Source organism: Methylobacterium sp. CM6244 (assembly GCF_054817885.1).
Genome location: NZ_CM139247.1, coordinates 1,053,228 through 1,960,213, shown reverse-complemented (window position 1 = coordinate 1,960,213; position 906,986 = coordinate 1,053,228). Strand labels below are relative to the sequence as shown.

The following is a 906,986-nucleotide window of genomic DNA, read 5'->3' as shown; positions in this document are numbered from 1 at the left end:
CCCCCTCGTCCACCAGATCGAGCACCTGCTCGGCCGCCACCGCCGCCGCGATCAGCCGGCGGGTATCGACATCGTTGTCCAGCCCCTCGAACCGGGCGGCCAGCCAGTACGGCACCGAGGCGCCGGTGCGGCGGGCGAAATTGGCGGATTGCTTGAAGTTCTGCACCGGCAGGATGCCGGGGATGATCGGGATCTCGATCCCCGCCGCCCGCACCTTCTCCACGTAGCGGAGATAGACGTCGTTCTCGAAGAAGAACTGCGTGATCGCCTGGTCGGCGCCCGCATCGACCTTGGCCTTCAGCGCATCGATATCGGCATCGAGCGTGGCGGCCTCGGGGTGCTTCTCGGGATAGGCCGAGACCGAGACCTTGAAGTCGCCGATGCGCTTGATGCCGGCCACAAGATCGCTGGTCCTGGCATAGCCGCCCGGATGCGGACGATAAGCGGTGCCGACGCCGTCCTGCGGGTCGCCGCGCAGGGCCACGATGTGGCGTACCCCGGCATCCCAATAGGATTGCACAACTTCGTCGATCTCCTCGCGGGTGGCGTCCACGCAGGTGAGATGGGCGGCGGGCTTGAGGCTCGTCTCCTTGATCATCCGCGCCACGGTGTTGTGCGTGCGCTCGCGGGTGGAGCCGCCGGCCCCATAGGTCACCGAGACGAATTTCGGCTGGAGCGGGGCGAGCCGCTCGATCGACGACCACAGGACCTTCTCCATCTCGTCGGTCTTCGGCGGGAAGAACTCGATGGAGACCTGGATCGGACGGTAGCCGTCGCGGCTGGCGCGGTGATGGGAAGCGGTGGGCATCGGGTCGTCCTCAAGATCTTTCGGTTCAGACGTGTGTCGTCGAGACGGGAATCCGTGGCGGCCGGTCAGGCCACCGCGCGCTCCGCCTCGGAAGCAAGGGTCGGCTCGGCCGCCGAGGCGGCGAGCCAGAGGGTCACGGTGAGCTGGTGCCCGCTCTCGTCGGCCGGGGCGAGATGGCGTGTCGCCACCATGCCGAGCCCGGCATCGGCGAGCCAGCCCGTCACCTGCTCGGCGGCGAAGCCGAGGCGGCGATGGGCCTGCTCCTCGCGCAGGAATTCGAGATCGTGCGGCGCGAAATCCACCACGAGAAGCCGGCCTCCGGGGGCCACGAGCCGTGCCGCCTCGCGGAGCGCACGGGCGGGGTCGTCGAGATAATGCAGCACCTGATGCACCACCACGAGGTCGAAGCTGCCCCGGCCGAAGGGCGGTGCATGGATGTCACCCTGGCGCAGGTCCACGCCGGACAGGCCGGCCCGCTCCAGATTGGCGCGGGCGACGGAGAGCATGGCATGGCTCGAATCGAGCCCCGTGGCGCGGGAGGCCCTGGGGGCGAGAAGTCCGAGCATCCGCCCCGTGCCGGTGCCGAGATCGATCAGGCTGCGCACCGGGCGCGATCCGAGGGCGTCGATCACCGCCGCCTCCACCATCGCCTCCGGCACGTGGAGCGAGCGAAGCTGGTCCCATTTCGGGGCGAGGCGGGCGAAGAAGCTCTGCGCGGCATCCGCGCGCTGGGCACGCACGCCCTCCAACCGGGCCCGATCCTCGGACAGAGGCGGGCTCGAGCGGTCGAGACCGCCGACCAGGGGCTCCACCAGCCCGGTCCTCGCCTCGATCAGCCGGAAGAACGCCCAGGCTCCCTCGCGATGCCGCTCCACCAGACCCGCCTCGACCAAAAGCTTGAGATGGCGCGAGATGCGCGGCTGCGACTGGCCGAGGATGTCGGTGAGATCGGAGACCGACAATTCCCCCTGCATCAACAGAGCGAGGATGCGCAGGCGCGTCTCTTCCGCGGTGGCGCGCAGCACACCGAGGGCATCGGAGAAAGGAAGGACGACTATCGTCTTGGCGCTCTCTTGAGACATAAAGATATCTTTATGTTCGATCCGGGCACATGGCAAGGGGAAACGGCGGCTGGCCGGAGGCATGAGAGAAACAGGCGTGGGCGACGATGCCGGGAGGGGAGCGTTCCGGGCGATCTGCCGATATGGTCGGCTCAAGAAGTCCCTTTTCGATTCCGGAACAACAGAAACGCCCCCGCGTGACCCAGCCGAATTCCCGTCCCCCAATCCGTTTCCGTGGCCGCTCCTTCATGGCCCTGGTGCTGGCCCCCTCGGCACCGGTGCATGACTGGCTCGAAGACCTCGACGCGCTGTCCCGGCGCTCCCCCGCCTTCTTCGTGGGGCGCCCGGTGATCCTCGACGTGTCCGGTCTCGGCCTCGACCGCGCGGACCTCACCGCCCTGGTCTCCGAACTCAAGGCCCGCGACGTCACCGTGATGGGGATCGAGGGAGCCAAATCCGGCAGCCTCGGCGAGGGGCTGCCCCCCGCCCCGGCCGGCGGACGGCCGGTGGACGAGGTCGCCACGCCGGACGCGCCCGCGCCCACGCACGCGGAGCCGCCGCGCCCCGTCCGCTCGCTGATCCTCGACCAGCCGGTCCGGTCGGGCCAGACCATCCTGCATCTCGAAGGCGACATCACCATCATGGGATCGGTGGCCTCCGGGGCGGAAGTGATCGCCGGCGGCTCCATCCATATCTACGGAGCGCTGCGGGGGCGGGCCATCGCGGGCGCATCCGGCAATCCCGATGCCCGCATCACCTGCCGAAAGTTCGAGCCGGAACTGCTCGCCATCGACGGTCTCTACCGGACGGCAGACGATCTCGGGCCGGACCGCCGGGGCCAGCCGGCGCAGATCCGCCTGGAAGGCGATGCGATCAAGGTCGCCGCGCTGGAGTAGCGCCGACACAGGAACCCGGGATCGCAGGATTATAGGGTCACAGGATCACAGAAAGCCGGCTCGTTAACCAAGCGGTAACCATAAGGACCGTCAATGGTTCGGTAAGGAATCGCGAGAGCCCGTGACACACGCCCCTCCATCCCGCCGATCCGTGACGCTACGAGGCCGTGCCTTCAAGGCACTCGTCCTGGCTCCGGAAGCTCCGCTTCCCGATTGGTTCGCCGATCTGGACGCCTCGCTGAAGCGGTCGCCGACCCTGTTCGACGGCCGCCCCCTCATCCTCGACATCGCGGCGCTCGGGTCTGACCCGGACGTGGTGGGCAAGCTGCTGGCCGATCTCGGCACCCGCCGCATCCGCATCCTCGGCATCGAGGGCGCGGAAGCCACGCTCTCGGGCAAGACCCTGCTCGACGGCATCGCCCTCCCCCCGCTTCTGGTGGCGGGACGGCCGGCGACCAGCATCGAGATCCCGGGCGATGCCGAGCCCGAGACGACCTCCCTCATGATCGAAGGGTCGGTCCGTTCCGGCCAGTCCATCGTGCACCCGACCGGGGACGTCACCGTCATGGGTTCGGTCGCCTCCGGCGCCGAGATCCTCGCCGGCGGCTCGATCCACGTCTACGGCGCATTGCGGGGGCGCGCCATCGCCGGCGCCGCCCGCAACCCCCGCGCCCGCATCTACTGCCGCAAGTTCGAGCCCGAATTGCTTGGGATCGATCGCCTCGTCCGCACGGCCGAGGACATGGGCACGACCCTGCGCGGGAAACCCGTGCAGATCTGGCTCGATAGCGGCTCCATCAAAATGGCAACCTTGGATTAAGGAGAGATACGAACATGGCCAAGGTTCTGGTCGTTACTTCGGGCAAGGGCGGCGTCGGCAAGACGACCACCACAGCGGCTCTCGGCGCAGCACTCGCGCAGGCCGGACAGAGCGTCGCCGTCGTCGATTTCGACGTCGGCCTGCGTAACCTCGACCTCGTGATGGGCGCCGAGCGGCGCGTGGTCTACGACCTCATCAACGTGGTCAACGGCGACGCCAAGCTCAACCAGGCGCTGATCCGCGACAAGCGGCTCGAGAACCTGTCGCTGCTGCCCGCCTCGCAGACCCGCGACAAGGACGCCCTGACAGACGAGGGCGTCGCCAAGGTGATGGAAGAGCTGCGCGAGAAGTTCGACTGGGTGATCTGCGATTCCCCGGCCGGCATCGAGCGCGGAGCCACCCTGGCCATGCGTCACGCCGACCTCGCCGTCGTCGTCACGAACCCGGAAGTCTCTTCGGTCCGCGATTCCGACCGGATCATCGGTCTCCTGGATTCCAAGACGCTGAAGGCCGAGCGCGGCGAGGTGATGGAGAAACACCTCATCCTCACCCGCTACGACCCCGCCCGCGCCGATCGCGGCGACATGCTGAAGGTCGACGACGTGCTCGAGATCCTCTCGATCCCGCTGCTCGCCATCATCCCCGAAAGCCTGGAAGTGCTGCGCGCCTCCAATGTCGGCTGCCCGGTGACGATGAACAACCCGCTCAGCGCCCCGGCCCGGGCCTATATCGATGCCGTCCGCCGCCTCAAGGGCGATACGGTTCCGATGACCGTGCCGTCCGACAAGAAGTCTCTCCTCAACAAGCTGTTCACCCGGAGGGCGGCATGAGCCTGCGCAACCTCTTCAGCAAACGCGCCTCGGCCCCCACGGCCCGTGACCGTCTCCAGTTGATCCTGGCCCACGAGCGGGCCGGGGCCGGCGGTTCCGACCTGGTGATGCTCCTGCGGGAGGAGATCCTCGCCGTCATCGCCAAGCACGTCACGGTGGAGCGGGACAAGGTCCAGATCCGCCTGGAACGGGGCCAGGACATGTCGACCCTCGGGGTCGACATCGAACTCCCGGTCACGGCTCCGGCCAAGGCCGCCCCGGCAGCGGCCAAGCCGTCCAAGGCCAAGCGCGCCGCCGCGTGAGGGTCCGCCGTCAGCCGATGAACAGGCCGGCGATGGTCGCACTCGTCAGGTTCGACAACGTACCAGCCAGGATCGCGCGCATTCCATAGCGTGCGATCTCGGACCTCCTCTCGGGAACGAGGCTCGCCAGACTCGCGAGCTGGATCGCGATGGAGGCCAGATTGGCGAAGCCGCACAGGGCGAAGCACAGGATGGCCGTCGTCCGGGCATCGAGCGTGCCGGCCTTGAGCACCGGCGAGAGTTGCGCATAGGCCAGGAACTCGTTGAAGGCGATCTTCTGCCCGATGGCGCCGCCGACCAGACCCGCATCGCTCCAGGGCACGCCCATGAGCCAGGCCAGCGGCGCGAAGACGAGCCCGAGCACGCCCTCGATGCTGAGAGACGGATAGCCGACCAGTCCGCCGCCCCATCCGGCAATGCCGTTGAGAAGGGCGATGAGCCCGGTGAAGGCGATCAGCATGGCGCCCACCGAGACCGCGATGACGAGGCCCTTCTGCGTGCCGTCGGCCGCCGCCTCGATGAGGTTCACCGCCCGTGTCTCGGCGAATTCCACCCGCATGGTCGTCACCCGCGTCGGTTCCGTCGAGGGCATCAGGATCTTGGCGTAGAGAAGCCCGCCGGGAATCGCCATGACGCCGGCGGCCAGCAGATATTCCATCGGCACACCCAAGGCGGCGTAGCCGGCCAGGATCGATCCGGCGGTGGAGGCGGCCCCGCTCGACATGACGGCGAACAATTCGGCCCCGGTCAGCAGGATCAGGAACGGCCGCAGGGCCACGGCAATCTCGCTCTGGCCGATGACGATGGTGATGACGGCCGAGAAGGTCTCGATGGGCGAGGTGCCGAGCACCCGCTGGAGTCCGGCCCCGATGAGGCGGGCCAGGGTCTGCATCACCCTCAGATGATACAGGATCGCGATCAGCGCAGAGACGTAAAGGATCTGCGGCAGCACCCGCAGGGCCAGGATGAAGCCACTGCCGCCGAAGAGTTCGAACATGCGCGGCTCGACGAGGCCGCCGAACAGGAACAGGACCCCGCGATCGCCATACGCCAGAATTGTCTGAACAAGGGTGGAGGCCGCGTCGAGGACCTGCCGCCCCACGGGCACGAACAGCACGACGGCGCCGATGGCGATCTGCAGGGCAAGGGCCGAGATGACGGTCCGGGGTCGGATCGCCCGGCGGTTGGTGGAGAACAGGATCGCGATCGCAAGGAGCAGCGCAAGGCTCGCGCCGGCATGGAGCAGTCGCTCGGTCATCGTGTCCCCTCTTTCGGCCCGAGAGGAGCAAGGGCGATGCCGGGACGGGCGCACGTCATCTGGGGGTTCATCCGGAACGGGAGGACGTCCGGCGTGTTGACCGTCAAGCTGCGCCGTAATGCGGCGCATAACCGGTTTGAAGGGATACAGCCATGAGCCTCATCGGACGCCTCGTCACCAAGCTTCTCGGCAACGACAACCGCCCCGTCGTCCGCGACGACCGCAACTACGATTCGAGCAACCCGATCGGCCGCCTCGTGACGAAGATCCTGCGGAAGTAAGCTCGACGAACAATCACTCTCCCCGCACGCGGGGAGAGGGAAGCAATGCCCCCGTCTTCATTGTGGCGGGGCGGCAGCCGGGGGTGAGGGGCGATCCCGGAGGAGTTTCCCACAGAATCGCTCCTCACGACCCACCACGAACCTCATCCTGAGGTGCCGCGTGAGCGGCCTCGAAGGAGCCCTCCAGTCATCGCAATGCAGACTGGAGGGCTCCTTCGAGGCTTTCGCGTTGCGAAAGCGCCTCAGGATGAGGTCGGCGGGTCGGAAGTCCCTTCATGGCGCGGACGCTTCGCCAATTTTTGCAAGGCATCCCAGTCACTGGCGATGAGGGCTTCCTTCTTCGCCCGGCTCCAACCTTTCAGCCTGCGCTCGAAAGCAATGGCATCGGTGATCCATTCGAATTGAGCGGCATACACCAGAGCAACGGGGCGACGGCTGCTGGTATAACCGGGAAACGTGCCGGCGTGATGATCACCAAGTCGCTTGTCCAGGGATTCGCCGCGCGCCGATCCGACATAGTAGCTACCGTCGGCACAGCGCAGGATGTAGACAAGAGCCGGCACGCGACAGAATCTATCCTCACGCCGCCTTGCGCTTGTTCTTCTTCTCCCGACCCTGGCCGGGCGCGGTCTTGCCGGTCTTCGACCGGTCGAGGACGAAGCGGGCGTAATCGTCCATGTCGCCGGCGAAGGGCTTCACCGTCCGGTCGGCGGCGAGCCAGAGGCGGTCGGCCACCAGTTCCATCAGCGAACGGTCGTGGGTGATGAGGATGACGGCGCCACCGTAATCGTTCAGCGCGTCGAGCAAGGCCCGGCGGCTGTCGATGTCGAGGTGGTTCGTCGGCTCGTCGAGGATGAGCAGGTGGGGCGCCTGCATCGCCACGAGGTTGAGCAGGAGCCGGGCGCGTTCACCGCCCGAGAGCGCGTCGACCGTGGTCTCTTGCTTGTCGAAGGCGAGGCCGAAGCTGGCGAGCTTGGCGCGGCGCCCGGATTCGCTGTCGTCCGGCCGCTCGCGGCGGATGATGTCGAGGGGCGTGTCCTTCGGGTCGAGGGCTTCGATCTGGTGCTGGTGGAACCAGCCGACCTGCACCCGGCCCTCGCGCACCATGCGCCCGTCCCGCACCTTAAGGGCGCCGGCCGCCATCTTGGCGAAGGTCGACTTGCCGGCACCGTTCACGCCCAGCAATCCGATCCGGTCGTCGACGTCGAGGGTCAGGTTGAGGTCGCGCAGCACCGGCTCGTCATTGCCATAGCCGATGGTGGCATCGGTGAGATGCATCAGCGGCGGCGCAAGCGGGCGCTTCGGCGAAGGCAGGTGGAACGGGGCCACATGCTCCTCGATGGTGGTGGAGATCGGCTCCATCTTGGCGAGACGCTTCATGCGCGACTGGGCCTGCGCCGCCTTGGAAGCGGAAGCCTTGAACCGGTCGACGAAGCTCTGCAGATGGGCGCGCTCGGCGTCCTGCTTCATCTTGGTCGAGGCCTGCAGCCGCGCCTTCTCGGCCCGGCGCTTCTCGAAATCGTCGTAGCCGCCGGTATAGAGTTCGAGCTTGCCGTTGGCGACGTGAAGGATCGCGTCCACCGAGTTGTTCAGAAGCTCGCGGTCGTGGCTGATGATGAGCGCCGAATGCGGATAGCGCTTCAGCCGCGCCTCCAGCCACAGCGCGCCCTCCAGATCGAGGTAGTTGGTGGGCTCGTCGAGGAGCAGCATGTCCGGCTCGGCGAAGAGCGCGGCGGCCAGCGCCACGCGCATGCGCCAGCCGCCGGAGAATTCCGACATCGGCCGGGTCAGGTCCTCCACCGAGAAGCCGAGGCCGGCGAGGATCTCTCCCGCCCGGGCCGGCGCCCGGTCGGCGTCGATCTCAATGAGTCGGCCGTAGATCTCGCCCATGCGCTCGGGTTCGGCGGTTTCGAGTTCGAGGTTCAGGGCCTCGCGCTCGATATCCGCGGCCAGGATGGTGTCGATGAGGGTGACGGGTGTCGCCGGATGCTCCTGGTCGACGGAGGCGACGCGGGCATTCTTCGGCAGCAGGATCACGCCGCTATCGGGCTGGAACTCGCCGAGGATGATCTTGAACAGGGTCGACTTGCCGACACCGTTACGGCCGACGAGCCCGACCTTCGATCCGGGCGGGACGGCCACGCTCGCGCGGTCGAAGAAGCGCCGGCCCCAGGCGCTGAAAGTGAGGTCTTCGATCTGGATCATAGGTCAGCGGCCAAACGCAGGGGAGATGCGGGCCGGTGGCCACACGGGAGGATGTCCATCCTCCTATCGCAGTGCAGCAACGAGCGCGAGAGCGGGCGGCGCAGGGCACCACCCCACCGGGGGATGGTGCCGGCCGGTCAGTTCCGCGCGGCGCCTGCGGCGATCGCCTTGACGAGGGGAGCGGTGGGGACGTTCTTCTGCCAGAAGCTTCCGGTCCGTCCGGTCTCGCGCCCTCTTTCGTAGAGCTGGCGCATGTATCCGGTGTCGAAGCCCCGCGCCGTGGTCGTGTTCGGCGCGGCCTCGTCGATATAGGTGAGGTTGAAGCCCATGCCGCTGCCGCGGGTGAAGGCGTAGGTGGCGGCCAGGGTGGCGCGGCTGCGCGCCCGGCTCGCGGTGGTGAAGGAGCGCTCGACGATGGACAGCGTGTTGTTCTGCGCCACGTCGAATTCCGGCTCGAGACGTCCGTTGATGATGACGTAGATGTCGGTCTTGCCCGCCGTCCGCAGGCGGTTGTCCCGCAGCAGGAACGATTGCGGGAGGGTGAAGACCGGCGTCACCACCGACCCGTCCACATGCATCTCCTGGAAGGCCCTGCCCTCGGCCTGCACGTCGAGGAGCTGGGGCGGGAACACGGCCGGGATGCTGGCGGAGGCCGTGAGCACATCCGTGAACAGCGAGACGGCATTGGGACCGCCATTGGCCGCGATGGCGCCCATGTTCCAGATGACGGCGCGCTGGGAATCGAGGTTCGTCGTCACCACGAGGAGGCGGCGGCCCTTGGCGTGCTGCTCGGCGATGGCGGCGAGCAGGTCAGGCGTCACGTAGCGGCGCACGAGATCGCGCAGGCGGCCATCCCCGAACAGGCCCGATCCGAACACGATGTTGGCCACGCTCGGCGATTGGACCAGGGTCGAGGCGACGCCGCTCGTATAGATGTCGGTGAGGGTGGAATCGTAGGCCGGCCCGAGGAAGGCGAAGGGCGCGATCAGCGCGCCGGTGCTGACACCGGAGACGAGGGCGAATTCGGGCCGCTTGCCGGATTCCGACCAGCCGTTGAGGATACCGGCGCCGTAGGCTCCGTCACCGCCGCCGCCCGACAGGGCGAGGTAGGCGAAGGCGCGCTTCGAGCGCTCCGGCCGCGCCACCATCTCGGTGAAGGTGCTCTCCGACGCGTCGGCATAGGCGCGCACGCTGAGATCCATCCCAGAAGGAACCGCGGCGGCGGCTTGATCGGCGGTGTAGGCCACGCGCGGGATCGATCCGCAGGCGGCCAATTGCGCGGCCACCGCGAGCGCGGCCGCGCCCTTGACCCATCCGAACCGGCGAGATGTCGACATGACGGGATGATCCTGGCGTTCGACCGGCAACGGAGCAGTCAAGCTCGACCATAACGAGCTTGACCATTCTACCGTTCCGGGGTTCGGCGGGCAATCATCGCTCCCTCGGTCGTGCCGAAACGTTGAGCACGTGATGGAACAGCAACGGTTATCCCGCCGTGTTCAGGCACACGCTCCGTAAGAAATGCATCAAAAGAGGGGAAACAGAACCAGAAGACGAAGCTTGTCGATTGAAAGACGTACTCTATGTCGTTGATCTCAGTTCATAACGGCCTTGTCGCCAAACTTTCGCGCGTCATGACGGATCGATGCGGATCCTCGTGATACTGAAGGCAACCTTGTCGTGACTGACGACATTTGCTCTGGCCGCGAGACGCGCCGGTCAGCACAGGAAGGCAAAATGGAACCGGACGACGCCTGGCACCTCACCGACCGATTGGGGGCCGAGCACGGCAGGGGCGATCCTTTCGCGGCGGCCATCCGCGCGACGCGCATGGCGATGCTGATCACCGACCCTCGGCAGGATGACAATCCCATCGTCTTCGTCAACGATGCGTTTCTCAAGATGACCGGCTACAGCCGGCCCGAGATCATGGGCCAGAATTGCCGCTTCCTGCAGGGCGAGCAGACGGATCCCGGCACCGTGCGCAAGATCCGTGACGCGGTCACGGCCAAACGCGACATCGCCGTCGACATCCTCAATTATCGCAAGGACGGCACCCAGTTCTGGAACGCGCTGTATGTCAGCCCGGTGATCAACGACGACGGCGAGACGGTGTATTTCTTCGCCTCGCAGCTCGACGTCTCGGACCGGATCGACACGCTCATGCAGACGCGCAACGAAAGACTGCATTTCGAGCGCGAGGTGCAGAAGCGCACGAAAGAGCTGACCGAAGCGCTGGCCGCCAAGACGATGCTGGTCCACGAGGTGGACCACCGGGTGAAGAACAACCTCCAGATGATCGCCTCGCTGCTCACCCTGCAGACGCGGACGATCACCGACCCCGATGCGAAGGCGTCGCTCAAATCCATGCTGGCCCGCGTCGAAGCCCTCGGCACGGTGCACAAGCGCCTCTACCAGTCCAACGACGTCCAGCGTTTCGACGTCGCCGCCTTCGCGCGCGAACTCGCCGTCGATCTGGTGCGTGGCTCCGGGCGGCAGGGGATCGAGCTCGATTTCGACCTCGTTCCCGTCGAGGTCGCCGTCGAACAGGCGCCGCCGGTCGCCCTCGTCATGAACGAGCTGCTCACCAACGCACTGAAACACGCGTTCCCGCGCGATGCCACAGGCCAGCTGTCGCTTTCGGTGAAGCCCGAGGGCGACATGATCCGTATCACGATCGCCGATGACGGGATCGGCATGCCGCCGGACGTGGCTCGAGACCGGACTTTCGGGAAACGCCTGATCGAGAGCCTTGTGCGCCAGCTGAATGCCGCTATCGCTTGGCATCAGGCCGAGCCCGGGACGCGGATCGAGATCCGCCTCCCCCGCGACGGGACCGGCAACAGGAACGCACCGTGAGTGAACCTCTGCGGATCGTCGTCGTCGAAGACGAAGCCCTGATCGTGATGCAGCTCGAAATGCTGCTGGAAGAAGCCGGACACGAGGTCGTGGGCACGGCGGTCTCCGCGAGCGACGCCATCGCGGTGGCCCGGCGGACGCGGCCCGACATCGTCCTCATCGACCTGCAACTCAAGGGCGGCTCGTCCGGTCTCGACGTGGCCAGGAATCTGGCCGACGAGCCCACGATGACCCTGGTCTTCCTCACCGCGAATGCCAGCCGCTTTCACGACGACTTCGCCGGTGCGGTGGCGGTGATCGCCAAGCCGTTCTCGGAAGCCGTCATCGGGGACACGATGAGCTTTCTCGAGGAATGTATCCGAACCCCGCCGCCGGTCACCACCCTGCCCCTCGGCCTTCGGCTCGCGCCGGGTTATCTCGCCAGTCTCGGCGCCTGATCCCTCGGTGTTTCCGCGTCAGGCGGCCCTCTCGGCACAGGACAGCCTCGCGATGACGCCCGGCAGGTCCCGCGCCGGAACGGGCTTGCTGAAGAAGTAGCCCTGGACCTCGCCGCATCCCTCCGCCCGCACCAGATCGAGCTGGGCACGGGTCTCCACGCCCTCCGCCGTGATCGTGGTCCCGCGACGTTCGCCGAGCCCGACGATGGCGCGCACGATGGCAGCCGTGTCCGCATCGGCGATCTCGCGGATGAAGGAACGGTCGATCTTGATCTTGTCGAAGGGGAATTGCCGCAGATAGCTGAGGGACGAATAGCCCGTCCCGAAATCATCGAGAGCGATCCGGACGCCGAGGTAGCGCAGGCGGTGCAGGCAGCCGATCACCGCCTCGGTATCCTGGATCAGGACGCTTTCAGTGATTTCCAGTTCCAGCCTGTCCGCCGCGAGGCCCGAGGCCGACAGGGCCATGATCACGCATTGTTCGAGGCCCGGCTCGCGAAACTGCATCGCCGAGACGTTGACCGCGATCCGGGCGGAATGGGTCCATGAGGCGGCTTCCCGGCAGGCCTCGCGCAGGGCCCAGTTGCCCAGATCGATGATCAGACCCGTCTCCTCGGCGATCTCGATGAAGGTGGCGGGCGGGATCATCCCACGGGTGGGATGCGGCCAGCGCATCAGCGCTTCGACGCCGCTCACCGTGTCCGTCTCGAGATCGACCACGGGCTGGTAATGCAGAATGAGGTCGCCGCGCAGCACGGCCTGGCGAAGATCGACCTCGAGCTGAAGCCGCTCCTCGATCGCCGCGTCCATGCCGGCTTCATAGACGCGGAACGTGTTCCGACCGCCGGCCTTGGCGCGATAGAGCGCGAGATCGGCATGCCGCAGGAGAGGGTCGGCCTCGAGCCCGTCGGCCGGCGCGTGGGCGATGCCGATGCTGATCCCGATATTGGCGAGTTGACCGTCCAGCTTGATCGGCTGGGCAATGGAATCGATCACCCTGCGGGCGATCTCGGTGGCCTGGTCATTCCGGTCCAGATCGACCAGGACGATGCCGAATTCGTCGCCTCCGAGGCGGGAGACCAAGTCGCCGGGCTTCACCACGTCGGTCAGGCGCTCGGCGACGACCTTCAGGAGGGTATCGCCCGCCAAATGCCCGAGCGTGTCGTTGATGGCCTTGAACCGGTCGAGGTCGAGACAGAGCACCGCCGTCGCGCAGCCGCCGTTCCCAACCGTCGCGAGTACCTGTTTCAGACGGTCGTGGAACACCGATCTGTTGGGCAGGCCCGTCAGGGCGTCGTGGCGGGCGAGATGGGCGATCCGCTGGTCGGCCTCCTTGCGCGCCGTGATGTCGATATAGGTTCCCACGAAACGGATCGGGGCACCGTCGGCGGCGCGGGTGACGACCTTGCCGCGGGCGAGGAGCCAGCTATGGCCGCCGACCTTGTTGCGAACCCGGACCTCGATTCCGAAAGCCGGTAGGCGGCCTTCGAAATGAGCGGTCGCGGCGACGTGGCAAGCCGCCATGTCGTCCGGGTGGATCAGGGACTGGACGTAGCTGAAAGACTTGCCGAATTCACCGGGCTCGTAGCCGAGCATGCTTTGGGAGCGGTCGGAGAACCAGACCGCGCCGGTCTGGAGATCGGCGTCCCACAACCCGTCCCTGCCGCTGTCGAGGGCGAGAGCGAGCCGTTCCTCGCTCACGCGCAGGCGGGCATCGCTGGCCCGGAACGCTTCCTCGGTCTCCTTGCGGGCCGTAATGTCGAGATTCATGCCGACGAAGCGGCAGACCTCGCCCGTCCGCGGATCGAGGACGGCGCGGCCGAACCCCTGGAACCAGCGGCATTCACCGGTCGACGGGTGGAGGGCGCGGAACTCCACCCTGTGATTTGTGCGCGTGGCGATGGCCCGGCGGGCCTCGTTCCGAACCCGGATCACGTCCTCGTCCGGTACGTTGCGCTCCCACTCGTCCATGGTCATCGAAAGGCCGGCGGCCGGATCGGCCTCGTCGAGCGGCAATCCCTGCATCCGCGCGCTTTCCTGGGATTGCCAGACTCGACCCGTGACCAGGTCCCACTCCCAGACCCCTGCCTCCGCCGCGTCCTGCGCCAGACGCAGCAGGTCGCCTGTCCGCTCCAGCGCGATCCTGGCGGTGATGATGTCGTCGATATCGAGGGCCGTGGCGAGCCATCCGGGCGCGCCGTCGAGGAGGCGGATCGGACGCTTGCTGACCTTGTGCCAGCGATAGACGCCGTCGGCGCGGCGGATGCGGATCTCGAAATCGTAGTCCTGCCACGCCTTGTGACGGTCGCACACATCGCCATAGACGCGATCGCGATCGTCGGGGTGGTAGGATTCGACCCGCTCCAGCAGCGAAACGAGGGGCCGTCCGTAATAGCGGTCGCAATGGCGGTTGCAGTAGGTGGTGTCGTCCCGATCGTTCGTGATCCAGACCATCTGAGGCAGGAAATCGGCGAGCAGGCGGTAGGACGCCTCGCTCTCGCGCAATGAGCGTTCGGCCATCTGGCGGGCGGTGACGTCGGCGAATGTGTAGACGGTGCTGCCGTCGGCCAGCGGCACACCGCAGAGTTCGAGGAGGGTCTCGTCCCGCTGCTGGTGCTCGCCGGTGGCGCCCGCTTCGCCGCGTTCGCGTCTCGCCTCGCGGACGCCCCTGTCCAGAACTGCGGGAAGCGTCCCGTCCCGCTCGGCGATGAAGTGGCGGACATCGTCGAACGGCGCGCCGTCGTGCAGCATTCCCGGCGGCAGGTCGAGCAGCAGGTTCAGCCGCTCGTTATGAACCCGGACCCGGTCATCCATATCGACCATGACGAGGCCCTCGTCGATGCTTTCCAGGGTGATGCGCAGAAGGTTCGTCGTTTCGCGCAAATGCTGGTCGGAACGGGCCAGTTCGGTGACGTCGAGGCAGATTCCGGAAATGGCACGGATGGCTCCGGTCGGGTCGCGCTCGACGATTCCCCGTTCGGTGACGACCCTGCATTCCCCGCCCGGGCGGATGATGCGCGACCGGTGCTCGTAATCGTCGCGGGCGAAGGCGCCCACCCCCGCCACGGCTTCGTCGAGATGCCAGCGCACACGCTCCCTGTCCTCCGGATGGTAGAAGGCCAGATGCTCGTCGAGGGGAATCCAGGCAGGGTCGACGGGCTCGCGACGGTGGATCCGCGCCATTCCCTCGGACCATTCGACCCGCCCTTCGGGGATGTGGATACGCCAATGTCCGAACCCTGCGATCTCCTCGGCCAAGCGCTGGGAGTCCAAGGCGGCCCGGAGAAGCGCTTCACGGCGCGTGAGGATGGATGTCACGCGCTGGCGCTCGCACAGCTCGGCCTCGCGCTCCACATTGGCGTCATGGAGACGCAGATGCCCGGTGACGATGAGGGCGAGGTCCCGCAACTGGAGCAGCTGCTCCTCGGTGAAATCCGGACGCGGCACGGTATCGATCAGGCAGAGCGTACCGGCCCGGTGCCCGGGACGATGCGCCAGAGGCATGCCGGCATAGAACCGGGCCTGGAACTCCCCCTTCGCCAGGGGATGATCGGCAAAACGAGGATCGGCGAGGAGATCGCGGATCACGACCGGCCTGTCGGTCTCGCCGGCGATGTGGTGTGAAGTGACCGCATCGTCTCGATCCTGCTCGGCCTCCCCGGTCCCCGGTCCGGCCTTCAGGGGGAGAAAGTCGGTATCCGCGAGGGGAACGAGGACGATCGGAACACGAAACAGAGTGGCCGCAATACGGCACACGGCGTCGAGATGAAACTCGGGGTCACGGTCGATCCATGATGTGGAATCCGGTCCGACAGCGTCCACGCCTTCTTCATCGCCTCGGTCCTGTGCCTGATCTTGCACGTCGCGCCATCCCGGGAAGCAATCCGAAGCTACCCATCCTGCCCGTGACCGTGATCGACCATGCATGACGGAGGCTTTCAGAGGCATGTTACGCAAATCAACGTTGCAACATTCCTACCGTTTCCTTCGCTCCGCATTCGTTATTCAGCCAGTTCAGGCGCGACATGCAACTCGGCCATCCCGCTGCCGCACGTGGCCGAATGGCAGCGCTTCCTTTCGCAAGGCACAATTTCATCGTAACCAGGGACGATCGTCCTCGGTCACCACCGTCCCCCGTCTCGAACCCCGTTCAGCCCCCTTGTTCCTTCCCGGTGAAAGCCATCTCTCCAGCGCGGGCTCCCGCGGCTTCTCGACCATCGACACCTGGGTGTTCGATCTCGACAACACGCTCTATCCGAGCGACGCGCGGGTCTGGCCGCAGGTCGACGAGCGGATCACGCTCTACGTCATGCAGCTCTACGGCCTCGACGGGATCTCGGCGCGGGCGCTGCAGAAGCATTTCTATCATCGCTACGGCACCACGCTGAAAGCCCTGATGGTGGAGGAGAAGGTCGACCCCTACCATTTCCTCGATTTCGCCCACGACATCGACCATTCGACGATCCGCCTCGACGCGGCCTTGGGCGACGCCATCGAGCAATTGCCGGGCCGCAAGCTGATCCTCACCAACGGCTCCCGGCGCCATGCCGAGAACGTGGCGGCGAAGCTCGGCATCCTCGACCATTTCGAGGACGTGTTCGACATCGCCGCAGCCGATTTCATCCCGAAGCCCGAGCGCTCCACCTATGAGCGGTTCCTCGACCGGCACGGGGTCGATCCGCACCGGTCGGCCTTGTTCGAGGACATCGCCCGCAACCTCGTCGTGCCCCACTATCTCGGGATGGCGACGGTCCTCGTCGTTCCCCGCACCATCGATCCGTTCCGCGAGGCGTTCGAGCAGGAGGCGGTGAAGGAGCCGCATATCGACCACATCACCAACGATCTCGCCGCCTTCCTGAACGAGCGGGTCCTCCCGGCGATCCGATGAGCGAAGCCGTTCAGGACTGGTCAGAGGTCAGGTCACCCTCCCTCGACGATGTGGAGATCCTGGCACGGGACGCCCTCGGCCGCCTGCCCGCCACGTTCCTTGCCCTGTGCGAAGGCGTGACGGTCCATGTCGAGGATTTCCCCGACGACGAGACCCTGAGCGAGATGGGATGCGAGAGCGAATTCGACCTGCTCGGCCTGTTCCGGGGGATCGGCCTCGCCCAGAGCGGCGAGACGGTGACCGGGCAGATGCACAACCGGGTCTGGCTCTACCGCAGGCCGCTGCTCGATTACTGGGCCGAGCACGAGGAGACCCTCGGTCACCTCGTCACCCATGTCCTCGTCCACGAAATCGGGCACCATATGGGCCTGTCCGACGACGACATGACCGCCATTGAAGCGGCGGCGGAAGGCTGAGGCTCGAATGCTGCGGCCGCCCGCTCCGGTCAATCGTCGTTGGCGGGGCGCGGGCTCGCGGCGCGCGGCCTGAGCAGGCTGGCCTTGGGACGACGCGTGCGGAACTGCCCGCGCTCCACGGCGATGAAGACCAGCACCGTGATCGTCAGCGTCGTGATCCACCAGATCGCCGTCAGGCCGACGCCGATACAGGCGATGGTGAAGGCGCTGGCGAAGATGGCCATCGCACCCGGTGCGATGGCGCCGGGCGCGGCGGCGGTGGCCGAGCGCCCGCTATGCCGGATCGCTGCGTGGAGGGCGAAGGCGGCGGCGAAGGCGCCCACGATCCCGAGTTCGTACCAGAGTTCGAACAGCATCGTCGTCGGGGCATTGCTCGGAAGCAGGTTCACGAACCGGCCGCGCGAGGCGGTCTCGAACCCGTGCCCGGTCACGAGGCGGACCGGCTCGGTGGTCACGACCTTCTGCCACGCCTTGATGGTCAAAACGCCGGGGGCCGTCGGACCGAAGACGACGATCCCGATGGGCCGGGCGATGAACGGCAGGAAAGGCGCGCTCACCAGCAGGCCACCGCAGATCAGGGCCACGGCCCGCACGCCGACGAGCGGACGGTAGGTGGTGAGCAGAAACGCCACCGCGCCGACGGCGAGGGCCAGGATCTGCGTGACGTTGGAGGAGAAAGAGAGGGCGACCGCCACGAGGATGGCCGTGCCGAGGGCTTCGAGGTCGCGCCCGCGTGAGCGCAGCCACGCCACGGAGGGCCAGACCAGCAGAGCGAGGAGCGTGAGGCCGCGATCCACCGAGCTCTGATCTTCGGGCATGTTGCGCAGGAGCGTATCCCCGAACAGGCCGAACAGGATGGAGACGATGGATGCGGCGATGACGCCCAGCGGCAGCAGATAGAGATTGGCCGAGCGCATCCGGTCCGGCAGCGCGAGATAGGCGGCCAGAGTCATCAGGATGGTGGCGATGACATTGAGCAGGCGCTCCGTCGCCGGGCCGAGGAACGGCGTCCAGACGAGGGACAGGGCCGACCACAGGATGACCAGCCCACCGGCGAGGAACGTCGGGGATGTCAGCATCCGCGTCGCCGTCAGCCGGAGCGGCCGCTGTTTCCCGTCGATGGCGCTGGCGATGACGATGAGTGCGATGGCGATGGGCGCCAGGATCACGGTGGCGCGGCGGGCCACCTGCGCGGCCACCGGAAGCAGCACGAACAGGCCGAAGAAGCCGACCCGCCGCAGCAGGGCCGCGGCGTCGAGGGCCGGGTCGATGGGGGGTCGTGACGTGGTCGCGCGGGGGGGCATGGTGCGATTGCAGCCGTTCAACGGCGCCACGAGTCCATCCGTGCGCTACCGGTCGAGTCGTAGTCCACGGCGCGGACATTCGCTGTAGATGCCATGCAACACACGCGCTTCCTCCGCCGCGTGTATTCAGGCGGCCCTGGGTTGTCGCCGCGCCGGACTGAGCCGCCGTCCGACATCCGTGAGCACGCGCCAGCCCGCCCAGGTCGCCAGAAATCCGAGGAGGCCGGCGATGATCCCGTCGGCGCTCGCCGGAACGGCGGGCACGTAATCCTGGTAGGTGGCGCGGGCCAGGGACATGTCGGGGTCGCGCAGCAGCGCCGCGAAGCGTCCCAGGGGCCCGCTTGCCTCCGTCAGGGCCCGCTTCTGCGCATCGAGATGCGCGAGGCGCTCGATATCCGCGCGGGCGGCTTCGCCGCGGCGGGCCACCAGGGTGTCGCCGTTGCCGCGCAGGCGGTCGACGGCGCCCTGCCGGTCGGTCCCGCTCGCCGCCGCGTCGGCGTCGAGCGCGGCGAGGGAACGCCGCAACTCGTCGAGGGTGCCACCGAGCCGCTGCGCGTATTGCTGGGCGAATTCAGGCCCCTGCGCGGCGACGATGCCGCCGAGGAGGCCGAGGGCGAGGCCGAGGGTCCGGATCACACGAAGCACGATTCATCCCTCATGACGTCGTTCAGACAAAAGGCCGAGCCGCGCGGCGGTTCCCGGACGATCAGAGCACACCCGCCAGGGCGGTCTCGACCTCGGCGCGCGTCACCTCGGCCAGAGGCTTCTCCACCTTCGCGGCCTGGGTCTTCCGCCCCGGCAGCATGACGAGGATGATCGTTTCTAGGCCGGGACAGGAGGGGTCCGGGCAGAGGATCTCGTTCACCTTCACCACGCTCTCCGGCTCGACGAGGGCGCGGACCCACGATTCGACGTTGCGCCGGGCGGTATCGTCGGGCGGGTCACGCCGACGGCCGAAGCTGAGAAGTGCCATCGCCTCAACCCGGCAGCGTCAGGATGCCGGCCATGCCGTCCGCGCAGCCGAAAGCGAGCCGGCCGCCGCGCCCGTCCCAGGCCAAAGCCGAGATCGCCCCGCCCTTGGTGGCGGGCCGGACCAGGAGTTCGGAGGCATCGGCGAAGCGCACGAGCATGACGCAGCCATCCTCGTAGCCGATGGCGAGGACGAGGGCCTTGGGGTGGAACGCGACCCGCGTCACCCGGGCCGGGCGGATCCCGCATTCGCGCGGCGCCTTGCCGGTGGGGCCCTCCTTCGAATCGAACGGCCAGATGATGGCCGCCTCCGCTCCGCTGGTGGCGAGCCAGTTGCCGTCCCCGGACCAGCTCACCGAGCGGACCTTGCCGGGATAGCCCGACATCCGCATGTGGCCGCGATCGGGCTGGAGACGCCAACCATGGAGCGAGTTCTCCTGCATCGTGGTCACGACGAAACGGCCGTCGGGCGACCAGGTCACGTCGATATGGGAGCCCTTCCATTCCACGAAATCGGGCGTGGTTTCGAGATTCGGGTACCAGAGCGTCGCGCCGTTGTAATGCGCCACGGCGAGGCGGTAGCCCTTGGGCGCGAAGGCGAGGCCGCGTGCGGTGGATGGCGTCGCGAAGATTTTCTCGCGGCCCTTGGCATCGCGGGCGACGACGTTGCGACCGGCCGCGTAGGCGATCGCCCCGTCGGGATGAAGCGCCAGGGCGTCGATCCAGGCGCCGCCCTTGGCGACGGCGACTTGCGTCATGTCACCGTCCGCCGCCGTGGCCACGATGCGGCCATCGTCACCACCCGTCACGATCCGGCGGCCATCTCCGGACGCCACGAGGATGCCGGCCTCGGGATGGGCCTCGACGCGCCGGGTCGTCTCTGGGCCGACCAGCAGCACGGCCCCGTCACCCAGCGCCAGCGCCAGCACATCCTTCAGCCAGACCGCACCCGTGACATGGGCGCCGGCCTCCAGCGGGACGACATGATCGAAGAGTGTCGGAGCGCTCACGCTCATCGGTGAAAACCTCTCAGGTCGCGGATGCGGCGTCCGGCGCCGATCTCACGACGGTCATGACCGTCGCGACCAGGGCGAGACAACCGGCGATACCGGCGGGAATGGCGAGGGCATACAACGCGAAGCGGCCATAGGCGACCGTTCCGGCCAGCGAACCGCAGAGCAGCGAGAGCCAGACGAGCCCGTCACCGACCCAGCCGAAGCGCGGGCCGCGCCCCGCCAGGGCGGTGGCGAGTTTCTGCCCGGTGCTGAACAGCGCCCCGGTGACGAAGGTGGTGCCGGCCCGGAATCCCTGGACATGGGCGAGAACCGCATTCTGCGCGCCCATGGCGAGGGCGAGAAGCAGCGAGGCGTGGCCGGGACCGGGATCCTCCACCGCCGTCAGATAGGCGCCGGACACGAGGACGGTCTCGAAGCCGAGGAGGACCGGCGTGCTCCACCGCGCCGGGGTCAACGCCGAGAGACCGCCGCCGCACAGGGCGCCGAGGACGAAGGCAGCGATCAGGAGACCCGGCAGGATCGCCAGAAACGGCGTGTCGCGCCCCAGCGCCACGGCGAACTGGGTCGTGTTGCCGCTCATGAACGACGTATAGAAGCCGCCGAGCCGGATGAACCCGAGCGCGTCCACGTAGCCGGCCAGGGCCGTGAGGATGAGGCCGAAGCCCAGATGCCAGGAACGGCTCATGACAGGGACCGGCTCATTTCCGAGACCGGCTCATGGCAGCGCGCGCCTGCCCGGTGCCCCGTTCCGTCCCGGGACGACCGGTACCGGTCCGGTAGGGTTAAGGCATTGCTTACCAAGTCCGCGCAATTCGAATGAACGGGATCGAACATCGAAGCCGTGAGCCCCGTTGGTGTGACGATCCGGCGTCGGAATGGTCATTCCAAGCCGGGTGAGTTGGAGTTGCGTCATGATCCCTGTCGCTTACGCTGCCTTTGCGGTGCCGAACTTCGCCTCCGTGCGCGGAGCCGAAACCGTCCTCGTGGTGGAGGATGAAGCCATGGTGTGCGAGCTGGCCGTCGAGGCCCTTATCGACGAAGGCTATCGCGTTCTGAGTGCCGCCGATGCCGAAGAGGCCGAGGACATCCTGGCGCGTGAACGCATCGACCTGCTCTTCACCGATATCGATTTGGCCCGCAACACCAACGGCCTCACCCTGGCCCGTCATGCGCGGCGCCTGCGCCCGAACCTTCCGGTCATCTACACCTCGGGTGGTCGCGGAAGCCTGTCGCAGGCGGATGCGGTAGCGGAATCAATCTTCGTGCCGAAACCCTATCGGCCGAGCCAACTCATTGCCCTCGCCAACGGCCTGCTGCGCCGTTTCCCCCATTACGCCTGAGCGCCTTCCGCGCCCGCCTACTTGGAGCCCCATTCCCCATGCGCACCCTTCTCGCCACCGCCCTCGTCCTCTTCGGCACGACGCTCAGCGCCTACACGACGGGGAACGCGAAGGCCGCGTGCGACGTGAAGGGAGCGAAGCTGGAAGAGGCCATCGCGGGCAAGACCGAGCTCCGCGAGACGGCCAACAAACAGGCCGTGCGCGACTTGCGCACCCTGCGCGACGCCGCGATCATCCTGGAAACGTACAAGTACGAGAGCGAATGCGATCGTCTCGTCACGATCATCAAGGCGCTGGCCGCCAATCCCGAGAAGGCGATCGAGCAGAGCGGCGATACGGACGAGGAGAAGGCGGAGGACCTGATGGAGGCCCGCCAGCCGAAGGCGCCGACCGGTGAGGCCGCGCCCGCCAAGCCCAAATGACCGCCTTCCCTCGTAAGGGCCGTTCCCGCAGGTAGAACCTCTGTGACAGGGCCCCCGAGGGAACGGACCTGCGACAAGAATGCTTGCATCGCTGGTCATTCCGCTTCGATGCGGCGGACCAGCGGTGGCCGGGTCTCCACGAGGGCGATCTCGAGCCCCCGCACGTTTCCTTCGTCTTTGGTGAAAAGGATCGATCGAGCATGGGCACCGATACGGCAACGCGCGGATCGAGCATCTCTCACGCGTCGAACGATCTGCCCTCGGTCGTCCTCGACGATTACAATATCGAACTGAAGAACGGAGAGGGCTTCGTCGGCGATCGCGTGTCGAAGGCGGCGTTCCGGGATCTCATCGAGGATTGGCGGGAAAAGCTGCGCAAGCTCGGCCCCGATCCGCTGGGGGCGAAAGCGAGCCACGATTTCAGCAAGCGGCGTCTCGACGATCTGCTGATCGACGGCCCTCCGCTCGCCGCCGGTGTAGTCTTCGGCGCGGTCGAGGAATTCGCGCAGGAGTTCGCCACCGTGGTGCGGCGCTTTCTCCGCCAGAAGGGGTGGCGCGATACGCAGAGCATCGTCGTGGGCGGAGGTTTCAGCGACAGTCTCGCGGGACGTCTGGCCATCGACCGAGCCAGCGTGATCCTCCGGGCCGGCGGCCTCAACCTGAAGCTCGAACCGATCCGCCATCATCCCGACGAGGCGGGGCTGATCGGAGCCGTGCACCTCGCGCCATCCTGGATCTTTTCGGGCTACGACAGCCTCCTGGCCGTCGATATCGGCGGGAGCAACATCAGGGCCGGAGTCGTCTCCACGAACCTGAAGAAGGCCTCCGACCTGTCACGCGCGGAAATCTGGCGCTCGGAACTCTGGCGTCACCGCGACGAGGATCCGGCTCCAAGCCGTGACGAGGCGGTGGACCGGCTGATCGCGATGCTGAACGACCTGATCTCGCGGGCGGAGCGATCGCGCCTGAAGCTCGCGCCGTTCATCGGCGTAGGGTGCCCCGGCGTCATCGCCGCCGACGGGACCATCGAACGCGGCGGTCAGAACCTTCCCGGAAATTGGGAGAGCAGCCGCTTCAACCTTACCGAGCGGCTCGTCGAGGCGATCCCCACCATCGGCGATCATGACACCATGGTGCTCATGCACAACGACGCCGTGGTGCAGGGCCTGTCGGCCATGTCGGACATGACCGACGTCGCGCGGTGGGGCGTCCTCACCATCGGTACCGGCCTCGGCAATGCCCGCTTCACCAACCGCCGGCTTCCCGACACGGTGCATTGAAGAGACGGACCGTCCGGACCCGCACCGATCGGGCATCGAGGCGATGCCCTAGGGAGAAGAAGCTGGCGCGGCATCCTGGTCGGGCCGGTTCCGGGCACGGGCGACCTTGCTGGCGATGCGGTTCCGCAGCTCGCTCGGTAGTTCGATCTCGACCAGCCGCCACGACCATCCACGCAGGCGAAGGCGCAGGCGGAACCGCTGCGCCCGTGGCGCTTCGGGGGGTACGGCGATGACGAGGGCACGAAACCCCCGCATGTCGGAGGCGAAGTAGTACGGGACCAGCCGGAAGATCGTCTCGATCTTCAACCCGGCGGCGCTGCTTGCGTGCTCGGCCTTCAACCACGCCCCATCCCCACCGAGGGGGCCGAGATCGAGGGATTGAGGAATGCCGTCATCGAGAAGGTCGATGACCGACTGTGCCGTGACCAGGGATTCGGTCAAGGGTTCGGCGAGGGCCGCAGCGGCCTCGATCAGTCTCTGTTTGTCCGGGGAGAGTGGGACCTCGGCACCGGCCTCGCCGCGCGGCTGAGCGGCCGCTGCCGAAACCTGCCGGATCATGGATTGGCGCAGGGTGCGGAAATTGACGTGCCGCTCGACATAGCCGACGTCCCGCGCCTGCACGGCCCGGGCAAGGTCGTAGAGCATCCAGAACGGCGTCAGCGTATAGACGAACCACGCCAGAACCAGGGAAACCGGGATCCACCACAATCGCGTCATTGCGACGGAGCGGCCCTCTGTGCCTGTTCGCTCCAACCGGCGTGGCCCGCGAATTCCGCGATCACGGCCTCGTAGACCGGGCGTTTGAACGGCACGATGAGATCGGGCAGTCCGGCCATGGGCTCCCAGCGCCAGGCATCGAATTCCGATTTGTGGAGACCGCCGCCAGGTGAAATCACGTCGATCTCGGTCTCCGGCCCGACGAGACCGAAGGCGAACCACTTCTGCGTCTGTCCGCGATAACGGCCCTTCCAGGCCTGTTTCAGCACGGCCGGCGGCAGGTCGTAGGCGAGCCAGCCGGACGATTCTGCCAGAAGCGTGACGGAACCGGGCGAGACGTTGGTCTCCTCGTGAAGCTCACGCAGCGCAGCCGCCAGTGGGGCCTCCCCTTCGTCGATCCCTCCCTGCGGCATCTGCCAGGCGAGGTTGCCGTCGACATGTTCCGGCCCCGCCTCCTTGCGACGACGGCCGACGAAGACGCCGCCTTTCGGGGCGATCAGCATGATCCCGACGCAGGGCCGGTACGGCAGGTCGAGTGCGAGGTCGGGGGTGGGGAGGTTCATGCGCGGGACCATAGGTCAGGGGATCGATGGGCCGCAATGCGCCACGCCGTCGTTCGACGCGTCAAAGCACGGAAGGCTGTCATCCGGGAGGCGGATCGGGGGCCTCGACCTCTCCCTTGCGCTGGAGAATGAGCGCGACGAACCAGCAGAGCGAGGCCCATGCCGCGCCGATGCACCAGCCGGCGAGCACGTCGCTCGGCCAGTGAACGCCGAGATAGATCCGGCTGGCGCCGACCAGGAGCGTCATCCCGACGCCGACGATGAGGACCAGCACCTTCACGGACCGGTTCGGATCGACGCGGGCGAGAAGCGACGCCAGGGTGAGGTAGGCGATCGCCGACATCATCGCGTGGCCGCTGGGGAAGCTCGCGGTGAACACGTCCATGCCGTGGGGGACGAGATCCGGCCGGGGCCGGTGATAGAACATCTTGAGCACGGTGGAGACGAGGAGCCCCCCGCCGATGGCGCCCAGAACGAAGACGGCGATGCGGTGCCGGCGGGTGGTGGCGAGATAGGCCACCGCGCTCAGCGTGACGAAGGTGATGGTGAAGACGCTCCCCAGGCCGGTGATGTCGCGCATGGTCTCCTCCAGCCATCGCGGTCCGATCGGGTCGGACAGGTCGGCCGGGTTGCGCAGGGCCAGAAGGATCTTGCGGTCGAGGGCGGCCGTGGATCCCTCCCCCACCTCGTCGGCGAGATAGAAGAAGCCGTAGCCGAGACAACTCACGCCGAGCAGGGCCACCAGGGGGCCGACCTCGTTGAGGCGAAGACGCAGCCACAGGGCGGTGGCCCGGTCGAAGAGCGGATGGTTGAGATAGGTCGGAAGCGGAGCCTTCATGGTGCGGCCTTCATCATCCGTTCGTCCTTCGATCGATTTCCACGCCCGAAGGCGAACTTGCCCACCCGAAGGCGAAGCGTCCCTGCTGTTGCCATGGTCCGCCAAGGTAACGCCAGAGCAGAAGCCCCGTCGCGGTGAAACGGAACGGCTCGAAATCCCGTTCCAGCGACCGATGCAGGGCACGCGCGGCCTCCGGCGAAACCTTGTTCTGGATGGTGACGTGGGGCCTCCAGCCCTGTCGATCCTGCGCGGTCAATGCATCGCCGTAACGCCGGGCGATGCCGTCCCTGACCGAGGCGAGGACGTCGGAGGCAAGCGTGAAGGCGACGCCGCGCCCGAGGAAGCGCAGACCGGTCACCTCTACGACGACCGGCGGCTCGGCGGCCGTCAGTTCGGCGAGCGTCCTCGAGATGCCCTCCTCCTCGGGGCCCGGCAGATGATGGAACAGGGTGGCATGGGCCGGGATATGGTTGAGCTTTTCCGGGAAATGCCGCCGCCTCAACCCGTCGAAATGCGCGAAGGCCGCCTTGTCCATCTCCAGCGTGAGGATAAGGGGATCGGATGTAGGGCCGCCGGGGGATTCGTTCATTCCCGCCAGATGGAGCGGGACGACGCGCAATCCAGTCGTCCGGCCCTACTCGGCGAAGATGCGTGGCCCATCTGAATCGAGCCAAGCACGGGAGAGGGATCGGGCATGGGACTTCTGGTCGACGGCGTCTGGCAGGACAAGTGGTACGACACCAAGGAGACCGGCGGCCGCTTCAAGCGAACCGACGCGAAGTTCCGCAACTGGGTCACAGCCGACGGCAAGCCGGGCCCGTCCGGCGAAGGCGGCTTTCCGGGCGAGGCCGGGCGCTATCACCTCTACGTCTCGCTCGCCTGCCCTTGGGCCCATCGCACGCTGATCGTCCGCGCACTGAAAGGTCTCGAGGACGCCATCTCCGTTTCGGTGGTCGATCCGCTGATGGGGCCGGACGGCTGGGTCTTCGGAGACACGCCGGGGGCGACCCCCGATACGGTGAACGGTGCGAGACGCCTCTATGAGGTCTACCTCGCGGCCGTGCCCGACTTCACCGGCCGGGTCACGGTGCCGATCCTATGGGACAAGCAGCACCGTACCATCGTGTCCAACGAATCCTCCGAGATCATCCGGATGCTGAACGACGCCTTCGGCGGGACTGGACCCGATCTCTATCCGGAGGCGCTGCGCACCGAGATCGATGCAATCAACGCACGGGTCTACGACGCGGTGAATAACGGCGTGTACAAGGCCGGCTTCGCGACGAAGCAGGAGGCCTACGAGGAAGCCTTCGACGCCCTGTTCGCGGAACTCGATTCCCTCGACGAGCGCCTAGGCCGGGCGCGGTACCTGTGCGGCTCGGCGCTCACCGAGGCCGATATCCGTTTGTTCACGACCCTGGTGCGGTTCGACCCGGTCTATGTCGGCCACTTCAAGTGCAACCTGCGCCGGATCGCCGACTACCCGAACCTGTCGCACTACCTGCGCGACCTCTACGCCCTGCCGGGCGTCGCCGGGACCGTCGATCTCGTCCATATCAAGCGCCACTATTACGAGAGCCACCCGACCATCAACCCGACCGGCATCGTGCCGAAAGGCCCCGAACTCGATCTCGACGCGCCCAATGATCGCGCCTCGCGCTTCGGAGCCTGAGATGACGCGGTTCGACGCGATCGGCCCTCGACAGATCGAATGGGGGACATACATCTGCGTGATGACGACACGATCCTCTTTCCTCCGGCCCGCGACCCGCTCGAGCCTGCCCGGCCTCTGTCTGGCGCTTGCGATGGCGGTTCCTGCATCGGCCCAGACGGCGATCAAGCTAGAAGGCTCTTGCGAAAAGCTGATCGTCGCAGGGTTGGACATCACCCAGAACTGCAAGGACACGATGATGAACACCGTGTCCCGCAACCGGGCAAGCTTCGATTTCTCGGCATGGGATGGGCGCGGCCTGAGCTTCAGCGGCAGCGGCGCACAGCAGGAGCGCACCGAGGAGACCGACGCGCTTCAGCCGATCAACCTCGTTGTGCCGAGCGAGACGACCAGCGAAGGGGTGGTCCGTGGGCCGCTCGTCGCCGTCGGCTCCTGCAGCTTCAGCACGCCATCCGAGGGAAAGACCGCGATCACCTGCGAGGCGAATGCCGCCAAGGGTCGGTACGAGGCGCGGTTCGTCACCGATGCGAAGGCCCCGCCGACCGCACCCAAGCCCTGAGGCGGACGAGCCGTCCGGGTCTTGCATGGAGAAGCGGGATAGACGCGAAGGCGCTCTGGTCTCGCTGCGACATCGCGCCCATCTAGGGCTCGGTGATATGTGATCGGCGAGACCGGCCTCGTGCCGACGATCGGGCCGCTAGAGTTGAGGATGGCATGCTGAACGACGTTTCCACCGCCGGGGCGACCCCCGCCGGCGGCCCCCAGAACCTCATCAAGGATGTCACCTCCGCGACCTTCCGCGAAGAGGTGATCACCGCATCGATGACACAGCCGGTGCTGGTGGATTTCTGGGCCACGTGGTGCGGCCCGTGCAAGCAGCTGACGCCGCTGCTCGAGAAGGTGGTGAACGCCGCCAAGGGCGGGGTCATCCTGGCCAAGGTGAACATCGACGAGAATCCGGCGATCTGGAGCCAGATCAGCCAGCAGCTCGGGCTGCAATCGATCCCCGCCGTCATCGCCATCGACAAGGGGCGTCCCGTCGACGGTTTCGTCGGCGCGCTGCCGGAGAGCGAGATCAAGGAATTCATCGGCCGCCTCGCCGGTCCCGCTGGCCCGACGCCGGTGGAGGCGATGATGGCCGAGGCGGAGGTCGCGCTCGGTGAAGGCGATTTCGCCGGTGCGTCCGAGCTCTATGCCGCGGTTTTGGGTGAGGAGCCGGGAAATCTGGTGGCCCTCGCGGCGCTCGCGAAGATCCAGCTCGATGCCGGCGAGATCGCCAACGCCCGTCAGATCCTCGACATGGCGCCGCCGGAGAAAACCGGTGACCCGGTCCTCGCCGGCATCCGCGCGGCGGTGGAGCTCGCCGAACAGGCCGCGTCCCTCGGCGATCTCGGTGTCTTCCAGAAGCGCATCGCCGCCGACCCGGCCGATTTCCAGGCCCGGTTCGACTTCGCCCTCGGGCTCAACGGGCTCGGCAAGCGCGACGAGGCGGTGGACGAACTGATCGAGATCGAGCGCCGCGACAAGACCTGGAACGATGGCGCGGCGCGCAAGCAGCTGCTGACCTTCTTCGAGGCCTGGGGCTTGATGGACAAGGCCTCGATCCGCGGCCGGCGACGACTTTCGACGCTGGTCTTCGCGTGACGCAGAAACGCCAGGGCGGAGACAGGCGATGAGCACCCATTCGGGCTATAAAGGACCGGGCGATTGCCCCGGCGTCATCCCCGTCTTTCCTCTGCCCGGCGCTTTGCTGCTGCCTCGCGGACAGATGCCGCTGAACATCTTCGAACCGCGCTACCTCGCCATGGTGGACGACGCGCTGAGGACGGACCGGGTCATCGGCATGATCCAGCCCGACGTGGAGAGCGGATCGTCGCCGATGACGCCGAAGTTGTTCCGCGTCGGCTGCCTCGGCCGGATCACCCAGTTCGCCGAGACCGGCGATGGGCGCTACCTGATCTCGCTCACCGGGATCAGCCGGTTCCGCGTGGAGAGCGAGCTCGCCACCACCACCCGCTACCGCCGCTGCCAGGTCTCCTACGACGATTTCCTCAGCGATTTCGAACCGAGGGCCGGCGAAGAGGCAGTGGACCGCGAGGGCGTGCTGAAGGCGCTTCGGGACTTCGTCGAGGTCAACGACCTCAAGGTCGATTGGGCCGGGATCGACGAGGCGCCGAACGAAGCCCTCGTCAACGCCCTCTGCATGATGAGCCCGTTCGGCTCGCGAGAAAAACAGGCGATGCTGGAGGCGGCCGACCTCAAGACCCGCGCCGAGGTCTTGATTGCGGTGACCGAGATGGAGTTGGTGCGCGGATCGGGGTCCGAACCGACCCTGCAGTGACTCCGTTGACCCGAGGATAGGACACGATGGCAGACGAGATCCCCAACGCCGTGGAAGCCACGCGCGTCGACCCCAAGCTCCTCGAACTCCTGGTCTGCCCCCTGACCAAGCAGTCGCTCGAGTACGATTCCGCCCGCCAGGAGCTGATCAGCCGTTCGGCCAAGCTCGCCTATCCGATCCGTGATGGCATCCCGATCATGCTGCCCGAGGAAGCGCGGCCCCTGAACGATTGAGGCAAAAGGTGACGGACGTCGTTCTCCCCACCGTCGCCATCGTCGCCACAGGCGGCACCATCGCGATGAAAACCGACCCGGTGACCCATGCACCGGTGCCGGCTTTGTCCGGAGCCGACCTCGTCGCCGCCGCGCCGGGCCTGGAGAAGCTCGCGCGGATCACCGTGACGGAGTTCTCCAACATCCCGAGCGCGGAGATGGGCCCGGACCTGTGGCCCTCGCTGACACGGACCGTCGAGGGATTGCTCGGCGATCCGGAGATCGCCGGAGTCGTGGTCCTGCACGGGACCGACACCCTCGACACCACAGCCTATTTCCTCGATCTGACGCTGCGCAGCGACAAGCCGGTCGTCGTCATCGGCGCGCAGCGCAACGCCTCCGACCCCGACAGTGACGGGGCCCGCAACCTGCTCAATGCGGTGCGCCAGATCCTCACGCCCGCCGCCGCATCCCTTGGCGTGACGGTGACGCTCAACCACGCGATCAACGCCGCGCGTGAGGTGAGGAAGACCCACACCCACAATGTGGAGACCTTCCATTCGGGCGAGACCGGCTATCTCGGCACCATCGACGAGGATCGCGTGGTGATCCGCCGGACGCCCACGCGACGGCAGACCCTGCCGCTGCCCGAACGGCTCGCCAGAATCGCCATCGTGGCGATGTATGCCGGTGCCGATGGCAGCCAGATCCGCCATGCCGTGGAGAGCGGCGCGGAAGGGATCGTGGTGGCCGCCCTCGGCATGGGCAACGTCAATGCCGCGCTCCTCGATGCGATCAGGAGCGCCATCGCCCAGGGTGTCGGCATCGTCCTCGCCACCAAGCTGGAAAACGGCCGCGCCCTGCCCGTCTACGGCTTCCCCGGCGGCGGGAGCACCTTGAAGGCGGAGGGCGCCGTCTTCGCCGACGACTTGTCGCCGGACAAGGCCCGCGTGTTGGCCCTCCTCGCGCTCCCGATCACTCGGGACCGCGACGCGTTGCAGGCCTATTTCGATCGTTGAAACGAGCGTTCATCTGAGGTGCCGTCGCTCGGCACCGAAGCATTGCCAACATCGAAGCGATCCCGGCTTGGCTATAGTTTGCGCGCCATGTCACGCCGCGCCTGTTTTGTCCGCTCCCGCTCGACATTTCGCCTCAGCATTCGACACCATCTGCATACGAGAACGGCGAAGCTTACCTTGGCCGATGCCATAAATTTGCCCTGAGCATCATAGATCTATACAATCCAACAACTCACAGAACGCAGGATTCCTCTCAAGAGCGCCGAAAGGCTGCCCATGGGAATCTGTGAACTATCTCAACTCAGGGGGAAACATGTCGAAACTCGTGGCTGTGCTGGCGCTCGGAGCCGGACTCTCATCCGCTCATCTTCAACCGGCCGTCAGCCGCGAGGGCGGCAATTTCAACGGCGCGTGGTCCGTCGAGCTCGTGACCGAGAGCGGCATCTGCGACAGCCGCTACAGCTACTCGGTCTCGGTCCAGGACGGTCAGGTTCGGCTCATCTCGTCGGCCGACCGCGCGACGATGACCGGCCGCGTCGGCACCGACGGAACGGTGGGGCTCAATGTCTCGAATAGCGGCGCGAGCGGTGCTGCTTCCGGCCGGCTCGACGCCCGTTCGGGCAGCGGCACCTGGAAGGTTTCCCCGCTCTGCTCGGGGCGCTGGACGGCGCGGCGTCAGACCACGCGCACCGCCCAGGCCGAGTAGGGTGCGTTAAGCGGCGGCGAGCCAGCTCCGCGCCTCGTCGATATGGGCGCGGTCGAAGGTCTTGATCTGCGCCGGGGATACCTTGCCGAACGTATCGGCGATCATCCGCAGCCAGGATGCGTCTGTGACGAGCGCGACGTGGCTGACGCCCTTCATCATGGCGAGACCGAAGCGGACGTCCTTGAAGAAGGCCGCGGGCTCCATGCCCTTGAACTCGCGCACGTCCTCCAGAAGCTTGAGCTTGCCGCCCTTGTCGAGGTCGGCCTGCATGGCGGCGATCACGGTGTTCATGTCCTGGTCGGTGATCTGCCCATCCACGACGATTTCCGCGACGGTCGAATCCGGGTTCTTGGTGTAGGTCAGCACGTGCAGCACTCCTCGTGGGGTCGAAGATCTTCAGGGCGTTAGGTCTTCAGGTCGAACGCTACCCAAGCGAACGTCAGGCCAGGGTTATAGGAAACTCTGAGGGTCTACGTCGATGGCGACCTTCACGTTGCCGCGAACCTTCGGTCCCCGCTTCAGCCAATCGCGCAGATACGACTGCAGATCGACGGCCCGCTCGGTCTTGACCAGCAGGCGAAACCGGTAGCGCCCCCGGATCAGCGCGAGCGGCGCTTCCGCTGGCCCCAGCACCATCACGCCGTCGGGCGGATCGGCGGCACGGGCCAGGGCCTGTCCATGCGCCTCGGCGGTCTCGCGCTCATTGGCCGAGACGATGAGGGCGGCGAGACGCCCGAAGGGCGGCAGTCCCGCCGCTTCCCGAGCGGCGATTTCCTCCTCGTAGAACCGCGTCGCGTCGCCGGAAAGCAGGGCCGCGATGACCGGATGGTCGGGCTGGTAGGTCTGGACCAGGGCACGCCCCGGCTTCTCGCCGCGCCCGGCACGGCCCGTCACCTGCTGCAGCAACTGGAAGGTCCGCTCCGCCGCGCGGGGATCGCCCGAGGTCAGGCCGATATCGGCATCGAGCACGCCCACCAGGGTCAGGTGCGGAAAGTTATGGCCCTTGGCGACCAATTGCGTGCCGATGACGATGTCGCATTCCCCGTCCGCCACGCTCTGCAACTCGGCGCGCAGGCGCTCGGCGCCGCCGGGAAAGTCGGAGGAGAGCACGATGATGCGCTTGTCCGGGAACAGCTCCGTCACCTCCTCGGCGATGCGCTCGACCCCCGGCCCGCAGGGGGTGAGGTTGTCGAACGTGCCGCATTCGGTGCAGGCATCGGGCCGGCGCTCGGCATAGCCGCATTGGTGGCAGACCAGGGCCTTGCGGAAGCGGTGCTCCACCAGCCAGGTCGAGCAGTTGCGGCACTGGTAGCGGTGGCCGCAGGCACGGCACAGGGTGAGCGGCGCGTAGCCCCGCCGATTGAGGAACAGCAGCGCCTGATCGCCGGCCTCGATCGTGGCGCGGACGGCATTGACCAGGGGCGGGGCGATGAAGCGGCCCTTCTCCGGCTTGTCCAGGCGCATGTCGATGGCGTGGATATCCGGCAGCCGCCGCCCGCCGAAGCGTTCGGGCAGGACGATATGGGCGTAGCGCCCTTTCTCGGCATTGACCTTGGTCTCGATGGAGGGCGTCGCCGAGGCGAGGACCACCGGGCAGTTCTCCAGCCGGCCACGCACCACCGCCATGTCACGGGCATGGTAATGCACCCCGTCTTCCTGCTTGTAGGCCGCCTCGTGCTCCTCATCGACGACGACGAGGCCGAGATCGGTGAAGGGCAGGAACAGGGCGGAGCGCGCACCGACCACCACCGAGACCTCGCCCGCCGCCACGCCGGCGCGCAGGCGCTCGCGGCGCTTCGAGCCGATGCCGGAATGCCAGGTCGCCGGGCGGACGCCGAAACGCTCCGCGAACCGGTCGAGGAACTGCGCCGTCAGGGCGATTTCCGGCATCAGGATGAGGGCCTGGTGCCCGCGCCGGACGGCTTCGGCCACGGCTTCGAAATAGACCTCGGTCTTGCCCGAGCCGGTCACGCCTTCGAGGAGGATCGTCGGCGCTTTCGCATCCTCCGGCGCGGGAAAGGCCAGGCCGATGAGGTCACGGGCCGCCTGGTCTTGCGCCTCCGACAGGGGGACGCGCTCGTGGTCTGGATCGGGCGGGAGCGCCACCGGCTCCGGTGCCAGAGCCACGGCTTCGAGGGCGCCATCATCGATGAGGCCGTCGACCACGCTGAGCGAGACGCCCGCCTCCTTGGCGAGCGCGCTCTTGCCGCGCATCGCCCCATCGGCGGTGACCGCCAGCACCTTCATCCGCGCCGCGGTCGGCCGGGCGGGCGGCTTGCCCGAACCGCGCACGCCGATCCGCGAGGTCTCGCCGCGCGCCGCCTCGTCGGGCAGGCGCAGGGCCATGGCCAGAGCCGAGCCCTTCGGCGCCAGGGTGTAGCGGGCGAGCCAATCGACGAGCTCGCGCAACGGGTCGGACAGGGGCGGCGCCTCGACCCGCCCCGTCACCTGCCGCAGGTTCGAGCCGCCGGGACTCTCCGCCACCTGCCAGACCACACCCACCGTCTCACGCGGCCCGAGCGGCACCTGCACGACATCGCCCGGCGACAGGGCCAGCCCGGCGGGCACGGCGTAGCTATAGGCGTTGTCGAGCGCGAGCGGGATCAGGATATCGGCGACGCTGGGCATGGGCTCTTCTGCATGGGAACCATGTTCTATCTATGTACTCTCTCGCCCGATCGCGACCGCTCACCGCGTGCCAGAAGAACCGCCACCGGAAGGGCCGCGAGACTGACCCCGCTCATGACCCAGAACCCCGACGCCCCGTAAGCGGCGAAGAGCGGACCGGCCGCAAGCGTGAACAGGGCAGAGGACAGGCCAAGGCCGAGGGGACCATAGAGGGTCAGGGCCGTGGCGGTGAGGTCCTGTGGCACGCAGCGGCCGATCTCCTTCAAACAGGCGAGATGCAGGAGCGCGAAGGTCAGCCCGTGCAGGCACTGGATCGCCATGAGCGCGGTCAGCGACACAGTCTCGGCACTGATGCCCCATCGCAGCGCCCCGACGAGGGCGGCGAGCCCGATCGCCCGGCCCGGATCCAGCCGCGCCAGGATCCATGGGCCGGCGACGAGGAAGACCACGATTTCCGACGCCACCGCCTCCGCCCAGAGCAACCCGGCGACATCCGGCGTGATGCCATGGCGGCTCCACAGGATCATCGCGAAAGCGTCGTGCAAGGCATGGGCGCCGAGGATCAGGGAAGCGGCAAGAACAACGAGCCCGAACCGCCAGTTCGCCAGGACGATCATCAGGCCTCGCCCTGCGGCCGGTCTCGCGGGCTCAGCGATCGGCTGGGTCGGCAGCGTCCAGGCGGCGAAGCCGGCGGCGATGAAGAGCCCCGCCCCGAGGAGGATCGCGCCTCTGATTCCGACGGTCACCACCACCATGCCGGCGAGGCTGGTGGCCAGGATGAAGGCGGCCGAACCGGCCCCCCTCACCCAGCCATAGGCGAAGCGTTGTCCACCTTTCGAGGCTGAGAGGGCGAGGGCATCGGCGAAAGGCGCCAGTGGCGCGGTGAAGACCGCATAGGCGAGAGCGACGATGAAGAGACCGGCAAATCCCGCAACCGCCAGATGGGCCGAGGCCGCCACTCCCGTCAGGGCGGCGGCAAGAGCGAAGACCGGGCCGACGATCCCCCATCGGTCGGCGATCCGTCCGGCCACCGGCCCGGCACCCATCCGTACCAGCATCGCCATCGCCAGGAGCCAGGCGATCTCTTGCGCCGACAATCCGCGCTGTTCGAGGAACAGCGGCAGGAACGGCGACAGCGCGCCGTACCCGCCATAAAGCGCCGTGAACAGCGCGAGATGGCCGAACAGGCTTCGGCGATCCCTGGCGCTGGCGCTCACGCGAGTGTGGCCGGCATCGGACGTTTCCTCGCTTGCGTCATGGCCGTGGCGGGCTCTACCCCTTCGGCAGCCCGATGATCGGGCGATGCGCTGCGGGGAGACACCCGATGACGGCTTTGCCGCTCACCTTCCTTGGCCCGGACGATCGGCCAGGGGAAGCCCGCGCCCGGGAAGGCGTCGTGCTGCTTCACGGCATCGCGCGCCGCTCGGCCTCCCTCGGGCGGATGGAGCGCGCCTTCAGGGCCGAGGGATTCCTCACCCTCAACCTGAATTATCCGGGGCGGAAGGCTGACCTCGCCAGCATCGTCGCCGAGGTGGCGCCACAGGTGGCGGGTTTCGCCGCCGGGGTCGCGCGGGTGCATTTCGTGACCCATTCCATGGGCGGCCTCGTCGCGCGCGGGCTCATCAACCGGCATCGCCCGGCCAATCTCGGCCGCGTGGTGATGCTGGGAACGCCGAATGGCGGCAGCGAAGTCGCCGATTTCCTCCACCGGATGCTGCCCTACCGCCTGTTCTTCGGCCCGGCGGGGGTGCAGCTCACCACCTTTCGCGACCGGGATCTCGTCGCGCTCCTCGGCGAGGTCGATTTTCCCCTCGGGATCATCGCGGCGGACCGTTCGATCTGGCTGATCGAATCCTTCCTGATCCTGCCTCGCCCCAACGACGGCCGTGTCAGCGTGGCGCGAACCCGCGTGGCCGGCATGACCGACCATCTGACGATCCATTCCACCCATGACCTGATGATCCTGAACCGGGCTGCGATCGCGGCCTCCCTGCGCTTCATCCGGCAAGGACGCTTCCGCGAGAACCGAACCGGCGAGGAATCACGTGTGGCACTTCTCGACGGGTGAGGCCGATGCCCGGCCACCTTCGAGGGCCGCGCCACCGCACGAGAATACGCCGCCGTTGCCGCTCCGGCATCGACCCCCTATCTGTGTCGACGCATCGGCTCGCCGTTCCGTTCGACCGGCGCGTCCATCGGGAGACCTCATGCGGTTGCCAAGTTCCACCCTCGCCATGGCGTTCGGCGCACTTGCCGCCTTCACGGCCATCGCCGAGGCCGCGCCGATGCGACTGGCCGGCCACCGCGCGGTCTACGACCTGTCGCTGGCCGAGAGCCGGGGCGCGCGTGCGGTGGAGAGTGCGCGGGGTCGCATCGTCCTCGAGTTCAGCGGCGATGCCTGCAAGGGCTACACGATGCAGACCCGGCAGGTGACGGAACTCGACAGCGGCGAGACCGGCAAGCGTCTTTCCGATCTGCGCAACACCACCTTCGAGGGCGGCGACGGCCATCATTTCCGCTTCAAGACCAACACGGTGCTCAACGGCAGCGCATCCACGGCGGTGGATGGAACGGCCGAGAGCGGCGCCGAGGCGCTGAAGGTCAAGCTCAAGGAGCCCAAGCGCGACCAATACACCGAGACCGGCCCCGTACTGTTTCCGACCTTCCACATGCGCCGCATGATCGAAGCGGCACAGGCCGGCGAGACGACGATGTCGGCCAAGGTGTTCGACGGGTCGGACGACGGGCGCAAGATCTTCGACACGCTCGCGGTGATCGGCAAGCCGGTCACCACGGACGAGCCCGCGAAGAATGGCGCGGCCGACCGCGACAAGCCCCTGCGCGAGGGCGAGATGGCGGGGATGCGGCGCTGGCCTGTGACCCTCAGCTACTTCACCGCCGGACAGGGCGAGCGCACCCCGGTCTACGTCCTCTCCTTTCTCCTCTACGAGAATGGTGTGAGCGGCGGACTGAGCCTCAACTACGGTGATTTCACCATCGCGGGCGACCTGAGCCGTCTCGACCTGCACAAGGCCGAGGCCAAGACCGAGGCCGAGTGCAAGCCATGACGCCTGTCGCCCCGCCGCCTCGTCGAGGCGGGCGGGCCTAGGCTCGAGACCACTCGTGTCTTGTCGCCCCCATACGGGAGTAGCGGCGCGCAGCCTTACGTTGCCGGCCGCCGGACCGGGGCGTCAGCCGAAATCGGCATCGGGATCGGGGGGGCCGAGACGGCGCCACGCGTCGGCAATGCGCTCCGGTTTCATATCGAGTGCCGTGGCGCAGGCGATCAGCACGGCTTCGTCGCCCATGACATGGTCGAGGACCGCCGAGAGAAAGGCGGGATCGGCAGCACTCTCCCGCAACGTATCGGGTGTCAGGCCGGAGGAGGCCATGAACGGCAAGAGCCTGTCGCCGTCCTCCGCGATCCATCCGAGCACCGAGATGGCGACCTGCTCCGCGGATTGATCGGGGCGGTCGGATTTGCGTTTCGTCAACATGTATCCCTTAGGTTCTCATCGAGCGGGACGCCGGTCCTTCCAAAATGCGCCGCCAGCCTGCCGGGAACAATGAGCCATGCCGAAAACAGTGCTCATCGTCGAGGACAACGAACTGAACATGAAGCTCTTCAACGATCTGTTGGAAGGGCATGGCTACGCGACTCTCAAGACGGCCAATGGGATCGAGGCCATCGAACTCGCCCGCGCCCACCGTCCCGACCTGATTCTGATGGACATCCAGCTTCCCGAGGTTTCCGGCCTCGAAGTCACGAAATGGCTGAAGGAAGACGACGACCTCAAGCATATCCCCGTCATCGCCATCACGGCCTTCGCCATGAAGGGCGATGAGGAGCGCATCCGCGAGGGGGGCTGCGAAGCCTATCTGTCGAAGCCGATCTCGGTCGCCAAGTTTCTTGCCACCGTCCGCCTCTACCTCGGCGACGGAGCCCGTTGAGGAGCACACCGTCGACAGGGTCGTCCCGTCGAGCCCGTTAACTTGAGCGAGGAACGATGTCGGCCCGCATCCTGATCGTCGATGATCTCTTTCCGAATGTGAAGCTGCTCGAGACCAAGCTGTCGCTCGAGTATTTCGACGTTCTGGCGGCCATGAACGGGCCGGATGCGATCTCGATCTGCGAGAAGGGCCTGTGCGATCTCGTCCTGCTCGACGTGATGATGCCGGGCATGGACGGGTTCGAAGTCTGCCGCCGCCTCAAGAGCAGTCCGACCACCGCCCACCTTCCGGTCGTGATGGTGACGGCCCTCGACCAACCGGCGGACAGGTTGCGCGGCCTCGATGCGGGGGCAGACGACTTCCTGACGAAACCCATCGACGACACCGCCCTGTTCGCGCGGGTACGCAACCTCGTCCGCCTCAAGGCGGTCACCGACGAGCTGCGCCAAAGGGCGCTCGCCTCCCGGGAATTCGGCATGGGCGATCCCCTCGCCCTCGCCACCGCCGAGGACGGCCAGAATGCCTCGATCCTGCTGGTCGAGGATCGGGCGAGCTCGGCTGAGCGGCTATCGGCGGCCCTCAGCCAGCACCATCGGGTCACCGTGGTCGCCGATCCGCACGACGCCCTGGTCCTAGCCATCGAAGGGGATTTCGAGCTGGCTCTCGTGAGCCTCGACCTTCAGGGGTTCGACGGCCTGCGCCTCTGCAGCCAGATCCTGTCCCTCGACCGCATCCGCAACATGCCGGTGATGATGATCGCCGAGGAGAACGAGAGGGCGCGGGTCATCCGCGGCCTCGAATTCGGCGTGCACGACTATCTGCTGCGCCCGGTCGACCGGAACGAGCTCGTCGCCCGCGTGCGCACACAGCTGCGTCGCAGCCGCTTTTCGGAAACCCTGCGCGGCGCCGTGCAGGCATCCATGGAGATGGCCGTCACGGATGGCCTCACCGGGCTCCACAACCGGCGCTACCTCGATAGCCATCTCGCGGTGCTGTTCGCCGATGCCGCCCCGCGTCACCGCGCCGTCTCGATGCTGATGCTCGATATCGACCGGTTCAAAACGATCAACGACACCTATGGTCACGATGCCGGTGACGAGGTGCTCCGCTCCTTTGCCAACCGCATCCGCCTGCATACCCGCGAGATCGATATCGTCGCCCGCTATGGCGGCGAAGAGGTGGTCATCATTCTGCCCGATGCGGAGCCGGAGGCCGCCCATCACATCGCCGAGCGCATCCGCGAACGCATCGAAGCGGTGCCGTTCCTGATCCAGCGGGAAACGCGGGACATCCACGTCACCGTCTCCATCGGGGTGGCGTGCCGCCATGCCGACGATTCGGGACCGGCCGATATGCTGAAGCGGGCCGACCTCGCGCTCTACCGCGCCAAATCCTCCGGCCGTAACCGCGTCGAGGCCGAGGCCGCCTGAAGCGGCCAGGACGGGCCGGGTTTCATGCCGGCTCCTTGCCAGCCTCGCGCGTCCAGGCGACGGCGGCACCGACAGCCGCGATCCACCAGCCCTGCCAGGCCCCGTGCTCCACGAAGGCGACGGCCGTGCACGACCCCACGAGGCCGAGGGCGATGACGCTTTCGCCGCGCGGCAGGCGTCCGATGAGCGCCACCATCATCATCAGGATCGCCCCGGCCAGGGTCGCGCCGACGATACCGAGCTCAGCCCAGATCTGCAGGAAGATGTTGTGTGGGTGGCCCACCGCCAGCATCGGGCGCAGGCCGGGCTCGATCCGTGCGGCGACGGGCGTCTCGATGAATCGCGCCGAGGTCCCGAACCCGGCGCCTTGCCAGGGATCGAGGGCTACGGCCGCGCCGAAGCTGCGAGCGATGGCGACCCGTGCGCGCGAACTGCTCTGGACCAGACGCTCGTGGATGGCATCGGGCATGACTTTCTGAAGAATATCCCCCTCGACCGGCGAGAGGATGAGGGCGAGAGCCAGGGCAGCGCCCACGATGGCGAGCCCGACCCGGCGAGGGGTCAGGACGGCGATGAGGGCCGTGATGGCACCGGCTGCGAGACCCATGGCGGCGGCGCCGCTAATCGATCGCAGGATGGCCCCGGTACCGATCACGATTACCAAAAGCGCCGCGATCCCATGCCCGCGCCGGTAGAGAAGATAAGCCAGGGGCCCCATTACGGGCGCGATCGTCAGGGCTGGGCGATTGAAGACGAACAGCGCCACCCGTGAGCCCATCGCCCGATGAAGGGGAAGGTGGGTGGCCAGGGCCACGACGATGTAGAGCCCGGCGATCGCGATGGACCAGGCGGCGAGCCGGGGCGTGAAGGCCGGCATGTTTCCGGGCGCGAGGCGCGCGAGGAGATAGGCCCCCACGATGGTCGGCAGGAATTCCTGCATGTTGCGCCAGGACAGATCCTCCACCGGGCTCCAGGAGATGCTCGCCAGCGACCAGACGACGAAGCCGAGGACTGCGAGACCGATTGGCGTGGCGAGCGGCCTCGCCACGAACCGCACCGTACCGCGCGCATCCTCGATCAGCCCGGCGATGAGGAAGAACGAGGCGGAGAGACCGACGACGGTCGGGCTCGACCGATTGGCCAGCGCCATGGCCACCGGAAGGATGGCGAGTGTGATGGCACCGGTGGCGCGCAGGCGCGCGACCGTCTCCGATCGGGGCGGGAAAGAGATCATTGGAGACGGGCGGACCGGACGGTTACTGGAGTTCGTGGCCGCGCTTGCCCATCTCGGCACGCACACGGACCATCATGTATTCGGACACACCCTGGGTCCAGTTCTGCATGGCCTGGACGATCTCGTCGAGCACCTGCGGCTGGGTCTCGACGTAGCGCTTGCCCGCCGCCGAATGGAAGAAGGCGACGATATCGGTGAGCTCCGCCTCGGACAGGCGGCTCGCGTAGATCTTGGCCGCCGTCTCGATCATCATCTGCTTTTGCAGTTCCATCTCGGGCGCCAGGGAGGTGAGAACCTCATCGAGATCCTTGGTCAGGTCCGGGCGGGTGATGGCCGCCTGTTTGATCTGCTGGCCAAAGGCCGGAAGAATCGAGTCGAACGACCGGGCGATGCCGGAGCTGAGGGTGACTTCGCGGGCCAGGGCCAGATGGTTCGGCGTGTAGGTCGGCTGCTGGGCCGCGGGCGTAGCGGGCGCAGGTGCGGCGGGCTTGGCCCCGGGCTTGGCCGGCGCGGCAGGCTTCTGCGCCTGAGCCAGGCCGGCGGTCGGAGCCGAGACCGAGAGGATTCCGGCGAGGACCGAGGCGGTCAGGACAAAAAAGAGGGGGCGGCGGGACATGCGAGCGCTCCGGAAAGACGTGTCGGTCGAGAAATCAAGCGGATGGGGAAGCGCGTCAGACCGCGCCGAGACAGGTGACATGCGCCTGCCCGTCACGGGCCTCCGCCAGGATAGCGCCCGTGGCGAGCCCGATGAACAGACCGTGCTCGACCACGCCGGGCACCGCCCAGAGCGCGGCGGACAGACGTTCGGGATCGGCGATGATCTTCAGATGGGCATCGAGGATAAGGTGGCCGCCATCTGTCACGAAGGGCGAGCCGCCGGGTCCGGAGCGCAGCACGAGATCGCCCGCGCAGCCAGCACTCTTGATGGCCCTTCCCACGGCGATGCGGGTAGCGCCGAGGCCGAACGAATTGACCTCCACCGGCAGCGGAAACGCTCCGAGGGTGGTCACGGATTTCGCCGCGTCGGCGATCACCACCATACGGCGGCTCGCGAAAGCCACGATCTTTTCGCGCAGGAGTGCGCCGCCGCCGCCCTTCACCAGACGCATCGCGGCATCGATCTCATCAGCGCCATCGATGGTGAGGTCGAGTTCGGGCAGGTCTTCGAGGGTGGCCAGGGGAATTCCGACGCGCTCGGCGGCGATTCGCGTCGCCTCCGAGGTGGGCACACCCGTCACCTTGAGTCCCTCGCGCACCCTGGCGCCGAGAAGCTCCACGAACACGTTGGCGGTGCTGCCGGTACCGATGCCGAGTCGCATCCCATCCTCGACGAGGTCGAGGGCGCGGGCGGCGGCGGCACGACGCAGATCGGGTCCGCTCACGAGGGAGACCGGTTCGTCGGGAGGGCGGGGACCAGATGCATGGATGGGCTCTCGGGCTACGGGCTGGGCCGCTGAAAGTCCCGAGGCCCTAGCACGGCTGGCAACGGCGTCCAACGGAGCACTTGCCGAACGCGGCACTTGCCGAGAACACGCAGCGATTGTCGTCAGGGCCGGGTGTTCTGGGGCGGCGTGGCACTCGGCCCCGCTCGGCCGGGCGCCTGGCCCGTGGCCACGGCCTCTTCGGGACCGCTGGTGGCCGGGTTCGCCTGGGCCGTGCACACCACCGCTTCCTTCTGGAGCTGGACGTAGCAGATGCTCATCTCACCCGTGCGGTAGTTGACGCGGAACACCCCGGCCTCCCGGGTGTGGCGGGAGGCGACGAGGCCATATTCGGACGGGGCCTGGGCGCTGGCGCCCTCCCCTGAGCCGTAGCACACGGTGAGGCCGACGCTGCCCACCGCACCCTCGCGCAGACCGTACTGACAGGACGTGACCTCGCCGGTGACCTTGTCCACGCGATAGACCCTGTTGAGGTCGATCTGCGGCGCGGGCACGAACTCGAAGGAGGCGGCGGACGCGGCGCCGACAGTGCCGGCGAGAACGCTGAGGGTGATCGCTACCCGGCATCCAAAATTGCTCCAGCGCCGCCCCCGCGAACGGGCGGAAGCGGCCGGAACCATGAGTGTGAACGCGGGATCGGTCGGCAGGGTCGAACGCATGGTCGCCTTCGTGTCCGGATAAAGACAAGGGAATCTCACGGCCGCTCCCCTATAGCGGCCTTGCGGCGCAACCGTGACCCGCTCGCGAATGCCTTGATCGCACCACGTCGCGATTCTAGAGGGTGGAATCGGATACCGGATCCGGGTCGATCGCGTAAGTCCTTGTCCCCTAACCGGCTTTTCCCAATGGGCCATGCCGCTTTATCGGGCGGGGACCGCCGCGCAAACCGGTTCTTCACCATCGCGCCCTTTACCGACCCACAGAACCCAGCGAGCCACCATGCCAAGCCTGCCGCCCATCGTCGTGTTCGACCTCGACGGAACCCTTGCCGAGACCGCGGGCGACCTCGTCGGCACCCTCAACGCGATCCTCACCCGCGAAGGCCTGCCGACACTGCCCCTGGATCAAGCCCGCGACATGATCGGCGCCGGCGCGAAGGCGCTGATCCAGCGTGGCTTCGAGGCGGCGGGGGAGACGCTCGACGACACAAGGCTGCAGACCCTGTTCGTCGATTTCCTCGACCATTACGGCCGGCATCTCAGCGAGCATTCCTACCTGTTCCCCGGCGTCGAGACGGCGCTCGATACGCTGAGCGCCCGCGGCTTCCTGCTGGCGGTCTGCACCAACAAGGTCGAGGCCCATGCCAAGCAACTGCTTGAGGAGCTCGGTGTTGCCGGCCGCTTCGCCGCCATCTGCGGCCGCGACACGTTCCCAGTCTACAAGCCCAATCCGGCCCATATCACCCTCACGGTGGAGCAGGCGAAGGGCGACGTCTCGCGTGCGGTGATGGTGGGTGATTCCCGCGCCGATATCGATGCCGCGAAGGCTGCCGGCATTCCGGTGATCGCGGTGCCGTTCGGCTATACCGACCTACCGGTAGAGCAACTCGGCCCCACGCAGGTGATCCAGCATTTCGATGACTTGGTGGATGCGATCGAGGCCCTCGTGCCGGCTATCGCTGCGGCTTGAGGGGAATGGTGGGCGCGACAGGGATCGAACCTGTGACCCTTCGCGTGTGAAGCGAATGCTCTCCCGCTGAGCTACGCACCCGGACCGAGGGCCTTCTAGGGCGAGGCCCACGCGCCCGTCAAGGGCCTCTGTCGCGTTGGTCGGCAGCGACTATGCCGAGCCGGCATACGATAAGGTTCGGACGCCCGGCGAACGGCCTCGATCCTGAACCTCAACCGCCCCTCGGGGCCCGCTCCGGCGAGCCGAAGCGGAGGAGCAAAGCCACCGGGATCAGGCCGACGACGACGATGAGGAGGGCCGCCACTGCGCCATCCTCGTAAGTACCGCGCACCGCCTCCCCGTAGAGATGGGTCGCGAGGGTCTCGACGTTGAGCGGGCGCAGGAGCAGGGTCGCGGGCAGTTCCTTGACGCAGTCGACGAAGACGAGGAGCGCTCCGCTCAGCAAAGCCGGCCACGTCATCGGCAGGTGGACGCGCATCAGCGTGCCGACAGCCCCCCGGCCGAGCATGCGCCCGGCTTCCCCGAGGGAGGCCGGCACTTTCGACAGGCCGGCCTCGCAGGCGCCGACACCGACCGCAAGGAAGCGCACGAGATAGGCGACGACGAGGGCGCCACCTGCTCCGACCCCGATGATGGCCGGGGCGACGCCGAAGAGCGCCGTCGTGACACGGGACAGGGAGGCATCGGCGAGAGCCAGCGGGCCGAGGAGCCCGATCGCCAGGATCGCGCCGGGAAGCGCGTAGCCGAGGGCGGCGATGCGGATCAGCCCCTGCCCGAAACGTCGCGCGACGAGGCGCGGGCCGGCGGCGACGAGGAAGCCGCATATCGCCGCCAGCAGGGTGGCGAGGCCGGCATAAAGGAGGGTGTTTCCCGCCTCGGCGATGACTCCCCGAGGAAATCCCAGCCGCGTCACGCGGGCGATGGCGGAATGGACGAGATAGGCCGCCGGAATCAGGAAACCGATGGCGATGGGAAGAGTGCCGAGACACAAGGCGGCCAGGACCGACGCGCCGGACAGGCGATGGCGGGCCATGCCGCGCTGGCGCTGTGCCGTGCCGGAATAGCCGCGCCCGCGCCGGCCCCAGCGTTCGGCCGCCAGCAGCAGGAGCACCATCGCCAGCATGACCAGGGCGATCTGCGCTGCGCCGGGCAGATCGGAGCGGTTGATCCAGGTGGCGTAGACCTGAACCGTAAGCGTCCTTACGCCGAGAAATTCGGCGGCGCCGATATCGTTGAGCGTCTCCATCAGGGCGAGGCTGGTGCCGAGGGCGATGGCGGGGCGCGCCAGCGGCAAGGCGACGTGGAAGAAGACCGCCATCGGCGACCGTCCGAGAATGCGCGCCGCCTCGATGAGCGTGCCTGCCTGCATCAGGAACAGCGCCCGCGTCGGCAGGTAGACGTATGGATAGAGCACGAAGCCGAGAAGCAGGATGCAGCCCGGCAGGGACCTGATCTCGGGCAGCAGCAGATCCTTCGGCCGCGCGACGCCGAGAGCATCGCGTAGCGCGGTCTGGACCGGGCCTATCGGATGAAGCAGGTCGAGATAGGCGAAGGCGACGATGTAGGTCGGCACCGCCAAGGGCAGCAGCAACCCGATTTCCAGGAGGCGTCGGCCCCGGAACTCGTAGGCCGAGACGAGCCAGGCGGAGCCGACCCCAAGCATGACGACGAGGAGGCCGACGCCGCCGAGGAGCAACGCAGTGGTGAGCGTCGCCTGCGGCAGGACATGCGCCAGGAGATGCGGCCAGACCTCGCTCGATCCCCCCGCCGCCGTCAGCGCCAGGGATACGACCGGGCTCAGGATCAGGGCGGCGAGCGCCAGCGCTCCCGCCGCCCAGGCGAGAGGCCCGGCGCGCAGGCGCGACGCCGGGCGCGGAACGACGTCCGTGCCGAGCGCGGCCTGCGATCCGGCCAGTTCGGCAGTCACCCGCATCGGCCTGGGCTTCAGTTGTCGAAGCCGACCGTATCCACCAGCAGGCTCGCGGCCTTCCGGTTACGGGCGATCTCGGCCAGGGGCACGGTATCGATGGTCAGCGGGCCCAGCGCGGTGAGCTGGGGGTCGATCGGCGCGCCCACCTTCACCGGATACTCGAAATTGGCCTTCGCATAGAGGCCCTGGCCCTCGTCCGAGACGAGGTATTCGAGAAGCTTGACCGCTTCGTCGCGGTTCGGCGCGCCTTTCGCGACGACGGCGCCGGAGACGTTCACATGGGTGCCACCGCTCGTGAAGACCGGCAGTACGACCTTGATCCCGTCGCCCCATTTCTGCTGGTCCGGGCCACCCTTGCCCGAGCGCATCAGCCCGACATAGTACGAGTTGCCGAGACCGACGGTGCAGGTTCCGGCCAGGATATCGCGGGCTACGTCACGGTCGCCGCCGGCCGGCTTGCGCGCGAGGTTGGCCTTCACACCGGTCAGCCATTCCTTCGCCTTATCCGGCCCGTGCTTGACGATGTAATGGGCGATGAGCGCGGTGTTGTAAGGGTGCTGGCCCGCGCGCAGGCAGAGCTTACCCTTCCATTTCGGGTCGGCGAGATCCTCGTAGGTCAGGGCCTTCTCCGCGAGGTCCTTGTCGGCATAGGCGACACGGGCGCGCATGGAGAGGGCGTACCAGAGACCACCGGCATCGCGCAGGGGGGCCGGGACGGCGGCTTCCAGGGTCTCCGTACGAACCGGCTGCGCCAAGCCGCGATCCACGAGTTCGATGAGATTGCCGATATCGACGGTCATGAGCACGTCTGCCTTAGACCGCTCGCCCTCGGAGGCCACGCGCTCAGCGAGGCCCTTCTCGACGAAGACGGTGTTGACGGTGACGCCGCTCTTGGCCGTGTAGGCATCGAGCAGGGGCTTGATCAGGCCGGGCTCGCGCGTGGTGTAGATGTTGACCTCGGCGGCCGTCGCTCCGGAGATCCAGGCGAAAGCCGTCGCGCCGCCGACCAGACATTTCGAGACCCAACCGACCATGACGTCCATTCCTCTTCCCGTGGCGAACGGTTCTGGGCCGCATCTTCACGAGAAAAGCAAGACTTATGTCTTCAGTTTATTATCGTTAAAAACTATACTTCTGGATATTGCCAAGCACGAGCAACCAGGCGGAATTAATCCGTCTCGAGCGGAAAAACCAACCTCGCGCCGTTCGCGAGCTTCAGGCCGACGCAATCGCCCTCCCCCGCCGATGTCTCTTCCGCGACGGTGAGGCGGAACGTGTCGGAGAACCCCTCCGCCGCCAGGGTCAATTCCGCGACGGGTCCGAGGAAGCGCCGGCGGATGACCCGCGCCGGATGACCGGTTTCCGCGCCGGATAGCAGAATCGCCTCGGGCCTGACGCAGGCGGCCACCCTTGCGCCGCTGGCGATTCCCGGCGCCGGAAACTTGCCGAGCGGCGTCGTTGCCGCGCCGTCGATGCAGCGCGTGGGGAAAGCGATGAGATCACCGAAGAAGCTCGCGGCGAAATGCGAGACGGGACGCCGGTAGAGATCCGCACCGGTGCCGATCTGGACAATGCGGCCGCTCCGCATCAGGACGATACGGTCACTCACCAGCAAGGCCTCCTCCGGGTCGTGTGTCACCAGGAGCGCCGTCGCGCCCGTGGCGCGCAGCACCGAGATCGTGTCGGCCCGAACCCGATCGCGGTTGCGCCGGTCGAGATTGGAGAAGGGCTCGTCGAGGAGCAGCACGCGTGGCCCCGGCGCCAAGGCGCGGGCGAGCGCCACGCGCTGGCTCTCGCCGCCGGACAGGTCACCGGGATAACTCGCGGCCCGGTCGGCGAGGCCGACCTGTTCCAGCCGCGCCCTCGCCACGGCATCGGCCTCATCGGCGCGCAGCCGGTGAAGGCCGAAGCGAACGTTCTGCATGACGGTGAGATGGGGGAACAGGGCGTAGTCCTGGAACATCAATCCGACGCCCCGCTCCTCCGGCGGTACCCTCGGGCCCATGATCTGCCCATCGAGAAGGACGAGACCGCCGCTCGGCTGTTCGAGCCCCGCCACCGCACGTAGCAGGGTGCTCTTGCCGCAGCCGGAATCACCCAGAAGGGCGATGATCTCGCCCGCGCGAACGGCGAGGGAGACGTCGTCGAGAGCGAGCTTGCGACCGAAATCGACACGCAGGCCGCGTGTTTCGAGGCGTGGCGGCACCTCGCCGGAGCGGCGTCCCTCGAGCGGATCGGGCGCGACCATGACCTGTCCTTCACTTCTCGGCTCTTGGTGAAACACGCGCTTCTCGCCCGATCCGGCGTCAGGTCAAGGGAAAGCTGGGCCGGCGGGCGATGCGGTCGGATACGGCGGAGGATTATGCCGTCGCACTCATGGTGGAGCCGCATCGCCGCCGCCCCTTCAGAATACAGCCGAGACGCCCCCGACGGTTTGCCGGTGGAAAGTCCGTCCCGGCTTTCGGGCGCCCTTGCATCGGCATCGAAGCGTCCTGTACGGTTCCGATCGTCGTCGTAAGGGTGCCCTGGGCGACCACCATCTGTATGGTATTGGACGGACAGGCCATGCGGGTTTTCGCAGGGTTCGTTCGGTGCCGGTCGGGGGAATCGAGCGGATGTCGGAGGGGGCGATGACGGATACCGGTGCTGGCTGGACGGACGAGCGTGTCGAGCTACTGCGGCGTCTCTGGGACGAGGGCCTGAGCGCGAGCCAGATCGCGGCCCAGCTCGGCGGAGTCACCCGCAATGCGGTCATCGGCAAGGTCCACAGGCTCGGCCTTTCGGGCCGCGTGAAGGCAGCGGATTCGCCGGGTAATGGCCGGAAGAAGCCCGCGGCACGGGCACCCGAGACCGAGGCCGACACGGTCGTGGAATTCGCGCCCGTGGCCGATCCCGTCGCCACGCCGAGCTTGGCATTTCCCGAGACAACCGCCTTGGTCATGCCCCAGGCCACGCCGCTGGCCGTATCCAAGCGCGTGACGATCATGGATCTACGCGAATCCATGTGCCGCTGGCCGCTGGGCGATCCGACCTCGCCGGATTTCCACTATTGCGGCGACCGCTCGATCACCGGCCTGCCCTATTGCACTCACCACGCTCAGATCGCGTATCAACCGGCCGCCGAGCGTAAGCGGGATCGTCGCGTCGGCGGATTCCGCTGAACGACTAGGTTCGGCCGCATCACCGTCGCCCCGGGGGCGACGCCGTACTTGGTCTCGCCTATCGCGCTTCACGCTCACATGCCGGCCAGCCGATCACGCGCCGGTCGCTTATCGAGCGAGGCCGGGCCCGCCCTCCGTCCCCATCACGGGCAAAGAGAGCGGTAGGGATCCGTCCATATCCTGTGCCTCATCGTCGGCCGCCATCGCCCCCCCCTCTCGCCGAGGCAGGGCTATCGCATATGCCGATTTGCTTATCAGAAACCCGCTGGTACCACCCCGTCATCCCGGGTCCGCGCAGCGGAGCCCGGGATCCAGAAACACAAGTGGTGCAGGACTTTACACTGTCAGCGGCTCTTGATTGCACGCCTCTGGCGCGGCCCTCCGGGTCCGGGCTCGCCTGTGGCGACCCGGAATGACGGTGTGGTGTCATATGCGATCGCCCTGCGCCGAGGGGAGCGAATAGCGGCCGGCTTGGTCAGGCCGCCTGCTGTGTCTCCAGTCCGGCGAGGAGGATGCAGAGCGCGATCCCCTCCGCAGCCGCCTTCACGTCGGAGAGCGAGGGAAAGGTGGGGGCGAGGCGCAGGGTGCGGTCATGCTGGTCGCGTCCATAGGGCGAGGTCGCACCGGCGGGCGTCAGGGCGATGCCGGCTTCCTTGGCGAGGGCAACGGTCCGCTGCGCCGCGCCGTCCACCGTATCGACGGTGATGAAGTAGCCGCCTTCGGGCTTCGTCCAGGTGGCTGCGCCGGTTCCGCCGAGTCGGGACTCCAGCGCGTCGAGAACGGCCTGAAACTTCGGCGCGATGAGCGCACGCTGCTTCTCCATATGCGCCTCAATGCCGGCCATGTCCTTGAGGAAGCGGACGTGGCGCAGCTGGTTGAGCTTGTCCGGCCCGATGGTGCGGAAGAACGAGCGGCCGAGGAACCAGCGCACGTTTTCCGGCGAGGAGGCGAACACGGCGATGCCTGCTCCCGCCAGGGTGATCTTGGAGGTCGAGGCGAAGATGAAGGGCCGGTCGGGATGGCCGGCTTCCTCGCAGAGGGTGAGGATGTCGGCGAGGGGGTGGCGCGTCGCGGTGAGGTGATGGACCGTGTACGCGTTGTCCCAGAAAAGGCGGAAGTCGGGAGCGCCGGTCTTCATGGAAGCGAGGCGCCGGACTGTCTCGTCGGAATAGGTCTCGCCGCTCGGATTGGCGTATTTCGGCACGCACCACATGCCCTTGACCGCGGGATCGGCGGCAAGCTTCTCGACCACGTCCATATCCGGCCCTTCGCCGGTCATGGGGACGGGCAGCATGCGGATGCCCAGGGCCTCGCAGATGGCGAAGTGACGGTCATAGCCCGGGACGGGACAAAGGAAGACCGGCTCCTCTTCCTTCGACCAGGGCTTCTCCGAGCCGGGCACGCCCTTCAGCAGAGCCCAGGCGATGCAATCGTGCATGAGCGCGAGGCTGGAATTGTCACCGATGACGATCTGGGCGGCCGGCGCCTGCACCATCGGCGCGAACAGGGCGCGCGCCTCTGGCAGGCCTTGGAGGCCGCCGTAATTGCGCGCATCGTCGCCGGCCTCGGCGAAGTGGTCGCCGTTCCCCGGAAGGGACATCATCGCGCTGGACAGGTCGAGCTGCTCGGGCGACGGCTTGCCGCGGGTCATGTCGAGCTTCAGGCCACGGGCCTTGAAGGCCTCGTAGGCGTCGCGGGCCTCTGCGTGAAGTGCGTCGCGGGCGGCGGGATCGAGGGAAGCCAGACTCGTCATGGGAATACGCTCACGTCGTTATGCGATGCCCCGTCCATACCGGCTGCGGGGAACGATGGGGAGAGGTTCAGGCGTGGAGGCCCCATAACCAGGCTGCACCCCGCACGCCGGAAGCGTCGCCGTGGCGGCTCACCCGGATCGGCGTCTCGCATTCTCCCGAGAAGACATGCGGATGGATCAGTCCGGTCAGGTCGGCGGTCAGTTCCGGCACGGTCGACAGCCCACCACCGAGAACCACCACATCGGGGTCGAGGACGTTGATCACGCCGGCCATCGCGCGGGCGAGCCTTTCCCGATAGCGAGCGACGCTTTCGCATGCGGCTGCATCGCCCGCCCGCGCGGCGGCAATGACGGATTCGCCCGTCGGGGCGGCCGCTCCGGTGCGCCTGCCATGGTCGGCGGCGAACCCCGGCCCGGAGAGCCACGTCTCGATACAGCCCTTCCGACCGCAATAGCAGGCGGGACCGGGCCGTTCGTCGTCGCGGGGCGCGGGAATTGGATTGTGCCCCCATTCGCCCGCGATGCGGTTGGCGCCCGACAGGGCCACACCGTCGATGGCGATGCCGGAACCGACGCCGGTCCCTAGGATGATCGCCCAGACGACCCGCGCCCCGGCACCCGCGCCATCCACCGCCTCGGAGACCGCGAGGCAATTGGCATCGTTCTCCGCTCGGACCGGCCGGCCGAGCCGCGCCTCGAGATCGATGACGAAGGGCCTGCCGTTCAGCCAGACCGAGTTGGCGTTCTTCACGAGGCCGCTGCGTGGCGAGACCGCGCCAGGCATACCAATGCCGACACTGCCGATGCCGCCTGCCTCGCGCTCCATCCGCAGGACGAGCGACACGATCGAGTCGAGGGTCGCGTCGTAATCGTCCTTCGGGGTCGGGATCCGGCCCTCGGCGCGAACGGCTCCGCCGGCATCGAGAACGATGCCGGCGATCTTGGTGCCGCCGAGGTCGATCCCGATGCGGAGATGCGCCGGGTCCATGTCCTCGCCCTATTGTGCGGCGACCGCCGGACGGGGAGCAGGCTCCTGGTCCATGTTCGGCGCGTGGTCGGAAATGTCGGTGCCGATGGAGAAGGGATGCGCCATGACTTGGTTCAGCTTCTCCTGATCGAGTTCACCCTCCCAGCGGCTGACCACCACCGTGGCGACGCCGTTGCCGATCAGGTTGGTGATGGCCCGGCACTCCGACATGAACTTGTCGACACCCAGGATCAGGGTCATGGCGGCAACCGGCACCGGATTGTTCGGGATGGCGCTGAGCGTGGCCGCAAGAGTGATGAAGCCGGCGCCCGTGACGCCGGAGGCTCCCTTCGAGGTCAGCATCGCGACCAGGATGATGGTGGCGTACTGGCCGAACGAAAGGTCCGCACCCACGGCCTGGGCCAGGAACAGCGACGCCAGCGTCATATAGATGTTGGTGCCGTCGAGGTTGAACGAATAGCCCGTGGGGATCACCAGGCCCACGACGGAATCCGAGGCGCCCAGGCGGCGCATCTTCGTCATCATGTGCGGCAGCACCGTCTCGGAGGACGAGGTGCCGAGCACGATGAGGAGTTCGTCCTTGATGTAGGCCAGGAACTTGAAGATCGAGAAGCCGGCCACCCTGGCGATGCCGCCCAGAACCAGAACCACGAACAGAAAGGCGGTGACGTAGAAGGTGCCGACGAGCCAGGCGAGATCGATCACCTTGCCGATGCCGTACTGGCCGATGGTGAAGGCCATGGCGCCGAAGGCACCGATAGGGGCGAGCTTCACCACGAGGCCGATGATGCGGAAGAAGATCTGGCCGGCGGTGTCGATGGCGTGCGTGATCGCCTCGCCGCGCTTGCCCATGCCGGTCACCACGACGCCGGTGAGGATCGAGATGAGAAGGACCTGGAGCAGGTCACCCGTGGCGAAAGCGTCGAAGAAGCTCTTCGGGATCAGAGCCATGATGTGGCCGGTGACGGAATCGTCGGCGGCGATCTTGGCGTATTTCTCAACCGATTTACCGTCGAGCTTGCTCACATCGGCATTGAAACCGGCGCCGGGCTTTACCACTTCACCCACAAGCACGCCGATGAGGAGCGCAATGGTCGAGACCACCTCGAAATAGACCAGCGCCTTCAAGCCTACGCGGCCGACCTTCTTCAGGTCGCCGATAGAGGCGATGCCGTGGACGATGGTACAGAAGATGATCGGCGCGATCATCATCTTGATCAGGGCGATGAAGGCGTCGCCCAACCACTTGACGGACTTGCCCCATTCGGGGTGCAGATATCCGAGCAGGATGCCGAGCGCGATGGCGATCAGCACCTGGATGTAGAGGACCTTGTACCAAGGTTCGTGAGGTGTCGGTGCTGCCGGCGCGCTGCCTCCGGCATGGACGGTGGTCTGAACCATGTTCCCTCACAGGCGCCTCGTTGGGCGCACGCTCGTCTGTCTTGGCGAGACGCTAGCGAGTTTAATCCCTCGCCTCAACGCGGCTATGAGAGATAATCTTTGTTTCTCGCCGAAACCGTGAGGATGGGCTGCTTCTGTAACGCGCCGAGCTTCTGTCGCGCTACTGCATACAATCGTTGGTCATCCACTTTGCCGGATCTGCCCGGTGCCGCTGGCTCCTCGCGAGGAGCCCGGAGATGGGCATGACCACCTCCGGTACCAAGGGTTCAGGTCTGCGGAGTACGACGGGGACGCACGGTCCAGCGCTCGAATTCGGCGGCCGGATCGTCGTCGCGTGCAGGAGCGCGGGACGGTTGAGACGCGCCCAGAGCCTGCGACAGGCTTTCGATGACGTCGTCGATGCGGGCATCGGTGCGGATCGGAGTGTCCGTCGCGGTCTCCTCCGCCGCGGCGGGCTCTTCCCGACGCTCCTCGCTCCGTTCCTCAACGACGGGTTGCGGTGCGGGCTCTTCCACCGGGATGGCCGCAGGAGCGGCCGCCTTGGCAGCCAGGGCTGCAGCGCGGCGGTTCGCCCGAAGGGTCGCCTCGTCCTCACCGGCCTTCGGCGGCGGGGCATTGAAGCGGCCGAAGCCGAAGCGCGGTTCGAGCAGATCGAGGATCGCTTCGAGGGCGGCGTTGTTCAGGGGAACCTCGCCGGTTTGCGGCACACCCTGGATCGCCACGGAATGGCGGTCATAGGCGGAATTCTCGGTAACGTCGTCGCCGAACCAGGCCGGGGGTACGAAAGCGGCGGCCTGGCCGGGGTCGTCGAACACGACGCTGAGCAGGTCGAGGGCGCCCGGTGTCGCGTAGCGGTCGACGAGCGCCTCGCGGCCGTTGCCGAGCGCGAGCACGGCACGGTCGTAGATCGCCTTGCCGGAGCAGACATCCAGAAGGGCATCGCCGTGGGCGCGGGGAACGTCGGTCCGCTCCTCGCTCGACGTTCCGTCCGGCGCCGTGGTGACGAGGACGAGATGGCAGTTCTGGCCATCGACGCGGACATAGGAGGTGCGACCGGCCTGGGGAGCGAAATAGCCCTCGGTGATCTTCGAACCGCCGCGCTCCTTGCGGATCAGGCGGACGAGCGAAGGCGCGACCAGAAACCGACGAACGACACTCATGTATTCTCTCCCCCCGGATCGGCTCATCATGGCAGGCACTCCTCCGGAGCGCCGCGCCATGGGCGCAACGTCAGCGCCGTTCGAAGCCATACCCTGTTTCGGCAGCGACGGAATGCCCGGCCTGTGGAAACCGGCCGGCACGAACCGTCCGAATTCGATCGTTTTCCCGCCTCGCACCGCCGACGGCACACAGCCGACGGCACACAAAGGGGAAGACCACTTCCCTTCGACTAAGAAAAAATGGGACTAAATCAAGGCCGCTCTCGTAAGCCCGGCCCCGATTTTTATCCTTTTATACCAATGAGCTCACGCATTCGGCTCGAAACGCAGTGAAATGCCGTTCATGCAATAACGCAGCCCCGTCGGCGCCGGGCCATCATCGAAGACGTGGCCGAGATGACCTTTGCAGCGGGCGCAGTGCACTTCGGTCCTCACCATCCAGTGGCTCCGGTCGGTCGTCGTCTCCACCGCGCCGTCGATGGGATCGAAGAAGCTCGGCCAACCGGTGCCGGATTCGAATTTCGTGCTGTTCTCGAATAACGGGGCATCACAGCCGGCGCAGTGGAACGTGCCGGGACGCTTCTCGGCATTGAGGCAGCTCGTGCCCGCCCGCTCCGTGCCGTGCTCGCGCAGGACACGGTACTGGTCCGGCGTCAGGATCTCGCGCCACTCGGCCTCGCTGCGCTGGACGGTGCCTGACTGGGTCTCGCTCATGATGGCCTCCGGTTCCTCGGGATAGGCTGGAGAAATAGGACTCCCGAGGCCGTCCCGCACCCTGTCACGCAGCCGCGCCGACCGTGTCCGCCATCCGTGCCTCGCGGTCGCCCATGGGCTTTTCCGGGCCCGTCGTCGTGTCCCGAGCGGTCTGATGCTCCATTTCGGCATTGATCTCGGCACCCAGGAGCACGATCGTCGTCGAGATCCAGATCCAGGTCATGAAGCCGATGGCGGCGCCGAGCGAACCGTAAGTCTCGTTGTAATTGCCGAAGCTGCCGACATACCACGAGAACAGGATGGAGGCGGCGAGCCAGAGGATGCCCGCCACAGCGCCACCGGTGCCGACCCATCGCCAGCGCGGCCGCTCGCGGCTCGGGCCATAGCGATAGAGCAGTGAGAGGCCGCCGAGGAGGACGACGAGCAGGAAGGGCCAGCGCAGCAGGGCGATGAGCCTCGCCCCCTGCCCGAACCCGAAGAAGTTGAAGATCACCGGGAGCACGACGATGCTGGTGAGCGCGAGGATGGTGAACAGGAGCGCCCCGACGGTGAAGGTCAGGGAGCGCAGGTTCAGCATCACGAAGGAGCGCTTCTCGTCTTCCTCGTAGACCACGTTCAGGGCATCGAACATCGCCTTCATGGCGGCGTTCGCGCTCCAGAGCGACAGGACGAGGCTGGAGAAGAACGTCAGTCCCAGCGTGCCGTTATCCTTGGCGGCGATCCGCTTCACCTGCTCGCCGATAATGTCGATGGCGCTGGAGGGCAGCACGCCCTGCATGCTGGAGAGGTGCTCGTTGATGGCGCCGACATCGGCCACGAGGCCGTAGCAGGAGACCAGGGCGGCGATGGCCGGGAACAGCGACAGCAGGGTGAAGAACGTGACCCCGGCGGCGACCGCGAGCACGCGGTCCTTGTTGAATTCCAGATAGACGCGGACGGCGATGTCCTTCCAGCCGGCGCGGGTGATCTCGGTCGGGCTGTCGGCGGCGCGACCGCGATGGACCTGTGTCGCCGCCACCCATTCGGCGCTGCGCCCGCTATGCGAACGGGCACCTTCTTCGCGGCGCGGCTCGGGCGGTTCGGCCTCACGCCTGGCGCCGCGCGACCGCGGTGCCAGCGACAGGGCGACGAGCGCCGCCCCCATCGCCAGAGTCCAGACCATCGAATGGGTGGAGCCCGGCTCCGTAGGCTCGGGACGGTGAGGCTGAGACGAAGACATGACGGCAACCGGTACGGAGACGGCGCGAGCTTGGCCGTTCGATGACGTGAACCGCCGGCCCGCCAAAGCGTTCCGCCGTCTTGCCCCTCAGCGGCGGTAGAGTTCCGCATGCACTTCGCGCAGCAGGTTCTTCTGCACTTTGCCCATGGCATTGCGCGGCAATTCGTCGGCGAAGAGCACACGCTTGGGGCATTTGAACCGAGCGAGACGCCCTTCGAGGATGCGGAGGATCTCCTGCTCTCCCGGCGCGTCCGGGCGGGCGACCACGATCGCCGTCACGCCCTCGCCGAAATCCGCATGGGCGAGGCCGATCACGGCGGATTCGACGACGCCCGGAAGAGCATCGATCTCGTTTTCGACTTCCTTCGGATAGACGTTGTAGCCACCGGTGATGATGAGATCCTTGCCGCGCCCGACGATGTGGACGTAGCCGCGCTCGTCGACCTTGCCGAGATCGCCGGTGATGAAGAACCCGTCCGCCTTGAACTCGGAGGCCGTCTTCTCGGGCATGCGCCAATAACCCTGGAACACGTTCGGGCCCTTCACCTCGATCATCCCCACCGTATCGGCGGGCAAGGCCCGTCCCGTCTCGGGATCGACCACCCTGAGCGAAACGCCCGGCAGGGGCAGGCCCACCGTGCCGGCGATGCGTTCGCCCTCGTAGGGGTTCGAGGTGTTCATGTTGGTCTCGGTCATGCCGTAGCGTTCGAGGATGGCGTGGCCGGTGCGGGCCTGCCAGTCCCGGTGCGTCTCGGCGAGAAGTGGGGCCGAGCCGGAAACGAACAGGCGGATTGTCGCCGCCGCCTCGGGGGTCAGGCCCGGCTCCGTGAGGAGGCGCGTATAGAAAGTCGGCACGCCCATCATCGAGGTCGCCCGGCCCATCAAGGCGAGCACCTGCTTCGGGTCGAATTTCGGCAGGAAGATCGCCGTGGCCCCAGCCAGTAGAACGATGTTGGTAGCCACAAAGAGGCCGTGGGTGTGGAACACCGGCAGGGCATGGATCAGCACATCGTCGGCGGTGAAGCGCCAGGCCTCCACCAGGGTGACGGCGTTGGAGGCGAGGTTGTCGTGGCTGAGCATGGCGCCTTTCGAGCGCCCGGTCGTGCCCGAGGTGTAGAGGATCGCCGCCAGATCGTCGGGGCCGCGTTCCACATCCGCGAAGTCGGTGCCGGCCACGTCCGCCGCCTCCGCCATGGTGCCACGTCCCGCCCCGTCGAGAGTGCGGATGGCTGAAACCTTCGCTTCGGCGGCGACGGGTTCCAGGGCAGCGAGCCGGGCGGGATCGCAAACGAACAGAGACGCCTCGGCATCCGAAAGGAAATACGCGATCTCGGGGGCCGTGTAGGCAGTGTTGAGCGGCAGGAAGACGGCGCCCGCCCGAACCGCGCCGAGATAGAGGAACACCACTTCGGCGCTCTTCTCGACCTGCACGGCGACCCGGTCGCCCGTCTTCACCCCGAGCGCCTTGAGGGCCGAGGCATAGGCGGCCGAACGCTCGAGCATGTCCGCATAGGTGATCCGCGCGCCGTCGCCGGTCTCGATGAAGGTCCGGGAGACGGGATCGGCGGGCAGGCTCGCCCGGATGAGGTCGAAGAGATGGTTACGCATGACGTCGTCCAACCGTGATCGAACCGACAGCCGTGGCCGGACGACGCCCCGAAATCAAGCCTCGGCCAGGGCGACGGCGCGAATCGGTGGTAGGTTGGACCTCAGTTCGCGGCTGACGGTGCTCGATGCCGCCACCGTGCCGAGATTGGCATAGGTTTCGTGGTTCTTCTCGATGGCCGAGAGATCGTAGAGGTAATTGACCATCAGCCCGCGCGACTGGCTCAGCCCCTTGGGCGAAACGTCGCCGAGGAAGTTCAGCCGCTCCAGCCGCGCGCCATTGCCGAGATGGAAGCGCGCCACCGGGTCGAGGGGCTTGCCGCGCTCGTTCTTGGCCCGCAGGAAATAGGCGGCGGCCGCCGGGATGAGGGCCTTCTTCACCGCATCGGCCCTGGCCTTGTCGGCGTGCCAGCCCGGCTCGTCGATGGCCCGCAACGCCTCGATATCGTCGCGCGTCAGCCCCTGCGGCGAATCCGAGCGGCGCTCGCGGTCGAGCCAGGCGGAGAAGCCGGGCACCGGCGACAGGGTCACAAAGGTCTTGAGGCTCGGGATCTCGCGGGCGAGATCCTCCACCACCTGCTTGATCAGGAAATTGCCGAAGGTGATTCCAGCCAAACCCTTCTGACAGTTCGAGATCGAGTAGAAGATGGCCGTGGTGGCGGCACGCGTCGGAAGCAGCTCGCGCTCATGCGCCAGGATCGGCGCAATGGCCGGGGCAATGCCGCCGGTGAGCGCCACTTCGACGAAGATCAGCGGCTCGTCCTGCAGGGCCGGATGGAAGAAAGCGAAGCAGCGTCTGTCCGACGGCTCGATCCGCCGGCGCAGTTCGTCCCAGCCGGCGATCTCGTGCACGGCCTCGTAACGGATGATCTTCTCCAGGATATGGGCCGGCGTGGTCCAGTCGATATGGCGCAGAACCAAGAAGCCCCGGTTGAACCATGAGGCGAAGAGATGCTCGAAATCGCTGTCGAGACTGTCGACGGCGTCGATGAGGTCGTGATCCGCTTCGCTGCCCCGCAACTCCTTGCGCAGGGCGAACAGGTCCTCACGCATCCGCACCAGGGCGAGGGTGCCGTTGCGAGCGAGGTTGAGCCGACGGATGAGTTCCTGGCTGCGCGGCTCGGCCGCCACGTGCAGGACGCCGAGCGCGGCGCGGGTCGGGTCCCGGCGATAGGCGGCGATGGCATCGTCCACCGCTTCATGGTCGGCCCCGAACACGGTGGCGACGCCCTGGAGGAAGACGAGACGCTCGGGCTTTGCCAAGCTCGAATAGCGCTCCAGGATCAGGCGGGCGAGCGCCACGCCGGAGGCTTCGCCGCGCCTGGAGATCAGGTCTTCGCAGAGCTTGATCAGTTCCTGCGCGTTGGCCCTCGCGGCGAGGTCGCCGCGACCGATGCCGATGAGATCGCGACCACGGTCGCTGATGGTCTGAAGCAGGTCGCCGAAAAACGAAATCGCCGCCATGGCTCGCCGCCTGCCCCAAAAACCCTGTCACCCGGCTAGGGTGATGCCGGCCCCGCGGAACGCAGCCGTGCATGGCCGTCAGTCTATGATGTGGGGCGACCGAGGACCAGGGTCTTGAAAGCGGGACCATGCCGCAGCCGCAGGCCGACCTGTGATCGAGACCATGGCTGTGGCATCGTCCTGCTCGAGACTATGCAAAGACGGATCAAGACGACATTCCGTGTGTCAGGCTTGTGCGGCCTCGACGGCGACACGATCCGCCCGCTCGCGCCAATCCTCGACACCGTGCTGGCGCGCGAAACGAAGTTCCGCCGCACGCTGAGCACGACGCGGATCGCGCGCGCGCGAGATCTCGACCGATCCGATGGTGAACGGCACGCCGAGGATTTGCTTTGCGAAACTGACGCGGTAATTCGGCATTCCAAACTCCGTTGTCGATACGCGATGCTTGTCACCGGGACTTGGGACCGACTCGTCTCGACAGTCGAGACTGTGGCAGAACGACTTGGCTCCTGCCAAGTGGGACTCCACCGGAACGACGCACCAAGTCATTGTCCGGTAACAATTCGTATATGGGGATCGGTGCATCCGATGGAAGGTCGGGGCCCGCGTCGGCCATCCGGCGCAGCTGGGACCATTTCGCGCGGCCGCGGGTTGCCCCCGCGCGCCGCCGCCCCTAACCGAGGGCACGGCCATCCCGTCGCTCACGGACCCGCCCACCGAATGACGTACAATCCATCGCTTTTTCATCGACTTGGCGCGACGGGCGGCACCGTTCCGGTGCACGCCTGACCATGCAACCCGAGACCGCTTCCAGCCACGGCTTCACCGCCAAGGCGCGCTTCGGCCTGACCCTGATCGCCGGGGGCGCCGTCGCCAACATCTACTACAACCAGCCTCTCCTCGCGGTTCTGGTGAGCGAGTTCGGCGAGCGCGCCGCCCTCCTCGTTCCCACCGCGTGCCTCGTGGGCTACGGCCTCGGCATTCTCGGCCTCGTCCCGCTGGGCGATGCCTGGCCGAGGCGGACCCTCATCGTGGCGCAGTTGCTCGGCCTGAGCGTGGCGCTCCTCGGCGCCGCCCTGGCAACGAACCTCGCCTTTCTGACGCTTGCCTGCCTCCTCATCGGATTCCTCTCCTCCGCGGCGCAGCAGGCGGTGCCCTTCGCCGCCGAACTCGCCCCGGATGAGAGTCGCGGCCGGATGGTCGGGCAGGTGATGACGGGTCTCCTCACCGGCATTCTCCTCGCCCGGACGGTGAGCGGCTTCGTCGGCGCGCATTTCGGCTGGCGTGCGGTGTTCTTCGCTGCCGCTGTCGTGGCCCTGGCCATCGCATTCGTAGCGGCGACGACCCTCCCAAAGGTCAAACAGACGAAGCCCCTGCGCTACCGCGCGCTGATGCTGTCGATCCTGCATCTGGTGAAGACTCAGCCGATCCTGCGCAATGCGAGCCTCTCGCAGGGATTGTTGTTCGCCAGTTTCAACGCGTTCTGGGCAACCCTGGCCCTGCTGGTGGAAGCTCCGCCCTTCGATCTCACCGCTGCCGGCGCCGGGCTGTTCGGGGTGATCGGGGTCTGCGGCGCCTTCGTCGCCCCGCTCTCCGGACGCTACACGGACCGGAAGGGCGCCCGGCCGGTGGTCGTCACCGGTGGTGCACTCGTCCTCGCGTCGTTCCTGGTTCTGTGGCTGGGAGGAGAGGTTTCGCTGGTAGCAGTCGCCATCGGCGTGCTCCTCATCGATATCGGCATCAACGGCGCGCTCATTGCCAACCAGACCCGGGCCTATGCCCTCGTCCCGGGCGCCAGGGGCCGGATCAACACCGTGCTGTTCACGGTGATGTTCGTGTTCGGGGCGCTGGGCGCCTTCGCCGGCTCGCAGGCCTTCCTCATGGCGGGGTGGCCCGGTGTCTGCGCGGTGGGCGCCCTCCTCTCGGGGGCGGGCCTTCTCGTGTCGATCGGCGACCGGTCGCGGTCGAAGCCCGCCTGATCAGGCGGGTTTGAGCACGCGGGACAGGCGGCACCATTCGCCCTTGTCCGCCGGCAGGCCGAAACGCAGCCATCGCGGGTTGGCCTCGAACCGGCGGACATAGATGCCCGCCTCGCCGAGGCGCCGGAACAGGCCCGGCGCATCGTCGAACTCGGCCGTGCGGAACAGGCAGGTGCCGCCGACGACACGCCCTCCCCGGCAGGCCAGAAGCCGGTCGAGACGCGACGAATCGGCATGGCGGGCAAGGGCGGCCTCGCGCAGCCAGTCCGTATCGGCCAAGGCCGTGCGGCCGATGGCGAGCGCCGGCCCCGGCACCGCCCAGGGTCCCAGCGCCTGCGCGATCCGCCGGGCGAGCAAAGATTCGGTGAGGGCGAAGCCGAGACGGATGCCGGCGAGGCCATAGGTCTTGCCGAAGGAGCGCAGCACGATCAGCCCCGGCCCCACACGGGGCGCAACGGATTCGACCTCTTCGAGATCGATGAAGGCCTCGTCCACGACGAGCCACCCGCCGCGCCGTGCGAGGCGTCCCGCAAGATCGAGGAGGGCGGAGGCCTCCCAGGTCCGGCCATCGGGATTGTTGGGGTTGACCACGACGACGACGTCCGCCTCCTCGGCCTGCGCCGGATCGGTCACCGTCGCGACTGCGTGGCCGCCCCGGAGCCAGGCAGCCTCGTGCTCGGCATAGGTCGGGCCGATGACGGCCACCCGCGAAGGGGGCCTCAGTCGAGGCAGCGTCTCGATGAGGATCTGCGTGCCGGGCGCCGCGACCAGATGGTCCGGATCGACGATGCCATAGGCGCGGGCGGCGGCGGCGAGCAGAGCGTGGAGGTCGGCACGGGAAGGAAGCCGCCGGAACGTGCTGGCGTCCAACGGCGGACAAGGATACGGGACCGGATTGATCCCGGTGGAGAGGTCGATCCAAGGCTGTTCGGCGTGCGGGAACAGCGCCCCGGCGGCATCGAGATCGCCGCCATGGGCGATGGGCCGAATCCCCTCGCCCGCCTCCTCGCTTCCGCTCATCGGGCCTCCGTCGCGCTCCCGCCCACCAGCCTGGATCCCCTCCGCGAACCGATGATCTGGACCACTCTCTTCCATCCGCCGGATACGCTCGTGGTGTTGGGCCTCGCCCTCGCCATCGAGGCGGCGGCCGGCTATCCGGACCGGCTCTACAGGGCGCTGGGCCATCCTGTCACCTGGATCGGCTGGGTGATCGCCCGGCTCGACCGGTCCCTCAATACGGGCAGCGAGGCGAGACGGCGCGCGGCCGGGATAGTCGGCCTTCTCGCCCTCCTGGCGGTCGTCGGGGCGATATCGATCGGGGCGACGGTGCTGGCCGCCGTGTCCGGTCACCTGTCTGCCCTGATCCTGCTCGGCCTCGTCTGCGCGTCCCTGCCGGCGCAGCGCAGCCTCCACGATCATGTCGGCCGTGTCTCCTCGGCGCTCCGCTCCGAGGGGCTGGCTGGCGGACGGCGCGAAGTCGCGATGATCGTGGGGCGCAACCCGGAGAGCCTCGACGAAGCCGGCATCTGCCGCGCCGCCATCGAGAGCCTATCGGAAAACTTCTCCGACGGGATCGTGGCGCCCGCGTTCTGGATCGGGATCGGCGGCCTGCCGGGGGGGGCGCTCTACAAGGCGATCAACACCGCCGACAGCATGATCGGCCATCGTACGCCCCGCCACGAATCCTATGGCTGGGCCTCGGCCCGCCTCGACGATCTCGTCAACCTCCCGGCCTCTCGGCTCTCGGCGGGGCTGATCACGGCGGCCGCCCTCCTCCATCCCGGCGCCTCCGCGGCCGGTGCGTACCGGGCAATCCGGTGCGATGCGGGCCGGCATCGCTCGCCCAATGCCGGCTGGCCCGAGGCCGCAATGGCGGGCGCGCTCGGCCTGAGGCTGGCGGGGCCGCGTATGTACGGCTCCGAGATCGTCGACGATTCCTGGATGGGCGACGGACGGGCGGAGGCGGGCCCTCATGATGTGGAGCGGGCGCTGGCCCTGTATCGCATCGCCTGCGCGCTGCTTTTCGGATGTGTCGTCCTTGGCGCATCGATACTCAAAGCTGTTTTTCTATAATTCCGATCACCGACATTCGAAGGGGCACCCGGCAATGACACGGACTGGTCTTCTGGCGATGCTTTTCCTTCACGGAGCCGCCGCGCCGGCCTTGGCAGCGGGGGGTGGCCAGCACGACCTCGTGCCCGTCGATCCGCCCTACACGATGACGTCCGGCCTGAAGGGCAAGGACGGCAAGCCCGCCAAGGACATCAGCGGCATCGCCTGCATGCCCCCACGGGAGGGCAAACGCCGCTGCCTCGTGGTCAACGACGAGAATACCGGCGCGCAATTCATCACCATCGACGGGCACACGATCACGCCCGGCGCCGATATAGACCTCGTCGGCGGTGGACCGAGCCCGAACACGCTGGGAACCCCGCCCTCGAAGAACGGATGCTCGGGCGGCGAGGGCAAGTTCGACGATCTCGACGGCGAAGGCGTCGCCTATGCCGCCCCGTATTTCTACGTGGTCGGTTCGCATGGCTGCTCGCGCGGCAAGGCGAAGTTCAAGCTCTCCACCTTCGTGCTGGCGCGCATCAGGGTCGACGCGGCCGGCGAGCCGGTGGGAGCGAGTGCAGTCGAGACCACCTACCGCCTCGGTGACGCCCTCGGCCTGGCAGAGACCGTCAGCGCCTACTACACGCAGGATCTCCAGACCGATGACGGCGACGCTACGCCCAACGGCCTCAATATCGAGGGCGTCGCCGTCGATGGAACACGCCTGTTCGCCGGGCTGCGCGCACCGTCCCATGACGGCAAGACCTTCATCGTCGAGGCGGATGTCGGGGCTCTCTTCGCGCAGGGGCACGAGCCGCTCAAGGCCGCCCCTCAGGTGATCCCCCTCACGGTCGGGCGTGGGGCCGGGATCCGCGATCTCGCCATCCTGCCCGACGGGCGGCTCCTCGTCCTCACCGGGCCGGCTCAGGGGCAGACCGACGTGCCCTACAGCCTGTTCGCGGCCGGGGCCTCCACCAACGCGAAGCTAGAGCCGATCGGCCGTCTCACCGGGGCGGAAAAGGGCGCCAAGGCGGAGGGCGTCGCGGTGCTGGGCGACAAGCGAATCCTGGTGATGTTCGACAGCGTCAAGGATGGCGGACCGCTCGAATACAAACTTCCCTGACAGCCTTTGTCGTTCAGGCGGCGTGTGGGGCGACGACCGGCGCGGCGACGCTGCGGCGGACGGCGTCCCGGCGGAGGGCGGACACAACCGCGACTATCAAGCTCGCCCTACAGGCGAGTTTCAAGCGCGGGGCCGGGCAGCACCACGGTGGGCAGCTAGGAGCGCAGCCCGGTCTCACGAGTGAGGCGCGTCGACCTCCGGCGGCGACGGCGTCTCGGGCTACTTCCTCATGGCTCGTGCCTTGCGCGGGAGCTCGATCGGTCGAGCCTATGTTGGGGAACTGCTAGCGCGCCAAGGCGAACAGTCGGTCGCAATCGACATGCGCCTCGACATGTCGCGCGAGGGCATCGAGGACGCGTTCGACCTCGCCCTCGTAGGAATGACCGTCGGAGGCCGCTCCCAGGCGCGCGAGCCAGGCGGCCCGCTGCCGGTCGTCGGCGAAGAGGCCGTGAACGTAGGTGCCGCAGACCCGCCCGTCGCCAGAGACCGCACCGTCCACCCGTCCGTCGGCGAAGCGTAGCAGCGGTGTCACCGTGTCCGCACCGGCCGTGTCGCCCACATGCATCTCATAGCCGCTGAACGGCAGGTCGTCGGAGAGGCTCCGCCCGCTCACCGCCTCGAGGCGCTTCAGCGGCGTCATCAACGTCTCGACGTCGAGCAGGCCGAGCCCGGCGACGCTGCGCGGCTCGCCCTCGATCCCATGCGGGTCGCTCAACGTCCGGCCCAGCATCTGGTAGCCGCCGCAGAGGCCGAGCACATGGCCGCCCCGGCGCAGATGCGCGCGGATGTCGACGTCCCATCCCTCGCGACGGAGGGCGTCGAGATCGTCGATGGTGGTCTTCGAGCCCGGCAGCAGGACGAGGGCGACGTCGCCCGGAATCGCCTCGCCGGACCGGACCAGCACGACCTCCACCTCCGGCTCCGCCCGTAGCGGATCGAGGTCGTCGAAATTGGCGATGCGAGGGAGAACCGGCACCGCGACGCGAATGCGCGTCCGGCCGGAGGAGGCGGAACCGGCGAGCCCCAGCGCATCCTCGGCGGGCAGGCGCGCGGCCCCTGGGAAATGCGGCACGAGGCCGAGGGCGGGCCAGCCGGTGGCCGTGGCGACGATCTCCATGCCGTCGGCGAACAGGCTCGGGTCGCCGCGAAAGCGGTTGACGAGGAAGCCCACGATCATCGCCGCATCCTCGGGCGCGATCACCGCCTTGGTGCCGACGAGGCTGGCGATGACGCCGCCCCGGTCGATGTCGCCGAGCAGGATCACGGGCGTGTCGGTGGCCCGCGCAAAGCCCATATTAGCGATGTCGCCCCGTCGCAGGTTGACCTCGGAGGCCGAGCCGGCCCCCTCGACGATGACGAGATCGGCCTGGCCCTTCAGGTGATCGAAGCTCTCCAGCACGGAGGCCAGGAGGCGCGGCTTCCAGGCCTGGTAATCCCGCGCCTTCGCGGTGCCGACCATCCGGCCCTGCACCACCACCTGGGAGCCGGTCTCGCTCTGGGGCTTCAGCAGGACCGGGTTCATGTGGATGGAGGGCGCCACCCCGCAGGCCCGCGCCTGCAGCGCCTGGGCCCGGCCGATCTCGCCGCCATCGGCGGTGACGGCCGCGTTGTTGGACATGTTCTGCGGCTTGAACGGCCGCACGGCGAGGCCGCGCCGCGTGAAGGCGCGGCACAGGCCGGCCACGATCAGCGACTTACCGACATCCGAGCCGGTGCCCTGGATCATGAAGGCGCGGGCAGTCATGCGATCGGGTCTCGTCCGGTGTGCCGAGGGCGTTGGCGTGCCCTAGCACGGCCGCGTCAGGGCCGCGACGGCGGGCCGGCGACGCAGGCGGTATCGAGAGGCCGCGCGGCCCGGCGGAAATCGAGGATGGCGGAGGCGTAGGTCTCGACGACCTCCGAGAACGGCACCCGCTCGGCCGTGAACAGCACGGCGCGGTGGCTGAACAGGCGCTCCGGAATCGCGAGCGGCGTGCAGGCGGGATCGGGCGGGGCCGCCTGGTCCCAACCGGGCGGCAGAGGCTGCCAGAGACGGTCCGCCCCGATGGTCTGGCGGGTGGTGCCCAGCGCCTGGACCGCCCTGCCAAAGGGTGTATCGGTCGTCTCCAGCAGGCGGTTCATCTCCGGGTTCAGTCGCTCCGGCACGTACCAATTGTCGGCCTCCGACAGAACGTGATTCCCGCAGGCGAGCCGGACCCGGCGATATTTCAGGACGGTTTCGGGTCCGGCGGCGAGGCGGCGGCGCGTCTCTTCCGAGGCGGGCTTGTCCACATCGCGCAGGAGGGTCGCCGTGAGCCGCGGGTCCGTCGCCATGCCGTGCTCGGAGCACCAGCCTTCGAGGGTCGCGGTGGCGCTGCGGCTCGCCAGGAGCCGCGCGTTCAGCCCCTCCATCACCGCCAGCGCCTCGACCCGGCCGAGATAGGTGTCCGGCCAGGATGTGATGGACTCCGCAGAGGCCGCACCGGCACCGGACAGAAGAAGCGTGAGCGGAACGAGGCAGCGTCGGAAGCCGCGACGGAACACAACCCAAGGGAGATTCCGCGATACCCTATACACGTTGATGAAGCCGTGCATAAGTTGCGGGACCGAAGCCCGCGACGCTAGGCGATCTCTCGTGGAGCTCATCTTTCCCATCGAGTTCCTCGTCAGCGGCACACCGGTCTCGTTCCAATCGGCCCGATCGAGTTCCAAATCGCAATGGAAGCAGAAGGTCCGAGCGGCAAGCGACGGCTCCTTGCCCGAGAATCACTTCGCCTGCGAGGGTAAACTCGCCGTGACGCTGTTCTACTTCCCCGTCGGCTCCGTGCAGGGCGATGTGGACAATATCGTCAAACTGGTTCTCGATGACCTCAACCAGCACATCTACATGGATGATTCTCAGATCGAACGGGTGGTCATCCAGAAGTTCGAACCGCAGCGGGTGTTTTCGTTCACGCAGCCGAGCCCCGTCCTGGCGGCGGCCCTGTCGGCACAGAAGCCGATTCTATACGTAAGGCTCTCGGACGATCCATTCGAGGAACTGGCATGAGCGGCATGGAACTAGAACGGCCGGTCCTCGACCTCATCATCCCGACACTCATGGATGCCGGCTACGAGGTCTATACTCACCCTTCCCGCCAGCTTCTGCCATCCTTCATGGGCGACTACGTTCCCGACGCGATTGCGCTCGGAAAACCCAAGAATCTCGCGATCGAGATCGTGCGGGATGGCTCGCGATCGGGAAGCCAGGAAAGAGTCGCTGACCGGTTCCTCGGTGTCGCCGATTGGGAACTTCGGATCTACTACGCTCGCTCCGGCGGCGGCGTACCCGCCATCGACGGCGTGACGCCCGACATCATTGACCGCACGATCGCGAAGGTCGAGGCTCTCATCGCAGCCGGCCAGATGGAGGCCGCTCTGCTGCTCGGCTGGTCGACCTTCGAAGCCATCGGGCGGGCCTTGATTCCGGACCGCCTGTCGCAATCTCAATCGTCCGTACGGCTGATCGAACAGCTCGCGGGCGAAGGCATCGTAACGCCCGACGAGGCGGATCGGCTTCGCCCCATGGCGAGCCTGCGCAACGCCGTCGCCCACGGGGCCCTGCAGCGAGACCTTGATCCCGCCGCCCTGGAGGATTTCGTCGCTACGCTGAAGCTCGTCCTCCACGAGAATCAGCCGGTCGGCGGCGGGGCCTGACCGCGCCCAGCAGTCAGAATTCGATCCCCTCCTGCGCCTTCACGCCGGCCGAGAAATGGTGCTTCACACTGCCCATCTCGGTGACGAGGTCGGCTGCCTGGATGAGGGCCGGCTTGGCGTTGCGGCCGGTGACGATGACGTGGAGGTCGGGCCGGCGCGCCCGGAAAGCCGCCACCACGGCATCGATGGGCAGATAGTCGTAGCGCAGGGCGATGTTGAGTTCGTCGAGGAGAACGAGGCGGATGGTCGGGTCGGCCATCAGCTCCTCGGCCTTGGCCCAGGCATGCTCGGCCGCCGCGATGTCGCGGGCCTTGTCCTGCGTCTCCCAGGTGAAGCCCTCGCCGAGCGTATGCCATTCGATCTGCGCGCCGAAAGCCTTCAGCGCGTGCTTCTCGCCCGTATCCCACCCCCCCTTGATGAACTGGACCACGCCGACCCGCCAGCCATGGCCGAGCGCCCGCAGGACGAGGCCGAGCCCGGCCGTGGTCTTGCCCTTGCCAGGGCCGGTATTGACGATGAGCAGGCCCTTCTCGATCGTCTTAGCCGCGACCTCGGCGTCCTGGACGGCCTTGCGCTTCTCCATCTTCTCGCGGTGACGGTCGGCCTCCGCGTCATTTATCTCCAGATCGTTCATGCGCTCGCTCCGGGTTGGGGTTTCACGATCATCGGCAGTCCCGCCACCATGAACACCACATGGTCGGCCCGCGCGGCGAGGCGCTGGTGCAGTCGCCCGGCCGCGTCGCGGAAGCGGCGGGCGAGCGCGTTGTCCGGCACGATGCCGAGACCGACCTCGTTGCCGACGAGCACCACCGGCCCCGGCGCGCGGCCGCAGGCCTCGATCAGGGCAGCGCTCGCCGCCTCGATATCGGCCTCGGACAGGATCAGGTTGGTGAGCCACAGGGTCAGGCAATCGACGAGCACCGGCCCTGTCGCCGCAGCGACGGCCTCGGCCAGGTCGATCGGCACGTCCCGGGTGATCCAATCCGCCGAGCGGCGCGACCGGTGAAGGGCGACGCGCTCCCGCATCTCGTCGTCCCAGGCCTGCGCGGTGGCGAGGTAGAGCCAAGGCGCCGGGTGGGCTTCGACGAGGCGTTCCGCGTGCAGGCTCTTGCCCGAGCGCGCGCCGCCGAGAACCAGTGTCATTCTTGGAGAAGGCTGCCGCATGGCTCCCTTTAGCGCGAAACCGCCCTGCCCCGTCAAAGCCGGTAAAACGCTTTGGCGGCGCGTTGTCAGCGGTCGCGCGAGCGCGTAGAAGCGAAGTTCGGACGGTGCCCCGGCGACGGGGTGAAAAGGGAATGCGGTGAGGGCTCGCGCCTGAAACCGCAGCTGCCCCCGCAACTGTGAGCGGAGACGGGCCTGCCATCGGCCACCGGAGCGATCCGGGAAGGCGGCAGGACCGGATGACCCGCGAGCCAGGAGACCTGCCTTCCGAAGGGGACCAAATCGTCCTCCCGCTCGATCCTCGAACGCCGCCGGCGGGGCGGCCGGAGACCTGACATGATGACCACTAACACTCTCGCCCTCACCGGCACCCGCAGCAACGAGCGTCTCGGCGCGGTGCTCATGGCCGCTTTCCTCGGCCTCGGGCTCGTCTTCATGGCCGGCTTCGCCCCGGCGATGGCGCTGCACAACGCGGCCCACGATTTCCGGCACGCCCAGAATTTCCCCTGCCACTGACCGCCTCGCGCTCAGCCAGGACCTGATTTCATGATGATCCGACTCGTGTCGGCGGCCCTGGTCGCCGGCTTCCTGGCGGCTGTCGTCGCCACGGGCTTGCAGCTTGCCCTCACCTCGCCGCTGATCATCGCGGCCGAGCGTTACGAGAGCGGCGAAGCCACGGCGCCGGCCGCGCAATGGATGCCGCGCGGCGTCTCCCCGGCCTCCCTCATCGTGCCCGTCCATTCGGGCCACGACCATGGCGGCAAGGACCATGGCGGCAAAACGGACGGTGTCGAAGGCGGCGAGGTCGCACCGGCCTGGCAGCCCGGCCCCGGCCTGCCCCGGATGGTCTTCACCGCCCTCGCGACCCTGGTCGGCGGCGTCGGCTACGCCCTGTTGCTGGGCGCGGCTCTCATTGCCTGTGGGCGCGAGCCGAGCCCGGAATCCGGCCTGCGATTCGCCATCGCGGGGTTCCTCGCCGTGGCCCTCGCCCCGGCCCTCGGCCTGCCGCCTGAACTACCCGGCATGGAGGCGGCTCCGCTCGCCGAACGCCAGTTCTGGTGGATCATGACCGCGGCCGCCACCGCCATGGGGCTCTACCTCATCGCGATCCGCCGCTCCTCCATCGCCATCGCCGGAGGGCTCGTGCTCCTCGTCGCGCCGCATCTGGCAGGCGCTCCGGAAACGAGCCACACCGCCTCTGCCCTGCCCCCGGGCTACGCGGCCCAATTCGCCGCTCGGTCGCTGGGCATCGCCTTCGTGTTCTGGGCGGTGATCGGCCTCGCCTTCGGCTGGGCCTGGAACAGCGTCGGGCGCAAGAGCCCGGCGACGTCGCATGCCTGACGAGGACATCCAGGCCGGCAGCCCGGTCGTACTCTATGTCTGCGCCACCTGCCGCACGGCCGGCGACACATCCGAGCCCCGCGCCGGGGCCCGCCTCGTCTCGGCGCTGCGCGATGCGGTGAAGGAAGCCGCCATCGAGGGCATCGCGGTCGAGAGCGTGGAGTGCCTGTCGGTCTGCAAGCGCCCCTGCACCGTCGCCGTGGCTTCCGAAGGCCGCTGGACCTACGTCTACGGCGATCTCGACCCGGTCGAATCCGCCAGAACCATCCTCGCGGGCATCGGCCTGTACGCGGAGACGCCCGACGGCATCGTGCCCTGGAAGGCGCGGCCGGAAGCGTTCCGCAAAGGCGTCGTCGCCCGCATTCCCCCGTTTCCTCCGCCCCGCGCGGACAGAATTCCGGACGCCGCCGAATGAGCATCGTCGAGAAGATCCCCTGCACCATCGTCACCGGCTTCCTCGGAGCCGGCAAGACGACCCTCGTCCGTCACCTCGTGGAGAATGCCGGCGGTCGTCGGCTCGCCATCATCGTCAACGAGTTCGGCGATATCGGCTTCGACGGATCGTTCCTGGCCGCCTGCGGCATCGAGGGCTGCCAGGACGAGGACATCGTGGAGCTGGCCAATGGCTGCATCTGCTGCACCGTGGCGGACGATTTCGTGCCCGCCCTGAACAAGCTCCTCGACCGCGCCGACCCGCCGGAGCACATCCTCATCGAGACGTCCGGACTCGCTCTGCCGAAGCCCCTGGTCCAGGCCTTCCACTGGCCGGCGATCCGCTCGCGGGTGACCGTGGACGGGGTGATCGCGGTCATCGACGGCCCCGCCGTCGCTGCCGGCTTCTTCGCCGACGATCCGGCGGCCCTCGCCGCCCAGCGGGCCGACGATGCCAGCGTCGATCACGACAACCCGCTGGAAGAGGTGTTCGAGGACCAGCTCCTTTGCGCCGACCTCGTGGTGATGAACAAGGCCGACCTCCTCGACGACGCCGGCAAGGCCAAGGTCCGCGCCGAGGTGGAGCGCCAGCTGCCGCGCGCGGTGAAGATGGTCGAGGCCGAGCATGGCCGCCTCGATCCGCGCGTGATCCTCGGTCTCGGCGCCGCCGCCGAGGACGATCTCGACGCCCGCCCCTCCCATCACGGCGAGGGCGAGGACCACGATCACGACGATTTCGACTCCGTGGCCATTGCGGTGCCTGCCACGGCGAGCGCCGAGGATCTGGCCTCCCGCGTCGCCCGCGCCGCCGAGACCAGCGGCGTCCTGCGGATCAAGGGCTTCGCCGAGGTCACCGGCAAGCCGATGCGCCTCGTGGTCCAGGGCGTCGGTGCCCGTATCGCCCATCATTACGACCGCCCCTGGCGGGCGAGCGAGAACCGCGACGGCCGGCTCGTGGTCATCGGCCTGAAGGGTTTCGACCAGGGGGCGGTGGCAGCCGCCCTGGCGGGGTGAGCGCGTTGACCGCCCGACGGATCCTGGCTCACGGGTGCCGCGGCCTCGTTGCCGCGTCCGGCCTGGCGGCTCTCGCGGCGATCGGTGGCTGCTCGGATTCACGCCCACCCAAACCGGAGTTTCAGGCCTCGGACAGCCGGGCGATGGCACGCCTCGCTCCGGTGGCCCGCCCGCTCGCCCAGACGAGCGATGCGAAGCTCGCCTATACCCACGACCTGACCATCGGATTACCGCCCCAGCGGGTGAATGCGCATTTCGAGGCGGCGCGCGACCGCTGCCTGAACGAGGCGGCCCTGAAATGCGTCCTCGTCGCTGCTTCCATCGACGATGGCCGGAGGCCTGCGGGCCGTCCGCAGGCGCAGGTCCAGGTCCGACTGCCGCATGAATCCGTCGCCCCCTTCATGGCCTTCGTCACGGCGCCCCTCCCCGGCGAGGCGGCGGGTGACGTCGTGCTCCGGAGCCAGTCGACGCGTGCCGACGACCTGACGGACGCCATCGAGGATGGCGGCCGGCGCTTGGCCCAGCTCACCGCCTATCGCGCCCGGCTCGACGCGATCGCTGCACGGCCCGACCCGCGCGTGGAGGATTTGATCCGCATCGCGCAGGAATTGGCGCAGGTTCAGTCGCAGATCGAGGAAGCCGATGCCAAGCAGCGCGGCCTGAACCAGCGCGTCGATACGGAGCTCGTCTCCATCGCCCTACGCTCCGACGAGGCGAGGGCCGGGCCTCTCGCCCCCGTGGAGGAAGCCTGGGCCCAGGCGGGCCAGACCTTCGGCATGAGCGCGGGATCGGCCTTGCGCTTCGTCGTCACCGGTCTGCCATGGTTACCGCTGGTGCTGATCGGCGTGCTTCTCCTTCGGGCGCTGTGGCGCCGGCGCGGTCGCCAAAGCGCCGTGACCGAGCGGACGTCCTCCAGGGCACAGCCATGACGGCGCGCCGCCCATGCATCTGATCCGAATCGACACGGTCTCCCTCGACGAGGGCGAAGCCGCCATCGATCTGGGCCAGGCGCCCGGCGACATCGTGTTCCTGTCCTTCACCGATTCCGACCTCTCCGGCATGGCCGGCGCGCATGCGGCCGAGCGGGAGGCGGCGGCACGGGACCCGTCGGCAGTCGACGTCCCGACGCTCCGCCTCGCCAAGCTGGCGCGGCTGCGCCATCCGATGTCCGTTGATCTCTACGTGGACAACGTGATCGCGCGGTCGAAATTCGTGGTCATCCGCTGCCTCGGTGGCCTCGATTACTGGCGCTACGGCGTCGAGCGCGCCGCCGCCGCGGCTCGCGCGAACGGCGTGAAGCTCGCCGTCATTCCGGGCTGCGACAAGCCCGATCCCCGCCTCACCGCCTTCTCGACGGTGGCTCCCGAACTGGTGGAGACACTCGAGGGCTATTGCCGCGCGGGCGGGTCCGACAACCTGCGCCGGATGATCCGGCGCCTCTCCCGCGAGATCGGGAACGCGGTCGAAGCGCTGCCGCCGGTCGCCCTGCCGCGCGGCTTTGCCTGGTGTCCGGGCTGCGGACCGGTCGCACACGAGACCGCCCTGGCCGCAGCTGGGCAGAACCGCCCCCTCGCGCTGATCCTGGTCTATCGCTCAGCTGTGCTCGGCGGCGACACCCGGCCCGTGGCCGACCTCATCGCGGCCCTCGGCGAGCGCGGCATCGGAGCCGCCACCCTTGCGGTCGCAAGCCTCAAGGACGCGCTCGCCCTCGATGCCGTGCGGAAGATACTGGCCACGCGCAGCCCGGACATCGTCATCGCGGCGACGGCCTTCTCCGCGCGGGAGGATGCTGGATTCGTCCTCGATTCAGCCGACGCGCCCATTCTGCAGGCCTACACGATCGGGGCCTCACGGGAAGCCTGGGAAGCCTCGGCGCGGGGAATGAACGCCGCCGACCTCGCCATGCAGGTGGCGCTTCCCGAATTCGACGGACGGCTCTCCGGTTTCCCGATTTCGTTCAAGGAGGACGGGCCGGACCTCGATGGGTTCAGCGAGCGCCGCGCCGTTCCCTTCCCGGCCGGCATCGCGGCCCTGGCCGACCGCGCCTCCGCCTGGGTGGCGCTGAAGCATCGGCCGCGTGCAGGACGTCGCCTCGCCCTGGTCCTGTCCGACTACCCCGCCCGGGGCGGCCGGGCCGGCTTCGCCGTGGGGCTCGACACGCCGGCGAGTGCGGGGACCATCGCGGAGACGCTGCGGCAGGCCGGCTATGCGGTGGGCCACCTGCCGGAGCCGGACGCTCTGATGCACGCGCTCACGAAGGAGGCTCCGACCTTCGCGGTGCCGCTCGCGGCCTATCGCGACTGGCTCTCCACACTATCGCCGGACGAGCGCGGCACGCTCGATCGACGGTGGGGCGAGCCGGAGGCCGACCCGGTCTGCACCGACGGAGCGTTCCGCTTCCCGATGGTGCTCGACAGTTCTCCGTCCGACGCTCGACCTCATCCTGAGGCGCCGCGTCAGCGGCTTCGAAGGAGACCTCCAGTCTCCGTAAAGGGTCCTGGAGGCCTCCTTCGAGGCCAGCGCTATGCGCTGGCACCTCAGGATGAGGTCGGTGGTGGGGACGACCAAGAACGAAGCGCCGGCCTCGCCGTCTTCCTTCAGCCCAATCGTGGCCGGGCGGCGGATCGCAAGGCGGGCTATCACGACCCCGACGAGCCGCCGACCCATGCCTATCTCGCCTTCCATCTCGGATTGCGGGAAGGGTTCGACGCCCTGATCCATCTCGGCACCCACGGCACCACCGAATGGCTGCCGGGCAAGGCGGTGGCCTTGTCGCCGGCCTGCTGGCCGGCACGGGCGATTGGGCACATGCCCGTAATCTACCCCTTCATCGTCGACGATCCCGGCGAGGCGGCCCCGGTGAAACGCCGGCTCGGCGGCATCGCGCTGGGCCACTTGACGCCGCAAACCGAATGCGCCGGCTTGACCCCGGAGGCCGCACGGCTACGCGAACTCGTGGAGGAATATTCCTCGGCCAGCGTGCTCGATCCGCGACGGGCAGACATCATCGCCCGCGCGATCCTCGACGATGCGGCCGATGCCGGCCTTCTGTCGGGCGCCGGGATCGACGCCGACACTCCCATGGCCGACGCGCTCACCGCCCTCGACGCGCATCTGTGCGATCTCGGTGAGGTGACCACCCGCGACGGGCTCCACGTGTTCGGATCGGCACCGGACGACGCGCCGGCCCCTGTGAGAGCCTGCGCGGTCGCCGAGCGCGAGGGACTGCTCGCGGCCCTCGACGGACGCTTCGTTCCCCCAGGCCCCGCCGGTTCGCCCTCTCGCGGGCGGACCGACGTGATGCCCACGGGGCGCAACCTCACCACGCTGGATCCGCGCAGCCTGCCGACGCGGGCCGCCACGCTGCTCGGCTCGAAAGCCGCCGATGCGGTGGTCCGGCGCTACCTGCAGGACGAGGGCGACTACCCGGCCCGCATCGTCATGGATCTCTGGGCCTCTCCGACCCTTCGCACCGGCGGCGAGGACGTGGCGCATGCCCTGGCACTCATGGGCGTGCGCCCGACCTGGGACCATGCCTCCACCCGCGTCACCGGTTTCGAGGTGATGCCGCTCGCCCTCCTCGACCGGCCGCGCATCGACGTGACTCTGCGTGTCTCGGGCGCGTTTCGCGACACCTTTCCCGAGACCCTCTCCCTCCTCGCCCGCGCGGCATCTGCCGTCGCCGAGCGCGACGAGGAGGACGACGAGAACCCCCTTGCCGCCGCGCGCCGCCGGGGCGAGGCCTCCGCCCGTGTCTACGGCGCAGCACCCGGCCGCTACGGCGCCGGTGCCGGCGAACTCGCCCTCGACGGACAATGGCAGAGCCGCGACGATCTCGGCCAAGCCTATCTCGACGCCACCTCGCATGCCTATGGCGGGATCGAGGACATGGCCGATGCGGGCTTCGCCACCCGCGTCGCGCAGGCCGACGCCTATGTCCACGCCTTCGATGTCGCCGAACGGGACCTCCTCGACGGCGACGCCGCGGCCGATGCCATGGGAGGGTTCTCCGCCGCCGCCGCGCTCGGCGGGCGCGCTCCCGCACTCTACAGCCTCGACGTTGCCGACCCGGAAAAGCCCAAGGCGCGCACCGCCCGCGAGGATGCGGCGCGCCTCATCCGTGCCAAGCTCGCGAACCCGCGCTGGATCGCGGCGCAGCTGCGCCACGGCTATCGCGGCGCCCAGGAACTGGCACAGGGGATCGACGCGGTCTTCGTCCTCGCCGCCGCCACGGACGCCATCTCCGACTCCGATCTCGACCGGCTCTACGGGGCGATGATCGCCGATCTCGATACGTTCAATGCCCTGCGCGCGGCCAATCCCGATGCCGCCCGCGCCATCCTCGAACGGTTCGACGAAGCGCGCCGGCGCGGCCTCTGGACCACCCGCCGCAACGCCATGGCCGCCGACGAGCTGATGCCGGAGGCTGCCGAATGAGCGCGCCGCGCCGCGTCTCTCCGGAGCCTGCACGCCGGGGCTGGTGCCCGAGCCTCGCCCGGCCGATGCCGACGGGGGACGGGCTGCTTGCCCGCGTGCATCCACCACTGGGCATCCTTACGCCGGCGCAGGCGCGGGCGGTGGCGGAAGGCGCGCGCCGCTTCGGCAACGGCCATATCGACGTGACGGCGCGGGCGAACCTACAGGTCCGGGGCGTCACCGAGGCAACCCGCTGCGGCCTCGCGGAGGCCCTCGGCGCGGCCGCGCTCGACGATGTGCGTAGCGACGGCGGGCCACAGCGGCTCACCCTGACCGCGCCGCTCGCCGGCCTCGAAGCGACGGCCATCGACATTCCGACCCTGGCCGGGGCGATCGAGGCCATCGGGTTGGCGATCCCGGGCCTGCCGCCCAAGGCGCTGGTCGCCGTCGAGGCGGCGGAGTGCGACGCCTGCCTCGGCGGGGCCCAGCCGGATTGCCATCTCGTCGCCACGGCGGAGGGCTTGGTGTTGCAGCTCGCAGGCGATGCGGCTTGGTGGCATGTCCCGGCCGACGGCGTGCATTCTGTCCTCGACGCCGCCTTGCGCCGGCTCGCCGAGAGCGGTGAGCGCCGGATGCGGGATCTATCCTCCCTGGACAGGAGCGGCCTGGCGCTCGGCCTCGGCCTGCGCTCCGCAACGCCTCCTCCTGGCGCACCGCTACCGCGTCCTGGCCTACTTGCCCTGAACTCACATCTTCCCATCGCTCGCGGACAGCACGAATCCCCCCCGAGCGAAGCTTCGCCCGTCGGCATCCTGCTCGACGCGCCCTTCGGCCGCTGCACGGCGGACGCCCTGGACTCCCTCGCCGATGCGACCGAAATTCTCGGGATGGAGCCCCTGCGGCTCTCGCCGACGAGGGGGTTTCTGCTCGTTGCCCCCAACGCGGCGGCGGCGGAGGCGGTGCGACCCATCCTCGCGGCGGCAGGCTTCTTGACGGAGCCGGACGATCCGAGGCGGGCGGTTGCCGCCTGTCCGGGAGCGCCGGCCTGCGCTTCCGGCTCGACGACGACGCTTATCGACGCGGCACGGCTGGCCGACGCCTTCGAGGCCTTCTCGGCGCAAGGCCTGTCGGCCCATGTCTCCGGCTGCGCCAAGGGCTGTGCCCATCCTGCCGCCGCCTCGCTCACCCTGGTCGGACGCAATGGCCTCTATGGCATCGTCCTCGACGGCCGGCCCGATGCATTGCCGGCGACCCTCCTCACTTTCGACGCGGCGCTGGAGCGCGTAAGGAGGGCCGATCCGGCCTATCCCGACACCCTCGCCCACGCTTTCAGGACATCCCCATGAGTTCGCGCCTCGACTATCTGCGCGACGGACAGGCGATCTACGCCCGATCCTTCGCCATGATCCGCGCCGAGGCCGACCTCGCCCGCTTCTCCGGCACCGCCGAACGCGTCGTCGTGCGGATGATCCATGCCTGCGGCATGACCGACCTGCCCAAAGACGTGGAAGCCTCCGAGGATTTCGCCGCCAGCGGCGAGGCCGCGCTCAAAGCCGGAGCACCGATCCTGTGCGATGTGCGCATGGTCGCCGACGGTGTCACCCGCTCGCGCCTTCCCGCCGACAACCGGGTGATCTGCACCCTGACCGACCCTCGCGTGCCCGGCCTCGCCGCCGAGATGAACACGACCCGCACGGCCGCCGCCATGGAACTCTGGCGCGAGCATCTTCCCGGCAGCATCGTCGCCGTCGGCAACGCGCCGACCGCCCTGTTCCGGCTGCTCGAACTGCTCGATGAAGGCGTCGCCCCGCCTGCGGCGGTCATCGGTATCCCCGTCGGCTTCGTGGGGGCCGCCGAATCGAAGGAGGCCCTCGCCCGCGACGGTCGGGTGCCCTTCATCGTCGTTCATGGAAGGCGCGGCGGCAGCGCCATGACCGCCTCCGCGATCAACGCCCTCGCCAACGAGATCGAGTGATGGATTCGAGCGAGCGGCTTCCCCCCGCCGAGCCGGCGGACGTCACCGAGATCCCGCGACAGGTCACCACCGGCACGCTCTACGGCGTCGGGATGGGGCCGGGCGACCCGGATTATCTCACCGTGCGCGCCATGAAGCTCCTGGCCGAGGCGCCGGTCCTGGTGCATTTCTGCAAGAAGGGCCGGCGCGGCAATTCCCGCACCATCGCCGATGCGGTGATGCGCGACCCGGCCCGCGAGATGCCGCTGGTCTATCCCTACACCACCGAGCTTCCGCCCGAGCATGGCGAGTACGTCTCCGCCCTCGCGTCTTTCTACGACGATGCGGCGACGCGGATCGCCGACCATCTCGGGGCCGGGTGCGACGTCGCGATCCTGTCGGAGGGCGACCCGTTCTTCTACGGCTCGTTCATGCATCTGTGGCGGCGCCTGAAGGACCGTTTCCCGGTGGAGGTGGTGCCCGGCGTCACCGGCATGTCCGGCTGCTGGACCAGGGCCGGAACGCCGATCACCTGGGGCGACGACGTACTGACCATTCTACCGGCGACGCTGGGCCATGACGCCCTGGTGGAGCGCCTGCGCATCACCGACGCCGCCGTCATCATGAAGCTCGGCCGCCACCTGCCGAAGGTGCGCCGTGCTTTGGCCGAGACCGGCCTCCTCGATCGCGCGGTCTATGTGGAACGCGGCACCATGGCCGGCGAGAAAGTGATCGCGCTGGCCGAGAAGCCGGACGACGACGCCCCCTACTTCTCGATGGTCCTGGTCCCCGGCGAGGGGCGCCGCCCGTGACCGGCTCCGTCACGGTCGTCGGCCTCGGGCCGGGCGATCCGCGTCTCCTCACCCAGGCGGCGAGCGAGGCCCTGGCGCAGGCGCAGGACCTCATCGGCTACATCCCCTACGTCGCCCGCGTGCCCGATCGTCCGGGGCTGACGAAACACGCCACCGACAACCGCGTCGAGATCGACCGTGCCGGCCATGCGCTCCGGCTCGCCGCCTCCGGCCGCCGGGTCGCGGTGGTGTCCGGCGGCGATCCGGGGGTCTTCGCCATGGCGGCGGCAATCTTCGAGGCGGTGGAGACCGGCGACCCGGCCTGGCGCCACCTCGCCATTACGGTCGAGCCAGGCATCACGGCGATGCTGGCGGCCGCCGCCCGCCTCGGCGCGCCCCTCGGCGGCGATTTCTGCGCGATGTCGCTGTCCGACAACCTCAAGCCCTGGGAGGTCATCACCGCGCGGCTCGAGGCGGTGCTGCGGGCCGATTTCGTGATCTCCCTCTACAACCCGATCTCGTCGGCCCGGCCGTGGCAGCTCGGGGCCGCGCTCGGTCTGGCGGCCGAGCACCGCGCACCGGAGACGCCGGTCATCTTCGCCCGCGCGGTCTCCCGCCCGGACGAGGCGATCCGGATCCTCACCCTGGCGCAGGCTCGGGAGACCAAGGCGGATATGGCGACGATGGTCATTATCGGCGCTTCCAGCACCCGGCTGATCCCACGCGGTGACGCGACGCCCTTCGTCTACACCCCGCGCAGCGTGCCGGCGTGAGGGCGGGACGCAGCAGCGTGGCTCCCCCAACTCCCCAACCAATCCACCTCATCCTGAGGTGCCGCAGCGAAGCGAAGGCCTCGAAGGAGCCCTCCAGTCAGCACTGCGAGAACTGGAGGCCTCCTTCGAGGCCCGCTTCGCGGGCACCTCAGGATGAGGGTCAGGGTTGGGCTTCAGTGGTTCAGGCGCTCCCGCAGCCACGCCAACGCGCCCTCGGCATCCGGCACGCTGTCGACATCCGGCTTATCGGGCGGGCGTACGATCACCACCGGCACGTCGAGCGCGCGGGCGGCGGCGATCTTGCCGTAGGTGGCGGGGCCACCGGAATTCTTGGTGATCAGAATCTCGATCCGCCGCTCGGCGAGGAACGTCATCTCGGCGGCCTCACCGAAGGGACCGCGCGCAGCGATCTCGGTGAGACGCGGCACCGGCAGGGCATCGCCGATGGGCTCAATGGCGCGGACGACGTAATCGTGCTGCGGAGCAGTCGCGAAGGCGCCAACTTCAAGACGGCCGATCGTCAGGAACACGCGCTGGGGCGTCTCGCCGAGGGTGAGTGCGGCCTCCGCCATGGTCTCGACCTCGGTCCAGCGATCCCCCGGAATGCGCTCCCAGGCCGGGCGGCGGATGGCGAGGAGCGCCACACCGGTCCGCTCGCAGGCGAGCGCCGCGTTGCGGCTGATCCGCGCCGCGAACGGATGCGTGGCGTCGATTACCGCCTCTATCCGGTTCTCGGCGATCCACGCGGCCAGGCCATCAGGGCCGCCGAAACCGCCGATACGGGTGCGTACCGGCTCGCGCTTCGGCGCGCTGGTACGGCCGGCGAGCGACAAGGTCGCATCGATCCTCGGATCGAGTCCCTTCACCAGAGCGCTCGCCTCGGTGGTGCCGCCGAGGATCAGAACTCGCATCGTCGCCCTCTCCCTATCCGGCAACCTTGTCCATGAGCGCCGCCCCCGTGTCGAGCACCGCCCCCTGGCTCACCATCATCGGGATCGGCGAGGATGGGCGGGCGGGCCTGAGCCCCGCCGCCGCAGCTGCCCTCGACGGTGCGGAGGTGGTCTATGGCGGAGCCCGCCATTTCGCCCTCGGTGCACCGCTGAGGGCCGAGACGCGGGTCTGGCCGCGCCCGATCTCCGACGCTTATCCCGGCCTCCTCGCTCGGCGCGGACGGACCACCTGCATTCTCGCTACCGGCGACCCGTTCCATTTCGGCATCGGCGCAGAGATCGCGCGGCTGCTTCCGGCGGCCGAGATGTGCGTGTTCCCCCACCCCTCGGCATTCAGCCTCGCGGCGGCGCGCCTCGGCTGGCCGCTCGCCGAGACCACCTGCATCACCCTGCACGGGCGGGCATTGGAGCGGATCGTACCTCATCTCCAGCCCGGCGCCCGCCTCCTCACCCTGACCTGGGACGAGACGACGCCGGAGGCCGTCGCCACCCTACTTACGGAGCGGGGTTTCGGCGCCTCTCGCCTCGTCGTTCTCGAGGCCATGGGTGGCCCGCGTGAGCGCCGCCTCGAAGCAAGGGCCGATGCGTTCTCCCTCACCGGGATCGATCCGCTCAACACCCTGGCGGTAGAGGTCGTGGCCGATTCCGATGCACGCGTCGTCAGCCTGAGCCCCGGCCTCGACGATGCCTGGTTCGAGAATGACGGCCAGCTCACCAAAGCCGATATTCGCGCCGTGACCCTCGCCGCCCTGCGCCCCCGCGCCGGCCAGCGCCTCTGGGACATCGGCGCCGGAGCCGGCTCCATCTCCATCGAGTGGATGCTGCGCGGTTCCAGCCTGCGCTCGCTGGCCATCGAGGCGAACCCGGCCCGTGCGGCGCGGATCGCCCGCAACGCCGCCCGCCTCGGAGTACCGGATCTGCGCGTCGTCGAGGGCGAGGCGCCCGCCGCCCTGGAAGGGCTCGAGCGGCCGGACGCGATCTTCATCGGCGGCGGGGTCGCGCGTCCTGGCGTGCTCGACCGCGCCCTCGACGCCCTCGGGCCTGGGGGCCGGCTGGTCGCCAACGTCGTCACCCTCGAGGGCGAGGCGGTTCTGCTTGGCGCCTTCGCCCGTCTCGGCGGGCAGCTGAAGCGGCTGTCGGTGGCCCATGCCGACCCGGTCGGCCATCTCCACGGCTGGCGCGCCGCAATGCCGGTGACGCAATGGGTGTGGACGAAGCGGTGACGGGCGGCTTGGCGATGCCTGACGCGCTTCCCCTCCCCCTTGTGGGGAGGAGGGGCCCGCGATTTGTCTGACGATGATCCGGCCCTTCGAGATACGTGGGCAACCCGTCTCATCGTAGCCGGCATCGGCTTCCGGCACGGAGCCATGCCCGGCGAGATTGTCGCCCTGATCCACCGCGCGCTTGCCGAAAGCGGCCATGTGCCGGACCGGCTCGGCGCGATCGCCACCGCTGAAGACCGCGCGAATGAACCGTCGATCGTCGAGGCCGCCGCTGTGTTCGGCCTCGTACCCGTCGGAAGGTCACCCGCCGAGATGATCGCCGTCGATGCGCGTGTACCGACCCGCTCGGGCCGGATCGAGGCGAGCCGGGGGGTCGGATCGGTGGCGGAAGCCGCCGCTCTGGCCGTGGCCGGCGAGGGCGGAACCCTCATTCTGCCGCGCATCGCGTCACCAGCGGTGACATGTGCCCTTGCGCTTCCCGCGTATTTCGCCACTCAGGCGGAATGACCGTACATTTCATCGGCGCCGGCCCCGGTGCGGCCGACCTCATCACGATCCGCGGGCGCGATCTCATCGCGCGCTGCCCCGTCTGCCTCTATGCCGGTTCGCTGGTGGCGCCGGAGATCCTGTCCTGGTGCCCGTCCGACGCCCGCATCGTCGACACCGCCCCCCTCGACCTCGACGCGATCGTGGCCGAGATCACCGCCGCGCACGAGGCCGGGAAGGATGTGGCGCGGCTGCATTCGGGCGACCTCTCGATCTGGAGCGCGCTGGCCGAACAGACCCGCCGCCTCGACCGGCTCGGCATTCCCTACACGGTGACACCGGGCGTGCCGTCCTTCGCCGCCGCCGCCGCCCTGCTCCGGCGCGAACTCACCGTGCCGGGCCTAGCCCAATCCGTGGTCCTCACCCGGACCTCCGGCCGCGCCAGCGCCATGCCTGAGCGCGAAACGCTCCAAGCCTTCGCCGCCACCGGCGCGACCCTGGCCCTGCACCTCTCCATCCACGTGATCGATACCGTGGTGACCGAGCTCGTGCCGTTCTACGGGGCGGATTGCGCCGCCGCCGTGGTGTTCCGCGCCACCTGGCCGGACGAGCGCGTTATCTCAGGCACCCTCGCCACCATCGCGGAGGATGTACGCGCCGCCGGTCTCGAGCGGACGGCGCTGATCCTCGTCGGCCCGGCCCTCGCGGCCAGCGAGTTCCGCGAGAGCGCGCTCTACTCCACCGATTACGACCGGCGCTTCCGTCCCACGGGGCATCCGGCCCCCGGAGTCGAGTCATGACGAAGACGGACCGATCGCATCCGCCCGGCCTTCTCGTTGCCGCCCCACGGTCGAGCTCGGGCAAGACCACCGTGACGCTGGCATTGATGCGGGCGCTCGCCCGGCGCGGCCTCGCCGTGCGCGGCGCCAAATGCGGGCCGGACTATATCGACCCGGCCTTTCACCAGGCCGCCACGGGCTATCCCAGCGTCAATCTCGACAGCTTCGCCATGCCGGATGCCATGCTCGATTCGGTGGCGGCGATGGCGGGCCATGGCGCCGATATCGTCATCGCCGAAGGCTCCATGGGCCTGTTCGACGGCATCGTCGCCAGCGAGGGCCGGACCGGCGCCAATGCCGACATCGCCGCCCGCTATGGCTGGCCGGTGCTCCTCGTCGTGGACGTCTCGGGGGCCGCCCAATCGGCCGCCGCCGTGGCGCTCGGCTGCGCCCGCTACGATCCCCGACTCCGCATCGCCGGCGTCGTGCTGAACAAGGTCGCCAGCGCCCGCCATCGGCGTCTGGTCGAGGCCGGTCTCGCGCGGGTCGGCATCCCGGTCCTCGGAGTGCTCATGCGCGATGCGAGCCTCGCCTTGCCCGAGCGTCATCTCGGTCTGGTCCAGGCCCGCGAAACGGGAGACCTCGCCGCGCGGCTCGACCGCCTCGCCGATCTGGCGGAGGCGAGCCTCGATCTCGACGCCATCCTCGCGGCGGCCGCGGGTCGTCTTCCGGAGGTATCGGATGCCGTCCTCCCCCCTCCCCCGGGACAGCGCATCGCCATCGCGTCGGATGAGGCCTTCTCGTTTCTCTATCCGCATATGGAGGCGGGCTGGCGCGCCGCCGGCGCCGAACTGGTCGCCTTCTCACCCCTCGCCGACGAGGCGCCCCCGGAGGGCTGCGACGCCTGCTGGCTACCGGGCGGATATCCTGAGCTTCATGCCGGGAAACTGGCAGCGGCGGGCCGGTTCCTGAACGGCCTCCGGAGCTTTGCCGAACGCAATCCCGTCCATGGCGAGTGCGGCGGCTACATGGTCCTCGGACGCAGCCTGGAAGACGCGGCCGGCGTCACGCATGCGATGGCGGATCTGCTTCCGGTCGCGACCTCCTACAAGGTGCGGCGACTGCATCTGGGCTACCGCGTGGCGACGCTCGTCGGCGACGGCGCCCTCGGAAGAGCGGGTTCACGCCTCGTCGGCCACGAGTTTCACTATGCGAGCGAGCTCACACCTCCACCGGGCGAAGACATCGCCTTAGCGGCGGTGACCGACGCGGAAGGCGTTTCGCAAGGGATGGCCGGCCACCGATGCGGTCACGTGTCCGGAAGTTTCTTCCATCTCATTGGATGATGGAAAAACGTTCAAACAGCGACGGGGAGCTCTGAACGTTTTCCCATCTTTGCTGCGGTCCGGACGAGTGCCAGAACATCACGCCGAAGCTGGTCGTCCTCAATGGACGCGTAGGCTTGAAGAAGCTCGATCGCCCCATGAGCGCTCAGGAAGCCGAACACTTCGGATTGCGTTCCGCCCGCATCGTCTTCCTCGAAGAACGCCGAGACCGGAACCTCCAGAAGGCGGGAAATCTCGCGGAGACGCCCGGCACCGACTCGGTTCTGCCCCTTTTCGTACTTCTGGACCTGTTGGAACGTTACGCCAACGGCGGTTCCGAGCGCGGTCTGGCTCAGGCCGCGGGCCTTACGCAAGGCGGTGATTCGCAACCCAACTAGGCGGTCGACGTCGGTGGTTTGCTTGGGCATCATCACTCGTTTCAGTGCTCAATACGGTCTTGGCCGGCTGTTTCGATCCCCAACCAAGTCGCCATCTGCCACGCGACTCATTCGGAAGGGTTAAGGGTCACACGAATGTGAGTCTATCATCTTCACGGTCCGCCCCCGGAGGACCGGCAATGTCCTGGAACATCCAAAGAACACCATCGGTACGATAGGATCAAGCATGCGCGAAAACAGCTTGACCACAAATGAGGCAAGGATGGCAAGGGTGACCGCAAATTTGCCCATGCAAACGACGGTCACCCAGTGAAGCCCCAACGCAAACGAAATGAATCCGCTCTTCTAACTCATGATGACAATGACGCAAAAAGCACTATTTAGACGAAAATTAATCGTTTTCATATTATTTTTTAATCCGCCTCTTAAGGCCTAGGATAGCACCCCAGGCGGCCGGTCGACCCTCGGACTGGCCTGACGAAGAAGGTCCTCGATGTTCATCGCTATGAATCGATTCAAGGTCGTCCCCGACGCAACGGAAGAATTCGAACAGGTCTGGCTCGGTCGTGATAGCCAACTTGGCGAAATGGAAGGCTTCGTAGAGTTCCAGCTGCTTCGCGGCCCAGCCTATGAAGACCATGTCCTTTATGCATCCCATACCGTTTGGGCCTCCAAATCGGCTTTTGAAGCCTGGACCCGGTCAGAGCAGTTTCGAAAGGCGCATAGCCGGGCACCCTCGACGAAACCTCTCTATCTCGGCCATCCCCAATTCGAGGGCTTCGAGCCCATCCAGACCTTGGCCAAGACGGAGGACGGATCCTCGTCCCGGACACATCCGGAAACCACTGCCTGATCGCCCTCCCTCGCCGCTGCATCCTCTGGCTCACGCGGTCCAAAGTATATGGTGCACCACCACGCGACGGGTAGGTCCGCCAGACCTTGCATACACCTCATTCGCTTCGCCAGGGTAAAGCTGCACCGCGCGGTAGGCGCTGCAATCGCCTGCCGGCCCATCTGTATCGGCGGCAATCCGCTTTCGGGGCTGCGCGAGTTGGTCCTGCCGTCGACAAAGCGGTCTTCCGGCTTCGCAAGATGAGTTTTTTACTTGGAAGCCGCCGTTCAGGTCGATGAGACCACCCAAATGCCGGATCGGCGCGAGGGAAATATCGAGGCCGAGCAAGCCTCGGTCGCACGACAATTCCTCAAGTGACGGCCCCTCCGGGCGAGGCGGCAGTTCCGGCACGACGCCACCGGGTCCGAGCTTTGCGGACCTGGCAGAGATAAGGTTGGCCGGACGGGATACTGACCCGTTCTGGCACGATCCTGGTCTCCCTTCGGTACACGGCGTCCCAGATGTTCCAGCAACGTCTTCCCGAAATCTACGAGAGCCTGCCCTCGGCTCAGAGCGCCCGGCGTGATGCCTGGGCGGCGGTCCTTCCGCGACGGTGGGGAGGTACGCTCCGGTTCGGCCTATCCATGGCGTTAGCGGCCTCCGACCTCGCGGCGATCATCGTCACCGCCTATCTGGTAGAGGCGATCTACTACGAGTTCGCGTTCGACCAGCAGATCACCACGGGAATGACCGGGAGCTTCCAGCTGGGGGCCCTGGTGTCCGTCTTCGTACTCCTGACCAATCTCGTTCGCGACGAGTACAGGATCGAGACTCAACTCACCCAAGGCCCCCATCGCCGCCGCATGGCGAGCCTCTGGCTGGCCGCCTGGGCGATCGTTCTCGTCGTCGGCTTCGCGACCAAGACCACGACCGAGTTCTCGCGCGCCACGGCCATCGGTTTCTTCCTGGCCGGTCTGCCGGCCCTCTACCTGTCCCGTCTCGTCGTCGTGGGCCTGATCCGGCAGACCACGAGCCCGAGCTCGCCGTCGATCAATCGCATCCATCTCGTCGGCTTCGAAGATGACATCGCCAGCTTCCACGCCAATAACGACGCAAAAGCCCTGAACCTGCGCGTGGTCGGAACCAGCTACCTGCGGCGGGTCGATCCACGCGAGGACGCGTCGGTGCGCCAGAGCCAGATGGCGGAGGATCTCGACCTCGCGGTGTCGGTGGTGCGCTTCCTGCGGCCCGACGACGTCTTCATCCTGGTTCCCTGGACGGATGCGGCGGATATCGAGCGTTGCACCGAGGCGTTCCTGCGCGTGCCGGCCGCCCTCCATCTACGTCCCGGCTCGGTCATGGACCGTTTCCCTGATCTCAAGCTCGCGCGGGTCGGGCGGCTGTCGGGCATCAATATCGGGCGCCGGCCGCTCAGCTTCACCGAGATCGCTTTGAAACGCGGCCTCGACATGGCCCTCGCCGCCATCGCGCTGCTCCTGCTCGCACCGCTGCTGGCGTCCATTGCCCTGCTGATCAAGCTCGACAGCCCCGGGCCGGTCTTCTTTCGCCAGCGCCGCTACGGCTTCAACCAGCAGGCGTTCGGCGTGTTCAAGTTCCGCAGTATGAAGACTGAGCAGAACGCCGTCTTCCGACAGGCGACCCGCCACGATTCACGGATCACCCGGATCGGCGCCATCCTGCGCCGGACGAACCTCGATGAATTGCCCCAGCTCATCAATGTCCTGATGGGGGAGATGTCCCTGGTGGGTCCGCGTCCTCACGCCCTCGCCCACGATCGCAGCTTCGAGCGGCGGATCGCCCAATATGCCCGTCGCCACAACGTGATGCCCGGCATCACCGGCTGGGCACAGGTGAACGGTCTGCGCGGCGAGACCCTGACCGATCTCGACATGGAGCGGCGTGTGAACCACGACCTGCATTACATCGACAATTGGTCGGTCTGGCTCGACATCCAGATCATGATCCAGACGGTCGTCTCGCGCAGGGCCTATCGCAACGCCCGCTGAGCCCCATGCATCGGGTCGCTATGGGCTCGGCTCACGACCGGAGCAGGAACCGCATTCGCCCTCGACTTCGAGAATCCGGCTCGAGGGCTTGAAGCCGGCCTTCGCCAAAGTCCTGTCGAGTTGATCATCCACTTCCGGCGAGGTCGTCTCGTCGATGCTGCCGCAGGTCCGGCAGATCAGGAAGACGAGCCCGGCACCATCCCCGTGCTGGTGGCCGCAGGAGACGAAAGCGTTGCGGCTGGCGATGCGGTGGACGAGGCCGTTCTCGGTGAGGAAATCGAGGGCACGGTACACCGAGACCGCGGCGACCCGGCGCCCCTGCCCGCTGAGACGCTCCGCGATGTCATAGGCACCGAGCGGCTTCGCCTCGGACGCCACCGCCTCGAGGACGTCCCGCCGCAGCCGCGTGAATTGCAGGTCGCGCTCGGCGCAGAGACGCTCCGCCCGTGCGAGCGTGTCTGTGGCATTGCCGCAGCAGGCGGCATGCTCGTGGACGGCACTATGGTCGTGCACGCCATCCTCCCCTCATCGCCGGTCGATATGGTCCGGCACGTTGAACTGATGCGATGTTACAGTGTATCAGCACCAGAGATAGTTCGCCGCCCCCGTTCGGACAAATCTGGCCCTTTCCTGGTACCCGAACCGCTGTGACGCGTCCTCCCCAGATCAAACCCTCCCCCCGTCGTTCCCTGTTCCAGGCCGGGGCCGCCTCGCGACTGGTCCTCGCCGCGATCCTGTCCGGGCTGGTCTGGGGGGCGATCGTCTGGGCCATGGGATAACGATGACACACGCCCCCGCTCCGCCCGGCGCCATCGCCTTGCGTAGTTTGACGCTCGGCTACGATCGCCATCCCGCCGTGCATCATCTGGACGGGATCATTCCCGCCGGAGCCCTCCTCGCTCTTGTCGGACCCAACGGCGCGGGAAAATCGACCCTGCTCAAGGGGATCGTCGGTGAAATCCGCTGCCTCGACGGACGGATCGACCGGCCCGGTGGTACCGATGCCATCGCCTACCTGCCCCAGGCCGGCGAGATCGACCGCAGCTTTCCGTTGAGCGTCCTCGATCTGGTGGCGATGGGACGCTGGCGGCGCCTCGGCTTCTGGCGCAGCGCGCTGCCCGATCGTCAGGTCCTGGTCCGTGCCCTCGCTGCCGTGGGACTCCTCGGCTTCGAGGACCGGCTGATCGGCACCCTGTCCGGCGGTCAGTTCCAGCGCGCCCTGTTCGCGCGCCTCATCGTCCAAGACGCTCGCATCATCCTCCTCGACGAGCCGTTCACCGGGATCGACGGGCGCACCACGGCCGATCTGATCGCCCTGATCCGCGGATGGCACGGGGAGGGCCGCACCATCGTCGCGGCCCTGCACGACCTGCATCAGGTCAAGGCACATTTTCCGACGACGCTGCTACTGGCCCGCGAGCCGGTGGCCTGGGGCGAGACCGGAACGGTGCTGACCCGGGAGAACCTCGCGCGCGCGCAGGCCCTGTCCGAGGCCTGGGACGAGGACGCCGCCATATGCGGGCGCGGCGACGGGCATCACCACGCACCACCCCCTTCCGAAGGCGGGGACCTGCATGATCACTCTCACGATCATCCCCATGGTCACGCGCACGATCATCGTCACGACCACGGACACGCCGCGTGATCGATCTCCTGTTCGGTCCCTTCATCGAGTTCGGCTTCATGCGCCGGGCGCTGGCCGGCTGCTTCGCCCTCTCTCTGTCGGCCCCGCCGGTGGGGGTCTTTCTCATGCTGCGGCGCATGAGCCTGATGAGCGACGCCATGAGCCATGCGATCCTGCCCGGCGCCGCGGTCGGTTTCCTCGTCGCCGGCCTATCCCTGCCGGCCATGACCATCGGGGGCCTCGCCGCCGGTCTGTTCGTGGCACTGCTCGCCGGCATCGTCACCCGGACGACCTCGATCAAGGAAGATGCGAGTCTCGCCGCCTTCTACCTGATCTCCCTGGCGGCCGGCGTGCTGCTCGTCTCTCTGCGCGGCTCGCAGATCGATCTCCTGCACATCCTGTTCGGGACGGTCCTGGCCCTCGACGATCCGGCGCTCATGCTCCTCGGCGGGATCGCCACGGTGACGCTGTTCGCCCTCGCCGCGCTCTACCGCCCCCTCGTCATGGAATGTGTCGACCCGCTGTTCCTGCGCACGGTGAGCCGTGCCGGGGGCCCGGTGCATTACGCCTTCCTCGGCCTCGTGGTGATGAACCTCGTGGGGGGCTTCCAGGCCCTCGGGACATTGCTCGCGGTGGGACTGATGCTGCTGCCGGCGATCACCGCGCGGTTCTGGGCGGCCGACCTGTCGGGCCTGATCCCCATGGCGATGGTGGTGGCGATGGTATCGAGCTTTGCCGGACTCACCGCCTCGTATCGCGCCGACCTGCCCACAGGGCCTGCGATCGTGCTGGCGGCGGGAAGTCTCTACCTCGTCTCGCTCCTGTTCGGACCGAGGGGCGGCCTCGTCTGGCGCCTGTTCAAGCCGCGCCACCTCGAAGGCTAGCACCGGACCCCGATCAGCCCGACTCATCGAGGTCTGCCCGCGCGACTGCGCGGCGGCGGGCGTCCGCCGGACCTCCCTGATCCCAACCGTGGGTCGGGGTCAGGGATACCTGGTCAAAGTCTACACGCTGAAGAGGCTCATGAGGCCCGAGACGATGGCGTAGACGAAGCCGGCGTTCAGAAGCACGCCGACGGCACCGACGCCGAGACCCATGACGACCAGCAGGCCATCCCGCTCGACGAGGCCGAGGCCGACGAGGCAAATGGCCAGACCGAGGGGGATCTGTCCCACAAGAGGCGCTGCCACGACCAGCGCCAGGGACAGGGTGAGAAGGATCAGCCCCACCGTCCGCATGCCGAGCCCGGTCTCGAACAGGCTCATGCGCGGACGCGACCAGCGTTCCAGGCGCCGCAGCAGCGGCACCGCGCGCTTGGCGGCACGCTCAACGTCGCTCCGGGCGATCGAGCGGCTCAGGAGCGCGCGGGGCAGCCAAGGCGACGACATCCCCGCCGTGATCTGAACGGCCACGAGCAACAGCAGCAGGCCGCAGACCAGGGGGATCGGCGGGGGCATCGGCAGGCAATTTGGCAGGCCGAGGATGACGATGAGCAGGGCGAAGGCACGGTCCTTCAGCACCGCGACGATGTCGCCGATGGTCAAGCGATCCGTCTCCTGTGCCGCGAGCACCGTGAGAACTTCGGACGTTCGAGCAGCTGGTGACAAGAAACTCGGCCTTTGGCGACGGTCCTGCCGCGGGCTCTATCCTAGTCCCCGCCCGACGCCAACCGAATCAGCTTTGACCTCCATGCGGCATCGCGGGTCCACCATTGCCGAGGCGGACCGAACATACCGGCAGATCGACCACGGACACTCCGCAACCTAAAATCAAGCAAATACATCCTGAAGTTTTATCAAATAGAACAAAAGCAAAACGGCGCCTGTTCCCGAATCGTCTTGGGCGGTCTGCGCGCACGACCCACAGTCCAATACTCACGAACCAGTACAACTTCTCATAGGATGTCGTACATTTGCCCTCCGGTAATACGGAGCGAGAAGGGACGTGGGACGACCGGCCAGATCGACGAGACGGTCACTGCATTCGGCTCATCCGATACTCATGTGCTGCGCCGCACTCTGCTGTGGCCTCGTCTCGAACCCGGCTCAATCGGAAGAGGGCTCGATCTCGGCACTGATCTTCGACAGCCTCGATGCCGGAGCATCGCCCTTCATCACGGCGGGCGCGAAGATCACGTTCGACGGGCGCGATCGGGACGGTTTCGCTATCCTCGCGAGCGGCGGCGCAGGGGCGAGGGCCGAACGCGGCCCGACGATACGGGGCATTTCCACGGATCAGACGCGCCTTACGGCGCTCGGAGCTGTGCTCGCCGGATACCAATGGTTCCGCGATTGGGGCGTGGTCGCCGCTTTCGCTGGTCCGGAGGGAAGCATCGAAGTGGAGCGGAACGTCGTCGGCACGCTGGTTCTGCCCGACCGCTACGGCATCAGGCTGCACGGGGAGGTCTGGGCGCGGCCGACGCAAACCACTCTTCTCACCGCCACTGCGATCCTCGGCTCGACGCGCCAGAGCGCCTGGGGCCGGCTCGCCTGGGGTCATGGTCTGTGGGGGACCTATCTCGGCCCGGAGGCTACCGTCTATCTGGATGGAAGCGGCTACTCGAAGTTCGGGATCGGTGTCCACGCCACCGACTTTCGCATCGGCGACGTGAGTTTCCGCGCCTCGCTCGGCTACCAGACCGAAACCGATGGCGGGGGAAGCCCCTATGTCACCCTGGCCGTCTGGCAGCCCTGGTGAGATTCAGGGCGGGGCGGGACGCATCTCCGGGCCGGCCAGGAAGCGGGCCGCGTCAGTCGTGATCTCCTCCCGTCGCTGCTCGCCCAATCCGTCGAGGGTACGGTAGGGCATCGCCATCCTCGGGTTTCCCGCTAGGCGATCCGCGTTCTCGATGAGGAAGTTCCAGTAGAGGTAGTTGAACGGGCAGGCACTTTCGCCGGACTTGGCAGCGACGTCGTAGGTGCAGCCCCGGCAGTAATCCGACATCCGGTTGATGTAGGCGCCCGAGGCCGCATACGGTTTCGAGCCCATGACGCCGCCATCCGCCCACAGGACCATGCCGTGGACGTTGGGCAACTCCACCCATTCGTAGGCATCGGCATAGACCACGAGATACCATTCCTCCACCTGCGCCGGTTCGATCCCGGCCAGCAGGGCGAAATTGCCCGTCACCATCAGTCGCTGGATGTGATGGGCGTAGGCATGGGCCCGCGTCTCGGCGACGCATTGCGCGAGGCAGTTCATGCGCGTCTCGCCCGACCAGTAGAACCAGGGCAGATCACGCTTGGCGCCGAGGGTGTTGGTCTCGGCATAGGCCGGCATCCTGGCCCAGTAGAGCCCCCGGACATATTCGCGCCATCCCAGGATCTGGCGGATGAAGCCCTCGACGCAGTTGAGCGGCGCTGCCCCCTCGTCATAGGCGCGGGCCGCTTCCCGGCAGACCTCCCCCGCCGTGAGCAGGCCCGCATTCAGGGCCGGCGAGATAAGCGCATGGTAGAGAAACGGCGCGCCCGACTTCATCGCATCCTGGTAATCGCCGAAACGCGGAAGACACTCGGCCAGGAAGTGCTTCAGAGCGACGATGGCGTCGGCGCGGGTGACGGGCCAGCGGAAGGCATCGAGATCGCCGAAATGCCCGGCGAACCTGTCCGCGACCAGGGCGATGACCTCGGACGTGATCGCATCGGGCGCGAAGCCCGGGCGTTCCGGGGGGCGGTGCCCGCGTGGCAATTTCTTCCGGTTGTCGTGGTCGAAGTTCCACTGGCCGCCGATCGGCTCGCCGTCCTTCATCAGGAGGCTGGTGCGCTTTCTCATGCCGCGATAGAACGTCTCCATCCGCAGGGCGTGTCGTCCCTCGGCCCAGCGCGCGAAATCCGAGCGCGGGCAGAGGAAACGGTTGTCCTCGCGAAGCTCGACGGGCATCGGCAGGTCATCACGCCATCCCTGCATCATCTCCCAGACGCGCCACTCGCCGGGCTCGGTGACGACGATCCTGTCGGGTTCGTGCCGCGCGACCGCTCGCTGGAGTTCTCCGGTGAACGAGCCGGTATTGCCCGGCGCATCGAGGCGCACATAGTCGACGGTGATGCCCTCGGCCTCCAGATCGGCCGCGAAATGGCGCATGGCCGAGAACAGGAAAGCGATCTTCTGCTTGTGGTGGCGGACATAGGTCGCCTCCTCCCACACCTCGACCATGAGAACGATGTCGGAGTGCGGGTCGAGATCGGTGAGCGAGGAAACGCGGCGGTGAAGCTGATCGCCGAGGACGAAGCGGAGCGTGCGTTGGTGGGTCACCCCTTCGTACGCAGGGACGAGCGGCCGCCATCCGCGCCGATGATCTGACCGGTGATCCACCCGGCCTCCGCCGAGACGAGGAAGGCGGCGAGCGCGCCGATATCGTCCGGCGTGCCCAGGCGCTGGAGTGCGTGCATGGACGCGATTCCCGACGCCAGCGTCTCGTTGCCGGTGATGGCAGCGGCGAGCGGCGTGCGCGTGAGCGAGGGGGCGACGACGTTGATCCGGATCTGAGGGCTGAGTTCGGCGGCGAGGGACAGGGCGAGACCCTCGACCGCTCCCTTCGCCATGGCGACAGAGGCATGGGCCGGAAAGCCCTGTGCCACCGCCACGGTGGAGAACAGGACGACGCCCGCCCCTGCCTCGCCCGCACCAGCTTTCAGCGCCGGCGCCGCAGCCTGGAGAGCGAGAAGAGAGCCGAGAGCGTTGAGCTTGTAATCCGTCACCGCGTCGTCGGCGGTCAGCTTCGCCAGCGGCTTCAGGTTGATCGTCCCGACCGCGTAGACGAGGCCTGCGAGCGAACCGCCCGCTTCCTGCGTCACCGTGGTGAAATGGGCGGGGTCAGTGACGTCGCCGGCCGTGAAGGTCGTGTCTCCCAGACGGGCGGCGGCGTCTTCGAGGCGCTGGGGATCCCGTGCCGCGAGATGCAGCCGGATACCGCGCTTACGCAGGGCCTGCGCCGTGGCCATGCCGATGCCACCGGTTCCGCCGTAGATCACAACCCGGTTCATGACCGCTCCCATTCCCTGCCGGATCGGTTAGGTAAGGCGGATCATGCTGCCGTGGAGCCTGTGAGGCCCCATCCGTAGAGTCGCACGTCTCGCCACCACGCCCCGGGGATGTTCATGAAGTTTGCCTTCGCCGGCATCGATTTCCTCGGAGGCGTTTTCGAAGCGCTGGTGGAAGCCGGATGGACTCCGATCAAGCTGTTCACCCGGCCCTGCGACGGGCTCTACGATCACAACGAGGCGGTCGTGGCCCAGAGCCGCCGACATCGCATCCCGATGCAGCTTTCCCGGATCAAGCTCGCGGATCTCGATGCCCTGACGCAGACCCACGGGACGGACTGGGCCTTGGTGGTGGCCGGTTACCCCTGGCTTATCAAGGGCTGGCGCAACCGGGCCGCCTACGCCCTGAACTTCCATCCCTCGCCCCTGCCGGTGGGGCGCGGCCCCTATCCCCTGTTCAAAGCGATCACCGATGCACGCGACAGTTGGGGCGTGACGGCGCATGTGCTGGCCGAGGAGGGGTTCGATACCGGCGACATCCTCGCGCAGGAGACCTTCGCGATGGCGCCGCAGGAGACCCACGAGACCCTGTTGGCCCGATGCCAGATCGCCGCCCGGCGGCTCGCCTCGGGACCGATCGCGCGTGACCTGCCGGCGCGCTGGCAGGCGGCCCAGCCCCAGGGCGAAGGCTCCTACTGGGCCCGTGCCACCGATGCGGACAGGACCCTCGATTTCCGCACCGATGTCGAGGCGATCCTGCGGCGGATGCGGGCCTTCGGCACCATCGAGACCATTGCGCGGCTGGGCGACAACTCCATCTTCGTAGCGGCGGCGGAGGGCTGGCGCGAGCCGCACCGCCATGCGCCGGGAACGATCGTCCACCGCTACCGCCGCCACGTGGTGATCGCCGCGCGCGACGGCTTCATCCAGATCACCCGCTGGAGCCCGGTCGCCGTCGCGGATGTCGGGCAACTCGGGCGATAGGACGAAATTCCTATGTCGCGCATGCGCAAGAAGGCGGATCTGCCCACCAAGGTCTGCGCCGCCTGCGGCAAGCCCTTCGCCTGGCGCAAGAAATGGGAACGTGTCTGGGACGAGGTCCGCTACTGTTCCGACCGGTGCCGGAACGAGGCGAAGCGGTCGGGCAAGGCCTCCTGATCAAGCACCGGCGGCAGCGATCAGGGCCGCCTGCGTATCGATGTCGAAGGTAACGGCGGCATCCATTTCCCATTCGACGACGTCCGTCCGCGCCGCGAGGAGACGGCCGGCACCCTGGTCACCGGCGAGCGAGGCCAGGTCGGGCGCGAGGAGCGCGCGATTCAACAGAACCGGGTTTCCGCGCACGCCGAGATGGACCGGGACAATGGCGGCGGGCACCGGATCGGCAGCCAGGAAAGCGGCGGCCAGGGTGGCGAGGTGGGACGGCCGGACACGCGGCATGTCCCCTAGCATCACGATGATCCCGGCGGGCTGCGGCAGGGCGTCGAGCCCGCACCGCAGGGAGGTCGACAGCCCGTCCGCATAGGCCGGGTTGTCGATGAGCCGCAGGTCGAGGCCGCCGAGTGCCTGCCGAACCGCTGCGCCATGCGCGCCAATTACGACCGCCACGGGCCCGAGTTTCGCCGCGACTGCTGACTCAGCCGCGTGGCGCACGAGTGGCTTGCCGTCGAGGGTGCCGAGCATCTTCGACGCTCCGCCGAAACGCGTCCCCCGCCCGGCGGCGAGGAGGAGGATGCCGATCCGATCAGGCATCGTCCGTCATGCCCTCGTCCAGCGCGCTTTCCTCGCCTGATCTAGGCTGCGGACGGGACACGATCTCCATGAGCAGGCCTCCGACACCGAGCCCGACGATATCGGCCCGGCTGACGACGAGGCCGGCGAGAAGGCGGTGGAGAATCCAGTCGAACCCGTTCTCTGCGGGCGAGCGCGCGCATCCCGGCGCACCGATGACCGGGACGTCGCCGATACGGCCGACCAGAAGCAGGTTGCCGGGATCGACGGGCATGCCGAAATGCTCCACCTCACCGCCCGCCGCCTCGATACCGGCGGGGATGACGTCGCGCCGGTCGGCGATGGCCGAAGCGCCGAACACCACGACGAGATCGGCCTCGTCGCGGGCGATGGTCTGGCGAAGGGCGGCGGCCATGGCACCGGCCTCGTGCGACACCCGGATATCCGTGACGATCCCGGCCCCGGTCGGCGCCAGCCGGCGCTCGAGGTTGCGCAGGGTCTTGGCGATGGTGGTCTCCTTCAGCCCCGGCAACAGGGTCGAGACGACGCCGACCCGGCGACGGCGATAGGGGATGACCGTCAGTGCCTCGGGCGTCGCGATCCCACACGCGCGCTCAAGGGCGGAAGCCGAGACGGCGTAGGGGATGATCTTGACGGTCGCCACCATCTCGCCGGGGATGACAGGCCGGAAAGGCGACAGGGTCGCTAGCGTGATCGCCTCGTCCACCCCGTTCACGGCGTCGATGACGGCGCGGTCGATCATCAGAAGGCCCGGCACCTCCGCGTGGAGATTGCAGCGTCCCGTGAAAGCGGGACTTGCCGAAAGGCCAGCCCCCGCGACCCGGCCGGCGAGGCGGGCGGCGGCCTCGTCCTCGCCGACATCGCCCGCCTCCAGGGTCACCGCCACCACACTGTCGAGGCCGGCCTCACCGAGACGGCGCGCATCCTCACTCCCGATCGGCCGCCCCTTGCGGACGATCACATCGTCGGCCCGCAGAGTATGGGCCGCGATGAGCCCCGCGGCTCGCGAGATCGCGACCGAACCGAACTTCACGCGGGAACTCCGGGTTTGGTAGCGCGCGGATCGGCGCCGCGCAGGGTGGAGACGACCTGCGCCAGGATCGAGACAGCGATCTCGGCCGGGCTCACGGCACCGATATCGAGGCCGATCGGCGCCTCGATCCGCCCGATCTGTTCCGACGAGAACCCGGCCTGCGACAAGCGCTCGACCCGCGCGGCATGGGTCTTCCGCGAGCCGAGGGCGCCCACATAGAAGCACTCGGCCTTCAGGGCCGCGATCAGCGCGGGATCGTCGATCTTCGGATCGTGGGTCAGGGCGGCAACGGCACAATAGCGGTCGAGGGGCGGAACGGAGCCTGCGAGGGCTTCGTCCGGCCAGAGCGGCACGAGGGAAACCTCCGGAAAGCGCTCGGGCGTGGCGAAGGCCGTTCGCGGGTCGATGACGCTCACCGAAAGGTCGATCGCCGCCGCCATCGGGCACAAAGCCTGACTGATATGCACCGCCCCGATGAGGACGAGCCGGACCTTGGGAGCCTGGACGGTGAGGAAGAGCTGCCGCCCCTCCACCTCGACGAGGCCGCTCTTTCCCGAGGCGAGGCGCCGCGCCAGGATATCAGCGAGGGGATCGGCCGGGATCTCGGCCTCGCGGACCACACGCTGGCTGCCGTCATCGAGGTCGGTGATGAGCAGCGCGGCGCGGCGCGCGGCGCGCTCGACATTGAGGGCACGAAGAGAATCGAGTTGCATGGCGCCGCTTCAGTCGATGCGTTCGACGAAGACGCGGATGCGCCCGCCGCAGGACAATCCCACCCGCCAGGCGGTCTCGTCGGCAACGCCGAACTCGATCACCCGTGGCCGTCCATCGGAGATGGCGTCCAGTGCCTCGGTGATGACGGCCCCCTCGACGCAGCCGCCAGAGACCGAGCCGAGGAAGTTTCCGCCCTCGTCGACGACGAGGTGGCTGCCGACCGGGCGAGGCGCGGAGCCCCAGGTCTCGACGACGGTGGCAAGCGCCACGCCGCGCCCGCTACGGCGCCACGACTCGGCCGCGTTGAGGATATCGGTTTCGGTGGAGAGCATGGGACACTCCGCGCGCTGCGCGTCTTCGAGCATGACGGCACTCACGCAACGCCGCCTCGGGGAGATAAGCTCCGGCGCGGATGGCACAATGCGGAGGCGAAGCCCATGCCATGCCTGCTCGACGTCCCATCTCCGAAACGTGCGGACGAGCACGGCGGAGGCGTCTCGTCGCCGGGGCGCACGCGCGCTTCAGGCCGCGCCAAATCCGCTGGCGCGCGCTATGAAGATCGGGCCCTCTACTCGCCAATCCTCCGGGCCCCGTTCCATGAGACCCTTTCTCCCCTCGGCCGCACTCGCTGTGCTTGCCCTCTCACCGTCCGGCGCCGTGGCGCAGAACGCCGCGCAGGCGCCGATCCGGATCGGGCTCTCGCTTCCCCTGACCGGGCCTGACGCCGCCTTCGGGCAGGGCCTCCGGGCCGGGGCCGAACAAGCGGTGGCGGATCTCAACCGCGCGACGGGAGCCTCGGGCCGGAAGCTTGCTCTCGTCGTTGCCGACGATGCCGGCGACGGCAAGCAGGGGCTGGCCGTCGCGCGGAAATTCGCCGCCGATCGCGTGCCCCTCGTTATCGGGCCGCTGAATGCCGCCGTGGCCGCATCGGCGCTGCCGGTCTACGAGGAAGCGGGGATCGTCGCCGTGACGGTCGGCATCGCCTGGCCCGCCTTGACCACGCGTGGAGCCTGGAACGTCTTCCGCCTCGGTGGCAGCGATGCGGAGCAGGGGCCGATCGCGGCGGGCTATCTTCTCGAGCGTTTCAGAGGGCGGCGTATCGGCCTCGTCCATGACAGGAGCACGTTCGGTCGGGGTCTCGTCGACGACGTCGCTCGCAGTCTCAAAACGAATGGACAGGCGGAGACTACCTTCGAAAGCCTCGGCCGCGGCGACAAGGATCTCTCCGCCCTCGTCGCCCGCCTGAAGCGCGCCCGGATCGAGGTCGTTTATTTCGGTGGCCTTGCGCCGGAAGCGGGGCTGCTGATCCGTTCCCTGCGGGAAGCGGGCCTCGCCATTCCCCTCGTCGGCAGCGACGGGCTGCTCGACAAGGAGTTCGCCGCCTGGGCCGGTCCCGGCGCCGAGGGGACCGTGATGACCCTTGCCCCCGAACCGCGAAAGCTGCCGGATGCCAGGGGAGCGGCGGCCAAGCCGAGGAGTCCGGAAGCCGACATAATCGCGGCGCAGGGCTATGCGGCCGTCGAGATCCTCAGACAGGCTGTCGAGCAAGCCAAATCCAATGAGGGCCGCAAAGTCGCGGCGTTCCTCCATGGCGGTGCGCCGCTGAAGACCGCCCTTGGCGAAGTCGCATTCGACGATAAAGGCCAGACCAAAGCGCCCGGCTACCTGCTGCAGATCTGGAAGAAGACCCCCGACGGCCGTATCGACTACGCCGGCAATGTCGTGACGCCCTGATCCGGGCGAAAAGTGGCGCCTTGCCGCCAACCCGATGAGGCAGCTGTCGCCTCGGATTGGGACGAGCCGAGAGGATGACCGGGCAGTTGAAGCACCGACGAAGATTTCCCGGTCTCAGGACAGGATGTGCTTTTCTGTCGACGGGATACCGTTCACGGCGGTAAAAGCTTGCTTACGGAACGCGCGAACATTATGTCTCGCCGACGCTCGCCGGTGTTGCGCATCCGATGGGATCGGACCCGCCGCCCGCAGCGTTTTGCCGAACGGCTATGTTTTTGGTGTCCCGGAATGCCCCGTTCTGGCGTTCCGGCTGGAGAGTGTGGATGGCGAAAGAAGAGTTGATGCAGTTCGACGGTCTCGTGATCGAGATCCTGCCGGACGCACGCTACCGCGTGCAGCTCGACCAGGGCCACGAGATCGTGGCCTACACGGCCGGCAAGATGAAGAAGAACCGCATCAAGACTCTGGCCGGCGACCGTGTCACCGTCGAGATGTCGCCCTACGATCTCGAGAAGGGCCGCCTCGTGTTCCGTCACAAGGACGAGCGCTCCTCCGGTCCGCGCCCGCCGATCCGCGGCCAGTTCCGCCGCCGCTGAGCAAGAGCGCTGTCGGATATCTTGTCTGTCCGCTAGGGACCGAGGATCTTCACGAAGGCAGCGCCAGCGCCAAAGAACGCGGCTCCGGCAGCCATGCCGGACAACGCGATCTGCCAGGGCGCGAGCATGCGGTCGCGATCCAGCTTCAATGCTTCGGCCGTGAGTTTCTTCTGCTCGGCGACGAATTTCTCACTCTCTTCGCGCGCTCGCCGAATGCGGCCGAGCTGCTCTTCGAGATCGGGCGTCAGCGGGCTTACGGCGTCGGCCATCCGATTACTCCTTCATCACGCGACTACCCGATAAACATCGTCGCAGCACCAGCGCGGATCAAGCCGCGATGGTGTGTTCAGCATCTACTTTCCGAACCGCTCGAATTTCGGGAAGCTGCGGGTCATCAGAGTGCCGGCCTCGGCCCGGTGGCCCATCCACTTCTCCAGCAGCGCCGCGTTGGCGAGCCGCTCCTGACCGGCGCTGTCGCGCCAGGGCAGGCCCTCGGCCAGGGTGAAGACAAGGGCGTCGGTGAGCGTGCTCTGGCGGCAACGCTGCAGGCGTACCCCCTTGCCGCGCGACAGTTCCGGCAATTCCGACAACGGGAAGACCAGCAATAGCCGGTCGGCGCTGCAGACGGCGACATGATCGCCACTGCTGGCAGGCACGAGCAGCATGGCCTGGGCCGGCTCGTCGAGCCCCATGATGCCCTTGCCCTTGCGGGTATTGGCCACCAGCGCGTCGGCGGGGGCCAGGAAACCGCGCCCATCCGAGCCCGCGATCAGGAGCTTGCCGCTTGGCTGGTATGGCAGGGCGGCGACGATCTCGGCGCCGTCGTCGAAATCCACCATCAAGCGGATCGGGTCACCGAAGCCGCGTCCGCCCGGAAGCTTCGCCGCTTCCAGGGTGAACACCTTGCCGTTGGAGGCCAGAACCAGGATCTTGGCCGTGGTCTCGCTGAGGAACGAGATCTTGAGCGCGTCGTCGCCCTTGAAGGCGACGCCCGACAGATCGGCGACATGCCCCTTGAGGGCGCGGATCCAGCCCTTGGCCGAGACGATGACGGTGATCGGCTCGCGCTCCACCATGGCGGAGGTGAAATCGATCCCGGCGGTGTCGGGCGGGTTCTCCAGGGTGGTGCGACGGGCTCCGATCTTGGTCTCGGGCCCGAAGGTCTTCTTCACCGCCCGTATCTGCTTGGTGATGTCCGACCATTGCATCTTTTCGGAGCCGAGCAGTTCCTCGATCCCGTCCTTCTCCTTGGTCAGCGTATCGAGTTCGCGCTTGAGCTCCATCTCCTCCAGCTTGCGCAACGAGCGCAGGCGCGTGTCGAGGATGGCGTTGGCCTGGAGTTCGGTGAGTTCGAACCGCTTCATCAGGGACGGTTTCGGCTCGTCCTCCTCACGGATGATGCGGATCACCTCGTCGAGATCGAGATAGACGATGAGGAGACCGCCGAGGATTTCGAGGCGGCGTTCGATCTGCCCGAGGCGGTGGCGCGAGCGGCGTTGGAGGACGACGCGGCGATGGTCGAGCCATTCGCGCAGGGCCTCGGCCAGCCCGATCACGCGCGGGACGAGACCACCCACCAGGACGTTCATGTTGAGGGGGATGCGGGCTTCGAGTTCGGTGAGCCGAAACACGGATTCCATGAGGATCACCGGATCGACGCTGCGTGAGCGTGGCTCCAGCACGACACGGACGTCTTCCGCCGATTCGTCGCGCACGTCGGCCAGCAGTGGCAGCTTCTTCTCCTGCAGCAACTCGGCCAGCTTCTCGATGAGCCGGGCCTTGGGAATGCCGTAGGGGATCTCGGTGACGACGATGTTCCAGGTGCCGCGCCCGGTATCCTCCTTCGCCCAACGCGCCCGCACGCGAAAACCGCCGCGCCCGGTACGGTAGGCCTCGGCGATCGACTCGGCACTGTCGATCAGAATGCCGCCGGTGGGAAAATCGGGCCCTTTCACGAAGGTGAGGAGCTGGGCCGAGGTCGCCTCGCGATGGCCGATGAGATAGAGGGCCGCGTCGCAGAGTTCGGCCGCGTTGTGCGGCGGGATCGAGGTGGCCATGCCCACCGCGATGCCCTGGGAGCCGTTGGCGAGCAGGTTCGGAAAGGCCGCCGGCAGGACGATGGGCTCGTCCTTCTCGCCATTGTAGGACGGCCGGAAATCGACCGTGTCCTCGTCGATCCCGTCGAGGAGCAGGCGCGCCACCTCCGTCAGCCGCGCCTCGGTGTAGCGATAGGCGGCGGGGCCATCGCCGTCGATATTGCCGAAATTGCCCTGGCCATCCACCAGCGGATAGCGCTGCGCGAAATCCTGTGAGAGGCGCACCAGCGCATCGTAGATCGCCTGGTCGCCGTGGGGATGGAAATCGCCCATCACGTCGCCGACGATCTTCGCGCATTTCTTGAACGCCGTGTTGGGGTCCAAGCGCAGGAGCCGCATGCCGTAGAGGATGCGCCGATGCACCGGCTTGAGCCCGTCGCGGGCATCGGGCAACGCGCGGTTCATGATGGTGGAAAGCGCATAGGCGAAATAGCGCTCTTCGAGCGCCGACTTCAGTTCGACGCTCTCGATACCGTCGGATCCCGACGGTGGATCGAAGGGCTGGCCCATGACGAACTCCCGGGCCGGACATGGCCCATATCAGAACATAACGAGAACGGAACTTAATCGCTCTGCGTCCCCAACGCAACGAATCGCGCCCGCTCCGCCGGAGGGGCGATGGCGCGGGGTCCCCAGATGTGCTGGTCGAGGAAATACCCCGTCAAGGTAAATCCATTGGCTACATCCCTCTCGTCCGGCGAGATGGAGCCGCCCCGGCCCTTCTCCCGCTCGAGAAGGAAGCCCGGCAGCGCCAGCAACCTGTCACGGAAGGGCTCCCCGGCCGAGGCGCTGACAGCCCGCCCGGTCCTCGGCGAGACGTAGATCAGCGCATCGTTGCCGCCCGTGGCCGCGCAGGCGGTGAGATCGAGGCCGAAGCCGAGTTCGGCCAGGATCGCGAGTTCGAACCGTACCATCAGGAAGGGCGCGATCACCCGGTCGTCGAGATGGGCGATGAGCACGCGGGCCGCCTCGTAGAGAGCGGAATGGGAATCGCGCTCGGGCAGCAGACGCAGGAGCGCCGCCATATGGGTCACTCCGTAGAGGGCGAGCCCCGAGCCCATGAGCCGCGCCGCCGAGGATTCCAAAGGTTCCACCGCGAAGGCGCCGAGGCTCTCGTCAAGACGCGCGCGCCAGGTGAGGCGAACGTGGTTGCCGGTCTGGAGCACCGGCTGCATCCGCCGCGAACGCCCCCCATGGACGAGGCCGAGATGGCGGCCGTGGCACGCGGTCATGACTTCGAGAATTACGCCCGTCTCGCCCTGCTTGCGCAGCCCCAACACCACGCCGTCATCGGTCCATTGCATGGCCCTCTCATTAAGGCGTGGCGGATGCGTTGGAAACGGGCCGGCGGCATCGAGAAACGCGCTGGATTGTGGTGATCCATATATTCCCGCACAGCGTGTCAAACGCTACGCTTCGGGTTCCGCCGTTAGGTGCTCCCTCGCATGGTACTCTCCCGACATGGCATCGCCGGAAACGGCCCGTTGCTGCCGCGATCCATGGTCGCCGTCGCGGCGATGGCAGTCCTCGCCCTCACGCTCGCTGGATGCGGGCGGCGTGAACCGGCTCCCGCTGCCATTGCCAGCTTCACCATGCGCGAGCGGGTGGCCGCCCTGGCCCTGCGCCAAAGCGACTTCGGTTCGATCTCGGTCATCCCGGTCCGTTTCGAGCATAGCCGCATCGCGGGACCGTTCCAGGATGACGGCCGTACCCTTTATTGCGTGTCCGCCCGGATGATGGGCCGTCGCTTCCTCAAGGGCGAGAAGGCCAAGGTCGTCATTCGGGAGGAGGCCGGCAAGCTCAGCATCCTCGATGATGTCGAGGAGGTCTGCGAGGGCCACCGGACGGAGCCGTTCAAGGAGCTGGAGGCGCTGGGGAACAGATAAGGATGTATGTTCTCCGGCAATGGCCGATGCAGTAACACGCGAGAAAATACCTGAAAGAACGATCTAGAAATGAAAGAAAAGCACGGCCTCCGGTTTCTAATCCTGCTGTTACTCTCCGTCCCCTCGCTAACGGCGGGAAACATCGTCGCCGTGGCACATACCCCTTACATGACGCAGACGGAGCGATTGACGCTGCCCGATGGCGAGCAGGGTGAAATCAGGCTCCTTCACGGAGATGGAATCCTCTTTTCTGATTCTGTTCGTCTTCTCGTTCTCGATGGCCGGGGGCGACCGTTAGCGCGCAGCGGCAAGTACTCCCTGATCTCCCTGATTTGCGACGGCATACCAAGATCCTGCCGAGGCTACGTCCACGATACAGCAGGGGTTCTGACGATTGATCCGTCTTCGTTCAGGTCGGCAGACACGACATTGCCGAGCGCGAGCGTCGAAGGCGACGACTTCATGTGGAGCATGGAATCGGGGAACGAGAGTTGGGGATTCGCGGCACGCATGGCGTCGCCCAGCGAGATCGTGGTTCGCGAGTCTGCATTCATCATGGAGCATCCGTATCTCCATGGCTCAGTGATGGGCCTTGGATGCCTCACGGCAGTCCTGGCATTCGTGGGCACCTGGCGTCCGACACATCGCAGCCGCTGGCTACACACTCTCTGGGCTTTCAGCATCCTGTTGCGCGCTATGACTGCGGCACTGGTTCTTTATCTGATATTCGCTCTTTTCGTCGTCATTCCACTCAGCCTTGTGTCGACGCTGCTAAGCTTCACCGTCGGCATTGCTATCGTCCTGGGAATACGAAAACATTGGGGTCGATCCGCATTGATCGTACCGGTTAGCAGCGTCCCGCCCTGAACGCATACGATCAAGGTGGCGGCTTGCTCCGACCGGCCGGTGATGCTCCGATACGGGCCATGCGGCATCGCCCCCTTTCGCTCACCCTCGACCTCATCGCCCTCGCCCATCCGACCCCCGTCGCCGACGATGCGAGCGCCCTGCACCTCCTCAGCGATCTCGACCTCGCTCCAGGCCTCGACCGGATGCTCGAACAGGGACCGACACAGGGCGAAGGGCTCTGGGTGTTCGGCTACGGTTCCCTGATCTGGCAGCCGGAATTCACCGTGGCCGAGCGGCGCGTCGGCACGATGAGAGGCTATCACCGGCGCTTTTGCCTGCTGCAGCGGCGGTTTCGCGGGAGCCGCGAACGGCCGGGCCTCGTCCTTGCGCTCGACCGGGGCGGCATCTGCCGCGGAATCGTGTTTCGCCTGAGGGGATCGGATCCGGTCGAGACCCTGATGCCGGTCTGGCGCCGGGAGATGCGCGGCGGAGGCTATGCGGGACGCTGGGTCGTCGTCGAAACCGCGACCGGCCCGGTCACCGCCCTGACCTTCGTCGTCAATCGCTCTAGCGACCGCTACACCGGGCGCCTCGCGGAGGAGGAGATCGCCGACCGGATCGCCACCGGCGCAGGGCATCTCGGCCCGAGTGCGGAATATCTGTTCCGCACGGCACAGGCCTGCGCGGATGCCGGCATTCTCGACGACCATCTCTGGCGCTTGCAGCATCTCGTGGCCGAGCGCCTGGAGGCCGCATATCGACAGCAAGCGGAGCTGCGCGTCGCCACGCGGTAACGGGTCCCTCCTTCCCGCATCGCTGATTTCGAGGTGGAAGAGAGGGCCGGCGACCCGCCCGGAAACTACGCAGGTGCGGCCTCGTTGGTCTGCATCGGCAAGGTCGCTCCGCACAGGTGTGTACGGGCGAATTCCGGTGCATCTTCCTTCGAGGAGATGCCGGATATCGGTGATCGCCCGGGGGGCAGCAGCGGGAAGGCTTCGACCCATGAGCCTCACACCATGAGCAAATGCCCACCTCCGACGCCGCTGCCGCCCGATCGCAGGCTGGCTTTCTCTGAATTCGAGGGTCCCGCCGCGCCGCTCGGAGCGCTCCGGGCCAGGGTCCGCGCCGCCCATCGCCGTTCCGAATCCCAATGCGTCGCCTCCTTGATGGCGGAAGTGCATCAAAGTCCGTCGGAGGATGCCGCGGCGACGCATCTGGCGGGGCGCCTCGTCGCGGCCTTGCGCGAGAAAGGCGCGCGCGGGCCCGTCGAGCAGCTGATGCGCGAGTTCAGCCTGTCGAGCGCCGAGGGCGTCGCCCTGATGTGCCTCGCCGAAGCACTTCTGCGCATTCCGGATACGGCGAGCCGCGACGCCCTCATCCGCGACAAGATCGGACATGGCGATTGGCGGTCGCATCTCGGCCATCCCACCTCGCTGTTCGCCGGTGCAGCCGCGTGGAGCCTCGCGCTGACGGGGCGGGTGGTCAGCATCGAGGACGAGGCCGGCCTGACGGCGGCGCTGACGGGCGTCCTGCGTCGGGCGGGCCAGCCGGCCATCCGCATGGGTGTCGATCTGGCGATGCGGATGCTCGGCGGCCAGTTCGTCACCGGCCGCAGCATCGCCGAAGCGCTCCGCAACAGCCGGCCGAAGGAGGAGAAAGGCTTCCGCTATTCCTATGACATGCTCGGCGAGGCGGCAGTGAATGCAGCGGATGCCGCCCGCTATCTAGCGGATTATGCCGGCGCCATCGCGGCGATCGGTGTGGCCTCGGCCGGGCGCGGTCCTCTCGATGGGCCGGGCATCTCGGTCAAGCTCTCAGCGCTGCACCCGCGCTATGCCCGTGCCCAGCGCGAGCGGGTGATGGACGAGTTGCTGCCGAGGCTGACGGACCTCGCCCTCGCGGCCAGCCGCCACGATATCGGGTTCAACATCGATGCCGAGGAGGCCGACCGGCTCGATCTCTCCCTCGATCTCCTCGAAGCCCTGGCGTCGGACGAGCGTCTTGCCGGCTGGGACGGGCTCGGCTTCGTCGTACAGGCCTATCAGAAGCGCGCGCTCCCCGTGCTGGACGTCGTCATCGATCTCGCGCGGCGGAGCGGGCACCGCCTCATGGTCCGCCTCGTCAAGGGCGCATACTGGGATTCGGAGATCAAGCGCGCCCAGGTCGATGGGCTCGACGGTTTCCCGGTCTTCACCCGGAAGCTCCATACCGACGTGTCGTACCTCGCCTGCGCGCGCCGGCTTCTGGCGGCCGGAGACGCGGTATTCCCGCAATTCGCGACCCACAATGCCCGCACGCTCGCCGACATCGTCGCCATGGCGGGGGACGATTTCCAGCCCGGCGACTACGAGTTCCAGTGCCTGCACGGCATGGGCGGGGCGCTCTACGAGGAGGTGGTCGGCGGCGCGATCCTCGACCGGCCGTGCCGGATCTATGCGCCGGTGGGCTCGCACGACACGCTGCTCGCCTATCTCGTCCGGCGCCTGCTGGAGAACGGAGCAAACTCCTCCTTCGTCAATCGGATCGCCGATCCCGCCGTGTCGGCCGGCGACCTCGTCGCCAACCCGCTGGAGCTGGCCCGCCGGGTCGTACCGCCGGGATCGGGCCATCCGGGGATCGCCCTGCCGCGCGATCTCTTCGGCCCGAGCCGCTTGAATGCGCGCGGCCTCGACCTGACCGACGAGGACGTGCTCGCGTCCCTCGGTGCGGGCCTGCGGGCGGGTGCGGGGACACCCCGCCTGTGTCGGCCCGTTCCGACGGATGGGTATGACGGCACGAAACGCGCCGTACTCAACCCCGCCGACCGGAACGACATCGTCGGCCATGTGATCGAGGCAGAGGCGGAGATCGTCGACGCCGCCATCGCGCGTGCGACATCAGCCTCCGGCGCCTGGGCGACGACGGCGCCATCGCGGCGGGCGGGTATCCTGAACGCGGCGGTGGACCGGATCGAGGCGCGACGCGACGCGTTCCTGGGGTTGCTGATCCGGGAAGCCGGCAAGACCCTCGCCGATGCCGTCGGCGAGATCCGCGAGGCGGTGGATTTCCTGCGCTATTACGGGGCGCAGGCAGCGGGATTCGATCCCGCGACTCATCCGCCCCTTGGCGTCGTCGCCTGTATCAGCCCCTGGAACTTCCCCCTCGCCATCTTCATCGGGCAGGTCGCGGCGGCACTCGCCGCCGGCAATGCCGTCCTTGCAAAGCCGGCCGAGGAAACGCCCCTGGTGGCCGGGCTCGCCGTGGAGATCCTGATCGAGGCGGGAATTCCTGACGGCGTGCTCGGTCTCCTGCCTGGAGACGGTGCGATCGGCGCTCGCCTCGTGGCCGATCCTCGGGTCCACGGCGTGCTCTTCACCGGCTCGACCGGTGTCGCCAAGGCGATCCAGGCCGAACTCGCCAGGCGGCTCGGACCGGATGGACGGCCGATTCCGTTCGTGGCCGAGACCGGTGGCCAGAACGCCATGGTGGTCGATTCCTCCGCCCTGCCGGAGCAGGTCGTCGCCGATGTGGTGATGTCGGCCTTCAATTCCGCCGGACAGCGCTGCTCGGCGCTCCGTGTACTCTGCCTCCAGGAGGAGGTCGCCGACCGCATCCTCGCCATGCTCGAAGGCGCCATGGCCGAACTGACGATCGGCAATCCCGACCGGCTCGCCACCGATATCGGGCCGGTCATCAGCGAGGCTGCGCGGGAGGCGATCGAAGAACATGTGGCGCGGATGCGGGAGCGCGGCCACGCCGTGCATCGGGTCGCGCTGCCGCCCTCCTGCGCGGCCGGCCATTTCGTTTCCCCGACCCTGATCGCCATCGACAGTCTCGACGACCTGTCCGGCGAGGTCTTCGGCCCCGTCCTCCACGTCCTGCGCATCAGGCGCGACGATCTCGGCCGGATCGTCGATGCCATCGCCGGGACCGGCTACGGCCTGACCTTCGGCGTCCATAGCCGGATCGACGCTACCGTCTCGCGCCTCGTGGACCGGGTCCATGCGGGCAACATCTACGTCAACCGCAACCTCATCGGGGCCGTCGTCGGCCTTCAGCCCTTCGGCGGCGAAGGCCTGTCGGGGACGGGACCGAAGGCCGGCGGACCGCTCTATCTCCACCGCCTCCTGGCTTCGGCGCCAGCGAAGACCGGCCTCGTCCGGCGGCGCGCCGCGATGCCCGAGGCGCTGGCGTCCCTGCGCGACGCCCTGTCGGCGGCGGGCAGGGAGAGGGAAGCGGCGCGCTGCGACGCCTATGCCGAACGGAGCCTCCTCGGGCTCGACATCGGCCTGCCCGGCCCGGTGGGCGAGAGCAACCGCTACAGCCTGCATCCGCGCGGCACGGTCCTGTGCCTGCCGACCAGCGGAACCGGGCTGTTCGCACAGATCGCGGCCTGCCTCGCCACCGGCAACACGGTCCGGCTCGTCCAGCCCGCCGGCCTGAGACCGACGCTCGACCTCCTGCCCCGTGCGGTTCGGGGCACGATCGACGTGGCCGATGGGCCGGACGCCGTGGGCTGCGCGGCGATCCTGGTGGAGGGCGGGGCGGATGCGGCCCTCGCGGCGACGCGGAGAGCCGCCGCGCTGCCGGGCGCCATCATCCCAGTCCTCGCCGTGTCGCCGGACGAACTGGAAAAAGGAGCCGACGATTACTCGTTGGAATGGCTTCTCCGGGAGCGCAGCGTCAGCATCAACACCGCGGCGGCAGGCGGCAATGCCGCCCTCATGACCCTCGGCGAGGATAGCGATGCGATCACGGTCCCGCCCACCACCTCATCCTGAAGTGCCGAAGCGCAGCGAAGGCCTCGAAGGAGCCCTCCAGCTCGCGTAGCGGGTTCTGGAGCCCTCCTTCGAGGCGGTTATCGCAGCGCCTCAGGACGAGGTCGTGGAAGGGAAGAAAAACGTCACGGTCTCCGCTCGTCGATACCTGTCGAACCGAGGGAACCCTCTCAGACAGAAAAGGTCGCGGCCTGTCCGTGCAGCAGACCGGCCTCATCCACGAGTTGCCAGACGATGGCGTCGCGGATCGGGAAGCGGGTTCCGTCCTTGCGGATGCGGATGCCGGCATAATTGGCGACGAACCCGTCACGGGTGACGGCATCGAGCAAGCGCTGACGCTCGGCCCGCTCCGGGGCCTCGGCAGAGAAGCGAGAGGGCAGCCCGATAAGCTCGTCCTTCTCGTAGCCGAAGATGCGCAGAGCGGTCAGGTTCGCATAGATGAATCGCGGGTCCTCTGCCCCATCATGGGCCAGGACCGCGAAGGGGGCCTCGGCATGGAGCCAGGCCGCGTCGCCCCCAGACTCGGGCACCAGCGACCGGCCGACGGCACGGCGGAAACTCCCGGTCAGGAGCGTATGGAAACCGGGATCGTTGCAGACATCCACGTCAGGCACCTGTGTCAGCGGGAGGCCGAGGGCCGCTCGAACCGGGCATAGGCGGCCAGGACGAGATAAGCGACGACGCTGCCGAACGCGGCGGCGACTGCCTTCACGAGGAAATCGCTCAACCGCGCATGGCGGGTCGACGACAATTCCTGGCCGAATTCGAGGAGGCCGGCCACCGCCATTCCAGTCATGAGCCCGAGATACCAGCGCTTGGGATAGGCCAGGATCAAGAGGAAGCCGAACAGGGCGTAGGCGCTCATCCGCTCGACATTCGCCGAGGCGACGACCGGCCGGAGCCCGATCGGCGACAGCGTCACGAAGACCAGGATCGCGAGGATGACGAAGACCGACAGGCGCAAGAGAGTTCTCGTCATCGAAGCGTGCCACCGAACCGCGACGCCAGCTTGCGTCATGCCGGGTCTTGTTGGGCAAGCACCGGGTCCAGCCTGATCTCGACCATGCTGAAGGTATTATTAAGACGCGGTTACGCGGCGGATGTTTCCCGCCGCGTCTTTCCGAGCGGCAAACCGGCTCGCATGGCCGCTGCGGAGCGTCAGTGCTGGTCCGCGCGCGCCTTGTTGGCGAAGTCGTTCAGGGTAGCCAAGGCCTGGTCGAACCGCTTCTCGCTTTCCGCGAAGCGCAGGAATCCCACGCGTTGCACCAGGATTTCCGGCGGAGTCGGCTGCGTCGCGAAGAGCGTCATCACCTCGTCCATGAAGTCGCCGAGGGGCATGTATCCCTCCCGCGTCGACTGGCCGGGCGTGAGTTCCGTCTGCACGGCGGGCGGCACGAGCTCGATGACCTCGACCCTGCCCTTAAGGGCGTCCCGCAGGCTGACCGTGTAGGAATGGATCGCCGCCTTCGTCGCCGAATAGGTCGGGGTCGAGACCAGCGGCACGAAGGCGAGGCCCGACGAGACGTTGATGACCGCCGCGTCCGGCTGAGCGGAGAGATGGTCGATCAGCGCGTTGGTGAGCCGGATCGGCCCCAGCAGGTTGGTGGTCACCATCGCCTCGGCATCCGCCAGATCGCGGGACCGGGTGAGATCCTCGAACAGCATGATCCCGGCATTGTTGATCACGACGTTCAGGTCGGGATGGGCGGCGATCACCGTCGCGGCGAAAGCGTCTATCCCGGCCTTGTCCTCGACATCGAGCACATAGCCGACCATGCCGGGATTGGCCTCCGTGACCGCATCGAGCCGATCGCGGCGGCGGCCGGCGATGATCACCGTGTTGCCCTGGGCCTGGAAACGCTCCGCCAGTTCGCGGCCGATCCCCGATGCGCCGCCGGTGATGAGAATGGTGTTGCCGCTCGTCTTCATGGGACATCCCTCCTGGTTGTCCCAAACAGATGCCGCGCCTACTCTCCGATGGGTAGAAGGCACCAAAAAGATTTGTACTTACCAAAAGGAGAGCGTGAAATGCCGGCCCCGCACCCACCCGCCGATGCGGATCCGCGCGTCGAGGCGCTGGTTCACGACCTGATCGGCCGCGTCGCCGACAAATGGACGATGCTGGTCCTCGAAATCCTGGAGGAAAGGGGCGAGCTTCGTTTCACCGAACTCAGCCGCTCGATCGGCACGATCAGCCAGAAGATGCTGACTCAGACCCTCCGCCATATGGAGCGGGACGGATTGGTGATCCGCACCGTGCATCCGGTGGTGCCGCCCAAAGTCGAGTACCGGCTGACGGAACTCGGCCAGAGCCTCGGCGCCGCCTTCTGCGGCGTGTGGATCTGGGCCGAGCAGAACCTCGCGGCGGTGGAGACGGCGCGCGAGACGTTCGACGGGCCCCTCCCCTCGGGAGGCTGACCCCGTCAGTTCACTTCGACCTGCACCACACCGGGCACTGCCCGCAGGGCACCGGCGATCTGCGGCGTCGCCTGGTAGCGGCCGGGGAGCTTGACCTCGACCTCCCGGTCGCCGCCGTCGAGGAGGAGGATCAGTGAGACCTCGCCCTCGCCGCGCACCTGCAGGCGCTGCTGCACGCTGACGATGGGGCGCTCGTCGCGGAGATAGACGCGCATGCCCTTCTGGTGGCGTGCCACCGCCTCGTCGAGAGGCTCGGCGGTGACGATGCGCGCGCGCACATCCTCGCCTTCGAGATTGGCCTGGATCTGGAGCACAAGCGGGCGGCCGGGCTCCAGGATCTCGCGGTACTGGCCGAGGCCTTCCTGGAAGATGATCGCCTCGAAATGCCCGGTTTGGTCCGAGAGCGTGACGATGCCGAGCTTGTTGCCGGATTTGGTGCGGCGCTCCGACCGGTCGAGGACGGACGCGGCGACCTTGCCGACGCTCGACGTGCCGGCGCGGACCGAGCGGCAGAACTCGGCCCAACTCTGGACGCGCAGCTTCTCCAGCAGGCCGGCATATTCGTCGAGCGGATGGCCCGAGAGGAAAAAGCCGATGGCCTCGTATTCCTTCTTCAGCTTCTCGGCCATGGGCCAGGGCTCATAGGTGGGTACGCGCAGGGTCACGTCGGCCGAAGCGATGCCGCCGAACATGTCGACGATGCCCGTATTGGCCGCCTCCGCCGCCCCTTGCGCCAGCTTCATCATCGGCTCGACGGCGGCGCAGGCCCGCGCGCGGTCGACCTCGATGCAATCCATGGCGCCGGCCGCCACGAGATTCTCCAGGGTGCGCTTGTTGATGAGGCGCGGGTTGAGCCGGCGCGCCAGGCAGGCGAGGTCCTTGAACGGCGTGTCGCCGCGTGCCTCCACCACGGCCTCGACGGCGGCCCGGCCCACGCCCTTGATGGCGGCGAGCGCGTAGCCGATGCGTCCGTCATGGACCTCGAAATTGACCCCCGAGGTGTTGATCGAGGGCGGGTCCACCGGGATGCCGAGACGCTGGGCGTCCTGGCGGAACTCGGCGAGCTTGTCGGTGACGTCGATGTCGAGCTGCATCGCGGCGGCCAGGAACTCCACCGGGTAGTTCGCCTTGAGATAGGCCGTCTGGTAGGTCAGCAGCGCGTAGGCGGCGGCGTGCGATTTGTTGAAGCCGTAATCGGCGAATTTCGCCAGCAGGTCAAAGATCTCGTTGGCCTTGGCCTCGGTGAGGCCGCGCTCCACCGAGCCCTTCACGAAACGGTCGCGCTGGGCGTCCATCTCGGCCTTGATCTTCTTGCCCATGGCGCGGCGGAGCATGTCGGCGTCGCCGAGCGAGTAGCCGGCCAGAAGCTTGGCCACCTCCATCACCTGCTCCTGGTAGACGATGATGCCGAAGGTCTCCTTGAGGATCGGCTCCAGCTTCTCGTGCGGGTACCAGCTCGCCTCGTTGCCGGCATCGCGGCCGAGCTTGCGCTCGCAATAGACCGGGATGTTGGCCATGGGGCCGGGCCGGTAGAGCGCCACGAGGGCGATGATGTCCTCGAACCGGTCGGCCTGCATCTCGACCAGCGCCTTGCGCATGCCGGCGGATTCCACCTGGAACACGCCCACCGTCTCGCCGCGCTTCATCGGCGTATAGGTCGCCGCGTCGTCGAGAGGCAGCGAGGCGAGATCGACGATGATGCCGCGCTGCGCCAGGAGGTCGGTGCAGCAGCGCAGCATGGTCAGGGTCTTGAGGCCGAGGAAGTCGAACTTCACGAGGCCCGCCGCCTCCACCCATTTCATATTGAACTGGGTCACCCGCATCCCGGTCTTCGGGTCGCGGTAGAGCGGCACGAGCTGTTCCAGCGGCCGGTCGCCGATGACCACGCCCGCCGCGTGGGTCGAGGCGTGGCGGTGCAGGCCCTCGAGCTTCTTGGCGATCTGCATCAGCCGGGCGACGACGGGCTCCTCCTCCATCGCCGCCTGAAGCTTGGGCTCGCCCTCGATGGCCTGGACCAGGGTGACGGGGTTGGCCGGGTTCTGCGGCACCAGCTTCGTCAGCTTGTCGACCTGCCCGTAGGGCATTTCGAGGACGCGGCCGACGTCGCGCAGCACACCGCGCGCCTGCAGCGTACCGAAGGTGATGATCTGCGCGACCTGCTCGTGGCCGTAGCGTTCCTGCACGTACTGGATCACACGCTCACGGCCATCGACGCAGAAATCGATGTCGAAATCCGGCATCGAGACGCGCTCGGGGTTGAGGAAGCGCTCGAACAGCAGACCGAAGCGCAGCGGATCGAGATCGGTGATCAGGAGCGCGTAGGCGACGAGGGAGCCGGCACCCGAACCACGGCCCGGCCCCACCGGGATGTCGTGGTCCTTGGCCCATTTGATGAAGTCCGACACGATGAGGAAGTAGCCGGGGAACTTCATCTTCACGATGACGTCGAGCTCGAAGGCGAGACGATCGCGATAGACCTGTTCGGTCATGCCCTCGCATGGGCCGTGCTGGGCCAGACGCAGTTCGAGTCCGGCCTCGGCCTGGCGGCGCAGTTCGGACGGCTCGTCGAGGGCGATCTCCTCGGCGACATCCGGCGAGACCGCCTCCACGGGCAGCGCGTCGATAGCGGCAACGACGCCGAAATTCGGCAGGATCGGCTTGCGGGTGCGCACCCGATAGGTGCAGCGCATGGCGATTTCCACGGTGGCGGACAGGGCATCCGGCAGGTCGTGGAAGAGCTTGGCCATTTCGGCGCGGGTCTTGAAGCCGTGGCGCGGAGTGAGCTTGCGGCGGCGCTCGTCCGAGACGAGGCGCCCCTCGGCGATGGCGAGCAGCGCGTCGTGGGCGTCGTAATCGTCAGGCTTGGCGAAGAACGGTTCGTTGGTGGCCACGATCGAGAGGCCGTTGGAATCGGCGAGCCGGATCAGCTCGCGCTCCACCATGCGCTCGTCATCGAGCCCGTGGCGCAGGATCTCCACGTAGAGCCGGTCCCCGCCGAAAGCCTGTTTCAGCTGGGCGAGACGGGCGGCGGCGAGCTCGACACGTCCGCCGCGCAGGGCCGTATCGAGGGGGCCGGTGGTGCCACCCGTCAGGGCGATGAGGCCTTCCGCGTTCTCCGCCAGTGCCTCTACGGTGAGACGGGGCGCATCGCCCAGGGGGCCGTCGAAATAGGCACGGCTCGCCAGACGCAGGAGGTTGCCGTAGCCGGCCTCGCTCTGCGCCAGTACGACGACGTTGGAGGTGGTGATCTGCGACAGCCGCGCCATCGGATCCGGCGCCTCGAAAACCACCGAGAGTTGCATTCCGGCGATGGGCTGGATGCCCGTTCCGGCGGCCTTCTCGGAAAATTCCAGCGCCCCGAACAGGTTGTTGGTGTCGGTGAGTGCCAGCGCCGGCTGCCGGTCGGCGGCGGCCGCCTTGACGATGTCGCCGACCTTCAGCGCCCCTTCGAGCAGCGAGAAGGACGAGTGGACATGGAGGTGGACGAAACCGGGATCTTTGAGGATGCGCGCCATGACTCAACCCATCCCGAGTCGCGGTTCACGGTCCATTACCATTACCACATCCGGCGCATTTGCCTGTGGAGAGGGCCTTTCCCGCAACGCCCCCTCCCCCCATTGTCGCCTATTCGGCCGGCAGGGCGAACCGCTTCGTCTTCGGTTCTTTCCCCCGCGCCGTCTCATCGAGGGCGTCGGTGAATTGCAGGGCGGCCAGCTGCGCGTAGAGCGCCCCCTGCGCCAGCAAGCTCTCATGCGTTCCGGTCTCGACGATCCTGCCGCCGTCGAGGACGAGGATGCGGTCGGCAGCGCGGATCGTTGCCAGCCGATGGGCGATGACCAGGGTCGTGCGCCCCCGCATGAGCGTATCGAGCGCGGTCTGCACCGCGCGCTCGCTCTCGGCATCGAGGGCCGAGGTCGCTTCGTCGAGGAGCAGGATCGGCGCGTCCTTGAGAATGGCGCGGGCAATGGCGACACGCTGGCGCTGACCGCCGGACAGCGTGACGCCGCGCTCGCCGACCTGCGTGTCGTAGCCCTGCGGCAGGGCGCGGATGAAGCCATCCGCATGGGCGAGTTCCGCTGCGCGATGAACCTCGGCCTCGCTCGCCCGTGGGCGACCGTAGCGGATGTTCTCGATCACCGAGCCGGAGAAGACAGTGGGATCCTGCGGCACGAGGGACATGCGCTCGCGCAGGGCATCCGGATCGACGCTGGCGATGTCGATTCCATCGACGCGCACGATGCCGGATTGCGGATCGTAGAAGCGCAGCAACGCCTGCAGCACCGTGGTCTTGCCCGCCCCCGAAGGCCCCACGAGGGCGACGCGCTCCCCATGCGCCACCTGGAAGCTGATCCCGTCGAGGGAGGGATGCTCCGGCCGGGTCGGATAGGTCAGGCGGACCGATTCGAAGGCCACCTCGCCGCGCGGCGGCACCGGCAGGAGTTTCGGCTCGGCGGGTGCGCGGATCGCGGGCTCGGCGGCCAGAATCTCGCCAAGGCGCTCGGCGGCGCCGGCGGCCTGCGCGAGTTCGCCGTAGACCTCTGAAAGCTGCCCCAGGGCGCTGGCGCCGAATACCGCGTAGAGCACGAATTGCGAGAGCTGGCCCGCCGTCATCGTGCCGGCCAGCACCCCTTGGGCGCCGTACCACATCACCCCGACGACGCTGGCGGAGATGAGGAAGATCGCGACGCCGGTGAGCAGGGCGCGCGCCTTCACCGAGTCACGGGCGGCCGAATAGGCATTCTCGGAAGCCTGCCCGAAATGCTTCGCCGTGGCGCGACCCATGCCGAAGGCCTGCATGGTGCGAATCGCCCCGATCGCCTCCGCCGCATAGGCCGAGGCGTCGGCCAGCCGGTCCTGCGCCGCGCGGGAACGCCGCCGCACGCCGCGTCCGGACAGGATCAGCGGGAACACGATGAGCGGGATCGCCACGAGAACCAGGATCGACAGTTTGGGACTGGTGATGACCATCATCACCACCGCGCCGACGAACAGGAAGGCGTTTCGCAGCAGGATCGAGATGGAGACCCCGAACACGGCCTTGACCTGGGTCGCGTCGGCGGTGAGCCGGGAGACGATCTCGCCCGATTGCGTGCGGTCGAAAAAGGCGGGATCGAGGATGGTGAGGCGGGCGAAGACCGCGCTGCGCAGGTCCGCGACCACGCGCTCACCCAGCGTCACCACGGTGTAGTACCGGGCGGCACTCGACAGGGCGAGCACCGACACCACGCCGATCAGAGCCATGAAGTAAGCGTCGATGACGCTGTGGCCTTCGGGCGAGAAGCCGTGGTCGATCACCCGGCGCAGGGCGATCGGCACCACGAGGGTCGCAACCGAGGCCGAAAGCAGCGACAGGAACGCCGCGAGGATGCGACCGCGATAAACCAAGGCGAAGGGAATCAGCGGCCTCAGCGACCCGAGAGGAGCTTTGCCGCGACCGTTGCCGCCCGGGCCTTCGCCCTGTGAATTCTTTTTACGCCCGCGAGCCATCGTGCCTCGTCATCATCCCCGACACAGAATCGGTTTCAAGAAAATAGCGGTCCCGGCGATCTCCCGCGCCCGACCGCTTGTTCGGAAGAAGCACGTGGGGTATAGGCCCGCCTTCATCCGATTGCGCGTGATCTAAGGCCGCGGGCCGCCAGGCGGGCCGGTCGGCGTGGCTATTCAAGGATTTCGTCATGGCAAAGAGTGCGGCCGACAAGGCCAAGGGTACCGAACATCCCGACTACCATTTCATCAAGGTCGTGATGACCGATGGGTCCGACTACATGACCCGGTCGACCTACGGCAAGGAGGGCGACACCCTCAACCTCGACATCGACCCGAATACGCACCCGGCCTGGACTGGCGGCGAGCAGAAGATGCTTGATCGCGGCGGCCGTGTTTCGCGGTTCAACTCGCGCTTCGGCGCCCTGTCCTTCGGCAAGAAGTGATTCGAGCGAACTGACCGCCGCGACCGGTTGGTGGCGGCGGAGGGTTTTGGAAACGCGAAAGGGCGGCGCCATCGAGGCGCCGCCCTTTCGCGTTTCAGGCCATCGAAGCCCAACCCTGTTTCAGTGGGCGGTACCGAAGGCGCTCCGCAGCAGACCCTGCTGCGCGGCAACGGGGCTTTCCCCGAAGACCGGGGTCGGGCGGTCGTCGGAGATGAGGCCGTCGAGATGCAGGATGCGGGCGTGGAGCCGGCGCGAGCGGACGGTGAGGTCCTGAAGGCGGGCCGGGAGAGTGACGAAGGTCTCGGCGCGGAAGGTCTCCGGTGTCGCGAGACGGACGCGGGTCTTCTCCTGGAGGGCCTGGGCGGGGGTGATTTCGCCCTCCGACACGGCACGCTGCACCAGCAGCCACGACGCGATCTGCATCAACCGGGTGGTCAGGCGCATGCTCTCGCTGGCATAGGACAGGGTGCTGTCGCGCGACAGCAGACGCGATTCCTCGCGCCCATCGCCATCGAGATAGGCCGCGGCCTCTTCGACCATGGTCATGCCTTCGCGGAACAGGACTCGAAAGGCCTCGGAATTCACATACGTGTCGCCGAAGTTGACCCAGTCCCGCTCGTCGCGAAAGGTGACATCCAACTCGTTCATCCTGCCTCCTGTGCCGCTACCGGACCGCTTTGTCCCGATCTGAGACACGATCAGTGCGTTCGCGACCAGAGGCGCAACACTAGCGCCGAACGTGCCGCCCCGCGCCGTTGACCGGAGATTAACGTTAATGAGCCGGACTGGTGCCGATGAAACCGCATTTGGCGACGTCGTTCCGCGAATCGGCGGAACGAAAAAAAAGCCGCCCGGAGGGGCGGCTTTGGCGAAGTCGACAGAGGCATCAAAACAGCGGCAGACCGAAATCTGCCCCACATCCGGAAAACCGGACATGATTTCTTCATAGGCTGAAAAGGTTAACGCCCGGCTAAGGACGGACACGGTCCGGCGACAGAACGGGCGCTGGGAAATGCCCGCGCCAGAATTGACTTCGCCCCCCCTCTCCGCCATAAGCCGCGCCATCGCGTTGCCGCGCCCCATGTGGGCGCTCTTCGCGCTTGCAGACACATTTCAGGGCGAGTGAAGATGTCGGTGGGGCTCCTGCAGCCAGCCGGATCGATCCTCGGCCATCGGAGATCGCGCCATGAAGAGAACCTATCAGCCCAGCAAGCTCGTGCGTAAGCGTCGCCACGGCTTCCGCGCTCGCATGGCGACGGCCGGCGGCCGCAAGGTCATCGCTGCCCGCCGCTCGCACGGTCGCAAGAAGCTCTCGGCCTGATTTCTCGGCGCCCCGGCGGCGTAGTCCGCTGGGGTAGGCCTTGATCAACCCGAGGCTTGCCCAAGCGATGACCTCGCCCCTTGGCCGCAGGATCGAACCGGCAGTGTCGACGATCGGACGGCTGAAGCGGAGACCGGACTTTCTCGCTGCTGCGGGAGGGCGCCGTTTTCACACCGAGCTCATGAGTGCCCAAGGCCGGCTGCGTCATGCGGCCGGCACGCCTGTGCCTGCTACCTCGGAGAGCGCGGCGGTCGATGGACTTCGCATCGGCTTCACGATCACCAAGCGGGTCGGTCACGCGACGGAGCGCAACCGCATCCGCCGCCGATTGCGCGATGCCGTGAAGCGCGCAGCAGCCGAGTTGCCGTCCGCCGAGGCCGATATCGTGCTCGTGGCCCGTCGCCCCGCTCTGCATGCGCCTTTCGACACGCTGGTCGCCGATCTGCGCCGTTCCGTTGGCGCGGTGATCAAGCCGAGTGACGGCAGGCAGCAGGGCCAGAAGAACCGCCCCGGACGTGGGAAAGGTCGCTCCGGCGCGGCCAACCCGGCCGATGCCGTGAAAGGCCCGGTTCGCGGCGACCCGACACCATCCTGCCATCATGCGGCCGATGCGCCCCTGCAGCACGAGGCGCCGTCGATGCCTCGCGCGGCGAGCGGAGCCTTCGACGCCTCCCCTCCTTCGAACACACGCGACGGATCTCTCGATGGGTAATGACAAGACGAACATGATCGTCGCGATCGCCTTGTCGCTGGCGGTCCTGCTCGGGTGGAACTACTTCATCGCCGCCCCCCGCGTGGAGCAGCAGCGTCAGGCCGAGCTTCAGAACAAGGCTGCTGCCCAGGCCGCCAATCCGACCGGCGCTCCCTCGGCGAGCCCGGCGGAAGGCGGTCCCTCGGCTCCCGTTCCGGGCACCCTGCCGAACGCGGCCGTATCGGTGGAGAGCCGCGAGGCGGCCCTGGCCCGTTCCCCGCGCGTGGCCATCGACACCCCGGCCCTGGCCGGTTCGATCGCCCTGAAGGGTGGCCGCGTCGATGACGTCTCGCTCAAGGGCTACCACGAGACCGTGAGCGATTCGAGCCCGCGCATCGTGCTGCTCTCGCCCACCGGTAGCGCGAACCCGTATTATGCGGAATTCGGCTGGGTCGGCCAGAATACCGGGCCCCTCCCCACCGGCGATACGGTGTGGACCGCCGATGCCGCCGCGCTGACGCCGGCAAAGCCTCTGACCCTCACCTACGACAACGGCGCAGGCCTGCTGTTCAAGCGCGTCATCGCCGTCGACGACAAGTTCATGTTCACGATCCGCGACGAGGTCGAGAACAAGGGGGCGAACGCCGTCACGCTGTATCCGTATGGGCTGGTCTCGCGCTGGGGCAAGCCGACGACGCAGGGCTATTACGTGCTGCATGAGGGCATGATCGGCGTCCTCGGCGCCGACGGCCTGCAGGAATACACCTACGATCACGTTGCCAAGGAGCCGGCGCTCGGCAATGCCGGCACCAAGGGCAAGGCCTGGGCGAACGTGAGTGGCGGCTTCGTCGGCATCACCGACAAGTACTGGGCCGCGGCCACGATCCCGGACCAGGCCACCCCCTATACCGGCAGCTTCACCGAACGCACCGACGGTGCCACCAAGGTCTATCAGGCCAGCGTGCGTGGCGATGGCCGCAGCGTCGAGCCGGGCGCGACCGTGACGTCGACCCAGCAGCTCTTCGCCGGTGCCAAGGAAGTCAACACGATCAACGGCTACCAGAAGGATCTCGGCATCAAGCAGTTCGATCTGATGATCGACTGGGGCTGGTTCCACTTCATCACCAAGCCAATGTTCCGCGCGTTGGACTTCTTCTTCCATCTGTTCGGCAATTTCGGCGTGTCGATCCTGGTGGTGACCTTCTGCCTGAAGCTGCTGTTCCTGCCGATCGCCAACAAGTCGTACCAGTCCATGGCCAAGATGAAGGCCGTGCAGCCGGAGATGGCCTCGATCCGCGAGCGCTACGGCGACGACAAGATGAAGCAGCAACAGGCGATGATGGAGCTGTACAAGAAGGAGAAGATCAACCCGGTCGCCGGCTGCTGGCCGGTGCTGATCCAGATCCCGGTCTTCTTCGCGCTCTACAAGGTCCTGTTCATCACCATCGAGATGCGGCATGCGCCGTTCTTCGGCTGGATCCAAGATCTCGCCGCCCCCGATCCGACGAACATCCTGAACCTGTTCGGGCTCCTGCCCTTCGCCGCCCCGGACTTCATCCATCTCGGCATCTGGCCGATCGTGATGGGCATCACGATGTTCATCCAGATGAAGATGAACCCCGCGCCGCCGGACCCGGTCCAGGCGCAGATCTTCACCTTCATGCCCATCGTGTTCACCTTCATGCTCGGCTCGTTCCCGGCCGGCCTGGTGATCTACTGGGCCTGGAACAACACCCTCTCGGTCATCCAGCAATACGTCATCATGCGCCGTAACGGCGTGAAGGTGGAGTTGTGGGACAACCTCGGCGGGATGTTCAAGAAGAAGCCCGCCGACAAGAACGCACCGGCCAAGAGCTAGGCTTAGCGTTCTTCCCAACGAGACCACCCCGGCTCCTCATCACGAGACGCCGGAGCGAAGCGGAGGCCTCGAAAGAGGCCTCCAGGACCCGACGCGGTTTCTGGACGCCTCCTTCGAGGCCGCTTCGCGGCACCTCAGGATGAGGTCGATGGTGGGACACGTCACGTTTCCCTCTCTCAGCCGGAGACCATGATGACCGAGCCCGAAGCCGACGCAGCCCTCCTCGAATCCGGCCGCCTGCTGTTCGCGGGAGTGGCTGATTTCCTATCCTCCGCGCCGAACGTCGCCGCGCTGCCGCCGATGAAGGGCGTCGAGATCGCCTTTGCCGGGCGCTCCAATGTCGGCAAGTCGAGCCTCGTCAACGCACTGACCGGCCGCAATACCCTGGCGCGGACGTCGCATACGCCGGGCCGGACGCAGCAACTCAACTTCTTCGATATCGGCGGGCGACTGACCCTGGTGGACATGCCCGGCTACGGCTACGCGGCCGTGGAGAAGACCAAGGTCGAGGCCTGGACCGACTTGATCCACGACTACCTCAAGGGTCGCGCCAATCTCGCCCGCGTCTTCATGCTGATCGATTCCCGCCACGGATTGAAGAGCATCGATACCGACGTGCTCGACGGGCTCGACAAGGCCGCCGTGAGCTATCAGATCGTCCTGACCAAGGGCGATGCCCTGAAGAAGGCCGAAGTCGATGCGCGCATTGCCGGCATCCGCTCCGCCATCGCCAAACGCCCGGCGGCCTACCCTGAGATCCTGATCACATCCAGCCGCGACGACCGTGGCGTGCCGGAACTACGGGCGAGCGTCGCCCGGATCCTGGCCGAGCGCGGCGCATGACCGGCTTCGACCGCGCCCTCCTTGCTCTCGGCGCGCTCGCCGGCCTGCTCGGCGTCGCCGCTAGCGCGGCCGCGGCCCATATCCCCGGGGCCGACAGCCTGAAGACGGCGGCGCAGTTTCTGCTGTTCCACGCGCCCGCCATCATCGCACTCGTGGCCCTGACGGCTACCGGGATCACTCACCGCCTCACGACCCGGGTCGCTGCTGCCGCCCTGGTGATCGGACTCGCGCTGTTCTCCTGTGATCTATCCTTGCGTGCCCTGAAGGGCATTCCGCTCTTTCCGATGGCCGCGCCGACTGGCGGCGTCATCCTGATGGCCGGCTGGCTGGTCGCGGCATTGGCCGCTTTCGTTCCGTCGCGGACCCGACAGGGTCCACTTGGCCAGCACACGCCCGCAATCCGATCCTAGCGACACCTCGACCCTGGGCGCGTTCGTCCAAGATCGAGGGGCGGATCGGAGTGGCACCCGGTCCTTGCGGTACCTCGAAAAAATTCCGGTTCACACACGGCTCTCGTTCCGAACCCAAGAGCAAAACGGAAGTTCTTCGGGTGGGACTCAGGCGAACAGGAAATCGGTCGCGTGCAGATCCGCGACCTGCAGGCCGGCGAGCCTGATGCTGCCCTCGTCATACTGAATGACGACGCCGGCGCTGGTGTTCTCGGCGTGAGAGACCACGGCGGCAAAGGAGCCCAGCACATCCTTCTCCAGGCGAATGACGTCGGGCGAGCCCGATCCGGGGCTGAAGTCGGTGATGACGTCCTTGCCCGTGAGCCGATCGAAAACGAAGGTATCGCGGCCGGCGCCGCCGGTCAGTCTGTCGTTGCCGGTCCCGCCGATCAGCATGTCATTGCCGTCATCGCCTAGGAGCGAGTCGTTGCCGGCGTCGCCGAACAGGATGTCGGCGCTTGACCCGCCGTTCAGTACGTCCTTCCCTTCGCCCCCGAACAGTTTGTCCGACGAGCCATCCCCCGAAAGGACATCGTCGCCGCTGGCGCCCACGACCCGGTCCACCCCGTCCCCACCCTGAAGCGTGTCGTTGCCGGCACCGCCATTGAGTTGATCGTCCCCGATGTTGCCGCTCAGGAGATTGTTGGCGGCATCGCCCGTAAGCTTATCGTTCTGGTCGGTCCCACTGACATTCTCGACGCCGGAGACGGTTTGCTTGCCTTCTTCACCGCCGACGATGAAATAAGACTTCTGGCTCAGATTGACGTTGGCGGCTCGGTCGAAAGCAAAGAACGCGAGGGTATCGGTACCCGACTGGCCATGAACGTCGTCGATGAACAAGTCGTAGCGCATGACGAACCGGTCATCGCCAGACCCGCCGTAGAGCGTGTCGACGCCGTTATCTCCGATCAGCAGATCGTTGCCACCGCCGCCATAGAGGGTGTCGCTGCCGATATAATTCGTTGCCGAATCGGAGTCGCCAAAAATGGTATCATCCCCGCCTCGACCGTAGATTACGTCGTTGCCACTGTAGCCGAGAATATAGTCTTTCTCGTCAGTCACACCCGTGCTGTAATCTATGAGATCGGCCTGACCCGTGCCCATTACATACGTCATGACGTTCCTTTCCTTCGCATTCTCCAACGAGGATCGAGCTGCATGACTAGCCTAGCCTTTTGCAGGAAGACAGGCAATAACGGAATATATACTTGATTTATAAAAGTATTTCTCAGAAATCTGGTCTTTGCCTGCAGTTTTCGGCGCCCTCGACGCTTTATCCCTGATGGCCTCCTTCACGGAATCGAGGTGTTCGCCCAATGAGGGGACGGCGCGGAATCATCCTCCGCGAGTGCCCAACCCCGATGGGCGGGGCATGAAATCTCGGCGCTCAGACGAAAGGATCAGTCATCACCGGCAGGGCGAAGTCGGCAATATTGAATGCTCCACGCCATAGGCCGGGCATCCGAATGGATCGGGACGACAGGCTACAGCGAGATCCCGTTCACCCGCGTTACCACCGCCCTGATCACGGAGCGGCGCTGACGCACCGGTTCGCCGTGACCGCCTTCTAGATCACCGTCGCCATCGGCCTGCGGGGGTGATGGTATACGCTCTCTCACCCCCCGCGCCGGAGGGAGGATCGCTTGCTGAAACCCTGGATTCTGTTCGCCGCCTGCCTCGCGGCCATCCCCGTCCGCGCCGCGCCGATCGAGGAGAACGAGCCGCTGGTGATGCGGATCATCTTCGAGGATTGCCTCGGTTATATCCGCCATGGCCGCACGCCGTTCCAGGGGCTCGCTACGCGGCCCGCCTCGCGTGAGGCGATCGACACCATCCCGCGCCGTGCACCGGACCGGGAGAAGGCGGTGGAGCTTTTGTCGCCGCGCTACGTCGCATCCTGGGGGCAGGACGGACACGGCCGGCATTGCCTCATCCGTACGGTCTGGCAGGCCGAGCCGGACGCCCGGCCAATGCGCCTTGGCGTACCGAGCGATGGCTTCCTGCAACGCGTCGATGCGCGCGCCCGCGCCGAGGGTCTGACGAGCAGCGGTATGGCGGATGCGTTCACGCCGATATCCGTCAGCTCCTGGTCCGAGGGCGAAACCGGCCATGACAGCGGTCCGCTGCGGCCGGTCAGTTTCTCGCTCGTGGCCTCGGCCGCCGACGAGGCCAGGGGCCTCGCCGATGCCGGCGTGATCGCCATGGGCGGCCCGCCGCAGGGACGCCCTTGAAAGCCCGCCCCTCGTCCTATGCGGTAGATCGGCGGGCTCGCGCCACATAGTTGGGTCAGGCCCGAGGAACAGGCTGCCCCCTACGGCATCACCGGAGGGTGGTAGGTGAGCGTGAAGGCCAGCGCCCAGAGCAGGAACAGTACCACCGGCAGATGGATGATGAGCTGCAGGAAGCTGAACCCGACGATGTCGCGGGCCTTGAGGCCGAGAATGCCGAGAAGCGGCAGCATCCAGAACGGGTTGATCAGGTTCGGCAGCGCTTCGGCGGCGTTGTAGATCATCACGGCCCAGCCGAGATGGACTTGCAGCTCGTTGGCCGCCTGCATGACGTAGGGCGCTTCCAGCAGCCATTTGCCGCCGCCCGACGGCACGAAGAAGCCGAGCACCGCCGAATAGACGCCCATGGAAATCGGGAAGCTGCCCGTGGTGTTCAGCGCCACGAACGCGTGAGTGATGACATCCGAGACCGAGGTACCGCCCGCGTTCTTCGCGTTGGTCAGCATGGCGCTGATCGCCGCGTAGAGGGGGAACTGGATCAGCACGCCGGCGGTGGCCGGCACCGCCTTCGCCACGGAGGCGAGGAAGTTCCGCGGCCGCCAATGCAGCAGCAGGCCGAGGGTGAGGAAGAGCAGGTTGTAGGTGTTGAGGTTGGAGATCGCGGTGATCCAGGATTGGCGCGCGAATTCCTGGTAGAGCCAGCCGGCGGCGATGATGACGAGGAGCAGGGTCAGGATCGGCGAATGCTCCAGCCATTCCGAGGGCTGCTGCGGCCGAGACTCGTCCGGCTTGTCGCGCGAGACGTCGAGGCCGAGATCGTCGGCCGTCACGGCGGTGGCGGGCTGCGGCGCCGAGACATAGGCGATGATGATCGAGATCACGAAGAGGATCAGGGCGATCAGCATCGACTGCCAGAGGAAGATCGTCTCGCTGAACGGGATCACGCCGGTGATCGGCAGCAGGCTCGGCGGCAAGCTCTTCGGATTGGCCTGGAGCTGGGCGGCCGATGAGCTGAGCCCCATGGCCCAGGTGGCGCCGAGCCCGAGATAGGCCGCGGCACCGGCGGCCCGGTAATCCATGCGAAGTTCGGTGCGGCGGGCGAGCGCGCGGGCGAGAAGGCCGCCGAAGATCAGGCTGAGGCCCCAGCTCAGAAACGACGACAGCATCGTCGCCGCCGCCACGAAGCCGACCGCGCCCCGACCTGTCTTCGGCACGAGGGCGAGCCGGTCGATCAGCCGCTGCACCGGCGGCGCCGTCGCCACCACGTAGCCGCCGATGGTGACGAAGGCCATCTGCATGGTGAAGGGGATCAAGCTCCAGAACCCGTCACCGAAGCTCTTGGCCACCGTCATCGCGGGCACGCCGTTGGCCAGCGCCCCGAGGGCCACGATGACCACCGCGATGGCCACGAAGATGAACGCGTCGGGAAACCAGCGCTCGGCCCAGACGGTGAAGCGGATGCCGAGGCGGGACAGGGCGCCATCGGTGGCGACTTCGCCGACGGCGCGGCCGGTTCCCGGTTTGGACGGAACCGGATCGCGGGATTCTGGACTGGGTGCCGACATCTGAAATCCCGCCGTGATCGGGCCTGGTCCACCAAGCCGATGCCGTGCATGTTGCCCAAACATGGAGCGGGCTCAAGCCCGGCTTTTTGGCTTGTCACCAAGGTAAAGTCGGCGGGGATGGGTCGCCTTCAACCTTCCTTCAGTACCGCGCGTCTCACTATGCGCCGCGATCCTTCCAGGGGATGACGTGTGACACGGCCAGCGAGCAAATCCGTCCGGGAGATCATTCGCGACCGTCGCCCCGATGCGGATGCGCCGTTCCGTGATCTCACCGATGGAACGGAAACCGGTCCTGCTGACAGGGTAAGGAGAACCCACGGCTCGCAACTGGCCTGGCTGTTCGGCATCCTTGCCAGCGCCGCGGCGATTGCCGGTGCTGTGCTCGCCGTCCTGGCGGCGCCACCTGTGTTCGACTGCCGAAACCGGGCCGAACAGGGCTTCTTCGTAGGACAGACCTATGGTGGCTGCGTAGCAAGTGAGGTTTCGACACGGTGGAACCTGCTCGAACAGCGCGTGAAGCTGGCACTGCGCGGCTCGGGTCGCTGAACTACGCTTTCTTCCCCGTGCCAGGAACCCCCGTCTATGCAGAAGTTATCCGAGAGGTGGTGGCGACTGCCATGAGATCGGCTTCCGGCGGAGGCGGTCCCCGCCGGAAGCATGGAAGCGAACCTCGCCTCAGTTGAGCGTGGCGCTCGCCGGACGCCGCTCCGGTAAAGCGGGATCGTCGCCGATCATCAGGCCGGATGGGCCGAGCCGGACCGGCACCGCCTCGCCATCATGGATGCGGCCCGCGAGCAGCTGCTCGGCCAGCCGGTCCTGCACCGCCTTCTGGATGACGCGCTTGAGCGGACGCGCCCCGTAGGCCGGGTCGTAGCCCTTGTCGGCCAGCCAGTCGCGGGCATCGGGCTCCACGTCGAGGGCGATCTTGCGCTCGTCGAGGAGGGTCTGGAGGCGCCCGAGCTGGATATCGACGATCGCCCCCATCTCGGACCGCCGGAGACGGTGGAACAGGATGATCTCGTCGATGCGGTTGAGGAATTCCGGCCGGAAATGATGGCGGACCACACCCATCACCTCCTCGCGGACCTCATCCGTATCCTGCCCCTCCGTCTGCGCCACCAGATATTCCGACCCGAGATTCGAGGTCATGATCAGGAGCGTGTTGCGGAAATCCACCGTCCGCCCCTGCCCGTCCGTCAGGCGTCCATCGTCGAGAACCTGCAACAGGACGTTGAACACGTCCGGATGCGCCTTCTCGATCTCGTCGAACAGCACGACCTGATACGGCCGGCGCCGCACGGCTTCCGTGAGCGCACCACCCTCCTCGTAGCCGACATAGCCCGGAGGCGCACCGATCAGCCGGGCGACCGAATGCTTCTCCATGTATTCCGACATGTCGATGCGCACGAGGGCCGTGTCGTCGTCGAACAGGAAGCCGGCCAGCGCCTTGGTCAACTCGGTCTTGCCGACGCCCGTCGGTCCGAGGAACATGAACGAGCCGATCGGCCGGTTCGGATCCTGCAGGCCGGCGCGGGCACGCCGCACGGCGGTGGCCACCGCCTCGACGGCTTCCCGCTGGCCGATGACGCGCTTGCCCAGTTCGGCCTCCATGCCGAGGAGCTTCTCGCGCTCGCCCTCCAGCATCTTGTCCACGGGCACGCCGGTCCAGCGCGAGACGACGCCCGCGATATGGGCCGGCGTCACCGCCTCCTCGACCATGCCGTCGCGGGCGACAGCGCTTTCGGCGGCCGCCTCGTTCTCGGCGAGCTCCCGCTCCAACCCGGGGATCACGCCGTAGGCGAGCTCGCCCGCGCGCTGGTACTGGCCCTGGCGCTGGGCCGAGGCGAGTTCGTTGCGCGCCTCGTCGAGCTTCTTCTTGAGCTCGGCCGCCGCACCCAACTTGTCCTTCTCGGCCTTCCAGCGGGAGGTGATCGCGGCCGACTGCTCTTCGAGATCGGCAAGCTCCTTCTCCAGTCGCACCAGACGGTCGCGGGAGGCGGAATCGGTCTCCTTCTTCAGCGCCTCGCCCTCGATCTTGAGGCGGACTACCTCACGGTCGATGTTGTCGAGCTCCTCCGGCTTCGAATCCACCTGCATGCGCAGGCGCGACCCGGCCTCGTCCATCAGGTCGATGGCTTTATCGGGCAGGAAGCGGTCGGTGATGTAGCGGTTCGACAGAGTCGCGGCCGCCACGAGGGCCGCGTCCTGAATGCGCACGCCGTGATGCTGCTCGTACTTCTCCTTGATGCCGCGCAGGATCGAGACCGTATCCTCGACGGTGGGCTCGGACACGAAGACGGGCTGGAAGCGGCGGGCCAAGGCCGCGTCCTTCTCCACATGCTTGCGGTATTCGTCGAGCGTGGTCGCGCCGACGCAATGCAGCTCGCCGCGTGCCAGTGCGGGCTTGAGCAGATTCGAGGCGTCCATCGCCCCGTCCGCCTTCCCGGCTCCCACCAGCGTGTGCATTTCGTCGATGAACAGGATGATGCCGCCGGCCGCCGAGGTGACCTCGGAGAGAACGCCCTTCAGCCGCTCCTCGAACTCGCCGCGATATTTCGCGCCGGCGATCAGCGCACCCATGTCGAGGGCGAGCAGGCTCTTGTCCTTCAAGCTCTCCGGCACGTCGCCATCGACGATGCGCAGGGCCAACCCCTCGACGATGGCGGTCTTGCCGACGCCGGGTTCGCCGATCAGAACCGGATTGTTCTTGGTACGCCGGGACAGGACCTGGATGGTGCGGCGGATCTCCTCGTCGCGGCCGATCACCGGGTCGAGCTTGCCCTCCCGGGCGGCCTCGGTGAGGTCACGGGCGTATTTCTTGAGGGCGTCATAGGCGTTCTCGGCCGTGGCATTGTCCGCAGTGCGGCCCTTGCGGAGCGCGTTGATGGCAGCGTTCAGCGACGCGGCGGTGACGCCGGCGGCGGCGAGCGCACGGCCGGATTCGGTGTCCTTCTCCACGGCGAGGGCGAGCAGCAGGCGCTCAACGGTGACGTAGGAATCACCCGCCTTCTGGGCGGCCTTCTCGGCGGTGTCGAACAGGCGCACGAGTTCTCGCGTCGCCTGGGGCTGCGCGGAATTACCCGAAACCTTGGGCTGCTTGGCCAACCACTGCTCGACCTGGGCGAGCGCCACGCGGGACTGTCCGCCGGCGCGGTCGATCAGGCCTGCGCAAAGCCCCTCGGGATCGTCGAGGAGCACCTTCAGGAGGTGGCCGGGCTGCAATTGCGGATGGCCTTCGCGAAGGGCCAGGGATTGCGCGGCCTGGACGAAGCCGCGGGCGCGTTCGGTATAGATCTCGAAATTCATGTCTTTCCTCTCCCCCGTGCCGACGATCCACCGCCCGCCAAGCGGCGCGGCCCCGTCGAGACGTCGCTCCCCGACCGAATGGTCCGGGGAACACCGGCGCCGCGAGGGCCGCCGATGTTCACGATGTAGTGTTGCATATGAGCACCACAAGACCCGATCACGGACTTGCGCTTCAGGAAAGCTTCGGGCGAAGCTGGCGCGATGAATCTCCTGCCGACGACCCCAAGCGCACTGCGCCTCGAGGCACTTCATCGCTATCCGGTGAAGGGTCTGTCGCCAGAGCGTCTGGACGCGGCGACGCTACGGGCCGGAGCCTATTTTCCCGGCGATCGGCTCTTCGCCATAGAGAACGGGCCGTCAGGGTTCGATCCGACGGCTCCCAAGCACCAGCCCAAGATCAAGTTTCTGATGCTGATGCGCAACGAGGCCCTGGCGCGTCTCGCGACGCGCTACGACGCGGACAGCTCGATCCTGACAATCTCTCACGACGGGCGTGTCGCCGTCGAGGCGGACCTGTCGGTTCCGAAGGGGCGCGAGGCGGTGCAAGCGTTCTTCGCAACGGAATTCGCCGACGCCCTGCGCGGGCCGCCAAAATTGCTCACCGCGCCGGAGGGCTTCCGCTTCACGGATTCGGCGCGCGGCTTCGTCTCGCTCCTCAACCTCGCCAGCGTGGCGGCGACCGAAGACATGGTGCGATCGCCCGTCGATCCGTTGCGCTTCCGCGCGAACCTTCACCTTTCCGGGCTCGCGCCGTTCGCCGAACTGGATCTGGTCGGTCGCGTCCTGGCGTCGAAAGGCGGCGTCCGCCTGCAAGTCTCGAAGCGGACGGAGCGCTGCGCGGCGACGAATGTCGACCCGGCGACAGGACTCCGCGACCTCGCGATCCCAAAGGCCCTCTCGACGCAACTCGGCCATACGGATTGCGGTGTCTATGCCGAGGTGCTGAGCGGCGGCCGCCTCGAACAGGGCGAGACGCTCCTGCTCGAGCCGTGCGAAGTCAGGCCATAATCGCACCTGGGTTCCCGCCGCTGGGCAAGGTCAGATCGGGTGGCGCGGGACGAGCACGATGGCTGCGGCGTAGCCCGCCCGGCGCAGGCCGCGAAGATCGGCATGGCGCCGCTCGCAGGTCACCCTGACGTAGCGCTTCTCACCCTCCTCACTCCAGGTGGAAGCCGCCATGGTCTGGCCGTGGATCATGCATTCCATCGGTGTGTGCGCAGGTGACACGATGATGTCGAGGGCGGTGGTGCGGGAGCAATCCTGCGCCGCGATCATGCTGGAGCAAACGAGGGCGACGGCTAACAATTCGGACATGACGGACCCCTTTTTCGGTTCGGCGAATAAGGTCCGCGGTGTTGCTCAGGCGTCGAGCGGCCGCGTGATTGTTGCCTGAGCGTTCCTCGTCGTTTTTCATTGGACTTGGTCTAGCATGACAGATGCCAAACCTGTCGCAAGGTGGCCTCGGCCCCGGCCGAACATGGCTCTCATGCACGGCGCGAAGACTTCGGCTTCATGCGCGAAGCGATACATTGTCGGCCCGCGATCGGCGGGTGACGAGGCGGTCCTCGTTACGAGGCACGAGCCAGGTCGGCTCGGGCTCGGCGCGGGGCAGGATGCTGGCGACGGCATCGAGATCGACGACGTAGCTGTCGGTCAGTCTGCGCCAGACTTCTGCGGGAGAGGCGGTGTCCTTCCCGATCTGGGCGAGGGCGGCAGTCAGATTCCGAAGGCCGGTGAGGGTCGGACGGGCGTCGGTGGTATCCGCGGCAAGCATCGGAGGGAGCGTCCTGTGCAATCTTCCAAAGGATCACAGGACAGGGTTAACACACGGTTATGCCCCCCCTTGGTGCTGGCCGTCCTCACCACCGATCCGCCTTTCACGACGGGACCATTTTTCCGAGCTTTGGCGGCTATGGCGCTTCGCAGTGCGACATCGCTGCGCTAGAAGCGCGTCGTCGCGCATCCCGATCCGGCGCCGTAGCGAGGACAGTGCCTCACGATGAAAGAATCTCTGGCAAAAGACGCCCTCCCGAACGTGCATGTGCGCGCGGAAGTTCTGGTCCAGGCCCTGCCCCACATGCAGCGCTACGATCAGGAGATCGTCGTCATCAAGTATGGCGGCCACGCCATGGGCGACCGCGCCGCGGCGGAAGATTTCGCCGAGGATATCGTGCTCCTCGAGCAATCCGGCCTGAAGCCCATCGTGGTTCATGGCGGCGGCCCGCAGATCGGGCGCATGCTCGGCCGGCTCGGCATCGAGTCGGAGTTCCGCGGAGGCCTGCGCGTCACCGACGAGGCGACCGTCGAGGTGGTCGAGATGGTGCTGGCCGGCTCGATCAACAAACAGATTGTCGGCTGGATCTCGGCCGAGGGCGGTCGCGCCATCGGCCTCTGCGGCAAGGACGGCAACATGGTCCGCGCCCGCAAGGCGACGCGCACCGTGATCGACCCGGAGAGCCAGACCGAGAAGGAGATCGATCTCGGCCTCGTGGGCGAGCCGGAGCATGTGGAACGCGGCGTCCTCGACGCGGTGTTGAAGGCGGAACTGATCCCGGTCCTCGCCCCGGTCGCCTTCGGCGCCGACGGCCAGACATACAACGTCAATGCCGATACGTTCGCCGGGGCCATCGCCGGAGCCCTACGGGCCAAGCGCCTGCTGCTCCTCACCGACGTGCCGGGAGTGCTCGACAAGGACAAGAAGCTCCTCACCGACCTCACCCTGGAGGATTGCCGCCGCCTCATCGCCGACGGCACCATCACGGGCGGGATGATCCCGAAGATCGAGACCTGTATCTACGCGCTGGAACAGGGCGTCGAGGCGGTCGTGATCCTCGACGGCAAGGTGAGCCATGCCGTGCTGCTCGAACTCTTCACCGACCACGGCGCCGGTACGCTGATCCGCCGGGCGTGAGCACAAAGCCCCGGGACGTAACCTCTACGTCCCGGGGCGCGGCATCATAGCGACCGGCGGGTCCTCAGAACGTCATCATTCCTCGGCCTTGCCGGGATCCGGCACACCGGCCTTGGCCCAGAACGCAGCCGTCGCCTTACGATAAGCCTTGGTGAGGGCAGGTCCTTCCGCGCCCGCCGGACCAATCTCGTCCCAGATCTGCTGGCACAATGTGGCCTGGACCGTGAAGCGGCTGGGATCCTCGGTCTTCGAGGCAGCGATCAACGCGCCGACGATCTTGCGCATGCGTTCGGCATTCCGAGCGAAGACCTCCTCGCCTTCAGCCACGCGGCGGCTGGCCGTTTCGGCCTTCGCAGCGCGCCGTTCGGCGGAAACCGTATCCTTCGTCACATCCGCCTCGTTGGGCCGGTACGCAGCCTCAACCTCCTTGAGAGCGGTGCGGCCACGCAGGATCATCGGCTTGGCATCGGCCCGACCCCGGCAAGAGGTGCGCAGTTCGACGAGGAGACGCTTGGCCATGCCCACCATCTTGCGCGACGGCGGCGACACGGAGGCTGCAACGGCTGCCCTTTCCAAGGCGGCGATGATCGAATCCGCGTCGGCCGGGGGCCGCTCGCTGGCAACGTCGGCGCCGGAAATCGCCAGTGCCTTATGGTCCGGCTCAAAGCTCACAATAAAACCCTCGCGATCGATCTAGGGCGCCGTGCGTGCAACCGTTCGCACCGCCGCTTCCATGTCCGAAGCCGCCCTGTCGAGAAACCCGCGGCACCGCCGCGCACCACATTCAGCCTTCACTCAAGCAGCCTGGCTGCCGCAACGGGGCGTAGCCCTATCCCCTGGGCCGCGACAGCGTCAAGGCAGCGCCAAGAGTGGTCGGACCGGCCTGCCTTTTTCAAACATGCCCCTCGCCGAGGCGTGACCAAAGGCGAAGATGCGAATGCTGCCGTCTCCGGCACCGCGCTATGCACGGTCACGTGAAGGCTGTTGGAAGACGTGAATCGGTGGGTAGAAATGAAGCTGTCGCGCCCGAAAGTCGTTCAACCAGCAACGAAGCCTAGTCGCGGGAGACGCAGCACGAACGCTGGGTTCTTTCGGGAAAATGGTGCTGCTGGACAGGATTGAACTGTCGACCTCCTCATTACCAATGGTGTAGTCGATGTGATCATGAGTGCCCGGGGTGCACGCTCGACCCTGGCTATCGTAGGAGAATCCAAGCATACCTCATCACTCTGATCATCAAGAGTGATCGCTGGTGCACACCCGCCTGCACCCCCGATGCACCCCTGAAGTCGAGGATGGATCATGCCGCGGCGCGCGAGCGACGAGAACGTGTTAAAATTCACGAAGGGTATCTTGGGGAATCTGACGACGGGGAGCGGACAAGCAGAGCGTATCGTCTGGGACTCTGAAGTGCCCGGCTTTGGATTGCGCTTGCGCGCAAGTGGCAATCGAGCTTGGGTCATTCGCCCGCCGCGCTCGGGTGGGAAGTCGAAGCTTCACACGCTTGGTGCCTTCGAGGCGATCGACCTTTCAACCGCGAGGCGCACAGCACGTGAAAAGATCGCTGAGTCAACTCTAGGCGGTGACCCGACCAGCTCACGTAAGCAAGCCCGTGCACAAGCGGCAATAACACTCGATGGCCTCATCGGCGTCTACGTCGCCCACAAGGAGGCCACGGGCCGGCGTTCTTCGACGATCAGCAACCTTAGGCACCATCTCGAGGTTCACTGGAAGCCGCTTCGGGATCGGCCGCTCTGCTCGATCACTAGGGCAGATGTCGCAAAGCGTCATCGAGAAGTCGCGAACGAAAGCGGCGGATCAGCAGCCGACCGGGCACGATCGATCCTGTCTACGTTTTTCGTTTGGGCGATCGGTGAGGGCCTCGTCGAGGCCAATCCGGTCCTCAACACCAACAAGGCCACTACGCCGACTCGACGAGATCGAGTGCTGAACGACAGCGAGCTCGCCGCGGTCTGGCAGGCATGTAAGGACGACGACTTCGGGCGCATCGTCCGCCTCCTCATTCTTACCGGTCAGCGACGCACCGAGGTCGCGGCCATGAGATGGAGTGAGGTCGACCTACAAGCCGCGATGTGGACCATTCCGGCGACACGCATGAAGAACAGGCGCGCCCACGAGGTTCCTCTGTCGCAAGCCACGATATCTGTCCTCGAAGATGCTCCCGTCCGCGCTGGCAGAGAATTCGTCTTCGGTGAAGGCGCTGGCGCCTTCTCGGGATTCAGCAGGGCAAAAGCTGCGATGGAACGGCGGATCGGAGATGCAGTAGCTGACTGGGATCTCCATGACCTCAGGCGCACAGCGTCCACAGGGATGAACTCTATCGGCGTGATGCCGCACATCGTCGAGGAGGTCCTGAGCCACGTCTCGTCCCACAAGGGCGGTGTGGCTGGCAATTACAACTGGGCGGCATACAGGCCCGAGAAGCGCGACGCACTCGATCGATGGGCCCTCCAGGTGCTTCGCTTGTGCATTTGATGACACAGCCGCCGTCGGGCAACGGCGTCGTGCTTCTCTTTGACCCGATTCGGTGTCATTGTCGGCCATCACAGCATTGTGGAGCAATTATGGCATCAGCATTCGGCCGCCCCTTCGTCGGACGCCTGGAAGATACCGCATAGCGTTCCACCCGACGATGAAAGAGAAAAATTGAACGCACTATCGACACTTCCACCCGAGATCGCTCGCCGCCGCGTGATCGGAACCAACGACGCGGCAGCTTTTTGTGGCCTCTCCGTTCCGACCTTCCGCCGCCTGAACGACCGTGGCGCAATCCCGACCCCGATCCGTCTTTCGGAGCGCCGGCTCGGCTGGAAGATCATGGACCTGATCGAGTGGCTGGATTGCCGGCAAGCGGGCCTACAGTGGCACGAGCATCGTGCGGCCCTCGCCATGAATGACAATGCGCCGAAGGACAGCTGACAGGTTAGACCTCAACGGGGGTTCTATCTGCCGACATCAGGTTGTGCAGCCTTAAAAGCGAGCCCACAAAAACCCACTTCGATCAATTCCCGTGCCCAACCAAGCACTTAGCTCTCCCAATTTGCCTCGAAAAATGCGGAAAATGGGGCGAGCAGGAGCAGGATAGGAAGGGTTCCTCACAGCCGAGTTCTGCGGTACTTCTTCTAACATTCGCCGAAGAAAACTCACGAAACGTTGAATTACGATAGCTGCAATGACGAAACAAGACGCAATTACTGATCGGTTTAAAACGAAAACTGAAGCAAGCAAAATATTCGCGATCGACCGGCGCTTGTGGGGCCTCGCTTGCGATCTGGGTCTCAACGCTGCGGTCGCCTACTTGGTGCTGGCGTGCGGCTCGGGAGCCGACAACCGCACGACTTCGTGGTCAGCGAAATCTATCGAGGAATACACTGGCATCGGACGGATCCGCGCTCCAAGAGCGATTGAAGCGCTCAAGGATGCCGGCCTCTTGACCCAAATCAAGGGCGGAACTCGTCCGCGCTACCTTCTTCAAGCCGCCAACGCGGTACCGGGAAGCAAAGCCTTCTGGGCCAACCCGGACGCTCCCACGCTCGATGATTTCAAGCCCGAGTGGATCTGGCTGAGCAATCGCCTCGTCACGGGCTTCGATGATGAGGACGTGTCGCTGTTGGAGGCGATCCGGAAGACCCAGAATCTCGCCGCCCTCCGCCTGTTGGTGAATCTCTATGCCGACTCGACCTTCACGAAGGAAGGCGGCCTTGAGTGGCGTGAGGGCGGGATCCGGCAAGCCTACGAGCGACGCGCAATCGGAAAGACTGAACAGGTCATCGTCTGGGGGTTCCGCCCCAGGAGGGGGATCACCTGCGACCCCGTTGGTTTCCCCTTTCGCTATGGCGAGTCCTTCGAGGCCGACTTTGGCGTCCTGCGTGATCTGGATGCCGTCGCACTCGTGCCGCATCTGGTCGAGGGTGTCGGCTACGATATCGAAGTTCTCCACTCGCTCGCCGACCGATGGCACGGCGTGCATCACGAGGCGGAGATTCTGGAGGAGGCGATGTTGTCCGCCCGTCGACTCCTGCCACCCGAGGCGATCGAAAAGGCGGCCGGCGAGGGCTTCACGCTCCTTGTGCCGACACGGCGGACTATGCCCGATGTCCAGGTTGTGGGCATTGCGCGCCTGGCTTGCCTTCCCCGCGCACGCCTCGCGGTGGAATGGATGGAAAAGAACTCCGGCGATTGGAGCTTTGCGGCATCTGAGTACGCTTCGCTCGGACCCGCAACATCAAGGTCGACATCAAGGTCTACCTCAACGTCCTCATCAAGGCCCTGTTCAAGGTAAACTCCCGAGGTAGTTCTAATAGGGTTGCGGCCGGCGGGTAACGTACCCGTCGCTTCGCTCCGAACAACAACGGCTACACGTTCGATCGCAACCTTCCGAGCCTCGTCGTGGCCAGTGGCAGAAACCTGCTTCGAGAACACATCCTACAGTCCGATTTCGGCAGCGAGGTTCCGATAGAACAACTCTCCGTCCCTGATGTACCGGCGAACGGTGGCGGCCGATCGGTGCCGGGTCTGGCGCATGATCACCCGCTCCTCGATCCCGGCCTGGGCCGCGGACGTCGCGAACCCGGCCCGCATCGAGTGCCCAGAGAAGAGCGCGGCGTCGAGCCCGGCCGCGCCGGCCCGCTTCTGGACAATCTCGGAGACGGCGTCGGTGGAGAGCCGCTCCCCAATCCGCCCGTGCCGAGAAATGCCGCGGAACACGGCCCCCTCGACGATCCCGGAGGCCGTGAGCCAGCCGGTGTAGGCGGCGACAGGGCAGGTCTCGCGGCCTGTCCGGCCAATGGCCAGCACGGCCCCCTCGCCATCCTGGTCGCTCTTCGACCGCCGGATCGTCACCCTCAGTCCCTCGGGCACCACGGCGATGTCGGCGACGTCGAGGGCCACCAGCTCGGACCGGCGCAGCGCCGCGCCGAACCCGACCAGCAGCAGCGCCCGGTCGCGCTGGTCGAGGAGCCGGTCGCCGCAGGTCGCCAGCAGCTGGCGCAGCAGCGGCACCGTCAGGGCCTCGGCGTGATCCTGGGCCACGCCCTTCTCCCGGCGCAGGCCCCGCATCACGTCCCGGATGGCGGGATGGCGCGAATCCATCGGAAAGCCCGCCATCCGGTGCGCCGTGGCGATCGCCGACAGCCTCCGCGTCAGGGTTGCCACGGACAGGCTGTCGGCGTGCTGGGCGATGTAGAGCCCGACCGTCACCGGATCCGCCGGCAGGGCGGTTCGGCCATGGCCGGCGCACCACGCCTCGAAATGCCTCCAATCCGACCGGTAGGCCTTGCGGGTTGCGGAGGCGCGGGCGCTCTCGGCCAAGCCGGCGGCCCGCGCGGCGACCTCTTCGAGGGGAAGTGCAGGGAGGATCGTGGCCTGGGTGACGGGGGCGTTCATTCCGGCTCCGAGAGCGATTTCACCACGGCATAGTTCTGTTGGGCCTGGCGCAGCGTCCCTTCGATCATGGCGAGCACCTCCCAGGCCTGGGCCTGCCTCCCCTCCTGGTCGGCGAGGGAGGCGATCAAGGCGATCTGCGCATCCCGACGCCGTTCGGCCTCGTCGATGGCCTGCTGAAGACTGAGGACCAGGGGATCGGTGGAGGCCTCGGCCCCGGCGCTCACGGCGTTGGCTCCGAGGGCGACAGGAGATCCCGCTCATTGAGCAACCTACTGAGGGCGCTCTGCATGATCATGATGACCCGCATCGCCTCGATGGTGCAGGTCCCGTGAGCGACGAGGTTCTGCAGACGGTCGATCCAATGGACGAGCCGCGCCGTAGTCATCTCGATGAGGCGGTCCAGGACGTCGAGCGTCTGCGGCTCGGTCTCGCCCGTGCTCTGCTCGTTCATGTCCGCGCCTCGTCTAACCCCGGATACCCATTTATTATCCGAGGTAAGAATGCCCGAGCCCGCCGGTCAGGGCAAGCACCATCTTCGGTTACATTCAAGTCATCGCGTAAGGTTACATCCGCGATAAGCTGTCATTTCTTTATTCTCGACCCCCCGGTATACTTGGGAATTCAGCACAGAAATCCGAGCTCTAAAAGACCGTATTTCGGAAAACGATCGAATACTTTGGCGACCTCTTCGCGATGCCCGACATCGGCCAGACCGTCGCGGCCAACCGGACCCGCTGCAAACTTTCGAGTTGAACGGCGCGTCGATCCCGCACGATGCCAAAGGACGACGATCGTGCCGCACTCCCCGCCAACATCGGCGCGGACGCCGGAACGTCCCAAGCGACCAGAGGCAACAAGTACTTCGCCTCCGAAAGGCGGCCCGTAGCCCTGATCGCCAGCATCAGCAGGTGGTCACAGTAGGATCAGCCAGTGAATAGGGCCGCAGATCCATGAGGTTGCCCCGTGGTGGCGATCGCGTGCAATAAGCAGCAGACGAGCTCAGACTGCCCCACGGAGCTGGACGGCCCTCCTACGGCCTTGCTCAAGGTGGTCCACTCATCCCGCTTTTCATCAGGCGTGATTTAGCTCGCTGTACAAGCGGTCGGCGGTATCCCAGCGGATCACCTTCATGAAGACGTCGACGTAGTTCGCGGCCTTCGCTCCGAAATCCATCTGGTAGGCGTGCTCGTACATGTCCATCGCCAGGATCGGCGTGCCGCCAGCAAGCGTCGTGGTGTGGTCGGCCGCCCAGGCGTTCACGAGGCGTTTGGAGCGGGGGCTGTAGGTCAGCAGCACCCAGCCGGAGCCGCCGCCCTCGGCGCGACCCATGGCGGTGAACTGCGACCGCCACCGCTCGACGCTGCCGAAGTCGCGGACCAGGGCCGCCTCCAAGTCGGGGCCCGGCCTGCTCTGGTCGCCGAGGTTGGAGAAGAACAGCTCGTGCAGGATCATCGAGTTCGTGGCGATGAGTTCCTCGCGCTTGAGACCGTTGATTACGAACCCGGGCGCCTTCTCGTAGTCCATCGTGGCGAGTTGGTCAGCGATGGAGTTCAGGCGCTTCACCGCCCCGAGGTAGTTGTTCTCGTAGTGGCTGATCATGATGCGCTCGCTCATCCCGGCGATCTTTTGCGGGTCGAGCGGCAGCGGCTTGGCGGTGTAGGGCGGCAGCTTGATCGCCGGCTGTGTGGGCGAGGGTCCGTCCGCGGCGGCGGCCGAGGCGGCCCCGAGGCCGATGGCGGCAAGGCCCGCGCCGGCCAGGAACAGGTTGCGGCGGTCGATGTCGTTGGACATGGTCATCTCCAATCGCATGATGCGGGCCCCATCGGCACCGCACGGTCCTCAGCGCGTTCCCGGCGTCGGGACGTGCCCTGTCACGGCAGTTCCTCGACGTCGAGGCGGTCGAAGCGGGTCACGCTGTCGGCCTTGGTCCAGAAGGCGACCTTGCCGGGCGCGACGATCGTCGCGTCGGTCGCGGCGAAGAGATCTCGGCCGTCGAACGACACCGTGAAGCGGTCGTCCCGCGCGGTGAGGGCGAGGTCGTGCCAGACGCCCGCGGTGACCGGGGTGTCGGCCCCGGCCAACTGGATACGACGACCGGCCACGACCTTGTAGAAGCGGACGTTGCCTTCGAGGGCGTTGGCGCGGACCACGTAATAGTTGTTGCGGTCGAGCAGGCGGACGGCCAGTCCCCCGGCCCGGTCGACCGATCCGGCCATCGGCTTGATCCGAACACGGACTGTCACGTTCGCCGGCGCGGCCGCCTTCCGGATCAGCAGGGGGAAGCGACCGTCCGTGGGGTCGTCGCTAGATTGCTCAACGGCGCGCCCGCCCGTGCCGCCGTCGTCCGCGACACTGTCCCATCGGCCGGCGGCCCCGGGTCCGGTCTGCATCGGCTCGAAGCCGGGCAAGGCTTCCGGCCCGGCGATGGCGACGACCGCCGTGACGAGCGACACGATGGCGGTCAGTGCGATCAGGCGTCTCATGCGACGGCTCCCGTGAGGTGCAGCATGATGCCGGCCGCCGAGCAGGCGGCGAGCGTGGGGATCAGGCCGACACGGAAGCGGAACACCGCCATGAGCGCGGCCAGCGACAGGGCGAAGGCCCACGGGTTCAGACTCATCGGTACGGGCACGTCGAACCGGAGTGGACCCACCGCGACAGGATGGACCTCGGCGAAGATCGTATGCAGGGCGAACCAGACCGCGAGGTTGAGGATCACACCGACTACCGCCGCGGTGATGGCCGAGAGAGCGCCGGCCAGGGCCCGGTTGCCGCGCAGGCTCTCGACGTAGGGGGCTCCGACGAAGATCCAGAGGAAGCACGGCGCGAAGGTCACCCAGGTGGTGAGCAGGCCCCCGAGGGTCCCGGCGAGCAGGGGTGGCAGGGTCCCAGGGTTCCGGAACGCGGCCATGAAGCCCACGAACTGGGTGACCATGATCAGCGGGCCGGGCGTCGTCTCGGCCATGCCGAGCCCGTCCAGCATCTCGCCGGGCCGGAGCCAGCCGTAGTGCTCGACCGCCTGCTGCGCGACGTAGGCCAGCACCGCGTAGGCGCCACCGAACGTCACCATCGCCATCTTCGAGAAGAAGACCGCGATCAGGCCGTAGACGCTCGCGGGTCCGACGAGGGCGAGGACGAGGGCCACCGGCACCAGCCAGAGCGCCGCCCAGACGGCGAGGACCCGAAAGGTCTGTCCGTGCGTGGCGTGCTCCTTCGGAAGCTCGTCGTCGGCGAGCAGGTAGGGACCGGTGTCGGCCTTGCCCGAGGCGCCGTGCCCGCCCCCGACCTGGAACTGCGGCAGGCCGGCCTTGCCGCCGAGGTAGCCGATCACCCCGGCGGTCAGGACGATGACCGGGAACGGCACGTCGAGGAGGAAGATCGCAACGAAGGACGCGGCCGCGAGGGCGACCATGGCCCGGCTCTTGAGCGCCCGCCGTCCGATCCTCAGAACGGCCTGGGCGACGATGGCCAGCACCGCGGCCTTGAGGCCGAAGAACAGACCGGCGACCAGCCCGACGTTGCCATAGAGCGCGTAGACCCAGCTCAGGGCCATGATCGCGATCACGCCGGGCAGGACGAAAAGGCCGCCGGCGACGATGCCGCCGCGGGTACCGTGCATGAGCCAGCCGACGTAGGTCGCGAGTTGCTGCGCCTCCGGTCCCGGTAGCAGCGTGCAGAAATTTAGGGCGTGGAGGAACCGGTTCTCGGAGATCCACCGTCGCTCCTCGACGAGGATGCGGTGCATGACGGCGATCTGCCCGGCCGGGCCGCCGAACGAGAGCGATGCGATCCGCGCCCAGACCGGGAGGGCCTCGCGCAGGGAGATGGGAGTTGGCGAAGCGGCCGCCCCGTCCTCGACAGCGGCATGGCCGAGCGTGGCGCCGGCCATGTCAGGACCTCGCCTTCGCGTGGCCCGCCGGCCAGTCGTGGGTCTCCCCGGTCGCGTCGCGGCACCAGCGATAGAAGGCGTCGTACAGCACCATGCCGGCGTCGAGCTGCTGCAAGTCGTCCGCGTATATGCGGGAGAGGCCGAGGGAGGCGGCGAGGAGCCCGGCGGCCTCGGGGGCGAGGTCGGGCCGGTTGGTGTCGGCACCCCGAACCAGGGTGGCGAGACGAAGCAATGGCTCTGTCGCTAAGCCAAGTTCCGCAACCATGACGTCGAAGGTGCAGAGATCGCCGCGGTGGCTCCAGAACACGTCCGGCCCGTCGATGTCGAAGGGCTCTCCGTCGAAGCGGGAAGCGACACCCGCGACCTCGGACGGCGGCACGAACAGGAACACCGCCTCGGGGTCGACGAACCGGCGGATCAGCCAGGGGCAGGCGATGCGGTCCACCTTGGGACGCGACCGCGTCACCCAGACGGTGCGGCCTCGCCCGTCACGGTTCCTGATCCTGTCGATGGGCACCATGGGCCGCTCGGCGGCGGCCCAATCCGCCGTCCCGCCGTCCAGCACCTCGGCGTCTACGCCGGCGGACCTGAGCCAGGCGGCGACGCCATGGCTTTGCTGCTGGCCGTCCCGGCAGATGGCAACGACAGATCGCCCGCGAAGCGCGTCGGCCCATTCGGCGACCGCCTCCCAGGCGCGAGGACGGGCGCCCGGCACGAGCCGCGGATCGGCGAGGAGGTCAGATCGGTGGCGCACGTCGACCAGGACCGGGCACGCGGCGGTACCGACCAAGCGGGCGAGTTTGTCCTGGGAGATGGAGTTGGGCGAGGCCATGGCGCGTCCTTGCAAGAATTGCAGATTGGACGCGATGCTTCGGCCGAGGCCTCGTCGGGAGATCGCATCCCGATGCCGCCATAGGCGGCTGGGGACGCGAGGATGTCAAGCCGTGGGATCAAGGCGATCCGCAGCGGCTGAGCGTCCACAGGCCCGATGGTGGTGAGATGCCGCCATCGGAGAGTCGCCCGATCCGCTCGCGATGCGCGAGGAAGCCCCGCGCCAGGTCGAGGAAGGAAACCCGCGCGACCCCGTTGCCTTCCGCCGCGACCGCGCCGTCAGTTCTAAAGGGGATCATCGCGGTTCTCACCTTGGGATCGACGCCCATGGCGTTGGCCTCCGAGACGAGCACCCATTGCCCGGCGGTCGCCCCCACCTCGGTCCGGAAGGGAAAAAACCTCGCCCGTGACCGTGACTACGAAATCCCAGCTGACGGCATCTCCCGTACGCCCGCTGCGAAGCTCGAACTGGTGGGCGCCTCGCAAGGGCCTGAAGCTCGCCTCGCCGAGGCGGCAGGATGCCGGCTCCGCAATGGCAGGGAGCGCGAGCAGGAGCAGGGCCGCTGCGGTCGTGAGCGTGCGATGGGCGATCGTGTCAGGTCACCCTCGCGGCGAGAATCTTGTCGATGCGGCGACCGTCGAGGTCGACGACCTCGAAACGCCAGCCCCCGGTCTCGAAGGCGTCCCCGACGGCCGGGATGCGACCCAACTGGAAAATCACGTAACCGGCTAGCGTGGTGAAGTCGTCGGAATCCGGGATCTCCGAAAATTCGAGTCGCTCGAAGGCCTGGCGCGCCGGCATCATGCCGTCGATGAGGAGCGAGCCGTCCGGGCGCTCGACCACGTCGGGTTCGTCGCCCGCCTCCGGGATGTCACCGGCGATGGCCTCCAGCAGGTCGGTCTGGGTGACGATGCCCTCCAGGCTGCCGTACTCGTCGACCACGACGGCCATGCGCATCGGCTGGCTCTGGAAGGTCTCCAGCACCGCCAGGATGGTCATGCTCTCGTGCACGACGATAGGCGGCTGCGTGGCCGCGGAGATGTCGATCTCCTTGCCGTCGAGGACCTGGTCGAGCAGGTCCTGCTTGCGCACGACCCCGACGATCTCGTCGACGTCGCCGCGGCTGACGACGACCTGGGCGTGGTCGCATTCCCGCACGGCCTTGAGGACCACGTCACGCGGATCGTCGGCGTCCACCCAGAAGACCTCGTGGCGCGGGGTCATGATGTCCCGGACCTTTCGCTCACCGATGGAGAAGATGCGCTCCACCGCCTCCTGCTGGACCTCGCGGATCAGCCCGGCTTCCTGGCTCGCCTGGATGAGCAGGTTGAGCTCGGCGGTCGAGTGAAGCGAGCCCTCGCCATGCCCGCCTTGGAGACCGAAGAGGCGCAGGACGCCGTTGCCGAGCGCGTTCAGGAACAGGATGGCCGGGCGGAAGACGAGGAGGAATAGCCCGAGGGGACGGACGACGGCGAGCGCGGTTCGCTCGCTCCGCTGAAGGGCGAGGCTCTTCGGGGCGAGCTCGCCGAGCACGATGTGCAGGGACGTGATGATCGAGAAGGCGACGACCACGGCCACGGTGTGGGCCACGGCCGTCCCGAGCGACATCGGCAGCCAGGCGAGGGCCGGCTCGATCAGGTGGGCAAGGGCCGGCTCGCCGACCCAGCCCAGCGCAAGGGACGAGAGGGTGATGCCGAACTGGGTCGCGGCGAGGTAGGCATCGAGCCGGTCGGTCGCCCGTTGCAACGCGGTGGCGTTGGCCCGCCGCTCCGAGACCAACTCGGCGACGCGGCTGCGGCGCACCGAGACCAGGGCGAACTCGGCCGCCACGAAGAACCCGTTGGCGAACACCAGGACCAGGACTGCAAGCAGCCCCAGTGCGGTCGACCATGCGTCGTCAGTAATCGGCTTATCCCCACTCTATCGATCTGGTGGACGTCGAGCCGCCACCCAATATTCCGTTGGTACGAACACGGCTTGAAGGCGCCATCGCGGCAATCCCTGCCGCGTCGAGGCGTGCGTCCCGGTTGCAAGGCTGTCGTCAATGGCTAAGCTTGGGCATCGTCGCGACGCCGGCGCTCACCTTCGGACCCCATGTCCATCAAGATCAAGACAGCCAGCGATGGGACCTACACGCTTGTCCGCGACGGTGCGGTCGTCAGCTCTGGCCTCACCCTCGACCAAGCACATGAGCTCGCCTCGGTATTGAGGTGCCTCGGCTAGGGCGGTAACGCTCCCGTCCCGAGGCGAGGCGGGCCGAGGAGCATCGGCCCGCCCGGGATCTCATTTCTCGACGTGCCGGACCTGGATCGCGCGCCCGTCCGCCGTCTTCGCCGAGACGACGACCTTGTCGCCCTTCGCCAGCGGCTGAGCGAGGGGAGCCGTCAGCTTCTCGGAGGTGGCCGGCGACAGCACGAGCGTCTCGGTCTTGCCCCCCGACATCACGGTGGCCTTGCCGGAGGCGCCCTTGGCCGATTGCGGCTTGCCGTCCTCGTCGCTGAAGTAGAGGGCGATCTCGGTCGGCGTGTCGACGAGCTCGGCATGGCCCCCGGTCACGTCGATCAGTGCACCGCCGTTCGGGCCCTTGTGGGAATGCCCGCCGCCGGCTGCCCAGGCGGAGGTAGAGAGCACGAGGGCGGCGGCGAGGGCGAGGGTCATGGTCTTCATGGGTCAGTTCCTTTTCGGTTGGGTCAGAAGGCTTCGGCGGGGGTGAGGCCCCCGTTCCGGCTCGCCTGCAATCGCTCCAGGGCCTTGCGGCCAAAGGCGAGGAACAGGACGGGCGTCAGAAGGGTGTCGAGCACGGTCGCGCTCACAAGGCCACCGAGGATGGTCACGGCGACCGGATGCAGGATCTCGCGGCCGGGCTCGTCGGCCCCGACCACGAGGGGCAACAGCGCGAGGCCGGCGGAGAGCGCGGTCATCAGCACCGGCGTCAGGCGCTCCAGACTCCCGCGGACGACGAGCGCCGACCCGAACGCCTCCCCCTCGTGGAGCGCGAGGTTGAGGTAGTGCGAGATCTTCAGGATGCCGTTGCGCGCGGTGATGCCGGCCAGGGTGATGAAGCCAACCATCGACGCGACGGACAGGGGCTGTCCGGCGAGCCAGAGGGCCGCGACGCTGCCGATCAGCGCCAGCGGGATGCTGGCCATGACGATGAGCGCCAGGGGCACCGAGCGGTACCGCCCGAACAGCACCGTGAAGATCAGGGCGAGCGCCACGAGGGACAGTAGGCCGATCCGCGTGGACGTCTCCTCCTGCGCCTGGAACGTCCCCTCCAGCCCGACCCGGTAGCCGGCGGGCCACCTCGTCTCGTCGACCGCCTTGCGCACGTCGGCGACCACCGCAGCCAGGTCCCGCTTCTTGTCGGTGTTCCCAAAGACCGCGATCCGCCTCTGGGTGTTTTCGCGGCTGATCTGGTTCGGGCCGTCGGCCTCGGTGACGTCGGCGACGCGGCGCAGGGGGATGCGCCCGGCCGGCGTCGAGATCAGGAGGTCGCCGAGACCCGTGGTCGAACGATCCTCGTCCCCGAGGCGGATGACGACATCGAAACGGCGATTGCCCTCGATGATCTGCGAGACCGTGCGCCCGTTGCTCAAGGTGGCGAGGGCATCGGTGACGGAGGCCGGCGTCAGGCCGTAGAGGGCGGCCCTCTCGTGGTCGACATCGACCCGGAGTTGCGGGATGCGGACCTGCTTCTCGACCTGAAGGTCGGCCATGCCGTCGATGCCGGCGACCTTGGTCCGCAGGGTCTCGGCGAGGCTGCGCAGGGTGTCGAGGTCGTCGCCGTAGATCTTGATGGCGACCTCGGCCCGGATGCCGGACAGCATGTGGTCGAGCCGGTGCGAGATGGGCTGTCCCACATTCAGGACGGCCGGCAGCACCGCGAGGCGGGACCGCAGATCGGCGAGGATGGCCTCCTTCGGCCGGCCCGGCCTCAGGTCGACGTCGAGCTCGCTCGAATGCACCCCCTCGGCATGCTCGTCCATCTCGGCCCGCCCGGTGCGGCGACCGACCGAGATCACCTCGGGCACCTCGCAGATGAGGCGCTCGGCGACGAGCCCGAGGCGATGGCTCTCGGCCAGCGAGATCCCGGGGTTGTAGGCAAGCCCCAGGGCGAGCGTGCCCTCGTTGAAGGGCGGCAGGAACGCCCGGGGAAGCCGGGTCGCCGCGACCCCGGCAGCGATGACCGCGAGCCCGGTCACCCCGAGCAGGATCGCCCGATGCCCGAACGCCCACGACAGCAGGGCGGCGTTGCCGCGCTTGAGGTGGCGGACGAGCCAGGTGTCGGCGGCCTTGTGGCCGGTCCCGCGCGCCAAGAGGTAGGAGGCCAGCACCGGCGTGAGGGTGATGGAGACGACGAGGCTTGCTAGGATCGAGACGATGTAGGCGACCCCGAGGGGGGCGAAGAGCCGGCCCTCGATCCCGGACAGGGCGAACAGGGGCACGAACACCAGGATGACGATCAGCGTCGCGTAGACGATGCCGGAGCGCACCTCCTGGCTCGCCGCCGCCACCACCTCCAGGACCGGCCGAGGGGAGGCGCTCTCGCGGTTCTCGCCGAGCCGGCGGATGATGTTCTCGACGTCGACCACCGCGTCGTCGACAAGCTCGCCGATGGCGATGGCAAGGCCGCCCAGGGTCATCGTGTTGATGGTCAGCCCGAGGGCCTGGAACACCGTGACGGTCACCAGCACAGAGATCGGGATGGCGGTGAGCGAGATGACGGTCGCCCGCACGTTCATCAGGAAGGCGATCAGCACGACCGCCACCACGATCCCGGCCTCGATCAGGACGCGCTTCACGTTGCCGACCGAGGCCTCGATGAAGGTCGCCTGCCGGAACTGGATGTTCTTCGCGTTTACCCCGGAAGGCAGGGTTTTTTGGATGGAATCGAGTGCGGATTCGATTTTTCGCGTGAGCTCGACGGTGTCGGCCGCGGGCTGCTTCTGGATCGAGACGATGACGGCGGAGCGCCCGTTGAAGCCGGCGTCCCCACGCTTCACCGCTGGGGCGAAGTCGACCCCAGCGACCTGGCGCAGGAGCACGGGCTGGCCCTGGCGGTAGGTCACCACGGTGTTGCGCAGGTCGTCGAGGCGCTTGGTCAGGCCGACGTTGCGGATGAGGTACTCGCGCCCGTGCTGGTCGATGAAGCCGCCGCCGGTGTTGGTGCCGAAGCGCGAGACCGCCGTCTCGACCTGCTCGGGGGTGACGTCGAGGCTCTGCATCGCGGCCGGGTCGGGCGAGGCCCGGTACTGGCGCACCTCGCCGCCGATGGGGATGACCTGGGAGACGCCCGAGATGCTGAGAAGCTGCGGGCGGATGGTGAAGTCGGCGAGCTCGCGCACCTCCATGGCCGGCATGGCGTCGGCGGTGATGGCGACGAGCAGGATCTCGCCCATGATCGAGGTTACCGGTCCCATGTGCGGGCTGACCCCACGCGGCAGGCCCTCGCGCACGATGGCAAGCTTCTCGGAGACGAGCTGCCGGCTGCGGTAAACGTCCGTCGACCAATCGAACTCGACGTAGACGATGGACAGGCCCGGGCTGGAGACCGAGCGGACCCGGGCGACCCCCGGCATGCCGTTCATGGCCGCCTCGACCGGGTAGGTGACGACCTGCTCCACCTCTTGGGGGGCCAGGCCCTCGGCCTCGGTCATGATGGTGACCATGGGCCGGTTGAGGTCCGGCAGCACGTCGACGGGAAGCCGAGGCAGCACGAAGCTGCCGTAGGCCACCAGGATGACGGCGGCGGCAAGGACGAAAAGGCGATTGCGCAGGCTGGCGCGGACGATCATCCCGAACATGGCGGCCTCACCGGATCTGGTTGATGAGGTCGGCGCCGCGCACGACGACGCGGTCGCCCTCGGCCACGCCGGCCCGGACGATCAGGCGGGTCGCGTCGAGGGGCTCGGTCCGGATTGGGCGCGGCTCGAACCGTTCCGGCTCGACGTGGCGCCAGACCATGGCCTCGCCGTTGCCCGAGCGGACCACGGCGTTGCGCGGCAGGACGATGCCGGTCGCGCTGGCACCCGTCCGGGACAGAACGGTCACCGGCTGGCCGATGCGCAGGTCGGCCGGCGGATCGACCACCGCGAACTGGACGACCGTCGCCTGCTGCTGGAGGGCGCGGCTCACCCCCTTCGGGACGAGCTTCAGGGTGACGCCGTCGGCGGTCAGGGCGGTGGCGTCCTCCGGCAGGGGTGGCAGGGTCTCGAACGCCAGGGCCTCGACCCAGAGGTTCTTCGGGTCGACGACCTGGAACAGGACGTCCTGCCCCTGCACCACTTGGCCGGCGACGACCCGGCTCGACGCGATGACGCCATCAGCCGGCGAGGTCAGGGTCTCCGGGGTGGTGCGGATATCGCTGACGGCGGCGCGGCGCCGGCGCATGCCTTCCAGCTCGATCTCCAGGTCGGAGACCGAGATCGTCGTGCCCGATCCGGTCGTCACGAGGCGCTTGGCCCGGGCGAGCTTGGCCTCGGCCAGCCCGATCATCTGCTCGATCTCGCCGACCTTCTCGACGACGATGGCCTGGTCGGCCTGGATGATAGGACGCTCGACGTGGGCTAGGACGTCGCCCTTGCGGACCGCCTGGCCGAGTTGCGGCATCCCGGCGGACGGGGCGATCACGCGACCGCCGCCGATGCTCTGGACGAGGCCGCCCCGGTTCGGGTCGGGGATGACCTTGCCGATCAGGCGGATGGCCGCCTCGACGGTGGAAGGCTTAGCGACGGTGGTCCGGACTTCGAGGATGCGCTGCGACGGCTTTGGCACGAAGACCGCCCCATCGGGCATCCTCTGCGGGGTGTTGGTTCCCGGCACTGCCACGGGGGCGTCATGGTCGTGATCCTCGCCGCCATGGGCGAAGGCGAACCCGGTCGAGACGAGCACGACGACTCCCGCCGCGACCACGGCCACCGGCCTAGCGCGTCGGCTACGCAGGAGCAGGCCCAGCCCCACACCTGCGGCGAAGATCCCGAAGACCCAGGCCTGCCCCTGCCGAAGCGGCGCCATGGCCTCCCGGGCGCGGTCGATCAGGGATCCGTGGTCGTGGCCCGACAAGGCTTGGGTCACCGCATCGCCTTCGAGCCCCGGGATGGTGAGCGACCCGATGAGGAGGTCATCGCCGGCGGGGGCGGAGATCGAGACGATGACGTCGATGGCCCCGGGCTCGGCAAGCCGGGACGAGGCCACGGCGTAGGTTCCGGCCGGGGTCGACGTCGCGACGACGGGCACGTCCCCGAGGGTCACGGTCACCTTGGCGTCGGTCACCGGCTCGTTGTCGTCCATCCGGTCGACGTGGAGGGTCAGCCGCAGGTCCTGCAGCGTCCCCACGACCTCGTAGAGGTCGGACTGCAGGGCGATGCGCGGCATGCCCTGGGTGGCCGTCGCGAGCGGCGGCGGTGCATGGGAGTGGTCGTCACCGCCCCCGGCGTGGGAGGGCGAGCCGGTGAGGCACAGGCATGCCGAGGCCAGCGCGAGCATGGCCCACCCGGCGACGCGGCTATGCAGCCGCCCGCGGGCGTCGTTCAGATGTCGGGTCACGGTGAGAGGTCCTGTCGAGCGAGCGCATGGTGCGGCCGCACCCTTGGGGCACGTCCGCGTCTAGGCGGCCGACAGGGTTCTTGGAGGTCGTCGCAAGCCGTTCGGATCGATGCCGAAGGGGTGGAAAAGCGGTGGCAGCGCCAGGGTGGCCGATCCGCTGTCGAGGATCATGACGGCATCGGCGCCGCCGAGCAGGGCCACCGGCTGGGCGAGGCTGCAGCACGATGGCTTCTGGTGCTCGTGCTGCTCGGGGTCTCCGAGCGGATCGCCGGACACCTCGCCATCTTGGGATTGGTGGGTGACCACAACGTGAGAGTGGACCGTCCCGTCGCCGTGCATGTGCGAATGCTCGGGGCCGGCGTCCTCAAGCGTCTCGATCAGGGGCTGGAAACCGCTGGCCGAGGTGAGGCCAGTGCCGACCACAACGGCGAGCATCGCCACCAGCATGAAGCCGGTGCCGAGACGTCGCAGCGCTGCCAGTGCGGCTATCACCAAGGGTTCTCCTCGTTCGATGATACCATCGAACGCGTTGCGGTTCCAACGGTCACGGTAGTTCAGGTGGGCTGACCGGCCGATGAACCGAGACATGCTCATCCCGCCCGGGCCGGCCATTGATGGTGCAGGTCGTCGATCACGAAGGCATGGGCGTGGCGCCGGTCCCCGTTCAGGTGCGGGTGCGAGGGTTCGAGGTCGGCATGGGCATGCTCAATCACGTCGGGATCGGACGCCGGCCACAGCCCGGCCGCCGCGGCGACGCCCGCCAGCGTCAGGCCCCCGAGGATGGCCAACGTGGCCGGCATCCCAAGGGAGGCGCCGAGCCAGCCGGCCAGCGGGTAGGTTATGAGCCAGGCGCCATGGGACAGGGCGAACTGGGCCGCGAATACGGCCGGCCGGTCCTCCGATGTCGCCGACCTGCGCAGGAGTCTGCCGGTCGGGGTCTGGACGGCGGAGTAGGCGATGCCGAGCATCAGCCAGGTTTCGAGGAGCAGGGCCCAGCCGATGGCGCCGCCCCAGGTCATGACGGCGACGCTGAGCAAGACCCCGCCGAGCAGGGCGGCCGCCGGAATCATCACGGCCCGGTCAGACAATCGGTCCAGCAGGCGGGGCAGCGTCAGGGCGGCGATCATGGAGCCGCCGCCGAAGAGACCGAGGGCCAGTGCCACGTCCGTTTGCGGCCGATCCAGCAGGCCCTGAACGATCACCACAGTGTTGACGATGACCATGGCGCCGGCCGCGGCGACTGCGAGGTTCAGGGCGAGCAACCCGCGCAGGCGTGGCGTCGCGACGTAGATCCTGAGGCCCCGCGTGGTCCGGTCGTAGATGCCGCCTTGCCGGTTGGTCCGCTTGGCGATGGGCAGGCTCACGGACACCACCAGGGCCGCCGAGCACAGGAAGCCGAGGACAGTGCCGCCGAACAGCGCGTTGAAGGGCACCACGGTCAGGAGAAGGGCGGCGAGGGTCGGGCTAAGCAGGTTCTCCAAATCGTAGGCGAGGCGCGAGAGTGACAGGGCGCGGGTGTAGTCCCGTTCGTCGGGCAGGATGTCCGGGATGGTGGCCTGGAAGGTCGGGGTGAACGCGGCCGAGGCCGATTGCAGGGCGAAGATCAGGAGGTAGATCTGCCAGACCTGATCGACGAAAGGCAGCGTCAAGGCGATGGCAGCCCGGATGAGGTCCGTGCCCACCAGGAAGGCGCGCCGGGGCAATTGAGCGGTGAAGGCCTGGGCCACCGGGGCGACGAGGACATAGGCCACCATCTTGATGGCGAGCGCCGTGCCCAGGACGGTGCCGGCGCGATCACCCGCGATCCGGAATGCCAGAAGCCCGAGGGCGACCGTGAGCAAGCCCGTCCCGATGAGGGCGATGACTTGGGCCGCGAACAGGTGTCGGTAGGTGCGGTTCGAGAGGACGCTCAGCAATGGGGGCGCCTCACAGATACTTCGCGAGGGTCTTGAACTCGGCCAGGGCATCCTTGGCGGCCGTGGCGCCGTGTTCGATGCCGTGCCCGATGCAATGCTCCATGTGGTCCTCAATGAGGACGCGCTTGGCGTTGGTGATGGCGCTCTCGACCGCGTGGAGTTGCTGGGCAAGATCAACGCAGGGTCGGCCTTCCTCTATCATCGCGATGACACCGGCGAGGTGTCCGTGCGCGCGCTTCAGGCGCTTGACGATGTCCGGATGCGAGGCGTGTTCCATAGCGCATCCTATCCCCCTGGAGGGGATACATCAACGCAGCTGTTTTTCACCACAGCAGCTCGCGCATCACCTGCGTCCAGGCCGAGCGGGAGAGGAACGGAGCCGGTAAATGCTTGGTCGCGCTTAGCGCCAACAGCTTTTGGAAGCTGCCGGATGGGCAGACTCGGTCACCCTTAACGCAAACCGTAACGAGGTAACTTCGTGCTGCACCCCCACTGCACACCCGGCTCTGGACCTGGGGTGCAGCTGCACTTCAGCGCCGCTCTAAGTGGTCGAAATGAATGGTGCTGCTGGACAGGATTGAACTGTCGACCTCCTCATTACCAATGAGGTGCTCTACCACTGAGCTACAGCAGCCGATCGTCGCGACGCGTCGGCGACGAGCGGGGAGTTAGCGGATCGAAGGCGGCTTGGCAATCACTTCTCGCCGCCTTTGATCGTTGCTGGTGAAACAAGCAGCCCTGTGTCCCTTTTGCACGCCGCGCGAATGATGCCGGCGAGGCCGGATTCGGCGACAGCCTCGGCCGCGTCGGAGGGTGTGAACCAGCGATCCTCGCGCTCACCCCGTTCCGGCCAGTGCTTCAGCTGCTTGCGGACCTCCAGGGGGAAGACCTTCACCTGGCAGAGTACGAAATCACGGCTCTTGAGCCGCTTCTCATAGAGGTAGAAGCCGAGCGGCCTCTTGCCGATCTCGCCAAGAAGCCCGGCCTCCTCATAGGCCTCGCGCGCAGCGGCCTCGTAGGGCTTGCGCCCCTTCATCGGCCAGCCCTTCGGGATCACCCAGCGGCGGCTCTCACGTGAGGTGATCAGGAGAATCTTGAACCCACCATCCGACAGGCGCCGGAACGGCAAGGCGCCGACCTGACGCCGGGGCTCCGTCTCACTCTCCACCAGGGCTGAACTCATGGAAGGGGAACGCCGCGATGCCGCGTGGGTTCGATGGATCCGCGCGTGATCGGTTCGAGTTCAGCGGCCCGCCGCTTCCCTGCCTCGACGATAAAATTCGGAACTTTCGACAACCAGGTCATCGAGCACCCCTGCCCTGTGGCGTGAGGACCGGCACGCGGGAACGGGCAGGCGGAGAGAAAGGGAAGACCCGATGCGCCGCATGGCACGATGCCGGACGTGGCCGGCCTTTAACGGTAAATGAACGCTTACCTCAAGGTAAAACTTATCCGGCAAACCATATCGATAGCATAGGATAATAAGATGATATCGGAACGGAGCGTACAGCGCGATTGTGACAGTGCGACCACGACGGGCGGTCGACCGAACGGCGTCTCGGCCATGCCGGAGACGGCCTTCAGCCGGCGACGCTGAGGTTCTCGATCAGGGCATTCAGGTCGGCCCGCATAGCCTGCACCTCCGGCTCTGACATGTTGAGCTGGCACATCACCGATTCCCGCACGAGCCGTGCCTCGGCCCGCAGGTCGCGCCCCTGCTGGGTCAGTTGGATCTCGACTTCGCGCTCGTCGCTCTGTCGCCGATGACGGATCAGGAAACCTGCGGTTTCGAGCCGCTTGAGAACGGGCGTCAAGGTTCCGGAATCGAGACGCAGCCGGCGACCGATATCCGACACCGTGACACCGTCGGTCTCCCAGAGGACGAGGAGGACCAGATATTGCGGGTAGGTCAGCCCCATCCGCTCCAGCATCGGGCGGTAGGACCGGGTGATCCGGTGAGCGGCAGCGTAGAGGGCGTAACAGAGCTGATTATCGAGCAGCAAAGGGTCCGTCGTGGAGCCTGTATGCTCCTCCGGAGCGTCGACCATATACACCACGCGATCTATCCCCGGATCAAGCCGGCGCGATGCCCAAGCGGCGTCATCGGTTCCTCGCGCTTGGGTCTCGTACGTCGTACCGGGCCGTGACAGCCCACAACACGAAAGTCTCGCCATTTCATTCCGATTGCAAGCATTTACCCGATCGGTGAAGCGGACCCATGCTTCGATCGCGGCAGGCGGATGCGCCGGATCGGCCGAGCCGGGCAGCAGGATCGCCCCTCCAGTTACGATGTCGAAGGAATGACGCCGGAACAGCCTGTGACCGCCGCCTTTTTGGCCTGGGCGTGAGCGGGGGGAGCGGCCACAATGCCGTCCTCCCGCCTGTGACAGGATACCACGATGCAGCTTGTTCCTCCCGCTTACCGGCCCACCGGTCGTCCGATCGCCTTCGCCCTGGCTCTGAGCGTCGGATTGTCCCTCGCGCCGCTCCCAGCCATCGCTCTCGAAGGCCCGGCACCGGCCAAACCCGGTGAAGCGGCGGCCCCGGCCACGACGACAAAGCCCCGCGTGGTCATCGTCGCCACGGGCGGCACGATCGCGGGCGCGGGTGCGGATGCCGCCAACAGCGCCACCTATCAGGCGGCGAAGGTTCCGGTGGATAAGCTCATCGCCGCCGTGCCGGCCATCGCACAGGTGGCTGAGGTACGCGGCGAGCAGGCGTTCCAGATCGCCTCGGAGAGCTTCACCAACGCACAGTTGATTCAGCTCGCCAAGCAGGTCTCCGCCCTGGTCAAACGCGACGACGTGGATGGAGTGGTCATCACCCACGGCACCGACACCGTGGAGGAGACGGCCTATTTCCTCGACCTCGTGGTCAAGACCGACAAGCCCATCGTCATGGTCGCCTCCATGCGGCCCTCCACGGCGATCTCGGCCGATGGCGCCCTCAACCTTCTCGATGCCGTAGTGGTGGCTGGCGCGAAGGATGCCCGCGCCAAGGGCGTGCTCCTCACGATGAACGACGAGATCCAGGCCGGACGCGACACCACCAAGCGCGTCAACATCAAGCCCTCGGCTTTCTTCAGCCAGTGGGGACCCCTCGGCATGGTGGTGGAGGGCAAGACCTATTGGTTCCGCGCGCCGGTGAAGCGCCACGGCACCACCTCCGAGTTCGACATCGATTCCATCGATACCCTGCCGGACGTCGCCATCGTCTACGGCTCGGGCAACATGCATCCCGAGCCCTACACCTCCGCCGTCGCCACCGGCGCGAAGGCCATCATCCATGCGGGCACCGGCAACGGCTCGGTGGCCGGCTACCTCGTCGACACCCTGAAGGACATCCGCTCCAAGGGCGTGCAGATCATCCGTTCGTCCCGCGTCGGCGACGGCTTCGTCCTGCGCAATGCCGAGCAGCCGGACGACAAGTACGATTGGGTCGTCGCCCACGACCTCAACCCGCAGAAGGCCAAGATCCTCGCCGCCGTGGCCCTGACGAAGACGCAGGACACCAAGGAGCTTCAGCGGATCTTCTGGGAGTACTGAGCCTCCACCGCTCGCGCCACGTCTCAGCGCAGGAGGAAGCCCTCCGGCGCGAGAGGCGGCGGCGCGGGTTCACCCAATGCGTCGAGGACGATCCCCTCCACGACGCGGACCAGCGCGTCGAGAGGAAGATCGTTGGGCTCGGTGCCGAACGGGTCCTCCAACTCGTCTCCGAGGGCATCGAGGCCGAAGAACGTGTAGGCGACGAGTGCCGTCACGAGCGGCGTCACCCAGCCCAGCGTGCCCGCCAGACCGAAGGGCAGGAGCAGGCAGTAGATCCAGGCCGTCCGGTAGAGAAGCAGGGTATAGGCGAAGGGCAGCGGGGTGCCCTGGATGCGCTCGCACACGATCTGGACCTGGCCGAGAGCCGCGATCTTCTGCTCGAGGAAGCCGAACTGGATGTCGGTCAGAGCACCGGCCCGCTGTGTTCGTCCGAGATCGGCCGTGAGGTGCACGAGCACGGCGTCGGCGATGCTCGGGCGGTCGCGAAGGGGCGCGGCCTCCGCCTCGGACAGCCAGGGGGTTGCGGCCGCCACCTCGTCCTCGCGCCGCATTTGCGCGTGGAGGGCCTTGGCAAAGCCCATCACGCGTTTCAGTGCGCGGCTTCGCAACGCGTCGTGCCGCTCCTCGGGCAGGAGCGCCATCAGGAGCCGGGCGAACGCCCTCGCTTCGAGGATCAGCGTTCCCCAGGCTTTGCGCGCCTCCCACCAGCGGTCGTAGCAGGCGCCGTTGCGGAAGCTCAGGAAGATCGAGAGAGCCAGCCCGACCAGGGTGAAAGGCCCGATCCCCGCGCTCATCGGGAAAGGATGGGGCCAAGCCCGCTCGACAGCCACGACGACGATGGCCGCCACGGTGATGAAACTCACCTTCAGCGCGACCCGCGGCAGGATCGAGCCCTGGAGCGTGAAAAGCACCGCCATGAGATTGGGACGCGAACGGACGATCATCGACGACTTATGGTTTCGTTGGGGGGATCACCGGTCGAGGCCAAGGACCGGCATCCCCGAGCCTGCGTCACCTAGCGGCTCCCGGCAAGGCAAGCTCTCGTGACGAACGCGGACCAGCGACGAACCGCCCCAACGTCGTGCGTTCGAATGAGAGACACGAGGTTGGAACCGACAACGGTGGAACGAATCGCCACCAAAATTCGAAATGTTGAATACTTTCGACCTTCCCGCACCGCACAAGTGTTCAGCCAATGATGGCGAGCCCTAAGGATTAGACGCAATCCTCACTGATCACTGGAAATGCCGGCAGTCCGGACATGAAAACTCGGGCTAACGCTGCACTGCAACAAGACGCGAACGCCGCGACTGGCGCTAGACCGGACCCTTGCGAAAACTGGACCGTATCTTTACGCTGCCTGCGCCAAACAAGACTTCTTCATCCACGGCATTATGCAAAATATCACTTGCGTTAGGGCCGGGATGCGGGAGGCGCTCTGAGGATAGACCGGTCGATGAAGAAAAATAAGGTGATCACGGCCGAGGAGGCGATCGCCCTCATCCGGCATGACGACGTCGTCACCACGACGGGGTTCGTCCAGAGCTGCATCCCGGAGGCGCTCCATGCCGCCCTGGAGAAGCGCTTCGTCGACACGGGCGCCCCGCGCGGCCTGACCCTGATCATGACCGCCGGCGCCGGCGACAGCAAAGGCCTCGGCACCGGCCGCCTCCACCACGAGGGCCTGCTGAAGCGTGTCATCGCCGCAAATTTCGGCCGCATGCCGAAAGTGGCCAAGGCCGCCCAGGACAACAAGATCGTCGGCTACAACCTGCCCCAGGGCGTGATCTCGCAGCTCTACCGCGCCTGCGCCGCCGGCCAGCCCGGCCTCTTCTCCAAGGTCGGCCTGCATACCTATGTCGATCCGCGCCATGGCGGCGCCCGCGTGAACGAGGTGACGACGGACGAGATCGTCAAGCTCGTTGAGGTCGATGGCGAGGAATGGCTGTTCTACACCGCCACCAAGATCGACGTCGCCTTCATCCGCGGCACCTCGGCGGACCCGGCCGGCAACATCTCCTTCGAGAAGGAGGCTCTCACCCTCGACTGCCTGGCCCAGGCCATGGCCGCGCGAAACAATGGCGGCATCGTCATCGCGCAGGTGGAGCGCATCGTCGATGACGGCTTCCTGCTGCCCAAGGACGTGCGGGTGCCGGGCATCCTCGTCGATTGCGTGGTGCTGGCCGAGCCAGAGATGCACCGCATGAATTACGGCGTGCAGCACGACGCGGCGCTGGCCGGCCAGATCCGCGTGCCGGTGAGCGGCATGAAGAAGATGAAGCTCGACGCCCGCAAGATCATCGCCCGCCGCGCGGCTTTCGAATTGCCGCCGAACGGCGTGGTCAATCTCGGCGTCGGCGCTCCCGAGGGCATCTCGGCAGTGGCCAACGAGGAGAAGGTGACGCCCTACATCACCCTCACCACAGAGGCCGGGGCCGTGGGCGGCGTGCTCGCTTCCGGGTCGAGCTTCGGCGCGGCGACGAATGCCGATTGCGTCATCGACCAGAACCAGATGTTCGATTTCTACGATGGCGGCGGCCTCGACATGACCTGCCTCGGCATGGCCGAGTGCGACCAGCACGGCAACGTCAACACCAGCGCGTTCGGCGGCAAGCTCAACGGCTGCGGCGGCTTCATCAACATCAGCCAGAACGCGCGAAGCGTCGTCTTCGCCGGCACCTTCACCGTGGGCGGCCTGGAGACCACGATCGAAGACGGCAAGCTCAAGATCGTCACCGAGGGACGCTCGCAGAAATTCCTGCCGCAGGTGGAGCAGATCACCTTCAGCGGTCCCTATGCGCAGAAGCGTTCGCAGCCGGTGATCTACGTCACCGAGCGTTGTGTCTTCCAGCTCACCGACGAAGGGCTCGAACTCATCGAGGTGGCACCGGGCATCGATATCGAGCGCGATATCCTGCCCCATATGGGCTTCACGCCGATCATCAAGCACCCGGCGCAGATGGATGCGCGACTGTTCCGGGACGAGCCGATGGAGCTCCTCTCGGACCTCCTCAACCTCAACCTGCCGGAACGGGTCAGCTACGACGCCGAGCGCAACATCCTCTTCCTCAACCTCGAAGGCTGGCACGCCCGCATCAAGAGCGACATCGACGACCTGCGCAAGGTCCTGGTCGATGCCTGCAAGAAGGCCGGCCAACGGGTCAACTCGGTGGTCAACCATGACGGGTTCCGCATCAACGAGAACCTGTACGACGATTACGCCAGCATGATCCAATACCTGTCGGCGAACTACTATCTCACCACCACGCGCTACGCGACGAGCGCCTTCCTGCGTCTCAAGATGGAAGAAGCGCTCAACAATCGCGGCCTCGCCCCGCATGTCTTCGAGCGCAAGGAGGACGCTCATGCCTTCCTCGACGGCATGGACCGCAAGGTGCGGCGCGCCTCTACGGCCATCGACGCGGCGGCGTGAGAAATGCCGCCTCCGGGTAAGGCTCGGAGGCGGCGTGCCGCTCGGGATGAAGTGCAGCGTCATGCTGCGGCGACCGACCGCTCCGCCCACAGGGCGGATGCTCGGCCTTAAGCCTTTCTCAGGTTTCGATTGCAATCACATCATCGACACCGCCTGCTCCTCTCGGGGAGCGGGCGAACACGGTGATGGAGAGTGCGTCCGTGGTTACGATCAAATCCTCACTGCCTTTGGATGCGCATACGATCGACATTTATTCGTATGACGATCAGGTCAGCTATTCCCATCAGGTCGAGACGGGCTTTCGCGCCTCGCTGAGCGAGGACATCTTCTTCGACATCGTCGGCTCCGGTTTCTCCTACGAGGCCGGCCCCTACCCCGCCACCGGCATGACCAACGGCGTCACCCTGTACTTCGGGGACAGCACCTTGCTGGAGATCCAGGGTCTGGCGATCACGGCTGATCAGGCTCTCATCTATCGCGAGCAGGATGCCGGGAGCGTTCGGGCCGCGATTCTCTCGGGCGACGACACCCTCACCGGATCGAAATACGCCGATCTCCTCGATGGCTATGCCGGGGCGGATTCGATGACCGGTGGCGGTGGCGACGACGTCTACATCGTCGACAGTATCGGCGACCGGGTGTTCGAGCGTCCGATGGCGGGCAGCGACCGCGTCGAAGCCTCCATGTCCTTCTCCCTCGGTAAGCAGTTCATCGAGAACCTGACCCTGACGGGGAACGCGGCCATCAACGGCACCGGCAACACGCTCGACAACGTGCTTCTCGGCAACGATGCGGCGAACAAGCTCAAGGGTGGCGGTGGCGGCGACATCCTCGTGGGCGGCGCGGGTAAGGATACGCTCACGGGCGGCGTCGGCAACGACACCTTCGCCTTCTGGGCCATCTCGGACAGCCTTGCCGGCAAGACTTACGACACGATCACGGATTTTACTTTGGGCCAGGACCGGATCGACCTCTCGGCGATCCAGGCGATGACCGGTGCCGAGGGCGACCAGGGCTTCACCTTCATCGGCGATGCCGCCCTCGCCCAAGCCGGAGACCTGCATATGCGGGTGTCCGGAAGCTCCGCGTTCCTCGAAGGCGATGTCGACGGGAATGGACGGGCCGATTTCCAGATCCTGTTGAAGACCATCGTCGGCGGCCTTCAGGCGAGCGACTTCATCCTCTGATCCCGCGGGCGGTTCACGCCTCCGGTGTCGGCACGCCGATGCCGACATAGTGGAAGCCGTGGCGGGCCACGTCCTCGCCCCGGTAGACGTTGCGCAGGTCCACTACCACCCGGGCGGCCATGCTCTCGGCGAGCAGCGCCCAGTCGAGGGCGCGGAAGGCGTTCCACTCAGTGACGATGACGAGGGCGTCCGCCCCTTCGGCGCAGGAATAGGGGTCGTCCGCATAGGCGATGTCGGGCATCAGGTGCTTCGCGCCCTCCATCCCCTCCGGGTCGTGCGCGCGGATGCGGGCGCCGGCATCCTGCAGGCCGGCGACGATGGAGAGGGACGGCGCGTCGCGCATGTCGTCGGTATTCGGTTTGAAGGTGAGGCCGAGGAGCGCGATGGTCTTGCCCCGCACCGAGCCGCCGCAGGCGGTGACGATCTTGCGCGCCATCGCCCGCTTGCGCTGGTCGTTGACGGCGACCACCGCTTCCACGAGCCGGATCGGCGTGCCGCAATCCTGCGCGGTCTTCACCAGCGCCAGCGTATCCTTGGGGAAGCAGGAGCCGCCATAGCCCGGACCCGCATGCAGGAATTTCGAGCCGATGCGATTGTCGAGGCCGATGCCCCGCGCGACCTCTTGGACGTTGGCGCCGACCTGCTCGCAGAGATCGGCGATCTCGTTGATGAACGTGATCTTGGTGGCGAGGAACGCGTTGGCGGCGTATTTCGTCAGTTCCGCCGTGCGGCGGCCCGTGACGAGGATCGGCGCCTGGTTGAGATAGAGCGGGCGGTAGACCTCGTTCATGACGCCGGCCGCGCGGGCATCGTCCGCCCCGATGACGATGCGGTCCGGCCGTTTGAAATCGCCGATCGCCGCACCTTCGCGCAGGAATTCGGGGTTCGACACCACGGCGAAATCCGCATCGGGCCGCGCTTCGCGGATGATGCGCTCGACCTCGTCTCCGGTACCGACGGGAACCGTGGATTTGGTCACCACCACGGTATAGCCAGTGAGCGCTGCGGCGATGTCACGGGCCGCCGCATAGACGTAGGAGAGATCGGCGAAGCCGTCGCCCCGCCGGGACGGCGTACCCACCGCGATGAACACCGTGTCGGCGGCGGCGACCGCGCTCGTCAGGTCGGTGGTGAAGGTCAGCCGGTTCTGGCGGACATTGTCGGCCACCAGCGTGTTGAGGCCCGGTTCGAAGATCGGGATACGCCCCTGCTCGAGCGCCTCGATCTTGGCCGGATCGTTGTCGACGCAACAGACCGTGTGGCCGAAATCGGCGAAGCACGCACCGGAGACCAGGCCGACATACCCCGCGCCGATCATCGCGATCTTCATCAGGCTCTCTCCTCGGCCGCCTCGATCGGGCGTCTCGACCAACCGTCTCTCGCCGCCGGCGGTGACAGATCCATGACGGATCGGGCGCTTGCCATCCTCGGCCCCACCGGACCGGGAGGATGGCGGACCATCACGTCGGCAGGTCTCGCTGCCTTCACCTCCGCCGGGCGGATCGATGGACCGGGGCTGTATAGCAGCCCCTCGCGGATGACAAACGGGAGGCCGGTTCGGTCTCTCCAGGTCTCGGGGCGATCCCGACGCGTGCGTCGCGGAGCGCGGCGCCCGCCGCCATGATACGATATCGGCCATGATCCTTCGCTTCATCCCGCCGGCCGCCGGCCGCAGACAGGTTTCGTCCCGCGCGACGCAGGTGCTCGCAGCCGCCGCGATGGCTCTGATGGGCCTCGTCTTCACCGTAGAGGCAGGCGCTGCCCGCCCCTTCGTCGATGCGGCCGGGCGCAAAGTGGAGGTGCCGGAGCGCGCGCGCCGCATCCTCGCCGCCGGTCCGCCGGCCTCGGTCCTGCTCTACACACTGGCGCCCGAAACCATGATCGGCTGGGTCCGCGCCCCCTCCCCCGACGAGGCCGCCCTCCTGACGCCGGAGACGCGCGGCCTGCCCGCCTATGGCCGGCTCACCGGCCGGGGCAACACCGCCAATGTGGAGGCCGTGCTCGCCCTGAAGCCTGACCTCATCATCGATGTCGGCAGCACCGCGCCCACTTACGCGTCGCTCGCCGATAGGGTGCAGACGCAGACGGGGATTCCCTACATCCTCCTCGACGGCAGCATCGACCGGACTTCCGAGACCTATGCCAAGCTCGGCGATCTGGTGGGAGCGCAAGAACGGGCCGGGGATCTCGCCGCCCATGCGGAGGCGATGATCGCCGAGGTGAAGGACCGGATCGCTTCGATCCCCGCCGACAGACGACCGCGCGTCTACTACGCTCGCGGGCCACGCGGATTGGAGACGGGGGTATCGGGCTCGATCAATACCGAGATCCTCGACCTGGCCGGCGCCCACAACGTCGCGGAGGGCGGGGGCGCCACGGGGCTCACCACGATCTCGCCGGAACAGGTCCTGGCCTGGGACCCCGACGCCATCGTCACCCTCGACCCGGCTTTCCATCGGACCATATCCACCGATCCGCTCTGGAGCACGCTACGGGCCGTTCGCGCCGGCCGGGTCTACCAGACGCCGCGCCTGCCCTTCGGCTGGTTCGACTCGCCGCCGGGAATCAACCGCCTGATCGGCCTGCGCTGGCTCGCGGGCCGGCTGTATCCCGACCTCTTCCCCGAGCCGATGGAGAGCATCACGCGCGATTTCTACACGCGCTTCTACCACGTGGGCCTCGACGCGGCGCAGCTGGAAACCCTGCTGAAGGATGCAGGGGCGGCCCGCCCGTGACAGCCTCCTCCCTGGCAGCCCGGCCCGCCTTGCGCCTCGCCGTGACGGGCGTACTCCCGCTCATCGCGCTGGTGATGCTGGTCCTGGTGTCGCTGGCGACGGGCAAGTACTCCGTGCCCGTCGCCGATGTAGCGCGCATCCTCTGGGCGAAACTGCTCGGGCTGACCTCTTCCATCGATCCGACCGCGCAGATCGTCGTGCTGCAGGTGCGCCTGCCGCGCGTGGCGGCGAGCCTCGTCGTCGGCGCTGCCCTCGCTGCGGCGGGCTCGACCTACCAGGGCCTGTTTCGCAATCCCCTGGTCTCGCCCGATATCCTCGGCGTCTCGGCGGGGGCGAGCCTCGGTGCCGTGCTCGGCATCTTTCTCTCGCTCCCCGTGGGTGCGATCCAGCTCCTCGCCTTCGCCGGGGGATTGCTCGCGGTGGGCGCAGTCTATGCGGTGGGCCTTGCGGTGCGGCGGCACGATCCGGTGCTCACCCTGGTGCTGGCCGGCGTCGCCATTGGAGCGGTGCTGGGCTCCGCGATCTCGCTGCTCAAGGTGCTGGCCGACCCCTACAACCAGCTCCCCGCCATCACCTACTGGCTGCTCGGCAGCCTCGCCTCCGTCAGCCTCGGCGATGTCGGCGCGATCCTGCCGGCCATGGTGCTCGGCCTGCTGCCGCTCGTCCTGTTCGCCTGGCGGATGAACCTGATGAATCTCGGCGAGGAGGAGGCCCGTGCGCTGGGCGTGGAGACGCGCCTGCTGCGCCCGCTCTTCATCGCCGCCGCGACGCTGGTGACCGCCGCCGCCGTCTCGGTCACCGGCGTGATCGGCTGGATCGGCCTCATCATCCCGCATGTGGCGCGGCTGATCGTCGGGCCGGATTTCCGCCGCCTGCTGCCGGCCTCCCTGCTGATGGGGGCGGGCTATCTCCTCGCGGTGGATCTCGTCGCCCGCACCGTCGCGCCCATCGAGGTGCCGCTGGGCATCCTCACCGCGCTCATCGGCGCACCGTTCTTCCTCTGGCTCCTGGCCACCGCGAAGGGGGGCTGGGCGTGAGCCTGCAGGTCCAGAACCTCGCTTTCGGCTACGGCGCCAAGCCCCTCGGCGAGGGCATCGGCTTCACCTTGAAGGCGGGCGAGGTGCTCGGCCTTCTGGGCCCGAATGGCGGCGGCAAGACTACCCTATTCAAGACCCTCCTCGGCCTGCTTCCGGCCCAGGCGGGGCGGATCCTCCTCGACGGCGAAGATGTGGCGACGTGGTCGCGGGCGCGGTTCGCGCGGAGCGTCGCCTACGTTCCGCAGGCTCATGCCGCCTTCTTCCCCTTCAGGGTTCAGGACGTGGTACTGATGGGGCGGGCGAGCCGCCTCGGTGCCTTCGCGGCCCCCGGCAAAGCGGATGCGGCGATCGCCTTCGAGGCCCTGGCAACCCTCGGTATCCGGCACCTGTCCGAGCGGCGTTACACGGAGATCAGCGGTGGCGAGCGCCAGCTCGTCCTCATTGCCAGGGCTCTAGCCGGGGAGCCGCGCTTCCTCGTCATGGACGAGCCCACCGCCAGCCTGGATTTCGGCAACCAGGCCCGCGTCCTCGACCAGGTGCGACGCCTGAAGGAATGCGGCATGGGCGTCGTTCTCTCGACGCACGACCCCGACCACGCCTTCCTCTGCGATCGGGTGGCGCTCCTGCATGAGGGCCGGCTCCTGGCGCTCGGCAGACCGGAGGAAGCCGTCACGCCGGAGACCCTGCGCCTCCTCTACGGAGTCGACGTCGCCATCGTGCCCCTGCCGGGAACCGGGCGCTTCGTCTGCACGCCGATCCTGCCCCGCTGACGTGGCACACCTGTGGCCACCCGCGCGTTGCCATGCCGACCTACCGCGATGATGGGACGGATGCCCGATGCCAGTGCTGGAGACCCCCGACGGCCGCTACATCGTCGTCAAGGGACGTCTCTGGCGGCGCACCAATCCGAACTTGAGCGAAGAGAAGCGGGAGCACCTCGTCAAGGCATTGATGGATGCGCGGCGCGCGGTGAAGGTGGCCAAGCGCTCGGGCGACGAGGCCGATATGAAGCGCGCCCGCGCGGCGGTCGACGCCGCCAAGCACGGTCTGGGCGAACGCGGCCCCGTTTGGTGGACGGACGGCACGCCCGACCAGAACCGCCGCATGGTCGCAAACACGACCTATGCCGAGTGGTATGCGAGGCTGGAGGCGACGTAGCGGAACCATCGCGTCATCCCACGATCGCTTCCGTCAGCATCGACGATGCGGGGCATGAGATTCCGATTTGCGCGAGCCGGCGACGTCGGGAAGCGGAGCTTCAGCGCGCGAGAAGCTTTGCGCTGAAGCTGCCGACGCACAGGATCACGAGGGCGCAGAGGGCGAGCGCGGTGAACTGGCCGAGTCCCTGGAGAGCTGTGCCGAGGATCGCCACGCCGAGAGCCTGGCCGCAGAAGAACGAGAAGGCGTGGAGCGAAACCGCCGAGGCGCGGGCCGTCGGTGCCACCTCGGTGACCTGCACCTGGAAGGTGTTGTGGAGCATGTAGAAGCCGAGGCCCAACGCCACCAGGGCCGCGCAATCCACCTGCCAGCTTGCCGCGCTGCCGATGACCAGAAGGGCACCGGCGCAGATCGCGCCTCCGCCGATCAGCATCCGCCGCATCCCGAGGAGGCGCAGGAGCACGGCGACGAAGGCCGAGTAGAGCAAACCACCGGCGGCGAAGCCCGCCAGTGCCAGCCCGGCCTCGCGGGGGCCGCCCTCCCCCCGCGCCTCGATCAACGGCGCGAGATGGGGAAAGATGCCGAAGACTGCGATCGCCTCCACGAAGACGGCGATGAACAGGACCCGCGCACGGGGGATCGCGACGATGGTGCGGTAGCGGGCCACCGCTTCGTCCAGCGCGAAGCGTTTGGGTGCCGCGCCGGCCGCCCATTCGAAGCCGAGGATCGCAGCCGCACAGCCGAGGGCCGCCACCACCGCCGTGATGGCGAAGACGCCCTTCCAACCGACATCGGCCTCGATGAGACCGGCGAAGGTCGAGCCGGACAATTGGCCGAGGATGACGGCGACGAGGAACCGGCCGATGGCGACCTGTCGGCGCTCCAGCGGGATACGGTCGCCCATCAGGGCGAGCGCCAGCGGAATGACGCCGCCCGCCGCCGCGCCCGCCATAATGCGGAGCCCGAACAGCACGGTGAGATCGGCCGAGACCGCGCATCCGGCAAGCGCCAGGGTGAGGATGCCGAGACAGACCGCGATGACCCGTTCCTTGCCCAGCGAATCCCCGACCGGCCCGAGGATCGGCTGGATCAGCGCATAGGGCAGCGCGAAAGCCGTCGAGAGAAGCGCCACCGTATGCGGATCGCTCTGCAGATCGCGGGCGAGCACGCCGACAAGGGGCTCGATGGCACGTCCGGCAAAGGTGCTGGCGAAGCCGGCGAAAGCCAGGATCACGATCAGGCGCGTGGTCGAGAAGGACGTTTGCGCTACGGGCATACACACCCTCGAAACGGGGACGATCCGGTCGACCCTCGTACGAGCGTCCGCACGGGTGTTTTCCATACGCGGATCATGACGGCAACGCGCGATGCGCCTGGTATCAGGCTTTCGCCGCCAAGGTATCGGCGAGATCGACGATCGGCTCGCGCCAGGCGAGGGGCCGGAGCGCCGCCTCCAGCGTGTGGAACACGTAGCCGGACACGACGACAGATGATTACGTACCGCCCCTTGCGATACGTTATTCGGCGGGCATCGGCTCGGGTACGACGGGCCTTTTCGGTTGAGGGGCCACACGCTCCACCGAGGGCAGGACCTCGTCATCGACCCGCTCCTCCTCGGCGCGCTTGAGGATCTCTCGGGCCTCGTCGGCTTCGCGCTGGCGGCTCCAGAGGGAAGCGTAGACCCCGCCGAGATCGAGCAGGGTCGGGTGGTCGCCGCGCTCGACGATGACGCCCCGGTCGAGAACGATGATTTCGTCGGCATTCACCACCGTCGACAGGCGGTGGGCGATGACCAGGGTGGTCCGACCGCGGCTGACCTTGTCGAGGGCGTCTTGGATCTCGCGCTCGGTGAAGGAATCGAGGGCCGAGGTCGCCTCGTCGAGGACGAGGATCGGCGGACCCTTCAAGATCGTACGGGCGATGGCGACGCGCTGTTTCTCGCCGCCCGAGAGCTTCAGCCCGCGCTCGCCCACCGGCGTGTCGTAGCCTTCCGGAAGGGCGGAGACGAACCGGTCGATCTGGGCGAGGCGGGCGGCCTCGCGCACCGCCTCGTCGCTCGCATCCCACTGGCCGTAGCGGATGTTGTAGCCGATCGTGTCGTTGAACAGCACGGTGTCCTGCGGGACCATGCCGATGGCGGCCCGCAGGCTGCCCTGCTCGACGGAGGCAATGTCCTGGCCGTCGATGAGGATGCGGCCGGATTGCGGCTCGTAGAACCGGAACAGTAGGCGCGACAAGGTCGATTTGCCCGCCCCCGACGGGCCGACGATGGCAATCGTACGCCCGGCCGGCACCTCGAAGCTGACGCCGCGCAGGATCGGCCGTGCCGGATCGTAGGCGAAGCGCACGTCCTCGAACCGGACCACACCGGTCGAGACCGCGAGAGGTTTGGCGCCGGGCCTGTCGGCGATTTCCGGGTTACGATGCAGGATCCGGAACATGTCGTCGATGTCGATCAACGCCTGTTTGATCTCGCGGTAGATCATGCCCATGAAGTTGAGCGGCATGGAGAGCTGGATCAGCATGGTATTCACGAGGACGAACCCGCCGAGCGTGGTTCGCCCGGCCATGATGTCCCGCGCGGCGAGCCACATCACCACCGTCATGCCGATGGTGAAGATCAAAGCCTGACCGGCATTGAGCACGGCGAGCGAAACGTAGGTCTGGGTCGACGCTGTCTCGTATTTGGCCATGGAGCTGTCGTAGCGTTCAGCCTCGCGGCGTTCGGCACCGAAATACTTCACGGTCTCGAAATTGAGCAGCGAATCGACCGCCTTGGTGTTCGCGTCGGTATCCGAGTTGTTCATCCGCCGGCGGATCTCGATCCGCCATTGCGTCGCCTTCCAGGTGAAGGCGAGATAGGCGGCCACCATGACGAAGACGACGAACGAGTAGAGCCAGTCGAACTCGTAGGCGAGAACGCCGATCACCAGCACGAACTCGACGATGGTGGGAACCAGCGTCAGCACCATCAGGCGCGAAAGCTCTTCGATGCCGCCGCGGCCGCGTTCGAGCACGCGGGTGAGGCCCCCGGTCTTGCGCTCCAGATGGAAGCGCAGGGAGAGCCGGTGCATGTGCTCGAAGGTCTGGAGCGCGAGGCGACGGACCGCATGCATCGCCACCTTGGCGAAGAGCCCGTCGCGCACCTGGGTGAGCAAGGCCATGATCACCCGCGACAGGCCGTAGAGCCCGATCATCAGCATCGGTGCCGCGAACAGGCCCGTGGGGAGCGTGGCGCCGAGGCCGTCCTTGTCCCCCACTGCCGCCACGAGGGCGTCGGTCGCCCATTTGAAGGTGAAGGGCGTCAGCATCGTCACGAATTTCGCGACGAGGAGGAGGCCGAAGGCGAGGAAGACGCGCCGCTGCAGGTCCGGCCGGGTATGGGGCCAGAGATAGGGCCACAGGCGCCGATACGTGGCGAACAGGCCGGGACGCTCGGGCGGCGTCGTGCCGCCGTTCGCCACGGCAGTGGGATCGGTGCTCATTCAGACAGACTCGGGAGGATGAACCGGGAGTGGACGAACTCAGCCCCCGATATAGTCTCTCGAACCGTTCCAGACAGGCACCCGGCGGCGCAGGGCCGGGCTGCAGACTGCGCGGTACCGCACCTCGTCTCAGCTACGACGCTTGTCCTCAGGCAGAGTCGACGCGCTCTCGGACGGCACGACGAAAATCTGGCCGGGATAGATCAGATCGGGATTACGGATCTGCGGCTGGTTGGCGTCGAAGATCACCGTGTACCGGGTCCCCCTTCCATAGACGCGCCGACTGATTTGCCAGAGGCTGTCGCCGCGCGTGATCCGAGCCGTGTTGATCTCCGGCACGAACACATTCTGCGGCGCGGCCGAGGGCTGGCTCGCCGGGACCTGAGCAGATGTCGCGCCAGCCTCGCCGGTGGTGGGTCCCGGCTGCGACCGGCCGATCGTCATCGGAGACGCAGGCGCGCTCGGCGTGGCATCCTGCGGCGCCCCCTGAGCCAGACGCTCGGACGGGGATGGAAGGGTCCCGTATCCCTGGGCTCCGGCGAACTTGGCATGCGTCCTCGCCGCCAGCGCCGCGCTTGGCAAGGGCTTGTTCGGAAGAGCGGGTAGCGTCAGGGCCGCCACGCCGTTGGCCGGCGCCTCCTGCCCGATGCCGAGAGCAGGCTTCGCCGCGTTCGGCATGGCGAAGCCGACCTCGGACCGGTTCTTCACCTTGCCGGAGACCGGATCGACCTGATCGATGCGGATCCGATAATCCCCGGGGGCGACGCCGCGCCCGATCGTGAACGAGACACGCCCGTCGGCGCCGACACTGCCGGGGGCGATCAGCGTGTCGTTGATGTAGAGGCGCACGGTGGCACCGGCCGGCGCTTGTCCGGTCACGAAAAGGCGGCCGCCCTCCTCCGCATCGACGCTGACGACCTTGACCGGCACGGCATCCGGCTTGGCCATTTCAGACCTGGCATCCTCAGGCTTGCCAGCGTCAGACTTGCCACTACCAGACTTGGCGCTGTCGGTTCGGCCCGCGAGAGCCTTGCCGACGCTCCCCTTTGCGGCATCGGCGGAAGCCCGGCCCGCAGCGCCGGCCGGGGCCGGATCGCTGTCCTTCCGTACGTTCCCCGCCACCTTGGCCGCAGCCGCATCCGTCGGACGATCCGGCTGCGACAGGACGACAGTAGGTTTGTCGGGCGAAGTCAGAGCGATGAGCGGTTTGGTGGTACGGTCGGCGGACACCACAACCATGACGGTTTCCCGCGCCTGACGACCTTGTCCGTCGGCCCCGATGGAACTCAGCGTGATCTCGCTGCTACCGGCGGGGAGCGCAGGCGGGACGATGGCAAACTGGCCGGACGGGTCGATGAGCGCACGGGCAATCGGATGGTTGTCGCGCAGCATCTCGACGGTGGTGTTGGGCGTTCCGCGACCGGCGATCACGGTCTCGCCTGTCGGCTCGACGCGAATGATATCGAAGGTCGGGGCCCGCGCCTGGTCCTGCGCGGCGGATGGATTGCCCGTCTGTCCGGTGGCGCCCCGCCCCCCGGACGGCGACTTTCCCGGCGTCGTCGAAGCCCCCTCCTCGCGGCGCACGGGCGGAGTCACCGGCGAGCCGGCGGCCGCGGGCGATTCGGCCGCTCGCGATTCCGGCGTGCTGGTCTCATTCGACCGGGGCAGCGCCGCCGCGGCCACGGGCTGCTTGTCGCCCTGAACGCGCTTGACCATCTCGCCCGCGCCGAACAGCACGACGACCAGGGCGAATCCGGCCAGCAGGCCGCCGCCCGCGAGAATCAGGCCTCGCCGCCATTCCGCCGTCATGGCACCGCTCTCCTCAAATCCATCGACTTTGCGGCAGATAACATCGCCGGGTTTCGACTCTGGCTGTCGACAAAGCGTCGATTGATGGCGACATACTAGCCGACATGATCTCAACACCAAATCGCGCTTCCCCCCGAAAGGCGGGATCATTCACGAAATCAGCAGTTTGGCCCCTTGGCGGTGCCTGTCTGCCCCTCACCGTGGGAGGCTCGTCATGGCCGCGGTGAAGAATGTCTGCGTCTATTGCGGCTCGGGCTTCGGCGGCGATCCGGCCTTCGCCGAGGCCGCGGCGACGCTTGGCCGCGCCCTGGCGGATGCCGGGCTCGGCCTCGTCTATGGCGGCGGCAATGTCGGGCTGATGGGCACAGTCGCGCAGGCAGTGCTCGATGCCGGCGGCCATGTCACTGGCATCATCCCCGACTTCCTGAAATCGCGCGAGCGGATGCTCGACGACATCCAGGAGACGATCGTCGTCGGCGACATGCATACCCGCAAGCGCCTGATGTTCGAGCGGTCGGACGCCTTCGTGGCGCTGCCGGGCGGCATCGGAACCCTCGAGGAACTCGTGGAACAGCTGACCTGGGCGCAACTCGGCCGGCACAAGAAGCCGATCCTGCTACTCTCGATCGCCGATTTCTGGACGCCGCTGCTGACGCTCCTCGACCACATGCGCGACCAGGGCTTCATCCGCGAGGGGCTGGAGCTGAACTACCTCGTGGCCAAAGACGCCGCCGAGGTCATCGCCTTGCTGCGCACCGAATCGACGGAGACCTCGCCGGAGGCGGAGGCTTTCGTGACCGAGCGGCTCTGACGGCAGAGCCACGCAGGTCGGGGGCCTTGATCCAAATCGGCATTTCGGCTCGAGGTTCTAATCCTTGGCGGCTTCGCGCAGCATCGCCTGCCGCAGGATCGCATTGAGTTTGGTCTGATAGCCGCGGCCGCCGGCTTTCAGCCAAGCCAGGACGTCGGCATCGACCCGTGTGGTAAGCTGCATTTTGACCGGTCGGTAGAACGGGTTGCGGACGGCACCCGCGAAGAAGGTCTCCGTGAGCGGTGGGATATCAGACCGGTCGATATCGTCATCCGGCAAGGCGGCCAGCGCTTCGATTTCGGCTCTCTCCGCAGCGGTGAGAGCCGGCGGATGATGAGGATCGAATTCAAATCCGACGTGATCGTTCTTGCTCATAGAACCTCCGTTCCCGTCGATCCGCCACCCGGGCCGAGATGATCCGGATTGTCTCCGAACCGTCCTCCTCGTCCGTGACGGTGTGCGACCGCCAGAACCAGCAATCCGTCGACGAGACCGACGGTCAACCAGCGGCGCTCGCCGCCTTCGATCCGATCCTGCTCCATGAGCGCGTATGGATCGGCGAAGACGCGCGTGGCGATCGCGAAGGTGACGCGGTGCTTTCTGAGATTGCTCGCGGCTTTGACCGGGTCCCAGATGAAACGCAGCATCACCGCCTCGGTGTAACGACACTATTGTAATTACATCGAGGCGTCAGGTCGAGATGAACCAGCCTGTTCCGGACGCCGAAAGGCGGTCCGGACTGTTAGGGTCCGAACCGCCCGTCGCCGACCGCTCTGAATTCCTACCGCGTCGTCGGCAACAGCCAGTTCGGGAGCCACATGGCGATCCCGGGGACGAGGCAGAGGATCAGGATCGCCACGGCCATCAGGATCACGAAGGGCAGCGTGCCCCAGATGATGTCCTTCAGCGGGATGTCGGGGGCGATGTTCTTGATGACGAAGATGTTGAGGCCCACCGGCGGGTGGATCAGACCCATCTCCATGGTGATGGTCATCACCACGCCGAACCAGACGAGGTCGAACCCGGCGGCCTTCAGCGGCGGCAGGATGATCGGCGCGGTCATCAGGATGATCGAGACCGGCGGCAGGAAGAAGCCGAGCAGGATCACGAGGCCGAGGATCGTCACCAACAGCACCCATTTGGACAGCTGCATCGCCACGATGGCGGCCGCCGCCGATTGGGAGATGTGCAGGTAGCTCATCACGTAGGCGTAGAGGAGCGACATGCCGATGATGAGCATCAGCATGGTCGATTCCCGCAGTGTTGCGGCGAGGATCGGATTCACGTCTTTCGGGCGCCAGACGCCGTAGATGATGGCGATGAGCCCAAGGGCCAGCAGGCCACCAAGGCCCGCCGTCTCGGAGGGCGTGGCATAGCCGCCATAGAGCGCCACCATCACGCCGGTGAGCAGGATCACGAAGGGCAGCACGCGCGGCAGCGTCGAGAAGCGCTGGCGCATGCTGTAGGTGTCCTCGGCCAGGATGGCCGAGGCGGTGCCGTGACGCTCGTAGGCGTCCTTCGCGGCGGCGTATTCCGAGCGGAAGCGATAGACCGACCAGGCTGCGAACAGCCCGACCAGCAGCATGCCCGGCCCGATGCCGGCGAGGAACAGGCGTCCGAGCGACTGCTCGGCGGCGACCGCGTAGAGGATCATGGTGATGGAGGGCGGCAGCAGGATGCCGAGGGTACCGCCCGCCGCGATGATGCCGGCGGCGAAGCCCGGCGAGTAGCCGCGCTTCCTCATCTCCGGGATGCCCGCCGAGCCGATGGCCGAGCAGGTGGCGGGCGAGGATCCCGCCATGGCGGCGAAGAGCGCGCAGGCGAAGACGTTGGCGATGCCGAGGCCGCCCGGAATCTTGTGCATCCAGGCATGCATGGCCGAGTAGAGGTCCTGACCCGCCCGGCTACGGCCGATGGCTGCGCCTTTCAGGATGAAGAGCGGGATCGACAGGAGGGTGATGGAGGCCATCTCCTCGTAGACGTTCTGCGCCACCGTATCGAGGGAGGCGCCGGGCATGAAGAAGAACATGAACGCCAGCGCCACGAAGCCGAGCGCGAAGGCGATGGGAATGCCGGCGAGCATCGCGCTGAGCGTGGCGCCCGCATAGAGGAAGCCGATGGCCGCGACGCTCATGGGTGGGTGCCCGTCTTGAGGGAAGGTGCATTGAGATCGGCGCCGAGGCCGACCTTCGGATTGGCCCAGCCGGCCGCGCGCGGGCCGTAGGTCAGCGCCTCGATGATCTGCAGCAGGAATTGCAGGCCGAGGAAGGTCATCCCCACCGCCATCAGCGCGTAGGGAATCCACAGGGGCGGGCCCCAGGAGGATTGCGAAACCTGGCCGTCCACCCAGGCCTCGTGCAGCAGCGTCCAGCTCTTCCAGGCGAAGAACGTGACGAACACGATGCTGATGATGTCGGCCATCAACAGGCGGGCGCGGTTCACACGGGGCGAGAGCAGGCCGCTCAGGGCCTCGATCGCCACGTGGCCGCGCTTGGCCTGTACGGCGGCGGCGGAGAAGAAGGTGGCCCCCACGATGAGGAACACCGCCATCTCGTCCTGCCAGTCGGTGGGCTCGTGAAGGGCGTAGCGCACGACCACGCTGTAGCTGAGCACGAGGCAGGCACAGACCAGGGCAATGCCGCCGAGCAGCATGATCACCCGGTTGATGGCCTTCATCCCCCTGTCGAGATGCCCGAGAATCCCGGGAATCCGGGGTTCGGGCGCGGCCGTGGCGGTCTCGGAAGCGGCCGAGGCCGCGTCGAAGGCGTGGCTCACGAGACCTGCTCCGCCAGCTTGAGGAGCTCGGCGCAGCTCGCGGACTTGCCCGCGAAGTCCTTCCAGGCGGTCTCGCGGGCGATGTCGCGCCACTGACCAAGGGTCTTCTCGTCGAGGTTCTGAACCTTGGCCCCGGCCTTGGTGAAAATCTCCTCGACCTTGGTGTCGTCCGCCTTTGCGCCGGCCTGCCCGAAGGGTTCGAGTTCGGCTCCGATCGCCATGATGAGATCCTGCTGGTCCTTGGGCAGGCGGTCGAACGCGATCTTCGACATCATGATCGGCTCGAGCATGAACCAGTAGGAGCGCTCGCGACCCGAGGTGAGAGACTTCGACAGTTCCTCCAGGCGGAACGAGATCAGGCTGGTGGAGGAGGTGATCACCGCATCGCAGGCGCCGGTCTGCATGGCGGCGTAGGACTCGCTCGACGGGATCGACAGGGTGGCCGCACCCGCCTGCTTCATCATCAGGTCCATCTCACGCGAGCCGCCGCGCACCTTGAGGCCCTTGGCATCCGCCGGCGCGTAGAGGGGACGCTCGCGGCTGGCGACGCCGCCCGATTGCCAGACCCACGACACGAGGAGGATGCCCTTCGAATCGAGGATCTCGGTGATCTTCCGACCGACCGGCGCCTTCTTCCAGGCGATGGCCTGCTCGTAGGAACTCACCAGCGCCGGCATCAGGCCGATATTCATCTCGGCCACCTCGCCGCCCGCGTAAGGAGACGGGTAGAGCGACAGGTCGAGCGCGCCTTTGCGCATGGCACCGAACTGGGCGTTCGTCTTCATCAGGGACGAGCCCGGATAGACCTGCACCTCCAGCGCGCCCTTCGACCGCTCGGCCAGCATGGCGGCGAACTTCCGGCACATGCGATCGCGGAAATCGCCCTCATCGATCGTGCCGCCGGGGAACTGGTGGGAGAGCTTCAGGGTGGTGGCCGCCTGTGCCTTCAACCCCATCGACAGGATGGCGGGGGCGGCGAGGCCGGATGCGACGAGGGCGCGGCGTGTCAACGTCATGGCGTCTCTCCCATGCGGACCTTTGCGGTCTCGCTGTATTGCGGCGCAACATTTATACTGCAACGCCCGTTCAATATACCAGCGAACTATGTCTTGTATATTTTGTCAACGCCCATGAATAATAGCGAATGCGAATTTCGATTGGAAACACAAGGGTGGAATCGCTATGAGCCGATCGCTCAGCCTCCGGCAGACGATCGAGACGGAGATCGTGGATGGCCGGTTGGCCCTCGGCTCCCGCCTCGATGAGACCGAGCTTGCCGAGCGCTTCGGAGTCTCGCGCACGCCGATCCGTGAGGCTCTGCTGCAACTCGCGATGACCGGCCTCGTGGAGATCAAGCCGCGCCGGGGTGCCATCGTGAGCGCCCCCGATCCTGAGTTGCTCATCGCCATGTTCGAGACGATGGCAGAAATCGAGGCCTCATGCGGCCGGCTCGCCGCGCGCCGGCTGATTCCGGCCGACGAGAAGGCCCTGAAACAGGCTCTCGCAGCCTGTGCCGTAGCGGCGGCGGATGGCGACCCCGAGACCTACTACCAAGAGAACTACGTCTTCCATACGGTGATTTATCGGGCCTGCCGCAACGACTTCCTGTGCGAGCAGGCGCGGCTCCTGCACCGGCGCCTGACCCCGTTCCGCCGGATGCAGTTGCGAGCGCGCCACAGGCTCGGGCAATCCCTCGCCGAGCACGAAGCTATCGTCGCCGCCATCGTCGCCGGCGACGAGATCGCAGCGGCGGACCGACTGCGTGCCCACGTCATCGTACAGGGGGACCGCTTTTCCGATCTGGTGGTCAATCTGCGCTCGATCAACAACGCAGCGTGAGATCGGCCTGATGACAACAGTCGATGTCTCTCAGGAGGCTTTCGGGCGGGGGCAAAACAATCATTAGGGATTGCCCCCCATGGTTACGGCGCTCTTGCACAGACTCGCTCGTTACCCTGGACCGTTTCATGCGCCCCTCCATCAAGACAACGCTCATCGGCCTCTTCACCGCGCTCGCCATCATTACGACGGTGCAGGGTGTGGTTGCCTTGCGGAAGCTCGACGCCATCGGTGGCCGTATCGAATTGCTGGCCTCGAACGCGCTCCCCTCCGTCGATGCGGCCCATAGTCTGAGCGCGCTGGTCATGCGGACCCGCCTTTGGCAGTTCCGGTATCTGATGGCGGATGACGAGGCCGAGCGTGCCCTGAGCATCAAGAACGTCGGAGACATGATTCAAAACGCCGAGAAGGGCAGAGCAGCCTATCTTCCCCTCATCAGTTCGCCCTCGGAACAGGCGTTGTTCGATGATTTCTCCGCCAAATGGCAGGTCCTGCAGAAGGGTTGGAACGCCCTGCTCGAGATCGATACCAGCCAGCGCGCGTCGCTGACCGAGCGCTTTCGCGGCCCGATGAATGCCGAGTACCTCGCCGCGACCGCCGCCGCGCGCAAGCTCGTGGAGCTCAATGGACAGGCCGGGACCGCCGCGAGCGTAGCGGCGCGCGAAGAACAGGCCGAGGCGGTCCTCACCACACGGACGATGCTCGCCATTTCCGTCGCCATGGCGCTGGCCGCCATGGCGTTCGCTCTCCTCGGCGTGTCGCGTCCCATCGAGCGGATCACGGCGGCGATGCGTCGGCTGGCCTCCGGCGAGACCGATGTGGCGATCCCCGGTATCGGGCGGACCGACGAGATCGGCGCGATGGCCGGTACCCTCGACACGTTCCGGGACAATCTGGTGCGGACCCGTATCCTGGAAGCCGAAACCGCGCAGGCCCGTGCCGATTCAGAGACCCAACGCAAGATCGCCGCCCTCGCATTGGCCGATGGTTTCGAGAATGCGGTCGGCGATATCCTGACCCGCGTCTCGGCGGCGGCGACCCAGTTGCGCGCGACCTCCCAGAGCATGTCGGGCACGGCGACGCAGACCGCGCAGCAATCGGTCTCCGTGGCGGCAGCGGCGGAGCAGGCGGGCACCAACGTCACCATGGTGGCGGCGGCGGCCGAGGAGCTCGGCTCGTCCGTCATGGAGATCGGCCGTCAGGTCGATGGCTCGACCAGCCTGGCTCACCGTGCGGTGGAGGATGCAACGCGGACCGGTGCGCAGATGAAGGATCTGAGCGATGCGGCCGCAAAGATCGGCGACGTCGTCGCGATGATCGCCGCCATCGCGGGCCAGACCAACCTCCTCGCGTTGAACGCCACCATCGAGGCCGCGCGCGCCGGTGAGGCGGGCCGGGGCTTCGCCGTCGTGGCGGCGGAGGTCAAGGAACTCGCCAACCAGACCGCGCGGGCGACAGACGAGATCGGCAGCCAGATCAGCCGGATCCAGGGCTCCACCGGTCAGGCCGTCACGGCCATCGAGACCATCACGGCCCGCATCCGCGAGATCAGCACCGTTGCGACGTCGATCGCCGCGGCAGTCGAGGAGCAGGGTGCGGCGACGCAGGAAATCGTACGCAACATCAACCAGGCCGCGGAGGGGACCGGCGAGGTGACGACCACCATCGCGAGCGTGGCGGGCGCCGCCGAAGAGACGGGCGCCGCGGCCTCCCAGGTCCTGGCTTCGGCCTCCGAGCTCTCGCGCGAATCGGAGCATCTCAACGCGGAAGTGGCTCAGTTCCTCGCAACGATCCGCGCGGCCTGAGCAGCACCGCCCAACGTCGTTACGCCACCGCGTCCCGGGGCCCGGATAGCGGAGCTTTGGGATTGCCCATCGCGGAATGCCGGGGTGATACCAAGTCCCGGTCCTTCACTCGCCGGCGCCGAAATTCTCGGCGATGACCGGGGTCTTCGAGCGGATATGGTCACGCATGACCGTGGCCAGCGCCTCGCCATCACGGGCGTGGAGCAGCGCGATCATCCGCTCATGCTCGGAGACGGCCCGGCTCCATTGCTCGGCGGTTTGGTGGACAGCGTAGCGCGATCGCTGAATGCGGCCGGACAGGCTCGCATAGATGGTGCCCAGCACCGAGTTGCGGCTGGCCGCCATGATCGCCTCGTGGATCGCGCGGTTGAGCCGAAAATACGTGGCTTCCTCGCCGTCCTTCCAGGCCTTGACCATGTCGTGATGGTCCTGCTCGATGGCGGCGATCTCATCGTCGCCGATCGTGCGGCAGGCGAGATCGGCGGCCGTCGCCTCGAGTCCGGCGATGACCTCGATCATCTCTTCGATCTCGGCCTGAGACAGGCTAGCCACCCGGGCACCCCGGTTCGGCAGCAATTCGAGCAGCCCCTCGGTGGCGAGGATCTTGATCGCTTCGCGAAGCGGTGTGCGCGAGATGCCGAACAGCTCGGTAAGCTCGCTTTCATTCACCCGCGCGCGCGGTTCGAGCTCTCCCGACTGAATCAGATCCCGCATCCGGTCCACGACTTCGTCATGGAGGTAGCGACGATTGATCCCGATCGCCGAGTCGAGCTTTTCCATGGGGGCGTAGGTCTTGATGTTGGAGGGGCGATACTCTCCAGACGTGTAGGCGTCGGGCAACGGCCTGTCGAGGGAGTGCCCGATTAGTTGTTTTTATTAGCCTCACACAAATAACTTCTCTCCTGTGTGCAGCACCCCTCCGGTCAGTGCACCTCCTCGTGCCAGGTCCGTCCATCCCGCTCGATCAGGGCGATGGCAGCGGTTGGCCCCCAGCTGCCGGCCGGATAGGCGCGGGGCGGCTCGGGCCGGTCCGCCCAGGCCTTCAGCAGCGAATCGGCCCAGGCCCAGGCCACCTCCACCTCGTCGCGGCGCATGAACAGGGTGGCGTTGCCGCGCACCACGTCCATCAAGAGGCGCTCGTAGGCATCGGGATAGCGCTGCTTGAAGGTCTCCTCGAACGAGATGTCGAGGTTGGTGGGCCGCAGCCGCATGCCGCCCGGACCGGGGTCCTTCGTCATCACTTCCAGCTTGATCCCCTCCTCCGGCTGGAGTCGGATGACGAGGCGGTTGGGCTCGCGCCCGAAGGATTCGGCCGGGAAGATCGAGAAGGGAGAGGCGCGGAACTGCACCACGATTTCGGAGAGCTTCTGGGGCAGGCGCTTGCCCGTGCGGATGTAGAACGGCACGCCGGCCCAGCGCCAAGACTGCACCTCCAGCTTCAGAGCGACGAAGGTCTCCGTGCGGCTCTCCGTCTCGCCGCCGAGATCGGCGCGGTAACCCTGGACCGGCTTGCCGTCCACGGCGCCGGCCGCGTACTGGCCGCGCACGGTGACGGACTGGACGTCGTGGGGCGTGATCGGCTTCAGCGCACGCAGCACTTTCAGCTTCTCGTCCCGTACCGAATTGGCATCGAGTGTGAGCGGGCTCTCCATCGCCATCAGGCAGAGAAGCTGGAGCAGGTGGTTCTGCACCATGTCGCGCAACGCGCCCGACGTGTCGTAATAGCCGGCCCGGCCCTCGACACCCACCGTCTCGCCCACGGTGATCTGCACGTGATCGATGACGTCCGCCGTCCAGAGGCGCTCGAAAATCGTGTTGGCGAAGCGCAGGGCCAATAGGTTCTGAACCGTCTCCTTGCCGAGGTAATGATCGATGCGGAAGATCTGCTCTTCGGGGAAGACCTCGCCGACCGCGTCATTGATGGCGCGAGCGGATTTCAGATCCTTGCCGATCGGCTTTTCCAGCACGACCCGCGATTTCTCGCCGATGAGCCCGTGGACCGACAGGTTACGGCAGATGGAGCCGTAAAGGTCGGGCGAAGTGGCGAGATAATAGGGCCGGACCTGGTCCGGCCGCTCCGCGAGCTTGGCGGCGAGATCCTCCCAGCCGTCGTCGCCGGCCCCGTCCACGGCCACGTAATCGAGGTGATCGAGGAAGGCGCCGAGCTTGTCCTCGACGAGATCTCGGGCCGGGACGAAGCGCTTGAGCGCATCGCGTGCGCGCTCGCGAAAGGCATCGGCGCTCATCTCCGAGCGCGATGCGCCGATGATGCGGCTGGTGCCGGGGATCTGGCCGTCCTTGTAGCGGTAGTACAGGGCCGGCAACAGCTTGCGCGTGGTCAGATCGCCGGTGGCGCCGAACACGACGCAATCGAAGGAAGCGACTGGGATGATGGTGGCCAAAGGGCGGCTCCCGTTCTGATATCCCCGATGACGGGGCTGTTGCCGTGGATCGCGTTCGTGAGGACCGACATCCGTCCCGTACCATGCAAGGCACCCGCCATAGCCGGGACCGAGCGCACGCCCAAGCTTCAACAGGCCAATCGGCCGATAAAAGGGCCGAGCCCCCGCTCAGCCCATATGGCGCTTGAAGGCATCCGCGTAATCGGGGTGCCAGCGCGAGAGCGCGGGCCGGTTCTCGATCACGTCGCCCGCCGTCCAGGCGATGCGGTGTTCATCCTGGATGCGGGTGGTCTCGTTGTCGGGGCAGAGGATGTAGAAGTCCCCCTGCCCCATCGCTTCGACCATGAACTCCACCGTCTGCTCCGGTGTCCAGGCGGCGTCGGGCTTCTCGGCCACGCCCCGCGCCCTGGTGAGGCCGGTATAGACGAAGCCCGGAATGAGGAGATGCACGCTGACCTTGGACCCGTCGCGCCCGCGCAGGTCGTGAGCCAGGGCCTCGGTGACCACTTTCACGCCCGCCTTCGAGACATTGTAGGGCGTGTTGCCCGGCGGCGTGGTGATCCCCTGTTTCGAGCCGGTGACGATGATCGCGCCGGGTGCGCTCGCCTCGGCCATGGCGGGCGCGAAGGCCTGGATACCGTTGACGACGCCCCAGAGGTTGGTGTCGAGGATGCGCCGCCACGTCGCCTCGTCCGAGAAGAGGCGGCCGCCCGCTTCGATGCCGGCATTGAGCATGACGATGGCGGGTGGCCCGCCCGCCGCCTCGCGCAAGGCCTCCACGTCCTCGCGCCGGCCGACATCGGTGGGGCACGCCACAACCTGCGCGCCCGTCGCCGCAATCTCCGCACGCGCCGTCTCCAGCGTCTCGCCGGGCAGGTCGGCGAGGACGATCCTCATGCCCGAGGCGGCGAACCGCTTGGCGGCGGCGAGGCCGATGCCGCTCGCGGCCCCCGTCACGACGGCCGTGCCGCCACTCCGGATCGCGGGATGATGAATCATGGCCTGACCTCCTCGACGTTTCGGATTGGCCTGGAGGTAGGGCGAGGCGTCCCGATTTGTCAGGGCCTGCGGATGGGAATGGGTGGGAACTTGGTAACCATCCGGCCCGCATGATCCGGACCTCTCTGCTCACGAGGGTTGCCTGTGTCGTCGCGTTGCGTCGTGTTCCCGTCGATCCTGCGTGCCGGCCTGTCGCCGCTCGCGCTGATGCTGTGCCTTACAGGAGTTCGAGCCGAACCGGCTCCATCCCTTCCGGAGGCCCCGCCCGCCACCGCCAAGCCTGCTGCCAGGGCCGAGTCCAGCCCGAAAACCGATGCGGCCCCGAAATCCGCACAAACATCGGGGAACGCGGCCCCCCAATCCGCCCCGCTGGCTCAGGGAGCGGAGCCGGCTCCGGCGGCGCCGAAGAAATCCCGGGAACTCCCTCCCCTCGTGGTGGCGCGGGTCTCCGACGATCCGGTGCCGACGCTCGCCCCCTCGACCTTCCTCGACACGTTCCGCATGGCGGAGCGCTATCAGGCCATCGTCGATGCCGGCGGCTGGGGTACGCTGCCCGCCGACCTGACGATCAAGCCGGGTGCCCGCGACCCGAACATCCCTGCACTCCGACAGCACCTCGTGCTCACCGGGGACCTGCCGGCTGGCGTGCCGAGTTCGGACCTGCTCGACCCCGTCCTCGTTTCGGCGGTGAAGGCGTTCCAGGCCCGCCATGGTCTGCCCGAGACCGGCATGATCGGCCGCCAGACGGTGACCGCCCTCAACGTGCCGGCGGCGACCCGCCAGCGCCAGCTCTCGGCCTCGGCCGCGCGGCAAATCGGCTCCAACTTTCCCTATGGCGACCGTTACGTGGTGGTGAACATCCCCTCCGCCGCCGTGGAGGCGGTGGAGAACGGCGTCGTCGTGCGCCGCTACGTGGCCGTGGTCGGCAAGCCCGACAAGGCGACGCCGAGGATCGAGGCGCGCATCACCGACGTGAACCTCAACCCGACCTGGACCCTGCCGATTTCCATCATCAAGAAGGAGATCATCCCCAAGATGCGGAAGGATCCGGGCTATCTCGCCCGCGAGCGGATCCGCATCCTCGGCCCTGGCGGCGTCGAGGTCGATCCGACGACGATCGACTGGGCGGGCGAGAAGGCGGCGAATTACACGCTTCGCCAGGATTCGGGCCTGGATAATTCCCTCGGTCAGGTCCGCATCGACATGCCGAACAAGCAGGCGGTCTACATGCACGACACGCCGTCGAAATCGCTGTTCGCACGGGAGGTACGGTTCCACTCGCATGGCTGCGTGCGGGTGGCTCAGGTGAAGGAACTGGCGGGCTGGCTGCTGGAGGGTACGCCCGGCCCCAACGGCCCCGGCTCGACCTGGGGACCGATGGAGATCGAGGCCAACATCGCCACCAACGAGCGGGTCGACATCAAGCTGCCGAAACAGATCCCGGTGACCTTCGTGTATCTCACCGGCTACGCCACGCCGGATGGTCGCGCCCATTTCCGCGACGACATCTACGGCATCGACTCGCCGGCGGTACCGATGCGGGATGCGGTCATCACGGGCTCCATCACGCCGAAGAAGACGGCGCCGGTAGCACCCGCCAAGGCCATGGGCGACGCGCCGGTCCCGCCCGGCAGGATACCCGCCAAGGCGGCGCGACCGGCCGCGAACTGATCGGATCAGCCGCGCTGCAGCAGCTCGATCCGAACCCCGTCCGGCCCATCGAGGAAGGCGGTGCGAAGCCCGGGGCGGACATCGGTGATGTCGATGACGAAAGCGACGCCGCGACGCTTCAGATCGGCGACCGTGCCGTCGAGGTCGTCGACCGCCAAGCCGATATGCTCGATGCCCCGGTTAGGCGGCGTGGCAGAAGGGCCGGCTTCGGGTGCATGCTCGATGAAGAGGGTGAGCCCACCGAGGTCGAGGACGACGCGGGTCACGGTGGCGCCGCCGTCACGGGTGAGTTCGCGGGCGCCGAAGGTCTCCACGTAGAAACCGGCGGCCGCGACGGCGTCCTGGCTGCGAAGATGGAGGTGTTCGAAGCGGAAAGTCATGCGGTCCTCGCTCTGTGCCGAGACTCGTGGCAGGCATCGCGCCCACGCCGTGTTCGAGACCTTGCCCGATCCCAGCCGATGCCCCAGCGGCTCAGGGATAGCTCGCAGAAGCCACCGTCAACGGCTGGCAGGGGCGATCGCGATACAAGGCCCCGCCCGTGTCCGGGCGAGGCGGTCGGCGTGAGATGATCCTGCGGGATCAGGCCTTAGGAATCGAGGCCGGCATCCTCGTCGATATCCACGAGGAACACGATGTCGGCGTCGTCTTCGCCGTCCTCGTCTTCGTCCTCATCGGGCTCTTCGGCGCTCTTGGCATGACGCATGTCGGGCTCGAACGGAGCGTCTTCGTCCGAATCGTCCTCGGCCAGAGCATCCTCGAAGATTTCGATCTCATCCTCAGTGGCGGGGCGGATCTTGAGCTCGGACGTGCCGTTCCACAGCACCTTGCCGTCGCTCTTCATCGCCTGGATGTCTTCCTTGAAGCCGTCGCAGGTGAACAGGTCGCGAGCGGTTTCCTCGGTCCCGTTGATGACCGCGATGGCCACGCCATCGATATCGAGAGTGAACATCGCACAATCCTCGTTCTGGGCGCGCCGGAAGGCGGCCGCGTCGGTGTGGGAATCGTCAGCCCGACAGCCGCTCGTGTAGGGGCGAACGGGGCCGAGGCCAAGACCTCAAGCCAAGACCTCAAGCCAAGACCTCAAGCCAAGACCTCACACCAAGACCTCTCGCGTTGTCCGGGGCGGTGCTGCGCTCAGGCTCCACCGGCCGCCCGGCCGATCGCGCGCTTGACCACGCCCTGCACCTCGGGATTCGACAGGAACAAGTCGTGGTTGATGAGGCCGCCGCCGTAATCGGACGCATCCGCCACCCTTACGCCCAGGGCCTCCAGCCGCTCGCGGTCGGCCGCGCCCGCACGGACGACGCCGCCCGCGATGGCACCGGAGAGTTCCAGTGCGCGGTCGTTGGTCGAAGAGATCACCGTAATCTTCGAGACGTCCGGCCCCATTCGCTCCACCGCGCCGGTGAACAGGTCGATGTCGATGTCGGGCGCCGCGAGGACGATGGCGCCGATCCGCGCCATCGCCGCCTCGCCGGCCTCGGCACGCAGCATACGGATGGTCTCCAGGGTCAGGAGAGTTCCCATGGAATGGGCAACGATGTTGATGCGCCCGCCGCTCGGTGAACTCGCCAGCGACTTCAGCAGGTCCTCGAACGCATCGCGTGACCACAGAGCGCTCTCGCGGTCGTAACCGTAATCGAAGGTGGCGGCCGCCGACGGCCAGGTGAACAGGCCCGATGCGCCCCTAAAATGTATGCCGTCGGAGAGTCGGGCTGCGCTGACTGCCGCCGAAGCGAAGCTCTCTCGGTAGCCGTGGACATAAATCAGCACGTCTCGCCCGAAGGCCGCCTGGGTGAAAGCCGCCGCCGCGCCCGCCCCGGTCTCCACCTGCGGCACGGCGGTCACCGCCCAATCGCCAGACACCACGGAGGAGACCTTGCCGATGAGCGACCGGTCCGGTGCTGAGAGGCGCACCTCGGCAAAGCTCAGGCCGCGGCCGCGCTCGGAACTGAAATACGGGCTCTTGGGCGGGTTGCCCACGGGCTTGCGCGTCGTCGCCACCAGCAGGATCGGGCTGACGTCGAGATTCGACTGGCGCTCGGGACCCGTCCCACCGGTGACGAGCCCGTCGGCGACGCAGCCGGCGAGGCCCGGCGTCAGGCTGGCAGCGCCCATGAGCGCGGCGGCGCGGAACAGCGAGCGGCGGGTCGGCAGGGATGCCCCAACAAGGTGGTTTCGGATCATGGCGTACTGACGGCCTCGTGACGGCCCGGCGCTTCAAGTCCCGGCCCCTCCTCCTACCGTGTCGGTGACGATCGTGACCATGGCAGGGCATGAGCGTGGCGGGGGCCGATGTGAATAGCGGGCAGAGGCCGGCCTGTGGCCGGTCGGGTACAGGCCGGCCAGCTCAAGGGGCACGTGCCCCCTCGACGAAACCGAGCCGGCCCGGCATGAAGGGCTCATGGCGCTTCCTCCCTCTCTCGACATCGACTCCCTGCGCGAACGGCTGCTCGCGGGCGACCGCGCGGCCCTGGCACGCGCGATCACGCTGGCGGAATCGAAACGGGCCGATCATCGCGCCGCAGCGCGCAGCCTCATCGATTCGGTGCTTCCCCAGACCGGCACGGCGATCCGGGTCGGCATCACGGGGGTGCCAGGGGTCGGCAAGTCCACCACGATCGACAATCTCGGCGCCAACCTCACCGCCGCCGGCCACAAGGTAGCGGTGCTGGCGGTCGACCCCTCTTCCAGCCGCACCGGCGGGTCGATCCTCGGCGACAAGACCCGGATGGCCCAGCTGGCGCTCGACCCGAACGCCTTCATCCGCCCCTCCCCCTCATCGGGCACCCTCGGCGGCGTCGCGGCCAAGACCCGCGAAACCATGCTTCTTTGTGAAGCCGCGGGATTCGACGTGATCCTGGTGGAGACGGTGGGCGTCGGCCAGTCGGAGACGGCGGTGGCCGACCTCACCGACTTCTTCCTCGTGCTGATGCTGCCCGGCGCCGGCGACGAGTTGCAGGGCATCAAGAAGGGCATTCTCGAACTTGCCGACATGATCGCGGTCAACAAGGCCGACGATGGCGAGGGCGAGCGCAGGGCCAACGCGGCAGCCGGCGAATACCGGGCGGCGCTCCATATCCTCAGCGCTCCGAGTTCGACCTGGACCCCGCCGGTGGTGACCATTTCCGGCCTCAACAACAAGCGTCTCGACGCCATGTGGGACAAGGTGGTCGACCACCGCAACAAGCTGACCGCCACAGGCGAAATCGCCAAGAAGCGCCGCGCTCAGGACGTGAAGTGGATGTGGGCCCTCGTCCACGAACGCCTGCACCAGCGGCTCGTCGGTTCGCCGGAAGTGCGCAAGCAGACGGCCGAGGCGGAAGCCGGCGTGGCGCGAGGCGAATCCTCCCCGGCCGCCGGCGCGGAGGCCATCGCGACGCTGATCGGGCTGTGACGGGGGGGCATCTCCTCGTCACCGGGTTCGGCCCTTTCCCCGGCATGCCGCGCAACCCGAGCGAGACGCTCGCTCGGCAGGTCGGACATCTCGGCCGGCATGGCATCGCCGGGTTCCCGGTGCGCACGCTCATCCTGCGCACCGCCTATGCGGCTCTTTCCGAGTCGTTGAAGCCGGCCCTCGCCCAGAGCCCGGCCGCCGTGCTGATGATCGGCGTCGCTGGCCGCGCCAAACGGGTTCGCGTCGAGGCTCGCGCCCTCAATCGGGCAAGCCGGCTGTTTCCCGATGCATCGGGGCGGATTCCGACCACCCTGCGGCTCGACCGTCAGGGACCAGCGCAGCGCGAAGCCCCCATCGCGGCCCGCGCCCTCGTCTGCCTGAAACGGCAGGGGATTTCGGCGATCCCATCCCGGAATGCTGGCCGCTACCTGTGCAACGCCAGTTACTTCCAGGCGCTGGCCGAGCCCTGCCCGGTTCTGTTCCTCCACATCCCACCCGTCCGGGCGGCATGGCGGCGATCCGCGTCGCCCGCGCGAAAACGGCGCGATCCCCTGGCGGTCCTTCCCAGGGCGGTATCCGAGGTGGGGCGTCTGCTGCTCATCGAAGCACGGGAGCGACACACCCCGTAAACCGCTCGCTCAAGAAAGTTGTCTTGCGATGGTGCGCTTGGCCGGTTCGCACGTTCTGTGACCATCGGATGCGGGCGCCGCCTTGGGAGCGCCGCTCACACATCTGCGATTCTGAAGGAGTTGACCCATGGTTGATACGGATCGAGTCGTCGGGACGGCCAAGGACCTCGGCGGCCGCGTGCAGAGCGCCGTCGGCGATGCCGTCGGATCGTCGCGGACCTCGGCGGAAGGCCGCTACCGCGAGGCGGAGGGTCGCGCCCAGGAGGTCTACGGTCAGGCCAAGGACACCCTTCGCGACGTGGCGGGCAACGTCTCCGACTATGCCGGCGACGCCTATGACCGCGGCGGCAGCTACGTTCGCGATGGCGCCCGCGCCGTGGAGAGCCGTGTCGAAGAGAACCCGCTCATCGCCCTCGTGATCGCCGGAGCCGTCGGATACGGCCTCGCCCTGCTCCTGCACGGCCGCCGCTGAACACCAGATTCGCTTGAAACGAGCCCGTCCCGTCGTGCCGACGGGGCGGGCTTTTCGCTGCGCGCTACTGCGCGGTCCAACCGCCATCCATGGGGATATTGGCGCCGGTGATCTGGCTCGCACCGTCGCTGCACAGGAACACGGCGAGGGCCGCCACCTGCTCCACCGTGACGAACTGCTTGGTCGGCTGGGCCGCCAGCAGTACGTCGTTCATGACCTGCTCCTTGGTCATGCCCCGTGCCTTCATCGTGTCGGGGATCTGCGCCTCCACCAACGGCGTCCAGACATAGCCCGGCGAGATACAGTTCACGGTGATGCCATGGGTGGCGAGTTCGAGGGCGGCGGTCTTAGTCAGGCCGGCGATGCCGTGCTTGGCCGAAACGTAGGCCGACTTGAACGGTGAGGCCACGAGGGAATGGGCCGAAGCGGTGTTGATGATGCGGCCCCATCCCCGCGCCTTCATTCCGGGGATGGCGTATCGCATGGTGTAGAAGGCCGAGGAGAGGTTGAGCGCGATGATCTGCTCCCATTTCTCGGGCGGGAAATCCTCGATCGGCGAGACGAACTGGACGCCGGCATTGTTCACGAGCACGTCGACCGAGCCGAATGTCTCCTCGCCAAGGCGGATCAATCCCTCGATCTCGCCGGGCTTCGTCAGGTCGGCCGGGGAATAGGCGGCCTTCACACCGAAATCCGCCTCGATCCCGGCGCGCTCCTTCTCGATATCCTCTGGCTTGCCGAAGCCGTTGATGACGACGTTGGCGCCCTCCTTGGCGAAGGCGCGGGCATAGGCGAGGCCGATGCCGCTGGTGGACCCCGTGACGATGGCGGTCTTGGATGTCAGGATCATGGAAGCCTCTCGGGTCATCTGGGCGATCAGGCGAGATAGTCGTGCAGCACCTGCCCGTAGGGCAAGGTGAAGTCGACGATCATGTGCCGGCCGCCGACGATGCGCTTCACCGGCAGGTCGGCGACCCGACAATTCACGTGCGGGATCAGGTCGAGGCGCGCCTCGCCGTCCCAGGCGCCGTGAACGGTGATGTTCTCCAAGCGATAGCCGACGAGTTGGGCCACTTTCGGCGCGCCGGTCACGTCGGGAAGGAGCTTGAGGTTGACGTTGAGGCGGCCGAGGCCGGCCTTCACCGTGTCGAGCTCGTTCTCCAGGCTCTTGTGCTTGTAGGTCATGGTGCCCATCGCAACGCGCTCCTCGTCGTAATGGAGCGTGCCGGTGAGCGTGTCCTTCATCACCTTGAGGCGAGGCACGCCCCATTTCTTCGGGAAGCCCCAGATCTCGCGGCCAGCGGTGATCGGCGGCTCGTCGTCGAGATACATCTGGATCGAGAAGTTGCAGGCCTCGCCGTTATAGGTGGCGACGGCGCCCGATCCGCTCTCCTCGTAATCACCGAACCCGGAGGAATCCGGCATCTTCATCCACTCGTAATAGACGAGGTTCTCGGGGTGGGGCTCCAGCGGCTCGGGCAGCGCCCGGCGCAGGGCCTCGGCATCGGTCTCGTAGGTGATGATGAGGTATTCGCGCCTGAGGAACCGATACGGCCCGCGCGGATAGCTCGGACTGAAGGCGGGCATCGAGGGAACTTGCAGGATCTCGTCACGGGTCATGGCGTATGGGCCTCCGGGATGAAGCGGTCGGGATGACGTCAGTCGCGGGCGTCCCGCGTCAGGTCGAACACGGCTACGCCGGTTTCGTCGTGCACTCGGTCGCACCAGGCTGGAGAGCGCAGAGAGCGGCGCATGTCACCGGCACCCGCCGCCCAATGCTCCAGCATGGTGGCGCGAGAGAACTCGTAATCCTTCGAGTTTCCCTCATAGGCTTTCCGCCGGTAGATCAGCTGCATCACGGTCGTGAAATTGGCGTGGGAGACCTGGCGCAGGTAGGCGACGTCCTCGTCGCTCATCAGCTCGGGCGGCAGCTTCTCGGCCAGCCGTCGGAACGCGGCTTTCGCGCGGCGGGCTTCGAGGTTCTTGTCGGTGTTGAGCCGCGTGCGGCTCGAGAAGCGGATGTCTTTCTCGCGCTCGGCCGATTCGACCAGGGTGCGGGGCATCGGCCCGCGCGCGGCGAAGAGATCGACCTGATAGACCACGAGGTCACGGCTGCGCTCCTCGTCGAGGATGTATTGCAGCGGCGTGTTCGAGACGATGCCGTCGTCCCAATATTGCTCGCCGTCGATGGTCACCGGCGGGAAACCCGGCGGCAATGCCCCCGACGCCATGATGTGCTCGGGCGTGATGCGGTCGCAGCGATTGTCGAAATAAACGAAATTGCCGGTGCGCACGTTGACGGCTCCGATGCTGAGCCGGGTGCGCCCCTCGTTGATGAGGTCGAAATCAACCAGCCGCTCCAACGTCGCCCTGAGCGGAGCGGTGTCGTAATAGCTCAGCGCCTCCGGGGCGCCGGGCGGATAGAACGTCGCCGGGGGAACGCGTGGCGTGAAGAAACCGGGGACGCCGAAAGTGGCGATCCAGTTGGCGCTGGCCTCGTTGAAGGCCGCACGCGCCTTCTCGCCGGGAAACCAGGGTGAGCCCATCACGCCGGACGAGACCTGCTCCCAGAACGCCCTCAGCCGCTCGACGCGGCGCTCGGGCGGATTACCGACGATCAGGGCCGCGTTGATCGCGCCGATGGAGATACCCGCCACCCAGTCGGGCAGGATGTTCTCGGCCGCCAGCGTCTCGTAGATGCCGGCCTGGTAGGAGCCGAGTGCGCCACCGCCCTGGAGTACGAGGACGTGGGATTCGCCGCTGGGAAACGCTATCACGGGCGCGGACCTCTCCATAGCGTCCCAGACGCCATACAAAGAGGCTGGAGAGTGGACGCCGAACGATGACGGCACCATGACCCAAGGCCAAGCTTAAGGCTATCGTCGTGTAGGGCGAAGGCCGGCTCTGAGAGCCAGGATGGTTGACAGGCGGTGTTCCTTCGCCAACACCCCCGGCCAATCGCGGCTTTTCCCGCCCGCCCCGGACGCCTTCCGTCGCCGTTGTCTCCGACACGGCATCCCGGCGCACCAATGGCAACGAACAAGGATCTCTGACCGATGTCGGTGACGCGCTCCTATCTCGATTTCGAGAAGCCGGTGGCCGAGCTCGAATCCAAGCTGGAGGAGCTGAGGACCATGGCCGCCCGCGACGGTGCGGTCTCCATCAGCGAAGAGGTCGGCCGGCTCGAGGGCAAGGCCGCCGCCGCCCTGTCGGACATCTACGCCACGCTGACGCCCTGGCAGAAAACGCAGGTGGCACGCCACCCGCAGCGGCCGCACTTCATCGACTACTGCGCCGGGCTGATCACCGAGTTTACTCCCCTGGCAGGCGACCGCACCTTCGGCGAAGACCAGGCCATCGTCGCCGGTTTCGGCCGTTTCGAGGGCCAAGCCGTCTGCGTGCTGGGCCAGGAGAAGGGCTCCTCCACCGAGAGCCGCCTGCGCCACAATTTCGGGATGGCCAAGCCCGAGGGTTACCGCAAGGCGGTGCGGCTGATGGAATTGGCCGATCGGTTCGGCCTTCCCGTCCTCGCCTTCGTCGACACGGCCGGCGCGTTCCCTGGCATCGAGGCGGAGGAGCGTGGGCAGGCCGAGGCCATCGCCAGTTCCACCGAGGCCTGTCTCGCCCTCGGCGTGCCCAATGTCGCCGTCGTCATCGGCGAAGGCGGCTCGGGCGGTGCCATCGCGCTTGCCACCGCCAACCACGTACTCATGCTCGAACATGCGATCTACGGTGTGATTTCGCCGGAGGGTGCGGCCTCTATTCTCTGGCGCGATCAGGGCCGTGCGGCGGATGCGGCCACCGCCATGAAGATCACTGCGCAGGATCTGCTGCGCCTTGGCATCATCGATGGCATCATCCCGGAGGCGACCGGCGGCGCCCACCGCGGCCGCGAGGCAGCCATCGCCAATACGGGCAAGGCCGTGGCCAAGGCCCTGGCCGAATTCGATGGTCTGAGCCCCGACGAGATTCGAGACCGCCGGGCCGCGAAGTTCCTCGATATCGGCCGCAAACTCTGATGCGTCGTTTTAGCGCACCCCTCATGCGGAACCGTTGAAGATTTTGTTAAATCCCGCCTCGGGACTGGTCGTGAAGCCCCGCTATGACGACGGGCCTACGGCGCATCGCACAGAGAAATACCAGCGGAATCAAGTCGATTGCTCTCCGACTAGCATGCCTGAAAGTCGAGGCTCGACGACACTTTGCGGCAAGGTGTTGCCCACAATGAGGAAGCCACCGAAATCCACATCCTCACAAGCCGGCCATTTGCGTCTTCTTGCGGTAACAACCGGGTAAGTTTAACGACGCTATTGGGTTGGGGAGTGGCGTTCGACGGGCGAGATCCCGCGAGCGCATGAATGAGGACGGGGTTCCCCATGGCTTTGCGCCCGCTGGCTCTACGCCTGGCTACGGCTGCCGGTATCGTTGCGCTCGCTCTCTCCCTCACCGCTTGCCAGGACGGCTCGATGGGCGGCGGCGTCCCGTTGCGGGCCCTGACTCCCGTCCCCGCGAAAACCTTGGCGCTCATGGCGCAGAAGGGCATGGCGGCGAACGACCCCATCCTGATCCGCGCTTTCAAGAAGGAAGCGGAGATGGAGGTGTGGAAGCGTGGCGCGAACGGCCAATACGCGCTGCTCAAGACCTTTCCGATCTGCCGCTGGTCGGGCCAGCTCGGCCCCAAGACCAAGCAGGGAGACCGGCAGGCCCCTGAGGGTTTCTACACGGTGACACCGGGGCAAATGAACCCGAACTCGTCCTATTATCTCTCTTTCGATACCGGCTACCCGAACACGTACGACCGGGCCAACGGGCGGACGGGCAATTACATCATGGTGCACGGCACCTGCTCGTCCTCGGGCTGTTTCGCCATGACCGACGAATCGATGGGCGAGATCTACGCCCTGGCCCGCGATTCCTTCGCCGGCGGGCAGCGCGCGTTCCAGTTCCAATCCTACCCGTTCCGGATGACGGCGACGAATTTCGCTAAGTACCGCAACGACCCGAACGCGCCGTTCTGGAAGAACCTGAAGGAAGGCTCGGATTATTTCGAGGCCCTTCGCGAAGAGCCGCGCGTGAACGTCTGCGGCACACGCTACGTCTTCGGCGGACAGGATGTGGCGGCCGGCTCGTGCTCGCCGAAGGTGGATACGCTCGTTGCCGAGAAACGGGCGCGGGACAACCACGACATTGCCGAGCTCGTCGCCAAAGGCACGCCCGCGACGCGTGTCGTCTATGACGATGGTGGCCAGAATCCGGTCTTCCGGCCGCAGCCGCCCGCCTCGACGATGGCCTTCGCGAATTTGACGAAGAAGGAAGAGCCGGAGGCCCCCTACGACCCGAAGGAATATGCGCGCCATCATCTCGGTGAGGTGAGCCGGCCCGAGAGCCTGGCGGCCGGCGAGCGCGAGGTCGAGGTGGATGCCAAGGGACGGCCGGTGATGCTTGCCGCCGCCGAAGCTCCGATCCCGACCAAGGCCGCTGCGGCCGCCCTCAAGCCGGGGGCCGACAAGACCAAGTCCGGCAGCATCGTCGCGAAGACGGATGCGGCGTCCGAACCGCAGAAGCCGGCAGCGACGGCGCGCATCATGGTGGCCGATGCCGACGCGGATTCACCTGCCTACACAAAGGTTCTCGGCAGCCTCTTCACCGCGAAGGCTTCACCGACGCCCGCGACCCCATCGGCCAATGCCGCCACGATCCCGGCTGTCGCATCCGCGCCGGAAACGATCCAGACGGCACCGAAGGCTGGCAAAGCGCCCCATACTGGTCATGCGATCACGGTGCCGACAGTGACCGGCGCCGTGGGACAGAAGGCCAAGATCGCCGCCGACCCCGTGAAAACCGGCAAGGCCACGACGAGCGGTGCGCCGTCACCTGTTGCCAAGACGCCTCCGGCCAAGGATGCCGCGCTCAAGGAAACATCGGTGAAAGCCACGGCGGCCACACCGAAGCTCTGAACGGCAGCACTCTCTAACGGTCGTCGCACAAAAAAGGGCCCCGATCGGGGCCCTTTCACATTCACATCGCTGCTGCGATCACATCCGGTGCATGCGGCGGTGATGCATCATCCGGTGACGCATGTGGTGGCGGTGCATGCGCATGTGGTGACGGCGGTGCATCCGACGATGCATGCGGCGCTCAGCATGGTGCATACGCACGGGAGTGACGGTCTCGGAGGAGGTCACACCCATCGGGGCGCCGGGGGCGGCCGAAGCGCTCGTGGCGAGGCCGGCTGCGCCGAGGCTTCCGACCATGGCAAGCGCGAAGATCAATTTTCTCATCGGGCGTTTCCGTTCTCTTTAACCCGAGCTCCGCGCTCGGATTGATCTCCCAAGCTGGCGCCGGGGAGATGATTGCCGCACGCCGAGACGTGCGGCGGGTCCGGTTCGACCCGCCGCTGATAACACTCAAGTCAGAGTTTCGTTTCCTCGAAGGCCCGTACCCATTCCGCGCAAATGCCCGAACGGACGATATCGTCGAGGGTGAATTCGACGATCGGGATCGGCATCATGCGGCTTTTGACGAGATGGATCACGGTCCTGAGGCCTGACGTCTCGCGCAGGTCGGTCTGGGACACGTCGCCATTGATGATGACCTGGCAATCGTCGCCGATCCGGGTGAGGAACATCTTGATTTCGGCGGTGGTGGTGTTCTGCGCCTCGTCGAGGATCACGAGGCAGTTCTTGAAGGTGCGTCCGCGCATCACTTCGAAGGGGACCACCTCGATGTCGCCGGTCTTCATGGCGATCTCGTAGGCGGCGTCGCCCATTCGCTCCTTCATGGTCTCGGTGAGCGGGGTCACCCAAGGCGCGATTTTTTCCTCTAAGCTGCCTGGGAAGAACCCGAGCGAGCGGCCAGCGGGGACGTTGGGGCGGGTGATGATGACCTTGGCGATGCGGCGCTGGCGGAGCTGATCCGCGGCGCGGGTTCCAGCAATGTAGGTCTTACCGGTACCGGCCGGGCCGAGAACGATGACCTGCTTGTTGACGGCGAGAGCGTCGAGATACTCCGCCTGTCGCTCCGTGAGCGGTTGGATCGGGGCCAGGTTACGCTCGTCGTCGAACCGGGTGCGGTGCAGCCGCACCGGGCGGTCTTCTACCAGTTCAAGTCGCGTGCGCCGTCTTTTCATCGATCAACACTCCAACTGGACTTGCCAACTAGGGTTTAACTGATCTTCGACCTGCTGACGTCTTTTAACCTCGATAACATTTCCTGCACGGCTAACTTTATCAACACTACGCCAATTCGAGAGCAGGTCTTTCAGTTCCGGATGTCGCCACGACGCCTGTGGACGACTGGCCTCGAAGATGATGCGGGCCCCGCATGCGCGACCCACGAATCACCTACGCACGCACCATGCCGCTCCCGTCGCGACAGGGGCGTGACAGCGCGAATTCTTGAGTGTGTGGCTGAATATCTCTCGGAAGACTCGGCGGCGACAGTTGAAGCGGGTCATGCGGATGGAGAGGGCGGGATGTCGGCGCATCCATCTCGACCATGACACTCCTGCCCTGCTGAAGGGCTGAACCGGCCGGACCACATCGCTTATCGAGCGTGGAGCCGGCTGGGTGCTTCAGCCGGGCTGGATGAAGCTGTCGAGAACCATCTTGCGGCCGGCCTTATCGAAGTCAACGGTCAGCTTGTTGCCGTCGACGGCCGCCACGTTGCCGGGGCCGAACTTGGTGTGGAAGACTCGCATACCATCCGAAAACGCAGACGGCGCCCCCGTCGACTTCGCGACGAGCTCGCCTTCGATCTGGCGAGGACCAGCATTGCCTCGTCCGGGCGGCGAGGACCGTCCGAAAGCTTGCCGATTCCCGCCTCCGAACTCCTGGTTGCCGGCAGTGTTGGCTTGCGCCCGCTGCCAGCCCGGCGTCGCGTAGGAGGAACCGAACGGCGCCGGGTTGCGGTCGAAGCGCGAGGCGCCGGCGGAGAAATGCGCCGGGGCGTCGACCACGTCGACGGCGTCTGCGGGCAACTCGTCGATGAACCGGCTCGGCACCGTCGAGGACCATAGCCCATGGATGCGCCGGTTGACCGCAAAGGACAGCTTGGCGCGTTTTCTGGCACGGGTCAGGCCCACATGGGCGAGACGGCGCTCCTCCTCCAGCCCGGCGCGGCCGCTCTCGTCGAGCGCCCGCTGGTTCGGGAACAATCCGTCCTCCCACCCGGGCAGGAACACGGTGTCGAATTCGAGCCCCTTGGCCGCATGCAGGGTCATCAGGGAGACCCGGTCCGCCCCTTCCTGCTCGCTCGCCTCCATCACGAGGGAGACATGTTCGAGAAAGGCAGCCATGTCGGGGAATTCCTCCATGGAGCGCACGAACTCCTTGAGGTTCTCCAGGCGCCCGGCGGCATCCGCGGACTTATCCTTCTGCCACATCTCGGTGTAGCCGGATTCCTCCAGAATGGTCTGGGCCACCTCCGAATGCGGCTGGGTACCGACCATCCGCGCCCATCGCGAAAAGCTCTCGACCAAAGCGCGGACGCCCGAGCGGGCGCGCGGCTTCAACTCGTCGGTCTCGATCAGGCTGCGGGCGGCCTGGAGCAGCGGCACGCGCTGCGAGCGCGAATAGCCGTGGAGGATCTGCAGGGTAGCGTCGCCCAGGCCCCTCTTCGGGGTGTTGAAGATGCGCTCGAAAGCGAGGTCGTCCGCCGGGTTCATGGTGACGCGCAGATAGGCCAGCGCATCGCGAATTTCGGCCCGTTCGTAGAATCGCGGCCCACCGATGACGCGGTAGGGCAGACCGAGCTGGACGAAGCGGTCCTCGATCTCCCGCATCTGGGCCGAGATGCGCACGAGCACGGCGATCTCCGAAAGCGGATGCTGCTTGGCCTGCAGGCTCTCGATCGATTCGCCGAGTTGGCGCGCCTCTTCCTCCGAATCCCAGGCGCCCGACACAGTCACCTTCTCGCCGGCCACGTCTTCGGTGCGCAGGGTCTTGCCGAGACGGCCTTCGTTCTTGGCGATGAGCCCGGATGCGGCGGAGAGAATATGACCGGTGGAGCGGTAGTTGCGCTCGAGCCGCACCACGGCCGCACCGGGGAAATCGTGTTCGAAGCGCAGGATGTTGTCGACCTCCGCCCCGCGCCAGCCATAGATCGACTGGTCGTCGTCGCCTACGCAGGCGACGTTGCGGTGCCCCTGCGCCAGCAGGCGCAGCCAGAGATACTGGGCGACGTTGGTGTCCTGGTACTCGTCGACCAGGATGTAGCGGAAGCGCTGCTGGTAATTCGCCAGCACGTCCGGGTTCTCGCGCCACAGCTTGAGGCAGAGCAGCAGCAAGTCGCCGAAATCGGCGGCGTTCAACGTCAGGAGCCGGGCCTGATAGGCGGTGTAGAGCGCGCCACCCTTGCCGAAGGCGAAGGCCCCCGCCTCGCCGGGGGGTACCTGCTCCGGCAGGAGGCCGCGGTTCTTCCACCCGTCGATGGCCGAGGACAGGGCGCGGGCGGGCCAGCGCTTCTCGTCGATGTTCTGGTCGACGATGACCTGCTTCATCAGGCGCAGCTGGTCGTCCATCCCCAGGATGGTGAAATCCGATTTCAGCCCCACCATCTCGGCGTGCCGGCGCAGGATCTTGGTGCCGATGGAATGGAAGGTGCCGAGCCAGGGCATCCCCTCGCCGGCCGGGCCGATGAGGGCACCGATCCGGTGCTTCATCTCGCGGGCGGCCTTGTTGGTGAAGGTCACCGACAGGATGTCGTAAGGCCGCGCCTTGCCGGTCGAGACCAGATGGGCGATTCGCGTGGTGAGCACCCGCGTCTTGCCGGTGCCTGCACCAGCGAGGACGAGGACCGGCCCTTCCGTCGTCTCGACTGCGCGGCGCTGCTCGGGATTCAGCCCTTCGAGATAAGGCGAACCCTGTGGCCTGAGGGAGGCCATGGCGCGCGCGGCGATAGAGGTCTGCGCGGCCTCGGCCGCCACGCCGGAGGCCGGCGCCGGCACAGGGGCCGTCGTCGCGTCGGGATGCTGTTTCATGTTGCTTCCCTGGACCAAAACGCGAACGACGTCGAGGGTTGGGACAAAAGGTCGGCCCCAGATGGGTGGCCGGGAGGGGAACCACGGTTTCCTCTCGGGCGTCGTCTCACCATACCGTGAACATCATCACCAGAGGACGTTCCATGCGTACCGCCCTATCCGCCATCTCGATGCTGACCGTTGTCGCCGGCCTATCCCCCGCCTTGGCCCAGTCAGCCGGCACGCGATCGCTGAACGAAACCAACGACCGGCTCGCGACCCAAAGCGAGATTCGCGGCGTCCGGCATCAGCAGCAATTCGAGAACAATCAGATCCGCATGCAGATGCAGCGCAACGAAGTCACCCGTCCGGCCCCGATCGGCTCGGGACTGACGCCACGTCGCTGACCGGATCCGCTCCGGGAGGCATGCCCGGCAGCTGTTGACTGCGAGAAACGCCTCTGGCGCGGAACCGGTCACCTTGTGCTATGCCGCACAGGGTGGGGGCACGACCGGGCATGACGTCCGGTGAGACGACGTGCCCGCCCCATGGCAGTCCCGGAGACCGGGCCGGAGCGAGGCGGAAACCAAGACGGTGCGAGACATCCTGACCGCGCTGGCGGGCGCCGTCATCCTGATCCTCGTCGCGGCCCTGGCGGTCCCGCCCCTCGTGGCTTGGGAGAGCTACCGCACATTGGTGGACCGGACGATCGGCAGGTCGCTCGGTCTTGATGCGCGCACCGAAGGACGGATCGCCGTCAGGCTTCTCCCCTCGCCGCAACTGAACGTCGATCGGCTGCGCATCGGCGGACAGGTCGACAAGCCAGCGTTGGATCTTTCGCTCGTCAAGGCCGAGATCGGTCTCACACCGCTGCTGACGGGTGAGGTCCGCTTCACCGAGACGCGGATCGGGCGAGCGGAAATCAAGCTCCCGATCAGCGACGACGACGCGGTCCGCCTTCCCGCCGATCTCTATCAGACGCTCGCCGACCAGGATCTCGCCATCGAGGACCTGTCCATCGGACAGGTCAACCTCACGACCGTCGTGCCGCTGAGCGGCCGCACCGATCAGGTGCGGGCCGAGACCGTGCATCTCTCGGCGCCCCGGCTCCTGGGCCCCTGGCGGATCGAGGGGACGAGCGGCGCGGTCGCCTTCCGGATCGCCACCGGCGAACCCGCCGAGGACGGCAGCGTCGCCGTGAAGTTCTCCGGCGGCGGCGATACCCGTCCGCGCTTCGAGGCCGACACTCGTATCCGACTCGAACCTGTGCCCGGCGAGGCTCCCGCACAGGGTAGCCAGCTGCGTGCGATGATTCCGAAGGCCGAAGGATCGGCGCGGGTCGTGGTCGGGCCGCCGGTTCAGGTGGCGGGCGCCTACCTGCCGTTCTCCCTGGGCGGCACGTTCAAGGCGCGGGGACCGGTGGTGCGGTTCTCCGACGTGAAGGCCGAAATCGATCCCGGCGGTCAGGCCATGCGACTGGCCGGAACCGGACGAATCGATCTGCGCTCCTGGCGGGCAGCACTGACCCTGGAGGCGCGCCGCCTCGACCTCGATGCCTTCCTGATTTCAACGGCCGGTCAGGCCATGCTGGCGCGCGGGATGCCCCGCACCGGATCCGAACTGCCGATGATGGTCGATCTGGACCTCGCCCTCGAAAGCATCGGCCTCGGCCTCGACGAATGGACGAATCTCCAGCTGTCCGGCACGTTCGACCGGACGGGAGGCCTCGCGCTTCGGCGCTTCTCGGTGACGGCGCCGGGCAACACCGCCCTCACCGCATCCGGAGAGATCGATACGCAACCGGCCCTGCGCTTCACGGGCAACGTCTCCCTGGACGCCGCTGCCTCCGACGGGTTTGGGCGGTACCTGCGCAAGTTCGGCCTCGGCGGCCCGGCTGTCGCGGTGATGGACGGGCGCCCGATTCAGGCATCCGCGGACGTCTCGACGGCGAGCCCGTCCTCGTCACTGCGAAACCTCCGGCTCTCCCTCGGCGAGGCGCGGATCACCGGCAACGCCCGCTATACCCAGGCCGAATCGGGCGGGCGCGGGCGCTTCGATGCTCAGCTTTCCGCGCAAGGAATCGATGTCGCAGCTCTGCCTTCCTTCGGCAGCGCCTTGTCCGGCCTTCACGACCACGACCTAGGCCTGACGATCCAGGCGCGGGACGTGCGCTACGGGCCGGCCGGGGCCGATTCGGGCAACGGAACCATCGCCGCCAGCATCCAGTCGGACGGAGCGAGCCTGAACGTCGGCAGCCTCGACGTCACCGACCTCGCCGGCGCCAACGCCAAGCTGTCGGGCCGGATTGCGCCGGATGGGTCAGGCCGTATCGCGGGCCGGATGTGGGCGCCGGTAGCCGCCCCCCTCATCGCCCTTCTCGACCGGACGTGGATGGCCGAGGCTCGGATGATCCCCGGCTTCCTGCGGGCGGGCAGCCTCGATCTCGCCGTGACCCTGGAGCGCGAGGCAGGAGCCGCCGACACCCTGCGCACCAGCGCCAGCGGAACAGCCGCAGGCGGCAGTCTCGGACTCGACCTGCTCTCGCGGGGCGGGCGTATCGACAGCCTGTCCCTCGATCTGACGACGCCGCTCGCCGGACGTTGGTTCGAGCGCGAGGACATGGCCGCCCTGCGCAAGCCGGCGGCCCTGCACATCAGCGGAGCACGCGGTCAGCCCGCGCCCGACGGCTCGGTTCCGGCCCTCGGCCTCGATATCTCCGGCACCATCGCCGACCTCACGCTCGCAACGGTGAAGCCGGTCGTGCCCGGTCCGGGCCAGACCCCGCCGGAAGCCGGCGAGATCCTTTTGAAGACGCCGGATCTCGCGCCCTTCCTCATTCTCGCCGGAAGCACGGATGCCCTACCCTCGCCGATGCCGGCGGAACTGCTTGTCGGTCTGTCGCGGGCCGGACGCGATGCCCATGCCGACGTCACCGGGCGGATCGCGGGGGCCACGGTTCTCGCCAATGTCAACCGATCGCCCGCCGGCGACATCTTCGGCAGCGTCGCGCTCGGCCGGCTCTCGCTGCCCTGGCTCGCCGCTTCCCTGATCGTCCCGCCCGACGCGAAGAAACCGGAAGCCGGAGACGGCGCACGGTTCGGCGCAGCGCCGGCCGTCAGACCGCCCATCGACCTCGACGTCAGGGTGGATAAGCTCGATCTCGGCCGGCGCTTCACCGCCGAAGGGGCGGCTTTCGGTGCCCGGCTCGACAACGGCGTCCTCACGATTCGCGACGTCAACGGACGTCTCGCCGGGGGACGCCTCGTCGGCAACATCACCTTGTCCCGGCAGGGTGGCGCGGCAGCGATCTCCGGGGAAGGCAGCCTGAGCGACGCCTCCATCGCGGACCTCGTCGGTCCGGGACCGATCTCCGGCCGGGCCAGCGCGACCCTTCGCTTCGGCGCTTCGGGCCAGAGCCTCGCGAACATGGCGAACAATCTGGGCGGAAGCGGCGATCTCAGCCTTACCGATCTGGTGCTTCCCGGCGGCGATCCGGGCGGGATCGAGCGCGCTTTGGCCAAAGCGCTCGCGGAAGACGATCCGCTCCGGGAGGGACGACTCCAGTCCCTGGTGGCCGAGGGGCTCGCCGCCGCGCCCATGGCAGTGAAGGGAACGCTGAAGGCACCCGCGACCCTCTCGGGCGGCTCACTGCGTGCCGCGCCCCTCACCTTCGATCTCGGCGGACCGCGCTGGGCCGGCACCCTCTCCGTCGACCTGACGACGGGGCGGTTCGATGCACGCGGGACATTGACGGGTGGCGGCGCTCCGAAGGGCTGGACCGGAGGGATTCCCTCGATACAGCTCTCCTATTCCGGCCCGCTCACGAAGCCCGACCGCACTGTCGATACCGGGCCCCTGACCACCGGCCTCGCCGCCGTAGTCCTGCAGCGCGAACTCGATAAGATCGAAGTGTTCGAGGCCGATCAAATCGAGCGCCAGCGGCGTCGCGCCAGAATCGAGATGGACAAGGCCCGAGCCGCTGCCATCAAGGCGGCGGCCGACAAAGCCGCGGCGGAGAAGGCGGCCGCCGAGGAAGCTGCCCGTCAGGCGCGCATTCGCGCACTCGCACCGAGCCAAGACGATGCCGCTCGCCGCGCCGCCGATGGCGTACCGGCCCCGGATGTCCTTCCAGGCCGAGCTGTCGAACCGCCCGCACCGCAGCCCTGATCGCGGCCGGTTTCAGGAACGAAGACGATCAGGGAACAGGCAGCGCGGCCCGGGCCGCCACGATTGCGTCGGTCAGCACGGCATTGGCGCCCTCGGCTTTGAGGGTAGCGAGGGGAATGACCTCCACGTCGGCGCAGGCCTGGACGACATGGGCGAGGTCGAACTGGACTGCGAGGCCGCCCGCCTTCGCATCGAGCCAGACAGTCATCGCAGGCGGCCCATCGCCATCTGGCGTCGATACCGCCTCCCGGCACTCGTCGTCGTCGGCATCCGCCTTCGCCTGACCGGTCCTGGGGCGATAAGCCTTGAGGTAGAGGTCGAAGAGCCGCTTGGAGGACAGGGACACCATCCTGCTTCCATCCATCTCGGTCTGGAGCGCGACCTTGCCGGTGAGAGCGGGCGGAAGCAGCGCGGTCCAATCGACGGGAGCACCGGAAACGAGGTCGTAGACGATCGCCGAGGTGCCGGTATTGGGATGTACGCCGCCGCAGAAGGCGCTGTCCGTCATCGTGTAGCTGAGGAAGCGGGGGCCCCGCATCGTCACGTCGATATGCCGGCCGTAATCGGCATGTTTGCCTCCCTGCGCCAGACACTCGGCCGCGGCTTTACGCGCCGCTCCGTCTAGGCGCTGAACGGCAGCGTTGATCCGCCGCTCGGCGTCGTCGACGGGGTTGGCGATCCGCGGCATCGCCGACAGATCCTTGGCGAGATCGGGGGGAACCTCGAGGGCCACCGGCCCTGTCCGCTGCCGCGCCCGGCACCAGCGTCGCTAGGAGGCACCCAGCGGCGGCAGCGGTTCGGACGAAGGCCGTCACGGCTGCAGTTTCTCGCTGCCACCAGCCAGCCCCGCCGCCCGGAGGGCGAAGGCATAGATCAGGGCCACTTCTTCCAGCCGGTCGAAGCGTCCCGCCGCCCCGCCATGGCCGGCTTCCATGTTGATCCGCATCAGGACGGGGCCTCCGCCGGTCATGGTGGCGCGCAGGCGCGCCACCCATTTCGCCGGCTCCCAATAGGTCACGCGCGGGTCGGTGAGTCCGCCGAGCGCCAGGATCGCCGGGTAGTTCTGCGCCGAGACGTTGTCGTAGGGCGAGTAGGACAGGATGCTCTCGAAATCCTCGACGCTCGCGCCCGGATTGCCCCATTCCGGCCATTCCGGCGGGGTCAGCGGCAGGTCGCCGTCGAGCATGGTGTTGAGCACGTCGACGAACGGCACGTCGGCGACGATCCCGGCGAAGAGGTCCGGCGCGAGGTTGGCCACAGCCCCCATCAGCATCCCCCCAGCCGATCCGCCATGGGCGACGATGCGCCCCGACGTCGTGTATCCGGCGTCCGCCAGGGCGCGACCGCAGGCGACGAAGTCCGAGAAGGTGTTGGGCTTTTTGGCCCGCTTGCCGTCCATGTACCAGTGCCAGCCCTTCTCCGTTCCGCCGCGCACATGGGCGATGGCGTAGACGAAGCCGCGATCCACCAGCGACAGCAGGTTGGTGCGGAACGCGGCCGGCATCAGAGTGCCATAGGAGCCATAGCCATAGAGTAGCAGCGGAGACGAGCCGTCGAGGACGAGGTCACGCCGGTGGAGGAGCGAGAGCGGCACGCTCTCTCCGTCCGGTGCCGTGGCGAAAATCCGGCGTGTCACATAGGCGGCGGGATCGTGCCCGCTGGGGATGGTCTGGCGCTTGCGCAACTGACGGGCGCGGGTCGAACAATCGTAGTCGTAGGTCTCGGCCGGCGTCGTCATCGACGAATAGGTGAACCGGATCACCGCCGTCTCGAATTCATGGCCCGGCTGGAGGCCGAGGGAATAGGCTTCCTCGGCGAAGGCCACGATGTGCTCGTTGCCCTGCGTATCGCGGACGACGATGCGGGGCCGGGCATTCTCAATCTCGATACGCACGAGATGCTGGGCGATGACATGCTGGTGGCGGATCATCACACCGCGCCGGTGTGGAATCAGATCGGTCCAATTGGCGCGGCCCGACGCACCGATGCGGGTGGTGACGATCTTGAAGTCCTCAGCCCCATCCGCATTGGTTAGAATGAAGAGGTGGTTCCCCCAATTCTCCACGGAGTAGATGAGCAGCGGCTCCCGCGGCTGAACGCATAGCAGTGTTGCATCCGGCGACCGGCGATCGAGGAGATGCACTTCCGAGGTTTCGTGGTCACTTGCCGTGATGGCCAGGTAATCGCGCGATTGGGTGGTCTCGATATGGACGAAGAAGCCAGAATCGCGCTCCTCATAGAGCATGCTGTCGGCGGACTGGTCCGTCCCGACGACGTGATGCATGACGCGGGCGGGACGATGGTTCTCGTCCACGGCCACGTAATGGAACGACAGGCCATTCGCTGCCCAGACCACCTCGCCGGTGGTCGATTCGACGCGGTCCGGAAGATCCTGTCCCGTGCCGAGATCGCGGACGCGGATCGTGTGAAGCTCGGACCCCTTGGAATCCGCGCTCCAGGCAAGGCGAGCATGGTCGTCCGAATGCACCGCCGCCGCGAGCTCGAAGAAGGCGAGGCCCCTGCCCTCCTCGTCACCATCCAGCAGGACCACTTCGCCCTCCTCAGCCCCACCCGTACCGGCGGTCTCCGCCCCATGACCGGAGATCACCACCACCGTGCGCGGCCGGCGGCAGACGAGGGGATGCTGCCCACCCTCGCGATGCCGGGTGTAATAGGCGAATGCACCGTCCGGCTCGGGTACGCCGCTATCGTCCTCGCGGATGCGCCCGCGCATCTCCGCTACCAGCGTCTTCCGCAAGGGCTCGAGATCGCCGAGCGCGGCTTCCGTATAAGCATTCTCAGCATTGAGATGTTCGCGGATATCCGATGGAAGGGCACTAGGATCCTTCAGGACGTCGCGCCAGTTCTCGGCTTTTAGCCAAGCATAATTGTCGGAAATTGATCGGCCATGAACCGTGAATGTGTGCGGGCGCACGTCAGGGACAGGCGACTTGCTTTCCAGGTGGAAAAGATCGTCCATGGATACACCTGCAAGGTTGCCAAACATCGTCGGCTGAATAGCGTAGCGGCGATCAATTCGGCTCGTGATCGCCTTCGATGTCTGCATGTGTCCCAGCTGAACGCTGTGGGCAAGGTGGAGCGGAAAGTCTTTTCCTGCCGTCTTCGGCCGAACTGTGCCAGACCGGTCAACCGATCGGGAATGCGCGGAATCAGAATGCGTCCAATCATGCATGCATAAATGACGTCAAACTTGCGCCAATGCATGATCACGCTGAATTGAACTATTGTTCAAAAATCTTGATTCGGCATATCCAGAGGTTTGACTTATGTCTTGCAGGGCCAACTTGAATATCATAAAATGACTGACATGGCGATTACCATCGCCCATCATCATGGAACATCGCTGCGTGACGCCACGATGCCGAAAGTCAATGCCGTGGTTTGCCAAAACGCCTCTTGGCTCCTCGCCCGCATACTTAACAGACTGTTACCGGCATCGTGCTTAAGGGAACCGTTTAGACAATGAGCGACATTGAGAATTCGGCCGACTTCGTTGAACTGACGGTCGACATCGTCTCGGCCTATGTGAGCAACAATCCTGTGCCTGTCGGTGAGCTCGCACAGCTCATTACAAAGATCCACGCCTCGCTGACCCAGGTCGCGAGCGGTGAAACCGAGGCCAAAGTCGCAGCCACCCCGCAGCAGCCTGCCGTTCCCGTCAAGAAGTCGGTGACTGCCGACCACATCATCTGCCTCGAGGACGGCCGCGTATTCAAATCGCTTAAGCGCCACCTTCGCGCGAAGTACGATATGAGCCCGGAACAGTACCGTGCGAAGTGGGGCTTGCCGTCGGACTACCCGATGGTCGCCCCGAACTACGCCAAGGCTCGTTCGGACCTCGCCAAGGCGATCGGTCTCGGCCAGACCCGGAACGGGACCTACGACGAAGCAGCGTAAATCGACCGGCCGGGCATTCGCGAAATCTCGCAGCCCGGCCATTTCCCGTTCCGCAGGAGCGGGGATTGTTCGTGCCCGTGAGCGGCGCTGAACAAAAGCCGCTTGCGCTAGGATATTTTTCCTTTATTCTTCCCTGGGCCAACGCGGCACCCGCTGTCACGCGCTAGGGAACATATCATGAACACATCCCGGATCGGCCAAACACGCAGCACCAGCCGTCGACCATTGTCGGTCAGTGTTCCGACGGAACTCGGCCGCGACGCGGCCCGCCTTCTCACGGCCCTCGACGTGGAGGGGGCCTACGCGTTGTCGGACCCTTTGGCCGAGGGAGACATCATCGTCCGCAACGGTGGCGACGGGATCTCGGTAAGTCGCGGGCGCTACCTCGCGCAGGCCGGTCAGACCCTCCTGTCCTGCGATCTCGCCGAACAGGCGGATGGGCGTCGTGCCAGGCTGACCATCAGCGCCGCGGGCCGGGCCAGGCTACGGCGGGAACGGGCCGGCCGGGACACCCCCTATCTCGCACAGCATCTCGATCTCGAAGGCCGCGGGGAACCGAGCCGACCGGTTCGCGACACATCGGAAAGTCCACTTGCCTGGATGGCCCGGCGGCGGGATCGGGACGGGACGCCCCTGATCGACGCCGCCTGTTTCGAGGCGGGCGAGCGGCTGCGACGCGACATGACCATGGGGGCATTGATGCCCCGGATGGGTTCGGACTGGAGCGGGGTCAAGGTGGATGGTGGGGGCCCGCGCGATCCCTCGGCTGGGTCGGACGCCATGCTGGCGGCCCGGCAGCGAGTCCGGGCGGCACTCAGTGCGGTAGGCAGCGACCTGTCCGGATTATTGATCGATCTCTGCGGCTTCGTGAAAGGTCTTGAGATGATTGAAGCCGAGCGCCGTTGGCCGGCGCGTTCGGCCAAGGTCGTCATCCGTATCGCCCTGGCGCGGCTGGCGGAGCATTACGGGCTGGAGCGGGAAGCAGTAGGGCCTAGCCAGTCACGCCTGCGCCTATGGCGTGACCGCGCCTGAAGGGCTCAGGCGGCCAGTTGCGCGGCATCCCGGTGAATACGCTCGGCCATGGCCCGAACTCCGTTGGAGCGCTTCGACGTCAGGTGGGCACCAAGGCCGATCTGCTTGAAGACCTGGAAAACGTCGACTTGGGCGATCTCTTTCGGCGTCTTTCCATCGTGCAACGCCATCACCAGGGCGATCAATCCTTTGGTGATGAACGAGTCGCTGGTTCCTCTCAAATGCAGACGCGGAGGCTGCTGCGAATGATCGACGTTAGAATCGACCCAAACCTGGCTTTCGCAGCCATGGACGCGATTCTGCTCGGTAAGCAGTTCATCAGGGAAGGGAGGCAAGGCACGGCCGAGTTCCATCAGATACTCGAGCTGGTCCGGCCCGTCGTCGAGGATTTCGAAATTGTCGATGATCGTTTCGATGGGCGGAAGCATAATGGCGGGCTGAACTCTTACGAATGCCGACACGGCGCGCTGTGAAGGCGCGGCCCGTTGCAGCCATATAGGAAGCGGGGGCCACCCAAGCGACCCTCGCTGGCGCGAAAGTCCGTTATTCCGAGGGATGGACCAGAGCTTCGGGCAGTTGAAGCTCCATCGGATCCGAATGCGTTCCGGTGCCTCGCACCGCGATCTCGGCCTGTGCGGCATAGGCCGCCACCAGCCGGGGGCCAAGATTGGGCACATCCGCCACACTGGCCGCCGGCTGATCGCCGCCGGAAACGATGGTGAGCCGAACCGGAGCGCCAGCCGTGGCATCGATGGTGATCGAGATCGTGCAGGACACGGAATCGGACGTGGCGTCGAGGCATTCGGCGACGACCTCGGCGACGATCATGCCCAATGCGTTGGCTGTCCTCGGCTCGACGAGGCTGGTGCCGCGCCCTCCCACCGTCACGCTGATCCGCCCGGCCCGCCGCAACTGGCCGAGGCCGGATGCGAGCCGGTGGAGGTAATCGCGCAGGTCGATGGAGGCGATATGTGGCGCCTCATGCAGATGCTGCTGGACGAGGGCGATCGCGCGGACGCGCTGGCCGAGCGCCTCGAAGCTGCCGCGGCAAGGTGCCGGCGCGGCGCGACCGTAAAGGCCGATCAGGCTTACCATCACCTGAAGGTTGTTTCTGACCCGGTGATACACTTCCGCGAGAAGGGCCTCCTTCTCGACGAGCGCGTGTTCGGCATGCTCTTCGGCGCGCTTGCGGTCGGTGATGTCGAAGCACGAGGCCAGGTAGCCCTGGAACGTCCCGTTCTCGGTGAGGGGGCGGGCGTTGTTCAGCAGCCAGCGATAGGCACCGTCATGGCGGCGCAGGCGAAACTCGATGGAGTATGGCGCGCGCGATGCGAAGGCCTCTTCGACCAGCGCCGCATGCCGATCAAAATCGTCAGGATGCAAGCCACGTCGCCAGCCATGACCGAGCTCGTCGTCGCGGGACCGGCCGGTGAAGTCGAGCCAGCATTCGTTGTGATGGATCGCCCCGCCCTCGGTATCGGAGCGCCACATCATCAGAGGCACGAAATCCGCGAAGCGACGGAAATCGTCGCACGGCACGGCCTCGTCGATGTTTGCCTCGGTCGACTGTGTCTCCGCGGCCATGGTGCTCCTACTCTAACCGCTGCGCGACGCTCGCCCGACAATATCTATCGGCGCCGGTCAACGTATCGGACATGGCACCGTTCCTACGGCTTGGGTCTGCCGATGCACATAGATCGATAAACTAGCAAGCCTCGTGCAAACCCGGCTCCGGGCCGGAGGCGGCGACGTCAGAGCATGCTTGGCAGAATCCGGTCCGGCGGACGATGTCCGTCCATGAAAGTCTTGATGTTGATGATGACCTTCTCGCCCATATCGGTCCGGCTCTCATGCGTCGCCGAGCCCATGTGAGGCAGGAGCACGACCTTGCCGGAACGCGCCAGCTTGACGAGGCGCGGGCTCACGGCCGGCTCCTGCTCGAACACGTCGAGGCCGGCGGCGGATATCTCGCCCGCTTCGATCAGGCGTGCGAGGGCCGTCTCGTCGATCACCTCACCGCGGGCCGTGTTCACCACGATCGCCTCCGGCTTCAGCAGCTTCAGACGGCGGGCCGAGAGAAGGTGATAGGTCGCGGGCGTGTGGGGGCAATTGACCGAGACGATGTCCACCCGCGCCAGCATCTGGTCGAGGGATTCCCAATAGGTCGCGTCGAGCTCGCGCTCGATCTGCGCCGGTGCCTTGCGCCGGTTGTGATAATGGATCTGCAGGCCGAACGCCTTCGCGCGGCGAGCGAGGGCCTGACCGATCCGCCCCATGCCGACGATACCGAGGCGCTTGCCGGTGATGCGGCGGCCGAGCATCCAGGTCGGGGACCAGCCTTCGTCCCAATTGTCGTCCGGAATGATCCGGGCGCCTTCGGCAACGCGGCGCGCCACGGCGAGGATCAGCGCCATCGTCATGTCGGCCGTGTCCTCGGTGAGCACGCCGGGGGTATTGGTGACGGTGATGCCCCGCTCCAGTGCGACCGCCACGTCGATATGGTCGACGCCATTGCCGAAATTCGCGATCAGGCGAAGGTTCGGGCCGGCCTGGGCGAGGAGACCGGAATCGATCTTGTCCGTGACGGTGGGAACGAGGACGTCGGCTTCGCGCAAAGCGGAGGCCAGCGCCTCGCTGCTCATCGGCTTGTCATCGGGGCTGAGGCGAATATCGAACAATTCGCGCATGCGTGCCTCGACCACCTCAGGCAGGCGACGCGTGACCACAACGAGTGGCTTGCGCTTCAACGACGACATGCACCCTCCGCGAACGTTTCTGCTAGGCCGGTCTCTGCCGTGAGCCGGAGTTCATGCCGAGGCTTGACCTCGCATTAACCACGCATCGGCCAGACAGGTCCCATAGCTCCGACGCCTTGGCTGCCGGGTTCCCGAGGCTTCTCTACCAGAGAGGGCACGGAACACAACGTACCCCCGCGCCCGAAGCATCGCGCGGGGATCGCTAGACGAGGATTCACGATGACGATCATGGAGACATGGCCGTCCGGGAAAATGACGATCGCGAACCTTTGGGAAGACCGATGATGCGCCTGCCTGGATTCCTGTTCTTCACCTGCCTGACGCTGGCCTCCTCATGGGCGGCGCTGCCTTCGCGGGCGATCGCAGCCCCTGCAGGCGCGGGCGATGCGAATCGCGGCCCCGCGACGGGCCTGCCCCTACCCCGCTACGCGAGCCTCAAGACGGATCGCGTCAACCTGCGCGAGGGACCTTCGAAGGATCACCGCACGCTGTGGGTGTTCCAGCGTGCAGGCCTGCCCATTGAGATCGTCGCCGAGTTCGAGACCTGGCGCCGTATCCGGGATTCCGAGGGGACCGAGGGCTGGGTGCTGCACTCCCTCCTTTCCGGCCGGCGTACCTCCATCGTCATGGCAGCCAAGGGAGGAGATTCTGCGATCCCGCTCCATGCGCGGGCGGAAGAAGGGGCGAGCGTGGAGGCGAAGCTCCAGCCCGGCGTCATCGGCAGTGTCAAGAGCTGCACCGGAAGCTGGTGCCGGGTCATCGTCGCGCTGCCCCAGAAGAGCGGCGACGTGGACGGCTATATCCGCCAGGACCGCCTCTGGGGGGTCTACCCCAACGAGAAGATTGACTGAGCGGGAACGCGCAGTTCGGCGGATATGAAAAAGGCCCGGCTGAGCCGGGCCTTTTTCATGATGGCGGGCAGGAGGTCGTAGAGGTTCAGGACTGACGCGCACCGTGCCGGCGGCGCAGGCGGACGATAACCTCGACCCCGGCGATCTCCATGCCTTCGGGCGCATCCGGGAGCGAATCGACGGTGATGCCGCAATCGGGCATGTCCAGCACCTGTCCCTCGTCTTCCAGGAAGAAGTGGTGGTGCTCACTCGGGTTGGTGTCGAAATAGGCCTTCGACCCGTCGAGAGCCAACTGGCGCAGCAGGCCAGCCTCGGTGAACTGGTGGAGCGTATTGTAGACCGTTGCCAGCGAGACCGGCACCTTGGCGCGCATGGCCTCGTCATAGAGCATTTCCGCCGTGAGATGGCGGTCGCCGCGCCCGAACAGGAGCCAGCCGAGCGAGAGCCGCTGGCGGGTCGGACGGAGACCGGAGCGGCGCAAACGGTCGCGCAGGTCGGACAGGGGACATCCCCGACGACCGGCAGCCGAAGCGGCATCGAGGGGAGCGCCACGAGCGTTCAGCATGGCTTGCAGCGGCAGCGAGTTGGACATCGGCGGTACTGACATCTCACGTAAATAACACAATACAGCGGGAACACTATACGAACCTCCCCCCTCGCCGCAACCCGAGCTGGTTGATGGGTGGCCACGCGGTGTGAACATGAGGCTTGTTTAAAGTCATTCCATTGAACACGACGAAAACGAGGTGTTTTGAGGCGCAAAGCCGCTGTGTTAACGAAGCGCCGCTCGCGAGCTCGGATCGTGTCGTGGCCCTGGATGGCCATGCGCGTCCGATGTTTCGAGGGCGATGTCCGGCGTTTCGAGCGCGCCCTCCACCAAGGACCGACACACCGATCATGTCTTCCGATCCCGAATCGTCCGCCGCCGCCGGTTCAGCACAGACCGCCCCCCGCGCCTCCCACTACTCCCATGAGGAGTTGCTGGCCTGCGGTCGGGGCGAGCTGTTCGGTGCCGGAAACGCGCAGCTTCCCTTGCCGCCAATGCTGATGTTCGACCGCATCACCTCGATCGGGACCGAGGGCGGCGCCTTCGGCAAGGGTCATGTCCTGGCGGAATTCGACGTGCGGCCGGACCTCTGGTTCTTCGGTTGTCACTTCAAGAACGACCCGGTCATGCCCGGCTGTCTTGGCCTCGATGCTCTCTGGCAGCTCGTGGGCTTCCATCTCGGATGGCTCGGTGCCCCAGGGCGCGGCCGGGCGCTCGGCGTCGGAGAAGTGAAGTTCAGCGACCAGGTGCTGCCCACCGTGAGCAAGGTCGTCTACGGGATCGACATCAAGCGCGTGCGCCAGGGCAAGCTCGTTCTCGGCATCGCCGATGGCTGGCTGGAGGCGGACGGCGCCCGGATCTACGACGCCAAGGATCTGAGGGTTGCCCTGTTCCAGGCACAAAGCTAACCCCGCTGCCGGTGCATCTCGGGGCCGACCGCCATCGCGGTGGTTGAGAATGCCCCGACATCATCCTACCTGACACGCGTCGGTGCGACGGCGCTTCGGCGAAAGAGAAGAGCGTTTCCATGCGGCGTGTCGTGATCACCGGGATGGGCATCGTCTCGTCCATCGGCAACAACACCCAGGAAGTCCTTGCCTCCCTGCGCGAGGCCAGGTCGGGCATCGGCCACTCGGCCTCCTATGCCGAACTCGGCTTCCGCAGCCAGGTCGAGGGACGACCGAGCATCGATCCTGAGGGGATCGTCGACCGGCGCGCCATGCGCTTCCATGGCGGCGGCACGGCCTGGAACCACATCGCCATGGATCAGGCGATCAGTGACGCCGGCTTGGAGGCTGGGGACGTTTCCAACGACCGCACCGGAATCATCATGGGCTCCGGCGGGCCCTCGACGAAGGCGATCGTCGAATCCGCCAACCTCGCCCGGGAAAAGGGCCCCAAGCGCGTCGGCCCCTTCGCCGTCCCCAAGGCGATGTGCTCGACGGCCTCGGCGACGCTGGCGACCTTCTTCAAGATCAAGGGCGTGAACTATTCGATTTCGTCCGCCTGCGCGACGTCCAACCACTGCATCGGCAACGCCGCCGAGGTAATTCAGGGCGGGCGTCAGGACATTATTTTCGCCGGCGGCTGCGAGGATCTGGACTGGACGCTTTCCGTCCTGTTCGACGCCATGGGCGCCATGTCCTCGCGCTACAACGACACCCCTGCCCGCGCCTCCCGTGCCTATGATGTCAACCGCGACGGTTTCGTGATCGCGGGTGGTGCCGGCGTCCTTGTTCTGGAAGAACTGGAGCATGCCAAGGCACGCGGCGCTCGCATCTACGGCGAGCTCGCGGGCTACGGGGCGACCTCCGACGGCCACGATATGGTGGCCCCCTCCGGCGAAGGCGCCGTGCGCTGCATGAGGCAGGCGATGGAAGGGCTCAAGGGCGCGAAGATCGATTACATCAACCCCCATGCCACCGCGACGCCGGTGGGCGATCTCAAGGAGATCGAGGCGATCCGCGAGGTCTTCGGGCGCGGCGACGATTGCCCACCGATCTCGGGCACCAAGTCGCTGACCGGTCATTCGCTGGGAGCCACCGGCGTCCATGAGGCGATCTATTCTCTCCTGATGATGCAGAACGGCTTCATCTGCGAGAGCGCCCATATCGACGAACTCGATCCGGCTTTCGCCGACATGCCGATCCTCAGGCAGCGCCGCGACAACGTTCAGCTCGGTCACGTCGTGTCGAATTCCTTCGGCTTCGGTGGAACCAATTCCACTCTGGTCCTGAAGCATATCGACGCTTGAACGGCTAAGCTTATCGAGCTCTACTTGGGTCATACTGTCCATATATCGGCCATTTTCTCGGAACCGCGAATTCGACTTCGCGTTTCCGGGATGGAGCCGAAAGTCTGTGATGGTGATGATCCTGATTTCCTTGAGTGCGCTGACTGGCCTCGGTGTCGCGGCCACGGCCTGCATTCGGGCTAAGCAGGCGCTCTTCGACACCGCACTCGACGAGACGCGCGGCTATTTCTGATCGCTCGCCATCCCCACAAGCCCAACGCGATAGTCGATCCGTACAAGGCCCGCACCCGAGTCCCGGTTCGCAGTGGGATTGGACAGTTCATCGATGCCCGCGCTAAGCGTCCTCGCAATGGCCGGAACTGTCTGACATTTCGGCGCGAGGGATGCGAGGATACGGATGACGGGTTTGATGGCAGGCAAGCGCGGCCTGATTCTAGGGGTCGCCAACGATCATTCCATCGCCTGGGGCATCGCCAAGTCCCTGCATGAGCACGGGGCCCAACTCGCGTTCACCTATCAGGGGGAAGCTCTCGGCCGCCGCGTGAAGCCGCTGGCCGCCTCCCTCGGCTCCGATATCGTGGTCCCCTGTGACGTGGAGGACATCGCCAGTGTGGACGCGCTGTTCGCTACCCTGGATGAACGCTTCACCGACGGGATCGATTTCGTGGTCCACGCCATCGGCTTTTCCGACAAGGGCCAGCTCAAGGGCCGTTATGTCGACGTGACCAGCCGCGAGAATTTCTCGCGGACCATGGTCATCTCCTGTTTCTCATTCACGGAGATCGCGCAGCGTGCGGCCAAGCGGATGCGCAAGGGTGGCGCGATGCTAACGCTGACCTATGGCGGTTCGACCCGGATCATGCCGAACTACAACGTCATGGGGGTCGCCAAGGCCGCACTGGAAGCGTCCGTGCGCTATCTCGCGGGCGATCTCGGCCCGGAGGGAATCCGCGTCAATGCCCTCTCAGCGGGTCCGATGCGGACTCTGGCCGGCGCCGGCATCGCCGATGCGCGCCTGATGTTCAATCACCAGCGCGCCCACGCTCCCCTGCGGCGCACGGTGACCCTCGAGGAAGTGGGCGGATCTGCGGTGTATCTGCTCTCGGACCTTTCCGGAGGCGTCACCGGCGAGGTCCATTTCGTCGATTCCGGCTACAACATCATCTCGATGCCCCGGCCCGACGTGCTTCAGGCACAAGACGAGGCCGGCGTCGCCGACGCCTGATCCTCCACCCGGCTCAGGCGCTGGCCGGTTCGGGCGGGTTGCTCTCCACCAGCCCGAGAATGTCCTCCCAGCGGGACACGAAGGCGGCGACGCAATCGGGATCGAAATGGGTTCCGGCATGCTCTTCGAGGTGCCGGCGCGCCGCCTCGGGAGTCCAGGCCTTCTTGTAGACCCGCTCCGAAATCAGCGCATCGAACACGTCGGCGACGGCGACGATGCGGCCTGCCAGGGGGATCTGCGTCGTGCTGAGCCCCTGCGGATAACCGCCGCCATCCCAGCGCTCGTGATGGGTCAAGGCGATGTCGGAGGCGAGTTGCAGCAGATGCGAGGGGCTGTCGTACAGCATGCGATAGCCGCGGATCGCGTGGTGCTTCATCTCCTCGCGCTCGCTGTGGCTTAGCGGTCCCGGCTTCATCAGGATGCTGTCGGGGATGCTGATCTTGCCGATGTCGTGCATGGTCGAGGCCAGGGCGATATCGTTGGCGTCTCCCTCCGACAATCCGAGGCCCTCGGCGATGGCGATAGCGCAGCCGGCGACCCGCGTGAGGTGGTCCCCCGCCTGATCGTCGCGGAACTCGGCCGCCAGCATCAGGCGGCGGATGATCTCGCGTTCCCGTGAGGCAGCCTCGGCGCCGGCACGGTCGACGTCACGGCTCATCGCATCCGATTGCCGGTCGAGGACCTGGCGAGCCAGAGCGAGTTCGAGCAGGTTGCAGACCCGGATCTGAAGGTCGAGTGGATCGATCGATCCGGTCATCACGTCGGTGGCGCCGGCCTCGACAGCCGGGCGCCGCAGGGCGGGGGAAGACCCGAGAAACAGGATTGCCGTGCGGGCGTGCCCCCCGTAGGCGCGCAGGTCCCGGATCACGGCCGAACCATCGATCCCGCTGTCGGGATCGTGCATCACGATGACGAGATCGGCCGGTTGGAACAGTTCGTCGCTCGCGGCGGCTTTCGCCCCGGTGACCAGCCGGATGGCGCAATCGAGACTTCGCAGGTTCAGGACGAGATGGACCGGCGCAGAGGCGCAGACGATGGCGATAAGGGCCGAAGCCGTCTCTACGGATGCGGGCATGGCAGGCATCAGAACACGGTCTCTCCCGACCTTCGAAAGCAGCGGCGGCTGCCGGACGATCCGGAAGACGGAACGCACGCGGGCGAGTCCGCGACGGACGCACGTTCCATCGCCGGAAGCACGGATACAAGGCTCATAGACGGAAATTGCGGCTGAGGATCGCGCCTCAGTTCTCTGACTTCGCGGCCCGCCTCCCGTGTCGCTTCTTGAGCGCTCTCCGCCGAAGTGGGTGCCGGTTCGTCGAAAAAGAGCGCGGCACAACAAAGGCCTGGAGATGTGCCCCGACCCAACGTGGTCGGGCGCAGCTCTAGCGCCGGCCGGTCGATCCGAATCCACTTTCTCCGCGCCCGGATGGGGGTTCGGATTCGTCTGGATCGAGCGCGTCGACGATGGTGAAGTCCGGCCGTGTCACGCGGGTGAAGACCAGTTGCGCGATCCTGTCGCCGGGATGGATGACGATGGTCGCCCTCGGGTCGGCGTTGCGGTTCCAGGCCGAGACCATCAGAGGCCCCTCGTAATCCGCGTCGATGACGCCGGTCCCGTTGCCCAGCACCAGCCCCTCGCGATGTCCGAGGCCGGAGCGCGGGAAGACGAGGCCGCACCAGTTCGGGTCGCGGATCAGTACGCTGAACCCCGCAGCGATCAGCACGGGGGGAGCCTGAGGGGTAAGGAGCAGGGGCTCGTCGAGACAGGCATGGAGGTCGAGCCCCGCCGCCGCTGACGACCCCCAGCGCGGAAAACCCCATTCCCGCAGGCGGTTGTCGCGGATGAGCAGACCGACTGTCGGGGCGGCGGACTCGCCGCTCACGCCGCCCGTGCCGCGATGACGTCGGCGAGCGCGACGATGCGGGACGCCTCTACCGCATGGAGCCGCTCGATCATCCGGCCACGGAACGCGATGGCCCCGCGCGTCCGGTTCTCCGGCTCGGCGAAGACAGCGATGATTGCGCGCGCCTCCTCGATCTCATCCTCCGAGGGGCCGAACAATTCGTTGGCGGTGGCGATCTGGCCGGGATGGATCAGCATCTTGCCATCGAACCCGCTATCGCGACCCTGCTCGCATTCGGTGCGGAATCCGCTCTCGTCTCGGAATGCATTGTAGATGCCGTCGATCACGTCGATCTCGTAGGCCCGTGCCGCCATGACCACGTTCATCAGCCAGGGCATCAGGGCCGGACGGCCCGGTACTCCGAGCCGGACCCTACTGGTCTTGGCGAGATCGTTCGGCCCGACGAGCAGGCATGACAGGCGCGTATCCACGTCGCGGGCGGCGCTGGCGATTTCGTTGATGTGCAGGATGGCCAGAGGCGTCTCGATCATGGCCCAGACACGGGTATGGTCTGGAGCTCCGAGCCGGCGCAGGCGAGAGCCGATCGACACGAGGGCATCGGGGCCGGAGACTTTCGGAATCACGATCGCGTCCGGTCCCGCCGGCGCGATGCGGGCGAGGTCGGCCTCACCCCATTGGGTGTCGAGGCTGTTGATCCGCACCGCGACCTCGCGCCGGCCATAGGGCCGGGAGGCCACGGTGGCGGCGACGGCGTCCCGTCCCTCCGCCTTCATCTCGGGTGCGACGCCGTCTTCGAGGTCGATCATCACGACGTCGGTGGGCAGGCCGCGCGCCTTTTCCAGAACCCGCGGATTGGAACCGGGCATGGCAAGGACGCTGCGACGCGGACGGATGTCGGTCATGGGGCGTCGATTTCCCTGAAGCCGTGGCGTGATGCACGGCCGGCGATACCGCTCGCCCTCTCCGGTTTCAAGCTCTCACACTGTGGCGGGACCGTCCGAGACCCGATGCTCGGGCGCCGCTCGGATTTCGTGCAGGCCGGTCCGGTCTCGAAACCAGAACACCCGCTTGAACGGATTCGCCCCGGATTCCGGATACGAGGATGCCAATCTTCGAGCGAGCAAAACCGCTTCGCTCCGGGTCTGAATGGCATGGGCCAGCGTCTTCCAGGAGCTTTCGCCGTCACTGCCAATTCTTCGGACGTAGATCGAATGCGCCATGATTGACCTCCGCTGAACGAAAACTGGATGAACAATAGTTATCATTCAAGTCGCCCCGGCGGATTGTGGTGGCGCCAAATTCCTCGAAGGTTAACAGATTTTAATATAATCTCAGTTATTTTTAGCCCCGCCCCACCACGGGCGAAAAGCGCTAGAGCAATAGTGGCAAAGCATTAGCGGTGGGTCGAACACAAAGCCAAGCTCCGGCGGAACCGTCATCGGGTTCGACATTTAAGTTCATATCGCGTGGTCCGTTTCGACATGGGGGTCATGTGGGCCAGGCGAAAAGACCCGTGCGCGAAAACTTCCCGTCATCCTCACCCGATCTCTCGAAACTGCTCTTTGACGAGGCCGCCGACGTCGATACCACCCAATGCGTTGGAAGGTCCGTTAGCATTTGATAGCGTACGCTGGTGGAAACCGCTCATGATCGGTGCCGACGCCATGTTCCCGAGACCATCGGCACCCGCCGCAATCGATGACCGACACTGCCCGACACAGGAAGCCGCGAGGCTCGCCGCCCTGCGCTCCTGCGGCATGATCGGCGCGGGCTCCGATGCCGGCCTCGACCGCATCGTCAGACTGACCGCGTCGAGCCTCAGGATGCCGATCGCTTGGGTTTCTCTCATCGACGAGGAGTTCTCGTGGCTCGTAGCCCGGATCGGCGTCGACCTGCAGCGGATGCCGCGGCATGGCCTTCCCTGCGAACAAATCATCGCGCGTTCCGGTGTCGTGGTCGTCAACGAGGGTGACGGCACGCCGGGCCACCGGGATGGCGGCCTCTTTCGCGATCTGCCGGATGCCCGCTTCCACGCGGGCGCCCCTCTGATTACAGGCGACGGCCACCGGATCGGCTCACTCTGCGTGCTCGATACCGAGCCGCATGCAGATTTCGACGAAGCAGACCGGGACAGGCTCGCGGACTTCGCCGGCCTCGTGATGGACAGACTGGAAAACCATCGGACGCAATCGGCCAACGCCGCGGTGTTCGGGTTCGCCAAGGCTGCCGAATATGCCCTGTTGGTCGTCGATGGCGCGGGTACGATCGCCTTCTGCAATCCCGCGGCTGAGATCCTGTTCGGGCATGGTGCGGGCGAGATGCTCGGGCGGCCCATCGAAATCATCATTCCCGAACCGCTCCGGGCCGCTCACGCGGCGGGATTTCGACGGATCGCCGCCGGGAACGCGTCACATCTCGCTGGCCGCACCATCGAGTTGATGGCCCTTCATCGCGATGGCAGCACGTTCCCCATCGAATTCTCGATGTCGCTCTGGCAGGAGCCCGGCGGGATCGGGATGGGAGCGCTCATCCGCGACATCAGCGAGTGGCGCGCCCGCGACGCCAAACTGCTCCAGCTGGCCCATCACGATAAGCTGACCGGCCTCACCAACCGTGCTCTTTTCGACGAGCGCCTGGATGGAAGCCTCTCGACGGACCGCTACGCCACGGTGATGCTGCTCGATCTCGACGGCTTCAAGGAAGTCAACGACAGTCTTGGGCACGCCGTCGGAGACGCGTTACTCCAGGCTGTCGCGATACGGCTGTCGTCCTGCGTCACGCCCGAAATCACGGTGGCGCGTTTCGGCGGGGACGAATTCGCGCTTCTCCTGCCGGGACAGGGCAACCCGCTGAAAGCGGAAACCCTTTCCGCGAGAATCCTCGAGATCTTCCAGACCCCGTTCCCCGTGGCGGGACACGTCTTCCATGTAGGCCTCAGCATCGGCGCGGCGATTGGCGGTCCCGGCGCCGCCCGCGACGAGTTGATCGCCGATGCGGATCTGGCGCTCTATCAGGCCAAGCGGGACGGGCGGCGCTGCTTCCGTCTGTTCGAACAATCCATGCGTAGCGCGGTCGTCGCCCGCCGGGCGCTGCACGACGAACTGACCCGGGCAGTGGAGCATTCCGAACTGGTGCTGCACTACCAGCCGCAGGTCGATCTGGATTCCGGTCGGATCATCGGTGCGGAAGCCCTGCTGCGGTGGGCGCATCCCAGCCGCGGCCTGCTGTTACCTGCCACCTTCATCGACGCCCTCGAAGCCCATCCCCTCGCGGCCTCCGTCGGCCACTGGATCGTCGACGATGTGTGCCGGCAATCCGCCATCTGGCGCTCTCTCGGCCTCCCGCCCCTGCGGATCGCCGTGAACCTGTTCGGCGCTCAATTGAGGAAAGGCCGGCTGGCGGGCGAGGTGATCGCTGCGCTCGAGCGTCACGCCGTGCCACCGAGCCTCCTCGAGATCGAGGTGACGGAACGGATCGCCCTGCAGGCCGACGACACCCTGCTGAACCCGTTGCGCGACTTGCACCGTCACGGGGTCTCCATCGCGTTCGACGATTTCGGCACCGGCTATGCCTCGCTCAGCTCGCTCAAGCGCTTCCCGCTGACACGGCTGAAGATCGACCGTGGCTTCATCCGCGACATCCTCACCGACCGCCATGACGCCGAGATCGTGCGGGCGGTACTCGGCATGGCTCAGAGTTTTGGCCTCGACGTCATCGCCGAGGGAATCGAGACGATCGAGCAGGATATGATGCTGCGAATGATGGGCTGCCGCGAGGGGCAAGGCTATCTCTATGGCCGGTCCATGTCAGCCGAGGCGCTGGCCGCCCTCGTCACGAATACGCGGATGGAAGGAAGAACCGGACCGAAAGCGGCCTGACGGAACCTTGTATCAACCCGCAGTGGACCCAGCGGTCACGCGGAGAGGCGTCGATCGCGCGGCTCGGGCTCAGAGGGGGCGAGTCGCGCTGGCCTTCTGGAGAAGCCAGCCCTTGGCGCGCTGGATCAGGGCCGGGCGGACCCGCGACACATCCTCGTCGTCCAGCAGGGGAGAGGTGGACAGGGCGGCGAGATACGCCGCTTCACTGCCGCGGCAGGATTTCACGGCGGATTCAGCGGCGAACGTCCGGCTCGTCAGGACGGCTTGCAGGCCGAAATGGCGTTGAAGGCATCCGCGCCAGGACGAATGCAGGGTGGCGACTTCGGAATCCTGAGTTGAGACATGAGGATTCTCGGCCGACGCCTGGGATATGCAGGACAACGGGACCAGGGCAGCCAGCAGGATGCCTGCGGACACGCGGCTCAGCTTTGTCATGAGGAGAGTTTCCCGAACCCGGTCACCCTCGCCCATCCAAGCTTAACAAGTCGCTAATTCATCGCCTTTGAAGCGATCCCTCGACGGGATGCTGCCGCATCCGGGACCATGCTCTCTATCTGTTGGCCGTCGTCACCGGGGACGCGGCGCGGCCGAGGGAAACCCAGGCCATGGAGCTCTGGCTTTCGCGCTTGATGAAGGTGTAGCCGGTCTGGCGCCAGGGAAGGACATTGTTGGTCTTGTTGTCGAGGACGAGATCGCCGCGGTCGGTGATCAAGGTCAGGACGGCATGTCCCTCCCCCTTTTCGTCGATGACCACGGTCATCCGCATGGCCCGGCGCGGCAGGCTGGCCTCGGCGAGAAACTTACGCTTCAGAAGCTGAAAATCCTCGCAATCGCCAGCGCCGGATTCCGCGAGGTCCCAGCGGTCGGCGACGCCGAGTTGCTCCATGTCGGTGACGGCGCGGATGGACTTGTTCACGCGGCGGTTCACCGAGACGATGGTGTTCCAGATCCCCGGGGTCAGCGTGATCATGGCCGGCTCGGCGGCATTGACCGCGCATTCAGCGGCATAAGTCTCGCAGAACGTGACCCAGGCGCTGATGGGGCGGGCTGCGCCGGCGGTCGAGATGGCGCTTGGCACATTGGGGAGAGAGGCCAGCATCTGAGCGGAAGCGACGTCCGGCACGGCGGCGAGGGACGCGAACGCGACACCCGAAACCAGGCTCAAACGCCCAATCGCCCGCCTAAGGGAGACGACCGCATCGTGGAACTTCGAAATCGCGATCCGCATGGCCGCCGCTCGTCCCGTTAATCTGTTGTTAACGAAAGTCTCACGGCCACGGGGGAACGGCAATCGGCGGGTTAAGAAAAGGTTAACGCTGTGGATTTCAGGGTATCGCGGCGAAAGCCGGGGGACGTTGCACGGGCGCCACGAGGGTCCGCACCGACTGCGCGCCGCACACTACCCGGCTGAGCCGTGGCAGGGTGCGGCGGCCCGAGACGCCCTACGCGTCGGGGATGTCCTGGCTGATGCCGAGGGCGGCGAGTCCTTCGTCGAGGAGGTCACCGGCATCGGGCGAGCCCATGATCTCGCGCAGGGCGCCTTCGCCGACGGCTTCGCGTTCGCGGGCGAAGCGGACCGCCTCCCCCCATTCCTCGGCTTCCATGTCGCCACGCCCGACATAGAGAAGAGCCAGGAGGTTGGCCCGCTCGTCGTCGTTGAGGCCGTTGATCATGGAGCGGATCTCCGATTCCGTGGCATCGTCGGCGCTCGACGTGAGGACGTCGGTGGCGCCGTCATCGATCGGGTTGGACCCCGAATCGGGATCGGTCGGTCCTTCCTTCACGTCCAGCGCCCTGACCCGGAGAATGATCTCGGTGACCTTGTCGACGGCGATATCCATGAGACGATCCTGTGATGCGCACCGCCGGCGGCGGCGTTTCCTGGCCGGACGCGACGGCCCTTGTGGGGCGCCGTCCTTGAGCAGCGTCAACCCGCCAGAGCCGCCACGGTTCGCGTGACGCGCTGGATCGCCGGGCTCGATGGCTGCCGAGGCGCCTGGGCGGGCGTCCTCCTCGATCTGGATGATCCCAGCCGCTACCGCGCGATGCGGTTCACCCGCGTCGCCGATCTCCTCGACGGTCCGGAGGCGCCGGTCTGCATCGGGATCGACGTCCCGATCGGCCTGCCCGACCATATTGAAGGTGGGGGTCGCGTGGCCGACAGCGCGGCCAGGGCCTATCTCGCGGGCGGGAGATCGAGCGTCTTCCCGGTACCGCCGCGTGCGGCGGTTCATGCCGGCGACTACGAGGAGGCCAAGGCTCTCTCCCGCGCCGCCAGCACACCGCCCTTCGCGCCCTCCATTCAATGCTGGAACATCACCCGCTACATCCGCGAAGTCGATGACCTCCTTCTCTCGCGACCTGAAGCCCGCCTCGTGATCCACGAGGTTCACCCGGAGGTGACGTTTCGCCGCCTCAACGGTGACCGGCCCCTCACATCCGCCAAGAAGGGACCCGAGCGGCAGGTGGGGCTGGCGGAACGCCGCGCGCTTTTGCGAAACGCCGGCCTTCCCGCCTCGCTGGTGGATGCGGCGCGACCACGGGGCATAGGGGCCGACGACCACCTCGACGCCCTCGCCGCTTTGGTGGTGGCCCGCGACATCTTTCTCGGACGCGCCATCCCCCTGCCCGATCCGCCGGGACGCGACCGGCACGGTCTGCCCGTGGTGATCTGGGCTCCCGCTGGTCATGGTCCGATTCCCTGTTAAACCTTGACCATGATTCACCTTCCGACGACCGAAGTGCCCGGACGCTCTTCAAACGAAGAGACTCTCATTCAAGGGTTTCGCAGGGAGGAAATTCTTGCCGCTCCCCTTCGCGACGCAGCACGTGCCCTGGTCTTCGACCCGCAGGACCGGCTGCTCCTGATCGCGTACGAGACGCAACGGCCGATCGATCCCTCGAAGCCGGAGGATAGAACCTTCTGGTTCATGCCGGGTGGGGGTTTGGAACCCGGCGAAAGCCACGCGGAAGCCTGCCTCCGGGAACTGGGCGAGGAAATCGGGGTTTTCGATGCCGAGATCGGCCCACAGGTTGCCGCCTGCAATGGGCCGTTCTTGCTGTTCCCGCTGCTGCGCGATGCCCGCGAACGCTATTTCGTGGTGCGTTTGCCGAATGACGAAGTGGATACCACACGCCTCGCCGAAACCGAGGACAGCACGGTCCTCGGTACGCGCTGGTGGACGCTCGACGAGTTGGACGCCACCGGCGAACGGATCGAGCCGGCGGGCCTCGCTCGCATCGCCAGACGCATCGCGAACGGTGAGCGGCCCGATCCACCTGTCATGCTGGCTTGGCATAAGGTGTGAACCCGCACCGGGCCATCCACCGGAAGCTGGGCTAGGCCAGGCGTCGGAACCAAGTATGGCACGGGCCGTGGCTGCCAAAGCTACGTGTCGATAACCGGGCCGCTACGGCTGCCCTCAACAACAACGCTCAAGGAAGGCAAACGCATGTTTCCAGAAAAGCTGACCACAGGATACCGGTCGTTCCTCGATGGACGCTTGTCGGACGAGGCCAAACGCTACGCCGCACTGGCCAAAGGCCAGAATCCGGAAGTCCTGTTGATCGGCTGCTGTGACAGCCGCGTTTCGCCGGAAGTCATCTTCGATACCGGACCGGGCGAACTCTTCATCATCCGCAACGTGGCGAACCTCGTTCCCCCCTTCGAGGAGGGCGGCGAGTATCATGGCACGTCGGCGGCCATCGAATTCGCCGTACAGGCTCTGGAAGTGAAGCACATCGTCGTGCTGGGCCACGCCACCTGCGGCGGCATCAAGGCCTATGCCAACCCGCCGGGCCCGCTATCCACGAGCGACTTCATCGGCAAATGGGTATCCCTGGTGAAGGGAGCCGAGGAGAAGCTCAAGGTTCAGAAGGGGCCGGATCACCTGACCCGCCTCGAATACGCGACCGTGGCTCAGAGCCTCGAGAATCTGCTGACGTTCCCCTTCGTCCGCGAGCGGGTCGCCGACGGCCGCCTGGCGCTCCATGGCGCGCATTTCGGCATCGCTCATGGCGAGCTTCGCCTGCGCAATCCCGAGACGGGGGATTTCGAGCCCGCCGTCGATGGTGGGGGGAAGCCGATGACGCCCGCCTCCCTGATGCATAGCAGCGAAGTCTGAGCAGATTCGCCCCCGTATCTGAATGGATACGGGGGCGGTCGTTTCAGCCAAGTCGATCAGCCAAGTCGATTCACGAAGAAACGCCGGGCCTCGCCAGCCCGGCGTTTCTCGTTGCAAAGGATAGCGCCGCCGCCCCGAAGAACGGCGATGGGTCCCGAGACTTCAGCGAGCGCCGGGAAGACGCTGCGCCATCTGGTAATGCTGCTGCAACACCGGAAGCGCCTGCTCGGCATGGGCGCGAAGCGCAGGGTTCGTGCCGGTCTGTGCATAGGACTGGTACATGCCGATCGACATCTCGTGCGACTTTACCTGGACCTGGCCGTAGAGGCGGTCGAAGCGCGGGCCGGCCGGGGCAGCGGCGAGTTCCGCGAGCATGGCCTGCTGCTCGGGGCTGACCGGGACCACGGTGGTGCCGGCGGTGGTGTCGACGTCGCCGTTGAAAGCCTGGCTACCGGCGGCGGCGCCACGGCTCGCGCCGCTACCGATTCCCTCGACGGCACCGACCGGGCCGCCGCTCAGCGTACCGGCGACGACGCCGGTGGCAGCGCCCGTGGCCGCTCCGACTGCACCGCCGGCAATCGCCAGCGGGGCACCGATCAGACCACCGGGGCCGCCGTTACCGGCAAAGGTGCGCTCGCCGCCGGCCAGGGCCACGTTGGCGGCGCGGTGGTCGCGCACGGCGTCACGGGCGAAACGGATCACCTGGGGGTTGCGGCTCTTCGACAGCGCGATCTGGCTGGATTGGACCTCGAACGCATTGGCCTGCATCGCCTGCAGGCGGAAATCACCGGACATGGTCTGTGCGGCGGCGGGGGTCGCCATGGCGACGGCAATAGCGGAGAACGCAACGTACTTGTTCATGATGAGAACCTCTGGATAGGATCTGAAAACGTCTGGGCGGCGGTCCGGATCACCGTTATGCAGATCGGCATGACCGACAACGCCACGTTTCGCGGACAACGATACGTCAACCGTTGGGTTCCAAACAAATGTCGTTCTGCATGCGGGCATTCTACTGACGTTCATCATCGTAGACCCAAGTTGCGCCCCGTCTTATAGCCAAGCTTTATCGATACATCCGGCACCTACGATGAGCCCCCCACGGCGCGCCGTCTTCCCCTACACCGCAGAAAAAGCGTGGGTTCACGGGGAGGCGGAGTTTTCCCGAACGCGAAACCGCTCTAGCCTGCCGCCCCGACGACGTTGATGTGGATGGAGGCTCCCGGCGATGAAGACCCTGCTCGTTCCGGTGGCGCTCCATGACGCCCTGCCCTCGGTATTCGCCACGACGCTTCTGGTCGGACGTCGATTCGGCAGCTTGATCGAGGGAATTTCCCTACGGCCGGCGCTCGCCGAATACGTGCCGGTGGACATGGTCGGCGGCATGACATGGCTGCGCGACGAAGAAGCCGACAAGGCCGAGGCCGAGGCCGCCGGGAAGCGCTTCGTCGATTTCCTCGTCGACGCCGGTATTCCCGTCGCTACCGAGGGTCCGTGCACCCCGGAATTCGTGGCCAGCGCCGGAACACGCTATCGCTGGCGGCCGGACGTACCGGCGGGCGATGCATTCCTCGGCCATCACGCCCGTCTGTTCACCGCCACCGTGGTCGGGCGCCCGGGCACGGGCGATGGCGCGCCGCGCATGACGACGTTCGAAACGGCGTTGTTCGAGAGCGGCCGGCCGATCCTGCTGGCGCCGCCAACTCCTCCGACGAGTGTCGGCGACGCGATCCTCATCGCCTGGAACGGGTCGAGCGAGACCGCCCGGGCGGTGGCCTTCGCCATGCCATTCCTACGGAAAGCGTCCCGCATCCGCATCATCAGCGCGGAGGGCGGCATGGTACCGGGTCCGAGCGCGGAGGATCTGGCCAAGGCGCTCGCCTGCGAGGGAATCTTCGCAGACCACAAGGCCTTCTCCGAGGGTCGGCGCACACCCGGAGAGATCTTTCTCAATGAGGCTCGGGATTTCGGCTGCGATCTTCTGATCAAGGGCGCCTACACGCAGAGCCGCCTGCGCCAGATGATCTTCGGGGGGGCAACCAGCCATGTCCTCGCCCATGCCACCATGCCGATGCTGATGGCGCACTGACAGCATCGGTCGCTCCCTGATAGCGCGCAATTGATTTGTGCGCATACGAACCCGATGCCACCCTGCGCGTTGTCGAAGCGCTTTCCGCCGCAATGGGGGAAGTGTTCGGCCCGGTTCCGAGAACCGGGACGGCTCCACCGCGAGGCATTTCATGACACGACGGATCATCACGGTCGGCACGCTGTGCCTCGGCCTCCTCTCGGGCCTGCCGGCAACGACTTCCTCCGTCCTCGCCGATCCCGCGGTGGTTCGCGTCCGGGGCACGATCGAGGCCGTCGAGGGCGACCACGTGACGATCAAGCCCCGGATCGGACAATCCGTATCGGTCAAGTTCGCCGATGCGATGAAGGTAGCGGCAGCCAGCAAGGCCGAGATCGGCGACATCAAGCCCGACAGCTATATCGGCACCGCCGCGACGCCTCAGGCCGACGGTACCCTCAAGGCCCTCGAAGTCGCCGTCTTCGCTCCGAGCATGCGCGGGACCGGCGACGGTCATTATCCGTGGGATCTCGAGAAGGAAAACACGATGACGAACGGCGCAGTGGGCGCGCTCACGGGCACTGCCGGCCGCACGATCACCGTGACCTATAAGGGCGGCGAGAAGACCATCACTGTCCCCGAGGACGTGCCGATCGTCGCCCTGAACCCGTCGGACAAGTCCGCCATCAAGGTCGGCGCCCGCGTGGTGGCGATCACCAAGGCGGATGCAACCGGCGCGGTCGTGGCCGACCGGTTGATCGTCGGCGAGAACGGTACCGTCCCGCCGATGTGACCCGCGCCTCAGCGCGACTTTGATCGTCCGGGGCATCGGCGCAGCCCCGGCACCGAGGTGTGATTCCTGCCGCCTGCCTCGGGTACTACGACGCCGAACTCCCACGCCTTGAGGGCACGCCATGCTCAAGTCCTTTCTGACGACGCTCACCTTGACGCTCGCCATGACGGCCACCGCCGCGCGGGCCGATGACATCACGCGCTATCGCGGGACCATCGAGAAGGTCGACGGGGCGGTCGTCACCATCAAGCCGCGCGTCGGGGAGTCGCTGACGGTGAGCATGGCGCCGGATGTGAAGGTGCTGGCGGCTTCCACCGGCAGGCTCTCCGACATCAAGCCCGACAGTTACATCGGCACGGCGGCGATCCCGCAGCCGGATGGAACGCAGAAGGCACTGCAGGTCACCGTCTTCGCCTCGTCCCTGCGCGGCACGGCCGACGGCCATTATCCGTGGGATCTCGGCTCCAACTCCACCATGACCAACGGCGCCATCGGAACGATCTCCGGCACCGAGGGTCGTAGCCTGCTGGTCAAGTATCAGGGCGGGGAGAAGAAGGTGACAGTACCGGAAGACGTGCCGGTGACCCAGGTCGATCCGGGCGACAAATCCATCGTCATCGACGGGGCGAAGGTCGTCGCCTTCACCAAGAAGGGCGCCGATGGAAAGCCCTCCGCCGTAATCCTGATCGTTGGCCGCAACGGGACCGTTCCATCGATGTGACGGCGTTGTGCCCTCCCCTCTCTATGGGGGAGGGTACCGGCGGAGCAAATGGGAGTGGGCGGGGTACGCGAAACGCCGTTCGAGATGCATGTCAAAGGTCGAACACGCGATGTCACCGTCTGCCGCCGGCCACCCGCGCGTTGTGGTGATCCACCCCCTCCTTGTGCGCGTGACACATTGGATCAACGCGATCGCGGTGTTCTGTATGCTGTTCAGCGGGTGGGCGATCTATAATGCCTCTCCGCTCTTCCCCTTCGTATTCCCGAAATGGGCGACGCTCGGCGGATGGCTCGGCGGGGCGCTCGCCTGGCACTTCGCCGCCATGTGGCTGTTCGCCCTGAACGGCCTCGTTTACGCGCTCTACGGCCTGCTCTCCCGTCACTTCGTGCGTTCGTTCCTGCCGGTGAGCCCGGCGGCGTTCTGGCGCGACGCCACGTCTGCCATGAGACTGCGCCTGACCCACCGGATCGGCCAGTACAACGCAGTGCAAAGGCTCGCCTATCTGGTGGCGTTCCTCCTCGGCATCCTGCTCCTCGCCTCGGGGCTCGCGTTGTGGAAGCCGGTCCAACTGCAGGCGCTGGCCAATCTCTTCGGCGGCTATGAAGCGGCACGGCGCGTCCATTTCCTCGCCATGTCCGGCCTCGTCGGCTTCATCCTGCTCCATCTCGCACTGGTGATCCTGGTGCCGCGGACCCTCGTGGCAATGATCACCGGCCGCGCCCGTATCCCCGTCGATCCGGTGGAGGCACGCTCATGAGCCGTGATGAGAACGAGGCGAAACGTTTGAGCGGGCTCCGCCGCGAGATCCAGCCGGAACTGGTGAAGCTGGAGCGCCGCCTGTTCCTACGCTCCGGCCTGTCGCTCGGCGCCCTGTCGCTGCTCTCGGGCTGCGACCTCTCCACCGGGGCCAACGGCACGGTGATCGATCGGGCGCTCTGGGCGATGTCGCGGGCCAACGACCGGGTCCAGGCCTGGTTGTTCGATCCGAACACCCTCGCGCCGACCTATCCGGCGAGCATGATCGACACGCCGTTCCGCTTCAACGCCTACTACCCACCGGACAACATCCCCGAGATCGACGAGGCGACGTGGAAGCTCGATGTCGGCGGCCTCGTGGCCGACAAGACACCCTGGACTCTACGAAGGCTGCGCGCCCTGCCGCAGGAGAGCCAGATCACCCGGCATATCTGCATCGAGGGCTGGAGCCAGATCGGCCAGTGGAGCGGCGTACCGTTGAGGTCTTTTCTCGAACGGGTCGGTGCCGACCTCACCGCGAAGTATGTCGGCTTCAAATGTGCCGACCGCTATTACGGCAGCCTCGACATGCCGAGCGCCCTCCATCCGCAGACCGTCCTGGCGCTGGATTTCGGCGGTGTGCCGCTGCCCCTCGAATATGGCTATCCCCTCCGCGTGCGCGTGCCGACGAAGCTCGGCTTCAAGAGCCCCAAACACATCGTATCGGTGTTCGCGACCAATGATGATCCCGGCGGCTATTGGGAGGATCAGGGCTACAATTGGTTCAGCGGCATCTGACCCCGGGGCCCGGCGCGCTGGGGCTGGCGGTCGGTCCAGGCATTGTCTCGGGATCTAAAAGCACAAGCCTGCTCCAGCTTGATGAGGATGGGGGAGGATCTTTCCAGAAGCACCTGGACTTTGAAAATCCCTCTCGTTGACCCGGGAGGGTCAGAATAGGCACACTACATCCGAGCCGTAGAGAACATCGTTTCTCCGCGAAATGCTTGCCAGGACTATCCTGTCCGGGCGCTGAGCTTCGATGGAATATCCGTGCCGAGCCACTTCGAGTCGCCCGCCGCCGATATCAACGCCTGTCCGGCAGCGATGAACGTCGCCGCCGCTGCAGAGCGGCTTGCAAGGCGGGCGCCGGACGGAGCGAAACTACGGCAGCGTCGCGAGCGCTGCTAGCGGTCTATAAATCCAGATCCCGTCACTGCCGCCTCCCCCTCGAGGCAGAGGCCCGCCGGATGACGGTCCTCCCACATAGAAGACGACGCCCGTAGGAGCGAGTGATGGTTCTCGGAGATCAGGTCGTGTTTGCGAGGCTCGATGTCGCCGAAGCACTCGGAATCTGGCGCCATGCCACCGGACGCATCGTCGATGTCTTTCCCGCCGCCGGTGGCGCCCAGGCCGTGGACGTCCACTTCGAAGGCCACGGCCTGCTCGTGGGCTACATCGCGACGCTGTTCCAGCGCGTCGGCTGATCCCAAACTCTTCGATCACGACAGGGCTCGCCCGAGCCCGCCCAGGACGCGAGACATATGACTGCCGGTGCCCAAGCCTTGCGCCGTTCCGGCGATCATCCGAACAGCAACATCCTGCGCCCGCCTCTGCGCAACGTGAGCCGGACCACGGCGGAATCCGACGTCTGGAACGCCATGCGCGCCGAGGCCGAGGCCGCGCTGATCGAGGAGCCGCTCTATGCCGGAATCATCCAGGCCACGGTCCTCGACCAGCCGAGCCTGATCCACGCCTTCGCCTACAGGCTCGCCCACCGCCTCGGCGACGGTGATCTCGCCCGCCTTTCCACCCGCGACCTCTGCCTCTCGGCTTTCCAGGCCGATCCTTACGCGGGCGACCATGCAGTGCGCGACCTCGTCGCCATCCGCGAGCGCGACCCCACCTGCCGGCGCTACCTCGACCCCTTTCTGTTCTACAAGGGTCTTGCCGCCCTGGAGGGCTACCGCGTCGCCCATTGGCTCTGGCACCAGGGCCGCGTCACCCTCGCGCTGCATATCCAGAGCCGAATCTCCGAGGTGTTCGGAGCCGATATCCACCCGGCCGCGCGAATCGGCTCGGGGGTGTTCATCGACCACGCCACCGGGGTCGTCATCGGCGAGACCACGGTGATCGCCGATGACGTCTCGATCCTGCAATCGGTTACCCTCGGGGGCAACGGCAAGGAAAGCGGCGACCGGCACCCCAAGATCGAACGCGGGGTTCTGCTCAGCGTCGGATCCAAGGTGCTGGGCAACATCCGCGTCGGCGAAGGCGCGAAGGTCGCCGCCGCCGCTGTGGTGCTGCACGACGTTCCCGCCCACACCACTGTGGCGGGCGTGCCGGCCCGCGTCGTCTCACGGATCGTCACGGCCGAAGATCCCGCACAAAGCATGGATCAGTTCTTCGGCGACGGGATCTAGCGAAACGATTTTTCAGCTCTTGGTTTTCGTTGAACCCCCTCGGGGTGGATTAAAAATCTCTCGATTTGGCGAACGAGAGATCAGCATTATCATATAAGTCAGCGAATAGAATATCTGATCTAAGATATCCAAAAAATATAGAAATTAATTCCGTTGACCCGTTTCTGTACCAAGAGTTAGACACAGCCCATCCCTGCAGCGACGCTTTGTCTGATGCAGTGGATTTTGGGCAAGATCAGCCCAAGATCATTCAATGGCGAAAGCGGACGCGCGACTGGTGCGGTTCCGATGCGGTCTTGCCGCGTCGCGGATGATCGCTGCCTCCTGCCGGAATACGGAGATAAACCCCGATGAGTGGACCCGGTCTGAGCGTGAGCGCCTCGGCGGCACGCAATCTCGCGACGGCGACCGTCACTTCGGTCCAGAACGCGGCCAATACGCCACGCTGGTTCCATCGCCTGCTGCCCTTCGTCGACGTCGCCGGCGGCGTCTACCGGGTCAACCGCCGCGCGGTGGTGCTGGCCAAGCCCGGCCGCATCGAACTCGCCACTGACGGCGGCACCCGCACCGTCCGCCCGGCCTCCCTGCGCAGCGTCCCGCTGTTCAGCCGTCTCGGCGACAACGAACTGTCGGCCCTCGCCTCCAAGTTCACCGTCTCCCAGCACAAGGCGGGCGACGTCATCGCCGAGGAGGGCTCCACCGGCCGCAGCCTCACCGTCGTGGCCGAGGGCACCGTCGAGCTGACCCTGTCGGGCCCGTTCAAGAACCGCCTGCGCCAGGGCCTCGCCACCGGTGGCGATTATTTCGGCGACAGCGACCTCGTGAGCGAGAACGCCCCCGCCCCCGCCGTGAAGGCGCTCTCGGCGGTGACGCTCCTCACCCTCGACCGCTCCTCCATCGAGGACGAGGGCATCCGCTCGCGCATCTCCCAGTTCGTGGAAGAGCGTGACCGCCTCAAGGGTCACACCAACAGCGAGGGCGAGCAGGGAATCGAGCTTCTGGCGGTCCATACCGGCGAGCCGCGCCTGCCCACGACCTTCGTCGATTACGAAGTGAACCCGCGCGAGTACCACCTCTCCACGATCCAGACGATCCTCCACACCCATACCCGCGTCACCGATCTCTATTCCAACGAGATCGACCAGCTGCGCGAGCAAATCCGCCTCACGGTCGATGCCGTGAAGGAGCGGGAAGAGTGGGAGTTGTTCAACAATTCCGAGTTCGGCCTCCTCCACGAAGTCAGCCAGCGCCAGCGCATCCCCACCCGTGGCGGCCCGCCCACCCCGGACGATCTCGACGAGCTGCTGACCCTGGTCTGGAAGAAGCCCGCCTTCTTCGTGGCCCATCCCCGCGCCATCGCGGCCTTCGGTCGTGAAGCCACCCGCCGCGGAGTGCCCCCGGTGGTGATCCACCTGTTCGGCTCGCCCTTCCTCACCTGGCGCGGGGTGCCGATCGTGCCCAGCGACAAGCTGCCCATCGACATCGACCCGGTGACCGGCGCCCAGACCACCTCGATCCTGCTGCTCCGCGTCGGCGAAGGCGAACAGGGCGTGGTCGGCCTGCAGAAGTCCGGCGTCACCGGCGAGATCGAGACCGGCCTGTCGGTGCGCTACATGGGCACCAACGACCATTCCATCGCCTCGCACCTCGTGACCCGCTACTTCTCGGCCGCGGTGCTGGTGGAAGACGCCATCGCACGCCTCGATAACGTGCTGCTGGGCAACTACCATGACTACGCCTAACGCGCCGGGTCTCCCCACGGGCAGTCTCCCTACGGGGGTGTTCGGCGACACGGCGCATGCGGATCTCGTCGGGCGCCTCGCCCGCGAGATCTACGGTCAGGGTCAAGCGGCGTCCGCGCCCCTGCCCCCCACCCTGCCGTCGACGCCGCAAGCGCCGCAGGCCACCCCACAGCTGCCGCAGGCCCTGGAGAATGCGCCCCAGGGCTTCGGCCACCCGATCGCCCCCCAGGCCTTCGCCCCCAAAGCGGATCTCGGCACGCCGTCGATCCCCTCGGGCTCCGCGCCATCGGGCCTCCAGCCCGACGCCTCGGCGCTGGCCGCCCGCTCGTTCGGTGCCCCTCCGGTCGGCCTTCCCGGCCTCACCGGTCCGGGCTTCGCTCAAGCATCGGCGTTTCCCTCGGTCCATCCCGAGGCGCAGGCTCCCCGTGGGGGCCTGCCCGAGTTCTTCGTGCCGAGCGTCGCCGACGTCGCGGCCTTCCTCCCCGGCGGCCACGATCTCCACGCCACCATCGCCGAGGACCACCCGCGCGCCAATGCCTTCGCGCATGGGTTCGCGCCGTCCCTGGTGCCGGAAGCGCCCGGTCATCGGGGCCGGAACGCCCCGCGTCGGGACGCCTCGCGGGAGACGGTCTCCCGCGCCGGCCGGAAGGTGGAGATCGCCGACGAGCCGTTCTCGTCGGGCGAGTACTATTTCCTGACCGACCGCAGCCGGACGGGCAACGCCGCGCCCGCCCCGTCGACGCGCCACGAGCCTCGCCCCGGCCATGCGCCCCATGTCTCGTCGCAGGGCTCCAGCCCGGTGGCGGCCCCCTTCGACGTGGAGCGGGTGCGCAAGGACTTCCCGGCCCTGCACCAGAGCATCAACGGGCATCCGCTGGTCTGGCTCGACAATGCGGCCACCACCCACAAGCCGCAGAGCGTCATCGACGCGACGTCCGAGTTCTACGCTCGCCACAACTCGAACATTCACCGGGCCGCTCACACCCTTGCGGCGCGCTCCACGGACTTGTTCGAGGGCGGGCGCGAGAAGGTGCGTCGCTTCATCAACGCCGCCTCGACGGACGAGATCATCTTCCTCCGGGGCACCACGGAAGCGATCAACCTCGTCGCCAACTCCTACGGTCGCGCCAATATCGGCCCGGGCGACGAGATCATCATCTCGACCATCGAGCATCACGCCAACATCGTCCCCTGGCAGCTCCTCACTCAGGCGACCGGGGCGACCCTGCGCGTGATTCCCGTGGACGATCGCGGCGAGATCATCTTCGAGCAGTTCGCGACCCTCCTGTCGGGCCGCACCAAGATCGTCTCGATCACCCATGTGGCCAACGCTCTGGGCACCATCAACCCGGTCCGTGAGATCATCGCCCTGTCGCATGCCTACGGGGTGCCGGTGCTGGTGGATGCGGCGCAATCATCGCCGCACATCCCCCTGGACGTGCAGGCGCTGGACGCCGACTTCCTCGTCTTCTCCGGGCATAAGGTGTTCGGGCCGACGGGCATCGGCGCCCTCTACGGCAAGCGCGCGCTGCTGGAGGCGATGCCTCCGTGGCAGGGCGGCGGCCACATGATCGAGGACGTCACCTTCTCGAAGACGGTCTACAAGGGCGTTCCCGAGAAGTTCGAGGCGGGCACGCCGGACATCGCGGGAGCGGTCGGGCTCGGCGCGGCTCTGGACTACCTCGAAAGCGTCGGACTTCCCGGCATCGCGGCCTACGAGCACGACCTGCTCGAATACGCGCAAGCCGGGCTCGCCGAGGTGAAGGGCCTGCGCCTGATCGGGACCGCGCGACAGAAGGCCAGCGTCATGTCCTTCGTCGTCGACGGGCATGAGAACGAGGCGGTGGCCAAGCACCTCGACGCCCGCGGCATCGCCGTGCGCTCGGGCCACCATTGCGCCCTGCCGGCCCTGCGCCGCTTCGGCGTCGACCAGTCGGTGCGCGCCTCGCTGGCCTTCTACAACACCCGCGCGGACGTCGACGCCTTCCTGAAGGGGCTCCACAGCCTGCCGCGCCGATAGCGTCGGGATCCGAGAACGCGATGCGACATCATTCGGCCCGGTCGGTTCTCCGACCGGGCCGAATGCATGTGCGTCTCACCTGCCGGATGCCGCAGCGGTGAAGCGGTGGAGCAGCATCCCCACAACCATCGCGGCAACGAACCCAATGACCTGAGGCAGGCCCAGGGTCAGGCCGACGAGGGCAGGGCCGGGGCAGAGGCCGACGAGGCCCCAACCGATGCCGAACAGAACGGCGCCCGCGATGAGGCTCGCCGTGATCGGGCGGTTGCGGGGAATCTCGAAACGCTGCGCGAGAACGGGTTTGCGCATCCGCGACACGAGCAGGTAGCCGAGCGCCGAGACGGCGACCGCGCCGGCCAGCACGAAGGCGAGGCTCGGATCCCAGGCACCGGCCACGTCGAGGAAGCCCAGGACGCGTGCCGGGTCCATCATGCCCGACAGAGCGAGGCCGAAACCGAACAGCAGGCCGGCGAGCAGCCCCACCGAGGCGCGCAGGGTTTCCATCACCATCCTCCATGTCGGACGAGGAACACCGTCCCGGCGGCGGCGGCCATGAAGGTCGCCACCGCCGCGATGGAGCGGGGCGACAGCCGGGCGAGGCCGCAGACGCCGTGGCCGCTGGTGCAGCCCCCGCCCAGCCGCGTCCCGTAGCCGACGAGGAGGCCGCCGAGGACGATGAGACTCCAGGGCGCGTCGAGTTGCACGACGGGCCATGCACCGAAGGCGAGGCGATACAGGACCGGGCCGAGGAGCAGGCCGGCGAGAAAGGCCCAACGCCACGGCGTGTCCCGGCTCAACGGCATCACTGCCCCGGCGGTAATGCCGCTGATTCCGGCGATGCGACCGTTGAGGATGAGGAGCAGGGCGGCGGAAGTCCCGATCAGGGCACCACCGGCTAAGGCAGACAGGAAGGTACTCATGCCCGGCCACCGGCCCACCCGGAGGCGATTTGGCGGGAACCTCGCAATCCCGGCCTGGAACGACCGGCGCCGGCCGGTGACGGATCTGTTGCCATGGGTTTGAAAACTCGATGAGAGGCGGCTCGCCGTCTCAAGGAGAGGTCGAGCCGGCGAGCGCCGCTGTCAAGACAGTATTCCCGGGCTCGCTTGCCGATCGCCCCCAGGCCTGGAGATACAGGAGCCTCATCTCCGGAATCCCCGTTTCATGGTCCGCCGAGCCCCGCACCCGCCGGACCGTCCCTGCTCGTCGTGCCGGCCTCAGGCGGCCCGGACGGTCGCGAGGAACCGCTTGACCTCGGCGGTGAGGTGCTCGGATTGATGCGAGAGTTCCGATGCGGAGGTCAGAACCTGGTTGGCCGCGGCTCCGGTCTCCTCGGCGGCGCTGGCCACGCCCGAGATGTTGCTCGTCACTTCGCTGGTGCCCGTCGCGGCCTGGGACACGTTGCGGACGATCTCCTGGGTCGCGGCTCCCTGCTCCTCCACCGCCGCGGCGATCGTCGTGGCCACGGCGTCGATGTCGCGAATGCGCGTGGTGATGGTGGCGATCGCCGAAACCGCCTGCCCGGTCGCCCCTTGCATCTGGGTGATCTGCTCCGAGATCTCCTGCGTCGCCCGCGCGGTCTGGCCCGCCAGCTCCTTCACCTCCGTGGCCACCACCGCGAAGCCGCGTCCGGCCTCTCAGGCGCGGGCCGCCTCGATCGTAGCGTTGAGCGCCAGCAGGTTCGTCTGGCTCGCGATGTTCGAGATCAGGACGACGACGTCGCCGATGCGGGCAGCGGCCTGGCTCAGGGTCTGGACGAGGACCCCGCTCTGATCGGCCTCCACGACGGCACGTTGGGCGAGATCGGCCGACCCGCTCACCTGGCGGGCGATCTCCTGGACCGAGACGCCGAGTTCTTCGGCGGCGGCGGCGACCGTGTTGACGTTGGTGGCAGCTTCCTCGGCCGCGGCGGCCACGGTGGTGGATTGGCTCGCGGTCTCGGTGGCGGTGGAGGTCATGGTCTGCGCCGTCGCCTGCAATTCCGTGGCCGAGGACGAGACCATCCCGACGATCCCACCGATCGCCGCCTCGAAGGAATCCGCCATCTGGAGCATCCCTAGCTTGCGCTGCTCTTCGGCCGCCAGACGGGCCTGGACGGTCGCGGCTTCCAGGACTCGCACCTGGATCATGCCGTCCTTGAACACCTGCACCGCGCCGGCCATCGTTCCCACCTCGTCGCGGCGGTCCTGGAGGGTGACCTCCGTGGTGACATCGCCCAAGGCCAGCCGGCCCATGATGTCGGTGAGGCGCCCGATCGGACGGGTGACACCGATGATCACGACGGCGATGGCCGCGAACATCCCGAGGATCACCCCAAAGGCACTGGCAAAGATCAAGGTGTAGCGGGTCGTGTTGGTCTGCGCTGTCAGACCGTCGGATTCTGTGGCAACGAAATTCTCCAGGTCGGTGGCTAATTTAGCGCCGAATTCAATCATCTTACTATATACGGGATCGATCGACTCATGAAAAACATCCAGAGCCTTGGCGTTCTCATTGTTTCTTGCCAAATCGCGTACGTGGATGACATTCTGATCATAGTCTTCAACCATGGACGCTTGTTCTGATACGCGCGCCGAAAACGAGGGTGCTTGCTCGGCAATGGCTTTTAAATCGGTTTTGATCTTCGCGCTGGCAGCATCTAAGTTGCTTATCGCAACGTTCATCTGCTTTTCGTCCGTTTCGACGATGAGCCTGACGACATTGTAGTTGAGTTCGGCGATGAGCCGGTTTACCCGGCGTAAGTTTGCAACGGCGCGTGTTTCGCGTGCAAGGAACGAGCTATAGGCATTATCGATTGCTGCCATGCGAGACTGGGCGTACCAGACGCAGCCGCCGACGATCACGCCGATGAGTGCGATGACCATGCAAACCTTGTGAAATATTTTGAAGTTTCCAAGTTTCATATCAACACCCATCAGTGATAAATTATGTCTATCAGCCAAAATATGGATATTTCATTACTATACCCAGTAGACAAGACTTACATTTTCTTAGGTGATATAGTTCCGCACTTGGCCGGCTGATCCGCCGCCAGCCCCTGCGGGGTGGCCGATGCAAGGAGGCTGATCCTGCGGTCTCCATCGGCGCGGCGACGATACCGCCAAGGCCCCTAAGACGGCCATTCCGGAAGAGGAACATGGCGCCCCGGCGAGAGCGGATAGGACAGCGATCGTGGGCACTTCGCCCCCTCCCCACCGTCCAGAACGTGCAGCGCCAAGGCAGCCGGACATGACTGACCTTGACGGACTCGTCGTCAGGAACTGGACGATGCGGCGGGTCGGTGCGCTTCCTCCTCGCCGGGAGGCCGCATGTCAGACCTCACCCGCCGACAGGAATGCCCGGTCGCGTAAGGCGATCGCTCGATCGTGCCAGCCCGGCTCCAATCACTGACGTTCATCCCGGGGGCGATCGAAGCTGTCACATCCCTCAAACGCTGTAGGGACACGTTCGCGGCGACCGGGATTTCGTTGAGCCTGTCAGGCAGCCTTGCTGCGCGGACAGCCGATTGGGGCCGGATGGGGACATAGCCGAGGAGGTGAGCGATCCGGCCGCTCAGAACATCCCGTTCGGATTGGCGGAAGAATTCGGCAGGATCTGCAGCACGTCCCAGTGCTCGACGATCCTGCCGCCGTCATCGAGCCGGAAGATATCGATGGCCGCATAATCGTGGTCGCCCGGCCAGTGCTGCAGGCAATGCAGCACGACCAGATCGCCCTCGGCGACCGCCCGCTTCACCTCCACGCGCTTGCCCGGCCATTCGCGCGCCATGCGCTCGAAATAGGCGATGAAGCCATCCTTGCCATTCGCCACATGCGGGTTGTGCTGGATGTAGTCGTTCCCGGCATAACGCTCGATGGCTTCGCGCGGCCGACACTCGTCGAACATCAACCGATAGAAGGCGATCACATTCGCTTTGTTCTGCTCCAGGTCGGTCATGTTGTCCCCTGAGCGAGGCGGATTCCAATCGAGAAAGGAGGCCCGCCTTTCTCGATACCATCCATCACGCCCTCGCGACCATGACCAGCCACCCGGCCCGGCCGTCAGTGACGTTCGGCCGACGCCGCCATCGCGCGGTCGAGGACCCGCGCGACATGGAGCGCTTCGAGCCCGAGACCGTCATGGATCTGGTGGCGGCAGCTGGTGCCGTCGGCCACGACGAGATCGTCGGGGCCGGCCTTGCGCAGGGCCGGGAACAGCGAGAGCTCGGCCATGGCGAGCGACACGTCGATGGTCTCGACGCCGTATCCGAAGACGCCCGCCATGCCGCAGCAGCTCGACTCGATCACCCGAACGTCGAGCCCCGGCACCGCGCGCAGCACCGTCTCCACCGCGCCCATGGCGGCGAAAGCCTTCTGGTGGCAATGGCCGTGCAGATGAGCGACGCGCCCGCCCTGGTCCGCCAGAGGCAGGGCGATCCGCCCGGCATCGAGATCGACGGCGAGCAACTCCTCGAACAGCAGGGTCGCCTTGCTCAGCTCCCCCGTCTCCGGGCCGGGAAGCAGGGACGCGAACTCGTCCCGGAAGGTCAGCAGGCAGGAGGGTTCGAGCCCGACGATCCGCGCGCCCGCCCGGATGAAGGGCAGTAGAGTGGTGAGCGTGCGACGGGCCTCCTCGCGGGCCCGGTCGGTTTGACCGGATGCAAGGTAGGTGCGACCGCAGCAGAGGGGGCGGCGTCCACGGTTGGGGAAGACCCGATGCAGACGATAACCGGCGGCGATCAGCACACGCTCGGCCGCTTCCAGGTTCTCCCGCTCGAAGGCGCGGTTGAAGGTGTCGCCGAACAGGACGATGTCGCGGAAATCCCCGGTCACGTCGCCGGGATGCGCCGGCTCGCCCTGCTCGACCCAGGGCCTGCGCCAGCGCGGCAGAGTACGACGCGCAGAGAGCCCTGCCACCCGTTCCGACAGTTTCGCCAAGGCAGGCACCCGGTCGCGCAGGTTGAGGAGCGGTGCCAGCCAGGCGGCGGTGCCGGCATAGAGCGGCAGGGCCGCCACCAGCCGCTCCTTCAGGGGTAGGCCGTGGCGGGCATGGTAATGGTGCAGGAACTCGACCTTCATCTTCGCCATGTCGATGCCGGTGGGGCATTCGCGGCGGCAGGCCTTGCACGAGACGCAGAGATCCAGGGTCCGCTTCATCTCGGGGCTGGTGAAGGCGTCCTTGCCGAGTTGGCCCGAAATCGCCAGCCGCAGGGAGTTCGCCCGGCCTCGAGTGAGGTGCTGCTCGTCTTTCGTGGCCCGGTAGGACGGGCACATCGCCCCGCCCGCGAGCTTCCGGCAGGTACCGTTGTTGTTGCACATCTCGACGGCGCCGCCGAAGCCGCCCCATTCCGACCAGTCGAGGGCGGTCTTCGCCGGCTGGCTCACGGAATAGCCCGGCTGGAACCGCATCAGCGAGCGGTCGTCCATCTTGAGCGGCCGGACGATCTTGCCGGGGTTGAGCCGGTTCTCCGGGTCGAACCTGTCCTTCACCTGTTCGAAGGCGCGGGTCAGGCGTTCGCCAAACATCGGCGCGATGTATTCGGAGCGCGAGATGCCGTCGCCATGCTCGCCCGAATAGGAGCCCTTGAAGCGGCGGACCTGTTCGCTCGCGGCCTCCGCGATGGCGCGCATCTTGGCGACGTCCCCGCCCTGCTTCATGTCGAGGATCGGGCGCACATGCAGACAGCCGACGGAGGCATGGGCGTACCAGGTGCCGCGCGTGCCGTGGCGGGTGAACACCTCCGTCACCGCGTCGGTGTAATCCGCGAGATGCTCCAGCGGCACCGCGCAATCCTCGATGAAGGAGACGGGCTTCGCATCCCCCTTCATCGACATCATGATGTTGAGGCAGGCCTCGCGTACCTCCCAGACCGATTTCTGGCGGATCGGCTCCGGCACCTCCACCACGGCGTCCACATGGCCGTTATCGGCCATACAGGTATCGAGGCGCTTGAGGTCGCGCATCAGTGCGTCCCGGTCGTCGCCGGCGAATTCCACCAGGAGCAGACAATTCGGCGTGCCACGGGTGATGTCGGCCAGCGTCGCCCGGAACATCGGGATGTCGGCGCCGAGCACCAGCACGTTGTTGTCGACGAGCTCCACCGCCACGGGATCGAGATCGACGATGGCCTTCGTCGTCTCCATGGCGGAGCGGAACGACGGGAAGTGGCAGACGCCCATGACCCGGTGCGTCGGGAGGCGCGACAGCTTCAACGTCACGCTGGTGGTGGCCGCCAGCGTGCCCTCCGAGCCGACGAGGAGATGGGCGAGGTTCGGCCGCGCCTCGATCAGCGCATCGAGATTGTAGCCGCCGACCCGGCGCTGCACGCGCGGGTACATGCGCAGGATCTCGTCGCGCTCGGATTCGGCCAGGGCCCGCATGGCGGCGGCGAGCTCGCCGGCCCGCCGCGAGCCGGTGACGCCCGTCGCCTCGTTGCCGGTGAGACCGAAGCCGAAGGGCTCGCCATCGTGGAACAGAGCTTCCATACCGAGCACGTTGTCGCTCATCTTGCCAAAGCGCAGGGAGCGCGCGCCGCAGGAATTGTTGCCGGCCATGCCGCCTATGGTGCAGCGGGTGGCGGTGGAGGGCTCCACGGGAAAGAACCAGCCGTCGGCCTTCACCCGCGTGTTCAACCGTTCCAGCACCATGCCGGGCTCGACGGTGATCGTTCCGGCTTGCGCGTCGTAGGCGATGATCCCGTTGAAATGGCGCGAGCAATCGACCACGAGGCCGCGCCCGATGGGCTGGCCGTTCTGGGAGGTGCCGCCGCCGCGTAGGATCACCGGCACATCGTGCTCGGCCGCGATCTTCAGGGTCGCGGCGATGTCGGCGGCGCTGCGGGGCAGGACCACCCCCGCCGGCATGATCTGGTAGATCGAAGCGTCGTTGGAATAGCGCCCCCGGGTGAAGGCATCGAACTTCGCCTCGCCACTCAGCGCCTCGGCGAGGCGGCGCGGCAGGCCGGCGCCCTGGCGGTTGGCGGCGCGCGGACTGACCGGCCCCGGCCCGGCGACGGGCGAAGGGGCGCGGTTCGGGCCGGTGGCGGGCTCAGCCGTTGCGGTCATGATCCATCGTCCTCGTGGGAGTGCCGTCGGCCGGCTTCAAAGCGATGCAGGTTCCGGTAGGGTGGCGGGATCGTCCCGACCGGCTAGAATGGCCCGCACGGATTGCATGCAAAACAGGGCCGGCAGATGATCGATTTGTATAGCGATACGCAGACGCGGCCAACGCCCGGCATGCGCGACGCCATGGCACGCGCGGAGGTCGGCGACGAGCAATCCGATTCCGATCCGACGACCCTCGCCTTGTGCGAGCGCGTCGCAACACTGCTTGGGATGGAAGCGGGGGTGTTCATGCCCTCGGGCACGATGTGCAACCTCGTCTCGATCCTGGTCCAGACCCGGCCCGGCGACGAGATCGTGGTCGACGATCAGTCCCATATCTACAACACCGAGGCCGCCGGCTCGGCGGCCATTGGCGGCGTCTCGGTGAAGGCCTTGGCGACCCCGGCCGGTCTCTATACGCCCGAGGCGTTCGAGGCGGCGATCCGCTCGCCCGCCCGCACGGCGCCGCGCTCGGCCCTGGTCTCGGTGGAGCAGACCACGAGCTTTTCCGGCGGCTCGGTCTGGCCGCTCACCGACATGCGCCGCATCCGCGACCTCGCCCATCATAAGGGCATGAAGGCGCATATCGACGGGGCGCGCCTGCTCAACGCGGTGGCCGCTACCGACATCTCCGCCAGAGATTATGCCAAAGGCTTCGACAGCGCCTGGATCGACCTGAGCAAGGGCCTCGGTTGCCCGGTCGGTGCCGTTCTGTGCGGCTCGTCGCACTTTATCGTCGAGGCGTGGCGGTGGAAGTACCGGCTCGGTGGCGCCATGCGTCAGTCGGGCATCCTCGCTGCGGCCGGCCTCTACGCTCTCGATCACCATGTGGACCAGCTGGAACTCGACAATGCCAATGCCGGTGAGTTGAAGGCCCGCATCGCTGGCGCGCCCGGCCTCGCCATCGCGCCAGATGCGGCCCAGTCCAACATCCTGTGCTTCTCGGTGGAGCCGCTGGGCATCACCGCAACGGCCTTTGCCGAAGCCTGCCTCGCCGAGGGTATCCGCATCCGCGCCATCGGGCAGCACCAGATCCGCGCGACCACCCATCTCGACGTCGATCGGGCCGGAATCCTGGAAGCGGCGGAAGTGATCCAGGCCCAAGCAGAGCGATTTCACGGCGAGCGCCGCTGAACCGCCATCACGACGCGGCGGAGGCATCGTCCGGCGGAGGCGCCGTCTCCCGCCCTTCCGCCGCGCGGCGCTTGTTTCGTAGGTGCCTGAACAAAATATCGCTGAGCTCGCTGCCGGCGCGCCGGCGCAACGCATCGAGAATTTCCTCGTGCTCGCGCATCGCCTCGCCCCAGCGGTCTCGGTTCTCGTCCAGATTGGCGGAGTAGCGCACACGGCGCAGGCGCCCCGCGAAGTTGGCGTAGCTCGTCCGCAACGGCTCGTTATCGGCCGCCTGAACGATCCGGTCGTGGATCGCCTGATTGCAGGCAAAATAGCCATGCAGATCGCGCCGCATGTAGCTGCTGTACATCTCGTGATGGAGACGCTCGATCTCCGCATAGGCTTCCGGCGTGATCTTTTCGCAGGCTAGGCGCCCGGCCAAGGCCTCGAGACCACCCATCACGTCGAACAGATCCACCAGTTCCTCGGCGCCGAGCTGGCGCACCCGCGCGCCCCGGTTCGGCAGAAGCTCGATCAACCCCTCGGAGGCCAGCACCTTCAGCGCCTCTCGCAAGGGCGTGCGCGAGATGCCGAAATGCTCGCAGAGCATGCGCTCCGGCACCCGTGCGCCAGCAGCGAGATTGCCCTCGACGATGTAGTCCCGCAGGCGGGCCAGAAGCTCGCCGTGGAGGGATTTCACGAGTGATGGGAACGCGGGGAAACGCGCTCCGTCGATCGCGGCGAGGCCGGCATCGGCCTCCGGCTCTGTGACAGGGTCAAGCACCATAATGCGAACTTAGCAGCCGAAAGCGCGGAGGTCGAGGATGGATGTCCGCATAATAGTTCTTGCCCTCTCAAAAAATGAATGCAATTTTCCGCCCCGTTACCTCTTGAAGCATCGATCCGGGGTACAGCTTTCCCTCGACGGGCCATCGCGGAGATCTCGATGACGACACGGACCGGACGCCATTTCCTGCATATTCCGGGCCCCAGTCCGGTACCCGAGCGCGTCCTACGGGCCATGGACATGCCCGTGATCGACCATCGCGGTCCCGATTTCGCCGGGCTTGGCAAGGCGGTGCTAGAAGGCGCCCAGGCCGTCTTCCAGACGCGCTCGCCGGTGATCATCTATCCGGGTTCCGGCACGGGTGCTTGGGAATCCGCCATCGTCAACACGCTCTCCGCGGGCGACCGGGTATTGATGTTCGAGACGGGCCATTTCGCCACCCTGTGGCGACAGATGGCGGCGCGCTGGGGCATCGAAGTGGAGTTCGTCCCCGGCGACTGGCGCCGCGGGGTCGATCCGGCGCAGGTCGAGGCGATCCTGGCCGAGGACCGCGCTAAGTCGATCAAGGCCGTGATGGTGGTCCACAACGAGACCTCCACCGGGGCCACGAGCCGGATCGCGGACATCCGCAAGGCCATCGACCGGGCGAACCACCCTGCTCTCTTCCTCGTCGACACGATCTCGGGTCTCGGCTCGGCCGAATACGCCCATGACGAATGGGGCGTCGACGTCGCGGTGAGCTGCTCGCAGAAGGGCCTGATGCTGCCGCCGGGCCTCGGTCTCGTCGCCCTGTCCGACAAGGCCCTGGCCGCCGCGAAGACGGCGACGCTGCCCCGTTCCTATTGGGATTGGGAGGACATGCTGAAGCCGAATGCCGACGGTTACTTCCCTTATACGCCCGCCACGAACCTGCTCTACGGCCTGCGCGAAGCCATCGCCATGTTGATGGAGGAAGGCTTGGCCCAGGTTTTCGCCCGCCATCAGCGTCTCGCCGCCGCCACGCGCGCCGCCGTGGAGGGGTGGGGCCTGGAGGTTCTGTGCCGGGAGCCGTCCGAATACTCGCCCGTGCTCACCGCCGTGGTGATGCCGGAGGGCCATGACGCGGATGCCCTGCGCAATCTGATCCTCGAGAAGTACGACCTCTCGCTCGGCACCGGCCTCGCCAAGGTGGCGGGCAAGGTCTTCCGCATCGGCCATCTCGGCGAATGCAACGACCTGATGCTGATGGCGGCGCTGTCGGGCGTCGAAATGGGCCTCAAGGCCGGCGGCGTCCCGCACACGCGCGGCGGCGTGCTGGCGGCCATGGACGCCCTGCGCTCCGGTATCGACGATTGAGTAGCAGGTCCCCTCCCCCTTGTAGGGAGGAGAGCCGCGCCGATCATACCAACCACGCGTGATCCCACAAACAACCGGTGATCAAACCGGGGCGGGTGGCGCGCTCAACCCGAGGAAACCCCGATGACGCCAGCCAAAAGACGCGTCTCAGCGTCGAACATGGTGCTGTTCCTGCTCTGCCTGATGTATTTCGTCACCTATCTCGACCGGGTGAACATCGCCACGGCGGGCGGCGAGATCATGAAAGATCTCGGGATGTCGAACACTCAGTTCGGCCTGATCCTGTCCGCCTTCGCCTATCCCTATGCCATCTTCCAAGTCATCGGCGGATCGGTGGGTGACAAGTTCGGCGCGAGGCGCACGCTCCTCGTATGTGGCCTGATCTGGGCCTCGGCGACGATCCTGACTGGAATGGTGGGCGGCCTCATCAGCCTGTTCCTCGCCCGGGTGCTCCTCGGCTTCGGTGAGGGAGCCACCTTCCCCACCGCCACCCGCGCCATGCAGAACTGGACCGCGCCGGGCAAGCGTGGCTTCGCGCAGGGCATCACGCATGCCTTCGCGCGACTGGGCAACGCAGTGGCGCCGCCCATCGTGGCCTTCCTGATCTACCAGTTCGGCTGGCGCCTCGGCTTCGTCATCTTAGGCGTGGCGAGCTTCGCCTGGGTCGTCGTCTGGTTCTGGTACTTCCGCGACGATCCGAAAGAACACCCGGCGATCACCCCGGAGGAACTCGCGGTCCTGCCACCTCCGAGCAAGGTCGGCGCCAAGCAGAACGTGCCTTGGGGCCGCCTCACTCGGCGCATGTTGCCGGTGACGCTGACCTATTTCTGCTACGGCTGGACCCTGTGGCTGTTCCTCGGCTGGCTCCCGAGCTTCTTCAAGCTCAATTATGGGCTCGATCTGAAGAACTCGGCCCTGTTTGCGTCGGGCGTGTTCTTCGCCGGTGTCGTCGGCGACACCCTGGGCGGCGTGTTCAGCGACCGCATCCTGAAGCGCACCGGCGATCTCAAGCTCGCCCGGCTCAGCGTCATCGTGGTCGGCTTCCTCGGCGCGGCGGCGAGCCTCACCGGCGTGTTCTTCACCAGGGACCTGACACTTGTGGCGTTGCTGCTCAGCTCCGGCTTCTTCTTCGCAGAACTGGTGATCGGCCCGATCTGGTCGGTGCCGATGGACATCGCACCGAAATATTCGGGCACGGCGGCGGGCCTCATGAACACCGGCTCGGCGGTGGCGGCGATCATCTCGCCGATCGTATTCGGAATGATCGTGGACATGACGGGGAGCTGGACACTGCCCTTCGTCGGCTCCATCGGCCTCTGCCTCCTGGGCGCGGGCCTCGCCTTCACCATGCACCCGGAACGGCCGTTCGAAGAGGAACCGGTGGTACCGCTCGGGCGGGCCGTGCCGGCGGAGTAGTGGGCATTCTACTTTCCCCTCTGCGGGCGGTGGCCTGCGCAGGGGGGCGATTGCAGATGCCAATCTGTCCGGCGGAAACCCACGCGCAGCACTAGGTCATCCCGGGGCCGCGCAGCGGAGCCCGGGATCCAGAAACATAGGTGGTGCAGGACTTTACAGCGTCGGCGGCTCTGGATTCCGGGCTCGCCTGCGGCGCCCCGGAATGACGGCGTGGTGCTCTGCGAGCGAGGCAAGGAGATGCGGGCAGACTTTGCCCCCGTCAGCGACATTCCAGCCGGCGGGCTACGTCCGCCCCCGGCGCAAAACAGGAAACGAGCACGATGGATCACTCCGTGCACGATGGCCCCCGCCCCCTCCCCCTCGCGGGCATCCGGGTTCTCGACGTGACGCAGGTGATGGCGGGGCCGTTCTGCAGCATGCTGCTCGCCGATCTCGGAGCGGATGTCATCAAGATCGAGCCGCCGGGCACGGGCGACCAGACGCGCGGCGCCATGGGGTTCAAGATGAAGGGGCCCGACAGCATGGGCTTCCTCAACATGAACCGGAACAAGCGCAGCGTTGCCCTGAACCTCAAATCCGATGCGGGGCGCGACCTTCTTCTCGATATGGCCGCCACTGCGGACGTGCTGGTCGAGAATTACCGACCCGGCGTCATGGCACGCCTCGGCCTCGGATACGAGGCGATGCGCGCCCGCAATCCGGGACTGATCTATGCGAGCATCTCGGGCTTCGGCCAGTCCGGCCCCTGGGCGAAGCGCCCCGGCTACGACCTGATGGCGCAGGCGATGTCGGGGGTCATGAGCGTCACCGGCCATCCGGGCGGCCCGCCGGTCAAGGCCGGCGTGCCCGTCGCCGATATCGGCTGCGCCTTGTTCACCGTCTACGCGATTCTTTCCGCCTATATCGGCCGGCAGGCCAGCGGCGAGGGCCAGTATATCGATGCCTCGCTCTTCGACGCGGCCTTGGCCTTCTCGATCTGGGACGTGTCGGAATATTGGGGGACGGGCCGGATCCCGCAGCCGCTCGGCACCTCCAACCGCATGAGCGCCCCCTACCAGGCGGTGCGCGCCTCCGATGGCTACTTCGTCATGGGGGCCACGAACCAGAAGCTCTGGCGCCTACTCTGTGATGTACTCGGCCGCGCCGAACTCTTCGAGGATAGCCGCTTCGTCGACATTCCTGCGCGGCTCGCCAACCGCGAGGAACTGATCGAGGAGTTGGAGCGGAGCTTTGCCGCCAGGACCGCCGAGGAATGGGTGTCCCTGCTCCTCGAAGCCGGCATTCCGGCCGGCCGCATGAACACCTATCCGGAAGCGTTCGAGAGCGAGCATGGCCGGCACCGGCAGATGCGCATCGAGGTTCCCCATCCGATCGAGGGCACGGTGCCGAATATCGGTTTCCCCGTGAAGCTCACCGGCACGCCGCAACGCGCCCGCAGGCACGCGCCGCTTCTCGGCGAGCATACCGAGGACGTGCTCTCGGAATTCGGCCTCTCGACGGAGGAGATCGCGGCCCTGCGCTCGCGTGGCGCCTTCGCGGCCTGAGCGGGGTGCCGGCCCTCATATGCATATCGGACCCGTGTGAGGTGATTTGCGTGTGGGGCAACCCAGGCTTTGCCGGGCTCGCGGAGAATGGCAGAACCGCGCGGGCGGAGCCGCCTCCGGTGCCATGAAGGGAAGACGACATGACGGTGTCGAACGACGACGAGCTTGCCGGCCTGAAGCAGATCGGGCGCATCGTCGCCGACACCCTCGAGGCGATGGGTAAGGCCATCGAGCCCGGCATGACCACCCGCGAACTCGACGGGATCGGGCGGCGGATCATGGAGGCGGCCGGAGCTCGCCCGGCACCGGAACTGGTCTACGCCTTTCCCGGAGCCACCTGCATCAGCGTCAACGAGGAGATCGCGCACGGCATTCCGAGCGACCGCAGGATCAATCCGGGCGATCTCGTCAATATCGACGTGTCCGCCGAGAAAGACGGCTACTTCGCCGATACAGGCGCGTCCTTCGCCGTGCCGCCGGTGACGCGGGCGGTGGAGCGACTGTGCAGGGACGGGCGCCGGGCGATGTGGACGGGATTGCGCCAGGTCGGCGCCGGCAAGCCCCTGGCCGATATCGGACGGGCCGTCGGAGCCTTCGCGCGGAAGAACGGCTACACCCTGGTCCGCAACCTCGCCAGCCACGGCGTAGGCCTGTCACTGCACGAGGAGCCGACTGAGATCGCCACTTGGCCCGACGCCTCCGAGCGACGGATCATGCAGGAGGGGCTGGTCTTCACCGTCGAGCCGTTCCTGTCCCTCGGCGCGGAGTTCGCCGAGGACGGCGACGATCCCTGGACCCTCTACAGCCAGCCGAAGGCCCTCACCGTGCAATACGAGCATACGGTCATCGCCTCGCGCAGCGGGCCGCTGATCCTCACCATGCCGGGGCAATAGCGGACAGATACCGAGCAGGACGGGGGAAGGCCGGCGGCACTGCGTCCAAACGGACCTTGCATGAAGACCGGACACGTCATAATCCCAAAGAAAGGCCAATATTTACAGTAGATTAGACTGTTTAAAAACTATACTCGCCGCGAGAAGCAGGGAGGCTCCGGATGTCCGAAGGGAGGCCCTGTCACGTCGCGCACCGGTTCGCGGATCGATCGCCGCGTCATTCGAGGCCAGTAAAGTGCCTTCTCGGAGGAGCCGGCGTGTCCGGCGCAGGAGGATGGTTCCCAAGGTCCATGCCTATCCTCGACGGGCAACCGAGCCGAGCGGCGCGGATCGCATGAGCGGGATCTGGGTCGAGGGAGCGTCCAGGGCGTGGCGCCGGGCGCGGCCCCTGCTGCCGTTCTTCAGCCTCTACATCACCTTCGGGACCACGCTCGGCTTCCTGGCCAGCGGCGCCCCGCTGATCCTGCGGGCACGCGGCGTCGAACTCGCCGAAATCGGGCTGTTGCAGCTCATTAACTTGCCTGTCGGTCTGACGTTTCTCTGGGCCGTCGCCATCGACAGGCTGCGCCTGCCCGGTCTCCCGCATCGCATCGGTTGGATCGCGCTGATGCAGGGCGCGACCATCGCATTGCTGCTGGTGCTGAGCCTGGGCGAGGCTTGGCCGCTCGGCCTGCTCCTCGGCCTCGCAGTGGCGACCTGCTTCTGCGTCGCCACCATGGACATCGCCCTCGAAGCTTTGGTGGTCGAGACGGTGCCCGCCGACCGGCGGCCCTTCGTGGCGTCGGCCAAACTCTCCGGTGCGTCGCTGGGCGGAATCGCCGGCGCGGGGCTACTGGTCGGGTACTACGACACGGTCGGCTGGCAGGCCGCCGTGCTGGGCATCGCCGGCCTCAACCTTCTCTGCCTGCTGCCGATGCTGCGCTACCCGGAAGTCCGGCTCCGCCGCGATGCCGCTGAGGCGGAGCGCGTGGCAGCCCCGTTCGAACGCCTGCGCCTCCTGGCGCCGCGCATCCTGGTCCTGGGCCTGTACTTCGCGGCCATGTTCGCCCTCTCCGGCCTGAACAACCTCACCCTGCTGGATCTCGGAGTGCCGTTGCGGGAGGTCGGATTCGTCACCGGTTCTCTCTCGCCTGTCATCAACCTCGTCATGGCCCTGGTCTCGGGCGTCCTCGTGCGACGGGTCGGGACCCTGCGGCTCATCACGGTCTCCGCGCTGGGCGTGATCGCCGGCGGCGGGTTGATGATTGCCAGCGCTGCCATCGGTTCGGCCACGCTCGCCATAGCCGCGACGATCCTCGGCATCGTCGGCGGCGGAGGGCTCGGAGTGCCGGTGTTCAACATGATCTATCGCTGGGCGCAGGGGCCTCGTCCCGCCACCGATTACGCACTCCTGTTCGGAGCGGCGTTCTTTGCCGCGATGCCCCTGCGGGTCGCCGCGCCGGGTCTCGCGGCGCATGTGGGCTGGCCGGCCTACTTTACCGCCGCGATCCTGTTCTACACCGTCGCCTTCGTCGCCCTGCGCGCGACGATCCGCCGGACCCTCGACGCCGATCGGGTCGCGGAGGTCGCATGATCGATCAACTCGCCGCCCTGGTTCCACCGTCGCTGTCGGCTTTCGGCTGCCGGATCGCCACGGCGCCGTCCGGGTCCGGCACCCGGCCGCTCTCGATCCTCACCAGCAAGGCCAGGTTCGACGAGGTGGTGGACGGGTTCGGCAGGGCATCAGGCGAAGGCTTCGAGACCGCCGACCGCCGCGCCCTCGTCTCGCTCTGGACGCAGTACTACCTCCCCGCCCTGATCATCCCCTACTTCACCGCGCTCAGCCGCCTCGGCCGTGCCCTGCCGATCGGGTTCGACCGGGTCGGCTTCGAACTCGACGAGAACGGCATCGTCTCCCGCTTCATCGTGGCGGAGGAGGACGACCGGCGCGCAGGCCCGGAGCCCGGGCTCGATCCCCTGATCGAAGAGCATCTGCGACCGTTCTTCGACCTGTGCCAGACCCATTATGGCCTCTCCCGCCATGTCCTCTGGTGCAATGCCGGCGTGACCGCCGATTTCGCCCTGCGCGAGTTGAGCCGTGACGCGGTTCCGGCCTTCTCGCGGGCCGAAGCGTGCCTCGGCCGTTGCGGTGGCGATGCGTTCGGCCGCTGCCCGCTGGCCCAGGCCTTCCGTGGCGGCGAGGAGCGGCGGCGGCGGGTTTGCTGTATGCGCTACCGCATACCGGGCGTCCCCTCTTGCGGCGCCCTCTGCCCCGTCGATCACCTGACGAAAGCATCATGCTGAAGGACTTCCTCGCTTATTACCGCCCGCACCGGACCCTGTTCCTCGTCGATTTCGGCTGCGCGGTCCTGTCGGGCCTGCTCGAACTGGGCTTCCCCATGGCCGTGAAGGCCTTCGTCGATGTGCTGCTGCCGCGCCAGGACTGGCAGTTGATCGTGCTCGCCGCCGTCGGCCTCGGCGTGATCTACGTGGCCAATGCCGGCCTCATGGTGGTGGTGACCTATTGGGGGCACGTGCTCGGCATCAATATCGAGACGGAGATGCGTCGCCGTGCCTTCGACCATCTGCAGAAGCTCTCGTTCCGCTATTTCGACAACCAGAAGACCGGTCACCTCGTGGCCCGCGTCACCAAGGATTTGGAGGAGATCGGCGAAGTCGCCCATCACGGCCCGGAGGACCTCTTCATCGCGGTGATGACCCTGGTCGGCGCCTTCGCGCTGATGGTCTACGTCCACCCGCCGCTGGCCTTCCTGACCGCCGCCATCCTTCCGGTGATCGCCTTCGTCACCCTCCGCTACGGCGGTCGCATGACCCGGAACTGGCAGACGCAATACGGTCGTGTCGCCGCCTTCAATGCCCGGATCGAGGAGAATGTCGGCGGCATCCGCGTGGTGCAGGCCTTCGCCAACGAGCCGCATGAGCGGCGCCTGTTCGCCTCCGACAACCGGAAATACCGCGAGACCAAGCTCGAAGCCTACCGGATCATGGCCGCCAGCCTGTCGATCAATTATCTCGGCATGCGGCTCGTCCAGATCGTCGTGCTGCTGGGCGGCGCGGCCTTCGTGGTGCGCGGTGAGCTCTCGCCCGGTGGGTTCATCGGGTTCCTGCTGCTGGTGGGCGTCTTCTACAGACCGCTCGAGAAGATCGGCGCCGTCGTCGAGACCTACCCGAAGGGGGTCGCGGGCTTCCGGCGCTACGCCGAGCTGCTCGCCACCGAACCCGACATCGTCGACCGCCCCGGCGCCGTCTCCGTGCCGGCGCTGAAGGGCGACATCCGCTTCGAGGAGGTGAGTTTCGGCTACACCACCGGCCGGCCCGTCCTGTCGGGGCTCGATCTCGACATCGCGGCCGGGGAGACCGTCGCTTTCGTCGGCCCGTCCGGGGCCGGCAAGACGACGTTGTGCTCCCTCATTCCGCGGTTTTACGAGGTAGAGAGCGGGCGCATCACCGTCGACGGCATCGACATCCGCGACCTCACCCTCGCCTCCCTGCGCCGGCAGATCGGCATCGTGCAGCAGGACGTCTTCCTGTTCGCGGGCACGATCCGCGAGAACATCGCCTATGGCCGGCTCGACGCCACCGAGGCGGAGATCGCGCAGGCCGCGGAGCGGGCCAAGCTCACCGCCCTGATCGAGGGCCTGCCCAATGGCCTCGACACCGTCGTCGGCGAACGCGGCGTCAAACTCTCGGGTGGCCAGAAGCAGCGCCTCGCCATTGCCCGCGTGTTTCTCAAGAACCCGCCGATCCTGATCCTGGATGAGGCCACCTCGGCCCTCGACAGCGAGACCGAACAGGCGATCCAGGGCTCCCTCGTGGAACTCTCCGAGGGCCGCACCACCCTCGTCATCGCCCACCGGCTCGCCACGATCCGCAAGGCAGACCGGATCGTCGTGGTCGGTCCGGAAGGCATCGTGGAGCAGGGACGGCACGAGGTGCTTCTCTCGGCGAACGGGGCATACCGGCGCCTCTACAACGCGCAATTCGCCCAGGCCGACGATGCGGCGGACCGGGTGCGGATGGCCGCCCGGAAGGTCATCCTGGAGAACGCTATGCCGTGATCCCGAGGGCCGGCGCGTCCTTTCGGATCGGCCCTGCCGTTCTGACGGCCCCCTTCCTTGGCAATGGCACGAACCAAATGCAGGGACGTCAGGACGCCATTCAAGAGATGCCATCGCGCCGCAAAGGCGGATGCTCGGCTTCTTGCTCCAACACAGTCGCTGAGCGCCGACAACTTCCTGTTCTAGACCGCGCCTTCAAGCGGCAAAGAACGCGGCGCGTGCCATCCCATGGACCGGACCGGAATTGCATCCGAGCCGGCCCATGAATCCCGTCTCGACCGGGATGACCGATGCGAAACGCTTCATTTCGGTCGGCCGGGAGGCGAGCGAGAACCACCAGCATCGTGGATGCGACCGTGTCCGCGACGGTGGAACCGATGCGTTTCGGGCTCCGGGCTCGATTCTTCCTCTCCACGCTCTTGAAGCGACGCATAACGATGCGCGGAGCGGGGATTTCGACGCCCGAACGAGAAGGTCGCCAGCGTAACGACGCGCGCATCGACGACATCAATGGATGAATGTGCAGTTTATCGATAGGTTTTGCTAACTGCCACTCGTGATGCTGTTTGCAAAACGCGAGTTCACCATGCGTAATCCCCTCGCCATGTGAGGATCATTACGATGAAGCCATGCATTTCCGCCCTGGTCGCCATCTGCAGTTTGGCATCGGTGCCTGCGATGGCCTTTCCCATCGCCTCAAATCTTGCGAGTGAGGCTCCGGTGCTAAGCGTTGCCGGAGGCTGCGGGCCAGGAGCGTGGCGTGGCCCATGGGGCCATTGCCGCTCGACGCCTTATGTCGGTCGCCTGCCGGGCGGCTGGTATCAGGCACGGGCCGGCAATGGCTGCCCTCCCGGTTACTGGCGCGGGCCGTGGGGGCATTGTCGCAACACGCCCTATCACGGCCGCTTGCCCGGTGGCGGCTGGAAGTAGCGGGTGCGGTTTCCCGAAGCCTGGGGCAAGGCTCGCTCTCCGTGAGCACCGGTCGCCGGCACCCGGCATCTGAACAGGTCGGCGGCGAGCCAGGAGGTCGCGGCTTTATTGAGGAAATCCCCGTCTCGATCAGACCTCTATTATAACTTAAGGCAAAAGTTCCGAGTTTTTTAAACCGTACCCCGGCAGGCTCGCCCCTAATTGGCGAAAGGCTGTCGTTGGATGTATCGTGCATTTTTGTGCATGACCGAGGAGCATCACTGGTGGGTCGTACCACTGGCCATCCTCGTATGCTGGGTGTCGAGTCACACCGCTCTGCGGCTCGTCCGCCACGTCTTTCGAAGCCAGGGCTTCGAGACATGGGCCTGGCTGTTCGCGGCTGGTTTCTCGGCCGGTGCCGGCATGTGGAGCACCCACTTCATCGGGATGCTCGGCTATGATCCAGGCCTCGCGACCGGCTACGATCTGACGCTCACCCTCGTTTCCCTTCTTGTCGGCATCCTCGGTTCGCTGGTGGCGCTCGCCTTGTCCCGATGGAGCGCAGCCCCCGCGGTGGCTGTCGCGGCCGCGGTGATCCTGGGCATCAGCATGACGGGGATGCATCTCGCGGGGATGGCGAGCCTGCAGGTCGCCGCTACCCCTGTGATGAACTGGCCGCTCCTCGCCACGGCGCTGCTCATCGGCTGGTCGCTGACGGCCATCGCCTTCGTGATTTTTGCACGCGACACGCTTCGATACGCCACCACCGTGGCGGCGACGCTCCTGACGATTTCCGTCGCGGGCGTGCATTTCGCCGCCATGGGCGCAGCCGAGCTGATCCCGAACATGGCCGCGCCCGAGATTGCGTCGAGCCTGCCGCGTTTCGCGCTGGCGTCGGGCATCGCCGCGACCATGCTGACGATTGTCGGTTTCGCGGGACTCGCCCTGTTCGTCGACCGCATGCGCCGGGCCAACCAAGCGTTGCGCACGAGCGAAGCCGCTTATCGGCTTCTCGCGGAGAACACCAAAGACGTCATCATCTGGTCCGACCTCAATACCATCCGCCGTTATGTCTCGCCCGCGTCGGTGGCGGTGCTCGGTTATCCTCCCGAAGACATCATTGGCACCCGGCCCATCGATTTCGTCCATCCCGAAGATATCGCCGAATACCGACATGTTCTCTCCGACCTTGTCGAGGGCCGGATCGAGGGAGCTATCACGACCCAGCGCTATCGTCGGCAGGACGGCTCCTGGGTATGGATCGAAGCGTGCCTCAAGGTCACGCGCCTGCCCGGCTCGTCCGAGCCCATCGGCTACGTGTCGTCGTTACGCGACGTCACCGACCGCAAGGCCGCGGAAACGGCGTTACGATCCAGCGAAGAACGGCTCGCTTTCGCCCTGGACAGCGGCAGCGACGGCCTTTGGGACTGGGACCTCCCGACGGGCAAGGTGTGGCTCTCGGACCGTTGGCAGAGCATGCTCGGCTACGATCCCGGCGAGATCGAGGGGCATATCAAGGCATGCGAACAGCTAACGCATCCCGTCGATGTCGCGACGGTCCGCCGGCTCCTCCTCGACCATATCGGCGGGCGAACGCCGATTTTCGAATGCGAACTTCGCATGCGGAAGAAGGACGGGGGCCATACCTGGATCTTATCGCGCGGCAAGGTGGTGACACGCGACGCAACCGGACGCCCGCTGCGCATGGTTGGCACCCATATCGACATCGCGGAACGCAAGCATGCGGAACATCAGCTCGAACATCTGGCCACGCATGATGTGCTGACCGGCCTGCCCAACCGCGCGCTGTTCCGGGACCGGCTCGGCCGGGAAATGGACAATGCCCAACGACGCGGGCACATCTTCGCCGTCCTCGCCTGCGACCTCGACCGCTTCAAAGCGGTCAATGACAGCCTCGGCCATCCGGCGGGAGACAGCCTCCTTCGAGCCGTCGCCGAGCGGTTGACGTCGGTCATTCACGAGGGCGACACCGTTGCGCGATTGGGCGGCGACGAATTTGCCATCGTGCTGAGAGAACCCGATCTCCTTCAGACTGCCACCACCACGGCGCAGCAGGTGATCGAGGCGCTGCAATCGCCCTTCGACCTCGGCGGCCGCTCCGTCAGTGTCGGCGTCAGCATCGGCATCGCTGTCGGGCCGCAGGATGGCGGCGACCCGGATCAGTTGTTCAAGAATGCCGACATCGCCCTTTACCGCGCCAAGGCGGCCGGGCGGAACACGTTCCGCTTCTATGAGCCCGGCATGGATGCGGCTATCGCCGCGCGCAACGTTCTCGAACTCGATCTGCGCGAAGCCGTGCGGCTGGGTCAGTTCGAATTGTACTATCAACCGATCATCGAGCTTGCCACCGACACGACCAGCGGCTTCGAGGCCCTGATGCGCTGGCGTCACCCCGTCAAAGGCTTGGTTTCGCCGGCTGATTTCATCCCATTGGCCGAGGAGACCGGCCTGATCGTTCCCCTCGGCAGCTGGGCCCTGCGGGAAGCCTGCCGCGAAGCGGCGGCTTGGCCAGGCGACCTCCGGGTGGCGGTGAACGTCTCGGCCGCGCAATTCACGACGCCCGGCCTGGAGCATTGCGTCGTATCGGCTTTGGCCGCGTCCGGTCTGAGGCCGGACCGCCTGGAGCTGGAGATCACCGAGAGCGTGCTCATTGGTGACGCGGACAGCGTGACCGCTTGCCTTCACCGGCTTCGTGCGCTCGGGATCCGCATCGCGCTGGACGATTTCGGCACCGGCTACTCATCCCTCAACTACCTGCGTCGATTTCCCTTCGACAAGATCAAGATCGACCGGTCGTTCGTTGCCGAGATCGCCGATGCGGACACCGCCGCCATCGTCCGCGCCATCGTCGGACTTGGCGGACGCATGGGAGCGAGCATCACGGCGGAAGGGGTCGAGAACGACGTTCAACTGTCCTGCATTCGTCGCGAAGGATGCACGGAAGCGCAGGGCTATCTTCTGAGCAGGCCCCTCCCTGCCCTGGAAGCGTTCGAGTTCGCATCCAACAGGAAACAAAGCGCTGCCGCTTGAAGCTGGTCACGAACTCCCGGTGATGGATCGGTCTCTCCCCGGGGGAGTCAACGCAATGGGAGACTCGTCAGAAACGTCGTGTCCTGCCTGACCGCAAACCCGGGAGACTTCGCATCGGCCAAAGCGGCGTCAGCGGTCTTCACTCAGGATTCTCAAGGCGCAAATTTTCTGGTCGAGCGCGATCAGCATGTCGATGAGGGTGTAAGGCGCGGGTCCGCGATGCGCCATCTCCCGCGCAAGGGCCTGCTTTTCCAATTCCAGCTGATCGATGAGCGTGTCGAAGCAGATCATGCCCGAGATACGCGGCAACCAAGGCAATAGTTTCACCTCCTGTGACGGACGCGTCTTGAGCGCATGTTTCGACACCGCCGCAAAGAGGGCGAGGTTAATTATCTGTTAACGATAGGGTGGCTCATCGGGCCCGGCGGCCAATCCCCGCCTCGGATTTCCGCCGCGCGACGGTCGCTCCCCCGCGATGGCCCGTCACTCGTCCGCTGGACTCGATCGAGCCCCGAAACACGGGCGGCGCGACGACCGGATCGACGGCGAGGGCCATCCCCTCCGGCCCCCAGAGCCCTATCTTACGTGGCACGGGGCGAACGCGCGCCGCAGGACACCGCATGGCCCTTTCCCGCGACATTCTGGATATCAGGACGATCTACCACGAGCCTGCGGTTTCGAATTTCCCGCGCGGCCTCGCCATCCTCGACCGCTTCCCCGACGCCGAGCGGATCGAGGTGCCGTCGCACTGGAACATCCCCTCCCTGCACGGCAACGAAGGCTCGGCGGAGGACTGGCTGCGGATCAAGCGCTCGACCTTGGTGCTCGGGGTGAAGAAGGGCCTGACGATGCGGCCGAATGGGCGCAGCGCCCATTTCATCGCGCCCTCCACCTCGAATGGCTGCGCCATGGCCTGCGCCTATTGCTACGTCCCCCGTCGCAAGGGTTTCGCCAACCCGATTTCCCTCTTCGTCAATGTCGAGCAGGTCTGCGCCGCCATCGCCCGCCATGCCGCGCGCCAGGGAAGGCTTCCCGAGCCGGATACGGTGGATGCCGACCATTGGGTCTACGATCTCGGCGAGAATGGCGATCTCTCCGTGGATGCGAGCCTCTCGGACAACGTGCGCGACATGGTCGGTCTGTTTCGGGATCTCCCGAACGCCAAGGCCTCCTTCGCCACGAAGGCCGTGAACCGGGAGCTGCTGACCTACGATCCACAGGGCAAGACCCGGATCCGCTTCTCCCTGATGCCCGAACGGATCGCGAAAGTGGTGGATGTGCGCACGGCCCCGATGCGTGAACGCATTGCCGCCATCGACGACTTCGTGGCGGCAGGGTTCGAAGTTCATGTGAACTTCTCGCCGGTCATCCTCTACGAAGGCTGGGAGGCCGATTGGCGAGAACTGTTTACCGCCATCGATGACGGGATCGGGGCGGCGGCGAAGGCGCAGCTCAAAGCCGAGATCATCCTGCTCACGCACAATGCGGATCTCCATGCCGTCAACCTGAACTGGCATCCCCGCGCGGAGGACCTGCTCTGGCGGCCCGATATCCAGGAGGGAAAACGGTCACAGGGTGGCGGCGACAACCTGCGCTATCGAAGCGGCTGGAAAGGGCGATGGATCGCGCGTTTCAAGGATCATCTGGCCGAGCTGATGCCCTATTGCCAAGTCCGCTATGCCTTCTGAAGCGATGGCGTCCGAGGTGCCGATGCACCCGGCCTAGGTTTCAGATCGGCTTGAGGAACTTGCACTTCCCCTCCTGCGACCAGGGCCCCTTTACGCCGGCTTCCGCGCAGAAAGCGTCGACCGCCCGCGTGACCCCGGGGAAGCTCCCGCCCAGGCGGTCATAATCGTCGGCGACGAACAGGCCGCCCGGGCGCAGAACCGGCCACCACGCCCGAAGGTCCGCCGCCACGGAGGCCTCTTCGTGGCCGGCATCCAGATGGATGACGTCGGCCGTGACGTTGCGTAGGCGCATCAGTTCCGCAGCGTTCACCGAGTCCAGTGGAAGCGGTACGACCCGGTCCGCCAGCCCCTCGCGCAGGACGTTGGCCAGGAAGCTCCGGTAGAGGCTCGGATAGCCGTGTTCGGTGGCAAGTTCGGCGAACAGACCCGAATCCGCCCAATGGTCGACGGCGCCGAGCCAGGTATCCACCGCGATGACGGTTCCCTCGACGCCATGCGCCGCCATGGTCCTGGCCAGATGCAGTGTGCTCGCGCCCTTCCAGGCGCCTATCTCCACGACCACGTGAGGCCGGAATTCGATGACGGCTTCGTCGAGATAGGGATGGACGCTGCGCCAGCCCTGGAGATCGAGGGGCCGCAGGTCATCCGGCGGGTTCGCGAAGGGATCGCGGCCGTGCCAGAGGGCGTCGATGACGGCGCGGCGGGTCCAGGGGATAAGGCTCATGGGCGGCTCACGAAGAGGTTGCGCCCATCCTCGGGGCGGGCATCCGGAGGGGCGAGGGAACTCAGGGCCGCTTCACCTGCGCCTGCACTTGCGCCTGCGCGTAGAGGGCCTCGCAGCGTTCCAGCCAGAGATCGCGGGTGAACAGGCGCATGACACGGGCGTGCGGGACCTCGCGCGGGATCGTGAGGGCCTCACCGATCGCGACGGCGAGCGCAGAAATGTCGTCCGGCGGCACGAGGTATCCGGCCTCGCCGACGACCTCCGCGGCGGCCCCCATCATGATCCCAGCCACCGGCACGCCGCAGGCCATGGCCTCGATCACCACGAGGCCGAAGGGCTCGTCCCAGCAGGGCGTGAACAGGAAGACGGAGGCGCGGCCGATCTCCTTCGCAAGGGTGTCGCCGGAGAGGTGGCCGCCGTAGCGGATGGCGCCGCCGAGCTGCGGGGCGACCCGCGCGTCCCAGTATTCCCGATCCTCGATCGGACCGAACAACGTCAGGGGGAGGCCGGCGCGCTGCGCCGCCGCGACGGCGAGATGAGTGCCCTTGATGGGCGCGATGCGCCCGGACCAGACGGCGCTGCCATCGCCCCGATCACGATAAGGCCAGGCGCGAGGATCGATGCCGTTATGGAGGACGGACACATTCTCCGGTGGCGCATCGGGCCACCAGACCCGGCGCTGGGCCTCCGACGTGACGGTGATCCGATGTCCCGGCACGAGGCTCTCCTGCACGAACCAGCGCAGGGCGTCGTAGGGCGGCACGTGGAGCGACGTCACAGTCGGCACCGCCGCCAAGCGCCGACGCTCCAGGGGCAGGCGGCTCAGCGAGTTGTTGTGCAGCACGTCGAAGCCGCCGGCCGCGATCCGGTCGCAGGCGGCGGCGTAGCCGGCATCCACATGAGCCTTGAGCCCGGAATCGCCCCGGTGCTCCAGACCGGGGAAGCTGCGCTCGTGATGCACCGGGATCACCGGATCGATCGCGAAGCGCGGGTCGCTGTCCCCGGCGGCGAACAGCACCACCTCGTGTCCCCACGCCATCAGCCCCTCGGCGAGGGTCCAGCAATGGGCTTCCATGCCGCCGGCGAAGGGAGCCGCCACCGGATGGCGCAGATGGGCGAGGAGCGCGATCCTCACGCGGTGAGAGCCGTGGCCGACTGGGCTTCGAGGTACCGGATGACGGAGGCCGAATTGCTGTAGGGCTGATGGCTCTGCTGGCCGGTGAGTGCGAAATCACCGGGCTCCGGCCGGCGCAGGATGCGGATCGGCTGGTCGGGAGTGTCGTCGATCAGGCCCATCACCTTGAAGGCGTAGAGCCAGTGGCCCATCGTCCGGTAGCCCCACTTGGCCTCGAACAGTTCGGCGTTGCGCACCACACTGTCGAGATGGTGGACAGGTGGCATGTGGTGCGGATGGTACTGGTGATAGGCGAGGCCGCCCTTCATCCAGGCGATGGGAATCCCACCCTGGTCGAGGATCTTGCCGAAATCCGTGTCCTCGCCGCCATAGCCGGTATAGCGCTCGTCGAAGCCGCCGGTGGCTAGGAAGGTCGATCGCCGGATGGCGAAGTTGAGGGACCAGAAGCAGCGATAATCGGGACAGATTTCGAGGCCGGAGGCCGGGGGGCCCCGGCGGTCGGAATGCTTCTCCGCGACCGCTGCAAAATCCGCGATGGTCCAGTCGCCCGCAGTGGCGTGCTCAGGCAGGTGGAGCACCTCACCCATCAGCAGGCCGTCGAGTTCGGCGAGGCCTCTTGCATAGTCGGCGACGAGTTCGGGGGCCGGGATGCAGTCGACGTCGAGGAAGATGACCGCGTCCCCGCTGGCTTCCGCGACACCCCGGTTGCGGGCCGCCGCCAGCGGCAGATCCGTACCCGGCACCAGGATCTGGCGGACCGGGAAGCCGACCTCGGGCAGGTCGTAGGGCATGTCCTGCATCACCGCGATGATGAACTCGGCGGGCCTCTGCGTCTGGCGCTCCAAGCCCCGCAGCACGTTGCGCAGGTGCGCGGGCCGTCCCTTGGCCAGGGTCACGACGGAAACGGTGGACATCGGTCGGTCTGGCTCCGGGCGGGTTTCAACGATGGGGTCGAGGGGCATTCAGACTGCGGCAACGACGGTGAGCGCGGGATGCTCCGCTGCGCCCTGCCAGAGTTCGTCGGTCAACCCTTCGAGCCAGCCGGCCGCACGATGGGCGGCATCCGGCGCGTAGAGGCTGCGCAAGGGCGCGGGGTCGAGGGCGCGAGCCCAGTCGAGGAGATCGCGCCAGCCCTTGAGGTCGCCTGGCCAGACCGGGGCCTGGACGGCCGCACCAAGCCGGACCAGGGCCTCGGCTTTGCGGGTCTGCTCACCGAAGTAGCGCCATTCCGGCATGACGATCAGACGCCCGCCGACGCGCGCGACCTCGTGGATCGTGTTGTCGCCCGCCGACGCCACGACGATGTCGGCCGCGGCGAGATAATCGGTCACCGAGGGCACCCAGCCGAGTTCGCGCAGGTTGGAGAAATCCGTCTCGTGCCCCTCGCGGTGGGTGGGCCCGAGAGTCAGCCAAAGGGCTTCGGGCGCGGCGCGTGCGGCCACCGTCAGGGGGGCGTAGGGGGTGCCGCTCCCCCCTCCCCCGGTGACCGCGACGACGATCTCGCGGTCGGGGTCGAGGCCGAGCTTCGCACGCGCCTCGGCGCGGCCCAGGACACCGTCGACGCTAGTGCAAAGGCCGCCGCTGTAGAAAGTCTTGGCCCGCAGCTGAGCCGGGTAGTCGTCCTGTTCCATGCGCTCGTCGAACGGGGCCAGCATGCCGACACAGGCCTCGTAGGCGCCCAGATGGCCAATGTCGGAGCGGTCCCCGTGCATGCGAATCTGCACCGCCGGAACGCTGGCGATGCGCGCGAGCAGCGCGATCTCTGCGGAGACGTCGACCACGAACAGGCCGACGTCACGTTCGTCGAGATGGTCGAGGATCCGCCGCATGGTCCGGCGCATCTCGGTGAGGCCGAGGGGCACGCAGTGCATCACCTGCGGCGTCGGTTCCGCATAGAGTCGCGGGGTCGGTACCTCGGCGCCGATCATGTTCGGCAGCGTCACGATCTCGATATCGCGGGAAAACCCCTCGAACAGCTGCGGGCCGGCGGTGAGCACGGAAACGGGCCGGTCGCGTGCGAACTCGGCCGCCACCGCCATCGTGCGGTTGGCATGGCCGCGTCCCTGGTGGTGGACGAAGAACGCGATGGGCTTCTTGATCGATGTCACGGGTCGCATTTCGTCAGGAGTAAAGGGCGTCGGGCCGCAGGGCGGCGGCGATTTCGGCGGTACTCGGATGGCGGATGACCCGGATCGCGGGGGAGTCCGCGTCCCAGGCGATCAATCCGGCAGCCTCGAACTGACCGAGCCAGTAGGTCATGCACCAGCGTCCATGCGCCCGGCGGAAGCGGGTGGCATTGGCGAGGATGGGCTCGAAATGCTGCAGCGGCGGCACGTGGACCGGGTGGTGCTGATGATAGGCGCGCGCCCCCGCGACCCAGAACGTCGGGAGACCGGAGGCGTCGAGGCGGGTGGCGAGGTCGGTCTCCTCGCCGCCATAGCCGACATAGGCCTCGTCCATGCCGCCAACGGCGCGCCAGGCGCGGGCCGGCAGCGCGAAGGACAGGCCCCAGAGTTGGCCGGAATCGTGCTCCCGGCGCAGACCCGTTCGCGGGACCGCCGGCCGTGCCGGATGTGCCCGGCCGTGACGGGCCAAAGCTGCGTCGTCGGAAGCCGTCTCCGCATCCAATCCCGGCGGCAAATAAAGCACTTCACCGAGGAACAGGCCGCCCGTCTCCGACGCAGCCCGGCGATAGGCATCGACGAGGCCGGGCGAGGCAATGCAGTCCACGTCGAGGAAAACCAGCAGGCCTCCGGTGGCGGCCTCGGCCGCGCGGTTGCGGGCGGCGGCGAGCGGCATCGGCTCCCCGGCCACGAAGATATGACGGACGGGACAGCCCGGATCGGGCAAGTCCGCCTCCGGCTCTGGCTGCATCCAGGCGATCACGAGCTCATGTGGCCGCACGGACTGCCGGGCCAAACCACGCATCAGATTGCGCAGGCGGTCGGCCCGGCCGCGCACGAGCGTGAGCACGCTCGCGGAAGGCCGGTCCAAAGGCTCAGCCCGCATCGATCAGCATCCTGCGGAAATGGCCGACGCCTTCGATGATGCCACGGGCGTGCGAGGTCCGGGCGACGTAGGAATGCTTCAGAGCCGCATGGCTCGCCAGGTCGTCGGAATAATTGGCGACGATAATCGCCTGCGCCTCGGCGCGCAGCATCTCCACGTCGTTTCCGGAATCGCCCGCCACGAACACGGCTCTCTCCGGCAAGCCGTAGAGGGCGCGGACATGACGCACCGCAGTGCCCTTCGATGCCGCCACCGGGAGGACATCGAGGTAGCGTCCGTGGCTATGGATCACGTTGGCGAGGAGGTCCGCTTGCACGAGGCGGTTTCGTACCGCCTCGGCCGCCGCGGCATCCCCGAAATAGCTCAGCTTGTGCCCGCGCTGCTCCAGCCCCCCCTGGGGCACGAGCCCGTCGAGACTGGCGAGCACCGCCTGCATGCCGGCACGGTCCCACCCGGTCGAGACGGCGTCGCGCCAAGCCAGATCCGCCGTGTAGGTCACGCCATTGGGGTCGAGATGGTAGATCTCCGACCCCACCGAGGTGATCATCACCTGCGGGCGCGGACTGGCCTGCTGTTCGAGGATCGCCATGGCGCTGTGAAAGGAGCGACCGGTGGCGACACCGAAGGCCAAACCTGCCTGCCAGCTGCGCCAGCGCCGGAAGATTCCGAGCGCCGCCTCGCAACCCACCAGCGTGTTGTCGATATCGCAGATCAGCAGTTGCTGTGGCTCCGCGATGGGCGGCTCGGGCGCCAGGAGCGCCCACAGCAGATCGTGGTAGCGCGCAGCATGCTGATCCCAGTCATAGGCGGCGGCCGCGCGCGCGCCTCCCGCCACACACCGCGCGTAGAGGTCGGGCTCGCCGAGGATGCGCAGGCACGCGGCCGCGATCGCGTCGGGCGCGCGCGGATCGACGAGGAGACCGTTGCCGCAGGTCTCGACGATGTCGTTGGGACCGCCGCTATCGGTGGCGACCAGCGGCAACCCCGACGCCGAGGCTTCCAACAATGTCAGACCGAACGGCTCGTTGAGGGCGGGATTGACGAACAGGCCGCCGCGCACGCGGGCATAGGCGTAGATCGCCGGCACATCCTCCGGGTCGTGAGTCTTCGGATAGGCGACGCGTCCGTAGAGATCGTAGCGGTCGATCAGCACCAGAATCTCACGCAGGGTGGCGGCCATGTCGCCGTCGAGCGCATCGATGTCCTCGCGCGTGCCGGCCATGAGGACGAGGTTGGCACGGGACTGCAGGGCCGGGCTTTCGCCATAGGCCCGCAGCAGCGCCGCCAGATTCTTGCGCGCCACCGGCCGGGCGAGTGCCAACAGGGCAGGCTTCCCGGGATCCTGCAGAAAGCGGTCGATGGTGGCATCGACCCGCGAAAGGGGCACGGCAGACGCGAACCTCGCGAGGTCGCTGCCCGGTGGTAGGACCCGGATGCGTCCGGGATCGTAGGCGACGTATCCGGCATATTGCACTTCCGCCTCGTCGCGGGACGAGGCGATGACGAGACTGGCGCGAGCCAGCGCCCCCTCTTCTGCAGCGATGCGGTGGGCGAGATCGGCGGAGGTCTCCGCTCCTACACCCAACATCGATGCCTTGACCCGCCCGAGCGAATGGGCGGTGAACACGAAGGGTATTCCGAGTTCATCCGTCACGAGCCTCGCGACCGAGGCGGCATCGGCGTAATGGGCATGGATCATGTCCGGCGCCCGAGGCTGCCGTGCGATCCAGTCCATGAGGCTCCGGGCGAAGCTCGCCACCTCCTCGTGCATCTCCTCCTTGGCGCGGTAGACGGGGGACGCGCTCGCGAGCCGCACGAGCTCGACCTTGTCGGAGATCCGCTCTTCGGGCACGGCGTAATCCGGGCCATGCGTGCCGTCGAACAGACGTGTCGCCATGACGATCCTGTCGATGCCGGCATCCTGTGACGAGGCCGCCACGAGATCGAGCAGGTAGCGGATATGGCCGCCGGTATCGGCGGTGAGCCCGAACACCACTCCACCGCCGCGCAGGCAGCCCTGAAGGGCGATATGCAAGATAAACATCAGGTCGACAGCGTTGTAAGCGCGCTGAGACAAGCAAATTCTGTAGTTGAGGTCCGCTCCGTGATTCGCGTCGCCCAAGTCGCCCCGAACATTTTTCCTGTTCCTCCCGAGCATCACGGTGGCACGGAGCGGGTCATTCATGACCTCAGCACGGCACTACGAAACCTCAGCGTCGAAATAACGCTGTTCGCGCCGTCCGACAGTGCGACAGACTTACCACGCATCGGCGACCATCCCAGTCTGGCGGCCCTCGAAAGCCGTCACGGTCGCGTTGCACCCGGCGTCCCGGCGGCGCTCGACGCACTGCAATTGGAGGCGCTGCGGCTGAGGATGGACGAGTTCGACATCATCCATTGCCATGGCGAGTTCGCGCATGCGGCGCTCCTCGGAACCCGCCGGCGGCACAGCCTGACCACGATCCACTGGCGGGTGGACGAGCTCGACCGGGCGCTGTTCTTCGCGGGGTTTCCCGACCTGCCGGTGGCGGCAATCTCGGCGGCACAAGAGGCGGGTATTCCGGCCTCGAACCGGGCCGGTATCGTCCATCACGGCATCGCGCGAGACCGCTACGGCTTGCAGACGCAGCCCGGCGACCATGTCGCCTTCGTGGGTCGGATGACCGACCAGAAGCGGCCGGACACCGCCATCCGTGTCGCGCGCGCCGCCGGCGTGCCGATCCGGCTCGGCGGCACGATCGACGTCGGCAACCCCGACTATTTCGAACGCCACGTGCGCCCGCTCCTCGGCGAGGACGCGACCTATCTCGGCCCCGTGGACGATTCCCGGAAGGCGGATCTCCTGGGAAGCGCGCGGGCTCTGCTTTTTCCCATCGACTGGCCCGAGCCCTTCGGCCTCGTGATGATCGAGGCGATGGCCTGTGGTACGCCAGTGATCGCCTGGAACCGTGGCTCGGTGCCGGAGATCGTCGAGGACGGCGTGACCGGCTTCGTCGTCTCCTCCGAGGCCGAGGCGGTGGAGGCCCTGGGCCGGATCGGCCGCCTCGACCGCGCCGTCATCCGCCGCCGCTTCGAGGCGCGCTTCACCGCCGAGCGCATGGCGGCCGATTACCTCGCCATCTATCGCCGCCTGCTTGCTGCCTGATGCGCGTCGCGCTCCTCACATGGGATTATCCGCCGGCACCGAGCGGCCTTTCGACCGCCGCCCGGGAGATCGCCGAAAGCCTCGCCGAGGCCGGCGCCGACGTCACGGTCTTCACCCTCGACCGCGTCGGCCGCGAACGGGTCGAGGGCGTGACGGTTGCGGGGATTGGCCTGCCGCCGGACGGCGCTCTGGCCCGCCTGCGCCGCTGGGGTTCGGCCGGGCACCTCGCCGCACCGCTGGCCTTCCGCCATACCATCCTCGCCGACCATGCCCGAGCTCCCTTCGACGTCGTGGAGGCAACGAACTGGTACGCCCCCGCCGCGCTGCTGACCGGCCGCCGAGACCTGCCGCTGGTGACGCGCAGTTCGACGCCCGCCGCTTTCACGCGCCCGCCCGCCGGCTCGTTGCGCGATGGCCTGGACGGAAGTGCCGCCGATGCCCTCGAACGCCGCCAAGCACACGGCAGCGCCGGGTTGATCGCCAACACCGTCGAGCACGGGGCCGTGATCGCCCGAGCCTACGGCCTGTCCGGCCGACAACCGGAGACAGTGATCGGCCTCAGCCTGCCGCCGGAGATCGCGGCAGCGGCGCGCGGCGCGCCATACCCGGAGGATGAAGGGCCGGCACGCCTGCTCTTCGTCGGCCGGGCAGAAGCACGGAAAGGCTTCGACGCGCTTCTCGATGCGGTCGCGATCCTGGCCGAGGAAGCGAGGCGCGGCGCCGTGCCCGCCTTCGTGCTCGATGTCGTCGGCGTGCCGGCAACGGATCTCCCGGCCGACATCCCTGAAGCGGCGCGGGCCTGCATTCGCGCACGCGGCCGGGTGCCCGCGGAAGACCTCGCCGACGCCTATGCCGAGGCGCACGCAGTGCTCGCCCCCTCGCGCTACGAGAGCTTCGGCCTCGTCTATCAGGAGGCCCTCGCCTATGGCCGGCCGGTGGTGGCCTGTGCGCAGGACGCGAGCGCGCGCAGGTTCGTAGGCGGGCCCGGCGCCGGGCCGCTGGCCAAGGAGGCTACCGGCCCGGCCCTGGCCGATGCCCTTCGTCCGCTGCTGGCCGATCCGGCTCTGCGCCGCACTTATCGGACCAACGCACTGGCGGCGGCTGGCCGCTTCAGCCGGGAGGTGCTCGCCAGAGAGACCCTCGACCTCTATGCTCGGGCCATCGCGGCGGCCCAGGCCCACGGGTCAGCGCGGCCTCACTCCCGGTAGGGCTGCAGCAGCGAGGCCTCCTCCTCGGGACGTCCGCGTCCCGGGTCCAGGCTCTCGTAGCGCCGTGAGCGAGCCAGGACATGGACCCGGCTCAGACGGTGCTCGATCACCCCGTGCAGGGCGATGAAGCTGCGTGGCCAGCCGCCGTCGAGGACCGGCCGCTCATGCACGCGGCCCGCATAGCGAACGGACTTGCGATTGAGCCGATACTGCACGTCCGGGTAGACGTCCGAGAGGATGCCGTCGACACGGTTCCGGCGCGCCAAGCCGACGGAGAGGACGTCGTCCGCCTCCGCCATGGCAGCCAGCGCCGGAAGAAGCTGGCCGGAATCGGCAGTGAGGCTCTCGTCGGCATCGAGCTGTAGCACCCAGGGATTGCGGGCGAGATCCTGAAGGACGTTGCGCTGCGTACTGAAATCACCGTCCATGGGCCGGGCGCCCACCCGCACGGCACTCGGTGGAAATCCGGCCGTGGGCACGGCTCGCGGCGGATGCCCCGGCGCGTCGAGCAGGATCACGACATCGTCGGTCCAGCCCGCATGGCTCGCCACGTTAGCCAGGACGGCGTCGAGCTCGGGCGGCCGGCAGAGCAGGCCCAGAGAGACCGGCACTCCCGCCGCCCCGTCTAGGGCGTAGAGGTCCGCCCGCGCGGCACGGTCGCTATGGGGGCGCCGAAGGTCGGTCCGACCCTCGTCGTCGAGCGCACGAACGCCGAGGCCGAAGCCGGTCGCGGCACTGCGCAGGGTGTAGAGGTCCAACCCGTAGCCGCCCTCCGGGTCGGGAAGGAAAATCGGGCCCGAAAGGCGCTCGGCGAGATCCGCGCGGCATCGCTGAGGCTCTGCATCCGCCGCCAGTAGGAGGCCGCAGGACGCGCAGGCGAGCGGAAAGGCGCGGCGGCGTCCACCCGGATAGATGAGGTGCCGGTCGGTCGGCTGCAGCATGGCGGCGCCACAGACAAAGCATCGACGCATCATCGGCCCCCCTCCCCGCTCGCACCTTGCCGCGCGGGTCCGACGCCATACCTCCGCTGTTCCTCGTACCCCTGCCGCAAGTGAATACCCAGGTCGACTCCCCCCTCTCCCACGACGTGCTGCGGTTACCGGATTCGCCGCTCGCCATCGTCGGCAACGCGCCGGGAATCGAGGCCGCCGCCGCCATCGACGCCGCCGCCTCTGTCGTGCGCTTCAACAACGCGGCGGGTTTCGGCGGGAGCACCGGCTCCCGGGTCACGCACCTCGCCCTGGTCAATCGCGGCGGACAGATGCGCGAATGGCTGGCCGACCCGGGCTTCCTCGATCGCCCCGTCGTCCGGCGGGCAGATGCGTTCATCCTGCCATTCCCGATGCTCGCCGCAGAGGAGAACCAGCCTGAACAGATGTGCTGGACCCGCGAGGTGCTGGCCTTGCTGGCTCCCCTCGGCAAACCAGTCCACGTGCTGTCCGACGATCTGCACCGCGAGGGGCGGCGTCGCCTCGCGCCTGGCACCACGGGACGGCCGAACCCCAGCACCGGATTCCTCGTGACGCTGGCGCTCATCCTCGGCCGGCGACCACAATCCGAGCCGGTCGATGCCTATGGCTTCGGCTTTGCCGGCTGGCCCGGCCATCCCTGGGCCGCCGAACGCGCGTGGTTCGCAGAGGCCGAGGCGGCCGGGCGGCTCCGACTGCACACCTCCACATGAACCGCCCATCCCTGGGCCGGGCTCCCCATAGGATCGGGTTTCCCACATGACCACGCTCATCACCGTCCTGAAGGGCGGCGGCCGTTACGATGCGACCTGGGTCGAGCGCCTCGCCCGTGGCGTGCGCCGCCACGCCCCGGCCTTCGACACGATACTCTGTCTCACGGACCTTCCCCTCGACGTGACCGGCGTGGAGCGCGTGGCGCTTAGGCACGATTGGCCGGCATGGTGGGCGAAGATGGAGGCGTTTCGTCCCGGCCTGACGCGGGGAACGTCGGTGCTGTGCGATCTCGACACCGTCTTCACTGGGCCGGCCGACGCCCTCGCCTCGCCGGGATTGGCCGCGATGGAGGATTATTTCCACAAGGGCCGTCTCTCCAGCGCCCTGATGCGCTGGGAGGGCGGCGAACTCGACTTCCTCTCCACCGCCTTTACGGCGGGCCCTGCGCGCTGGATGGAGGCGGGGTCATGCGGACCGGTCCCGAACGCCGTGCACGGCGATCAGGTCGTCATCGACCACCTGCTACGACGGGAAGGCGTGTGCCCGGACTATATCCAGCGCCTTCACCCGAACCTGCTCGATTTCTACGACCCGCGCCGGGCCGATCACGGTCCGGTGGTGATCTTCATCGGCGATGCGAAGCCGGACAATGCGACCGGCCCGGTCCGGGCGGCATGGGAACAGCCTTGACCCGTCTCATGCCACCGGTCCGCTTTCCGCTCATGAAGGGCTGATCGCTTTCGTGATGGGAAGGCGTCCTCCACCGGGACGATTTCGCTTTCCGGCCCTCAGCCTGCTTGGCCACCGTCAGACAGGGTGCCGACCCTTTCCGCTGCGAAGCGCTCGCGGAGCCACGCCGCAGCGGGGCCGCAGGGGCGCTGCTTGTGCCAGACCAGTTCCAGGGCGATCGGCCAATCGCCCTTGTCGAATTGCAGGTCCGGCGTGACGAGGTACGGCGCGGTCTGCGATGCCGCGATGACGTGGTCGGTGACGAAGGCCCAGCCGATCCCGTGTTTTACCAGTTCGAGGATCACCCAGTGGCTCTCCACCCACCAGACCTCGGCGGCCACCCGCAGGCGGCGCTTTTCCGGCCCGTCGCTGCGCGCGGCGACGAGGATCTGGCGGTGGCGCTTCAGTTCCTCCCACTCCACGCGTGCTTTCGCCAGCGGGTGATCGCATCCGCAGACGAGCTTGAGCGGTACCCAGCCGATGGTCTGGAAGCCCAGTTCCGTGGGTAGGACCTCCTGGCGCCACATGACACCGAGATCGGCGGCGCCGGATTGAACCATGCGGCTGACATCCTCCATCAGCGGGAAGAGCAGTTCCAGTTCCACGAAGGGGAAATGCCGCGCGAAATCGGCGAAGAGGGCGCCGAGCGCATGTTCGGGGTAGAGTTCGTCGATGGCGACCACCAGCCGGTTCTCCACCCGCCGCTCCAGGCTGCTCGCCACGCCGATGAGATGCTCCCGCCGGTCGAGTACCACGCGCGCTTCGAGCAGCAGCCGCTCTCCCGCCGGTGTGAGCACCGGGTTCCTGCCCGCCCGGCTGAATAACGCCACGCCCAGATCCGTCTCCAGGTTCGCCACCTGGGTGCTGATGGCCGACTGCGCCTTGCGCAATGTCCGGGCTGCGCCGGAGAAGGACCCGGCCTCGGCCGCTGCCACGAAGGCCTGAAGCTGGTCGAGCGAGACGGCCATCTATCTGGATCCGAGATACATACTAACTTGATGATCTGGGTATCGCAGATAGGAAGCGGTCAACCAACGAGATTGTTCAAGGTATGACCATGCGCAGCACACGCGACCGTATCCGCCACGCCCTCCTGTTCGAGATGTTCGGGCTCGCGCTGATCATCCCGTTCGGCACCGTGCTGTTCGGATTGCACGCCTCCGATATGGGCATGATCGGCGTGGGCAGCGCCGTGATCGCAACGGCCTGGAACTACGTCTACAATCTCGGTTTCGATCGAGCCATGCAACGGCTCGCCGGTCACACGCGAAAGAGCCTCCCCCTGCGGGTGGGGCACGCCGTTCTGTTCGAGGCAGGTCTGCTCATGATCCTGCTGCCGCCGATCGCCTGGTATCTCGGGATCGGCCTCGCGCAAGCCTTCTTCATGGATCTCGCGATCGCGGCTTTCTACGTGGTCTACGCCTTCCTCTTCAATCTCGGCTATGACCGAGCCTTCCCATTGCGGAGCTGGAGCGAGACCGCGGCGGAGCCGTGCCGCTGAGCGGCGCCCGTCGCCTGCAGCAGAGACCCAGGCTTCGAAAGTGCACCCTGGGGGCGGATCGGCGACGATCCCCCCTGCTTTCAGATGGATTCCGCGCTCCTGACGGGCCGTTGCTCACGCGAAACGAAATTCGAGACGATGGCTGAAAATTCGGGCGTGCGAAGGTAGCCGTAGGATTTATGGTGGTTCGGCTCCCCGCCGGGACGCCGGTACGCATTCATGACTCTCCGGTCGTCAATGCGGATGCCGGTCTCGTTTGGTGAGTAGTCCGTCGCCAGATCACCCATGATGGCGACGACGTCTTCTCCATCGGCGAGGTTCGTCCAAGCCGCGACGTTGTTCGGCACGCGTAATGTGTCGTGCTCGGCCTCGAATTTGAGCTTCACCTTCGCCAGGCCCAATGGCGACGCCGCCGTGACGAGGTGGTCGATCCTCAATGAGGGTTCGTCCCGTTCCAGCATCCGCAAGACGTCGTAGGCGATGACCGACCCCATCGAATGGGCGACAAGAAAGATGCGATGGGCGCCGAACGCCTTCAGGCGTTCGATCAGCCGCGTACGAACCCGACGGGCGAAGTCCTGTTCGGCGTGATAGTGCCAGAGGTCGTCGAAGCGATGTTCGAGAATGACATCGTCGACGAGAGTCACGCCGGTCGCCTCCTCGACGGCGTCGATCCCGGCATAGACCGGCGCCAACATGGCGTTGGTGGTGAGCGTCGGCGCGGTCTCCCCGCGTGGCAGAGGTCCCGTCCCCTCGTAAGGCCGGTATGGCTCGCGGTTGCCATCCCCGGACAGCGGCGCGTCGTAGCGAAGATCGGCCCAGTAGACGAAATCGAACGCGAAGTGGGGATCGGCGATGCCTTCGTTGCGAACGAGGCCCTCGTCGATGGCCGCCTTCCACCATCGCGTTTTCTCATCTGCGGGTGGTTTGTTCGCAAGACCGTGGATGCCGATAACGACGCAATCGCGCTCCATAGGTCCGGACGGTTCCTCTCGATGAAGGCGCGCGCTTCACCACGCCCGCCTTTGTCAGGTCGGTCCATGAACGCGAATCCCCGGATTTCGATGCATGGCGAAAGGTGAAGTTGGCGACGCATGCCCATCGCCCATGCAGCCGTGGGTGCTTGCGTCTGGGCATGTCAGGTCCGGACATCGTCCTCCGGCGCGCGCAGGCGGTAGCCGATTCCGGTCTCGGTGAGGAGGATGCGCGGCCGCTCGGGATCGGCCTCCAGCTTGAGGCGAAGCTGGCGCATGTAGACACGCAGGTATTGCGGGTCCGACGAGGTCGAAACCTCCTTCATGAGTTGGGCGTGGGTGAGCGCCTTGCCGGCATGCTGGATCAGCACGCGCAGGAAATCGTACTCGCGCGGGGTGAGCTTCACTTCCGCTCCGCGCACCCGGACGATGCGGCGCACGAGATCGACGCTGAGGCCATCGACCTCGAACAGGGCGCGCTCGCCCTGGACGGCGAGCTGATGGCGCAGGGCCGCGCGGATGCGGGCGAGGAGTTCGCCCATGCCGAAGGGCTTCGTCACGTAATCGTCAGCCCCGAGATCGAGGGCCTCGACCTTGCCGGGCTCGTCGTCGCGGCTCGATAGGACGACCACCGGCAGGTCGCGATGGTCTTCGCGGATGCGGCGCAAGAGGTCGTGCCCCCGCATGTCCGGCAGCCCGAGGTCGAGGATGATGAGGTCGATCGCCTCCTTGGCCAGGAGGTCGAGGGCGATGCGGGCGTTCGGCGCCTCGAAGATAGCGTAGCCCTGGGTCGCGAGCCCCATGCGCAGCAATTTGCGGATCGGCGGCTCGTCGTCGATGACGAGGATGTTCAGGCTCATGCGGCGATATCCGCCCGGCTGTGTCCGGGCACCGGCAGGACGATGGTAAAGATCGCGCCGAGGCGGTCACGGCGGTTTCCCGCCGTCAATGTGCCACCCATGGCCTCGACGAAACCGCGTGCGATGGCGAGGCCGAGCCCCGTTCCCGCCCTTACGCTGTCGCCTTTACGGACGCGATAGAACTTGTCGAACACGCGCTCGACATCGGCCTCAGGCAGGCCGTCGCCCTCGTCGAGCACCGCGAGGTGGACCCGCCCACCCTCGGCCGAGCCCCGGACGGTGACGGTGGACTCCTCCGGGGCATATTTGGCGGCGTTGTCGAGGAGGTTGACCAGCACCTGCTCGAACAGGACGGGGTCGAGGCGCAGGGCCGGCAAACCCGCCGGCAGATCCAGCACGACACGGTGTCCGGCCAGAATGGGCCCGAGGCGACGCAGGGCCGTGTCCACGATCTCGGCGACATCCTGAAGGGTGAGGTTGGCCGCGACCGCTCCCGCCTCGAGCCGTGTCATGTCGAGGAGGTTGACGATGAAGCGGTTCAGACGCTCCGATTCCACGATGACGGTCGTGAGCAGGTCGGCCTTGGCCTCGTGGGCCAAAGCCCCATCGAGGTCGCGCAGGGTCGTGGCCGCCCCCAGCACCGAAGCGAGCGGCGTGCGCAGATCGTGCGAGATCGAGGTGAGCAGGGCTTGGCGCAGGCGGTCGGTCTCGGCGGCGCGCTCGGCGCGGTCGAGATCCTCCACGAGGCGGACGCGCTCGATGGCGAGCGCCGCCATATCGGCCAAAGTGTCGAACAGGCGTCGTTCCTCCGGGGTGAGGATGGGGCCGATGCGATCCGCATCGAGGCCGATCACGCCGACGATGCCGCGCCCCGTGCGCATCGGCAGGAAGAGCCGCCTGGCGCCCGGCAGGGTGTCGGCGCCGCGTCCCGCCGGCCTTTCGTTGTCGAAGGCCCATTTCGCCGCGCCGAAATCGGTCGCATCCAGCCTGTCCTCGGGTGGGAAGCCGGCGCGCACCGAGACGACGTCGTTCTCGGGCAACAGGAGCACGACGCGGACCTTGAGCATGGCGGCGATCTGGGCCGAGGTGGCCCAGAGCACGTCGTCGAGGGTTCCGCAGCCGGCGAGCTTGCGGCTGAAACCGTAGAGCCGCTCCGTTGCCCGAGCGCGCCCTTGCGAGACCCTGGCCTCCCGGCGGGTCTGCGAGGCGAGGTTCGAGACCACCACGGCCACCACCGTAAAGAGCAGGAACGCGGCGACGTTGGTCGGGTCGGCGATGGTGAGTGTGTAGACCGGCGGGAGAAAGAAGAAGTTGTAGGCGAGCGAGGCGGCCAGCACCGCGGCCAGCGACGGCCCCAGCCCGAGGCGCACCGCCACCGCCACCACCGCGGTCAGCAGGATGAGGTCGGCATTCTCGACGCCGAGATAGGGCTGCAAAACGAGCGCGAGTCCGAGCCCTAAAGCCGTGGCGGTCAGGGCGAGGACATAGTGACCGGGACTGAAGGCACGCACGGCCGGGGCCGTCGCCACCGTCTTCGGCGGAACCGGACCCGCCTCGATCGCCTCGCCGGCGATGACGTGGATACTGATCGTGCCGGAGCGCCGGACGATATCGTGCACCACCGAGCCATGGAACAACTCGAACAAGGGCGAGCGGTCGGCCTTGCCGAGAATGATGTGGTTGACGTTCGCCGATCGGGCATAGGCGAGGATGTCGTCGGCGACGCGACGGCCACCCGGGATCGTCACGGCATCGCCGCCGAGGCGGTCGGCGAGGCGCAGGGTGTCGGCGATGCGGTCGCGCGCGGCCTCGTCGAGGGAGAGGGTTCGAGGGCCCTCGACCGTGATGGCGGTCCAGGGCGCGTGCAGCCGGTCCGCGAGACGTTTGGCGTGGCGCACGAGGCCGGCCGAGCGCGGATCCTCACTGATACAGACGAGGACCCGTTCGCCCGCGCCCCACGGACCCGCGATGGCATTGGCCCGCATGTGGCTGAGAAGTTCGTCATCGACCCGGTCGGCGGTGCGGCGGAGCGCGAGTTCCCGCAGGGCCGTGAGATTGCCCCGGGAAAAGTAGTGTTTCAGCGCGCGCTCGGCGTTCCCCTTCACGTAGACTTTGCCGTCGCGCAGACGCTGGATCAGGTCGTCGGGGCTGAGATCGACCACCTCGATGTCGTCGGCCCGGTCCAAGACACCGTCCGGCACGGTTTCCCGCACGCGGATGCGGGTGATCTGGGCGACGACGTCGTTGAGGCTCTCGACATGCTGGATGTTAAGAGTGGTGTAGACGTCGATGCCGGCGTCGAGGAGTTCCTCGACGTCCTGGTAGCGCTTGGGATGGCGCGAGCCGGGCGCGTTGGTGTGGGCGAGCTCGTCCACGAGGGCCAGGGCGGGCCGACGCAGGAGCAAGGCGTCGAGGTCCATCTCATCCAGCATCGTGCCGTGATACGCGATGGAATGCCGGGCCATCACCTCGAAGCCCTCGACGAGAGTCTCGGTCTCGGACCGGCCATGTGTCTCGACCACGCCAACGACGACGTCCGTCCCGGCCTTGAGCCGGGCACGTCCGACGGTCAGCATCTCGTAGGTCTTGCCGACGCCAGGAGCCGCCCCGAGGAACACCTTGAGGCGGCCGCGATGTCCCTCTTCCCGGCGGACGGCCTCGAGCAGCGCTTCGGGCGAGGGACGGTCCGGATCGCGATGAGGCTTCAGCATGGGCGGCCCGACATGCGGAAAGAATGACGCGGCAAGATTATCTTGGCTTCAGATCGTCCAGGGCGAGGTTGAGGGCAAGGACGTTCACGCGCGGCTCGCCGAGGATGCCGACGAGCCGGCCCTGGATCTGAGCCTCCACGAGGGAGCGCACCCTGTCCTCCGACAGTCTGCGCTCCCTGGCGACGCGGGGAACCTGAAACTGGGCCGCGTCCGGCGAGATGTCTGGATCGAGGCCCGAACCGCTCGTAGTGACAAGGTCGACCGGTACGGGCCGGCCGGGATTCTCGGCCTTCAGAGCGTCGAGGTCACCCTTGACCCGTTCCGCCAGGACGGCGCTCGTCGGACCGAGGTTCGAGCCCGAGGAATTCGCGGCATTGTAGGGCGACGGGACAGTCTTGGTGGAATCGGCCGGGTCGGCGGCACTCGTCGCCGAGGGCCGACCGTGAAAATACCCGGCACCAGTGAAGGACTGTCCGATCAGGCTGGAGCCGACGATCCTGCCGTCGCGCTCGATCAGGCTGCCGGCGGCCTTGGCCGGGAAGATCGCCCCCGCGAGGCCGGTCATCGCGAGGGGATAGGCGAGCCCCGTAAGTGCCGTCAGGGCGATCAGCAGGATGAAAGCGGGGCGAAGCTGGGTCAACATGGACGTATGCCTGTCGTGAGTTGGCGTGACGGCTCGGACGAGGTGGGCGAAATCAGACGAGGTGAAGCGCGGTGATGGCGAGATCGATGGCTTTGATGCCGATGAACGGCACCAGGATACCGCCGAGGCCGTAGATCAGGAGGTTGCGCCGCAGAAGCGCGCCGGCCCCCACCGCCCGGTAGGACACGCCGCGCAGCGCCAACGGGATCAGCACGACGATGATGAGCGCATTGAAGATGATCGCCGACAGGATCGCGCTCTCGGGCGAGGCCAGCCGCATGATGTTGAGCGCCCCAAGCTGCGGGTAGAGCACGAGGAACATCGCCGGGATGATGGCGAAGTACTTGGCGACGTCATTGGCGATGGAGAACGTGGTCAGCGCGCCCCGCGTCATCAGCAGTTGCTTGCCGATGCCGACGATCTCGATGAGCTTGGTCGGATCCGAATCGAGGTCGACCATGTTGCCGGCTTCGCGGGCCGCCACCGTGCCGGTATTCATGGCCACGCCGACATCGGCCTGGGCAAGCGCCGGGGCGTCGTTGGTGCCGTCGCCGCACATGGCCACGAGCTTGCCCTGGGACTGTTCCTTGCGGATCAGGGTCAGCTTATCCTCTGGCGTGGCCTGGGCCAGGAAGTCGTCCACGCCGGCCTCGGCCGCGATGGCCGCCGCCGTCATCGGGTTGTCGCCGGTGATCATCACCGTTCGGATGCCCATCTGGCGCAACTCGGCGAAGCGCTCGCGGATGCCGCCCTTCACGATGTCCTTCAGGTAGACGACGCCGAGCAGTTGCCCGTCGCGTGCCACAGCGAGCGGTGTCCCGCCGGCCTTCGCGACGTCGTCGGCAATGGCCTGGATCTCACGCACGATGTCGGTGGCGGGTCCGGGGGCGTAGGCCAGGGCGGTGTTCGATCCGCGCGCGGCCACGGGCTGAGGGCTCACCGAGGCGATGATCGATTCCACCGCGCCCTTGCGGATCGAGGAACCGTCGACATCGACGCCGCTCATTCGCGTTTGAGCGGTGAAGGGCACGAAGGTGGCGTTCAGGCTTCCCATGTCGCGGGCGCGGATGCCGTACTTGTCCTTGGCCAGCACCACGATGGAACGACCCTCGGGCGTCTCGTCCGCCAGCGAAGCGAGCTGGACGGCGTCGGCCAGTTCCTGCTCGGAGACACCGCGCACGGGTCGGAACTCGGTGGCTTGCCGGTTGCCCAGAGTGATGGTCCCGGTCTTGTCGAGGAGCAAGGTATCGACGTCGCCGGCCGCCTCCACGGCGCGGCCCGACATGGCGAGGACGTTGAACCGGACCAGCCGGTCCATCCCGGCGATGCCGATGGCCGAGAGGAGCGCGCCGATCGTCGTCGGGATCAGCGTGACGAACAGCGCGACGAGAACGATGACCGGGATCGCGCCGCCGGCATAACTCGCGAAACTCGGGATGCTCGCCACCGCGAACAGGAAGATGAGGGTCAAGCCGGCAAGCAGGATGTTGAGCGCGATCTCGTTGGGCGTCTTCTGTCGCGAGGCGCCCTCCACCAGGGCGATCATGCGGTCGACGAAGGTCGAGCCGGCGGCGGCGGTGATGCGCACGCGGATCTCATCGGAAAGCACCTGAGTGCCGCCGGTGACGGCCGAGCGGTCGCCGCCGGATTCGCGGATGACCGGGGCGGATTCGCCGGTGATGGCGGCCTCGTTGACGGAGGCGACGCCGGCTATGACCTCGCCATCGGATGGGATCAGATCCCCCGCCTCCACCAGCACCACATCACCGACCTTGAGTGACGTGCCCGGAACGGTCTCGACCTCGCGGCCGGAGCCGGTGAGGCGCTTGGCCGTCATCTCGGTCCGGGTGCGGCGCAAGCTGTCCGCCTGCGCTTTACCACGCCCCTCCGCGAGGGCTTCGGCGAAATTGGCGAAGATCAGGGTAAACCAGAGCCACAGGATGATCTGACCGGAAAAGGCGAGGTTGGCCCCGCCGGTGAGAACGTCGCGAGCGAAGAGGATCGTGGTCAGGGCAGCCACGACCTCGACCACGAACATGACCGGGTTGCGGATCATCCTGCGGGGATCGAGCTTGGTCAGGGCGCCAAGGAGTGCCGGCCCGACGAGGGAGGCGCTGAACAGGCTGGAGGAGTTTGGGCGGGCCATTGCGGGTGTCCGATGGGGAGGCATTTGGGGGCGGCGCCGTCGAGCGGAGCTCAGGGTGCCAGCGCGCGGGTCAGCAGGTCGGCTCCTGCCATGATGCAGAGGGCGCCGAGGAGGATCAGGCCGAGCATGCCGAGGATCACATCCGAAATGCGGAGGTCGTGGCGGTCTCGTTGAACCCGGCTCCAAGTCGGGGGACGGGGTCGGTGCAGGGCGAGCGCCCGGCGGACGACGGATCGTTTCGGCGCGGAGTGGGGAAGCGACAAGCGACGCATCTCAGCCCCCCGCCGGAAATGTCTGCCCGAGGCCGCCGGCGAGGTGCTCCACCACCGGTCCGAGGGCGAGCGCCGGGAAGAAGGTCAGTCCACCGACGATGAGGATCACCCCCACCAGCAGTCCGACGAACAGGCCGCCATGGGTCGGGAAGGTCCCGGCCGAGGCCGGCACGGTCTTCTTGGCCGCCAGCGATCCCGCGATGGCCAGCGCCGGGATGATGACGAAGAAGCGACCGGACAGCATGCCGAGGCCGAGGGTGGTGTTGTAGAAGGTCGTGTTGGCCGTGAGCCCGCCGAAAGCGGAGCCATTATTGGCCGCCGCCGAGGTGAAGGCGTAGAGGATCTCCGAAAAGCCGTGCGGTCCGGCATTGGCGGGCCCCGCGAGGCCGGCCGCGACGACGGTGGCCAGCGCCGTGAAGCCCAGCATCATCAGGGGCAGGCACAGGATGGCGAGCATCGCCATCTTGACCTCGCGGCCCTCGATCTTCTTGCCGAGATATTCCGGCGTACGGCCCACCATGAGACCGGCCACGAAGATCGTCACGATGACGAAGACCAGGATGCCGTAGAGACCCGCACCGACGCCGCCGACGATGATCTCGCCGAGTTCCATGTTGATCAGCGGGATCATGCCGCCGAGCGCCGTGAAGCTGTCATGCATCGCATTGACCGCGCCACAGGAGGCCGCCGTGGTAATGGCGGCGAATAGTGAAGAGCCGAGAATCCCGAAGCGGACCTCCTTGCCCTCCATGTTGCCCCCGGTGAGGCCGAGGCCGTTGAGGACGGGGCTGCCCGCGCTCTCGGCCCAGTAGACGATGGCGGTTCCAGCCAGGAACAGCGCGCCCATGGCGGCGAGGATGGCCCAACCCTGGCGCTCGTCACCGACCATGCGGCCGAACACATTGGTCATCGCCGCACCAAGGGCGAAGATCGAGATCATCTGAACGAAGTTCGAGAGCGCGGTGGGGTTCTCGAAAGGATGCGCGGCGTTGGCGTTGAAGAAGCCGCCGCCATTGGTGCCCAGCATCTTGATGGCGACCTGGCTCGCCACGGGGCCGACCGCGAGGGTCTGCTTCGCGCCCTCCAGAGTGGTCGCCTCGACGGCGCCGGAAAGCGTCTGGGGAATGCCCTGCCAGACGTAGAACAGCGTCAGCACCATGCAGAGCGGGAGCAGCAGGTAGAGGGTCGTGCGAGTCAAATCGACCCAGAACGAGCCCACGGTTTTCGCCGAGGCCCGTGAAAAGCCACGCACGAGCGCGACGGCGAGCGCGATACCAGTGGCTGCCGAAAGGAAGTTCTGGTGCGTCAGGCCCAGCATCTGCGTGAGGTATGACAGCGTCGTCTCGCCACCATAGGATTGCCAGTTGGTGTTGGTGACGAAGCTCGTCGCGGTGTTGAAGGCGAGGTCCGGCGCGACGCCGGCTTGTCCGTCCGGGTTGAACGGCAGCAGCGCCTGGACGCGCAGCAGCGCGTAGAGGGTCAGGAAGCCGAGGACGTGAAAGGCGAGCATCGCCGACGCGTAGGCCAGCCAGTGTTGCTCCTGCTCGGCATCGATGCCGGCGACGCGGTAGAGTCCGCGCTCGACGGGTGAGAGCACGGGCGAGAGCAGCGTACGCTCGCCCGTGAAGACACGGGACATGTAGCCGCCAAGCGGACGGGCAAGCGCGACGACGACCGCGCAGAACAGCGCGATCTGGAACCAGCCGTTGAGACTCATCGGGTAATTCCTTCAGAACCGCTCGGGGCGGACGAGGGCATAGGTGAGGTATCCGAGCAGCCCCAGGGTCACGAGGGCGCCCAGCATCAGGTCGAGGGTCATGGCGGGGGCCTCAGAGGCGTTCGCAGAGGCCGGCATAGCCGGCGGCCAGGCCGAAGAAGCCGAGGCCCAGGGCAATGAAGGTGAGATCGAGCATGGAGCGTCCGTTTCGGTTCGGCGCGCCGGTGCCGTGACCGGTCGCGCTCGCCCTCCGATGTGGCTCGGAACCGCATTAGGGTTCGAGAGGGACGCGAGGACGATCTTATAAGGATCGCATGAGGATTCGTGCCGTCTTGGATGTCGAGGGTGGTCCCGTGGCAGGACCAGTGCATGGCGTCCCCGTCTGACGCCCGGCACTGAATCCGACGGGCTCCGGGCAATCCGTACCGGCATTTGCGGTCCGGCCGCCGCGCCGACTCATGCGAAGAGGTTGCGATCCAGGCGATTTTTGGTGAAGCTGATACCGGTCAATGCGTGGGAAAAACGCTCACATGTCTACCGAGGCCACCAAGGGACCTGCGTCTTACTTTCCATCCATCGAGAAGAAGTACGGACGCCCGATCGGTGACTGGCAACGATTGGTGAGAGACCGACTTCCCGCCAAGCACATGGAACTGGTGTCGATGCTGAAGGAAGAGCACGGAATGGGTCACGGTCACGCCAACGCGATCGTCGCTCATGTGCTGTCCGCGCAGAACGCGTAGCCGACCCCGGCCGGCGCTGCGACGTGGCAGCACCGCCCTCATTCCGCTGGATCGCGTGGTTCGGAATTCTTCCACCGCAACCTATCGACCAATGCTCGAAGCGCGGGCGAGATCTGGCGGTTGGGAAAGTAGAGATGACAGCCTGGAAATGGCGGGCACCAATCGTCCAGCACCTGGATCAACCGGCCGGCCGCCACATCCTCTACGACATCCGTCTCCAGCATGTAGCCGAGGCCCGCGCCCGCACGTATCGCGGAGGCTGCCAGCGCGCCATCATTGACGATGAACTGGCCGCCTGCGCGCACGCGTATGTCGCGTCGGTCCCGAGCGAACTCCCATGGCAGGAGACCGCCTCCGCCGATCAGACGGTAGCTGACGCAATTGTGGTGCTCCAGATCGGCCGGGGTCTCGGGCCGAGGATGGCGTGCGAAGTAATCCGGCGTGCCGACGACCACCGTGCGAAGATCGGGGCCGACGCGCACCGCCACCATGTCGCCTTCCACGGCTTCGCCGAAGCGGATCCCTGCGTCGAAGCCGGCAGCGACCAGATCGGCGAGACGGTCGTCGACGAGAACCTCGACGGAGATCGCCGGATGGTCGAGGAGGAATTGGGGAAGCGACGGTTCGAGGATCGTGCGGGCGGCGTAGGAAAACGTGGTGAGCCGGATGGTACCCGAGGGCTCGCTCCGCCAGTCGGCGAGCGCCGCGAGTCCTCGAGCGATCTCTTCCAGCGCCGGGTTGATCGTGCGCAGGAGCCGGTCGCCGGCTGGCGTCGGGGCCACACTCCGCGTCGTGCGGGCGAGGAGGCGAACACCGAGACGCGTCTCCAATCCACGAATCGCGTGGCTGAGGGCCGAGGGCGAAAGGCCGAGTTCGGCCGCCGCGCGGGTGAAGCTACAGGCGCGCGCCACGGCCGCGAAGGCCGCCAGATCGTCGAAATCCCCGCGCCGCATTGATGCGTTCCGCTCACAAACCCATGCTGACCAGCGGAGCTAATCGCCGGGTTGCCACGACCCTATCCTCATCTCGGTGATTAGCGAGGTGCAACAATGGATCTGACGCATTATCGGACGCTCGGCCGCTCGGGCCTAGCCGTGAGCCCCCTGGCGCTGGGCACCATGACCTTCGGCACGGCACGCTGGGGCCTCGACGAAGACGGCAGCCGCGCAGTGTTCGATGCCTATGTCGCGCAAGGCGGCAACTTCGTCGACACAGCCGACATCTACGCAAGCGGCGCCAGCGAGACGATGCTCGGCCGCTTCGTCGCCGAGCGGGGCCTGCGCGACCAAATCGTTCTCTCCACCAAGTCGGGTTTCGCCGCTGGGAACGGACCGCATGCGGGTGGCTGCGGTGCCAAGCATGTCCACGCCGCAATAGACGGATCGCTTCGCCGCCTGGGAACGGATTATGTCGATCTGTACTGGCTGCACGTCTGGGACGGACTCACGCCGGCGGAGGAACTGCTCGAGACGATGGCCGGCCTCGTTCGGTCGGGCAAGATCCGCTACTGGGGCTTGTCGAATACTCCTGCCTGGTACGCAGCCAAGCTCGCGACGCTCGCTTCCGTGCGTGGCCTGCCGGGACCGATCGGGTTGCAGTATTTCTACTCGCTCGTGAACCGGGAGATCGAGGACGAGCACATCCCGCTCGGCGCCGAGTTCGGCATGGGGATAGTGCCCTGGTCTCCCCTCGCCTACGGTCTGCTCACGGGCAAGTACGAACGTGCTTCCGTCGAGGCGGGCTCCCCGCGTGGCTCGGGGCTACCAACGGACACGGCCAAGGCTGGACAGGAGCGGACGGCCAAAGACAGACGTCTCGATGGCGCCAACCCCTTCGGGGACAGCCTGTTCACGCCACGCAATTGGGACATCGTGGACGCAGTGCGCCAGATCGCTAGCGAGATCGGCCAGCCCCCGGCACGGATCGCCCTGGCATGGGTCGTAGGCCGGCCGGGCGTGGCCTCGACCCTGATGGGCGTGAGCCGGCCGGCGCAGGTGACGGACAACGTAGCGGCGCTCGACCTGACTCTATCGCCTGAGCATCGTGCCGCTCTAGATACCGTCAGCGCCTTCGCCGAACCACGCCTCATCTACGGCCTGTCCCGCCCCCCTTTGCAGCAGCAGGTCATCTTCGGTGGCAGCCGGGTCCATGCATCGAGCGAGATGCTGCCCCTCTGAGCAGACCATGCGAACCTGATCCGGCACCGGATCTCGGCCACTTGCGACCTCGTGGCGTTGCCGAGCGTGATACAGACCTGTTGAGCCATGACCCGGCGTCACCAAGTGACAACCAAAAAACCCGCCACGGCGCGAACCGGGCGGGTCTGATGTCGGTATTATCGCGGATGGACGATCAGCAATCGTCGCCCTTCTTGCCGACGGCCTGATTCTCGCCGGCATTGTTCATTGCGCCAACGGTGCCCGGGGCGGCGGGCTGCTGGCCACCTGCGAGATTCTTGCTGCCGGGCTCCTCATTTCCCTTGGTGGCGGAAGCGCCCGCACCCGGCTTATCGCCAAGGCCCTGGTTGGCACCGACATTGTTCATCGCACCGACAGTGCCTGGGGATGCAGGCTGCTCGCCACCAGCGAGGTTCTTGCTGCCGGTATCGGACTTGGAGCTCTTATCGGTGGTTGAACCGGTATTGCATGGTGCAGCCAGAGTAGTCCCGGCCGTGAAAGCAAGAACCATTGCCGCGCCGGCGATCGCAGTAAACTTCATGGGGCGTCCCTCCAAGATCGGTGTCGGGAGGAATAATTCCGAGCCTCAATATTGGTTCCCGTCGAATGGGCCGCAGGTAATACCACTTGCCAATCCGCCTCCCAGTATCACCACCGAAGCAGGATGGAATTCATCACAACCGCAATCACAGAATCCGAGTGATCGAGAAGGCCGGAAAAAACCGGCTCCTCCGCCGCTCATAACTGTGACGGCTAATATTATTCATAAGAACTTGCCGGCACCGATGACGTTGGCGTTTCCTTCAGAAATCTAACCGGTGGGCGATACAGGCTTGCGTTATCGACATCGTCCCGTCTGACGATCGCGTCCATCGAGACGTTGACGGTGTCATCCATGAAGGTCCGTCCGGCCATGTCGAGGACATGCACGTGGTCGTGCTGGGCATTCTCGCCGTGCCGACGAACGCTGAAGAGCAAAGTCACGACGATCCTTCGTGATTGAGAGGGGCACACCCAACGACCAAGATGGCGCCGTCATGTGTTCGGCTCCAGCTTGGTCACCATGCACGATGCCGCTGTGACGGCTCCGGCCAGCAGGGCGATTCCAGCCCACGACAAGCGGCTCGGTCCGGCGGTTTCGAGGATGATGCCGCCCAGGACGGCTCCGCCGAAAATGGCGATATTCCAAGCCGTGACGATCATCGCCTGCGCCACATCGGCCGCTGGGCCTGCCGTACGTGCCGATGCGGTCTGAAGAACAGTCGCCGACCCGCCGAATGCCAGACCCCAGATCAATACGGCGCCATAGATCGCGAGGGACGCTCCACTCGTAACGGCAAGCGTGAAGGCCGCAACAATAAACAATCCGATGGCGGCGAAAAGCAAAGCCCGCAGCCATCTGTCGATCAGCACGCCCGTCAGTCCGATACTGACGAGTGCGGAACCCCCGAAGACCAGTAGAACATCGTCGATCCGGTCGGGCATGCGGTAGTCGGCCAGGAGGGGCGCGATGTAGGTGTAGAGGAGATTATGGGCCAGCACGAAGCAGAGCGTCACCGCCAGTACCGGCCGCACGCCCGGCACTGCAAAGACTTGAGTCAGCGATGGGCGTTGCGTTTCAGGTTCGCCAGGGAAATCCGGAACTTTTGCGATGATCCAGCCAACCAGTAGCAGCGCGATGAAGCTGAGCAGGCCGAAGGTGAGCCGCCAGCCGGCGAGCATGCCCAGAAACGTACCGGCAGGTACCCCGATAGAAAGTGCCACGGGCGTTCCTGCCATCGCCACGGCCATGGCTCGCCCCGCGAGACGGGGCGGTGCCATGCGAACCGCATAGCCAGCGAGGAGCGCCCATAGCAGGCCGGCCGATACTCCGCCGACAAAACGCGCCGCCATCGCGACGGCGAAACTCCCGGTCAGGGCCGTTATCAGGTTGGCGATCATGAACCCGACGATGGAGCCAAGCAGAAGCGGTCGTCGGCGCCAGCTTCGCGTCGCCGCGGTCAAAGGGATCGCAGCGAGGAGCGATCCCAAGGCGTAGACACTGATCCATTGGCCGGCCATGGCCTCGCTCACCCCCAGCGATCCCCCGATCTGCGGAACAAGTCCGGCCGGCAGGGCCTCGGTCAGGATCGTGACGAAGCCCGCGACCGCCAGAGCACATAGCCCGGCCATCGGCAGCCGATCGGCTCGCGCCGTCATGCCGAAGCCCTCGGAAGTACAAGGTCGCCCACCGTGTAGGTGTGGAACTCGCTGGACGAAACAGTTTCGAGCGCCTGAAACTTGTCGACGAACACCGGATCGGAGAAGAAAATCTCGACATCTTTCGGATCTGATATCGCCTCGATATTCACGACGGTCAGTCCATCGGTGCTCCTGGCAAGGTTGCTCCATAGAAATCCGGTCTTCCGCTCGGCCACATAGTGAACGACATCCTGGATGAGCCGGAACGCGTCTTCCTGCTTGCCAGGGTGAACGTGAATTACGTTGACGATGAAGGTGGTCGGGATCGGATGAATCGTGAAGGCTGGGATCATGTTCGCTTCCCTGGTTTTGCGAGGTCCAGGGGATAGCGACCGGACGGTTGCGGAAAAACGGGCCAGCGTTCCGGTGACTGCGGAAGGAAATTCGCTTAACCGTGACGACATGGACAAGCTCACGGCGTTCGATGCCTTCGTGCAGTCGGCTGAAACCGGCAGCTTCGTCGCGGCGGGCCGCAAGCTCGGCCTGTCAGCCTCGGCAGTCGGCAAGGCGGTGGCACGGCTCGAGCAACGGCTGGACGCGCGGCTGTTCCATCGCAACACGCGCAACATGACCCTGACCGAGGAAGGGCGACTGTTCCTGGAACGCTGCCACCGCATCTTCGAGGAGATCGAGGCGGCCGAAGCCGAGCTGGCCCGGTCCAATCGAACCCCGAGGGGCCGGTTGCGTGTGAGTCTCCCGCTGGTCGGCATGTTGCTGTCGCCGGTGATGGCTCATTTCATGCGCACTTGGCCCGAGGTTCAACTCGACTTGGATTTCACGGACCGGCTGGTGGACGTCGTGGAGGAAGGGTTCGACGCCGTCATTCGGACCGGGCAACCCTCTGACAGCTTGTTGATGAGCCGCCATCTTGGACGGTTCCGCCTGAAAATCGTCGCGTCACCCAACTACTTGGCGCAATATGGAGTGCCGCTCACCCCTGACGACCTGCACCAGCATCACTGTCTTCATCAGCGTTCGCCGGACACCGGAAAGCTGCGGCCCTGGCCCTTTGTGCGTGCTTCAGGCCAGGGGAAGCCCGTCCTGCCCGAGCGGATGAGCGCGACAGCGGTCGACCCCCTGATCGAACTGGCGAGCGAGGGGATGGGCATCGCCTGTCTGCCGCCCTTCGCGATCCGCGACGAGATCGCCGATGGCCGTCTCGTGTCCATCCTGGACGAGTGGTTGACCGGGACCGATCAGTTCCATGTCCTGTGGCCGGCCAGCCGGCAGATCACGCCCAGACTACGTGCGTTCGTCGATTTCATGGCCGAACGTCTGCAGCCGCAGTAAAGACGATACGCGAGATCGCCAAGAGTGCTCCCGCTGGCTATTCAAGTGCTCCAGCGATGATCTCAGAAGCGAAACTTAGTCGTTCAAGCTGCACAACACAGGGGTGTCGAGGCGAGCGAAGAAATCCGGCTGGAAGTCTTCAGGGTGTTTCGCACCGGGCTGGAAGAGTCGAGAACCGGCCGGCGCAACATCTCTCGCGCCTGCCTACAGCGCTCGACGATGCTTCTGTGTACAATCGGCTCGGTGGCGACGGCGGACGATCCGCGCGGCATGCACCACATCCATCGACATGGCATTCCGATCGTGACGGATTTGACAGCGTGCGTTTTTGGCATCCGCACTCAAGCTGTTGATTCATCTCGCGACAGCAACAAATTGATGAAATTGCTTCACGAGAAAGCGATTTCTTTCGGCGATCATCGAGCATGGCGAGGAATCCGCACGCAACCAGAGGATATGCTTCGGCAATCGCCGTTGGTGGCCTCGTTGTGCTGATGGTCCAGGAAGTGCCGAACTGGAACGCGACCCTCATAGGTCTGCTCTCCCTGATCGCGTTTGCCGTACTCTGGATATTGGCAGGACGCGAGGTCATCGAGGAGGGGGCGCGCGCGCCGGTTCGGGTCGCCGTCACGGTTCGTGACATCGAGGCCGATGACGCGGTCATGTCAGAGCACCGCTTACTTCTCGGCCCGCCGGGACACCTCGAATTACTCGAACCTCGACGCTCACCGACGATCTTGTCCCTTCGACGTCTCCCGAAGCTCCGTTGGAAATAGCGGCACCCAGCGGGTGCGTGTCCGAGCGAGCGGCTCGACGGACGCGATCCCTTCGTTCTTGGAGCGGTTGTCAGCTCTTCCCTTCTTTCCAGGCACAAGGTGCCGGAAAGACCTGCGCACGGCGCGAACCTGTTTGGGGCCGCAGGATCATGACAGGGTCAAGTCTCATGAGAACCCCTGATTGACTCAAGAGAGCTCCGCTTCGAGGAGCCGATTGGTGTCGACGATCTTGTCGGCCAGTTCCAGAATGAGAAAACGTTGAACGTACAGCGCCAGGTCAGGGCGTTCACGCTCCATTCGGGCCAGAGCAGCCCGATCGATGCCGACGGTGCGGCAGGGGCTTTCGGCGATCGCCGTGGCGGTGCGCCGCCCCCCCTGGGCCAAGCCGATTTCGCCGATGACAGTGCCGGCTGTGGTCGTGCGCAAACGATGGTTGGAGCGGCCGGGCATCTCCAGCCGGATGGAAATGATGCCGTGTTCGAGGAAGTAAAAAGCGTCAGCGGGCTCACCCTGACGCATCAGCGCCTCGCCGGCCGCCAGGGTGCGGAGACTGAGATACGGTTCCAGTTCGCCAGCCCCGACCGTGCAGCCGAGCCTATCGGCAAGGTGCTGAGCAAACGATGTCGCTTCACCTTCGTCGCTGGTCCCGGCCTCTGACAAGAGAGCCGTCTCCGCTGCCCGCATGGCCGCATCGCGGGTGCGAAAGATCCGTATTCGCGGCTCTACGAGAAGTCCGTCACGTTCGATCTGTTGATGAGCGATTGGGCCGAGATTGACCAGCAAAACGTCGAAGCGCGCCTGCTCGGCGAACTGCCCGATCTTGCGGAAGACAAGCAGCGCGGAACTGTCCAGTCCGACACATTCACGGAAATCCAGAATCAGGAAACGGAAATCGGCGGTCGCTTCCACGTCAGCGGCGGCTTGGCGCAAGATCTTCTGCGCGTTCAGGAAAAACAGGTACCCTTGCAGGATGTAGATCCGCGTCCGCTCCCCTGATGCACGCAGCAGATCGGTGATGTGGGGCGCGCGAATGATACTGCTTCGACGCTCAGCTCCGGTGTCCTATCTCCTGACCGCCTCACCGTCGATGATCTGCAGCTTCGAGGTGGGCGGCCGCAACGCACCGACATTCATCAGTGAGAATGTCCGGGACCTTCTCGGCTATGAGCCGAGCGAGTATCTCGAGGGCCCCGATTTCTGGCTCGAGCGGCTTCATCCCGACGACCGGGACCGAGTTCTGGCCGAGTTCCCCCATCTTCTCGCGAATGGCCACCACGTCGTCGAGTACCGGTTCCGGCGCAAGGACGGTATCTATCGCTGGGTAAGGGACGAGCAGCGCCTGATCAGCGGCCCGCATGGCGAACCTGTCGAGGTCGTCGAATCCTGGAGCGATATCACCGAGCGCAAGGAGGCAGAATTCGCACTTCGGGAGCAGACGACTCTCGTCGAGCTCCTGCAGGTCACGGCGGCCGCGGCCAACGAGGCGCTCAACGTCGAGGATGCCTTGCAGATCTGCCTGGGTCGGATCTCGGCACATACCGGATGGCCGCTCGGGCACGCCTACATGCTTGCCAATGACGGCAGCGAAACCCTGGTGTCGTCCGGCATCTGGCATTGCGATACGCCGGAGCGCTTTGCGCGCTTCCAGGCCGTCACTTCGGAGACGCCGCTTCCTGTCGGCATAGGGCTGCCGGGACGCGTGTTGGCATCAGGCGAAGCGATGTGGGTCCTCGATCTCGATGCGGAATCCGACCATTCCCGTGCCGGTGCCGCCGCTGCGGAGGGGTTCCGGGCGGCTTTCGGGTTCCCCGTCACGGTCGGTCGTGAGGTCGTCGCGGTGCTGGAGTTCTTCGCGGCTGAAACGCAGGCACCGAACCGGGCGCTCCTCAACGTCATGGCCAATATCGGCGCGCAGCTCGGCCGGGTGATCGAGCGCAAACGTGCCGAGGAGAACCTGCGGGAGGCCAAGGACGCGGCAGAGAACGCCAGCAGATCCAAGAGCAGCTTCCTGGCCAACATGAGCCACGAATTGCGGACGCCGCTCAACGCCATCATCGGCTTCACGCGGCTCATCATGCGTCGCGCCAAGGACGTGCTGCCCATCAAGCAGTTCGAGAACTTGGAAAAGATACTGACGAGTTCGGAGCATCTGCTCTCGCTGATCAACACCATCCTCGATCTCGCCAAGGTCGAAGCGGGCCGGATGGAAGTGAAGACGTCGGAATTCTCGCTCGAATCCACCCTCGACCTCTGTCTCCGTACGGTCGAGCCCCTGGTCAAAAGCGAGCACGTGCGACTGGTCAAAGATTTCGAGGGCCTGCCGGAGACGATCAGCACCGATCAGGAGAAGCTGAGGCAGATCCTGATCAACCTTCTCAGCAACGCCATCAAGTTCACTGAAACGGGCTCGGTGACCCTGCGCGCACGCGCGGTCGGGGACCGGATCGCACTCGCGGTGATCGATACGGGCATCGGCATCCCGAGCGGAGCGCTGACCCTGATCTTCGAGGAGTTCCAACAGGTCGATAATTCCGCAAGCCGAACATATAGTGGAACCGGGCTCGGCCTCGCCATCAGCCACCGACTGGCCCGGATGCTCGGCGGCGACGTGGGCGTGGACAGCCAGGAGGGTAAGGGCTCGACCTTCACCCTCACTCTTCCGCGGCGTATCGACGGCAACGTCGAACCTCCGCCCAGCCCTCGGGCGCCTGTGACCGAAGCCGTGAATCGGACCTCGTCCAGGACCGTGCTCGCCATCGATGACGACCCGAACGTCGTCTACCTTCTCAAGGAAAATCTGCTCGACGCGGGCTATGACATAATCGGCGCCCCCAATGGCGAGGACGGCCTGAGGAAGGCACGGGAGCTTCAGCCGCGCGCCATCACTCTCGATATCATGATGCCGGGAACGGATGGGTGGCAGGTCCTGCATGCGCTCAAGACCGACCCTCTGACGCGTGAGATTCCCGTCATCCTGATCTCGATCGTCGACCAGAAAGAGCTCGGCTTCCACCTCGGAGCCAGCGACTACATCGTCAAACCATTCGAGCGCGAGTCACTGATCGGCGCCCTTGGGCGCGCGGCCCCCGACAGCGAACGCATCCTCGTGGTCGATGACGACCCGAACGTGGTCGACCTCGTCCGGCAGTTGCTGGATACCGAGCGCTGTACGATCGAATGGGCGCGCGACGGCGTCGCGGGCCTAGAACGGATCGCGCAGGCGCGCCCGAGCGTCATTCTCCTGGATCTCCTGATGCCGGGCATGGACGGCCTCACCTTCCTCGATCACCTGCAGGCCGATCCCGTTGCCCGCGGGATCCCCGTTGTCGTCTTGACGGCGGCATCCTTGAACGCAGCTGACCATGGCATGCTTCGGGAACGCGTGCGCGGGCTCATCGACAAGCAGGGCCTCGACCGTGACGCACTCATCCGAGAGGTCAGGCGGGTATTGCCGTTACTGGAAACCCAGGGCGCCGAGATCGCCCAATGATCTGCGCCGTGGAAGCGAGAATGCGTTCGATGAACAGCCTGGTTGGGCGCCGCGGCATCGGCCGGCAGCGAGCCATGGATCGGCGCAGGATTTGCCGAGTCCTCACCGGAAAATCGAGCCGGACAAAAACAGGGCTTGCCAGCACCGGGCAGCGCCCCGGCTGTCTCTTCGTAGACTACGAAGGTTTCGCGCGATGAAGACCATCCTCATTGTCGAAGATGGCCCTCTCAATCGCGATCTGCTGACTCAGCTCCTCGAGGACGACTACGCGCTGTTGATCGCCGTCGATGGTGGTGCGGGCGTCGCGATGGCCGCGAGTCATATCCCGGATCTCATCCTCATGGATCTTTCCCTGCCCGTCATCGACGGCTGGGAGGCGACGCGTCGGATCAAGGCCAACCCGGCGACGGGAAACATTCCCGTCATCGCGATCACGGCCAACGCGATGAGCGGCGACGAGGACAAGGCCAAGATGGCGGGGTGCGACGATTTCATGACGAAGCCTGTCGATGAAGACCTGCTTTTCGCCAAGCTACATCAATGGCTCGATTGAACGCAGCCGGTCCTGAAGCGGCTGCGACCTGGAGATAACGAGACCTGTGGACCCCGCACGCATCCTCATCGTCGACGATGAAGCCTTCAACCTCGATCTGCTGGAGCAGGAGCTCGAGCTTCTCGGACACGAGAGCGTTCGGGCCGCCAACGGACGCGCTGCGCTCGATCTCCTGAATACCGAACCGTTCGATTTGGTCCTGCTCGACGTGATGATGCCAATACTGGACGGCTACGCCGTATTGGACAGCATAAAGTCGAACGACCGGCTCCGTCATACCCCGGTGGTCATGATCTCGGCGCTGACAGAGATCAGCAGCGTCGTACGCTGTATCGAGATGGGGGCCGAAGATTACCTTCCCAAGCCCTTCGAGCCGGTACTGCTCGAAGCGCGGATCCGTGCCTGCCTCGACAGGAAGCGGCTGCACGACCGGGAAGTGGCCCATATGGAAACCATCAAGCTCCAGCAGAAACGAGCGGACGACCTGCTGCACGCTATCCTGCCCGTCGCGGCGGTGAGCGAGCTGATGAGCACCGGCCAGGTCAAGCCGCGGCTTTTTTACGATGTCGCAGTGCTCTTCATCGATCTCGTCGGCTTCACGGCGTGGTGCCACAGCAAAGGCCCCGAAGACGTCGTGGCCGAAGTTCAGCGTCTGGCCGAAGCGTTCGAGGTCGTGGCGCACAAACACGGCATGGAGAAAATCAAGACGATCGGCGACGCCTTCATGGCAACCGCCAATTTGTTATCGCCCCATACCGATCCGGTGACCGCGGCCATCCGCTGCGCGCAGGACATGGTGTCCATCGCTGGTGATGGCTCCACCGGATGGCGAATCCGGGCTGGCATTCACATCGGCTCCGTCGTTGGCGGCATCGTCGGGCGGTCGAAGTTCACCTTCGATCTCTGGGGCGACACGGTGAACGTGGCCGCTCGTCTGTGTTCGCTCGGCGACGGATGTTCCGTTCATCTCTCCGAGGAAGCCTCAGCCCGCGTGCATGACGGCAGCGCGATCAACCATATCGGCAAGGTGTCTCTCAAGGGAAAAGTCGAGATCGAGATTTATTGCTTTAAATTTAGTTAGCTCCATAGCCGCTATTCTTATCTCAGACTGATCTGACATCAGATTAGCATGAAAATCAAAGAATATTTCAGTTTGTATAAGAATACACACTTTCATTTCGTATTCGAATATTTCATAGCCCCACCGAAGGAGCCACAATGCGGACGTCCGATCTCAAATAACTAACGATGACGCACTGGGACGACCCGCAGCGTCATACGACTTAAACTCTTCCGCCCAGGTAAAATCGGCTCATCCCGTAGAAATGCGCATCGTTAAGTGAGGAGCCTCCGTTACTCCAACCGGATCGAATTCGCACCCAATGTAGTCTTCGTCGCGGGCTTGATTTCACAGATCGTCCTGGGTGTCTCTGCGCTCGTCACGTTGGGAGTCGTTGCCGCGACCGGCACTCGCATCCTCGATCAGGTCAACTTAGGCCCGCCACTCATTCGAGAGGCCATCGTTATGGCAGCCCCACTCGGTATCGGACTAACTCTTATCGTGCTGCCCCTGTGCTTCAAGTCAGTGTCTGAGGCAGACCTCCTATCGTCAAGGATCTGATCCTGCTGACTGCGCTCGCGGCCTAAGTGCCCTGACGCGGCAAGAGGATTCACGATGGGATTGACGCCTGCGAAGCTGGGTGATGGCTCAGTCCGTTTGGATACCTTTCGATGAGCCACCGACGTCACAACTGGCTGCGATTGCCGGTGACCAATCCCGGCCATTCAAGCGCATCGTTCGCGCTCTCAGCATCCTGCGGTCGACCGAGCGCTTGAACGTGGAGAGGTGGCTCGAGAGGCAGGTAACAGTTGGCCTGCGGGAGGGCTCTGGCAAAAGCGCTTTGACAAAGAAGGCGTAGAGGGTCTGCTACCCGACAAGACCTGTCTGCCCGACACCCCGCCGCATTTCACAGGAACGGTGGCGGGAGCTCTGGCACTGACCTGCTTGGTGCCGCCGGATGAGGTCATCCACTGGACCGGCCGCGCCGTCGCTGCGTAGACCAGGATCTCTCCGCTTCGTGCAGCGGGTCTGGCAGGAGCACCGTCTGCAACCGCATCGGGTGCGTACCTTCAAGCGCTCGCACGACCCGGCCTCGCCGAGAATGTGGAGGATGTGGTCAGTCACAACACCAAATCCGCCCGCCCACGCCGTCGTGCTGTCCATCGACGATCCTTCGACAGGCTCAGGATAAGGAGTCCCAGATCCAGGCTCGGGAGCGAACCCGTCCCATGGTCCCGGCCATCCTATCGCTCAGACGCATGACTACACCCGCCACGCGCGATGAACGTGTCCCTCCAACCCAACCTCGGCCTCATGGCTCAATGCGGTCGAGGGCTTCTTCTCCACGCTCACACGCCGCCGCCTCCAGTGGGGTACGTTCAGTGGCGTCGTTGATCTGCAGGTGGCCATCAAACGCTATATCGCCGAGCACAACCGCAGCGCCCGCCCCTTCGTCTGGATAAAGCCCGCCGCCGCCATCTTCGATGCCCGCAACCGAGCCCCTGAACCATCCGTCTGAGTCAATGCAATAGCGGTTGACGTGGTGAAGGGGCAGAAAGCTGCCGGATCGCGTGAAGACGAAGGCCCATACGGCATGCGAGGCTCTGGCCGAGCAGGATTGATCGGCCAGAGCGCATTGCGAAGCTTACGCCACCAGGAAGTCGAGGTGAGTCAGCGTTTCCTTCGTGCCGATGACGGCAAACTGGACGGCAGTGCTAGCCGTCCCGTTGCCGTCGGCATCGTAGGAGAGCGCACCGTTCTTGTGGTTGTAGAGAATGCGATCGCTCGCATCCACTACGGCACCGGCATTGCCGAGATCCTTGAACGCAGTCTCCGCAAGCTGCCCCGTGGTAAGAGCGCGGAACACGGCCCGGGCCAGTTGGATCGTGTCCTCCGGTACTGAGAAGTCGGTAAGGCGGTCGACATTGACAGAGCCGAGGTTCGACGAGAATGCGAACGTATCGCTGCCGCCCTTGCCGTAGAGCAGGTCGGCGCCCGCGCCGCCGTTGAGAACGTTGGCACCGGCATTGCCTATCAGTGTGTTAGCGAACGCGTTGCCGCCGAGCCCGATGGCGTCCATGCCGGTGTCGCTCATGGTTCTCAGCGTCTCGATCTCCTGACCGGCCGACAGCGTGAAGCTCACACTGGTCCTGACCATGTCGGTGCCGCCGCCATCCGTCTCGAACACGCGGTCACTGGCGTCGTCGACGATGTAGCTGTCGTCGCCAGCGTAGCCATAGAGTCGGTCGGCGCCCGCGCCGCCGTTGAGAACGTTGGCACCGGCATTGCCTATCAGTGTGTTAGCGAACGCGTTGCCGCCGAGCCTGATGGCGTCCAGGCCGGTGTCGCTCATGGTTCTCAGCGTCTCGATCTCCTGACCGGCCAACAGCGTGAAGCTCACACTGGTCCTGACCATGTCGGTGCCGCCGCCATCCGCCTCGAACACGCGGTCACTGGCGTCGTCGACGATGTAGCTGTCGTCGCCAGCGTAGCCATAGAGTCGGTCGGCGCCCGCGCCGCCGTTGAGAACGTTGGCACCGGCATTGCCTATCAGTGTGTTAGCGAACGCGTTGCCGCCGAGCCTGATGGCGTCCAGGCCGGTGTCGCTCATGGTTCTCAGCGTCTCGATTTCCTGACCGGCCGACAGCGTGAAGCTCACACTGGTCCTGACCATGTCGGTGCCGCCGCCATCCGTCTCGAACACGCGGTCACTGGCGTCGTCGACGATGTAGCTGTCGTCGCCAGCGTAGCCATAGAGTCGGTCGGCGCCCGCGCCGCCGTTGAGAACGTTGGCACCGGCATTGCCTATCAGTGTGTTAGCGAACGCGTTGCCGCCGAGCCTGATGGCGTCCAGGCCGGTGTCGCTCATGGTTCTCAGCGTCTCGATCTCCTGACCGGCCGACAGCGTGAAGCTCACACTGGTCCTGACCATGTCGGTGCCGCCGCCATCCGTCTCGAACACGCGGTCACTGGCGTCGTCGACGATGTAGCTGTCGTCGCCAGCGTAGCCATAGAGTCGGTCGGCGCCCGCGCCGCCGTTGAGAACGTTGGCACCGGCATTGCCTATCAGTGTGTTAGCGAACGCGTTGCCGCCGAGCCTGATGGCGTCCAGGCCGGTGTCGCTCATGGTTTTCAGCGTCTCGATTTCCTGACCGGCCGACAGCGTGAAGCTCACACTGGTCCTGACCATGTCGGTGCCGCCGTCAGCCGCCTCAATCACACGATCACCGGCATCGTCGACGATATAGGTGTCGTCGCCGTCATACCCGGAGGCGCTCGTCCCCGGGCCGGTCAGCAAGAAGACGTTGTTGCCCGCATCGCCTCGGTTGGAGCCAGTGACAGTCACCCGCAGATGCGAGGAACCGGCGCCACCCTGTCCATCCGAGAGCGTGTAGAGGAAGTCGTCGACGACGCTTGCTCCCACCGCGACCCGGCCCTCGGCATTAGCTTCGTACGTGTAGCTGCCGTTCCCCTTCAGGGTGAGCGTGCCGTAGCGGCCGGCGATCACAATCTCGCCGTCGACGGCCGTCCGGGTCGTGCCGGCGGTCACTGCCCTGATCGCGGTGATCGTCAGGGTGCCGCTGTCGGGGTCGATGTCGTTGCCGAGCACGCCACTCGCCACGGAATTTCGCTGAACAACCTCGATCACGTCGTCGGTCGCGACGGGGGCGTCGTTGACTGAGGCGAGAGTCAGCGCCCGGGTCGCTGCCGTGATGGCCGTGCCGTCGCCGACATCGTAGCTGAGCGTAACCAAACCTTTATAGTCGGCGTCCGGCGTAAGCGTGAAGGTCCCGCCCGTGATCGTCACCGTGCCATGGTCGGCCCTCAGGTTCGTGACCGCGAGCGTTGCACTGTCGGTGTCGGTGTCGGTGAAGCCCTTCAGTAGGTTGGAGAGCAGACCCGTATAGGCAGTGTCCTCCCTGCCGGCCGCGAGTGTCGCCCGGGTGCCGGTGAGACGCGGCGCATCGTTCACCGCCGTGATCGTGACGGTGGTGGTGCCGGTGGTAGTCCCGACGCCACCCGAGCCCTGGGCGCCGGTATTGCCGTCCGAGAACGTCCAGACCAGCGTGGCAGAGGTCGGAGGCGTGTCGGAGGTGTTGGCGTAGGTGACGGCGCGCGCCACCGCGTCGGCGAGTGCCGAGGTGGCCACCTCCGTGCCGGTGAAGGTGACGGTGAGGGTGCCGGCCGTGTCGGTGAAGGTGGCGAAGGTCGCCCCGTTCGTGTCGAGCAGGTCGTTGCCCGAGACCGTGAAGGTCGAGGCGCCGAAGCCGAACGTGTCCTGCGCATTCGCCCCGCCCTGGCGGGCAAGGGTCAGCGTGGCGCCGGCATAGTCGCCGGCGCCGCTTTGCAGCGCGTCGAGTTCGGCATCGGAGAGGGTGACGTCGCTGTCGAGGATGACGGCGGCGCCGTTCTCGGTGAACGCCACCGTGCCGCCGAGCGAGTTCGGGGCGTTGAACGTGGTGTCGAGGCTGCCGTCCGCGTTGTAGCGCACCACCGCGAAGTCATTACCGGTATTGTTGCCTGCACCACGGCCCACCACGACAATCTTGCCGTCCGCCTGCACCATGACGCTTTGACCAATGTCTTGCGACGTGCCGGTGCCGACCGGGGTGGTGATCTTGCCGGTTCCGTCCGGGCCGAAGCTGGTGTCGAGGCTGCCATCCGCGTTGTAGCGCACCAGTGCGAAGTCGTTACCGGTCCCGGTGCTGGCGCTATAGCCGGCGATGACGATCTTGCCGTCCGCCTGCACCGTGACGCTGTAGGCAGAGTCGGTCGACGCCCCGATGCCGACCGGTGTGAGGATCTTGCCGGTCCCGTCCGGGCCGAAGCCGGTGTCGAGACTGCCATCCGTCTTGTAGCGCACCAGCGCGACGTCAATGCCGTTGCCACCGTTGGCGCCGTAGCCCGCAACGAGGATGCTGCCATCCGTCTGCACCGTGACGCTGTTGCCTTGGTCCTGCCCCGTGCCGGCCCCGACCGGTGTGAGGATCTTGCCGGTCCCGTTCGGGCCGAAGCTGGTGTCGAGGCTGCCGTCCGCGTTGTAGCGCACAACCGCGAAGTCGCCGCCGCCGCCGCCCTCGCCGTAGCCCGCGACGACAATCTTGCCGTCCGCCTGCACCGTGACGCTTGAACCGAGGTCGAACGACGTGCCGGTCCCGACCGGGGTGAGGATCGTCCCGGTCCCGCCCGTACCGAAGCCGGTGTCGAGGCTACCATCCGCGTTGTAGCGCACCAGTGCGAAGTCGTTACCGGTTTCGCCGCTGTTGGCGCGGTAGCCGGCGACGACGATCTTGCCGTCCGCCTGCATCGTGACGCTGTTGCCGACGTCTCCCGACGTGCCGGTGTTGACCGGGGTGAGGATCTTGCCGGTTCCGTCCGGGCCGAAGCCGGTGTCGAGGCTACCATCCGCGTTGTAGCGCACCAGAGCGAAGTCTTGGCCGCCGCTGCCGTTGCCGTAGCCCGCGACGACGATCTTGCCGTCCGCCTGCACCGTGACGCTTGAGCCGCCGTCGCTCGACGCACCGGTGCCGACCGGGGTGAGGATCTTGCCGGTCCCGTCCGGGCCGAAAGTCGTATCGAGGCTACCATCCGCGTTGTAGCGTACCAGCGCGACGTCGTAACCGGTGCCGTTACCCTGGCCATAGCCCGCCACGACGATCTTACCGTCGGCCTGCACAGCGACGCTTTGGCCGGAATCGTACGATGTTCCGGCGCCGACCGGAGTGAGAACCACGCCGGTCCCGACGCCGCTGAACGACGGTGCGTCGTTCAACGGCGCGATCACCGTGCTCAGGGTCGCGGGCGTGCTGGCCACACCATCGCCGACGCTGTAGCTGATCGTGATCTGGCCGCTGTAGTCGGCGGCCGGGGTGACGGTGTAGCCGCCCGCCCCGTCGCTGACGATGGTGCCGTGATCGACGCTGAGGTTGGAGAGGACGAGGGTGGTGTCCTCGGGATCGGCAAAGCCCTGCAGCAGGTCGACCGCTCTCACCGTGAAGGCGGTGTCTTCCGTGCCGCCCGTGAGGATGGCCTGGCTGCCGGTGAGCAGCGGCGCGTCGTTCACCGCCGTGATCGTGACGGTGGTGGCGCCGGTGGTGGTGGCGACCCCATTGGGGCCCTGGGTACCGGTATTGCCGTCGGAGAACGTCCAGGCGAGCGTGACCGACGAGGCGGGCGCCTCGGAGGTGTTGGCGTAGGTAACGGCGCGCGCCACCGCCTCGGCGAGATCCGAGGTGGCCACCTCCGTGCCGGTGAAGGTGACGGTGAGGGTGCCGGCCGTGTCGGTGAAGGTGGCGAAGACCGTCCCGTTCGTGTCGAGCAGGTCGTTGCCCGAGACCGTGAAGGTCGAGGCGCCGAAGCCGAACGTGTCCTGCGCATTCGCCCCGCCCTGGCGGGCAAGGGTCAGCGTGGCGCCAGCATAGTCGCCGGCGCCGCTCTGCAGCGCGTCGAGTTCGGTATCGGAGAGGGTGACGTCGCTGTCGAGGATGACGGCGGCGCCGTTCTCGATGAACGCCACCGTGCCGCCCCGTCGCTCACGATGGTGCCGTGGTCGACGCTGAGGTTGGAGAGGACGAGGGTGGTGCCCTCGGGGTCGGCGAAGCCCTCAAGCAGCTGGGCCGCCGTCACCGTGAAGGCGGTGTCCTCCGTGCCGGCCGCGAGCGTCGCCTGCGTGCCGGTGAGCAGCGGCGCGTCGTTCACCGCCGTGAGCGAGAAGCTGCGGGTCGCGGGGGCCGGGGCGTTGGTGCCGTCGCTGACGCCGTAGGTCAGCGTCACCGGACCCGTGGCGTTCGCCGCCGGCTTGATGGTGAAGGAGCCGTTCGAATTCGCCGTGGCCGTGCCGCTGGACGAGGTCAGGCCCGACACGGACAGCATCGCGGTGCCCGCATCGGCCCAGCCCTCAAGCAACTGCGCCTCGGTCGCCGTGTAGGCGGTGTCCTCCGTGCCGTCGGCGAGCACGGTCTGCGTGCCGGTCAGGGCCGGAGCGGTGGCGTCTATGGCCAGGTCGGTATCGGAGCCCGTGGTCGCGCTGGAGACGCTGGCCGGGTCGAAGGACAGCGCAGTGGTCGTGGTGTTGAGCAACACGGAGACGGTTCTGCCATCGTTATTCGCAACGAGGATGTCGAGCCGGCCGTCGCCGTTCACGTCGGCCACCGTCGCGCTGCGAGGCTCGGAGCCGACGGCTAGGTCGGTCGTGCCGCTGAAGCCGCCGGCCCCGTCGCCCAGACGCACCGAAACGGTGTCGTTGCCACTGTTCGCGGTGAGGATGTCGAGATGGCCGTCGCCGTTCACGTCGGCCACCGTCACGCTGAAGGGAGCGGAGCCGACAGATATGCCGGTCGTGCCGCTGAACCCGCCGACCCCGTCGCCCAGACGCACCGAGACGGTGCCGTTGCCGTTGTTCGCGGTGAGGATGTCGAGCCGGCCGTCGCCGTTCACGTCGGCCACCGTCACGCCGAAGGGGTCGGCGCCGACGGATATGTCGGTCGTGCCGCTGAAGCCGCCGGCCCCGTCGCCCAGACGCACCGAGACGCTGTTGCCGTTGAAGTTCGCGGTGAGGATGTCGAGCTTGCCGTCGCCGTTCACGTCGGCCACCGTCATGCTTGTGGGAGCGGCGCCGACCGATATGTCGGTCGTGCCGCCGAAGCTGCCGGCGCCGTCACCCAGCCGCACCGAGACGGTGTCGTAGCCGCTGCTCGCGGCGAGGATGTCGAGATGACCATCGCCGTTCACGTCGGCCACCGTCACGCTGCCAGGCTCTGAGCCGACGGATACTTCGGTCGTGCCGCTGAAGCCGCCGGCCCCATCTCCCAGGCGCACCGAGACGGTGCCGCCACTGTTGTTGGCGGTGAGGATGTCGAGATGGCCGTCGCCGCTCACGTCGGCCACCGTCACGCTCATAGGCTCGGAGTCAACGGATACGTCGGTCGCGCCGCTGAAGCCGCCGGCCCCGTCGCCCAGCCGCACCGAAACCGTGTTGCTGCTGTTGTTGGCGGTAAGGATATCGAGCTTGCCATCCTCGTTCACGTCGGCGACCGTCACACTCGCTGGCGCGCCGCCCACCGTGACGTTCGGTGCCGCCGCGAAGTCGAGCAGGCCGGACCTGTCCAGCGATCCGCCATTGAGTTCGAGGCCGGTGACGGTGAGGCTCGCATCGTCCTCCCCGGCCGCGATCGTATAGGTGAAGGTCGCGCGCCCTTCCCCGTCGAGGCCGGCATAGGTGGCGGTTGTGCCGTTGCTCAGGGTCAGCCGCGGCGCGCCGGTGACAGCGACGGCCGTTTCCGTCTCCAGCGTGAAGGTGACGGTGTCGCCCGCCCTCAGCGTGCCGGCACGGCTCGCCGTCGTGACGATGCCGGTCGCCTCGTTCAGGTCGGTGACGTCGATGGTCAGGGTTCTGGCGACACCGGCCAAGCCCGCCGCATCGGTCGCGACCACCGTCAGCGCGTGGCTGGGCGCGGTCTCGTAGTCGAGGTGCTGTCCCTCAGCCAGCGTGACTACGCCTGTGACGGGGTCGATCGTGAACAGCCCATCCGCGTTGCCGGCGGTGATGGTGTAGCGCAGCGCCGAGCCGGCATCGTCCACGTCGGTTGCCGCGAGGGTGGCGAACACCGTGCCGGGTGCCGCGCTCTCTGCGACCTCGATCGTCACTGGCTGCGTCAGAACCGGCGCGTCGTTCACGACCTCAAGGGTGGTGCTCAGGGTGGCGGGGATGGAAGCCGCGCCGTCTCCGACGCTGTAGCTGATGACGAGCGGGCCGTTGTAGTCGGCGGCCGGGGTGACGGTGTAGCCGCCCGCCCCGTTGCTGACGATGGTGCCGTGGTCGACGCTGAGGTCGGAGAGGACGAGGGCGGTGCCCTCGGGATCAGCGAAGCCCTGCAGCAGCTGGGCCTCCGTCACGATGAAGGCGGTGTCCTCCGTGCCGGCCAGGAGCGTCGCCTGGGTGCCGGTGAGACGCGGCGCGTCGTTCACCGCCGTGATCGTGACGGTGGTGGTGCCGGTGGTGGTCGCGGCTCCGCCGGTGCCCTGGGCGCCGGTATTGCCGTCCGAGAACGTCCAGGCGAGCGTGACGGAGGAGGCGGGCGCCTCGGAGGTGTTGGCGTAGGTGACGGCGCGCGCCACCGCGTCGGCCAGCGCCGAGGTGGCGACGTTCGTGCCGGTGAAGGTGACGGTGAGGGTGCCGGCCGTGTCGGTGAAGGTGGCGAAGGTCGCCCCGTTCGTGTCGAGCAGGCTGTTGCCCGAGACCGTGAAGGAGGAGGGGGCGAAGCCGAACGTGTCCTGCGCATTCGCCCCGCCCTGACGGGCAAGCGTCAGCGTGGCGCCGGCATAGTCGCCGACGCCGCTTTGCAGCGCGTCGAGTTCGGTATCGAAGAGGGTGGCGTCGCTGTCGAGGATGACGGTGGCGCCGTTCTCGATGAACGCCACCGTGCCGCCGAGCGATCTCGGGGCGTTGAACGTGGTGTCGAGGCTGCCATCCGCGTTGTAGCGCACCACCGCGAAGTCGGTGCCACCGCTGCCGACGGCTTGGCCCGCGACGACGATCTTGCCGTCCGCTTGGACCGTGACGCCGTAGCCCTGGTCGGACGACGTGCCGGCGCCGACCGGGGTGAGGATCGTGCCGGTCCCGTTCGGGCCGAAGCCGGTGTCGAGGCTGCCGTCCGCGTTGTAGCGCACCACCGCGAAGTCTTGGCCGTCGCTGCCCTGGCCGTAGCCGGCGACGACGATCTTGCCGTCCGCCTGAACCGTGACGCTGTTGCCGTAATCGCTCGACGTGGTGGTGCCGACCGCGGTGAGGATCTTGCCGCCCGTGCCGAAGCCGGTGTCGAGGGTGCCGTTGGCGTTGTAGCGCACCACCGCGATGTCGGTGCCACCGCTGCCGACGCCGCGGCCCGCGACGACGATCTTGCCGTCCGATTGAACCGTGACGCTGTAGCCGATGTCGCTCGACGTGCCGGTACCGACCGGGGTGAGGATCTTGCCGTCCGTGCCGAAGCCGGTGTCGAGGGTGCCGTCCGCATTGTAGCGCACCACCGCGAAATCGTTGGCGGTCCCGCTACCAGCGCCGGTGCCCGCGACGACGATCTTGCCGTCCGCCTGCACCGTGACGCTGTTGCCGGTATCGCTCGACGTGCCGGTGCCGACCGGGGTGATGATCTTGCCGCCCGTGCCGAAGGTGGTGTCGAGGCTACCGTCCGTGTTGTAGCGCACCACTGCGAAGTCTTGGCCGGTCCCGCTGCCGCTGCCCCAGCCGGCGACGACGATCTTGCCGTCCGCCTGTACCGTGACGCTGTTACCGACGCCGTTCGCCGTGCCGACCGGGGTGAGGATCTTGCCGCCCGTGCCGAAGGTGGTGTCGAGGCTGCCATCCGTGTTGTAGCGCACCACCGCGAACTCGAGAGAGCCACCGCTGCCCACGCCATAGCCGGCGACGACGATCTTGCCGTCCGCCTGGATCACGACGCTTCGGCCGAAGTCGCCCGACGTGCCGGCGCCGACCGGGGTGAGAACCGCGCCGGTCCCAACGCCGCTGAACGACGGCGCGTCGTTGACCGCTGTGAGCGAGAAGCTGCGGGTCGCGGGGGCCGGGGCGTTGGTGCCGTCGCTGACGCCGTAGGTCAGCGTCACCGGACCCGTGGCGTTCGCCGCCGGCGTGATGGTGAAGGAGCCGTCCGGGTTCGCCGTGACCGTGCCGCTGGACGAGGTCAGGCCCGACACGGTCAGCATCGCGGTGCCCGCATCGGCCCAGCCTTCGAGCAACTGCGCCTCGGTCACCGTGTAGGCGGTGTCCTCCGTGCCGTCGGCGAGCACGGTCTGCGTGCCGGTCAGGTCCGGGGCGGTGGTGTCTATGGCCAGGTCGGTATCGGCGCCCGTGGTTGCGCTGGAGACGCTGGCCGGGTCGAAGGACAGCGCGGTGATCGAGGTGTTGAGCAGCACGGAGGCTGAGTTGCTGCCGCCGGTGTTCGCGGTGAGGATGTCGAGCCGGCCGTCGCCGTTCACGTCGGCCACCGTCGCGCTGCGAGGCTGGCCGCCGACGGTTATGTCGGTCGTGCCGCTGAAGCCGCCGGCCCCGTCGCCCAACCGCACCGAGACGGTGCCGCTGTCGCCGTTCGCGGTGAGGATGTCGAGATGGCCGTCGCCGCTCACGTCGGCGACCGTCACGCTGAATGGGGTGGCGCCGACGGCTATGTCGGTCGTGCCGCTGAAGCCGCCGACCCCGTCGCCCAGACGCACCGAGACGGTGCCGTTGCCGTTGTTCGCGGTGAGGATGTCGAGCCGGTTGTCGCCGTTCACGTCAGCGACCGTCACGCTGAAGGGGTCGGAGCCGACGGCTACGTTGGTCGTGCCGCTGAAGCCGCCAGCCCCGTCGCCCAGACGCACCGAGACGGTACCGTTGCCGCCGTTCGCGGTGAGAATATCGAGCTTACCGTCGCCGTTCACGTCGGCCACCGTCACGCTGAAGGGGTCGGCGCCGACGGCTATTTCGGTCGTGCCGCTGAAGCCACCGTCCCCGTCACCCAGCCGCACCGAAACCGTTCTGTTGCCGCTGTTCGCGGTGAGGATGTCGAGATCGCCGTCGCCGTCCACGTCGGCAACTGTCACGCTCATAGGCTCGGAGCCGACGGCTACGTCGGTCGTGCCGCTGAAGCCGCCGACCCCATCACCCAGTCGCACCGAGACGCTATTGTCGGCCATATTCGCGGTAAGGATGTCGAGCTTGCCATCTCCGTTCACGTCGGCGACCGTCATGCCGATAGGTGCGAAGCCGACGGCTACGTCGGTCGCGCCGCTGAAGCCGCCGGCCCCGTCGCCCAGCCGCACCGAAACCGTGCTGCTGCCGATATTCGCGGTGAGGATGTCGAGCTTGCCATCCTCGTTCACGTCGGCGACCGCCACACTCATAGGGTCAGAGCCGACCGCTACATTCTGTGCCGCCACGAAGCCGAGTTGGCCGGGCCTGTCCAGCGATCCGCCGTCGAGATCGAGGCCGGTGACGGTGAGGCTCGCGTCGTCCTCCCCGGCCGCGATCGTATAGGTGAAGGTCGCGCGCCCTTGCCCGTCGAGGCCGGCATAGGTGGCGGTTGCGCCGTTGCTCAGGGTCAGCCGCGGCGCGCCCGTGACAGTGACGGTCGTTTCCGTCTCCAGCGTGAAGGTGACGGTGTCGCCCGCCTTCAACGTGCCGGCACGGCTCGCCGTCGTGACGATGCCAGTCGCCTTGTTCAGGTCGGTCACGTCGGTCGTCGAGTTCGGCAGCGTCATGACTCATCCCCACGGCTCCGCCGCATCGCGAGGCCGCCCTTCGTTCAGGTTCGTGGAAGGCTCCACATCGGGAGCCAATGCAGTGCGAGGCCTTGGGGGGACATGGGGTCGTCGGCACCATGCCTTCTGGGCGCCCTTCCCTACTGCGAATTATCGGACTGTTCTAGTCAAAAAACCGGCATACGCACTAATTATCGTATCTGTACTTATAAAATGCGCCCTTATCAGCCAAATGTTAATTAATATTTTGCAGATTACAAATTATAGAGGCATTATTGTAAATCATACCTCAGTATGCAGCCGTCGCGAGCAAAACTCGAAAGCAAGTGTGAGATAATTTACAACAACACCCGTCTCGCGAGCTTGAATTATTGCAGTTTACCCACGCGGCCGCGCAGGGGCTTTCGTCCGCAGGGCCTCAGCGAGCCTGACTCATGGATCATGGCTCACTGAAGCTTGGTATCGGCGACGGCTTCCGGCGCGAGAAGCCCCTCGACGAACCGCATTGCCGGCCCCGACAGGGCTGCGAAATCGACGGCATAGAGGTTGAGGGCGCTCACCGCCCAGGCATCGGTGAGCTCGGCCGCATGCAGGTGGCGCTCGCCCAGGGCCTGGAAGGCACCTTCGGCCATCACGCCGATGCCCATGCCGCACTCGATCATCCGGCACATGGTCGAGAGGCTGTCGACCTCGACCCGCTGACGCAGGGCGCGCCGGGCCTCGCGGGCGACCCGGTTGAGGTGGATCTGCACCGTGCTGCTGCCGCGCATGCCGACCTGCTCGAAATCCAGGGATTCGGCGTAGGCCACGTGGCTGCGGACACCCAGCGCATGCCCTTGCGGCATCACCAGGACGAGGCGCTCGGTGCGGTAGGGCCGCGCCGACAAGGGAAGGCCGGGCTCGCAGGCGCCGCAGATGCCGAGATCGGCCTCGCCCTCGATCACGTCCTGCGCCACGCTGCGGCTGCTGCGCTGGCGCAGGTCGATACGGATGTCGGGATGCGTCCGCGCGAAGCGGGCCATGTCGCCGGGCAGGAACTGCTCCACCGCCGAGGCGCTGGCGCTGAGGCGGACGCGCCCACGCACCCCGCCGGCGAATTCGGAGAGGTCGCTGCGCAACTGCTCTACGTTCAGCAGGATCGTCAGGGCGTGCTGGCGCAGCTGATCGCCGAGGAAGGTCGGCCGGACGCCGCGGGCATGGCGGGCCAGCAGCGGATGGCCGATCACCGCTTCGAGTTCGGCGACGCGGCGGCTCAGGGCGGAGGCCGCGATCTGCCCGCGCTCGGCCGCCCGCGCGATGCTGCCGGTCTCGCAGATCAGCACGAACAGCTCCAGCGTCCCGAGATCGAGCTGGCGAAGGAAGTGGCGCGGCGACGGCACGAAGGGGCTTTCCGGCTTGACGAAGTTCGCCGTGTCGGCAGGCAAAACCGGCGCCATCGCGGGCCGACGGTCGGCCGAGCCGTCGCGGAATGCGATGCCTGGACGCCGGAGATTGAACTTCTCGGGCCCCGAGCCCCTGCCTAGGTTGCGGCCTCGCTTCCCCCGACACTCCCGGAAAACGTCGCGATGTCCTCAACCTTCCAGCCGGCCGCGTCCTCCGCGCGGGTGGCCCAGGCGCTGGTGCAGGTCGGTGCCGTGCGCCTCACCACCGGCCAGCCCTTCATCTACACCTCCGGCTGGGCGAGCCCGGTCTATGTCGACACCCGCCTGCTGATGTCGGATGTGGCCCTGCGGACTCTGGCGATGGATCACGCGGCCGCGCGCCTCGCCGGGACTGTCGCCGAGAGCGGCGTCAACGCGATCATTGGGGCGGAGAGTTCCGGCATCGCCTTCGCGGCCTGGATCGCCGAGCGCCTGCGCCTGCCGCTTCTCTACCTGCGCAAGAAGCCGATGGGCTGGGGCCAGGAAGCCCGCCTGGAAGGACGCCTGCCCCACGAGGCCCGCCTTCTCCTCGTCGACGATGTCACCACGGACGGCCGCTCCAAGATCGCGGCGGCCCGGACTCTGCGCGAGGCCGGAACCGCGATCGCCGACGTCCTCGTCGTGGTCGATTACGGGATCTATCCCGATTCCGCCGCGCGCTGGGCCGAGCATGCCCTGGCCCTCCACGCCCTCACGACGTGGCGCGACCTCCTCGCCGCCCTGCGGGAGGCCGGGGAGCTCAGTCCGGAGGCCGGAGCGATGCTCGACGCCTTCACGGTGGACCCGGTCGCGTGGTCCCTCGCCCATGGCGGAGTCGGCGCGTGAGCCGGCCCCTACACCTGGCGAACCGCATCCTCGACGCGGTGGCGGATCTCTCGCGCGACGGGCTCGGCGTCACCCGTGAGGCCTACGGCCCGGGCGAAGAGGCGGCGATGCGGGCCATCGAGGGCTTCGCCGCCGACCTCGGCCTCGCGGCGGAGCGCGATCGCTTCCAGAACCTCTGGCTGCGACTGCCCGAGGATGCGCGCTTAGAGCCCCCGGTCGTGATCGGCTCGCACCTCGATTCGGTGCCGCAGGGCGGCAATTTCGACGGTCTCGCCGGGGTCGTCGCCGGCCTGCTGGTGCTCGACCGCCTGCGCGGCCGGGCCGGACTGGCGCCGCCCCTGCGGGTCCTGGCCCTGCGCGGGGAGGAGAGCGCCTGGTACGGCAAGGCCTATACGGGCTCGCTGGCCCTTCTCGGCCGGCTGCCCGCCTCGGCCCTGGCCCTGCCCCATCGCGCCGGCCGAGGCACCCTCGGCGAGGCCATGGCCCGCAGCGGCGTCGATGTCGATGCGGTCTCGCGGGGCGAAGCGTTGCTGCGGCCGCACGAGATCGCCGCCTATCTCGAACTCCATATCGAGCAGGGGCCGGTGATGATCGCGCGGGGCTGGCCCTCGGCGGTGGTCACGGGCATTCGCGGCAACATCCGCCGCCACCGCATTCGCTGCGTGGGCGAGGCCGGGCATTCCGGGGCGGTGCCGCGTTGGCTGCGCAAGGACGCGCTCCTCGCGGTGGCCGAACTCCTGTCGAGCATGGACGAGCATTGGCGCGTGCTGCTCCAGATGGGCGTCGACCTCGTGATGACGGCGGGAACCTGCACGACATCCGTGCAGTCGCACGCCGTCTCGGTCATCCCCGGCGAAGTGACGTTCAGCTTCGAGATCCGAAGCCAGGATTCGGACACGCTGGCGCGGTTCGACCAGCTGTTCCAGGAGGCCTGCCGGGGCATCGCCGCGAGCCGGGGCGTCAGCTTCGACTTCGACGCGGCCCTCACCTCGGCCCCGGCCGCCATGGATGCGGGCTGGATCGCACAGCTGGAGGCGGCCGGCGCGGCGCGGGGCGCGCCGGTGGAGCGCGTCCCGAGCGGGGCGGGCCACGACGCCGCGGTCTTCGCCGGGTCCGGCGTGCCCGCCGCGATGGTGTTCGTGCGCAACGCCAACGGATCGCACAACCCGCACGAGGCCATGGACACCGCCGACCTCCTCGACGGCGTCGACCTGCTCCTCACGGCGCTGACCGGGGCGGCGGCGAAGGACGTGTCCGGGCTCGCGGCTTGACGTTCGTCACGCCCTGTCCCCCGACCGCGCTGCCAAGTGCACAAGAATTGCACAGGCCTCGCGAATGCAGAGGCCCCCCGCAATCGCCGATGCCCCGCGGCGGTCTTCGCAGCGGCGGTCTCTGCAAGAAAGCTCGTTTCCCCAAGAGAGTTTGATTTGCCGATGTCCCTGACCAAACGCAGCCTCCTCCTCGCCCTCGGCCTGAGTTCCGCCCTGCTGTCGATAGGGAGCGTTCAGGCCCAGGAGGCGCTCGCTCAGATCGAGAAGTCCAAGGTCGTGAAGATCGGCGTGCCGGCCGATTACCCGCCCTACGGCTTCGTCGGCCTCGACCTGAAGCCGATCGGCCTCGACATCGATGTCGCCAACCTCATCGGGGCCAAGCTCGGCGCCACGGTGGAACTGGTGCCGGTGGTGAGCGCCAACCGCATCCCCTACCTCCAGACGAAGAAGATCGACCTCATCGTCTCGACGCTCGGCAAGAACGAGGAGCGGGTGAAGATCATCGATTTCAGCGCCGCCTACGCGCCCTTCTACCAGGGCGTGTTCGCGCTGAAATCCCTTCCCATCAAGAGCTTCGACGACCTCGCGGGCAAGTCCGTGGCGGTGACGCGCGGCGCCATGGAGGACGAGATGCTGGGCAAGGTCGCCCCCGCCTCCACCCAGATCCAGCGCTTCGAGGATCAGGCCGCCACCACCGCCGCCTTCGCGGCCGGGCAGACCCAGGTCATCGCCACCAGCGTCTCGAATATCGGCGTGCTCAGCCGCAAGAGCCCTAATCTCGGCATCGAGTACAAGCTGCTGCTACGTGACAGCCCCTGCTTCGTCGGCATCGCCAAGGGCGAGGACGCTCTCCTGAAGAAGGTCAACGAGATCGTCCTGGCCGCCAAGGCGGACGGCACCCTCGAAGCCCTCTCGCAGAAATGGCTGAAGCGCGGGACCGGCGACCTCCCCCTGTAGAACCCGCCCTCGAGAACCTGCCGCTCTGAAACTCGCCCGTCCGCCGAGGGCCGTCCCGCTGGGCCGGCTCTCGCTCACGCCGCCTGCCGGGGTCCCCGACCGTCCATGCCGCTGCAACTCGACTTCGCGAGCATCCTCGCCCAGTGGCCCCTGCTCGTCCGGGGGGCGGCCTGGACCATCGGCCTGACGGCGGTCGCCACCCTGCTGGGGGGAATGATCGGCATTCTCTGCGCCTGGGCGCGGGCCAGCGGGCCGCGTCCGCTGCGCTGGCTCGCCGGCGCCTATGTCGAGCTGATCCGCAACACGCCCTTCATCGTGCAGCTATTCTTCATCTTCTTCGGCCTGCCGGAACTCGGCATCCGGCTGTCGCCAGCCCTGGCCTCGATCCTCGCCATGACCATCAACCTCGGGGCCTACGCCACCGAGATCCTGCGCTCCGGCATCGAGGCGACGCCGCGCGGGCAGATCGAGGCCGCCGAGAGCCTCGCTTTGACCCGGGCGCAGGTCTTCACCCGGGTGGTGCTGCCCCCGGCCCTCAAGAAGGTCTGGCCGGCCCTGGTGAGCCAGATCGTCATCGTCATGCTGGGATCGGCCGTCTGCGGCCAGATCTCGACGGAGGAACTGAGCTACGCCACCAACCTGATTCAGAGCCGGAACTTCCGGGCCTTCGAAGCCTACATCGTCGGCACCCTGATCTACCTCGCCCTCGCGATCCTCGTACGCAACCTGCTCAACTGGGCCGGGCCGCGCTTCCTGTTCGGCCGTTAGGGAGGTCGCCATGCCGGAATTCACCCTCTGGGACATCGTCCGTAACCTGCTCCTCGCCGCGCGCTGGACCGTGGCGCTCTCCCTGATCGCCTTCCTCGGGGGCACGATCGTCGGCCTTGGCCTCCTGCTCCTGCGGCTCTCGGGACGACGCGTCCTCGAGCGCGGCGTGGGCGCCTATGTGCAGCTCTTCCAGGGCACGCCCCTGCTGATGCAGCTGTTCCTTCTGTATTTCGGCCTTGCGATGGTGGGGGTGAACACCTCCGCCTGGCTCGCGGCCTGCGTGGCGCTGACCCTCTACGCCTCCGCCTACCTGACCGAGATCTGGCGCGGCTGCGTCGCCGCGATCCCGCGCGGGCAGTGGGAAGCCTCCGCCAGTCTGGCGCTGAGCTTCGGCCAGCAGTTCCGCCACATCATCCTGCCCCAGGCCTTGCGGATCGCGGTAGCGCCCACGGTGGGCTTCCTGGTCCAGGTGGTGAAGGGCACGGCGCTCGCCTCGGTGATCGGCTTCGTGGAACTCACGAAGGCCGGCGGCATGATCGCCAACGTCACTTACGAGCCGATGCTGACCTATGCCTGCGTGGCGGCGATGTACTTCGCCCTGTGCTTCCCCATCAGCCTCTATGCCCGTGTCCTCGAAAGGAAACTCGCATGAATGCCGTTCCCGAGCCGCTGCCGACGGGCGGCCTCGCCGGTACGCCCCACACCCGGGTCGGCGCCCCGATCCTGCGGATCACGGCATTGCGCAAATCCTACGGCACCCACGAGGTCCTGCGCGGCATCGACCTCGACGTGGCGCGCGGCGAGGTGCTGGCGATCATCGGCAAGAGCGGCTCCGGCAAGAGCACGCTCCTGCGCTGCATCAACGGCCTGGAGGTGTTCCAACACGGCTCGCTGATCGTCGACGGAAAGCACCTGCTCTACGACAACGCCAAGGCCATGCGTGAGCTTCGCCAGGGCGTCGGCATGATCTTCCAGAACTTCAACCTGTTCCCGCACCTCTCGGTGGGGCGCAACGTCATGCTGGCGCCGCACCTCGTGAAGAAGCGCGGGGGCCCCGAGAACGAGGCCCGCGCCCGCCAGCTCCTCGCCCGCGTGGGTCTGGCGGAGAAGTTCGACGCAATGCCGGACAAACTCTCCGGCGGGCAGCAGCAGCGCGTGGCCATCGCCCGGGCGCTGGCCATGGACCCGGCGATCATGCTCTGCGACGAGATCACCAGCGCGCTGGACCCCGAACTCGTCGGCGAAGTCCTTCGGGTGGTGGAATCGCTGGCCGAGGAGGGCATGACCCTCCTGATGGTCACCCACGAGATGAACTTCGCCCGCAAGGTCGCCGACCGGGTGATCTTCATGCATCAAGGGCTGGTCCACGAGATCGGCCCGCCCGCGGAGGTGTTCGGCGCTCCGAAGACGCCCGAGCTGCGTCAGTTCCTGTCGTCGCTGCACGATTGAGGATGCTGGCGATGCCAAGGAGGCGAACCTCGTCGGGCTGCAGGAGCCGCGGATCATAACCCATCTGGCTCCGCGGCGGGGGTGTCACGGCGAGACGGATGGGGCCGGTCGCCGGAAGCTGACGAAGACGTCCCCGATGCGTGCGATGACGGCACGGTTTAAGCGGCGGGCGGCCGCTGGAAGCAGGTGGTCGAGCGCGTGTTTGGGTAGATCGAGCAGACCCGAGGCTCGCGCCGGTTCCTACCCCGAGGCCTCGACAAGATCTGGGGCGAATGAGCGATGATCTGCACCATCGGCAACTTCCTCAAGCTGGCGAAGGCCGGGAAGTGAACCCAAAGCAAGTGACATGACCGTCAAAATTTCCATGCTAATCCCGAGGCCCGAAGCCAATACTTAGACAGACGCGGTGATTGGGGTCCGGCCGCGGGTCCGCTGAAGGCGGCTGCTCCTATCGAGATGTGGGATCGTGAGCGAGGTTGCATCGCCACAACATCAGGACGGATCACCCATGACGCACCTTCCCGGGCTCGGCGTCTCCCCGAAAGAGACCGCCATCTGTGTGGCCAACCAGGCGTGTCGGAACATTCAGGAGCCGGGAGCCCCCGGCCAATGGCAGGCCCTACAGCTCCGATTTCGACCTCACATTTTGGCGACGACCTGCCATGAACGGGGCATTATCCGAGCCGCTTGCGCGGATCCGGTCCGGTCAAAGCAGCCTTCCGGCTCAATCCCTTATGGACATGCACCATCAGGGCGATGCCGAAGAGCGGCGTCAGCAGGTTGAGGACGGGCACCACCATCAGCCCCGCCAGCGTGGCGCCGGCTGTCATGGTGGTCATGCCGAAATGCCGGCGCATCTCCCCCGCTTCCGCCATGGGCCGGAAGCGCCCGGCGGCGAGTTCGAAATACTCGCGTCCGAGCAGGTAGGTGTTGGCGAGGAAGAACGCCACGAGGTTCACGCCCGGCACGAAGAACAGGATCAGCGCCACGAGGTTGACCAGCAGGGCGAGCCCCGCGAAGCGCAAGGCGTAGAGCATCGCCGAGCCGATCGGCAGTGCCGTGCCCGGGGCGTCACCCGGAAAATCGGTGCGCTCCACGATGGCCGCCGCGTCGTCGAGGAAGTAGCCCGCGACCAGGATCGAGACCGCCGGCATGACATAGGCGAGGCCGATGAACAGGCCGGCGCCGGCGAAGAAGACCGCCAGAGTATCCAGGAACGGATAGCTCGCCGAGAGATGATGGTTCGCCAGGAACCAGTCGATCGCCTTGGTGAGGCCAGCCCAGATCAGGATGAGAAGCCCGATCGTCAGGGCGAGCGACTTCCACAGGATGGCGCGCAGAGGCGGCGAAAGCACCTGCCTGAGGGCAGCGTAGGCAGCCTGAATGAGCATGGCGGCCGAATCCTTGTTCCGCACGAGGGAAGACGGGTGCCCGGACAGGCCCGGCCGTCAGCGCCGGGTTCTGGCGTCGCCTGCGCTGCGGCGCAACCCCGGCCGGTCTTTCGCGGTGCGGCATGGCCTCTCCAACGATGCGACATGAAGGATGAGCCTCACACGAGTCCGTGCAATGTTCTCCCACCGTAACGGCTGGTAGAGAATCACCACGCACTCTCCCCTGCTTCGCCGATCACGGACATCCCCCGGAAACAACCCTCCGCATGGTCCCCACACCCCGTCCCGCCCACAGCCACTTGCGGCAGAGCATCGCGCCGCGCCTCGCACCGCTGCCCGACCACGCGGATGTGATCGTGGTCGGCGCAGGCGCCGCCGGCATCGCCGCGGCGCGGACCCTTACGGAGCGGGGCATCTCGGTGGCGGTGCTGGAGGCGCGTGATCGGATCGGCGGTCGGCTGCTTACCACGATGCTGCGCGGCCACCCGGTGGATCTCGGCGGGCATTGGCTCCATGCCGGACCGATCAATCCACTGGTTCGCCTGGGCAAGGCGCGTGGCGAGCCCCTGCGGGTCGCCGCGCAGGAGGGACACCTGCTCGTGTCGGGCCGGAAAGGACGCCGGGCGGAAGTCGCGGCCCATGCCCGTGCCTTCTCGGTGGCCGATCGCGCCCTGACCAGCCAGGCCGGCCTCGAAGGCCCCGACCGCCCGGCTTCCAGTGCCCTCCCGCCCGGTCTGGGCCCTTGGGCGGAACGCATCGCCCTCGTCCACGGCCTCGTCTCCGGGCGCCCGCTCACGGAGATCTCTCTCCAAGACTTCCCCAGCATGGAATACGGCGACAATTACTTCATCGCCGGCGGCTTCGGCGGCTATCTCGCCCGTCTGGCGCAGGGGCTTCCCATCGCCCTGAACACGCCGGTCGTGCGCATCGACTGGTCGGGAACCGGTGTCACCGTGGAGGGGGCGGACGGATCGGTGCGGCGGGCCGCGGCGGTGATCGTGACGATCCCGATGATGGTGCTGCGCGCAGCACCGCTCTTCACCCCGTCTCTGCCGCCCGAGACGCGCGCGGCCATCGACGGGTTCTCCAGCGGGATCTACGAACACGCCGTGCTGCACTGGCCGTCCGCACCCTTCCTCGGGCGCGACCGGCTCGCCGCCCTGACGGGCGGACGCCACAAACCTCCCGGACTGCTCACACGCGTGGATGGGACACCGTTTCATCTGTTCGAACTCGACACGCCGATGACCCAGTCCCTCGATGCCCGGGGCCGGAACCCGGATTCTGTCCGGCGCCTCGTGCGCGCTGTCCTGGCGGACCATGTCGGCCATCGCGCCCTGCACGATCTCTCCATTCCGGCCGTCAGCGAGTGGCGCCACGACCCGTGGTCGCTCGGTTCATGGGCCGTGGTCCCGCCCGGACATGCTCCGGCACGGACGCAACTTCAAACATCGCCGGGCAACAAGATCTGGTTCGCCGGTGAGGCGCTGTCCCGTCTGCAATGGGGAACCGCCGGTGGAGCCTATGAAGAAGGTACGAGAGCGGCGAATGAAGCTGCATCCTCCATTCAGACACATCTCAAGTTGCACTCTCAGTAGGTCACGACCTGTCGCATGTCACATTGTGCTTTTATCATTATACATCATGACTGGATTAAGCCTCTTTCCATATTTACAAATTATAACGAAACCGTGGGTATCGCCGGATCTCGGGCTTAGTGCGAATGCTGGATGGGACAGTCCTATTAATCACAGACCGGCCGGACAGCAGCGAGATCTTGCGCGGCGAACTGAGCCTCGTAGCGGATTGCAAGGTCGTCCGGTTCGATGCGGCCTTCGACATCACGCGTGAGACGATTGGTGCGATATCCGATGTGACACTCGCTCGGCGCGACGCCGTGACCGCCATGCGCCGGGCCTTCGCGAAGCTCAACGGCGCGGACGTTCCCATCATCTGCCTCTTGCGCAACACGAGCGAGAACGGCCTACGCGACGCCAAGAACCTCGGCGCGACGTGCTGCCTCTCGGCGCACACGCCCCCCGCCATGGTCGCCCGCACGATGATGACGCAGGTGATCCAGGACCGTGCGGACAGGCCGGTGCGGAGCATCGAGCGCGGCGTGGCACGGGCCACCGAAGTCCTGACCCGCCTGTTCGATGGCGCCCGGTCGAACGGCCCAGTCGCTCTGGCACAGGTCGATGCCAGCCTCGAACCGATCATCGAAGCGGTTCGCGACGGCGGATTGACCCGTTGGCTCGACCGGGTCTGGACGCATGATGACGCCACCTACCAGCATTGCCTGCTGGTGGCAGGCGTTGCCGCCAAGTTTTCGCTTCACCTCGGCTTCTCGGCCAGCGACCGCAATCACTTCGTCCGCGCCGCTTTGCTCCACGATCTGGGGAAAGCCCGGATTCCGCTGGCGATCCTCAACAAGCCGGGCCGGCTCGACGAAGGAGAGATGACGGTCATGCGCACGCATCCGGTCATCGGCTACGAGAAGCTGAAAGCGGCCGGCTGCGATGCCCTCACCCTCGGCGCCGTGCGGCATCATCACGAGATGCTCGACGGTTCGGGCTATCCCGACCGCCTCAGCGGGGATTCCATCGGCGATACCGTGCGGCTGATGACGATCTGCGACATCTACTCGGCGCTGACCGAGAAACGCGCCTACAAGCCGGCCATGCCGAACGCCGTCGCCATGGCGATCCTCTCGGACATGAAGGGTCGGCTGGAGGACAGGCTAGTCCAGTCCTTCGGCGAGGCCATGGGGAACGGCTCGTGACGAAGCCGAAACGAATCCCGGACGCGGCTCGGGACAGGGCGAACGTCAGCCGAAGCCGCCCCGCTTGAGCCGCATCACGGTTCGGTCGAGCGCGCCGAGATAGGCCGAGCGGTCCCGGGCCGAGAACGGTCGCGGGCCGCCTGTGACCGCTCCCGCTTCGCGCAGATCCTGCATCAGGTTGCGGGTGGCGAGGGCGAGGCCGATCCCGCTCTCGCTGAAGGGCTTCCCGGTCGGCGCGAGCACCTCGGCGCCCGCCTTCACGCATCGGCTGGCGAGGGGTACGTCCGAGGTGACGACGACGGCCCCCGGCCGGGCGCGCTCCGCGATCCAATCGTCGGCAGCGTCGAAACGGTCGCTGACGACGACGCGCTCGATCCAAGGCTCGCGCGGCAGCGTGATGAAGCTGTTCGCCACCACGTAGACATGCAGGCCGTAGCGGCCGGCGACCCGGTAGGTCTCGTCTTTCACCGGGCAGGCATCGGCGTCGATGTAGACGACGATCGAACGGTCGGCGGCCGGCTCGCTCATGCGGACGCCGCCAAGGGCGCGGCCAAGGGCGCGGCCAAGGGCGCGGTCACGCTCCGTCCGCCCTCGGCCTCCTCGAGCGCCGGAACCACCCTCTCCAGAGTCGAGACGGCGAGGGGCTGGCCCCGGCCACGCAGGGCGTGGGCGCCGAGCGAGCGGGCGTGGATGCCATCGGGCAGGCGCGGAAGGCGGGCGAGGAGATCGTCCGATATCAGGATCTCGGTGCCCAGGGGCCGGCACAGGGCCTCGATCCGCGAAGTCACGTTCACCGTGTCGCCGAAATACGCGATCTTGTGCCGGTCGACCCCGACTTCGGCTGTGACGATGGAGCCGCCATGCAGCGCCGCCCGCAAACGGGGTACGACGCCGAAACGGGCCTGCCAGATCGACGCCTCGGCCTCGATCCTATCGAGGACGTCGAACACGCAGGCGACGCAGCGCCCGTCCTTGAGGCCCCGCTCCATCGGCCAGGTGATCATGGCCATGTCGCCGATGTAATCGTCGGTGGAGCCGTGGTTGCGGCGCACGGGCTCGGCGAGGGCGGCGAAGACCGCGCCGAGATAGGCCTGGGCCTTCAGGTCGCCATGGGTCTCGGCGAAGGCGGTGGAGCCGACGACGTCGAGGAAGAGGAAGATGCGGTCCTCGCGCACCGGCTTGTGATAGCGGCCGACGAGAAAGTTCACGAACACCTCGCCGCCGATGAGATCGCGCATGCGGATGACGAAGACGAGCATCGCCGACACCGCCAGCGAGTAGGCGAGGACCCGAGGCGTGATCTTGACGGCGTCCTTGAGCGCGTCCCCGGTCAGGCCCAGGGCCCAGACGACGAGGCCCCCGAGCGCGATGCCGCTGGCGATCATCAGGACATAGGCGAGCTCGGCCGTGAGCACGTAGATCTTCGCCGGCAACTGGCGCAGGCGCGCCTGAAGGCCGCCGAAGATCAGGCCACGGTCGAAGGCTAGGGTGGTCGCCCCCACCGCGAGGCCATAGATCACCCCGGCCAGCGGCGAGGCGCCGTTGGCGAACAGAAGGTCGTAGAGGAGCCCGGCGCCGCTGCAGGCGACGAGAATGAGCATCCAGAACCAGCGGTGCGGCGGTAGCATCAGGCGTCACCCCGGTCTGGCTCGTCACGAAGACGATGGCGTCGCGCGGGGAGAAGCAAGGCGTGGCATCCTTCGGAAGGCCATCGTCGGAAGACGCGGGTGAGTTACCGCGCCGAGACGACCGGCCCACCCTGAACAACGGTCCATGATGGCGCGATTAAGGCCATGGGCCGTTAAGGCTGCCTTCGAAATTCATTGACCGCCCGGAAGACCGTGAGATCTCCGTAACCGGGTACGCTTTAGGCTCGTTGTCAGACAAGCAGCCCTCACTGCTGCAACGCGGCTCGACCGCTTCAGAAGGCGCGCATCGCGATGAGCATGACGAGTGCGAACCCGGATCCGACCACCCCCAAGGCGTCGGCCACACGCCCGCTGGTGGCCCCGCGCGACATCCGCGCCATCGCGCGCGACCTCGGCTATTCGCCCGACTGGAACTGGAGCTGGGAGAACTACAAGAACACGATCGTCGCCCTCACCAACGAGTACGACCTTCGCGACCATCTCGAGATCGGCGGCGGGCGCGACCCGGTCTTCCAGCCGCCGGAACTGGTCCGGCATGGGATCAGGGTGACGATCAACGACATCTCGCAGAAGGAGCTCGATCTCGCGCCGCCCGAATTCTCGAAACTCTGCTGCGACATCGCCTCGCCTTCCACCCTCGACACCATCGGCCGAAACCGGTTCGACTTCGCGTATTGCTCGATGGTGATGGAGCATGTGCCGGACGTGGCGCAGATGTGGCGCAACATCCATGGCCTTCTAACCCCGGGCGGCGCAGCGCTCAGCTTCTTTCCCACCCTGTTCGCCCCGCCCTTCGTCGCCAACCAGCTCATGCCGGAGGCCCTGTCGCGCGCCGTGCTCCACACCCTGTTCCCGGACCGCAGGGACGATGGCGGCAACCCGAAATTCCCGGCGCATTACAATTACTGCCGGGGCAGCGAGGCGGTGATCGTGCCGCTCCTGAAGGAGATCGGCTTTCGCGAGATCGTCGTGCTGCCGTTCTACGGCTACAGCTACTTCCACAAGCTGCCCGGCCTGCGCCAGATCGACGACGCATTCACCCGCCTCGCCCGGAGCCGCGACTGGCGGACCTTCACGAGCTTCGCTTTCGTCATCGCGCGTAAATGACCATCACCCGGTCCGATGCGGTCATGAATGTCATCATCGTCGCCGATCACGCCTTCATCAACGGTGGGCAGGCGAAAGTCGCCATCGAGAGCGCCCTCGGCCTCGCGAGGCGCGGCCACCGCGTCGTGTTCTTCGCAGCCGTCGGCCCGGCCGATCCGCGTCTGGCGGCCGCCGGTATCGAGGTGATCGTGCTTGGCCAGACCGACGTGGCGCTCACGACTTCGCTCGCCAGTTTCGGCGTGCAATGGCTTTGGAACCGGCCAGCGGCGCTCCGCCTCCAAGCGCTCCTCTCCGGTTACGATCCGGAAGACAGCGTCGTCCACGTCCATGGCTGGGCCAAGGCCCTGTCGCCCTCCATCGGGCCGGTGCTCAAGGCGACGAGGGTGCCGGTGGTGTTCACCATGCACGAATACTATCTCGCCTGCCCCAATGGCGGCTTCTACGATTACCCAATCTCGGCCGCCTGCCACCGCACCCCGCTCTCGCCCGCCTGCATCGCCTACAATTGCGATTCCCGGAGCTATGCCCGCAAACTGATGCGGGTCGGCCGCCATGCCTTGATGCGGGGGTCGGGGCTGGTGGGCAGCGCGGCCACCGTCATCACCATCAGTCGGCTGCAGAAGACCGTTCTCGCCCCCTACCTGCCGAAACGGACGCGCTATTTCGAGGTCTCCAACCCGGTGGATGCGGAGCCCCTCGGGCGGAAAGCGGATCGGCCTCTGGGCGACATCGTCTTCGTCGGGCGGGTCTCGCCCGAGAAGGGCGCGAACGTCTTCGCCGAGGCCGCCCGCCTCGCCGGGCAGACGGCCGTGTTCATCGGCGACGGCCCGCAGCGGGCGCAGTTGGAGTCGGACTATCCGGAGGCCCGCTTCCTCGGCTGGAAGAACCCGGCCGAGGTCAAGGCGCTGATGCGCGCGGCCCGCGCCCTCGTCTTCCCCTCGGTCTGGTACGAGGGCCAGCCCCTCACCGTACTCGAATCCCTGGCGGCGGGGACGCCGGTGATCGTCAGCGACATCTGCGCCGGACGGGAAGCGGTGGAGGACGGCGTCAACGGTCTCTGGTTCGCGTCCGGCAAACCGGATTCCCTCGCCGCCGCCCTCATGCGTCTCTCCAACGACGCGGAGGCGCGCCGGATGTCGGATGCGGCCTACGACCTGTTCTGGGCCGATCCGCTGACCCTCGACCGGCATCTCGACGGGATCGAGGCGGTCTACCGAAGCAGCCTCGCTTCCGCGCGCTCCCCCTCGACCATCCGGGCCATCCACGCCTGAACCGCCGTGACGTCGGCCTGACCGAGCCCGTGCCCGGCCGGCTGGATGTCGTGCGTCACATCCGCCCCGGCCCGGCCGAGGATTCCGGCGAGACGCGCGGCGTTCTCGGCCGGCACGATCGGATCGGCCATGCCCGACAGCATCAGCACGGGCGTGCCGGTCAGGTCGGGAACGGGCGGCTCCGTGAGCGGCATCATCGGCCGGAGCAGCGCCGCTCCCGCCAGCACGCCCGGATGGAGAAGGAGAAGGGCGGCGGCGATGTTCGCGCCGTTGGAGAAGCCGAGCGCCACCGGTGCGGCGATGCCGTAGGCCTCACGGGCCTCCGCGATGAAATCCGCGAGCTCCCGCGCACGTCGCCGGAGGTCGGCCTCGTCGAAGACACCCTCGGCGAGACGGCGGAAGAAGCGCGGCATGCCGTTCTCCAGGACGGCTCCGCGCGGCGACAGCAAGGCGGAGCCCGGCGAGACGGCGCGACCCAGGGGCAGCAGGTCGCTCTCGTCGCCGCCGGTGCCGTGGAGCAGCAGGAGCGGAGGCGAGCCGGCCACGGTCGCGGCCTCGAAACGGTGAGTGAAGGACAGCTTGGTCATGACGGCCTCGCGAAAAGTGCGTGGGAACCGCCCCTCCTCGCGGAGGGGCGGCCGTGTCAGGCGATGACGGGGAGAACCTCCTCGATCCGCGCGCGGTGCGCTTCGAGGAAGGCGGGGAGCTTGAGCGCCTCGCCCAGCGTCTCGGCCGGCTCGTCGATGGCAAAGCCCGGGATGTCGGTGGCGATCTCGAACAGCACGCCGCCGGGCTCGCGGAAGTAGACCGAGCGGAAATAGGCGCGGTCCCGCTGCTCGGTCACCTGCAGGCCATGGGTGCCGGTGAGATCGGCCACCATGGCGGCCTGCTCGGCATCGTCCTTCGCCCGGAAGGCGATGTGATGGACCGAGCCGGCACCGGGCCGGCCGCGCAGGAACTCGCCCACCGCCCGGAGGGTGACGAACCCACCGACGCCGCTGCCATTGGCGTAGCGGGTCATCGCCCCGTCGCGCCCGGCCTCGGAGAAGCCGAACACCCCGGTGAGGATCCGCGCCGTCGGCTCCGCCTCTTTGAGGAGCAGGGTGACGCCGTGGAAGCCCCGGATGGCGTGCTCGGCCGGAACCTCTGCACCGGTCCAGGAAGGCGCCCCCTCGGTGGCCTCGTCGACCCCGACCAGGGCCAGCACCATCCCGTCGGGATCGCGCAGGCGAAGGACCGGCTCGCCGAAGAGCTGGACCAGCGCGTCGTGGTCGACGCCCTTCTCGATCAGCCGGTGGGTCCACCAGCCGATGGAGGCGCGGGGAACGCGGAAGGCGGTCTCCTGCGTCTCGCCGATCCCGACCCGTCCCCGCGCGGCATGGGCGACGGGAAAGAACGTCAGGATCGTGCCGGGGCGGCCGGCCTCGTCGCCGTAATAGAGGTGATAGGTCGAGGGATCGTCGAAATTGACGGTCTTCTTCACTAGGCGCAGGCCAAGAACGCGGCGATAGAAATCGAGGTTGCGCTGGATGTCGCCGGCATAGGCGGTGACGTGGTGCAGGCCGTTATCGGACATGATCGTATCTCCCGGACGCGCTGGCCGGTGGATGGCCACCGCGCCGCTTCGTGATGACGACAATCTGGGGCTTGGCATGCCGCATGAAAACAGAAACGATGGAAACCTATCGTTTCTGGAAATGCGCCTATGAAACTGCCGGATTTCGAAGCCTGGGCGATCTTCGCGAAGGTTGCCGAGAGAGGGTCCTTCGGGCGGGCGGCGGATGAACTCGGGCTGTCGAAGGCCACGGTCTCGAAGGCGATCACTCGCCTGGAAGCCCGGATCGGTAGCCGCCTGTTCCACCGGACCTCGCGCAAGATCGCCCTGACGGAGATGGGCCATGCGGCGCGGGACGGCGCCGCGCGCATCCTCGCGGAGGGCGAAGCGGCGGAAGCCCAGGCCACGGCCTCGTCATCGGTTCCGCGCGGCATGGTGAGGCTGGCCGCCCCCATGTCGTTCGGGATCCTCCACGTGGCCCCGATCCTTCCGGATTTCCTCAGTCAGTATCCGGAGGTCTCGGTGGACCTCCATTTCAGCGATGCCCTCGTGGATCTCGTGGGCGGGGGCTTCGATATCGGCCTGCGCATCGCCGCGCTGGCGGATTCCTCCCTGCGGGCGCGGCGCCTCTGCCTTGTGAACCGCGCCCTCGTTGCGTCGCCGGATTATCTCGACCGGCATGGCAGGCCGGAGCATCCGCGCGATCTCGCCCGCCACGCCTGCCTCGGCTACGCCTATCTGCCGAGCCCGGACCGCTGGATCTTCACGAGCCGCGAGGGCGAGGAGGCGGTCATCCTTCCCGCCGGGCCGCTGCGGGCCAACAATGCCGACGCCCTGGCTCCCGCCCTTCGCGCCGGGCTCGGCCTCGCAGTCCAACCGGATTTCATGGTCTGGGAGGATCTTCGGGCCGGGCGACTCGAACGGGTGCTGCATGGATGGGAGCTTCCGCCCATCGCCCTGCATCTGGTCACGCCGCCGGGAGACCCGCGCCCGGCCCGCGTGCTTGCGCTCATCGCCTTCCTGACAAGCCGGTTCGCGGCGGCACCCTGGTCGAACGGCGCCGCCGTACAGCCCTGAGACCGCGATCAGAGCACGATATGCGGGCCCACCGCGCCTGCCTGGAGCGGCGAGAGAAAGGACGCGCCGATGCCGTTGTCGAACCGACGGGCGACCTTGGCTCTGGTGTTTCCGATGACGATCAGCGTGCCGACTTCGAGGGGCTCCTCCATGGAAACGGCCACACCCGATGCCGAGATGTTGATGACACGGCCGGGCAGCATCGATCCGGCCTCGGTCGTGACCAGCACGTCCTGACTCTCCGGCACGATACGCGGATGGATGCGTGTCACCAGGGGCTGTGGATTCTGCGATTTGGCGACGCTGAGGAGGCTCTGCACCACGAGCCCGAGGGGATGGTCGGCGCTGAGAATGCGGATGGCGAAGGAAGCGGCCTCCGCTCGAACGACGATGGCTTCGAGGGATCCGGCATGGCGGATACTGCAGGTCAGTCGCTCATCGACGGCGGGCACGACCGATGACTTGAAACGAATGCCGTCCGAAGAGAGATCGTCGGTGACCGCATAAAAATTCTGCCGATGCCGCCCCCAGCAAAGAGCTGGCAGGATGACCTTGTATCGCGCCTCCGACCGCCTCTCGCTCATCACATCCCTTTTTGTGTTGAGCACTTTTATGCTGGCGACTCTTCAAGCGAAGCTTTCACAATCGAGAAAATTCGATTCAATATCCTACATCAACAACTCGAACCATCCGAGATACACGCAGGACGAGTTTATCGACTAGAACCGAGCTTTGTCGTTAGAGCGGCCTACACCCGTCAGGCCATGCACTTTGATGCGGGAGGCGAGCGTCGTCGGCTTGACGCCGAGCAGTTCGGCCGCCCCTCCGGCCCCAAAGACGCGGCCCTTGCTCAAGACCAGGGCGGCGGAGATATCGGCCCGGTCGCGCGCCCTTCGCTCGGCCTCGGTGGCGGGGGTGAGGCCAGGTGAGACCTCGCCCTGCGGGCGCCTGCCCTCGAGGGGACCAGGGCTCTCGGCCTCGGGCAGGTCGAACCGCAACCGCCCGCGCACGGCCAGGATCGCTGCCCGCTCGACGATGTTCTCCAGCTCGCGGACATTTCCGGGCCAGTCGTAGCGCGCGAGGCGGCGGACATCGCCTTCCGTGAGACGCAGGTCGGGCATGGCGAGCCGCCGGGCCACGCCCTTCAGGAAGTGCTGGGCGATGAGGGGAATATCCTCCGTCCGCTCGCGCAGGGGCACGGCCGCGATGGGAAACACGTTGAGGCGGAAATAGAGATCCTCGCGAAAGCGCCCCCGCTTCACCTCGGCCTTGAGGTCGCGGTTGGTGGCGGCCACGAGACGGACGTCGACGAGGCGGGTCCGTTCCTCGCCGATCCGTTCGAACTGGCGCTCCTGCAGCACGCGCAGGAGCTTGCCCTGCAGGTCGATGGGAATTTCGCCGACCTCGTCGAGGAACAGGGTGCCGCCATCGGCGAGTTCGAAGCGCCCGACCCGGTCGCGCAGAGCCCCGGTGAAGGCGCCCCTTGCGTGGCCGAAGAACTCGCTTTCGAACAGTTCACGCGGGATCGCCGCGCAATTCACCCGGATCAGCGGCCGGTCCCGGCGGCGGCTCGCCTCGTGGATGGCGCGGGCGATGAGCTCCTTGCCGGTGCCGGATTCGCCGGTGACGAGGACGGTGGCGTCGGTGCCGGCGACGAGGTCGATCTGGCGGAGGGTCGCCTCGATGGCCGGAGAACGGCCGATGATGCCCTGGTGGTGCCCGCCCTCGCGGATTTCCTCGCGCAGATAGGCGTTCTCGAGTTCCAGGCGCTGGCGCAGGGAATCGACCTCCGCCAGGGCCTGGCGCAGGCGCTCGTCGGCCTCCCGCCGCTGGCTGATGTCGCGGAACACGATGACCGCGCCGAGGAGCCGGCCCCGGTCGCGGATCGGCGTCGACGTGTATTCCACGAAGATCGGGGTGCCGTCTCGGCGCCAGAACACCTCGGTATCCACCTGATGCACGGCCCCATCGCGGAAGGCGGCATAGATCGGGCAATCCTGATGCGGGTAATGGCAGCCATCCGGGTGGCTGTGATGGACGGTGGCATGCATGTCGCGCCCGACGAGGTCGGCCGCGTCCCAGCCCAGCATGCGCTCCGCCGCCGGGTTGATGAAGGTGGTGATGCCTTCGGCATTGACCCCGTAGATGCCCTCGCCGGCCGCGCGCAGGATCAGCTGGTTCTCGCGCTCGATATCGCGAAAGATCCGCTCCATCCGCTGCCACTCGGTCAGGCCGGCGCGCATATGCGCATCGGCCTCCGTATCCACGAGGCGGCGGCGTCGCTCGTCGAGGTCGAAAAGGCTGACGAGGAGGAGCGCCGGCTCGCCCGGCAGGATCGTCCCGCTATATTCCACATGGAGGCCGTGCCCCTCCGCGTGCCTCGGCGAGAGGGCGTGGGTCCAATCGCGGCCCCGCGCCTGGACGGCCTGGGTGAAGACGATCAGCGTCGGCACCTGGTCGGGATGAAGGCCGGTGACGCGCATGCCCCGCAGGACATCGGGATCGTAGCCGAGCAGCCGCGCGGCGGCTGGGTTGGCGTCCCGGATCTCGTCGGCCACCGGATCGAGCACCAGCATCGCCTCCGCCGCCCTGTCGAAGGCGGGGCCATAGGCCGAAGCAGGCGGCGCGACTGAGTTTTCCATCACGATATCTCGTAGCATGCGTCACGAAAAACCGTAATCGACGATATTTCGTAATGCTCGTCTATCTCTCAAACCATTGTTCCGGTTGTGATCTTTAATGGAACCGTGGATGGCACAGCGTTTGCCATGAGGAGACAGTCTCCGCAGAAAGGTCCGCGACATGGCGCTCTTCGACGATCCGTTCAACGCCCGGCTGACCTTGAAGCGCGGGGGCTGCTCCTGCGGAAACCATCGCGATCAAGCCGCGCACGATGCCGAAGCTCCGTCCGGCGACGCCGCGATCACTCGGGCCATCGAAGGCGCGGTGATGCGGGCCCTGTTCCCCGAGGATGCCCAGCGGCGCGCCTTCCTCAGGAGCGTCGGCTCGGCGACGGCGCTGGCCGCCGTGAGCCAGTTCTTGCCCACGAAATTCGTGGCCGAGGCCTTCGCGCAAGGGGCGAAGCCCGAGAAGACCGACCTCAAGGTCGGCTTCATTCCGATCACCTGCGCCACGCCGATCATCATGGCGAAACCCATGGGTTTCTACGAGAAGCAGGGGCTGAACGTGGAGGTGGTGAAGACCGCCGGCTGGGCGGTGATCCGCGACAAGACCCTGAACAAGGAATACGACGCCGCCCACATGCTGGCGCCGATGCCCATCGCCATCTCCCTCGGCGTCGGATCCAACCCCGTCCCCTACACGATGCCGGCGGTGGAGAACGTCAACGGCCAGGCGATCACCCTGGCGATGAAGCACAAGGACAGGCGCGACCCGAAGAGCTGGAAGGGCTTCAAGCTCGCGGTGCCCTTCGACTATTCGATGCACAATTACCTGTTGCGCTACTACCTCGCGGAGGCCGGGATCGACCCCGATACCGACGTGCAGATCCGCGCCGTCCCGCCGCCGGACATGGTCGCCAACCTGCGGGCCGACAACATCGACGGGTTCCTCGCCCCCGACCCGGTCAACCAGCGCGCGGTCTATGATGGCGTCGGCTTCATCCACATCCTGTCGAAGGAGATCTGGGACCGGCACCCGTGCTGCGCCTTCGCGGCCTCGCAGGATTTCGTCACCCAGACCCCGAACACCTACGCCGCCCTGCTCCGCGCGGTGATCGAGGCGACGGCCTATGCCTCGAAGATCGAGAACCGCAAGGAGATCGCCGCGCAGATCGCGCCGGCCAACTACCTCAACCAGCCGGTGACGGTGGTGGAGCAGGTGCTCACCGGAACCTTCGCCGACGGCCTCGGCAATGTTCGCAAGGTGCCGGACCGCGTCGATTTCGACGCCTTCCCGTGGTCGTCCTTCGCGGTCTGGATCATGACGCAGATGAAGCGCTGGGGTCAGATCAAGGGCGATGTCGATTACAAAGCAGTGGCCGAGAAGGTCTATCTCGCCACCGACGCCGCGAGACTGATGAAGGAGGCCGGCCTCACTCCGCCGACCGCCACGTCGAAATCCTTCTCGGTGATGGGCAAGGTCTTCGATCCGGCCAAACCCGAGGAGTACCTGAACTCCTTCTCGATCAAGCGGGCGGGCTGAGCCATGAAGGCCTCCCTCTCGCTCCGCGCCGGCATCGTCTCCCTGGCCGTCCTCGCCGCCTTCCTGCTGCTCTGGCAGATCGCGGTGGGCGGGGTCGCCAAGACCGAGGCGATGGACCCGGAATACGCGGCCCTCATGGGTGCGAGCGCCACCACCGGCAAGTCGGCGATGCCGGGCCCCCTCGACGTCGCGGCCACGGCCTGGAAGCACCTCAGAGACCCGTTCTACGACCGTGGTCCGAACGACAAGGGGCTCGGCATCCAGCTCGCCTATTCCATCGGCCGCGTGGCGCTGGGCTACGGCCTCGCGGTGCTGGTGGCCATCCCCATCGGCTTCCTCATCGGCATGTCGCCGCTGATGGGACGGGCGCTCGACCCCTTCATCCAGCTGCTGAAGCCGGTCTCGCCCCTCGCCTGGATGCCCCTCGCCCTCTACACGATCAAGGATTCGAGCCTGTCGGCGATCTTCGTGATCTTCATCTGCTCGCTCTGGCCGATGCTGATCAACACCGCCTTCGGCGTCGCCGGGACGCGCAAGGAATGGCTGAACGTCGCCCGGACCCTGGAGGTCGGGCCGATCCGGCGCGCCTTCACGGTGATCCTGCCGGCGGCCGCGCCCACCATCCTCACCGGCATGCGCATCTCCATCGGCATCGCCTGGCTCGTCATCGTGGCGGCCGAGATGCTCGTGGGTGGAACCGGCATCGGCTACTTCGTCTGGAACGAGTGGAACAACCTCTCGATCACCAATGTGATCGTCTCGATCCTGGTCATCGGCCTCGTGGGCATGATCCTCGACCAGTTGCTGGCGCGCGCTCAGCGTCTCGTCACCTTCCCCGAGTGAGGTCGCGCCCATGAGCAAGCTCATTCCCTTCGCGCGGCGCTTCGCAAGTACCGCTCCCGACCCCGCCGCCGGGACCAGCCGCATGTCGTCCTCCGAAAAATTCATCTCCATCGAGGGGATCGCCCGGCGCTATCCCGCGCCCGGCGGCAAGCAGAACACCGTGTTCGAGAACCTGTGGCTGCCCATGCGGCGGGGCGAGTTCGTCTGCATGATCGGCCATTCCGGCTGCGGCAAGACCACGGTGCTCAACATCCTGGCCGGGCTGGAGGCGCCGAGCGAGGGCGTCGTCATCGTCGACGGGCAGGCGATCGAGGGAACCAGCCTCGACCGGGCCGTGATCTTCCAGGGCCACGCCCTGCTGCCCTGGCGAACGGTGCTCGGGAACGTCGCCTACGCGGTCTCCTCGCGCTGGCGCAAGGCGTCCCGCGCCGAGGTGGAGGAGCGTGCCCGCAAGGCCATCGCCACGGTGGGCCTCGCCGGCTCGGAGCATAAGCGCCCTTCAGAACTTTCAGGCGGCATGAAGCAGCGTGTCGGTATCGCCAGGGCACTCGCCATCGAGCCCAAGATCCTGCTCATGGACGAGCCGTTCTCGGCCCTCGACGCGCTCACGCGGGGCACCCTGCAGGACGAGGTGCGCCGCATCTGCATCGAGACCGGCCAGACCGTCTTCATGATCACCCACGATGTCGACGAGTCGATCTACCTCGCCGACCGCATCGTGCTGATGACCAACGGTCCCGAGGCCAAGGTGGCGGAGATCGTCGAGAACCCGCTGCCCAAGCGCCGCGAGCGCGCGAACCTCCATCACGCGCCGGGCTACTACGCCCTGCGCAACCACCTGATGGACTTCCTCGTCAGCCGCTCGAAGAGCCTGCGGGACGCCATGCCCGCCGGCTACGACCAGCGCCACCCGCCCGTGGTGCGGCCTGGTGCGGACGAGCCGAAGCCGATTGCTGTCCCTGCCGCGTCGTAGATCCGCGCCTCGCAGACTCACGCGCCGCCCCTCACCCCCGTGTCTCGATCCATCGGAGAACTCACATGAAGCGCGAAGGCCTCACGGAAAAGCTTCTCGACATCAAACGCGAGAAGGGCTGGACCTGGAAGCATATCCAGGACGAGATCGGTGGAATCTCGCCGATCCTCATCACCGCCGCCTGCATGGGGCAGATGAAGCTGCCGAAAGCCCAGGCGAAGAAGGCGGCGGAGCTGTTCGGCCTCACGGAATCGGAGGAGCGGATGCTCAACGAGGCGCCCTATCGCGGGTCCATCGCGCAGATGCCGCCCACCGACCCGCTGATCTACCGGTTCTATGAGCTGGTGATGGTCTACGGCACCACCTGGAAGGAGCTGATCCAGGAGGAGTTCGGCGACGGCATCATGTCGGCCATCGACTTCAACATGACGATGGAGCGCGAGCCCAACAACAAGGGCGACCGGGTGAAGATGAACCTCTCGGGCAAGTTCCTGCCCTACAAGTATTACGGCAACGAGGAAGGCGTGCCTGATTACGGCTTCAAGGAGCCGTAGCCGGCGCAGCATCGACGCGAACTGGTAAAGGCATCGCGGCTCATCGGGCCGCGTTGCCTTTTTTCGCGCAGGACGAGTCGACGCAGGCCCCGGTTTCGTGCTGATTGCGCAGGCTTGGCCGTAAAAGCGGCCGCCCCGTCGGAGACTGTCGCCCGCATGAACCTCAACGCGATCTCGGCCACCTGGGCCCCCCGGCTCCTCAGCATCCTGCGCATCGTCGCCGGGGTGCTGTTCCTGGAACACGGCACGCAGAAGCTGTTCGGGTTCCCCGTGCGCATGGGCGGCGGCAGCGCACCGGCCCTGTTCACGCTCTTCTGGTTCGCGGCGATCCTCGAAATCGTCGGCGGTGCGATGATCATCCTCGGCCTGTTCACGCGGCCGGTGGCGTTCATCCTCTCCGGCCAGATGGCCTTCGCCTATTTCATCGCCCATGCGCCAAAGAGCCCGTTCCCGGCCCTCAATGGCGGCGACGCGTCCATTCTGTTCTGCTTCCTCTTCCTCTACCTCGCCGCCGCGGGCGCCGGTCCTTGGAGCCTCGACGCGCAGCGCCGCGGACGGTTCTGAGCCCCGGAGAAAGCGGTCGGCCGCGCTTCCCGCTTCGGGTGGGAGCGGGTCGCCCCGGAACGAGGGAGAGAATGCGGATGCTTGCCCATCGTCACCCCAGGTCGTCCGGCTTCCCGGCGTGACGACCGTCTCCTCCGCCGAAGACCGGCGGATGCGCGTCATGGCCGTGGCCGTTCAGAAGGGCGGGACCGGCAAGACGACCCTGGCGGCGTCGCTCGCCGTCGCGGCCGCGGAATCCGGCGAGCGCGTCGTCGCCTACGACCTCGATCCGCAGGGCTCGCTGATGGGATGGGGCGCCCTGCGCCGCCAGAACGGCATCACGGTCGACCGCATCCAGGCCTGGGAGATCGGGCAATTGCCCGACATCCTCGACCAGACGTCAGAGAACGGGACGACGCTGGTCTTGATCGATACCGCCGGCGCCGCCACCGGTGCCACCCCCGCGCTCCGCGCCGCCGACCTCGTCCTGGTCCCGGTGCGCCCGTCGCGGCTCGACCTCGTGGCCGCCCGGCCGACCTTGCAGGCCCTCGTTGGCCTCGGCATGCGGAGCCGTCTGGCGCTCGTGCTCAATCAATGCCCGCCTCCGCCCTCGGCGCGCACCGACGCCTATGCGGCGCAGCTGCGCGGCCTCGGCGTCCTGGCAGAACCGGGGATCGTCCAGCGCGTCGACCACCAGGACGCCGTGGCGGCGGGGCTTGGCGTCACCGAATACGCGCCCCAGGGACAGGCCGCCGGGGAGATCCGCGCACTCTGGGGCTGGATCGACGCCAAGATGCGAGGCTGACGCCTCGCGTCGCGCGGAGAGCGGGGCGCTGTCTCGCCCCGCTTCGCGAAGTAGATGGGGCAGTCTCTCGCCTACGCTTCCTTCGCCCCGAATGCCGCCAGGATGCGCGCCCAGGAGCGCGTGCCTTTGTGGAAGCTCCTGAGATCGTACTTCTCGTTGGGCGAATGGATGCGGTCGTCATCCAGGCCGAAGCCGATGAGGAGCGTGTTGCGATCGAGCAGCCGCTTGAAGTCGCCGACGATGGGGATCGAGCCGCCCGCTCCGATGGTGACAGCGGGAACGCCCCATTCCTCGGCGAGTGCCCCCCTCGCGATGTCCAGTTCGGGCATGTCGAAGGGCAGGCTGATGGCGCGGCTGCCCTTGTAGCAGATCACCTCCACCGAGCAGTCCGACGGGATTCTTTCGCGCACGAAGGCCTCGAAGGTCCGGGCGAGCTGTTCCGGGTCCTGGTCGTCCACGAGGCGGAACGAGACCTTGGCGCTGGCCTCTCCCGCGATGACCGTCTTGGTGCCCTCGCCGGTATAGCCGCCGATGATGCCGTTGACGTCGCAGGCCGGGCGCGACTGGATCAGCTCGATCAGCATGCGGCCGCGCTCACCCGCCGGCTCCGACAGGCCGATGGGGCCGAGGAACTTGTCAGCCGTAAAGTCGAGCCCGCGCCATTGCTCCAGGATGTCCGCGGGCGTCTCGCGCACGCCGTCGTAGAAGCCCGGCAGGGCCACCCTTCCATCCGCGTCGTGCAGGTCGGCGATGATCTTCGACAGGACGTGGATCGGGTTGCGCGCCGCGCCGCCGAAGAAACCCGAATGCAGGTCACGGTCGGCGCAGGTGACCTTCACCTCGAAATAGGCGAGGCCCCGCAGCGACGTGGTGATGGCCGGCGTGGTCGGGTTCCACATGCTCGTGTCACAGACGAGGACAATATCCGCCGCGAGCTTCTCCTGGTTGGCCGCGACCCATTCCGGCAATCCTTGAGAGCCGTTCTCCTCGGCGCCCTCGATCAGCAGGGTGACGCCGCAGGGTAGCTCGCCCTCCATGGCGATGAAGGCGCGGCAGGCTTCGACGAAGGTCATGACCTGACCCTTGTCGTCCGAGGCGCCGCGCGCCACGATCTGTTTCTCGCCGTTGGCGTTCACCGAGATGCGCGGCTCGAAGGGCGGCGTCGCCCAGAGGTTCAGCGGGTCCACCGGCTGCACGTCGTAATGGCCGTAGAACAGCACGTGCGGCTTGCCCGGTTTCGGCGCATGCGCCAGCACCACCGGATGCAGTGATGTCTCGTGGATGGCCGTCTCGAACCCGAGCGCCGTCAGATTGCCCTCGAGCCACTGCGCCGCGTCGCGGCAATGCCCGGCATAGGCTGGATCGGTGGAGATCGAAGGGATCCGCAGGAAGGCGAACAGCCGCTCCAGGGCATTATCGAGGTCGCGGTCGATATCGTTGAGAACCGGGTCGAGGGCGGCCATCGCGCGTCCTTGTGGCAAGCGGGGATGGCGACAGGGTTAGCCGAGGGGATGGGTGGGCGCAAACCACCGACATTGCCGTTCAGGGCTGCAAACCGGGCTGGACGACTTTCGACATGCAGGAAGGTCAGGGGGCTTACGATTCCGGAACCGTGTTCCGGTCATCGAGGAGCGTTTGGGCTCGCATGATCGGCACCTGACGAATGATATGCCGGGACCCCGCTCGTCGGGATGCGGTTTGCGGCGCCCCACCCGATCCCTCACCGAACGACGCCACTATCGGACCTTCAGGTGCGACACGGGATGAGAACGTAACCGCTCGCCGCGAGGGTCCACGCTTCAGCCACGATCAGCGCAGCCGCATCCCGGGGCATGGGCGCCGGTGGGCCAGCGCGAGCGACGGATCAATTCGCAGAAGTTGCCCTTGTGGAAGCCGGGCTCCTTGTCGGCGATGACGTCCGCCTTAACATTGCCGAACGTCGTACCCGGCTTGTGTCGGATGCCGTCGTAGAAGGCTTGGACGATATCCTCTTTGAAGTCGGGCGTCCGAGGGAAAGCCGACACAACCGCCTCACGCTCGGCGTCCGAATACTCTTCGTAGGTTAGACCAAGCACATCCATCTCGACGCCGGCCGTGACGAGTGCCACCACCGGATGCATGTGGACCGGAATGCCCGGCGTCGTATGCAGCGCGATGGCGGTCCAGACCGTATAGACATCCGCCTCCGGTACTCCGTGCGCTGCCAGGAAGTCGCGCGCCGCATTGGCGCCGTCGACCTCGAAGCGCTCCTCCGCGCTGCTGTGGTCCGGCATCAGGCCAACGTCGTGGAACATCGCTCCCGCGTAGAGAAGTTCGCGGTCGAAGCTCAGATCGCGGCGGATGCCTGCCAAGGCGCCGAATTGGTAGACCCGGCTCGAATGATTGAAGAGGAGTTCGGTTTCCGTGTCCCGGACGAACTCAGTGACGGCACGGGCCAATTTGCTGTCTGGAATGGTGGCCAAGGTGGGAATGCTCATGAGCGGGTTTCCTTTGTGCTGAGCCTCCCAACGAGCTACGAGACATCCTTGATGGCATCAATCATCGTGTAGCGGCATTTCCTGCCATTATTCATGCATCCTCAGCCACGGAGCCCCAATGGTGCCCCGACTCGTCGCCATCCTCGCCCTTCCCGGGGTCCAATTGCTCGACGTGGCCGGCCCGCTCGACGTCTTTGCCGAGGCGAACGTCCAGAGCGGCGAGGATGTCTACGATCTCGCCATCGTCGGAACGGCCGCAGATACGATTCTGACGTCGTCGGGACGGCGTCTCGTGGCGGATCTCGTCGCTCCCGGCACCGACCCGACTCGCTTCGACACCTTGCTGGTCGCGGGAGCGCCTCGCATGCACGAGGCGGGCGTCGACAACGGCCTCTTGGACTGGCTCGCGAAAGTCGCGACGCAGTGCCGGCGCTACGGTTCGGTCTGTAGCGGGGCGTTCCTGCTCGGTCAGGCCGGCCTGCTGGACCGCCGGAGAGTGACGACGCATTGGGCCGTGGCGGAAGTGCTGGCGGCGCGCTACCCCGAGGCGTCGGTCGAGCCCGATGCGATCTGCCTCTTCGACGGTCCGCTGAGGACGGCGGCCGGGGTCACCGCGGGACTGGACCTCGCGCTGGCGCTCGTCGAAGAAGATCTTGGCGCGGAGATCGCGCGCCGGGTCGCCAGCCAACTCGTGATGTTTTTTCGACGCGGCGGCGGGCAGATGCAGTTCAGCCGACGCGGGCTCAGTGCACCGGCCGGCCGATCGGCCTTGCAGGAGGTGCAGCGCTGGGTGGCTGCGCATCCCGCGCAGGATCACGCGGTCGAGAAGCTCGCGGCGCGTGCGGGAATGAGTCCGCGCCATTTCGCGCGCCTGTTTCGGACCGAGACGGGACTGACACCCGCCGCCTACGTGGAGAACGTCCGGATCGAAGCTGTCCGGCGTCTTCTGGAAACGGACGACATCGTTCTCAAGCAGGTCGCGAGCGCTTGCGGGTTCCTCGACGCCGACACCCTCCGGCGGGCCTTCATGCGGCGCGTAGGGACAACGCCTGCGGAGTATCGACGACGGCATCTGCATCGCTGAGCCGACGGCGCATCTGAGCCTGCACGCCCGTTCGAACTATCAGATCCGGCGAATCGGCGCTCATCCGGCGGCGGCGCCTCGAACCAGCCCGGTGGCGCCCGACATCCTTCTCACCAGCGGAAACACCCTCCCGGGGAACAGGCTCAATTTGGAACGGTTATTGAGTGGGTGGGCGTGGGGCGCGGAAGATCTTCCCCCCGCGGCCGCATCGCCATTCGAGAAACCCGGCCGGCATCTCACCGGTCCCGATCCCTCAGGACATGCCCATGCTCATCGACAGCGGATCACCCGGGGCGCCAGCCGCCATCGGCATCAGCCTGACCATCAACGGCGAGGTGCGTGAGCTCCAGGTGGCTCCTTGGACCACACTCCTCGATCTGCTGCGCGAGGAGCTCGACCTCACCGGCACCAAGAAGGGCTGCGACCACGGCCAGTGCGGCGCCTGCACCGTGCTGGTGAACGGCACGCGCATTAATTCCTGCCTCGCGCTCGCCGTGATGAAGGACGGCGCCGAGATCGTCACCGTCGAGGGGCTGGCCAGACACGCCGGCCAGGACGGCGCGATGCATCCGCTCCAGGCCGCCTTCGTGGAGCGCGACGCCTTCCAGTGCGGATACTGCACCCCCGGTCAGCTCTGCTCGGCCGCCGGCATGATCTCGGAAGGTCACGCCACGTCGCGTGAGGAGATCCGCGAGGCCATGAGCGGCAACATCTGCCGCTGCGGAGCCTACACCAACATCGTCGATGCCATCGAAGACGTGATGCACGCGGGAGCCGCCCGATGAACCGCTTCGATTACGTCCGCCCGACCACGGTCGAGGAGGCGGTGCGGGCCATCGGCTCCGCCGCCAATGCCCGCTTCATCGCCGGCGGAACCAACCTCGTCGACCTGATGAAATACAATGTCGAGCGGCCCGAACGCCTCGTCGACATCACACGCCTGCCCTTGGAGGCCATCGAAGAGCGCGATGGCGGCCTAGGCATCGGCGCCCTGGTGACAAACGCGACCGTGGCCTATGACGAGCGGATCAAGAGCCGCTATCCGCTCCTGTCGAGCGCGATTCTGGCCGGTGCCTCGGGCCAGTTGCGCAATGCCGCCACCACCGGCGGCAACCTGCTCCAGCGCACCCGCTGCTATTACTTCTATGACGACGCGATGCCCTGCAACAAACGCGATCCCGGCACCGGCTGCCAGGCAATCGGCGGGGTCAACCGCATCCACGCCATCTTCGGCACGAGCGACAAGTGCATCGCCACCCACCCGTCCGACATGTGCGTGGCCCTTGCGGCGCTGAACGCGATGGTACGGGTCACCGGGCCAGCGGGCGAGCGGATCATTCCCTTCGGTGAGTTCCACCGCCTGCCGGGGGACGAGCCGCAGCGGGACACCACCCTCGCGGCCGACGAGATCGTGCTGTCCGTCGATCTGCCGGACGAGGATTTCGGCGCCCACCACACCTACTTGAAACTGCGCGACAGGCTCTCCTACGCCTTCGCCCTGGTCTCGGTAGCCGCCGTGATGAAGCGCGATGGCGACACGATCACCGAGGCGCGCTTCGCCCTCGGCGGCGTCGCGCACAAGCCCTGGCGCAATGCGGAGGCGGAAAGCTCCCTGAAGGGCAAGCCCGCCACCCGCGAGACGTTCGAGGCCGCCGCCGACATCGTCATCCGTCAGGCTCAGCCGCAATCCGAGAACGGCTTCAAAGTCGAACTCGCCCGGCGCGCCATCATCCGCGGCCTGAGCCAGGCCGCGGCCGGCACGCCGCAGTCGCAATCCGACAAGCGCATCGCCTGAGGACCCGTCCAGACATGGCAAACAGCATTTCCTCCACCGGCACGGACAGCTTCGTCGGCACCGCGCGCAGTCGCGTCGACGGCCCTGCCAAGGTCACTGGCCTCGCGAAATACGCGGGCGAATTCACCGCGGCCGATCTCGCCCATGGCTACGTCGTCTCCGGCGGCATCGCCAAGGGCCGCATCACCGCCATCGACACAGCGGCGGCGGAGGCCGTCCCCGGTGTCGTCAAAGTCTTCACGCACGAGAACCGGCCGCGCACGGCGTGGCTCGACTACAATTACCAAGACGCCGTGGCGCCCCCTGGCTCGCCGTTCCGCGCCCTTTACGATGACAAGATCCTCTACAGCGGGCAGCCCGTTGCGCTGGTCGTCGCAGAGGATTTCGACACTGCCCGCTATGCCGCGTCGCTGATCAAGGTCGCCTACGAGGTCGAGGAGCCCCTCACCGATGTCGAGCGCCAGCGCGAGTTCGGCTACGTACCGCCGATGAAGCGCGCGGGGATCAAGCCGCCGCCAGAGCCATGGGGCGATGCCGAGGGTGCCTTCGCGTCCGCCCCAGTGCGGCTGCGCAACGATTACACGCTCGCCGTCGAGCATCACAACCCGATGGAGCCGCACGCATCCACGGTGGTGTGGGAGGGCGATGGCCGGATCACCGTCTACGACAAGATCCAGGGCGTCTCGAACAGCCAGGGCTACATCGCCGGCGTGTTCGGCATGGACAAGGACAAGGTGCGGGTGCTCAACCCGTATCTCGGGGGTGGCTTCGGCCTCGGACTGCGCCCGCAATACCAGCTCTTCCTCGCGGTAATGGCCGCGCGCGAACTGGAGCGCTCGGTGCGCGTGGTGCTGACCCGCGACCAGATGTTCACGATGAGCTATCGCCCCGACGTGCGCCAGACGATCTCGCTGGGCTCCGACGAAGGAGGCAAGCTGCTCTCGCTCCGTCACGAAGCCCTGTCCGGTACCTCGCGGTTCGAGGATTACCAGGAGGTCGTCGTCAACTGGTCGGCGATCCTCTACGGCGGCTGCGAAAATGTCGCCCTCGACTACAGACTGACGCAGATCGACACGTTCACGCCCTCCGACATGCGCGCGCCGGGGGCGGTGACCGGGGTGTTCGCCCTCGAAATCGCCATGGACGAACTGGCCTACGCGACGAAGCAGGACCCGATCGCCCTGCGCCTGAAGAACTACACCGATAGGGACCCGACCGAGGGCAAGCCCTTCGGTTCGAAATCCCTGCGCGCCTGCTACGAGCAGGGCGCCGAGCGGTTTGGCTGGTCGGAGCGCAATCCCGAGCCACGCTCCATGCGCGACGGCAAGGAACTCGTCGGTTGGGGCATGGCAACGGGCGTGTGGGAAGCCCTGATGCAGAAATCCTCGGCGCAGGCCACGCTCACCGCCGACGGCAAGCTCGTGGTCGGCAATTCCACCGGGGATATCGGCACCGGCACCTATACGATCCTCACACAGATCGCGGCCGATGCCCTTGGCCTGCCCATGGAGGACGTGACGACGAAGCTCGGCGACACGGATCTGGCGGAAGCCCCCGTCGCGGGCGGCTCGTGGACAGCGGCCTCGTCCGGCACGGCGGTGATGAAGGCCTGCCGAAAGATCGCGGCGGATGTCTTCGCCATGGCCCGCGCCATGGACGATTCACCGTTGGCCAATGTCGATCTCGAACGCGTCGTCTTCACCGGCGGGCGGATCGAAGTGGCGGGTGATCCGTCGCGCAGCGTCTCGCTGGTGGAGGCCATGGCGGCTGCGGGCGTCGACAAGGTCGAGGCCACGGAGAGCGCGGGGCCCGATGCCGGGCACGCGAAGGAGTTCGCCTCCTACACGCATTCGGCCATCTTCGCCGAGGTGAAGATCGACGAGGAACTCGGCCAGGTCCGGCTCACGCGGATCGTGTCCGCCATCGCGGCGGGCAAGATCATCAACCCCAAGACCGCGCGCAGCCAAATCCTCGGTGGCGTGGTGATGGGGATCGGATCAGCCCTGGAGGAAGAATCGATGCTCGACCACGCGGTCGGCCGGTTCATGAACCACAATCTCGGCGAGTATCACGTGCCGGTGAATGCCGACATCCACGACATCGACGTGATCTTCGTGGAGGAGGAAGACAAAGCCAACCCGATGGGCGTGAAGGGCCTCGGCGAAATCGGCATCGTCGGCACCGCCGCCGCGATCGCCAACGCGGTGTTCCACGCAACCGGCAAGCGTATCCGCGATCTGCCGATCACCATCGACAAGATCATCGGGTGATCCAACAGACGAACTGTAAGTAGATGCTGAGTCACCCGGACCGTACGCAATGGTCCGGGTGACTCGACGGAGGCGGTTTTTGTTGCCTCAACTCGCCATCGAAAGGGGCTCCGCGACAGAGCGTTTCGCCCCCCTCTCCACCACCCGCTCCGCCAAATACTCCGTATCCCGCGCGATGCCGGAGAAGCGGCCGGAGCCCCAGGTGTGGAGCCAGGGCAGGCCGACGAAGTAGAGCCCATCCACCGGGGTCACGCCGCGCGTGTGAATCGGCAAGTCGCGCCCGTCGAAGGCGGGGGCGTCGATGAAGCTGTAATCGGCGCGGAAGCCCGTCGCCCAGATCACGCTGCCGATCCCGGCCGCCTTGGTATCGAGGCTCGGCGCGTGAGGTCCCGGCGCCCAGAGCGGGGTGTAATGCGGCTGTTCGGGAGCATCGATCCCCTTGGCGGTGATGTGCCTGTCGATGGCACCCTGGATGCCGGTATAGACCGCATCCGCGTTGTCGAGGTTTCGGCCCAAATCATCGGCGAAGCGCAGCACCGGCCCGTCTATGGCGTCGAGACGGCCGTGGAGGCTCATGCCTTCCAGGGCGAAACGGCGCAGGTCGATGTCGCGGCCGCCGTCGCGGCCGGTGAGGTAGTGGTTGGCCTTGCGCCGGACATCCTCCTTGAGCGGGTGGTTCTCCACGGGGAGGTCGTACTGGCCCATATCGGCGAGCCAATCGACGGCGTCGCGCCCACGATAGGTGCGCGGGCAGCGCGGCGCACTGCCGACCACGAGATGGACCTTGCGGCCCGCCAGATGAAGATCTTCGGCAATCTGGCAGCCGGACTGGCCAGAGCCCACCACTAACACCGCACCGTCCGCCATCTGACCCGGATTGCGATAGGTCGAGGAGTGGATCTGCCGCAATCCGGCGGGCAGCCGCGCGGAGAAGGCCGGGATCGACGGGACGTGATAGCCGCTGATCGCCATCACCACTTGGTCGGCCGTGTGATCGCCACCGCTCGTGGCCACGGCGAACCCGCCGCCCGCGCGGCGGCGGATCGACGTGACGGTCACCCCCTCTGCCACGGGGGCTTCGATCGCCCGGGCATAGGCCTCGATGTACCGGACGATCTCGTCCTTCGGCATGAATCCATGCGGCTCGGCACCCGGATAGGGGAAGCCCGGCAGCTGGCATTGCCAGTTCGGCGTGACGAGGCAGAAACTGTCCCAACGCTGCGTCTTCCAGGCATGCGCGATGGTGTTCTTCTCGAACACGATGTGGTCGATGCCGTGCTGCCGGAGCTGATAGCTCATCGACAATCCGGCTTGACCACCGCCGACGACGATGACGGAATGGTGCGAGGGGGGCGTCAGGATCTGGTCCATGGGGCGTCCTTCAGGCTCGGTCCGCTATTCCTCGAAGGCCTCGACCCGCACGCGGGCATCGGGCAACGCGGCGAGCGCCCTGGCGCCGGCCTCGATCCGCGCGAGTTGCCCGAGGGCGAGGCTGCAGGGAAACCCGTAGCGCGCTTCCACCCGCTGGCTGGCGATGGTCAGCGCCGTCCGACTGCGGGCGACGAACTCGTCGAGGGCGTAGGTCTCGCCGACTCCGAAATGGTCCTTGATGACGAGGGAGGGCGAGTAGCAGGTCTCGCGCCGGCCATCCGGCCAGCGCACGTGGAAATGCATTTCAGGCATCCGACATCTCCTGCTTGCGGGCGGCGAGCGCCGCATAGGCGGACTCGTGCTTCTCGGCGCAGGCGCGCCAGGAATGGGCCTCGGCGACCGCGAGTCCCGCTCGTATCAGCCGGCTGCGAAGGGACGGTTCGAGGACAGCGCGCAGGCCGTTGAAGATCGCTCCCTCGTCCTCGGGATCGACGAACACGGTGTCTCCGGTCGTCAGATATTCCGTGAAGGGTGGCCGTTCGGACACGAGGGTGGGCGTTCCGCTCGCCATCGCCTCCAGCACGCAGAGGCCGAAGCCCTCCCTCAGCGAGGGGAAGACCAGAGCGTCGGCCAGGCGATAGAAGGCGGGCATCGCCGCCTGCGGCACCGGTCCCGTCTCCACCACCGCCCGGCCGGGGCCGAGGGTGAAGCCGTTCCGGTCGAGGGCGGCCCGGCACCGGGCCTGGTAGCCGGAATGGTCGAGAAGCGAGGCACCGCCGACGACGAGAAGCTGCGCGTCCGGTCGCTCACCCCTCAAACGCGCGAAGGCCTCGATGATGGCGAGGGTGTTCTTGCGCTCCTCGAACCCACCGACGCTGAGGAGCACGGGACCGTCACCGAGGCCCCAGTGCGCACGGAGCGCCGCATCCCCCTCCCCCGGCGCGGGACCGAAGGCGCCGGTATCGACACCGTTGCCGACATTGAGCGCGTCGAGACCGTAATCCCGCGTCAGTGCGCCCTGCCAGAGGCTGCTCACACACAGGAGGGCGGTGGCGTCGAAGATCGCCCGGTCGTGCCAATAGGCGAGCTGGGGGTCGGAGAAGAGGTCGACATGATGGACCGTCCGCACGAAGCCGGGGATCAGGCGGCGGCGCGCGAGGGTGGCAAGCGCATTGCCGCTGATGGCGTCCTGCGCATGGAAGACATCGTAGTCGCAGGCCGCCGGCGATGCGAAATGGCGCAGGTAATCCTCGATGCGGATGCGCACGAGCTCCACCGTGGAGCCCGAGACCGGCCGCGCGGCGACCGAGGTCACCGGGCAGGCGGCCCGGCGGAAGAAGCCGCTGCCCGAAGGGTCCGGCGCATGGACCACGGCCTCGTGGCCGAGGGCGACGAGCGCCTCGCCGAGGGCCAGGGCATGGACCACCCCGCCGCGCGGATTGGTGGAATGCGCCAGGATGGCGATGCGAAGCGGCTCACCCATTCGCGTCACTCCCCTTGCCCGCAACCGATGAGGGGACCGGCCGCGAAATCCCAGATGACGGCCTCGTCCTCACCGTCGGCGAGGGTAGCGACACGGCTCGCATCGATGCCGCCGATGGCGGCGGCCGCGATCCCCCGCTGCGTAAAGCGCTCCAGCACCGCCTCGACATTCCCGGGCGGAACGCTGAGCAGGTAGCCGAAGCTCGGGAAGGCGGTGAGCCAGCGAACGAGGTCGATCCCCTCGGGGCGCGGGATGCGGTCCAGCCGGATCGACGCGCCGACGCGGGAGCATTCGAGCAGCATCAGCGCCGTACCGACGAGGCCGGCCATGCTGATGTCCTTGGCCGCCTTGGCGAGCCCGTCCTCGGCGATGCCGCTCAACAGTTCGATATCGCCGCGCAGGCGAAGGGCCGGTGCGGCACTGGCCGCGTCCCAATAGGGGTGCGGACCGCGAAAGGCGCCGCGCAGGTCGATCGCCGCCACGAGGCTGTCGCCGGGCCGGGCGTCGAAGCTGGTGAGCAATGTCTTCGCACGGCCCAGGATGGCCACGGCGAGATGCTCGCCCGCGTTGCGCGTGTTGCTGTGGCCGCCGACGATGGGCACGCCGAAGGTCTCCGCCCCCGCCCGCAAGCCCCTGAGCATGGGGTCGGCATGGGCCTGGTCGCGGCTCCACAGGGCGTCGACCACGGCGATCGGGCGTCCGCCCATGGCCGCGATGTCGCTGACATTGACCATCACCCCGCAGAAGCCGGCGAAATACGGATCGGCGGCCACGAACCCGTCCATGAACCCTTCGATGGCGAGGAGGAGGTAGCCGTCGCCATCGGGAATCGCGGCGCAATCGTCGCCCAGGGGCACGGCGAGCGCACGGTCGCCCAGGCCGAGCCGCCCGATCACCGCGTCGATGTCGCGTTTATGGGCGAGGCCGCGCCCGTCTCGGAGATGTCGCGCGATCTCGGCGAGGGATTGTATCTGGCCCATGCTCACGCCGCCTGTTTCAGGAGGGTGACGAGGCCGCGCTCCGGGTCCGTCATGGCTGGGTAATGGGCGAGATCGGCCTGCATCAGGTGATGCGGCCGTCCATGAAGTTCGATCTCGGCGAGACTCGTCCAATGCAAAGCCTCGAACAGGACCGCGTTGGCACTCTGGACATGGGCGAGGAAGCGCGTGCATCCGCGCGCATGGGCGGAGGCCACCGCCACGTGGATCAGGCCGGCGCCGAGGGCACCGATCCGGCGGTGATCCCGCGCCACCGCGAGGCGCGAGCCCCACCATTCGCCGGGCCGGTCGGCGGTCTCGTGGATGCGCACGGTGCCGACGACGGCATCCGGCGCGCCGCCGAGGGTCGAGAGGGCGCAGATCGGGACCGCCGCCGCGTCGATGGCATCGCGGTCGTCGCCCTCGAAGATCCCCTGCTCGACGCAGAAGACCTGGCGACGCAGGGCGGCCGTTCCGTTCCGCTCCCAGGGCGCGGTGGCGAACTTGATCCGGAAATGGCTCGACCGGTAGGCGGGGACGGGCTCGAACATCGTCCAGCTCACCGCTCGTAGGTGGAGAGGGCCGAACAGGCGCCGCAGCGGCCGCACCCGGCCTTGATGTCGGTGGAGCGCAAACCCGCCCCCACCAGCATCGCCGCGAGCGGCTTGAGCACGGAATGCATGAAATCCGGCGAGGGGGCGGGATGGTCCTCCAGCGGCGTGCCGGAAATCGGCACGAACGGCACCACGAACGGGTAGACTCCCATGCCGATCAGGCGCTGGGCCATGGCGAGGATCGCTTCCGTCGTGTCTCCGAGCCCGGCGAGGATATAGGTCGAGACCTGGCCCTTGCCGAAGACCGGAACGGCGGCGGCGAAAGCGTCGAAATAGCGGTCCAGCGGCACGCTCGCCTTGCCGGGCATGATTCGCGCCCGGACCTCAGGCGTCACCGCCTCGAGATGCAGACCGAGTGCATCGACGCCCGACGCCTTCAGCCGAGCGAACCAGCGGTCGTCATCGGGAGGCTCGCATTGGGCCTGGATCGGCAGGTCCACCGCCGCCTTCACCGCGAAGGCGCTCTCGCAGAGCACTGCCGCCCCTCGGTCGGTGGCGTTGGGCGTGCCCGTGGTCATCACCATGTGCTTGACGCCGTCGAGGAGCACGGCGGCGCGGGCGACCTCCGCGAGTTGCTGCGGCGTCTTGTGGGCGACGGTTCGCCCGGCCGCGAGCGACTGTCCGATGGAGCAGAACTGGCAGGTCTTGGTGCGGCTCTGGTAGCGGATGCAGGTCTGCAGCACCGTGGTGGCGAGCACGTCGCGCCCGTGCAGCACGGCGATCTTCGAATAGGGCACCCCGTCGAGGGTCTGGAGCCCGTAGAACCGGGGCTTGCCCGGAAACGTCACCCGACCGATCACGGTGCCGTCATGCTCGATGAGGCTCGACCCGTCGGCATCGGGGCGGCGCACGAGGTAGGGCGAGTCGAAGGCGCCCGCGGTATGGACCGGCACCATCACGGTGCGGCCGGCGATGGTCATCGCCTTGTGGTCGGAAGGGCCGGCCCCGCCCCGGCGGCTGGCGACCCCGGCGCGGGTGTCAGCCAACCTGACTCCGTAGGATTGGAGGGCGTTGATCAGGTGCTCCGTCGGCATCCCCTGGTAGACCGGGGACGGCACCGGCGAGGAAGCGGCCGGGGAGGTCAGCAGCGGAGAGTCGCTCATGGTCGGTGCTCCGGGGATGCGGGATGTCCGATGCGGGCGTGGTCACCACCGTGCGGGCGGGACGTGCGTCATGGTTGAGGCTGAGGAGTTCGGGGCGGGCGTAATGGCCGACCGAATCCATCATCCGCTTGCGCTTGGTGACCAGCGCCATGTCCATGTCGGCGACGAGGATGCCCTCGCCCTCCGTCATTGGCGGGACGAGGTGCTTGCCTTCCGGCGAGACGATGGCCGTACAATTGCCGCCGCGCAGGGCCCCGCGCATCCGCTCGTCGGGAGAGATCTTGACGATCTGCGCCTCGGTGAGCCAGCCGGTGGCGTTGACGACGAAGGCGGCGGCCTCCAGGGCGTGGTGCCGGATCGTCACCTCCATCTGGTCGGCGAAGATCTGACCCACCATGGAGCCCGGGAACTGGGCCGCGTGGATCTCCTCGTGCTGCGCCATCAGGGCGTAGCGGGCGAGCGGGTTGTAATGCTCCCAGCAGGCGAGCGCCCCGACCCGGCCCACCGCCGTCTCGACCACGGTGAGGCCGGCACCGTCCCCCTGACCCCAGATCATGCGCTCGTGGTAGGTCGGCGTGATCTTGCGGCGCTTGAGCAGCAGCGTCCCATCGGCGTCGAAGATGAGCTGCGCATTGTAGAGCGAGCCGTGGTCGCGCTCGTTGATGCCGAGCACGATCACCGCGCCATGCCGGCGCGCGGCGGCCGAGACCGCCTGCGTCACCGGCCCCGGCACGGTCACCGCGCCCTCGTAGAGGCGCAAATGTTCGGGCCCCTGCGCCGCCGGCGGGGCGATGAAGGAAAAGTACGGGTAGTACGGCACGAAGGTCTCGGGGAACACGATGAACCGCGCGCCCTTGCCCGCCGCTTCGTCTGTCGCGGCGAGCACTTTCTCCAGCGTCCCGCCCGGCCGCTCCAGATCCGGGGAAATCTGGACGGCGGCGGCGCGCACGATGCGTGACTCGGACATCGGCCTGTTCCCTGTTCGCCATGGTCCGCGAGCATTCCCTCTCCCCTCTGCGGGAGAGGGTGGCCCACGAAGTGGGTCGGGAGAGGGGAGCGCCATCTCTGGAGAGGTCGCCCCTCTCCCGCCTCCACCACAGAGGGGGAGGGTCAGAACGGCCTCAGACCGTCCAGGTGTCGATGACCACGGCGTTGTCGCGCTTGTGCAGCAGCACCAGGTCGAGGACGTCGGTGGGGGCGATGGGGCGGATGCCCTCGATCAGCGAGGGCTCGCCATGGCCGTAGAGCGCCTGCAGCGCGAACCGGCAGGCATAGACCTTACCGCCCTCGGAGAGGAACTTCACGATCTGGTTGTTCATGTTCATGTGGCCGGGAAAGGCCTCGTCGCCGAGCGTCGGGAAGCCGCGCTGGACGCCGAGCGTCACGCCCGGCCCGTAGAGCAGGACGGAGGTCTCGAAGCCCTTGCGCAGCAACCGCGTCGCCTGGAGCAGGTTCACGAAGCCGATGGAGCCCTCGAAGGCCACGGTGTGGAAGGTGACGAGGGCCTTCTGGCCCGGCTCGGCCTTCACGTCCTCGAAGACCTTCTCTTCGTAATCCACGAAGTAATCGCCCTTCTTATGGTGCTCGGCGGTCACGGCTGGCATCGCAAATACTCCCCGTCATCTCGATATCCGCCGCGATCACGAGCAGCGACGGCTGATGAGGAGATGGCAAACCGCATGCCAGCAACCGGTGGAGTTCGATCCAGCCAAATCCGCGCTGACGGATACAGTCAATCATGCGGTCAATGTCAGTCGAATGCGAAGGCTCTGGCCAGCGTGCCGATCGCTTAAAAAGCGGGCATTGGATGCATACATACTCGACACAATGAAAACTATACTCACCATATATTTGAATGCATTGACCGGAAATTCAGATCCAGAACCTTACGGTATATCACGGCATGGCGGTTGCTTTCCATACAATACCGGATTGAATGGATATTGATCGGTTTCGCGATGACCAACAGCCAGCGATCGGCCAAGTCCGCCCGGCCGACCTTGCCTCTCCTCGTCTCGCCGGAGGGATGGACGCCGGACCTCCAGCGCTGGGGCAAGCCGCATTACCTCGCCATCGTCGAGGCCATTGCCGACGATATCCGGACCGGGCGTCTCGCCGTCGCGGAGCGTCTCCCGCCCCAGCGCGTCCTCGCCGAGCGGCTGGACCTGAACTTCACCACCGTGGCGCGCGGCTATGTGGAGGCGCAGCGCCGGGGGCTCGTTGAAGCGCGGGTGGGCCAGGGGACCTTCGTCGCCGAACCGGCGCTCCGCGTCACGCAGCCGAGGGCGGCACCGGAGCGCCGGCACGGCCCCGTCGATTTCACCATGAACCTGCCGCCGGAACCCGACGACCCCGCTTTGCTCGAGCGGATGAGGGGCGGCCTCGCCTCGGTCTCGGAGAATCTCGCCAATCTGCTGCGCTACCAGGGTTTCGGCGGGACGCCGGACGACAAGGACGCGGCGGTGGAATGGCTGCGCCGCCGCGGCCTCGACGCGCCTCGCGACCGACTCCTGATCTGCCCCGGCGCCCATGCGGCGCTCGGAGCCGTGATGAGCCTCGTGGCGCAACCCGGCGACACGATCTGCTGCGAGGCGCTGACCTATCCCGGCGCGCGGGCGCTCGCCGCTCATCTCAACCTGCGCCTCGTCGGCCTGCCCATGGATGGCGAAGGGATCGACGCCGCGGCCTTCGCGGCCACCTGCACCCGTCATGCGCCGAAGGCGCTCTACCTCAACCCGACCCTGCAGAACCCGACCACGATCACGATCTCGCCGGAGAGACGCGAGGCCATCGTCACCGTGGCGCGACGCTACAACGTGGCGATCATCGAAGACGACGCCTACGGTTTCGTGCCGATGATTCCGGTTGCGAGTTTCTACCGCCTTGCGCCGGAGATCACCTATCACGTGGCCGGCCTCGCCAAGTGCCTCGGTGCCGGCCTGCGGCTCGCCTACATGCTGGCCCCCAGTGCCCGCGCGGCACTCCAACTGACGTCCGCCCTGCGCGCATCGACGGTGATGGCCTCCCCCATCACCACGGCTCTCGCGACGCGCTGGATCAATGACGGCACCGCAGAGGCGATCCTGGCCTTCGTCCGCTCGGAATCCCGGGTTCGCCAGGGCATCGCCGCCGGGATGCTGGGGCGGCACGGCGTGACCGCCGACCCCGCCGGCTTCCACCTCTGGCTGTCCCTGCCCGAAGGCTGGACCCGTTCGGCCTTCGCGAGCCAGGCGCGCGCAGCCGGAATCGGCGCTGTGGCGAGCGACGCCTTCCTCGCCGCGGGAGAAGCGCCTGAAGCGGTGCGGATCTGCCTTGGAGGACTCGCCGGCCGCGCCGAGATCACGCAATCGCTGGAGGTGCTTGCCCATGCCCTGTCGCATTCACCGGAGCTGGCTTCCGCCTATATTTAGCAGCGCGCGACAAACGGCCGGAGCGGTAGCAAGAGAGCGTCAAGGTGTCCCATTACAACGACCCCTTTATCTCCATGACAATGTACGAAAGAAGACCGACCTAGATTATCCTAATTTATCGAGATCCTGGGTCTCATCTGTTGGTGATCCCGGAAACTCTGTGGACAGCGACGTTCTAGCTCAACGAGAGTCGGAACCTCCCCTGCCGCGATTGGTTGGCCATGTCCTCGCAGCGCGGGCCTCCGGGTCCGCTTGCGGAGCTCAGACCAGAGACGATCCGGAGCACCATGCTGTTTCCCACCGACGATGCCGGGCATCCGCTCGCTCAGGAATTTCACGCCTTCATCAAGAGTCAGCCTTTCCCCTGCGTCGGTGCGAAATCGGCTCTCGCCAAGGGGCAACTGAAGGTTCTCGTGGCCCGCGACATCGCCTCCGGCTGGGACGATACGCGGATCTATCCGGCGCTTCTGGCCTTCATCTGCCGCTACCGGGCCGACCCGAAACTGTTCCAGAGCTTCGCCGTCGTCTTCGAAGCGTCTCAGCGCCAGAGCGAAGAGGAGTTCGAGCGGCACCTGTGGGCGCGTGTGCAATCCCTCTCCGACAAGGACGTCTTTCTAGGCCAGCGCTACGACAAGCGGGTGCAGGCCGACCCGGACGACCCGCATTTCTCCCTGTCCTTCGGCGGGGAGGCGTTCTTCCTCGTCGGCATGCATCCGGGCGCGAGCCGTCCGGCCCGCCGCTTTTCCCACCCCGTCCTCGTCTTCAACGTCCGCGCTCAGTTCGAGCAGTTGCGGGCGGAGGGCCGTTACGAGGGTCTGCGCTCGGCCATTCTCGCCCGCGATGAAGCCCTTGCCGGCTCGATCAACCCGATGCTGGCGCGGCATGGCGAGACATCGGAAGCGCGCCAATACAGCGGCCGCGCCGTCGAAGGAGATTGGGTCTGCCCGTTCAGGGGGCGCGAGACTGGGACCAGGGCCGGCGACTCCGCTCTTCGGGATGGCCGCGATGCCGCCTGACACCGCCCTCCCCCCGATCCACCGCCACGAGATCGCGCCCCGCAGTGGCGTCGCCTTCGTGCTCGCCAAGGGCGACCGCCTCACCGTGATCGACCCGAACGGCGAGCAGGTCGCCGATCTTCTGGCCTACTCCGCGGCCGACCGCGAGGAGGTGATCTCGTCGGGCCGGACCCTCGATTACGCCAGCCGCATCTACCTGACGACGGGCGACCCGATCTACTCGAACCGCTCCAACGTTCTGCTGCGCATTGTCGAGGATACGGTGGGGCGGCACGATTTCCTGCTGACCCCCTGCTCTGCGGACACCTTCCGCATCATTTACGGCGACACGCATCCGCACCGCGGCTGTTTCGGCAACCTCGCCGCCGCGCTCGCGCCCTATGGCATCGAGCCGGACCGGATCCCGGTGGCCTTCAACGTGTTCATGAACGTCGTGGTGAACGGCGAGACCGGGGAATTAAAGGTCGAGCCGCCCCTGAGCCGGGCCGGCGACCGTGTGACCTTCGAGGCCGAGACCGACCTCATCATCGGGCTCACCGCCTGCTCGGCTCTGCAATCGAACAACAATGCTTTCAAGCCGATCCATTACGAGATCCGGCCCGCAGGTGCGCCCCCGCAATCGCCCTGACCCTGCGCCTCGTGCTAGGGGCCCCGCTGCCCCGGACATGAGATCAGCGTCATGACGACAACGAAGCCCGCCCTCGCCCGCGCCGTCGCCTATGCCGATGGCGGCTGTGATCCGAACCCGGGCCCGGGGGGCTGGGGCGTGGTGATCGAGGGACCGGAGGGCAAGATCGAGCTCTGCGGCGGCGACCGCGCCACCACCAACAACCGGATGGAATTGACGGCGGCGATCAAGGCCCTGTCGCATTTCCCCGCCGGGTCGGCGATCGAGATGCGCTGCGACAGCCAGTACGTCATCAAGTCGGTGACCGAATGGATGCGAGGCTGGAAGGCGAAGGGCTGGCGCACCAGCACCGGGCCGGTGAAGAACGTCGAGCTGATGCAGGAGCTCGACGCCCTCAACGCCGCCCGCGACGTAAAGTGGACCTGGGTGCGGGGCCATACCGGCAATGTCGGCAACGAGCGCGCCGACCGGCTGGCGGCGCAGGGTCGGCGGCAGGCCCTCGGTCTCGCTCCGGCCGGCGAACCGGTTCCGTCCCCCGCCGTCCCGGCGGTGGTGCCTCCTCCGGGCGTGGCGGCGGAAGCGCCGGCCCCTGCCCCCCGCACGACGCCGGTGGCGATCGATCTCGGCCTCGGCCTCGACGTGTCGCGAGCGGCCAAACTCGGCGGGCTGACGCCTCAGGCCTTCGTCGAACGCGCAATCCGCGTGGCCCTGAAACTCGGGCCGGACGGCATCGCCCGCGTGCTGGATGGCGGTTCCGCCAAACCGTGAGCCTCGGGCAAGCCGTGAGCCTCGGGGCGGATTTCTATGCGCGGCCGGCGGCGGCGGTCGCCTCCGACCTGATCGGATGCCGCCTCCTCGTCTCCGGGATCGGCGGGCTCGTCGTCGAGACCGAGGCCTATGACCGGAGCGACCCGGCCTCCCATAGTTTCAACGGTCCGACCCGGCGCAATGCCAGCATGTTCGGGCCGCCGGGCCATGCCTATGTCTACCGCTCCTACGGCATGCATTGGTGCCTCAACCTCGTCTGCGAACCGGGAAGCGCTGTGCTGATCCGCGCGATCGAGCCGAAAGAGGGGATCGAGACCATGCGCGAGCGGCGCGGGCTCGACGCCCTCCGCCTCCTCTGCGCGGGACCGGGCCGCCTGTGTCAGGCCCTGGCGGTGACGAACCTGCAGGACGGCCTTCCCCTCGACCGGCCGCCCTTCGAACTTGAGCGACGGGACGCGACGCCGGAGATCCTGGCCGACCGTCGCATCGGCATCACGCGCGGGGCGGATACCCCGTGGCGCTTCCTCCTCGCGGGCTCCGCCTATCTCAGCAAGCCGGTATCGCGCCGACGGGAATAGGCCGGCCATCGAGGGACACCGGAGCCCAGGGTCGTTTCGGTCTCAGTCGGGCGTGGCGGCGGAGCGCCGCCGATAGGCCTCGGCATTCTCGAGATCGGCGATGGGAGACAGGAGCGCGCCGTCGAGCTCATCGAGGGGAAGTCCTCCCGCTACGCGGCGCGGCCAGTCCGGATTGGCGAGAGCTCCGCGTCCGACAGACACGAAGTCCGCTTCGCCAGCAGCCATGAGACCGGCCGCCCGCGATGGCCGATGAAGACCACCATTGGCGATCACGGGTCGACGGCCGTGGCGCTTGGCCAGAGCCGCCAGACTTGCCGTCGCCTCGAAGGCGGGCTGCCACGCCTCATGCTCTGTCGTGTGCAGATAATCGATGGACAGGCCGCCGAGCGTACCGAAGATGGCAGCGGCCTCGTCCTCGCCCCCGCTCCATTTATGCGTGAGGTCGTTGACCTTGCCCTGGGAGATGCGGAGGCCCACCACGAAATCGAGCCCGACAGCCTTCCGGACGGCATCCACGACTTCGACGATGAGGCGCATCCGCCGGACGACGTCGCCGCCGTAGCGATCCTGGCGCAGGTTGGTTCCCTCGCTGAGGAACTGGTCCAGGAGGTAGCCGTTCGCCGCGTGGATCTCGACACCGTCGAAGCCCGTATCCCGTGCCCGAACCGCCGCCTCGGCAAAGCCGATCACGACTGCCCTGACGTCCGGTTCCGACATGGAATCAGGGATCGGATACTCACCGCTTCCGCGATAGAAGATCATCTGCCGACCCTTGGGCTTCACCTCCGAAGGTCCCCTGGTCCCGGTCCGGAACGCGTTCCCCTGTGAGAGGGCCCCGGCATGCATCAGCTGTGCGATGATCCTCGCACCGTGCCCATGCACGCCTTCGACGATCGGCTTCCAGGCATCGCACTGTTCGGTGTCGGCAAGACCCGGCTGGAACAGGTAACCCTGAGAATGCGCCGTGTCGGTGTAGAGGCCCTCGGTGATGACGAGGCCGAAGCCACCGGTCGCGAAGGCGGCATAGTAATCCGCCATGCGCTGCGTCGCACGGCCATCCGACCCGGCGCTGACCCGCGTCATCGGGGCGACCGCCATTCTGTTCCGAAGCGCCATCTGGCCGATGGCCGACGGCGTCAGGAGACGGCGCAGGCCGTCGGGATCCGGCATCGTCGCCAGCGCATCCACCTCAAGCACTCCTGACGCTGACGGCCGCGATAGCCTCGATCTCGATCATGGCCCGGGGATCGTAGAGCGCCTTGACCTCGGCGATGGTGTCGGCGGGATAGGGCGCGGTGAAGTACCGGCGGCGCAATGCCACGACGTCCCGGAAGTGGTCCATGTCGGTGACGAAGATCGTCACCTTCACCAAGTCCTCCAGGCTCGATCCGCCAGCCTCCAACACCCTGCGGAGGTTGGAGAAGGCCTGCTCGCCCTGCTCCATGAAGCCACCGTCGACGATCCGCCCGTCATCATCCGCCCCGGCCTGGCCGGAGATGAAGAGAAGGCCGCCATACCGAATGCCCTGCGACAGCAGGAAAGGCTCATAATTGTCGGGCTGCGTGATGATGCGTTCCAGCATGGTCGTCTCGCTTTCGATGGACGGGAAAGCGGCATGAACCCATCTTGCCCCAGCCGCTCCGATGGGGGAGAGGTGGGCTCGAATCCGGAGCGCGACAAACTCCAAATCCTCGGGTGATGGATGAGCGGATCTCATCTCGGTCTGCGACGCCGCCTACCGCCGCTCGGCGCTCTGCGTGCTTTCGAAGCCGCGGCACGACACGGGAGTTTCAAGCTTGCGGCGGCCGAACTCGCGGTGACGCCAACCGCGATCAGTCACCAGATCCGCGGCCTCGAAGAGAATATCGGACTGAGCCACTTCGAGAGACGGGTCCGCCAGGTGATGCTGACCGAGGCCGGTTTCCAATTATACCCTGTCCTGCGCGAGGGGTTCGATGCCTTCGAAGCCGCCATTACCCGCCTGACGCGAGTGCGGAGCCGGATACAGATCACCATCACCGCCACGAGCGCGTTCACGGCGAAATGGCTGGTCCCGAGGGTATCCGGCTTCCGGGCTCTCCATCCGGATATCGACCTGCATCTGCTGGCCTCGGATGACGCCATCGATCTCGATGCCGCCGGCGCGGACCTCGCCATTCGCTACGGGCGCGGCCCCTATCCGGGCCTCTCCGCCGAGGCGATGTTCGCCGATCGTTTCGCGCCTGTGGTCAACCCTCTCTTCCGCAAGATCGCCTTCGACGACCTAACGGGCGACGATCCTGAAGCCGCGCCGCTCATCCATTTCCGTTGGAGATGGAAGCATCCGCTGAACCCGACCTGGGAAACCTGGTTCGATCGCGCGGGATTGCCTTGTCCATCCCGGCCCGGCCAGATCCGCTTCTCCGACGAGGGGCACGCGATCCAGGCCGCGGTGGCGGGCCAGGGGGTCGCCCTGTTGAGCCTCGCCCTCGTGGAAGCGGAACTGGCGGTGGGCCAACTCGTCCAGCCGTTCGGGCCGGTTCTGGACGGCCATATCTACCATCTCGTCACCAGCGAGGCAGGCCTCTCGAAACCCAGCGTCCAGGCGACGACCGAATGGCTGCGCGCGGAGGCCGCCACGTTCCGGGCGCGGATGGAAGGCCATCCTTCGACCTGACATACCTGTCCCCGCGATATCGGGCATTGAACGAGCAAGGCTCTATCTCGGCAGGGCCAGACCATGACCGGAGAGATGTCGCGGGGATTCTACGGAATCTTGGCGCTCTCCACCCTCGCCACGTCTGATGTTGCGTCCTATACCGCACTCGACCCGCGCGAGCGCCCCGCTCCTGGTTTCGCCGGACGCCCCCGCACCCCATGGAGGGCGCTCTCGCCCAACGAGGGTATTGCCCGAGCCGATGCCGCCCCACCTGCTCCTCACCATCGCCGCCATCCTGCCCTTCCTCGGCAGCGTCGTGGCGATCTGCCTGCCGGGCCACGCACGCAACGCCGCCGCGATCCTCGCCGGTTTCGTGATGGTGACCTGCCTCGCCTGCATCGGGCTCCTCTACCCCGCCGTCGCAGGCCCGGACCCCATCGTCTGGGCGGTCGACTGGCTGCCGACGTTGGGCGTCCGCCTCGTGCTGCGGCTCGACGGGCTGTCCTGGCTGTTCTCCGTCCTGGTGCTCGGCATCGGCGCGCTCGTGGTCCTCTATGCGCGCTATTACATGGCGGAAGCGGACCCGGTGCCGCGTCTGTTCTCGTATTTCCTCGCCTTCGTCGGCGCGATGCTGGGCATCGTGCTCTCGGGCAACCTGATCCAGCTCTTCGTCTTCTGGGAATTGACGAGCATCGTCTCGTTCCTGCTCATCGGCTACTGGTCCGACAACGCCTCCGCACGGGACGGCGCGCGGATGGCGCTGACCATCACGGCGGCCGGCGGCCTCTGCCTGTTCGTCGGTCTGGTGCTCATCGGGCAGATCGTCGGCAGCTACGACCTCTCGGCGGTGCTCGCCTCGGGCGACGCGATCCGCAACAGCCCGCTCTACCTGCCGGCCCTGGTTCTGGTGCTGGCCGGCGCGCTCACTAAGTCGGCGCAGTTCCCGTTCCACATCTGGCTGCCGCGCGCCATGGCGGCACCGACCCCGATCAGCGCCTACCTGCATTCGGCCACCATGGTGAAGGCCGGCATCTTCCTGATGATCCGGTTCTGGCCGGTGCTGGCGAACACCGAGGCCTGGTACTGGATCGTCGGCACCGCCGGCATGATCACGATGCTGGTGGGCGCGTGGAGCGCGATCTTCCAGCACGACCTCAAGGGTCTGCTCGCCTATTCCACCATCAGCCATCTCGGGCTGATCACCCTGCTCCTCGGCCTCGATTCGCCGCTGGCTGTCGTGGCGGCGATCTTCCACACGGTGAACCACGCGACGTTCAAGGCCTCGCTGTTCATGGCGGTGGGCATCATCGACCACGAGACCGGGACGCGCAACATGCGCCGTCTCAGCGGTCTGTGGCGGGCCATGCCCTATACGGCGACGCTGGCGATGGTCGCCGCCGCCGCGATGGCGGGTGTGCCGCTCCTCAACGGCTTCCTGTCGAAGGAAATGTTCCTGGCTGAGGCGGTCGACAACGCGGACGGCCACCTGCTCAATCTCGCCTTGCCGGTGCTGGCGACGTTGGCGAGCGCCTTCACCATGCTGTATTCCGTGCGCTTCATCCGGCAGGCCTTCTTCGGACCCGCCCCGCACGACCTGCCGCACGCGCCCCACGAGCCGGTCCGCTGGATGCGCATCCCGATCGAGCTGCTCGTCCTCGTCTGCGTCGCCATCGGCCTCGTGCCGAACCTGACGATCGGTCCCCTCCTCGCAGGCGCGGTCCGGGCGGTCCTCGGCGAGCGGACCCCCGATTACGACCTCGCCATCTGGCACGGCTTCAACGCGCCGCTTGCACTCAGCATGGTGGCGCTGCTGGGCGGCATCGCGCTCTATGTTGCGTTCGGGCGGCGAATCAACACCAATCCCCGCGGCGGCCCCTGGCTGATGGACCGGATCGACGGCGGCTGGCTGTTCGAGCGGACCATGACCGGCCTCGTGAACGGCGCGCGCCGCCTGGAAGCCGGGCTCGGCGCCGAGCGACTCCAGGCGCAGTTGCGCATTCTCTTCCTTACCGTGCTCCTGGCCGCATTGGTGACGGGAGCCGCACGGGGGCTCGACCTGTTCGCGCCGGGCAAGACCACGGAGTTCGACCCGGCCTTCGCGCTGATGTGGCTCGTGGGCGCGGCCTGCGCCATCGGCGCGGCGGAGCGGGCGAAGTACCACCGGCTCTCCGCCGCCATCTTCGTCGGCGGGGCGGGCCTCGTGAGCAGCCTCACCTTCCTCTGGCTCTCCGCCCCGGATCTCGCGGTGACGCAGATCCTGGTGGAGATCGTCACCACCGTGCTGCTGCTGCTGGGCCTGCGCTGGCTGCCCAAGCGCGACGCGGCGATTCCGGCACCGGCTTGGGAGAAGACGCGGTCCCGCCGTCGACGGATGATTGATCTCGGCATCGCCGCCTTTGCCGGCCTCGGGCTCGCCGGGTTGGCCTACGCGGTGATGACCCGGCCCGCCGTCGACGGGATCGCCCGCTGGTTCATCGAGGAGGCCTACCCGCAGGCGGGCGGACGCAACGTCGTCAACGTATTGCTGGTGGATTTCCGGGCCTTCGACACGTTGGGCGAAATCTGCGTGCTGGGCATCGTCGGCCTGACGGTGTTCGCGCTCCTTCGCCGCTTCCGGCCCGCCTCCGACAGTCTCGGTCCTCCCAAGCAGCAGGTGAACCACGACGCCTATGACGATGCCCGCGAGGGCCGCGAGCTCGGCGACACCACCGCCGATGCTCTCCTCGTTCCGCGCGTGGTGATGACGTGGCTGTTCCCCTTCATCGTCCTCCTCGCCCTGCACCTGTTCCTGCGCGGCCACGACCTGCCGGGCGGCGGCTTCGCGGCGGGCATCGCGCTCACCATCGCCTTCATGCTGCAATACATGGCCCAGGGCGCGCAGTGGGTCGAAGAGCGGCTGCGGATCCAGCCGATCTCGTGGATCGGCATCGGCCTGCTGGTCTCCGTCTCGGTCGGCGCCGGTTCCTGGCTGTTCGGGCGTCCGTTCCTCACCGCCTATTTCGCCTATTGGAAGCCGCCTCTGCTCGGCAAGGTCCCGATGGCGAGCGCGCTTCTGTTCGATCTCGGGATCATGGTGCTGGTGGTGGGCGCGAGCGCGCTGATGCTCGTCGCCCTGGCTCACCAATCCCTGCGGCGCACCCGCCCCGCCGAGGCGGGGGTGGAGCGGGTCGTCGAGAAGGAGCCCGCCTGATGGAGATCGTGCTGTCCCTGGGGATCGGCGTCTTCGCCGCCTCGGGCATCTGGCTGATGCTGCGTCCCCGCACCTTCCAGGTCGTGCTGGGCATCTCGCTGCTGAGCTACGCCGTCAACCTGTTCATCTTCGCCATGGGCCGGCTGACGGTGGGCGCGCCGCCGGTGCTCGGGGCCGGGGCCGACATCGTCTCCGTGGACGACCCGGTGCCGCAGGCCCTGGTCCTCACCGCCCTGGTGATCGGCTTCGCGCTCACCGCGCTCTTCCTCGTCGTGCTGCTCGCCGCCCGCGGCATCACCGGCAGCGACCATGTGGACGGCCGCGAGCCGCATCTGGCGGAGCCGAATCCAGAGAACCCGCATCCATGAACGCCACGGTTCTGAATACCCCCCTCGTCAGCGACTGGACCGACCATCTCGTCGTCCTGCCCATCGTTCTGCCGATCGCGGTGGCCGGGGCGATGTTCCTCATGGACGAGCGCCGGAGCCGGCTGAAAGGGGCGCTCAGCCTCGCCACGGTGCTGGCCCTCTTCGGCATATCCCTCATCCTCGTCTGGCGCGCGAGCGAGGCGGCGCAGATCTACCGCCTCGGCAATTGGGCCGCACCCTACGGGATCGTGCTGGTGGCCGACCGGCTCTCGGCCCTGATGCTGGCGCTCGGCAGCGTGCTGGGCCTGTGCGCCCTGGTCTTCTCCTTCGCCCGCTGGGGCCGGGCGGGGCCGCGCTTCCACGGCCTGTTCCTCCTGCTGCTGATGGGCGTGAACGGCGCCTTCCTCACCGGAGACCTGTTCAACCTGTTCGTGTTCTTCGAGGTGATGCTGGCCGCCTCCTACGGTCTCGTCCTGCACGGATCGGGCGAGACGCGGATCCGGGCCGGCCTCGGCTACATCGCGGTCAATCTCGTCGCCTCGCTGTTCTTCCTCGTCGGCGTCAGCCTCATCTACGGCACGATGGGAACCCTCAACATGGCCGACCTCGCCCGGCGGCTCGCGGCGCCGGAGGCGGGGGAACTCGCCCTGTTCGAGATCGGCTGCGCGATCCTCGGCATCGCCTTCCTGATCAAGTGCAGCGCCTGGCCGCTCGGGTTCTGGCTGCCCACCACCTACGCGGCAGCGAGTGCGCCGGCGGCCGCGATCCTCGCGATCCTGAGCAAGGTCGGCATCTACGTGGTGGTGCGCCTGAGCCTGCTTCTGTTCGGGGCGGGACTGTCGGAGGGGTTCGGACAGACCTGGATCCTCGCCGCCGGTCTCGCGACGATGGCCTATGGCGCCATCGGCATCCTGGCGGCGCGCGACCTCACGCGGGCGGCGGGCTATGCGGTGATGATCTCGTCGGGCACGGTGCTGGCGGCCTTGGGGAGCGGCAGTGACCGGGCGCTCTCGGGCGCCCTGTACTACCTCCTCGGCTCCACCCTCGCGGCGGGCGCCCTGTTCCTGCTCGCCGAAATCCTGCAGCGCGGCCGCGACCCGCTGGAGGCCGCCCAGGCCGTCTTCGCCGACGAGTACCGCGACCCGTTCGACGATGCCGACGCCACCGAGATCGGCCGGGCGATCCCCGCTGCGGTGGCGCTCCTCGGGAGCGGCTTCCTCATCTGCACGCTGATGTTGGCGGGGGTTCCCCCGCTCTCCGGTTTCGTCGGCAAGCTCGCGATTTTCACGGGGCTCACCGCGGGCACGATGACCGCGTCCGCCTGGTGGCTCATCACCGCGCTGACCCTGTCGAGCTTCGCCACGCTGATGCCGATGGTGCGGCTCGGGATCAAGAACCTCTGGGTTCCGAGCGACGACCCGCCGCCGGTCCTGCGCCTTTCGGAATTCACCGCTCTCGCCGGCCTGCTCGCCGCCTGTGTGGCGCTCGCCCTTTGGGGCGGCCCGGCCCTCGCCTATGCCGACGAGACCGTGCGCTGGCTGGCCCAGCCGCAGGATTACGTTCGCGCCGTCCTCGGGCCGACCCGGGAAGGCGGTGGATCGTGAGCCGCCTCCTGCCCTACCCCATCCTGTCGGCCTGCCTCGCCGCGACCTGGCTGCTCCTGAACGCGCCGCTCTCACCGGGCAACGTCCTGCTGGCGCTGCTGGTCGGCCTCACGGTTCCCGCCGTCATGCTGGCGCTACGGCCTCCCTCGGTGCGGGTGCGGGCGCCCGGCACCCTCGCGCGGCTCGCCGTGATCGTGCTCTACGACATGGTGCGCTCGAACATCGATGTCGCCCGCATCATCCTCGGGCTTCGCGGCGGCGAGCGGCGGACCGGCTTCGTCACGATTCCCCTCGACATGCGCGAGCCGTTCGGTCTCGCGATCCTATCGATCATCCTCACCGGCACGCCCGGCACCCTCTGGGTCCAGTACGATTCCGACACGGGCTGCCTGCTCATTCACGTGCTCGACTACACGGATGGCGAGGAATGGGTGCGGCGGGTGAAGGACCGCTACGAGCGCCCCCTGATGCAGATCTTCGCCCCATGATCTTCTTCGTCCCATGAGGTTCTTCCCATGAGCGCCAACACCGTTCTCGACTGGGGGCTCGGCTTCGCCCAGGGAATGCTGGTTCTCGCCATGGCGCTTGCCGCGTGGCGGATGCTGCGCGGCCCCCGCGCGCAGGATCGCATCCTCGGTCTCGACACCCTCTACCTCAACGGCATGCTGGCGGTGGTGGTCCACGGCATGCGCACCGGCAGCGGCCTCTATTTCGAGGCCGCCCTGATCCTCGGCATGATCGGCTTCACCGCCACCGTGGCGCTGGCGAAGTTCCTGATGCAGGGCGAGGTGATCCAGTGAACGGCGCCGAATTGCCCGTCTGGGCCGCGTGGCTGGTGGTTGCTCTGGCGATCGTCGGCGCGGGTTTCTCGCTGACGGGCGCCTTCGGCCTCATCCGCCTCCGAACGTTCTACGAGCGCGTCCATGCCCCCACCCTGGGAGCGACGCTGGGCATGGCGCTTATCCTCATGAGCTCGATGCTGCTCCTGTCCCTGATCGAGGGCCGCCTCGTCCTGCGTGACGCCCTGATCGGCGTGTTCCTCACCGTGACGACCCCGGTGACGCTGCTGCTCCTCGCCCGCGCGGCGGCGCAGCGGGACCGCCACGAGGGCAATCCCGGCGCACCGCCCGAGGTGTGAGACCCTACGCCTCAAGCCTCCACCGCATTCCCACGGATCAGGTCGCGCCCGGCATAGATCCCGCCCACGGTCTCCATATCGAGCCGCTCGGCGTCGCGGCGGCGGACTTCGGCCATGACCGCGCTGGCAGAATCCGGCTCGTCACCGATGGCCAGGAGCGCCTGCTCGCCGAAGGCCAGGGCCGACTCGAGCGTCTCGCGAAGCTGGTAGGCGACACCGGCATGGATGAGCTCGATCGCGTGCTCGCGGTCGCGGGCGCGGGCAAGGACGGGAACGAGGGGGAACTCGGCCCTCGCCAGTTCGGCGATCCGCCGCGCGGCCTCGCGATCGTCGATGCAGATCAGGATCGCCCGTGCCGTGGCGGCCCCGGCCGCGTGCAGGATGTCGAGGCGCGTACCGTCGCCGTAATAGACCTTGAAGCCGAATTGTTCGGCGACGCGGATATAGGCAGGGTTGGTGTCGATGATCGAGACCGAGCAGCCGCGCGAGATCAGCGGCTGGCTCACCACCTGCCCGAAGCGGCCGAAGCCGATGATGAGGGCGCTGCCCACGAGATTTTCTGGCACCTCGAGGCCCTCCGTCGAGACCGAGGCCTTGGGACCAAAGCGGTCGAAGGCGATCACCATCAGCGGCGTGACGGCCATGGAGAGGATGATCGTCGCCGTCAGGACGGCGTTGGTGGTGCCGTCGATGATGCCGGCGCTCGCGGCGGCGGCATAGAGCACGAAGGCGAACTCGCCGCCCTGGGCCATCAGGGCCGCACGCTCCATTGCTTCGGGATGCGAAGCGCGCAGGAGGCGGGCGACGGCGTAGATGACAATGCTCTTCACCACCATGTAGGCGACGACGCCCATGAGGATGAGCGCCCAGTTCGCGGCGATGACCGTGAGGTCGAGGGACATGCCCACACCGAGGAAGAACAGGCCGAGCAGGATGCCCCGGAACGGCTCGATATCGGCCTCCAGCTGGTGCCGGAAGCTCGATTCCGAAAGCAGGACGCCCGCCAGGAACGCACCCATGGCCATGGACAGCCCGCCGAGCTGCATGGCCAGGGCCGAGCCGAGCACGACGAGGAGGGCCGCCGCCGTCATCACCTCGCGGGCCTTGGCCGCGGCCAGCAGGCGGAACAGCGGGTTGAGCAGCCAGCGCCCGGCCGCCACCAGGGCGGCCACGGACCCGAGGGCGATACCGATGCCATAGACGCGGTCCATCGTGCCGGTCGCCTGCCCGCCGGGGGCCAGCAGCGCGACGATGGCGAGGAGCGGCACGATGGCGAGGTCCTCGAGCAGGAGGATCGCCACGATGCGCTGTCCCTTCGGCGTCGAGAGCGACCCGCGCTCTTCGAGAAGCTGCATGACGATGGCGGTGGAGGTGAGGACGAAGCCGGTGCCGGCCACGAAGGAGATCGCAGGCGAGAACCCCATGGCGATACCGACGAGCATGAGCGCGGCGATGCAGACGCCGACCTGGGCGAGGCCGAGGCCGAAGATCTCGCGCCGCATGCCCCAGAGCCGCGACGGCTCCATCTCCAGCCCGATGATGAACAGGAACATCACCACGCCGAGTTCGGCCACATGCAGGATGGCGTGCGCATCCGAGAACAGGCCAAGGCCGAACGGGCCGATGGCGAGCCCCGCCACGAGGTAGCCGAGGACCGAGCCGAGGCCGATCCGCTTGAACACGGGCACCGCGACGACGCCGGCGGCGAGCAGCGCCACGACCTGTACGAGTTCGCTCGCGGCACCGGATGCTTCAACTGCCATGATGTCGATATGTCCTCTCGGGGGGGATTCGCGGGCGAGGCCCCATCGGCCCTGCCCCGGTCTCGCGCAACTCTACGGATAGCGCACGGGCGGGGGTGATTCCGGCAAGGGGATGAATTCGGATTCGCCGGGCACGGTGTCGAAACGGGCCTGGCGCCAATCCTCCTTGGCCTGCTCGATCCGCTCGGGGCGCGAGGAGACGAAGTTCCACCAGAGATGGCGCGGCCCGTCCATGGGCTCGCCGCCCAGCACCATGAAGCGTGCGGCCTCGGTGGCCCGCACGCTGATGCGGTCGCCGGGATTGAAGACAAGAAGCTGGCCGGGGCCGAACCCGTCGCCGGCAATGTCGATGGCGCCGGAGACGGTGTAGATCGCGCGCTCGTCATAGGTCGGGTCGAGGGGCAGCACGGCGCCGGCCTCCAGCATCACGTCGGCATAGACTATCGGGCTCGAGGTCCGCACCGGCGATCTGGCACCGAAGGCCTCTCCAGCGATCAGCCGGACGATCTTGCCCTCGCCGGTGAGGACCGGCAGCGCATCGGCGTCGTAATGTTCGAAGGCCGGGGCGGTCTCCTCGTCCTTGCCGCTGAGCGCGACCCAGGCCTGAATGCCGAACAGTTTCGAGCCGGTCCGGCGCAGCCCGGCTCCGGTCCGCTCCGAATGGGTGATGCCGCGACCGGCCGTCATCCAGTTGAGCTCGCCCGGACGGATCGGCAGTTCGGTGCCCAGGCTGTCCCGGTGCATGATCTCGCCGTCGAACAGGTAGGTGACGGTGGAGAGGCCAATATGCGGATGGGGCCGCACGTCCATGCCCTGGCCGAGCAGGAACTCGGACGGCCCCATCTGGTCGAAGAAGATGAACGGACCGACCATCCGGCACTCCGTCGACGGCAGAGCTCGCCGGACGGAGAACGAGCCGAGATCCCGCGAACGAGGGACGATCAGGGTCTTGATCGCATCGCAGGAAAAGTGATCGCCCGGAACCGGGTCGTCCGCACTGTGCCAGCTCATCGCTCACTTCCCTTCTGCTTAATCCGATTGACGTCTCTTGCGGTTTGCGAGGCAGGCATCCGATCCGCAGCACCGTTCCCGCCGGTCCACGAGATCGGTCGGGCTATACGCTCGCTCCCGGCGCCGGGTCTTGAAGAATGCCGGCATGTCCGCCTCGAATGGGTTATCGAGCATCTCTGCTCTCGATGAAACAGAAACGATGGAAACCGATCGTTTCGGAAAATACGCTCTCGCCTCGTCACCTTTGCGCCGCGAGGTTATTGAGGATCCTACAAACCGCACCCATAGAATCCTTCGCAGAACCCGGGTTTGGGAACCTCCCGAAGTGAGACCGCCGAAGTCATCGCGCTCGATTTCGTTGGAGCTCGAGCTCGGGGCGGGCCGAGCCGGTCCGGTCCCGTCCGGCGGCAGAGCGCGAGGCGCGCCGCGAAGACGCAAGCGGCGGTGTTCGCTCGGAAGCCCTCAAACGGGTCTATGGCAGTCGGTGCGAAAACGGATATCGGCAATGGCGCTTCACGATGAACAGCCCGGCGTCGCCATCTCGATCAGCGGAGGATAAGTCACCTGTCTCGCGGGGGTCGCTCTAAACTCACGGCATACGGAACCGTGTAACAGGAAGACTGTGGAAGCTTTTGAACGAACATCAATTAAAGACATTACGTGCATATTTCAGCGGCACCGTTACTTTTAATGAGTTCGCTTTTACTTCTTTTGGAAACGGTGGAAATCTTGAACCCGTTTTTACAGTCAACAAAGCCATCCTGTCGAAATCGGGCGACCCAGATGAGTTGACGACATTTGATTCCACGACGTTCCCGTCCCTTCCGACAATGAAGTTGACGACAACAATCACGTCCGAGTTAGATATGTACATTCTTCTCGCAGATTGATGTCTTATATAAACATACCTGGCCAAGGTACCGAGATATTTTTGCTGTATGGTCGGCCCAAACTCATTGTCTTCGGCTTTGGATGCTTCGGGATAAGAGCCTAGAATTGCGCAAAAGCCTGCAATTGCAATGGCAAAGAATTTATAAAACATGGCATCCTCCACCAACAAGCGCAACCAAACTGGTTTATATGCTTGATCTGTGCAAGCCTAGAATCGGCTCTTCCTTGCCGTACTGAGGACAGTCGCTCTCGAGGAGAACCCATACAAACGAAAGATCCCGCCACGGCTTACACCGGGCGGGACCAATTCGGGGAGTGAATTATCGTCGGAGCGTGACGCTAATTCTAGTAACCGTAGCGATAGGCTCGCCGACGATAATTGTGTTCCTGCCGGCGCAGGTGGGCGTCGTAACGCCGTTCACGCGCCCATTCGCGCCGAACCTGCTTCCGGTACCGATAACGCTGGTACCCTTCGCGGCTGTAAAACTGCGCCTTCTCGACAAGAGCAGGCTGCTCGAGCTGGACTGATGACGGCGGCAATGGCGCAGCCTGGGCTGCCGAGGCGAAGCCCGCGACGGCAGCGACGGCCAGGAGAACCAGTTTTGAACTCGTTCGCATCGTTTTCCTCCGTGAAGCTCACGAGATGCGTCATGGCCCTTCAAGCATGAACGGAGCATTGACGCCATTCGCACACGCAAACACGGATTCGTGAGGCAGCAACCGGGCAGAACCGCCCCCGCTTTGAAAAGGCGGGACCGTTCAGATGCTTGGCGCGCATCGTGATGTGGCGACCAATGCCGCCTCGACCGATGCGCGGTGGGACGGATTCTTTCATGCCAAGCCTCTACCTCGGTGAGCCCGCCCCATGGCCGTACTCACCACGGCCCGCTTGCCAGCCGCCGCGTGGTCGCGCCTTGATGAGATCGGCTCATTGGGGCGCGATAAGAGCTTGGATCACGTGGCGGTGACGCCACGAAGGACGACAGGTCGAGCGTCGTCGGCCGTACGAACGGCAGCAGCACCAGCGAGGTTCACGCCCCGGGCAGTCGCAGGCTCATCGTCGCTTCTCCGAAGTGTGCCCGACCGAATGCCGCAAAGCTTCTCGGACGCCCTGGGAACGCTATAGGAAGGTGATAAGATTTTCCTATGGCGGAGAATCCGTAAAATGATCCGGGTTAGGAACCCTTCAAGCTTAAGCCATTGAAATCTTTGAAACCCGTTCCGAGCGGCGTCGGCCGGGGAATGGGCCGCGCCAGTGATTAAGAGGCACAGCCAAGCCAATGATCTGACGGAAAGGCGTTGGAATATGGCGGGATGGAAACACCAGTCAGATTGCCGTTTCGGGTACGCGTTGAGAGCGAAGCTGTGGTGGTGCAAGACGCCATCAGGACGGGGCTGAGCTACATCTATTTCGAGGATGAGCCGATCCGCCGATCCAGCACCAGGCGCGTCACGAGGGCCGTAGCCGTGGAACTGGCGAAGGTGATCGCGCGGACGCTGACGGATCGGTTTCCCGGGCCAGAAACGGGCAAGCCCGGCGCGCCATGACGGCGGCGGGGCTTGAGGAGAAGACGGGTGGAGGATTTCCAAATCAGGCCGACCGAATGTTACCATCAATGCCACGGCTCAGAGATGGTGACAGTCCCTGTCCGGCGCCGGAAGCGCGACGACGTTCTCTAGCCCAGCTCCGAGGAGGCACAATGGAGAATTGGAAAGATGGTGTGGACCCTGCAGTCTTCCGCCTGAACAACGGGGCCGACGACAAGGTGCTCATGCTTGAAGATATATCTGCAATGCATCCAACTGGTGGCCGCGTCTTGCTGGAAAAGGGGTCGCAGTATCGTGCCGGCATGAGGGGCGGGTTTCTCTACTGTCACCTTGGGGGCAACAAATACAATGAAGCCGCCATATTGCCTACTGACTTAGCGAAGGTTCAAATCGCACGAAATCCGACTGTGGTGTGAAACGTAAACCCCGCACCAGCTTTCGCTGAGCGGGGCACTTTAAAAACGCTGATGCTAAGGAGTATTGGGATGATCAGGATTCACCGGAGCCGCTCTCACTGGATTTTGAAAGCTGGCGTTGAGCCTTGCGATCGGCCTTGCGAGCCTCGACCTTAGTCGAGCGGCGGGCAGTGATGCGCGCCTGACGCTTTGCTTCGGCCTTCTCGGATCGAACGACCGCTGCTGTTTCGCTCATTGATAAGACTCCTGGTTTAACGCAGGACGAAAAACGCCCTTTTTGAGCGGAGTTGCAGAAATACATCCCGCTCATTTGGAATGCAACCCGCAAACCGAAGGACCCAAAAACCTGCGTATCGTGAGCCGAGTAAGCAGTGCTCGGGGCATCAAGTCAGGTGCTTAGGAAATTCTTTTCCGTATAGATATTCCCAAAAAGCCTTCACATCCAATGACCAACTGTCATCTTCACCGATTTGAGGCTCAAGCCAAGCGCGGTAATTGTGCCCTCGCAATAGGCTCAATCTTGCATAATTAAATCGCAGCTTATGCGTGCCATCGCTAATGGGAAGTATTTCAGTCACCTTCGTTCCAGGTGAGCACATGATTAGGTGCGAAAGCCCGGCTCCATGTGGAGCAACGATTTCCTTAGCCGAAAAGGCTATGAAGAACTGTTGCCAGAGTGGCATCCCGGTAAATGAGACGATTTCATAATCGTCCGCAGCCAGAAGTGCCTCAATTTCCTTTTCATTCGACATAGGACGCCGCTTCGCATCGCTACGTGAGATGTAGATCCTCTCTGAAGCTACGAGGGAAGCGTCTTCTGCCCTCTCCATGACATACTGTTTTATCTTGTCAAAGATTGGAGATACCTGATCCCAGTACATCATACCTTCGAAACCAACGCGCGGCACGATGAGCTTTTCGACATACTCGGGCCCCCCGATGGGGCAAACTAACCCACCGATGCCTACCAGCTTTAGCGTCTCCGCCTCGAACGGTGAGGCTCGATCGCTCAACAAGATTGGCAATACCGCATCGTCTCGGTCAACCATCCATGAGAACGCAGCAAGTCTGTCAACGAGCCAATGGTAGATGCCGCGGGTTTCTTTGATCCCAAACATTGCCGTATAGTGATTTGGAACATCGCCTTGTTTCACCGAGACAATAGGCTTTCCAGTTGTTTTTATAATAGCACCGTCTTCGCGCCAAATCTGGCCATGACGATCCACAAAGACGCTTTTGTATTCACGAAGCACAGGCCTCTTTGCTTTTGAAAGCGTAGAACGAGTACGCTCCATAGCGAGATCAAAGGCTGCTAGATGCCTCGGAGCCGTTCGCGAGCCGAGCTTGGCAACTGCGCTGCCTAATAAGGCGGGATCTGATTTTCCGTTCGGAAACCGGAATTTTGATGGTGTTGGTTTGATCTCGGCGCCCCCCTTTAGCGCCGAGACAATGACCGCCTTTATTTCATTCTTGAGAGTTTCATCTTGCGTATAAGCGATTATGCGGCGCGCCTGCTTAACAAATGCAGGATCACCCTGCAGGTCGGGATTGGCCTGAATGGTTTTCCAGGCGAGGTCACACCGCTCAGAGGCGACGAACGACCGCGCAAAAGAGTAGCGATGGGTCCGATCCCAGCGGCTGGACAAAGCTATGTCAGCCGCTCGCCTGAGTGCATTCTCCTCGGAGAGATCGAAAGCCGCCGCGATGTACGCGTTCAGGATATGATGGCTCTGAAGGAGAAAGGCGTCATCGCCTCCCCATTCGAGGATTTGCTGCCATTTCCCGTGAGAAGTGGCCTGGCGCGCATCCGCCAGGGTTGCCAACGAAGGCTTGCCATCTGTGGCCATTGGAACCGTGATCCTGTTTGCCAACGCGTTGCCTCGCAATGCCGCAAGCGCGAAGGGTTCGCAATCCACGAGGCCTGCAGAACATGCGAACGAAAAACCCGCCGCGGCGCGAGCCGGGCGGGTCGAATTAAACGCAGCGAAGTATCCGGAGACCGGTAGGCGTCCTCTGCCCGGGTTTTGTACCCTTAACGATAAGCACGCCGGTAATGCGCGGCCTTCCGCCGGTAATGGGCATCTTGACGGCGGTAATGGGCGTCCTGCCGCCGGTAGTGGGCAGCCTGACGGCGCAGGTGCCCCTGGTACGCACGACGGCGGTGGCCGCCAACGTATTGAACCACCTCCACCAAACTAGCGTGATCGGCGACGGTAGCCGTCTGAGGCAATGGCGCCGCCTGGGCGGTAGAACCCATCGCCGCGCAGGCGATAAACGCTGCCGCTGCTAATTTCTGGATCGCTCGCATGTCGTCTCCTATGCCGGTGTCGGGCGGCGGAAGCTAGGCGCTACCGAAAGGTGCCGCAACCCGATCTAACATTAAAAAAACCCGCTTCGGCTCGCGCCGGGCGGGGTCAAGTCTTTAAGAGTTCGAGAGGAACCGAAGCATACGCATCAGGTATGCCAGAGTTATGACACGCACCGGATATCGCGGATCCTCCCCGCGAGACCCTGGATCGCCTCCACCATCTCCCGGTGCTCTCGGTGGCGGTCCTCTGCCAGGCGCTGCTCGTGCTGGCGGCGCTCCTCCAGAAGCCGGCGCTCATGCTCTCGGTGATCCTCGGCCTCCTTCTTGCGGAATGTCATCTCGGTTTCGCGCATTAAGGTACATCGGTCATGGGAGGCCGACACACCGCGAAGCCCGTCAATGATGTCCTTTAGGTCGTTCTGGCCCATGACCATACCGGCGACCTGGGCAAGGCCATTCCCGCCCACGGTCGGGGGCGCGATATGCGGCTTCTCCACCTTGGCCCGCATGTAGCCGATGACCGCGAGGAGAATGCCGCCTCCGCCGCCTGCCGCCAGAAGCGTGCTGAGGATGTCGACCCACTGCTTGACGTCTTCAGGTGACATTGCGTGGCGCAGCTCCAGCGGACAGGGAACCGTTCTTGAACATATCGTAGCCGGTCGCGAGGACACACCAGCCCTCGAAGCAGAAGCAGACCGGATACCAGCCGAAGCCCGCCGGTAGCCGCGTGTTGAAGGCGTATGCGCCGACCAGCATGAGGAAGCCGATTGCGAGCCAGCACAGGCCGCCTACCAAGGCGCCGACGAAGCGGATCACGGGGGTTCGCCGCCACCAGCCGTTTATGCCGAGCCCGACGGCGCGGAGGATTGCCACGACGACGGCGAGCATCCCCCAGCGGGTCTCCGTCATCACTTCGCCCATGATCCGGTAGACCGGCATGTCGAAGTAGGCTTCAGGACGCAGCATGCTCGCACCCCAGACCAGGAGCATGCAGGACAGCATCCACTCCAGAGGGCGCGTCATGTGCATTGAGGTTGGGGTGTGCGGGTTCATGGCTGCGCCTCCGATAGATGCCCTCACTTCGCGAACGGCAGGGTCGGCAGATCGCGGATCAAAGGCGATAGCGTGTTGGCATCGGTCACGGTCTCATCGAACTTGAAGACCCTGAACAAGCGCTCGGAGATACCCTTTGCGCCGCCCGCCTCCTTCAGCAGCCAGCCGGGGGTTGATCCCATGATGCGCTCCAGCGCGACCTTCAACACGGTGTAACCGACGTCGACTGAAAGGCTTTTGTCGGCGGTAGCGCCTTCAACTGCATTGATCGCGTAGTCGGCACCGGTCTTGAGCATGCGGTCGATACGCTGGGTCGTGAACCACATGGCAGCCCACCAGGGCAGACGGCCAGCTGCGTAGGTGATGGCCGCCATCAGCACGGGTGCAAGCACCTCCAGAGCCGTCTTGGAGAACTCGCCGAGCATGTTGCCCCACGGGATAACGAGAACGGTCGCCGAGGGCGCAGCCCCATGCGCGAACGCGACAGAGACGGCACAGGCGAACGCCAGCGCCGCGAGAAAGAAGCGGGTCATGATGGTCTCACGATGTGGGAGGGGTGCGCGGCGGAACCGGCCGGCTCGGGTCGGCTACGGAAAAGCGTTGGGTATCAGTGCTTGGAGCCGAACCGGTCGTCCAGCCAGGTCAGAAAGCGGGCCAGCATGTTCGGCTGAGCGACCACCTTGGGCTCGTCGAGCGGCTTAGGTGACGGTGCGGGCGCAGGGGCAGCCGGCGGGATCACGACCGGCGCGGGCAGTGGCGTAGTGACCGGCGGTACGTCCAGCGGCACCAGCGTGGACAGCGGCCCGCTGACCGCCTTCGCGTCGGTGCTCCGGGCCTTCGGCGCCGCCTTGCTGTAGGGCGTCAGGAACTGATCGCGCTCGGCGGTGCGCCGGGAGATCAACTCCTTGTTCTTCGTCCACGACATGATCGCCGTGGCGCAGCCCTTCCGGTCGCCAGCGTTCAGCAGGCGCAGAAAGGTCGACCCCTTGAATCCGCCTACGCCGATGTTGAAGGCGATGGAGATCAAGGCATCCCGCTCGTGGTCCGCGACCGGCACCTTGATACATGACAGTATCGGCAGGGCATGCGAGGCCAGATCCTCGAGGAAGAAGGCATCGGCCTGCGCCTGCGTAATGACATGGCCGAGCTTCACACCCTTGATGTGGCCGTAGCCGATTGTCGGTACGCCGACGCTGTCGAGATAGGCTTTCAGCCGCACACCTTCCCGCGATTTAAGCGCGGCAAGGCCAAGCGGCGTCATGATGGCGGACGCGGCCATGTTGGTTCTCCGAGATGGTGGGGGTTGCGCGGCGTGGTCCTTGCCTCCACCTCGCCGCTTGCGAATAGCAGGAGAGGCCAAAGTCATGGAGCGAAGGACAGTCGAGGCGGCATTCACCATCGGCGTGATGGCGGGGGCACTCGTATCGATGGCCGTGAGGTACGGTCCCGGCTTCGCGTTCTGAATGGGGGTTGCGCGGCGACCGGCCGGGGCGGGTGTGGTAGTGTTCGCGGATTAGGCGAGGCAGCGGAGCGGGGACGTATGGAAGATCGAATGTGGTCTGCCACTCGGGCGGGTCGGGACACGATCCGAGTCGAGATCAAAAACGGCGTCGCTCAGGTGCTGGTCTACGTCGCTGCGCTGATCCCCAACGACAATCAGACGGCGCCGCTCACTGAGCCCGAGCGGAACGACGCGTGGCGCAAGGCCAAGGAAGCCCTGCGCGCATCGTTGGGCCAGATGGGATAACGCCGGCCTTAAGGCCCGACTGGGGTGCGTGTCAGAACCCCGCAATCTGTGATCCTGGCGACACAACCCGCGCCGCTTTCGTCCAGATCGGATTGCCGACTCGCGGGATCGTGATTCGTCACATAGGGTGCGCAAATAACCTGCGAGCCAATGAGTCCCGCAGTCTTCAGGAGATCGATATGGGAATGCTGGAATTAGTGTCCGATGGCGTGGTTCGTAAGATTAGTTCAAGCTACAGCAATCGACCATCACTGTATCCGGACAATAATTCTCTGGAAAAAGATTACGTAGTCGATAGGTATCTGACAAAAGGGTTTATGCCTGCGGTCCCGTTCGTGACAAAAGATACTCCGATTGTTGCGTTTGGGTCTTGCTTCGCGATCAACATCAGCAACCATCTGAACGCTCGCGGCTATAATGTCCTCACCAAGAAGGACAACGAAGCTTACGTCACGAAAATGGGAGACGGGATCGTCCACACATCGGCGATCCGTCAGCAATTTGAGTGGGCCTGGGAGAACGTCTTCCCGACCGAGGCCATGTGGGAGGGGTACGATCACGAGGAGTTCGGCTACTCCGAGAGCGCTCGCCTCGCGACCAAGGCCCTGTTCGATGCCGCCGAGGTCTTCATCATCACCCTCGGCCTGTCCGAAATCTGGTACGATGAACCGACCGGTGAGGTTTTCTGGAGAGCCCCCCCGAAGGCGAAGCTCGACTCCTCCCGCCACAAATTCCGGGTCGCCAGCTTTGCCGAAACCAAGACGAATATCTACACGATCCGCGCACTGATTGCTAAGTACAACCCGAAGGCCAAGGTGGTGATTACGGTTTCGCCGATCCCACTCGCTGCATCATTCCGCCCGATTGCCTGCCTTTCAGCTAACGCTGCGTCGAAGTCGATTATCCGGGCCGCAGTGGACGAATTTTATAGAGAGACAAAAGAAACCGACGACAACCTTTATTACTTCCCGAGCTACGATATCGTTCTGTATGCTTTTGACAATCAGTTCGTTCCTGATCGCAGGCACGTGAACCGCCCAGTTCTCGACTTCAACATGAAGATATTCGAGCGCTATTTCTGCACGCCGGGCATTGATGACGCCGAACTGCTCGCATCCTTCCGGGCTGCACAAAATGTGGACAAGAAGATTGCCAAGAGGGGGCAGCGGTCGGTTGCTGACTATCAGCAGGGGAAGCAAACCAAGCGGGAAAAGGCGCTCGCCGACCGAAAAGCCTCTCGTCTAGCGATCAAAGCCGAACGGCGGGCCGCACAGATACAGGCACGAAAGGCCATGCCACCGACAGCGGAACATCTTGAGCGCCTAGCAAAGCGCAAGGAGCAAAAGGCGGCTGCTAAGGCTGGCAACTCAGAGGCGGTGGGATCGATCTAATTTTTTACCAACCGAAGGCGGGTACGCTCTGCCTTCGGTTTAAGCTTTTGACCCACCGCGCCCTGGCGGTCGCAGATCTCATCCATCACCGGGCGCTTTAATAGTCCGATCGCCTCCTTAAGCGCCCGAACCGCCACCCTACGCTCTCTGACATTGGGTGGGAGGCACGAACCATCACCGTAGTCGATGAAGATGTCCGTCCCATCGACGCTAACCCGAACTTCTGTGGGCGACATTTTGTGGCCAGCTGGTTATAGGAATTCTGCGACGAGCGGCCTCAACTGGTCCACCGCGAGAGCGTCGGCAAGCCACGATGCGATCACATGTCCTTGTGGTCGCCAGTCCCTCGATCAAGCTCGGAAGCGTCGGCCTTAGGTTCCGACTGAGGTGCGTGTCGTCTACGGAGCCACTGCCGGAAGCGGCTGGTTGATCCGCCACCGCAACGTTCCCCATTTTATAAGGATGATGTATTGTTTTGGCGATCGTGCAAAAGTGACGTTCAACCGTCTCATGAAACGCAAGCTATTACAATTCAGTTCAAAGTTTTTGAAGGATAAGCTATGGCAAGCGACGCAAAGGGCAACGCAAGTCAGACCGTGAGCGCCTTAGATATAACCTCCTATAGCATAATCCGTATACCGGATATGAACTCTATGTGGTTTCTCAATATTGAAACAAATAACTCATCAATTCATTATATATTAACTAAATCTAAAGCTGAAGAAATCGGGCAAGCATTGCTAAAATCATCAGCGATGATGGTGGACAGAAGCGAAATGTCTTGAGTTCGGTGACTGCTCAATTCTAGAGAAGGTCATGGACTGTGCTCACGATGTCCGGGGCTGCACGGCAACCGGCCGGCTTGGGAGGGGATTCCTCTGGGTGCAAGGTGTGCTATTGTCAGCAGATCAGTGCGGCGGCGTGGAGATGACACGCTACCGAGGGATAAGGGGGCCGCGCCGGTTGTCCTGAAGTCACAAGACTTCGTTCCGGACGGCAGCGGGTCGCGAACAACCACCCCGCCCGCACTGGTCTCAGTTTTTGTGGTATCCTCGCCCCGACACGCCGGGACGGCCCAGAGCCAGCGAGAGGCCCTAACCGCCCCACTCGAAGACGGTGAACGAGCGGCGACCCCCCCCGCCGCCGGCCTCAGGGTCCGACTGGGGTGCGTGTCGTCTACGGCGCGCGGAAGCCATCCCGCTTCGTCCACTTCCAGCCCTCGGCGACGGGCTCGCCTTTCGGCACCTCCACTGCGCTCACATCCTCCATGTGATCCGGCGGGTGGAAGGTCTCGTCCTCCAGCACCTCGACGATGCCGGTCACGACGTTCTGGACGCCCGAGGTGTCGAGGATGGCGTATCGGGTGATGCTCATATCGGATGGCCTCGGTTGTCGTCAGCGATGAGGACGTCTCCGTAGGCCCAGAACGAGAGCTTGAGAGGCGTCGCGTTGACGGCGTTGACGTAGACGTGGAGCCAGTCCGCGCTGCGGTGGACGTTGGGCAGTGCAAATTCGAGGATGGCGTAGGGGTCGGCCGCAAGCGGGGCGAGATTGGCTGGCGTGATGTCGACGAGCTTGTCTCCGCTCTGGTCCCGACCCGTCCAGATCGAAAGGTTGATGGCGCCGATCTCTCCGATGGGCAGACCCACGCTAATTTTCGAGATGCGATATAGGTAGGGTCGCATCCGCAGCGCGAAGTCCTCGCGGTTCGCATCCGTGATGCTTGACCCTGCCACGGTCATGTCGACGTCTCGGAGCACACCCAGATGGGGCACAGGCGCGAAGAACGGATGCCCGCCCGTTCCGTCCGCGCCTTCGATCTCCATCAGTTTACTGAAGTAGAACGGATGGGCGACGAGTTGCCCGCGCACCACGCTAACCCAGCCATTGCCGATCGGCGGTTTCAGCCCGCCCACCGACCCGCCGCTGCTCGCGCCGCGCCTTTGATAGGTTCCCACGGGCATCTCCTCAAACGGTTGTGACGGCGCCGACCGCCGTTAGGGCGGCCTTCAATTCGGAATACGGAACCTGCCCGATAGTGCGGCCGGTGCTCCAGGCGATGCCGTGCAACATGCCAAGGGCATCCGCCACGCAGGCAACCGTCTCTTCCATGCGGTAGGAGGATCGGAAGATCGACGTTCCGCACAGCCCCCACGAGACGGTCATGTTTGGGCAGACGTTGGCCTCGGGGAGACAGGCGCGGAGTGAGATGCCGTAGTCGAGTTCGGTGTAGTCCGTACCGCCGTCCTTGTTCACGAGGCCATCAGACCGCGTGAAATAGTAGGCGGTGTGAATGTCGATCGGGTAGCCGCCGGTGGAAATCGCGTCCGCAGGGTTGAACTTGGTCCCGCTGGGCCGACCAATGACGTCGGTGAGCGACATCATGTATTGGCCGACAATGCACCGCCCGTCTCTGACGTAGAAGCCCGCAGGCCAGCCGGGGAACTCAATATAATCGTCTACGAATTCATCAAGCGGCAGACCCCACTGGATAATGCCAGTACGCTTTACACCAGAGATGCGGGAGTCGTTCGCCCAGACCCAATGAGCTCCCATGACCTCAATGGCGGCCTTGGACTGCTTGATCTCACGCTGGCGGTACGACATCTCGCACCACCCGTCGGTAAAAATCCCCGGCATGTCCGTGCCGTTGGTGGAGTAGCGTCCGGGCTGGCCGGTTACAGTACCCGAGATCCCACGGGCGGAGACCGAGTAAGGGAATGAAGACCCGGAAGCCGAGCCATCTGGAGGGTTGGCGAAGTTCTGCGTGTTGTTCGTCATCTCGACGATACGCTTCGAGTCGGCCGGTCCCCAGCCTGACGGTTTGCTCCACGGGATACTCTCGACGTTCCGCATGAGAGAAAACCGCCAGCCGTAGCTCTGCGAAACAGCCGACCCTTCCCCAAGGCGCATCCCAGGCCGTGGGGGTTGCGTCTGGTTCCTGATGCGATCGCCGCGCAAATCGTAGCCGCGAAAGTTTTGCGGAGCATGGTGGCCTGGATTGAAACCTGGCGTACTCATGCCGCCGCCCCGGTCGGGGTTGTCCACCTGCTCGTCGTAGAGCGTCACCCCGTCGCGTCCGCCGCGCATCGGTACCTTCGCCATGAAGGCGAGATCCACTTCGTAGGAGCCGTCGTTGGTCGAGTGGAGCGCGTTGTAGATATCGCCGTTCTCCAGCACGACCTTCTTGACCGCGCCCGTTGCCGGGTCCGGGACGACCTGCTTGAGCCGGGCATTCTTGATCACCGTCACGTTCGGGCTGTCGAGGAGGAAGAAGGTCATCGCCTCCTTGGCCTCGATCGACGAACGGTCCTTCATCTCGGAGCCGTCCGTCATGTTGTAGGGAGGCCGCGACGCGATGCGCTGGAGCATCTGCTTCATGTAGCCCCAGCGCGGGGTCGACCAATCCCCGACGCCGAGGCCGCCGGTGAACATGCCACCGACGTGCTTCGTCCATTCCAGGACGCAGACCGTCATGCCGTAACTGGCGGCACGCCGAGCGGTGATGAGACCGTGGATGGTCCCGCCGTAGACGATGAGATCGAAGTTGAAGGTTGCCATCGGTTACGATCCAATCGCGGCCATGTACTCGGCCATAGCCGTGTCGATCAGAAACAGTTCTGCGTCGGTCATGTACTCCCCGACAAACATGAAGCGCGGCGTCGTCTGCGTGAAGGCAGTGGCACCGGTCGTTCCCGTGTTGCAAAGGCCGAGCATTGAGAAGTTATTGCCGCTGAACGCGGAAGATGCGCGCACGACGTCTTGGGCGGTCTGCTTGTAGATGTAGCGGTACTTGTCGGAGGTATTGCGCGACGCAGCAAATAGTCCGCCGCGATCCGTGACCGTGACGACATCAGTCGAAGTCGACGCTGACCTTGCCGTCCCGGACGGGCCAGGGCGGTTTACGCCGATGGCCAGGGTCTGAGCGCCCATGGCGAAGGAGCCCGCAATATCGAGCCCGGAGTCCGCATAGACGCCCATTGAGTAGTTGTTCGGATTAATTCCCGTATCCGTCGCCGGCACATACCCCCAATCGAAATAGGTCGAGCGGCTAGGTTCGCCGAGGAAACCGCGCTTGGCCGTGTGTACCGGGTCGTTGAAGAGCGTAATGCGCTTGCCATCGCGAACCATGTCGATACGCGAGGACGAAGGGTCGGTGTTTGCGAGGAGATAGGCCGTGCGGAACTTCCGCAAGGGTCCGGCTCCATCGGCGTAGAGCCGTTTGTAGAGAGCACGGAGCGTGGTGCGATCGGCCGTGCTTTGCGTACCCGACATGCGGGTAATCCAGGCGTCAGCCAAGGCATCCGATAGCGGATTGACGTTGCTGGTGTTGGTGAAAAACGAATAAACCGGGATCTGGATACTGTCGGCGGAGGCCAGATAGATCGCCTGCTGCGAGCCGTCTCGGAAGCTCTCCCAGTCACCAGGGCCAAGTGTTTTTGTATGAGCGCTGTAGGGGAGCGGCGGCTTGCCGTAACCGATGAGCAATGTCCCCGACTGGCCATTATGGACGATCTCCCCGCCATTGCGGAAGAGATCGCTGGCCCACCAGAGCTTCGCGTCGGGACCGAAGTTTGTTGGCTCTTGGTAGAACCGAAATCTCTTCTCCACGGAAATGCCCTCTAGCAAGGTTTTGAAATCCGCCCATGGGATGAGGGATGTCGATTTCTTGTCGGCGCTAACCGTCATCACGAATTCGGCGTCGGCGATGATGGTTTTGACCGGAGCGCCAGCGAGCAGAGCCGCCGCTGCCGCTTTCGACGTCGTGTCGCCGGTACGCCGCCACGCCACGGGCGTTCCCGTCGGCGCATACTCGCCCGCGTTGGGAACGAGACCGGGGCCAGGGACGCCGTAACCCGCCTCAGTCGAGATGCCGGCGTGGCTTCCGGTATCGGTGTCGGGCACGCGGCCGATCGTGTTGAGAACCGGCGTCACCAACGAGAGCGCGGTATCGGCGGTGCCGCCGCTGCTCCAGGTGTTGCGCTGGATGATGCCCGCGCTCTGCGCCTGCCCTTGGCCTCTTTCCAGCGTCGCAACGCGCGCCAAAAGCGAGGCGATATCTGCGCCGCCGGCAAGGGCGTCGGTCACATCGTAGAGCCAGACTTCTCCGAGGTCGGTCTGATGCCCGTTGCCATAGACCCGGAAATACGGGACGCCGTAGCGCGATGTTTCCGGCACCGTGTAGCTATTGGAGCCCGGAGCGCCGGCCTTCCCGATGAAGGTGTCGACGAAGTAGGCGCCGACATTTTTTAACGGCGTGTAGGGATCACCGAACCGCACATCACTGACGACGCCGAACGTCGAGCTGAGGTTCTGAAACCGCAACTCAACGGCATTGTTCGCCGGGTCGGTCGGATCTTGAAAGCGGGCAAAAGCGTGCCGCACGAGGTACGCGCGACCGGGGCGCATGTAATAGGCCCGACGCGGCGCGACATCGATGTAGCCGAGGCCGGGATCGGTATCGGCGCCGGCGATGCGCAGCACCTGACCGAGCTCGCCGCCGTTCTCGACAGTGCCCTTATCGATGGCAGGCCGAAGCTTCGGAGCCCCCGTCATCTGCCGGGTGAACAGCGTGCGCGAGTCACCGGGGCGATTGGGCGTGCCGCCTACGAGGTCGGTGTACGGGGCGAGTGTGATCTGCAGCGCTGCCAGTGCCGCCGCGATACCGCCGACCTTGTCCGCCTCGACAATGGCAGCGTTGATCTTGTCGCGCGCGGGAGCGCCCACGTCCGAAGACGAGAGTTGAGGTAGGGCCATGCGGTCCTCGGTTTGGAAGGGGTGCGCTAGGGGGCTTCGACGAGGTCGAGGCTGACGGTGCCGAACCGCGAGAGCTGCAACTCGATCTCAGCGTCATCGTCAGATGCACGCTGCATCGTGCAGAGCGGCCGGGCGAATTCCAAAACGGCGCCGGCCGCGTGGTCCGCCCGCAGCCACGGCCGGACCACGACGCTGATGTTGCCTGGTGCGGGTAGCCCGCCGGCTCCGGCAGGGTCGGGGCTGGCGAGGGCAATGATGATGTGAAGACGCCCGGCGATGCTGAACATCATGCCGGGGATGAGGAAGCCGCCGCGATTGCGTTGAATGGTCAGGGTCGTGGCATTGAGCGGCGCCGCGAGAGCCAAGCGGAAATCCAGATCGGCCGAGGTGTCTGCGTTCGCATCCCAGGCGGGGTCGCGAGCGGCATCCTTATCGCCCCTGCATCGAGATATCCGGCCGCCCGTCAAAGGATCGATAGCCCAGGGCACGCGGGCACCTAGACGCGGGCCTACCAGCAACGTGCCAGCCCGCCCATCGAGGCCGGCGAGCAGCGCCTGCATGGCGAGGACTTCGGCCGGCCTGTTGACGGGCACCGTCAGGCTCGCGGTGACGTAGCCAGTCGGGCCGACGACAATCAGTTCCCGGTTGGTTACTGACCGGCCGCCGCTTTTCGATGTGCCCTTGTTCGGGTTCCACCGCTCGGATGCGATCCTGAGGACCGAAGGCCAGGGGAGAGATGCCATCAGGTCACCGGGGCGAGAGAGCAGGCCCAGGCGAGGAGGCCTTTGGTCGTGTCGCCGATGTAGGAGAAGGTCGTTCCGCCGCTGCTGAGCAGCAGGCGGCTCTCAACCGCCGTGGTGGCCGCTGTCGCCTGGAAAATGACCAACCACCAGTCGTTCGGCAGCTTCACGATGGAGGAGGTCGTGGCGCTGAAGACCGTCCCGCTGATAGACGACATGGTCACAGTACCGGCCGTCAAATCGAACAGAAGGCGGGCGTAGGCAGACCCATTGCTATCGATCAGATCGAGCCGGCCGTTTGTGCGGCCTGCAGCCTTCAATCCCCAGACCGCGCGCACCTTACCGCCCGACGTGAGGCCGGTGGAGCGATAGGCGATCGTGTGGGCGCCGTTGGCCGTCGTCTCCGGCAGGAAGGTAGCCTGAGCACCATCCGGACCTGTTCCCTGCGCCACTGGCTGGCCAATCGCCGAGCGCACCCACTCGGCGTTCGACAGATCGTTCGGGAACGAGTTCTTTGCGCCCGGCTGGGTCACGTAGAGCAGCGACTGCGAGGCGCTCGGTGCGCTCGAAACGCCGGACCCGTTCTGAGCCGTCAGCCACCAGGTGATGTAGCCGAGTGAGATCGTGTCGGGGAGCGTGTCAGGCTGGTTCGGGTCGACTGCCTTGCTGACGCTAAGGGCAGCATCCGCGAACACCTTGCCGAAGCCGTTGGCGCGGAAGAGCTGAACGGTTCGGGCGTTGCCGCCGGACTGCTTGATCGCGTGGTTGACCGTCGTCCCGCTGAGCGTCGCCGAGCTGTAGGCCGGCACGTTCGGTGCCGTCGCGTCGGCTGTTACCGCGAGCGTTACCGTGTCGCTCCAATCGGACGACTTGCCCCCGATCCGGAAGCGGACGCGGAAGGTAAAGGACTGCGTGTCGGTCAGCGGGCCGGCTTCGGCGGACAGGCTGTCGGCACGAATGCCGATCTGCCGATATTCCGTGTCAGGGGAGCCCGTGAGCTTGACCTGCGCCTCAGGGATCACGTCGGCACGGCTCGACGCCAGCCATGTGACGACGGCCCAGACGCCCACCGTTCCGTTGCCGATCGCTCGGCGCTCCGCACGGATGCTGACGATCGGCTTAGCGATCACGTCGATGCTTTGGATGGCCATGGGCGCCGTCGGCCGCGGTGGCTCTTCGGTTGCCGGATCCCACTGGTAGGTCGACGGCCGGACAGACGCGAAGCCGACGTCGCAGCCGGAAAGATCGCCACGAATGGAGAACGAGGACAGTCGGCAGGGCGCGTCGATCATCGGCCCGATCTCAGGCATGGGATCGAAGGTCACCTGCGCCGTTTCCTGGTCGAGGGCGTCGAGGATAGAGAAGTCGGTCCCGAGCGTGCCCTTCCAATCCGGGTTGTCGTTGTCGAAGCGGATCTTCGCGAGGCGCGCCGCCTGCGTCCAGCTCGGGACCATGACCAAGTCAAAGCCCGTGTCGAGCTGCCCGACCCGCGACTGCGAGGCCTCGTCTTCGCGCGAGGTAAGCTCGGTCGGGCCGTAGAAGTTGTCCGGGTCCGTGTAGGACACGCTCATCCGGTTATAGGCGTCGAGCTTGTCCACGCCGTCGGTCACGGACGCGGTGACGATATTCTTCGTGGAGATGTTGACGAGGGGGGCCACATACTTGCCCCCACGGATGCCGATCAGACCGGAGGGCCGACGCACGAGTTGCGCTTCGCAGGTATCGCACATGCGAGCGAGGACGTTCTTCGGGGCTTCCAGAAGACTGTAGGTGCCGCCGATCCGGTAGCGCGGCTCAAGCGTCCCATCCTTACGTGCCACGGCCTCGGCGCACTCGGCGCGAAAGGCCTCGAACGAAGGCACGTCCATCCGCGAGCGCGCGAACCGCATCCCGTCGCGGTGGCGCAGGTAGTCGAGGATGCACAGGGCCGGGCTTTCGGAAAAGGCCCACGTAGCGTCGTTGTCGGGGTCCTGAGCCGAATTACTCGTATCCCAGACACGGGCGCCGCGGACGACGAAACGAAGAACCGTCGCGTACCCCTGCGGATAGATGATCGACACCTCTTCTTTCTTCACACCGAGGAAGAGGCACGCGACGTAAGCGATACCGTTTAGCTGATGCGCCGCAGTCCACATCTCCGGGTATGCTTGTCTGATGATAGCAGAGGCCGGCTGGTTCTTGTCGCCAAGGCGTGCCTCGAACTGGATGCGGTTGAGGTAGGGATAATCAATCGTGGCTCCGCCGTCCTCACCTGCGCTTGTCGAGATGTGCCTGTCGCCGATCCAGTATTGCTCAATGCCGTCGATGCGGTCGGTGGCAATCATGATGATCTGATAGAGGTTATTGTTTCGAGCGTCCCAGAACGCCCGCTTCCCGCCCACCATCGCGCGACCGTAGATCCGGATGCGCGCGCCCATCGCCTCGTTGAGCGTGGCCTGCTGCGCCTGATCCCGCTGCTTGGGCGCGGTGAGCGCGCTGATGAGAAGCTGGCCGCCCAAAGACGCGCCAAGGATCGTCGCACTGCCCGCGATGGTCGCCGCCGTTGCCGACGCCGCCGTTGCCGCCGATACGGCACCAGCCTCCGCCAGTGCGCTCAGGATGGCGAAACCGATCGTCTCCGCCATTAGACAGACCAAGCCATGAGAGGGCTGGCCGAGCCGAACAGGACGCCGTCGCGAGTTTTCCAGGCCCAACCAGAGCCGGAGCAATTCAGCATCAGGAATGCACCAATCCGGGTTTCGATGACGCCGACATCGCCTGGGATGGGGTCGGCAGTTCGAGCCAGCCCGCCCCGGACGGCGAGGCTGGCGGCAAGGGCTGGCAGGCCGCCCTCGCGCTTGAGGAGCCGAGAGCAGGACAGAGCGTCGTGATAGGTACCGCGCAGGTGCGCAGCCGGATCGGTTCCGACTTCGCCGGCGATCCAGTCGCAGGGCCAGAGCGAGCAATCGCACCGCCCCCATACGAAGGGGGAAGCGGCGCCCACGACCAGATGCTGACGGAGTCGCGTCAGTCGTTCGATACTCACGCAGGCCAGTAAATCGTTTTGCCGGGAAGGCTCGCGACCTGCTCAAGCCCCCGATCGCCAGGGAACCGGGCGTTCTGATCCGTGTCGGTCAGGTAGCCGTAGGGTGCCTTCGAGCGGTTCGCCCAAGGGCACTCGGCCGACACGCTGACATTGTAGATGCCGTTGCCTTTGGCCTCGAACTTCATCTGGTCCATCTCGCCCTGCCAGATGACGGCCGGCTGATCGAGCAGCGCCCAGGTGTCGGTAAAGAACTGGATGTAGACCCAGACGTCTCGGCCTTTGACCAGCGTGCGCTGACTGCGAGCGAGTGCCGCGGTGCGGGCGTTCGTTCCGGCCAGTGTGAAGGTGGCGACGGGGGCTGTAGTCCCCACCGGGCTATCAAGGCCGGTGATCTTGCCCATGCCCTCGGAGCCGCGCCAGACCTTGCTGTCGAGCGTCCGCAGCGATCCCGAGCCCAGCCAAAACCGGCCGGGATCGTCGCGGAAATCGAAGAACACCAGGAGCGCAGCACGAATGACGTCGCCGCGCAGGGCCGCCGCGCGGGTCGCATCGAAATAGCCCATGCGTCAGGCCCCGGCCCGCCGCTGGATATCCCGCATCTTGGCCGGGAGAGCCCGGTCATGATCCTCGAGGAGCAGACGGATTTCTTGGATGGAAGCGCCGGGCTGCGTGATGCTGAGCATGGTGCCGCCGATGGTGATGGGGCCGGACATCGGGGCCGGCTTCTGAGCGGGCGCGGCCGGCATGACTGGGACGACCTTGAGGACCGACGGGGAGGCCGGGCTCGGGACTGATCCACCAGCGGCGACGTAGCCGCCGGCCGCGTAGCCCTGCGTCGCACGGCGCATGCGCTCGACGTTCCGGACACCACCGTTCCGACGGATATCGTCCTGACTGAAGACGATCTCACCCTGCTCTGCTCGCAGGCCGACACGGCGCGCAGCCCGGTCGCCCGCCGCATCCGCCGCGATCTGCCCGGCCTCGCCGGCACCCTCGCGGTCGCCCGCGCTCTCAGCTCACCCCCGGCGCTCGGCGCCCTACCGGAGGCCGTTTCGGCATGATCCTCAACACCACGGACGAGATCATCGGCGCGCTCGAGCGCGGCGATCTCTCGAAGGACTTCAACGTCGCCATCCGCAACGTCCTCCAGGCGCTCCACGACGCCGACGGCGGCACGGGCGGCGTAGATCTCAAGCTGAAGATCTCGGCCAAGGGCGAGATGGTCACCATCAAGGCTAGCATCGTCGAGAAGCTGCCTCCGAAGGACCGCCGCTCGTCGAGCTTCTTCGTGACCGGCGATGGCCGCCTGTCCCTCCAGCATCCCGATCAGGTCGACATGTTCCCGCCCGGCGACCGCCGCCGTGACGCCGTCGACATCACCGTTTCCCGCAGCGCCTGACAGGAAGGCCCATCACCATGGCTCAAGATTATCCCGAGATGCAGAGCGGCCCTCTGCTCTCCGCGCCCATCGGCCAGATCAGTGGATCGGCGATTAAGGAAGTCGCGGACCTCGCCCGCAAGGCTGCAGCCAATGCCGGCTTCCTCGAAATCCCGAGCGAGGCGCTTCCCGGCTCGGCCTTGCTCGGCAAACCGCACCTCACCGTCATCATCGGCGCGGACGGCAAACCGGAGCTGCGCAGCCTCAAGTCCGACATTGACGCCTACCGCACCAAGCCGGCCTTCCGCGAGGGCACGGCCACGGCCCTGACGCTCGGCTCCCTCATCGAACTCGTCAACAGGCACGCCAACCACGACACGGCGATCTTCGTCGATGCCAACTGGAAGGCGCCGAAGATGCTTGCCGTGATCGACTATCACGCGCAGGCCGGGTCGATGGTCGGTGCCGACAGCGAGCCTCGCACCCGCCAGAGCTCGACCGACGGCGAGGACGAGCTCGCACGCTTCGGCCGCCACCGCATCGCCTACGAGTTCCCTCTGTCCGAGGCGTGGAAGGTCTGGGTCGCCGGGAACGGCAATTACATGACGCAGGGCGATTTCGCCGAGTTCTTGGAAGACCACGTCCACGAGCTTGCCGCCCCGATCCTCTCTCTGCCGGATGAGGCCGACCTGGAGCAGCGGTTCAAGACGAAGATCGCGCATCCGTCCGACGTCATGGACCTCGCGCGCGGCCTGGACGTGAAGGTCGGCGCCTCGGTGAAGAACCGGGTCAAGCTACAGTCCGGTGAGACGCAGTTCGTGTTCGAGACCGAGCACCGCGATTCCGAAGGCCGCGAACTCACCGTGCCGGGCCTGTTCCTGCTCTCCATCCCGATCTTCTATCGCGGCGAGCAGGTGAGGATGCCGGTGCGGCTGCGCTACCGCCTGCAGGGCGGGGCGATCCTCTGGGCCTACCAGCTTCACCGGCCCGACGAGGCCGTGGATGCGATGGTGCGCGGCGATGTCGATCTCGTCGCCAGGGATACCGGCCTGCCGGTCTACGACGGCTTCCCCGAAACCGGCGCTCGCTGACACCCGATCCTGCGGCGACCTGGACCCTCTCGCCGCAGGCACTTCGGCGGGGCGCAGCGATCACGCCGCCCCGCCGCCTTTCTCACCCTCGCACCGGCAGACCCATGCGCCTCACCTGCGAACGCTCCGCCCTGCTCAAGGCCCTGTCGGTCACCTCGCGGATCGTCGAGCGCCGCAACACGATTCCGATCCTGTCCAACGCCCTGCTCACCGCCGACGGCAAGCGCCTGACGCTGCGCGCGACGAACCTCGATCTGGAAGCCTCCACCGCCTGCGCCGCCGAGGTTGCGGAGCCCGGCAGCACCACCGTGCCGGCGCAGATGCTGCGCGACATCGTCGGCAAGCTGCCCGAAGGCGCGATCGTGTCGCTCGACGATACTGACGGCAATGGCCGCATAATGCTCAAGGCGGGCCGCTCGCGCTTCCAGATCGGCACCCTGCCGGCCGGGGACTACCCCGACCTCCAGGCCGGTGAGATGAGCCACCACTTCGCGTGGCCGGTCGCCGACGTGCTCCGCATGGTGACAGAGACGAGCTTCGCCATCTCCAGCGAGGAGGTGCGGTATTACCTCAACGGCGTCTACCTCCATGCCTGGCCCGAGGGTGACCACCACAACGGCCTGCGCACCGTCGCCACCGACGGGCACAAGCTCTCACGCCTCACCCTGCCGCGCCCCGAAGGCGCCGCCGGCATGCCGGGCATCATCCTGCCCCGCAAGCTCGTCGAGGAACTGAAGAAGGTCGTCACCACGGACGGCGCGGCGTTCTTCCAAGTCGCGGTGTCGACGACGAAGATCCGCCTGGAGCGCGACGACTTGGTGCTCACGTCGAAGCTAATCGACGGCACCTTCCCCGACTACCAGCGCGTCATCCCCACCGAGAACGGCAACCGCCTCACCCTGGCCCGCGCCGACTTCGCCAGCGCGCTCGACCGGGTGAAGACGGTCTCCGGCGGGCGCGGCCGGGCCGTGAAGCTCGACATCTCCGAGGCCGGCGTCACGCTCTCCCAGCACAACCCGGACAGCGGCGATGCCACCGACGAGGTGGACGGCGAACTCGACGGCAAGCCGCTGAGCATCGGCTTCAATGGCGACTACCTCGCCGAGATCCTCACCGTCCTCGACGCCGACGCCATCGAAATCGCCCTCGGCGACCCCGGCTCACCCACCATCCTGACGCGCAAGAATTCGGACGATCTGACGATCGTGCTGATGCCGATGAGGGTCTGACGATGAAACCGACCACCCTTCACCACCGCCGCGCCGAACTGTCCGCCGCCTACACCAAGGCCCGCCGGCAGCACCGCGCCCACGCCTCCATCGGCGAGCGCCTGCGTGAGACCACCACCGCACTGCTCCGGGCGGAAATTGCCGAGCGCAAGCCCCGTCGCGGTCGTCCCCGGACGCCGCGTCCCGCCAATCCCGATCTCTTCGTCAGCGAGGCTCAGCCGTGACCGCACCATCCCTCATCCGCGCGGCCAAGGCCGCCCCCGACCGCGCCACTCGCATAAGCCTCATGGCGGAGACCATGCGCCTCCACCGGCATGGCCCGGAAGAGGCGTGCACCTTCCACCACCTCACTGCCGCCGGCTTCACATCGGCGGAGATCGAGGCCTACCGCGACGAGGCCCGCGCGATCCTCTCGGGTCGACCGGCCGTCGTCCTCGCCGCCCCGCCCGGCCGCATGGAGGGCGAGCAACTGGTGAAGGCTGCCCGCGCCGTCCGCCGCCGCATCACCCCGCCGGCCGCCCGGCAAGCCGGAGCACGGTCATGATCGGCACCATCCTCGCCCACACGGTTACCGCCGTCGTCTTCTTCACCTTCGGGCTGATGATCATGGGCGCTTGCTCCGCCCGTCGCGATGAGGAGCCGCGCCTATGATCGAAACGGGCCGCGTCGCGGCTTCCCCCGATCCAGTGAACCACCCGGAGCACTACACCTCTCACCCGAGCGGCGTGGAGTGCATCACGGTCGTTCGCCACATGGGCTTCAATGTCGGCAACGCCATCAAATACCTCTGGCGCGCCGGCCTCAAGACACCGTCCGCCATCGAGGATCTGAAGAAGGCCCGTTGGTACATCGACGATGAGATCAGGCGGATGGAGGGCGATATTTGATGCGCCCTCTCATCATTGACAGCTTCGCGGGCGGCGGTGGCGCGTCCGAGGGTATCCGCCGCGCGCTCGGCCGGGACCCGGACTATGCGCTGAACCACAACCCGATCGCCCTCGCGATGCACCGGATCAACCACCCGGACACGCATCACGTCGAGGAGGACGTGTGGAACGTTGACGCCGTGTCGCTCTGTAACGGCCGCCCGGTCGGGCTTCTCTGGATGTCGCCGGACTGCAAGCACTTCAGCAAGGCGAAGGGCGGGAAGCCGCGCGAGAAGGCGATCCGCGGCCTTGCATGGGTCGGGGTCCGGTGGATCAAGAGCCTGCCGAAGTGGCAGCGCCCGCGCTTAGTCTGCCTGGAGAACGTCGAGGAGTTTCAGGATTGGGGCCCGCTGCTCGATGACGGCCGCCCGTGCCCCGTCCAGCGCGGCGCCACCTTCCGCAGCTTCGTCGCCGCCTTCGAGGCTATGGGCTACGTGGTCGAGTACCGCGAGCTGCGCGCCTGCGATTACGGCGCTCCGACCATCCGCAAGCGCCTATTCCTCGTCGCGCGCCGGGACGGGAAGCCGATCGCCTGGCCGGCACCGACCCACGGCGATCCGAAGTCCGAGGCCGTCCGGTCTGGCCGGCTACTGCCGTGGCGGACGGCTGCTGAAATCATCGATTGGTCGCTGCCCTGCCCGTCGATTTTCGAGACCTCCGCCGAGATCAAGGCGAAGCATGGAATCCGCGCGAACCGACCGCTCGCCGACGCCACCATGGCTCGAATCGCCAAGGGCACGAAGCGGTACGTCCTCGACGCGGCGAAGCCGTTCCTGGTCAGCGTGAACCACGGCGACAGCCGCGGGCGCCGGGAATACGACATTGACGAGCCTGCGAACACGATGACGGCGAGCCGGGGCGAGGCCCTGGTGACGCCCTTCGTTAGCTACGCCCAGCAGGGCGGCATGAACCGGGACGCGACCGACCCGCTCCACACGATCACGGCCAGTCCGAAGGATCAAAACGCGATCGTCGCGCCCTTCCTGGTGCCCCGCTACGGCGAGCGGCCCGGCCAGGATCCGCGAACCCGTTCGCTCGAGGAGCCGTTCCCCGTCGTAGTGCCGACCGGGAACGAGGGTAGCCTTGCCGCCATCCACATGACCCGGCAGTTCGGCGCCTCGGTCGGATCGGACGCCAATGAACCCGTTGGGACGATCACCGCTGGCGGCGCGGGCAAGGCCGGTGTGGTCGCCGCATTCCTTGCCCAGCACAACACCGAACGGAAGGGCGCGATCAAGCCGGGCTCCGACGTGCGCGAACCGGTTTCGACGATCACGGCAGATGGCGGTCATCAGACCCTCGTCGCCGCCCACATGCTCAACCTGCGTGGCTCCGACCGCCGGGATGGCTCGATCGAGGCGCCGGCGCCGACATTCTCGGCCGGCGGCAACCACGCGGCGGCCGTCTACGCCTTCATCCAGAAATACTACGGCGCGGGCGAGCCCTCACAGAGCCCGGCCGACCCGCTGCACACCCTGACCGCCAAGCCTCGGCATGGCGTGGTGACGGTGACTATCCAGGGCCAGCCCTACGCCATCGTCGACATCGGCATGCGGATGCTGACGCCGCGCGAGCGATTTAACGCACAGGGCTTTCGGCCAGATTACGTGATCGATCGCGGCGAGATGGAGGACGGAACCATCGTCCCGCTCACCCTGGAGGCACAGGGCGCGGCCTGCGGGAACTCTGTGTGCCCGGACCTCGCCCACGCCCTCGTCGCGGCTAACGCCGACGCCCTGGAATTCGGGGGCGGTCACCGTCGCGCCGACCCCGCCCCAATGACCCTGTTCGCAGCGGAGTAGCACCAATGCCCGCGCCCATCGTCTGGGACGACACCAAGGACGCCGAGCTACTTCGCATGAGCGTCGCCGGCCGCACCGCCTCTGAGATCGCGGCGGCCATGGGCTTGAAGACCCGCAATCCGATCCTGGGCCGCCTCTTCCGCCTGCGGCAGCGCGGCATCGTGCGGCCGGATCAGGTCGGCCATTCGCACTCCCCTTTGAGGTCCACGCCATGATCAGCTTACCCCTCGCCGACGCGACCCGCCGCATGGCTGCGCCCGAAGGATGGGACCATGCCCGCGATGGCATCTGCCACACGCTGGAGATCTGCGACAACGATGGGTGGATGATCTCCGCATGGCAGCCCTCGCCAGCGGAGATCGAACGCCTGCGCGATGGCGCGCCCCTCTTCCTCCACATTCAGGGGACGGCTCATCCTGTTGTTGCGCTGAGCATCGGCGATGCGCAGACCACACCGCCACCGCAACCGTCGAAAGATCCGTCCGTCACGCTGACACAGCGCGAGATCGCCGCGACGCAGGGCTTCACAGGTGACGCCTGTCCGCTCTGCGGCAGCTTCATGATGAAGCGCGCCGGCACCTGCCTCACCTGCCAGGCCTGCGGCTCCACCACGGGATGCGGATGATGAGAAAGCCCGCTCGCCTTACCTTCGACGACCTCCCGCTCTTCGCGCCAGACCGCGACATCGCCGAGGCGGTGGTCGGCCCGGACGAAGCCGACAAGCGCGCTTGGTGTGCCAGCATCGAGGCGCTGGAAAAGTGCGGATTCCCGAAGACCACGCAGCTCTACGGCAAACGGTATACGCCAGCCGTGAGGGCATTCTACGATCGACAGTACGGGCCAGCCCAGGCGAGCGCCGGGGACCATCGCCACGAGGATACAGCCCAATGGGCAAGCCGACCGTCAAGGCGCCGGGCCTAAAACTCAGACCGCGAGCCACGGGCTGGGCTGCCTATTGGGTCCCCTCGCCGACGGCGGTTGAGCTGGGATATCCGAGCGGATCCGCCCCACTGTCTCACTTGCTCGATATGCCCGATTTGCTGGTGGACACATGTACCCGCCTGCAGAACGACATGCTGGCATGGATGGATGGGCTTCGCCGCAGCCGCAACAGCTATGACGGCACGCTCGGCAGCGTCTTCCGGGTCTATCAGACGCACGAGGATTCTCCGTTCCACACCCTCTCACCAGGCGGGCGGAAGCCGTACATCGTTTACCTCCGCCGCCTCGAGGCGGAGATCGGATTGCACCGGGTCGACCAGGTCACCGGCCTCGACATCAAACGGTGGCATCGCGGATGGAGCTCGGACGGAAAGCATAAGGCCGCCGGCAACATGTGCGTGGCGGTGATCAAGGCCGCCCTCACCTTCTGCATTGTCGCTGGGCATCGTGGGTGCCGCCCGTTGCGAGATGATATTCGGGAACTCAGGCTGCCAGCGAATCGCCCGCGCAAGCATGCCGCGTCCGGCGCCGAGGTGGCGCGCGCCATTGCCACGGCCTTGACGTTGAACCAGCGCAGCGCCGCCCTTTGCTATGCCTTCCAATTCGAAACGGCCCTGAGGCAGTGGGACGTGGCTGGGCAATGGTATCCGTTGAACGCGCCCGTAATATGCACCGTCGCGAGTGGCGCCCGGAAATGGGCTGGCCTCGAATGGCGCCATATCGGCGCCGACATGGTGCTCCGCTACACCCCGACGAAGACGCAGCACAGCAGCGGCGTCGAGGTGACGATCGACCTCAAGGTCTGTCCGATGGTCCTCGACCTCATCGAGAAGATCCCACCCGAGGCGCGGACCGGCCCCATCGTCATCAACGAGAGCACGGGCTTGCCGTACACACAGCACCAGTTCGAGGCGCGGTGGAAGAAGGTGAAGGCAGCGGCGGGCCTCCCCGATTCGCTCTGGTCGCGCGACCTCCGCGCTTCAGCGATCACCGAGGCACGCGGAGGCGGCGCGACGAACGACGACGGAGCGAAGGTCGCCGGCCACACGAAGAGCACGACCACTGCCGAAGTTTACGATCGGGAAAGCCTGGAGGCGCACCGTCGTTTCGCCAAGGCACGCCTCACCAAGCGGAACAAGGCCTCTTGAACGGGCCGGGAACGCAACTCGGAACGCCCGAGGAACGTGTTAAAATTTCTCTATGGTTTCAAAAGCTTAAAAAGAAGCGGGTTAAGAACCCTTAAACCCGCCGTATTTACCATGCGGTACCTGAGCCTCTCGGATCGCGGGATGCTCACAGGTTCAGACGAAACGCATGGCGAACGGACGCAAGGGACGCGGGCGGGAGGAGCCGAACTTCGACGTGCCGGAAGGGCGCATCGGTGGGCGGAGCGACCTCAACCTGCGGCTCAGCGGCGACGATCGCGCCGGAGGCGGTGTGGGAAGACGCGCGACGAGCAGCAACGGCCAGGGCGAAGGCCCCCGGCGCCCCTCGGCGCGGGCCAAGACACCGGCCCGGAAGCCGCGCCGGCGCTCGTTCCTGGGCGGTCTCTTCTACGGCACGCTCGTGCTCGGCCTGTGGGGCGTCATCGCCATCGCGGGGCTGGTGGCCTACCACGCCTCGCAACTGCCGCCGATCGACCAGCTCGCCGTTCCGAAGCGCCCCCCCAACATCGCCATCCTCGCCAGCGACGGCTCGCTCCTGGCCAATCGCGGCGAGACCGGCGGACGGGTGGTGAGCATCGGCGAGTTGCCGCCCTATCTGCCGCGCGCCTTCGTGGCGATCGAGGACCGGCGCTTCTACAGCCATTTCGGCGTCGACCCGGTGGGCATCGCCCGCGCCGTGGCCCAGAACGTCACCCGCCGCGGCGTCTCGCAGGGCGGATCGACCCTGACGCAGCAGCTCGCCAAGAACCTGTTCCTGACGCCGGAACGCTCGGCCTCGCGAAAAATCCAAGAGGCGATCCTCGCCCTGTGGCTGGAGCACCGCTACACCAAGGACGAGATCCTCGAACTCTACCTGAACCGGGTCTATTTCGGCGCAGGCGCCTATGGCATCGAGGCCGCCGCCCAGCGCTATTTCGGCAAGCCCGCCAAGGCGGTGACGCTGGCGGAAGCCGCCATGCTCGGCGGCCTCGTCCAGGCTCCCTCGCGCCTCGCCCCCAACCGCAACCTGCCCGCCGCCCAGGCGCGTGCGGCCCAGGTTCTCGCGGCGATGGAGGAACTCGGCTTCGCCAAGCCCGCCGAGGTGAAGCTGGCGCTGGCGACTCCGGCGCGGCCGGCGAGCAGCCGTGGCGGCGGCTCGGCCAATTACGTGGCCGATCTCGTCATGGACGTCCTCGACGACTTCCTGCCCAAATTCGACACCGATATCGTCGTCACCACCACCGTCGACACCCGCCTCCAGAGCGCGGCCGAGAAGGCGCTCGTGGACGAGCTGAACCAGAAGGGCTCGCGCTATAACGTCGCCCAAGGAGCCGTGGTCTCGATGAAGCCGGACGGTGCGATCCGGGCGCTCATCGGCGGGCGCGACTATGCGCAGAGCCAGTTCAACCGGGCCACCACCGCCAAGCGCCAGCCGGGCTCCTCGTTCAAGCCCTTCGTCTATCTCGCCGCCGTAGAGCGGGGCCTGACCCCGGACACCGTGCGCGACGACGCGCCGATCAGCATCAAGGGCTGGAACCCGGAGAACTATTCGCGCGACTATCGCGGGCCGGTCCCCTTGCGCGAGGCGCTGGCGCTCTCGCTCAACACCGTGGCCGTGCGCCTCGGCCAGGAAGTCGGGCCGAAGGCCGTGGTCCAGGCGGCCCAGCGCCTCGGTATCTCCTCGCCGCTACAGGCCAACGGCTCACTGGCGCTCGGCACCTCGGAAGTGACCCCGCTGGAAATGGTGGGCGCCTACGCCGCCTTCGCCAATGGCGGCACCGGCGTGAACCCCTACGTCATCGCCAACGTGAAGAGCACGACGGGCAAGGCGCTCTACCAGCGCAAAGACACCAATCTCGGCCGGGTAATGAATGCCGAGACCGTCTCGATGATGAACGCGATGATGCATGAGACCTTCGTCTCGGGCACCGCGAGGAAGGCCGAAGTTCCCGGATGGGACCTCGCCGGAAAGACCGGCACCAGCCAGGATTTCCGCGATGCCTGGTTCATCGGCTACTCGTCGACCCTCGTCACCGGCGTCTGGCTCGGCAACGACGACGGGGAATCCACCAAGAAGGTCTCCGGCGGTAACCTGCCCGGCGAGATCTGGAAGACCTACATGACGGTGGCCCTCAAGGGCCAGACTCCGACGATGTTGCCGGGCGCGAACCATTGGCGAAACCGCGCCCCCGCGGAGGTTCCGGCCACCACCGGAAGTGCGCCGGGGGGACTTATCGGCGCCCTCCTCGGCGAGCCGCAATCCGCTGCCCCGCCGCCCCGCGTCGCTGCCAACCAGCGCGCCCGCGGGCCGAGCCAGGACGACCGGAATTTCCTGGAGAAGCTGTTCGGCGTGGGAGAATAGGCGGGGAAGAGAAGCGCCTGCCGAAGGCGGGCCGGACCGTCTGAGTTCGGTCGGTCTCTACAGTCCGACGATGCCCTTCAGCGCAGCGTTGATCCGGTCCTGCCAGCCGGGGCCGTCCTTCTGGAAATGCTCCAGCACGGCTCTGTCGAGGCGCAGGGACACCATCTCGCGGGCGCCGGGCGGGCTTAGCGGCGCGGCGGGGGCGCGTTCGGCGGGTTTGGGGGCGTCGGGCGCCTTGGTGGTGGCGGCCTTGAAGGCGGCTTCCGCCGCCTGGCGGGGGTCGCTGGCGCGACGGGTCCGATCGAATGCCATGGGTCGGTTTCCTGGTGAGGCTCTCTGGCTCAGCTCGCGGAGCGCTTGCGCTTGGGGGCCGGCGCGGGAGCGGCGGCCTTCGCCTCGGCATCGGCGGCTTCCTTGGCAAGGCGGAGCGCGCGAAGCTTCACGGTGCGCTCGTCGATGGCCTTCACCGATTGCAGATGCTCCGCCATCGCCTCGGCGCCTTCCTTGGCCATCCGTTCGGCGCGCTCGGCGCGCTCTTCGGAACGGGTCCGGGCGTCAGTTTCGTCGCTCATCGTCGTCCTTCCTCGCTCCCCTCGCCCCGCGTACCATCCTTCGATCGCATCATCCGGCCCTGGCAAGGGCTGCATCGGCGAAGTCGCCGCTCGCGCCCGCTCGCGCGGCGCGTGACATCGACGATCTTGGCGGGTGCCAGCGGATGGGAAAACCCACGATCGGCGGCAAGGGAGGGTGATCCACACACCCTTCGCACGGGACCGGCTTCAGGCGGGATTATCGGGGCATAGCACGTCCGGAGACCAAAAAGCGAACCCTGGCAATGACCCGCAGGGGCAACGCCGACAAATCCCGGTGGATGGCCCGTCAGAACGCCGCGATGAGACCGATTCCGGTGACCGTCAGCGTGGCGCCCGCGATCCGTGCCTTACCCGCACGGTGCTCTCGCATTCCGAGCCCGCCGAAATGGTCGATGGCCAGGATGAAGCGATGGAGCAGGGCCGGGCTCAGGTCGGAGCGTTTTCGAACGGAGGAGATCACGGCAGGAGGAGGAGGCCGGCCAGCGCCAGGATCAGGGCCGGAGGCATCACCAGGAGGCCGAGCGTGAGGAAGCGCCAGAAGCCGACATTCTCGCCTTCGCGACGGATGGCGGTGAGCCACAGGATGGTGGCGAGGGATCCGGTGACCGACAGGTTGGGGCCGAGATCGATGCCGATGAGGATCGCCCCGGCGACTTTCTCGGAGACGTCGGCCTGCTGCACGGCCGCCCCCGCGATCAGGCCGGCCGGCAGGTTGTTGACGAGATTGGAGAGTACCGCCACGAGCGTGCCGCCGCCCCAGGCGGCCGCATCCGGCGAGATCTCGGCCGCGCGCTTGAGATGATCGGCGACCATGGTCAGCACGCCGGTCTTCTCCAAGGCCTCGACCAGAACGAACAGGCCGGCCACCAGGGGCAGTACGCCCCAGGACACGTCCTTGATGATCTCGACCGCTCCACCGCGCTTGATCGCAAGGACGAGGAGCGTCGTGGCGAGCCCGGCGATGAAGGTCGGTAGGCCGAGTTCGAGATCGTAGGCCGAGGCGGCGATGAGCGCCCCGGCGGTGGCGACGATGCCGAGACCGGCGACTTTGCCTGTGCCCGAGAGCGGTGTCGCCGCGACGTCCTTCGCAATCAATTGCCGCCGCAGGACCGAGTTCTGGGTCAGGCGCAGAACGATGTAGGTGGCGACGATGGCCAGGGCCGAAGGCAGGGCGAACCGGGCGAGCCATTCCGTCAGCGGCGGCATATGCGTAGCGTAGACAACGAGATTAGCCGGGTTCGAGATCGGCAGCACGAAGCTCGCCGCGTTGGCGATGAAGGCGCAGATGAAGAGGTAGGGCAGAGGCTCGGCCTCCGCCGCCTTGGCCGCCGCATAGACCGCCGGCGTCAGCACCACGGCGCAGGCATCGTTCGAGAGGAAAACCGTGACCACGATGCCGACGAGGTAGACGAGGAGGAACAGGCGCGTCGCCGATCCTCTGGCTTGGCGCACGGCGATGCCGGCGAGCCAGTCGAAGAGCCCCTCCTTCCTGGCGATCTCGGCAAGCAGCATCATGCCGACGAGAAACAGGTAGACATCCGTCCCCTTGCGCACGCCGTCCCAGGCCGCGTCCGGCGAGATCAGGCCAAGCACTAGCAGCGCGCCGGCGCCGAGCACGGCCCAGACCGCTTCCGGCCAGGCGAAGGGCCGGGTGATGACCCCGAGCGTCGCTAGTCCGGCGATGATCCAGATCACCAGATGCGGCGTCATGGGAAGTGCGAACATGGGCGGACGAGATCCTGTATGCGGCGGAAGACCGGCGCCACAGGGCCGGTACCGGTCGTTTCGGACGAGCCCCTATTTGGTACGGAGGAGGCCCTTCTCTGGCCATGCGCCGATGGAAGAAGTGGCGCTGCCGATCCCGTTCGAGATCGGTCGCCCCGTCAGGCGGGGGAGACCACCATCGGCTCCGGCCCGCCGCCGCTCGGTGGCTTCGAGGCGGTTTTCGGCGGCTCGAAGCCGTAGGTCTCCGGCATGGCGACGAGGTAAAGGACGAACCCGGCCGCCGCGATGCCGGCCAGGACAAGGAACGCCGTCGAATATCCCGCCGACACGATGATGAGACCGGCCAGCGTCGCCGAGAACGAAGCGCCGAGTCCCTGTGTCGTCGCGACGGCCCCCTGCGAGACGTTGAACCGTCCGGTGCCTCGGGTGAGGTCGGCGACGACGATGGGGAAGAGCGCGCCGTAGATGCCGGCTCCGATCCCGTCGAGGAGCTGGACGGCGACGAGGTAGAACGGATTGTCCGAGAAGGTGTAGAGCACACCCCGGATGGCGAGCACGCCGAAGGCCACGAGGAAGATTGGCTTGCGCCCGATCGCGTCGGCCTTGGCGCCGACGAAGACCGCCACCGGCACCATGACGAACTGTGCGGCCACGATGCAGACCGAAATGAGCGAGGTAGCGCTCTCCTTGCCGGACAGCTTGGTCAGCAGCTGGCCCACCGAGGTCAGCATCGCCGCGTTGGATAGGTGGAAGATCGCCGCCAGTAATGCGAACAGCATCAGGGTGCGGTTCTGCAGCAAGGCCCGGATTCCGGAGGTTTGCTCACCGCCCTCCTCCGCCGATTCGTCGAGACCGCGCGCGAGATCGTCGTCGATATCCTTGGCCGGCACCATCAGCATAGCGCCGACGCTCAGGACCGCGAGCACGGCCATGAGCCAGAACACCACGATGGGTCCGAAGAAATAGGCCGTCGAGCCGGCAATGGCAGCCGAGACTGCGTTGCCCGCATGGTTGAAGCCCTCGTTGCGGCCGATGCGCTTGGAGAACAGCTTCGGCCCGACCACGCCGAGGGTGATCGCCGCGAGCGCCGGCGGGAACACCGCCCCGGCGATGCCGGCCACGGACTGGGTCGCGGCCACCAGGTAGAAATTCGTGACGAAGGGAAGGAGCAGGCAGCTCGCCGTGACCGCCAGCGCCCCGGCAATGACGATGGCGCGCTTGTGGTTGGTCCGGTCGATCAGAGCCCCGGCCGGCGTCTGCGCGATCAGTCCGGCGATGCCGGCGATCGTCATGATCATTCCCGTCGTCGCCTCGTCCCAACCCTGGTCGGGACCGCGCACGGCGATGAGGTAGATGGCAAGATAGGGGCCGAGCCCGTCGCGGACATCGGCGAGGAAGAAGTTAAGGGCGTCGAGCCCGCGCAGCGTCCGCTGTGACGGGGCACGCACGCGAGTCTGGTCGGCGGCCGTGTGGCTCGTCATCCGATCGATCCTTGGCGGAAATGTCGTGTTGGGGGGATCGATCGTCGCGCGTCCATGGCCGGCGAGCCGCGACCTTGCGTCGATCGCAGCGGCAAGTGGCGAGCCGAAACGATGGTTCCTGGCCGCCGCCTGAAATCTCCGTGAACGCAGCCGCACGCTCGCCGCCGGCGACCCATCCTGGACGGAACGGCTCGCCCCGGCGGCCTTCTTCCATCGGCGAGGAAGAAGCCACCGGCGGCGGCACGTGGTGTCAGAAGCTGCGCTTCTCGCGGATGTCGCCGTCGAACCCGACATGGAGCAGGCGCTCGCGGCCGTCCTGGCCCTTGGCCGCCATGTCGAGATGGCGCGGACCGCGTCCCGTGACGCGGATGTCGGAATAGCCGGCCGCCTCGACCTTCGCGGTGAGCACAGGTGCATCGACCTCGGGGCCGAGGCCGACCTTGTCCTTCGCCCAGTCGAGGCCACCGGGCTTCGGGCCCCGCGCCGGACCGAGCACCACCGTCTTGCCATCGGCTCGGGTGAGGAGGGTGGCGTGGAGGAAGCCGTTCTCGAAGCGGCCCTGCACCGTGACTGCCTCACCCTTGGTGACGAGGGTGCCGCCCTCGCCCTGCTTGCCGGTCTCGACCAGGGCACGGCCGGAGCCGTCCTGCAGGATGAACTTGTTGCCGAAGATCTCCGCCACCTCGCCCTTGGCCGCGATGGCGGCGGAAGGGGCGAGCTGTGCGACGGTGACCGGCGCGACGGGGGTGAGGGTCACGCCGGAATTCTGCGCCAGGGAAAGGCCGACGGCCCCGAAAGCGAGGGGAGCCGCGATGGCGCCGACGATCCAGCCGCGGCGCGAGCGGCGCGGGGCGGCGGGGCTCGGCATCTCGGTGGCGGTTCCGTCGATGGTCTTCTCGGTCGTCATGGTGTCGATGTCCTGGAAAAGCGGATCCCCTCTCGGGTTGACGCCGTTCTAGGCTCGCCCCTCCAACCCGATCTGAACCGCGCGGTTCAGCCCCGGTTAAAGCGCGGCGCGTAGGCGCCGGGGCTGCCCCTGCATCCCCAAGGATACGGATTCCGATGAAGCTCCTTCTGGTGGAGGACGATGCGGCGCTCGCGGCCGAGATCGCCAAGGCCCTGCGCGCCGAGAATTTCGCCCTCGACCATGCGGTGAATGGCGAGGACGGCCAGCATCTCGGCGAAACGGAGACCTACGACGCCGTGGTGCTCGATCTCGGCCTGCCCAAGCGCGACGGCGTCTCGGTGCTCCAGGCCTGGCGGGCCGCCGGGCGGACCGTGCCGGTGCTGATCCTCACCGCGCGGGACGGCTGGAGCGACAAGGTCGCGGGCTTCAAGGCGGGGGCGGACGATTATCTCGTGAAGCCGTTCCGGGTGGAGGAACTCGTCATCCGCCTGCGGGCCCTGGTGCGCCGCGCCTCGGCGCACGGGGCCAACCGGATCGTCTGCGGGCCTCTCACCTACGATGCCGGCCTCGGCACGTTCGAGCGGGATGGCCTGCCCCTGAAGCTGACCGGCCTCGAATGGCGGGTGCTCTCCTGCCTGATCCTGCGCAAGGACGGGGTCGTGCCCCGTGGCCAGCTGATCGAGCGGGTCTATGACGGCGACGCGGAGGTGGATTCGAACTCGGTGGAGGTCATCATCACGCGCCTGCGCCGCAAGATCGCGCCGGCCCGGATCGAGGGCGTGCGCGGCCACGGCTACCAGCTCCTGCCGGGAGAAGCGGCGTGACCCCGCAACATCCTCCCCACGGGCCGGCTCCCCACGGGCCGCCTCATGCGCATCGCGGATCCCTGCAACGGCGCCTGATCCTCGCCGCCCTCGTCCTCGTCACCGTGGCCCTCATGGTGGCGGGAATCGCCATCGGCTTCATCCTGCACCGCTTCGTGCGGGGCCAGCTCGACAGCCGCCTCGACAGTCAGATCGTCGCCATCGCATCGAGCCTCGAGCGGGGCCGCGACGGCCGCCTCGCTCTCGGGAGCAACCTCGACGGCCCGCCCTTCGACCGCGACCGGTCGGGCTGGTCCTGGCAGGTCCGGCAGGGCGACGCGATCCTCCGCTCCGGCTCCCTGGAAGGCCGCGACCTCACCGTCCCCGAAGACGACCGCCCGGACGGGGGGGGTCGACGCCGCGACCGCCCCCGCCCGGCCGACGCCGTCGATCCCTGGGGCAACCCGGTGATCCTGCGCATTCTCACCCTTCCGGATGCGGCGGGGATCGGCCCGGCGACGATCGTCGCCTCCGCGCCCATGGCGGCCCTGCGCGGCCCCGTCCGGGAGGCGAGCCTTACCCTGGCGCTGATCCTCGCCGTGCTCGGCCTCTGCCTCCTCGCCGGCCTCGTCGCGCAGGTGCGCCTCGGCCTGCGACCGTTGGAACGCCTGCGCCGAGACCTCGCGGAGGTTCGCGCGGGCAAGCGCGCACAGGTGCCGGAGGCGCAGCCGGCGGAGATCCGCCCCCTGGTGCGCGAGGTGAACGCGCTTCTCGGCGAGAACGCGGCGAATCTCGAACGGGCGCGCACCCATGTGGCCAACCTCGCCCACGGATTGAAGACGCCGCTCGCGACCCTGACCATGGCGCTTCGGGATGGGGAGCGCGACCCCGACGGCCGGCTGGCGACCCTCGTCTCCGGCATGGATGGGCAGATCCGCCATCATCTGCGCCGCGCCCGCACGGCGGCCCTCGGCGGGGCCACCCGCGAGAGGACGGCGCTGCAGGCGCCCATAGCCGATCTACGGGCCACCTTCGCGCGGCTCTACGCCGACAAGGGCATCGCCTTCGCCGTGGAGGTACCGGATGGCATGGCCGTGGCGTGCGACGGCCAAGATGTCGACGAAATGCTCGGCAACCTCATCGACAATGCCTGCCGCTGGTGCCGGGCGCGGGTTCGGATCGCCGCCTCTCTCTCCGAACGGGGCGTCACCGTCACCGTGGAGGATGACGGGCCGGGTCTCGACGCGGATGCGGCGGCCGGGGTCCTCGGGCGCGGCAAACGTCTGGACGAGACAGTCCCCGGCCACGGGTTCGGCCTGTCGATTACTACGGAACTGGCAGAACTCTATGGCGGCTCGCTCGGCCTCGATCGCGGGACCTTCCATGGTCTTCGCGCCCGGCTCGACTTGCCGGCCTGACTCCATGTGTCGGTCTGAATGGCCTCTCGCGAAATGGCGGTTTCAACCGCACGGATTCTTTAGAGAGACGGCGCACCTTGAACGGGACGAAGCGGGCGGCATATCCCCTGCTGTGAAGGGTCGTCCCGCTCCGCATGCGCCTCGCCTTCGTCTCGGGATGGCACGATGGGGATACAAGGCGGAGGACAGGTGGCCCATTCGGGCTCGGGCGGGAGGTTCTGAATGTCTGAGATCCACCACGACGTCATCGTCATCGGCGCAGGCCTCGCCGGAACCACCGCGACCATCGCGCTCGCCAAAGCCGGGTACGACACGGCGATCATCGACACTCACGCGGTCTATCCCCCCGATTTCCGGGCGGAAAAGCTCGGCGTGCCGCAGATGGACCTGTTCGAGAAGCTCGGCTTCGGCGAACTGGCACGGGCCGTGACGACGCCGGTGGACGAGGTTTGCGTCACGCGCTTCGGCCATCTGGTCTCGCGCCATGCCGTGCGCGAATACGGTGTCCACTACACACCCCTCATCAACGACCTGCGCGGCGCCCTGCCCGCCTCCTCGCCCCTCGTGGTCGCGCGCGTGGCGGAGATCGAGACCGGCCCGGAACGGCAGACGGTCACCCTCGCCGATGGCAGCGTGCGCACCGCGCGGCTGGTGCTTCTGGCCACCGGCCTCGGTGATGTGCTCCGGCGCAAGGTCGGCATCGGCAGGACCATGATCAGCGAGAAGCACTCCCTGTGCTTCGGCTTCGACATGGCGGCCCCGCCCTCGTCCTTCGGCTTCGAATCCCTCACCTATTACGGCGAGGGCGCGGACAATGCGGTGGCCTATGTCACGCTCTTTCCCATCGGCGCGACGATGCGGGCCAATCTCTTCGTCTATCGCGCGCTCTCCGATCCCTGGGTGAAGGAGTTCCGCAAATCGCCCGAGGCACTGATGAGGCAGGCCATGCCTGGCCTCGCCCGCCTCTGCCCGGACCTCACCGTCACGGGCCCCGTGGAGATGCGCCCCATCGATGTCGTCCAGGCGGCCGATGCGGAACGCGACGGGGTCGTGCTCCTGGGAGACGCCTTCCTGACCCCATGCCCGATCCCCGGGACCGGGATCGGCAAGGTGCTCACAGATGTCGACCGGCTCTGCTCCGAGCACCTGCCGCGCTGGTTCGCCACCCCGGGAATGGGCAAGGACAAGATCGCCGAATTCTACGCCGACCCGATCAAGCAGACCTCCGACCGGCAATGTCTCCAGGCGAGCCTCTATGCCCGCCAGATCACAATCGGCAGCGGCGCCGTATGGACCCTGCGGCGCCTGCGCAACCGCGTCGGCCGTTACGGCCTGCATGCCCTCCACCTGCTGCGCACGGCCTTCGCCAAGCCGCGAGGACCGGCGATCGGGCGCACCAAGACCGTCTGAGCCGGGCTATCGCCCCCTGCGCCAACGGGGGGAGCGGGCCGAGCCGTCGATGAATTCGAAGGTCGAGGTGCGGTTGAGGGTGTGGAGACGCGTACCGGGAAAGAGCGGGCCCGACCGCAGGATCGTCTCCACGGTCTGCGCATAACCCTCGTCGTCGAGGCGGTCGATCCGTGCGAGCGCCAGGGCCTCGCCATAACCCAGGCGGCAATCCTGGACCGGGCGGATCAGGGCGCCATCCCGCTCGACGATGCGTCCCGCCGGCCGCGCCGAGGCGATATCGATGAGGACCGGGTTGTGCGCGTGCGGCGTCCAGGGCCCACGGAAATCCGGGGCAGACCAGAGATGCAGGCTGTCGTGGTAGGAGCCGAGAACCGTCCCTCCGCCGACATCGGCGGCCTGATCGCGCACCGTCGCGAACATCCACCAGCGGCCGTCCCGCTCCAGCAGGGTCGGATCGCTGACGGTGATGCCGCTGATCAGCGTCGCTTCCTTGACCCATCCGCCGGGAAAAGCAGTCGCGCGGTAGAGGTCGACCGTGCCGTTGGCGCAGCTCTCCGGGATCATCCAGAACGACCCCTCGCGCTCAAACACGAACGGGTAGGACAGGTGATGCGGCTCCTCCAGCACCGGGACCGGCGTTCCGACCGGGCCGTTCGCATCGAAGGCCACCGCCGAGATCAGCGCCTTGCCCGTCGCGTGCGGGAAATCCTCGACGAAGAGGATCGTGCGGCCCTCGTGCTCGACGCCGAAGGGATCGGCGTAGAAGCGCAGGCCGTCATCCGCCAGGTCGCGCCAGCCCGATGAGGGATGGGCGCGCAGATCGATGAGATCGGGGCCGGCCAACCTGCGCCAGCCGACGCGCCAGTGCGGGGCGCGGTAGCAGAGGTAATAGAGACGCCGGACGACGAGCCGCGCCGCCATTTTCGCGGCGCGGGTGCCGATCGTCTTCACGGTCAGGGCGGGCGCCTCGGTCGACACTGGGACGCCGTCCCGGAGAAGCGGCCGGGCGCCCGACAGCGCGCCGACGATGAGCGTCATGCTGCGGATCAGCCCATCCTCGAACGCCGTGAGTATGGTGCTGCGATCCTCGGCGCCGAAGCGCCCGGAGGCGATGATCCTGCCATCCGTGGAAAGGGCCGCCACGGCGGAGCGGCCGGCGAGGAGCGCGGCGAGAAGCGCGCCCTCGCCCGCCACCCCGTCGAAGCCGAGGCGCCAGACCGGAAGGTCCGGGCCGCCCTCCGCATCGCCGCAGAGATCGAGGATGCAGGACGCAGCCGCCGTGGGTTCGGGATAAGCAGCCAATGCGCTCCCCGGAACGGGGGCGGACAGACCGCCGAGTGACAGCCGGTTCAGCAGGGCTTCGAGGCGGAACAGCAGCGCGGCGTTGTCCGGCAGGCCCCCAGGCCCTGGCGAGCGGTCGACCTCCACCTCGAGTCCGGGAAGTGCTGCGAGCCGTTGCAAAAGGCAGAGATGCCACCGGCGGGGCGCGCGTCCATCCAGCCTCAGTCGCAGGCGCATCGTCGATCCCCAGACAGTCGAAAGCCGAGGCCGATGGCCGTGGGCCGGTGGGATCGGTCCGACCCTGGACGTTTCCTCATTCTGCCAGGTTACGGCATCACGATTGAGAAACCCTTCACCGCCATCGGCGCGAAGGGGCCGCGGGGGGGGGAGATGTTAATGTTTCACTAACCATATATTGGAGGGAACGGGCGAAGATCGGTGAAATCCCCAGGTGTTGGTGAATCGTCAGTAAAATCAGATCATGCCTGTATCTGAAGGACGGGCTGTATCCCGGTCACGGCCCGAGCATCCGATGGCACAGATGGACAGACACATCGCGGCGGCGGATTGGATCGGTCGATCGAGTATCGACCGGCCACCCGCGTCCGAGCCCGACAAGAGCGCCGAGATCGGGGATCTCTGGCGCATTCTGTACGTGCGCCGGGCTTGGGTGCTCGGAACCGCCGCTCTGCTCACCTTCATCGCGGTGGCCTACGGCTTCCTTGCGCCGCCGCTCTATGCGGCCACCGCCCAGATTCTGATCGACCCGCGCGACAAGCAGATCGTCACCAACGACGTCAATCCGGTGGCGATGGCGCCGGATGGCGGCGTCATCCAGGTCGAGAGCCAGGCGCGCGTGATCGAATCCGATTCGGTCCTGACCCGGGCGGCCCGCGAGGCCGGATTGCTCGATGACCCGGATTTCGGCGGCGTCGGCAGCGGCTTCATCAGCTGGACCCTGCGCACCCTCCAGGGCGAAAGTTCCGCCCCGAGCACCGATGCCGCCGCCGAGGCCCGGGCCGTCCGCGCCCTGCGGCGCAAGCTATCGGTGAAGCGCGCCGACAAGGTCTTCGTGGTGGATGTCGTCGTCACCGCCGGCAACCCGGACAAGGCCGCCCGGATCGTCAACGCCATCGCCAGCGCCTACCTCAAGGACCAGACCTCCTCCCGTGCGGATGCGGCCGCGCGGGCCTCGGCCGAATTGGGCGCGCGCCTCGACGACCTGCGCAAGCGCGTGAACGTCGCCGAGAACAAGGTCGAGAAGTTCAAGGCCGAGAACGGGTTGATCACGGCGAGCGGCCAGCTCATCAGCGAACAGCAATTGGCCGAGAGCAACAACCGCATCGTCGCCGCCCGCGCCCGCACGGCGGAGGCGCGCACCCGGCTGCAGCAGATCAAGGATGCGCGCGGTACCGCGTTCGGACCGGACACAGCCCCGGAAGCGATCCAGTCCGCGGTGATCGAGCGGCTGCGCAGCCAATATGCGGAGCTCGCGAGCAAGGAAGCGGATCTTCGCACCCAGCTCGGCAACCGTCACCCCTTCATCGAGTCGGTGCGGACCCAGATGCAGGACGTCAAGCGCCTTACCGAGACGGAGCTGAGCCGCATCGCCCGCTCGGCCGAGACGGATTACCAGCGCGCCGTCGCCAATGAGAAAGCGCTGACCTCGAATCTCGACGAGTTGAAGCGGGGCTCCATCGTCACCGGCGAAGCCTCCGTGCGCCTGCGTGAACTCGAACGCGAGGTGGATACCAGCCGGGCCGTCTACGGCAACTTCCTCAGCCGTTCGCGCGAGATCCAGGAACAGACCGGCATCGACACCACCAATGCCCGCGTCATCAGCTGGGCCCGTCCGCCCGCCGAGCGGAGCTGGCCCCTGCGCCTCCTCCTGTTCGTCGGCGGGCTCGTCAGCGGCCTCGGCCTAGGGGCCGGCCTCGCCTTCGTGCGTGAGTATCTCGACCCCACCGTCCTCTCCCGGCGCCAGATGGAACGGCTCTCGCACACGTCCGTGGTCGCCACCTATCCGGAGTTCAAGGCGGGAAGCGAGCGTCCGGCCAGCGTCGCCGCGAGCCTCACCCTCGACCGGCTGTCCAGCGTGCGCGGCCAGATCCACCCGCCGGGCCAGGCGTTGAGCGTGCTCGTCACCTCGGCGGCCTCCGATGCGGCGGACCGGCGCTCGACACTTCACCTGCTCGCGGCCGTGGCGACCGCGCGCGGCGAGCGGGTTCTCCTCGTGGATGCGGATCTCGAAGCGACGCCGGAGCAGAAGGCCTACGGCCCCGGCCTCATCGAGGTCCTGCGTGGCGAGGCCGGGATGGCGGCAGCGGCCAAGTCGGATCCCGAGAGTGGTGCCGCGCGGATCGGCATCGGCGATACCGCCAGGGCCTCGCGCGAGGCTCTGAGCCGGGCCAATATCGAGCAGTTCCTCGCGGCTGCCAAATCGAGCTTCGACCTCATTCTCATCGATGGCGGCGTGCTCACCGGAAATCTGCGTATCGGGCCCCTGGCCTCGGCCAGCGACCGGTTGCTGATCGTGGCGAAGAACGGCGCCACGCGTCAGCGCGACCTCCTCGACATCCTCGACGTCTCGGAAGTGCTGGGCCGTCCGGTCTCGGGCAGCCTCTTCGTCGACCGCTACGCTGCGGCGGCGTGACGGGCTGAGCATGAGGAGCGCGGTCCATTACCAGGCTCGACCGCGGGGGGAGACCGGAGCGGTGTCGCGCAGCCCGATGCCGTTCGGCCTGATCGCCCTCACCGTGCTGATCCTCGGCGTATCGGGCGGCATGCTGTGGAATGTCGGCATCAATTACGACGGGCTCACGGGTGCGGCCCCGCAGAAGATCCACCCCTCGACCTATCTGGTCCTCGTCCTGTTCGGTTGGGCCGCGCTGAAGTCGGGCAACCCGGCGAGCTACCTCGTCTATGCCGTGCAGGTTCGGCCGGCGGGGATGCTGCTCGCCGTCTGCAGCATTGGGCTTTTCCTGCACATCGTCCTGCGTAGCGGGCCCGGCATGGCGGGAGCGCTGGACACATTCCTGCTCCCCGGCCTCTTCGCCGTGCTGCTGGCCGATCGCGACGCGCTGACCTGGAGACGCCTCGAACTGACGGTGCATTCGGTGATGCTCGTCAACGCCCTGCTCGGACTCACCGAATTCGCGACGAAGACGCTGTTCTTTCCCTATCGGTTGGACGGTCAGGTCTTCGCCACGGATACGCGCTCGGCAGCACTTCAGGGGCACCCCCTCGGCAACGCCACCCTCACGGCCTGCTACGTCCTCGCCCTCATCGGGGGAGGCGGACGCATGACGGTTCCACAACGCCTCGCGATGATCGGGCTGCAACTCGCCGCCCTCGTCGCCTTCGGCGGGCGCTCGGCCATGGTGGTCACGTTGATCTTCGGCGGCGGCTACGGTCTCTTCGCCCTGCACAAGGTGCTGAGCGCGGGCCGGATTCCGCTCCTGGCGGCAGCGGCGGGGATCTTCCTGTTCACCCTCGTGCCCCTCGGCATCGGCGGCCTCGCGGCCGGCGGGTTCTTCGACGCGCTGCTCAGCCGGTTCATGGCGGATGGCGGAAGCGCCAATGCCCGCGTGGAGATGCTCGACCTCGTCGCCAGCATTCCGTTTCGCGAATTGCTGGTCGGCCCGGATATGAGTCTCGTGGATTCGCTACGGCGCGTGAGCGGGCTCGAATGGGGCATCGAGAACCCCATCGTCCGAACCCTCGTCTACCAGGGCATCTTCATGACAGTCCTGCTCACTGCCGCGGTGACGCTCTACATGATGGAACTGGTTCGGCATTGCCGCACCGGCACGTTCCTGCCCGTGATCGCCTTCGTCATCCTGGTGAACACGTTCGAGGGGATCGGCGGCAAGACCACGCTCCTGGCCAAATTCGCCATCCTCCTCCTTGGCCTGTTCCACGCGGTCAGCGATCGTCCGCCGGAACGCGCAGACCGAGGGCGGTGACGATGGCCGGATCGAAGCGCTTGCTGGCATCGTCCATCAGCCCCATCCCGTCGAACAGGTTCCAGAACGCCCAGGGGAAGCCCTCGGCCTCGGCTGCCTCCCGCACGTCGCGGACGTAGCGCGCCCGGTCGTCCGCTTGAGCGGCGACGTAGCGCGCATCGCTGCGCAGGGCGCCGAACTCTCCGAGGACGATATTCGCTGGCGCTATGCCGTGGCGGCGGGCCCATTCCCCCACCATGGCGAGGTGGCGGGCGAGGTATCGTTTGTCCGGCTGGGCGGCGAAGTACTCGCCGAGCTTGGCCTCGGTCAGGGCGTAGGCGTCGCGCTTCGCCTCCGCCGACAGGCCGGCATCACCGGCCATCCGGGTCCGCACGGCGGTGAGCGTCGTCTCGAGGCTGCCGGCGGAGGCGGGCCAGGGCACCGCGTTGAGCGCGCGGTAGACCGGCTCCCGCATCCAGGGCGCCCCCTGATGGCTGAACAGGTAGGGCTCGTAATAGTGGAAGGTGAACAGGAGCGGCGCGAAGCGGGCAAGCGGCGCGGGGGCGAGGGCGGTGAGCCCGGTGATCATGCTGCCGCAGGCGCCGCAGGCCACGAGGGTCAGGCGCGGGGCGACCCGGCGGGCCTCGCCGAGGAGATCGTCCTGGATCGTCAGCCACGATGCCGCGCCGCAATCCTGCGGCGGCTCGTTGACGGGCTCCAGCGCCAGCCGCTCGGGGGCGATCCCCTCCAGCATGCGGGCGAGGTCGGAAACGAAGCGGCGATAGGCGGGAAAGAGCGGCGCGCCGGGATCACCGTAGAAATTCTGAGGGTTCCAGTGATGGGTCGCACCGTTGGCTTGGACATTGACCAGGACCGCGAGATCCGCGCGCAACGCCGCTTCCGCCGCAGCCCTGAGCTCGGCCATGAGGCGCTCGCGCTCCTCCGGCGAGGCTGCAGCGAAGGGGCCGGGATCGACGGGCAGGCGCAGGAAATCGAACCCGGCCGCTCGCAGACGGGCGAGGTCGCGGCCGGTCGGGACGGGCCGGCCCTCTTGGAACGGAGGCGTCCCGTAATCCGTGCGCGGCGCCGGAAATTCCCGCGTCAGGGAGAACCAGGGCCAGGTGTTGACGCCGCGCCTCAGGCGGAGCGGCGCCGGGGCGGCGGCGGCCGGGACCCGTGCCGCCGTCCATGCCGCGGCCGCGAGGATTGCCCTGCGTGTGGGCGCTGGCCTCACGAAGCGCGATCTCGGCTATGGCCCCCCACCGCCATCGGCATAGGGGCCGGAGGGAGATGGGCGGACGAGGTGCCGGCGTGCTTCGACTCCTGGCCCGCCGGTGCGGCGAAGCCTCCGAGCGCCATGGCCTCGGCCTCGTACTGCTTCAGGATCTCCGACCATTCGAAGCGGTCGGCGGCACGGGCGAGCGAGGCGACACCTGCCCTTCTCGCCGCGCCGTCGTCCGCGATCAGGGTTTCGATGTGCCGCTCGCAGGCATCCGCGTCGGCGAAGTAGAACTGCTCCTCACCGGCTGTCCCCCGGTTGAACGGATTGTCATGGGCGATCACCGCATTGCCCGCCCACAGAGCCTCCACCAGGGACGGGTTGGTACCGCCCACCGTATGCCCGTGCAGATAGGCCCGCGCATGGAAGCGCAGGGATCTGATCGTCTCGGATTCATAGATGGCGCCGGGAAAAAGGACCTCGTCGCTGGCCGCCTCCCTCACCGCGCGGTGATAGGGATTGCCGTCGGAGAGCGTGCCGAGGACCACGAGCCGCATGCCCCGCACCTTGCGCGAGAAGGCATCGACCATGGTGAGGATGTTGTTGTCGGGCTCGATCCGGGCGATCGAGGTCATGTACCGCCCCGGCTTCAGACCCATGGCTTCGATGGGCCCGGTCGGCGCCGCCGAGATCGGATCGCCGCCATACGGAATGGTGGCGATGGCGGATCGCGGACGGCGCGTGGCGACGTGATCGGCGATGGCGGGGTGGTCCGCCACGAGGCGGTGCGAAGCCCAGGCGGCGATCCATTCATTGGTCCAGAACCATGCGCGTACCGCCATGGACCATTTCGGCCGCTTCCACTCGATGCCGTCCATATTAGTGATGATCTTCGCGCCGGAGAAGCGCAGATACGGCAGGAAGACCGCCCCGTTATAGCCGAGGACGAGGCTGACGCCGCCCCGCCTGGCGGCGTCGCGCACGCAGTGCCAGTCGAAATCCAGGGTCGCCCGCGGGCCGCTGGTGGAGACGGCCACATGGATGAGCTCGACGCCTTGCCAGGTGGTCGTGCGGAAACGCTCCGTCACCGCCTCGACCTCGTCCTGGCAATAGACCGCCACGTGCCAGCCGCGCTTCACGAGAAAGAGCGCGAGCTTCTCGGCGAAGGTTTCAAAGCCGCCATGGGATGCGGGAATGCCACGCGTCCCCAGGATCAGCAGCGAGGGCTTGTGCGACGGCATCCGAGTCTCCTTTAGCCCCCAACGGTCCCGAGACGGGACATGAGAATCATCTCCAGGCAACCATGCGCCATGATTACACTGGGCGAGGTTCTTGCTCGGTAACGATTGAAAACATCGTGGCATGTCATCTTGGGGCAGTTGAGGTTGGGATTGAGGTCGAGTCGGCATGCGCATCACCTGCGTCCACCAGGGATACGAGCTCTATGGGTCCGACCGCAGCTTCGTTGAGAGCGTGCGGATCATCCGCGCGGCCTATCCGGCTGCCGTCATCGACGTCGTCCTGCCCCGCACCGGCCCCATCGTGGGTGCCCTCGAAGGCGTTGCCTCGCGGATCGTCTTCGAGCCGCTCTGGATTCTCCGGCGCCGCGACCTGCCGCGCCTCGCCACCCTCGGCCTGCTGACGCTTCCTGTAGCGATGCTGCGCGCCTGGCGGCGGCTACGCGCGAGCGACCTCGTCTATATCAACACCTCGGTGGTGGCGGATTATCTCCTCGCCGCCCGGCTCTGCCCGGGTCGTGCCATCGTGCATGTCCACGAGATCCCGCAGGGCGCCACCCTGAAGCTGCTGCGCGGGCTGATCCGCTGGAGCGGGGCCGACATCGTGTTCAACTCCCGCGCCACCGCAAAGGCCTTCTCGCTGACCTCCAAGGTTGGCATGCGGGTGGTCTATAACGGTATCGCGGGGCCCGAGACGCCACCGGCCTTCACCTATGACGGCTCGCGTCCCCTGCGCCTGCTGATGCTGGGCCGGATCAGCCGCATCAAGGGCCAGGAAATCCTGGTCGAGGCGATCCGCGCCCTTCCACCGGAGGTGCGCGGGCGGATCGAGGTCCGCATCGTCGGCAGCGCCTTCGAGGATACGGAACGGGAAGAGGCGCTGGGCCGCCAGATCGCCGATGCGGGGCTCGGCTCGATCATCCGCCTGTCCCCCTTCGTCGACGATCCATCCGATCTCTATCGCTGGGCGGACGTGGTCACGGTGCCGTCGCGCCTGCCGGAATCCCTCGGCCGCGTGGCGATCGAGGCCATGGCCTATGGCCGCCCCCCCGTCGTGTCCCGCATCGGCGGGCTGACGGAGGTGGTCGAGGAGGGGTCGAGCGGCTGGGTCGTCTCGCCCGACGATGCGCCGAGCCTCGCCTCCGCCCTGGAGCGGATCGTGACCGATCCGGCTTCCTGGCAGGACTTTCCGGCGGCCGCCCGCGCCCGCTACGCGGCCCTGTTCGGGGAGGAGGCCGCCGCGGAAGGGCTGGTGGCGATGATCCGTGCCCGCATCGGCGGTCGCGCCGATGCCAGCGCCGTCGCGGCGAGCTGAATCGTCATGCACGGTCTTAACCGCCTCGCGCGCCGCTTCATCCTCATGCTGGGGGGCGAAGTCACCCAGAGCGCCTTCCATTTCGGGATCAATATCGTCCTCGCGCGAAGCCTGAGCCCGCACGATTACGGGCGCTTCGCCATTCTCTTTCTCGTGGGTGGACTGGCGCTCACCTACATCCGGTCGCTGGCAGGCGTGCCGGCCACCATCACCATTCCGCCGCGCGCCGGACGACGCGCGGCGCGTGGTTTCGATGTGACCTTCGGTACGGTGGCGGTCATCCTCTCCGCGGCGATCGGGGCCGGGGTCTGCGCGGCGCTGATGGCCACTTCGGACATCAACGCCCTCGCGGGGAGCCTCTTCGTCGGCCTCTGGTCGCTGCGCAGCTATCTTCGCCTCGCGCTCTTCGCCAAGCACCGGCCGGCGATCTCGGGGCTGGGAGACGTGGTCTTCGCCCTCTCGGGCACCGCCTTTACCGTGGCGATGATCCATTTCCAGGGCGTGCCCGGCCTCGACGAGACCCTGTTCGCCCTGGCCTGCGCCAACGGCCTCGGCATCGTCGCATCGCTCGCCCTGCTGCGGGAACCGATCCGGCTCAGCCTCGGCCGCTCGGTGCGCCGCCGCTACGGGGCGATGATCCCGACCCTGTCGTGGTCGCTGGTCAACGTCACCACCGCCAACGTCCAGGGCCAGGGGCAGAGCCTTCTCGTGGCCGCCATCGCGGGGCCGGCTGCCTATGCGCCGATGGCCGCCACCTTCGTGCTGTTCTCACCCCTGCGGCTCTCGGCATCCGCCCTCATCAACATGGTCCAGCCCGAGGTAGCGGGCCATCTCGCCCGAGGCGACTTCCCCCTCGCGCGCCGCTTCGCCTTCATCTGCTCCGGCCTGCTGGGGCTCGGCTGCATCGCCTACGGCGTGATCATCCTCTGGGCGCTCGAACTCATCGAGCACAAGCTGTTTGCCGGCCAGTTCACGGCGGCGCCGATGACGCTGATCGCGGTGGCGGCCTGGGCCATCGTCACGGTCTCCCTCATTCATGCGCCGATGAGGGTGCTGATGGAGACGATGCAGGAGTTCCGTCCCCTGGCGGTCATCGCGGGCGTGAGCGTGGGAATCGGCGCCGTCGCCGTCATCGGCCTGCTCTTGATCGCTCAACCGGCTTGGTCGCTCTTCGGCGTCCTGGGTTCGGAAGTCGTGGTCCTGGCGGGCTGCCTGTGGATGCTGAAGCCCTGGAGCTCAGCCCGTCACCCGATGCAGCCCGGCCTCGGCGGCGATCTCGAAGCGAGGCCCGGGCGATGACCCTCGACTCTCTCGACGAGGCCCCTCGCGCCGTCCATCGCGGCATCACCGCCCAGGCGGAAGCGTTCCGCCATACCACGATAGCCAGGACATCCCAGTCATGAGCGTGATCCCGGAACGTCCCGCACCGACGCTCCCCGTCTCCGCCCGCCGCTACAGCGCCCGCCTGCATACGACGATGGCGACGGTCGCCAGTCTCTGGAGTCGGCTAGAGACCGACGGGACTGCCACGGCCTATCAGCGTCTCGATTGGGCGACGGCGGTGGCGGAGCGTCTGAGCACCGAATCCAAGGCCGAGCCGATCATTGTCGAGGTGACCGACGCCAACGGGCGTCCGGTCATGCTGGTGCCCCTGGCACGTCTGCGCCATCGCGGCTACCAGACGATCACCTGGCTCGATCTCGGCGTCTGCGACTATGCGGCGCCGATCCTCGCCCCCGGGATCGACCTCTCCGCCGACGAGATGCCCCAGGCCTGGACGGCGATCCGGGACGTGCTTCCCCGGACGGACCTGATCCAGATCAGCCGGATCCCCGACGATGTGAATGGCCGGCCGAACCCGTTCGCCTCCCTGCCCGGCAACCGCCGGATGGACATGCAGGCCTCGGGCGTCGCCATCGACGGCGATGCCGAGACGCTTCTGTCGCGCCTGTGCCGTCCCAGTACCCTGAAGGACATGGCCAAGCTGCGCCGCCGGCTGGAGCGTGCCGGCGCCGTCACCTTCGTGGAGGCGCGAAGCGCCGGCGAGGTCGACCGGATCTTCGATGCGCTGGTCGAGCAGCGCCGCTCGCGTTTCGCCGAGATCGGCCGGTTCAACCTTCTCTCCCGGCCCGATGTCGAAGCGTTCTACCGCGACGGCGCGCATCGAGGCCTGACCGGCGGACCGGTCCGCCTGTTCGGATTGGCGGTCGACGGAGAATGGATCGCCTGCGCCTACGGCCTCGTCCATGGCGGCACCTTCCACGGCATCCTCCTGACCATGGCGGGCGAGGCCTGGCGCAACACCTCACCGGGCCTCCACATCGTCGCGGAAACCCTGCGCTGGGCCCGCGCCGAGGGACTCGGCTATTTCGATTTCACGGTCGGCGTGATGCCCTACAAGTCGGATTTCGGGGTTCAGACCCGGGATCTGAGCGAGCTCTTCGAGGTCGTGACCCTGCGCGGCCATCTGGTGAAGCGCCTGATCGCGGGAACCGAAGCCTCGAAGATCTGGCTGCGCGGCCATCCGGAATGGTTTGCCCGCGCGCAGAAGGCCCGCCGGTGGCTCCGGCGCAAAGTCGCCTGAGGGGACCTGCCGGAAGCCGGCCGCCGGCGACGAGGGGTAAAGCCAGGCCTATCGCTTCGAGCAATTAGCCTGCTGCCCTCGTCCGTACCGGTTGGCCTGCCCGCCCGATGATGCTAGGGGAACACGTGGTGAGTCTCCGTAGCTCAGCTGGACAGAGCACAGGTTTCCTAAACTTCAATTGGGCGCCGCGATGGGAAACCGCGCGGCGGATCCGCTCAAATTCGGGGAACGCCCAAGGCCAGCACGCGTGCTGGCCCGGCCGATCCCGAGCCAAGCCCCGGACTCATCCGGGGAAGGTGTAGAGACTAGACGGGCGGCGCCTAAAGATCGCGATGGGTCAATCCCCACCGGTCCATGGCGAAGGGATAGTCCAGACCACGAACGCTCCTGCACGGAGCGGCGGCGGAAGCCGAAGTGGGATGAAACCTGGGGTCGCAGGTTCGAGACCTGCCGGGGACGCCACCTCTCCATTCTCGACGTATCGTCCATATCCTGGACCAGGTGACGGCACGGAATAGCACACCGCGCCGTGCTTTTTCGGGTTGGGTTGAACCTGCGAACGTGGAAGAAACAGTAGCTGCGAGCGCCCTGAGCGACGACGATCTGCCCAAGTGCACGGCTCGCGACAGGATTCATGAGACTGCACGGGATCCGACATGGCTGGACAAAAGACCGATGCACGCGATGTCCATGTCGGCCTGCGCATTTCCGAGCAGAGGAAGAAATCGGCCCTGACCCAGAAGCGCGTCGCCCAGAGCTTCGGCATGTCGGCAGCGCAGCTTCAAAAGTACGAAAAGGGTATCAATCGCATCAGCGCGATCCATCTCGAGATTCTCAGCCGGATGACCGGTATGCCGATCGAATATTTCTTCGATGGCATGGAGCGCAGCGACGATGTTCCGGCTCAGGGGTTGAGCGAGGCACCGCAGCGGGCTTTCGTGAGGCAGGAGGGTCCGCAGGCCCAATGGGTCGGCCTCGTCGATGTCGTCGCCAAGCACGTGACGGAGCATTTCTCCGACGCCAGCCGCCGGGAATTCGCTGCCGCGATCCACGCCCTCGACGAGAAACTAAACGGCTGATCTAAAGTATGTTTTGTTCGTTTTAGCGGATACGTTCGGTTTGTCGTCTTGACCGGTCGAAGTGGGAGTGCCAGAAGCTCTCCGTTCCGAATACCGGGTCTAACGCTGCCGAGGCGAACCCGAAACCGGGGGGCCCAGATGCCGCGTTCCAACTACCTGTTCACCAGCGAGTCGGTCTCCGAAGGCCATCCGGACAAGGTCTGTGACCGGATCTCGGACACCATCGTCGATGCCTATCTGGCGGCGATGCCGGAGGCCCGCCTCGGGGTCGAGACCCTTGCCACCACCAACCGCATCGTCATCGCGGGCGAGGTGCGCGGACCGGATTCCGTGACCTTCGAGCACCTGGAGCACCTCACCCGTGAAGCGGTGAAGGACATCGGCTACGAGCAGTCGGGCTTCCACTGGAAGAACAACGACATCGCGATCCACCTGCACGCCCAGTCCGCCGATATCGCGCAGGGCGTGGATTCGTCCGGCAACAAGGACGAGGGCGCCGGCGACCAGGGCATCATGTTCGGCTACGCCTCGGACGAGACGCCCGAGCTGATGCCGGCGCCGATCTACTACGCCCACAAGATCCTCAAGGACCTCGCCGACGCCCGCAAGGCGAAGCAGGGTGACGCGGCCAAGCTCGGCCCCGATGCCAAGAGCCAGGTGACGGTGCGCTACGAGAACGGCCGCCCGGTCGGGATCACGCAGATCGTACTCTCCACCCAGCATCTCGACGAAACTCTCGATTCCGCCGATGTACGCGACATCGTCGAGCCTTACATCCTGGCGGCCCTGCCCCAGGGCTGGGTCGGCGAAGAGACCGTCTGGCACGTCAATCCCACCGGAAAGTTCGTCATCGGCGGTCCCGACGGGGATGCGGGCCTCACCGGCCGCAAGATCATCGTCGACACCTATGGCGGCGCGGCACCGCACGGCGGCGGCGCCTTCTCGGGCAAGGATCCGACGAAGGTCGACCGTTCGGCGGCCTACGCCGCGCGCTACCTCGCCAAGAACGTGGTGGCCGCCGGTCTCGCCACTCGCGCCACGATCCAGCTCGCCTACGCCATCGGCGTCGCCAAGCCCCTCTCGATCTACGTGGACCTGCACGGAACCGGGACGGTGGACGAGGCCAAGCTCGAGACCGTGCTGATGGACGCGCTCGACCTCTCGCCCCGCGGCATCCGCATCGCCCTCGGCCTCAACAAGCCGATCTACGCCCGCACCTCCGCCTACGGCCATTTCGGCCGCAAGCCCGAGGATGACGGCGGCTTCTCGTGGGAGCGCACCGACCTCGCCGACAAGCTCAAGTCGACCCTGTCCTGACCCGTGACGTACGGGCGGGATGATCTCCCGCCCGACGAGGGCGGGGCCGGAAGCGAGGGCGCGGACCGCGCCTTCTACGGCCGGCGCAAAGGCAAGCGCCTGCGTGCCGGACAAGAGCAGCGGCTGGCCGAACTGCTGCCGCGCCTGCGCGTGGCGTTGCCGAAAGCAGGCGCGAGGCTCGATCTGCCTGCACTCTTTCCAAATCCGGTCGACGAGGTCTGGCTGGAAATCGGGTTCGGCGGCGGCGAGCATCTCGCCGCCCAGGCCACGCTTTACCCGCAGGTCGGCATCATCGGCGCGGAGCCTTTCGTCAACGGCGTCGTCAAGCTCCTGCGGGCCATCGATGACGGCGAACTCGGCAACGTCCGGATCTGGGACGAAGACGCCACTCAGCTCCTCGCCGCCATTCCCGATGCGAGCCTCGCCCGCGTCTACCTGCTCTATCCCGATCCCTGGCCGAAGCGCCGCCAACGCAAGCGGCGGTTCGTCTCGGACGAGACACTGGCCGAGATTGCCCGGGTCCTGAAGCCCGGCGGCGTCTTCCGCTTCGCCAGCGACATCGACGATTATGCCGGCTGGACCCTGGTCCGCGCCGCGCGTTGCGACGCTCTCAGCTGGACCGCCGAAGCCGCCACCGACTGGAAACGCCCCTTCGCGGAATGGCCCGGCACCCGCTACGAAGCCAAGGCAATCGCGGCGGGCCGGGGCCCGACCTACCTGGAATTTCGTCGCGTCGGCTGATCGGTCGGGAGCGATGCGGCCGCGCCGAGCTCGGGCGCGATCGAAATTCGGCCACCGGTGACGGGTGCGCTCCGGCACAGCTTTTTCGTCGTAAGCCCTTGCGGCGCAGAGCGTTGCGTCTTCAGATACCGTGGCAACGAGCATCCGGGGCTACCGGAGCGAGTCTTGTGCCCCATACGAGTCCAGGGGCGCCGCCGAGTGAGGGTGCGGAGTGGGCAGCGGATCTGATCGAGGATCGCCAGTGCTTGGGGATGCGCGCTCCCCGGCCGACCCATATCGGCGCGGCTTCGAGGAGGCCGGGATCGGCCTGGTGATTGTCGATCACGCCACGAATCGCATCTACGATGCCAACCGGTTCCTGACGAACCTCCTGGGATACGAGACTGGAGACCTGGCAGGCCGGCCCGTCAGTGTGTTCGGCGACGATTCCGGCCTGCTCTCCACCGGCATCCGGCGCTGGACCACCGAGAGCGGCACCCCCCTCGACGTCCGTATCCGGCCATCCTCAGCCACGAACGAGGGCGTCTTCCACACCTTCGTGGTGGAACGGGTCGATGCCGACGATATCGTGCGCTCGGAGGAGAACCGCGCCGCCCTTACCGCCGCCGGGCTCGGAGAATGGCGGATCGATCTGGCCGACGGGCTCCTCAGGGTGTCGCGGCGCGCGGCCCATATCCTCGGCTTCCCGCCCGGCACGTCGCTGACCTGGCCGCAGGTCGCCGAGCTGATGGACGCGCCCGAAGTGGAAAGAGTGAAGACGACCGTCCGCGCCGCGATGAGCGACGGCACTCCCTTCGCCATCGAAGCCCGCCTGCGTCGGGCGGGCGACGACGTCGAGATCCGGATCAGCGCCAGGGGGCAGGCGATCGGTGCCGTGGGCGGCCGGTCCGGAATCGTCGTCGGCGTACTGCAGGATGTGACGACGCGGGTGGAGGCGCGCGACGCCCTCCGCGAGAGCGAGGAGCGCCTGCGTATCGCCACGTCGCTGGCCGAACTCGGCATTTTCGAATGGCACATGCTGGACGACCAGGCCGTCTGGGAGAACGAGCGCATGTTCGCGATCTTCGGGCGACACCCCGAAGAGGGAGCTCTGGGCAAGCGCGAATTCCTCAGCACCGTTCTACACCCCGATGACCGCCCCGCATTCCGCCAGGCGATCTCGACGGCTTTGCGTGAGGATTCCACGCTGCAGGCCAGCGGCCGAATCCAGCGCGCGCATGACGGCGCGTGGCGCATCATCGACATGGCCGGGCGCTTCGAGAGCGATGCCCCCCATCGCCTTCCCCGCCGCCTCATCGGCGTCGTCGCCGACGTCACCGAACGCAGGATCGCCGAGGAGCGGCAGGCGCTACTGATCCGTGAATTGCACCACCGGGTGAAGAACACGCTGGCGACCGTCCAGGCCATCGTCGGCTCGACCGCCCGCACCGCGTCGAGCATCGAGAGCTTCTACGAGGCTTTCGTGGGGCGGATCATGTCGCTGGCCCATACCCATTCGGTCCTCACCGAGGATACCTGGCAGACCGCGTCCCTGCGCAACCTTCTCGAGAACGAGCTCAGGCCCTATGGCGACGGTGCGTCGGACGGGCCGGGTACCAAGCGCATCGCACTCGACGGGCCGCCGGTGGACCTCGCCTCCGAGATCGCGGTCCCGATCGGCATGGCGATCCACGAGCTGACCACCAACGCGGCGAAACACGGCGCGCTCTCGACGCAGGAGGGACGGGTCGCCATCACCTGGAGCGTCATGGAGGATGCAGGCGGCAAGACGCTGCATCTCGAATGGTCGGAATCCGATGGGCCGCCGGTGCGGCCGCCGACCCGCCAGGGTTTCGGCTCACGCCTGCTACAGCGCGTGCTCACGGCCCAGGTCCGCGCCGACATCGCTGCGAGCTATCCGCCCGAAGGGTTCCGCCTGACCATGACGGCGCCGCTGCCCGCCCGGACCGAGGGGCTGAACCCCTTGGCCTGACCGGATGTCACGCCGCTCCGCGGGCAGCCCCATCTTCACCGCCCGCCTCGACGAAGGCCTTCAGTTCATCCAGGGAGTCGAAGGTGAACTGGCCACGTGGCGTATCCGCCTCGATAGAGCCGTTGGAATACATCACGTAAGTGTTGCCGCCGGACGCGTAGGTGCCCACGACGGTCAGACCGCCCTTGGCGGGGCCGGCGGCCGGTTCGACCTCCTCGGGTGAAGCACGCTCCGCAACGGGCTCCGGCTCGTCGACCACCGACGACCGCAGCCCGAGCGGCTCGTCCCGATCGGCGTCGCGCGGCGGCGAAGGCGGCACGACGACGGCGGCGGGCGCTTCCACGACCGGGGGCGCGGGCTCCGGCGCGGGGATGACCGTATCGACCATCGCCATCGGCTTCACCGCCCGAGGCGGCTTGTTCGGCTTGATCCGCCGCGCCGGCACGGCATCGGCTTCCGTCTCGGGCCCTCCCGTGCGGACCTGGTCCTTTCGCGCTTCCTCGACGGAAGGAGGTGGCGGTTCGGGCAGGAGATCCGGCAGGAGCGGCGATGCCGGGTCGCTGCCGAGGGGCGAAGCCTCGTCGGTGAAATGAGGTGGCGATGCGAGCCTCGGCTCGGACAGCCCCAGCGCGCTGGGGCGCTGCCGCCCGGACGGTGCCGGCTCCTCCGCGGCGTCGGTGGCGTCCAGCCCCGTCGGGTCGATGCGGCCCCGCCCTTCGGACAGGGCGGCCCCCTCCGCGCCGAGCCCGGCTACCTGCTCCAACAGGACACGCTCCAGGCGCTTCAGATAGGTGGCGACCACGGCGAGGCCGAGGAGGAGCGCGCCCGACGAGGCCGTGGCGGCGCCCGCGATGGTCATCGTCCATCCGCTTTCCAGCCTGACATAGGGAAAGCCCTGGACCACGGAAGCAATGCCGCCGACGATCATGACGACGGCGAGCGCGAACAGCGCGAGGATCATGGAACTCTCTAGATGACGCCTGCACGTAGGAAGTGCGGCGCGCACAGTAAGGCCCGGCCCGGGTTTTGCAAAATCGATCCGTGGAGAAATCCCCGTTCACCGTTCGATACCGGACGCCCGTTGCCCTTGGCGGAGGAGCGACTTAGGTACGAACGCGTTGGCCGGATGACGGCGCGACCCTCGCATCCCTCGGAGCGAGACCCGCCATCCTGTGCCACCAGACCCGGGAGACCTGCCGATGACCTTCACCCTGCCCGAACTGCCCTACGCCTACGACGCGCTCGGCCCCTACATGTCGAAGGAGACCCTCGAGTTCCACCACGACAAGCACCACAAGGCCTATGTCGATACCGGCAACAAGCTGCTCGAAGGCACGGGTCTCGAAGGCAAGACCGTCGAGGAGATCGTCACGGCGTCCTACGGCACCAACCAGCCGCTGTTCAACAATGCCGGCCAGCACTTCAACCACCTCCATTTCTGGAACTGGATGAAGCCCAATGGCGGCGGCGCGGCCCCGGCGGCCCTGGCCGCGAAGATCGACGAGGATCTCGGCGGCTTCGACAAGTTCAAGGCGGACTTCATTCAGGCGGGTGTCAGCCAGTTCGGCTCGGGCTGGGCCTGGCTCGCGGTCAAGGACGGCAAGCTCGCGATCCTGAAGACCCCCAACGGCGAGAACCCGCTGGTCCACGGCGCCAAGCCGATCCTCGGCGTCGACGTGTGGGAGCACTCCTACTACATCGACTACCGCAACCGCCGTCCCGACTACCTCAAGGCGTTCATCGAGAACCTGGTGAACTGGGAATACGTCGAGAAGCTCTACGGCGAAGCCTCGAAGTAAGCTCCGCTCTCACGGTCGCGCCGCGGGTCTTCTGGCCCGCGGCGTTGCCTTACGGAACTGCTCGCATCCATTAAGTCTGACGAGACCGTCGGAGCGCGGCACTCCTCCCCCTTGTGGGGAGGAGTTGGAGGTGGGGGTGGCTGGGCGACCCGCTGCGGAGCCCGGCGGAACCACCCCCACCCTCGCTCCCTCCCCACAAGGGGGAGGGAAGAACGCGCATCGACGAAGCGTTCCGTTTCCCTCTCTCCGGTCGATTCGCATGATCCGCAGCATCCTCTCCGTCGGCGGCTGGACGCTGGTCTCCCGCGTCACCGGCTTTGCCCGCGACGTGGTGATGGCGGCCGTGCTCGGGGCGGGGCCGGTGGCAGACGCCTTCGTCGTCGCCTTCCGCCTGCCGAACCATTTCCGCGCCATCTTCGGCGAGGGGGCGTTCAACACCGCTTTCGTCCCGGCCTATGCCGGCCTTTCGGAGACCGGCGAGGAAGGCGCGGCCAGGCGCTTCGCCACCCGCGTCTTCACCCTTCTGCTACTGACGCAGATCGTGCTGCTCGCCCTCGCGTGGTCGGCGATGCCCTGGGTGGTGCGGGCCCTGGCGCCGGGCTTCTCGGACGATCCCCTGCGCTTCGATCTCGCCGTCGCGCTGACGCGGATCACCTTTCCCTATCTCCTGTTCATCACCCTGGTGACCCTGCTGTCGGGCATCCTCAATGCCCATCGCCGCTTCGCCGTGGCGGCGGGAGCGCCGGTTCTCCTCAACCTGTCGATGCTGGTGGCCCTGGCGCTGGCGGGGTTCTTCCCGAACGCCGCCTATGCCGCCGCCTGGGGCGTCTCCGTCTCGGGCGTGCTGCAATTCGGCCTCGTCTGGCTCGCCTGCCGGCGGGCGGGCATCGCGCCGGAATTGGGGAGGCCGACCTTGCGCGATCCGGCGATGACGCGGTTCTTCAAGGTGCTCGGTCCGGCGGTGATCGGCGCGGCCGGATTTCAGATCGCCTCCTTCGCCGACACGATCATCGCGAGTTTCCTGCCCACCGGAGCGGTCTCGGCCCTCTACTACGCCGACCGGCTGTACCAGCTGCCCTTCGGCGTCATCGCCATCGCGGCGGGAACGGTGCTGCTCCCGGAGATGAGCCGGCGGATCGCCAAGGGTGATGTCGCGGGCGCGCATGCGGCGCAGAACCGGGCGGCGGGCTTCTCGCTGGCCCTGTCGGCCCCCTTCACCATCGCCTTCCTCACCCTGCCGGGTCTGATGATGACGGCCCTGTTCCAGCGTGGAGCGTTCAGCGCCGAGGATGCCGCGCGGGCGGCTTCCGTGCTCGCCGCCTACGGCCTCGCCCTGCCCGCCGTGGTGCTGGTGCGCAGCGCGGTGGCGAGTTTCTACGCACGCCAGGACACGATGACGCCGCTCATCGCCTCGCTCGCCTCCATCGCCCTCAACGTCGCGCTCAAGATCGTGCTCACCGGCCCCTACGGCGTGACCGGACTGGCGCTCGCCACCGCCGTCAGCCAATGGCTGAACCTTGCGCTCCTCGTGGGGCTCGGCTGGCGCCGGGGTTGGACGGCACCAAGCCGGGGCCTCGGCATCACAATGATCGGCGTGGTCGTCGCCTGCGCCGCCCTCGCCGCCACGGCGATCTACGGCCTGCCGATTGTGGAACGGTTGGTACCGGCCCTGCCGCATTTCCGCGAGATCGTGGTGCTCGGGCTTCTCGGGCTGGTCGGTGCCCTCGTCTACGCTGCCCTGCTGCTCGGAACCCTGCGGGCTTTCGGCCTGCGCCTGCGCCGGGCCTGATCCTCTCGGATCAACAGCCCCGGCAGATCCCGTTCAGGACGCGGTCCAGCTGCTTCTGCCGGTCGGTCCGCTCGTTCGGATCGACGATGAGGGCGCCGGCCGCACCCGGCGGAACGGTCTGGCCCGTGGTCGACGTATGAGGCGCCGTGACGGTGGTTTCAGGTCCGCCCCCCGTTCCGGTGACGGCGGCCCGTGCTCCAGACAGGCCGACAAGGAACGACAGACCGAGAGCAACGGCGATGATGCGACCGTGACGTCTCGATCGCTCTGAACCCTCGTATCGATCTCGCATCATTCCTCCCCGCATCGTGTCGGCGGCGTGCCAGCACAGCCTGTGCTTTCGGCTTGCGCGCCTCTCTCTGTATCGAACCCGAAAAACCGGTGACAAATCAGACGGGTTCCAGAATTAAATCACCGGCGATACGGGGATTAATCTCGTCCGACCGGCTGGTTCTCCGGATCGACTCGCGCAGGCAAGGTGAGCCGCACACGGCAGTCCCGGTGTTACTGTCCTGCCCGCCCCCGCATCGAGGCCGGTTGGCCGGGAAGACTCAGCCTGAACCCCGTATCGTGAACTGCATCTCCGTCGATGCGGTAGACGCCGATGGTTCGGTCCACGTAATTGCCGATATAGATATGCGATCCCGATGGACTGAAGGCGATGCCTTGCGTCACCGCCCCCGCCTCGGCCTCTCCCGTGCGGCGGACGAGCCCCGACGGATCGATGGTGAGCAGCGCCACCGCCCCGGTCGGGGTGTAGCCGGGGCCGCTCGCCGGAGCGCTCGATCCGCGCACCACGGCCACCGCCGCGTGCCGGCCATCGGGCGAGATCGCCAGGGTCTCGGGCGTGTCACCGATGCCGAGATGATCGGTCACCACCGGGCGCGGCGCATCGGCCCGGATCACGCTGACGCTGTCGGCATGGCCGTCGCTGGGTTCGGGCCCGGTATTGGCGGCGAGCGTCAAACGCCCGTCGGGCGTGACCTCCAGCCCATAGGTGCCGGGGCCGACCGGCAGGTCGAGGGCCGGATCGTAGGTGGCCTTGGTGCCGTCGAGGGCGAGGACACCCACCTTGGCGGCCTTGTTCTTGGCCACGAACGCGCGACGCCCGTCCGGGGCGATGGCCAAAGCCGCCGCCTCGTCGCCGACATCCACGGTGGACACGGCGCGCACGCTCGTCCCCGCGATCGACAGAATCGTGACGCTGCGGCCCTCGCGGTTGGCCACGAGGGCGACATCGCCTGTCCGCGCGATGGCGAGGCCCGAGGGCTGTCGCCCGACGCGGATGGTCTCCACCAGACGCGGCGGGTTCGCGAGGAGGTCGATCACGTGGAGCCGGTCGTCCGCCTGTGCGTACCAGGCCTCGCCCTCCTGCCGCATGAGCACCGAACTCGCCACCAGCCCGAGCCGTCCGTCCGGGGTGATCTGCAGGTTGGTGGGCGGCCCGTAGACGGAATTGTCGAGGGGCAGGACATGGGCGAGGCGGGGGCGGGCCTCGTCGCTCACATCGACGATGGCCAGCGCATCGCTTCCATTGGGGCCGTTCCGGCCGCCTTCGGGCAGGAAGAAGGTTTTTCCGTCGAGGCCGACGAGGAGATAAGCCGGCGCGTCGGCGGCGCAGGCGGGCGCGAGGCCGAGGAGCCCCGCCATGAAGATTCCGACGAGGCGCATCGTTCTCACTCCCAGCCGTCGCCGACGAGAGCCGCCGTGCCACCGCACCTGCCGATCCCGATGCGACGAAGGCATAATGATCCAGGACCGGAAAGGTTTGCGGCGGATCAGGCGCCCGCTGTCATGCGGCCCTGACCGTGGAGAGGAATTGCGACATCGCGGTATCGAGTTGGTTGAACTGCAGTGACAATTCCGAGGCCGAGGCGAGAACCTGGGCCGAGGCGGCCCCCGTCTCCTCGGCGGCCGAGGCCACGGCACTGACGTTGTGGGTGACCTCCCTGGTCCCGGCCGAGGCTTCGGTGACGTTGCGGACGATCTCCTGGGTCGCCGCACCCTGCTCCTCCACGGCCGCGGCGATGGAAGCGGACACGTCGTCGATCTCACGGATACGCTGGGTGATGCCGGCAATCGCCGAGACCGCCATACCGGTGGAAGCCTGGACGCGTGCGATCTGGCCGGTGATCTCCTCGGTGGCCTTGGCGGTCTGGTTTGCCAGTGCCTTCACTTCGGAGGCGACCACCGCAAAGCCCCTCCCCGCCTCGCCCGCGCGCGCAGCCTCGATGGTGGCATTCAGTGCCAGCAGGTTGGTCTGGCCCGCGATCGTCGAGATCAGGGACACCACATCGCCGATACGGGCCGTGGACTCGCTGAGATCGCGAACGAGCGCGGCGGTCTCGGCCGCTTCGCTGACGGCACGCTGGGACAGGCTGGCGGAGCCTTGCATCTGGCGGCCGATCTCCTGGACCGACGAGCCGAGCTCCTCGGCGGCAGAGGCCACCGCGGTGACGTTGGCGGCGGCCGTGTCCGCCGCGGCCGCGGCATTACCGGAGCGTCGGGCGGTCATCGTGGCCGTGGCGCTCATGCTGCCCGCCGTGGCCTGCAACTCCGTGGCGGCGGCGCTGACCTGAGTGGCGATGCCGCCGACCGCGGCCTCGAACCGATCGGCCATGTCGAGCATGACCGCCCTGCGCTGGGCCTCGGCGCCGGCGCGCGCGGCTTCGGTCTCCGCCTCCAGGGCACGGGTGCGGATGATGTTGTCCTTGAACACCACGACGGATTTCGCCATCGCGCCCACTTCGTCCATGCGATCGACGCCGGGGACCTCGATATCCGTGTCGCCCCGAGCGAGAAGCTCCATGGCCGAGGTCATCCGGCGCAAGGGGCGGCTCACGGTGAGTGCCAGCATGATGGCAGCGCCTGAAGCCATCAGCGCGGCGATGGCGACGAGGACCATGGTCGAGATCACGGCACCGTCATAGGTCGCCTGCGCTTGGGTGCCGCTTTCGCGCGCCACGCGCGCTTCGTAGGTGACGAGCTTCTGAAGCTCGGCCAGAACCGCATTGATCCCCGTCGACATGATCGTGTTGTAGGTGCGCTGGGCCTGGGCAAGGTTCCCGGCCTGCGCCTCCGTGACGATGCCGTCCTGCAACGCCAGATAGGCGACCCATTGGGTCTCGAACGCCTTGTACAGTGCCTTCTCCTCGGCCGTGTCCAGGCGAGGCGTGTAAGCCGCCTGGACGTCGCGCATCTCATCGGCACGCAATTTGAGCGTGGCAGCGACGCTGTCGCGCAGTTCCGGCGTATCCGCGGTGATCAGACGCCCGCCACTCACCCGCTGCCGCAGGACGAGAACCTGGATCCGGCCGAGCATCTCGGTCTTTGGCAGGTGATCGTCCCGCATCTCCCGCGCGATGTCATTGACGGCTCGGAGAAAATAGAGCGATGCCCCTGCGAGTGCAGCCGACAACAAGAACATGATTCCGAAGCTGGCGACGAGCTTTGCTCGAACGGAGAAAGACTTAGGAAACATGGAAGCGGCGACCTCGAAATCCGAATTTCCGATGGAACACCGAGCATGTTAGGCGGTGTGGACGGATTAGTGACGGCAGGCTTTCCGAGCGGGCGGATCGATGATTCATAGAGTGTCGGTTTTGGGGAGGCTTGCCCATGCTGACACGGATGACGGACGCGGATTGGACGATCGCCCTGGAGGTGTTCCGCGCGGTTCGCTCGCGACGGGGCGACAAGGGCCGTGACGACCGTAGGTTTCTGGAAGCGCTGCATTATTTTACGGTGCAGAGCGTGACGTGGCGGACACTGCCGGCCGAGTTCGGGAACTGGAATTCGATCTGGAAACGGTTCTGGCGACTGCGCGAGAACGGGACGATCGATGCCTTCTTCGAGGCGCTGGCCGAACTGAGCCCCACCGCCGACTTCGTGCAGATGTTCGACTCGACGGTGGTCCGGGCCCACGTCTCGGCGGCCGGTGCAAAGGGGGGCAGCAGGATCAGGCGCTCGGCCGCTCGCGGGGCGGTTTCTCGACGAAGATCCACCTCAAGACCGACTTTTCCGGCCTGCCCCTCGCCTTCGTCCTGACTGGTGGAGAGGCCGGTGACAGCCCACAGTTCGAAACGCTGCTGGATCTCGGGTCCGACGTGAGGCCCCGCGCCGCCGTCACTGACAAAGGCTACGACAGCAAGCGCAATCGCGCCGCCGCCCGCGTCCGCGGCATCGCTCCGATCATTCCCTGCAAAGCCAACGCCAAGAAGAGACCCGTCTTCTTTCCAAAAGCCCTCTACCGGACCAGGGCGCGCATCGAGCAGACCTTCGGAAAGCTCAAACGCTTCAAACGCATCGCGTTACGCTGCGAGAAGACCAGAGCGAGCTTCGCAGCGTTCGTCTCCCTCGCCCTCGCATTCATCCTAATCAAATCCGTCCACACGACCTAAGATCCGGTAACGTCGCCGATCGACACTTGCCACGCCCTGAGCGGCAACCGCAAATTCGTGTCGTGTCTGTTTCTAGACTGAACTCGACCGAGTCTGCATGGCGCGAACACTGATCAGAGCGAGCATCGGCCGTAGCCACGATCCGGCGCTCGGCCCGGTCTCACCTCGGCGCAGTCTCACTTCAGCTTGGGTTCAATCCGGCGCGCGGCCGAGCGCCCCTCGGATCAGCCGCTTGGCATCCTCGCTGCCCCAATCGGCCGGTCCCTTCATCACGCCGAGGATACAGCCCTTGGCGTCCACCAGCATCGTCGTGGGCAGGCCGAGCGAACCGGTCGCCTTCTGCATGGCCGGCAGCACCCGCCCGCCGGGATCGGCATAGTAGGCGAGGTTCGTGATCCCATTCTCCTTCAGCCATTGCGGCGGCTTCTCGAGATTGCGCGTGTCCACGTTGATCGCCGCGACGGTGAAGTCAGTCCCCCCCAGCATCTGCTCGAGCCGGTCGAGGGCCGGCATCTCGGCCTTGCAGGGCGCGCACCAGGTCGCCCACAGGTTCACCAGCGCGAGCCGCCCCTGTAGCTGGGCGAGAGTCCGGTCGGTGCCGTCCGGCCCCTTGAACACGAGGTCCGGCGCGGCGCGCGGAACCTTGGAGACCTCCATGGCCGCCACCTCGCCACGGGCATGGGGCGCGATGCGCGCGATCGTCTCCACGGCACCACGGCACGGTTCTGCCACCGCCTCGCTGTTGCCGCCGGTCGGACGCGTCCCGTATACGGCGAGACCGCCCGCGATCAGGACGGCGACGACGGCTCCCGCAGCCAGGGTCGCCTTGGCTCCGGGCATCATCGTTGCGTCGCCCGACGGGTGGATGGGGCGGCCGAGAGGAACAGTGTCGACATGAGCAACCGGATGTGGGGCGGGCGCTTCGCGAGCGGCCCCGCCGAGATCATGGAGGAGATCAACGCCTCCATCGGATTCGACAAGCGCCTCGCACCCCAGGACATCCGCGGCTCGCTGGCGCATGTGGCGATGCTGGGCAAGGCGGGCATCCTGCCATTGGCCGATGTGGCAGCGATCGAGGACGGTCTCAAGGCCGTGCGCGCGGAAATCGAGGGCGGCGGCTTCGTGTTCAAGCGTGAGCTCGAGGACATCCACATGTCGGTCGAGAGCCGGCTCACCGAGATCGTCGGCCCCACCGCCGGGCGCCTGCACACGGCCCGCTCGCGCAACGACCAGGTCGCCACCGACATGAAGCTCTGGGTGCGCGACACCCTCGACAACCTTGACGAGCAGGCCGCCGGCCTGCAGCGGGCTCTGGCCGAGAAGGCGCTGGCGCACGCCGCCACGGTGATGCCGGGCTTCACCCATCTGCAATCGGCCCAGCCCGTCACGTTCGGGCACCATTGCCTGGCCTATGTGGAGATGCTGGCCCGCGACCGTGGCCGGTTCCGCGATGCCCGCGCGCGGCTCAACGAATGCCCGCTCGGAGCCGCGGCGCTGGCCGGCACCTCCTTCCCCATCGACCGGCACGCCACGGCGGCGGCGCTCGGGTTCGACCGGCCCACCGCCAACTCCCTCGACTCGGTAGCCGACCGCGACTTCGCCCTGGAATCGCTCTCCGCCGCCTCGATCTGCGCCGTGCACCTGTCGCGCTTCGCCGAGGAGCTCGTGGTCTGGACCTCGGCCCAGTTCAACTTCGTGAAATTGTCGGACGGCTACACCACCGGCTCGTCGATCATGCCGCAGAAGCGCAACCCGGATGCGGCCGAGCTCGTCCGCGCCAAGTCCGGCCGCGTCATCGGCGCGCTGACCGGCCTGCTCATCGTGATGAAGGGCCTGCCGCTGGCCTATTCGAAGGACATGCAGGAGGACAAGGAAGGCACGTTCGACGCGCTGCAGGCGCTCTCCCTGTGTCTGGCCGCCATGACCGGCATGGTCCGCGACCTGGAGCCCAATGCCGAGGTGCTCGCCCGCGCCGCCGGCTCCGGCTACGCCACCGCCACGGACCTCGCCGATTGGCTGGTGCGTGAACTCGGCCTGCCCTTCCGTGAGGCGCATCACGTCACCGGCCGCCTCGTCGGCGCCGCCTCCGCCAAGGGGATCGGGCTGGAGGAATTGGCGTTGTCCGAGATGCAGGCGGCCGAGCCGAGGATCACCGATGCGGTCTATGCGGTGCTGGGCGTGGAAAATTCCGTTTCCAGCCGCACCAGCTATGGCGGCACCGCGCCGGACAACGTGAGGACGCAGGCCACACGCTGGCTGGCGCTGCTCGACGCGCCAGCCGCGACAGCGTGATTCACAGGGCGACAAAAAAGCTCGGCCGGAGCGGATGCGTTCACGGTCGAGCTATGTGATCCTGCCTAAAGCTCGGACCCACGCACGCCGGAGATGTCGATGCCCGTCGAGAGTTGGATGAATCCCGAAGACACCGCCGCCCTCGCAGCGGAAGCCACCACGCTGATCGATACCGTTCTGGCCCGCCTGCCTGAGGCGGATCGGGCTGCGTTCTGGGCATCGATCCGCAAATGCTACAACACGCCCTACAACGACCCGAAGCCCCGCGCCCTGCCCGTCCGCGACGTGATGGAAGCCAATGCCACCGCACCGCATATGGCAGCCTCGATCGCCGATCTGTCGGCCATCGCCGAGCCGCCGCGGGTGGAGATGGCAATGGGCGCCATCCTCGCGGGACCGACCTTCGCACCGGAGGCGCACCCGGCCTGAATCGTCCCAACGCGCCGACCACATTCGCGCGGAGCCGCCGGTCGATCCGGCCCGGCGTGAACGACTGATGGCGTCTCGCCGCAATTCCGCACAATTTTACAGCCTGTGTCGGGACAGCCGCTTTGGCTGCCAGTCCGTCCTTCGCGGCGCAGATTTGCCCTCCACGCTGTCGGCGGGCCTTCTTTCGTATTCGAGAACCTGAACACGATGCAGCATCCTCTCCGCCGCCTCCTCGCCGTCAGCGCCTCGGCGGCTGTCCTGGCGACCCTCGGCCCGGCCTCTCTCACCGCTCCCTCGCCGGCACTGGCGCAGCAGGAGGCCGCCACCGCAGCCGAGGCTCCGGCCAAGTCACGGGGGCGCGGGCGAGAGAAGAAGAAAGCGGTCAGCGCGCCGGGCATGCAGCAGGCGACGCCGGTCGCCATCTTCGGGGACTGGAACGTCTTCGCCAACGGCCAGGGCAAATCACGCACCTGCTACGCCATCGCTCAGCCCCAGGCCCGCACACCGAAAACGCTCAAACGCGACACCGCCTACTTGTTCGTCACCATCCGCAAGGGTGACAACGTGCAGAACGAGGTCGCGGTCATGTTCGGCTTCCCGCCCAAGCCGGCCGCCAGCCAGGCAAAGGCCAATGCCACGGCCGCCTCCGATCCGATCCTCAGCCTCGGCAGTTCGCAATACGGCTTGGTCGTGAAGGACGAGAATGCCTGGCTGCAGAACCCATCCGAAGAGGCCCGCCTCGTCGGCGAGATGGCCAAACTGGCCAAGGTTCAGGTCAAGACGACGTCCATGCGCGGCACCTCTACCAGCGACGAATACGCGTTGGCGGGCTTCGGCGACGCGATCAAACGCGCCCGCGAGGAATGCAAGTAAGACCAAGCCTCAACGAGGCGCGCGAGTGTCCACTGCCGCTCACTCGCGCAACCGGGCCTCGATGAGAAGACGTCATCGAGGCCCGCTATCAGGAACCGCGTTTTGCGGCGCGGGCAGGATCAGGCACCGCCCAGGGCCGCCCGTGTGAGCGCGTCGGCCCCGATATCCTCGGTGCCGTTCATGCCCAGTGTTTCGATCAGCCGGCCACGGGCGCGGCTGACACGGCTTTTCATCGTTCCCACGGCGACACCGCAGATTTCGGCGGCCTCCTCGTAGGTGAAGCTCTGCGCGCCGACGAGGACGAGGGCCTCGCGCTGGCTCAGCGGCAGCAGGTCGAGGGCGGCCTGGAACTCCCGCATCTCCACCCGGATCTCCTGCTCGGGCAGGCTGGTGAGCCGCGCGGCATGGACGCCGTCGGCATCCTCCACCTCGCGCTTGCGCTTGCGTTGCTCGGAATAGAACAGGTTGCGCAGGATGGTGAACAGCCAAGCCGTCAGGTTCGTGCCCCGCGTGAAGCTATCCGCCTTGGTCCAGGCGCGGACCAGCGTGTCTTGAACGAGGTCGTCGCTGCGATCGAGATCGTAGGTCAACGAATAGGCGAACGCTCTCAGGGCCGGAATCGCGCCGAGCAGAAGCTCACGCATCTCGGTATCGGCGCCCGAGGGCGTGCCGACAGGATGGGTATGGCAGCTCATCATGAGGTCTCCCGCGAAGCAGGCTTGGCCGCGAGTTCGGCGAGAAGGGTCTCGAAACGGTCGGGGAGCGGCAGATCCAGGACGTTGCCGTAGAGAATGCGGAGGTTTCGGCCGATCCGCCGCCGGGACTCCGTGTCCATGCCGGCTCGGTCCATGCCCGATCGGTCCATGCCGACTTGTGCGACGCCCAGACCGGGGCCGGCCATGGCTTCCGCTTCCGCAGACGACGCTTCGCCGCCGCAGGCGTGGTCACGGGGGACCCGTTTCCCCACGTCCAGCACCTCGAAAGGGCCGTGGATATCGCTGGCGTCGATCGTCATGGTTCTCCACCGTTATGTCGGTGTCGGTCCTAGTGACGAGCGCTTTAACGCGTTCTGAAAAATGTATTCAGAAACCTTTAAGTTTGTAAAAGCAGCGTCTCTCGCGCGATTCGATGTGTCGAAAGACATCTTATGCGGAAGCACAGCCAGAACAAGCTGAGCCGTAGATCCACACTACATTTACAAATCTGGATGGATGCTGAACGAGAACGGTGCCCCGCGCGGGGATGATGAAGGCCGGACCGACCGATTCACGAATCCTAACGGTTCTATGCGCCTCGGCGCGGCGCGTAGGGACATCGATCGCGCCGCCTGAAATCGAGCGGAAATATGAATTTCCGGCCTCGGATGTCCCTTCGGTATCGCACGGTTGTGCACCGCACGGGGCTGCCCGTGCGGCGCGGAACCGACATCCAACGGGATCATTGGCCCCGCTGATACAGGAGGTCCGATGCCGATCATCCAATCGCTCGCAGGCGATGCGATCCGCTGGCTCACGTGGCTGCCCTGGTGGGCGCAGACCCTTGCTCTCGTCGCCGGATGCTGTGCCGTGGTCCTCCCGCTCCATGGCGTCGTGTTCCGCGCCATGCAGCGCGCAGTGGCGGATCGGAGCCTGTTCTGGCGGTCCCTGGTCTCGCGGACGCATGGGCCGAGCCGTCTCGCGCTGCTGATCGTTTCCGTCACGGCGGCGTCGTCTGCCGCACCCCTCTCATGGGACGTGCGGATCGTCCTCAACCAGATCCTCGTCGTCGCGCTCGTGGCGCTGGCCGGCTGGTGCTGCGCCACCGCGCTGCATATCGCGACGGTGATCTACCTGCGCCGGTTCAAGCTCGACGCGGAGGACAACCTTCTCGCGCGCAAGCACTTCACCCAGATGCGAATTCTGGAGCGCGCCGGCGTGACGCTCGTCGCGCTGCTGACCATCTCGATCGCGCTGATGACCTTCGAGCCGGTCCGGCAATACGGCGTCAGCCTGCTCGCCTCGGCCGGAGCGGCGGGGCTGATCCTGGGTCTCGCGATGCAACCGGTCCTCTCGAACCTCGTGGCGGGCATCCAGATCGCGATCACCCAGCCGATCCGAATCGAGGATGCGGTGATCGTGGAGAACGAGTGGGGCTGGGTTGAGGAGATCAACTCCACCTATGTGGTCATCCGCCTCTGGGACTGGCGCCGCCTCGTCCTGCCGCTGACCTACTTCATCCAGAAGCCGTTCCAGAACTGGACCCGCGAGGGCGCCTCGCTCATCGGCAGCGTCTTCCTCTATGTCGATCACCGCGCGCCGGTGGAGGCGATGCGAGCGAAGCTTTCCGAGATCGCGGCGCAGTCGCGCCTGTGGGACCGCAACGTGGTCAATCTCCAAGTGTCCGACGCCAAGGAGAGCGTCATCGAGATCAGGATGCTGGTGAGCGCCCGCAACGCTCCGCAGGCATGGGACCTGCGCTGCGAGGTGCGCGAGAAGATGATCTTCTTCCTGCAGACGGAATATCCGGGTGCCCTGCCGCGCCAGCGGGCGGAATGGATGCAGGCGGAGGCTGCGCCCCTCCCCCGGCAGGAGCCGGAAATTCCGCGCCGCGCGGCGTAACGCGTCGCCGCCGGGGAATTTCACCCGATCCCCGGTGGTATGGCTCGCCGAGCCCGCCCGTCTGGCCCATAAGGCGAGCGGAAGACCCGAGCCACGAGGACGAACCTTGACCGTCACCCAGCTGACCCACCACGACCTCGACGGCTACGGAGCCTCGACCATCGTCGGTGCCTTCCTCGACGTGTCGCGGATCGTCCATATCCCGCGCTATGCCGATGTTGGCCCGGTGGTCGACGCGGAATTGAAGCGGCTCTCCCGCGCCCAGGCGCCCGAATGCCTGATCATGACGGATCTCGGCCTGGAGGCCGTCGCCGTCACCTTCATCACCCGGTTCACTTCCATGAACCTGCGTCGCGACGAGGCCGCGCGGCACCGGCTGATCGTGCTCGACCACCATGCCTCCTCCCTCGACCAGCTGCGCGACCAGGGCCTCACCCTCGCGCCCGTGCCGGGAAGACCCGGCCTGACCAAGGTCGAACTCTCCGACCCGAACGTAGTCGTCCTCATCGACGAGGACCGCTGTGCCACCCGCCTCGCCTACGAGCATCGGGAGCTCTACGCGTCGCGTGAGGTGGAGGCCGGGACGACCGAGGAACTCGAGACGCTTGTCGCTGCCGTCGATGCCCTCGATCTATGGAAGAAGGAGCGCCCGACCTTCCGGGGCGGCCTCGCCCTGGACGAGATCTTCTGGGACAATGTCGCGACCCTGATCCCGGTGGGCCATCCCTGGCATGACCGCTTCATCAGTGCGCTGCTGCGGGCGGTCTCCGCCCTGTTGCGCGAGGGGGCATCGCCGGCCCGCGTCGAGGCCGAGATCGCCGCGACCCGGCGTCGACTCGTGGACGCGCTCCTCGCCGACGAGCCTCAGGACGACCCGACCCTCACCACCCGCATGCGGATGGCCCGAGCGCTCGCCCGGTCGGATGCCCTGTTCCAGCGACTCTCGGATGGGACGATGCTGTCCTTCGGCCTCGATTCGGGCATGTTCCAGCGCGTGTCCGACCTCGTGATGGAGAGCGGCAGGGCGACCCGCGTCGTCAATGTCCAGCGCACGGGGTCGCTGTCCTTCCGCTCGAACGACGAAACGGCGCTGGACGGTGCGCGCAAGTTCCGTGGCGGTGGCCACAAGGATGCGGCCGGCGGCAAGCTGAATGCCGGATCGGCCTTCTCCCTGGCCGATGCCGTCTCCCAGGTGGAGCCGGTGCTCAACCCGCCCCAGCCCGATCCGGCCTCCAGCCCCTTCGCGGCGCTCAAGGCCTGGAAGGGCTGAACCTCGCTCCTCAGCCGACCTTGCCCGTGGTGAGGACGCCGCGGGCCGCCGCCAGCACCTCCTCGCTGAGCTCATCGTCTTCGATGGCGCGGGCCAGGGCGACGGCTCCGATCATAAGCGACAGGCTCGCCAAGGCCCGCTGCCGTCGCCGCTTCGCCAGGGCCGCGGGAAGCAGGCCGGTCATGCGCTCGATCAGGTCTCGGGCCCCGTGAAGAAACCGCGCCCGCAGCGGAGAACCCGGCGCTTCACGCGACACGTCATTGGCCAGACACGCCAGTGGACAGCCGAGGCCCGGGTTCCGAACGTGGCCGAGAGTCAGGTAACCCGCCATCCAACCGTCGAGATCGTCAGGACGCCAGTTCTGGTTGGCCGCCAAGTCGAAAGCCTCGACCGCCAGCGCCTCCTTGCTGGCGAACTGGCCATAGAAACCGCCATGCGTCAGGCCCGCCGAGGCCATGATGTCGGCGACGCCGACGCCATGCAGTCCGCGCTCGCGGAACATGGCCGCGGCGACCTCGACCACCCGTTGCCGGTTCAGCTTGGCCTGCGCCTGTGAAACCTTTGGCACGGTGAGATCCTCCTGCTTGACCTCCCAACATATAGATGATCGATCTCATGCAAAAGGGGGCATCGCGACGGCGATCCGGGGCAGTGGATGCCACCGCCTGATCCTTCGTGTCGCGGGCTCACCGCACGCGCGGCAGGATCTCCTTCGCAAAGCGCCGCATCTCGGCCTCGAACGGCTGGAACTGCAGCATGAACAGGTCGATGCCGGCGTCATGAAAGGCGCGGATGCGCGCGGCGACGGTCTCGTAGCTGCCGACGAGCCCGGCCGCCGTGCCGCCATTGGTGCCGACATGCTGGGCCGCCGCCGCATCGGTCTTGGCGAACATCACGCTGGCGGCGTCGGTACGGGCCCTCGTGGCATTCCGTAGCCCCTCGTCGCGCCGCGCCAGGACGAGGAGCCGGGCATGCTCGGCCTCAGCCTCGGCATCCGTCTCACGGGCGATCACGAAGGCGGAGAGGCCGTAGCGCAGCGGCCCGTTGGCGGCGGGCCGGCGCGCGACATCCGCGATCAGGGCCCTGACATCGTCGAGCGGCTGTCCGTTGATGAACCAGACATCCGCCCGCTCCGCCGCCAGGGCGCGGGCCGGCTCGGATTCACCGCCGAGATAGACCGTCGGCCGTGGCCGGAAGGTCCCGGCCGGGCGCAACTGGTAATCCTCGACCTGGAAATGCCGGCCCGCATGGGTCACGCGTTCGCCCCGCATGAGACGGTCCACGAGGCCGATCCATTCCCGTCCATAGGCATAGCGGTCGTCATGGGCCGGGAAGGGCAGGCCCGCCCGCTCGAACTCGGCCTTGTTCCAGGCATTCACGAGGTTGAGGGCGAAGCGACCCTCGCTCACATGCTCGATCTGCAGGGCCATCTTGGCGAGCACGACCGGGTGGTAGAGCCCCGGCTTGATCGCCGCGATGATCTCGATGCGGCGCGTCAGGGCGGCCAGCGCAGCGGAGGCGGTCCAGGCCTCCAGCTGGTCGCGCTCGTCGTCGTAGGGATTCGCGGTGTGCTGGGCCACCAGGACCGAGTCGAAGCCCAACGCCTCGGCCTCCAGCACCAGGGACCGGTTACGGGTCCAGCTGGCATCGTCCGGCTCGTCCGGATCGTGGTGGGACGCGCGCGAGCCGTGGACGGCCGCCCAGATCCCGAAACGGGGCGCATCGCTCATGCGCGTCACCCCGCCCGCGCGGCGGGCGGTTGCCAGATCGCCACCCCGGTGGCGTCGAGCTTGCGGGGGATCAGCTTGGCCTCATAGAACGTATCGGCGATCTCCTGCTGCTCGCCGAGTTCGGCACGGGTCACGGGAGTGACTTCGTAGGTCCGGCGGCGGTTCACCGTCGCGACGATGTCGGGGGACAGGTCGCCCCAGATCGGGGCCAGCAGCGCCACCGCGGCGTCCGGCTCGGCCTTCGCCCACCGGCCGGCTTCCTTCAGGGCCTCGTAGACCGTGGCGACGACCTGCGGGTTCTCGGCCACGAAACGGTCGTTGGCGAGGAAATAGCGGTGATAGCTCGACAGGCCGGTGGCGTCGGCCAGCACGCGCACCGGCCGCTTGGACTGCGCGATGGCAAGAAAGGGGTCCCAGATGACCCAGGCATCGAGACTGCCCTGGTTGAACGCGACGAGCCCCTCGGGCGCCTGGAGATAGGCCGGCTTGATATTGGGGAAGCCGAGACCGGCCTTCTTCAGCGCCGCCGCCAGGATGAAATGGCAGCCCGACCCACGCGATACGCCGACCGTCCGGCCCTTCAGGTCGGCGATGGAGCGGATGGGCGATTCGGCCGGTACGATGATCGCCTCGGCGGAAGGAACACCGATCTCGCGCGCGTAGAAGGTGAGCTGAGCGTTGGCGGCCTGAGTGAAGATCGGGATGGCATCCGCCACGTCCGCGTGCAGATCGACGGCCCCCGCATTCATCGGCTCGATCACGCTGGTGAACAGATGCCAGGACGGCGCGAAGCCAAGGGGCTTCAGACGCTCGTCCAGGGTGCCCTTCGCCTTCAGGATGGTGAGCAGGGTCGAGGAGCGCTGGTAGCTCAGGCGGACGGTGCGCTCGGCGGCGTGCACCGCCGGCGATCCGAGCGACAGGCTCGCTGCCACTCCTAAGCCGGCACGCAGAATCGTCCGGCGCGAGGGGGATGCTCCGCCCGGAGTGTCGTGATTCATCTTCGTCTCCAGGGTGAGGAAAGCACGTCCGGTGCGAGCTTATTACAAGATGAAGCCCACACAGATCCAGGCAGCGCCTGCGGATCTGCGGCTTGACCAAGCATAGGCACCGACCGACCCCGGTGTCTTACCGAGATGCTTTACTTCTCCGCAAGAAAACAGTTTTTTGAATTTCCCCGCCTTTGCGGACGAATATTTCCCATCCCCTCGTCGTTGAGATGCTTATCCTTCAAGATGGCGACAGCGATGCCATTCGTTCTCGAAACGGCACGTTCCATGGCTCAAAGCAGTCGCTTGAGACGCTGCAACGGGTCGAGCGCCGGAGATGCACCAGCAAGGACCGCAGATCGTGGTTCGGTGTGAGGATGCAGAGGCGGCCAGTCCAGGACCAGTCGCCACAGGCACAAGCACGGCGGCAGGATCGAAGCCTGCGAGGCATTCGCGTCTCGAAGGCCTGCGACGCCCATGAGTCGCGACGCTAAGCCAACCGACCTTCCATCCCCGATCCTGCTCGCGGGAAACCAAGCATCTTAAGTACATCATTCTAAAATTGAAGATGACGCGCGATTAAACCTTTAATAATTCCAACAATCCAAATAGAATAATTCCGATTACGATTGTTTCCATGGCCACGCGACAGATCACGACGGCCTGGATGGCCAAATGGTCGGCATAATGAGGACCGGGCTCGGGCAGGTGTCCCTTGTCGAAATGCTGCATCGGAAAAGCGGCCCCCATGATGCGCAAAAATTTAAGATCTTGGATAATTTATAGAAAAATTCGCAACCTTTCAAAAGAGCAGAAGGAGTATCCGTCAGGGTTGTCAAACGCGAATGTGGCAATCGATGAGACATCGATCGCCACCCGGTCGCAAGAAGGCGCCGCCGCCATGGATGCATGATCTCGGCCTGCCTCCCGGGATTGGACACCACTGTCAGCAGGCGCCCAGGCATGGCGTGAAGATTGTCATCGAAGCACGGCCGGCGAACCGGATCCGCCTTCTCCGCGTCGGCGAGCGACCGCTTCCGTCGCGCCCTCGCGCATCCCCACACCGGGAGGCGCCAGGAACACGTCGCTGAAGATGGGCGAAGAGTTCGCAAACAGATGTGGCGTCGGCGCTACGGCGGCGGGCGATAGGCCCGGATCGGCAGATCGGGGGACAGGCGGTCCTCCGGCTCCACGCTCGTGGGGGCAGCGGGTTTCGGCGCGGCAACGGGAGCCGTTGGCGCGAAGGCGGGGGCCGGATCGGTGATGTAGCGCGGGGCGCCCGTGGCGGGACCGGCCGGCAGCGGAACGGCGGTGCCCGCGGCGGGCGGTAACGGGATCGTGGGGGAAGTGCGCTCCACGACCGGAACCGGGGCGCGCCGGCCGTCATCGACTTTCTGGTTTCGTGCGCTCGGCCGTTCCATGGCACCGGGCGGCTGCGCGGCCGCCTTCGCGGGCTCCTTCGAAGCGCGGGCGGACGGTGCCTCGCGCCGGGGCTTGGGCGCCGCGCGGGTGGATACGTGCGGTCGTCCGCCCTCGCGCCCGGCACCGAGGGAGAGGTTCATGCGTTCGACGCCGGAGACGAGATCCGCGAGGGTCGCGGTAGCCGTCCGGCACAGGCTCACCCGGAGGGACGCCGCGCGCTCGGTGCTTCCGCCGAAGAGACTGTCAGGGGCCGATCGCCCGCCGGATCGCGGAGCGAGATCGATCCATTGCCAGGCGTAGAGGCAGTTGCTGCCCACCGCGAGGCCCACGGGGCCATAGGCGTTCCGCTTGGGAACGGTGGAGACGCGCATGCCCTCCCCGGGAAAGCGCGCCAGGAGTTCCGCGGCGATGCCGAGGCGGGTCGGCTTAGCCATGGTCAGGGCGGAGCCGAAGCGCCCCCCCGCATCGGTGCCGTTGCGAACGCTGATCTCGGCGTAGTTGCGCGGGCCACCGGCAAAGGTCACGCGCTGGGCGAAGCCATCGCGAAAGGCGGTCTGCGCCACATCCGAGACGCGGCCCGCGCCGGGGATCTCGACCACGGATTGCGCGAGAGCAGCCCGTGTCGTGAAGGCCCACGGCAGGAGGACCAGGGCAGCGAAAACGCCGGATCGCAGGGAGGAGACCAACCGATGGGAGCGGATCATGGACGTTGCATCGAGCTCGGCGCGGTATCGGGCTGATCGTAGCCGCGATTGACGGCCTGCGAATTGGGCAAGGTGAAGCGGTCGGCCTCCGACGCAGCACGCTCCTGCGGGCCCCGGTTCCGCGAGGCCTGCTGCGCCCGCCATAGGGTGCCCTCGCCCGGCTCCGACAGGGTGGAGGGCCGCTCGGAGCCGTCATAGCCCGGCAACAGGTTGAAGCCATAGCTCTCGTAGGGCATCGGCCCCGCTCCCGATACCCGGCGCGCGACGAGCGGCATGGTCTTCGAGGCGGGCGGCTCGGCCAGGAAGGCGCCGTCCTGCCGATCCGCGACCACCCGCGCCAGGGAGGGCGGAGCGTAGCGCAGGGGGTTCTCCGCCGACACCGCGACGGGGAATTCGCTGCGCTGGACCGGCAGGGGCTTGGTCTGGCCGTCCCCCGACGCATCGGGTTTGGGCACCCGGCCATAGGCTGCCGTGTTGCGGGCCGGCGCGGTCGCGGCGGGAGCGGCGGAGGCGGCCGGTGCCGGGCGCCCCCCCTGGGACGGGGCTGCGTCCGCTGTCGCGGCGCAGGCCAGGGGTGGTCCGGCCGGCCCCTCGCGGAACAGGAGATCCACTACTTTGGGGAACAGGCCGTCGTAGCGGTTCACGATGGTGAGGTAATCCTGCTTCCGCTTCAGGCGCTGCAGCGACAGGGCATAGCCGGTCACGGCGGATTCGCTCGGAAGCCAGGCGACCGCGTGCTGGAACCATTCCAGCGCGGCCTCGAACTGGCACGAATTGTAGGCGTACCAGCCGAGGGCCTCGGCCCCCTCCCCCGACGCCGTAGCCAGGGTCACCTTCGCATAGCGGTTGATCCGCTCCAGATCGATGAAGCTGGGATTGGCCTGCGTCAGCCTGCGGCCCATGAGGTCGATGAACAGGATGCTGTTGCCGACATACTTGTCGCGCCAGGCATAGGCGACCTCCTCGGCCTCCCGCAGCATCCCGAGCTCGCGCAGGGTATGGGCGAGGCCATGGGCGATCATGGCATCGCCGCCGCGGCTGATGGCGAGCTTGAACCAGTCGAGGGCCGCGCGGAACTGGCGGTGGTTATAGGTGTACCAGCCGAGCAATCCGGTCTGGCTCGCATCGCCGGAGGCGCGGGCATAGGCCTGGAACGCGGCCATGTCCGCCGCGCTCGGCTCCTGGGCCGGAGCGCCGTGGAGATCCGCGACGATGCGGGCGCGGGTGATGTCGTTGGCGATCGCCTTGAACTCGGAGCCTCCCTCGGCATCCGTGCGCCCGATGGCGATGAGCTTCTCCGCCAGGGCCATTGGCAAGGTCGACATCGCCTTCTGGATCGTGGCCAACCGCACGCTGGTGTCGTTGCTGGTGTCGAGCACGGTCTTGTAGAGGGCCAGGGCCTCGTCCGATCCGGCCGCTCCCCCTTCGGAGGCCAGGGCTTCCGCCGTGGTCCAGTAGCTTTCCACGTCGCTCGGATCGAGGGCACTCGGGTCGGCCCGGTAGAGGGTGACGATATCCGCCGTCTTGCGCGCGGTGGTCAGGGCTTTCAGGCGGCTGCGGAAACTGGCCCGCAGGAGCTTGCGCGACAGTTCGTCGGAGGGGCGCCAGTTCGGGTCGGCGGCGCGGCGGGCCGCGATCGCCGCATCGAGGTCGTCGAAACGCCCGGCGGTGAACAGGTCCCAGAGCGGCGCCTCCTCAGGCGGGCTCGGCTGCAGGGTGTCGAGGTCGGTGGGTTCGACCCAGCCGGGATAGAGCTGCTTCAGCCGCGCCGCCTCGGCCTTCATCCGCGCCGTCTGCTTCTGCGACGCGTAGTAGCGCAGGGCGCTCTCATCGACCATGCCGGCGGCGGCGGAACTGCCGGGCACCGCGATGATCGCGGGCGCACGCGCCGCGTCGTCCGGGCTCTCGGTCTGCGCCGCCAACGGAGCGACGAGGCAGAACCCGGCGAGGGAGACGCCGCAGAGCAAGGCGAAACCCCGCGCCCCTCCCGTGACGCGAGCGGTCGCCGGCCTCCCCCATGCGCGGATCACCGTGCCGGACATGACAGGTTCCTCATCTGCAACGCCACCATCGACAGGAGGTGCAGCGTGGTCGGATAGTAGTTCTCGTTCCCCTGCGGCCGTCCGAACCCGTCGGGCAGCGGCATGCCCTTCCGGTCGCACAGGAGCAGCCCCGAGAGGGCGGTATAGCCGCTCTCGCTCAGGGACTCGACCGTACGCCCGTCGGAGGTGTCGACGATGGGCAGGCGCTCCCGGTCGGGGCCGGACCAGAGCGCGACGAAGGGGTCGTAATCGCTCGGGCGCCCGACACCCGCCCAGACCATGTAGAGGGGAATGCGAATGGCGTTGTAGGAGAAGAGCGGCGGGAATCCATCCGCCGGACGCGGCTCCTCGCCCTTCAGGGAGATCCATTCGGTCGGCAGCTTCGCCGTCCCGAAGCGGGAGCGGCGGATCAGGTTGAGCCCGCTGGCGGTCAGGGCCGCCCAGTCGAATTCGGGGGCCACGATGGGGAGCCGGGCGAAGGCCGGGAACACCCAGTAGGAGAGGTTGATCAGCGGCCCGTCCGCGCGTTCGGCTGCGGAGAAGCCGGAGACCGCCGGCAGCAGCAGCGCCCCGTTCTTGTCCTTGAACAGGATGGTCTTGCGCGCGACCTCCACGGCGATGCGCCGCGCGGCCACCCGGTACGAGGCCTCGTCCCAGGCCTCGGCCGCTTCGGTGAGAGCCCAGGCCACGAGGATGTCGCCGTCGGACGCGTCGTTGAGATCGGCCACCGCCGGTCGTTTGCCGGGCTCCCAGCGCCAGGCCAGCAGCTCGTCCGAGCGGACCATCAGGTTGGCGCGGGTCCATCCCCATAGCCGTTCGAAGGTGGTCCGGTCATTGGCGGCGACCGCGAGGAGCATGCCGTAGCCCTGCCCTTCGCTGTGGCTGATCATACCGTTGGCGGTGTCCACCACGCGGCCCGCCTCGGTGATGAAGCGGGACCGGTAGGAGCGCCAGGCATCGGGATTCTTCAGGGAATCGGCGAGAACCGCCGGCTTCGAGGCTCCCGGCATGGCTTCGCCTTTCGCGGTGGGGGCACCGGGCATCGCGGTGGCGGGTGGAACCGGCGAGGCGCCGTCCTGCGCCCTCGCGGGAACGATCCAGGGGCTCGCGACGGCCAGTGCCGCGCCGAGAACCAGGCCGAGAATGGGATGCACGGTGCGGGTCATCCGTTTTTCCGGCCGATATTGCGGACAAGGGACGTCGTCGTCAGGCCGAGGAGCAGGGCGAGCCCGAGGGTCAGCGCCACATAGATCGCCGGGTTCATCGAGAGCCAGCCGGCGGTGACGAGGCGAATGTTGGAGAGTGAGCGCGTCTTCGTCTCGACGAGCTCCACGTTCCGGGGAGCCACCGTCTCGAGGGATCCGTCCGAGGCATCGAGGAAGGCGAAGCGCCCATCGATCCGCGACCAGACCTCGGGATCGATGAGGCAGGCCGCCGAAGCCTTGAGCAGCAAGGCATTCGGGGCGGTGATCACGGTCACCGACCCGTCGAAGCCGTTCTGCGCCGCCGCCGCCGTCGGAAAGCCCTGGGCCATGATCAGGCTGGCGCCGGGGGGAACCGTGACCGTGGCGGGCGTCGATGGCGCCGCGCTGAACAAGGCGCGGGGGTCACCCACGACGGAGTTGAGCAAGGCCCTCCCCCGCTCGACGACGCCGTCCGCAGCTTCGAGGACGGGATGGCGCGCGCGAAGGGTCTCGTCCCATTTCGTGACGAGATCACCGTCCGACAGCCTGGCCTGGGGCGAACGTCGTGTCTCGGCGGGCGCGGCGGAGGCAATGGTCGGGCTGGGGGCCGGCGCGCGCAAGGTCAGTTCGGGCAGGCTGCAGCGCGGCGGCAGGTTGCGGCGAAGCCGGTCCAGGGTCGGGGCCGGCACCGAGCCGGACTGGCCGGGCGCCCGCGCCGTTTCCGCGCGCGCCTGCCAGATCGTCCTGATCTGGTCCGGGTCGAGGCCCAGCCCCGACAGCGTCGAGGGAGACAGGGACCGCACCGGGGCGACGACGAGGGTCGGCCCGGGAGAGCCGCTCTGCATGTCGCCAGCGAGCTCGAAATCGATCATCCGCCCGGCGGCGCCCGCCAGTCTGGCGGCGAGGGTCGCGGCGGCCGCCACCGTGTCCTTGTCGAGGGTGGGCAGGACCAGACGCGGACGGCGTTCGGACTTGACGAAGGCCAGGGCCCCGCTCGTCGTCGCGGCGAGATCGGGAATCCTGGCCGCGTGCGCCAGGGTGGGAATCGACAGACTCGCGCGGTCGAGGATGAGGAAGCGCTCCCGCTTCGAATCCGTGGCGTTGAGGCCGCAGGTCTCGTCCGCCGGGGCGGGAACCTGGGCCATGATCGCGACGCGGTTGAGGCCCGGACGCCACTTCGCCAGGGGCAGCGGGATCGTGTTGTTCTCGAACACCTCGCCGCGGGTCTGGGCCAGCGGCACGCTGGCGGCATTGCTGCCGTTGAGATCCACGAGGATGCGGGCGTCCGAGGTCAGGCCGGACGCGTAGGCGCCCGCCAGGTTCAGCATGACCTTGCCGTAGTCCGCCGGCAGGAAATCCGCCGGCAGGTAGACGTCGAAGGCGGTGCGCAGCAGCCGCCCCGAGAATTCGCGGGTCGAGACGCCGAGGCTCTGCAGCGAGACCGTCTCGTCACCGTCCAGGATGGTGCCGCGTGCGAGGGACGCCGCCTTCAGGCCGGCGGGAGTGCCGTAGACCTCTCCTCCCCGCGCCAGGGCGGCGATGGCTTCCTCGATCTCGGCATAGCTGGTGCCCGTGACGACCAGGGTCGGTACCCGGTCCGGGCGCGGCGGCAGGACCACCAGCCTCGGCCCGCCGGTGGCGCCGATCGATTCGAGATCGGGCATCTCCCGCAATTCCGCCGCCGTCCCGACGATGAGGTTGAGACCCGACCGGCCCGACATGGGCGGGCCGAACTCCACCACCGGCCGGGCGATGCGACCGATCAGGCCCACGGCCTCCACCGCGTGGATCATACGCTCGAGCCGGGGCAGGTTCGGCTTGTCGTTGGCGACCACCCGCACCGGCAGCGCGCCGCTATGGTCGGGCTCGAGGGCGGGAAGATCCTTGAGTTCGAGGCTGGCGGCAGCGACCGGCGCGACCACGAGCCCGGAGCGCGACGGATCGATCTGCGTCCAGAGTTCGTAGGTGGCGTTGAGCGAGCAATCGACCCGGTGGCGCTGGCTCGCCTGCAGGGAGACGGCGTTGTAGCCGAGCTTGAGGCTTCCCTCCGGAATCTCGAATTCCACCACCTTCACCGCGCCCGGCGCCTGGATGTTGGTGCGTCCGACCACCGCGCCATTGACACTCACGGTCAGTTCCGAGGCTTCGGGCGCGACCGAGATGGCCGAGAGGTAGGAAATGCGCAGGCGCGGGCGGCCCCGCGTCTGTGCTTCCGTCAGAAAGACCGGGAAGCGCAGCGTCGCCTCCTCCCCCTCCATCCGGAACCCGTCGGTGGTGGCCGCGAGGCGACGCGCCGGGGCGATCCGGCCGACAGGCTCGCGCTGGGCCTCCTCGGGGGGCGCGGCGGGGCGGGTTGCGGGCGGCGGGGCGTCCGGGCGGCGCATGGCATCGCCCACGGGCGGGACCGAGAAGCGCTCGGTCGGCCCCGATCCGAGGAAGCTCTGGGCTTGGCCAGCCGGCGTCTGCAGGATCAGGCCGAGGGCGCCAAGACAGGCGAGGACGCGAAAGGTCGACATGGTGATCTGCCTCACGTCCGCACGAGCGGGTCGTGCGACCCACGGCTCGCTTGCTTGCCCGAGCTTTCGAGAAGGCGGTCGTTCTCGAATTCCAGCATCAGCCGGACCCAGTCCGTCGCGGCCTCGCTGCCGGGAATGCGGCTCGATCCTTGGCGGACGACGAGGGGATTGTCGGACGGGCCGGGCGGGGTGGGCTGCGTATCGGCGGGTGCGGTGAAAGGGGCCGGCTGCTGCACCAGGAGGGGGGCTTGCGCGCTTTGTTTCGGCAGGACCGGGCCTGCCTTGGCCACGGTCTCCGCCGTAGAGGCATGTCCGCTCTTGAAGGCGTAGCTCGCCGCGCGGAACGGCTCGACCAGGCCCCACCAGATCAGCTGCAGCGTGCCGGAAAGGATGTTCTTGTGCCGGCGGCGGCTCTGCTGGAAGCGCAGGAGCGCACCGGCATCGCCGTACATCAGGCCCGCCAGCGCCCCGTATCCCTTGGGATCGAGGGGCTGGAATTGGAGGTTGAGCACCATCTCGTCGCCCGATTGGGTCATTTCGCCGATCTCCACCGGCAGCGGCACCTGCACCGGAGCACCGTCGATGGGGACGACGGAGAGCTGGCCGGTGCGGTGCGTACTCCCAGCTCCCGGCGGCAGCGCCTCGGCGCCGAAACGGATCGTGCAGCCCAAAGCAGAGGCGCGTTCGATGGCGACATCGAGAGCGCGCCCCCCGAAGACGAGGCGGCCATGCCGGTTGATCGCCAGCGAGGGGCTCGCTTCGGTGGTCCTGCGCTCCGCCGCCACGCCGAGGGCCACGCCGGCGGTGAGGAGGTTGAAGAAGTTCCAAAGGCCCACGACCAGCATCAGGTTGGTGACGCCTGGCTCGAACAGGTAGCGGTAGAGGGCCGTGCCGCAGCCGATGAGCAGGATGAAGTAGACCGCGAAATAGGGCCACGCCATGGGCGAGAGGTGGTCCTGATCGAGGGCGGCTCCCTTGGCGGTGACGTTGAAGGTCGGCTTGCGCGGCGAAACGATCACCGAAATGATGGCCCGGAAGAGATACAGGCCCTGGACGTATTCGTAGAGCTCCGAGACGAAGGGCCAGCGAAACTTACCGTAGACGTAGTTCTGCATCATCAGGTTGATGACGATATAGGTCGCCGTATAGGCGATCGACTCATCGACGCTGGCGACGAAGATCTTCAGGTCGAAGAAGATGTGCAGCATGGGCGCGAACATGAAGATCATGCGCGGCACCGGAAAGAACCAGAACGTCATGCTCGACAGGTAGGCGAGCTTCTGGATCGGGTGGAGCCCGCGCTTGAACAGCGGGTTCTTGAGCATCAGGATCTGGAACATGCCCTGGCACCAGCGCGAGCGCTGGCCGATGAAGGCCACCAGTGTATCGGGCTGCAGGCCGGCGATGAGCGGCGTGTCCACGTAGATGCTGTTCCAGCCGCGCGAATGCAGCTCGAAGGCGGTCTCGCAATCCTCGGTGATCGTGACGCCGGAGAAACCGCCGGCCTCGTCCAGCGCGCGCCGGCGCAGGAGGGCGGCAGAGCCGCAGAAGAACGACCCGTTCCACTTGTCGAGGCCGCGCTGCGTCACCGAGTAGAACATCTCGTTCTCGGACGGCATGCGGTCGAAGGTGCGCAGGTTCCGCTCGATCGGGTCCGGATTGAGGAAGGCGTGCGGGGTCTGAACCAGAAACAGGCGCGGGTCGGCCGCGAAATGGCCGATCGTCTCCCGCAGGAAGGAGCGGAACGGCACGTGGTCGGCATCGAGGACGACGATGATCTCGCCCTGCGAATGCTTGAGACCGTTATTGAGGTTGCCGGCCTTGGCGTGCTGGTTGCGCGGCCGGGTCAGATAGGTGACGCCGAGCGCCTTGCACAGGGATTGAAGCTCGCTGCGCCGCTGTATCGCCTCCTGCGCTTTCGCGGGGTCGGGATCGGCGCATTTCTGGTCGGTGCCGCCGTCATCGAGCAGCCAGACATGGAGCTTGTGAGCCGGGTAGTCGATGAGCTTGGCGGCGGACAGGGTCGTGGAGAGAATCCCCGCATCCTCGTTGTAGCTCGGAACGAAGATGTCGACGGTGGGCAGGTCCTCGGGCGGGCCCAGGGGCGGCGTGGCGCGGCGCAGCGGATCGGCGTTGATGATGAGGCTGATGAAGAGGATGAAGACGCAGTAGAGTTCGCCCAGCAGCAGGACGAGGCCGAACCCGAAGCTCACCGGATCGGACGGGGACGGCAACGTGTTCGTGACGCGCCAGAACATGTAGCGCAGGACCACGAGGCTCCCGAGAGCCAGGAAGACGAACCGCGCCGGCGGATTGTCGAAGAAAATCCATAGGATGCTCATCGCCACCATGGCGCACAGGCTCATCGCGAGCTGATCCTGCGTGCTGATCGGCTGACTCAGCAGAGCGAGAACAGCGACCGCGGACACCATCCACACGATCCAGCGCAATGCAGATCTCAAAACGAGTATCCCTCTGGGGGCGGGCAATCGGTCGGCACAAGCAATTATCGCGCGGGTGCATGAAGCTGTCGTGAGGAAGAATGCTTAACTTCCAGCATCCGACATCCACGGCAGCGTCAGGCATCGGACTCGGCCATTTTGCGGCCAACCGGTTGCGATTGTCTTGCTACGCTGAAAATCGAGAAATCTCGGTCTTAATATGTCGTTTAGGATGCAATTGGGCGGTTGCTACGCCGAAGAAGCGCGGAATGGTGTGACGCGTCGAAACGAAGCACGGCAGGCACGGCCTCAGAACGCGGCCCGGGCCTCCACACTGGAATAGTAGCCGCTGCCCTGGATCCGGTCCTTCACGTAGCCGACGCCCACGGCCATCTTGATCGGGCCGATGGAGAAGCCAGTGACATGGGCGCCGATGCGGTACTGGCTGAAGAAATTGTCGCCCAGGACCATGGCCTCGGGCCCGATATAGATTCCGTCGGCGACCATGTAGCCGGCGCGGAAGCGCGTGTAATAGGCGCTGAACTGCGTCGAGTAGGAGCCATAGGCCGAGACCATGGTGTTCTCGGTGGGCCGAGCGTAGAAATTCGCGGCGAGCTTGGCCCCGACTCCGGTTCCGATCACGGGGTTGTCCGGGTCGAGAATCGAGAGCTGGTTGCTTCTCACATTGAAGCCGACGAAGCCGGCCAAGGCCGCGTCGCGCCAGATCCACTCGTAGCCGGCGCTGAGCGCGCCTTCCTGCTGGTAGCCGTTGACCCGCTGGGCGACGCCCTGGCCGGGATAGCTGTAGGTTCCGGCGACCGCCTCGACGCGAATACGCGGGCCGCTCTGAAGCAGAGTGCCTTCCGTGGCAAAGGTCCCCGTCACCGAACCGAAGGCCGAACTGTTCGAGGTGACGGCCGCCGAGGCATCCACGGCCGTCGTCCAGGCGTCGTCCCGCGCCACGGGCTCGGCGCCCGTGTACCAATCCGCCGCCTGAGCCGACATCCCGACGAGCAAAGCGGGGACGAGGACAGTAGCGAGAGTTGCAAAGCACTTCATGGGGGCACGACCCTGTTGTCCCGGCGCGCCCGGATGCATCCCTCAACGGGTACCGTTATCATCGACGCGTTTTCTTTTATGTTCCGTCAACGTTAACTGAGAGCTAACGGCGGCCGGGAAGCCACCATTCTTCGTAAGCTTGCTGGAAACTTACTCAGAGACGCGCGATCTTGTGTCGCAACGGGACGACAACGCTCAAGCCAATACGTCCGTGACAGGCCGGCTCATCCCGCGACGGGGGCGCGGCGACATCCGAGGCGGATGCCGCGATCATCGATCGCGGTTCGAGGATCGTCGGCCGGCGGGACGTGCGTCCCACGCCAGTCCAGCCACGAAGCCGCGATTGTCGATCCGAGCTCGCGGGACGAGGCGTCCCGCGCCTTGTCAGGCCGCGACCGCCGCGTTCTTGCAGGCAGCCTCGCGCATGACCGCCGCCAGGGCCGGATAGCGGAATGGCTTCTCGATATGCAGGAACGCGCGGGCGCTCGCTGGCAACTGCCCCCCCGGGCTCGCGAGAATGACGCGGATCTGGGGATGGCGGTTGGTCATGGTCACGGCCAATTGGAGACCGCTCACTACGGGCATGGCCCAATCGGCGATCATGACATCGAAGGTCGCCGCTTCGTCGACGAGGGCCAGGGCATGCTCGGCCGAGCCCGCCTGGACGACGTCGTGACCGAGATCGGTGAGCGCATCGGCGAAGCTCTGGCGCACGAGGCTGTCGCTGTCGACGAGGAGCACCCGGAGGGCGGGCATCTGCGCGCCGGCTTCCTGCGCCTCGGTTTCGGAGGGCGCATCCCCGGCGCGGAGCCAGACTTCCGCGAGGAAGCCGGTGGCACTGCTGCCATCCGCCAGAAGCCTGAAACCACCTCCGACCTGGGTGAGGAGAGCCGCCACCGCCTTGGTCGCCTCGCTGTCGCTGGAGGGTATGGTCGTGGCATGGCGACCAGGCGTGCCGCTGGCCAGGATGATCCGCACGTAACGGCCGGAGGCGAGTGCGATCCCCTCGTCGTCGGAGAGCACCTTCTCGTCGGCACCGATGGCGAACCCTTCCGAGCCGATGTCGCGGACATGGAAGGCGAGGTTGAGAAGGACGGCCTCCAGAACCTTCTCGCTGCACAGGACCTTGGCGAGGCCCGGACGGATCCGGGTCTCCACCGAGGTCTGGTGCAGCACGTTGGCGCCCAGGAACGGGACGAAGGCGGTCAGCGTCACGGCCACGTCGGTTTCCTGCAGGCCGGAATCGTCGCGGCGCACGAAGTTGACGAGGCGCCGGGTCAGGCTCGATCCGCGTTGGGCGCCCGCCAGGGCGGCATCGATCAGGCGTGCCTGGTTCGAGGGAAGATCATGACGCCGTTGAAGGGTCGCCAGATTGGCGATGACCACGGTGAGCACGTTGTTGAAGTCGTGGATCACCCCATCTACGACCTTGCGCAGGACGGTACCGGTCCGGGATTCCACGGGACCATCGGTCTCCCGGCGACGCCGCTCGACCGGAGATGCGCTGCCCTCCGCCTCCGCGCCACCGACGAAATTCGGGTCTTTGACGGTCTCGCCGACGAATTCGCGGCTCAGCGCATGCAGGATCGTGGGCTTGGCCGACTGCGTCTCGTCCTCGGCACGGATGAAACGGACGAAGAGACGCCGCTGGCCATTCTCCGCCAGACTTCCGGTGGTGCGCAGGACGACGTCATGCGGGCCGGGCTGGTCCAGCGCCGACCGCATCGTGAAATCCATCAGATCGCGATCGTCCGGGGCGATTCCGCTCTTGAGATCGGTGAGGGCGACGGCGCGGTCCGGAACCGCATGGTTCGCGTGCGTGGCGGGGTCGCTCCAGGTGACACTGCCGGCCTCGGTGTCGATCTCCCAATAGGTCCAGCCCGACATGGATTCGAAGGTGCGGAAGCGCTCCCGGATGCGCGAGAGGGCCGAGCGCGTCTCCTGGAGTGCGCGGACACCGCTGCGCTCCCGTGCCACGAGGCGCTCTTCGTGTTCCGACAATTCAGCGATGCGCGAGGGCGACGAGACGCCCTGCTCGCTCTCGCCGATCAGCTTGAGCCGCCGCACGATGCGATCGCCGACGATCCAGCCGCCACAGGCCGTCAAAAGACAGACTGCCAGCCACAGCACCACGCTCCCGTTATCGGGAAGGGAGGCCTCGATGCTCCGCGGCGCTCCGGCATTCGTCACGCGTGCGACAGCGAGCCAGCCCGACGGGGCGAGATCACGAAATCCTGCGCTCGGCGTCGCCTGTTCCACGACCTCCCGGGCACCAGACGTCTGTTGGGCCATGAGGCCCGAACTCGGCCGCGCATCGGGAGCGAGAATGGACAGGCCCATGACGCCGTTCGTCACGGGGCCGCTCGCCGTGGCAGAGGCAGCCAGCACCCTGTCCTGAATCTCGCCGATCCACGCCTCGTTCAGGCGGGCGACGAGAATGCCCTCTCCGCCGGCCGCAGGGCCCGGAACCGGCAGCGCGATGTCGAACACCGTCCGCCCGTTCGCCCCCGGAGACGGCACGGCGACGATGGCCTGGGAGGCCCTGGCGCGCAGGAACCAGGACCGGCCGGATACGTCCCGGCCGAAACCGAGATCGTTGCCGGCGACCTTCACGCGGCCATTCGGGCCCACCAGGTTGAGCTCGGCATAATCGGGACGCAACCTGAGCCATGCGCTCAGCTTCGGCTGAAGCTCATCCGCATCGAGGCGCTGGGACGTCTGCTTCAGGGTGACGGCGAGCGTCTTGAGATCTTGGACGACGTCGTAGACCCCGCGATCGAGGGCGGCGGCGAAGCGCTGGGAGGCTTGGGCGGCCTCCAGCGGCTTGCGCGCCTCATCACGGCTCAGGTTGGAGACCGCGAGACTGCCCGAAACGACGAGGATGCCCACGAGCGCTGATGCTCCGGCCACTACGGCATAGAGCGATTTCATCGACATCAGGCTCAGGCTGAGCTTCTTCATCTCATCTCACGCTGATCGTTCTCGGCGTCACGCCGGGACCGCGTTCCTGACCGTCGGGGAGACATCAGACAGACAGATCAGCATTAAAAACTCTTTAAGCGCGGTAGTTAGCGGGTTGCAATCGTTCAGTGTTCCCAAGCGGAACCGGGCCGTTCCCCGCCCGCACGCGCCACGTCCCCCATCCGGCCCGGCCGTCGGCCGCGGTCCGACGGTCCGCCGCTTATCTAACGCCCCTTGGGGTGTCACCGTCAGGTGGCGAGAGGGCGCACCTCATGAGCGGACGGCGTTCCGCAGGCCCGGCAGAAGCGCTCGAAGGTGCTCTTGCGGTGGTCGCAGGTCGGGCAGCGTTCGAAGGCGCCGAGGCCGCAATGAGGGCAGAAGTTCAGGTTCGGGTCGTCGAGGGCGATCGGTCGTTCGCAGCCCGGGCAGGACTTCTTGGCGAGCCGCTCCAACGCCTGATCCGTGGCGATTTCGCCCCGGCGCTCCTCGGTCGGTCGCGTTTCCGCCAGCTTCTGCCGCTCGTTATAAGATTGCAGGGCACCGATCGCCGCACGGCCGGCGACGAGGGTCACGAGGACGCCGACGCCGTATTGCACGTAGCCGCCATAGCTCGGCAGATACGGAACGAGCTCGACGAAGAACGCGAAGGTCGCCGCAAAGGCGAAGCCCCAGACGAAGGGCCAGTTGCGGCCCCGCCGCCGCTTCAGCAACAGCCACCCGGCCAGCCCCAGGAGCGGCAGGGTCAAGGCGAGGCGATATCCGAAGACGCGCAGCTCCTGCTCCCGCTCGACGGCGTCGAGCTTGACCTGAGCCGCCGCGCGCAGGTCGCTCTCCGCTTGCGTCAGCGGTTCTTCCTGCTCGGAAAGGGCGAGCCGCGCCTTCGCCAGCCCTTCCAGCCGCTCCTCGATGGTCCGTTCCGCCCCCTTCAGCGCATCGAGCGCCTGCGTGCGCGCGATGAGGTCCGGATCCTGGTCGACGCGCTGCGTGGCGTCGCGGGTCTTCAGCCAATTGGCGAAGGTCTCGCGCGCAGCCTCCGAGGCCGAACGCGCGGCATCGAGGGCGAGCTGCTCCTGCTCCGTCCGGCGCCGGATGTCGTCCTGCTCGCGACGGATCCGCTTGAGGGACTCGGCCGCCGCGCCATCGGCCGGTCCGTCGAGGAACTGTTCGAGGGTATAGCGGTGCTCGACCTGGGGCAGGTCACCGACAACGAGGGCGCCGAGGCCGATCAGGAACCAGCCGAAGAGGAAGGCGATGAGCCAAAGCCCGAGCGTCAACCAGCGTTCGGACAATCTTCGGCTGGACCGCATATCGTGACCCCTGTCGATGGCCCCGCCCCCGCCTCGGATTCACGAGGTCGAGGCCGTCTCGCGCCCCCCCCCCGAAGGGACCGATATCGCGAACTGGGCCATAAAGCTGACGGGTGTAGCCGCCTTCGCTCCGCGCGAACAGGTCAGTGCCGGCCATCCGCGATTGGGGAACAAGGCGAGGCGTGAAACTAGAAATTGCGAGGATGGGCAAAGCCATTACTTCTCCAGTCGGCGTGTGAAGGCAGCTTCAATGACCCTAAGCTGTTCTTCGTGTTACGATCCGCTTTCTCAACTGGGTTTTTATGAAGGCTTCAGCTCGATCAGTTTCCGGCCAATATTGTACAGCCTCTTGTCGTCCTCTTGGGCGCATCGTGCTAGATTTGCAAGCTTATGACTGTCGCGCTGGCCCATTTTAAACACTTCGATCACGTGCCCTATTTCTTTTGCATCGCCCTTGCTGAAGGCCTCCCTCAACTCAGCGCGACCTTTTACATCCTGTCCTTGGTTCAGGCTCCAGTCCAGGTCGTCTTTAACTGATTTCCAGTTTGCAGACATTATTTCCTCCCTTTGCCCCGTGCAGGACGAGAAAGAGGATACGCTTCTTTTTATCATCGTCGAGCAAATCCGCATGGGCGGCCTTGCTCGCGGGATCGCGGTCAAGCTGCTTCCTGGTAGAGAAGCCGAATGACGTATCGCCGGTTATCGCTAGTCCTCCACACTGCATTCACACGCTCGTCCGCGCATGGAGGGCAAACGGATGGGCTACGATAACCCGCGACACGGCGAGTGGTCGTAGCCCATTCGTGACGACAGCCACACGGTGGTAAGGCCGACGCCACGGATCTGGTTGCGGGAAAGCCTTCTCAGGAGAATGAGCCGAAACTCTCAAAAACCGACGGAGACACAGCTCTGACATATGGAGCCGGAGGTGCCGACGTAGGCTGGATCGTCCCGTTATTAGTGGTTGGCTCTCTACGCCCAATGTCGGTCAAGGAGCTAGAGCCGCGCACCACTGGTTCCAAGGTTGCAGGCGTAGCAAGACGATCACGTTCAATGTGATTGTACATTTGTCAGGCCCATCTGGACGCGTTGAATTGGGAGAAGTGAGCTTAGAATGCGCTGCAAGCGGGCGTGTTCCGGCTGGTATGCCTAGGTCTGGTGTCGCACCGTCACATGGTCAAGCTTCAATCTACTGCCCGCTAAGAGATGGTCCGCCCGAAGTTCCACCGGTGCCGGGCGGGCTGCTGGTGAGCGTGCCGCCGATATTCACGTCCGGCGTGCTGCCAGGAACGGAAGCCGGGCTCGGATTGCCCGGAATAGCATCGGCAGGTCGGCCCCTCGCACCGCTTGCCCGCGGCACCGGACCCGGCTCCATGGATGGCGTCATGACGCCAGTGTTCCCAGCCCCGCCGGTGGGAGCCAGCTGCTCGGCGAAAGCCGGCGCGGTCAACAGGACAGCCAGCATAGTCGTGAGAGCGAGTTTCGTGAGGGTCATGTGTCCGTCCGTGCGGCTGAAGTCGATCAGCAACGGCCGGCGGTTCGGAAGGTTCGGCGCCGCTTCGACGAGAGAGCCGCAGGCTGCCCTCGCCGCGGACACCGACAAATCAATGTCGAGTGCCGTGTGCTTCTCATCGGCGGCACCGACGCGGCCGGCATCGCCGGTGCGGAGCGCCGCTGCCGCGAAGCGGAGGGCGCCGCCGTCGGCGGCCTTGGCGGAACACGACGTTGTCGTCGCGCGCGAGCGGCCCGGCGTGATGGGCATCCTTCTCAACGACGGCAAGGAATGCACGGAACAGGTCGGCATCCGTCCCGCCATCCGGGCGAGCGACGTCGCGACGACGCTTCGACTGACCCTGGCCGGGGCGGGCACCTCCCGAGCCTCATCGCCGCCCGTGACGTCGAAGCGGGCCTGCTCGTCCGGGTTCGCGGACCGTGGGCCACCACGGGCGGGACATCGAGGACGGTGAGCCTGGCGGGACGGGAGTTGCCGGCAGGTGTGCCTGTTCCCCGAACATGTGCGTACCGAAATCTCGAAGCGGTTTTTCGTGGAATCCACGCAGCGATAGACGATCCGGGCAGCGCGTTTCCTGCGGGAGCCTCTCGTCGCCCTCGCGTGCGGACGAGCCCCCGACTCCTCTGCGGGGAATGAGACGCGCCCATACGTGGAAACCCGACGCTCGGTACCAGCTTCGAAGCTTCTTATTGGTCGGAAGAGGGACCGTCCGTTCAGAGGAGAAGTATCGAGGAGAACCGTTCATCCACGGGCGATGAGTTCGACGTTTCATCGCTCATGTCACATCTGCCAACCCAGTCTCGTCCCTGTGGCATGACGCGCGTTTCTTGATCCTAACGAGCCAGATGCAAGCGCGTCCCACGAAAGGGATGACGATGACGACTGCAGTGACAACCAATACCGGACGAACCGATCCGGGATATACTGGCGCTCCACCTGTGGGATCCGAGGAGTTGGTGCCCTCGCGCTACGCGGTGCGGATCGGTGAGATCGACGTGCTGGTCGTCAGCGACGGAGTGCTGCCGCTCCCGACCAAGATGTTGGGACACAACGTCGAGGCGGCCGAGAGGGCGACTTGGCTGAACGACATGTTCCTGCCGCCGGACGCGTTCGACTGGTCGCTGAACGTGGTGGTTGTCCGCAGTGGCGGCCAGACCATTCTCATCGACGCCGGATTGGGGCTGGACCCGAACCTCAACCTGCCGCGGGCCGGGCAACTGGTCAGGCGATTGGAGGCCGCCGGTATTGATCTCGCGTCCGTGACCGACGTGGTGCTGACCCACATGCACATGGACCATGTCGGCGGGCTCCTCGTCGAGGGAGTGAAGGAGCGGCTGCGCCCGGACCTGCGGATCCATGTGGCGGCCGCCGAGGTCAAATTCTGGGAAGCGCCCGACTTTACTCATGTCGACATGCCACAGGGGTTCCCGGACGCGCTTCGGGCAGCCGCCAAGCGGTTCGCGCAGGAGTACCGCAGCCAGTTGCGGCTGTTCGATGAAGAGCACGAGGTCGCGCCGGGGGTGGTCGTCCATCGCACCGGTGGCCACACTCCCGGGCACAGCGTGGTCCGCCTGGCATCCGGCGGCGACCGGCTGACATTCGCCGGCGACGCCGTGTTCACGGTCGGGTTCGAGCACCCAGACTGGCACAATGGCTTCGAACACGATCCCGAGGAGGCGGCTCGCGTTCGCGTCAGGCTTCTGCGGGAGCTGGCGGCGACCGGTGAGCAGTTGATCGCCACGCACCTGCCGTTCCCTTCCGTCGGTCGGGTCGCGGTCGATGGCGACGCCTTTCGGTGGGTTCCCCTGTTTTGGGACTACTGAAGGCATGGGGTCAGTGCCGACCCGGTCGCCCGTTCGAACCATGGTTCGCGCACGCATGATCCATCCGCAATGGCCGCTCCTCGGGATCCGTCCCGAGGAGCGGTTTCCATGGGATCACGCCGTCCCGGCACGCCCGAACCGGGACGGCTTTTCTCCGAGGCCGCGCCCGTCGCGAGCATCCCACATGGCGAGCCCTCGCCGGTCCCGAGTCGGACGCATCGATCGTCCGCGCCGATGTCACACCGCGAGGGGCATTCCTCGTCATGACGGCGACCGGTCCCGATGGGACTGGAGACAAGATGGAGCGTCACATGAAGATCGTCGTCATCGGCGGCACGGGGCTGATCGGCTCGCAGGTCGTCACCATTCTCAAAACCGCCGGCCATCAGGTCCTTGCGGCCTCGCCGAATACGGGTGTCAACGCCGTCACGGGCGAAGGCCTCGCGGATGCGTTGCGGGGCGCCGGCGTGGTGGTCGACGTCGCCAACTCACCGTCCTTCGCCGACGACGCGGCAATGGACTTCTTCGTTCGTGCCGGACGGAACCTCGCGGAGGCCGAGAAGAATGCCGGCGTCTCCCACCATGTCGCGCTCTCGGTCGTCGGGACCGAACTCTTGCTCGACAGCGGCTACTTCCGCGCCAAGCTCGCCCAGGAAGAACTGATCGCCTCGGCGGGCGTGCCGTGGACGCTTGTCCGTGCCACGCAGTTCTTCGAATTCGTCGCGGCGATTGCGGGGGCCGCCATCGTCGACGGCGTTGCGCGCGTCACCTCCGCGTCGATCCAGCCGATCGCATCGGCCGACGTGGCCGCGAAGGTCGCCGAAATTGCCCTGGCGCCGCCCCGGAACGGCATGATCGAGATCGCCGGCCCTGACCGGCTGCCGATGGCCGAGCTGGTGAAGCACCACTTCGACGGCATCGGCGAGACACGCGACGTCATCACGGACGACACGGCCGCGTATTTCGGGGTGGTCCTTGGAGGGCCTTGGCTGACGCCCACCGGCGACGCGTGGCTCTCGCAGCGGCGCTACGGCGACTGGCTGGCGGCGCAGCCGAAGCGCGTGGCCTGAGGCTCCCCGCCGGTGGATGCGGCCTATATCTCGGCGCTGTCCGCGCTTGCGGGGTCGGCCATCGGCGCGATGGCCTCCTTCGCGACCACATGGTTGACGCAGCACAGCCAGGAGCGCGCGACGCTCCTGGTGCAGGACCGCGCGCGACGGGAGGCACTCTACGGCGAGTTCATCCGCGAGGCCTCGACCCTGTTCGGCGACGCCTTCGAGCATGACCTCGACGACTTGGCCAAGCTGGTCAACCTCTATGCCATCGTGAACAAGATCCGGCTCTTCGGAGAGCCGGAGACACTAGAAGAGGCTGAGCGTGTCATGCAGCGCATCGGCGAGACCTACTTCGCTCCCAACAAGGATCTCGCCGCTTTCTCGGACATCCGCCATGCCCGGGACCTCGATCCGCTCTGCGCGTTCTCGATCGCCTGCCGCAAGGAACTGGCAATCGCCCGCCGTTGAGGCTCAGTGAGACACCGGCGCTCCCGGCATCCCTCCGAACCGCATGGCCATCCGCTGGAGCTTGTCCGGATTGCGGGTGAAGTAGATGCCGACGATCAGTCCGGCCTGAATATCCAAGGCGACGGTCTGGAGCATTCCGCCCGGCTCCAGGCTGACATAGCCCGGCAGGCCATCGATCCAAAGGTCCTGCAGCTTTTGGGCATGCTGGATCCACGACTTGCGTGCGGCGCCCTCGAACATGCGCGTGACCTTGTCGATGCCGACGATGGGCCGTGGGAATGCATGCACCTTTCCGCCGCCGTCCGAGTGCACGACGACGGCATCGGCGAGCATGCTGCGCAGGGCCGCGACGTCGCCTGTCGCCGATGCTTCGAAGAAGGCTTTCGCGATCCGCGCACCCTCTTCCCTCTCGACCGGAAAGCGCGGGCGGGCGGACTGCACGTGCTTCCTGGCCCTCGCGGCGAGTTGACGAACCGCCGGCGGCTCACGCCGGAGCGTGACCGCGACGTCCGCGAGCGGGACCGCGAAGACATCGTGCAGGAGAAACGCGGCCCGCTCCAGCGGCGAGAGCCGCTCCAGGGCCAACATCAGCGTGAGTGTCAGGTCGTCGCCCGGGTCTTCGTCCGGGGCCATGGCGACGGGCTCGGGCAACCAGGTCCCGAAATAGGTCTCGCGCCGTACCCGCGCGGACTTCATGACGTCCAGGCAGAGCCGCGTGACCGTGCGTGACAGGAAGGCACCGGCCGAGCCGACCTCGGCATGGTCGACGCGCCGCCAGCGGAGCCAGGCGTCCTGTACGACATCCTCGGCCTCGCCGATGGACCCGAGCATGCGGTAGGCGAGCCGGACGAGCCGCACCCGCTCCTGCTCGAAGACGAGGGTCGGATCGTCAATGGTCGGCATGGCGGAACGACCAGATGCTGAGGGCGACCGCAATAAGCGCAGGAAGTGTCACCGCGGGGAAGTCGCGAGGCAGAACCTCCGGCCCGCAAATGCCGACGGCCACCTCCCAGACATGGAACAGCGCATGGCCCGAGAGCCAGGTCGCACCCATGGTCCAGAGCAGGACACGCGAGCCGGGTCTCACGACACCGTACACAAATCCCGACCCGATCAGCACGAAGATCAGGCCGATATCTCGCAGGAAGTGCTGATTGAACGGGCCTGTCGAGGTCACGCCCGGCACCGCGAAATACCAAGCCTCGGGTGCGGCGAGCATGGAGAGGCCGTTGCCGATCAATCCTGCGCCAAGAAGGCCAGCCAGCAGCCGAATAGCTTTGGTCATCGCACTCTCCCCACGTAACTGGTCAGTGTGGGTGACGACGCGCCAAGGCCGGATGTGACATGGGATGGGTCTTATCTCGACGCTTTCATCGGCGCCTTCGGTCTTGCACGGCGCACCTCAATGAATTCGAGTCGGCTGCGCTGATGTTCGAGTGTCAGGAAGCTTGAGCGTGCCGCGAAGAGATTCGGCCGCTGTAGCGCGGGCATGATCGCGTTGGCTTCGACCAGTGATTTCGATCGTTCCTGCGATGTCGGCAGGGGCAATGCGGCATCGAAGCAGTGTCAGGCATCCGGTTGCAAGGACGCCTCACCGCAGCCTGTTTCGACGTACAACGAAAGGACAATGGTGTTGGGCGGGACGGAGGATCTGCCTCCGAGAAGTGAGCGCAGGAGGTAAGGCGATGCGTCACTGTATGACATCACTCGGGGGCACACGGAGTAATTACCGCAAATCCATTTGCGCTCCGTACAATGAGCCTCCTCGGTGAGACGATCGAGGAGCGCATCGATGTCGTAGCTGCGTACGCTACCCGTATGGCGGCGGATTGATTATTTAATTGTATCAATTCTAATATTGATCACATCACTGCTCTGTGTGAATTGCCTCTTGTGTGTGTATCGGAATTTTGCAATCCGATCCTTTACGCGCATCTGTTCCAGGATGCTTTAACTCGGCACTCGAAATGCTCCGCGTTTCCCGAACGCAGTCCGAACAGGAGTCCCGGCTAGGCATACTTTATCGCACCCATCGCGAGGCACTTTTGCGGTTTCTCGGTCGGAAGGTGGGTGTTCACGAAGCCTCCGATCTCGCGCACGAGACGTTTCTTCGGGTGGCCCACGTCGCCCTGGACGATCCCCCGCTGCAGAACGAACGCGCATTCCTGTTCAAGGTCGCCGCGAACTTGGCGATCGATCATCGGCGAGCCGAAGCACGTCGGGCACGCCTGCTCAGCGCGGAGGACATTGCCGCCCATCTTTCGGTGCCGGATGACGCACCGGGACCGGACCGGGATGCCAAGGCACGTGCCGATCTCCGCCATCTGACGCAGGCGCTGTCCGAGTTGCCGCCTCGCCGGGCGACCGCATTCCGTCTCAGCCGGATCGAGGGCATGAGCCATGCGGCCATAGCCACGCATCTCGGTGTTTCACTCCGCACGGTCGAATCGGAGGTTCGGATGGCACTGGACCATTGCGCCGAGCGCCTACGGATCGGTCACCATGGACGCTGATTGCGGGGCGGCACGGGCGGAGGCGTCTTCCAACGTAACGGCCGGCAACCGAGGGGCTGTGTTGCAGAGTCATGCCAATAACCGGCGAAGGCTCCGAGCATGCGGCCGGATAGGCTGTCTAAGCCGCCGCTCCGGGAGAGTAGCCCTTGCACGTCACAGTCTGGGAATGCTCTTGCGGCGTGTCCACGAGGAGAAGGCACGAAGGCTATGATGGCCGGGGATCACGACCGGGAACTCGTATCCGGCGACGCGGCGGCTGTCGAACGGGAGGCTCGTGCCTGGATCGTGCGGTTGACGTCCGGGACGGCAACGCATGCCGATGCGGAGGCCCTTACCGCGTGGCGCACGCGGCCCGAGCACGATGCCGCTTTCATCGCGGCCTCAAAGCTGTGGCGCCAAGCCGGTATCGCGCTCCCGAAGCAGGTCGCACCTGCCCTTGTCCGCGAGGCACCACGTGACATCGCCCGTCGCCGGATACTCCGGGGTGCGGGGCTGGGCATCGCCTCGGCCTCCATCGCCGCGAGTGGGGCTGCCTTCCTGGCGAACTGGCCCGAACTGAGCGCGGATTTCCGAACCGGCACCGGAGAGGTGCGGACGATCGATCTGCCAGGAGGGGTCCGGATCGAGCTTGATGCCGAAACCGCCCTCGATTCCGGGACGGCTGAACCCGGCACTTTCGTCCTGCATGCGGGGGCCGTCGCCGTCACGGTCCCCGCCAATGCGCGTCCGATCTCCCTGACGGTCGGTCCGGCGCATGTGGCCACGCGTCCCGGAATGGCGACGGAGTTCGTCGTTCGCTGCCGTCCGGCCGAGGGGCTCACCGGCTGGACCGGCGGGACGGACGCCGAACTCTCCTGCCTCTCGGGCTCTGTCAAAGTGGTGGCGGAACCGGGCGCGCCGCCGACGGTGCTGGCCGCCGGCCAGGGGGTCGGCACGAAGCGTGGGGCGCGGGACATTCATTCCATCGACACGGCGACGACAGCGGCGTGGCGACGCGGCCTTCTCGTCTTCCGCGACACGCCGTTGTCTCAGGTCGTCAACGATCTCAACCGCTATCGCCCCGGTCGGATCGTGTTGGGCAGTTCGGCGGCCTCCGCCCGGCGGGTGACGGGCATCTTCCACCTGTCCCGTCCGGAGGAGGCACTCACGAACATCCGCACCGCCCTCGCTCTCTCCGAATTCAGGCTCGGCGACCGGCTCGTCATCCTGCGCTGACCCGTCACGGACTTTTCTTGCGGGGTGACGGGCTCCGCAGCGTCTCAGGAATCAGACGGGCGATCACGACCCGTCGCACAGCGGTGGCAAGCCGCCTTGAGACGATGGGGCTGATGACGGTGCGGCGTAGCAGACAAGACCGGGGACGGGACCAGTACCGGATGGCCATTGGATTGAGCGGTCTCGCGACATTGGTCGCCGTCATGCCGGCTCCGGCTTCGGCGGCGATCGAGCATGCCGGCCCGTCTGCAACGATGGGTCGGTTACATCTCGTCCAGGCATCGGCACTCATGCCGGCCCAGGACGCGGCGATCGACTTCGCCCTTCCCGCCATGCCCCTCGACGAAGCGCTCGCGGCCTATGGCGCGGCCAGTGGCGTTCAGTTGATCTATGACAGCAGCGCCACCCGACATCTGCGCTCGGTCGCAGTCGTCGGACGCTACGACCGTGCCGAAGGGTTGCGGCGGCTCCTGGCCGGCACGGGACTGACGCCCCAGTTCACCGCCGAGCGATCCGCCACCCTCCTACGCGTGGTGGCACAGGCCGGTATCGTCGCCCCGGATCAGGCCGGGGCCGTTGCCCTCGACATGCTGGAGGTGTCGGGCGAGAACGCCATCGGTCCCGTCCACGGTTATGTCGCCCGCCGCAGCGCCACCGCGACCAAAACCGGAACGCCGATCCTGGAGACCCCTCAGGCCATCAACGTGGTTGGGCGGAAGGAGATCGAGGACCGTCAGGCCCAGAGCGTCAGTCAGGCCCTGCTCTACACGCCCGGCGTGATGAACCAGTACGGCACGGATGTGCGCTATGATTGGCTCTACGTCCGCGGCTTCGTGCCGGGCCGCTACCTCGATGGATTGCGGTTGCCCTTCGGAGCCCGGGGCTACTCGCAACCGCGTGTCGAATCCTATGGTCTCGAGCGTGTCGAGTTGCTGAAGGGGCCATCGTCGGGACTGTATGGTCAGAATTCCCCAGGGGGCCTGCTCAACCTCGTGAGCAAGCGTCCGACGGCGACACCTCTTCGTGAAATCCAACTCCAGACCGGTAGTTTCGGGCGTGCGCAAGCCGCCTTCGACCTGTCCGGGCCGATCGATCCTGAAGGCAGGATCCTCTATCGGCTGACCGGTCTGGCCCGCACCACGGGAACGCAGCTCGACTATCTCGAGGAAGACCGCATCTTCATCGCGCCGAGCCTCACTCTGCGGCCGGATGCCGATACGTCCCTGACGATCCTGTCACAATATCTCAACATCGATTCGCCCGGCGGGGGAGCGCCTCAGGGCTTGCCCGCCCTGGGCACACTCTACGCGAACCCGAAGGGCCGCATCCCTACGAAACGCTTCATCGGAGAGCCGAATTACGACCGGTTCAAGCTGCAGCAAGGCTTCATCGGATACGCGTTCGAACATCGCTTCAACGACGTCTGGACCGTCCGGCAGAACCTGCGTTACTCGCATGTCGACGCCAATACCCAGCGTGTGCAGGCAATCGGCCTCGGCGCCGATAACAGCACGCTCTCCCGCTACGCCTGGGCCTTCCCGGAGAGGTCCGACCTGTTCAACATCGACAACCAGGCCGAAGCCCGCTTCTCCACCGGCCCCTTCGCGCATACGCTTCTCCTCGGCGCGGACTACCTGCGCGAGGATGCCCGGTACGATGAGTCCCAGCTACGGATCGTGCCATCCGTCGACGTGTTCGCCCCGGTCTATGCAGGCACGGTCACGCGTCCCCCGCTCGGAACGCGGATCACCCAGGGACGAAACCAGACCGGACTCTACGCGCAGGACGAGATCCGCTTCGGCGGCTTCCGCCTGACCGTCAGCGGGCGTCAGGACTGGGCCGACGCGGTGACCCGCACGACGAATGCCGCGACCGGCGCACTCACGCGAGTGAAACAGGATGACGCTGCTTTCACGGGCCGCGTCGGGCTGAGCTATCTGCTGGACGGCGGATTGGCCCCTTACATCAGCTACGCCACCTCGTTCCAGCCCACGGCCGGGACGAACCGCGCCGGTCAGCCCTTCGCACCGACGGAGGGTGAGCAGATCGAAGGCGGCATCAAGTTTCAGCCGCCCGGTACGAACCTCCTCATGACGGGAACGGTATTCGATCTGACGCAGAAGAACGTTCTGACACCGGACCCGACGGATTTCCGGTTCAATGCACAGACCGGCGAGGCCCGCGTCCGCGGCGTGGAACTGGAGGTCAAGGCAAGCCTGACCGAGAGTCTCGACCTGATCGCCTCCTACGCCGCCATGAACAGCGAGATCACCAAGGCGAATGCGAACGCGGCCGGGGCAAGCATCATCGGGAACGAACTCCCCTTCGTGCCCCAGCACCAAGCATCGGCTTGGCTCGACTACACGTTCCGAACGGGCGATTGGGCCGGGCTCGGTCTCGGGGCAGGCGTGCGCTACATAGGCGCCTCGGTGGGGGACAACGCCAACCTCTATCATATCCCGGTCGTCACCCTGGTCGACGCGGCCGTTCGGTATGATTTCGGCTACCGCTATCCAGCGCTGAAAGGCGTGGATCTCGCCGTCAATGCGACGAACCTGTTCGATAAGACCTACGTATCGACCTGCATCGCCGCGACCGGCTGCTTCTACGGCAATCGTCAAACCGTGCTGGCGACGCTGCGCTACCGTTGGTGAATGGCTGAAGAGGACCCAGTCCCAAGCAAAACGGCATTGCCGCTTTGCTTGGGACTTATCAAATTTTGCCTGCTGGCTGAATTTGAACATTTTGACGAAAGCGCAAAGATTATCTGCTTTGCGCTATTCGTTTGGCAAATCGCAGCAATCTGCGTTGCTGCACGCGATTATATCGGCATCCACGCGGCCGAATATCCCTCGTCATTGTTCAATGATGCCTAAACGTTGCAGTCGTTGGCCTGTATAGGAAACGAAGCGGCGAGGAACCATTTCGCACACGATGCGATCGTCGGCGCAGGCCCCGTTTGCGTAGGCCGGCGGGACGTAGGCGACGCCAGCCTTCCCAGACATCGTAATGCGCTGCCACCAAGACAGCGCGACTTAGAAGTCGGTCCGCTCGGTAGTGAAGTACTGGCCATTTTCGACGATGCTAGGATGCGCCGCCCAACTTGAATATGGGAGCATCCTCCGTAATCGGCACCATTGCGCCACGGCCTGCCCCATCTGGTGGCCCAAGTACAAAGTTAGCGCATCAGCGGCCGTGTGACGATGGCGGGGCGAGCGAACGGCGCTGAGCTGCTTGGCTCTTCTGACCAGATGACGACCTCTGGCGCTGGCGGGTGGCAGCCGACCGACGAGTGTGGACGGATGCTGTTGTAGCGCCTCCGCCATAGCTCGATCACGACGCTGGCCTCCTTGAGTAATCGGCAGATGAATAAGCTGGCAGAACGAGCCCGGGCCGAATTGGGCTGCTGGATGGTTAGCCCAGTCGTCGCAATCATCCTGGACGTCCGCAAGCGGACGCGTCCCCCATAGGCGGCCCTACCGAGCCCTCGCGCCGCGGCTAGAGCTGCGCCCGATCACGTTGGGTCGGGACACATCTCTAAGCCTCTGTTTGCCGCGCTCCTTTTCGCTGAACCGGCATCCACTTCGGCGGAGAGCGCTCTAGACCGTAACGACGATCTTTCCGATCTGCTCGTTGCTTTCCATGAACCGATGCGCCTCGGCGATGCCATCGAGTTTGAAGGTTTTCGCGATGACTGGCTTGAGTGCCCCTGACGCGAGGCCCTCGACGATATACACTTTGGCCTTCCGAAGACGCTCCGGGTCCTGGGTGATCTCGAAGAGTTGGTAGCCACGCACGGTGAGGTTCTTGCCGAGCAGCGACAGGACCGGGATCGTGATGGGCGTGGTGTCGAGCGCGCCGTACTGAAAGAAGATCCCGAGGGAGCTCAACGCCTCAAGGATCTTACCGGCCTCCGGTCCGCCGACCGGGTCGAAGGCGACGCGAGCGCCCTTGCCGTCCGTGATCCGCCTCACCTCGGCGACGAGGTCCTGCTCCTCCGTGGCGATGACATGGGCGGCACCATGGGCCAGGAGTTCGTCGCGCTTGTTGCTGCGCCGGGTCAACGCAATGGGGATGGCGCCAAGCGCCTTTGTGATCTGAATGGCGGCGAGCCCGACGCTGCTGGACGCAGCGCGGATCAGCACCGTCTCGCCGGCCTTCACGTCCGCGATGTCGATCAGCGCGCCGTAGGCGGTCGTGAACATCATCCAGGCGGCGGCCGCCTCCTCCCAGGACAGCGTCTCCGGGTGCTTCACTACACCGGTGGCCGGTGCGTTCACGAGTTCGCCGTGCAGGCCGTACTCCCCCAGCATGAAGCAGGGAATTACACTGACGGCATCGCCCAGCGCGAGGCCATCGACGTCCGGTCCGAGAGCTTCGACGGTGCCGGCGGCCTCGTACCCGAGGATGGCTGGGAAGGTCGGCTCGGTGACGTACTGGCCGGTCCGGAACATCACCTCGGCGCGGTTCAGACCCATCGCCTTGACCCGGATCTGGACCTCGCCGGCCTTCGGCGCCGGTACCGCCACGTCCTCGACCTTGAGGACCTCGGGGCCCCCGATTTCATGGAAGCGTACGATGCGCGTCATGGGTTGTTTCCTGTCGTGGGCGCCATTCCCGCGGATCGCGGATGGGCTGGTGTCTCGAACCTAAGGACGGGCGACTGCTGCGATAACCTGCTAGTTTCTGCGCGCGGTGATGAATGGAAGTGAACAATGCGCGCGAGCGAGCTCGGTGAGATGTCGACCTTCCTGGCCGTTGCCAAGCATCGCAGCTTCCGGAAAGCCGCAACTGAGCGTGGCGTCGCTTCCTCCGCTGTCAGCCATGCAATCCGCAGCCTTGAGGAACGCATCGGCGTTCGGTTGCTACAGCGCACGACCCGATCCGTTGCTTTGACCGACGCAGGCGAACGCTTTCTCGCCGAACTCGCACCCGCCTTCGACCAGATCGCGAGGGCTCAGGAGAGCCTGAACACCTTCCGGGAGACGCCGTTCGGCATGGTCAGGATCAACCTGCCAACCTCGATTGCCCCCTTCCTGCTGCGCGACGTCCTGGTTCCGCTGACCGAGGGAAATCCGGGTCTGCACCTGGACGTCGTGTCCACAGACCGCTTGGTCGACATCGTCGAGGAAGGTTTTGACGCCGGCATCCGGTTCGGCGAAGTGCTATCCCGCGACATGGTTGCCATCCGGATTGGCCCGGTGCAGCGTCTCGTCGTGGTGGCTTCGCCGGATTACCTGAGCAAGAACTCTCGTCCAGAGCATCCACGGGACCTCGCACGGCATACCGGCATCCGATACCGCTTCCCCAGTGGCAAGATGTTCAACTGGCGGTTCGAGCGCGACGGCGAGGCCATCGAGGTCGAGGTCGATGGTCCTATCACCCTCGACGACCAGCAACTGATGATCGAGGTGGCCGCCAAGGGAGGCGGCCTCGCCTACGTCTGGGAGGATCGCGCCAGGCCGCACCTCGACGCCGGGACACTGGTCCTGTGCCTGGAGGAATGGTGCCCCGTGAAGGGAGACCTGTTCCTCTACTATCCGAGCCGACGGCATGTCTCCGGAGGTCTTAGGGTCTTGATCGACCGCATGCGGATCTGATCGAACGATAGCCGACTGACGGCAAACCACCCGACCTTACCGTTGAGCGAACCGGCGGTTGGTGATTGAAAACAACAACACCCCGCCCAAGCTGGTGACGTTGACCACCTGAGTTACCGTAGTCTTTACCTTACGGCCAAGCGCATCAGCCCTGCGCCTTGAAGACGAGGCTTTTCTCATATCGGCGATCTGTCGTGCTGACGCCGGAGACAGTCGTGCGATGCACCGGAGAGGTGACGCGAAGCTCTTTCTTTCTCGTGCTTCTTTCAAGTCCCGAGCATGTCCGCCTCTGCCCTGCCCACGGCCGCTGCCTGTTGCTGCGCGACGGCCCTGTCGGATCTGCGCTTGAGACGGAGGCCGATGGCAATGACGAGGGTAGCGCCGAGCACACCTATCGCGTGCGGGACCAAGCCCTGCAGGGTTGGGGGCATGAGCGCGACCATGTGCTCTTGAACGAGCCGATCCGTCGCGATCATCTCGCCGGCCACCCAACCCAACAGCCCGCCGCCGAACCAAATCAGGATCGGGAACCGGTCGATCAGCCGGGTGATCAGGCTGGCGCCGACCACAAGCAGCGGTACCGAGAGAGCCAGGCCGATGATGAAGAGTTCGTCGTGTCCCTTGGCGGCGCCCGCCACAGCGACGACGTTGTCGAAGCTCATCACGGCGTCGGCCACCACGATGGTCCAGATCGCCTTGGGCAGGCTGGAATGCTCCTTGATGGCGCTCTCATCTTCCTCCTCGCCGCGCACGAGCTTGACCGCGATATGCAGCAGGATGAGGCCACCGGCCACCTTCAGCAGGGGCACCGCCAGCAACTGCGAGATGATGACGGCGAAGAAGATCCGCAGCAGAGCCGCCGCGAAAGCACCTGCGAATACGCCGATCCGCCGCTGCCGCTCGGGCAGGCCGCGGCAGGCCATGGCAATGACCACCGCATTGTCGCCCGACAGGATGATGTCGATCCAGACGATCTGCAGGAGCGACAACAGGAAGGAGGAGGTGAGGTAGGATTCCACGTCGAAAACGCCTCTGCTGCTCCGGCTCGGCGAAGCGATCGAGCACTGGGCAGGTGCCCACTATCCCGCCTGCACATGCGCAGACGGGCACCTCGGATTGTCGGCAGAGCCGGCAATCCCCCCAAGGAGATACCGGCTCTGATCGCGGGTTCAGGGATTGGCTTCGACGGCGGAGCGGAGCACGGGGGTCCACCGCGCCACCTCGCGTTCGACGAGCGCCTGCAGAGCGTCCGGGCCGGCCTCGGCATCCTTCGGCACCGTGCCGCCGAGATCGAGGATGCGCTTCGTCGTGCCCGGGTCCTTGAGCGCCGTCGCGAGAGCCGCCACGAGCTTGGCCCGGACATCCGCCGGCAGGCCTTTCGGCGCGAACACGGCGTTCCAGGCGCTGACCTCGTAGCCGGGCAGGCCGGCCTCCTTCGTCGTCGGCACGTCGGGCAGGCTCGGGGAACGCTCGGGCGTCGCGATGGCATAGGCCTTGATCGTGCCGCCGGCGATCTGCGGGGCGACGTTGACGATCTGATCCGTCATGAAGTCGACCTGGTTCGCCATCAGGTCGTTCAGCGCAGGCCCCGTGCCGCGATAGACGACGAGCGTGGGTTTGGCGCCGGTGAGCGAGTCGAAGAGCACGCCCGTCGAATGCGAGACCGAGCCGACGCCCGCATGGGCCTGGTTTATCGAGGGGCCGCCCGCCTTGATCGCCTCGATGAAGCTTTTGAGATCCTGCGCCGGGAAGCCCTTCTTGGCGACGATGACGATCGGCGTGCCGGCGGCGAGGCCGATGGGATCGAAGCTCTTGGCCGGATCGTATTTCAGGCCTTTGAACAGGGCCGGTGCCGCGCCATGCGTGCCCATGTGGCCCATCATGATGGTGTAGCCGTCGGGCGAGGCCTGTGATGCACGGGTGATGCCGGTGGTGCCGCCGGCTCCGGTGACGTTCTCGACAACGACCTGCTGGCCCAGCGCGCGGGACATAGGTTCGGCGACGATCCGCGCCACCACGTCGGTCGGTCCACCGGCCGCGAAAGGCACCACCATGGTGATCGGACGCTGGGGATAGGTATCGGCTGCAGCGCTGACGGCGGCGAGCGCCGACAGGAGGCCGATGGCGAGAGCCCTTCTCATATTCCTCATCCTTTTCGTTTCTGGTTATCGTGTCCGCCGTCGAAGGACGCCGAGGCGTCCGCTCCGTCAGGCCTCCGTGAACACCTCGTCCCGGCTTCGCCGCAGCGAGGGCAGCAGCGCCGCCGCCAGGATGGTGAAGGCGACGAGGAACAGCACCGCGCTGACCGGGCGCTCGAGGAACACCAGGGCGTCGCCGCGCGACAGGGTGAGGGCACGGCGCAGGTATTCCTCCATCAGCTTGCCCAGGACGAAGCCGAGTAGCAGCGGCGCGGGCTCGAAGCCGAACTTGATCAGCCCGTATCCGAACACTCCGAAGGCCGCGATCAGCATCACGTCGGTGGGCAGGGAATTGATCGAGTAGATGCCGATCGAGCAAAACATCAGGATCGCGGGGAACATCAGCCGGTAGGGCACCTTCAACAGGCGCACCCAGATGCCGACGAGGGGCAGGTTGATGACGAGGAGCATGAGGTTGCCGATCCACATCGACGCGATCATGCCCCAGAACAGGTTGGGGTTCTTGGTCATCACGCCGGGCCCCGGAACGATGCCGTGGATCGTCATCGCGCCGACCATCAGCGCCATCACGGCGTTCGGCGGAATGCCGAGGGTAAGGAGCGGGATGAAGGCCGTCTGCGCCCCGGCATTGTTGGCGCTCTCCGGACCAGCCACCCCTTCGATGGCGCCGCGCCCGAAACGGCTCGGATCGCGAGCGAGCCGCTTCTCGATCGTGTAGGAGGCGAAGGGGCCGAGGACGGCACCATTGCCGGGCAGGATGCCCAGGATCGACCCGATCGCCGTCCCGCGCAGAGCCGAGGGTGCGGCCTGCCGAAGATCCGCGAGACTGGGCAGCAGGCGGCCGATCCGCGCCCGGGCGATCTCACGGGTCTCGGTCTGGTCGAGGTTACGCAGGATCTCGGCGACCCCGAACAGGCCCATCGCCAGGACCGAGAAATCGACGCCGTCGGTGAGGAAGACGACGCCGAAGGTCATGCGCTCCTGGCCGGTCTCGAGGTCGGTGCCCACGGCGGCGAGCAGGATTCCGACCAGGATCATGGCCACGGCCTTGAGCACGGAGCCGTGTGCGAGGACGACGGCGAAGGCGAGCCCCATCACCATCAGGGCGAAGTACTCCGCGGGCCCGAAGATCAGCGCGAGGCGCGTCAGCGGTGCGCCGAGCGCCGCGATCAGCAGCGTGGCGACGGTGCCGGCAAAGAACGAGCCGATGGCGGCGATGCCGAGGGCTACTCCGGCCCGCCCCTGACGGGCCATCTGGTGCCCGTCGAGGGTGGTGACGACCGACGTCGCCTCACCGGGGATGTTGACCAGGATTGCCGTGGTGGAGCCGCCGTATTGCGCCCCGTAATAGATCCCCGCGAGCATGATCAGGGCGCCGACGGGATCGAGCCCAAAGGTGATCGGCAGGAGCATCGCGATGGTGGCGATCGGGCCGACGCCGGGCAACACGCCGATCAGGGTGCCGACGAGACAGCCCAAGAAGCACAGCGTCACGTTCTGCAGGCTCAGCGCGACGGCAAAGCCGAGGCCGAGATTGGCGAGGAGATCCGTCACGTGCCGCGCTCCCGATCAGATCGACATCGTGTGCGGCGCGACTTCGATCCGACCTCGGTGGGTGGAGCGGCGCTGCATGGCGAGCAGGCCGAGTCCCGCAAGGGCGAGGGCGCCGGCCCCGAGCCTCAGCATCACGCGCGACGGGATCGTGCCGCTCGCCGCCTCGATGAGGACGGTGGGAAAGATGGGGATGGGCAGGTTGAGCAGGTCCCCGAACAGCATCATGCAACCGGCGGTGAGAAGCAGGGCCAGGATCAGAAGTTCGCGAAATCGCGCTTCGGGTGTGGCGTAGCCCCCGATGATCACCGCGAGCGGTCCCGCGATGATCAGGCCGAGGCCGGGACTGGCGACGGGGCCGAGGGAAAAGGGACGGATCGTGACCGCGAAGGCGAGGATCGCCAGCACGACGGTGACTGGGCCGCGCAAGCCGAAGGTCTGGAGGCCAGCGCCTTCACGGACGAGCCCCGTCAAGGCCAGCACGCCGCCGCAGATGGCGACACCGATCGCGACCCAGTGCGGCAGCATGCCGGGCCCCATGGACCCGAGGGTGCCCCGTGGCAGATCGCTTGCGGCCCAGATGCCAAACATCCCGAGCAGAACCAGCGCGATGCCGGCCACGAAGCTCTGCGGCGCACGCACGATGGACCTTGTCCGCCGCACGCCGTCGGATGCGTCACTCATCGTTTCTCCCCTACGCGCGCCGCCTTCGTTCTTCGGGCGGTCGTCGCAGCGATAGTCAGATCACATGTGTTCCGACGAAGCGTATCCTCGAGGACGGCCTCTGCGCGGTCTGGGCAGCTAACGCTTTCGCTCACACAGAAAAGATAGACTTGAAATCATAGGATCGCCCCTATTGATCGTTGTCAAGAGGCTATGCCCTGAACCGAAACCTCTAAAAGTGGCCATGCGTTAACAATCAACTTGTTTTGCAATCCGATCTCGCGGAGTGAAGCTACGCGGCAGGGCGCGCTTTAATCCATGCTCACCGAAAGATTTTGAGTGAGCGGGCTTCGTTCAACTGTGACCGCTTCCCGACCCGATGGTTCGGCGAAGTCCGCAAAGCAGTCGGATTGTGAAACACCATCGTCGGGTCGATCGGAAACTGCGGCTACAGGTTTCCTTCCGCAGCCGATCCATCCGGACACTCACTCCAGCCTTCGGGCCATCGTTTTTCCATGAACGGTCCCTCTCGTGCGAGCCGAGCCATGCGCCGTCTAGCGTGGCTCATCCCCGCATAGGATCGGCATCGCCTGGTTCGCACCGATCACGGTCGTTAGCGGGCCGGCATATTCGTCTGTCCCGAGGACCAGCGTCCGGGAACGTTCTCCTGGTTCCCACGGTCGGGGGTACGACCCCTCATCAGGGGAAGGATGAGATCGCCGGAGCCAGCCTCAGGCTGACACTGGCGTGCGGAGCGGGGAGTACGTGGCACGGTAGCTGCGCGGGCCGATCACGGGAAGCAGGAGGTTTCTGGCCCAGCCCGGCATCCGCGCGGTGCGGGACAGGCGATCGGTCATGGCCTGGACATGGGTCACGCGAGGCCGGCGCAGCGCTTCGTAGTGTGCACCCACCGTGCCCCAGTCCGTTCTCTCCGCCAGCAGAGCGCTCAGCACGAGCGCGTCTTCCAGGGCGAGGGCGGCGCCCTGGGCCCAGACCGGCGCGGTCGCGTGCGCGGCATCTCCGACCAGCACCACCCGGTCCCGGTTCCAGCTCGGAACCCGAACCTCTTCGAGGGGGGAGTGATAGAGCCCGCCCGGCTCGGCCAGAACCACATCGAGGGTGTCGCGGACGAGACGCGGGAACGACGCGAAGGCAGCGCGCGAGGCGGCCAAGTCCCGCCCCTGTCCGGCAGCCTTGAAGACGGAGACCCAGCCATAGACCTCGCCCCGGCCGACGGGGATGAGCAGGAACAATCCGCCCGATCCCGCCCAGAGTGTCCAGGCGTCGAGGCCCGGATTCGGCGCCATGAAGCGCCAGCTCGCCGGGGCCAGCATCGCCGCGTCGAGCGCACGATCGCCGAATGTGCTGCGTCGGACCCGCGAATGTACCCCGTCCGCGCCGACGAGCAGCCCCCCGGTTTCGACACTTCCGTCCAGGCATTCGGCGGTGACACCGTGCGGCCCCTGCCTGACGGCGGCGACCTCGCATCCGCTTCGGATGTCGTCCGGCTCGAGGTCGAGCGTCAGAAGGCGCAGCAGGTCGGCGCGACGGAGACAATGAGGCCGTGCCGCCTCGCCCCAGAACGCCGTCTCGTCGACGGCGAAGAGGAGGCGCCCGCTCTCGGTACGGTATTCGCGCCGCTGAATGGGTGCGCCGACCCTGCGCAAGGCGTCGCCCAGGCCGAGTTGGCCGAGAGCCTGGACCGCATTGCCCGGCAGGTTGATGGCGAGGCCCGCATCCGCCGGCTCTCCACGCCGCTCCAGGGTGAGCGAAGGCAGCCCGCGCCGCCGCAGCGCCCGCCGCATGGCGAGGCCCGCGATGCCGCCACCGGCGATGAGAACTCGATCCTCTTCGTCTCTGGCCATACGACTTCGCAATCCTCTTCGCTTCTGCTCAATGCCAACGGGAAGGCTCGGCCAACGGGAAGGCTCGCGATCCTCCTTCTCGAGAATGAGCACCCAGAACGGATGATGCGAAGCGCTCTCGGAAAAGACCAGATCAAGTCAAGATCAGGACCAGTGGCGGCGTTCGGGTCGCGACGCGTTTATCAAGGGCATCGCGGCAAACTCCGCATGACGGGCATAGGCGAGCCCGGCAAGCGCAATCAGCAGCAGGAGCGGAGGAAGCATCGTCGCGGCAGGATCACCCGCATACCAGTGGCTGCCGACGGCGCCGGCCATCAGGATGGCGAGCAGTGTCGCTCCGGCTGCGGTGAAGCCGCGAACCCAGAGCAATACCGCGCCGAGCAGTTGCAGAGCCCCGATCACGTACATGAACCAGAGCGGGTAGCCGAAGCGCTCGAAGCCGGCGACCTCGAAGGGCAGTGCGGCAAACTTCATGCCGGCCGCAGCTGTGAAGATGAGCGTCAGTATCGCGCGCGCAATGAAGCCGCTGAATCTCTTTCGATCCCATGTCTGTGCCATTGCGGTTCCCCCTGTCCAAGTAGAGCTGTCCCCGCCGATACGGTGCTGGACCATGACCCAATTTGTTTTCAACGCGATAGCATTGTCTTTCACGAGGCTCGCGAGATCTCCGCAACGGCCGAGGCCAGCGTGCCGAAACGCGCCCCGTCGTCCCCGCAAGGCGTGATGCGGCGAAGAGAGTGTCCGGGCCGCCGCCGTGCGTACGGCGGCGGCCGTTCTACGGTTCGAAACCTGAAGAGCTTGGCGCCCGATCAGCCGCAGACGCGCTCGTAACCGTCGAACAAGGGCGTGTAGACGGTGCGGCAATCGCCGAAATCGGAGCTGAGAAAGTCGCCGCTTGCGGGAGCGACCCAGGGGAGCCCGCCGAAGCGCTGGCGGAGCCCGCGGTGGTAGAAACGTCGATCATGCCCGAACCGCCCGTACCCGAACCGCCCGTGCCCGAACCCGCGGTGACCGAAGCCTCCATGATGGCCAAAGCCGCCGTGAAAGCCGCCGTGTCTGAACCCGCGGGCATCCGCACTGAGACTACCGGCAGCCAAAGTCGCGAGCGCGAGACCGGCTGCAATCATCATCTTCGTCGAATTTGTCTTCATCGTGCTTCTCCCTGTTGGGGTGGAAGCACTCTGCCCTCGATGATGATTGATCTCTGTGATCTGGGTCACGAATACCTGAGCGTTCGCCTCGGCTCGAAGAATATCACGGCGGAGGTGGATCGTGCCGCAGCCAAACCTCTATCGGCTGAGCGCGTCCACGGATGGCCGCAATCTGTTGCTCGTCGAAAATGTCATCCGGTGTATCGATGCCGGCGGCTTTCAGCAGATCGGCGCTCACGGCGAGGCGTGACGTTCTCTCGGAGGCCACCGCCAGCAGGCGGCTCGCGACGTTGACCGTATCGCCTGTCGCCGTGATGTGCTGATTGGTGTCGCTTCCGAGGCGCGAGAGAATGACCGGCCCGTAATGAGCGCCGATGCGCACATCGAGCGCGCGTCCTGCGCCCGCCAGTTCAAGGTCGCGTGCGATCCAATCCCGGGTGCGTCGGATGAGGTCTTCGGTTGCCCGCACGGCGTTTTCCGCTCGCGCCGGATCGGGGTCCAATGCGCCGAACACGACCATCGCGCCGTCGCCCATGAAATTGACGACGAGACCTCCGTGTGACGAGGCCGTCTCGTCCACGAGATCGTGAAACGTCTTGAGGATGTTGCGGGTGCGCACCGGGCCAAGGCGCTCGCTCTGGCGAGTGAATCCGGTGAGATCGATGAAGAGCACCGGGATCTCGCGCGCGAGGGGCTCAGCGAGATAAGTCGGGTCCCAGGCGAGACGATCCGCGAGGGCTGCGGGTTGAAGCTGGCGCAGGGCCTGTTCCGATTGCGCCAGCCGCACGCCTCGGTGGCGATCCAGTATCTGCCGCGCCACCGCACACAGAAGCATCGGCAGTCCGGCCGCTGCGACTGGCAGGGCGGCGCTCAACCAGATGCCATGGCTAAAGGCGACGGTGCCCACGGCAAACCACGCAGCCAGCAAGATCAGCACGAGAATGGTCGCCGGGCCAGGCGGCGCCAGCGCGATCAGAAGCACGGCGGCGCCCGCGAGAGTCACGGCCGCCAGGGCGTCGAGCCGCCGCACGCGGGCATCGCGCACCAAGCTGTCCCCCGTGGTCAGGTGGGCGATGCCGGTCGCCAATAGTTCTACGCCGGGCATCACCGGATCGAACGCCGTGGCAAAGGTGTCGCTGCCTCCGAGTGCCGTCGCGCCGATCACGACGATGCGGTCGCTCAGAGATGCCACCGCTGCCGTACCATCCAGGAGCGCGGCGGCGCTGAGGGTCCGGATCGTGCGCCGCGGCCCATAGGGACGAAGAGGAAGATGATAGCCGAGATCGAGCGGGATGACGGCAGAGCCGATCCGGACCTGTCCCTCGCCCAGGACCGGATCGGTCCGGGCGGCCAGGGCCGCCGCGCGCAGGACGAAAGCCGTGGCCACGCCCTCATCCGTCATCGCAACCAGGGGAAGGTGCCGCGGCACGCCCGCAGCGTCCTCGGACACATTGACGATCCCCGACAGCGCGGTCGCGCCGATCCCCGGTATCGGCCGGTGCACGGCGGTGGCGACCGGGATACCGTCCTCGTTCGTCACCTCGTTGAAAACGGCCGCCGCCGCCAACACGGCGGGCACCTTGGCAAGGGCAGCGGCGAGGGCACGATCCGCCTCCGGCTGGCGCCCGTCTTCCAGGAACAGAACATCCACGGCGAGCGCGCGCGGGCGGGCGGCGGCGATCGTCTCGATCAGCCGCGCCATCGTCGCGCGCGAGATGGGGAAGCCTCCGTCCCGGCGGACGATGTCGTCGTCGATGGCGACGATCGCGATCTCTTCGGGGGGGGCGCGCCGACCGGCCAGCCGCATGCGCAGGTCCGTCATGGCCGCCTCGACGTGGTCGAGAGGCGTCGCCCGCCCGGCGATGTGCAGATGGGCGAGCCCGCCGCTCCAGCCAAAAGCGGTCACCAACGCAAGGAGGACGAAGCGCCGGGTCACCCGACGGCGGTTCGAGATCGGCTCACGCCCCTGCATCAGGCCCGCTGCTTTCACTGCCCGAAGCGTTCCAGCAAACCTCTGACGCGTTCCTGCGGCCACCGCCGCACGTCCAGGGGCCCCTGGTCCCCGTCGACATCGACGCCCTCACCCGGGGCCAGCGTGACGGAAACGCCCGGCGCGTTACGACGTGCGACGACGACATGGCCGCGAGCCACGAACACCGCCGTTTTGGCGTCGGTCACATCGACGGCGTAGACCGTGCCGCGCACGGAGGCGATCGCGTGGGGCGTGAGGATCTGGAAGCCGCCCTTCCGGGGACGCGAACGGGGCGGCAGGGTCACCAGAACGGCGCGGCCGCCGATCTCGGCGCCTTCCAGTTGCCCGTCGCCGTTCCGATCGATCGGCCGCAGCGTGGCCGACCGCTCGGTTTCCAGTGAAAGACCATCCGTGCAATGCAGGACCCGCAGGGGCGGATCGAAGCGTGTCGTTTCCGTGCAGCGCGTTTGGGCAAGGGCGATACCGGGGACGATGCTGGCCGCGAGTGCCGCCGCGACTCGTGCCGTGTTTTTCATGATTTGGATCCCTTCTGCCGCCTCAGATCCGGGACGGCCCACCGAGGGCCGCCAAACGCTGTGCGAACTTCACATTCACGCGTGAACGCCCAAGATCGATGATGCCGGACCGACGCCAATCCTGAAGAACGCGGTTCACGCTTTCCCGCGCCGCGCCAACATAAGCCGCAAGCTCTTGCTGCGTCACCTGAATCTCGGCACCGTAATCCTCGGACAACATGATCAGTCGGCGTGCCAATCGAGCGTCGAGAGGAAGCAGCGTGGCTTCCTCCATCCGCTCGCTCATCCAGCGCAGTCTTTGGCACAGGAATTCGATGATCCGGACCGCCAGGGTTGCGTCATGCGTGAGAAGGCCAAGGAAGTCCCGCCGCTCGATGACGAAGAGATCCGTCGCCTCGAGTGCGACGGCCTCTGCGGTGCGGGCATGGCCGTCCAGAAGGGCAATCTCGCCGAAGACATCACCGGCCCCGAGGAGATTCAGCGTCACGGACCGCCCCTCCTCGCTGCAAGCGGCGATGCGGATCTGCCCGCGACGGATCGCGTAGAGAGCATCGCCCGGATCGCCCTTCTGGAAAAGTACCTCGTTTCGCGCGACGCTCACCGTCCTGCACAGGCCGGCGATGCTTTGGATGGCTTCCTGGCCCAGTTCGGCGAAGAAAGGATTGGCCGCCAGGATGCGGGTGAGCCTGTGTGGCGTGCTCACGGCCGCGTCCCCTGAAGTCGCGAGGCCGGGCGCACGTTCGGGACCAGACTTCGCAGACAAGCGATACGTCGACGGTCGAACCTCGGACCGGATCTGCGAGGACGGCGCTCCACGCGCAGCGTCGCCCCCAGGGTCTTCTTCGCACCGGAACGGGTACTCCCGCCGAAGGCACTGCTCTGTTTCACCGTCATCGTCCGATCCGTCCTGCAGCCTCGTGTCGGCGCGACGCCTCGCCCTATGGCTCTTCATGGACCGGATCGTCCGTGATGAAGGTCACAGAGCGGCGCAGCCAAGTCGTCGCGCGAGGTTAGGCTCGCATGACGGCCCAATGCACAACGGCGTCTCAGTATCTCTCACCGAACTGCCTTTGCGCCGTCGTGCTCCGAGCGAGGGCCGACCGTGGCCGGGAGTTTCGTGAGCACTCTTGGAGCCGGGAGATCTGGCAAGACCGGTCCTTCGGCAAGACTTGCGCGTCTCCTTCGGCCGGGGCGTCGCGCCTTCCTCACACGGTCGGTATCGTGCCCCCATCGATGATGTATTCGGTCCCGCTGATCGAGGACGCATGGGGTGATACGAGGAACAGGATCAGACTCGCGACTTCCTGGGGCTTTGCGGGGCGTCCGAGTGGGATGCCGCCAATGCTGTTCATGATGATCTGCTTGCCCCCTTCATAATCCGTCCCCGCTTCGGCCGCGAGGCGTTCCGCCAGCTGGATCGATGCTTCGGTCTCGACCCATCCCGGAGAGATGCGAACGACCCTGACGCCTTTGGGCGAGACCTCCCTGGACAAGGCCTTGCTGTAGGTGGAGAGCGCGCCTTTCGCCGCGGCGTAGGCGGTGGTGGATTCCGGCAGGGGGAGCTGGCGCTGGATCGACGTGACATGCACGACGATTCCGTGCCCACGCTCGACCATGGCAGGGACAAGGGCTCGGTCGAGGCGGACCGCCGCCATCAGGTTCTGTTGTATCTCCCTGTCCCAGGTCTCGTCGTCGAGCGCCGAAAAGCCGCCGCCCGGGGCGCTCGAGCCGCCGAGTACGTTGACGATGATGTCGACACCCCCGAACGCCGCAATCGCTGCCCGGGCCAAGTCGGAGCAGCCAGCGGATGACAGCAGGTCCGCCGCGACGAATTCCACACCGTCCGGTAGGTTGGCTGGTCTTGCGCGAGCGCTCGTCATTCAGCGTCTCCGGTTCTCCGATCTCGAGCGCGCGATCCCGGCGATTTCACAAAAGATGCTGGTTCAGCGGTTACGAGGGTTGGAAGCAGACGGAATCGTGACACGCCTCGTCCACCATCAGGTTCCGCCGAAAGTCGAGTATAGCTTCACGGAGTGGGGGCAATCGTTGTGCCCGATGCTGGACGCGCTTCTGAAATGGGCCGCTGCGCCAGACACGCAGGAATAAGATCGCGCCGCGGAATCGTCATGCTCAGCAACGGCGGAATTGCTTCGATCACCCGGCCGGATTGAGCCGCAGACGGCCTAACGGGTCGCTCGACGAAGACGCGGGACGCTGCACCAAAGGGGAGATTTGAAGAAAGGCGGGCAACCTAACCTATGCCCCGCCTTGCGCCCTCAAGCCCGAGATCGAGCGTGAGGTTTCACCGCATGCTGCGCAGCAGGAGCGCGGCCTCGGGCCGAGTCATGCCGTCCCTCCCTTCGGAGCGCTTCTCGCAATTGCCGCTCGGTCGCCCGCAGGCGGACCTCGGAGGAGGCCAGAGCGGCAAGCGCCGACAGAGCCTGCGCCTCACGCTCATCGAGCACGCGCTGCTTGTAGTCGATCACGCACAGCGCGCCGACGGGGAAACCTTCGTTGTCGAGGACGGGAACGCCCGCGTAGAAGCGGAACCCAGGATCGCCCGCAACGGCCGGATTATTGTTGAACCGAGGGTCCTTTGCGAGATCCTCCACTGAGAAGACCCCTTTTTGCAGAATCGTATAGTTGCAGAACGCCCAACTCCGCGGCGTCTCCGGAAGGTCGAGCCCAAGGCGTGACTTGAACCATTGCTGCGTCGGCGTGAGCAGGGTCAGCAGCGAGATCGGTGCTTTCAGTGTCTGGCTGGCAAGCCATGTCAGGCGATCGAAGGTCTCCTCGGGCGCCGTGCCCAGGAGCCCGGATCGTTCCAACGCCACAAGCCTCTGGCCCTCGTTGAGGGCGACTGGGAAGGGCAAGGCCCCGGGCGGCAGTGCCGTCTGCCCCGTATCAGCCAACGACCGGCGGACGGCCGCTACCGCCTGTTCGGGGGTATCGATGGCGATCACCCGATCGAGCCCATCTGTCTTCCTCGCCTGCACGGAGGCACCCACGGCCAGAATGTGGCTGTGACCTAAGGAGGGGTTGGCCACGAGACTGTGCAGGAGGCCGGACCGCTCGACATCCCCATCCGCAAGATCGACCACGATGGCATGGGGACGGGCCGAGCCGAGCGCGAACAGCGCGGCATGAAGATCTTCGAAGATCTCAGCCTCGCATTCGGGGACGGCGGCGAACACTTCCTCGTAGGATCGAATCCGATCTCCCGGTGTGATGACGATCACAGTGGCGGAGGCCGAGGGCGTGCCACATCCACCACCCTCGATGAGCGCTTCGATATCCGTCCGATACACACGGCGATGCCCACCCGGCGTCTTCCAAGACGGAACCGAGCCCCCCTCGATGAGCAGCTGAGCTGTGCGGACTGAAACGCCGAGCAGCTTGGCCGTCTGGGCCGTGGTGAGGATGTCCTTCTCCATCGCCTTCACTGTGTCCACCTGCCGATCCCGCCGACGCGAACGGCGCCGTCGGCAGCAAAAAACGAGCCCTAGCAGGGAAGCCGTCCCCGCGCAAAATTGGCATATTTGCTAAATCTGATAGATTTGATATAGCGACGCTTCCCTGTAGCGGTTCAGCTAAGAGCCTCAGACGGGTGCACCGTCTCCCGAAGCCGGACCCCAGCAACTTCAGCATTTCGCAGCGGAAGCCACCGAAGACCGGGGGAGATTGTCTTTGTCCCTAGTGACCACAGTTTTACGGAAGAAGGAGGCATGAAATGGTGAGCCACCCCTTTGATGAAGACCGGGATTTGTCTCGTCGTGCGCGGGAGAACCAAGGGCGCCTGATCGCCGAGTTGAAGCCGCACTACGATTTCATCGTGTGCGGCGCTGGCGCGTCGGGCTCCGTCGTCGCACGGCGGCTCGCGGAGAACTCCGAAGCGCAGGTGCTGTTGATCGAAGCCGGCGGCAGCGATGACGCGGAGGCTGTGCTCGACCCCGCTCAATGGCCCGCCAATCTGGGCAGCGAGCGGGATTGGGGTTTCCAGGCGCAACCGAACCCGCATCTGAACGGTCGTGCCCTGTCGATGTCGATGGGCAAAGGTCTCGGGGGTGGCTCCAGCATCAACGTCATGGTGTGGGCGCGCGGGCATCGCAGCGACTGGGATTTCTTCGCCGAAGAGGCAGGCGATCCTGGCTGGGGTTACGACAACGTCCTCGAGATCTACCGTCGGATCGAGAATTGGCAGGGGACGCCCGATCCCACCTATCGCGGCCAATCGGGTCCGGTCTGGGTCCAGCCCGCCTCTGATCCCAGTCCCATTGCATACGCGATGCTCGATGCCGCCCGCGAGATCGGTATCCCGACCTTCGAGCACCCGAACGGCCTGATGATGGAGGGGCCGGGCGGCGCCTCTATCTCGGACATGCTGGTCCGCGACGGCCGGCGCCAGTCGCTTTACCGGGCCTATATCCGCCCCTGGCTCGACCGCCCCAACCTGACGGTCTTGACCGACACGACCGTTCGGCGAGTGCTGATCGAGAATCCGCGCGCCGTTGGTGTCGAGGTGGTTCGCGCCGGGCAGGTCCTCACGATCCACGCCCGGTCCGAGGTCGTGCTGTCACTGGGCGCGATCCAGACGCCCAAGGTCCTGATGCATTCGGGCATCGGAGATCAGGCGGAACTGACCCGTATGGGAATACCGGTGCTGCAGCATCTGCCGGGCGTCGGGCAAAACCTTCAAGACCACCTGTCCTTCGGATGCATCTGGAATTACGAAGAGCCGATCGCCCCGCGTAACAGCGGCAGCGAGGCCACCCTGTACTGGAAGAGTCGTCCGGAACTCGATGCGCCGGACGTGTTGTTCTGCCAAGTCGAATTTCCCGTCCCAAGCGAGCGGACCGCGGCGCGCGGTGTGCCGGCGCATGGCTGGACGATGTTCGCCGGTCTCGCGCATCCGGCGAGCCGCGGCCGGCTGCGTCTGACGAGCGCCGACCCCTCGGTGCCGATGGCGATCGAGGCCAACATGATGTCCGAGCCCGCGGATATGGCAACGGCCCTCAGATGCGTCGATCTCTGCCGCCAATTGGGAAATGCTCACGCGTTCCGGCCTTTTGTCCGCGACGAGGCCATGCCCGGCGACCTCAAGGGTGACGCGCGCGAAGACTTCGTCCGTGATGCCGCGGTCACCTACTGGCACCAGAGCTGCACGGCCAAGATGGGCCGTGACGCGATGTCGGTCGTCGATGCATCGCTGAAGGTTTACGGGATCGAATCCCTGCGTATCGCAGATGCCTCGGTCATGCCGCGTGTGACCACGGGGAATACTCAAGCGCCCTGCGCCATTATCGGGGAGCGGGCTGCACAGATGATCCACCAGGCTCACGGCCTATCATCGTAGCGCAGCCATGCGCCGCGCCGACGGACGGCGTTCGCGGTGAGGATATCGGCAGGATGGCGGTTCCTGGATGCTCGGTCATCGACACGATTGTCCCAGGTCTTGGCGCCATCCTGCGTGATGCCGTGAGCCGAGAACGGATGATTTCATGCATCGTCGAGCAGATGCATAGCATCATATCGGCATCATCAGAATTTTTGTCAGTGCTCCAGGCTCAAGCGCGCTTGTCGTCTACGAAATTTCGAATGATCGCCGGCCGGTCATCTCCGCGCGCATGAATCGATCTTGATCCAGGCACATCGGATCGGTCGCAATCATGCGAGATCCTTCTCATTCACAGGTCACGACCAAGTGTCGCGATCGTCGCACTGGTGGTCCCCGATGAACGTCCATGCTGTCGAACGCAAGCTGCGGCAAATGGGAGATGAGGCAAGGGGGCTCGCCGTGATCGGTGCGGTCTTACGCGTGCGGCAAGGAGCGGCAAAGGTTCATCCGGAGGTAGAGCGCCGTCTGCTCGATGCGGTCGCCGCCTTGGTGCCGGGAGGCCTGGATGAGCTCGATCAGGAGCGGATGTCCGCTCTGCTGACATCCGCCACCCACGCGCTGGAGGAAGCACGGGATCTGCTCGAGCATCCGGACAGGCCTCCGCTCTGGCAGGTCAGCGATCCTGCGATGCTGCAGGCCCAAGGCCAAGCCTCGCGCGGCGTCGTACGGCGCTTGGCAGCCTTGGCGGCGGAGCGTCCAGCGCTCGCGGCCGCGCTTGGCGGGCATTTCCTGGACGTCGGCACCGGTGTCGCCGGCATCGCCCTGGAGGCGGCTGCGCAATGGCCTTCGCTGCATGTCGTTGGTTTGGACATCTGGAAGCCCGCCCTCGATTTGGCCCGCGAGAACGTGGCGGCGAGCCCTTTTGGCAGCCGCATCGAACTTCGCCTGCAGGATGTGACCCGTTTCGATGAAGTGGCGGGCAACTCGCTGACATGGCTCCCGACGCCCTTCCTTTCGCAGGACGCGGCCCGGACAGCGCTCGATCGACTGACGGCTGCTCTCCGACCGAAGGGATATCTGGTCGTGGGGCTCTATGGCCCGCCGGCGGAGCCCATCGGAGCCGCACTGGCGGCCCTGCGGTTGGCCCGGAGTGGCGGGCATCTGTGGGATTGTCACGACATGGAGGTGAACTGCGCTCCCGCGGGTTCACTGCTGTCGAGACCTGTCGCGGACAGCCGGTGTCGCTCGTCATGGGACAGGGCGCATAAAGCGCTCATCCCTCAGCCTGACCCGGTACGCCCGTGCCGCCATCGCCGACTGGTCCGGCATCGGCGACGCGTGCGGCGACCCCGCCCCGGTCACCCCGGAGAACATCGACGCCCTGATGGCCCGTCGGGTGGCTTACGAGCGGTGGACCGGCTCGTGTTCACCCCGGCCCTCGACGCGAACACCGACCAGGCCGTCGACGCCGCGGCCTGAGATCCACCGCATATCGTCCTGAGCGGGCGCCGGTGGGTGAACGGCCTGACTTGGTCTAATATCGCGACCGACCTCGTGGTGAGGAAGGCGACGGCGAAGGCGGGCGTCTTCGCCGCTCACGATGTGAAGCTCTGCCCCCTCGTAGTGACCTTACCGGACAAGGTGCCGGTTGATCGCCGCGTCGGTCCGTTGATCTTAGACGAGACAGCCGGCCGGCCCTTCGCCGAGTCCGCTAAGGGCGCGAATGGCGAATCATCGCGAAGGCCGCAGGAGTGCCGGACCATGTCTGGAACGTGGACGCCAGGTCAGGAGCGATCACGGAAGCTGAGGATGCTGGCGCAGATCTCGACCACATCGGGTCGGCTGCGGCGCACGCACGGACATCGACGACGCAGCGCTACTCGCGCGGCGCAGGCGGAAAATCACGGGCAGCAGCGAATCTTCGGGTCGCGCATCGGGCCGTGAAGAACGGGGCCTGAACAGGCCTTGGGGAACGCGACGGCGAACATGAGGAACGCGAGATCAGCGGAAGGGGGCCAGAAAATCTGACGCTTCAACGAGTTAGTTGGAGCGGGCGATCGGGATCGAACCGACGACATTCAGCTTGGGAAGCTGACGTTCTACCACTGAACTACGCCCGCATGCCGGTTGCGGGAGGGCCTCGACAGCCTCCCCTCGTCCAGCGGAGCGGACCATATCAGAGCGGCCCGCTTTGTCCACGGCCTGGCCATGGCGCGGCGCGACGGTTTGCGTTTCCAAGGAGCGGGCTTTCCGATAGCGTACCGGCCGGTCCGGCATGTCGATCCGGCACGCCGAGCGGGCCTCTCGCGACCGGGTCGGCCCGCCCTCTCCCCCAGCCTGCGGATTGTCAAAAAGCACCAATGGATATCTCTTCCGCGCAGGGCGGCACGCACGCCACGATGAATGACGCCTCCGGCGAGACGCCGCGCGGGGGCCCTCGCCTCGTTCTCGCCTCCGCCTCACCGCGCCGACTGGCGCTGCTGCAGCAAGCGGGCATCGAGCCCGACGCCCTGCTTCCCGCCGATGTCGACGAGACCCCCCACAAATCGGAAGCGCCGCGCGAGCTCGCACGACGCCTCGCCAGGGCCAAGCTCGACGTGGCGGGGGACGCCGCCCGCCGCCGCGACGACATGCGCGACAGCTACATCGTCGCGGCCGATACGGTGGTGGCCGTGGGACGGCGCGTCCTGCCGAAGGCGGAACTGGCCGACGAGGCCACCGATTGCCTGCGCCTGCTCTCCGGGCGCCAGCATCGTGTCTACACGGCGGTCTGCGTGCTCTCGCCCAAGGGAAGCCGCCGCGAGCGTGTGGTGGAGACGCGGGTGCGGTTCAAGCGTCTCTCCGGCCGCGACATCGAGCGCTACATCGCCTCGGACGAGTGGCGGGGCAAGGCGGGCGGCTACGCCATCCAGGGTCTCGCCGGCACCTTCGTGGTCAAGCTCGTCGGCTCGCACAGCGCCGTCGTCGGCCTGCCGCTCTACGAGACGATCAGCCTTCTCGAAGGCGAGGGCTTTCCCGTACGGCAAGGCTGGGGGGCGATGGCATGAGCCGGGCCGTTCCCATCAAGCCGAAGCCGGAGCCGTGCCCGATCTGCCGCAAGCCCGCACAGCCGGAATTCCAGCCCTTCTGCTCGGCCCGCTGCGCCGATATCGACCTTGGTCGCTGGCTCACCGACCGCTACGCGATCCCCACCGATGAGGACGAAACCGAGGACGAGGACCCGCCGCGTTCATCCTGAGCCGATTCCATCGCACGAAGCGCGCAAAGGAGGCTGGACAGGGCCCCGCCACCTCACTATACCCCCGCTCCAGTCGACGGCGCCAAGCGCTTCGGCGGGGGCCCAGGTAGCTCAGTTGGTAGAGCATGCGACTGAAAATCGCAGTGTCGGCGGTTCGACTCCGTCCCTGGGCACCATCTATTTTTTTAAGCCCGTAGTTTCGCTGGATTATCCCGATCGGCTTCCGCACCAGGGTAGCAGGTGAGGGATAAATGAGCGCCGAGCGGGCTAGCCGGACTTTTTCGGCGGTGCGTGTGTAGACCGCGCTTTCCCGGCTTCCGGGCGTCCACCCATAGAGAGCATTGCGCTGGGCCACCGTAGCTCCAGCTTTGGCAGCACGGCGCGCCGGAGTTCCGTAGACCGCGCGTTGACCCCGCTCGCCGTCATCACGAAAGATCTTGTTGAATCAGTTCCCGTACGATTCTTTCGTGAAGGCCCGGCCCTGCTCGCTGATGATGCAGGTGAGATCTCCGGTCGGCGTCGCTGCAATCGACTCGGCCAGCATCCGGAGGATTGGCCGCGGGACGACGTCTCCCGTCTTCGATGGCTCCCCGCTCCGGACGTGTTGGCGACCGATCTTCACCGCATCGCCGCGCCTGAAGCCCGTATGGAGCGACAGGTCGAAGGCGAGGCGCTGGCGGGTGCCGACCGGCCACTTCGCTTCGAACCGGGCTAGTTCGTCGTCTGTCCAGCCAAAGAAGCCCACCTCATCATTCGCGCCCGTCAGCAGCTTGGCGTTGAGGGTCGGGACGATGCCACGCATGGCCTTCAGGAATGTGTTGGCGGCGCGCGGCTTGTCGCGGCGCTTATCCCGGCCGGCGAGAATCCCCCCCCGATCTATGTTTGTCAGAGACTCCGAACCGGCGGTTTCCTGCATCGCGCGGTACACCGTATGCCGCCGCCTGCGCGTGGAGGCGCTGAGGTCTGACCATTCGGCGCTCTCGAGGCATTTCTCGATGAGCCATGAGAGTACCCCTGTGGCTGGCCCTTTGTACCTCGGCGGGCGCTCCCTCGGGCGCGAGGCCGTAGGGTGGCTGCTGCCATTCGCTTCCTGCGCAAAACAGAGCTCGGCCATTTCGGGGAGAACGTCCGCTTCCTTCGTTCGTCGTTGGAAAGCGGACGGGTCACCATTTCACGACGAAATGGTGGGTTCAGGCACGAGCGCCCTTCGTCCGACTCCTTCCGTCAGCTCCAGGCGTGGAACGGCGGGTTCACGCCGTTGAGGGCGTGGTTGCCGATGATCGCGTATTTCCAGCGCACCGGGTCGTGGAGGGTATGGGTGCGGGCGTTGCGCCAGTGCCGGTCGAGGTTGCTCTCGGCCAGGGTCGAGCGGGTGCCGGCGAGCTCGAACAGCTTGCTGCTCGCCTGCACGGCGATCTCGGTGGTGAGCACCTTCGATTCGGCGACGGCGAGCTGGGCCGCAGCCACCGTCTCCGCGCTCGGGTTGGCCACCGCTTCGTCGAGGGCGAGGCCGGCTCTGTCGAGGATGGCTTCGGCCGCATGGAGTCGGATCGTCAGCTCGCCGATCGCCTGGATCGTGTAGGGATCGTCGGAGGCGCGGTCCTGGCCGCTATCGACCCAGGGGCGGGTCTTGGTGCGGACGAAGGCGATGGTGTCGTCGATGGCCTCGCGGGCGATGCCGGCATCCACCGCCGCCTGGATGATCTGGAAGACGGCTCCATCGGAGCGCGGCTGCTCGTAGCCCTCCCAGGCCGGGACGAGATGGCTCTTGGGCACCCGGACGTCGTCGATGAGGACGGTGCCGCTCGCCGTGGTCCGCTGGCCGAAGGCCGACCAGTCGTCGATAACGGTGAGGCCGGGGGCGCCCCTGTCGGCGATGGCGTACCAGGCGCGCCCCTCGCCATCGAGGGCGACGATGGGGACGAGATGGGCGAGCAGCGCCCCCGTCGAATAGAACTTCTTGCCGCGCACGATGACGTGGTCGCCGTCATCGACGAAATGGGTCTTGAAATCGGTGGCGCGCGGGGTGCCGATCTCCGAGAAGGCGTTGCCGAAGCGGGTGCCCTTCAGGACCTCGCCGAACAGCAGCGCCTGCTGCTCCGGGTCGGATACCGTACGGATCGCCGCCACGATGCCGAGGTGGTTCTGCGAGATCTGGCCGATCGAGGGGTCGGCGGCCGAGATGATGGCGACGACCTGCGCTAGGGTCTTGTAGGACACCTCCGGCCCGCCGAAGGCCTTGGGAACGTTGATCGACCAGAGCCCGCTCTGGGAGAACGCGTCGAGCTCGGCATAGGGCCGCCGGTTGGTCTGGTCGCGTTCGGACGCGCCCTCGCGGAACTCCTTGGCGAGGGAATGGGCGACGCGGATCGCCTCGGCATCGTCGCGGATGACATGGGCGGGGGATGCCGGACGGGGAACCGGCGGCGCGCCCCGGGCGGTTTCGAGCGACTGGGCGCTGACGGCGATGTTCATGGATGGCTCCAGGGTACCGGGCAGGCGATGGGCTGGTTTGAACGGGCGTTTGAAGACCTCAGCCGGATCCCCCTCTCGTCGGGGGCGAGGCAAGCGGAGGCGAGGCCGAAGCGAGGGTGAGGGGGCGCATCCGATAGGGGCTCACCCGGACGCGCCTCCTCACCCTCGGCTGCCGCCTCGCCGCAACGACGACGAGGTCGTCGCGGCCCTCTCCCCGCCTGCGGGGAGAGGGGATGCGCGGCTGTCGTCAGCTGGCGCTGGAAAGGCCGCTCAGGCGGCCTCGGCCCGACGCTCGCGCGCGGCTTCGAGCGCCCTCACCTTCGGGATGATGTGCGCGCCGAAATAGGCGACCTCCTCCTGGAAGTGCAGGAAGGCGAGGAGCGCGAGGTCGACGCCGGCATCCTTCAAGGCCACGATACGCTCGGCAATCTGGTCGGGCGTGCCGATCAAGTTGGTCTTGAAGCCGTCATTGTACTGGACGAGATCCTCGAAGCTCGATTTCGCCCAGTTGCCCTCCCCTTCCGGAGAGGCCTTGCCGGCGTTCTTCACCTCGTGGCCGAAGGCCTTCACCGCATCGGGATCGGCGTTGTCGATGATCTCCTGGAGGACGGCGCGGGCCTCTTCCTCGGTGTCGCGGGCGATGACGAAGGCGTTGACGCCGACCTTCACCGAATGGCCGTTGGCCGAGGCCTTGGCTTGGATGTCGTCCACCTGCGCCCGGATCCCCTCCGGCGTGTTGCCGTTGGTGAAGTACCAATCGGAGACGCGGGCCGCCATGTCGCGCGCCGCGCGGGACGAGCCACCCTGGAAGATCTCGGGCTGCGGGTCGGCCGGCTTCGGCTTCAGGGTGTAGTTGGTGTAGCGGTAGAAATCGCCGCGGAAGGTGAAGTCGTCCTGCGTCCAGATTCCGCGCAAGGAGCGGATGAACTCCTCCGAGCGGCGATAACGCTCGTCATGGTCGAGCCAGGGCTCGCCGATGGCGCGGAACTCACCGGAGAACCAGCCCGACACGACGTTGATGGCGATGCGCCCGTTGGTGAGTTGGCTGATCGTCGCGATCTGCTTGGCGGCGATGGTCGGGTTCCAGGGGCCGGGCAGGAGCGCGGCGATGACCTTGAGCTTCGTGGTCACGGCCAGCAGGGCGTGGCTGAACGCCACCGATTCATGCTGGTACTCGGCACCGTAACCGGCGGTGAAGCGAATTTGCGTCAGGGCGTAGTCGAACCCCGCCTCCTCGGCGATCTGTGCGAGGCGGCGATTGTAATCCGCTTGCCAGCTCGTGCGTTGTTCGATCTTGCTGATGATAAGGCCACCGGACACGTTCGGCACCCAATAGGCAAAACGGATCGGCTCCGGAGGGCGATGGCTCGGGCGGGTCATAGTTCTATCCGCGAATGTGAGAAACCAGGCATTCATCTGGAGCGAAAGCCTCAGTTGAATACATTATTGCAGCAAGCACATTATCATTCACTGCTTGTGCTTCGTCTTTGATAGATGAAATCTCTTACAAACCGGCCCTATAGTCAAAGGAATGGAAATACATTTTCTTGCTGCAGATAGGGACAATCTTTCGATAGGCAGCCGTTCAGCGAGAACATTCTATTTCCCCCCCGTCGACCTCGCCTCGGTGAGACGATCACCCGGGGTGCATCGGACGCGTCGCGGAGCCGACCTTCGCCACAGGGTGCCGACCGCCGGCCCCTCCGTGAACGACGGGGTATCGGGGGTTTTCCCTCGCCGAATGTTTCATCGCCGCCTGGGCCTCCCGCGCTGCGGTCAACGGCCCTAGCTATCGATGCGCGAGCGATGGTAATCCCGCGTTCAGTGGTGACGGACAGAGACTCGGCCCCGGCCCGGACAGGGCGTGGCAGGGCATCTCGGATGACAGGTGGGAACCAGGCGATGACCGGCTTCGACGCTTCGACCTCTCCTTTCGCCGGACCGTCATTGCCGCGTCCGTCATCGCAGCTGGTCACCGTCTTCGGCGGTTCGGGCTTCATCGGACGCCATGTGGTGCGGGCGCTGGCCAAGCGCGGCTACCGTATCCGGGTCGCGGTCCGGCGGCCGGACCTCGCCCTGTTCCTGCAGCCTCTCGGCAAGGTCGGGCAGATCGTCGCCGTGCAGGCGAACCTGCGCTACCCGGATTCCATCGCCAGGGCGGTGGAGGGAGCCGACGCGGTGGTGAACCTCGTCGGCATCCTCCAGGAGACCGGCAGGCAGGGATTCCTCACGCTTCAGGCTGAAGGGGCGGGCGAGATCGCCCGTGCCGCCGCCGCAATCGGCGCGCCCCTGGTCCACGTCTCGGCCATCGGGGCGGACCCGCATTCCGACTCTCTCTACGCGCGCTCGAAGGCGCTGGGCGAGGCGAAGGTGCTGGCGGCCCAGCCCCGGGCTGTGGTCCTGCGTCCCTCCCTGGTCTTCGGCCCCGGAGACAGCTTCTTCAACCGTTTCGCGTCGCTCGCCCGCGTGCTCCCGGTCCTCCCCCTCGCCGGAGCCGAGACGCGCTTCCAGCCGGTCTTCGTCGGCGATGTGGCCGAGGCCGTGGCCCGCGCGGTGGACGGGCAGGCCGAGGCCGGCCGCGTCTACGAACTCGGCGGCCCGGAGGTCGAGACCCTCGACGGCCTCGTCCGCTACATGCTGAAGACCACCCGCCGCCGCCGCCTCGTCGTCGACCTGCCCAAGCCCATCGCCATGCTGCAGGCCCGCGTGATCGAGACCGTGGACACGCTGAGCCTCGGCCTGCTGCCGGACAGCCTCAAGCTCACCCGCGACCAGGTCACGCTGCTCCAGACCGACAACGTAGTCTCGGAAGCCGCCAAGGCGGAAGGCCGCACGCTGGACGGGCTCGGCATCCTGCCCACCGCGATGGCCGCCATCGTGCCCGGCTACCTCTGGACCTTCCGCAAGGCGGGCCAGTTCTCGAAGGAGGCCTTCACCGCCTCAGAGGAGGAGGCCGCAGAGCCGTCCTCCCCGCCGGTCGCCCGGCCGAGCGGTCCCCCGATCGGCCCCGATGCGGCGGCCCCGAGCCGGATGGGCGTACGCTGGGGCACGCGGGGATAGTTCACCGTCTGGAGTGGCGGCGCAGAACGGATGAAATCCGAAACCGGACGAATGTTTGAAACAGAGAGGTTGTGTGTAGCCGCGAAGTTTCGTCGTAGCCCGGAGAAAAGCGTCACCTGCATTGGCGTGCAGGGCTGCGCGGCTAGGATGGCACCCAGAAGCTGGCCGGGCACAAACGCGTGGCGTTGATCGATGCCGAAGGGCATGTCCTGGCTTCAGCGAACGTGCAGGATCGCGTTGCGCTGGCTGCCCTTGATGACGGCAAAAAGAGATTGTCCAGCCTGCACTCTGCCAAATTCGACGGCGCCTCACGGTCGAGCGCTGCCAGGATTGGTGCTTGATCCAGGGCACGCGCCACCCCGCCATCGAGAAGCCGCCGGATCAGAGCTGCCCTCATCTTGAGCTTGTCGAAGGATGTCGTGCTGGAACAGCGCCGAGACGTTGAATGAATCTTCGGTGGGCTTCGCCATTGGGGCGGCCCGCACCGACAACGTGCCGAACGCCCTGGATGTCGCAACCAGACGGCTCGCTTGCGTCGCCGTCCTCCCGGCCAAAAATGCCCTCGACAATCCCGCATGAGAATGCAGGCCAATACAGGCTCTAGGGAGCTCGTTGCCGTCGCCGAGGAGGTCTCCTTACTGTCATGCAGTTGTGATCCAAGGGCCTGGATCATTCCCATTCATCAGGAAGGCAATGTTATGGACGGCACGCGCGCCGGGACTCGTCCTTTCGATATCGAGGCTATTCGTCGAGAGATGGCCGACGACTTCGATGAAGAATTGGAGATGGAACTAGAAGACGAGCGCCTTGAGCGACTGGTTAGCGAAATCGATGCAAGCCCGCGTCCGCCCAGCATGGACCGGCGAGTCTATTTCCGTGAGCTGTTTCGGCTCCAACACGAGCTGGTTCGTCTGCAGGATTGGGTCCAGGCCCAGAAGCTCCGCGTGGTCGTGATCTTCGAAGGGCGAGATTCGGCTGGTAAGGGCGGGGCCATCAAGCGCATCACCCAGCGTCTCAATCCGCGCGTCTGTCGCGTTGCCGCGCTTCCGGCTCCCAGCGAGCGCGAGCGCACGCAATGGTATTTCCAGCGCTACGTCGCGCATCTGCCGGCGGGCGGCGAGATCGTGCTGTTCGACCGCTCCTGGTACAATCGCGCCGGCGTCGAGCGCGTGATGGGGTTCTGCACGCCGGACCAGTACGAAGAGTTCTTCCAGTCCGCGCCGGAATTCGAACGCATGTTGGTACGGTCCGGCATCATCGTGTTGAAATACTGGTTCTCGATCACCGATCAGGAGCAGGAACTGCGCTTCAACATGCGCATCCACGATCCCCTGAAGCAGTGGAAGCTCTCACCGATGGACGTCGAATCCCGTCGCCGTTGGGAGGATTATACCAAGGCGAAGGAAGTGATGCTCGCCCGCACGCACATTCCCGAGGCGCCGTGGTGGGTGGTCGAGGCCGTGGACAAGAAGAAGGCCCGCCTCAACTGCATCAGCCATCTCCTCACGCAGATCCCCTATGGCGACGTGGAGCACCCGCCGGTGCATCTGCCCGAGCGCATGCGCCACGAGGATTACGCCCGCCAGCCAGTTCCGCAGGATATGTTCGTCCCGGCGCTGTTCTGATCGGAGCCGAGGGCATCGAAGGCCGCCTGTCCGGTCTCCCTGCGGTTGCCCAAAGCGGCACGGATGGGCAAGACCTGTGTCGAAGAGGCCGATGAACGGCCGGTCCGGCATGGGAACCCCGCATGAGCGCCACCGACGAGATCCTGTTCGAAACCGACGATGCCGGCATCGCCCGCATCGTCCTCAACCGGCCACAGGCACGAAACGCCCTGACCTTCGCGATGTATCAGGGCCTCATCGACCTGTGCGGACGGATCGAGGCGGACGAACGGATCAAGGCTCTCGTCATTACCGGCGCCGGTGAGAAGGCCTTCGCCGCCGGCACCGATATCGCCCAGTTCCGGGACTTCTCCAGCCCGGACGACGCCCTTGGATACGAGCGCTTCATGGACAAGGTCCTCGGCACGCTCGAGCGTCTGCGCGTGCCGGTCATCGCCGCTGTCGCCGGCGCTTGTACCGGCGGCGGTGCCGCCATCGCGGCTTCCTGCGACCTACGCATCGCCACACGCGATGCCCGGTTCGGCTTTCCCATTGCGCGGACGCTCGGCAATTGCCTGTCCATGTCGAACCTTCAGCGCCTGTCCGGCCTCATCGGTCCCGCACGGGTGAAGGACATGATCTTCACCGCTCGGTTGTTCGGCGCGGAGGAGGCGCTTTCGGCCGGTCTCGTCGGCGAAGTCGTGGAAGATGCCGCCGCTCTCGCCGCCAGGGCGACGGAACTCGCGACGCAGCTTGCCGGCCATGCACCGCTGACCCTACGCGCCACGAAGGAAGGTCTGCGCCGCCTCGCCGCCGAGGAGGAGGCATCGGAACGGCCCGACGACGATCTCATCCTCATGTGCTACACGAGCGCCGATTTCCGCGAGGGCATGGAGGCGTTCCTGGCCAAGCGCCCGCCGAACTGGACCGGCAAGTAAGGCGCTCCTCACAGAGCACTGCTCTGAAGCGGATGTGGGAAGCGCGACACACCGGGATAGGGAATCCCTGCGGCCACATCGCTCCCTCGTATCGGTTACAGCTCTGTCACGCTCTGCATGATAGAGCGCGAGCGGGGGTCGGTCGCCCTGGGACACGCTTTTCCGAGGAATGATGCTCCGCTCGTTTCCTCTTGCGACCGTCGCAGCCCTGATGTCCGGCCTTGCCGTGTCTGGCGCCCACGCCCAGACCGCTGCCGAGATTGCGGCACGGCAGGCGCGTCTGGCGCTGGAGGGGCTCGATATCGGCTCACCGCGCGGCGCCGGCGGCGATCCGCAGACGTCGGTGGCGCAGTCGGTGACCTCGGCCAAGCCTTCGGCCAACCTCAACACCTCGATACAGGACCAGCTCGGCCCGTATGGCGACCCCTATGGCCTGCGTTCCTTTCTGAAGACCAAAGGCATCGAGTACAGCCTCACCTATATCGGCGAGAGCTTCGGCAACGCAACGGGCGGTGTACGGCGCGGTGCGATCGTCGAAGGGCGCCTGGATATCCAGTTCGATGCCGACCTCGAGAAGCTGGCAGATTGGCAAGGGGCGACCTTCCACACCAATCTCTACCTCATCCACGGCACCGGCCTGTCGCGCTACTACGTCAACAATTTCATCACCGTGAGCGCCATCGAGGCACTGCCCTCTTCGCGGCTCTACGAAATCTGGCTGGAACAGAAGCTGTTCGACGGACAGTTCGGATTGAAGGTCGGTCAGATCGCGGCCGATACCGAATTCGCCGTGACTCAGACCGGCACGCTGTTCATCAATTCCACCTTCGGCTGGCCCAACATCATGGCGGAGGTGCTGCCGAGCGGCGGTCCGATCTACCCGCTGGCGGTGCCGGCGATCCGGGCGAAATACGTCCCGAACCAGAATTTCTCGCTGCAGGTCGGCGTCTTCGACGGCGATCCAGCAGGGCCTTACCCCAGCGATCTCGATCCTCAGCGCCGCAACCGCACCGGCACGAATTTCCGCACCAGCGATCCCGCCCTCGTCATCGCGGAGGCCGCCTATGCGTACAACATCGCGCAGGGTGATGAGGGCGATCCCGGCACGGTGACGCTGGGGGGCTGGCATCATTTTGGCCGGTTCGACAGCCAGCGTTTCGACGAGGCCGGGCGCTCACTGGCCGATCCGTCCACCACCGGCATCGCCCGGCGCTTTCGCGGCGATAGCGGCCTCTACGGCATCATCGACCAGACCATCTACCGCGAGCCCGATGACCCGAATGACGGTGCCAGTGTGTTCCTGCGCCTGTCCGGTTCGCCCTCTGACCGCAACATCGTGGATTTCTACGCCGATATGGGCATTGCCTATAAGGGCCTCTTCAAGGGACGGTCAGACGACACGATCGGCGTCGCCTTCGCCCTGGCCCGCATCTCGGACAGTGCCCGCGGGTTCGACACCGATGTGATCCGCTTCGGCGGCGCGAGTGGACCCCGTCGGAGCAGCGAGGCCGTGATCGAGGCGACCTATCAGGCCGTCCTCGGACCCGGCGTCACGGTTCAGCCGGACATCCAGTACATCTTTCGCCCGGGCGGCGGCGTGCCCAATCCGCGCGATCCCGATGGCGCCCGGATCAAGAATGCCGCGGTGTTCGGCGTGCGGGCGACGGTGCGTTACTGAGGAGCACCGGTTTCTTGCACCTCGCGAATGTTTCGAGCAAAGTGGGAAGATCTCCGGGCGCGACAAGCCCCGAGTGCCCTGCCGGGCCTGATCACATCGTGAGCGCGGCCACGGCGGCACGGTAAATGGTCTGATCGATCGCGCCGAGATGTTCGGCGCAAGCGGCTTGCGCCTTCTCCCAGAGCGGGTACGCCTGTGCCAAGACTGTGCGACCTTCGTCGGTAAGCAGGATGCGTCTGACGCGCCTGTCGTCCGCATCGGCCTCGATTCTTAGCAGCCCGCGTCGTTCCAGGGGCTTCACGTTCGCGGTGATGGTCGTGCGATCCATCGCTAGGGCCTGTGCCAGCGCGCCGATGGTCGGAGCCTCGTCTCGGACGAGCATCATCAGCAGCGTAAACTGCCAGTTCGAGAGGCCGGTCGGGCGGAGCGCCGCGTCATAGCGCCGGCCAATGGCGCGTGCCGCCTTCTGAGCCGCGAAGCTGAAGCAGGCTTGTTCGACCCTGGCCGCGATCTGTGGAGTGAGGACCGGATGTCCGGTCATACGAAATTCCCCCGGAGTGTTGATACCAACGAGATAATGGCCCTGCGGGTTTTGTACAGCCCCTGCCAAACGAGACCTCCTCGGAATATAATTGATATCAACCTATGTGCGGACGCGCACCGCAGGCCGCGGCGCTACGTTTATATCAACGTTATTGCAACGGGCCGAAGCGTCGGGTCATCGGAAACCTCCCCCGACGAACGCTCACCGAACAGGACGTCGTATCATGACCACTCGCTCCACCTTCATCACCGGCGCCATCCTCACACTCGTCGCCGCTGCCATCGTTCCTGCCAAGGCCGAGCCGGCGAGGTCGTTCGACGCCTGGGGGCATCGCTTCACTGTCCCCGGTACCCAAGCGACCTTGATCGCATCCGCCACCAACTCGCCGAACACCGCTTCCATCGTGCCAAAGCGGTCCTACGCATCGGCCAAGGCGAGCGCAGAGACCGTGGACGCTCCGTCTAAGCCGTCGATCCGCACGCTCAATATCTGGGGTGCACGCGTCGATGCCCCCCGCTACTGACGACAGGGCTGAGAACGACGTCGAAGCTCCACCTCATTGGCGGAGGGCGGCGTCCACCGGCTGCCGATCCGAGGCGCCTCGGCTTCGGGACTTAGGTCTCAAACCCTTGGTGAAGTGACAAGCCCAGCCGATGACGAGACAGGGTGAGACATCCCATCCTGTCTCACGCTTTCGAGCGACGTATGCGGATCGAAACGGCTGGAGACGTAAACGGCCGCGCGGCCCAGTTGGAAGCATCGCATTGATACGGTCGATACCGGATATCGATACTATCTGTTTGATGAATGGTGCGCCGCAAAATATATCGGTCTCACGAAACGGGGCATCGGCCCCGAAACATCAGAGGGATCAATATTATGACCGTTCGTAGCCTTGTCCTCGCCGCTCTCGCCTCCGCCACCCTGGTCGGTACCGCGACCGCCGACGAGCGCATCACCGTCACCCCCACGCTCTATCGGGAGCAGGCCCGCGTCACGGCCGCTGTGCGTCCGGCCTCCGAACTAACCACCACGCCGGCCCTGACCCCGCGTGCTCCCGCGACCCGGCGCATCGTTGCCGAGATCGTCGACCCCCCGACTCGCTAGGGCCGCTCCCGTGAGCGTGGCCGGAGCAAAGGCGTGCATCATCGCTCCATGGGGTCTGCCCCATGGAGCGTTTTGCTTGTCCAGCCTACCGAATGCGGGTGTTCAGGCGCTCGCCTGGCTCACGAACTTCGTCGTCAGATAGGCCTCGATCGCCTCCGAGCCGCCCTCGCTGCCGTAGCCGGAATCCTTGATGCCGCCGAAGGGGGTTTCGGGGAAGGCGAGGCCGTGATGGTTGATGCCGAGCATGCCGCTCTCGACCCGGGCGGCGATCTCCGTCGCGCGGGAGGCCGAGCGCGTATAGGCGTAGGCGGCCAGACCATAGGGCAGCCGGTTGGCCTCGGCGAAGGCGGCCTCGTCGTCGGAGAAGCGCTGGACCAGGGCCACGGGGCCGAACGGCTCCTCGTTCATGATCCGCGCAGTGAGCGGGGTCTCGGCGAGCACGGTCGGTTCGAAGAAATGGCCGCGGTTGCCGATGCGCTTGCCGCCGGTGCGGAGCTCCGCGCCCTGCGCTACGGCATCGGCCACCAGGGATTCCATCGCCTCGCGCCGGCGGGCATGGATCAACGGTCCCATCTGGGTCTCGGGATCGAGCCCGTCGCCGACCCTGATGCCCTGTGCATGCGCCACGAACCCCTCGACGAAGCGGTCGTAGACGGAATCGTGGATGAGGAAGCGGGTCGGCGCGACGCAGACCTGCCCGGCATTGCGGAATTTGTTGGCGCCGAGCACCGAGACGGCCTTCTCCACATCCGCGTCGGCGAAGACCAGGGCGGGGGCGTGGCCCCCGAGTTCCATGGTGATGCGCTTCATGTGGCGCCCGGCCAAAGCCGCGAGCTCCTTGCCCACCGGAGTGGAGCCGGTGAACGAGATCTTGGCGATGACCGGATGCGGGATCAGGTAGGACGAGATCTCGGCCGGATCGCCGAAGACCAGGGACAGCACGTCACCCGGCACCCCGGCATCGAGGAAGGCGCGGACGAGTTCGGCGCAACTCGCCGGCGTATCTTCCGGCCCCTTCAGGATCACCGAGCAGCCGGCGCAGAGCGCCGCCGACAGCTTGCGGACGGCCTGGTTGATCGGGAAGTTCCAGGGCGTGAAGGCGGCCACGGGACCCACCGGCTCGCGCAGAACCATCTGGGTCACGCCCGGCACGCGGGCGGGGATGATGCGGCCGTAGGCGCGTTTCCCTTCCTCGGCGAACCAGTCGATGACGTCGGCGGCGGCAAGCGTCTCCACCCGCGCTTCGGTCAGCGGCTTGCCCTGTTCCAGCGTCATCGTCCGGGCGATGTCGTCGACGCGCGAACGGAGCAGATCGGCGGCCCGCCGCATCACCTTGGCGCGATCGAAGGCCGCGACCCTGCGCCATTCGGCGAATCCGCGACGGGCGGCTTCCAGGGCACGGTCGAGATCGTTGCGCGTCGCCACCGCCACGGTGCCGATGGCGTCGCCGGTGGCGGGGTTGAGGACGGGGATCGTCCGCGCGTCGGAACCGGGCGTCCAGGCCCCGGCGATGTGAAGGGTCACGTCCGTATCGGTCATCGGCGGCTCACGCTCTCGAAGGAGCATGGGTTGTCCGCCCTTCGCGCCAGCGCCGCAACCCTCCGTGCCGCAACCCTCGGGAGCGGTCTCAGGCGGCGATGCGGACCCGCGCCTCGTCGGCGCCCTTCACCGTCACCGTGCCACCGCGCGTCGCCTGCAGCGTGCCGCCGCGCGGGATCACGATCCAGCCCTCCTTGCAATCGTCGATGGGCTCGGAGACCACTACGAGGCCGGTTTCGGTCTGGCGGTAATAGAGGCTCGGCGGGCGGCCGTCGCAGGCCCAGCGATAGGCCGTCAGGGTCTCGCCGTCGGTGACGACGGAGGTGAAGCGCAGGGCCTCGGTGATCCCGGCCGCCTGCATCAGGTCGCGGACCGTCGAGAGGGTTTCGGCCATGGCACCGATCGGGTCATCGGCAAGACCGTTGGCCAGCGCCAGGAGGAAGATCGCCTCGGAATCGGTGGTGCCGCGCCGCGCTTCGTAGAGCGCGTCCGGGATTAGGGCCTCGATCCGCCGCTTGATGCGGTGATAACCGCCGATCTGGCCGTTATGCATGAACAGGTGCCGGCCATGGGCGAAGGGATGGCAGTTCGCCCGCGTGGTGGCCGTGCCGGTGGAGGCGCGCACATGGGCGAAGAACATCCGCGCGCGGACCTGCTGGCAGAGGTTGACGAGGTTCTCGTCCGACCAGGCCGGGCAGACGTCGCGATACTGGCCCGGATCGGTCCGTTCGCCGTACCAGCCGATGCCGAAACCGTCGCCGTTGGTCTCCGTCTTCGCCTCGGTGGCGTGCAGCGACTGATGCACCAGCGAGTGCGTCGGCGCGCAGACGAGATCGGTCAGGAAGACCGGATCACCGCTATAGGCGAGAAAGCGGCACATGGCTGAGCAACAACCCCCTGTTTCGGCACCCCTCCCCGGATCGGGAAACAGAAACCGTTCCATGATCCAGCTTGACGGTCGTTGAACTGTAACATTCGATCTTTTGCGGTGAACAGATCGTTAATGCGTTGCGGTATGCCTGAACCTTGTGCGTCTGCGCAGACGATGCGCAGAGACGCTCGATTTCGTGCATTCTCGGATCTTAGGCTGCCACCAAGCCCGCTTTGAGGCGGTTCCGCTTTTTATGGAGCGAGAGGCGCATGGCCGTGGCGGCGGCTGGCACCCTTGCCGATCCCGGCCAGGCGGCGCAGCCTTCGAACAATCGAATCATCGACCGGGCGCATGACGCCCTGCGGGGCCGCGATCGCGCCCGCCCCCATTCCAAGAAGGAGACCTCATGAATCATACCATTCACGCGACCGCCGACACCGTGTCGCCAGCCCAGATCGACGGCCCCGTTGCCCTCGTGGTTGAGGACGATGCAGCGGTTCGCGACCTCGCTGCAGCCATTCTCGAGGAAACCGATCTCGACGTGATTGCCTGTGACAGCGCCGAGGCGGCCATCGGCGTTCTCGAGCGCAAGGGCATGAACGTCGCCCTGCTGTTCGCCGATGTGCGCCTCGGCGGGGCCATGGACGGCATCGCCCTGGCGCGGACCGTGGAGCGGCGCTGGCCCGATGTTCGGATGGTCCTGACCTCGGGCTACGACGAGCGCAGCACCGGTCGCCTGCCCGAACAGGCCATTTACATGCAGAAGCCCTGGCGCGCCCTCGATGTCCTGGTGGAAGCCGAGCACGCCTCCGCCGCCGTGGGGATCGCCTGAAACGACAGAATGCCCGGACGCATCGGCGGCCGGGCATTCTGAGAGATGGGACGGTAGCGCCAGTAACCGCGTTCGGGGCCGATACAGGATCGGCCGCCGGTCGGTCTTACGAGGCGACGTTGGCCGAGGGAGCGGCGCTCGGAGCGAAAGGCGAACCGCCCGGACGACGCGGCGCACCGGCGCCGAAACGGGGCTTCGGCTTCGGAGCGGCGATCAGGCCCTCACGGATCGCGGTCTTGCGGGCCTGCTTGCGGGCGCGGCGCACGGCCTCGGCCTTCTCGCGAGCCTTGCGCACGGAGGGCTTCTCGTAGGCCTTGCGCTGCTTCATCTCGCGGAAGATGCCCTCGCGCTGCATCTTCTTCTTGAGAACGCGGAGTGCCTGGTCGACGTTGTTATCGCGAACGAGTACCTGCAACGGACTTGATCCTTTAGAGACGTATGTTTGTCGGACGGCGCCCTCTCCGAACGCCCCCGCCTGTTCGACGAGGGCAAACCGCCAATAGCCCCATACCCTGGATCGCTCCAGGGAGGGACCTGTGTGTGACGGTCTCGAATCGACGCTGAAAACTCACTTGGGGCAGGCTCATACACCAAGCGGACACGAGTTCCAACCGCTCTCGGTTAAATCCTGAGCCGGACCCGCATCCTCATGCGTGCGATTGGATGAAGTTGCGCACGAGCGGGTAGGTCTGGCCCTCCCACTTGCGGCCGGTGAAGACGCCGTAATGGCCGACGCCCGCCTGCAGGTGGTGGCTCTTCATGTGCGGGGGGAGGCTGCCGCACAGGTCGTGCGCCGCCATGGTCTGCCCGACGGCGCAGATATCGTCGCGCTCGCCCTCCACGGTCATCAGCGCGGTCTTGCGGATGGACCGCATGTCGATGGGATTTCCGCGATAGGTCAGTTCGTTCTTGGCGAGGGTGTAATCCTGGAACACCGTCTGGACGGTTTCGATGTAGAACTCGGCCGCGAGGTCGAGGACGGCAAAATACTCGTCGTAGAACGTCTCGATCTGGTTGGCCTTGTCGGCCTCGCCGTTGGCGAGATGCCAGAACAGGTCTGCATGGCTCTGCTGGTGGCGCTTGGCGTTCATCGAGACGAAGGCCGAGACCTGCATGAAGCCGGGATAGACCCGACGGCCGGCCCCAGCATGACGCTGGGGAACCGTGGCGATGAGGTTCTTTTCGAACCACGCGATCGGCTTCGAGGTGGCGAGCTTGTTCACCGAGGTCGGGCTGATGCGGCAATCCACCGGCCCGGCCATGAGCGTCATGCTGCGCGGATGCGCGATGTCCTTCGACTGGGCCATGACGGCGGCGGCGGCGAGCGCCTGGACCGCCGGCTGACAGACCGCCACGACATGCGAGCCCTCGCCCATCACGCCGAGGAACTGCACCAGGTGATCCACGTAATCGTCGAACCCGAACGGACCGTCGGCGAGCGGCACGTCGCGGGCATTATGCCAATCGGTGATGTAGACGTCGTGGTCGGCCAGCAGGGTGCGCACCGTGCCGCGCAGCAACGTGGCGAAATGGCCCGAGAGCGGCGCGACGACGAGCACCTTGGGCTGCTCGGAATCGATGTCCTTCCTGAAGCGCAGAAGCGTCCCGAACGGGGTCGAGAACGTCGCCTCCTCGCTCACCGACACTTCGCGGTTGCCGACCCGGACGCTGTCGATGCCGAAGGCGGGCCGGGCGAAGGTCAGGCCCGCGCGCATCATCATCCTGGCGCCGGCCGACCACCAGTTCATCGGCGCCGCATTTCGCGACCCGACCCAGGGCGATACGGCGTCGTGGACGAGCTTCCCCCAGGAGCGCGTGCGCTGGGCAAGGTCGGACTGCACTTCGAAGGCATCGTAGAGCATGACGCTCGAACTCCTGCGCGAACGATCGGATAGCGGGTCATTCGCTTCGTTGTGCTCAACCGCCGGGATCGCCTCCGACGGTCGTCACAGCCCGCTAGGCTGAGCCACGGTTGCGCGCAACGCAATCGGCTGCAGGTACGATCTGTAATAAATGTTGTGAGAATGCATCACTGTCCCATCGACGAGACGGGAAAGGTTTTTCTCCTTCGGCGAAGGCCGGTTCGATGCGGCACGAGACTTGGATGCCCCCTGCACAGCTCGGGCCGAAAACCTTATGGACGGCCGGGGATGAGAAGACAGGGGATGGACATGTCAGTCGCCACGCTCACGATTTCGAGCCGGAACTACTCATCCTGGTCGCTCCGGGGATGGCTGGTCTGCCGCATGGCCGGGCTCGATTTCGAGGTCGAGGTCCTGTCCGGTGACGACGAATCCTCACGGGCCGAGCTTCTACACCTGTCGCCGTCCTTCCTCGTGCCCCGCCTCGTCCATGGCGAGATCGAGGTCTGGGATACCCTGGCCCTCTCCCAGTATCTCAACGAGACCTACCCCGATGCGGGCTTCCTGCCGAAGGATCCGGTGGCGCGGGCGCGCTGCCGTTCGATCTCGGGCGAGATGCATGGAGGGTTCATCAACCTGCGCTCGGCCCTGCCGATGAACCTCAAGGCCCGCCACACCAATTTCAAGATCTTCAACGGAGCCAGGGGCGATATCGAGCGCGTCATCACCATCGTCGAGGATTGCCTGGCGCGCTACGGCGGTCCGTTCCTGTTCGGCACGCGTCCGAGCCTCGCCGACGCCATGTTCGCGCCGGTCTGCACGCGGTTCCAGACCTACGACGTCTCGCTGCCCCGCAACGTCGCGGCCTATCGCGACACCATCCTCGCCTGGCCCCTGATGGTGGAATGGAGCGAGGCGGCCGCCGCCGAGCCCAACGAGATCGAAGAACTCGACATGGAGTTCTAAGGAAGGCCCCCGGCGTGTAGCCCCCCCCCGGTGCCTGGGCGTGGATGCCGGGCACCGGGAGGGACCGCCCTTACGTGTTGAAGTCGAACAACAGGGCGCTGGCGCTCGCGCCGGACGCCTTGGCACCGGAGGCGGCGTAACCGGATGCACTCGTCTGCGATTCCTGGAGCGTCGTCATGAAGCTGTCGAGAAGCTCGCTGACGCCGGCCGACATGTCTGTCGAGGATGACGCGCCTTGTGCCTCAACCTCGGATGGCGGCGGGCCGGCCGGTCGAGCGCCCGCGCCACCTGCGCCCCCAACTCCTCCCCTGCCCGACGCGTTGGCTTCGAACAGCGTCTTCAGGGTCTCGGCCTGATCGGTGGTGAGGTCGCCGCTGGAGACCTGATCCTCGATGAGGCTGCCGATCGTGTCCTCGATCTGCGACGGGTCGAGGCGTGTGCTCGTTCTGCCGGTCGCGTTGGAGCTCTCGCTCTTGAGGCTCGAATCGATGGAATCGAGGGCGTCGGTGAGAGCGGTGCCGTCGGTGGCGCTGATGCCGCCGGTGGAGACCTCGCTGGCGATGGCCTGCGCGACCGGATTGCCTCTGGACGGCGGCGGACGCTGGGCCTGGAACGTGGCGGAGGTCTGGGTAGAACTGACGGATGTCATGGCGCGGTCGCCTCGGTCGAATGCCGCCGCGGGAAGTTCGCGACGGGTGTCGAGTGAGCGGCACCCAGGGTTAAGCGGATCTTTCCCGCGCCCGGCACAAGAGTTTCGCGATGTTTCGAACCCGCATCCCGAAACAGTCGGATGCCAAATTCACGAGACGACCGGGGCGACGGTCCCAGGGTTCGTCGATGGAGACGCGCGCAGCTGCCCTCCCTGAGCGACGGCGAGGGGCAGGTCGATACGGGCCACGAGGCCGTGGGGGAGCTTGTTCGACAGGGTCAGCCGGCCGCCATGCCCCTCCACGATGGCGAGAACGATCGACAGACCGAGGCCGAAGCCGCTGGCCTCGTTGAGATTCCGGGCCCGGTCTCCGCGTACGAAAGGCTGCACCATGGCGTCGCGCTCGGCCGCCGGAATGCCGGGACCGTCATCGGACACTTCGAGAGCCACGCCCTGATCCGACGGGTGCATCGTCAGCCGCGCCGCGCCGCCATACTTCACCGCATTATCGACGAGGTTGACGATGGCCCGCTGGAGCTCGTCCGCCCGGCCGCGCACGAGGACGTGCCGCGTCTGTTCCACACGCACGTCCGCGCCGACATCGGCGAAGCCGTCGCACACGGTCTGGACCAGGGAAGCGAGGTCGACGAGAGTCTGGGTGCCCCCGGCCTGACCGTCCCGGACGAAGGACAGGGCGGCGTCCACCAGCCCGTTCATCTGGTCGAGGTCGCGTAGGGTCATGGTGCGTGCGTGATCGTCCTCGATGAATTCGGCCCGCAGCCGCAAACGGGTGATCGGGGTGCGCAGATCGTGGCTGATTGCCGCCAGCATCTGAGTTCGATCGTCGATGAGGCGGCGGACGCGGCCGCGCATCGTGTCGAGGGCGCGGGACACGGCCATCACCTCCTTCGGGCCGTTCCGGGGCAGCGCCACGAGGTTCATGCCCGTGCCGAAGGCATCGGCGGCCTCGGCGAGTTTCGCCAGCGGAGCGGTCAAGGCCCGCGTCGCCCAGATCGACATGAGCGACAGGGTGATGCCGAGGAGGACGAAGGTGAAGATGATCGGGCCGGGGCCGAACGGAGACCGGACGTCATCCGGCAGGGTCGCGCGCAGGCTCGCACCGGACGGCGTCGTGATGCCGATCCGAATGCCACTGGCCGTCTCCGGCACTTTCCCCGGAGACGAGAGATCGGTGATCGTGAGGGGCCGTCCGAACCCGTCGCGCATGCGCTGGACTATGGGATGGTCGGCCTGCCCGTCCCGAGTGTTGGGGGCGGGAGTTTCCGGCAGGCCCGGGGCCGCTTCGAGCTGCAGGCCGGGCAGGCTGCGTGCCGCATCCTGCAGCAGGCGCGGCCGATCCCCCGGCGGAGCGGCATCGAGCAGGCGAACGATGGTGGCCAGCCGTGTCGCGGCTACGCCCGGATGGTTGTCCGGGTTCCAGGGTTCGCGCAGCATCAGGAAGGCCAGGGTCGCCACCGCATGGCTGACGACGATGGCGGCCACGCTGAGCATCGCGATCTGGCCGGCGATACTGCGGGGCGGAAAGCCGAGGAGGCGCCCCCACCGGCCCTTCGTGGCCGCGCTCATGATCGCGTCACCGCCGGGGTGAACAGGTAGCCGCCGGAGCGGATGGTGCGGATGATCTCCGGGTTGCGAGGGTCGGCCTCGATCTTCTGGCGGATGCGGCTGATGAGAACGTCGATGCTCCGCTCGTATGGGCCAGCGGCCCGTCCCTGGGTCAGGTCGAGGAGCTGGTCGCGCGAGAGCACCCGGCCGGGTCTCAGGCAGAGCACGTGCAGCAGGTCGAATTCCGCCCCCGTGATGGTGATGCGGGCGTCGTCCGGGCTGAGGAGCTGACGCAGGGACACGTCGAGGGTCCAGTCGAGGAAGCGCAGCCGGCGGGCGCCATCGTCGCCGGCAGCCTCGGCGCTCGCGCCCCGCCGCAGGATCGCGCGGATGCGGGCGAGAAGCTCGCGCGGGTTGAACGGTTTGGCGAGGTAATCGTCCGCCCCGATCTCGAGCCCGACGATCCGGTCGATCTCCTCGGCCTTGGCGGTGAGCATCAGGATCGGGATCGAGGACCCCGCGCGCAGGCGCCGGCACAGGCTCAACCCGTCCTCACCCGGCAGCATCAGGTCGAGCACGATGAGGTCGACGCGCGCATCCGCCAGCGCCTTGTCCATCTCGCGCCCGTCCCCTGCGAGGCTCACCCGGCATTCGTTGGCGCGGAGGTAGCGCGCCACCAGGGCGCTGATCTCGCGGTCGTCCTCGACCACGAGGATATGGGGCGTGGCGGAATTCGTCTGCGTCATGTCTCGTCCATCCGGTGGCCGTTTATGACGCCTCGGCGGAGGGATTCGAAGGGGATAGCGAGATCAGAATTGTAAACGTCTGTTTCGGTCCGGTATCCGGGACACATTCGGCAAATGTCATCGCAAAGACGCTTGCGTCGACTATGCTCTACCGCCTGCGAAACCCGAAATAGCCGCCATCGGCGTCGTAAAGCACGTCGAAGCCATTGAGGAAGCGCAGGCCGGTATTGACGAAGGGCTCCGGGCGACGGGTGTTGAGGGTCACTTTGCCCGGCGAGAGTCGGGACTCGTCGCCGATGACGATGTCGTAGGCCGCCGCCGGTTCGGAGCCTCGTCCGGGAAAGGTGAAGCCGAGGCGGGTGCCGGGCAGGAACTGGCTTCGGCCGTCGTCATCGGAAGTGACGGCACCGTCCACGGCCCCTGTCGGCAAGGTCAGGTACATCGCCGACACGCCCGTATCGACGAGCGCCCGGCCGCAGGCGCCGGGTGCCTGGCCGTTCACCGTGATGCAGACCGGGACGCCCTGCCATTCGCCGGGAATGTCGGGGTGGGGATCGAGCTTCACGAAGCGAATGTCGCCGCGCGTATTGGCTGCGGTGAGACCCGCATGGATGCCGTCCCGCGTCACCACGTAGCCGCGCCGTGCGGGGCTCCTGCCGTCAGGCGCGAGGTTGAGGAGCGGGTTGGTGTCGGGCGTGCTCTGGCGCTGCGAGTCGCCCTCCCGTCCGAAGCCGATGCCCAGCATGGCCACGTGGCCGGGCATCGTCTCCGGCGTACAGGCGCGGGCATTGTTCGTGCACGCGATCTCGGTGACCGCCAGGACGGGGAGCGGTGAGGTGGTCACGCTGGCCCCGTTGCCGCCGACGAGCGTGACGGGCAGCGTCACCCAGCGTCCGATCATGATCCGCCCGGAACTGCTGTAGGTGAGCCGTCCGGGCCGCGACGGCATCGTCTCGAAGCCGGGGATCCGGCTCGCCGAGACGACGATGCCGGTGGAGCCGGTATCCATCAGGACCGGGCGCACCTCATCCCCGAAGGACAGGCCGAGGCGCGGCGAGCGCGTGATCTCGGCGCCATCCTCCCCCGCGTTGAGGTAGGAGAGATACGTGCCCTGACGGAAGCCGTCGTAATGCGGTCGCTCGTCGGCGGAGGCCGGGTTGGCGGATGTGCTCAAGGCGGCGATCCCAAAAGCAAGTGCGGCAAGCGTTGCCTCATTGGGCGATCGGGGCCGGCGTCCCGCGGCGCGGATGCGGTGCTTGAGGCCCTCGATCATCATTCACCCCTCCGACACGCTGGTAAAGCGGCGCCCGAGCCCTCGTCTCGGTGCCACCGCTTGTCGGTTAAGCCTTGGCAGACAACCACTTAAGGGACGCTTACACGGATCGGTGCGCGTCAACCGCCATCTCGTTCCGCAGCGGCGGCGGCGACGGCCCTGGCCACCGAGGCGATGGTGGCGCTGCGCGCCTCCGGCGACGTCTTCGCCCCGGTCAGGTAGACCGTCAGGACGAGGGGAGCCCGGCGCGGCGGCCAGATCACGGCAATATCGTTGGCCGTGTCGTTCTCGCCGGATCCGGTCTTGTCGCCGATGCGCCACTCCTTCGGCAGGCCGGCGCGCAGCCGCGCATCGCCGGTGCGGCAACCCACGAGCCAGGCGGTGAGAAGGGCTCTCGATGAGGGCGAGAGCGCGTCCGCGAGGACGAGGCGCCGGAGCGTCTGGGCCATGGCCAGCGGCGTAGTGGTGTCACGCGGGTCGCCGGGCACGGCCTCGTTCAGATCCGGCTCGATACGGTCGAGGCAGGTCGTCGCGTCGCTGAACGCGCGGATCTGGGCGGTGAGTCCGGCCGGGCCACCCATCGTCCCGAGGAGCAGGTTGGCAGCAGTGTTGTCGCTGAGCGTAACGGCGGCCTCGCAGAGTTCGGCGAGGGTCATGCCCTCACCATCCGCCCTCGGTCCGCTCATGGGCGAGTAGGGCACGACCTCGCTCGCCGCGTAACGCAGCCGCCGGTCGAGACTGTCCTCGCCCTGGTCGATCCGCGCCAGCACAGCACCGGCCGCGAGAACCTTGAACGTACTGCACATCGGGAAGCGCTCCGCCCCGCGATGCGCCGCCTGGGTGCCACTGCCGGTATCGAGAAGACCGATCCCGAGCCGTCCGCCGATCGTCGCCTCGATCTGCGCGAACCTGTCGGCAAGATTCTCCGGAAACGAAGCCGCGGCAAGCGCCGGTCTTCCCCCGGCGAGAAGATGTCCCGCAGCCCAGGCGGCTGCGCCGAAGGTACAATCGCGTCGGGTGACCATGCGCATCCTTGCCGGTCCGTCGAATCGGCGGTGACCATGGCGACCGGTTTGCGGTCCCATCGTGGCGGATCGAACGTGGTTTTGGCGGGCCGGACCGCGAATTCCTCGGCCGTGCGCCTTGCCTTCGGATTGCCTCGCACGCCTTCGATTCTTATCTGCTTACCTCAGGTGCCGGCGCGATGTCCGACGCGGGCCTCGATCTCGGGAGACGACGATGCAAGGCTCTAAGGACGGCGCGGGCCGCGGCTCCAACCGCTTGTTCGACGATTTCGCCCGACTCATGACCGATGCCGCCGGTGCGGCGCAGGGCGTGAAGCGTGAGGCGGAGACCGTGTTCAAGGCGCAGATCGAGCGGCTGATCCGCGACATGGACATCGCCACCCGCGAAGAGGTGGATGTCCTGCGCGATCTGGTCTCGGCTCTCCGCACCCAGAACGATGCTCTCGCAGCCCGCGTCGCCGTGCTGGAGGGCCGGCTCGGCACGCAGGAGCCGCCGCCTCCGCCAGCGACATCGGTCTGATTCGCGGGCCCCGAGTCCGGTCTAAGCTTGTGCACAGGAAGGAACGGTGGAAATCCGCTTTCCTGTTCACCGGTCATCGGGAGCGCTTTGAAACGCGAGTCCGCCACGGTCTATAGTGAGTGAGGCACTGATTCGCTTCGCCCCCGGACCCGACCTTCGACCCTTAAGCTTCCTCTCGATCACGCTGTGTCTTGCCTGTGCGCGGATTCAGCTTGGGGATGGGAAATCCGGAAGGGGATTGATTGTCGTTCACCATTATCGGCGCCCCTTTCGGGACGCCTAGCTGGACCGCTATGACCCAACTTCACATCGAAGGCCTCGACCGGAACGAGCACCCCCTCGACATCGTCGAGCGGCTCGCTTCCCTTCGCGATTGGATCTTCGACCGGGCCGAGACCGACGAGATGTCGGTGGCCGTGGCCGGCCGCTGGTCCGACTATCACGTCGCCTTCACCTGGATCGAGGATGTGGAGGCCCTCCATGTGGCCAGCGCCTTCGACCTGAAGGTGCCGGCTCACCGCCGCACCGAGATCCTCATCCTCATCTCCCTCGTCAACGAGCAGCTCTGGGTCGGTCATTTCGACCTGTGGTCCACCGACAGCGTGGTGATGTTCCGGCATTCTCTGCTGCTCACCGACGGTGCCGCGCCGACCCAGAGCCAGTGCGCGATGATGCTGAAATCCGCCGTGGATGCCTGCGAGCGCTACTATCAGGCGTTCCAGTTCGTGCTTTGGGCGGGCAAGTCCGCCCGCGAATCCCTGGATGCGGTCCTGTTCGAGACCGAAGGCGAGGCGTGAGTATTTCGTCTTCCACTCTCCCAGCTTCCCTCACCCTGGTGGGGGCGGGCAAGATGGGCGGCGCGATGCTGGCCGGCTGGCTCGCCGGCGGGCTCGATGCCGCCAGGACCTGCGTCGTCGATCCGCAGGCCTCGCCTGAGATGGTGAGGCTCTGCGAGAGCCATGGCATCGCCCTGAACCCGAGTGACGTCCCGGCCAACGATGCGCTGATCCTCGCGATCAAGCCGCAGGGGCTGGAGGGCGCGGCCGGCCTCCTCGATGGGGTGATCGCACCCCATACGCTCGTCGTCTCTATCCTGGCGGGCAAGACCATCGGCGACCTGCAGGGCCGCCTGCCCTCCGCGCGCGCCATCGTCCGGGCGATGCCGAACCTTCCGGCGAGCATCGGCCGCGGCGTCACCGGCGCGGTGGCGAATGCCAACGTCTCCCCGGATCAGCGTGACCAGGCCGATGCCTTGCTCAAGGCTGTCGGGGGCGTGGAATGGCTCGACGACGAGGCGCTGATCGACACGCTGACGGCTTTATCCGGTTCCGGCCCGGCCTATGTCTTCCTCCTGGCAGAGGCGATGGCCGAGGCGGGTGTGGCGGCTGGGCTGCCGGCCGACATGTCGGCACGGCTTGCCCGCGCCACGGTGTCAGGGGCCGGGGCGCTCCTGTCCACCAGCCCTCACGATGCGGGACAGTTGCGGCGCGACGTGACGTCACCGGGCGGCACCACCGCGGCGGCCCTCTCCGTGCTGATGCGCGAGGGCGGTGTGCCGGACCTGATGCGCGAGGCGGTCGCCGCCGCGAAGCTGCGGGCAGGCGAGCTCTCCGGCTGAGCCGCCCCCTAACCGATCCGCCTGCACAACCTACATGATAGGGAACAGACACGAGGATCGAACGACCATGGCAAACACCACAGGTGCGAAGCCCGAGGGTGGTAATGAGACCGGCGGCAACGAGACCGCTGGGACCGACATCGCCGTCGCCGCCCCGCAGCACTCCCCGCGTGAGGCTGCCGTCGAGGCGCTGATGCGGCTCGCCGCCGTCCAGCCCTGGAACGACATCGAAATCGGCGACATCGCCCGCGAGGCCGGCCTGTCCCTCGCCGAATTCCGCGACCTGTTCCCCTCCAAGGGCGCGGTGCTCGGTGGCCTTTCGCGGATCATCGACCGCAAGGTGCTGGAAGGCGATTCCTCCGACCTCGCCGAGGAGCCCACCCGCGAGCGTCTGTTCGACGTGCTGATGCGCCGCCTCGATGCGATGACCCCCTACAAGGACGCCCTGCGCCGGATCTCCTACGCCCTGCGCGGCGATCCGCTCTCCCTCGTCGCGCTGAACGGCGTGGCGCTGAACTCGCACCGCTTCATGCTGGCTGCGGCCGGCATCAACACCGAGGGGCCTCTGGGCCGGCTGAAGCTGCAGGGCGTGGTCATCGCCTTTGCCCGCACCGTCGAGGTGTGGCTCGACGATGACGACCCGGCCCTCGCCCGCACCATGGCCCGCCTCGACAAGGAGATCCGCAACGGCGAGCGCTTCATGGAACGGGCCGACGATGCCCGCCGCCTCACCGCGCCGTTCCGTGCCATCGGTCAGTCGCTTTTGGAGCGCGGCGCCCGCCGACGCCGGGGTACGCGTCCCGAGGACGAGGTCGGCCAGCAGACGGTGTGACAGAACGCTTTCCCTCCCCCCTATGCGAGGGAGAGTGGATTGAGCCCGAACGAAAAGGGCCGCCCCACCGGGCGGCCCTTTCCTGTTTCAGGAGTGAGTGATTCAGCCGCCGATACGGTTGGCGAGGACGGCCGAGTGGCCGTGCTGGTTGGCGATGTAGGGCAGCGCCTGGTTGGCGAATTCGCGTCCCTGTGCGTTGTCGCCGTTGCGCGAGTAGGACTCGTAGAGGCCGAGGGTGCGGGCATCCGAACGGGCCTGCTGCTGCACGAAGGTGCGGTCGAATTCACGGCCGGTGCGGGCGTTCTTCAGGCGGTCGATCCGGGCCTGACCGTCCGGGCCGATGGCGACGCGACGGCCGGGCTCACCGGGGGTGTTGTCGACGAGGCCGACGCCGCCGAGCACGCCGCCGACGATCCGCGAGGCAATGGTGGCCGAGATCGTCACCGGGGCGAGGACGACGCCGACCGGATTGTCGAAGCGGGTCTCGAAGGGCTGGCTGTCGGAGACGACGGTGCCGCCGGCGGTCAGCGAGGTGCCTTCGGGCAGCAGTGCCTTGGTGGTGGCCTCACGCTCGACCAGCACGTTCTTGGCGTAGTTGCGGACGTTCGGGTTGCGCGAGCGCTCGAGGGCGATGCGGCTCGACTCGATGCTGACGGCATCCGAGCGCAGGGCGGCGGCGCGGAACGAGGAAGTGTCGCGGGCCTCAGGGGCGTTGGCGTCGAACTGGGGCGCGACGCGGATACCGAGGGGCTCCTGCGCGAGAGCCGGGGTCGTGATCGCCGCGACGGTGAAGCCGAGGGCAGCGAGAAGCTTGGTGTTGATCATGGCGGAGGTTGTCCTCACACGCCTTTACGGCGTTTGGTTGAAAGACCGTTTCGTCCGGCATGAACGTTTCGTTAACGTGGCGGTTCCTGCTTGGAGGGCATGGCTGTGGTGCGGTGCGGCATGCATCACCTATTTGTGAAATGGCTGTCGTTCGCCCTCCTACCCCATCACCTCATCCTGAGGCGCCGCGTAGCGGCCTCGAAGGATAGTCCCAGAATCCACCGCACGAGCTGGAGGGCTCCGCCTTGGAATAAGGTGAGAGAGCAGCACGACGTTCAATGCGCCTCCTCCCAGTTCCCCGCCGCCTGCGCCTCCACCACCAACGGCACGCGCAGGGTCAGCGCGGGCGCCGGCGCCTCGACCATCACCCGGCGGATCACCGGCAGCGCCTTCTCCACCTCGTCCTCGGGTGCCTCGAACACCAGTTCGTCGTGCACCTGCAGCAGCATGGTCACGTTGAGTTTTTCCGCCCGCAGCGCCTGCTCCATCCGGACCATGGCCCGGCGGATGATGTCGGCGGCCGAGCCCTGGATCGGGGCGTTGATCGCCTGGCGCTCTACGCTCGCTCGCTCGTTCGGGTTGTTGGAGCGGATCTGCGGATAGTGGCAGACGCGGCCGAACAGGGTGGTGACGTAGCCGAGGTCGCGGCAGAGCTTCTTGGTGTCGTCGATATAGGCGCGGATGCCGGGGAAGCGCTCGAAATACTGCTTGATGAAGGCCGAGGCCTCCTCGCGGCCGATGCCGAGGCGGTCGGCGAGTCCGAAGGCCGAGATGCCGTAGATGATGCCGAAATTGATCGTCTTGGCGCGCCGGCGCAGGTCCGAGGTCATGTCCTTCAAGGGCACGCCGAACATGGCGCTGGCGGTGGCGGCATGGATGTCGACGCCGTCCTCGAAGGCCTGGCGCAGCTGCGGGATATCGGCGATGTGGGCGAGGATGCGCAGCTCGATCTGGCTGTAATCGGCCGAGATCAGCTTCCTGCCCTCCGGCGCCACGAAGGCACGGCGGATGCGCCGGCCCTCCTCGGTGCGGATCGGGATGTTCTGCAGGTTCGGCTCCGAGGAAGAGAGCCGGCCGGTGGTGGTGGCCGCCAGCGAGAACGAGGTGTGGACGCGGTCCGTCTCGCGGTCGGCATGCTGCTGCAGCGAATCCGTGTAGGTGGATTTCAGCTTGGCGAGCTGGCGCCATTCCAAGATCTTTTTGGGCAGTTCGTGCCCGGCCTGGGCCAGTTCCTCCAGCAGGGTGGCGGGCGTCGCCCACTGGCCGGACGGCGTCTTCTTCGCGCCGGGCAGTCCCATCTTGCCGAACAGGATGTCGCCGATCTGCTTCGGCGACGAGACCTGGAAGCGCTCGCCGGCATCCTCCTGGATCTCCTCCTCCAACCGCACGAGGGTCTGCGAGAAATCGCCGGAGAGCCGGCTCAGCATGTTGCGGTCGACGCGGATGCCCGCCGCTTCCATCCGGGCGATGACCGGGATGAGGGGGCGTTCCAGGGTCTCGTAGACCGTCACCCGGCGCTCGGCGACGAGCCGCGGCTTCATCATCCGCCACAGGCGCAAGGTGACGTCCGCATCTTCGGCGGCGTAGGCGGTGGCCTTGTCCAGGGGCACCCTGTCGAAGGTGACCTTCGCCTTGCCGGTGCCGGCCACGTCCGAGAAGGTGATCGGCTGGTGGCCGAGATGGCGGCGGGCGAGTTCGTCCATGCCGTGCCCGCCCTTGCCGGCATCGAGCACGTAGGAGATCAGCATCGTGTCGTCGAAGGGGGCGATCTCGATGGCGACGCTTTGGCGCCGGAACACCAGCCAGTCGTACTTGATGTTCTGGCCGACCTTCAGGACGCCCGGATCCTCGAGGAGCGGCTTCAGCGCCGTCAGCGCGGCATTGATCGGGATCTGTCCGTCGACCGGGCTGAACTGCCCCGTGGCCGCCTTGGCATCGCCGAACAGGTCGCTCGCCTCGGATGCAGCCACCGGTTCCAGATGGGCGAGGGGGATGTAGGCCGCCCGTCCCGGCGCCACCGCCAGGGAGACGCCGACGAGGTTGGCGTTGTTGGCGTCGAGGGAGTCGGTCTCGGTATCCACCGCCACCACTCCGGCCTCGCGTGCCTCGGCGATCCAGGCCGCCAATTGGTCGAGGCTGGTGATCGTCTCGTAACCCGTCGTGTCGATGGGGTTCGTCGCCTCGGCCGCGCGCAGGGCAACGAGGCCGGAGGGCGTCGGTTCTGAGGGGCCGCGCGGCTTCGCTTCGCCTTCCGGCAGGTTCAGGTCGGCAAAGGGATCGACCTCGCCGCCTTGTGCCGCGGCCTCGAACGGGGGCGCGTCGGCGCCGTCCGACCCCGGCAGCAGGGCCGGATCGGGCTTCACCTTCTCGGGGTCCACATGCAGCATCGAGGCGATGCGGCGGGTCAGCGTGTTGAACTCCATCGCCTTGAGGAAGCCGACGAGCTTCTCGGGGTCGGGCGCTGGCAGGCGCAGGTCGTCGAGGGCGATGGGGAGCGGCACGTTCTCTTCCAGCGCCACCAGCCTCCGAGAGAGCTTCGCCTGGTCGATGCTGGCGAGAAGGGTCTCGCGGCGCTTGGGCTGCTTGATCTCGCCCGCCCGCTCCAGCAGCGCGTCGAGGCTGCCGTATTCCTTGATCAGGGCGGCGGCCGTCTTGAGGCCGATGCCGGGCACGCCGGGCACGTTGTCGGACGTGTCGCCGATGAGCGCCAGGGCGTCACCGATCTGGTTCGGCTGCAGGCCTTCCCATTTGGCGATGATGGCGTCGAGGTCGAGGTTGCGCTCGGGCCTATGCCCGGGCTTACCCTTCACGCCGGATTCGAAATCGTAGAACCTCACCAGCGGCCCCACCAGCTGCATCAGGTCCTTGTCTGAGGAGACGATGATGACGCCGGCCCCGCGCGCCTCGGCTTGGCGCGAATAGGTGGCGATGAGGTCGTCGGCCTCGTAGCGCTCCAGCTCGATGGGTTGGAGGCCGAAGGCGCGTACGGCCTCGCGCATCAGCGGCATCTGACGCTTGAGGTCGTCCGGCGCGTCGGGGCGGTGGCCCTTGTAGTCGGGGAAGAGCTCCTTGCGGAACGAGCCCTCCGACTTGTCGAACACGATGGCCAGATGCGTCGGCTTGATCCCCGCTGCCCCGTCCTGAACGAACTGGGCGATCTTGGTGCAGAACAGCCGGACCGCCCCCGTGGGCAGCCCGTCCGAGGGCCGGGTGTTGTACTTCTGGTCCTGGTTGATCGACTGGAAGTAGGCCCGGAAAATGAACGACGATCCGTCCACCAGGATGATCTGATCGCCGGGGCCGACGGGGGCGGATGGAGAGACAGCGTTCATCGTGAGAAAAAGGCCAAGTTCAGGAGACGAGAGCGAGCGCGCTCAGGAGGCAGAAAAAGCGTCGCGTTCGGCGATGCAGGCATGACGTACTTCGCCGAGCCGTTCTTGGACGGCAGCCCAGACCAGATCCAGCTCTACCTTGTGATAGGGATGTCGATAGACGTTGCCGACATTGGCGATCGATTGCCAGGGAATGTGCGGGTTGCGCAGCTTCGTTTCCGGATCGAGGCGGCGACTGGCCTCGGAGATGATCTCGAGACAGCGGATGACAGCGTAGACCGTACGTTGGTCAGCGATGAACGTCTCGAACGTCATTCCAGCCGTGAAGTGCTGAGCGGCGTTGATATTGTCGATGATGTCGATGATCGCATCGCGGACGCGTTCAGAACGCATGAACGGCATCTCGTTCGACCCGCAGACGGATATGCGGTTTCAGAGCATCACGGCTGGCCACGTCCACGCTGACCGGAAAGAGCGCCTCGATGAAGTACACCAGGCCCACATAATCGAAGACGTCACGAATGGCCTCTCGGTCGAGAACGACCATGACGTCGACGTCGCTTGAACCGATCGCCTCTCCCCGCGCCGTCGACCCGAACAGCGCAGCATGACGGACGCCGCGTAGGCGTAGCTCCGCCTCGTTCTCTCGAAGAATACCGATGGCGATGCCGCGATCCATTCGGCGACACTACTTCAAATCGCGGGCGCGCTGAAGGGCCGGGTGGAAGTGTCGCGTGCCGGAACGGCGGATTCCAAGACCGCGTTTTAGCCTCATCCTCCACAGTTTCGGATTCCCACCGCATGATCCCGGTCCGCCGCTCGACCTGCCTCGCCCTGGCCCTCGCCCTCTCCGCCGCCCCGCTCCCGGCCTTTGCCCAGGCGCTGCAGAACCCCGGCACGGCGACGATCGAGGCCCATGTGGTGAAGGCCGCGCCGCTGGAGGCGACACCGGAGCGGATCGCCGCTCTGAAACTCCCCGCAGGGTTCAAGCTCGAGGCCTTCGCCCGCGATCTCGGCGCGCCGCGCGTCATCGTCGTGGCGCCGGACGGGGCGCTGTATGTCAGCGACCGCGACGCCGGCACAGTCACCCGCATTGATGCGACCGACGCGGCCAAGCGCCAAGTCGTCCTGAAGAAGCCGGATGTGCACGGGCTCGCCATCCATGACGGCACCCTGTTCTACGTGACGGTGAAAGAGATCTTCTCCGCGCCGATGAAGGCCGATGGCAGTCTCGGCCCCGAGACGAGGCTCGTCGCCGACCTTCCCGATGCCGGCCAGCATCCGAACCGCACCATAGGCTTCGGGCCGGACGGCTGGCTCTATGCCAGCCTCGGTTCCACCTGCAACGAATGCGAGGAGCGCAACCCCGAGAACGCCACGATGGTGCGGATGAAGCCGGACGGGTCGGGCCGGGAGATCGTCGCTTCGGGACTTCGCAACACCATCGGTTTCGCCTGGGAGCCTGGGACGAAGGCCCTCTATGGCTGGGACGACGGCGTCGACTGGCTCGGAAACGACGCAACGCCGGAGGAGCTGAACCGGATCGAGCCGGGCAAGAAGTATGGCTGGCCCTACATCTTCGGTGCCGGGATCAAGAACCTCTACCGTGAGGTCCCGAAAAGCTCGCTGGAGCAGTGGGACAAGGACAGCGAGCGGCCGCTTCTCACTTGGACGGCGCACGCCTCCTCGATGCAATTCGCCTTCTACGACGGCGCGCAATTCCCGGCCGAGTACAAAGGCGATGCCTTCGTCACCATGCACGGATCATGGAATCGCAAGCCGCCGAGTGGCTACGAAGTCCTGCGCGTGCATTTCGAAAAGGGCCTGCCGACGACGATCACCCCGTTCGTGTCGGGCTTCCTCACCGAAGGCGGCCCGAGCGGCTGGTCGCGTTTCGCCCGGCCCTTCGGTCTGGCGGTCGCCAAGGATGGAAGCCTTTTCCTCGGCGACGACCAGCACGGCATCATCTACCGGATCAGCTACAAGGGCTGAGCGGAACTCAACTCGCGGCGCCCACCGTATCCGCCATGCGGGCGTCGCGAGCTCCCAAGGGCTCCTCGTGTCCGATAGTGGTGTCGGCCTCGGTCTGATGCTCCATCTCCGCATTGATCTCGGCGCCGACGAGGACGATGGTCGTCGAGATCCAGATCCAGGTCATGAAGCCCACGACCGCGCCGAGGGAGCCGTAGGTCTCGTTGTACTTGCCGAAATTCGAGACGTACCAAGAAAAGCCCAGCGAACCCGCGAGCCAGAGCACGCCCGCGATGGCGCTGCCCCAGGTCACCCAGCGCCAGCGCGGCGCGTCGCGGCTCGGACCATAGCGATAGAGCACAGCGAGGCCGGCCAGCACCGCGAGCAGCAGCACCGGCCAGCGCAGGAGCGAGATGTACCAGGCCTCCGCGCTGAGACCGACGACGTTGATCACCGCCGGCACCACGACGATGCCCACCAGGGCCAGCACGATGAAGAGCAGCGCACCCGCCGTGAAGGTGAGCGAGCGCAGGTTGAGCCAGAAGAAGTTCCGGGTCTCGCGCTCCTCGTAGACGATGTTGAGGGCCTGGAAGACCGCTTTCATCCCGCCATTGGCGCTCCAGATCGACAGGGCGAGACCGGTGAAGAAAGTGAGACCCAGGGTGGTGTCACCCTTCTCAGCGATGCGCTTCACCTGTTCGCCGATGATGTCGAGGGCACCGGACGGGATCACGCCCTGGAGGTTCTGCAGGTGATCGTTGATCGTCGATACCTCCGCCACCAGGCCGTAGCAGGCGACCAGGGCGGCAATGGCGGGGAAGATCGCCAGCAGAACGTAGAAGGTCACGCCGGCGGCCACCGAGACGAGGTTGTTCTCGCCGATATCGTGGAAAACCCGAAGACCGATATCCTTCCAGCCCTTGGCGGGGATTTCGGACGGTGTCGACGCCTGCCGCCCGCGTTCGGTCTCCGTCCTGGCGACGTGCTTGGCGTCCCTTCCCTCATGGGAGGGGGAGGGCTCGTTCGTGCGCGGGGCTGAGGGAGACCTGTCCGACGATGACCCGGACGAGGATGGCCGCGTGCCCTTCCGCGGCAGGACGACGAGACCGACGAGCGCGGTCACGAGCCCCAGCGTCCACAGGGTGGAGCCGGATTGCCCAGCCCCCCCCGCTCCCGCAGGGTCATGATGTGGTTCGGCCATCGGCGGTTCGTCCTGTAGAGCGGAAAGTGAATTCAATTCCCTGCGACAACCTTCCGCCGCCCAGAGAGTTTCATGCACGGTCCCCGACCGTCTTTCAGCGGACGAAGTCGGTGAGGGAGAGCCGCAGACGCGCTGTCCGGCACGGTGCGTGCTCTCAGGCACGGACTGTCAACCCGTCTGCGGTTATCTAGCGCCATTCGGCGCTTGCCCTCGGCAGCCGTTGCCCTCACCGTTTTCGCGAAATCTTCCAAACGAGGACACGACAGCCCCGTGCCGCACGCGACAGAGCTGATTGCCATCATCGCCCTCGGTCTCGTCCTGGCCTTCGCCTGTGGGATGCTGGCCCAACGGCTGCGGCTTCCTCCCCTGGTCGGCTATCTCCTGGCCGGGGTTCTGGTTGGGCCGTACACACCCGGCTTCGTCGGCAACAGCCAGCTCGCCAGCCAGCTGGCCGAAATCGGCGTGATCCTGCTGATGTTCGGGGTCGGCCTGCATTTCTCGATCAAGGACCTGATGGCGGTGCGCACCATCGCCCTGCCGGGCGCGATCGTGCAGATCGTGGCCGCTACCGCCATGGGTGGGCTGCTGGCGCATCTCTGGGGCTGGGGAATCGGCGCGGGCCTCGTCTTCGGCTTGGCCCTCTCGGTGGCGAGCACCGTGGTGCTGCTGCGTGCCCTGGAGGAGCGTCGGCTCCTCGACAGCGACAAGGGCCGCATCGCGGTGGGGTGGCTCATCGTCGAGGATCTGGCGATGGTCCTCGCCCTGGTCCTGCTCCCCGCCCTCGCACCATCCCTCGGGGGAACCGGCGACGGCGCGGCCCACCATGTCGCCGACGGCAACATCTGGCTCACCCTGGCCCTGACGCTGGCCAAGGTCGCGGTATTCGCCCTGGTGATGCTGGTGGGCGGACGCCGCGTCGTGCCCTGGCTCCTCGATCAGGCGGCCCGCACCGGCTCGCGCGAACTCTTCACCCTCGCGGTCCTTGCTTTGGCGCTGGGCATCGCCTTCGGATCGGCGGAGCTCTTCGGGGTCTCCTTCGCGCTCGGCGCCTTCTTCGCCGGCATGGTGCTGGCCGAATCCGACCTCAGCCATCAGGCGGCGGCCGATTCCCTGCCCCTGCAGGATGCGTTCGCGGTGCTGTTCTTCGTCTCCGTGGGCATGTTGTTCGATCCGGGCATCCTCCTGCGCGAGCCGCTCTCGGTGCTGGCCGTCCTCGGCATCATCCTCCTCGGCAAATCGCTCGCCGCCGTGGCCATCGTGCTGGCCTTCAAGCATCCCATCGGCACCGCACTCACCATCGCGGCCAGTCTCGCGCAGATCGGCGAATTCTCCTTCATCCTCGTCAGCCTCGGATTGTCGCTGAAGCTCCTGCCTACGGAAGGACGCGACCTCATCCTCGGCGGCGCGATCCTGTCGATCACGCTCAACCCGCTCTTCTTCGTCCTGGCGGAGCGGGCCACACGCTTCTTCGCCGAGCGGCCAGAGCTCGCGGCCCGGTTCGAGCGTCGCGGCGCTGCGGCGATGGCGGTGACCGAGGAGGCGAAGCCTCATCGCGGGCATGCCATCGTCATCGGCTATGGCCGTGTCGGAAGCACCATCGCCAAGGCCTTCGCCACCTGGGACCTTCCCTATCTGGTGATCGACCGCGACCGCCGCCGCGTCCTCGACCTGCGCAAGGACGGTGTCGAAGCGGTGTTCGGGGACGCCACGGCGCCGGGTATCCTCGAAGCCGCCGATATCGGCCAGGCGAAGCTCATCGTGATCGCATCGCCCGAGCCGCATACGGCGCGCCGCCTCGTCGAACTCGCCCGCGAGGCCAATCCCGGCATCGACACGCTGGTGCGCACCCATAACGATGGCGAGCGGCACTATTTCGAGGAACAGGGCGTCGGTCTCGTCCTCATGGCCGAGCGCGAACTGGCCTTCGGCATGACGCTCTACGCCCTGCGCAGCCTCGGGCTGAAGGAAGGCGAAGCCCGCATCTTCGTCGACAGCACCCGCGTGGAGAGCCGCACGGCCCCGGTCGAGGCCGAGATCGACCAGGGCGCTCCGGAACTCCGCCCGCACAAGGCGGATGTGGTCGAAGGGTAGGGCTTGGTCTGCGGTCCTGCGAAGGATGGGATGGGTTCCGTCTTTTCAGACACATCCTGCGGGCAGGCATCGTCCTAAACTCGTTCGAGCGAGCGCCCGGATATATGCGACCCACCCCATGTCCGGAGCATTTCGTATCGAGTGACCGGCCGATCGGTCCGATAACCTCCGGGGGCGTCCCGGCTCAGGCAGGTCCTGCCAGGGCGCTCTTGGGCAGCAGCATGTGCACCCCCTTGTTGCCGTCGACCGTTTGCGTGATCCGGAGGTTCCCGGCGAGCGAGCACAGCATGTAGGCCTGATTGCGGGTCAGGCTGCTGCGTGCGCAGACATGGCGGACCATCTCGCGTACCGCCTGGCGCATGGCCTCGTCGAGGCTTTCATGCAGGCCGATCGTCATGAGATCGGTGGGCGTCTCGGCGAAGGGCCACGCATAGCCGAGATCCTTGCGCACGGTCAGCCGAAAGGTCCCCGATAGGCCGGTCTCGAGAGCGGTGATGCAGACCTCGCCGTCACCCTGCACGCCGTGGCCGTCGCCGGCATAAAAGCCCGCGCCCGGATTGAAGACTGGCAGATACAGCGACGTGCCGACCTTGAGTTCCTTGTTGTCCATGTTCCCGCCGAAGGCACGGGGAACCGGAGAACCGACCCTGCCCCAGGCTGCGGGAGGCGCCGTGCCCATGATTCCGAAGAACGGATCGAGGGGCAACTCGGCGCCCCAGGGCAGGATCGCGACGCCGCGGGCGACGTCGATGTCGGGATGGATCGTCTCGTAGTCGGTGAACTCGTCCGGCAGGGTGCCGAGCAGCGGAAGGATCGCCACGAAGCCCCAATCCATGCGGAACTTCAGATCGAGGATGTCGACCTGGAGCACGTCGCCGGGTTCCGCCCCGCGGACATGGACCGGACCGGTGACGAAATGCGGCCCGGGGCCGGAGGCGAGGGTATCGAGGGCGGCGAGGTAATCGGCCGGCACCCGGGCCGGATCGGGATGGAGCGATTCCTTGCCGCCGGCCGGAAACGAATGGAGCGTGACGGTGTCGCCGGACTCGAGCTCCAGGACCGGCGGCAGAGCGGCGTCGAAATAGCCGAGCACCATCGTGTCGGGGGTCGCGGGAATCTCGTGATGCGTCGACATGAGGGATCCTTCCGAAGGTCTGATGGCGGCTGGTCAGACAGCGATGTGCCGGGACAGGGTGGCGTGGTCCAAGGTCTCGCGCGTGCCCCGTTCGACCACGTTGCCGCGCGAGAGCACGACGAAGGAATCGGCGAGGCGAACCGCGAATTCGAGATATTGCTCCACGAGGAGCACGGTGATCCGGCCTTTGAGCTCTTCGATCACGGTCTCGATCGCCGAGACGATGGAGGGTTGAATGCCTTCCGTGGGCTCGTCGAGGAGGATGAGGCGGGGGCGTGTGCTCAGCGCGCGGGCGATGGCGAGTTGCTGCTGCTGACCGCCCGAGAGATTGCCGCCGGGCCGGTTCCACAGGTCGCGCAGGGCCGGGAACGAGGCGACCGCTTCATCCACGGCGTCGGTGCGGTCCAGCCCATGTGCCCGGGCGGCGACACGCAGGTTCTCGGCCACGGTGAGGTCGGCGAAGATCTCGCGCCCTTGCGGCACGATGGCGAGGCCCGCCCGCGCCCGCCGGTCGGGAGCCATGTCGGTGATGTCGGTCTCGCCGAGGGTGATGCAGCCACGGCTCACCGGAATCAGGCCGGCAAGACAGCGCAACAGCGTCGTCTTGCCGGCGCCGTTGCGGCCCAGCACCGCCAGGCAGGAACCCGGCTCGATGGACAGGTCGACGTTCCGCAGGACTTGCGCGCTGCCGTAATGCTGGTCGAGGCCGGTGACGGACAAGCCGAGCGGAACCGGGGAAAGGGAGGGGGACACGTCGCTCATCGGCCGAGGAACACCTCGATGACCCGTGAATCGGCGCGCGCACCCTCCATCCCGCCCTCGAACAGGGTGCGGCCCTCGTGCAGCACGGTCACCCGGTCGGCGATCGCCTCGACGAATTCCATGTCGTGCTCGATCACCAGGATGGCTCGGTCGGGCCGGCGCAGGGATCGGATGAGATCGGCGGTGCGTGCGGTCTCGGCATCGGACAATCCTGCTACCGGCTCGTCGAGGAGGACCAGCTTCGGCTGCGAAGCCAGGACCATGCCGATCTCCAACCATTGCTTCTCCCCGTGCGCCAGGGAACCGGCGAGGGTGTCCGCACGCGTCTCCAACCCGGTCTCGGCGAGGGATACCGCGATGCGGTCGGATCGCTCGGAGATCGGGCAGTCGAGGCCACAGCCGATCTCAAGGTTTTCGCGCACGGTCAGGGCAGGAAAGACGCTGGGCTTCTGGAACTTGCGACGCACGCCCGCACGGGCGATCTCGGCCTCCGAGCGACGGGTCAGGTCGAGGTCGTCGCCGAGCATGATGCGGCCCGAGGTCGGTTTGGCGATGCCCGTGATGGCGTCGAGAAGGGTGGTCTTGCCGGCGCCGTTCGGACCGATCACCGCCCGGACCTCACCAGGATCGATGGCCAGTGACAGCTCGTCCAGGGCGCGGAACCGCCCGAACACGACGCTCAGATTGTCGATGGTCAGGGCGCTCATCCGAGCCTCCCGCCGCGCCGCAGCCAGGTCGGCTTCAGGCGCAGGGCCGCGAGGTCGAGGAGGCCGTTCGGCAGCCCCAGCACCACGACGAGGACGAGCCCCGACAGGATGAAGGGCCACGCCTCCGGCATCGCGGCGCTCAGCCAGAACTTGAGGGCGTTGACCGCCACGGCGCCGATCACCGCGCCGCCGAGCCTTCCCATCCCGCCGATGGCGACCCAGACTGCGATCTCGATGGAGAGATCGGGGCTCAGCACGCGCGGGTTGATGATGCCGACCTGAGGCACGTAGAGGATCCCGGCGATGGCGGCGATCGTCGCGGAGAGGCACCAGATCCAGAGCTTCAGGCGCGTCGTGCTGTAGCCGAGGGTGCGCAGGCGGGCCTCGTCGTCGCGGCAGGCCAGCATGCGCCGGCCGATACGGCCGACCACAAGGGCACGCGTGCCCACGAGGATCAGGGCCAGGGCCAGCAGCGTCGCCACGGCCAGACCCGTGACCATGCCGGGCGCGCCGATGGGATAGCCGAACAGGAGCGGGAATCCGGTCATGCCGTTATTCCCGCCGAGACCGGTATCGTTCCGGAACATCAGCAGCATGGCGACATAGACCAGGGCCTGGCTGATGATCGAGAAGTAGACGCCGTTCACCCGCGAGCGGAACGAGGCATAGCCGAACAGGAAAGCGATGGCGGCCGACAGGACCAGGGCCACGACCAAGGCATACGGCGCGCTCGCGAAACCGGACCAATAGAGCGGCAGGGTCTTCCAACCCATGAACTGCATCAGGTCCGGCGCCACGCCGGTGACGGCATAGGCGTGGGAGAGCAGGTGCATCGCGCAGACGTAGCCGCCGATGGCGAAAAACAGGCCATGCCCCAGGCTGAGAATGCCGAGATAGCCCCAGACCAGATCGAGGGAGACGGCGAGGATCGCGAAGGCCGCGAGTTGGCCGACCATGTTGACGAGGTAGGGGGCGGGTTGCAGCAGGAGGATTGCGAGCGCGCCGGCGAGGACGAGACCGATCACCGCCGCCAGCAAGGGATCTCCCCTCAAAGCCGGAAGAAGCCAGCGGAACGCCGGCATGGGTCGAGATTGTGTCATCCGCGAGGGTTCCACGGCCTCGCTCATCGCCGACGCCTGACGGCGAACAGCCCTTCGGGCCGGCGCTGGAGGAAGAGAATGATGCCCACGAGCACGATGACCTTGGCGGCGACCGCGCCGTAGAACGGCTCGATCAGGACGTTGGCCCCGCCGATGCCGAGGGCCGCCACGAGGGTGCCGATGACGGTACCGACGCCACCGAGCACCACCACCATGAAACTGTCGACGATGAAGGTCGCGCCCATGCCCGGATTGACGCTGTAGATCGGGCAGAGGGCCACACCGGCGAGCCCCGCCAGTCCCGAGCCGAAGCCGAAGGCGAGGCGGTCGACCCGGCGGGTGCGGATGCCGAGACAGGCCGCCATGTCGCGATTCTGCGTCACCGCACGGATGTCGAGGCCGAGCGGCGAGCGCTTCAGGATCAGGAGCGTCAGCACCAGGGTGATCGCCGCAAAGGCGATGGCGAAGAGCCGGTTCCAGGTCACGATGAAATCGGCATAGAGGGGCACGCCGCCGCTCACGTAGGACGGCATGGCGAATTGCAGGTTCTGCGATCCGAAGACCACGCGCACGAAATTGATGAGGAACAGGCTCACTGCCCAGGTGGCGAGCAGGCTCATCAACGGTCGACGATAGAGGTGGCGCAGGATCAGCGCTTCGATGACGATCCCCACCATGGCGGCGGCGAGGAAGGCGACGGGGATCGCCGCGAGGAGGTAGAGGTCGAGGAAGCCCGGAGCGAAACGGCGGAACGCCTCCTGCACGGCATAGGCCGCATAGGCGCCGACCATGATGAACTCGCCCTGTGCGAGGTTGATCACGCCCATCAGTCCGAAAATGATCGCCAGCCCCGCGGCGGCCATGAACAGGATGCTGGCGAAGCTCAAGCCGTTGTAGAGGAGCGCGAGGCCGTTGCCGATCCACACAGCGCGTTCGACCTTGGCGATCGCGGCCTCCAAAGCCGCACGGAAGGCGGGGTCGGCGCGATAGGCCGGATCACTCTTCAGGGCGGAGAGCCGCGAGAAGGCAGCACCCGAGGGAGCCTCGGCCACCGCCCGGATCGCCGCCAAGCGACGCGCCGGATCGGGCGAGGACAAGGCCGCTCCCTGTGCCGCCACGCCGATTGCCGTCTTTAATCCGGCATCGCTCTCGTTGTCCTGCGCCCGCACCAGCACGGCATCGGGGACGCCCGCCATGCGCCGCTCGACGGCTGCCAACCCCGTCCGTCGAAGCTCCACCGTCTCGCCCGCGATCAGGGTCGAAATGCCGAGGGCGGTCTCCACGAGGCCGCGCTGGCGGAGGCCGAGCACCGGCGAGCGTCCGCCATTCGCGGAACGAACCGCGCCGCTCACAACCTCGCGCCCGTCCGGCGCCCCGGCTTTCTCGAGCAGAACAGCCGTATCGCCGAGGCAGACGAGGCGTCTCTCAAGCAAGCCGCCCAGCAGGATGCCGGCGAAAGCGAGATCCCCGGCCGTTACCTCACCGCTCGACCGGATCAGCGCAGCGAGCACCCGGCTCTGCGCGGCCCCGTCACCGCACAGGCCGACCGCGAAGCCCGCGCGCTCGAAGCTAGGCGACGCTCCGAAGGCCGGCTGCATCAGACCGGCGACGAGCAGGATCGCGCCGCAGAGCCAGGATTTCAGGCTCTCAACCATACGGGCTGAACGGCACGGGTTTGGGGGCGTCGGGCGATTGCCAGAGGATGTCGAAGCCCTGCTTCTCGTTGACCGAGCCGATGAAGACGCCGCGGGCGACGTAGTTGTTCTCTCCCGTCATCGTCAGTGTGTAGCCGGAGGGATCGGCGAAGCTCAGGCCGGCGAAGGCCTTGCGCACTTCGGGCACGTCGAAGCTCCCGGCCTTCGCCGCCGCCAGGGCCCAGAGCTGAACGCTGTCATAGGCCGAGACCATCGGATCGATGACGGTGTCGGCGCTGAAGGGCACGGATTTGGCCTTCACGTAAGCAGCCCAATCCGCAAGGAACCGGGTATTGGCCTCCGCCTTCGCCGCCTGGAGATAGGCCCAGCAATTGAGGTGGCCGACGAGAGGCGCCGTATCCAGTCCTTCGAGATCGGCCTCCACCATATCGAGGCCGAGGATCGGCACATCGGTGGCCCGGATGCCCTGGTTGGCGAATTCGCGCAGGAAATCCGGAATCGACGAGCCCACCACCGTGAGCACGACGATCGGTTGCCCGCCGGGCTCGGCGGCGAAGCTGCGAATCTGGTTCACCAGGGTCTGGAAGTTGGAGAAACCCAGGGGCACGTATTCCTCGCGCCAGGCCGTCGCCGCCACCCCCTTCGATGCCCAATAGGCCTTGAGTTGCTTGTTGATCGTGCGCGGCCAGACGTAATCGGAGCCGATCATGAAGAAGCGTTTGGCCCCGACGCCCTCGGCACCCATCAGGTAATCCACCGCAGGCAGCACCGAGCTCGCCGGCGGTGAATTCACATAGACGACGTTCTTCGAATTCTCGTCGCCTTCGAAGTGAAGAGGATAGAACAACAGCCCGTCATTCTGCTCCACCACCGGCAGGACCGACTTGCGCGAGACCGAGGTCCAGCAGCCGAACAGGGCGGCGACCTTCTCCTGCTGCAGCATCTGCCGGCCGATCTGGGCGTAGAGCGGCCAATCCGAGGCCGGGTCCGAGGTCACCACCTCGATCCGGCGTCCGTTGACGCCGCCCTTGGCATTGATTCCATCGGCCGCCATGCGCACCACATGGTTCAGGCGGCCTTCGATATTGGCCATCGTGCCCGAGGAGGAGAACAGGCATCCGAGCTTGACCGTGTCGGCTGCCCAGGCCGGACGGATGATTGCGGGGGCGGCGAGCGCCGCCGCGGTCCCGATGAAATGACGCCTCGTGACATCGACCATGGGCTTCGAACCTCCCCCGATACGACCCGAAGTTTCCAATTCCTCAGGACTGAACGGAAGGTCAAATAGGCTGCATGGTCCCCCTGGGATGCGCAAAAGGTCATCGGACCGCCTGCAACATGGGCTGGATCCGATGCAAAACGTCAAAATTCGCATTTGCGCCGTCAGCTATTCGCCGGCCTGACCTGCCATTCCACGGTGCGCTTCTTGCTGGTGCATCTTGCTCGAAGCCAAACCCCATCTTCGATCGCGAAGGTCTACACATGCGTCGATGCCGACACACCGATCAGGAGGTCGCCTTTCTCCTTAGGGAAGCCGAGAATGGGACTCCCATTTCGGCCATCTGCGAGACGGCTCATATCTCCGTCGGCACGTTCTACCGCTGGCGTCGCCGCCTCGGCGGTCTACCGCCGGCAGGCGTCGCCCATCTCGGGCAGATCGAACGCGAGAACGCCGCATTGCGGGCCGAACTGGCTCGCCTGAGGCATTCCTTGCTCGCCCTGACCCCACGCTATCCCGATCACCGGGTGGATATCACGACCAAAGCCCTCGACCGCGCTGAGACACCCCCAGCCCATGGCGAAGGCGTGCGCTATCGCGGAGAAGCCGCCACGGTCGGTCGCTACGCCTTCGTGCGCGGCGCCAACTGAAGCCCGGCTCCGTTACGGGAGAGGTTCGTCGAGGATCGGACCATGCCGGCGCATCGGGGGCCGGTGAGATGCATGAACGTGTGCGCCCAATGCTGCTCCGGATGGCGATCCGAGTCTCGCATGGCGAAACGCCGCTTTGACCGCCGACACCGTTGCGCGGGGCCACGGCTTGGGTTAGGTGTCATCCACGGTCAGCACCCGTAGCTCAGCTGGATAGAGCGTTGCCCTCCGAAGGCAAAGGTCACACGTTCGAATCGTGTCGGGTGCGCCAATTTTTCGACAAATTAGGATTTGGACTCATAACCAATAGCTGATGGTTGCAGCGATGCAGGCAGCTTTGAGTTAGTGGGCTGCAGACCCGTCGTATCGCGTGGCGCTGCGACGGAAGTCCTTGATGCGGCCGAACATGCGCTCGACGGCGTTGCAGCCCTGGTAGAGGACCGGCGAGAAGCAGGGCTTCCAGCGCCGGTTGGACTTTGGCGGGATGTTGGGGGCGGCTCCTGTCACTTCGATCTGCCGGCGAATGGCATCGCTGTCGTAGCCTTTGTCGGCGAGCAGGATCCGGCACCGGGGCGAGCGCTCGAGGAGCAAGGCTCCTGCCTTGCGGTCCGCGACTTGTCCGCCCGTCAGTAGGAAGGCAAGCGAGCAGCGCTGAGCCACTCGGTTCAGGTGGCCAAGTCAAGATCTGCTTTGCAGGCGGGCGGTGGAACGCTCCTGCGCCGGAGGCACGCGCTTCCGCCGAATCGTCAAGGATGACGAATGGTATTCCAGCGCGCTCGCAGATCTCCACATCGCAGCCTTCGTCTGTCTTCTACTCGAACAGGCTGTTCAACGCGCAGACAGTCGATAACGGACGAGATTCGATACGTATCAGATCTGTCCGGGCTGGCAGCCATAGGGTGGCACCGAGCGCGGGAAGCGTTCTTTGATGCGCTCGCAGCCCCACGACCGCAGCGACTCTGGCAGGCGGTGATTCACTTCGATGCCAACCTCGTCATAGGGCGTTTGTCCGGCCGTGACGTAGCTGTACCAGCGCCAGCCCAGGGTGCCGACGCCTGCGAGCAGGATTGCGAAGGCCACCGTCGCGGCCAGCCCCAAGCGTGACTGCGCAGGTCTCGTCTTATCTACCATGCAGACCATGTCCTCGATGTTCGTGCGATCCTGACAACGCTCTGCTCCCTCGCGGGGAAGAGCCCGTTGCGACCGACAGGATGATGGGGGCTCCCTTACAACACCCATTCAACGGATGGCCATGCTGCCGCTCTGTGAAAGACGGACGATCGGCTTGGCAACAACGTCAATGCCTCTCAGCATCCGCCCGGATGCCTAGCCTTTTTGATGTAAAAGGTATGTATTAACCCAAAGAATTTTCTCCGCCTCATGGGCCAAACCAGCCGCTCTTTTCTACGTTGTCTGTCCGCACGGCACGAGGGGAGCTCGTTTGATCGTGCCATGCTAAACGTGATGGACAAAAATCTGCAATGATACATCAGCTTGTTTACTATAGCCGAAACGTTGTTGCCGGCAACGATCGCTCCATGCTTATGAATTTGCGTGACATCGTCTCGGCCTCACAGCGCAACAACAGCCGTGATGGGATTACCGGTTTTCTCATATTCGATAAAACCTGGTTCATCCAGGTTCTTGAGGGCGACCAAGCACAAGTGAGTAGCACCTATACGCGCATCGCCCGCGATCCGCGCCATACAAGTGCTACCATTCTGGATGCACGGAACGTTCAGGGCCGTTCCTTTCCCAACTGGACCATGGGTGGCGCCATGCGAACCCCAGAAGTTGAAGAAATTTACTTGCAGCATGGCATCGGAAGCTTCATCGACCCGACGCGCCTGACAAGCGGCAAGGTCATCGCCCTCGCCCTCGATCTTCAGGCTTTCGATGCCGCGAAACGTCAGACTCAGCGGCTCGCGAGTTGAAGTCTGCGCGACCAGTCCGGGTACGGCATTTGACGCGGTTCGACCGCAGACATAGCAACGCGCCCACAAGTCTGCGTGCCCGCACTCGACTGGCCTCAAGTCCCGGTGCATGACCCAAAGCCCGGCCCTCTGAAACGATCTCGCGAGCGCTCGCGTCTCGCGGGGCCGGTTCTCTTCGGCTTCGAGTTCGAGAGCGGATGCGGCGGAACCGGGAATATGGGCGTGTCCCTGCGGTGGATCGGTGCAACGGCTGGCGGGATCCTGGCCCGCCTGGCCATGGCCGCTATCCTACCGTGGCGGCGTGCCGGCGAGGCTCGCCACGCAGGTCCGGGACGGCTCGCGGCGAGGCGGACCCGCGTCGACGGCCAGATCATCCATGCCCTTGTCTCCATCGATGCCGTGCCGGATGATCGACTACCCGTGATCCTGGTCCATGGGCTGGGAATGTCCAGCCGATACATGGTCCCGCTCGCGAGGCATCTTGGCCCTCACCTGAAGGTCTACGCCCCCGACCTGCCCGGCTTCGGCTTGAGCGACAAGCCCCGGCACGTGCTCACCGTTCGCGAACTCGCCGATGCGCTGGCCGCCTGGATGCAGGCCCTCGACCTGAAGCGCGCGGCTTTTATCGGCAACTCGCTCGGCTGCGAGATACTGGTCGAACTGGCGATCGTTCACCCCCACCTCGTCGACCGCCTGGTTCTGCAGGGGCCCACGCCAGACCCGGAGGCGAGGAGCCTCTTCCGGCAGGTTGCGGGGTTCTTGGCCATCGCGCCGTTCGAGCGCTGGTCGCTGGCCTGGGTGGCGCTGAGCGATTATACGCGGGGCGGGATCAACCGATATATCCTGACCTTGCACAGCATGGTCGGCAACCGCATCGGAGAGAAGGCGCTCCGCGTCATGCAGCCCACGCTCGTGGTGTGGGGCGCCCGTGATTACATCGTCCCCTACGCGTTCGTCACGATCCTCGCCGAAAGCCTGCCGCGCGGACGCCTTGCCGTCATTCCCGGTGCGGCCCACGGGATCAACTACTCACACCCCGAGGCATTCACTGCCGTGCTGCTCCCTTTCCTCCTCGCCGAAGGCGACAGGCCTGCCGCGCAGAACCAGTCCTAGAGCGCTCACCGCCGAAGTGGATGCCGGTTCGGCGAAAAAGAGCGCTGCAAAACAAAGGCCTGGAGTTGCACCCGACCCAACGTGGTCGGGTGCAACTCCAGGCGGCCGGCACAGGCTGACATTCGGCCAGCGAGCGCCGTTATCGTTGCTCCCGCCGGTCGCGACATAGTTTGGCAGGAGTCCGTCTCGGACCGGAGGCGGTGACGGGCGCGCCGAGGGATCGGTTGTCGAAACATTCGCCGAAGAACGGGCTCTTCATAGGATACCGCGCCAATACGCCGTCCGGCACGGATGCCGACTCCTTCACGACTCCTCAACCACACGGCGCCAGGATCGGGTTATGCTGCACCTCTCGCCTCCACGCCGTCTGACCTTCCTTCTCTCGCTGGTGCTGATCGGCCTCGCCGTCGCCAGCCTCTATTTGCGCCTTCCGACCATTGGTCCCACTGTGGTCAAGTACCGGACCTGGTTCTTCGTCGGTGCGTATGTCCTGCTGGCTTTCGGTGTCGTCTCGAAAAGCCTCTGACCGGTCGCAGACGAAGATCGTACGTCCCTGTTCTTCCTCCAGATCAACGACACACGATTTCTGAGGCCATACTGTCCATGCCAACGGTGTTCCTGGATTGCGATGGCGTGCTGGCCGATTTCGATGCCGGCGCGAAGCAAGCCTTCGGGATGTCACCGGCGGAATTCGAGCGGCGTTTTGGCCTGAAGCGTTTCTGGGGCGAGCTTGCCTCGCTCAACAACTTCTTCGGTGAGCTACCGTTGATGCCGGATGCCATGGAACTGTATGAGGCGGTTCGCCACCTCGAGCCCATCATCCTCACGGGTCTTCCGCGGGGAAACTGGGCTGAGCCACAGAAACGCCTCTGGGCGGCCCGGTATTTCCCCGGTGTCGAGGTGATCACCACGAGTGCCGCGCTGAAACGAGAACATTGCCGTCCTGGCGACGCCCTCGTGGATGACCGGGAGAAATACCGGCCCCTTTGGGAGCAGGCTGGAGGCATCTTCATCCATCATCGCACTGCGGATGCATCGATCCGGCGGTTGCGCCAACATGCATTCATCTAAGATAAAACGGCTTGTGCTTGTATCTCACTGGACAAGCATCATCTGTTCCTCATATGCTAAGCATTCGCTGCCGACGCGTCTTGCGTCCTTGAGCGTGTCGATCTCAGGATTATCTCATACATGAAGCGCCGTAGCGCGCGACCTTTCACGGTCGAAATCAAGCACACCCGTACGTCCCGCGCCTCGCTCCCCGACGCCCCAGCACGTTCCCGCGTCGGCGACGACCTGTGGGGGGACCTGCAGGCAGCTGTGGCCGACAAGCCGGCCGATATGCAGCCCCTGCGCCTCGCTCATCCCGAGCCTGCACCGTCAGTGGCGCCCGCCGAGCCGCCCGCTCGGCGTGTCCTGCCGAGTCTCGTGCCGATGTTTGCCATGCCCGATGAGCCGGACGCTCCCGAGGTCGTCAAAGCGCCAGAAGAGGAGCGACTGCCACGCGTGCAACGCGTGAAGCCACCGACCAAACGTAAGCAGAAGGTCGTGGCGCAGGTCGACTCGGCACTTTCGTTTGCCGATGCGGACGACGAGCTCGACGATACACCGGTTGTCGCGAGCCCCGACTCGATACAGCCATCCGGTGGCGTCAGTGGGCCTGCTTTGGCTCAAGCGCGGACCGCACGGCGCGCTCAGCAGGCAGCGGCTCTACGGCCGGGCGAGCGTTGGAAGCGGCGGCTGCCACGTGCACTTTGGTAAGCCACCGCAACGGCTTCCTGCCTTGCTCGAGATGTAGCCTCCATTGTTCGATGGTTTGAAGCCTGCCCGCGCGGCCGCGTGGTGGCCGTCCGCGGGCCCTCAGTCAGCCTGACCGATGAGCCTGCATGATCTCCGAGTTGGTCGGCAACGACGCATAAGGCCGTTTTCCAGTCGAAACGGGCGGAATGCGACACCACGCAGGCCGCGCTGCCAAGCGAGAGCAGGTGCACGCGTAACGAGCGCACCGCTCAAGACGATAGACGAAGAGCCGTTTTACCAAGTCGTCGGCTTGGGGTTGCGCTCGTCGAACCCCTTCTGGTGCCAATAGGGATAGATCGGCGTCTCTTGGCTCGACGCATCGAGGCGGGCCACCTGCTCGGGCGTCAGCGTCCAGTCGAGAACGGCAAGGTTCTGCTTGAGCTGCTCCTCGGTGCGGGCGCCAACGACGATGTTGCACACGGTGGGCCGGGTCAGCAGCCAATTCAGGGCGACCTGCGCCACCGTCCTGCCGGTCTCCGCCGCCACATCATCCAGCGCATCGACCACGCCAAAGAGGTACTCGTTCGACACCGGCGGCCCGCCCTCGGCGCCGCCCGCGGCGATGCGGCCGCTCTGGTTCGGCTGCCCACGGCGAATTTTGCCGGTCAGACGGCCCCAGCCAAGCGGACTCCAAACCATCAGGCCCACGCCCTGGTCGATGCCGAGCGGCATCAGCTCCCACTCGTAATGCCGCCCGATCAGGGAATAGTAGCCCTGATAGGCCACGTAGCGAGCGAGCCCATAGCGCTCGGATGTGGCGAGCGCCTTCATCAGGTGCCAGCCGGAAAAGTTCGAGGCACCGATATAGCCGATCTTGCCCGAGCGGGTGAGATCGTCGAGCGCCCGAAGCGTCTCCTCCACGGGGGTGAGTGCGTCGAATCCGTGCATGAAGTAGACGTCGATATGCTCGGTACCGAGCCGCTTCAGGCTGGCCTCGCAGGCACGAACCAGATGATGGCGCGAGGAGCCGACTTGGTTCAGGTCGTCATTGAAGCGGAAAGTCGCCTTGGTGGAGATCAACGCGCGTTCGCGCTTGCCCTTCAGAGCCTGGCCCAGGATCTCCTCCGAGGCACCTCCCGAGTAGATGTCGGCCGTGTCGAAGAAATTGACACCGGAATCCAGGCAAAGGTCCACCATGCGGGTCGCCTCAGCGACATCGGTCTGGCCCCAGCGCTGAAAGAATTCGTTTGTCCCGCCGAACGTGCCCGTGCCGAAGCTGAGCACCGGTACGGTAAGGCCGGAACGGCCAAGCTGCCTGTATTCCATCGAATCCTCTCAGCAACCCATCGCGCGGTATGTGATGCGCCTGCCGATCTAACGCGACGGGAGGACTCGGTTTCCGTCGCGCGGGCATCGTTTCCGCGCGCCTCCTGGCCCTCGGCGCGCGGGCCGCTTGCGTATCCTCGCAGCACTGACGCTTGTATCGACCCGAGTGTTGCATCACGCACCTTGTACAGTGATCGCAACGGATATCGACGACCTTCAGAATAGCCTGCGGAGACCTGTTGAACAATCGATGCCGGTATCGCAGGCGTATGCGCAGATCGAGCTGTGCCCCGCTGCATCTTTCGTGGCCCCGATCCTGGATGCCGAGGGGACTCATCGTTCCCACACGAAACCCGAAGATTCCACATTGGAGGCTCCGACTTCGGAAAGCCCCGACTTCGGAAAGCCCCGACTTGGGGATGCTTCGACCCGGGGGATACTCTCGGGGGATATTTCGGCATGACAGGCATGCCGGTCGCCGCGAGCGGCTGCCCCGAGGAAGGACGAGCATGGACACGATGACGATCCTCGACGCGCACCGCTGCCATCTCGGCGAGGGCCCCTGCTACGATCCGCGAACCGGCACGGCATGGTGGGTCGACATTCTGGAGCGGCAGCTGTTCGAGAGGTCGCTCGCGGACGGCACCGCGCGCCTGCACGATCTGCCTTTCATGGCGAGCGCCGTCGCCGCGGTGGACGAAACCCGTCATCTCCTCGCCGCCGAGTACGGGCTTTACCTGCGCGGGCTGAGTGACGGGAAGCTCACGCTGCTCTGTCCGCTGGAGGTGGAGGATGCAGGCACCCGCTCCAACGACGGCCGTGTGCATCCCTGCGGCGCTCTGTGGATCAGCACCATGGGCCGCGATGCCGAGCCGGGGCGTGGCGCGATCTACCATGTCGCCGGTACCCGGGTGACGCGCCTCTACGGGTCGCTCACCATCCCGAACGCCATCTGCTTCTCGCCCGATGGCGCGACCGGCTATTTCGCCGACACCGATGCGGGTCTGCTGAAGCGCGTCAGCCTCGACCCCAACACCGGCCTGCCGACGGGCGAGCCGTCGACGCTCTACGATCATCGCGGCGGGGATGGCGGCCTCGATGGCGCTGCGGTCGATGCCGAGGGCCGCATCTGGTGCGCCCGCTGGGGGGCATCCTGCATCGATGCCTACAGCCCGGAGGGCGAGCGCGTGCGGACGATTCCCCTGCCGGTGACCCGCCCCTCATGCCCCACATTCGCCGGGCCAGATCTCGATCGCCTGCTGATCACCAGCGCCTATGAGGGCATGAGCCAGGAGGAACGCGACGCCGATCCCGAGCACGGGCGCACCCTCCTGGTGGCCGCCGGAATACGTGGCCTGCTGGAGCCTGCCTTCCGGCTCGCTCCGTAAGTCGGTCGTTTCCCACTATATGCGACAGCCACTTGGCGCAGGGGTCGTAGACAGGCGCTGTGGGAACGCCGATGCTCATTCTTTGCCGGCGGACAGCGTTACCACGAAGACCGCGCCCTCATTCGTCCCGGGTTCACAACGCACCGTCGCGCCCATGCGCTCGGACAGCGTCGCGACGATGAACAACCCCATGCCCGTGCTCGGCGGTCCATCGGATCGCGTCCCCACGGACTGATGGAACTTCTTGAACAGGAGATCGTGACGGGCAGGATCGATACCCGGTCCGCGATCCTGAACCCGGATCGATACGTTTCCGCTCTCCTGTGCGGCGCTGACCGTCAGGATGCCCCCCGTCGGACTGTAGCGGACGCCGTTGCCGAGAAGATTGTCGAGAATCTGTGCCAGGGCTCCTGCGTCGAGCGTGGCGACCAACGGGCGATCCGGCAGATCCACGTCGATCCGGACGTCGGCGGATTGGGCGAGCGGCTTGGTCCGGCCTGCGGCGGCCAGCACATGCCCTCGCACATCCTCGTCGGTGAGGCGCGTGAGCGGCCGGTGCTCGGCGGCGTGCGCATCGAGCAGCCGGGTCGCGAGAGCGAGCATCGCGTCGATGCTCGCTCTCGCCTGCTGCAAGACGACGAGCGGCAATTCCGGCTCCCGCGTTGCGCGCCGGACGGCGAGATCGAACAGGTTGCGCAGCCCGTAGAGGGGACTGCGCAGGTCATGGGCGGTGATCGCCATCAGGGTGTCGAGTTCGCCGTTCCTCTCCATCAGCCGGTCATTCTGCAGGCGGATGGTGCGCTTCTGCTCGTAATCGCTGCGACGTCCGGCATGGATCAGCGCTGCGGCGACGACGGCGATGACCGAGACGATCGCGGCATTGACGATGGCGATGACCTGCTCGGCGGGAAACGTCGCCGTGCCGAGCACGATCCAACAATAGGTGAGCAGCAGCGGGATCAAGGTCAGCCCGAAGGTGAGCGGCGGCAGCACGAACAGCAAGGTCAGAGACAGGAGCATCATGGGGTATCCGCTCGTCAGCCGCCCCTTGGCGCCCATCGCGGCGATCGCCCATTGAGTATCGAGCAATGTCAGAACCAGGAAGATTACGACGAAGACGCGCGGGAGCCACGTTCCACCGCCGCGTCGCAGCGTCAGCGAGGCGAGCAGGAAGCAAAGCGCCAGCACGATCTCAACGGCGATCTGAACGGTCCTGAGTCCGGTGGCGAACTCGATCGACTTGGTGAACAGCCCCAGCATGCAGGCGATCTCGACCCGTCGAATATTGACGAGGGTCAGCATGTCTCCGAAGCTCATGCCGGCCTGCTCGGCGGGGGACACGTCCCAGCGTGCCAGCCAACTCTTCATGATGGCCTGCCTTTCATGACGGATCGAGACGCCCCGCGAGGTGATCCGCCGCATAGCGTTCGAGCATTCTCACGCTGTCCAGCCCGAGCTTGACCTTCAGGCGCTCCCGATAGGTACCGACGGTCTTCACGCTCAACCCGAGTTCCTTCGCCAGAGATTGCAGCGTCGCACCGCTGCCGATCAGCCGGAGAACCTGAAGCTCGCGACCGGATAGGGCGCCGATATCCGTCCGACGGTCGCATCGACGCGCGAGATCACCGATCAGCAGCTGTTGCACCGGCTCGCTCAGATGGATCGCATCCGCCACCACGCGGTCGAGGGCCACGGCGACGGTTTCGAGCGGTTCGGATTTCGCCACGTAGCCATGCGCGCCGGCATAGATCACAAGAGGCCCCCAGACCGTTTCGTCGCGGCTGGAATAGACGATGATCCTGGCCGCCGGCAGGATGGCGCGCAGATCCTCGATCAAGGCGATGCCGTCACCGTCCCCCATGATGAGATCGGTAACGATGATGTCGGGCTGCACTCGTTCGGCCTCGATACGGGCCGTCCGGGCCGAGTTGGCCTCTCCGCTCACGTCAAAGCGGTCATTGCCCTGGAGCAACAGCTTCAGGCCGGCCAGCACGATCGGGTGGTCGTCGACGATCAGCAACCGAAACAAGGACATGTCTACCCCGAGCGAAGCGGCCAACCAGGGTATGATTCCTCATTGTTACGCCCCCCTGTAGGTCACCGACCTACACGAGATCAACGTCATGCGACCATGATCCGTCCAAGACGCCACGTACGCTTCTGAATGACCCTCAGGCGAATCCGTTTCGCGCGGGCGGCCAAGGCCCGTGAGCCATAAGCCATACGGTCTCACAGACCCGTACACGCCGCCGGATAGAGCCCTCGCCCGCCGGCCCGGGCAACCGGACAGCCTTGGTCCGCACGACGCCCGACGCTCGACGCCCCGAGTCTGCCATCGCAGACTGTGTCGCCCACCCGGCGTGAGCGACCTGGAGCATTTGGACGAAGGCGCACCAGCGCCGACGCTTCACGGCTTCACGCCGCACCACCCTCGTTCAGGTACCCTCCCCATGCCGCCCCACGCCGCAAAAACAATTCAGTAACCTTCAATCAAAGCAATCAGCTTCGTTTGACTTGAACTTTCCCCAAAGATTGAAATGTTTACAATAAGCTCATGATTTTCGTTCATCTCTGTATTTAAATTCCATTCGCTGCTCAAGAATCGAGCATGGAAGTGAATTTCTGTAGGTCAATGACCTACAGGGCTACCGAACCAGTCATGTATTTGGGCGATATGGGATTCGCAGGATGAGTTCGGTGGCGTACAACCAAGATGTTATCGAAAAACCGAATGCAAGTGACGGTCTAGACTTACGGCAGGATGCGTCGCGCGCAATCAAAACCGGGACGACGAAGGCCGTCGTGACGAAACTCACTGTGCGGCCCGGCATGGAGGCTCGCTTCGCAACGTGGCAGGCCGAGTTTACCCGGGCCGTCTCGGCATCCCATGACTTCGTCAGCCTCGAGATCATCCCGGCTTTCGCCGGCTCGGCCGAATGGCAAATCATCCAACGGTTCCGCTCGCCCGAAGCGCTGACCCGATGGGTCGAGGACGAGGCGCGCGCTACGCTCCTGGCAAGCCTCACAGCCTTGGAAAGCGACGGCAAGGGACCACACGCCGATGAGGCGGCGCCGGATTATCACTCCACGACGACTGTCACGGAGGTCATCACGACGGTTGTGAAGCCGGGGCAGGAAGAGGCGTTTCGGCGTTGGGCCGAACGTATTCAGCAGGGACAGGCCCGCTTTCCAGGATATATGGGTACCCTCGTCCAGGCGCCCCTGTCGCCGGAAGTCCCGTACTGGACAACGCTGGTTCGCTTCGAAAGCCCGGCCTTCCTCGATGCCTGGCTGCAATCCCCGGAAAGACAGGCGATCCTGGCCGAAGCGACGCCCCAGGTATCGACCTGGCGGAGCCACAGGATGAGCAACCCGTTCGCCGGGTGGTTCGCCAATGAGCAACGTCTCGCGCCGCCACCCGCCTGGAAGCAGACCTGCCTCGTCCTGCTCGTTCTGTTTCCCGTCGTCATGCTGGAAATCCGCTTCCTCAGCCCCTTGCTGAACGGATTGCCGCTGACCGTTTCCACCTTCATCGGCAATGCCATCAGCGTCTCGCTCGTTTCATGGCCGCTGATGGCGGTGGCGATTTTCGGCCTGGGCTGGTGGCTGAAACCGGATACGCACAAGCGCTGGCGCAAGGAGTTGCTGGGCGTGACGATTCTGGCCGCACTCTACGGACTCGAAATGTTCTTCTTCTCCCACCTGTTTTAATCATTCGTCATCGTTCGTCACAGCATAAGCTAATCACTCAACCGAGGAAGACTGGAAATGGCTCACGACCACACTGATTTCATGGCTCGGGCGATCGCGTTGTCCGAAAAGACCTCCCTGGTCGAGAGTGCCGGTGGCGTCTTCGGCTGCGTCATCGTTCAGGATGGCGAGATCATCGCCGAGGGCGCCAATCGCGTCGTCGCGGAAAACGATCCGACATGGCACGGAGAGATCGAGGCCATTCGCAAGGCCTGCAAGTCGCAAGGGACGTTCAAGCTTCGCGATGCGACTCTCTATACCAGCGCCGAGCCCTGCCCGATGTGTATGGCGGCCGCGTACTGGGCCGGCATCAAGCGCGTTTACTACGCCGCCCAGGTGGAAGACGCACTGGAATACGGCGGCTTCGACGACAGCATGATCTATGCCGAGCTCAAGAAGGATGTCTCCGAGCGCTCCATTCCGACAACGCAGATCATGCGCACGGAAGCCGTCGAAGTCTGGAAGAAGTATGCCCAGAAGGCGGACAGAGTCCCCTACTGAATCCGACTCTCGAACGCCGATCAAAGCAAGATCCTCCGCCCGGATTGCTCCCATCCGGGCGGGCTCCTCCTTCATACTGCGTGACGCCATGAATATCGTTGGTCTGAGGGACGCCTGCAAAGGTGAGGTCTTCGCTGCGGGCGATGCGCAGTTCATCGAGGCGATCCATGGGAATCTCTGGAACAGGCTGATCCCGGACCGTGCCCCCCAGGCCGTCGTGAGAGCCGTGGACGAGGACGATGTCGTCGCGGCCGTGCGGTTCGCCCGCGCGAGCGGCCTGAAGGTCGTCGTCCGCGGCGGCGGCCATAACTGGTGCCAGCCCTCGTTGCGTCACGGCGGCATCCTGATCGATCTCTCGAATTTCACGAAGATCATCTCCATCGATGCCGATAACCTGAAGGCGGTCATTCAGCCGATCATCAGCAATCGTGACATCCAGAAAGCGCTCAATCCCCTTGGGCTGGCCTTCCCCACCGGCCATTGTCCTCAAGTGAAAGCGAGCGGCTATCTGCTCGGTGGTGGCATGGCCTGGAACCCCACCGTCTGGGGGAGCGGAGCCGAGAGCGTCGAGGCGATCGAACTCGTCACGGCACAGGGCGACTTGATCAAGGCGAGCGCGACCGAGAACACGGATTTCTTCTGGGCCGCCCGAGGCGCAGGCTCCGGATTCTTCGGGATCGTCACGAAATACTTTCTCAAGCTTCATCGGCTGCCCGAAGCCATGCATGGCAGCACCTATTACTATCGGCTCGAGGACGCACCGGCGATCGGAACCTGGCTCGGCACGATAGCCCCGAGCCTGTCTCCCGCGGTCGAACTGAGCCTGTTCGTCGTACAGGCCCCACCGGAGTTGAGAGGACAGGCCGCCGCTCGGAACGGCTGGCTTTGCATGGTCACGGCGACGGCGTTCGAGCAGACGCCGCACGCCGCGGAGGCCGCGCTGCAGGCGCTGGAGCACGCTCCGATCCCGCCGCTTTCGTCGTCGTTCGCGACGCCCGTTACCTTCGAGCAGCTGTTCGATGCGTCAGGATCCTTCTGGCCGGAAGGTGCCCGCTCTCGCGTCGAGGCGACCTATTCCGATCACTCTCCGGGAGAGTTGGTGCAGGCCATCCTGCACCTGCTGCCGAGCGCGCCTTCCGCGACATCCGTCTTCTTGTTGACCATCTTCTGCGGCCCCAATGTCCCGGCCGCGCAGAAGGACATGGCCTATTCCGTCTCCTCCAAGGTTTACGGTGGCCCGTGGACCATGTGGTGGAAGGCCGAAGACGATGACGCCAACACCGAATGGCATCGCCGTATCACGACGACCTTGCGCCCTTTCAATACCGGATATTATATCGGCGAGACGAACACGGTCGAACAGCCAAGCAATATTCCCCAAGCCTTCACCCCTGAAAAATGGGAACGGCTTTGTGCCCTGAGAGATAAGCACGATCCAGATCGCGTCTTCTTTGATTACTACGATGGCTTCTGATGAAAGTTGAATTTTATTTATGTTTTGATGCTGCTTTATGATCAAGAATACGAAAGATTGTCAACGATCTCACGCGGCGTTGCTTCCACCTGTTCACCGACATCACGCATCACCGATTGGAGGTGATGAGTCTGGTCGAGCGTAGCCCTCCATGTAGGCGAACACGTTGCGTCAGGCCTCGTCCCGGGCCGGCCATCGTCGCGGGTAGACGAGGCCCGACCTTGAGGTCGTGGAAGAAGCTTTCTGACGTGACGGTCGAGACGTGAGACGTCCGGGCGCTACAGTCATTCTTGTTCGCGCTGCATCAGCCCGGACGGACGCGATCGTCGTTCTTCTGGCACGATTCGAAATCCCGCACCGAGCGATTGTAGGTGTCGTTGAAGCGTTGCGCCGGCTGGCTCGGGTCGCCTTTCGCGCGAATGTCACGCGCCACATCCCGGCCATGCCCGATCAGGCTCGCGACCGTATCCGTGTAGCCCGTGCAGGATGAGTCGGCTTTCGGACTCATGCCGTCGAAGGTCGTGCCAAGCTGCCGGTTGGCGTTCGATACCTCGGCCAGCGCCGCCAGAAAGGGGGCGACATCTGCCTTCGGTCCCAGTGACTCGAAGCGCCGCACGGCGCGACGCAAGGTAAGGCTGGTCGAGAGAAGACGGCGCGCCGGCGCGTCTTCCGGAAGCGTCGCCAGGCGCCGCTCATCCCGGGCAATCTCACGCTCGAACAGCGCGGAGCCGTAGGTTTCCATCGCTTTGGCAGCGGCCTCGACACGGGGGACGAGGATCGCGTGCTGCTCCCTTGCGAATTTGTAGCCGTCCTCCTTGAATTCTCGTGTGGTCTGATAGCGGGTGAGTGCCTTCAGCGTGGGGTTGAGCTCGCGCAGCGCCGCGAGCAATCGGGCCGCCTCGGCATCGATTTCGGGCACCGCTCCAGGCAAGGCGATGGCCTTCTCCAACTCACCGATGACTCCATCGAAATCCACGATGCCGAAATGGTACCACGCATTGGCTCCGAGCTTCGTGCCGAGCTTGAGCACCCGCTCATTGTCGCGGCGATAATCGGCGAGTTGCTGCTCGAGAGGGTGGGACCGGACGAGATGGTTCTGAGCCTCCGTATAGGCATTGGCCTTGGCGAGCGCCTGAGCCTCGGGGGTCGGCGGCGGCGCAGTGCGGGTGGGCGCACCCGTGCTTCTCGGTGGTGACGGTGGGGTCTGCAGCAGAGCCTGCGAAGCTGAGGGCGCAGCCGGAAAATCGCATTTGAAGGCATCGATCAGGCTTTTGCGTACGGCCTCGTGAGCCTGGGCACATTGATAGGCCACGGTCGGCCGAGCCGTCTCGTTACGCATGACCGTGTCGCGGAAGCTCTCCCGCATCGTGTTGATGCCCTGTCGAATGCCTGGGCGGGCCGCCTCCGGAACTCCAGGGCTGGCAGCACACCGGGCATATGCATCGAGGAACGCGTCGCAGCTCTCCACTCCCACCGGCGTGATGGCGAAAGCAGGCGTCGTCAAAATCCCAAGCAGAATGGCCGACACAGCGGCGGCGGCGCGACGCGGTCCTGTATGATGCATTCGTGCTGAGCCGCGCATTCTCATTCCTTCGGTCGAAGAGCCAGTCGGGCCTTTAAGCAGTCAGCGACCACTTCGTTGCAATACGCTGAGGGTAGCTCTCGCTTTTGTAGCGGTCCGCGAATTCAGGTCTCCGCCCGCGGGATCCCCGGCCGGAAGAAAAGACCCGCTTGCAAGCTGTCGCCGATGCGGTGAGCACGCTCGATGAGGATCGTCGCGATGTCAGGTGGGAACTCCTCGTTCGCCGCTTGTTCGAACAGCGCGAGCCAGCGGGCGAAATGGGCTGGCGTCAGATCACCGAGCCCCTGATGCTTGCCGAAGGGATTACCCTTGTAACGGCCGGATTTCAGAAGCACCGAGGACCAGAAATCGTGAATGACAGCCAAGTGGCGGGGCCAATCGTCATTGGCGATGACACGGGCAAAAACCGGCCCGATGAGGGGATCGCGTTGAACTCTGGCGTAAAAGGCACCAAGGAACGCGTGCAAGCTCGCTTCCGTAAGGGTGTCTTCCGTCATCTTACCCTAGCCCATCGCCCTGCGTGACGCCGCATGCACAACGCCCCTGTTTTCCATATTGTGCCGTGACGGCGCCAGGGTCAGGGGCGAGGCAGGCTGGGCCTCATGCCTTTGGATCTCCCGGTCATCATGCCCCTCGCCCTCGAACCGTTCCCTCTCGCTGTCGCAGCCTTCGCTTTCCTCCTTGCCGGGTTCGTCAAAGGTGTCGTCGGGCTTGGCCTACCGCCTGTGGCCATGGGGTTGCTCAGCTTGGTCATGGCACCGGCTCAGGCCGCCGCACTCCTGGTCGTGCCGGCCTTCGTGACGAACATCTGGCAGCTTGCGGCCGGTCCGCGCTTCGGGACGCTGGCGCGGCGCCTCTGGCCGATGCTCACGGCGAGTGTCGTTGGGACCCTGGCGGCAGCTGCGCTCCTACATGGAAATTTCGGAGGTGGGGCCATCGTTGCTTTGGGCCTCGCCCTGATCGCTTCTGCGATCCTCGGGCTCGCGGCCCCCCGCCTGAGAGTCCCACCAGGGGCCGAGCGCTGGCTGGCACCTCTGGCTGGGGCGACGACGGGATTGGTGACGGCCGCCACGGGTGTCTCCTCGATTCCCGCCGCACCGTTTCTCGCCGCATTGGGTTTCAATCGGGAGGATCTCATCCAGGCCCTTGGGCTTTCCTTCACGGTGTCCACCGTGGCGCTTGCCGTCGCCCTGGCGGGTAGCGGGATCCTGAACCTCGGCATCGCCAGTGTCTCGGCGCTCGCCCTGGTCCCTGCCCTCCTCGGCATGAAGCTGGGCGGGTGGGTGCGCGGCCGTGTGAGTGAGCCCGTCTTCCGACGCTGCTTCTATCTCGGGCTGTTGGGGCTCGGGCTCCACCTCGCGTCCAGGGCACTTGTCTGACATGTGAGCCCGGTGGACCGGCGCCGCATCTACGCGACCATGCCGCCTTCCGGTCAGTACTCTCCCTCATCGGGAATGCTGAGCACGGTCCCGCAGGCCTTGCAGTGAACCGCATCCGGCTCGTGCCTTTGTAAAGCGCAGGCCGGACAAGGATGCCTTACCTTGTTGGGACGAAACAGAACTTGAGCGAGGCGCAGAAACAGCGTCACTCCGCATATCATCACCACGACGGACAGTAAGCGACCGGACGTGCCAGGCAAGGTCACGTCGCCATAGCCGGTGGTGGTGAGTGAGGTGACGGTGAAGTACAAGGCATCGACGTAGTTGGCGATAGCCGGATTGGTGCGGTGCTGAGTGGCGTATACCAACCCCGTCATCACGAAGACGAACACCGAAAGGTTGGCGGCGGCGAGGATCACCTCCTCGTTGCGGCGGAAAAACCCGCTATCGGAGCGCAAGCGGTCGAGGAGTTGATAGGTCCTCAGCAGCCGTAAGGTTCGCAGGATACGCAGAAACCCGGCTCCTTCGCCGACAATGGGGGCGAGGAAGGAGACCAGTGCGGCGATGTCGGCCCAGGTGGTCGGACGCAGCAATTCCCGCCAGCGGTGCCGCTCGATGGAGAATCGGGCGACGAAGTCCGTGAGCACTGCAAGGCCGACGAGGACATCGAGTCCCTCCACGACCGGCGCCCTTGGCATGAACGACGACACCACAATGAAAAGGATCGTCGCGATATCGAAGACAAGCAGGCCGTAGCGAAATCGGTGTGCTCTGTCGCTATCGCCCTCGTACAGGTCTCTGAGACGATGCTTGATCGCTTCCATAAAGGTTTCTACCCGCCCCAGCCTTCGTCGTCCCGTTCCACTTACACATGTGTCTGAAGGAACGTTCCGCAAAACGTCCGGGCTGGCGCTCTGCCATGGCTTGCCCCCCTGAAACATGGTCCGTCCTCGGACCTGGCCTCGCCCGAACGGATTGCAAAGTCTGACGTTGTCCCGTTTCAGGTGAAGAGACATGGTGCTGTCGGACGGACAGGCGATGGAGTTGGCGCCGTTGATTTCGGCCTGTCGCCCGAAGGCCAAGATGCGGCCCAAAGCGCTTCGGCGCACGATCGCGGGGGCGTGTCCCAGGCAGGCTAACCGCCGCAGCGTTCTGTCGCGCGATCCGCAGGAAGGGTAACGAATTAATCCAGGCCGACGGCCCCGAGGCCCTAACGCACGAAATCGCATTTATCCGCGAACTGGCCCCAACAAGGCCGATCCTCGCGAGGTCATCATCACCGAGGCATGGACCGGCCTCGCGGGGTGGTTGTCATGAGCGTCCCACCGACAGAGCGATTGACGGCTACGCCTACCCCATCAACGCCTTCTCGAACGAGTGGCCCAAGCCGTTACCGATATCGGTCTCATCGCCAAGCAGGCGACGAAGGGATGCGATCTCCTGCACGGCTTGCCGGCGAGAACATTCCTGGCGGGCAACGACGTCAAGGTCTCGCAGATATTCGATCACAGGCTCTCGCGCTTTGGGTGCCCGACCAAACACGGATGTCACTCTCGCCTCTACGAGGCCGGGGATCGCTTCCCAGAATTCCCCGGATCGTTCGAGCATGGCGACTTCTCCCGTCAGGTCAGAGGAAAGTGTGTCCACCATAGGGTCGCCACCTTCATTCACACAGGTTGATACCCAGCGGGCCTGTCGGATCTCACACACAAAAACGGCGAGGCTCTCGCCCCGCCGCCAACGACAACCGTTCTCAGCAAGCTTAGCGGTTACCGCCCGAGGTGCGGCCATACTGCCAGACCGGGAAGCTGTTCTGCTCCGCATTGCCTTCCTGAGCGGAAGTGCGGCCGCGGCTGTACCCGATTGATCCGGTAGTCAGATCGTCATCGGCTGTGACACGGCTCGGGGCGGAAGAGGTCACCTCATAGGCCGGAACTTCGCCACGTGCGAGATAGGTCTTGGCAAGGGCGGGCGAAGCAACGGCGCTGACGCTCAGGACGACAGCAGCAACAGCAGAAGCAATACGAGTGTTCATGGCACAATCCACTTGGGTTTGCGCGGTCTCCGTCGAATGGCGGTTGGCCGTGACTTGTTCAGTGACCTTGATCTAGGCCCGCCTCGCTCGGCACGCCGTGCGGTTCGGCACTCGCTCACACGCCAACCCGCTCTGGATCTCGAGCATGCCCCATCCTGTCACATGCCGTGCCCCACCGGCGTTGCTGACATGGAAAGGCCCCGCCAATTACCGACAGGGTCCGTCCGATCGGGTTGCACAACGCGATCGTCCTTAGGAGGTGGTGTGATGCGATGCGCGAAGGGTCGCCAAAATTGACCGTCTAGGGCCGCCGTCAACTCGGCCGGGTCGTTGGCGGTTTCGGACCGAGTGCCTTCCCTGGCCCGCTGGGGCGACGGGGCAGCCATCCAGCTCCGCCTGAATGCAGCGAACCCAAACTCCGCTGCGACAATTCGTGCAGGAACGTGGAGAGCGGACATGCTCGGTGGCTACTGGTCTGCCGCAAACCCCGGCTTGTGGCGCTCGGTCTAGATCGCGCCTCTGGCTTTATCGTCCGGTGGCTTGGCCTTGGTTTCATCCGCCGGGATGATGCTGATACGGCCATCGGCTTCGATCGAGGCTTCCTTGATGCATGCTGGGTCATCAATCCCCTGATGTCTGAGCTGGCTCATCAGTTCCGCATGAGTGATCATGGCTTGGCGCATGTTCTTCCAACAGATTTCGCCATCTGCCACCAGTCGCAGGCGCTTGGGTACGATGAAATTTTCGAAAATTGGCAATCGAAAGCTCAACCAATCGATAGCATAGTTCCAAAACACAATTGTCAGAACCAGCAGGATGCCTTCTGTCAGAGACTTGTATTCATTAGAAAATGCATTCTGCGACACATCTGCAATCAATACGATCACAAGGAGGTCGGCAAGACCTACAGCGCCAGCTTGCCTTTTCATAACGAAGCGCATGATGATGAATAGCATCAGGTACATCACAGAGCCACGCAGAAGTATTTCAAGAAGCGAGTGCTCCGGTACGATCATCGCGCGCCAATCCATCGTGCTTTTCTCCTCGGCAGCCAAGGTACAGGGCTGAGTTCCATAGGATCGCTCGCTGGCCCCGTGCGAGCCACGTTTCTCGATGTGGCAACCGGCCGTAAAAATAGCTCGCAATCGATAGTCAATATGAGCTGAAGCCCTGCGAGCCGAGGGGCTGGCGCATTTTTTGGGCCCGCTAACACACAGAAACCATTGTAAGAACGTCGATCAAATCAACATGACGCCTACGATGGCAGAGGTGGAGGACCGATCGATGACGACGAGGAAACCTATGACGAGCGACAACTTTATCCGGGACCAAGTCGGTCACCTTATTGCCTTTCAGGAGCTCGAGCATCTCACCGGGCGGCAGTTCTCCGAGACCGAGCTCGCCAAGATGGAAGAAGCGGCACAAGCCCAGGGGCACACTCTAGAGGAGGCACTTGCCAGGTTCCTCCACGCCTTGCGCAGCATTAGCCAGGACGACCTCGAGACGATTGTTAAGCTTCGGGGGGCACCTCACTAAGAGAAGAGTTCGTTGCAGACCTTACGTGTCAGAGTCCCTCTCCTTCTGCCAGATCGCTTCCACCAAGTGCTCGTTCTTTACGGGCCCGTGCAGGCCGTGGTGGATCTCGCGGTGGCAGCCTGGACAGACAACTCCTACGAACCGTCGATCGTCTGGACCGCCGTCGCTGAACCGCCGAGTATGATGGGGCTCAAGGTAGGGCTCTCCCCGCAGAGTGACGAAGAGTGCAAGCTGATTGCAGCTCTCACAGATCCCGGCCGCTTGAGCGAGGGCGTAGCGACGGACAGGTGCCGAGCGTCGGTAAAGGCTTCGGCGAGATGCAGTGCCAGCGACCTGGGGGTCAATCGAGCTGCATCCAGAGCGCGCGAGCGGACGACAGCTAGATCGACGTCGACCTCCTCGGTCTGCCCCTCTCCGACCTCGAGCGGCTTGTCACCGACACTGGCTAGAGTTGTGCCCGCTCAGCTTGGATCATAGGCATCGTATCCAGCGGCGGTGAGATAGTTGCGGCACTCGTTCGGCCGGAAGGCAGAGAAAGCCTCTCGAATGGCGATGGTCAGGTCGTCGGCGGTTCGCGCTGCGGCGGTCCGAAGGAGGGCTTTGACCTTGGCAAAGACTTGCTCGATGGGATTGAACTCGGGACTGTAGGGCGGGAGGTAGAGAACTCGTGCGCCGACCGCCTCGATGGCCTCGCGCACCCCAGCGACCTTGTGGGCGTTCAGGTTGTCGAGGATGACGGTATCGCCGGGCTTGAGCACCGGAGCCAGGGTGTCGGTGACGTAGGCCCGGAAGCGCATACCATTCGTGGCTCCATCGAAGACGGTTCTGGCGATCAGTCCCGTGGCGCGCAGGGCGGCGGTGATGGTAGTGGTCTTGTAGTGCCCGTGAGGCACGGCGATCCGGCAGCGTTCGCCGCGCGGAGCACGACCATAGCGGCGGGCCATCTTGGTCGTGGCGGCCGTCTCGTCGAGGAAGACCAAGCGATCCGGATCGAGATCGGGTTGGCGCTCGAACCAGTCCTCGCGTGCGGCCTTCACATCCGGCCGCTCCTGCTCGGCCGCGTGGACAGCCCCTTTTTACGGGTGATCCCATGCCGGGCGAAGAAGCGTGACAGGCTGCTCGTGCTTGCCCGGACGCCCCGTTCCGAGAGCCTGTCGCGCAGTTCCCGCAGGAAAGAGAGCGGGTGCTCTTCGTAGATCCGAAGGATCAGGGTCGCCTGCGCTTCCAGGCGCTGCGAGTTGCGGTCGCCGCCCATGGGCCTGGGCGCGATCCGCCCGTCCTGCCGAAAGCGCTCGTGCCAACGGATCGCGCTGGCTGCCCCGACCCCGAAGCGTTTGGCAGCCTGACGCCGCGATGCACCTGCTTCAATCGCGGCGACCACACGCTCGCGCAGATCGACCGACAGGGCTGACGGCATGGCAATCCTCCCTCATAAGCCCGTCCAGTGAATCACACGCCAGCCAGATCGCCTACCCCAAGCGATTCAACCCGCCAGGGCACGGCTCTAGGACGAACTCGAAGACGATCGCAGAGCGTTGGATGCCTTCTCGATCAGGAGCTGGCTCGGTGCTGTAGCCGGCGCACTCGAACTAACCCAGGAACCGCACGCCCTACCTTGACGGCAGAGAAACCTCGGCACGCCGACCGTGTTAATGAAGCTGTTCGAACGCATTGTGAGCCCGAAAGCGTGGCCTTCATTGGAACTGCTGGGTGGAATGTGCCGAAAGCCTACGCTGGTGCGTTTCCGGCCGTTGGAAGCCACCTACAGCGCTATGCCCAGCGCCTCACCGCCGTGGAGATCAATACGTCGTTCTATCGCCCTCATCGTCCCGCCACCTACAAGCGATGGGCCGAGGCCACGCCTGAGCATTTTCGCTTCGCCGTGAAAGTCCCGCGCATGATCACGCACGAGCTGCGGCTTGGGAATGCCGACGCCCCGCTACAGCGATTTCTGGATGAGATCGCTGGACTCGGCCCGAAGCTCGGCCCGCTCCTGCTTCAGCTACCGCCGAGCCTTCGCTTCGACGATCGGACGAGCGACCCGTTCCTGCGAGCATTTCGGCACGCCCATGGCGGCAGCATCGTTTGCGAGCCGCGGCATGCCAGCTGGCTGACGCCAAGTGTTGATGCGCTGTTGACGAAACTTCGTATTGCCCGTGTGGCAGCAGATCCGGCACCGATGCCGGGCGCAGACGAGCCCGGTGGCTGGCAAGGCCTGCGCTACTATCGACTTCACGGCTCGCCGAAAATCTACTATTCTGCTTACGAGCAGCACGCCCTCGACGCGATGGCGGACCGCCTCGCCGCAGACGCGATGCAGGGATGCGAAAGCTGGTGCATCTTCGATAACACTGCCACCTTCGCCGCGACCGGCGACGCGCTCTCGATCCTGGAGCGTTGGGCGTCCTAGCGTCGTCTAGGCTGTGTGGACGGATTAATATCCTTGGGCTGTCGCTCTGATGGGCGACACGGCAGACAGCGTCGAGGATTACCGTAACCGCCTGGAGGGCCGCTTTCGTGCACTCGCCCGGACGCAGGCGCTGCTCACCCGAACAGCCAATGCCGGCGTGGATCTGGCCACCCTGGTCCGAGAAGAGATCGGGGGCCAGGCGGAGCACGACGACCAGTACCGTCTCTCCGGACCGGAACTCCTACTGGCTCCAAAGGCCGCGGAAGTCCTCACGCTGGCCGTCCATGAACTGGCGACCAATGCCATGAAGTAGGGGGCTCTGGCTGAGCCGCATGGCCGGGTCATCATCGCCTGGACGGGATTATTGTGAGGCACTCTCTCGTTAGCTCGCCTAGCGAACGTATGCTTCCGGCGACCATTGGAAGTTGCGTCTTCGACTAGGTTGGGACCGGACCCGTCCGTCCGCTCCAAGACCGGGCTGGGTGGATTTGCGACTGTCAGTTTCCACGAGGCGGAGGTCACGTAGAGGGCGTACCGGAGCTGTCGGATCTCGGCAGCCCGAATCTTCGGCACGTTGGTGCGAAGCTATCGCAGGGGTTGGCAGAACTCAGCTGCGAGCCCATCAAACGCGGCGTGCAGGAAGGAGTCCAGCGGCTGATCTCCGCCCACCTGGATCCAGTCCTCAATGGCCAGGCGCATGGCGCCGAGCGAGGCCATCGCGAGGAGGCGTAAGGGCGTGCTGCGATCGGGACTCGGCCACCGCTCGACAAGCATCGCATACAGGGCCTGCTCATGCAGGCCGTAGGTTGCCTGCTTGCGCACCCTGAGGGTTTCGCTGGACCGCAGGACGCGGTCGATGCTGATGAACTCCTGGGTCCGGAAGCCTGCGGATAGCGTCAGCATCGCATCGCGGACCGCATCCACCGGCACCTTGTCGGAAGGCTGGGCCAGGATCGCCTTGTGCAGGGATGCGCTGAACCCCCGCATCTGCCAATCCAGCAGGATCTCCTCCTTCGACTTAAAGTAGTAGAAGAAAGTCCGACGCGAGATGCCGGCCGCCTCGGCGATGGCATCCAGCGTCGTCGCCTCGTAGCCGTTCCGGCTGAACAGCTTAAGGCCTGTCTCCGCGATCCTCTCCAGCGTCTCCTGACGCTTACGCGCGCGCAGGCCACTCGGCTTTGATGACACGATTTCCATTCCGGCGTTTTCGCATGCGATTTCGCACATACAAAACTGCACTCAGTGCGAATATATCTTTGCACCGAGTGCGACTTAGCGTGTGGGGCGGGAAAGACCTGGATGTCTGGCTGGACGTTGAAAGACCTTCCTTCCCAGTCGGGACGGGTTGCCATCGTGACGGGGACAAGTGGCCTCGGCTTCGAGAATGCGCTCGCACTCACGCGGGGCGGGAGCGAGGTTATCATCGCTGGGCGCAACTCGGACAAGGGCGGACAAGCCATCAAGTTGATACGGCAGAAGTCGCCTGACGCCAGGGTTCGCTTCGAAATCCTCGACCTGGCAAGCCTCGCTTCGATTGCTGCCTTCGCTCAGCGCATGGCGGGCGATCTCAACGGCGTCGACTTACTGATCAACAATGCCGCAGTGATGAATCCGCCGGTGCGCAAGGTCTCTGGCGACGGCTTCGAGTTGCAGTTCGCCACGAACTACCTCGGACACTTCGCGCTCACCGCCCATCTGCTGCCGTTGCTGCGCCGGGGGCGCACACCCCGCGTGGTCACGTTGTCCAGCGTGGCGGCCCGTAGCGGCCGCATCGACTTCGACGACCTGCAGACGGAGCGCACCTATCGCCCGATGGCGGCCTACGCTCAGTCCAAGCTCGCCTGCCTGATGTTCGCGCTCGAACTTCAGCGCCGCAGCGAAGCGAACGGCTGGGGGGTCACCAGCCTTGCGGCGCATCCCGGGATCTCGCGGACAGACCTGTTGCCGAACGGCTCAGGTCGCTGGAGCTTCGCCGGCATCATGCGGACCTACATGTGGTTCCTGTTCCAGCCGGCAGCGCAGGGGGCATTGCCGACCCTGTATGCCGCGTCCTCGCCATTTGCTTTGAGCGGGGGGTACTACGGTCCGATGCGACTGGGTGAGACCCGCGGCGCGCCGGGGCCCGCCGCCATTCCGGTCCAAGCTCGGGACGAGGCCGTTGCGGCTCGGTTATGGGCCGAATCCGAACGTCTGTCCGGCGCGGTGTTCCAGTAGATCCCGGTCGTCGGACGGACCTTCCCGATCATACGTAGCGAAGCGAAGGAGCCGCCGGATGCCTGGGCGTCCCACTGCCCGGCCAAACGGTGACCCTCCGTCGGGCACAGTAAGTCGCCTCGACCGGCCTAATTCCCAAGATCCCATGCCCGTGGCCTTCCTCGGCCATTCCAGAGCAGCTCCCACTTGGATGGAAACGATGTCGAACGGCTCGCTCACGTTCTGGATCGTCATCGCCGCCGCCAGTGCCGCGTTCGGTGCCCTGTACGGCATCCTGTTCCACGAGGGGCCGGCCGTACTCGGCGTTACGTATGGGACGTGCATCGGCGTCCTCGCCATCGCCTACGAGCGCGGTGCCCTGTTCCCGCGGTACACGACCTGCCTCCGGCGCCTGCCCTCTCTGGCCTACTTCGCCGCGGCGGAGATGAGCTTGCTCCTCGTGATCATCATAGGAATGGGCGTGATGGGCATCGTGGTCCGAGCCCTAGGCCTGACGGACAAGAGCTTGGCGGAGGTCGTGATACCTCGGCCCCAGGCTGTCATCTACGCGATGGCTGTGTCGGCGCTCCTGATCGGCGTGTTGCGCATGCGCGACCTCATCGGCCGCAGCACATTCACCAACCTGATCCTCGGTCGCTATCATCGCCCGCGCAGCGAGGAGCGCATCTTCCTGTTCCTCGATCTCGTCGGCTCGACCGCCTATGCGGAGAAGCACGGGGACTTCGCGGCGCAGGAACTGCTGAAGGACGTGTTCGAGACGATTGCCGAACCGGTTCGCCGACATCGCGGTCAGATCGACGACTACATTGGCGATCAGGTGATCATCTCCTGGCCACTGATGCGCGGCATCGAGCGGGCCAGGTGCATCGAATGCATCTTCGCGATCCAACGAATGCTCCGCGATGACCGCAACCGATGGACTAGGAGATTCGGACTCGTCCCGGAACTCCGCGCGGCGCTCCATGGCGGCAGTGTCGTCACGGCCGAGATAGGGATCGACCGGCACAAGATCGCCTACTTCGGCGACGTCATGAACGCAACCGCCCGACTGGAAGGTCTGTGCCGGGAGACAAGCCGGTCCGTGCTCGTCTCGGAAGCCGTGCTCTGCAGGATTCCCGTGCTTCCAGACGGCATCGAGGCGGAGGCCTTGGGGCAGCATGTTCTGAGGGGGCGTAGCGGGGAGATGGTCGTCCACGCGCTTAGCGAACGGCGGAAATTCTCGGTCGTTGGCGAGGTCGTCGGTCAACCCCATCATGGGCGCGGGGTTGCAGCGTCCCATCGCTTGTCTTGAACGGGTGTACCGTAAGCGCCGCTGGATGACGGCTAGAGCGCTCTCCGCCGAAGTGGATGCCGGTTCGGCGAAAAAGAGCGCGGCAAAACAGAGGCTTAGAGATGTGTCCCGACCCAACGTGGTCGGGCGCAGCTCTAGATGTCCATCCCCAACCCCGAATGCTTCCGACGAAGGCCACAAGGCTCCCGCCCGATCAACCTGCCGTCAAACACCGTGAGACGTTCATGCCCATCACCGCCGATGTCCCGCAACGCACGGACGCCTTCCCGGCACCGACCAATCGTAGCCTCAGCCGCCGCCGCTTCGGCACGATGGCCCTGGCGTCGGGTGCCGCAGCCTGGCTCTCGTCCCTGTCGGCCCAGGCGCTGCCGGCATCCGAGGAAGCCCGGGTCATCGACTTCGAATGGGTCGATCCGACACGCGACCGCGCGGTGCCGGCGCGGCTCTACTGGCCAGCCTCCGCGACCCGGAAGGGACCGGTCCCGCTCATCGTCTTCTCCCATGGGCTCGGCGGTTCGCGAAAAGGCTACAGCTACCTCGGCGAGGGGTGGTCGGCGCGCGGGATCGCGAGCCTGCACATCCAGCACGTCGGCAGCGACCAGACGCTTTGGGAGGGCAACCCGATACTGCTCCTCGACCGTCTCGATGGGGCAGCGGACGAGCAGGAAGCCATAGAGCGGACGCGGGACGTGAGGTTCGGCCTCGACCGCCTGCTCCATCGTGACAATCCCTTCCAAACCGCCATCGACAGGAAACGCGTTGTCGCGGCCGGTCACTCATACGGGGCGAACACGACCCTGATCCTGACCGGCGCTCAGGTGATCCGCAACGGGAAGCCCATCGGGGGCCGGGACCCACGCTTCACGGCGAGTATCGTGATCTCAGCCCCGCCCTTCTACGGCGAGGCCGACCTCGCGGCAGTTCTCGCTTCCGCGGATGTCCCCTCCCTCCACGTGACCACGACCGAGGACACGATCCGCATCCCCGGCCGTTACTCCCCGGTGCAGGACCGCATCGACGTCTTCAACGCCATCCCTACGGCACGAAAGGCCCTCGTCGTGTTCCAGGGCGGTTCGCATAGCGTCTTCACCGATCGATCCCTTAGGAACGGCGGGCCGCTGAACCCTCTGGTGAAGCGTGCGACGATGGAAGCCGGCATAGCCTTCCTCGACCTCGTTCATCGCTCCGATCCCGCTCCAATGGAGGAATGGAACGTGATCTGGAAGCCGATCCTGGCCGCTGCACCGGTGCCTTTTCCGGTCCCGACGAGACAAGCGGACCGTAGACGTCGCGCCTGAGGTTCGGACCACATCATTGCTCAATGAAGCGGCCGGCGCGACCTAATCCCACGGCTGGCGGACGCTACGGCATTGATAGGTTCGAACTCATATGCGTTGCCGTCTACGTACTTGCATGCACCCACTTCGAGACGTCCGCTCAGCCCCTCGCGACCGTGATGATCTGCCGCCATGCCGGGACGGGGCGAGGCCGCTATCCCGTCCTGCTCTCGCCACTACTGCCCCGGCTTAATAGCCCGAATGATCCGGTGTGGAAAAAGGCAATACAGCTGATCTGGCGATCCGCCTACGTCGCGCGGAACGACGGCATACCAGGACCGTTCGTTCCATTGCAGCGCTATGGGCGAACCCGCCTGCTGATGCTGCTGGCCACTTTGATCGGACACCTGCCATGGCTCAGAGCCGCGACTTCGCACGTCCCGCTGCTCTCATGACGTTGGGAGCCGCGGCTCTCGGTCTTACCGCCGTTGTGGTGAGTGCGAGAGCACGACAGGCGGAGCGGGACAACCCGCCGACCGGCCGGATCATCGACGTTGATGGCCTTCAAGTTCACTATGCCGAGGTGGGCGACGGCGAACCTCTGGTGCTCCTGCACGGCAACGGCAGCATGCTCCAAGATTTTATGTCGAGCGGCTTCGTCCAGGCAGCAGCCAAGCGCTATCGCGTCATCGCCTTTGATCGACCGGGCTATGGTTATACCGAGCGACCCCGCAGCACCATCTGGACACCCTCCGCCCAGGCAGATCTACTTCGCACGGCGCTGCAGCAAATCGGGGTCTCGCACTCCCTCGTGCTGGGCCACTCCTGGGGTGCCTCTGTCGCCATCGCCCTCGCGCTCGACCACCCGGACATGGTCCGGGGCCTTATCTTAGAGAGCGGGTACTACTACGGTTCAGTCCGTGCGGACGTCGTACTGATGTCCGGTCCCGCCTTGCCGCTCATCGGCGACATCCTGCGCTACACCGTTTCGCCTCCCGTCGCTCGTCTTCTCTGGCCGTCAATGATCCGGAAGCTGTTCAGCCCTGCACCGGTGGCCGCCACGTTCGAAGGCGTCCCCTCCGAGATGGCAATCCGTCCCTCACAGTTGCGGGCCAGCGCGGCCGAGTCTGCATTGATGATCCCAGATGCGCTGGCGGTCCAAAACCGCTACGCCGAACTCTCAATGCCGGTGGCCATTGTCGCCGGAGCTGGGGACAAGATGGTGGATCTTGCCACTCAAGCTGTGCGCCTGCATCGCGTGCTACAGAATAGCAGCCTGCATGTCGTGCAGGATTGCGGTCATATGGTGCACCATACCGCTCCCAGTGAAGTGATGTCAGCTGTGGAGACGGTTGCCCAGGCGGTCGAAGCGGCGCCGCGCCTCAAAACCGATGGGTAGCGGTTAGAGCGCGTTCCAGCAGGGAATAGGCGGTGGCTATCGATGCAGGAACGGTAGTCCAATGGGGTCGACTTGGTAGGTTAAGATTGTGAAGACGCAGTCGAATCCTTCCCACTGGTTAGACCGATGGCCTGCTATCTCCGCAAGGCCGTACGACCCGTTTAATGAGCTGCACCATGCTGCTGGAGTGGCGCCCTTTGGCTCACGAGATCCTCGTCTTGCTTCCGCCAATTTGGGCCAAAGTCCCTGGAAAAATTCGCGAACGCTGGCGGCAAAAGTATGCCTCGGCCTTATGCAGCAAACTTGCCTAAATGCGCTGAAGGCAACGGTTAGACGGATGCCTTCTCAGCCTTCGCGCCTTCCGGTCTCTCTTGCCTTTCCTTTTAGGGAAGGTTGCAACCGGCCGCTCGACCTCGCCACGCTCCTTGAGTGAGAATGCGCGGCAAGGCATTCTAGGAGACCGGACCGTGCAGCGCCTGACCGACATGCTCCGGCTGTTGGTCGAGAAAGCAATGGCGGCGGATGTTCGGTTCGCTCCTTTCATTGGGATCGGTTGCCCCGGTGAGATCCGCTCGGACGGCTTCCATCACCCGGAACGCGTTCGCTCTGCCCTGCCGGTCATTGCTGGCGCCGAAACCGTCATCGTTTTGCACAACGATGCGGTGGTCCAGGGCCTGAGCGAATTGCCTTAATGCGTGATGTTCAGCGCCGGGGCATCCTGACCATCGGCACAGGTCTGGGCAACGCCCGCTTCACCTGGGCTCAAGACGAGTAGGGTTCGACCCCCAACATACACTGCAGCCTTCCGAGCACTGAGAACGGCGTTTTCCTCAGGCCGATCGACCGCCTATGGCGCATTATGGCGATCACCGGCCTGGGCGCGCGAAGCTTAGCGGACGCGAAGCACCCTGTGAAGAAAGAACAGCTAGCGGGCGCGTTTGAATGAGACGCTTATTTCCAGAATATAGTCATTATAATGAGCGCCTCAGGCGAATATATGGGGTGGTGGCATGCTCGAATACTGCAGCACGGCCAGGAACGCGTCAGCGGATCACCTCAATGGCGAGCGCCAAATCCTTCCGTAGCATCGCCATCCTCCGGACCGTTTTCCTCCCGCTCCAACCTGCAGTAATCGACCAGTAAACGCTGAAAGGGAGCGAGGTCGGTCGCCTCAGGGTAAGTGTTCTCACGTTTGATGGCCGCACGACATTTGGCGATCTCCTGGTCCGCCTCCCGGTCGACATCCGCCGTCTGCGCAGAGCTCAATGTCTGCAGCGATCCCAATCCCATTCGATCAGCAATTGCTACGCGGATCTCGTCACGCTTGGCCACCAGCTTGTTCACGATGCTCTACCTCCGCGCCATGACAGGCTTCTTCCCAGGTAACTGCAAGATGCCAAATATGGCTCCCAGCGGATCAACATCTTTATGCGGGCAGGCATTTCCTTAGGCGGCTCAAGTGAATTCGCCTCCTTTGATATTGAAACTGGCGATGCGCTCAAGATACATGATTAAAATTCCGCCTTTCCTCGAATCCAGGCTTTGCAGTCTGCGGCCTTGAAGGCTGAAATCGGGTCAGTATCCATTGTCGACAAGAGCCCACGCTTCGGTCCGCTTTAGGGCTACGCTTGCGGCCGCCAGTGTGACCCCGTCGAATCACTTCTGGCCAATGCTCTGTATTGCAAGGTCGGTCTGAGTAGGGTCGGGACTTGCTGGTCTTCTCTACTGCCGGAGCGGGTAGTTTGCGGGCATGCAGCTTTCAGAAAGGAAAGTGCCGGAATCTGCGGCCTGCAGCCCTGTTCGACCGAGCGTTCAGTCCCTACCGCTCCTGGCGAAGGCCCCGAGCGAGACGCGCGCTACCTCTCGCAGAGCCTCGCGATTGGCCCCCGACGACGCGATGACGCCCATGCCAGAGGCCACCGTCGACAGGAATCGCGCCAGCGCCACAGGATCCGCGTCCTCCGGCAGATCGCCGTCGGCCTTTGCCTGAATGAAACGCCCGAGGAGTTCCGTCTCCGACTCGGCCCGGCGCGAGGCCAGCTCGAACGGGATGTTCTCCGAGCCGGCGCCGCAGGCGAGTCCGCCCTGGACGAGAAGGCAGCCGGGCGGATTGGCCGGGTCGGTATGGCTCTCGGCGATGCTGCTCAGGAAGCGCTCGGCCACGTCGCGCGCCGTGGCGCCGGCGAGCACGTAGCGCATGTGCTCCGACCGCCGCAGCGCGTAGCGATCGAGGGCGGCTTTGAGGAGGCCCTCTTTGCTGCCGAAGGCTGCGTAGAGGCTCGGCGCCTTGATGCCCATCGCCTTCGTCAGCATGGCGAGGCTGGCGCCGTCGTAGCCGTGACGCCAGAACACCTCCATCGCCTCGTCGAGGGCTTTGTCCCTATCGAAGGACCTGGGTCGCCCCATCACCATTGTCAGCTGACTCCAACTTTTATAACGAGTGATAGATAAGTCTCTTGACGCCCGCCGTCCATGCCGACATGTGTAGCGAACTCTACAGATGTCGGAGTCGGCCGTGAACCCTTCGCCTCACGCTTCCCCTACCCGTTCCGGTTTTCGGCGCAGCCTCGCGGCCGGTGTTGCCTTCGCTCTTCTGGCGGGCGCCTTCGTTCAAACCCTCCCCAGCCTGACGGCGCACGGAACGGAGGCGGTCGCCGCACCGGCGCCGTCCGAGCCCGCGACGCCGGTGCCCGTCGCCACCGTCGCGCCTCGCCCGGTCGTGCTGTGGGACGAGTTCTCCGGCCGACTCGAAGCGGTTGACCGGGTCGACGTCCGGGCACGTGTTGGCGGAGCGATCCAGGCGACGCACTTCACCGAGGGCGAACTCGTCAGGCCCGGCGACCTGCTGGTGACCATCGACCCCGCACCCTACGCGACCGAAGTCCATCGCCTGGAGGCACAGGCCGCCGGCGCCGAGGCGCGTCTCGCCCTGACCGCAAGCGACTTCGAGCGTGGACAGCGGCTTTCCGACCAGCGCATCGTCACGGCCCGCGATCTCGATGTCCGCGCCAACGCGTTCAAGGAAGCCAAGGCGAGCCTCGACGCTGCCAAGGCGACGCTGGAAGCCGCCCGGCTCAACCTCAGCTACACGGAGGTGAGGGCCGCAGTCGGCGGACGCGTTGGACGCCGTGAGATCACGCCGGGGAACCTCGTCGCCACTGGCGCGGGCGCTGCTGTGCTGACCACCCTCGTCTCCGTCGATCCCGTCTATGCCAGCTTCGACGCGGACGAGACCGTCGTCCTCAAGGCCCTGGCCTCACTGGCTGACCCCTCGGGCAAGCGCGGCAGCCTCGACCGCATCCCGGTCGAGATGCTCACCGCCGACGGGGCGCGGGCGCGTGGGCACCTCCAGTTCATCGACAACAAGGTCGATGCGCGAAGCGGCACCATCCGGGTCCGCGCAAGCTTCGGCAACAGCGACGGACATCTCATCCCGGGTCAGTTCGCTCGCATGCGCCTCGGCCAGGCCGCACCCGAATCGCTGCTGCTCGTGGACGAGCGGGCGGTCGGCACGGATCAGGACAAGAAGTTCGTGCTCGTTGTGGGGGCCGACGACCGCGCAGAGTTCCGTGCCGTCACCCTCGGCCGGTCCGTTGACGGACTGCGCGTCGTGAACTCCGGCCTGTCAGGCGGCGAGCGCATCGTCGTCAACGGCCTTCAGCGGCTCCGGCCCGGCATGCTCCTCCGGCCCGAGCCGGTCGCCATGGGCGCGCGGCCGCAGGACTCCGCAACGGCTCCGCGCCGAGTCGCGCAGAACTGACGGGCGGCGCAGGCCGCTCTTCCCGATCGGACTTCTACCCAGCGGCCGCCATGCGACCGCTCTCTCTCCCCGTGCGCCCAGGAGGGCGGCATGAACCTCTCGAAATTCTTCATCGACCGGCCGATCTTCGCAGGCGTGCTCTCGGTGCTCATGTTCATCATGGGCCTGATCTCGCTCTTCGCGATGCCGATCTCCGAGTATCCGGACGTGGTGCCACCCTCGGTCGTCGTGCGCGCGACCTTCCCAGGCGCTAACCCCAAGGTCATCGTCGAGACGGTGGCGACGCCGATCGAGGAGCAGATCAACGGCGTCGAGGGCATGCTTTACATGTCGAGCCAGGCCACGACCGACGGCATCATGACGCTCACCGTCACGTTCCGTCTCGGCACTGACCCCGACAAGGCCCAGCAGCTCGTACAGAACCGCGTCTCGCAGGCCGAGCCGCGCCTGCCGGCCATCGTGCGCCAGCTCGGCATCGTCACGGTGAAGTCCTCGCCGGACCTGACCATGGTGGTGCACCTCGTCTCGCCCAACGGGCGCTACGACATGACCTACCTGCGCAACTACGCGGTGCTGAATATCAAGGACCGGCTCGCCCGCCTCGACGGCGTCGGGCAGGTGCAGCTTTTCGGCTCTGGCGACTATTCGATGCGCATCTGGCTCGACCCGCAGAAGGTTGCCGAGCACGGGCTGTCGGCCGGCGACGTCGTGCGCGAGATCCAGGCGCAGAACGTGGAGGCGGCGGCCGGTGTTATTGGCGCCTCGCCGGCAATCCCGGGACTCGACCTCCAGCTTTCCCTCAACGCCGACGGGCGGCTTACCACTGAGGAGCAGTTCGGCGACATCGTCGTAAAGACCGGGGAGAGCGGTGAGATCACCCGCCTGCGCGACGTCGCCCGGATCGAGCTCGGAGCTTCCGACTACGCCCTGCGCTCGCTTCTCGACAACAAGTCCGCCGTCGCCCTGCCGATCTCCCAGTCGCCCGGCTCGAACGCGATTCAGATCTCCGACGAGGTCCGCCGGACCATGGCGGAGATCAAGCAGAACATGCCCGAGGGCGTCGACTACGAGATCGTCTATGATCCGACGCAGTTCGTGCGCGCCTCCATCGAGGCGGTGATCCACACTCTGCTGGAGGCCATCGCCCTCGTCGTCCTCGTGGTGATCCTGTTCCTGCAGACCTGGCGCGCTTCGATCATCCCGCTTCTCGCCGTGCCGGTCTCCATCGTCGGCACCTTCGCGGTGATGCACGTCTTCGGCTTCTCCATCAATGCGCTCAGCCTGTTCGGCCTCGTGCTCGCCATCGGCATCGTGGTCGACGACGCCATCGTGGTCGTCGAGAACGTCGAGCGTAACATCGAGAGCGGCCTGTCGCCACGAGACGCCAGCTACCAGGCCATGCGCGAGGTCTCCGGACCCATCATCGCCATCGCCCTCGTGCTCGTGGCGGTATTCGTGCCGCTCGCCTTCATCAGCGGCCTGACGGGCCAGTTCTACAAGCAGTTCGCCCTCACCATCGCTATCTCGACCGTCATCTCGGCCGTCAATTCGCTGACCCTGTCGCCGGCTCTCTCGGCGCTGCTGCTGAAAGACCACCACGCCCCCAAGGACCGCCTGACCCGCATCCTCGACGGGATGCTCGGCTGGTTTTTCCGGCGCTTCAACCGCGTCTTCGGCCGAGCCTCGGACGGGTACGGGCGAGGCGTCGGTTTCGTCGTCTCCCGCAAGGCGACAATGATGGTGCTCTACCTCGTCCTCGTCGGTCTGACCGTGGTGCTGTTCCGCCAGATCCCCGGCGGCTTCGTGCCGGGCCAGGACAAGCAGTACCTCGTCGGCTTCGCGCAGCTGCCGGACGGCGCGACCCTCGACCGGACCGAGGACGTGATCCGCCGTATGAGCGAGATTGCCCTGAAGGAGCCCGGCGTCGAAAGCGCTGTCGCCTTCCCAGGCCTCTCCATCAACGGCTTCACCAACAGTTCGAACTCAGGGATTGTGTTCTCCACCCTGAAGCCATTCGAGGAGCGCCGCTCGCCGGCCCTGAACGGCGGTGCCATCGCCCAGTCGCTCAACAAGAAGTTCGCGGCAATCCCCGAGGCCTTCATCGCGATGTTTCCGCCGCCGCCTGTGAACGGCCTCGGAACCATCGGCGGGTTCAAGATGCAGATCGAGGACCGGGCCGGCCTCGGCTACGAGGCGCTCAACGACGCGACCAAGGCCTTCCTGGCCAAGGCCGCCCAGGCCCCGGAGCTCGCGGGCCTCTTCTCGAGCTTCCAGATGAATGTGCCGCAGCTCTTCGCCGACATCGACCGGACGAAGGCTCGACAGCTGCGCATCCCTGTAACGGACGTGTTCGACACGCTGCAGATCTATCTTGGCTCGCTCTACGTCAACGACTTCAACCGGTTCGGCCGCACCTACTCGGTCCGGGTTCAGGCCGACGCGCCCTTCCGCGCCCGCTCGGACGACATCGGGGCGCTGAAGGTGCGGGCGGGCTCCGGCGAGATGGTGCCGCTCGCCGCACTGCTTCGCGTCCGGCAGACGGCCGGGCCGGAACGCGCGATGCGCTACAACGGCTTCCTCTCGGCCGACATCAACGCCGGTGCGGCACCGGGCTACTCCTCGGGCCAGGCCCAGGCGGCCGCCGCCCGCATCGCGGCCGAGACCCTGCCGCGCGGCTTCGCCTTCGAGTGGACGGACCTGACCTACCAGGAGTTCATCGCCGGCAATTCCGGGATGTGGGTATTCCCGCTGGCGCTGCTCCTCGTCTTCCTCGTGCTTGCCGCCCAGTACGAGAGCCTGGCCCTGCCGCTCGCCATTCTGCTGATCGTGCCGATGGGCCTGCTCGCGGCGATGTTTGGGGTCTGGCTTTCAGCGGGCGACAACAACGTCTTCACCCAGATCGGCCTCATCGTCCTCGTCGGCCTCTCGGCCAAGAACGCGATCTTGATCGTGGAATTCGCCCGTGAACTTGAATTCGCCGGCCGCACGCCGCTCCAGGCCGCCATCGAGGCGAGCCGCCTGCGTCTGCGCCCGATCCTGATGACCTCGATGGCCTTCATCATGGGCGTGCTGCCCCTGGTGACGGCCACCGGTGCCGGCTCGGAAATGCGCAGCGCCATGGGCGTTGCGGTGTTCTCCGGTATGATTGGCGTCACCGCCTTCGGCCTCTTCCTGACGCCGGTCTTCTACGTCCTCCTGCGTCGCCTCAGTGGCAACCGGCCGCTCAAGCAGCATGGCGGCAGCGCCCCGGTTGTTCATCAGGAGCGGATCACAGAGGCCGCATAATGGTTCCGTACCGACGGGCTGGTCTGCCTGAGCCGGCATGGATCTGCTGCTCTATGACCAAGAAGGGTGGATTTCTGCCGGTCCGCTTTTGGAATGCGGTTCGCCCAATCAGACATACGCCCAAACGGCTGAGCCCACGCGGTCTTACTTTTCGGTGCCCTGCTTCTCGCATGGCATGGCTTCCACCGCTTCGTCACGGCGATCAGCGCTGTCGAGGGGACAGGCACATCTCACCGCGGATGGATCGAGACGTCGATGCCAAAGCGACCTCGCAATAAGGGCTGTAATGCGCTCCCTGATCGCGTCAAATCCCGCGTCACGTCGCTCGGAAGCAGCGGGCGACGAGGCCCCGCAGAGCAAGTCGCAGGCTCGCCGTGCGCGCGATCGGGTCCACTGCCTGCGTGAATAGTCGCAAGATCAGGGTTCGGCGCTGCAGAGGGTTTGGCGCGAGGGCAACCGCATAGTTGCCCGCCTGCACCGCAAGAAAATTGGCTGGAACCCAGCCGGTGGGCTCGATCAGGACATCGAGGCCGTCGCCTACTGCGAAGGCGTGGCCCGGTGCGGTGAGACGCAGCCGGGCGGTCTCCATGCCGAGGGTCGCCAGAACCGCGTCGTAAGCGACCCCGCCCGACCTCACCCGCACGGGCTCTTCGATCCGGAACTCCTCCGCCCCGCGGGGACGCTCGAAGCAGACCAGAAAGGCGACGAAGCAGAACAGCATGGCGACGCCGGCCCAGATCAGGTTGAAATAGTCGAGGGATGAGATCTCGGTGGCCCCGGACGGGGAGACGAACGACCAGACGATCGCGCCGGCGGAGAGCAGGGTGATCGCTCCGAATCCTGCCGCCATGCGCCAACGCACCATGGACACCGAGCGATCGCCGCCCTTGTCGGTAACCTTGAACGGACGACCGAACGGCCGGATCGCGGCGGATGCCAGGGTGAGCGTGATGGCCAGGGCCGTCATGATGTGCGTGACCTCCATGAACAATGGGAGGGTGCGCCGTCCGGACACCCAGCTACTGTAGGTCCAGAGGGCGAAGAGCGTCGGCAGGCCGTAGCGCAGGAACGAGAGGTAGTCGGCCTGGAAGGCCGGCATATCGAAGAGCCAGTAGATCGACGGGGCCACCAGCATGAGCACGATGAACGGCTTGCACAGCCAGTTCAGCACTCCGTGGAAGTAGTGCAGCCGCTGCAGCAAGGTGTAATCGCCGCTGCGGAAGGGGCCGACCTTGAGCAGAGCAACCTGAATCGTGCCGAGGCACCAGCGCGTGCGCTGAGTGATGTATTCCGGTAGTCCCTCCGCCGACAACCCGGCACTAAGGCGCTCGTTGAGCCAATGGGTGCGATAACCGTGGCGCATCAGCGAGTAGGTGAGATTGATGTCCTCGCAGATCGCATCGTGCGGGAATCCCCCCATCTCCTCGACGCGGTCGCGCCGCACCAGGAACGAGGTGCCGACGCAGAAGGCGCAGCCCCAGGCATCCTTGGCTGGCTGGAACACGTCGAAGAAGATCCGCTGATCGTCGACCCAGGCCTCGGACGCCATCAGGTTGTGCTGGATGGGATCGGCGTTGAAGAAGAATTGCGGAGTCTGGACGACGGCCGCTCGTTCGTCATGGAAGAGGCCGACGGCGCGGCGCAGGATGTTGGGCGCTACCGCGAAATCCGCGTCGAGCACCAGGATGATCGGCGCGTTGGACCGGCTCGCGGTATGACGCAGGGCATTGTTCAGGTTGCCGGCCTTGGCACCGTGGTTGTCGGGCCGCGTGACGTAGTTCGCCCCGACCTCCTCGCAATAGGTCCGCAGCCAGTCGCGCCGGGTGTCGTCACAGACCCACACCGTGGCGTTCGGGTAATCCACCGCCAACGCCGGGATGATCGACTTCTCGACCACGTCCAGGGGCTCGTTGTAGGTGCAGATGAAGATGTCGACGGCGGGCCAAGCACCGCTCACCGAGAGCCGCGCCTCCTCGCGGTCGGCCTCGGCGGACCGGTCCTCGAAGCGGAATAGGATGACGATGGACATCAGCGTGTAGAGGATCGCCACCATCTCGAAGGCGAAGAACAGGTAGGGCCAGAGCATGTCGAGCCCCGGCTCGAAGCTTGGAAGGGTGTCGTGCCAGCGCCAGGCGGCGTAGCAGACGATGAACACGGCCGTGGTTAGGCCGAACAGAATGCGGGCGGCGGCGCTCGTGCGGTCGAGCAGGCCCGCCATGACGAGGAGCCCGATGAGAATACCGAGATCGATGGTGAGGACGGACAGGACGTCCTGAGGCGCTTCGAACATGGGCGGGGTTACTCCACGTTCCGTCCGGTGAAGGGATTCCAGCCCACGGCCGCGAGGATGCCCCAGGCGGTGGCGCCAAGATGCGGCCGGCGGAAGTAGAAGAAATCGGGCTCGGCACTGGCCGGACCGATGGCGATGCCGGTGGTGAGGCGGGCGACATCGGTGGCGAACAGGAAGCCGGATGGCGAGAGCTGCCCAGCGATGGTGGCGAGGAGGCGGTCGGCCTCGGCGCTTCGGCCGAGAAAACGGACGGTCAACGCGGCCTGGGCCGTGCCCTCGACCCAGAGGCCATCGAGGTCCTCGTTGAAATCGAAACCGCCTCGGATTGCGAGATGGCGTTCGGCGAAGTCGAGCGCCCTGCGCCAGATGTCGGGTGCATCGATCACCCCGATCAGGGGCCAGAGCTGCGTATCCAGGGCGATCTTGGCGATGGGCTGGAGCTTGCCGTCTGGCGTCGTGCCGAGACGAAACACCCCCGGATCGCGCGAGTAGACCGCGTCGAGGAAGCCCCGCGCCGTCGCCGCGATCCGAGCTTCCTCCGCTCCGCCGTCCAGACGATGAAGCCAGGCCGCGACCGCGTGGATGTCGAGGTTGTGCTCAGTAGATTTCCACATCAGGCGTGTCTGATGCGGATCGAAACCATCGACGCCGCCGGTATACCCTTCGGGAGACCGCGGATCGCCGGTCTGTCCAGCGATCCACCCCAGCATCCGTCGAGCGCCGGCGTGGTAACCGCCGTCGGGTGCCACTGCGTCTAGGTTGAGAAGGGCGAGGGCGGCCCAGGCGACGTTCCCGGTAGCAGTGCCATCCTGATAGGCGTCCTCGGCCCATAGATTCTGTCTCGCGTCCCACCACCCGGGCAAAGCCAACGAGCCGTCACCTACTGGACCGGCACGATAAGCATTGCGAATGCGGCCATCGGAGAAGCTGCGGTCCCGTGCCAGCGCGGCGAGGAGTGCGTCACCGATCCTGCGGGCCCGCCCAACCTCCCCACAGGCAATCAAAGCGATCGCCGCAACGGCATTGTCGTAGGTGAAGGCCGAACTCTTCAAGGGAGCGGGCAGTTCGGTCTCCTGCGGGCCCGGACGATAGCTCGACACAAAAACCGGTCCGGTTCCCGTCGTGTCGACGGCCTCAGATAGAGAGTGACACAGCGTTTCCGCCAACGACAAAGAGGCACGTTCGACTCTACCTGGCGAGGACTCCGCCTCCATTGGCCGGAGCGAGACCAGGAGCAGCGCTGCCACGGTCAGAGCCAGCACAGATCCGCCGCGCGGATGCGGCCGGGTCAATGGGTGTTCTCGGCGCTGTGCTGGCGCGGCGCGGATTGTGCCGTCTTACCGTTCGCAGGGGCGGTCGAACCTTTCGAGAACAGGTCTTTGACCCCATTCGCCACTGCATCTGCCGCCTGCGTGACGCCGTTCGCCACAGAGGCCCATGCCTGCTTCGCCGCCGGCGAGTTCACACCACGGCTCACGAGGTCGGAGGCTTGCACCGCCGTCCCATTGACGGTCGCGGCCAGAGAAGCCCAGGCCGCCTTGATCTCCGGCCCCGTAACCCCAGACGCAACCGCCTTCCAGGCCACAGAAGCCGATGGAACCCAACCGTTCTCCCGGGTAATCGTGACCCACTGGCCCACCGAACACGGCGTGGTGCGGCGCGCGGCCTCGGTGGGGGAAGCGGTCTTGTCCGAGTTAGGCAGCGTGTCGCGGTCCAGGCTTACGAGCACATACATCTCGCGCCGCTCGGTTTGAGGGAACGGCACCGCGTATTGCTGATCGGTCTTGTCGCTGGTCTTCGGCAGAATCTCACTGACCCACCCGCGCTCGGGAATGCTGCTGCCCGCCGCCGAAATTCGCACCGGCGTTCCAACTGCCAGTTCTTGTGCTTGGCGATAGGAGAAGATCCCGACAGCGAAGGATTGATCGCAATCGACCAAAGTCGCCACCGAGTCGCCTGGGTTGACGTGACGCCCTTCCGCAACACCGAGTCCGAGGACGACACCACCGTTCATGGCCCGCATCTCCGCATCGGCAAGGCTGTCGAGGCGCTTGCGTTCCGCGACGAGCAACGCCTCTTGCGCCTTCAGACTTGTGGAGAGTTGCGCCTCCTCGATAGCAAGCCGCTGGGCATCAAATGCAAGATCCCGCCGCTTCTGAGTCAGCACCGCCAGGCTATTGGACTGGTTGCCCACGAAGACGCTCTTCTTGACCGCACTGAGCTCCGCCAACTTCTGATTCAGCTTGGCCGTTTCTGCTTCCTTGTCGAAGCGAGCGGCTTCGAGCTTGTGCTGGGTCGGACGCAGGAGATCGAGGCTGGCGGTGTTGCGATCAACCATGGCCTGCTGGCGGTCGACCACCGCCTTGGTGGATTGACCCTCGGCATCTGCTGACCCCACGCGGGCGCGAGCTTCAGCCACTTCTCCGTCGAGCTTAGCGACAGTTTGTTCCACCTGACGCCTAATCTCGGCATCAAGAGCCGCTACGTAGGTCTCGTCGGACTCCCTCTTTTGCCGCGCCGCCAGGAGAGAGCCGCGCAACTCGTCAACTTTGCCATCGAGAGTAATCAGCGTCGTGCGGTCGATGCGAACGTTCTGAATGCGCGCCACCGGTGCTCCGGGGCCGAGGTGCTGCCCGATGGTGGCAGAGACCTTAGTCATCTCCCCGGCAATGGGCGCCGTCAGTAAGCTAATTGGCGCGTTGATGACGGCACGATCCGACTGATCAGCGAGGAGGGGCGGTAGGGTCGCCGTAGTCATCAGTAGGGCGAGGACGGTTGCGACCGAATATGCTGAGACTCGCACCATCCGTGTATGACTTGGTTTCTGGCCAACGAGGGACGCGGAGGCCGGCACGGGTCGCTGCATAGGACTCTCCTTAAGTAGAAAGCATGAGTGACAGGCACGCCAAGGATCCAAGCAAATCTATACTTGGCTCCAAGCGACTAATGGCACAGCGATCCAGGCGTCCAACATGGGCGCAGACGCAATCGCGGAGTATTAGATGTGGGTTAGGCCCGAATGCTGCCTGGCGTTGGCTCATTCGATGAATTTAAGATGGCTAATAGTAAATTAACCAAATGGCAACCTGCGGCTAACTGGCATGCTCAACAGAAGTTTAGCCGTTTTATTTAGAGGGCTATCACGCATGACTGTACGGCTGGATCAACGCCTCTGATAAGGCGGATGATCGCTAGTTCTACTGACTAATCTCGTTAACCCAAGGCAATAGCGCACTTTGTTGCAAATGCGCCCAATTAGTTGCATTATAAATCTATTAGGCGACCTGTCTCCGCGCCGCCTTTGTGCGCTGCGCCAGGATTTCGGCATCAGCGAATTATTCAACGGCATCGCAACAAAAACCGTTCCTTAACTAATTCATTCACTTTTCTGAAAATTTATGGCGCGAATTGCCTACGTAGTCCGACTTGCCGGTGGTGGCGCAATATGTGCTACGTGTACACTCTGTAGGCTGAAGATATGCTCTGAGCGCCCCAGCCTTTCCAGTTAACGTGCTGAGAACAAGGGCAATCCAACTCGGCAGTCAATTTTGCGGTCGCTGGTAGGGGCGGCATTTCGCCTATGCATCCGATCAATACGCGATGCGGCCAGAATGCGGTGTGGCAAGCTGTGCCTCACAGTGACGCTAGGTTGCGGAGTGAACTTCACTAGGTCGTGTGGACGGATTTGATGAGGATGAATGCGAGGGCGAGGGAGACGAACGCTGCGAAGCTCGCTCTGGTCTTCTCGCAGCGTAACGCGATGCGTTTGAAGCGTTTGAGCTTTCCGAAGGTCTGCTCGATGCGCGCCCTGGTCCGGTAGAGGGCTTTTGGAAAGAAGACGGGTCTCTTCTTGGCGTTGGCTTTGCAGGGAATGATCGGAGCGATGCCGCGGACGCGGGCGGCGGCGCGATTGCGCTTGCTGTCGTAGCCTTTGTCAGTGACGGCGGCGCGGGGCCTCACGTCGGACCCGAGATCCAGCAGCGTTTCGAACTGTGGGCTGTCACCGGCCTCTCCACCAGTCAGGACGAAGGCGAGGGGCAGGCCGGAAAAGTCGGTCTTGAGGTGGATCTTCGTCGAGAAACCGCCCCGCGAGCGGCCGAGCGCCTGATCCTGCTGCCCCCCTTTGCACCGGCCGCCGAGACGTGGGCCCGGACCACCGTCGAGTCGAACATCTGCACGAAGTCGGCGGTGGGGCTCAGTTCGGCCAGCGCCTCGAAGAAGGCATCGATCGTCCCGTTCTCGCGCAGTCGCCAGAACCGTTTCCAGATCGAATTCCAGTTCCCGAACTCGGCCGGCAGTGTCCGCCACGTCACGCTCTGCACCGTAAAATAATGCAGCGCTTCCAGAAACCTACGGTCGTCACGGCCCTTGTCGCCCCGTCGCGAGCGAACCGCGCGGAACACCTCCAGGGCGATCGTCCAATCCGCGTCCGTCATCCGTGTCAGCATGGGCAAGCCTCCCCAAAACCGACACTCTATGAATCATCGATCCGCCCGCTCGGAAAGCCTGCCGTCACTAATCCGTCCACACCGCCTAGCGATAGGGGCTTTGTGCATCCGCGGCTATCTGGCGAAGGCCCTGGCACCTTGCATCTCAGGACGCGCATGAAGAAAGGCTGCGATAGCCTTGGCAATCTTCTGCCCGCCTTTGACCGACGGCTCGATGGGGTTGGCAAAGTCAGCGTCCTCGTTGCACAGAACGCGCAGGTCGACCAGCGACAGCCCACGCGTGAAGGCCTCGCGCGTAATTACGTCATTCAGCAGCGCGAGGGCTGTCGTGATCAGCCGTCGTCGTTGAGGGTCTGGATAGCGTGGGTCGTAGATCGTGCAGAGTGCCGTGGGGCGTGCCGCCGCCAGGACCGTGTCCAGCATGGCGCTGTACGCGGTCTGAAAGCGTTCTCTTACCTCAGCCAACAGGTAGAGAGCCTCAGCTACTGATCGGGTGGGATGCTCGATCACACCGGACGCTCTCAGCGCGTCGTTACCACCCACACTCACCACGAGGTGGGTCGCGCTGTCTGGAAGCCGGCTCAGCTGGCGCGGCACGTCCGTGATCACGTGACCATCGACGGCCAGCAATGTGGACTGTGAGCCCTCGGGCAGAACTGTTCGCAGTTGCTCTACCACATCTGGCGCTCCGCCCACGTAAGCAGAGTTATCAAAAACAGAGTCGCCGAGCAGTACAACGTGCAGCATGGATGTCTCACCTGATATGCACATCTAGAATGTGAGGGCAGAGGAAGTATCAGGCCTATTGCGGCCAAGTCTTGCTATGGCCGATAAGCAAGATCGGAGAACGCATCGCATGGTCTCCGAGCTATCACGAGCCCGCTTCCTTACACCCACCCCCGAAGCAGGGTATCAGTCGTGACGGTCTCGACCTGCTGGCCATATCGGCCATGGTAGAGGGTGAGCATCGCATCATGCGCCTCGTCCGAAGAGCTGCAGAGCCCGTCTGTGACGACGACAATGCGGTAGCCGCGATCGACAGCGCCTAACACGGCACTAAGCACGCACACGTCCGTCTCACCACCTGTAACCACGAGCGTGTCGATGCCCCGCCCGCGCAAACGTTCGTGCAGGTCTGTGCCCAACCATGGCGAGTAGACGTGCTTGTCGATCATCTCGGCAGGCGGCACGAAACGGCTAAGCTCTGGGACAAGGTTGACCCTGTCTACTCCGAGGTGCGCAATCGTCATAGAAGTCCAGCGCTCGTAGTAGCGCTTCCACGTTCCTTCCCCATTGCCCGGCATTTGAGCTGGCACGAAACGAGTGAACAGGGTCTCTTTGGGATGAGCCTCGACGATCTGCACCACCTTCGGCAGAACGCGAGGCATCCAGGGCGTGCACCAATCGGTTTGCTCAGCGAACATACGCTGCATGTCGACACACAGATGCGCGCAGCTACGGCCGAGTGGTCCGAAACGAAGCTCGTCGGTTCCTACCATATTGCGCCCGTCAGAAGTTGTTTCTCTCTGTGGGCTATGCAAACGGGAAGGGCTGGAGGAGAGTTCCGCAGCAAGCATCGGTCAAGCTACTGTCGCACAGCAGCACGGACGCATGTACTAGCAAGTGGCTAAAGATCTCCTCGCAACACGCGATAGCAGTTCAGGTTGTTTTCGGTCAGCAGGCCTCGCTGAGGGGCACACGAAGGGCGTCTACTGGCTGAGAAAGGTCATAGGCGCATTGTCAGCGTCCTACCCTTCTCATGGTGCAGCCAATGCGTTGCGCCAGGCAGCAACTCGGTTCTCTCTTGCATGCATAGGTTAAGGCTCTCGGCCGCAGGCTTAGAGCTAGATGCGAATTGCCCCATATCCAGGGTAGGTGAGCGGATCGGCCTCAACTCCGGCACCCGTTCGATCACATCGGCATTGTCCCGCATCGGCGCCCTGATCATCTCGGCGTCAATGCCGCCCCGCCGATCGTAGGTTGCGTCGAGGAGCAATGCTGCTACCGACTAGTTAAAGCCTCAGGTGGCAGGATCGCCTGCTAAATTACTCCAAGCTCGTTCTTGGCGAAGGCGCGGTTGGGCCTCATCGTGCGAAGCGCGCCGCCACCCGCGCGTCGGTAACGCAGCCCCGAGGTGGGCAAGCGCCTCCATGAGGAGTTCGATCGTGGATCAAGCATGTTTACGAGCCACCACTCCGCTCCTTCCGCCCAGCGAGCGGGTCTTCTCCTCGTGGCCGGCAAAGCGCTCCTGCAGATCTTTTCCTCGATGGCGCGGACGTTTCCGTCGATGAAGACGAACTGCCGAACGGCCCCGTAGACTTTCACAGCAAACATTCGGTGTATCGAGTGCGCCAGCTTCGACCGGGCCGGTGACACCGAGGCCGATGCCAACGGAAGCTCGGGCAACTCACTCGTGCAGTGCTGCGAGTTTCCTACGGGCGATCATGGGCGGTGGATCTGCAACCATGGGCGAAACATCGGCCGCGCAGGCTCAACCGGAGTCAGCACAGTTCCCGGACCTGCTCGGCCCCATCGGGGGCCAGACGCAGCCGTTTGACGCGCAGCGGTTTTGAAGCCTGTTCACAAAACGCGGATGAGAGACCTTAACCGGCCAAAGCCTGCATCTCGGCTACGCCATCGTGGAGCACGTAGCCGCGTCCCCAGACGGTCTCGATGTAGTTCTTGCCGGAGGAAGCGTTCGCGAGCTTCTTGCGCAGCTTGCAGATGAAGACGTCGATGATCTTGAGCTCGGGCTCGTCCATGCCGCCATAGAGGTGGTTGAGGAACATCTCTTTCGTAAGGGTCGTGCCCTTGCGCAAAGCGAGGAGTTCAAGGATCTGGTACTCCTTGCCGGTGAGGTTCACCCGGTTGCCCGCAATGGCCACCATCTTCTCGTCGAGGTTCACCGTCAGGTCACCGGTGGTGATGACCGATTGGGCATGGCCCTTCGAGCGGCGGACGATCGCGTGGATGCGGGCGACGAGTTCGTCCTTATGGAACGGCTTTGTGAGGTAATCGTCGGCTCCGAAGCCAAGGCCCTTCACCTTGTCCTCGATGCTGGCCATGCCTGAGAGGATCAGGATCGGTGTCTTGACCTTCGCCACGCGCAGATTGCGGAGCACCTCGTAGCCCGACATGTCGGGAAGGGTGAGGTCGAGCAGGATGATGTCGTAGTCGTAGAGCTTGCCGAGGTCGATTCCTTCCTCGCCGAGATCCGTCGTATAGGTGTTGAAGCTCTCCGACTTGAGCATCAGTTCGATGCTCGCGGCGATCGAAGCGTCGTCCTCAATCAGCAGCACGCGCATGGGAAGATCCTCAAAAGATTGAGACTTCCTAACCGGACGTTGGCAACAAACCGTTAAGGTGCGGGAGAAAGACTCGCTTCTCTATGCAGGCACGGCTCGGCTGCGCACCAGGCCACGGACGGCTCGGAACGGAAGCGTCACAACCGTGAGGCAGGCGCCCAGCGCCAGGACCACGATGACCGACAGGATCGCCGTCAGGATTTTGATCATAGGCGCTTCACTCCGGCGTGCAGCGGCATAGGCTCCGCACCACAGCCACGATCCTCCTAAAGTTCGGCGAGAGTGTGTGCGAGCCAACCCAAGCCATCGCGATGCGCGCATCGGCCCTACTGGCCAGCCACATCCGCTCATCGGTATGACCGGGATTGATGCCCATACGAAAAACGCCCCAGGAGAAGCTCCTAGGGCGTCTGTTGGCCGAGCGGCCGGCTGGATCGGGCTGGGGATGCTCAGTCAGAGGATATAAGGCGAAGCGCCTTAGTAAGATCCGAACTTGTAGTTCAGGCCAGCGCGGACGACGGCGAACTCGCTCTCACGAGCGGTGACCGAACGGCTGAGCGTGAGAACGTTGGTGGCTGGGTTGAACACCGAGCGATTGCCGGCCCGGCCTTCGTTCTCGAGGTTCACGTACAGGCCTTCGACCTTCAGCGTTACTGCGGACGACTTGAAGAAGTTGAAGAACGAGTCGGTAGGCATCGCGTACTCGAAACCACCACCAGCGGTGTAGCCGGTGCGGAAGTCGTCGCCACCCGTGCCACCGTCGCCATAGGCAAAGCCGCCGGTGCCGTAGAACAGGACGCGATCGAACGCGTAGCCGAGGCGGCCGCGGACGGTGCCGAAGAAGTTCATCTCGTTGCCCGGGACGCGGACACCGACGGGGCTGTTGAGAGCGCCGGCGACAGGGCTGATGGTGCCGGTCACGGTGCGGCTCTTGTTGCCGAAGTCGGTGTACTGGGCGTCCGCCTCAACACCGACGACCACGCCCGAACCCGGGGTGAACTGGTAGTTGTAGCCGACCTGACCACCGCCGACGAAGCCTTCGAGATCGTTGCCGCCGTTGGTGGAGACGACCACCGGGGTGCGGGTGAAGGAGTTCAGCACCGAACCACCCGGCAGGGCGTAGCGGTCGCTGTTGCTGCCGGCGTCGAAGCCGTAACCGGCGTTGATACCGAAGTAGGCACCCGTCCAGGTGAACACCGGCACCGGCACGAAGACCGGGGGAGCGGCGCGACGCGGAAGGTCGGCGGCCGAAGCGGCGCCAGCGAGGAGAGCGGTGGCCGCAGTGGTGAGGAGAAGCTTCTTGAACATGGAAGTCGTTGGCCCGTGCGATGAATTTGAACGACACAGAGCCTCGAAAGCGTCAGCAGCGATAGTGCGATCTTGCAACACTGGGGATTTACAGCGTATCAGCCGAGTACCGATTCCCTATGTTGCAAAGACAAATACGCAGTGGCCCTCATATGGAATGCCATCATACTTAATCATTACTTAATATAGTGGGTGGCCACTGTGACTGTAAAATCCACGACAGACGTTGATCGTACCGTCGGCCTACGCATCGCAACGCTGCGAAAGGCGAAGGGATTGTCGCAGACTGAGCTAGGCCAGCACGTCGGCGTCACGTTTCAGCAGATCCAGAAATACGAAAAAGGAGCGAACCGCGTCAGCAGCAGCCGGCTGCAGCAGATCGCTCAGTTCCTCGAAGTGCCGATGTCTACCCTGTTCGGCGATCATGAAGCCGAGGAGCACAACAGTGCCTTCGGCTTCTTCCGCGAGGCCGGCGCTGTCGACCTGCTTCGTGCCTATGCCACCATCGAGAACGATCATTTGCGCTGCGACGTGCTGCAGCTCGTTCGTTCAGTGGTGGGCTTGAGGGCGAGGCAAACCCAAGGCGCGGAAGAACCTAGCCAGATTGTTTTGACAGGTGACAGGCCAAACTCTCACTCCTGATCGCCCTTGGCCTTCTCCTGCCCGATCTCCCCGTCGAGCATTTCCCAGCCCCGTTTCCAGGTGGCATGCTCCTCAGTGTCCAAGGGGTAAGGATTGGCGCTGCTTGGGTCGCCACGATCACGGGCGTGACGCCCTTCCTGGCTAACGGCTGAAGGCGATCGCTGAGGAAAAGACACGGTCGACCTCCTCGTCCGCCCCTACAGATCATCGTCCTGATTGGACACTGGCTTATCAGGCTGCGCATCGGTTTCGGCGGTTTTCGGATGCTCGTCCGGCCTTGGCGGCTTGGGTGCTGGAGATCCAGCTTCGGGCGTGGAGGAGTACACAGGCGGTCTGGGCCATAGCTCAGGCTCACAAGCTTCACGCCCATCGTGAATCGTTAGTCGGCGTTACGGCACTTGACCGTGCCGTAGCTCCTTGGGGCATTTGTTCCATAAGATCGGATTCAATCAGCCAATCGCATCGCCCTCAACGATTTCAGGTGAGTTTGCTGCATGATATCGAACTTTTGTTCAGGCAAATGCACGTTGCTATCTGGGTTTTGTTGCAGCAAACGCCTTACATCACGGGTTGTGGCCCATCCGAACACAGCTTTTACTGTAGATAAATCACTCCGGTTAATTGATCGCGCGGTGACGCCTTGCTTGTCGCGGCGATGAATTGCCCATTCATGAACGTCATCATCTGATAAGGAATTGACGTCACGGTCTCCGAAATATGAAGAAAGGAATCCAAATATGCAGCGATAGCGTTTGACTGTCGCAGGCTGAACTTCCTGTTTTGGCCCTGCCTCCCCGGCCCAAAAAATGTCGCTGATTGTAACAGACCGCCTTTTCACCCGACGACGAGCGCCGGTATCCCAAGGCAGGGAAGCGGGCAAGTGTCTTATCCAGACTATAATCCCCGCTCGCGTTTCGAAAGCCGCTGTCTGCAGCTTGGCGTGTTGCTCGACAAAGCTCCCGCATCAGAAGAACTCGACTGCTACATCCGTCACAAGCGATTTTTGCTGCAGAAGTGCGTCCGCTTGAGCTCCGAACGCGGCCTCTAGAGCGCTCTCCGCCGAAGTGGATGCCGGTTCGGCGAAAAAGAGCGCGGCAAACAGAGGCTTAGAGATGTGTCCCGACCCAACGTGGTCGGGCGCAGCTCTAGCGTCACCATCGGGATGGCACGGAGATCGTCGAACTTGGCCCACTCTGCCGGTGTTCCGGCATCCTCGAGAGTGCTTAGGAAGGCGTCGCGCAGGGTCTCGAAATTGATGTGATCCGTTTTGAGATCGCTCCCAACCCGATCGGCTTCCTCGGCCACTCTAAGGAGGTATCGACTTCTGTCGTCACCGAGACATTGCTTCACTGCGGCGTACATTTCGCCTGTCAGCGCCATCACTCCTCTATGCGTCAGCGGCTGTGGCCCGATCCAGACGGTTTCCCAATAGCGCTTGAGTTCGGCATCAGCCTCGCTGTGGCGTCGCTTCGCCTCCGCAACATCCTTGGTTCGGAGGGACACCTGGACCGCTGCGCCAGCAGTGACGGCCACAGGCTTTTCACCGATGTGAAGAATGACTCGCGCCCCTTCGATACGGGAGACAAATCCTGTGGAGGCCTTCGCCGCAGGTGACAGGCTCCCGTGCCGGGATCCTTCCGGGGACGCGCCATCTGAAGTGCCATGTGGGAGGCCGCCGCGTGAGACCCGGCCAGCCGCCATCTTTCAGACGGCGCAACCTATTGCGCTTGCACGCAAAAGCGTGGTGCCGGCGGAGAGGATTGAACTCCCGACCTTCGGTTTACAAAACCGCTGCACTACCGCTGTGCTACGCCGGCCCGACGCGTTAGCTACCAGTCGGAGGCGCGGCATTCAACCGGGGATGACGGAGCGTCGGTGATCCGCCTTGCGAAGGCCCTCCCGCAGGGGGCGATGCAGGGCATCCGCCTGCCGGGGCCTCGGATGGACTCATGTGGGCATGCCGTCTTGGCAACATGTTAATCTGTGGCTGCCATGCTGAAACACAGCGCTAGAAATCGGGCGAGTGACCAACGCCATGCACATTGTCATCGTCGACACGAGCCGTGTTGTCCTGAAGGTCGTCGCCGGACTTCTGGAACCGCAAGGCCATACGGTCGACGTCTTTACCGATTCTCAGGCAGCACTCGACTTCGTGACTTACACGACGACTGTGCGAGTCCTGATCACGAGCCTGGAAGTCCGCCCCTTGAGCGGGCTCGAACTGTGCTGGTCGGCGCGCCTGATCGCCGAGACCAATCGTCCGCTCTACGTGATCACCATGTCTTCGGCCCGTAACTCCCGCAATCTGGCCGAGGCCCTCGACAGCGGAGCGGACGATTTCATCGAGAAACCGCCCGGCGCCGAGGAACTGCATGCCCGCATGCGGGCCGCAGAACGGCTGACGACCATGCAAAGCGAGCTGATTCGCCTTGCCGAGACCGATCCGCTCACCGGTCTCCTCAATCGGCGCGCCTTCCTCCAGCGGGTGCGGGACGCTGCCGACCGCGTCGGCAACCACGGCGACATGTCGGCGATCCTGGTGGATATCGACCATTTCAAGCGCATCAACGACGAGTACGGCCACGATGTCGGCGATGCGGCGATCCAGAACGTCAGCAAAACTATCGCGGAGGAAGGCATCGTCGGGCGGCTCGGAGGCGAGGAGTTCGGCATCGTGCTTCCGCACCGGCCGGTGGCCGATGCCGAGGCTCTCGCGTCACGCCTGCGCCGCCTCGTCGAAGGCATGCGTATCCGTGGGGCACGCACGCCGATCCGGCTGACCTGCAGCTTCGGGGTCAGCCAATGGAGCGAGGGCGACACGATCGAGGCCATGATCAAGCGCGCCGACATCGCCCTCTACGAGGCCAAGACCACGGGCCGCAACCGGGTGATTTCCGCCGCCTCCGACCTCGTCCTCGCCCGGGCAGGCTGATCCCGGATCTCACTGCCCCCTACCGATGGGTCGGTGTCAGTGAGGCATGGAATGAGCCGATCCCATTTCGGACCGGGCTGTTCCTGATAGGGACAGGCGTGGTCGGTCGGCCAGCATGCATTCGCCCGCGTTAACCGAGATAAGGCGATTTTCGCGGCTGTTTTCGCGATATGCGTCCTTGTATTCATCGTGCGACGCGGAATCGCGACGAATAAACCGATGGAATGGGATTTGAACTGCTCTTGACCAGCCCGGGCGCGATGTATCGCGATGGGACAGAGGGGGGAGCGGCATGAACCAGGCCGTTGGAGTTTTGATCGTCGACGAACCCGTGGGGCTCGGGCCTGTCCTGAGGGCCTTCCTGGAGCATGAGCCCAGCCTGCATACGGTGAGCGAGGCCGATCTGCCGCTCGACGGTCCGGGAATCGAGAGCGTCGTCGCCCTGGTCTTCCTGCGAGAGAACGCAAGCGAGGCCGACCTCGCCCGGATCACCGCGCTGAAGAATCATCCGAGGCTTCGCGTGCTGGCGGCCTTCCAGAGCCTGCCCGCCGACACCCTGCGCCATCTGCTCGTGGCCGGTATCGATGCGGTGGTCGCCCAATCGGCGACCCCGCGGGAGATCAGCGCCACCATCGTCCGCCTGGCCCAGGCGGGCAAGGCGGACGTTTCGACCTCCAATGTCGAAACGTCCGATGCGGCGGATGCCGGGGAAGGGCTCACCCCCCGCGAGGCGGAAATCCTGCGGTTTCTCAGTGCCGGTTTCAGCAACAAGGAGGTGGCGCGACGCCTCAGCCTCAGCGTCCGCACCGTGGAGACGCATCGCCTTAACCTTCGTCGCAAGACCCAGACGGGCCGGCTGAAGGACCTCGTCTGCCTCGCACGGCAACTGGGTCTGGCCCCCGTCGTCGAAAGCGAGATGCCGCGCCAAGGCAAGGGCGACAAGGGCAAGTCCGAGAAAGGCAAAAGCGAGACCGGCCTGCACGGCCGCTCGACCATCATCGAAGCCATGGCGCGACACTGAGGAACCGTGACGGGACGGCTCGCCGCGTCGGCCGTACCCGCGCCCCCGAAGAAAATCCCGCCAGACGCAGGCAGGACCGGATTCGCCGAACGGGCGCTTTCGCGTCGATGCCAGCGGTACAAATCCGCCGTTGGGTGACCGCCTCCGGGAGCAGTCCGCTTTCAGCGTCGTTTATTTAATCGCAGTGGAACCCCCATCATCTCGAAACGCGGCGATCCCGAGGTGCTCCAATCGTTGCCGAGCTTCCATGCAGCCGAAGGTCCGCTTCCAGGCAGATTGGTGGAACTGATGGTAGGGCCGGGTTGGGTAGGTTTGCGACTGTCCTACCGCGAGTTTCTGGAACAGCGAAGCGCACATGGCCTGAGTTAACTGCGAGCCTCCGGCGAGGATCTTTACTCACCGGTGATTCACGTCAAAATCGGGCCGCGACACCGCCCATGATAGTGCGGGGTGTGCCTGGAGTGGCGTACCGGTTTTGCCAAGCGCGATCAAAATAGTGTGCGTCGAACAGGTTGTCGACGTTGAGGTAGACCCGCACCTGAGGCGTGATCCAGTAATACGAGATCAAGTTGAAGATCGTGTATTCCGGCAGGCGGAAGGTGGAAAGAGCGGTCCCAGCCACCCGCTGGCTGACATAGGTCATGCCGCCGCCAAGGCCGAGGCCGCGCAGATCGGCGTTCTGAAACTCGTACACGCTTTGTAGAGCGACGCTATCGGCCGGGATGTTCGCGATGCGTGTCCCGACGGCCAATGTGTTGTCGCGCGTGACAGCGGCATCGGCATGAGTGTAGGTGCCGAATACCCGCCAGCCGGGGGTCAAATAGCCCGCGACGGTCAGATCGAAACCACGGCTGCGTACCTCGCCAGCCGCAACACTGAAGTTCGAATCGCCTGGATCGACGGTGAGGACATTGGTCCTGCGGATGTCGAACACGGCGGCCGTAGCGCTCAGGCTTCCGTCGAGCAGGCTAAGCTTCGCTCCGGCCTCGTATCCCTCGCCCTGCTCGAAGGCAAAGGGGTTCCCGCTGCGGTCAGTGCCGGTGTTGGGGCGGAAAGAGCGACCATAATTGCCGTACAATGCGATTGCGTCGGTGAGATCGTAGACGAGGCCGAAACGCGGGGTCGCGACCGTCCCCTGCAGGCTGGTGGTGCGGCCAGTCCGATAATCGGTCGAGACGAGTCCGAGATCCTCCACGCGCACGCCGAGGAGGGCGTGAAGCCGCGGAGTTATATCGATCTGGTCCTGGATATAGCCTCCGTAGCTTTGAGTGTTTTGGAGGAAGTTGGTAATCGAGCCGAGCGGCGGCAGCGGAGATTGCCCGTAGCGAGGCGCGAGAAGGGCGAGGGTGAACGGATTGACGTTCACATTCGAGCGATCGAAGATCTCCCGGTAGCGATAGCTGTCGTACTCGAAGCCCATCAGCAGGGTGTGGCGGAAAGGTCCGGTCTCGAACTTGCCCGCGAGATTGAGCTGCAGGTTGAGATCCGACCAGCTCAAATCGCGGTGTTCGAAGGTGCGCCGCAGGGTGCGGCCGTCGCCCAGCACGTTCACAGCACCGACGCCGTTGCCGTAAAGCTGGCCGCCGAGCGCCTGCGCGCCCGCGCTCACCACCCAGTTCGAATCGAGCCGGTGCTCGATGCGGAGCTGCCCGAGCGCGTTGTCGTTGCGGACGGGCGGGATGCCGGGCTCGCCGATGAAGCGGCTGCGCGGCACCGCACGCAAGTTGCCGTTGATAGGCACGATACCCCGGTCGAAGGTCGCCGCGGTGCTCACCACCTCGCCCTCGAGCGTAATCGTGGTGTCGGCCGACGGCTTCCACGCGATTACGGGCGCGAGATAGTAACGGTCGCTATGCACGAAGTCTCGGAAGCTGCCGTTGTCCTCGACTGCACCTGTGACGCGGGCGAGCACGCGCCCCTCCTGATCGAGCGCACCGGTAGCATCGAAGGTGGTGCGTTTCTGATTGAAGCTTCCGAACTGTGTTCCGATGGCGAGAGAGCGTTCGGCCTGAGGCTGTTTGGTAACGATGTTGAAGGTGCCGCCTGGATCGCCACGACCATAGAGGAATGCCGAGGGGCCTTTCAGGACCTCAATCCGCTCGATCGAGACGACATCAGGCGAGTTTGGATAGCCACGGTTCATGGGGAAGCCGTTTCGATAGTACTCCCCCGTAGAGAAGCCGCGGATCGTAAATTCCGTCAGCCCGAGACCTGCGAAGTTATTCGCTCGGCCGACTCCGGCAAGATCGAGCGCCGCATCGACGCGGGTGGCGGCGACGTCCTTGAGGATCTGGTCTGGCACGACAACGACTGTTTGTGGCACCTCACGCAGGGGCGTGTCAGTGCGCGTTGCGCTGACACTGTTTCTGGCGAGGTAACCATCCACTTTGCTTGCCGGCCCGCCATTGCCGACCACTGATAATTCGTCGAGCTGCACTTCCTGAGAGGAGTCTGCCGCAAGCTGTGCTAAAGCGGAACTTGGCCCGAAACCGTTCAATGATCCGGATTGCGCCATAAAACCGATGGCAACCGAAGTAACCAGTGGAAAGATTTTTTTATTGTTTTTGAAAGATTTGGACACGAACAAAAGCTAGCCTGTTATGGTTTTTCGTCCGTTACAATTCAGAAACATATGGCGTCAAGCTTGATTTGCCCTGCGCGAGAAGTGACGTTTATAGGCATTTCAATCTGGATGCCAAAAAATCTAGAAGCATTATAAACTGAGACGCCCTTTTGACTATTTGTTGCACGGGGGTCACAGCACATCGACGCTATCTCATTGAAATTTACGCGACATTCGGTTGAATAAATGAGATTTTACCAAACAAAACTGGGAGCCTTTAGGTAAGATTATATGGGCTGTCCGAGATTTTGTATGGGGCAGCTGCCGTTTTCAATATAGACATGTCGCTTATGGCGCATGCGCAGCGGCAATCACGGTCGAGGCGAAACGTCTGCTTCGGGGCGTACCGTCAGAGTCCGCTTCCACCCATCGCGGACGTTCAGGGCGGGTACCGTCCGGTAGATTTCGGCCACGCGATGTCCGGTCCCGGCCTATGCCGTCGCCCGGGCCTCGGGCTTCACCGAGCCGGAACGTCGCTTGCGCGGCGTCACTTCGCCCGTCGCAGCCCCCATGGCCTTGGCCTTCGTCGAACTTTTGGCTTGCGTCGAACTTTTGCCTTGCGCCTTGGCCGGCACCTTCGTCTTGACCGAGACGGTGCCCTTCGCCTTTTCGAGACGCGCCCGCAGCAATCCGAGAACCGCAGCCTCTTCGGGCTTCAACCGTGCGATATCGTCCCGCAACTCGTCTTCCACCGCATCCGCCACCTGGATCAGCAACGCGCCCTCCAGATAACCGTCGAGGATTTCGGGGTGGATGTAGCATTTGCGGCAGATCGTCGGCGTGTTGCCGAGCCGCGCCGATACGCTCTCGATGGCCGCGCGCAGGTTCTTCTTGGCCTTGGCCTCGCTGTCGAACGCCTCGAATTCCTGCAGGGCCAGGGCGGCCAGCACCGTGCCGGCCCAGGTCCGGAAATCCTTGGCGGTGATCTCCTGCCCGGTGATCTCGCGAAGATAGGCGTTCACGTCGGCCGAGGTGACGTCGCGCGTCTCGCCCGCGTCGTCGATATACTGGAACAGTTCCTGGCCCGGCAGGTCCTGGCAGGATTTGACGATGCGGGCCACGCGCCGGTCCTTCACCGACAGGTTCCACATCTTGCCGCTCTTGCCCTTGAAGCGGAACGTCAGCTCCGTGCCAGCGACGGTCACATGGGGATCGCGCAGGGTGGTGAGGCCGTAGCTCTTGTTGGTGCGGGCATAATCGTCGTTGCCGACTCGGATGAGCGTCGTCTCCAGGAGATGGACGATGGTGGCGAGCACCTTCTCGCGGGACAACCCGCGGCGGCTCATATCCTCGTCCACCCGCGCCCGGATGGCGGGCAGGGCGTCGGCGAAGGCCATGATGTGCTCGAACTTGGTCGAGTCGCGCGCCTGCCGGAAATCGGGGTGATAGCGATATTGCTTCCGCCCTTTGGCGTCCCGTCCCGTGGCCTGGATATGGCCGTCGGCGCGGGGGCAGATCCAGACATCGGTATAGGCGGGCGGGACCGCGAGGGACCGGACCCGCTTCAGGATCTTCGGGTCGCGGACGGGCTTGCCCTTGGCATCGCGATAGGAGAACCCCATTCCGCTCCTGCGGCGCGTGAGCCCCGGACGGTCGGCATCCACATAGGTCAGGCCTGCCTCGATGGCCGCATCCCGCGGATCGGCGACAACGCCGTCCTCTTCGCGATCCATCGCCATCACCCGCCTCCCGTCGATCGTCAGGAACCGTCAACCGGCCGGGCACGGGCGGCGTTCCGAGCCGGACCGGCGGCGCGATGTCTCGCCGGGGGGATGCCTGACAAGCACGTCCTCGCTCATCCTGTCTCCCACTTGCCATAACACTCCTGCCATTCGCCTCGCCCCGGAGCGGCGGCGTGCTACAGCCTCTCTCATGGCCACGTCCCCTTCGCCCTCCTCCGCGCCGATGAAGCGGCTCGTCTTCGTCGTCACCGAGGACTGGTTCTTCGCCTCGCACTTCCTGCCCATGGCGCGGGCCGCCGTGGCGATGGGCCTGTCCGTGACGGTGGTGACCCGCGTGCGCGCCCACCGGGCGGTGATCGAGGCGACGGGGGCGCGCGTGGTCGAGTTGGAGGCCGAGCGCTCCAGCCTCAACCCCATGGCGGCGGGTTATGCGGCGGGCCAGCTCGCGGCGATCCTGAAGGCGCTGAAGGCGGATATCGTCCATTGCATCGCGCTGCGCTCGATTCTCGTGGGCGGGACGGCAGCGGCGATGGCGGGTATCTCAGGCCGGATCTATGCCCTGACCGGGCTCGGCTTGATGGGCGCGCGCGCCGACGTCGCGGGACGCATGGCCCGCATCGCCCTGCGCCAGCTGATCCGTGGACCGCTCGCCTCGAAACAGACCCGGTTCCTGTTCGAAAACCCGGACGACGCCATCGCCCTCGGCCTCGATCCGGCCGACACGGCCGTCACCATCGTCGGCGGGGCCGGCATCGACCCGGCCTTACTCGCAGAGACGCCGCAACCGCCCTCCCCGCCCCTGCGCATCGCCGTCGTGGCGCGGATGCTGTGGTCGAAGGGCATCGACACGGCCGTGGAGGCGACGCGCCTCGCACGCGCGGAGGGCGCGGCGGTGGAGCTCTCCCTCTACGGTGCTCCCGACGCCTCGAACCGGAGGGCGATCCCGCAAGAGACCCTGCGTTCCTGGAGCCGGGACGGCATCACCTGGCATGGCCCGACCCGCGATGTGAGCAGCGTCTGGGCGGAGCACCATGTCGGATGCCTGCCCTCCCGGGGCGGCGAAGGCCTGCCGCGCACGTTGCTGGAGGCGGCGTCCTGTGGGCGAGCCCTCCTCACCACCGACGTTCCCGGCTGCCGGACGCTGGTTCGCGAGGGAATCGAGGGCATGCTGGTCCCGCCGGACGATGCGCGGAGCCTCGCTGCCGCCATGGTCCGGCTCGCCGCCGATCCGCTCCTCATGGCGCGGATGGGCGAGGCCGCGCGGCGGCGCGTGGTCGAGGGCGGCTTCACGGAGGATGCGGTGATGCAGGCGGTCTCGGGCCTCTACGCGGATCTCATCCGGTCATGACGCCCTCGGTCGATCCACTTCGCTTCATCCGCGCCAATACGCGGCTTCTACCCGTCCCCCACGCACCGGAGATCGTGCTGCATGTGGCCGACGAGGCCACCGATCTCTGGCAGAAGACGGAGGACGAACTCGATTCCATCGGCCTACCGCCACCGTTCTGGGCCTTTGCCTGGGCGGGCGGGCAAGCCCTGGCCCGGCATATCCTCGACCGCCCGGACCTCGTGGCCGGACAGCGGATCCTCGATTTCGCCTCCGGCTCCGGGTTGGTGGCGATCGCGGCGACGCTGGCCGGCGCCACCCATGCGACGGCGAGCGACCTCGACGCCTTCGCGATCGCGGCCATCGGCCTCAATGCCGAAGCCAACGGCGTCGGCGAACGGATCACGCCCGTCCTCGACGACCTCATCGGTTCGCGGCCGGCCGATCTCGGCGTCACGACGATCCTCGTCGCGGACATCTTCTACGAGAGCGACATCGCCGGCCGGGTCACCAACTGGCTGGCGGCCCTGCATGAGCAGGGCGCCACCATCCTCATCGGCGATCCCGGCCGTTCCTACCTGCCGAGGGACCGGCTCGACATCCTAGCGACCTACGAGGTGCCGGTGAGCCGCTCCCTCGAGGATGCGGAGATCAAGCGCAGCAGCGTCTGGCGCTTTAGGGCTTAGGAGCCGGGGGCGTCGCCTCCGGTATCATGCCGGTGCCGGTGCCGGGGGGCACGGTCGAGCCGGGCGCCGTCGGAGCGGGTGCAATCGGGGCAGGCGCATTCGCTGCGGGGGCCGCAGGGGCCGTGGTCGCTCCGGAGGCTTCGTCGCCCTTCAGGCAGGATTTGATGAAGGCATGCCGGTCGGCCTTGTCCGCGCCGGCGGATTTCAACTCCTCCTTGCACGCCTTGAGCGCGTCGTCCCTGCAGGACTTCATGAACGTCTTGCGCTCGTCGCCCTTCAGGCCCTTGGCCTTCAGCTCCTGCTTGCAGGCGCCGATGCGGCCACCCACGGCGGCGGAGGCGTCCGTCATGGGCAATCCGGTGAGCATCCCGGCAAGCAGGACGAGTCGCAACGTCGAGTTCTTCATAATCGCACTCGCTTCAACGGATGGAGGGGGGGATGGGATCGCGACGGACCGGAGCGTGGCCGCGATCGGTGTGGCGACGCGCCCCGTGCGTCGGTCGTCGCACCACACTCCGTCATCGACCATGCCCGCCATGGATGCAACATCCGGCCCCCTGCCCTTCGCCCGCCCCCGGGCACATTCCCGTGAGGATCGGCCCCGGGACGGCGCGGTTCGGCCGAGGAGCGACGATCCGCGCTCACCCCGCCTGCGGGGCGCGGATCTGGTCGAAATCGAGCAGGGCCGTCTCGATCACGATCTGGGTGCGGCTGATGACGTCGAGCTTGCGCAGGATCTCGGAGACATGCGCCTTGACGGTGGAATCCCCGACCTGAAGCTCGTGCGCGATCTGCTTGTTCAGCTTTCCCTGCCGGATCATCAGGAGGACCCGTAATTGCTGCGGCGTCAGGCGGGCGATCCGCTCCGCGAGCTGCGTCGCCGGAGTGGCCAGATCCGCCGCGGGCCCGGAAAGCGCCGCCGGGATCGACAGGCCTCCACCCAGAACGTCCGCGATGGCACGGGTCAGCGTCGCCTTGTCCACCGCCTTCGGCACGAACCCGGCCGCGCCGTGCCGCAGCGCCTCGCGCATGATGCGCGGATCTTCCAGGCCGGACACGACGAGGATCGGAACGCGCGGGAAACGGGAGCGGATCGAGATCAGGCCATCGAATCCGACGACGCCCTGCATCGACAGGTCCAGCAGCACGAGATCGATTCGGCTGTCGGCCGTCAGGGCCGCCATGGCGCTGACGATCCCCTCTGCCTCCGCGATCGCCGCTTCGGGAAAGGCGAGCTTGACGGCGCTCGCCAACGCATCGCGGAACAGCGGATGGTCGTCGACGATCAAAAGACGCGTGGCCGCCCCGCCCCTGCCTTCTTCCCCCGGCATCGAACCCATCCCGCACCGATCTCGCACGCGAGCCCTGCGGTGACCCTACCAGATCGGTGTCGAACGCGCCAAAGCGAGGGGAAGCGCCGCGCCGACAACGGCATCGGAGGGGGCACCGAGGCCCCTCGTGCCACATCCCCTCGCCCGGCCCGATCGGTGCTACTTTGCGGTGATCTTGACGCCGGTCTTCTCCACCTCGGCCCGTACCATCGTCTTGGTCTCCTGGGGAGCAACGGACCAGGCTACCGCACAGACCAGGCAGAGTGCAGCGAAGCTATAGGCAAGCCCGTGCATCACTCCCAGCAGTCCGAGCAGGAGAGGGTTGAGAGATAGCGTCACTGCCATCGTCGAATTACCGGTCAGATAGTAAATCGAAACAAAAGCAATCACCGTCATGACGAGTGCTTTGAGGAAATTAGGCACTGACATCTCCGTTTCAAAAGTCGGATCTATGATCTTTCGGCCATAGACATGTATCTGCGGCGCCTTAACCCCAGAGGCTTCAAACGGTTAAGCTTATCGCAGTGCCATGACAATTCGACATTCCTCATACAGGCCATGCAAGAATCCCAGGGCCATGAATCCGAGGGCCATGAATCCGAGGGCCACGGCACGCCGGTCGACGTGACAATCCGCATGCCCGACGGCCGAAACGAATCTCCCATCATCCGTGACGCGCCTGGAAACCGGCCCTTCCCCGCCCCGTGAAACCACGGCTGCAATTCCCGCGCCGCGATGACGGAATCTCGCCCGGCAGCAACATGATCCCTCCGGGCGGCATCGCCCGAAAGCGTATTCGGACCCGCAATCCCTTCGTCCGGCCCGGCCGGAAAAGGAAATCGAGGCGAGCGGCCAAGGATGCCGATCGTCTCGATCGGGCGCGTCAGAGATCCCGAGACAGGGACTCGATCATGCCGAATGTCGAATTACGCACAAAGAACGCCAAAAACGCTCATAATCCACAAATCACCGCCTATCATTTGTTGGACCCGTGACGCAGTTGCTATGGTACGTTCGGCGTTTGGGGTTGATGAGCGGCGCGTAAACCGGACGCCGACTCTTCGGGGCAATTGCATGGTCATTCCTTCTCAAAAACACGTTCGCAACAGCCTTCTCTCCCGGATGCACCCCGACGATTATGCGGCCATCGAAACCGTTCTCGAGCCGGTCACGCTGAAGCGGAAGGACGTCCTCATCCAACCCGGCCAGCCCTTGACCCATATGCGTTTCATCGAGAGCGGCGTCGCCTCGGTGGTGGTCGGCACCCGCGAAGGCAGGCGCATCGAGGTGGGGATCATCGGCTCGGAGGGAGCCAGCGGCCTACCGCTGCTGTTCGACGTGGAATCCACGCCCCACGAAACCTTCATGCAGATCGACGGCGAAGCGCTGCAGGTGGACAAGGCCTCGTTCCGCAGCTTGGTCGAGGAAAGACCTGCCTTCCGCAAGTTGATGATGCGCTATGCTCACATCTTTCAGCTTCTCACCGCCCAGACAGCCTTGTCGCACGGTTCTTATACTTTGGAAGAACGGCTGGCTCGTTGGCTGCTGATGTGCCACGACCGTGTCTCGGGCGATGAGTTTCCCATCACGCACGAATTCCTGTCCGTCATGCTCGGCGTCCATCGCCCCGGGGTGACGACGACGATCCATATCCTCGAAGGCGCCGGCACGGTCCGGGCCCGGAGGTCTCACATCGAGATCGTCAATCGCGACAAGCTCAAGCTCATCGCGGGCGAAAGCTACGGTATACCGGAGGCGGAGTACCGCCGCCTCATCGCCGAGGATGCCGCGGAGAGTTGATCCCTGGACCGCCCCCAACGTGTTCAGGCTTCGATGAACGTCGATCTCATCCCCGGCGATGGTCATGATCCGTACCAAGCGTCTGGCCGACCTTATTCACCGTCTTCCTTTTGCGTATCACCGTCCTAGAATCGACATCTCGTCTTCGATATGATCGAGGCGTTCGCCCCGTGTCCTGAACTAGAACTTTCGCGATCGATGCCTCACCTTTCCTACAGCTGCTATCGGAGCCGTCTTTACGGTCATGTGGCCCACCAGGAGCTTTTGGCACTTTTGCGAGGACGTATAGTCAAAGAAGACGAGAGCATGCGGCAAATGATCATCCCCATGGATCTGGCGGTCGAGCAAGCCCCTTTCGCCTTGACGATCCACGGTTTCGGGAATCGATCAGTCACAGCAGGAGGTGGGGGCGGCGCCCGCCCGGCTCGAACCTCGCGTCGAACCGGGGCATGACTACGACTTTAGTACGAGAGCGATTATCTTAAGATAATCGCGGTTCGCGTCCTTCAATTGTCATAGATCATTGAAAGCGCGTTTCGAAGAATGCTACTTTTGGCGAAAGCCGATGTTGATCGCATAGAGATATCGACCATTGTCGCGGAATAGATTCTCGAATACGGCGGATAGCGTGTTCAATCCTCTGATCCAGAAGCTGGAAGGCTTCGTGGAACTGAGCGACGCCGATAGGGACGCGCTTCATCGGCTCGCGTCCGTCGCCCGCGACGTTCCCGCCCGCACCAACCTCGTCCGCGAAGGCGAGCCGCCGAGCGATATCATCTTCATCACCGAAGGGATCGGTTGCCGGTTCAAGCAACGCGCCAACGGCGCCCGACAGATCACGGCCTATCTCGTTCCGGGCGATACCTGCGATCTCGACATCGCCCTGCTGAACCGGCTCGACCATACGATCGCGACCCTATCCCCCTGCAAGGTCGCACGCGTTTCCGCCACGACCCTGAGAGAGATCACCGAGAACCATCCGGCGATCGCCCGGGCGATGCGCATCTCCGCCCTGATCGACGAGGCGACGTTGCGCGAATGGCTGGTGAATATCGGCTGCCGGTCGGCTCTGGAGCGGATCGCGCATCTCTTCTGCGAGTTCCTCGTCCGGCTGCGGGCTGTCGGCCTGGCCACGGAGGATAGCTGCGATCTCCCCATGACGCAGCACGAACTGGCGGACACGACGGGAATGACGACCGTCCACGTCAACCGCTCGCTGCAGGAGCTGAGACGGCGGGGGCTGATCGAACTCAAGGGCAAGAACCTGAAGGTCCTGGACTGGCCCAGGCTGAGGTCTCTTGCCGAATTCAAGGCCGGCTACCTTCGGGTGGATGGACAGACCATGTTCTGAGCAGGCTCGCCGCCCCCAAAGGCGGGGCTGCGTCCGGTTTCCTGCCCGTGGTTGCTTGCGTACATTTTCTTGCCTGCGGTTTCTTGCCTGCGGTTTCCTGCCCGATCTCCCTTGCGGCAGCCGCATGGCACACCCAGTCTAGGCTTGGCCGTTACGGTAGGAGACCGGCATGCCGCGATACTTTCTGAACCTGCGCGATCGCGACGGGCTCCATCTCGATCCGGACGGAGACGAGTTCGGCGGCCTGGACGACCTGCGCGACGAGGTCATGATCGGCGTCAAGCAGATCGTCGCCAACGCCCTCGTCAGTGGCTCCACCCTGAGCGACGCTCTGGATCGCTCGTTCGAAATCATCGACGAAGCGGGCGAAACCGTCCTGACGGTCCCGTTCTCCGAAGGTGTCGCGACGAACACCAAGCGATGACGCGACGGGACGTCGCCCGCCTTCGTGGCAAAGGAGGCGCGACGAGACGATTCCGAAGAAAGTTTCCGTCTCGACCCATTCAGGGTGGTTGACCGGAACGGACCAGCCGTTGTGTTGTCCCCGCCGACAACGAGGGGCTTTCGCGGATGACTTCGAGGCACGTGCCGACTTCGCCATTCTCTGACCAGAAGCCGGGGACGTCGGGCCTTCGCAAGAAGGTCCCGGTCTTCCAGCAGCCCCGCTACGTCGAGAATTTCGTCCAATCCATCTTCGACATCATCCCCGACCGCGAGGGCGCGACCCTGGTCGTGGGCGGCGATGGCCGCTTCTTCAACCGCGAGGTGGTGCAGACGACCCTGAAACTTGCCGCCGCCAACGGCTTCGCCCGGGTTCTCGTCGGCCAAGGTGGTCTCCTCTCCACACCGGCGGCCTCCTGCGTCATCCGCAAGCACGGCGCGATCGGCGGCATCGTCCTCTCGGCGAGCCACAATCCCGGCGGACCGGACGGAGATTTCGGGATCAAGTTCAACGCCGCCAATGGCGGTCCGGCCCCGGAATCCGTCACCGCCGCCATTTACGAGCGCACGAAGGCGATCACCCAGTATCGCATCGCCGACGTGCCGGATCTCGACCTCGATAGCGTGGGCGAAGCTCGGATTGACGGCATGGTCGTGTCCGTCATCGACCCGGTGGCCGATTACGCGGCCCTGATGCAGGAACTCGTCGATTTCGATGCGATCCGCCGCCTGTTCGCCTCCGGCTTCCGCATGCGGTTCGATGCCATGAGCGCGGTGACCGGTCCCTACGCCGTCGCCATCTTGGAAGGGGCGCTGGGCGCCCCTTCCGGCACGGTGGTGAACGGCACGCCGGAGGAGGATTTCGGCGGCCACCACCCCGACCCCAACCCGGTCCATGCCCACGAGCTCTACGAGCTGATGCTGAGCGCGGACGCGCCGGATTTCGGCGCGGCCTCGGACGGGGACGGCGACCGAAACATGATCGTGGCGCCCGGCCTCTTCGTCACCCCGAGCGACAGCCTGGCGATCCTTTCCGCCCATGCCCATCGCGCGCCGGGCTACGCCTCCGGCTTGGCGGGCATCGCCCGTTCGATGCCCACGAGCCGTGCCGCCGACCGGGTCGCCGCATCGCTCGGCATTCCCGCCTACGAGACCCCGACCGGGTGGAAGTTCTTCGGCACCCTGCTCGATGCCGGCCTCATCACCCTCTGCGGCGAGGAGAGCGCCGGCACCGGCTCGAACCACGTCCGCGAGAAGGATGGGCTCTGGGCCGTGCTGCTGTGGCTGAACATCCTGGCGGCGACGGGCAAGCGCGCCGACGCCATTGTGCGCGAGCATTGGGCCTCGTTCGGCCGCGATTACTACACCCGCCACGATTACGAGGAGATCGAGTCCGAGAGCGCCAACCGTCTCATGGAGGGGTTGCGCGCGCAGGTCGCGAGCCTGCCCGGCCGCCGGATCGGCGATCTCACCGTCTCCACGGCGGACGATTTTCGCTATGTCGACCCGGTCGACGGCTCCGTGACGGCGCAGCAGGGCATCCGTATCAGCTTCGCCGAGGATGCGCGCGTGGTCTACCGCCTCTCCGGCACCGGCACGGCGGGGGCGACGCTGAGGGTCTATATCGAGCGCTACGAGAGCGACCCGGACCGGCTCGACCTAGCGCCGGATGTCGTCCTCGCCCCTGTCGTCCAGGCGGCGCGCGACATCGCCGACATCGCCGGCATCACGGGGCGCAGCGAGCCCAGCGTCATCACCTGAGCCCGGAGAGGGACGTCCGTCCCCGCCGATGCCGCATTCCGGGAACCGCGTTTTCCTCGGCCCATTGTCCTGAAGATCACGGGTGATCGCCGGCCGCGCAATGGCCGCGCACCCCTTCTCGCACAGATGGGACAGACATGAAGTTGCAGGGCAAACGCGCTCTGATCACCGGGGCGGATTCCGGTATCGGACAGGCTGCGGCCGAGTTGTTCGCGCGCGAAGGCGCGGACGTGGCGATCACCTACAACACCGACGCGGACGGCGCGCGGGAGACCGCGCGCCGGGTCGAGGCCGCCGGGCGCAGATGCCTGGTGATCCAGGACGATGTCGGTGACCCGGCCTCCGTCGAGGCGACCTTCGCCAAGGTGGCGGCCGAGTTCGGCGTTCTCGACATCCTCGTCAACAATGCCGGCCAGGCCATGAGCGGGATGCCGGTGGCCGAGATGGATAACGGCAAGCTCGAACAGATCCTGCGGGTCAACCTGATGGGGCCGGTCTTCTGTGCCCGTGCCTTCATCAAGGTCCGGCGGGCCAATGGCGGGCGGGGGAAGATCGTCATCGTCTCGTCGGTGGCCCAGCACCTGCCGACGCCGGAAAGCGCGCCCTACGGCATGTCGAAGGCCGGTGTCGGCTCGCTCTGCCGGAGCCTGTCGCGCGAGCTCGCCGAGGACAAGATCAACGTCAACAACGTCGCCCCCGGCCTGATCGAGACGCCGATGACCAGCGACCGGTTCGAGAACCCGGAGAAGCTCGAAGCCTCCCTCGAACGCATCCCGTGGCACCGCGCCGGCCAGCCCGACGACATCGCCAAGGCGATCCTCTACCTCGCCTCGGACGACGCCGATTACGTCAACGGCCATACCCTCGTGGTGGATGGCGGCCTGACCATGCAATGGGGCGGCGCGTAGGGCGGGTCTCTCTTCGGGAACATAATATCGAAAAGGGCCGGATCGCGATCGATCCGGCCCCTCTCATGTCTGGTCTCACGTCGCCGCCTTGGGTTCGGCGGGTATTGCCGTTTACGCGGCCGGCGGAGCGGTGGCCTCGACCGCCGTGAACTCTTCGAGGATCGTGTAGGTGTGCTCGGCCTCGGCCGGGACGAGCCAGGAATCGCCGGGCTCCAGGGTCACGGTCTCGCCGCCGACCGTGAGTTCGGCGCGGCCGGAAATGACGTATCCCACCGTCTCGTAGGGTCGACTGGCACTCGGCTTGTCGTCCGTCGGCGGCTCGTGACGCCACATCCGCATGGCGACCCGCTCACCCTTGGCGAGGCGGATTTCGCCATGCGCATCCGCGCGGGCATTCGTCGTGGAGATCTTCGTGGTCATGGCGCTTGAAACCTCGTCGCGTTGCGGTGAATCCAACCGGGGAATGGCGGTGGCGTTCCTGATGAATCCTCAGGAGGGATGCCCGAGGAACGCCTCGGCCGAGCGGAGGGCCAGCGCCATGATGGTCAGGGCCGGATTGGCGGCCAGCGAACTCGGGAAGGTCGATCCGTCGCTGATCCAGAGGTTCGGAATCTCGAAGCTCCGGCCATGGGGATCGACCACGGCGCTGTCGCCATCCATGCCCATCCGGCAGGTGCCGATCGTGTGCGCGACGCGCTCCAGCACCCAGATGTCGGAGGCGCCGGCGGCTTCCCAGATCGCCTTCATGGTCCGCGTCGCATGGGCGTTCAGCCGATCCTCGTTGGAGGAATAGCCGAAATCGATCTGCGCCTTGCGCATCCCGAACGCGTCCACCTCGTCGGCGAGGACCAGCACGTTGGCGTCGCAGGGCAGGGTCTCACCGTTGATCCCGATGCCCGCCATGTGGTTGTAACGATTGAGATGTTCGGTCAGCGCCCGCCCCCAAAGGCCGCGCCCCCGCGCCACCGAGTTGCCCCAGGTGACCGGCAGGACGCCGAGACTCTGCATCAGGTAGCCGCCCGCGAAATCCGCATCATCGGGCCGGACCATGTCCTCGCTGATGAGCGACGAGGGATAGCCGCGGTTCATCCGCATCTCGGCTTCGAACGTCCCCCAGACTTGTGTCGCCACATGCCCCATATAGTTGCGGCCGACCTGACCGCTGCCGTTGGCGAGCCCGAGATGCAGGAGGAGCCGAGGCGTCTCCACGGCCCCGGCGCAGAGGTAGACTGCCGCGCAACGCTGCCGATGATCGATGCCGCCATGCCGGTAGATCACCGACGTGATCCGGCCCTCACGGTCGCGCTCCAGCCCGTGCACGCGACAATCGGGGCGGATTTCCGCGCCATTGGAGACCGCATGCGGCAGGTAGGTCACATCCATGCTGGTCTTGGCGCCGGTGCGACAGCCCTGGTGGCAGTAGCCGCAACTGATGCAGCCCCGGCGCAGACCGCCGCCCTCCTGGGAGAAGTCGCGCGAGACGACGGCCGCAGGCGAGTCGGCGGTTCGAATGCCGAGCCGGTCGCAGGCTTGGCCCATCACCTGCGCCGGCGCATTGCGCGGGACCGGTGAGAGAGGATAGCGCCGGCCGGGATCCCAGGGGTACTGGGAGGAGCCGGACACGCCGATAAACGCCTCGACGCGCTCATAAAATGGCAGCAGGTCGTCGTAATCGAGCGGCCAATCCACGCCCATCCCGGTCTCGGAGTGAAGACGCAGGTCGCGCTCGTCGGCGCGCGGCGTGAAAGCCCCCCAATGCAGGGTGGAGCCACCAACCCCGGTCCCGCTGTTGTTGGCGCCGAAGGCCTCCGGTGTCGAACCGCCGCTGAGGCGCTCCTCGGTCCAGTAGATCTCATCCGCGAGCGTTTCGTCGAACGCGAACTGCGTAGGATCGAAATTCGGCCCCGCCTCCAGGGCGACGACGGTGAGCCCTGCCGCTGCGAGACGGGCGAGCACGGGCGCACCGCCCGCCCCCGTGCCGATCACGACCACATCGACGATGTCATCGGTTGCGTAGCGACGCATCGCATCGAGCTTCACAGACCGATCTCCCCGCCGGTCTTACCCAGGGCGGCAGATTCCCATGGTTCAGGGTCACCGATCCCCACCCGTACGAAGCCGGGCATACGATCGGTGTCGTCGCCACCCGCACCGATCCCGCCGAAGCCGATCCGCGCGAGGCTGGCGGGATGGGCCAGATAGATCCGTACCGCGTCACTGCGCAGATCCTCGAACCACAGGCTCATTCTTTCGGCGTCGAACCCCTGCCTCGGCCCTTCGGGCGAGAGCCGCTCGCCGGCTGAGGCCGCGTGCAGGAGGGCGTCCTGATCGGCCCCGCCGAGGGACAGAAAACCCGTTTCATGGACGGATCTCGCGGCGGCATCGAGCATGCTCAGCGCGATACGATAGGCCTCGCCGTCCTCCGGCAGCTTGGCGAAGCGCCAACCATCCCCGGTTCCAGCAGCGAGCCGGGCCTCGATCCGCGCAGCGATGTCGATCCGGCCGGCATCGTCCTGCGGGAGCACCCGGTCGAGGACGGCGCGAAGGAGGGCGAGTTCCATCGGATCGAACCATGTGGACCGGTACTCCGAAGCATCGGGCTCGGCGCGAGCGAGGAGCGCCGCCCTCAGACGGCTATTCACCCGCTCGGAATCGATCAGCGCGCGGTAGGGCTGCGGCACCTCCGGTGAGGTAGACCGTCGCGCCGCCCCCTCCGCAACGAGATCTGTAATCAGCTCGGCCACCGCCTCCGGTCGCTCCAGGGGCAGGAGATGTCCTGCACCGTCGAGGGCAACGAGCCGGCCGGATGCCAGGTGAGGAAGCGTCAGTGCCTCCTGCGCTGTAGCGCCGAGATCGGCATCCTCGGTTCCGCCCACGACCACGGCCGGTATGCGCAGGATGCCGATCCGGCGGCTCCAATCCTCTCGGGAGCCGTCGCGAAGCCATGCCGTCCAGGCGGCGGGAGCGGCACGCAGCACATCCTCGATCGCCCGGGTTCGACGCGGTTCGTCGAGGCGCGCACCGGTATTCTGGTCGATGAACTCTCCTGCCTTGCGCCGGCGGGTCTCCGCATCCGCGGAAATCCAGTCCAACATCTCCTGCCGCTTGTCGTCGGACATCGGCTCTGGACTCGGTGGCGAACCGCCGAGCAGGACCAGCCCAGCGAGCCCAGCCAGATCCGGCGCCCCGTCCTCGGCGCGCCGGGCGATAGCCAGTGCCACCTTGGCACCCATGCTATGGCCGGCGAGATACCATCTGTCTCCGGGATCGGCGGCCGTAATGCGGGCGGCCACATAATCCGCCATCGCATCCACCGTGTAGCCCGGGACGGCAGCCGCATCTCCGAACCCCGGCAGGTCGAGCGCGACCAGACGAACGACGCCATCGAGACAGGCTGCGACCGGTTCCCATTCCCGCGCGCTTCCGCCGAGGAAATGCAGGCAGACCAACGTGGATGGTCCGCCGGTACCCAGGCCCGGGATGACCGGGGCACCGGCGGTGGTATTGGAAGCGGGACGATTTGGCATCAGCCCGAACTCGGGCGCGTGCCCTCCCGATCAAGGGCTTAATCCCCCACCGGGCTTGCGGCATGGCGTCCGTCCACTTCGTTCCGCATCGTGAGCGTCAGGGGGCCGACCCCTCTCTCAATCCCGATCTCAGTTCGAGGAAAGGGGCCTCCGAGATGGAATCGTAGCCATAATACGGCCAGTCGATGGCGACGATCATCGTCATGGCCAGAGTGATCGAGAAGGACAGGAGGCAGTTCATCAAGAGATGAGCGGCGAAATTTTCGGCGCCGAACAGGACGGCGAAAGCGATCATCGAGATCGAGCCGAGAAGCACGACGGCTCAGACGATCCGGTCGACGCCATTGATGGCCAGATCGCTTCGTCCGCGATGGAGATCGTAGAGATCGTCGATGTGCTTGCGAAAGTCCTTCACCGTGAGAACGTCCGCCAGATCCTTCAGCGGCAGCGCTGCAGCATCGAGCCATAGGCGGTGGAGCACCCGAGTTGCTGCGACGGGCCGCTCCGCCCGTCTCATCTGGGGCCACTCCTCCTCGATCACCACCTGAACGTCAGTTGCCAGATGAGCAGGCATGGCAGCACGGTTCGGTTCGGGAAGGGTCGTCACCTCCCGTGCCAGTCTCGCGACTTTATCCGCCTCCTCGAAAACGAGGGTTTCGGCACGGTCCTTCCGCGTCATGACGGTGATCGCCAGGGAAGAGATCAAGATCGCGTGGATGACACCGACGACGGCGATGAAGAAGCCGGCGATACCGTTGTGGGACCGCCGACGATCCTTCTTCCAAACCCTGTCGACCATCAGGACGGCCGACACCGTGCCACCCACGGAGATGGAGCTGATGATGCAGGCCATCTGCCAGATCGGCGCGCCATAGAGGAAATTGACGAAATCCATCATGCTCCGAGCCAGCGGTCTCGCATCGGCACGACGTCGCCCTGGCAAAGTGACATTCCGGCAAGTTCCGGATTCGGCAGTGGCTCAAACGGGGGCTCACCTGCCCATGCGCACATCGACTGTGCAACCGAATGCGGTTGGGCGGAACAAACCCGCGCTCCTCGCACTTTCGCCTGTCGTCCCTTGAGGTTTTCAAGGATTTCAAGGATTTCGAGGATAGCCGGATACCCCTCGCCGGACCATGGCGAACCCGTTAAGATCTTGCGGCGCACCATCGGGTGTTGCCCATCTTCGCAGAGAGCCCGCTCCGTGCCGACCCGGCCGCCCTTCCTGTCCTCCGCCGAAGCATCGACATCCCTGCCAACGTTGCGCCGCGGCTCGCAGCTGCACGAGACCGAGCGCCGTCTGAACGCTGTGCTGAACAATGCGTCGGTGGCCATCTTCCTGATGGATGACAGGCAGCACTGCGTCTACATGAACCGCGCCGCCGAACTGCTCACCGGCTTCACCGTCGGGGAAGTGCTCGCGCGCGATTGCCCGCTTCACGACATCGTCCACCACACCTATCCCGACGGCCGCCCGTTCCCGCTGGAGGAATGCGCCATCGACCGTGCCTTCCCGGAGAACAACCAGGAGCGCGGCGAAGAGGTGTTCGTCCACAAGGACGGTCATTTCTACCCAGTCGGGTTCACCGCGAGCCCGATCCGTGACGACGCCGCCAAAATTATCGGCACGATCATCGAGGTCCGCGACATCACCGAGGAGAAGGCGGCAGCCGAGCGGCAGCGGCTGCTGACTAACGAACTGAACCACCGGGTGAAGAACACGCTGGCCACCGTCCAGTCCATCGCGGCGCAGACCTTCCGCGCCATTTCCGACCAGCCGGCCCGCGCCGTATTCGACGCTCGTGTCACGGCCTTGTCGAACGCTCACAACGTCCTGACCGAATCCAACTGGGAGAGCGCCAGCCTCATCGGCGTCGTCGAGCGGGCGATCGCGCCCCACGCGGTGGCGGAGGCCGACGCGAACCGGTTCCAGATCACCGGCCCGGATACCCGTCTTCATCCCAAGGTAGCTGTGACGCTGGCCATGGCGTTGCACGAACTGATGACGAACGCCGCCAAGTTCGGTGCTCTTTCCGTGCCCGAGGGCAGGGTCACCGTCGTTTGGACGCTGAAATCCGATGGGGCGCGCGAGCGCCTTTCCCTGACCTGGACGGAGACGGGTGGCCCGGAAGTGGCTCCCCCGACGCGCAGGGGTTTCGGTTCCCGTCTTGTCGAGCGACAATTGCCCTTGGAGTTCGACGGCAACGCCGCGATCGATTTCGCGCCAACCGGAGTTGTCTGTCGCCTCGATATCCCCCTGACGGCCTTGGGCTGGCATGGGCAGGAGATCGTGACGGGGCGACCGGGCTCATGAGCATGCTCGAGGGGCGCCGCGTCCTGCTGGTGGAAGACGAAAGCCTGGTGGCGATGCTCGCCGAGGACATGCTGCTCGATCTCGGCTGCGAGGTCGTGATCGCCATGCGCCTCGAACAGGCATTGAGGAACCTGCAAGCGGAGACATTCGATCTCGCTGTCCTGGACGTAAATCTCGGTGACGCGCGCAGTTATCCCGTAGCCGACAAGCTGTTCGAGCGCTGCATCCCGTTCCTCTTCGCCACAGGCTACGGGGCGGCCGGTGTCGAGCCCGCCTATCGCACCGTCCCTGTGATGCAGAAGCCCTACCAGAAGGACGACCTGGAGACGCTGTTGCAGCATCTCCTGACCTGCGAGACGTCGCAGCGGAAGACCGAAGCCGGATCGTTCGGTTGCAGTTGCACGCCCCACTCGAATGGGGCGGGGCGCAATCAAATCCGGGCAGACTGACCCCCCGGTTCCAGCCTCCTAACGCGCGTCGGTGCGCGATGCCGGCCGCCTAGTGGAAATCGGGCGGGGTATCGATGGCTTGCAAACCCTTCAATGAAGCTTCGAGTGTGCAGACCACGCCGGACATGCGGTAATCGAGAGAGACCTCGCCGCCGAAATTGCCGGCCAGGCCGCGCGATATCAGCCGCGTGCCGAACCCCGTCCGCGTCGGCGGCTGCACGGGAGGCCCGCCGGCTTCGACCCAGCGCAGCAGCACCCGGTCGCTGCCGTCGCTCTCATGCGGGCGGATCTCCCAGAGGATGGTGATGCTACCCTTCGCGGCGGAGAGCGCGCCGTATTTGGCTGCGTTCGTCGCGAGTTCGTGGAGGATGAGAGCGAGCGACATCGCGGCCTTGGCGCCGACATTCAGCGCGGGCCCACGAACGGCGAACCGGTCCGGCTTGTCCTTGTGAGGCTCCAGCGTGCTCTCGATCAGCGTCTTGAGGGGCGTATCGCCGAGCGAGCCGCCGAGGAGCAGGTCGTGGGATTTGCCGAGAGCGATCAGACGGCCCGCCAGCACGTCCTTCGCGGTGGCGATGTCGGTGGCGTTGCGCATGGTCTGCGTGGCGATGGATTGCACCATCGCCAGCATGTTCTTCATGCGATGGCTGAGTTCGAGGTTGAGCACGCGCTGCTGCGCTTCCGCCTCGATCCGCGCGATCGCAGCGCGGGTCCGGTCGGCGACGTTGCGGACGAAACCGATTTCCTCGGTCGTCCAGGCATGGGGCACGTCCTTGGCCGCGTACAGCAAGGCCATGAAACGTCCGTGCTCCATGACGGGCAAGTTCAAGAGCGATCGGATGCTAATGGGGATGAGCGAGGCTGCATCCGCCACCGTTCGCGGATCTGAGGTGACATCCTCAATCAGGACTGTCCCGCCGGTCTTCAGCTCATCGATGTACGAGCCGTATTCCCGGAAGTGATGAAGTCCGTCGATACGGGGAATATTCTGGGCGGACCAGCCCCGGCCGATGAGGATGGTCTCGCGATCCTGGTCCACCGCGCCGTAGCCTGCATGGGACAGTCCGAGGGTACGGCCAACGATCTCGGCCGCGGTGAAGGAGATCGTGACAGGATCGCTCAAATGGCGAAGGCGGTCACCGAGTTCCGCGATGGCGAGGCGGCGGGTCTCGTTCTGTGCGCGTTCGGTGACATCGAGAAAGAGACAACTGAAGCGCTGGTCGCTCTCATGGCCAGCTCGAACCTCGAAGCTGCGGTCGAGAGCGGCGACCGTGATCTCGAACAGGGTTGGCTCGCCCGTATCGACGACGGTCGCATAGCGGTCGATCACCCATTGCTCGATATCGGGCACGAGTTCGCGGATGGTCCGGCCGACACTGTCATCGGGAAGGCCCGATTGCCGAGCAAAAGCCTGGTTGATCTCCAGGAATCGGTAATCCAGCGGCCGTCCCGCCGCGTCGCGGATAAGCTCGGCAAGAAAGAAGCCTTCCTGCATGCTGGTAAACAGGCCGCGCCAGCGTGCCTCGCTGGCGCTGATCAGCTGCTCGGCATTCTTTTGGACGGTGATGTCGCGCGAGACCGACAGCAAACGCTCCGGCTGCCCTTCGGCGTCGAGGATCGGCGTAACCTGCACATCCCACCACCGGAGATTTCCCGCCATGGTGTTAGCGAGGCCCTGGAAATGGCCCGTGCGCCCGGCCTTGGCGGCAGCGACAGCCTCCCGAGCCTGGATGTGACCTTGATCTTGCCAGAAATCGGGCCAGGGACAGTTCTTGATCGCGTTGAAGTCGCTGACTTCCATCACGCGCATCCCGCCTTCGCTCATGAAGGTGAGCCTCGTGTCGAGGTCCAGGACCTTGATGCAATCGGCCGAGGAGGCCAGGACGCTGCGCATGAACTCGGCGTCGTTGTGCTGCTTCTGGCTCGCGAGACGCTGTTCCGTGCGATCCCGCAGGATCTTGATGAAGCCCTCGGGATTCCCGTCTTCGTTCCTCAGCGGCATCATCTCGCCGAGCCCCCAGAACAGGGACCCATCCTTCCGCTTGTGCCAGCGCTCGTCGCTGGCCCGGCCATGCATCAGCGCCGCTCCCATCTCCTGCTCGGGCAAGCCGTTCTCGACGTCCTCCACTGTGAAGAAGACATGGGCGTACTCGCCGCACATCTCCGCCTCGGTCCAGCCGAGGACGCGCTCCGCCCCGGTGTTCCAGCTCGTGACCTGGCCGGACAGGTCCATCGAGATGATGCCGTAATCGACAGCGCTCTCCAGGATCGCCTTGTTGAGCCGGTCGCTCTCGCGCCGGTCCTGTAGGGCCCGCCGTAGATCGAGGAGGGCCATCACCTGCTTGGCCAGCGTGCGCAGGATGAGCATCTGCGCTGGGGTGAGGCTGTTCGGCTTGGTGTCGAGGACACACAGCGTTCCGAGGGTCACGCCGTCCGCCGTCTGCAGCGGTACGCCAGCATAGAAGCGAACGTGCGAATCGCCGGTAACAAGCGGGTTCGTGGCGGTCCGCTCGTCGCGGGTCGTGTCGGAAATCTCGAACACCGCGTCCTGTTCACGGACGGCATAGCGGCAGATCGAGGAAGAGATCGGAGTCTCCCTCTGGCCGAACCCGGTCTCGGCCTTGAACCATTGCCGTTCGCCATCGAGCAGGGAAATCAACGAGATCGGCACATTGCAGGCCGCCGACGCCGCTTTCACGATATCGTCGAAATCAGCCTCGGCCTCGGTATCGAGGATGCCATAGCGTGCGAGGGCCGCACGACGGTGGGCCTCGATGCCCGCACTGTTGTCGTCGTGGTCCACAGAGCTTTCCTGCCCGCATTCGTCTTATTCGGACCGAAAAGCCGAGATCCGCCGGTTCATGCGCCGAAATTCCAAGACGGGCAACCGGCTGCGATATGTCCCTCACCATGCTTATCATCAAGAGCGATCCAGGTCGAAAGCGGCGCAGGACGGCCGGTATCGGACGACGGTTGGGTCGAGGAGCGAAACGACACCTCGCACACATGGGCTCCCGGAAACCGGCCGGGAGCCTTCCGTCAGCAGTCGAGCGTGGTGTCGCGCTCCCACTGCGTCAGATGGCGCGAATAGGCGTTCCATTCCTCGGTCTTGAGCTTGAGATAGCTGGGCACGAAGCTGCCGAGGGATTGAGCGAGGACGTCCGACTGTTCGAGCGCCCGCATGGCGTCGAGCATGTTGAGCGGCAGGCGCTTGACGCCCTCGACCATGTGACCGTCCGTGTACATGTTGATGTCGAGCCGCTTGCCCGGATCGCGCCGGTTGCGCAGGCCATCGAGGCCGGCAGCGAGCAGACCTGCCTGGAGCAGGTAAGGGTTCGCGGCGCCGTCGGCGAGACGGAACTCGAAGCGCCCGCCATCGGGGATGCGGATCATGTGGGTGCGGTTGTTACCCGTATAGGTCACCGTATTGGGGGCCCAGGTCGCGCCGGATGTGGTGCGCGGGGCGTTGATGCGCTTGTAGGAATTGACGCAAGGGTTGGTGATGGCAGCGAGCGCATCGGCCGAGTGAATCAGGCCGCCGATGAAGTGGTAGCCCTCCCGCGACATCCCGATCTCGTCCGACGGATCGGAGAAGACGTTGCGCTCCCCGTTCCACAGTGAGACGTGGGCGTGGCAGCCGGAGCCGGTCAGGTCCATGAAGGGCTTGGGCATGAAGGTCGCCCGAAGTCCGTGCTTCTCGGCGATCGAGCGGGTCATGTACTTGAAAAAGGCGTGCCGGTCGGCCGTGACGAGGGCGTCGTCGTAGTCCCAGTTCATCTCGAACTGGCCGTTCGCGTCCTCATGGTCGTTCTGGTACGGCTTCCACCCGAGGGTCAGCATTGCATCGCAGATCTCGGTGATCACGTCGTAGCGGCGCATGAGGGCCGACTGGTCGTAGCAGGGCTTCATCTGCCGGTCGGCCATATCGGCGGGTTCGGAACCGTCGGGCGTGATCAGGAAGAACTCGCACTCGACGCCGGTCTTCATCTGAAGGCCGTCCCGCGCCGCCTCCTTGATGAGACGCTTCAGGATGTTGCGCGGCCCCTGCTCCACGGGCTTGCCGCCCATGACGAGATCGGCGGGCAACCAGCCGACCTCAGGCTTCCAGGGTAACTGGATCAGGCCCGCCGCATCGGGGACGGCCAGGAGGTCGGCATCGGCCGGGCTCATGTCGAGCCATGTGGCGAAGCCTGCGAACCCCGCGCCGTTCCGACAGGTGCTGGCGATGGCGGCGGCCGGGACGAGCTTGGCGCGCTGGGTTCCGAACAGGTCCGTGTAGGATACGAGGAAATACTTGATGCCACGCTCTTTTGCGACGGCTTCGAGATCCGGGGTCATGGCGTCACCCTGCGTTGCGTCGTGCGGCCGATCGCGGCCATGCGGTGGAGAAAAGGTCGCCCTTCAGGGGCGGCCTTGCGTGGTCAGAAGCCGGTCTTTCCGGGAATCCAGCTGGTGCCGGCCATCGGAACCTGCGCCATGGCGGCAGCCTCGATGGTGAGCGCCACGAGGTCTTCGGGTTCGAGGTTGTGCAGGTGGCTCTTGCCGCAGGCACGCGCGATGGTCTGCGCTTCCAGCGTCATCACCGCGAGGTAATTGGCGAGACGCCGGCCAGCCAGAACCGGATCGAGGCGCTTGGCCAGTTCGGGATCCTGCGTCGTAATGCCGGCGGGATCCTTGCCCTCGTGCCAGTCGTCATAAGCGCCGGCGGTGGTGCCGAGGGCCTGGTAATCGGCCTCCCAGCGTGGATCGTTGTCGCCGAGGGCGATGAGCGCCGCCGTGCCGATGGCGACGGCATCCGCGCCCAGGGCCAGAGCCTTGGCCACATCGGCTCCAGAGCGGACACCGCCCGAGACGACGAGCTGCACCTTCCGGTGCAGACCGAGATCCTGCAGCGCTTGCACTGCGGGGCGGATCGCCGCCAGGATCGGAATGCCCACATGCTCGATGAACACGTCCTGCGTCGCGGCTGTCCCGCCCTGCATGCCGTCGAGGACAACCACGTCGGCGCCGGACTTGGCTGCGAGCGCAGTGTCGTAATAGGGCCGCGAGGCGCCGACCTTCACGTAGATCGGCTTCTCACCATCGGTGATCTCGCGCAGTTCCTCGATCTTGATCTCGAGATCGTCCGGCCCGGTCCAGTCGGGGTGGCGGCAGGCCGAGCGCTGGTCCACGCCCGGAGGCAGGCAGCGCATGCCGGCGACACGCTCGGTGATCTTCTGGCCGAGCAGCATTCCGCCGCCGCCGGGCTTGGCGCCCTGGCCGATGACGATCTCGATCGCGTCCGCCTTGCGCAGGTCGTCCGGGTTCATGCCGTAGCGCGAGGGCAGGTACTGATAGACCAACGTCTGAGAATGCCCGCGCTCCTCCTGCGTCATGCCGCCGTCGCCGGTGGTGGTCGAGGTGCCAGCGAGCGTCGCTCCGCGCCCAAGGGCTTCCTTGGCCTGGGCGGAGAGCGAGCCGAAGCTCATTCCAGCGATGGTGATCGGTGTCTTGAGGTGGATCGGCTTCGAGGCGAAACGAGCGCCCAGCACCACCTCGGTGCCACAGCGTTCGCGGTACCCTTCCAGCGGGTAGCGACTGATGGAGGCGCCGAGGAACAGGAGGTCGTCGAAATGCGGCAGCTTGCGCTTCGCCCCGGCACCCCGGATGTCATAGATGCCGGTGGCTGCGGCGCGGCGGATCTCGGACATCACGTCAGGCGTGTAGGTCGCCGAGAAGCGGGGCTTGGTGCGCGGCAAGGGGCGCGCATCCTTAAGGGTCGGATCCTTGAGGGTCGGGTCCTTGGGAGTCTCGGCCATCAGTAGGCTCCGGCGTTGTCGACGTTGAAATGATAGAGGCGGCGCGCGGAGCCGTAGCGCCGGAATTCCGACGGGCTCACCTCGCCCGCCAGTCCGGCGGCCTTGAGCTTGGCGTAAAGCTGTTCGCGGTGCTCGTCGCGCATCTCCTTCTCGATGCAATCGGCACCCAGACTCTTGACCGAGCCGCGCACGTAGAGCCGCGCTTCGTAGAGGGAATCGCCCAGCGCCTCGCCGGCATCGCCCAGAACGGTCAGGGTTCCGGCCTGGGCCATGAAGGCCGACATGTGGCCGATCGAGCCCTTCACGACGATATCGACGCCCTTCATCGAGATGCCGCAGCGAGCCCCTGCATTGCCGTCGATCACCAGCAGGCCGCCATGAGCCGTGGCGCCGGCCGACTGGCTGGCATCGCCGCGCACATGGACGAAGCCCGACATCATATTCTCGGCGACACCCACGCCCGCATTGCCGTTGATCACGACGCTGGCGAGCTTATTCATGCCGGCGCAGTAATAGCCGACATTCCCCTCAATCTCGACGGAGATCGGCGCATCGAGGCCCACCGCTATGGCGTGGCGACCATCCGGACCGGTGATGGTCCAATGGGTCTCGTTGGTGTCGGGGCGCAGGGCGTGTAATGCCCGGTTGAGGTCGCGCAGGGGCGCCTGGTTGAGATCGTAGGACGACATCAGTGACGCTCCCAGGCGTAGACCTTGGCGGGTTCGGGCTCGAAGACGCGGGCGGAGGCGATGCCGGGCAGACCCACGAGGGCCCGGTATTCGGAGCCGAACGCCACGTAATCGTCGGTCTCGGCCATCACCGCAGGCTTGCAGGCGATCGGATCGCGCACGACGGCGAAGCCCGTCTCGGTCCCGACCACGAAAGTGAAGAAACCGTCGAGATCCGACAGGCTCGATTCCAGGGCCTGCTGGAGGGACGCCCCCTCGCGCATGCGCCAGCTCAGGTAGCCGGCGGCGACCTCGGTGTCGTTCTTGGTAGCGAAGGTGAGGCCCTCGCGCTCGAGGCGGCGGCGCATGTCGTTGTGGTTCGACAGCGAGCCGTTATGGACCAGGCATTCGTCGATGCCGGTAGAGAACGGGTGCGCGCCATTGGTGGTGACCGCGCTCTCCGTGGCCATGCGCGTATGACCAATCCCGTGGGTGCCGGTCATGCCGGCGAGATCGAACCGCTCGGCCACGGAGGCCGGTAGCCCGACCTCCTTGTAGATCTCCATGCGCCGGCCGGCGCTGACCACGTCGATGCCGGGCGCCTCCTTCTTGAGCCACGCGCGGATCCGCCCCTCGCGCTCGGCGGGCACGGAAATGACGGTATGAGTGTCGCGTTCAATCTTGTCGAAGGTGAACGTGAAAGCCTCTTCCAGACCGGAGATCGCCTTCCGCAGCGCTGCCTGATCCGCACCACGAAGGGTGAGCTTCACGCCGTCACTGTCCGATCCGTAAACGGCGAAGCCAGCACTATCGGGACCGCGATCCGTCATGGTCGCGAGCATCTTGGACAGAAGCGAGCCAAGCTGCGGCTCAAGCTTTGAGTTCTTCAAGTACAACCCGACTATACCGCACATCGCACTTTCCCGCTTCCACCGAGCATGTTCATTGTTGCTCTCACATTCCAACCGACCCGTCAACTATCGGTCACAAAAAATTCTTCCTGGGAAATATTGGGGTGACCGATCATCTGCCGCCCGAACAGAGGCGCCTTTCTGTGAGGCACGTTGCGAAAATGACAAATGCTCGCAGCGAGATTCGCCTGGCCAGCACAGCGCCCTGCAAGTTTACCGCTCTGAAGAACTGTATCGCCGAGAACAAGGCCTCGTTACGATACGCTTATCCTCGTCAAATAGGCTCGACGCGACCTGTAGCGACGAGAACACCCGCTCGCCGGAACGACGAAAAATTCCCTTCAAGAAATATGGTTTCGCGAAAAGCGTGAGGCCGTCAAGTCCTGACGAACGGAGAATGTGTCCCTTCATCATAAGAGAAAGTGATGGCTCACGAGCGAGTGACGAGGTCACCGCCCACCCCTCTCCACCATCAAGCGACGGCTGAGAAACAGTCGACTCTCTCAAGGGACAGGCAAGAAAGTTCAATACGCGTGCACTGCGCCACCAATTTAGGCATTGACAAGGGCCTATTCTCGGCAGGATCTTTCCAGAAAGGAACCCTGGGTTCTCAAAAAGAAAATTTACGAAGGAGGACATGCCGTGAATCAGGATCCCCGCATTTCATCCATGTTCAGACGCGACAGCGCAGCCGCCGCGTTCGCCGTGGTCGCGGTCTGGCTGATCTATGCCTTCACGTTCTGGAGCATGTGGAAAGCTTTCGAGAGCACCAACCTGCTCATTCCGATGGCGATCCTTGGCGCCATCGTGCTCTTCCTTAACACAGCATCCACCTTCGCGATGATCCGTCACTACAGTGAAGACAAGTCCGCAATCTACGGCACCGACATCTATTATCTTGACCAGATCCGCAAAGCGCGGCAGCACAAAGGAGCAACCGAATGAAAAAGGTTCCCTACGAGCCGCCGAGTCAGCCGATCATCGGGCAGATTTTCGATGCGATCCTAATGCTCATCCTTGTGTTCATCACACTCTACCTGCCGCTTTGGCTCAAACTGGCCGGCGGCGGCACGACCACGACGGAATATCCGAATCCATCCTGGGAATCACTGGGACAGAACGCGGTTATGGCGGCTCAGTGGGAGAAGCTGGGCATCGCGCCAGAGAAGGCCGCGACGATCATCGGGACCCGATTCGACTATAACTTCAACTGGACGGCCCTGGCATTCACGGCGCTGATCATCGTGGCCTACTTCGTCTTCATGTTCCGCTACTCTGACCATGAGTACCGGGAAGTCATCGCCGAGCGCTTCGGCGACGATGACCCGAGTAAGACAGTAGAGCCTCGCTGAGCCTCATTGGCCGCGGTCACAGTCAGCCCGTTCATTTCCTACGAGGATATCCGTCATGGTCGAGATCATGAACTGGAGTGCCTGGGCGATCGCCGGAGCCCTTGCGCTCTGGATGGCCGTCGATCTGGTGCGCACCAACCGAGCCTTCGGAGAGGACTACCTCCTCTCGTCCGAGGAGGGCGAGATCGTTGATGCCGATGTCGGCGAACAGGCAGCGAGGTCATGATGCAGGATGTTCAGATCGCCACTCCGCCTGGATTCCAGCCCCTGAAAGTCTCGCTGCCAGACGTGTCGTCAGTATCGGCCGCTGTGCCCGCCAGGAAGATCGCGCTCTTGCGCGTGCTCGGGCCCGGCCATGTTTGGGCACTCGGCGTCGGGATCGTGCTGGTGGGCGAGTTCATGGGTTGGAACTTCGCCGTCGGGAAGGGGGGGCCGGTCGCGGCGCTGACCGCCTGCTGGCTCGCCGGGATACTCTACACCTGCGTGGCCATGATCGATTCCGAGATTACCTCCACGGTGGCCGCCGCGGGCGGCCAGTACGCGCAGGCCAAGCACATCATCGGGCCGCTCGCGGCCTTCAATGTCGGCCTCTACCTTGTGATGGCCTACACGATGCTCGAGGTCTCGAACGCCATCGTGACCGGGGATCTGATCGAAGCGTTCATGGCCAATCTCGGCGTCGCGGGCACCGTCGACAAGCGCGCGTTCATGGTGCTCACCATCGTGGCCCTCGCCTTCCTGAACTATCGCGGCGTGCTCGCATCGTTGACGATGAACCTGCTGATCACGGCCGCTGCCTTCCTCGCCATCGTGGTGCTCTTCGTGGCGACCCAACCCTGGGCGCCGGGCGCAGTGCTGCAGCACGATGCCCTCTTGGTCGGCCTGCCCTACGGGAATCTCGGCATCCTCGCCGCCATGCATTTCGGCCTGTGGTTCTACCTCGGCATTGAGGGAACGACGCAGGCCGCGGAGGAGGTGCGCTCGCCCGCCCGTGCCCTGCCGCTGGGCACCATGACGGGGATGATGACCCTCCTGATCGCCGCGACGGCCACCTGGTACGTCTGCTCTGGGCTGATGCCCTGGGAATATCTCGGCCAGGCCGTGACGCCGCTCTACGATGCCGGGCGTCTCACGGGGAATCGCTGGCTCGAAGTGTTTCTGTTCTTCGGCACCCTGTTCGCCACCGTCGCCTCGGCCAATGGCTGCATCAACGACGCCTCGCGGGCCTGGTTCGCCATGGGGCGCGACCGTTACATGCCAGCCTGGTTCGGTGCGGTGCACCCCGCCTACCACACACCCTACCGGTCGATCGTCTTCTTCGTGCCGGTGGCGATCATGTTCGCGGTCTCGACGCCGCTCGACCAGACCATCACCTTCTCGATCCTGTCCGGGCTGCTCGGCTACACGCTGATGGCGCTCTCCATCGTCCTGTTCCGTCGGAAGTGGCCTCTCGGCACCATTCAGAGAGGCTACGTCCATCCGCTCCATCCGCTGCCGTGCCTTCTGCTTCTGCTTCTGTGCAGCGTCACCTACGTCGCGGTGTTCCTCGGCTACGGGACGCAACTCGTTGCGATGATGACCTTCTACATCATCGCCTCCGCCTGGTTCGTGCTGCACCGCTACAAGTATGTCAGGCGCGGCGACCAGTTCACGATGCACTGGCCAAAGCCGCGCGGCTATTGAGGCCGGAATGATCGACCTCCTCATCCTCCCGATGCTGGGTGCCGCCGGCTACGCGCTCTACCGGCGCGGCCGGACGGCCTCGGCGGAACGGGCCGGAATGCTCCGACCCTGCGAAGACCTTCTGGCGAAGCCGGTCCATGGCCGCGACCCGACGGGCTTCGGAACTCTCGCGGGCCGGTTCCTGGGCATGCCGGTCGAGATCCGGGTCATCCCGGAAGCCCTTGCCTTCCGGCGCCTTCCGCAGCTCTGGCTCAGCGTCTCGGTGCATCATGCGACAGGCGTTCGCGGCACGATCGACATCCTCAGGCGCGTGGTGGGTGCCGAATTCTATGCCCCGGCGGACAATCTCCCGGCGCGCTACGATGTGCCGGAAGGCTGGCCGGGCGAGACGCTGGTGCGGGGATCGCTCGGTGCCGCCCCCCTCCTTGCCCGTGCCTCCGGCACAATCGAGACCATTCTCGCCGAGCCACGCGTGAAGGAAGTGCTGCTCACGCCTCGGGGGATCCGGATCGTCAGCCAGCTCTGCCAGGGCGAACGCGGTGCCTACCTGCTCCTGCGCGAGAACCGTTTCCCCATGACGCAGATCGGTCCGGAGCAGTTGCGGCCTCTGCTCGCCCAAGCAACCGGCCTCGTCCGGAGCCTTACCGGAGAAGATGCAGTCCATGGATCCGAAGAAGCCCATGCGCGCGCCGCAGCCTAACCCCTATCTGGTCCTCGCGTCCGCCATCCTGCTGCCGGGCATGGGCCATGTGCTGCTCGGAAAGGCACAACGCGGCTTGGGATTCGCGTTCTTTACTCTGGTGGGGGCGTGGCTGACCACGAAATTCGCGTCGCCGGATGTTGATGTCATCGGTCATCACGCCGCCGGCGTGTTCGTCTGGGCCCTCTCGATCCCCGACGCTTACCGGATCGCGCGCCTGCGTGCGGTGACATCCTATGGTTCCACGTCATGCTCGACCACTTCGGCATCCTGACCCACGGCCTGTGCGGGCGATCGTCCGGAAACGGGCGCCCGCCTTCACTCGAGGCAGGCTGGACGTCTTCTCCGAAGCAACGCGTCCGCTCGCACACCATCTTTTTTACACGGACGGGTTTCGCGGTTCGGCGCGCCTGATCGGCTGATGTGTCGGGCAAAGGAACCAACCGCACAGATTCCGCCATCGACAATCATGAGTCGGATCGCCTCACCGGCAATCGCGCAATCTGTTCGATGCGGTATTCCGGTGTTAGACGTGAATCTTGTGCCGACATGATGGCTCTTGAGCCCCGCGTCGTGCTCGATGCGTGTTGCGATGAGGGCGAGATCAGAAACCGGATGCTGAACACCGCCTCTAACGCACCGGTGGACGACAAGCGCACACTCGAGCGGGCACTTGGCCACCAGATCCGCCTGTTCCGGCGCGAGCGCGACCTCTCTGTAGCCGATCTCGGCACGGCGGCCGGGATATCACCCGGCATGATCTCCAAAATGGAGAACGGGCAGATTTCGCCGTCGCTGTCGTCGATCAACGCTGTGGCGAAGGCGTTGAACGTGCCCATCACCGTGTTGTTCTCGGCCTTCGAGGAGAGCCGCGACTGCTCCTTCGTCAAGCGCGGACAGGGCGTCGTCATCGAACGGCGCGGCACGAAGGCCGGGCATCTCTACGAACTGCTCGGGGCGGGCCTGCGCGGCGAGATCGTCGTCGAGCCCTATCTCATCACCCTGGAGAACGATGCCGAGTCCTATACGGAGTTTCGGCATGGCGGCACCGAGTTCATCTACATGCTGACCGGCGAAGTCATCTATCGCCATGACAAGCACGATTACACGCTGCAGCCAGGGGACTCGCTCCTGTTCGATTCGGCGGCCTCGCATGGGCCGGCCAAACTGATCAAGACCCCGATGACCTACCTGTCGGTCATCATCTACCCGCGCAGCTGAAGCATCCGGCCGGGGAACAGCCGGCTCCGCTCACGGCGCCGCGTTGCGAACGTCGTAGCCGAACTCAGCCGCGGCATGGCTCAGCCACGACCAGACGCTGCCGGCGAAGCTGCGCGCCACGGCGAGGTCGTAGATGGGGGCTGCGTCCCGCTGCCAAACCTGCGCGCCCATATGCGCAAGGGCGGTGACGGCCACCTGCCCCGGCTGAAACGCACGGGGATGAAGGTCGATGGCGAGGCCTTTGGCGAGGAACGCCCGGGCGTCCGGCCCGGACACGCGGACGATCGCGCGGGCGTCGCTCTGGTCGGTGACCGCGGCAATACCCTGCAACGCCTCGCCGAGGCCCGCCATCTCCTGGCGTGTCTCGAAGAGAGCGAGCCATTGATCCGGTCCAGACCAGACCAATCCCCGCTCTCCCGTGAGGCTGGCAGTCCCCGTATCGGGCAGCGACCAGCCGAAGCGCTCGCCCAGAACCTGCTGCAGGGCGTCGGTCCGGCCCTTCACCGCGATCACGGTGGCAAGCCCGAATTCGTCGCGCAGGGTCAGGGTGAGACCGGGCTCGCCGCCCGGGCGGCCGTGCCGACCGACCGGCGCGATCCCCGCCCAGGCGCTCCTCGGCCGCCATGTCGTCTCGATAACATCAGACACGCAGTTTCTCCTCTTTCGGGTCGACGAAGACCGGTGAGCAGATCTCGACTTCGACATCCCCGTCGCGCACCGGATCGTAGGCGCGCACGCGCGTCCCATGGCGCTCGGCGCCGCGCCGGATCAACCCGAGCCCGATCCAGTGCCCGAGGCTCGGCGAATAGGCGACGGAGGTCATGACACCCTCATCGGCCGCGAGACTCGGGGCGGCGCCGACGGCGAGGAACCGCGCCCCCGCGCGCAGGCGCTGGCTGCGGTCGACCGGGCGGAACCCCACGAGGATCGGCCGCTCGGGATCGACGAGGGCCGGGCGCTCCTTCATCAGGCGGCCGATATAGTCCTTCTTTTTGGCGAGCATGCCGCCGAGGCCGATGTCGCGCGCCGTCGTCTGGCCGTTGATCTCGGCACCGGCCGCGTGGCCCTTCTCGATGCGCATCACCGAGAGCGCCTCCGAGCCGTAGGCCGTGATGCCGTGGGCCGAGCCGGCCGTCATGACCGCACGCCACGCGGCGTCGCCATAGGCGGCCGGCACAGCCAGTTCGTAGGCGAGTTCGCCCGAGAACGAGATGCGGAACAGCCGCGCGGGGATGCCCCCTCCGACCGTGATGTCGGCACAGGCCAGGAAGGGGAAGGCCTCGTTCGACAGGTCGAATCCGGGATCGACGATGCCCCGCAACGTGTCGCGGGCGCGCGGGCCGGCTATGGCGTATTGCGCCCACTGCTCGCTCACCGAGACCATCTGCACGTCGAGTTCAGGCCACAGCCATTGGTGGCAGAATTCCAAGTGCTGCATGACCTTGGCGGCGTTGGCCGTGGAGGCCGTCATCACGAAATGGCTCTCTCCCAACCGTGCGATGGTGCCGTCGTCCAGGACGAAGCCGTCCTCGCGCAGGAGTACGGCGTAGCGCGCCTTGCCTACGGGCAACGTGCCGAAGGGATTGGCGCAGACCCGCTCGATGAGAGCGAGGGCGTCCCGGCCCTGGATGTCGATCTTGCCCAACGTCGTCACGTCGCAGACACCCACATGGGCGCGTACGGTGTTCACCTCGCGATTGACCGTTTCCAGCCAGTCGCTCTCGCCGGCCTTGGGGAAATAGGCCGGACGAAGCCACAGGCCGGTCTCGACGAAGACCGCGCCCTGCTCCTCGCACCAAGTATGCGATGGGACGTGCCGGGTCGCGCGGAAATCCTTGCCCCGGTGATGCCCGGCGAAAGCGCCGATGGCGACGGGGGTGAAGGGCGGCCGGAACATCGTGGTGCCGACGCTCGCGACCGGCTGGCCGGTGAGCTCCGCCATGATGCCGAGCCCGGCGAGGTTCGAGGTCTTGCCCTGGTCGGTGGCCATGCCGAGGGTGGTGTAGCGCTTCAGGAGCTCCACCGCGCGAAAGCCCTCGCGATGGGCGAGTTCCACATCGGAGGCGGCCACGTCGTTCTGGAAATCGACGAAGGCCTTGCCCCTCGATACCGGCACGCGCCACAGCGGCGTATGGGCGATGCTCTCGGGATCGGTCTTCGGGGTCTCGGGCGCGGCGCTGGCGAATCCGCAGGCTGAGGCGGCTTCCGCACCGGCCCGGCCGCCGGTCTCCAGGCAGGAGGCGAGGGTGAAGGCCCCGCCCGCCGCCCCGACGGCCACCATGCCGGAGGGAAGCGCACCCGGCACAAAGGCGTGGATCGTCTCGTCCCAGACCGGGCGCCGCGAGAGATGCGAATCGAGATGCACGATCGGGTTCCAGCCATTGGCCATGGCGAGGCAGTCGCAGGCGATGGTCTGGCCACTACCATAGGTGTCCACCACCTCGATCGCCTCAAGGCCGAGATACCCCTTCGTACCGGTGACGTAGCCATCACAGATCACCTGCGCGCCGAGGGCCTCGGCCGCCCGGCGCAGCTCGGCCGGCACCGAGGCGCGTGAATCGATCACCGCCACCACCTGTCCACCCGCCGCGGCGACATCGGCCACTGTGCGCCAGCCGTCATCGCCCGAGGTGAAGATCGCGACGGCCCGGCCCGGCAGGACACCGTATCGGTTGAGGTAGGTCCGCACCGCGCCGGCCAGCATTACGCCGGGCCGGTCGTTGCCGCCGAAGACGTGCGGGCGTTCGATGGCTCCGGCAGCGAGAATGGCTTGCTTTGCCGTGATCCGCCACAGGCGCTGGCGCGGCGCATGGACGGGGGGCACGGCGAGATGATCGCCGACGCGCTCGACCGCCCCGTAGGCTCCGTGATCGTAGACCCCGAACAGGGTGGTCCGGCTCAGAATGCGCACGTCCGGCATGCTCGCCAGTTCGGCGAGGGTGTCCGTCGCCCAGTCCGCACCGGATCGGCCGGCGATCTCGCGCCGGTCGGCAAGCAGGCGCCCCCCCGTCCGGTGATCCTCGTCGACGAGGATGACACGCGCGCCCGAGCGTCCGGCGGCCAGGGCCGCCGCAAGCCCGGCCGGTCCTGCCCCAATGACCAGCACGTCGCAGAAGGCGAAGGCCTTGTCGTAAGTGTCGGGATCCGGCGCATGGGCGGCCCGGCCGAGGCCGGCGGCGCGGCGGATCATCGGCTCGTAGAGCTTCTCCCACAGAGCAGCCGGCCACATGAATGTCTTGTAGTAGAAGCCCGCCGCGAAAACCGGCGCCGCCAGGGCGTTGACCGAGAGGGCGTCGTATTTCAGCGACGGCCAGCGATTTTGGCTCGACGCCTCAAGCCCCTCGTACAGTTCGGCCACGGTGGCGCGGGTGTTCGGCTCCCGGCGCGCGCCCGAACGCAGTTCGACGAGGGCGTTAGGCTCTTCCGAACCGGCGGTGAGGATGCCGCGCGGGCGGTGGTACTTGAACGACCGGGCGACGAGGCGCACGCCGTTGGCCAACAGCGCCGAGGCCAGGGTATCGCCCTGAAAACCGCTGTAGCGCTGGCCGTCGAAGGTGAAGTCCAGGGGGCGGCGCCGGTCGATCATGCCGCCGGTCGCGGTACGAAAGCCCTGCCCAACGGCCGTTGCCGGGGAGGCGCCGCTGGGGGAGGCGGTATCCCGAAGGGTGAGCGTGGTCATGCGACCTCTCCTGTCCGACGGCTCAGCGCGACCTCGCGGGCGGAGGACACCCCGGTGATCTCGTGGGTGCGCGTGTCTCGATCGACCACGAGCCAGGAGCGGCAGCCGGCGCCGTGATACCAGAGCTCGCGATGGGGGCCGGCCGGGTTGTCACGCAGGTAGACGTAGTCGTGCATGGCGGCGGGAGGCGCTTCCATGCCGTCGGGCCGGATCGGCGCGGCGTCGCCGAGATAGCTGAACTCGCCGTTGTCGCGGGGCCCGCAATGGGGGCATCGGATACGCATGATCGTCGTTCCCTCAATCCAGATCCGCGCTCAATGCAGGTTCGGTTGGGCGCCCATGCCCTTCTCGTCGATGAGATGGCCGGTGGCGAAACGGTCGAGCCGGTAGGCGGCGGCGTCCCCATGCGACGTGTCGCGGGCGATGAGATGGGCAAAACAGAACCCCGCCGCCGGGGTCGCCTTGAAGCCGCCGTAACACCAGCCCGCATTGAGATAGAGACCGTCGACGGGAGTACGGTCGATGATCGGGCTGCCATCCATGGACATGTCCATGATCCCGCCCCAGTGCCGCAGCAGCCGCAGGCGCCCGAGGCCTGGCCACAAGGCCATGCCGCCCTCCATCACGTCCTCGATCGTCGCGAGGTTGCCGCGCTGGGCGTAGGAATTGTAGCCGTCGATGTCGCCGCCGAAGACGAGGCCGCCCTTGTCCGACTGGCTGACGTAGAAATGTCCGGCCCCGAAGGTCATCACCGTGTCGATGAGGGGCTTCACGCCCTCGCTGACGAAGGCCTGGAGCACGTGACTCTCAATCGGCAGGCGCAGATCGGCCATGGCGGCCAGCAGCGATGTCGAGCCCGCCACCGAGAGCGCGACCTTCTTCGCCCGGATGAAGCCACGGCTCGTCTCGACCCCGACCACCCGCCCGTTCTCGCGGCGGATGCCGGTGACGGCGCAGTTCTGGACGATATCGACGCCCCGGTCGCTGGCCGCGCGGGCATAGCCCCAGGCCACGGCGTCGTGGCGCACGGTGCCGCCCCGACGCTGGAGGAGACCGCCCTTCACGGGAAAGCGCGCATTGTCGAAATCGATGAACGGCACCATTCCCCGAACCCCCTCGCGGTCGAGGAGTTCGGCATCGATACCCGCCATCCGCATGGCGTTGCCGCGCCGGGCATAGGCATCACGCTGCGCATCCGAATGGTAGAGATTCAGCACGCCGCGCTGGCTCACCATGGCGTTGTAGTTGATGTCCTGCTCCAGCCCCTCCCAGAGCTTCATCGACCGTTCGTAGAACGGGATGTTGCCGGCGAGCCCATAATTAGAGCGGACGATGGTGGTGTTGCGCCCGACATTGCCGGAGCCGACATGGCTCTTCTCCAGCACGGCGACGTTGGTGATGCCGTGCTCCTTGGCAAGATAATAGGCGGTCGCGAGACCGTGGCCGCCGCCACCGACGATGACGACATCATACTCGGCCTTGGGCGCGGCATCGCGCCATTGGGGCTTCCAATCACGCTGGCCGCGCAGGGCCTGACCCAGGACGCTGAGGAGGGAATAGCGCATGGCGGGACATGCTCCGGGGCTGGTTGCGGCGTGTGTCACCTTGAGTAGCGTATCGCCGGCTAACGCCCCTTGCATTTTGCGACGTCATTCGGACAATTTGCGCAGAAATGAACGGCCGTCCTCTAGCGCCAAAGTCCCCGAATCTTGCCCGATCTCGCCCTTGACGCCACGGCATCGGAAAAGCCGGCGCCGCTGACCGTCGGCTTCATCTTGCTGCCGGGCTTTCCGCTCATGTCCTACGCGGCCGCGGTCGAGCCCATGCGGGCGGCCAACACCCTTCTGGAAAGCGAAGTCTACCGCTGGTGGCATGCGGCACCGGGCGGAGGCGCCGTCCAGGCTTCCAACGGAATCGCGATCCTGCCGGATGTCGATGTCGGCGACACCAAGCTCGACGCCGATCGGGTCTTCGTCTGCGCGGGTGGAAATCCCGCCGCCTTCGACGACCCAGCCCTGACCGCTTGGCTTCGCCATCTCGCCCGGCGGGGGATCACGCTCGGCGGCATTTCCGGAGGGCCTTACCTGCTCGCCCGTGCGGGTCTGCTGACGGGGCGCCGTTGCACGCTCCACTGGGAGCATGTTCCCGCCTTCGAGGAACGCTACCCGGATATCGAGGTCGTGCGCTCCCTCTTCGAGATCCAGGACGATCGGATCACCTGCTCGGGCGGCATCGCCGCCCTCGACCTGATGCTCAACCTGATCGAGCGCGACCACGGTCCGGGCCTCGCCAACGGCGTCAGCGACTGGTTTTTGCACAACCAGATTCGCGAGGGCCTGAGTCCGCAGAGGATGGACCTCCGCCTGCGGATCGGGGTGCGCGACCCGCGGCTGCTCCGGGTCCTCGCCGCGATGGAAGCGAATCTGGAAACGCCGCTCTCGCGGCAGGGACTGGCCGATCTCGCCCGCGTGTCGATCCGTCAGCTCGAGCTACTCTTCAGAAACCGGATCGGCATCAGTCTTCACCAGCATTATCTCGCCCTGCGGCTCGACCGGGCCCATCAGCTCCGCCGCGAGAGCGCGCTGAGCTCGGCGAATATCGCCATGGCGACGGGATTTGCCAATGCGGCCGAACTCGCCCGAGCCGAACGCCGGAGGCGCCTCAAGGCCACAACCCCGCCTAGCAAAACCGGCGAGGGGTGAGAGGGCCGTTCCGGGACGGGCGTCCGCGCCGGAACGGCCGCCTTCGAGGGGAGCGAAGGCTCAGCGCCCGTACGCGGTCCGATGGATGTCGAAGGCCGCGTCGGCCCGGACAGGATCGAGGCGGGGCGAGGCGGCGTGCCTGCGCAGCGCGCGACGAGCCGCGAAACGGTCCCGAGCCGCCTTGGCGGCCTTCTCGACGCTGGCGAAGACGAGCCCGTCGAGGGGGTCGAAATCGCGTTCGGACGAGAAGAACCGGACGCCGCCCCGTTCGGGCACAGCGATCCCGGCCGTCACGTCGCCGATTTCGATCACCCGTGGCGGCGGGGCGGTATGAAGGCGGTTACGGGCACGGGCCTCCAGATGATCCGCCCGGGCATCAGGCGTGTGCAATCGGTTCAACGCCCTGTGGGCGTCGCCCTGGTGAAAGTGGGGCATGGTGTCGAAGTCTCCTGGCGCGGCCTAACGGCCATCTGCTGAAAGCAATCGGATCTGACGGGTGGGTCAGCATCGACAGCGGGAGCAGGCACAAAAGAGACTTTGGAACGAGGGTCGATCAGTCACGGCAAGTCATCCCTTCGATGAAGGACCACGAGGCGCGAGCGCTCCGCAGTGCTTTAGCGTTTGATGACGCGGCGCAAGCTACACACTTCAAATCACCGCGACGGACCAAGCCATCCGGTCTGGAGCCGCACCTCTAAAATGAGAGCAACACGTCGCTTCGTCAACGGATGCATCTTCCGAATGCATGCAGTCTTGTGGCAGGAATGACGCCTGGACCCACGAAGCGCAGGCGATTTCTTCGGAGGGTAGTTTTTTTGGAGTGCGCCGCGGTCAAGCGGACGCGGCGGCCACGCGCCCGATCAGGCCGGCAAGGTCGCGATGATGCCCATAGACTCGTTCAGCACCGGCCGCGATCAAGTCCGCTCCCGTGGAATCGTGCAGCCAATGCCCTCCGCCGGTGAAGCCCAGGACGCGCATCCCCGCGGCGCGCGCCGCCGTGACACCAGGCACGCTATCCTCCACCACGAGGCATCGGCCAGGAACGAAGCCCATCTCGGCAGCGGCAAGGAGGAACAGGTCGGGAGCCGGCTTGCCGCGGGAGACCATGGTCGCCGAGAAGATACGGCCCTCGAACAGGGGCAACAGGCCGGTGAGGCCGAGCGAATGGGCGAGCCGCGCCGGATCGCTGCTGGACGCGACGCAGCTCGGAAGCTCCAGCGCCCGCACCGCCAGCGCGATCCCCTCCATGGCGCGCAGGTCGCGGTCGAAGGCGCGAAGGGTTTCGGCTTTCACCGCCTCGACGAAGCCGTCGGGCGCGGCGATCCCGTAATCGCGCTCGATATGCCCCATGATCGACGTCATGGATGTGCCGGCGAAGCGCTCCCTCACCGTATCCACATCGATGACCACTCCGATCCGATTGAGCCCGGCAGTCAGCGTCCCGAGACTCAGGGGCTCGCTATCGACCAGCACGCCGTCGCAATCGAAGATCACCAGTTCGGTGGGAGTTTCGGGTTCGGTCGGCAAAGCGCTGGTCCGCTGGAAATGTCTGGGCCGGGCTGTGCCACGGAGGCGTCTCGGGGCGCAATGGCAGTCCTCGCGCACTCATTGCCGGGACGGCGTGCGCCTCGGACACCTTGCGCCTCGCGACGGCGGCCCGTAATCCCGCAGGGCCGGCATGGGAGCCGGCTTGTGTGCAAGCCGCGATGCTCCGCTTTCTCAGCCGCCTCCTCGGATACGTCGTCCTCGCGGCGGGCTTTGTCGGCCTCGTCTATGATGGCGCGCGTTCGATCGCCAATAACGGCGTGCGCGTCACCAGCCTGAGCGACCTGCTGATGACACTGTTCAAGGAGCGCGGAAGCGCGCTTCAGGGCGCGGTGGAGAGCGTGGCGCCATGGCTTTGGCAAGCCCTCGTCCTGCCGCTGACCCTGGCCCCCGCCTGCCTCCTCGGCCTCGGCCTGGGGGCTTTCCTGCTCTGGCTCGGCCAGCCGCCCCGCGAGCCGATCGGGTTCCTCAGCCGGCCCTGACATCGATGTCCGGCGGCATGGCCGTTTCGACACGGGGCATTCAGGAACGGGGCCGGCACCCCATATAGGGGACATCCCGCCCTCTCATGGAGGCCCCCGATGCTCCAGTTCTTCCGCAAGCGTCCCGAGATGCCGAGCGCCACCGATGCGTTGCCCGGCCGGTCGACGCCAATTCCCACCACCGAGACCCATTTCGTCAACGGCAATCCGCTGAAAGGCCCTTATCCGGAGGGAACCGAGCAGATCGTCCTGGGACTCGGCTGCTTCTGGGGCACCGAGCGCAAGTTTTGGCAATTGCCGGACGGAATCGTCGTGACGGCGGTGGGGTACGCTGGCGGCTTCACGCCCAACCCGACTTACGAGGAGGTCTGCTCGGGCATGACCGGCCATAACGAGGTTGTCCTCGTCGTCTACGATCCGGCCGTGCGCCCTCTGGAGGCAGTGCTCAAGACGTTCTTCGAGAGCCATGACCCAACCCAGGGCATGCGCCAGGGCAACGATGTCGGCACGCAGTACCGTTCGGGAATCTACACGGCGAACGAGGCGCAGGCCGAGACCGCCCGACGCGTTCGGGAGGTCTACGGAGAGGCCTTGAAGGCATGCGGGTTCGGCGAGATCACGACGGAGATCGTCCCGCTCGATACGTTCTACTTCGCCGAGGGCTACCATCAGCAATACCTTGCCAAGAACCCGGCTGGCTATTGCGGTGTAGGCGGCACCGGAGTGACCTGTCCGGTCGGAACCGGGATCGCCGCCTGAGGCGCCCGGCTTATCCAAGCCCGAACCTTGTCGAGCTTGGCGGTACATGGCAAACCCCCGCCCGGTCGGACGGGGGTTTTGGGACAGATGGTCGAACAGGTTTTCGAACGCGTACTTTTCGCGTGTCGCTGGCTGCTGGCGCCCTTCTATGCCGCACTGGGCATCGGCATCGTCGTGCTGCTGGTCAAGCTGCTGCAGGAACTCGCCCACTTCGTCTTGCACATGTGGAGCGCCACTGAGTCGCAGATCATTCTCGGCGTGCTGACTCTGGTCGATCTGTCCTTCACCGCATCCTTGCTCATCATCGTGATGTTTTCGGGATACGAGAACTTCGTCTCGAAGATCGATCATACGGACCATAAGGACTGGCCCGAATGGATGGGGACGATCGACTTCACCGGACTGAAGCTGAAGCTGATGTCTTCGATCGTCGCTATCTCGGCGATCTCGCTGCTGAAAGCCTTCATGGACATCAAGGCGACACCGGACCGAGAGCTGTACTGGCTCGTCGGTCTCCACATGGTCTTCGTCGTCTCCGGCATCCTGATGGCCCTGACGGATCGGATCGCCGCCGGGCATCACGACAAGTAGGAACGTTCTGGGAGTCGGCTCGATGACCCGTGCGGAAGCCGTCGGTAAAGCGCTTCGGATCCTTGCTCCGCGCCTTCCCGCCTTCGAGACGGATTCCGTCCTTGCCCGGGCGCTGGCCAGTCCTGGCCTACGGAATGCGAGCCCCGAGACCGCGGCATGGCTCGCCCTCGTCGCCTTCGCCCGCCACGTCTTCACCGAATACGAATCCTATCTCGAAGAGGGCTACGACCGGGACAGCGCCCGCCATTTCGTCCTCGACGAGCTCAACGAGACGTTGCGCGGCTGGGGCGTGCGCCGAACCGTGTTCGAGGACGTAGAACAACCGGACGAGGAGTGACCCCCGCGTCGGCCCCGCCCCGCAAGGGGGGCGTGGCGCCTGGCTTGACCCTTCGGATAGGCGCCCTGCCGAAGTACATCTCTGCGGGAAACCTTTCCGGCGGCGCAACCGTTTCCACGATCGAGGGGGCCTCGACCGTTCACAGGACAGTGGCCATGCGCAGAATGCTCCCCATCATCGCCGGATTGGTGCTCGCATCCGGTGCGGGCCTCGCGGCCGACCGGGCATGGGCGCAGCAGGATGCCGATCCTGCCGCCTGTACCACGTTCGACTGGCCGATCCTGCGGGAGCAGGCCTGGTTCGAGGCGCCCTCCCTCCCCCGGCTCGATTCCGGCGCGACCCTCTCCGCGGAAATGCCGGGCGCCGTTCTGGCGCTCAAGCCGGTCGCGGGAGCCGATCTTCCCTTGACGCCTTCGCGGGAACCGAAGCCCGGCACGTTCGGCGGCAGCTTGCGGATCCCACCCGTCGTCACGCCCGGCCTGTATCAGGTGACGTTGTCGGACAATGCCTGGATCGACGTGAGCCAGGACGGCGCGACGACGCGCAAGCCCGTGGCGAGCACGATGCGGCCCGGATGTCCGGGCGTCTCGAAGAGCGTCCGGTTCCAGTTCGGTACCACTCCTATTCTCGTCGTCGTCAGTGGTGCGAAATCGGATTCGATCAAGATCGCGGTCGCACCGGCGGAATAGTCGAGAGCTCTCGACGGCCCGACGGCCGATAGACTAGGTTGGCGCCATGCACCTGACCTCTCGTCCATTCCGCCTCGCGGCCCTCGCCTTCCTCTTGTGTGGAGGGGCCGCACAGGCCCAGGATAGGGGCAGCGTAAATCCCAAGCCCCTTCCACCCCTGGCCGATCCCGATGCGCCGTCGACGCCGGCCAAAGCCCTGTTCGGGCGGGCGACGACACCGGCACCCGGCCCCGCCCGGCCCTATGGCTCTTATGCGAAGGGATGCTTTTCCGGCGGCGAGGCCCTGCCCAATGACGGACCGACCTGGCAAGTCATGCGCCTCTCTCGGAATCGGATGTGGGGCACACCGCATCTCGTGGATTTCATTGAGCGCCTAGCCGCCAAGGCTCCTCGCGTCGGATGGAACGGGCTTCTCGTGGGCGACATGTCCCAGCCTCGTGGCGGCCCGATGCTCACGGGCCACGCCTCGCATCAGCTCGGCCTCGACGCCGATGTCTGGCTCACGCCCATGCCCGACCACCGCATGACCCGTGCGGAGCGTGAGGAGACCTCTGCCACCAACGTGGTCCGCGCGGACCGCCTCGACATCGACCCGCAGATCTGGACGCAGGAGCACCTCAAGCTGATCCGCCTCACGGCCCAACAGCCCGAAGTCGCGCGCCTCTTCGTCAACCCGGCGATCAAGAAGGCTTTGTGCCGGGAGGCGGGGGGCGACCGCTCCTGGCTCAACAAGGTGCGCCCGATGTACGGGCACAATTACCACTACCATATCCGCCTCTCCTGCCCGGCTGGGGACGACCAATGCGGAGACCAAGCGCCGCCGCCATCCGGCGACGGCTGCGGAGAGGAGCTCGCATACTGGTTCAGCGACGCCGTGCTGAACCCGCCGAAATCCACGAAGCCGGGGAAACCCAGACCGCCGATGACCATGGCGGCCCTTCCCGCAGCCTGCCGGATGGTGCTGAAGGCCCGGTAAGCTCAGCTTTCCCGCGAGCACATCGAGAATTCGTGTTTCGGGATCCACGCCGATGGGCGGGGATGCGCAGCGTCAGGCCGGATAGCCCATGCGATTCGGCATCACGGATGCCACATCCCGGAACAGTGGCACGCAACCGGGAGAGGCGGGTTCTACGCCCGACCTAATGGGCAACCGCATCGGCGGACCGGCTGTCGCGCGCACGGCGCACGAAAGCGCGCGGCGGTTGTCCCGTGAGACGGCGGAACGTCTTCGACATCTGGCTCGCATCGCTGAACCCCGCCAGGGGGACAATCTCGCTCAGACTCATCGTTCCGGTCGCGATAAGGTCCTGCGCACGGTTCACCCGCTCGCGCAGGATGAACTGGTAGGGCGTCACCCCGAATGACGTACGGAAAGCGCGGACCAGATGACCGACGCTGATACCGACCGCATCCGCGAGGTACTGCAGGCTCAGCGGTTCGGTGAGGTGGGTGAGAATCAGCTCTCGAAGGATGGCGGCCTGCGTCGAAGTCAGGGTCGGACCATTGCGGTGTGGAGGCGCATCGGTGCCTGAGAACAGCTGCAGCAGCGTCGCCGATACGCTTTCTACCAGCAGAGGACCGTTGGCGCAGCCGGTCTCGAGGTCGGCCGAGACTGCCTGCAGGAGATGGCCCGCGGCGACTTGAGAGCGCGACGGGAAGAACTGCGTCCGGATGCGCGTCTTGGCCAGGGACAGATCGGTAATGCGCTCGACGGCCTCTGGAGCCAGCTTGAGGACCATGGTGCGAAACGCACCGGTCCAGTTCTCGATCACGGTCGCCCCCGGCTCGAGGACCACGATGTTGTCCTCGGAGAAATGATAGCTCTGCCCGGACCACAGGAAGTGCTGGCTTTGCGGGGCCAACGAGAGCGCGAAATGGATGCCCTGCTGGACTATGGACGCCGTCCCATGGCTACCGAGCATCAGGTCGCAGAACCCGATACCGGCCCAGCCGAGCCCCGTACTGGTCTGGAGCACTGCCTCGATCTCGCCATCGAGTTCGAGCGTGCAACCGAACTCACTCCGCTCAACCCGCATTCACGATTTCATGGTGCATGTGAAACCCTCGTGCTGCAGCCAGCTCAATGGATTGTGCCTTACCGAAGCGTCAGAACTTCCCAGCTCTGCCGCAGGATATTCCGGCAACAGGCAAAAGAGACTTCGGCAATGTGGTGTGTCATTTCGAAGAAAATCGATCTGTCACTGTCCAACACGTCGCAGCCTCGGATGCAGAGATATGACACGCAACGAACCGATGCAAACAGAGCCGCTTGTTTAGAACTCCACTAATTGGACGCATCTTGTCCTTTTGCTTCGTCCATCGAAACGACTCATGGCGGCATGCACGCATTATGGAACAGGCAGAGCGTTTGCTCAGGCCTCGATTGAATTCTTCATCCGGTACACCTGATTTTGAAGGATCGTGAGATCATTGCGTCTATCGCCCCCAACATTGGGAGAAGCATTTTCCCCACAGTCAAGCCGAGCCCGTCTCTTCGATTCACATGCGACAAAATGTCAATTCTTTGAAAAAAGCTCTTTTGTTTCCAACACTTATGGACTGCAATACAAAATTCCAGCCTTGACTCCGATTTCGATCAACAATCGCCAAAAACGCCTGTCGCAGGCGATATGATACAGGATATTATGCACCGCCGCCGAAGGCATATAGATATAGATCATCAATCGCCAATATAGGTCTATCCGTTCCTCCCTAAGATCGAAGGGTCGAGATAGTGACTTGATGGATCGGGCAAGAGGTGTAGTCTGGATGACAGAAAGCAATCCCGAACGCTTTCAAACATAGAACGACGAGAAAACAATCGATCTGCCGAACACATCTTGGAGAGAAAATATGTCGACTGCCAATGACACTATTCGCCCCCTCGAAGCATCCGAGCTCGATGCTGTCGGCGGCGGCCTCTCCCTGGGACTTGACCTCGACCTCTCCAGCGAACTCGGTGCCGTATCCGGCACGGTCGATCAGGTCGGCGGGCTGGTAAGCGGTCTCGTAGGCGGCCTTCTCGGTGCCGTAGGCGGCGTTGTCGGCGGACTGCTCGGCGGCAAGTAACGCTGCCTTCGAACCAGCGTCCTGATTTCTCTAGGCCCGGCGCGAAACGAACGCGCGGCCTCATACCGGAGCTATGACATGACCCAGAACCTCGACACCATCCGCGAACTCGACGCCAAGGAACTCGACGCCGTCGGCGGCGGCCTTTCCCTCGGCCTGGAACTGGACCTCTCCAGCGAACTCGGCGCCGTCTCCGGCGTGGTCGGTCAGGTAGGCGGATTGGTCAGCGGTCTCGTCGGTGGCCTTCTTGGCGCGGTCGGCGGTCTTCTCGGCGGCCATTGAACCACGCCACGAACTCTCCGCATCCTTCCGATCGGTAAATGAGCGCGGCGGGCCTGTAGGCCCGCCGCGTCCTTCGTGCATATGAAGCCGCAGAGCCGAAGCACGCCATCTCTCGGCCAGGAGAACCACCGGACCCGATGACGTCGCCGCTTTTCCGCGCAGAGGTCGCCCAGGCGCGGCGGGATTCCTGGCTGGGCGAAGCCCAGATCGTGCAGCCGCTCTCGATCCGGCTGATGACTGCGATCACGATCCTGATCACGATCGCCGCGTTCCTCTACGTCGTCTTCGGCACCTATACGCGTCGCATCCACGCCTTCGGCATGCTCACGCCGGATGTCGGTCTCATCACCGTGGCAAGCCCGGTGGCAGGACGCGTTAGCGTCTCGGGGGTGAAGGAGGGCGACAGGGTCGTCCAGGGCCAGCTACTCTACACCCTCGATCTCGACGCCGTGTCGGCCAACGGTCCGACCCAGCAGCGCATCATCGATCAGCTGGCCCGGCAGAAGGAGACGATCGAGGCGCAATCTCGGTTGCGGTCGGCCATGGCGGCCACCGAGAAGCGCTCCCTCGCCGAGCAGATCGACAATCTGCAATCCCAGTCGCGGCAATTGGAGGAGCAGGTTCAGCTGCAGGAAAAGCTGGTGCCACCGCTGAAAGAGCGGGTCGATGTCCTCGCCAAGGCGGTGAGCGACGGCTTTGCCCGCTCAGCCGACCTCCAGAACCAGAATTACCTCTACCTGCAGGCGAGTTCCCAGCTTGCCCAGTTCCGCAACTCGCGTCTGCAGCTCATGGGCAAGGTCGGCGAGTTGCAGGCGACGCTCGCTACCTTCGACGACAAGCTCGCCCGCGACCTCGCCGAGATGGACCGCACCGCCGCCCAATTGGAGCAGCAGCGGGCCGAGAGCGAGGCACGCCGGGCCATCGAGGTGCGGGCGCCAGAGAAGGGCATTCTCACCTCGATCCGGGTCCAGGCCGGCCAAGGCGTGGCAGCGGGCGCCACCCTCCTCACCCTGCTACCGAGCGAGGGCCGGCTCCAAGCGAACCTGTTCGTGGAATCCTCCGCCATCGGCTTCATCGATACGGGGGAGGCCGTGATGCTGCGCTACGCGGCCTTTCCCTTCCAGCGCTTCGGCCTCTATCGCGGCACCGTCACGGAGGTGACCCGCGCGCCCCTGGAGGCCGCCGACCTGCCGGAAGCCGCCGGTACCAGGGCGAAGAACGGCGACGGCATCTACCGCATCATCGTGCGGCCGGACGAGAACAGCGTGATTGCCTATGGCGAGAGCCGGCGGCTGGAGGCCGGGATGCGGGTCGAGGCCGATATCGCTCTTGAGAAGCGCCCTCTCTATCGCTGGCTCCTCGACCCGCTCTACCGGGTGAAGCGCAGCGTCGATCTCGTGACCCGGGGCGGATGAAAGCGTGAGCCTGCTCAGCACCCTTCAGTTCGGCTTCGGCCGGCGCGTGCCCGTCCTACTTCAGGCGGAGGCCGCCGAATGCGGCATGGCCTGCCTCGGCATGGTGCTCGGCTATCACGGCCGCCATGTCGATCTCGGCGCCCTGCGCCGCCGCCACGCCCTGTCGCTCAAGGGCATGACCCTGCGCAACCTCATCGATCTGGCGGGCTCGATGGGCCTCGCCACGCGGGCCTTGCGGGCCGAGCTGAAGGATCTGCCCAAGCTCAAGACGCCGTGCATCCTGCATTGGGGGCTCAACCACTTCGTCGTCCTCACCGCCGTGAACGGCAGGGGGATCGTCATCCACGATCCCGCCCGGGGGCGGCGCAAGCTCACCTTCGCGGAGGCGTCGCGCGAGTTCACGGGCGTCGCCCTGGAGGCGAGCCCGACCACCAGCTTCGTGCGCGAGAAGCGCCGGCGCGGGCTGGCGCTGGGCGACCTCTTCCGCACGATGGGCGGCATCCGCCCGGCCCTCGCCCAGATCCTGGCCCTGTCCCTCGGCATCGAGCTCGTCGCGATCCTGATGCCGATCGCATCGCAGATCGTTATCGACGAGGTCATCGTCAACGCCGATCTCGACCTGTTGCTGGTGGTGGCGGTGGGGCTCGCCCTTCTGCTCGTCGTCCAGCTCGTCCTCTCGGTGGCGCGGACCTGGGCGATCATGCTCACCGGAACCAAGCTGAACTATCAATGGTCGGGGAGCCTGTTCGACCACCTCTCGCGCCTGCCGCTGGACTATTTCGAGAAGCGGCACGTGGGCGACGTGATCTCGCGCTTCGGCTCCCTGGCGACGATCCAGAAGGGGCTCACCACCGATCTCGTCCAGGCCGTGCTCGACGGCATCATGTCCATCGGCATGCTCGCCATGCTGGTGGTCTATGGCGGCTGGCTCTCCCTCGTGGTCGTCGCCTCGACGGCGCTCGCCGCGGCGCTGCGGATCGCCGCCTACGCTTCCTACCGCGAGGGCACCGAGGAAGCGATCGTCGCCGAAGCGCGCCAGCAGAGCCACTTCATCGAGACAGTGCGCGGCATGGCGAGCGTGAAGCTCCTCGACCTGCGCGAGCGCCGGCGCGGCACCTGGATGAACCACTTCGTGACCTCGCTGAATGCGCGGCTGCGGCTCCAGCGCCTCGATCTGATCTTCGGGCGGGCCAATGAGCTGCTGTTCGGTCTCGACCGGCTGCTCCTGCTCGTGCTCGGCGCGCGGGCGGTCATCGACCAGTCGATGACGCTCGGCATGTTGGTGGCCTTCCTTGCCTATCGCGACCAGTTCTCGCAGCGGATCGGCAACCTGATCCAGTCGGGCTTCCAGTTGCGCATGCTCAATGTCCAGACCGACCGGTTGTCGGACATCGTCATGAGCGAGCCCGAGGAGGGTTCCGGCTCCACCCTGGAACCGGCCGCCCCGGCGGTGATCCGGGCGGCGGAGGGGACGGGGAGTGTCGCCGTGAAGGAGCTCGCCCTGCGCTACGGCGCGGATGAGCCCTGGATCTTCCGCGATCTCAGCCTCGACGTGACGGCAGGGACGAGCTTCGCCATCACCGGCCCTTCGGGCTCAGGCAAGACCTCGTTGATGAAGATCATGATGGGCCTGTTGCCCGCGAGCGAGGGGCGCGTCCTCATCGACGGGCAGGAGATCCGCACGCTCGGGGCGGCCAGCTATCGCCGCCGGATCGCGGGCGTGATGCAGAATGACGGCCTCTTCGCCGGTTCCATCGCCGAGAACATCGCCAGTTTCGACGAGCGGCCCGATGCGGGCTGGATCGAGGAATGCGCCGCCCGCGCAGCCATCCTCGCCGACATCAAGCGCACCCCGATGGGGTTCGAGACCCTGGTGGGCGATATGGGTTCCACCCTGTCGGGCGGGCAGAAGCAGCGGGTCATCCTGGCCCGCGCCCTCTATCGCAAACCGGAGATCCTGTTCCTCGACGAGGCGACGAGCCATCTCGACGAAGCGACCGAAGCGGTCATCGCCGAGGCTTTGCGCGACCTGCGCATGACCCGCATCATCGTCGCCCACCGCCCGGCCACCATTGCCGGAGCGGAACACGTCTTCACCCTGACGCCCTCCACATGAGGCCCCGTCGGGACGAGAGCCTTCGCGCCCGCCCGTCGAGGGGCCACCCTGGCGTGAGAGTCAAACGCCGCGATAGTGTTCGTCGGTGACCTGTTCCAACCATGTCACCGCCCGGCCGTCGAGCTGCTCCTGGATCGCGATATGCGTCAGGGCCGTCGTTGCCGTTGCCCCGTGCCAGTGTTTTTCACCCGGCTCGAACCAAACGACGTCGCCCGGCGCGATGGCCTCCATCGGGCCGCCCTCCCGCTGAACCCAGCCGGCCCCGGAGGTGACGATGAGCGTCTGGCCGAGCGGATGCGTATGCCACGCGGTGCGGGCACCCGGCTCGAACGTCACGCTCGCTCCGGCGACCCGCGCCGGCTCGGGCGCGGAGAAAAGAGGGTCGATCCGCACGGTCCCGGTGAACCATTCGGACGGTCCCTTGCCGGACGGTCGCGACCCGCTGCGTGTGATGTCCATTCGCCTGCTCCTCCGTTTCCGCCGGATCGACCGTCAAAGCGACCAGCCACCGTCGATCACCGTGGCGGCTCCGGTCACGAACCCACCGAGGTCCGAGCACATCCAGAGCACCGCTTCTGCGATCTCCTCCGGCTTGCCGAGGCGCCCTACCGGTTCGAGGTCGATCGCTTTCTGAACGTCGCCTCCCGTGAAACGGTCCATCATCGGCGTTTCGATGTTGCCGGGCAGGATAGCGTTCACCCGTATGTTCTTCCTGGCATAGTCCAGCGCTGCCGAGCGGGTCAGACCGATGATGGCGTGTTTGGAAGCGGCATAGGCCGCGCCGCCCGCGACACCGCGGATGCCGGCACCGGAAGAGGTGTTGACCACCACACCGCCGCCCTGGCGCACCATCTGCGCCAGCTCGTACTTCATGCAGAGGAAGGTCCCCCTCAAGTTGATGTCGAGGATGCGGTCCCATTCGTCGAGTTCGATCTCGTGGACCGGCGTGGCCCTGTTCTCGACTCCGGCATTGTTGAAGGCGCAGTCGAGGCGTCCGAAGCGTTCGACGGTTCGGGCAATCGCCGCTTCCACCTCTTCCGGCAGCGACACGTCGCAACGGATCGCCAGGACTTCTCCGCCGCCCGCTTCGATCTCGGCCCGCAAGTGTTCCAGGATCTCCTCTGTCCGGTCGGCAATCGCCACACGAGCCCCCTCCGCCGCGAAAGCGAGGGCGGCGGCGCGTCCGATGCCGCTGGCGGCACCGGTGACGAAAACGACCTTTTCGGTGAAACGGTGCGTGGTGAGCATGGCGGAAGCCTCCGGCTGGCCGTGATGGCGAGCCTTACCGCTCACCGATCAGCGACAAGTAGGCTCACAGCGTCACTCCGATGACCCGCCATTGCTTCAACGGACCGATGAGCACGGCTCATCGCCGGGCGACATCGCGCCTACAGACCGAGCGGCCGAAGCTCGCGAACCAGATCGATGAGGAGCCGCAGGCCGGTCGGCAACTGGCGACGTCCCGGATAGTAGATGTGAAAGCCGGCTCCCGCGGGGGCCCAATCCGTCAGAACGACGCGCAGTTCACCGCGACTGACCGGCGACCTGACGCATGGTTCGGGGAGGTAGGCCAGTCCCCCGCCTGCCGTCGCGAGGGACAGCGCGAAGTGCGTGTTGTCGATGGTCACGGCGCCGGGCACGTCGAGCGCAAGCGGCTCACCGGCCCGTTCGAACTCCCAACCGTAGAGCCGTTCGTCACCGAGGCGGATGCGCAGACACCGATGCGCCAACAGGTCATGTGGATGCGCCGGCGTTCCATGCCGATCGAGATAGCAGGGTGCGCCGACCACCACCCAGCGCAGGTCGGCCGACAGGCGCTGGGCAATCATATCCTGAGCGACGGTACCGCCATATCGGATGCCCGCATCGGCCCCGGCATCCACGATGTCGAGCAGATCGTTGGAGACGCGGACGTCGATCTCGATCTGCGGATGGCGCTCGCTGAAGATGGGCAGCACGGGCGCGAGCAGCAGCGTGCTCGCATGTTCGAGCACATTGAGACGAATGCGCCCCGCGGCGTTCCCTGGCTCCCGGTGGCGGTTGAGTCCATCGAGCGCCGAACCGATCGCCGCGAAGGGTGCATCGAGCGACGCCAGAAGCTCTTCGCCCGTTGCGGTCAGGGTGACGCTCCGGCTGGTGCGGTTGATCAGCCGCACGCCGAGGCGAGCCTCCATCGCCTTGAGGGCATGGCTGAGCGCGGAGGCACTGACACCGAGTTCCAGCCCCGCACGCCGGAAGCTCAGATGACGAGCGATGGCGAGGAAGGTGCCGAGATCGGCAAGATCGGTCCGACTGGTCAGCATGAGGCAGGGGAACGTTCGCTGGCGGGAAAGTGATCCGAGCCGGCCTCCGTCGGCAAAGGCTCGCAGGCCGAGATTATCCAACGTCAGGCATTGCCCCTAGGGACTTCCGGTTCGACCGGGCACAATCGGCCGATGGGCCTGCTTCTCATCCTCTCCATCGGCCTTGTGGCGGGTGTCGTCAGCGGCATCATCGGTACCGGCTCCTCGATCATGCTGGTGCCGGTCCTCGCTTATGTCTACGGGCCCAAGGAGGCCATCCCGATCATGGCGGTCGCGGCCGTGATGGCGAACCTCTCCCGCATCCTGGCATGGTGGCGAGAGGTCGACTGGCGGGCCGTCGCCGCCTATGCGGCGACTGGAATTCCGGCGGCCATGCTCGGCGCTCGCACGATGCTGGTCCTGCCGCCGCGTGCCGTCGATCTGGCGATAGGCGCGTTCCTTCTGGCTATGATCCCCGGACGCCGCTGGCTGGCCGACCGTCTCGTCAGAGTGCGGCTCCCCCATCTGGCGGTTGCCGGAGCGGTAATCGGCTTCCTGACGGGCATCGTCGCCTCGACCGGCCCGGCCTCGGTTCCGGTCTTCATCGGCTACGGCCTGACCAAGGGCGCGTTCATCGGCACGGAGGCCGCTGCATCGCTGGCAATCTACCTGACCAAGACCCTGACCTTCCAGGGAACCGGCGCATTGCCGGTCGCGGATTTCGTCAGAGGCCTTGCCGTGGGCGCGGCTCTCATGGTGGGGGCGTTCGTGGCAAAGCCCTTCGTGCTTCGCCTCGCCCCGGAGACGTTCCGGTTCATGATGGACGGGCTTCTGGCGATCTCTGGCACGTGTCTCGTCTGGAATGGCCTCGGGTGACCCATCGCATCGAGGAGCCGAGGCCATGCTCGACGCGAAAGGGGCTGCCGGGCCATTGCGGTCCGGCAGCCCCTTTCGGATCGTCCTCGAGCCGGCTGGATCGCCATCCGGCTCGAAGTCGGTACGGGTGTTACTCCGCAGCCTGGAGAACCGGCATCTCCGCTGCCAGAGGCATCGGGTTGCCGCCCAGTGCCGCCGCGAGTCTGACCTCGTCCACTTCACCTTCCCAGCGGGCGACCACGATGCAGGCCACGGCGTTGCCGATGAAGTTGGTGAGCGCGCGGCACTCGGACATGAACCGGTCGACGCCGAGGATCAGCGCCATGCCGACGACGGGCACGGAGGGCACCACCGCGAGGGTCGCCGCCAGGGTGATGAAGCCCGAACCGGTGACGCCGGCCGCACCCTTGGAGGAGAGCATGGCCACGAGGAGCAGGAGGCCCTGCTCGCCATAGGTGAGCGGCGTGTCCGTGGCCTGCGCGATGAAGAGCGCCGCCATGGTCATGTAGATGTTGGTGCCGTCGAGGTTGAACGAGTAGCCGGTGGGGACCACGAGGCCGACGACGGGCTTCGAGCAGCCGGCGCGCTCCATCTTCTCGAGCAGCGAAGGCAGGGCCGACTCGGAGGACGAGGTGCCGAGCACCAGCATCAGCTCCTCCTTGATGTAGCGGATGAGCTTGATGATCGAGAAGCCATTATAGCGGGCCACGAGGCCGAGCACGCCGAGCACGAAGATCGCCGAGGTCAGGTAGAAGGCGCCGACGAGGTAGGCGAGGTTGGCGAGCGAGGCGATGCCGTATTTGCCGATGGTGAAGGCCATGGCGCCGAAGGCACCGATGGGGGCGACCTTCATGATGATGTTGACGACGCCGAAGATGGCTTCCGACAGCACCTTGATGATGTCGAGGACCGGCTTGCCGCGATCACCCAGGAAGGCGAGGCCGAAGCCGAACAGCACCGAGAAGAACAGGACCTGAAGGATTTCACCGCCCGAGAACGCACCCACCGCCGTGGTCGGGATGATGTTCATGAGGAAGTCGGTGATCGACTGCGTCTTCGCCTTGTCGGCGTACATCGCGATCGACTTCGGATCGAGGCTCTTCGGATCGATATGCATGCCTGCGCCCGGCTGGACGAGGTTCGCCACGATCAGGCCGACGATGAGGGCCAGGGTCGAGAAGGTGATGAAGTAAATGAGCGCCTTGCCACCGACGCGGCCGACCTTCTCCAGGTTGGTCATGCCGGCGATGCCGGAGACGACCGTGAGGAAGATCACCGGCGCGATGATCATCTTGACGAGCTTGATGAAGGCGTCACCGAGCGGCTTCATGTCCGCGCCGACCTGCGGATAGAAGTGGCCGAGGGTGATGCCGATCGCCACGGCGACCAGCACCTGGAAATACAGCGTGCGATAGAGGGGCTTGGGCTTTGCCGGCGCGTGCGGCGCGGTCAGTGGAGACGGTATGGTGGCCATGGCGGGCTTCTCCCTGGAGATAGATAAAACTGGGTCGGATCGGTGCGCCGGTTCTGTCCGGGCATCGTCGTCTCTTGGTCTTGGCGTCGGGGCACTCGCCCCTTCGGCTTGCAGCCCTGCGAACAGCGCAGGCCTGCGTTTCGGTTTAGGAATGGCAACCCCCATGCCAGCTTGGGAACTCCTGAAATATTTCGTTAAGACGTTGATTTCAGACATATTTCTCTTGTCGGCGAGGTTCCCATTCGCGGCCCCAGTGCGAAATCCCGCACTCAGTCGTCAAATTCCGTCCGGGAAATCGCACTGATGCGAAGCACGTGAATCAGAATTCTTCTCTCCGCGGCGGAACCGAACCGCGATGGCGCGCGCGGTGGCATCGCACCCTCGTTCCGACCGCCTGCCTGATCCTGGTTCTCGTTGGGGCATGGCTCGCTGGGCGGGCGGCCGAGCGCTGGGCGCTGACGGACCTTCGCCGTACGGCCCAGGCCGCCCTGGCGCTGCAGGTCGGCGCGTTGAGGGCCGAAATGCAGAAGCAGGCCTCGCTTCCGCTGGCCCTGGCCGCGGATCCTGAGATCGCAGCAGTCGCGGGTCCTGAGCCGGGGCAGCCCTTGGTCACCAGGGTCAACAGACGGCTCGCTCAGATCGCGGCGGCCACGGGCGCGGCGGTGATCTACGTCATCCGCTCCGATGGGATCACGGTAGCTGCGAGCAATGCAGGGTCGGAGCGCAGCTTTCTCGGCCGGGACTATGCTTTCAGGCCCTACTTTCGGCAGGCGATGACCGGCGGCGCCGGATCGCAATTCGCCCTGGGTACGGTGAGCGGCCGGGCGGGCCTCTACCTCTCGCGGCGGATCGACGAATCAGGCGGCGTGGTGGTGGTGAAGATCGAATTCCATGACGTCGAGGCCGCATGGCGGCAATCGGGGGATGGGGTGTTCGTGGCGGATGCAAGGGGCATCGTCCTCGTGGCGAGTGATCCCACGTGGAACTTCGCGACCCTCCGCGAGGTCGGCGAGGACGAGCGAAAGCGCATCCGCGCGGCGCTGGAATTCGGCGACGCCCCGCTCACGGCGCTTCCGCTCCACCCCGTCGGGGGGATGCAGGACCTCGTCCGCGTCGGGCAGGGGTCGCGGCCAGCGCGAACCGCCCTAGCCCTCGACGCCCCCATTCCAGGCACCGACTGGCGGCTCCATACCCTGACGCCGGTGGGTTCTGCCGTGGACCGCGAGCGGGTGCAGGCCTGGATCATCGCCGCCCTCGGCACCGGGCTGGCCTGTATCGGGATCGCGACCGTGGCGGGCCGCCGGCGACGGACACGCCAGCGCCTCGCTCAAGCCGCGACGCGCCGGGAAGAGTTGGAGAGGAGCGTCCGTGAGCGGACGATGGAACTCACCGACGCCAACAGGATGCTCCGGCTGGAAATCGAAGAGCGACGGAGGGCGGAGGAGGAGCGACGGCAGGCGGAAGCCGAGCGCGAACGCCTCGGCCGAGAACTCGCTCAGGCCGGGCGGCTCGCGGCCTTGGGCCAGTTCGCCGCCAGCATGGCGCACGAGATCAATCAGCCGCTGGCTGCCATCCGCTCCTACGCCGACAACGCGGCGATCCTGGTCCGACGGGGCCGGGGCGAGGAAGCGGCGGAGAACGCTTTCGCCATCGGCCGCCTCACCGACCGGATCGGCGGCCTGACGCGGCAGCTCAAGGGTTTCGCCCGGCGTGCATCGCCCCGACGCGAGCCCGTGCCCCTCGCCGATATCCTCGCCAACAGCCTGGAACTGGTGGAGGCACGGGCGAAGGCGGCCGGGATCGCGCTCACGGCGGAGACGCCGGCCCCTGGCCTCTGCGTTCTCGGTGACGGGCCGCGCCTCGAGCAGGTCGTGGTCAACCTGCTACAGAATGCCCTCGACGCGGCGGCGGGACACACCGAGCCGCGTGTCTCCATCCTGGTGCGGAACCTGCCCGGGGAGCGTGTGGCGGTCGAGGTGCGCGATACCGGGCCGGGCTTGCCTGAGGCCATTCGGGCCCAGCTCTTCGACGCCTTCTTCACCACCAAGTCCGATGGGCTCGGGCTCGGGCTCGCCATCGCCCGCGGAATCGTCGAGGATTGCGGCGGCAGCCTGAACGCCTTGGACGATCCGGCCGGCGGGGCGGTGTTTCGGATGGAACTGGCCAAAGCCCCCGTGGAGACGACACCGTGAGCGTTGAAGAGGGTGCGGGCGGGTTGGCCGAACGGGTCGTCTTCATCGACGACGAGGCGGATGTCTGCCGCGCCAACCGCCAGAGCCTTGAGCTCGATGGGTTCACGGTGGAGACCTTCGGGGCCGCCGGACCGGCGCTGGCCGCCATCCTCGCCGATCCGCCCGGCCTTGTGGTTACCGACGTGCGCCTGCCCGATCTCGACGGCATCGCTCTGTTCGGGCGGATCAAGGCCATCGATGCGGAACTGCCGGTCATCCTGATCACCGGGCATGGCGACATCCGCATGGCGGTGAGTGCCATGCGCGACGGGGCCTACGATTTCCTGTCCAAACCCTATCCGGCCGAATCCCTCGTCGCCTCGGCGCGCCGCGCTCTGGAACGGCGCCGGCTCGTTCTCGAGAACCGCACCCTGCGCGCCCGGCTGGACGCGGCGGTGGAGGAGGACCCGGCCTTCCTCGGCATTTCCCCGGAGATGGTGCGCCTGCGCCGTCTCGTGCGGGATGTCGCCGATGCCGATGTGGACGTTCTCGTCTTCGGCGAGACCGGCTCGGGCAAGGAGGTGGTGGCGAGCGCCCTGCACCGCTGGAGCCGGCGCGCGAGCCGGAACTTCGTGGCGATGAATTGCGGCGCGCTACCCGACAGCGTCGTCGAGAGCGAACTCTTCGGCCATGAGGCCGGTGCCTTCACCGGCGCCCTCAAGCGCCGCGTCGGCCGGATCGAGTACGCTCAGGGCGGCACGCTGTTCCTCGACGAGATCGAGAGCATGCCATTGGGCCTGCAGGTGAAACTCCTGCGCGTCCTGCAGGAGCGGGCGGTGGAGCCGTTGGGCAGCAACGAGATCCGCGCCATCGACATGCGCGTGGTGGCCGCGACCAAGGTCGATCTCGGCCAGGCGGCGGCGCAGGGCACCTTCCGCGACGACCTCTACCACCGCCTCAACGTCATCACGATCGCGATTCCGCCCCTGCGCGAGCGGCGCGAGGACGTGATGCTGCTGTTCCAGGAGTTTCTCACCCGCGCCGCCTTGCGCTTCGGCCGCGAGCCCGCGCCGATCACGCCGGCCGTGCGGGAGCACCTGCGCCGGCACGACTGGCCCGGCAACGTGCGCGAGCTCGGCCATTTCGCCGAGCGTCACGCCCTCGGCCTCGGCCAGCACGACGCGCCCTCACCGGAGGCCGCCAGCACCGGAACCCTGGCCGAGCAGGTCGACCGGTTCGAGCGGGGCCTGATCCGCGAGGAGCTGATCATGGCCGGCGGCGACGTCCGCATCGCCGCCGAATCCCTCGGCACGCCGCGCAAGACCCTCTACGACAAGATGGCCCGGCACGGCCTCACGCCCACCGATTATCGCTGAGCGAAAGGTCGGCCCGGATTCAGTGAAGCGGGTAGCGGCTCAGGATGTCGCCAGTCCGCTGGACGGTCTTGTCATAGAGGCACGCGTAGGTCGCCGTTGTGGTCCCGCTGCCGCTGTTCCACTCGCTGACGATCAGAGCCCCGCAATCGGCGTCGCGGAACGCGATCCAGGCACGCTGCGCCGCGGCGAGTTGCGCCTTCCACTCCGTCTTGGCCTTGGCATCCTTGCCGCTATCGTCCGCGTCGATCACCGAGAGCGCCTTCCGGTAGGCTTCGTTCAGCGCCTTGTCGGCGCCCTCCAGGGCTTTCTCCATGCATTCCGCCGTCTCGGGAGTGGAGTTCTCGGTCGTGCAGAGCTTCGCCGAGGGCTGCGCGGCGGACACGGCCGTCGCCGAACCTGCGAGCGCCAGCAGCACGGCGAGGGCGAGAAAGCCGGAGCGACGGCTCGTCTCCCGCCCGCCATGGATCTCTTGGTCAGGCATCGTCATGCTGCGGAGATCCTTCGGAACGGAACGGGAGGCGGCCGGAATCGCGGGAAGCGTGCGGTGTCAGAAACGGCGCTCCTTGCGGTCCGGGTTCGGGCCGGTGGTGTGATAGCTGGCCATGCAGGCGTGATAGATCTGCGAACCGAGGTCGTAGAGGCTGAGATTGCTCGGGTTGGCGGCGCTGAACACCTGCGCCCTGGCCTGCTCGCGGCAGGCCGCGTCCTGCGGGCTCTGGATCGGCGGCTCGTTCACCTGCTGGGCAAGGGCGGCACCCGTGAGGGCGATGAAGAGACATGCGGTCAGGGTCGTGCGCATCGTGTCGGATTCCGTGGTTGGAGTAGAGGAACGTGATGGGGCCTGACCGCTAGAAACCCGAGGTTTGTCAAGGCGATAGGGATGAACGTCCCGACCTGCCGGGATGCGGCGGTCAGGCGTTGCGCTCGACGATGGCGGCGGTGCCGTAGGCGACGACCTCCATCATGTTCTGGTCGGTTTCGGAGGAGTCGAACCGCATCGTCAGGACGGCGTTCGCGCCGAGCTGAGCCGCGTTCTGCGCCATGCGGTCGATGGCCTGGCCGCGCGCTTCCTCGATCAAACGGCTGTATTCGCCGACTTCGCCCCCGACGAGGGAGCGCAGGCCGGCACTGAAATTTCCGACCGCGCCCCGGCTGCGGACCACGGCGCCGAAACAGGGGCCTCGCACTTCGCGGACCGTACAACCCGGAATGGTTTCGGTGGTGACGATGATCATGCCGGAACGCTCCTCACGGATTCTCCCGTCCCGGAAGGCCAGGGAGAATCTCGCGCAGTCTGTGACCAATCTGTGCCGTGAGACCCCGAGCGGAGCAAGACTCGATCGACGGGCAGACTTTCCAATTCGGCGCGGGCCGCCCGGACCAGTTGTGCCAAAACGGCAGACCGTCACCGCCACGCGCACCCGGTTTCGACCGCCATCGGACGGGCCTTCGTGCGCCATCCGACACGCGAAATTAACGGCCCCCGTGCTTTTGAAATCCGTGGCCGTACCGCGCGATTCCGCCGCCGGCCTCGGACATGACGCGGACATCGCCATGCGGATGGCCACGGATTCCGCTTTCAGCCTGCCCCCGCACGGACGCCTCGCAGATGAACCCCTACCTCCTCCTTGCCTTCGCCATCAGCGCCGAGGTGACGGCGACCCTCGCCCTCAAGGCCGCCGACGGCCTGACCAAGCCGCTGCCGACCATCGTCGTGGTGCTGGGCTACGGCACGGCGTTCTGGCTGATGTCGAACAGCATGAACATGCTGCCGATCGGGATCGTCTACGCGATCTGGGCCGGGGTCGGCATGGTCGGCGCGGCGGTCGGCGGCGCGCTCCTGTTCCAGGAGCCGATCACCCTGCCGATGATGATCGGGATCGCGGTGATCGCCGTCGGGGTGACGATCCTCGCCTCGGGCCAGACCGCGCCTCACTGAAGGACAGGGCTCCGCCGGCGGCCGGGGCCGGCCAAGAGGTGTACCGAGCGTCATGTCGAGATTGCACCGCCTCCGGCCCCGCTTCCGTCGGCCTTGGCTCGCCGGGGCGCTGATCTGCGCCGGGATGCTGGGTGGGATGGCTGCCGCCATCGGGCCGCTGCTCGGCGTGCCGAACCCCGTCACCTTAGCGGCCCTCGCCATCGTCGAGCCTTCCTCGGTGGGCACCTGGTTCGCGAGCCGTCCGGTGGCGGCCGGGCCCTCGTCCCGCGCCCTGCCCGTCCGGCCCCGCGCGATTCTCGGCCACGTGCCCTGGAAGGGACACAATGTTCCCCTGGCGCAGATGCTGGAGGCGACCCACACCAACGCCCTGCTGGTGACCCAGGACGGCGTCCTCGTCCATGAATGGTACCGCCCCGGTTCGGGCCAGGCGACGCTGTTCCCGTCCTGGTCGGTGGCGAAATCGGTGGTCTCGCTGCTGGTCGGGCAGACGATCGCCGAGGGCAAGCTCGCCGAGACGGACCACGTGGCGACCCTGCTGCCGTATCTGCGGGGCGAGCCGGCCTTCGGCCGCATCACCGTCCGCGACCTGCTCGACATGACGAGCGGACTCGCGGTGCCGGAGAATTACGACCCGTGGAATCCCCTGGTGGGGACCGCCGGCATGTACCTCACCCGCGACATCCGCGATTTCGTGCGCGACCACGCCACCCTGTCGTCGAAGCCCGGCAGCACCGGCCAATACCGCAGCATCGACACCGAGATCCTCGGCCTGATCCTCGCGGAGGTTCAGAAGAAGCCCCTGGCCGACCTCCTCTCGGACGCGATCTGGAAGCCCATGGGCGCGGAGGCGAACGCGACCTGGAATCTCGACCGGCCGGGGGGAACGGAGAAGGCCTTCTGCTGCATCAACGCCGTGGCGCGGGACTTCGCCCGCCTGGGGCTGATGGTGGCCGACCATGGCCGCGTCGGCGGCACGAACATCGTTCCCCCGCGCTGGATCGAGCGGATCGAGACCCCGGCCCGCAGGGATGTCGACGGCTGGCCCTACTCTGCGCAATGGTGGCACGTGCCGGAGGGCGACGACGACATCTCCGCCATCGGCGTCTATGGCCAGTATATCTACATCAACCGCCAGACCGGCACGGTGATCGTCAAGCTCAGCGATCACGGCGCCGAGCAGGACGAAGAAGACACGCTGGCGGTGATGCTGGCGATCTCCCGCGCGCTGGCCGCGACCCGCCCGGCGCGCTGAGGCGAAGGGCCGGGCGGCGGGACCACACAGCTCTCCCTGTCATCCGAGCCAAGGGTATAGGCCGATGATGCGCAATCTCAGTTGTTCGGCATGGACTTGCACAGACGCATCTTCAGCCCTGATGCCTATGCCGAGGGCCTGTTTCCATTTGCTTGTCCAGGATCTTAGCTCATCCTGAGGTGCCGCGCAGCGGCCTCGAAGGAGGCATCCAGGGATCGCTTCGGTGTCTGGAGGGCTCCTTCGAGGCCCGCTGACGCGGGCGCCTGAGGATGAGGTAAAGCCTTGGAACAACAACTTGAACCGGGCTACATCGATCCAGTGGGGAACATCTGACGTTTGGTACTTGCCGCAGGGTCCGCTTTCGACCCTTTGCAGACGTTGAGAAGGTCCGCCTCCAGGCAGCTTGGTGAAACAGAAGGTACGGCCGGATTGGGTGGATTAGTGACTGCCCGTTCTTCAAAGTTATCAGCGGCAAAGCCCACATGACTGAGGAACTTTTTCCAAGGCAGGCGTTTTTAGGTCTTCCGTCACATCGCCCAGCGCGACGACAAGCAGACGCGCAACTACACGTTGGCTATTAAGCTTGCAGTCGTCATCGTCTTCCGGTCCTGCCCGTGCTCAGCCCCTAGGCATCCCGCAGCTTGCTCGATAATATCGAAGCGGCATACCCGCTGCTCGATCAAAACTGAACGGGCGAAACGGGCAGGCAGCGCTCTCCAGGCGCTAAGAACTGCTTGCCATCCCACGCCAGATGACTGCCTCCGAACCTACAGGACAAGATATCGAGTTTGGCTTAAATTTGAGTATTCACCTAAACGAATGGGAAGTCGGTTCTACGTAATCATTGGTTTCCTTAGGAATCGCAAATGAACTGGAACAGCCGAACAGTACGCATTTTCGTTGGAATCCTTTTACTCGGTGCCGCTATTCTTGCCGTGCTCCCGAGATTAACCGGGCACACCAGCCTTGATGGAACGGTGAACGCTCGCTTCACACTCGTCTCTGCGCCTATTGAAGGCGTTATCTCCGATACTCCTCCAAAAGTGGGAACGTCGCTACCGGAGGGTACTGAAGTCTTTCAAATCCACAACATGCGCATTGCTCGGACGGCCGAAGCTCAGCTAGACGCTGATCTTGGTGCGTCGCGCGAAAAATTAAAGGCGCTAGAGTCACAGTTGAGCCATCTAGCCGAGATGAAGAAGGAGCTTGTATCGCGACTTGCAGAGTATCAAAAGGCGAGTATCCAAAGCATTCAGCAAGAGATTGTTATTCGCCAGCAGCGGATTAGCACAGCTCAAGCAAATAAAGTGTCGGCGGACGCCGATTTAAGTCGTAAGCAGACTTTAGGTGTAACGGGTGTAGTGGCGAACAGTTCCGTCGAACAAGCGCGTGCTGCGTCAATTTCAGCAAGTAACGAAGGTACTATCGCAAAGGCCGAACTTGATCGCCTTGGGTACCAGCTGGAAGCACTAAAGCGGGGCACCTTCGTGGGCGAAGGACGGAACGATGTACCGTACAGCCAGCAGCGTACCGATGAAATTATGATTCAGATGGCTAACGTAGAGGCGCAAGCGATAACAGAGCGCGCTCGAATCCAGCAGCTGAGCAAACAATTGGTCATTGAACGAACTCGCAATGATCGGTTTACGTACTCCCCCGTGCAAATGCCCTTCCAGGGAGTAATTTGGCGCAACAATGTTGTAGCTGGATCGAACGTCATTGCGGGCAACGAGCTGATGCGCCTGCTCGATTGCCGCGATCTCTTCGTAGATATCCTGGTCAATGAGGTGGATTACGATGAAATCAAGCCCGGCGAGGACGCAGAGGTCCGCCTGCTTGGAACATCGGAAGTGATCCCAGGAAAGGTTGTCTCAGTGCGAGGCGCAAGTGCGGCGGTCGAGGAGGTCACACTTGCAGCTGTTCCACCAGTCAGCCGCGGCAAGAGTGCGCGCATTCGCGTTGCCTTGGCAAAGAGTGAGATGCAAACGGATTATGCCAATTTCTGTCAGGTAGGCCGAACCGTACAGGTACGCATCGCGCGCGCTAGCAATAATATTCCAATGCTGCATTGGGTGAAGAGCCTGTGGTTCAGTATTACTTAGTCCTCGCACCGGCGCTACTCGTTGCTGCCTTTTTCTTCATCTTTACACTGAACTGGCCGCGAAATAAAACGTGGGCTAGAGCAGTCACCTGCACGTTTGTTCTAGCCATAGCGGTGCGCTACCTTTGGTGGCGCTTCACTGCGACTGTCTTGCCGCACCCTCTGGATTACAGTTTTAGTTTTTTCTGGACGTGGTTCGTATTCTGTGTCGAGTTGGGGGCGTTCGCCGACATTCTCATCTTCTTGGTGACGATGGGGCGATATGTGGACCGCAGTACGGAAGCGGACCGCATGGAACGAGATTATTTTGCTCAGGACCCGGCGAGCCTCCCCACCGTTGACGTTTTCATCCCGACCTACAATGAGCCGCTCGATGTGCTCGAACGGACAATCATCGGCGCTTTAGCCCTCGATTACCCAAAGGACAAGCTCACCATCTATGTCTTAGATGACAAACGAAGGGGCTGGTTGCGCGAGTACTGCCAGGAGAAGGGCGTCATTCACGTCACTCGGCCGGATAATTCGCACGCGAAAGCGGGCAACATGAACAACGGGCTGAAAGTCTCGCGCGGGGATTACATCGCCATCTTTGATGCAGATTTTGTGCCATACCGGAACTTCCTGCGACGCACTGTACCGTTCTTTCAGGATCCAACTATTGGCATTGTTCAGACGCCGCAGCACTTCTTCAACAAGGATCCAGTACAATCAAATCTTAGCTTGGAGAAGGTTTGGCCCGATGAGCAGCGACTGTTCTTCGACGAGATGGCAGCAAGCCGCGATGCATGGGATGTAAGCTTCTGCTGCGGGTCATGCTCTATTGCTCGTAGAGCAGCTGTGGAGGTTATCGGCGGGTTCCCGCATGACTCAATCACGGAAGACCTTCTGACTACCCTATCGATGCTCAATAAGGGCTATAAGACCCGCTATCTCAACGAACGATTGTCAATGGGCCTCGCCGCGGAAAATCTGAAGGGCTACTTCGTGCAGCGAGGCCGCTGGTGCCGGGGTGGAATCCAGACGATCTACCTGCATAACGGGCCACTTCGGGGGCCGGGACTAAATCTTTTTCAGCGTATTATGTTCATTCCGCTCTCATGGCTCGTGCAATACACGGTCCGTCTTGTAATACTTCTCGTTCCCGCAGTTTACCTATGGGCCGGCACGGCACCGCTTTTCTTTACGGGCACTGAGGATATTATCTACTATCAAGTTCCTGTGCTAGCGGCCTACTTTCTACTGATGGGATGGCTCACGCCAACCCGCTATCTGCCCCTGGTTTCCAGTGCTGTAGGAGCATTCGCCACATTCCGCATGCTGCCAGTGGTGATCTCAAGCCTTGTCAAGCCATTTGGGGTACCATTCAAGGTCACACCCAAAGGCTCGGGCAACGAGGATTCAGAATTCGACGCCTACACCTTTTTCTCTATTGCGATCTTGATCGCAGTTACCGCGCTCGGCCTCATAGTGAACATCGTGCCAGAATGGTCTCGCATCGGCGAGGGGGAGTTCTCAGTCGTCTCCGCATATTGGGCTGTCATCAACATCGTTGTCCTGATGGTTGCTGCGCTCATCTGCTTCGAGAAGCCCCGCCCATTGTCTGAGAGCTTCGCCACGGACGAGGCTGCACATATCGTTGGTCCTGGTGCTCGCTACCACGCCGCACGGATCGTCAGCCTATCTTTGGAAAGTGGAATTGCCGAGTTCGAGTTCGATCCTAAGTTTAGCCTAGGCCAGACTATAACCGTTAAGACCGAAGGATTCCCACTTCTTCACTGCACAATCGAGAAAGTTTCTGAGATTTTGGCGAATCGCCCATATACAGTGAAATTTATATTTAAGGTTTCCGGTAGAGATAGAGATAGAATGATTGTGGAGCTTTATACCGGCCGCTACAGTCAGGACATTCATGATCTTGACAAATCCGCTATAGTGGGTGGCGTCTGGTCACGTATGTTCGGAAAATCGGCCCAGACGGCTTAAGGTACGAATTGTCATCACAGCTCCTCGTTCGCTGAGCCTCCACGCCCAGTATTAGAGGCGGAACGTCCGCTTCGGGGCGAGAGGCCAGAGTCCACTCTCCACCCATCTCGGACACTCAGGACGGGTACCATCCGTCAGACTTCGACCACTCCATCAACGACATCCCGGAAAAACGCGGGAGCGCCGGCTCTATCCACCCGCCATCGTTGATCCGCGTCCTGATACGATACGGTTCGCCAGGACGTGTGCGTGAGAAAGGCCGGCGGCCGGTGCCATGGCGGCGGACGACGTGGAGGTCGTCGAGCGGCAGGAATGGAACCCGGCCGTCGTCACCGACCACCGGAAGCGGTTCTTGTCGCTCCGGCACGCTGAAACGGCGACGCTGTGGCTGGGTACCATGGGGATCTGCATGTCCCCATCGCGCCAGGGTCGCCCGAACCTTCCGGGTTCGGGTCGTCCCCATCGGATGTCAGACCGACCCACTGCCCTCCGCCGGCCTATGCCGCCGGGGAGCGCCGTCGGGCGAGACTCCGCATCCGCGCCACCGCCTCGGCGCGCCAGTTGCGCAGGAGCCGCCGCTTCACGCCGTTCCAGCCGATCGCCTGGACCGGCGAGACGGGATCGATCAGGGCGCTGAGCGCCCGCGAATAATCGAGCACGAGCCCCGGCGTCCATGTCATCGCGCCCGCACCGTTGCGCAGGAGCGCGGCCGCCCAGAATTCCGGGCTCATCGCCGCCTGGGCGAGGGTGCGCCACGGCTTGCCGTTCCGGTTGAACGCGCCCTCGACGGCGGCGTCGAGGGCACAGGCCACCGTCGTCGAGCAGTTCCGCGCGACGAAGTTGTAGGTCGTGTCGCGACGATAGACGGCCCAGAAGCGCCTCAGGCGCGCGCCGTCGATTCCGTGGAGGGTGACCGTCACGGTGGCCTCGCACCAATCGTCCGCCTCCTCGCGATAGCTCGGCAGGAAGCGGCCCGGCACGTCGTTTTCCGGGCCGGCGCGCAGGGTCGCGCGGAGATGGTCGGGCGAGCGGTCGATCTCCACGGCGGGGTAGTGGCTCACATAGAGCGCCCCCTCCTCGCCCGGCTCGCCGAGTTCCAGGGCGGCATGGCCGGTGGAGATGTGGCCGTGCCCGTTCACCGAGATGACGTAGCGATGCACCAGGCGCTGCCGGACCGGGATCGACGCCGTTCCGGTCGGCGTCCAGACATGGACGGTCAGCGCTTCCGGGCCGGTCCCGGCCAAAGGCGGCTCAGGAACTAAGTGCGGCTCGGGAGCCAAGTTTTGTTCAGGCGCCACGGGAGGGCGCCGCAACCGCAGCCCGAGGATCGCCACCTTGATCCCGCTCAGGATCAGGAAGGCGCCGATGCAGAACCCGACCGTGCCGGCATACCAGGTGGGCCAGGGTTGCAGCGTGACGATGCCGAGGGCGACTCCCAACAGCCCGTGCGCCGCCGACAGGCGCCAGCCCGGAAAGCGCAGCACATTCGAGAGTGCGAAGCGCGACAGGCCATCGAACAGGAAGGCGGCCCCGAACAACATGGCGAGCAGGAACGTGCTCGCGGGCGAGGCCAGCATCGTCAGCACCGCCACCACGAGGAGGAGCACCGCCTTGAGGAGGCGCAGCCGACGCGCGGCGCCGGTGGCGACGAGGCCGCGGACGAACGAGCCCACCGCCTCGAACACGAGGAGGAGACCGAACCAGCGGTCGGGAATGTGGAGGGCCCCGTCGAAGGCGTCGATCACGAGCGCGAGGCCGAACGCCGTCCAGACGAGCCCCGCCCCCGTCACGATGCCCCACCGCTTGTGAACCGCGTCGCGCCCGACCAGCAGCAGCCAGAGCGGGAGCGCCATCTGGCGCGAGGGAGCCTCGGAGGCGGCGAGGAGATCGTCGACGGGGTTGCCGCTTCCCTTGCGCAGGGCAAGGCTCAGCACCCCCTGTTCCTTCGGGCTCAGCCGTTCCGGGCCGGTGGCGCCGTCGAGGCGGGACGCCTCCGTCGCGGAGCCGTCGTGGTATGGTTGAGGCCGTATGGTCACGGGTGATCGTCCCTCGGAACGCGACGTCTCCTACCCCCCAGAGGCCAGAACAAGGCAAAGGTTTGCTTAAGACCGCCGCATCGTCGCAGTGTTTTCCCAGATTGACCGCGTGTCCTCCGCCTCGCGGCGAGCCCTTGGCGCGGCCAAAGCGGAGGACCGGCGACCGAGCGATCGGATGAGGCTCATCGTTCTGAAAAGCCGATGGCGCCGTTTTCCCGGGATGCGGCCGCCGACTTACGGCGTCGATCTCGTCGGCACACCTGCGTGAAGGGGTCAACGCGTTTCGCGCAGCCACTTCCAGACGTGCTGCACCGTCCCCTGACCGCTGGTCTGCTGGACCACCCGGCGCTCGCCCCGCCAGGCCTGGGGTGGCGCGCCGAAGCGGTTGCGGAAGCTGCGGCTGAGCTGCGAGGCACTGCTGAAGCCGAAGACCTCGGCCAGACGGGCAAGCGTGCGCGTCTCCATCGGATCGGCCAGCGCGTCGCGCATGGCCTTCAGACGCTCGCCTTGTACGAAGTGCATCACGCCCCCTTCCGGCTCGAACAGCCGGTAGAGCGTGGCGCGCGAGACCCGCATCTGTCCGCCGATGAAGGCGGGCGACAGGTCGGACCGGGACAGGTTTTCCTGCACGATCATCCTGGCCAGCGCCATCAGGCCGCCGTCGAGGTCGCGGCCTTCGAGCACGTCCTTGGCCCGCGAGGGATCGAGCAGGCGGCGCAGGAAGCCGACGAACTCGACGGCGAGAGCCGGGGCGTCGTCGAGGCGCGTGGTCGGCAAGCGGCGGTAGAGGTCCAGAATGCGGGCGGAGAGCAACCGGTTGCGGGCCGCATCGAAGAGCATCTCATGATCTTCCAGCGGCAACCCATGGAGGCGGGCGCAGGGGACGACGATGCCGGTCGTATCGGCGCGGTCGAGCATGCCATCGAGCAGGTGACGGCGGCCGATGAAGGTCACGGTGCCGGCCGAGGCCGCGATCGCTTTTCCCGCGACGGTGCCCTGAAATCGGCCGGACCGGTAGAGTTGGACGGTGTACTGGTCGGACCCGGCATCGACACGTCGGCGATCGCGCTGGAGCCGCTGGGTCGAGAGCAGGGTGCGATGAGCGACGAGGTCGTCGATCGGGTACGCGATGTTGGTGCCGAAAGGCAGGACGGCGGAGCGCGTCGTCGGACTGACCTCGTACATCGGCGCCAGGAGCGTGCGCCATCGCTCGAAGGCCTCTCCGGGTGGCAAGCCCGACGTCGTCAGGCAGAAGTACGGCAGGCCCGGTTCAGCCGTCGCGTCATCTGCACCCAACGAGTCAAATCCTTCGTCACCCGACCCGTCGAAGCAACGACGTTAGGCATGAAGTCCTTGATGAGGCAACCGAAATGCACGTCGGTGGTCCGTGGAGCGTAAAAGCGTCGCAACCCGGCCGGAGAACCGCTTCGGGCGACACCGCAGGTCGGCTTCTCCGGCGAGATCGGATGGGAGTCGGACTATCCGCTTGCCGCCGCGCCGCCGACATCCTTTTGCCGCCCGAAGCGAATCTGTGATCAGGCCCTCGACATCAGAATTCGACCGATGGAAACCATGAGTCTGCGATCCCGGCCCGGGACCGTCCACGGCAAACCCGCCCTTCCCGCGAGATCGACCCTCGGTCCGGCGGGCCGGTTGTCGAGGCCGCCGGCTGCTGCCATGGTCGCGGAATGGCATATGCACCTCCCTCCCGTTACTCGCCGGCCGAGCTGATCGAACAATTGCGCGAAGCCGCCGAGGAGATCGCGCCCGAACTTCCCGGCATCCGGGCGGAGGAGACGCTGGAGGGCGAGGCCGCCCAGACCATCGAGGAGATGGCCGAGGCCCTGATGCGGATTGCGAACGGCGCGCCGCGCCCCCAGGACCTCGCCCGCGCCGCCCTGGAGGCCAAGGCTCCCCTGAAGCCGATCGGCCGCCCCAAGAGCACCGTCGTCAAGATGCAGAAGCCGACGCGCCGCTGATACCAAGCCTCACGGATCCTGACTTATAGGTCAGGATCCGTGAGATCCGGCGGACGACCGCCGCCGCGCCGTCGCGCGGGCAGACCTCGATGAGCCAAGCTCATCGAGGTCTGGTATGGGACGAGCCAAATCCCCGCGCGGCGCTGCCTCGCCTCAGGCCGCGGCGCTCGCTCCCGCGAAGCCCTCCACCTGCAAGATCTCGGCGGCGATCCCGGTGGAGGCCAGGTTCTTGCCCTTCGCCTCGATCTCGAAATCGGCCCAGGCGAGGTGCCGGGCCACGAGGGCGTTGAGCGCCCGGTTGCCCAGCAGGTGCGAATGGGCCGCGATGTCGCGCCAATTGTGCCCGGCTCCCACCAGGGCGGCATAATCGGGCAGCGTGTCCGGGTCGTGCCCCTCCAGCAAAGCCTCGCGCGAGAGGCTGATATGGGCGATCGGGCGCACGCCGCGCCAGGACTCGCGGATGCGGGCGATCCGCTCGTCATCGGGCTCGATATAGACGCCGCCGCTCTGGACCCAGTGGTGGTGCAGGTCGAGCACCACCGGAACGCGGTCGCCCAGGTCCAGCACCGTGTCGAGGCCGAAAGCGTTCTCGTCGTTCTCCACCGTCAGCAGGTCGCGCGCCGTCTGCGAGAGCTTGGGCAGGCTGGCGCGAAACCCTTCGATGCCGGGGTCGCGGGCGCCCACATGGATGTTGATATGGGCGCCATGCGGGTGCCAGCCGGCGCCATACCCCATCATCGCCATCAGCTCGGCATGGTATTCGAGTTCGGAGATGCCGTTGCGCTCGGCATTGGGGTTGCGCGAGGCGATGACGCAGAACGGCCCGGGATGGAAGCTGAGGCGGACGCCGCCCTCCCGCGCCCGCTCGCCGACCCGCGCGAGACCGGCCTCCACGAGGGCGACCATCTCGGGCTCGGCATAGATCGCCCGCGCCACCTCGTGGGTGTAGCCGGGCAGGACGTTGCTCGCCATGCGCAGCAGGCGCTCCAGGGGCGGCCGCGCCGCCACCCAGGCGATCTGCCGTTCCAGCGCCGCGAGGTTGTGCCGGGCGAGGCTCTCGAGCTTGGCCCGCCGCGCCGACGGCGCGAGCTTGTCGAGATGACTCATGGTGGTGTGCGACAGGTTCATGTGAAGCGTCGCCTCGCGGGCGGCCTTCAGCGTCTTGAAGCTGGCAGGATCGTCGTCGAGCACGAAATTGCAGCAGAAACCGAGGCGGGGCGTGTCCATCATCATGGGGGGATAACGGCGAGGCCCGGCTTTGGTGTCGCCGGTCCCGGCGGATTCGGGACGCCCCGTGGTCCCTCGCGGCGAGGGTCAATCCAGGCAATGGGTAAAGTACAGCTGCCTGATCCGCTCCAGGGCCTGGAACCCCTCGGCGCGCGGGTTGAGGAGTTCCGGCCCCTCCGGGACGCGGCCGAAGAACGCGCTCGACGGATCGGCCACGAATCCGCGCTCGCCGATATAGAGCCCGTCCCGGTTCTTCACGTTGACCGAGCCGCAGATCCACCCGCCCTCCGCCTTGCGCAACGCCGTCACCTTCGGGTCGAGCGCGCCGAAACGCTCCCCCACCATGCCGAGAATCGTCGCCGCCACGGCCTTGCCGATGACGACGTCGGACCCGTCCTCGACCCGCTGCGCCAATGCGGGGCCGGACAGGGCCGCCAGCAAGACGAACGCCCCCGCGACGAGACTCTTTGAGCGGCCGGTCATCGGCCGTGGCCGAACCATGACGCGACGGCCCTTACTGCGCCGGACCCGTTCCGCTGCCAGCGGTCGCCGGTTTGGCATCGGCGATCAAAATGTCGAGGGATTGGCGCACGATCTCCAGGGCGCTCACGCCCTTGGTCGCGGCCTCCGCCTCGACCTTCGCCCGGTCGGCGGACGGCATCCCATCGAAAATCGCCTGCGCGACCCCGACCGATGCGTGCTTGTGATGTTCGCCCACGATCAAACCCGCCGGATGATGGTGAGGCCAAAGCTCTCATTGGATACTAATAAGTATTTCATGAGAACACCTGGAGCCTGCACTCGGAAAAGATAGGCTCTCTTCTTCCTTACATTGCAGCCGAGATCAACTCGTTTCAGGGTGGAGGTTGGGGGGAGCTGTTTGCCCGTCAGCAGGATGACGGAGGAACCTGTGGGTGGGCGTGACCGTGTGCGTGTTCTCCGCCCCTCGGGGCTGCGTTCGACCCGGAGCGGCAGCATTCCGTAGACCGTAGGACGGGTTCAGGCGTTCGTGAGCGTCCAGGGACGCATCGCCTCGGGGCCGATGATGTCGGGTGGCGGCTTGAAATCACGGGCCGCGCCCCGCATCGCCTCGGGACGCCGTGGGAAGCCGCTCCGGCGGCGGTAATCTCGCCGGACCTTGTCGGACGGGGCAAGGGGTGCTTCCGAAAGGCTCCGCGCACAGATCACATCGACGGCCGTGACGCCGACGAGTGCCACAAGGGCGATCAACACGTTGTCCTTGCGCGAATTCTGCGGATCGAGCCCAGGCAGAACCGTAGCGATATCGAGGGCGTCTCCTGCGACGCGGGCCGACACCCAAGGGGTCGGATCATGCGAGCCCAGGATCCCGGCACCCTGCACGAGTTCACGCACACCGTAGGCTCGGATGACCGGAGCGACGCGCGGCATCCCAAGCCAGCGAGCCAGGGCGTCGGCACACACCACTTCGGTCAGCCCAAGGCCGACAGAGAACCAACCCAACCCACGGGTGAGTTCCCTGGTCCCGGGATCGGGTCTTCGACGCGGCTCCGAGACGAGATAACTCGGCAGAGTCGAGCGCCCGGAAGCGCGGTTCTGGTCGCGGTGAGACATGCGGACGTCCTCCCTGCCGCAGTGGGGCCAAGCCAGCCCGGTCAACAAGACGGGCCGGGGACACAATCAGGGTCTGAGCACCACCTTGATGCAGTTGTCCTTCTTGTCACGGAAGGTCTTGTACATCTCCGGCCCTTGTTCGAGCTTGGCCCGGTGCGTGATGACGAAGGAGGGATCGATCTGCCCGTCGTCGATGCGCTTGACGAGGTCGTCCGTCCACCGGTTCACGTGGGTCTGGCCGGTGCGGATGGTCAGACCCTTGTTCATCAGGGCTCCCATCGGCATCTTGTCGACGAGCCCGCCATAGACGCCCGGAATCGAGAGGATTCCGGCGGGCCGACAGACGTAGATCATCTCGCGCAGCACTGCGGCGCGGTCGCTCTCCAGCATCACCGCCTGCTTCAGCCGGTCGTAGGCGTGTTCGAGGGCGCGGGGGGAATGCGCTTCCATGCCGACGGCATCGATGCACTTCTCCGGGCCCTTGCCGCTCGTCAGCTCGTTCAATCGTTCGACCGCGCTGTCCTGGCTATTGTCGATGGTGATCGCACCGCCGGCGCGCGCCATCTCGAGGCGCTCGGGTACGCTGTCGATACAGACTACCTGTCTGGCCCCGAGCAGAAGGGCGGAGCGCAGCGCCATCTGACCGACGGGGCCGGCGCCCCAGATGGCGACCGTATCGGTCGGCTGGATATCGGCCTGCACCGCCGCTTGCCAGCCGGTGGGGAAGATATCACCGAGGAACAGCACCTGCTCGTCGCTGAGATTCTCGGGCACCTTGATGTGCGTCTTATCGGCGAACGGCACGCGGACGTATTCGGCTTGGCCGCCCTGGTAACCACCGGTGAGATGGGTGTACCCGAACAAGCCCGCGGTGGTGTGCCCGAAAACCTTGTCGGCGATGTCCTTGTTGCGATTCGTGCGCTCGCAGACGGAGAAGTAACCGCGCTTGCACTGGTCGCACTCGCCGCAGATGATCGTGAAGGGCACGACGATGCGCTCACCTTTTCTGAGCGCACCGTTGACGCCTTTGCCTGTCTCGACGACCTCGCCCATGAACTCGTGGCCCATGACGTCGCCCTTCTCCATGCCGGGCATGAAATGGTCGTAGAGGTGCAGGTCCGAACCGCAGATCGCGCAAGCGGTTACCTTGATGATCGCATCTCGATCATCTTCGATCTTGGGATCCGGAACCGTATCGCAGCGGATATCCTGGGTCCCGTGCCAAACCAGTGCTCTCATGGAACGTCTCCCTAAAGCGCAGGAAGGATTTCAAGCCCGTGGAACGATGTGCCTAACTAATAGATATCCGATCCAAAATCGATTTGTGGCGCAACAACATATGATGCATCCAGAATGACATTCCATTTCGTATATTTTGTTGGTTTTCACCGATGTTAATCACGCAGGCTGGACAATGAATAGCCTCTCGATGACTGGATTGGCCTTGGAATGCGGCGGGTTACGTCCAGCGAAGATAAAATGTTCCGGATTGTGTCGAGGACACGGACGGCACATTGATTGTCCGGCGGCCCTTAGTGGGTTTCGTTCCTCGCATGTGCTCCCGGTGGATAGCGCGATACGATCCACGGCGGCGCGGGCAACGATCAGGTCGCGGGAGGTTCGGGTGCCGACACGATGTCAGACACGTCCGGCGTGAACCTCATCCTCGGTGAAGACGGAACCGATCTGATCATCTTCGCCGATATAGCGAGCGGCGAGGCGGATGGAGGAGCGGACGACGACGCATTGTTGGACACGTCATCCACACGGTTGCCGACGTCTCGATCGCGATCAGGGGCCTTCGGGGGCTTCACCCCCGCAGGGCCGCGAGGCTCCGGCGCTGGCGGCCCGCGTCGTCGAAATTCTCCGGCGCGAGCCAGGCGGCGAAGGCCTCCCGCAGGCGGGGCCAGTCCGTATCGGTCACCGCGAACCAGGCCGTGTCGCGGGAGCGGCTCTTGGTGACGATGGCGTTGCGGAAGATGCCCTCGAAGGTGAAGCCGTAGCGCAGGGCCGCCGCGCGGGAGGGCGCGTTGAGGCTGTCGCATTTCCACTCGTAGCGGCGGTATCCAAGGTCGAAGGCGCGGGCCATCATCAGGGCCATCGCCTCGGTGGCGGCCGGGTTCCGGGCGAGGCCGGGGCCGAACTGGAGATGGCCGACCTCGATACAGCCATGGGCCGGCTCGATCCTGAGATAGGCCGCCAGGCCGAGTGCCCGGCCGGTGGCGGCGTCGAGGATCGCGTGATGCATCGGGTCGTGGTTGCGGGCGATCTCCGCCAGTCGCGCGCGATACTCGGCCTCGTCCGCCGGGGGCTCTCCGGGCAGGTAGGTCCAGCGCGCCGGGTCGTAGGCCAGGGCGGAAAAGAGGTCGCCCGCATGGCGCTCGGCGTCGAGGGGCTCGATCCGGCAGAACCGGCCCTGCAACGCCTCGCGTGGCGGGGACGGCGGCGGGCTCCAGTCCGGGAGGGCGGGGCCGATCGGCTGGCCATAACGGTTCACGCGCTCGCTCATGCCCGCTGTCCCATTCTGTCGAGGAGATCCGCCATGGCGTCGTCGCCGCCCGCATCCCGGCGCAAGCCCGCCGCGACGCCGGCGCGGTCCGCCTCCGAGCGGTTCTGGCTGACCTTCCATTTGCCGGTGAGCCGCGCAATCGGAATCTCGATGCCGACGATCCCCCTGATCTGCGCCGCCGTGAAGGCCGGCGGCGCGTCCGCCACCGACCACGGCGCGGCCCGCCCGGCCTCGCGCATCCGCGTCAGGTCGTCGATCTGCCGGCGCAGCCAGGCCTCGTCCTCGATGACACGCGGGCGGCCCCGTGCCTGCACGGTGGCGTAGTTCCAGGTCGGCACGACCTTCCCCGTCTCGCGCTTCGTCGCGTACCAGGAGGGCGTGACGTAGCGGTCGGGGCCCTGGAACACGACGAGGCATTCGGCGAGCCCGTCGAGGTCGCGCCAGTGCGGGTTGGCGCGGGCGAGATGGGCGCGGAGCGTGCCCGCCTCCCCCGCCTCGCGGTCGAGCAGGAAAGGGACCGGGTTGGCGATCAGCCCGCCGGCGCCCGCGCTCACCAGCAGGCCGAGCGGACAGGCGCGGATGAGGGCGGCGTGGGCTTCGAGATCGTCGCTCCGGAAATGGGGCGGCTCGTACATGATGATCCTCGGCGGGGCGTGATGTTCTCCGCCTCTGTTGACGCGAAGCGGATCATGCGGAAGATCCAGTTTCCGCACCCCGACTGGACCAGTTCGACGACGACCCGGCGCCGCCCTCCCCTTCCTCTCCAACTCGCCCTCGACCCGCCGCCGGCCGGCGGACCCCATCGAGCGGAGACGAGCCTGCACGGGCGCGTGCGGGAAGCCGTACGCGACGCGATCCTGTCGGGCCGCCTGCCGCCGGGAGAGCGCCTGCCCTCCTCCCGCAGTCTCGCGGAGCATCTCGGCTGCGCACGCGGCACGATCCTCCTCGCCATCGAGCAGCTCGTGGCCGAGGGCTACCTCACCACGCGTGCGGGCTCCGGCACCCGCGTCGCCGAGACCCTGCCCGACGACCTCCTGGTCCCACGCAATCCGGGCTCCCCCGCCCGCCCCTCGCCCGCGACGGCGGTGCTCTCGCGCCGCGGGGCCGCCATGGCCTCGGCACGGAGCGACGCCCCTCCGATCCCCGACGCCTTCGCCCTCGGCCGTCCCGCCCTCGATGCGTTTCCACGTGAAACCTGGGCGCGCCTGCTCCAGGCCGAATGGCGGGCCGGCCCTCCCAGCCTGCTCCATCCCCTGGGCGAGCCGCGTCTGCGCCGGGCCCTGGCCGCCTATCTGTCGGCCGGGCGCGGGGTCGCCTGTCACGAGGAGGCGGTGATCGTCACGAGCAGCATCCGCCAGAGCCTCCGCCTCCTGGCCGAGCTTCTGCTCGAGCCCGGCGAGGCGGCGTATCTGGAGGAGCCGGGCTTTCCCGGCCTCGCCCATGCCCTGCGGGCGGCGGGCCTGCGCACGGTCCCGGTGCCCTGCGACGCGGCGGGATTCTCGATCGCGCGGGCGCGGTCCATCGATCCCGGAGCGCGGCTGGCGGTGGTGACGCCGGCCCAGGGCCACCCCCTCGGCGCCACGATGAGCCTGGAGAACCGCCTCGCCCTCCTCGCCTGGGCGGAGGCGCAGGGTGGCTGGATCGTCGAGGACGATTACGACGGCGAGTATCGCTATGCCGGGCGGCCGCTGGCGCCGCTCCACGCCCTCGACCGGGCCGGACGCGTTCTCTACGTCGGCAGCGTCTCGAAGGTGCTCATGCCGGCCCTGCAGATGAGCTACCTCGTCCTGCCGGAAACCCTGGTGGAGCCCGTCCGCCGCGCCCTCACGGGCAGCGGCGGCTTCGCCTCGATCCTCGGACAGGGCGCGCTGGCCCGCTTCATCGACGAGGGCCATTTCGGCGCGCATCTGCGCCGGACGCGGCGTCTCTACGGGCAGCGACAGGCCGCCCTCGTCGCGGCAGCCCGCGATCTCCTCGGCGGGCTGCTGGAGGTGCCGCCCCGCGACGGCGGCATGCATCTGGTGGCCCGGCCCCCGGCCGGGGCGGCCTTCGACGATCTCGCGGCGGTGGAAGCCTGCGCGCGTGCCGGCATCGCCACGACGGCGCTCTCGCCGCATTTCGCCGATCCGGTGCGCGCCGAGCAGGGGCTGCTTCTCGGCTATGCCTGCGTGCCGGAGCGTGCCGTCCCCCTGGCCGTGAAACGGATGGCCGAGGCGCTGAAGCCGAGAGGAGGCAAGGCCTGACGGCGGTGTGCCGGCCTTGTCCCGAGACGGTCGACAGCCGGCGCGGATGCCGTCCGCCAAACATTCCGTTCAAGCAAGCAACTAGCAGAATGGACGGCGGACAATTCATGCAACTCAAGGCATACACGCGCTGCTCTCGAAATCATCGACAGAACTCATTCATCGCATTCATAACATTTTTAAGCATTCATTATGCGTTTTCGCCGAAAAGATCGAAGCATTTTGGCCGATCAGGGTGCCAGCATGTCTTCCAGATGGTTCAATACGCTCCGCGCCCGCATCGTTGCGGTCGCCCTGGCACCCTGTCTCGCCTTCGGAGCCGTGACGGCGATCGCGGTCTCTGATCGGGCGACGCAGCGCAACGAGATGATCCGCGTCGAGGCGCTGGCCGGCCTCGCCACGCGGATCAGCGCCTTCCTGCACGAGGTCCAGCGCGAGCGCGGCGCGTCGAGCCTGTTCATCGGCTCGAAGGGGAGCCAGTTCGCGCCCGAACTCGCGGCCCAGCGCGGCCGGACCGATGCCGGCATCCGCGACGTGAGAGCGGCCTTGGACGACCCGGCCTTCGGACGCCGCCGGCAGGCGCTCGAACAGGATCTGGCTCGGCTGGCGGACCAGCGCCGTCGCATCGACGCGCTGGAACTGGCCGGGCCCCAAGCCGCCGCCTTCTATACCGGACTGGTCTCGGAAGGCCTCGCCATCGTCCGCGAGATGGCGGGTCTCGTCGGCAATGCCGCCATCGCGGGGCGGGCCTCGGCCTATTCGGCCTTCCTCACCCTGAAGGAGCAGGCGGGCCAGGAGCGTGCGGCGGGGGCCGCCGCCTTCTCGGCGGGTCGCCTCGACCAGCAGGCCCTCGTCCGGCTCGCCGGCCTGGGCGGCGGACAGAGCTCCGCCGAGGCACGGTTCCGCGCCAGAGCGGAGGCTGACTAGGCGGCTCTGCTCGACGCGGTGGAGGCCTCCGAGGCCTCCCGTGAGACGGCGCGCCTGCGCAACCTCGCGCTGGACACGGCTTTGGACGAGACGCTGCCCTTCCGCGACGCGCCGCTCTGGTTCCAACTCGCATCGAAGCGGATCGACGGCCTGAAGGGGGTCGAGGACCGCCTGAGCGCCGATCTGGTCGCCGCCGCCGCCGCGAACCGGACGGGGGCGGAGAGCGCGCTGCTGGCCTGGCTGGTCGCCGGCCTCGCCACGTTCCTGCTCTCCGTGGGCCTCGCCTTCGGGCTGGGCGGCGCCATCGCCCGGCCGCTGACCCGGATGGCCTCGGTGCTCGATGCGATCGGCCGGGGGGACGAGGATGTCGCCGTGCCCCAGGGCGGCCCGAGCGAGGTCAGGGCCCTGTCGAAGGCGGCGGAAGCCTTCCGCGACAGCGTCGTCGAGCGCCGGCTGCATCGCGCCGAGCAGGAGCGCCTGGCGGCCTCGATGGCGGCCCGGCAGCGGCAGGCCGTACTCAGCCTCGCCGACGAACTCGAAGCGGCGGTGGGCGGCATCGTCGCCACGGTCTCGTCCTCGGCGACCGAGCTTCAGGCCACCGCCCGCAGCATGAGCGCCACGGCGACGCAGACGGCGGCCCAATCCACCAGCGTCGCCGCGGCGGCCAAGGAGGCGGCGGCCAATGTCGGCACCGTGGCGGCGGCGGCCGAGGAACTCGGCGCCTCGGTGAGCGAGATCAGCCGGCAGGTCGACGGCTCGGCCGAGCTCGCCCGCCGGGCGGTCAGCGAAGCGAACCGGACGGCCGACCTCGTCCAGGCGCTCGACGGCTCGGTCTCCCGCATCGGCGACGTGGTCGTCCTGATCTCGCAGATCGCCGGCCAGACCAATCTTCTGGCGCTCAACGCCACGATCGAGGCGGCGCGGGCCGGCGAGGCCGGTCGCGGCTTCGCGGTGGTCGCCGCGGAGGTCAAGGAACTCGCCAACCAGACCGCACGGGCCACGGACGAGATCGGCCGGCAGATCGGCCTGATCCAGGGGGCGACCGGCGAGGCGGTCAGCGCCATCGGCGACATCACCGCTCGCATCCGCGAAATCGACGTCGTGGCGACCAGCATCGCGGCAGCGGTGGAGCAGCAGGGCGCGGCGACCCAGGAAATCGTCCGCAACGTCGCGGAAGCCTCGAGCGGAACGAGCGAAGTGACCACGAATATCGGCGGCGTCGCCCAGGCCTCCGAGAAAACCGGCGCGGCGGCGAGCCAAGTGCTTTCGGCCGCCGCCGAACTGTCCCGCCAGGCGGACCGCCTCGGCACCGACGTCGCCCGCTTCCTCGCGACCGTGCGGGCCGCCTGAGGGGGCGGGCCGGTCTTCCTGGGGCGCATCGCGGCATCGTCGTTGGGGCGGGCGCGAAAAGCGGGTATCCTGTGCCGGCAATCAGACGGACAGCCCTAGGACGCGCGATGGACAAGGACCCGACACATTCCAGCACGGCCGCCCATGCGGTGTTCGACGTCGCCGCCGCCGTGGCGACCCTGCCGGAGGCCTGTTCCACCATGGTGGCCGACCATCGGTTCGTCGACGTTCCGGCGGCGAGCGCGCGGGTGTTCCGGGTCTATTCACCGACGCCGCCACACAGCCACGCCTCCTGCGACGAGTATCTCTACGTTCTTTCCGGCCGCTGCATGATGAAGTTCGCCGACGAACCCGCCGTCGAGGTTGGGCCGGGCAAGCTGGTGATGTTCCAGCGGGGCGTGGTGCATTCGGTGCCGGAGATCCTGGAGGAGCCGATGGTGTTCCTCTCCGTCGACACGCCCCGCCGCGAACCACGCGACATCCGCTTCGTCTCGGACGGCACCGGCACGCCCGACAGCTTCATGCGCCAATCGCAGCAGGCCCAGCAGCAATAGGGAACGCGTCCCCCCTCTCCCCGCCGGGCGGGGAGAGGACGTCGTCCTCCCCTCGTCGGGAGGCGACGTGAGCCCGGCAGGGCGAGGGTGAGGGGGTCTCTCCGGGTATGGCTCCACCGGCCGCGCCCCCTCACCCTCGGCTGCCGCCTCGCCGCGCTCCCCAACGAGGGGGAGACGCGGCCCTCTCCCCGCGCGCGGGGAGAGGGGAATGCGCGCCGGCCTTCGAGCCCAACAGTCTGAGGGCACGTCCCTATTCGGAAATGGCTGGTCCCCCTCTCCCCGCCAGGCGGGGAGAGGACGTCGTCCTCCCCTTGCCGGGAGGCGGCGTGAGCCCGGCAGGGCGAGGGTGAGGGGGTGTTTTCGGATGCGGCTCCTTCGGACGCGCCCCCTCACCGTCGGCTGCCGCCTCGCCGCGCTCCCCAACGAGGGGGAGACGCGGCCCTCTCCCCGCAGGCGGGGAGAGGGGAATGCGCGCCGGCCTTCGAGTCCAACAGTCTGAGGGCACGTCCCTATTCAAAAGAGGCGGGGTTCCCCCTCTCCCCGCGGGCGGGGAGAGGACGTCGTCCTCCCCTCGTCGGGAGGCGACGTGAGCCCGTCAGGGCGAGGGTGAGGGGGTATCTCCGGATGTAACCCGTTCGGCCAAGCCCCCTCACCCTCGGCTACCGCCTCGCCGCGCTCCCCAACGAGGGGGAGACGCGGCCCTCTCCCCGCGCGCGGGGAGAGGGGAATGCGCGCTGGCCTTCGGGCCGATCCGCCGCCAGCCGATGACGAGCCCTGTGATCACCAAGGCTCCGGCGAGCAGGTTCAGCAGCCATTGTGCCGCGTCCCTCGCCGGCGGGTGGCCGACGAGGACCGGCAGGTCGAGGCGGTGGAGCGCTGTGAACAGCCAGCGGTTGACGCGGCCGGAGCGGTCGAGCCGGTTGAGGATCTCGCCGCTCCGCGGGTCGACATGCAGCCAAGTCGCGGCGGGATCGGCAAAGCGCAGGCGCAGGATGGGGAGCGTCCCGCTCGTGAGCGGCGACCAGTAGAGGTCGTGGGATTCCAGGCGATCGACGCCCTCCAGCCTCGCACCCGCCATCGCGAGACCCGCCGCCGCCGCGATCCGGGCGGTTGAGGGTGCGTCTCCGATCGCCCGTTTGCCGGTGCGGTCGAGCCCCATCGCGACCCAGTGTCCGCCGATCCGCGCGAGATGCAGGCCGAGGGGCGCATCGGCGGCCAACGCGCGTAGGCTCCCGGTCGTGAGGCCGACAGGGTTGTCCGCCCCGGCATAGGCCTCGCGCAGGTCGGCGGTCGGCGCGAGGGAGGTGAACCAGCGGTTCGGGTTCATCGAGAGCCAGCCGCTGAGGATGAAGGTGGTGAGCCCGATCCCGCCGATAAGCCCGGCGAAATGGTGCCAGCGCGCCATCCCGCGATAGGGCGTGACGCGTCCTCGCGTGTAGCGCCGGCTCAGGCGCAGGCGCCAGATCCCGAGGACGAGGCCGGTGAGCGCCGTGAAGGCGGCGATGCCGGAGATCCAGAGCACCACGTCGCGCCACAACTCCGCGCGGGCGCGCAGCGGCGTGAGGTAGACCCAGTGGGTGACGGCGCCGACCCAATTCCAGCCGCGCTGGAACCGCGTCGTGTCGAGGACGATCTCCCCCGTCCCTTGCGAGACATAGAGCTCCGTGCCGGCCGCGTCGTTCAAGGCGACCTTGTGGAAGGGCCGCAGGGGATCGTAGCGCGCCGTCACCGTCCATTGGTCGCGCGCGACCTCCTCCACGGACGCGCCGGGACCGGCCCCGGTGAGGCGCTGGGCCGCCTCGGCATCGACCGGACCCGCCGGCGCGCCGGTCCGCGCCGAAAGGGTGATGCGTCGGCCATCGCCGGACGACATCCGGTAGATCGGCTCGTCGCCACGCATCTCCAGATCGAGGCTGCGGGGCATCCGGGTCTCGCCCAACTGGGCCAGCGCCTCGTCCGGCGAGACCGCGACCGCCTCCCACGCCATCGGGCGAAGACGCGCGAGGCGCTCCGTCTCCGTCAAGCTCGGAAACGGCACATAGAGCATCACCAGCCCGGAGCCGATCCAGAGGGCGAAGAGCAGCCCGGTTCCGATGCCGAGCCAGCGATGGCCGAGGACCAGCCACCGCTTGCCCTGCTTGAACAGGCTCACCACGCGACGCTGTAGGCGACCTCGAACGAGCGCGGTCGCCCGAGGATCCAGTTGGTGCCGATCCCGTCCACGGCGTTGCCGCTGATCGCGTAGGTTGTGTCGAACAGGTTGTAGACGCGAAGGCTCAGGCGCGAAGCCGGGGTGACCTGATGGTCAAGGCCGAGATGGGCCAGGGTGTAGTCGGGCCGCGGCGCGGTGTTGGAGAAGTCGCTGAAGACCCGGCCGACATTCTGCAGCCCGATCCGCGCCTCCCAGTCGTGGGCGAAGGCCCAATTGAGCCAGACATTGGCGACGCGCTCCGGCACGTCTTTGGGCTGGTTGCCCGCATAGGACACCGCTCCCTCCCGGAACTCGTCATATTGCGCATGCAGGAGGGCGAGGTTGGCGTCGATGCGCCAGCCATCGGGCAGGCGCAGGGCGAGCGCCCCCTCCACCCCGTGCGAGGATTGCCGGCCGACCTGGGTCGAGACATTGGGCTGGCCCGGCACCGCCGAGATCAGGTTGTCCTTGACGATGCGGTAGCCCGCCACCGTCCATTCGAGGGCGCCGTTCAGCGCGAGGCCCTTGGCCCCGACCTCGATCTGCTCGCCGGTGGAGAGATCGAAATTGGCGTTCGTTTGCGACAGGCTGATGAGGCTCCCCACCGGATCGGTGGCGGTGGCGTATTGCACGTAGAGGGCCGAATCCGGCGTCGGGTTGTAGACGAGGCCGAACCGGTAGCTCAGGGCCTCGAACGAGCGCGCGAAGGTGTCGCCGGTCTGCAGGTTGCGGCGGTGCAGGGTCGGCGCATCGAAACGCATTCCGGTGAGGAAGGAGAGTTGGTCGCTGAGGATCAGCCGGTTCTCGGCGAAGACAGAGGCCTGGTTGGTGCTGGTGGCATAGGCCGGGCTGGCGCGGCCATTGGCCGGGAACAGGCCCGGATCGTAGGTGAACGGATCGACGCTGGTGACGAGGCCGCCGCCTGCGCTGGAGAAGTTGTTGGTGTGGCGGAAATCCACGTGGTTGACGTCGAACCCGATGGCGAACTCGTTGCGGAAGCCGAACAGGTTGCCCTTGAACGCCGCGTCGAAGCGGTTCCCGACCTGCTCTTGGTTGTGGTAGATTTCAAGGTAGTCGGACCTGTCGATCCGTCCCGTACCGCTATTGAACCGGTACTGCTCCACATCGAGCCAGTGGCGACGGCTCTGCAGCCGGTAGGCGGTGTTCCGGATGGTGATGTCGGCGCTCGGCGTCCACTCGGTCTTGAGCTGAGTCCAGTTATCGGCCCAGACGATCTTCGCGCCGTCGACATTGTAGTTGTTGTTGCGCAGGGACTGGACGATCCGGCCATTGACCAGCGGCGTGCCCCAGTAGCGCGCGGGCTCCTGGTAGCCGAGATCGTGGCTGAGCGTGACGGCGAGATCGGGGTTGAGCTGGAACAGCAGCGCGCCCGAGACCGCGAGGTTGCGGAAATCCCCGTTCGGGCTGGTCCAGCCGCCGTCGCGGTTGCCGCTGACATTGAGGCGGTAGGCCACCGCATCGCCGATGGGACCGCCGAGATCGACGGCGAGGCGCGCGAGCCCGTCCGACCCGGTGGCGGCGCGGGCGGCATGGATCGGCGTGAAGCTCGGTTTCTTCGAGACCACGTTGACCACGCCGCCGATGGCGCCGTCGCCATAGAGGACGGAGGCCGGGCCGCGCAGCACCTCGATCCGCTCCACGTTCCAGGTGTCGAACGGGAAGGTCACCGTGCCGGCGCCCACGAACAGCCGCGTGCCGTCATAGAGCTGCTGGATCGAGTTCGGGCCGGCGAAGCCCCGGCTGGAGAAGGCGCCGTTGCCGTTGCCCGGCGACGCGATGGTGGTGATGCCGGTGGCGTTCTGCGTCACCGCCTCGACCACCGTGTTCTGGCCCCGGATTCGGGCGGTCTCGCCGCTGATGACATCGATACTGGCGGGGGTCTCCAGCGGCGTCAGGCCGAGGCGACTGGCGCTGCGAGAGGGGGTAGAGAGGTTGAGCCCGACCGGGTTGGCGCGAGTCAGGCCGACCCCGCTCCCCTCCACGGTGAGCTGGTCGAGGGTGACGGCATTCTGGCCGATGGAATCCTGGGCGCGGACCTCGCCCGCGAGCAGGGTCGAGCCGAGGAGCGATGCGAGCAGGGCGGTGGCGCGGGCCGGGGAGATCCGCCCGGGGGCGCGGTGGGTGACCTGTGTAGGCATGTTCGTTTTGGCAAACCGGAGTGATCGCTGGCCGAATGCCGCGCCCCCTCTGCTAGATCGTATGTTATAACGTTACAATACGTCGAACCGGGCAAAATGCCTGCGCGGAGGACCAAACGGTCTCGCCGAGGGCAAGATGTGGAGCGAGTCTGCAATGGAAGGAACAGGGACGATCGGGCATCGCGGGCGAACGGCAGGCGCGGCTCAGCGCAGTGGCACGTCACCGCGAACGAAGCCGATCCCCACGCGAGCGCGGGCCCCGACACCCCACCAGGACACCCCGCCCGATGCGTTTCGCGTGTGACCACGACTGACGGCAGGTCTCCTGGCTCGCGGGTCGACGCCCTCTCATCGTCTTCCCAGGCCCGAAGACCCAGTGACGTGTTGATGATGGGCTCGCCGCTTACAGTTGCGGGGGCAGCCGCGGCATCGGACAAAACGTCCTCACCGCGTTCCCTTTTGATCCCCCGAAGGGGAACCGTCATCGTCAGGCTAGTCGAGGGCGAGAGACCGCGTCAACGACGTGACGGCAACAGCCCAAAAGAAAAGCCCCGGACCGTTCGATCCGGGGCCGATCTCATCGGATGCGTATCGCCTACCAGCGGTAGGTGACGGAGCCCGTCACGCGGCGGCCTTCGCCATAATTGCAGCCGACGAAATTGACCTGTTGCGAGCAGGTGCCGACATAGACGCGGTCCGTGATGTTGTTGGCCGCCACCTGGAAGCGCCAGTTCTCGTATGTGTAACGGAGCGATGCGTCGAAGAGGACGTAGTCCGGCACGCGGATGTTGTTCTGGGGATCGCCGAACGATTCCCCGATGTAGCGGACACCGCCGCCGATCCCGAGTCCGCGGAACATGCCGGTCTGGATCGTGTAATCCAGCCAGGTCGCGGCAGTGAAGTTCGGCACCTGGATCGGCCGCTTCCCAACCGCGCTGGGATTGCCGTCCGGCGCATTGTCCTTCGTCACTTCGGCCTGCAGGACCGTGAATGACGAGATGAGCTTCAGGCCGTCGAGGAGGTCCACGGTGGCCTCGCTCTCGAAGCCTTTCACCTCGACTTCGCCGTTCTGATAGAAGGCCTGCTGCAACGGATCGCTGGGGTTAAAGAACAAGGCGTTGGTCTTCTTCGTATTGAACACGGAGAAAAGAACCGAGGTGGCTTGGCCCGGCGGCTGGAACTTCACGCCGGCCTCGATGGTCTCGCCGATCTCGGGCTTGGCCGGGGTTATGTTGTAGGTGAGCGGCACCGCACCGATGCCGGGCACGACCGCGATCGTGCTGTTCTGGAGGAAGACCGGCAACACATTGAACGAGCGCGCGGCCGAGACATAAGGCGTCAGGCCGTTGTCGAAAAGATACGAGAGCCCGACCCGGCCGCTATAGGATTGCGCGTCCTGGTTCGCGCCGAAGCTCGTGGGAATGCCGTTCGGGAACGGGACGGCGTTGAGCATTTGGCGCACGGTATCGATGACCGGGTTCTGGGCATCGGTTTTCGTCGTCACCCAATCGTAGCGGGCGTTCATGCTGAGCAGCCAGCGATCGTAGAACTTGACCTGATCCTGCGCGTAGACGCCGACTTGCTCCTGCTGCAACCGTGACAGGAGGGAGCGCGGAAGTTGCGCGACGGGCTGGCCGTAGACCGGATTGAGGATGTTGAGCGGGCCGACGAACGGGCCGATCCCGAGCAGGCCGAAGCTCGTACCGCCGTACTGGTCGCTCTTGTTGTTGATCTTGCTGTAATCGACCCCGAGCAGCGCGGTGTTCTTGATGTTGCCGAACTGCGCATCGTGCTGGATCTGGGTATCGACGGTGAAGACGCCGTAATCCTCAAGCCAGGTCTGAGCCTCGCGGGTGACGGTGTTGGGCATCGCCGGATTGGTGACGCCCGTGGAGTAGATCGCGTTGTAGTCGGTCGAGGCATGGGCGTAGCGCAGGTTCTGGCGCACGGTCCAATGGTCGTCGAACCGGTGTGAGAACTGGTAGCCGCCCTCGAAATGCTCGGCGAGGAAGCGCGAGAAGCCCGGCTCCCCGAGGAAGCGGCTGCGCATTTCCGACTTATTGGGATTACTGCCCCGGGTGTATTCGCGCGGGATGGCACGGAACGTGTCGCCGGTGCGGTCTCTCTGATAATTGCCGAGCACCGTCAGGCTGGTATCCGCCGAAGGCGCGAAGGTCACCGCGGGCGCGATGTAGATTCGGTCCAGCGGCGTGTAATCCACTTGCGTGCCGCCTTCGCGCAGCAGGCCGGTGATCCGGTAGAGGATCGTCTTCTCAGGGTTGAGCGGGCCGCTCAGGTCGAAGCCGAACTGCTTGCGGTTGAAGCTGCCATAGGAACTAAAGATTTCCCGCAGCGGCTCGACCGTCGGCTTCTTGGTGATGAAGTTGACGAGGCCACCCGGATCGTTGAGCCCGAAAAGGCCCGAGGTCGGCCCGCGCAGCACGTCGATGCGCTCCACGCCGTAGGGCTCGATCGGGAAGCCGGAGAAGCTCGTCTGTGGCAGACGCATCCCGTCCTTGTAGATGCCGCGCTGGGTCTGGTCGAAGCCACGGATGATCAGCTGGTCGAAGCGGCCATCCTGCCCCTGGGGCGACGCGAGGATGCCGGCGCTGTAGGCGAGCGCATCGGCCAGGTTCTCTGCGCCGCGATCCTCGAGCTGCTTCTGAGTGACCACGGACACCGACTGGGGAATCTCCCGCAGGGTCGCGTTGGTCTTCGTTCCCGACATGCTCCTGGGCACGACGTAGGAATTGGCGGCCGTCACGCCACCTCCATTGCCGCCTCCCGAACCATTTCCGGAGCCCTGCACCGACAAGGTGTCGAGCTGCACCGCCGCCGTGCCGCCCGAAGCGGCCTGGGCGAAGGCTTCCCCGCTCCACAGGGCGGGAACCATGGCGAGCAGCGCCACGGTCGAGACGCCGGCGAGGCAGCGCATGCCACTCACGGCTTTGTGAGAGAACGTGCCAGAAGAGAGCAACATGCCATCAGACATAGGGAAGACCTTGATCGTCGGAAATACGGCGCAGACCTGATTGGTAAAGAACGAGATTTCCCTGTCGATGCATCGCGTAGAACGATTCAAAAACAAGATCGGGTCTCGACAAGACGAATCCACACGGCGTCTTTGTCAGCAAGTCAAAGTTGAGATTTAATGACAAAAGTTGCGGCGGCGTTGCCTAAGAAACACAACCCTTCTTTGGAACAATTCAATTCAAGCACCGCAAGAAACTTGTCGAAAGACGATCAACGGCGGGCCAGCAGCCACATCAGGAACGGCCCGCCGACGAGGGTCGCCACCAATCCGGCGGGGGGAACTGGTAGGGGAAGAACGCCATCCGTCCGACGAAATCCGCCGCGACCATGATCAGCGCCCCTGCGATGGCCGCACCGGCGAGTTGCGGCGCGGCCCGGGTCAGGCCCGCCAAGCGCGCCACCTGCGGCCCGACGAGGCCGACGAAGCTCAACGGCCCCGCCACCAAGGTCGCCGCGGTGGTGAGGATCGCCGCCAAGGCCAGGGTGACGAGACGGCTGCGGCGCAGGCCGAGCCCCAGCGAGCGGCCCGTCGGAGCGCCGAGGGGAAGCAGCTCGAGCCAGCGGGTCAGGGCGGGAAGGCAGGCGCCTCCGAGGACGAGGATGGCGATGGCAGCGACGGCATCCTCCGGCGCCACCCGCGCCGTGGACCCCGCCGTCCACCCGAGCAGCATCACCACGGAGGGATCGCCGCTGATCATCAGGATGGTGAGGAGGGCGCCGAACCCGGTGGTGAGGCCGATGCCGGCCAGCAGCATCTGCTCGGGCACGGTGTCGGCACGGCGGCCGAGGCTCGCGATGGCCAGGAGGGTCGCGAGGGCCCCGAGGCTGCCGGCGCCGAGCAGCGCCATCCGGTCCGGCGTGCCGAGGACGATCGTGACGGCCACGAGGCCGAGGGCGGCCCCGGAACTGATCCCGAGCACTTCGGGGCTCGCCAGGGGATTGCCGGTGAGCCGCTGCAGCAGGGTGCCGGCGATGGCCAGCATCGCGCCGGCCGCGAGCGAGGCGGCGATACGGGGCAGGCGCCAGGGAAGCAGTTCTTCGAGGCCGGCCCCGAGGCTCCAGTGCCAGCCGGCCGTGTCGCGGCCGAGGGTCAGCGCGACGAAGACGAGGAGGGCCAGCGACACCGCACCGGCCAGGATCAGGCGCCAGGGCCGCGTGAGCCGGGCCGAGGCGCCGCCCTCCGGGCGATGCAGCGCGCCGACGCCGCGCAGGCGCGGCAGCAGCCAGAGCAGCATCGGCACGCCGACGAGGGAGGCCAGCGCCCCCGTCGGCACCTGTGCGATGGGGGCGAGCGCCAGGACCACGGAATCGGTGAGCCAGATCAGGGCGGCCCCGAGCAGGGGCGCGGCGATGAGACGGGCGCGCAGCGTGCGCGTGCCGGTGAGCCGGACAAGGATCGGCGCGGCGAACCCCACGAAACCGATGACGCCAACCCCCGCCACCACGAAGCCGCCGAGCGCCACCGCGACGGCCACGGCGAGGAACCGGACCCGGCCGAGGGAGAGCCCGAGGCTCTTCGCGTTCGCCTCGTCGAGGTCGAGCAATGCGAGCGGCCTCGCCATCAGCGCCACCAGAAGGGCGGCGACGGCGAGGCGGGGCGCGAGATAGGCCGGCGCGCTCCAATCGTTCATGGCGAGCGAGCCTGCCCCCCAGACGAACAGGCCGAACAGCCGCTCCTGGTGCAGGATCACGAGGAGGGTCTGGATCGCCCCGCAATAGAGCTCGACCACCAGCCCGGCCAGCAGCAGCCCCAGGGGCGCGAAGCCCTTGGCACGCCCCAACGCGAAGACCGCCAGCACCGCCAGGGCGGAGCCGGTGAGCGCCACGGCCTCCCGGCCCTGCGAGAAGAGGCCGGGCGCGAACAGCGAGGCCAGGGCCAAGGCGAGCTGCGCCCCGGCCGAGATGCCCAGCGTCGAGGGCGAAGCGAGGGGATTGCGCAGCACCTGCTGCAGCACCAGCCCCGACAAAGCGAGGGCGCCGCCGGCGAGCAATGCGGTGACGATCCGCGGCAGCACGCTCTCATGCAGGATGACCTGCGCGATGTCGGTCCAGTCGGGACTCCACAAGGCTTTCAGCGCGAGGCCGAGCGGCATGTCGGCCGTGAGCGTGCGCAGGGTGAGGAGCCCGGCCACGAGGGCCACCGCGCCGATGAGAAGCCATGTTCCGCCGATCCGCGAGCGGCGCGGCGCGGGGGCGGCCAGGCCTAGTTCAGCCAAGTTTGGTTCACCCAAGTCCGATTCACCCAAGTCCGATTCACCCAAGCCCGATCCGGCCAGTTTCGCATCAGCCACGGGGGCAATCCCGCTTGGAGAGATCGGTCATCAGTTCGGCGAAGCGCGCGATGGCCGGCAGCCCACCGTAGAACCAGACCGGCGGCACGACGTCGACATGGTGCTCGCGCACCGCCGGCAGCGTCTGCCAGAGCCGGCTTCCGGCCAGCGCCTTGGCCGCATCCGACCGGATCGGCCCGACATGGACCATGCGGGCATCGGCCGGACCGGTGGCGAGCTGCTCGATCCCCACCGCCGTGAAGCCGGATGCGTTGCTGGCGCCGGTCCACGCATTCTCGATGCGGAGGCGGTCGAGCACGGTCTGGAACAGGCTGGTGCGGCCGTAGACCACGATGTTGCGGTGATCGACGATCCAGACGAGGAAGGTCGGGTGCCTCTCGGCTGGGCAGGCGCTCGCCCCCGCCGCGGCGAGAATCGCCTCGGTGCGTGCTTCCAGGGCCTTGGCTTCATCGACGCGGCCGAGACGCAGGGCGATGCGCATGGTCTCCGCCTTCGCCCGCTCGTAGGGATCGCCCCCGGCATTGGCGATGGAGACCGCCTCCGTCGGGGCGATGCGCGACAGGAAGCTCCCTTGCGTCGCCACCTGGATCGGGTTGGCGAGGATGAGGTCCGGCTTGAGGCTCGCCAGCACTTCGAGGTTGGGCTCCACGACGAGGCCGAGATCGACCACGCCCTCGGGGAGCGCCGGCTCCACCACAGTCCGGTTGTAGTTCTCGGGCTGCGTCACCGCGATCGGCACGATGCCGAGGCCGAGGAGGAGTTCCACGGCGCTCCAGTCCAGGGCGGCGACCCGGGGCTGGGCGGGCATCTTTTTCTCCGCGCCCGCGGGCAGACAGGCCAGCATGAGGAGGCAGGCCGCCAGACCGACAACGGCCCTTCTAGCGGACATCGACGGCAGCCAGGGCGAGATCGTCGGCCTTCCTTTTCGCCTCCGGCGCGAGGCTCGCATCCCGCAGGGCGGGCGTGAGTGCCGCAATGGCGGCGGTGGCGGCGAGGCAGAGGCCGCCACCCGCCGCCATGGCGATCCGCGCCGAGGCGAGATGGGCCGTGGTGCCCGCCTGCATCCCCCCCAGAGCCGGGCCGATCGTCTCCTCCAGCACCCACAGGCTCGACACCCGGCCCAGCATCGCGTCCGGCGTCGCGCGCTGGATCAGGGCCGCGCGCAGGATGCCGGCGAGGCTCGCGGCGGCGCCGAGGGCGGCAAGGCAGAACAGGGCGGGAGCCATGCCCTCACTGAAGCCCAGCGCGATGCAGGCGCAGGCCCAGATCGCCACGCAGGCCACGAGCCAGCGCCCGGCGAACGGGCTCGCGCCGGCCCGTCCCGAGGCCAGGGCGCCGAAGAGCGCGCCTACCGAAGGGGCGGCATAGAGCAGGCCGATACTGTCGGGCCCTCCGCCGAGCCCATGCGTCGCGAGTTCGGGCAGCAGCACGTAGGGCACGGCGAAGACCAGGGCGACGAGATCGACGAGGAGCAGGCTCAGCACCAGGGGCGAGCGGGCGATGTAGCGCAGGCCCCCCATGAAGCCGGCTTCGTCGGCGGCGAGCACGGGAAGGGGCGCCTCGGCGGACGGGCCGGCCAGCGGCGGCAGCGGAGGCAGGAACCCGAGCACGATCGGCGTGATGCCGGAGATGAGCGCGACAACGCCGTAGCACGCGACGAGCCCGGCGCCGGCGGTGATCGCCCCGGCGAGGAACGGCCCGGCTATGGCGCCCGCCTGCGCCGCGACGGCGGTGAGCGCAGCGGCCCCCGACAGGTGCTCGCGCCCGACGAGGGCCGGGGTCGCGGCCATGATCGCCGGCATGCCGAAGCCGAAGGTCGAGCCGCCGACTACGGCCGCCGCGTAGATCGGCCAGACCATCGGGGCCGCGAGGGCCGCGTTGGCCATGAGGATCAGGATGGTGAGGAGATGCGCCGTGCGCGACCAGACCATGACCGCGCGGCGGTCGTAGCTGTCGGCGAGCCAGCCGCCGACGATGAGCGCCAGCGCCATCGATCCCGCGACGGCCGCGTTGAGGAACGCCACCTGCAGCGACGAAGCGGTCAGCGCGTACATCTGCAGGCTCACGGCGACGCCGAGCACCCCGAAGGCGAGGAACGAGGCAGCCCGCGCCGCATAGAGCAGCTGGAACCCGCGGCTCGCCCGCAGGGGAGACAGGTCGAGCATCATGGAATCATGCCGCCTCGGATGACGCTCTTTGACATCACGCTTCAATCCTCGTCCTTGGCGTCTTCGTCGGCGCCGCGCCGCCAATAGGCCACGGCGAGATGCTGGTCACGGGTGAGGCCACAGGTCTTGCGCCAATGCGCCCGCAGGGCCTTGAACGCATCGAATTCCGAGCCGGCCCAGGCGAAGACCGTGCGATCCTGCGGGAACGGGATCGCCCGGACCGCATCCGCCAGGAGCGTGGTCGTGCCGGGCGGTGCACCGTTGCGGTGGAGCCAGCGCAGCTCCACCCCCTCGGGCCGGTCGAGCGCCTGCTCGTCGGCCGGCCCATCGACCTCGATCACCGCGACCCCGCCGACATGGCCCGGCAGCCGCCCGAGGATGCGACCGATGGCCGGCAGGCCGGTCTCGTCGGCGGCGAGACAATACCACTCCGCCGCGCCGACGCTGCGGCCCCCGGGGCCGAGCAGCCCGACCACGTCCCCGACCTTGGCGCGTTTCGCGAAGGACGCGCCGGGACCGGCGTCGTGATGCATGACGAAGTCGATGTCGATCTCGCCCGCAGCCGCGTCGATGCGACGGATCGTATAGGTCCGCATGGAGGGCGCGCCGTCGCCCTGTGGCCAGACCGGGATGCCGTCGATTCCCGGCACGGGCCATTGCGGCGCATGGCCGGCGGGCGGGATGATGACATGCACATGCATGTCGAACGCGTCGTAGCGGGCCAGGTCCGCGCCGATGAAGGTGACCCTGCGCATATGCGGCGTGAGATCGACGACGCGCCGGACCGTCACCTCGCGCAGGCTCGGAATGGTCTCGTCGGCGCAGCCGTCGCCGGTCCAGACGATGGAGGCGTCCGTCGCGCCGGGAAGCTCCTGCAGATGCGAGGCGAGCATGAACTTGACGACGGCGAGGGAGGTCTCGTCGGCGGCCTCCGCCTTGAGGGCGAGCAGGCCTTCGGCGGCGACGAGGGTTCCGGTCCCGACATCGAAATCGACCCGGCCGCGTCCCGGCTCGTGAAGCACGGGGATGTCGTGTTCGAGGAAATGCTCGCACAGATCCGCGATGTAGCGCCCGGCATCGGCGAGGCGGACCTGGGCTTCGGAAGCCATGGCTATCACGAGATGTTCTCCACGAGAGCGGGGCGAGATGAGGTCGAGCCTCGATTTGATCGATGACCGTAAAGAGCTGAGCAACGCAAGGCAGCGCTTGAATATTCCGACACCTTCATCGGTTCAAACCACCATGTATAGTATGGACCTCGACCCGGATCATGAGCATGATACTCGGACCTGTATTGGATTCACGCCACGCCCACAACCCAGGGGTGAGCCTGGGGCGATCGGGCTCTCCGCATCTCCGGTGTCGGTGTGGCTTCAAGGCAGGGGATGGTGCCAGCCTGACGGAGCGCCGTTCGAACCGGGCAGGTAGAGATCCGGTCGACCTGCCATGTCGAGGTAAATCTTTCCAGTCGCATCTATATCCGGCACGGATTTTCATCATTCCATTTGCAAGATAAATTCGTTCTCTACTGAGATATGGACAAACCGAAATGAAACCCCATATCCTTGGGCGTTCGCAGCCTGACCCGATCAATACTCTTGCTGCATAAAGCCTTATTTTTATGAGACTCTTCTTGGAGAATGCATGACGGGAATCGCCTTTCGCGAGATGCTCGACGCCCATTGCCTGATGCAGTCGGGCTGTTACGTCTCGGATGTCGAAACCGCGCCCGATGGCGGACGCTACCTCTGGTCCGCCACCATTCCGGAACCGGGCTTCAATGTCGGCGTCGAGACCACCGACCTGTCCTGGGTCCGGGCGGCTTCCGCGAAACGCGAACGCCTGCCGGCCCTTCTCGTCACCGAGGACCGGGACCGCGAGAGGCTCGGAACCCATCCCGACCTGCAGGCCGCCTTCCCGACGCGCTGGATGGTCCGCGATTGCAGGCAGGCGCAGGCACCGATCCTGCCGGACGGGCTGACCCTCGCGGCGGAGGCGAAGGCCGCGCCCGGCGAGGCGTATCTGTCGGTCTGTCGCGGCCTCTACGACGACGAGGGCGTGAACGCGATCGCCGAGGCGGTGTTCCTGCCGGTGCTGCGGGAGGCCCGGCCGGTCGAGGGGGTGGAGGCGCATCATCTCACGGTGAGCGAGGACGGCGTCCCGGTCGCCTGCGCCTCGCTCTACCGCTCGGGAGGCCTCGCGGGCCTCTACAATGTCGGCAGTCTCGCGAGCCGCCGCGGGCGCAGTCTCGGCGCCCTGGTCACGCGGGCGGCGATCGAGACGGCGAGACGAGAGGGCGCCGAGACGGTGATGCTGCAATGCGTGGCCGGCGGCCATGTGGAGCGGCTCTATGCCGGCCTCGGCTTCACCGTGGCGGCGAGCCCGACGCTGATGGTGTTCTCGCATGGCAACGCGTTCGTAGGATGACGCGATAGCGGTCTCGCCCCTCACAGCGAGGCCGCGAAACTGTCGTGGAACATCGTGGAATCCACGATCTCCCGGTGGGTGACGTCGGGGATCACGGTCACCTGTTCCACCCGGTTGGAGTAGCGCCCCCAATCCACATGGTTGAGGCCACGCTCCACCGAGCGGCCGGCAAGCCAGACCCGGATCGGGCAATCGAATTTGTCCGCCCGGTAGCGGCGGTACAGCAGCGTGTTGTCGACGAAGGTCCAGAGTTCGTATTCCTTGCTGCCGACGCCCGGCCCGTCGAGGGGTAGCGGATCGGGGGCGGCCGCCACATAGGCGAGGAACTGCTCATGGAGTTCCGGGTCCATGCGCCGGAACAGGTCCTCCCAATCGGCCCTCATCGGCGAGCGCTCCAGCCAGGACGCGACGTTCTCCTGAAGGTGGCGGCGATGCTCCGGCGTCAGCACCGGCAGGGCGCCGACGGCGAAGCTCACATCGATGTCGCAGACGTCGAGCATACCGACGAAGCCGAGGTCGACGCGCGAGCCCAGCATCCGCGCCGCCTCGTAGGCGAGGACGCCGCCCCAGGACCAGCCGAGCATGGTGCAGGGGCGTCCGGCGCTCTCCTTCTCGATGATCTCCGCGTAGCGCGCGGCGATGTCCTCCACCGAGACCACGCTCTTGCGCGCGTCGGTGAGAGAGTAGCAGACGAAGCCGGTGACCGGCTGGTCCGGCCCGAGGCGGCGGACCAGCGGCGCGTATTCGCGGGTGTTCACCATCAGGCCGGGGAAGCAGTAGAGCATCGGCCGGTCGCCGGTCGTCCGTAGGCGCACCACCTGCGCGGTGCCGACCGCATCGGCGGTGAGCGCGGCGGCCAGGGTCTCGACGCTCTGGTTGTTGAAGATGTCGGCGATGGTGGGGCTACGCTCCGGGAAGGCCGTGCCGAGGGCGGTGAGGACGCGCAGGGCGGTGAGCGAGTTCGCCCCCGCCTCGAAGAAGTTCCGGTCGGGGGGGATGGCGGGGAGGCCGAGCGCCTTGGCCCAGATGTCGGCCACCACGGTCTCGGTGGCGGTGAGCGGACGCGAGGGGCCGCTTAGCCCCTCCGCCAGCGGCGCGGGCTCCGGCAGGGCCGCACGGTCGAGCTTGCCGTTGGGCGTCAGCGGAAGACGATCCAGCGCCACGATCCGGCTCGGTACCATGTAGTCCGGCAAGCGTCGGGCGAGGTCGGCCCGGAGTGCCGCGGGGTCGAACTCCGCCCCGGCCGCAGTGACGACGTAGGCCACCAGCATCGGACCCGCCGGCCCCTGACGCAGGCCCGCCGCCGCGCCGGCCACGATCTCCTGCGCCAGCAGCGCCGCCTCGACCTCGCCGAGTTCGATCCGGAACCCGCGCAGCTTCACCTGCGCATCGGCCCGGCCGAGATACTCCACCGTCCCGTCCGCCCGCCAGCGCCCCAGATCCCCGGTGCGGTAGAGTCGGCCGCCTTCCCGGCCCGACAGCTCCGGGAACGGGTCGGGGATGAACCGGTCCGCCGTCTGCCCGGCCTGGCTAAGATAGCCCCGCGCCAGAGCGTCCCCGCCGAGATGCAGTTCCCCGGTGACGCCCACCGGCACCGGCTGCAACGCCGCGTCGAGGATGTAGGCCCGGCGATCCCCCACAGCCCGGCCGATCGGCGCGTAGGCCCCCTCCACCGCGTCGCCGGCCCGGGCCCGCCAGACGAGGGGCGAGATCACCGTCTCGGTCGGGCCGTAGCCGTTGATCAGCAGGGTCGGGTCGAGCGCCCGGCCGATCAGGGCGAAGCTCTCCCGCGACAGCGCCTCGCCGCCGAAGCTGTACGAGCGCCGGCGCGGGCGCGGGCCGCTGGCGGCCTCGAGCGCGAGCTGGTGCATGTAGGCGGTGGGGAAGCCTGCATGGGTCACGCCGTGACGCTCCATGGCGTCCAGCGCCTCGCGCGGGGTCCATAATCCGTCGGGCTTGAGCACGACGCAGCCGCCGAAGGCCAGCGGCACCATCCAGCGCTCCTGCGCCCCGTCGAAGCTCATCGACAGGACGTGGAGCTCGCGGGTCTGCCGGTTCGTGCCGTAGACCGCACCGGTGGCGCGCACGTGCCGGGCCAGGGGACCGTGCGCCACGGCGACGCCCTTGGGCCGGCCCGTCGAGCCCGAGGTGTAGATGACGTAGGCGAGCTGGTCCGGATGGGCCGTGCGGGACGGCGCGGACTCCGGCTCGGAGGCGAGGTCGAGGTTCGACGGGTCGAGCCGTGCGAGGCCGCCCGGACCGGCTCGGCTCAGCCCGTCGAGGGTGCTGCCTCGGGCCAGCAGCAGGCGGGCGCCGGCATCCTCGACGAGGGCGGTGAGGCGTGCCGTCGGCTGGGCCGGATCGAGGGGCAGGAAGGCGCCACCCGCCCGGAGGATGGCGAGGAAGGCGGCGATCTGGTCGGGCCCGCGCGGCAGGGCGACGGCGACCACGGTCTCGGGGCCGATTCCCTCACGGATCAACCGGTGGGCGAGACGGTTGGCCGCCCGGTCGAGCTCGCCGAACGTGGTGGTGCGCGGCCCGCAGACCACCGCTGGCGCGTCGGGATCGGCGAGGGCCGCCTCGCCGATGAGTTCCGGCACCAGCCCCTCCGACAGCGGCATCCCATCCGCGTAGGGCGCCGACAGATCCGACAGGGCCTCGAACGGAACTAGAGGCAACGCGTCAACACGGCGGCCGGGCTCCTCTACCGCACCGCGCAGAAGGGTGAGGAACCCGTCTCGCATCCGCTCCATCGTGTCCCGCTGGAACAGGTCGCGGGCATAGCCGAACGATCCGCGCAGCGCCCCGCGGGCTTCCGTCACCGTCTCCAGCACGAGATCGAACTGGACGTTGCCGGTCCCGCGTCCGAAGGGCGAGACCGTCAGGTCGCCGATCTCGAACCGTCCCGGCCCCTCGACGCGGTGGCTGTGCATCACCTGGACGACGGGGGTGTGGCTCACGGTCCGGCGGGTCTGGAGCGCTTCGACCAGTCGCTCGAAGGGCAGGTCCTGGTGGCCTTGAGCATCCACCATAGCGTCGCGCACGGCCCGCACATGGTCGAGGACGCTCGCGCCCGGATCGACGATGACCCGGATCGCCAGGGTGTTGACGAAGAGACCGACGAGCCCTTCCGTCTCCGGCCGGTTTCGGTTGGCTACAGGGATGCCGATGCGCAGGTCCGCCTCACCGGTATAGCGCCGGAGGACCAGGGACAGGATGGCGAGGAGGACCATGGCACTGGTTGCGCCGGCCTGCCGCGCCAGGGCTTCGAGCCCGGTCGCCACATCGGCATCGAGGGTGAAATCCACCGCCGCGCCCCGGAAACTCTGAACCGCCGGGCGGGGCCGGTCAGTGGGCAGCGGGATCACGGTCTCGGTGGCCCCGAGGCGCTCGCGCCACCAGGAGAGCTGGCGGTCGAGCTCGCCCGCCTCCAGCCAATCGCGCTGCCAGCGCGCGTAATCGGCATAGGCGATGGGCAGCGCGGGCGGGCCGGCGGCCTCGCCCGCCGCGTAGACGTGCATCAGCTCGGCGAGCAGGATTTCCACCGAGCGACCGTCCGAGACGAGGTGATGCATCGTCAGGAGGAGGACGTGGCGCTCGGGCTCCATACGAACCAGCACGGCTCTGAACAGGGGCGGTGCCGCCAGATCGAACGGGCGCCTGGCCTCCTCGCGGGACAGGGCGGCGAGGCGCTCCTCTGCGATATCGCGATCCGACGTCTCGAGCGAGACTCGCCGGAGGCTCGCCGCGACCACCGCCAGGGTGACGGCCTCGACCCCGTCGCTCTCGCCGGCACGGAACCCCGTCCTCAGGGCCGGATGCCGCGCGACCAGGGCTTCGAAGGCTCGCGTCAGGGCATCGCCGTCGAGCGGCCCGACGAGGTCGAGACCGCCCGCGATATGGAGCAGGGCGGCGTCGCCTCCCATCCGACCGATGAGCCACAGCCGCTCCTGCGCGTAGGACAGGGGCGCGACCCTCTCGGGGCCGGTATCCTCCTCCCGCGCGACGATCGGCAACCGGGCGAAATCGATACCCCGGGAGGCCAGGGCGTCGAGGAAGATTCGGCGCTTGTCGGCGGGAAGCCGGCCGAAGCGGCGGCTGAGATCGGTCGCCTGGGGTGTGGCTTGGTCGGCGGGGTGGGCGGTCATTCAGGCCTCCAGATCGGCGAGGAGGGCGTCCATGTCGGACAGGTCGTCCGCCTCGTCCCGTCCGTCGCCCGCCGTCTCGTTCGACGTCACCGCGAGGGCATAGCCGCGCAGGGTCGGCGCTTCGAACAGGGCGCGGATCGGTACGGTGACGCCGAGGCGCTGCTTCACCCGCATGGCGAGCTGTGCGGCGGTGAGGGAATGGCCGCCGAGGCCGAAGAAATCGTCGTCGCGGCCAATCGCGTCCACCTCCAGCACCTCGCGCCAGACCTCCGCGAGGGCGACCTCCATCGCCCCCTCCGGCTCGGCCGAGGCTCGCGAGAGGGGCAGGGGCGCGGGCAATGCGTGAAGGTCGAGCTTGCCGTTCGGCGTGAGGGGCAAGGACGGTACAGACACGATATGGGCCGGGACCATATGGCTCGGTAGCCGGCGAAGTAGGGCTTCACGCAGGCTCGCCTCGTCCACTGGCGTGCCGGTGACATAGGCGACGAGCTGCTTGTCCCCCGCCGTCTCGCGAAGCACGATCGCGGCATCGGCGATACCGTCCTGTGCCCGCAGGGCGGCGGCGATCTCGCCCGTCTCGATCCGGAAACCGCGCAGCTTCACCTGTCCGTCGGCCCGCCCAAGATAGGCGAGCGTGCCGTCCGGCCGGCGAAGGGCGAGATCGCCGCTGCGATAGAGCCGTCCGCCCGGAGGGCCGAACGGATCCGGCACGAAGCGTTCGGCCGTCAGCGCGGCGCGCCCGAGATAGCCCTGGGCCAAGCCGGCACCGCCCACATGGATCTCGCCCGTCACCCCGTCGGGAACGGGATCGAGGGAATCGTCGAGCAGGTGCAGGGTGAGGTCGGGCAACGCCTCGCCGATGGGGCTGTCCGCCCTCTGCGCGTCGCCGGCGGCGAGAGGTCGGTAGGTCACGTGAACCGTCGTCTCGGTGATGCCGTACATGTTCACGAGACGCGGCACCGCATCGCCGAACCGATCGAACCAGGGCTTCAGCCCGGCGACGTCGAGGGCCTCTCCGCCGAACACGACGTGGCGCAGGGCCAATCCCTGCGGCCGGGCGACGGCCGCCTGCATCAGCGGCCGGAAGGCGGAGGGGGTCTGGTTCAGCACCGTGACGCCCTCGTGGACGAGGAGATCGAGGAACGCATCCGCCGCTCGCGTCACCTCACGCGGCACCACGACGAGGCGCCCCCCATGGCAGAGCGCCCCGAAGATTTCCCAGACCGAGAAGTCGAACCCGTAGGCATGAAACAGGGTCCAGACATCGTCCTGGCCAAAGCCGAAATCAGCCTGCGTGGTGGTCAGCAGGCGCGCAGCGTTGGCATGGGTGACGACGACGCCCTTCGGCTGTCCGGTGGAGCCCGAGGTGTAGATCACATAGGCCGGCTGATCGGGATGAGGCGCCGGCGGCAAGGGGGTGTCTCCGTCCTCGGTCGCCGCCGCTTCGTCGAGGAGGATCGGCTGGGGACCACCCTCGGGCAGGCTCGCGGCGAGACCCATGGTGGTGAGCACGTGTCGGGCACCGGAATCGACGAGCATGAACTCGATACGCTCGGCCGGATAGCTCGGATCGAGGGGAACATAGCCGGCTCCGCTCTTCAGGATCGCAAGGATCCCGACGATGAGCGAGAGCGAGCGCTCTGCGCAGAGTCCCACGAGATCACCGGGGCGCACGCCTTCACGGACGAGACGCCGGGCAAGACGCGTCGCTCTGGTCTCGATCTCCGCATAGGTCGCCCGCTCGCCCTCGAAGGTGACGGCCACCGCGTCCGGCCGCACCCTGGCGTGTTCCGCGATCCGCAGATGGATGGCGGGTTCGACCGGGGCCGTGCGGCTGTCGGCGGCCCGGCGTCGGGCCTGCTCGATCTCCTCCGGCAGGACGAGGGAGAGCGTATCCACGGGCGCGCCAGCCGCATCCATGACGGTGTCGAGGATGTGCAGCAGCTGCGCATTGAGACGGTGGATGTCGGCCGGGGAAATCCGGGCCTGATCCACGCTCCAGTTGAGGCGTGGCGCGCCATCGAGAAGAAGCGACAGGGTCAGGGGGACGTCGGTGGCTTCCAGCGTCGTCACCGGACCGAATTCCAGCCCGCCGAGGCTGCGCTCGCGGACGACGGCGTCGAGAGGATAATTCTCGACCACGAGCAGGCTGTCGAAGAGCGGCTGTCCGCTCCGCCCGGCCCAGGCCTGGATATCGGCGAGGGAAGCGAGATCGTGGTCGCGCAGGGCCGCCGCCTCGCCCTGGAGCCGGCGCAGCCAGTCCGAGACCGGACGCCGTCCGCCAAGTTCGACGCAGCGCGGCACCGTATTGATGAACAGGCCGAGCACCTCGTGCATCCCGCCATCGTCAGGCGGACGGCCCGACCCGGTGATTCCGAACGCCACGCTCTTGCGTTCGGTGAACCGGCCCAGGGTGAGCGCCCATGCGGCTTCGAACACCGTGTTCAGGGTCACCTGCTCACGCCGGGCGAAAGCATGGAGACGGTCGGTGCGGGCTTCGCCCAAGACCGTATCGATGGCGATGTGGCCGCTCGCCCCTGCCACGCCGGACAGAGCCGGGGAGATGAGGCTGGGCGCGTCCAGCGGGGCCAGGGCGTCACGCCAGAACCGCTCGTCGCCGCCGCGGTCGCGTGTCGAGAGCCGGGCGAGATGGTCGCGGAACAGGCGGGACGGCGGCGCGATCGTCTCGCCCGCATAGTCGCGGAGCACCTCGGAGATCAGGCGGGCATTGCTCCATCCGTCGAGGAGGAGATGATGGCAGGTCCAGATCAGCCGATGCCGCCCCCGGCCGAGATCGACGATGAGGAGGCGCATCAGTGGCGGCCGGGACAGGTCGAAGCCTTGGGCTCGCTCGGCCTCGGCGATCGCAGCGAGATCCGCGTCGGTCGCGTCCGGCCGGTCGAGGCGCGTGACCGGCAGGTCCGCAGAGGCATGGACGACCTGCAAGGGAGCGTCGAATTCGTCCGTCCAGTGGAAGCTGGTGCGCAGGATGGGATGGCGCGCCACGCTCGCCCGCCACGCCGTCGCGAAGCGCTCGGGATCGAGGCCGCCCAGGGTGACGCTGAGTTGATTGACGTAGAGACCGGCCCCCGGAGCGGCGAGCGCGTGGAACAGGATCCCGCCCTGTGTCGGGGTCAGCGGGTAGAGGTCCTCGATCGTCCGCCAATCGAGGCCGAAGCCGTCCAGTTCGTCCTGGGTCAGGGCGGCGAGGGCGAAATCCGATGGGGTCGCGCCGCCGGCGGCCTCGTCATGGCCATGCGCGGCGAGGGCCTCGAATGCGAGCCTGAGGAGGTCGATCAGTCTTTCGATGGTCGAGCCGTCGAAACGGTCCCCGCCATAGCCGAGGCGCAGGGTGATCGCTCCCTGGCCCTGGTAGCTGTCGACCACGAGTTCGGAGCCCAGCGGAGCAGCGGGATCCGCCGACAGCCGCATCGCCTCGGTGTCGAGAGAGAACAGGGGGCCCGCATCGATATCGGCGACGGTGCCGAGGTGATTGAACGTCACCTCCGGCCATGGCAGCGCGGACAGGCGCTCACGTTCGGTCCGTGACCCGAGATAGCGCGGGAGCGAGAAGTCCGTGCCGTCGCCGGGAAGCCGACGCAGGGTTTCTTTCGTCGCCTTCAGATCGCGCGCGATGTCGCCCGAAATCGTCAGGCCGACCGGCACCAGGGTGGTGAACCAGCCGACGGTCCGGTCGAGGGGAATATCCGCCGCGTCGCCGTCCCGCCCATGGCGTTCGAGCGTCACGCCGAACGTGGGATGCTTCGTCCAAGTGGACAGGGCGCGCGACAGGCCCGACAGAAGCACCTCGTCGAGGCGCATCCGATAGGCTTTGCGCAGACGATTGAGGCCGGCCACGACAGAAGAATCGAGGGCCAGATGGGTCGCTCGTGCGTGACGCTGATCGCGCGGGGCATCGGGATGGTCGACGGGAAGCCGGGCGGTCGAGCCTGAGAGCGCGCTGATCCACGCCTCACTCTCCGTCCGGATCTCCGCCGCATGGTCGCGCAGGCGGTGGGCCCAGGACCGGAACGGCGTCGCGGGCACGAGGGCCGCATCGCCTCGGTAGAGCAGGTCGAGGTCCGAGACGAGGATGCGCCAGGAGACGGCATCTACGACGAGATGATGAGCAGTGAGCAGCAGGCGCTGGCGTCCGCCGGGAAGGTTTGCCAGCACAGCGGCGAAGACGCGCCCATCCGCGAGGTTGAGGCTGCGCTCGGCGGCGAGAAAGCAGGTCGGCGCCTCGTCATCGCTCTCCACTTCGACCACCGAAAGCGGATCGGCGAGGCGAGCCGGCGAGACCGGCTCCTGAAACCACGCGCCTTCCGCGTCACGACCGAAGGCGTAGCGCAACGCCTCGTGATGGGCGACGAGGGCCGTCAGCGCCTCTCCGAGACGGTCGGCATCGAGATTCACGCGGGCATCCAGCTCGACGGACTGGTTCCAGTGATCGCGCTTCGGCATCGGTTGCTCGAAGAACCAATGCTGGATCGGCGTGAGGGGGGCAGGGCCTTCCGGCACGCGGATCGTGGCCGCTGACCCCTCGACCGGCGCGATGACTCGGGCGAGCGCCGCCACCGTCTGATGCTCGAAGATTTGGCGCGGCGTCGCGGCAAAACCCGCTTCGCGCAGGCGGGCGACGATCTGCAGGCTGAGGATGGAATCGCCGCCCGCCTCGAAGAAGTTCCGGTCGGGGGGGATGGCGGGGAGGCCCAGCGCCTTGGCCCAGATCTCGGCCACCACGGTCTCGGTGGCGGTGAGCGGACGCGAGGGGCCGCTTAGCCCCTCCGCCAGCGGCGCGGGCTCCGGCAGGGCCGCGCGGTCGAGCTTGCCGTTGGGCGTCAGCGGTAACCGATCCAGCGCCACGATCCGGCTCGGCACCATGTAGTCCGGCAGCCGCCGGGCGAGCTCCGCCCGGAGTGCCGCGGGGTCGAACTCCGCCCCGGCCGCAGTGACGACGTAGGCCACCAGCATCGGACCCGCCGGACCCTGACGCAGGCCCGCCGCCGCGCCGGCCACGATCTCCTGCGCCAGCAGCGCCGCCTCGACCTCGCCGAGTTCGATCCGGAACCCGCGCAGCTTCACCTGCGCATCGGCCCGGCCGAGATACTCCACCGTCCCGTCCGCCCGCCAGCGCCCCAGATCCCCGGTGCGGTAGAGTCGGCCGCCTTCCCGGCCCGACAGCTCCGGGAACGGGTCGGGGATGAACCGGTCCGCCGTCTGCCCGGCCTGGCTAAGATAGCCCCGCGCCAGAGCGTCCCCGCCGAGATGCAGTTCCCCGGTGACGCCCACCGGCACCGGCTGCAACGCCGCGTCGAGGATGTAGGCCCGGCGATCCCCCACAGCCCGGCCGATCGGCGCGTAGGCCCCCTCCACCGCGTCGCCGGCCCGGGCCCGCCAGACGAGGGGCGAGATCACCGTCTCGGTCGGGCCGTAGCCGTTGATCAGCAGGGTCGGGTCGAGCGCCCGGCCGATCAGGGCGAAGCTCTCCCGCGACAGCGCCTCGCCGCCGAAGCTGTACGAGCGCCGGCGCGGGCGCGGGCCGCTGGCGGCCTCGAGCGCGAGCTGGTGCATGTAGGCGGTGGGGAAGCCTGCATGGGTCACGCCGTGACGCTCCATGGCGTCCAGCGCCTCGCGCGGGGTCCATAATCCGTCGGGCTTGAGCACGACGCAGCCGCCGAAGGCCAGCGGCACCATCCAGCGCTCCTGCGCCCCGTCGAAGCTCATCGACAGGACGTGGAGCTCGCGGGTCTGCCGGTTCGTGCCGTAGACCGCACCGGTGGCGCGCACGTGCCGGGCCAGGGGACCGTGCGCCACGGCGACGCCCTTGGGCCGGCCCGTCGAGCCCGAGGTGTAGATGACGTAGGCGAGCTGGTCCGGATGGGCCGTGCGGGACGGCGCGGACTCCGGCTCGGAGGCGAGGTCGAGGTTCGACGGGTCGAGCCGTGCGAGGCCGCCCGGACCGGCTCGGCTCAGCCCGTCGAGGGTGCTGCCTCGGGCCAGCAGCAGGCGGGCGCCGGCATCCTCGACGAGGGCGGTGAGGCGTGCCGTCGGCTGGGCCGGATCGAGGGGCAGGAAGGCGCCACCCGCCCGGAGGATGGCGAGGAAGGCGGCGATCTGGTCGGGCCCGCGCGGCAGGGCGACGGCGACCACGGTCTCGGGGCCGATTCCCTCACGGATCAACCGGTGGGCGAGACGGTTGGCCGCCCGGTCGAGCTCGCCGAACGTGGTGGTGCGCGGCCCGCAGACCACCGCTGGCGCGTCGGGATCGGCGAGGGCCGCCTCGCCGATGAGTTCCGGCACCAGCCCCTCCGACAGCGGCATCCCATCCGCGTAGGGCGCCGACAGATCCGACAGGACTGCGAACGGAACTAGAGGCAACGCGTCAACACGCTCGGTCGGGCTACCGGTGAGGCCGTCGAGGAGGGCGAGATAGCCGTGCTCGAACCCGGCGATGGTATCACCATCGAACAGGGCCTCGGAATAGGCGAAGGTCGCGGACAGGCTGCCGGCTTTCTCCGCCACTTCCAAGACGAGATCGTAGGCAGGCGTGCCGGTATCCTGGCCGAACGCTTCCAGCGTGAGGCCGCCGGCCGTACCGAACGCCCCCAAAGCCGCCGGCTGCTGACTGATCATGACGCGGGCGAGCGGTGCGCGACCTGGAACACGCTCCGGCTGAAGGGCTTCCACCAGACGCTCGAAGGGCAGGTCCTGATGGGCCAGGGCATCGGTGAGCGAGGCCCAGGTCCGGCTCACGACCTCGCGACCCGGCAGGACCGGATCGATGGTCACCGGCAGCACCAGCGTATTTACGAAGACGCCCACGAGATTCTCGACGCCGGGCAGGTGGCGACCCGCCACCGGCATCGCGATGCGCAGGTGCCGTGCTTCGCCGTAGCGCTGAAGGAACAGCGCGAAGGCGCTGAGCAGGATCGCGAAGGGCGACGTGCCGGTTTCCGCCGCGAGGGCCGTGACTTGGCGGGTCAGGCCGTCAGCGATCGCGAAACCGTGCCGGCAGACGCGATCTGGCTGCCCGGCGGGCCTGCGACGGTCGGTAAGGGACAGGTCGGGTTCCGCGTCGCCGAGGCGGTCGCGCCACCAGGACAGATCGGCCTCCATCGCTTCGGCCTGGGCCTCACCCCTCTGCCAGAATGCGATATCGGCCGGTTGGATCGCTAGGGCGGCCAGATCCTCCGATCGTCCTTCGACTTCCGCCGCGTACAGGGCGGGCCATTCACGCAGGATCACCGTCATGGACCAACCATCGGCCACGATGTGATGCAGGGTGATGAGGAGAACGTGATGCATCTCGTCGAGCTGGACCAGGGTGAAGCGCGCCAGGGGGCCGCCGCATCGCGCGAAGGGCCGTTTGGCCTCCTCGCGACAGAGTTCGGCGAAGCGCTTTTCGCGGGATTGTAGAGGGATCGTCGAGAGATCGAAGTCGGCTAAATCTATCTTGTAGCCGGCTTCTATCCTTTGTTCTCCGCGACCATCGGGTCTGCGAGAGAGCCGCGTCCGGAAGGCGTCGTGGCGCGCCGTGAGGGCATCGAGGCTGCGCGTCAGGGCATCGCGGTCGAGGGAGCCGCGCAGATGAATACCGCCTGCGATATGATGAGTTTCGTCGTCGCCGAACTCGGCCTCGAACCACAGCCGCTCCTGCGCCAGGGACAAGGGAAGCGCTACCTCCCGCGAGGCGGGCTTGATCAGGAGGGCTTTCCGGCCCGCCGCGATTTCGGCTTCCACCGCGCCGGCGAACGCCCCGAGCCGGGGATGAGCGAACAGAACCTGTGGGGGAACTGCGACGCCGAGCGCGGTGCGAAGCTCGGCGAGCATCCGTATGGCCGCGATCGAGTTGCCGCCGAGGGCGAAGAAGTGGCTGTCGCGGGTCACGTCGCTGCGGTCGAGAAGCGCGGACCAGATCGCGGCGAGGCGCAACTCCAACCCGGTCATGGTTATATCGGGGCGGGGGTTCGGTGCCTCCTCTCCGTCGACTCGGCGGCCATCCTCCACCACCGCATAGGCGTCGAGGGAGCCTGCCTGCCACCCGCGCCGCGCGGCGCCCCGCTGGATCTTCCCGCTGGATGTGCGCGGCAGGCCGCCTGGATTGAGGAGAACGACGACACGCGCGGTCTCGAGGAAGGCATCGGCGACCGCCTCGGACACCAGGGCGGCCAGCGCCTCGGGCGCGGTGAGCTTCTGGACGGTGCGCGAGACCTCCACCGCGACGCCGATGCCTTCACGCCCATCCCGCTCGATGGCGAAGGCGGCGATGCGTCCCTGGCGCAGGATGTCGATATTCCGCTCGACGACCCGCTCCACATCTTGCGGGTAGACGTTCTGACCGCGCAGGATGATGAGATCCTTCTCGCGCCCGACGAGAAACAGCCGGCCCCCATGCAGGAAGCCGAGGTCTCCCGTCCTGAGGCTCCGGATACCGTCCCGCTCGACGAAGGCGGCATCGGTGGCGTCCTGGTTGCGCCAATAGCCCTGGGCGAGGCTTGGGCCGGATGCCACGACCTCGCCGATTGTCCCATCGGGCAGGCTGGCCCCGTCTGGTCCGGCGATGTGAATCGGATGGTCGGGCTGCGCGAAACCGCAATCGACCAGCCGAGTGCCCTCCTCTGCCGCCACGGCGCGGCCTTCCGCGAGAATGGCCGGGTCGAGGTCAAGACTGCGCATACCCTCGCCCCGCTGGCCCGCGGTGAGGAACAGCGTCGCCTCCGCCAGACCGTAGGACGGCCTCAGCGCACGGGGATCGAAGCCGGCGGGCGCGAAGCGTTCTGCGAACTCGGCCATGGTGGAGGCGCGGACCATCTCCGACCCGGAGAAGGCGATCTGCCAGCTCGACAGGTCGAGACGCGCCGCCGTCTCGTCATCGACCCTGTCCTGGCATAGGCGGAACGCGAAATCGGGTCCGCCGCTGACCGTCCCCCGAAAGCGGTGGATGGCCTCCAGCCAGCGTGCCGGTCGTCCGAGGAAATGCTTGGGCGACATGAGGACGCCCAGGATGCCTGTATAGATCGGCTGCAGCATCCCGCCGATCAGCCCCATGTCATGGTAGAGCGGCAGCCAGCTCACCATGACGTCGTTGGGGCGGATATCGAACCCGACCCGGATCAGATGTTCGTTGGCGATGAGATTGCCGTGGCTCACGACCACGCCCTTCGGCACCGCCGTCGAGCCCGACGTGTATTGCAGGAAGGCCACCGCCTCCGGTGCCGGCGTGGCAACGAGCCAGTCGGCGCCCTCCCCCTCGGCGAGGTCGTCCGGGGTGATGTCCTCCACCGGAAGGACCGCCCCTGGCTGGCCCGAAGCCGCGAGCATGTCGCGGACGGACTCCGCATCACTGTCATGGACGAGGACGACCGAGGGCTCGGAATCCCCGATGATGGCGGCGATCCGCGCCTGATGTTGCGCCCGGCGCGGCTCCGGCGGGAAGACCGGGACGGCAATGAGGCCGGCCTCGAGGCAGCCGAAGAAACCCGCGACATAGTCGAGGCCGGTATCGAGTAGCAGGCAGACCCGATCGCCGGGGCTCGCCGATCGCCGCAGCCGGGCGGCGATGGCCCGCGCGCGCCCGGCGAGCTCCGCATAGGTGACGGTGATCTCGCCCGACCGGGGGTCGTCGAGGAAATGCAGGGCCGGGACGGTGCCGTGGTTCCTCTCGAGCCAACGCAGGTGGCTGACGAGGTCTGATGCGGGCGGGACCGCCAGCGGCGCGCGCGGAAGACCGTCGATCATCGGATGTCCTGGAAGTGTCATCGGAACGGGGGGCGGAACGCTCAGGCTCTGGCGTCGCCGTCGAGGGCGCGGCGCAGGCTGAGCGGCCGCATGTCGGTCCAGACCGTCTCGATATGGGCGAGGCACGAGGCGCGTGGCCCGGAGAAGCCGGTGGCACGCCACCCGGCCGGGACGGCGCGGTGGGCGGGCCAGACCGAGTATTGCTCCTCCCCGTTGATCACGACGAGGAACGTCGCTTCGCTGTCGTCGATAGCCATGGCGTCGTGCTCCGCGAATGGGCCGGTGTCGAAGCCCAAGACGGTGGCGGACGGCCGAAATTTAAGCGGCGGCGCAACTATTTTCGCGGCGGCTCCTAAATCCCTCCCCCGCCCGAACGTCCCTTAGCCTGACAGTTGCCGGCGGATCGTGAGGTCCGCTCGGCGCGGACATCTCGGCGCAGGAATGGAGGTTCGGTGATGACGGAATCCTACGACCCCTCGGACACCTCATATTCCCTGCGCGACACCTTCCGGGGTTCGCAGGGCGGGCGCTGGGACGACGACGAAGCACCGGCCTACGACGCGGTCGGCGTCGGCTTCGGCCCGTCGAACCTGGCGCTCGCCATCGCCCTCGACGAGGCGGGACGGCAGCAGGGCCGCCAACCGCGCGTGCGCTTTCTGGAGCGCCAGGACGAGTTTGTCTGGCATGGCGGGATGCTTCTGCCCGATAGCGGGATGCAGATCTCCTTCCTGAAGGATCTCGTCACCCTGCGCGATCCGACGAGTCCCTACACCTTCATCAACTACCTGCATGTCCACGGCCGGCTGATCGACTACATCAACCGCAAGTCGTTCTTCCCGAGCCGGATCGAGTTCAACGACTATCTGCGCTGGGTCGCGGGGCATTTCGCCGATCGCTGCGATTACGGCGATACGGTGCTGGCCATCGAGCCGGAGGGACGCGGCGATACCATCCGCCACCTGCTGGTCCATTCACGCAAGGCCGATGGCCGCGAGCAGAGGCGGCGTACCCGCGCCGTCATCCTCGCCACCGGGGGCGAGCCGCGCATCCTGCCGGTCTTCGAGGAGTTGCAGAGCAGCGCCCGGGTGTTCCACTCCTCGCGCTACCTGTCGCGGATCGACGGTGTTCCCCTGCCGGAGGCTTCCACGCGCCGGCCGCGCATCGCCGTCATCGGCGCGGGCCAGACGGCGGCGGAGCTGTTCCTCGACCTGCAGAGTCGTATCCCCGACGCGGACATCGCCATGATCTTCCGCGGCCAGGCGCTGAAGCCCGCCGATGACAGCCCTTTCGTCAACGAGATCTTCAACCCGGACTTCACCGACTTCGTCTATGGCCAGCCCGAGGCCCATCGCCGGGCCATCATCGACGAGTTCCGCGGCACCAATTACTCGGTGATCGACACCGACCTGCTGACGCGGATCTTCGATCTCCTCTACCAGCAGAAGGTCAGCGGCGAGCATCGCCATGCCCTACGACCGAGGACCACCGTGGTCGGGTCCTCGGAGCAGGCCGGCGAGATCGTCCTCGAAACCCTGGACGCCGCCACCGGCCTCACGACGCGGGAATTCTACGACACCGTGATTCTCGCCACGGGGTACCGCCGCGACCGTCTGGAGACCATGATGCCGGCCCTCACGCCGCATCTCACCGACGGCGCCATCGGACGCGACTACCGCCTCGCCACCCGGCCCGGCTTCGAGCCCGCCATCTACGTCCAGGGTTTCAGCGAGCCGACCCACGGTCTGAGCGATACCCTCTTGTCCATCCTGGTCATGCGGGGGCATGAGATCGCCCAATCGCTCCTCGCCGACCGGCAGAGGGCCGGTGCGCGGGCCTGACGCGGCCCTCGATCCCACCATCATGGCGGCGTTGCAGCGTCGAACGGGCGAACGATGTCCTTGAGCCGAGCCGATGCGGGAGCGAGACGCGAGCCGAGTCCGGACGATGCGGACTACAGCCTCGACGGGGTCACGTTTTCCGTTCCGGGACGCGTGCTGCTGCACCCACTGAGCCTCACCATCCCCACCGGGCGGGTCATCGGCCTCATCGGCCATAACGGCTCGGGCAAGTCGACCCTGATCAAGCTTCTGGCCCGCCAGCAGGCCCCGAGCGGTGGCCGTCTCCTGTTCAAGGGCGCATCGATCGAGAGTCTGGGAGACCGCGCCTTCGCCCGCGAGGTCGCCTACCTGCCGCAGGCGACGCCGCAGGCGCCCGGTATGCTGGTCAAGGAGCTCGTCGCCATGGGCCGCTATCCCTGGCACGGGGCGTTGGGCCGACTGGGCTCGACCGACCGGGACGCCATCGCCGAGGCGATGCGGCTCACCAAGGTGACACCCTTCGCCGAGCGCATGGTGGACAGCCTCTCCGGCGGCGAGCGTCAGCGCGTCTGGCTCGCCATGCTGGTGGCGCAGAATGCCCGCTGCCTGCTTCTCGACGAGCCCATCGCCGCCCTCGACATCGCCCACCAGATCGAGGTGCTCTCCCTCGTGCGTCACCTGTCCCAGGAGCGGGGCCTCACCGTCATCGTGGTCCTGCACGACGTGAACATGGCGGCCCGCACCTGCGACGACCTCATCGCGCTCCATGGCGGACGCCTCATCGCGCGCGGCACCCCGGTCGAGATCGTGACGCCTGAGGGGCTGGAGGCGATCTATGGGGTGCGTATGGGAGTGTTCCCCCACCCCCGGACGGGGATGGCCCTGAGCTACCTCGATTGAGGCCGGCCCGAACCCGCATCGCGCTTCAGGCGTTGCCCCGTCAGATCAGGGAGCGACGCATGTCCGAGACGACGAAACCGCCCGAACCGACCAAGGTGAACGAGGATCTGGCCGCATCCTTCTACGACCGATCGCGCGGCGGTGGCTCCGGCAAGCCCGAGCAGAACAGCGCCGCGACCGGGCCGAAGGATACGGTCAGCGGAACCGTCCGGGAAACGCCGGACGATCCGAGCGACCGCCCCGGCACCGAAGCTGAGGAAGCCGCCCGATGAGCATGGATGGATCCACGCCCGAGGCGCCCACCACGGTGTCGCTGAAGGAGCCCCGGGACAAGGCCTATTGGGCCCGTTACTTCCAGACCCCGAGCGAGGAGGTGGAGGCGGCCGTGGCAGAGGTCGGCCACGATCCGGCGAAGGTCGCCGAACGGCTCGGAAAGCCGTGGCCGTTCGAAGCCAGCGGCATCGTGTGAGGGAATCCCCTTGAGCGGGAGCGGCGGGAGGCTGACGTGTCGCCCCCACTTAACTTGCAGACGAGGCGTGGCTCCGGTCCCGCCTCGCTTTGGCGGCACCCGTATCTTCCGGCGGGGGCCGATTTCTCTATATGCTTGACCGTAAGCCCGCGTCTCTCCGTTCGAAAGGAACGCCGCTTTGGTTTCGAGACTAACTGCCCTCGCGTTGATGACCCTGCTGCCCGTCGCGGCACTTGCCGCGGACCGGACGGTGACGATCGCCGGAGGGCAGGTCAGCGCGCCGGTGGGCCTGACCGTACAGGTGAAATCCGTCACTTTGGGTGAGGACGCCACGACGGTCCGCCTGCTGGCGAGTTTCGACAGCCACAAGACGACCTTCGTCAACATGAACGACCGGCAGAATGCCTACCTCGCCTGGGGCGACGGGGCGGAACAGCGTCTCCACCTGCGCCAGATCGCCGACAACAAGTGGATGCGCGTTCTCAACGGCCGGACCATGGAGGGCGATCTCGTTTTCCCCGGCGCCCTGCCCTCCGACGCGAGCCGGCTGACGCTGGTCTTCAACCCCGGCCGGTCCGGCGACGACATCAACGCGCCTGGCATCACCGTTCCGCTGGCTCTGACCCCGTGAGAGGGGCAGTGCTTTTGGCGGCGATCCTGGCACTGCCCGGGCTCGCTCCGGAGGGACATGCGTCGAGCTACACCGTGACGGCGGGCGGGGCCGCGATCGGCGACGCTCCCTCCCGGTTCGCCGAGATCGGCCTCCCCGCCTCGCATTGGGAGGAGAAGCCCCAACCGAGCGCTGCGGCTAGTTCGGGCGGCGCTTCCTCCTTCGGGGCGAAGGGCATGACGTCCGAGGCGCGTCTGAAGACGGAGGCCAACCTCTCCGCCCTCGGCGCCCGGCGGGAGGGCGCGGCCATCCTGGTGGAGCTGCCGAGCGATGTCCTGTTCGACTTCGACAAGTCCGTGATCCGCGCCGAAGCCCGCCCGGCCCTGGTCCGGCTCTCAGAGGTTCTCGCGGCCATGCCGAAGGCCCGTATGGCCATCACCGGCCACACCGACGCCATGGGCGCGGACGCCTACAACCAGGCCCTGTCGGAGCGCCGGGCGGTCTCCGTCCGCGCTTGGCTGGTGGGGCGCGGCATCGCCGCCGGGCGCCTGTCGGCGGCGGGCAAGGGCGAGACCATGCCGGTCGCGCCCAACGCCAATCCCGATGGTCGCGACGACCCCGCCGGACGGCAGCGGAACCGCCGCGTCGCGTTCCTAATCGCGCCCGATGGATAGACGGAGAACGACCGACCGGAAATGTCCACCCGGATCGTCGGGGACCACGACCTCCCGATAGCCTCGTCCCGCTTACCGAACGGCAGGCGCTTCCAGCCGTCCGGCTGCGCGCTCACCGCTTCCTCACCGGCGGCACGCCCGCCTGCTTCAGGTCGGTGAGGCATCCGCGCATGACCCGCATCATCTCTGCCTCCGTTTCGGCCGAAACGCCCATGGGCCGGAGGGCGGGACTAGCATTTTCGGACCAATCGACCCGTGTGCAGGAGAGGAAGAGATGCCGAAAGTGCCGGCTGCACCCGCGCTCCGCCAGGGTGCGCAGGGCCGGCGGGTCGACGTCCCGCACGATCTCCTCGACGCTCCCGAACGCCCCGGAGCTGAGCGGCCGGTCCCGCCGCTTCCACTGGCCTGTTCGATGCTCGACGAGGCCGTTCACGCACTCGTCCGCCAGACTCGTCGGCGGCCGGACCAGGAGTTCGTCGAAGGCGCAGGCGGGCGAGGATATCGCCAGCGACAGGGCGAGCAGACGCATCAGCATCGCGATCGGCCCCGAACGGGTCCGAGACGGCGCTGGGGAGGTCGCGGATGTCGACCCATTCTGCGGGCTCCTCGGGCTCGGGGCATGACCGATCCTGCCGGGACGGACGACGCTCTTCAATCCGGCGGAGCGACGGTGGCCAAGCCCGGCCGGGTGTCCCCCTCCTGCCCGATCAACGCTTGGGTCCTGCCCCTCAGGGCCTGGAGGCTCCGATAGCCGACCGAGGCGGCGACGTGGCGTGCCGCCCGGCCATCGGCCGCGAGGGCCAGGGCCCGCACGATCCTGGCCCTCGCGCGCCACTGCCCGAAGCTGAGGCCCGTTTCCCGGCGAAACCCGCGCGTCAGGGTCCGGCGGCTCACGCCGGCCCGGTCGGCCCAGGCGTCGAGACCGAGCGCCAAGGCGGGATCGTCGATCAACCCGAGGCAGATCCGCCGGAGGCGGGCATCCTGCGGCAAGGGCAGGGTCAACCGGGTTTCGGGGGCGCGTCTCGTCTCGTCGAGCACCAGGGCGGCCAGATGCCCGCCGCGACCCGTCTCGTCATACAGAACGGGCTCGCCTGTCAGGGCGACCAGGGCGGCGGCGAGGAGGGGCGAGACTTCGATGACGCGCGCCCGTTCGGAGAAGCCGGCGATGGCCTCGACGGCCAGATAGGCCGAGCACATGGCGACCTCGCCATGCATGACCACCGCGTGGGGGAGGCGCGGTGGGATCCACAGGGCATGGCCCTCCGGCACCACCCAGGTCCCGTCCTCGGCGGTCGCCATCATCAATCCGGCGGTGGCGTAGAGCAGCTGCGCCCGCTTGTGGGAGTGCCGCTCCGTGCGGCTGCCGGCCACGAAGGTCTTGGGCATCACCGCGACGGCGCGCGGCACGTCCTGATAATCCTCGGCCCTGATGGAGCGCATGGTTTCCCCGTCGGCGCGGTTTGCCTTGGCGTCGTTTGCCTTGGCCCGATCGCGTACACCTTCGGCCCGACAGCGTTCAACGGGTCAGCTAGAGCGGGGCCTGCCTGCGGAGATCCTCTATCGATGGACGCCGAAACCCTGTCCCGCCGCACCCTGCGCTTCGTCAACGTGGCGCATGCCCTCGATCACTTCGTGCTGCTGATCTACCCGACGGCCGTGATCGCCATTGCGGCGCAGACCGGGCTTTCCTATGGGGAGCTCATCGCGCTCGCCACCGGGGCCTTCGTGGCCTTCGGCCTCTGTGCGCTGCCGATGGGCTGGCTCGCCGACTGGTTCGGACGGCGAAACCTCCTGGCGGTGTTCTTCTTCGGCTACGGCCTGTCGTGCCTCGGGGTCGCGAGCGCCGCCAGCCCGACGGCTTTCGCCCTGTGGCTCTGCGTGCTCGGGCTGGCCTCGGCGATCTATCACCCGGTCGGCTCGACCATGCTGGTCTCCCACTCGCGCCGCCTCGGGCGGGACCTCGGCGTCAACGGCGTCTGGGGCAATGTCGGCGCCGCGACGGCCTCGGGTGTCACGGCTCTGCTGGCGACGGGGTTCGGCTGGCAGGCGGCCTTCGTGGTGCCGGGGCTGGTCTGCCTCGCCTGCGGGACTGCGTTTCTGGCCATGGTCCCCGGCGACGGCGAGGGCGCGCAGGGCAAGGAAGGGGGGAAGGCGGTGCTCGCGGTGTCCCGCCCCATCCCCCTGCTCGTGGTTTTCGCCTGCGCCATCGTGGCCGGCGGGATGACCTTCAACATCACCACCATCGCCCTGCCGAAGGTGGTGGACGAGCGCGTCGGCGAGGGGTTGCCCCTCGCGCTGATCGGCTCCGTGGCCACCCTGGTCTTCATGGTGGGAGCCCTGACCCAACTCCTCACGGGGCGACTGATCGACCGTTACAGCCTGCCGGCGCTGTTCCTCGGCCTGTCCGTGCTGCAGCCGCTGGGCCTCGGAATCGCCGCCCTGAGCAGCGGCGTCCCGCTCCTCGCCGGGCTCGTCCTGACCATGGCCGCGCTCTACGGGCAGGTGGTGATCAACGACGCGATGGTGGCTCGCTACGTGCCGCCGCTCTACCGCGCGCGGGCCTACAGCGTGCGCTATTTCCTCGGTTTCACCGTGAGCGGGTTCGCGGTGCCGCTGATCGCCCTGCTGCACGAGAGGGGCGGGTTCGGGCTCGTGCTCGGGATCGCGGCGGCCTGCGGCGGCGTCATCGTGGCCTCGGCGGTCGGCTTCTTCGGCTTCACGGGGAAAGACCGGTCCCGGCCCCTCGCCCCGGCGGAATGAGGCGGGGCCAACCGCCACGCGACCGGCCTTCGCACCGCCATCGGACGGGGTCATCGCGAAAACCGGCCGGACGTCCTATTCCGGTCGTGCCAGCGGGAGCGATGCCATGCAGAAGCGCTACGAGATTTTCGCCGACTATCACCAGTTCTATCTCTGGGATCACGGCGAGATGCCCGACGCGGCGCTGGATTACACCGAAGAGGACCTCCAGCTGAGGGTCAAGACGGCGCCGTTCCTCGTGGTCATCCAGCCCGAGCGCAACATGTCCGTGCCGGTGGAGCTCGACCTCCTCGACGGGCCGCCCGACGAGGCCCTCGACCTCTGGGACCACGTGGTGGAGGCGAGCCTCGACCTGCCCTCGGGCCGGCTCGAAATCCACGAATGCACGGGCGGGTCCATCGACATCCTGTCCGTGGCCCCCGGCACCTACCGCGTCCGCGCCTGTTTCGGCGGCCTTACCACCCTCACCGACGACCGCCTGGACGGCGAGGACCATTACCGCCTCGTCCTGTGGCCGGCCCCCGCCGCCCCGCTCGCGGTGATCAAGCAATTTGCCGGCGCCCGCTGAGAGCCCGGCCCCACCGTTCGCAGATCGCGCGAGATGCACGGCTCTGACCTCCTCCCCAGCGGATCTCGGGCCTGCCCGAGATCCGTCGAGCTTGTGGGGAGGAGTTGGAGGTGGGGGTGGTCGGGCGACCCTCCTGCTGCTTCGGAGGCTAGAGCCGTGCCCTGGCGGGTTGAATCGCTTGGGGTAGGCGATCTGGCTGGCGTGTGATTCACTGGACGGGCTTATGAGGGAGGATTGCCATGCCGTCAGCCCTGTCGGTCGATCTGCGCGAGCGTGTGGTCGCCGCGATTGAAGCAGGTGCATCGCGGCGTCAGGCTGCCAAACGCTTCGGGGTCGGGGCAGCCAGCGCGATCCGTTGGCACGAGCGCTTTCGGCAGGACGGGCGGATCGCGCCCAGGCCCATGGGCGGCGACCGCAACTCGCAGCGCCTGGAAGCGCAGGCGACCCTGATCCTTCGGATCTACGAAGAGCACCCGCTCTCTTTCCTGCGGGAACTGCGCGACAGGCTCTCGGAACGGGGCGTCCGGGCAAGCACGAGCAGCCTGTCACGCTTCTTCGCCCGGCATGGGATCACCCGTAAAAAGGGGCTGTCCACGCGGCCGAGCAGGAGCGGCCGGATGTGAAGGCCGCACGCGAGGACTGGTTCGAGCGCCAACCCGATCTCGATCCGGATCGCTTGGTCTTCCTCGACGAGACGGCCGCCACGACCAAGATGGCCCGCCGCTATGGTCGTGCTCCGCGCGGCGAACGCTGCCGGATCGCCGTGCCTCACGGGCACTACAAGACCACTACCATCACCGCCGCCCTGCGCGCCACGGGACTGATCGCCAGAACCGTCTTCGATGGAGCCACGAATGGTATGCGCTTCCGGGCCTACGTCACCGACACCCTGGCTCCGGTGCTCAAGCCCGGCGATACCGTCATCCTCGACAACCTGAACGCCCACAAGGTCGCTGGGGTGCGCGAGGCCATCGAGGCGGTCGGCGCACGAGTTCTCTACCTCCCGCCCTACAGTCCCGAGTTCAATCCCATCGAGCAAGTCTTTGCCAAGGTCAAAGCCCTCCTTCGGACCGCCGCAGCGCGAACCGCCGACGACCTGACCATCGCCATTCGAGAGGCTTTCTCTGCCTTCCGGCCGAACGAGTGCCGCAACTATCTCACCGCCGCTGGATACGATGCCTATGATCCAAGCTGAGCGGGCACAACTCTAGCGGAGCCACCCCCACTCCTAGCCTCTCCCCACAAGGGGGAGAGGGACGCGCTCTGCCTGCACGAGCAGATGTGAGAACCCAGCAGCCCCGCGCTGCCCGCGAGAGGTCCGAAGCCCGGCCCTTCACACTGCGAAAAAAATCGACATCGCCCCGGAACCACATCCCACCATCGGCGTTATGCGCGTGCGAGGCCCGGATGGGCTCGCATTCTGGCGCCGGACACGGTGTCCGGCGCGCTTTGTCATCACGTTGCTCTTTAGGAGGATGTGGTCATGAGGACTTTGGATTTCGCACCGCTCTATCGCTCGACCGTCGGCTTCGACCGCATGATCTCGCTGCTCGACCAGGCGACCCGGATCGAGCCGTCGACCACCTGGCCGCCCTACAATATCGAGAAGGTGGCCGACGATGCCTATCGCATCACCATGGCGGTGGCGGGCTTCACCCCGGATGAGATCGACCTGACGCAGCACGACACCGTGCTTCAGGTGACGGGCCAGAAGGCGGGCCAGGACGGAGAGCGCGCCTATCTCCATCGCGGGATCGCGACTCGGCCCTTCCGGCAAACCTTCAACCTCGCCGACCATGTGAAGGTCACCGGAGCCAGCCTCGACAACGGGCTGTTGACCGTGGACCTCGTGCGCGAGGTGCCGGAGGCCTACAAGCCCCGCCGCATCGCCATCGGCGGCGCGGCTCAGGCGGTGGGCCAGGACAACGCGCCCGCCCAGGTCGAGGACCACGCCGAGGCCGCCTGATCGCCGACGCCGATCATGAGAGAGACCCTCGGGGGCCTTCAGGCCCGCGAGGGCCGCATCCCGTTCTCAGTCCTGCCTCACAGCCATAGGGAGGATCGATCATGTCGATGAGGGAAACGCACTTGTCCCGTTCCGGCGCCGGGCATTCCGGCCCCATGAACCCCGCCGCCACGCAGCCGGCCTCGTTCGAGGCCTGGCAGGCTGTGGTCGCCCCCGGGGACGTGTTTCGTCATCCGCGCGAGGTGCTGGCGCACCCGCTCCTCTCCCGCGAGGAGAAGCGGACGATCCTGGCCTCCTGGGTCTCGGATGCCTGCGCCCTCGAGAGCGCGCCGGGCCTGCGCTGCCTCACCGGGGCCAGGGCCGAGCCGGTCACCGTCGATGCCCTGCTCGCGGCGCTCGCCGAACTCGACGGCCCTGCCGCCCCGGAGACGACCGCCGCCGACGCGCCCCGGCCCGCGCCGCGCCGCCGGCCGCGCCTCGCGAACCTGCACCGCTATCTCCGCCCGCGCCGTCGAAACAACGACGACGACGACCCGCCGCCCTGCCCGGCGACGATCATGCCCCGCCCCCGGACGCCACTCAGCGCGGACGCGATCCCGGCTTGAGCGGGGAAGGTTGACGCGCGCCGCCACGTCGACAGACGGGACCGCCGCCAAAGGGCGGCGGTTTCGGCACGTGATCGAGCCCGCGCTCGTGAAGACTCTCTCACCATTCCCTGGCCGACCGAAGCGAATGATTTCCGAAGTTAGGCACTAGCTAGGAAGGTCGGCTCAGGGTGGTTTGCGGAAGCTGGACCCCGGCCCAGAAGCGGACGCTCCGCATCCGACCCAAAGTTGCCGCTCAAGACGCCGCTACCGGTGGCTTGAAGCAGTCGTTCGGTAAGCTGCCATACTGACCGCACAGCGCCTATGTCGATTGTTTCTGTATGTCGTACATTGCGTCCTGAACCAGACATTCTCCACGTTTCTAAGCAACACGTACCATGTTCGGCACTGTGCAATAAAATTCAGTCTTCTGCTTGCCAAGCTGGTTTCATCGACAGCAAAGTTTCAAAGATGCGGGGCCATCGCCAGGACTATTCTCGATTAAAGCGCTGAGGCGGCGAATGTTTCCCGTGTAGTTTACGATGAAGGCTCCAAAGGCATGTGTCATCGATGTTCCTCCGTCCAGCCAGCCCTTCAAATCCCATCCGATATCTAAAAGGTCGGAGGTGGCGAATACAAATTCAAGTGTATCAGTGATGAATGCGAATTCTGCGAAGTGGTCCTGATAATCAAATGATGCTTGGCTGCCATGGACGTAGTGATTTCTTGCCAGAACGGCATGATTGCATGGCAGGTGCAAGTCCGGGAGCTTGTTGCCGACCGCCGAGATGATTTTGTCTGCCCGGTAAAAAACCTTATCACGAAGACTGGCAGTGCCGACACGACCCAAGGCCGAAAGTACCGACTGCTTGGCAAAGCTGTCCGGTAGGGCCTTAAATATCTCGCGGCTGTGCTTCACTGCCTCCGCTAGGGGGACATCGGGCTTCTTCTTTTTTGGCGCGTGACTCTCCGGCAGCAGATCGAACATGTTGGCGGCGCCGACGATTCGATTGATGCCGTAGGACCCGAAAAACGCAGTTGCAAAGCGTTCCCGAGGATCGCCCATGGTCGCGGCGCTATCCATCCATCCGGCTGCCACTTTGACGAACTCATCAGGACGTCGATTGGGGGCCAAGAGAGTGTCTGCCGGATGCGTCTTTGAGTCATCTTCAACACGCTCGTTGCATAAACTCCAGTACAAACTAGCTGTTTGGTAGCAGTCGTGTTGATCGCCTTCCATACGATGCGTGAGCTCTAGCTCAATCCACTGATAGCGCTGTCGACGTCCTAAACTGAGCTCGAAAAGACCATGCAAGGTATACAGGGCTTGGATGGCGGCGCTGAGCGTCTTAGGTTCGGTAAACTCGATATTGGCGGTCACCTTGTTGTCAAAACCAATCCCAGCCGCACTCCCCATGCCATAAGAGGTGCGATTTGTTAGAGATATCCGCCCAATATTAGTATCTAACGATATAATTTCCCACGCACCACTGAAATACAGCAGATGCGGATGATAGCCGATCTCCGGTTCGAAGGGGCGTTTCGGCCATCCATGCTCTTCAGCGATCATCGCCGACTGCTTATGATCCTCCTCCAGCAACTTGCGGATGCTGTCGAGGCCTGGGTGAAGAGACCGGAAGGTTTTTTGACCGCTAAGTAGGCTGGCTAAGTTTTCAAATTGGTAGCGAACAGCCCGGATGATAGGCTCGTCGGAGCGTATAAACTCTTCCCCAACAGCAATATAGTTTGGAAAAAACTCGCTCTCAAATTGAGTGTTTTTATCAAAGCGGTGCTGCGTTTGACCATGAGACACGCAATCCAGAAGTGACGCTTTCTTGCCGTCGCTTAGCACGCCATGAATATCTGTGTATTCTGTATCTGGAAACTCCCAGGGCTCTTTTCCTATGAGCTTCCCAAGGCTGTCAGCCCCTGCGATCCGCAGGTGCCCGGCGAATCGGCTGTCATCCGTAAGGAACACACCATTATACTGATCGTGCGTTTGCATAATGGAAAAGTACGCGCGCACGCATGCGCAAGCAAGGTAGCTCAGATAGCTTGCAATGACATGGGGAAAACATCGGCGCCTTCAAAGCATGCCTGCTGCTCGAAAGCGCACAGTCGCAAATCCACCCGTTCTGGTCATAGGTCTTCGTCCACTAAGCTGCCGGGAAGCGGACCTTTCCAGGGCCTGCCATGGGTCGGGACCAGACGCAACCAAGCGTCAGGCGTCCAACCGCCCCCACCAGTCGACCGCCTAAAAATCCTAAAATAGGAATTTATGATTGACAGCGTGACGCTCCTTCTGTATCAATGAGGAACGCTCAAGAAGTGTGACGAGAGGGGCAGCGACATGGAGCTTCCCTTGGAAACACGAAAACTCGTCGAGCAGTTGATGCGGACGACGAGCATGACGAGCCGCGAGATCGCGGAGCGGACGGGGGTCCGCCCCCAGACGATCAGCACGTGGAACCGCCAGCATGGCTGGCGCGAGGGGGTGAGCGATGCGCAGCGTCGGCTCGACCCCGGAGCCTGGGCGCCCGCGCGGCGGCGCGCCGTGGAGACGCTCTACGGGATGATGGAGATCGAGCCCGCGACGCTGGCTCTGGCGCTGGGCGGCACCGTCGCCGGCGCGCCGGCCCTGTTCCGCGCCTGCGGCTTCGAGCGCAGGCCTCGCGCCCGCCCGGCGCCGCGCACGCCGAAGGCCGGGGCGGCCCCTCCGGCGGCGCGGGTGATGGACAATCTGGGCGAGGCCCTGCGCGCCCATATCGGCCGCCAGATCGCGAGGTTCGACGCGGCGCTGAGCGGCGACACGCCGCCCGCGCTCGATTCCGCGAAGGTGCTGCGCGACCTCGGCGGCCTGAAACGGCTGCTCGACGACCTCTCTAGCGAAGACCGGGAGCGGAGCGATGCGCAGCGCAACCTTGCGGACGGGGCTCACGAGACGTCCCGCCCCCCGGCCGATGACAGCGACCTGCCCGCCCTGCGCGCGGCAATCGCGGCGCGCTATGCGGCATGCCTCGGCGAGCGGCCGGATGCCGGGTTTCCTGGCGAGCCTGCCGCCGCACCTGATCCGGGCGCTGGCCTCGGACTGGCTCCATAACGCCCGAAACGACCAGCTGCCGCCCTGCCCGTCGCGGGGGGACTGGACGACCTGGGCGGTGATCGGCGGGCGCGGCTCGGGCAAGACCCGCACGGGGGCCGAATGGGTGCGGGCGCTGGCCACGGGCGACCCCGCCTTCTGCGCCCGGGCGGTGGGCCGCATCGCCCTCATCGGCGAGACCTATGCCGACGTGCGCGACGTGATGATCGAGGGGCCGTCCGGCCTGCTGGCGCTCTCCGGGGCGCGGCCGCATTGGGCGCCTTCGCGGCGGCGGCTCGAATGGGCCAACGGCGCGGTGGCGATGGCCTTCTCGGCCGAGGAGCCGGATTCCCTGCGCGGGCCGCAATTCGGCGCCGCCTGGTCCGACGAGATCGCCAAATGGCGCCGGCCTGACGCCACCTACGACATGATCCAGTTCGGCCTGCGCCTCGGTGAGCGGCCGCGCAACCTCGTCACCACCACGCCCCGGCCGATCCCGCTGATCCGCCGCATCCTCGCCGACCCGCTCACGGTGGTGAGCCGCTCGCGCACCGCCGACAACGCCGCCAACCTCGCGCCCTCCTTCCTCGACGCCGTGGTGGGGCGCTATGCCGGCACGCGGCTCGGGCGGCAGGAGCTCGACGGCGAGCTGATCGAGGACCGGCCCGACGCGCTCTGGACGCGGGAAGGGATCGAGGCCGCGCGCCGGGACGGGATGCCGGAGCTTCGGCGGATCGTCGTGGCGGTGGACCCGCCCGCCTCCTCGAAGGCCGGGGCCGATGCCTGCGGGATCGTCGCCGCCGGGCTCGGGCCGGACGGGCATGCCTATGTGGTCGCCGACGCCACGTTGGGCCGGGCGAGCCCGCAGGCCTGGGCCGGCGCTGCCCTGGCGCTCTACCACCGCCTGGAGGCGGACAGCCTCGTGGTCGAGGTCAACCAGGGCGGCGAGATGGCCATCGCGGTCATCGCCGAGGTCGACGCCTCGGTGCCGGTGATCCCGGTGCGGGCGACGCGGGGCAAGTATCTGCGGGCCGAGCCGGTCTCGGTGCTCTACGCGCAGGGCCGCGTCCACCATGTCGGCAGCCTGCCGGCGCTCGAGGACGAGCTCTGCGATTTCGGGCCGGGCGGCCTCTCCAGCGGTGCCTCCCCCGACCGCCTCGACGCCCTCGTCTGGGCGTTGACTCACCTGATGCTGGGGCAGAGGGCCGAGCCGAGGATCCGACGGATGTGAGCGCATTCCCCTCTCCCCGCCGGGCGGGGAGACGGGAATAAGCGCCGGCCTTCGGGTCCAACAGCCTGAGGGCACGTCCCTATTCAAAAGAGGCTGATCCCCCTCTCCACGCCGGGCGGGGAGAGGACGTCGTCCTCCCCTTGTCGGGAGGCGACGTGAGCCCGCTAGGGCGAGGGTGAGGGGGTCTCTCCGGATATGGCTCCTTCGGACGCGCCCCCTCACCGTCGGCTGCCGCCTCGCCGCGTGCGGGGAGAGGGGGGCAGCACAACGGCCACCGCCTTCTCAGGGTAGACCTGCGCCGCCCCTCTCCCGGTCGCTCCGCGACCACCCTCCCCCGCAAAGGGGGGAGGGTTGTTCCCCGTCGAGGACAGTCCCATGCCGAACCTTCTCACCCGCCTGGCGCGGGCCGCCTTTCCCGTGGCCGAGACCAAGGCGGCGCCCGTTTCCGGCCTCGGCATCGCCTTCTATGGCGAAGGCCGGGCGGTGTGGACCGCGCGGGATTACGGGGCGCTGGCGCGGGAGGGGTTCCAGCGCAACGCCATCGTCCACCGGGCGGTGCGGCTGGTGGCGGAGGCCGCCGCCGCCCTGCCCCTGGTGCTGACGGACCGGGCGGGGCCGCATCCGCTCCTCGCGCTGCTTGCCCGGCCGAATGCCCGCGAGGGCGGCGCGCGCCTGCTGGAGACGCTCTACGGCCACCTCATGGTCTCGGGGAACGCGTATCTCGAAGCCTTGAGCCTCGACGGCACCCCGCGCGAACTCCACGCTCTGCGTCCGGACCGGATGCGGGTGGTGCCGGGCCCCGATGGATGGCCCATCGCCTACGACCATACCGTCGGCGGGCGGGTTCTGCGGCACGACCAGACCCGCGAGGGCGTGCCGCCGATCCTACACCTCACCCTGTTCCACCCGGCCGACGACCATTACGGTCTGTCGCCGATGGAGGCGGCGGCGGTGGCGCTCGACATTCACAACGCCGCCGGGGCCTGGAACAAGGCGCTCCTCGACAATGCCGCCCGGCCCTCCGGGGCGCTGGTCTACGCCACCTCCACCGGTGCGACCTTGAGCGACGCGCAATTCACCCGCCTCAAGGGCGAGCTGGAGGCGAATTACCAGGGCGCGGCCAATGCCGGCCGGCCGCTGCTGCTGGAGGGCGGCCTCGACTGGAAGCCGCTCTCGCTCTCGCCGAAGGACATGGATTTCGTGGAGGCGAAGGCCGCCGCCGCCCGCGAGATCGCCCTGGCCTTCGGCGTGCCGCCCCTGCTGCTGGGCCTCGCGGGCGACAACACCCACGCCAATTACGCCGAGGCCAACCGCGCCTTCTACCGGCAGACGGTGATCCCGCTGGCGCGCCGCACCGCCGAGAGCCTCGCCCAATGGCTGGAGCCCGCCTTCGGCCCCGCCCGCCTGGAGCCCGATCTCGACGCCATCGAGGCCCTGGCGCCGGAGCGGGAATCACTCTGGCGCCGGGTCCAGGCGGCGGACTTCCTCACCGAGGCGGAGAAACGCGAGGCCGTGGGCTACGGGACGGCGTTATAGGTTCGTCAGTTCCAGGTGTGCAGCACCGTGCGCCAGTCCTTGCCCTCGCGCTCCAGGACGTTGACCCAGTTGCCCTCGAACGTCTTCTTCGCGCCCCCCTCGCCGGGGCCGGACATGGACCAGCGCCCGGTGACGAGGAGAACGTCCCCCTTCATCTGCGCCGAGTTGACCTTGATCGCGTGCTCCTCGAACCCCTTCGCCTTCAGCCCGGCGAAGAAGGCGCCGATCTTGTCGGCGCCGGACACCGCTGCGCCCTTCGGGATCACCATCGCATCGGTGGCGTAGAGGGCCTTGAGGCTGTCCATGTCGCCGGAATTGTAGGTCTTGTCCCAGCGGGCCGCCGCAGCCTGGGCATCGGCGGTGGGATCCGCGGCCGAGGCCGGGATCGGTCCAAGCAGGCACAGCAGAACGGATGCGATGCATAGCTTAACGCTCAAGCTCATGATGATCCCCCGTTTCCGATTCGCAGTCGATCGAAGTCGAATAATGTCACTGATCTACGATCAGGAAAGCGAAATCTTGGTGTATCTGGGCGGATATTGCCAACCCGGACCATCGTCTCGATCGGGGCGCGACGGTTCGGGTGTCACGTCGATCGGGCCGGTGGCTTAGCCGGAAGGTCCGGCCCGAACGATATCCGTGAGGGTGAAATCCTCGCCCTTGAACAGCAGGACCGCCTGATGGGCTCTCGCGCAGGCATAGGCGTGGCAATCGCCCATGTTGAGGGACGCCGGATGCCGGCCCTTGCCGAAGCGCTCATAGGCTTCGACGGCGAGTTCGAACTCACGCCCGGCAATCGGAACGAGGCGGATTTCCGCCTCCTCGCAAGTCAGGCGAACCCGTTCGCGGGCCGCCTCGACCGTGAAGGCGTAGCTGCGCACGAGGCCGGCGATGGTTTCCCAGAGCGAGAGCGCCGAACACAGCCTGTCCGGATCGGTCTCCAGGATATCCGCGAACGCGTCGGCCTCCGCCTCGCCGGCGATGATCGCGATCAGCGCGGAGGCATCGACGAAGAGCGTCACTCTCCGCTCAGGTCGTCGAAGAAGGCCTTGTCGGCGGCCTGCCCCGTGGGCTTCGGCAGCGGATGACGGGCCCTCAAGGCGGCGAGGCGTTCGCGCAGCGGCACCGGAGGGGTCAGGCGGTTCAGTTCGGCCGTGACGGCCCGGCGCACGGCCTCGGATTTGGTGACGCCGGACGCTTTCGCGAGCTTCACCACGAGGCCCGCCGTCTCGTCGTCCTTGATGTAGAGCGGCACACGCACCTCCGGGATATCCTCGGCATGATGAGGATATCCTACCGCCTCACCCCAGTCACCCCACCCTTCGGGAGCCCTCCATGGACGGCCATTTCACCGGCTATGCCAGCCTGTTCGGCGTGCCCGATCTCGGCAACGACGTCGTGTCCGCCGGCGCCTTCGCGGCGAGCCTCGGCGAGCGCGGGGCCGCGGGTGTGCGGATGCTGTTCCAGCACGATCCGGCCGAGCCGATCGGGCGGTGGCTCTCCCTGCGCGAGGATGCGCGCGGCCTGCGGGTGGAGGGGCTGATCAACCTCGCCGTCCAGCGCGGGCGCGAGGTCGACGCGCTGATGCGCGAGGGCGGCCTCGACGGTCTGTCCATCGGCTTTCGCACCCTGCGGTCGAGCCCGCAGCGCGGCGGCCTGCGCCGCCTGCTCGCCATCGACCTCTGGGAGATTTCCCTCGTCACCTTCCCGCTCCTGCCCGGCGCCTGCGCCGCCGCGCCGGATGGGACGGTGACGCCCCTCGCCCGTGAGCTGCGCGCCTTCGCGCACCGGCTCGCGCCGCGTGGCGTGCCGTCCCCCCGGACGGCCTCCGCCCCTTCCCCCTTCACCCAGCAGACGAGGTTCGCATGAGTGTTCACGTTTCGCCGAGCGCCCCGGAGACCAAGGCCGATCCGCACGGCTTTCTGGAAAACCACGCCCTTCTGGAAAACAAAGCGGCGCGCCCCGCCTCCGACGCCGAAATCGGCGCCGCCATGGGCGAACTCTCCCGCGCCTTCGAGGCCTTCAAGGAGACCAATGACGGGCGGCTCGCCGAACTCGAGGGGCGCCGCTCGGGCGATGTCCTCACCGAGGAGAAGCTCGCCCGCATCGACGCGGCCCTCGACTCGACGCGCACCCGCCTCGACCGCCTGACCCTGGACGGCCGCCGTCCGCCCCTGGGTGGTGATGGGCCGACCCGTCCGGACCCGGCTTCCGTGGAGCACAAGGCCGCCTTCGACCTCTATGTCCGGGCGGGCGAGAGCGGCGGGCTGAAGCGCCTGGAGGAGAAGGCGCTCTCGGCCGGCTCCGGCCCCGATGGCGGCTATCTCGTGCCGCAGGCCATCGAGCGGGACGTGCTGAAGCGGCTCGCCAACCTCTCGCCGATCCGGGCGCTCGCCACGGTGCGCACCATTTCGGGCGGGCTCTACAAGCGCGCCGTCTCCACCACCGATGCGGTCTCGGGCTGGGTCGCCGAGACCGCGGCGCGGCCGCAGACCGACGCTCCGTCCCTCTCTGAACTGAGCTTCCCGGCCATGGAGCTCTACGCCATGCCCGCGGCGACCCAGACGCTCCTCGACGATGCCATCGTCGATATCGACGCCTGGCTCGCCGACGAGGTGGAGACCGCCTTCGCCGAACAGGAGAGCGTCGCCTTCGTCACCGGAAACGGGGTCAGCCGCCCGCGCGGCTTCCTCAGCGTGGACAATGTCGAGAATTCCGCCTGGGTACCGGGCAAGCTCGGCTTCGTCGCCACGGGCGCGGCGGGGGCCTTCCCCAGCGCCAACCCGTCCGACCTGCTGTTCGACCTTGTCTATGCCCTGCGGGCCGGCTACCGCCAGAACGCCAGCTTCGTGATGAACCGCAAGGTCCAGAGCACGATCCGCAAGATGAAGGATGCCGACGGCAACTACCTGTGGCAGCCGCCGGTCTCGGCCGACAGGATCGCGACCCTCCTCGGCTTCCCCGTGGCCGAGGCCGAAGCGATGCCGGATGTGGCGGCCAACAGCCTGTCCATCGCCTTCGGCGACTTCAAGCGCGGCTTTCTCGTGGTGGACCGCGCCGGCCTGCGCGTCCTGCGCGACCCCTACTCGGCCAAGCCCTACGTGCTGTTCTACACGACCAAGCGCGTCGGCGGCGGCGTGCAGGATTTCGACGCGATCAAGCTGCTGAAATTCGCGTGAGGCGGCAGAGGCTGGTCGCGCCGTCTACCGGGCGCGACCAGCCTCTGCCTCATGGTCGTGCGGTGACGACTGAGCCATAAGGCCGTCCGACGCGCGTGGCTGCCAAGGGGAATGAGCGCGATTCTCACGTTACCCCGGTGACGAGGGCGATCATCGCCTCGTCACCGGATTCGACCGGGCGGAGCTTGACGGGCTGCTGACCGTGGAATCGCCATGCCCGCCCGTCGCGGTTCTGCCGTCCATCGAACGTGGCTTCCGTGGTGCGATATCCGGACAGTGTCAGGACGACGCCATGATGTCCTTCCGGGCAGGGGATTGCTACGGTTCGCCCCGTATCTTCCTTCCACAACGCCACGGACCGGGACCCGTCCTTGCGTCCGGTACGGTTCGCACGCTCGATCAAGGCAAGAGACGTAAAGGTGAGGACGGACGACCCAGGGTCGTCGGCCAGCACGGTAGCGTAGCGTGCGGGCCATCTCTCCGGTACCTGCGGCCCATCCATGAGCAGCGCGAAGACGAGGCTCGGGCCGATGGAACGCAGGACGGTGTGGCAGGGATCGACCCTGGCCATGTCCTCGCAGATCATCGTCGTAAACGTCGATGCTTCGCGAAATACGTTCACGTGGATTTCGCGCTTGGGGACCATGGTCTTCTCCCACCACGTCACGCGAGGATCGAGGGCGGAGGCCAGGGCATAGGTCGAGATCTGCGATTCATCGAGGCGCCAGCGATGGTGCTTCGAACGACTGGTCGTGATCGTGCGCGCCAACCAATCGGGATTGTCTGCCTTGAACACGCTCGAGAGCGCGACATTCGCGACCTCACCCTTGCAGTTCATGCTCGATCCCGCGACCAGAAACTCGATGAATGGAAAGCGGGTGGCGATAGCCTCGACGATCCTTTCGTAGATCGGCCAGTCGAGCGCGAGTTCGGGAAAGACCACGCCGTGGAGACGGCCGACATCGTCCATCGAACGCTGGATGAGCTTGACCGTGAAGTCGATCAGAAGGTCGCGCCGGGTCTTTCCTTCCAGCTGCGTGGGCTCATTCAGCCATCGCTGCTGAAGCTCGAACCACCCCCAGGGCATCGTGTTCGTCACAGCCGACCTGTCGGCCTCTTCGGGGGTCAAGCGAACATGCCCCTGGAACCACTGGGCCGAGACCTGGAACGGGTACGGGATGAGCAACAGGTTGAGCGCGTCGTTGTCGTCGGATCCGAGCGGCCCGGGCGGCCGTTGCCAGCATGCACGGACGATCCCGCGAGGGGGAAGCGTCGCGAGGTTGTGACTGAAGGTCCGGAGCGTGCAGCCCATCGGAGGTGTGCGCGATTTGGGTTGAACGCAGACCACGTCTGGATCGGCCTGCATGCAGACGGTCGAGTGCTGGGGAAAGTACGTGATGTGGGCTTGCGCCTTCTCCAGCAGGCTCCGGTAGATCTGCTCCTGCGAGCTGTACCAGGCATCGTAGACCCAGCTTGTCGCCGCGCTCCCGGAAGGGACGACCTTGCGGGTCGTTCCGTATCCGAGATCGGCACAGGCTTCGTCTGCGATGACGAGGAGACCGATGGCCGGAAGCCACCACTCGGCAGGGGGCGCATGAGGGCGATGCTCGACGAACACCGGGTGGCCGGCACATTTACCGACCTCGCTCCATAAGCGCGTCACCAGTTCCGGAACGGCGGCATGGTCCATCCACGTCTGCCCGGACTTCACCCATTCGGCATGCTCGTCGAGGTCCATCAGCAGGGCCGACGCACTCCAATTCGCAGGTTCGTCTCGGGGCACGAGATAGTGGTAGGCGCCCGCCGTCTCCAGAAGATAGGCGGCAACGGCAAACAGATCCGCCGGGTAGTCCGGCACGGCAGGCCATCCCTCATGTCCTTTGTCCGAAAAGAAGGAGCGCGTTCCGTTGGGGAAAATGCGCGCGACAATTGTGCCGACACTGAGCGAGGCTGACATCGTGGCGCACTTGCAATTCGAAGGGAGACGCGTGAATGCTACCTATGCGTGTCATGGCAGCCTCCGCAAGCGCATCTCTCGAATCCTTTGAAGCGACGCGACATCCCGTGTGGCGCATCGCCGGGGAGCGGCCCTGACATTCGCGTCGGGTGCGAGTCACCAGAGGGCAAGATGTTGAGGAGAAGGAACTTTTCCTCTATCGCCACGAACCAAACGGCGCTATCGAAAGAATGATTTAACCGATTATCCGCTTATCTCATGCGAACCGTGGATGGTACGCCCGGTTGTGATTTCCAGATACCCATCGTCACCATTGCCAGGGACGCTCCGAGACGTTCAGCCCTGCAACCCAGCATGGAGCCGCAAATGTCAGCCGTAAGCCCGATCGCCTACCTGAAGGCGCAGCACGTCGCATCACAGGAGGCCAGTGCGCGGCTCGTCGAGCACCTGACACGAGCGGGGATTCCTGCCGAGACCGCTCACCAAGTGGTGGCTCAGCACATCGCAGGATCAGCTGAGCGTCTGCACTCGGAGAACGAGTCCATCTTGGACGCCAATATCCATTGGACGCAGAACGGTCACAACTGATCCAGAAGCCGGAGGGCTGCGGAGCGCCGAGGACAGACACTGCGCCCGGCGAGGCCACCTAGACCGGTGACGACCGAGGCCGTCCACAGTCAAAGCCCACCTCCGTTGAGCGCGTCCCAGAGGCTCGTTTCAAGGCATGACGCCGACGAACGAACGCCGATTGTGAAGAGAATCGACGCTCCGCCCCTCATCGCCGACCCGGCCGCGCCATCCAATCGGAGCGGTTGGAGCGGCGGAAGCTCGCGGGGGCTTCGCTCGGGGAGAGCTGGGCCATCTCGGCGGCGCGGGAGGTGATCCAGCCGGCATGCTGGCCGGTGGGGGTCACCGCCGTGAAGCCGCCACAGGCGGTGCGGGCGCGCTTGTCCTGGCGCATGGCGCCGCTCGACCAGCTGACCACGCCGACGATCTGGTAGCCGCCCGGACCGCCGCGCAGGATCGGCCCGCCGGAATCGCCGAGGCAGGCGCCGGCCCCCGCCGTCTCGGCGAGCTTGCGCCGGTCCGTCACCACCGTGACCGTGTTGGCGACCTGGAGCGAGCCGATGGAGACGAGATGCGCCTGCCGCAGGGTGCGGGCGGTGTTGCGGCGGTTCTCGGCCACCACGCCGAAGCCGGCGATGTCCACCGACTCGCCGGTGCCGATGGCCCCGCCACCGCGCGGATCGAGGGGCTGGAAATCCGCCCCTAACGGCTCGGACAGTTTGATCAGGGCGAGATCGATGCCCGGCTGATCCTCCGGCGTGGTGCCGGGCACGAAATCGGGGTGCATCGACGCCGCGATGGCGGAGATGCGGCGCTGGCGGAACGACCGGTCGACGGCGACGACGCTGTAGCCGGCCTGGTGCATGACGCAATGCGCGGCGGTGAGGACGAGATCGGGACCGATGAGCGTGCCCGAGCAGATCTCGCCCTGGGTGCTCTCGATGCGCACCACCGAGGCGCGCAAACCATTGGGATCAAGGGAGACTTCGCCATTGATCACGGCGAGCGCCGGAGCCGGGACGAGACCGACCAGCGCCGTGACGGCGACCCTTCGCAGCGCGGTCGTGAACATCGTGTCTCTCCCGCGCCCGGCATGAGCCCCGGACGTCCCTGGAATGAAGCCTAGCGTAAGGCAATCCCTCGGCCAAGCTCCGGTTCCGTCGCTGAGGCAGAGCGGCGTCAGGGTGCGGACCAGCCTGCGGAGCGGCCCCAGCCCGCGAGGGTCCGGTCGATCCAGTCGCGCTGCGGCCCCAGCAGGACGCCTTGTGAGATGCTACCGCAGGCGCCGCCCCCGACCCAGGCTGAGACAGCCAGCGGCGGCGCACCGGGCGCATCCGCGATCGGCCCGCCGGAATCGCCCTGGCAGGCGCCGGATGCGCCGCCGGACGGCTTCATCCAGACCAGGATGCGGCTCTGCCCATAGGGCTCGACCACGGGGAGGACGGCGCTGCGGAAGGTGCCGGTGGTGCGCGGCTCGCCCGGTTTCGACACCCCGTAACCGGAGAGGACGAGGCTCTCGCCGGCGCGCGGCAGTGCGGCGCTCAACGGGGTCGGCCGGAAGCGGCCGGGAAGCGGCGTGGCGGTGCGGACGAGGGCCAGATCGATGGAGCGCCGACGCCCGGCGATGGCGCCGGCATCGTAGCCGGGATGGACCGCGCGGGCCGCGAGATCGACGAGCACCGGCTGGCCCGCCTCGTCGCGAAAATGCACCCGGTGCTCCGCGCCGCCCTGGCGGGGGCCCGCCGCCACGCAATGGCCCGCCGTCAGCACCGAATCCTGCGCCACGACGATGCCGGTGCACACGCCGCCGTTCGAGGACAGCACCATCACGGCCGAGCCGGCCGAATCCGGCGCCTCCCGGCCGCCGACCACGGCACCGGCCGGCGCGGCGGCGAGGCCGAGCAGCAGCGCGATGCCCGCAGACCGCATGTCGAGATCCATTCCGCCCATCCCCTTCACCGTCCCACCCGGAGACGACGATGAATCCGATACGCGTCGATGCCGCCATCGTCGAGCCGGTCACGTTGGCCGACATGCGCGCCCACCTGCGGCTCGACCCGGACAACACCGCCGAGGACGGTCTGGTGGAGAGCCTGATCGCCTCCGCCCGCGCCATGGTGGAACTCGCGACGCGGCGCATCCTGGCGCCCGGACGCTACCGGGTGATGCTCACGGCCTGGCCCCGGGACGGGTTCGTGCCCCTTCCCCTGAGCCCCCTCGTCGCCCTGGCGAGCGCGGGCTCGGTGGATGCGACGGGCACCGTCACGGACTTCGCCCCCGGCCTCGTCCGCTTCGCGCCGGATACGGTGGAAGCGCCGGGGCTGATCGTCTCGCCCGCCCTTCCCTCCCTGTACCGGGCCGCCGCCCTGATCGAGGTCGATGCCGGATATGGCGGATCGGGCCCGCCGATCCCTCCTGCCCTCGCCCAGGCGATCCGGCTCGTGGCGGCGCATGGGTTCGAGCATCGGGGCGACCTGCCGGTGACCCTCACCCCGATGGTGGAGGCGCTCGTCGCGCCGCACCGCCGGATGCGTCTTTGATCCACCGATCCCGGAGCCTTGTCATGACGCACCCGCCCATCGGCGCGCGGCGACGCCGCTACGTGCTCGAACGCTTCGTCGACGACCCGGACGGGTTCGGCGGGCACCTTCGCCGGTTCGTGGCCGGCCCGCTCCTGTGGGGCACGCTGGATTCCACCGGCCATGCCGAGCGCATGCGCGGCGGCCGTTCGGATGCGGTGGCGACCCACCGCATCCGCCTCGCCTACCGGGCGGACGTCACACCCGCCATGCGGCTCGTCTCCGGCTCGCGCCGCTTCGCCATCCGCGCGGCGGGCGATCCCGACGGGCGCGGGCGCGACCTCGTCTGCGAGGTCGAGGAGCTGATCGACACGACGGGGGGCCTGACATGAGCGACGCCCTGTCCCTTCCGGCCAACCCGCTCCTCGCCCTGCGGGCCGCCATCCTCACCGTCCTCGGCGGCGATGCGGAGCTCGGCCGGCTCATGGGCGGCGAGGTTCGCATCCATGACGAGCCGCCGCGCGGCGCGGCGCCGGTCTATGCGGTGTTCGGCCCCGCCGAGATGCGGGACGATTCCGTCGACGGCGCGCTGCGCCATACCCATCGGCTCGGGCTGATCCTCTTCGCCAGGCCCGGCTCCAGCCGCAGCGCCATCGAGGCCGCCGGCCGGGCCGCCGCCCTGCTGCACGAGGCGCTGCTCTCCCCCGCCGGCCATGCGCTCTCGGTCCTGCGGGTCGAATCCCTCGCCTGCGCCCGTGACGAGCGCAGCGGCGAGACCCGCGCCATCCTCACCCTCCAGGCCGTCACCGAGCGGCTGCCGGCCTCCTGAGCGAGTTCTGCCCCGCAGAACCGGCGACCTCTCTTGCTAACCCGCTTTAAGGAGCGACCCCATGAGTGCCCAGAAAGGCAAGGACCTCCTCATCCGGATCAGCGAGGGAACGGGGTTCACGGCGGTGGCCGGCCTGCGCGCCCGGCAGCTCGCCTTCAACGCCGAGACCGTGGACGTGACCTCGGCCGAATCCGTCGGGCGCTGGCGCGAGCTGCTGGCCGGGGCGGGGGTGCGCCGCGCGGCCGTCTCGGGCTCGGGCGTTTTTCGCGACGAGGCGTCCGACACCCGCCTGCGCCAGATGTTCTTCGACGGCAGCATCGACACGCTGCAGATCGTGGTGCCGGCCTTCGGCACGATCCAGGGCCTGTTCCAGATCACCAGCCTGGAATATCGCGGCGACCATGCCGGCGAGGTGACCTTCGACATGGCCCTCGAGTCGGCCGGGCCCCTGACCTTTACGAGCCTGTGATGGCGAACCGCAGGCGCGGAGAGGTCTCCGTCGCGATCGGGGACCGGCGCTACACCCTGTGCCTCACCCTGGGAGCCCTGGCCGAACTGGAGGAGGCGCTCGGCGCCACCGATCTCACCGGCCTCGCGGGCCGCTTCGCCGAAGGCCGCCTCGCCAGCCGCGACCTCATCGCGCTTCTCGGCGCGACCCTGCGCGGCGGCGGCCACGATCTCGACGACGCGGCGGTGGCGCGGCTGCCGCTCTCGGGTGGGATCGAGCCCATCGCCACGGCCCTCGGCGAGGCCCTGGCCGCCGCCTTCGGGGCCGAGACGCCGGACCCTTGAGCCCCACGGGCGGGATCGCGCCGGAGGCTCCCTCCGCCTTCCCGTGGGACGAGGCCATGGCCCTGGGCCTGAACGCCCTGCGCTGGAGCCCGCGCGACTTCTGGGCGGCGACGCCCCGCGAATTGATGGCCGCACTCGGAGGCTCTAGCCGCCGCGACGCGGCCAGCGCCGCCGACCTGCGGCGGCTGATGAATGCCTATCCCGATCCTTGAACGGAGGCCTGCATGGCCGAGACCGAGACAGACCGCACCATAGCCGCGCAGGCAAAGCAACTCGGTACCCTGGACAATCTGGCCCAGAAGTTCGGCGACAGCCTGAGCAAGACCTTCATCAGCAATGCCAGCGCCGCCAAGCAGCTCGACGGGGCGCTGACCTCCCTCGTCACCAAGCTCGCCGGCATGGCCGGCAAGGCCGTGCTCGACCCGGTGAAGGGCGGCATCGAATCCCTGGTGAAGAGCCTGATCAATTCAGGCGCATCGAGCGCGGCCTTCGCCAAGGGCGGCGTGATCTCCGGCGGCCGGGTGCGCCCCTTCGCCAGCGGCGGCGTGGTGGCCGCCCCCACCTACTTCCCGATGCGCGACGGGACGGGCCTGATGGGCGAGGCCGGGCCGGAGGCGATCCTGCCCCTCGCGCGCGGCAGCGACGGGCGCCTCGGGGTCGCCGGCGGCGCTTCGGGGCAGCCGGTCTCCGTCACCGTCCATATCGCGACGCCGGATGCGGAGAGCTTCCGCCGCTCGGAGGCGCAGGTGGCCGCCGCCCTCGCCCGCGCCGTAGCGCGGGGCCGGCGCGCGTCCTGAACATCATCCAGGGAGGCCCGCCATGGCCGGTGATTTCCACGAGGTCCGCTTTCCCCTCGACGTGGCCCTGCGCGGCAGCGGCGGGCCGAGCCGGCTCACCGAAATCGTGACCCTCGCCTCGGGGCGCGAGCACCGCAACAGCCGCTGGGCCGATTCGCGGCGGCGCTACGATGCGGGCCTCGGCATCCGCACCCTCGACGCCCTGCATGCGGTCCTGGCCTTCTTCGAGGAACGGCGCGGGCGCCTCTACGGCTTCCGCTATCGCGACCGGATCGACCATCGCTCGGAGCCGCCGAGCCAAGCGGTGGGGCCGGGCGACCAGCCTCTCGGCCTCGGCGACGGCGCGACGCGGGTGTTTGCCCTCGCAAAGACCTACGGCACCGGGCCGCTGCCCTATCGCCGCCTCATCGCCAAGCCGGTGGCGGAGACCGTGCGGGTAGCCGTGGCCGGTGTCGAGCGGCCACCCTCTTCCTTCACCTGTGACGGCACCACGGGGCTCGTGACCCTGGCGACGGCCCCCGCCCCGGGCGCGCCGGTGACGGCGGGGTTCTGGTTCGACGTGCCCGTCCGTTTCGACACCGACGATCTCAGCGTGGACCTCCAGGCCTTCAGCGCCGGCGACATCCCGAACGTGCCGCTCATCGAGATCGTGCCCTGACCGGAGCTTGGATTCATGTGCGACATCCCCGCCGCCCTCGCCGCGCATCTCGCCGGCGGGTCCACCACCCTGTGCCATTGCTGGTCTCTGACCCGGCGCGATGGCCTCACCCTCGGCTTCACCGACCATGACCGCGACCTCGCCTTCTCCGGCATCACCTTCGCGGCGCGCTCGGGGTTAGAGGCCGCCGAGGCGAGCGCGGAGCTCGGTTTCGCGGTGGGCGGCGGCGAGGTCGCCGGGGCGCTGACCTCGCTCGGTATCGCCGAAGCGGACGTGGCGGGCGGGCTCTACGACGCGGCCGGCATCGAGACCTGGCTCGTGGATTGGACCGATTCGGGGACGCGGCTCCTCCTCGATGTCGGGACCATCGGCGAGATCCGCCGGGCGGGCACCGCCTTCGTGGCGGAACTGCGCGGGCTGATGGACCGCCTCGACGAGGAGCGCGGCCGGACCTTCCGCGCCACCTGCGGCGCGGATCTCGGCGATGCACGCTGCCGCGTCGACCTCGCCGATCCGCGCTACCGCACCACCGGGACCGTTCTCGCGCCGGCGACACCGGGCGACATGCCAGCCACCCTGGCGGGGATTTTCGCCGAGGGCACCTTCACGGGCGGACGGCTCAGCTGGGATTCGGGCGCGAATGCCGGCCTCGCCAACGACGTCCGGGCGCACCGTCAGGCCGAGGGCGGCGTCCGGATCGAACTTTGGCAGGAGCCGCCCCGCGCCATGGCCGCCGGGGACCGGTTCACCCTGACGGCCGGCTGCGACAAGCGCCTCTCCACCTGTGCGGCGGTCTTCGCCAATGCGGTGAACTTCCAGGGATTCCCCCACATGCCCGGCAACGATTTCGTCATCAGCGCCATCCCCGGCTCCAGTACCGCCCTCGACGGCGGCAGCCTGTTCCGTTGAGCCGGCAAAGGACTTACTTATGCCAAGCTCCGACCGGATCGTCGCCGAGGCACGGGCCTGGATCGGCACGCCCTACCGGCATCAGGCCTCGCTCAAGGGCGTCGGCTGCGATTGCCTCGGGTTGGTCCGAGGAATCTGGCGCGGGCTCCTAGGGCCGGAGCCCGAAGCCGCGCCGCCCTATTCCGCGTCCTGAGCGGAATCCGCTCTCCCCGGCAGCGACCCGATGGCGGAGGCCGCCCGCCGCCATCTCGCCGCCATGCACGATCCTCTGAGCAGCTACACACCGAAAGCAGGCGACGTCCTGCTCTTCGCCTTCCGCTCTCATTTGCCGGCAAAACACTGCGCGATCGCGAGCGGAGCCGGGACGATGATCCACGCCCATGACGGCGCGGCGGTGACGGAAGTCACCCTCACGCGATGGTGGCGCCGTCACTTGGCGCATATGTTCCGGTTTCCGGATGCGTTCCCACCTCGGAAACTTAGGCTGCCTTGCTGACGCGCATCTCGACGTGAAGACCGACCGCGCCCAGCATGTTCACGAGGGAATCGATTGCGAACAGATCGATCTTGCCACGCATCAGATCCGAGATGCGCGGCTGCGTCACACCGAGAATTTTGGCGGCCTCAGTCTGGCTCAAACCTTCGCCCACGATGTGGTTCTGCAAAGCGATCATGAGCGAAGAGCGAAGCTTCATGTTTTCGGCCTCGGCCGAACTGTCCTCGATCGCGTCCCAGACGCTCGAAAATGCCTGTCCGATCATCGTGTCATGTCCCTGATCAAAGTCTCGTAGCGGCTTTTGGCGACCGCGATGTCCTTGGGACTCGTTTTCTGTGTCGCCTTCTTGAAACAATGCAAGACGAAGACGGCGTCCGCCAGCTTGGCGATGTAGATGACCCGGTAGGCTCCCGTCGCCTCGTGCAGGCGAATCTCTCGGACACCAACTCCGATTGAAGTCATCGGCTTCCAATCATCGGGTTCGTGACCCGACTGCACTCTGTCGAGCTGGTGTCCAGCCTTGCGCCTAGCCGAAAGCGGAAACGCCCGGAGCTGATCGAGCGAGTTACCGACAAACACAACGTCTTTGCATCGCTCTGCCACGCCTCTCTATACAAGATTTTGTATGGCGAGCCAAGGAGAGCGGCCGCGCAAACACATCCCCTCCCTCCCGGAGCCCTCCCGCATGGCCACGCTCATCCTGCAGACAGCCGGGGCGGCCCTCGGGACCGCGCTCGGCGGGCCGATCGGCGGGGCCGTGCTCGGCACGCTCGGCGCCGTGGCCGGTGGTGCGATCGACAGCGGCCTGTTCGGAGCGCGGGCCGGGCCGCGCTTCGTCGAAGGCCCGCGCCTGACCGATGTGGCCGGGTTGTCCTCCACGGAGGGCGAGCCGATCAAGCGGGTCTATGGCCGCGCCAAAGTGGGCGGCACCCTGATCTGGGCGACGCGCCCGCTGGAGGTGGCCAATACCAGCGTCCAGCGCGCCGCGTCCGGGGGCAAGGGCGGCGCCGGCCAGAAGACCGTGACCACGACCTACGCGTATTTCGCCGACCTCGCGGTGGGGCTGTGCGAAGGCGAGATAGCCCATGTCCGCCGGGTCTGGGCCGATGGCCGCGAGATCGACCTCACCACTCTGAATTACCGGCTGCACCGGGGCGGGGCCGACCAGGCGCCCGATCCGTTGATCGTCGCCAAGGAGGGCGCGGAACGAGCCCCGGCCTATCGCGGCCTCGCCTATATGGTGTTCGAGCGTCTGGCGCTCGCCGAGTTCGGCAACCGGGTGCCGCAGCTGGCCTTCGAGGTGATCCGCCCCGTCGAGGGGCTCGCCGGGATGGTCCGCGCCGTCTGCCTCATCCCCGGCTCGACGGAGTTCGGCCTCGACCCCCGCCTCGTCACCGAGGATGCGGGTTTCGGCACCACGCGGGCCGCCAACCGGTTCCAGTTCCAGGTGGCGAGCGACGTCACCGCTTCCCTCGATGCGCTCCAGGCCCTGTGCCCGCGCCTCGCCCGCGTCTCGGTGGTGGCGAGCTGGTTCGGCAGCGACCTGCGCGCGGGCCGATGCACGGTGACGCCCAAGGTCGACCGGCCGGACAAGGCGACCCTCGGCGACACATGGAGCGTCGCCGGGCTGGCCCGCGATGAGGTGGAAACGGTCTCGACCGCGCCCATGGGAGGTGCGGCCTATGGCGGCACGCCCTCCGATGCGGGGCTCGGCCGCCTCGTCGCCGAGTTGCGCCGCCGCGGTCTCGAGGTCGTGCTCTACCCGTTCGTGATGATGGACGTGCCCGCCGGCAACGGCCTGCCCGATCCGCGCGACGCGGGCGCGCTCCATCAGCCGCCCTATCCCTGGCGGGGCCGCATCACCTGCGCGCCGGCCCCCGGCCAGCCCGGAAGCCCGGACGGGACCGCCGCTGCGTCCGCGCAGGTCGCGGCCTTCTTCCAGAACCCGGACGGCTATCGCCGTTTCCTTCTCCATTACGCCGACCTCGCCGCCGGCTGGGCGGCCGACGGCGTTTCGCTCTCCGGCTTCATCATCGGCAGCGAGTTCCCGAGCCTCACCCGCGTGCGGGGCGAGGCCGGGCGCTATCCGGCCGTGGAGGCGTTCACGGCGCTGGCTCAGGAGGTGCGCGCCCGCCTCGGGGCCGGCGTGGCCCTGGTCTACGCGGCCGACTGGACCGAATACGGCGCCCATGTCCGCGACGGCGGGGCCACCGTGCGCTTTCCTCTCGACGCGCTCTTCGCCGATCCCGCCATCGCGGCGGTGGGCATCGACTATTACCCGCCGATCAGCGACTGGCGCGACGGCGAGGACCATGCCGACCTCGCCGAAACCGACAGCCTCTACGACACGGCCTATCTCAAGCGCCGCCTCGGGGCCGGCGAGGCCTTCGACTGGTACTATGCCGACGAGGCCGACCGGCGCGCACAACGGCGCACGCCGATCACCGACGGCGCGGCGGCCAAGCCCTGGATCTACCGGGCCAAGGATCTCGTCTCCTGGTGGTCGAACCCGCATCGTGAGCGGGACGGCGGGGTCGAGACCGGCACCACCGCCTGGATTCCCCGATCCAAGCCGATCTGGCTCACCGAGATCGGCGTACCCGCCGTGGACCGGGGCACCAACGGCCCCAACGTCTTCCCCGACGCGAAATCCTCCGAGAACGCCGCGCCGCCCTTCTCGGCCAATGTTCGCGACGACTTGATCCAGGCCCGTGGTCTCACCGCCATCCTGACCCGCTTCGATGCAGCGTTGCCGGGTTTCGAGCCGGCTCACAACCCGGTCTCGCCCGTCTATGGCGGCCCGATGGTGCCACCCGGCTCCGTCTTCGTCTGGTGCTGGGACGCGCGGCCCTTCCCGGCCTTCCCGGATTTCGACACGGTCTGGGCGGATGCGGAGAACTGGTCCCTGGGTCATTGGATCACAGGACGGATCGAGGGGCTGGAGCTCGACCGCCTGATCCGCGCGATCCTCGCCGATCTCGGCATCACCGCGCCGGCCCGGATCGCCGCCGATGCCTGGCTCGACGGCTACGTCATCGACCGGCCGATGTCGGTGCGCGGCGCCTTGGAACCGCTCGCCCGGGTCTACGGGCTCGACGTCTCGGCGGTGGGCGGCAGGCTCGACATTCGCGGCCCGCGCCGCGAGCGCCCGATCGCCCTCGCGGCCGCCGATCTGGTGCTGACGGAGCGGGACCGGGCGCCGCTCAGCTTCGTCCGCGCCGAAGAATCCGAGCTGCCGCGCGCGCTCACCCTCGGCTTCTGCGACGGGGAGAGCGCGGATTACCGGAAAGCCAGCGCCTCGGCGATCCGTCCCACCGGCCTGAGACGGCGCGAAAGCAACGCCGACGCCCCCATCGTCACGCGCCGGGAGAGCGCGGAAGCGCTGGCCGAGGCGCTCCTCGACATGGCCATTGCCGGGCGCGACAGCGCGGGTTTCGCGGTGAGCCCGCGCCGGATCGACCTGGTGCCGGGCGACCTCCTGGCCCTGCCCGGGGCCCGGCTCCCCCACCGGATCGTGCGGATCGCCGACAGTGCCGGCGCGCGGCGGATCGAGACCCGTGCGGTCCCGGCCCAGGGGTTCCGCCGCGACGCCTATCGCAGCCCCGACGGGAAATCCCACAGGCCGCCGCCATCCATGGCCGGGCGCCCCTTCGCCCGCGTGCTCGACCTGCCGGTGGACAGGGGCAGCCCGACCATCCTCCAATATCTCGCCGTCTCGGCCGATCCCTGGCCCGGTGAGATGGCCGTCTGGCGCTCCGCCGGCACGGACGGGCCGCTCGGCCTGCACCGGATCGTCGATTACCCCGCCTGCCTCGGCGAGACGCTGACCCCGCTGCCGCCGGGACCGCTCTGGCGCTTCGACCGGGGGACCCGGCTCGATCTGCGCCTGCGCCATGCCGGCGCCCTCTCCTCCATCGCGGAGAGCGACGTTCTGGCGGGCGGGAACCTGTTCGCCCTGGTGGGCAGCGATGGCGGGGTCGAGATCATCGCGGCGGCCGGCGCCGAACTGATCGGTCCCGGTACCTACCGCCTCAGCCGCCTGCTGCGCGGCCTGATGGGGAGCGAGGATCTCAGCCGGCGCGCGAATCCGGCCGGCTGCCTCGTCGTGCGCCTCGACGACGGGGCGGTCGTCCCCCTCGTGGAGCGGCTCGACGAGGCCGGCCGGCCCTTCCGCTACCGGATCGGTCCCGCAGGCCGCGACCCCGGCGATCCGAGCTACGTGGAGCTGCAGGCCAGCGCCGGCCTGCTGCCGCTCCGGCCCCTCGCGCCGGTGCACCTGACCGCGCGCCGCGAAGCGGACGGGATCCGGCTCGCCTGGATCCGCCGGGCGCGGCGGGACGCGGATGGCTGGGAGCCGGTGGAGATCCCGCATGACGAGGCGGGCGAGACCTACGAGGTCGCGATCCACGCGCCGGACGGATCGACCCTCCGGACCGCCCGGACGACCGAGCCGGTGCTCCTCTACCTCGGCTCCGACGAGAGCGCCGATTTCGGCGCGACGCAGACCCGCCTCGACGTGAGCGTCGCCCAGATCGGCGCGCTCACCGGCCCCGGCCCCGGCCGCCGCGCCATCCTGCCCGTGCGCTCCGCCTGAGCGCCCACCGATCCGGAGCTCCACCATGTCGCAGATGACGGCCAACCTCGCCCTGCCGCTGATCGCGGCGGGGCAGGCGGGAAAGCACGTGACCCATAACGAGGCCCTGGCGGCCCTCGATACCCTCGTGCAACTCGCCTGCCTCGACAAGGACCTGACATCCCCGCCCGCCTCACCCGCCGAGGGAGACCGCTACCTCGTCGCCGACGCCGCGCCCACCGGCGCCTGGACCGGCCTCTCCGGCCACATCGTCCATTTCCATGACGGCGTCTGGAACGGCCTCGCGCCGAGGGCCGGGTGGCTCGCCTATCTGGCCGACGAGGACGCGTTCTATGGTTTCGACGGCGCCGCCTGGATCGCCCTCTCCCGCACGATCTCGGCCCTGCAGAGCCTCGCCCTGCTCGGCCTCGGCACCGAGGCGGATGCGGAGAACCCGTTCGCGGCCAAGCTCAACAAGGCCCTGTGGACGGCGCGCGGCACGGCGGAGGGCGGCACCGGCGACCTGCGCTTCGCCCTGAACAAGGCGGCCACGGCCAACGTCCTGTCGCTGCTGCTCCAGACCGGATTCTCGGCGCGCGCCGAGATCGGCCTGATCGCCGACGATGGCCTGTCCGTGAAAGTCTCGGCGGATGGGACGAACTGGGCCCATGCCTGGCGGGCCCAGGCGAATAACGGCTTCGTCGGTTTCGGCTCGGCCGCGTCGCCGGGCGGCCCGGTGCCGGGTGCTCCGGTCTCCGTCTCGGGCTCGTCGAGTGCCGCCCTGATCCAGCTCGAATGCTACAGCCCGGGCGCGCCGGTGGTGAACATCACGACGCGCATCGCCCGCGGCACCCCGGCCGCCCCGACGGGCATCCTCGCGGGAGACCGGTTCTTCGGTTTCTTCGGCCGTGGCTACCATGCGGCGGGCGGGTTCTCCGGCAACATGGTCACCTTCAACGGTGTCGCCGAAGAGGATTTCACCGCCACGGCGCAGGGCACGTTCGTCGATTTCCAGACGACGGACATCGGCACGAGGTCACGCCGGTCCGTGGTCAAGTTCAGGGGCAACGGCGCCCTCGAACTCATCCCCCGCACCGGCACGCCGAGCGCAGGGCTCGCACCCGGGCAGATCCTGTTCGACGGCACCGCCACCGCGTTCAAGGTCTATGACGGGACGCGCTGGTCCCGCCTCACCGACCTGCCCCGGTTCGCAGCCGCCATGGCCGCCGACATGACGATTCCGGCGGGCGCCTGGGCGAAGGTGGCGTTCAACACCGCCGAGGTGAACGACCAGGGCGCGTTCGTGCCCGCGACGAACCGGTTCGTCGCCCCCGAGGCCGGCACCTACACGTTCGGCGCGGGCCTCGCCTTCCGCAAGAGCGGCAACGCCGCGCCCACCGCGCTCCAGGCCCGGTTCTACCGCAACGGCGCGGCGTCCCCGCGCCACCGGGCGGGCGTGACCGGCCTGGTCGACGGCGTCTCGACCCTCGCCCTCACGGCGACCCTCGCCCTGGCGGCGGGCGACACCGTGGAGGTGTTCGCGCAGTTCGCCGGCGCCGAGGGCGGCATCCTCGCCGCCGACACGACGTTCTGGGGCCTCTCCGTGCCCTGAACCGCCCGGGAGGCGGTGTCCTCCCGGATCGCGCGTCGCCGGACGACGCTCCTCCCCCGTTCCAGACCCGGAGTGAACCATGGACCTCAGCGCCATCGGCAGTGCCGTGCTCGTCGCCCGCGAAGGCCGGCGCCTCGACGCCTACCGCGATTCCGTCGGCATCTGGACCATCGGAATCGGCCATACCAGCGCGGCGGGGCCGCCCGCGGTGACACAGGGCCTGCGTCTGACCGCGGCGGAATGCGACGCCGTCTTCGCCCGCGATGTCGGCCGCTTCGTGCGCACCGTCGCGGCGGTGGTGCCAAGCGATCTGCCCGACCATGCCTTCGATGCCCTGGTCTCCCTCTGCTTCAACATCGGCGAAGGCGCGTTCCGGCGCTCGACCGTCGTGCGCCGCCTGAAGGCCGGGGACCGCGCGGGGGCCGCCGAGGCGATCCTGATGTGGAACCGGCCCGCCTCCCTGATCCCGCGCCGGAGGGCCGAATACGACCAGTTCCGCACGCCCTACGCGGCATCCCTGCCGCGCGCCCGCTCCACCGATCCCGCCGTCATCCCGCGCCCGGCCGAGACGACCCCACTGCCCGCGAGCCCGGCGCGGGAGCAACCCGAAGCAGGGCCGGGACTCCTGACGGGCCCGGCCGTCGGCTCCGAGCGCCGCCCCCTCCCCCGCACGCCCTCGATTCGGACCGCGCCGCCGCAGCGGAGCGTCGCGCCCGCCAGTGCCTGGGCTCGGTTCACGGCGTCCCTCCGGGCCCTGTTCGGCCCAGGGGCCTGATCCCGAAAAGCCCGCTCCCCCTGCCGCATCCCGGAGATCGTCATGAAACCCTCGTTCCTCGTCCTCGGCGGCCTTGCCGTGCTGCTCTCCTCCTGCGCCGCCTCGCCCTGCATGGCGGCGACGGCGGAAGCCGCCATCCTCCTGCCCTGGGGCGATGCCGCCATCGCCCTCGCCCAGATCGTCACCGCCTTCCTGGTGCCCCTGGCGATCACCGCGGCGACCGCCGCATTGGCGCGGATCGCCGGCCCGTTGCAGGTCCTGATTACGACCACCCTGGTCGAGCGTCTCGTGCGCAATGTCGGCGATTACGCGATCAATGCCGTAACCGGCGCCGTACGCGGGCGGACCTTGTCGGTGCCGGTGGGCTCGGCCGTGATCGCACGCGCGGTTCAACGGGCCCTCGACCAGGCGCCGGCCTGGCTGGTGACGGCGGCGGGCGGGGCGGAGGGTCTCGCGGAGAAGGTCTTCCGCAGCCTGCCCCTCGATGAGGAGGCCACGACCGGCAACACCCTGCCCCCCGCCCTCGACGCCCTGCGGGCGGGACAGGGCGCGGTGTCCCCGGCCTGAGCTGCGTTCCGTGGACCGAGGGCTGCGATAGTCACACTTCTCGCGGGTTGCGCCACCCTGCCCTCCTCCCCAGCGGATCTCGGGCTTGCCCGAGATCCGTCGAGCTTGTGGGGGGAGTTGGAGGTGGGGGTGGTTGGGCGACCCTCAGCTTACGGAGGCTGGCGGAGCCACCCCCACTCCTAGCCTCTCCCCACAAGGGGGAGAGGGACGCGCTCTGCCTGAAACAGCAGATGGGTAAGCCCATTCGGGGCAGCGGAGGGGAGATTCCCATGGACAGGATCGCGCTCGAAGCCGCCCGCCTGCTGTTCTCGGAGGAGGGCGCGGGCTGGATCGTCGCCGCCCTTCTCGGCTTCGCCTGCCTGCATCTCTACCGGGAGGTGGGCCGGGCGCAGGAAGCCCGGATCGGCGAAGCCGGCGCCACGGCGACGGCTCTGGAACGGGCCTCGCAGGCGAACTCGGCCGTGGCTCTGGCCATCGAGAGCCGCACGCGCGTGCTCGAAGACCTGTCCCGGCTGGCCGGCGAGATCTCGCGCGGTGTCGATCGCGGCGACGAGCGGGCGCGGGAGAAGTTCGACGAAATCCTGCGCCGCCTCTCGGAAACCCGCCACGAGGGCCGATGACGCCCAGGCTTTCCTTCCGCGCGGCGCTCATCGCGCCTCGTGCTTCTTTGCCCGTTCCCCTTTACCCATGGATGGGAGCTCACCCCGATGAACCGTCTCGCCCGCTTCTTCCCGCCCTCCCCGCGCCTGCGCGCCGCCTCCGGTCGCCTCCGGGCGGCGGAGACCGGATTCGAGCTCTCGATGACCGGCCTGCGCAGGGCCGCCCTTGAGCACGTCGATTGTCACCGCCTCCTCGGCATCGCTTTGCGGGCGAGCCTGCAACCTCCGGTTCTCCGCGGCGAAGGCCGCTCGTGACCGCCCGTTTCGGGAACCGGAGGGGGCACGATCGGCTTGCCCGCTCTCATCTCGCCGCGCCACGATCCGATCCTTCGGGATCGGGGCCCGGCCGAACCCGCATTCAGGGCGCATTCAGTGCCCGAAGACCATTGACTCATCCCATGCGCATCCTCCTCGCCCTGCTGTTCATCGGCCTGACCGTCGCGGCTTTCGCGACGGGGCCGATTCGCACGCTGGCGGAAGAGACGATGACGCCCGGTACGGCCGAGGTCTCGGCGCCGATGCACGTGGTCCCGCCGAGCGAGAGCTGTCTCAGCCCGGCGGACCTGCGCGAGGCGGTGGCGGACAAGCGGGTGATCGAGCCGGTGGCCGCGATCCGCGCCGCCAGGACGGTGATCTCCCGGGCCGAGATCCAGCGCGCCCGGCTCTGCCGGCACGGGGAGGGCCTCGCCTATCTCCTGACGGCCTTGCGCCGGGACGGACAGTTCGTCCACGTGTTGGTGGATGCCACCACCGGACGGGTTATCGGCAAATAAAGGCGGGGGCGCCTATCGTTCTCCGCGACGGGGGCTTCACCGCCGCCTCATCTTGGGAGTGAATCGCAGTGCGTCTGCTCGTCGTCGAGGATGACCGGGACATCAACCGGCAAGTGGTCAGCGCGCTCGAGGAGGCCGGCTACGTCGCCGACAAGGCCTTCGACGGCGAAGAGGGCGCCTATCTCGGCGAGAGCGAACCCTACGACGCGATCATCCTCGACATGGGCCTGCCGAAGGCGGACGGCGTCACCGTGCTGCAGAAATGGCGCCGCGCCGGCATCAAGACGCCGGTCATCATCCTCACCGCCCGCGACCGCTGGTCGGACAAGGTCGACGGGTTCGATGCCGGAGCCGACGATTACGTGACCAAGCCCTTCCACATGGAGGAGCTGATGGCCCGCGTGCGTGCGCTCCTGCGCCGTGCCACCGGCCACGCCACGAGCCAGATTTCCTGCGGGCCGGTCGTGCTCGATACCCGCTCGGGCCGCGTCTATGTGGACGGCAACCCGATCAAGCTCACGAGCCACGAATACCGCCTGCTCGCCTACCTGATGCACCATACCGGCCGCGTGGTGTCCCGCGCCGAATTGACGGAGCATCTCTACGACCAGGATTTCGACAGGGATTCCAACACGATCGAGGTCTTCGTCGGGCGCCTCCGCAAGAAGCTCGCTGTGGACCTGATCCAGACCGTGCGCGGCCTCGGCTACCTCGTCGACCCGAACCAGCCCGCGCCGCGGGTGTAGGGGGTAGAACTTCGGCTTCTCTTTCCACTATCTCACACGAGCCTTATAATCAGCTCAGTTGAGATGGGAGCAAGACATGGCGAGCTACGACATGCCCAGCGGAGTAGCCGTCGCCGACGTTCTGGGATTCGAGGGGCCGAGGTCCGGCGAAAGCACGGACGCGAATGTCATCGCGCAGGTCACGGCGGGGTTGCCGGTGGCTTCCGTCGATCGGCTCGCCTCCGCCGTCGCTCCCGACGATCGGACATTCGCCTTCAACTTCGTGGCACGCGCTACGCTCAACCGCCGCCGCGCCGAGGCGAAGGCGAGGCTGACCCCGCATGAGAGTGCGAAGGTGGTGCGCCTGGCGAAGGTCTGGGCGATGGCCCGTGATGTCTGGAAATCGGATGACGCCGCGCGGGACTTCCTTCACCGCCCTCATCCTCTCCTCGAGAACCGGCCGCCCCTCGAAGTCGCGCTGGAATCCGAGTTCGGCGGACCACGCGTGGAGGCCGTCCTCGGCCGGCTCAAATATGGCTCCGCTGCGTGAGCGGTCAGACGCTCGCGCAGGCACAGAAGGCCTATCGAATCGGGGATCCCGACGGCGAGTACGCGATCTTCGATCCGACGGGGTCACGCCTTTTCTCCGGCCGATGGAACACACCGGCAAGCCCGATGATCTATGCATCGGCCGACTACTCCACATCCATGCTCGAAAAGCTCGTCCACGGCAGCGGACGGCTTCCACCCAACCAGCACTACGTCGAGATCCTCCTATCGGCCGGTCTCTCCTACGAGGTGCTGTCCCAACCTGCGGTGCCGGGATGGGATCATCCCGATTGCAACGCGTCGCGGACCTTCGGCGAAACTTGGCACCGCTCTCGCCGGTCGCTGCTTCTGTTCGTCCCGAGCGTCGTGGCGCGCGTGAGCACCAATATCCTCATCAACCCGGACCATCCGGATTTCGGCAGGATTACGGTGGGGCTTCATCAGCCATGCTGGTGGGACAACCGCCTGTTCGAGCGGCCGGGCAGCCCTGCTTCGGCACCAACGGCCTCATCGCGGCCGGTCCAATCCGCCGGGCCGCACGACGCCCTCTCCGCTATCGGCGAGTTCGGCGACGGTCCGAACCTGGATCCGTGACGTCTCTTGCGGTGACGTCTCTTGTAACTCGCGGGCAACCGCACGCCTGATCGCCTCGTCGGACGAAACGCCCCAGCGCTCCGCCAGGGTTCTCACAAGCAGTTCGGTCTCGGGATCATCGATGTCGAAGGCCATCGCCGCATCTCCATTCGGATGATGGTACAGACGGTACGACACGTCTTTCAACCAGGGCGAGACCGCCGCCCCATCATGACGACGAGACGAGTGTGATCGCCTTTCCCTCCTGGCTGCCGTTCCGGCGGCGCTCCATCGCCGTGCGCCTGGCGGGCTCGGCTCTGATCGCGAGTTCGGCGATCCTGCTGATCGCGGCCTGGATCCTCACCACGCTCTACCGTGAGAACACCGAGCGCTCCTTCGACAGCCGGCTCCTCGTCTATGCCAACAACCTCGCCACCGATCTCGTCTCCCCCAACGATCCCGAGAGCCGCTCCTTCAACCTGAGCGACCCGCGTTTCGACCTGCCCCTCTCGGGCTGGTACTGGCAGGTGGGGCGGCCGGATGCGCGCCCGCGCGACCTGCGCACCTCGCGCTCCCTCGTGGGCGTGCCGCTGAAGCCGGCCGGCACGCCCGACAACAATGCCGGGATCGGCCAGATCCGCCAGGGCTACGGCAAGGCCCAGGACGACCGGCCGCTACGCATCATCGAGCGCGACGTCGATCTCGGCGAGGAGGGACGCTACACCGTGCGCGTCGCCGGCCCGGCCGACGAGATCGAGAACGATGTCGGCCGCTTCCGCTTCTCGCTGATGGTGACGTTCGGCCTGCTCGGCCTGTTCCTGGCGCTGACGACGCTGCTGCAGATCCGCTTCGGCCTGGCGCCCCTGGCCAAGCTCCGCACGGCCCTCGGCGCGATCCGCCGAGGCGAGGCCGACCGGATCGGCGGCGAGTATCCCCGCGACATCGCCCCTCTCGCCGGCGAGGTGAACCTCCTGATCGAGACCAACCGCGAGATCCTGGAGCGGGCGCGCACGCAGGTGGGCAACCTCGCGCACGCCCTGAAGACGCCGCTATCGATCATCGTCAACGAGGTCGGCGCCAGCGACGCGTCGGACGACCTCGCCGCGAAGATCCGCGAGCAGGCGGCGGTGATGCGCGACCAAGTGAACTACCATCTCGACCGGGCGCGGGCGGCGGCTTTGGCCGGCACCCTTGGCACCTCCACCGAGGTGGAGCCGGCGCTCGCGGGCCTCGTGCGCACCTTCGGCAAGATCTACCGCGACAAGGACATCGCCTACGAGGTCCATGTCCCGCCGGGTCTGCGCTTTCGCGGCGAGCGCCAGGATTTCGAGGAGATGATCGGCAACCTCGTCGACAACGCCTCGAAATGGGCGCGCAGCCGCGTCTCGATCCGTGCGGAAACGGTGAGCGAGCACCATTATCCCCACCTTCTCGTCTCCATCGAGGATGACGGGCCGGGCCTGCAGCCGGAGGACCGGGCGGCGGTGCTGGGCCGTGGACAGAGGCTCGACGAGACCAAACCCGGCTCGGGCCTCGGCCTCTCCATCGTGGCCGATCTGGCGGCCCTCTATCGTGGCCGTTTCCGCCTGGAAGAAGCCCAGCTCGGCGGCGTCCGGGCCGTTATCGAGGTGCCCGGAGACGCACCGAATGCCAGCGCCGGATGAGCGCCGGACTATGCGAAAAGCCCCGAATGGTGTTTCAGACGGGCGTGCCCCTCGGGTCGGCGACTTCCGACACGGCACAGGTTCACGTGACACCGTGTCGCCGAACCGGTCCCTGCGTTCAGGCTCGTCCGGCGCTTACATGCGATGCTGCGAGTTTGGGGTGCGATGACGGCGATCTGGTTCATTTTGGCGGTGATGACGGGGGGCACCGTGCTGGCATTGCTCTGGCCGATGTCGCTGTGGTCCAAGGCACGGCGGGCGGATGCCGCTCCCCCGCCTCCGGCCGGAGCGCTGTCCACCGAAACCGCGTTCTATGAGGACCAGCTCCGCGAGATCGAGCGCGACCTGACGCGCGGGCTGATCGCACCCGCCGAGGCCGACGCGGCCCGCACCGAGGCGGCCCGCCGTCTCCTTCGTGCCAGCCGGGAGAACCCCGAAGCCGTCTCCGATGGGATGGCCGAGCCCGCCCTGCGCCAGCGCCGCGCGGCCTCGGCCTTCGCACTGTCGACGATCCCGCTCGTGGCGCTCATCGCCTACGGGCTCTACGGCTCGCCGCACATGCCGTCCCAGACGGCCTCCGACCGGCAGGCGGTGCAGTCCGGCGGGCAGGACATGCTCAAGGCCATCGGGCAGATCGAGGCGCGGCTCGCCAGCGATCCGAGCGACGGCCGCGGCTGGTCGGTACTCGCCCCGGTCTATGTCCGCCTCGGACGGTTCGACGATGCGGCCCATGCCTACGAGGCCGCGACCCGCCTGCTCGGCGAGTCGCCGCAGCGTCTCTCCGATTGGGGCGAGGCCCTCGTCGCCGGCGCCAACGGGACCGTGACGCCCCGGGCGAAGGAAATCTTCGAACGCGCGGCGAGCCTCGATGCCGGCGCCGCCAAGCCGCGTTTCTACCTTGCGCGCGCCGCCGAACTCGAGGGCGACATCCCCGGCGCGGTCCGCCAGCTGACCACCCTGATGGAGAGCGCCCCGGCCGATGCGCCCTGGCTGCCCCTGGTGCGCGAGACGCTCACCCGCCTGAACGGCGAGGCGCCGGCCACGGCCGCCAAGCCCGGTCCTGCCGCCAAGGCTCCCGATTCCAGCGCTGCGGCGGACCTGCAGGCGATGCCCTCAGCCAATCGCGACGCGGCGATCCGGGGCATGGTCGACGGGCTCGACCGGCGCCTGACCGAGAAGGGAGGCACCGCCGACGAATGGGTCCGCCTCGTCCGTTCCTACGGCGTGCTGGGAGATCGCGAAAAGATGAAGGCGGCCCTCGACCGGGCGCGGAACGCGGTCGGCAGCGAGGATGGAGCCGGAGCCAAGCTCGACGAACTCGCCCGCGAGTTCGGCCTCGCTTCGGCGCCCGTACCGCCGGTGACCGCCGCCGATGCGGCAGAGCGCGCCGGGACGGATGCCGCCGTGGCTGCCGTGAAGGCGATGCCGGCGCCCGAGCGGGACGCCGCCATCCGCGGCATGGTCGCCGGCCTCGACCGGCGGCTCGCCTCGAAGGGCGGCACGGTGGATGATTGGCTGCGTCTCGTGCGTTCGTACAGCGTATTGGGTGAACGCCAGCAGGCGAGCCATGCCCTCGATCGCGGTCGCATGGCCCTCAGCCCGGATGCCCGCGCGATGGAAAAGCTCGACATCCTGGCCCAGGAACTCGGCCTGCGCGGAGGCAACGACAAGCCGTGATCCGGGCTGCGACGAAGGACGCCCCCTGACAATCCGCCCCGGCCACGGGCCTTGACCCGGACTGTCATGGGGCCGAAACCCGAGTTACGCCAGAAACCTAAATTATACCGGACCACTGGCCAGACGACAGGACAGCCGGATCTGCCCTTCCGCGCCGACCGAGCGCCCGTTCACGAGGCGCCGGAACAGAAACGGGACGAAACTTGTGACTCGCAAGAGCCGCCGCCTGATCCTGATCGCCGCCTGCGGTGCCGTGCTCGCGCTGGCCCTCGGCCTAATCCTGTCCGCCATGAGCGGGTCGATCGTGTTCTTCCGGTCGCCCACCGAGGTGACCGCGCAGGGCGTGGCGCCGGGCACCCGCTTCCGCCTCGGCGGACTGGTCAAGGAAGGCTCGCTCCAACGTGGCCCCGACCAGAACATCGATTTCGCCGTGACCGACACCAACGCGACGGTCCAGGTGCAGTATCGCGGGTTGCTTCCCGACCTGTTCCGCGAGGGCCAGGGGATCGTCGCCGAAGGGCGGCTCGAGCCGGGCGGCATCTTCCGCGCCGACACCGTGCTGGCCAAGCACGACGAATCCTACATGCCCCGCGAGGTCGCCGATGCGCTCAAGGCGCAGGGCCGGTGGCAGGAGGGCGGCTCCAAGGCAGCCCCCGCCGGGAAAGCCGCCGAGGGCGTGAAGACCGCCGACGGCGAGCCGACGCTCGGACGACGCAGCGAACGATGACCGGTATGACCCTGAGGAAGGACAATCCGACGTGCTGATTGAAGTCGGACATTTCGCGCTGGCATTGGCGCTGGCGCTTTCCCTGGTCCAGGCGGTGATGCCGGTCTGGGCCGCCCGCTCGGGGGATGCGGCCCTGCGCGCCGTCGCCACTCCGGCGGCGCTCGGCACCTTCGCCTGCATCCTGTTCTCGTTCGGGGCGCTCACCTACGCGCATGCCACGTCGGACTTCTCGGTCCAGAACGTGATCGAGAACTCGCACACCGCCAAGCCCTTCCTCTACAAGCTCTCGGGCGTGTGGGGGAACCATGAGGGCTCGATGCTGCTCTGGGTCCTCATCTTGGCCCTGTTCGGCGCCCTGGTCGCGGTGTCCCGGAACTCGGTCCCGCCGGTGCTCCGCGCCAATACCCTGGCGGTCCAGGGTCTCGTCACCTTCGTTTTCGTGCTGTTCATCATCACAACCTCGAACCCGTTCATGCGGGTGAGCCCAGCGCCGATCGAGGGCAACGACCTCAATCCGCTGCTGCAGGATTTCGGCCTCGCGATCCATCCGCCCCTTCTCTACGTCGGCTATGTGGGCTTCTCGATCACCTTCGCCTTCGCCATCGCGGCGCTGATCGACGGCCGCATCGACGCGGTCTGGGCGCGCGCCGTGCGCCCCTGGACGCTGATCGCCTGGAGCTTCCTGACCCTCGGCATCGCGATGGGCTCGTACTGGGCCTATTACGAGCTCGGCTGGGGCGGCTGGTGGTTCTGGGATCCGGTGGAGAACGCCTCGCTGATGCCCTGGCTCGCGGGCACGGCACTGCTCCATTCCACCGTGGTGATGGAGAAGCGCGATGCGCTCAAGGTCTGGACGGTGCTGCTCGCCATCCTCACCTTCTCGCTGTCGCTGCTCGGCACCTTCATCGTCCGCTCGGGCGTCCTCACCTCGGTGCATTCCTTCGCCACCGACCCGACGCGCGGCGTCTTCATCCTCGCCATCCTGATCCTGTTCATCGGCGGCTCGCTCAGCCTCTTCGCCTGGCGGGCGCCGATGCTGCGGCAGGGCGGCCTGTTCGCGCCGATCTCGCGCGAGGGCGCCCTGGTGATGAACAACCTGTTCCTCGCCGCCGCCTGCGCCACCGTCTTCGTCGGCACGCTCTACCCGCTGCTGCTCGAATCCCTGACCTCCGAGAAGATCTCGGTGGGGCCGCCCTTCTTCAACTACACCTTCATCCCGCTGGCGATTCCGCTCCTCCTCATCGTCCCCTTCGGCCAGACCCTGGCCTGGAAGCGCGGCGACGTGCACGCGGCCTCGCAGCGCCTGTTCGCCGCCATGGGTGTCGCCCTCGCCATCGGCCTCGCCGTGCTCGCCTGGACCTGGGGCGGCCCGATGATGGCGCCCATCGGCATCGGCCTCGGTGCCTATCTGGTCGTCGGCTCGGCCATGGAGATCGTGTCGCGGGCCCGCGGCTACGGCAACAGCCGGGCACGGACGGTCAGCGCCGTGATGCGACGGGCCATCGGCCTGCCGCGCTCGGCCTGGGGGACCGCGCTGGCCCATGCGGGCGTCGGAATCGTGGTTCTGGGCATCGCGGCGCAGGGTTGGGCCACGGAGGCCCTGAGCACGGTGAAGCCGGGCGAGTCCCTCACCTCCGGCCCCTACGTGGCGACCCTCGACCGGGTGGGCCCGCGAACGGGCGAGAATTACGAGGAGACGACGGCCTTCCTCACCATCCGCAACACGGCCGGTGACTTCATCGGCACCGTGGAGACGGGCAAGCGCTTCTATCCCAGCCGCAAGATGAACGTGACGGAATCCGGGTTGCTCACCGTCGGGGTCAGTCAGGTTTATGCCAGCCTCGGCGAGATGGTCCCCGGCGGGGCCATCGGCCTGCGGCTCTACTACAAGCCCCTGGTGCTGCTGATCTGGCTCGGTTCCGTCGTCATGGCGCTGGGCGGGGCGGTGTCCCTCACCGACCGCAGGATGCGGGTGGGAGCGCCCGCACGGGCCAAGGAGAAGGCCAAGACCATGCCCGGCACCATGGCCCCCGCCGAATGAGCGCGGCTCGTCTTTCCCGCCTGCTCGTCGCCCTGGCGCTTCTCGCCGGCTCGACGGGCGCCACCCTGGCCGTCCAGCCGGACGAAGTCCTGCCGGACGCGAAGCTCGAAGCGCGGGCGCGCGATATCTCCTCGGGCCTGCGCTGCCTCGTCTGCCAGAACCAGTCCATCGACGATTCCGACGCCCCCCTGGCGCGCGACCTGCGGTTGATCGTGCGCGAGCGGCTCAAGGCGGGCGACGACGACAGGCAGGTGCAGGATTACGTCGTCGGCCGCTATGGCGAGTATGTCCTGCTGCGCCCGGTCCTTGCCCTGCACACGTTGCTGCTTTGGCTGACGCCCCTGATGGCCCTCGGCCTCGGGGTTTTCGGCCTCTGGCGTCTGTCCCGCCGGCGCGCGGATCACGAGACCAAGCTGAGTCCAGCGGAAGAAGCCGAGATCGCTGCCCTCACGCGGCGCGACTGATAGAGCTCTCGTGCTGCATTGCAGCATAGGATGCTTTTACCTCAAGCGCGGACGGGATCGCCTCGCGCCTTAACGAACATATCCTGGCTGAAGAGTAGCGGCTTCGATCGCTCACACTTTCGACCTATGTAATTTTGACATGCATCGAGATATTTTTTGCCGAGTCATGCAATTCAAGCATTGACGCATTGCAACATTCATCTCTTCGCAGCGCAGCATAAAATCGGCATATGTCGGTCTCCCGGTGCAACCGGCTCTCCGAACGGGCACTCCCGGCGGACAGTAACCGCACAGGCTCCCTCATCATGCGCATCTCGTCCAAAGCCCTCCTCGCCGCCGCGCTTACCCTCGCCTCCGCTACGGCCTCCCAGGCGGCCGAGCTTTCGCCCGCGAGCGCCCAGAGCGTCGACCTCGGCACCTATCGTGGTTCGGCCTATTACACCGTCGAGAATGGCCGCTACCGCGTGGTCGCCACCCTCGCCAGCGTCAATTCCGGCCATGATCTGCCCCAGGTCATCCGCCTCGTGACGACCCTGAATCCCGAACAGACCGTCCACCTTTCGGTGCCGGGCACGCTTGGCTCCGACGGACGCGAGACCACCATCGCCTTCTCGCGTACCGGCGACAGAGTCGATGTCGCCTCGGCCGATTCGACGGCCTACTGAACGGCTCTTTCCTCGGTCATCCGTATCCATCGATGCCTGGGGACGCTCCCTCACGGACCGCCCCAGGCGTTTAATCCAATACTTTCAATTTGTTAGCCGCCTCGATTTAAACTCCCGGCAAGGTTCGGGCGTCATCAGCTTCACGATAGCTTTAGATGACGGAACACATCGATGCGCCTTTCCCTCGGCAACAAACTCGCGGCGGTGATGGGGCTTCTGGCACTCGGTGCCTGCGCCCTGTCCCTGTTCAACGACCGCGTGGTGCTGCATCAGCAGGCGCGGGCGGCCGAAATGGACTCGGTCTGGGAACAGGCCCTGGCGGCGCAAAGCCTCGCCCTCGCCATCGAACGGACAGTGGTGGCGGCGGGCGCGGTCTACACGGCGGACGATACCGATGACGCCAAGGCCAAGTTCGGTGGCCTGAAAACCGCCCTCGCCGAAGTCGGCGAGCAGAAGGATGTGTTCCTGAGCCGGATCGTCGGGCAGGTTCCCGATGCGGATCGCCTCAAGCTCGATCTGATGCTGAAGGAGTTCCTGGCTTATCAGACCGATACGGCGGAACTCGGCCTCACCATCTCACCGAAGGCCGCGCTCATCCAGGGCACCGACGAGGCCACCGTGGCGAGCCGCGCCAGGATGGTGTCCGCGATCACACGCATCGGCAAGGACACGCTCACGCGTCTCGGCAGCGAACGCGCGGAGACCGTGGCGGAGATCGAGCAGACCCGCATCATCAGCCTCGTGGCCTCCGGGGCGGTGATCCTCTTCACCTTCGGTTTCGCACTCTGGCTCGTCCTCAAGGAGATCCGCCAGCCGCTGGCCCGCCTCGGATCGGCGATCGATGCCCTTGCGGCCATGGATCTCACCAGGGCCATCCCGTTGCTGGAACGACGCGACGAGATCGGAACCATGGCCCGCTCCATTGCGGTGCTGCGGACCGTCATCGTCGACAAGGTCGAAGGCGATGCGCGTGCGCTCGCTCATTCCGCTCTCGAAGCCGAGCGCGCCGCGCGCCTGGAGGCAGCCGCCCAGGCCTTCGAGGAGGAAGCTCAGCGGGTGGCGCAGGATCTGTCGAGCGCCGCCACTGCCATGGCAGGCGCGGCGGAGGCGGTGTCGGACGCCGTGCGGCTCACGCGGGATCAGACCACCATCGTTTCGGAAGGTGCGGCCGGCGCGGGGCAACAGGTGCGCAGGGCCGCGGCAGCCAGTGCGGATGTCGCGGGTGGTGGCGAGGCGATCGACCGGCAATCGCGGATCCGCGACGGTTTGGGCGCCCTGGCACACCGCGAGGTCACCGCGACGCGCCGCGCCGCCGCCCTCCTCACCGAAGCGGGGCGCGAGATCGGCACCGTGGTCGAGACCATCGCCACCGTCGCCGCGCAGACCAATCTCCTGGCCCTCAATGCCACGATCGAGGCGGCGCGCGCGGGTGAGGCCGGACGGGGCTTCGCGGTGGTCGCCGGCGAGGTGAAGGCGCTCGCCGCCCAGACGGCCGGTGCCACCGAGGCGATCAAAGGACAGATCGAGGCGATGCGGGGCGCGGCTCAGGACACGCTCCGGGCGGTCGAAGCGATCGGTGGAACGATGGATCAGATGGCGGGCGCAGATGCGGCCGTTGCCCTCGCTCTCGAGGCTCAGCGGATCGCCGGTGCGCGCGTCGCCGACAGTGTCGCCGATGCCGAAGCCAGCGCCGACGCCGTGTCCGGCGGCATCGCCACGGTCGAGGAAGCCGCCGCGTCCAGCGCACAGGCCGCCGAATCGGTGAGGAGTGTCGCCGGCCGCGTGGCGGCGGCGAGCCTCGCCCTCGACGAAAGCATTGCGGGGTTTCTCGCCAGCGTCCGGGCCGCTTGACGGACGGTCACGCCTCGCTTTCGCCCCACTAAAATCGGAGGAGATCGAGGCGGCGGCCGGACTCCCGGCCCCCGTCGCAGCACCCGTTCAGACTTTCTTTACCCTGACTCGCGAGCGTCCAGCATGGCTTCGCCGACCGCTCTCCTCTCCGCTCGCTCCTTCGTCGCGTCCTCTTTGGCAGCGCTCGCCCTCAGCCTCGGGGCCGCCGCTCCGGCATCGGCCCATCCGCATGTCTGGGTGACCTCGAAGGCGGAGATCGATTACGGCGAGGGCGGCAAGGTGACGGGCATCCGTCACGCCTGGACCTTCGATGCGAGCTACTCGGCCTCGGCGATTCAGGGGCTCGACGCGAACGGCGACGGCACGGTCTCTCCCGACGAACTCGCGGGCCTCGCCACGGACAACACCGCCAATCTCGCGGAATTCGCCTATTTCACGAAGCTCAAGATCGGCGGCAAGGAGCAGACCTTCGCCGATCCGATCGAGCCGCGCATGAGAATGGACGGCGACAGGCTGACGCTCAGCTTCCTTCTGCCGCTGAAATCGCCGGTGGCGCAGGGGCGCGGAGTCGCGGCGTTGGAGGTCTTCGACCCGACCTATTTCGTTGCGTTCAGCCTCTCGGAGGATGCGGACACCGCGCGCCTCGTCGGCTCGCCGGCCGGTTGCGCCGCCACGATCACCCGGCCCAAATCCGAGCAGGCGAAGACCGCGGATGCCAAGACTGCCGATGCCAAGCCGGGTCTGTCGGAGGCGTTCTTCGAAGCGCTGACCAACGCATCGAGTTACGGCGTCCAGTTCGCTAACCGGATCATCGTCGCATGTCCGTAGGCGTGGCCGCCGCATGGGCCGATCATCCGCGCGGCCGGATCGCCTTACGGATCGCCCTGGCTCTCGCAGCGATCGCCTGTGTCGCCCTCGTCCTCACGGCGCTGTCGTGGCTCCTCGGCTCCAGCGTGGCTCCACCGCCGCCGCGCTCCCCATTCGGCGTCGGATTTCGCGAGGCGGCGCCCTCGGCAACCGGGATCGGCGGCTGGCTGCTCGCCATGCAGTCGAGCTTCTCGCGCAGCTTGCAAGCCACCGTCGCCGCCATCAAGCAAGGCGGAAGCTGGGGGCCCATGATCCTCATCGGCTTCAGCTACGGCGTGTTCCACGCCGCCGGACCGGGCCATGGCAAGGCGGTGATCGCCGGCTACATCATGGCCGGGGAGCGGGCGCTGGCGCGCGGCTTCTCGCTCAGTGCCGCCGCTGCTTTGCTGCAAGCTCTCGTCGCCATCGCCATCGTCGCCATCGGCAACCTCCTCCTCAACGCCACTGCCGCCGGGATGACGCGGGCCGGCACGGTGATCGAGACGGTGAGCTTCGCCCTCGTGGCCCTCCTCGGCCTCACGGTGACGTGGCGGAAGGCCGGACGACTGGCGGGGCTCGTTCACGGCGGTAACGCGGCCGCCTGCGCGCCCGGCTGCGGCCATGTCCACCTCACCGACGCCACCGCCATCGGCCGCCTCGATTCCTGGCGCGAGCGGGCGGGCGTCGTGCTGGCGGCCGGCTCACGCCCCTGCGCCGGCGCGATCCTCATTCTTGTCTTCTCCGCGTCGCAGGGCATTCTGGCTGCGGGTATCGCGGCGACGTTCGCCATGGCCCTGGGCACGGCCCTGACCACCGGGGTGCTGGCGAGCCTGGCGGTCTTCGCCAAGGCCCTGGCCCTGCGTCTCGCGGGAGGGCGCGGGTCCACGGGGGCAATCGCCGTAGGCGGGCTCGAACTGCTGGCCGGCGCTTTCGTCTTCGTGCTCGGCATCGCCATGCTGGCCGGGCTCGCCGTGGGCGTGGGCGGATAAGATTTTCCTCGTCACGGATTGCCGTCCTGTGGCAGGTTTCGGATGACCCGCCGGTTCGCGGCTGGGTTTTCCCGTGAAACCGACGGAGCCGGCCCGCATGGCATCAGGTTTCGAGCACATCCTTCACTGGCGGTTGCTGTCCGGCTCGCACCCCTTCCCCGGCCCAGATGGCGGGACCTGCATCAACGAGGCGGCGGTCGTCGCGGCCGGCCTACCCTACCGGTCGATCCGCTCCTCTTCGGATTGTCCGCCGTGTTTCTCGAAACCCCTCGCCGCCTACGCGCTCGGCCTCAACGACGCGATGCCGGATCACCAGCGCTCTCGCTTGATGGCCTTCGTCCTGCGCCTCTCCGGCTCCGCTGATACGGCGGAGATCGAGGAGCAACGCACCCGCTTCCTCGCCCTGGAAAGCATTCGTCGGATTCTGCCGCCTCTCCTCGACCGGGCAGGTTTTGCTGATCTCGCCGCTCGCTGCGACGAAGCCCAGGATCTCGATGCGGGTCTTTTGGCTGCGCAGGCCGCTGCGTGGCGCGGTGGGACCGTGGCCCAGGCCGCGTCGCAGCAGCGGGACTGGCGACGGGGAGCCCTCGCCTCCGCCATCGCTCGCAGCGCGGTGGCAGCCGTGAGGTCGGCCACCGATGCCCGGTCAGCGGCGGAGATCGCCGAAGGTGCATCACCCTTCACCGAGGGCGTCTGGGACAGCGCAGCGACCATCCTCGACGAGGCCCTGACCATCGGACGGCAGGCACCGGACATCGATCTCGTTCAGGCGCAGGAACGATTGGATGCGGCGCGGGCGAGCGCGTCCTGAGCCTCGGCCAATAGGTTCGACGAGGCGGGTGATCTCCGCCGCGTCGGCTCAGACGGCCACCGGCCCCGATGCGAGGTCGAGTTCGGTGGTGGCGCAGTTGTCGAGCCAGATGCCGGTGAGGTGAAAGAAGAACGTGCCGTGACCGACGACGGCGATGGTCCGCTCACGCCGCTCGGTCAGCCAGTCGCGGAACGTCGCCACGCGACGATCGAAGAGGTGGCGCGGCTCCACATGGACACCCTCTGCGATCGGCTCACCCTCGGCATGCCACCAGATTTCGGGCAGGTGATCGATATCGAGATGCGGGAATTCCGCCTTCAGCACGGAGGCGGCGCGCCCGACATCGCAGCTGCTCTCCTGGCATTCGCGATGGAGCACTTCCACCAGGATCTCGGGCTTGGCCGGATGATCGCCGAAAATGCCGGCGGTGGTCTGGATGGCGCGGGTGAGCGGAGACGTCACCACCAGATCGAACGGAATGTCCCGTAGCCGATCCCGGGCCGCCGCGACCTGGGCGAGGCCCCGCTCCGTCAGCCGGGCATCGATATGGCCGGGATCGCGCCCGGTGAGGCGATGGGCTGCGTTGAAGGTGGATTCGCCGTGGCGGATGCAGACGATGCGTGTCTCGGGCATGCGGGCTCGGATCGGGAGGGACGACAGGGGTAGGATGCGATGATCAAGCGCTGAGCCGCTGCGCCGTTCCGTGAAACAGCCGACCACCGCCACGATCTCCTCGCCCCGTCGGCAACGCTCCGTCAACCTCGGTGGCGTTGAGTGGGCTTTTCGCTCCCGGATCACCGCGCGATGCTCCACGTTCCGCCTTCACCTGCCACTGCCAGCGCCATCGCCTTTCCCGGTGACGAGGCAGTCCGGTCCGTCGCCATGGCGTGGCAGGACAGTCTGCTGCGCGAGCGCCGGATGGCCGCGAACACGGTGGAAGCCTATGCGCGCGACCTGCGGCAGTTCCTCGACCACCTGCAGAGCCGGCATGGCACGGTCGGAATCGCCGGGCTCGTCGCATTGAAGCCCCGCGACATCCGTGGATTCATGGCAGCGCGCCGGGCCGAGACGGTGAGCGGTCGATCACTGATGCGCGCGCTCGCGGGCCTTCGCTCCTTCGCGCGGCACCTCGAACGGGACGGTCACGGCAGCGTGTCGGCCCTCGGGGCGATCCGCTCCCCCAAGGTCGAGCGGCGCTTGCCTCGCCCGATTCCCATCGCCGCCGCCCGCGCCTTGACCGATATCGACATCCGCGCCGGGGAATCCCGCGAGCCCTGGGTTCTGGCGCGTGACGCCGCCGTTCTCGCTCTTCTCTACGGTTCCGGCCTCCGAATTTCCGAAGCCCTCGGCCTCGCCCGGCGCGATGCGCCCGTACCGGAAGTGGAGTCGGTGACGGTGATTGGCAAAGGCGGCAAGGAGCGGATGGTGCCGATCCTTCCCGTCGTGGCCGAGGCGGTGGCGGCCTATCTCGCGGCGTGCCCCCATGCGCTCGATCCGCAAGGGCCTCTCTTCGTTGGCGTGAAAGGCGGCAAGCTCTCCCCACGGATCATCCAATATGCGGTGGCCTCCCTGCGCGGCGCCCTCGGCCTGCCGGACAGCGCCACGCCCCACGCCTTGCGGCACTCCTTCGCCACGCACCTCCTCGGCCGCCAGGGCGAGTTGCGCGCGATCCAGGAATTGCTCGGCCACGCCTCGCTCTCGACGACGCAGCTCTACACCAAGGTCGACGCCGCCCGCCTGATGGATGCGTTCGAGCAGGCCCATCCGCGTGCGGGTGCGCGCGCTACAGGTCGAGTTCGGGATAGCGTCGGAAGATCCCCTGCTGGTTGAAGGGGATGCGGCGCGGGCTCGCCAGATAGGCGGCGATCCCGGGCCGTTGCCGCACCGCGTCGTGAAGGGCAGCGACGTGGCGGTTTTCGGCGAGGGTCCGCTCCGTCGCGTGGGGGAACGCGTAGAGCAACCCGTCCACGAGTTGGAACAGGGACAGATCGGCGTAGGTCGTGGACCCGCCGACGAGATGGTGGCCGTCGTTACGGCCGAGCACATGGTCGAACCAGGCGAGATATTCCGGAATCCGGTTCGCCTGAAAATCCTTCGCGCGTCGAAGCGCTTCGGGCTTCTGGTCCTTGTAGGTGAGGCTCACCGCGATGGGATGGTGCGTGTCGTGAGCTTCCACCACCACATCCGCGATGGTCAGCTGGATCTGATGGGTCCAGATGCGGTCGGCTTCGTCCGACGGCGCGAGGCCGAGCCGGGGACCGAGATAGAGCAGGATCGCCGCCGTCTGTCCGACCACGACGTCGCCATCTCGGAGGAAGGGTGGCGCATAGGACGGCCGCGCCACCGAGGGATCGCCGAGAAAAGCGGTCATGGCGCCGAGGCCCTGACCCTCCGCCTCTCGCCCGCGGGCGATATCGACATACTCCGCCCCGGCATCCTCCAGAGCGAGGCGGACGAACTCACCGCGCCCCTGGATCGTCGGCCAGTAATAGAGTTCGTAGGGCATCCGGCGCTCCGCTGCGGAAGGTGTGAGACACCTGTTCCAACACGGGCACCCCGTCCGGGGTGCCGAGCGATGCGACGTTCCCGGACGGCGGCCTACGTCGAACCCGCCCTCCGGCTCATTGCCAAGACGGGGGCGGTAGCCCGTCTCAGATGTGGATCGCCCGCTTGCCGACGGCGAGGGCGGCTTCCTTGACCGCCTCGGTCAGCGTCGGGTGAGCGTGGCAGGTCCGGGCCACGTCCTCGGCGCTGGCACCGAATTCCATGGCGACGGCCACTTCCGCGATGAGGTTGCCCGCATCCGCACCGACGATATGAACGCCGAGCACCCGGTCGGTCTTGGCATCGGCCAGGATCTTCACGAACCCGTCCGTGGTGTGGTTGACCTTGGCGCGACCGTTCGCCGTGAAGGGGAACTTGCCCGCATTGTAGGCGATACCGTCCTTCTTCAGCTCTTCCTCGGTCTTCCCCACCGAGGCGACTTCCGGATAGGTGTAGACCACGTTCGGGATCACCCCGTAATTCACGTGGCCCGATTGCCCGGCGAGGAGTTCCGCAACGGCGACACCCTCGTCCTCGGCCTTGTGAGCGAGCATCGGCCCCGCGATCACGTCGCCGATGGCGTAGATGCCGGTGACGTTGGTGGCGTAGTGGCTGTCGGTCTGGATGCGGCCCTTGTTGTCGAGCTGCACGCCCACGGTTTCGAGACCCAGCTTCTCGGTGTAGGGCACGCGGCCGATGGCCACGAGCACGACGTCGGCCTCGAGCTTCTCGGCTTCGCCGCCGGCGGCCGGCTCCACCGAGACGGTGGCGGCGCCGTCCTTCACCTCGACGCCGGTGACTTTCGAGGACAGCTTGAAGACGATGCCCTGCTTGCCGAGGATGCGCTGGAACTGCTTGCCGACCTCACCGTCCATGCCGGGTAGGACGCGGTCGAGATATTCCACCACGGTGACCTCCGAGCCGAGGCGACGCCAGACGGAGCCGAGTTCGAGGCCGATCACGCCCGCGCCGATGATGAGGAGCTTCTTCGGCACGGACTGAAGCTCGAGGGCGCCGGTGGAGGAGACGACGATCGTCTCGTCGATGGTCACGCCGGGCAGCTTCGTCACGTCGGAGCCGGTGGCAATGACAATGTTCTTCGTCTCCAGCATCTGGTTGCCGCCATCCTCGGACAGAACCTCGACGCGGCCGGCACCGGCGACCCGGCCGAGGCCGTGATAGGCGTCGATCCCGTTCTTTTTCAGCAGGAACTCGACGCCCTTGGTGTTGCCATCGACGCCGTCCTGCTTGAACGACATCATCTTCTTGAGGTCGAGTTCGGGCGCGCTGACGATGACGCCCATGTCGGCGAAGTGTTTCGAAGCCTCCTCGAATGCCTCGGAGGCGTGAAGCAGGGCTTTCGACGGGATGCAGCCGACATTGAGGCAGGTGCCGCCATGGGTCGCCCGCTTCTCCACCACGGCGGTCTTGAGTCCGAGCTGGGCGGCGCGAATGGCGCAGACATAGCCGCCGGGGCCGGTACCGATGACGACGAGATCGTAGGACATAGGCTGGTGACTCGCTTGAAGGTTCGGCAGGTCAGGCCCCACCATCGAAGTTCACGCACGCGGAAGCGTCCGGCCGCCCTGCGGCGGCCGGCGGACGGCAGCTGCCGGGTTGTTTCAGAGGTCCAGCACGAGGCGTGCCGGATCCTCCAGCGCCTCCTTGACGCGCACGAGGAAGGTCACGGCCTCCTTCCCGTCGACGATGCGGTGATCGTAGGAGAGCGCGAGATACATCATCGGCCGCGCCTCGATCTTGCCGGCGCGAACCACCGGACGCTCCTCGATGCGGTGCATGCCGAGGATGCCCGATTGCGGCGCGTTGAGGATCGGGGTCGACATCAGCGAACCGTAGATGCCGCCATTGGTGATGGTGAAGGTGCCGCCCTGCATCTCCTCGATGGAGAGCTTGCCGTCCCGCGCCTTCTTGCCGAAACCGGAGATCGTCTTTTCGATACCGGCGATGGAGAGGTCGTCGGCATTGCGCACCACCGGCACGACGAGGCCCTTATCGGTGCCGACGGCGATGCCGATATGGTAGTAGTTCTTGTAGACGAGGTCGGTCCCGTCGATCTCGGCATTGACCGCCGGCACGTCCTTGAGCGCTCCGATCACCGCCTTGGTGAAGAAGCCCATGAAGCCGAGCTTGGTGCCGTGCTTCTTCTCGAACATATCTTTGTACTGGGCGCGCATGGCCATCACGGCCGACATGTCGACGTCGTTGAACGTCGTCAGCATCGCCGCCGTGTCCTGGGCGTCCTTGAGCCGGCGCGCGATGGTCTGGCGCAGCTTCGTCATCTTCACGCGCTCTTCGCGCGCGGCATCGTCGGGCTTCGAGGCGGGGCGCGGCGGCGAGGGAGCCTTGGCCTGCCGGGCCGGCTCCTGAGCCGGGGCCGGGGCCGGGGCGGAGGGTGCCTTGGAGGTCGCCTCGATCATGTCACCCTTGGTGACGCGACCGTCCTTGCCGGTGCCGTTCACCGTCGATGGGTCGATACCGGATTCCCGCGCCATCTTGGCGACGGCGGGGCCGTTATCGCCGGCCTGACGATCGGATTTCGGCGCAGCGGCCTCGCCGTGGTTGCCGTAGGCCGCCGAGGATTCCTCGGCGGGCGCCTTGTCCGCGCCCTCGGATTTCGGAGTCGCCTCTTCGGTGCGGGTGTCAGCCTTCGTCTCGGTCTTCTTGGCGGCGGGAGCCTTGGCGCCTCCACCGGCGCCGGCCTCGACGATGGAGCCGAGCAGGGCGCCGGGCTCCACGGTCTCGCCGTCCTTCACCAGGATCTCACCGAGTTCACCGGCGGCGGGCGCGTTGACTTCGAGGGTGACCTTGTCGGTCTCGAGCTCAACAAGGGGCTCGTCCGCCGCCACCGCGTCGCCCGGCTTCTTGAACCAGCGGCCGATGGTGGCCTCGCTCACGGATTCGCCCAGCGTAGGAACGAGGATGTCGGTTGCCATGGTGCTCTGTCCGCCCGAATGGTTTGGTCGCGTCGGAGAAGGGGATACCGGGGTCGTCAGACCGCCAGCGCCTCGTTGAGGAAGGCCTGGAGCTGGGCCTGATGCTTGGAAAGAAGGCCGACCGCCGTGGACGCCGAGGCGGGGCGGCCGACATAGCGCGCCCGCTTCACCTGCGACTGAGCCTGGCCGAGGACCCATTCGAGATACGGATCGACGAAGGACCAGGCGCCCATGTTCTTGGGCTCCTCCTGGCACCACACCACCTCTGCATTGCGGAAGCGCGCCATCTCGTTGGCCAGCGCCTTGAGCGGGAACGGATAGAGCTGCTCCACGCGCATCAGGTAGACATCGTTGACGCCACGCTTCTCGCGTTCGTCGTAGAGGTCGTAATAAACCTTGCCCGAGCAGAGCACGACGCGACGGATCTTGTCGTCCTTCACGAGCTTGATCGTGTCGTCTTCGTGCTCGGCATCGTCCCAGAGCACGCGGTGGAAGGTCGATCCCTCCGCCAGCATGTCGAGGTTCGACACCGCCCGCTTGTGCCGCAGGAGCGATTTCGGGGTCATCAGCACCAGCGGCTTGCGGAACTCGCGATTCAGCTGACGGCGCAGGATATGGAAGTAGTTCGACGGGGTCGTGCAGTTGGCGACCTGCATGTTATCCTCGGCGCACATCTGCAGGAAGCGCTCGAGGCGGGCTGAGGAATGCTCCGGCCCCTGTCCCTCGTAGCCGTGTGGCAGCAGCAGCGTCAGGCCGGACATGCGCAGCCACTTGCGCTCGCCCGAAGAGATGAACTGATCGATGACGACCTGCGCGCCGTTGGCGAAATCGCCGAACTGCGCCTCCCACAGAACCAGGGAATTGGGGTCGGCCAGCGAGTAGCCGTATTCGAAGCCGAGCACGGCCTCCTCGGAGAGCATCGAGTTGATGACCTCGAGATTCGCCTGCCCCTCGCGGATGGAGTTGAGCGAGGTGTAGCGCTGCTCGTTCTCCTGATCGATCACGACGGCATGGCGCTGCGAGAAGGTCCCGCGCTCCACGTCCTGGCCCGACAGCCGGACCCGATGCCCCTCGATGAGGAGCGAACCGAAGGCCAGGGCCTCGGCCGTCGCCCAGTCGATCCCCTTGCCCGTCTCGACGGCCTTGGCGCGGTTGTCGAAGAAGCGCTGGATCGTGCGGTGGAGGTGGAAGCCCGGCGGCGGCGTGGTGATGCGCTGGGCGATCTCACGCAGGATATCGGCCGGCACGCCGGTCTTGCCACGGCGCGGATCGTCCACGTCCTCACGCACGGCCTTGAAGCCGGACCAGCGCCCGTCGAGCCAATCGGCCTTGTTGGCCTTGTAGTTTCCGGCGACCTCCAGTTCCCCGTCGAGCATGGCCCGGAACTCGGCCTTGCGCGCGTCGAACTGCTCCTGCGTCAGCACACCCTCGGCGATGAGCTTCTTGGCGTAGGTCTCCAGCGCCGTCGGGTGCTTGCGGATGCGCTGGTACATCTTCGGCTGGGTGAAAGCCGGCTCGTCGCCCTCGTTATGGCCGAAGCGGCGGTAGCACAGCATGTCGATGACGACGGGCTTGCCGAACTTCTGGCGGTACTCGATGGCGATCTTGGCCGCGAAGGTGACGGCCTCCGGGTCGTCGCCGTTGCAGTGGAAGATCGGCGCTTCCACCATCTTGGCGACGTCGGACGGATAGGGCGACGAGCGCGAGAAGCGCGGATCGGTGGTGAAGCCGATCTGGTTGTTGATGATGAAGTGGATCGACCCGCCGGTGCGGTGCCCCTTGAGGCCCGACAGGCCGAGGCACTCGGCCACCACGCCCTGGCCGGCGAAGGCCGCATCGCCGTGGATGAGCAGCGGCACGACGCTGGTGCGCTGGACATTCGGCTTGGCCCGCTGGTCCTGCTTGGCGCGCACCTTACCCAGCACCACCGGATCGACGATCTCGAGATGGGACGGGTTGGCGGTCAGCGACAGGTGGACGTTGTTGTCGTCGAATGTACGGTCCGACGAGGCACCGAGATGGTACTTCACGTCGCCCGAGCCCTCGACCTCGGCGGGAGAGGCCGAGCCGCCCTTGAACTCGTTGAAGATCGCCCGGAACGGCTTCGACATGACGTTCGAGAGCACGTTGAGCCGGCCGCGATGGGCCATGCCGAGCACGATCTCCTTCGCGCCCAACGCGCCGCCGCGCTTGATGATCTGCTCCAGCGCCGGAATCATCGATTCCGACCCGTCGAGGCCGAAGCGCTTGGTGCCGGTGTATTTGAGGTCGAGGAACTTCTCGAATCCCTCCGCCTCCACCAGCTTGTTCAGGATGGCGCGCCGGCCCTCGGGCGTGAAGGAGATCTCCTTGCCCTTGCCTTCGATACGCTCCTGAATCCACGCCTTCTCCTCCGGGTTGGAGATGTGCATGAACTCGACGCCCAGCGTCTGGCAGTAGGTGCGCTCCAGGATCTCGACGATCTCGCGGATGGTCGAATATTGGAGGCCGAGCACGTTATCGAGGAAGATCGGACGGTCCCAATCCTTCTCCTCGAAACCGTAATGCTGGGGGTGCAGCTCCTCGTGGTCGCCGCGCGGGGCGAGGCCGAGGGGATCGAGCTTGGCGTGGAGATGGCCGCGCATGCGATAGGCGCGGATCAACATGATCGCGCGGACGGAATCCTTGGTCGCCTGCTCGACCGAGACGCCGCTGGCGGCGACGACGGCCGCGCCATTGGCGGCCTTGGCGCCATCGATCTTCGCGGTGTCAGACTTCGCGCGGATCTTCTCGCCCACCGCCTTCTCGACGGTGGCCCAGTTGCCGTCCAGGGCCGAGACCATCTCGCCATTGGCATGGACCGGCCAATTCGGCTTCTGCCATGAGGCGCCGGCGGCATTCTTCTCGGCAAGGCCGCTCTCGTCACCGAGGGATTTGAAGAAATCCTGCCACTGCGGATCGACCGAATGCGGATCGCGGGCATAGGCCGCCTGCAATTCCTCGAGATAGGCGGCGTTGCCGCCGGTGAGGAACGAGGTTTCGAGAAGCGCGTCCTGGCGAGCCATCTTCGATCATCCTACCGCTTGGCGGAGTGGCCACCCCTGCGGCGGCCCCCTGCTCCCCATGGCGCCGACGGGCGCTTCGATGGGGATGTTCGTGGCGGCGCGGCGATCAAGCCGCGCCGTTTCCTAGATAGATGCTGCGGAGCCATTTTGCACCGCAACACAAGTGACAGATTCCCAAGAACCTCACCCCTTGAGGACGTCGACCAGCGTGCTGCCGAGGCGCGCCGGAGACGGCGATACCCGGATGCCGGCCGCTTCCATCGCGGCGATCTTGTCCTCGGCTCCGCCCTTGCCGCCAGAGATGATGGCACCGGCATGGCCCATGCGGCGGCCCGGAGGAGCCGTGCGCCCAGCGATGAAGCCGACCATCGGCTTGCGACGGCCGCGCTTGGCCTCGTCGGCGATGAACTGCGCCGCCTCTTCCTCGGCGGAACCGCCGATCTCGCCGATCATGACGATCGATTCGGTTTTGTCGTCGGCCAGGAACAGTTCGAGCATCGAGATGAACTCGGTGCCCTTCACCGGATCGCCGCCGATGCCGACTGCCGTGGTCTGCCCGAGACCGGCATTCGTGGTCTGGAACACGGCCTCGTAGGTCAGCGTGCCGGAGCGCGAGACGATGCCCACCGAGCCCGGCTTGAAGATGTTGGCGGGCATGATGCCGATCTTGCATTCGCCGGCCGTGACCACGCCCGGGCAGTTCGGCCCGATGAGGCGCGACTTCGAGCCTTCGAGGGAGCGCTTCACCCGCACCATGTCGAGGACCGGAATCCCCTCGGTGATGCAGACGATGAGCGGAATCTCGGCGGCGATGGCCTCGCAGATGGCATCGGCTGCGCCCGGCGGCGGCACGTAGACGACCGATGCGGTCGCGCCGGTGGCCTCGCGGGCTTCGGCCACGGTGTCGAAGACCGGCAGGCCGAGATGGGTCGCGCCGCCTTTGCCGGGCGAGGTGCCGCCGACCATCTTGGTGCCGTAGGCGATCGCCTGTTCGGAATGGAAGGTCCCGTTCTTGCCGGTGAAGCCCTGGCAGATGACCTTGGTGTTCGCGTCGATCAGGATGGACATGGGTACTCTCAGCCCTTCTTCACGGCGGCGACGATCTTCTGCGCGGCATCGTCGAGGTCATCGGCGGGAATCACGTTGAGGCCGGAATTCCGGATGATCTCCTTGCCTTTCTCGACATTGGTGCCTTCCAGACGCACCACCAGGGGCACTTCGAGGCCCACAGCCTTCACCGCCGCGATCACGCCGTTCGCGATCACGTCGCATTTCATGATCCCGCCGAAGATGTTGACGAGGATGCCCTTCACCTGCGGATCGGCGGTGATGATCTTGAAGGCCGCCGTCACCTTTTCCTCGCTCGCGCCGCCGCCGACATCGAGGAAGTTCGCCGGCTCCTCACCGTAGAGCTTGATGATGTCGAGGGTGGCCATGGCGAGGCCCGCGCCGTTGACCATGCAGCCGATGGTGCCATCCAGCGCGATATAGGCGAGGTCGTATTTCGAGGCCTCGATCTCCTTGGCGTCCTCCTCGGTCTCGTCGCGGAGCGCCAGGATGTCGGGATGGCGGTAGAGCGCGTTCGAATCGAACGAGATCTTGGCGTCGAGGCACTTGAGATGGCCGTCGCCGGTGAGGACCAGCGGGTTGATCTCCAGCATGCTCATGTCCTTGGCGGTGAACGCCTGGTAGAGCTTGGTGGTGAGGTCGCCCGCCTCCTTGGCCTGTGCGCCGGTGAGGCCGAGAGCCTTGGCGACGGCCCGGCCGTGATGGGGCATGATCCCGGTAGCCGGATCGACCGAGAAGGTGATGATCTTCTCAGGCGTGTCGTGGGCCACGGTCTCGATATCCATGCCGCCCTCCGTCGAGACGACGAAGGCGACCTGCCCGGTCTCGCGGTCCACCAGCATCGAGAGATAGAACTCGGCAGCGATCTGCGCGCCTTCTTCGATGTAGAGGCGGTTGACCTGCTTGCCGGCTTCGCCGGTCTGGATCGTCACCAGCGTCTCGCCCAGCATCTCGCCGGCGAATTGCTTGACCTCGTCGATGGATTTGGTGACGCGCACGCCGCCCTTGGCGCCAGCGGGCGCGCCCTTGAACGTACCCTTGCCACGTCCGCCGGCATGGATTTGCGACTTCACCACCCAGACCGGACCGCCTAGCTCCTTGGCGGCAGCCTCGGCCTCTTCCGGCTTGAAGATCGGAACGCCGCGGGAGACGGGCAGGCCGAACTCCTTGAGCACCGCCTTCGCCTGATATTCATGGATGTTCATTAGGACATTTCCTCGCCTCGTCCCGCGGCAGCGCGCGGGATTGGAAGACACGACACACCGGCCTCGTTCACGCCGACGGGACACCCGCCGGCGCGCGACGCTTCTTGTGAGATTTCAGGCCAGCGCCGGGTTCACGGTCTTGCAGGCTTCGATCAGCGTCTTCACGGCGCCCACCGACTTGTCGAACATGGCCTTCTCGTCGGCATTGAATTCCACCTCGAGGACACGCTCGACACCGCCGGCGCCGATCACGATCGGGACGCCGACATACATGCCGTCGATGCCGTACTCGCCGCTGAGATAGGCGGCGCAGGGCAGCACCCGGCGCTTGTCGCGCAGGTAGCTCTCGGCCATGGCGATGGCGGAGGCGGCCGGGGCGTAGAAGGCCGAGCCGGTCTTGAGCAGGTTCACGATCTCGCCGCCACCCTTGCGGGTGCGCTCGACCATGGCGTCGAGCTTCTCCTGGGTGGTCCAGCCGAGCTTGACGAGGTCCGGCAGCGGCACGCCGGCGACGGTGGAGTAGCGCACCAGCGGGACCATGTCGTCGCCGTGGCCGCCGAGCACGAAGGCGGTGACATCCTCCACCGAGACCTTGAACTCGTCGGCCAGGAAGTGGCGGAACCGCGCCGAATCCAAAACGCCGGCCATGCCGACGACCTTGTTGGTGGGCAGGCCCGAGAACTTCTGCAGGGCCCAGACCATGGCGTCGAGCGGGTTGGTGATGCAGATCACGAACGCGTCCGGAGCGTGCTCTTTGATACCGGTGCCGACGGCTTCCATCACCTTGAGGTTGATGCCGATCAGGTCGTCGCGGCTCATGCCGGGCTTACGCGGCACGCCGGCGGTGACGATCACCACGTCGGCTCCGGCGATGGCCGAATAATCGCTGGCGCCCGTATAGGTCGCATCGAACCCGTCGACCGGAGCGGATTCCGCGATGTCGAGGGATTTGCCCTGGGGAACGCCGTCGACGATGTCGAACAGGACGACGTCGCCGAGTTCCTTCAGGCCCGCCAGATGCGCGAGGGTTCCGCCGATCTGCCCGGCGCCGATGAGCGCGATCTTGCTGCGTGCCATGGAAAACGAACCTCCAGTATCAGTGCCGATCCGCGATGCTCCGTCCCGACGGACGGGCTGCTTGCCGAGGTCGCGATCGCACGTTGATTTCGCCGCGACGGTGTGGCGGAAAAGTCCCCATGCTTCAACCCGACGTGGTCGGCGCTAAGCAGAGTTCGGGCCACAGACGTACCGCGACGCTGGAGGATGCCTTCCAAAAAAGTCTTTCGCCGGAGCATTTTAGACCAACGAACCCCTCTCCGGTTCGACGGCAAAGCTTCGGTGACAGGTCCAAAATATTGTTACTTCGCTTAAAGTGCGCCGATCCGCAGCACTTTCTGGATCGCCTGGATGACGGCTCCGAAGCGCGCCTGGATCAGGTCGACGGGCAGATCGGAATCGTGTTGCATCGCCAGCGGATGGGTGAAGCGGTAGCTCGCATCGAAGATGTAGGCGATGGCCCGCTCGCGATCCCGAGCCACGAAGGCTCCCGCAGCGATCCCCTCCTCCACCACACGCTCTACGAGACTGCGCAGGCGAACCCGGTGACGCCGGGCGATGGGCCGTGCCGCCACCGTCGCATCGAGATGGACCGCGAACAGATGGGGCTCCCGTGCCAGGACTTCGCGCTGCGCGCTCGCCAGGGCCATCAGGAGGCGCTCGATCTTGTCGTCTGCAGGGTCGGGCGCATCGGCGATGCGGGCGAGTTCCGCCTCCACATCTCGGAGCCAGCGGCCCGCGACGGCATCCAGAAGGGCATCCTTGGATGGAAAATACCGGTAGACATTGGCGTGGGTCATGCCGGCCTCGGCGGCCACCGCGACGACCGTCACCCGTTTGTGCCCGAGCCTGGCCAGATGCTCCGTCGCGATCGCAAGGAGGCGCGCATCCACCGAGAGCGGCGTGGGGCTGGCCCGGCTAATTCGGGCCTTGGGCCTGTCGGGCGGGCGGAGACCCGTCATGGGTGTAGCATCATCGCTGCCGGCCGAATCATAGCCGACCACAAAGGACGTACCTGCCGTCTCCATCGATACTCCAGCCGGCGCTGATAAGGAGGGCGGGCCGTATCCGGAGTCGGCGTCGCCCCCGCATGTCTCGCTGAGATCGAGACAGCCAGAGGCCCATAGCCGGTCAGAAGCTGTTCTTCCAGGCCCTTAATGCAGTGAACACTAGTTCCGCCGGTGAATTAGCAGAAAGATTCACTGCTTTAGCGAGGGAAGGCTCCGTGGAACGAAGGAAAGGATTGGTCGCGCGCTCATGCCTCATCGTCGTCGGAACCAGGAATCTGCCAGCGGCCTTTGCGTCCTGCGCCTCGGCCATACGAGACTTCAATGCCACGTTGTCGGGATCGGCGGCGAGAGCGAAACGGGCATTGGAGAGGACGTAATCGTGTCCGCTGAAGATCTCCGTGTCGTCCGGCAGGGGGAGAAACCGCTCCAGCGACCGCCAGAGCGATTCCGGCCGGCCTTCCACAACCCGCCCGCATCCGAGGGTGAACAGGGTATCGCCGGCGAACACGATCTGCGCTCCGGAGAACCAGTAGCTGACATGGTCGTTGCAGTGGCCCGGCGTTTCCCAGACCTGCGCTTCGAGTTCGCCGACCCGGACGAGATCCCCCTCGGCGACGGCGACATCCACCTCCGGCACATCGGCCCCGGCCTTGCGCGGCGCGGTCACCCGCGCGCCGGTGCGGCGCTTCACCTCCGGGATTCCCTCGATATGATCGAGATGCCGGTGCGTCACCAGGATATCCGTGAGCGTCCAACCGGTTTCGTCGAGCACCTTCAGGACGGGAGCCGCTTCCGGCACGTCGATGGCAGCACAGGCGCCCGTCGCGGGATCTCGGATCAGCACGCCGATATTGTCGCTCCGGCAGAGGAAGGTGCGGATCTCGGGGCGGGAAACGGTCAAGAGGCGTTCCTCTCTGGTGGCGCGGTGAACCTAAGCAAGAACCGGACGCGGCGGCGAGGAGTTCCGGCATCCGGACGTTGCGGCGGACGTTGCGGGTTGTGGGCGAGCGGCCTCGTCCCCATTGATCCGATTCCTAGCCTGCGTCAAAGAACCCTGTAACTTCAAAACGTCCGGCCGCGCCGGAGCAAGCCGCCCATGCGCCTCGACGTGACCGATCTGCGCGCCTTCTATGCCAGCCCCCTCGGCGGCGTGACCCATCGCATCGTCGGGCGGGCGATCCATGGGTTCCTCGGCTCGGTCTCGGGCCTGAGGGTTCTCGGCCTGGGCTACGCGACCCCCTATCTCGGGCCGATCCACGTCATCGCCGAGCGCACGCTTGCCTTCATGCCGGCCACGCAGGGAGTCGTGAACTGGCCCGGCGGCGGACGCTCCTGCTCGGCCCTCGCCGACCCCACGATGATGCCCCTGCCGGAAGCGGCGGTGGACAGGGTGATCCTGGTCCATGCCCTCGAATCGGTGGAAAGCCCGACCGAATTGCTCCAGGACGTGTGGCGCGTGCTGACGCCGGGCGGGCGGATGATCCTCGTCGTGCCCAATCGGCGCGGCGTCTGGGCACGTCGCGATGCAACGCCGTTCGGCCATGGCCAGCCGTATAGCCGCTCGCAGCTCGGGCGGCTGATGCGGACCACCCAATTCTCGCCAGAGGGATGGGCCGAAGCGCTCTACATGCCCCCGGTGAACAGCCGGCTCTGGCTGCGGACGGCCAGCGCCTGGGAGAAGGTCGGGACCAGTCTCTCCCTCCCCTTCGCGGGCCTGCACGTCATCGACGCCACGAAGCAGCTCTATCGTCCGGTGGCGGTCCGCAAGGTGCAACGGGCAACCCGCCTCGCTCCGGCGAGAGTACTGGTTCCCACCCCCTCCCCGGGCTGAACCGAGGCCACTCGATTCAGGCATCCGACCAAGGCTCCAGACCAAAGGCAGCCGTTTCCATGTTCAGCCTCATCGCCCCGGAAGCGGCGCTCCACAGCTTCATCTTCGCGTTCTCGAGCCTCTTCTCGATCGTCAATCCGGTCGGCTCGGCCCTCATCTTTTCGCAGATCACCGCGCAGAACTCCCATCCGGAACGGGTGGAGATCGCCAAGCGCATCGGCTTCTACTCCGCGCTGATCATGCTCGCGGCCCTATGGGCGGGGGCGCCGATCCTCAACTTCTTCGGTGTGTCGCTGGGTGCCCTGCGGATCGCAGGCGGTCTCGTGGTCGCCGCCTCCGCCTGGACCCTGCTCAGCGCGCCCGAGGCTCGTGAGGCACGGAAACATGCCGAGGCGACCCATGATGCTCCCGACAGCGTCGCCGACGTGGCGTTCTTCCCCCTGACCCTGCCTTTCACGACGGGCCCCGGCACCATCGCCGTCGCGATCGCCCTCGGCTCGAACCGGCCCGTTCCGGGGCCCGACCGGATCGGGTTCTATCTCGGCATGTCGCTGGCGGCCCTCGCCATCGCGCTCCTGGTCAGGTTCACCTACGGCTCGGCCGACAGGGTAGTGACCGCCATCGGCCCGGTCGGCGCACGGGTTCTCGGCCGGCTCTTCGCCTTCCTGCTCCTGTGCATCGGCACCCAGATCACCGTGAACGGCGTCACCGACGTCCTCGGACCGATCCTCGCCGCCGGCAAGCGCTGAGCGGACAGGCCCGCACACCGACAGCCTCGCCTTGGCCAACCTCGCCCTGGCCAACCTCGCCTTGGCATCGCCCGGTTGAGGCTGTACCGCAGGCGCGAATTCTCGTGGAAGGACGACAGGATGCGGCTCGCAGTGGTCGGTGCCGAGGGGCGCATGGGGCGGATGCTCATCCGGGCGGTGACGGAGACCGAGGGCTGCACCCTGAGCGGCGCCGTCGAGCGCGAGGGCTCGCCCGCCCTCGGCCAGGATGCAGGGACCCTCGCCGGCCTGCCGCCGCTCGGCGTCAACGTCACCGACGATCCGCTCACGGTCTTCGCGGCCACCGACGGCGTCCTCGATTTCACCGCCCCCTCGGCCACGACCTTCTTCGCCGAACTCGCCGCCCAGGCCCGCATCGTCCATGTCGTCGGCACGACTGGCCTCGCCGAAGCGGATATCCACAAGCTCGTTGCGGCAGCGCACCATGCCCGGATCGTGCGCTCGGGCAACATGTCCCTCGGCGTGAACCTGCTCGCCGGTCTCGTGCGGAAGGTCGCTGCGGCTTTGGGCGAGGATTTCGACATCGAAATCGTCGAGATGCATCACCGCATGAAAGTGGATGCGCCCTCCGGCACGGCCCTCCTCCTCGGGGAGGCGGCTGCGGAGGGGCGCGGCGTCAACCTCGCCGAGACGCGCGTTTCCACCCGGGACGGCCATACCGGCGCGCGCCGGCCCGGCGATATCGGCTTCGCCACCCTGCGCGGCGGCACGGTGGTGGGCGACCACAGCGTGACCTTCGCCGGCCCCGGCGAGCGCATCACCATCAGCCATCATGCCGAGGATCGGGCGATCTTCGCCCGTGGCGCCGTGCGGGCGGCGTTGTGGGCCCATGCCAAACCTCCAGGCCTCTACGGCATGGCCGACGTCCTCGGTCTCTGATACGAGCGCCCGGTCATCGACTGTTCAGGTCGGCCGGTACACCAGCCCCGCAGGCGCAGATTCTGTTGCGTCGCACCATTCACCGAGAAATAGGATGGACGTCTGATGGAGCGCCTGCTCGTCCTCGCTCGCCACGGCCAGAGCGAATGGAACCTCAAGAAGCTTTTCACCGGCTGGCGCGATCCGCAACTCACCGAGCTCGGCATCACCGAGGCCAGGACCGCCGGCCGCTGGCTGAAGCAGCAGGGGTACGCTTTCGACGTCGCCTTCACCTCCAACCTTCAGCGGGCACAGCATACCTGCGCACTGATCCTGGAGGAGATGGGCCAGGGCGGCATCGAGACGGTCCGGTCCGAGGCGCTCAACGAGCGGGATTACGGGGATCTGTCGGGCCTCAACAAGGACGATGCCCGTGAGCGCTGGGGCGATGCCCAGGTCCATCAGTGGCGCCGGTCCTACGACATTCCGCCCCCCGGCGGCGAAAGCCTGAAGGACACCGCAGCGCGCGTGCTGCCCTATTACATTCAGACCATCCTGCCGCGCGTCATGGCCGGCGAGCGCGTCCTGGTGGCCGCCCACGGCAATTCGCTGCGTGCGCTGGTGATGGTGCTCGACGGGATGACCACGAAGACCATCGCGAGTCTCGAGATCGCCACCGGTATCCCCCTCGTCTATCAGCTCAAATCCGACACCACGGTGGAGAGCAAGGCCGTCCTTGAGCGGGACATCGACCACGACGCTTGACGGCAAAGCGCGGTGAAAGCCGCGCCGGGCATCGGTGCGCGGTTCCGGAACAGACATCCGGCACGCCTATGCTCCCTCGTTCCGCCGAACGTGGCTCCGCCCGGGAGGCGGGCCAACAGCGGCGTGGAGCCACGGCCCTGCCGCAGGCCGACCGGAACGCTTGACAGCGGGAAGGTGTGGGCCGACCCATCGTCGGCGAGCCTTCCTCACGAAGGCCGCGCGAGCCCTTCGCCTTGACCGGAGTCGTCTCGCGTCCGAACACCTGAACCGGAGCCGCAACAGGCGGCTCCGTCGCGGAGAACCGATCCGATGCGTCTGCGTAATCTCGTCCGTCCGGTCGCGGCACTGGCCCTGATCGCCGGGCTCTCGTCAGGCGCCATCTCCGTGGCCTGGGCTGCCGATGCGATCTTCCCGCCGAGTTCGCGCTTCGGCTTCACGCCGGCCTCGGACATGACGTTGTCCAAGCGGTTCTCCGGATTCGAGCGGATGGAAGGTGGCGCGACGCTCTCCATCGTCGAGCTGCCGTCGACGGCCTTCGTCGACCTGGAGAAGAGCTTCACCGACGAGAACCTCCGTACGCAGGGGTTCGTCGTCGCGACGCGGGAAGCCATCAAGGTCGCGGGTGACGTGGATGCCGTGCTCTTCACGGGGGAGCAGCCGGCCCCGGAAGGCGCCAACACCCCAGCCATCAAGAAATGGCTGCTGCTCGTCGGTGACACCACGGTCACGGGCATCATCATCGCCCAGACCGTGCCGGATGCCGAGACGCCGGAAACCATGCGGAACATGCTGACCAGCGTGAAGATCCGGCCGGAACTCACCCTGGACGAACAGGTCGCCGCGCTGCCGTTCCGGATCCGTGAATCCGCCGGCTTCCGTCCCGTCCGGGTGCTCGCGGGCAATTCGGTCCTGATGACGCAAGGTCCGAAGGACCAGATGCTCAATCTCGAACAGCCCATCCTCGTCCTGGCCCAGGCCGTCCAGCAGCCGCCGCAGCCGGAGCAGCGCGATGCCTTCGCCCGTGCCGCGCTCTACTCGAACCAGACGATGAAGGATTTCGCGGTCGAGCGTTCGCAGACCTACCGCCAGAACGGCGTCGACTGGCACGAGATCGTTGCCCGTGCAGTGGATGGCCCTTCGAACACGCCGGTGGTGGTCTCGCAGACCATCCGGTTCGCGCCGGACGGTTACCTCCGCGCGCTCGGCGTGGTGCGGGCCGACCAGCGCAGCGCCATGCTGTCGAAGTTCCGCGAGGTCATCGACAGCGTCGAGGTGAAATAGCCGGGCCGCAGCCTCGCCCGGGAGGTATCGTCCGGGACGAGGCTGCGGTCACTTGCTGTTCGGCCGATGCGTCAGGCCGCATCCGCTGGATTGGCGGCGGCCTTGGGTCCACCCTTGGCGACACCCACCAGGGCCGGGCGCAGGACCCGGTCGCCGATGATGTAGCCGGACTGCATCACCTGCACCACCGTGCCGTTCGGGACCTCGGCATTGGGGACTTCGAACATCGCCTGGTGGCGGTTCGGATCGAAGCGCTGGCCCTGCGGCTCGATGAGTTTCACGCCGTGACGCTCCAGGGTCTTGGCCAGATCGCGCTCGGTCAGTTCGATCCCGTCGATCAGCGCCTTGAACGGCCCCTCGGCGGCCGAGGCTGCTTCAGCCGGCACGCTCTCCAACGCACGACGGATGTTGTCGGCCGCGTTCAGCATGTCGCGCGCGAAATTCGTCACGGCGTAGGTCCGCGCATCGGCCACCTCGCGCTCGGTGCGCCGGCGCAAGTTCTCCATCTCGGCCAGAGTACGCAGGACGCGATCCTTCAACTCGTCGCGCTCGGCGATCAGGCCCGCCAAAGCCTCGGCGTTGTCGTCCGCACGCGCATCGGTCTTCGCCTCGGCTTCCGCCGCCGCGTCGGCGCGCTGCCCATCATGCTCCATGTCGTTCGCCATCATCGCTCTTCGTCGATCGCAGGTTGCTCGTCCCGCACCGGTCGTCGGTCATAGTCGCCGGCGACCCACAGCACGCGGTCGATCGGAATGGGGTCGGGCCACGACGCCGAGACCCGCTCGACGGGGGTCGGCATCATGCTCCGGGATCGGAGGTGATATCAGACGCGCAGAGGATGAAATCAAGCCGAGCGCCGTCCTGGTGCCGTCTCCCGCCTCAGCCCCCTGCGTGATTCATGCCTGCAGGGGGCTCAGGCTTCCCGCGGAGGCGGCGACTCCACCAGCGCTTCCAACCCCTCCGCCCTCAGGGCAGCGACATCGCTGGCGAACACCTCCATGACCGCGTTGCGGATCGCCGCCTGCCGGTCGGGCTGGATCACCCGGGTGCCGGTGAGATCGGTGACGTAGAAAACATCGACCGCCCGCTCGCCGAAGGTCGCCACATGGGCGGAGGTGATGTTGAGGCTGAGGCGCCCGAGGGCGGTCGTCAGCTCGTAGAGCAGGCCCGGCCGGTCGAGGCCGGTGACCTCGACGACGGTCTCCCGGCTCGACAGGGCGTTGTCGATCGCCATGTCGGGGGGGATCAGGAACGTATTGGAGCGGTTGCTCGGCGGATGCCGGTCGGCCACGAGATCGGCGATGCGGATCTCGCCCCTCAGCGCCCGCTCGATCGCCGTGGTGATGCGCTTGGCGCGGCGCAACTCGTCGTCGTCCCGCTCGAAGGCGCGGGAGATGAAGATCGAATCGAGGGCGAAGCCGTCTGTCGTGGTGAAGATCTGCGCGTCGACGATGTTGCCGCCCAGCGCCGCGCAGGCCCCGGTGACGATGGCGAGGAGACGCGGATGGTCGGGCGAATAGACCGTGATCTCGGTCACGCCCCGCGTCGGGTCGGTCTCGTAGACGGTGGCGACGGTGCGGCCGTCCTCCATGACGCCGCGCACGAACCCCGCATTCTTGAACTGCCGGACGGCGTCGACCTTCAGCCAATAGGCCTGGTTGTGCCGAGCGGCATAGGTATCGAAGAAGGTCGGATCCCAATCCGCCAGCTGTTCGCGCAAGCCCATCTGGATGAGGCGGACCCGGTCGGTCCGGGCGATCTCGGAATGACCGCCCGACAGGAGCACCTCGGTCTCGTCGTAGAGGGTGCGCAGCAGCGTGCCCTTCCAGGCCGTCCACACGCCCGGCCCCACCGCCTTGATGTCGGCGACGGTGAGGATCATCAGGAGTTTCAGCCGCTCCATGGTCTGAACCACGGAGGCGAATTTCTGGATCGTCTTCGGGTCGGAGAGGTCGCGGCTCTGAGCCGTCATCGACATCAGCAGGTGATGCTCGACCAGCCAGGCCACGATCTCGGTCTCGGCCTGGGTGAGGCCGAAGCGCGGGCCGATCTTCTCGGCGATGGCCGCGCCGGCGATGGAATGGTCTTCCGGTCGCCCCTTGGCGATGTCGTGCAGCAGCACCGCGACGTAGAGGGCGCGGCGGTGGCTGATCGTGTCGATGAGCCGCGTGGCGATGGGGTGGTCTTCGGAGACCGTGCCGGAATCGATGGCCGCCAGCACGCCGATCGAGCGCAGCAGGTGCTCGTCCACCGTGTAGTGGTGGTACATGTTGAACTGCATCAGCGCGACGATGCGGCCGAAATCCGGGATGAACCGGCCGAGCACGCCGGCCTCGTTCATGAGCCGCAGGATCGTCTCCGGCGAGTTCTTCGACGTCAGCACGTCGAGGAACAGGGCGTTGGCCTCCGTGTCGGAGCGCAGCGAATGACCGATGAGCCGAAGCGAACGGGTGGCGACCCGGGTCGCATCCGGGTGGATCGGCAGGTTGTGGCGATCGGCGAGCCAGAACAGGCGGATCAGGTTCACCGGATCGCGCGAGAAGGCATCGGCGGTGCGCAGGTTGATCCGACCATGATCGTCGATGAAATCCTCCGCCTCGATGGCGGTGGCGCGGAAACGATCACGGAAGCGGCCGATCCAGCGGTCGAGGACCGGCGTGCGCTTGGCATGCCGCGCCTCAAGGGCAGCGCAGACGATGGCTGTGAGATCACCCACTTCCTTGGCGATCAAAAAATAGGCCTTCATGAAGCGCTCGACGCCCGACAGGCCGCCGCGCGGCTCGTAGCCGAAGCGTTCGGCGATCCGCGGCTGCAGGCCGAACGAGAGCCGCTCCTCGGACCGTCCGGTGACGAAATGCATGTGGCAGCGGACGCGCCAGAGCAGTTCCTCGCAGCGCTCGAACACCCGGTACTCCTCCGGCGTGAACAGGCCGGCGGGGACGAGTTCGCTCTGGTCGCGGACGCGGTAGGTGTATTTCGCGATCCAGAACAAGGTGTTGAGGTCGCGTAGTCCGCCCTTCCCGTCCTTGACGTTGGGCTCGACGAGGTAGCGCGAGGCCCCCGATTTCGAGACGCGGGTATCGCGCTCGCGCAGCTTGGCCTCGACGAATTCCGGCGCCGTCCACATGACGAGCTCGGTGTCGAACCGCGTGACCAGCTCCTCGTACAGCGCCCGCGCGCCGAAGAGGTAGCGCGCCTCGAGGAGGGAGGTGCGGATCGTCATGTCGGCCCGCCCCTCGCGCAGGCACTCCTCCACCGAGCGCGTGGCGTGGCCGACCTTCAGCTTGAGGTCCCACAACACGTAGAGCATCGCCTCGACGACGCTCTCGGACCAGGCGGTCTGCTTGTAGGGAAGCAGGAACAGGAGATCGATGTCCGATCCCGGCGCCATCGTGCCACGGCCGTAACCGCCAGTGGCCACCACCGCGAGCTGCTCGCCCGTGGAGGGATTATCGTTGGGGTAGAGCCGCCACACCACCGCATCGTGGATCGTGCGGATCACCGCATCGGTGAGGTTGCTGATGCGCTGGGCGCAGGCGGTGCCGTTGCGCTCCTCCATCAGCCGGGCTTCGGCATCGGCATGCCCGAGCTCGATGATGCGGCGGAGCTGCGGCACGAGAAGAGCGCGCAGCTGCGTCGCCTCGCGCACGTCGCGGTCGAGAGTGGTGAGGACCGTCTTGAGGGCGTCGGCGGCGTCGAACATGCGCAAACCCGTTATCATGTTCCCGGTCGGACACCAGAGACAACGCTAGGCAGAGGCGTAGATGTGATGGGCACTCGGCATGATGTCGTTCTACGTGCCGGAAAATCTGTTTGACGAAACGAACGGTCCTGGCTACCTCGGAAACCCCGCGCCGCTGCCGGGACCATGGAGACCATTGACCGATGACACTGTCTCGTCGCGCCATCCTGAGTGTCATCTGCGGCGCCGCGTCGCTTCTGCTGATGCCGCGCCACGGCGAGGCGGCGGAGGTCAAGGAGATCCGCCTCGATTGGGCAACCTACAACCCGGTGAGCCTGATCCTCAAGGACAAGGGTTTCCTGGAAGAGGCCCTGAAGGACAAGGGCATCAAGGTGCGATGGACCCAGTCGCTGGGCTCCAACAAGGCGCTGGAATTCCTCAATGGCGGCGCCATCGATTTCGGGTCCTCGGCGGGGGCCGCGGCTCTGCTCGCCCGGATCAACGGCAACCCGATCAAGGCGGTCTACGTCTTCTCGCGTCCGGAATGGACGGCACTGGTGACCCGCAAGGACAGCGGCATCACCAAGCCCGCCGACCTCAAGGGCAAGCGCATCGCGGTGACCCGCGGCACCGACCCGCATATCTTCCTCATCCGCGCGCTTCAGGGCGCCGGGCTGACCGAGAAGGACGCCAAGCTCGTCCTGCTTCAGCATGCCGACGGGCGCACCGCCCTCGACCGGGGCGACGTCGATGCCTGGGCCGGCCTCGACCCGATGATGGCGGCCTCCGAGATCGAGAACGACGACGTGCTGTTCCACCGCGATGCCGCCGCCAATACCTGGGGCGTGCTCGACGTGCGCGAGGATTTCGCCGCCGCGAACCCGGACCTCGTCCGCACCGTCATCGCCGCCTACGAGACCGCGCGCGACTACGCGATCAAGAATCCGGACGCCCTGAAGAGCGCCCTCGTCACGGTGACGAAACTGCCGGAGACGGTGATCGCCCGCCAGATCGAGCGGACCGACCTCACCCGGCCCGCCATCGGCAAGGCTCAAGCGGAGTCGATCACCGCCGCCGGCATCGCCTTGCAGCAGGCCGGAGTGATCCCCGCCGGCACCGACGTGAAGGCGGCGGTGGACGGGCTGATCGATCCGCAATTCGCACCCGCCGCCCGCTGATCCGTGAACGAGTCCGCTGCGACCGAGCGCGCTGTGATCGAGCCCGCTGCGACCGCCTCCGTGGTGTCGGCCGCGCACGACGCGGCTGACGGGACGGCGTCGCCCAAGCCACGGGGGGACACTTTCTGGCACCGGGGCGGCCGCCTCGCGCTCGGCCTGATCCTGCCCCTGGCCCTGGTTATCGGGTGGGAGTTCGCCGTCCGCACCGGCCTCGCCCAGGGGCGGCTGATGCCTCCGCCGAGCCGGATCGCGGCGACCCTCCACGACCTTGCCGCCTCGGGCGACCTGTGGATGCACGTCCAGGCGACGCTGGTGCGCGTCGCCCTCGGCTTCGCCTTCGGCGCCCTGGCCGGCATCGCGGCGGGCGCCTTGACCGGGGCGCTTCCCACAGCCCGCCATATCCTCGACCCGACGCTCCAGGCACTGCGTGCCGTGCCGTCCCTCGCCTGGGTGCCGCTCTTCATCCTCTGGCTCGGCATCCTCGAGACGCCGAAAGTGACGCTCATCGCCGTGGGGGTGTTCTTCCCGGTCTATATCGGGGTGGCGGGGGCCATCGCCTCCGTCGACCGCAAGCTCATCGAGGTCGGACGCATCTTCCGGCTGTCGAAGCTGCAGCTCGCCCGGCGTATCCTGCTTCCCGCCGTCCTGCCCGCGACCCTGACCGCCCTGCGCACCGGCCTCGGCCTCGGCTTCCTGTTCGTGGTCGCCGCCGAGCTGATGGGAGCCTCCGAAGGACTCGGCTACCTCCTCATCGACGGTCAGCAATTCAGCAAGGCCGACCAGATCCTGGCGGCGATCATCGCTTTTGCGATCCTCGGTAAGCTGGCCGATGCCGTCCTCGTCGCCGTGACCCGGCCTCTCACGCGCTGGCAGGACACGGCGCGGGAGACGTTGTAGGTCCCCTCACCGGATCGAAGAAGGCTGGTGCCCCGCGATGCTCACCCTCGATAGCCTGTCCAAGACCTATTCCGACGGCACGCGGGCGCTGGAGCGCATCGACCTCGCCGTGCCCCAGGGCGAGATCGTCGCGCTCATCGGCGGCTCGGGCTGCGGCAAGACCACCTTGCTGCGGCTCGTCGCGGGGCTCGACCGGGCGAGCGAGGGCCGCATCGTCCTCGACGGCGAGCGGATCGCGGAGCCGCATCCGGGCGTCGGGCTCGTTTTCCAGGAACCACGCCTGCTGCCCTGGCTCGATGTCACCGACAATGTCGGCTTCGGCCTCGGCCACCTGCCCCGGGCGGAGCGCAAGGCACGCATCACCCATGCCCTGGACATGGTAGGGCTTGCCGAACATGCGGGCCGCTGGCCGCGGGAACTCTCGGGCGGGCAGCAGCAGCGCGTCTCCATCGCCCGCGCCTTCGTGGCGAACCCGCGCGTGCTCCTCCTCGACGAACCGTTCTCGGCGCTGGACGCCTTCACCCGCAAGGACCTGCACGGCCATCTCCTCGCCCTCTGGCAGGAGACGAAGCCGACGATCCTCATCGTCACCCACGATGTCGGGGAGGCAGTGGCGCTGGCCGACCGGGCGGTGGTGATGCGCCCCAAGCCCGGCCGGCTCGACGATGCGATTCCCCTGGCGCTGGCCCGGCCGCGCGATCCGGCCTCGCCGCATAGCGAGGCCGCCACCCGCCGCATCCTCGCTGCCCTGGACCGCTCGCTGAAGCCGGCTCAAGCGGCGGCGCCTACCGAGGCGGCGCAATGGTGGTGAGCCCTTCCCTGGCGTCCGGGCGCATCCCAGGTTAGACGCCGAGGCAAAGACCAAGACGACAATCGCACCAAGACGATCGAGGAAACACCCGATGGACGCCACCACCCTGCGCTCGCTCCAGGCCCCTCTCAAGGACCAGTACCGCAATACGCCGGAATCGGCCGTCATCACCCTGAAGGCCAAGGGCACCCTCGACGACACCTCCATCGCCTGTAAGGTCGAGACCGGGCGGGCGCTTGCGGTCGCCGGCCTTCACCCGGCCACCGGCGGGTCCGGCCTCGAACTCTGCTCGGGCGACATGCTGCTCGAGGCGCTGGTCGCCTGCGCCGGGGTCACGATCAAAGCGGTGGCGACCGCCCTCGAGATCGATCTGCGCGCCGGCACGGTGAGCGCCGAGGGCGACCTCGACTTCCGTGGCACGCTGGGTGTCGACAAGGAAGCGCCGGTGGGTTTTCGCGCGATCCGCCTGAACTTCGCCCTCGACACCGATGCGCCGCAGGAGAAGCTCGACCAGCTCCTCAAGCTGACGGAGCGCTACTGCGTCGTGTTCCAGACCCTGAACCACAAGCCCGAACTCGCGGTCCACGCGTCGAAAGGCTGATCGGCGAAGGCTAAGGCGCAGGCGCCCGGTTGGCGCCTTCAGCCCTCGCGCCGGAAAAGGGGAGCGTGGCCTGGCCCTGAAAGATGCGCTCAGGCTGCTGCGATTCGCCCTTCGATCGCGTCCCAGACCGAGACCGCCAGATCCGGTCCCCCGAGCCGCTTGATGGCGCGGATGCCCGTGGGAGAGGTGACGTTGATCTCGGTGAGGTTGCCGTCGATCACGTCGATGCCGACGAGGATGAGGCCGCGCCGGCGGAGCTCCGGGCCGATCGTGGCGCAGATTTCCCGCTCGCGCTCGGTGAGGTCGGAGGCCGCCGCCGCCCCGCCGCGCACCATGTTGGAGCGGATGTCGTTGAGCGCCGGGACACGGTTGATCGCGCCCATGGGCTCGCCGTCCACCAGGATGATGCGCTTGTCGCCCTCGGTGATCTTGGGAAGGAAGCGCTGGACCACCCAGGGTTCGCGGAACGTCACCGAGAACAGGTCGAACATCGAACCGAAATTGGCGTCCTCCGGCAGCACCCGGAACACCGCCGCGCCGCCATGTCCGTGCAGGGGCTTCATGACGATGGCGCCGTGCTCGGCCCGGAATGCCTCGATCTCCGCCTTGTCGCGGGTGATCAGGGTCGGCGGCATGAGCTGAGGGAAATCGAGGACGAACAGCTTCTCGGGCGCGTTGCGCACCTCGGCCGGGTTGTTCACCACCAGGGTCCGAGGATGGATCCGCTCCAGCATATGGGTCGCGGTGATGTAGGCCATGTCGAAAGGCGGATCCTGGCGCATCAGCACCACGTCGACCTCGGCCAAATCGACACGCTCCACGGAACCGAGGGTCGCGTGAGCGCCCTCCACATCCTGGACCCGGAGGGGCTCGACCCGCGCGGTCACCACCTGCCCCTGCATGGAGAGGCGGTCCGGCGTGTAGAACAGAAGGTCGTGGCCTCGCGCCTGCGCTTCGAGGAGCAGGGCGAAGGTGGTGTCACCGGCGATCCTGATCGCCTGGATCGGGTCCATCTGAACCGCGACGGTCAGAGCCATGGCGCACGAGCCTCATTCACGTTCGAGCATCGGCGAAGGCTCGGGGACCCGCCCGTCCCCAGTCTTCGTCGGACGCAGCAGGCCTAGTCGACGGCCCGGCTCGCGTCGACAGACTTCTTACCGGGACGCGTCGCCGAGGGGTGACTTTCCCCTGTCGGCGAGACTTGTCTCCGTGGTCCCGCCTCAGCTGGACCTATCCTCTCAGCGGAACTTAATCCTCTCAGCGGGACTTGCCGCCGGTGCGACGGTCGTAGTCGCCGATGGCGTTGCGGCATTCGGGAGAGAGACGAGGGCGATTGCGCTCCATGCACTTCTCGGCCTCGTTGCTGTTGGGATCGACCCCGGCACAGAGGCGGAAGTAGTCGTTGGCGCAGCCGAGCTGCAGGCCCTGATCTTCACGCTGGGCCTGGGCTGGGCCGGCCGCAAGGAGAAGGAGCGCGAAGGGAGCAGCTTTCAGAGCCACGGACAGGCCCTTCGAGAGGCTGGAGGATCGTGTGGTCGCCACGCGCATTCTGCGTTGTCCTTCGCTCGGATCGGATTGAGGCGGCATATCTGCCGCTGCCATGGGTTAGCAAGCGCGCGGGATGCCGTCCTTGTTCCGGCCAAGGCTCATCGGACACGGGGGCGGACGGTGAGCGTGTCGTGCCGGTCACACTTTTTGCTCGATGCACCGCGAGACGGGTCATGAAAATGGCCCCGCTCACAGGTGGAGCGGGGCCGAGTACAAGGGAGGAAACGCCCGCCATGGGCAGCGAAGAGCGAAGCAAGGAGCAAGCCAGGGCTCGTTTCCGCCTCCTATTCGGAGGGCCCCGTCGCTGCGGCGAAATTGCCACGCGACCGCGTTCCCCATGGCAGCCGTCCCGCGCCACCCCTCGAATTGAAGAAGCGCAGAAACCTTTCATTAACTACCCCGTGATGATCTCCGCTCTGCATCACGATGGATTGAGAGTTCGACGGGGCCAGGCCCCGACGGGATTCGAGTGGACGCTTCCGACAGGTTCGGGTGGTGCGGATCGAGGATCGATGGGATCGCCAGCGATGACGCCTGACCGCAAGTCCCAGAAAGCCGACCCACATACCGGAGAGCCTTCGGGCGACCGGGGGGATCGTTCGATGACGCGCCCGACCGCGAGCGTCGTTCCGTTCCGCCAGAGCGCCGTTCGCCGCTTCCGCAGGGAAGACGAAAGCGCAGACGGCATGGCGGGAGAGATCCTGCTGTTCACCGGCGTCCGCTACGAGCGCATGCCCGACCCGGCATTGCCCGCCCCCCGCCAGCGCCGACGCTCCTGACGCCCCACGCCTCTTGAGACCCCGCCTCCGGTCACCGCGAGCCGAGCAGCACCGTCACTCCGAGGAAGCGCGATGCCGGCGTCCCATTCCGTCAGCTCCACCCGACGCCCAGTCCGGACCACAACCGCCGCCGCGCTTCTGCTGTTGGGAGGCTGCGCTCAGAAGGGTGATTTCGGCCGTCCGGCCCCGAGCGCGTGGAACAGCCTCGTGGCATCCACCGGCACCGTGGCCGCGCATTACCGCAACGAGCCGGCCTCGTATTTCCCGCTCACGGATGACGAGCGCACCCTGCGTGACCGGGCCTGGCGCTTCCTGATGCCGGCAGCCGAGAACGAGGCCTTCACCGACGCCCTAGCCAATCTCACCCGCACCCGCGTGCTGCCGCCGAGTTGGCGGAACGATGACGTCGCCAGCTATCACGCGGCCCTGGTCGCGGAGCCCTTCCGCTCGCCCGTTTCGCGCTATCGTCGCCTGTCGGACGACATCACGGCGGATGGGCGCCTGATCCCACTTTTCGTGGCTACGGCCGCGCGGGTGGCGAATGCCGATACCCTGCGCCTGCGCAGCCTGCCCTTCGTGAAGAGCCTGGACGACGAGAGCATTCGGCAGGCCGCCATGCGGGTCGCCGAGAACCGCTGCCTCGTGGCCTGGGTCCGGCTGGAGACGGGGGTTCGAGCGGAACGTTACCGCTACGCCCTGCAGCATCTCCTCGTGGAGGTCCCTTCGGTCGAAGCCGTCTCGGTCGAGCGCAGCCTCGCCGGCCTCGACGGACGCCGGGTGATGCTCGACCCGCTGCTTCCGGCGGAGGCCGAGGCGCGCTGCGGATTGGTGGCGGCCCCGGAGGCCGAGGCCGCCCGACCCATCGTCGCGAAGTACTGAATCAGGGCTGCCCGTCCGGAGAGGATGGGGGCCGGCCATCAGCCGCCGGATTTCGCAGCGTCCTCGGTCGGGCTGTCGATGGTGCAGGAAACGGCCTGAACCGCCTCGTTCGCCGCATGCCGCTGGCTCGGAAGGGCCGCGACCACGCGCACCACCACGAAGCCCTCCCGCTCTGCGGCGACGATCCGCACGTCGCGGCTCACATCGTTCTCGTCCTCGTTGGCCAAGGCTTCGTCGTATTGGGCGCGGGTGAGGATCACGAGGTCGAGGGCGCCGCGCACCGCCGCCTGGTCGGTGACGGCGTAGAAGGCCCCCCGCCGGCCATGAACGGCCAGGGACAGCATCAGCGCGCCGGTCCGTGCCGAGACCCGCATCGGACCCTCGGCGAGGTTGTAGGCGCAGATCCCCACGGCGACGGAGGGATCGGGAATGGGCAGCCACGCCTCGGCTGGAGCCGGGTTGATGCCGGTGGCCAGAGTGTAGACCGGCATCGCGTGATCGAGCGTCTCGCTGGTGCGTGCCTTCGTCAGCGCGTCGGATTCCGACAGGCTCGGGATCGCCAGCACGACGACGATATGCACCAGCCCGGCCAGGACGAGGCCGGCGAGGGTCGCGAGAAGGAAACGGCCGGTCGGGTTCATTCCGCGCATTCCGTGCGGGAGATCGTGGGAACCGCGGATCGCTCCACCGTGCCGGCGCTGGCCGCCACCGGCGTATCGTAGAGGCGGAGCGCCAGCCGCACCGGGCCGGCAGCGCGCGGCATGGGCAGCCAGTTGCCGGGCTGGACGTCCGGGGCGAGGACGATGGAAAAGCGCCCGTCCACGTCGCGCAGCACCTCTGTGGAGGTGAAGCCTTCGCGCATCACAGGCCGGTCGGGGTCACGCTTGCCGCGCCCGGCGACGGTGATGGTCCAGGCCCGTGCAGGAGGCGTCGCGCCGGCGATCCGGTAGGTGCAGGTGGCATTGAGGGCGCGGCCCTCGTCGTCCTGGGAGGCGGTGAGAAGCAGGCCTTCCCCCACCGCCAGGGGAATCTCCCCACGTCGGGCATTCACCGCGCGGGCATACGGATCGGCGCCGAGCGAGCCCGTGCGCGGCCAGGCGATCCAGCTCCCCACCGAAACGCCGCCGAACGGATAGCCGCCCCGCGTGGCATAATCCGCCGTCGCCAACCCCAAGCCCGCGCCGAGGGCGAGCGTATAGAAGACGAGCCCGACGCGGGACGTCCGGCGCAGGACGGCCCGAAAGGCGCGGCTTCCCCGGCCAGCGACGCCCGCGATGCCCGGCATCGCGCCGGACCGGGCAGGGTGATCTGTGGTGCTCATGCGGCGGCTGACATCCTGGGGCCGTTGGACACCGTCGCTACGGAATGCCAATGCGGCCGCCGACCGGGCGGGCGCCATCGGCGACGGCGCCCGTGGTCTCCCCAGCGGCGGCGCGGGCGCCGGCGGGCGTCCCCGCCTCCACGGTGCGGAACAGTCCGTTCATGCTGCCGATGACCTCGAACGAGCGCCGCGAGAGCTTGCCGGCCGCACTGGCGGCGGCGTTGGGTGGTGAGGACGACCCGGCCTGCGCCACCGGCCGCGTGTTCTCCTTGAGGCCCGGCATCGCCTTCAACTCGATTCCCTGGTGAGCCGTTTCCATCACGTCGTGCCAGGCCATGGCGGGCAGCGAGCCACCGGTCATCTTGTTGGTGGAGGTGGAATCGTCGTTTCCGAACCAGACGGCGCCCACGTAATTGCCGGTATAGGCCACGAACCAGGCATCCTTGTAGGCGTTGGTCGTCCCGGATTTACCCGCGACCTTGATGCCGTCGAGCTGCGCGCGACGGCCGGTCCCCTCCTCCACCACCTTGTTCAACATGAAGTTCATGTCGGCCACCACCTGGGGGGAGAGGATCTGCTCGGGCTTCTCGTCGGCATGGCGGTAGATCACCTCGCCGGAGGAGTTCTTCACCTCCATGGCCGCGTAGGGCTTAGCCTTGCGGCCGCCATTGGCGAACACCGCATAGGCTGCCGCCTGATCGATGACGTTCACCTCCGCCGAGCCGATGGGAAGCGAGACGGAATCGGTGAGCGGGGTGGTGATGCCCATGCGATGGGCCATTTCGATGATCTTGGCGCGTCCGGCCTTGGCAGCGGGGAAGTCGCCCTTGATGCCGATGGCCTTGCCGAGTGCGACCGAGATCTGGATCGGGATCGTGTTGATGGATTTCGCCACCGCCACGGTGAGGTTGGTGGCGCCGGAGAACGAGCGGCCGTAATTCTGCGGGCACCAATTGCCGAGGCAGATCGGCCGGTCGACGACCCGGGTGTCCGGCCTGTAGAGGCCGGCGGCGAGACCCGCCGCATAGACGTAGGGTTTGAACGACGAGCCCGGTTGGCGCAGGGAATCGGTGGCCCGGTTGAACTGGCTCTCGCCGTAATCGGCCCCGCCGACCATGGCGCGCAGCGCCCCGTCCGGATCGAGGATGACCATGGCAGCCTCGTCCACGTCGTACTGGTCGCCGTACTGACGCAGGATGTTCTCCACCGCCTGGTCGGCACGTTTCTGGATACCGATGTCGAGGGGCGTCTTCACGATCAGCACGCGATCGCCGCGCAGCTTGCCGGCATCCGCCATGCCCTTGATCTCGCCGAAGGCCCAGTCGAGGTAGTAATCGGCGGTGATGTCGCGGGTGCGGGTCACCGGCGTCGCCGGGTTGCGCAATGCCGTCTGGATCTGACCTTCGGTGACGAAGCCAGCTTCCACCATGTTGTGGAGCACGTCCACCGCGCGGGCGCGGGCCGCCGGCAGATTGACGTGCGGCGCGTATTTTGTCGGCGCCTTGAACAGGCCGGCCAGCATCGCGGCCTCGGCGAGGCTCACGTCCTTCAGGGGCTTGGCGAAATAATAATCGGCCGCCGCAACCGCGCCGAAGGTGCCGCCGCCCATATAGGCGCGGTCGAGATAGAGCTTGAGAATGTCGTTCTTGCTGAGATGGCTCTCGAGCCACAGCGCCAGGAACGCCTCGTTCACCTTGCGCTCCAGGGAGCGCTCATTGGTGAGGAACAGGTTCTTGGCGAGTTGCTGGGTGATGGAGGAGCCGCCCTGCGTGTTGCCGCCGCCGCGCGAGTTCGACACGAGAGCGCGCGCCGTGCCGATCGGGTCGATCCCCCAATGCTCGTAGAAGCGCCGGTCCTCGGTGGAGACCAGCGCCTTGATCATGCTGTCGGGAAAGTCGTCGAGCTTCAGCGAATCGTCGTGCTTGATCCCGCGCCGCCCCACCTCGACGCCGTAGCGGTCGAGGAAGGTGACGGCGAGATCCTGCTGCTTCAGCCAGTTCTCGCTGGTGAGGTTGAAGGCGGGTTGCGCGAGGGCCAGCATCAGAACGGCGCCACCGGTCCCGAGCGTCACCGCTTCGCTGGTGAGATCGAGGGCGACACGCTTCCAGCCGCGCACCGAGAAGATCTGCATGCGTTCCTGGAAACGCTCGTAGGTCTCGGCGGTGGAGCGGCCGCTGTCGTACAGGCTCGCATTCACCCAGGCATCGAAGCCGAGGGCGGCGTGTTTCAGGCGCGTCAGAAGCGAGGTGGCTTTGGGCAGGCGCACGACGTGATCTCTGTCCCTCAACGCACGGCCGGCACCGCTCACCGATGCCGCAGGTCAAGCACTACCAAGCTCCGCGCGTCTTCGCGAGGCCCGGCAATCCACACCACCCGCCCTTCGGCAGGGGAAGAACGCGGACGGCCCGCACCATAATGCGTCGGAAAGCGAAAACGTCGCGACGTCGGCGAGAATAACCCTTCGTCAACCTTGATCCGGGAATGGGGCGCGGAGGTGGCGCGGCTTGCCGATCAGGCCCACATGCGTCAAGGAGCCTGCGCGCTCCGCCCTCCGTTTCGAACCCCGAAGGTGCTCCCGATGAGGGACCGCACATCCCCCCTCCTTGCCCCGGACCCAATGGCACCCGAGCCATCGAAGCCGTTCTGGCGGGAGAAGACCCTCGACGAAATGTCGTCGTCCGAGTGGGAAAGCCTGTGCGACGGCTGCGGCCGGTGCTGCCTGCTGAAGCTCGAGGATGACGATACCGGCGAGGTCTACCATACCGATGTCGGCTGCACCCTACTCGACGGGCTCGCCTGCAACTGTCGCGATTACGTCAACCGCCAGAGACGGGTGCCCGATTGCGTCCGCCTGACGCCGGAGGCGGTCCGCACCATCCCGTGGCTGCCACCGACCTGCGCCTATCGCCTCGTGCGCGACGGCCAGGATCTCTATCCGTGGCATCCCCTCGTCTCAGGCCGTCAGGCCAGCGTCCACGAAGCCGGCATCTCGGTGCGCGGCCGGATCTCGGGCAACGAAGAGGAGTTCACCACCGACGAACTCCTCGACCAGATCGTCACCTGGCCCGGCCGCACCCCGGAGACCGAGGACGAGGATTAGGCGCCGCGAAGGCGCCTCACGGATCGAGACGGAAGCGATCCACGTCGCGCAGGAGATCGAGGAAGGCTCGCGCACCGTGATCGAGGGCCGCGAGGCCGGCTTCGCGCGTGCCGAGAGTCGCGTTGCCGATGGCACCCGAAGGATGGAGGTCCTGCGACTTCCAGGCGAAGGCGGCTGGGCGGCCGGCGCGCAGGTGAGTGAAGTCGCGCTCCATCGCGACTGAGCGAGGCTCGAAATCGGCTATGGCCTGCCGACGCACCGCATCGGGTTTCAGCGCCAGCATCAGCGCCGTCTCGACGGCGCCGGCATGGATGCCATGTCTGATTTCGTCTTCGGGAAAGAGGCCCGGCGGGTAGCCGAACCGGCTCCAGGCCGTGGTGACGGCGAGCATGCCGAGACTGCGCAGATCGCTCGCCACGAGGTCGATGAGACCACTATTGCCGCCATGGGAGGTGACGATGGCGAGCTTGCCGCATCCAGCGCGATGGAGGCTGCGGCCGATCTCGCCCCAGGCTCGCAGGGCCGTCTCGGCCGTGAGGGTCAGCGTACCGGGAAACGCATCGTGCTCGTCCGATTTGCCGACGCTCTGGACCGGCAGGACCAGGATGTCGAGGTCGCTCGCATCGAGTTCGGCCAGCTTGGCGAGATAGCCTTCGGCGATGGTGACATCGGTGGACAATGGAAGATGCGGGCCATGCTGCTCCACTGCCGCCACGGGGAGGATGGCGATGGAGTGGCCGATGGCGGATTCGATCTCGCCGGTCGTGAGATCGAACCAGTTCCGCACCGCCATGGTCGTCGTGTCCCTCGCGACCCCGCGCCGCCAGGGTGGTCTTCTAGGCCGAATAGGCCCTCACAAGAAGGGTGTCCGGATCTCGGACTCACCGCGAGGGGCGCAACAGCCATCCGAGCCCGAAGGCTGCCGCCGCCACGAGGGCGAGCGTGACGGCCTTGTTCTCGTCCGCCCGAGCCGCCACCGCCCGGCCGTGCCGCACGGCTTCACCCCGGTAGTGACGGCCGCGGCGCTGAGCTTCGTCGGCGAGCGCATACCCACGGTCGGCGATCGCTTGGCGACGCTGCTCGGCTTCGTCGGCCAGGGCATGGGCGTGGGAGCTCGCCTCGCCGATGAAGCGTTCGCCATCGCGGCGCAGGTCGTTCACGGTGTCGCGTGCTTCGCCATACGCGTATTGCGCTGCGCCGGCGGCCTGATCGTATGCGCCTTCGACCTGCTGGCGCGCGCGGCCCGTCACAGCGCCGATGGCCGTCTTGCCGCGACCCTGTAGATTGCGGACGCCACCGTCGAAATGATCTCTGTTCATGGACACATCTCCATTCGCGAGCCGATGGAAGGGCGTGGGCCCGATCCATCCTGCCGTCGCACCGATCCGGGCGTTGGCCTTGATTCGGGCTCCCGGTCCAGGCTCTCGGAATCGTTATTCGGGCTTTGATTCTGTCTCAGCCGGACGTCGCATGGACGTCGATCTACGGTGAGGGGAGAGATACTCCCCTCACCGGACTGGCCATCGGGCCGGATCGTCAGATCTTCTTGACGGCGTCGGCAGCGCTCTGAGCCGCGCCCTTGATTCCGTCCTTGGCGTCGCCCACGGTCTTCTGGGCCTCACCCTTCAGTTCCTGTGCTTTGCCTTCGGCCTGCAGCTTCTCGTTGCCCGTGGCCGAGCCGACACCCTGCTTGATGTTGCCGACGGCTTCGTTGGCGAGACCCTTGATCTTGTCGGTGGTGCTGCTCATCGAAATGATCCTCATGATCGCTCGGGGAGGCCGGGACGCGGCATGCGCCGGGCACCGCGAAGTCGAAAGCCGAACGATAACAATTGCTGAAATGTTCCGATTCGAGGCCGTGGAATTGTACGATTCCCGACTGATCCGGGCGAGGAACTCCGCAGCTGAGCACTGACGTGAAGTTAAAGGCCTCCGCAGCAAGAGTTTGAATTTTTTATACGCGTGATCCAAATTTTTTGTTTCGGCTTGCGACGCCATTGCCAGCAAAGTTTCTTGAATTCAAAATATTCCCGGCTAGAACTCGGCAAACAACAGATGAGACACCGAGGAAGACGGTCATGACCGTTCGCGCCGCCATCCCACGTTCGGGCGGGACCACCCATCCGACCCTGGGCACGGTGTCCGCACCGCCTTTCGGGCGCTGGGGTCAGCTTGTGATCGGCGTGATCTGCATGGTGATGATCGCCAACCTGCAATACGGCTGGACGTTCTTCGTCCCCGACATCCAGAAGAAGTTCGGCTTCGACCGGGCGGCGATCCAGTGGGCCTTCACCCTGTTCGTGCTGTTCGAGACCTGGCTGGTCCCGATCGAGGGCTGGTTCGTGGACAAGTACGGCCCGCGCGTGGTCGTGCTGTTCGGCGGCGCGCTCTGCGGCATCGGCTGGGTCATCAACTCCTACGCCGCCTCGCTCAACATGTTCTATCTCGGCCAGGTCGTGGCCGGCATCGGCGCCGGCGCCGTCTACGGCACCTGCGTCGGCTCGGCCCTGAAGTGGTTCCCCGACAAGCGGGGCCTGGCCGCCGGCATCATCGCCGCCGGCTTCGGCGCCGGCTCGGCGCTGACCGTCGCCCCGATCCAGTGGATGATCGCCGACCACGGCTTCCAGGCCGCCTTCTTCAACTTCGGCATCGGCCAGGGCCTCGTCGTCTGCGCGCTCGCCTTCTTCTTCACCTCGCCCAAGAAGGGCCAGGTGCCGGAGGTCGTGGCCAACGCCAACATCATCCAGACCCGGCGCAACTACACCCCCGGCGAAGTCGCCCGCCAGCCGATCTTCTGGCTCATGTACTTCATGTTCGTCATCGTCGGCGCCGGCGGCCTGATGATCACCGCCAACCTCAAGCCCATCGCCTCCGATATCGGCGTCGACAAGGTGCCCGTCACCATCATGGGCATCACCATGGTGGCCATCACCTTCGCGGCCACCATCGACCGCGTGCTCAACGGCCTGACCCGCCCGTTCTTCGGATGGGTCTCCGACAAGATCGGCCGCGAGAACACCATGTTCATCGCCTTCGCCATGGAAGGCTTCGGCATCTACATGCTCTACCTCTGGGGCCACGACCCGCTGTGGTTCGTCCTGCTCTCCGGCTTCGTGTTCTTCGCCTGGGGCGAGATCTACTCCCTCTTCCCCTCCACCTGCACGGACACGTTCGGCACCAAGTTCGCCGCCACCAATGCCGGCCTGCTCTATACCGCCAAGGGCACCGCCGCCCTCCTGGTCCCGGTCGCCAACTACCTCCAGCAGGCCACCAACAGCTGGGACGGCGTCTTCCTCGTCGCCGCAGGCGCCAACATCCTCGCATCCCTCCTCGCCATCGGTGTGCTCAAGCCCTGGCGTGCCCGTATCGTTGCCCGGAGCATCTGAACCATGGCCCGCTGGATCGGATATCTTCACGACGGACGCGCCGGTTTCGGCCGCCTCGACGGAGAGCAAGTCACTGTCCACGAGGGCGACCTGTTCGACGCGCCCCGGGCCACGGGAGAGGTCCTGCCTCTCGCCGAGGTGGTCCTCGACCTGCCCTGCCGGCCGAGCAAGGTCATCGCCCTGTGGAACAACTTCTCCGCCATGGCCGAGAAACAGGGGCTGACCCCTCCGGTCGCTCCGCTGTTCCTGCTGAAGCCGGCCAACACCTATCGCCCGAGCGGCGCCGAGATCGCGGTGCCGGATTGCGCCGATCGTATCCTGTTCGAGGGCGAGCTCGGCATCGTCATCGGCAAGGTCGCGGGGCGGAGCGCGCGCGACCTCACACCGGACGAGGCGGCCGACCACATCTTCGGTTATACCTGCGTGAACGACGTGACCGCGCTGGAGATCCTGAAGGCCGATCCGAGCTTCGCCCAATGGACGCGCTCCAAGGGACTGGACGGGTTCGGTCCCTTCGGCCCGGCCATCGCCACCGATCTCGACCCCGCGGCGCTTTCGGTGAAGGTGCGGGTGAACGGGCGCGAGCGCCAGACCTATCCCCTCTCCGACATGATCTTCCGCCCGCACGAGATCGTCGCCATGATCTCGCGGGGCATGACACTGGAGCCCGGCGACGTCATCGCCTGCGGCACCTCCAACGGTTCCGGCCCGATCCCGAAAGGCGCCACGGTCGAGGTGGAGATCGAGGGGATCGGAATCCTGTCGAACCGCTTCTCCTGAGCCGCACAGACCAGACCGACACGACATCCAGACAATGAGGATACCAGCATGAGCATCGTGATCGTCGGCGCAGGCGCCATCGGCGGATTTCTGGGGGTTCGCCTCGCGAATATCGGCGAGGACGTCACCTTCATCGCACGCGGGGCCAATCTCGATGCCATCCGCTCCAACGGCATGCGCCTGATCGAGGAGAACGGCTCCGAGATCCACGTGAAGAACCTCAAGGCCACCAAGTCCATGGAGGAGGCCGGCGTCCACGACGTGGTGCTCCTCACCGTGAAGGCGCATCAGGTCGGGCCGATCGCGGCCGATCTGCACCACCTCATCGGCCCCGATACCATCGTCGTGACCATGCAGAACGGCATCCCGTGGTGGTATTTTTCGGGTGGCCATGGCGGCGAACTCGCCGGGACGCATTTGGAAACCGCCGATCCGGGCCGGCTCATCGCCGAATATCTCGACCCGAAGCATGTGATCGGCTCGGTGGTCTATCCGGCGGCCGTCCTCACCGAGCCCGGCGTGGTCCAGGTGATCGAGGGCCACCGTTTCGGTCTCGGCGAACTCGACGGCTCCATGAGCCCGCGGGTCCAGGCCCTGGCTCAGCTCCTGATCAAGGCGGGCTTCCGCGCGCCCGTCACCAGCGACATCCGCGCGGAGATCTGGCTCAAGCTCTGGGGCAATCTCAGCTTCAACCCGATCTCGGCGCTCTCGCACGCGACCCTGGTGGATATCTGCCAGTTCCCGGAGACGCGGGCGCTCGCCGCCGACATGATGCGCGAGGCGGAGACCATCGCGAACAAGCTCGGCATCACCTTCAAGCTCGGGATCGAGCGGCGCATCGCCGGGGCCGAGAAGGTCGGCGCGCACAAGACCTCGATGCTGCAGGACGTGGAGGCCGGGCGGCCGATCGAACTCGAAGCCCTCGTCGGCTCGATCATCGAACTCGGTCGTCTCACCGACACCCCGACCCCGCATATCGGCACCGTCTATGCCCTGATGCGGCTGCTGTCCCAGAGCCTCGAACGGGCGCAGGGGCGCCTGTCCATCGCGACGGCCTGACCACCGTTTCCCCGGCGGTCGCCCGCGACCGCCGATCCGCGTGAACATGTGCCGCTCCCCATGCGGCGGACCGCCTTCTCCTCCCCGAAGGCAACTGACGATGAGGACACAGCTACCATGGCCGAGACCGCAACCACCCTGCACGCGCTGATCCAGGCGGGCGCCGACGAGGCCACCGCCCTGTCGAGCCCCGGCGGCGTTCCCCTGACTTTCGGAGCCCTGCGGGCGCTCACGGAGAGAACGATCGCTTCTCTCAACGCGCAGGGCATCGGCCGTGGCGACCGGGTCGCCATCGTGCTCGACAACGGCCCGGAAATGGCCGCCGCCTTCATCGCCATCGCGGCGGGCACCACCTCGGCGCCGCTGAACCCTGCCTACAAGGCCGACGAGTTCGAGTTCTACCTGACCGATCTCAACGCCAAGCTGCTGGTGGCGGCGGAAGGCTCGCAGAGCCCGGCTGTCGCGGTGGCCGAGAAGCTCGGTGTGCCGGTGGTGCGTCTCACCCCGACGCCTGAACAGGGCGCGGGCAGCTTCACTCTTGCCTTCCCCGCCGGAACCGTGACGCCGGCCGCCAATGGCGGCCCGGCCCATCCCGACGATATCGGCCTCGTGCTCCACACGTCGGGCACCACGTCGCGCCCGAAGATCGTCCCGCTGAAACAGTCGAACGTCTGCGCCTCGGCCCGCAACATCCGCACCACCCTCGCCTTCACGGCCGAGGATCGCGGGCTCAACATCATGCCGCTGTTCCACATCCACGGCCTGATCGCCGGCATCCTGGCGCCACTCTCGGCCGGAGGTCAGGTGTGCTGCACCCCGGGCTTCAACGCCCTGAAGTTCTTCGGCTGGATGAGTGAGGTCCGCCCGACCTGGTACACGGCGGTGCCGACGATGCACCAGGCGATCCTCGGTCGCGCGGCTCGCAACAAGGAAATCATCGCGGCCAACCCGCTGCGCTTCATCCGCTCCTCCTCCTCCTCGATGCCGCCGCAGGTGATGAAGGAGATCGAGGACGTGTTCGGCGCGCCGCTACTGGAAGCCTACGGCATGACCGAGGCCGCCCACCAGATGGCCTCGAACCCGCTGCCGCCCCGGCCGCATTATGCCGGCTCCGTGGGCATCGCCGCCGGCCCCGAGATCGCCATCGTCGACGAGGATGGCGAGCCGCTGCCCGCCGGCGAGACCGGCGAGATCGTGATCCGCGGCGACAACGTGATGGCGGGCTACGAGAACAACGAGAAGGCCAATGCCGACGCCTTCACCAAGCAGGGCTGGTTCCGCACCGGCGACCAGGGCACCCTCTCGCCGGAGGGATATCTCTCGATCACCGGACGCCTGAAGGAGATCATCAATCGCGGCGGCGAGAAGATCTCCCCGCGCGAGGTGGACGAGATCCTGATGGACCACCCGGCCGTGTCGCAATGCATCACCTTCGCGATGCCGCACGACAAGCTCGGCGAGGACGTGGTCGCCGCCATCGTCCTGCGCGAGGGCCATGACGTCCTGTCGGAGAAGGAGCTGCGCGGCTTCGCCTCGGAGCGCCTCGCCCCGTTCAAGGTGCCGGCCAAGATCATCTTCCTCGAGGAGATCCCCAAAGGCGCGACCGGTAAGCTCCAGCGCATCGGCCTCGCCCAGAAGCTCGGACTGGTGTGAAGACGGGAGCCTTCCGGCCCGTACTCGGGAAAGACCTCCTCGGAAAACCGTCCGGGGACCACCTGCCTTCAGACGACTTGCCTCCGATGCCCCGTCACGATCGCTCGTGACGGGGCTATGGTGGGTAAGCGTCGCTCGCGTACCCTATGATGGTAGGACCATCCTGAGGGAGAAATGCGCGCCCTTCACATCGGGCGCCACGGTGAGCGGACCGCCGAGTTGGCGGCCGAGATTGTTGATGATGCGCATGCCGAGGCTCGCGCTCCGGGCCTGGGTCGGGTCGAACCCGTCCGGCAGACCGGCGCCATCGTCGGCGACGCCGATGACGAGGCCCCCCTCCTCATGCGGACGGGCGGTGACCCGGATTTCGCCCTCGCCGTCGGGATAGGCGTATTTGATCGCGTTGGTGACGAGCTCGTTGACGAAGAGCCCGAGCGGAATCGCGAGATCGGCCGGAATGTCGAGACGGACCGCCTCGCAGCGAATGACGTTGCGCCGGGCGCTCTCCTGAAGCTTGCCGCAGAGCGCTTCCAGGAAGCCCGAGACATCGATGGCGCCGAGGGTCGGCTGGCGCCATAGCTGATCGTGAACCGCGGCCACGGCCTCGACGCGGGTGCGCGCATCGACCAGGGCTTCCTTCACCTTCTCGTCGTCCGAGCCGCGAGCCTGCAGGGCCAGGAACCCGGCGACCACCGCGAGGCTGTTCTTGACCCGGTGGCTCATCTCGCGGGACAGGAGGTCCTGCCGTTCCAGGGCCGCCTTCAGCCGCGCCTCGCCGCGCTGACGCTCGATGGCGCCGCCGAGAAGATTGGCGAAGCCCTGCATGAAGGCGATGTCCGCCTCCTCGAACTTGCCCTCGCGGGTGTCGTCCACTTCGAGCACCCCATAATGCCCGTCGCGGTTGGCGATGAGCACGTTGATGGCCCGCTTGATGCCGTGATCGGCCATGATCTGCGGCGTGCGAAACCGGGTCTCGACCTGAAGATGATTGGAGATGACCGGCTGGCCGGTCTTCAAGGCGTAACCCGCCGGGGATGCCAGATCGGCCCCTATGATGGCCTTGCCGACGACATCGTCCTTCCAGCCGACACCGGCGCAGATCAGCAGGCAATCCTGCTCTCTGGAATATTCCAGAGCCTTGCAGAACTCGGCCTTCATGCCTTCCGCGCAGAGCTCGACGGCGCGATGCAGCAAGGGCAACAGCTCGGTGGCACGCAGGGCCTCGACGCCGAAATCCGAGAGCAGGGCCTGCTGACGCAGACGCAAGGCCAGGGCGGGTGAGACATCGGTCATGGAAGATGGTCCTGCGACCGGCTGGATAGATGAGAAGAACGCCATCTGGTCTGTGCGGTGCCGTGAGGCAGGATGCAAGGGCGGCGGGGGTAACTCACGTGAGGGTGGCGTGGGGAGGACCGGATTGGCGGCAACGCTTCAGCAGCGGCCAGCGCAGGCGGAGGATATCGGAGGAGCAAAGCAGATTATATAATAAGTACTTATAAACAAACCTGTTTGAGCTTGAGCGCATGACTTGAGATTATTGCCTGAACAAGAAAATTTCGCTAACTGCCCCGAAAAACCGGCGTCGAAAGCACGGTGTTCAGCCGGTACAACCGATGGGAGGATGCGAGATGTTCGACGAGACAGTTGCCCGTGCCGTCCTCGTGGCGATGGCACTCCTGGTTTCCGCCCCGGCGCAGGCTTTGTCGATGAACGACCCGCTGACGGAATGGACCAAGGGCACGGCCATGGACCGGATGCAGATCGCCTCACGTCTCGGCAAGTCGTTCAACAGCATCAGCGAAAGCTTCACCGCCGGGTACTTCCTGAAATGCATCGATGACGTCGCCGCCTACGGCAACGCCAAGGCGGCGAAGATCGAGGATGCCATGCGCGAATGCGTGGCGGCGCGGATGCCGCGCAGCCCCGACGCCGAATAGTCAGATCTCGATTTCGGTGCCCACTTCCACGAGTTGGCGGGTGGGGATGCAGAACTGCGCGCCGGTGGCCTCGGCGTTGCGCAGGAGGAAGGCGAAGATGGTCTCACGCCATGTCGCCATGCCGCGCTGGTCGCTCTTCGGGATGATGGTCTCGTGGCCGATGAAGATCGTCAGGTCGTCGAGGAACTCCTTCGGCAGGGTCCCGCATTCGACGGCGCATCGCAGCCCGTCGGGAATCGAGGCGTCCTCCATGAAGCCGTAATGCAGGACGAGGCGGAAGATATCCGGGGTGATCTCGGTCACCTCGGCGCGCTCGGTCCGCGGCACGCTCGGCGCCTCCTCGTAGAGCGCAGTGACGAGCAGGATGCGCTTGTGCAGGGCATGGCTACGCTCGACGAAGCGCGACAGGTGGAGTGGAATCCCGCTCGTGGCCGAGGACAGGAAGGCCGCGTTGCCCGGCAGGGTGATCGGCGGCTTGCGGCGCAGCTGCTCGATGAACTCCGCCTCGGGCTGCCGCAACGTCGCGCGGGCCTCCTCCACCAGGATGTTTCCCTTGCGCCAGGTCAGCATCAGGAAGGCGACGAAGCCGGCCAGCACCAGGGGAAACCAGCCGCCCTCGAACAGCTTCACGCTATTGGCACCGAGGAAGACGAGGTCGATGGCGAGGAAGAAGCCGTTGACGGCGAAGACCGCGACGGGGTTGTAGCCCCATTTCAACGCCACCAGGGCGGCGAGCAGGGTGGTGATCGCCATGAGCGACGACACGGCGATGCCGTAGGCGCCGGCCAGCTTGTCGGATGAGCCGAAGGTGAGGACGGCCGTGAGGGTCGCGGCCGCCATCAGCCAATTGATCACCGGGACGTAGATCTGCCCGCGCTCCTCGCGTGCCGTGTGGATCACCCGCATGGGCGGCAGGAATCCGAGCTGGATCGATTGCTGGGTGAGCGAGAACACGCCCGAGACGATGGCCTGCGAGGCGATGACGGTGGCCAGCGTCGCCAGCGCGATCAGCGGATAATAGGCCCAGTCCGGGCTCAGGCGGTAGAACGGGTTCTCGATCGCGTCGGGCTCCACCAGCAGAAGCCCGCCCTGGCCGAAATAATGGATGACGAGGGCCGGCAGGACGAGACCGAACCAGGCGATGCGGATGGGTCTGGCGCCGAAATGGCCGAGATCGGCATACATCGCCTCGCCGCCAGTGACGGCGAGAAAGGCCGCGCCCAGCATGGCGAAGCTGACATGCCAGCCCGCATGGACGAGGAAATCCACCGCGCGCCAGGGGTTGAGAGCGCCGAGGATCTGAGGCGCATGCCAGATGCCGCCGAGGCCCAGCAACGCGAGGACGATGAACCACACCACCATTACCGGGCCGAAGATGCGGCCGATGAAGGCGACGCCCTTGCTCTGGACCAGGAACAGCCCGACCAGGATCGCGATCGTGATCGGCAGGACGAGATGATCGAGCCCGGGGGCCGCCACCTTGAGGCCTTCCACGGCGCTCAGCACCGAGATTGCCGGGGTGATCGCGCCGTCTCCGTAAAGCAGGGCCGCGCCGATGAGGCCGACGACGAGGAGCGCGGCCTGCCGCGTGCCCGGCTTTGCATGGCGGGCGCCGAGCAGCGCCAGCATGGCGACGATGCCGCCCTCCCCCCGGTTGTCGGCCCGCAGGATCAGCACCGCGTATTTCAGCGAGACGATGAGGATCAGCGCCCAGAAGATGAGCGATACCGCGCCGACGACCGCGATGGCGGCCGGTGGGCCGCCTCCGCTCGCCGCCCGCACGGCCTCCTTGAACGCGTAGAGGGGGCTCGTTCCGATATCGCCGTAGACGATGCCGAGCGCTCCGAGGAGGAGGGGCAGACTGGCACGGGGCGCGACGCGCGCGTCCGTCGGCGCTCCATGAGCCGTTTCCTGGTGGGCCAATGGAGTACTCCTTGCACGGACAAGCCGAAGACGCTGGCATCCGCCGGATCGAACCCGAGTGTATCGAACCTAAGGGTAACGGACGGGCCGTCCATGGTGTATGGCCCCGCATCGCACAAGTGACGACATCGTGCGCGGTCCCTGGGCGAATCCCCGGCGGGTCGAGACAGACTCGCCGTTTCCGGAACGCTGGCGCCGTCGTCAGGCGGTAGGGTTTAACGAGCCGGCCCGTACCAGCCGCGCCAGAGCCTCCGGGCACTCGCCGTCGCGGGCGATGCAGACGACCGGAACCGGCACATGGCGGGCGATGGCGTCGGCGACCGTCTCCGGCGACGTAGGAGCGCCGAGGCTTTCGCAAACGACGACGGCAAGCAGCCGCTGGCCGTGGCAGCGCAGGGTCTCCGCCGCCGTCAGCGCGTGGCTGATCGCCCCGAGATAGCTGCCGGAGACGAGGATCGTCGGCAGGGCCAGGGCCTTGAGCCAGTCGAGGCCCGTCGCCTCCGACGTCACCGGGCTCATCAGGCCGCCGACGCCTTCGATGAAGAGGATCGCCTCCGGGGCGCCCCCCTGGAGCCGGGCCTCGCACCAGCTCACGAGCTCGAAAAGGCTCAGGCTCCTCCCTTCGCGGGCGGCGGCGAGATCGGGGCTGAGCGGCGCCGCAAAACACCAGGGCGAGCAGGCCTCCACCGTCTCGGCCGTCAGCGGCATCCCCTGTGCGTCCAGCAGGATCGCCGTGTCGCTCTCACGAAATGCCGGATCGCCGAAGGGCGGGACACCGCTCGCCAGAGGCTTCAGGGTCGAAACGGCGCAGCCCTGCGCGCGCAGGGCGCGCGTCAGGGACGCGGTGACGTAGGTCTTGCCGATCTCGGTGCCGGCGCCGGCGACGAAGACGGTGCGCACGTCACTTCTCGACGAAAGCCTTCTCGATGACGTAGTGGCCGGCCTCACCATGGTTGCCTTCCACGTAACCGCCGCTGGTCAGCATCTCGCGGGTGTCGCGGATCATGTCCGGCGAGCCGCACAGCATGAACCGGTCGTTCTCCACCGACATCGGCGGCAGGCCGATATCCTCGAACAGCTTGCCGGAGGTCATCAGGTCGGTGATCCGACCGCGGTTGCGGAAGGGCTCGCGGGTGACCGTGGGGTAATAGATCAGGCCGGCGGAGATGACCTCGCCGAGGAACTCGTGGTTGGGCAGGTCCTGCGTGATCGTCTCGCCATAGGCGAGCTCCGAGACCTGTCGGCAACCATGGACGAGAACAACCTTCTCAAAGCGCTCGTAGGTCTCCGGGTCCTTGATGATCGACATGAACGGCGCGAGGCCGGTGCCGGTGCCGAGGAGATACAGGTTCTTGCCCGGCATCAAATTATCGAGAACCAGCGTCCCGGTGGGCTTCTTGCCGACGATGATCGGGTCCCCAACCTTGAGGTGTTGTAGCCGAGAGGTCAGCGGGCCGTTCTCGACCTTGATCGAGAAGAACTCGAGTTCTTCCTCGTAATTGGCCGAGACTACGCTGTAGGCGCGCAGCAGCGGACGGCCCTCGACTTCGATTCCCATCATTACGAACTCGCCGTTGCGGAAGCGGAACGCGGGGTCACGGGTGGTGCGGAAGGAGAACAGCGTGTCGGTCCAGTGATGGACACTCAGTACACGCTCCTCGTTGAACTTGCTCATCGACGGGTCCGTCTCAAACTTCGCTTGCGAATCTCGGCCTTCAGCCGGGTCTTCTCGCACCTGCGGCACGCCCGTCAAGGCATAGCAGGCGCGCAGGCAGCGAAACCGCCAACTGTCTGGAATTGCTCTTACTTGAGGGCGGCGATGCCTCGGGCGATGCGACCTCGTCCCGATTCCTTCTCAGGATCTTGCGGGAACGCGGGTGGGAAGGGGCATTCGCGGGGCTCCCATGCCCTCACCGGGGGGGAGGGAGAGTGTCCGCCCAAGGCGGCGGGCTGCATCGCGACGCATGCCGCCCGCCTCATCGAGAGGCGGGCGGCGCTGATAGTCCTCGACCGGAGAAGGGCGATCGGCCCTCGGTTCAGGCGGCGCGCACCGTATGCAGGAACTTCTGCACTTCCGCGCTCAGCCGCTCCGCTTGCCGTGCGAGTTCCGACGAGGCGGTGAACACTTGGCTGGCGCCGGCGCCGGTCTCCTGCGCCGCACGGGCAACGCCGGTGATGTTGGCGCTGACCTCGCCGGTGCCGATCGAGGCTTGTGCCACCGAGCCCGCGATCTCCCGGGTCGCGGAATCCTGCTGCGCGACCGATGCGGAGATGGCGGCGGCCGTCTCGTCGATCCCGTGGATGGTCGAGGAGATCCCGTCGATGGCGCTGGCTGCCTGGCGGGTGGAGGATTGGATCGCCCCGATCTTCGCGGAGATTTCCGTCGTCGCCTTGGCGGTCTGGTTCGCGAGCTCCTTCACCTCGGAGGCCACCACCGCGAAGCCCCGGCCCGCTTCTCCGGCCCGCGCAGCTTCGATCGTCGCGTTGAGAGCGAGGAGATTGGTCTGACCGGCGAGGTTGGAGATGAGGTTCACGACATCGCCGATGCTGGCGGCGACCTCGCGAAGTTCCGACACCGCCAGTGCGGTCTGCTCCGCCTCACGGACGGCGGCGGCGGTCATGTCCGCCGAACGTGCGACCTGGCGACCGATCTCCGCCACCGAGGCGCCGAGCTGCTCGGCCGAACCGGCCACGGCGGTGACATTGGCCGAGGCTTCCTCGGCGGCAGCCAGGACCGCGCTGGACTGGGCCGACGTCTCCTCGGCGGAGGCCGTCAGCTGCGAGGCGGTAGCCTGCATTTCGGTAGCCGCAGCGGACACCATGCTCACGATCCCGCCGACTGCTGCCTCGAACTCGTCGGCGAGGCTATGCATTCCGGACTTGCGCTCCGTCTCCGCGACGAGGCGCAGGCGCTCGGTTTCCGTCTCGAGGGCGCGGTTGCGGATCATGCCGTCCTTGAACACCTGCACCGCCTCCGCCATGGCGCCGAGTTCGTCCGTGCGCGTCCGGTCCGGAATCGCGACCTCGACATCGCCTGCGGCTAGCCGGTTCATCGCGCCCGTCATTCCGCGGATCGGCCGGGCGACAGTGACCATCGAGAAGAGGGCCGAACCGAGTTGAAGGAGGATCGCCACGCCACCGATCACGAGACCCACGAGGGTGGCGGTTTCCACGGCAGCGGTCGACGACAGCCGCGCCTCGTCCGCGAAGCGCTGCGCATTGGAAAGCGATTGCTCGATCGCGGCAAAGGCCTTCCCGCGGGCGATGTCCCGTTGTGCCGTCGCCGCCTCTAGGGCCGCCGCGTCGGTTCTCTTGCGACCCTGATCGTACGTGATGGTGGACGCCGACTTGAGGACGAGATCCGTGAACTGCGCCAGCGCAGTATCGATATCCTTGAGGACGTCGGGTTTCAGGGCGATACGGATCGGTGTCTTGAGTCCCTCATGGGCGGACTCCAAGCTCGTCCGAATTCGGTTAACGCCATCCTTGTAGGCCTCTTCCGTTTCGGACAGGCGCACGTCGCGGAAGGCGACCTGAATCCGGGACTGTGCGAGTTGTGCGTTCTTGATGCCGTCGAGGATCGTCTGCTCTCGGCCAAGGGCTTCGATAGAGCTCGTGATCCGCTGGTTTCCCATCCACTGGTTGGCGACCAATCCGACCGCCATTAGAATGCCAAGGCCTGAGAAAAACCCTAATTTCTTCGCGATCGACAACTTGAACATCGTTCAGCCTGAGTTCCGATGGGATGGGAGAATGTCGGAGGCCTTTTCACTGCTCTTGCCGACGGGAGGTTTCGCCTCCGATGTGCGTTATCGCCAATACGGGATAAATATTTCTTAATTCGATCGTCTTTTCAGGCGAGTACTGTCTTTATAAAAATTAATTCGATAAAACAGACTAAAACTTCGGGCCGATGCTATTCCCGCTGGGATCCCGCCGCCCATTCCAGACTCGGCCGGTTCGGGGAAAGGAGGATCATGCTCACCGGCATGATGTATCCGTCAGTAAGCCGCCAGAGCTGGTTCGATCCGCTCGACAGAGTTGATCTAAACGAAGCGGGAATCATTGCCGAGCGGGATGGACGTTCGTTAATCTGGATGCAGCAGCCGCGCAGGGCCATCTATTCGTTGCTTCGCTCAAATAGCATAGCGCCGACGAAGTGATTGCTGGTGACCCGGTTGAGGGAAATTGACGGCGACGCGGGCGATCGACAGCCGTCCCCGCTTCCGTCATCTGCCTAAGCAGTTCGCCTTGGACCGCCAAAGCTTCACCTCACTTCGGCCTCTGAACTGTCGCGGGTTCGATGACGCAGTACCCGCGACCACTCTCGTTGAACCCTCCTAGCCGAAACCGATCCGCGTCGGGGTTCGTCTTATGCCGTGCATGTTCGGGGTAATAGTCCTTCAATTAAAGAGGCTTCAGCCCGGCTTCGATCTCGGCGCGGCGTCCTTCGAGGAAGGGCGGCAAGGACAGGCGCTCGCCCAGGGCCTCCAGCGGCTCGTCGGCGGTGAAGCCCGGACCGTCGGTGGCGATCTCGAACAGGATGCCGTTGGGCTCGCGGAAGTACAGGCTTTTGAAATAGTAGCGGTCCACCGGGCCGCTGGAAGGCATGCGGCGCTGTTTCAGCCTGTCGGCCCAACCTGCGTAGTCCGCATCGGGGACGCGGAAGGCGACGTGGTGGACCGCCCCCGCTCCCTGGCGCGCGGGCGGCAGGTCGGGTTGGGCGATGAGGTGAAGCTCGGCACCGGCGCCACCGTCCCCCATCTGCCAGACGCGGACTTCGCCTTCCGGCAATTCATAGGTGCGGGATTGGCTCATCCCCAGCACGTCGGCCAGAACCGCCTCGGTCGCCTCGATCCGCGCAAGGCTCAGACGGATCGGCCCCAGACCGCGGATCTGCCGCTCTACCGGCACCGGGCTGGCGGGCCAGGGATGGGCATCTCCCGCGCCACCGTCATCCACCAGCATCAGGCGCTGGCCTTCCCGATCCTCGAAATCCAGGGTGAGGCGACCGTCGCGCAGGACGGGCTCCTCGTGGATCACGCCGTCTCGCGCGAGATGCTCGCGCCACCAGGCGATCGTGCCCTCCCCCGAGACGCGGAACGCCGTCCGGACGATGCTGTCGGTGCCCCGGCGCTCGGGTGGCGCCGGCCAGTCGAAGAAGGTCATGTCGGTGCCGGGCGAGGCGACGCCGTCGGCGTAGAACAGGTGGTAGGCCGAGACATCGTCCTGATTCACCGTCTTCTTCACGAGCCTCAGCCCGAGGCTCCGCGTGTAGAAGGCCGCATTGTCGGCGGCCCGCGCGGTGATGGCGGTGAGGTGATGAAGTCCGGTGAGGTGCATCAGCCTGTCCTTCGAATGACGAGGGTAAGCTGACATGGGTCATCCGACGCCGGAATGCGATGCCCCTGCGTACCATCCGCGAAGGGAGCGTGCCCCTAGGCCGGGGCGGAATGCGTGATAGATCCCTCGCTCACCGACCATCGGAGTTCCCGCATGCCCCACCTGCTCTACGTCGAAGCGTCACCGCGCAAGGAACGCTCGGCGTCGATCGAGGTCGCCCACGCCTTCCTCGATGCCTAGCGTGCGACGCATCCAGAGGGCAAAGTGGACATGCTCGATGTCTGGAACACGGCGCTTCCGGACTTCGACGGGGAAGCGCTGGCGGGCAAGTACGCGGCCCTGGCGGGCGAAACCTTGAGCCCCGCACAGGAGGAGGCCTGGGTGGCGATCCGCGCCCTTGCGGACAGGTTTCGCGCGGCGGACCTGATCCTGTTCGCGGTGCCGATGTGGAACTACACCATCCCCTACAAGCTCAAGCACTTGTTTGATCTGGTCTCCCAGAAAGACCTTCTCTTCACCTTCGACGAGCGCGGCCAAAACGGGATGCTCGATGCCACGGCCGTCGTCATCAATGCGCGCGGCGTCGCTATCGGCGCGGATTTCCCGGCCGAGATCTACGACCACCAATCGACCTACATGGCCACTTGGCTGCGCATGGTCGGCATCACCGACGTCCACCAGATCGCGGTCGAGAAGGGATTGATGGGAGCCGATCTCGACCGGCAATCCCGTGACGAGGCCCGCGCCGAAGCCGAAGCCCTGGCGCGAAGGCTGTAGGGCTACGCTTTCAGAAAGCGCCGGCCAGGAGGCCGAGACCGGCGGCCGCGAAGGCTGCGCCGGCGACACGTAGAGCCGGACGGCTATTCCGCTCACCGAGGCGGCCCATGCCGAGGCCGAGGCCGAGACCCACGGCGTGGAGCAGGGCGGTGGCAGCGACGAAGCCGGCGCCGTAGGCGAGGCCCGAGGCCGCCTCCGGCATCTCGGCGCCGTGGGCATGGCCGTGGAACACCGCGAAGACGCCCACGAGCGCCATGGCGGCCGCGACCGGCATCGTCAGGCGCAGGGCGACGGCGGCACCGAGCACGGCGACGGACAAGGCGATGGCGGTCTCCACATGCGGAAGCGCCACACCGGACGCACCGAGCGCGCCGCCCACCACCATCATGCCGATGAACGACAGCGGGACGAGAAGGATCGCGCGGCCGCCGACCTGCGCGGCGACGAGGCCCACCGCCACCATGGCGAGCATATGGTCGAGGCCGGTGAGCGGATGGAGGAAGCCATGGGCGAGCCCCGACGCATCGCCCTGCCCGGTATGCGCCAGGGCGGGACCGGCCATGAGGCCGAATGCCAGACCCGGCAGAATTCGAACGAAACGCGTCATCCCTACTCTCCCCGAAGCCCCGAAGGCCATCACCCGTCCTGAATGCAGGACGTGATCGGTCCTGGCAACGGTCGTGCCGACGCGACGGCGGGCAGAATCAGGTAGACTTGGCAGGACGGTGACGTCCCCCGATGCGTGGGGCGCGAAAGGCATCCGATCCGGAGCTCGGCCGACACGCCGCGAAGCATGCGAATCCTACAGGAAATCGGTGGGCCGCCCCGCCGCCACAACGAGCATCCTGCCGTCGGCGAAGGTGCGAGCGCCGGCGCGGCGGATATCCGCCTGGGTTACGTTCGTCACCATTTCGTTGCGGCGGGCGAAGTAATCCATCCCCAGCCCTTCGAAGGAGATCTGCACGAGCTGATGCGCGATCTTGGTCGAGGTGTCGAAGCCGAGCGCATAGGAGCCGGTGAGATAATCCTTGGCCTTCTGTAGCTCTTCGTCGGACGGACCGTCGCTGATGAGCCGGCCGATCTCGTCGCCGATCACCGACAGGGCTTCACCGACGCGCTCGTTCTTGGTGGCCGTGTAGCCCCAGGTCATGGCGCTGGCGCGGTGGCTGACGAGGGAGGTGCCCACGGAATAGGCCAGTCCCCGCTTCTCACGCACTTCCTGGAACAGGCGTGAAGTGAAAGAGCCGCCGCCCAGAATATGGTTGAGCACATAGGCGGGGATGAAATCCGGGTCCTTCCACGGCACGCCGCCCATGCCGAAGCGCAGGACCGATTGCGGCACGTCGATATCGACGACGACGCGGCGACCGAGCTGGCCGACCTGCGTCTGCGGCACGGCATTCAACGGTCCGGCCTCGTCGAGGACGCCGAAAGCGCGGTTGAGGGCATCGGCCAGACGGTCGGAATCGATGGCGCCGACGGCTGCCACCTTAAGTCCACCCCGGCCGATGAGTTGCCGATGCATCGCCACGAGGTCGTCACGGGTGATGGCCGCGATGCTCTCCGGGGTGCCGGAGGACGGCCGGGCATAAGGATGGCCCGCATAGGCCTCGGCGAAGAAACGGCGTGAGGCCATCACGCCCGGATCGTTCTGCTGGTAGCGCAGGCCGGCGAGGGTCTGGGCACGGACCCGCTCGATGGCGTCAGCATCGAAGCGCGGCTTGGCCAGCGCGAGGGCCAGGAGATCGATGGCCTCGTCGGCGTGCTTGACCAGCATCTTCAGGGAGCCGCCGACCGCATCGGCGCCGGCATGGAACGACAATTCGATGGCCCGCGCGGCCAGACGCTCCTGGAAGGCGTCGGAGGAGAGATCGCCTGCGCCCTCGTCGAGGAGGCGGGCCAGCATCTGGGCGACGCCGCCCTTGCCCTCGGGATCCTGCGCGGCACCGCCCTCAAAGGTGAATGCCAGGGCGATCATCGGCACCACGGGCGATTCCACGTGCCAGGCTTCGATCCCGGCGGCGGCGGCCACCGGAAGCGCCACCGTGGGAGCGTCCGCGCCGCGGGCGGTGGTATCGACCAGATTGGCTTCGACCGAGTTCATGAGAACCTCATTCTTTTTCTGGGCGCCCGGGCCGGCATCAGCGGGATCGCGCGAGGGCTCGCCTCACGCAGCGGCGGCGTCGGGATCGCGCGTCTTCGTCAGGTATCCGGTCACGGAGCGGGCGGGGATCAGGTAGCGCTCGGCGACGGCGGCGAGCCGGGCCTGCGTGACCCCCTCGATATCCGAGGGCCAGCGACGGACCTCCTCGATGCTCTCGCCAATCGCGAGGGCCGAGCCGTAGATTCGGGCCAGCGAGGATTGGCTGTCGGAAGAATAGACCGTCTCGGCCACGAGCCGGGTCTTGGCCCGCTCGATCGCCTCCGGGCCCAGCGCTTCGGAGGGAACGCGGCGCAGGACGCGGTCGACCTCCTCCTCCAGCCGCTCCAGGCTGACGCCCTCGGCCGGGATGGCGTAGACCGAGAAGCGGGTGTCATCGATGGCCGAGCCCATGTACCAGGCACCGGCATTCACGGCGACGCCGAGTTCCATCACCAGCTTGCGGTAGAGGAACGAGGTCGAGCCGCCGCCCATCACCTCGGCCAGGAGTTCCAGGGCATGGCACTCGCCGTCGCGGGCGGTCATGCAGGACGGGGTGAGATACAGGCGCTGCAGGGTCGGCTGCTCCACCTTCGGATCGGCGACGCTGAGGCGGCGCAGGGCGCGGGGCTCCGGCTCCTTGGCGCGGACCCGCACCGGCCGCGATCCGCGCGGCGTCACGAGGCCGTAGGTATCGTCGGCAAGGCGGCGGACCTCATCGGGCGTCACATCGCCGGCGACGACGAGGATCGCGTTCTCGGGGGTGTAGAAGCGGTTGTAGTAATCCAGGGCGTGGGTGCGGTTGAGATCCTCGATCTCGTGCATCCAGCCGATGATCGGCGTGCCGTAGGGGTGATGCACGAACAGCGAGGCAGCCATGGCCTCCGAGAGCTGCGCCGACGGATCGGTCTCGACCCGCATGCGGCGCTCTTCCAGCACCACGTCGCGCTCGGGCGCCACGACGGAATCTTCGAGGACGAGACCGGTCATGCGGTCGGCCTCGAACTCCATCATGGTCTTGAGATGGTCGCGGGCGACGCGCTGGAAATAGGCGGTGTAATCGTAGGAGGTGAAGGCGTTCTCCTGCCCGCCGAGGCCGGAGACGGCCTGCGAGAACGCGCCGACCGGGTGCTTCTCGGTGCCCTTGAACATGAGGTGTTCGAGGAAATGCGCGATGCCGGACTGTCCGATCGGATCATCGGCAGAACCGTTGCGGTACCACACCATGTGAGTCACCACCGGGGCGCGGTGATCGGGCACCACCACGACGTCGAGGCCGTTATCGAGGGCGAAGGCGGAGACTTCGGGACCACCTGCCTCGGACCGGCCGAAGGGCGCGGCCTCGGCCCGGCCCGCATGGCCGTAGCGGCGGTTGAGCGAGAACCCGGGCGTATCCTTCCGCAGCAGATGCATCGTCTTTTCCTTGATACGTCGGCCACACGTGACCGCCCGTCATGAGCGCAATGCCTCTTGCGCACTCCTCGGATGCCGTGAGCCCGAGGAACGAAGTCAGGGCAAATCCCGTACCGACACCGGCCGGGCGTTACCCTCGCCCTCTCGAAGAGCCGGACCAAGCAGGTCCGAGATTCGAACGCGCCTAACGTCCCCGGATGTAGGCACCCGGATCGGCTTCTTCACGCTCGCGCGAGGGATTGTTGATCGGGTCGCTGTTGTTCCGGGCGACCGCCTTCGGAGCCTTGCGGTATCCGTTCGGCGGATCGGTCAGCGTATCGCGATCGGGCTCGACGAGAATCGGCTCGGCCTTCTCCTCGCGCTTGCCGAAAATGTCGAAGGGGCTCCAGATCGAAGACGAAGCACCGTCGCTTTCGGGACGACCCGGCTCGGTACGCACGCTCGCGTCGGCACGGCGACCGCCGCGCATCTCGTCGAGCGAGAGCGTCATGTTGTTGTCGTCCATCCGCCCCTGTGCCCCGCGGGAGATCGGCTTCCTCGCGTCGGCGAGTTCGCGCTCGCGTTGGACGATCTCGGGATCCTTGGGCCATTGCGGCGTGGCGGTGGCGGCGCGCGGCGGCGGCAGCGCCTTGCCGTCGAGCTTGGGCGGCATCACCAGGGGCGCCCGCTCACGGTAAGTGATGGCCGGCTTATCGGCCTCGATCAGGCCCATGCTGCTCAGGGTGTCGCGCATGAACACGCCCTGCTGCGCCTGCGCGCCGCTAGCGGCGAGGAGTCCGGTAAGGCCCAGGATGAACCCACGATGCCCGATCATGCTGCCCCCAAATTACGCCGGCTCGCAGATTGCGCCGGCTCGAATGCGTGCCTGCCCGGAAGGCACCGGCGTTCGTTGGTCGATGCCGATCCTGCCCTCGTGGCCTGACGGCGGTTTCAGGCGATCGTATGGCGCCTTGACCGCAGGGCACCAGCCTCACGGAGATTAGGATCCGTATTGTGGTTTACGGAACACAGCCACGCGAATCTTCAGGCCTCGCCGGGCGAGGCCCCGTCGCGAGGGCGCCGGACCGGGATCAGGCTGTCGATGAGGAGGCCGACCACACCGGCGACGATGGCCGCATCGGCGATGTTGAAGACGTACCAGGACCATGCTCCTGCATGGAGATGGACGAAGTCGAACACCGCGCCGTAGGCCGCACGGTCGATGGCGTTGCCGATCGCCCCGCCCGCGATGAGGCCGAGGGCGGCGGCCAGGAGCGCCGACGAGGCACGGCGCATCCAGGCGATCATCCCGATCGAGGCCGCCACGGAGACTGCCACCAGGATCCAGCGACCCAGGCCGCCATCCTGCTGGAACAGACCGTAGGAAATCCCGCGATTCCACACGACGACGAAATCCACGAAGGCGGTCAGGTGCCAGGGCTGCGTCAGCACCAGGTCGGTGCCGAAATAGAGCCAGAGCTTGGAAGCCTGATCGAGGACGAGGGTGGTCAGGAGGACGACGAGGCCAAGGCGGAAGGAGGTCATGGCCACACTCGTCCCTTTCCCGGTCGCGAACGAGGTCGGCCCTCGCCTGAGCTTAGGTCAGGTGAGGGACGCGCCGCGTCGCTCGGAGACGGCGCCCGCTCCTCCGGTCGCTTCATGACCGGCCTCCCCCGGAAAAGAGGGATGGCCGCCCGGCGCATTCGGATCACGCCGCCCCCGCCCCGCCATGGACGGCGTCCCACTCGCGCAACGCCTGGGCATCGCGCGGCGTCACGTCCGGATAGGCGGGATCGGACCCGACAGTCTCCGAGACCCGCCACGAACGGGCGCATTTCCGTCCCTGGGCAAGTCCTGGGACCAACGCCACGCCCCGCACGTCATCGAGCCGGAAAGCGTCGGCCGGGCCCTCGCCCGCCTCGATGGTGATGCCGGAGGTGATGCAGACTTCCGAGAAGTCGATTCCGTCGAGGGCCGTGAGCAGGTCGGGATCGGCGATGAACACGGTCGGCGCCGCCTCGAGACTCGCTCCGATGCGCTTGGCTGCGCGCTCGATTTCCAGGGCGCCGGTGACGACCCGGCGGACGCGGCGGATCTTCTGCCAGCGCTGAGCCAATGCGTCGTCGCGCCAGGACGTCGGCGTTTCGGGCAGGGTCTCGAGATGGACCGAACCGACGGCTGACGGATAGCGATCGAGCCAGGCCTCTTCCGCCGTGAAGGCGAGCACAGGCGCGAGCCAGATCGTCACCCGGCGGAAGGTTTCGTCGATCACCTGCAGGGAGGCGCGGCGGACCTGCGACGAGATCGGGTCGCAATAGAGCGCGTCCTTTCTCACGTCGAAATAGAAGGCCGAGAGATCGCCGGTCATGAAGCCGTTGAGCAGGGCTACCACGCGCTTGGTGTCGAAGCTGGCGTAGGCCTCTCGGATCTCGCCGTCGAGCTCGCAGAGGCGATGCAGGATGAGCCGCTCGAGTTCGGGCAGCTCAGCATGGGGCACGGCCGGCCCGGCCTCGAAATGCGCCAGAGAGCCGAGCATCCAACGAAGCGAGTTGCGCAGCTTGCGGTAGGTTTCGGCGAAAGTCTTGATGATCTCGGGGCCGATGCGCAGGTCATCGGCATAGTCCGAGGCCGCGACCCAGAGACGAAGGATATCGGCACCGGAATCCTTGATGACGCTCTGCGGCGCCACGACGTTACCCTTGGATTTCGACATCTTCAGCCCTTTCGGGTCGAGGACGAACCCGTGGGTGAGGACGATGTCGTAGGGCGCGCGTCCCCTGGTCCCGCTCGATTCGAGCAGCGAGGACTGGAACCAGCCGCGATGCTGATCGGAGCCTTCGAGATACATCACCGTGTCGAGGCCGCCGTCGCGCTTACGCACGATACCCGACAGGCCGGGAAACATCTCAGGGTCGTCGAGCACGAAAGCATGCGTCGAGCCGGAATCGAACCACACGTCGAGGACGTCGGTCACCTTCTCGTACTCGGCCGGATCGTAATCCGGGGCTAGGAAGCGAGCGCCGTCGACATCGGTGAACCAGGCATCCGCCCCTTCCGCCTTGAAGGCTGCTGCGATGCGGGCATTCACCGCCTCGTCGCGTAGGACCTCACTGGTGCCCCGCTTGACGAAGACGGTGATCGGCACGCCCCAGGCGCGCTGGCGCGACACCACCCAGTCCGGGCGGTTGGCGACCATGCCGTTGATGCGGTTCTTGCCCTGGGTGGGCACCCATTGCGTCTCGTCGATGGCCTTCAGCGCCACGTCGCGCAGTGTCTTCTCGCCCAGCGCCTCCACCGGCCTATCGAGGGCGATGAACCATTGCGGCGTGTTGCGGAAGATCACCGGCTTCTTTGAGCGCCAGGAATGCGGATAGCTGTGCTTGAGCGTGCCGCGCGCGACCAGGGAGCCTGCCTCCGTCAATGCAGCGATGACCGCCTTGTTGGCGTCTCCCTTGTCGCCCTTCGGAGTCAGAACGAGTTTTCCCGTGAAACCGGGCGCCTCTTCGGTGAGCGCCCCGTCGGCATCGACGGTGTAGGGGATACGGGTCTCGATACCGCGCTGGGCAAGGGCCCGGCCATTGGCTGTCCAGACCTCGAAATCCTCGCGGCCATGGCCCGGCGCCGTATGGACGAAGCCTGTACCGGCCTCGTCGGTGACGTGGTCGCCGTCGAGGAGGGGTACCGCGAAATCGTAGCCGGGGACGTACCCGGCGAGCGGATGCGAGAGGGTGAGGCCGCCAAGCTCAGCGGCCGTGACGTCCCGGACACGCTCGAACTTCTCCACACGGGCCGAGGTAAAGACCGCGGCGGCCAGGCTATCGGCCAGGATATAGCTGTCGCCGGTCTTGGCCCAATTCTCTTCGGCGGCCTGAGTCACCCGGTAGAGCCCGTAGGCGACGCGCTTCGAATAAGCGACGGCGCGGTTGCCCGGCATCGTCCAGGGGGTCGTGGTCCAGATCACGATCCGCGAAGCGGCCAGGTCATCGGGCGCCCCTGCGGTGAGCCGGAACGCTGCGAAGATCGTGTCGCTGACATGGTCCTCGTACTCGACCTCGGCCTCGGCCAGGGCGGTCTTTTCCACCACCGACCACATCACCGGTTTCGAGCCGCGATAGAGCTGCCCGGTCATGGCGAAGGTCATGAGTTCACGGGCGATGGCGGCTTCTGCCGGAAACGCCATAGTCGCGTAGGGATGCTCCCAATCGCCGGTGACGCCCAGGCGCTTGAACTCGGCGCGCTGCACGTCGAGCCAATGCGCGGCGAATGCCCGGCACTCCTGGCGGAACTCGATGACCGGAACATCGTCTTTGTTACGGCCCTTGGCACGGTACTGTTCTTCGATCTTCCACTCGATCGGCAGGCCGTGGCAATCCCATCCCGGAACGTAATTGGCGTCGTAGCCAAGGGCGCCTTGGCTGCGGACGATGACGTCCTTCAGGATCTTGTTGAGCGCCGTGCCGATATGGATGTTGCCGTTGGCATAGGGCGGCCCATCATGGAGCACGAATTTCGGCCGGCCGGCCGCCTTCACGCGGATCTGGCCATACAGGTCGATGGCGGCCCAACGCTCCAGCAGGTGAGGCTCGCGCACCGGCAATCCGGCCCGCATGGGGAACTCGGTCTTGGGCAGGAACAGGGTCTGCGAATAGTCGCGGGCGGGCAGGCCGGCGTCGGTGGCTGTCGAATCGGTCATGGAATCTTCTGCGAAACGGTGCGCTGATCTTCAGACGGTCGGCATTGGGCCGATGTCGGCGAACGGAGGCGGTGCGACCGCCCTCCCGGCTCCCGCTCGGGCCGCCGCAGCGGCCTTCAGGCGGAGGCCGGGCTCGTAATTCGAAGGCGGCTCGCGCCGCGCGGGACGTCAAGAACGCGCATTCCCGGCTTCTAGCAGCGCCGGACGGCAGAGACCAGCAGCGGTGCAAGAGTCGTCGGGCAATCGCTTGAAGCCATCCCAATGCGCCTCTCATGTCCTCTTCCTGGACCCGGTCCACCATGGAACCGCGAGCGCCCGGCGGGATCGATGCCACCTTTTCGAAGCTCGGCCGTTATCAGTCTATGCGTGACGGCGCGCCGTCCTTGTCGAGGACGGTGCCGATCCGAACGCTCGAAGCCGAATCGGCCGCGAACATGCGGCCGGTTTAGGAACGAAAGAGAAGGAAAGCCGTCATGAAGAAGGCATTGCTTGCTGCCACCCTCGTCCTATCCGCCTTTGCGCTGTCGGGCGCGGCCGAGGCCCAGGGCCTTCCCGGTGGTGTCCGTCGCGGCGCGGCCGAGGGTGACCGGGTCGGCGGACCGATCGGTGGCATCGTGGGTGGCGCGGTCGGTGGCGCAGTCGGGACCGTCAACGGCGCCCTCGGGATCGATCCGGGTCGCAGGGCCTACCGGACGCGCATGAATTCGCGTCGCCACTACCGCCACCACCACCACCGCCGCTGAGGCGAATCCGAACCGGCCTTCCCGCGACAGGGAAGGCCGGCGGGCTTCTCTGCAACGCTCGCCATTGGTTTAAGAGTGTCTTTATGGAGGTGTGGCAACGTCGGTCCGGCCTTCCCGAGGGACCGTCTGCAAAATGGCAAAATGGATTCCGCTGACGGCCCTATTCGGTCTCGTCTGCCTCATGGTGATCCCGACACCAGGCGTCATCGGTATCCTGATCGGGAGCGCCTGCGCCTTCGCCATCATCGTCAGCGCCATCGTCATGATGATCGACCGGCTTGCCGGCCGTCTCGCGCGCCGGTTGGAGCGTCGCAAGCTGCGGCGCGCGCCCAAGCCTAAGCTGGGTGTCCATGCGAACTCGGGCATCGCCAGAAAAATCTGAGGGCGCTCCTCAGTTCGGCACGCGCAGGTTTCCACCCCAGTGACGCGTCACCGATTCGCTGACCGAAGAGCAGAATCCCAAAGGGTTCAGTCGAGGCGGTCGGCCTGGATCGGCACGACCAGCGCATCGGGCTCGTCGTCGTCGAGTTCGATATCCGAGTCTCCGTCGACCTCGTGGCCGGTGACGCCGGACACGTCGGCGAGGTTGCGGGCGGCCTTGCGCAAGAGCTTGCGCAGGCGACGCCGCTCCTTGCCGTCGAAACCGTCGAGCATTTCGGCTTCGACATCGTCCCAGATGCGCTCGATGGCCTCCGCCTTGGCGAGGCCCGTATCGGTAAGGCGCACGCGCACGACGCGACCATCCCCGGCTTCTGCACGACGCTCGACGAAACCGAGGGCCGCGAGGCGCGAGATCGTCTTGGAGGCGGTGGGCGGACGAACCCTCAAAGTGGCGGCCAGATCTCCCATGGTCATCGTTCCGGCAACAGCCAGTGCCTGCACTACCTGTTCCTGTCCGGCGAATAGATCGAGGGCGGCCAAGCGGTCGCCGACTCTGGAACGATGCAGCCGCGCGGCCTGAACCAGGGCCCAGCCGACACTCTTCGAACCGGGAGGACGGATACGCTTGTCGGACTTGCCCATCGTCTGCTCGCTATCCCTATCGGCCTCGCCGAGCTTGCCTGTTTCGGATTTGTCCATTGCGGACTTGCCCGAGGGTGAGGCCTTGCCGGACGACACCGTCCCTCGCTGATCAGCCGAAACCATCGCCGCCCGACTCCACACTTGCAGACAGCCACGCTCTTCCCGCACGGCCAGATGGCAGAGGCGGGATCAGCGGGCTATTTGGGCGCATGTGGCGTCCGGCTCGTGAAGCTGGGATGACAGTCGGCTTAAATTCGCGCCAAATCGACGGTCGGCAAAGGACTCTTCGCCGACCGGCTCCATGCTGAGGAGGTCCGAACCTATGCGGAGGCCTCAGCAGGGCATCAGGCTCCTGATCTGCTGAAGGATGTCCTCTCCGGTGCAAGGCCTGGAGATGAAGCGGGCGCCTGCGGGAATCCGCTCCGGATCAGGCGCGGCGCGGCCAGACACGATGACGATCGGCAAAGTCGGCCGGGCCTCCGACACCGCGTTGGCGAGTTCGAACCCGTTGACCTTGCCCGACAATTCCACATCCGTGATCAGCCCGCAGATATCGGGCCGGGCCTGCAGGATGCCGAGGGCGCGCTCCGCAGACGCGCATTGCACCGTCTCATAGCCGCCATCCTCGAGGACATCCCCGAGGTCCATGATCGTCAGGGCTTCATCCTCGACGAGGAGGATCACCGGCCTGTCGTCGTCCGAGCGCGTCGTCTCATTCACCACGATGCCCACCCTTCACCGTTTGACCCAACCTGATCCAACGATAAACATCCGTTCAGGTTGCAGGGTGGAAGCGGACAGATTTTCAGCTCTGCGCCTCAGCGTCGACCGATGCCCGGACCACATGGGTCACGGCTTCGCAGAGCCGGTCGAGATCGCCCGGCGCGATGGTCAGGGCCGGCGTCAGGTAGACGATGTCGCCGAAGGGACGGACCCAAACCCCCTGCTCCACGAAGCGCGCCTTGAGCGCCGCGAGATCGGGTGCGCGTGCGAACTGGACAGTTCCGATGGCTCCGAGGACGCGGATGTCGGCGATACCGGCGAGGCCGCGAAGGCCGGAGAGCCCATTACGCAGGCGGAGTTCGATCGCCCGCGCCTGATCCAGGCGCGGCTCGGTCTCGAACAGGTCGAGGCTGGCATTGGCGGCGGCGCAGGCGAGAGGGTTAGCCATGAAGGTCGGCCCGTGCATCAGCGCCGCCGCGGGATCGTCGGACAGGAAAGCCTCGAAGACCGGACGCCGTGCGATCGTCGCGGCCAGCGCCATGGTGCCGCCGGTAAGCGCCTTCGACAGGCAGAGGATGTCGGGCACGATTCCGGCCTGCTCGCAGGCGAACAGAGTGCCGGTGCGGCCGAAACCCGTGAAGATCTCGTCGGCGATGAGGGGCAGTCCATGCCGCTCGGCCGCCCGCGCCACCCGTGCCAATGTCTCGGGCGCGTGCATCACCATGCCGCCGGCCCCCTGGACCAGGGGCTCGACGATGATCGCCGCGAGGGTAGCGCCATGCTCGGCCAGGGCATGGTCGAGGGCGTCGGCGGTGGCGTCGTCGCGCGGAAGATCGCAGAAGACCTGGGCAGGCAGATAGGCGCCGAAGCGCCGGTGCATGCCCTCTTCCGGGTCGCAGACCGACATCGCCCCCATCGTGTCGCCATGGTAGCCGCCACGGAAGGCGAGGAAGCGGCTGCGTCCGGCGATGCCCCGGTTGAGCCACATCTGCGCCGCCATCTTGAGCGCCACCTCCACCGCCACCGAGCCGGAATCTGTGAAGAACACGTGGTCGAGGTCGCCCGGCGCCAAGGCGGCGAGGCGGGACGCCAGGCGCTCCGCCGGCGCATGGGTGAGCCCCCCGAACATCACATGGGGCATGGCATCGAGCTGGGCCGCGACCGCGTCGCGGATGTGGGGATGGTTATAGCCATGGACCGCGGTCCACCACGAGGCGATGCCGTCGATGAGTTCGCGTCCGTCGGCGAGCACGATCCGCGAGCCGGAGGTGCGCACGGCCTCGAGGGGCGGCGCGGCATTCCGCATCTGCGTGTACGGCCGCCAGAGGGAGTTTTTCGGAACCGCGGGCGGAGGTGAGGCAGGCATGGGTCGGGGGATGAGCGCGCGAGGCCGAACGGTCAAGGGAGCGAGCCGCAACCCGATCTGAAAGCCGCCGGAGGCAGGGTCAGTGACCGGCCTTCCAAAGGGATCCGGTTTTTCTCCGGGACCATCCTATGCCTCTCACGAGACCCGAGTTCGTTTCCGGTACAGTTCCTCACGCTTCACGCCCGACCCTCATCGAAAGGGATCGACCGCGCGAGTGGTCGCGCCACTCGCTTGACATCGCGATGGCGCGGGCTTCCTTCCCGCTCCCATGTCCGACCTCGACCGCCCCACCAGCCTCGAAGCGTTCGCCCGCGACCATCTCGCCCACCTCGACGAAACCTCCCTGCGCCGGCATCTCAATCCCACCACGCGTGGCCCGCAGGCGGCGGCGACGCGGCACGGGCGCAGCCTCGTCTCGTTTTCCTGCAACGATTATCTCGGCCTGTCGCAGGATCCGCGTGTCATCGCAGCAGCTCAGGCCGCGACCGCACTCTACGGGACCGGCGCCGGCGCCTCCCGTCTCGTCACCGGCAGCCACCCGCCCCTCGCGGCCCTCGAAGAGCGCCTCGCCGCCCATAAGGGGACGGAGGCGGCCCTGGTTTTCGGCAGCGGCTATCTCGCCAATCTCGGCATCGTCTCCGGGCTCGCCGGCCCGCGCGACCTGATCCTCGTGGACGCACTCGGCCATTCCTGCCTCTGGGCGGGTGCGCGGCTCTCCGGCGCGAAAGTGATGCGGTTCGCCCATAACGATCTCGGCGATCTCGAAGCGCTCCTGACCAAGCACCGCTCCCGCCACCAGCACGCGCTGATCCTCACGGAGCGCGTCTACAGCATGGACGGCGACCGGGGGCCGATCACCGACATCCTGACTCTCGCCGACGCGCACGATGCCTGGACCCTGGTGGACGACGCCCACGGCCTCGGCGTCATCGGGGAGGACGCGCGGGCGCCCCTCGAAATGGGCACCCTGTCGAAGACGCTCGGCTCCTATGGCGGCTATCTCTGCGCGTCCCGCGCCGTGGTCGACCTGATGACGAGCCGCGCCCGGAGCTTCGTCTACACCACCGGCCTGCCGCCGGCTTCGGCCGCCGCCGCCCTGGCCGCCCTCGATATCGTCGAGGCCGAACCGGATTTCGCCGCGCGTCCGCTCGCCCTCGCCCGCCGCTTCACCGCGCAACTCGGCCTCCCCGAGGCACAGAGCCCCATCGTCCCCATTCTCGTCGGCGAAGCTGACGCCGCGCTCGGCCTCTCGGCCGCTTTGGAGGAACGGGGCTATCTCGTGGTCGCCATCCGCCCGCCAACGGTCCCGGCCGGGACGGCGCGGCTGCGAGTGGCGTTCTCCGCCGCGCATACGGAGGCGCAGGTGGAGGGGTTGGCCAACGCGGTAAGGGGACAATGGCCACGAACCCTCCCCCCTTTCCGGGAGAGGGTTCGCTAGACCTACGCCGCAGCGGTGGCCTCGCCGCCGGCCCGCTCGTGCGCGAGCTTGACCACGCCGACCTGATCCACCTTGCCGGTACCCAGCATCGGCAGCTTGTCCAGCACCACCACTTCGGCCGGGATGGCAATCTCGGTGGCGCCCTTGGCCTTGGCGAAGGCCTGGTAGGCGGGGCGTGTGGCGTCCTTGCGCTCCGTGAACAGGATCAGCCGCTCGCCCTTGCGCGCATCCGGCACCGCCGCCACCGCACTCGGTGTATCCGGCCAGAGCTCGCCGGCGATGGCTTCGATGCCGGCTAGCGACACCATCTCGCCGGCGATCTTGGCGAAGCGCTTGGCGCGGCCCTTGATCGTGATGAAGCCCTCGGCGTCGATGGCGACGATGTCGCCGGTATCGTGCCAGCCCTCCGGCGGCGCCTCCAACACGCCGGGCTTCTCCGCCCTGAGATAGCCGAGCATCACGTTCGGACCCTTCACCGAGAGACGGCCGCCCTCCTCAATGCCGGGCACCGGTTCGAGGCGAGACTCGATCCCCGGTAGGAGCCGGCCGACGGTACCGAAGCGGTTGAACATCGGCGTGTTGAGGGCGACCACCGGCCCGCATTCAGTGACGCCGTAGCCTTCGAGGATGCGCAGGCCGAACTTCTCGCTCCACGTCTTCCGGGTCGCCTGCTTCACCGCCTCGGCCCCGGCCACCACGTAGCGGAGCGAGCGCAGGTCGTAGGAATGGGCGGTCTTGGCGTAGCCGGAGAGGAACGTGTCGGTGCCGAACAGGACGGTGGCATTCGAGCCGTAGATCAGTTCCGGAACGATCCGGTAATGCAGCGGCGACGGGTAGAGGTAGACCGGGACGCCGGAGACCAGGGGCAGGATCAGGCCCGCCGTCAGTCCGAAAGCATGGAACACCGGCAGCACGTTGAAGACCTTGTCGGTTGGCCCGAAATCGATTCGAGCGGCGACCTGGGCGGTGTTGGCGAGCATGCAGCGATGGGCGAGTACCACGCCCTTGGGCGTGCCCTCCGAGCCCGAGGTGAACAGGATCGCCGCCGGATCGTCGCCGCGCCGCGCCACGAGGGGCTTGCGGGGGCTGAGGAAACCCCGGATCTTGTCGCCGGCGGTAATGCTGGCGCGCACGTCCTCCAGATAGACGAGCTTCACCTTGCCCTGGATGGCCTCGATCAGCGACCCGAGGCGGCCCTTCTCGATGAAGGCGCGGGAGGTGAGGATGGTATCAACCTCCGCCGCCGAGCAGGCCGAGAGGACGTTGGCAGGGCCGGCCGAGAAGTTGATCATCGCCGGCACGCGCCCGGCGCTGGCCAGGGCGAAGAAGGTCACGGCCGCGCCGTTGGCATTGGGCAGCATCAGCCCGATGGCCTTGCCCTCGGCGGCGAGCGGCATCAGCTTCCGGCCGAGGATGTTGGCGCCCATCACGAGGCGGGAATAGCTGAGCGTGCCCGTGACCGGGTCCTCCAGCGCGGTGCGGCGCCAGCCATGGTCGGCACCGGCCTGGATGAGAGCACTCATCACGCTGCGGTCGATGGGGGCGGTGTCGAAGACGAGATCGGACATGATGTCGTAGAGTGCCGCTCCTGCCGCGCGCCGCCGGTTCTTGCCCTTCAGCGCGGGATCGACGGTAAGCGCCACCGGCGACATCACCGTGACGATGACCTTCGGCCACCAGCGGCGGCGGACCTGATTGCGGGAGAGGCGCGAGAAGGCGGTCTTCTCCAGCCCCTCGATCTTCACCGGAACCACCTTGGCTCCGGATTTCTCGGCGATGAGGCCGGCGCCGTCATAGACCTTCATCAGGCTGCCCGTGACGGTGAGGCGCCCCTCGGGAAAGATGATCAGCGTCTCGCCGTTCTTGACGGCATTGATGAGCGTGCGCGTGGCCAGCGGCCGCGTCGGGTCCAGCGGCATCGCCTTGGTCACCCGTAGGAAGGGCTTCACCCACCAGCGCTGCGCGATGCCGTGGTCGACGGCGAATACCGGCTCCTTGTCGAGGAGCGAAAGGGCCAGCGGTGCATCCAGGAACGAGACGTGGTTGAGGGCGATGATGGCGTTGGGGCCGGCCTTCTCGACATTCTCCAGGCCCCGCACTTCGAGCCGGTAGAAGGCGCGGAACAGGATCGAGAGGAAATCGCGGAAGGCGCTCGTCGGCATCACCTTCAGGACGATCACGCCAGCGGCGAGGTTGGCGACGCCGATGAGGGTGAGGAGCGAGGCCATCAACCAGCCTGCGCCCTGCAGGGCGGCGAGGCCTAGCGCCCCGGTGACCATGAAGGCGGCGGTGAGCACGTTGACGGCGCCGATGACGCGGGCGCGCTTGTCCTTGTCGGTCCAGGCCTGCACGGCGGCGAAGGAGGGCACGATGTAGAGGCCGCCCGCGATGGCGAGGCCGGCGAAGGACGCCGCCACGCGAAGGCCCGTCCCGGTGGACAGGAAGGCGCCGGCCCCCATCACCTCGCCGGAGACCGGCGGCAGGTGCGAGATGGTCCAGGCGAGGTCGAGGGCGAACAGGCCCATGAACAGAGCGCCGATCGGCGTCGGCAGCAGGACGATGCGTCCGCTGGCGAGCCAGGAGGCCAGCGCCGAGCCGATGGCAATGCCCACCGAGAAGATCGCGAGAAGCAGGGTGACCACCGTCTCCGAGCCGTTCAGGCTCTCGCGCACCAGCACCGGCAGCAGGGCAAGCACCACGGCACCTACCAGCCAGAACCAGCTGACGATGAGCGAGCCGCGCCACAGCCGGGTATCGGCATAGAGGTCACGCAGCAGGGCCACGGTGGAACGGGCGACGTTGGGATCGATCCTGAGCGTCGGCGCCGCCTCGCCGGTCGAGGGAATCTGCCGCGCGGAGAGCCAGCACAGGATTGCGAACACCATGATCAGGGCGCTGAAGGCCAGCGCATCGCCGCCGAGCGCGCTGGCGAAGCCGGCCACGATGGTGCCGAGCAGGATGGCGAGGAAGGTCGCTGCCTCGACCAGCGCGTTGCCGGCGGTGAGCTCGTTGCGCTTCAGGTGGTCGGGCAGGATGCCGTATTTGATCGGGCCGAACAGGGCCGCCACCGTGCCGAACAGGCCGAGCGCCACGAACAGGACCGGCACGGAATGGAGGAAGAAGCCGATCGCTGCTGCGGCAGCGGCGAAGACCTCCGCGAATTTCAGCCGCTTGGCGATGAGCGCTTTGTCGTAGCGGTCGGCGAGCTCACCCCCGAGACCCGACAGGATGAAGAACGGGCCGATGAAGACGGCACCGGCCAGCGTTACCAGGATGCCCGGATGGGCGGCCTCTCCCCCGGCGCCCGCGACCTTGAACAGGATCAGGAAGACCAGGGCGTTCTTCAGAAAATTGTCGTTGAATGCCGAGAAGAATTGGCACCAGAACAGGGGCGCGAACCGGCGCGTCGTCATCAAGCTACGGAACATCTTGGTCTCCTCGGGGCGGACCATGACTGCCCACCCTGTAACGAACCGTCAAATCCGGTACGGCCGCGATTTTTGAACGTCGTGCAAATTAACGCCCGGCAGGGATGGCGGCAACGTTGATTTTGCACGTCGTGCAATCTATGCGCTGGTGGCGTGCCGGGCGGCACGCGAGCGTGGGGACAGCGTGGCGAAGGCAACCAAACCGGCACGGCGCGGCACCGGCCCCAGAGGCGAGCATAACCGCGAGGAATTCGAGGCCCTGGTGACCAAGGCGGCAGAGGGCCTGGTCCGCCTGGAGGGCCTGCGCGGCCTCGGCATGCGCCGGCTCGCCTCGGTGATCGGCTACGCACCGAACTCGATCTACAACGGTGTCGGCGATCTCGATGCGGTGGTGATGCGGGTCAACGCCCGCACCCTGGAGCGCCTGCACGCGGCGCTCACCGGCGCGATCCGTCCCGACGCCGCCCCGCGCGACAACGCCCTTGCCCTCGCCGATGCCTACCTCGCCTTCGTGGCCTCGGACCCGCGAGTCTGGAGCCTCGTCTTCGAACATTCCCTGGCACCGGATTCAGCCTTTCCCGACTGGTACGCCGCCGCGCTGGCCCAGGCGACCGACCTCGTCGATGGGGTGCTCGAACCGCTGATCCCGGATGCGAGCGAGAGACGGCAGGCGGTGGCGACCCTCTGGGCCGGCCTTCACGGGCTCGCCTCCCTGTCCACCTCCAACAAGCTCGCCGTCCTGACCCCCGAGCCGCCGCGCGACCTGGCGCGGCTGCTGGTCGGGCGGTTCCTGCGCTGATCCGCCATTCCTTCTCGGAAGCGTTTGTCAGCATAGCCGTGGATGCGAGATCCGGCACGATGCTGTAGGTTTCAAAGCCCGCCCCTGTCGTCCGAAAGCCCCATGGCCAAGCAGTTTCCGGCCCTCGACGAGCGCCACCTCGATTTCATCGCCCGGCAGCATATCGTCTTCACCGCATCGGCGGCGGAGGGCACGCGGATCAACCTGTCACCGCGCGGAACCGACACGTTTCGGGTCATCGACCCGAACACCGTGATCTATCTCGACCGTACCGGGAGCGGGAACGAAACCGCTGCACATCTGCGGGTGGATGGACGGCTGACGGTGATGTTCTGCGCCTTCGAAGGCGCCCCAACGATCCTGCGGCTCTATGGGCGCGGGGAGATCTTGACGCGCGGCAGCGACGCCTATGCCGGTCTGCTGGCAGGCGCGTATGACGGACAGGAGCCGCCCGGAGCGCGCCAGGTGGTGCGCCTCACGATCGATCTCGTGCAGACCTCCTGCGGCTTCGGCGTGCCCCTGTTCAACTATCGCGAGGAACGTCCCACCCTCGACCGCTGGGCCCAGGCCAAGACGGAGGCCGAACTCGACGCCTATCGCCGCCAGAAGAACGCGCGCAGCATGGATGGGCTGCCCACGGGGTTGTTCGCGGAGGAGTAGGGTGCACGCCCTACCGTGCGTTGGGCAAATGGACCTTCACCGACGTCCGGCCCGTGGGCTCGGGTTTCGGCCCCCATTGCGTCGCCTCGATCCCCGCATTGCCCCAGCCGGTGGGCAGGGAGATCGTCAGCGGCAACAGCATCGCCCCGCCGGGAACGGGCGCGAGCCGTACGCGGATGTCGTCGTTCTCAGCCATGCGGCGCACGCTGCTGCCATTGGGGCGGTGGCCCGAGATCGGCACCCAGCGCGCCCGGCAATCGAGGGCCGGTCCGCGATAGGGTCCCTCCTGGACGGTCACCAGCACCCCGCGGGAAAGGACGATATCCGCCCGGGTCACCCCGTTGAAGACCGGGATGCGCCGCTCGCAGAGGGTGGGGTCGAGGGATGCCTGGCCCAGCGGAATCGCCAGCATGGTCAGGGGATCGACGACACCGACCTTGTCCTGCGGCGCCACCGGGATCCGGTCGGGCGTCGGAGTCGGAGGCGGCTCCACGCTTTCGTCATGCGCGCGTCCCGCCGACAGGACCATGGAGACCTGGACCGGCTTGCGACCGTAGAGACTCTCGGACCGGAACGTGCCGGTGAGCGCTCCGCTCCGCGACCGCTCCCCCGACGCGGATGCCGTCCCCGATCCTTCGAAGAAGACGCCGGCCAGTCCGCGCAGGCCCGCCTTCAGATCGTAGGCGTAGCGCCCACCGGTCTGATCGACGGAGAGATCCGCCTCACCAACCGGAAGGTTGAGGAAGAGCAGGCGATAGGTGACGGAAAAGCGCTGGGGTGCCGGTTCGGCCGAAGCCGCGACCGGTGCGGCGAGGGCCAGAAGCACCGCGCCGATCAACGCGATGAAGCACGTCTCATGAGCATCATTGGACGAAGCGACCATGCGCTGCCCTCCTGCATGCCATCATGCCTTAAGAGATGCCGCCACTGACGCTGGTGCGGACCGGCACCTACCGGGTGATCGTCGCATTCGAGAACCGGACGGCAGACGCACTTCCGGCATCCGGTCAGTTCTCACCCGCCTCCATCTGGCGATACACTCGCCCATGCTCGCAATAGCCGGCGACGATGCGGGTCATCATCGCGCGCTTGTCCGCGTCGAGGGGGCCGAGGATGCGGGCCGGTCGGCCGCCCCAGAGATAGCCGCTCTCGAGGAGCTGGCCCGGATCGGTGGTGGAGCCGCCGGCGAGCAGCACATCGTCGGCCACCACGGTGCCGGGGGCGAGCACGCAGCCGATGCCGATGAGGCTGCGCGCGCCGATACGGCAATCGGCCATCCGCACGTTATGCGCGATCGTAGTGTCGCGGCCGATGACGACGCCCTCGGCCCGTGCACGGATGACGGTGTTGTCCTGGATGTTGGTGTCGGCGCCGATGAGGATGGGGCCGACCTCCGCATGCAGGTCGCAGGAGAACAGCACGCTCGATCCCGCGCCGAGGGCGATGCGGCCGCGCAGGCGCGCCGTGCTGGCGACGTAGACGCTGGGATCGACATCGACCTCGTCGCCGGCGACGGGCGACGGGGTATCTCCCGTGGCCTCGCGCACGCGCTCGGCCCGCTCGGCGACCTCGGCCGCGGTGACGGGACGCTGGGGTTTTGCCGGGCTGCCGGCATAGGCGAATCCGGCGGCGAGGTGCGAGCGCGGGAAGACGGTGGCACCGGCCTCGATCAGCACTCCGTCCTCCACGGTGGCGCCATCGAGGACGATGACATCGTCTTCGATCACCACGTCGGACCCGACCGTGCAGGCATGGACCACGGCATTGCGGCCCACCGTCACCCGGTCACCGACGAGGGTGGGATGCGAATCGGTGGCGATATGGAGCGTCGAGCGATGGCCGAGCCAGAAGCGCTCGCCGACGGTCACCGCCTCGCCGTCGGCACGGATCACGCTGTCGTCGCCGAGCCAGGCCTGGGCACCGATCGTGGCGGCGCCGATGACCGTGCTTCCGCGCCCGCACCAGACCGGACGGGCCGAGAAGACCGGCAGGACGCCGTCATGGGGCAGGATCAACTCAGGCGTCACGCGAGGGGAATTCCTTCGAAGCCGGTGGCGTGGACCGGGTATGGGACCGACTGGGCATGGCACCCATGCCGGTCGAGTGGTAAAGGCCGGGCGCCGGAATGGTGTTGCCGGAACGACGCGCAACAGCGTGGAACCACCGCGCGGACTTTGCAATGTCGCGCATCCCTTAAGGGGGATCAAACCCGGTCGCGAGGGCTTTCGCGCCGATGCGTCAAGGAATCGATGGATGTCGGCAGGCGAGATGACGGCGGGAAATCGGCCCGCACCCGCGATCAGCATCCAGAGTGCGCCCTTCGACGTGGCCGCTGAGATGGCCGCGCTGAGCGGGACTCTCCAGGGCAGGACCGGGGCGATCGTCACCTTCACCGGCCTGTGCCGCGACGAGGGCGGGCGCCTGACCGGGCTCGAACTCGAACATTATCCCGGCATGGCCGAGGCGGAGATCGGCCGGGTGGTGGAGGCGGCGCAGGACCGCTGGCCGCTCCAGGCGGTGCGGGTGATCCACCGGCACGGCCTCGTCGCGCCGGGCGACGGCATCGTCCTCGTGGTGACGGCGGCAAGCCACCGCGTCGCTGCTTTCGAGGCGGCGAGCTTCCTCATGGACTATCTCAAGACGAAGGCCCCGTTCTGGAAGCGTGAGCATCTGGCCGACGGCACCATGGGGGGCTGGGTCGAGGCCACGGGCGCCGACGATGAGGCCGCGTCACGCTGGGCGTGAGGGCGGACCGGCGGCGATTCGCCTCCGGTTCGTCCACAGAGGAGAGTGGGCCTCATGCCTTGCGCCCCTTGTCTGTAACGGGTTTCGCGCGCCCGTTCGCACCGCGCTTCGGTAGACCGCGCGAGGGGACGGGCAGATGCAGCAGGGTACGCCGATCAAGGACGAGCCGGGTCCGCACCCCGCCAACTGGTCGCCGACGGCCTCGGGAATCGCCGTGGTGGCGTTCATCGCCCTCCTGATCCTCGCCTGGACCGCCGCCTCGACCCTGCTCCTGATCTTCGCCGGAATCCTGCTCGGGGTCTTCCTCGATGGGCTGACGCGCCTGCTCGGCCAGGCCATCGGGCTCGGTCGCGGGCTCCGGCTCACCATCGTCAGCCTGATCCTCGGCGGGCTCACCCTCGGCTTTCTCGCCTTCGGCGGCGCGACAGTGGTGCAGCAGGGACGGGAGCTCGGCCAGACCGTCACGAAACAGGCGGGGTCTGTCCGTGACCGCCTGAAGGAATACGGGATCGACCTGCCGGCCTTCTCGGTACCGAGCGAAACGCCGGGCGATCAGGACACCGACAAAGCCAAGGACACTGACAAAGCCAAGGACACCGAGACCGACAAGGACAAGAAGGCCGGGGGCCTCGGCGGCCTCGCCTCGGGTGCGATCAAAAGCCCCGGCTCCCTTCTCTCCGATGCCGGCAGCATGCTCGGACCGGCGGCCACCGTCATCACCGGCCTGTTCAATGCGCTGGGCAACGTCCTGGTGATCGTGTTCCTCGGCCTCGCCTGCGCGGCCGATCCCGCCAGCTACCGCGACGGCGCGGTGCGGTTCGTGCCGCCCCATTACCGTCCCCGCGCCACCGCCCTCCTCGACGGTATGGGCGAGACCCTCCGGCATTGGCTGTTCGGCCAGCTCATCACCATGGCGGTGATCTTCGTCTGCATCTGGGCGGGCTTGAGTTTCCTCGGCATCGGCGGCGCCCTCATCCTCGGCCTGCAAGCGGGGCTCCTCGCCTTCATCCCCACCATCGGCCCGCTGATCGCCGGCGTCGTCATCGTGCTGGCGGGCCTCGCCTCCGGGACCAACGCGGCGCTCGGCGCCTTCGGTGTCTACCTCGTGGTGCAATGCCTGGAGAGCTACGGGCTGACGCCCTTCATCCAGAAGCAGGCTCTGGACATCCCGCCGGCCACCATCTTCGCAGGCCAGCTCGTGCTCGGCGTGCTGTTCGGCATCTGGGGCATCGCCCTCGCGCTGCCGCTGATGGCGGTGATCAAGGTCGTGCTGGAACAGGTCTATATCGAGGACACGCTCAACGAGGAGGCGGATGTCTGAGCGCGGAGCCGGTGGAGAGGCGTGACGCTGGCGCCGGAGACGACCACGCGGGGCCGGCCGGACGAGGACGATCCGCCTATGAGACTCGCATGCTCGCGCAAGTGGCCATGCTTGTTCCAGGGGCGATGGAGATTCGCCGAAAGCCCATGATAGAGATCCGGGCGCCCTTACAAAAGAGCCTTGTCAGGGCGGGTCGATGACATCGGCAATCGCCCTGCGATTTTGCATCACGGTAAGGATGTTTCCCAAATGAATATTGCGATACTATCAAAAGATAGATATTCGTTGGTTCAGATCGTCGTTTCGGCTCGCCGGCTCCGTCCTGTTTCCGACGATCATCGTGAGTTTGTGGTCTCACAATGCACGGCGGTACGTTTAAAAACCTATCGGATGGCGTTTCAGACATAGTCAGACACTTTGTAAGTGTCGGGCATTGGCATTGGGACTTCGTCGACGGCACTCATTTCTGGTCGCCCGGGCTCTATCCGATCCTGGGGATTCCCGACGGCCTCGTCAGGCCCGATTACGCGCTCCTGTTTAAGCTCATCCATCCGGATGATTGCCCGCGGACCATGGCACCCGGCTTCGTCAGGCGATCGGAGGCGGTTCCGCCCTCGATCTTCCGCATTGTCCGGCCGGATTCAGGGGTCTGTACCGTCTTGAGCCGTGTGGAGGTGACGACCGCGCCCAATGGACGGCCCCTGAGTGCCCATGGCATCCTCGCCGAGATCGGCGACCCTGCCATGCAGGCCTGTGCCGAAGCGGAGCAGCGGCAGCGGGACCGTGCGATCTTCGACAGTGTCGGTGCATTCACGTCGACCACGGATATCTACCCGTTCAGGAAGTTCTCGACGGAATGGCTCGACCTCGTCGGACTTCCCGAAGGAGAACTCCTGCAGGAGCCGACCCTGCCGGTCCTGAAGGGCGAGCGCATCCGTTGGCGCGATTATGGGCGGGAACTGTATCTCACCAAGCGCCTCGTCCATACGATGCCGAACCTCAGACTGGCGAATGGGGAAACCGCGACTTACCGCATGGTGATGATTCCCATGCTGAATGAGACGGGGGCTGTCGAAAGCTGGACCAATTTCGTTGGTCCGATCCATCTGAAGATCAGGCCTACAGGCCGCCTTCTGAAGGGCCTCGAACAGCGCATCGAAGCTGGACATATCCGTGCGGCACGCGCACTGCTCGACTGGTCGATGGCGGATTTGAGCGGAGCCTCTGGCGTGTCGCTCTCGACCGTCCGTCGGCTCGAGGGCTGCATCACCTCCGTCTCGGTGGCCAACCGCAATCAGGCGATTGGCGCCCTGCGCAGCGCGGGTATCGTGTTCTCGCTGACCGATGAGACGACGATCGCGGTCAGCAGGGGAAGTCAGATCGCCGGCTGAGACGCAGCCGGATCGGTGCGGTGTGGCAGTCCGTTCAGATGGGAGCGGTGTCGGGTTCGGCCGGTTCGTCCATGAGGGGGTGGAGATCGCGGACCATGCTCTTCAGCCGCTCGTCGAGGACATGCGTGTAGATCTGCGTCGTCGAGATGTCGGCATGTCCCAGAAGCTCCTGCACGATCCGCAGGTCGGCCCCGTTCTGCAGGAGGTGGCTGGCGAAGGCGTGGCGCAACACGTGCGGACTCACGCGGTCCCCGCGAATCCCCGCCGCCGCCGCCGCCACCTTGAGGTCGCGGGCGAAAGCCTGCCGGGTCAGGTGGCCGCTCTCGCTGTCGGCCGGAAACAGGAAGGGACCGTCTCCGCTGAGATGAGACAGGTGCTCGCGCATGGCGCCCCGCGCGAGATCGGTGAGCGGGACCAGCCGCTCACGTCCGCCCTTGCCCTTCACCACGAGGTAGCGCTGTTTCGTGGTGGCGGCCGAGCGTGGCAGGGCGATGAGTTCGGATACGCGCAGGCCGGTGGCGTAGAGGGTTTCGAGCAGGCACAGCATCCTTACTGCGCGCCGCCGCTCGCCCGGAGCGTCCCCGGTCTCCGACGCCACGGCTCGCTCGCGGGCGGTGCGCAGCAGGTCGTCCACCTCGGCCACCGACAGCACCTTGGGCAGGGTGCGCCCTCTGCGTGGACCTCCCACGGGCGCGCTCGGATCGGCCTCGGCGAACCCCTCCGCGTAGAGGAACTTGTGGAAGCCGCGAATGCAGGACAGCCGGCGTGCGGCGGAGGAGGCCTTCAACCCTTGGGTTTCGAGATCCGCCAGATAGGCGCGGACCTCGCCCGCATCGGTCTCGAGCGGGTCACGTCCCGAAGCGGTCAGAGCCGCGAGGTAGTGGTCGAGGTCGCGGCGATAGGCGGCGAGCGTATTGGCGGCGGCACCCCGCTCGGCCGCGAGCATGTCGAGATACGCGACGATGAGAGCGGGGCCGTCGGTCCCCGCCTCGTCCCCGGGCGAGCCCGTCACCGGTTCGGCGGCTGTAGCTTCGCGGCGGGAATGCTGACGCTCATTTCCCGGGGCGTGGGCTGAACGAAGGTCGCGAGCGCGAACATGCCCGTGAAGACCAATCCACCGAGGATGGCGAGCGTGGCGAGGAAACGAAACAGGGTCGGCACTCGGACGAACCTCGGTCGGAGGGAACTCTGCGGAAATGGACGGCTTCGGTCCGCGAGATCGGCAGGCAAGTCATTGCACAGCCAAGCCAAGGGGTTGCACCATGCCGGGCCCACAATGGCAAGCACTTCGGAGCCACAGGGTGCACCGCAAGAGAATCCCGGTCGACGAGCGGCGATCGGCCTCACCGGATCGGGAGGCTTCGCGGCTTTGGAGGCAGGCCCTATGAAGACGCCTTTAAGAATCGCGTCGTGGTTTACGGCCTCGCTTCGCCCGGACGGTGAAACGCGCTAGGATCGCGAGAACAGGTATATCAAGATTTCAACGATGACCGAGATCGAGCCATCGGAGGGCGACATCGCTCCCGATCCCATTGAAGTCAGGCTCCGCCGCGCTCTCGGCGCGCGCTCGATCGTGCTCGTCGGTCTCATGGGTGCCGGCAAGAGCACGGTAGGGCGACGTCTGGCGACGCGACTTGGGCTGATGTTCAAGGATGCCGACAACGAGATCGAGGCGGCGGCCAAGCTCACGATCCCCGACATCTTCGCCATCTACGGCGAGCCGAGCTTCCGCGAGGGCGAGGAGCGTGTGATCGCCCGGCTCATCCGCGAGGGGCCGCTGGTGCTGGCCACCGGCGGGGGCGCCTTCATGCGCGAGGCGACACGCGCCCGTATCGCTCAGGGCGGCGTCTCGGTGTGGCTGAAGGCGGAACTCGACGTGCTGATGCGCCGCGTCCGCAAGCGCGGCAACCGGCCCCTTCTCCAGACCGACGACCCCGAGGAGACGATGCGGCAGTTGATGGAGATCCGGCATCCCGTCTATGGCAGTGCCGACGTGATGATCCCCTCGCGCGACGTGTCGCATGATCGCGTGGTGGAGGACGTGATGGAGGCCCTCGATGCCTATCTCAACGGCCCCTCGAACCAAGGCGTCGCCGCGCAGTGAGTGACGGACAGACGGTCCACGTCCCCCTCGACCAGGGCCGCGACTACGACATCCATATCGGGCGGGGCCTCCTCGCCGAGGCGGGTGCACGCGTGGCCGCCCTCGGCGCGCGGGCCGCCGCCATCGTGACCGACGAGACGGTCGTGGGCCTCTATGGCGAACGCCTACGCGAGAGCCTGGAGGCGGCGGGCCTGCGCTCCGGTCTCGTCACCGTGGCGCCGGGCGAGGCCTCGAAAAGCTATGCGGTCTACGCACAGGTGTGCGACGGCCTCCTCGCCCACCGGATCGAGCGCAACGACCTGGTGGTGGCCCTCGGCGGCGGCGTGGTCGGCGATCTCGCCGGCTTCGCGGCGGCGACGCTCCGGCGCGGCGTCCGCTTCGTCCAGGCACCCACGACCCTGCTCTCCCAGGTCGATTCCTCGGTGGGCGGCAAGACCGGCATCAACTCGCCGCTGGGCAAGAACCTGATCGGCGCCTTCCACCAACCGCGTCTGGTCCTGGCCGATACCGCCACCCTCGACACCCTGTCCGAACGCGAGATGCGCGCCGGCTACGCCGAGGTGGCGAAATACGGCCTCATCGCAGATTCCGGTTTCTTCGATTGGTGCGAGGGCCACTGGGCCGGCATCTTCTCCGGCGGCCCGGAGCGCGACGAGGCGGTGGCGATCTGCTGCCGGGCAAAAGCCGGCGTCGTGGTGCGCGACGAGCGCGAGGACGGCGAGCGCGCCCTGCTCAACCTCGGCCACACCTTCGGCCATGCTTTGGAACGGCTCACCGGCTACGAATCCGCCCGCCTCGTCCACGGCGAGGGCGTCGCCATCGGCCTGGCGCTGGCCTTCCGCTTCTCCGCCCGCCTCGGCCTCTGCCCCGGCCAGGATGCCGGTCGCGTGGCCAACCATCTGGCCCTGGCAGGCCTGCCTACCCGGCTTCAGGCCGTCCCCGGCGGATGCGGGGGCGTCGACGCCATCCTCGACGCCATGGCCCAGGACAAGAAGGTCCGGGACGGCGCGCTGACCTTCATCCTCGCACGGGGGATCGGCCAGAGCTTCATCGCACCTGGCATCGACCGCGCAGAGGTAAAGGCCTTCCTGACGGACGAACTACGCGGGGCGTGACTGGATCGCCTCCCTGTACTGGAGGCCTGGAGCTTCAACTGGGGATGATGCGCTCCATGAACCGCATCCCCTCCGATCCCGACGCCTGCGGCATCGATTCGCTCCTGGGTTGGTATATGAGGGGGCTTTCCGCAACCGGCACAGTGCCGGTGCGGCATGGCTTGGTGCGACGACCGCCTGATGGACACGCATACTGATCTCTGGCTCGCCGCGAGCATCGTGGTGATGTCGCTGCTGCTCTCGGCCTTCTTCGCGGGGGCTGAGACCGCCTTCACCGCGGCCTCGCGGGCACGGATGCTCTCCCTGGAGAACAACGGCGACCTGCGGGCACGCCTCGTCAACCGCATCCTCGCCTCGCGCGAGCGGTTCATCGGCGCCATGCTGATCGGCTACAACATCGTCGCCATCGGCGCTTCCGCCTTCACCACCAGCGTGCTGACCACGATCTTCGGCAAGAGCGGGGTGCTCTACGCCACCGGCGTGATGTCGGTCCTCGTCATCGTTTTCGCCGAGGTGCTGCCGAAGACCCTTGCCATCAACAAGCCGGACCAGGCCGCCCTGGTGATGGCGCGGCCCGTCGCCTTCGCGGTAGCGCTCCTCGGACCGGCCGCCATCGCCATCGAAAAGGTCGTGCGGCTGATGCTGCGCCCCTTCGGCGTCAGTATCGGGCAGCATCAGTCGATCCTCTCGCCCACCGAGGAAATTCGCGGGCAGGTCGCCCTGCTCCACCGCGAGGGCGGTGTCGCCAAAGCCGAGCGCGACATGCTCGGCGGCCTGCTCGACCTGCACGAATTATCCGTGTCCGAGGTCATGGTGCACCGCACAAAGATGCGCACCATCAATGCGGACCTTCCTTCGGAGGAGATCGTCCGCGAGGTTCTGTCCTCGCCCTATACGCGCATGCCGCTCTGGCGCGGCACCTCGGAGAACATCATCGGCGTGCTTCACGCCAAGGATCTGCTGCGCGCCCTCGACGCCGCCGGGGGCGACGCTTCCGGTCTGAAGGTCGAGACCCTGGCCCTCGAGACCTGGTTCGTGCCCGACACGACGAGCCTGCGCGACCAGCTCAAGGCCTTCCTCACCAAGAAGACCCATTTCGCCCTCGTCGTCGACGAGTACGGCGAGGTGATGGGTCTCGTCACGCTGGAAGACATCCTGGAGGAGATCGTCGGCGACATCGCCGACGAGCACGACGTCGCGGTTTCCGGGGTGCGCCCCCAGGGCGACGGCTCGGTGAATGCGGATGGCTCCGTCGCCATTCGCGATCTCAACCGCGCCATGGACTGGAATCTGCCCGATGAGGAGGCGACGACCATCGCCGGCCTCGTCATCCACGAGGCGCGGGCAATTCCCGATACCGGTACCGCCTTCAATTTCCACGGCTTCCGGTTTCAGGTCCTGCGCAAGGCGAAGAACCGCATCACCGCCCTTCGGATCACCCCGCTCGTGCCGCTAATCGCGAAGAAGGACGAGATCGAGGGCTAGGCCTCCGGCAAGGCGAACGGAGAAACGCGCCTCCCTCAGCCGCGCGGCACCGGCCGCCAGCCCGCAGGCGCCATCTCGAACCCGTCAAACCGGAAGGCCGGGGAGACGGTGCAGCTCACCAATGTCCACGATCCGAGGCTTGTGGCGGTCTGCCAATGCCCCGCCGGCACGACGATCTGCGGCTGCTGGCCGTGGGCGAGATCGGGACCGAGATAGGTAGCGGAGGCATCGTGACCGTTCGGGCTCGTGGTGATCACCATTGGCGCGCCGGCATGCCAAAACCAGATCTCGCTGGCATCGACCCGGTGCCATTCCGAGGTCTCGCCGAGATCGAGCAGGTAGTAGATCGCGCTGCCCACCGAACGGCCATCGACCTCCGTCGGATCGCGAAACGTTTCGCGATAATGGCCGCCCTCCGGGTGGGGCTGGAGCCCCAGCTTGGCGATTACCTCGGCGGCTTTCATGTCGGTCTCCCTCGTCCTGCGATCATTATTGGCCGGCCGGAATGGCGCCCTGCGGCAATTGAAGACCGCGAGGGGCCGCGCCCTCCCCTCGCCCCGCTCCCTCGGCGGCGGAGGCCTTGGGCGGGCGCGGTGATTTGGCAACGGGTTTGGGCTTCGCCTTGGCGACTGGCGCCGCCTTGACCTCCGGGGCATCGCCGCAGCGGCTGTAATCGAGGCGCGCCAGGACCTCGCCCGCTTCGGAGACGATGTTGAGAAAATCGGGCAGGACCGTGAGTTGCTCGTCCCAGCGGACCGGTCCGCCTATCGTCGCCTCCAGGGCTGCGGGGCTGCCGCCCCGGCGCAGGGCCAGGAGGTCGGGGCCGAAGGCGGTGGCGGCCTTGTTGCCGATGACGACCTGCAGCACGCGGGTAGCCTCCGGCGTCAGTGGGCGAAGCGGGTTGTCGACGGTGATCGTGCCGCTCCGCGTCACCCAGAGCGAGACCGCGCCCTGCCCTTCGTAGAACGCACCCTGACCGTTGTCGCAGACGACGATGAGCTCGGGCAGCTTCACGGGAGCGAGATTGGCTGCCGGCATCGGCAGGGGCGCGGCCGGAGGAGCATCGGGCGTCTCGGCAGGTTTGGCGACGGGTTTCGGTTTCGGTTTGGGCTTTGGTCTCGGCTTAGGCTTGGGGGCCGGTGCCTCGGCCTCGCCCAGCGGTGCGGTGGCGTCTTCTTGCGCGAGTCCGGGAGCGGCTCCCAGCATCCCGCATAAGAGGGCAACGCAGGAGACCAGCGCCAAGCGGCTCCCGCTCCGCATCCTCCTAGCCCGAAACACGGAGCTCGGGTCGCCGGGAGAACAGGACGGGATCGGACGGATCTGCATGGCCCAGAGGGTTACCCCAGCCGGAACCGGGTTGCATCCACCTGTCTCGCACCACAGGAGCGCTTTCGCACAAGTGCCGGGCATAGCACTTCGGGTTACCGTGGTCGGAACGGTCCTTGCGTCTCGTTTCGACCCCTTGCGCCGAGGGAACGTGGAGCCGAAACCATGCGGACGGATTGGCTTTGCACGGTGGTGATGCTGTTCGGCCAAGCCATCCGTCGGTGGATGACGGGTCGTCATCCACGCATTGTCTTCGGCGCGATGCCCAACCTGTTCTAAGGCGACTCGACTCCGGGGCCGTCCTCTTTCTTCTGTCCAGACAAGGTCGATCGATGCGCATGCTTGACCGCAGCCCAGCCAATGCGGTGCCCGATCCCGGCGAGCTGGAACAGGATCTCATCGCCCTCATCGAGGAATCTCGCGAGCGTTCGAGCGAGGATCCGTTCCGCAATCCCGTCCTGGCGGTGACGCTCGCGATTACCCGCCGCTTCGACCGCGAAGAGATCGACGACGACGACCTCGACGGCCTGTTCACCCGCCTGCGCGCACAATCGCTGATCGCTCGGGCCGAGCGCCTGCGCGGCTATGTCGGGCTGGACCGGGACACCCAGACATCGGCGGACAACACGATGCCTGCCCGTCTCGTGGCTGCGATTCCGAAAGGAACGGGGGATTTCGAGACCTTCCGCGACCTCGTCGGCCGTACCGGCTTCGCCGTGGTGTTCACCGCCCACCCCACATTCGGGATGCCGAAGGCTGTGGCGGCGCTCATCGCCGAGGCTGCGTCGCAGGACAGCGAGGCAGCACGCCTGCCCCTGCTCGAGAAAGCCGCGGCCCTCTCGACCCGGCCGGATGCAAAGATCAGCCTCGACGACGAATTCGAACAAGCTTGTCTCGCGGCCAATCACGGTCGTACGGCCTTGGACAGCTTCAACGCAGCCCTGCTTGATGCGGCCCGCGCGCGCTGGCCCGACCGCTGGACCGAGTTGGTGCCCAAACCCTTCGCCATCGCATCCTGGGTCGGCTGCGACACGGATGGACGCACCGATATCGGCTGGTGGGACACCTTGCGCTATCGCCTGGAATCGAAGCGGATGCAGCTCGACAGGGTCATGCGCCACCTCCCAGTCGTACCCGCCACGAACGTCGTGCGTGAGCTGACGCAAGGCGCGCTGGCGGCCGTGAACCGGCAACTCGCCGTTGCCCCGCGCCTCGGGACCAAACCTACCCTGGAGGCTGTGCACCGCTTCTCGCTGGCGCTCATCATCGAGCGCGAGCGGGCCCAGACCGATTCCGGACCGATCCTGGCCGGCCTCGCCGGAGCCATCGGCGGCGTGGAGAGCGACGAGGACAGGCGGGCCATTGCCCTCCTGCGCTCCGGCATCGCGACCCATGGGCTATCGAACGCCCTGCCGCATTTCCGGCTGAACGCCAGCCAGATCCACAATGCCGTGCGCCGGGTCATCGATCTCGACGGCGAACCGACGGACGCGGCCCATCGGCGCTCGCATCTCGCCACCATCCATGCCCTTCTCAACGATGTGCAGCCGGTGGCCGTGGATTTCGGAGCGCTCGCCGCCGAGCGGGCCTCGGCCGCGCGCCTGATGATGACCATCGCGCAGATCCTGAAGCACGTGGACGGCACCCATCCGGTGCGCTTCCTCATCGCCGAGACGGAGACCGGCTACACCCTTCTCGCCGCCCTCTGGCTGGCCCGGCATTACGGGATCAGCGACAAGGTCGAGATCACGCCGCTCTTCGAGACGGCGAGTGCACTGGAACAGGGCATCCGCGTCCTCGACGACGCCCTGCGCAATCCGCATTGGCGCGCCTATCTCAAGCGCATCGGCCGGTTGACCGTGCAGTTCGGCTACTCGGATTCGGGGCGCTATGTCGGCCAGCTCGCCGCGAGTTTCTGGATCGAGCGCCTGCGCCTGCGCATCACCGACCTGATGACGCAGAACGGCCTGTCCGGCATAGAACTGGCGATCTTCGATACCCACGGCGAATCGATCGGGCGCGGCGCCCATCCGACCTCCCTGCGGGACCGCCTCGCCTATCTCGCGCCGGAGGATTCACGACACAAGAACCGGAAGGCGGGGATCAAGGTGCGGCTGGAATCGAGCTTCCAGGGCTCGGACGGCTACCTCATGTTCGGCACCCAGGCTCTTGCCCGCTCGACGGTGGAGCGGATCGCCGAACACGTCTTCGCCTTCGACACGGCCGACGACGATTCCTTTGCCGATTATGTTCTGTCCGACGCGCCGGGGGCGGACGAGACCGACGACCCGATCTACGGTGAGGCCGATTTCGCCGCCGAGTTCTTCACCGTGGCCCGGCAGGACATGGAAGCCCTGGTGGATGATCCCGGCTACGCGGCGCTGCTGGGCACGTTCGGCCCGAGCCTGCTCGACCGCACCGGCTCACGCCCCGTGGCCCGCCAGACCGATAGCGGCGGCCCCAGCATGATCACCCATCCCCGCCAGATGCGGGCGATTCCCAACAACGCGATCCTGCACCAGCTCGGGTATCTCGCGAATTCGCTGCACGGCCTCGGCCGGGCGGCGAGCCGCGCACCGGATCTGTTCCGTGACATGCGCCGCGATTCGGTTCGGTTCTCGCGCGCGTTCCGCCTCGCCCAGCATGCCTCGGCGGTGGGCGATCTCGATGTGCTGCGCGCCTATATCGATACGCTCGACCCGGCCATGTGGCTCGAACGGGCACGGCGCACACAGCGCGACGACCGGCGCGACGAACTCCTCGTCATCGCCACCGCCCTCGACCGCCTGCGGCTTGCACCCGATCTGCGCCGTCTGTTCGGCCGCCTCACCAGCGACTGGTTGAGTCTGCAATCCGCCGCCCCGGACCTCGGCAAGATGTCGGTGCGGCTGACCATGCTTCATGCCCTGCGACTCGCCCTGATCCACCGGATCTGGTTCCTGGCGGTGCACATTCCGGGCTTCCGCCCGCAATCGGGCATCACTCGCGAGCAGCTGATCGAGCGCTTCCTGCGCCTCGACATAGACGGCTGCCTCGCCATGCTCGACGAAATCTTTCCGATCACGCCGGACCCGACTCTCGGGCTCAATTTCGGTGAGCCCGCCGGCCCGCGCGACGTCGGCACCTATGAATCGGAGCACAAGACGATCTTCGGCCCGATCCGCCAGTCCTTCGCTCGCGTCCGTGAGCTGTCGGGCATGATCCAGCATGAGGTAGGCGCATTCGGCTAGGGTGCGGCAAATCCTGGGCTCCGCTCCGCAGGCCCGGGAAAGCTGGCGCCGGTGGGGACGGGCGTTCCATTCCTCAACCAACCAGCCCCCTCCCCGGCCGGCTAACCCACTTGGAACCGCATCACGCTCCGGCGGGGCGCGGCCTTTCGCCGAAGATCGCTGTGCCGACGCGGATATGCGTGGCTCCCATCTGGATCGCCGCCGGGAAATCCGCGCTCATGCCCATGGAGAGGATGGGTAGATTGTGGCGCTCGGCGATGCGCGCCAGGAGGGCGAAATGCGCCGACGGCGGGTCCTCGGCGGGGGGAATGCACATGAGACCGTTGATCGCCAGGCCATGGGTCTCACGGCATTCGCTGAGAAGAACATCCACCTGCGACGGCGAGACGCCGGCTTTCTGCGGTTCGTCACCGGTATTGACCTGAACCAGCAGCTTTGGCGTCCGCCCGGTACGGTCGATCTCCTTGGCCAGGGCCGCCGCCAGTGACAGCCTGTCGAGGGCATGGATCACGTCGAACAATTCCACCGCCTCGCGCGCCTTGTTCGATTGCAGCGGCCCAACGAGGTGAAGCTCCACATCGGGAAAGCGCTCACGCAAAGCAGGCCATTTCGCCTTCGATTCCTGGACGTAATTCTCGCCGAAAACCCGATGACCTGCCTCTAGGGCGGGGATGATCCCATCCGCATCAATGAGCTTCGAGACGGCCACCAGCGAAATCTCGTCTGGATCCCGCTCGGAATCCTGGGCCGCCTGGACGATGGTCTCGCGCACGGCCTTCAAGCCGGCGACTACGTCGGCCGCGTGCGGATGAGCGTATCTCGGCGGGGTAGAGTCGGGCATGATGTCTCGTCGGCCTTGAGAGGAAGGGCAGGTCCTGCCTGACCTAACACCCGCAACGTGGTCCGCAAGCGCCGGGCTTTGGCGGTGACGGCTCTGTTGACCGGCAAACAGGCCGTGTTAGTCCGGCATCCAACCTCTCCGGCGCCGCGTGAGGCGCCTTGCCAGGCCATCCTGGCCCGTATCTCAGAGTTCCTCTCATGACCTCCTCCCCCATGCCCGTTCCCGAGCGCTACAACGCCAAGGATGCCGAGCCGCGCTGGCAGGAGGCCTGGGCCGCGCACGGCATCTACGCCACGCGCAACGACGACCCGAGACCGAAATACTACGTGCTGGAGATGTTCCCCTACCCGTCGGGGCGCATTCATATGGGCCACGTCCGCAACTACGCCATGGGTGACGTGGTGGCCCGCTATAAGCGCGCGAGGGGGTTCGCCGTGCTCCATCCGATGGGTTGGGATGCGTTCGGCTTGCCGGCCGAGAACGCCGCCATGGAGCGCAAGGTCAACCCGCGCGACTGGACCTATGCCAACATCGCCACCATGCGCGGCCAGTTGCAGAGCATGGGCCTGTCCCTCGACTGGAGCCGGGAGATCGCCACCTGCGATCCCGACTACTACAAGCACCAGCAGCGTATGTTCCTCGACTTCCTCGACAAGGGACTCGTCACCCGCCGCACGGCCAAGGTGAACTGGGACCCCGTGGACCATACCGTGCTGGCCAACGAGCAGGTCATCGACGGGCGCGGCTGGCGCTCGGGCGCGCTGGTAGAGCAGCGCGAGCTGACCCAGTGGTTCTTCAAGATCACCGATTTCGCGCAGGATCTCTACGACGCACTCGACGGCCTGGAGCGTTGGCCGGAGAAGGTCCGGGTGATGCAGAAGAACTGGATCGGACGTTCCGAAGGGCTCGAGGTCCGCTTTACGTTCGATGGCCGTGACGGCGAGATCAAGGTCTATACCACCCGGCCCGACACGCTGTTCGGCGCGAGGTTCCTGGCGATTGCGGCGGACCACCCCGTCGCGGCATCGGTTGCTGCCATGCGGCCCGAACTCCAGAGCTTCATCGAGGAATGCCGCCGAACCGGTACGGCTCAGGCCGCGATCGACACGGCGGAGAAGCTCGGCTTCGATACGGGGTTGCGGGTGCGCCACCCCCTCGACCCGTCCTGGCTGCTGCCCGTCTACGTGGCGAATTTCGTCCTGATGGATTACGGCACCGGCGCCGTGTTCGGCTGTCCGGCTCACGACCAGCGCGACCTCGACTTCTCCAACAAGTACGGCCTCGGCAATACGCCTGTCGTCTGTCCGGAGGGGCAGGACGCGGCGAGCTTCGTCGTCACCGACACCGCCTATGACGGCGATGGACGGATGATCAATTCGCGCTTCCTCGACGACATGACGACGGACGAAGCGTTCCATGCCGTGGCCAACCGCTTGGAGGGCGAGATCCTGGACGGTGAGCCGGTGGCGGCGCGCAAGGTTCAGTTCCGCTTGCGGGATTGGGGCGTCTCGCGCCAGCGCTATTGGGGCTGCCCAATCCCCATCATCCATTGCGATTCCTGCGGTCCGGTGCCGGTGCCGGTCTCCGACCTGCCGGTGAAATTGCCCGACGAGGTCTCGTTCGACACACCCGGCAATCCGCTGGAACGCGACCATGCCTGGCGTAACGTGCCCTGCCCGCGCTGCGGCGCTGCTGCCCGGCGCGAGACCGACACGATGGACACCTTCGTGGATTCGTCGTGGTACTACGCCCGCTTCACCGCTCCCTGGCTGAAGGATGCGCCGACCGACCGTTCGGCGGTCGATCACTGGCTGGCGGTGGATCAGTATATCGGCGGCATCGAGCACGCGATCCTACATCTGCTCTACGCCCGCTTCTTCACACGGGCGATGCAGGCGACGGGCTGGTCCGGGGTCTCGGAGCCATTCGCCGGCCTGTTCACGCAGGGCATGGTCGTCCACGAGACCTACAAGGACGCAGCGGGCGCATGGGTTCAGCCTGCGGATATCCGCATCACCGCCGGGGGCGGCGGGCGCCAGGCGTTTCACGTGAAAACAGATGCGCCGATCGCTATCGGCTCCATCGAGAAGATGTCGAAGTCCAAGAAGAATGTGGTGGACCCGGACGACATCATCGCGAGCTACGGGGCCGATACCGCTCGCTGGTTCATGCTGTCCGATTCTCCGCCCGAGCGTGACGTGATCTGGACGGAGGATGGAGTGCAGGGCGCGGCCCGCTTCGTTCAGCGAGTTTGGCGCTTGGTCTCCCTCGCGGTGGGCGTGCCGGCAGCGAGCGGAGCGTCGGACGCTGCGCTTCGCAAGGCCGCCCATAAGGCTCTTGCTGCGGTGGAAGAGGATGTGGAGCGCCTCCGCTTCAACCGTTGCGTCGCCCATATCTACACGCTGTCGAACGCTCTCGATGAGGCGATCCGTACGGCTGCCGTCTCGCGAGATGCGGCGACGGAAGCGGCGGGCATCCTCACGCAGCTCGTTGCGCCGATGATGCCGCATCTGGCCGAGGAATGCTGGTCGGCCCTCGGACGGCATGGACTGGTCGCTCAAGCCGCGTGGCCGGTGGTCGATCGTGCCCTGCTTGTGGAGGACGAGATCACCCTCCCCGTTCAGCTCAACGGGAAGAAGCGGGCGGATGTCACCGTGCCGCGTACGGCCGACGCCGCCGCGGTGGAAGCTCTCGTTCTGGCCGACGAGGCCGTGCAGAAGGCTCTCGAAGGCCGTGCCCCGCGCAAAGTGATCGTCGTGCCCGGCCGGATCGTGAATCTCGTAGTGTGAGCGAGGCGCGGCTTCGCAAATCAGATCTCGCCAAGGCCCGGGCAGGGCGAGACTTTGCATGGCGGCAGGACGAAGGACGCCCCTTCCAGGGCGATGTCGTTTGGGGCATCACCATCGTCCTGCCGCAGAGGAATCGTAAAGCTTGCCGCTTATACAGGTGACGCGACAGGCGGGATCGCCGTAAAGAGCGAGACCGGACGGAGAGCATTACTGCGATGATGATCCATGGGCTGAGACAGGCGGTACGGTCCCGCGCGGCGAAAGTCGCGTTGGTCTCCCTTATGGCCGTCAATCTCTCGGCCTGCTTTCGCCCGCTCTATGGACCGACCGCGTCGGGCGAGCCCATGGCCGCGCTCCTCGCCTCGATCCAAGTCGACGACGTCTCCACCGCTGCCGGGCAGGAGCGGCTCGGCCATTATCTGCGCAGCGAACTCATCTTCGATCTCGATGGTTCGGGCCAGCCTTCTCCCAAGCGCTACCGCCTAAAGATGCAGGGCAGCGAATCTGTGAAGACCCCCATCGTGTCGTCACAGACTGGACGCGCCGAGGCCGGCACATTGGTTGGCACCATCCGCTTCTCGCTCGAATCCCTGGACGGTTCGAAGATCATCACCGAGGGTGTGGCCGTCGCCACCACCACCTACGACCGCTCGATCCAGCGCTTCGCCTCGCTGCGTGCGGCCCGCGACGCTGAGATCCGGCTGGCAAAGACCTTGGCCGACCAGATCAAGACGCGGGTCGCATCCGTGCTGGTGACCAAGCCCTGACCGCCGTAAAGGCTGGCGATATCGAGGCGCTGCTGCGACGTGGACCTGCGTCGCAGATCGCGGTGATCCTCGTCTACGGACCGGATACCGGCCTGGTCTTCGAGCGCGCCAAGCGTCTGGCCGTGAGCTTCGTCACCGATCCCTCCGATCCTTTTGCGCTGGTCAAGATCGATGGCGATACCCTCGCCTCGGATGTAGGTCGCCTCGTGGACGAGGCCGGCACCGTCGGCCTGTTCGGCGGTCAGCGTAGCATCTGGGTACGGGCCGGAAGTCGCAATTACGCCCCGGCCGTGGACGCGGCATTGAAGGCAGAGATCGCCGGCGCCCGCATCGTCGTAGAGGCGGGAGACCTCGCAAAGAGCGCACCGTTGCGAACACTCTGCGAGAAATCCACACGGGCGCTCGCCCTGCCCTGCTACGCCGATGACGAGCGGGCCCTGGCGGAGCTCATCGACCGCACGCTTCAGGAGAATGGCCAGCGGATCGCCCGCGAGGCGCGCGACATCCTGGCGATGAGCCTGGGCGGTGATCGTCGAGCGAGCCTGTCGGAGATCGAGAAACTGGCCCTCTATGCCCGAGGGCAGACCAACATCACCCTCGACGATGTTGAGGCCGTGATCAGCGACGTCGCCGGCAGCGTCCTTAATACGCTGATCGATGCCGCCTTCGTCGGACGGAGCGAGGAGGTCGAACGGGATTACCGCCGCTTCCGGCACGAAGGTATGGATCCGTCGATGATGCTCGGCTCTGCGCTGCGTCACGCTCTTACTCTGCTGTCGACACGGATTGCAGGTGAAGGACAGAGTCCGAGCATGATGGTTGGCAATTGGCGTGGGCTGCATTTCCGTCGTAAGGCGCTCGTCGAAGCCCAGCTTGGGCGCTGGTCTCCCGTTGCCCTCCGCCACGCCGTGCAGTTGCTTCAGGAGGCCGTGCTGGCCTGTCGACGCTCCCCGCCTGACCTCGCCCATGCCCATGCTTCCGCGACGCTCCTGCGCATCGCCACGGAGGCGGCGCGTCGGCGGGGCTGACGCGATCTGTCGTCCGTCTCCGATCGTCCTTCCCGCGATGCCGCCATGGCAGGACGGGCTTCGACGTCGAATGTGAAGCGGCCGGATTCGGCAGAGGATAGGATACGCTCGCACTCCTCGTTGACGACTCGCTCCGGTCGCGCCTAATCACCCTATGTCCCAGACAAGTCTTTCCTTCGACGTGGTCGTGGTCGGCGGCGGTCATGCTGGCGTGGAAGCCGCTGCTGCTGCAGCCCGCATCGGCGCCCGTACCGCCCTCGTCACGCATTCAGCTGCCACGATCGGCGCGATGTCCTGCAACCCGGCCATCGGCGGTCTCGGCAAGGGTCATCTCGTTCGCGAGGTCGATGCCCTCGACGGACTGATGGGCCGTGCCGCCGATGCAGCCGGCATTCAGTTCCGCCTGCTCAACCGACGCAAGGGGCCGGCAGTGCGCGGACCGCGCACCCAGGCCGACCGCAAACTCTACGCGCGGGCAATCCAAGAAGCCGTCGCCAGCACCGCGAACCTTCATATCATCGAGGGCGAAGTCGGGGATATTCACGTTGCAGCCGCGCGGGTCGCCGGGGTGATTCTGTCGGATGGGAGAATGGTTGCCTGCTCCGCTGTCGTGCTGACCACCGGCACGTTTCTTCGAGGCCTCATCCATATGGGAGAAGTGCAGATTCCCGCCGGGCGCGTCGGGGAGGGGCCATCCATCGGCCTCGCCCAGACGCTGGACCGGCTGGGTTTTGCGCTCGGACGTCTCAAGACCGGCACCCCTGCCCGTCTCGATGGCCGCACCATTGATTGGTCGGGCCTCGACATGCAGTCGGCCGATGACGATCCGGTGCCGTTCTCGACCCTCACGGAACGGATCACCACACCGCAGATCCAATGCGGCATCACGCGTACGACCCAGACGGTGCACGATCTCATCCGTGCGAATCTTCACCGCTCGCCAATGTATTCGGGGGGAATCAGCAGCCGGGGGCCGCGTTACTGTCCGTCCATCGAAGACAAGGTGGTGCGCTTTGGAGACCGCGAAGGTCACCAGATCTTCCTGGAACCCGAGGGGCTGGACGACCCGACCGTCTACCCCAACGGTATTTCCACCGCGCTGCCGGAGAGCGTTCAGCGCGATGTCATCGCACTGATCCCGGGTCTCGAACGTGCGGCCATCGTGCGACCCGGCTATGCCATCGAGTATGACTACGTCGATCCCCGCGAGCTCGACACGACCCTTCAGGCCAAGCGACTGCCCGGCCTGTTCCTGGCTGGACAGATCAACGGCACGACCGGCTACGAGGAGGCCGCGGGGCAGGGGCTAGTGGCTGGGATCAATGCCGCCCGGCTCACCGGGGGATCGACCCTGTCGCGCTTCGACCGGGCCGAATCGTATCTTGGGGTGATGATCGACGATCTCGTGACCCACGGCGTCAGCGAACCTTATCGCATGTTCACTTCGCGCTCGGAATATCGGCTGTCCCTCCGCGTGGACAATGCCGATGAGCGCCTGACCCCGCGCGGGGCTGCTCTCGGCTGTGTCGGCTCCGAAAGGGCCGAGCATTTCGCTCGGTCACAAGGTGAACTGGAGGCAGCGCGGGGGCTGCTCGATAGGCTCAGCCTGACACCGGCCGCAGCGGCTCGGCATGAGATCGCGCTTAACCAGGACGGTATTCGCCGAAGTGCCTTTCAATTGCTCTCCTATCCGGAGATCGGCTGGGACCGTCTGACCGAGGTGTGGCCCGAGCTTCGGAGCGTGTCTCCTCGTATCGCGGATCGCCTCCGCACGGATGCGACCTATGCCGTCTATCTTGATCGCCAGAATGCCGACATCGCGGCTTTCCGACGAGACGAGGCCCTGTCGCTTCCAACGAAGCTCGACTATGGCGCCATTCCCGGCTTGTCCAATGAGATGCAGGCCAAACTCGAAACGGTGAGGCCCGGCACGCTTGGTCAGGCTGCACGGATCGAGGGCGTGACTCCTGCTGCGCTGACGTTGCTGGCAGCCCATGCTCGCCGCGCCGACCGCTCCAATCCGGCGGCTGTCCATGGCCGCTAGGCATGACGACCGAACGCGCGTTCTCGCCCAGGCAAATGTTTCACGTGAAACAGCCGAGGCTTTGGACATCTATGTCGAGCAGCTAAAGAGGTGGCAAAGCGTCAAGAACCTCGTCGGTCCCGCCACACTCACGGAGGTTTGGACCCGTCACATCGCCGACGCCCTCCAACTGCTCGATCTCGCTCCCGACGCCAGCAAGTGGCTCGATCTCGGTTCGGGGGCTGGAATTCCTGGCCTCATCTTGGCTATCGCAGGACGTGATCGGCCGGGTTTTCAGGTGGACCTGATCGAGAGCAATGCGCGCAAATGCGCTTTTCTCGCGGAGGCGGCCCGATTGACGAAAGCTCCGGCGCGGGTTCGCAACGTCCGCATCGAGGACGCTATCGCCGAACATGTTGGAGTTCACGCCGTCTGCGCCCGTGCTTTGGCTCCCCTCCCCCAATTGCTCGAATGGACGGAACCGCTGTTGACAACAGGCACCATCGCGCTGTTTCCGAAGGGCCGTGATGCGCAGGCGGAATTGACCAATGCAGCGCAACGGTGGAGATTCGTTTACGATCTGGTGACGAGCCGTACTGAGTCGGACGCGCGGATCGTCCGCGTCACCGCCCTCTCCCGCGTGGATTCATGACCATCGAACCCTCCTCCGCCTCCAGGGCGACGCCCGAGCGGCCGTTGCGCATCCTTGCTTTGGCCAACCAGAAGGGCGGTGTCGGCAAGACGACGACAGCCATCAATCTCGGTACCGCGCTCGCTGCTATTGGTGAACGCGTCTTGGTGATCGACCTCGATCCGCAGGGAAACGCTTCCACCGGGCTCGGCATCGACCGCCGCTCGCGCAAGCTGTCGACCTACCACGTGCTTGCCGGCGATGCGTCCCTGGCCCAAGCGGTAGTGCCTACGGCCGTACCGCGGCTGCTTCTCGCCCCCTCGACGATGGATCTTCTTGGCCTCGAATTGGAGATGGCGAGCTCGTCCGACAGGGCTCACCGCCTGCGCAACGCCATGATCGATCTCGGTAAGGCCGGTGCCACCGAGGGCGTGACCTATGTCCTGATCGATTGTCCTCCTTCCTTGAACCTGCTGACGATCAATGCACTGGCAGCCGCCGATGCCGTGCTCGTGCCCATGCAATGTGAGTTCTTCGCCCTGGAAGGGTTGAGCCAACTCCTGCGCACTGTCGATCAGGTCCGCAGCGCGCTCAATCCGCGTCTCACCATTCAGGGTGTGGTGCTGACTATGGTGGATCCGCGCAACAACCTCTCGAATCAGGTTGCGGCCGATGTCCGTAGCTTCCTCGGCGACAAGGTCTACGAGACCACGATCCCACGCAACGTCCGCGTTTCGGAGGCCCCGTCGCATGGCAAGCCGGTGTTGCTCTACGACCTGAAATGCGCCGGCTCGCAGGCCTATCTGCGCCTGGCCTCGGAAGTGATCCAACGCGAGGGGCGGCTTCCAGTCGCGGCGTAGGTCGCTCGTTCTTTTTCGTGAATGCGTAGCGTATCGGAGTTGAAGCAGGTGGCGATGGCGGATGATGTGGCGCGGCCTCGACTCGGGCGTGGGCTTGCGGCCCTGATCGGAGATTTCGGCGACGATAGCGGCGATGCGGGGAAGCCGCAGGCACAGCGCAAGGTCGCCGTCGAATTTCTGCGCCCAAATCCGCGAAACCCGCGTCGGCGCTTCCACGAAACCGAACTCGACGAGCTAGCTGCTTCGATCAAAATTCGCGGCATCATTCAGCCTATCGTGGTCCGCGCTCTGGCAGGCGTTCCGGATACCTATGAGATCGTCGCCGGCGAGCGTCGTTGGCGCGCCGCTCAGCGTGCCGGGCTGCACGAGGCCCCCGTCGTTGTCGTCGAGATCGACGATCGGACCTCCCTCGAATACGCCATTCTCGAGAACGTCCAGCGCAGTGATCTCAACGCCATCGAAGAGGCGGCTGGTTATGAGCGGCTCATGAGCGAGTTTCGCTATAGCCAAACGGAGCTCGCCGAAATCATCGGAAAGAGCCGCAGCCATCTCGCCAACACGTTGCGTCTGCTGCAATTGTCCAGCGCGATCCAGGACCGAGTCGTCGCTGGGGAGATCACAGCCGGTCACGCCCGCGCTCTTCTCGCGGTGCGGGAGCCCGAAGCCGTCGCGCGACGGATCGTGGCTGAAGGGTTGTCCGTCCGTGAGGTCGAGGCCCTGGCCTCAGCTGAAGTGCCGGAAGGCGACGCCCCCCGCCCGGGACGTCCGCGCAAGCCAGAGCGCGATGGCCAGGTCCGTAGCCTGGAGCAAGCCATGGCGCGCGCGCTTGGCGTCACGGTATCGCTGAAGTCGAAGACTCAAGGCAGCGGGGAAATTCGCATCCGCTACGAAACGCCGGAAGAGCTCGACGCCCTGTGTCGCCGTTTCGAGATCTCGAACGGGGCCTAGCTTCCCGCAGCGAACGGCCAGGGACCACCAGCCTTGGCGCCACCCGTCACTTACCGATACAGAACCCGGAGAAGAGGCGATCGAGCATATCCTCGACGCCGACCCGACCGGCGACCTCGCCCAAGGCGCGAACGGCAAGCCTCAGATCCTCGGCGAGCAGCTCCGGAAGGGCAGGGCCCGACACGATCCTGGAGAGGTGATGGCTGCAGCGGGTCAACCCATCGCGGTGCCGCTCGCGAGTAATGAGAGCATCGCCGCCGCCAAGGGCTTGCTCCGCCCTCGCTTCAATGAAGCGTAGCAGGTTGTCGATACCCGCACCGGTCAACGCGGATACGGCGAGTACCCCATTCATGGCAACGCCCAAATCCGACTTCGTTTGAACCCGGATCGTGCGATCTGGCAGGACGTTCGCTGGGTCGTGTGGTTCGTCATTTGGCTGGAGCGCAAGGACGAGATCGGCTTGGTCCATCCGGTTGCGGGTGCGCCGGATGCCTTCAGCCTCGACTGGATCGGTCGTATCCCGCAAGCCGGCCGTATCCACGATGATGACCGGCAGCCCGCCGAGATCGCAACGAATCTCGATAAGGTCGCGGGTCGTGCCTGGAATGGCAGAAACGATCGCGGCATCGCGCTGGCTCAGAGCATTGAGCAGCGTGGACTTGCCGGCATTGGGCGGCCCTGAGAGAACCACGACGTAGCCCTCCCGCAGACGCTCTCCCCGCCGGCTATCGGCGAGAGCGTGATCGATGTCGTCACGGATGGCGCGAGCCTTGGCATGAAGCGCCGCATCGAGCGCGGAATCATCCACATCGCCCTCGTCGGCGAAATCGAGGGCGGCCTCGGCTCCGGCCAGGAGATCGATGAGACGATCACGCCAATCGGCCACCTTACGACCCAGGACTCCGTCGAGTTGACGCAGAGCTTGGCGTCGTTGCGCTTCTGTCTCCGCGTCGATGAGATCTGCCGCACCCTCGACGGCGGTCAGGTCCATCCGACCGTTTTCCACGGCACGTCGGCTGAACGCCCCAGGTTCGGCGATATGGCATCCGGGATGAGCAGCAAGCGCGGCCATGACAGCGGAGCGCACCGCGAGGCCACCATGGAGGTGGAGTTCGGCCATATCTTCGCCGGTGAACGTCGCAGGTCCCGGCATCCACGCCACGAGGGCGGAATCGAGTGGTTCGCCGGTCGTGGGTTCGCGGAGAGTCCGAAGAGATAAGCGCCGAGGGGGTGGCAGTCGCTTCGCGACGCTCGTGACCAGGTCGGCTGTGGCAGGTCCGCTGATTCGAATGACGGCGACGGCCGCACGTCCGAAACCGCTGGCGGGCGCGAAAATGGTAGTGCCGTCGTTCATAGCTCAACCACGACGCCGCGTAGGTTCCTATGTCGGTCCGCTCTATAGCCGACGAAAAGAATGGTTTCTTTTGGAAACCATTCTCATTGAGCGCACGCTTGAGACTCGCGCTAGCGGATCTTGCGCGAAGGAGGGACCCGAACGAGAACCTTCAACGCGCAAGAGGGAAAACCTCGATACCCCGCAGGCACAGAAGGGAAGAGAGATTTAGCTTCCCTCAGGTATTCATCGAGTCGAAGAAGTCGTTGTTGCTCTTGGTCTGGCGCAGCTTGTCCATGAGGAACTCGATGGCGTCCGTGACGCCCATCGGGTTGAGGATGCGGCGCAGCACGTAGGTCTTCTTGAGCGAATCCGGCGGCACCAGAAGCTCTTCCTTGCGGGTGCCTGAGCGGGTGATGTCGATCGCGGGGAAGATGCGCTTGTCGGAGACCTTGCGGTCGAGAATGATCTCGGAGTTGCCGGTACCCTTGAACTCCTCGAAGATCACCTCGTCCATGCGCGAACCGGTATCGATGAGCGCGGTGGCGATGATCGAGAGCGAGCCGCCCTCCTCGATGTTGCGAGCGGCACCGAAGAAGCGCTTCGGCCGCTGGAGCGCGTTGGCATCCACACCACCGGTGAGCACCTTACCGGAGGACGGCACCACGGTGTTGTAGGCGCGGCCGAGACGGGTGATCGAATCGAGCAGGATGACCACGTCACGGCCATGCTCCACGAGGCGCTTGGCCTTCTCGATCACCATCTCGGCGACCTGAACGTGGCGGGTGGCCGGCTCGTCGAAGGTGGAGGCGATGACCTCGCCCTTCACCGAGCGGATCATGTCGGTGACTTCCTCGGGACGCTCGTCGATGAGCAGCACGATGAGGTAGCATTCCGGGTGGTTGATGGTGATCGACTGCGCGATGTTCTGCATCAGCACGGTCTTGCCGGTACGCGGCGGCGCCACGATGAGAGCGCGCTGGCCCTTACCGATGGGCGCGACGATGTCGATGATACGCGGCGAGAAGTCCTTCTTCGGCGGAGCGTCGAGTTCGAGCTTGAAGCGCTGCGTCGGGAAGAGCGGCGTCAGGTTGTCGAAATGGACCTTGTGCTTGATCTTCTCCGGGTTCTCGAAGTTGATCGTGTTCACCTTGAGCAGAGCGAAGTAGCGCTCGCCATCCTTCGGGCCGCGGATCGGCCCCTCTACGGTGTCGCCGGTCCGCAGGCCGAAACGGCGGATCTGGGTGGGCGAGATGTAGATGTCGTCGGGGCCGGGCAGATAGTTCGATTCGGACGAACGCAGGAAACCGAACCCGTCCTGAAGCACTTCCACCGTGCCGGCGCCGATGATCTCGACCTCCTTGGCAGCGAGCTGCTTCAGGATGGAGAACATGAGCTCCTGCTTGCGCATCGTGGAGGCGTTCTCGACCTCGACCTCCTCCGCGAAAGCGATAAGGTCCGTCGGGGTCTTGGACTTCAGATCCTGAAGTTTGACCTCGCGATGCGGGCTCAGATCGGCAGCGACCAATCCGACCTCTGCCGGCGGATCAACGGGAAGGAGGGAATCGTTCTGTGACGTCATGGGAGAATGAGAACCGACGATGGACGAGGGTTGATCGGGCTGAACAGTCGGAGGAGCGCCGGATGCCTTGTCGGCACCTGTGGTCGGAACAGCGGTAAAGACCGGTTCCGCGCATCGTCTATGGGGAGCCTATGGCTCTCGGATGCAACACGGCGTAAAAGGAGGGACCTCCCCATATCGCGTTTCCGCATCCTGCTCAAGCCCCTCATAGGCGATCGGAATGCGGGATCGCGCTCTTCTTGCTGGGAGACGCCTCGATTCACGACGTCAACGTCGCCTCAGCCGGACGTAAAGGGCTCCGGCGCCACCATGATGGCGCGCCGCCTCCTCGAAGCCGATGACGACGCTGCGCAGTTCCGGCGCACGCAGCCAGTGCGGCACCGAGCGGCGCAGGACCCCTCGCTCCGAGAAAGCATTGTCATAGCCTGCCCCGCCCCCTTTGCCGGTGACGACGAGCACATGGGCATGGCCCGCCGAACGGCAGCGCATCAGAAAGCCGATCAGGGCATCGTGAGCTTCGGCCTGATACAATCCGTGAAGGTCGATCCGTGCCTCAACCTTGAGCGATCCACGCCGCAGGGCGAGGCGAGCCTTGCGTTCCAGGCCCGGCAGGGCAGGTGGGGTGACGATGGCCGCCGGGGCCGCCACGAGAGCGGGGGCGGGGACAGGTTTCACGATGCGTTTCGGGGGCGCTTTCACGCCACCGGGCAAGCCGGCCCTTTCGGCAACAGGCTTGGCAACAGGCTTGGCAACAGGCTTGGCGACGAGCGCCGGTACTTCCGGTTTCCGCTTCGGAGGAAGGGGATCCCCAGTTGGCAGTGTTTTGGCCTTCGGAGAAGGAGCACGTCCGCGCAGCGGCGTGATCAGCCGTGCGATTTCGCCCCAGAGGAAGGCGTCCTCCCCCGACAGGCCGCGGGGTCTGCGCGGCATCCTCATGGGACCGCACGCGGCTTCGGCAGCAGGACGACGAAGCCGACCGCATCGCGCAGGTTGCCGGCGGCGATCCCCGCCGCTTCTCCCGTGCCGAGATAAAGGTCCCCGCGCGCCGGGCCGACGATGGCCGAACCGGTATCGGCCGCAACGACGAGGCGCCCCGGGGCATCCTCCCCGGCGATCCGTCCCTCGAGCCAGAACGGCGTTCCGTAACGCCACAAAGTGGAGTCGACCGCCAGGCTCCGGCCCGGGGTCAGGGGGACGCCGGCCGCGCCCGGAGGGCCGAGGCGGGGATCCTCCACTTCGGCGAGTCGGAAGAAGATGTATGAGGCGTTTGCCCGCATCAGTGGCTTGGCAAGGGCCGGATTGTCGCGAAGCCAGCCGGTCCAGCGGGCCAGCGTCAGGCCCTCGAGGGGGAGATGCCCCGCCTGGACGATGAGCTTGGCCACCGACGTATAGGGACGACCGTTGCGGCCGTCATAGAGCACCCTCACCGCCCGTCCATCCGGAAGGCGTACGCGCCCCGATCCCTGAACCTGGAGCACGAAGAGATCGACCGGATCGCGCAGGTAGACAAGCGGCCGGGCCCGCTCCCCGATTGCGCCATCCTCTATGGATGCACGGTCGGGGTAAGGCTCGAAGCCGCCCGGCGTCGCCCGTGCCGCCCGCAATGTCGGATCGAGGCCGGGCTTCGTCTCACCGGGGGCGAGACTCACGAGATCGTCCGGCCGGGCAAGGGCCGGGGTGGTGAAGCCGGGGCCGGCCGCGAGGGAACCGGTCAGTTCCGGTTCGAAATAGCCGGTGAGAAAGCCCGTCCGGCGCGAAGGACCACCCGCCTCGCCTGCTCTTACGATACGGTAGGCATCGAAATTCCGCGCGAAGAAGGCCCTGGCCTCATCCGGCTTGACCGAGGCCGCACGGGTGCAGGCGGCGGCAAGATCCTCCGCCGAGCCGGCGACAGTCGCGGCGATCTCCACCGGTGGAGCGGCGCAGGTCCGGCGGAACACCTCGAGCGAAGCGGCCGGATCGGAGCCGGGAAAGCCCGGCAAGGCGGTCGGGTCCACGGGCTCGAGAATCGCCTCTCCGACGCGAAGCGGCCCGGTCGCGAGAGCGACCGGGCCGGGAAGACAGCCAGCAGCGAGAGCTAGGGCGGCGAAGGATGCCCGATTGATAAACCCGGTCACGACAAACCCTGGATCCTCAGGCGCCGGCTTCCGTGGCCACGAGCTGCCAGTTCGGATCCCGGCTGCCCAGCGTGCGGGCGAAGGTCCAGACATCCGGCACCTCGGCCACGGCCTCGGCATTGCCGTCGATCACCTGACCATCGGCGCTGCGGGTCGCGGTGATGAGATGCGAGAGGAAGTGTACGGTCACCTGTGCCACCTTGTTGCGGACATCCACGGCAACGATCTCCGCCTTGTCGAGAGAGACGAAAGTGGTTTCCACTGTCTCACGGCGCGACTCGCGGGCTGTGATCTCCCGCTCGAACCCCTCGCAGACTTCGCGCGAGAGAAGGCTGCGCAGGGTCTTGCGGTCGCCCTTGGCGAAGGCGATCACGATGGCCTCATACGCACCCTTGGCACCTTCGACGAAGGCGCGGGGATCGAAGTTCGGTTCTGCCTGAACGATCGCTTCGAGACCATGGGCGACAGCGGAGCCCGGCTCGGCGATGCCGCGCCAGTCGCGGGCGACGGCAGCGGCGGCCGGTGCCGAATCAGGCTGCGGCTGAACCCGGTCCGCCCCTGGCAGACGCACCACGTTATCGCCTTCCGACCGGGTCGGCTGCGACGGATTGTGGTTCCGGTCCACCGGTTTGAACGGCGAGCGCTCCGCTCCGGTCTTCTGTCCCAGCACAGACCGGAGCCGCCAAATGACGAACACCGCGAGTCCCAGGAAGATCAGGGTCGTCAAATCGAAAGAATCCTGCATCACCGATCCGATCGTGGCCGTCGCACGACATGCTTGTTCGAGGGGGCTCCCAAGAATCCCGCCGCTACGCCCTTTATTGGAGCGTTGCGCAAGGATCGAGCCGGAGAATTCAAAGGATCCCGCCCGCGAGAGGAGGGCGCGACCCACGAGGTCACCCTGCATATGGGGCTGCCCGCGCGCCGTATCCAGGCAGGGAGGAGCCATGCCGGAGGCCTCAGGGTCAAGAGCAGACCGCCGACTTCGGAGACGGCTCCGGTTCCTCGACCGGATCGACGCGCCTGCGGATCGCCTCCTCCCGCCCCTCGTCTTGTCCGGGGTGGCCCATCGTGTTAGCGCGCTGTGCTCTCGGCCCCGGCCCTGCGACGATCAGACGATACGCCGCGCAGTGGATCGCCGAGGTGGCCCAGTAGACCCCGCGAAAGAGGACGAGATCGCCATGGCCGATACCCCGGCACCGAACGGCAACGGCGCGGCTCCCGCCGAGGACCAGTCGCCCGCCATCAACGCGTTGGCCCAATACGCCAAGGATCTCTCCTTCGAGAACCCCAACGCGCCGCGCTCGCTCCAGCCGCAGGAAAGCGGCCCGCAGATCAACATCCAGGTCAACGTCAATGCCAAGCAGTTGGCCGAGGCCGATTTTGAGGTCGAGCTGACCCTGGAAGGCGATGCAAAGATCAACAACGAGGTGCTGTTCGCCTTCGAGCTGAACTATGCCGGCATCTTCCGCATGCGCAACATCCCCCAGGACCAGCTGCATCCGGCCGTGATGATCGAGTGCCCGCGCCTTCTCTTCCCGTTCGCGCGCCAGATCATCGCTGAGGCCGTGCGCAACGGCGGTTTCCCGCCTCTCTATATCGATCCGATCGATTTCGTGGGTCTCTACCGCCAGAAGGCCTTCGAGGCCCAGAACCAGCAGGGCAACACTCCGACCGGTCCCCTCGCCTCCTGATCCACGAACGGATCTGCCAAGGCATTTCCGCCATCGATCCCGAGAACGCCCCGGCCGCCTTCAGCGTGCCGGGGCGTTCTCGTCTCGGGATACGAGCAAGCGGCAAGTCCACCTGTTGCACGTGAAAACAGCCGCGCTTGGCCTGCCGGCGCCGATCTCAAGCACGTCGCGCTCCGGAACTGGGCCACGGCGCGACGGTTGCCCGGCTGGGTGAATGGAGGAGCTCTCCCGGCATGAAGCGAGATGACAACCGCACGCTCAACGTGAGTGAGCCCCGTCGCGTGCCCTGGCTCAGCATCGTTCTCGGCTACGGGCCGATGGTGCCGTTCGCCCTCGGTGCAGCTTTCGCCTGGTGGCGGCGGGACGATCTCGGCGATGCGGTCCTCTACCTCACCATTCTATGGGGCTGTGCGATCCTGCTGTTTCTGTCGGGCGTACGGCGTGGTGTCAGCTTCCGCACCGAGGGTGGTCCGACCTTCATCCAGATCGCCACCATGTTCGGCCTGTTCGGCCTCGGTTTTCTCGCGCTCCTGTCCGCATCCCTCGGCCAGACAGTGGCGGCCCTCGCCCTTCTCATCGCCGGCTTCACCGCCGTGGCGATCCTCGATCCCATCGCCGCCCGTACCGGCGAGGCGCCGCTCTTCTTCGCTCGACTTCGCCCGCTGCAGATCCCCATCGCCATTCTCAGCTTATGCGCGCTGCTCGGCCTCAAGCTCTAACGACGGCACCCGGCGTCCCTCCCTTTGCCCGGCACGCTTGCCGCTCGGGAGCGCCCGCGATAGAGCCCGCCTGACATCGACAGCCCGAACGCAAAGCGAAGACACCATGGCCAAGGCCGAATCCAAGAAGGCCGATCCCACGAAGGCCGACACGTTGAAGGCGCGCCTGCCGCGCGGCTTCGTCGACCGTCGCGCCGATGAGATCGCCGCCCAGCACCGGATGCTGGAGACGATCCGCCAGAGCTTCGAGCTCTACGGGTTCGAGGCGTTGGAGACGCCCTTCGTCGAATACACCGAGTCCCTCGGCAAGTTCCTGCCCGATCTCGACCGCCCCAACGAGGGCGTGTTCTCGTTCCAAGACGACGACGAATCCTGGCTGTCCCTGCGCTACGACCTCACCGCGCCTCTGGCCCGGCACGTGGCCGAACATTTCGACGCGATCCCCAAGCCCTACCGCAGCTTCCGCGCCGGCTACGTCTTCCGCAACGAGAAGCCCGGTCCCGGCCGTTTCCGCCAGTTCATGCAATGCGATGCCGACATCGTCGGAGCGGGCTCCGTCGCGGCGGATGCCGAGATCTGCATGTTGATGGCCGATACGCTGGAAAAGCTCGGCCTGTCCGGCCAGTACGTCATCAAGGTCAACAACCGGAAGGTGCTCGACGGCGTCATGGAGGCTATCGGCCTCTCGGGCGAGGACAAGGCCGGCCAGCGCCTCACGGTTCTGCGGGCCATCGACAAGCTCGACCGCCTCGGCGTCGACGGGGTACGCCAACTTCTCGGCGAAGGGCGAAAGGACGAGAGCGGTGATTTCGCTAAAGGTGCGGGCCTCGCACCCGACGCCATCGAGCGCATCCTCGCCTACGTCTCTTTCCAGGCCGCTCCCGACGCAGAGGGCGACCGGATGGCGTTCTGGGAGCAATTCTTCGGCTCGTGGAGCGATGTCGTCGGCTCGTCCGAGACCGGCCGTGAGGGCATCGCTGAACTGCATGCGATCATGCGGCTCTGTGCGGCGGCGGGCTATGGCCACGACCGCATCCGGGCCGACCCTTCGGTGGTGCGCGGCCTCGAATACTATACCGGCCCTGTCTACGAGGCCGAACTGACCTTCCCCGTCACCAACGAGGAGGGCCAGACCGTGCGCTTCGGGTCGGTGGCGGGCGGCGGCCGCTATGACGGCCTCGTCGGCCGCTTCCGCGCCGAGCCGGTGCCGGCGACGGGCTTCTCCATCGGCGTGTCGCGCCTGTTCTCGGCGCTGCAACTGACCGGGAGCCCTCTCCTCGAGGGCACCGCGAAGCCCGGTCCGGTGGTGGTGCTGGTTCTCGACCGCGACAACATCGCCGATTACCAGCGCCTCGTAGCGCGCCTGCGCGAGGCCGGCATTCGCGCCGAACTCTATCTCGGTGGCTCCGGCATGAAGGCGCAGATGAAATACGCCGACCGGCGCGGCAGCCCTTGCGCCATCATCCAGGGCTCCAACGAGCGCGAGGCCGGCGAAGTCCAGATCAAGGACCTCATCGAGGGTGCCAAGGCGGCGGGCGACATCGCCAGCAACGCCGAATGGAAGGCGGCACGCCCGGCCCAGTTCTCGGTCAAGGAAGAAGAGATGGTCGAGCGTGTCCGCGGGGTGCTGGCGCGGCATTTCTGAAGGCGACTGGGACAACCGGAGGCTGAACCATGCGCGGTCCCGCCCCCGGATCACTCGCCCGCCGCCCCTCTCACGCGGCTGGTGACAGCTCCGTCCTCGCCAGGCTGAGCGCCGCCTGGCGCAGGTCGCTTGCCGGCACCGCTCCGTAGCGTTCCTCGAACGTCTGCTGCGCCTGCTCCCAAAGGGGAAGCGCGTCCTCCATTCGCCTCCGCCCCGCAGTGGTGAGGGTGAGGGAGCGCGTGCGACCATCCGGTCCGGGACCGACGGCGACGAGCCCGTCCCGCGTGAGGGGACGAAGAGCGCGCCCCATCGTGGTCCGGTCCATCACCATGATCTCCGCGAAGGTGTTGATGGAGATCGGCCCGACACGACCTAGGCTGCGCAACATTCCGTACTGGCTGGTCCGCAGGCCCGTGGGCGCGAGATGCTGGTCGTAATGCTGCGTCAGCCGCCGCGATGCCTGGCGTAGGGCGATGCAGTGGCACGGTGACGCCAAGTCCATCGTGAGAAATCCTCGATATACGGAATCACGGGGTCTGGGGACGGGATGCTTGTCTAACGAGTGCATATGCGCCTAAGCAAGGCCGACCGCGTCGTGGTGCCAGGCTTGCTCGCCGGGTCGTCACGCCGAACCACCATGCGGAACCCGAAGAGGCCGTATGTCCATCACTGCTCCCTTCGGGTCGCTCTCGAACGCCGTTGCAGGGCCCCTCGCCCGCCGGAACGTTCATTACGGCTGGGTCGTCGCCGCCGTCACTTTCCTCACCATGCTGGTCACGGCCGGCGCCGTGGGTGCGCCCGGCGTCCTGATCCTGCCGCTTCAGAGGGAGTTCGGCTGGGACACGGCGACGATCTCATCGGCCCTGGCCGTGCGCTTCGTGCTGTTCGGATTGATGGGGCCTTTCGCGGCCCAGCTGATGAACCGCTACGGCCCGCGCCGCATCGTGCTCCTGGCGCTTCTCCTCATCGTCGGGGGGTTGCTCACCTCCCTCTTCATGAGCGAGGTCTGGCAGCTGGTCATGCTCTGGGGCGTCGTCGTCGGCATCGGCACGGGGCTCACCGCCCTGGTGCTCGGCGCCACCATCGCGACCCGCTGGTTCTCGCGGTCGCGCGGCCTCGTCGTCGGTCTCCTCACCGCCAGTTCGGCCACCGGCCAACTCATCGTTCTCCCGCTCCTCGCTGCCCTCACCGAGCATCTCGGCTGGCGTGCAGCACTCCTGGTGATCTGTGGACTCCTGCTCGCGGCGGGGCTCGCTGTCACAGCGCTGATGCGCGACCGGCCGGAGGAGATGGGCCTCGCCCCCTATGGCGAGACCGCCGTTACCGGCGCCGTCGCGCCGCCGGCCGTGAACGGCTCCGCCCTCGGGGTCCTGGCGGAGGCGTCGCGCACGGGCGTGTTCTGGGTCCTCTTCGCCACGTTCTTCATCTGCGGAGCCAGCACCAACGGGCTGATCCAGACCCATTTCATCCCCCTCTGCGCCGATTACGGCATCGGCCCGGTCCAGGGGGCGAGCGTGCTCGCTGCGATGGGGGTGTTCGATTTCATCGGCACGGTGGCGTCCGGCTGGCTCTCCGACCGATACGACAACCGCTGGCTCCTGTTCTGGTATTACGGCCTGCGTGGCCTCTCACTGATGTTCCTGCCCTTCTCCGACTTTTCCTTCGTCGGCCTGTCGGTCTTCGCCGCCTTCTATGGGCTCGACTGGATCGCCACGGTGCCACCCACCGTACGGCTCACCGCATCCCGGTTCGGGCGCGAGAAGGCGAACCTCGTCTTCGGCTGGGTGTTCGCGGGCCATCAGCTCGGGGCCGCCACCATCGCCTACGGTGCCGGACTGTCGCGCACGGCCTTGTCGAGCTACCTGCCGGCCTTCTTCGCCGCCGGCGCTCTGTGTATCCTCGCCGCCATCCTGGTCATGACCCTGTCCCGTCCGGGAGACCGGCGGGACGTCTCGCCCGCCGCCCTGCCGACGCGTGGGTAGCAGGATGCGGCCGTCAGAGGATCTGCAGCCGCGTACGCGGCCCGACGCGCCGCAGCAGGCGAACGAGATCGGCTCGCTTCACCGCCACGCAGCCCTCCGTCGGCAGGTATCCCGGCCGTGCCACATGCAGAAAGATCGCCGAGCCGCGTCCCGGCCGGATCGGCTGCCGGTTGTAGTCGAGGTCGACGACGAGGTCGTAGAGACCGTCCTCCCGCCACATCCGTTCCGCGCTCACGCCGGGGGCGGGCAGGGTGATCGGGCGGTTGTAGCGCCGGTCGCGCGGGTCGTCGCACCAGCCGTCGTTCGGCCGCGTCGGGCGCAGAGCCAGGGCGGTGCGGGGGCGCGCGCCGAAATGGTCCGGCCGATAGGCCCCGGCCCGGAGGCGAAAACGGCCGCGCGGGGACAGGCCGTCCCCTTCCCGCTTGACCTGCCCGATGCCGGAGCGGCCGAGCGCACAGGGAACGATGGAGCCCGCCATGAGAATCTGCCCGCGGGTCGGGTCACCCACCAGCCGGCGGACGCGGATGAGAGAGAGGGTCAGCGGGATCATGCCCGACTTATCGTCCGAACGGACCGGTTCGGACCAGCGCGTTCCTCGTCACGGCGCTCGATGGTCGCGCCTGCGAGAAACTTTTCGAGGCGTCGAGCCGTCGAGAATGTGCGAAGTCTGGCCTCGCCGCGAAGTCGTTCAAGGTTCTGACATAAAACATCCATCACTCTGCTGTTTTACGCTCGCGGCCGACGATTCGGCCATCTCTCAGGTTTTCGGGACCGGCCCGTCCGGTCTTCCCAGCTGCGTGTGAAAGTATCCCGGCCGATGTCGACCACCCATCGCCTGCTCATCTGCGACGACGACGAGTCATTGCGCGAAACCTTGATCGAGCAACTCGATCTGTACGAGGAGTTCGTCATCGTCAGCGCGGAAGACGCGAAATCCGCCCTCGCCCGTGTGGCCGAGGACCGGATCGACCTCGCGATCATGGATGTGGGCCTGCCGGACATGGATGGGCGGGAGGCGGTGCGGGCCATGCGCCGCAACGGCTACCGCGGACCGGTCATCATGCTGAGCGCGCAGGATTCGGAGGACGACATGGTGGAGGGCCTGGAGGCGGGCGCCAACGATTATGTCGCCAAGCCCTTCAAGTTCGCCGTGCTCCTCGCGCGGATCCGCGCGCATCTGCGCAGCCATGAGGCGAGCGAGGACGCCGTCTTCCAGATCGGCCCCTACACGTTCCGCCCCGGCGCGAAGCTCCTCGTCTGCGAGCGTGGCTCGAAGTTGAAGCTCACCGAAAAGGAGACCGCGATCCTGCGCTTCCTCTACCGTGCCGGCCGCGAAGTGGTGGGACGCGATACGCTCCTGGCCGAGGTCTGGGGCTACAACGCGCAGGTCACCACGCATACGCTGGAGACCCACATCTACCGCCTGCGCCAGAAGATCGAGCCGAACCCGGCCGTTACCGCCATCCTCGTGACGGAAGGCGGCGGCTACAAGCTGCTGCCCTGAGGATCAGGCAGCCGCGTTCGGCGCATCACCGCCGGACGTGTAGAAGGCCGCAATCTCCCGGATGAGGTCGCGCTGCTGCTCGTAGACGAGATCCGACAGGATTTCGTCGTCGTTGCGGTCGATGACCGACAGCAGGCGGATATCCGGATATTGGCCTTCGAAGAAAACCAGGACTTCGGATTGCGCATAGGGATCGTTCGGATCCAGGCAGAAGTGATTGGACACCGGAATTTCCGTCTTCGTCTTGCTTGAGAGACGCGTCTATCGACCGGTTTCATGACATCTGTTTGATCGACGCTCCGTCCCTGCGCCGGTGCAGCGCCGGATTTCCCCCTCGCCCGCCTTCGGCTAAGGCTTGATCCGTCGGAGGGGTTACCTCCGTCTTGAGGGAGCGCACGGCATTGGGGCTCGACGACGACATCGCGATCCTGGCGGCCGCGCCCCTGTTCAGCCACATGGCGCGCGATGCCCTGAGACTCCTCTCCTTCGCCGCCGAGCGCCGCAGCCTGACGGCGGGCGACGTCCTGTTCGCCCGCGACGAGCGCAGCGATGGCGGGTTCGTCGTCATGTCCGGAACGATCGAACTGGCGCCCCGCGTAGACGGAGCCGAGCCCGTCCGGGTAGGCCGTTCCGCCCTGATCGGACAGATGGCCCTGTTCCTGCGCGGCGAGCGCCCCACCGATGCCCATGCCGTGACACCGGCGGAGGTCGTCCGAATCACGCCCACGCTGATGCGCCGGGTGCTCGAGGAATTTCCCGACGCGGCCGAGACGATCCACGCCACCCTCGCCGACGACCTGGATGCGTTGGTGAAGGGGCTCGACGGCGTCCGCGCCAGGATCGATGCGTTCTGACGGCCGATCGGCGCGCTCCGAGATCTGGCGAAACCGGCACAGACGGGCCACAAGCCTTCAGGTTCTCACACCTGCCCAGGAAGTGCCCATGCGTGCCCTCGTGATTCTGTGCCTCGCTCTCCTGCCCGCCGCCCCCGCCCTGGCCGCATCCCCCTGCGACGAGCTCTGGGGCGAGCGCAACGCGGTCTATGCGGAGGCCGGCTACTGCTTCAAGACGCAGCGGGCGATCTCGGCCTTCGGCAACGTCAATTGCCGCTTCTCCGACATCCGCGACGTCCCGCTCTCTGCCCGCGACCGGGCGAAGGTCGGCGAGATCGTGCGGGAGGAAACCCGTAACGGCTGCCGCGAGTGAGCCTGCGTCTCGCCTGATGCCCCGAGGTGACAGGCCGGGCCGCCTTTTGTAAGCACGGCCCTTCCCCCTAACCGACCGGAACGCCACCATGTCCCACGCCGATCTCTCCACCACCATCGAGACTGCTTGGGAGGAGCGTGCCGGCATCGACGTCTCGACCAAGGGCGCCGTGCGCGACGCCGTGGACGAGGCTCTCGATCTTCTCGATACCGGCAAGGCCCGCGTGGCCGAAAAGGTCGGCGAGGAATGGCAGGTCAACCAGTGGCTCAAGAAGGCGGTGCTGCTGTCCTTCCGCCTCAACGACATGGAGATCATCCATGGCGGACCCGATGGCGCCAATTGGTGGGACAAGGTGCCATCGAAGTTCGAAGGCTGGAAGAAGAAGCATTTTCGTGAGGCCGGTTTCCGGGCCGTGCCGGGCTGTTTCGTGCGCCGTGGCTCCTACATCGCGCCGGGCGCGGTGCTGATGCCCTCCTTCATCAATCTCGGCGCCCATGTGGGTGAGGGCACGATGGTCGACACCTGGGTGACGATCGGCTCCTGCGCGCAGGTGGGGAAGAACTGCCACATCTCCGGCGGCGCCGGCATCGCGGGCGTACTCGAGCCGCTCCAGGCCAACCCGGTCATCATCGAAGACAATTGCTTCATCGGCGCTCGCGCCGAGGTGGCCGAGGGCGTGATCGTCGGTGAGGGCAGCGTGCTCTCCATGGGCGTCTATATCGGCGCGTCGACGAAGATCATCGACCGGTCCACGGGCGAGGTCATGTATGGCCGCGTGCCGCCCTATTCGGTGGTGGTCTCGGGCACGACGCCCGGTAAGGACCTGCCCGACGGCACGCCCGGCCCCGGCCTCTACTGCGCCGTCATCGTCAAGCGCGTCGATGCCGGCACCCGCTCCAAGACCGCCATCAACGAGCTGCTCCGGACCTGAGACCCGCACGCATTCGACGCGGATCGGCACTCCCCTCTTTCCCGTCGAGGAAAGAGGGGAGGCGGACGCTCGTCCTCGGCCCTGGCGCGACACCGAGCCGGCCTATGCGGCAGCGACCGGCGCGTTAGATCTCCAATCCGATGCAGACCGTCCCGGATGAGGCGTTGCCAACGATGATCGAGCCTGCCCACTCCACCCGTGGCTTTCAGCTCGACGTGCTGGAGCGCAAGGTCCCTACGCCGTGCGACATCGTCGGGAGCGGCCCGGCCGCTCTGCTCCTGCCCGCCCTGTCGTCGATCTCAGCACGGGCGGAGATGCGGCCCCTGGCCAAGATCCTGGGCCACGACTACCGCTGCCTCATTCCCGACTGGCCCGGCTTCGGCAACCATCCGCGATCCCGCATCGCCATGGAGCCGGAGACTTTCCATGCCTTCATGGATTCGCTGATCGCAGCCGTGCCGGGACCCTACGCCATCGGCATCGCGGCGGGTCATGCGGCCCCTTATCTCGTGGCGGCCGCCCAACGGCATCCAGGCCAGTTCGACCAGCTCGCTCTCGTCGCTCCCACATGGCGTGGACCGCTGCCCACCGCGCTCGGCGACGCGCGCCGTGGCTGGCTCTCGGGGATCCGCAAGGCCATCGAGCTTCCGCTTCTCGGCGAGGCGCTCTACCGCATCAATATCAGTCCCCCGGTGATCGGCCGGATGATGCGCGCGCATGTCTATGCCGATCCGGACCACGTCACGCCGGGCATCATCGCCGACAAACATGCCGTGACGCTCCAGCCGGGTGGCCGTTTCGGCACGGCGGCCTTCGTCACCGGAGGGCTCGACCCGTTCGAGGCCCGCAAGGACTTCCTGGCCCTGTTCGAAGCCGAAGGGCTTCCGCCGATCCTGGTCCTGCGTCCCGAACGCGCCCCGCGCCGGTCCGGCGCCGAGATGGACGCCCTCATCGCCGCCGGCCATGTGGCCAAGGCTTCGGTTCCGGGGGCCCTCAGCCCGCACGAGGAATATCCGTGGGAGGTCGCCGCCGCGATCCGCGCGGGCATCCGTTAGGGGGATCCCGCGGCCGTCGAGGGGCACATTCGTTACGGAATGACGAAATGTCATGCGTTTCGAGTGCCATACGAGTGTCGTTCAGGAACCCTATGGCTCCCCTATCGCTTGCCATTCCCGACGCATTTCACCCTGAGCCGCTGCCATGTCTCCTCTGCTTCCCGCTCTCGCGTCGCTTGCCTTCACGTCCTGCGCCTTCATGGCGGCTCCCGTCATGGCGCAGGCGCCCACGCCGAACCCCGCGGACACCAAAGCCACGAGCGGAAAGCCTCGGTCGGCGCCAGCCGTCGCAGCGACTCCGTTGACGCCGGGGATGCCGGCACGCGCGCCCTATCTGTCCGACGCCACAGCACCTGATACAGTCGCGATCCTGCCTCCGCCCCCGCGGGGTCAATCGGCTGCCGAAACGGCGGATAAGACCATCTTCTCGGCGACCCGCGCCCTGAAGGGTAGCGCGCGCTGGGAACTCGCCACGGCGGATGTGGCGGACGGCCCCTCGGCCATCCTCGATGATTTCGCGTGCGTACTCGGGCGCAAGATCGATCAGTCCCGCTCGCCGGCCCTGATGACGCTGCTCGAACGCACGCGCCTCGATATCAGCCGGGCCACCCGCCCACTCAAGGAACATTACCGTCGCCTGCGTCCCTTCGTCGGCAACGACGCGGAGATCTGCGTGGCGCGGACCCGCGAACTCGGAGACGCGTTCAGCTTCCCCTCGAGTCACGCGACTCAAGGCTGGGCCTACGCATCCATCCTCGCGGCCCTGGTGCCGGAGAAGGCCACACAGTTCTTCCTGCGCGGCAAGGCTTACGGCGAGAACCGCATCGTTTGCGGCGTGCATTGGGCCAGCGACGTGGAGGCCGGACGCACCACGGCCAGCGTCGTCATCAGCGCGCTCCAGGGCGATGCGGGCTTCCGGGCCGATCTCGAAAAGGCACGGGTGGAGATTGGCAAGAACCTCTCGCAAGAAGGCTTGCCACCGGACGCGGCGATCTGTGCCCGCGAGACCTCGGCCCTGCGCGAGCCGATCCTGTAGGCGGTCACGAAGACGCGTCAGCGACCGGCGACGTTGGCCGCGGACACTCAGCCGGCTGCGTAGGCGAGCGAGCGAAGTTTCAGCCCATCCGCCAAGACCGATCGATGATCGAACGAAGAAAGGCCCGACCGTTATCCCGGTCGGGCCTTTCTTCGTTTTCCCGTGAAACGGAAGGGGAGGGGCTTTGCCCCTACCCCGCGCTGGTCTTGCCGCGCTTCCGGCGCCGGGCGAGGAGGTTGAGCCCCTCGACGCCGGCCGAGAAGGCCATGGCAGTGTAGATATAGCCCTTCGGCACATGGGCGCCGAAACCTTCCGCGATCAGCGTCATGCCGATCATGATGAGGAAGCCGAGAGCCAGCATCACCACGGTGGGGTTGGCGGCGATGAAGCGCGCCAGCGGGTCGGCTGCCAGCAGCATGACGGTGACGGCCGTGATGACGGCGATCACCATGATCGGCACGTGATCGGTCATGCCGACGGCCGTGATGATGCTGTCGATGGAGAAGACGAGGTCAAGGACCAGGATCTGGCCGACAGCTGTGGCAAAGCTCAGCGCCACCGGGGCGGACGCGTCTTCGTGGCCGTCGTCGGGATCGACGCTCTCATGGATCTCCTTCGTCGCCTTCCACAGCAGGAACAGGCCGCCGCCGATGAGGATCATGTCCCGCCAGGAGAAGGCCTTGCCGAAGATCTCAAAGACCGGCTGCGTCAGGTGGACGATGTAGGCGACGGTGCCGAGCAGGCCGAGGCGAAGGATCAGAGCGAGGCCGATGCCGATGCGGCGGGCCTTGGTCTGCTGATGGGCCGGCAGCTTGTTGGTGAGAATCGAGATGAAGATCAGGTTGTCGATACCGAGCACCACCTCCATCACGATGAGGGTGGCGAGCGCCACCCAGGCGGTCGGGTCGGCGGCGAGTTGAAGAAGCGAATCCACGGGGAGAGAACCTCGAACGTCGTCAGGTCGGAAAGCGGTGGAAGATCAGGATGCGGCGGGCACGATGCCGGGACGCTCCGAAGGTTCCGGCGCGAAGATCCGGAGGGCCTTGGGCACGACCTTGAAATGCGCCGGCGTATAGGTGGAGAGTTCCCCGTCGGTGTTCACCGGACGAGGCTTCTTCGTCTTCACTACGATCTCGGTGGTGTTGAAGGCACGAACGTCGGCGGCTTTGCCCTGGGTGCCCCGACGGAGGGCTGGCAGCAGCGCGATGAGCCGCCACCAATGCGTGACCTCCAGGCTATAGAAATCGAGCTTGCCGTCATCGACGGTGGCGGTCTCTTCCACGGTCATCCCGCCGCCATAGTGGCGCCCGTTGCCCACCGAGACCTGGATCGTGGTGATGGTCTCGGTCAGTCCGTCATGTTCGAGATAGACCGTGAAGGGACGTACCCGCCTCAGGACGCGCATGGCCGCGATGGCGTAGCCGAGCGTGCCCCATTTCTTCTTCGATTCGGCGGTGAGGTCACCCGCAAGATCGGCGGAGAAGCCGATACTCGCGACGTTGAAATAGTAGCGGCCGTTGACCCAGCCGAGATCCACCGCCTGGGGCTTCGCCGTGCCGATGAGCTCGGCGGCTTCCACCGGGTCGGTGGGCAGGCCGAGGGAGCGGGCGAGGTCGTTGGCGGTGCCGAGCGGCAGGATCCCCAACGGTAATCCGGTCTCGACCAGAGCGGGAGCAGCGGAGTTCATGGTACCGTCGCCACCGCCGAGGATGACGAGATCGCACTCCTTCGCGTGGCGCTTGATCACTGCCGTGCAATCGGGATCGCCCGGCGGCTCGAAGGGCTCGATGCCGGCGGCGCGCAGGGAATCGCGCACGGCGTCGAGGGAAAACGAGCCGTTCCGAGCGTTCGGATTGACGAGGAGGAGGGCCCGGCGAGTGGATGCGGCACTCATGAGGCCACCTCCGAAAACGAGCATGCCGAGATGCCGCAAAAGATCATCGATACAACCACGTGTGTCAGAACCCCCCGGTGCGTTCGCGCCGCGTCAGCGCAAAGGCAGAGAAGGAGTCCGACATCGCGGCCGACGCCTCGGCCGCCAGAGGGGCCCGGACCCGTCAAGCTCTCAAGAGGTGGGCGCTCTCGCGAGGATGGCAAGAGGTCATGCCCAGGAGAACGGCTTCAGGAGATCGGCGGCAACGCCCCGGGGACAGGATGCTCCCAGGGAGAGAGCGTGCCTGCAACTTCGGCGGAGAATGTCGGCCAATCGTTGGGAACAACGGGCATAGCGCGGGGAACGGGGGCTGACCCGACCGGTCGGCGCGGCGGTATGCTAGGTCTCTTGCCGGGGCGAGGTCCTTTGGCGAACGACCCGGTTCGACGCGGGCAACCGAACACCCGACCCTGACGTTTCCCTTCGGCGTTTTCCTTCGGCCGGGCGCTCTGATGCGGTCGTGCCCACCTTCCACGTCGTTCGCGACAGCGGTGAGATGCCATGCACCACGGATTGTTCTCCACCTGCTCGGCCGCCCTTCTCGTGGCCCTGGTCTCTACGGTCAGCGCCGAGGCGCAGGGGCGCCCGGCCTGGGTCGACCCCCCGGCCAAGGCCGATGTGAAGCCCGAACCCAAGAGTGAGGCGAAACCTGTCTCCCCTCAGGCGGTGCAGGAGGCCCCCCAGAGCAGTCCGGCCCAGGCGGCGAAGCCCGAGACCACGACGCGCGCCGCATCCGTCGCGGAGAGAGGCGCGGAGGCACCGCGGCGGGCTCGTCGTGGCACCCGCCACGCCGAGACCAGGCATTCCCCCCGCCGGCTCTCGCAGGTTCCGCCGAATGCGCTTCCCCTCACCGTCTCCCCCGGCGCACCGCCCCCGAGCATGGCGATGGCCTCCGAGGATCGCTTTCCCGAATGGGCACGCAAGGCCCAAAGGCTGAACGAGGATTATCTCGACGCGATCTCTGAGCCCGGCGATGGCATGGTCGCCGCAGCACCGCGCTTCTACGCCGATCATGTCCGCTTCCACGGCCGCACCCTGTCGCTCACGGCGGTGATGGCGGAGAAGCGCCGCTTCGTCCGACGCTGGCCGGACCGCCGCTACGTGGTGCAGGACGGCTCCCCGCGCACGGCCTGCAGCGTCAACACGAGCAGCTGTATCGTGCGCTCGACCTTCGATTTCCGTGCCGCGAACCCAAGGAGCGGTGCCCGCTCGCAGGGCGTGGCGGAACTGACCCTCGAGATTTCGTTCGCCGGATCACGCCCGGTGATCGTGTCTGAGTCGAGCCGCGTCCTGCGCCGCTTCGCACCTGGACCGCTGAGTGCGGCCGTATCGACACGGCATGGTGCCTGAGCCACAGTCGAACCAATGATCGCGACCGCCCCAAAGACACGCGCAACGGACACGTCACGCGCCGCCGACAAGACGCGCGCCACCGGCAAGGCTTCGAAAACGAATCCGTCCGACGAGGCAGAGGCTCCGGCCATTGTCGCTGCTCGGGCTGCCCGAGAGGCAGTCAGATCCCTGATCGATGCGGAGATCCGGCGCCAGAACGCTTTCCCGGTGGCCCGGCGGACGCTTCAGCTTTTGGCTGAGGCCGTGGTCGAGCCGACATCCGCTCCGCCCTTCTACCGAATCGTCGACCGTTCCGGGACACCGCGTCAGGGCGAGACCGGCCCCCTGACCTTATCGGAGCTGTTCGCCGAATTGCGGGAGCGTCATGGGGCGCTGTTCGTGCCGGTGCCACCCGAACCCGTGGCGGACGTGCCGCCCGAGCCCACCGCATCGGACGATATCAAGGCGGCCACGTCCCGGTTCGTGGAAACGCAGTCTGAGCTGGCCCGCTCCGTGATGGCCCGTTCGGTCGCCAGGGGAAGGTCCGCCGCGGCTGCGGTCTCGGCGACCCTGGCGGGCACTTTGAGCAACGTCCGCCACTCCCTGGCCGATCGCCCGAGCGACGGGCAAGGCGCCGGGCCGCAACCGAGTCTGCGCGAGCGCGGCATGCGCATCGGGGCCTCCTTCGGCGACAGGGCCCGCGAGACCGTCGCCATCGCTCGTGAGCGTCTCTCGGGCCTCGCTGCAAAGAACGGCACGACGTCTCCTCTGGCGACCCCAGGCCAAGGAGCGCAACCAGCCCGCTGGCCCGGGCTGCTCGCCCGCGCCGGTGACCGGGTCCGTCGCCTTCGGCGGGATGACGGCACGATCCTGACCCGGCCGAGCGTGCTCGCAGGCGCGGGACTGCTTGGCAGCCTCGCCCTCATCTTGCTCCTCACCCAGGGCGGTGGGGAAGACAGGCCGGCCTCCGCACCGGATGCGGAAGCTCCGCGCCAGGAAACGAAGGCACAGGATTCGGCCCAGCCGACACAGCCGCCCCAAACGCAGCAGGCCCAGAACCAGCCATCCACCATGACCAACCCGCGTGAGACCGTTCCGCCGGCGACCCCCCCCGGGATTCCCGCAGAGGAGCCGAGCCCGCCCTCGGCCGAGGAGAGCCGGGCCAATCCCCCGCAGCCGTCCAATGCCGTAACCGGCAAGACCGAGGTGATCGACACCGCAACCCTGCGCGTCGGCGGCAAGCTCGTTCGCTTGTTCGGCGTGGAATGGGTCCGTGGTGGGCAGCCGGAGGAACTGACCCGCTACCTCGCCGGCCGTCCGGTGACGTGCCAGCCGGTCGCCGGAAGTGCGGCCTATCTCTGCGCGGTGGAAGGCCGCGACCTGTCCGAAGTCGTGCTCTTCAACGGCGGAGGCCGGGCCTCTTCGGAGGCGACGCCCGATCTCGTCGCCGCCGAAGACCGTGCGCGGACGGAACGCCTCGGAGTTTGGGCGCGCTGACGCGAGGATGATTCACCTTGCATAGGGGAAGACGCTCGGCCTCAATGCCCTTCCTTGAAGGGATGTGGGGACAGGCATGGATCTCTCGATCGGGTTGAGCGTGGTGGCGGTGGCGCTCGTGATCCTGGTGGTCGTCACCCTCGCCATCGGCATCAACGTCATCCCGCAGGGCCACGTCTACACGGTGGAGCGGTTCGGCCGGTACTCGCGCACCCTGGAATCCGGGCTCGGCCTGATCGCACCGTATGTGGAGCGGATCGGCCGACGCGTGAACGTGATGGAGCAGGTCATCGAGGTGCCGAGCCAGGAGGCCTTCACCCGCGACAATGCGGGGGTGAAGATCGACGCGGTGGTGTTCTACCAGGTGCTCGACGCGGCCAAGGCGTCCTACGAAATTTCGAACCTCGAAACCGCGATGATGACGCTGACGATGACCAACATCCGCACCGTCGTCGGCTCCATGGACCTCGACCAGCTGCTGTCGCACCGTGACGAGATCAACGAGCGCCTGCTCCATGTCATGGACGCGGCCTCGTCGCCCTGGGGCGTGAAGATGACTCGCATCGAGATCAAGGACATCCTGCCGCCCGCCGATCTCGCCGGCGCCATGGCGCGCCAGATGAAGGCCGAGCGCGAGAAGCGTGCCTCCGTGCTCGAAGCCGAGGGCCATCGGCAGGCCGATATCCTGCGCGCCGAGGGGCGTAAGCAATCCGCCATCCTCGAAGCCGAGGGCCGGCGCGAAGCTGCCTTCCGCGACGCGGAGGGACGCGAGCGCAGCGCCGAGGCGGAGGCGCGCGCGACCGGCCTCATCAGCGCGGCCATCTCCGAGGGCGATCTGGCGGCGGCGAACTTCCTGGTGGCCGAGAAATACGTGGACGCGATCAAGGCCCTGGCCACAGCACCGAACCAGCGGGTGGTGGTGGTGCCGATCGAGGCGGCCTCCCTCGCGGGCACCCTGGGTGGCATCGCCGAGATCACCCGTAGCGTGTTCGGCGAGGGAGCGGCGCAGACGCGCAAGAGCTCCGGCCTCCCGCCCAAAGTCGGGCCGAGCAGCGGAAGCTCCTCGTGAACCTCGACATCCTGAGCGCTCTGGGGCCGGTCTGGACCTGGGTCCTGATCGGGCTGATCCTGATGGGAGCGGAGCTCGCGATCTCGGGCGTGTTCCTGGTCTGGCTCGGCATCGCGGCCATGATCACGGGGCTGGAGACAGCCCTCGTGCCCATGCCCTGGCAAGCTCAGATCCTGTTCTTCGCCGGCCTCTCGGTGGGGCTCGTCATCCTCACGCAGAAGCGGATGGCCGGACGGCCCAACAGTCTCAATCGGGGTGCGAACGGGCTGATCGGCCAGGAGTTTCGCCTCGATACCGCCATTACCGAAGGGTTCGGGCGGATCAGGGTGAACGACACCGTGTGGCGCGTCTCCGGTGCCGACGCACCGGCCGGCACCCGGATCCGGGTCACCGGCATCGAGGGAACCGTCCTCATCGTAACGACGGCCTGACAGCCGGAGGAAGACTCCTCCGGCTTCGCTCGGGCAGGTTCAGGCGACGCTGATATCGACTTGGATATTGCCGCGAGTGGCGTGGGAATAGGGGCACACCACATCGGCGCGCTTCACCAGATCCTCGGCCTTGTCCCGCTCGATGCCGGGCAGGGTCGCCTTCAGGGTGACGACGAGACCGAAGCCCTCGCCGTCGTCACGCGGGCCGATGCCGACGGAGGACTCGACCTTGGCGTCCTCGGGGATCTTCACCTTGTCCTTGGCGGCGACGAACTTGATCGCGCCGAGGAAGCATGCGGCATAGCCGGTGGCGAAGAGCTGCTCGGGATTGGTGCCGTTGCCGCCGCCGCCACCGAGTTCCTTCGGCGTCACGAGGGTGACGTCGACGGCCTTGTCGTCGGTGGAGGCCGAACCTTCACGGCCGCCGGTGGCGTGGGCATGAGCGGTGTAGAGAGCCTTCATCGGGCGTACTTTCTGCTGGGTATGAAATAGGGATTGCGTCTGGAACGGGGGTTCGGCGAGGCTTCGTTCCTTTTCGAGGAATTCTTCGCCACCACTGATCCACGGGTGACGAAACTCGGTTGCGCGCAACTGATATTCCATATGGCACCAAAGCCGATTGCGCGCAACCATGATGCGGAATTACCGCGAACGTTGGTGACCATTCCGCATTATCAATTAGATAGGGTACTCGGCTCGGACCCGACACCGTACCCGACCGACATGAAGGAGGCCGCACGAATGGCGGGCCGGACAACCACGCAGACCTCTGAATCCCAGGACGTCCCGGTCGCCGAAAGGGGGGTCGACGGCCAGCTTTGCTTCGCGGTCTATTCTGCGGCTCACGCTTTCGGTCGTGCCTACCGTGCCCTGCTGGCCGCCCATGATCTCACCTACCCGCAGTACCTCGTCCTCCTCGTGCTCTGGGAACAGGAGGGGCTGACGGTGAAGGAGATCGGCACGCGCCTGTTCCTCGATTCCGGAACGCTCACGCCCCTTCTCAAGCGGCTGGAGACATCGGGCCATGTCCGCCGCGCCCGCGACCGGGCCGACGAGCGCCAAGTGAGCATCTTCCTGACGCCGAAGGGCCGCGAACTGCAGGGGCGGATGGATTGCGTGCCCGGCCTCGCCGGCGCCTTGACGGGAATGTCGGAGGAGGCACGGCACGCGCTCCTCGAATCCCTCGTGATGCTGCGCGGCGCGCTTCACGACAACGTGGCCGACGCCATGGCGGAAACCGTCGTCTCCGGGCGACGGGCAAGGGCATGAAAAAGGCCGCCTCCCCTGCGGGGAAGCGGCCTCTCGATCGCTGATTCCGATCCGGCTGAGGATCGGGGAACGCTCTCAGTTCTGGGTCTTGAGGTAGGCGATCACGTCGGCGAGCTTCTTGTCGTCCTTGAGGCCGGGATAGACCATCTTGTTGCCGGGCACCTTCGCCTTCGGGTCCTTCAGCCACTCCTTGAGGTTCGCCTCGTCCCAGGTGATGCCCGAGCCCTTGAGAGCGGCCGAGTAGCTGTAGCCCTCGTAAGTGCCGGCCTTGCGGCCCACGACGCCCTTCAGATCGGGGCCGACGCCGTTCTTCACGAAATTGTGGCAGGCCTTGCAAGGCGCGAAAGCCTTCTCGCCGGCTGCCGCGTCGCCGGCTTCCTGAGCCTGGGCGGAGATCGGGAGCATGAGCGCGAGGGCGGCGCCGAGGATGAGGTGACGCATTATGATTTTTCCTCCATTGGGCAGCATGAGCCAGCCGAGCTTATGGCAGAGCTTTTGGTTTTAGAACAGATCGAGACTGGGAACGTTCCAAACTCGCCTCGCGGTCCGTGCGGCGAAACGAAGCCGACACCTCTCCATTTCGCCTTCAGACAACGTCGACACACCCGATCCTGATGCATCGAAACCGGTTATCGTTTAGATATCTTCCAATTCCATTGTCCTGAACGGTTCAAGGCTCGTTTTTAGTCCTTCCAAGCTGAGCGGTGGCTGAAGACAGGCCGATCCATCGAGGAGCGCCCGCCCCATGTCGATCGCCTTCCCCACCCCCGATCCCGATATTCTCGCTCGCCGCGAAACGATCATCGCCGGCCTGCGCCCCCTCGTCGCGGCGGAGGCCCTGATCGTGACCGAGGATGAGCGCCGTGCCTTCGAGACCGATGGGCTGACGGCCTACCGCAAGATGCCACTCGCCGTGGTCCTGCCCTCGACCACGGCCGAGGTCTCTGCCGTGATGGCCTATTGCCACGCCAACGGCGTGCGGGTGGTGGCGCGCGGCGCCGGCACCTCCCTCGCCGGCGGAGCGATCGCCCAGGAAGACGCGATCATCCTCGGCGTCGCCAAGATGACCCGCGTCCTCGACGTCGATTTCGAGAACCGCGTCGCTCGGGTCGAATCGGGTCTGACCAACCTCGCCATCTCGGGGGCGGTCAGCCATGAAGGGTTCTTCTACGCGCCGGACCCGTCGAGCCAGCTCGCCTGCACCATTGCCGGCAACATCGCGATGAATTCGGGCGGCGCGCATTGCCTGAAATACGGCGTGACCACCAACAACCTCCTCGGTGTCACCCTGGTGATGAGCGACGGCACCGTGGCAGAGATCGGCGGCGCCCATCTCGACAGCGCCGGCTACGATCTCCTCGGCCTGATCTGCGGCTCGGAAGGGCAGCTCGGCATCGTCACCGAAGCGACGGTGAGGATCCTGCGCGCGGCCGAGGGCGCGCGCCCGGCCCTGGTCGGCTTCTCCTCTGTGGAGGATGCGGGCGCCTGCACCGCCGCGATCATCGCCGCCGGCATCATCCCGGTAGCCATGGAATACATGGACCGTGAGGCGATCCTCATCACCGAGGATTTCGCGCAGGCCGGATATCCGCGTGACGCCGAAGCGATGCTGATCATCGAGGTCGAAGGATCGGACGAGGAATGCGAGGCGATGCTGGCCCGGATCGAGGCGATCGCCCGCGACTACCGGCCGACCAGCATCAGGGTCTCGAAATCCGAAGCCGAGAGCGCCGCGATCTGGAAGGGACGCAAATCCGCCTTCGGTGCCACGGGCCGCATCTCGGATTACATCTGCATGGACGGCACGATTCCCACCGGGCAATTGCCGCTGGTGCTGGAGCGCATCGGCGCGATCTGCGCCGACAAGGGTCTTCGCGTCGCCAACGTCTTCCATGCTGGCGACGGCAACCTGCATCCCCTCATTCTCTTCGACATCAACAAGCCGGGCGAGCTGCAGAAGGCGGAGGCCGCCGGAGACGAGATCCTGAAGCTCTGCGTCGAGGTCGGCGGCTGCCTCACCGGCGAGCATGGTGTCGGCATCGAGAAGCGCGAGCTCATGCGCTTCCAGTATGCGCAGGTCGATCTCGATCAGCAGATGCGGGTCCGCAACGTGTTCGACCCGAAATGGCTGATGAACCCCGCCAAGGTGTTCCCGCTGGAAGGGCGCGTCGCCGCTTGAGGCCAGTGCGCCGCGCAACGCGGTTTCTCGTCATCCCGCTGAACCGTGCCCGGAACGCTAAGCTCCGGGCCGGTGTTTCCTCCCAGCAAAATCGTGGAGGATGATCATGCGCATCGTTGCAACGCTCTCGGCCCTGGCGCTGCTCACTGTGGCAAGCACGGGAGCGGCCGAAGCCAAAGGCTGCATCAAAGGCGCGATCATCGGTGGCCTCGCCGGGCATTACCTCGCCGAGCGCGGCGTGGTGGGCGCGGTCGCGGGCTGCATCGGCGGTCGCTATCTCGCCAATCGCCGCGCCAAGCAGCAGCGCGAGATCGAGTACGGATCGCGGGTGCAGCAGCGTGGAGCCGGCTACGCACCGAATCAAGCCTATCCGCGCCGGTCCTACAATTACTGAGATCGATAAGATCGAAGCGGGCCGCCGACGGGGCTACCCGTTCCGCCGGCCCGCTTCGGCCTATGCGTTCGTCCTCACGGCGATCCAGAGCACGTGACGGCGGCCGCCGGGATGGGCGGGATAGCGGTGCTCTTCGACATCGAAGCCGAAACGGCTGAGCCGCTTCTTGAACCGGCGGTCCGGCCCCCCGGACCAGACGGCCAGGATTCCCCCCTCCCGCAGCGCGTAATGCGCCCGTTTGAGACCCCAGCCATCGTAGAGCCGGTCGTTCTCCCGGCGCGTCAGCCCCTTGGGGCCATTGTCGACGTCAAGGAGAATGGCATCGAACTGAGCCTGTCCCGACTGGATGAGGCGGTTCACATCGGCCTCGACCAGGGTCACGCGCGGATCGTCGAGGCTGCCGGTGAAGAGATGCGCAAGCGGTCCGGTCGCCCAAGCGATGACCGCCGGCATCAGTTCGGCCACGACGACTTCCGCCTTGGAGCCGAGAGCGTCGAGGGCCGCACGCAGGGTGAACCCCATGCCGAGCCCGCCGATCAAGATCTTCGGCGCCGGATTTCCCCCGAGCCGCGCGCAGGTGACCGTGGCCAGGGCCCGCTCCGAATTGCGGTGCCGGTCGTTCATCAGTTCGGCGCTGCCGACCATGATCGAGTAGGCGTCGTCATAGCGGACGAGCCGCATCGTCTCGACGCTGCCCGGAATCGCCGCGCTGGCGATGGGAATCGCGGAATCCATCGATGGGGCGACCTTCAGGGAAGAACTCAAGCTTCGACGCCGAACGCGTCGCAGCGGAAGGCCCCGTAATCTCCGCGCGCCAGCCGCTCGGCTAGAGCGGGCAGGAACAGGGCCGCCTCGTCGGCGAGACGCCAGGGCGGATTGATGACGATGAGGCCGTTGCCATTGAGGCGGTTCGGATACGGCTCCGAGATCATCAGGTCGATACGCAGGGCGGGCCGGGAGAGCGAACGGTCCAGTTCCGCCACCATGCGGTCGATGAGGCCGACATCCTTGATCGGATACCAGCCGAGATAGATGCCCGTCGGCCATTTCGCGACGGCCTTAGCCAGAGCCGCGCCAAGCCGGTCGACCTCGCCGAGTTCTTCGTAAGGCGGGTCGATCAACACGACCCCGCGCCGCTCGGGGGGCGGGATCAGCGCGTTGAGGGCGGTCCACCCGTCGAGATGCATCACCTTGGTGCGCGGATCCTGGTTGTAGCGCTCGCGCAGGATCTCGGCATCGGCCGGGTGCAACTCGACGAAGACGCCCTGGTCGCTGGGCCGCAGGAATTCGCGGATGATCGCCGGAGAGCCGGGATAGATAGTCGCCCCGTGGCGTGCCTGGGTGGCGGCGACCGCCTCGCGATAGGGGCCGAACAGCGCCTCCATCTCTTCGGGGAAGGGGGTCTCGAGACGGCCCCAGCCGTCATGCCACTCGCCTGTCCGCCCGGCCTCGTCGCCGGTCAGGTCATAGAAACCGAGGCCCGCATGGGTGTCGATGGCGCGAAAGCCCGTGGGCTTGGCCTGGAGATGATGGAGCACGCGCGTCAGCACGAGGTGCTTGAGCACGTCGGCGAAGTTGCCGGCGTGGAAGGCGTGCCTGTAATTCATGGGCGCAGGTTCCTGGCCTCACCGGCTCGCGTCGACGGCGATCTCGCCCGCACGGCAATTCTGCCGCGCCACTTCGGGGCAGGGCGTGAAGCCGCGCAGGTCCTTGGTGAAGCAGACCCGCACCTCCTGCAACTCTCCCCGGGTGCAGGTGACCGACATCATGTCCGGGCGCAGGCCCCGATTGGCCGCGACGAACTGACGGGCGATGTCGACGGGAGCGATGCGGGTATCGGAATCGGGCTTGGCGAAGGTGGCCGGGATCGTCACCGCCTGCCGCGCCTGGGCGGTAGCCTTGAAATACGACATCGGGTCGAGGCCCGAGCAGGTGCCGTGCTTGCGCCATTCGTGGCGGGCCAGCCCCTCGCTCGGAAAAACTTCACCTGCCACGTCCATGGCCTGGCGGGTGGGAGAGCGTTCCACGGAAGAGCAGTCGGACGGGTAGCCCCGCGTATATTGCGGCCATAGCCCATGGACGACGAAGCCGAGGCCGCGACCCGGCCGGCACTGGCCGTCGGCGTCACGCCGCCCGGCCGTTTCGCAATAGGTCGGCGACCAGGACAGGGCCAGCACGTAGAAATCGAACTCGCCGGGCGTGCCGCCGCGTCCGTAGCCCTGGGCCTGCGCGGTTCCGGCGAACGCCGTCAGGAAGAGTACGGCGAGCGCCGAGGCACGTCTCACGGACGGGCTTCGCGGCAGGCCGTGGCGTAGGCATAGGCGAGGTTGCGGTCGAGGCCGTGGACGCAGAACTCGACCCCCCAGCTTGCGCCGATCAGGCCGAGACCCTCGCGCACGGAGTAATCGACCTTGCGCTTGATGCCGTCCGAGGTGGTCGCCACCGCGCTGCAGAACCGGCGGGGATAGGTGTCGAGCCCCCAGGGGCGCCACGCGGTCCGCTCGATCCGGTCATAGCCCACGATGGTGAGGCTCGAGTTCCAGAACTTCGCCTCCTTCTCGGCGAACTGGCTCGACACCTTCTCCAGAACCGAGGAATCCTGGCAGCCGGGGATGTCGCCATCGAACGGGAACTCACGCTCCTCGGCGGGGGTGATCTCCTCGCGGCCCGAGCGGGCGAAGGCAGGTTGCAGGCTGCCCGCGAGGGCGAGGCCGAGGGCAAGGGCGGTGACGAGGGAATTCGGGCGCATGCCGGCGTCTTTTCGCTGGAGTCCGTTCATTCCGGGACGATGGCGTCTCGTCGAGCGGTGTCAAGCGGAAGGGCCGTGGCGGTGTCGCTTTCGCTCCGGCCTGGGGCAGCCGGAACACAGTCCGGCCCTCAGTAGATCGGGTCCGAGAGGCCGGGCGCGGCGAGGGAGAGCGGTTCGGCCGAGAATCCCGGCGCGGGTTCGTCATAGGTGGGTGCCGCCGCGAGACGGGACGTCTGCGGGCGCGGCGCCGGACGGGTCACCGGTGTGGAGGCATAGGCCGAGGGCGCGCGGGCGGACGGCGCGGCAGCGGAGAGGGCAGGGGAGGGCGCGCGGGCGACCTGCGGGCTCGTCCGCGCCGGGTGCCGGTTCGAGGACATCGGCGTCACGCCGTAGGGATCGTCCTCCTCGATATCGACGGGGGCCTGCGGCGCGGCGGGCTGGCGCTCCACCGGGCGAGGCCGCGAGACCGGCCGGGGCACGCCGTCCGCACCGAGCTGCGGCGTGAATTTCAGCAGCGGCTGGCAGATACGCTTCAGGCCGCGCGGATCGTGCCGGGCGAGATCCACGTGGATATGGTCGTAATGGAAGACGTTGGAGCCGGGGGCGAGCACGGTGGAGAAGCGCGCGCAGGCACCGATGAAGACCTCGCGCAGGAAGCCCTGCTCGGCCTCGGTGCCGCGCCAGCCGCCCTTCACGGTGATGACGTAGCCGTCGGCGAGCTTGAACGACATGATGTCGACGGCATTGCCGAACGAATGCTCCGAGAGCTTGGCCCCGGCCTGGTTGTTGCGTCCACGGCAGGCATAGGAGCCCGCGTTGATCTCCGCCACGGGCTGGCCGAAATACAGGTTAGCGGCGGGCTGGATCGTGTCGGCCAGCCATGCCTCGGCCTCAGCCAGGGCCGGGCAGGCCAGCGTCATCCGCTGTTTCAGGACGACCGAGCCCTTGCCGAGACGGGTAATACGGTAAGGCTGCAGCATACCGCAGACACCCGGGCCGGCGATCTCCTTCACCGGCGTCACGAATTCGGTGGTCTCCACCAGCCGCTTGGCGTTGCAGGCCTGTTCGGTCTGGTCGCGCCAAGGCTCACGGCTCTCGAACGGGCTGCGTCCACAGCCGGTGAGACCTGCGCCAATGAGGCCGAGAACGGAAAACGCGAGTACGCTACGCCACATATCGGAACAATGGGCAGCTTTTCGTAAAGCGTTCGTCAACGATGCGGAGCGATCGCACCCCTGTGGAGGAGTGTGGATGACGAAGGAGGCTGCGTCGCAGACAGCCTCGGGCGGCCCCTCGACCGCGCCCTCCACCCACGCTATCGCAGCCTCACCGATGACCCCGCCGACGGCACCGATGCGTTCCTGGAAACAGGCTGTGGCCCGGGCCTTCGACGGGGCAGATCATTACGATGCCGCCGGAATCATCCAGGCGGAGGTCGCTGGACGGCTGGCGCAACGCATCGCCCTCCTGCCCCTCGCCCCATCGCCACGCATTCTCGAGATCGGCTGCGGCACCGCCTTCCTCACGCAGGCCGTCCTCGCTCGTGTGAAGCCCGGCCTGATGGTCGCCTCCGATCTGGCACCCGCCATGATCCGGCGGGGGCGTGAGCGCATGCAGCATCGGCCCGACCTGACCTTTCTCGTCATGGACGGAGAGCGGCCCTGCCTGGCGCCGGGCTTCGACCTGATCTGTTCGAGCCTGGCGGCGCAATGGTTCGAGGATCTGGAGGGCACGCTCGGCCGCCTCGCCGGTCTGCTGGCACCCGGCGGATTCCTCGCGGTGACGACCCTGGCGTCCGGCACATTCCGCGAATGGCACGCGGCACATGAGGCCGTCGGCCATCGCCCCGCCACGCCGTCCTATCCGACGGCGAAGGCCCTGGCCCGACTACAATTTGCCGGCTGCACGAGTAACTTGTTCCTGGAGCCGGTCGTCGAGAAGCACGCGGACGGCCGGGCCTTCCTCCGCTCGCTTCGCGCCATCGGGGCGGGAACGCCGGGCACCGTCCGTCCCCTCTCGCCCGGCGCATTGCGGACGGTCATCCGACAGTTCGAAAGGGGAGGGGGGGCGATCACCTACGAGGTCGCCACCTTGGAGATCCGGCGCGATCCCTGACATGGAAACGGCGGGGCTCTCGCCCCGCCGCACAGCGTTCCGGTCTTGGTGAAAGATCCGACCTACGAGGCCAGTAAGACGCTCGCGGTGCCGACGATCGTCCAGATCAGGCCGCCCGCGAAGGCACCGATCATGGCGTAGGAAAAGCCCTTCAGAACCATGTTCGTCCCTCTCGTCTCAAACGATCAGCAGCGGTTTCCGCCAGAGGTCTGACCGTATTGCTGGACCGGAAAATTCTGCTGGTTGGCATTGCCTTCGGCGGCCGAGCTCATCGGGCAGCCCAGATAGGCGGGCGGGCGGCTGACCTCCCTGAGGGAGCCGGTCTCGGTGACATCATAGGGCGAGAACGAGGTGTAGCGCGAGGGGCGCTCGAACGCCGTTGCAGAAGAGATCGAAGCAGCGCCAAGCACAAGAGCGGTAGCGACGGCGGCGATACGGTTCATCATGGCGTTTAATAAGTTCCTTTACAGTGCAGACCAGATATTTGGCCCGCTTCACTCTGTATGAAACTGATATAGGAAGTCTTTTTCCTTCATGACGTGTCACGGCACACGAACCATGCGGGATTAAGTGACGAGTCTGCCGATGGCATCGGGCCGGATACGATTCAGCGCGCGACGGCGTAGAGCCGGGGCCCGGAGGCCTCGCTCACCGTCCCGGCCGAGATCCAGTTGAGACCGCTCGCCCCGGAGCCGGCAAGGAGATCGCGAAAATCCTCCGAGATGGCGATCGGGAGGTCCACGGCCTTGGCCCGCGCCTCGATGCGCGCGAGGGTGTTCATCGCCGGGCCGAGCACGGTGAATTCCGCGCGATGACCGTCGTCGAAGACGCCGACGAGGACGTCGCCGGCATGCAGCGCGATGGTGACGCGCAACGAGGGAAGGCCTTTCTCCGCGAGGCGCCGGTTGAGGGCCGCCAGCCGCAGCTGGACCGCCTCGGCACAGGTGAAGGCCGCGCGCGCCTGCGCCTGGGGAGGGCCGACGAGGAACTGCGCCAGCACGCCGTCGCCGATATATTTGTCGACGATGCCGCCGCGTTCCGTCACGGCCCGATGCGTCAGGGCGCGCATCTCCATGAGGACCTCCACCACCTGCTGGGGAGGCCGTGTCCGCGTCAGGGCCGAGAAGCCGCGGATGTCGAGGGCGAACAGGCAGGCATGACGTTCCTGGACTTCGCCCGGGCCGCCGCCCTGCGCCAGATCCTCGGCGACGGCGGCCGGGACGAACCGGGTGAGAATCAGGCGCTCTCGCTCCAGCCGGAACGTCGCCGCCACCGCCCAGGTCAGCCGTCGCACACCGTCGAGGACCACGAGGCTGGCGACCATGAAGGTGAGAAGTCCCGGCACCTCTTGGTCGAGGGTGACGTGCGGCCCGAGATGGTGGCTCTCGGGCGAGAGAGAGACGAACAAGATGGCGCCGCCCCACCCCGCCGTCACCAGACCGGCGAAGAGGCAGGTGTGCCAGACGCGCATGGTCAGCGCTGTCTGCAGCAGGATCAGGAAGGCCGGGATCCGGCTGACCGCGGCGGCTGCCTCCTCCGTATCGGCGGCGCCCAGAAACATGTGCTCGACGAGGACGTAGATCGCGACGCTGGCATTGAGGAGGGTCGAGCCCCAGCCGAGCCATCCTCGGCTCGGGCCCATGGGGATGCCGGTACCCGGTGCCGTTCGCAGGCTGAGCAGCGCCAGGAGGATCGAGGCCCCGGCATAGACGGACAGGACGATCCAGTGTCCCAGACCGTGAATCGATCCGTCATAGGTCTGCGCGGTGACGAGCAGGACCAGGACGATGAGCAGTTGCAGGGCGAAGGACCGGCCGCTCGATGCCTGCTGCAAATGCATGATCGTCGGCGAACGCGACTCTTCCGCTCGAGTCCGGTCTCGATCCCCAAATCTCAATAGGATGTCTCCTCCTGCGCCATCGGCCGCCCCTCATGCCGGATGTCGTCCATGCAGGCCATCGGTGGAGATTGCCGCATGGCGGGCGCCGGCAGCCGCACCCTCGCTTCGCGGGAGGGGCGTCCGGATCGCCCTATGTCGGGTCGGACGACGATCCATCGCCGCGCCTCAGGAGGAACACTCCCTGCGCGCCGAACAGGTTCCAGACCCACCACGGCATGGAGATCCGCATCGGCCGGCCGCGCGCGTCGAGCGCAGTGGCCTTCTCGATCTCGGCCCCCACGGTCCGGCATAGGCCGACGAAGTCGCGGATGGTGCAATGGTGGATGTTCTGGGTCTCGTACCACTCCTCCGGCATCAGCTCGGTCACCGGCATCCGGCCCCGGAAGGCCAGTTCCGACCGGACCCGCCAATGGCCGAAATTCGGGAACGAGATCACCACCTGCCGGCCGATCCGCAGCAGGTGTTCCAAGACGATGCGCGGGTTGCGCGTCGCCTGGATGGTCTGGGACAGGACCACCACGTCGAAAGCGTCGTCGGGGTAATTGGCGAGATCGGTGTCGGCGTCGCCCTGGATCACCGGCAGGCCGCGCGCGAGGCAGGCGTTGACGCCCTCGCGGGAGAGCTCGATGCCGCGCCCGTCGACGCCGCACCGGTCGCGCAGCAGCGCCAGGAGCGTGCCGTCGCCGCAGCCGATATCGAGGACGCGGGCGCTGGGCGGCACGAGGCCGAGCACGACGAGGTGGTCGACGCGGGCGCCGTCGCTGCGTGGCAGCGTGTCGGTCGTGCTCCAAGGGGCGGGGGCCACGCGACTCACCGACGTCACAAGCCCCTTGCCCGGGCGGCGGCGTCGATGAAGCCCTTGGCGGCGTTGAACATCACCGGCTCGTCGAGGAGGAAGGCATCGTGCCCCTTGTCGCTCTCGACCTCGACGAAGGCGACCGAGGCAGAGGCCGCATTCAGCGCATGCACGATGGCGCGGGAATCCGCCGTGGGAAACAGCCAGTCGGAGGTGAAGGACATCACGCAGAACCGCGTCCTGGTGTTCCGGAATGCATTGGCGAGCACCCCGCCATGGTCGGCCGCGAGATCGAAGTAATCCATGGCGCGGGTCAGGTAGAGGTAGGCGTTAGCGTCGAACCGCTCGACGAAGCTCAGGCCCTGGTGGCGCAGGTAGCTCTCGATCTGGAAATCGGCGTTGAACGAGAAGGTCGGCGCGGACCCGCCCTGGAAGCGGCGGCCGAACTTTCGGTGCAGGGCCGGCTCGGAGAGGTAGGTGATATGCGCGCCCATCCGCGCCACGCCGAGTCCCTTGGCGGGGCGCGTGCCGGCTTCGAGGTAACGTCCTTCCGCCCAGGCGGGGTCGGCCATGATCGCCTGACGGCCGACCTCGTGGAAGGCGATGTTCTGGGCCGAGTGGCGGGCGCCGGTGGCGATGGGAAGCGCCGAGAAGACCCGGTCCGGGTAGAGGGCCGCCCATTGCAGCACCTGCATGCCGCCCATGGATCCGCCGACGCAGAGGAACAGGTCGCGGATGCCGAGCCGGTCGAGGAGCATCGCCTGGCCACGCACCATGTCGCGGATCGTCACCAGCGGAAAATCGAGGCCGTAGGGCTTGCCCGTTGCGGGATCGGTGGAGGCCGGCCCCGTGGAGCCCATGCAGGAGCCGATCACATTCGAGCAGATGACGAAGTAGCGATCGGTGTCCACGGGCTTGCCCGGTCCCACCAGTGTCTCCCACCAGCCGGGCTTTCCCGTCACCGGGTGGGTATGGGCGAAATGCTGGTCCCCGGTGAGCGCATGGCAGATGAGCACCGCGTTCGACCGGTCGGCATTGAGGGTGCCGGCGGTCTGGTAGGCGATCCGGAACGGCGCGAGATCGACGCCGGCATCCATCGCCAGGGGTTCATCGAGCCCGAACAGGGCCACAGGGCTTCGCGGGTCGCGGGAGAGCGGCGCATCCGCCGGGATGCCGTCCGGCCGGGTATTGCCGTCGTCGGGCTTTGCGAGACTATCGAGCGACATGGTCATCAGGCGTCTTCGCGCGTCATTCGCCGATTCGCTTCCGCGGAGATGCGAAGAAACAGCCGGGTGCCGCTCCATCGACGTTTCGCGAAGGTCCATTCCCATCGGTGCCCGACGAAGCCGGGTAGCGATGGGCGTAATGTGCGTATGCGCGGGCGTCAACGAAAGGGGCCGCGCGCGAGAAGGTCACAACCGGTGCTCTGGTCCTCGGGCTTCGGGAAACGTAGACACGATCGGCCGTCTCCCTCATGCGGGGTCGGCAAGATCCACACCCGATCCATACCCGCCGCCGGACGCGACAGCCCGCATGCGCTTCACCACGAGACCCGCACCGCCCCTCGACAATCTCGCCGAGCTGCGCGCCGAGATCGACCGGATCGACGCGGAGATGCACGCCCTGCTGATCCAGCGCGGCTCGATCATCGACCGGCTCATCGCGGTCAAGCGCACCTCGGCCAGCGGCTCGGCCTTCCGGCCCGGCCGCGAGGCTTCGATGATGCGGCGCGTGGCCGAGCGCCATCGCGGGCTCCTCCCCCTCGACACCGTGGAGGGGATATGGCGCGTCATCATCGCCACCTTCACCTGGGTCCAGGCCCCGTTCAGCGTCCATGCCGACGTGTCCGGCGGCGACGCACCGATGCGCGACTCGGCGCGCTTCCATTTCGGATTCACGGTGCCCTACCGGCCGCATCCAACCTGCGCGGCGGTGGTCGAGGCCGTGGCCGCCTCGCGCGGCGATCTCGGCATCTTCCGCCTTGACCCCGAAGGTTCCGCACCGCCGAGCCCGGAGGCGCCGTGGTGGGAGGGCCTCGTCGGTGAAGGCCGGCCCAAGGTCATCGCGCGCCTGCCCTTCATCGAGCGGCCGACCCATCCCGCCGGAACCCCGGTCTTCGTGGTGGCCAACCCCCTCGACGATCCGGCCGCGGCCCAGCGCGACTGGGTGCTCCACGCGGCCCGGCTCGAGAGCTGGACGCCCGAAAGCGCCCGCGCCGTGCAGGGCCTCTACGGCGAGGTGGTGGCGCGCGCCACGGCAGCGGACGGTCACCGCCTTCTTCTCGCCGTGCCGGGCGGGGTCGGCGGACGGCAATTGCGCGAGGTCCTGGAGCGGACCGGCGCGAGCGTGGAAAGCCTCGACGAGATCGGCAGCCACGCCGCCCGGTTCCGGGTGTGACGCAGGGCAGGTGAGGGCCGGTTCTCTCGTCAAGGCGGACAAGCTGCGTTAGACGGGCAGACTGAACTCCAGCCGGCCCGCGCTCATGTCCTCCGCTCCCTCCGTGTCCCGTCCCGTCCCCCGCCCCGGCATCCTCGCCATCGAGGCCTATGTGCCCGGCAAGAGCGGCGCCCCCGGGGCGGTGAAGGTCCATAAGCTCTCCTCGAACGAGACGCCCCTCGGCCCGAGCCCGCTGGCCATCGAGGCGATGCGCGAAGAGGCGTTCCGCCTCGCCCTCTATCCGGACGGAAATTCCACACGCCTGCGCGAGGCCATCGCCTTCCGCTACGGGCTCGATCCCGCCCGCATCGTCTGCGGCGCCGGATCGGACGAGCTCCTCTCCTTCCTCGCCTACGCCTATCTCTCGGAGGGCGACGAGGGGATCTTCACCGAGCACGGATTCCTGGTCTACCGCATCGCCATCCTGGCCGCCGGCGGCACGCCCGTGGTGGTGCCCGAGCGCGATCTTCACGCCGATGTCGACGCGATCCTCGCCGCCGTCACGCCGCGCACGAAGATCGTCTACCTCGCCAATCCCAACAACCCGACGGGCACTTACCTGCCCTTCGCCGAAATCCGGCGCCTGCATGCAGGGCTCCCCCCGCATGTGCTCCTCGTCCTCGACGGGGCCTATGCCGAATATGTCCGGACCAACGATTACAGCCCCGGCCTCGAACTCGTTCTCGAGGCCGAGAACGTGGTGATGACCCGCACCTTCTCGAAGATCCACGGCCTCGCGGCCCTGCGGATCGGCTGGATGGTGGGCCCGGCGGGGGTGATCGACGCGGTGAATCGCATTCGCGGCCCGTTCAACCTGTCGGGCAGCGCCATCGCGGCCGGGGCGGCGGCCATCGCCGACGAGGCGCATGTAGCGGCGGCGGTCGCTCATAATGAGACGTGGCTCGCCTGGATGACCGAGGTCGTGTCCTCGCTGGGCCTCGTGGTCAGCCCGAGCGTCGCGAATTTCATCCTCGTCCATTTCCCCGACGAGCCGAATCGCAGCGCGGCGGAGGCCGATGCCTATCTCAGCGCACGCGGGGTGATCGTCCGACGGGTTACCTCCTACGGGCTGCCGGACGCGCTGCGCGTCACCATCGGCAGCGAAGAGGCGAACCGGGCCTTCGTCACGGCACTGACTGCCTTCGTGAAGGAGAGCATCCGTGCCTGAGGCGAACCCCGTCTGCGAACGCCTCGCCATCGTCGGCCTCGGCTTGATCGGCTCGTCCATCGCGCGAGGGGCACGGCAATACGGGCTGGCGCGGAGCATCGTCGCCATCGACCGCGACCCGGTCGTGATCGAGCGTGTGCGGGCCCTCGGTCTCGCCGACGAGGCGACGGGCGAGGCCGAAGCCATTGCCGGTGCCGACCTCGTCATCCTGTGCGTGCCGGTGGGGGCCGTCGGGGCCGTCGCCGAGGCGATGGCGCCGCATCTGAAACCCGGTGCCATCGTGTCCGATGTCGGTTCGGTGAAAGCCTCGGTGGTCGCCGCCGTCTCGCCCCATCTGCCGGAAGGCGTCCGTTTCGTGCCGGCCCATCCCGTGGCGGGCACCGAATATTCCGGACCCGATGCCGGCTTTTCGACCCTGTTCTCGGGCCGCTGGTGCATCCTCACCCCGCCGGAGGGCACCGACGAGGCCGCCACGGCGCAGGTCCAGGCCTTCTGGGAGGGGCTCGGCGCCATCGTCGAGAGCATGACGCCGGAGCATCACGACCTCGTCCTGGCCATCACCAGCCACGTGCCGCATCTCATCGCCTACAACATCGTCGGCACCGCCGCCGATCTGGAAGCCGTGACGCAATCGGAGGTCATCAAGTTCTCAGCCGGCGGGTTTCGCGACTTCACCCGCATCGCCGCCTCCGACCCGACCATGTGGCGGGACGTGTTCCTCACCAACAAGGACGCGGTGCTGGAGATGCTCGGCCGTTTCAACGAGGATCTCTCGGCCCTCGCCCGCGCCATCCGCTGGGGTGACGGCGACGCGCTGTTCGACCTGTTCACCCGCACCCGCGCCATCCGCAGGGGCATCGTCGCCCTCGGACAGGAGACGGCGGAAGCGGATTTCGGCCGCAGCCGCACCCCGCCGGAACCGGCGAAGGACGAACCGGTCAACGAACGGTAGGGTTCATCCGGCCGAGGCAAGCGCTGCCCGTCTCTCGCCCACCACCTCATCCCGAGGCAACGAAGCGAAGCGGAGGCCTCGAAGGAGGGCTCCAGTTCGCGCAATGGCTTCTGGAAGCCTCCTTCGAGGCGGCTATCGCCGCGCCTCAGGATGAGGTCGTGGGTGGGATGATGACCTCATCCACGCCAGGCGCAATCCGTAGAACGGCCTTTCAGTACAGCGGCGGCACCTGGACGTTGGGAATCGGGAACGGACCCAGCATCAGGCGGCCATCGGCGAGGCGCAGGGGCGGCATCGCCTTGAGGGCGGCATCTCCCGCCGCCGCTGGCGTGGCGGCCGTTTCGGCGTCCTGGCGGCGACTTCCGCCACCGAGCAGCTTGCCGACCAAGCCTCCGATCAGAGCCCCCTTCTCCGCCCCGAAACGCTGGCCCATGATCTGACCGACCAGGGCCTCCACCCCGGCGGCGCGGATATCGATCTGGCCGGCCGGACGGTGCTCGTCGTCGAGGGCGATCTTCCCCTGAGCCTGGAGACGGCGATCTCCCTTCGCCAGGGAAAGCAGGGCGATGTCGAGGCTGCCGCCGGCCTGGCGCCAGGTTTCGAGCTCACGCGCCACCTGCCCGGTCCGGAAGGTGGTGGCCCGATTCACCGTGGCGTCGAGCGCCGCGTCGACGGGGGCGGTATTGCCGAGGAGGGGATCGAGGACCGGCACGTTCGCCTGGGTCAGCCGCAGGCTGGTATCGACAGCCCCCTCGGTGGCGAAACGGGCAGGTGTCGGCCGGGCGTGGAATTCGAGGTGCTTGGCCGTCACGTCGATGGGCTGCGGCGCGGCATTTCTCACGCTGACTTTCGGTCCATCCACCGCCAGGGAGGCCCGCGTGAACCCATCCGAGGTACCGTGGAAACTCGCCTCAAGCGAGGTCCAGGTGGCGTCGGCGACGAGGCCGTCCTGTTCCACGTGGAACGGCCCGCTCGCCTGTAGGATGCCCTGGCGCGGCTGATAGACCTGCACCACCGCGGTCAACGGTCCGAGAGTGAAGCGGCTATCGGCCCGCGAGAAGGCGAGGGAGGCGCAGCGCAGTTCGATCCGGAAGGGATAGCCGCTGATCGAGCGATCGGCGCAGGTCCAGTTGCGCCCGGCCGAAGCCTCGCGGGCGATCCAGGCATCCATCTCGGAGCCGGCCTTGCCGCGAATCCAGAACCAGCCCGCGCTCCAGAGCAGGATCACGGCGAGGAGGAGGATGTAGGGCAGGAAAAGGCCGGTCCGCGATGGCCGTCTCCTGGCCGTCAAATCCGGTGCCTGCGCCATCGTCCGCTCGCCTCGATCTCGAAGCCCCGTCGCCGTCGACAGGGGGTCCTTCGTGACTGAGCTTTGGCGGGTCTCAACGCGGCGAAAGCATGGCCGCCGGCCGATTCAGGCCGCGACGCCCATCATCTGATCCAGGGGATGGTCCACCTCAAGATCGGCCACGATCTCGCAGCGCTCGGCCTCATCCTCGGCGAGGCGGTGAACATGCATCTCGTTCGCACCGCCATGGCGCGCACGAGCGATCCAGTTACGGGTGAGCCGTTCGCGCGGGCTCGACCCCGCCGCAGTCACGGCGATGAGTTCGCCGACCCCGGCGGAATCCCGGCGCACGGCCATCACCACCGCCTCGCCCATGTCGTCGAGTTCGCGCTCGACCAATTCGTGGATGCCGACGACGTAGCGGCGCCCGGACCGTCCGCGCCAGGCGCTCAGCACCAGGGCAGGAGTTCCACGCAGGCTGGCCGCCGTCCTGAGACGTACTTCGCGCATCGGTGGGATCTCCGGATCAGAGGATGGGCGTAGGAGAAAGCCGTGTTCCGCGCCTTGCGGCACAAGAACGGAGACGGCTTTCTCGTTCGCCCTTTGTTCCAGAATAATCTTAACAATTTCCACCCGTCAAGAGTCGCGCTTTCGCTCTCCGCAGGGTGCCTCCGACCGGCTTATCCACAGCCTGTGGATAGACTGAGCGCTCACGCGGTCCTGGATTGTTCTGCGACGGCACCGGTCTCGGGCACGGCATGACCGCGTGCCGCCAGATCCGCCCGGCCGGACGCCAGGAGGGCATCGGAGGCGGCTTCAATCCGAGTCTGCATCTCCTCCAGGAACGCCGTGCGGTCCAGCCCGGGAGCGATGGGGGGGAGGAACTCGATCACCGTGGTGCCGGGGCGGCGGGTCAGCTGGCGGCGCGGCCAGTAGAGACCGCTGTTGAGGGCGACGGGCAGGCAGGGCACGCCCAAGGCCGCGTACAGATGAGTGATGCCGAGCTTGTAGGCGGGGGATGAACCCGGCGCCTTGCGGGTGCCCTCGGGGAAGATGATGAGCTGGCGTCCGTCGCGGATGGCGCGGGCCGCCGCCTCGTTCATGGCGGCCATGGCGCGTGTGCCCTTGGACCGGTCGATGGCGACCATGCCGGAGCGGGAAAGGAACCAGCCGAAGAGAGGGATCCAGAGCAGCTCGCGCTTGAGGATATAGGCGAAGTCCGGGAAGGCGGTGACGAGGGCCAGGGTCTCGAGGGCGGATTGATGCTTGGACGCCACCAGCAGCGCGCCGGGTGGGCGGTGGTGCAGCCCCCTGAACTCCACGCGCACACCCCCGACCACGCGCAACAGCCACAGGCTCACATGGGCCCAGAACCGGGCGACGCGGATGCAGGCCCGCTCCGAGACGAGGGCCGGCAGGCCGCCGATCGCGATGAGGGCGGTGGCGAGATAGAAGACGATGTTGAAGGCGATGGAGCGGAGGATGTGCATCGGAAACCCGGAATGATGCCCTTCCTGTAGCGCGCGCAGTCCCGCCGCACCATCCGCCGGGCCCGAACTGCCCTATTCGCCCTCGGCCAGGGTTCCGCGCTGGCGTGTATCGGCGGCCCCGGCCACGAATCCCTTTCCCATCATCACCGAATTGGCCGAGCCCGAACTCGACCCCACCCGCACCGCGTGCCCCTTCGCCCGGAGCAGAGCGAGGGTGTCCGGCGAGAGCCCGTCTTCGGCGAACAGCACGTCCGGGCGCCATTGGTGATGGATGCGCGGAGCGGTGACCGCCTCGGCGAGGTTCATACGGAAATCGATGACGTTGACGATCACCTGCAGCACCGTGGAGATGATGCGGCTGCCGCCCGGGCTCCCGGTGACGAGGACGAGGCGTCCGTCCCTGAGCACCATGGCCGGCGTCATCGAGGAAAGCGGCCGGGCCCCGGGCGCCACGGCATTGGCCGGGCCACCCACGAGGCCGTAGGCGTTGACGCTCCCGGTCTTGGCCGAGAAATCGTCCATTTCGTTGTTGAGGAGGACGCCGGTTCCTTCCGCCACGAGCCCGAACCCGTAGGAGAAATTCAGGGTCGTGGTGGTGGAGACGGCGTTCCCGGCGCGGTCCACCACCGAGTAATGGGTAGTCTGGTCGGATTCGTAGGGCAGCGGGTCACCCGCCTTCACCGCGTCGGCCGGGCGGGCGCGAGCGGGGTCGATGGCGGCGCGCAGGGTCTCGGCATAGGCCTTGGCGGTGAGGCCCCGCACCGGCACCTCCGAACGGGACGGGTCGCCGAGCCAGGTGGCCCGGTCGGCATAGGCCGGCTTCATCGCCTCGGCGAGGGTGTGGAGGGCCTGGGCGCTACCCGCGCCCATCGAGGCCAGGTCGAACCCTTCGAGGATGTTCAAAATCTCGATGAGATGAACGCCGCCGGAACTCGGTGGCGGCATCGAGACGATCTCGTAGCCGCGATAGCTGCCCTTCACCGGCTGGCGGATCACGGGCCGGTAGGCGGCAAGGTCGCCCGGCGTCATCACCCCGCCGACATCTCTCGCCGCCGCCGCGATCCGCTCCGCGATCGGGCCGGTATGGAACGCATCGGGCCCCTGTTCGGCGATGGCCGTGAGGGTCCCGGCGAGATCGGGCTGGACCAGGGTCTCGCCCCGCTGGAGCGGTCGGCCGTCTCGGAAGAACACGGCTCGGCTCGAAGGCCACCTTCCGAGGCGGTCGGCGGCGCGGGACAACGAATCGGCGAGCCCGCCCTCCACGGGAATCCCGTCCCTGGCCAGGGCACGGGCGGGAGCGACGAGATCGGCGAGGGTGAAGCGTCCCGACCCGTGGAGGCGGTGAGCCTCGGCCAATCCGCGCACGGAACCCGGGACACCGACGGCTTTGCCCGTGCGAATGGATGCGCCGCGATCGGGCTGCCCGTCGGGCGCGAGGAACATGTCCGCCGTCGCCGCGGCGGGTGCCGTCTCGCGAAAATCGATGGCCACGGTCTCGCCGGTGGCGGCGAGACGGACGAGCATGAACCCGCCGCCGCCGAGATTGCCCGCCTGCGGCAGTGTTACCGCGAGGGCGAAGCCCACCGCCACGGCGGCATCCACGGCGTTGCCCCCACCCTTCAGGATCGCGACACCGATCCGGGTCGCAAGGGCATCCTGCGAGGACACCATGCCGTGAGTCCCGAGGACGGGGAGGATGCGGGCATCGTCGGAAGGGATCGGGGGCAGTTCCGGGACCGCCTGCGCGAGGGCTGGTCCTGACAGGATCGTGAGAAGCGCCAAGGCGAGGCTGAAGCGATGTCCGGTCATGCCCAATCCGTCATGCGAGGCTCTCCCACGGCATCCTGCGCCGATGCCCGTCGCAGCCAACGCAACGGCAGCGGTGCCCGTTCAGGCCCCCACGGGCCGGTCGCGTATGGCGATCCAGCCATAGACCAGCCCGGCGGCCGCTCCGGCAAGGAAAAGCAGGGCCGTGACCCGTCCCTCAACGGCGAGGTTGTGGGCGGCGAGGGAGGCGGGCGCGCCCCGCATCAGCCACGGCACGAGGGCGGTGGCGAGCCCCGTGCCGATGGAATAGGCCGGAGCACTGCGCAGGTTCATCGCCTCGCCGATGAGCGCCATGGCGAGGGGCGGCAGCACCAGCAGGATGAACCCGGCGCGGGCGATACCGGCGGCCAGGAGGAGGAGTGCGTCGGGTCCGATCCCGGAGGCGAGGTCGGTCATCCCCTGCAGGAAGCCGAACAGGCCGAGCCGGGTCAGCGCCTCGCTGGAGACCGGATCGAACAGGATGGCGACGACGAGCACCAGGGCCCCGCAGGGAATGGCCAGACACAGGGCGAGAGACGCCCAGATCAGGCGGCCGACGAGCCGCATGGGACGCGCTCAGCCTTCGTCGTCATCGGCCCCGGCATAGACACCCTCGGCGCCGATCCCGTCTTCCAACATCATCCGGGCGCGGGCACGCAGCTTCTCGGTCTCGCTCTTGAGCTGGCCACAGGCAGCGAGGATGTCGCGGCCGCGCGGCGTCCGCACCGGCGACGCGTAGCCGGCTTCATAGACGATTTCGGAGAATTGCTCGATCCGCTCCCAGTCGGAGCATTCGTAGATGCTGCCGGGCCAGGGATTGAACGGGATCAGGTTGATCTTGGCCGGGATGCCCTTGAGCAGCCGCACCAACTCGCGCGCATCCGCATCGGAATCGTTCACGCCCTTGAGCATCACGTATTCGAAGGTGATGCGGCGGGCATTGTTGAGGCCGGGATAGTGGCGGCAGGCCGCAAGCAGTTCGGCCAGAGGATACTTCCGGTTCAGCGGCACCAGCGTGTCGCGCAGGTCGTCCCGCACCGCGTGGAGCGAGATCGCCAGCATGGCATGCGCCTCGACTCCGAGCCGCTGCATCTGCGGGACCACGCCGGAGGTCGAGACGGTGATACGCCGACGGGAAAGGCCGAGGCCTTCCTGGTCCGACATGACACCCACGGAATCGATGACGTTGTCGATGTTGTAGAGGGGCTCGCCCATGCCCATGAAGACGATGTTGGTGACGGCGCGGCGGGTCTCGTCCTCGCCGGCAGCCACCGGGTTCTGGCCGACCCAGTCGTTCAACCGGTCGCGGGCCACGACCACCTGGGCGGTGATCTCGGCGGCGGTCAGGTTGCGCACCAGACGCTGCGTGCCGGTGTGACAGAAGCTGCAGGTGAGGGTGCAGCCGACCTGGGACGAGACGCAGAGCGTGCCACGACCCCGGCCGGGAATGTAGACGCATTCGATCTCGGCGCCGCGATTGTGGTCGTGCTTGCCGGTGGGCGCCATGCGCAGCAGCCACTTGCGGGTGCCGTCGCGGGAAATCTGCTCGGTGACGACCTCGGGCCGCTCCAAGGTGTAGGCCCGCGCCAGATCGGCCTTGAGCCCCTTGCCGACATTGGTCATCTGGTCGAAGTCGGTGGCGCCGCGCGCGTTGAGCCAGTGCCAGAGCTGGCCCGAGCGCATGCGCTGCTCGCGCTCCGATACGCCGATGGCGGCAAGGCGACCCTTCAATTCCTCGCGGGTGAGGCCGATGAGGGACGAGCGACCCGGCGGAACGGCGTCCGGCTGGAACTCGGGAAGCTTCTCGATTGCGGCCACGACGTTGACGTCGCGACCGGCGGTGTCGAACGACGCCGTCGCCATGGATCTCTAACCTTCGGACTTGGAACGAATCCGATATAGGCGATCCCGCACCGGAACGCGAATGCGTCCCGATGCGTGCACGGAATGGCGGGGCCTACTGCGCGGGTTTGGGCTCGGCCGGAGGCTTCGCTTCGGCGGGTGGGGTGGCTGTGCCCATGGGAAGCAGCACGTTCTTCACGACATTGCCCTCGGGGCCGTATTCGCCGGCGACCGCCAGGCAGGCCTGCTCCCGGTTCAGCTGCATCTGATTCGACATCAGCGCGAAGATCGTCTGGACCTTGTTGCCGAAAGGTCCACGCGGGCCGACATCGGCGGCGCTGACATTCTGCTTCTGGAGCAGGGCATCGAATTGTTCGACGCCGATCTGGTAGCCGCAGACATTCGCGGCGGCGAAGATATAGGCGGCGAATTCCAGGGCACGGGGCGGAGGCGCGTTGCGGATCTGGGCCTGCGCAAGGGTCGGTGCGAGCAGGCCGGCCGCAAGGCACAGGGTGAGAACGGGTTTCAGGCGCATGGACGGCGTTTCCTCGGAAGCATTCTTGAGGCGGCGCGGATTCTTACGTTCCGCTTATGCTGCCCATCCGAGATAGACCGCCGGGCCGTCCTGTCAAAGCGACCGTTTCACCGCGTCAACCGAGCGACCAATCGATGGGGGAAAGGCCCCGGCTCGCCAGCCAGGCATTGGCCTCGTCGAAGGGCCGCGTGCCCGGGAAATCCCGCAACCGGTTGAGCGGCGAGGGATGTCCGGTCTCGATGACCCCGCATCGTTCGCGGTCGATGAGGGCCGCCCGCGCGCGGGCCTGTGCGCCCCAGAGCAGGAAGATCGCGGGGGTCGGGCGGGCAGAGACCGCCGTCACGGCCTCATCGGTGAGGGCGGACCAGCCATAGCGCAGATGCGCGCCGGATTTGCCGGCCTCCACGGTGAGAGCGGAGTTCAGGAGCAGCACGCCCCTTCCGGCCCAGGGAGTGAGATCGCCGCTCGCCGGTGCGCCCGGCAGTTCGGCGAGGATCACCTTGAGAGAGGCCGGAAGCCGGCGGGGACCGACATAGGAAAAGGCGAGGCCGTTGGCATCGCCCGGCGTCGGATAGGGGTCCTGCCCGAGGATCACGGCCTTCACCGCTTCCAGCGGCGTCAGCGTGAGGGCGCGGAAGACGGAATCGGGGGCGGGCAGGACCGTCGCCCCCTCGGCGATGCGACGATCGACCCGCGCGCAGACGGCATCCGCCGCTCCACCGGAAAAGAACGGCAGTGCCAGCCAGGACGAGCCCGAGGCGCGGAACTCGTGGAGGGCCAGGCTCAGCGGGCCGTGCGCCGTCACCGGATCACGATCCGGCCGTCCTCGGGAACGGAGAGGGGAGCATGCCGGGCGATATAGGCCATGACTTCGTTGGCCACGAGCTTGCCGTCCGTGGCGCCGATCAGGGTGCGCCCATCCGCGAGGAGGCCGTAGCCGTTGCCGCCATCGTAGAGGAAGTTGTTGGAGGCCACCGTATAGGTCCGCGTCTCGTCGAGGGGCTGTCCGTCCACGAGGATGGACTGAATCCGGTGTCCCGCATTCGCCCCCGGATCCACCGTGACGACGAGACCCGAGACCTGCGGGAAACGACCCGCCGGGCGGCCGAGATCGGCAAGGGCCGATTCCAGCAGGGTCCGCACCTGGGCGCCCTTCAGCGAGACCAGAACCGTGGTGTTGCCGAAGGGAAGCTCGGTGAGAATGTCGCGCCGGGTCAGCACGGTACCGGCCGGATAAAGCCGGTTGCCGCGAATGCCGCCGCCATTGGTGAGGGCGATCTCCGCCCCCGTCGCCGCCCGGAGCGCATCGCCGACGAGGTTGCCGAAGCTGCCTTCGCGGAGGCGCACGGTCGAGATGCGGCTGTCGAGGGGCGTGCTGATCGTCCCCACCGGCACATCGAGCTCTTTCGCCAGCCGGGCCTCGAGCCGCTGCGTCAGGGCGAGGGTCTCGGGATCGGGGGTGATGTCGGCGGTGTCATGGATGCGGAAGGTCGGGTGCCAGGACAGGGTCCGGGCCTTGCCCGCTCCTTTCACCGTCACGGCGACGTCGATGGCGGTGACGTAGCGGGCGTCGAAGCTCGATTCCGCCAGCAGGCTGCGCCCGTCATACTGCACGACGAGGTCGTGGTCGTGGCCGGAGAGCAGAATGTCGACGATCCGTGCCGCCATGATGGCCTCGTCGGTGATCCGTGCCGTATGGCAGATGCCCACGATGAGCTCGGCCCCTTCGTCGCGAAGGGCCTGGGCCGCCGCGCGCAACGTCTCGATCTCGGGACCGAAGACGAGGTCGCCGGATTGCGATTTCTCCGGCGTGCTGGCGAGGGCGATGCCGACGATGCCGACCCGGATCCCGCCGAGCGTCACGATCATCCGGTCGCGGATCCCCTTGAGCGGCTTGCCGTCCTCACCGCGCAGATTGGCCGCGAAGACCGGAAAGGCCGCCTCGCCCATGCGCTGGGCGAAGGTCGTGGGGCCGAAATCGAATTCGTGGTTGCCCGGAACGAAGACATCCGGCGGCGCGATGTTCAGGAGTTCGACGATATGCGCGCCACGGTCGAACCCCGACATCAGCGAGGGGGACAGGGTGTCGCCGGCATGGGCGTAGAGCATCGGCACGCCGCGCGCCCGCTCGGCCTTCACCACAGCGTTGAGGCGGGCGAAACCGCCACGGCCCTCGACCTCGGACATCAGGTAGATGTCGTTGACGAGGAGGAGCGTGAAGGTCGGTTCGATCGCCCCGGCACGGGCGGGCGCGGCCAAGCCTGCCGCGAGACCGGCCCCGAGACCGAGGCTCAGGGTCTGACGACGGGTAGGACGTGGCATCGCGACAGGTCTCCGAGGGGCCGGGCGGTGGAGTTTCCACCCGAAATCCAGTGTGGACGCGATCGATGAAGCCGATGCAACAACGGGGCACCGGTTCCGGCATGAGGCCGGAACGCCGAACTCAGCGAGAGGCGAAACCGTCGCGCACCGCCTTGGCGTTGCGGCGGATCATTGGCCAGATCCAGGCGCCTGACACCAGATAGGCGGCGGCCGGCATCGGCTTCAGATCGACGGCCAAGCGCTGGGCGAGGCCCGGATTGGCGAGTTCGCCCACCGGGGCGTCGGTCTTCACGTAGACGACCGTCGTGTCCTCCCGCCAATATTCGGGATGGGGGACGAGTCCGGCCCGACGGGCGAGAAGGTCGAAGGTCTCCCGGACGTAGCCGTGGACATGGGCAAAGTGGAAACGCTCGTGCGGCGGCTTGCCGGTGGCGGCCATGTTCGGCACGGCAGCATAGAGCACCCCGTCGGGCTTCAGCCAGCGCGACAGGCGCTCCATCACCACGGCCGGATCGCGCAGGTGCTCGAGCACGTGATGCGTCGAGATCACGTCGAAATGCCCGGGCGGAAAACGCTCGTCGCTGGCATCGTCGAGAACCTCGACCTTGTGGTGCTGGCGGGCATAGGCGGCGTAGTCCCGGCCGGGCTCGATGCCGACCGCCTCGCAGCCCCGGGCGCGGACGGCGGCCAGGAACTCGCCCGAACCCGAACCGAAATCGAGCACCCGGGCACCGGGCTTCAGCTTCGGCGCCAGCAAGTCGGCGCGGAAGGTCGCTTCGCGGGCCGAGCGGTTGAGGTGGTGGCGCGGCGGCCCACCGGCGAAGGCGAGCTGATAATCCGCCCGGTAGGCATGGGCGTAGTAATGCGCCAATTCGTCCGGCGTCGGCATCGGGTCGGTGCGAATCAGCCCGCATTGCGCGCAGGCGATGGATTTCAGGGTCTTCAGCCGCCGGTCGGTCTCCGCCACCGTCACGGTCTCGCCCGATCCGCACAGATTGCAGACCGTCGGCGCCCCCTTATAGGGGTAGCCGGTGAACGGCATGAAGTGGTTGAAGAAGTACCGGGGAGACGGCATGTCGCGCCTTCATTGACGAGATGGTCGCTGGCAGGTCTCGTGCTCTAGATAGATATGCCGTCTGGTACAACTGTGCCGGAATGGCGTCATTCAGATAACCGCGCCTCACGTCGGCGCTTCGGAAACCCGATGAACGAACGCGTCGAACCGACGTCCCTCAAGGACCTCAAGCCGTTGCAGACCAACTCCTCCGCGACCGCCAGCCTGCCCTCCGACCATCCGCCCGTGCGCTGGGGCCGGGTCGGCGTGCTTCTGATGAATCTCGGCACGCCCGAGGGCACGAGCTATTGGCCCATGCGCCGCTATCTCAAAGAGTTCCTGTCCGACCGGCGCGTCATCGAGGTGCCGCGGCTGATCTGGTGGCCCATCCTGAACCTCATCATCCTCACGAAGCGTCCCGGCCCGAAGGGTCGGGATTATGCCAGCGTGTGGAACAACGAGCGCAACGAGGGTCCGCTCAAGACCATCACCCGCGGACAGTCCGAGCGGTTGCAGGCGGCGATGGGCGATTCCGTCGTAGTCGACTGGGCGATGCGCTACGGCAAGCCGGAAGTGTCCCTGCGCATCCAGGCGCTCCTCGACCAGGGCTGCGACCGCATCCTGCTGGTACCACTCTACCCGCAATATGCCGCCGCCACCTCGGCTACCGCCTGCGACCAGGCCTTCAAGGCGCTGATGCAGATGCGCTGGCAGCCGACCGTCCGGGTCTCGGCGCCGTATCACGACGACCCGGTCTATATCGAGGCGATGGCCACCTCGATCCGCGAGGGATTGGCCAAGCTCGATTTCGAGCCGGAGGTGATCCTCACCTCGTTCCACGGGGTGCCGAAATCCTACCTTCTCAAGGGCGATCCCTACCATTGCCAATGCGTGAAGACCGGGCGGCTGATCCGCGAGGCCCTGGGCTTCTCGACGGAACGGATGCGCACGACCTTCCAGTCGCGCTTCGGCAACGAGGAATGGCTCAAGCCCTATACCGACGAGACCGTGCAGACCCTCGCCAAATCCGGCGTGAAGCGCATGGCCATCGTGGCGCCGGGCTTCACCGCCGACTGCCTCGAGACCCTGGAGGAGCTCGACGGTGAGAACCGCCATTATTTCGAGGACAATGGCGGCGAGCGCTTCGCCTACATCCCCTGTCTCAACGACAGCGACCTCGGGATGAAGGTGATCGAGAACGTGGTCCGCCGCGAATTGCAGGGCTGGATCTGAGACGCCGACACCGCCCGCATGGGAGGTCGGCGGACTTCCCGCTCTGTGGGTGGTCGCCAAGTCCGGATGCTGTTGATAAAGGACCCGGCATCAGGCGGCGGGTGAACCATGACGAGACCGGAGGCAGTCGATCCGATCGACACCGTGCGAGCGGATGAGGGAACGCGGCTCCTCGCGCATTTCTCGCACGGAGGCTACGGCCCGGTGACGCCCGCCGTGCTGCAGCCGGTGGAGCCGTTCCTCGAACTCTCCGGCGAGGATATCCGCCGGCGTATCTTCGTGACGCAGGACGCGTCGGGCGCGGAACTGTGCCTGCGGCCGGAATTCACCATTCCGGTCTGCCGCCAGCATCTGGCGCGCGGCGTGGGGACGACCGCCGATTACAGCTATCTCGGCCCGGTCTTCCGGCTCGGTTCCGGCGAGGCGGAGGAGTTCCTCCAGGCGGGCATCGAATCCATCGGCCGGACCGACATCCCGGCGGCGGATGCGGAGGTGCTCGGCCTCGCCCTCGAAGGCCTCGACCTGCTCGGAGCCGGTGAGGTCTCGGTGAGGCTCGGCGATATGGGCGTCATCGACGCGCTGCTCGATGGGCTCAACGTGCCGCCGGCCGCCAAGCGACGGACGTTGCGAGCGCTGGCAGCCGGCCGCTCCCTGGACGACGTCACCACCGTCGCGACGGTGGAGGACCCGCATGCCGGCCTCCTGGCGGCGATCCAGGGCCAGGATCCGAAGGGCGTGCGCGCCTTCGTCGAGGACGTTCTGTCCATCGCCGGCATTTCGCGCGTGGGCGGACGCAGCGCCGGCGAGATCGCGGAACGCTTCCTCGCCAAGGCCTCGGCCCGAGCCAATGGCGGCGCCGGGCTCAACACTGAGAACCGCGCCATCGTCGAGCGCTACCGCGCCATCTCGGGCGATCCGGATCAGGCAGCCAACTCCATGCGCGAGCTCGCCGCCTCGGCGGGCGTCACCTACGCGCCGCTGGAAGCCGCCCTCTCCTTGTTCGAGGAACGGACCGGCTTCATGGCCGCGCGTGGTCTCGACGTGGAGCGGTTCCGGTTTTCGGGCAGCTTCGCCCGCAACCTCGATTACTATACCGGCTTCATCTTCGAGGTGACGCGGGGGCAGGGCGCCGCCCCCCTCGTCGGCGGCGGCCGCTATGACGGCCTGCTCCAGCATCTGGGCAGTCCCACGCCGATCCCGGCGGTGGGCTGCGCCGTCTGGCTGTCCCGTGTCCTCACGTCGGAAGGATCGTCCCGTGGCTGAGACCGTTCCGACTCACCAGGCTTCGCAAAGCCCGGCCGAGGGCCCCCTCGTCCTCGCCGTGCCCTCGAAAGGCCGCCTGCAGGAGAACGCTTCCGCCTTCTTCGCGCGGGCGGGGCTAAAACTCGCCCAAGGGGCGGGAGCGCGCGACTATCGCGGCAAGCTCGTCGGCGTGCCGGATGTGGAGGTGCGCTACCTCTCGGCTTCCGAGATCGCCAACCAGCTCGCCAGCGGCAGCGCCCATCTCGGCGTCACCGGCGAGGATCTGATCCGCGAGAGCCTTCCCGATGCGCGGGGCCAGGTCGAGTTGCTGACGCCGCTCGGCTTCGGCCAGGCCACGGTCGTCGTCGCGGTGCCGCAGGCCTGGATCGACGTCCGCGCCATGACCGATCTCGACGAGGTCGCGGCCGAACTCCGCATCCGCCACGGGCGTCGCCTGCGCATCGCCACGAAATACGTGAACCTGACCCGGCGGTTCTTCGCCGAGCACGGGGTGGCAGATTACCGCATCGTGGAGAGCCTCGGCGCCACGGAAGGCGCCCCCGCCTCGGGCTCGGCGGAAATCATCGTCGACATCACCACCACGGGGGCGACGCTCGCTGCGAACGCCCTCAAGATCCTCGACGACGGCATCATCCTGCGCTCGGAGGCCAATCTCGTCGCATCGCTGACGGCGCCCTGGGGCCAGAGCCAGAAGAAGGCATTGCGCACCGTGCTCGGCCGGATCGCGGCGGAGGAGCGGGCGCGCCTCACCCGCGAGATCCGGGCGGCGATGCCGGCCGACGGCGATCTCGATCTCGCCGGGATCAGCGCCCTGCACGATGCCCAGCTGCCCTACGGCATGCCGGAGAACCGGAGCGCCGAGATCGTGCTCCACTGCCCGGTGGACGCCACGTTCGACCTCGTGGACGATCTCGTGAAATCGGGAGCGAGCGCGGTCAGCGTCAGGCGGATCGACTACGCCTTCGGCCCGGACAACCCGTTGATCGACCGGCTGCTCACACGGCTGGGCTGAGGCCCGCCTGGGGCCTGCTTCCTACAGCGGCCCCTGCTTGGCGAATTCCGAGAAGACGCCGCGTAGGGTCTTCAGGCGCGCCTCGTAGGCCTTGGTCAGGCAGGCGACATCCGCTGCGCAGCTGCGCCGTTCCTGCAGCCAGGACTCCTGGTCGTCGCGCAGCTTGGCGTTTCCGCCCATGGGCAGGAGCCCGCGCAGGATCTCGAACCGGACAGCCATCTCCACGTCGAGATCGTTGAGGGGAAGATGGCCGCAGATCGCCTTTTCGTCGGGCGTCTCCGCCTTCTCGCACGGGAAGCTCGCGGCCTCGGCACCGGATGCGGCCAGCATCATGACCGCGGCGAGGCCCCATGCTCTGTAACGAGGATGCGATGCGATCATGATCCGAATCCCGGCTTGACGATGACGAGGATGACGATGGCCACCATGAGGAGCGTCGGGACCTCGTTGACCATCCGGTAGAAACGGTGGGTCCGCGCGTTCCGGTCGGCGGCGAAATCCTTGACCATCCGCGAGAACCAGCCGTGGCAGCCGCTCATGGCGAGGACCAGGGCGAACTTCGCCTGCATCCAACCCGACGCGTAGAACCCGCTCTGCCAGACGAGGAACAGGCCGAGCAGCCAGGTGACGATCATGGCTGGGTTCATGATCGCCTTCATCAGGCGCCGTTCCATGACCTTGAACGTCTCGGACTGGGCCGAGGAGGCCGGCCCCTCGGGCAGGGACGCGTGGTAGACGAAGAGGCGCGGCAGGTAGAGCAGCCCCGCCATCCAGGAGATGACGGCGATGACGTGGATCGCCTTGATCCAAGGATAGAGCGTGTCGGCCATGGTCCGAGGTCAGCGCCGCAATCTGGCGAGCATCCGCTCCACATGGGCGATCGGCGTCTGCGGGGTGATGCCGTGGCCGAGGTTGAAGATGTGCGGCAGCCCCTCCGTCGCCTCGAGGACCCCGTCCACGGCCGCGTCGAGGGCCTCGCCACCCTCGATCAGCGTTTCGGGGTGGATGTTGCCCTGGGTCACGGTGCGCGGCGTCACGGCACCGCGCAGGGCCTTCAGATCGACGCTCCAATCGACGCCGACGGCGTCCGCCCCGGTCTCCGCCATCACGCGGGCATGGCCTTCGAGGCCCGAGCCCCGGGCGAAGACGATGATCTTCGCCCCCGGCACGCGGGCCCTGACCCCGTCGACGATGCGGGCGATGGGGGAAAAGCTCCAATGTTCTAGGGCGTCCGCCGTCGCCCCGGGAGCCCGGGGCAGCGAACCCGCATGGGATTCGAAGATCTGGACCGCATCGGCGCCAGCTTCGAGCTGGCGCGACAGGTACTCGATCTGCACCGAGACCAGGCGGTCGATGAGCGCTTCCACCAGGGCGGTCTCCGTATCGGCGAGCGCGCGGGCGGGAGCGAGGTCGGGCGTGCCACGTCCGCCGATCATGTAGCTCGCCACCGTCCAGGGACCGCCGCAGAACCCGAGAAGCGTCGTCTCGGCCGGCAATTCGGAGCGCAGGCGCCGGACGGTCTCGAAGACCGGCTCCAGATGCTGGAAGATGCTCGGATCGTCGGCCTGTTTCAGGCGGGCGAATTCGTCCCGGCCATGGACCGGGTCGAGACGCGGGCCTTCCCCTTCGACGAAGCGGACATTCTGCCCGAGGGCGTCCGGCACGACGAGGATGTCGGAGAACAGGATCGCCGCGTCGAAGCCGAACCGCCGGATCGGCTGCAGGGTCACCTCGGTGGCGAAGTCCGGATTGTAGCAGAGGTCGAGGAAAGAGCCGGCCCTGGCCCGGACCTCGCGATATTCCGGAAGGTAGCGCCCGGCCTGCCGCATCATCCAGGCGGGAGGAATCCGGGACGGCTTGCCGTCGAGAACCTGAAGCAGCGCACGATCGGTGCCGTCACGTCGAGTCATGCGCGTATCCGCCCGGTCCATCTTGATGGGGGGAGACCCCCCTTGGAACAGAGCTATGACGTCCCTGCCCCTTCTCGGGAAGATCTTTTGCCGAGGGACGTTGTTTTACCGCAGGACGTGCCCGCTTCTCCGATGCCCACTTCCGAAAGCCCTGTTCCCTGCGAGAGCCTCCGGGGGTGGCCGAAAATCCCTGTCCCCGTCCCGTCTATCTAATAAGAAAAGAGAGATTCTAGGACTCTGTTTTTTCTTTTAGACGGGGGATGACGGGACCGCGAACTTGTCCACACCCCATCCCCGCGCCACCGCCGTTAACGGGGCTTTAACGGGTTCGCGCTAACTTTCGAGAACGGGAAGTCTAATCAGCGACTTGCGCGCCGTGATGGGTCCCTCGTGCCCGAACCCTCCCTGAATCTCCCAAACCGGGATCGGGACGAGGGTCGTTGGTCTGCATGTTGACGCGAGAGTCGACAACGCGGGGGAAGGTTCCGCCCCCGGCCCGGACAGGGGTGCTTTATCCCCACCTGTCGACTCCGGCCTTCAGGTGTGGTGGATAACCCGGAGATCCCTCGAGCCCGTCCGCCGGCCTGGGATGGGAATTTCCGATGAGTCGCAGCTACTTCCATCTCCATCTCGTGTCGGATTCCACCGGTGAGACCCTCATCAATGTGGGTCGCGCCGCCGCCGCCCAGTATGAAGGCGTCTCGGCCATCGAGCATGTCTATCCGCTGGTGCGATCCTCGGCCCAGCTCGAACGGGTGATTTCCGAGATCGAGGCGGCGCCGGGCCTCGTTCTCTACACGCTCGTCGGGCACGACCTGACCGAGCGTCTGGAAGCGGCCTGTCGCGAGACCGGCTCGCCCTGCCTCTCCGTGCTTCAGCCGGTCCACGCCCTGCTCCAATCCTATCTCGGTGCGGAGACGACGGCGCGGCCCGGGGCGCAGCACATGCTGAACGCCGAATATTTCAAGCGCATCGACGCGATGAACTTCACCCTCGCGCATGACGACGGCAACCTGCCCTTCGACATCGACGAGTCCGACGTGATCCTCGTGGGCGTCAGCCGCACCTCGAAGACCCCGACGGCGATCTATCTGGCCAATCGTGGGCTGAAAACCGCGAATTTCCCGCTCGTGCCCGGCATGCCGGTGCCGCCCAATCTCGAGAACGCCCGCAAGCCCCTCGTGGTCGGCCTTCTCGCGTCTCCTGAGCGGATCGTGCAGATTCGTCAGAACCGTCTGCTGAGCCTGAAGGCGGACGACACCTCTCTCTATGTCGATCGCGACGCCGTCGCCGACGAGATCGCCGCCTGCCGCAAACTCTGCAGCCGACATCGCTGGCCGACCATCGACGTCACGAGGCGGTCCATCGAGGAGACCGCCGCCGCGATCCTCGATCTCCACCGCGAGCACCGGCTCAAGTTCATCGTGGCGTGAAACGCGAAACGAGCTCCGTCATGACCCATCTCTGGCTTCCCGAACGTCCATTGGTTCTTGCCTCCGGCTCGCCGACGCGCAGGCATCTCCTGGAAGCGGCCGGACTCGACGTGGAAGTCGTGATCCCGAATGTCGACGAGCGCGGCATCGAGGCCGATTCAGGCCCCCTCGCCCCCGCCGATCTCGCTCGCCGACTGGCCCTGGCCAAGGCACGGGCGGTCGCGGAAAAGGCCCGCGACAGGATCGTCCTGGCCGCGGATCAGGTTCTCGCCTGCGACGGGGAGGTGTTCCACAAATCCGCCTCCCTCGACGCGGCGAAACATCAGCTGAGCCGGCTATCCAACAGGACGCATTCGCTGCATTCCGCCGCCGCCCTCATCGTACCGGGACGGGAGCCGGACGTGATGCATGACGAGGCCCGTCTGACCATGCGGGATCTGAGCGCGGTCGCCATCGACACCTATCTGGCGATTGCCGGGCATGACCGCGTCACCGGCACGGTGGGGGGATACCAGCTGGAAGGCCTCGGCATCCATCTGTTCGCGGAAATCGAAGGCGCCCATGCCACGATCCTCGGCCTGCCGCTGACCGGATTGCTTGACCGGTTGCGCTGCCATGGCTGCCTTGCCTTCTGATCCCGAACGCCCCGCGAGACCCATTCATGATCAAAGCCTTCGTCGTCGGTCATCCGATCGCCCATTCCCGGTCGCCGATGATCCACGGACACTGGCTCTCGACCCTCGGGCTCGATGGGTCCTACGAGCGGATCGACGTGGCGCCGGAGGATTTTGGGACCTTCCTGCGCGGCCTGAAGGCTGCCGGGTTCGCCGGCGGAAACGTGACTTTGCCACATAAGGAAGCCGCCTTCGCCGGGGCCGAGGTGCTGACGGCGTCCGCCCGGCGGATCGGCGCGGTCAACACGCTCTCCTTCGACGGGCAGGGACGTCTCGTCGGCGACAACACCGACGCCGTCGGCTTCACCGCCCATCTCGACGAGACCCTCGGGGCGGACCGGCTCGGCGCCGATGGGGGAGATGTCGTGATCCTCGGAGCGGGAGGGGCGGCACGGGCCGTCGTTGCGGGCCTCCTCGACCGGCCGGCGAGCCGCATCCTCGTGGCCAACCGCACGCGCTCGCGGGCCGAGGCCATCGTGGAACTGGACCCGTCCCGCGTGGAGGCCATCGACTGGGACGGGCTCGACGATGCCCTCCGCCGCGCGCGGCTTCTCGTCAACACCACCTCACTCGGCATGACCGGCAAGCCGCCTCTCGACATCGCTCTCGACCGTTTGCCGGCTGAATGTGCCGTCGCCGATATCGTCTATTCGCCCTTGGAGACGCCGCTCCTCGCAGCGGCAGCTGCGCGAGGGCATCGCGTGGTCGACGGGCTCGGCATGCTGCTGCATCAGGCAGTGCCGGGTTTCGAGCGCTGGTTCGGGACCCGTCCCGTAGTGACGCCGGAGCTGCGCGCCCTCGTCGTCGCCGATCTGGTCGCGAAGCGATGATCCGGCCCTTCATCCTCGGTCTCACCGGCTCCATCGGCATGGGGAAATCGACCACGGCCGCCATGTTCGCCCGGCGCGGCATCCCGCTCCATGACGCGGATGCGGCGGTGCGGCGCCTCTACGCCGCGGGTGGAGCCGGCGCCCGCCTCATCGCCGACCTGTTCCCCGACGCCATCGCGGAGGACGGCTCCGTCGACCGCGCGCGCCTGCGGGACCACGTGCTCGGCCGGCCGGATTCTCTCGCCCGGCTGGAAGCCGCGATCCATCCCCTCGTCCGCGCGGAGGAGCAGCGCTTCCTCGACGAGTACGCCGACGCCTCCCTGGTGATCCTCGACATCCCCCTCCTGTTCGAGACCGGCGGAGAGGCGAGATGCGATGCGGTTCTGGTGGTGACGGCGGATCCCGATGTTCAGCGGCAGCGTGTGCTGGCGCGCCCGGGCATGTCCGAGGCGGCTTTTGCCGCGATCCTCGCCAAGCAGATGCCCGATGCCGATAAGCGCGCCCGTGCCGACTTCCTCATCGATACCGGGCTTGGCCTTGCTGGCGCCGAAAATCAGGTCGACGCTCTCATCGAACGGCTCGTCGGCGCAGGCCAAGCCTGACCGACCGCTTCGTTTCTCCTCGAATGGACCGCACCATGCTCCGTGAGATCGTCCTCGACACCGAAACCACCGGTACGGATGCCAAGAACGGGGACCGGCTGATCGAGATCGGCTGCGTCGAACTGATCAACCATATCCAGACGGGGGTGACCTTCCACCGTTACGTCAATCCGACACGGCCGGTCTCGCAGGGTGCGTTCGGCGTCCACGGTCTCTCCGACGCGTTTCTGGCCGACAAACCCGTCTTCTCGGCGATCGTGGATGATTTCGTCGCCTTCTGCGGCGATTCCCCCCTCGTGATCCACAACGCGCCCTTCGATGTGGGCTTCCTCAACATGGAGTTCGCCCGGCTCGGCGAAGGCGGGCCGCCGCAGATCGACCTGGGGGCGGTGGTCGACACGCTGCAGATGGCGCGGCGCAAGCATACCGGCGCTTCCAACAGCCTCGACGCGCTTTGCGTCCGCTATGGGATCGATACGACGCGGCGCACCAAACACGGTGCGCTTCTCGACGCTCAGATCCTGGCCGAGGTCTATATCGAGCTGCTGGGCGGCAAGCAGACAAGCCTTGGCCTGGCGATGGTCGAGGCCGCCGAACCCATCCAGATCGTTGCCTCCGGCGACGGTCCCGTCGCCACGGGGCCACGCCGATTGCGCAACCGCTTGAACCCCTTGGACGTTACTCAGCATGCTGCGTTCGTCTCATCTCTCAGTGCAAGCCCGATCTGGCGCGACTATGTCAGCGAGAGCGGAGGCGAGTAAATATTGCCTAGGTGCAATGCAATAAAACACATATTGCATTGCAACAGAACCAGCTTACATTTTTGCACAACGAGTCGGCGCGGAGGCGAATCGAGCCCATCGTCGATGCCGGATCAGCTTTTATCCTGCATCGATCAGATCCGCAGGCCGCTCGTCGACACACATGTCCAACACCCAAGAAAGCGATCATGCGATGGCTGATCACCCGAACCGGACACAGGCACGTCTGGCCGATCTCGTCGAAGCCACCAAGCTGACGGGGGCGGGCCGCTTGCAGGAAGCGTCCGATCTCATCCAGCGCGGCCTGTTCGGGAGCCAGGGCGCCAGCCATTCCGGTCAGACGGCGGACGCCGCAACCTCCACGCATTCGGCAGGCGGGATCGCGGAAGGTCTGCACGATCAGTTTCGTGGGGCCCTGGATCAGGTCGCGCGGAAATTCGGCCTGTCGTCGCCATCAGGCGCGGTCGCTCAAGGCGCGAATGCTCCCGCTCCGGCGACGTCCGGCTTCATGGGGTTCGATCCTGCGACGCTGTTCCGGGACGGAAACGTTCCGTCTCTCACCACGGGAGAGGGAACTTTCACCGCGCATTCCTTCGCCAACGAAGCGGGTGCGCGCGACTACAAGCTCTACATTCCTAGCCGTACGGTCACCCATCCTCCCCTGGTTGTGATGCTGCACGGCTGCACCCAGTCACCGGACGATTTCGCTGCCGGAACCGGCATGAACCTCCTTGCCGAGCAGGAAGGGTTCCTCGTCGCCTATCCAGGCCAGAGCACGAGGGACCATGGCCAGCGCTGTTGGAACTGGTACCAGCCCGGCGATCAGGCACGGGGCCTGGGCGAGGCCGAGATCATCGCTGGCCTTACCCGTGAGGTGATGCAAAGCTACGATGTCGATCCGCGCAGGGTCTACATCGCCGGCCTCTCGGCCGGTGGCGCGGCCGCCGCCAACGTGGCCCTGGCCTATCCCGATCTCTACGCCGCCGTCGGCGTGCATTCCGGCCTCGCGGCCGGATGCGCCGGCGACGTCTCTTCGGCGCTGACGACGATGCGTCTCGGGCCTTCGGGAGCCGCCGCCACTCTGCAGGGAGGGACGCCCCGCGTTCCGACCATCATGGTTCACGGTGAGAACGACAGCACCGTCCACCCGCGCAATGGCGAGCAGGTCCTGCTCCAGGCCGGCGTCGATGCGCTCACGCCTTCCGTCTCGGACGGCGTGAGTCCGGGCGGGCTCTCCTATATCCGCACGCGTTATGCCGACGAGACCGATCGTGTGGTGGTGGAAAGCTGGGTCGTGCGCGGCCTCAACCATGCCTGGTCGGGGGGCGACCCGTCGGGCAGCTACACCGACCGTCGCGGACCCGATGCGTCACGGGCGATGGTCGATTTCTTCATGGCCCACCGCCTCGACCGACCGCGCCAGTAAATCACTGTAAGATGACGGACTGTCAGACCGCCACGTTGTCGATGAGTCGCGTCGAACCGAGATAGGCGGCGACCAGAATCCTGGTCGCTCCCGTGGCGTGTTCCACCGGGGCCAGCGTGTCGGCATCGCACACGCTGAGATACTGGATCGTGCTGAACCCGGCCGCGATCAGCCGATCGGTCGAGGCGGAGACGAGGGGGGACGCGGCGTTCCCCGCCCGCAATCCTTCGGCGATGATCGACAGTTCGCGGTGCAGAAGAGGGGCGATCCGTCGCTCCTGTGCATCGAGGTAGCGGTTGCGCGAGGAGAGGGCGAGGCCGTCCTCCTCTCGCAATGTCGGGACGCCGCCGATGGCGACGGGGATGTCGAGGTCACGCACCGCGCGGCGGATGACCTGCAATTGCTGGAAATCCTTCTCGCCGAACAGGGCGGTATCGGGCTGGACCTGGTTGACGAGCTTCGTCACCACCGTGGCGACGCCGGAGAAATGGCCCGGACGAAACGCGCCGCACAATCCCTCGCAGATGCCCGCCACCGTGAGGCTGGTGGAGAAATCCGCCGGGTACATCGTCTCCACGGTGGGAAGGTAGGCGGCATCGACGCCCGCCTCCGACAGCAGCGCAAGATCGGCCTCGGTATCGCGCGGATAGCGCGAGAAATCCTCGCTCGGCCCGAACTGCGTCGGGTTGACGAAGATGCTGACCACGACCCGCTCCCCCAGTTCCCGCGCCCGGGTCACGAGGGAGAGGTGGCCCTGGTGCAGGGCACCCATGGTAGGCACCAAGACGACACGGTCGCCCGCCGCCTTCCAGGCGCGGATGCAGGTCCGCATGGGGTCCACCGTGTCGAACCGGACCGGGGTGACGGGCGAGGCTTGGCTGCTCATCGGGGCTCTTCGGCAGGGCTCTAAGGGATGTCGGGCTGTCCTCCGACTATCTCAACTCGGCGCCGGAAGGCCAGATGCCGCGAGCGCCCAAGGTCAGTTGCAATAGGGTAGGAGGGACCGACCGAAGGGATCGTCCACGCCCAGTGCCGGTTTGAAGCCGTAATAGCTCGGTTTCCCGAGCCCGTAGGTCGATCCGACATAGCTCGGATCGTCCGGCGCGTCGGTGGGGATGGGAACGCTTCTCGGGATACAGGCGACCCGTCGGGGTCTCGCACGCTCCCGTCGCGGCGTGCTGTCCTCATCCGCGCGCGGGAAGTAACGCGGCGGCGGCTCGGCTCCCGGGACAGGGCGGTTGGCCTCCACGCCGTAGGGAGTGGACCAGCGCTCCCGCGCATCGGCGGCCCGGGCCGGGCCGTCCAAGACGGACGCGACGAAACATGCCGCGATTAGCACCCTCGCGGCATGGCCTCCTGCTGTCTCGCGCCCTCGGCTCATGTCATCCCGCTGCGTGCTCCCGTCGCCGGAAGCCCTGTCGATGGGGTTCACCACCCAACTCACCGTCCGTGGACGAGGCTCGAAATTCTCAGAACAGGGTGAACGAAAGGTTACCGTCGCAAAGCCCGACCATCGAGATCCGCCAACGGGTTGACCGGCTCGGCGGGAAGCCTGTCGATCTTGAACGGCTTCGACAGGTTGCCGGCTAATAGAGCCAGGTCCGGCGTCGCTTCCTCGGTTCGGCCATAGAGCGAGGCGTCGAGGGCGGCCAGTGCCTCGGAGATGACCGGAGTGGAGCGCCAGAGCCGCGCGAGTTCGGGTTCGTGCTCGAAGACCGGGCCGAGGGCAGCGCGGAAACCCAGTCCGTCGCCGGCCTCCGCGTGGCGTGCGAGTTCGCGACGCGTCGCACGGTCGAGGCGCAGGGTCCGAGAGCGCCTCGGAACGCCAAAGCCGATGAGGGCGAGGCCGAACCCGAAAGCTCCCACGGCCGCAGCCGCAACGACCATCGGCGAGGCCGGAGCGACGGGTTTGGCGTCCTCGTCCCGGTCGGGCAGGCCGCCGCCGATCTGGCGGGCCGGGATTTCCGCTTCCCGCAGGGTCCGCGAGACGGTGTCGAACCAGGGAATGGTGATCGCATCCAGCGGGACGATCTCGGTGACGGCAGGGCGCACGTCCCATTGATAGGTCGCCCGCGCCACCGGACCCGTCGGGGTGATGATCGTCTCGCGGGTCACAGGGCCCGCGAAGGTGAGGATACCGCGTGTGCGCATGACCGGCCTTGGCGGCAGCCCTTCGGCCACCAGCCCCTGCGCCTCCAGGGTGACGATGCGCCTCGTGGTCTCGCCGATCTTCACCGTTTCGGGATCGGGGCTCCAGGAATCCGTGATCGTGACGTCCCGCGCCGGTAGCCACCACGGCTCCTTTACGTCGGGGCCGCCCACCGGCTTCGTCCAGTTGGCGACGGGCAGCGAGACCGGTACGGAGGGAACGTCCACCACCTTGCGGGTGCCGCCATCGTTGATGGTTAGGCGGTGGATGAACGGGTCGATGGTGAAGTCGCCCGGATGGTGCGGGAAGATCGCGATGGTACGGTCGAAGGCTACCGCCACCTGTCCGTCCGGCAAGCGGGTCTTCGACCAGGTATCCCGGCCGAGCTGGGTCCAGCTGAAATTCGCCAGCGACGGCTGGACGACCTCCTCCAGCAGGATCGCCTGCCGGTAGACGCCGCGAATGTGGAGCAGCACCATTTCCCGCGAGAACGGCGCAGCGTTACCGTTGAGCTCCGGCGTCACCGTCAGGGTGAGGTCGCCGGGAGCGATTTCGGCCTGTGCGGGAGCGGCGAGGAATAGGAACGCGCCGAGCATTAGGATGCCACGCCGTCCGTGATCCCTCCCCCCTCTGCGGGGGAGGGTGGCCCGCGAAGCGGGTCGGGAGAGGGGAGCGCCAGTTCCGGAGAGGTCGTCCCCTCTCTCGCCTGCTCCGCAGGCACCCTCCCCCGCAGAGGGGGGAGGGTTGGTATCCGGGCGATACACTCCGCTCACCATGGGTTGCTTCCTGCCGGGACCGCCGTGCCCGCTTCCACACGCACCGCTTGCTCGGCTTTCAGGCGCAGCTTGAGATACCGGCCCGGATCGTCCGGCAGGGTCTGGAGCCAGAGGCGGTCGGGGCGGATTTCGTGCGCCTCGAAACTCTTCGTCACGCGCCGCGCCTCCCGCTCCGGGGCGGCGGCGACCATGGCGGAACCGGCGCCCGTGCGTCCACGACCGGCTGCATCGCTGGCCGAGCCTCTCGCTTCACCTTTGCCGGAATCCACCGATTGCTGCTCGGCCTTGCCCCGCCGCGCCACCTTGCTGTTGCCCGGCGTCGAGGAGGAGGTGCCTCCCTCCTTGTTGCCGGCCAGTCCCTCACCGACGGAGGAGGCCTTCATGTCGTCGTTGGGATCCTGGTTCGACGTCTTGTTGTAGCGCGAGCCCACCGTCGCGGTGGCATTGGCGAGGCCGCCGCCCTTGCCCGGATCACCCGGCCCCTCGGCCACGAGACGGGCGACGAGGGAGCGGTTGGCCTGCGCATCCGCATCGCGTGGATTGTATTGCAGGGCAACGTCGTAGGCGTCTATGGCGCCCTGGAAGTCGCCCGAGCGCGCGAGCGCATTGGCGAGATTGTAGGCGTTGCGCCGGCCGCCGTTCCGGAAGATCGCGATGGCCTCCTCGTAGCGCCCGGCCTCGTAGAGCGCCGCCCCGCGCCAAGCCGGATCGGCAAGGATGGTGGCGGCGGCACCGGGCAGGCCGAGGTTGATCAGGCTGCGACCGAGCGTCGTGCGCGGCTCCGAGACCAGGGTGAGGCCGAGAATGCCGACACCGGTCAGGGTAATGCCGGCGATCCTCGCCCAGCCGGTCCAATGCCGGGGGAGAGGAAGACGATCGGACAAGGAGAGGCGCGCGGTGCTCATCAGGCGCTCCTGCGGAACAAGGCGAGGGCCGGAAGCAGGGCGAAGAGGATCAGCCAGCGTCCCAGATCGGCGAAGGCGAGCACGGTGTAGCCGCCCGCCGCCAGATGTTGCGCCGTGCTGGCCCCCACCACATCGAGGAGGGCGGCCGGCCTGTCGAGATCGACGGTGAGGCCGTTGCCCGTGCCGGTCACGCGGTCGAGGGCCGCCCGGTCCGGCTTGGGCGATCCCGCCGGCAGGGAATTGGTGGCCGGAACGAACACGGCATGGAGATGCCATCCCTTGTTCCGGATCGCAGTGGCCTCGCGCATGGCGGCATCGCCGATCCCGTCGCCATCGGTGACGAGGACCACGTCGCCGGCGATGACGCCGGCCTCCTCCAGGGTCCGGCGCGCGATGGCGAGGCCGCGCTCGGGATGGGTGCCGCGATCGGGCACGGTGTCGCCGTCGAGGGCGAACAGGACGAGGCTCAGGGCGTCGCGATCCGTGGTCGGTGGGGCGGCGAGATAGGCGTCGCCGGCATAGACCACCACGGCGACGCTGCGGGTGCCCGCCGCCTGGGCCACGCTGTCGGCGATCTGGCGAACCTCCTTGAGGTGGCCGCCCTCGGCCACGGAGCGCGAAAGATCGATGACGACCACCGTCGCATCGAGGTTGCGGAAGGTCGCCGCGTCCGGGCGCTCGATGGCCGGTCCCGTGAGGGCGACGGCGATGAGACCGGCCGCGATGGCGGCGGCGAGGTTGGCCTGGCGCCGACCACCGAGGACGGCTCCGCGCGTCTCGAGGAAGGCCATCAGGCCGGGATCGACCGCCTTCGCCCAATCGCCCAGCGGGGCCGAGCGCCAGGCCGCGCGCAGGGCGAGGACGAGGATGACGGGAATCGCCAGGAGCCACCAGGGCCGCAGGATGGCGAGGGAGAGAAGGGCGCTCATGCCTTGCGCCTCGCCACCAGCAGGCCCGCCGCGCAGAGGAGAGCAAGGCCAGCGGGCCAGGGCCACAGGTCCTGCCGCAGGGGGACCGGGGGAGCCTTGGCCCGACCGCCTTCAATGGCATCGATGGAATCGGCCATGGCGATGAGGTCGTCGGTGGTCTTCACCCGGAAGAAGGTGCCCCCGGTGAGAGTCGAGATGTCCCGCAAGGTCTCGGCATCGACCACATCCTGCTCGCCGTCGGCATTGGACATGTCACGGGGGCCGAGGGCGATGGTGTGGACCTTGACGCCGAGTTCCTTGGCCAAAGCCGCCACGTCGCGCGGCGTGGTCTGGCCCGCATTGTTGGCCCCGTCCGTCATCAGCACCACCACCTTCGATGTGGCCGGCGGGATGTCGGACGCCTCGCCGGAGGTGGCCGGCACCAGTCGCTTGAGGGCGAGGCCGAGACCGTCGCCGATGCCGGTGGAGCGGCCGACGAGGCCGATCGTCGCCTCGTCGAGGGCGCGCGCCACGGTGGCGGTATCGAAGCTCGGGCTCGCGGCGACGTAGGATTCGTTGGCGAAGATCACGAGGCCGATCCGGTCCCCGGCCCGGCGGCGGATGAAGTCGGTGCCCACCCGCTTCACCGCGGTGAGCCGCGTCACGGTCTCGCCGTCGATGGCGAAGTCGCGGCGCTCCATGCTGCCGGACAGGTCCATCACCAGCATGATCTCGCGACCCGAGGCCGGAAGCGCGGTGGCGGGCAGGACGAGGCGGGGTCCGGCGAGCGCCGCCACCAGGGCGGCCCAGAGGGTCCAGATCAGGAGCGAGCGCCCGCGCCCACGCGCCGCCACGCCGTCCCCTCGGGCGGAGCCCATCACGACGGTGGACGGAACGCGCAACGCACCGCTCGATCCCATCCGTTCGGGCGGCAGCAGCCGTGCCGCGAGAAAGGGCAGCGGCAGGAGCAGCAGCGCCAGGGGCGCGGCGAGATCGAAGGCCGAGAGGAAGGCGGTGAACCAGGCTGGCATCGGCTCAGGCCCTGATCCGCGCGAAAAGTCGGCTGAGTTCGGCATCGAGGGTCTCGACGTCGGCCGGGGAGGAGCGCCGGTACAGGCCCTCCGTCACGACCCTGCCTGCGCCCTTGCTGAAGACATCCGTGGCAAAGAGGCTGTCGAGGGTGGCCGCCCAGTCGCGTCCCTGGGTCGAGGCGGCCTCGTCGCCGGCGAGCGTCCGGGCGAGGCGCCGCAACAGGCGGGCCTGCGCGATGAGGCGTGCGTCCGGGGGAAGCGCCCGCGTCTCGGCGAGGCCGCGCAGGGCCGAGGCCCGCACCGAAGCTTTCGCCCGTGCCCGCAACAGCCTGACGAGGCCGACGAGAAGGGCCGCGACGAAGCCCAACGCGATGGCCAGCACCACCTCGCCCTGCGCGCCGCTACCCGCATCGGCCGGGAGGTGCAGGCCGCGCAACTGGGTGAGATCGGTGGGGGAGCTAAGCGGGTTCACGCGCTACAGCACCGCATCGAGACGTTCCATCAGCGGAGCATAGGCCTCGGGGCCGGCCTCGGCATCGAGGCGCAAACCTTCGATGCCGCGCCGCGCATAGGCGATGAGTCGGTCGTCGGGTGCGCCATCCGTATTGGCGGCGGAACGCCCGACCTGGACCGTGCCGCGATGCCCGTCCGGCGTGGCGAACGGAAAGAACCCCGCCGGCTTCCTACGCTCGAACGCATCGCTGACGAGGACGAGGCGGATCGACAGGCGCTCGGCCAGCACGGTGAGCAGGTGGTCGAATTCAGGCCCCGGCGCGTCCAGCGCGCTGCCGATGACGAGATGGCCGCCGGACGGAAGCAGGCTCGCCGCCACGGTGAGGCTGCGGTCGAGGGGAGGGTCCATCCTGTCCGAGGCGGCGAGTGCCTGGGCATGGGCCATGGCCAGCGCACCCGTCACCGCCGTCATGGCCCGCTCGCCGCCGCCGGGACGGACCACCACCGGCTCCCCCGAGGACGCGGCCACGAGGCCGATCCGGCCACCATCGCCGACGATGCGCCAGCCGAGCAGCACCAGGGCTTCGGCCGCGGCCACCGAGCGCAGGGCGCGACGCGTGCCGAACAGCATGGAAGGGCGGAAATCCGCCAGTAGCACCACGGCGCGGTCGCGCTCGTCATGGTGGGTCCGCACGTGGAGGATGCCGGTGCGGGCGGTGGCGTTGCGGTCGATATGGCGGCGGTCGTCGCCCTCGGACCAGAGCCGCACGTCGTCGGGCTCCGAGCCGCGTCCGCGCCGCCGGGTGACGATGCCGCCGGGAAGGCCCGCCAGGGTGCGGGTGGCCGGGGAGACGCCGCGTCGGGCGAGGTGGCGTAGCCCCATCAGGGCCTCGCCCGAGAGGTGGATACCGGGGCCGTGTGCGGAGCCCGTGGTCGGGCCTGAAGGGGACGCCATGGCTGTGCTACCCGACCATTCCGCCTTCAGAGCGCCCGGACCCGCTGGACGAGGCCCTTGATGATGCCCCGCGCGGTCTGTCCCTCGGCGGCGGCGCGCCAGGTGAGCCCGATCCGGTGCGCCAGGGCGTCGGCGGCGAGATCGGAAATATCCTCCGGGATCACGTGGTCGCGGCCACGCAGATAGGCCCGTGCCTTGCCGGCGAGCATGAGCGCCAGCGTCCCGCGCGGGGAGGCCGGGTGCTCGATCGAGGCGCGGAGATCCGGGGCCGCCTTGTCGGTGCGGGTGCCGGCCACGAGCCGCACCAGATAGTCCTTGAGGGCCGACGAGACGTGGACGTTGAGGGCCGCCGCGCGGGCGGCGCGGATCTCCGCCACGGTGAGCTTCACCGGCATCGCCTCGGCATGGTGGTTCAGTTCGCCCTCGACGAGGTCGAGGATGCGGCGCTCGGAGGCTTCGTCGGGCATCTCCACCACCACATGGAGGAGGAAGCGGTCGAGCTGTGCCTCCGGTAGCGGGAAGGTTCCCGCATGCTCGATGGGATTCTGGGTCGCCACCACCATGAACGGGTCGGGCAGGACATGGGTATGGCCGGCGACCGTGATCTGGCCCTCGGCCATGGATTCCAGCAGCGCCGACTGCACCTTGGGCGGGGCGCGGTTCACCTCGTCCACGAGGATAAGGGAGTGGAACAGCGGACCGGGCAGGAACTCGAAATCACCGGCATCTTGGCGCCAGACGGTGGTGCCGGTGAGATCGGCCGGCATCAGGTCGGGCGTGCATTGGATGCGGGCGAAGCTGCCGTCGAGTCCGTCCGACAGGCGCTTGACCGCGCGCGTCTTGGCGAGGCCGGGCGCGCCCTCGATGAGGAGATGGCCACCGGTGAGAAGCCCGATGAGCAGGCGCTCCACGAGGGTTTCGGCGCCGATGAGTCCGTGGCTCAGGCCATCCCGGAGAGCGAGGATGCGTGCGCGAAGCGCCTCGTCGGCGGCCGGCGCCGCCGAGGTAGCGGGACGCATGGCCAGTGTCGCGTCGCTCATGAGCGCGCGTCGGCCGGAGCCGCCCGCAGGGCTGCCGCAACGGATAAGCGGGGCATGATCGTGGCAGGGCCGGCGTACAGCACCATGCGCGTCTCCTCGGGCGGATTCTTAAGAGATCCCTATGTCGATCGGGTTTGCATGCAGCGGAGCACCGGCGTCAATCCCGTTGGACGTTTCCCGTGAAACACGAGGGTGAGATCGGGCAGAATGCCCGACCACCGGGATTTCATGAAGTCGAATGCATGCGGAGCGGATTTCTCTGCCGATCCCGAGGATCTAAGCCGGAATTCGGCGTTATGTCGCATCCTGCTAGACGTCGGTGGAAACCGAGGGCCGACCTCCCGGTTTCCGTCCCAACCCAGCGGGCAGACTGGAGCAGACCATGAGTACAGACCTCTTCCCCGGCTTCAGCGCGGACTGGATCGACATTCCGGAGGGCCGTTTCTTCGCCCGCAACGGCGGTCGTAAGGATGCGCCTCCCCTGATCCTGCTGCACGGTTTTCCGCAGATTCATGCCTGCTGGCACCGCATCGCGCCGGCTTTGGCCGAGACCCATCGCGTGGTGTGCCTCGATCTGAAAGGCTACGGCTGGTCGGAAGCGCCCAAAGGTGACCCCCATCACGAGGCCTATTCCAAGCGCCGCATGGGTCGCGACGTGGTGGCGATCATGGAGCGGCTCGGCCATGTCCGCTTCGCACTCGTGGGTCACGATCGCGGCGCGCGCGTGGGCTACCGACTCGCCCTCGACGAGCCGGGCCGGATCGAGCGCCTCGCCCTTCTCGACATCCTACCCACCCTCGTTCAGTGGGAGCGGATCGAAGCCGATCCCGACGTGTCATCGCATTGGGCATCCCTGGCCCGACCGGCCCCCGGTCCGGAGGAGGAGATCGGCCGCGATCCGGTCGCCTATTTCGAAGGCCTCCTTCGGCAATGGAGCAATGCCCGGAGCCTCGACCCCTTCGTCCCGGAAGCCTTGCGCCTCTATCGCGAGATCTGGAACGTGCCCGAGCGCATCCACGCCTTCTGCGAGGATTACCGCGCTGGCGCGACCCGCGACCGCGAGGCCGACCTGGACGACCTCGCGGCAGGAAAGACCCTCTCCTGCCCGACGCTGATCCTCACCGGCGACGGCTATCTCGACCATTCGCACGAGACCCCGCTGGCGGCGTGGCAGCGGACCTTCGCGCCGAAGGCCGAGGCCGTGGACATCACATCGGGGCATTTCCTTGCGGAGGAGAATGCCCCCGAGACGCTCAAGGCCCTGCGGGCCTTCCTCGGTGGCTGACGCGCGAAGCGTCACCGTTTCGTCATGGGCGGGCGACATGCAGCGCCCATGACTGCGCTTCTCGCTTCGCCGCTGCCGGAATTCGTGAATTCCGCCTTCAGCCTCATCGTCGCTTTCGTGCTCGGCACGATGATCGGGGCCGAACGGCAATATCGCCAGCGTACGGCGGGCCTGCGCACCAATGTGCTGGTGGCGGTGGGGGCGGCGGCCTTCGTCGATCTCGGCATGCGCCTCGAAGGCACGCGCGGCGCGGTGAGCACGGTCGCTTACGTCATCTCCGGCGTCGGTTTCCTCGGGGCCGGCGTCATCATGAAGGAGGGCATGAACGTGCGTGGCCTCAACACCGCGGCCACCCTCTGGTGCTCGGCGGCGGTGGGGGCCTTCGCCGGGGCCGACTTCCCCCTGGAGGCCTGTTTCGTCACGGTGGCAATCCTGTCCGGCAACACTCTGCTGCGGCCCCTCGTCAACGCCATCAACCGCGTCCCCATTGATGAGAGCCAGACCGAGGCCACCTACGAGGTCCAGGTCACGGTGCCGGCCGAGCATGCCGGCCCCGCCCGCGACCTTCTCGTGGAACGGCTGGAGGCGGCGCATTACCCGGTCGGCGGCACCGAGGTGGTGGAACGCGGCGAGGAGACGGTGGAGGTGGTGGCGACCCTGGTGGCGACGGCGGTGGACTCCGCCGAACTCGACGCGGTGGTGGCCGGGTTGGAGCGCGACGAGCGGATCAGCCATGCCACCTGGTCGGTCCAGACCGCCGATTGAGCGCGTCCGCCGCCATTGCCGCCGTGAGGAAAAGGCCAAACTAGGCCCGTGATGCCGGGCTTCGCCCCGGCGATGGAGGACCCCAACCATGGCCGGAACACGCAGGAACGCATTGATCGTCGGGGCTTCGCGCGGCCTGGGCCTCGGATTGGTGGAGACGTTCCTCGCGCGCGGCTGGGCGGTCACCGCCACCCAGCGCTCGCCTTCCGCCGGATTGGCGGCTTTGGCCTCCGACGCGCTCGGCGTCGAGACCGCCGATATCGATGATGACGCGGCGGTTGCCACTCTCCACGATCGGCTCGCTCACCAACGCTACGACCTGATCTTCGTGGTGGCCGGCGTGGCGACCCAGGCGCACGATCCTGCTCATGAGGTCCCACGCGAGGTCGCCGCGCAGGTCTACCTCACCAATGCCATCAGCCCGATCCGCTTCGCCGAACGGTTTCGCGATCGGCTGGCGGGCAACAGTCTCATCGCCTTCATGAGTTCCGTCCTCGGCAGCGTCTCCCTCAACGAGAGTGGCGGATGGGAGACCTACCGCGCGAGCAAGGCAGCGTTGAACACGCTGGCCATCAGTTTCGAGATCCGTCACCGCGACGAAGGGTTCGGCGTGGTCCTTCTCCATCCCGGCTGGGTCCGCACGGAGATGGGTGGTGAGGAGGCGGATCTCGACGTGGCGACGAGCGTCGCCGGTCTGGCCGACGTCATCGAGAATCGGCTCGGCAAACCCGGCATCGCCTATCTCGACTATACCGGCGCGACCTTGGCCTGGTAGGCGGTCAGCGCCGTCCGTCGAGGGGACGGCCGCGCCGTTCCACCACGACGGGCGGGCGGGTACGACGCTCGACGATGACGGTGCGCGGCGCCCGGCTCGGGCTGCCGGCGGTGAGGATGCGCTCGGAGATCTTCTCGGGCTTCTGCTTCCCGGCGGCGAGCACGTGTGGGCGCACCTCGTCGAGGGGAAGTCCGATCAGGCCAGCGGCAATCTCGACCTGCTGTTCGAGATCGTCCGCGAGATCCTGCGCGGCAGCGACCGCCTCGGGGATCGTGGGCGGTTCGCGCCGCACGCGGATCGGGGGCAGGTCCTGGAAGGATTTCGGCGTCTTCTTCACGACTCGGCCCACGCTCGACATGAGCCGAGGATAGCGCGACAGGGGCTCCGGTGCATTGCACCATTTTAACGATGCACCCACGCGTTTCGCGCATTCCCCGCCGTTGGAGTCGGAAATTCCGCCAGATCGAGGCCGGGATGCCCTTTCCCTATTCGATTGCCTGAGCGAATGCCCATCGGAGGAGCAAGATACGCGTCATTATGACGCATATTCCAGTGGCTCCGTTGGGGCCTCGTCCGATGCGTTGCGCGCCGTCGGGCTCCCGTCGATACTGCGCCCATCATGTTTCCCATCACCGATCTCACCGATTCCAGGCTGGTTCCGGCCCGCCCCGACCTCGCCGATCTCCGCCTGCGCGGCCGGATCGACGCCGAACGCTATGTAGCGGGGCAGCCCGGCCGGCTCATCGTGGCATCCGCGCCCTTGCGGCGGCGACCGAGTCTCGACGCCGGCATCGAGACCGAAGCGGTCATGGGCGATCCCCTGACCCTCTACGACACGAGCGACGGCTTCACCTTCGTACAGTTCGAATCCGACGGCTATGTCGGCTACCTGCCGGCGGAATCCTGCGCCCTGGGCGTCCCGTCCCCGACCCATCGGGTGACGGCCATTCGGACTTTCCTCTATCCGGCCGCCAACATGAAACGGCCACCACTCGGGCACGTGAGCCTCGGCGCAGGGCTGGGCGTCACCGGGCAGGAGGGCGAGTTCCTGCGCTTGGCAGAGGGCTCTTACGTCTTCGCCGATCATTGCGTCCCGGTCGGCACAGTGGAGTCCGACCCTGCCGCAACCGCCGAGCGTCTCGTGGGCACGCCCTATCTGTGGGGAGGTCGCACCAGTCTCGGGCTCGATTGCTCGGGCCTCGTCCAGCTTTGCCTCGCCATGGCGGGCATTCCGTCCCCCCGCGACGCGGATCAGCAGGAAGCGGCTCTCGGCACGGCGCTGCCCCAGCACCTCGACGGCCTGGTCCGGGGCGATCTCGTCTTCTGGCGCGGCCATGTGGGGATGATGCTGGACGAGACCCGCCTCATCCACGCCAACGGCCACCACATGGCGGTGGCGGTGGAGCCCCTGGGGGTGGCGGTGGAGCGCATCGCCGAGAAGAGCTACGGAGCGGTGACCTCGCTCCGGCGCATTACGGCTTCAGCCGGGCCTTGATTCGGGTGATCAACCCGTCACGGACGTCGCGATAGGCTTCGAGGCGCTGATCGCGTGAGGCTTCCTGCATCAGCGTCGGGTCCGGCGTCGGCCAGTATTCCACGTCGACGGCGTTGGTCCGAGTGACCTCCAGAGCCGCGTGGTGCGCCTCCGGCGACAGGGTGATGATGAGGTCGAAATTCAGCCCCTCCCACTCCTCGAGTTCGAGGAGCGTCCGGGGCCGGTGTTTCGAGGCGTTGATGCCGATCTCGTCGAGGGCCGCAACCATGAACGGGTCTGCCGGCTCGCCCGAACGGACGCCCGCCGACTGCACATAGGTGGACTTGCCGAAATAGTGACGCGCCACCGCCTCCGCCGCGAGGGACCGCACGGCGTTGAAGTTGCACATGAACAGCACCGACTGCACGCGCGTCTTCTTCGGGCCGGCCTCTTCCGCCATCCGGTGACTGCCTCGGGCTTCAAACGACGGGGAGGGCGCTCACGCCTTCCAGTGCAAGGCGAAGACCAAGGTGAATAGGCGTCGCGCGGTGTCGTGGTCGAGATCGACCTTGCCTTCGAGGCGCTGCCGGAGGAGTTCGGAGGCTTCGTTGTGCAGGCCGCGCCGTCCCATGTCGATCGCCTCGATCTGGGTCGGTGAGGCGGTCTTGATCGCGTTGTAGTAGCTCTCGCAGATCATCTCGTAGTCGCGGATCACCCGGCGGAACGGGGTCAGCGACAGGAGATGGGTCATCACCGGCTCGCCGTCCTGCCGGCGGATCGCGAAGGAGAGCTTGTTCTCCACGAGGCCGAGGGTGAGGGCGTAGGGGCCCTCGCGTCCGGGAATGGAGAAGTGGTTCTCCTCCAGGATGTCGAAAATCGCGATGGCGCGCTCGTGCTCTTGATCGGGATTGCCCCGGCCGATGGAATCCTCGTCGAAGGTCACCGCCGCGAGGCGGTGGATGGACGACGCTTTCTCTGCCGCTTGTCCTGTTTCTGGTTGTTCTGAGCCGGCCATCGTCCCCTCACAGATTCAGGCGGATCGCGACCGAGCGGGCGTGGCCGTCGAGGCCCTCCGACCGTCCCAGCGCGATGGCTGCCGGCCCCAAGGCCCTCAGCGCGGCGGGATCGCAGCGCAGGATCGTCGTCCGCTTCATGAAGTCGAGCACGCCGAGGCCCGAGGAGAACCGTGCCGAGCGGGCGGTGGGCAGTACGTGGTTCGGGCCGCCGACGTAATCGCCGATGGCTTCCGGCGTATGGCTGCCGAGGAAGATCGCACCGGCATTGCGGACCTTGGCGGCCAGGGCCTCCGGGTCGGCGGTCTCGATCTCCAGATGCTCCGGGGCGAGGCGGTCGACCAGGGGCACGGCCTCCTCGAAATCCGAGACGAGGACGATCGCGCCGTAATCGCGCCAGCTCGCCCGGGCGATGTCGGCGCGGGGCAGGGTGGCCAAAGCGCGTTCCACCGCGATCTCCACCGCATCGGCGAGGGCGGGCGAATCGGTGATGAGAATCGACTGGGCGGCGACATCGTGCTCGGCCTGGGCGAGGAGGTCGGCGGCCACCCAATCGGGGTTGGCATGACCGTCGGCGAGGATCAGCACCTCGGACGGACCGGCGATCATGTCGATTCCGACCTGCCCAAACACCCGGCGTTTGGCGGCGGCCACCCAGGCATTGCCCGGTCCGACGATCTTGGCCACGGGGGCGATGGTCTCGGTGCCGTAGGCCAGCGCCGCCACGGCCTGGGCCCCGCCGATCCGGTAGATCTCGGTGACGCCGGCAAGGTCCGCCGCGGCCAGGACCAGGGGGTTCATCTGTCCCTCGGGCATCGGCACGACCATAACGACACGCGGGACCCCGGCGACGCGAGCCGGAATGGCGTTCATGAGGACGGAAGAGGGGTAGCTCGCCGTCCCGCCGGGCACGTAGAGCCCCACCGATTCCAACGACGTCCAACGCCAGCCGGACGTCACGCCGAGATCGTCGGTGGCCATGTGGTCGCCGGGTACCTGGCCGCGATGGAACGTCTCGATGCGGGTCGCGGCGAGCCGCAGGGCATCGAGGGACTCGGCCGGGCAGGCGGCGATGGCAGCCCGTACCTCATCCGGGGTCACCCGCAGGGTCGCGGCGGAGAAGTCCTCGCCGAGCCGGTCGAAGCGGCGGGTGTAATCCACCAGGGCGGCGTCGCCCCCGGAGATCACACCGGCGATGATCCCGCGAACGGTCTCGTCCACATCCTCGGAGATCTCGCGCTTGACGCTGAGAAGACCGGCGAAGGCGGTGGCGAAATCGGCGTCGCGGCTGTCGAGGCGCACCATCAGGCAGAATCTTTCACGACGTTGTCCTTGTCGGAGGGAGCCGTACCCGCATCACCTTGGATCGCGGCGCGGCCGGCTTGCGCCGCCTCGTGATCGGGGCGGCCTTCCACCTCCCAGACCGGACCGAGATCCTTCAGCCGCGCCTCGATGCATTCCACATCGAGCTGGATCGCTACTTTGCCGGCAAAGACCAGGGTGATGGTGCCGGAGGGTTCCTCCTTCGGCTCGAAGGTGACGGCCAGAAGGTTGAGAGGCTCGTCGGAGGTGGAGCCGGGCGTGATTCCGCGCGCGCGCACGGCCATGACCCGCTCGAAATGGAGGCCGGTGAGGCGACGGCGCGGGGCCTCCCCCTCCGGGGCCGACCAGTCGAAACGCCGCCCCACCAGCACGAAGCGGTGTGACGGTGCGAGATAAGCGAGATCCTGCGGGAGCAGGACCGCATCCTGAAGATGGGCCGAGAGGATCGCGAGATCCTCCGCGTCGAGGGCAGCGAGCTTGAGGAGCTCCATGTCGGGTTCGCATCTGGCCGGACGCCGCCGGATCGGGCGCCGGATGTGGAAGAGGGTCGGCCGTAGGTAGCGAGGCGGCCGCCCTGCGGCAACTGCGCGGCCCGGAACAATTACGGCGTGCCGGCGATATGGGCCGTTTGCGGGGGGCGACGTCAGACGGCGTTCATGCGGAACAGGTTAGTCTTTCGCCGAACTCTCGATTGGGACATCCACCACCATGATTCTCGGACCCGTATGCCGCATCGCCTTCGCCGCCCTGACCGCCCTGGCGGCGACGACGGCCCTCGGCCTGGGGCAGGCCCAGGCGCAGGTCCAGTTCCGCATCGACGATGGCTACGACAGGTCGCCTCGTGGCCGTTCGCCCTACGGCGACGACCGGCCGCGGGGCTATGATCGCTACGACGGCTATGCCCGGCCCTACGAGGATGGCGAGCGTCGGCCGGTGCAGCAGCAGCGATACGGACGCCAGCGCATGGGTAGCGTCTGCGTCACGGCGCGCGGCAATTGCCCCGCCTATCCGAGCCCGATCCAGTCGCCCTGCCGCTGCGACATCCCGGGATTCGGCCCCAAGCGCGG

At 66.6% G+C, this 906,986-nt stretch carries 844 protein-coding genes, 6 tRNA genes, 12 pseudogenes and 2 riboswitches (2 of these 864 cut by a window edge); of the genes and pseudogenes, 422 read left to right on the top strand and 440 right to left on the bottom strand.

Features of this window, described 5'->3' with window-relative positions; genetic code table 11:
* Both metF and ACYQML_RS09095 read right to left on the bottom strand, forming a co-directional pair.
* A protein-coding gene (gene metF, locus ACYQML_RS09100; RefSeq protein ID WP_056432058.1) for a methylenetetrahydrofolate reductase [NAD(P)H] crosses the window boundary here: on the bottom strand, positions 1-808 show its 5' portion. 113 nt of this gene lie to the left of the window's left edge; only the first 808 of its 921 coding nucleotides appear in the window; it begins with the start codon at positions 806-808; its stop codon lies beyond the left edge, outside the window.
* Positions 809-873: 65 nt separating this feature from the next.
* Positions 874-1,890: an ArsR/SmtB family transcription factor gene (locus tag ACYQML_RS09095; RefSeq protein ID WP_461235358.1), complete on the bottom strand. Its 1,017-nt coding sequence runs from the start codon at positions 1,888-1,890 to the stop codon at positions 874-876.
* 176 nt (positions 1,891-2,066) lie between these two features.
* Between ACYQML_RS09095 and minC (ACYQML_RS09090) the strand changes: the two genes are divergently transcribed.
* The 4 genes from minC (ACYQML_RS09090) to minE all read left to right on the top strand — a co-directional run bounded on the left by minC (ACYQML_RS09090) (position 2,067) and on the right by minE (position 4,717).
* Positions 2,067-2,765, top strand: coding sequence for a septum site-determining protein MinC (gene minC / locus ACYQML_RS09090; RefSeq protein ID WP_461235357.1), 699 nt, complete (start codon positions 2,067-2,069; stop codon positions 2,763-2,765).
* Between the two features lie 121 nt (positions 2,766-2,886).
* Complete coding sequence (minC, locus tag ACYQML_RS09085) at positions 2,887-3,585, top strand: septum site-determining protein MinC (protein ID WP_056432051.1); 699 nt, start codon at positions 2,887-2,889, stop codon at positions 3,583-3,585.
* A gap of 14 nt (positions 3,586-3,599) precedes the next feature.
* Positions 3,600-4,415, top strand: coding sequence for a septum site-determining protein MinD (gene minD, locus ACYQML_RS09080; RefSeq protein ID WP_018045194.1), 816 nt, complete (start codon positions 3,600-3,602; stop codon positions 4,413-4,415).
* A complete protein-coding gene (gene minE, locus ACYQML_RS09075) occupies positions 4,412-4,717 on the top strand; it encodes a cell division topological specificity factor MinE (RefSeq protein WP_018045195.1) in 306 nt (101 codons plus the stop codon). Before minD ends, minE begins: the two co-directional genes overlap by 4 nt.
* A gap of 10 nt (positions 4,718-4,727) precedes the next feature.
* On the opposite strand, the gene ACYQML_RS09070 is transcribed toward minE, so the two are convergent.
* A complete protein-coding gene (locus tag ACYQML_RS09070) occupies positions 4,728-5,975 on the bottom strand; it encodes a NupC/NupG family nucleoside CNT transporter (protein ID WP_461235356.1) in 1,248 nt (415 codons plus the stop codon).
* Positions 5,976-6,127: 152 nt separating this feature from the next.
* Between ACYQML_RS09070 and ACYQML_RS09065 the strand changes: the two genes are divergently transcribed.
* Complete coding sequence (locus tag ACYQML_RS09065; RefSeq protein WP_018045197.1) at positions 6,128-6,256, top strand: hypothetical protein; 129 nt, start codon at positions 6,128-6,130, stop codon at positions 6,254-6,256.
* Between the two features lie 242 nt (positions 6,257-6,498).
* Here the strand turns inward: ACYQML_RS09065 and ACYQML_RS09060 are convergent, their stop codons facing one another.
* The 3 genes from ACYQML_RS09060 to ACYQML_RS09050 all read right to left on the bottom strand — a co-directional run bounded on the left by ACYQML_RS09060 (position 6,499) and on the right by ACYQML_RS09050 (position 9,798).
* The gene (locus ACYQML_RS09060) at positions 6,499-6,819 is read right to left on the bottom strand and encodes a GIY-YIG nuclease family protein (protein ID WP_461235355.1); all 321 of its coding nucleotides are present in this window, start codon (positions 6,817-6,819) and stop codon (positions 6,499-6,501) included.
* 16 nt (positions 6,820-6,835) lie between these two features.
* The gene (locus tag ACYQML_RS09055; RefSeq protein ID WP_207410250.1) at positions 6,836-8,461 is read right to left on the bottom strand and encodes an ABC-F family ATP-binding cassette domain-containing protein; all 1,626 of its coding nucleotides are present in this window, start codon (positions 8,459-8,461) and stop codon (positions 6,836-6,838) included.
* Positions 8,462-8,598: 137 nt separating this feature from the next.
* Positions 8,599-9,798: a patatin-like phospholipase family protein gene (locus tag ACYQML_RS09050; RefSeq protein WP_200919193.1), complete on the bottom strand. Its 1,200-nt coding sequence runs from the start codon at positions 9,796-9,798 to the stop codon at positions 8,599-8,601.
* A 400-nt stretch (positions 9,799-10,198) separates the two neighbouring features.
* Between ACYQML_RS09050 and ACYQML_RS09045 the strand changes: the two genes are divergently transcribed.
* Entirely contained in the window at positions 10,199-11,320 is a 1,122-nt protein-coding gene (locus tag ACYQML_RS09045) for a histidine kinase dimerization/phosphoacceptor domain -containing protein (RefSeq protein ID WP_207410248.1), read from the top strand.
* The gene (locus ACYQML_RS09040) at positions 11,317-11,757 is read left to right on the top strand and encodes a response regulator (protein WP_461235354.1); all 441 of its coding nucleotides are present in this window, start codon (positions 11,317-11,319) and stop codon (positions 11,755-11,757) included. Before ACYQML_RS09045 ends, ACYQML_RS09040 begins: the two co-directional genes overlap by 4 nt.
* 18 nt (positions 11,758-11,775) lie before the next feature.
* Here ACYQML_RS09040 and ACYQML_RS09035 read toward each other — a convergent pair whose 3' ends face one another.
* The gene (locus tag ACYQML_RS09035) at positions 11,776-15,579 is read right to left on the bottom strand and encodes an EAL domain-containing protein (RefSeq protein WP_461235353.1); all 3,804 of its coding nucleotides are present in this window, start codon (positions 15,577-15,579) and stop codon (positions 11,776-11,778) included.
* A 337-nt stretch (positions 15,580-15,916) separates the two neighbouring features.
* On the opposite strand from ACYQML_RS09035, the gene ACYQML_RS09030 reads away from it, so the two are divergent.
* On the top strand, positions 15,917-16,645 hold the full coding sequence (locus ACYQML_RS09030) for a pyrimidine 5'-nucleotidase (RefSeq protein WP_461235352.1): 729 nt from the start codon (positions 15,917-15,919) through the stop codon (positions 16,643-16,645).
* A complete protein-coding gene (locus ACYQML_RS09025; protein ID WP_461235351.1) occupies positions 16,642-17,061 on the top strand; it encodes a metallopeptidase family protein in 420 nt (139 codons plus the stop codon). The genes ACYQML_RS09030 and ACYQML_RS09025 overlap by 4 nt, the downstream gene beginning before the upstream one ends.
* Before the next feature lie 29 nt (positions 17,062-17,090).
* Here the strand turns inward: ACYQML_RS09025 and ACYQML_RS09020 are convergent, their stop codons facing one another.
* The 5 genes from ACYQML_RS09020 to ACYQML_RS09000 all read right to left on the bottom strand — a co-directional run bounded on the left by ACYQML_RS09020 (position 17,091) and on the right by ACYQML_RS09000 (position 21,035).
* Entirely contained in the window at positions 17,091-18,365 is a 1,275-nt protein-coding gene (locus ACYQML_RS09020; RefSeq protein ID WP_461235698.1) for a peptide ABC transporter permease, read from the bottom strand.
* Between the two features lie 126 nt (positions 18,366-18,491).
* Positions 18,492-19,010, bottom strand: a complete 519-nt coding sequence (locus ACYQML_RS09015) for a DUF2937 family protein (RefSeq protein WP_461229319.1) — start codon at positions 19,008-19,010, stop codon at positions 18,492-18,494.
* A gap of 61 nt (positions 19,011-19,071) precedes the next feature.
* Entirely contained in the window at positions 19,072-19,338 is a 267-nt protein-coding gene (locus tag ACYQML_RS09010; protein ID WP_461235350.1) for a hypothetical protein, read from the bottom strand.
* A 4-nt stretch (positions 19,339-19,342) separates the two neighbouring features.
* A complete protein-coding gene (locus tag ACYQML_RS09005) occupies positions 19,343-20,350 on the bottom strand; it encodes a WD40 repeat domain-containing protein (protein ID WP_461235349.1) in 1,008 nt (335 codons plus the stop codon).
* A 13-nt stretch (positions 20,351-20,363) separates the two neighbouring features.
* Entirely contained in the window at positions 20,364-21,035 is a 672-nt protein-coding gene (locus ACYQML_RS09000; protein ID WP_056432017.1) for a YoaK family protein, read from the bottom strand.
* Positions 21,036-21,261: 226 nt separating this feature from the next.
* Between ACYQML_RS09000 and ACYQML_RS08995 the strand changes: the two genes are divergently transcribed.
* The 3 genes from ACYQML_RS08995 (at position 21,262) to ACYQML_RS08985 (ending at position 23,392) form a co-directional block, all read left to right on the top strand.
* Positions 21,262-21,690 (top strand): response regulator, encoded by a 429-nt coding sequence (locus ACYQML_RS08995; protein ID WP_056432015.1) that lies wholly within the window; start codon positions 21,262-21,264, stop codon positions 21,688-21,690.
* A gap of 38 nt (positions 21,691-21,728) precedes the next feature.
* Positions 21,729-22,112 (top strand): hypothetical protein, encoded by a 384-nt coding sequence (locus tag ACYQML_RS08990; RefSeq protein ID WP_056432009.1) that lies wholly within the window; start codon positions 21,729-21,731, stop codon positions 22,110-22,112.
* A gap of 200 nt (positions 22,113-22,312) precedes the next feature.
* The gene (locus tag ACYQML_RS08985; RefSeq protein ID WP_461235348.1) at positions 22,313-23,392 is read left to right on the top strand and encodes an ROK family protein; all 1,080 of its coding nucleotides are present in this window, start codon (positions 22,313-22,315) and stop codon (positions 23,390-23,392) included.
* Between the two features lie 48 nt (positions 23,393-23,440).
* Here ACYQML_RS08985 and ACYQML_RS08980 read toward each other — a convergent pair whose 3' ends face one another.
* The 4 genes from ACYQML_RS08980 to ACYQML_RS08965 all read right to left on the bottom strand — a co-directional run bounded on the left by ACYQML_RS08980 (position 23,441) and on the right by ACYQML_RS08965 (position 26,099).
* Positions 23,441-24,109 carry a DUF2939 domain-containing protein gene (locus ACYQML_RS08980; protein WP_056432005.1) on the bottom strand — a complete coding sequence of 223 codons (669 nt, stop codon included), beginning with the start codon at positions 24,107-24,109 and terminating at the stop codon, positions 23,441-23,443.
* Positions 24,106-24,684 (bottom strand): RNA pyrophosphohydrolase, encoded by a 579-nt coding sequence (locus tag ACYQML_RS08975; RefSeq protein WP_461235347.1) that lies wholly within the window; start codon positions 24,682-24,684, stop codon positions 24,106-24,108. The genes ACYQML_RS08980 and ACYQML_RS08975 overlap by 4 nt, the downstream gene beginning before the upstream one ends.
* A 67-nt stretch (positions 24,685-24,751) precedes the next feature.
* Positions 24,752-25,510, bottom strand: coding sequence for a phosphatase PAP2 family protein (locus ACYQML_RS08970; RefSeq protein ID WP_056432001.1), 759 nt, complete (start codon positions 25,508-25,510; stop codon positions 24,752-24,754).
* A 13-nt stretch (positions 25,511-25,523) separates the two neighbouring features.
* Positions 25,524-26,099, bottom strand: a complete 576-nt coding sequence (locus ACYQML_RS08965) for a 2'-5' RNA ligase family protein (protein WP_461235346.1) — start codon at positions 26,097-26,099, stop codon at positions 25,524-25,526.
* 105 nt (positions 26,100-26,204) lie between these two features.
* On the opposite strand from ACYQML_RS08965, the gene ACYQML_RS08960 reads away from it, so the two are divergent.
* The 7 genes from ACYQML_RS08960 to ACYQML_RS08930 all read left to right on the top strand — a co-directional run bounded on the left by ACYQML_RS08960 (position 26,205) and on the right by ACYQML_RS08930 (position 31,460).
* The gene (locus ACYQML_RS08960) at positions 26,205-27,182 is read left to right on the top strand and encodes a glutathione S-transferase family protein (RefSeq protein ID WP_461235345.1); all 978 of its coding nucleotides are present in this window, start codon (positions 26,205-26,207) and stop codon (positions 27,180-27,182) included.
* A 1-nt stretch (position 27,183) separates the two neighbouring features.
* Positions 27,184-27,741 (top strand): hypothetical protein, encoded by a 558-nt coding sequence (locus ACYQML_RS08955; RefSeq protein WP_419951059.1) that lies wholly within the window; start codon positions 27,184-27,186, stop codon positions 27,739-27,741.
* A 155-nt stretch (positions 27,742-27,896) separates the two neighbouring features.
* A complete protein-coding gene (locus tag ACYQML_RS08950) occupies positions 27,897-28,826 on the top strand; it encodes a tetratricopeptide repeat protein (RefSeq protein ID WP_461235344.1) in 930 nt (309 codons plus the stop codon).
* 28 nt (positions 28,827-28,854) lie between these two features.
* Positions 28,855-29,523, top strand: a complete 669-nt coding sequence (locus ACYQML_RS08945; RefSeq protein ID WP_056431988.1) for an LON peptidase substrate-binding domain-containing protein — start codon at positions 28,855-28,857, stop codon at positions 29,521-29,523.
* Between the two features lie 26 nt (positions 29,524-29,549).
* The gene (locus tag ACYQML_RS08940) at positions 29,550-29,756 is read left to right on the top strand and encodes a Trm112 family protein (RefSeq protein ID WP_056431985.1); all 207 of its coding nucleotides are present in this window, start codon (positions 29,550-29,552) and stop codon (positions 29,754-29,756) included.
* An 8-nt stretch (positions 29,757-29,764) separates the two neighbouring features.
* Entirely contained in the window at positions 29,765-30,754 is a 990-nt protein-coding gene (locus tag ACYQML_RS08935) for an asparaginase (protein ID WP_461235343.1), read from the top strand.
* Between the two features lie 313 nt (positions 30,755-31,067).
* Positions 31,068-31,460 (top strand): hypothetical protein, encoded by a 393-nt coding sequence (locus ACYQML_RS08930; RefSeq protein WP_461235342.1) that lies wholly within the window; start codon positions 31,068-31,070, stop codon positions 31,458-31,460.
* Between the two features lie 6 nt (positions 31,461-31,466).
* Here ACYQML_RS08930 and ACYQML_RS08925 read toward each other — a convergent pair whose 3' ends face one another.
* The 3 genes from ACYQML_RS08925 to ACYQML_RS08915 form a co-directional block, all read right to left on the bottom strand.
* Complete coding sequence (locus ACYQML_RS08925; protein WP_056432431.1) at positions 31,467-31,826, bottom strand: SpoIIAA family protein; 360 nt, start codon at positions 31,824-31,826, stop codon at positions 31,467-31,469.
* Positions 31,827-31,910: 84 nt separating this feature from the next.
* A complete protein-coding gene (locus ACYQML_RS08920) occupies positions 31,911-34,088 on the bottom strand; it encodes a primosomal protein N' (protein WP_461235341.1) in 2,178 nt (725 codons plus the stop codon).
* Between the two features lie 26 nt (positions 34,089-34,114).
* A complete protein-coding gene (locus tag ACYQML_RS08915) occupies positions 34,115-35,305 on the bottom strand; it encodes an MFS transporter (RefSeq protein WP_461235340.1) in 1,191 nt (396 codons plus the stop codon).
* 107 nt (positions 35,306-35,412) lie between these two features.
* On the opposite strand from ACYQML_RS08915, the gene ACYQML_RS08910 reads away from it, so the two are divergent.
* Positions 35,413-36,156, top strand: a complete 744-nt coding sequence (locus ACYQML_RS08910; RefSeq protein WP_461235339.1) for an alpha/beta hydrolase — start codon at positions 35,413-35,415, stop codon at positions 36,154-36,156.
* Positions 36,157-36,295: 139 nt separating this feature from the next.
* Positions 36,296-37,156: a cell envelope integrity EipB family protein gene (locus ACYQML_RS08905; RefSeq protein WP_461235338.1), complete on the top strand. Its 861-nt coding sequence runs from the start codon at positions 36,296-36,298 to the stop codon at positions 37,154-37,156.
* A gap of 123 nt (positions 37,157-37,279) precedes the next feature.
* Here the strand turns inward: ACYQML_RS08905 and ACYQML_RS08900 are convergent, their stop codons facing one another.
* On the bottom strand, positions 37,280-37,585 hold the full coding sequence (locus tag ACYQML_RS08900) for a DUF3572 domain-containing protein (protein ID WP_056431966.1): 306 nt from the start codon (positions 37,583-37,585) through the stop codon (positions 37,280-37,282).
* Positions 37,586-37,661: 76 nt separating this feature from the next.
* On the opposite strand from ACYQML_RS08900, the gene ACYQML_RS08895 reads away from it, so the two are divergent.
* Both ACYQML_RS08895 and ACYQML_RS08890 read left to right on the top strand, forming a co-directional pair.
* A complete protein-coding gene (locus tag ACYQML_RS08895) occupies positions 37,662-38,039 on the top strand; it encodes a response regulator (RefSeq protein WP_018045229.1) in 378 nt (125 codons plus the stop codon).
* A 56-nt stretch (positions 38,040-38,095) separates the two neighbouring features.
* A complete protein-coding gene (locus ACYQML_RS08890) occupies positions 38,096-39,469 on the top strand; it encodes a PleD family two-component system response regulator (RefSeq protein WP_056431962.1) in 1,374 nt (457 codons plus the stop codon).
* A 22-nt stretch (positions 39,470-39,491) separates the two neighbouring features.
* Here the strand turns inward: ACYQML_RS08890 and ACYQML_RS08885 are convergent, their stop codons facing one another.
* From ACYQML_RS08885 to ACYQML_RS08870, 4 genes are all read right to left on the bottom strand, one after another.
* On the bottom strand, positions 39,492-40,703 hold the full coding sequence (locus ACYQML_RS08885) for an O-antigen ligase family protein (protein ID WP_461235337.1): 1,212 nt from the start codon (positions 40,701-40,703) through the stop codon (positions 39,492-39,494).
* A 22-nt stretch (positions 40,704-40,725) separates the two neighbouring features.
* Positions 40,726-41,319: a DUF2059 domain-containing protein gene (locus tag ACYQML_RS08880; RefSeq protein ID WP_461235336.1), complete on the bottom strand. Its 594-nt coding sequence runs from the start codon at positions 41,317-41,319 to the stop codon at positions 40,726-40,728.
* 55 nt (positions 41,320-41,374) lie between these two features.
* Positions 41,375-42,085 (bottom strand): ribose-5-phosphate isomerase RpiA, encoded by a 711-nt coding sequence (rpiA, locus tag ACYQML_RS08875; protein ID WP_461235335.1) that lies wholly within the window; start codon positions 42,083-42,085, stop codon positions 41,375-41,377.
* A 164-nt stretch (positions 42,086-42,249) separates the two neighbouring features.
* Positions 42,250-42,804, bottom strand: coding sequence for a hypothetical protein (locus tag ACYQML_RS08870; RefSeq protein ID WP_244477879.1), 555 nt, complete (start codon positions 42,802-42,804; stop codon positions 42,250-42,252).
* Between the two features lie 280 nt (positions 42,805-43,084).
* Here ACYQML_RS08870 and gph point away from each other — a divergent pair, with 280 nt between their 5' ends.
* On the top strand, positions 43,085-43,774 hold the full coding sequence (gph, locus tag ACYQML_RS08865) for a phosphoglycolate phosphatase (RefSeq protein WP_461235334.1): 690 nt from the start codon (positions 43,085-43,087) through the stop codon (positions 43,772-43,774).
* Between the two features lie 6 nt (positions 43,775-43,780).
* Here the strand turns inward: gph and ACYQML_RS08860 are convergent.
* The 4 genes from ACYQML_RS08860 to ACYQML_RS08845 form a co-directional block, all read right to left on the bottom strand.
* Positions 43,781-43,855, bottom strand: a tRNA-Val gene (locus tag ACYQML_RS08860).
* A 130-nt stretch (positions 43,856-43,985) separates the two neighbouring features.
* Entirely contained in the window at positions 43,986-45,707 is a 1,722-nt protein-coding gene (locus ACYQML_RS08855) for an ABC transporter permease (RefSeq protein ID WP_461235333.1), read from the bottom strand.
* An 11-nt stretch (positions 45,708-45,718) separates the two neighbouring features.
* The gene (locus tag ACYQML_RS08850; RefSeq protein ID WP_207410196.1) at positions 45,719-46,747 is read right to left on the bottom strand and encodes an extracellular solute-binding protein; all 1,029 of its coding nucleotides are present in this window, start codon (positions 46,745-46,747) and stop codon (positions 45,719-45,721) included.
* Between the two features lie 125 nt (positions 46,748-46,872).
* Positions 46,873-47,952, bottom strand: a complete 1,080-nt coding sequence (locus ACYQML_RS08845; protein WP_461235332.1) for an ABC transporter ATP-binding protein — start codon at positions 47,950-47,952, stop codon at positions 46,873-46,875.
* A gap of 382 nt (positions 47,953-48,334) precedes the next feature.
* Between ACYQML_RS08845 and ACYQML_RS08840 the strand changes: the two genes are divergently transcribed.
* Entirely contained in the window at positions 48,335-48,865 is a 531-nt protein-coding gene (locus ACYQML_RS08840; RefSeq protein WP_246747706.1) for a GcrA family cell cycle regulator, read from the top strand.
* Positions 48,866-49,340: 475 nt separating this feature from the next.
* Here the strand turns inward: ACYQML_RS08840 and ACYQML_RS08835 are convergent, their stop codons facing one another.
* From ACYQML_RS08835 to ACYQML_RS08795, 9 genes are all read right to left on the bottom strand, one after another.
* Positions 49,341-50,618 (bottom strand): PLP-dependent aminotransferase family protein, encoded by a 1,278-nt coding sequence (locus ACYQML_RS08835; protein ID WP_461235331.1) that lies wholly within the window; start codon positions 50,616-50,618, stop codon positions 49,341-49,343.
* Positions 50,619-50,685: 67 nt separating this feature from the next.
* Positions 50,686-51,606, bottom strand: coding sequence for an ROK family protein (locus tag ACYQML_RS08830; RefSeq protein ID WP_461235330.1), 921 nt, complete (start codon positions 51,604-51,606; stop codon positions 50,686-50,688).
* Positions 51,607-51,615: 9 nt separating this feature from the next.
* Positions 51,616-53,007 (bottom strand): dicarboxylate/amino acid:cation symporter, encoded by a 1,392-nt coding sequence (locus ACYQML_RS08825; RefSeq protein ID WP_056431940.1) that lies wholly within the window; start codon positions 53,005-53,007, stop codon positions 51,616-51,618.
* 266 nt (positions 53,008-53,273) lie between these two features.
* Complete coding sequence (locus ACYQML_RS08820) at positions 53,274-54,167, bottom strand: CYTH domain-containing protein (protein ID WP_461235329.1); 894 nt, start codon at positions 54,165-54,167, stop codon at positions 53,274-53,276.
* A gap of 306 nt (positions 54,168-54,473) precedes the next feature.
* Positions 54,474-54,881 (bottom strand): peptide-methionine (R)-S-oxide reductase MsrB, encoded by a 408-nt coding sequence (gene msrB / locus ACYQML_RS08815; RefSeq protein ID WP_056431934.1) that lies wholly within the window; start codon positions 54,879-54,881, stop codon positions 54,474-54,476.
* A gap of 64 nt (positions 54,882-54,945) precedes the next feature.
* Positions 54,946-56,025, bottom strand: a complete 1,080-nt coding sequence (locus ACYQML_RS08810; protein ID WP_082469895.1) for a YihY/virulence factor BrkB family protein — start codon at positions 56,023-56,025, stop codon at positions 54,946-54,948.
* A 162-nt stretch (positions 56,026-56,187) separates the two neighbouring features.
* Positions 56,188-57,708 (bottom strand): malonate--CoA ligase, encoded by a 1,521-nt coding sequence (locus tag ACYQML_RS08805; RefSeq protein ID WP_461235328.1) that lies wholly within the window; start codon positions 57,706-57,708, stop codon positions 56,188-56,190.
* A gap of 54 nt (positions 57,709-57,762) precedes the next feature.
* A complete protein-coding gene (locus ACYQML_RS08800) occupies positions 57,763-59,169 on the bottom strand; it encodes a malonyl-CoA decarboxylase (RefSeq protein ID WP_056431929.1) in 1,407 nt (468 codons plus the stop codon).
* Between the two features lie 225 nt (positions 59,170-59,394).
* Positions 59,395-59,589: a hypothetical protein gene (locus tag ACYQML_RS08795; protein WP_461235327.1), complete on the bottom strand. Its 195-nt coding sequence runs from the start codon at positions 59,587-59,589 to the stop codon at positions 59,395-59,397.
* A gap of 374 nt (positions 59,590-59,963) precedes the next feature.
* Between ACYQML_RS08795 and ACYQML_RS08790 the strand changes: the two genes are divergently transcribed.
* Positions 59,964-61,151 carry an MFS transporter gene (locus ACYQML_RS08790; protein ID WP_461229296.1) on the top strand — a complete coding sequence of 396 codons (1,188 nt, stop codon included), beginning with the start codon at positions 59,964-59,966 and terminating at the stop codon, positions 61,149-61,151.
* On the opposite strand, the gene cobD is transcribed toward ACYQML_RS08790, so the two are convergent.
* A complete protein-coding gene (cobD, locus tag ACYQML_RS08785) occupies positions 61,152-62,171 on the bottom strand; it encodes a threonine-phosphate decarboxylase CobD (RefSeq protein ID WP_461235326.1) in 1,020 nt (339 codons plus the stop codon).
* A 51-nt stretch (positions 62,172-62,222) separates the two neighbouring features.
* Here cobD and cbiB point away from each other — a divergent pair, with 51 nt between their 5' ends.
* Together cbiB and ACYQML_RS08775 are read left to right on the top strand one after the other, a co-directional pair.
* Positions 62,223-63,224, top strand: a complete 1,002-nt coding sequence (cbiB, locus tag ACYQML_RS08780) for an adenosylcobinamide-phosphate synthase CbiB (protein ID WP_461235325.1) — start codon at positions 62,223-62,225, stop codon at positions 63,222-63,224.
* A gap of 34 nt (positions 63,225-63,258) precedes the next feature.
* A complete protein-coding gene (locus ACYQML_RS08775; RefSeq protein WP_461235324.1) occupies positions 63,259-64,326 on the top strand; it encodes a DUF3616 domain-containing protein in 1,068 nt (355 codons plus the stop codon).
* Between the two features lie 283 nt (positions 64,327-64,609).
* Here ACYQML_RS08775 and ACYQML_RS08770 read toward each other — a convergent pair whose 3' ends face one another.
* Positions 64,610-66,070: a cobyric acid synthase gene (locus ACYQML_RS08770; RefSeq protein WP_461235323.1), complete on the bottom strand. Its 1,461-nt coding sequence runs from the start codon at positions 66,068-66,070 to the stop codon at positions 64,610-64,612.
* A 56-nt stretch (positions 66,071-66,126) separates the two neighbouring features.
* Positions 66,127-66,849 carry a hypothetical protein gene (locus ACYQML_RS08765; protein WP_461235322.1) on the bottom strand — a complete coding sequence of 241 codons (723 nt, stop codon included), beginning with the start codon at positions 66,847-66,849 and terminating at the stop codon, positions 66,127-66,129.
* A gap of 91 nt (positions 66,850-66,940) precedes the next feature.
* On the opposite strand from ACYQML_RS08765, the gene ACYQML_RS08760 reads away from it, so the two are divergent.
* Together ACYQML_RS08760 and ACYQML_RS08755 are read left to right on the top strand one after the other, a co-directional pair.
* The gene (locus tag ACYQML_RS08760) at positions 66,941-67,354 is read left to right on the top strand and encodes a RusA family crossover junction endodeoxyribonuclease (protein ID WP_461235321.1); all 414 of its coding nucleotides are present in this window, start codon (positions 66,941-66,943) and stop codon (positions 67,352-67,354) included.
* The gene (locus ACYQML_RS08755; RefSeq protein ID WP_461235320.1) at positions 67,351-68,001 is read left to right on the top strand and encodes a hypothetical protein; all 651 of its coding nucleotides are present in this window, start codon (positions 67,351-67,353) and stop codon (positions 67,999-68,001) included. The genes ACYQML_RS08760 and ACYQML_RS08755 overlap by 4 nt, the downstream gene beginning before the upstream one ends.
* A gap of 13 nt (positions 68,002-68,014) precedes the next feature.
* On the opposite strand, the gene cobO is transcribed toward ACYQML_RS08755, so the two are convergent.
* Both cobO and cobU read right to left on the bottom strand, forming a co-directional pair.
* Positions 68,015-68,635, bottom strand: coding sequence for a cob(I)yrinic acid a,c-diamide adenosyltransferase (gene cobO, locus ACYQML_RS08750; protein ID WP_461235319.1), 621 nt, complete (start codon positions 68,633-68,635; stop codon positions 68,015-68,017).
* A complete protein-coding gene (cobU, locus tag ACYQML_RS08745) occupies positions 68,632-69,144 on the bottom strand; it encodes a bifunctional adenosylcobinamide kinase/adenosylcobinamide-phosphate guanylyltransferase (RefSeq protein ID WP_461221047.1) in 513 nt (170 codons plus the stop codon). The genes cobO and cobU overlap by 4 nt, the downstream gene beginning before the upstream one ends.
* A 106-nt stretch (positions 69,145-69,250) precedes the next feature.
* Positions 69,251-69,444, top strand: a riboswitch (cobalamin riboswitch).
* A gap of 57 nt (positions 69,445-69,501) precedes the next feature.
* On the opposite strand from cobU, the gene ACYQML_RS08740 reads away from it, so the two are divergent.
* The 10 genes from ACYQML_RS08740 to cobJ are packed head-to-tail and all read left to right on the top strand — an operon-like array spanning position 69,502 to position 79,883.
* Entirely contained in the window at positions 69,502-69,678 is a 177-nt protein-coding gene (locus ACYQML_RS08740; protein WP_207410167.1) for a CbtB domain-containing protein, read from the top strand.
* 30 nt (positions 69,679-69,708) lie between these two features.
* A complete protein-coding gene (locus ACYQML_RS08735; RefSeq protein WP_461235318.1) occupies positions 69,709-70,503 on the top strand; it encodes a CbtA family protein in 795 nt (264 codons plus the stop codon).
* A complete protein-coding gene (locus tag ACYQML_RS08730) occupies positions 70,496-70,918 on the top strand; it encodes a DUF1636 family protein (protein WP_207410164.1) in 423 nt (140 codons plus the stop codon). Before ACYQML_RS08735 ends, ACYQML_RS08730 begins: the two co-directional genes overlap by 8 nt.
* Positions 70,915-71,949: a cobalamin biosynthesis protein CobW gene (gene cobW, locus ACYQML_RS08725; RefSeq protein WP_311274222.1), complete on the top strand. Its 1,035-nt coding sequence runs from the start codon at positions 70,915-70,917 to the stop codon at positions 71,947-71,949. Before ACYQML_RS08730 ends, cobW begins: the two co-directional genes overlap by 4 nt.
* Positions 71,946-72,878 carry a DUF4349 domain-containing protein gene (locus ACYQML_RS08720; protein WP_461235317.1) on the top strand — a complete coding sequence of 311 codons (933 nt, stop codon included), beginning with the start codon at positions 71,946-71,948 and terminating at the stop codon, positions 72,876-72,878. Before cobW ends, ACYQML_RS08720 begins: the two co-directional genes overlap by 4 nt.
* Before the next feature lie 13 nt (positions 72,879-72,891).
* Positions 72,892-76,386: a cobaltochelatase subunit CobN gene (cobN, locus tag ACYQML_RS08715; RefSeq protein ID WP_461235316.1), complete on the top strand. Its 3,495-nt coding sequence runs from the start codon at positions 72,892-72,894 to the stop codon at positions 76,384-76,386.
* Complete coding sequence (gene cobG / locus ACYQML_RS08710; RefSeq protein ID WP_461235315.1) at positions 76,383-77,711, top strand: precorrin-3B synthase; 1,329 nt, start codon at positions 76,383-76,385, stop codon at positions 77,709-77,711. The genes cobN and cobG overlap by 4 nt, the downstream gene beginning before the upstream one ends.
* Positions 77,708-78,340 (top strand): precorrin-8X methylmutase, encoded by a 633-nt coding sequence (locus ACYQML_RS08705; protein ID WP_056254407.1) that lies wholly within the window; start codon positions 77,708-77,710, stop codon positions 78,338-78,340. The genes cobG and ACYQML_RS08705 overlap by 4 nt, the downstream gene beginning before the upstream one ends.
* On the top strand, positions 78,340-79,131 hold the full coding sequence (locus ACYQML_RS08700; protein ID WP_461235314.1) for a precorrin-2 C(20)-methyltransferase: 792 nt from the start codon (positions 78,340-78,342) through the stop codon (positions 79,129-79,131). The genes ACYQML_RS08705 and ACYQML_RS08700 overlap by 1 nt, the downstream gene beginning before the upstream one ends.
* A complete protein-coding gene (gene cobJ / locus ACYQML_RS08695) occupies positions 79,128-79,883 on the top strand; it encodes a precorrin-3B C(17)-methyltransferase (protein ID WP_311274227.1) in 756 nt (251 codons plus the stop codon). Before ACYQML_RS08700 ends, cobJ begins: the two co-directional genes overlap by 4 nt.
* Positions 79,884-80,056: 173 nt before the next feature.
* On the opposite strand, the gene ACYQML_RS08690 is transcribed toward cobJ, so the two are convergent.
* Positions 80,057-80,794, bottom strand: a complete 738-nt coding sequence (locus tag ACYQML_RS08690; RefSeq protein WP_461235313.1) for a cobalt-precorrin-6A reductase — start codon at positions 80,792-80,794, stop codon at positions 80,057-80,059.
* 32 nt (positions 80,795-80,826) lie between these two features.
* On the opposite strand from ACYQML_RS08690, the gene cbiE reads away from it, so the two are divergent.
* From cbiE to ACYQML_RS08670, 4 genes are all read left to right on the top strand, one after another.
* Complete coding sequence (cbiE, locus tag ACYQML_RS08685) at positions 80,827-82,056, top strand: precorrin-6y C5,15-methyltransferase (decarboxylating) subunit CbiE (protein ID WP_461235312.1); 1,230 nt, start codon at positions 80,827-80,829, stop codon at positions 82,054-82,056.
* 111 nt (positions 82,057-82,167) lie between these two features.
* Positions 82,168-82,563, top strand: coding sequence for a cobalamin biosynthesis protein (locus ACYQML_RS08680; RefSeq protein WP_461235697.1), 396 nt, complete (start codon positions 82,168-82,170; stop codon positions 82,561-82,563).
* On the top strand, positions 82,560-83,342 hold the full coding sequence (gene cobM, locus ACYQML_RS08675; RefSeq protein ID WP_461235311.1) for a precorrin-4 C(11)-methyltransferase: 783 nt from the start codon (positions 82,560-82,562) through the stop codon (positions 83,340-83,342). Before ACYQML_RS08680 ends, cobM begins: the two co-directional genes overlap by 4 nt.
* A complete protein-coding gene (locus ACYQML_RS08670; RefSeq protein ID WP_461235310.1) occupies positions 83,339-84,667 on the top strand; it encodes a cobyrinate a,c-diamide synthase in 1,329 nt (442 codons plus the stop codon). Before cobM ends, ACYQML_RS08670 begins: the two co-directional genes overlap by 4 nt.
* A gap of 11 nt (positions 84,668-84,678) precedes the next feature.
* Here the strand turns inward: ACYQML_RS08670 and ACYQML_RS08665 are convergent, their stop codons facing one another.
* A complete protein-coding gene (locus tag ACYQML_RS08665) occupies positions 84,679-85,077 on the bottom strand; it encodes a helix-turn-helix domain-containing protein (protein ID WP_056431861.1) in 399 nt (132 codons plus the stop codon).
* Between the two features lie 460 nt (positions 85,078-85,537).
* Here ACYQML_RS08665 and ACYQML_RS08660 point away from each other — a divergent pair, with 460 nt between their 5' ends.
* Positions 85,538-85,897, top strand: coding sequence for an antibiotic biosynthesis monooxygenase family protein (locus tag ACYQML_RS08660; protein WP_461235309.1), 360 nt, complete (start codon positions 85,538-85,540; stop codon positions 85,895-85,897).
* Between the two features lie 500 nt (positions 85,898-86,397).
* Entirely contained in the window at positions 86,398-87,903 is a 1,506-nt protein-coding gene (locus tag ACYQML_RS08655; RefSeq protein WP_461235308.1) for an exopolysaccharide biosynthesis polyprenyl glycosylphosphotransferase, read from the top strand.
* A gap of 18 nt (positions 87,904-87,921) precedes the next feature.
* Here ACYQML_RS08655 and ACYQML_RS08650 read toward each other — a convergent pair whose 3' ends face one another.
* A complete protein-coding gene (locus tag ACYQML_RS08650) occupies positions 87,922-88,416 on the bottom strand; it encodes a Fur family transcriptional regulator (protein WP_056431852.1) in 495 nt (164 codons plus the stop codon).
* Between the two features lie 134 nt (positions 88,417-88,550).
* On the opposite strand from ACYQML_RS08650, the gene ACYQML_RS08645 reads away from it, so the two are divergent.
* From ACYQML_RS08645 to ACYQML_RS08635, 3 genes are read left to right on the top strand one after another with little or no spacing between them, the layout of a single operon-like run.
* Positions 88,551-88,682 (top strand): hypothetical protein, encoded by a 132-nt coding sequence (locus ACYQML_RS08645; RefSeq protein WP_280136573.1) that lies wholly within the window; start codon positions 88,551-88,553, stop codon positions 88,680-88,682.
* Between the two features lie 2 nt (positions 88,683-88,684).
* On the top strand, positions 88,685-89,548 hold the full coding sequence (locus tag ACYQML_RS08640) for a metal ABC transporter ATP-binding protein (RefSeq protein WP_461235307.1): 864 nt from the start codon (positions 88,685-88,687) through the stop codon (positions 89,546-89,548).
* A gap of 38 nt (positions 89,549-89,586) precedes the next feature.
* Positions 89,587-90,411: a metal ABC transporter permease gene (locus tag ACYQML_RS08635; protein WP_311274346.1), complete on the top strand. Its 825-nt coding sequence runs from the start codon at positions 89,587-89,589 to the stop codon at positions 90,409-90,411.
* Between the two features lie 120 nt (positions 90,412-90,531).
* On the opposite strand, the gene ACYQML_RS08630 is transcribed toward ACYQML_RS08635, so the two are convergent.
* On the bottom strand, positions 90,532-91,134 hold the full coding sequence (locus tag ACYQML_RS08630; protein WP_280136572.1) for an exopolysaccharide biosynthesis protein: 603 nt from the start codon (positions 91,132-91,134) through the stop codon (positions 90,532-90,534).
* 394 nt (positions 91,135-91,528) lie between these two features.
* Between ACYQML_RS08630 and bcsS (ACYQML_RS08625) the strand changes: the two genes are divergently transcribed.
* On the top strand, positions 91,529-92,224 hold the full coding sequence (gene bcsS / locus ACYQML_RS08625) for a cellulose biosynthesis protein BcsS (RefSeq protein WP_461235306.1): 696 nt from the start codon (positions 91,529-91,531) through the stop codon (positions 92,222-92,224).
* Between the two features lie 3 nt (positions 92,225-92,227).
* Here bcsS (ACYQML_RS08625) and ACYQML_RS08620 read toward each other — a convergent pair whose 3' ends face one another.
* A complete protein-coding gene (locus tag ACYQML_RS08620) occupies positions 92,228-93,778 on the bottom strand; it encodes a cryptochrome/photolyase family protein (RefSeq protein WP_461235305.1) in 1,551 nt (516 codons plus the stop codon).
* On the bottom strand, positions 93,775-94,509 hold the full coding sequence (locus tag ACYQML_RS08615) for an SDR family NAD(P)-dependent oxidoreductase (protein ID WP_461235304.1): 735 nt from the start codon (positions 94,507-94,509) through the stop codon (positions 93,775-93,777). The genes ACYQML_RS08620 and ACYQML_RS08615 overlap by 4 nt, the downstream gene beginning before the upstream one ends.
* A gap of 114 nt (positions 94,510-94,623) precedes the next feature.
* Between ACYQML_RS08615 and ACYQML_RS08610 the strand changes: the two genes are divergently transcribed.
* Positions 94,624-95,490, top strand: a complete 867-nt coding sequence (locus ACYQML_RS08610; RefSeq protein WP_056431836.1) for a formyltransferase family protein — start codon at positions 94,624-94,626, stop codon at positions 95,488-95,490.
* Between the two features lie 12 nt (positions 95,491-95,502).
* Complete coding sequence (locus ACYQML_RS08605; RefSeq protein WP_200919186.1) at positions 95,503-95,664, top strand: DUF2256 domain-containing protein; 162 nt, start codon at positions 95,503-95,505, stop codon at positions 95,662-95,664.
* Here ACYQML_RS08605 and ACYQML_RS08600 read toward each other — a convergent pair whose 3' ends face one another.
* From ACYQML_RS08600 to ACYQML_RS08585, 4 genes are read right to left on the bottom strand one after another with little or no spacing between them, the layout of a single operon-like run.
* A complete protein-coding gene (locus ACYQML_RS08600) occupies positions 95,665-96,258 on the bottom strand; it encodes a nucleotidyltransferase family protein (protein WP_461235303.1) in 594 nt (197 codons plus the stop codon). It abuts the gene before it with no gap.
* A complete protein-coding gene (locus ACYQML_RS08595) occupies positions 96,251-97,291 on the bottom strand; it encodes a molybdopterin-binding protein (RefSeq protein WP_461235302.1) in 1,041 nt (346 codons plus the stop codon). Before ACYQML_RS08595 ends, ACYQML_RS08600 begins: the two co-directional genes overlap by 8 nt.
* On the bottom strand, positions 97,288-98,004 hold the full coding sequence (locus ACYQML_RS08590; protein WP_461235301.1) for an XdhC family protein: 717 nt from the start codon (positions 98,002-98,004) through the stop codon (positions 97,288-97,290). The genes ACYQML_RS08595 and ACYQML_RS08590 overlap by 4 nt, the downstream gene beginning before the upstream one ends.
* 9 nt (positions 98,005-98,013) lie before the next feature.
* Positions 98,014-98,337: an XdhC family protein gene (locus ACYQML_RS08585; RefSeq protein ID WP_056432390.1), complete on the bottom strand. Its 324-nt coding sequence runs from the start codon at positions 98,335-98,337 to the stop codon at positions 98,014-98,016.
* A gap of 265 nt (positions 98,338-98,602) precedes the next feature.
* On the opposite strand from ACYQML_RS08585, the gene ACYQML_RS08580 reads away from it, so the two are divergent.
* Together ACYQML_RS08580 and infA are read left to right on the top strand one after the other, a co-directional pair.
* Complete coding sequence (locus ACYQML_RS08580; protein ID WP_461235300.1) at positions 98,603-99,739, top strand: branched-chain amino acid ABC transporter substrate-binding protein; 1,137 nt, start codon at positions 98,603-98,605, stop codon at positions 99,737-99,739.
* A 323-nt stretch (positions 99,740-100,062) separates the two neighbouring features.
* The gene (gene infA / locus ACYQML_RS08575) at positions 100,063-100,335 is read left to right on the top strand and encodes a translation initiation factor IF-1 (RefSeq protein WP_018045296.1); all 273 of its coding nucleotides are present in this window, start codon (positions 100,063-100,065) and stop codon (positions 100,333-100,335) included.
* Between the two features lie 32 nt (positions 100,336-100,367).
* Here infA and ACYQML_RS08570 read toward each other — a convergent pair whose 3' ends face one another.
* From ACYQML_RS08570 to recO, 3 genes are all read right to left on the bottom strand, one after another.
* The gene (locus ACYQML_RS08570; protein ID WP_056254458.1) at positions 100,368-100,604 is read right to left on the bottom strand and encodes a hypothetical protein; all 237 of its coding nucleotides are present in this window, start codon (positions 100,602-100,604) and stop codon (positions 100,368-100,370) included.
* Positions 100,605-100,688: 84 nt separating this feature from the next.
* The gene (gene parC, locus ACYQML_RS08565; RefSeq protein WP_461235299.1) at positions 100,689-102,941 is read right to left on the bottom strand and encodes a DNA topoisomerase IV subunit A; all 2,253 of its coding nucleotides are present in this window, start codon (positions 102,939-102,941) and stop codon (positions 100,689-100,691) included.
* Positions 102,942-102,994: 53 nt separating this feature from the next.
* Positions 102,995-103,735, bottom strand: a complete 741-nt coding sequence (gene recO, locus ACYQML_RS08560) for a DNA repair protein RecO (RefSeq protein WP_461235298.1) — start codon at positions 103,733-103,735, stop codon at positions 102,995-102,997.
* A 195-nt stretch (positions 103,736-103,930) separates the two neighbouring features.
* Here recO and ACYQML_RS08555 point away from each other — a divergent pair, with 195 nt between their 5' ends.
* The 4 genes from ACYQML_RS08555 to putA all read left to right on the top strand — a co-directional run bounded on the left by ACYQML_RS08555 (position 103,931) and on the right by putA (position 109,926).
* Positions 103,931-104,317 carry a hypothetical protein gene (locus ACYQML_RS08555; RefSeq protein WP_461235696.1) on the top strand — a complete coding sequence of 129 codons (387 nt, stop codon included), beginning with the start codon at positions 103,931-103,933 and terminating at the stop codon, positions 104,315-104,317.
* Positions 104,318-104,386: 69 nt separating this feature from the next.
* Positions 104,387-105,184 (top strand): hypothetical protein, encoded by a 798-nt coding sequence (locus tag ACYQML_RS08550; RefSeq protein ID WP_461235297.1) that lies wholly within the window; start codon positions 104,387-104,389, stop codon positions 105,182-105,184.
* Between the two features lie 59 nt (positions 105,185-105,243).
* Positions 105,244-105,960 carry a gamma-glutamylcyclotransferase gene (locus tag ACYQML_RS08545; RefSeq protein WP_461235296.1) on the top strand — a complete coding sequence of 239 codons (717 nt, stop codon included), beginning with the start codon at positions 105,244-105,246 and terminating at the stop codon, positions 105,958-105,960.
* A 222-nt stretch (positions 105,961-106,182) separates the two neighbouring features.
* Positions 106,183-109,926, top strand: a complete 3,744-nt coding sequence (gene putA, locus ACYQML_RS08540; protein ID WP_461235295.1) for a bifunctional proline dehydrogenase/L-glutamate gamma-semialdehyde dehydrogenase PutA — start codon at positions 106,183-106,185, stop codon at positions 109,924-109,926.
* A gap of 167 nt (positions 109,927-110,093) precedes the next feature.
* On the opposite strand, the gene ACYQML_RS08535 is transcribed toward putA, so the two are convergent.
* The 3 genes from ACYQML_RS08535 to ACYQML_RS08525 form a co-directional block, all read right to left on the bottom strand.
* Complete coding sequence (locus tag ACYQML_RS08535) at positions 110,094-110,528, bottom strand: MEKHLA domain-containing protein (protein ID WP_419951121.1); 435 nt, start codon at positions 110,526-110,528, stop codon at positions 110,094-110,096.
* Between the two features lie 14 nt (positions 110,529-110,542).
* Entirely contained in the window at positions 110,543-110,902 is a 360-nt protein-coding gene (locus ACYQML_RS08530; protein ID WP_056431800.1) for a VanZ family protein, read from the bottom strand.
* 179 nt (positions 110,903-111,081) lie between these two features.
* Positions 111,082-111,852, bottom strand: a complete 771-nt coding sequence (locus ACYQML_RS08525; RefSeq protein ID WP_461235294.1) for an SDR family oxidoreductase — start codon at positions 111,850-111,852, stop codon at positions 111,082-111,084.
* Positions 111,853-111,951: 99 nt separating this feature from the next.
* Here ACYQML_RS08525 and ACYQML_RS08520 point away from each other — a divergent pair, with 99 nt between their 5' ends.
* Positions 111,952-112,341, top strand: coding sequence for a winged helix-turn-helix transcriptional regulator (locus tag ACYQML_RS08520; protein ID WP_461229262.1), 390 nt, complete (start codon positions 111,952-111,954; stop codon positions 112,339-112,341).
* Between the two features lie 5 nt (positions 112,342-112,346).
* Here the strand turns inward: ACYQML_RS08520 and dnaE are convergent, their stop codons facing one another.
* Both dnaE and ACYQML_RS08510 read right to left on the bottom strand, forming a co-directional pair.
* On the bottom strand, positions 112,347-115,856 hold the full coding sequence (gene dnaE, locus ACYQML_RS08515) for a DNA polymerase III subunit alpha (protein ID WP_461235293.1): 3,510 nt from the start codon (positions 115,854-115,856) through the stop codon (positions 112,347-112,349).
* Positions 115,857-115,965: 109 nt separating this feature from the next.
* Positions 115,966-117,828, bottom strand: coding sequence for an ABC transporter transmembrane domain-containing protein (locus ACYQML_RS08510; protein ID WP_461235292.1), 1,863 nt, complete (start codon positions 117,826-117,828; stop codon positions 115,966-115,968).
* A gap of 188 nt (positions 117,829-118,016) precedes the next feature.
* Between ACYQML_RS08510 and rpmE the strand changes: the two genes are divergently transcribed.
* Positions 118,017-118,271, top strand: coding sequence for a 50S ribosomal protein L31 (rpmE, locus tag ACYQML_RS08505; protein ID WP_018045309.1), 255 nt, complete (start codon positions 118,017-118,019; stop codon positions 118,269-118,271).
* A gap of 120 nt (positions 118,272-118,391) precedes the next feature.
* Here rpmE and rcdA read toward each other — a convergent pair whose 3' ends face one another.
* A complete protein-coding gene (gene rcdA / locus ACYQML_RS08500) occupies positions 118,392-118,919 on the bottom strand; it encodes a protease adaptor protein RcdA (protein WP_056431783.1) in 528 nt (175 codons plus the stop codon).
* A 538-nt stretch (positions 118,920-119,457) separates the two neighbouring features.
* Here rcdA and rpmH point away from each other — a divergent pair.
* The 5 genes from rpmH (at position 119,458) to ACYQML_RS08475 (ending at position 123,394) form a co-directional block, all read left to right on the top strand.
* Entirely contained in the window at positions 119,458-119,592 is a 135-nt protein-coding gene (rpmH, locus tag ACYQML_RS08495) for a 50S ribosomal protein L34 (protein WP_018045311.1), read from the top strand.
* A 67-nt stretch (positions 119,593-119,659) separates the two neighbouring features.
* On the top strand, positions 119,660-120,304 hold the full coding sequence (gene rnpA, locus ACYQML_RS08490) for a ribonuclease P protein component (RefSeq protein ID WP_311274251.1): 645 nt from the start codon (positions 119,660-119,662) through the stop codon (positions 120,302-120,304).
* The gene (yidC, locus tag ACYQML_RS08485) at positions 120,297-122,141 is read left to right on the top strand and encodes a membrane protein insertase YidC (RefSeq protein WP_419951112.1); all 1,845 of its coding nucleotides are present in this window, start codon (positions 120,297-120,299) and stop codon (positions 122,139-122,141) included. Before rnpA ends, yidC begins: the two co-directional genes overlap by 8 nt.
* 192 nt (positions 122,142-122,333) lie before the next feature.
* Positions 122,334-122,984 (top strand): ribosome biogenesis GTP-binding protein YihA/YsxC, encoded by a 651-nt coding sequence (gene yihA / locus ACYQML_RS08480; protein ID WP_056432386.1) that lies wholly within the window; start codon positions 122,334-122,336, stop codon positions 122,982-122,984.
* Positions 122,981-123,394, top strand: a complete 414-nt coding sequence (locus ACYQML_RS08475) for a DUF423 domain-containing protein (protein WP_461235291.1) — start codon at positions 122,981-122,983, stop codon at positions 123,392-123,394. The genes yihA and ACYQML_RS08475 overlap by 4 nt, the downstream gene beginning before the upstream one ends.
* Positions 123,395-123,541: 147 nt before the next feature.
* Here ACYQML_RS08475 and ACYQML_RS08470 read toward each other — a convergent pair whose 3' ends face one another.
* Complete coding sequence (locus ACYQML_RS08470) at positions 123,542-124,549, bottom strand: calcium-binding protein (RefSeq protein ID WP_461235290.1); 1,008 nt, start codon at positions 124,547-124,549, stop codon at positions 123,542-123,544.
* A gap of 527 nt (positions 124,550-125,076) precedes the next feature.
* Here ACYQML_RS08470 and ACYQML_RS08465 point away from each other — a divergent pair.
* Positions 125,077-125,664, top strand: coding sequence for a hypothetical protein (locus ACYQML_RS08465; protein ID WP_461235289.1), 588 nt, complete (start codon positions 125,077-125,079; stop codon positions 125,662-125,664).
* Between the two features lie 80 nt (positions 125,665-125,744).
* Here ACYQML_RS08465 and ACYQML_RS08460 read toward each other — a convergent pair whose 3' ends face one another.
* Positions 125,745-127,226 (bottom strand): short-chain fatty acid transporter, encoded by a 1,482-nt coding sequence (locus ACYQML_RS08460; protein ID WP_461235288.1) that lies wholly within the window; start codon positions 127,224-127,226, stop codon positions 125,745-125,747.
* Positions 127,227-127,415: 189 nt separating this feature from the next.
* Between ACYQML_RS08460 and ACYQML_RS08455 the strand changes: the two genes are divergently transcribed.
* On the top strand, positions 127,416-127,772 hold the full coding sequence (locus ACYQML_RS08455; RefSeq protein ID WP_461235287.1) for a hypothetical protein: 357 nt from the start codon (positions 127,416-127,418) through the stop codon (positions 127,770-127,772).
* A 129-nt stretch (positions 127,773-127,901) separates the two neighbouring features.
* On the opposite strand, the gene clpB is transcribed toward ACYQML_RS08455, so the two are convergent.
* Entirely contained in the window at positions 127,902-130,532 is a 2,631-nt protein-coding gene (clpB, locus tag ACYQML_RS08450) for an ATP-dependent chaperone ClpB (RefSeq protein ID WP_056431759.1), read from the bottom strand.
* A 201-nt stretch (positions 130,533-130,733) separates the two neighbouring features.
* On the opposite strand from clpB, the gene ACYQML_RS08445 reads away from it, so the two are divergent.
* A complete protein-coding gene (locus ACYQML_RS08445) occupies positions 130,734-131,540 on the top strand; it encodes an MOSC domain-containing protein (RefSeq protein WP_461235286.1) in 807 nt (268 codons plus the stop codon).
* A 30-nt stretch (positions 131,541-131,570) separates the two neighbouring features.
* On the opposite strand, the gene ACYQML_RS08440 is transcribed toward ACYQML_RS08445, so the two are convergent.
* Both ACYQML_RS08440 and ACYQML_RS08435 read right to left on the bottom strand, forming a co-directional pair.
* Entirely contained in the window at positions 131,571-131,846 is a 276-nt protein-coding gene (locus tag ACYQML_RS08440) for a hypothetical protein (protein WP_056431754.1), read from the bottom strand.
* Positions 131,847-132,042: 196 nt separating this feature from the next.
* A complete protein-coding gene (locus ACYQML_RS08435; RefSeq protein ID WP_311274259.1) occupies positions 132,043-132,306 on the bottom strand; it encodes a hypothetical protein in 264 nt (87 codons plus the stop codon).
* Between the two features lie 225 nt (positions 132,307-132,531).
* Here ACYQML_RS08435 and argB point away from each other — a divergent pair, with 225 nt between their 5' ends.
* Complete coding sequence (gene argB / locus ACYQML_RS08430; protein WP_056431748.1) at positions 132,532-133,443, top strand: acetylglutamate kinase; 912 nt, start codon at positions 132,532-132,534, stop codon at positions 133,441-133,443.
* A 75-nt stretch (positions 133,444-133,518) separates the two neighbouring features.
* Here the strand turns inward: argB and ACYQML_RS08425 are convergent, their stop codons facing one another.
* Entirely contained in the window at positions 133,519-134,115 is a 597-nt protein-coding gene (locus ACYQML_RS08425) for a hypothetical protein (RefSeq protein ID WP_461235285.1), read from the bottom strand.
* A 630-nt stretch (positions 134,116-134,745) separates the two neighbouring features.
* Between ACYQML_RS08425 and ACYQML_RS08420 the strand changes: the two genes are divergently transcribed.
* The 3 genes from ACYQML_RS08420 to ACYQML_RS08410 all read left to right on the top strand — a co-directional run bounded on the left by ACYQML_RS08420 (position 134,746) and on the right by ACYQML_RS08410 (position 137,746).
* A complete protein-coding gene (locus ACYQML_RS08420; RefSeq protein WP_461235284.1) occupies positions 134,746-135,939 on the top strand; it encodes a tyrosine-type recombinase/integrase in 1,194 nt (397 codons plus the stop codon).
* Positions 135,940-135,978: 39 nt separating this feature from the next.
* Complete coding sequence (locus ACYQML_RS08415) at positions 135,979-136,383, top strand: helix-turn-helix transcriptional regulator (protein ID WP_461235283.1); 405 nt, start codon at positions 135,979-135,981, stop codon at positions 136,381-136,383.
* A 253-nt stretch (positions 136,384-136,636) separates the two neighbouring features.
* Positions 136,637-137,746: a hypothetical protein gene (locus tag ACYQML_RS08410; RefSeq protein WP_461235282.1), complete on the top strand. Its 1,110-nt coding sequence runs from the start codon at positions 136,637-136,639 to the stop codon at positions 137,744-137,746.
* Between the two features lie 143 nt (positions 137,747-137,889).
* Here the strand turns inward: ACYQML_RS08410 and ACYQML_RS08405 are convergent, their stop codons facing one another.
* The 18 genes from ACYQML_RS08405 to ACYQML_RS08320 form a co-directional block, all read right to left on the bottom strand.
* Positions 137,890-138,849: a tyrosine-type recombinase/integrase gene (locus ACYQML_RS08405; RefSeq protein WP_461235281.1), complete on the bottom strand. Its 960-nt coding sequence runs from the start codon at positions 138,847-138,849 to the stop codon at positions 137,890-137,892.
* A complete protein-coding gene (locus tag ACYQML_RS08400) occupies positions 138,846-139,073 on the bottom strand; it encodes a hypothetical protein (RefSeq protein ID WP_461235280.1) in 228 nt (75 codons plus the stop codon). The genes ACYQML_RS08405 and ACYQML_RS08400 overlap by 4 nt, the downstream gene beginning before the upstream one ends.
* Positions 139,070-139,300: a hypothetical protein gene (locus ACYQML_RS08395; RefSeq protein WP_461235279.1), complete on the bottom strand. Its 231-nt coding sequence runs from the start codon at positions 139,298-139,300 to the stop codon at positions 139,070-139,072. The genes ACYQML_RS08400 and ACYQML_RS08395 overlap by 4 nt, the downstream gene beginning before the upstream one ends.
* Positions 139,301-139,920: 620 nt before the next feature.
* On the bottom strand, positions 139,921-140,463 hold the full coding sequence (locus ACYQML_RS08390; RefSeq protein WP_461235695.1) for a superoxide dismutase: 543 nt from the start codon (positions 140,461-140,463) through the stop codon (positions 139,921-139,923).
* A gap of 257 nt (positions 140,464-140,720) precedes the next feature.
* Positions 140,721-141,332, bottom strand: coding sequence for a hypothetical protein (locus tag ACYQML_RS08385; protein WP_461235278.1), 612 nt, complete (start codon positions 141,330-141,332; stop codon positions 140,721-140,723).
* Entirely contained in the window at positions 141,329-142,738 is a 1,410-nt protein-coding gene (gene chrA, locus ACYQML_RS08380; RefSeq protein ID WP_461235277.1) for a chromate efflux transporter, read from the bottom strand. Before chrA ends, ACYQML_RS08385 begins: the two co-directional genes overlap by 4 nt.
* Position 142,739: 1 nt before the next feature.
* Entirely contained in the window at positions 142,740-143,570 is an 831-nt protein-coding gene (locus ACYQML_RS08375) for a chromate resistance protein ChrB domain-containing protein (RefSeq protein WP_461235276.1), read from the bottom strand.
* 118 nt (positions 143,571-143,688) lie between these two features.
* Complete coding sequence (locus ACYQML_RS08370; RefSeq protein WP_461235275.1) at positions 143,689-143,898, bottom strand: hypothetical protein; 210 nt, start codon at positions 143,896-143,898, stop codon at positions 143,689-143,691.
* Positions 143,899-144,164: 266 nt separating this feature from the next.
* Positions 144,165-145,475, bottom strand: coding sequence for a hemolysin family protein (locus ACYQML_RS08365; RefSeq protein WP_461235694.1), 1,311 nt, complete (start codon positions 145,473-145,475; stop codon positions 144,165-144,167).
* Positions 145,476-145,853: 378 nt separating this feature from the next.
* The gene (locus tag ACYQML_RS08360) at positions 145,854-146,237 is read right to left on the bottom strand and encodes a hypothetical protein (protein WP_461235274.1); all 384 of its coding nucleotides are present in this window, start codon (positions 146,235-146,237) and stop codon (positions 145,854-145,856) included.
* A 23-nt stretch (positions 146,238-146,260) separates the two neighbouring features.
* Positions 146,261-149,374 carry an efflux RND transporter permease subunit gene (locus tag ACYQML_RS08355; protein WP_461235273.1) on the bottom strand — a complete coding sequence of 1,038 codons (3,114 nt, stop codon included), beginning with the start codon at positions 149,372-149,374 and terminating at the stop codon, positions 146,261-146,263.
* Between the two features lie 7 nt (positions 149,375-149,381).
* Positions 149,382-151,115, bottom strand: a complete 1,734-nt coding sequence (locus ACYQML_RS08350; RefSeq protein ID WP_461235272.1) for an efflux RND transporter periplasmic adaptor subunit — start codon at positions 151,113-151,115, stop codon at positions 149,382-149,384.
* A gap of 60 nt (positions 151,116-151,175) precedes the next feature.
* On the bottom strand, positions 151,176-151,607 hold the full coding sequence (locus tag ACYQML_RS08345; protein ID WP_461235271.1) for a DNA polymerase III subunit gamma/tau: 432 nt from the start codon (positions 151,605-151,607) through the stop codon (positions 151,176-151,178).
* Between the two features lie 98 nt (positions 151,608-151,705).
* Positions 151,706-153,031 carry an MFS transporter gene (locus ACYQML_RS08340; RefSeq protein WP_461235270.1) on the bottom strand — a complete coding sequence of 442 codons (1,326 nt, stop codon included), beginning with the start codon at positions 153,029-153,031 and terminating at the stop codon, positions 151,706-151,708.
* A 10-nt stretch (positions 153,032-153,041) separates the two neighbouring features.
* Positions 153,042-153,308 (bottom strand): metal-sensing transcriptional repressor, encoded by a 267-nt coding sequence (locus ACYQML_RS08335; protein ID WP_461235269.1) that lies wholly within the window; start codon positions 153,306-153,308, stop codon positions 153,042-153,044.
* 282 nt (positions 153,309-153,590) lie between these two features.
* Positions 153,591-153,665 (bottom strand) — tRNA-Thr (locus tag ACYQML_RS08330).
* 60 nt (positions 153,666-153,725) lie between these two features.
* Positions 153,726-154,214, bottom strand: coding sequence for an NUDIX hydrolase (locus ACYQML_RS08325; protein ID WP_056423671.1), 489 nt, complete (start codon positions 154,212-154,214; stop codon positions 153,726-153,728).
* Between the two features lie 397 nt (positions 154,215-154,611).
* Complete coding sequence (locus ACYQML_RS08320) at positions 154,612-155,079, bottom strand: MarR family winged helix-turn-helix transcriptional regulator (protein ID WP_056423669.1); 468 nt, start codon at positions 155,077-155,079, stop codon at positions 154,612-154,614.
* A 351-nt stretch (positions 155,080-155,430) separates the two neighbouring features.
* Between ACYQML_RS08320 and ACYQML_RS08315 the strand changes: the two genes are divergently transcribed.
* Positions 155,431-156,576, top strand: a complete 1,146-nt coding sequence (locus ACYQML_RS08315; protein WP_156467661.1) for a type II asparaginase — start codon at positions 155,431-155,433, stop codon at positions 156,574-156,576.
* 23 nt (positions 156,577-156,599) lie between these two features.
* Here the strand turns inward: ACYQML_RS08315 and ACYQML_RS08310 are convergent, their stop codons facing one another.
* The gene (locus ACYQML_RS08310) at positions 156,600-157,520 is read right to left on the bottom strand and encodes a bestrophin family protein (protein WP_056423667.1); all 921 of its coding nucleotides are present in this window, start codon (positions 157,518-157,520) and stop codon (positions 156,600-156,602) included.
* A gap of 512 nt (positions 157,521-158,032) precedes the next feature.
* On the opposite strand from ACYQML_RS08310, the gene ACYQML_RS08305 reads away from it, so the two are divergent.
* Positions 158,033-160,009 carry an acyl CoA:acetate/3-ketoacid CoA transferase gene (locus ACYQML_RS08305; RefSeq protein ID WP_056161468.1) on the top strand — a complete coding sequence of 659 codons (1,977 nt, stop codon included), beginning with the start codon at positions 158,033-158,035 and terminating at the stop codon, positions 160,007-160,009.
* A 200-nt stretch (positions 160,010-160,209) separates the two neighbouring features.
* Positions 160,210-161,196: a M10 family metallopeptidase C-terminal domain-containing protein gene (locus tag ACYQML_RS08300; protein WP_461235268.1), complete on the top strand. Its 987-nt coding sequence runs from the start codon at positions 160,210-160,212 to the stop codon at positions 161,194-161,196.
* A 13-nt stretch (positions 161,197-161,209) separates the two neighbouring features.
* On the opposite strand, the gene ACYQML_RS08295 is transcribed toward ACYQML_RS08300, so the two are convergent.
* Positions 161,210-162,526: a UDP-glucose dehydrogenase family protein gene (locus ACYQML_RS08295; RefSeq protein WP_461235267.1), complete on the bottom strand. Its 1,317-nt coding sequence runs from the start codon at positions 162,524-162,526 to the stop codon at positions 161,210-161,212.
* Between the two features lie 307 nt (positions 162,527-162,833).
* Here ACYQML_RS08295 and ACYQML_RS08290 point away from each other — a divergent pair, with 307 nt between their 5' ends.
* From ACYQML_RS08290 to ACYQML_RS08275, 4 genes are all read left to right on the top strand, one after another.
* The gene (locus tag ACYQML_RS08290; protein WP_461235266.1) at positions 162,834-163,931 is read left to right on the top strand and encodes an iron ABC transporter substrate-binding protein; all 1,098 of its coding nucleotides are present in this window, start codon (positions 162,834-162,836) and stop codon (positions 163,929-163,931) included.
* Positions 163,928-164,968, top strand: a complete 1,041-nt coding sequence (locus ACYQML_RS08285; RefSeq protein ID WP_461235265.1) for a FecCD family ABC transporter permease — start codon at positions 163,928-163,930, stop codon at positions 164,966-164,968. The genes ACYQML_RS08290 and ACYQML_RS08285 overlap by 4 nt, the downstream gene beginning before the upstream one ends.
* Positions 164,965-165,738, top strand: coding sequence for an ABC transporter ATP-binding protein (locus tag ACYQML_RS08280; RefSeq protein ID WP_461235264.1), 774 nt, complete (start codon positions 164,965-164,967; stop codon positions 165,736-165,738). The genes ACYQML_RS08285 and ACYQML_RS08280 overlap by 4 nt, the downstream gene beginning before the upstream one ends.
* Positions 165,739-165,805: 67 nt before the next feature.
* Positions 165,806-166,126, top strand: a complete 321-nt coding sequence (locus ACYQML_RS08275) for a hypothetical protein (RefSeq protein WP_461235263.1) — start codon at positions 165,806-165,808, stop codon at positions 166,124-166,126.
* A 100-nt stretch (positions 166,127-166,226) separates the two neighbouring features.
* Here the strand turns inward: ACYQML_RS08275 and ACYQML_RS08270 are convergent, their stop codons facing one another.
* From ACYQML_RS08270 to ACYQML_RS08260, 3 genes are all read right to left on the bottom strand, one after another.
* Positions 166,227-167,402 (bottom strand): MFS transporter, encoded by a 1,176-nt coding sequence (locus ACYQML_RS08270; RefSeq protein WP_461235262.1) that lies wholly within the window; start codon positions 167,400-167,402, stop codon positions 166,227-166,229.
* A gap of 241 nt (positions 167,403-167,643) precedes the next feature.
* Positions 167,644-169,611, bottom strand: coding sequence for an ABCB family ABC transporter ATP-binding protein/permease (locus ACYQML_RS08265; RefSeq protein ID WP_461235261.1), 1,968 nt, complete (start codon positions 169,609-169,611; stop codon positions 167,644-167,646).
* 129 nt (positions 169,612-169,740) lie between these two features.
* Entirely contained in the window at positions 169,741-171,420 is a 1,680-nt protein-coding gene (locus ACYQML_RS08260; RefSeq protein ID WP_461235260.1) for a LysM peptidoglycan-binding domain-containing protein, read from the bottom strand.
* A 214-nt stretch (positions 171,421-171,634) separates the two neighbouring features.
* On the opposite strand from ACYQML_RS08260, the gene ACYQML_RS08255 reads away from it, so the two are divergent.
* Positions 171,635-172,231: an LOG family protein gene (locus ACYQML_RS08255; RefSeq protein ID WP_461235259.1), complete on the top strand. Its 597-nt coding sequence runs from the start codon at positions 171,635-171,637 to the stop codon at positions 172,229-172,231.
* Positions 172,232-172,288: 57 nt separating this feature from the next.
* Here the strand turns inward: ACYQML_RS08255 and ACYQML_RS08250 are convergent, their stop codons facing one another.
* The 5 genes from ACYQML_RS08250 to dctP all read right to left on the bottom strand — a co-directional run bounded on the left by ACYQML_RS08250 (position 172,289) and on the right by dctP (position 176,022).
* A complete protein-coding gene (locus ACYQML_RS08250; protein WP_461235258.1) occupies positions 172,289-172,606 on the bottom strand; it encodes a BrnA antitoxin family protein in 318 nt (105 codons plus the stop codon).
* Positions 172,603-172,878 (bottom strand): BrnT family toxin, encoded by a 276-nt coding sequence (locus ACYQML_RS08245; RefSeq protein WP_461235257.1) that lies wholly within the window; start codon positions 172,876-172,878, stop codon positions 172,603-172,605. The genes ACYQML_RS08250 and ACYQML_RS08245 overlap by 4 nt, the downstream gene beginning before the upstream one ends.
* A 134-nt stretch (positions 172,879-173,012) precedes the next feature.
* Positions 173,013-174,365 carry a TRAP transporter large permease gene (locus ACYQML_RS08240; RefSeq protein WP_056423642.1) on the bottom strand — a complete coding sequence of 451 codons (1,353 nt, stop codon included), beginning with the start codon at positions 174,363-174,365 and terminating at the stop codon, positions 173,013-173,015.
* Positions 174,362-175,006 carry a TRAP transporter small permease gene (locus ACYQML_RS08235; RefSeq protein WP_056423640.1) on the bottom strand — a complete coding sequence of 215 codons (645 nt, stop codon included), beginning with the start codon at positions 175,004-175,006 and terminating at the stop codon, positions 174,362-174,364. Before ACYQML_RS08235 ends, ACYQML_RS08240 begins: the two co-directional genes overlap by 4 nt.
* A complete protein-coding gene (gene dctP, locus ACYQML_RS08230; RefSeq protein ID WP_056423638.1) occupies positions 175,003-176,022 on the bottom strand; it encodes a TRAP transporter substrate-binding protein DctP in 1,020 nt (339 codons plus the stop codon). Before dctP ends, ACYQML_RS08235 begins: the two co-directional genes overlap by 4 nt.
* A gap of 166 nt (positions 176,023-176,188) precedes the next feature.
* On the opposite strand from dctP, the gene ACYQML_RS08225 reads away from it, so the two are divergent.
* A complete protein-coding gene (locus ACYQML_RS08225) occupies positions 176,189-176,845 on the top strand; it encodes a GntR family transcriptional regulator (RefSeq protein WP_056423636.1) in 657 nt (218 codons plus the stop codon).
* Positions 176,846-176,973: 128 nt separating this feature from the next.
* The gene (locus ACYQML_RS08220; protein WP_461235256.1) at positions 176,974-178,650 is read left to right on the top strand and encodes a methyl-accepting chemotaxis protein; all 1,677 of its coding nucleotides are present in this window, start codon (positions 176,974-176,976) and stop codon (positions 178,648-178,650) included.
* A 105-nt stretch (positions 178,651-178,755) separates the two neighbouring features.
* Here the strand turns inward: ACYQML_RS08220 and ACYQML_RS08215 are convergent, their stop codons facing one another.
* The 3 genes from ACYQML_RS08215 to ACYQML_RS08205 form a co-directional block, all read right to left on the bottom strand.
* Entirely contained in the window at positions 178,756-179,430 is a 675-nt protein-coding gene (locus tag ACYQML_RS08215; RefSeq protein WP_461235693.1) for a GntR family transcriptional regulator, read from the bottom strand.
* A 143-nt stretch (positions 179,431-179,573) separates the two neighbouring features.
* Positions 179,574-181,052 (bottom strand): glucose-6-phosphate dehydrogenase, encoded by a 1,479-nt coding sequence (zwf, locus tag ACYQML_RS08210; protein WP_056423632.1) that lies wholly within the window; start codon positions 181,050-181,052, stop codon positions 179,574-179,576.
* A 168-nt stretch (positions 181,053-181,220) separates the two neighbouring features.
* Positions 181,221-182,051: an SDR family NAD(P)-dependent oxidoreductase gene (locus tag ACYQML_RS08205; protein ID WP_461235255.1), complete on the bottom strand. Its 831-nt coding sequence runs from the start codon at positions 182,049-182,051 to the stop codon at positions 181,221-181,223.
* A gap of 144 nt (positions 182,052-182,195) precedes the next feature.
* Here ACYQML_RS08205 and ACYQML_RS08200 point away from each other — a divergent pair, with 144 nt between their 5' ends.
* Positions 182,196-183,722 (top strand): L,D-transpeptidase family protein, encoded by a 1,527-nt coding sequence (locus ACYQML_RS08200; protein ID WP_461235254.1) that lies wholly within the window; start codon positions 182,196-182,198, stop codon positions 183,720-183,722.
* 5 nt (positions 183,723-183,727) lie between these two features.
* Here ACYQML_RS08200 and ACYQML_RS08195 read toward each other — a convergent pair whose 3' ends face one another.
* The 3 genes from ACYQML_RS08195 to ACYQML_RS08185 form a co-directional block, all read right to left on the bottom strand.
* Positions 183,728-184,102, bottom strand: coding sequence for a VOC family protein (locus ACYQML_RS08195; protein WP_207410031.1), 375 nt, complete (start codon positions 184,100-184,102; stop codon positions 183,728-183,730).
* 206 nt (positions 184,103-184,308) lie between these two features.
* Positions 184,309-184,671 (bottom strand): hypothetical protein, encoded by a 363-nt coding sequence (locus tag ACYQML_RS08190; RefSeq protein WP_461235253.1) that lies wholly within the window; start codon positions 184,669-184,671, stop codon positions 184,309-184,311.
* 185 nt (positions 184,672-184,856) lie between these two features.
* Complete coding sequence (locus ACYQML_RS08185) at positions 184,857-185,909, bottom strand: alpha/beta hydrolase (protein WP_056423623.1); 1,053 nt, start codon at positions 185,907-185,909, stop codon at positions 184,857-184,859.
* Positions 185,910-186,126: 217 nt separating this feature from the next.
* Here ACYQML_RS08185 and meaB point away from each other — a divergent pair, with 217 nt between their 5' ends.
* The 3 genes from meaB (at position 186,127) to ACYQML_RS08170 (ending at position 188,220) form a co-directional block, all read left to right on the top strand.
* The gene (gene meaB / locus ACYQML_RS08180; RefSeq protein ID WP_056423616.1) at positions 186,127-187,119 is read left to right on the top strand and encodes a methylmalonyl Co-A mutase-associated GTPase MeaB; all 993 of its coding nucleotides are present in this window, start codon (positions 186,127-186,129) and stop codon (positions 187,117-187,119) included.
* Positions 187,116-187,748 carry a pyroglutamyl-peptidase I gene (locus ACYQML_RS08175; RefSeq protein ID WP_461235252.1) on the top strand — a complete coding sequence of 211 codons (633 nt, stop codon included), beginning with the start codon at positions 187,116-187,118 and terminating at the stop codon, positions 187,746-187,748. The genes meaB and ACYQML_RS08175 overlap by 4 nt, the downstream gene beginning before the upstream one ends.
* Before the next feature lie 127 nt (positions 187,749-187,875).
* Positions 187,876-188,220, top strand: coding sequence for a CsbD family protein (locus ACYQML_RS08170; protein ID WP_056423612.1), 345 nt, complete (start codon positions 187,876-187,878; stop codon positions 188,218-188,220).
* Positions 188,221-188,284: 64 nt separating this feature from the next.
* Here ACYQML_RS08170 and ACYQML_RS08165 read toward each other — a convergent pair whose 3' ends face one another.
* Genes ACYQML_RS08165 through ACYQML_RS08155 form a run of 3 tightly spaced genes read right to left on the bottom strand, consistent with a single transcriptional unit; the run spans position 188,285 to position 191,015 of the window.
* Positions 188,285-189,070 (bottom strand): 3-hydroxybutyrate dehydrogenase, encoded by a 786-nt coding sequence (locus ACYQML_RS08165; protein WP_311274277.1) that lies wholly within the window; start codon positions 189,068-189,070, stop codon positions 188,285-188,287.
* Positions 189,071-189,096: 26 nt separating this feature from the next.
* Positions 189,097-189,840: an acetoacetate decarboxylase gene (locus ACYQML_RS08160; RefSeq protein ID WP_056423609.1), complete on the bottom strand. Its 744-nt coding sequence runs from the start codon at positions 189,838-189,840 to the stop codon at positions 189,097-189,099.
* Between the two features lie 38 nt (positions 189,841-189,878).
* Entirely contained in the window at positions 189,879-191,015 is a 1,137-nt protein-coding gene (locus tag ACYQML_RS08155; RefSeq protein WP_461235251.1) for a patatin-like phospholipase family protein, read from the bottom strand.
* Between the two features lie 261 nt (positions 191,016-191,276).
* Between ACYQML_RS08155 and ACYQML_RS08150 the strand changes: the two genes are divergently transcribed.
* Both ACYQML_RS08150 and ACYQML_RS08145 read left to right on the top strand, forming a co-directional pair.
* Positions 191,277-192,239, top strand: coding sequence for an acetyl-CoA carboxylase carboxyltransferase subunit alpha (locus tag ACYQML_RS08150; protein ID WP_461235250.1), 963 nt, complete (start codon positions 191,277-191,279; stop codon positions 192,237-192,239).
* 357 nt (positions 192,240-192,596) lie between these two features.
* Entirely contained in the window at positions 192,597-194,177 is a 1,581-nt protein-coding gene (locus ACYQML_RS08145) for a L,D-transpeptidase family protein (RefSeq protein ID WP_461235249.1), read from the top strand.
* Between the two features lie 78 nt (positions 194,178-194,255).
* On the opposite strand, the gene ACYQML_RS08140 is transcribed toward ACYQML_RS08145, so the two are convergent.
* The 3 genes from ACYQML_RS08140 to ACYQML_RS08130 all read right to left on the bottom strand — a co-directional run bounded on the left by ACYQML_RS08140 (position 194,256) and on the right by ACYQML_RS08130 (position 198,199).
* Positions 194,256-194,501 carry a hypothetical protein gene (locus tag ACYQML_RS08140; RefSeq protein WP_056423601.1) on the bottom strand — a complete coding sequence of 82 codons (246 nt, stop codon included), beginning with the start codon at positions 194,499-194,501 and terminating at the stop codon, positions 194,256-194,258.
* Between the two features lie 131 nt (positions 194,502-194,632).
* Positions 194,633-195,349 carry a PhoH family protein gene (locus tag ACYQML_RS08135; protein ID WP_461235248.1) on the bottom strand — a complete coding sequence of 239 codons (717 nt, stop codon included), beginning with the start codon at positions 195,347-195,349 and terminating at the stop codon, positions 194,633-194,635.
* Positions 195,350-195,793: 444 nt separating this feature from the next.
* Positions 195,794-198,199, bottom strand: coding sequence for an ATP-dependent helicase (locus tag ACYQML_RS08130; protein ID WP_461235247.1), 2,406 nt, complete (start codon positions 198,197-198,199; stop codon positions 195,794-195,796).
* Between the two features lie 116 nt (positions 198,200-198,315).
* On the opposite strand from ACYQML_RS08130, the gene ACYQML_RS08125 reads away from it, so the two are divergent.
* Positions 198,316-198,585, top strand: coding sequence for a hypothetical protein (locus ACYQML_RS08125; protein WP_461235246.1), 270 nt, complete (start codon positions 198,316-198,318; stop codon positions 198,583-198,585).
* Positions 198,586-198,772: 187 nt separating this feature from the next.
* Positions 198,773-202,345 carry an AsmA family protein gene (locus ACYQML_RS08120; RefSeq protein ID WP_461235245.1) on the top strand — a complete coding sequence of 1,191 codons (3,573 nt, stop codon included), beginning with the start codon at positions 198,773-198,775 and terminating at the stop codon, positions 202,343-202,345.
* Positions 202,346-202,373: 28 nt separating this feature from the next.
* Here the strand turns inward: ACYQML_RS08120 and ACYQML_RS08115 are convergent, their stop codons facing one another.
* Positions 202,374-203,078: a polysaccharide deacetylase family protein gene (locus ACYQML_RS08115; RefSeq protein WP_461235244.1), complete on the bottom strand. Its 705-nt coding sequence runs from the start codon at positions 203,076-203,078 to the stop codon at positions 202,374-202,376.
* A gap of 78 nt (positions 203,079-203,156) precedes the next feature.
* Positions 203,157-205,325, bottom strand: coding sequence for a S9 family peptidase (locus tag ACYQML_RS08110; protein ID WP_461235692.1), 2,169 nt, complete (start codon positions 205,323-205,325; stop codon positions 203,157-203,159).
* A 503-nt stretch (positions 205,326-205,828) separates the two neighbouring features.
* Here ACYQML_RS08110 and ACYQML_RS08105 point away from each other — a divergent pair.
* Together ACYQML_RS08105 and ACYQML_RS08100 are read left to right on the top strand one after the other, a co-directional pair.
* Complete coding sequence (locus tag ACYQML_RS08105; RefSeq protein ID WP_461235243.1) at positions 205,829-206,263, top strand: Ros/MucR family transcriptional regulator; 435 nt, start codon at positions 205,829-205,831, stop codon at positions 206,261-206,263.
* 177 nt (positions 206,264-206,440) lie between these two features.
* Positions 206,441-207,295, top strand: a complete 855-nt coding sequence (locus ACYQML_RS08100; protein WP_461235242.1) for a DUF6456 domain-containing protein — start codon at positions 206,441-206,443, stop codon at positions 207,293-207,295.
* Positions 207,296-207,300: 5 nt separating this feature from the next.
* On the opposite strand, the gene ACYQML_RS08095 is transcribed toward ACYQML_RS08100, so the two are convergent.
* The 3 genes from ACYQML_RS08095 to ACYQML_RS08085 form a co-directional block, all read right to left on the bottom strand.
* The gene (locus tag ACYQML_RS08095) at positions 207,301-207,723 is read right to left on the bottom strand and encodes a SufE family protein (RefSeq protein WP_056423581.1); all 423 of its coding nucleotides are present in this window, start codon (positions 207,721-207,723) and stop codon (positions 207,301-207,303) included.
* A gap of 115 nt (positions 207,724-207,838) precedes the next feature.
* On the bottom strand, positions 207,839-208,879 hold the full coding sequence (locus tag ACYQML_RS08090; protein WP_056423579.1) for a sensor histidine kinase: 1,041 nt from the start codon (positions 208,877-208,879) through the stop codon (positions 207,839-207,841).
* 167 nt (positions 208,880-209,046) lie between these two features.
* Positions 209,047-210,051: a 2-hydroxyacid dehydrogenase gene (locus ACYQML_RS08085; RefSeq protein WP_419952014.1), complete on the bottom strand. Its 1,005-nt coding sequence runs from the start codon at positions 210,049-210,051 to the stop codon at positions 209,047-209,049.
* A 281-nt stretch (positions 210,052-210,332) separates the two neighbouring features.
* Here ACYQML_RS08085 and ACYQML_RS08080 point away from each other — a divergent pair, with 281 nt between their 5' ends.
* On the top strand, positions 210,333-210,902 hold the full coding sequence (locus tag ACYQML_RS08080) for an SH3 domain-containing protein (protein ID WP_156467660.1): 570 nt from the start codon (positions 210,333-210,335) through the stop codon (positions 210,900-210,902).
* Between the two features lie 85 nt (positions 210,903-210,987).
* Here ACYQML_RS08080 and irr read toward each other — a convergent pair whose 3' ends face one another.
* Entirely contained in the window at positions 210,988-211,494 is a 507-nt protein-coding gene (gene irr, locus ACYQML_RS08075; protein ID WP_056423575.1) for a Fur family transcriptional regulator Irr, read from the bottom strand.
* A gap of 305 nt (positions 211,495-211,799) precedes the next feature.
* Here irr and fabA point away from each other — a divergent pair, with 305 nt between their 5' ends.
* The 4 genes from fabA to fabI all read left to right on the top strand — a co-directional run bounded on the left by fabA (position 211,800) and on the right by fabI (position 214,928).
* Positions 211,800-212,357 carry a 3-hydroxyacyl-[acyl-carrier-protein] dehydratase FabA gene (fabA, locus tag ACYQML_RS08070; protein ID WP_056423573.1) on the top strand — a complete coding sequence of 186 codons (558 nt, stop codon included), beginning with the start codon at positions 211,800-211,802 and terminating at the stop codon, positions 212,355-212,357.
* A 119-nt stretch (positions 212,358-212,476) separates the two neighbouring features.
* Positions 212,477-213,703 carry a beta-ketoacyl-ACP synthase I gene (gene fabB / locus ACYQML_RS08065; RefSeq protein WP_056423571.1) on the top strand — a complete coding sequence of 409 codons (1,227 nt, stop codon included), beginning with the start codon at positions 212,477-212,479 and terminating at the stop codon, positions 213,701-213,703.
* 109 nt (positions 213,704-213,812) lie between these two features.
* Positions 213,813-213,935 carry a hypothetical protein gene (locus tag ACYQML_RS08060; protein ID WP_281435301.1) on the top strand — a complete coding sequence of 41 codons (123 nt, stop codon included), beginning with the start codon at positions 213,813-213,815 and terminating at the stop codon, positions 213,933-213,935.
* Between the two features lie 165 nt (positions 213,936-214,100).
* Positions 214,101-214,928, top strand: coding sequence for an enoyl-ACP reductase FabI (gene fabI / locus ACYQML_RS08055; protein WP_056423568.1), 828 nt, complete (start codon positions 214,101-214,103; stop codon positions 214,926-214,928).
* A 13-nt stretch (positions 214,929-214,941) separates the two neighbouring features.
* Here the strand turns inward: fabI and ACYQML_RS08050 are convergent, their stop codons facing one another.
* The 3 genes from ACYQML_RS08050 to ACYQML_RS08040 all read right to left on the bottom strand — a co-directional run bounded on the left by ACYQML_RS08050 (position 214,942) and on the right by ACYQML_RS08040 (position 217,695).
* On the bottom strand, positions 214,942-216,003 hold the full coding sequence (locus ACYQML_RS08050; RefSeq protein WP_311274287.1) for an HD-GYP domain-containing protein: 1,062 nt from the start codon (positions 216,001-216,003) through the stop codon (positions 214,942-214,944).
* A 307-nt stretch (positions 216,004-216,310) separates the two neighbouring features.
* Positions 216,311-216,811 carry a dUTP diphosphatase gene (gene dut, locus ACYQML_RS08045; RefSeq protein ID WP_056423567.1) on the bottom strand — a complete coding sequence of 167 codons (501 nt, stop codon included), beginning with the start codon at positions 216,809-216,811 and terminating at the stop codon, positions 216,311-216,313.
* Positions 216,808-217,695, bottom strand: coding sequence for an HpcH/HpaI aldolase/citrate lyase family protein (locus ACYQML_RS08040; RefSeq protein WP_207409969.1), 888 nt, complete (start codon positions 217,693-217,695; stop codon positions 216,808-216,810). The genes dut and ACYQML_RS08040 overlap by 4 nt, the downstream gene beginning before the upstream one ends.
* A gap of 744 nt (positions 217,696-218,439) precedes the next feature.
* Between ACYQML_RS08040 and ACYQML_RS08035 the strand changes: the two genes are divergently transcribed.
* Complete coding sequence (locus ACYQML_RS08035) at positions 218,440-220,671, top strand: putative bifunctional diguanylate cyclase/phosphodiesterase (protein ID WP_461235241.1); 2,232 nt, start codon at positions 218,440-218,442, stop codon at positions 220,669-220,671.
* A gap of 69 nt (positions 220,672-220,740) precedes the next feature.
* On the opposite strand, the gene ACYQML_RS08030 is transcribed toward ACYQML_RS08035, so the two are convergent.
* The 3 genes from ACYQML_RS08030 to ACYQML_RS08020 all read right to left on the bottom strand — a co-directional run bounded on the left by ACYQML_RS08030 (position 220,741) and on the right by ACYQML_RS08020 (position 222,512).
* Positions 220,741-221,106: a hypothetical protein gene (locus ACYQML_RS08030; RefSeq protein ID WP_056423562.1), complete on the bottom strand. Its 366-nt coding sequence runs from the start codon at positions 221,104-221,106 to the stop codon at positions 220,741-220,743.
* A gap of 115 nt (positions 221,107-221,221) precedes the next feature.
* A complete protein-coding gene (locus ACYQML_RS08025) occupies positions 221,222-221,899 on the bottom strand; it encodes a transglutaminase-like cysteine peptidase (RefSeq protein ID WP_461235240.1) in 678 nt (225 codons plus the stop codon).
* Between the two features lie 214 nt (positions 221,900-222,113).
* On the bottom strand, positions 222,114-222,512 hold the full coding sequence (locus ACYQML_RS08020; RefSeq protein WP_056423558.1) for a DUF3775 domain-containing protein: 399 nt from the start codon (positions 222,510-222,512) through the stop codon (positions 222,114-222,116).
* Positions 222,513-222,626: 114 nt separating this feature from the next.
* On the opposite strand from ACYQML_RS08020, the gene ACYQML_RS08015 reads away from it, so the two are divergent.
* The 3 genes from ACYQML_RS08015 to ACYQML_RS08005 all read left to right on the top strand — a co-directional run bounded on the left by ACYQML_RS08015 (position 222,627) and on the right by ACYQML_RS08005 (position 224,795).
* The gene (locus ACYQML_RS08015) at positions 222,627-223,379 is read left to right on the top strand and encodes a DUF429 domain-containing protein (RefSeq protein WP_461235239.1); all 753 of its coding nucleotides are present in this window, start codon (positions 222,627-222,629) and stop codon (positions 223,377-223,379) included.
* Between the two features lie 9 nt (positions 223,380-223,388).
* Complete coding sequence (locus ACYQML_RS08010; RefSeq protein ID WP_461235238.1) at positions 223,389-223,979, top strand: NUDIX hydrolase; 591 nt, start codon at positions 223,389-223,391, stop codon at positions 223,977-223,979.
* 144 nt (positions 223,980-224,123) lie between these two features.
* Positions 224,124-224,795 (top strand): carbonic anhydrase, encoded by a 672-nt coding sequence (locus ACYQML_RS08005; RefSeq protein WP_056423555.1) that lies wholly within the window; start codon positions 224,124-224,126, stop codon positions 224,793-224,795.
* A gap of 162 nt (positions 224,796-224,957) precedes the next feature.
* Here ACYQML_RS08005 and ACYQML_RS08000 read toward each other — a convergent pair whose 3' ends face one another.
* A complete protein-coding gene (locus ACYQML_RS08000) occupies positions 224,958-225,659 on the bottom strand; it encodes a DUF4142 domain-containing protein (protein ID WP_461235691.1) in 702 nt (233 codons plus the stop codon).
* A 364-nt stretch (positions 225,660-226,023) separates the two neighbouring features.
* On the opposite strand from ACYQML_RS08000, the gene ACYQML_RS07995 reads away from it, so the two are divergent.
* From ACYQML_RS07995 to ACYQML_RS07955, 9 genes are all read left to right on the top strand, one after another.
* Positions 226,024-226,884 (top strand): universal stress protein, encoded by an 861-nt coding sequence (locus ACYQML_RS07995; RefSeq protein ID WP_420604598.1) that lies wholly within the window; start codon positions 226,024-226,026, stop codon positions 226,882-226,884.
* A gap of 151 nt (positions 226,885-227,035) precedes the next feature.
* Entirely contained in the window at positions 227,036-227,656 is a 621-nt protein-coding gene (locus tag ACYQML_RS07990; protein WP_311274295.1) for a hypothetical protein, read from the top strand.
* Positions 227,657-227,777: 121 nt separating this feature from the next.
* On the top strand, positions 227,778-228,377 hold the full coding sequence (locus tag ACYQML_RS07985) for a hypothetical protein (protein WP_461235237.1): 600 nt from the start codon (positions 227,778-227,780) through the stop codon (positions 228,375-228,377).
* A 109-nt stretch (positions 228,378-228,486) separates the two neighbouring features.
* Positions 228,487-229,134, top strand: coding sequence for a cytochrome b/b6 domain-containing protein (locus ACYQML_RS07980; protein WP_461235236.1), 648 nt, complete (start codon positions 228,487-228,489; stop codon positions 229,132-229,134).
* Positions 229,131-229,910: a molybdopterin-dependent oxidoreductase gene (locus ACYQML_RS07975; RefSeq protein WP_207409950.1), complete on the top strand. Its 780-nt coding sequence runs from the start codon at positions 229,131-229,133 to the stop codon at positions 229,908-229,910. Before ACYQML_RS07980 ends, ACYQML_RS07975 begins: the two co-directional genes overlap by 4 nt.
* Before the next feature lie 494 nt (positions 229,911-230,404).
* A complete protein-coding gene (locus ACYQML_RS07970; protein WP_056423545.1) occupies positions 230,405-230,596 on the top strand; it encodes a hypothetical protein in 192 nt (63 codons plus the stop codon).
* A 57-nt stretch (positions 230,597-230,653) separates the two neighbouring features.
* On the top strand, positions 230,654-231,532 hold the full coding sequence (gene cysE, locus ACYQML_RS07965; RefSeq protein ID WP_461235235.1) for a serine O-acetyltransferase: 879 nt from the start codon (positions 230,654-230,656) through the stop codon (positions 231,530-231,532).
* 350 nt (positions 231,533-231,882) lie between these two features.
* The gene (locus ACYQML_RS07960; protein ID WP_461235234.1) at positions 231,883-233,274 is read left to right on the top strand and encodes a family 2B encapsulin nanocompartment shell protein; all 1,392 of its coding nucleotides are present in this window, start codon (positions 231,883-231,885) and stop codon (positions 233,272-233,274) included.
* On the top strand, positions 233,261-235,294 hold the full coding sequence (locus ACYQML_RS07955) for a family 2A encapsulin nanocompartment cargo protein cysteine desulfurase (RefSeq protein ID WP_461235233.1): 2,034 nt from the start codon (positions 233,261-233,263) through the stop codon (positions 235,292-235,294). Before ACYQML_RS07960 ends, ACYQML_RS07955 begins: the two co-directional genes overlap by 14 nt.
* A gap of 75 nt (positions 235,295-235,369) precedes the next feature.
* Here the strand turns inward: ACYQML_RS07955 and ACYQML_RS07950 are convergent, their stop codons facing one another.
* From ACYQML_RS07950 to ACYQML_RS07930, 5 genes and pseudogenes are all read right to left on the bottom strand, one after another.
* A complete protein-coding gene (locus tag ACYQML_RS07950) occupies positions 235,370-235,798 on the bottom strand; it encodes a DUF6691 family protein (protein ID WP_461235232.1) in 429 nt (142 codons plus the stop codon).
* A complete protein-coding gene (locus ACYQML_RS07945; protein ID WP_461235231.1) occupies positions 235,798-236,214 on the bottom strand; it encodes a YeeE/YedE family protein in 417 nt (138 codons plus the stop codon). Before ACYQML_RS07945 ends, ACYQML_RS07950 begins: the two co-directional genes overlap by 1 nt.
* 297 nt (positions 236,215-236,511) lie before the next feature.
* A pseudogene (locus ACYQML_RS07940) lies at positions 236,512-238,197 on the bottom strand (methyl-accepting chemotaxis protein).
* A 649-nt stretch (positions 238,198-238,846) separates the two neighbouring features.
* Positions 238,847-239,230, bottom strand: a complete 384-nt coding sequence (locus tag ACYQML_RS07935) for a nuclear transport factor 2 family protein (protein WP_461235230.1) — start codon at positions 239,228-239,230, stop codon at positions 238,847-238,849.
* Between the two features lie 104 nt (positions 239,231-239,334).
* Positions 239,335-242,337 carry an FAD-binding and (Fe-S)-binding domain-containing protein gene (locus ACYQML_RS07930; protein WP_461235229.1) on the bottom strand — a complete coding sequence of 1,001 codons (3,003 nt, stop codon included), beginning with the start codon at positions 242,335-242,337 and terminating at the stop codon, positions 239,335-239,337.
* 126 nt (positions 242,338-242,463) lie between these two features.
* Here ACYQML_RS07930 and ACYQML_RS07925 point away from each other — a divergent pair, with 126 nt between their 5' ends.
* Complete coding sequence (locus ACYQML_RS07925) at positions 242,464-243,510, top strand: threonine aldolase family protein (RefSeq protein ID WP_461235228.1); 1,047 nt, start codon at positions 242,464-242,466, stop codon at positions 243,508-243,510.
* A gap of 7 nt (positions 243,511-243,517) precedes the next feature.
* Here ACYQML_RS07925 and ACYQML_RS07920 read toward each other — a convergent pair whose 3' ends face one another.
* The gene (locus ACYQML_RS07920) at positions 243,518-244,276 is read right to left on the bottom strand and encodes a GntR family transcriptional regulator (RefSeq protein WP_156467659.1); all 759 of its coding nucleotides are present in this window, start codon (positions 244,274-244,276) and stop codon (positions 243,518-243,520) included.
* Positions 244,277-244,435: 159 nt separating this feature from the next.
* Here ACYQML_RS07920 and ACYQML_RS07915 point away from each other — a divergent pair, with 159 nt between their 5' ends.
* From ACYQML_RS07915 to ACYQML_RS07875, 9 genes are all read left to right on the top strand, one after another.
* A complete protein-coding gene (locus ACYQML_RS07915) occupies positions 244,436-245,611 on the top strand; it encodes a pyridoxal-phosphate-dependent aminotransferase family protein (RefSeq protein WP_461235227.1) in 1,176 nt (391 codons plus the stop codon).
* Between the two features lie 123 nt (positions 245,612-245,734).
* Positions 245,735-247,027 (top strand): MFS transporter, encoded by a 1,293-nt coding sequence (locus tag ACYQML_RS07910; protein ID WP_056423520.1) that lies wholly within the window; start codon positions 245,735-245,737, stop codon positions 247,025-247,027.
* A gap of 320 nt (positions 247,028-247,347) precedes the next feature.
* Positions 247,348-248,571 (top strand): CaiB/BaiF CoA transferase family protein, encoded by a 1,224-nt coding sequence (locus tag ACYQML_RS07905; RefSeq protein WP_461221164.1) that lies wholly within the window; start codon positions 247,348-247,350, stop codon positions 248,569-248,571.
* 140 nt (positions 248,572-248,711) lie between these two features.
* On the top strand, positions 248,712-249,464 hold the full coding sequence (gene map / locus ACYQML_RS07900) for a type I methionyl aminopeptidase (protein WP_461221166.1): 753 nt from the start codon (positions 248,712-248,714) through the stop codon (positions 249,462-249,464).
* 334 nt (positions 249,465-249,798) lie between these two features.
* On the top strand, positions 249,799-251,037 hold the full coding sequence (locus ACYQML_RS07895; protein WP_461235226.1) for an MFS transporter: 1,239 nt from the start codon (positions 249,799-249,801) through the stop codon (positions 251,035-251,037).
* The gene (gene fhuF / locus ACYQML_RS07890) at positions 251,034-251,747 is read left to right on the top strand and encodes a siderophore-iron reductase FhuF (protein WP_461229190.1); all 714 of its coding nucleotides are present in this window, start codon (positions 251,034-251,036) and stop codon (positions 251,745-251,747) included. Before ACYQML_RS07895 ends, fhuF begins: the two co-directional genes overlap by 4 nt.
* Complete coding sequence (locus ACYQML_RS07885; RefSeq protein ID WP_461235225.1) at positions 251,741-253,522, top strand: ABC transporter ATP-binding protein; 1,782 nt, start codon at positions 251,741-251,743, stop codon at positions 253,520-253,522. The genes fhuF and ACYQML_RS07885 overlap by 7 nt, the downstream gene beginning before the upstream one ends.
* Before the next feature lie 621 nt (positions 253,523-254,143).
* Positions 254,144-254,452: a GCG_CRPN prefix-to-repeats domain-containing protein gene (locus ACYQML_RS07880; protein ID WP_461235224.1), complete on the top strand. Its 309-nt coding sequence runs from the start codon at positions 254,144-254,146 to the stop codon at positions 254,450-254,452.
* 243 nt (positions 254,453-254,695) lie between these two features.
* Positions 254,696-257,482, top strand: a complete 2,787-nt coding sequence (locus ACYQML_RS07875) for a bifunctional diguanylate cyclase/phosphodiesterase (protein WP_461235223.1) — start codon at positions 254,696-254,698, stop codon at positions 257,480-257,482.
* Positions 257,483-257,611: 129 nt separating this feature from the next.
* Here ACYQML_RS07875 and ACYQML_RS07870 read toward each other — a convergent pair whose 3' ends face one another.
* Positions 257,612-257,800 (bottom strand): hypothetical protein, encoded by a 189-nt coding sequence (locus ACYQML_RS07870; RefSeq protein WP_156467658.1) that lies wholly within the window; start codon positions 257,798-257,800, stop codon positions 257,612-257,614.
* A 302-nt stretch (positions 257,801-258,102) separates the two neighbouring features.
* On the opposite strand from ACYQML_RS07870, the gene ACYQML_RS07865 reads away from it, so the two are divergent.
* Positions 258,103-259,170: a spore photoproduct lyase family protein gene (locus tag ACYQML_RS07865; RefSeq protein WP_207409913.1), complete on the top strand. Its 1,068-nt coding sequence runs from the start codon at positions 258,103-258,105 to the stop codon at positions 259,168-259,170.
* Between the two features lie 40 nt (positions 259,171-259,210).
* Here the strand turns inward: ACYQML_RS07865 and ACYQML_RS07860 are convergent, their stop codons facing one another.
* From ACYQML_RS07860 to ACYQML_RS07835, 6 genes are all read right to left on the bottom strand, one after another.
* Positions 259,211-259,894, bottom strand: a complete 684-nt coding sequence (locus ACYQML_RS07860) for a class I SAM-dependent methyltransferase (RefSeq protein WP_461235222.1) — start codon at positions 259,892-259,894, stop codon at positions 259,211-259,213.
* Between the two features lie 61 nt (positions 259,895-259,955).
* The gene (locus tag ACYQML_RS07855; protein WP_461235221.1) at positions 259,956-261,029 is read right to left on the bottom strand and encodes a glycosyltransferase; all 1,074 of its coding nucleotides are present in this window, start codon (positions 261,027-261,029) and stop codon (positions 259,956-259,958) included.
* Positions 261,026-261,943, bottom strand: coding sequence for a galactosyltransferase-related protein (locus ACYQML_RS07850; protein ID WP_056423494.1), 918 nt, complete (start codon positions 261,941-261,943; stop codon positions 261,026-261,028). Before ACYQML_RS07850 ends, ACYQML_RS07855 begins: the two co-directional genes overlap by 4 nt.
* Positions 261,944-261,991: 48 nt before the next feature.
* Positions 261,992-263,128, bottom strand: coding sequence for a glycosyltransferase (locus ACYQML_RS07845; RefSeq protein WP_461235690.1), 1,137 nt, complete (start codon positions 263,126-263,128; stop codon positions 261,992-261,994).
* A 22-nt stretch (positions 263,129-263,150) separates the two neighbouring features.
* Entirely contained in the window at positions 263,151-264,038 is an 888-nt protein-coding gene (locus ACYQML_RS07840) for a glycosyltransferase family 2 protein (protein WP_461235220.1), read from the bottom strand.
* Positions 264,028-266,082 (bottom strand): HAD-IIB family hydrolase, encoded by a 2,055-nt coding sequence (locus tag ACYQML_RS07835; RefSeq protein ID WP_461235219.1) that lies wholly within the window; start codon positions 266,080-266,082, stop codon positions 264,028-264,030. The genes ACYQML_RS07840 and ACYQML_RS07835 overlap by 11 nt, the downstream gene beginning before the upstream one ends.
* Before the next feature lie 60 nt (positions 266,083-266,142).
* Here ACYQML_RS07835 and ACYQML_RS07830 point away from each other — a divergent pair, with 60 nt between their 5' ends.
* Positions 266,143-267,183 carry a glycosyltransferase family 4 protein gene (locus ACYQML_RS07830; RefSeq protein WP_461235218.1) on the top strand — a complete coding sequence of 347 codons (1,041 nt, stop codon included), beginning with the start codon at positions 266,143-266,145 and terminating at the stop codon, positions 267,181-267,183.
* A complete protein-coding gene (locus tag ACYQML_RS07825; protein ID WP_461235217.1) occupies positions 267,183-268,391 on the top strand; it encodes a glycosyltransferase family 4 protein in 1,209 nt (402 codons plus the stop codon). The genes ACYQML_RS07830 and ACYQML_RS07825 overlap by 1 nt, the downstream gene beginning before the upstream one ends.
* Here the strand turns inward: ACYQML_RS07825 and ACYQML_RS07820 are convergent.
* Entirely contained in the window at positions 268,379-269,362 is a 984-nt protein-coding gene (locus tag ACYQML_RS07820) for a glycosyltransferase family protein (RefSeq protein ID WP_461235689.1), read from the bottom strand. The genes ACYQML_RS07825 and ACYQML_RS07820 overlap by 13 nt on opposite strands.
* A gap of 80 nt (positions 269,363-269,442) precedes the next feature.
* Between ACYQML_RS07820 and ACYQML_RS07815 the strand changes: the two genes are divergently transcribed.
* Positions 269,443-270,072 (top strand): hypothetical protein, encoded by a 630-nt coding sequence (locus ACYQML_RS07815; protein WP_461235688.1) that lies wholly within the window; start codon positions 269,443-269,445, stop codon positions 270,070-270,072.
* Positions 270,073-270,118: 46 nt separating this feature from the next.
* Positions 270,119-270,763: a hypothetical protein gene (locus tag ACYQML_RS07810; RefSeq protein ID WP_461235216.1), complete on the top strand. Its 645-nt coding sequence runs from the start codon at positions 270,119-270,121 to the stop codon at positions 270,761-270,763.
* A gap of 98 nt (positions 270,764-270,861) precedes the next feature.
* On the opposite strand, the gene ACYQML_RS07805 is transcribed toward ACYQML_RS07810, so the two are convergent.
* Positions 270,862-271,770, bottom strand: a complete 909-nt coding sequence (locus ACYQML_RS07805; protein WP_056423479.1) for a LysR family transcriptional regulator — start codon at positions 271,768-271,770, stop codon at positions 270,862-270,864.
* Between the two features lie 89 nt (positions 271,771-271,859).
* Between ACYQML_RS07805 and ACYQML_RS07800 the strand changes: the two genes are divergently transcribed.
* Positions 271,860-272,303: a PACE efflux transporter gene (locus ACYQML_RS07800; protein WP_056423715.1), complete on the top strand. Its 444-nt coding sequence runs from the start codon at positions 271,860-271,862 to the stop codon at positions 272,301-272,303.
* 80 nt (positions 272,304-272,383) lie between these two features.
* Here the strand turns inward: ACYQML_RS07800 and ACYQML_RS07795 are convergent, their stop codons facing one another.
* The 8 genes from ACYQML_RS07795 to ACYQML_RS07760 form a co-directional block, all read right to left on the bottom strand.
* Positions 272,384-273,277, bottom strand: a complete 894-nt coding sequence (locus ACYQML_RS07795; protein ID WP_056423476.1) for a lipase family protein — start codon at positions 273,275-273,277, stop codon at positions 272,384-272,386.
* Positions 273,278-273,441: 164 nt separating this feature from the next.
* Complete coding sequence (locus tag ACYQML_RS07790; protein WP_461235215.1) at positions 273,442-274,137, bottom strand: response regulator; 696 nt, start codon at positions 274,135-274,137, stop codon at positions 273,442-273,444.
* The gene (locus tag ACYQML_RS07785) at positions 274,134-276,848 is read right to left on the bottom strand and encodes a DUF4118 domain-containing protein (RefSeq protein WP_461235214.1); all 2,715 of its coding nucleotides are present in this window, start codon (positions 276,846-276,848) and stop codon (positions 274,134-274,136) included. Before ACYQML_RS07785 ends, ACYQML_RS07790 begins: the two co-directional genes overlap by 4 nt.
* Positions 276,849-276,885: 37 nt before the next feature.
* Entirely contained in the window at positions 276,886-277,491 is a 606-nt protein-coding gene (locus ACYQML_RS07780) for a K(+)-transporting ATPase subunit C (protein WP_461235213.1), read from the bottom strand.
* Positions 277,492-277,543: 52 nt separating this feature from the next.
* Complete coding sequence (gene kdpB, locus ACYQML_RS07775) at positions 277,544-279,637, bottom strand: potassium-transporting ATPase subunit KdpB (protein WP_461235212.1); 2,094 nt, start codon at positions 279,635-279,637, stop codon at positions 277,544-277,546.
* Positions 279,638-279,687: 50 nt separating this feature from the next.
* The gene (locus tag ACYQML_RS07770; protein ID WP_461235211.1) at positions 279,688-279,900 is read right to left on the bottom strand and encodes a hypothetical protein; all 213 of its coding nucleotides are present in this window, start codon (positions 279,898-279,900) and stop codon (positions 279,688-279,690) included.
* A gap of 10 nt (positions 279,901-279,910) precedes the next feature.
* Entirely contained in the window at positions 279,911-281,626 is a 1,716-nt protein-coding gene (kdpA, locus tag ACYQML_RS07765) for a potassium-transporting ATPase subunit KdpA (protein ID WP_461235210.1), read from the bottom strand.
* Between the two features lie 12 nt (positions 281,627-281,638).
* Positions 281,639-281,728, bottom strand: a complete 90-nt coding sequence (locus tag ACYQML_RS07760; protein ID WP_056423457.1) for a K(+)-transporting ATPase subunit F — start codon at positions 281,726-281,728, stop codon at positions 281,639-281,641.
* A 428-nt stretch (positions 281,729-282,156) separates the two neighbouring features.
* On the opposite strand from ACYQML_RS07760, the gene ACYQML_RS07755 reads away from it, so the two are divergent.
* A complete protein-coding gene (locus tag ACYQML_RS07755) occupies positions 282,157-282,369 on the top strand; it encodes a DUF4287 domain-containing protein (RefSeq protein WP_419952920.1) in 213 nt (70 codons plus the stop codon).
* Between the two features lie 38 nt (positions 282,370-282,407).
* On the opposite strand, the gene ACYQML_RS07750 is transcribed toward ACYQML_RS07755, so the two are convergent.
* Positions 282,408-283,322 carry a LysR family transcriptional regulator gene (locus ACYQML_RS07750; RefSeq protein WP_461235209.1) on the bottom strand — a complete coding sequence of 305 codons (915 nt, stop codon included), beginning with the start codon at positions 283,320-283,322 and terminating at the stop codon, positions 282,408-282,410.
* Positions 283,323-283,418: 96 nt separating this feature from the next.
* Here ACYQML_RS07750 and ACYQML_RS07745 point away from each other — a divergent pair, with 96 nt between their 5' ends.
* Positions 283,419-284,546, top strand: coding sequence for an aldo/keto reductase (locus ACYQML_RS07745; protein ID WP_461235208.1), 1,128 nt, complete (start codon positions 283,419-283,421; stop codon positions 284,544-284,546).
* 175 nt (positions 284,547-284,721) lie between these two features.
* On the opposite strand, the gene ACYQML_RS07740 is transcribed toward ACYQML_RS07745, so the two are convergent.
* From ACYQML_RS07740 to ACYQML_RS07725, 4 genes are all read right to left on the bottom strand, one after another.
* Positions 284,722-285,087 (bottom strand): hypothetical protein, encoded by a 366-nt coding sequence (locus ACYQML_RS07740; RefSeq protein WP_056423446.1) that lies wholly within the window; start codon positions 285,085-285,087, stop codon positions 284,722-284,724.
* Between the two features lie 218 nt (positions 285,088-285,305).
* Positions 285,306-285,530 carry a hypothetical protein gene (locus ACYQML_RS07735; protein WP_461235207.1) on the bottom strand — a complete coding sequence of 75 codons (225 nt, stop codon included), beginning with the start codon at positions 285,528-285,530 and terminating at the stop codon, positions 285,306-285,308.
* A gap of 51 nt (positions 285,531-285,581) precedes the next feature.
* On the bottom strand, positions 285,582-286,745 hold the full coding sequence (locus ACYQML_RS07730; protein ID WP_461235206.1) for an MFS transporter: 1,164 nt from the start codon (positions 286,743-286,745) through the stop codon (positions 285,582-285,584).
* Positions 286,742-287,080 carry an antibiotic biosynthesis monooxygenase gene (locus tag ACYQML_RS07725; protein ID WP_461235205.1) on the bottom strand — a complete coding sequence of 113 codons (339 nt, stop codon included), beginning with the start codon at positions 287,078-287,080 and terminating at the stop codon, positions 286,742-286,744. The genes ACYQML_RS07730 and ACYQML_RS07725 overlap by 4 nt, the downstream gene beginning before the upstream one ends.
* Positions 287,081-287,189: 109 nt before the next feature.
* Between ACYQML_RS07725 and ACYQML_RS07720 the strand changes: the two genes are divergently transcribed.
* Positions 287,190-288,077, top strand: a complete 888-nt coding sequence (locus ACYQML_RS07720; protein ID WP_461235687.1) for a LysR family transcriptional regulator — start codon at positions 287,190-287,192, stop codon at positions 288,075-288,077.
* A 144-nt stretch (positions 288,078-288,221) separates the two neighbouring features.
* A complete protein-coding gene (locus tag ACYQML_RS07715; RefSeq protein WP_461235204.1) occupies positions 288,222-288,572 on the top strand; it encodes a hypothetical protein in 351 nt (116 codons plus the stop codon).
* Between the two features lie 467 nt (positions 288,573-289,039).
* Here ACYQML_RS07715 and ACYQML_RS07710 read toward each other — a convergent pair whose 3' ends face one another.
* The gene (locus ACYQML_RS07710) at positions 289,040-289,831 is read right to left on the bottom strand and encodes a cyclic nucleotide-binding domain-containing protein (protein ID WP_461235686.1); all 792 of its coding nucleotides are present in this window, start codon (positions 289,829-289,831) and stop codon (positions 289,040-289,042) included.
* 79 nt (positions 289,832-289,910) lie between these two features.
* On the opposite strand from ACYQML_RS07710, the gene ACYQML_RS07705 reads away from it, so the two are divergent.
* The 4 genes and pseudogenes from ACYQML_RS07705 (at position 289,911) to ACYQML_RS07690 (ending at position 295,475) form a co-directional block, all read left to right on the top strand.
* Positions 289,911-292,343, top strand: coding sequence for a response regulator (locus tag ACYQML_RS07705; protein WP_461235203.1), 2,433 nt, complete (start codon positions 289,911-289,913; stop codon positions 292,341-292,343).
* 193 nt (positions 292,344-292,536) lie between these two features.
* On the top strand, positions 292,537-292,896 hold the full coding sequence (locus ACYQML_RS07700; protein ID WP_311274333.1) for a response regulator: 360 nt from the start codon (positions 292,537-292,539) through the stop codon (positions 292,894-292,896).
* A 46-nt stretch (positions 292,897-292,942) separates the two neighbouring features.
* Entirely contained in the window at positions 292,943-293,977 is a 1,035-nt protein-coding gene (locus ACYQML_RS07695; protein ID WP_461235202.1) for an adenylate/guanylate cyclase domain-containing protein, read from the top strand.
* A 622-nt stretch (positions 293,978-294,599) separates the two neighbouring features.
* A pseudogene (locus ACYQML_RS07690) lies at positions 294,600-295,475 on the top strand (transposase).
* 126 nt (positions 295,476-295,601) lie between these two features.
* On the opposite strand, the gene ACYQML_RS07685 reads toward ACYQML_RS07690, so the two are convergent.
* The 3 genes from ACYQML_RS07685 to ACYQML_RS07675 all read right to left on the bottom strand — a co-directional run bounded on the left by ACYQML_RS07685 (position 295,602) and on the right by ACYQML_RS07675 (position 307,644).
* Positions 295,602-300,473, bottom strand: coding sequence for a beta strand repeat-containing protein (locus ACYQML_RS07685; RefSeq protein WP_461235201.1), 4,872 nt, complete (start codon positions 300,471-300,473; stop codon positions 295,602-295,604).
* Positions 300,359-306,208, bottom strand: a complete 5,850-nt coding sequence (locus tag ACYQML_RS07680) for an FG-GAP-like repeat-containing protein (protein WP_461235200.1) — start codon at positions 306,206-306,208, stop codon at positions 300,359-300,361. Before ACYQML_RS07680 ends, ACYQML_RS07685 begins: the two co-directional genes overlap by 115 nt.
* A gap of 446 nt (positions 306,209-306,654) precedes the next feature.
* Positions 306,655-307,644, bottom strand: a complete 990-nt coding sequence (locus ACYQML_RS07675) for a LysR substrate-binding domain-containing protein (protein WP_461235199.1) — start codon at positions 307,642-307,644, stop codon at positions 306,655-306,657.
* A gap of 129 nt (positions 307,645-307,773) precedes the next feature.
* Here ACYQML_RS07675 and ACYQML_RS07670 point away from each other — a divergent pair, with 129 nt between their 5' ends.
* The 6 genes from ACYQML_RS07670 to ACYQML_RS07645 all read left to right on the top strand — a co-directional run bounded on the left by ACYQML_RS07670 (position 307,774) and on the right by ACYQML_RS07645 (position 312,899).
* Positions 307,774-308,454 (top strand): orotate phosphoribosyltransferase, encoded by a 681-nt coding sequence (locus ACYQML_RS07670; RefSeq protein WP_056455081.1) that lies wholly within the window; start codon positions 307,774-307,776, stop codon positions 308,452-308,454.
* On the top strand, positions 308,451-309,725 hold the full coding sequence (locus tag ACYQML_RS07665; RefSeq protein WP_461235198.1) for a hydantoinase/carbamoylase family amidase: 1,275 nt from the start codon (positions 308,451-308,453) through the stop codon (positions 309,723-309,725). The genes ACYQML_RS07670 and ACYQML_RS07665 overlap by 4 nt, the downstream gene beginning before the upstream one ends.
* Positions 309,726-309,893: 168 nt before the next feature.
* Entirely contained in the window at positions 309,894-310,682 is a 789-nt protein-coding gene (locus ACYQML_RS07660; RefSeq protein ID WP_461235685.1) for a transporter substrate-binding domain-containing protein, read from the top strand.
* Between the two features lie 105 nt (positions 310,683-310,787).
* Positions 310,788-311,450, top strand: coding sequence for an amino acid ABC transporter permease (locus ACYQML_RS07655; RefSeq protein WP_056427766.1), 663 nt, complete (start codon positions 310,788-310,790; stop codon positions 311,448-311,450).
* Between the two features lie 10 nt (positions 311,451-311,460).
* Positions 311,461-312,102, top strand: coding sequence for an amino acid ABC transporter permease (locus tag ACYQML_RS07650; protein WP_419952935.1), 642 nt, complete (start codon positions 311,461-311,463; stop codon positions 312,100-312,102).
* A complete protein-coding gene (locus ACYQML_RS07645) occupies positions 312,099-312,899 on the top strand; it encodes an amino acid ABC transporter ATP-binding protein (protein ID WP_056427772.1) in 801 nt (266 codons plus the stop codon). The genes ACYQML_RS07650 and ACYQML_RS07645 overlap by 4 nt, the downstream gene beginning before the upstream one ends.
* Before the next feature lie 674 nt (positions 312,900-313,573).
* On the opposite strand, the gene ACYQML_RS07640 is transcribed toward ACYQML_RS07645, so the two are convergent.
* Positions 313,574-314,290, bottom strand: a complete 717-nt coding sequence (locus ACYQML_RS07640) for a sulfate transporter family protein (protein ID WP_461235197.1) — start codon at positions 314,288-314,290, stop codon at positions 313,574-313,576.
* A gap of 266 nt (positions 314,291-314,556) precedes the next feature.
* Here ACYQML_RS07640 and ACYQML_RS07635 point away from each other — a divergent pair, with 266 nt between their 5' ends.
* On the top strand, positions 314,557-315,888 hold the full coding sequence (locus ACYQML_RS07635) for a flavin monoamine oxidase family protein (protein ID WP_461235196.1): 1,332 nt from the start codon (positions 314,557-314,559) through the stop codon (positions 315,886-315,888).
* 179 nt (positions 315,889-316,067) lie between these two features.
* Positions 316,068-317,072 carry an HD-GYP domain-containing protein gene (locus ACYQML_RS07630; protein WP_244483624.1) on the top strand — a complete coding sequence of 335 codons (1,005 nt, stop codon included), beginning with the start codon at positions 316,068-316,070 and terminating at the stop codon, positions 317,070-317,072.
* A gap of 45 nt (positions 317,073-317,117) precedes the next feature.
* Here the strand turns inward: ACYQML_RS07630 and ACYQML_RS07625 are convergent, their stop codons facing one another.
* Together ACYQML_RS07625 and ACYQML_RS07620 are read right to left on the bottom strand one after the other, a co-directional pair.
* A complete protein-coding gene (locus ACYQML_RS07625; protein WP_461235195.1) occupies positions 317,118-317,600 on the bottom strand; it encodes a YaiI/YqxD family protein in 483 nt (160 codons plus the stop codon).
* On the bottom strand, positions 317,597-318,700 hold the full coding sequence (locus tag ACYQML_RS07620) for an adenylate/guanylate cyclase domain-containing protein (RefSeq protein WP_461235194.1): 1,104 nt from the start codon (positions 318,698-318,700) through the stop codon (positions 317,597-317,599). Before ACYQML_RS07620 ends, ACYQML_RS07625 begins: the two co-directional genes overlap by 4 nt.
* A 312-nt stretch (positions 318,701-319,012) precedes the next feature.
* Between ACYQML_RS07620 and ACYQML_RS07615 the strand changes: the two genes are divergently transcribed.
* Together ACYQML_RS07615 and ACYQML_RS07610 are read left to right on the top strand one after the other, a co-directional pair.
* Entirely contained in the window at positions 319,013-319,828 is an 816-nt protein-coding gene (locus ACYQML_RS07615; protein WP_461235193.1) for a class I SAM-dependent methyltransferase, read from the top strand.
* Between the two features lie 23 nt (positions 319,829-319,851).
* Positions 319,852-321,099: a glycosyltransferase family 4 protein gene (locus ACYQML_RS07610; protein ID WP_311275849.1), complete on the top strand. Its 1,248-nt coding sequence runs from the start codon at positions 319,852-319,854 to the stop codon at positions 321,097-321,099.
* Here ACYQML_RS07610 and ACYQML_RS07605 read toward each other — a convergent pair.
* On the bottom strand, positions 321,039-321,686 hold the full coding sequence (locus ACYQML_RS07605; RefSeq protein ID WP_461235192.1) for an alpha/beta hydrolase: 648 nt from the start codon (positions 321,684-321,686) through the stop codon (positions 321,039-321,041). The two genes, ACYQML_RS07610 and ACYQML_RS07605, sit on opposite strands and share 61 nt — an antisense overlap.
* 56 nt (positions 321,687-321,742) lie before the next feature.
* Positions 321,743-322,675 (bottom strand): ring-cleaving dioxygenase, encoded by a 933-nt coding sequence (locus tag ACYQML_RS07600; protein WP_461235191.1) that lies wholly within the window; start codon positions 322,673-322,675, stop codon positions 321,743-321,745.
* A gap of 129 nt (positions 322,676-322,804) precedes the next feature.
* Between ACYQML_RS07600 and ACYQML_RS07595 the strand changes: the two genes are divergently transcribed.
* Positions 322,805-323,731, top strand: coding sequence for a LysR family transcriptional regulator (locus ACYQML_RS07595; protein WP_461235190.1), 927 nt, complete (start codon positions 322,805-322,807; stop codon positions 323,729-323,731).
* A gap of 8 nt (positions 323,732-323,739) precedes the next feature.
* Here ACYQML_RS07595 and ACYQML_RS07590 read toward each other — a convergent pair whose 3' ends face one another.
* Both ACYQML_RS07590 and ACYQML_RS07585 read right to left on the bottom strand, forming a co-directional pair.
* On the bottom strand, positions 323,740-324,315 hold the full coding sequence (locus ACYQML_RS07590; RefSeq protein WP_461235189.1) for a PilZ domain-containing protein: 576 nt from the start codon (positions 324,313-324,315) through the stop codon (positions 323,740-323,742).
* 135 nt (positions 324,316-324,450) lie between these two features.
* Entirely contained in the window at positions 324,451-326,373 is a 1,923-nt protein-coding gene (locus tag ACYQML_RS07585; protein WP_461235188.1) for a sigma-54 interaction domain-containing protein, read from the bottom strand.
* Positions 326,374-326,533: 160 nt separating this feature from the next.
* Between ACYQML_RS07585 and ACYQML_RS07580 the strand changes: the two genes are divergently transcribed.
* From ACYQML_RS07580 to ACYQML_RS07555, 6 genes are all read left to right on the top strand, one after another.
* Positions 326,534-327,895 carry a CmpA/NrtA family ABC transporter substrate-binding protein gene (locus tag ACYQML_RS07580; protein ID WP_461235187.1) on the top strand — a complete coding sequence of 454 codons (1,362 nt, stop codon included), beginning with the start codon at positions 326,534-326,536 and terminating at the stop codon, positions 327,893-327,895.
* A 3-nt stretch (positions 327,896-327,898) separates the two neighbouring features.
* Complete coding sequence (gene ntrB / locus ACYQML_RS07575; RefSeq protein WP_056147646.1) at positions 327,899-328,738, top strand: nitrate ABC transporter permease; 840 nt, start codon at positions 327,899-327,901, stop codon at positions 328,736-328,738.
* Positions 328,739-328,748: 10 nt separating this feature from the next.
* The gene (locus ACYQML_RS07570; RefSeq protein WP_461235186.1) at positions 328,749-329,711 is read left to right on the top strand and encodes an ABC transporter ATP-binding protein; all 963 of its coding nucleotides are present in this window, start codon (positions 328,749-328,751) and stop codon (positions 329,709-329,711) included.
* Between the two features lie 65 nt (positions 329,712-329,776).
* Positions 329,777-330,265 (top strand): cyanase, encoded by a 489-nt coding sequence (gene cynS / locus ACYQML_RS07565; protein ID WP_461235185.1) that lies wholly within the window; start codon positions 329,777-329,779, stop codon positions 330,263-330,265.
* 156 nt (positions 330,266-330,421) lie between these two features.
* Positions 330,422-330,829, top strand: a complete 408-nt coding sequence (locus ACYQML_RS07560) for a DoxX family protein (RefSeq protein ID WP_056427822.1) — start codon at positions 330,422-330,424, stop codon at positions 330,827-330,829.
* Positions 330,830-330,980: 151 nt separating this feature from the next.
* Entirely contained in the window at positions 330,981-331,613 is a 633-nt protein-coding gene (locus ACYQML_RS07555) for a nucleotide-binding protein (protein ID WP_311275958.1), read from the top strand.
* Between the two features lie 71 nt (positions 331,614-331,684).
* Here ACYQML_RS07555 and ACYQML_RS07550 read toward each other — a convergent pair whose 3' ends face one another.
* Positions 331,685-333,076, bottom strand: coding sequence for a dipeptidase (locus ACYQML_RS07550; protein WP_461235184.1), 1,392 nt, complete (start codon positions 333,074-333,076; stop codon positions 331,685-331,687).
* 336 nt (positions 333,077-333,412) lie between these two features.
* Positions 333,413-334,090, bottom strand: coding sequence for an HD domain-containing protein (locus tag ACYQML_RS07545; protein WP_461235183.1), 678 nt, complete (start codon positions 334,088-334,090; stop codon positions 333,413-333,415).
* A gap of 118 nt (positions 334,091-334,208) precedes the next feature.
* Here ACYQML_RS07545 and ACYQML_RS07540 point away from each other — a divergent pair, with 118 nt between their 5' ends.
* The 4 genes from ACYQML_RS07540 (at position 334,209) to ACYQML_RS07525 (ending at position 339,239) form a co-directional block, all read left to right on the top strand.
* Positions 334,209-335,174 (top strand): GlxA family transcriptional regulator, encoded by a 966-nt coding sequence (locus tag ACYQML_RS07540; RefSeq protein WP_311275858.1) that lies wholly within the window; start codon positions 334,209-334,211, stop codon positions 335,172-335,174.
* A 266-nt stretch (positions 335,175-335,440) separates the two neighbouring features.
* Positions 335,441-335,959: a (2Fe-2S)-binding protein gene (locus ACYQML_RS07535; RefSeq protein ID WP_056428587.1), complete on the top strand. Its 519-nt coding sequence runs from the start codon at positions 335,441-335,443 to the stop codon at positions 335,957-335,959.
* Positions 335,956-336,969, top strand: coding sequence for an FAD binding domain-containing protein (locus ACYQML_RS07530; protein WP_461235182.1), 1,014 nt, complete (start codon positions 335,956-335,958; stop codon positions 336,967-336,969). The genes ACYQML_RS07535 and ACYQML_RS07530 overlap by 4 nt, the downstream gene beginning before the upstream one ends.
* 14 nt (positions 336,970-336,983) lie before the next feature.
* Positions 336,984-339,239 (top strand): xanthine dehydrogenase family protein molybdopterin-binding subunit, encoded by a 2,256-nt coding sequence (locus ACYQML_RS07525; protein ID WP_461235181.1) that lies wholly within the window; start codon positions 336,984-336,986, stop codon positions 339,237-339,239.
* An 87-nt stretch (positions 339,240-339,326) separates the two neighbouring features.
* On the opposite strand, the gene ACYQML_RS07520 is transcribed toward ACYQML_RS07525, so the two are convergent.
* From ACYQML_RS07520 to ACYQML_RS07485, 8 genes are all read right to left on the bottom strand, one after another.
* Positions 339,327-340,610, bottom strand: a complete 1,284-nt coding sequence (locus ACYQML_RS07520) for an MSMEG_0569 family flavin-dependent oxidoreductase (protein ID WP_461235180.1) — start codon at positions 340,608-340,610, stop codon at positions 339,327-339,329.
* Between the two features lie 24 nt (positions 340,611-340,634).
* Entirely contained in the window at positions 340,635-340,922 is a 288-nt protein-coding gene (locus ACYQML_RS07515; protein WP_461235179.1) for an MSMEG_0570 family nitrogen starvation response protein, read from the bottom strand.
* Positions 340,915-342,093 carry an MSMEG_0565 family glycosyltransferase gene (locus tag ACYQML_RS07510; protein ID WP_461235178.1) on the bottom strand — a complete coding sequence of 393 codons (1,179 nt, stop codon included), beginning with the start codon at positions 342,091-342,093 and terminating at the stop codon, positions 340,915-340,917. The genes ACYQML_RS07515 and ACYQML_RS07510 overlap by 8 nt, the downstream gene beginning before the upstream one ends.
* Positions 342,094-342,098: 5 nt before the next feature.
* Positions 342,099-343,073 (bottom strand): sll0787 family AIR synthase-like protein, encoded by a 975-nt coding sequence (locus ACYQML_RS07505; protein WP_419952947.1) that lies wholly within the window; start codon positions 343,071-343,073, stop codon positions 342,099-342,101.
* Between the two features lie 2 nt (positions 343,074-343,075).
* Positions 343,076-343,621 carry an MSMEG_0567/Sll0786 family nitrogen starvation N-acetyltransferase gene (locus ACYQML_RS07500; protein WP_461235177.1) on the bottom strand — a complete coding sequence of 182 codons (546 nt, stop codon included), beginning with the start codon at positions 343,619-343,621 and terminating at the stop codon, positions 343,076-343,078.
* 8 nt (positions 343,622-343,629) lie between these two features.
* Positions 343,630-344,718, bottom strand: coding sequence for an MSMEG_0568 family radical SAM protein (locus ACYQML_RS07495; protein ID WP_461235684.1), 1,089 nt, complete (start codon positions 344,716-344,718; stop codon positions 343,630-343,632).
* On the bottom strand, positions 344,663-345,754 hold the full coding sequence (locus tag ACYQML_RS07490; RefSeq protein ID WP_461235176.1) for a Nit6803 family nitrilase: 1,092 nt from the start codon (positions 345,752-345,754) through the stop codon (positions 344,663-344,665). Before ACYQML_RS07490 ends, ACYQML_RS07495 begins: the two co-directional genes overlap by 56 nt.
* A 154-nt stretch (positions 345,755-345,908) precedes the next feature.
* Positions 345,909-346,391, bottom strand: coding sequence for an MSMEG_0572/Sll0783 family nitrogen starvation response protein (locus ACYQML_RS07485; protein WP_056427869.1), 483 nt, complete (start codon positions 346,389-346,391; stop codon positions 345,909-345,911).
* A 354-nt stretch (positions 346,392-346,745) separates the two neighbouring features.
* On the opposite strand from ACYQML_RS07485, the gene ACYQML_RS07480 reads away from it, so the two are divergent.
* From ACYQML_RS07480 to ACYQML_RS07460, 5 genes are all read left to right on the top strand, one after another.
* Positions 346,746-348,197 (top strand): aminotransferase-like domain-containing protein, encoded by a 1,452-nt coding sequence (locus tag ACYQML_RS07480; RefSeq protein WP_461235175.1) that lies wholly within the window; start codon positions 346,746-346,748, stop codon positions 348,195-348,197.
* Positions 348,198-348,484: 287 nt separating this feature from the next.
* Positions 348,485-349,213: a guanitoxin biosynthesis heme-dependent pre-guanitoxin N-hydroxylase GntA gene (gntA, locus tag ACYQML_RS07475; RefSeq protein ID WP_056427872.1), complete on the top strand. Its 729-nt coding sequence runs from the start codon at positions 348,485-348,487 to the stop codon at positions 349,211-349,213.
* A complete protein-coding gene (locus tag ACYQML_RS07470; protein WP_461235174.1) occupies positions 349,194-349,841 on the top strand; it encodes a DUF1989 domain-containing protein in 648 nt (215 codons plus the stop codon). The genes gntA and ACYQML_RS07470 overlap by 20 nt, the downstream gene beginning before the upstream one ends.
* Positions 349,842-349,892: 51 nt before the next feature.
* Positions 349,893-350,609 carry a ribonuclease HI gene (gene rnhA, locus ACYQML_RS07465; RefSeq protein WP_056427876.1) on the top strand — a complete coding sequence of 239 codons (717 nt, stop codon included), beginning with the start codon at positions 349,893-349,895 and terminating at the stop codon, positions 350,607-350,609.
* 14 nt (positions 350,610-350,623) lie between these two features.
* Positions 350,624-351,187 carry a DNA-3-methyladenine glycosylase gene (locus tag ACYQML_RS07460; RefSeq protein ID WP_461235683.1) on the top strand — a complete coding sequence of 188 codons (564 nt, stop codon included), beginning with the start codon at positions 350,624-350,626 and terminating at the stop codon, positions 351,185-351,187.
* Between the two features lie 42 nt (positions 351,188-351,229).
* On the opposite strand, the gene ACYQML_RS07455 is transcribed toward ACYQML_RS07460, so the two are convergent.
* Complete coding sequence (locus ACYQML_RS07455; RefSeq protein WP_461235173.1) at positions 351,230-352,375, bottom strand: NADH:flavin oxidoreductase; 1,146 nt, start codon at positions 352,373-352,375, stop codon at positions 351,230-351,232.
* Between the two features lies 1 nt (position 352,376).
* Complete coding sequence (locus ACYQML_RS07450; protein WP_461235172.1) at positions 352,377-352,769, bottom strand: RidA family protein; 393 nt, start codon at positions 352,767-352,769, stop codon at positions 352,377-352,379.
* Positions 352,770-352,889: 120 nt separating this feature from the next.
* Here ACYQML_RS07450 and ACYQML_RS07445 point away from each other — a divergent pair, with 120 nt between their 5' ends.
* The 7 genes from ACYQML_RS07445 to mnhG all read left to right on the top strand — a co-directional run bounded on the left by ACYQML_RS07445 (position 352,890) and on the right by mnhG (position 360,125).
* Positions 352,890-353,843, top strand: coding sequence for a LysR substrate-binding domain-containing protein (locus tag ACYQML_RS07445; protein WP_461235171.1), 954 nt, complete (start codon positions 352,890-352,892; stop codon positions 353,841-353,843).
* Between the two features lie 241 nt (positions 353,844-354,084).
* Positions 354,085-357,015: a monovalent cation/H+ antiporter subunit A gene (locus ACYQML_RS07440; protein WP_461235170.1), complete on the top strand. Its 2,931-nt coding sequence runs from the start codon at positions 354,085-354,087 to the stop codon at positions 357,013-357,015.
* Positions 357,015-357,383: a Na+/H+ antiporter subunit C gene (locus tag ACYQML_RS07435; RefSeq protein WP_018041828.1), complete on the top strand. Its 369-nt coding sequence runs from the start codon at positions 357,015-357,017 to the stop codon at positions 357,381-357,383. The genes ACYQML_RS07440 and ACYQML_RS07435 overlap by 1 nt, the downstream gene beginning before the upstream one ends.
* Entirely contained in the window at positions 357,380-358,987 is a 1,608-nt protein-coding gene (locus ACYQML_RS07430; RefSeq protein WP_461235169.1) for a monovalent cation/H+ antiporter subunit D, read from the top strand. The genes ACYQML_RS07435 and ACYQML_RS07430 overlap by 4 nt, the downstream gene beginning before the upstream one ends.
* Positions 358,984-359,475, top strand: coding sequence for a Na+/H+ antiporter subunit E (locus ACYQML_RS07425; protein ID WP_207412989.1), 492 nt, complete (start codon positions 358,984-358,986; stop codon positions 359,473-359,475). Before ACYQML_RS07430 ends, ACYQML_RS07425 begins: the two co-directional genes overlap by 4 nt.
* Before the next feature lie 27 nt (positions 359,476-359,502).
* Positions 359,503-359,787 (top strand): K+/H+ antiporter subunit F, encoded by a 285-nt coding sequence (locus ACYQML_RS07420; RefSeq protein ID WP_018041825.1) that lies wholly within the window; start codon positions 359,503-359,505, stop codon positions 359,785-359,787.
* Positions 359,784-360,125 carry a monovalent cation/H(+) antiporter subunit G gene (gene mnhG, locus ACYQML_RS07415; RefSeq protein WP_419952957.1) on the top strand — a complete coding sequence of 114 codons (342 nt, stop codon included), beginning with the start codon at positions 359,784-359,786 and terminating at the stop codon, positions 360,123-360,125. The genes ACYQML_RS07420 and mnhG overlap by 4 nt, the downstream gene beginning before the upstream one ends.
* Before the next feature lie 11 nt (positions 360,126-360,136).
* Here mnhG and ACYQML_RS07410 read toward each other — a convergent pair whose 3' ends face one another.
* From ACYQML_RS07410 to ACYQML_RS07395, 4 genes are all read right to left on the bottom strand, one after another.
* Complete coding sequence (locus tag ACYQML_RS07410; protein ID WP_461235168.1) at positions 360,137-361,888, bottom strand: monovalent cation:proton antiporter-2 (CPA2) family protein; 1,752 nt, start codon at positions 361,886-361,888, stop codon at positions 360,137-360,139.
* 72 nt (positions 361,889-361,960) lie between these two features.
* A complete protein-coding gene (locus tag ACYQML_RS07405; RefSeq protein WP_461235167.1) occupies positions 361,961-362,899 on the bottom strand; it encodes a pirin family protein in 939 nt (312 codons plus the stop codon).
* Between the two features lie 643 nt (positions 362,900-363,542).
* Complete coding sequence (locus tag ACYQML_RS07400) at positions 363,543-363,941, bottom strand: energy transducer TonB family protein (RefSeq protein WP_082470428.1); 399 nt, start codon at positions 363,939-363,941, stop codon at positions 363,543-363,545.
* Between the two features lie 194 nt (positions 363,942-364,135).
* A complete protein-coding gene (locus ACYQML_RS07395) occupies positions 364,136-364,408 on the bottom strand; it encodes a hypothetical protein (RefSeq protein WP_082470426.1) in 273 nt (90 codons plus the stop codon).
* A gap of 750 nt (positions 364,409-365,158) precedes the next feature.
* On the opposite strand from ACYQML_RS07395, the gene ACYQML_RS07390 reads away from it, so the two are divergent.
* Both ACYQML_RS07390 and ACYQML_RS07385 read left to right on the top strand, forming a co-directional pair.
* Positions 365,159-365,338 (top strand): hypothetical protein, encoded by a 180-nt coding sequence (locus ACYQML_RS07390; RefSeq protein WP_461235166.1) that lies wholly within the window; start codon positions 365,159-365,161, stop codon positions 365,336-365,338.
* A gap of 152 nt (positions 365,339-365,490) precedes the next feature.
* Positions 365,491-365,754, top strand: a complete 264-nt coding sequence (locus ACYQML_RS07385; RefSeq protein ID WP_461235165.1) for a hypothetical protein — start codon at positions 365,491-365,493, stop codon at positions 365,752-365,754.
* 73 nt (positions 365,755-365,827) lie between these two features.
* On the opposite strand, the gene ACYQML_RS07380 is transcribed toward ACYQML_RS07385, so the two are convergent.
* The 7 genes from ACYQML_RS07380 to ACYQML_RS07350 form a co-directional block, all read right to left on the bottom strand.
* Entirely contained in the window at positions 365,828-365,989 is a 162-nt protein-coding gene (locus ACYQML_RS07380; RefSeq protein WP_461235164.1) for a hypothetical protein, read from the bottom strand.
* Between the two features lie 148 nt (positions 365,990-366,137).
* Positions 366,138-367,601: a glycosyltransferase family 61 protein gene (locus ACYQML_RS07375; RefSeq protein ID WP_461235163.1), complete on the bottom strand. Its 1,464-nt coding sequence runs from the start codon at positions 367,599-367,601 to the stop codon at positions 366,138-366,140.
* Positions 367,602-367,786: 185 nt separating this feature from the next.
* Positions 367,787-368,062, bottom strand: coding sequence for a hypothetical protein (locus ACYQML_RS07370; RefSeq protein ID WP_461235162.1), 276 nt, complete (start codon positions 368,060-368,062; stop codon positions 367,787-367,789).
* Between the two features lie 161 nt (positions 368,063-368,223).
* Complete coding sequence (locus ACYQML_RS07365; protein ID WP_461235161.1) at positions 368,224-368,667, bottom strand: hypothetical protein; 444 nt, start codon at positions 368,665-368,667, stop codon at positions 368,224-368,226.
* Positions 368,657-369,085 (bottom strand): hypothetical protein, encoded by a 429-nt coding sequence (locus ACYQML_RS07360; RefSeq protein ID WP_461235160.1) that lies wholly within the window; start codon positions 369,083-369,085, stop codon positions 368,657-368,659. The genes ACYQML_RS07365 and ACYQML_RS07360 overlap by 11 nt, the downstream gene beginning before the upstream one ends.
* Before the next feature lie 53 nt (positions 369,086-369,138).
* Positions 369,139-369,648, bottom strand: coding sequence for a hypothetical protein (locus ACYQML_RS07355; protein WP_461235159.1), 510 nt, complete (start codon positions 369,646-369,648; stop codon positions 369,139-369,141).
* A gap of 74 nt (positions 369,649-369,722) precedes the next feature.
* Entirely contained in the window at positions 369,723-370,394 is a 672-nt protein-coding gene (locus tag ACYQML_RS07350) for a lysozyme (RefSeq protein WP_461235158.1), read from the bottom strand.
* A 273-nt stretch (positions 370,395-370,667) separates the two neighbouring features.
* Here ACYQML_RS07350 and ACYQML_RS07345 point away from each other — a divergent pair, with 273 nt between their 5' ends.
* Positions 370,668-370,862 carry a hypothetical protein gene (locus ACYQML_RS07345; protein WP_461235157.1) on the top strand — a complete coding sequence of 65 codons (195 nt, stop codon included), beginning with the start codon at positions 370,668-370,670 and terminating at the stop codon, positions 370,860-370,862.
* Between the two features lie 179 nt (positions 370,863-371,041).
* The gene (locus tag ACYQML_RS07340) at positions 371,042-372,253 is read left to right on the top strand and encodes a GSCFA domain-containing protein (RefSeq protein WP_461235156.1); all 1,212 of its coding nucleotides are present in this window, start codon (positions 371,042-371,044) and stop codon (positions 372,251-372,253) included.
* A 1,176-nt stretch (positions 372,254-373,429) separates the two neighbouring features.
* Here the strand turns inward: ACYQML_RS07340 and ACYQML_RS07335 are convergent.
* The 9 genes from ACYQML_RS07335 to ACYQML_RS07295 are packed head-to-tail and all read right to left on the bottom strand — an operon-like array spanning position 373,430 to position 382,623.
* Positions 373,430-373,627 carry a hypothetical protein gene (locus tag ACYQML_RS07335; protein WP_461235155.1) on the bottom strand — a complete coding sequence of 66 codons (198 nt, stop codon included), beginning with the start codon at positions 373,625-373,627 and terminating at the stop codon, positions 373,430-373,432.
* Positions 373,624-374,211 (bottom strand): hypothetical protein, encoded by a 588-nt coding sequence (locus ACYQML_RS07330; protein WP_461235154.1) that lies wholly within the window; start codon positions 374,209-374,211, stop codon positions 373,624-373,626. The genes ACYQML_RS07335 and ACYQML_RS07330 overlap by 4 nt, the downstream gene beginning before the upstream one ends.
* Before the next feature lie 10 nt (positions 374,212-374,221).
* Positions 374,222-375,814 (bottom strand): FAD-dependent oxidoreductase, encoded by a 1,593-nt coding sequence (locus tag ACYQML_RS07325; RefSeq protein WP_461235153.1) that lies wholly within the window; start codon positions 375,812-375,814, stop codon positions 374,222-374,224.
* Positions 375,815-375,817: 3 nt separating this feature from the next.
* Entirely contained in the window at positions 375,818-378,010 is a 2,193-nt protein-coding gene (locus ACYQML_RS07320) for a hypothetical protein (protein WP_461235152.1), read from the bottom strand.
* A gap of 26 nt (positions 378,011-378,036) precedes the next feature.
* A complete protein-coding gene (locus ACYQML_RS07315; protein ID WP_461235151.1) occupies positions 378,037-378,753 on the bottom strand; it encodes a hypothetical protein in 717 nt (238 codons plus the stop codon).
* Entirely contained in the window at positions 378,753-381,374 is a 2,622-nt protein-coding gene (locus ACYQML_RS07310; RefSeq protein WP_461235150.1) for a phage head spike fiber domain-containing protein, read from the bottom strand. Before ACYQML_RS07310 ends, ACYQML_RS07315 begins: the two co-directional genes overlap by 1 nt.
* Positions 381,374-381,775: a DUF6950 family protein gene (locus ACYQML_RS07305; RefSeq protein WP_461235149.1), complete on the bottom strand. Its 402-nt coding sequence runs from the start codon at positions 381,773-381,775 to the stop codon at positions 381,374-381,376. The genes ACYQML_RS07310 and ACYQML_RS07305 overlap by 1 nt, the downstream gene beginning before the upstream one ends.
* The gene (locus ACYQML_RS07300) at positions 381,772-382,338 is read right to left on the bottom strand and encodes a hypothetical protein (RefSeq protein WP_461235148.1); all 567 of its coding nucleotides are present in this window, start codon (positions 382,336-382,338) and stop codon (positions 381,772-381,774) included. Before ACYQML_RS07300 ends, ACYQML_RS07305 begins: the two co-directional genes overlap by 4 nt.
* A 3-nt stretch (positions 382,339-382,341) precedes the next feature.
* Positions 382,342-382,623: a hypothetical protein gene (locus ACYQML_RS07295; RefSeq protein ID WP_461235147.1), complete on the bottom strand. Its 282-nt coding sequence runs from the start codon at positions 382,621-382,623 to the stop codon at positions 382,342-382,344.
* 209 nt (positions 382,624-382,832) lie between these two features.
* Between ACYQML_RS07295 and ACYQML_RS07290 the strand changes: the two genes are divergently transcribed.
* From ACYQML_RS07290 to ACYQML_RS07235, 12 genes are all read left to right on the top strand, one after another.
* A complete protein-coding gene (locus ACYQML_RS07290) occupies positions 382,833-383,174 on the top strand; it encodes a hypothetical protein (protein WP_461235146.1) in 342 nt (113 codons plus the stop codon).
* A gap of 17 nt (positions 383,175-383,191) precedes the next feature.
* Entirely contained in the window at positions 383,192-384,244 is a 1,053-nt protein-coding gene (locus ACYQML_RS07285; protein ID WP_461235145.1) for a DUF2303 family protein, read from the top strand.
* A 104-nt stretch (positions 384,245-384,348) separates the two neighbouring features.
* Complete coding sequence (gene dnaN, locus ACYQML_RS07280; RefSeq protein ID WP_461235144.1) at positions 384,349-385,473, top strand: DNA polymerase III subunit beta; 1,125 nt, start codon at positions 384,349-384,351, stop codon at positions 385,471-385,473.
* A gap of 2 nt (positions 385,474-385,475) precedes the next feature.
* Entirely contained in the window at positions 385,476-385,697 is a 222-nt protein-coding gene (locus ACYQML_RS07275; RefSeq protein WP_461235143.1) for a hypothetical protein, read from the top strand.
* Positions 385,694-386,017: a hypothetical protein gene (locus ACYQML_RS07270; RefSeq protein ID WP_461235142.1), complete on the top strand. Its 324-nt coding sequence runs from the start codon at positions 385,694-385,696 to the stop codon at positions 386,015-386,017. Before ACYQML_RS07275 ends, ACYQML_RS07270 begins: the two co-directional genes overlap by 4 nt.
* A 103-nt stretch (positions 386,018-386,120) precedes the next feature.
* Positions 386,121-386,360, top strand: a complete 240-nt coding sequence (locus ACYQML_RS07265; RefSeq protein WP_461235141.1) for a DUF3310 domain-containing protein — start codon at positions 386,121-386,123, stop codon at positions 386,358-386,360.
* Positions 386,360-388,201 carry a DNA cytosine methyltransferase gene (locus ACYQML_RS07260; RefSeq protein ID WP_461235140.1) on the top strand — a complete coding sequence of 614 codons (1,842 nt, stop codon included), beginning with the start codon at positions 386,360-386,362 and terminating at the stop codon, positions 388,199-388,201. The genes ACYQML_RS07265 and ACYQML_RS07260 overlap by 1 nt, the downstream gene beginning before the upstream one ends.
* 5 nt (positions 388,202-388,206) lie before the next feature.
* Positions 388,207-388,416, top strand: coding sequence for a hypothetical protein (locus ACYQML_RS07255; RefSeq protein WP_461235139.1), 210 nt, complete (start codon positions 388,207-388,209; stop codon positions 388,414-388,416).
* Complete coding sequence (locus ACYQML_RS07250) at positions 388,413-388,826, top strand: hypothetical protein (protein WP_461235138.1); 414 nt, start codon at positions 388,413-388,415, stop codon at positions 388,824-388,826. Before ACYQML_RS07255 ends, ACYQML_RS07250 begins: the two co-directional genes overlap by 4 nt.
* Positions 388,826-389,122, top strand: a complete 297-nt coding sequence (locus tag ACYQML_RS07245) for a hypothetical protein (RefSeq protein ID WP_461235136.1) — start codon at positions 388,826-388,828, stop codon at positions 389,120-389,122. Before ACYQML_RS07250 ends, ACYQML_RS07245 begins: the two co-directional genes overlap by 1 nt.
* Complete coding sequence (locus ACYQML_RS07240) at positions 389,089-390,291, top strand: tyrosine-type recombinase/integrase (RefSeq protein WP_461235135.1); 1,203 nt, start codon at positions 389,089-389,091, stop codon at positions 390,289-390,291. The genes ACYQML_RS07245 and ACYQML_RS07240 overlap by 34 nt, the downstream gene beginning before the upstream one ends.
* 166 nt (positions 390,292-390,457) lie before the next feature.
* Positions 390,458-392,650 carry a transglycosylase domain-containing protein gene (locus ACYQML_RS07235; protein ID WP_419952961.1) on the top strand — a complete coding sequence of 731 codons (2,193 nt, stop codon included), beginning with the start codon at positions 390,458-390,460 and terminating at the stop codon, positions 392,648-392,650.
* 57 nt (positions 392,651-392,707) lie between these two features.
* Here the strand turns inward: ACYQML_RS07235 and ACYQML_RS07230 are convergent, their stop codons facing one another.
* The 6 genes from ACYQML_RS07230 to ACYQML_RS07205 all read right to left on the bottom strand — a co-directional run bounded on the left by ACYQML_RS07230 (position 392,708) and on the right by ACYQML_RS07205 (position 397,356).
* Entirely contained in the window at positions 392,708-392,962 is a 255-nt protein-coding gene (locus ACYQML_RS07230) for a BrnA antitoxin family protein (protein WP_056427909.1), read from the bottom strand.
* 29 nt (positions 392,963-392,991) lie between these two features.
* Entirely contained in the window at positions 392,992-393,222 is a 231-nt protein-coding gene (locus ACYQML_RS07225; protein WP_056427912.1) for a hypothetical protein, read from the bottom strand.
* A gap of 307 nt (positions 393,223-393,529) precedes the next feature.
* Positions 393,530-393,703, bottom strand: a complete 174-nt coding sequence (locus ACYQML_RS07220) for a hypothetical protein (protein ID WP_461235133.1) — start codon at positions 393,701-393,703, stop codon at positions 393,530-393,532.
* On the bottom strand, positions 393,700-394,968 hold the full coding sequence (locus ACYQML_RS07215; RefSeq protein WP_461235132.1) for an arsenic transporter: 1,269 nt from the start codon (positions 394,966-394,968) through the stop codon (positions 393,700-393,702). Before ACYQML_RS07215 ends, ACYQML_RS07220 begins: the two co-directional genes overlap by 4 nt.
* 158 nt (positions 394,969-395,126) lie before the next feature.
* On the bottom strand, positions 395,127-396,449 hold the full coding sequence (locus ACYQML_RS07210; RefSeq protein WP_461235131.1) for an MFS transporter: 1,323 nt from the start codon (positions 396,447-396,449) through the stop codon (positions 395,127-395,129).
* Between the two features lie 250 nt (positions 396,450-396,699).
* Positions 396,700-397,356, bottom strand: coding sequence for a DNA-binding protein (locus ACYQML_RS07205; protein WP_461235130.1), 657 nt, complete (start codon positions 397,354-397,356; stop codon positions 396,700-396,702).
* A 155-nt stretch (positions 397,357-397,511) separates the two neighbouring features.
* Here ACYQML_RS07205 and ACYQML_RS07200 point away from each other — a divergent pair, with 155 nt between their 5' ends.
* The 3 genes from ACYQML_RS07200 (at position 397,512) to ACYQML_RS07190 (ending at position 400,987) form a co-directional block, all read left to right on the top strand.
* A complete protein-coding gene (locus ACYQML_RS07200) occupies positions 397,512-398,180 on the top strand; it encodes a response regulator (RefSeq protein ID WP_419952963.1) in 669 nt (222 codons plus the stop codon).
* Positions 398,177-399,577 carry an ATP-binding protein gene (locus ACYQML_RS07195; RefSeq protein ID WP_461235129.1) on the top strand — a complete coding sequence of 467 codons (1,401 nt, stop codon included), beginning with the start codon at positions 398,177-398,179 and terminating at the stop codon, positions 399,575-399,577. The genes ACYQML_RS07200 and ACYQML_RS07195 overlap by 4 nt, the downstream gene beginning before the upstream one ends.
* Positions 399,578-399,799: 222 nt before the next feature.
* Positions 399,800-400,987 (top strand): FAD-dependent oxidoreductase, encoded by a 1,188-nt coding sequence (locus tag ACYQML_RS07190; RefSeq protein ID WP_461229123.1) that lies wholly within the window; start codon positions 399,800-399,802, stop codon positions 400,985-400,987.
* Between the two features lie 6 nt (positions 400,988-400,993).
* Here ACYQML_RS07190 and ACYQML_RS07185 read toward each other — a convergent pair whose 3' ends face one another.
* Complete coding sequence (locus ACYQML_RS07185; protein WP_461235128.1) at positions 400,994-402,505, bottom strand: glucosamine inositolphosphorylceramide transferase family protein; 1,512 nt, start codon at positions 402,503-402,505, stop codon at positions 400,994-400,996.
* A 304-nt stretch (positions 402,506-402,809) separates the two neighbouring features.
* Here ACYQML_RS07185 and ACYQML_RS07180 point away from each other — a divergent pair, with 304 nt between their 5' ends.
* Positions 402,810-404,921, top strand: coding sequence for a GumC family protein (locus ACYQML_RS07180; RefSeq protein WP_461235127.1), 2,112 nt, complete (start codon positions 402,810-402,812; stop codon positions 404,919-404,921).
* 61 nt (positions 404,922-404,982) lie between these two features.
* Positions 404,983-406,233, top strand: coding sequence for a VpsF family polysaccharide biosynthesis protein (locus ACYQML_RS07175; RefSeq protein WP_244478109.1), 1,251 nt, complete (start codon positions 404,983-404,985; stop codon positions 406,231-406,233).
* Here ACYQML_RS07175 and ACYQML_RS07170 read toward each other — a convergent pair.
* On the bottom strand, positions 406,193-407,446 hold the full coding sequence (locus tag ACYQML_RS07170; protein ID WP_461235126.1) for a glycoside hydrolase family 5 protein: 1,254 nt from the start codon (positions 407,444-407,446) through the stop codon (positions 406,193-406,195). The genes ACYQML_RS07175 and ACYQML_RS07170 overlap by 41 nt on opposite strands.
* Complete coding sequence (locus ACYQML_RS07165) at positions 407,443-408,672, bottom strand: DUF1972 domain-containing protein (protein WP_461235125.1); 1,230 nt, start codon at positions 408,670-408,672, stop codon at positions 407,443-407,445. The genes ACYQML_RS07170 and ACYQML_RS07165 overlap by 4 nt, the downstream gene beginning before the upstream one ends.
* A 166-nt stretch (positions 408,673-408,838) precedes the next feature.
* Here ACYQML_RS07165 and ACYQML_RS07160 point away from each other — a divergent pair, with 166 nt between their 5' ends.
* The 7 genes from ACYQML_RS07160 to ACYQML_RS07130 all read left to right on the top strand — a co-directional run bounded on the left by ACYQML_RS07160 (position 408,839) and on the right by ACYQML_RS07130 (position 417,677).
* Positions 408,839-409,984 (top strand): glycosyltransferase, encoded by a 1,146-nt coding sequence (locus ACYQML_RS07160; protein WP_461235124.1) that lies wholly within the window; start codon positions 408,839-408,841, stop codon positions 409,982-409,984.
* A 6-nt stretch (positions 409,985-409,990) separates the two neighbouring features.
* Entirely contained in the window at positions 409,991-411,283 is a 1,293-nt protein-coding gene (locus ACYQML_RS07155; RefSeq protein ID WP_461235123.1) for an MATE family efflux transporter, read from the top strand.
* A gap of 100 nt (positions 411,284-411,383) precedes the next feature.
* Positions 411,384-412,568 (top strand): GNAT family N-acetyltransferase, encoded by a 1,185-nt coding sequence (locus tag ACYQML_RS07150; protein WP_461235122.1) that lies wholly within the window; start codon positions 411,384-411,386, stop codon positions 412,566-412,568.
* Between the two features lie 656 nt (positions 412,569-413,224).
* Complete coding sequence (locus ACYQML_RS07145) at positions 413,225-413,647, top strand: helix-turn-helix domain-containing protein (protein WP_056454015.1); 423 nt, start codon at positions 413,225-413,227, stop codon at positions 413,645-413,647.
* Positions 413,648-413,785: 138 nt separating this feature from the next.
* Complete coding sequence (gene metK, locus ACYQML_RS07140) at positions 413,786-414,964, top strand: methionine adenosyltransferase (protein WP_419952972.1); 1,179 nt, start codon at positions 413,786-413,788, stop codon at positions 414,962-414,964.
* A gap of 3 nt (positions 414,965-414,967) precedes the next feature.
* A complete protein-coding gene (trmB, locus tag ACYQML_RS07135) occupies positions 414,968-415,705 on the top strand; it encodes a tRNA (guanine(46)-N(7))-methyltransferase TrmB (protein WP_461235121.1) in 738 nt (245 codons plus the stop codon).
* A 211-nt stretch (positions 415,706-415,916) separates the two neighbouring features.
* Entirely contained in the window at positions 415,917-417,677 is a 1,761-nt protein-coding gene (locus tag ACYQML_RS07130) for a sensor histidine kinase (RefSeq protein ID WP_461235120.1), read from the top strand.
* Positions 417,678-417,684: 7 nt separating this feature from the next.
* Here the strand turns inward: ACYQML_RS07130 and ACYQML_RS07125 are convergent, their stop codons facing one another.
* A complete protein-coding gene (locus ACYQML_RS07125; RefSeq protein WP_461235119.1) occupies positions 417,685-418,638 on the bottom strand; it encodes a hypothetical protein in 954 nt (317 codons plus the stop codon).
* 238 nt (positions 418,639-418,876) lie between these two features.
* Here ACYQML_RS07125 and ACYQML_RS07120 point away from each other — a divergent pair, with 238 nt between their 5' ends.
* A complete protein-coding gene (locus ACYQML_RS07120) occupies positions 418,877-419,476 on the top strand; it encodes a superoxide dismutase (RefSeq protein WP_018041792.1) in 600 nt (199 codons plus the stop codon).
* A 259-nt stretch (positions 419,477-419,735) separates the two neighbouring features.
* Complete coding sequence (gene murJ, locus ACYQML_RS07115) at positions 419,736-421,265, top strand: murein biosynthesis integral membrane protein MurJ (RefSeq protein WP_461235118.1); 1,530 nt, start codon at positions 419,736-419,738, stop codon at positions 421,263-421,265.
* A gap of 10 nt (positions 421,266-421,275) precedes the next feature.
* Here the strand turns inward: murJ and ACYQML_RS07110 are convergent, their stop codons facing one another.
* The 3 genes from ACYQML_RS07110 to ACYQML_RS07100 all read right to left on the bottom strand — a co-directional run bounded on the left by ACYQML_RS07110 (position 421,276) and on the right by ACYQML_RS07100 (position 424,746).
* Entirely contained in the window at positions 421,276-421,560 is a 285-nt protein-coding gene (locus ACYQML_RS07110) for a hypothetical protein (protein ID WP_461235117.1), read from the bottom strand.
* Positions 421,561-421,769: 209 nt separating this feature from the next.
* Positions 421,770-422,936: a YncE family protein gene (locus ACYQML_RS07105; protein ID WP_461235116.1), complete on the bottom strand. Its 1,167-nt coding sequence runs from the start codon at positions 422,934-422,936 to the stop codon at positions 421,770-421,772.
* A gap of 121 nt (positions 422,937-423,057) precedes the next feature.
* Entirely contained in the window at positions 423,058-424,746 is a 1,689-nt protein-coding gene (locus tag ACYQML_RS07100) for a methyl-accepting chemotaxis protein (RefSeq protein WP_461235115.1), read from the bottom strand.
* Between the two features lie 137 nt (positions 424,747-424,883).
* Here ACYQML_RS07100 and ACYQML_RS07095 point away from each other — a divergent pair.
* Both ACYQML_RS07095 and ACYQML_RS07090 read left to right on the top strand, forming a co-directional pair.
* Positions 424,884-425,102 (top strand): annotated as a pseudogene (locus tag ACYQML_RS07095) (transposase); the annotation flags it as partial.
* Positions 425,024-425,665, top strand: a complete 642-nt coding sequence (locus tag ACYQML_RS07090) for an IS5 family transposase (RefSeq protein WP_419953433.1) — start codon at positions 425,024-425,026, stop codon at positions 425,663-425,665. The pseudogene ACYQML_RS07095 and the gene ACYQML_RS07090, both read left to right, overlap by 79 nt.
* 192 nt (positions 425,666-425,857) lie before the next feature.
* Here ACYQML_RS07090 and tlpA read toward each other — a convergent pair whose 3' ends face one another.
* On the bottom strand, positions 425,858-426,505 hold the full coding sequence (gene tlpA / locus ACYQML_RS07085; protein WP_207413915.1) for a thiol:disulfide interchange protein TlpA: 648 nt from the start codon (positions 426,503-426,505) through the stop codon (positions 425,858-425,860).
* Positions 426,506-426,559: 54 nt separating this feature from the next.
* On the opposite strand from tlpA, the gene argH reads away from it, so the two are divergent.
* The 3 genes from argH (at position 426,560) to ACYQML_RS07070 (ending at position 429,259) form a co-directional block, all read left to right on the top strand.
* Positions 426,560-427,957: an argininosuccinate lyase gene (gene argH / locus ACYQML_RS07080; protein WP_461235114.1), complete on the top strand. Its 1,398-nt coding sequence runs from the start codon at positions 426,560-426,562 to the stop codon at positions 427,955-427,957.
* A 99-nt stretch (positions 427,958-428,056) separates the two neighbouring features.
* A complete protein-coding gene (locus ACYQML_RS07075) occupies positions 428,057-428,386 on the top strand; it encodes a hypothetical protein (RefSeq protein WP_419953874.1) in 330 nt (109 codons plus the stop codon).
* A gap of 207 nt (positions 428,387-428,593) precedes the next feature.
* Complete coding sequence (locus ACYQML_RS07070; protein ID WP_419953873.1) at positions 428,594-429,259, top strand: invasion associated locus b family protein; 666 nt, start codon at positions 428,594-428,596, stop codon at positions 429,257-429,259.
* A gap of 119 nt (positions 429,260-429,378) precedes the next feature.
* Here ACYQML_RS07070 and ACYQML_RS07065 read toward each other — a convergent pair whose 3' ends face one another.
* Both ACYQML_RS07065 and ACYQML_RS07060 read right to left on the bottom strand, forming a co-directional pair.
* A complete protein-coding gene (locus ACYQML_RS07065) occupies positions 429,379-429,954 on the bottom strand; it encodes a sigma-70 family RNA polymerase sigma factor (RefSeq protein WP_207413911.1) in 576 nt (191 codons plus the stop codon).
* The gene (locus tag ACYQML_RS07060; RefSeq protein WP_419953872.1) at positions 429,954-430,274 is read right to left on the bottom strand and encodes a NepR family anti-sigma factor; all 321 of its coding nucleotides are present in this window, start codon (positions 430,272-430,274) and stop codon (positions 429,954-429,956) included. The genes ACYQML_RS07065 and ACYQML_RS07060 overlap by 1 nt, the downstream gene beginning before the upstream one ends.
* A gap of 451 nt (positions 430,275-430,725) precedes the next feature.
* Here ACYQML_RS07060 and ACYQML_RS07055 point away from each other — a divergent pair, with 451 nt between their 5' ends.
* Together ACYQML_RS07055 and ACYQML_RS07050 are read left to right on the top strand one after the other, a co-directional pair.
* Positions 430,726-431,856: a mechanosensitive ion channel family protein gene (locus ACYQML_RS07055; RefSeq protein WP_207413894.1), complete on the top strand. Its 1,131-nt coding sequence runs from the start codon at positions 430,726-430,728 to the stop codon at positions 431,854-431,856.
* A 106-nt stretch (positions 431,857-431,962) separates the two neighbouring features.
* Positions 431,963-433,126: a dimethylmenaquinone methyltransferase gene (locus tag ACYQML_RS07050; protein WP_461235113.1), complete on the top strand. Its 1,164-nt coding sequence runs from the start codon at positions 431,963-431,965 to the stop codon at positions 433,124-433,126.
* Positions 433,127-433,136: 10 nt separating this feature from the next.
* Here the strand turns inward: ACYQML_RS07050 and ACYQML_RS07045 are convergent, their stop codons facing one another.
* The 13 genes from ACYQML_RS07045 to ACYQML_RS06985 all read right to left on the bottom strand — a co-directional run bounded on the left by ACYQML_RS07045 (position 433,137) and on the right by ACYQML_RS06985 (position 453,240).
* Positions 433,137-433,694 carry a TetR/AcrR family transcriptional regulator gene (locus ACYQML_RS07045; protein WP_461235112.1) on the bottom strand — a complete coding sequence of 186 codons (558 nt, stop codon included), beginning with the start codon at positions 433,692-433,694 and terminating at the stop codon, positions 433,137-433,139.
* Positions 433,695-433,812: 118 nt separating this feature from the next.
* Positions 433,813-434,856, bottom strand: coding sequence for an LLM class flavin-dependent oxidoreductase (locus tag ACYQML_RS07040; RefSeq protein WP_419953869.1), 1,044 nt, complete (start codon positions 434,854-434,856; stop codon positions 433,813-433,815).
* 5 nt (positions 434,857-434,861) lie between these two features.
* Positions 434,862-435,854: an ABC transporter substrate-binding protein gene (locus ACYQML_RS07035; RefSeq protein ID WP_461235111.1), complete on the bottom strand. Its 993-nt coding sequence runs from the start codon at positions 435,852-435,854 to the stop codon at positions 434,862-434,864.
* Positions 435,855-436,972: 1,118 nt separating this feature from the next.
* The gene (bcsN, locus tag ACYQML_RS07030) at positions 436,973-437,968 is read right to left on the bottom strand and encodes a cellulose biosynthesis protein BcsN (protein ID WP_461235110.1); all 996 of its coding nucleotides are present in this window, start codon (positions 437,966-437,968) and stop codon (positions 436,973-436,975) included.
* Positions 437,965-440,010, bottom strand: coding sequence for a hypothetical protein (locus tag ACYQML_RS07025; protein WP_461235109.1), 2,046 nt, complete (start codon positions 440,008-440,010; stop codon positions 437,965-437,967). Before ACYQML_RS07025 ends, bcsN begins: the two co-directional genes overlap by 4 nt.
* Positions 439,995-441,176 (bottom strand): glycosyl hydrolase family 8, encoded by a 1,182-nt coding sequence (locus tag ACYQML_RS07020; RefSeq protein ID WP_461235108.1) that lies wholly within the window; start codon positions 441,174-441,176, stop codon positions 439,995-439,997. Before ACYQML_RS07020 ends, ACYQML_RS07025 begins: the two co-directional genes overlap by 16 nt.
* The gene (locus tag ACYQML_RS07015; protein WP_461235107.1) at positions 441,173-443,710 is read right to left on the bottom strand and encodes a cellulose biosynthesis cyclic di-GMP-binding regulatory protein BcsB; all 2,538 of its coding nucleotides are present in this window, start codon (positions 443,708-443,710) and stop codon (positions 441,173-441,175) included. The genes ACYQML_RS07020 and ACYQML_RS07015 overlap by 4 nt, the downstream gene beginning before the upstream one ends.
* Positions 443,711-443,721: 11 nt before the next feature.
* Positions 443,722-446,172 carry a UDP-forming cellulose synthase catalytic subunit gene (bcsA, locus tag ACYQML_RS07010; protein WP_461221297.1) on the bottom strand — a complete coding sequence of 817 codons (2,451 nt, stop codon included), beginning with the start codon at positions 446,170-446,172 and terminating at the stop codon, positions 443,722-443,724.
* Positions 446,173-446,460: 288 nt separating this feature from the next.
* The gene (gene bcsS, locus ACYQML_RS07005) at positions 446,461-447,210 is read right to left on the bottom strand and encodes a cellulose biosynthesis protein BcsS (protein ID WP_056428626.1); all 750 of its coding nucleotides are present in this window, start codon (positions 447,208-447,210) and stop codon (positions 446,461-446,463) included.
* A gap of 384 nt (positions 447,211-447,594) precedes the next feature.
* Positions 447,595-450,171 (bottom strand): cache domain-containing protein, encoded by a 2,577-nt coding sequence (locus ACYQML_RS07000; protein ID WP_461235106.1) that lies wholly within the window; start codon positions 450,169-450,171, stop codon positions 447,595-447,597.
* 248 nt (positions 450,172-450,419) lie between these two features.
* Positions 450,420-451,478: a serine endopeptidase gene (locus ACYQML_RS06995; protein WP_461235105.1), complete on the bottom strand. Its 1,059-nt coding sequence runs from the start codon at positions 451,476-451,478 to the stop codon at positions 450,420-450,422.
* Between the two features lie 300 nt (positions 451,479-451,778).
* Positions 451,779-452,033, bottom strand: a complete 255-nt coding sequence (locus tag ACYQML_RS06990) for a hypothetical protein (protein WP_461235104.1) — start codon at positions 452,031-452,033, stop codon at positions 451,779-451,781.
* 634 nt (positions 452,034-452,667) lie between these two features.
* Positions 452,668-453,240 (bottom strand): hypothetical protein, encoded by a 573-nt coding sequence (locus ACYQML_RS06985; RefSeq protein WP_461235103.1) that lies wholly within the window; start codon positions 453,238-453,240, stop codon positions 452,668-452,670.
* Between ACYQML_RS06985 and ACYQML_RS06980 the strand changes: the two genes are divergently transcribed.
* The 4 genes from ACYQML_RS06980 (at position 453,233) to ACYQML_RS06965 (ending at position 456,337) form a co-directional block, all read left to right on the top strand.
* Positions 453,233-453,445, top strand: coding sequence for a hypothetical protein (locus ACYQML_RS06980; RefSeq protein ID WP_461235102.1), 213 nt, complete (start codon positions 453,233-453,235; stop codon positions 453,443-453,445). The genes ACYQML_RS06985 and ACYQML_RS06980 overlap by 8 nt on opposite strands.
* Positions 453,446-453,860: 415 nt before the next feature.
* The gene (locus ACYQML_RS06975; protein ID WP_461235101.1) at positions 453,861-454,814 is read left to right on the top strand and encodes an MBL fold metallo-hydrolase; all 954 of its coding nucleotides are present in this window, start codon (positions 453,861-453,863) and stop codon (positions 454,812-454,814) included.
* 311 nt (positions 454,815-455,125) lie between these two features.
* Positions 455,126-455,884, top strand: a complete 759-nt coding sequence (locus ACYQML_RS06970) for an SDR family oxidoreductase (RefSeq protein WP_461235100.1) — start codon at positions 455,126-455,128, stop codon at positions 455,882-455,884.
* A 12-nt stretch (positions 455,885-455,896) separates the two neighbouring features.
* On the top strand, positions 455,897-456,337 hold the full coding sequence (locus ACYQML_RS06965; protein ID WP_461235099.1) for a hypothetical protein: 441 nt from the start codon (positions 455,897-455,899) through the stop codon (positions 456,335-456,337).
* Between the two features lie 3 nt (positions 456,338-456,340).
* Here ACYQML_RS06965 and ACYQML_RS06960 read toward each other — a convergent pair whose 3' ends face one another.
* Together ACYQML_RS06960 and ACYQML_RS06955 are read right to left on the bottom strand one after the other, a co-directional pair.
* A complete protein-coding gene (locus ACYQML_RS06960) occupies positions 456,341-457,240 on the bottom strand; it encodes a sigma-70 family RNA polymerase sigma factor (RefSeq protein ID WP_056428045.1) in 900 nt (299 codons plus the stop codon).
* The gene (locus ACYQML_RS06955; RefSeq protein ID WP_207410996.1) at positions 457,227-457,622 is read right to left on the bottom strand and encodes a hypothetical protein; all 396 of its coding nucleotides are present in this window, start codon (positions 457,620-457,622) and stop codon (positions 457,227-457,229) included. The genes ACYQML_RS06960 and ACYQML_RS06955 overlap by 14 nt, the downstream gene beginning before the upstream one ends.
* Before the next feature lie 682 nt (positions 457,623-458,304).
* Here ACYQML_RS06955 and ACYQML_RS06950 point away from each other — a divergent pair.
* From ACYQML_RS06950 to ACYQML_RS06935, 4 genes are all read left to right on the top strand, one after another.
* Positions 458,305-458,850, top strand: a complete 546-nt coding sequence (locus ACYQML_RS06950) for an RNA polymerase sigma factor (protein ID WP_461235098.1) — start codon at positions 458,305-458,307, stop codon at positions 458,848-458,850.
* Between the two features lie 210 nt (positions 458,851-459,060).
* Entirely contained in the window at positions 459,061-460,065 is a 1,005-nt protein-coding gene (locus ACYQML_RS06945; RefSeq protein WP_461235097.1) for a FecR family protein, read from the top strand.
* An 83-nt stretch (positions 460,066-460,148) separates the two neighbouring features.
* Entirely contained in the window at positions 460,149-462,719 is a 2,571-nt protein-coding gene (locus ACYQML_RS06940; protein ID WP_461235096.1) for a TonB-dependent siderophore receptor, read from the top strand.
* Positions 462,720-462,941 (top strand): hypothetical protein, encoded by a 222-nt coding sequence (locus ACYQML_RS06935; RefSeq protein WP_461235095.1) that lies wholly within the window; start codon positions 462,720-462,722, stop codon positions 462,939-462,941.
* 302 nt (positions 462,942-463,243) lie between these two features.
* On the opposite strand, the gene ACYQML_RS06930 is transcribed toward ACYQML_RS06935, so the two are convergent.
* Positions 463,244-463,501, bottom strand: coding sequence for an integrase core domain-containing protein (locus tag ACYQML_RS06930; RefSeq protein WP_461235094.1), 258 nt, complete (start codon positions 463,499-463,501; stop codon positions 463,244-463,246).
* Positions 463,502-463,664: 163 nt separating this feature from the next.
* Entirely contained in the window at positions 463,665-464,654 is a 990-nt protein-coding gene (locus tag ACYQML_RS06925; RefSeq protein WP_461235093.1) for a zinc-dependent alcohol dehydrogenase family protein, read from the bottom strand.
* Positions 464,655-464,780: 126 nt separating this feature from the next.
* Here ACYQML_RS06925 and ACYQML_RS06920 point away from each other — a divergent pair, with 126 nt between their 5' ends.
* Positions 464,781-465,665 (top strand): LysR family transcriptional regulator, encoded by an 885-nt coding sequence (locus ACYQML_RS06920; protein ID WP_461235092.1) that lies wholly within the window; start codon positions 464,781-464,783, stop codon positions 465,663-465,665.
* Positions 465,666-465,931: 266 nt separating this feature from the next.
* On the opposite strand, the gene ACYQML_RS06915 is transcribed toward ACYQML_RS06920, so the two are convergent.
* The 11 genes and pseudogenes from ACYQML_RS06915 to ACYQML_RS06865 all read right to left on the bottom strand — a co-directional run.
* On the bottom strand, positions 465,932-466,684 hold the full coding sequence (locus ACYQML_RS06915) for a TerC family protein (protein WP_461235091.1): 753 nt from the start codon (positions 466,682-466,684) through the stop codon (positions 465,932-465,934).
* 150 nt (positions 466,685-466,834) lie between these two features.
* The gene (locus ACYQML_RS06910; RefSeq protein WP_311275917.1) at positions 466,835-467,806 is read right to left on the bottom strand and encodes a tripartite tricarboxylate transporter substrate-binding protein; all 972 of its coding nucleotides are present in this window, start codon (positions 467,804-467,806) and stop codon (positions 466,835-466,837) included.
* Positions 467,807-467,872: 66 nt separating this feature from the next.
* Positions 467,873-469,378 (bottom strand): tripartite tricarboxylate transporter permease, encoded by a 1,506-nt coding sequence (locus tag ACYQML_RS06905; RefSeq protein WP_461235090.1) that lies wholly within the window; start codon positions 469,376-469,378, stop codon positions 467,873-467,875.
* Positions 469,379-469,393: 15 nt separating this feature from the next.
* Positions 469,394-470,059 (bottom strand): tripartite tricarboxylate transporter TctB family protein, encoded by a 666-nt coding sequence (locus ACYQML_RS06900; RefSeq protein WP_461235089.1) that lies wholly within the window; start codon positions 470,057-470,059, stop codon positions 469,394-469,396.
* Positions 470,060-470,769: 710 nt separating this feature from the next.
* The gene (locus tag ACYQML_RS06895) at positions 470,770-471,903 is read right to left on the bottom strand and encodes an FAD-dependent monooxygenase (protein ID WP_461235088.1); all 1,134 of its coding nucleotides are present in this window, start codon (positions 471,901-471,903) and stop codon (positions 470,770-470,772) included.
* Positions 471,904-472,047: 144 nt separating this feature from the next.
* Positions 472,048-472,461: a DoxX family protein gene (locus tag ACYQML_RS06890; RefSeq protein WP_419953591.1), complete on the bottom strand. Its 414-nt coding sequence runs from the start codon at positions 472,459-472,461 to the stop codon at positions 472,048-472,050.
* Between the two features lie 251 nt (positions 472,462-472,712).
* Positions 472,713-473,054, bottom strand: coding sequence for a hypothetical protein (locus ACYQML_RS06885; RefSeq protein WP_419953590.1), 342 nt, complete (start codon positions 473,052-473,054; stop codon positions 472,713-472,715).
* Between the two features lie 103 nt (positions 473,055-473,157).
* Complete coding sequence (locus ACYQML_RS06880) at positions 473,158-475,044, bottom strand: CHASE2 domain-containing protein (protein WP_461235087.1); 1,887 nt, start codon at positions 475,042-475,044, stop codon at positions 473,158-473,160.
* The gene (locus ACYQML_RS06875) at positions 475,041-475,562 is read right to left on the bottom strand and encodes a FecR domain-containing protein (protein WP_461235086.1); all 522 of its coding nucleotides are present in this window, start codon (positions 475,560-475,562) and stop codon (positions 475,041-475,043) included. Before ACYQML_RS06875 ends, ACYQML_RS06880 begins: the two co-directional genes overlap by 4 nt.
* Positions 475,563-475,584: 22 nt before the next feature.
* On the bottom strand, positions 475,585-476,265 hold the full coding sequence (locus ACYQML_RS06870) for a Crp/Fnr family transcriptional regulator (RefSeq protein WP_207410983.1): 681 nt from the start codon (positions 476,263-476,265) through the stop codon (positions 475,585-475,587).
* Positions 476,266-476,767: 502 nt separating this feature from the next.
* Positions 476,768-477,442, bottom strand: a pseudogene (locus ACYQML_RS06865) (SDR family oxidoreductase); the annotation flags it as partial.
* Between ACYQML_RS06865 and ACYQML_RS06860 the strand changes: the two are divergent.
* Positions 477,414-477,668: a winged helix-turn-helix transcriptional regulator gene (locus ACYQML_RS06860; RefSeq protein WP_419953588.1), complete on the top strand. Its 255-nt coding sequence runs from the start codon at positions 477,414-477,416 to the stop codon at positions 477,666-477,668. The pseudogene ACYQML_RS06865 and the gene ACYQML_RS06860 sit on opposite strands and share 29 nt — an antisense overlap.
* 170 nt (positions 477,669-477,838) lie before the next feature.
* On the opposite strand, the gene ACYQML_RS06855 is transcribed toward ACYQML_RS06860, so the two are convergent.
* Positions 477,839-479,014, bottom strand: a complete 1,176-nt coding sequence (locus ACYQML_RS06855; RefSeq protein WP_244478103.1) for a GAF domain-containing protein — start codon at positions 479,012-479,014, stop codon at positions 477,839-477,841.
* Between the two features lie 278 nt (positions 479,015-479,292).
* Between ACYQML_RS06855 and ACYQML_RS06850 the strand changes: the two genes are divergently transcribed.
* Together ACYQML_RS06850 and ACYQML_RS06845 are read left to right on the top strand one after the other, a co-directional pair.
* A complete protein-coding gene (locus ACYQML_RS06850) occupies positions 479,293-480,915 on the top strand; it encodes a GMC family oxidoreductase (protein ID WP_461235085.1) in 1,623 nt (540 codons plus the stop codon).
* A gap of 378 nt (positions 480,916-481,293) precedes the next feature.
* Entirely contained in the window at positions 481,294-482,376 is a 1,083-nt protein-coding gene (locus ACYQML_RS06845; RefSeq protein WP_461235084.1) for a methyltransferase domain-containing protein, read from the top strand.
* Between the two features lie 566 nt (positions 482,377-482,942).
* Here ACYQML_RS06845 and ACYQML_RS06840 read toward each other — a convergent pair.
* Positions 482,943-483,017, bottom strand: a tRNA-Gly gene (locus tag ACYQML_RS06840).
* A gap of 240 nt (positions 483,018-483,257) precedes the next feature.
* On the opposite strand from ACYQML_RS06840, the gene ACYQML_RS06835 reads away from it, so the two are divergent.
* The 3 genes from ACYQML_RS06835 (at position 483,258) to ACYQML_RS06825 (ending at position 484,311) form a co-directional block, all read left to right on the top strand.
* Positions 483,258-483,944, top strand: a complete 687-nt coding sequence (locus ACYQML_RS06835; protein WP_419953584.1) for a Maf-like protein — start codon at positions 483,258-483,260, stop codon at positions 483,942-483,944.
* Positions 483,941-484,135 carry a DNA gyrase inhibitor YacG gene (locus ACYQML_RS06830; RefSeq protein WP_207410979.1) on the top strand — a complete coding sequence of 65 codons (195 nt, stop codon included), beginning with the start codon at positions 483,941-483,943 and terminating at the stop codon, positions 484,133-484,135. The genes ACYQML_RS06835 and ACYQML_RS06830 overlap by 4 nt, the downstream gene beginning before the upstream one ends.
* Before the next feature lie 100 nt (positions 484,136-484,235).
* Positions 484,236-484,311, top strand: a tRNA-Phe gene (locus ACYQML_RS06825).
* Between the two features lie 269 nt (positions 484,312-484,580).
* On the opposite strand, the gene ACYQML_RS06820 is transcribed toward ACYQML_RS06825, so the two are convergent.
* The 3 genes from ACYQML_RS06820 to sfnG form a co-directional block, all read right to left on the bottom strand.
* Positions 484,581-485,051 carry a hypothetical protein gene (locus ACYQML_RS06820; protein WP_461235083.1) on the bottom strand — a complete coding sequence of 157 codons (471 nt, stop codon included), beginning with the start codon at positions 485,049-485,051 and terminating at the stop codon, positions 484,581-484,583.
* 308 nt (positions 485,052-485,359) lie between these two features.
* Positions 485,360-486,610, bottom strand: a complete 1,251-nt coding sequence (locus ACYQML_RS06815) for an SfnB family sulfur acquisition oxidoreductase (protein ID WP_461235082.1) — start codon at positions 486,608-486,610, stop codon at positions 485,360-485,362.
* A gap of 270 nt (positions 486,611-486,880) precedes the next feature.
* Positions 486,881-487,990, bottom strand: a complete 1,110-nt coding sequence (gene sfnG, locus ACYQML_RS06810) for a dimethylsulfone monooxygenase SfnG (protein WP_461235081.1) — start codon at positions 487,988-487,990, stop codon at positions 486,881-486,883.
* 522 nt (positions 487,991-488,512) lie between these two features.
* Between sfnG and ACYQML_RS06805 the strand changes: the two genes are divergently transcribed.
* From ACYQML_RS06805 to ACYQML_RS06785, 5 genes are all read left to right on the top strand, one after another.
* The gene (locus tag ACYQML_RS06805) at positions 488,513-489,670 is read left to right on the top strand and encodes a complex I NDUFA9 subunit family protein (RefSeq protein ID WP_461235080.1); all 1,158 of its coding nucleotides are present in this window, start codon (positions 488,513-488,515) and stop codon (positions 489,668-489,670) included.
* A gap of 179 nt (positions 489,671-489,849) precedes the next feature.
* A complete protein-coding gene (locus tag ACYQML_RS06800) occupies positions 489,850-490,011 on the top strand; it encodes a hypothetical protein (RefSeq protein ID WP_461235079.1) in 162 nt (53 codons plus the stop codon).
* A 357-nt stretch (positions 490,012-490,368) separates the two neighbouring features.
* Positions 490,369-491,295, top strand: a complete 927-nt coding sequence (gene ppk2, locus ACYQML_RS06795; RefSeq protein ID WP_056428132.1) for a polyphosphate kinase 2 — start codon at positions 490,369-490,371, stop codon at positions 491,293-491,295.
* A 122-nt stretch (positions 491,296-491,417) separates the two neighbouring features.
* On the top strand, positions 491,418-492,212 hold the full coding sequence (locus tag ACYQML_RS06790) for an enoyl-CoA hydratase/isomerase family protein (protein WP_461235078.1): 795 nt from the start codon (positions 491,418-491,420) through the stop codon (positions 492,210-492,212).
* A gap of 169 nt (positions 492,213-492,381) precedes the next feature.
* Positions 492,382-493,890: a carbohydrate porin gene (locus ACYQML_RS06785; RefSeq protein ID WP_461235077.1), complete on the top strand. Its 1,509-nt coding sequence runs from the start codon at positions 492,382-492,384 to the stop codon at positions 493,888-493,890.
* Positions 493,891-493,981: 91 nt separating this feature from the next.
* Here ACYQML_RS06785 and ACYQML_RS06780 read toward each other — a convergent pair whose 3' ends face one another.
* On the bottom strand, positions 493,982-494,431 hold the full coding sequence (locus ACYQML_RS06780) for a MarR family winged helix-turn-helix transcriptional regulator (protein ID WP_461235076.1): 450 nt from the start codon (positions 494,429-494,431) through the stop codon (positions 493,982-493,984).
* 226 nt (positions 494,432-494,657) lie between these two features.
* On the opposite strand from ACYQML_RS06780, the gene ACYQML_RS06775 reads away from it, so the two are divergent.
* Together ACYQML_RS06775 and ACYQML_RS06770 are read left to right on the top strand one after the other, a co-directional pair.
* Entirely contained in the window at positions 494,658-494,957 is a 300-nt protein-coding gene (locus tag ACYQML_RS06775; RefSeq protein WP_461235075.1) for a hypothetical protein, read from the top strand.
* A 356-nt stretch (positions 494,958-495,313) separates the two neighbouring features.
* A complete protein-coding gene (locus tag ACYQML_RS06770) occupies positions 495,314-495,541 on the top strand; it encodes a hypothetical protein (protein WP_461235074.1) in 228 nt (75 codons plus the stop codon).
* A 102-nt stretch (positions 495,542-495,643) separates the two neighbouring features.
* On the opposite strand, the gene ACYQML_RS06765 is transcribed toward ACYQML_RS06770, so the two are convergent.
* Positions 495,644-497,080, bottom strand: a complete 1,437-nt coding sequence (locus ACYQML_RS06765; RefSeq protein WP_461235073.1) for an NAD-dependent succinate-semialdehyde dehydrogenase — start codon at positions 497,078-497,080, stop codon at positions 495,644-495,646.
* A gap of 88 nt (positions 497,081-497,168) precedes the next feature.
* Positions 497,169-497,960 (bottom strand): class II glutamine amidotransferase, encoded by a 792-nt coding sequence (locus ACYQML_RS06760; protein ID WP_207410969.1) that lies wholly within the window; start codon positions 497,958-497,960, stop codon positions 497,169-497,171.
* Between the two features lie 260 nt (positions 497,961-498,220).
* Between ACYQML_RS06760 and ACYQML_RS06755 the strand changes: the two genes are divergently transcribed.
* Together ACYQML_RS06755 and ACYQML_RS06750 are read left to right on the top strand one after the other, a co-directional pair.
* Positions 498,221-498,361 carry a hypothetical protein gene (locus ACYQML_RS06755; protein WP_207410968.1) on the top strand — a complete coding sequence of 47 codons (141 nt, stop codon included), beginning with the start codon at positions 498,221-498,223 and terminating at the stop codon, positions 498,359-498,361.
* Positions 498,358-498,783 (top strand): response regulator, encoded by a 426-nt coding sequence (locus tag ACYQML_RS06750; protein WP_461235072.1) that lies wholly within the window; start codon positions 498,358-498,360, stop codon positions 498,781-498,783. Before ACYQML_RS06755 ends, ACYQML_RS06750 begins: the two co-directional genes overlap by 4 nt.
* A 106-nt stretch (positions 498,784-498,889) precedes the next feature.
* Here ACYQML_RS06750 and rpsU read toward each other — a convergent pair whose 3' ends face one another.
* Positions 498,890-499,198 carry a 30S ribosomal protein S21 gene (gene rpsU / locus ACYQML_RS06745; protein WP_056428151.1) on the bottom strand — a complete coding sequence of 103 codons (309 nt, stop codon included), beginning with the start codon at positions 499,196-499,198 and terminating at the stop codon, positions 498,890-498,892.
* A gap of 232 nt (positions 499,199-499,430) precedes the next feature.
* The gene (locus tag ACYQML_RS06740; protein ID WP_461235071.1) at positions 499,431-500,645 is read right to left on the bottom strand and encodes a polyhydroxyalkanoate depolymerase; all 1,215 of its coding nucleotides are present in this window, start codon (positions 500,643-500,645) and stop codon (positions 499,431-499,433) included.
* Between the two features lie 309 nt (positions 500,646-500,954).
* Between ACYQML_RS06740 and ACYQML_RS06735 the strand changes: the two genes are divergently transcribed.
* Complete coding sequence (locus ACYQML_RS06735; RefSeq protein ID WP_419953573.1) at positions 500,955-501,611, top strand: glutathione S-transferase family protein; 657 nt, start codon at positions 500,955-500,957, stop codon at positions 501,609-501,611.
* Positions 501,612-501,681: 70 nt separating this feature from the next.
* On the opposite strand, the gene ACYQML_RS06730 is transcribed toward ACYQML_RS06735, so the two are convergent.
* The 5 genes from ACYQML_RS06730 to bla all read right to left on the bottom strand — a co-directional run bounded on the left by ACYQML_RS06730 (position 501,682) and on the right by bla (position 506,870).
* Positions 501,682-502,260: a hypothetical protein gene (locus tag ACYQML_RS06730; RefSeq protein WP_461235070.1), complete on the bottom strand. Its 579-nt coding sequence runs from the start codon at positions 502,258-502,260 to the stop codon at positions 501,682-501,684.
* A gap of 150 nt (positions 502,261-502,410) precedes the next feature.
* Positions 502,411-503,847, bottom strand: coding sequence for an ATP-binding protein (locus tag ACYQML_RS06725; protein WP_461235069.1), 1,437 nt, complete (start codon positions 503,845-503,847; stop codon positions 502,411-502,413).
* On the bottom strand, positions 503,844-504,572 hold the full coding sequence (locus ACYQML_RS06720) for a response regulator (protein WP_207410965.1): 729 nt from the start codon (positions 504,570-504,572) through the stop codon (positions 503,844-503,846). Before ACYQML_RS06720 ends, ACYQML_RS06725 begins: the two co-directional genes overlap by 4 nt.
* A gap of 148 nt (positions 504,573-504,720) precedes the next feature.
* Positions 504,721-505,746, bottom strand: coding sequence for a hypothetical protein (locus ACYQML_RS06715; protein WP_461235068.1), 1,026 nt, complete (start codon positions 505,744-505,746; stop codon positions 504,721-504,723).
* Positions 505,747-505,964: 218 nt separating this feature from the next.
* The gene (bla, locus tag ACYQML_RS06710) at positions 505,965-506,870 is read right to left on the bottom strand and encodes a class A beta-lactamase (RefSeq protein WP_461235067.1); all 906 of its coding nucleotides are present in this window, start codon (positions 506,868-506,870) and stop codon (positions 505,965-505,967) included.
* 214 nt (positions 506,871-507,084) lie between these two features.
* On the opposite strand from bla, the gene ACYQML_RS06705 reads away from it, so the two are divergent.
* From ACYQML_RS06705 to ACYQML_RS06690, 4 genes are all read left to right on the top strand, one after another.
* Positions 507,085-507,390, top strand: a complete 306-nt coding sequence (locus ACYQML_RS06705) for an accessory factor UbiK family protein (RefSeq protein WP_311275941.1) — start codon at positions 507,085-507,087, stop codon at positions 507,388-507,390.
* 293 nt (positions 507,391-507,683) lie between these two features.
* Positions 507,684-508,187, top strand: coding sequence for a type III secretion system chaperone family protein (locus ACYQML_RS06700; RefSeq protein ID WP_461235066.1), 504 nt, complete (start codon positions 507,684-507,686; stop codon positions 508,185-508,187).
* A 2-nt stretch (positions 508,188-508,189) separates the two neighbouring features.
* Entirely contained in the window at positions 508,190-509,008 is an 819-nt protein-coding gene (gene proC / locus ACYQML_RS06695; RefSeq protein WP_461235682.1) for a pyrroline-5-carboxylate reductase, read from the top strand.
* Positions 509,009-509,075: 67 nt separating this feature from the next.
* Positions 509,076-509,840, top strand: a complete 765-nt coding sequence (locus tag ACYQML_RS06690; protein ID WP_461235065.1) for a TetR/AcrR family transcriptional regulator — start codon at positions 509,076-509,078, stop codon at positions 509,838-509,840.
* Between the two features lie 102 nt (positions 509,841-509,942).
* Here the strand turns inward: ACYQML_RS06690 and ACYQML_RS06685 are convergent, their stop codons facing one another.
* The 4 genes from ACYQML_RS06685 to ACYQML_RS06670 all read right to left on the bottom strand — a co-directional run bounded on the left by ACYQML_RS06685 (position 509,943) and on the right by ACYQML_RS06670 (position 514,676).
* Positions 509,943-510,665 carry a DUF4142 domain-containing protein gene (locus ACYQML_RS06685; RefSeq protein WP_056428189.1) on the bottom strand — a complete coding sequence of 241 codons (723 nt, stop codon included), beginning with the start codon at positions 510,663-510,665 and terminating at the stop codon, positions 509,943-509,945.
* 275 nt (positions 510,666-510,940) lie between these two features.
* Positions 510,941-513,997 carry a DNA polymerase I gene (polA, locus tag ACYQML_RS06680; protein WP_461235064.1) on the bottom strand — a complete coding sequence of 1,019 codons (3,057 nt, stop codon included), beginning with the start codon at positions 513,995-513,997 and terminating at the stop codon, positions 510,941-510,943.
* Positions 513,998-514,039: 42 nt separating this feature from the next.
* Entirely contained in the window at positions 514,040-514,390 is a 351-nt protein-coding gene (locus tag ACYQML_RS06675; protein ID WP_311275945.1) for a HepT-like ribonuclease domain-containing protein, read from the bottom strand.
* Positions 514,380-514,676, bottom strand: coding sequence for a nucleotidyltransferase family protein (locus tag ACYQML_RS06670; RefSeq protein ID WP_461235063.1), 297 nt, complete (start codon positions 514,674-514,676; stop codon positions 514,380-514,382). Before ACYQML_RS06670 ends, ACYQML_RS06675 begins: the two co-directional genes overlap by 11 nt.
* Before the next feature lie 122 nt (positions 514,677-514,798).
* Between ACYQML_RS06670 and ACYQML_RS06665 the strand changes: the two genes are divergently transcribed.
* Positions 514,799-515,989 carry a PQQ-dependent sugar dehydrogenase gene (locus tag ACYQML_RS06665; protein WP_311275947.1) on the top strand — a complete coding sequence of 397 codons (1,191 nt, stop codon included), beginning with the start codon at positions 514,799-514,801 and terminating at the stop codon, positions 515,987-515,989.
* A gap of 7 nt (positions 515,990-515,996) precedes the next feature.
* On the opposite strand, the gene ACYQML_RS06660 is transcribed toward ACYQML_RS06665, so the two are convergent.
* The gene (locus ACYQML_RS06660) at positions 515,997-517,169 is read right to left on the bottom strand and encodes a YihY/virulence factor BrkB family protein (protein WP_461235062.1); all 1,173 of its coding nucleotides are present in this window, start codon (positions 517,167-517,169) and stop codon (positions 515,997-515,999) included.
* A gap of 270 nt (positions 517,170-517,439) precedes the next feature.
* Between ACYQML_RS06660 and ACYQML_RS06655 the strand changes: the two genes are divergently transcribed.
* Positions 517,440-519,260, top strand: coding sequence for a monovalent cation:proton antiporter-2 (CPA2) family protein (locus ACYQML_RS06655; protein WP_056428206.1), 1,821 nt, complete (start codon positions 517,440-517,442; stop codon positions 519,258-519,260).
* 184 nt (positions 519,261-519,444) lie between these two features.
* Here the strand turns inward: ACYQML_RS06655 and ACYQML_RS06650 are convergent, their stop codons facing one another.
* Genes ACYQML_RS06650 through ACYQML_RS06625 form a run of 6 tightly spaced genes read right to left on the bottom strand, consistent with a single transcriptional unit; the run spans position 519,445 to position 525,838 of the window.
* Positions 519,445-520,395, bottom strand: a complete 951-nt coding sequence (locus ACYQML_RS06650) for an acetamidase/formamidase family protein (RefSeq protein WP_461235061.1) — start codon at positions 520,393-520,395, stop codon at positions 519,445-519,447.
* 33 nt (positions 520,396-520,428) lie between these two features.
* Positions 520,429-521,157: an urea ABC transporter ATP-binding subunit UrtE gene (urtE, locus tag ACYQML_RS06645; RefSeq protein ID WP_461235060.1), complete on the bottom strand. Its 729-nt coding sequence runs from the start codon at positions 521,155-521,157 to the stop codon at positions 520,429-520,431.
* Positions 521,154-521,864: an ATP-binding cassette domain-containing protein gene (locus ACYQML_RS06640; protein WP_461235059.1), complete on the bottom strand. Its 711-nt coding sequence runs from the start codon at positions 521,862-521,864 to the stop codon at positions 521,154-521,156. The genes urtE and ACYQML_RS06640 overlap by 4 nt, the downstream gene beginning before the upstream one ends.
* Positions 521,861-522,964 (bottom strand): urea ABC transporter permease subunit UrtC, encoded by a 1,104-nt coding sequence (urtC, locus tag ACYQML_RS06635; protein ID WP_461235058.1) that lies wholly within the window; start codon positions 522,962-522,964, stop codon positions 521,861-521,863. Before urtC ends, ACYQML_RS06640 begins: the two co-directional genes overlap by 4 nt.
* Before the next feature lie 23 nt (positions 522,965-522,987).
* Positions 522,988-524,619: an urea ABC transporter permease subunit UrtB gene (urtB, locus tag ACYQML_RS06630; RefSeq protein WP_461235057.1), complete on the bottom strand. Its 1,632-nt coding sequence runs from the start codon at positions 524,617-524,619 to the stop codon at positions 522,988-522,990.
* Positions 524,612-525,838 (bottom strand): transporter substrate-binding protein, encoded by a 1,227-nt coding sequence (locus ACYQML_RS06625; protein WP_311275953.1) that lies wholly within the window; start codon positions 525,836-525,838, stop codon positions 524,612-524,614. The genes urtB and ACYQML_RS06625 overlap by 8 nt, the downstream gene beginning before the upstream one ends.
* A gap of 263 nt (positions 525,839-526,101) precedes the next feature.
* Between ACYQML_RS06625 and ACYQML_RS06620 the strand changes: the two genes are divergently transcribed.
* Together ACYQML_RS06620 and ACYQML_RS06615 are read left to right on the top strand one after the other, a co-directional pair.
* Complete coding sequence (locus ACYQML_RS06620; protein WP_056428224.1) at positions 526,102-526,488, top strand: transposase; 387 nt, start codon at positions 526,102-526,104, stop codon at positions 526,486-526,488.
* Between the two features lie 194 nt (positions 526,489-526,682).
* A tRNA-Arg gene (locus tag ACYQML_RS06615) sits at positions 526,683-526,759 on the top strand.
* A gap of 71 nt (positions 526,760-526,830) precedes the next feature.
* Here ACYQML_RS06615 and ACYQML_RS06610 read toward each other — a convergent pair.
* A pseudogene (locus tag ACYQML_RS06610) lies at positions 526,831-527,130 on the bottom strand (transposase); the annotation flags it as partial.
* A 228-nt stretch (positions 527,131-527,358) separates the two neighbouring features.
* Positions 527,359-527,619: a hypothetical protein gene (locus ACYQML_RS06605; protein ID WP_461235056.1), complete on the bottom strand. Its 261-nt coding sequence runs from the start codon at positions 527,617-527,619 to the stop codon at positions 527,359-527,361.
* A 350-nt stretch (positions 527,620-527,969) separates the two neighbouring features.
* Between ACYQML_RS06605 and ACYQML_RS06600 the strand changes: the two genes are divergently transcribed.
* From ACYQML_RS06600 to ACYQML_RS06580, 5 genes are all read left to right on the top strand, one after another.
* On the top strand, positions 527,970-528,422 hold the full coding sequence (locus ACYQML_RS06600; RefSeq protein ID WP_056428264.1) for a BLUF domain-containing protein: 453 nt from the start codon (positions 527,970-527,972) through the stop codon (positions 528,420-528,422).
* A 216-nt stretch (positions 528,423-528,638) separates the two neighbouring features.
* Positions 528,639-529,535: an alpha/beta fold hydrolase gene (locus ACYQML_RS06595; RefSeq protein WP_461235055.1), complete on the top strand. Its 897-nt coding sequence runs from the start codon at positions 528,639-528,641 to the stop codon at positions 529,533-529,535.
* 340 nt (positions 529,536-529,875) lie between these two features.
* Positions 529,876-530,061, top strand: coding sequence for a hypothetical protein (locus ACYQML_RS06590; RefSeq protein ID WP_461235054.1), 186 nt, complete (start codon positions 529,876-529,878; stop codon positions 530,059-530,061).
* A 77-nt stretch (positions 530,062-530,138) separates the two neighbouring features.
* Entirely contained in the window at positions 530,139-530,606 is a 468-nt protein-coding gene (locus tag ACYQML_RS06585; RefSeq protein WP_461235053.1) for a hypothetical protein, read from the top strand.
* Between the two features lie 120 nt (positions 530,607-530,726).
* Positions 530,727-531,296, top strand: a complete 570-nt coding sequence (locus ACYQML_RS06580) for a hypothetical protein (RefSeq protein ID WP_461235052.1) — start codon at positions 530,727-530,729, stop codon at positions 531,294-531,296.
* A gap of 273 nt (positions 531,297-531,569) precedes the next feature.
* Here the strand turns inward: ACYQML_RS06580 and ACYQML_RS06575 are convergent, their stop codons facing one another.
* Positions 531,570-532,601 carry an aldo/keto reductase gene (locus tag ACYQML_RS06575; protein WP_419953445.1) on the bottom strand — a complete coding sequence of 344 codons (1,032 nt, stop codon included), beginning with the start codon at positions 532,599-532,601 and terminating at the stop codon, positions 531,570-531,572.
* 509 nt (positions 532,602-533,110) lie between these two features.
* Here ACYQML_RS06575 and ACYQML_RS06570 point away from each other — a divergent pair.
* A complete protein-coding gene (locus ACYQML_RS06570) occupies positions 533,111-533,989 on the top strand; it encodes an SMP-30/gluconolactonase/LRE family protein (RefSeq protein ID WP_056428280.1) in 879 nt (292 codons plus the stop codon).
* Positions 533,990-534,064: 75 nt separating this feature from the next.
* On the opposite strand, the gene ACYQML_RS06565 is transcribed toward ACYQML_RS06570, so the two are convergent.
* Complete coding sequence (locus tag ACYQML_RS06565; protein WP_162239901.1) at positions 534,065-535,357, bottom strand: sensor histidine kinase; 1,293 nt, start codon at positions 535,355-535,357, stop codon at positions 534,065-534,067.
* Between the two features lie 13 nt (positions 535,358-535,370).
* A complete protein-coding gene (locus ACYQML_RS06560; RefSeq protein WP_461235051.1) occupies positions 535,371-536,018 on the bottom strand; it encodes a response regulator transcription factor in 648 nt (215 codons plus the stop codon).
* 668 nt (positions 536,019-536,686) lie between these two features.
* On the opposite strand from ACYQML_RS06560, the gene ACYQML_RS06555 reads away from it, so the two are divergent.
* The 3 genes from ACYQML_RS06555 (at position 536,687) to ACYQML_RS06545 (ending at position 539,714) form a co-directional block, all read left to right on the top strand.
* Positions 536,687-537,700: an antibiotic biosynthesis monooxygenase gene (locus tag ACYQML_RS06555; protein WP_461235050.1), complete on the top strand. Its 1,014-nt coding sequence runs from the start codon at positions 536,687-536,689 to the stop codon at positions 537,698-537,700.
* 57 nt (positions 537,701-537,757) lie between these two features.
* Complete coding sequence (locus ACYQML_RS06550) at positions 537,758-538,240, top strand: nucleoside deaminase (RefSeq protein WP_018043743.1); 483 nt, start codon at positions 537,758-537,760, stop codon at positions 538,238-538,240.
* 88 nt (positions 538,241-538,328) lie between these two features.
* Positions 538,329-539,714, top strand: a complete 1,386-nt coding sequence (locus ACYQML_RS06545; RefSeq protein ID WP_461235681.1) for an FAD-binding oxidoreductase — start codon at positions 538,329-538,331, stop codon at positions 539,712-539,714.
* Positions 539,715-540,018: 304 nt separating this feature from the next.
* On the opposite strand, the gene ACYQML_RS06540 is transcribed toward ACYQML_RS06545, so the two are convergent.
* Positions 540,019-541,080: a DUF3829 domain-containing protein gene (locus ACYQML_RS06540; protein ID WP_461235049.1), complete on the bottom strand. Its 1,062-nt coding sequence runs from the start codon at positions 541,078-541,080 to the stop codon at positions 540,019-540,021.
* A gap of 320 nt (positions 541,081-541,400) precedes the next feature.
* Positions 541,401-541,793, bottom strand: coding sequence for a group III truncated hemoglobin (locus ACYQML_RS06535; protein WP_461235048.1), 393 nt, complete (start codon positions 541,791-541,793; stop codon positions 541,401-541,403).
* Positions 541,794-541,898: 105 nt separating this feature from the next.
* Between ACYQML_RS06535 and ACYQML_RS06530 the strand changes: the two genes are divergently transcribed.
* Entirely contained in the window at positions 541,899-542,675 is a 777-nt protein-coding gene (locus tag ACYQML_RS06530; protein WP_461235047.1) for a sulfite exporter TauE/SafE family protein, read from the top strand.
* A 53-nt stretch (positions 542,676-542,728) separates the two neighbouring features.
* On the opposite strand, the gene ACYQML_RS06525 is transcribed toward ACYQML_RS06530, so the two are convergent.
* From ACYQML_RS06525 to ACYQML_RS06510, 4 genes are all read right to left on the bottom strand, one after another.
* Complete coding sequence (locus ACYQML_RS06525) at positions 542,729-543,499, bottom strand: potassium channel family protein (RefSeq protein WP_056428304.1); 771 nt, start codon at positions 543,497-543,499, stop codon at positions 542,729-542,731.
* A 526-nt stretch (positions 543,500-544,025) separates the two neighbouring features.
* The gene (locus tag ACYQML_RS06520; RefSeq protein WP_461235046.1) at positions 544,026-544,283 is read right to left on the bottom strand and encodes a hypothetical protein; all 258 of its coding nucleotides are present in this window, start codon (positions 544,281-544,283) and stop codon (positions 544,026-544,028) included.
* A gap of 154 nt (positions 544,284-544,437) precedes the next feature.
* Complete coding sequence (locus tag ACYQML_RS06515) at positions 544,438-544,710, bottom strand: hypothetical protein (protein WP_461221437.1); 273 nt, start codon at positions 544,708-544,710, stop codon at positions 544,438-544,440.
* Positions 544,711-545,216: 506 nt separating this feature from the next.
* Positions 545,217-545,741 carry a DUF421 domain-containing protein gene (locus ACYQML_RS06510; protein WP_056428309.1) on the bottom strand — a complete coding sequence of 175 codons (525 nt, stop codon included), beginning with the start codon at positions 545,739-545,741 and terminating at the stop codon, positions 545,217-545,219.
* A 271-nt stretch (positions 545,742-546,012) separates the two neighbouring features.
* On the opposite strand from ACYQML_RS06510, the gene ACYQML_RS06505 reads away from it, so the two are divergent.
* Entirely contained in the window at positions 546,013-546,246 is a 234-nt protein-coding gene (locus ACYQML_RS06505) for a hypothetical protein (protein WP_461235045.1), read from the top strand.
* 461 nt (positions 546,247-546,707) lie between these two features.
* Here the strand turns inward: ACYQML_RS06505 and ACYQML_RS06500 are convergent.
* Positions 546,708-547,663, bottom strand: a protein-coding gene (locus ACYQML_RS06500; protein ID WP_461222664.1) for an IS630 family transposase whose coding sequence is annotated in 2 segments (ribosomal slippage) — positions 546,708-547,312 and positions 547,312-547,663 — 957 coding nt in all. Because the reading frame shifts where the segments join, the coding sequence is not laid out codon by codon here.
* A 300-nt stretch (positions 547,664-547,963) separates the two neighbouring features.
* Here ACYQML_RS06500 and ACYQML_RS06495 point away from each other — a divergent pair.
* Positions 547,964-548,656, top strand: coding sequence for a DUF72 domain-containing protein (locus ACYQML_RS06495; RefSeq protein WP_461235044.1), 693 nt, complete (start codon positions 547,964-547,966; stop codon positions 548,654-548,656).
* A 49-nt stretch (positions 548,657-548,705) separates the two neighbouring features.
* Positions 548,706-548,969 (top strand): HWE histidine kinase domain-containing protein, encoded by a 264-nt coding sequence (locus ACYQML_RS06490; RefSeq protein WP_461235043.1) that lies wholly within the window; start codon positions 548,706-548,708, stop codon positions 548,967-548,969.
* A 272-nt stretch (positions 548,970-549,241) separates the two neighbouring features.
* On the opposite strand, the gene ACYQML_RS06485 is transcribed toward ACYQML_RS06490, so the two are convergent.
* Positions 549,242-549,853, bottom strand: coding sequence for a TetR/AcrR family transcriptional regulator (locus tag ACYQML_RS06485; protein WP_461235042.1), 612 nt, complete (start codon positions 549,851-549,853; stop codon positions 549,242-549,244).
* Positions 549,854-549,955: 102 nt separating this feature from the next.
* Between ACYQML_RS06485 and ACYQML_RS06480 the strand changes: the two genes are divergently transcribed.
* The 5 genes from ACYQML_RS06480 to ACYQML_RS06460 all read left to right on the top strand — a co-directional run bounded on the left by ACYQML_RS06480 (position 549,956) and on the right by ACYQML_RS06460 (position 555,529).
* Positions 549,956-550,870 (top strand): SDR family oxidoreductase, encoded by a 915-nt coding sequence (locus tag ACYQML_RS06480; RefSeq protein WP_056428342.1) that lies wholly within the window; start codon positions 549,956-549,958, stop codon positions 550,868-550,870.
* A 199-nt stretch (positions 550,871-551,069) separates the two neighbouring features.
* Positions 551,070-552,161 (top strand): adenylate/guanylate cyclase domain-containing protein, encoded by a 1,092-nt coding sequence (locus tag ACYQML_RS06475; RefSeq protein WP_082470234.1) that lies wholly within the window; start codon positions 551,070-551,072, stop codon positions 552,159-552,161.
* 224 nt (positions 552,162-552,385) lie between these two features.
* Positions 552,386-553,459 carry an alpha/beta hydrolase family protein gene (locus ACYQML_RS06470; protein WP_461235041.1) on the top strand — a complete coding sequence of 358 codons (1,074 nt, stop codon included), beginning with the start codon at positions 552,386-552,388 and terminating at the stop codon, positions 553,457-553,459.
* Between the two features lie 391 nt (positions 553,460-553,850).
* Positions 553,851-554,837 (top strand): alpha/beta fold hydrolase, encoded by a 987-nt coding sequence (locus tag ACYQML_RS06465; RefSeq protein ID WP_311275979.1) that lies wholly within the window; start codon positions 553,851-553,853, stop codon positions 554,835-554,837.
* Between the two features lie 467 nt (positions 554,838-555,304).
* The gene (locus ACYQML_RS06460) at positions 555,305-555,529 is read left to right on the top strand and encodes a hypothetical protein (RefSeq protein WP_461235040.1); all 225 of its coding nucleotides are present in this window, start codon (positions 555,305-555,307) and stop codon (positions 555,527-555,529) included.
* Positions 555,530-555,893: 364 nt separating this feature from the next.
* Here the strand turns inward: ACYQML_RS06460 and ACYQML_RS06455 are convergent, their stop codons facing one another.
* Both ACYQML_RS06455 and ACYQML_RS06450 read right to left on the bottom strand, forming a co-directional pair.
* Positions 555,894-556,181: a hypothetical protein gene (locus ACYQML_RS06455; protein ID WP_156467778.1), complete on the bottom strand. Its 288-nt coding sequence runs from the start codon at positions 556,179-556,181 to the stop codon at positions 555,894-555,896.
* A gap of 468 nt (positions 556,182-556,649) precedes the next feature.
* Positions 556,650-557,249 carry a TetR/AcrR family transcriptional regulator gene (locus ACYQML_RS06450; protein WP_461235039.1) on the bottom strand — a complete coding sequence of 200 codons (600 nt, stop codon included), beginning with the start codon at positions 557,247-557,249 and terminating at the stop codon, positions 556,650-556,652.
* A gap of 88 nt (positions 557,250-557,337) precedes the next feature.
* On the opposite strand from ACYQML_RS06450, the gene ACYQML_RS06445 reads away from it, so the two are divergent.
* Both ACYQML_RS06445 and ACYQML_RS06440 read left to right on the top strand, forming a co-directional pair.
* Positions 557,338-558,597 (top strand): efflux RND transporter periplasmic adaptor subunit, encoded by a 1,260-nt coding sequence (locus ACYQML_RS06445; protein WP_056428329.1) that lies wholly within the window; start codon positions 557,338-557,340, stop codon positions 558,595-558,597.
* Positions 558,598-558,687: 90 nt separating this feature from the next.
* Positions 558,688-561,882 carry an efflux RND transporter permease subunit gene (locus ACYQML_RS06440; RefSeq protein ID WP_056428326.1) on the top strand — a complete coding sequence of 1,065 codons (3,195 nt, stop codon included), beginning with the start codon at positions 558,688-558,690 and terminating at the stop codon, positions 561,880-561,882.
* A 316-nt stretch (positions 561,883-562,198) separates the two neighbouring features.
* Here the strand turns inward: ACYQML_RS06440 and ACYQML_RS06435 are convergent, their stop codons facing one another.
* The 10 genes and pseudogenes from ACYQML_RS06435 to ACYQML_RS06390 all read right to left on the bottom strand — a co-directional run bounded on the left by ACYQML_RS06435 (position 562,199) and on the right by ACYQML_RS06390 (position 573,233).
* Complete coding sequence (locus tag ACYQML_RS06435; protein WP_461235038.1) at positions 562,199-564,172, bottom strand: glycosyltransferase family 2 protein; 1,974 nt, start codon at positions 564,170-564,172, stop codon at positions 562,199-562,201.
* Between the two features lie 8 nt (positions 564,173-564,180).
* Entirely contained in the window at positions 564,181-565,386 is a 1,206-nt protein-coding gene (locus tag ACYQML_RS06430; protein ID WP_461235680.1) for a hypothetical protein, read from the bottom strand.
* 74 nt (positions 565,387-565,460) lie between these two features.
* Positions 565,461-566,930 carry an HlyD family efflux transporter periplasmic adaptor subunit gene (locus ACYQML_RS06425; protein ID WP_461235037.1) on the bottom strand — a complete coding sequence of 490 codons (1,470 nt, stop codon included), beginning with the start codon at positions 566,928-566,930 and terminating at the stop codon, positions 565,461-565,463.
* 908 nt (positions 566,931-567,838) lie between these two features.
* Positions 567,839-568,480, bottom strand: coding sequence for an IS5 family transposase (locus ACYQML_RS06420; protein WP_419953433.1), 642 nt, complete (start codon positions 568,478-568,480; stop codon positions 567,839-567,841).
* Positions 568,402-568,608, bottom strand: a pseudogene (locus tag ACYQML_RS06415) (transposase); the annotation flags it as partial. The pseudogene ACYQML_RS06415 and the gene ACYQML_RS06420, both read right to left, overlap by 79 nt.
* Before the next feature lie 126 nt (positions 568,609-568,734).
* Positions 568,735-569,367: an SGNH/GDSL hydrolase family protein gene (locus ACYQML_RS06410; protein WP_419953426.1), complete on the bottom strand. Its 633-nt coding sequence runs from the start codon at positions 569,365-569,367 to the stop codon at positions 568,735-568,737.
* Between the two features lie 140 nt (positions 569,368-569,507).
* Entirely contained in the window at positions 569,508-570,119 is a 612-nt protein-coding gene (locus tag ACYQML_RS06405) for a cysteine hydrolase family protein (protein WP_056428355.1), read from the bottom strand.
* Positions 570,120-571,223: 1,104 nt separating this feature from the next.
* Positions 571,224-571,925, bottom strand: coding sequence for a response regulator transcription factor CtrA (gene ctrA / locus ACYQML_RS06400; protein ID WP_056428356.1), 702 nt, complete (start codon positions 571,923-571,925; stop codon positions 571,224-571,226).
* 81 nt (positions 571,926-572,006) lie between these two features.
* On the bottom strand, positions 572,007-572,135 hold the full coding sequence (locus ACYQML_RS06395) for a hypothetical protein (RefSeq protein WP_280136556.1): 129 nt from the start codon (positions 572,133-572,135) through the stop codon (positions 572,007-572,009).
* Between the two features lie 267 nt (positions 572,136-572,402).
* Positions 572,403-573,233, bottom strand: a complete 831-nt coding sequence (locus ACYQML_RS06390; RefSeq protein WP_056428359.1) for an outer membrane protein — start codon at positions 573,231-573,233, stop codon at positions 572,403-572,405.
* 201 nt (positions 573,234-573,434) lie between these two features.
* Here ACYQML_RS06390 and ACYQML_RS06385 point away from each other — a divergent pair, with 201 nt between their 5' ends.
* Positions 573,435-573,875 carry a helix-turn-helix domain-containing protein gene (locus tag ACYQML_RS06385; protein ID WP_461235679.1) on the top strand — a complete coding sequence of 147 codons (441 nt, stop codon included), beginning with the start codon at positions 573,435-573,437 and terminating at the stop codon, positions 573,873-573,875.
* A gap of 445 nt (positions 573,876-574,320) precedes the next feature.
* On the opposite strand, the gene ACYQML_RS06380 is transcribed toward ACYQML_RS06385, so the two are convergent.
* The 3 genes from ACYQML_RS06380 to ACYQML_RS06370 form a co-directional block, all read right to left on the bottom strand.
* Positions 574,321-574,755, bottom strand: a complete 435-nt coding sequence (locus ACYQML_RS06380) for a site-specific integrase (protein ID WP_461235036.1) — start codon at positions 574,753-574,755, stop codon at positions 574,321-574,323.
* Between the two features lie 164 nt (positions 574,756-574,919).
* On the bottom strand, positions 574,920-575,408 hold the full coding sequence (locus ACYQML_RS06375; RefSeq protein ID WP_461235035.1) for a DUF6538 domain-containing protein: 489 nt from the start codon (positions 575,406-575,408) through the stop codon (positions 574,920-574,922).
* A gap of 209 nt (positions 575,409-575,617) precedes the next feature.
* A tRNA-Thr gene (locus ACYQML_RS06370) sits at positions 575,618-575,692 on the bottom strand.
* Positions 575,693-575,910: 218 nt separating this feature from the next.
* Between ACYQML_RS06370 and ACYQML_RS06365 the strand changes: the two genes are divergently transcribed.
* Both ACYQML_RS06365 and ACYQML_RS06360 read left to right on the top strand, forming a co-directional pair.
* On the top strand, positions 575,911-576,807 hold the full coding sequence (locus ACYQML_RS06365) for a GGDEF domain-containing response regulator (protein ID WP_207410917.1): 897 nt from the start codon (positions 575,911-575,913) through the stop codon (positions 576,805-576,807).
* A gap of 292 nt (positions 576,808-577,099) precedes the next feature.
* Positions 577,100-577,828, top strand: a complete 729-nt coding sequence (locus ACYQML_RS06360) for a response regulator transcription factor (protein ID WP_461235034.1) — start codon at positions 577,100-577,102, stop codon at positions 577,826-577,828.
* 412 nt (positions 577,829-578,240) lie between these two features.
* Here ACYQML_RS06360 and ACYQML_RS06355 read toward each other — a convergent pair whose 3' ends face one another.
* Positions 578,241-580,343 (bottom strand): TonB-dependent siderophore receptor, encoded by a 2,103-nt coding sequence (locus tag ACYQML_RS06355; RefSeq protein WP_461235678.1) that lies wholly within the window; start codon positions 580,341-580,343, stop codon positions 578,241-578,243.
* A gap of 539 nt (positions 580,344-580,882) precedes the next feature.
* Positions 580,883-582,130, bottom strand: coding sequence for a DNA topoisomerase IB (locus tag ACYQML_RS06350; RefSeq protein ID WP_461235033.1), 1,248 nt, complete (start codon positions 582,128-582,130; stop codon positions 580,883-580,885).
* A 193-nt stretch (positions 582,131-582,323) separates the two neighbouring features.
* Between ACYQML_RS06350 and ACYQML_RS06345 the strand changes: the two genes are divergently transcribed.
* Positions 582,324-583,481, top strand: coding sequence for a glycosyltransferase family 4 protein (locus tag ACYQML_RS06345; RefSeq protein ID WP_461235032.1), 1,158 nt, complete (start codon positions 582,324-582,326; stop codon positions 583,479-583,481).
* Positions 583,478-584,146, top strand: a complete 669-nt coding sequence (locus ACYQML_RS06340) for a class I SAM-dependent methyltransferase (RefSeq protein ID WP_461235031.1) — start codon at positions 583,478-583,480, stop codon at positions 584,144-584,146. Before ACYQML_RS06345 ends, ACYQML_RS06340 begins: the two co-directional genes overlap by 4 nt.
* On the opposite strand, the gene ACYQML_RS06335 is transcribed toward ACYQML_RS06340, so the two are convergent.
* The 3 genes from ACYQML_RS06335 to ACYQML_RS06325 all read right to left on the bottom strand — a co-directional run bounded on the left by ACYQML_RS06335 (position 584,136) and on the right by ACYQML_RS06325 (position 585,900).
* A complete protein-coding gene (locus ACYQML_RS06335) occupies positions 584,136-584,552 on the bottom strand; it encodes a PsiF family protein (RefSeq protein ID WP_461235030.1) in 417 nt (138 codons plus the stop codon). The two genes, ACYQML_RS06340 and ACYQML_RS06335, sit on opposite strands and share 11 nt — an antisense overlap.
* Positions 584,553-584,787: 235 nt before the next feature.
* Positions 584,788-585,477, bottom strand: a complete 690-nt coding sequence (locus ACYQML_RS06330) for a response regulator (protein ID WP_056428706.1) — start codon at positions 585,475-585,477, stop codon at positions 584,788-584,790.
* Positions 585,478-585,636: 159 nt separating this feature from the next.
* Positions 585,637-585,900 (bottom strand): hypothetical protein, encoded by a 264-nt coding sequence (locus ACYQML_RS06325; RefSeq protein WP_461235029.1) that lies wholly within the window; start codon positions 585,898-585,900, stop codon positions 585,637-585,639.
* Positions 585,901-586,395: 495 nt separating this feature from the next.
* On the opposite strand from ACYQML_RS06325, the gene ACYQML_RS06320 reads away from it, so the two are divergent.
* From ACYQML_RS06320 to ACYQML_RS06300, 5 genes are all read left to right on the top strand, one after another.
* Complete coding sequence (locus ACYQML_RS06320) at positions 586,396-587,277, top strand: Crp/Fnr family transcriptional regulator (protein WP_246747780.1); 882 nt, start codon at positions 586,396-586,398, stop codon at positions 587,275-587,277.
* Positions 587,278-587,905: 628 nt separating this feature from the next.
* Positions 587,906-588,628 carry a Crp/Fnr family transcriptional regulator gene (locus tag ACYQML_RS06315; RefSeq protein WP_244478163.1) on the top strand — a complete coding sequence of 241 codons (723 nt, stop codon included), beginning with the start codon at positions 587,906-587,908 and terminating at the stop codon, positions 588,626-588,628.
* 169 nt (positions 588,629-588,797) lie between these two features.
* Positions 588,798-589,052: a DUF6894 family protein gene (locus ACYQML_RS06310; RefSeq protein ID WP_056428385.1), complete on the top strand. Its 255-nt coding sequence runs from the start codon at positions 588,798-588,800 to the stop codon at positions 589,050-589,052.
* Between the two features lie 146 nt (positions 589,053-589,198).
* Complete coding sequence (locus ACYQML_RS06305; RefSeq protein ID WP_056454420.1) at positions 589,199-590,830, top strand: alpha-D-glucose phosphate-specific phosphoglucomutase; 1,632 nt, start codon at positions 589,199-589,201, stop codon at positions 590,828-590,830.
* Between the two features lie 137 nt (positions 590,831-590,967).
* Complete coding sequence (locus tag ACYQML_RS06300) at positions 590,968-591,738, top strand: SDR family NAD(P)-dependent oxidoreductase (RefSeq protein WP_461235028.1); 771 nt, start codon at positions 590,968-590,970, stop codon at positions 591,736-591,738.
* A gap of 111 nt (positions 591,739-591,849) precedes the next feature.
* Here ACYQML_RS06300 and ACYQML_RS06295 read toward each other — a convergent pair whose 3' ends face one another.
* The 4 genes and pseudogenes from ACYQML_RS06295 to ACYQML_RS06280 all read right to left on the bottom strand — a co-directional run bounded on the left by ACYQML_RS06295 (position 591,850) and on the right by ACYQML_RS06280 (position 596,118).
* Entirely contained in the window at positions 591,850-592,158 is a 309-nt protein-coding gene (locus ACYQML_RS06295) for a cupin domain-containing protein (protein WP_056428392.1), read from the bottom strand.
* A 69-nt stretch (positions 592,159-592,227) separates the two neighbouring features.
* Positions 592,228-593,778, bottom strand: a complete 1,551-nt coding sequence (locus ACYQML_RS06290) for a GMC family oxidoreductase (RefSeq protein ID WP_082490410.1) — start codon at positions 593,776-593,778, stop codon at positions 592,228-592,230.
* Positions 593,775-595,265 carry an alpha/beta hydrolase gene (locus ACYQML_RS06285; protein WP_461235027.1) on the bottom strand — a complete coding sequence of 497 codons (1,491 nt, stop codon included), beginning with the start codon at positions 595,263-595,265 and terminating at the stop codon, positions 593,775-593,777. Before ACYQML_RS06285 ends, ACYQML_RS06290 begins: the two co-directional genes overlap by 4 nt.
* Before the next feature lie 97 nt (positions 595,266-595,362).
* Positions 595,363-596,118: pseudogene (locus ACYQML_RS06280) on the bottom strand (bestrophin-like domain).
* A 351-nt stretch (positions 596,119-596,469) separates the two neighbouring features.
* On the opposite strand from ACYQML_RS06280, the gene ACYQML_RS06275 reads away from it, so the two are divergent.
* Positions 596,470-597,579, top strand: a complete 1,110-nt coding sequence (locus tag ACYQML_RS06275; RefSeq protein WP_461235026.1) for a sensor histidine kinase — start codon at positions 596,470-596,472, stop codon at positions 597,577-597,579.
* Positions 597,576-598,028 carry a response regulator gene (locus ACYQML_RS06270; RefSeq protein WP_207410901.1) on the top strand — a complete coding sequence of 151 codons (453 nt, stop codon included), beginning with the start codon at positions 597,576-597,578 and terminating at the stop codon, positions 598,026-598,028. The genes ACYQML_RS06275 and ACYQML_RS06270 overlap by 4 nt, the downstream gene beginning before the upstream one ends.
* 49 nt (positions 598,029-598,077) lie before the next feature.
* Here the strand turns inward: ACYQML_RS06270 and ACYQML_RS06265 are convergent, their stop codons facing one another.
* The 5 genes from ACYQML_RS06265 to ACYQML_RS06245 form a co-directional block, all read right to left on the bottom strand.
* Positions 598,078-600,831: a PAS domain-containing protein gene (locus ACYQML_RS06265; protein ID WP_461235025.1), complete on the bottom strand. Its 2,754-nt coding sequence runs from the start codon at positions 600,829-600,831 to the stop codon at positions 598,078-598,080.
* A gap of 236 nt (positions 600,832-601,067) precedes the next feature.
* Positions 601,068-602,366: a type III glutamate--ammonia ligase gene (glnT, locus tag ACYQML_RS06260; RefSeq protein WP_461235024.1), complete on the bottom strand. Its 1,299-nt coding sequence runs from the start codon at positions 602,364-602,366 to the stop codon at positions 601,068-601,070.
* Positions 602,367-602,449: 83 nt separating this feature from the next.
* On the bottom strand, positions 602,450-603,826 hold the full coding sequence (locus ACYQML_RS06255) for an FMN-binding glutamate synthase family protein (RefSeq protein ID WP_082470585.1): 1,377 nt from the start codon (positions 603,824-603,826) through the stop codon (positions 602,450-602,452).
* Complete coding sequence (locus ACYQML_RS06250) at positions 603,826-604,515, bottom strand: GltB/FmdC/FwdC-like GXGXG domain-containing protein (RefSeq protein WP_056428416.1); 690 nt, start codon at positions 604,513-604,515, stop codon at positions 603,826-603,828. The genes ACYQML_RS06255 and ACYQML_RS06250 overlap by 1 nt, the downstream gene beginning before the upstream one ends.
* On the bottom strand, positions 604,515-605,408 hold the full coding sequence (locus ACYQML_RS06245) for a class II glutamine amidotransferase (protein WP_056428419.1): 894 nt from the start codon (positions 605,406-605,408) through the stop codon (positions 604,515-604,517). Before ACYQML_RS06245 ends, ACYQML_RS06250 begins: the two co-directional genes overlap by 1 nt.
* Before the next feature lie 639 nt (positions 605,409-606,047).
* Here ACYQML_RS06245 and ACYQML_RS06240 point away from each other — a divergent pair.
* The 7 genes from ACYQML_RS06240 to ACYQML_RS06210 all read left to right on the top strand — a co-directional run bounded on the left by ACYQML_RS06240 (position 606,048) and on the right by ACYQML_RS06210 (position 610,361).
* The gene (locus ACYQML_RS06240; protein WP_244478164.1) at positions 606,048-606,350 is read left to right on the top strand and encodes a hypothetical protein; all 303 of its coding nucleotides are present in this window, start codon (positions 606,048-606,050) and stop codon (positions 606,348-606,350) included.
* Complete coding sequence (locus ACYQML_RS06235; RefSeq protein WP_311276537.1) at positions 606,347-606,757, top strand: hypothetical protein; 411 nt, start codon at positions 606,347-606,349, stop codon at positions 606,755-606,757. Before ACYQML_RS06240 ends, ACYQML_RS06235 begins: the two co-directional genes overlap by 4 nt.
* Before the next feature lie 55 nt (positions 606,758-606,812).
* The gene (locus tag ACYQML_RS06230) at positions 606,813-606,983 is read left to right on the top strand and encodes a hypothetical protein (RefSeq protein ID WP_200919106.1); all 171 of its coding nucleotides are present in this window, start codon (positions 606,813-606,815) and stop codon (positions 606,981-606,983) included.
* Positions 606,980-608,440 carry an APC family permease gene (locus ACYQML_RS06225; protein WP_461235023.1) on the top strand — a complete coding sequence of 487 codons (1,461 nt, stop codon included), beginning with the start codon at positions 606,980-606,982 and terminating at the stop codon, positions 608,438-608,440. The genes ACYQML_RS06230 and ACYQML_RS06225 overlap by 4 nt, the downstream gene beginning before the upstream one ends.
* A gap of 7 nt (positions 608,441-608,447) precedes the next feature.
* On the top strand, positions 608,448-609,140 hold the full coding sequence (locus ACYQML_RS06220; protein WP_461235022.1) for a hypothetical protein: 693 nt from the start codon (positions 608,448-608,450) through the stop codon (positions 609,138-609,140).
* Positions 609,103-609,414, top strand: a complete 312-nt coding sequence (locus ACYQML_RS06215) for a hypothetical protein (RefSeq protein WP_461235021.1) — start codon at positions 609,103-609,105, stop codon at positions 609,412-609,414. Before ACYQML_RS06220 ends, ACYQML_RS06215 begins: the two co-directional genes overlap by 38 nt.
* Positions 609,415-609,755: 341 nt before the next feature.
* Positions 609,756-610,361: a helix-turn-helix domain-containing protein gene (locus tag ACYQML_RS06210; protein WP_056454447.1), complete on the top strand. Its 606-nt coding sequence runs from the start codon at positions 609,756-609,758 to the stop codon at positions 610,359-610,361.
* A gap of 30 nt (positions 610,362-610,391) precedes the next feature.
* Here the strand turns inward: ACYQML_RS06210 and ACYQML_RS06205 are convergent, their stop codons facing one another.
* From ACYQML_RS06205 to ACYQML_RS06190, 4 genes are read right to left on the bottom strand one after another with little or no spacing between them, the layout of a single operon-like run.
* Positions 610,392-611,009, bottom strand: coding sequence for a sarcosine oxidase subunit gamma (locus ACYQML_RS06205; RefSeq protein ID WP_461235020.1), 618 nt, complete (start codon positions 611,007-611,009; stop codon positions 610,392-610,394).
* A complete protein-coding gene (locus tag ACYQML_RS06200) occupies positions 611,002-614,040 on the bottom strand; it encodes a sarcosine oxidase subunit alpha family protein (protein ID WP_461235019.1) in 3,039 nt (1,012 codons plus the stop codon). The genes ACYQML_RS06205 and ACYQML_RS06200 overlap by 8 nt, the downstream gene beginning before the upstream one ends.
* Positions 614,037-614,324 (bottom strand): sarcosine oxidase subunit delta, encoded by a 288-nt coding sequence (locus ACYQML_RS06195; protein WP_056428443.1) that lies wholly within the window; start codon positions 614,322-614,324, stop codon positions 614,037-614,039. The genes ACYQML_RS06200 and ACYQML_RS06195 overlap by 4 nt, the downstream gene beginning before the upstream one ends.
* Positions 614,325-614,354: 30 nt before the next feature.
* A complete protein-coding gene (locus tag ACYQML_RS06190; RefSeq protein WP_461235018.1) occupies positions 614,355-615,605 on the bottom strand; it encodes a sarcosine oxidase subunit beta family protein in 1,251 nt (416 codons plus the stop codon).
* 231 nt (positions 615,606-615,836) lie between these two features.
* Between ACYQML_RS06190 and ACYQML_RS06185 the strand changes: the two genes are divergently transcribed.
* Positions 615,837-616,742 carry a GlxA family transcriptional regulator gene (locus ACYQML_RS06185; protein WP_419953636.1) on the top strand — a complete coding sequence of 302 codons (906 nt, stop codon included), beginning with the start codon at positions 615,837-615,839 and terminating at the stop codon, positions 616,740-616,742.
* A gap of 60 nt (positions 616,743-616,802) precedes the next feature.
* Here ACYQML_RS06185 and ACYQML_RS06180 read toward each other — a convergent pair whose 3' ends face one another.
* Together ACYQML_RS06180 and ACYQML_RS06175 are read right to left on the bottom strand one after the other, a co-directional pair.
* Entirely contained in the window at positions 616,803-617,177 is a 375-nt protein-coding gene (locus tag ACYQML_RS06180; protein ID WP_405030684.1) for a hypothetical protein, read from the bottom strand.
* 396 nt (positions 617,178-617,573) lie between these two features.
* Entirely contained in the window at positions 617,574-618,269 is a 696-nt protein-coding gene (locus ACYQML_RS06175; RefSeq protein WP_419953408.1) for an HAD family hydrolase, read from the bottom strand.
* A gap of 179 nt (positions 618,270-618,448) precedes the next feature.
* On the opposite strand from ACYQML_RS06175, the gene ACYQML_RS06170 reads away from it, so the two are divergent.
* From ACYQML_RS06170 to mepA, 6 genes are all read left to right on the top strand, one after another.
* A complete protein-coding gene (locus ACYQML_RS06170; RefSeq protein WP_056428459.1) occupies positions 618,449-618,769 on the top strand; it encodes a hypothetical protein in 321 nt (106 codons plus the stop codon).
* A gap of 99 nt (positions 618,770-618,868) precedes the next feature.
* Entirely contained in the window at positions 618,869-619,528 is a 660-nt protein-coding gene (gene msrA / locus ACYQML_RS06165; protein WP_461235017.1) for a peptide-methionine (S)-S-oxide reductase MsrA, read from the top strand.
* An 87-nt stretch (positions 619,529-619,615) separates the two neighbouring features.
* On the top strand, positions 619,616-620,119 hold the full coding sequence (locus tag ACYQML_RS06160; protein ID WP_207410888.1) for a TIGR00645 family protein: 504 nt from the start codon (positions 619,616-619,618) through the stop codon (positions 620,117-620,119).
* Between the two features lie 22 nt (positions 620,120-620,141).
* Positions 620,142-620,456: a DUF2293 domain-containing protein gene (locus tag ACYQML_RS06155; RefSeq protein WP_461235016.1), complete on the top strand. Its 315-nt coding sequence runs from the start codon at positions 620,142-620,144 to the stop codon at positions 620,454-620,456.
* A 155-nt stretch (positions 620,457-620,611) separates the two neighbouring features.
* Positions 620,612-621,145: a hypothetical protein gene (locus tag ACYQML_RS06150; protein ID WP_056428471.1), complete on the top strand. Its 534-nt coding sequence runs from the start codon at positions 620,612-620,614 to the stop codon at positions 621,143-621,145.
* Positions 621,146-621,191: 46 nt separating this feature from the next.
* Positions 621,192-622,121: a penicillin-insensitive murein endopeptidase gene (mepA, locus tag ACYQML_RS06145; RefSeq protein WP_461235015.1), complete on the top strand. Its 930-nt coding sequence runs from the start codon at positions 621,192-621,194 to the stop codon at positions 622,119-622,121.
* Positions 622,122-622,284: 163 nt separating this feature from the next.
* Here mepA and ACYQML_RS06140 read toward each other — a convergent pair whose 3' ends face one another.
* On the bottom strand, positions 622,285-623,181 hold the full coding sequence (locus ACYQML_RS06140; RefSeq protein WP_461235014.1) for a helix-turn-helix domain-containing protein: 897 nt from the start codon (positions 623,179-623,181) through the stop codon (positions 622,285-622,287).
* An 817-nt stretch (positions 623,182-623,998) separates the two neighbouring features.
* Here ACYQML_RS06140 and ACYQML_RS06135 point away from each other — a divergent pair.
* From ACYQML_RS06135 to ACYQML_RS06120, 4 genes are all read left to right on the top strand, one after another.
* Positions 623,999-624,214 (top strand): hypothetical protein, encoded by a 216-nt coding sequence (locus tag ACYQML_RS06135; protein ID WP_056428477.1) that lies wholly within the window; start codon positions 623,999-624,001, stop codon positions 624,212-624,214.
* 78 nt (positions 624,215-624,292) lie between these two features.
* The gene (locus ACYQML_RS06130; RefSeq protein WP_056428480.1) at positions 624,293-624,496 is read left to right on the top strand and encodes a hypothetical protein; all 204 of its coding nucleotides are present in this window, start codon (positions 624,293-624,295) and stop codon (positions 624,494-624,496) included.
* 137 nt (positions 624,497-624,633) lie between these two features.
* Entirely contained in the window at positions 624,634-625,911 is a 1,278-nt protein-coding gene (locus ACYQML_RS06125; protein WP_311276545.1) for an HlyD family secretion protein, read from the top strand.
* Positions 625,912-625,915: 4 nt separating this feature from the next.
* Positions 625,916-628,027: a peptidase domain-containing ABC transporter gene (locus ACYQML_RS06120; protein WP_461235013.1), complete on the top strand. Its 2,112-nt coding sequence runs from the start codon at positions 625,916-625,918 to the stop codon at positions 628,025-628,027.
* A 60-nt stretch (positions 628,028-628,087) separates the two neighbouring features.
* On the opposite strand, the gene ACYQML_RS06115 is transcribed toward ACYQML_RS06120, so the two are convergent.
* The 3 genes from ACYQML_RS06115 to ACYQML_RS06105 form a co-directional block, all read right to left on the bottom strand.
* Complete coding sequence (locus ACYQML_RS06115) at positions 628,088-628,486, bottom strand: (R)-mandelonitrile lyase (RefSeq protein ID WP_311276547.1); 399 nt, start codon at positions 628,484-628,486, stop codon at positions 628,088-628,090.
* Between the two features lie 33 nt (positions 628,487-628,519).
* Positions 628,520-629,275 (bottom strand): glucose 1-dehydrogenase, encoded by a 756-nt coding sequence (locus tag ACYQML_RS06110; RefSeq protein WP_461235012.1) that lies wholly within the window; start codon positions 629,273-629,275, stop codon positions 628,520-628,522.
* Between the two features lie 140 nt (positions 629,276-629,415).
* Positions 629,416-630,330: a LysR family transcriptional regulator gene (locus ACYQML_RS06105; protein WP_461235011.1), complete on the bottom strand. Its 915-nt coding sequence runs from the start codon at positions 630,328-630,330 to the stop codon at positions 629,416-629,418.
* Positions 630,331-630,462: 132 nt separating this feature from the next.
* Between ACYQML_RS06105 and ACYQML_RS06100 the strand changes: the two genes are divergently transcribed.
* Positions 630,463-631,185 (top strand): sulfite exporter TauE/SafE family protein, encoded by a 723-nt coding sequence (locus tag ACYQML_RS06100; RefSeq protein ID WP_311276550.1) that lies wholly within the window; start codon positions 630,463-630,465, stop codon positions 631,183-631,185.
* Between the two features lie 130 nt (positions 631,186-631,315).
* Here the strand turns inward: ACYQML_RS06100 and ACYQML_RS06095 are convergent, their stop codons facing one another.
* Positions 631,316-632,659, bottom strand: a complete 1,344-nt coding sequence (locus ACYQML_RS06095; RefSeq protein ID WP_461235010.1) for a dicarboxylate/amino acid:cation symporter — start codon at positions 632,657-632,659, stop codon at positions 631,316-631,318.
* A 314-nt stretch (positions 632,660-632,973) separates the two neighbouring features.
* On the opposite strand from ACYQML_RS06095, the gene ACYQML_RS06090 reads away from it, so the two are divergent.
* Positions 632,974-634,851: a sensor histidine kinase gene (locus ACYQML_RS06090; protein ID WP_461235009.1), complete on the top strand. Its 1,878-nt coding sequence runs from the start codon at positions 632,974-632,976 to the stop codon at positions 634,849-634,851.
* Positions 634,848-636,206, top strand: a complete 1,359-nt coding sequence (locus ACYQML_RS06085) for a sigma-54-dependent transcriptional regulator (RefSeq protein ID WP_056454473.1) — start codon at positions 634,848-634,850, stop codon at positions 636,204-636,206. The genes ACYQML_RS06090 and ACYQML_RS06085 overlap by 4 nt, the downstream gene beginning before the upstream one ends.
* A gap of 19 nt (positions 636,207-636,225) precedes the next feature.
* Here the strand turns inward: ACYQML_RS06085 and ACYQML_RS06080 are convergent, their stop codons facing one another.
* The 3 genes from ACYQML_RS06080 to ACYQML_RS06070 form a co-directional block, all read right to left on the bottom strand.
* Positions 636,226-636,693 (bottom strand): lysozyme inhibitor LprI family protein, encoded by a 468-nt coding sequence (locus tag ACYQML_RS06080; RefSeq protein WP_461235008.1) that lies wholly within the window; start codon positions 636,691-636,693, stop codon positions 636,226-636,228.
* Positions 636,694-636,753: 60 nt separating this feature from the next.
* Complete coding sequence (locus ACYQML_RS06075) at positions 636,754-637,005, bottom strand: hypothetical protein (protein WP_056428507.1); 252 nt, start codon at positions 637,003-637,005, stop codon at positions 636,754-636,756.
* A gap of 112 nt (positions 637,006-637,117) precedes the next feature.
* Entirely contained in the window at positions 637,118-637,441 is a 324-nt protein-coding gene (locus tag ACYQML_RS06070; protein WP_056428511.1) for a YbjQ family protein, read from the bottom strand.
* A gap of 374 nt (positions 637,442-637,815) precedes the next feature.
* On the opposite strand from ACYQML_RS06070, the gene ACYQML_RS06065 reads away from it, so the two are divergent.
* The 4 genes from ACYQML_RS06065 (at position 637,816) to ACYQML_RS06050 (ending at position 643,481) form a co-directional block, all read left to right on the top strand.
* Entirely contained in the window at positions 637,816-638,145 is a 330-nt protein-coding gene (locus tag ACYQML_RS06065; protein WP_056428514.1) for a DMT family transporter, read from the top strand.
* A gap of 52 nt (positions 638,146-638,197) precedes the next feature.
* The gene (locus ACYQML_RS06060) at positions 638,198-639,397 is read left to right on the top strand and encodes a serine hydrolase domain-containing protein (protein ID WP_461235007.1); all 1,200 of its coding nucleotides are present in this window, start codon (positions 638,198-638,200) and stop codon (positions 639,395-639,397) included.
* A gap of 866 nt (positions 639,398-640,263) precedes the next feature.
* Positions 640,264-641,499, top strand: coding sequence for an HlyD family secretion protein (locus ACYQML_RS06055; RefSeq protein ID WP_311276553.1), 1,236 nt, complete (start codon positions 640,264-640,266; stop codon positions 641,497-641,499).
* On the top strand, positions 641,481-643,481 hold the full coding sequence (locus tag ACYQML_RS06050) for a glycosyltransferase family 2 protein (protein WP_461235006.1): 2,001 nt from the start codon (positions 641,481-641,483) through the stop codon (positions 643,479-643,481). The genes ACYQML_RS06055 and ACYQML_RS06050 overlap by 19 nt, the downstream gene beginning before the upstream one ends.
* Before the next feature lie 497 nt (positions 643,482-643,978).
* Here ACYQML_RS06050 and ACYQML_RS06045 read toward each other — a convergent pair whose 3' ends face one another.
* Together ACYQML_RS06045 and ACYQML_RS06040 are read right to left on the bottom strand one after the other, a co-directional pair.
* Entirely contained in the window at positions 643,979-645,517 is a 1,539-nt protein-coding gene (locus ACYQML_RS06045; protein WP_461235005.1) for an HdeD family acid-resistance protein, read from the bottom strand.
* Positions 645,518-645,790: 273 nt separating this feature from the next.
* On the bottom strand, positions 645,791-646,813 hold the full coding sequence (locus ACYQML_RS06040; protein WP_419953395.1) for a helix-turn-helix domain-containing protein: 1,023 nt from the start codon (positions 646,811-646,813) through the stop codon (positions 645,791-645,793).
* Positions 646,814-647,205: 392 nt separating this feature from the next.
* Here ACYQML_RS06040 and ACYQML_RS06035 point away from each other — a divergent pair, with 392 nt between their 5' ends.
* Complete coding sequence (locus ACYQML_RS06035; RefSeq protein ID WP_056428532.1) at positions 647,206-647,496, top strand: hypothetical protein; 291 nt, start codon at positions 647,206-647,208, stop codon at positions 647,494-647,496.
* A 153-nt stretch (positions 647,497-647,649) separates the two neighbouring features.
* Here the strand turns inward: ACYQML_RS06035 and ACYQML_RS06030 are convergent, their stop codons facing one another.
* From ACYQML_RS06030 to ACYQML_RS06010, 5 genes are all read right to left on the bottom strand, one after another.
* Positions 647,650-648,729 (bottom strand): UV damage endonuclease UvsE, encoded by a 1,080-nt coding sequence (locus ACYQML_RS06030; RefSeq protein WP_461235004.1) that lies wholly within the window; start codon positions 648,727-648,729, stop codon positions 647,650-647,652.
* Positions 648,730-648,810: 81 nt separating this feature from the next.
* Positions 648,811-649,206, bottom strand: coding sequence for a hypothetical protein (locus ACYQML_RS06025; protein ID WP_056454880.1), 396 nt, complete (start codon positions 649,204-649,206; stop codon positions 648,811-648,813).
* 31 nt (positions 649,207-649,237) lie between these two features.
* Entirely contained in the window at positions 649,238-649,441 is a 204-nt protein-coding gene (locus ACYQML_RS06020; protein WP_156652677.1) for a hypothetical protein, read from the bottom strand.
* Positions 649,442-649,722: 281 nt separating this feature from the next.
* On the bottom strand, positions 649,723-650,316 hold the full coding sequence (locus ACYQML_RS06015) for a hypothetical protein (protein WP_056428540.1): 594 nt from the start codon (positions 650,314-650,316) through the stop codon (positions 649,723-649,725).
* 66 nt (positions 650,317-650,382) lie between these two features.
* Entirely contained in the window at positions 650,383-651,555 is a 1,173-nt protein-coding gene (locus ACYQML_RS06010) for a zinc-dependent alcohol dehydrogenase (protein ID WP_419953394.1), read from the bottom strand.
* 339 nt (positions 651,556-651,894) lie between these two features.
* Here ACYQML_RS06010 and ACYQML_RS06005 point away from each other — a divergent pair.
* Positions 651,895-651,999 (top strand): annotated as a pseudogene (locus ACYQML_RS06005) (hypothetical protein); the annotation flags it as partial.
* A 127-nt stretch (positions 652,000-652,126) separates the two neighbouring features.
* Here the strand turns inward: ACYQML_RS06005 and ACYQML_RS06000 are convergent.
* Together ACYQML_RS06000 and ACYQML_RS05995 are read right to left on the bottom strand one after the other, a co-directional pair.
* Positions 652,127-652,825 (bottom strand): GNAT family N-acetyltransferase, encoded by a 699-nt coding sequence (locus tag ACYQML_RS06000; protein ID WP_461235003.1) that lies wholly within the window; start codon positions 652,823-652,825, stop codon positions 652,127-652,129.
* Positions 652,822-653,460, bottom strand: coding sequence for an FMN-binding negative transcriptional regulator (locus tag ACYQML_RS05995; protein ID WP_461235002.1), 639 nt, complete (start codon positions 653,458-653,460; stop codon positions 652,822-652,824). Before ACYQML_RS05995 ends, ACYQML_RS06000 begins: the two co-directional genes overlap by 4 nt.
* Positions 653,461-653,514: 54 nt before the next feature.
* Here ACYQML_RS05995 and pdxR point away from each other — a divergent pair, with 54 nt between their 5' ends.
* The 3 genes and pseudogenes from pdxR to ACYQML_RS05980 all read left to right on the top strand — a co-directional run bounded on the left by pdxR (position 653,515) and on the right by ACYQML_RS05980 (position 657,899).
* Positions 653,515-655,068 (top strand): MocR-like pyridoxine biosynthesis transcription factor PdxR, encoded by a 1,554-nt coding sequence (gene pdxR / locus ACYQML_RS05990; protein WP_461235001.1) that lies wholly within the window; start codon positions 653,515-653,517, stop codon positions 655,066-655,068.
* Between the two features lie 243 nt (positions 655,069-655,311).
* A pseudogene (locus tag ACYQML_RS05985) lies at positions 655,312-657,345 on the top strand (methyl-accepting chemotaxis protein).
* A gap of 107 nt (positions 657,346-657,452) precedes the next feature.
* The gene (locus ACYQML_RS05980; protein WP_056428555.1) at positions 657,453-657,899 is read left to right on the top strand and encodes a cupin domain-containing protein; all 447 of its coding nucleotides are present in this window, start codon (positions 657,453-657,455) and stop codon (positions 657,897-657,899) included.
* A gap of 649 nt (positions 657,900-658,548) precedes the next feature.
* On the opposite strand, the gene ACYQML_RS05975 is transcribed toward ACYQML_RS05980, so the two are convergent.
* The 7 genes from ACYQML_RS05975 to ACYQML_RS05945 form a co-directional block, all read right to left on the bottom strand.
* Positions 658,549-660,054 carry a PepSY domain-containing protein gene (locus ACYQML_RS05975; protein ID WP_461235000.1) on the bottom strand — a complete coding sequence of 502 codons (1,506 nt, stop codon included), beginning with the start codon at positions 660,052-660,054 and terminating at the stop codon, positions 658,549-658,551.
* On the bottom strand, positions 660,048-662,249 hold the full coding sequence (locus tag ACYQML_RS05970; RefSeq protein WP_461234999.1) for a TonB-dependent receptor: 2,202 nt from the start codon (positions 662,247-662,249) through the stop codon (positions 660,048-660,050). Before ACYQML_RS05970 ends, ACYQML_RS05975 begins: the two co-directional genes overlap by 7 nt.
* A gap of 298 nt (positions 662,250-662,547) precedes the next feature.
* Positions 662,548-662,747: riboswitch (cobalamin riboswitch) on the bottom strand.
* 97 nt (positions 662,748-662,844) lie between these two features.
* The gene (locus tag ACYQML_RS05965) at positions 662,845-665,184 is read right to left on the bottom strand and encodes a TonB-dependent siderophore receptor (RefSeq protein WP_461235677.1); all 2,340 of its coding nucleotides are present in this window, start codon (positions 665,182-665,184) and stop codon (positions 662,845-662,847) included.
* A 331-nt stretch (positions 665,185-665,515) separates the two neighbouring features.
* Positions 665,516-667,498, bottom strand: coding sequence for a Fe(3+)-hydroxamate ABC transporter permease FhuB (gene fhuB, locus ACYQML_RS05960; RefSeq protein WP_461234998.1), 1,983 nt, complete (start codon positions 667,496-667,498; stop codon positions 665,516-665,518).
* 67 nt (positions 667,499-667,565) lie between these two features.
* Complete coding sequence (locus ACYQML_RS05955) at positions 667,566-668,381, bottom strand: ABC transporter substrate-binding protein (RefSeq protein WP_419953388.1); 816 nt, start codon at positions 668,379-668,381, stop codon at positions 667,566-667,568.
* A gap of 70 nt (positions 668,382-668,451) precedes the next feature.
* Positions 668,452-669,741, bottom strand: coding sequence for an MFS transporter (locus tag ACYQML_RS05950; RefSeq protein WP_461234997.1), 1,290 nt, complete (start codon positions 669,739-669,741; stop codon positions 668,452-668,454).
* Positions 669,742-669,782: 41 nt separating this feature from the next.
* The gene (locus ACYQML_RS05945; RefSeq protein ID WP_056454500.1) at positions 669,783-670,850 is read right to left on the bottom strand and encodes a siderophore-interacting protein; all 1,068 of its coding nucleotides are present in this window, start codon (positions 670,848-670,850) and stop codon (positions 669,783-669,785) included.
* Between the two features lie 535 nt (positions 670,851-671,385).
* Here ACYQML_RS05945 and ACYQML_RS05940 point away from each other — a divergent pair.
* Complete coding sequence (locus ACYQML_RS05940; protein ID WP_461234996.1) at positions 671,386-672,168, top strand: GNAT family N-acetyltransferase; 783 nt, start codon at positions 671,386-671,388, stop codon at positions 672,166-672,168.
* 20 nt (positions 672,169-672,188) lie between these two features.
* On the opposite strand, the gene ACYQML_RS05935 is transcribed toward ACYQML_RS05940, so the two are convergent.
* From ACYQML_RS05935 to ACYQML_RS05925, 3 genes are read right to left on the bottom strand one after another with little or no spacing between them, the layout of a single operon-like run.
* On the bottom strand, positions 672,189-676,316 hold the full coding sequence (locus ACYQML_RS05935) for an amino acid adenylation domain-containing protein (RefSeq protein ID WP_461234995.1): 4,128 nt from the start codon (positions 676,314-676,316) through the stop codon (positions 672,189-672,191).
* Complete coding sequence (locus ACYQML_RS05930) at positions 676,317-686,057, bottom strand: amino acid adenylation domain-containing protein (RefSeq protein ID WP_461234994.1); 9,741 nt, start codon at positions 686,055-686,057, stop codon at positions 676,317-676,319.
* A gap of 41 nt (positions 686,058-686,098) precedes the next feature.
* On the bottom strand, positions 686,099-686,314 hold the full coding sequence (locus ACYQML_RS05925) for an MbtH family protein (RefSeq protein WP_056426712.1): 216 nt from the start codon (positions 686,312-686,314) through the stop codon (positions 686,099-686,101).
* A 198-nt stretch (positions 686,315-686,512) separates the two neighbouring features.
* Between ACYQML_RS05925 and ACYQML_RS05920 the strand changes: the two genes are divergently transcribed.
* The 6 genes from ACYQML_RS05920 to ACYQML_RS05895 all read left to right on the top strand — a co-directional run bounded on the left by ACYQML_RS05920 (position 686,513) and on the right by ACYQML_RS05895 (position 690,527).
* A complete protein-coding gene (locus ACYQML_RS05920; RefSeq protein ID WP_461234993.1) occupies positions 686,513-687,895 on the top strand; it encodes a lysine N(6)-hydroxylase/L-ornithine N(5)-oxygenase family protein in 1,383 nt (460 codons plus the stop codon).
* Positions 687,896-687,949: 54 nt separating this feature from the next.
* Positions 687,950-688,774: an ATP-binding cassette domain-containing protein gene (locus ACYQML_RS05915; RefSeq protein WP_419953382.1), complete on the top strand. Its 825-nt coding sequence runs from the start codon at positions 687,950-687,952 to the stop codon at positions 688,772-688,774.
* Positions 688,775-688,833: 59 nt separating this feature from the next.
* Positions 688,834-689,046, top strand: a complete 213-nt coding sequence (locus tag ACYQML_RS05910) for a hypothetical protein (protein ID WP_461234992.1) — start codon at positions 688,834-688,836, stop codon at positions 689,044-689,046.
* Positions 689,043-689,243, top strand: a complete 201-nt coding sequence (locus tag ACYQML_RS05905) for a DUF3606 domain-containing protein (RefSeq protein WP_461221586.1) — start codon at positions 689,043-689,045, stop codon at positions 689,241-689,243. Before ACYQML_RS05910 ends, ACYQML_RS05905 begins: the two co-directional genes overlap by 4 nt.
* A gap of 208 nt (positions 689,244-689,451) precedes the next feature.
* Positions 689,452-689,874 (top strand): hypothetical protein, encoded by a 423-nt coding sequence (locus ACYQML_RS05900; protein WP_056426730.1) that lies wholly within the window; start codon positions 689,452-689,454, stop codon positions 689,872-689,874.
* Positions 689,871-690,527, top strand: coding sequence for an OmpA family protein (locus ACYQML_RS05895; RefSeq protein ID WP_461234991.1), 657 nt, complete (start codon positions 689,871-689,873; stop codon positions 690,525-690,527). Before ACYQML_RS05900 ends, ACYQML_RS05895 begins: the two co-directional genes overlap by 4 nt.
* A 112-nt stretch (positions 690,528-690,639) precedes the next feature.
* On the opposite strand, the gene ACYQML_RS05890 is transcribed toward ACYQML_RS05895, so the two are convergent.
* Together ACYQML_RS05890 and ACYQML_RS05885 are read right to left on the bottom strand one after the other, a co-directional pair.
* The gene (locus tag ACYQML_RS05890) at positions 690,640-691,062 is read right to left on the bottom strand and encodes a hypothetical protein (protein WP_461234990.1); all 423 of its coding nucleotides are present in this window, start codon (positions 691,060-691,062) and stop codon (positions 690,640-690,642) included.
* Between the two features lie 116 nt (positions 691,063-691,178).
* Positions 691,179-691,967, bottom strand: coding sequence for a helix-turn-helix domain-containing protein (locus ACYQML_RS05885; RefSeq protein ID WP_461234989.1), 789 nt, complete (start codon positions 691,965-691,967; stop codon positions 691,179-691,181).
* A 123-nt stretch (positions 691,968-692,090) separates the two neighbouring features.
* Between ACYQML_RS05885 and ACYQML_RS05880 the strand changes: the two genes are divergently transcribed.
* The 5 genes from ACYQML_RS05880 (at position 692,091) to ACYQML_RS05860 (ending at position 696,426) form a co-directional block, all read left to right on the top strand.
* A complete protein-coding gene (locus ACYQML_RS05880) occupies positions 692,091-693,287 on the top strand; it encodes an MFS transporter (RefSeq protein ID WP_461234988.1) in 1,197 nt (398 codons plus the stop codon).
* A gap of 106 nt (positions 693,288-693,393) precedes the next feature.
* Positions 693,394-693,855, top strand: coding sequence for a hypothetical protein (locus ACYQML_RS05875; protein ID WP_207410844.1), 462 nt, complete (start codon positions 693,394-693,396; stop codon positions 693,853-693,855).
* 239 nt (positions 693,856-694,094) lie between these two features.
* Positions 694,095-695,050 (top strand): IS630 family transposase gene (locus ACYQML_RS05870; protein WP_461222664.1). Its coding sequence is split into 2 segments (ribosomal slippage): positions 694,095-694,446 and positions 694,446-695,050, totalling 957 coding nucleotides; the frame shifts between segments, so codons are not numbered across the junction.
* Positions 695,051-695,338: 288 nt separating this feature from the next.
* Positions 695,339-695,821, top strand: coding sequence for an Hsp20 family protein (locus ACYQML_RS05865; protein WP_461234987.1), 483 nt, complete (start codon positions 695,339-695,341; stop codon positions 695,819-695,821).
* A 101-nt stretch (positions 695,822-695,922) separates the two neighbouring features.
* Complete coding sequence (locus tag ACYQML_RS05860) at positions 695,923-696,426, top strand: hypothetical protein (protein ID WP_461234986.1); 504 nt, start codon at positions 695,923-695,925, stop codon at positions 696,424-696,426.
* A 427-nt stretch (positions 696,427-696,853) separates the two neighbouring features.
* Here ACYQML_RS05860 and ACYQML_RS05855 read toward each other — a convergent pair whose 3' ends face one another.
* Positions 696,854-698,410, bottom strand: a complete 1,557-nt coding sequence (locus ACYQML_RS05855; RefSeq protein ID WP_461234985.1) for an ApeA N-terminal domain 1-containing protein — start codon at positions 698,408-698,410, stop codon at positions 696,854-696,856.
* Positions 698,411-698,755: 345 nt separating this feature from the next.
* Between ACYQML_RS05855 and ACYQML_RS05850 the strand changes: the two genes are divergently transcribed.
* The 3 genes from ACYQML_RS05850 to ACYQML_RS05840 all read left to right on the top strand — a co-directional run bounded on the left by ACYQML_RS05850 (position 698,756) and on the right by ACYQML_RS05840 (position 702,251).
* Positions 698,756-699,505, top strand: a complete 750-nt coding sequence (locus tag ACYQML_RS05850) for a hypothetical protein (RefSeq protein ID WP_461234984.1) — start codon at positions 698,756-698,758, stop codon at positions 699,503-699,505.
* Positions 699,438-700,715: a DNA-packaging protein gene (locus ACYQML_RS05845; RefSeq protein ID WP_461234983.1), complete on the top strand. Its 1,278-nt coding sequence runs from the start codon at positions 699,438-699,440 to the stop codon at positions 700,713-700,715. The genes ACYQML_RS05850 and ACYQML_RS05845 overlap by 68 nt, the downstream gene beginning before the upstream one ends.
* Positions 700,716-701,090: 375 nt before the next feature.
* On the top strand, positions 701,091-702,251 hold the full coding sequence (locus ACYQML_RS05840) for a phage portal protein (RefSeq protein WP_461234982.1): 1,161 nt from the start codon (positions 701,091-701,093) through the stop codon (positions 702,249-702,251).
* Between the two features lie 5 nt (positions 702,252-702,256).
* Here the strand turns inward: ACYQML_RS05840 and ACYQML_RS05835 are convergent, their stop codons facing one another.
* The 3 genes from ACYQML_RS05835 to ACYQML_RS05825 form a co-directional block, all read right to left on the bottom strand.
* On the bottom strand, positions 702,257-702,694 hold the full coding sequence (locus ACYQML_RS05835) for a YybH family protein (RefSeq protein WP_207410833.1): 438 nt from the start codon (positions 702,692-702,694) through the stop codon (positions 702,257-702,259).
* Positions 702,695-702,859: 165 nt separating this feature from the next.
* Complete coding sequence (locus tag ACYQML_RS05830; protein WP_311276564.1) at positions 702,860-703,273, bottom strand: type II toxin-antitoxin system VapC family toxin; 414 nt, start codon at positions 703,271-703,273, stop codon at positions 702,860-702,862.
* Positions 703,270-703,512 (bottom strand): type II toxin-antitoxin system VapB family antitoxin, encoded by a 243-nt coding sequence (locus ACYQML_RS05825; protein ID WP_311276565.1) that lies wholly within the window; start codon positions 703,510-703,512, stop codon positions 703,270-703,272. Before ACYQML_RS05825 ends, ACYQML_RS05830 begins: the two co-directional genes overlap by 4 nt.
* Before the next feature lie 74 nt (positions 703,513-703,586).
* Between ACYQML_RS05825 and ACYQML_RS05820 the strand changes: the two genes are divergently transcribed.
* Positions 703,587-704,120: an HK97 family phage prohead protease gene (locus ACYQML_RS05820; RefSeq protein WP_461234981.1), complete on the top strand. Its 534-nt coding sequence runs from the start codon at positions 703,587-703,589 to the stop codon at positions 704,118-704,120.
* Positions 704,117-705,430: a phage major capsid protein gene (locus ACYQML_RS05815; RefSeq protein WP_461234980.1), complete on the top strand. Its 1,314-nt coding sequence runs from the start codon at positions 704,117-704,119 to the stop codon at positions 705,428-705,430. Before ACYQML_RS05820 ends, ACYQML_RS05815 begins: the two co-directional genes overlap by 4 nt.
* 124 nt (positions 705,431-705,554) lie before the next feature.
* Here the strand turns inward: ACYQML_RS05815 and ACYQML_RS05810 are convergent, their stop codons facing one another.
* Positions 705,555-707,288, bottom strand: coding sequence for a hypothetical protein (locus tag ACYQML_RS05810; protein WP_461234979.1), 1,734 nt, complete (start codon positions 707,286-707,288; stop codon positions 705,555-705,557).
* Between the two features lie 465 nt (positions 707,289-707,753).
* On the opposite strand from ACYQML_RS05810, the gene ACYQML_RS05805 reads away from it, so the two are divergent.
* Positions 707,754-707,975, top strand: coding sequence for a hypothetical protein (locus ACYQML_RS05805; RefSeq protein ID WP_156467747.1), 222 nt, complete (start codon positions 707,754-707,756; stop codon positions 707,973-707,975).
* 187 nt (positions 707,976-708,162) lie between these two features.
* Here ACYQML_RS05805 and ACYQML_RS05800 read toward each other — a convergent pair whose 3' ends face one another.
* Together ACYQML_RS05800 and ACYQML_RS05795 are read right to left on the bottom strand one after the other, a co-directional pair.
* Positions 708,163-709,026: a S1 family peptidase gene (locus ACYQML_RS05800; protein WP_461234978.1), complete on the bottom strand. Its 864-nt coding sequence runs from the start codon at positions 709,024-709,026 to the stop codon at positions 708,163-708,165.
* 107 nt (positions 709,027-709,133) lie between these two features.
* Positions 709,134-709,904: a S1 family peptidase gene (locus ACYQML_RS05795; protein ID WP_461234977.1), complete on the bottom strand. Its 771-nt coding sequence runs from the start codon at positions 709,902-709,904 to the stop codon at positions 709,134-709,136.
* A gap of 29 nt (positions 709,905-709,933) precedes the next feature.
* Here ACYQML_RS05795 and ACYQML_RS05790 point away from each other — a divergent pair, with 29 nt between their 5' ends.
* From ACYQML_RS05790 to ACYQML_RS05745, 10 genes and pseudogenes are all read left to right on the top strand, one after another.
* A complete protein-coding gene (locus ACYQML_RS05790) occupies positions 709,934-710,494 on the top strand; it encodes a head-tail connector protein (RefSeq protein WP_461234976.1) in 561 nt (186 codons plus the stop codon).
* Positions 710,495-710,517: 23 nt separating this feature from the next.
* A complete protein-coding gene (locus ACYQML_RS05785; RefSeq protein ID WP_311276571.1) occupies positions 710,518-710,865 on the top strand; it encodes a phage head closure protein in 348 nt (115 codons plus the stop codon).
* Positions 710,862-711,302 carry a tail completion protein gp17 gene (gp17, locus tag ACYQML_RS05780; RefSeq protein ID WP_461234975.1) on the top strand — a complete coding sequence of 147 codons (441 nt, stop codon included), beginning with the start codon at positions 710,862-710,864 and terminating at the stop codon, positions 711,300-711,302. The genes ACYQML_RS05785 and gp17 overlap by 4 nt, the downstream gene beginning before the upstream one ends.
* A 61-nt stretch (positions 711,303-711,363) precedes the next feature.
* Positions 711,364-711,771 carry a phage major tail protein, TP901-1 family gene (locus ACYQML_RS05775; protein ID WP_311276573.1) on the top strand — a complete coding sequence of 136 codons (408 nt, stop codon included), beginning with the start codon at positions 711,364-711,366 and terminating at the stop codon, positions 711,769-711,771.
* On the top strand, positions 711,771-712,094 hold the full coding sequence (locus tag ACYQML_RS05770; RefSeq protein ID WP_018045759.1) for a gene transfer agent family protein: 324 nt from the start codon (positions 711,771-711,773) through the stop codon (positions 712,092-712,094). The genes ACYQML_RS05775 and ACYQML_RS05770 overlap by 1 nt, the downstream gene beginning before the upstream one ends.
* Complete coding sequence (locus tag ACYQML_RS05765) at positions 712,091-712,306, top strand: phage tail assembly chaperone (protein ID WP_461234974.1); 216 nt, start codon at positions 712,091-712,093, stop codon at positions 712,304-712,306. The genes ACYQML_RS05770 and ACYQML_RS05765 overlap by 4 nt, the downstream gene beginning before the upstream one ends.
* Before the next feature lie 12 nt (positions 712,307-712,318).
* Positions 712,319-712,891, top strand: a complete 573-nt coding sequence (locus ACYQML_RS05760; RefSeq protein ID WP_461234973.1) for a phage tail tape measure protein — start codon at positions 712,319-712,321, stop codon at positions 712,889-712,891.
* Between the two features lie 22 nt (positions 712,892-712,913).
* Positions 712,914-713,549 (top strand): phage distal tail protein, Rcc01695 family, encoded by a 636-nt coding sequence (locus ACYQML_RS05755; protein WP_461234972.1) that lies wholly within the window; start codon positions 712,914-712,916, stop codon positions 713,547-713,549.
* Positions 713,550-713,564: 15 nt separating this feature from the next.
* Positions 713,565-714,458, top strand: coding sequence for a DUF2163 domain-containing protein (locus ACYQML_RS05750; RefSeq protein WP_461234971.1), 894 nt, complete (start codon positions 713,565-713,567; stop codon positions 714,456-714,458).
* Positions 714,459-714,477: 19 nt separating this feature from the next.
* A pseudogene (locus tag ACYQML_RS05745) lies at positions 714,478-714,954 on the top strand (NlpC/P60 family protein).
* Here ACYQML_RS05745 and ACYQML_RS05740 read toward each other — a convergent pair.
* Entirely contained in the window at positions 714,938-715,309 is a 372-nt protein-coding gene (locus ACYQML_RS05740) for a helix-turn-helix domain-containing protein (protein ID WP_461234970.1), read from the bottom strand. The pseudogene ACYQML_RS05745 and the gene ACYQML_RS05740 sit on opposite strands and share 17 nt — an antisense overlap.
* Positions 715,216-715,533 carry a type II toxin-antitoxin system RelE/ParE family toxin gene (locus ACYQML_RS05735; RefSeq protein ID WP_207411006.1) on the bottom strand — a complete coding sequence of 106 codons (318 nt, stop codon included), beginning with the start codon at positions 715,531-715,533 and terminating at the stop codon, positions 715,216-715,218. Before ACYQML_RS05735 ends, ACYQML_RS05740 begins: the two co-directional genes overlap by 94 nt.
* A gap of 106 nt (positions 715,534-715,639) precedes the next feature.
* On the opposite strand from ACYQML_RS05735, the gene ACYQML_RS05730 reads away from it, so the two are divergent.
* The 10 genes and pseudogenes from ACYQML_RS05730 to ACYQML_RS05685 form a co-directional block, all read left to right on the top strand.
* Positions 715,640-719,548 carry a baseplate multidomain protein megatron gene (locus tag ACYQML_RS05730; protein ID WP_461234969.1) on the top strand — a complete coding sequence of 1,303 codons (3,909 nt, stop codon included), beginning with the start codon at positions 715,640-715,642 and terminating at the stop codon, positions 719,546-719,548.
* Between the two features lie 25 nt (positions 719,549-719,573).
* Positions 719,574-721,139, top strand: a complete 1,566-nt coding sequence (locus tag ACYQML_RS05725; protein ID WP_461234968.1) for a DUF2793 domain-containing protein — start codon at positions 719,574-719,576, stop codon at positions 721,137-721,139.
* A gap of 79 nt (positions 721,140-721,218) precedes the next feature.
* Positions 721,219-721,914 carry a lysozyme gene (locus ACYQML_RS05720; protein WP_461234967.1) on the top strand — a complete coding sequence of 232 codons (696 nt, stop codon included), beginning with the start codon at positions 721,219-721,221 and terminating at the stop codon, positions 721,912-721,914.
* A 42-nt stretch (positions 721,915-721,956) separates the two neighbouring features.
* A complete protein-coding gene (locus tag ACYQML_RS05715; RefSeq protein ID WP_461234966.1) occupies positions 721,957-722,481 on the top strand; it encodes a hypothetical protein in 525 nt (174 codons plus the stop codon).
* Between the two features lie 269 nt (positions 722,482-722,750).
* Positions 722,751-723,101, top strand: coding sequence for a hypothetical protein (locus ACYQML_RS05710; protein WP_056426839.1), 351 nt, complete (start codon positions 722,751-722,753; stop codon positions 723,099-723,101).
* An 87-nt stretch (positions 723,102-723,188) separates the two neighbouring features.
* Positions 723,189-723,395: a hypothetical protein gene (locus tag ACYQML_RS05705; protein WP_461234965.1), complete on the top strand. Its 207-nt coding sequence runs from the start codon at positions 723,189-723,191 to the stop codon at positions 723,393-723,395.
* Positions 723,396-723,538: 143 nt separating this feature from the next.
* The gene (locus ACYQML_RS05700; protein WP_056426845.1) at positions 723,539-723,913 is read left to right on the top strand and encodes a PepSY domain-containing protein; all 375 of its coding nucleotides are present in this window, start codon (positions 723,539-723,541) and stop codon (positions 723,911-723,913) included.
* 68 nt (positions 723,914-723,981) lie between these two features.
* Positions 723,982-724,659, top strand: a complete 678-nt coding sequence (locus ACYQML_RS05695) for a response regulator transcription factor (RefSeq protein ID WP_056143225.1) — start codon at positions 723,982-723,984, stop codon at positions 724,657-724,659.
* A 76-nt stretch (positions 724,660-724,735) separates the two neighbouring features.
* Entirely contained in the window at positions 724,736-725,188 is a 453-nt protein-coding gene (locus ACYQML_RS05690) for an antitoxin Xre/MbcA/ParS toxin-binding domain-containing protein (protein WP_207410812.1), read from the top strand.
* Positions 725,185-725,658, top strand: a pseudogene (locus tag ACYQML_RS05685) (RES family NAD+ phosphorylase); the annotation flags it as partial. The gene ACYQML_RS05690 and the pseudogene ACYQML_RS05685, both read left to right, overlap by 4 nt.
* A 36-nt stretch (positions 725,659-725,694) precedes the next feature.
* On the opposite strand, the gene ACYQML_RS05680 reads toward ACYQML_RS05685, so the two are convergent.
* The gene (locus ACYQML_RS05680; RefSeq protein ID WP_082470591.1) at positions 725,695-725,916 is read right to left on the bottom strand and encodes a type II toxin-antitoxin system VapB family antitoxin; all 222 of its coding nucleotides are present in this window, start codon (positions 725,914-725,916) and stop codon (positions 725,695-725,697) included.
* Positions 725,917-726,008: 92 nt separating this feature from the next.
* Here ACYQML_RS05680 and ACYQML_RS05675 point away from each other — a divergent pair, with 92 nt between their 5' ends.
* The 10 genes from ACYQML_RS05675 (at position 726,009) to ACYQML_RS05630 (ending at position 737,495) form a co-directional block, all read left to right on the top strand.
* Positions 726,009-727,424 carry a sensor histidine kinase gene (locus tag ACYQML_RS05675; protein WP_207410809.1) on the top strand — a complete coding sequence of 472 codons (1,416 nt, stop codon included), beginning with the start codon at positions 726,009-726,011 and terminating at the stop codon, positions 727,422-727,424.
* Positions 727,425-727,589: 165 nt separating this feature from the next.
* Positions 727,590-729,101: a c-type cytochrome biogenesis protein CcmI gene (gene ccmI / locus ACYQML_RS05670; RefSeq protein WP_461234964.1), complete on the top strand. Its 1,512-nt coding sequence runs from the start codon at positions 727,590-727,592 to the stop codon at positions 729,099-729,101.
* Between the two features lie 205 nt (positions 729,102-729,306).
* Entirely contained in the window at positions 729,307-729,828 is a 522-nt protein-coding gene (gene ccmE, locus ACYQML_RS05665) for a cytochrome c maturation protein CcmE (protein ID WP_056426855.1), read from the top strand.
* A gap of 31 nt (positions 729,829-729,859) precedes the next feature.
* Complete coding sequence (locus ACYQML_RS05660) at positions 729,860-731,869, top strand: heme lyase CcmF/NrfE family subunit (protein WP_056426858.1); 2,010 nt, start codon at positions 729,860-729,862, stop codon at positions 731,867-731,869.
* A complete protein-coding gene (locus tag ACYQML_RS05655) occupies positions 731,866-732,333 on the top strand; it encodes a cytochrome c-type biogenesis protein (RefSeq protein WP_461234963.1) in 468 nt (155 codons plus the stop codon). Before ACYQML_RS05660 ends, ACYQML_RS05655 begins: the two co-directional genes overlap by 4 nt.
* 305 nt (positions 732,334-732,638) lie before the next feature.
* Positions 732,639-732,998 carry a hypothetical protein gene (locus tag ACYQML_RS05650; RefSeq protein WP_207410806.1) on the top strand — a complete coding sequence of 120 codons (360 nt, stop codon included), beginning with the start codon at positions 732,639-732,641 and terminating at the stop codon, positions 732,996-732,998.
* Between the two features lie 171 nt (positions 732,999-733,169).
* Positions 733,170-734,849 (top strand): methyl-accepting chemotaxis protein, encoded by a 1,680-nt coding sequence (locus tag ACYQML_RS05645; protein WP_461234961.1) that lies wholly within the window; start codon positions 733,170-733,172, stop codon positions 734,847-734,849.
* A 123-nt stretch (positions 734,850-734,972) separates the two neighbouring features.
* Positions 734,973-735,677, top strand: coding sequence for a DUF1007 family protein (locus tag ACYQML_RS05640; RefSeq protein ID WP_056426867.1), 705 nt, complete (start codon positions 734,973-734,975; stop codon positions 735,675-735,677).
* Positions 735,668-736,684 (top strand): nickel/cobalt transporter, encoded by a 1,017-nt coding sequence (locus tag ACYQML_RS05635; RefSeq protein WP_461234960.1) that lies wholly within the window; start codon positions 735,668-735,670, stop codon positions 736,682-736,684. Before ACYQML_RS05640 ends, ACYQML_RS05635 begins: the two co-directional genes overlap by 10 nt.
* Positions 736,685-736,781: 97 nt before the next feature.
* Positions 736,782-737,495 (top strand): hypothetical protein, encoded by a 714-nt coding sequence (locus tag ACYQML_RS05630; RefSeq protein ID WP_461234959.1) that lies wholly within the window; start codon positions 736,782-736,784, stop codon positions 737,493-737,495.
* A 48-nt stretch (positions 737,496-737,543) separates the two neighbouring features.
* Here ACYQML_RS05630 and ACYQML_RS05625 read toward each other — a convergent pair whose 3' ends face one another.
* Positions 737,544-738,128 carry a histidine phosphatase family protein gene (locus tag ACYQML_RS05625; RefSeq protein ID WP_461234958.1) on the bottom strand — a complete coding sequence of 195 codons (585 nt, stop codon included), beginning with the start codon at positions 738,126-738,128 and terminating at the stop codon, positions 737,544-737,546.
* Positions 738,129-738,299: 171 nt separating this feature from the next.
* On the opposite strand from ACYQML_RS05625, the gene ACYQML_RS05620 reads away from it, so the two are divergent.
* Positions 738,300-739,325, top strand: coding sequence for a tyrosine recombinase XerC (locus ACYQML_RS05620; RefSeq protein ID WP_461234957.1), 1,026 nt, complete (start codon positions 738,300-738,302; stop codon positions 739,323-739,325).
* Here ACYQML_RS05620 and ACYQML_RS05615 read toward each other — a convergent pair.
* From ACYQML_RS05615 to gloB, 9 genes are all read right to left on the bottom strand, one after another.
* Positions 739,279-740,001, bottom strand: a complete 723-nt coding sequence (locus ACYQML_RS05615; protein WP_461234956.1) for a glutathione S-transferase — start codon at positions 739,999-740,001, stop codon at positions 739,279-739,281. The two genes, ACYQML_RS05620 and ACYQML_RS05615, sit on opposite strands and share 47 nt — an antisense overlap.
* A 145-nt stretch (positions 740,002-740,146) precedes the next feature.
* Positions 740,147-741,547, bottom strand: coding sequence for a dihydrolipoyl dehydrogenase (lpdA, locus tag ACYQML_RS05610; RefSeq protein WP_056426886.1), 1,401 nt, complete (start codon positions 741,545-741,547; stop codon positions 740,147-740,149).
* A gap of 114 nt (positions 741,548-741,661) precedes the next feature.
* Positions 741,662-742,993: a 2-oxoglutarate dehydrogenase complex dihydrolipoyllysine-residue succinyltransferase gene (odhB, locus tag ACYQML_RS05605; RefSeq protein WP_461234955.1), complete on the bottom strand. Its 1,332-nt coding sequence runs from the start codon at positions 742,991-742,993 to the stop codon at positions 741,662-741,664.
* Positions 742,994-743,049: 56 nt separating this feature from the next.
* Positions 743,050-746,037, bottom strand: coding sequence for a 2-oxoglutarate dehydrogenase E1 component (locus ACYQML_RS05600; RefSeq protein WP_056426891.1), 2,988 nt, complete (start codon positions 746,035-746,037; stop codon positions 743,050-743,052).
* A gap of 183 nt (positions 746,038-746,220) precedes the next feature.
* A complete protein-coding gene (sucD, locus tag ACYQML_RS05595) occupies positions 746,221-747,105 on the bottom strand; it encodes a succinate--CoA ligase subunit alpha (protein ID WP_056426894.1) in 885 nt (294 codons plus the stop codon).
* An 8-nt stretch (positions 747,106-747,113) separates the two neighbouring features.
* Positions 747,114-748,310 (bottom strand): ADP-forming succinate--CoA ligase subunit beta, encoded by a 1,197-nt coding sequence (gene sucC, locus ACYQML_RS05590; protein ID WP_461221660.1) that lies wholly within the window; start codon positions 748,308-748,310, stop codon positions 747,114-747,116.
* Between the two features lie 114 nt (positions 748,311-748,424).
* Positions 748,425-749,387 carry a malate dehydrogenase gene (mdh, locus tag ACYQML_RS05585; protein WP_018045796.1) on the bottom strand — a complete coding sequence of 321 codons (963 nt, stop codon included), beginning with the start codon at positions 749,385-749,387 and terminating at the stop codon, positions 748,425-748,427.
* A gap of 290 nt (positions 749,388-749,677) precedes the next feature.
* A complete protein-coding gene (locus ACYQML_RS05580; RefSeq protein WP_244478182.1) occupies positions 749,678-750,328 on the bottom strand; it encodes a TetR family transcriptional regulator in 651 nt (216 codons plus the stop codon).
* Between the two features lie 169 nt (positions 750,329-750,497).
* Positions 750,498-751,277 carry a hydroxyacylglutathione hydrolase gene (gloB, locus tag ACYQML_RS05575; protein ID WP_419953263.1) on the bottom strand — a complete coding sequence of 260 codons (780 nt, stop codon included), beginning with the start codon at positions 751,275-751,277 and terminating at the stop codon, positions 750,498-750,500.
* 195 nt (positions 751,278-751,472) lie between these two features.
* Here gloB and ACYQML_RS05570 point away from each other — a divergent pair, with 195 nt between their 5' ends.
* The 5 genes from ACYQML_RS05570 (at position 751,473) to ACYQML_RS05550 (ending at position 755,899) form a co-directional block, all read left to right on the top strand.
* Positions 751,473-752,207, top strand: a complete 735-nt coding sequence (locus ACYQML_RS05570; protein ID WP_461234954.1) for a methyltransferase domain-containing protein — start codon at positions 751,473-751,475, stop codon at positions 752,205-752,207.
* 59 nt (positions 752,208-752,266) lie between these two features.
* Entirely contained in the window at positions 752,267-752,956 is a 690-nt protein-coding gene (locus ACYQML_RS05565) for a MarC family protein (protein WP_056426902.1), read from the top strand.
* A 120-nt stretch (positions 752,957-753,076) separates the two neighbouring features.
* Positions 753,077-753,874 carry a 4-hydroxy-tetrahydrodipicolinate reductase gene (gene dapB, locus ACYQML_RS05560; RefSeq protein ID WP_461234953.1) on the top strand — a complete coding sequence of 266 codons (798 nt, stop codon included), beginning with the start codon at positions 753,077-753,079 and terminating at the stop codon, positions 753,872-753,874.
* Between the two features lie 105 nt (positions 753,875-753,979).
* Positions 753,980-754,618: a 2,3-bisphosphoglycerate-dependent phosphoglycerate mutase gene (locus ACYQML_RS05555; RefSeq protein WP_056143159.1), complete on the top strand. Its 639-nt coding sequence runs from the start codon at positions 753,980-753,982 to the stop codon at positions 754,616-754,618.
* Between the two features lie 309 nt (positions 754,619-754,927).
* Positions 754,928-755,899, top strand: coding sequence for a hypothetical protein (locus ACYQML_RS05550; RefSeq protein WP_207410793.1), 972 nt, complete (start codon positions 754,928-754,930; stop codon positions 755,897-755,899).
* 71 nt (positions 755,900-755,970) lie between these two features.
* Here the strand turns inward: ACYQML_RS05550 and grpE are convergent, their stop codons facing one another.
* The 3 genes from grpE to ACYQML_RS05535 form a co-directional block, all read right to left on the bottom strand.
* Positions 755,971-756,567 carry a nucleotide exchange factor GrpE gene (grpE, locus tag ACYQML_RS05545; RefSeq protein WP_461234952.1) on the bottom strand — a complete coding sequence of 199 codons (597 nt, stop codon included), beginning with the start codon at positions 756,565-756,567 and terminating at the stop codon, positions 755,971-755,973.
* A complete protein-coding gene (locus ACYQML_RS05540) occupies positions 756,564-756,701 on the bottom strand; it encodes a hypothetical protein (protein ID WP_156467748.1) in 138 nt (45 codons plus the stop codon). Before ACYQML_RS05540 ends, grpE begins: the two co-directional genes overlap by 4 nt.
* Positions 756,702-756,812: 111 nt before the next feature.
* On the bottom strand, positions 756,813-759,602 hold the full coding sequence (locus ACYQML_RS05535; RefSeq protein WP_056426917.1) for a [protein-PII] uridylyltransferase: 2,790 nt from the start codon (positions 759,600-759,602) through the stop codon (positions 756,813-756,815).
* Positions 759,603-759,784: 182 nt separating this feature from the next.
* Here ACYQML_RS05535 and ACYQML_RS05530 point away from each other — a divergent pair, with 182 nt between their 5' ends.
* From ACYQML_RS05530 to ACYQML_RS05515, 4 genes are all read left to right on the top strand, one after another.
* Positions 759,785-760,759: an aliphatic sulfonate ABC transporter substrate-binding protein gene (locus tag ACYQML_RS05530; RefSeq protein WP_056426920.1), complete on the top strand. Its 975-nt coding sequence runs from the start codon at positions 759,785-759,787 to the stop codon at positions 760,757-760,759.
* A 156-nt stretch (positions 760,760-760,915) separates the two neighbouring features.
* Positions 760,916-761,656: an ABC transporter permease gene (locus ACYQML_RS05525; protein WP_056427084.1), complete on the top strand. Its 741-nt coding sequence runs from the start codon at positions 760,916-760,918 to the stop codon at positions 761,654-761,656.
* A gap of 37 nt (positions 761,657-761,693) precedes the next feature.
* The gene (locus ACYQML_RS05520; RefSeq protein ID WP_461234951.1) at positions 761,694-762,467 is read left to right on the top strand and encodes an ABC transporter ATP-binding protein; all 774 of its coding nucleotides are present in this window, start codon (positions 761,694-761,696) and stop codon (positions 762,465-762,467) included.
* 91 nt (positions 762,468-762,558) lie between these two features.
* The gene (locus tag ACYQML_RS05515) at positions 762,559-763,068 is read left to right on the top strand and encodes an OsmC family protein (protein WP_056426926.1); all 510 of its coding nucleotides are present in this window, start codon (positions 762,559-762,561) and stop codon (positions 763,066-763,068) included.
* A gap of 89 nt (positions 763,069-763,157) precedes the next feature.
* On the opposite strand, the gene gshB is transcribed toward ACYQML_RS05515, so the two are convergent.
* A complete protein-coding gene (gene gshB, locus ACYQML_RS05510; protein WP_461234950.1) occupies positions 763,158-764,105 on the bottom strand; it encodes a glutathione synthase in 948 nt (315 codons plus the stop codon).
* A 220-nt stretch (positions 764,106-764,325) separates the two neighbouring features.
* Complete coding sequence (locus ACYQML_RS05505) at positions 764,326-764,616, bottom strand: hypothetical protein (protein ID WP_056426933.1); 291 nt, start codon at positions 764,614-764,616, stop codon at positions 764,326-764,328.
* 602 nt (positions 764,617-765,218) lie between these two features.
* Between ACYQML_RS05505 and ACYQML_RS05500 the strand changes: the two genes are divergently transcribed.
* Entirely contained in the window at positions 765,219-765,395 is a 177-nt protein-coding gene (locus ACYQML_RS05500) for a hypothetical protein (RefSeq protein ID WP_311276602.1), read from the top strand.
* 72 nt (positions 765,396-765,467) lie between these two features.
* Positions 765,468-766,274 (top strand): hypothetical protein, encoded by an 807-nt coding sequence (locus tag ACYQML_RS05495; protein WP_461234949.1) that lies wholly within the window; start codon positions 765,468-765,470, stop codon positions 766,272-766,274.
* A gap of 38 nt (positions 766,275-766,312) precedes the next feature.
* Here ACYQML_RS05495 and ACYQML_RS05490 read toward each other — a convergent pair whose 3' ends face one another.
* The 3 genes from ACYQML_RS05490 to ACYQML_RS05480 are packed head-to-tail and all read right to left on the bottom strand — an operon-like array spanning position 766,313 to position 769,861.
* Entirely contained in the window at positions 766,313-766,915 is a 603-nt protein-coding gene (locus tag ACYQML_RS05490; RefSeq protein WP_461234948.1) for a DUF1254 domain-containing protein, read from the bottom strand.
* Positions 766,912-767,595 carry a DUF1214 domain-containing protein gene (locus ACYQML_RS05485; protein ID WP_419953257.1) on the bottom strand — a complete coding sequence of 228 codons (684 nt, stop codon included), beginning with the start codon at positions 767,593-767,595 and terminating at the stop codon, positions 766,912-766,914. The genes ACYQML_RS05490 and ACYQML_RS05485 overlap by 4 nt, the downstream gene beginning before the upstream one ends.
* Before the next feature lie 37 nt (positions 767,596-767,632).
* Complete coding sequence (locus ACYQML_RS05480) at positions 767,633-769,861, bottom strand: transglycosylase domain-containing protein (protein ID WP_461234947.1); 2,229 nt, start codon at positions 769,859-769,861, stop codon at positions 767,633-767,635.
* Positions 769,862-770,212: 351 nt separating this feature from the next.
* Between ACYQML_RS05480 and ACYQML_RS05475 the strand changes: the two genes are divergently transcribed.
* A complete protein-coding gene (locus ACYQML_RS05475) occupies positions 770,213-770,695 on the top strand; it encodes a YcgN family cysteine cluster protein (RefSeq protein WP_018045819.1) in 483 nt (160 codons plus the stop codon).
* Positions 770,696-770,711: 16 nt separating this feature from the next.
* Here the strand turns inward: ACYQML_RS05475 and ACYQML_RS05470 are convergent, their stop codons facing one another.
* From ACYQML_RS05470 to ACYQML_RS05460, 3 genes are all read right to left on the bottom strand, one after another.
* Positions 770,712-771,488 (bottom strand): creatininase family protein, encoded by a 777-nt coding sequence (locus tag ACYQML_RS05470; RefSeq protein WP_461234946.1) that lies wholly within the window; start codon positions 771,486-771,488, stop codon positions 770,712-770,714.
* Positions 771,489-771,576: 88 nt separating this feature from the next.
* Positions 771,577-772,014: a CsbD family protein gene (locus ACYQML_RS05465; RefSeq protein ID WP_461234945.1), complete on the bottom strand. Its 438-nt coding sequence runs from the start codon at positions 772,012-772,014 to the stop codon at positions 771,577-771,579.
* Positions 772,015-772,231: 217 nt separating this feature from the next.
* The gene (locus tag ACYQML_RS05460; RefSeq protein ID WP_056251411.1) at positions 772,232-772,444 is read right to left on the bottom strand and encodes a CsbD family protein; all 213 of its coding nucleotides are present in this window, start codon (positions 772,442-772,444) and stop codon (positions 772,232-772,234) included.
* A gap of 329 nt (positions 772,445-772,773) precedes the next feature.
* Between ACYQML_RS05460 and oxlT the strand changes: the two genes are divergently transcribed.
* From oxlT to ACYQML_RS05440, 4 genes are all read left to right on the top strand, one after another.
* On the top strand, positions 772,774-774,081 hold the full coding sequence (gene oxlT / locus ACYQML_RS05455; RefSeq protein ID WP_461234944.1) for an oxalate/formate MFS antiporter: 1,308 nt from the start codon (positions 772,774-772,776) through the stop codon (positions 774,079-774,081).
* A gap of 3 nt (positions 774,082-774,084) precedes the next feature.
* Positions 774,085-774,861, top strand: coding sequence for a fumarylacetoacetate hydrolase family protein (locus tag ACYQML_RS05450; protein WP_461234943.1), 777 nt, complete (start codon positions 774,085-774,087; stop codon positions 774,859-774,861).
* A 48-nt stretch (positions 774,862-774,909) separates the two neighbouring features.
* On the top strand, positions 774,910-775,920 hold the full coding sequence (locus ACYQML_RS05445) for a ketopantoate reductase family protein (RefSeq protein WP_461234942.1): 1,011 nt from the start codon (positions 774,910-774,912) through the stop codon (positions 775,918-775,920).
* Positions 775,921-776,037: 117 nt separating this feature from the next.
* Entirely contained in the window at positions 776,038-777,573 is a 1,536-nt protein-coding gene (locus ACYQML_RS05440) for an acyl--CoA ligase (protein WP_461234941.1), read from the top strand.
* Positions 777,574-777,717: 144 nt separating this feature from the next.
* On the opposite strand, the gene ACYQML_RS05435 is transcribed toward ACYQML_RS05440, so the two are convergent.
* Positions 777,718-778,866 carry a sensor histidine kinase gene (locus ACYQML_RS05435; protein WP_056430889.1) on the bottom strand — a complete coding sequence of 383 codons (1,149 nt, stop codon included), beginning with the start codon at positions 778,864-778,866 and terminating at the stop codon, positions 777,718-777,720.
* Positions 778,867-779,201: 335 nt separating this feature from the next.
* On the opposite strand from ACYQML_RS05435, the gene ACYQML_RS05430 reads away from it, so the two are divergent.
* Complete coding sequence (locus tag ACYQML_RS05430) at positions 779,202-779,510, top strand: hypothetical protein (protein ID WP_461234940.1); 309 nt, start codon at positions 779,202-779,204, stop codon at positions 779,508-779,510.
* Here ACYQML_RS05430 and ACYQML_RS05425 read toward each other — a convergent pair whose 3' ends face one another.
* The 4 genes from ACYQML_RS05425 to ACYQML_RS05410 form a co-directional block, all read right to left on the bottom strand.
* Positions 779,511-781,370, bottom strand: a complete 1,860-nt coding sequence (locus ACYQML_RS05425) for a potassium transporter Kup (RefSeq protein ID WP_156467876.1) — start codon at positions 781,368-781,370, stop codon at positions 779,511-779,513.
* Between the two features lie 264 nt (positions 781,371-781,634).
* The gene (gene bioD, locus ACYQML_RS05420) at positions 781,635-782,333 is read right to left on the bottom strand and encodes a dethiobiotin synthase (RefSeq protein ID WP_461234939.1); all 699 of its coding nucleotides are present in this window, start codon (positions 782,331-782,333) and stop codon (positions 781,635-781,637) included.
* Between the two features lies 1 nt (position 782,334).
* Positions 782,335-783,108 carry a ferredoxin--NADP reductase gene (locus tag ACYQML_RS05415; protein ID WP_056454539.1) on the bottom strand — a complete coding sequence of 258 codons (774 nt, stop codon included), beginning with the start codon at positions 783,106-783,108 and terminating at the stop codon, positions 782,335-782,337.
* 361 nt (positions 783,109-783,469) lie between these two features.
* A complete protein-coding gene (locus ACYQML_RS05410) occupies positions 783,470-785,098 on the bottom strand; it encodes a methyl-accepting chemotaxis protein (RefSeq protein ID WP_461234938.1) in 1,629 nt (542 codons plus the stop codon).
* 312 nt (positions 785,099-785,410) lie between these two features.
* Here ACYQML_RS05410 and ACYQML_RS05405 point away from each other — a divergent pair, with 312 nt between their 5' ends.
* Positions 785,411-785,596 (top strand): hypothetical protein, encoded by a 186-nt coding sequence (locus ACYQML_RS05405; protein ID WP_461234937.1) that lies wholly within the window; start codon positions 785,411-785,413, stop codon positions 785,594-785,596.
* A gap of 244 nt (positions 785,597-785,840) precedes the next feature.
* On the opposite strand, the gene ACYQML_RS05400 is transcribed toward ACYQML_RS05405, so the two are convergent.
* Entirely contained in the window at positions 785,841-786,776 is a 936-nt protein-coding gene (locus tag ACYQML_RS05400) for a ring-cleaving dioxygenase (RefSeq protein WP_461235676.1), read from the bottom strand.
* A 114-nt stretch (positions 786,777-786,890) separates the two neighbouring features.
* Between ACYQML_RS05400 and ACYQML_RS05395 the strand changes: the two genes are divergently transcribed.
* Positions 786,891-787,016: a hypothetical protein gene (locus ACYQML_RS05395; RefSeq protein ID WP_461234936.1), complete on the top strand. Its 126-nt coding sequence runs from the start codon at positions 786,891-786,893 to the stop codon at positions 787,014-787,016.
* A gap of 15 nt (positions 787,017-787,031) precedes the next feature.
* Positions 787,032-787,553, top strand: a pseudogene (locus ACYQML_RS05390) (FMN-dependent NADH-azoreductase); the annotation flags it as partial.
* A gap of 10 nt (positions 787,554-787,563) precedes the next feature.
* On the opposite strand, the gene ACYQML_RS05385 reads toward ACYQML_RS05390, so the two are convergent.
* The 6 genes from ACYQML_RS05385 to ileS all read right to left on the bottom strand — a co-directional run bounded on the left by ACYQML_RS05385 (position 787,564) and on the right by ileS (position 795,778).
* Complete coding sequence (locus ACYQML_RS05385) at positions 787,564-788,160, bottom strand: HupE/UreJ family protein (protein WP_461234935.1); 597 nt, start codon at positions 788,158-788,160, stop codon at positions 787,564-787,566.
* Positions 788,161-788,355: 195 nt separating this feature from the next.
* Entirely contained in the window at positions 788,356-789,657 is a 1,302-nt protein-coding gene (locus ACYQML_RS05380; RefSeq protein WP_419953245.1) for a M16 family metallopeptidase, read from the bottom strand.
* A 63-nt stretch (positions 789,658-789,720) separates the two neighbouring features.
* On the bottom strand, positions 789,721-791,106 hold the full coding sequence (locus ACYQML_RS05375) for a M16 family metallopeptidase (protein WP_056423183.1): 1,386 nt from the start codon (positions 791,104-791,106) through the stop codon (positions 789,721-789,723).
* Between the two features lie 184 nt (positions 791,107-791,290).
* Positions 791,291-791,920: a hypothetical protein gene (locus ACYQML_RS05370; protein ID WP_207413047.1), complete on the bottom strand. Its 630-nt coding sequence runs from the start codon at positions 791,918-791,920 to the stop codon at positions 791,291-791,293.
* Positions 791,921-792,129: 209 nt separating this feature from the next.
* Positions 792,130-792,630: a signal peptidase II gene (gene lspA, locus ACYQML_RS05365; protein ID WP_056423178.1), complete on the bottom strand. Its 501-nt coding sequence runs from the start codon at positions 792,628-792,630 to the stop codon at positions 792,130-792,132.
* 163 nt (positions 792,631-792,793) lie between these two features.
* Positions 792,794-795,778: an isoleucine--tRNA ligase gene (ileS, locus tag ACYQML_RS05360; protein ID WP_461234934.1), complete on the bottom strand. Its 2,985-nt coding sequence runs from the start codon at positions 795,776-795,778 to the stop codon at positions 792,794-792,796.
* Between the two features lie 473 nt (positions 795,779-796,251).
* On the opposite strand from ileS, the gene ACYQML_RS05355 reads away from it, so the two are divergent.
* Both ACYQML_RS05355 and ACYQML_RS05350 read left to right on the top strand, forming a co-directional pair.
* On the top strand, positions 796,252-796,521 hold the full coding sequence (locus tag ACYQML_RS05355) for a hypothetical protein (RefSeq protein ID WP_056423171.1): 270 nt from the start codon (positions 796,252-796,254) through the stop codon (positions 796,519-796,521).
* Between the two features lie 133 nt (positions 796,522-796,654).
* A complete protein-coding gene (locus ACYQML_RS05350; RefSeq protein WP_461234933.1) occupies positions 796,655-796,903 on the top strand; it encodes a hypothetical protein in 249 nt (82 codons plus the stop codon).
* An 86-nt stretch (positions 796,904-796,989) separates the two neighbouring features.
* On the opposite strand, the gene ACYQML_RS05345 is transcribed toward ACYQML_RS05350, so the two are convergent.
* The 3 genes from ACYQML_RS05345 to ACYQML_RS05335 form a co-directional block, all read right to left on the bottom strand.
* Complete coding sequence (locus ACYQML_RS05345; protein ID WP_156467655.1) at positions 796,990-797,544, bottom strand: MarR family winged helix-turn-helix transcriptional regulator; 555 nt, start codon at positions 797,542-797,544, stop codon at positions 796,990-796,992.
* Between the two features lie 333 nt (positions 797,545-797,877).
* Entirely contained in the window at positions 797,878-798,267 is a 390-nt protein-coding gene (locus ACYQML_RS05340; protein WP_056423399.1) for a response regulator, read from the bottom strand.
* Positions 798,268-798,349: 82 nt separating this feature from the next.
* Entirely contained in the window at positions 798,350-799,633 is a 1,284-nt protein-coding gene (locus tag ACYQML_RS05335) for an adenosylmethionine--8-amino-7-oxononanoate transaminase (protein WP_461234932.1), read from the bottom strand.
* Positions 799,634-799,901: 268 nt separating this feature from the next.
* Between ACYQML_RS05335 and ACYQML_RS05330 the strand changes: the two genes are divergently transcribed.
* Positions 799,902-801,071 (top strand): aminotransferase class I/II-fold pyridoxal phosphate-dependent enzyme, encoded by a 1,170-nt coding sequence (locus ACYQML_RS05330; RefSeq protein WP_461234931.1) that lies wholly within the window; start codon positions 799,902-799,904, stop codon positions 801,069-801,071.
* Between the two features lie 2 nt (positions 801,072-801,073).
* Here the strand turns inward: ACYQML_RS05330 and ACYQML_RS05325 are convergent, their stop codons facing one another.
* Positions 801,074-804,499, bottom strand: coding sequence for an acyl-[ACP]--phospholipid O-acyltransferase (locus ACYQML_RS05325; RefSeq protein ID WP_461234930.1), 3,426 nt, complete (start codon positions 804,497-804,499; stop codon positions 801,074-801,076).
* Between the two features lie 184 nt (positions 804,500-804,683).
* On the opposite strand from ACYQML_RS05325, the gene ACYQML_RS05320 reads away from it, so the two are divergent.
* Together ACYQML_RS05320 and ACYQML_RS05315 are read left to right on the top strand one after the other, a co-directional pair.
* Positions 804,684-805,298 carry a TetR/AcrR family transcriptional regulator gene (locus ACYQML_RS05320; protein WP_461234929.1) on the top strand — a complete coding sequence of 205 codons (615 nt, stop codon included), beginning with the start codon at positions 804,684-804,686 and terminating at the stop codon, positions 805,296-805,298.
* A 102-nt stretch (positions 805,299-805,400) separates the two neighbouring features.
* On the top strand, positions 805,401-805,958 hold the full coding sequence (locus ACYQML_RS05315; RefSeq protein WP_461234928.1) for a pyridoxamine 5'-phosphate oxidase family protein: 558 nt from the start codon (positions 805,401-805,403) through the stop codon (positions 805,956-805,958).
* Between the two features lie 10 nt (positions 805,959-805,968).
* Here ACYQML_RS05315 and ACYQML_RS05310 read toward each other — a convergent pair whose 3' ends face one another.
* Both ACYQML_RS05310 and ACYQML_RS05305 read right to left on the bottom strand, forming a co-directional pair.
* Complete coding sequence (locus ACYQML_RS05310; protein WP_461234927.1) at positions 805,969-806,841, bottom strand: DUF3108 domain-containing protein; 873 nt, start codon at positions 806,839-806,841, stop codon at positions 805,969-805,971.
* A 124-nt stretch (positions 806,842-806,965) separates the two neighbouring features.
* Positions 806,966-807,985, bottom strand: a complete 1,020-nt coding sequence (locus ACYQML_RS05305; RefSeq protein WP_461234926.1) for a gamma carbonic anhydrase family protein — start codon at positions 807,983-807,985, stop codon at positions 806,966-806,968.
* A gap of 226 nt (positions 807,986-808,211) precedes the next feature.
* Between ACYQML_RS05305 and ACYQML_RS05300 the strand changes: the two genes are divergently transcribed.
* The 3 genes from ACYQML_RS05300 to ACYQML_RS05290 all read left to right on the top strand — a co-directional run bounded on the left by ACYQML_RS05300 (position 808,212) and on the right by ACYQML_RS05290 (position 811,415).
* Positions 808,212-808,703, top strand: coding sequence for a molybdenum cofactor biosynthesis protein MoaE (locus tag ACYQML_RS05300; RefSeq protein WP_461221699.1), 492 nt, complete (start codon positions 808,212-808,214; stop codon positions 808,701-808,703).
* Positions 808,704-808,839: 136 nt separating this feature from the next.
* Positions 808,840-810,024, top strand: coding sequence for an AI-2E family transporter (locus ACYQML_RS05295; protein ID WP_461234925.1), 1,185 nt, complete (start codon positions 808,840-808,842; stop codon positions 810,022-810,024).
* Between the two features lie 659 nt (positions 810,025-810,683).
* Complete coding sequence (locus ACYQML_RS05290; protein ID WP_461234924.1) at positions 810,684-811,415, top strand: hypothetical protein; 732 nt, start codon at positions 810,684-810,686, stop codon at positions 811,413-811,415.
* A gap of 34 nt (positions 811,416-811,449) precedes the next feature.
* Here ACYQML_RS05290 and ACYQML_RS05285 read toward each other — a convergent pair whose 3' ends face one another.
* Both ACYQML_RS05285 and ACYQML_RS05280 read right to left on the bottom strand, forming a co-directional pair.
* On the bottom strand, positions 811,450-812,427 hold the full coding sequence (locus ACYQML_RS05285) for a site-specific tyrosine recombinase XerD (RefSeq protein WP_461234923.1): 978 nt from the start codon (positions 812,425-812,427) through the stop codon (positions 811,450-811,452).
* Positions 812,424-812,576, bottom strand: coding sequence for a histidine kinase (locus tag ACYQML_RS05280; protein ID WP_461234922.1), 153 nt, complete (start codon positions 812,574-812,576; stop codon positions 812,424-812,426). Before ACYQML_RS05280 ends, ACYQML_RS05285 begins: the two co-directional genes overlap by 4 nt.
* Before the next feature lie 325 nt (positions 812,577-812,901).
* On the opposite strand from ACYQML_RS05280, the gene ACYQML_RS05275 reads away from it, so the two are divergent.
* From ACYQML_RS05275 to ACYQML_RS05265, 3 genes are all read left to right on the top strand, one after another.
* Positions 812,902-813,519 (top strand): shikimate kinase, encoded by a 618-nt coding sequence (locus ACYQML_RS05275; protein ID WP_056423131.1) that lies wholly within the window; start codon positions 812,902-812,904, stop codon positions 813,517-813,519.
* Entirely contained in the window at positions 813,516-814,634 is a 1,119-nt protein-coding gene (gene aroB / locus ACYQML_RS05270; RefSeq protein ID WP_311275686.1) for a 3-dehydroquinate synthase, read from the top strand. Before ACYQML_RS05275 ends, aroB begins: the two co-directional genes overlap by 4 nt.
* Positions 814,635-814,814: 180 nt before the next feature.
* Positions 814,815-816,119 (top strand): HlyC/CorC family transporter, encoded by a 1,305-nt coding sequence (locus tag ACYQML_RS05265; RefSeq protein WP_056423389.1) that lies wholly within the window; start codon positions 814,815-814,817, stop codon positions 816,117-816,119.
* 35 nt (positions 816,120-816,154) lie between these two features.
* Here the strand turns inward: ACYQML_RS05265 and ACYQML_RS05260 are convergent, their stop codons facing one another.
* Together ACYQML_RS05260 and ACYQML_RS05255 are read right to left on the bottom strand one after the other, a co-directional pair.
* Entirely contained in the window at positions 816,155-816,583 is a 429-nt protein-coding gene (locus ACYQML_RS05260; protein ID WP_056423123.1) for a cupin domain-containing protein, read from the bottom strand.
* A 25-nt stretch (positions 816,584-816,608) separates the two neighbouring features.
* On the bottom strand, positions 816,609-817,361 hold the full coding sequence (locus tag ACYQML_RS05255; protein ID WP_461234921.1) for a hypothetical protein: 753 nt from the start codon (positions 817,359-817,361) through the stop codon (positions 816,609-816,611).
* A gap of 416 nt (positions 817,362-817,777) precedes the next feature.
* On the opposite strand from ACYQML_RS05255, the gene ACYQML_RS05250 reads away from it, so the two are divergent.
* Complete coding sequence (locus tag ACYQML_RS05250) at positions 817,778-820,675, top strand: phosphoenolpyruvate carboxylase (RefSeq protein ID WP_461234920.1); 2,898 nt, start codon at positions 817,778-817,780, stop codon at positions 820,673-820,675.
* A gap of 121 nt (positions 820,676-820,796) precedes the next feature.
* Here the strand turns inward: ACYQML_RS05250 and ACYQML_RS05245 are convergent, their stop codons facing one another.
* Positions 820,797-821,516 (bottom strand): YggS family pyridoxal phosphate-dependent enzyme, encoded by a 720-nt coding sequence (locus ACYQML_RS05245; protein WP_461234919.1) that lies wholly within the window; start codon positions 821,514-821,516, stop codon positions 820,797-820,799.
* A gap of 197 nt (positions 821,517-821,713) precedes the next feature.
* Between ACYQML_RS05245 and leuS the strand changes: the two genes are divergently transcribed.
* The 7 genes from leuS to ACYQML_RS05210 all read left to right on the top strand — a co-directional run bounded on the left by leuS (position 821,714) and on the right by ACYQML_RS05210 (position 830,562).
* Entirely contained in the window at positions 821,714-824,305 is a 2,592-nt protein-coding gene (gene leuS, locus ACYQML_RS05240) for a leucine--tRNA ligase (protein WP_461234918.1), read from the top strand.
* A gap of 215 nt (positions 824,306-824,520) precedes the next feature.
* Positions 824,521-825,072 (top strand): LPS assembly lipoprotein LptE, encoded by a 552-nt coding sequence (gene lptE, locus ACYQML_RS05235; protein ID WP_461221711.1) that lies wholly within the window; start codon positions 824,521-824,523, stop codon positions 825,070-825,072.
* Complete coding sequence (holA, locus tag ACYQML_RS05230; protein WP_461235675.1) at positions 825,069-826,100, top strand: DNA polymerase III subunit delta; 1,032 nt, start codon at positions 825,069-825,071, stop codon at positions 826,098-826,100. The genes lptE and holA overlap by 4 nt, the downstream gene beginning before the upstream one ends.
* Before the next feature lie 154 nt (positions 826,101-826,254).
* Positions 826,255-828,144 carry a tRNA uridine-5-carboxymethylaminomethyl(34) synthesis enzyme MnmG gene (gene mnmG / locus ACYQML_RS05225; RefSeq protein ID WP_461234917.1) on the top strand — a complete coding sequence of 630 codons (1,890 nt, stop codon included), beginning with the start codon at positions 826,255-826,257 and terminating at the stop codon, positions 828,142-828,144.
* Entirely contained in the window at positions 828,134-828,775 is a 642-nt protein-coding gene (gene rsmG / locus ACYQML_RS05220) for a 16S rRNA (guanine(527)-N(7))-methyltransferase RsmG (RefSeq protein ID WP_461235674.1), read from the top strand. Before mnmG ends, rsmG begins: the two co-directional genes overlap by 11 nt.
* Positions 828,772-829,614: a ParA family protein gene (locus ACYQML_RS05215; RefSeq protein ID WP_056423099.1), complete on the top strand. Its 843-nt coding sequence runs from the start codon at positions 828,772-828,774 to the stop codon at positions 829,612-829,614. The genes rsmG and ACYQML_RS05215 overlap by 4 nt, the downstream gene beginning before the upstream one ends.
* A 54-nt stretch (positions 829,615-829,668) precedes the next feature.
* On the top strand, positions 829,669-830,562 hold the full coding sequence (locus tag ACYQML_RS05210) for a ParB/RepB/Spo0J family partition protein (protein ID WP_461235673.1): 894 nt from the start codon (positions 829,669-829,671) through the stop codon (positions 830,560-830,562).
* A gap of 46 nt (positions 830,563-830,608) precedes the next feature.
* Here ACYQML_RS05210 and mnmE read toward each other — a convergent pair whose 3' ends face one another.
* The 5 genes from mnmE to ACYQML_RS05185 form a co-directional block, all read right to left on the bottom strand.
* Positions 830,609-831,916, bottom strand: a complete 1,308-nt coding sequence (gene mnmE / locus ACYQML_RS05205; protein ID WP_461234916.1) for a tRNA uridine-5-carboxymethylaminomethyl(34) synthesis GTPase MnmE — start codon at positions 831,914-831,916, stop codon at positions 830,609-830,611.
* Positions 831,917-832,133: 217 nt separating this feature from the next.
* On the bottom strand, positions 832,134-833,477 hold the full coding sequence (gene rho / locus ACYQML_RS05200; protein ID WP_056423088.1) for a transcription termination factor Rho: 1,344 nt from the start codon (positions 833,475-833,477) through the stop codon (positions 832,134-832,136).
* Between the two features lie 267 nt (positions 833,478-833,744).
* Positions 833,745-834,413 (bottom strand): Smr/MutS family protein, encoded by a 669-nt coding sequence (locus tag ACYQML_RS05195; protein WP_461234915.1) that lies wholly within the window; start codon positions 834,411-834,413, stop codon positions 833,745-833,747.
* Positions 834,410-835,594: a murein transglycosylase A gene (gene mltA, locus ACYQML_RS05190; protein WP_461234914.1), complete on the bottom strand. Its 1,185-nt coding sequence runs from the start codon at positions 835,592-835,594 to the stop codon at positions 834,410-834,412. The genes ACYQML_RS05195 and mltA overlap by 4 nt, the downstream gene beginning before the upstream one ends.
* A gap of 16 nt (positions 835,595-835,610) precedes the next feature.
* Positions 835,611-836,339, bottom strand: coding sequence for a Tim44/TimA family putative adaptor protein (locus tag ACYQML_RS05185; protein ID WP_207413072.1), 729 nt, complete (start codon positions 836,337-836,339; stop codon positions 835,611-835,613).
* 436 nt (positions 836,340-836,775) lie between these two features.
* Here ACYQML_RS05185 and secB point away from each other — a divergent pair, with 436 nt between their 5' ends.
* From secB to hisS, 3 genes are all read left to right on the top strand, one after another.
* Positions 836,776-837,288, top strand: a complete 513-nt coding sequence (gene secB / locus ACYQML_RS05180; RefSeq protein ID WP_056423082.1) for a protein-export chaperone SecB — start codon at positions 836,776-836,778, stop codon at positions 837,286-837,288.
* Positions 837,289-837,521: 233 nt separating this feature from the next.
* Positions 837,522-838,007, top strand: a complete 486-nt coding sequence (locus ACYQML_RS05175) for a DUF3429 domain-containing protein (protein WP_311275675.1) — start codon at positions 837,522-837,524, stop codon at positions 838,005-838,007.
* Positions 838,008-838,113: 106 nt separating this feature from the next.
* Positions 838,114-839,652 (top strand): histidine--tRNA ligase, encoded by a 1,539-nt coding sequence (hisS, locus tag ACYQML_RS05170; protein ID WP_461234913.1) that lies wholly within the window; start codon positions 838,114-838,116, stop codon positions 839,650-839,652.
* A gap of 70 nt (positions 839,653-839,722) precedes the next feature.
* Here hisS and ACYQML_RS05165 read toward each other — a convergent pair whose 3' ends face one another.
* Positions 839,723-840,154 (bottom strand): MarR family winged helix-turn-helix transcriptional regulator, encoded by a 432-nt coding sequence (locus ACYQML_RS05165; RefSeq protein WP_461228867.1) that lies wholly within the window; start codon positions 840,152-840,154, stop codon positions 839,723-839,725.
* A 157-nt stretch (positions 840,155-840,311) separates the two neighbouring features.
* Between ACYQML_RS05165 and ACYQML_RS05160 the strand changes: the two genes are divergently transcribed.
* Positions 840,312-841,634, top strand: coding sequence for an MFS transporter (locus ACYQML_RS05160; protein ID WP_461234912.1), 1,323 nt, complete (start codon positions 840,312-840,314; stop codon positions 841,632-841,634).
* Between the two features lie 13 nt (positions 841,635-841,647).
* Here ACYQML_RS05160 and ACYQML_RS05155 read toward each other — a convergent pair whose 3' ends face one another.
* Positions 841,648-842,184 (bottom strand): L,D-transpeptidase family protein, encoded by a 537-nt coding sequence (locus ACYQML_RS05155; RefSeq protein ID WP_461234911.1) that lies wholly within the window; start codon positions 842,182-842,184, stop codon positions 841,648-841,650.
* Between the two features lie 267 nt (positions 842,185-842,451).
* Between ACYQML_RS05155 and ACYQML_RS05150 the strand changes: the two genes are divergently transcribed.
* A complete protein-coding gene (locus tag ACYQML_RS05150) occupies positions 842,452-843,138 on the top strand; it encodes a response regulator transcription factor (protein WP_056423065.1) in 687 nt (228 codons plus the stop codon).
* Between the two features lie 3 nt (positions 843,139-843,141).
* Here ACYQML_RS05150 and ACYQML_RS05145 read toward each other — a convergent pair whose 3' ends face one another.
* Positions 843,142-843,363, bottom strand: coding sequence for a hypothetical protein (locus tag ACYQML_RS05145; RefSeq protein WP_056423062.1), 222 nt, complete (start codon positions 843,361-843,363; stop codon positions 843,142-843,144).
* Between the two features lie 176 nt (positions 843,364-843,539).
* Here ACYQML_RS05145 and ACYQML_RS05140 point away from each other — a divergent pair, with 176 nt between their 5' ends.
* From ACYQML_RS05140 to ACYQML_RS05120, 5 genes are all read left to right on the top strand, one after another.
* On the top strand, positions 843,540-843,992 hold the full coding sequence (locus tag ACYQML_RS05140; protein ID WP_056423059.1) for a cyclic nucleotide-binding domain-containing protein: 453 nt from the start codon (positions 843,540-843,542) through the stop codon (positions 843,990-843,992).
* Positions 843,993-844,080: 88 nt separating this feature from the next.
* The gene (locus ACYQML_RS05135) at positions 844,081-844,344 is read left to right on the top strand and encodes a YARHG domain-containing protein (protein WP_056423056.1); all 264 of its coding nucleotides are present in this window, start codon (positions 844,081-844,083) and stop codon (positions 844,342-844,344) included.
* A gap of 88 nt (positions 844,345-844,432) precedes the next feature.
* Positions 844,433-845,275 (top strand): 2,3,4,5-tetrahydropyridine-2,6-dicarboxylate N-succinyltransferase, encoded by an 843-nt coding sequence (gene dapD, locus ACYQML_RS05130; protein WP_056423053.1) that lies wholly within the window; start codon positions 844,433-844,435, stop codon positions 845,273-845,275.
* 173 nt (positions 845,276-845,448) lie between these two features.
* Positions 845,449-846,330, top strand: coding sequence for an alpha/beta fold hydrolase (locus ACYQML_RS05125; protein WP_461234910.1), 882 nt, complete (start codon positions 845,449-845,451; stop codon positions 846,328-846,330).
* Between the two features lie 145 nt (positions 846,331-846,475).
* The gene (locus ACYQML_RS05120; protein ID WP_056423048.1) at positions 846,476-847,366 is read left to right on the top strand and encodes an acid phosphatase; all 891 of its coding nucleotides are present in this window, start codon (positions 846,476-846,478) and stop codon (positions 847,364-847,366) included.
* A 190-nt stretch (positions 847,367-847,556) separates the two neighbouring features.
* Here ACYQML_RS05120 and ACYQML_RS05115 read toward each other — a convergent pair whose 3' ends face one another.
* Together ACYQML_RS05115 and ACYQML_RS05110 are read right to left on the bottom strand one after the other, a co-directional pair.
* Positions 847,557-848,300, bottom strand: a complete 744-nt coding sequence (locus ACYQML_RS05115; RefSeq protein WP_311275669.1) for a TerC family protein — start codon at positions 848,298-848,300, stop codon at positions 847,557-847,559.
* Positions 848,301-848,345: 45 nt separating this feature from the next.
* On the bottom strand, positions 848,346-849,260 hold the full coding sequence (locus ACYQML_RS05110; protein WP_207414246.1) for a lipid kinase: 915 nt from the start codon (positions 849,258-849,260) through the stop codon (positions 848,346-848,348).
* Positions 849,261-849,800: 540 nt separating this feature from the next.
* On the opposite strand from ACYQML_RS05110, the gene ACYQML_RS05105 reads away from it, so the two are divergent.
* From ACYQML_RS05105 to ACYQML_RS05090, 4 genes are all read left to right on the top strand, one after another.
* Entirely contained in the window at positions 849,801-850,649 is an 849-nt protein-coding gene (locus ACYQML_RS05105) for a hypothetical protein (RefSeq protein ID WP_461234909.1), read from the top strand.
* 15 nt (positions 850,650-850,664) lie between these two features.
* Positions 850,665-852,128 (top strand): thermonuclease family protein, encoded by a 1,464-nt coding sequence (locus tag ACYQML_RS05100; protein ID WP_461234908.1) that lies wholly within the window; start codon positions 850,665-850,667, stop codon positions 852,126-852,128.
* A 76-nt stretch (positions 852,129-852,204) separates the two neighbouring features.
* Complete coding sequence (locus ACYQML_RS05095; protein ID WP_056423036.1) at positions 852,205-853,197, top strand: SPFH domain-containing protein; 993 nt, start codon at positions 852,205-852,207, stop codon at positions 853,195-853,197.
* Positions 853,194-853,628, top strand: a complete 435-nt coding sequence (locus tag ACYQML_RS05090; RefSeq protein ID WP_461234907.1) for an NfeD family protein — start codon at positions 853,194-853,196, stop codon at positions 853,626-853,628. Before ACYQML_RS05095 ends, ACYQML_RS05090 begins: the two co-directional genes overlap by 4 nt.
* Positions 853,629-853,667: 39 nt before the next feature.
* Here ACYQML_RS05090 and ACYQML_RS05085 read toward each other — a convergent pair whose 3' ends face one another.
* Positions 853,668-854,090 (bottom strand): organic hydroperoxide resistance protein, encoded by a 423-nt coding sequence (locus tag ACYQML_RS05085; protein ID WP_056148692.1) that lies wholly within the window; start codon positions 854,088-854,090, stop codon positions 853,668-853,670.
* 279 nt (positions 854,091-854,369) lie between these two features.
* Between ACYQML_RS05085 and ACYQML_RS05080 the strand changes: the two genes are divergently transcribed.
* Positions 854,370-854,897: a MarR family winged helix-turn-helix transcriptional regulator gene (locus tag ACYQML_RS05080; RefSeq protein WP_461234906.1), complete on the top strand. Its 528-nt coding sequence runs from the start codon at positions 854,370-854,372 to the stop codon at positions 854,895-854,897.
* A 75-nt stretch (positions 854,898-854,972) separates the two neighbouring features.
* On the opposite strand, the gene ACYQML_RS05075 is transcribed toward ACYQML_RS05080, so the two are convergent.
* Positions 854,973-855,338, bottom strand: coding sequence for a c-type cytochrome (locus tag ACYQML_RS05075; RefSeq protein ID WP_056249457.1), 366 nt, complete (start codon positions 855,336-855,338; stop codon positions 854,973-854,975).
* A gap of 304 nt (positions 855,339-855,642) precedes the next feature.
* Here ACYQML_RS05075 and ACYQML_RS05070 point away from each other — a divergent pair, with 304 nt between their 5' ends.
* Both ACYQML_RS05070 and ACYQML_RS05065 read left to right on the top strand, forming a co-directional pair.
* Complete coding sequence (locus tag ACYQML_RS05070) at positions 855,643-857,076, top strand: FAD-linked oxidase C-terminal domain-containing protein (RefSeq protein ID WP_056423023.1); 1,434 nt, start codon at positions 855,643-855,645, stop codon at positions 857,074-857,076.
* A gap of 106 nt (positions 857,077-857,182) precedes the next feature.
* Positions 857,183-857,470 carry a hypothetical protein gene (locus ACYQML_RS05065; RefSeq protein ID WP_026176297.1) on the top strand — a complete coding sequence of 96 codons (288 nt, stop codon included), beginning with the start codon at positions 857,183-857,185 and terminating at the stop codon, positions 857,468-857,470.
* A 60-nt stretch (positions 857,471-857,530) separates the two neighbouring features.
* On the opposite strand, the gene ACYQML_RS05060 is transcribed toward ACYQML_RS05065, so the two are convergent.
* The 5 genes from ACYQML_RS05060 to ACYQML_RS05040 all read right to left on the bottom strand — a co-directional run bounded on the left by ACYQML_RS05060 (position 857,531) and on the right by ACYQML_RS05040 (position 861,394).
* Complete coding sequence (locus ACYQML_RS05060) at positions 857,531-858,151, bottom strand: spermidine synthase (protein ID WP_461235672.1); 621 nt, start codon at positions 858,149-858,151, stop codon at positions 857,531-857,533.
* An 80-nt stretch (positions 858,152-858,231) separates the two neighbouring features.
* Positions 858,232-859,077 (bottom strand): 23S rRNA (adenine(2030)-N(6))-methyltransferase RlmJ, encoded by an 846-nt coding sequence (locus ACYQML_RS05055; protein ID WP_461234905.1) that lies wholly within the window; start codon positions 859,075-859,077, stop codon positions 858,232-858,234.
* An 18-nt stretch (positions 859,078-859,095) separates the two neighbouring features.
* Positions 859,096-859,755 carry a ribonuclease T2 family protein gene (locus ACYQML_RS05050; RefSeq protein WP_461234904.1) on the bottom strand — a complete coding sequence of 220 codons (660 nt, stop codon included), beginning with the start codon at positions 859,753-859,755 and terminating at the stop codon, positions 859,096-859,098.
* On the bottom strand, positions 859,752-860,219 hold the full coding sequence (locus ACYQML_RS05045) for a hypothetical protein (protein ID WP_056423373.1): 468 nt from the start codon (positions 860,217-860,219) through the stop codon (positions 859,752-859,754). The genes ACYQML_RS05050 and ACYQML_RS05045 overlap by 4 nt, the downstream gene beginning before the upstream one ends.
* A 128-nt stretch (positions 860,220-860,347) precedes the next feature.
* Complete coding sequence (locus ACYQML_RS05040; protein ID WP_311275660.1) at positions 860,348-861,394, bottom strand: extensin-like domain-containing protein; 1,047 nt, start codon at positions 861,392-861,394, stop codon at positions 860,348-860,350.
* Between the two features lie 76 nt (positions 861,395-861,470).
* Here ACYQML_RS05040 and ACYQML_RS05035 point away from each other — a divergent pair, with 76 nt between their 5' ends.
* Positions 861,471-862,334, top strand: a complete 864-nt coding sequence (locus ACYQML_RS05035; protein ID WP_428406002.1) for a methyltransferase domain-containing protein — start codon at positions 861,471-861,473, stop codon at positions 862,332-862,334.
* Positions 862,335-862,519: 185 nt separating this feature from the next.
* Here ACYQML_RS05035 and ACYQML_RS05030 read toward each other — a convergent pair whose 3' ends face one another.
* From ACYQML_RS05030 to metX, 4 genes are all read right to left on the bottom strand, one after another.
* Positions 862,520-862,780, bottom strand: a complete 261-nt coding sequence (locus ACYQML_RS05030) for a hypothetical protein (RefSeq protein WP_311275658.1) — start codon at positions 862,778-862,780, stop codon at positions 862,520-862,522.
* A gap of 161 nt (positions 862,781-862,941) precedes the next feature.
* Positions 862,942-864,174, bottom strand: a complete 1,233-nt coding sequence (locus ACYQML_RS05025; RefSeq protein WP_461234903.1) for an adenylate/guanylate cyclase domain-containing protein — start codon at positions 864,172-864,174, stop codon at positions 862,942-862,944.
* 190 nt (positions 864,175-864,364) lie between these two features.
* Positions 864,365-865,048 carry a methionine biosynthesis protein MetW gene (gene metW, locus ACYQML_RS05020; RefSeq protein ID WP_461234902.1) on the bottom strand — a complete coding sequence of 228 codons (684 nt, stop codon included), beginning with the start codon at positions 865,046-865,048 and terminating at the stop codon, positions 864,365-864,367.
* Between the two features lie 5 nt (positions 865,049-865,053).
* Positions 865,054-866,262 (bottom strand): homoserine O-acetyltransferase MetX, encoded by a 1,209-nt coding sequence (gene metX / locus ACYQML_RS05015; protein ID WP_056423362.1) that lies wholly within the window; start codon positions 866,260-866,262, stop codon positions 865,054-865,056.
* A 301-nt stretch (positions 866,263-866,563) separates the two neighbouring features.
* Here metX and ACYQML_RS05010 point away from each other — a divergent pair, with 301 nt between their 5' ends.
* The 3 genes from ACYQML_RS05010 (at position 866,564) to ACYQML_RS05000 (ending at position 869,586) form a co-directional block, all read left to right on the top strand.
* Entirely contained in the window at positions 866,564-867,427 is an 864-nt protein-coding gene (locus ACYQML_RS05010) for a chorismate mutase (RefSeq protein ID WP_461234901.1), read from the top strand.
* 85 nt (positions 867,428-867,512) lie between these two features.
* Positions 867,513-868,634, top strand: a complete 1,122-nt coding sequence (locus tag ACYQML_RS05005) for a pyridoxal phosphate-dependent aminotransferase (protein WP_461234900.1) — start codon at positions 867,513-867,515, stop codon at positions 868,632-868,634.
* A complete protein-coding gene (locus ACYQML_RS05000; RefSeq protein WP_461234899.1) occupies positions 868,627-869,586 on the top strand; it encodes a prephenate/arogenate dehydrogenase family protein in 960 nt (319 codons plus the stop codon). Before ACYQML_RS05005 ends, ACYQML_RS05000 begins: the two co-directional genes overlap by 8 nt.
* A 211-nt stretch (positions 869,587-869,797) precedes the next feature.
* On the opposite strand, the gene ACYQML_RS04995 is transcribed toward ACYQML_RS05000, so the two are convergent.
* From ACYQML_RS04995 to ACYQML_RS04950, 10 genes are all read right to left on the bottom strand, one after another.
* Complete coding sequence (locus ACYQML_RS04995) at positions 869,798-870,895, bottom strand: DUF2125 domain-containing protein (RefSeq protein ID WP_419953210.1); 1,098 nt, start codon at positions 870,893-870,895, stop codon at positions 869,798-869,800.
* A gap of 105 nt (positions 870,896-871,000) precedes the next feature.
* Positions 871,001-871,384, bottom strand: a complete 384-nt coding sequence (locus ACYQML_RS04990; RefSeq protein ID WP_056422994.1) for a hypothetical protein — start codon at positions 871,382-871,384, stop codon at positions 871,001-871,003.
* Positions 871,385-871,584: 200 nt separating this feature from the next.
* Positions 871,585-872,364, bottom strand: a complete 780-nt coding sequence (locus ACYQML_RS04985; protein ID WP_461221745.1) for a lysophospholipid acyltransferase family protein — start codon at positions 872,362-872,364, stop codon at positions 871,585-871,587.
* Positions 872,365-872,436: 72 nt separating this feature from the next.
* On the bottom strand, positions 872,437-874,173 hold the full coding sequence (ggt, locus tag ACYQML_RS04980; RefSeq protein WP_461234898.1) for a gamma-glutamyltransferase: 1,737 nt from the start codon (positions 874,171-874,173) through the stop codon (positions 872,437-872,439).
* Between the two features lie 81 nt (positions 874,174-874,254).
* Positions 874,255-874,737 carry a hypothetical protein gene (locus ACYQML_RS04975; protein WP_461234897.1) on the bottom strand — a complete coding sequence of 161 codons (483 nt, stop codon included), beginning with the start codon at positions 874,735-874,737 and terminating at the stop codon, positions 874,255-874,257.
* A gap of 9 nt (positions 874,738-874,746) precedes the next feature.
* Positions 874,747-876,033, bottom strand: a complete 1,287-nt coding sequence (gene rlmN, locus ACYQML_RS04970; RefSeq protein WP_056422983.1) for a dual-specificity RNA methyltransferase RlmN — start codon at positions 876,031-876,033, stop codon at positions 874,747-874,749.
* 94 nt (positions 876,034-876,127) lie between these two features.
* A complete protein-coding gene (locus ACYQML_RS04965; protein ID WP_056422980.1) occupies positions 876,128-876,547 on the bottom strand; it encodes a hypothetical protein in 420 nt (139 codons plus the stop codon).
* A gap of 115 nt (positions 876,548-876,662) precedes the next feature.
* Positions 876,663-877,352, bottom strand: a complete 690-nt coding sequence (locus ACYQML_RS04960) for a uracil-DNA glycosylase (protein WP_461234896.1) — start codon at positions 877,350-877,352, stop codon at positions 876,663-876,665.
* Positions 877,349-878,869, bottom strand: a complete 1,521-nt coding sequence (locus ACYQML_RS04955; RefSeq protein ID WP_461234895.1) for a bifunctional metallophosphatase/5'-nucleotidase — start codon at positions 878,867-878,869, stop codon at positions 877,349-877,351. Before ACYQML_RS04955 ends, ACYQML_RS04960 begins: the two co-directional genes overlap by 4 nt.
* A 121-nt stretch (positions 878,870-878,990) precedes the next feature.
* Positions 878,991-879,944 carry a class I SAM-dependent methyltransferase gene (locus tag ACYQML_RS04950; protein ID WP_056422972.1) on the bottom strand — a complete coding sequence of 318 codons (954 nt, stop codon included), beginning with the start codon at positions 879,942-879,944 and terminating at the stop codon, positions 878,991-878,993.
* A 129-nt stretch (positions 879,945-880,073) separates the two neighbouring features.
* On the opposite strand from ACYQML_RS04950, the gene hemH reads away from it, so the two are divergent.
* The 3 genes from hemH to hisG all read left to right on the top strand — a co-directional run bounded on the left by hemH (position 880,074) and on the right by hisG (position 883,431).
* Entirely contained in the window at positions 880,074-881,156 is a 1,083-nt protein-coding gene (gene hemH, locus ACYQML_RS04945; protein WP_461234894.1) for a ferrochelatase, read from the top strand.
* A 108-nt stretch (positions 881,157-881,264) separates the two neighbouring features.
* Positions 881,265-882,419 carry an ATP phosphoribosyltransferase regulatory subunit gene (locus tag ACYQML_RS04940; protein ID WP_461228845.1) on the top strand — a complete coding sequence of 385 codons (1,155 nt, stop codon included), beginning with the start codon at positions 881,265-881,267 and terminating at the stop codon, positions 882,417-882,419.
* Positions 882,412-883,431, top strand: coding sequence for an ATP phosphoribosyltransferase (hisG, locus tag ACYQML_RS04935; protein ID WP_461221752.1), 1,020 nt, complete (start codon positions 882,412-882,414; stop codon positions 883,429-883,431). Before ACYQML_RS04940 ends, hisG begins: the two co-directional genes overlap by 8 nt.
* Before the next feature lie 21 nt (positions 883,432-883,452).
* On the opposite strand, the gene ACYQML_RS04930 is transcribed toward hisG, so the two are convergent.
* The 3 genes from ACYQML_RS04930 to hemE are packed head-to-tail and all read right to left on the bottom strand — an operon-like array spanning position 883,453 to position 885,341.
* On the bottom strand, positions 883,453-883,812 hold the full coding sequence (locus tag ACYQML_RS04930) for a lysozyme inhibitor LprI family protein (protein WP_461234893.1): 360 nt from the start codon (positions 883,810-883,812) through the stop codon (positions 883,453-883,455).
* Positions 883,809-884,261: a protoporphyrinogen oxidase HemJ gene (gene hemJ / locus ACYQML_RS04925; protein WP_056422959.1), complete on the bottom strand. Its 453-nt coding sequence runs from the start codon at positions 884,259-884,261 to the stop codon at positions 883,809-883,811. Before hemJ ends, ACYQML_RS04930 begins: the two co-directional genes overlap by 4 nt.
* Positions 884,262-884,270: 9 nt before the next feature.
* Positions 884,271-885,341: a uroporphyrinogen decarboxylase gene (hemE, locus tag ACYQML_RS04920; RefSeq protein ID WP_461234892.1), complete on the bottom strand. Its 1,071-nt coding sequence runs from the start codon at positions 885,339-885,341 to the stop codon at positions 884,271-884,273.
* Positions 885,342-885,943: 602 nt separating this feature from the next.
* Between hemE and ACYQML_RS04915 the strand changes: the two genes are divergently transcribed.
* The 6 genes from ACYQML_RS04915 to ACYQML_RS04890 all read left to right on the top strand — a co-directional run bounded on the left by ACYQML_RS04915 (position 885,944) and on the right by ACYQML_RS04890 (position 891,067).
* Positions 885,944-886,774: a pyruvate, water dikinase regulatory protein gene (locus ACYQML_RS04915; RefSeq protein WP_056422951.1), complete on the top strand. Its 831-nt coding sequence runs from the start codon at positions 885,944-885,946 to the stop codon at positions 886,772-886,774.
* Between the two features lie 20 nt (positions 886,775-886,794).
* On the top strand, positions 886,795-887,409 hold the full coding sequence (locus tag ACYQML_RS04910; RefSeq protein ID WP_461234891.1) for a Maf family protein: 615 nt from the start codon (positions 886,795-886,797) through the stop codon (positions 887,407-887,409).
* Between the two features lie 26 nt (positions 887,410-887,435).
* A complete protein-coding gene (locus tag ACYQML_RS04905; RefSeq protein WP_461234890.1) occupies positions 887,436-888,278 on the top strand; it encodes a shikimate dehydrogenase in 843 nt (280 codons plus the stop codon).
* Positions 888,275-888,880, top strand: coding sequence for a dephospho-CoA kinase (gene coaE / locus ACYQML_RS04900; RefSeq protein ID WP_461234889.1), 606 nt, complete (start codon positions 888,275-888,277; stop codon positions 888,878-888,880). The genes ACYQML_RS04905 and coaE overlap by 4 nt, the downstream gene beginning before the upstream one ends.
* 35 nt (positions 888,881-888,915) lie before the next feature.
* Positions 888,916-889,641, top strand: coding sequence for a DNA polymerase III subunit epsilon (gene dnaQ, locus ACYQML_RS04895; RefSeq protein WP_461234888.1), 726 nt, complete (start codon positions 888,916-888,918; stop codon positions 889,639-889,641).
* 193 nt (positions 889,642-889,834) lie between these two features.
* The gene (locus tag ACYQML_RS04890; RefSeq protein WP_311275640.1) at positions 889,835-891,067 is read left to right on the top strand and encodes an extracellular catalytic domain type 1 short-chain-length polyhydroxyalkanoate depolymerase; all 1,233 of its coding nucleotides are present in this window, start codon (positions 889,835-889,837) and stop codon (positions 891,065-891,067) included.
* Positions 891,068-891,089: 22 nt separating this feature from the next.
* On the opposite strand, the gene panC is transcribed toward ACYQML_RS04890, so the two are convergent.
* The 9 genes from panC to ACYQML_RS04845 form a co-directional block, all read right to left on the bottom strand.
* Entirely contained in the window at positions 891,090-891,953 is an 864-nt protein-coding gene (gene panC, locus ACYQML_RS04885) for a pantoate--beta-alanine ligase (RefSeq protein WP_461234887.1), read from the bottom strand.
* 93 nt (positions 891,954-892,046) lie between these two features.
* Positions 892,047-892,448 carry a hypothetical protein gene (locus ACYQML_RS04880; RefSeq protein WP_461235671.1) on the bottom strand — a complete coding sequence of 134 codons (402 nt, stop codon included), beginning with the start codon at positions 892,446-892,448 and terminating at the stop codon, positions 892,047-892,049.
* A gap of 110 nt (positions 892,449-892,558) precedes the next feature.
* A complete protein-coding gene (locus ACYQML_RS04875; protein ID WP_461234886.1) occupies positions 892,559-893,812 on the bottom strand; it encodes a hypothetical protein in 1,254 nt (417 codons plus the stop codon).
* Between the two features lie 173 nt (positions 893,813-893,985).
* On the bottom strand, positions 893,986-894,897 hold the full coding sequence (locus tag ACYQML_RS04870; protein WP_461234885.1) for a tetratricopeptide repeat protein: 912 nt from the start codon (positions 894,895-894,897) through the stop codon (positions 893,986-893,988).
* Positions 894,897-895,826 (bottom strand): vWA domain-containing protein, encoded by a 930-nt coding sequence (locus tag ACYQML_RS04865; protein ID WP_461234884.1) that lies wholly within the window; start codon positions 895,824-895,826, stop codon positions 894,897-894,899. Before ACYQML_RS04865 ends, ACYQML_RS04870 begins: the two co-directional genes overlap by 1 nt.
* Entirely contained in the window at positions 895,823-896,836 is a 1,014-nt protein-coding gene (locus ACYQML_RS04860) for a VWA domain-containing protein (RefSeq protein ID WP_461234883.1), read from the bottom strand. The genes ACYQML_RS04865 and ACYQML_RS04860 overlap by 4 nt, the downstream gene beginning before the upstream one ends.
* A gap of 4 nt (positions 896,837-896,840) precedes the next feature.
* Positions 896,841-897,308 carry a DUF4381 family protein gene (locus ACYQML_RS04855; protein ID WP_461234882.1) on the bottom strand — a complete coding sequence of 156 codons (468 nt, stop codon included), beginning with the start codon at positions 897,306-897,308 and terminating at the stop codon, positions 896,841-896,843.
* Positions 897,309-897,311: 3 nt separating this feature from the next.
* Positions 897,312-898,244: a DUF58 domain-containing protein gene (locus ACYQML_RS04850; protein ID WP_461234881.1), complete on the bottom strand. Its 933-nt coding sequence runs from the start codon at positions 898,242-898,244 to the stop codon at positions 897,312-897,314.
* A 26-nt stretch (positions 898,245-898,270) separates the two neighbouring features.
* A complete protein-coding gene (locus tag ACYQML_RS04845; protein ID WP_200919019.1) occupies positions 898,271-899,284 on the bottom strand; it encodes an AAA family ATPase in 1,014 nt (337 codons plus the stop codon).
* A 382-nt stretch (positions 899,285-899,666) separates the two neighbouring features.
* Between ACYQML_RS04845 and ACYQML_RS04840 the strand changes: the two genes are divergently transcribed.
* The 3 genes from ACYQML_RS04840 (at position 899,667) to ACYQML_RS04830 (ending at position 902,109) form a co-directional block, all read left to right on the top strand.
* Positions 899,667-900,569, top strand: a complete 903-nt coding sequence (locus tag ACYQML_RS04840; RefSeq protein ID WP_461234880.1) for an alpha/beta fold hydrolase — start codon at positions 899,667-899,669, stop codon at positions 900,567-900,569.
* A 48-nt stretch (positions 900,570-900,617) separates the two neighbouring features.
* Positions 900,618-901,334, top strand: a complete 717-nt coding sequence (locus ACYQML_RS04835; protein ID WP_461234879.1) for an MgtC/SapB family protein — start codon at positions 900,618-900,620, stop codon at positions 901,332-901,334.
* A gap of 88 nt (positions 901,335-901,422) precedes the next feature.
* Complete coding sequence (locus ACYQML_RS04830; protein WP_461234878.1) at positions 901,423-902,109, top strand: SDR family oxidoreductase; 687 nt, start codon at positions 901,423-901,425, stop codon at positions 902,107-902,109.
* 4 nt (positions 902,110-902,113) lie between these two features.
* Here the strand turns inward: ACYQML_RS04830 and ACYQML_RS04825 are convergent, their stop codons facing one another.
* The gene (locus tag ACYQML_RS04825; RefSeq protein ID WP_200919017.1) at positions 902,114-902,446 is read right to left on the bottom strand and encodes a hypothetical protein; all 333 of its coding nucleotides are present in this window, start codon (positions 902,444-902,446) and stop codon (positions 902,114-902,116) included.
* 291 nt (positions 902,447-902,737) lie between these two features.
* On the opposite strand from ACYQML_RS04825, the gene ACYQML_RS04820 reads away from it, so the two are divergent.
* Positions 902,738-903,604 (top strand): C40 family peptidase, encoded by an 867-nt coding sequence (locus ACYQML_RS04820; protein ID WP_461235670.1) that lies wholly within the window; start codon positions 902,738-902,740, stop codon positions 903,602-903,604.
* Here the strand turns inward: ACYQML_RS04820 and ACYQML_RS04815 are convergent.
* From ACYQML_RS04815 to ACYQML_RS04800, 4 genes are read right to left on the bottom strand one after another with little or no spacing between them, the layout of a single operon-like run.
* The gene (locus ACYQML_RS04815) at positions 903,582-904,043 is read right to left on the bottom strand and encodes an arsenate-mycothiol transferase ArsC (protein WP_056422907.1); all 462 of its coding nucleotides are present in this window, start codon (positions 904,041-904,043) and stop codon (positions 903,582-903,584) included. The two genes, ACYQML_RS04820 and ACYQML_RS04815, sit on opposite strands and share 23 nt — an antisense overlap.
* Before the next feature lie 39 nt (positions 904,044-904,082).
* The gene (locus ACYQML_RS04810; RefSeq protein WP_056422904.1) at positions 904,083-904,598 is read right to left on the bottom strand and encodes a UPF0262 family protein; all 516 of its coding nucleotides are present in this window, start codon (positions 904,596-904,598) and stop codon (positions 904,083-904,085) included.
* A gap of 7 nt (positions 904,599-904,605) precedes the next feature.
* The gene (gene hisD, locus ACYQML_RS04805) at positions 904,606-905,901 is read right to left on the bottom strand and encodes a histidinol dehydrogenase (protein ID WP_056422901.1); all 1,296 of its coding nucleotides are present in this window, start codon (positions 905,899-905,901) and stop codon (positions 904,606-904,608) included.
* Complete coding sequence (locus ACYQML_RS04800; protein WP_056422899.1) at positions 905,901-906,410, bottom strand: DUF2948 family protein; 510 nt, start codon at positions 906,408-906,410, stop codon at positions 905,901-905,903. Before ACYQML_RS04800 ends, hisD begins: the two co-directional genes overlap by 1 nt.
* A gap of 217 nt (positions 906,411-906,627) precedes the next feature.
* On the opposite strand from ACYQML_RS04800, the gene ACYQML_RS04795 reads away from it, so the two are divergent.
* A protein-coding gene (locus tag ACYQML_RS04795; protein ID WP_207411126.1) for a hypothetical protein crosses the window boundary here: on the top strand, positions 906,628-906,986 show its 5' portion. Its footprint extends 16 nt past the window's final position; the window shows 359 of its 375 coding nt (coding positions 1-359); the start codon lies at positions 906,628-906,630; the stop codon falls past the right edge of the window.

Excerpts from the sequence above, each read along its gene's own strand:
- ACYQML_RS09095 (WP_461235358.1), bottom strand. The coding sequence starts at position 1,890 with ATGTCTCAAGAGAGCGCCAAGACGATAGTCGTCCTTCCTTTCTCCGAT.
- minD (WP_018045194.1), top strand. The coding sequence starts at position 3,600 with ATGGCCAAGGTTCTGGTCGTTACTTCGGGCAAGGGCGGCGTCGGCAAG.
- minE (WP_018045195.1), top strand. The coding sequence starts at position 4,412 with ATGAGCCTGCGCAACCTCTTCAGCAAACGCGCCTCGGCCCCCACGGCC.
- ACYQML_RS09070 (WP_461235356.1), bottom strand. The coding sequence starts at position 5,975 with ATGACCGAGCGACTGCTCCATGCCGGCGCGAGCCTTGCGCTGCTCCTT.
- ACYQML_RS09065 (WP_018045197.1), top strand. The coding sequence starts at position 6,128 with ATGAGCCTCATCGGACGCCTCGTCACCAAGCTTCTCGGCAACGACAAC.
- ACYQML_RS09055 (WP_207410250.1), bottom strand. The coding sequence starts at position 8,461 with ATGATCCAGATCGAAGACCTCACTTTCAGCGCCTGGGGCCGGCGCTTC.
- ACYQML_RS09050 (WP_200919193.1), bottom strand. The coding sequence starts at position 9,798 with ATGTCGACATCTCGCCGGTTCGGATGGGTCAAGGGCGCGGCCGCGCTC.
- ACYQML_RS09045 (WP_207410248.1), top strand. The coding sequence starts at position 10,199 with ATGGAACCGGACGACGCCTGGCACCTCACCGACCGATTGGGGGCCGAG.
- ACYQML_RS09025 (WP_461235351.1), top strand. The coding sequence starts at position 16,642 with ATGAGCGAAGCCGTTCAGGACTGGTCAGAGGTCAGGTCACCCTCCCTC.
- ACYQML_RS09020 (WP_461235698.1), bottom strand. The coding sequence starts at position 18,365 with ATGCCCCCCCGCGCGACCACGTCACGACCCCCCATCGACCCGGCCCTC.
- ACYQML_RS09010 (WP_461235350.1), bottom strand. The coding sequence starts at position 19,338 with ATGGCACTTCTCAGCTTCGGCCGTCGGCGTGACCCGCCCGACGATACC.
- ACYQML_RS09005 (WP_461235349.1), bottom strand. The coding sequence starts at position 20,350 with ATGAGCGTGAGCGCTCCGACACTCTTCGATCATGTCGTCCCGCTGGAG.
- ACYQML_RS09000 (WP_056432017.1), bottom strand. The coding sequence starts at position 21,035 with ATGAGCCGTTCCTGGCATCTGGGCTTCGGCCTCATCCTCACGGCCCTG.
- ACYQML_RS08995 (WP_056432015.1), top strand. The coding sequence starts at position 21,262 with ATGATCCCTGTCGCTTACGCTGCCTTTGCGGTGCCGAACTTCGCCTCC.
- ACYQML_RS08990 (WP_056432009.1), top strand. The coding sequence starts at position 21,729 with ATGCGCACCCTTCTCGCCACCGCCCTCGTCCTCTTCGGCACGACGCTC.
- ACYQML_RS08985 (WP_461235348.1), top strand. The coding sequence starts at position 22,313 with ATGGGCACCGATACGGCAACGCGCGGATCGAGCATCTCTCACGCGTCG.
- ACYQML_RS08980 (WP_056432005.1), bottom strand. The coding sequence starts at position 24,109 with ATGACGCGATTGTGGTGGATCCCGGTTTCCCTGGTTCTGGCGTGGTTC.
- ACYQML_RS08975 (WP_461235347.1), bottom strand. The coding sequence starts at position 24,684 with ATGGTCCCGCGCATGAACCTCCCCACCCCCGACCTCGCACTCGACCTG.
- ACYQML_RS08970 (WP_056432001.1), bottom strand. The coding sequence starts at position 25,510 with ATGAAGGCTCCGCTTCCGACCTATCTCAACCATCCGCTCTTCGACCGG.
- ACYQML_RS08965 (WP_461235346.1), bottom strand. The coding sequence starts at position 26,099 with ATGAACGAATCCCCCGGCGGCCCTACATCCGATCCCCTTATCCTCACG.
- ACYQML_RS08960 (WP_461235345.1), top strand. The coding sequence starts at position 26,205 with ATGGGACTTCTGGTCGACGGCGTCTGGCAGGACAAGTGGTACGACACC.
- ACYQML_RS08955 (WP_419951059.1), top strand. The coding sequence starts at position 27,184 with ATGACGCGGTTCGACGCGATCGGCCCTCGACAGATCGAATGGGGGACA.
- ACYQML_RS08950 (WP_461235344.1), top strand. The coding sequence starts at position 27,897 with ATGCTGAACGACGTTTCCACCGCCGGGGCGACCCCCGCCGGCGGCCCC.
- ACYQML_RS08945 (WP_056431988.1), top strand. The coding sequence starts at position 28,855 with ATGAGCACCCATTCGGGCTATAAAGGACCGGGCGATTGCCCCGGCGTC.
- ACYQML_RS08940 (WP_056431985.1), top strand. The coding sequence starts at position 29,550 with ATGGCAGACGAGATCCCCAACGCCGTGGAAGCCACGCGCGTCGACCCC.
- ACYQML_RS08930 (WP_461235342.1), top strand. The coding sequence starts at position 31,068 with ATGTCGAAACTCGTGGCTGTGCTGGCGCTCGGAGCCGGACTCTCATCC.
- ACYQML_RS08920 (WP_461235341.1), bottom strand. The coding sequence starts at position 34,088 with ATGCCCAGCGTCGCCGATATCCTGATCCCGCTCGCGCTCGACAACGCC.
- ACYQML_RS08910 (WP_461235339.1), top strand. The coding sequence starts at position 35,413 with ATGACGGCTTTGCCGCTCACCTTCCTTGGCCCGGACGATCGGCCAGGG.
- ACYQML_RS08905 (WP_461235338.1), top strand. The coding sequence starts at position 36,296 with ATGCGGTTGCCAAGTTCCACCCTCGCCATGGCGTTCGGCGCACTTGCC.
- ACYQML_RS08900 (WP_056431966.1), bottom strand. The coding sequence starts at position 37,585 with ATGTTGACGAAACGCAAATCCGACCGCCCCGATCAATCCGCGGAGCAG.
- ACYQML_RS08895 (WP_018045229.1), top strand. The coding sequence starts at position 37,662 with ATGCCGAAAACAGTGCTCATCGTCGAGGACAACGAACTGAACATGAAG.
- ACYQML_RS08890 (WP_056431962.1), top strand. The coding sequence starts at position 38,096 with ATGTCGGCCCGCATCCTGATCGTCGATGATCTCTTTCCGAATGTGAAG.
- ACYQML_RS08885 (WP_461235337.1), bottom strand. The coding sequence starts at position 40,703 with ATGATCTCTTTCCCGCCCCGATCGGAGACGGTCGCGCGCCTGCGCGCC.
- ACYQML_RS08880 (WP_461235336.1), bottom strand. The coding sequence starts at position 41,319 with ATGTCCCGCCGCCCCCTCTTTTTTGTCCTGACCGCCTCGGTCCTCGCC.
- ACYQML_RS08870 (WP_244477879.1), bottom strand. The coding sequence starts at position 42,804 with ATGCGTTCGACCCTGCCGACCGATCCCGCGTTCACACTCATGGTTCCG.
- gph (WP_461235334.1), top strand. The coding sequence starts at position 43,085 with ATGCCAAGCCTGCCGCCCATCGTCGTGTTCGACCTCGACGGAACCCTT.
- ACYQML_RS08855 (WP_461235333.1), bottom strand. The coding sequence starts at position 45,707 with ATGCGGGTGACTGCCGAACTGGCCGGATCGCAGGCCGCGCTCGGCACG.
- ACYQML_RS08850 (WP_207410196.1), bottom strand. The coding sequence starts at position 46,747 with ATGGACGTCATGGTCGGTTGGGTCTCGAAATGTCTGGTCGGCGGCGCG.
- ACYQML_RS08845 (WP_461235332.1), bottom strand. The coding sequence starts at position 47,952 with ATGGTCGCGCCCGATCCGCTCGAGGGACGCCGCTCCGGCGAGGTGCCG.
- ACYQML_RS08840 (WP_246747706.1), top strand. The coding sequence starts at position 48,335 with ATGACGGATACCGGTGCTGGCTGGACGGACGAGCGTGTCGAGCTACTG.
- ACYQML_RS08835 (WP_461235331.1), bottom strand. The coding sequence starts at position 50,618 with ATGACGAGTCTGGCTTCCCTCGATCCCGCCGCCCGCGACGCACTTCAC.
- ACYQML_RS08830 (WP_461235330.1), bottom strand. The coding sequence starts at position 51,606 with ATGGACCCGGCGCATCTCCGCATCGGGATCGACCTCGGCGGCACCAAG.
- ACYQML_RS08825 (WP_056431940.1), bottom strand. The coding sequence starts at position 53,007 with ATGGTTCAGACCACCGTCCATGCCGGAGGCAGCGCGCCGGCAGCACCG.
- ACYQML_RS08820 (WP_461235329.1), bottom strand. The coding sequence starts at position 54,167 with ATGAGTGTCGTTCGTCGGTTTCTGGTCGCGCCTTCGCTCGTCCGCCTG.
- msrB (WP_056431934.1), bottom strand. The coding sequence starts at position 54,881 with ATGAGCGAGACCCAGTCAGGCACCGTCCAGCGCAGCGAGGCCGAGTGG.
- ACYQML_RS08810 (WP_082469895.1), bottom strand. The coding sequence starts at position 56,025 with ATGGGGGCGGCGCTCGTCGCCCTGTCGCTGGCACCGCGGTCGCGCGGC.
- ACYQML_RS08805 (WP_461235328.1), bottom strand. The coding sequence starts at position 57,708 with ATGCGTAACCATCTCTTCGACCTCATCCGGGCGAGCCTGCCCGCCGAT.
- ACYQML_RS08800 (WP_056431929.1), bottom strand. The coding sequence starts at position 59,169 with ATGGCGGCGATTTCGTTTTTCGGCGACCTGCTTCAGACCATCAGCGAC.
- ACYQML_RS08795 (WP_461235327.1), bottom strand. The coding sequence starts at position 59,589 with ATGCCGAATTACCGCGTCAGTTTCGCAAAGCAAATCCTCGGCGTGCCG.
- ACYQML_RS08790 (WP_461229296.1), top strand. The coding sequence starts at position 59,964 with ATGCAACCCGAGACCGCTTCCAGCCACGGCTTCACCGCCAAGGCGCGC.
- cobD (WP_461235326.1), bottom strand. The coding sequence starts at position 62,171 with ATGAGCGGAAGCGAGGAGGCGGGCGAGGGGATTCGGCCCATCGCCCAT.
- cbiB (WP_461235325.1), top strand. The coding sequence starts at position 62,223 with ATGATCTGGACCACTCTCTTCCATCCGCCGGATACGCTCGTGGTGTTG.
- ACYQML_RS08775 (WP_461235324.1), top strand. The coding sequence starts at position 63,259 with ATGACACGGACTGGTCTTCTGGCGATGCTTTTCCTTCACGGAGCCGCC.
- ACYQML_RS08770 (WP_461235323.1), bottom strand. The coding sequence starts at position 66,070 with ATGACTGCCCGCGCCTTCATGATCCAGGGCACCGGCTCGGATGTCGGT.
- ACYQML_RS08755 (WP_461235320.1), top strand. The coding sequence starts at position 67,351 with ATGAGCGGCATGGAACTAGAACGGCCGGTCCTCGACCTCATCATCCCG.
- cobO (WP_461235319.1), bottom strand. The coding sequence starts at position 68,635 with ATGAACGATCTGGAGATAAATGACGCGGAGGCCGACCGTCACCGCGAG.
- cobU (WP_461221047.1), bottom strand. The coding sequence starts at position 69,144 with ATGACACTGGTTCTCGGCGGCGCGCGCTCGGGCAAGAGCCTGCACGCG.
- ACYQML_RS08740 (WP_207410167.1), top strand. The coding sequence starts at position 69,502 with ATGACCACTAACACTCTCGCCCTCACCGGCACCCGCAGCAACGAGCGT.
- ACYQML_RS08735 (WP_461235318.1), top strand. The coding sequence starts at position 69,709 with ATGATGATCCGACTCGTGTCGGCGGCCCTGGTCGCCGGCTTCCTGGCG.
- ACYQML_RS08730 (WP_207410164.1), top strand. The coding sequence starts at position 70,496 with ATGCCTGACGAGGACATCCAGGCCGGCAGCCCGGTCGTACTCTATGTC.
- cobW (WP_311274222.1), top strand. The coding sequence starts at position 70,915 with ATGAGCATCGTCGAGAAGATCCCCTGCACCATCGTCACCGGCTTCCTC.
- cobN (WP_461235316.1), top strand. The coding sequence starts at position 72,892 with ATGCATCTGATCCGAATCGACACGGTCTCCCTCGACGAGGGCGAAGCC.
- cobG (WP_461235315.1), top strand. The coding sequence starts at position 76,383 with ATGAGCGCGCCGCGCCGCGTCTCTCCGGAGCCTGCACGCCGGGGCTGG.
- ACYQML_RS08705 (WP_056254407.1), top strand. The coding sequence starts at position 77,708 with ATGAGTTCGCGCCTCGACTATCTGCGCGACGGACAGGCGATCTACGCC.
- ACYQML_RS08700 (WP_461235314.1), top strand. The coding sequence starts at position 78,340 with ATGGATTCGAGCGAGCGGCTTCCCCCCGCCGAGCCGGCGGACGTCACC.
- ACYQML_RS08690 (WP_461235313.1), bottom strand. The coding sequence starts at position 80,794 with ATGCGAGTTCTGATCCTCGGCGGCACCACCGAGGCGAGCGCTCTGGTG.
- cbiE (WP_461235312.1), top strand. The coding sequence starts at position 80,827 with ATGAGCGCCGCCCCCGTGTCGAGCACCGCCCCCTGGCTCACCATCATC.
- cobM (WP_461235311.1), top strand. The coding sequence starts at position 82,560 with ATGACCGTACATTTCATCGGCGCCGGCCCCGGTGCGGCCGACCTCATC.
- ACYQML_RS08670 (WP_461235310.1), top strand. The coding sequence starts at position 83,339 with ATGACGAAGACGGACCGATCGCATCCGCCCGGCCTTCTCGTTGCCGCC.
- ACYQML_RS08665 (WP_056431861.1), bottom strand. The coding sequence starts at position 85,077 with ATGATGCCCAAGCAAACCACCGACGTCGACCGCCTAGTTGGGTTGCGA.
- ACYQML_RS08660 (WP_461235309.1), top strand. The coding sequence starts at position 85,538 with ATGTTCATCGCTATGAATCGATTCAAGGTCGTCCCCGACGCAACGGAA.
- ACYQML_RS08655 (WP_461235308.1), top strand. The coding sequence starts at position 86,398 with ATGTTCCAGCAACGTCTTCCCGAAATCTACGAGAGCCTGCCCTCGGCT.
- ACYQML_RS08640 (WP_461235307.1), top strand. The coding sequence starts at position 88,685 with ATGACACACGCCCCCGCTCCGCCCGGCGCCATCGCCTTGCGTAGTTTG.
- ACYQML_RS08635 (WP_311274346.1), top strand. The coding sequence starts at position 89,587 with ATGCGCCGGGCGCTGGCCGGCTGCTTCGCCCTCTCTCTGTCGGCCCCG.
- bcsS (WP_461235306.1), top strand. The coding sequence starts at position 91,529 with ATGTGCTGCGCCGCACTCTGCTGTGGCCTCGTCTCGAACCCGGCTCAA.
- ACYQML_RS08615 (WP_461235304.1), bottom strand. The coding sequence starts at position 94,509 with ATGAACCGGGTTGTGATCTACGGCGGAACCGGTGGCATCGGCATGGCC.
- ACYQML_RS08610 (WP_056431836.1), top strand. The coding sequence starts at position 94,624 with ATGAAGTTTGCCTTCGCCGGCATCGATTTCCTCGGAGGCGTTTTCGAA.
- ACYQML_RS08605 (WP_200919186.1), top strand. The coding sequence starts at position 95,503 with ATGTCGCGCATGCGCAAGAAGGCGGATCTGCCCACCAAGGTCTGCGCC.
- ACYQML_RS08600 (WP_461235303.1), bottom strand. The coding sequence starts at position 96,258 with ATGCCTGATCGGATCGGCATCCTCCTCCTCGCCGCCGGGCGGGGGACG.
- ACYQML_RS08590 (WP_461235301.1), bottom strand. The coding sequence starts at position 98,004 with ATGCAACTCGATTCTCTTCGTGCCCTCAATGTCGAGCGCGCCGCGCGC.
- ACYQML_RS08585 (WP_056432390.1), bottom strand. The coding sequence starts at position 98,337 with ATGCTCTCCACCGAAACCGATATCCTCAACGCGGCCGAGTCGTGGCGC.
- ACYQML_RS08580 (WP_461235300.1), top strand. The coding sequence starts at position 98,603 with ATGAGACCCTTTCTCCCCTCGGCCGCACTCGCTGTGCTTGCCCTCTCA.
- infA (WP_018045296.1), top strand. The coding sequence starts at position 100,063 with ATGGCGAAAGAAGAGTTGATGCAGTTCGACGGTCTCGTGATCGAGATC.
- ACYQML_RS08570 (WP_056254458.1), bottom strand. The coding sequence starts at position 100,604 with ATGGCCGACGCCGTAAGCCCGCTGACGCCCGATCTCGAAGAGCAGCTC.
- parC (WP_461235299.1), bottom strand. The coding sequence starts at position 102,941 with ATGGGCCAGCCCTTCGATCCACCGTCGGGATCCGACGGTATCGAGAGC.
- recO (WP_461235298.1), bottom strand. The coding sequence starts at position 103,735 with ATGCAATGGACCGATGACGGCGTGGTGTTGGGGCTGCGCAAGCAGGGC.
- ACYQML_RS08555 (WP_461235696.1), top strand. The coding sequence starts at position 103,931 with ATGGTCGCCGTCGCGGCGATGGCAGTCCTCGCCCTCACGCTCGCTGGA.
- ACYQML_RS08550 (WP_461235297.1), top strand. The coding sequence starts at position 104,387 with ATGAAAGAAAAGCACGGCCTCCGGTTTCTAATCCTGCTGTTACTCTCC.
- ACYQML_RS08545 (WP_461235296.1), top strand. The coding sequence starts at position 105,244 with ATGCGGCATCGCCCCCTTTCGCTCACCCTCGACCTCATCGCCCTCGCC.
- putA (WP_461235295.1), top strand. The coding sequence starts at position 106,183 with ATGAGCAAATGCCCACCTCCGACGCCGCTGCCGCCCGATCGCAGGCTG.
- ACYQML_RS08530 (WP_056431800.1), bottom strand. The coding sequence starts at position 110,902 with ATGACGAGAACTCTCTTGCGCCTGTCGGTCTTCGTCATCCTCGCGATC.
- ACYQML_RS08525 (WP_461235294.1), bottom strand. The coding sequence starts at position 111,852 with ATGAAGACGAGCGGCAACACCATTCTCATCACCGGCGGCGCATCGGGG.
- ACYQML_RS08520 (WP_461229262.1), top strand. The coding sequence starts at position 111,952 with ATGCCGGCCCCGCACCCACCCGCCGATGCGGATCCGCGCGTCGAGGCG.
- dnaE (WP_461235293.1), bottom strand. The coding sequence starts at position 115,856 with ATGGCGCGCATCCTCAAAGATCCCGGTTTCGTCCACCTCCATGTCCAC.
- ACYQML_RS08510 (WP_461235292.1), bottom strand. The coding sequence starts at position 117,828 with ATGGCTCGCGGGCGTAAAAAGAATTCACAGGGCGAAGGCCCGGGCGGC.
- rpmE (WP_018045309.1), top strand. The coding sequence starts at position 118,017 with ATGGCAAAGAGTGCGGCCGACAAGGCCAAGGGTACCGAACATCCCGAC.
- rcdA (WP_056431783.1), bottom strand. The coding sequence starts at position 118,919 with ATGAACGAGTTGGATGTCACCTTTCGCGACGAGCGGGACTGGGTCAAC.
- rpmH (WP_018045311.1), top strand. The coding sequence starts at position 119,458 with ATGAAGAGAACCTATCAGCCCAGCAAGCTCGTGCGTAAGCGTCGCCAC.
- rnpA (WP_311274251.1), top strand. The coding sequence starts at position 119,660 with ATGACCTCGCCCCTTGGCCGCAGGATCGAACCGGCAGTGTCGACGATC.
- yidC (WP_419951112.1), top strand. The coding sequence starts at position 120,297 with ATGGGTAATGACAAGACGAACATGATCGTCGCGATCGCCTTGTCGCTG.
- yihA (WP_056432386.1), top strand. The coding sequence starts at position 122,334 with ATGACCGAGCCCGAAGCCGACGCAGCCCTCCTCGAATCCGGCCGCCTG.
- ACYQML_RS08475 (WP_461235291.1), top strand. The coding sequence starts at position 122,981 with ATGACCGGCTTCGACCGCGCCCTCCTTGCTCTCGGCGCGCTCGCCGGC.
- ACYQML_RS08470 (WP_461235290.1), bottom strand. The coding sequence starts at position 124,549 with ATGACGTATGTAATGGGCACGGGTCAGGCCGATCTCATAGATTACAGC.
- ACYQML_RS08460 (WP_461235288.1), bottom strand. The coding sequence starts at position 127,226 with ATGTCGGCACCCAGTCCAGAATCCCGCGATCCGGTTCCGTCCAAACCG.
- clpB (WP_056431759.1), bottom strand. The coding sequence starts at position 130,532 with ATGAATTTCGAGATCTATACCGAACGCGCCCGCGGCTTCGTCCAGGCC.
- ACYQML_RS08445 (WP_461235286.1), top strand. The coding sequence starts at position 130,734 with ATGAATCTCCTGCCGACGACCCCAAGCGCACTGCGCCTCGAGGCACTT.
- ACYQML_RS08440 (WP_056431754.1), bottom strand. The coding sequence starts at position 131,846 with ATGTCCGAATTGTTAGCCGTCGCCCTCGTTTGCTCCAGCATGATCGCG.
- ACYQML_RS08435 (WP_311274259.1), bottom strand. The coding sequence starts at position 132,306 with ATGCTTGCCGCGGATACCACCGACGCCCGTCCGACCCTCACCGGCCTT.
- argB (WP_056431748.1), top strand. The coding sequence starts at position 132,532 with ATGAAAGAATCTCTGGCAAAAGACGCCCTCCCGAACGTGCATGTGCGC.
- ACYQML_RS08420 (WP_461235284.1), top strand. The coding sequence starts at position 134,746 with ATGCCGCGGCGCGCGAGCGACGAGAACGTGTTAAAATTCACGAAGGGT.
- ACYQML_RS08410 (WP_461235282.1), top strand. The coding sequence starts at position 136,637 with ATGACGAAACAAGACGCAATTACTGATCGGTTTAAAACGAAAACTGAA.
- ACYQML_RS08405 (WP_461235281.1), bottom strand. The coding sequence starts at position 138,849 with ATGAACGCCCCCGTCACCCAGGCCACGATCCTCCCTGCACTTCCCCTC.
- ACYQML_RS08395 (WP_461235279.1), bottom strand. The coding sequence starts at position 139,300 with ATGAACGAGCAGAGCACGGGCGAGACCGAGCCGCAGACGCTCGACGTC.
- ACYQML_RS08390 (WP_461235695.1), bottom strand. The coding sequence starts at position 140,463 with ATGAGCGAGCGCATCATGATCAGCCACTACGAGAACAACTACCTCGGG.
- ACYQML_RS08385 (WP_461235278.1), bottom strand. The coding sequence starts at position 141,332 with ATGAGACGCCTGATCGCACTGACCGCCATCGTGTCGCTCGTCACGGCG.
- chrA (WP_461235277.1), bottom strand. The coding sequence starts at position 142,738 with ATGGCCGGCGCCACGCTCGGCCATGCCGCTGTCGAGGACGGGGCGGCC.
- ACYQML_RS08375 (WP_461235276.1), bottom strand. The coding sequence starts at position 143,570 with ATGGCCTCGCCCAACTCCATCTCCCAGGACAAACTCGCCCGCTTGGTC.
- ACYQML_RS08370 (WP_461235275.1), bottom strand. The coding sequence starts at position 143,898 with ATGGGCGTCGATCCCAAGGTGAGAACCGCGATGATCCCCTTTAGAACT.
- ACYQML_RS08360 (WP_461235274.1), bottom strand. The coding sequence starts at position 146,237 with ATGAAGACCATGACCCTCGCCCTCGCCGCCGCCCTCGTGCTCTCTACC.
- ACYQML_RS08355 (WP_461235273.1), bottom strand. The coding sequence starts at position 149,374 with ATGTTCGGGATGATCGTCCGCGCCAGCCTGCGCAATCGCCTTTTCGTC.
- ACYQML_RS08335 (WP_461235269.1), bottom strand. The coding sequence starts at position 153,308 with ATGGAACACGCCTCGCATCCGGACATCGTCAAGCGCCTGAAGCGCGCG.
- ACYQML_RS08325 (WP_056423671.1), bottom strand. The coding sequence starts at position 154,214 with ATGAGTTCAGCCCTGGTGGAGAGTGAGACGGAGCCCCGGCGTCAGGTC.
- ACYQML_RS08320 (WP_056423669.1), bottom strand. The coding sequence starts at position 155,079 with ATGGTCGACGCTCCGGAGGAGCATACAGGCTCCACGACGGACCCTTTG.
- ACYQML_RS08315 (WP_156467661.1), top strand. The coding sequence starts at position 155,431 with ATGCAGCTTGTTCCTCCCGCTTACCGGCCCACCGGTCGTCCGATCGCC.
- ACYQML_RS08310 (WP_056423667.1), bottom strand. The coding sequence starts at position 157,520 with ATGATCGTCCGTTCGCGTCCCAATCTCATGGCGGTGCTTTTCACGCTC.
- ACYQML_RS08305 (WP_056161468.1), top strand. The coding sequence starts at position 158,033 with ATGAAGAAAAATAAGGTGATCACGGCCGAGGAGGCGATCGCCCTCATC.
- ACYQML_RS08295 (WP_461235267.1), bottom strand. The coding sequence starts at position 162,526 with ATGAAGATCGCGATGATCGGCGCGGGGTATGTCGGCCTGGTCTCCGGT.
- ACYQML_RS08290 (WP_461235266.1), top strand. The coding sequence starts at position 162,834 with ATGATCCTTCGCTTCATCCCGCCGGCCGCCGGCCGCAGACAGGTTTCG.
- ACYQML_RS08275 (WP_461235263.1), top strand. The coding sequence starts at position 165,806 with ATGCCAGTGCTGGAGACCCCCGACGGCCGCTACATCGTCGTCAAGGGA.
- ACYQML_RS08270 (WP_461235262.1), bottom strand. The coding sequence starts at position 167,402 with ATGCCCGTAGCGCAAACGTCCTTCTCGACCACGCGCCTGATCGTGATC.
- ACYQML_RS08265 (WP_461235261.1), bottom strand. The coding sequence starts at position 169,611 with ATGAGCACCGATCCCACTGCCGTGGCGAACGGCGGCACGACGCCGCCC.
- ACYQML_RS08260 (WP_461235260.1), bottom strand. The coding sequence starts at position 171,420 with ATGACGGCGGAATGGCGGCGAGGCCTGATTCTCGCGGGCGGCGGCCTG.
- ACYQML_RS08255 (WP_461235259.1), top strand. The coding sequence starts at position 171,635 with ATGGCCGCGGTGAAGAATGTCTGCGTCTATTGCGGCTCGGGCTTCGGC.
- ACYQML_RS08250 (WP_461235258.1), bottom strand. The coding sequence starts at position 172,606 with ATGAGCAAGAACGATCACGTCGGATTTGAATTCGATCCTCATCATCCG.
- ACYQML_RS08245 (WP_461235257.1), bottom strand. The coding sequence starts at position 172,878 with ATGCTGCGTTTCATCTGGGACCCGGTCAAAGCCGCGAGCAATCTCAGA.
- ACYQML_RS08240 (WP_056423642.1), bottom strand. The coding sequence starts at position 174,365 with ATGAGCGTCGCGGCCATCGGCTTCCTCTATGCGGGCGCCACGCTCAGC.
- dctP (WP_056423638.1), bottom strand. The coding sequence starts at position 176,022 with ATGACGTTGACACGCCGCGCCCTCGTCGCATCCGGCCTCGCCGCCCCC.
- ACYQML_RS08225 (WP_056423636.1), top strand. The coding sequence starts at position 176,189 with ATGAGCCGATCGCTCAGCCTCCGGCAGACGATCGAGACGGAGATCGTG.
- ACYQML_RS08220 (WP_461235256.1), top strand. The coding sequence starts at position 176,974 with ATGCGCCCCTCCATCAAGACAACGCTCATCGGCCTCTTCACCGCGCTC.
- ACYQML_RS08215 (WP_461235693.1), bottom strand. The coding sequence starts at position 179,430 with ATGGAAAAGCTCGACTCGGCGATCGGGATCAATCGTCGCTACCTCCAT.
- ACYQML_RS08205 (WP_461235255.1), bottom strand. The coding sequence starts at position 182,051 with ATGATTCATCATCCCGCGATCCGGAGTGGCGGCACGGCCGTCGTGACG.
- ACYQML_RS08195 (WP_207410031.1), bottom strand. The coding sequence starts at position 184,102 with ATGACTTTCCGCTTCGAACACCTCCATCTTCGCAGCCAGGACGCCGTC.
- ACYQML_RS08190 (WP_461235253.1), bottom strand. The coding sequence starts at position 184,671 with ATGTTCACTCTCGATATCGATGGCGTGGCCATCGCGGTCATCAACGGG.
- ACYQML_RS08185 (WP_056423623.1), bottom strand. The coding sequence starts at position 185,909 with ATGATCCGAAACCACCTTGTTGGGGCATCCCTGCCGACCCGCCGCTCG.
- meaB (WP_056423616.1), top strand. The coding sequence starts at position 186,127 with ATGGCGCTTCCTCCCTCTCTCGACATCGACTCCCTGCGCGAACGGCTG.
- ACYQML_RS08170 (WP_056423612.1), top strand. The coding sequence starts at position 187,876 with ATGGTTGATACGGATCGAGTCGTCGGGACGGCCAAGGACCTCGGCGGC.
- ACYQML_RS08165 (WP_311274277.1), bottom strand. The coding sequence starts at position 189,070 with ATGATCCTGACATCCAAGACCGCCATCGTCACGGGGTCCACCAGCGGC.
- ACYQML_RS08160 (WP_056423609.1), bottom strand. The coding sequence starts at position 189,840 with ATGACCCGTGACGAGATCCTGCAAGTTCCCTCGATGCCCGCCTTCAGT.
- ACYQML_RS08155 (WP_461235251.1), bottom strand. The coding sequence starts at position 191,015 with ATGGAGAGGTCCGCGCCCGTGATAGCGTTTCCCAGCGGCGAATCCCAC.
- ACYQML_RS08150 (WP_461235250.1), top strand. The coding sequence starts at position 191,277 with ATGTCGGTGACGCGCTCCTATCTCGATTTCGAGAAGCCGGTGGCCGAG.
- ACYQML_RS08145 (WP_461235249.1), top strand. The coding sequence starts at position 192,597 with ATGGCTTTGCGCCCGCTGGCTCTACGCCTGGCTACGGCTGCCGGTATC.
- ACYQML_RS08140 (WP_056423601.1), bottom strand. The coding sequence starts at position 194,501 with ATGAGAAAATTGATCTTCGCGCTTGCCATGGTCGGAAGCCTCGGCGCA.
- ACYQML_RS08135 (WP_461235248.1), bottom strand. The coding sequence starts at position 195,349 with ATGAAAAGACGGCGCACGCGACTTGAACTGGTAGAAGACCGCCCGGTG.
- ACYQML_RS08130 (WP_461235247.1), bottom strand. The coding sequence starts at position 198,199 with ATGAAACAGCATCCCGACGCGACGACGGCCCCTGTGCCGGCGCCGGCC.
- ACYQML_RS08110 (WP_461235692.1), bottom strand. The coding sequence starts at position 205,325 with ATGGACGATCTTTTCCACCTGGAAAGCAAGTCGCCTGTCCCTGACGTG.
- ACYQML_RS08105 (WP_461235243.1), top strand. The coding sequence starts at position 205,829 with ATGAGCGACATTGAGAATTCGGCCGACTTCGTTGAACTGACGGTCGAC.
- ACYQML_RS08100 (WP_461235242.1), top strand. The coding sequence starts at position 206,441 with ATGAACACATCCCGGATCGGCCAAACACGCAGCACCAGCCGTCGACCA.
- ACYQML_RS08095 (WP_056423581.1), bottom strand. The coding sequence starts at position 207,723 with ATGCTTCCGCCCATCGAAACGATCATCGACAATTTCGAAATCCTCGAC.
- ACYQML_RS08090 (WP_056423579.1), bottom strand. The coding sequence starts at position 208,879 with ATGGCCGCGGAGACACAGTCGACCGAGGCAAACATCGACGAGGCCGTG.
- ACYQML_RS08085 (WP_419952014.1), bottom strand. The coding sequence starts at position 210,051 with ATGTCGTCGTTGAAGCGCAAGCCACTCGTTGTGGTCACGCGTCGCCTG.
- ACYQML_RS08080 (WP_156467660.1), top strand. The coding sequence starts at position 210,333 with ATGATGCGCCTGCCTGGATTCCTGTTCTTCACCTGCCTGACGCTGGCC.
- irr (WP_056423575.1), bottom strand. The coding sequence starts at position 211,494 with ATGTCCAACTCGCTGCCGCTGCAAGCCATGCTGAACGCTCGTGGCGCT.
- fabA (WP_056423573.1), top strand. The coding sequence starts at position 211,800 with ATGTCTTCCGATCCCGAATCGTCCGCCGCCGCCGGTTCAGCACAGACC.
- fabB (WP_056423571.1), top strand. The coding sequence starts at position 212,477 with ATGCGGCGTGTCGTGATCACCGGGATGGGCATCGTCTCGTCCATCGGC.
- ACYQML_RS08060 (WP_281435301.1), top strand. The coding sequence starts at position 213,813 with ATGGTGATGATCCTGATTTCCTTGAGTGCGCTGACTGGCCTCGGTGTC.
- fabI (WP_056423568.1), top strand. The coding sequence starts at position 214,101 with ATGACGGGTTTGATGGCAGGCAAGCGCGGCCTGATTCTAGGGGTCGCC.
- ACYQML_RS08050 (WP_311274287.1), bottom strand. The coding sequence starts at position 216,003 with ATGCCCGCATCCGTAGAGACGGCTTCGGCCCTTATCGCCATCGTCTGC.
- ACYQML_RS08040 (WP_207409969.1), bottom strand. The coding sequence starts at position 217,695 with ATGACCGACATCCGTCCGCGTCGCAGCGTCCTTGCCATGCCCGGTTCC.
- ACYQML_RS08035 (WP_461235241.1), top strand. The coding sequence starts at position 218,440 with ATGATCGGTGCCGACGCCATGTTCCCGAGACCATCGGCACCCGCCGCA.
- ACYQML_RS08030 (WP_056423562.1), bottom strand. The coding sequence starts at position 221,106 with ATGACAAAGCTGAGCCGCGTGTCCGCAGGCATCCTGCTGGCTGCCCTG.
- ACYQML_RS08025 (WP_461235240.1), bottom strand. The coding sequence starts at position 221,899 with ATGCGGATCGCGATTTCGAAGTTCCACGATGCGGTCGTCTCCCTTAGG.
- ACYQML_RS08020 (WP_056423558.1), bottom strand. The coding sequence starts at position 222,512 with ATGGATATCGCCGTCGACAAGGTCACCGAGATCATTCTCCGGGTCAGG.
- ACYQML_RS08010 (WP_461235238.1), top strand. The coding sequence starts at position 223,389 with ATGATTCACCTTCCGACGACCGAAGTGCCCGGACGCTCTTCAAACGAA.
- ACYQML_RS08005 (WP_056423555.1), top strand. The coding sequence starts at position 224,124 with ATGTTTCCAGAAAAGCTGACCACAGGATACCGGTCGTTCCTCGATGGA.
- ACYQML_RS07995 (WP_420604598.1), top strand. The coding sequence starts at position 226,024 with ATGAAGACCCTGCTCGTTCCGGTGGCGCTCCATGACGCCCTGCCCTCG.
- ACYQML_RS07990 (WP_311274295.1), top strand. The coding sequence starts at position 227,036 with ATGACACGACGGATCATCACGGTCGGCACGCTGTGCCTCGGCCTCCTC.
- ACYQML_RS07985 (WP_461235237.1), top strand. The coding sequence starts at position 227,778 with ATGCTCAAGTCCTTTCTGACGACGCTCACCTTGACGCTCGCCATGACG.
- ACYQML_RS07980 (WP_461235236.1), top strand. The coding sequence starts at position 228,487 with ATGTCACCGTCTGCCGCCGGCCACCCGCGCGTTGTGGTGATCCACCCC.
- ACYQML_RS07975 (WP_207409950.1), top strand. The coding sequence starts at position 229,131 with ATGAGCCGTGATGAGAACGAGGCGAAACGTTTGAGCGGGCTCCGCCGC.
- ACYQML_RS07970 (WP_056423545.1), top strand. The coding sequence starts at position 230,405 with ATGGTTCTCGGAGATCAGGTCGTGTTTGCGAGGCTCGATGTCGCCGAA.
- cysE (WP_461235235.1), top strand. The coding sequence starts at position 230,654 with ATGACTGCCGGTGCCCAAGCCTTGCGCCGTTCCGGCGATCATCCGAAC.
- ACYQML_RS07960 (WP_461235234.1), top strand. The coding sequence starts at position 231,883 with ATGAGTGGACCCGGTCTGAGCGTGAGCGCCTCGGCGGCACGCAATCTC.
- ACYQML_RS07955 (WP_461235233.1), top strand. The coding sequence starts at position 233,261 with ATGACTACGCCTAACGCGCCGGGTCTCCCCACGGGCAGTCTCCCTACG.
- ACYQML_RS07950 (WP_461235232.1), bottom strand. The coding sequence starts at position 235,798 with ATGGAAACCCTGCGCGCCTCGGTGGGGCTGCTCGCCGGCCTGCTGTTC.
- ACYQML_RS07945 (WP_461235231.1), bottom strand. The coding sequence starts at position 236,214 with ATGAGTACCTTCCTGTCTGCCTTAGCCGGTGGTGCCCTGATCGGGACT.
- ACYQML_RS07935 (WP_461235230.1), bottom strand. The coding sequence starts at position 239,230 with ATGACCGACCTGGAGCAGAACAAAGCGAATGTGATCGCCTTCTATCGG.
- ACYQML_RS07930 (WP_461235229.1), bottom strand. The coding sequence starts at position 242,337 with ATGACCGCAACGGCTGAGCCCGCCACCGGCCCGAACCGCGCCCCTTCG.
- ACYQML_RS07925 (WP_461235228.1), top strand. The coding sequence starts at position 242,464 with ATGATCGATTTGTATAGCGATACGCAGACGCGGCCAACGCCCGGCATG.
- ACYQML_RS07920 (WP_156467659.1), bottom strand. The coding sequence starts at position 244,276 with ATGGTGCTTGACCCTGTCACAGAGCCGGAGGCCGATGCCGGCCTCGCC.
- ACYQML_RS07915 (WP_461235227.1), top strand. The coding sequence starts at position 244,436 with ATGACGACACGGACCGGACGCCATTTCCTGCATATTCCGGGCCCCAGT.
- ACYQML_RS07910 (WP_056423520.1), top strand. The coding sequence starts at position 245,735 with ATGACGCCAGCCAAAAGACGCGTCTCAGCGTCGAACATGGTGCTGTTC.
- ACYQML_RS07905 (WP_461221164.1), top strand. The coding sequence starts at position 247,348 with ATGGATCACTCCGTGCACGATGGCCCCCGCCCCCTCCCCCTCGCGGGC.
- map (WP_461221166.1), top strand. The coding sequence starts at position 248,712 with ATGACGGTGTCGAACGACGACGAGCTTGCCGGCCTGAAGCAGATCGGG.
- ACYQML_RS07895 (WP_461235226.1), top strand. The coding sequence starts at position 249,799 with ATGAGCGGGATCTGGGTCGAGGGAGCGTCCAGGGCGTGGCGCCGGGCG.
- fhuF (WP_461229190.1), top strand. The coding sequence starts at position 251,034 with ATGATCGATCAACTCGCCGCCCTGGTTCCACCGTCGCTGTCGGCTTTC.
- ACYQML_RS07885 (WP_461235225.1), top strand. The coding sequence starts at position 251,741 with ATGCTGAAGGACTTCCTCGCTTATTACCGCCCGCACCGGACCCTGTTC.
- ACYQML_RS07880 (WP_461235224.1), top strand. The coding sequence starts at position 254,144 with ATGAAGCCATGCATTTCCGCCCTGGTCGCCATCTGCAGTTTGGCATCG.
- ACYQML_RS07875 (WP_461235223.1), top strand. The coding sequence starts at position 254,696 with ATGACCGAGGAGCATCACTGGTGGGTCGTACCACTGGCCATCCTCGTA.
- ACYQML_RS07865 (WP_207409913.1), top strand. The coding sequence starts at position 258,103 with ATGGCCCTTTCCCGCGACATTCTGGATATCAGGACGATCTACCACGAG.
- ACYQML_RS07860 (WP_461235222.1), bottom strand. The coding sequence starts at position 259,894 with ATGAGCCTTATCCCCTGGACCCGCCGCGCCGTCATCGACGCCCTCTGG.
- ACYQML_RS07850 (WP_056423494.1), bottom strand. The coding sequence starts at position 261,943 with ATGTCCACCGTTTCCGTCGTGACCCTGGCCAAGGGACGGCCCGCGCAC.
- ACYQML_RS07840 (WP_461235220.1), bottom strand. The coding sequence starts at position 264,038 with ATGCGGGCTGAGCCTTTGGACCGGCCTTCCGCGAGCGTGCTCACGCTC.
- ACYQML_RS07835 (WP_461235219.1), bottom strand. The coding sequence starts at position 266,082 with ATGTTTATCTTGCATATCGCCCTTCAGGGCTGCCTGCGCGGCGGTGGA.
- ACYQML_RS07825 (WP_461235217.1), top strand. The coding sequence starts at position 267,183 with ATGCGCGTCGCGCTCCTCACATGGGATTATCCGCCGGCACCGAGCGGC.
- ACYQML_RS07820 (WP_461235689.1), bottom strand. The coding sequence starts at position 269,362 with ATGCGTCGATGCTTTGTCTGTGGCGCCGCCATGCTGCAGCCGACCGAC.
- ACYQML_RS07810 (WP_461235216.1), top strand. The coding sequence starts at position 270,119 with ATGACCACGCTCATCACCGTCCTGAAGGGCGGCGGCCGTTACGATGCG.
- ACYQML_RS07805 (WP_056423479.1), bottom strand. The coding sequence starts at position 271,770 with ATGGCCGTCTCGCTCGACCAGCTTCAGGCCTTCGTGGCAGCGGCCGAG.
- ACYQML_RS07800 (WP_056423715.1), top strand. The coding sequence starts at position 271,860 with ATGCGCAGCACACGCGACCGTATCCGCCACGCCCTCCTGTTCGAGATG.
- ACYQML_RS07795 (WP_056423476.1), bottom strand. The coding sequence starts at position 273,277 with ATGGAGCGCGATTGCGTCGTTATCGGCATCCACGGTCTTGCGAACAAA.
- ACYQML_RS07790 (WP_461235215.1), bottom strand. The coding sequence starts at position 274,137 with ATGAGCCTGAACATCCTCGTCATCGACGACGAGCCGCCGATCCGCAAA.
- ACYQML_RS07785 (WP_461235214.1), bottom strand. The coding sequence starts at position 276,848 with ATGCTGAAGCCTCATCGCGATCCGGACCGTCCCTCGCCCGAAGCGCTG.
- ACYQML_RS07780 (WP_461235213.1), bottom strand. The coding sequence starts at position 277,491 with ATGTTGACCCAGCTTCGCCCCGCTTTCATCCTGCTGATCGCCCTGACG.
- kdpB (WP_461235212.1), bottom strand. The coding sequence starts at position 279,637 with ATGGCCCGCCCAAACTCCTCCAGCCTGTTCAGCGCCTCCCTCGTCGGG.
- kdpA (WP_461235210.1), bottom strand. The coding sequence starts at position 281,626 with ATGAGTCTCAACGGCTGGTTCCAGATCGCGCTGTTCTGCGCGGTCGTC.
- ACYQML_RS07760 (WP_056423457.1), bottom strand. The coding sequence starts at position 281,728 with ATGACCCTCGACCTGATGCTGGGCGCCCTCGTGACCCTGGGGCTGCTC.
- ACYQML_RS07755 (WP_419952920.1), top strand. The coding sequence starts at position 282,157 with ATGTCTACCGAGGCCACCAAGGGACCTGCGTCTTACTTTCCATCCATC.
- ACYQML_RS07750 (WP_461235209.1), bottom strand. The coding sequence starts at position 283,322 with ATGCGGCGCGGGGATTTCGACGATCTGGCGGCCTTCGCGGCCGTGGCG.
- ACYQML_RS07745 (WP_461235208.1), top strand. The coding sequence starts at position 283,419 with ATGGATCTGACGCATTATCGGACGCTCGGCCGCTCGGGCCTAGCCGTG.
- ACYQML_RS07740 (WP_056423446.1), bottom strand. The coding sequence starts at position 285,087 with ATGAAGTTTACTGCGATCGCCGGCGCGGCAATGGTTCTTGCTTTCACG.
- ACYQML_RS07730 (WP_461235206.1), bottom strand. The coding sequence starts at position 286,745 with ATGACGGCGCGAGCCGATCGGCTGCCGATGGCCGGGCTATGTGCTCTG.
- ACYQML_RS07725 (WP_461235205.1), bottom strand. The coding sequence starts at position 287,080 with ATGATCCCAGCCTTCACGATTCATCCGATCCCGACCACCTTCATCGTC.
- ACYQML_RS07720 (WP_461235687.1), top strand. The coding sequence starts at position 287,190 with ATGGACAAGCTCACGGCGTTCGATGCCTTCGTGCAGTCGGCTGAAACC.
- ACYQML_RS07700 (WP_311274333.1), top strand. The coding sequence starts at position 292,537 with ATGAAGACCATCCTCATTGTCGAAGATGGCCCTCTCAATCGCGATCTG.
- ACYQML_RS07680 (WP_461235200.1), bottom strand. The coding sequence starts at position 306,208 with ATGACGCTGCCGAACTCGACGACCGACGTGACCGACCTGAACAAGGCG.
- ACYQML_RS07675 (WP_461235199.1), bottom strand. The coding sequence starts at position 307,644 with ATGGCGCCGGTTTTGCCTGCCGACACGGCGAACTTCGTCAAGCCGGAA.
- ACYQML_RS07670 (WP_056455081.1), top strand. The coding sequence starts at position 307,774 with ATGTCCTCAACCTTCCAGCCGGCCGCGTCCTCCGCGCGGGTGGCCCAG.
- ACYQML_RS07655 (WP_056427766.1), top strand. The coding sequence starts at position 310,788 with ATGCCGCTGCAACTCGACTTCGCGAGCATCCTCGCCCAGTGGCCCCTG.
- ACYQML_RS07650 (WP_419952935.1), top strand. The coding sequence starts at position 311,461 with ATGCCGGAATTCACCCTCTGGGACATCGTCCGTAACCTGCTCCTCGCC.
- ACYQML_RS07645 (WP_056427772.1), top strand. The coding sequence starts at position 312,099 with ATGAATGCCGTTCCCGAGCCGCTGCCGACGGGCGGCCTCGCCGGTACG.
- ACYQML_RS07640 (WP_461235197.1), bottom strand. The coding sequence starts at position 314,290 with ATGCTCATTCAGGCTGCCTACGCTGCCCTCAGGCAGGTGCTTTCGCCG.
- ACYQML_RS07635 (WP_461235196.1), top strand. The coding sequence starts at position 314,557 with ATGGTCCCCACACCCCGTCCCGCCCACAGCCACTTGCGGCAGAGCATC.
- ACYQML_RS07625 (WP_461235195.1), bottom strand. The coding sequence starts at position 317,600 with ATGAGCGAGCCGGCCGCCGACCGTTCGATCGTCGTCTACATCGACGCC.
- ACYQML_RS07620 (WP_461235194.1), bottom strand. The coding sequence starts at position 318,700 with ATGCTACCGCCGCACCGCTGGTTCTGGATGCTCATTCTCGTCGCCTGC.
- ACYQML_RS07615 (WP_461235193.1), top strand. The coding sequence starts at position 319,013 with ATGAGCATGACGAGTGCGAACCCGGATCCGACCACCCCCAAGGCGTCG.
- ACYQML_RS07610 (WP_311275849.1), top strand. The coding sequence starts at position 319,852 with ATGAATGTCATCATCGTCGCCGATCACGCCTTCATCAACGGTGGGCAG.
- ACYQML_RS07605 (WP_461235192.1), bottom strand. The coding sequence starts at position 321,686 with ATGACCAAGCTGTCCTTCACTCACCGTTTCGAGGCCGCGACCGTGGCC.
- ACYQML_RS07600 (WP_461235191.1), bottom strand. The coding sequence starts at position 322,675 with ATGTCCGATAACGGCCTGCACCACGTCACCGCCTATGCCGGCGACATC.
- ACYQML_RS07595 (WP_461235190.1), top strand. The coding sequence starts at position 322,805 with ATGAAACTGCCGGATTTCGAAGCCTGGGCGATCTTCGCGAAGGTTGCC.
- ACYQML_RS07590 (WP_461235189.1), bottom strand. The coding sequence starts at position 324,315 with ATGAGCGAGAGGCGGTCGGAGGCGCGATACAAGGTCATCCTGCCAGCT.
- ACYQML_RS07585 (WP_461235188.1), bottom strand. The coding sequence starts at position 326,373 with ATGGAAAACTCAGTCGCGCCGCCTGCTTCGGCCTATGGCCCCGCCTTC.
- ACYQML_RS07580 (WP_461235187.1), top strand. The coding sequence starts at position 326,534 with ATGGCGCTCTTCGACGATCCGTTCAACGCCCGGCTGACCTTGAAGCGC.
- ntrB (WP_056147646.1), top strand. The coding sequence starts at position 327,899 with ATGAAGGCCTCCCTCTCGCTCCGCGCCGGCATCGTCTCCCTGGCCGTC.
- ACYQML_RS07570 (WP_461235186.1), top strand. The coding sequence starts at position 328,749 with ATGAGCAAGCTCATTCCCTTCGCGCGGCGCTTCGCAAGTACCGCTCCC.
- cynS (WP_461235185.1), top strand. The coding sequence starts at position 329,777 with ATGAAGCGCGAAGGCCTCACGGAAAAGCTTCTCGACATCAAACGCGAG.
- ACYQML_RS07560 (WP_056427822.1), top strand. The coding sequence starts at position 330,422 with ATGAACCTCAACGCGATCTCGGCCACCTGGGCCCCCCGGCTCCTCAGC.
- ACYQML_RS07555 (WP_311275958.1), top strand. The coding sequence starts at position 330,981 with ATGCGCGTCATGGCCGTGGCCGTTCAGAAGGGCGGGACCGGCAAGACG.
- ACYQML_RS07550 (WP_461235184.1), bottom strand. The coding sequence starts at position 333,076 with ATGGCCGCCCTCGACCCGGTTCTCAACGATATCGACCGCGACCTCGAT.
- ACYQML_RS07545 (WP_461235183.1), bottom strand. The coding sequence starts at position 334,090 with ATGAGCATTCCCACCTTGGCCACCATTCCAGACAGCAAATTGGCCCGT.
- ACYQML_RS07540 (WP_311275858.1), top strand. The coding sequence starts at position 334,209 with ATGGTGCCCCGACTCGTCGCCATCCTCGCCCTTCCCGGGGTCCAATTG.
- ACYQML_RS07535 (WP_056428587.1), top strand. The coding sequence starts at position 335,441 with ATGCTCATCGACAGCGGATCACCCGGGGCGCCAGCCGCCATCGGCATC.
- ACYQML_RS07530 (WP_461235182.1), top strand. The coding sequence starts at position 335,956 with ATGAACCGCTTCGATTACGTCCGCCCGACCACGGTCGAGGAGGCGGTG.
- ACYQML_RS07525 (WP_461235181.1), top strand. The coding sequence starts at position 336,984 with ATGGCAAACAGCATTTCCTCCACCGGCACGGACAGCTTCGTCGGCACC.
- ACYQML_RS07520 (WP_461235180.1), bottom strand. The coding sequence starts at position 340,610 with ATGGACCAGATCCTGACGCCCCCCTCGCACCATTCCGTCATCGTCGTC.
- ACYQML_RS07515 (WP_461235179.1), bottom strand. The coding sequence starts at position 340,922 with ATGCCTGAAATGCATTTCCACGTGCGCTGGCCGGATGGCCGGCGCGAG.
- ACYQML_RS07510 (WP_461235178.1), bottom strand. The coding sequence starts at position 342,093 with ATGGGTGAGCCGCTTCGCATCGCCATCCTGGCGCATTCCACCAATCCG.
- ACYQML_RS07505 (WP_419952947.1), bottom strand. The coding sequence starts at position 343,073 with ATGGGCCAGATACAATCCCTCGCCGAGATCGCGCGACATCTCCGAGAC.
- ACYQML_RS07500 (WP_461235177.1), bottom strand. The coding sequence starts at position 343,621 with ATGTTCGAGCCCGTCCCCGCCTACCGGTCGAGCCATTTCCGGATCAAG.
- ACYQML_RS07495 (WP_461235684.1), bottom strand. The coding sequence starts at position 344,718 with ATGCCGACGGAGCACCTGATCAACGCCCTCCAATCCTACGGAGTCAGG.
- ACYQML_RS07490 (WP_461235176.1), bottom strand. The coding sequence starts at position 345,754 with ATGTCCGAGTCACGCATCGTGCGCGCCGCCGCCGTCCAGATTTCCCCG.
- ACYQML_RS07485 (WP_056427869.1), bottom strand. The coding sequence starts at position 346,391 with ATGCCAGCCGTGACCGCCGAGCACCATAAGAAGGGCGATTACTTCGTG.
- ACYQML_RS07480 (WP_461235175.1), top strand. The coding sequence starts at position 346,746 with ATGACCAACAGCCAGCGATCGGCCAAGTCCGCCCGGCCGACCTTGCCT.
- gntA (WP_056427872.1), top strand. The coding sequence starts at position 348,485 with ATGCTGTTTCCCACCGACGATGCCGGGCATCCGCTCGCTCAGGAATTT.
- ACYQML_RS07470 (WP_461235174.1), top strand. The coding sequence starts at position 349,194 with ATGGCCGCGATGCCGCCTGACACCGCCCTCCCCCCGATCCACCGCCAC.
- rnhA (WP_056427876.1), top strand. The coding sequence starts at position 349,893 with ATGACGACAACGAAGCCCGCCCTCGCCCGCGCCGTCGCCTATGCCGAT.
- ACYQML_RS07450 (WP_461235172.1), bottom strand. The coding sequence starts at position 352,769 with ATGCTGGAACGCATCATCACGCAGCCCGACAATTATGAGCCTTTCCTG.
- ACYQML_RS07445 (WP_461235171.1), top strand. The coding sequence starts at position 352,890 with ATGAGCGGATCTCATCTCGGTCTGCGACGCCGCCTACCGCCGCTCGGC.
- ACYQML_RS07440 (WP_461235170.1), top strand. The coding sequence starts at position 354,085 with ATGCCGCCCCACCTGCTCCTCACCATCGCCGCCATCCTGCCCTTCCTC.
- ACYQML_RS07435 (WP_018041828.1), top strand. The coding sequence starts at position 357,015 with ATGGAGATCGTGCTGTCCCTGGGGATCGGCGTCTTCGCCGCCTCGGGC.
- ACYQML_RS07430 (WP_461235169.1), top strand. The coding sequence starts at position 357,380 with ATGAACGCCACGGTTCTGAATACCCCCCTCGTCAGCGACTGGACCGAC.
- ACYQML_RS07420 (WP_018041825.1), top strand. The coding sequence starts at position 359,503 with ATGAGCGCCAACACCGTTCTCGACTGGGGGCTCGGCTTCGCCCAGGGA.
- ACYQML_RS07410 (WP_461235168.1), bottom strand. The coding sequence starts at position 361,888 with ATGGCAGTTGAAGCATCCGGTGCCGCGAGCGAACTCGTACAGGTCGTG.
- ACYQML_RS07405 (WP_461235167.1), bottom strand. The coding sequence starts at position 362,899 with ATGAGCTGGCACAGTGCGGACGACCCGGTTCCGGGCGATCACTTTTCC.
- ACYQML_RS07400 (WP_082470428.1), bottom strand. The coding sequence starts at position 363,941 with ATGTTTTATAAATTCTTTGCCATTGCAATTGCAGGCTTTTGCGCAATT.
- ACYQML_RS07395 (WP_082470426.1), bottom strand. The coding sequence starts at position 364,408 with ATGCGAACGAGTTCAAAACTGGTTCTCCTGGCCGTCGCTGCCGTCGCG.
- ACYQML_RS07385 (WP_461235165.1), top strand. The coding sequence starts at position 365,491 with ATGGAGAATTGGAAAGATGGTGTGGACCCTGCAGTCTTCCGCCTGAAC.
- ACYQML_RS07380 (WP_461235164.1), bottom strand. The coding sequence starts at position 365,989 with ATGAGCGAAACAGCAGCGGTCGTTCGATCCGAGAAGGCCGAAGCAAAG.
- ACYQML_RS07375 (WP_461235163.1), bottom strand. The coding sequence starts at position 367,601 with ATGGCCACAGATGGCAAGCCTTCGTTGGCAACCCTGGCGGATGCGCGC.
- ACYQML_RS07370 (WP_461235162.1), bottom strand. The coding sequence starts at position 368,062 with ATGCGAGCGATCCAGAAATTAGCAGCGGCAGCGTTTATCGCCTGCGCG.
- ACYQML_RS07365 (WP_461235161.1), bottom strand. The coding sequence starts at position 368,667 with ATGTCACCTGAAGACGTCAAGCAGTGGGTCGACATCCTCAGCACGCTT.
- ACYQML_RS07360 (WP_461235160.1), bottom strand. The coding sequence starts at position 369,085 with ATGACGCGCCCTCTGGAGTGGATGCTGTCCTGCATGCTCCTGGTCTGG.
- ACYQML_RS07355 (WP_461235159.1), bottom strand. The coding sequence starts at position 369,648 with ATGACCCGCTTCTTTCTCGCGGCGCTGGCGTTCGCCTGTGCCGTCTCT.
- ACYQML_RS07350 (WP_461235158.1), bottom strand. The coding sequence starts at position 370,394 with ATGGCCGCGTCCGCCATCATGACGCCGCTTGGCCTTGCCGCGCTTAAA.
- ACYQML_RS07345 (WP_461235157.1), top strand. The coding sequence starts at position 370,668 with ATGTGGTCTGCCACTCGGGCGGGTCGGGACACGATCCGAGTCGAGATC.
- ACYQML_RS07340 (WP_461235156.1), top strand. The coding sequence starts at position 371,042 with ATGGGAATGCTGGAATTAGTGTCCGATGGCGTGGTTCGTAAGATTAGT.
- ACYQML_RS07335 (WP_461235155.1), bottom strand. The coding sequence starts at position 373,627 with ATGAGCATCACCCGATACGCCATCCTCGACACCTCGGGCGTCCAGAAC.
- ACYQML_RS07325 (WP_461235153.1), bottom strand. The coding sequence starts at position 375,814 with ATGGCAACCTTCAACTTCGATCTCATCGTCTACGGCGGGACCATCCAC.
- ACYQML_RS07320 (WP_461235152.1), bottom strand. The coding sequence starts at position 378,010 with ATGGCCCTACCTCAACTCTCGTCTTCGGACGTGGGCGCTCCCGCGCGC.
- ACYQML_RS07315 (WP_461235151.1), bottom strand. The coding sequence starts at position 378,753 with ATGGCATCTCTCCCCTGGCCTTCGGTCCTCAGGATCGCATCCGAGCGG.
- ACYQML_RS07310 (WP_461235150.1), bottom strand. The coding sequence starts at position 381,374 with ATGGCGGAGACGATCGGTTTCGCCATCCTGAGCGCACTGGCGGAGGCT.
- ACYQML_RS07300 (WP_461235148.1), bottom strand. The coding sequence starts at position 382,338 with ATGGGCTATTTCGATGCGACCCGCGCGGCGGCCCTGCGCGGCGACGTC.
- ACYQML_RS07295 (WP_461235147.1), bottom strand. The coding sequence starts at position 382,623 with ATGCGCCGTGCGACGCAGGGCTACGCGGCCGGCGGCTACGTCGCCGCT.
- ACYQML_RS07290 (WP_461235146.1), top strand. The coding sequence starts at position 382,833 with ATGATCCTCAACACCACGGACGAGATCATCGGCGCGCTCGAGCGCGGC.
- ACYQML_RS07285 (WP_461235145.1), top strand. The coding sequence starts at position 383,192 with ATGGCTCAAGATTATCCCGAGATGCAGAGCGGCCCTCTGCTCTCCGCG.
- dnaN (WP_461235144.1), top strand. The coding sequence starts at position 384,349 with ATGCGCCTCACCTGCGAACGCTCCGCCCTGCTCAAGGCCCTGTCGGTC.
- ACYQML_RS07275 (WP_461235143.1), top strand. The coding sequence starts at position 385,476 with ATGAAACCGACCACCCTTCACCACCGCCGCGCCGAACTGTCCGCCGCC.
- ACYQML_RS07265 (WP_461235141.1), top strand. The coding sequence starts at position 386,121 with ATGATCGAAACGGGCCGCGTCGCGGCTTCCCCCGATCCAGTGAACCAC.
- ACYQML_RS07260 (WP_461235140.1), top strand. The coding sequence starts at position 386,360 with ATGCGCCCTCTCATCATTGACAGCTTCGCGGGCGGCGGTGGCGCGTCC.
- ACYQML_RS07255 (WP_461235139.1), top strand. The coding sequence starts at position 388,207 with ATGCCCGCGCCCATCGTCTGGGACGACACCAAGGACGCCGAGCTACTT.
- ACYQML_RS07250 (WP_461235138.1), top strand. The coding sequence starts at position 388,413 with ATGATCAGCTTACCCCTCGCCGACGCGACCCGCCGCATGGCTGCGCCC.
- ACYQML_RS07245 (WP_461235136.1), top strand. The coding sequence starts at position 388,826 with ATGAGAAAGCCCGCTCGCCTTACCTTCGACGACCTCCCGCTCTTCGCG.
- ACYQML_RS07240 (WP_461235135.1), top strand. The coding sequence starts at position 389,089 with ATGGGCAAGCCGACCGTCAAGGCGCCGGGCCTAAAACTCAGACCGCGA.
- ACYQML_RS07235 (WP_419952961.1), top strand. The coding sequence starts at position 390,458 with ATGGCGAACGGACGCAAGGGACGCGGGCGGGAGGAGCCGAACTTCGAC.
- ACYQML_RS07230 (WP_056427909.1), bottom strand. The coding sequence starts at position 392,962 with ATGGCATTCGATCGGACCCGTCGCGCCAGCGACCCCCGCCAGGCGGCG.
- ACYQML_RS07225 (WP_056427912.1), bottom strand. The coding sequence starts at position 393,222 with ATGAGCGACGAAACTGACGCCCGGACCCGTTCCGAAGAGCGCGCCGAG.
- ACYQML_RS07215 (WP_461235132.1), bottom strand. The coding sequence starts at position 394,968 with ATGTTCGCACTTCCCATGACGCCGCATCTGGTGATCTGGATCATCGCC.
- ACYQML_RS07210 (WP_461235131.1), bottom strand. The coding sequence starts at position 396,449 with ATGACGAGCCACACGGCCGCCGACCAGACTCGCGTGCGTGCCCCGTCA.
- ACYQML_RS07205 (WP_461235130.1), bottom strand. The coding sequence starts at position 397,356 with ATGACGACCGAGAAGACCATCGACGGAACCGCCACCGAGATGCCGAGC.
- ACYQML_RS07200 (WP_419952963.1), top strand. The coding sequence starts at position 397,512 with ATGAAGCTCCTTCTGGTGGAGGACGATGCGGCGCTCGCGGCCGAGATC.
- ACYQML_RS07190 (WP_461229123.1), top strand. The coding sequence starts at position 399,800 with ATGTCTGAGATCCACCACGACGTCATCGTCATCGGCGCAGGCCTCGCC.
- ACYQML_RS07185 (WP_461235128.1), bottom strand. The coding sequence starts at position 402,505 with ATGCGCCTGCGACTGAGGCTGGATGGACGCGCGCCCCGCCGGTGGCAT.
- ACYQML_RS07180 (WP_461235127.1), top strand. The coding sequence starts at position 402,810 with ATGGACAGACACATCGCGGCGGCGGATTGGATCGGTCGATCGAGTATC.
- ACYQML_RS07165 (WP_461235125.1), bottom strand. The coding sequence starts at position 408,672 with ATGCCGTCGCACAAGCCCTCGCTGCTGATCCTGGGGACGCGTGGCATT.
- ACYQML_RS07160 (WP_461235124.1), top strand. The coding sequence starts at position 408,839 with ATGCGCATCACCTGCGTCCACCAGGGATACGAGCTCTATGGGTCCGAC.
- ACYQML_RS07155 (WP_461235123.1), top strand. The coding sequence starts at position 409,991 with ATGCACGGTCTTAACCGCCTCGCGCGCCGCTTCATCCTCATGCTGGGG.
- ACYQML_RS07150 (WP_461235122.1), top strand. The coding sequence starts at position 411,384 with ATGAGCGTGATCCCGGAACGTCCCGCACCGACGCTCCCCGTCTCCGCC.
- ACYQML_RS07145 (WP_056454015.1), top strand. The coding sequence starts at position 413,225 with ATGGCTGGACAAAAGACCGATGCACGCGATGTCCATGTCGGCCTGCGC.
- metK (WP_419952972.1), top strand. The coding sequence starts at position 413,786 with ATGCCGCGTTCCAACTACCTGTTCACCAGCGAGTCGGTCTCCGAAGGC.
- ACYQML_RS07125 (WP_461235119.1), bottom strand. The coding sequence starts at position 418,638 with ATGATCCTCGCGCTGTTCGCGCTCGCCGTCGTCATGATCGTCGGCGGC.
- ACYQML_RS07120 (WP_018041792.1), top strand. The coding sequence starts at position 418,877 with ATGACCTTCACCCTGCCCGAACTGCCCTACGCCTACGACGCGCTCGGC.
- murJ (WP_461235118.1), top strand. The coding sequence starts at position 419,736 with ATGATCCGCAGCATCCTCTCCGTCGGCGGCTGGACGCTGGTCTCCCGC.
- ACYQML_RS07110 (WP_461235117.1), bottom strand. The coding sequence starts at position 421,560 with ATGATGCGAGATCGATACGAGGGTTCAGAGCGATCGAGACGTCACGGT.
- ACYQML_RS07105 (WP_461235116.1), bottom strand. The coding sequence starts at position 422,936 with ATGCGCCTCGTCGGAATCTTCATGGCGGGGCTCCTCGGCCTCGCGCCC.
- ACYQML_RS07100 (WP_461235115.1), bottom strand. The coding sequence starts at position 424,746 with ATGTTTCCTAAGTCTTTCTCCGTTCGAGCAAAGCTCGTCGCCAGCTTC.
- tlpA (WP_207413915.1), bottom strand. The coding sequence starts at position 426,505 with ATGCCCGGAGCCAAGGCGACCCTGGCTGCGGGAGCCGTCGTCGCCGTC.
- argH (WP_461235114.1), top strand. The coding sequence starts at position 426,560 with ATGAGCAACCGGATGTGGGGCGGGCGCTTCGCGAGCGGCCCCGCCGAG.
- ACYQML_RS07075 (WP_419953874.1), top strand. The coding sequence starts at position 428,057 with ATGCCCGTCGAGAGTTGGATGAATCCCGAAGACACCGCCGCCCTCGCA.
- ACYQML_RS07070 (WP_419953873.1), top strand. The coding sequence starts at position 428,594 with ATGCAGCATCCTCTCCGCCGCCTCCTCGCCGTCAGCGCCTCGGCGGCT.
- ACYQML_RS07065 (WP_207413911.1), bottom strand. The coding sequence starts at position 429,954 with ATGAGCTGCCATACCCATCCTGTCGGCACGCCCTCGGGCGCCGATACC.
- ACYQML_RS07060 (WP_419953872.1), bottom strand. The coding sequence starts at position 430,274 with ATGACGATCGACGCCAGCGATATCCACGGCCCTTTCGAGGTGCTGGAC.
- ACYQML_RS07055 (WP_207413894.1), top strand. The coding sequence starts at position 430,726 with ATGCCGATCATCCAATCGCTCGCAGGCGATGCGATCCGCTGGCTCACG.
- ACYQML_RS07040 (WP_419953869.1), bottom strand. The coding sequence starts at position 434,856 with ATGAGCGATGCGCCCCGTTTCGGGATCTGGGCGGCCGTCCACGGCTCG.
- ACYQML_RS07035 (WP_461235111.1), bottom strand. The coding sequence starts at position 435,854 with ATGAATCACGACACTCCGGGCGGAGCATCCCCCTCGCGCCGGACGATT.
- bcsN (WP_461235110.1), bottom strand. The coding sequence starts at position 437,968 with ATGATCCGCTCCCATCGGTTGGTCTCCTCCCTGCGATCCGGCGTTTTC.
- ACYQML_RS07025 (WP_461235109.1), bottom strand. The coding sequence starts at position 440,010 with ATGTCCGGCACGGTGATCCGCGCATGGGGGAGGCCGGCGACCGCTCGC.
- ACYQML_RS07020 (WP_461235108.1), bottom strand. The coding sequence starts at position 441,176 with ATGACCCGCACCGTGCATCCCATTCTCGGCCTGGTTCTCGGCGCGGCA.
- ACYQML_RS07015 (WP_461235107.1), bottom strand. The coding sequence starts at position 443,710 with ATGTCGACCTTTCGCGTCCTCGCCTGTCTTGGCGCCCTCGGCCTGATC.
- bcsS (WP_056428626.1), bottom strand. The coding sequence starts at position 447,210 with ATGAAGTGCTTTGCAACTCTCGCTACTGTCCTCGTCCCCGCTTTGCTC.
- ACYQML_RS07000 (WP_461235106.1), bottom strand. The coding sequence starts at position 450,171 with ATGAAGAAGCTCAGCCTGAGCCTGATGTCGATGAAATCGCTCTATGCC.
- ACYQML_RS06995 (WP_461235105.1), bottom strand. The coding sequence starts at position 451,478 with ATGCGGTCCAGCCGAAGATTGTCCGAACGCTGGTTGACGCTCGGGCTT.
- ACYQML_RS06990 (WP_461235104.1), bottom strand. The coding sequence starts at position 452,033 with ATGTCTGCAAACTGGAAATCAGTTAAAGACGACCTGGACTGGAGCCTG.
- ACYQML_RS06980 (WP_461235102.1), top strand. The coding sequence starts at position 453,233 with ATGGGCATCCTTCTCAACGACGGCAAGGAATGCACGGAACAGGTCGGC.
- ACYQML_RS06985 (WP_461235103.1), bottom strand. The coding sequence starts at position 453,240 with ATGCCCATCACGCCGGGCCGCTCGCGCGCGACGACAACGTCGTGTTCC.
- ACYQML_RS06975 (WP_461235101.1), top strand. The coding sequence starts at position 453,861 with ATGACGATGACGACTGCAGTGACAACCAATACCGGACGAACCGATCCG.
- ACYQML_RS06970 (WP_461235100.1), top strand. The coding sequence starts at position 455,126 with ATGAAGATCGTCGTCATCGGCGGCACGGGGCTGATCGGCTCGCAGGTC.
- ACYQML_RS06960 (WP_056428045.1), bottom strand. The coding sequence starts at position 457,240 with ATGCCGACCATTGACGATCCGACCCTCGTCTTCGAGCAGGAGCGGGTG.
- ACYQML_RS06955 (WP_207410996.1), bottom strand. The coding sequence starts at position 457,622 with ATGACCAAAGCTATTCGGCTGCTGGCTGGCCTTCTTGGCGCAGGATTG.
- ACYQML_RS06950 (WP_461235098.1), top strand. The coding sequence starts at position 458,305 with ATGCTCCGCGTTTCCCGAACGCAGTCCGAACAGGAGTCCCGGCTAGGC.
- ACYQML_RS06945 (WP_461235097.1), top strand. The coding sequence starts at position 459,061 with ATGGCCGGGGATCACGACCGGGAACTCGTATCCGGCGACGCGGCGGCT.
- ACYQML_RS06935 (WP_461235095.1), top strand. The coding sequence starts at position 462,720 with ATGGCTGAAGAGGACCCAGTCCCAAGCAAAACGGCATTGCCGCTTTGC.
- ACYQML_RS06930 (WP_461235094.1), bottom strand. The coding sequence starts at position 463,501 with ATGATTGCGACGACTGGGCTAACCATCCAGCAGCCCAATTCGGCCCGG.
- ACYQML_RS06925 (WP_461235093.1), bottom strand. The coding sequence starts at position 464,654 with ATGACGCGCATCGTACGCTTCCATGAAATCGGGGGCCCCGAGGTCCTC.
- ACYQML_RS06920 (WP_461235092.1), top strand. The coding sequence starts at position 464,781 with ATGCGCGCGAGCGAGCTCGGTGAGATGTCGACCTTCCTGGCCGTTGCC.
- ACYQML_RS06910 (WP_311275917.1), bottom strand. The coding sequence starts at position 467,806 with ATGAGAAGGGCTCTCGCCATCGGCCTCCTGTCGGCGCTCGCCGCCGTC.
- ACYQML_RS06900 (WP_461235089.1), bottom strand. The coding sequence starts at position 470,059 with ATGAGTGACGCATCCGACGGCGTGCGGCGGACAAGGTCCATCGTGCGT.
- ACYQML_RS06895 (WP_461235088.1), bottom strand. The coding sequence starts at position 471,903 with ATGGCCAGAGACGAAGAGGATCGAGTTCTCATCGCCGGTGGCGGCATC.
- ACYQML_RS06890 (WP_419953591.1), bottom strand. The coding sequence starts at position 472,461 with ATGGCACAGACATGGGATCGAAAGAGATTCAGCGGCTTCATTGCGCGC.
- ACYQML_RS06885 (WP_419953590.1), bottom strand. The coding sequence starts at position 473,054 with ATGAAGACAAATTCGACGAAGATGATGATTGCAGCCGGTCTCGCGCTC.
- ACYQML_RS06875 (WP_461235086.1), bottom strand. The coding sequence starts at position 475,562 with ATGAAAAACACGGCACGAGTCGCGGCGGCACTCGCGGCCAGCATCGTC.
- ACYQML_RS06850 (WP_461235085.1), top strand. The coding sequence starts at position 479,293 with ATGGTGAGCCACCCCTTTGATGAAGACCGGGATTTGTCTCGTCGTGCG.
- ACYQML_RS06845 (WP_461235084.1), top strand. The coding sequence starts at position 481,294 with ATGAACGTCCATGCTGTCGAACGCAAGCTGCGGCAAATGGGAGATGAG.
- ACYQML_RS06835 (WP_419953584.1), top strand. The coding sequence starts at position 483,258 with ATGGATATCTCTTCCGCGCAGGGCGGCACGCACGCCACGATGAATGAC.
- ACYQML_RS06830 (WP_207410979.1), top strand. The coding sequence starts at position 483,941 with ATGAGCCGGGCCGTTCCCATCAAGCCGAAGCCGGAGCCGTGCCCGATC.
- ACYQML_RS06820 (WP_461235083.1), bottom strand. The coding sequence starts at position 485,051 with ATGCAGGAAACCGCCGGTTCGGAGTCTCTGACAAACATAGATCGGGGG.
- ACYQML_RS06815 (WP_461235082.1), bottom strand. The coding sequence starts at position 486,610 with ATGAACATCGCCGTCAGCGCCCAGTCGCTCGAAACCGCCCGGGGCGCG.
- sfnG (WP_461235081.1), bottom strand. The coding sequence starts at position 487,990 with ATGACCCGCCCGAGCCATCGCCCTCCGGAGCCGATCCGTTTTGCCTAT.
- ACYQML_RS06805 (WP_461235080.1), top strand. The coding sequence starts at position 488,513 with ATGACCGGCTTCGACGCTTCGACCTCTCCTTTCGCCGGACCGTCATTG.
- ppk2 (WP_056428132.1), top strand. The coding sequence starts at position 490,369 with ATGGACGGCACGCGCGCCGGGACTCGTCCTTTCGATATCGAGGCTATT.
- ACYQML_RS06790 (WP_461235078.1), top strand. The coding sequence starts at position 491,418 with ATGAGCGCCACCGACGAGATCCTGTTCGAAACCGACGATGCCGGCATC.
- ACYQML_RS06785 (WP_461235077.1), top strand. The coding sequence starts at position 492,382 with ATGATGCTCCGCTCGTTTCCTCTTGCGACCGTCGCAGCCCTGATGTCC.
- ACYQML_RS06780 (WP_461235076.1), bottom strand. The coding sequence starts at position 494,431 with ATGACCGGACATCCGGTCCTCACTCCACAGATCGCGGCCAGGGTCGAA.
- ACYQML_RS06775 (WP_461235075.1), top strand. The coding sequence starts at position 494,658 with ATGACCACTCGCTCCACCTTCATCACCGGCGCCATCCTCACACTCGTC.
- ACYQML_RS06770 (WP_461235074.1), top strand. The coding sequence starts at position 495,314 with ATGACCGTTCGTAGCCTTGTCCTCGCCGCTCTCGCCTCCGCCACCCTG.
- ACYQML_RS06765 (WP_461235073.1), bottom strand. The coding sequence starts at position 497,080 with ATGACCGATACGGACGTGACCCTTCACATCGCCGGGGCCTGGACGCCC.
- ACYQML_RS06760 (WP_207410969.1), bottom strand. The coding sequence starts at position 497,960 with ATGTGCCGCTTTCTCGCCTATAGCGGTGATCCGGTCTTCCTGACCGAT.
- ACYQML_RS06755 (WP_207410968.1), top strand. The coding sequence starts at position 498,221 with ATGGCCGTGGCGGCGGCTGGCACCCTTGCCGATCCCGGCCAGGCGGCG.
- ACYQML_RS06750 (WP_461235072.1), top strand. The coding sequence starts at position 498,358 with ATGAATCATACCATTCACGCGACCGCCGACACCGTGTCGCCAGCCCAG.
- ACYQML_RS06740 (WP_461235071.1), bottom strand. The coding sequence starts at position 500,645 with ATGCTCTACGATGCCTTCGAAGTGCAGTCCGACCTTGCCCAGCGCACG.
- ACYQML_RS06735 (WP_419953573.1), top strand. The coding sequence starts at position 500,955 with ATGTCAGTCGCCACGCTCACGATTTCGAGCCGGAACTACTCATCCTGG.
- ACYQML_RS06730 (WP_461235070.1), bottom strand. The coding sequence starts at position 502,260 with ATGACATCCGTCAGTTCTACCCAGACCTCCGCCACGTTCCAGGCCCAG.
- ACYQML_RS06725 (WP_461235069.1), bottom strand. The coding sequence starts at position 503,847 with ATGAGCGCGGCCACGAAGGGCCGGTGGGGGCGCCTCCTCGGCTTTCCG.
- ACYQML_RS06720 (WP_207410965.1), bottom strand. The coding sequence starts at position 504,572 with ATGACGCAGACGAATTCCGCCACGCCCCATATCCTCGTGGTCGAGGAC.
- bla (WP_461235067.1), bottom strand. The coding sequence starts at position 506,870 with ATGGTCACCCGACGCGATTGTACCTTCGGCGCAGCCGCCTGGGCTGCG.
- ACYQML_RS06705 (WP_311275941.1), top strand. The coding sequence starts at position 507,085 with ATGCAAGGCTCTAAGGACGGCGCGGGCCGCGGCTCCAACCGCTTGTTC.
- ACYQML_RS06700 (WP_461235066.1), top strand. The coding sequence starts at position 507,684 with ATGACCCAACTTCACATCGAAGGCCTCGACCGGAACGAGCACCCCCTC.
- ACYQML_RS06690 (WP_461235065.1), top strand. The coding sequence starts at position 509,076 with ATGGCAAACACCACAGGTGCGAAGCCCGAGGGTGGTAATGAGACCGGC.
- ACYQML_RS06685 (WP_056428189.1), bottom strand. The coding sequence starts at position 510,665 with ATGATCAACACCAAGCTTCTCGCTGCCCTCGGCTTCACCGTCGCGGCG.
- polA (WP_461235064.1), bottom strand. The coding sequence starts at position 513,997 with ATGAACGCTGTCTCTCCATCCGCCCCCGTCGGCCCCGGCGATCAGATC.
- ACYQML_RS06675 (WP_311275945.1), bottom strand. The coding sequence starts at position 514,390 with ATGCGTTCTGAACGCGTCCGCGATGCGATCATCGACATCATCGACAAT.
- ACYQML_RS06670 (WP_461235063.1), bottom strand. The coding sequence starts at position 514,676 with ATGGATCGCGGCATCGCCATCGGTATTCTTCGAGAGAACGAGGCGGAG.
- ACYQML_RS06665 (WP_311275947.1), top strand. The coding sequence starts at position 514,799 with ATGATCCCGGTCCGCCGCTCGACCTGCCTCGCCCTGGCCCTCGCCCTC.
- ACYQML_RS06660 (WP_461235062.1), bottom strand. The coding sequence starts at position 517,169 with ATGGCCGAACCACATCATGACCCTGCGGGAGCGGGGGGGGCTGGGCAA.
- ACYQML_RS06650 (WP_461235061.1), bottom strand. The coding sequence starts at position 520,395 with ATGTCGACGCATCACGAGATTCCCGCGACCCCCGACACGATGGTGCTC.
- urtE (WP_461235060.1), bottom strand. The coding sequence starts at position 521,157 with ATGAGCGACGTGTCCCCCTCCCTTTCCCCGGTTCCGCTCGGCTTGTCC.
- ACYQML_RS06640 (WP_461235059.1), bottom strand. The coding sequence starts at position 521,864 with ATGAGCGCCCTGACCATCGACAATCTGAGCGTCGTGTTCGGGCGGTTC.
- urtC (WP_461235058.1), bottom strand. The coding sequence starts at position 522,964 with ATGACACAATCTCGACCCATGCCGGCGTTCCGCTGGCTTCTTCCGGCT.
- urtB (WP_461235057.1), bottom strand. The coding sequence starts at position 524,619 with ATGGTTGAGAGCCTGAAATCCTGGCTCTGCGGCGCGATCCTGCTCGTC.
- ACYQML_RS06625 (WP_311275953.1), bottom strand. The coding sequence starts at position 525,838 with ATGGTCGATGTCACGAGGCGTCATTTCATCGGGACCGCGGCGGCGCTC.
- ACYQML_RS06620 (WP_056428224.1), top strand. The coding sequence starts at position 526,102 with ATGCGTCGATGCCGACACACCGATCAGGAGGTCGCCTTTCTCCTTAGG.
- ACYQML_RS06605 (WP_461235056.1), bottom strand. The coding sequence starts at position 527,619 with ATGGTAGATAAGACGAGACCTGCGCAGTCACGCTTGGGGCTGGCCGCG.
- ACYQML_RS06600 (WP_056428264.1), top strand. The coding sequence starts at position 527,970 with ATGATACATCAGCTTGTTTACTATAGCCGAAACGTTGTTGCCGGCAAC.
- ACYQML_RS06595 (WP_461235055.1), top strand. The coding sequence starts at position 528,639 with ATGGGCGTGTCCCTGCGGTGGATCGGTGCAACGGCTGGCGGGATCCTG.
- ACYQML_RS06590 (WP_461235054.1), top strand. The coding sequence starts at position 529,876 with ATGCTGCACCTCTCGCCTCCACGCCGTCTGACCTTCCTTCTCTCGCTG.
- ACYQML_RS06585 (WP_461235053.1), top strand. The coding sequence starts at position 530,139 with ATGCCAACGGTGTTCCTGGATTGCGATGGCGTGCTGGCCGATTTCGAT.
- ACYQML_RS06580 (WP_461235052.1), top strand. The coding sequence starts at position 530,727 with ATGAAGCGCCGTAGCGCGCGACCTTTCACGGTCGAAATCAAGCACACC.
- ACYQML_RS06575 (WP_419953445.1), bottom strand. The coding sequence starts at position 532,601 with ATGGAATACAGGCAGCTTGGCCGTTCCGGCCTTACCGTACCGGTGCTC.
- ACYQML_RS06570 (WP_056428280.1), top strand. The coding sequence starts at position 533,111 with ATGGACACGATGACGATCCTCGACGCGCACCGCTGCCATCTCGGCGAG.
- ACYQML_RS06565 (WP_162239901.1), bottom strand. The coding sequence starts at position 535,357 with ATGAAGAGTTGGCTGGCACGCTGGGACGTGTCCCCCGCCGAGCAGGCC.
- ACYQML_RS06550 (WP_018043743.1), top strand. The coding sequence starts at position 537,758 with ATGGCTCACGACCACACTGATTTCATGGCTCGGGCGATCGCGTTGTCC.
- ACYQML_RS06545 (WP_461235681.1), top strand. The coding sequence starts at position 538,329 with ATGAATATCGTTGGTCTGAGGGACGCCTGCAAAGGTGAGGTCTTCGCT.
- ACYQML_RS06540 (WP_461235049.1), bottom strand. The coding sequence starts at position 541,080 with ATGCGGGAGAGCTTCCGCGACACGGTCATGCGTAACGAGACGGCTCGG.
- ACYQML_RS06535 (WP_461235048.1), bottom strand. The coding sequence starts at position 541,793 with ATGACGGAAGACACCCTTACGGAAGCGAGCTTGCACGCGTTCCTTGGT.
- ACYQML_RS06530 (WP_461235047.1), top strand. The coding sequence starts at position 541,899 with ATGCCTTTGGATCTCCCGGTCATCATGCCCCTCGCCCTCGAACCGTTC.
- ACYQML_RS06525 (WP_056428304.1), bottom strand. The coding sequence starts at position 543,499 with ATGGAAGCGATCAAGCATCGTCTCAGAGACCTGTACGAGGGCGATAGC.
- ACYQML_RS06520 (WP_461235046.1), bottom strand. The coding sequence starts at position 544,283 with ATGCTCGAACGATCCGGGGAATTCTGGGAAGCGATCCCCGGCCTCGTA.
- ACYQML_RS06515 (WP_461221437.1), bottom strand. The coding sequence starts at position 544,710 with ATGAACACTCGTATTGCTTCTGCTGTTGCTGCTGTCGTCCTGAGCGTC.
- ACYQML_RS06510 (WP_056428309.1), bottom strand. The coding sequence starts at position 545,741 with ATGGATTGGCGCGCGATGATCGTACCGGAGCACTCGCTTCTTGAAATA.
- ACYQML_RS06505 (WP_461235045.1), top strand. The coding sequence starts at position 546,013 with ATGACGAGCGACAACTTTATCCGGGACCAAGTCGGTCACCTTATTGCC.
- ACYQML_RS06490 (WP_461235043.1), top strand. The coding sequence starts at position 548,706 with ATGGGCGACACGGCAGACAGCGTCGAGGATTACCGTAACCGCCTGGAG.
- ACYQML_RS06485 (WP_461235042.1), bottom strand. The coding sequence starts at position 549,853 with ATGGAAATCGTGTCATCAAAGCCGAGTGGCCTGCGCGCGCGTAAGCGT.
- ACYQML_RS06480 (WP_056428342.1), top strand. The coding sequence starts at position 549,956 with ATGTCTGGCTGGACGTTGAAAGACCTTCCTTCCCAGTCGGGACGGGTT.
- ACYQML_RS06475 (WP_082470234.1), top strand. The coding sequence starts at position 551,070 with ATGTCGAACGGCTCGCTCACGTTCTGGATCGTCATCGCCGCCGCCAGT.
- ACYQML_RS06470 (WP_461235041.1), top strand. The coding sequence starts at position 552,386 with ATGCCCATCACCGCCGATGTCCCGCAACGCACGGACGCCTTCCCGGCA.
- ACYQML_RS06465 (WP_311275979.1), top strand. The coding sequence starts at position 553,851 with ATGGCTCAGAGCCGCGACTTCGCACGTCCCGCTGCTCTCATGACGTTG.
- ACYQML_RS06450 (WP_461235039.1), bottom strand. The coding sequence starts at position 557,249 with ATGGTGATGGGGCGACCCAGGTCCTTCGATAGGGACAAAGCCCTCGAC.
- ACYQML_RS06445 (WP_056428329.1), top strand. The coding sequence starts at position 557,338 with ATGTCGGAGTCGGCCGTGAACCCTTCGCCTCACGCTTCCCCTACCCGT.
- ACYQML_RS06440 (WP_056428326.1), top strand. The coding sequence starts at position 558,688 with ATGAACCTCTCGAAATTCTTCATCGACCGGCCGATCTTCGCAGGCGTG.
- ACYQML_RS06435 (WP_461235038.1), bottom strand. The coding sequence starts at position 564,172 with ATGTTCGAAGCGCCTCAGGACGTCCTGTCCGTCCTCACCATCGATCTC.
- ACYQML_RS06430 (WP_461235680.1), bottom strand. The coding sequence starts at position 565,386 with ATGGAGGCGGAGTCCTCGCCAGGTAGAGTCGAACGTGCCTCTTTGTCG.
- ACYQML_RS06425 (WP_461235037.1), bottom strand. The coding sequence starts at position 566,930 with ATGACTACGGCGACCCTACCGCCCCTCCTCGCTGATCAGTCGGATCGT.
- ACYQML_RS06410 (WP_419953426.1), bottom strand. The coding sequence starts at position 569,367 with ATGCTGCACGTTGTACTGCTCGGCGACTCTGTTTTTGATAACTCTGCT.
- ACYQML_RS06405 (WP_056428355.1), bottom strand. The coding sequence starts at position 570,119 with ATGGTAGGAACCGACGAGCTTCGTTTCGGACCACTCGGCCGTAGCTGC.
- ctrA (WP_056428356.1), bottom strand. The coding sequence starts at position 571,925 with ATGCGCGTGCTGCTGATTGAGGACGACGCTTCGATCGCCGCGAGCATC.
- ACYQML_RS06395 (WP_280136556.1), bottom strand. The coding sequence starts at position 572,135 with ATGATCAAAATCCTGACGGCGATCCTGTCGGTCATCGTGGTCCTGGCG.
- ACYQML_RS06390 (WP_056428359.1), bottom strand. The coding sequence starts at position 573,233 with ATGTTCAAGAAGCTTCTCCTCACCACTGCGGCCACCGCTCTCCTCGCT.
- ACYQML_RS06365 (WP_207410917.1), top strand. The coding sequence starts at position 575,911 with ATGCACATTGTCATCGTCGACACGAGCCGTGTTGTCCTGAAGGTCGTC.
- ACYQML_RS06360 (WP_461235034.1), top strand. The coding sequence starts at position 577,100 with ATGAACCAGGCCGTTGGAGTTTTGATCGTCGACGAACCCGTGGGGCTC.
- ACYQML_RS06355 (WP_461235678.1), bottom strand. The coding sequence starts at position 580,343 with ATGGCGCAATCCGGATCATTGAACGGTTTCGGGCCAAGTTCCGCTTTA.
- ACYQML_RS06350 (WP_461235033.1), bottom strand. The coding sequence starts at position 582,130 with ATGGCGATGGATCGCGAAGAGGACGGCGTTGTCGCCGATCCGCGGGAT.
- ACYQML_RS06345 (WP_461235032.1), top strand. The coding sequence starts at position 582,324 with ATGGCCACGTCCCCTTCGCCCTCCTCCGCGCCGATGAAGCGGCTCGTC.
- ACYQML_RS06340 (WP_461235031.1), top strand. The coding sequence starts at position 583,478 with ATGACGCCCTCGGTCGATCCACTTCGCTTCATCCGCGCCAATACGCGG.
- ACYQML_RS06335 (WP_461235030.1), bottom strand. The coding sequence starts at position 584,552 with ATGAAGAACTCGACGTTGCGACTCGTCCTGCTTGCCGGGATGCTCACC.
- ACYQML_RS06330 (WP_056428706.1), bottom strand. The coding sequence starts at position 585,477 with ATGCCGGGGGAAGAAGGCAGGGGCGGGGCGGCCACGCGTCTTTTGATC.
- ACYQML_RS06320 (WP_246747780.1), top strand. The coding sequence starts at position 586,396 with ATGTCGAATTACGCACAAAGAACGCCAAAAACGCTCATAATCCACAAA.
- ACYQML_RS06310 (WP_056428385.1), top strand. The coding sequence starts at position 588,798 with ATGCCGCGATACTTTCTGAACCTGCGCGATCGCGACGGGCTCCATCTC.
- ACYQML_RS06305 (WP_056454420.1), top strand. The coding sequence starts at position 589,199 with ATGACTTCGAGGCACGTGCCGACTTCGCCATTCTCTGACCAGAAGCCG.
- ACYQML_RS06300 (WP_461235028.1), top strand. The coding sequence starts at position 590,968 with ATGAAGTTGCAGGGCAAACGCGCTCTGATCACCGGGGCGGATTCCGGT.
- ACYQML_RS06295 (WP_056428392.1), bottom strand. The coding sequence starts at position 592,158 with ATGACCACGAAGATCTCCACGACGAATGCCCGCGCGGATGCGCATGGC.
- ACYQML_RS06285 (WP_461235027.1), bottom strand. The coding sequence starts at position 595,265 with ATGCCAAATCGTCCCGCTTCCAATACCACCGCCGGTGCCCCGGTCATC.
- ACYQML_RS06270 (WP_207410901.1), top strand. The coding sequence starts at position 597,576 with ATGAGCATGCTCGAGGGGCGCCGCGTCCTGCTGGTGGAAGACGAAAGC.
- glnT (WP_461235024.1), bottom strand. The coding sequence starts at position 602,366 with ATGACCCCGGATCTCGAAGCCGTCGCAAAAGAGCGTGGCATCAAGTAT.
- ACYQML_RS06255 (WP_082470585.1), bottom strand. The coding sequence starts at position 603,826 with ATGGCCGAGACTCCCAAGGACCCGACCCTCAAGGATCCGACCCTTAAG.
- ACYQML_RS06250 (WP_056428416.1), bottom strand. The coding sequence starts at position 604,515 with ATGTCGTCCTACGATCTCAACCAGGCGCCCCTGCGCGACCTCAACCGG.
- ACYQML_RS06245 (WP_056428419.1), bottom strand. The coding sequence starts at position 605,408 with ATGTGCGGTATAGTCGGGTTGTACTTGAAGAACTCAAAGCTTGAGCCG.
- ACYQML_RS06235 (WP_311276537.1), top strand. The coding sequence starts at position 606,347 with ATGAAAAAGGTTCCCTACGAGCCGCCGAGTCAGCCGATCATCGGGCAG.
- ACYQML_RS06230 (WP_200919106.1), top strand. The coding sequence starts at position 606,813 with ATGGTCGAGATCATGAACTGGAGTGCCTGGGCGATCGCCGGAGCCCTT.
- ACYQML_RS06225 (WP_461235023.1), top strand. The coding sequence starts at position 606,980 with ATGATGCAGGATGTTCAGATCGCCACTCCGCCTGGATTCCAGCCCCTG.
- ACYQML_RS06220 (WP_461235022.1), top strand. The coding sequence starts at position 608,448 with ATGATCGACCTCCTCATCCTCCCGATGCTGGGTGCCGCCGGCTACGCG.
- ACYQML_RS06215 (WP_461235021.1), top strand. The coding sequence starts at position 609,103 with ATGGATCCGAAGAAGCCCATGCGCGCGCCGCAGCCTAACCCCTATCTG.
- ACYQML_RS06210 (WP_056454447.1), top strand. The coding sequence starts at position 609,756 with ATGCTGAACACCGCCTCTAACGCACCGGTGGACGACAAGCGCACACTC.
- ACYQML_RS06200 (WP_461235019.1), bottom strand. The coding sequence starts at position 614,040 with ATGACCACGCTCACCCTTCGGGATACCGCCTCCCCCAGCGGCGCCTCC.
- ACYQML_RS06195 (WP_056428443.1), bottom strand. The coding sequence starts at position 614,324 with ATGCGTATCCGATGCCCCCATTGCGGGCCCCGCGACAACGGCGAGTTC.
- ACYQML_RS06190 (WP_461235018.1), bottom strand. The coding sequence starts at position 615,605 with ATGCGCTATTCCCTCCTCAGCGTCCTGGGTCAGGCCCTGCGCGGCCAG.
- ACYQML_RS06185 (WP_419953636.1), top strand. The coding sequence starts at position 615,837 with ATGTCCTACGCGGCCGCGGTCGAGCCCATGCGGGCGGCCAACACCCTT.
- ACYQML_RS06180 (WP_405030684.1), bottom strand. The coding sequence starts at position 617,177 with ATGCCCCACTTTCACCAGGGCGACGCCCACAGGGCGTTGAACCGATTG.
- ACYQML_RS06170 (WP_056428459.1), top strand. The coding sequence starts at position 618,449 with ATGCTCCGCTTTCTCAGCCGCCTCCTCGGATACGTCGTCCTCGCGGCG.
- msrA (WP_461235017.1), top strand. The coding sequence starts at position 618,869 with ATGCTCCAGTTCTTCCGCAAGCGTCCCGAGATGCCGAGCGCCACCGAT.
- ACYQML_RS06160 (WP_207410888.1), top strand. The coding sequence starts at position 619,616 with ATGGTCGAACAGGTTTTCGAACGCGTACTTTTCGCGTGTCGCTGGCTG.
- ACYQML_RS06155 (WP_461235016.1), top strand. The coding sequence starts at position 620,142 with ATGACCCGTGCGGAAGCCGTCGGTAAAGCGCTTCGGATCCTTGCTCCG.
- ACYQML_RS06150 (WP_056428471.1), top strand. The coding sequence starts at position 620,612 with ATGCGCAGAATGCTCCCCATCATCGCCGGATTGGTGCTCGCATCCGGT.
- mepA (WP_461235015.1), top strand. The coding sequence starts at position 621,192 with ATGCACCTGACCTCTCGTCCATTCCGCCTCGCGGCCCTCGCCTTCCTC.
- ACYQML_RS06140 (WP_461235014.1), bottom strand. The coding sequence starts at position 623,181 with ATGCGGGTTGAGCGGAGTGAGTTCGGTTGCACGCTCGAACTCGATGGC.
- ACYQML_RS06135 (WP_056428477.1), top strand. The coding sequence starts at position 623,999 with ATGTCGACTGCCAATGACACTATTCGCCCCCTCGAAGCATCCGAGCTC.
- ACYQML_RS06130 (WP_056428480.1), top strand. The coding sequence starts at position 624,293 with ATGACCCAGAACCTCGACACCATCCGCGAACTCGACGCCAAGGAACTC.
- ACYQML_RS06125 (WP_311276545.1), top strand. The coding sequence starts at position 624,634 with ATGACGTCGCCGCTTTTCCGCGCAGAGGTCGCCCAGGCGCGGCGGGAT.
- ACYQML_RS06115 (WP_311276547.1), bottom strand. The coding sequence starts at position 628,486 with ATGGACATCACACGCAGCGGGTCGCGACCGTCCGGCAAGGGACCGTCC.
- ACYQML_RS06110 (WP_461235012.1), bottom strand. The coding sequence starts at position 629,275 with ATGCTCACCACGCACCGTTTCACCGAAAAGGTCGTTTTCGTCACCGGT.
- ACYQML_RS06105 (WP_461235011.1), bottom strand. The coding sequence starts at position 630,330 with ATGCTGACCAGTCGGACCGATCTTGCCGATCTCGGCACCTTCCTCGCC.
- ACYQML_RS06100 (WP_311276550.1), top strand. The coding sequence starts at position 630,463 with ATGGGCCTGCTTCTCATCCTCTCCATCGGCCTTGTGGCGGGTGTCGTC.
- ACYQML_RS06095 (WP_461235010.1), bottom strand. The coding sequence starts at position 632,659 with ATGGCCACCATACCGTCTCCACTGACCGCGCCGCACGCGCCGGCAAAG.
- ACYQML_RS06080 (WP_461235008.1), bottom strand. The coding sequence starts at position 636,693 with ATGACGATGCCTGACCAAGAGATCCATGGCGGGCGGGAGACGAGCCGT.
- ACYQML_RS06075 (WP_056428507.1), bottom strand. The coding sequence starts at position 637,005 with ATGCGCACGACCCTGACCGCATGTCTCTTCATCGCCCTCACGGGTGCC.
- ACYQML_RS06070 (WP_056428511.1), bottom strand. The coding sequence starts at position 637,441 with ATGATCATCGTCACCACCGAAACCATTCCGGGTTGTACGGTCCGCGAA.
- ACYQML_RS06065 (WP_056428514.1), top strand. The coding sequence starts at position 637,816 with ATGAACCCCTACCTCCTCCTTGCCTTCGCCATCAGCGCCGAGGTGACG.
- ACYQML_RS06060 (WP_461235007.1), top strand. The coding sequence starts at position 638,198 with ATGTCGAGATTGCACCGCCTCCGGCCCCGCTTCCGTCGGCCTTGGCTC.
- ACYQML_RS06055 (WP_311276553.1), top strand. The coding sequence starts at position 640,264 with ATGAACTGGAACAGCCGAACAGTACGCATTTTCGTTGGAATCCTTTTA.
- ACYQML_RS06035 (WP_056428532.1), top strand. The coding sequence starts at position 647,206 with ATGGCATATGCACCTCCCTCCCGTTACTCGCCGGCCGAGCTGATCGAA.
- ACYQML_RS06030 (WP_461235004.1), bottom strand. The coding sequence starts at position 648,729 with ATGATGATGGACACGCCCCGCCTCGGTTTCTGCTGCAATTTCGTGCTC.
- ACYQML_RS06025 (WP_056454880.1), bottom strand. The coding sequence starts at position 649,206 with ATGACCGGCCGCTCAAAGAGTCTCGTCGCGGGGGCGTTCGTCTTGCTG.
- ACYQML_RS06015 (WP_056428540.1), bottom strand. The coding sequence starts at position 650,316 with ATGTCTCACCGCGACCAGAACCGCGCTTCCGGGCGCTCGACTCTGCCG.
- ACYQML_RS06010 (WP_419953394.1), bottom strand. The coding sequence starts at position 651,555 with ATGAGAGCACTGGTTTGGCACGGGACCCAGGATATCCGCTGCGATACG.
- ACYQML_RS06000 (WP_461235003.1), bottom strand. The coding sequence starts at position 652,825 with ATGAGCGAGCGCGTGAACCGTTATGGCCAGCCGATCGGCCCCGCCCTC.
- ACYQML_RS05995 (WP_461235002.1), bottom strand. The coding sequence starts at position 653,460 with ATGTACGAGCCGCCCCATTTCCGGAGCGACGATCTCGAAGCCCACGCC.
- pdxR (WP_461235001.1), top strand. The coding sequence starts at position 653,515 with ATGCGGAAGATCCAGTTTCCGCACCCCGACTGGACCAGTTCGACGACG.
- ACYQML_RS05980 (WP_056428555.1), top strand. The coding sequence starts at position 657,453 with ATGGACAAGGACCCGACACATTCCAGCACGGCCGCCCATGCGGTGTTC.
- ACYQML_RS05970 (WP_461234999.1), bottom strand. The coding sequence starts at position 662,249 with ATGCCTACACAGGTCACCCACCGCGCCCCCGGGCGGATCTCCCCGGCC.
- ACYQML_RS05965 (WP_461235677.1), bottom strand. The coding sequence starts at position 665,184 with ATGCGCTGCCTCGCCGGCGTCTCGACCGTGGCGCTGCTCGCCATGGTT.
- ACYQML_RS05955 (WP_419953388.1), bottom strand. The coding sequence starts at position 668,381 with ATGCCCGCCCAGCCCCGGGTCGCCGCCCTGGACTGGAGCGCCGTGGAA.
- ACYQML_RS05950 (WP_461234997.1), bottom strand. The coding sequence starts at position 669,741 with ATGATGCTCGACCTGTCTCCCCTGCGGGCGAGCCGCGGGTTCCAGCTG.
- ACYQML_RS05945 (WP_056454500.1), bottom strand. The coding sequence starts at position 670,850 with ATGGCTTCCGAAGCCCAGGTCCGCCTCGCCGATGCCGGGCGCTACATC.
- ACYQML_RS05940 (WP_461234996.1), top strand. The coding sequence starts at position 671,386 with ATGACGGGAATCGCCTTTCGCGAGATGCTCGACGCCCATTGCCTGATG.
- ACYQML_RS05935 (WP_461234995.1), bottom strand. The coding sequence starts at position 676,316 with ATGACCGCCCACCCCGCCGACCAAGCCACACCCCAGGCGACCGATCTC.
- ACYQML_RS05930 (WP_461234994.1), bottom strand. The coding sequence starts at position 686,057 with ATGATCGACGGTCTTCCGCGCGCGCCGCTGGCGGTCCCGCCCGCATCA.
- ACYQML_RS05925 (WP_056426712.1), bottom strand. The coding sequence starts at position 686,314 with ATGGCTATCGACGACAGCGAAGCGACGTTCCTCGTCGTGATCAACGGG.
- ACYQML_RS05920 (WP_461234993.1), top strand. The coding sequence starts at position 686,513 with ATGACGGAATCCTACGACCCCTCGGACACCTCATATTCCCTGCGCGAC.
- ACYQML_RS05915 (WP_419953382.1), top strand. The coding sequence starts at position 687,950 with ATGTCCTTGAGCCGAGCCGATGCGGGAGCGAGACGCGAGCCGAGTCCG.
- ACYQML_RS05910 (WP_461234992.1), top strand. The coding sequence starts at position 688,834 with ATGTCCGAGACGACGAAACCGCCCGAACCGACCAAGGTGAACGAGGAT.
- ACYQML_RS05905 (WP_461221586.1), top strand. The coding sequence starts at position 689,043 with ATGAGCATGGATGGATCCACGCCCGAGGCGCCCACCACGGTGTCGCTG.
- ACYQML_RS05900 (WP_056426730.1), top strand. The coding sequence starts at position 689,452 with ATGACCCTGCTGCCCGTCGCGGCACTTGCCGCGGACCGGACGGTGACG.
- ACYQML_RS05890 (WP_461234990.1), bottom strand. The coding sequence starts at position 691,062 with ATGCTGATGCGTCTGCTCGCCCTGTCGCTGGCGATATCCTCGCCCGCC.
- ACYQML_RS05885 (WP_461234989.1), bottom strand. The coding sequence starts at position 691,967 with ATGCGCTCCATCAGGGCCGAGGATTATCAGGACGTGCCGCGCGCCGTC.
- ACYQML_RS05880 (WP_461234988.1), top strand. The coding sequence starts at position 692,091 with ATGGACGCCGAAACCCTGTCCCGCCGCACCCTGCGCTTCGTCAACGTG.
- ACYQML_RS05875 (WP_207410844.1), top strand. The coding sequence starts at position 693,394 with ATGCAGAAGCGCTACGAGATTTTCGCCGACTATCACCAGTTCTATCTC.
- ACYQML_RS05865 (WP_461234987.1), top strand. The coding sequence starts at position 695,339 with ATGAGGACTTTGGATTTCGCACCGCTCTATCGCTCGACCGTCGGCTTC.
- ACYQML_RS05860 (WP_461234986.1), top strand. The coding sequence starts at position 695,923 with ATGTCGATGAGGGAAACGCACTTGTCCCGTTCCGGCGCCGGGCATTCC.
- ACYQML_RS05855 (WP_461234985.1), bottom strand. The coding sequence starts at position 698,410 with ATGCAAACGCACGATCAGTATAATGGTGTGTTCCTTACGGATGACAGC.
- ACYQML_RS05850 (WP_461234984.1), top strand. The coding sequence starts at position 698,756 with ATGGAGCTTCCCTTGGAAACACGAAAACTCGTCGAGCAGTTGATGCGG.
- ACYQML_RS05845 (WP_461234983.1), top strand. The coding sequence starts at position 699,438 with ATGCCGGGTTTCCTGGCGAGCCTGCCGCCGCACCTGATCCGGGCGCTG.
- ACYQML_RS05840 (WP_461234982.1), top strand. The coding sequence starts at position 701,091 with ATGCCGAACCTTCTCACCCGCCTGGCGCGGGCCGCCTTTCCCGTGGCC.
- ACYQML_RS05835 (WP_207410833.1), bottom strand. The coding sequence starts at position 702,694 with ATGAGCTTGAGCGTTAAGCTATGCATCGCATCCGTTCTGCTGTGCCTG.
- ACYQML_RS05820 (WP_461234981.1), top strand. The coding sequence starts at position 703,587 with ATGGACGGCCATTTCACCGGCTATGCCAGCCTGTTCGGCGTGCCCGAT.
- ACYQML_RS05815 (WP_461234980.1), top strand. The coding sequence starts at position 704,117 with ATGAGTGTTCACGTTTCGCCGAGCGCCCCGGAGACCAAGGCCGATCCG.
- ACYQML_RS05805 (WP_156467747.1), top strand. The coding sequence starts at position 707,754 with ATGTCAGCCGTAAGCCCGATCGCCTACCTGAAGGCGCAGCACGTCGCA.
- ACYQML_RS05800 (WP_461234978.1), bottom strand. The coding sequence starts at position 709,026 with ATGTTCACGACCGCGCTGCGAAGGGTCGCCGTCACGGCGCTGGTCGGT.
- ACYQML_RS05795 (WP_461234977.1), bottom strand. The coding sequence starts at position 709,904 with ATGGGCGGAATGGATCTCGACATGCGGTCTGCGGGCATCGCGCTGCTG.
- ACYQML_RS05790 (WP_461234976.1), top strand. The coding sequence starts at position 709,934 with ATGAATCCGATACGCGTCGATGCCGCCATCGTCGAGCCGGTCACGTTG.
- ACYQML_RS05785 (WP_311276571.1), top strand. The coding sequence starts at position 710,518 with ATGACGCACCCGCCCATCGGCGCGCGGCGACGCCGCTACGTGCTCGAA.
- gp17 (WP_461234975.1), top strand. The coding sequence starts at position 710,862 with ATGAGCGACGCCCTGTCCCTTCCGGCCAACCCGCTCCTCGCCCTGCGG.
- ACYQML_RS05775 (WP_311276573.1), top strand. The coding sequence starts at position 711,364 with ATGAGTGCCCAGAAAGGCAAGGACCTCCTCATCCGGATCAGCGAGGGA.
- ACYQML_RS05770 (WP_018045759.1), top strand. The coding sequence starts at position 711,771 with ATGGCGAACCGCAGGCGCGGAGAGGTCTCCGTCGCGATCGGGGACCGG.
- ACYQML_RS05760 (WP_461234973.1), top strand. The coding sequence starts at position 712,319 with ATGGCCGAGACCGAGACAGACCGCACCATAGCCGCGCAGGCAAAGCAA.
- ACYQML_RS05755 (WP_461234972.1), top strand. The coding sequence starts at position 712,914 with ATGGCCGGTGATTTCCACGAGGTCCGCTTTCCCCTCGACGTGGCCCTG.
- ACYQML_RS05750 (WP_461234971.1), top strand. The coding sequence starts at position 713,565 with ATGTGCGACATCCCCGCCGCCCTCGCCGCGCATCTCGCCGGCGGGTCC.
- ACYQML_RS05730 (WP_461234969.1), top strand. The coding sequence starts at position 715,640 with ATGGCCACGCTCATCCTGCAGACAGCCGGGGCGGCCCTCGGGACCGCG.
- ACYQML_RS05725 (WP_461234968.1), top strand. The coding sequence starts at position 719,574 with ATGTCGCAGATGACGGCCAACCTCGCCCTGCCGCTGATCGCGGCGGGG.
- ACYQML_RS05720 (WP_461234967.1), top strand. The coding sequence starts at position 721,219 with ATGGACCTCAGCGCCATCGGCAGTGCCGTGCTCGTCGCCCGCGAAGGC.
- ACYQML_RS05715 (WP_461234966.1), top strand. The coding sequence starts at position 721,957 with ATGAAACCCTCGTTCCTCGTCCTCGGCGGCCTTGCCGTGCTGCTCTCC.
- ACYQML_RS05710 (WP_056426839.1), top strand. The coding sequence starts at position 722,751 with ATGGACAGGATCGCGCTCGAAGCCGCCCGCCTGCTGTTCTCGGAGGAG.
- ACYQML_RS05705 (WP_461234965.1), top strand. The coding sequence starts at position 723,189 with ATGAACCGTCTCGCCCGCTTCTTCCCGCCCTCCCCGCGCCTGCGCGCC.
- ACYQML_RS05700 (WP_056426845.1), top strand. The coding sequence starts at position 723,539 with ATGCGCATCCTCCTCGCCCTGCTGTTCATCGGCCTGACCGTCGCGGCT.
- ACYQML_RS05690 (WP_207410812.1), top strand. The coding sequence starts at position 724,736 with ATGGCGAGCTACGACATGCCCAGCGGAGTAGCCGTCGCCGACGTTCTG.
- ACYQML_RS05680 (WP_082470591.1), bottom strand. The coding sequence starts at position 725,916 with ATGGCCTTCGACATCGATGATCCCGAGACCGAACTGCTTGTGAGAACC.
- ccmI (WP_461234964.1), top strand. The coding sequence starts at position 727,590 with ATGACGGCGATCTGGTTCATTTTGGCGGTGATGACGGGGGGCACCGTG.
- ACYQML_RS05655 (WP_461234963.1), top strand. The coding sequence starts at position 731,866 with ATGAGCGCGGCTCGTCTTTCCCGCCTGCTCGTCGCCCTGGCGCTTCTC.
- ACYQML_RS05650 (WP_207410806.1), top strand. The coding sequence starts at position 732,639 with ATGCGCATCTCGTCCAAAGCCCTCCTCGCCGCCGCGCTTACCCTCGCC.
- ACYQML_RS05645 (WP_461234961.1), top strand. The coding sequence starts at position 733,170 with ATGCGCCTTTCCCTCGGCAACAAACTCGCGGCGGTGATGGGGCTTCTG.
- ACYQML_RS05640 (WP_056426867.1), top strand. The coding sequence starts at position 734,973 with ATGGCTTCGCCGACCGCTCTCCTCTCCGCTCGCTCCTTCGTCGCGTCC.
- ACYQML_RS05635 (WP_461234960.1), top strand. The coding sequence starts at position 735,668 with ATGTCCGTAGGCGTGGCCGCCGCATGGGCCGATCATCCGCGCGGCCGG.
- ACYQML_RS05630 (WP_461234959.1), top strand. The coding sequence starts at position 736,782 with ATGGCATCAGGTTTCGAGCACATCCTTCACTGGCGGTTGCTGTCCGGC.
- ACYQML_RS05625 (WP_461234958.1), bottom strand. The coding sequence starts at position 738,128 with ATGCCCGAGACACGCATCGTCTGCATCCGCCACGGCGAATCCACCTTC.
- ACYQML_RS05620 (WP_461234957.1), top strand. The coding sequence starts at position 738,300 with ATGCTCCACGTTCCGCCTTCACCTGCCACTGCCAGCGCCATCGCCTTT.
- ACYQML_RS05615 (WP_461234956.1), bottom strand. The coding sequence starts at position 740,001 with ATGCCCTACGAACTCTATTACTGGCCGACGATCCAGGGGCGCGGTGAG.
- lpdA (WP_056426886.1), bottom strand. The coding sequence starts at position 741,547 with ATGTCCTACGATCTCGTCGTCATCGGTACCGGCCCCGGCGGCTATGTC.
- odhB (WP_461234955.1), bottom strand. The coding sequence starts at position 742,993 with ATGGCAACCGACATCCTCGTTCCTACGCTGGGCGAATCCGTGAGCGAG.
- ACYQML_RS05600 (WP_056426891.1), bottom strand. The coding sequence starts at position 746,037 with ATGGCTCGCCAGGACGCGCTTCTCGAAACCTCGTTCCTCACCGGCGGC.
- sucD (WP_056426894.1), bottom strand. The coding sequence starts at position 747,105 with ATGTCCATCCTGATCGACGCGAACACCAAGGTCATCTGCCAGGGCTTC.
- sucC (WP_461221660.1), bottom strand. The coding sequence starts at position 748,310 with ATGAACATCCATGAATATCAGGCGAAGGCGGTGCTCAAGGAGTTCGGC.
- mdh (WP_018045796.1), bottom strand. The coding sequence starts at position 749,387 with ATGGCACGCAGCAAGATCGCGCTCATCGGCGCCGGGCAGATCGGCGGA.
- ACYQML_RS05580 (WP_244478182.1), bottom strand. The coding sequence starts at position 750,328 with ATGACGGGTCTCCGCCCGCCCGACAGGCCCAAGGCCCGAATTAGCCGG.
- ACYQML_RS05570 (WP_461234954.1), top strand. The coding sequence starts at position 751,473 with ATGCGCCTCGACGTGACCGATCTGCGCGCCTTCTATGCCAGCCCCCTC.
- ACYQML_RS05565 (WP_056426902.1), top strand. The coding sequence starts at position 752,267 with ATGTTCAGCCTCATCGCCCCGGAAGCGGCGCTCCACAGCTTCATCTTC.
- dapB (WP_461234953.1), top strand. The coding sequence starts at position 753,077 with ATGCGGCTCGCAGTGGTCGGTGCCGAGGGGCGCATGGGGCGGATGCTC.
- ACYQML_RS05555 (WP_056143159.1), top strand. The coding sequence starts at position 753,980 with ATGGAGCGCCTGCTCGTCCTCGCTCGCCACGGCCAGAGCGAATGGAAC.
- ACYQML_RS05550 (WP_207410793.1), top strand. The coding sequence starts at position 754,928 with ATGCGTCTGCGTAATCTCGTCCGTCCGGTCGCGGCACTGGCCCTGATC.
- grpE (WP_461234952.1), bottom strand. The coding sequence starts at position 756,567 with ATGATGGCGAACGACATGGAGCATGATGGGCAGCGCGCCGACGCGGCG.
- ACYQML_RS05540 (WP_156467748.1), bottom strand. The coding sequence starts at position 756,701 with ATGATGCCGACCCCCGTCGAGCGGGTCTCGGCGTCGTGGCCCGACCCC.
- ACYQML_RS05535 (WP_056426917.1), bottom strand. The coding sequence starts at position 759,602 with ATGTTCGACGCCGCCGACGCCCTCAAGACGGTCCTCACCACTCTCGAC.
- ACYQML_RS05530 (WP_056426920.1), top strand. The coding sequence starts at position 759,785 with ATGACACTGTCTCGTCGCGCCATCCTGAGTGTCATCTGCGGCGCCGCG.
- ACYQML_RS05520 (WP_461234951.1), top strand. The coding sequence starts at position 761,694 with ATGCTCACCCTCGATAGCCTGTCCAAGACCTATTCCGACGGCACGCGG.
- ACYQML_RS05515 (WP_056426926.1), top strand. The coding sequence starts at position 762,559 with ATGGACGCCACCACCCTGCGCTCGCTCCAGGCCCCTCTCAAGGACCAG.
- gshB (WP_461234950.1), bottom strand. The coding sequence starts at position 764,105 with ATGGCTCTGACCGTCGCGGTTCAGATGGACCCGATCCAGGCGATCAGG.
- ACYQML_RS05505 (WP_056426933.1), bottom strand. The coding sequence starts at position 764,616 with ATGCGCGTGGCGACCACACGATCCTCCAGCCTCTCGAAGGGCCTGTCC.
- ACYQML_RS05500 (WP_311276602.1), top strand. The coding sequence starts at position 765,219 with ATGACGCGCCCGACCGCGAGCGTCGTTCCGTTCCGCCAGAGCGCCGTT.
- ACYQML_RS05495 (WP_461234949.1), top strand. The coding sequence starts at position 765,468 with ATGCCGGCGTCCCATTCCGTCAGCTCCACCCGACGCCCAGTCCGGACC.
- ACYQML_RS05490 (WP_461234948.1), bottom strand. The coding sequence starts at position 766,915 with ATGAACCCGACCGGCCGTTTCCTTCTCGCGACCCTCGCCGGCCTCGTC.
- ACYQML_RS05485 (WP_419953257.1), bottom strand. The coding sequence starts at position 767,595 with ATGAGCACCACAGATCACCCTGCCCGGTCCGGCGCGATGCCGGGCATC.
- ACYQML_RS05475 (WP_018045819.1), top strand. The coding sequence starts at position 770,213 with ATGGCACCCGAGCCATCGAAGCCGTTCTGGCGGGAGAAGACCCTCGAC.
- ACYQML_RS05470 (WP_461234946.1), bottom strand. The coding sequence starts at position 771,488 with ATGGCGGTGCGGAACTGGTTCGATCTCACGACCGGCGAGATCGAATCC.
- ACYQML_RS05465 (WP_461234945.1), bottom strand. The coding sequence starts at position 772,014 with ATGAACAGAGATCATTTCGACGGTGGCGTCCGCAATCTACAGGGTCGC.
- ACYQML_RS05460 (WP_056251411.1), bottom strand. The coding sequence starts at position 772,444 with ATGAGCAGCACCACCGACAAGATCAAGGGTCTCGCCAACGAAGCCGTC.
- oxlT (WP_461234944.1), top strand. The coding sequence starts at position 772,774 with ATGACCGTTCGCGCCGCCATCCCACGTTCGGGCGGGACCACCCATCCG.
- ACYQML_RS05450 (WP_461234943.1), top strand. The coding sequence starts at position 774,085 with ATGGCCCGCTGGATCGGATATCTTCACGACGGACGCGCCGGTTTCGGC.
- ACYQML_RS05445 (WP_461234942.1), top strand. The coding sequence starts at position 774,910 with ATGAGCATCGTGATCGTCGGCGCAGGCGCCATCGGCGGATTTCTGGGG.
- ACYQML_RS05440 (WP_461234941.1), top strand. The coding sequence starts at position 776,038 with ATGGCCGAGACCGCAACCACCCTGCACGCGCTGATCCAGGCGGGCGCC.
- ACYQML_RS05435 (WP_056430889.1), bottom strand. The coding sequence starts at position 778,866 with ATGACCGATGTCTCACCCGCCCTGGCCTTGCGTCTGCGTCAGCAGGCC.
- ACYQML_RS05430 (WP_461234940.1), top strand. The coding sequence starts at position 779,202 with ATGTTCGACGAGACAGTTGCCCGTGCCGTCCTCGTGGCGATGGCACTC.
- ACYQML_RS05415 (WP_056454539.1), bottom strand. The coding sequence starts at position 783,108 with ATGAGCAAGTTCAACGAGGAGCGTGTACTGAGTGTCCATCACTGGACC.
- ACYQML_RS05410 (WP_461234938.1), bottom strand. The coding sequence starts at position 785,098 with ATGGCGGTCGGATTGGTCGCCAACCAGTGGATGGGAAACCAGCGGATC.
- ACYQML_RS05405 (WP_461234937.1), top strand. The coding sequence starts at position 785,411 with ATGCTCACCGGCATGATGTATCCGTCAGTAAGCCGCCAGAGCTGGTTC.
- ACYQML_RS05400 (WP_461235676.1), bottom strand. The coding sequence starts at position 786,776 with ATGCACCTCACCGGACTTCATCACCTCACCGCCATCACCGCGCGGGCC.
- ACYQML_RS05385 (WP_461234935.1), bottom strand. The coding sequence starts at position 788,160 with ATGACGCGTTTCGTTCGAATTCTGCCGGGTCTGGCATTCGGCCTCATG.
- ACYQML_RS05380 (WP_419953245.1), bottom strand. The coding sequence starts at position 789,657 with ATGAACTCGGTCGAAGCCAATCTGGTCGATACCACCGCCCGCGGCGCG.
- ACYQML_RS05375 (WP_056423183.1), bottom strand. The coding sequence starts at position 791,106 with ATGCATCTGCTGCGGAAGGATACGCCCGGGTTCTCGCTCAACCGCCGC.
- ACYQML_RS05370 (WP_207413047.1), bottom strand. The coding sequence starts at position 791,920 with ATGATCGGGCATCGTGGGTTCATCCTGGGCCTTACCGGACTCCTCGCC.
- lspA (WP_056423178.1), bottom strand. The coding sequence starts at position 792,630 with ATGACCTCCTTCCGCCTTGGCCTCGTCGTCCTCCTGACCACCCTCGTC.
- ileS (WP_461234934.1), bottom strand. The coding sequence starts at position 795,778 with ATGACCGATTCGACAGCCACCGACGCCGGCCTGCCCGCCCGCGACTAT.
- ACYQML_RS05355 (WP_056423171.1), top strand. The coding sequence starts at position 796,252 with ATGAAGAAGGCATTGCTTGCTGCCACCCTCGTCCTATCCGCCTTTGCG.
- ACYQML_RS05350 (WP_461234933.1), top strand. The coding sequence starts at position 796,655 with ATGGCAAAATGGATTCCGCTGACGGCCCTATTCGGTCTCGTCTGCCTC.
- ACYQML_RS05345 (WP_156467655.1), bottom strand. The coding sequence starts at position 797,544 with ATGGGCAAGTCCGACAAGCGTATCCGTCCTCCCGGTTCGAAGAGTGTC.
- ACYQML_RS05335 (WP_461234932.1), bottom strand. The coding sequence starts at position 799,633 with ATGCCTGCCTCACCTCCGCCCGCGGTTCCGAAAAACTCCCTCTGGCGG.
- ACYQML_RS05330 (WP_461234931.1), top strand. The coding sequence starts at position 799,902 with ATGTCCGACCTCGACCGCCCCACCAGCCTCGAAGCGTTCGCCCGCGAC.
- ACYQML_RS05325 (WP_461234930.1), bottom strand. The coding sequence starts at position 804,499 with ATGTTCCGTAGCTTGATGACGACGCGCCGGTTCGCGCCCCTGTTCTGG.
- ACYQML_RS05315 (WP_461234928.1), top strand. The coding sequence starts at position 805,401 with ATGGCCAAGCAGTTTCCGGCCCTCGACGAGCGCCACCTCGATTTCATC.
- ACYQML_RS05310 (WP_461234927.1), bottom strand. The coding sequence starts at position 806,841 with ATGGTCGCTTCGTCCAATGATGCTCATGAGACGTGCTTCATCGCGTTG.
- ACYQML_RS05300 (WP_461221699.1), top strand. The coding sequence starts at position 808,212 with ATGTCGGCAGGCGAGATGACGGCGGGAAATCGGCCCGCACCCGCGATC.
- ACYQML_RS05295 (WP_461234925.1), top strand. The coding sequence starts at position 808,840 with ATGCAGCAGGGTACGCCGATCAAGGACGAGCCGGGTCCGCACCCCGCC.
- ACYQML_RS05275 (WP_056423131.1), top strand. The coding sequence starts at position 812,902 with ATGACCGAGATCGAGCCATCGGAGGGCGACATCGCTCCCGATCCCATT.
- ACYQML_RS05265 (WP_056423389.1), top strand. The coding sequence starts at position 814,815 with ATGGACACGCATACTGATCTCTGGCTCGCCGCGAGCATCGTGGTGATG.
- ACYQML_RS05260 (WP_056423123.1), bottom strand. The coding sequence starts at position 816,583 with ATGAAAGCCGCCGAGGTAATCGCCAAGCTGGGGCTCCAGCCCCACCCG.
- ACYQML_RS05250 (WP_461234920.1), top strand. The coding sequence starts at position 817,778 with ATGCGCATGCTTGACCGCAGCCCAGCCAATGCGGTGCCCGATCCCGGC.
- ACYQML_RS05245 (WP_461234919.1), bottom strand. The coding sequence starts at position 821,516 with ATGCCCGACTCTACCCCGCCGAGATACGCTCATCCGCACGCGGCCGAC.
- leuS (WP_461234918.1), top strand. The coding sequence starts at position 821,714 with ATGACCTCCTCCCCCATGCCCGTTCCCGAGCGCTACAACGCCAAGGAT.
- lptE (WP_461221711.1), top strand. The coding sequence starts at position 824,521 with ATGATGATCCATGGGCTGAGACAGGCGGTACGGTCCCGCGCGGCGAAA.
- mnmG (WP_461234917.1), top strand. The coding sequence starts at position 826,255 with ATGTCCCAGACAAGTCTTTCCTTCGACGTGGTCGTGGTCGGCGGCGGT.
- rsmG (WP_461235674.1), top strand. The coding sequence starts at position 828,134 with ATGGCCGCTAGGCATGACGACCGAACGCGCGTTCTCGCCCAGGCAAAT.
- ACYQML_RS05215 (WP_056423099.1), top strand. The coding sequence starts at position 828,772 with ATGACCATCGAACCCTCCTCCGCCTCCAGGGCGACGCCCGAGCGGCCG.
- ACYQML_RS05210 (WP_461235673.1), top strand. The coding sequence starts at position 829,669 with ATGGCGGATGATGTGGCGCGGCCTCGACTCGGGCGTGGGCTTGCGGCC.
- mnmE (WP_461234916.1), bottom strand. The coding sequence starts at position 831,916 with ATGAACGACGGCACTACCATTTTCGCGCCCGCCAGCGGTTTCGGACGT.
- rho (WP_056423088.1), bottom strand. The coding sequence starts at position 833,477 with ATGACGTCACAGAACGATTCCCTCCTTCCCGTTGATCCGCCGGCAGAG.
- ACYQML_RS05195 (WP_461234915.1), bottom strand. The coding sequence starts at position 834,413 with ATGAGGATGCCGCGCAGACCCCGCGGCCTGTCGGGGGAGGACGCCTTC.
- ACYQML_RS05185 (WP_207413072.1), bottom strand. The coding sequence starts at position 836,339 with ATGCAGGATTCTTTCGATTTGACGACCCTGATCTTCCTGGGACTCGCG.
- secB (WP_056423082.1), top strand. The coding sequence starts at position 836,776 with ATGGCCGATACCCCGGCACCGAACGGCAACGGCGCGGCTCCCGCCGAG.
- ACYQML_RS05175 (WP_311275675.1), top strand. The coding sequence starts at position 837,522 with ATGAAGCGAGATGACAACCGCACGCTCAACGTGAGTGAGCCCCGTCGC.
- hisS (WP_461234913.1), top strand. The coding sequence starts at position 838,114 with ATGGCCAAGGCCGAATCCAAGAAGGCCGATCCCACGAAGGCCGACACG.
- ACYQML_RS05165 (WP_461228867.1), bottom strand. The coding sequence starts at position 840,154 with ATGGACTTGGCGTCACCGTGCCACTGCATCGCCCTACGCCAGGCATCG.
- ACYQML_RS05160 (WP_461234912.1), top strand. The coding sequence starts at position 840,312 with ATGTCCATCACTGCTCCCTTCGGGTCGCTCTCGAACGCCGTTGCAGGG.
- ACYQML_RS05155 (WP_461234911.1), bottom strand. The coding sequence starts at position 842,184 with ATGATCCCGCTGACCCTCTCTCTCATCCGCGTCCGCCGGCTGGTGGGT.
- ACYQML_RS05150 (WP_056423065.1), top strand. The coding sequence starts at position 842,452 with ATGTCGACCACCCATCGCCTGCTCATCTGCGACGACGACGAGTCATTG.
- ACYQML_RS05135 (WP_056423056.1), top strand. The coding sequence starts at position 844,081 with ATGCGTGCCCTCGTGATTCTGTGCCTCGCTCTCCTGCCCGCCGCCCCC.
- dapD (WP_056423053.1), top strand. The coding sequence starts at position 844,433 with ATGTCCCACGCCGATCTCTCCACCACCATCGAGACTGCTTGGGAGGAG.
- ACYQML_RS05125 (WP_461234910.1), top strand. The coding sequence starts at position 845,449 with ATGATCGAGCCTGCCCACTCCACCCGTGGCTTTCAGCTCGACGTGCTG.
- ACYQML_RS05120 (WP_056423048.1), top strand. The coding sequence starts at position 846,476 with ATGTCTCCTCTGCTTCCCGCTCTCGCGTCGCTTGCCTTCACGTCCTGC.
- ACYQML_RS05110 (WP_207414246.1), bottom strand. The coding sequence starts at position 849,260 with ATGAGTGCCGCATCCACTCGCCGGGCCCTCCTCCTCGTCAATCCGAAC.
- ACYQML_RS05105 (WP_461234909.1), top strand. The coding sequence starts at position 849,801 with ATGCACCACGGATTGTTCTCCACCTGCTCGGCCGCCCTTCTCGTGGCC.
- ACYQML_RS05100 (WP_461234908.1), top strand. The coding sequence starts at position 850,665 with ATGATCGCGACCGCCCCAAAGACACGCGCAACGGACACGTCACGCGCC.
- ACYQML_RS05095 (WP_056423036.1), top strand. The coding sequence starts at position 852,205 with ATGGATCTCTCGATCGGGTTGAGCGTGGTGGCGGTGGCGCTCGTGATC.
- ACYQML_RS05085 (WP_056148692.1), bottom strand. The coding sequence starts at position 854,090 with ATGAAGGCTCTCTACACCGCTCATGCCCACGCCACCGGCGGCCGTGAA.
- ACYQML_RS05080 (WP_461234906.1), top strand. The coding sequence starts at position 854,370 with ATGGCGGGCCGGACAACCACGCAGACCTCTGAATCCCAGGACGTCCCG.
- ACYQML_RS05075 (WP_056249457.1), bottom strand. The coding sequence starts at position 855,338 with ATGCGTCACCTCATCCTCGGCGCCGCCCTCGCGCTCATGCTCCCGATC.
- ACYQML_RS05070 (WP_056423023.1), top strand. The coding sequence starts at position 855,643 with ATGTCGATCGCCTTCCCCACCCCCGATCCCGATATTCTCGCTCGCCGC.
- ACYQML_RS05065 (WP_026176297.1), top strand. The coding sequence starts at position 857,183 with ATGCGCATCGTTGCAACGCTCTCGGCCCTGGCGCTGCTCACTGTGGCA.
- ACYQML_RS05060 (WP_461235672.1), bottom strand. The coding sequence starts at position 858,151 with ATGCGGCTCGTCCGCTATGACGACGCCTACTCGATCATGGTCGGCAGC.
- ACYQML_RS05055 (WP_461234905.1), bottom strand. The coding sequence starts at position 859,077 with ATGAATTACAGGCACGCCTTCCACGCCGGCAACTTCGCCGACGTGCTC.
- ACYQML_RS05045 (WP_056423373.1), bottom strand. The coding sequence starts at position 860,219 with ATGCGCCCGAATTCCCTCGTCACCGCCCTTGCCCTCGGCCTCGCCCTC.
- ACYQML_RS05040 (WP_311275660.1), bottom strand. The coding sequence starts at position 861,394 with ATGTGGCGTAGCGTACTCGCGTTTTCCGTTCTCGGCCTCATTGGCGCA.
- ACYQML_RS05035 (WP_428406002.1), top strand. The coding sequence starts at position 861,471 with ATGACGAAGGAGGCTGCGTCGCAGACAGCCTCGGGCGGCCCCTCGACC.
- ACYQML_RS05030 (WP_311275658.1), bottom strand. The coding sequence starts at position 862,780 with ATGATGAACCGTATCGCCGCCGTCGCTACCGCTCTTGTGCTTGGCGCT.
- ACYQML_RS05025 (WP_461234903.1), bottom strand. The coding sequence starts at position 864,174 with ATGCATTTGCAGCAGGCATCGAGCGGCCGGTCCTTCGCCCTGCAACTG.
- metX (WP_056423362.1), bottom strand. The coding sequence starts at position 866,262 with ATGACCATGTCGCTCGATAGTCTCGCAAAGCCCGACGACGGCAATACC.
- ACYQML_RS05010 (WP_461234901.1), top strand. The coding sequence starts at position 866,564 with ATGCGCTTCACCACGAGACCCGCACCGCCCCTCGACAATCTCGCCGAG.
- ACYQML_RS05005 (WP_461234900.1), top strand. The coding sequence starts at position 867,513 with ATGTCCTCCGCTCCCTCCGTGTCCCGTCCCGTCCCCCGCCCCGGCATC.
- ACYQML_RS04995 (WP_419953210.1), bottom strand. The coding sequence starts at position 870,895 with ATGGCGCAGGCACCGGATTTGACGGCCAGGAGACGGCCATCGCGGACC.
- ACYQML_RS04990 (WP_056422994.1), bottom strand. The coding sequence starts at position 871,384 with ATGCGCGAAGTACGTCTCAGGACGGCGGCCAGCCTGCGTGGAACTCCT.
- ACYQML_RS04985 (WP_461221745.1), bottom strand. The coding sequence starts at position 872,364 with ATGCACATCCTCCGCTCCATCGCCTTCAACATCGTCTTCTATCTCGCC.
- ggt (WP_461234898.1), bottom strand. The coding sequence starts at position 874,173 with ATGACCGGACATCGCTTCAGCCTCGCCTTGGCGCTTCTCACGATCCTG.
- ACYQML_RS04975 (WP_461234897.1), bottom strand. The coding sequence starts at position 874,737 with ATGCGGCTCGTCGGCCGCCTGATCTGGGCGTCTCTCGCCCTGTGTCTG.
- rlmN (WP_056422983.1), bottom strand. The coding sequence starts at position 876,033 with ATGGCGACGGCGTCGTTCGACACCGCCGGTCGCGACGTCAACGTCGTG.
- ACYQML_RS04965 (WP_056422980.1), bottom strand. The coding sequence starts at position 876,547 with ATGCGCCTGAAACCCGTTCTCACCCTGTGCCTTGCGGCCGGCCTGCTC.
- ACYQML_RS04955 (WP_461234895.1), bottom strand. The coding sequence starts at position 878,869 with ATGCCACGTCCTACCCGTCGTCAGACCCTGAGCCTCGGTCTCGGGGCC.
- ACYQML_RS04950 (WP_056422972.1), bottom strand. The coding sequence starts at position 879,944 with ATGCCGTCTCCCCGGTACTTCTTCAACCACTTCATGCCGTTCACCGGC.
- hemH (WP_461234894.1), top strand. The coding sequence starts at position 880,074 with ATGAACGAACGCGTCGAACCGACGTCCCTCAAGGACCTCAAGCCGTTG.
- ACYQML_RS04940 (WP_461228845.1), top strand. The coding sequence starts at position 881,265 with ATGACGAGACCGGAGGCAGTCGATCCGATCGACACCGTGCGAGCGGAT.
- ACYQML_RS04930 (WP_461234893.1), bottom strand. The coding sequence starts at position 883,812 with ATGATCGCATCGCATCCTCGTTACAGAGCATGGGGCCTCGCCGCGGTC.
- hemJ (WP_056422959.1), bottom strand. The coding sequence starts at position 884,261 with ATGGCCGACACGCTCTATCCTTGGATCAAGGCGATCCACGTCATCGCC.
- hemE (WP_461234892.1), bottom strand. The coding sequence starts at position 885,341 with ATGACTCGACGTGACGGCACCGATCGTGCGCTGCTTCAGGTTCTCGAC.
- ACYQML_RS04915 (WP_056422951.1), top strand. The coding sequence starts at position 885,944 with ATGAGTCGCAGCTACTTCCATCTCCATCTCGTGTCGGATTCCACCGGT.
- ACYQML_RS04910 (WP_461234891.1), top strand. The coding sequence starts at position 886,795 with ATGACCCATCTCTGGCTTCCCGAACGTCCATTGGTTCTTGCCTCCGGC.
- ACYQML_RS04905 (WP_461234890.1), top strand. The coding sequence starts at position 887,436 with ATGATCAAAGCCTTCGTCGTCGGTCATCCGATCGCCCATTCCCGGTCG.
- coaE (WP_461234889.1), top strand. The coding sequence starts at position 888,275 with ATGATCCGGCCCTTCATCCTCGGTCTCACCGGCTCCATCGGCATGGGG.
- dnaQ (WP_461234888.1), top strand. The coding sequence starts at position 888,916 with ATGCTCCGTGAGATCGTCCTCGACACCGAAACCACCGGTACGGATGCC.
- ACYQML_RS04890 (WP_311275640.1), top strand. The coding sequence starts at position 889,835 with ATGGCTGATCACCCGAACCGGACACAGGCACGTCTGGCCGATCTCGTC.
- panC (WP_461234887.1), bottom strand. The coding sequence starts at position 891,953 with ATGAGCAGCCAAGCCTCGCCCGTCACCCCGGTCCGGTTCGACACGGTG.
- ACYQML_RS04880 (WP_461235671.1), bottom strand. The coding sequence starts at position 892,448 with ATGAGCCGAGGGCGCGAGACAGCAGGAGGCCATGCCGCGAGGGTGCTA.
- ACYQML_RS04875 (WP_461234886.1), bottom strand. The coding sequence starts at position 893,812 with ATGCTCGGCGCGTTCCTATTCCTCGCCGCTCCCGCACAGGCCGAAATC.
- ACYQML_RS04870 (WP_461234885.1), bottom strand. The coding sequence starts at position 894,897 with ATGAGCACCGCGCGCCTCTCCTTGTCCGATCGTCTTCCTCTCCCCCGG.
- ACYQML_RS04865 (WP_461234884.1), bottom strand. The coding sequence starts at position 895,826 with ATGAGCGCCCTTCTCTCCCTCGCCATCCTGCGGCCCTGGTGGCTCCTG.
- ACYQML_RS04860 (WP_461234883.1), bottom strand. The coding sequence starts at position 896,836 with ATGCCAGCCTGGTTCACCGCCTTCCTCTCGGCCTTCGATCTCGCCGCG.
- ACYQML_RS04850 (WP_461234881.1), bottom strand. The coding sequence starts at position 898,244 with ATGGCGTCCCCTTCAGGCCCGACCACGGGCTCCGCACACGGCCCCGGT.
- ACYQML_RS04845 (WP_200919019.1), bottom strand. The coding sequence starts at position 899,284 with ATGAGCGACGCGACACTGGCCATGCGTCCCGCTACCTCGGCGGCGCCG.
- ACYQML_RS04840 (WP_461234880.1), top strand. The coding sequence starts at position 899,667 with ATGAGTACAGACCTCTTCCCCGGCTTCAGCGCGGACTGGATCGACATT.
- ACYQML_RS04835 (WP_461234879.1), top strand. The coding sequence starts at position 900,618 with ATGACTGCGCTTCTCGCTTCGCCGCTGCCGGAATTCGTGAATTCCGCC.
- ACYQML_RS04830 (WP_461234878.1), top strand. The coding sequence starts at position 901,423 with ATGGCCGGAACACGCAGGAACGCATTGATCGTCGGGGCTTCGCGCGGC.
- ACYQML_RS04815 (WP_056422907.1), bottom strand. The coding sequence starts at position 904,043 with ATGGCGGAAGAGGCCGGCCCGAAGAAGACGCGCGTGCAGTCGGTGCTG.
- ACYQML_RS04810 (WP_056422904.1), bottom strand. The coding sequence starts at position 904,598 with ATGGCCGGCTCAGAACAACCAGAAACAGGACAAGCGGCAGAGAAAGCG.
- hisD (WP_056422901.1), bottom strand. The coding sequence starts at position 905,901 with ATGGTGCGCCTCGACAGCCGCGACGCCGATTTCGCCACCGCCTTCGCC.
- ACYQML_RS04800 (WP_056422899.1), bottom strand. The coding sequence starts at position 906,410 with ATGGAGCTCCTCAAGCTCGCTGCCCTCGACGCGGAGGATCTCGCGATC.